Source organism: Nitrosovibrio sp. Nv6 (assembly GCF_900110495.1).
Lineage (GTDB): Bacteria > Pseudomonadota > Gammaproteobacteria > Burkholderiales > Nitrosomonadaceae > Nitrosospira.
In genome coordinates, this window is sequence record NZ_FODX01000001.1 from 230687 (window position 1) to 1153432 (window position 922746).

The 922746-nt window shown below is 53.8% G+C and carries 855 protein-coding genes, 11 tRNA genes, 1 other RNA gene and 10 pseudogenes; 390 read left to right on the forward strand and 487 right to left on the reverse strand.

The features are described from left to right. The first annotated feature begins 353 nt into the window (after positions 1 to 353). Positions 354 to 1277, forward strand: coding sequence for a universal stress protein (locus BMX66_RS01145; protein WP_143058173.1), 924 nt, complete (start codon positions 354 to 356; stop codon positions 1275 to 1277). 78 nt (positions 1278 to 1355) lie between these two features. Here BMX66_RS01145 and BMX66_RS01150 read toward each other — a convergent pair whose 3' ends face one another. After that, complete coding sequence (locus tag BMX66_RS01150) at positions 1356 to 2543, reverse strand: esterase-like activity of phytase family protein (RefSeq protein ID WP_255398741.1); 1188 nt, start codon at positions 2541 to 2543, stop codon at positions 1356 to 1358. Between the two features lie 79 nt (positions 2544 to 2622). On the opposite strand from BMX66_RS01150, the gene BMX66_RS01155 reads away from it, so the two are divergent. The 6 genes from BMX66_RS01155 (at position 2623) to BMX66_RS01180 (ending at position 8737) form a co-directional block, all read left to right on the forward strand. Then, entirely contained in the window at positions 2623 to 3483 is an 861-nt protein-coding gene (locus tag BMX66_RS01155; protein WP_090877570.1) for a hypothetical protein, read from the forward strand. Positions 3484 to 3497: 14 nt separating this feature from the next. Next, the gene (locus BMX66_RS01160; RefSeq protein ID WP_090877572.1) at positions 3498 to 3917 is read left to right on the forward strand and encodes a hypothetical protein; all 420 of its coding nucleotides are present in this window, start codon (positions 3498 to 3500) and stop codon (positions 3915 to 3917) included. A gap of 361 nt (positions 3918 to 4278) precedes the next feature. Further along, positions 4279 to 5022 carry a hypothetical protein gene (locus BMX66_RS01165; protein WP_090877574.1) on the forward strand — a complete coding sequence of 248 codons (744 nt, stop codon included), beginning with the start codon at positions 4279 to 4281 and terminating at the stop codon, positions 5020 to 5022. 93 nt (positions 5023 to 5115) lie between these two features. Continuing rightward, entirely contained in the window at positions 5116 to 5592 is a 477-nt protein-coding gene (locus BMX66_RS01170; RefSeq protein ID WP_090877576.1) for a hypothetical protein, read from the forward strand. After that, the gene (locus tag BMX66_RS01175; RefSeq protein WP_090877578.1) at positions 5589 to 6491 is read left to right on the forward strand and encodes a tyrosinase family protein; all 903 of its coding nucleotides are present in this window, start codon (positions 5589 to 5591) and stop codon (positions 6489 to 6491) included. Before BMX66_RS01170 ends, BMX66_RS01175 begins: the two co-directional genes overlap by 4 nt. A 377-nt stretch (positions 6492 to 6868) precedes the next feature. After that, on the forward strand, positions 6869 to 8737 hold the full coding sequence (locus BMX66_RS01180; protein ID WP_090877580.1) for an AMP-dependent synthetase/ligase: 1869 nt from the start codon (positions 6869 to 6871) through the stop codon (positions 8735 to 8737). A 218-nt stretch (positions 8738 to 8955) separates the two neighbouring features. On the opposite strand, the gene BMX66_RS01185 is transcribed toward BMX66_RS01180, so the two are convergent. Both BMX66_RS01185 and BMX66_RS01195 read right to left on the reverse strand, forming a co-directional pair. Further along, on the reverse strand, positions 8956 to 9252 hold the full coding sequence (locus BMX66_RS01185; RefSeq protein ID WP_090877582.1) for a hypothetical protein: 297 nt from the start codon (positions 9250 to 9252) through the stop codon (positions 8956 to 8958). Positions 9253 to 9737: 485 nt separating this feature from the next. Continuing rightward, a complete protein-coding gene (locus tag BMX66_RS01195) occupies positions 9738 to 10034 on the reverse strand; it encodes a hypothetical protein (RefSeq protein ID WP_090877587.1) in 297 nt (98 codons plus the stop codon). Between the two features lie 221 nt (positions 10035 to 10255). On the opposite strand from BMX66_RS01195, the gene BMX66_RS01200 reads away from it, so the two are divergent. From BMX66_RS01200 to BMX66_RS01210, 3 genes are all read left to right on the forward strand, one after another. Continuing rightward, positions 10256 to 11128, forward strand: a complete 873-nt coding sequence (locus BMX66_RS01200; RefSeq protein WP_090877589.1) for a S8 family peptidase — start codon at positions 10256 to 10258, stop codon at positions 11126 to 11128. A gap of 290 nt (positions 11129 to 11418) precedes the next feature. Further along, complete coding sequence (locus tag BMX66_RS01205) at positions 11419 to 12354, forward strand: cyanobactin maturation protease PatG family protein (RefSeq protein WP_090877592.1); 936 nt, start codon at positions 11419 to 11421, stop codon at positions 12352 to 12354. 539 nt (positions 12355 to 12893) lie between these two features. Beyond that, positions 12894 to 13127, forward strand: a complete 234-nt coding sequence (locus BMX66_RS01210) for a hypothetical protein (RefSeq protein ID WP_090877594.1) — start codon at positions 12894 to 12896, stop codon at positions 13125 to 13127. Between the two features lie 69 nt (positions 13128 to 13196). On the opposite strand, the gene BMX66_RS01215 is transcribed toward BMX66_RS01210, so the two are convergent. The 5 genes from BMX66_RS01215 to BMX66_RS15890 form a co-directional block, all read right to left on the reverse strand. Beyond that, a complete protein-coding gene (locus tag BMX66_RS01215; RefSeq protein WP_090877596.1) occupies positions 13197 to 13799 on the reverse strand; it encodes a DUF2238 domain-containing protein in 603 nt (200 codons plus the stop codon). Beyond that, on the reverse strand, positions 13796 to 14431 hold the full coding sequence (locus tag BMX66_RS01220) for a DUF2238 domain-containing protein (protein WP_158593358.1): 636 nt from the start codon (positions 14429 to 14431) through the stop codon (positions 13796 to 13798). The genes BMX66_RS01215 and BMX66_RS01220 overlap by 4 nt, the downstream gene beginning before the upstream one ends. Positions 14432 to 14637: 206 nt before the next feature. Then, positions 14638 to 15351: a hypothetical protein gene (locus tag BMX66_RS01225; protein WP_090879643.1), complete on the reverse strand. Its 714-nt coding sequence runs from the start codon at positions 15349 to 15351 to the stop codon at positions 14638 to 14640. A gap of 182 nt (positions 15352 to 15533) precedes the next feature. After that, positions 15534 to 17498 carry an ATP-dependent DNA helicase gene (locus BMX66_RS01230; protein WP_090877599.1) on the reverse strand — a complete coding sequence of 655 codons (1965 nt, stop codon included), beginning with the start codon at positions 17496 to 17498 and terminating at the stop codon, positions 15534 to 15536. Positions 17499 to 18127: 629 nt separating this feature from the next. Then, positions 18128 to 18769: a hypothetical protein gene (locus BMX66_RS15890; protein ID WP_255398742.1), complete on the reverse strand. Its 642-nt coding sequence runs from the start codon at positions 18767 to 18769 to the stop codon at positions 18128 to 18130. Between the two features lie 483 nt (positions 18770 to 19252). On the opposite strand from BMX66_RS15890, the gene BMX66_RS01245 reads away from it, so the two are divergent. Continuing rightward, entirely contained in the window at positions 19253 to 20503 is a 1251-nt protein-coding gene (locus BMX66_RS01245) for an MgtC/SapB family protein (RefSeq protein WP_090877605.1), read from the forward strand. A gap of 136 nt (positions 20504 to 20639) precedes the next feature. On the opposite strand, the gene ppk2 is transcribed toward BMX66_RS01245, so the two are convergent. Continuing rightward, positions 20640 to 21446 (reverse strand): polyphosphate kinase 2, encoded by an 807-nt coding sequence (ppk2, locus tag BMX66_RS01250; protein ID WP_090877607.1) that lies wholly within the window; start codon positions 21444 to 21446, stop codon positions 20640 to 20642. 370 nt (positions 21447 to 21816) lie between these two features. On the opposite strand from ppk2, the gene BMX66_RS01255 reads away from it, so the two are divergent. From BMX66_RS01255 to BMX66_RS15895, 8 genes are all read left to right on the forward strand, one after another. Next, a complete protein-coding gene (locus tag BMX66_RS01255; protein WP_090877609.1) occupies positions 21817 to 22224 on the forward strand; it encodes a hypothetical protein in 408 nt (135 codons plus the stop codon). Positions 22225 to 22487: 263 nt separating this feature from the next. After that, positions 22488 to 23867: a TolC family protein gene (locus tag BMX66_RS01260; RefSeq protein ID WP_090877611.1), complete on the forward strand. Its 1380-nt coding sequence runs from the start codon at positions 22488 to 22490 to the stop codon at positions 23865 to 23867. A 10-nt stretch (positions 23868 to 23877) separates the two neighbouring features. Next, positions 23878 to 25554, forward strand: coding sequence for an efflux RND transporter periplasmic adaptor subunit (locus tag BMX66_RS01265; RefSeq protein ID WP_090877613.1), 1677 nt, complete (start codon positions 23878 to 23880; stop codon positions 25552 to 25554). Between the two features lies 1 nt (position 25555). Further along, positions 25556 to 28684: an efflux RND transporter permease subunit gene (locus BMX66_RS01270; protein WP_090877616.1), complete on the forward strand. Its 3129-nt coding sequence runs from the start codon at positions 25556 to 25558 to the stop codon at positions 28682 to 28684. Between the two features lie 64 nt (positions 28685 to 28748). Further along, complete coding sequence (gene smbP, locus BMX66_RS01275; protein WP_158593359.1) at positions 28749 to 29135, forward strand: small metal-binding protein SmbP; 387 nt, start codon at positions 28749 to 28751, stop codon at positions 29133 to 29135. A 329-nt stretch (positions 29136 to 29464) separates the two neighbouring features. Continuing rightward, the gene (locus BMX66_RS01280; protein WP_090877620.1) at positions 29465 to 31708 is read left to right on the forward strand and encodes a copper-transporting P-type ATPase; all 2244 of its coding nucleotides are present in this window, start codon (positions 29465 to 29467) and stop codon (positions 31706 to 31708) included. A gap of 60 nt (positions 31709 to 31768) precedes the next feature. Continuing rightward, positions 31769 to 32122: a hypothetical protein gene (locus tag BMX66_RS01285; RefSeq protein WP_090877623.1), complete on the forward strand. Its 354-nt coding sequence runs from the start codon at positions 31769 to 31771 to the stop codon at positions 32120 to 32122. Between the two features lie 118 nt (positions 32123 to 32240). Next, entirely contained in the window at positions 32241 to 32447 is a 207-nt protein-coding gene (locus BMX66_RS15895; RefSeq protein WP_090877625.1) for a GDCCVxC domain-containing (seleno)protein, read from the forward strand. A gap of 82 nt (positions 32448 to 32529) precedes the next feature. Here BMX66_RS15895 and BMX66_RS01295 read toward each other — a convergent pair whose 3' ends face one another. Further along, positions 32530 to 33108 carry a hypothetical protein gene (locus BMX66_RS01295; RefSeq protein WP_090879646.1) on the reverse strand — a complete coding sequence of 193 codons (579 nt, stop codon included), beginning with the start codon at positions 33106 to 33108 and terminating at the stop codon, positions 32530 to 32532. A 360-nt stretch (positions 33109 to 33468) separates the two neighbouring features. On the opposite strand from BMX66_RS01295, the gene BMX66_RS01300 reads away from it, so the two are divergent. The 4 genes from BMX66_RS01300 to BMX66_RS01315 all read left to right on the forward strand — a co-directional run bounded on the left by BMX66_RS01300 (position 33469) and on the right by BMX66_RS01315 (position 36188). After that, positions 33469 to 33840 (forward strand): winged helix-turn-helix transcriptional regulator, encoded by a 372-nt coding sequence (locus tag BMX66_RS01300; protein ID WP_090877627.1) that lies wholly within the window; start codon positions 33469 to 33471, stop codon positions 33838 to 33840. Between the two features lie 174 nt (positions 33841 to 34014). Then, positions 34015 to 34578 (forward strand): sugar O-acetyltransferase, encoded by a 564-nt coding sequence (locus BMX66_RS01305; protein ID WP_090877629.1) that lies wholly within the window; start codon positions 34015 to 34017, stop codon positions 34576 to 34578. Continuing rightward, positions 34575 to 35081, forward strand: a complete 507-nt coding sequence (locus BMX66_RS01310) for a DUF3293 domain-containing protein (RefSeq protein ID WP_255398743.1) — start codon at positions 34575 to 34577, stop codon at positions 35079 to 35081. The genes BMX66_RS01305 and BMX66_RS01310 overlap by 4 nt, the downstream gene beginning before the upstream one ends. 165 nt (positions 35082 to 35246) lie before the next feature. Beyond that, positions 35247 to 36188, forward strand: a complete 942-nt coding sequence (locus BMX66_RS01315; protein ID WP_090877631.1) for a D-hexose-6-phosphate mutarotase — start codon at positions 35247 to 35249, stop codon at positions 36186 to 36188. Between the two features lie 67 nt (positions 36189 to 36255). Here BMX66_RS01315 and hrpA read toward each other — a convergent pair whose 3' ends face one another. Further along, a complete protein-coding gene (hrpA, locus tag BMX66_RS01320) occupies positions 36256 to 40137 on the reverse strand; it encodes an ATP-dependent RNA helicase HrpA (protein WP_090877633.1) in 3882 nt (1293 codons plus the stop codon). 544 nt (positions 40138 to 40681) lie between these two features. Between hrpA and BMX66_RS01325 the strand changes: the two genes are divergently transcribed. The 5 genes from BMX66_RS01325 to msrA all read left to right on the forward strand — a co-directional run bounded on the left by BMX66_RS01325 (position 40682) and on the right by msrA (position 47618). Further along, positions 40682 to 42088 carry a carboxypeptidase-like regulatory domain-containing protein gene (locus BMX66_RS01325; protein ID WP_090877636.1) on the forward strand — a complete coding sequence of 469 codons (1407 nt, stop codon included), beginning with the start codon at positions 40682 to 40684 and terminating at the stop codon, positions 42086 to 42088. Positions 42089 to 43247: 1159 nt separating this feature from the next. After that, positions 43248 to 45689, forward strand: a complete 2442-nt coding sequence (locus BMX66_RS01335) for a 3-keto-alpha-glucoside-1,2-lyase-like domain-containing protein (protein ID WP_090877642.1) — start codon at positions 43248 to 43250, stop codon at positions 45687 to 45689. A 44-nt stretch (positions 45690 to 45733) separates the two neighbouring features. Continuing rightward, a complete protein-coding gene (locus BMX66_RS01340; RefSeq protein ID WP_090877644.1) occupies positions 45734 to 46261 on the forward strand; it encodes a DUF1269 domain-containing protein in 528 nt (175 codons plus the stop codon). A 101-nt stretch (positions 46262 to 46362) separates the two neighbouring features. Next, positions 46363 to 46887 carry a peptide-methionine (R)-S-oxide reductase MsrB gene (gene msrB, locus BMX66_RS01345; RefSeq protein ID WP_090877646.1) on the forward strand — a complete coding sequence of 175 codons (525 nt, stop codon included), beginning with the start codon at positions 46363 to 46365 and terminating at the stop codon, positions 46885 to 46887. A gap of 17 nt (positions 46888 to 46904) precedes the next feature. Next, entirely contained in the window at positions 46905 to 47618 is a 714-nt protein-coding gene (msrA, locus tag BMX66_RS01350; RefSeq protein ID WP_255398744.1) for a peptide-methionine (S)-S-oxide reductase MsrA, read from the forward strand. A gap of 273 nt (positions 47619 to 47891) precedes the next feature. Here msrA and BMX66_RS01355 read toward each other — a convergent pair whose 3' ends face one another. Next, positions 47892 to 48650, reverse strand: a complete 759-nt coding sequence (locus BMX66_RS01355) for a hypothetical protein (protein ID WP_090877648.1) — start codon at positions 48648 to 48650, stop codon at positions 47892 to 47894. Positions 48651 to 48944: 294 nt separating this feature from the next. Here BMX66_RS01355 and tmk point away from each other — a divergent pair, with 294 nt between their 5' ends. From tmk to BMX66_RS01385, 6 genes are all read left to right on the forward strand, one after another. Further along, a complete protein-coding gene (tmk, locus tag BMX66_RS01360) occupies positions 48945 to 49577 on the forward strand; it encodes a dTMP kinase (RefSeq protein ID WP_090879656.1) in 633 nt (210 codons plus the stop codon). 78 nt (positions 49578 to 49655) lie between these two features. Then, entirely contained in the window at positions 49656 to 50723 is a 1068-nt protein-coding gene (gene holB, locus BMX66_RS01365; RefSeq protein ID WP_255398745.1) for a DNA polymerase III subunit delta', read from the forward strand. A 73-nt stretch (positions 50724 to 50796) separates the two neighbouring features. Then, entirely contained in the window at positions 50797 to 51561 is a 765-nt protein-coding gene (locus BMX66_RS01370; RefSeq protein WP_090877652.1) for a TatD family hydrolase, read from the forward strand. A gap of 3 nt (positions 51562 to 51564) precedes the next feature. After that, complete coding sequence (locus BMX66_RS01375) at positions 51565 to 52218, forward strand: ankyrin repeat domain-containing protein (protein ID WP_090877654.1); 654 nt, start codon at positions 51565 to 51567, stop codon at positions 52216 to 52218. A gap of 58 nt (positions 52219 to 52276) precedes the next feature. Continuing rightward, entirely contained in the window at positions 52277 to 52666 is a 390-nt protein-coding gene (locus tag BMX66_RS01380) for a VOC family protein (RefSeq protein WP_090877656.1), read from the forward strand. A gap of 243 nt (positions 52667 to 52909) precedes the next feature. After that, complete coding sequence (locus BMX66_RS01385; RefSeq protein WP_090877658.1) at positions 52910 to 53653, forward strand: SDR family oxidoreductase; 744 nt, start codon at positions 52910 to 52912, stop codon at positions 53651 to 53653. A 220-nt stretch (positions 53654 to 53873) separates the two neighbouring features. On the opposite strand, the gene BMX66_RS01390 is transcribed toward BMX66_RS01385, so the two are convergent. Continuing rightward, positions 53874 to 54140: a hypothetical protein gene (locus tag BMX66_RS01390; RefSeq protein WP_143058174.1), complete on the reverse strand. Its 267-nt coding sequence runs from the start codon at positions 54138 to 54140 to the stop codon at positions 53874 to 53876. Positions 54141 to 54596: 456 nt separating this feature from the next. Here BMX66_RS01390 and BMX66_RS01395 point away from each other — a divergent pair, with 456 nt between their 5' ends. The 5 genes from BMX66_RS01395 (at position 54597) to BMX66_RS01415 (ending at position 58995) form a co-directional block, all read left to right on the forward strand. Beyond that, complete coding sequence (locus BMX66_RS01395) at positions 54597 to 56387, forward strand: tetratricopeptide repeat protein (RefSeq protein ID WP_090877663.1); 1791 nt, start codon at positions 54597 to 54599, stop codon at positions 56385 to 56387. 220 nt (positions 56388 to 56607) lie between these two features. After that, the gene (locus BMX66_RS01400; RefSeq protein WP_090877664.1) at positions 56608 to 57300 is read left to right on the forward strand and encodes an MgtC/SapB family protein; all 693 of its coding nucleotides are present in this window, start codon (positions 56608 to 56610) and stop codon (positions 57298 to 57300) included. 121 nt (positions 57301 to 57421) lie between these two features. Beyond that, entirely contained in the window at positions 57422 to 57871 is a 450-nt protein-coding gene (locus BMX66_RS01405) for a YybH family protein (protein WP_090877666.1), read from the forward strand. A 134-nt stretch (positions 57872 to 58005) separates the two neighbouring features. Next, on the forward strand, positions 58006 to 58443 hold the full coding sequence (locus BMX66_RS01410) for a YciI family protein (RefSeq protein ID WP_090877668.1): 438 nt from the start codon (positions 58006 to 58008) through the stop codon (positions 58441 to 58443). A gap of 150 nt (positions 58444 to 58593) precedes the next feature. Beyond that, positions 58594 to 58995 (forward strand): VOC family protein, encoded by a 402-nt coding sequence (locus BMX66_RS01415; RefSeq protein WP_090877670.1) that lies wholly within the window; start codon positions 58594 to 58596, stop codon positions 58993 to 58995. A 59-nt stretch (positions 58996 to 59054) separates the two neighbouring features. Here BMX66_RS01415 and BMX66_RS01420 read toward each other — a convergent pair whose 3' ends face one another. Further along, positions 59055 to 60074 carry an NAD(P)H-quinone oxidoreductase gene (locus BMX66_RS01420; protein ID WP_255398747.1) on the reverse strand — a complete coding sequence of 340 codons (1020 nt, stop codon included), beginning with the start codon at positions 60072 to 60074 and terminating at the stop codon, positions 59055 to 59057. A gap of 274 nt (positions 60075 to 60348) precedes the next feature. Here BMX66_RS01420 and BMX66_RS01425 point away from each other — a divergent pair, with 274 nt between their 5' ends. Both BMX66_RS01425 and BMX66_RS01430 read left to right on the forward strand, forming a co-directional pair. Further along, the gene (locus BMX66_RS01425; protein ID WP_090877674.1) at positions 60349 to 61038 is read left to right on the forward strand and encodes a type 1 glutamine amidotransferase domain-containing protein; all 690 of its coding nucleotides are present in this window, start codon (positions 60349 to 60351) and stop codon (positions 61036 to 61038) included. A gap of 107 nt (positions 61039 to 61145) precedes the next feature. Continuing rightward, the gene (locus BMX66_RS01430; protein WP_255398748.1) at positions 61146 to 61382 is read left to right on the forward strand and encodes a hypothetical protein; all 237 of its coding nucleotides are present in this window, start codon (positions 61146 to 61148) and stop codon (positions 61380 to 61382) included. A 35-nt stretch (positions 61383 to 61417) separates the two neighbouring features. Here the strand turns inward: BMX66_RS01430 and BMX66_RS01435 are convergent, their stop codons facing one another. The 15 genes and pseudogenes from BMX66_RS01435 to BMX66_RS01510 form a co-directional block, all read right to left on the reverse strand. Continuing rightward, positions 61418 to 62143, reverse strand: coding sequence for a glycosyltransferase (locus BMX66_RS01435; RefSeq protein WP_090877676.1), 726 nt, complete (start codon positions 62141 to 62143; stop codon positions 61418 to 61420). 994 nt (positions 62144 to 63137) lie between these two features. Next, a complete protein-coding gene (locus BMX66_RS01445; protein ID WP_090877680.1) occupies positions 63138 to 63308 on the reverse strand; it encodes a DUF3330 domain-containing protein in 171 nt (56 codons plus the stop codon). A 42-nt stretch (positions 63309 to 63350) separates the two neighbouring features. Beyond that, positions 63351 to 64883, reverse strand: a complete 1533-nt coding sequence (locus BMX66_RS01450) for an NADH-quinone oxidoreductase subunit N (protein WP_090877682.1) — start codon at positions 64881 to 64883, stop codon at positions 63351 to 63353. After that, positions 64880 to 66382, reverse strand: coding sequence for an NADH-quinone oxidoreductase subunit M (nuoM, locus tag BMX66_RS01455; RefSeq protein WP_090877684.1), 1503 nt, complete (start codon positions 66380 to 66382; stop codon positions 64880 to 64882). Before nuoM ends, BMX66_RS01450 begins: the two co-directional genes overlap by 4 nt. Next, on the reverse strand, positions 66379 to 68352 hold the full coding sequence (gene nuoL, locus BMX66_RS01460) for an NADH-quinone oxidoreductase subunit L (protein ID WP_090877685.1): 1974 nt from the start codon (positions 68350 to 68352) through the stop codon (positions 66379 to 66381). Before nuoL ends, nuoM begins: the two co-directional genes overlap by 4 nt. Position 68353: 1 nt before the next feature. After that, the gene (gene nuoK / locus BMX66_RS01465) at positions 68354 to 68662 is read right to left on the reverse strand and encodes an NADH-quinone oxidoreductase subunit NuoK (protein ID WP_199679280.1); all 309 of its coding nucleotides are present in this window, start codon (positions 68660 to 68662) and stop codon (positions 68354 to 68356) included. A gap of 4 nt (positions 68663 to 68666) precedes the next feature. Next, complete coding sequence (nuoJ, locus tag BMX66_RS01470) at positions 68667 to 69236, reverse strand: NADH-quinone oxidoreductase subunit J (protein ID WP_090877689.1); 570 nt, start codon at positions 69234 to 69236, stop codon at positions 68667 to 68669. Between the two features lie 32 nt (positions 69237 to 69268). Then, positions 69269 to 69793, reverse strand: a complete 525-nt coding sequence (nuoI, locus tag BMX66_RS01475; RefSeq protein WP_090877691.1) for an NADH-quinone oxidoreductase subunit NuoI — start codon at positions 69791 to 69793, stop codon at positions 69269 to 69271. Positions 69794 to 69827: 34 nt separating this feature from the next. Continuing rightward, a complete protein-coding gene (nuoH, locus tag BMX66_RS01480) occupies positions 69828 to 70784 on the reverse strand; it encodes an NADH-quinone oxidoreductase subunit NuoH (RefSeq protein ID WP_090877693.1) in 957 nt (318 codons plus the stop codon). Further along, a complete protein-coding gene (nuoG, locus tag BMX66_RS01485) occupies positions 70781 to 73600 on the reverse strand; it encodes an NADH-quinone oxidoreductase subunit NuoG (RefSeq protein ID WP_090877695.1) in 2820 nt (939 codons plus the stop codon). Before nuoG ends, nuoH begins: the two co-directional genes overlap by 4 nt. 1 nt (position 73601) lies before the next feature. Then, positions 73602 to 74873, reverse strand: a complete 1272-nt coding sequence (gene nuoF / locus BMX66_RS01490) for an NADH-quinone oxidoreductase subunit NuoF (protein ID WP_090877697.1) — start codon at positions 74871 to 74873, stop codon at positions 73602 to 73604. After that, a complete protein-coding gene (nuoE, locus tag BMX66_RS01495) occupies positions 74873 to 75355 on the reverse strand; it encodes an NADH-quinone oxidoreductase subunit NuoE (RefSeq protein ID WP_090879661.1) in 483 nt (160 codons plus the stop codon). Before nuoE ends, nuoF begins: the two co-directional genes overlap by 1 nt. 4 nt (positions 75356 to 75359) lie before the next feature. Then, complete coding sequence (nuoC, locus tag BMX66_RS01500) at positions 75360 to 77141, reverse strand: NADH-quinone oxidoreductase subunit C/D (RefSeq protein ID WP_255398749.1); 1782 nt, start codon at positions 77139 to 77141, stop codon at positions 75360 to 75362. A gap of 124 nt (positions 77142 to 77265) precedes the next feature. Beyond that, positions 77266 to 77742: pseudogene (locus tag BMX66_RS01505) on the reverse strand (NADH-quinone oxidoreductase subunit B family protein); the annotation flags it as partial. 72 nt (positions 77743 to 77814) lie between these two features. Then, positions 77815 to 78219, reverse strand: coding sequence for an NADH-quinone oxidoreductase subunit A (locus BMX66_RS01510; protein WP_090877701.1), 405 nt, complete (start codon positions 78217 to 78219; stop codon positions 77815 to 77817). 587 nt (positions 78220 to 78806) lie between these two features. Here BMX66_RS01510 and BMX66_RS01515 point away from each other — a divergent pair. Both BMX66_RS01515 and BMX66_RS01520 read left to right on the forward strand, forming a co-directional pair. Next, positions 78807 to 79310 carry a hypothetical protein gene (locus tag BMX66_RS01515; RefSeq protein ID WP_090877703.1) on the forward strand — a complete coding sequence of 168 codons (504 nt, stop codon included), beginning with the start codon at positions 78807 to 78809 and terminating at the stop codon, positions 79308 to 79310. Positions 79311 to 79555: 245 nt separating this feature from the next. Next, positions 79556 to 79900, forward strand: a complete 345-nt coding sequence (locus BMX66_RS01520; protein WP_255398751.1) for an NrfJ-related protein — start codon at positions 79556 to 79558, stop codon at positions 79898 to 79900. Positions 79901 to 79946: 46 nt separating this feature from the next. Here BMX66_RS01520 and uvrB read toward each other — a convergent pair whose 3' ends face one another. Continuing rightward, complete coding sequence (gene uvrB / locus BMX66_RS01525; RefSeq protein WP_090877704.1) at positions 79947 to 82034, reverse strand: excinuclease ABC subunit UvrB; 2088 nt, start codon at positions 82032 to 82034, stop codon at positions 79947 to 79949. 96 nt (positions 82035 to 82130) lie between these two features. Between uvrB and BMX66_RS01530 the strand changes: the two genes are divergently transcribed. Further along, positions 82131 to 83321: a pyridoxal phosphate-dependent aminotransferase gene (locus tag BMX66_RS01530; protein ID WP_090879670.1), complete on the forward strand. Its 1191-nt coding sequence runs from the start codon at positions 82131 to 82133 to the stop codon at positions 83319 to 83321. A gap of 247 nt (positions 83322 to 83568) precedes the next feature. On the opposite strand, the gene BMX66_RS01535 is transcribed toward BMX66_RS01530, so the two are convergent. Further along, positions 83569 to 84657 (reverse strand): hypothetical protein, encoded by a 1089-nt coding sequence (locus BMX66_RS01535; protein ID WP_090877706.1) that lies wholly within the window; start codon positions 84655 to 84657, stop codon positions 83569 to 83571. A gap of 472 nt (positions 84658 to 85129) precedes the next feature. On the opposite strand from BMX66_RS01535, the gene BMX66_RS01540 reads away from it, so the two are divergent. Further along, the gene (locus BMX66_RS01540) at positions 85130 to 85918 is read left to right on the forward strand and encodes a PEP-CTERM sorting domain-containing protein (protein WP_143058175.1); all 789 of its coding nucleotides are present in this window, start codon (positions 85130 to 85132) and stop codon (positions 85916 to 85918) included. A gap of 90 nt (positions 85919 to 86008) precedes the next feature. On the opposite strand, the gene fliR is transcribed toward BMX66_RS01540, so the two are convergent. The 13 genes from fliR to fliF form a co-directional block, all read right to left on the reverse strand. After that, complete coding sequence (fliR, locus tag BMX66_RS01545; protein WP_090877710.1) at positions 86009 to 86821, reverse strand: flagellar biosynthetic protein FliR; 813 nt, start codon at positions 86819 to 86821, stop codon at positions 86009 to 86011. A 43-nt stretch (positions 86822 to 86864) separates the two neighbouring features. Next, positions 86865 to 87134, reverse strand: a complete 270-nt coding sequence (gene fliQ / locus BMX66_RS01550) for a flagellar biosynthesis protein FliQ (protein ID WP_090877712.1) — start codon at positions 87132 to 87134, stop codon at positions 86865 to 86867. 64 nt (positions 87135 to 87198) lie between these two features. Beyond that, on the reverse strand, positions 87199 to 87963 hold the full coding sequence (gene fliP / locus BMX66_RS01555; protein ID WP_090879674.1) for a flagellar type III secretion system pore protein FliP: 765 nt from the start codon (positions 87961 to 87963) through the stop codon (positions 87199 to 87201). A 7-nt stretch (positions 87964 to 87970) separates the two neighbouring features. Next, positions 87971 to 88495 (reverse strand): flagellar biosynthetic protein FliO, encoded by a 525-nt coding sequence (gene fliO, locus BMX66_RS01560; protein ID WP_090877714.1) that lies wholly within the window; start codon positions 88493 to 88495, stop codon positions 87971 to 87973. Positions 88496 to 88568: 73 nt separating this feature from the next. Next, positions 88569 to 88964 carry a flagellar motor switch protein FliN gene (gene fliN, locus BMX66_RS01565; protein ID WP_090879678.1) on the reverse strand — a complete coding sequence of 132 codons (396 nt, stop codon included), beginning with the start codon at positions 88962 to 88964 and terminating at the stop codon, positions 88569 to 88571. A 56-nt stretch (positions 88965 to 89020) separates the two neighbouring features. Beyond that, the gene (fliM, locus tag BMX66_RS01570) at positions 89021 to 89998 is read right to left on the reverse strand and encodes a flagellar motor switch protein FliM (RefSeq protein ID WP_090877716.1); all 978 of its coding nucleotides are present in this window, start codon (positions 89996 to 89998) and stop codon (positions 89021 to 89023) included. A gap of 6 nt (positions 89999 to 90004) precedes the next feature. Next, a complete protein-coding gene (fliL, locus tag BMX66_RS01575; RefSeq protein ID WP_090877718.1) occupies positions 90005 to 90511 on the reverse strand; it encodes a flagellar basal body-associated protein FliL in 507 nt (168 codons plus the stop codon). A 258-nt stretch (positions 90512 to 90769) separates the two neighbouring features. Next, complete coding sequence (locus BMX66_RS01585) at positions 90770 to 92194, reverse strand: flagellar hook-length control protein FliK (RefSeq protein WP_090877722.1); 1425 nt, start codon at positions 92192 to 92194, stop codon at positions 90770 to 90772. 42 nt (positions 92195 to 92236) lie between these two features. Continuing rightward, positions 92237 to 92686 (reverse strand): flagellar export protein FliJ, encoded by a 450-nt coding sequence (gene fliJ / locus BMX66_RS01590; protein ID WP_090877724.1) that lies wholly within the window; start codon positions 92684 to 92686, stop codon positions 92237 to 92239. A gap of 17 nt (positions 92687 to 92703) precedes the next feature. After that, complete coding sequence (gene fliI, locus BMX66_RS01595; protein ID WP_090877726.1) at positions 92704 to 94134, reverse strand: flagellar protein export ATPase FliI; 1431 nt, start codon at positions 94132 to 94134, stop codon at positions 92704 to 92706. Between the two features lie 117 nt (positions 94135 to 94251). Then, on the reverse strand, positions 94252 to 94938 hold the full coding sequence (locus BMX66_RS01600; RefSeq protein WP_090877729.1) for a flagellar assembly protein FliH: 687 nt from the start codon (positions 94936 to 94938) through the stop codon (positions 94252 to 94254). A gap of 88 nt (positions 94939 to 95026) precedes the next feature. After that, positions 95027 to 96025, reverse strand: coding sequence for a flagellar motor switch protein FliG (fliG, locus tag BMX66_RS01605; protein ID WP_090877731.1), 999 nt, complete (start codon positions 96023 to 96025; stop codon positions 95027 to 95029). Next, positions 96018 to 97739, reverse strand: a complete 1722-nt coding sequence (gene fliF, locus BMX66_RS01610; protein ID WP_090877734.1) for a flagellar basal-body MS-ring/collar protein FliF — start codon at positions 97737 to 97739, stop codon at positions 96018 to 96020. The genes fliG and fliF overlap by 8 nt, the downstream gene beginning before the upstream one ends. Before the next feature lie 23 nt (positions 97740 to 97762). On the opposite strand from fliF, the gene fliE reads away from it, so the two are divergent. After that, positions 97763 to 98302 (forward strand): flagellar hook-basal body complex protein FliE, encoded by a 540-nt coding sequence (gene fliE / locus BMX66_RS16085; protein WP_369826948.1) that lies wholly within the window; start codon positions 97763 to 97765, stop codon positions 98300 to 98302. A gap of 43 nt (positions 98303 to 98345) precedes the next feature. Here fliE and BMX66_RS01620 read toward each other — a convergent pair whose 3' ends face one another. The 15 genes from BMX66_RS01620 to BMX66_RS01690 form a co-directional block, all read right to left on the reverse strand. Then, positions 98346 to 98660 (reverse strand): EscU/YscU/HrcU family type III secretion system export apparatus switch protein, encoded by a 315-nt coding sequence (locus BMX66_RS01620; protein ID WP_090877736.1) that lies wholly within the window; start codon positions 98658 to 98660, stop codon positions 98346 to 98348. Beyond that, positions 98647 to 99705, reverse strand: a complete 1059-nt coding sequence (locus BMX66_RS01625; RefSeq protein ID WP_090877738.1) for a flagellar hook-length control protein FliK — start codon at positions 99703 to 99705, stop codon at positions 98647 to 98649. Before BMX66_RS01625 ends, BMX66_RS01620 begins: the two co-directional genes overlap by 14 nt. A gap of 134 nt (positions 99706 to 99839) precedes the next feature. Further along, complete coding sequence (locus BMX66_RS01630; RefSeq protein WP_090877740.1) at positions 99840 to 100181, reverse strand: flagellar protein FliT; 342 nt, start codon at positions 100179 to 100181, stop codon at positions 99840 to 99842. Then, entirely contained in the window at positions 100178 to 100648 is a 471-nt protein-coding gene (gene fliS, locus BMX66_RS01635; RefSeq protein WP_090877742.1) for a flagellar export chaperone FliS, read from the reverse strand. Before fliS ends, BMX66_RS01630 begins: the two co-directional genes overlap by 4 nt. Positions 100649 to 100680: 32 nt before the next feature. Continuing rightward, on the reverse strand, positions 100681 to 102705 hold the full coding sequence (gene fliD, locus BMX66_RS01640; protein ID WP_090877744.1) for a flagellar filament capping protein FliD: 2025 nt from the start codon (positions 102703 to 102705) through the stop codon (positions 100681 to 100683). Positions 102706 to 102755: 50 nt separating this feature from the next. Next, positions 102756 to 103070, reverse strand: coding sequence for a flagellar protein FlaG (locus BMX66_RS01645; protein ID WP_158593360.1), 315 nt, complete (start codon positions 103068 to 103070; stop codon positions 102756 to 102758). A 105-nt stretch (positions 103071 to 103175) separates the two neighbouring features. Then, positions 103176 to 104348: a flagellin N-terminal helical domain-containing protein gene (locus tag BMX66_RS01650; protein WP_090877748.1), complete on the reverse strand. Its 1173-nt coding sequence runs from the start codon at positions 104346 to 104348 to the stop codon at positions 103176 to 103178. Between the two features lie 553 nt (positions 104349 to 104901). After that, complete coding sequence (locus BMX66_RS01655) at positions 104902 to 105990, reverse strand: protein-glutamate methylesterase/protein-glutamine glutaminase (RefSeq protein WP_090879684.1); 1089 nt, start codon at positions 105988 to 105990, stop codon at positions 104902 to 104904. 54 nt (positions 105991 to 106044) lie between these two features. Continuing rightward, positions 106045 to 106656, reverse strand: coding sequence for a chemoreceptor glutamine deamidase CheD (gene cheD / locus BMX66_RS01660; protein ID WP_090877751.1), 612 nt, complete (start codon positions 106654 to 106656; stop codon positions 106045 to 106047). Then, positions 106649 to 107521: a CheR family methyltransferase gene (locus BMX66_RS01665; RefSeq protein WP_090877753.1), complete on the reverse strand. Its 873-nt coding sequence runs from the start codon at positions 107519 to 107521 to the stop codon at positions 106649 to 106651. Before BMX66_RS01665 ends, cheD begins: the two co-directional genes overlap by 8 nt. 34 nt (positions 107522 to 107555) lie before the next feature. Beyond that, positions 107556 to 109811: a methyl-accepting chemotaxis protein gene (locus BMX66_RS01670; protein ID WP_090877755.1), complete on the reverse strand. Its 2256-nt coding sequence runs from the start codon at positions 109809 to 109811 to the stop codon at positions 107556 to 107558. A gap of 33 nt (positions 109812 to 109844) precedes the next feature. Further along, complete coding sequence (locus BMX66_RS01675; protein WP_090877757.1) at positions 109845 to 110354, reverse strand: chemotaxis protein CheW; 510 nt, start codon at positions 110352 to 110354, stop codon at positions 109845 to 109847. Between the two features lie 70 nt (positions 110355 to 110424). Further along, complete coding sequence (locus BMX66_RS01680; RefSeq protein ID WP_255398754.1) at positions 110425 to 112437, reverse strand: chemotaxis protein CheW; 2013 nt, start codon at positions 112435 to 112437, stop codon at positions 110425 to 110427. A gap of 3 nt (positions 112438 to 112440) precedes the next feature. Beyond that, on the reverse strand, positions 112441 to 112806 hold the full coding sequence (locus BMX66_RS01685; protein ID WP_090877759.1) for a response regulator: 366 nt from the start codon (positions 112804 to 112806) through the stop codon (positions 112441 to 112443). 93 nt (positions 112807 to 112899) lie between these two features. After that, positions 112900 to 113436 carry a hypothetical protein gene (locus BMX66_RS01690; protein WP_090877760.1) on the reverse strand — a complete coding sequence of 179 codons (537 nt, stop codon included), beginning with the start codon at positions 113434 to 113436 and terminating at the stop codon, positions 112900 to 112902. A gap of 511 nt (positions 113437 to 113947) precedes the next feature. Here BMX66_RS01690 and BMX66_RS01695 point away from each other — a divergent pair. Continuing rightward, positions 113948 to 114310 carry a response regulator gene (locus BMX66_RS01695; RefSeq protein ID WP_090877762.1) on the forward strand — a complete coding sequence of 121 codons (363 nt, stop codon included), beginning with the start codon at positions 113948 to 113950 and terminating at the stop codon, positions 114308 to 114310. Between the two features lie 68 nt (positions 114311 to 114378). Further along, positions 114379 to 114888 carry a hypothetical protein gene (locus tag BMX66_RS01700; RefSeq protein WP_090877764.1) on the forward strand — a complete coding sequence of 170 codons (510 nt, stop codon included), beginning with the start codon at positions 114379 to 114381 and terminating at the stop codon, positions 114886 to 114888. 344 nt (positions 114889 to 115232) lie between these two features. Here the strand turns inward: BMX66_RS01700 and BMX66_RS01705 are convergent, their stop codons facing one another. The 15 genes from BMX66_RS01705 to flgB form a co-directional block, all read right to left on the reverse strand. Then, entirely contained in the window at positions 115233 to 115859 is a 627-nt protein-coding gene (locus tag BMX66_RS01705; RefSeq protein WP_177168715.1) for a response regulator, read from the reverse strand. 5 nt (positions 115860 to 115864) lie between these two features. Next, complete coding sequence (locus BMX66_RS01710) at positions 115865 to 117046, reverse strand: sensor histidine kinase (protein ID WP_090877769.1); 1182 nt, start codon at positions 117044 to 117046, stop codon at positions 115865 to 115867. A gap of 205 nt (positions 117047 to 117251) precedes the next feature. Next, complete coding sequence (locus BMX66_RS16090; RefSeq protein ID WP_369826949.1) at positions 117252 to 117815, reverse strand: thioredoxin family protein; 564 nt, start codon at positions 117813 to 117815, stop codon at positions 117252 to 117254. Continuing rightward, positions 117776 to 119059 carry an EAL and HDOD domain-containing protein gene (locus BMX66_RS01720; protein ID WP_090877771.1) on the reverse strand — a complete coding sequence of 428 codons (1284 nt, stop codon included), beginning with the start codon at positions 119057 to 119059 and terminating at the stop codon, positions 117776 to 117778. The genes BMX66_RS16090 and BMX66_RS01720 overlap by 40 nt, the downstream gene beginning before the upstream one ends. A 158-nt stretch (positions 119060 to 119217) precedes the next feature. Then, positions 119218 to 120213 (reverse strand): flagellar hook-associated protein FlgL, encoded by a 996-nt coding sequence (gene flgL / locus BMX66_RS01725; RefSeq protein WP_255398755.1) that lies wholly within the window; start codon positions 120211 to 120213, stop codon positions 119218 to 119220. 79 nt (positions 120214 to 120292) lie between these two features. Continuing rightward, positions 120293 to 122203 (reverse strand): flagellar hook-associated protein FlgK, encoded by a 1911-nt coding sequence (gene flgK / locus BMX66_RS01730; RefSeq protein WP_090877775.1) that lies wholly within the window; start codon positions 122201 to 122203, stop codon positions 120293 to 120295. A 307-nt stretch (positions 122204 to 122510) separates the two neighbouring features. Next, on the reverse strand, positions 122511 to 123536 hold the full coding sequence (gene flgJ / locus BMX66_RS01735) for a flagellar assembly peptidoglycan hydrolase FlgJ (RefSeq protein ID WP_090877777.1): 1026 nt from the start codon (positions 123534 to 123536) through the stop codon (positions 122511 to 122513). Continuing rightward, positions 123536 to 124615, reverse strand: coding sequence for a flagellar basal body P-ring protein FlgI (locus BMX66_RS01740; protein WP_255398836.1), 1080 nt, complete (start codon positions 124613 to 124615; stop codon positions 123536 to 123538). The genes flgJ and BMX66_RS01740 overlap by 1 nt, the downstream gene beginning before the upstream one ends. Positions 124616 to 124677: 62 nt before the next feature. Next, the gene (locus BMX66_RS01745) at positions 124678 to 125340 is read right to left on the reverse strand and encodes a flagellar basal body L-ring protein FlgH (RefSeq protein WP_369826957.1); all 663 of its coding nucleotides are present in this window, start codon (positions 125338 to 125340) and stop codon (positions 124678 to 124680) included. 292 nt (positions 125341 to 125632) lie between these two features. Further along, positions 125633 to 126415: a flagellar basal-body rod protein FlgG gene (gene flgG, locus BMX66_RS01755; RefSeq protein ID WP_090877785.1), complete on the reverse strand. Its 783-nt coding sequence runs from the start codon at positions 126413 to 126415 to the stop codon at positions 125633 to 125635. Between the two features lie 206 nt (positions 126416 to 126621). After that, a complete protein-coding gene (locus tag BMX66_RS01760) occupies positions 126622 to 127374 on the reverse strand; it encodes a flagellar basal body rod protein FlgF (protein ID WP_090877787.1) in 753 nt (250 codons plus the stop codon). Between the two features lie 155 nt (positions 127375 to 127529). Further along, positions 127530 to 128753 carry a flagellar hook protein FlgE gene (flgE, locus tag BMX66_RS01765; RefSeq protein ID WP_090877789.1) on the reverse strand — a complete coding sequence of 408 codons (1224 nt, stop codon included), beginning with the start codon at positions 128751 to 128753 and terminating at the stop codon, positions 127530 to 127532. A gap of 53 nt (positions 128754 to 128806) precedes the next feature. Continuing rightward, positions 128807 to 129475 (reverse strand): flagellar hook assembly protein FlgD, encoded by a 669-nt coding sequence (locus BMX66_RS01770; protein WP_090877791.1) that lies wholly within the window; start codon positions 129473 to 129475, stop codon positions 128807 to 128809. 10 nt (positions 129476 to 129485) lie between these two features. Next, complete coding sequence (flgC, locus tag BMX66_RS01775; protein WP_090877794.1) at positions 129486 to 129905, reverse strand: flagellar basal body rod protein FlgC; 420 nt, start codon at positions 129903 to 129905, stop codon at positions 129486 to 129488. 14 nt (positions 129906 to 129919) lie between these two features. Continuing rightward, entirely contained in the window at positions 129920 to 130324 is a 405-nt protein-coding gene (gene flgB, locus BMX66_RS01780) for a flagellar basal body rod protein FlgB (protein ID WP_090877796.1), read from the reverse strand. 377 nt (positions 130325 to 130701) lie between these two features. Between flgB and flgA the strand changes: the two genes are divergently transcribed. From flgA to BMX66_RS01795, 3 genes are all read left to right on the forward strand, one after another. Beyond that, entirely contained in the window at positions 130702 to 131505 is an 804-nt protein-coding gene (flgA, locus tag BMX66_RS01785; RefSeq protein WP_255398757.1) for a flagellar basal body P-ring formation chaperone FlgA, read from the forward strand. 261 nt (positions 131506 to 131766) lie between these two features. Then, the gene (gene flgM / locus BMX66_RS01790) at positions 131767 to 132084 is read left to right on the forward strand and encodes a flagellar biosynthesis anti-sigma factor FlgM (RefSeq protein ID WP_090877798.1); all 318 of its coding nucleotides are present in this window, start codon (positions 131767 to 131769) and stop codon (positions 132082 to 132084) included. A 1-nt stretch (position 132085) separates the two neighbouring features. Further along, complete coding sequence (locus tag BMX66_RS01795; RefSeq protein WP_090877800.1) at positions 132086 to 132562, forward strand: flagella synthesis protein FlgN; 477 nt, start codon at positions 132086 to 132088, stop codon at positions 132560 to 132562. Between the two features lie 51 nt (positions 132563 to 132613). On the opposite strand, the gene motD is transcribed toward BMX66_RS01795, so the two are convergent. From motD to flhD, 11 genes are all read right to left on the reverse strand, one after another. Beyond that, a complete protein-coding gene (motD, locus tag BMX66_RS01800) occupies positions 132614 to 133459 on the reverse strand; it encodes a flagellar motor protein MotD (protein WP_090877802.1) in 846 nt (281 codons plus the stop codon). A 213-nt stretch (positions 133460 to 133672) separates the two neighbouring features. Then, on the reverse strand, positions 133673 to 134413 hold the full coding sequence (locus tag BMX66_RS01805; protein WP_090877804.1) for a flagellar motor protein: 741 nt from the start codon (positions 134411 to 134413) through the stop codon (positions 133673 to 133675). Further along, positions 134395 to 135132, reverse strand: a complete 738-nt coding sequence (locus BMX66_RS01810) for an RNA polymerase sigma factor FliA (RefSeq protein ID WP_090879696.1) — start codon at positions 135130 to 135132, stop codon at positions 134395 to 134397. The genes BMX66_RS01805 and BMX66_RS01810 overlap by 19 nt, the downstream gene beginning before the upstream one ends. 8 nt (positions 135133 to 135140) lie before the next feature. Further along, the gene (locus BMX66_RS01815) at positions 135141 to 136043 is read right to left on the reverse strand and encodes an AAA family ATPase (protein WP_158593361.1); all 903 of its coding nucleotides are present in this window, start codon (positions 136041 to 136043) and stop codon (positions 135141 to 135143) included. After that, entirely contained in the window at positions 136036 to 137664 is a 1629-nt protein-coding gene (gene flhF / locus BMX66_RS01820; protein WP_090877808.1) for a flagellar biosynthesis protein FlhF, read from the reverse strand. Before flhF ends, BMX66_RS01815 begins: the two co-directional genes overlap by 8 nt. Beyond that, the gene (flhA, locus tag BMX66_RS01825; RefSeq protein ID WP_199679282.1) at positions 137661 to 139748 is read right to left on the reverse strand and encodes a flagellar biosynthesis protein FlhA; all 2088 of its coding nucleotides are present in this window, start codon (positions 139746 to 139748) and stop codon (positions 137661 to 137663) included. The genes flhF and flhA overlap by 4 nt, the downstream gene beginning before the upstream one ends. 7 nt (positions 139749 to 139755) lie before the next feature. Beyond that, positions 139756 to 140925 (reverse strand): flagellar biosynthesis protein FlhB, encoded by a 1170-nt coding sequence (flhB, locus tag BMX66_RS01830; RefSeq protein ID WP_090879699.1) that lies wholly within the window; start codon positions 140923 to 140925, stop codon positions 139756 to 139758. A gap of 233 nt (positions 140926 to 141158) precedes the next feature. Beyond that, a complete protein-coding gene (motB, locus tag BMX66_RS01835) occupies positions 141159 to 142085 on the reverse strand; it encodes a flagellar motor protein MotB (protein ID WP_090877812.1) in 927 nt (308 codons plus the stop codon). An 11-nt stretch (positions 142086 to 142096) separates the two neighbouring features. Next, positions 142097 to 142960 carry a flagellar motor stator protein MotA gene (motA, locus tag BMX66_RS01840; protein WP_090877814.1) on the reverse strand — a complete coding sequence of 288 codons (864 nt, stop codon included), beginning with the start codon at positions 142958 to 142960 and terminating at the stop codon, positions 142097 to 142099. Between the two features lie 290 nt (positions 142961 to 143250). Further along, complete coding sequence (gene flhC, locus BMX66_RS01845; RefSeq protein WP_090877817.1) at positions 143251 to 143808, reverse strand: flagellar transcriptional regulator FlhC; 558 nt, start codon at positions 143806 to 143808, stop codon at positions 143251 to 143253. Between the two features lie 47 nt (positions 143809 to 143855). Beyond that, positions 143856 to 144173 carry a flagellar transcriptional regulator FlhD gene (gene flhD, locus BMX66_RS01850; protein ID WP_090877819.1) on the reverse strand — a complete coding sequence of 106 codons (318 nt, stop codon included), beginning with the start codon at positions 144171 to 144173 and terminating at the stop codon, positions 143856 to 143858. Positions 144174 to 144833: 660 nt separating this feature from the next. Here flhD and BMX66_RS01855 point away from each other — a divergent pair. Both BMX66_RS01855 and BMX66_RS01860 read left to right on the forward strand, forming a co-directional pair. After that, positions 144834 to 147905 carry a bifunctional diguanylate cyclase/phosphodiesterase gene (locus tag BMX66_RS01855; RefSeq protein ID WP_255398758.1) on the forward strand — a complete coding sequence of 1024 codons (3072 nt, stop codon included), beginning with the start codon at positions 144834 to 144836 and terminating at the stop codon, positions 147903 to 147905. A 174-nt stretch (positions 147906 to 148079) separates the two neighbouring features. After that, positions 148080 to 148715: a MarC family protein gene (locus tag BMX66_RS01860; protein ID WP_090877823.1), complete on the forward strand. Its 636-nt coding sequence runs from the start codon at positions 148080 to 148082 to the stop codon at positions 148713 to 148715. A 291-nt stretch (positions 148716 to 149006) separates the two neighbouring features. Here the strand turns inward: BMX66_RS01860 and BMX66_RS01865 are convergent. Next, positions 149007 to 149095: transfer RNA gene (locus tag BMX66_RS01865), tRNA-Leu, on the reverse strand. 282 nt (positions 149096 to 149377) lie between these two features. Further along, the gene (locus BMX66_RS15900; RefSeq protein ID WP_090877824.1) at positions 149378 to 149968 is read right to left on the reverse strand and encodes a CHRD domain-containing protein; all 591 of its coding nucleotides are present in this window, start codon (positions 149966 to 149968) and stop codon (positions 149378 to 149380) included. 403 nt (positions 149969 to 150371) lie between these two features. On the opposite strand from BMX66_RS15900, the gene BMX66_RS01875 reads away from it, so the two are divergent. The 3 genes from BMX66_RS01875 to BMX66_RS01885 are packed head-to-tail and all read left to right on the forward strand — an operon-like array spanning position 150372 to position 154452. Further along, a complete protein-coding gene (locus BMX66_RS01875; protein WP_090877826.1) occupies positions 150372 to 152264 on the forward strand; it encodes a Tar ligand binding domain-containing protein in 1893 nt (630 codons plus the stop codon). A gap of 12 nt (positions 152265 to 152276) precedes the next feature. Then, a complete protein-coding gene (locus BMX66_RS01880) occupies positions 152277 to 152690 on the forward strand; it encodes a response regulator (RefSeq protein ID WP_090877828.1) in 414 nt (137 codons plus the stop codon). Positions 152691 to 152742: 52 nt separating this feature from the next. After that, on the forward strand, positions 152743 to 154452 hold the full coding sequence (locus BMX66_RS01885) for a sensor histidine kinase (RefSeq protein WP_090877830.1): 1710 nt from the start codon (positions 152743 to 152745) through the stop codon (positions 154450 to 154452). A gap of 47 nt (positions 154453 to 154499) precedes the next feature. Here the strand turns inward: BMX66_RS01885 and BMX66_RS15250 are convergent, their stop codons facing one another. Then, positions 154500 to 154811: a hypothetical protein gene (locus tag BMX66_RS15250; protein WP_143058176.1), complete on the reverse strand. Its 312-nt coding sequence runs from the start codon at positions 154809 to 154811 to the stop codon at positions 154500 to 154502. A 240-nt stretch (positions 154812 to 155051) separates the two neighbouring features. Here BMX66_RS15250 and BMX66_RS01890 point away from each other — a divergent pair, with 240 nt between their 5' ends. The 3 genes from BMX66_RS01890 (at position 155052) to BMX66_RS01900 (ending at position 157040) form a co-directional block, all read left to right on the forward strand. Further along, a complete protein-coding gene (locus tag BMX66_RS01890) occupies positions 155052 to 155702 on the forward strand; it encodes a UdgX family uracil-DNA binding protein (RefSeq protein ID WP_090877832.1) in 651 nt (216 codons plus the stop codon). Between the two features lie 130 nt (positions 155703 to 155832). Continuing rightward, complete coding sequence (locus BMX66_RS01895; RefSeq protein WP_090877834.1) at positions 155833 to 156180, forward strand: cupin domain-containing protein; 348 nt, start codon at positions 155833 to 155835, stop codon at positions 156178 to 156180. Then, entirely contained in the window at positions 156177 to 157040 is an 864-nt protein-coding gene (locus tag BMX66_RS01900; protein WP_090877836.1) for a DUF72 domain-containing protein, read from the forward strand. Before BMX66_RS01895 ends, BMX66_RS01900 begins: the two co-directional genes overlap by 4 nt. Before the next feature lie 321 nt (positions 157041 to 157361). On the opposite strand, the gene BMX66_RS01905 is transcribed toward BMX66_RS01900, so the two are convergent. After that, the gene (locus BMX66_RS01905) at positions 157362 to 157724 is read right to left on the reverse strand and encodes a KGG domain-containing protein (protein WP_090877839.1); all 363 of its coding nucleotides are present in this window, start codon (positions 157722 to 157724) and stop codon (positions 157362 to 157364) included. A gap of 414 nt (positions 157725 to 158138) precedes the next feature. Between BMX66_RS01905 and BMX66_RS01910 the strand changes: the two genes are divergently transcribed. Next, positions 158139 to 158648 carry a hemerythrin domain-containing protein gene (locus tag BMX66_RS01910; RefSeq protein WP_177168717.1) on the forward strand — a complete coding sequence of 170 codons (510 nt, stop codon included), beginning with the start codon at positions 158139 to 158141 and terminating at the stop codon, positions 158646 to 158648. A gap of 121 nt (positions 158649 to 158769) precedes the next feature. On the opposite strand, the gene BMX66_RS01915 is transcribed toward BMX66_RS01910, so the two are convergent. From BMX66_RS01915 to BMX66_RS01950, 8 genes are all read right to left on the reverse strand, one after another. Further along, positions 158770 to 159177, reverse strand: a complete 408-nt coding sequence (locus tag BMX66_RS01915) for a KGG domain-containing protein (protein ID WP_090877842.1) — start codon at positions 159175 to 159177, stop codon at positions 158770 to 158772. Between the two features lie 192 nt (positions 159178 to 159369). After that, on the reverse strand, positions 159370 to 160680 hold the full coding sequence (locus tag BMX66_RS01920; RefSeq protein ID WP_255398759.1) for a c-type cytochrome: 1311 nt from the start codon (positions 160678 to 160680) through the stop codon (positions 159370 to 159372). Beyond that, complete coding sequence (locus BMX66_RS01925; protein WP_090879705.1) at positions 160677 to 161357, reverse strand: c-type cytochrome; 681 nt, start codon at positions 161355 to 161357, stop codon at positions 160677 to 160679. The genes BMX66_RS01920 and BMX66_RS01925 overlap by 4 nt, the downstream gene beginning before the upstream one ends. Before the next feature lie 105 nt (positions 161358 to 161462). Continuing rightward, complete coding sequence (locus BMX66_RS01930) at positions 161463 to 161774, reverse strand: metal-sensitive transcriptional regulator (RefSeq protein WP_090879708.1); 312 nt, start codon at positions 161772 to 161774, stop codon at positions 161463 to 161465. A gap of 79 nt (positions 161775 to 161853) precedes the next feature. Then, positions 161854 to 162063, reverse strand: a complete 210-nt coding sequence (locus tag BMX66_RS01935) for a heavy-metal-associated domain-containing protein (protein WP_090879711.1) — start codon at positions 162061 to 162063, stop codon at positions 161854 to 161856. Between the two features lie 37 nt (positions 162064 to 162100). Continuing rightward, positions 162101 to 164494 carry a heavy metal translocating P-type ATPase gene (locus BMX66_RS01940; protein ID WP_090877846.1) on the reverse strand — a complete coding sequence of 798 codons (2394 nt, stop codon included), beginning with the start codon at positions 164492 to 164494 and terminating at the stop codon, positions 162101 to 162103. Beyond that, positions 164491 to 165639, reverse strand: coding sequence for an urease accessory protein UreH domain-containing protein (locus BMX66_RS01945; RefSeq protein ID WP_199679254.1), 1149 nt, complete (start codon positions 165637 to 165639; stop codon positions 164491 to 164493). The genes BMX66_RS01940 and BMX66_RS01945 overlap by 4 nt, the downstream gene beginning before the upstream one ends. A 551-nt stretch (positions 165640 to 166190) precedes the next feature. Beyond that, a complete protein-coding gene (locus tag BMX66_RS01950; RefSeq protein WP_090877849.1) occupies positions 166191 to 166595 on the reverse strand; it encodes a hypothetical protein in 405 nt (134 codons plus the stop codon). 693 nt (positions 166596 to 167288) lie between these two features. Between BMX66_RS01950 and BMX66_RS01955 the strand changes: the two genes are divergently transcribed. The 3 genes from BMX66_RS01955 (at position 167289) to BMX66_RS01965 (ending at position 171145) form a co-directional block, all read left to right on the forward strand. Then, on the forward strand, positions 167289 to 168512 hold the full coding sequence (locus BMX66_RS01955) for an O-antigen ligase family protein (RefSeq protein ID WP_255398760.1): 1224 nt from the start codon (positions 167289 to 167291) through the stop codon (positions 168510 to 168512). Further along, positions 168512 to 169669 carry a glycosyltransferase family 4 protein gene (locus tag BMX66_RS01960; RefSeq protein WP_090877852.1) on the forward strand — a complete coding sequence of 386 codons (1158 nt, stop codon included), beginning with the start codon at positions 168512 to 168514 and terminating at the stop codon, positions 169667 to 169669. The genes BMX66_RS01955 and BMX66_RS01960 overlap by 1 nt, the downstream gene beginning before the upstream one ends. A 192-nt stretch (positions 169670 to 169861) precedes the next feature. Beyond that, positions 169862 to 171145, forward strand: a complete 1284-nt coding sequence (locus tag BMX66_RS01965) for a glycosyltransferase family 4 protein (protein ID WP_255398762.1) — start codon at positions 169862 to 169864, stop codon at positions 171143 to 171145. On the opposite strand, the gene BMX66_RS01970 is transcribed toward BMX66_RS01965, so the two are convergent. The 27 genes from BMX66_RS01970 to BMX66_RS02100 all read right to left on the reverse strand — a co-directional run bounded on the left by BMX66_RS01970 (position 171072) and on the right by BMX66_RS02100 (position 192243). Then, positions 171072 to 171848, reverse strand: a complete 777-nt coding sequence (locus BMX66_RS01970) for a hypothetical protein (RefSeq protein WP_090877854.1) — start codon at positions 171846 to 171848, stop codon at positions 171072 to 171074. The genes BMX66_RS01965 and BMX66_RS01970 overlap by 74 nt on opposite strands. A gap of 2 nt (positions 171849 to 171850) precedes the next feature. Beyond that, positions 171851 to 172984, reverse strand: coding sequence for a hypothetical protein (locus tag BMX66_RS01975; RefSeq protein ID WP_090877855.1), 1134 nt, complete (start codon positions 172982 to 172984; stop codon positions 171851 to 171853). Continuing rightward, on the reverse strand, positions 172977 to 173588 hold the full coding sequence (locus BMX66_RS01980) for a GNAT family N-acetyltransferase (protein WP_090877857.1): 612 nt from the start codon (positions 173586 to 173588) through the stop codon (positions 172977 to 172979). Before BMX66_RS01980 ends, BMX66_RS01975 begins: the two co-directional genes overlap by 8 nt. Then, positions 173588 to 175111, reverse strand: a complete 1524-nt coding sequence (locus tag BMX66_RS01985) for a hypothetical protein (protein WP_090877859.1) — start codon at positions 175109 to 175111, stop codon at positions 173588 to 173590. Before BMX66_RS01985 ends, BMX66_RS01980 begins: the two co-directional genes overlap by 1 nt. A gap of 6 nt (positions 175112 to 175117) precedes the next feature. Then, on the reverse strand, positions 175118 to 175555 hold the full coding sequence (locus tag BMX66_RS01990; protein ID WP_090877861.1) for a hypothetical protein: 438 nt from the start codon (positions 175553 to 175555) through the stop codon (positions 175118 to 175120). A 36-nt stretch (positions 175556 to 175591) separates the two neighbouring features. Next, positions 175592 to 175975, reverse strand: coding sequence for a hypothetical protein (locus tag BMX66_RS01995; RefSeq protein ID WP_090877863.1), 384 nt, complete (start codon positions 175973 to 175975; stop codon positions 175592 to 175594). Between the two features lie 69 nt (positions 175976 to 176044). After that, positions 176045 to 177904, reverse strand: a complete 1860-nt coding sequence (locus tag BMX66_RS02000; RefSeq protein WP_255398763.1) for a hypothetical protein — start codon at positions 177902 to 177904, stop codon at positions 176045 to 176047. Positions 177905 to 178093: 189 nt separating this feature from the next. Next, positions 178094 to 178633 (reverse strand): glycoside hydrolase family protein, encoded by a 540-nt coding sequence (locus BMX66_RS02005; RefSeq protein ID WP_177168718.1) that lies wholly within the window; start codon positions 178631 to 178633, stop codon positions 178094 to 178096. Positions 178634 to 178685: 52 nt separating this feature from the next. Continuing rightward, positions 178686 to 178946 (reverse strand): hypothetical protein, encoded by a 261-nt coding sequence (locus tag BMX66_RS02010; protein WP_090877867.1) that lies wholly within the window; start codon positions 178944 to 178946, stop codon positions 178686 to 178688. Then, positions 178943 to 179242, reverse strand: a complete 300-nt coding sequence (locus BMX66_RS02015) for a hypothetical protein (protein ID WP_255398764.1) — start codon at positions 179240 to 179242, stop codon at positions 178943 to 178945. The genes BMX66_RS02010 and BMX66_RS02015 overlap by 4 nt, the downstream gene beginning before the upstream one ends. A gap of 2 nt (positions 179243 to 179244) precedes the next feature. Beyond that, a complete protein-coding gene (locus tag BMX66_RS02020; RefSeq protein WP_090877872.1) occupies positions 179245 to 179424 on the reverse strand; it encodes a hypothetical protein in 180 nt (59 codons plus the stop codon). 188 nt (positions 179425 to 179612) lie between these two features. Further along, positions 179613 to 180209, reverse strand: coding sequence for a hypothetical protein (locus tag BMX66_RS02025; RefSeq protein ID WP_090877874.1), 597 nt, complete (start codon positions 180207 to 180209; stop codon positions 179613 to 179615). Then, positions 180200 to 180529: a hypothetical protein gene (locus BMX66_RS02030; RefSeq protein WP_090877876.1), complete on the reverse strand. Its 330-nt coding sequence runs from the start codon at positions 180527 to 180529 to the stop codon at positions 180200 to 180202. Before BMX66_RS02030 ends, BMX66_RS02025 begins: the two co-directional genes overlap by 10 nt. After that, positions 180529 to 181437, reverse strand: a complete 909-nt coding sequence (locus BMX66_RS02035; protein WP_090877878.1) for a hypothetical protein — start codon at positions 181435 to 181437, stop codon at positions 180529 to 180531. Before BMX66_RS02035 ends, BMX66_RS02030 begins: the two co-directional genes overlap by 1 nt. Positions 181438 to 181451: 14 nt before the next feature. Next, complete coding sequence (locus BMX66_RS02040; RefSeq protein WP_090877880.1) at positions 181452 to 182075, reverse strand: phage adaptor protein; 624 nt, start codon at positions 182073 to 182075, stop codon at positions 181452 to 181454. After that, a complete protein-coding gene (locus BMX66_RS02045) occupies positions 182072 to 182404 on the reverse strand; it encodes a hypothetical protein (protein WP_090877882.1) in 333 nt (110 codons plus the stop codon). The genes BMX66_RS02040 and BMX66_RS02045 overlap by 4 nt, the downstream gene beginning before the upstream one ends. Continuing rightward, positions 182404 to 182790, reverse strand: a complete 387-nt coding sequence (locus BMX66_RS02050) for a hypothetical protein (protein WP_090877884.1) — start codon at positions 182788 to 182790, stop codon at positions 182404 to 182406. The genes BMX66_RS02045 and BMX66_RS02050 overlap by 1 nt, the downstream gene beginning before the upstream one ends. A 60-nt stretch (positions 182791 to 182850) precedes the next feature. Then, entirely contained in the window at positions 182851 to 183291 is a 441-nt protein-coding gene (locus BMX66_RS02055; protein ID WP_090877886.1) for a hypothetical protein, read from the reverse strand. 74 nt (positions 183292 to 183365) lie between these two features. Continuing rightward, positions 183366 to 184637 (reverse strand): phage capsid family protein, encoded by a 1272-nt coding sequence (locus BMX66_RS02060; RefSeq protein ID WP_090877888.1) that lies wholly within the window; start codon positions 184635 to 184637, stop codon positions 183366 to 183368. Between the two features lie 11 nt (positions 184638 to 184648). Continuing rightward, a complete protein-coding gene (locus tag BMX66_RS02065) occupies positions 184649 to 185611 on the reverse strand; it encodes a hypothetical protein (RefSeq protein WP_090877890.1) in 963 nt (320 codons plus the stop codon). Positions 185612 to 185762: 151 nt separating this feature from the next. After that, a complete protein-coding gene (locus BMX66_RS02070) occupies positions 185763 to 186731 on the reverse strand; it encodes a hypothetical protein (protein WP_090877892.1) in 969 nt (322 codons plus the stop codon). Beyond that, positions 186728 to 187555 (reverse strand): hypothetical protein, encoded by an 828-nt coding sequence (locus BMX66_RS02075; RefSeq protein ID WP_090877894.1) that lies wholly within the window; start codon positions 187553 to 187555, stop codon positions 186728 to 186730. The genes BMX66_RS02070 and BMX66_RS02075 overlap by 4 nt, the downstream gene beginning before the upstream one ends. A 254-nt stretch (positions 187556 to 187809) precedes the next feature. Then, complete coding sequence (locus BMX66_RS02080; protein WP_090877896.1) at positions 187810 to 189579, reverse strand: portal protein; 1770 nt, start codon at positions 189577 to 189579, stop codon at positions 187810 to 187812. Further along, on the reverse strand, positions 189576 to 190829 hold the full coding sequence (locus BMX66_RS02085; RefSeq protein WP_090877899.1) for a PBSX family phage terminase large subunit: 1254 nt from the start codon (positions 190827 to 190829) through the stop codon (positions 189576 to 189578). Before BMX66_RS02085 ends, BMX66_RS02080 begins: the two co-directional genes overlap by 4 nt. 24 nt (positions 190830 to 190853) lie before the next feature. Then, complete coding sequence (locus BMX66_RS02090) at positions 190854 to 191417, reverse strand: terminase small subunit-like protein (RefSeq protein ID WP_255398765.1); 564 nt, start codon at positions 191415 to 191417, stop codon at positions 190854 to 190856. After that, positions 191414 to 191665 (reverse strand): hypothetical protein, encoded by a 252-nt coding sequence (locus tag BMX66_RS15255; RefSeq protein ID WP_143058177.1) that lies wholly within the window; start codon positions 191663 to 191665, stop codon positions 191414 to 191416. Before BMX66_RS15255 ends, BMX66_RS02090 begins: the two co-directional genes overlap by 4 nt. A 191-nt stretch (positions 191666 to 191856) precedes the next feature. After that, positions 191857 to 192243, reverse strand: coding sequence for a hypothetical protein (locus BMX66_RS02100; RefSeq protein WP_090877904.1), 387 nt, complete (start codon positions 192241 to 192243; stop codon positions 191857 to 191859). A gap of 634 nt (positions 192244 to 192877) precedes the next feature. Here BMX66_RS02100 and BMX66_RS02105 point away from each other — a divergent pair. The 3 genes from BMX66_RS02105 to BMX66_RS02115 are packed head-to-tail and all read left to right on the forward strand — an operon-like array spanning position 192878 to position 195421. After that, positions 192878 to 193366: a hypothetical protein gene (locus BMX66_RS02105; RefSeq protein ID WP_143058178.1), complete on the forward strand. Its 489-nt coding sequence runs from the start codon at positions 192878 to 192880 to the stop codon at positions 193364 to 193366. A gap of 25 nt (positions 193367 to 193391) precedes the next feature. Beyond that, positions 193392 to 193802, forward strand: coding sequence for a Bor/Iss family lipoprotein (locus BMX66_RS02110; protein ID WP_090877908.1), 411 nt, complete (start codon positions 193392 to 193394; stop codon positions 193800 to 193802). Positions 193803 to 193840: 38 nt separating this feature from the next. Beyond that, positions 193841 to 195421, forward strand: coding sequence for an FAD-binding protein (locus BMX66_RS02115; RefSeq protein ID WP_090877910.1), 1581 nt, complete (start codon positions 193841 to 193843; stop codon positions 195419 to 195421). A 154-nt stretch (positions 195422 to 195575) separates the two neighbouring features. Here the strand turns inward: BMX66_RS02115 and BMX66_RS02120 are convergent, their stop codons facing one another. The 14 genes from BMX66_RS02120 to BMX66_RS02180 form a co-directional block, all read right to left on the reverse strand. Then, positions 195576 to 197342: a thiamine pyrophosphate-requiring protein gene (locus BMX66_RS02120; protein WP_090877912.1), complete on the reverse strand. Its 1767-nt coding sequence runs from the start codon at positions 197340 to 197342 to the stop codon at positions 195576 to 195578. Between the two features lie 240 nt (positions 197343 to 197582). Continuing rightward, complete coding sequence (locus BMX66_RS02125) at positions 197583 to 198200, reverse strand: hypothetical protein (protein ID WP_255398837.1); 618 nt, start codon at positions 198198 to 198200, stop codon at positions 197583 to 197585. Positions 198201 to 198233: 33 nt separating this feature from the next. Next, entirely contained in the window at positions 198234 to 198668 is a 435-nt protein-coding gene (locus tag BMX66_RS02130) for a hypothetical protein (RefSeq protein ID WP_090877916.1), read from the reverse strand. Between the two features lie 51 nt (positions 198669 to 198719). Then, positions 198720 to 199286, reverse strand: coding sequence for an NADPH-dependent FMN reductase (locus BMX66_RS02135; RefSeq protein ID WP_090877918.1), 567 nt, complete (start codon positions 199284 to 199286; stop codon positions 198720 to 198722). Between the two features lie 53 nt (positions 199287 to 199339). Beyond that, on the reverse strand, positions 199340 to 200446 hold the full coding sequence (locus tag BMX66_RS02140) for an NAD(P)-dependent alcohol dehydrogenase (protein ID WP_090877920.1): 1107 nt from the start codon (positions 200444 to 200446) through the stop codon (positions 199340 to 199342). Between the two features lie 222 nt (positions 200447 to 200668). Continuing rightward, positions 200669 to 202213 carry an FAD-binding oxidoreductase gene (locus tag BMX66_RS02145; RefSeq protein ID WP_090877922.1) on the reverse strand — a complete coding sequence of 515 codons (1545 nt, stop codon included), beginning with the start codon at positions 202211 to 202213 and terminating at the stop codon, positions 200669 to 200671. An 18-nt stretch (positions 202214 to 202231) separates the two neighbouring features. Next, on the reverse strand, positions 202232 to 203212 hold the full coding sequence (locus BMX66_RS02150; protein ID WP_143058179.1) for a hypothetical protein: 981 nt from the start codon (positions 203210 to 203212) through the stop codon (positions 202232 to 202234). 42 nt (positions 203213 to 203254) lie between these two features. Next, complete coding sequence (locus BMX66_RS02155; RefSeq protein ID WP_255398766.1) at positions 203255 to 203581, reverse strand: c-type cytochrome; 327 nt, start codon at positions 203579 to 203581, stop codon at positions 203255 to 203257. A 557-nt stretch (positions 203582 to 204138) separates the two neighbouring features. Further along, a complete protein-coding gene (locus BMX66_RS02160; RefSeq protein WP_090877926.1) occupies positions 204139 to 204465 on the reverse strand; it encodes a BON domain-containing protein in 327 nt (108 codons plus the stop codon). A 215-nt stretch (positions 204466 to 204680) separates the two neighbouring features. Further along, positions 204681 to 207950, reverse strand: a complete 3270-nt coding sequence (locus BMX66_RS02165) for an autotransporter outer membrane beta-barrel domain-containing protein (RefSeq protein WP_158593363.1) — start codon at positions 207948 to 207950, stop codon at positions 204681 to 204683. A gap of 148 nt (positions 207951 to 208098) precedes the next feature. Then, positions 208099 to 208986, reverse strand: a complete 888-nt coding sequence (locus BMX66_RS02170; protein WP_090877931.1) for a DVUA0089 family protein — start codon at positions 208984 to 208986, stop codon at positions 208099 to 208101. 348 nt (positions 208987 to 209334) lie between these two features. Next, a complete protein-coding gene (locus tag BMX66_RS02175; protein WP_158593365.1) occupies positions 209335 to 209928 on the reverse strand; it encodes a DVUA0089 family protein in 594 nt (197 codons plus the stop codon). Positions 209929 to 210673: 745 nt separating this feature from the next. Beyond that, complete coding sequence (locus BMX66_RS15260; RefSeq protein WP_143058180.1) at positions 210674 to 210931, reverse strand: hypothetical protein; 258 nt, start codon at positions 210929 to 210931, stop codon at positions 210674 to 210676. 233 nt (positions 210932 to 211164) lie between these two features. Beyond that, positions 211165 to 211518 carry a hypothetical protein gene (locus BMX66_RS02180; RefSeq protein ID WP_090877936.1) on the reverse strand — a complete coding sequence of 118 codons (354 nt, stop codon included), beginning with the start codon at positions 211516 to 211518 and terminating at the stop codon, positions 211165 to 211167. Between the two features lie 244 nt (positions 211519 to 211762). Here BMX66_RS02180 and BMX66_RS02185 point away from each other — a divergent pair, with 244 nt between their 5' ends. Beyond that, entirely contained in the window at positions 211763 to 212299 is a 537-nt protein-coding gene (locus tag BMX66_RS02185) for a DUF4142 domain-containing protein (RefSeq protein WP_090877938.1), read from the forward strand. A 544-nt stretch (positions 212300 to 212843) separates the two neighbouring features. On the opposite strand, the gene BMX66_RS02195 is transcribed toward BMX66_RS02185, so the two are convergent. The 6 genes from BMX66_RS02195 to BMX66_RS02220 form a co-directional block, all read right to left on the reverse strand. Next, on the reverse strand, positions 212844 to 213161 hold the full coding sequence (locus BMX66_RS02195) for a hypothetical protein (RefSeq protein WP_090877942.1): 318 nt from the start codon (positions 213159 to 213161) through the stop codon (positions 212844 to 212846). Between the two features lie 256 nt (positions 213162 to 213417). Continuing rightward, complete coding sequence (locus BMX66_RS15760; RefSeq protein WP_199679255.1) at positions 213418 to 214590, reverse strand: ABC transporter ATP-binding protein; 1173 nt, start codon at positions 214588 to 214590, stop codon at positions 213418 to 213420. Next, positions 214590 to 215246, reverse strand: coding sequence for an ABC transporter ATP-binding protein (locus tag BMX66_RS15765; protein WP_199679256.1), 657 nt, complete (start codon positions 215244 to 215246; stop codon positions 214590 to 214592). Before BMX66_RS15765 ends, BMX66_RS15760 begins: the two co-directional genes overlap by 1 nt. A gap of 1031 nt (positions 215247 to 216277) precedes the next feature. After that, positions 216278 to 216547 (reverse strand): KGG domain-containing protein, encoded by a 270-nt coding sequence (locus BMX66_RS02210; protein ID WP_090877946.1) that lies wholly within the window; start codon positions 216545 to 216547, stop codon positions 216278 to 216280. A gap of 246 nt (positions 216548 to 216793) precedes the next feature. After that, on the reverse strand, positions 216794 to 217684 hold the full coding sequence (locus BMX66_RS02215) for an SDR family oxidoreductase (RefSeq protein WP_090877948.1): 891 nt from the start codon (positions 217682 to 217684) through the stop codon (positions 216794 to 216796). Positions 217685 to 217978: 294 nt separating this feature from the next. After that, on the reverse strand, positions 217979 to 220789 hold the full coding sequence (locus BMX66_RS02220) for a hybrid sensor histidine kinase/response regulator (RefSeq protein ID WP_090877950.1): 2811 nt from the start codon (positions 220787 to 220789) through the stop codon (positions 217979 to 217981). A 622-nt stretch (positions 220790 to 221411) separates the two neighbouring features. On the opposite strand from BMX66_RS02220, the gene BMX66_RS02225 reads away from it, so the two are divergent. From BMX66_RS02225 to BMX66_RS02245, 3 genes are all read left to right on the forward strand, one after another. Further along, positions 221412 to 223517 carry a PAS domain-containing hybrid sensor histidine kinase/response regulator gene (locus BMX66_RS02225; protein WP_090877952.1) on the forward strand — a complete coding sequence of 702 codons (2106 nt, stop codon included), beginning with the start codon at positions 221412 to 221414 and terminating at the stop codon, positions 223515 to 223517. 347 nt (positions 223518 to 223864) lie between these two features. Beyond that, a complete protein-coding gene (locus BMX66_RS15905; protein ID WP_090877956.1) occupies positions 223865 to 224548 on the forward strand; it encodes a DVUA0089 family protein in 684 nt (227 codons plus the stop codon). A gap of 981 nt (positions 224549 to 225529) precedes the next feature. Continuing rightward, the gene (locus BMX66_RS02245; protein WP_255398767.1) at positions 225530 to 226408 is read left to right on the forward strand and encodes an alpha/beta hydrolase; all 879 of its coding nucleotides are present in this window, start codon (positions 225530 to 225532) and stop codon (positions 226406 to 226408) included. 148 nt (positions 226409 to 226556) lie between these two features. Here BMX66_RS02245 and BMX66_RS02250 read toward each other — a convergent pair whose 3' ends face one another. Further along, positions 226557 to 227585 (reverse strand): fatty acid desaturase family protein, encoded by a 1029-nt coding sequence (locus BMX66_RS02250; protein WP_090877962.1) that lies wholly within the window; start codon positions 227583 to 227585, stop codon positions 226557 to 226559. 182 nt (positions 227586 to 227767) lie between these two features. Here BMX66_RS02250 and BMX66_RS02255 point away from each other — a divergent pair, with 182 nt between their 5' ends. Next, entirely contained in the window at positions 227768 to 228190 is a 423-nt protein-coding gene (locus BMX66_RS02255) for a MarR family transcriptional regulator (protein ID WP_255398768.1), read from the forward strand. A 312-nt stretch (positions 228191 to 228502) separates the two neighbouring features. Further along, on the forward strand, positions 228503 to 230002 hold the full coding sequence (locus tag BMX66_RS02260; protein ID WP_090877964.1) for an FAD-dependent oxidoreductase: 1500 nt from the start codon (positions 228503 to 228505) through the stop codon (positions 230000 to 230002). Positions 230003 to 230154: 152 nt separating this feature from the next. On the opposite strand, the gene BMX66_RS02265 is transcribed toward BMX66_RS02260, so the two are convergent. Further along, complete coding sequence (locus tag BMX66_RS02265; RefSeq protein WP_090877966.1) at positions 230155 to 230814, reverse strand: hypothetical protein; 660 nt, start codon at positions 230812 to 230814, stop codon at positions 230155 to 230157. A 184-nt stretch (positions 230815 to 230998) separates the two neighbouring features. Here BMX66_RS02265 and BMX66_RS02270 point away from each other — a divergent pair, with 184 nt between their 5' ends. Next, positions 230999 to 232075, forward strand: a complete 1077-nt coding sequence (locus BMX66_RS02270; protein WP_090877969.1) for a GGDEF domain-containing protein — start codon at positions 230999 to 231001, stop codon at positions 232073 to 232075. A 125-nt stretch (positions 232076 to 232200) separates the two neighbouring features. Here the strand turns inward: BMX66_RS02270 and pyk are convergent, their stop codons facing one another. The 3 genes from pyk to BMX66_RS02285 all read right to left on the reverse strand — a co-directional run bounded on the left by pyk (position 232201) and on the right by BMX66_RS02285 (position 234579). Continuing rightward, on the reverse strand, positions 232201 to 233712 hold the full coding sequence (gene pyk / locus BMX66_RS02275; RefSeq protein ID WP_090877970.1) for a pyruvate kinase: 1512 nt from the start codon (positions 233710 to 233712) through the stop codon (positions 232201 to 232203). A gap of 15 nt (positions 233713 to 233727) precedes the next feature. After that, positions 233728 to 233979, reverse strand: coding sequence for a hypothetical protein (locus BMX66_RS02280; RefSeq protein WP_090877972.1), 252 nt, complete (start codon positions 233977 to 233979; stop codon positions 233728 to 233730). A 114-nt stretch (positions 233980 to 234093) separates the two neighbouring features. Then, positions 234094 to 234579 carry an MgtC/SapB family protein gene (locus tag BMX66_RS02285; protein ID WP_090879729.1) on the reverse strand — a complete coding sequence of 162 codons (486 nt, stop codon included), beginning with the start codon at positions 234577 to 234579 and terminating at the stop codon, positions 234094 to 234096. A gap of 687 nt (positions 234580 to 235266) precedes the next feature. Here BMX66_RS02285 and BMX66_RS02290 point away from each other — a divergent pair. Beyond that, a complete protein-coding gene (locus BMX66_RS02290; protein WP_090877975.1) occupies positions 235267 to 236970 on the forward strand; it encodes a di-heme-cytochrome C peroxidase in 1704 nt (567 codons plus the stop codon). Between the two features lie 124 nt (positions 236971 to 237094). Here the strand turns inward: BMX66_RS02290 and BMX66_RS02295 are convergent, their stop codons facing one another. After that, a complete protein-coding gene (locus tag BMX66_RS02295; RefSeq protein WP_090877977.1) occupies positions 237095 to 238789 on the reverse strand; it encodes a protein adenylyltransferase SelO in 1695 nt (564 codons plus the stop codon). A gap of 86 nt (positions 238790 to 238875) precedes the next feature. On the opposite strand from BMX66_RS02295, the gene BMX66_RS02300 reads away from it, so the two are divergent. Further along, positions 238876 to 239136 carry a hypothetical protein gene (locus tag BMX66_RS02300; protein WP_090877979.1) on the forward strand — a complete coding sequence of 87 codons (261 nt, stop codon included), beginning with the start codon at positions 238876 to 238878 and terminating at the stop codon, positions 239134 to 239136. Positions 239137 to 239219: 83 nt separating this feature from the next. Here BMX66_RS02300 and BMX66_RS02305 read toward each other — a convergent pair whose 3' ends face one another. Both BMX66_RS02305 and BMX66_RS15265 read right to left on the reverse strand, forming a co-directional pair. Next, positions 239220 to 239765: a hypothetical protein gene (locus BMX66_RS02305; RefSeq protein ID WP_090877982.1), complete on the reverse strand. Its 546-nt coding sequence runs from the start codon at positions 239763 to 239765 to the stop codon at positions 239220 to 239222. A 14-nt stretch (positions 239766 to 239779) separates the two neighbouring features. Beyond that, entirely contained in the window at positions 239780 to 240364 is a 585-nt protein-coding gene (locus tag BMX66_RS15265) for a hypothetical protein (protein ID WP_143058181.1), read from the reverse strand. 357 nt (positions 240365 to 240721) lie between these two features. Between BMX66_RS15265 and egtB (BMX66_RS02320) the strand changes: the two genes are divergently transcribed. Beyond that, entirely contained in the window at positions 240722 to 242023 is a 1302-nt protein-coding gene (egtB, locus tag BMX66_RS02320; RefSeq protein WP_090877987.1) for an ergothioneine biosynthesis protein EgtB, read from the forward strand. A gap of 63 nt (positions 242024 to 242086) precedes the next feature. Further along, positions 242087 to 242749 (forward strand): hypothetical protein, encoded by a 663-nt coding sequence (locus BMX66_RS02325; RefSeq protein ID WP_090877989.1) that lies wholly within the window; start codon positions 242087 to 242089, stop codon positions 242747 to 242749. Between the two features lie 197 nt (positions 242750 to 242946). Here the strand turns inward: BMX66_RS02325 and BMX66_RS02330 are convergent, their stop codons facing one another. The 4 genes from BMX66_RS02330 to BMX66_RS02345 form a co-directional block, all read right to left on the reverse strand. Further along, positions 242947 to 244221: an O-acetylhomoserine aminocarboxypropyltransferase/cysteine synthase family protein gene (locus tag BMX66_RS02330; protein ID WP_090877991.1), complete on the reverse strand. Its 1275-nt coding sequence runs from the start codon at positions 244219 to 244221 to the stop codon at positions 242947 to 242949. Between the two features lie 312 nt (positions 244222 to 244533). Continuing rightward, positions 244534 to 247044: a mechanosensitive ion channel family protein gene (locus BMX66_RS02335; RefSeq protein WP_090877993.1), complete on the reverse strand. Its 2511-nt coding sequence runs from the start codon at positions 247042 to 247044 to the stop codon at positions 244534 to 244536. A 394-nt stretch (positions 247045 to 247438) separates the two neighbouring features. Beyond that, complete coding sequence (locus BMX66_RS02340; protein WP_090877995.1) at positions 247439 to 247906, reverse strand: flagellar hook assembly protein FlgD; 468 nt, start codon at positions 247904 to 247906, stop codon at positions 247439 to 247441. Between the two features lie 110 nt (positions 247907 to 248016). Beyond that, a complete protein-coding gene (locus BMX66_RS02345) occupies positions 248017 to 248388 on the reverse strand; it encodes a hypothetical protein (protein ID WP_090877997.1) in 372 nt (123 codons plus the stop codon). A 469-nt stretch (positions 248389 to 248857) separates the two neighbouring features. Between BMX66_RS02345 and BMX66_RS02350 the strand changes: the two genes are divergently transcribed. From BMX66_RS02350 to BMX66_RS02395, 9 genes are all read left to right on the forward strand, one after another. Next, positions 248858 to 249436, forward strand: a complete 579-nt coding sequence (locus BMX66_RS02350; protein WP_090879732.1) for an HdeD family acid-resistance protein — start codon at positions 248858 to 248860, stop codon at positions 249434 to 249436. Between the two features lie 280 nt (positions 249437 to 249716). Further along, positions 249717 to 250712 (forward strand): DnaJ C-terminal domain-containing protein, encoded by a 996-nt coding sequence (locus BMX66_RS02355; RefSeq protein ID WP_090877999.1) that lies wholly within the window; start codon positions 249717 to 249719, stop codon positions 250710 to 250712. Beyond that, positions 250709 to 251071, forward strand: a complete 363-nt coding sequence (locus BMX66_RS02360) for a chaperone modulator CbpM (protein ID WP_090878000.1) — start codon at positions 250709 to 250711, stop codon at positions 251069 to 251071. The genes BMX66_RS02355 and BMX66_RS02360 overlap by 4 nt, the downstream gene beginning before the upstream one ends. 633 nt (positions 251072 to 251704) lie before the next feature. Beyond that, entirely contained in the window at positions 251705 to 252046 is a 342-nt protein-coding gene (locus BMX66_RS02370) for a hypothetical protein (RefSeq protein WP_090878003.1), read from the forward strand. Further along, complete coding sequence (locus tag BMX66_RS02375) at positions 252043 to 254187, forward strand: VTT domain-containing protein (protein ID WP_090878005.1); 2145 nt, start codon at positions 252043 to 252045, stop codon at positions 254185 to 254187. Before BMX66_RS02370 ends, BMX66_RS02375 begins: the two co-directional genes overlap by 4 nt. Before the next feature lie 21 nt (positions 254188 to 254208). Further along, on the forward strand, positions 254209 to 254976 hold the full coding sequence (locus BMX66_RS02380) for an endonuclease/exonuclease/phosphatase family protein (protein ID WP_255398769.1): 768 nt from the start codon (positions 254209 to 254211) through the stop codon (positions 254974 to 254976). A gap of 383 nt (positions 254977 to 255359) precedes the next feature. Next, entirely contained in the window at positions 255360 to 255905 is a 546-nt protein-coding gene (locus tag BMX66_RS02385) for an SRPBCC family protein (protein ID WP_090878008.1), read from the forward strand. 514 nt (positions 255906 to 256419) lie between these two features. Beyond that, on the forward strand, positions 256420 to 259329 hold the full coding sequence (locus BMX66_RS02390) for a cation-translocating P-type ATPase (RefSeq protein WP_090878010.1): 2910 nt from the start codon (positions 256420 to 256422) through the stop codon (positions 259327 to 259329). A 12-nt stretch (positions 259330 to 259341) separates the two neighbouring features. After that, positions 259342 to 259983, forward strand: coding sequence for a CDP-alcohol phosphatidyltransferase family protein (locus BMX66_RS02395; protein ID WP_090878012.1), 642 nt, complete (start codon positions 259342 to 259344; stop codon positions 259981 to 259983). A 165-nt stretch (positions 259984 to 260148) separates the two neighbouring features. Here BMX66_RS02395 and BMX66_RS02400 read toward each other — a convergent pair whose 3' ends face one another. The 5 genes from BMX66_RS02400 to BMX66_RS02420 all read right to left on the reverse strand — a co-directional run bounded on the left by BMX66_RS02400 (position 260149) and on the right by BMX66_RS02420 (position 263794). Then, positions 260149 to 260394, reverse strand: coding sequence for an EexN family lipoprotein (locus tag BMX66_RS02400; RefSeq protein WP_090878014.1), 246 nt, complete (start codon positions 260392 to 260394; stop codon positions 260149 to 260151). 316 nt (positions 260395 to 260710) lie between these two features. Then, positions 260711 to 261010 (reverse strand): EexN family lipoprotein, encoded by a 300-nt coding sequence (locus BMX66_RS02405; protein ID WP_199679257.1) that lies wholly within the window; start codon positions 261008 to 261010, stop codon positions 260711 to 260713. 272 nt (positions 261011 to 261282) lie between these two features. After that, entirely contained in the window at positions 261283 to 261819 is a 537-nt protein-coding gene (locus BMX66_RS02410; protein ID WP_090878016.1) for a hypothetical protein, read from the reverse strand. 345 nt (positions 261820 to 262164) lie between these two features. Continuing rightward, the gene (locus tag BMX66_RS02415; RefSeq protein ID WP_090878018.1) at positions 262165 to 262842 is read right to left on the reverse strand and encodes a DUF6475 domain-containing protein; all 678 of its coding nucleotides are present in this window, start codon (positions 262840 to 262842) and stop codon (positions 262165 to 262167) included. Continuing rightward, positions 262832 to 263794: a YdaU family protein gene (locus tag BMX66_RS02420; RefSeq protein ID WP_158593366.1), complete on the reverse strand. Its 963-nt coding sequence runs from the start codon at positions 263792 to 263794 to the stop codon at positions 262832 to 262834. The genes BMX66_RS02415 and BMX66_RS02420 overlap by 11 nt, the downstream gene beginning before the upstream one ends. Positions 263795 to 263966: 172 nt before the next feature. On the opposite strand from BMX66_RS02420, the gene BMX66_RS02425 reads away from it, so the two are divergent. From BMX66_RS02425 to BMX66_RS02440, 5 genes are all read left to right on the forward strand, one after another. Beyond that, on the forward strand, positions 263967 to 264530 hold the full coding sequence (locus tag BMX66_RS02425; protein ID WP_090878022.1) for a helix-turn-helix transcriptional regulator: 564 nt from the start codon (positions 263967 to 263969) through the stop codon (positions 264528 to 264530). Positions 264531 to 264644: 114 nt separating this feature from the next. After that, the gene (locus tag BMX66_RS15525) at positions 264645 to 264791 is read left to right on the forward strand and encodes a hypothetical protein (RefSeq protein WP_158593367.1); all 147 of its coding nucleotides are present in this window, start codon (positions 264645 to 264647) and stop codon (positions 264789 to 264791) included. Further along, positions 264760 to 264981, forward strand: a complete 222-nt coding sequence (locus BMX66_RS02430; protein WP_255398770.1) for a hypothetical protein — start codon at positions 264760 to 264762, stop codon at positions 264979 to 264981. Before BMX66_RS15525 ends, BMX66_RS02430 begins: the two co-directional genes overlap by 32 nt. Positions 264982 to 265075: 94 nt before the next feature. Beyond that, positions 265076 to 265414, forward strand: a complete 339-nt coding sequence (locus BMX66_RS02435; RefSeq protein WP_090878025.1) for a hypothetical protein — start codon at positions 265076 to 265078, stop codon at positions 265412 to 265414. A gap of 348 nt (positions 265415 to 265762) precedes the next feature. Further along, the gene (locus BMX66_RS02440; protein ID WP_255398771.1) at positions 265763 to 266017 is read left to right on the forward strand and encodes a hypothetical protein; all 255 of its coding nucleotides are present in this window, start codon (positions 265763 to 265765) and stop codon (positions 266015 to 266017) included. A gap of 323 nt (positions 266018 to 266340) precedes the next feature. On the opposite strand, the gene BMX66_RS15910 is transcribed toward BMX66_RS02440, so the two are convergent. The 4 genes from BMX66_RS15910 to BMX66_RS02465 all read right to left on the reverse strand — a co-directional run bounded on the left by BMX66_RS15910 (position 266341) and on the right by BMX66_RS02465 (position 270514). Continuing rightward, positions 266341 to 266553, reverse strand: a complete 213-nt coding sequence (locus BMX66_RS15910; RefSeq protein ID WP_255398772.1) for a hypothetical protein — start codon at positions 266551 to 266553, stop codon at positions 266341 to 266343. Between the two features lie 403 nt (positions 266554 to 266956). Next, a complete protein-coding gene (locus BMX66_RS02450; protein ID WP_158593368.1) occupies positions 266957 to 268117 on the reverse strand; it encodes an alginate O-acetyltransferase AlgX-related protein in 1161 nt (386 codons plus the stop codon). A gap of 10 nt (positions 268118 to 268127) precedes the next feature. Further along, the gene (locus BMX66_RS02455) at positions 268128 to 269606 is read right to left on the reverse strand and encodes an MBOAT family O-acyltransferase (protein WP_090878029.1); all 1479 of its coding nucleotides are present in this window, start codon (positions 269604 to 269606) and stop codon (positions 268128 to 268130) included. Between the two features lie 461 nt (positions 269607 to 270067). After that, on the reverse strand, positions 270068 to 270514 hold the full coding sequence (locus tag BMX66_RS02465; RefSeq protein WP_090878033.1) for a VOC family protein: 447 nt from the start codon (positions 270512 to 270514) through the stop codon (positions 270068 to 270070). A gap of 244 nt (positions 270515 to 270758) precedes the next feature. On the opposite strand from BMX66_RS02465, the gene BMX66_RS02470 reads away from it, so the two are divergent. The 5 genes from BMX66_RS02470 to BMX66_RS02490 all read left to right on the forward strand — a co-directional run bounded on the left by BMX66_RS02470 (position 270759) and on the right by BMX66_RS02490 (position 276990). After that, positions 270759 to 271952 carry an acetyltransferase domain-containing protein gene (locus tag BMX66_RS02470; protein ID WP_199679258.1) on the forward strand — a complete coding sequence of 398 codons (1194 nt, stop codon included), beginning with the start codon at positions 270759 to 270761 and terminating at the stop codon, positions 271950 to 271952. Between the two features lie 276 nt (positions 271953 to 272228). Beyond that, a complete protein-coding gene (locus BMX66_RS02475) occupies positions 272229 to 272495 on the forward strand; it encodes a hypothetical protein (protein WP_090878035.1) in 267 nt (88 codons plus the stop codon). 135 nt (positions 272496 to 272630) lie between these two features. Continuing rightward, entirely contained in the window at positions 272631 to 274505 is a 1875-nt protein-coding gene (nhaA, locus tag BMX66_RS02480; protein WP_090878037.1) for a Na+/H+ antiporter NhaA, read from the forward strand. Positions 274506 to 274676: 171 nt separating this feature from the next. Continuing rightward, positions 274677 to 275105 carry an OsmC family protein gene (locus BMX66_RS02485; RefSeq protein WP_369826958.1) on the forward strand — a complete coding sequence of 143 codons (429 nt, stop codon included), beginning with the start codon at positions 274677 to 274679 and terminating at the stop codon, positions 275103 to 275105. Between the two features lie 358 nt (positions 275106 to 275463). Beyond that, positions 275464 to 276990, forward strand: coding sequence for a CotH kinase family protein (locus BMX66_RS02490; protein WP_090878041.1), 1527 nt, complete (start codon positions 275464 to 275466; stop codon positions 276988 to 276990). Between the two features lie 143 nt (positions 276991 to 277133). Here the strand turns inward: BMX66_RS02490 and BMX66_RS02495 are convergent, their stop codons facing one another. From BMX66_RS02495 to BMX66_RS02515, 5 genes are all read right to left on the reverse strand, one after another. Further along, positions 277134 to 278105, reverse strand: a complete 972-nt coding sequence (locus BMX66_RS02495; protein ID WP_090878044.1) for a F0F1 ATP synthase subunit gamma — start codon at positions 278103 to 278105, stop codon at positions 277134 to 277136. A gap of 54 nt (positions 278106 to 278159) precedes the next feature. After that, positions 278160 to 279281 carry an outer membrane protein assembly factor BamC gene (gene bamC / locus BMX66_RS02500; protein WP_177168742.1) on the reverse strand — a complete coding sequence of 374 codons (1122 nt, stop codon included), beginning with the start codon at positions 279279 to 279281 and terminating at the stop codon, positions 278160 to 278162. Positions 279282 to 279319: 38 nt separating this feature from the next. Further along, a complete protein-coding gene (gene dapA, locus BMX66_RS02505) occupies positions 279320 to 280234 on the reverse strand; it encodes a 4-hydroxy-tetrahydrodipicolinate synthase (RefSeq protein WP_090878048.1) in 915 nt (304 codons plus the stop codon). Positions 280235 to 280400: 166 nt separating this feature from the next. Further along, on the reverse strand, positions 280401 to 283010 hold the full coding sequence (clpB, locus tag BMX66_RS02510) for an ATP-dependent chaperone ClpB (RefSeq protein ID WP_090878050.1): 2610 nt from the start codon (positions 283008 to 283010) through the stop codon (positions 280401 to 280403). 202 nt (positions 283011 to 283212) lie between these two features. Then, positions 283213 to 284688 (reverse strand): FMN-binding glutamate synthase family protein, encoded by a 1476-nt coding sequence (locus tag BMX66_RS02515; protein WP_090878053.1) that lies wholly within the window; start codon positions 284686 to 284688, stop codon positions 283213 to 283215. 77 nt (positions 284689 to 284765) lie between these two features. Between BMX66_RS02515 and nadC the strand changes: the two genes are divergently transcribed. The 8 genes from nadC to BMX66_RS02555 all read left to right on the forward strand — a co-directional run bounded on the left by nadC (position 284766) and on the right by BMX66_RS02555 (position 292155). Continuing rightward, positions 284766 to 285617, forward strand: coding sequence for a carboxylating nicotinate-nucleotide diphosphorylase (gene nadC, locus BMX66_RS02520; RefSeq protein ID WP_199679259.1), 852 nt, complete (start codon positions 284766 to 284768; stop codon positions 285615 to 285617). A gap of 181 nt (positions 285618 to 285798) precedes the next feature. Next, positions 285799 to 286545, forward strand: a complete 747-nt coding sequence (locus tag BMX66_RS02525) for a hypothetical protein (RefSeq protein ID WP_255398773.1) — start codon at positions 285799 to 285801, stop codon at positions 286543 to 286545. 235 nt (positions 286546 to 286780) lie between these two features. Beyond that, positions 286781 to 286936 (forward strand): CNNM domain-containing protein, encoded by a 156-nt coding sequence (locus BMX66_RS02530; protein WP_090878057.1) that lies wholly within the window; start codon positions 286781 to 286783, stop codon positions 286934 to 286936. 166 nt (positions 286937 to 287102) lie between these two features. Continuing rightward, positions 287103 to 287306, forward strand: coding sequence for a cold-shock protein (locus BMX66_RS02535; RefSeq protein ID WP_090878060.1), 204 nt, complete (start codon positions 287103 to 287105; stop codon positions 287304 to 287306). 277 nt (positions 287307 to 287583) lie between these two features. Continuing rightward, entirely contained in the window at positions 287584 to 288303 is a 720-nt protein-coding gene (locus tag BMX66_RS02540; protein WP_090878062.1) for a hypothetical protein, read from the forward strand. Between the two features lie 558 nt (positions 288304 to 288861). After that, positions 288862 to 290070 (forward strand): cation:proton antiporter, encoded by a 1209-nt coding sequence (locus BMX66_RS02545; RefSeq protein WP_090878064.1) that lies wholly within the window; start codon positions 288862 to 288864, stop codon positions 290068 to 290070. Then, positions 290067 to 291182 (forward strand): YbdK family carboxylate-amine ligase, encoded by a 1116-nt coding sequence (locus tag BMX66_RS02550; RefSeq protein WP_090878066.1) that lies wholly within the window; start codon positions 290067 to 290069, stop codon positions 291180 to 291182. Before BMX66_RS02545 ends, BMX66_RS02550 begins: the two co-directional genes overlap by 4 nt. 196 nt (positions 291183 to 291378) lie before the next feature. After that, positions 291379 to 292155: a gamma-glutamyl-gamma-aminobutyrate hydrolase family protein gene (locus BMX66_RS02555; RefSeq protein ID WP_090878068.1), complete on the forward strand. Its 777-nt coding sequence runs from the start codon at positions 291379 to 291381 to the stop codon at positions 292153 to 292155. A 161-nt stretch (positions 292156 to 292316) separates the two neighbouring features. Here the strand turns inward: BMX66_RS02555 and thrC are convergent, their stop codons facing one another. The 3 genes from thrC to BMX66_RS02570 all read right to left on the reverse strand — a co-directional run bounded on the left by thrC (position 292317) and on the right by BMX66_RS02570 (position 296610). Further along, positions 292317 to 293762, reverse strand: coding sequence for a threonine synthase (gene thrC / locus BMX66_RS02560; RefSeq protein WP_090878070.1), 1446 nt, complete (start codon positions 293760 to 293762; stop codon positions 292317 to 292319). A 159-nt stretch (positions 293763 to 293921) separates the two neighbouring features. Then, complete coding sequence (locus BMX66_RS02565; RefSeq protein WP_090879749.1) at positions 293922 to 295238, reverse strand: homoserine dehydrogenase; 1317 nt, start codon at positions 295236 to 295238, stop codon at positions 293922 to 293924. Positions 295239 to 295383: 145 nt separating this feature from the next. Continuing rightward, on the reverse strand, positions 295384 to 296610 hold the full coding sequence (locus BMX66_RS02570) for a pyridoxal phosphate-dependent aminotransferase (protein ID WP_090878072.1): 1227 nt from the start codon (positions 296608 to 296610) through the stop codon (positions 295384 to 295386). A 229-nt stretch (positions 296611 to 296839) separates the two neighbouring features. On the opposite strand from BMX66_RS02570, the gene BMX66_RS02575 reads away from it, so the two are divergent. Beyond that, positions 296840 to 297214, forward strand: a complete 375-nt coding sequence (locus BMX66_RS02575; RefSeq protein WP_090879752.1) for an Mth938-like domain-containing protein — start codon at positions 296840 to 296842, stop codon at positions 297212 to 297214. Positions 297215 to 297373: 159 nt separating this feature from the next. Further along, a complete protein-coding gene (locus BMX66_RS02580) occupies positions 297374 to 298195 on the forward strand; it encodes a TlpA disulfide reductase family protein (protein ID WP_090878074.1) in 822 nt (273 codons plus the stop codon). 248 nt (positions 298196 to 298443) lie between these two features. Here BMX66_RS02580 and BMX66_RS02585 read toward each other — a convergent pair whose 3' ends face one another. The 17 genes from BMX66_RS02585 to BMX66_RS02665 form a co-directional block, all read right to left on the reverse strand. Continuing rightward, positions 298444 to 298836, reverse strand: a complete 393-nt coding sequence (locus BMX66_RS02585; protein WP_143058182.1) for a hypothetical protein — start codon at positions 298834 to 298836, stop codon at positions 298444 to 298446. Then, positions 298833 to 301382: a cytochrome c oxidase subunit I gene (ctaD, locus tag BMX66_RS02590; RefSeq protein WP_090878078.1), complete on the reverse strand. Its 2550-nt coding sequence runs from the start codon at positions 301380 to 301382 to the stop codon at positions 298833 to 298835. The genes BMX66_RS02585 and ctaD overlap by 4 nt, the downstream gene beginning before the upstream one ends. Before the next feature lie 9 nt (positions 301383 to 301391). Beyond that, positions 301392 to 301583: a hypothetical protein gene (locus tag BMX66_RS02595; RefSeq protein ID WP_090878080.1), complete on the reverse strand. Its 192-nt coding sequence runs from the start codon at positions 301581 to 301583 to the stop codon at positions 301392 to 301394. Positions 301584 to 301585: 2 nt separating this feature from the next. Continuing rightward, positions 301586 to 302581 (reverse strand): cytochrome c oxidase subunit II, encoded by a 996-nt coding sequence (locus BMX66_RS02600; RefSeq protein WP_090878082.1) that lies wholly within the window; start codon positions 302579 to 302581, stop codon positions 301586 to 301588. Beyond that, entirely contained in the window at positions 302578 to 303714 is a 1137-nt protein-coding gene (locus tag BMX66_RS02605) for a c-type cytochrome (RefSeq protein WP_090878084.1), read from the reverse strand. Before BMX66_RS02605 ends, BMX66_RS02600 begins: the two co-directional genes overlap by 4 nt. Then, positions 303707 to 304261: a cytochrome c oxidase assembly protein gene (locus tag BMX66_RS02610; protein WP_143058184.1), complete on the reverse strand. Its 555-nt coding sequence runs from the start codon at positions 304259 to 304261 to the stop codon at positions 303707 to 303709. The genes BMX66_RS02605 and BMX66_RS02610 overlap by 8 nt, the downstream gene beginning before the upstream one ends. 917 nt (positions 304262 to 305178) lie before the next feature. Next, the gene (locus tag BMX66_RS02615; RefSeq protein WP_090878089.1) at positions 305179 to 305973 is read right to left on the reverse strand and encodes a class I SAM-dependent methyltransferase; all 795 of its coding nucleotides are present in this window, start codon (positions 305971 to 305973) and stop codon (positions 305179 to 305181) included. A gap of 159 nt (positions 305974 to 306132) precedes the next feature. After that, positions 306133 to 306903 carry an MBL fold metallo-hydrolase gene (locus BMX66_RS02620; RefSeq protein WP_090878091.1) on the reverse strand — a complete coding sequence of 257 codons (771 nt, stop codon included), beginning with the start codon at positions 306901 to 306903 and terminating at the stop codon, positions 306133 to 306135. 34 nt (positions 306904 to 306937) lie between these two features. Next, positions 306938 to 307564, reverse strand: a complete 627-nt coding sequence (locus BMX66_RS02625) for a hypothetical protein (RefSeq protein WP_090878094.1) — start codon at positions 307562 to 307564, stop codon at positions 306938 to 306940. A 24-nt stretch (positions 307565 to 307588) separates the two neighbouring features. Then, positions 307589 to 308221 (reverse strand): TetR/AcrR family transcriptional regulator, encoded by a 633-nt coding sequence (locus tag BMX66_RS02630; protein ID WP_090878096.1) that lies wholly within the window; start codon positions 308219 to 308221, stop codon positions 307589 to 307591. Between the two features lie 4 nt (positions 308222 to 308225). Then, entirely contained in the window at positions 308226 to 309446 is a 1221-nt protein-coding gene (locus tag BMX66_RS02635; protein ID WP_255398775.1) for a flavin-containing monooxygenase, read from the reverse strand. 30 nt (positions 309447 to 309476) lie between these two features. Next, positions 309477 to 310028 (reverse strand): OsmC family protein, encoded by a 552-nt coding sequence (locus BMX66_RS02640; RefSeq protein WP_255398776.1) that lies wholly within the window; start codon positions 310026 to 310028, stop codon positions 309477 to 309479. Between the two features lie 286 nt (positions 310029 to 310314). Continuing rightward, entirely contained in the window at positions 310315 to 311145 is an 831-nt protein-coding gene (locus tag BMX66_RS02645; protein WP_090878100.1) for a sulfite exporter TauE/SafE family protein, read from the reverse strand. Further along, entirely contained in the window at positions 311142 to 312434 is a 1293-nt protein-coding gene (locus BMX66_RS02650; protein ID WP_255398777.1) for an NAD(P)/FAD-dependent oxidoreductase, read from the reverse strand. The genes BMX66_RS02645 and BMX66_RS02650 overlap by 4 nt, the downstream gene beginning before the upstream one ends. Before the next feature lie 72 nt (positions 312435 to 312506). Continuing rightward, the gene (locus tag BMX66_RS02655) at positions 312507 to 313367 is read right to left on the reverse strand and encodes an MBL fold metallo-hydrolase (RefSeq protein ID WP_090878103.1); all 861 of its coding nucleotides are present in this window, start codon (positions 313365 to 313367) and stop codon (positions 312507 to 312509) included. A 29-nt stretch (positions 313368 to 313396) separates the two neighbouring features. After that, positions 313397 to 313639 (reverse strand): FmdB family zinc ribbon protein, encoded by a 243-nt coding sequence (locus tag BMX66_RS02660; protein ID WP_090878105.1) that lies wholly within the window; start codon positions 313637 to 313639, stop codon positions 313397 to 313399. Positions 313640 to 313725: 86 nt separating this feature from the next. After that, complete coding sequence (locus BMX66_RS02665; RefSeq protein WP_090878107.1) at positions 313726 to 314379, reverse strand: beta-class carbonic anhydrase; 654 nt, start codon at positions 314377 to 314379, stop codon at positions 313726 to 313728. A gap of 252 nt (positions 314380 to 314631) precedes the next feature. Here BMX66_RS02665 and BMX66_RS02670 point away from each other — a divergent pair, with 252 nt between their 5' ends. After that, positions 314632 to 316191: a sigma 54-interacting transcriptional regulator gene (locus tag BMX66_RS02670; protein ID WP_090878109.1), complete on the forward strand. Its 1560-nt coding sequence runs from the start codon at positions 314632 to 314634 to the stop codon at positions 316189 to 316191. Positions 316192 to 316413: 222 nt separating this feature from the next. On the opposite strand, the gene BMX66_RS02675 is transcribed toward BMX66_RS02670, so the two are convergent. Then, entirely contained in the window at positions 316414 to 317655 is a 1242-nt protein-coding gene (locus tag BMX66_RS02675) for an HAF repeat-containing PEP-CTERM protein (protein WP_090878111.1), read from the reverse strand. Positions 317656 to 318408: 753 nt separating this feature from the next. Next, positions 318409 to 319623 carry a chromate efflux transporter gene (chrA, locus tag BMX66_RS02680; protein WP_090878113.1) on the reverse strand — a complete coding sequence of 405 codons (1215 nt, stop codon included), beginning with the start codon at positions 319621 to 319623 and terminating at the stop codon, positions 318409 to 318411. Positions 319624 to 319843: 220 nt separating this feature from the next. On the opposite strand from chrA, the gene BMX66_RS02685 reads away from it, so the two are divergent. Together BMX66_RS02685 and BMX66_RS02690 are read left to right on the forward strand one after the other, a co-directional pair. Then, the gene (locus tag BMX66_RS02685) at positions 319844 to 320389 is read left to right on the forward strand and encodes a type II RES/Xre toxin-antitoxin system antitoxin (RefSeq protein ID WP_090878115.1); all 546 of its coding nucleotides are present in this window, start codon (positions 319844 to 319846) and stop codon (positions 320387 to 320389) included. After that, the gene (locus BMX66_RS02690) at positions 320386 to 320859 is read left to right on the forward strand and encodes an RES family NAD+ phosphorylase (protein ID WP_090878117.1); all 474 of its coding nucleotides are present in this window, start codon (positions 320386 to 320388) and stop codon (positions 320857 to 320859) included. Before BMX66_RS02685 ends, BMX66_RS02690 begins: the two co-directional genes overlap by 4 nt. Positions 320860 to 320935: 76 nt before the next feature. Here the strand turns inward: BMX66_RS02690 and BMX66_RS02695 are convergent, their stop codons facing one another. The 4 genes from BMX66_RS02695 to BMX66_RS02710 all read right to left on the reverse strand — a co-directional run bounded on the left by BMX66_RS02695 (position 320936) and on the right by BMX66_RS02710 (position 328809). After that, complete coding sequence (locus BMX66_RS02695; protein WP_090878119.1) at positions 320936 to 322162, reverse strand: EAL domain-containing response regulator; 1227 nt, start codon at positions 322160 to 322162, stop codon at positions 320936 to 320938. Positions 322163 to 322252: 90 nt separating this feature from the next. Continuing rightward, positions 322253 to 326482 carry a PAS domain S-box protein gene (locus BMX66_RS02700; protein ID WP_255398778.1) on the reverse strand — a complete coding sequence of 1410 codons (4230 nt, stop codon included), beginning with the start codon at positions 326480 to 326482 and terminating at the stop codon, positions 322253 to 322255. Next, positions 326482 to 327801 (reverse strand): ABC transporter substrate-binding protein, encoded by a 1320-nt coding sequence (locus tag BMX66_RS02705; RefSeq protein WP_090878121.1) that lies wholly within the window; start codon positions 327799 to 327801, stop codon positions 326482 to 326484. Before BMX66_RS02705 ends, BMX66_RS02700 begins: the two co-directional genes overlap by 1 nt. Before the next feature lie 75 nt (positions 327802 to 327876). Continuing rightward, complete coding sequence (locus BMX66_RS02710) at positions 327877 to 328809, reverse strand: histone deacetylase family protein (RefSeq protein ID WP_090878123.1); 933 nt, start codon at positions 328807 to 328809, stop codon at positions 327877 to 327879. Positions 328810 to 329193: 384 nt separating this feature from the next. Between BMX66_RS02710 and BMX66_RS02715 the strand changes: the two genes are divergently transcribed. From BMX66_RS02715 to BMX66_RS15920, 7 genes are all read left to right on the forward strand, one after another. After that, positions 329194 to 331344: an EAL domain-containing protein gene (locus tag BMX66_RS02715; RefSeq protein ID WP_090878126.1), complete on the forward strand. Its 2151-nt coding sequence runs from the start codon at positions 329194 to 329196 to the stop codon at positions 331342 to 331344. A gap of 115 nt (positions 331345 to 331459) precedes the next feature. Next, positions 331460 to 333607 carry a hypothetical protein gene (locus tag BMX66_RS02720; protein ID WP_090878128.1) on the forward strand — a complete coding sequence of 716 codons (2148 nt, stop codon included), beginning with the start codon at positions 331460 to 331462 and terminating at the stop codon, positions 333605 to 333607. A 109-nt stretch (positions 333608 to 333716) separates the two neighbouring features. Beyond that, complete coding sequence (locus tag BMX66_RS02725; RefSeq protein ID WP_090878131.1) at positions 333717 to 334739, forward strand: class I fructose-bisphosphate aldolase; 1023 nt, start codon at positions 333717 to 333719, stop codon at positions 334737 to 334739. A 39-nt stretch (positions 334740 to 334778) separates the two neighbouring features. Continuing rightward, on the forward strand, positions 334779 to 335165 hold the full coding sequence (crcB, locus tag BMX66_RS02730) for a fluoride efflux transporter CrcB (protein WP_090878133.1): 387 nt from the start codon (positions 334779 to 334781) through the stop codon (positions 335163 to 335165). Between the two features lie 66 nt (positions 335166 to 335231). After that, positions 335232 to 335549 (forward strand): DUF190 domain-containing protein, encoded by a 318-nt coding sequence (locus BMX66_RS02735; protein ID WP_090878135.1) that lies wholly within the window; start codon positions 335232 to 335234, stop codon positions 335547 to 335549. Positions 335550 to 335643: 94 nt separating this feature from the next. Then, positions 335644 to 335928 carry an REP-associated tyrosine transposase gene (locus tag BMX66_RS15915; protein ID WP_255398779.1) on the forward strand — a complete coding sequence of 95 codons (285 nt, stop codon included), beginning with the start codon at positions 335644 to 335646 and terminating at the stop codon, positions 335926 to 335928. After that, the gene (locus BMX66_RS15920; protein WP_255398780.1) at positions 335913 to 336149 is read left to right on the forward strand and encodes a hypothetical protein; all 237 of its coding nucleotides are present in this window, start codon (positions 335913 to 335915) and stop codon (positions 336147 to 336149) included. Before BMX66_RS15915 ends, BMX66_RS15920 begins: the two co-directional genes overlap by 16 nt. A 253-nt stretch (positions 336150 to 336402) precedes the next feature. On the opposite strand, the gene BMX66_RS02745 is transcribed toward BMX66_RS15920, so the two are convergent. Both BMX66_RS02745 and BMX66_RS15925 read right to left on the reverse strand, forming a co-directional pair. After that, positions 336403 to 336786, reverse strand: a complete 384-nt coding sequence (locus BMX66_RS02745; protein WP_090878137.1) for a VOC family protein — start codon at positions 336784 to 336786, stop codon at positions 336403 to 336405. 262 nt (positions 336787 to 337048) lie between these two features. Continuing rightward, a complete protein-coding gene (locus tag BMX66_RS15925; protein WP_255398781.1) occupies positions 337049 to 337180 on the reverse strand; it encodes a hypothetical protein in 132 nt (43 codons plus the stop codon). Between the two features lie 482 nt (positions 337181 to 337662). On the opposite strand from BMX66_RS15925, the gene BMX66_RS02750 reads away from it, so the two are divergent. Beyond that, complete coding sequence (locus BMX66_RS02750) at positions 337663 to 340833, forward strand: hypothetical protein (RefSeq protein WP_090878139.1); 3171 nt, start codon at positions 337663 to 337665, stop codon at positions 340831 to 340833. Between the two features lie 60 nt (positions 340834 to 340893). Beyond that, on the forward strand, positions 340894 to 342102 hold the full coding sequence (locus BMX66_RS02755) for a hypothetical protein (protein WP_090878141.1): 1209 nt from the start codon (positions 340894 to 340896) through the stop codon (positions 342100 to 342102). 171 nt (positions 342103 to 342273) lie between these two features. Here the strand turns inward: BMX66_RS02755 and BMX66_RS02760 are convergent, their stop codons facing one another. From BMX66_RS02760 to BMX66_RS02770, 4 genes are all read right to left on the reverse strand, one after another. Then, positions 342274 to 342876 (reverse strand): tetratricopeptide repeat protein, encoded by a 603-nt coding sequence (locus BMX66_RS02760; RefSeq protein ID WP_090878143.1) that lies wholly within the window; start codon positions 342874 to 342876, stop codon positions 342274 to 342276. A gap of 616 nt (positions 342877 to 343492) precedes the next feature. Continuing rightward, positions 343493 to 343618, reverse strand: coding sequence for a hypothetical protein (locus BMX66_RS15930; RefSeq protein WP_255398782.1), 126 nt, complete (start codon positions 343616 to 343618; stop codon positions 343493 to 343495). Positions 343619 to 343664: 46 nt separating this feature from the next. Beyond that, a complete protein-coding gene (locus BMX66_RS02765) occupies positions 343665 to 344153 on the reverse strand; it encodes a hypothetical protein (RefSeq protein ID WP_090878145.1) in 489 nt (162 codons plus the stop codon). After that, entirely contained in the window at positions 344150 to 344746 is a 597-nt protein-coding gene (locus BMX66_RS02770) for a polysaccharide deacetylase family protein (RefSeq protein ID WP_090878147.1), read from the reverse strand. Before BMX66_RS02770 ends, BMX66_RS02765 begins: the two co-directional genes overlap by 4 nt. A 244-nt stretch (positions 344747 to 344990) precedes the next feature. Between BMX66_RS02770 and BMX66_RS02775 the strand changes: the two genes are divergently transcribed. The 3 genes from BMX66_RS02775 to BMX66_RS02780 all read left to right on the forward strand — a co-directional run bounded on the left by BMX66_RS02775 (position 344991) and on the right by BMX66_RS02780 (position 346533). Further along, positions 344991 to 345545 carry an NADPH-dependent FMN reductase gene (locus BMX66_RS02775; RefSeq protein ID WP_090878149.1) on the forward strand — a complete coding sequence of 185 codons (555 nt, stop codon included), beginning with the start codon at positions 344991 to 344993 and terminating at the stop codon, positions 345543 to 345545. 100 nt (positions 345546 to 345645) lie between these two features. Then, positions 345646 to 345786, forward strand: coding sequence for a hypothetical protein (locus BMX66_RS15530; protein WP_158593369.1), 141 nt, complete (start codon positions 345646 to 345648; stop codon positions 345784 to 345786). Between the two features lie 300 nt (positions 345787 to 346086). Then, complete coding sequence (locus BMX66_RS02780; RefSeq protein ID WP_090878151.1) at positions 346087 to 346533, forward strand: DUF2267 domain-containing protein; 447 nt, start codon at positions 346087 to 346089, stop codon at positions 346531 to 346533. A 55-nt stretch (positions 346534 to 346588) separates the two neighbouring features. On the opposite strand, the gene BMX66_RS15535 is transcribed toward BMX66_RS02780, so the two are convergent. Next, complete coding sequence (locus tag BMX66_RS15535; protein WP_158593370.1) at positions 346589 to 346759, reverse strand: hypothetical protein; 171 nt, start codon at positions 346757 to 346759, stop codon at positions 346589 to 346591. Positions 346760 to 346789: 30 nt separating this feature from the next. Then, complete coding sequence (locus BMX66_RS02785; protein ID WP_090878153.1) at positions 346790 to 347800, reverse strand: zinc-dependent alcohol dehydrogenase family protein; 1011 nt, start codon at positions 347798 to 347800, stop codon at positions 346790 to 346792. 210 nt (positions 347801 to 348010) lie between these two features. Between BMX66_RS02785 and BMX66_RS02790 the strand changes: the two genes are divergently transcribed. From BMX66_RS02790 to BMX66_RS02810, 5 genes are all read left to right on the forward strand, one after another. After that, positions 348011 to 348319, forward strand: a complete 309-nt coding sequence (locus BMX66_RS02790; RefSeq protein ID WP_090878155.1) for a hypothetical protein — start codon at positions 348011 to 348013, stop codon at positions 348317 to 348319. A 382-nt stretch (positions 348320 to 348701) separates the two neighbouring features. Further along, the gene (locus tag BMX66_RS02795; RefSeq protein ID WP_090878157.1) at positions 348702 to 349163 is read left to right on the forward strand and encodes a ferritin-like domain-containing protein; all 462 of its coding nucleotides are present in this window, start codon (positions 348702 to 348704) and stop codon (positions 349161 to 349163) included. A 397-nt stretch (positions 349164 to 349560) separates the two neighbouring features. Beyond that, positions 349561 to 350664 carry a glycosyltransferase family 4 protein gene (locus tag BMX66_RS02800; protein ID WP_369826959.1) on the forward strand — a complete coding sequence of 368 codons (1104 nt, stop codon included), beginning with the start codon at positions 349561 to 349563 and terminating at the stop codon, positions 350662 to 350664. Between the two features lie 320 nt (positions 350665 to 350984). Beyond that, on the forward strand, positions 350985 to 351611 hold the full coding sequence (locus BMX66_RS02805) for a sugar transferase (protein WP_199679260.1): 627 nt from the start codon (positions 350985 to 350987) through the stop codon (positions 351609 to 351611). Positions 351612 to 351921: 310 nt separating this feature from the next. Then, on the forward strand, positions 351922 to 353139 hold the full coding sequence (locus BMX66_RS02810) for an ATP-grasp domain-containing protein (protein ID WP_090878163.1): 1218 nt from the start codon (positions 351922 to 351924) through the stop codon (positions 353137 to 353139). A gap of 9 nt (positions 353140 to 353148) precedes the next feature. Here the strand turns inward: BMX66_RS02810 and BMX66_RS02815 are convergent, their stop codons facing one another. The 5 genes and pseudogenes from BMX66_RS02815 to BMX66_RS02835 all read right to left on the reverse strand — a co-directional run bounded on the left by BMX66_RS02815 (position 353149) and on the right by BMX66_RS02835 (position 358035). Further along, positions 353149 to 354234, reverse strand: a complete 1086-nt coding sequence (locus tag BMX66_RS02815) for a DegT/DnrJ/EryC1/StrS family aminotransferase (RefSeq protein ID WP_090878165.1) — start codon at positions 354232 to 354234, stop codon at positions 353149 to 353151. 505 nt (positions 354235 to 354739) lie between these two features. Further along, the gene (locus BMX66_RS16095) at positions 354740 to 354898 is read right to left on the reverse strand and encodes an integrase core domain-containing protein (RefSeq protein WP_090879761.1); all 159 of its coding nucleotides are present in this window, start codon (positions 354896 to 354898) and stop codon (positions 354740 to 354742) included. Continuing rightward, positions 354871 to 355515 (reverse strand): annotated as a pseudogene (locus BMX66_RS02825) (transposase); the annotation flags it as partial. The gene BMX66_RS16095 and the pseudogene BMX66_RS02825, both read right to left, overlap by 28 nt. A 276-nt stretch (positions 355516 to 355791) precedes the next feature. Further along, positions 355792 to 357192, reverse strand: coding sequence for an adhesin (locus BMX66_RS02830; RefSeq protein WP_090878166.1), 1401 nt, complete (start codon positions 357190 to 357192; stop codon positions 355792 to 355794). 402 nt (positions 357193 to 357594) lie between these two features. Next, a complete protein-coding gene (locus tag BMX66_RS02835) occupies positions 357595 to 358035 on the reverse strand; it encodes an SRPBCC family protein (RefSeq protein ID WP_090878168.1) in 441 nt (146 codons plus the stop codon). A gap of 667 nt (positions 358036 to 358702) precedes the next feature. Here BMX66_RS02835 and BMX66_RS02840 point away from each other — a divergent pair. The 7 genes from BMX66_RS02840 (at position 358703) to BMX66_RS02875 (ending at position 366483) form a co-directional block, all read left to right on the forward strand. Further along, complete coding sequence (locus tag BMX66_RS02840) at positions 358703 to 359044, forward strand: hypothetical protein (RefSeq protein ID WP_090878170.1); 342 nt, start codon at positions 358703 to 358705, stop codon at positions 359042 to 359044. A gap of 11 nt (positions 359045 to 359055) precedes the next feature. Beyond that, the gene (locus tag BMX66_RS02845; protein ID WP_090878172.1) at positions 359056 to 359466 is read left to right on the forward strand and encodes a hypothetical protein; all 411 of its coding nucleotides are present in this window, start codon (positions 359056 to 359058) and stop codon (positions 359464 to 359466) included. A gap of 746 nt (positions 359467 to 360212) precedes the next feature. Then, positions 360213 to 361469, forward strand: coding sequence for an NADH:flavin oxidoreductase/NADH oxidase (locus BMX66_RS02855; RefSeq protein WP_177168720.1), 1257 nt, complete (start codon positions 360213 to 360215; stop codon positions 361467 to 361469). A gap of 283 nt (positions 361470 to 361752) precedes the next feature. Continuing rightward, the gene (locus tag BMX66_RS02860) at positions 361753 to 362685 is read left to right on the forward strand and encodes a DNRLRE domain-containing protein (protein ID WP_090878176.1); all 933 of its coding nucleotides are present in this window, start codon (positions 361753 to 361755) and stop codon (positions 362683 to 362685) included. A 147-nt stretch (positions 362686 to 362832) separates the two neighbouring features. Next, the gene (locus BMX66_RS02865; RefSeq protein WP_090878178.1) at positions 362833 to 364482 is read left to right on the forward strand and encodes a tetratricopeptide repeat protein; all 1650 of its coding nucleotides are present in this window, start codon (positions 362833 to 362835) and stop codon (positions 364480 to 364482) included. A gap of 373 nt (positions 364483 to 364855) precedes the next feature. After that, positions 364856 to 365920 carry a tetratricopeptide repeat protein gene (locus BMX66_RS02870; protein ID WP_090879767.1) on the forward strand — a complete coding sequence of 355 codons (1065 nt, stop codon included), beginning with the start codon at positions 364856 to 364858 and terminating at the stop codon, positions 365918 to 365920. 305 nt (positions 365921 to 366225) lie between these two features. Continuing rightward, positions 366226 to 366483, forward strand: a complete 258-nt coding sequence (locus BMX66_RS02875; protein WP_090878180.1) for a hypothetical protein — start codon at positions 366226 to 366228, stop codon at positions 366481 to 366483. A gap of 160 nt (positions 366484 to 366643) precedes the next feature. On the opposite strand, the gene BMX66_RS02880 is transcribed toward BMX66_RS02875, so the two are convergent. From BMX66_RS02880 to BMX66_RS02940, 12 genes are all read right to left on the reverse strand, one after another. Beyond that, the gene (locus BMX66_RS02880) at positions 366644 to 369001 is read right to left on the reverse strand and encodes a Tex family protein (protein WP_090878182.1); all 2358 of its coding nucleotides are present in this window, start codon (positions 368999 to 369001) and stop codon (positions 366644 to 366646) included. 69 nt (positions 369002 to 369070) lie between these two features. After that, positions 369071 to 369424, reverse strand: a complete 354-nt coding sequence (gene mnhG, locus BMX66_RS02885; RefSeq protein ID WP_090878185.1) for a monovalent cation/H(+) antiporter subunit G — start codon at positions 369422 to 369424, stop codon at positions 369071 to 369073. Next, a complete protein-coding gene (locus BMX66_RS02890) occupies positions 369421 to 369702 on the reverse strand; it encodes a K+/H+ antiporter subunit F (protein WP_090878187.1) in 282 nt (93 codons plus the stop codon). The genes mnhG and BMX66_RS02890 overlap by 4 nt, the downstream gene beginning before the upstream one ends. Further along, positions 369699 to 370187 (reverse strand): Na+/H+ antiporter subunit E, encoded by a 489-nt coding sequence (locus tag BMX66_RS02895; RefSeq protein WP_090878189.1) that lies wholly within the window; start codon positions 370185 to 370187, stop codon positions 369699 to 369701. Before BMX66_RS02895 ends, BMX66_RS02890 begins: the two co-directional genes overlap by 4 nt. Further along, a complete protein-coding gene (locus BMX66_RS02900; RefSeq protein WP_090878191.1) occupies positions 370184 to 371839 on the reverse strand; it encodes a monovalent cation/H+ antiporter subunit D in 1656 nt (551 codons plus the stop codon). Before BMX66_RS02900 ends, BMX66_RS02895 begins: the two co-directional genes overlap by 4 nt. Further along, on the reverse strand, positions 371836 to 372192 hold the full coding sequence (locus BMX66_RS02905) for a Na+/H+ antiporter subunit C (protein WP_090878193.1): 357 nt from the start codon (positions 372190 to 372192) through the stop codon (positions 371836 to 371838). The genes BMX66_RS02900 and BMX66_RS02905 overlap by 4 nt, the downstream gene beginning before the upstream one ends. Further along, positions 372192 to 375221, reverse strand: coding sequence for a monovalent cation/H+ antiporter subunit A (locus BMX66_RS02910; RefSeq protein WP_090878194.1), 3030 nt, complete (start codon positions 375219 to 375221; stop codon positions 372192 to 372194). The genes BMX66_RS02905 and BMX66_RS02910 overlap by 1 nt, the downstream gene beginning before the upstream one ends. 874 nt (positions 375222 to 376095) lie before the next feature. After that, positions 376096 to 378336 (reverse strand): TonB-dependent receptor, encoded by a 2241-nt coding sequence (locus BMX66_RS02920; RefSeq protein ID WP_255398783.1) that lies wholly within the window; start codon positions 378334 to 378336, stop codon positions 376096 to 376098. A gap of 410 nt (positions 378337 to 378746) precedes the next feature. Beyond that, on the reverse strand, positions 378747 to 379247 hold the full coding sequence (locus tag BMX66_RS02925; RefSeq protein ID WP_090878198.1) for an NlpC/P60 family protein: 501 nt from the start codon (positions 379245 to 379247) through the stop codon (positions 378747 to 378749). 113 nt (positions 379248 to 379360) lie between these two features. Next, entirely contained in the window at positions 379361 to 379738 is a 378-nt protein-coding gene (locus tag BMX66_RS02930; protein WP_090878200.1) for a VOC family protein, read from the reverse strand. Between the two features lie 103 nt (positions 379739 to 379841). Then, positions 379842 to 381191, reverse strand: a complete 1350-nt coding sequence (gene astB / locus BMX66_RS02935; RefSeq protein ID WP_090878202.1) for an N-succinylarginine dihydrolase — start codon at positions 381189 to 381191, stop codon at positions 379842 to 379844. A 39-nt stretch (positions 381192 to 381230) separates the two neighbouring features. Beyond that, positions 381231 to 381539, reverse strand: a complete 309-nt coding sequence (locus BMX66_RS02940; RefSeq protein WP_090878204.1) for a hypothetical protein — start codon at positions 381537 to 381539, stop codon at positions 381231 to 381233. 358 nt (positions 381540 to 381897) lie between these two features. On the opposite strand from BMX66_RS02940, the gene BMX66_RS02945 reads away from it, so the two are divergent. Then, on the forward strand, positions 381898 to 382620 hold the full coding sequence (locus tag BMX66_RS02945) for a GNAT family N-acetyltransferase (RefSeq protein WP_143058185.1): 723 nt from the start codon (positions 381898 to 381900) through the stop codon (positions 382618 to 382620). Positions 382621 to 382755: 135 nt separating this feature from the next. Continuing rightward, positions 382756 to 383139: a YegP family protein gene (locus BMX66_RS02950; protein WP_090878208.1), complete on the forward strand. Its 384-nt coding sequence runs from the start codon at positions 382756 to 382758 to the stop codon at positions 383137 to 383139. Positions 383140 to 383234: 95 nt separating this feature from the next. On the opposite strand, the gene BMX66_RS02955 is transcribed toward BMX66_RS02950, so the two are convergent. The 3 genes from BMX66_RS02955 to BMX66_RS02965 all read right to left on the reverse strand — a co-directional run bounded on the left by BMX66_RS02955 (position 383235) and on the right by BMX66_RS02965 (position 386844). Beyond that, positions 383235 to 383852, reverse strand: coding sequence for a PEP-CTERM sorting domain-containing protein (locus BMX66_RS02955; protein WP_090878210.1), 618 nt, complete (start codon positions 383850 to 383852; stop codon positions 383235 to 383237). A gap of 234 nt (positions 383853 to 384086) precedes the next feature. Then, positions 384087 to 385871 (reverse strand): ABC1 kinase family protein, encoded by a 1785-nt coding sequence (locus BMX66_RS02960; protein WP_090878213.1) that lies wholly within the window; start codon positions 385869 to 385871, stop codon positions 384087 to 384089. 295 nt (positions 385872 to 386166) lie between these two features. Then, positions 386167 to 386844: an HNH endonuclease gene (locus BMX66_RS02965; RefSeq protein WP_090878215.1), complete on the reverse strand. Its 678-nt coding sequence runs from the start codon at positions 386842 to 386844 to the stop codon at positions 386167 to 386169. Positions 386845 to 387397: 553 nt separating this feature from the next. Between BMX66_RS02965 and BMX66_RS15270 the strand changes: the two genes are divergently transcribed. Continuing rightward, the gene (locus BMX66_RS15270) at positions 387398 to 387838 is read left to right on the forward strand and encodes a hypothetical protein (RefSeq protein WP_143058186.1); all 441 of its coding nucleotides are present in this window, start codon (positions 387398 to 387400) and stop codon (positions 387836 to 387838) included. 238 nt (positions 387839 to 388076) lie between these two features. Here BMX66_RS15270 and BMX66_RS02975 read toward each other — a convergent pair. The 3 genes from BMX66_RS02975 to gltX form a co-directional block, all read right to left on the reverse strand. Continuing rightward, a tRNA-Glu gene (locus BMX66_RS02975) sits at positions 388077 to 388152 on the reverse strand. A 50-nt stretch (positions 388153 to 388202) separates the two neighbouring features. Further along, positions 388203 to 388278, reverse strand: a tRNA-Ala gene (locus BMX66_RS02980). Between the two features lie 125 nt (positions 388279 to 388403). Continuing rightward, positions 388404 to 389801 (reverse strand): glutamate--tRNA ligase, encoded by a 1398-nt coding sequence (gltX, locus tag BMX66_RS02985; RefSeq protein ID WP_090878219.1) that lies wholly within the window; start codon positions 389799 to 389801, stop codon positions 388404 to 388406. Between the two features lie 199 nt (positions 389802 to 390000). On the opposite strand from gltX, the gene BMX66_RS02990 reads away from it, so the two are divergent. Next, a tRNA-Val gene (locus BMX66_RS02990) sits at positions 390001 to 390075 on the forward strand. 30 nt (positions 390076 to 390105) lie between these two features. Here the strand turns inward: BMX66_RS02990 and BMX66_RS02995 are convergent. Both BMX66_RS02995 and BMX66_RS03000 read right to left on the reverse strand, forming a co-directional pair. Continuing rightward, complete coding sequence (locus BMX66_RS02995; protein WP_090878221.1) at positions 390106 to 391869, reverse strand: ATP-dependent nuclease; 1764 nt, start codon at positions 391867 to 391869, stop codon at positions 390106 to 390108. A 196-nt stretch (positions 391870 to 392065) separates the two neighbouring features. Further along, a pseudogene (locus BMX66_RS03000) lies at positions 392066 to 392906 on the reverse strand (IS5 family transposase); the annotation flags it as partial. Positions 392907 to 393397: 491 nt separating this feature from the next. On the opposite strand from BMX66_RS03000, the gene BMX66_RS03005 reads away from it, so the two are divergent. Together BMX66_RS03005 and BMX66_RS03010 are read left to right on the forward strand one after the other, a co-directional pair. Further along, complete coding sequence (locus BMX66_RS03005) at positions 393398 to 393856, forward strand: PEP-CTERM sorting domain-containing protein (RefSeq protein WP_090878223.1); 459 nt, start codon at positions 393398 to 393400, stop codon at positions 393854 to 393856. A 122-nt stretch (positions 393857 to 393978) separates the two neighbouring features. Beyond that, complete coding sequence (locus BMX66_RS03010) at positions 393979 to 394893, forward strand: c-type cytochrome (RefSeq protein ID WP_090878225.1); 915 nt, start codon at positions 393979 to 393981, stop codon at positions 394891 to 394893. A gap of 131 nt (positions 394894 to 395024) precedes the next feature. Here the strand turns inward: BMX66_RS03010 and BMX66_RS03015 are convergent, their stop codons facing one another. The 3 genes from BMX66_RS03015 to BMX66_RS03025 form a co-directional block, all read right to left on the reverse strand. Then, positions 395025 to 396944: a S41 family peptidase gene (locus BMX66_RS03015; RefSeq protein WP_090878227.1), complete on the reverse strand. Its 1920-nt coding sequence runs from the start codon at positions 396942 to 396944 to the stop codon at positions 395025 to 395027. Then, positions 396937 to 398511, reverse strand: coding sequence for an amidohydrolase family protein (locus tag BMX66_RS03020; RefSeq protein WP_090878229.1), 1575 nt, complete (start codon positions 398509 to 398511; stop codon positions 396937 to 396939). Before BMX66_RS03020 ends, BMX66_RS03015 begins: the two co-directional genes overlap by 8 nt. 72 nt (positions 398512 to 398583) lie before the next feature. After that, positions 398584 to 399405, reverse strand: a complete 822-nt coding sequence (locus BMX66_RS03025) for a uracil-DNA glycosylase family protein (protein WP_090879773.1) — start codon at positions 399403 to 399405, stop codon at positions 398584 to 398586. Positions 399406 to 399546: 141 nt separating this feature from the next. Between BMX66_RS03025 and BMX66_RS03030 the strand changes: the two genes are divergently transcribed. Beyond that, the gene (locus BMX66_RS03030) at positions 399547 to 400356 is read left to right on the forward strand and encodes an ion transporter (protein WP_090878232.1); all 810 of its coding nucleotides are present in this window, start codon (positions 399547 to 399549) and stop codon (positions 400354 to 400356) included. A 123-nt stretch (positions 400357 to 400479) separates the two neighbouring features. Here the strand turns inward: BMX66_RS03030 and BMX66_RS15935 are convergent, their stop codons facing one another. Continuing rightward, positions 400480 to 401103 carry a hypothetical protein gene (locus BMX66_RS15935; RefSeq protein ID WP_255398784.1) on the reverse strand — a complete coding sequence of 208 codons (624 nt, stop codon included), beginning with the start codon at positions 401101 to 401103 and terminating at the stop codon, positions 400480 to 400482. Positions 401104 to 401264: 161 nt separating this feature from the next. Between BMX66_RS15935 and BMX66_RS03040 the strand changes: the two genes are divergently transcribed. Beyond that, positions 401265 to 402512, forward strand: a complete 1248-nt coding sequence (locus tag BMX66_RS03040) for a PA0069 family radical SAM protein (protein ID WP_090878234.1) — start codon at positions 401265 to 401267, stop codon at positions 402510 to 402512. Between the two features lie 184 nt (positions 402513 to 402696). On the opposite strand, the gene dnaQ is transcribed toward BMX66_RS03040, so the two are convergent. The 3 genes and pseudogenes from dnaQ to BMX66_RS03055 form a co-directional block, all read right to left on the reverse strand. After that, positions 402697 to 403434 (reverse strand): DNA polymerase III subunit epsilon, encoded by a 738-nt coding sequence (gene dnaQ, locus BMX66_RS03045; RefSeq protein ID WP_090878236.1) that lies wholly within the window; start codon positions 403432 to 403434, stop codon positions 402697 to 402699. A 156-nt stretch (positions 403435 to 403590) separates the two neighbouring features. Beyond that, positions 403591 to 404040 (reverse strand): annotated as a pseudogene (rnhA, locus tag BMX66_RS03050) (ribonuclease HI); the annotation flags it as partial. After that, positions 404037 to 404813: a class I SAM-dependent methyltransferase gene (locus BMX66_RS03055; protein ID WP_090878238.1), complete on the reverse strand. Its 777-nt coding sequence runs from the start codon at positions 404811 to 404813 to the stop codon at positions 404037 to 404039. The pseudogene rnhA and the gene BMX66_RS03055, both read right to left, overlap by 4 nt. 165 nt (positions 404814 to 404978) lie before the next feature. On the opposite strand from BMX66_RS03055, the gene gloB reads away from it, so the two are divergent. Next, positions 404979 to 405767, forward strand: a complete 789-nt coding sequence (gene gloB / locus BMX66_RS03060) for a hydroxyacylglutathione hydrolase (RefSeq protein WP_090878241.1) — start codon at positions 404979 to 404981, stop codon at positions 405765 to 405767. Positions 405768 to 405999: 232 nt separating this feature from the next. On the opposite strand, the gene BMX66_RS15940 is transcribed toward gloB, so the two are convergent. After that, positions 406000 to 406125 carry a hypothetical protein gene (locus BMX66_RS15940; RefSeq protein ID WP_255398785.1) on the reverse strand — a complete coding sequence of 42 codons (126 nt, stop codon included), beginning with the start codon at positions 406123 to 406125 and terminating at the stop codon, positions 406000 to 406002. Positions 406126 to 406162: 37 nt separating this feature from the next. Here BMX66_RS15940 and tal point away from each other — a divergent pair, with 37 nt between their 5' ends. From tal to pgl, 7 genes are all read left to right on the forward strand, one after another. After that, positions 406163 to 407296: a transaldolase gene (tal, locus tag BMX66_RS03065; protein ID WP_090878243.1), complete on the forward strand. Its 1134-nt coding sequence runs from the start codon at positions 406163 to 406165 to the stop codon at positions 407294 to 407296. 49 nt (positions 407297 to 407345) lie between these two features. Further along, entirely contained in the window at positions 407346 to 408251 is a 906-nt protein-coding gene (gene gnd, locus BMX66_RS03070; RefSeq protein WP_090878245.1) for a phosphogluconate dehydrogenase (NAD(+)-dependent, decarboxylating), read from the forward strand. Between the two features lie 546 nt (positions 408252 to 408797). After that, positions 408798 to 409229, forward strand: a complete 432-nt coding sequence (locus BMX66_RS03075) for a hypothetical protein (protein ID WP_369826950.1) — start codon at positions 408798 to 408800, stop codon at positions 409227 to 409229. A 778-nt stretch (positions 409230 to 410007) separates the two neighbouring features. Further along, positions 410008 to 410142 carry a hypothetical protein gene (locus BMX66_RS15945; RefSeq protein ID WP_255398786.1) on the forward strand — a complete coding sequence of 45 codons (135 nt, stop codon included), beginning with the start codon at positions 410008 to 410010 and terminating at the stop codon, positions 410140 to 410142. 315 nt (positions 410143 to 410457) lie between these two features. Next, on the forward strand, positions 410458 to 410997 hold the full coding sequence (locus BMX66_RS03080) for a hypothetical protein (protein ID WP_177168722.1): 540 nt from the start codon (positions 410458 to 410460) through the stop codon (positions 410995 to 410997). Between the two features lie 396 nt (positions 410998 to 411393). Next, on the forward strand, positions 411394 to 411798 hold the full coding sequence (locus BMX66_RS03085; protein ID WP_090878248.1) for a DoxX family protein: 405 nt from the start codon (positions 411394 to 411396) through the stop codon (positions 411796 to 411798). 107 nt (positions 411799 to 411905) lie between these two features. Then, positions 411906 to 412610 (forward strand): 6-phosphogluconolactonase, encoded by a 705-nt coding sequence (gene pgl / locus BMX66_RS03090; RefSeq protein ID WP_090878250.1) that lies wholly within the window; start codon positions 411906 to 411908, stop codon positions 412608 to 412610. Positions 412611 to 412690: 80 nt separating this feature from the next. Here the strand turns inward: pgl and BMX66_RS03095 are convergent, their stop codons facing one another. Next, positions 412691 to 413332, reverse strand: coding sequence for a helix-turn-helix transcriptional regulator (locus BMX66_RS03095; protein ID WP_090879781.1), 642 nt, complete (start codon positions 413330 to 413332; stop codon positions 412691 to 412693). Positions 413333 to 413607: 275 nt separating this feature from the next. Between BMX66_RS03095 and BMX66_RS03100 the strand changes: the two genes are divergently transcribed. Further along, on the forward strand, positions 413608 to 414036 hold the full coding sequence (locus BMX66_RS03100) for a hypothetical protein (RefSeq protein ID WP_090878253.1): 429 nt from the start codon (positions 413608 to 413610) through the stop codon (positions 414034 to 414036). Between the two features lie 66 nt (positions 414037 to 414102). On the opposite strand, the gene BMX66_RS03105 is transcribed toward BMX66_RS03100, so the two are convergent. Continuing rightward, a complete protein-coding gene (locus BMX66_RS03105) occupies positions 414103 to 414885 on the reverse strand; it encodes an N-acyl homoserine lactonase family protein (RefSeq protein WP_090878255.1) in 783 nt (260 codons plus the stop codon). A gap of 153 nt (positions 414886 to 415038) precedes the next feature. Between BMX66_RS03105 and BMX66_RS15275 the strand changes: the two genes are divergently transcribed. Then, complete coding sequence (locus tag BMX66_RS15275) at positions 415039 to 415353, forward strand: hypothetical protein (protein WP_143058187.1); 315 nt, start codon at positions 415039 to 415041, stop codon at positions 415351 to 415353. Next, entirely contained in the window at positions 415350 to 416036 is a 687-nt protein-coding gene (locus BMX66_RS03115; RefSeq protein WP_255398787.1) for a VOC family protein, read from the forward strand. Before BMX66_RS15275 ends, BMX66_RS03115 begins: the two co-directional genes overlap by 4 nt. A gap of 185 nt (positions 416037 to 416221) precedes the next feature. On the opposite strand, the gene BMX66_RS03120 is transcribed toward BMX66_RS03115, so the two are convergent. Both BMX66_RS03120 and BMX66_RS03125 read right to left on the reverse strand, forming a co-directional pair. After that, the gene (locus BMX66_RS03120) at positions 416222 to 416632 is read right to left on the reverse strand and encodes a nitrosocyanin (RefSeq protein ID WP_090878261.1); all 411 of its coding nucleotides are present in this window, start codon (positions 416630 to 416632) and stop codon (positions 416222 to 416224) included. A 137-nt stretch (positions 416633 to 416769) separates the two neighbouring features. Further along, the gene (locus BMX66_RS03125; RefSeq protein ID WP_090878263.1) at positions 416770 to 418164 is read right to left on the reverse strand and encodes a 3'-5' exonuclease family protein; all 1395 of its coding nucleotides are present in this window, start codon (positions 418162 to 418164) and stop codon (positions 416770 to 416772) included. Positions 418165 to 418713: 549 nt separating this feature from the next. Here BMX66_RS03125 and BMX66_RS03130 point away from each other — a divergent pair. Continuing rightward, positions 418714 to 419877 carry a sensor histidine kinase gene (locus tag BMX66_RS03130; protein ID WP_090878265.1) on the forward strand — a complete coding sequence of 388 codons (1164 nt, stop codon included), beginning with the start codon at positions 418714 to 418716 and terminating at the stop codon, positions 419875 to 419877. Between the two features lie 69 nt (positions 419878 to 419946). Here BMX66_RS03130 and BMX66_RS03135 read toward each other — a convergent pair whose 3' ends face one another. The 3 genes from BMX66_RS03135 to BMX66_RS03145 all read right to left on the reverse strand — a co-directional run bounded on the left by BMX66_RS03135 (position 419947) and on the right by BMX66_RS03145 (position 424274). Beyond that, complete coding sequence (locus tag BMX66_RS03135) at positions 419947 to 420567, reverse strand: GNAT family N-acetyltransferase (RefSeq protein WP_090878267.1); 621 nt, start codon at positions 420565 to 420567, stop codon at positions 419947 to 419949. A gap of 107 nt (positions 420568 to 420674) precedes the next feature. Next, complete coding sequence (locus tag BMX66_RS03140) at positions 420675 to 421250, reverse strand: class I SAM-dependent methyltransferase (protein ID WP_177168723.1); 576 nt, start codon at positions 421248 to 421250, stop codon at positions 420675 to 420677. Positions 421251 to 421343: 93 nt separating this feature from the next. After that, a complete protein-coding gene (locus BMX66_RS03145; protein WP_090878269.1) occupies positions 421344 to 424274 on the reverse strand; it encodes a PAS domain S-box protein in 2931 nt (976 codons plus the stop codon). A gap of 633 nt (positions 424275 to 424907) precedes the next feature. Between BMX66_RS03145 and BMX66_RS03150 the strand changes: the two genes are divergently transcribed. Next, complete coding sequence (locus BMX66_RS03150) at positions 424908 to 425435, forward strand: hypothetical protein (protein WP_090878271.1); 528 nt, start codon at positions 424908 to 424910, stop codon at positions 425433 to 425435. 138 nt (positions 425436 to 425573) lie between these two features. On the opposite strand, the gene BMX66_RS15280 is transcribed toward BMX66_RS03150, so the two are convergent. Next, positions 425574 to 425774: a hypothetical protein gene (locus BMX66_RS15280; RefSeq protein ID WP_143058188.1), complete on the reverse strand. Its 201-nt coding sequence runs from the start codon at positions 425772 to 425774 to the stop codon at positions 425574 to 425576. 18 nt (positions 425775 to 425792) lie between these two features. Next, entirely contained in the window at positions 425793 to 425909 is a 117-nt protein-coding gene (locus BMX66_RS15285) for a hypothetical protein (RefSeq protein WP_121169237.1), read from the reverse strand. Positions 425910 to 426554: 645 nt separating this feature from the next. On the opposite strand from BMX66_RS15285, the gene BMX66_RS03160 reads away from it, so the two are divergent. The 38 genes from BMX66_RS03160 (at position 426555) to BMX66_RS03345 (ending at position 455758) form a co-directional block, all read left to right on the forward strand. After that, a complete protein-coding gene (locus tag BMX66_RS03160) occupies positions 426555 to 427499 on the forward strand; it encodes a hypothetical protein (protein WP_090878272.1) in 945 nt (314 codons plus the stop codon). Continuing rightward, a complete protein-coding gene (locus BMX66_RS03165; RefSeq protein ID WP_090878274.1) occupies positions 427496 to 429148 on the forward strand; it encodes a hypothetical protein in 1653 nt (550 codons plus the stop codon). Before BMX66_RS03160 ends, BMX66_RS03165 begins: the two co-directional genes overlap by 4 nt. Continuing rightward, complete coding sequence (locus BMX66_RS03170) at positions 429145 to 429399, forward strand: hypothetical protein (RefSeq protein ID WP_090878276.1); 255 nt, start codon at positions 429145 to 429147, stop codon at positions 429397 to 429399. The genes BMX66_RS03165 and BMX66_RS03170 overlap by 4 nt, the downstream gene beginning before the upstream one ends. Next, complete coding sequence (locus tag BMX66_RS03175) at positions 429396 to 430754, forward strand: hypothetical protein (protein ID WP_090878278.1); 1359 nt, start codon at positions 429396 to 429398, stop codon at positions 430752 to 430754. Before BMX66_RS03170 ends, BMX66_RS03175 begins: the two co-directional genes overlap by 4 nt. Positions 430755 to 430763: 9 nt before the next feature. After that, a complete protein-coding gene (locus BMX66_RS03180; RefSeq protein ID WP_090878280.1) occupies positions 430764 to 431444 on the forward strand; it encodes a hypothetical protein in 681 nt (226 codons plus the stop codon). A gap of 164 nt (positions 431445 to 431608) precedes the next feature. Next, positions 431609 to 432403, forward strand: coding sequence for a hypothetical protein (locus BMX66_RS03185; RefSeq protein ID WP_090878282.1), 795 nt, complete (start codon positions 431609 to 431611; stop codon positions 432401 to 432403). Between the two features lie 12 nt (positions 432404 to 432415). Beyond that, positions 432416 to 433495 carry a hypothetical protein gene (locus tag BMX66_RS03190; protein WP_090878284.1) on the forward strand — a complete coding sequence of 360 codons (1080 nt, stop codon included), beginning with the start codon at positions 432416 to 432418 and terminating at the stop codon, positions 433493 to 433495. A 218-nt stretch (positions 433496 to 433713) separates the two neighbouring features. Continuing rightward, the gene (locus tag BMX66_RS03195) at positions 433714 to 436296 is read left to right on the forward strand and encodes a phage protease (RefSeq protein WP_090878286.1); all 2583 of its coding nucleotides are present in this window, start codon (positions 433714 to 433716) and stop codon (positions 436294 to 436296) included. Between the two features lie 69 nt (positions 436297 to 436365). Beyond that, positions 436366 to 436713, forward strand: coding sequence for a hypothetical protein (locus tag BMX66_RS03200; protein WP_090878288.1), 348 nt, complete (start codon positions 436366 to 436368; stop codon positions 436711 to 436713). Between the two features lie 14 nt (positions 436714 to 436727). After that, entirely contained in the window at positions 436728 to 437339 is a 612-nt protein-coding gene (locus tag BMX66_RS03205; protein ID WP_147432040.1) for a phage adaptor protein, read from the forward strand. 19 nt (positions 437340 to 437358) lie between these two features. Beyond that, positions 437359 to 437799: a phage tail fiber protein gene (locus BMX66_RS03210; protein ID WP_090878292.1), complete on the forward strand. Its 441-nt coding sequence runs from the start codon at positions 437359 to 437361 to the stop codon at positions 437797 to 437799. A gap of 1 nt (position 437800) precedes the next feature. Then, positions 437801 to 438196: a DUF5675 family protein gene (locus BMX66_RS03215; protein ID WP_090878294.1), complete on the forward strand. Its 396-nt coding sequence runs from the start codon at positions 437801 to 437803 to the stop codon at positions 438194 to 438196. 10 nt (positions 438197 to 438206) lie between these two features. After that, positions 438207 to 438593 carry a hypothetical protein gene (locus BMX66_RS03220; RefSeq protein WP_090878298.1) on the forward strand — a complete coding sequence of 129 codons (387 nt, stop codon included), beginning with the start codon at positions 438207 to 438209 and terminating at the stop codon, positions 438591 to 438593. Then, the gene (locus BMX66_RS03225) at positions 438580 to 439068 is read left to right on the forward strand and encodes a hypothetical protein (protein ID WP_090878300.1); all 489 of its coding nucleotides are present in this window, start codon (positions 438580 to 438582) and stop codon (positions 439066 to 439068) included. Before BMX66_RS03220 ends, BMX66_RS03225 begins: the two co-directional genes overlap by 14 nt. Before the next feature lies 1 nt (position 439069). After that, positions 439070 to 439462: a hypothetical protein gene (locus BMX66_RS03230; protein ID WP_090878303.1), complete on the forward strand. Its 393-nt coding sequence runs from the start codon at positions 439070 to 439072 to the stop codon at positions 439460 to 439462. A gap of 3 nt (positions 439463 to 439465) precedes the next feature. After that, the gene (locus BMX66_RS03235; RefSeq protein WP_090878305.1) at positions 439466 to 440839 is read left to right on the forward strand and encodes a hypothetical protein; all 1374 of its coding nucleotides are present in this window, start codon (positions 439466 to 439468) and stop codon (positions 440837 to 440839) included. A 9-nt stretch (positions 440840 to 440848) separates the two neighbouring features. Further along, a complete protein-coding gene (locus tag BMX66_RS03240; protein WP_090878307.1) occupies positions 440849 to 441130 on the forward strand; it encodes a phage fiber-tail adaptor protein in 282 nt (93 codons plus the stop codon). A 267-nt stretch (positions 441131 to 441397) separates the two neighbouring features. Then, positions 441398 to 441931: a hypothetical protein gene (locus BMX66_RS03245; protein WP_090878309.1), complete on the forward strand. Its 534-nt coding sequence runs from the start codon at positions 441398 to 441400 to the stop codon at positions 441929 to 441931. Position 441932: 1 nt separating this feature from the next. Then, entirely contained in the window at positions 441933 to 442160 is a 228-nt protein-coding gene (locus tag BMX66_RS03250; RefSeq protein WP_090878311.1) for a hypothetical protein, read from the forward strand. Positions 442161 to 442282: 122 nt separating this feature from the next. Further along, positions 442283 to 442825, forward strand: a complete 543-nt coding sequence (locus BMX66_RS03255) for an HK97 gp10 family phage protein (RefSeq protein WP_090878313.1) — start codon at positions 442283 to 442285, stop codon at positions 442823 to 442825. After that, on the forward strand, positions 442822 to 443238 hold the full coding sequence (locus BMX66_RS03260; protein ID WP_090878314.1) for a hypothetical protein: 417 nt from the start codon (positions 442822 to 442824) through the stop codon (positions 443236 to 443238). Before BMX66_RS03255 ends, BMX66_RS03260 begins: the two co-directional genes overlap by 4 nt. 2 nt (positions 443239 to 443240) lie before the next feature. Continuing rightward, positions 443241 to 443540 (forward strand): hypothetical protein, encoded by a 300-nt coding sequence (locus BMX66_RS15545; protein ID WP_177168724.1) that lies wholly within the window; start codon positions 443241 to 443243, stop codon positions 443538 to 443540. Beyond that, positions 443541 to 444104, forward strand: coding sequence for a hypothetical protein (locus tag BMX66_RS03270; RefSeq protein ID WP_090878316.1), 564 nt, complete (start codon positions 443541 to 443543; stop codon positions 444102 to 444104). Positions 444105 to 444132: 28 nt separating this feature from the next. Continuing rightward, positions 444133 to 444426 carry a hypothetical protein gene (locus BMX66_RS03275; RefSeq protein WP_143058189.1) on the forward strand — a complete coding sequence of 98 codons (294 nt, stop codon included), beginning with the start codon at positions 444133 to 444135 and terminating at the stop codon, positions 444424 to 444426. A gap of 2 nt (positions 444427 to 444428) precedes the next feature. Continuing rightward, complete coding sequence (locus BMX66_RS03280) at positions 444429 to 445391, forward strand: phage tail tube protein (protein WP_090878320.1); 963 nt, start codon at positions 444429 to 444431, stop codon at positions 445389 to 445391. A gap of 7 nt (positions 445392 to 445398) precedes the next feature. Continuing rightward, entirely contained in the window at positions 445399 to 445749 is a 351-nt protein-coding gene (locus BMX66_RS03285; RefSeq protein ID WP_090878322.1) for a phage tail assembly chaperone, read from the forward strand. After that, a complete protein-coding gene (locus BMX66_RS03290) occupies positions 445710 to 446075 on the forward strand; it encodes a DUF1799 domain-containing protein (protein ID WP_090878324.1) in 366 nt (121 codons plus the stop codon). The genes BMX66_RS03285 and BMX66_RS03290 overlap by 40 nt, the downstream gene beginning before the upstream one ends. Before the next feature lies 1 nt (position 446076). Then, the gene (locus tag BMX66_RS03295) at positions 446077 to 446340 is read left to right on the forward strand and encodes a DUF2829 domain-containing protein (protein ID WP_090878326.1); all 264 of its coding nucleotides are present in this window, start codon (positions 446077 to 446079) and stop codon (positions 446338 to 446340) included. Beyond that, entirely contained in the window at positions 446337 to 448502 is a 2166-nt protein-coding gene (locus BMX66_RS03300) for a hypothetical protein (RefSeq protein ID WP_090878328.1), read from the forward strand. The genes BMX66_RS03295 and BMX66_RS03300 overlap by 4 nt, the downstream gene beginning before the upstream one ends. Then, the gene (locus BMX66_RS03305; RefSeq protein ID WP_090878330.1) at positions 448502 to 448858 is read left to right on the forward strand and encodes a hypothetical protein; all 357 of its coding nucleotides are present in this window, start codon (positions 448502 to 448504) and stop codon (positions 448856 to 448858) included. Before BMX66_RS03300 ends, BMX66_RS03305 begins: the two co-directional genes overlap by 1 nt. Next, positions 448851 to 449393, forward strand: coding sequence for a DUF1833 family protein (locus BMX66_RS03310; RefSeq protein WP_090878333.1), 543 nt, complete (start codon positions 448851 to 448853; stop codon positions 449391 to 449393). Before BMX66_RS03305 ends, BMX66_RS03310 begins: the two co-directional genes overlap by 8 nt. Further along, positions 449390 to 449797 (forward strand): NlpC/P60 family protein, encoded by a 408-nt coding sequence (locus tag BMX66_RS03315; protein ID WP_090878335.1) that lies wholly within the window; start codon positions 449390 to 449392, stop codon positions 449795 to 449797. The genes BMX66_RS03310 and BMX66_RS03315 overlap by 4 nt, the downstream gene beginning before the upstream one ends. After that, positions 449787 to 453557 carry a host specificity factor TipJ family phage tail protein gene (locus BMX66_RS03320; RefSeq protein ID WP_158593372.1) on the forward strand — a complete coding sequence of 1257 codons (3771 nt, stop codon included), beginning with the start codon at positions 449787 to 449789 and terminating at the stop codon, positions 453555 to 453557. Before BMX66_RS03315 ends, BMX66_RS03320 begins: the two co-directional genes overlap by 11 nt. 12 nt (positions 453558 to 453569) lie before the next feature. Beyond that, the gene (locus tag BMX66_RS03325; protein WP_090878339.1) at positions 453570 to 454310 is read left to right on the forward strand and encodes a hypothetical protein; all 741 of its coding nucleotides are present in this window, start codon (positions 453570 to 453572) and stop codon (positions 454308 to 454310) included. 9 nt (positions 454311 to 454319) lie between these two features. Beyond that, positions 454320 to 454628 (forward strand): hypothetical protein, encoded by a 309-nt coding sequence (locus BMX66_RS03330; protein ID WP_090878342.1) that lies wholly within the window; start codon positions 454320 to 454322, stop codon positions 454626 to 454628. After that, positions 454625 to 455227, forward strand: coding sequence for a DUF4376 domain-containing protein (locus BMX66_RS03335; protein WP_090878344.1), 603 nt, complete (start codon positions 454625 to 454627; stop codon positions 455225 to 455227). Before BMX66_RS03330 ends, BMX66_RS03335 begins: the two co-directional genes overlap by 4 nt. After that, positions 455221 to 455493: a hypothetical protein gene (locus tag BMX66_RS03340; RefSeq protein WP_090878346.1), complete on the forward strand. Its 273-nt coding sequence runs from the start codon at positions 455221 to 455223 to the stop codon at positions 455491 to 455493. The genes BMX66_RS03335 and BMX66_RS03340 overlap by 7 nt, the downstream gene beginning before the upstream one ends. Positions 455494 to 455530: 37 nt before the next feature. Beyond that, the gene (locus BMX66_RS03345; protein WP_090878348.1) at positions 455531 to 455758 is read left to right on the forward strand and encodes a hypothetical protein; all 228 of its coding nucleotides are present in this window, start codon (positions 455531 to 455533) and stop codon (positions 455756 to 455758) included. A 39-nt stretch (positions 455759 to 455797) separates the two neighbouring features. On the opposite strand, the gene BMX66_RS03350 is transcribed toward BMX66_RS03345, so the two are convergent. After that, the gene (locus BMX66_RS03350) at positions 455798 to 456160 is read right to left on the reverse strand and encodes a hypothetical protein (RefSeq protein ID WP_143058190.1); all 363 of its coding nucleotides are present in this window, start codon (positions 456158 to 456160) and stop codon (positions 455798 to 455800) included. 207 nt (positions 456161 to 456367) lie between these two features. Further along, on the reverse strand, positions 456368 to 457090 hold the full coding sequence (locus tag BMX66_RS03355) for a hypothetical protein (protein WP_143058191.1): 723 nt from the start codon (positions 457088 to 457090) through the stop codon (positions 456368 to 456370). Between the two features lie 81 nt (positions 457091 to 457171). On the opposite strand from BMX66_RS03355, the gene BMX66_RS03360 reads away from it, so the two are divergent. The 24 genes from BMX66_RS03360 to BMX66_RS16100 all read left to right on the forward strand — a co-directional run bounded on the left by BMX66_RS03360 (position 457172) and on the right by BMX66_RS16100 (position 473627). Then, positions 457172 to 457360 (forward strand): ribbon-helix-helix domain-containing protein, encoded by a 189-nt coding sequence (locus BMX66_RS03360; RefSeq protein ID WP_090878355.1) that lies wholly within the window; start codon positions 457172 to 457174, stop codon positions 457358 to 457360. Positions 457361 to 457425: 65 nt separating this feature from the next. Beyond that, positions 457426 to 457623: a hypothetical protein gene (locus BMX66_RS03365; RefSeq protein ID WP_090878357.1), complete on the forward strand. Its 198-nt coding sequence runs from the start codon at positions 457426 to 457428 to the stop codon at positions 457621 to 457623. Further along, on the forward strand, positions 457620 to 458243 hold the full coding sequence (locus tag BMX66_RS03370) for a hypothetical protein (protein WP_090878359.1): 624 nt from the start codon (positions 457620 to 457622) through the stop codon (positions 458241 to 458243). Before BMX66_RS03365 ends, BMX66_RS03370 begins: the two co-directional genes overlap by 4 nt. Positions 458244 to 458363: 120 nt before the next feature. Further along, positions 458364 to 458828, forward strand: coding sequence for a phage regulatory CII family protein (locus tag BMX66_RS03375; protein ID WP_090878362.1), 465 nt, complete (start codon positions 458364 to 458366; stop codon positions 458826 to 458828). Then, entirely contained in the window at positions 458825 to 459025 is a 201-nt protein-coding gene (locus BMX66_RS03380; RefSeq protein WP_090878364.1) for a hypothetical protein, read from the forward strand. The genes BMX66_RS03375 and BMX66_RS03380 overlap by 4 nt, the downstream gene beginning before the upstream one ends. A 145-nt stretch (positions 459026 to 459170) precedes the next feature. Then, positions 459171 to 459398: a hypothetical protein gene (locus BMX66_RS03385; RefSeq protein ID WP_090878366.1), complete on the forward strand. Its 228-nt coding sequence runs from the start codon at positions 459171 to 459173 to the stop codon at positions 459396 to 459398. Continuing rightward, a complete protein-coding gene (locus BMX66_RS03390) occupies positions 459346 to 460158 on the forward strand; it encodes a tyrosine-type recombinase/integrase (protein ID WP_158593373.1) in 813 nt (270 codons plus the stop codon). Before BMX66_RS03385 ends, BMX66_RS03390 begins: the two co-directional genes overlap by 53 nt. Next, positions 460155 to 460541 carry a VVA0879 family protein gene (locus BMX66_RS03395; protein ID WP_090878370.1) on the forward strand — a complete coding sequence of 129 codons (387 nt, stop codon included), beginning with the start codon at positions 460155 to 460157 and terminating at the stop codon, positions 460539 to 460541. The genes BMX66_RS03390 and BMX66_RS03395 overlap by 4 nt, the downstream gene beginning before the upstream one ends. Further along, positions 460538 to 460954 carry a DUF6378 domain-containing protein gene (locus BMX66_RS03400; protein ID WP_090878372.1) on the forward strand — a complete coding sequence of 139 codons (417 nt, stop codon included), beginning with the start codon at positions 460538 to 460540 and terminating at the stop codon, positions 460952 to 460954. Before BMX66_RS03395 ends, BMX66_RS03400 begins: the two co-directional genes overlap by 4 nt. 12 nt (positions 460955 to 460966) lie before the next feature. Then, complete coding sequence (locus BMX66_RS03405) at positions 460967 to 461365, forward strand: hypothetical protein (RefSeq protein ID WP_090878374.1); 399 nt, start codon at positions 460967 to 460969, stop codon at positions 461363 to 461365. Then, entirely contained in the window at positions 461362 to 461652 is a 291-nt protein-coding gene (locus BMX66_RS03410) for a hypothetical protein (RefSeq protein ID WP_090878376.1), read from the forward strand. Before BMX66_RS03405 ends, BMX66_RS03410 begins: the two co-directional genes overlap by 4 nt. Beyond that, positions 461649 to 461924, forward strand: coding sequence for a hypothetical protein (locus BMX66_RS03415; RefSeq protein ID WP_090878378.1), 276 nt, complete (start codon positions 461649 to 461651; stop codon positions 461922 to 461924). Before BMX66_RS03410 ends, BMX66_RS03415 begins: the two co-directional genes overlap by 4 nt. After that, positions 461924 to 462703, forward strand: a complete 780-nt coding sequence (locus BMX66_RS03420) for a hypothetical protein (protein ID WP_090878380.1) — start codon at positions 461924 to 461926, stop codon at positions 462701 to 462703. Before BMX66_RS03415 ends, BMX66_RS03420 begins: the two co-directional genes overlap by 1 nt. Next, positions 462703 to 463035: a DUF550 domain-containing protein gene (locus BMX66_RS03425; protein WP_121169238.1), complete on the forward strand. Its 333-nt coding sequence runs from the start codon at positions 462703 to 462705 to the stop codon at positions 463033 to 463035. The genes BMX66_RS03420 and BMX66_RS03425 overlap by 1 nt, the downstream gene beginning before the upstream one ends. Beyond that, complete coding sequence (locus BMX66_RS03430) at positions 463028 to 463984, forward strand: phage Gp37/Gp68 family protein (protein WP_090878382.1); 957 nt, start codon at positions 463028 to 463030, stop codon at positions 463982 to 463984. Before BMX66_RS03425 ends, BMX66_RS03430 begins: the two co-directional genes overlap by 8 nt. 83 nt (positions 463985 to 464067) lie before the next feature. Then, on the forward strand, positions 464068 to 464556 hold the full coding sequence (locus BMX66_RS03435; protein WP_199679262.1) for a J domain-containing protein: 489 nt from the start codon (positions 464068 to 464070) through the stop codon (positions 464554 to 464556). Between the two features lie 75 nt (positions 464557 to 464631). Then, the gene (locus BMX66_RS03440) at positions 464632 to 465063 is read left to right on the forward strand and encodes a hypothetical protein (RefSeq protein WP_090878386.1); all 432 of its coding nucleotides are present in this window, start codon (positions 464632 to 464634) and stop codon (positions 465061 to 465063) included. 2 nt (positions 465064 to 465065) lie between these two features. Further along, entirely contained in the window at positions 465066 to 465536 is a 471-nt protein-coding gene (locus BMX66_RS03445; protein ID WP_090878389.1) for a hypothetical protein, read from the forward strand. Next, the gene (locus BMX66_RS03450; RefSeq protein WP_090878391.1) at positions 465533 to 465937 is read left to right on the forward strand and encodes an ASCH domain-containing protein; all 405 of its coding nucleotides are present in this window, start codon (positions 465533 to 465535) and stop codon (positions 465935 to 465937) included. The genes BMX66_RS03445 and BMX66_RS03450 overlap by 4 nt, the downstream gene beginning before the upstream one ends. Next, positions 465924 to 468641: a toprim domain-containing protein gene (locus tag BMX66_RS03455; RefSeq protein ID WP_090878393.1), complete on the forward strand. Its 2718-nt coding sequence runs from the start codon at positions 465924 to 465926 to the stop codon at positions 468639 to 468641. The genes BMX66_RS03450 and BMX66_RS03455 overlap by 14 nt, the downstream gene beginning before the upstream one ends. Before the next feature lie 719 nt (positions 468642 to 469360). Then, complete coding sequence (locus BMX66_RS03465) at positions 469361 to 470314, forward strand: phosphoadenosine phosphosulfate reductase family protein (protein ID WP_255398789.1); 954 nt, start codon at positions 469361 to 469363, stop codon at positions 470312 to 470314. Further along, entirely contained in the window at positions 470311 to 471312 is a 1002-nt protein-coding gene (locus BMX66_RS03470; RefSeq protein ID WP_090878397.1) for a tyrosine-type recombinase/integrase, read from the forward strand. Before BMX66_RS03465 ends, BMX66_RS03470 begins: the two co-directional genes overlap by 4 nt. Positions 471313 to 471543: 231 nt before the next feature. Further along, positions 471544 to 472041 carry a hypothetical protein gene (locus tag BMX66_RS03475; protein WP_090878399.1) on the forward strand — a complete coding sequence of 166 codons (498 nt, stop codon included), beginning with the start codon at positions 471544 to 471546 and terminating at the stop codon, positions 472039 to 472041. 8 nt (positions 472042 to 472049) lie between these two features. After that, a complete protein-coding gene (locus BMX66_RS16100; protein WP_369826960.1) occupies positions 472050 to 473627 on the forward strand; it encodes a recombinase family protein in 1578 nt (525 codons plus the stop codon). Here BMX66_RS16100 and BMX66_RS03490 read toward each other — a convergent pair. From BMX66_RS03490 to BMX66_RS03495, 3 genes are all read right to left on the reverse strand, one after another. Continuing rightward, positions 473586 to 473661, reverse strand: a tRNA-Asn gene (locus BMX66_RS03490). The genes BMX66_RS16100 and BMX66_RS03490 overlap by 42 nt on opposite strands. Before the next feature lie 395 nt (positions 473662 to 474056). Next, positions 474057 to 474218: a hypothetical protein gene (locus BMX66_RS15560; RefSeq protein WP_158593374.1), complete on the reverse strand. Its 162-nt coding sequence runs from the start codon at positions 474216 to 474218 to the stop codon at positions 474057 to 474059. Positions 474219 to 474814: 596 nt separating this feature from the next. Continuing rightward, positions 474815 to 475042, reverse strand: coding sequence for a hypothetical protein (locus BMX66_RS03495; RefSeq protein ID WP_090878401.1), 228 nt, complete (start codon positions 475040 to 475042; stop codon positions 474815 to 474817). A 377-nt stretch (positions 475043 to 475419) separates the two neighbouring features. Between BMX66_RS03495 and BMX66_RS03500 the strand changes: the two genes are divergently transcribed. Next, the gene (locus BMX66_RS03500) at positions 475420 to 476682 is read left to right on the forward strand and encodes a vanadium-dependent haloperoxidase (RefSeq protein ID WP_090878403.1); all 1263 of its coding nucleotides are present in this window, start codon (positions 475420 to 475422) and stop codon (positions 476680 to 476682) included. Positions 476683 to 477746: 1064 nt separating this feature from the next. Here the strand turns inward: BMX66_RS03500 and BMX66_RS03510 are convergent. Further along, a complete protein-coding gene (locus tag BMX66_RS03510; protein ID WP_090878407.1) occupies positions 477747 to 479183 on the reverse strand; it encodes a homospermidine synthase in 1437 nt (478 codons plus the stop codon). Positions 479184 to 479545: 362 nt separating this feature from the next. Between BMX66_RS03510 and BMX66_RS15775 the strand changes: the two genes are divergently transcribed. Further along, the gene (locus BMX66_RS15775) at positions 479546 to 479911 is read left to right on the forward strand and encodes a hypothetical protein (protein WP_090878409.1); all 366 of its coding nucleotides are present in this window, start codon (positions 479546 to 479548) and stop codon (positions 479909 to 479911) included. A gap of 143 nt (positions 479912 to 480054) precedes the next feature. Here BMX66_RS15775 and BMX66_RS03520 read toward each other — a convergent pair whose 3' ends face one another. After that, positions 480055 to 482043: a GumC family protein gene (locus BMX66_RS03520; RefSeq protein ID WP_090878411.1), complete on the reverse strand. Its 1989-nt coding sequence runs from the start codon at positions 482041 to 482043 to the stop codon at positions 480055 to 480057. 594 nt (positions 482044 to 482637) lie between these two features. Between BMX66_RS03520 and BMX66_RS03525 the strand changes: the two genes are divergently transcribed. The 5 genes from BMX66_RS03525 to BMX66_RS03545 all read left to right on the forward strand — a co-directional run bounded on the left by BMX66_RS03525 (position 482638) and on the right by BMX66_RS03545 (position 487139). Next, positions 482638 to 482826: a hypothetical protein gene (locus tag BMX66_RS03525; RefSeq protein ID WP_090878413.1), complete on the forward strand. Its 189-nt coding sequence runs from the start codon at positions 482638 to 482640 to the stop codon at positions 482824 to 482826. Positions 482827 to 483622: 796 nt separating this feature from the next. Further along, on the forward strand, positions 483623 to 484279 hold the full coding sequence (locus tag BMX66_RS03530) for a hypothetical protein (RefSeq protein WP_090878415.1): 657 nt from the start codon (positions 483623 to 483625) through the stop codon (positions 484277 to 484279). A gap of 104 nt (positions 484280 to 484383) precedes the next feature. Beyond that, positions 484384 to 484980 carry a TetR family transcriptional regulator C-terminal domain-containing protein gene (locus BMX66_RS03535; protein ID WP_090878417.1) on the forward strand — a complete coding sequence of 199 codons (597 nt, stop codon included), beginning with the start codon at positions 484384 to 484386 and terminating at the stop codon, positions 484978 to 484980. A 54-nt stretch (positions 484981 to 485034) separates the two neighbouring features. Continuing rightward, complete coding sequence (locus BMX66_RS03540; protein WP_090878419.1) at positions 485035 to 485310, forward strand: DUF4242 domain-containing protein; 276 nt, start codon at positions 485035 to 485037, stop codon at positions 485308 to 485310. Between the two features lie 68 nt (positions 485311 to 485378). Then, positions 485379 to 487139: a tetratricopeptide repeat protein gene (locus tag BMX66_RS03545; RefSeq protein WP_090878421.1), complete on the forward strand. Its 1761-nt coding sequence runs from the start codon at positions 485379 to 485381 to the stop codon at positions 487137 to 487139. Positions 487140 to 487314: 175 nt separating this feature from the next. On the opposite strand, the gene BMX66_RS03550 is transcribed toward BMX66_RS03545, so the two are convergent. Continuing rightward, the gene (locus BMX66_RS03550) at positions 487315 to 488439 is read right to left on the reverse strand and encodes an NAD(P)/FAD-dependent oxidoreductase (RefSeq protein WP_090878423.1); all 1125 of its coding nucleotides are present in this window, start codon (positions 488437 to 488439) and stop codon (positions 487315 to 487317) included. 282 nt (positions 488440 to 488721) lie between these two features. Between BMX66_RS03550 and BMX66_RS03555 the strand changes: the two genes are divergently transcribed. From BMX66_RS03555 to BMX66_RS03565, 3 genes are all read left to right on the forward strand, one after another. Then, entirely contained in the window at positions 488722 to 489402 is a 681-nt protein-coding gene (locus BMX66_RS03555) for a dioxygenase family protein (protein WP_090878425.1), read from the forward strand. Between the two features lie 134 nt (positions 489403 to 489536). Beyond that, entirely contained in the window at positions 489537 to 490535 is a 999-nt protein-coding gene (locus tag BMX66_RS03560; RefSeq protein ID WP_090878428.1) for an aminoglycoside phosphotransferase family protein, read from the forward strand. A gap of 6 nt (positions 490536 to 490541) precedes the next feature. Then, positions 490542 to 491264 carry an HAD family hydrolase gene (locus BMX66_RS03565; protein ID WP_090878430.1) on the forward strand — a complete coding sequence of 241 codons (723 nt, stop codon included), beginning with the start codon at positions 490542 to 490544 and terminating at the stop codon, positions 491262 to 491264. A gap of 154 nt (positions 491265 to 491418) precedes the next feature. Here BMX66_RS03565 and BMX66_RS03570 read toward each other — a convergent pair whose 3' ends face one another. Continuing rightward, a complete protein-coding gene (locus tag BMX66_RS03570; RefSeq protein WP_090878432.1) occupies positions 491419 to 492294 on the reverse strand; it encodes a hypothetical protein in 876 nt (291 codons plus the stop codon). A 399-nt stretch (positions 492295 to 492693) separates the two neighbouring features. On the opposite strand from BMX66_RS03570, the gene BMX66_RS03575 reads away from it, so the two are divergent. Beyond that, complete coding sequence (locus BMX66_RS03575) at positions 492694 to 496026, forward strand: bifunctional diguanylate cyclase/phosphodiesterase (RefSeq protein ID WP_255398790.1); 3333 nt, start codon at positions 492694 to 492696, stop codon at positions 496024 to 496026. 25 nt (positions 496027 to 496051) lie between these two features. Here the strand turns inward: BMX66_RS03575 and BMX66_RS03580 are convergent, their stop codons facing one another. Beyond that, positions 496052 to 496237 (reverse strand): hypothetical protein, encoded by a 186-nt coding sequence (locus tag BMX66_RS03580; protein WP_090879797.1) that lies wholly within the window; start codon positions 496235 to 496237, stop codon positions 496052 to 496054. 371 nt (positions 496238 to 496608) lie between these two features. Here BMX66_RS03580 and BMX66_RS03585 point away from each other — a divergent pair, with 371 nt between their 5' ends. Together BMX66_RS03585 and BMX66_RS03590 are read left to right on the forward strand one after the other, a co-directional pair. After that, positions 496609 to 496923: a phage protein NinX family protein gene (locus BMX66_RS03585; protein ID WP_090878436.1), complete on the forward strand. Its 315-nt coding sequence runs from the start codon at positions 496609 to 496611 to the stop codon at positions 496921 to 496923. 82 nt (positions 496924 to 497005) lie between these two features. Further along, on the forward strand, positions 497006 to 498604 hold the full coding sequence (locus BMX66_RS03590) for a phospholipase D-like domain-containing protein (RefSeq protein WP_090878438.1): 1599 nt from the start codon (positions 497006 to 497008) through the stop codon (positions 498602 to 498604). Between the two features lie 38 nt (positions 498605 to 498642). On the opposite strand, the gene BMX66_RS03595 is transcribed toward BMX66_RS03590, so the two are convergent. The 5 genes and pseudogenes from BMX66_RS03595 to BMX66_RS03615 all read right to left on the reverse strand — a co-directional run bounded on the left by BMX66_RS03595 (position 498643) and on the right by BMX66_RS03615 (position 502490). Then, the gene (locus BMX66_RS03595) at positions 498643 to 499281 is read right to left on the reverse strand and encodes an SRPBCC family protein (protein WP_090878440.1); all 639 of its coding nucleotides are present in this window, start codon (positions 499279 to 499281) and stop codon (positions 498643 to 498645) included. Positions 499282 to 499865: 584 nt separating this feature from the next. Continuing rightward, positions 499866 to 500015, reverse strand: coding sequence for a hypothetical protein (locus BMX66_RS16105; RefSeq protein ID WP_369826951.1), 150 nt, complete (start codon positions 500013 to 500015; stop codon positions 499866 to 499868). A gap of 119 nt (positions 500016 to 500134) precedes the next feature. Then, positions 500135 to 501289, reverse strand: coding sequence for an HAF repeat-containing PEP-CTERM protein (locus BMX66_RS03605; protein ID WP_090878444.1), 1155 nt, complete (start codon positions 501287 to 501289; stop codon positions 500135 to 500137). A 448-nt stretch (positions 501290 to 501737) separates the two neighbouring features. Further along, positions 501738 to 502115, reverse strand: a pseudogene (locus tag BMX66_RS03610) (transposase); the annotation flags it as partial. A 30-nt stretch (positions 502116 to 502145) separates the two neighbouring features. After that, complete coding sequence (locus BMX66_RS03615; protein WP_090878446.1) at positions 502146 to 502490, reverse strand: DUF488 domain-containing protein; 345 nt, start codon at positions 502488 to 502490, stop codon at positions 502146 to 502148. 339 nt (positions 502491 to 502829) lie between these two features. On the opposite strand from BMX66_RS03615, the gene BMX66_RS03625 reads away from it, so the two are divergent. Continuing rightward, entirely contained in the window at positions 502830 to 503306 is a 477-nt protein-coding gene (locus BMX66_RS03625) for a CreA family protein (protein ID WP_090878450.1), read from the forward strand. 410 nt (positions 503307 to 503716) lie between these two features. Beyond that, positions 503717 to 504169, forward strand: a complete 453-nt coding sequence (locus tag BMX66_RS03630) for a CHRD domain-containing protein (RefSeq protein WP_090878454.1) — start codon at positions 503717 to 503719, stop codon at positions 504167 to 504169. Positions 504170 to 504537: 368 nt separating this feature from the next. Here the strand turns inward: BMX66_RS03630 and BMX66_RS03635 are convergent, their stop codons facing one another. Together BMX66_RS03635 and BMX66_RS03640 are read right to left on the reverse strand one after the other, a co-directional pair. Next, a complete protein-coding gene (locus tag BMX66_RS03635; RefSeq protein ID WP_177168743.1) occupies positions 504538 to 505761 on the reverse strand; it encodes a c-type cytochrome in 1224 nt (407 codons plus the stop codon). A gap of 89 nt (positions 505762 to 505850) precedes the next feature. Beyond that, positions 505851 to 506588 (reverse strand): c-type cytochrome, encoded by a 738-nt coding sequence (locus BMX66_RS03640; protein ID WP_369826952.1) that lies wholly within the window; start codon positions 506586 to 506588, stop codon positions 505851 to 505853. A gap of 334 nt (positions 506589 to 506922) precedes the next feature. Between BMX66_RS03640 and BMX66_RS03645 the strand changes: the two genes are divergently transcribed. Together BMX66_RS03645 and BMX66_RS03650 are read left to right on the forward strand one after the other, a co-directional pair. Then, positions 506923 to 508398 carry a hypothetical protein gene (locus BMX66_RS03645; RefSeq protein WP_090878458.1) on the forward strand — a complete coding sequence of 492 codons (1476 nt, stop codon included), beginning with the start codon at positions 506923 to 506925 and terminating at the stop codon, positions 508396 to 508398. A 97-nt stretch (positions 508399 to 508495) separates the two neighbouring features. Continuing rightward, positions 508496 to 510025, forward strand: a complete 1530-nt coding sequence (locus BMX66_RS03650; protein ID WP_090878460.1) for a RimK family protein — start codon at positions 508496 to 508498, stop codon at positions 510023 to 510025. A 221-nt stretch (positions 510026 to 510246) separates the two neighbouring features. On the opposite strand, the gene BMX66_RS15950 is transcribed toward BMX66_RS03650, so the two are convergent. Next, positions 510247 to 511539, reverse strand: a complete 1293-nt coding sequence (locus BMX66_RS15950) for a hypothetical protein (RefSeq protein WP_255398791.1) — start codon at positions 511537 to 511539, stop codon at positions 510247 to 510249. A 38-nt stretch (positions 511540 to 511577) separates the two neighbouring features. Further along, the gene (locus BMX66_RS15955) at positions 511578 to 513296 is read right to left on the reverse strand and encodes an AAA family ATPase (protein ID WP_255398792.1); all 1719 of its coding nucleotides are present in this window, start codon (positions 513294 to 513296) and stop codon (positions 511578 to 511580) included. A 413-nt stretch (positions 513297 to 513709) separates the two neighbouring features. Between BMX66_RS15955 and BMX66_RS03660 the strand changes: the two genes are divergently transcribed. Together BMX66_RS03660 and BMX66_RS03665 are read left to right on the forward strand one after the other, a co-directional pair. Further along, positions 513710 to 514216: a hypothetical protein gene (locus BMX66_RS03660; protein ID WP_090878462.1), complete on the forward strand. Its 507-nt coding sequence runs from the start codon at positions 513710 to 513712 to the stop codon at positions 514214 to 514216. 46 nt (positions 514217 to 514262) lie between these two features. Further along, positions 514263 to 515402 (forward strand): DUF3466 family protein, encoded by a 1140-nt coding sequence (locus BMX66_RS03665; RefSeq protein ID WP_158593377.1) that lies wholly within the window; start codon positions 514263 to 514265, stop codon positions 515400 to 515402. A gap of 340 nt (positions 515403 to 515742) precedes the next feature. Here BMX66_RS03665 and BMX66_RS03670 read toward each other — a convergent pair whose 3' ends face one another. From BMX66_RS03670 to BMX66_RS03705, 8 genes are all read right to left on the reverse strand, one after another. Further along, positions 515743 to 516744: a glutathione S-transferase family protein gene (locus tag BMX66_RS03670; protein WP_090878466.1), complete on the reverse strand. Its 1002-nt coding sequence runs from the start codon at positions 516742 to 516744 to the stop codon at positions 515743 to 515745. Positions 516745 to 517233: 489 nt separating this feature from the next. Further along, positions 517234 to 518604, reverse strand: a complete 1371-nt coding sequence (pelG, locus tag BMX66_RS03675) for an exopolysaccharide Pel transporter PelG (protein ID WP_090878468.1) — start codon at positions 518602 to 518604, stop codon at positions 517234 to 517236. 1 nt (position 518605) lies between these two features. Next, the gene (gene pelF / locus BMX66_RS03680) at positions 518606 to 520144 is read right to left on the reverse strand and encodes a GT4 family glycosyltransferase PelF (RefSeq protein WP_255398793.1); all 1539 of its coding nucleotides are present in this window, start codon (positions 520142 to 520144) and stop codon (positions 518606 to 518608) included. 43 nt (positions 520145 to 520187) lie between these two features. Continuing rightward, positions 520188 to 521300 (reverse strand): protein PelE, encoded by a 1113-nt coding sequence (locus BMX66_RS03685; RefSeq protein WP_090878472.1) that lies wholly within the window; start codon positions 521298 to 521300, stop codon positions 520188 to 520190. Continuing rightward, complete coding sequence (locus BMX66_RS03690) at positions 521300 to 522580, reverse strand: protein PelD (RefSeq protein ID WP_090878475.1); 1281 nt, start codon at positions 522578 to 522580, stop codon at positions 521300 to 521302. Before BMX66_RS03690 ends, BMX66_RS03685 begins: the two co-directional genes overlap by 1 nt. Further along, positions 522577 to 525291, reverse strand: coding sequence for a tetratricopeptide repeat protein (locus tag BMX66_RS03695; RefSeq protein WP_090878477.1), 2715 nt, complete (start codon positions 525289 to 525291; stop codon positions 522577 to 522579). Before BMX66_RS03695 ends, BMX66_RS03690 begins: the two co-directional genes overlap by 4 nt. Further along, on the reverse strand, positions 525281 to 528046 hold the full coding sequence (locus tag BMX66_RS03700) for an endo alpha-1,4 polygalactosaminidase (protein ID WP_090878479.1): 2766 nt from the start codon (positions 528044 to 528046) through the stop codon (positions 525281 to 525283). Before BMX66_RS03700 ends, BMX66_RS03695 begins: the two co-directional genes overlap by 11 nt. A gap of 265 nt (positions 528047 to 528311) precedes the next feature. Beyond that, complete coding sequence (locus tag BMX66_RS03705; protein ID WP_090878481.1) at positions 528312 to 529382, reverse strand: CAF17-like 4Fe-4S cluster assembly/insertion protein YgfZ; 1071 nt, start codon at positions 529380 to 529382, stop codon at positions 528312 to 528314. A gap of 88 nt (positions 529383 to 529470) precedes the next feature. Here BMX66_RS03705 and BMX66_RS03710 point away from each other — a divergent pair, with 88 nt between their 5' ends. Together BMX66_RS03710 and BMX66_RS03720 are read left to right on the forward strand one after the other, a co-directional pair. Beyond that, positions 529471 to 529992, forward strand: coding sequence for a protein YgfX (locus BMX66_RS03710; RefSeq protein ID WP_177168744.1), 522 nt, complete (start codon positions 529471 to 529473; stop codon positions 529990 to 529992). 253 nt (positions 529993 to 530245) lie between these two features. Further along, the gene (locus tag BMX66_RS03720) at positions 530246 to 531193 is read left to right on the forward strand and encodes a CysB family HTH-type transcriptional regulator (RefSeq protein WP_090878485.1); all 948 of its coding nucleotides are present in this window, start codon (positions 530246 to 530248) and stop codon (positions 531191 to 531193) included. Positions 531194 to 531257: 64 nt separating this feature from the next. Here the strand turns inward: BMX66_RS03720 and BMX66_RS03725 are convergent, their stop codons facing one another. After that, positions 531258 to 533087 (reverse strand): ABC transporter ATP-binding protein, encoded by a 1830-nt coding sequence (locus BMX66_RS03725; RefSeq protein WP_090878487.1) that lies wholly within the window; start codon positions 533085 to 533087, stop codon positions 531258 to 531260. A gap of 538 nt (positions 533088 to 533625) precedes the next feature. Here BMX66_RS03725 and BMX66_RS03735 point away from each other — a divergent pair. Further along, positions 533626 to 533973, forward strand: coding sequence for a hypothetical protein (locus BMX66_RS03735; RefSeq protein ID WP_090878491.1), 348 nt, complete (start codon positions 533626 to 533628; stop codon positions 533971 to 533973). Positions 533974 to 534001: 28 nt separating this feature from the next. Here BMX66_RS03735 and nadB read toward each other — a convergent pair whose 3' ends face one another. Further along, complete coding sequence (gene nadB / locus BMX66_RS03740) at positions 534002 to 535594, reverse strand: L-aspartate oxidase (protein WP_090878492.1); 1593 nt, start codon at positions 535592 to 535594, stop codon at positions 534002 to 534004. A 167-nt stretch (positions 535595 to 535761) separates the two neighbouring features. After that, on the reverse strand, positions 535762 to 536709 hold the full coding sequence (locus tag BMX66_RS03745; protein WP_090878493.1) for a cation diffusion facilitator family transporter: 948 nt from the start codon (positions 536707 to 536709) through the stop codon (positions 535762 to 535764). Between the two features lie 330 nt (positions 536710 to 537039). Here BMX66_RS03745 and BMX66_RS03750 point away from each other — a divergent pair, with 330 nt between their 5' ends. From BMX66_RS03750 to recO, 11 genes are all read left to right on the forward strand, one after another. Further along, complete coding sequence (locus BMX66_RS03750; protein WP_255398794.1) at positions 537040 to 537414, forward strand: four-helix bundle copper-binding protein; 375 nt, start codon at positions 537040 to 537042, stop codon at positions 537412 to 537414. 437 nt (positions 537415 to 537851) lie between these two features. Next, positions 537852 to 538454 carry an RNA polymerase sigma factor RpoE gene (gene rpoE, locus BMX66_RS03755; RefSeq protein WP_090878497.1) on the forward strand — a complete coding sequence of 201 codons (603 nt, stop codon included), beginning with the start codon at positions 537852 to 537854 and terminating at the stop codon, positions 538452 to 538454. A gap of 2 nt (positions 538455 to 538456) precedes the next feature. Further along, the gene (locus tag BMX66_RS03760; protein WP_090878499.1) at positions 538457 to 539005 is read left to right on the forward strand and encodes a sigma-E factor negative regulatory protein; all 549 of its coding nucleotides are present in this window, start codon (positions 538457 to 538459) and stop codon (positions 539003 to 539005) included. After that, the gene (locus BMX66_RS03765; RefSeq protein WP_090878501.1) at positions 539002 to 540006 is read left to right on the forward strand and encodes a MucB/RseB C-terminal domain-containing protein; all 1005 of its coding nucleotides are present in this window, start codon (positions 539002 to 539004) and stop codon (positions 540004 to 540006) included. The genes BMX66_RS03760 and BMX66_RS03765 overlap by 4 nt, the downstream gene beginning before the upstream one ends. A 297-nt stretch (positions 540007 to 540303) precedes the next feature. Continuing rightward, positions 540304 to 541713, forward strand: a complete 1410-nt coding sequence (locus tag BMX66_RS03770) for a DegQ family serine endoprotease (RefSeq protein ID WP_090878503.1) — start codon at positions 540304 to 540306, stop codon at positions 541711 to 541713. Further along, complete coding sequence (locus tag BMX66_RS03775; protein ID WP_369826953.1) at positions 541697 to 542008, forward strand: glutaredoxin family protein; 312 nt, start codon at positions 541697 to 541699, stop codon at positions 542006 to 542008. Before BMX66_RS03770 ends, BMX66_RS03775 begins: the two co-directional genes overlap by 17 nt. A gap of 272 nt (positions 542009 to 542280) precedes the next feature. Further along, positions 542281 to 544074, forward strand: coding sequence for a translation elongation factor 4 (lepA, locus tag BMX66_RS03780; RefSeq protein ID WP_090878507.1), 1794 nt, complete (start codon positions 542281 to 542283; stop codon positions 544072 to 544074). A 110-nt stretch (positions 544075 to 544184) separates the two neighbouring features. Continuing rightward, a complete protein-coding gene (gene lepB, locus BMX66_RS03785) occupies positions 544185 to 544988 on the forward strand; it encodes a signal peptidase I (RefSeq protein WP_090878509.1) in 804 nt (267 codons plus the stop codon). Positions 544989 to 545170: 182 nt separating this feature from the next. Then, positions 545171 to 545845 (forward strand): ribonuclease III, encoded by a 675-nt coding sequence (gene rnc, locus BMX66_RS03790; protein WP_090879808.1) that lies wholly within the window; start codon positions 545171 to 545173, stop codon positions 545843 to 545845. Positions 545846 to 545934: 89 nt separating this feature from the next. Next, entirely contained in the window at positions 545935 to 546846 is a 912-nt protein-coding gene (gene era, locus BMX66_RS03795; protein WP_090878511.1) for a GTPase Era, read from the forward strand. 121 nt (positions 546847 to 546967) lie between these two features. Then, complete coding sequence (recO, locus tag BMX66_RS03800) at positions 546968 to 547696, forward strand: DNA repair protein RecO (protein WP_090878514.1); 729 nt, start codon at positions 546968 to 546970, stop codon at positions 547694 to 547696. 238 nt (positions 547697 to 547934) lie between these two features. Here the strand turns inward: recO and BMX66_RS03805 are convergent, their stop codons facing one another. The 3 genes from BMX66_RS03805 to BMX66_RS03815 form a co-directional block, all read right to left on the reverse strand. Further along, complete coding sequence (locus BMX66_RS03805; protein WP_090878516.1) at positions 547935 to 548189, reverse strand: hypothetical protein; 255 nt, start codon at positions 548187 to 548189, stop codon at positions 547935 to 547937. A gap of 70 nt (positions 548190 to 548259) precedes the next feature. Continuing rightward, positions 548260 to 548460, reverse strand: a complete 201-nt coding sequence (locus BMX66_RS03810) for a hypothetical protein (RefSeq protein ID WP_090878518.1) — start codon at positions 548458 to 548460, stop codon at positions 548260 to 548262. Beyond that, the gene (locus BMX66_RS03815) at positions 548457 to 548837 is read right to left on the reverse strand and encodes a YidH family protein (protein ID WP_090878520.1); all 381 of its coding nucleotides are present in this window, start codon (positions 548835 to 548837) and stop codon (positions 548457 to 548459) included. The genes BMX66_RS03810 and BMX66_RS03815 overlap by 4 nt, the downstream gene beginning before the upstream one ends. A gap of 550 nt (positions 548838 to 549387) precedes the next feature. Between BMX66_RS03815 and pdxJ the strand changes: the two genes are divergently transcribed. The 5 genes from pdxJ (at position 549388) to BMX66_RS03840 (ending at position 553389) form a co-directional block, all read left to right on the forward strand. Beyond that, positions 549388 to 550113 carry a pyridoxine 5'-phosphate synthase gene (gene pdxJ / locus BMX66_RS03820; RefSeq protein ID WP_090878522.1) on the forward strand — a complete coding sequence of 242 codons (726 nt, stop codon included), beginning with the start codon at positions 549388 to 549390 and terminating at the stop codon, positions 550111 to 550113. Next, entirely contained in the window at positions 550110 to 550487 is a 378-nt protein-coding gene (gene acpS, locus BMX66_RS03825; protein ID WP_090878524.1) for a holo-ACP synthase, read from the forward strand. The genes pdxJ and acpS overlap by 4 nt, the downstream gene beginning before the upstream one ends. 209 nt (positions 550488 to 550696) lie before the next feature. Further along, a complete protein-coding gene (gene nagZ, locus BMX66_RS03830; protein ID WP_090878526.1) occupies positions 550697 to 551746 on the forward strand; it encodes a beta-N-acetylhexosaminidase in 1050 nt (349 codons plus the stop codon). Positions 551747 to 551978: 232 nt separating this feature from the next. Continuing rightward, positions 551979 to 552416: an Hsp20/alpha crystallin family protein gene (locus BMX66_RS03835; protein WP_090878528.1), complete on the forward strand. Its 438-nt coding sequence runs from the start codon at positions 551979 to 551981 to the stop codon at positions 552414 to 552416. 169 nt (positions 552417 to 552585) lie between these two features. After that, entirely contained in the window at positions 552586 to 553389 is an 804-nt protein-coding gene (locus BMX66_RS03840) for a DODA-type extradiol aromatic ring-opening family dioxygenase (RefSeq protein WP_090878530.1), read from the forward strand. Positions 553390 to 553443: 54 nt separating this feature from the next. Here BMX66_RS03840 and BMX66_RS03845 read toward each other — a convergent pair whose 3' ends face one another. Both BMX66_RS03845 and BMX66_RS03850 read right to left on the reverse strand, forming a co-directional pair. Further along, entirely contained in the window at positions 553444 to 554907 is a 1464-nt protein-coding gene (locus tag BMX66_RS03845) for a DUF4139 domain-containing protein (protein WP_090878532.1), read from the reverse strand. A 209-nt stretch (positions 554908 to 555116) separates the two neighbouring features. Then, positions 555117 to 557714, reverse strand: a complete 2598-nt coding sequence (locus BMX66_RS03850; protein WP_090878534.1) for a glycosyltransferase family 39 protein — start codon at positions 557712 to 557714, stop codon at positions 555117 to 555119. Positions 557715 to 558218: 504 nt separating this feature from the next. On the opposite strand from BMX66_RS03850, the gene BMX66_RS03855 reads away from it, so the two are divergent. Together BMX66_RS03855 and BMX66_RS03860 are read left to right on the forward strand one after the other, a co-directional pair. Continuing rightward, entirely contained in the window at positions 558219 to 558650 is a 432-nt protein-coding gene (locus BMX66_RS03855; protein ID WP_090878536.1) for an exosortase system-associated protein, TIGR04073 family, read from the forward strand. 321 nt (positions 558651 to 558971) lie between these two features. Next, entirely contained in the window at positions 558972 to 559646 is a 675-nt protein-coding gene (locus tag BMX66_RS03860; protein ID WP_090878538.1) for a hypothetical protein, read from the forward strand. 126 nt (positions 559647 to 559772) lie between these two features. On the opposite strand, the gene BMX66_RS03865 is transcribed toward BMX66_RS03860, so the two are convergent. The 6 genes from BMX66_RS03865 to BMX66_RS03890 all read right to left on the reverse strand — a co-directional run bounded on the left by BMX66_RS03865 (position 559773) and on the right by BMX66_RS03890 (position 565350). Next, complete coding sequence (locus BMX66_RS03865; RefSeq protein ID WP_177168725.1) at positions 559773 to 560474, reverse strand: PEP-CTERM sorting domain-containing protein; 702 nt, start codon at positions 560472 to 560474, stop codon at positions 559773 to 559775. Between the two features lie 266 nt (positions 560475 to 560740). Continuing rightward, complete coding sequence (locus BMX66_RS15960) at positions 560741 to 561241, reverse strand: hypothetical protein (RefSeq protein WP_090879814.1); 501 nt, start codon at positions 561239 to 561241, stop codon at positions 560741 to 560743. 44 nt (positions 561242 to 561285) lie between these two features. After that, positions 561286 to 561918, reverse strand: coding sequence for a DsbA family protein (locus tag BMX66_RS03875; protein WP_255398795.1), 633 nt, complete (start codon positions 561916 to 561918; stop codon positions 561286 to 561288). A gap of 138 nt (positions 561919 to 562056) precedes the next feature. Further along, positions 562057 to 563871: a translational GTPase TypA gene (typA, locus tag BMX66_RS03880; protein WP_090878540.1), complete on the reverse strand. Its 1815-nt coding sequence runs from the start codon at positions 563869 to 563871 to the stop codon at positions 562057 to 562059. A gap of 564 nt (positions 563872 to 564435) precedes the next feature. Continuing rightward, positions 564436 to 564903 carry a helix-turn-helix domain-containing protein gene (locus BMX66_RS03885; RefSeq protein ID WP_255398796.1) on the reverse strand — a complete coding sequence of 156 codons (468 nt, stop codon included), beginning with the start codon at positions 564901 to 564903 and terminating at the stop codon, positions 564436 to 564438. A 24-nt stretch (positions 564904 to 564927) separates the two neighbouring features. Continuing rightward, entirely contained in the window at positions 564928 to 565350 is a 423-nt protein-coding gene (locus BMX66_RS03890; RefSeq protein ID WP_121169251.1) for an IS30 family transposase, read from the reverse strand. Here BMX66_RS03890 and BMX66_RS03895 point away from each other — a divergent pair. Continuing rightward, positions 565293 to 566368: pseudogene (locus BMX66_RS03895) on the forward strand (transposase). The gene BMX66_RS03890 and the pseudogene BMX66_RS03895 sit on opposite strands and share 58 nt — an antisense overlap. Positions 566369 to 567146: 778 nt before the next feature. Continuing rightward, on the forward strand, positions 567147 to 567539 hold the full coding sequence (locus tag BMX66_RS03900) for a mannose-binding lectin (protein WP_025039500.1): 393 nt from the start codon (positions 567147 to 567149) through the stop codon (positions 567537 to 567539). 149 nt (positions 567540 to 567688) lie between these two features. Here the strand turns inward: BMX66_RS03900 and BMX66_RS15965 are convergent. The 11 genes and pseudogenes from BMX66_RS15965 to BMX66_RS03950 form a co-directional block, all read right to left on the reverse strand. Continuing rightward, positions 567689 to 567805, reverse strand: a pseudogene (locus BMX66_RS15965) (IS6 family transposase); the annotation flags it as partial. Positions 567806 to 568066: 261 nt separating this feature from the next. After that, positions 568067 to 569062: an IS30 family transposase gene (locus tag BMX66_RS03905; protein WP_090878546.1), complete on the reverse strand. Its 996-nt coding sequence runs from the start codon at positions 569060 to 569062 to the stop codon at positions 568067 to 568069. Between the two features lie 166 nt (positions 569063 to 569228). Beyond that, positions 569229 to 569390 (reverse strand): hypothetical protein, encoded by a 162-nt coding sequence (locus tag BMX66_RS03910; protein WP_255398797.1) that lies wholly within the window; start codon positions 569388 to 569390, stop codon positions 569229 to 569231. Between the two features lie 471 nt (positions 569391 to 569861). Then, the gene (locus BMX66_RS03915; protein WP_158593378.1) at positions 569862 to 570920 is read right to left on the reverse strand and encodes a metal-dependent hydrolase; all 1059 of its coding nucleotides are present in this window, start codon (positions 570918 to 570920) and stop codon (positions 569862 to 569864) included. Positions 570921 to 571236: 316 nt separating this feature from the next. Beyond that, the gene (locus tag BMX66_RS03920) at positions 571237 to 571860 is read right to left on the reverse strand and encodes a TetR/AcrR family transcriptional regulator (protein ID WP_090878550.1); all 624 of its coding nucleotides are present in this window, start codon (positions 571858 to 571860) and stop codon (positions 571237 to 571239) included. A 185-nt stretch (positions 571861 to 572045) separates the two neighbouring features. Beyond that, a complete protein-coding gene (locus tag BMX66_RS03925; RefSeq protein ID WP_090878552.1) occupies positions 572046 to 575999 on the reverse strand; it encodes a translocation/assembly module TamB domain-containing protein in 3954 nt (1317 codons plus the stop codon). 5 nt (positions 576000 to 576004) lie between these two features. Beyond that, positions 576005 to 577795, reverse strand: coding sequence for an autotransporter assembly complex protein TamA (locus BMX66_RS03930; protein ID WP_090878554.1), 1791 nt, complete (start codon positions 577793 to 577795; stop codon positions 576005 to 576007). A gap of 434 nt (positions 577796 to 578229) precedes the next feature. Beyond that, entirely contained in the window at positions 578230 to 578889 is a 660-nt protein-coding gene (locus BMX66_RS03935; protein WP_090878556.1) for a PqiC family protein, read from the reverse strand. Next, positions 578886 to 580565: a PqiB family protein gene (locus tag BMX66_RS03940; RefSeq protein ID WP_090878559.1), complete on the reverse strand. Its 1680-nt coding sequence runs from the start codon at positions 580563 to 580565 to the stop codon at positions 578886 to 578888. Before BMX66_RS03940 ends, BMX66_RS03935 begins: the two co-directional genes overlap by 4 nt. Then, complete coding sequence (locus BMX66_RS03945) at positions 580562 to 581161, reverse strand: paraquat-inducible protein A (protein WP_255398838.1); 600 nt, start codon at positions 581159 to 581161, stop codon at positions 580562 to 580564. Before BMX66_RS03945 ends, BMX66_RS03940 begins: the two co-directional genes overlap by 4 nt. A 91-nt stretch (positions 581162 to 581252) precedes the next feature. After that, a complete protein-coding gene (locus tag BMX66_RS03950; protein ID WP_090878563.1) occupies positions 581253 to 581882 on the reverse strand; it encodes a paraquat-inducible protein A in 630 nt (209 codons plus the stop codon). Positions 581883 to 582132: 250 nt separating this feature from the next. On the opposite strand from BMX66_RS03950, the gene ftsH reads away from it, so the two are divergent. Further along, on the forward strand, positions 582133 to 583968 hold the full coding sequence (gene ftsH / locus BMX66_RS03955; RefSeq protein WP_090878565.1) for an ATP-dependent zinc metalloprotease FtsH: 1836 nt from the start codon (positions 582133 to 582135) through the stop codon (positions 583966 to 583968). A gap of 501 nt (positions 583969 to 584469) precedes the next feature. Then, complete coding sequence (locus BMX66_RS03965; protein ID WP_090878569.1) at positions 584470 to 585885, forward strand: DEAD/DEAH box helicase; 1416 nt, start codon at positions 584470 to 584472, stop codon at positions 585883 to 585885. 207 nt (positions 585886 to 586092) lie between these two features. Here the strand turns inward: BMX66_RS03965 and BMX66_RS03970 are convergent, their stop codons facing one another. From BMX66_RS03970 to radA, 3 genes are all read right to left on the reverse strand, one after another. Continuing rightward, the gene (locus BMX66_RS03970) at positions 586093 to 586479 is read right to left on the reverse strand and encodes a group II truncated hemoglobin (protein WP_090878571.1); all 387 of its coding nucleotides are present in this window, start codon (positions 586477 to 586479) and stop codon (positions 586093 to 586095) included. Between the two features lie 71 nt (positions 586480 to 586550). Further along, positions 586551 to 587327, reverse strand: coding sequence for an alkaline phytoceramidase (locus BMX66_RS03975; RefSeq protein ID WP_255398798.1), 777 nt, complete (start codon positions 587325 to 587327; stop codon positions 586551 to 586553). Positions 587328 to 587579: 252 nt separating this feature from the next. Then, entirely contained in the window at positions 587580 to 588929 is a 1350-nt protein-coding gene (radA, locus tag BMX66_RS03980) for a DNA repair protein RadA (protein WP_090878573.1), read from the reverse strand. A 424-nt stretch (positions 588930 to 589353) separates the two neighbouring features. Between radA and BMX66_RS03985 the strand changes: the two genes are divergently transcribed. Next, positions 589354 to 591012: an MFS transporter gene (locus BMX66_RS03985; RefSeq protein WP_090878575.1), complete on the forward strand. Its 1659-nt coding sequence runs from the start codon at positions 589354 to 589356 to the stop codon at positions 591010 to 591012. A gap of 99 nt (positions 591013 to 591111) precedes the next feature. After that, entirely contained in the window at positions 591112 to 591810 is a 699-nt protein-coding gene (locus BMX66_RS03990) for a pirin family protein (RefSeq protein WP_090878577.1), read from the forward strand. A gap of 201 nt (positions 591811 to 592011) precedes the next feature. Here the strand turns inward: BMX66_RS03990 and tilS are convergent, their stop codons facing one another. Further along, entirely contained in the window at positions 592012 to 593403 is a 1392-nt protein-coding gene (gene tilS / locus BMX66_RS03995) for a tRNA lysidine(34) synthetase TilS (protein ID WP_255398799.1), read from the reverse strand. 22 nt (positions 593404 to 593425) lie between these two features. Beyond that, positions 593426 to 594394, reverse strand: a complete 969-nt coding sequence (locus BMX66_RS04000) for an acetyl-CoA carboxylase carboxyltransferase subunit alpha (RefSeq protein WP_090878581.1) — start codon at positions 594392 to 594394, stop codon at positions 593426 to 593428. Positions 594395 to 594620: 226 nt separating this feature from the next. Between BMX66_RS04000 and BMX66_RS04005 the strand changes: the two genes are divergently transcribed. Both BMX66_RS04005 and BMX66_RS04015 read left to right on the forward strand, forming a co-directional pair. Then, on the forward strand, positions 594621 to 595745 hold the full coding sequence (locus BMX66_RS04005) for a porin (RefSeq protein ID WP_090878583.1): 1125 nt from the start codon (positions 594621 to 594623) through the stop codon (positions 595743 to 595745). A gap of 325 nt (positions 595746 to 596070) precedes the next feature. Continuing rightward, complete coding sequence (locus tag BMX66_RS04015) at positions 596071 to 597744, forward strand: ABC-F family ATPase (RefSeq protein WP_090878588.1); 1674 nt, start codon at positions 596071 to 596073, stop codon at positions 597742 to 597744. A gap of 63 nt (positions 597745 to 597807) precedes the next feature. On the opposite strand, the gene ampD is transcribed toward BMX66_RS04015, so the two are convergent. From ampD to ispB, 4 genes are all read right to left on the reverse strand, one after another. Continuing rightward, on the reverse strand, positions 597808 to 598401 hold the full coding sequence (gene ampD / locus BMX66_RS04020) for a 1,6-anhydro-N-acetylmuramyl-L-alanine amidase AmpD (RefSeq protein ID WP_090878590.1): 594 nt from the start codon (positions 598399 to 598401) through the stop codon (positions 597808 to 597810). A gap of 32 nt (positions 598402 to 598433) precedes the next feature. Then, positions 598434 to 598673 (reverse strand): PP0621 family protein, encoded by a 240-nt coding sequence (locus BMX66_RS15970; protein ID WP_090878592.1) that lies wholly within the window; start codon positions 598671 to 598673, stop codon positions 598434 to 598436. A gap of 653 nt (positions 598674 to 599326) precedes the next feature. Then, positions 599327 to 599403, reverse strand: a tRNA-Pro gene (locus BMX66_RS04030). Between the two features lie 390 nt (positions 599404 to 599793). Further along, positions 599794 to 600762, reverse strand: coding sequence for an octaprenyl diphosphate synthase (gene ispB, locus BMX66_RS04035; protein ID WP_090879826.1), 969 nt, complete (start codon positions 600760 to 600762; stop codon positions 599794 to 599796). Between the two features lie 194 nt (positions 600763 to 600956). Between ispB and rplU the strand changes: the two genes are divergently transcribed. The 3 genes from rplU (at position 600957) to cgtA (ending at position 602712) form a co-directional block, all read left to right on the forward strand. Then, positions 600957 to 601268, forward strand: a complete 312-nt coding sequence (gene rplU, locus BMX66_RS04040) for a 50S ribosomal protein L21 (RefSeq protein ID WP_090878594.1) — start codon at positions 600957 to 600959, stop codon at positions 601266 to 601268. Positions 601269 to 601280: 12 nt separating this feature from the next. After that, complete coding sequence (rpmA, locus tag BMX66_RS04045; RefSeq protein WP_090878596.1) at positions 601281 to 601538, forward strand: 50S ribosomal protein L27; 258 nt, start codon at positions 601281 to 601283, stop codon at positions 601536 to 601538. A 79-nt stretch (positions 601539 to 601617) separates the two neighbouring features. Then, positions 601618 to 602712: an Obg family GTPase CgtA gene (cgtA, locus tag BMX66_RS04050; RefSeq protein ID WP_090878598.1), complete on the forward strand. Its 1095-nt coding sequence runs from the start codon at positions 601618 to 601620 to the stop codon at positions 602710 to 602712. 22 nt (positions 602713 to 602734) lie between these two features. On the opposite strand, the gene BMX66_RS04055 is transcribed toward cgtA, so the two are convergent. Then, a complete protein-coding gene (locus tag BMX66_RS04055; protein ID WP_255398800.1) occupies positions 602735 to 604000 on the reverse strand; it encodes a PepSY-associated TM helix domain-containing protein in 1266 nt (421 codons plus the stop codon). A 4-nt stretch (positions 604001 to 604004) separates the two neighbouring features. After that, a complete protein-coding gene (locus BMX66_RS04060) occupies positions 604005 to 605678 on the reverse strand; it encodes a cyclic peptide export ABC transporter (RefSeq protein WP_255398801.1) in 1674 nt (557 codons plus the stop codon). Between the two features lie 175 nt (positions 605679 to 605853). Here BMX66_RS04060 and BMX66_RS04065 point away from each other — a divergent pair, with 175 nt between their 5' ends. From BMX66_RS04065 to BMX66_RS04075, 3 genes are all read left to right on the forward strand, one after another. Next, positions 605854 to 606762, forward strand: a complete 909-nt coding sequence (locus BMX66_RS04065) for a formyltransferase family protein (RefSeq protein ID WP_090878602.1) — start codon at positions 605854 to 605856, stop codon at positions 606760 to 606762. A gap of 882 nt (positions 606763 to 607644) precedes the next feature. Further along, the gene (locus tag BMX66_RS04070; RefSeq protein WP_090878604.1) at positions 607645 to 608952 is read left to right on the forward strand and encodes a lysine N(6)-hydroxylase/L-ornithine N(5)-oxygenase family protein; all 1308 of its coding nucleotides are present in this window, start codon (positions 607645 to 607647) and stop codon (positions 608950 to 608952) included. Positions 608953 to 609065: 113 nt separating this feature from the next. After that, positions 609066 to 611441 carry a TonB-dependent siderophore receptor gene (locus BMX66_RS04075; protein ID WP_090879830.1) on the forward strand — a complete coding sequence of 792 codons (2376 nt, stop codon included), beginning with the start codon at positions 609066 to 609068 and terminating at the stop codon, positions 611439 to 611441. A gap of 342 nt (positions 611442 to 611783) precedes the next feature. Here the strand turns inward: BMX66_RS04075 and BMX66_RS04080 are convergent, their stop codons facing one another. The 9 genes from BMX66_RS04080 to BMX66_RS04120 all read right to left on the reverse strand — a co-directional run bounded on the left by BMX66_RS04080 (position 611784) and on the right by BMX66_RS04120 (position 637084). Continuing rightward, positions 611784 to 620570, reverse strand: a complete 8787-nt coding sequence (locus BMX66_RS04080; RefSeq protein ID WP_090878606.1) for a non-ribosomal peptide synthetase — start codon at positions 620568 to 620570, stop codon at positions 611784 to 611786. Continuing rightward, complete coding sequence (locus BMX66_RS04085; RefSeq protein WP_090878608.1) at positions 620571 to 623945, reverse strand: non-ribosomal peptide synthetase; 3375 nt, start codon at positions 623943 to 623945, stop codon at positions 620571 to 620573. A 75-nt stretch (positions 623946 to 624020) separates the two neighbouring features. Continuing rightward, the gene (locus BMX66_RS04090; RefSeq protein ID WP_090878610.1) at positions 624021 to 628673 is read right to left on the reverse strand and encodes a type I polyketide synthase; all 4653 of its coding nucleotides are present in this window, start codon (positions 628671 to 628673) and stop codon (positions 624021 to 624023) included. Beyond that, positions 628673 to 633973: a non-ribosomal peptide synthetase gene (locus BMX66_RS04095; RefSeq protein ID WP_090878613.1), complete on the reverse strand. Its 5301-nt coding sequence runs from the start codon at positions 633971 to 633973 to the stop codon at positions 628673 to 628675. Before BMX66_RS04095 ends, BMX66_RS04090 begins: the two co-directional genes overlap by 1 nt. Before the next feature lie 97 nt (positions 633974 to 634070). Next, on the reverse strand, positions 634071 to 634811 hold the full coding sequence (locus BMX66_RS04100) for a 4'-phosphopantetheinyl transferase family protein (RefSeq protein WP_090878615.1): 741 nt from the start codon (positions 634809 to 634811) through the stop codon (positions 634071 to 634073). Then, the gene (locus tag BMX66_RS04105; protein ID WP_090878617.1) at positions 634780 to 635526 is read right to left on the reverse strand and encodes a thioesterase II family protein; all 747 of its coding nucleotides are present in this window, start codon (positions 635524 to 635526) and stop codon (positions 634780 to 634782) included. Before BMX66_RS04105 ends, BMX66_RS04100 begins: the two co-directional genes overlap by 32 nt. After that, positions 635526 to 635756 carry an MbtH family protein gene (locus BMX66_RS04110; RefSeq protein WP_090878619.1) on the reverse strand — a complete coding sequence of 77 codons (231 nt, stop codon included), beginning with the start codon at positions 635754 to 635756 and terminating at the stop codon, positions 635526 to 635528. Before BMX66_RS04110 ends, BMX66_RS04105 begins: the two co-directional genes overlap by 1 nt. 469 nt (positions 635757 to 636225) lie before the next feature. Next, positions 636226 to 636426 carry a FecR/PupR family sigma factor regulator gene (locus tag BMX66_RS04115; RefSeq protein WP_090878621.1) on the reverse strand — a complete coding sequence of 67 codons (201 nt, stop codon included), beginning with the start codon at positions 636424 to 636426 and terminating at the stop codon, positions 636226 to 636228. A gap of 136 nt (positions 636427 to 636562) precedes the next feature. Beyond that, positions 636563 to 637084 (reverse strand): RNA polymerase factor sigma-70, encoded by a 522-nt coding sequence (locus tag BMX66_RS04120; RefSeq protein ID WP_255398802.1) that lies wholly within the window; start codon positions 637082 to 637084, stop codon positions 636563 to 636565. A 406-nt stretch (positions 637085 to 637490) separates the two neighbouring features. On the opposite strand from BMX66_RS04120, the gene BMX66_RS04125 reads away from it, so the two are divergent. The 6 genes from BMX66_RS04125 to BMX66_RS04150 all read left to right on the forward strand — a co-directional run bounded on the left by BMX66_RS04125 (position 637491) and on the right by BMX66_RS04150 (position 645896). Next, positions 637491 to 638867, forward strand: a complete 1377-nt coding sequence (locus tag BMX66_RS04125; protein WP_090879834.1) for an efflux transporter outer membrane subunit — start codon at positions 637491 to 637493, stop codon at positions 638865 to 638867. Further along, positions 638864 to 640111 carry an efflux RND transporter periplasmic adaptor subunit gene (locus BMX66_RS04130; RefSeq protein ID WP_255398803.1) on the forward strand — a complete coding sequence of 416 codons (1248 nt, stop codon included), beginning with the start codon at positions 638864 to 638866 and terminating at the stop codon, positions 640109 to 640111. Before BMX66_RS04125 ends, BMX66_RS04130 begins: the two co-directional genes overlap by 4 nt. Beyond that, complete coding sequence (locus BMX66_RS04135; protein ID WP_255398804.1) at positions 640065 to 643364, forward strand: efflux RND transporter permease subunit; 3300 nt, start codon at positions 640065 to 640067, stop codon at positions 643362 to 643364. Before BMX66_RS04130 ends, BMX66_RS04135 begins: the two co-directional genes overlap by 47 nt. A gap of 168 nt (positions 643365 to 643532) precedes the next feature. Next, entirely contained in the window at positions 643533 to 644651 is a 1119-nt protein-coding gene (gene proB, locus BMX66_RS04140) for a glutamate 5-kinase (RefSeq protein WP_090878625.1), read from the forward strand. Between the two features lie 54 nt (positions 644652 to 644705). Next, entirely contained in the window at positions 644706 to 645038 is a 333-nt protein-coding gene (locus BMX66_RS04145) for a protein tyrosine phosphatase family protein (protein ID WP_090878627.1), read from the forward strand. Between the two features lie 108 nt (positions 645039 to 645146). Further along, a complete protein-coding gene (locus BMX66_RS04150; protein ID WP_090878629.1) occupies positions 645147 to 645896 on the forward strand; it encodes an MBL fold metallo-hydrolase in 750 nt (249 codons plus the stop codon). Positions 645897 to 645931: 35 nt separating this feature from the next. Here BMX66_RS04150 and BMX66_RS04155 read toward each other — a convergent pair whose 3' ends face one another. The 4 genes from BMX66_RS04155 to BMX66_RS04170 form a co-directional block, all read right to left on the reverse strand. After that, on the reverse strand, positions 645932 to 646450 hold the full coding sequence (locus BMX66_RS04155) for a CNP1-like family protein (protein ID WP_090878631.1): 519 nt from the start codon (positions 646448 to 646450) through the stop codon (positions 645932 to 645934). A 6-nt stretch (positions 646451 to 646456) separates the two neighbouring features. Then, complete coding sequence (locus BMX66_RS04160; protein ID WP_090878633.1) at positions 646457 to 647047, reverse strand: DUF3501 family protein; 591 nt, start codon at positions 647045 to 647047, stop codon at positions 646457 to 646459. 87 nt (positions 647048 to 647134) lie between these two features. Next, a complete protein-coding gene (locus tag BMX66_RS04165; protein WP_090878635.1) occupies positions 647135 to 648463 on the reverse strand; it encodes a heterodisulfide reductase-related iron-sulfur binding cluster in 1329 nt (442 codons plus the stop codon). A 239-nt stretch (positions 648464 to 648702) separates the two neighbouring features. Continuing rightward, positions 648703 to 649122: a rubrerythrin family protein gene (locus BMX66_RS04170; protein WP_090878637.1), complete on the reverse strand. Its 420-nt coding sequence runs from the start codon at positions 649120 to 649122 to the stop codon at positions 648703 to 648705. A gap of 493 nt (positions 649123 to 649615) precedes the next feature. Here BMX66_RS04170 and BMX66_RS04175 point away from each other — a divergent pair, with 493 nt between their 5' ends. After that, a complete protein-coding gene (locus BMX66_RS04175) occupies positions 649616 to 650104 on the forward strand; it encodes a phosphatidylglycerophosphatase A family protein (protein WP_090878639.1) in 489 nt (162 codons plus the stop codon). Between the two features lie 333 nt (positions 650105 to 650437). Here BMX66_RS04175 and BMX66_RS04180 read toward each other — a convergent pair whose 3' ends face one another. The 3 genes from BMX66_RS04180 to BMX66_RS04190 all read right to left on the reverse strand — a co-directional run bounded on the left by BMX66_RS04180 (position 650438) and on the right by BMX66_RS04190 (position 653250). Continuing rightward, entirely contained in the window at positions 650438 to 650896 is a 459-nt protein-coding gene (locus tag BMX66_RS04180; RefSeq protein WP_090878641.1) for a hypothetical protein, read from the reverse strand. A 411-nt stretch (positions 650897 to 651307) separates the two neighbouring features. Further along, complete coding sequence (locus BMX66_RS04185) at positions 651308 to 652258, reverse strand: D-2-hydroxyacid dehydrogenase (RefSeq protein ID WP_090878643.1); 951 nt, start codon at positions 652256 to 652258, stop codon at positions 651308 to 651310. 83 nt (positions 652259 to 652341) lie between these two features. Continuing rightward, positions 652342 to 653250: a DMT family transporter gene (locus BMX66_RS04190; protein WP_090878645.1), complete on the reverse strand. Its 909-nt coding sequence runs from the start codon at positions 653248 to 653250 to the stop codon at positions 652342 to 652344. 86 nt (positions 653251 to 653336) lie between these two features. Between BMX66_RS04190 and dapC the strand changes: the two genes are divergently transcribed. From dapC to dapE, 3 genes are all read left to right on the forward strand, one after another. Next, positions 653337 to 654530 (forward strand): succinyldiaminopimelate transaminase, encoded by a 1194-nt coding sequence (gene dapC, locus BMX66_RS04195; protein ID WP_090878647.1) that lies wholly within the window; start codon positions 653337 to 653339, stop codon positions 654528 to 654530. Between the two features lie 37 nt (positions 654531 to 654567). Then, positions 654568 to 655389, forward strand: a complete 822-nt coding sequence (gene dapD / locus BMX66_RS04200) for a 2,3,4,5-tetrahydropyridine-2,6-dicarboxylate N-succinyltransferase (protein WP_090878649.1) — start codon at positions 654568 to 654570, stop codon at positions 655387 to 655389. A 280-nt stretch (positions 655390 to 655669) separates the two neighbouring features. After that, a complete protein-coding gene (gene dapE / locus BMX66_RS04205; protein WP_090878651.1) occupies positions 655670 to 656803 on the forward strand; it encodes a succinyl-diaminopimelate desuccinylase in 1134 nt (377 codons plus the stop codon). 145 nt (positions 656804 to 656948) lie between these two features. Here dapE and BMX66_RS04210 read toward each other — a convergent pair whose 3' ends face one another. After that, entirely contained in the window at positions 656949 to 657383 is a 435-nt protein-coding gene (locus BMX66_RS04210) for a hypothetical protein (protein ID WP_090878653.1), read from the reverse strand. Between the two features lie 560 nt (positions 657384 to 657943). Here BMX66_RS04210 and prmB point away from each other — a divergent pair. Continuing rightward, on the forward strand, positions 657944 to 658840 hold the full coding sequence (gene prmB, locus BMX66_RS04215; protein WP_090878655.1) for a 50S ribosomal protein L3 N(5)-glutamine methyltransferase: 897 nt from the start codon (positions 657944 to 657946) through the stop codon (positions 658838 to 658840). 227 nt (positions 658841 to 659067) lie between these two features. On the opposite strand, the gene rluB is transcribed toward prmB, so the two are convergent. From rluB to BMX66_RS04250, 7 genes are all read right to left on the reverse strand, one after another. Further along, positions 659068 to 659970, reverse strand: coding sequence for a 23S rRNA pseudouridine(2605) synthase RluB (rluB, locus tag BMX66_RS04220; protein WP_090878657.1), 903 nt, complete (start codon positions 659968 to 659970; stop codon positions 659068 to 659070). Positions 659971 to 660131: 161 nt separating this feature from the next. Next, a complete protein-coding gene (gene recR, locus BMX66_RS04225; RefSeq protein WP_090878659.1) occupies positions 660132 to 660731 on the reverse strand; it encodes a recombination mediator RecR in 600 nt (199 codons plus the stop codon). Positions 660732 to 660845: 114 nt separating this feature from the next. After that, a complete protein-coding gene (locus BMX66_RS04230) occupies positions 660846 to 661169 on the reverse strand; it encodes a YbaB/EbfC family nucleoid-associated protein (RefSeq protein WP_177168745.1) in 324 nt (107 codons plus the stop codon). Between the two features lie 14 nt (positions 661170 to 661183). Continuing rightward, positions 661184 to 662866 (reverse strand): DNA polymerase III subunit gamma/tau, encoded by a 1683-nt coding sequence (gene dnaX / locus BMX66_RS04235; RefSeq protein WP_090879843.1) that lies wholly within the window; start codon positions 662864 to 662866, stop codon positions 661184 to 661186. A gap of 150 nt (positions 662867 to 663016) precedes the next feature. Further along, positions 663017 to 663115, reverse strand: an RNA gene (gene ffs, locus BMX66_RS04240) — signal recognition particle sRNA small type. A gap of 711 nt (positions 663116 to 663826) precedes the next feature. Further along, positions 663827 to 664645 carry a methane monooxygenase/ammonia monooxygenase subunit C gene (locus BMX66_RS04245; RefSeq protein ID WP_090878663.1) on the reverse strand — a complete coding sequence of 273 codons (819 nt, stop codon included), beginning with the start codon at positions 664643 to 664645 and terminating at the stop codon, positions 663827 to 663829. A 697-nt stretch (positions 664646 to 665342) separates the two neighbouring features. Then, positions 665343 to 665419, reverse strand: a tRNA-Met gene (locus BMX66_RS04250). Between the two features lie 540 nt (positions 665420 to 665959). On the opposite strand from BMX66_RS04250, the gene BMX66_RS04255 reads away from it, so the two are divergent. Together BMX66_RS04255 and BMX66_RS04260 are read left to right on the forward strand one after the other, a co-directional pair. Then, positions 665960 to 666898 carry a GGDEF domain-containing response regulator gene (locus tag BMX66_RS04255; RefSeq protein ID WP_090878666.1) on the forward strand — a complete coding sequence of 313 codons (939 nt, stop codon included), beginning with the start codon at positions 665960 to 665962 and terminating at the stop codon, positions 666896 to 666898. Positions 666899 to 667186: 288 nt separating this feature from the next. After that, the gene (locus tag BMX66_RS04260) at positions 667187 to 668023 is read left to right on the forward strand and encodes a response regulator (RefSeq protein WP_090878668.1); all 837 of its coding nucleotides are present in this window, start codon (positions 667187 to 667189) and stop codon (positions 668021 to 668023) included. Here BMX66_RS04260 and truB read toward each other — a convergent pair. From truB to rimP, 5 genes are read right to left on the reverse strand one after another with little or no spacing between them, the layout of a single operon-like run. Further along, on the reverse strand, positions 668018 to 668971 hold the full coding sequence (truB, locus tag BMX66_RS04265; protein ID WP_255398805.1) for a tRNA pseudouridine(55) synthase TruB: 954 nt from the start codon (positions 668969 to 668971) through the stop codon (positions 668018 to 668020). The two genes, BMX66_RS04260 and truB, sit on opposite strands and share 6 nt — an antisense overlap. Before the next feature lie 36 nt (positions 668972 to 669007). Next, positions 669008 to 669388 (reverse strand): 30S ribosome-binding factor RbfA, encoded by a 381-nt coding sequence (rbfA, locus tag BMX66_RS04270; RefSeq protein WP_090878670.1) that lies wholly within the window; start codon positions 669386 to 669388, stop codon positions 669008 to 669010. A gap of 23 nt (positions 669389 to 669411) precedes the next feature. Continuing rightward, positions 669412 to 672033 (reverse strand): translation initiation factor IF-2, encoded by a 2622-nt coding sequence (gene infB, locus BMX66_RS04275; protein WP_090878672.1) that lies wholly within the window; start codon positions 672031 to 672033, stop codon positions 669412 to 669414. An 18-nt stretch (positions 672034 to 672051) separates the two neighbouring features. Further along, positions 672052 to 673539: a transcription termination factor NusA gene (nusA, locus tag BMX66_RS04280; protein WP_090878674.1), complete on the reverse strand. Its 1488-nt coding sequence runs from the start codon at positions 673537 to 673539 to the stop codon at positions 672052 to 672054. Positions 673540 to 673566: 27 nt separating this feature from the next. Beyond that, the gene (rimP, locus tag BMX66_RS04285) at positions 673567 to 673995 is read right to left on the reverse strand and encodes a ribosome maturation factor RimP (protein ID WP_090878676.1); all 429 of its coding nucleotides are present in this window, start codon (positions 673993 to 673995) and stop codon (positions 673567 to 673569) included. A gap of 559 nt (positions 673996 to 674554) precedes the next feature. Between rimP and acs the strand changes: the two genes are divergently transcribed. Then, on the forward strand, positions 674555 to 676522 hold the full coding sequence (acs, locus tag BMX66_RS04290) for an acetate--CoA ligase (RefSeq protein ID WP_090878679.1): 1968 nt from the start codon (positions 674555 to 674557) through the stop codon (positions 676520 to 676522). A 38-nt stretch (positions 676523 to 676560) separates the two neighbouring features. After that, entirely contained in the window at positions 676561 to 677562 is a 1002-nt protein-coding gene (locus BMX66_RS04295; RefSeq protein WP_369826954.1) for an MBL fold metallo-hydrolase, read from the forward strand. 68 nt (positions 677563 to 677630) lie between these two features. Here BMX66_RS04295 and BMX66_RS04300 read toward each other — a convergent pair whose 3' ends face one another. From BMX66_RS04300 to BMX66_RS04380, 18 genes and pseudogenes are all read right to left on the reverse strand, one after another. Further along, positions 677631 to 678443: a TrmH family RNA methyltransferase gene (locus BMX66_RS04300; protein ID WP_090878684.1), complete on the reverse strand. Its 813-nt coding sequence runs from the start codon at positions 678441 to 678443 to the stop codon at positions 677631 to 677633. Between the two features lie 6 nt (positions 678444 to 678449). Next, the gene (greB, locus tag BMX66_RS04305) at positions 678450 to 679079 is read right to left on the reverse strand and encodes a transcription elongation factor GreB (RefSeq protein WP_090878686.1); all 630 of its coding nucleotides are present in this window, start codon (positions 679077 to 679079) and stop codon (positions 678450 to 678452) included. 148 nt (positions 679080 to 679227) lie between these two features. Further along, positions 679228 to 680247 (reverse strand): glucokinase, encoded by a 1020-nt coding sequence (glk, locus tag BMX66_RS04310; RefSeq protein ID WP_255398806.1) that lies wholly within the window; start codon positions 680245 to 680247, stop codon positions 679228 to 679230. Then, entirely contained in the window at positions 680232 to 681005 is a 774-nt protein-coding gene (locus BMX66_RS04315) for a M90 family metallopeptidase (RefSeq protein ID WP_090878690.1), read from the reverse strand. The genes glk and BMX66_RS04315 overlap by 16 nt, the downstream gene beginning before the upstream one ends. 12 nt (positions 681006 to 681017) lie before the next feature. Beyond that, positions 681018 to 682145 carry a DNA recombination protein RmuC gene (locus BMX66_RS04320; protein WP_177168726.1) on the reverse strand — a complete coding sequence of 376 codons (1128 nt, stop codon included), beginning with the start codon at positions 682143 to 682145 and terminating at the stop codon, positions 681018 to 681020. A gap of 236 nt (positions 682146 to 682381) precedes the next feature. Further along, positions 682382 to 682834: a hypothetical protein gene (locus BMX66_RS04325; protein WP_090878692.1), complete on the reverse strand. Its 453-nt coding sequence runs from the start codon at positions 682832 to 682834 to the stop codon at positions 682382 to 682384. Between the two features lie 88 nt (positions 682835 to 682922). Continuing rightward, complete coding sequence (locus tag BMX66_RS04330; RefSeq protein ID WP_090878694.1) at positions 682923 to 683501, reverse strand: DUF488 domain-containing protein; 579 nt, start codon at positions 683499 to 683501, stop codon at positions 682923 to 682925. Positions 683502 to 683663: 162 nt separating this feature from the next. Then, positions 683664 to 685430 (reverse strand): tetratricopeptide repeat protein, encoded by a 1767-nt coding sequence (locus tag BMX66_RS04335; RefSeq protein ID WP_090878696.1) that lies wholly within the window; start codon positions 685428 to 685430, stop codon positions 683664 to 683666. 31 nt (positions 685431 to 685461) lie between these two features. After that, positions 685462 to 686184 (reverse strand): EI24 domain-containing protein, encoded by a 723-nt coding sequence (locus BMX66_RS04340; protein ID WP_090878699.1) that lies wholly within the window; start codon positions 686182 to 686184, stop codon positions 685462 to 685464. A gap of 770 nt (positions 686185 to 686954) precedes the next feature. Beyond that, entirely contained in the window at positions 686955 to 687077 is a 123-nt protein-coding gene (locus BMX66_RS15975; RefSeq protein WP_369826962.1) for a DUF5675 family protein, read from the reverse strand. Between the two features lie 67 nt (positions 687078 to 687144). Beyond that, positions 687145 to 687249: pseudogene (locus tag BMX66_RS16110) on the reverse strand (hypothetical protein); the annotation flags it as partial. 32 nt (positions 687250 to 687281) lie between these two features. Beyond that, positions 687282 to 688613 (reverse strand): serine/threonine protein kinase, encoded by a 1332-nt coding sequence (locus tag BMX66_RS04350; protein ID WP_090878701.1) that lies wholly within the window; start codon positions 688611 to 688613, stop codon positions 687282 to 687284. A 99-nt stretch (positions 688614 to 688712) separates the two neighbouring features. Beyond that, on the reverse strand, positions 688713 to 689870 hold the full coding sequence (locus BMX66_RS04355; protein ID WP_143058195.1) for a S41 family peptidase: 1158 nt from the start codon (positions 689868 to 689870) through the stop codon (positions 688713 to 688715). A 16-nt stretch (positions 689871 to 689886) separates the two neighbouring features. Then, positions 689887 to 690330, reverse strand: coding sequence for a hypothetical protein (locus BMX66_RS04360; protein WP_090878706.1), 444 nt, complete (start codon positions 690328 to 690330; stop codon positions 689887 to 689889). 48 nt (positions 690331 to 690378) lie between these two features. After that, positions 690379 to 691035, reverse strand: coding sequence for a hypothetical protein (locus BMX66_RS04365; protein WP_090878708.1), 657 nt, complete (start codon positions 691033 to 691035; stop codon positions 690379 to 690381). A gap of 63 nt (positions 691036 to 691098) precedes the next feature. Continuing rightward, positions 691099 to 691647 carry an FHA domain-containing protein gene (locus tag BMX66_RS04370; RefSeq protein WP_158593380.1) on the reverse strand — a complete coding sequence of 183 codons (549 nt, stop codon included), beginning with the start codon at positions 691645 to 691647 and terminating at the stop codon, positions 691099 to 691101. Between the two features lie 422 nt (positions 691648 to 692069). After that, a complete protein-coding gene (locus BMX66_RS04375) occupies positions 692070 to 692837 on the reverse strand; it encodes a PP2C family protein-serine/threonine phosphatase (RefSeq protein WP_090878712.1) in 768 nt (255 codons plus the stop codon). 49 nt (positions 692838 to 692886) lie between these two features. Beyond that, positions 692887 to 694464, reverse strand: a complete 1578-nt coding sequence (locus BMX66_RS04380; RefSeq protein WP_158593381.1) for an FHA domain-containing protein — start codon at positions 694462 to 694464, stop codon at positions 692887 to 692889. 819 nt (positions 694465 to 695283) lie between these two features. Here BMX66_RS04380 and BMX66_RS04390 point away from each other — a divergent pair. Genes BMX66_RS04390 through BMX66_RS04400 form a run of 3 tightly spaced genes read left to right on the forward strand, consistent with a single transcriptional unit; the run spans position 695284 to position 698368 of the window. Continuing rightward, on the forward strand, positions 695284 to 697062 hold the full coding sequence (locus tag BMX66_RS04390; protein ID WP_090878718.1) for a phage tail sheath family protein: 1779 nt from the start codon (positions 695284 to 695286) through the stop codon (positions 697060 to 697062). Positions 697063 to 697072: 10 nt separating this feature from the next. Beyond that, positions 697073 to 697600 carry a phage tail protein gene (locus BMX66_RS04395; protein WP_090878720.1) on the forward strand — a complete coding sequence of 176 codons (528 nt, stop codon included), beginning with the start codon at positions 697073 to 697075 and terminating at the stop codon, positions 697598 to 697600. A gap of 9 nt (positions 697601 to 697609) precedes the next feature. Beyond that, positions 697610 to 698368, forward strand: a complete 759-nt coding sequence (locus BMX66_RS04400) for a T4 family baseplate hub assembly chaperone (RefSeq protein ID WP_090878722.1) — start codon at positions 697610 to 697612, stop codon at positions 698366 to 698368. 95 nt (positions 698369 to 698463) lie between these two features. Here the strand turns inward: BMX66_RS04400 and BMX66_RS04405 are convergent, their stop codons facing one another. Next, on the reverse strand, positions 698464 to 698646 hold the full coding sequence (locus BMX66_RS04405; protein ID WP_143058196.1) for a hypothetical protein: 183 nt from the start codon (positions 698644 to 698646) through the stop codon (positions 698464 to 698466). Between the two features lie 119 nt (positions 698647 to 698765). Between BMX66_RS04405 and BMX66_RS04410 the strand changes: the two genes are divergently transcribed. The 22 genes from BMX66_RS04410 to BMX66_RS04525 all read left to right on the forward strand — a co-directional run bounded on the left by BMX66_RS04410 (position 698766) and on the right by BMX66_RS04525 (position 729046). Then, positions 698766 to 699950, forward strand: a complete 1185-nt coding sequence (locus BMX66_RS04410) for a hypothetical protein (protein ID WP_090878726.1) — start codon at positions 698766 to 698768, stop codon at positions 699948 to 699950. After that, positions 699947 to 701182 (forward strand): Pvc16 family protein, encoded by a 1236-nt coding sequence (locus BMX66_RS04415; RefSeq protein ID WP_090878728.1) that lies wholly within the window; start codon positions 699947 to 699949, stop codon positions 701180 to 701182. Before BMX66_RS04410 ends, BMX66_RS04415 begins: the two co-directional genes overlap by 4 nt. Further along, positions 701179 to 703440, forward strand: coding sequence for an ATP-binding protein (locus BMX66_RS04420; RefSeq protein WP_090878730.1), 2262 nt, complete (start codon positions 701179 to 701181; stop codon positions 703438 to 703440). Before BMX66_RS04415 ends, BMX66_RS04420 begins: the two co-directional genes overlap by 4 nt. Next, positions 703437 to 703694: a hypothetical protein gene (locus tag BMX66_RS04425; protein WP_090878732.1), complete on the forward strand. Its 258-nt coding sequence runs from the start codon at positions 703437 to 703439 to the stop codon at positions 703692 to 703694. Before BMX66_RS04420 ends, BMX66_RS04425 begins: the two co-directional genes overlap by 4 nt. Next, entirely contained in the window at positions 703691 to 705664 is a 1974-nt protein-coding gene (locus BMX66_RS04430; RefSeq protein ID WP_121169242.1) for an eCIS core domain-containing protein, read from the forward strand. Before BMX66_RS04425 ends, BMX66_RS04430 begins: the two co-directional genes overlap by 4 nt. 355 nt (positions 705665 to 706019) lie before the next feature. Beyond that, positions 706020 to 707096: an eCIS core domain-containing protein gene (locus BMX66_RS04435; RefSeq protein ID WP_255398841.1), complete on the forward strand. Its 1077-nt coding sequence runs from the start codon at positions 706020 to 706022 to the stop codon at positions 707094 to 707096. Between the two features lie 172 nt (positions 707097 to 707268). After that, positions 707269 to 707526: a hypothetical protein gene (locus BMX66_RS04440; RefSeq protein ID WP_090878734.1), complete on the forward strand. Its 258-nt coding sequence runs from the start codon at positions 707269 to 707271 to the stop codon at positions 707524 to 707526. Further along, positions 707523 to 707747: a hypothetical protein gene (locus BMX66_RS04445; RefSeq protein WP_199679264.1), complete on the forward strand. Its 225-nt coding sequence runs from the start codon at positions 707523 to 707525 to the stop codon at positions 707745 to 707747. Before BMX66_RS04440 ends, BMX66_RS04445 begins: the two co-directional genes overlap by 4 nt. Then, positions 707740 to 709827 carry an eCIS core domain-containing protein gene (locus BMX66_RS15785; protein ID WP_199679265.1) on the forward strand — a complete coding sequence of 696 codons (2088 nt, stop codon included), beginning with the start codon at positions 707740 to 707742 and terminating at the stop codon, positions 709825 to 709827. The genes BMX66_RS04445 and BMX66_RS15785 overlap by 8 nt, the downstream gene beginning before the upstream one ends. 46 nt (positions 709828 to 709873) lie before the next feature. Further along, positions 709874 to 711592 (forward strand): eCIS core domain-containing protein, encoded by a 1719-nt coding sequence (locus BMX66_RS04460; RefSeq protein WP_199679266.1) that lies wholly within the window; start codon positions 709874 to 709876, stop codon positions 711590 to 711592. 210 nt (positions 711593 to 711802) lie between these two features. Then, positions 711803 to 713164 (forward strand): eCIS core domain-containing M35 family metalloendopeptidase, encoded by a 1362-nt coding sequence (locus BMX66_RS15575; RefSeq protein ID WP_158593382.1) that lies wholly within the window; start codon positions 711803 to 711805, stop codon positions 713162 to 713164. Between the two features lie 299 nt (positions 713165 to 713463). Beyond that, the gene (locus tag BMX66_RS04470) at positions 713464 to 714006 is read left to right on the forward strand and encodes a hypothetical protein (protein WP_255398807.1); all 543 of its coding nucleotides are present in this window, start codon (positions 713464 to 713466) and stop codon (positions 714004 to 714006) included. A 33-nt stretch (positions 714007 to 714039) separates the two neighbouring features. Next, on the forward strand, positions 714040 to 714372 hold the full coding sequence (locus BMX66_RS04475) for a LysM peptidoglycan-binding domain-containing protein (protein WP_199679267.1): 333 nt from the start codon (positions 714040 to 714042) through the stop codon (positions 714370 to 714372). A gap of 2 nt (positions 714373 to 714374) precedes the next feature. Beyond that, a complete protein-coding gene (locus BMX66_RS04480) occupies positions 714375 to 715487 on the forward strand; it encodes a phage late control D family protein (protein WP_090878740.1) in 1113 nt (370 codons plus the stop codon). After that, the gene (locus tag BMX66_RS04485) at positions 715484 to 715975 is read left to right on the forward strand and encodes a phage baseplate assembly protein V (protein ID WP_090878742.1); all 492 of its coding nucleotides are present in this window, start codon (positions 715484 to 715486) and stop codon (positions 715973 to 715975) included. The genes BMX66_RS04480 and BMX66_RS04485 overlap by 4 nt, the downstream gene beginning before the upstream one ends. A 319-nt stretch (positions 715976 to 716294) precedes the next feature. Beyond that, on the forward strand, positions 716295 to 716660 hold the full coding sequence (locus BMX66_RS04495) for a GPW/gp25 family protein (RefSeq protein WP_199679268.1): 366 nt from the start codon (positions 716295 to 716297) through the stop codon (positions 716658 to 716660). Further along, the gene (locus BMX66_RS04500; RefSeq protein WP_090878746.1) at positions 716657 to 719458 is read left to right on the forward strand and encodes a putative baseplate assembly protein; all 2802 of its coding nucleotides are present in this window, start codon (positions 716657 to 716659) and stop codon (positions 719456 to 719458) included. Before BMX66_RS04495 ends, BMX66_RS04500 begins: the two co-directional genes overlap by 4 nt. A 10-nt stretch (positions 719459 to 719468) precedes the next feature. After that, on the forward strand, positions 719469 to 722369 hold the full coding sequence (locus BMX66_RS04505; protein ID WP_090878748.1) for a putative baseplate assembly protein: 2901 nt from the start codon (positions 719469 to 719471) through the stop codon (positions 722367 to 722369). Then, positions 722366 to 724684 carry a hypothetical protein gene (locus tag BMX66_RS04510; protein ID WP_090878751.1) on the forward strand — a complete coding sequence of 773 codons (2319 nt, stop codon included), beginning with the start codon at positions 722366 to 722368 and terminating at the stop codon, positions 724682 to 724684. Before BMX66_RS04505 ends, BMX66_RS04510 begins: the two co-directional genes overlap by 4 nt. A 12-nt stretch (positions 724685 to 724696) precedes the next feature. Beyond that, a complete protein-coding gene (locus BMX66_RS04515; protein WP_090878753.1) occupies positions 724697 to 726685 on the forward strand; it encodes a DUF6519 domain-containing protein in 1989 nt (662 codons plus the stop codon). A 466-nt stretch (positions 726686 to 727151) separates the two neighbouring features. Beyond that, on the forward strand, positions 727152 to 728234 hold the full coding sequence (locus BMX66_RS04520) for a sigma 54-interacting transcriptional regulator (RefSeq protein ID WP_090878755.1): 1083 nt from the start codon (positions 727152 to 727154) through the stop codon (positions 728232 to 728234). 536 nt (positions 728235 to 728770) lie between these two features. Beyond that, the gene (locus BMX66_RS04525; RefSeq protein WP_177168727.1) at positions 728771 to 729046 is read left to right on the forward strand and encodes a helix-turn-helix domain-containing protein; all 276 of its coding nucleotides are present in this window, start codon (positions 728771 to 728773) and stop codon (positions 729044 to 729046) included. A 60-nt stretch (positions 729047 to 729106) separates the two neighbouring features. On the opposite strand, the gene cysS is transcribed toward BMX66_RS04525, so the two are convergent. Then, positions 729107 to 730498 carry a cysteine--tRNA ligase gene (cysS, locus tag BMX66_RS04530; RefSeq protein WP_090879871.1) on the reverse strand — a complete coding sequence of 464 codons (1392 nt, stop codon included), beginning with the start codon at positions 730496 to 730498 and terminating at the stop codon, positions 729107 to 729109. A gap of 87 nt (positions 730499 to 730585) precedes the next feature. On the opposite strand from cysS, the gene BMX66_RS04535 reads away from it, so the two are divergent. From BMX66_RS04535 to BMX66_RS04560, 5 genes are all read left to right on the forward strand, one after another. Further along, a complete protein-coding gene (locus BMX66_RS04535; protein WP_090878757.1) occupies positions 730586 to 731638 on the forward strand; it encodes a tetratricopeptide repeat protein in 1053 nt (350 codons plus the stop codon). Next, the gene (locus BMX66_RS04540; protein ID WP_255398808.1) at positions 731605 to 732891 is read left to right on the forward strand and encodes a L,D-transpeptidase family protein; all 1287 of its coding nucleotides are present in this window, start codon (positions 731605 to 731607) and stop codon (positions 732889 to 732891) included. Before BMX66_RS04535 ends, BMX66_RS04540 begins: the two co-directional genes overlap by 34 nt. A gap of 47 nt (positions 732892 to 732938) precedes the next feature. Continuing rightward, positions 732939 to 733535 (forward strand): peptidylprolyl isomerase, encoded by a 597-nt coding sequence (locus BMX66_RS04545; RefSeq protein ID WP_090878761.1) that lies wholly within the window; start codon positions 732939 to 732941, stop codon positions 733533 to 733535. 60 nt (positions 733536 to 733595) lie between these two features. Next, positions 733596 to 734087 (forward strand): peptidylprolyl isomerase, encoded by a 492-nt coding sequence (locus BMX66_RS04550; RefSeq protein WP_090878763.1) that lies wholly within the window; start codon positions 733596 to 733598, stop codon positions 734085 to 734087. 398 nt (positions 734088 to 734485) lie between these two features. Next, a complete protein-coding gene (locus tag BMX66_RS04560) occupies positions 734486 to 735301 on the forward strand; it encodes a M48 family metallopeptidase (RefSeq protein ID WP_090878767.1) in 816 nt (271 codons plus the stop codon). A gap of 170 nt (positions 735302 to 735471) precedes the next feature. Here BMX66_RS04560 and BMX66_RS04565 read toward each other — a convergent pair whose 3' ends face one another. The 17 genes from BMX66_RS04565 to BMX66_RS04645 all read right to left on the reverse strand — a co-directional run bounded on the left by BMX66_RS04565 (position 735472) and on the right by BMX66_RS04645 (position 753725). Continuing rightward, positions 735472 to 736650, reverse strand: a complete 1179-nt coding sequence (locus tag BMX66_RS04565; protein WP_090878769.1) for an O-succinylhomoserine sulfhydrylase — start codon at positions 736648 to 736650, stop codon at positions 735472 to 735474. Positions 736651 to 736822: 172 nt separating this feature from the next. Next, on the reverse strand, positions 736823 to 738343 hold the full coding sequence (purF, locus tag BMX66_RS04570) for an amidophosphoribosyltransferase (protein WP_090878771.1): 1521 nt from the start codon (positions 738341 to 738343) through the stop codon (positions 736823 to 736825). Positions 738344 to 738480: 137 nt separating this feature from the next. Beyond that, positions 738481 to 739002 carry a CvpA family protein gene (locus BMX66_RS04575; protein ID WP_255398809.1) on the reverse strand — a complete coding sequence of 174 codons (522 nt, stop codon included), beginning with the start codon at positions 739000 to 739002 and terminating at the stop codon, positions 738481 to 738483. Between the two features lie 55 nt (positions 739003 to 739057). Then, on the reverse strand, positions 739058 to 739717 hold the full coding sequence (locus BMX66_RS04580) for an SPOR domain-containing protein (RefSeq protein ID WP_158593383.1): 660 nt from the start codon (positions 739715 to 739717) through the stop codon (positions 739058 to 739060). A gap of 16 nt (positions 739718 to 739733) precedes the next feature. After that, positions 739734 to 741071 (reverse strand): bifunctional tetrahydrofolate synthase/dihydrofolate synthase, encoded by a 1338-nt coding sequence (gene folC / locus BMX66_RS04585; RefSeq protein ID WP_090878775.1) that lies wholly within the window; start codon positions 741069 to 741071, stop codon positions 739734 to 739736. Positions 741072 to 741102: 31 nt separating this feature from the next. Beyond that, positions 741103 to 741972 carry an acetyl-CoA carboxylase, carboxyltransferase subunit beta gene (gene accD / locus BMX66_RS04590; RefSeq protein WP_090878777.1) on the reverse strand — a complete coding sequence of 290 codons (870 nt, stop codon included), beginning with the start codon at positions 741970 to 741972 and terminating at the stop codon, positions 741103 to 741105. Positions 741973 to 741998: 26 nt separating this feature from the next. Next, on the reverse strand, positions 741999 to 742811 hold the full coding sequence (gene trpA, locus BMX66_RS04595; protein ID WP_090878779.1) for a tryptophan synthase subunit alpha: 813 nt from the start codon (positions 742809 to 742811) through the stop codon (positions 741999 to 742001). A gap of 12 nt (positions 742812 to 742823) precedes the next feature. Continuing rightward, the gene (trpB, locus tag BMX66_RS04600; protein ID WP_090878781.1) at positions 742824 to 744020 is read right to left on the reverse strand and encodes a tryptophan synthase subunit beta; all 1197 of its coding nucleotides are present in this window, start codon (positions 744018 to 744020) and stop codon (positions 742824 to 742826) included. Continuing rightward, complete coding sequence (locus BMX66_RS04605; protein ID WP_255398842.1) at positions 744007 to 744633, reverse strand: phosphoribosylanthranilate isomerase; 627 nt, start codon at positions 744631 to 744633, stop codon at positions 744007 to 744009. The genes trpB and BMX66_RS04605 overlap by 14 nt, the downstream gene beginning before the upstream one ends. Positions 744634 to 744670: 37 nt before the next feature. Next, positions 744671 to 745507 (reverse strand): tRNA pseudouridine(38-40) synthase TruA, encoded by an 837-nt coding sequence (gene truA, locus BMX66_RS04610; protein WP_090878786.1) that lies wholly within the window; start codon positions 745505 to 745507, stop codon positions 744671 to 744673. A 152-nt stretch (positions 745508 to 745659) separates the two neighbouring features. Then, on the reverse strand, positions 745660 to 747648 hold the full coding sequence (locus BMX66_RS04615; protein WP_158593384.1) for a motility hub landmark protein FimV: 1989 nt from the start codon (positions 747646 to 747648) through the stop codon (positions 745660 to 745662). Between the two features lie 310 nt (positions 747649 to 747958). Beyond that, positions 747959 to 749071 (reverse strand): aspartate-semialdehyde dehydrogenase, encoded by a 1113-nt coding sequence (gene asd, locus BMX66_RS04620; protein ID WP_090878790.1) that lies wholly within the window; start codon positions 749069 to 749071, stop codon positions 747959 to 747961. A 55-nt stretch (positions 749072 to 749126) separates the two neighbouring features. Continuing rightward, positions 749127 to 750188 carry a 3-isopropylmalate dehydrogenase gene (gene leuB, locus BMX66_RS04625; RefSeq protein WP_090878792.1) on the reverse strand — a complete coding sequence of 354 codons (1062 nt, stop codon included), beginning with the start codon at positions 750186 to 750188 and terminating at the stop codon, positions 749127 to 749129. A gap of 28 nt (positions 750189 to 750216) precedes the next feature. Further along, positions 750217 to 750855 (reverse strand): 3-isopropylmalate dehydratase small subunit, encoded by a 639-nt coding sequence (gene leuD / locus BMX66_RS04630; RefSeq protein WP_090878794.1) that lies wholly within the window; start codon positions 750853 to 750855, stop codon positions 750217 to 750219. Positions 750856 to 750873: 18 nt separating this feature from the next. Continuing rightward, positions 750874 to 751047, reverse strand: coding sequence for an entericidin A/B family lipoprotein (locus BMX66_RS04635; protein WP_255398810.1), 174 nt, complete (start codon positions 751045 to 751047; stop codon positions 750874 to 750876). A gap of 7 nt (positions 751048 to 751054) precedes the next feature. Next, positions 751055 to 752464, reverse strand: coding sequence for a 3-isopropylmalate dehydratase large subunit (gene leuC, locus BMX66_RS04640; RefSeq protein ID WP_090879879.1), 1410 nt, complete (start codon positions 752462 to 752464; stop codon positions 751055 to 751057). A 112-nt stretch (positions 752465 to 752576) separates the two neighbouring features. Continuing rightward, the gene (locus BMX66_RS04645) at positions 752577 to 753725 is read right to left on the reverse strand and encodes an MFS transporter (RefSeq protein ID WP_090878796.1); all 1149 of its coding nucleotides are present in this window, start codon (positions 753723 to 753725) and stop codon (positions 752577 to 752579) included. 284 nt (positions 753726 to 754009) lie between these two features. Here BMX66_RS04645 and BMX66_RS04650 point away from each other — a divergent pair, with 284 nt between their 5' ends. Next, the gene (locus BMX66_RS04650; RefSeq protein ID WP_255398811.1) at positions 754010 to 754288 is read left to right on the forward strand and encodes a helicase C-terminal domain-containing protein; all 279 of its coding nucleotides are present in this window, start codon (positions 754010 to 754012) and stop codon (positions 754286 to 754288) included. Here the strand turns inward: BMX66_RS04650 and BMX66_RS04655 are convergent. Beyond that, positions 754269 to 754808 (reverse strand): PRC-barrel domain-containing protein, encoded by a 540-nt coding sequence (locus BMX66_RS04655; protein WP_090878797.1) that lies wholly within the window; start codon positions 754806 to 754808, stop codon positions 754269 to 754271. The genes BMX66_RS04650 and BMX66_RS04655 overlap by 20 nt on opposite strands. A 432-nt stretch (positions 754809 to 755240) precedes the next feature. Between BMX66_RS04655 and egtB (BMX66_RS04660) the strand changes: the two genes are divergently transcribed. The 5 genes from egtB (BMX66_RS04660) (at position 755241) to BMX66_RS04680 (ending at position 761233) form a co-directional block, all read left to right on the forward strand. Then, positions 755241 to 756560, forward strand: a complete 1320-nt coding sequence (gene egtB / locus BMX66_RS04660) for an ergothioneine biosynthesis protein EgtB (protein WP_090878799.1) — start codon at positions 755241 to 755243, stop codon at positions 756558 to 756560. Further along, on the forward strand, positions 756557 to 757537 hold the full coding sequence (gene egtD / locus BMX66_RS04665) for an L-histidine N(alpha)-methyltransferase (protein ID WP_090878801.1): 981 nt from the start codon (positions 756557 to 756559) through the stop codon (positions 757535 to 757537). Before egtB (BMX66_RS04660) ends, egtD begins: the two co-directional genes overlap by 4 nt. Positions 757538 to 757739: 202 nt before the next feature. Next, the gene (locus BMX66_RS04670; RefSeq protein ID WP_090878802.1) at positions 757740 to 758489 is read left to right on the forward strand and encodes a TerC family protein; all 750 of its coding nucleotides are present in this window, start codon (positions 757740 to 757742) and stop codon (positions 758487 to 758489) included. A 219-nt stretch (positions 758490 to 758708) separates the two neighbouring features. Further along, positions 758709 to 760538, forward strand: a complete 1830-nt coding sequence (gene mnmC, locus BMX66_RS04675) for a bifunctional tRNA (5-methylaminomethyl-2-thiouridine)(34)-methyltransferase MnmC2/FAD-dependent 5-carboxymethylaminomethyl-2-thiouridine(34) oxidoreductase MnmC1 (protein WP_090878804.1) — start codon at positions 758709 to 758711, stop codon at positions 760536 to 760538. Between the two features lie 308 nt (positions 760539 to 760846). Then, positions 760847 to 761233, forward strand: coding sequence for a hypothetical protein (locus BMX66_RS04680; protein WP_090878806.1), 387 nt, complete (start codon positions 760847 to 760849; stop codon positions 761231 to 761233). 764 nt (positions 761234 to 761997) lie between these two features. Here BMX66_RS04680 and BMX66_RS04690 read toward each other — a convergent pair. From BMX66_RS04690 to BMX66_RS04725, 8 genes are all read right to left on the reverse strand, one after another. Continuing rightward, positions 761998 to 762074 (reverse strand) — tRNA-Arg (locus tag BMX66_RS04690). Between the two features lie 204 nt (positions 762075 to 762278). Beyond that, positions 762279 to 763268 carry a zinc-dependent alcohol dehydrogenase family protein gene (locus BMX66_RS04695; RefSeq protein WP_090878811.1) on the reverse strand — a complete coding sequence of 330 codons (990 nt, stop codon included), beginning with the start codon at positions 763266 to 763268 and terminating at the stop codon, positions 762279 to 762281. 47 nt (positions 763269 to 763315) lie between these two features. Then, entirely contained in the window at positions 763316 to 764407 is a 1092-nt protein-coding gene (gene galK, locus BMX66_RS04700) for a galactokinase (protein ID WP_090878814.1), read from the reverse strand. A 97-nt stretch (positions 764408 to 764504) separates the two neighbouring features. After that, a complete protein-coding gene (galT, locus tag BMX66_RS04705) occupies positions 764505 to 765590 on the reverse strand; it encodes a galactose-1-phosphate uridylyltransferase (RefSeq protein ID WP_090878816.1) in 1086 nt (361 codons plus the stop codon). Then, positions 765591 to 767372, reverse strand: coding sequence for a glycoside hydrolase family 2 TIM barrel-domain containing protein (locus BMX66_RS04710; RefSeq protein WP_199679269.1), 1782 nt, complete (start codon positions 767370 to 767372; stop codon positions 765591 to 765593). A gap of 469 nt (positions 767373 to 767841) precedes the next feature. Further along, the gene (locus tag BMX66_RS04715; RefSeq protein WP_090878821.1) at positions 767842 to 768423 is read right to left on the reverse strand and encodes a hypothetical protein; all 582 of its coding nucleotides are present in this window, start codon (positions 768421 to 768423) and stop codon (positions 767842 to 767844) included. Positions 768424 to 768882: 459 nt separating this feature from the next. Further along, a tRNA-Ser gene (locus BMX66_RS04720) sits at positions 768883 to 768975 on the reverse strand. A 97-nt stretch (positions 768976 to 769072) separates the two neighbouring features. Further along, complete coding sequence (locus BMX66_RS04725; protein WP_090878823.1) at positions 769073 to 770302, reverse strand: aspartate kinase; 1230 nt, start codon at positions 770300 to 770302, stop codon at positions 769073 to 769075. Positions 770303 to 770711: 409 nt separating this feature from the next. On the opposite strand from BMX66_RS04725, the gene BMX66_RS04735 reads away from it, so the two are divergent. Next, positions 770712 to 770996: a helix-turn-helix domain-containing protein gene (locus BMX66_RS04735; RefSeq protein WP_090878827.1), complete on the forward strand. Its 285-nt coding sequence runs from the start codon at positions 770712 to 770714 to the stop codon at positions 770994 to 770996. An 81-nt stretch (positions 770997 to 771077) separates the two neighbouring features. On the opposite strand, the gene BMX66_RS04740 is transcribed toward BMX66_RS04735, so the two are convergent. Then, entirely contained in the window at positions 771078 to 771938 is an 861-nt protein-coding gene (locus tag BMX66_RS04740) for a radical SAM protein (RefSeq protein WP_255398812.1), read from the reverse strand. A gap of 16 nt (positions 771939 to 771954) precedes the next feature. Here BMX66_RS04740 and queD point away from each other — a divergent pair, with 16 nt between their 5' ends. From queD to BMX66_RS04755, 3 genes are all read left to right on the forward strand, one after another. Then, positions 771955 to 772416, forward strand: a complete 462-nt coding sequence (gene queD, locus BMX66_RS04745) for a 6-carboxytetrahydropterin synthase QueD (protein ID WP_090878829.1) — start codon at positions 771955 to 771957, stop codon at positions 772414 to 772416. A gap of 138 nt (positions 772417 to 772554) precedes the next feature. Next, positions 772555 to 773031, forward strand: a complete 477-nt coding sequence (locus BMX66_RS04750; protein ID WP_090879885.1) for a peroxiredoxin — start codon at positions 772555 to 772557, stop codon at positions 773029 to 773031. Further along, on the forward strand, positions 773021 to 774466 hold the full coding sequence (locus BMX66_RS04755) for a PhoH family protein (protein WP_090878831.1): 1446 nt from the start codon (positions 773021 to 773023) through the stop codon (positions 774464 to 774466). Before BMX66_RS04750 ends, BMX66_RS04755 begins: the two co-directional genes overlap by 11 nt. Before the next feature lie 75 nt (positions 774467 to 774541). Here the strand turns inward: BMX66_RS04755 and dnaB (BMX66_RS04760) are convergent, their stop codons facing one another. From dnaB (BMX66_RS04760) to rnr, 7 genes are all read right to left on the reverse strand, one after another. After that, positions 774542 to 775930: a replicative DNA helicase gene (dnaB, locus tag BMX66_RS04760; RefSeq protein WP_090878833.1), complete on the reverse strand. Its 1389-nt coding sequence runs from the start codon at positions 775928 to 775930 to the stop codon at positions 774542 to 774544. A 122-nt stretch (positions 775931 to 776052) separates the two neighbouring features. Then, entirely contained in the window at positions 776053 to 776508 is a 456-nt protein-coding gene (gene rplI, locus BMX66_RS04765) for a 50S ribosomal protein L9 (RefSeq protein WP_090878836.1), read from the reverse strand. Between the two features lie 11 nt (positions 776509 to 776519). Further along, positions 776520 to 776804 (reverse strand): 30S ribosomal protein S18, encoded by a 285-nt coding sequence (gene rpsR, locus BMX66_RS04770; RefSeq protein WP_090878838.1) that lies wholly within the window; start codon positions 776802 to 776804, stop codon positions 776520 to 776522. 34 nt (positions 776805 to 776838) lie between these two features. Continuing rightward, a complete protein-coding gene (gene priB, locus BMX66_RS04775) occupies positions 776839 to 777135 on the reverse strand; it encodes a primosomal replication protein N (RefSeq protein ID WP_090878840.1) in 297 nt (98 codons plus the stop codon). Between the two features lie 13 nt (positions 777136 to 777148). Beyond that, positions 777149 to 777526 (reverse strand): 30S ribosomal protein S6, encoded by a 378-nt coding sequence (rpsF, locus tag BMX66_RS04780; RefSeq protein WP_090878842.1) that lies wholly within the window; start codon positions 777524 to 777526, stop codon positions 777149 to 777151. 196 nt (positions 777527 to 777722) lie between these two features. After that, on the reverse strand, positions 777723 to 778466 hold the full coding sequence (rlmB, locus tag BMX66_RS04785; RefSeq protein ID WP_090878844.1) for a 23S rRNA (guanosine(2251)-2'-O)-methyltransferase RlmB: 744 nt from the start codon (positions 778464 to 778466) through the stop codon (positions 777723 to 777725). Between the two features lie 86 nt (positions 778467 to 778552). Then, a complete protein-coding gene (rnr, locus tag BMX66_RS04790) occupies positions 778553 to 780757 on the reverse strand; it encodes a ribonuclease R (RefSeq protein WP_090878846.1) in 2205 nt (734 codons plus the stop codon). Between the two features lie 58 nt (positions 780758 to 780815). Between rnr and BMX66_RS04795 the strand changes: the two genes are divergently transcribed. From BMX66_RS04795 to BMX66_RS04820, 6 genes are all read left to right on the forward strand, one after another. Then, a tRNA-Leu gene (locus BMX66_RS04795) sits at positions 780816 to 780902 on the forward strand. 499 nt (positions 780903 to 781401) lie between these two features. Beyond that, entirely contained in the window at positions 781402 to 781818 is a 417-nt protein-coding gene (locus BMX66_RS04800) for a hypothetical protein (RefSeq protein WP_143058197.1), read from the forward strand. Positions 781819 to 782007: 189 nt separating this feature from the next. Further along, complete coding sequence (locus tag BMX66_RS04805; protein ID WP_090878850.1) at positions 782008 to 782808, forward strand: PEP-CTERM/exosortase system-associated acyltransferase; 801 nt, start codon at positions 782008 to 782010, stop codon at positions 782806 to 782808. Between the two features lie 147 nt (positions 782809 to 782955). Beyond that, entirely contained in the window at positions 782956 to 783405 is a 450-nt protein-coding gene (locus tag BMX66_RS04810; protein WP_369826955.1) for a hypothetical protein, read from the forward strand. Next, positions 783386 to 784606, forward strand: a complete 1221-nt coding sequence (locus tag BMX66_RS04815) for a porin (RefSeq protein WP_090878852.1) — start codon at positions 783386 to 783388, stop codon at positions 784604 to 784606. Before BMX66_RS04810 ends, BMX66_RS04815 begins: the two co-directional genes overlap by 20 nt. 11 nt (positions 784607 to 784617) lie before the next feature. Next, the gene (locus BMX66_RS04820; protein ID WP_090878854.1) at positions 784618 to 787533 is read left to right on the forward strand and encodes a bifunctional diguanylate cyclase/phosphodiesterase; all 2916 of its coding nucleotides are present in this window, start codon (positions 784618 to 784620) and stop codon (positions 787531 to 787533) included. A gap of 139 nt (positions 787534 to 787672) precedes the next feature. Here the strand turns inward: BMX66_RS04820 and aroC are convergent, their stop codons facing one another. Next, positions 787673 to 788845 carry a chorismate synthase gene (gene aroC, locus BMX66_RS04825; protein ID WP_090878856.1) on the reverse strand — a complete coding sequence of 391 codons (1173 nt, stop codon included), beginning with the start codon at positions 788843 to 788845 and terminating at the stop codon, positions 787673 to 787675. A 72-nt stretch (positions 788846 to 788917) separates the two neighbouring features. Here aroC and BMX66_RS04830 point away from each other — a divergent pair, with 72 nt between their 5' ends. Further along, positions 788918 to 789109, forward strand: a complete 192-nt coding sequence (locus tag BMX66_RS04830; RefSeq protein WP_255398813.1) for a hypothetical protein — start codon at positions 788918 to 788920, stop codon at positions 789107 to 789109. Further along, complete coding sequence (locus BMX66_RS04835; protein WP_090878860.1) at positions 789106 to 790107, forward strand: zinc-dependent alcohol dehydrogenase family protein; 1002 nt, start codon at positions 789106 to 789108, stop codon at positions 790105 to 790107. Before BMX66_RS04830 ends, BMX66_RS04835 begins: the two co-directional genes overlap by 4 nt. Before the next feature lie 49 nt (positions 790108 to 790156). On the opposite strand, the gene BMX66_RS04840 is transcribed toward BMX66_RS04835, so the two are convergent. Continuing rightward, positions 790157 to 791659, reverse strand: a complete 1503-nt coding sequence (locus BMX66_RS04840; protein ID WP_090878862.1) for a M17 family metallopeptidase — start codon at positions 791657 to 791659, stop codon at positions 790157 to 790159. A 141-nt stretch (positions 791660 to 791800) separates the two neighbouring features. Here BMX66_RS04840 and BMX66_RS04845 point away from each other — a divergent pair, with 141 nt between their 5' ends. Then, the gene (locus BMX66_RS04845; RefSeq protein WP_090878864.1) at positions 791801 to 792595 is read left to right on the forward strand and encodes a thymidylate synthase; all 795 of its coding nucleotides are present in this window, start codon (positions 791801 to 791803) and stop codon (positions 792593 to 792595) included. Continuing rightward, entirely contained in the window at positions 792592 to 793161 is a 570-nt protein-coding gene (locus BMX66_RS04850; protein WP_090878866.1) for a dihydrofolate reductase, read from the forward strand. Before BMX66_RS04845 ends, BMX66_RS04850 begins: the two co-directional genes overlap by 4 nt. An 88-nt stretch (positions 793162 to 793249) precedes the next feature. Here BMX66_RS04850 and BMX66_RS04855 read toward each other — a convergent pair whose 3' ends face one another. The 3 genes from BMX66_RS04855 to apbC form a co-directional block, all read right to left on the reverse strand. Then, complete coding sequence (locus BMX66_RS04855; RefSeq protein WP_090878868.1) at positions 793250 to 794425, reverse strand: type III PLP-dependent enzyme; 1176 nt, start codon at positions 794423 to 794425, stop codon at positions 793250 to 793252. A gap of 392 nt (positions 794426 to 794817) precedes the next feature. Then, positions 794818 to 795384 carry a dCTP deaminase gene (gene dcd, locus BMX66_RS04860; protein ID WP_090878870.1) on the reverse strand — a complete coding sequence of 189 codons (567 nt, stop codon included), beginning with the start codon at positions 795382 to 795384 and terminating at the stop codon, positions 794818 to 794820. A gap of 120 nt (positions 795385 to 795504) precedes the next feature. Next, complete coding sequence (apbC, locus tag BMX66_RS04865; RefSeq protein ID WP_090878872.1) at positions 795505 to 796593, reverse strand: iron-sulfur cluster carrier protein ApbC; 1089 nt, start codon at positions 796591 to 796593, stop codon at positions 795505 to 795507. Between the two features lie 240 nt (positions 796594 to 796833). On the opposite strand from apbC, the gene metG reads away from it, so the two are divergent. After that, positions 796834 to 799029: a methionine--tRNA ligase gene (gene metG / locus BMX66_RS04870; RefSeq protein ID WP_090878874.1), complete on the forward strand. Its 2196-nt coding sequence runs from the start codon at positions 796834 to 796836 to the stop codon at positions 799027 to 799029. A gap of 182 nt (positions 799030 to 799211) precedes the next feature. Here the strand turns inward: metG and BMX66_RS04875 are convergent, their stop codons facing one another. From BMX66_RS04875 to BMX66_RS04885, 3 genes are all read right to left on the reverse strand, one after another. Continuing rightward, entirely contained in the window at positions 799212 to 802307 is a 3096-nt protein-coding gene (locus tag BMX66_RS04875; protein WP_090878876.1) for an efflux RND transporter permease subunit, read from the reverse strand. Positions 802308 to 802370: 63 nt separating this feature from the next. Continuing rightward, positions 802371 to 803552, reverse strand: a complete 1182-nt coding sequence (locus tag BMX66_RS04880; protein ID WP_090878878.1) for an efflux RND transporter periplasmic adaptor subunit — start codon at positions 803550 to 803552, stop codon at positions 802371 to 802373. 248 nt (positions 803553 to 803800) lie between these two features. Continuing rightward, positions 803801 to 804487 carry an ABC transporter ATP-binding protein gene (locus BMX66_RS04885; RefSeq protein WP_090878880.1) on the reverse strand — a complete coding sequence of 229 codons (687 nt, stop codon included), beginning with the start codon at positions 804485 to 804487 and terminating at the stop codon, positions 803801 to 803803. Here BMX66_RS04885 and BMX66_RS04890 point away from each other — a divergent pair. Further along, positions 804486 to 805157 carry an arylesterase gene (locus BMX66_RS04890; protein WP_090878882.1) on the forward strand — a complete coding sequence of 224 codons (672 nt, stop codon included), beginning with the start codon at positions 804486 to 804488 and terminating at the stop codon, positions 805155 to 805157. The two genes, BMX66_RS04885 and BMX66_RS04890, sit on opposite strands and share 2 nt — an antisense overlap. A 156-nt stretch (positions 805158 to 805313) precedes the next feature. After that, positions 805314 to 805808, forward strand: a complete 495-nt coding sequence (locus BMX66_RS04895) for a universal stress protein (protein WP_090878884.1) — start codon at positions 805314 to 805316, stop codon at positions 805806 to 805808. Positions 805809 to 805883: 75 nt separating this feature from the next. Here BMX66_RS04895 and BMX66_RS04900 read toward each other — a convergent pair whose 3' ends face one another. Further along, positions 805884 to 806684 (reverse strand): outer membrane protein assembly factor BamD, encoded by an 801-nt coding sequence (locus tag BMX66_RS04900; RefSeq protein WP_090878886.1) that lies wholly within the window; start codon positions 806682 to 806684, stop codon positions 805884 to 805886. On the opposite strand from BMX66_RS04900, the gene rluD reads away from it, so the two are divergent. From rluD to BMX66_RS04945, 9 genes are all read left to right on the forward strand, one after another. Beyond that, a complete protein-coding gene (rluD, locus tag BMX66_RS04905; RefSeq protein WP_090878888.1) occupies positions 806685 to 807722 on the forward strand; it encodes a 23S rRNA pseudouridine(1911/1915/1917) synthase RluD in 1038 nt (345 codons plus the stop codon). It abuts the gene before it with no gap. Continuing rightward, positions 807719 to 808459: a peptidoglycan editing factor PgeF gene (gene pgeF, locus BMX66_RS04910; RefSeq protein WP_090878890.1), complete on the forward strand. Its 741-nt coding sequence runs from the start codon at positions 807719 to 807721 to the stop codon at positions 808457 to 808459. Before rluD ends, pgeF begins: the two co-directional genes overlap by 4 nt. 169 nt (positions 808460 to 808628) lie before the next feature. Further along, positions 808629 to 809453, forward strand: a complete 825-nt coding sequence (locus BMX66_RS04915; protein WP_090878892.1) for a ZIP family metal transporter — start codon at positions 808629 to 808631, stop codon at positions 809451 to 809453. Positions 809454 to 809552: 99 nt separating this feature from the next. Further along, entirely contained in the window at positions 809553 to 810899 is a 1347-nt protein-coding gene (rimO, locus tag BMX66_RS04920) for a 30S ribosomal protein S12 methylthiotransferase RimO (protein ID WP_090878894.1), read from the forward strand. 51 nt (positions 810900 to 810950) lie between these two features. Continuing rightward, positions 810951 to 811514 (forward strand): hypothetical protein, encoded by a 564-nt coding sequence (locus BMX66_RS04925; protein ID WP_255398814.1) that lies wholly within the window; start codon positions 810951 to 810953, stop codon positions 811512 to 811514. A 950-nt stretch (positions 811515 to 812464) separates the two neighbouring features. Continuing rightward, on the forward strand, positions 812465 to 813601 hold the full coding sequence (locus tag BMX66_RS04930; protein WP_090878896.1) for an MlaE family ABC transporter permease: 1137 nt from the start codon (positions 812465 to 812467) through the stop codon (positions 813599 to 813601). A 12-nt stretch (positions 813602 to 813613) separates the two neighbouring features. After that, complete coding sequence (locus tag BMX66_RS04935) at positions 813614 to 814402, forward strand: ABC transporter ATP-binding protein (protein ID WP_090878898.1); 789 nt, start codon at positions 813614 to 813616, stop codon at positions 814400 to 814402. A 4-nt stretch (positions 814403 to 814406) separates the two neighbouring features. Continuing rightward, entirely contained in the window at positions 814407 to 815312 is a 906-nt protein-coding gene (locus BMX66_RS04940) for an MlaD family protein (RefSeq protein ID WP_090878900.1), read from the forward strand. 1 nt (position 815313) lies between these two features. Then, positions 815314 to 815979, forward strand: a complete 666-nt coding sequence (locus tag BMX66_RS04945) for an ABC-type transport auxiliary lipoprotein family protein (RefSeq protein WP_090878902.1) — start codon at positions 815314 to 815316, stop codon at positions 815977 to 815979. Between the two features lie 43 nt (positions 815980 to 816022). Here BMX66_RS04945 and BMX66_RS04950 read toward each other — a convergent pair whose 3' ends face one another. The 11 genes from BMX66_RS04950 to sucC form a co-directional block, all read right to left on the reverse strand. Then, positions 816023 to 816703 (reverse strand): DUF4197 domain-containing protein, encoded by a 681-nt coding sequence (locus BMX66_RS04950; protein ID WP_090878904.1) that lies wholly within the window; start codon positions 816701 to 816703, stop codon positions 816023 to 816025. A 94-nt stretch (positions 816704 to 816797) separates the two neighbouring features. After that, positions 816798 to 817742 (reverse strand): lipoyl synthase, encoded by a 945-nt coding sequence (lipA, locus tag BMX66_RS04955; protein WP_090878906.1) that lies wholly within the window; start codon positions 817740 to 817742, stop codon positions 816798 to 816800. Between the two features lie 229 nt (positions 817743 to 817971). After that, positions 817972 to 818628 carry a lipoyl(octanoyl) transferase LipB gene (lipB, locus tag BMX66_RS04960; protein WP_090878908.1) on the reverse strand — a complete coding sequence of 219 codons (657 nt, stop codon included), beginning with the start codon at positions 818626 to 818628 and terminating at the stop codon, positions 817972 to 817974. 36 nt (positions 818629 to 818664) lie between these two features. Continuing rightward, entirely contained in the window at positions 818665 to 818985 is a 321-nt protein-coding gene (locus tag BMX66_RS04965) for a YbeD family protein (protein WP_090878910.1), read from the reverse strand. A 13-nt stretch (positions 818986 to 818998) separates the two neighbouring features. After that, positions 818999 to 819859 (reverse strand): D-amino acid aminotransferase, encoded by an 861-nt coding sequence (locus BMX66_RS04970; RefSeq protein WP_090878911.1) that lies wholly within the window; start codon positions 819857 to 819859, stop codon positions 818999 to 819001. Between the two features lie 50 nt (positions 819860 to 819909). Then, entirely contained in the window at positions 819910 to 821049 is a 1140-nt protein-coding gene (locus BMX66_RS04975) for a D-alanyl-D-alanine carboxypeptidase family protein (RefSeq protein WP_090878913.1), read from the reverse strand. Between the two features lie 81 nt (positions 821050 to 821130). Next, positions 821131 to 821388, reverse strand: coding sequence for a hypothetical protein (locus BMX66_RS04980; protein ID WP_255398815.1), 258 nt, complete (start codon positions 821386 to 821388; stop codon positions 821131 to 821133). Between the two features lie 164 nt (positions 821389 to 821552). Then, complete coding sequence (locus BMX66_RS04985) at positions 821553 to 823076, reverse strand: helicase HerA-like domain-containing protein (RefSeq protein ID WP_090878918.1); 1524 nt, start codon at positions 823074 to 823076, stop codon at positions 821553 to 821555. Positions 823077 to 823154: 78 nt separating this feature from the next. Next, complete coding sequence (locus tag BMX66_RS04990; RefSeq protein WP_090878920.1) at positions 823155 to 824066, reverse strand: CobD/CbiB family protein; 912 nt, start codon at positions 824064 to 824066, stop codon at positions 823155 to 823157. 56 nt (positions 824067 to 824122) lie between these two features. Continuing rightward, positions 824123 to 824998 (reverse strand): succinate--CoA ligase subunit alpha, encoded by an 876-nt coding sequence (gene sucD, locus BMX66_RS04995; protein WP_090878922.1) that lies wholly within the window; start codon positions 824996 to 824998, stop codon positions 824123 to 824125. Position 824999: 1 nt separating this feature from the next. Continuing rightward, the gene (gene sucC / locus BMX66_RS05000) at positions 825000 to 826190 is read right to left on the reverse strand and encodes an ADP-forming succinate--CoA ligase subunit beta (protein ID WP_090878924.1); all 1191 of its coding nucleotides are present in this window, start codon (positions 826188 to 826190) and stop codon (positions 825000 to 825002) included. A gap of 444 nt (positions 826191 to 826634) precedes the next feature. On the opposite strand from sucC, the gene BMX66_RS05005 reads away from it, so the two are divergent. Both BMX66_RS05005 and BMX66_RS05010 read left to right on the forward strand, forming a co-directional pair. Continuing rightward, positions 826635 to 828773, forward strand: coding sequence for an Agd3-related carbohydrate deacetylase (locus BMX66_RS05005; protein WP_090879894.1), 2139 nt, complete (start codon positions 826635 to 826637; stop codon positions 828771 to 828773). A gap of 55 nt (positions 828774 to 828828) precedes the next feature. After that, positions 828829 to 829188: a hypothetical protein gene (locus tag BMX66_RS05010; RefSeq protein WP_090878926.1), complete on the forward strand. Its 360-nt coding sequence runs from the start codon at positions 828829 to 828831 to the stop codon at positions 829186 to 829188. Positions 829189 to 830626: 1438 nt separating this feature from the next. Here BMX66_RS05010 and BMX66_RS15580 read toward each other — a convergent pair. The 48 genes from BMX66_RS15580 to BMX66_RS05265 all read right to left on the reverse strand — a co-directional run bounded on the left by BMX66_RS15580 (position 830627) and on the right by BMX66_RS05265 (position 863744). Then, complete coding sequence (locus BMX66_RS15580) at positions 830627 to 830779, reverse strand: hypothetical protein (protein WP_177168728.1); 153 nt, start codon at positions 830777 to 830779, stop codon at positions 830627 to 830629. 740 nt (positions 830780 to 831519) lie between these two features. Next, positions 831520 to 831897, reverse strand: coding sequence for a hypothetical protein (locus tag BMX66_RS05030; protein ID WP_090878932.1), 378 nt, complete (start codon positions 831895 to 831897; stop codon positions 831520 to 831522). Positions 831898 to 831968: 71 nt separating this feature from the next. Then, entirely contained in the window at positions 831969 to 832259 is a 291-nt protein-coding gene (locus tag BMX66_RS05035; protein WP_090878934.1) for a hypothetical protein, read from the reverse strand. Beyond that, positions 832256 to 832723 (reverse strand): lysozyme, encoded by a 468-nt coding sequence (locus tag BMX66_RS05040; RefSeq protein ID WP_090878936.1) that lies wholly within the window; start codon positions 832721 to 832723, stop codon positions 832256 to 832258. The genes BMX66_RS05035 and BMX66_RS05040 overlap by 4 nt, the downstream gene beginning before the upstream one ends. Further along, positions 832716 to 832922 carry a hypothetical protein gene (locus BMX66_RS05045; protein WP_090878938.1) on the reverse strand — a complete coding sequence of 69 codons (207 nt, stop codon included), beginning with the start codon at positions 832920 to 832922 and terminating at the stop codon, positions 832716 to 832718. Before BMX66_RS05045 ends, BMX66_RS05040 begins: the two co-directional genes overlap by 8 nt. Beyond that, positions 832922 to 833095: a hypothetical protein gene (locus BMX66_RS15585; RefSeq protein WP_158593385.1), complete on the reverse strand. Its 174-nt coding sequence runs from the start codon at positions 833093 to 833095 to the stop codon at positions 832922 to 832924. The genes BMX66_RS05045 and BMX66_RS15585 overlap by 1 nt, the downstream gene beginning before the upstream one ends. 7 nt (positions 833096 to 833102) lie before the next feature. Then, positions 833103 to 833288: a hypothetical protein gene (locus BMX66_RS05050; RefSeq protein WP_143058198.1), complete on the reverse strand. Its 186-nt coding sequence runs from the start codon at positions 833286 to 833288 to the stop codon at positions 833103 to 833105. Positions 833289 to 833297: 9 nt separating this feature from the next. Next, positions 833298 to 833540 carry a hypothetical protein gene (locus BMX66_RS05055; protein WP_090878944.1) on the reverse strand — a complete coding sequence of 81 codons (243 nt, stop codon included), beginning with the start codon at positions 833538 to 833540 and terminating at the stop codon, positions 833298 to 833300. Then, positions 833537 to 833965 (reverse strand): hypothetical protein, encoded by a 429-nt coding sequence (locus BMX66_RS05060; protein WP_090878946.1) that lies wholly within the window; start codon positions 833963 to 833965, stop codon positions 833537 to 833539. The genes BMX66_RS05055 and BMX66_RS05060 overlap by 4 nt, the downstream gene beginning before the upstream one ends. Further along, complete coding sequence (locus BMX66_RS05065; protein ID WP_090878948.1) at positions 833962 to 835059, reverse strand: gp53-like domain-containing protein; 1098 nt, start codon at positions 835057 to 835059, stop codon at positions 833962 to 833964. Before BMX66_RS05065 ends, BMX66_RS05060 begins: the two co-directional genes overlap by 4 nt. 80 nt (positions 835060 to 835139) lie before the next feature. Next, positions 835140 to 837239: a hypothetical protein gene (locus BMX66_RS05070; RefSeq protein ID WP_090878951.1), complete on the reverse strand. Its 2100-nt coding sequence runs from the start codon at positions 837237 to 837239 to the stop codon at positions 835140 to 835142. Next, positions 837236 to 838453, reverse strand: a complete 1218-nt coding sequence (locus tag BMX66_RS05075) for a hypothetical protein (protein ID WP_090878953.1) — start codon at positions 838451 to 838453, stop codon at positions 837236 to 837238. The genes BMX66_RS05070 and BMX66_RS05075 overlap by 4 nt, the downstream gene beginning before the upstream one ends. A gap of 2 nt (positions 838454 to 838455) precedes the next feature. After that, complete coding sequence (locus tag BMX66_RS05080) at positions 838456 to 839124, reverse strand: phosphoadenosine phosphosulfate reductase domain-containing protein (protein WP_090878955.1); 669 nt, start codon at positions 839122 to 839124, stop codon at positions 838456 to 838458. Beyond that, positions 839124 to 840122, reverse strand: coding sequence for a hypothetical protein (locus BMX66_RS05085; protein WP_090878957.1), 999 nt, complete (start codon positions 840120 to 840122; stop codon positions 839124 to 839126). Before BMX66_RS05085 ends, BMX66_RS05080 begins: the two co-directional genes overlap by 1 nt. Continuing rightward, on the reverse strand, positions 840115 to 840546 hold the full coding sequence (locus BMX66_RS05090; protein WP_090878959.1) for a hypothetical protein: 432 nt from the start codon (positions 840544 to 840546) through the stop codon (positions 840115 to 840117). The genes BMX66_RS05085 and BMX66_RS05090 overlap by 8 nt, the downstream gene beginning before the upstream one ends. Then, positions 840546 to 842096: a hypothetical protein gene (locus tag BMX66_RS05095; protein ID WP_143058199.1), complete on the reverse strand. Its 1551-nt coding sequence runs from the start codon at positions 842094 to 842096 to the stop codon at positions 840546 to 840548. The genes BMX66_RS05090 and BMX66_RS05095 overlap by 1 nt, the downstream gene beginning before the upstream one ends. Next, entirely contained in the window at positions 842093 to 842992 is a 900-nt protein-coding gene (locus BMX66_RS05100) for a hypothetical protein (protein ID WP_090878963.1), read from the reverse strand. The genes BMX66_RS05095 and BMX66_RS05100 overlap by 4 nt, the downstream gene beginning before the upstream one ends. Beyond that, positions 842989 to 843561: a hypothetical protein gene (locus tag BMX66_RS05105; RefSeq protein WP_090878964.1), complete on the reverse strand. Its 573-nt coding sequence runs from the start codon at positions 843559 to 843561 to the stop codon at positions 842989 to 842991. Before BMX66_RS05105 ends, BMX66_RS05100 begins: the two co-directional genes overlap by 4 nt. 42 nt (positions 843562 to 843603) lie before the next feature. Then, positions 843604 to 844101, reverse strand: a complete 498-nt coding sequence (locus BMX66_RS05110) for a hypothetical protein (protein ID WP_090878966.1) — start codon at positions 844099 to 844101, stop codon at positions 843604 to 843606. A gap of 62 nt (positions 844102 to 844163) precedes the next feature. Continuing rightward, on the reverse strand, positions 844164 to 845132 hold the full coding sequence (locus BMX66_RS05115; RefSeq protein ID WP_090878969.1) for a phage major capsid protein: 969 nt from the start codon (positions 845130 to 845132) through the stop codon (positions 844164 to 844166). Between the two features lie 28 nt (positions 845133 to 845160). Next, complete coding sequence (locus tag BMX66_RS05120; protein WP_090878971.1) at positions 845161 to 846204, reverse strand: hypothetical protein; 1044 nt, start codon at positions 846202 to 846204, stop codon at positions 845161 to 845163. A 55-nt stretch (positions 846205 to 846259) separates the two neighbouring features. Then, positions 846260 to 846532, reverse strand: coding sequence for a hypothetical protein (locus tag BMX66_RS05125; protein WP_090878973.1), 273 nt, complete (start codon positions 846530 to 846532; stop codon positions 846260 to 846262). Beyond that, complete coding sequence (locus BMX66_RS05130) at positions 846533 to 847348, reverse strand: DDRGK domain-containing protein (RefSeq protein ID WP_090878975.1); 816 nt, start codon at positions 847346 to 847348, stop codon at positions 846533 to 846535. A 450-nt stretch (positions 847349 to 847798) separates the two neighbouring features. Further along, positions 847799 to 848281, reverse strand: a complete 483-nt coding sequence (locus BMX66_RS05140) for a hypothetical protein (protein ID WP_090878979.1) — start codon at positions 848279 to 848281, stop codon at positions 847799 to 847801. Positions 848282 to 848284: 3 nt separating this feature from the next. Further along, entirely contained in the window at positions 848285 to 848725 is a 441-nt protein-coding gene (locus BMX66_RS05145; protein ID WP_090878982.1) for a hypothetical protein, read from the reverse strand. A 6-nt stretch (positions 848726 to 848731) separates the two neighbouring features. Beyond that, complete coding sequence (locus BMX66_RS05150) at positions 848732 to 849160, reverse strand: phage tail fiber protein (protein WP_090879897.1); 429 nt, start codon at positions 849158 to 849160, stop codon at positions 848732 to 848734. Position 849161: 1 nt separating this feature from the next. Beyond that, entirely contained in the window at positions 849162 to 851309 is a 2148-nt protein-coding gene (locus BMX66_RS05155) for a hypothetical protein (RefSeq protein WP_090878984.1), read from the reverse strand. Next, positions 851309 to 852271, reverse strand: a complete 963-nt coding sequence (locus tag BMX66_RS05160; RefSeq protein ID WP_090878985.1) for a hypothetical protein — start codon at positions 852269 to 852271, stop codon at positions 851309 to 851311. The genes BMX66_RS05155 and BMX66_RS05160 overlap by 1 nt, the downstream gene beginning before the upstream one ends. Then, positions 852268 to 852930, reverse strand: coding sequence for a hypothetical protein (locus tag BMX66_RS05165; RefSeq protein WP_090878987.1), 663 nt, complete (start codon positions 852928 to 852930; stop codon positions 852268 to 852270). The genes BMX66_RS05160 and BMX66_RS05165 overlap by 4 nt, the downstream gene beginning before the upstream one ends. Next, a complete protein-coding gene (locus BMX66_RS05170) occupies positions 852930 to 853247 on the reverse strand; it encodes a hypothetical protein (protein WP_090878989.1) in 318 nt (105 codons plus the stop codon). The genes BMX66_RS05165 and BMX66_RS05170 overlap by 1 nt, the downstream gene beginning before the upstream one ends. Next, complete coding sequence (locus BMX66_RS05175; RefSeq protein ID WP_090878991.1) at positions 853244 to 854560, reverse strand: PBSX family phage terminase large subunit; 1317 nt, start codon at positions 854558 to 854560, stop codon at positions 853244 to 853246. Before BMX66_RS05175 ends, BMX66_RS05170 begins: the two co-directional genes overlap by 4 nt. Continuing rightward, a complete protein-coding gene (locus BMX66_RS05180; protein ID WP_090878993.1) occupies positions 854532 to 854852 on the reverse strand; it encodes a DUF5681 domain-containing protein in 321 nt (106 codons plus the stop codon). The genes BMX66_RS05175 and BMX66_RS05180 overlap by 29 nt, the downstream gene beginning before the upstream one ends. A gap of 134 nt (positions 854853 to 854986) precedes the next feature. Then, positions 854987 to 855274, reverse strand: a complete 288-nt coding sequence (locus tag BMX66_RS05185; protein ID WP_090878995.1) for a hypothetical protein — start codon at positions 855272 to 855274, stop codon at positions 854987 to 854989. Further along, a complete protein-coding gene (locus tag BMX66_RS05190; RefSeq protein WP_090878997.1) occupies positions 855271 to 855450 on the reverse strand; it encodes a hypothetical protein in 180 nt (59 codons plus the stop codon). The genes BMX66_RS05185 and BMX66_RS05190 overlap by 4 nt, the downstream gene beginning before the upstream one ends. 80 nt (positions 855451 to 855530) lie before the next feature. Further along, on the reverse strand, positions 855531 to 855881 hold the full coding sequence (locus BMX66_RS05195; protein WP_090878999.1) for a hypothetical protein: 351 nt from the start codon (positions 855879 to 855881) through the stop codon (positions 855531 to 855533). Positions 855882 to 856165: 284 nt separating this feature from the next. After that, positions 856166 to 856438, reverse strand: a complete 273-nt coding sequence (locus tag BMX66_RS05205; RefSeq protein WP_090879003.1) for a hypothetical protein — start codon at positions 856436 to 856438, stop codon at positions 856166 to 856168. Next, positions 856435 to 856905, reverse strand: coding sequence for a DUF1367 family protein (locus BMX66_RS05210; RefSeq protein WP_199679270.1), 471 nt, complete (start codon positions 856903 to 856905; stop codon positions 856435 to 856437). The genes BMX66_RS05205 and BMX66_RS05210 overlap by 4 nt, the downstream gene beginning before the upstream one ends. Positions 856906 to 856957: 52 nt before the next feature. Further along, positions 856958 to 857938, reverse strand: coding sequence for a hypothetical protein (locus BMX66_RS05215; protein ID WP_090879007.1), 981 nt, complete (start codon positions 857936 to 857938; stop codon positions 856958 to 856960). 260 nt (positions 857939 to 858198) lie between these two features. Next, the gene (locus BMX66_RS05220; protein ID WP_090879009.1) at positions 858199 to 858459 is read right to left on the reverse strand and encodes a hypothetical protein; all 261 of its coding nucleotides are present in this window, start codon (positions 858457 to 858459) and stop codon (positions 858199 to 858201) included. Beyond that, positions 858446 to 858631 (reverse strand): DUF7696 family protein, encoded by a 186-nt coding sequence (locus BMX66_RS05225; RefSeq protein ID WP_090879011.1) that lies wholly within the window; start codon positions 858629 to 858631, stop codon positions 858446 to 858448. Before BMX66_RS05225 ends, BMX66_RS05220 begins: the two co-directional genes overlap by 14 nt. Further along, on the reverse strand, positions 858621 to 860054 hold the full coding sequence (gene dcm / locus BMX66_RS05230) for a DNA (cytosine-5-)-methyltransferase (RefSeq protein ID WP_121169243.1): 1434 nt from the start codon (positions 860052 to 860054) through the stop codon (positions 858621 to 858623). The genes BMX66_RS05225 and dcm overlap by 11 nt, the downstream gene beginning before the upstream one ends. Continuing rightward, a complete protein-coding gene (locus tag BMX66_RS16115) occupies positions 860051 to 860464 on the reverse strand; it encodes an HNH endonuclease signature motif containing protein (RefSeq protein ID WP_369826963.1) in 414 nt (137 codons plus the stop codon). Before BMX66_RS16115 ends, dcm begins: the two co-directional genes overlap by 4 nt. An 89-nt stretch (positions 860465 to 860553) precedes the next feature. Beyond that, complete coding sequence (locus BMX66_RS05240; protein ID WP_090879017.1) at positions 860554 to 860805, reverse strand: hypothetical protein; 252 nt, start codon at positions 860803 to 860805, stop codon at positions 860554 to 860556. After that, on the reverse strand, positions 860805 to 862124 hold the full coding sequence (gene dnaB / locus BMX66_RS05245) for a replicative DNA helicase (RefSeq protein ID WP_199679271.1): 1320 nt from the start codon (positions 862122 to 862124) through the stop codon (positions 860805 to 860807). Before dnaB (BMX66_RS05245) ends, BMX66_RS05240 begins: the two co-directional genes overlap by 1 nt. Continuing rightward, entirely contained in the window at positions 862073 to 862762 is a 690-nt protein-coding gene (locus tag BMX66_RS05250) for a DUF4373 domain-containing protein (protein WP_090879021.1), read from the reverse strand. Before BMX66_RS05250 ends, dnaB (BMX66_RS05245) begins: the two co-directional genes overlap by 52 nt. Beyond that, positions 862749 to 862961 (reverse strand): hypothetical protein, encoded by a 213-nt coding sequence (locus BMX66_RS15295; RefSeq protein ID WP_143058202.1) that lies wholly within the window; start codon positions 862959 to 862961, stop codon positions 862749 to 862751. The genes BMX66_RS05250 and BMX66_RS15295 overlap by 14 nt, the downstream gene beginning before the upstream one ends. A 226-nt stretch (positions 862962 to 863187) precedes the next feature. Then, on the reverse strand, positions 863188 to 863493 hold the full coding sequence (locus tag BMX66_RS05260) for a hypothetical protein (protein ID WP_090879026.1): 306 nt from the start codon (positions 863491 to 863493) through the stop codon (positions 863188 to 863190). Continuing rightward, entirely contained in the window at positions 863490 to 863744 is a 255-nt protein-coding gene (locus BMX66_RS05265) for a hypothetical protein (protein WP_143058203.1), read from the reverse strand. The genes BMX66_RS05260 and BMX66_RS05265 overlap by 4 nt, the downstream gene beginning before the upstream one ends. A gap of 369 nt (positions 863745 to 864113) precedes the next feature. Between BMX66_RS05265 and BMX66_RS05275 the strand changes: the two genes are divergently transcribed. The 3 genes from BMX66_RS05275 to BMX66_RS15300 all read left to right on the forward strand — a co-directional run bounded on the left by BMX66_RS05275 (position 864114) and on the right by BMX66_RS15300 (position 865441). Beyond that, the gene (locus tag BMX66_RS05275) at positions 864114 to 864593 is read left to right on the forward strand and encodes a helix-turn-helix domain-containing protein (protein ID WP_158593386.1); all 480 of its coding nucleotides are present in this window, start codon (positions 864114 to 864116) and stop codon (positions 864591 to 864593) included. Continuing rightward, entirely contained in the window at positions 864590 to 864835 is a 246-nt protein-coding gene (locus BMX66_RS05280; protein WP_090879034.1) for a hypothetical protein, read from the forward strand. Before BMX66_RS05275 ends, BMX66_RS05280 begins: the two co-directional genes overlap by 4 nt. Before the next feature lie 411 nt (positions 864836 to 865246). Beyond that, complete coding sequence (locus BMX66_RS15300) at positions 865247 to 865441, forward strand: hypothetical protein (RefSeq protein ID WP_143058204.1); 195 nt, start codon at positions 865247 to 865249, stop codon at positions 865439 to 865441. Between the two features lie 207 nt (positions 865442 to 865648). On the opposite strand, the gene BMX66_RS05295 is transcribed toward BMX66_RS15300, so the two are convergent. Further along, positions 865649 to 865963 carry a hypothetical protein gene (locus BMX66_RS05295; protein ID WP_090879040.1) on the reverse strand — a complete coding sequence of 105 codons (315 nt, stop codon included), beginning with the start codon at positions 865961 to 865963 and terminating at the stop codon, positions 865649 to 865651. Between the two features lie 413 nt (positions 865964 to 866376). On the opposite strand from BMX66_RS05295, the gene BMX66_RS05300 reads away from it, so the two are divergent. From BMX66_RS05300 to BMX66_RS05370, 15 genes and pseudogenes are all read left to right on the forward strand, one after another. Continuing rightward, positions 866377 to 866556, forward strand: coding sequence for a hypothetical protein (locus tag BMX66_RS05300; protein WP_143058205.1), 180 nt, complete (start codon positions 866377 to 866379; stop codon positions 866554 to 866556). Between the two features lie 435 nt (positions 866557 to 866991). Further along, positions 866992 to 867678, forward strand: a complete 687-nt coding sequence (locus BMX66_RS15790) for a pentapeptide repeat-containing protein (RefSeq protein ID WP_090879044.1) — start codon at positions 866992 to 866994, stop codon at positions 867676 to 867678. 35 nt (positions 867679 to 867713) lie between these two features. Continuing rightward, positions 867714 to 867926 carry a hypothetical protein gene (locus tag BMX66_RS05310; protein WP_090879046.1) on the forward strand — a complete coding sequence of 71 codons (213 nt, stop codon included), beginning with the start codon at positions 867714 to 867716 and terminating at the stop codon, positions 867924 to 867926. Continuing rightward, positions 867923 to 868225, forward strand: a complete 303-nt coding sequence (locus BMX66_RS05315; RefSeq protein ID WP_090879049.1) for a hypothetical protein — start codon at positions 867923 to 867925, stop codon at positions 868223 to 868225. Before BMX66_RS05310 ends, BMX66_RS05315 begins: the two co-directional genes overlap by 4 nt. Then, positions 868222 to 868476, forward strand: a complete 255-nt coding sequence (locus BMX66_RS05320) for a hypothetical protein (protein WP_090879050.1) — start codon at positions 868222 to 868224, stop codon at positions 868474 to 868476. Before BMX66_RS05315 ends, BMX66_RS05320 begins: the two co-directional genes overlap by 4 nt. Beyond that, complete coding sequence (locus BMX66_RS05325; RefSeq protein WP_090879052.1) at positions 868473 to 868814, forward strand: hypothetical protein; 342 nt, start codon at positions 868473 to 868475, stop codon at positions 868812 to 868814. The genes BMX66_RS05320 and BMX66_RS05325 overlap by 4 nt, the downstream gene beginning before the upstream one ends. Before the next feature lie 82 nt (positions 868815 to 868896). Continuing rightward, positions 868897 to 869451 (forward strand): annotated as a pseudogene (gene bet / locus BMX66_RS15980) (phage recombination protein Bet); the annotation flags it as partial. A gap of 306 nt (positions 869452 to 869757) precedes the next feature. Further along, complete coding sequence (locus BMX66_RS05335; RefSeq protein ID WP_090879054.1) at positions 869758 to 870024, forward strand: hypothetical protein; 267 nt, start codon at positions 869758 to 869760, stop codon at positions 870022 to 870024. An 11-nt stretch (positions 870025 to 870035) separates the two neighbouring features. Then, positions 870036 to 870287, forward strand: a complete 252-nt coding sequence (locus BMX66_RS05340) for a hypothetical protein (RefSeq protein WP_090879903.1) — start codon at positions 870036 to 870038, stop codon at positions 870285 to 870287. 99 nt (positions 870288 to 870386) lie between these two features. Next, the gene (locus BMX66_RS05345; protein WP_090879056.1) at positions 870387 to 870824 is read left to right on the forward strand and encodes a hypothetical protein; all 438 of its coding nucleotides are present in this window, start codon (positions 870387 to 870389) and stop codon (positions 870822 to 870824) included. Beyond that, on the forward strand, positions 870821 to 871141 hold the full coding sequence (locus tag BMX66_RS05350; protein ID WP_090879058.1) for a hypothetical protein: 321 nt from the start codon (positions 870821 to 870823) through the stop codon (positions 871139 to 871141). Before BMX66_RS05345 ends, BMX66_RS05350 begins: the two co-directional genes overlap by 4 nt. Next, positions 871138 to 871557, forward strand: a complete 420-nt coding sequence (locus BMX66_RS05355; RefSeq protein ID WP_090879060.1) for a DUF4326 domain-containing protein — start codon at positions 871138 to 871140, stop codon at positions 871555 to 871557. Before BMX66_RS05350 ends, BMX66_RS05355 begins: the two co-directional genes overlap by 4 nt. Beyond that, positions 871554 to 871757 (forward strand): hypothetical protein, encoded by a 204-nt coding sequence (locus tag BMX66_RS05360; RefSeq protein WP_090879062.1) that lies wholly within the window; start codon positions 871554 to 871556, stop codon positions 871755 to 871757. The genes BMX66_RS05355 and BMX66_RS05360 overlap by 4 nt, the downstream gene beginning before the upstream one ends. Then, positions 871754 to 871894 (forward strand): annotated as a pseudogene (locus tag BMX66_RS16120) (helix-turn-helix transcriptional regulator); the annotation flags it as partial. The gene BMX66_RS05360 and the pseudogene BMX66_RS16120, both read left to right, overlap by 4 nt. 14 nt (positions 871895 to 871908) lie before the next feature. Then, positions 871909 to 872910 (forward strand): tyrosine-type recombinase/integrase, encoded by a 1002-nt coding sequence (locus BMX66_RS05370; protein WP_090879064.1) that lies wholly within the window; start codon positions 871909 to 871911, stop codon positions 872908 to 872910. 38 nt (positions 872911 to 872948) lie between these two features. Here the strand turns inward: BMX66_RS05370 and BMX66_RS05375 are convergent. The 5 genes from BMX66_RS05375 to rpsU all read right to left on the reverse strand — a co-directional run bounded on the left by BMX66_RS05375 (position 872949) and on the right by rpsU (position 878031). After that, a tRNA-Ile gene (locus BMX66_RS05375) sits at positions 872949 to 873025 on the reverse strand. Between the two features lie 35 nt (positions 873026 to 873060). After that, the gene (rpoD, locus tag BMX66_RS05380; RefSeq protein WP_369826964.1) at positions 873061 to 874995 is read right to left on the reverse strand and encodes an RNA polymerase sigma factor RpoD; all 1935 of its coding nucleotides are present in this window, start codon (positions 874993 to 874995) and stop codon (positions 873061 to 873063) included. 352 nt (positions 874996 to 875347) lie between these two features. Beyond that, complete coding sequence (dnaG, locus tag BMX66_RS05385) at positions 875348 to 877141, reverse strand: DNA primase (protein ID WP_090879066.1); 1794 nt, start codon at positions 877139 to 877141, stop codon at positions 875348 to 875350. A 167-nt stretch (positions 877142 to 877308) separates the two neighbouring features. Continuing rightward, positions 877309 to 877755 (reverse strand): GatB/YqeY domain-containing protein, encoded by a 447-nt coding sequence (locus BMX66_RS05390; RefSeq protein WP_090879912.1) that lies wholly within the window; start codon positions 877753 to 877755, stop codon positions 877309 to 877311. A 63-nt stretch (positions 877756 to 877818) separates the two neighbouring features. Next, positions 877819 to 878031, reverse strand: a complete 213-nt coding sequence (gene rpsU, locus BMX66_RS05395; RefSeq protein ID WP_004179462.1) for a 30S ribosomal protein S21 — start codon at positions 878029 to 878031, stop codon at positions 877819 to 877821. 166 nt (positions 878032 to 878197) lie between these two features. On the opposite strand from rpsU, the gene tsaD reads away from it, so the two are divergent. Next, positions 878198 to 879244, forward strand: a complete 1047-nt coding sequence (gene tsaD / locus BMX66_RS05400) for a tRNA (adenosine(37)-N6)-threonylcarbamoyltransferase complex transferase subunit TsaD (protein WP_090879069.1) — start codon at positions 878198 to 878200, stop codon at positions 879242 to 879244. On the opposite strand, the gene plsY is transcribed toward tsaD, so the two are convergent. Further along, on the reverse strand, positions 879239 to 879847 hold the full coding sequence (gene plsY / locus BMX66_RS05405; RefSeq protein WP_090879071.1) for a glycerol-3-phosphate 1-O-acyltransferase PlsY: 609 nt from the start codon (positions 879845 to 879847) through the stop codon (positions 879239 to 879241). The two genes, tsaD and plsY, sit on opposite strands and share 6 nt — an antisense overlap. A gap of 101 nt (positions 879848 to 879948) precedes the next feature. Between plsY and BMX66_RS05410 the strand changes: the two genes are divergently transcribed. Continuing rightward, positions 879949 to 880308, forward strand: coding sequence for a dihydroneopterin aldolase (locus tag BMX66_RS05410; protein ID WP_090879073.1), 360 nt, complete (start codon positions 879949 to 879951; stop codon positions 880306 to 880308). Positions 880309 to 880484: 176 nt separating this feature from the next. Here the strand turns inward: BMX66_RS05410 and BMX66_RS05415 are convergent, their stop codons facing one another. Continuing rightward, complete coding sequence (locus BMX66_RS05415) at positions 880485 to 881072, reverse strand: CBS domain-containing protein (protein WP_090879075.1); 588 nt, start codon at positions 881070 to 881072, stop codon at positions 880485 to 880487. 336 nt (positions 881073 to 881408) lie between these two features. Between BMX66_RS05415 and BMX66_RS05425 the strand changes: the two genes are divergently transcribed. Next, positions 881409 to 881828 carry a hypothetical protein gene (locus tag BMX66_RS05425; protein ID WP_090879079.1) on the forward strand — a complete coding sequence of 140 codons (420 nt, stop codon included), beginning with the start codon at positions 881409 to 881411 and terminating at the stop codon, positions 881826 to 881828. Positions 881829 to 881861: 33 nt separating this feature from the next. Here BMX66_RS05425 and pyrF read toward each other — a convergent pair whose 3' ends face one another. The 6 genes from pyrF to aroA all read right to left on the reverse strand — a co-directional run bounded on the left by pyrF (position 881862) and on the right by aroA (position 887500). Further along, entirely contained in the window at positions 881862 to 882569 is a 708-nt protein-coding gene (pyrF, locus tag BMX66_RS05430) for an orotidine-5'-phosphate decarboxylase (protein WP_090879082.1), read from the reverse strand. Positions 882570 to 882616: 47 nt separating this feature from the next. Then, entirely contained in the window at positions 882617 to 882874 is a 258-nt protein-coding gene (locus tag BMX66_RS05435) for a LapA family protein (RefSeq protein WP_090879084.1), read from the reverse strand. Between the two features lie 160 nt (positions 882875 to 883034). After that, on the reverse strand, positions 883035 to 883319 hold the full coding sequence (locus BMX66_RS05440; RefSeq protein ID WP_090879086.1) for an integration host factor subunit beta: 285 nt from the start codon (positions 883317 to 883319) through the stop codon (positions 883035 to 883037). A 10-nt stretch (positions 883320 to 883329) separates the two neighbouring features. Then, positions 883330 to 885045 (reverse strand): 30S ribosomal protein S1, encoded by a 1716-nt coding sequence (rpsA, locus tag BMX66_RS05445; RefSeq protein ID WP_090879090.1) that lies wholly within the window; start codon positions 885043 to 885045, stop codon positions 883330 to 883332. 410 nt (positions 885046 to 885455) lie between these two features. After that, positions 885456 to 886136, reverse strand: coding sequence for a (d)CMP kinase (gene cmk / locus BMX66_RS15795; RefSeq protein ID WP_199679272.1), 681 nt, complete (start codon positions 886134 to 886136; stop codon positions 885456 to 885458). Positions 886137 to 886147: 11 nt separating this feature from the next. Next, positions 886148 to 887500, reverse strand: coding sequence for a 3-phosphoshikimate 1-carboxyvinyltransferase (gene aroA / locus BMX66_RS05450; RefSeq protein ID WP_199679273.1), 1353 nt, complete (start codon positions 887498 to 887500; stop codon positions 886148 to 886150). A 507-nt stretch (positions 887501 to 888007) separates the two neighbouring features. Between aroA and cysK the strand changes: the two genes are divergently transcribed. The 7 genes from cysK to BMX66_RS05490 all read left to right on the forward strand — a co-directional run bounded on the left by cysK (position 888008) and on the right by BMX66_RS05490 (position 896426). Beyond that, a complete protein-coding gene (gene cysK / locus BMX66_RS05455; RefSeq protein WP_090879092.1) occupies positions 888008 to 888985 on the forward strand; it encodes a cysteine synthase A in 978 nt (325 codons plus the stop codon). Next, the gene (epsC, locus tag BMX66_RS05460; protein WP_090879915.1) at positions 888985 to 889935 is read left to right on the forward strand and encodes a serine O-acetyltransferase EpsC; all 951 of its coding nucleotides are present in this window, start codon (positions 888985 to 888987) and stop codon (positions 889933 to 889935) included. The genes cysK and epsC overlap by 1 nt, the downstream gene beginning before the upstream one ends. A gap of 250 nt (positions 889936 to 890185) precedes the next feature. Beyond that, positions 890186 to 891085, forward strand: coding sequence for a tetratricopeptide repeat protein (locus tag BMX66_RS05465; RefSeq protein ID WP_090879094.1), 900 nt, complete (start codon positions 890186 to 890188; stop codon positions 891083 to 891085). 241 nt (positions 891086 to 891326) lie between these two features. Then, positions 891327 to 892742, forward strand: coding sequence for a dihydrolipoyl dehydrogenase (locus BMX66_RS05470; protein ID WP_090879096.1), 1416 nt, complete (start codon positions 891327 to 891329; stop codon positions 892740 to 892742). 319 nt (positions 892743 to 893061) lie between these two features. Then, complete coding sequence (locus tag BMX66_RS05480; RefSeq protein WP_090879100.1) at positions 893062 to 893541, forward strand: hypothetical protein; 480 nt, start codon at positions 893062 to 893064, stop codon at positions 893539 to 893541. A gap of 2 nt (positions 893542 to 893543) precedes the next feature. Next, positions 893544 to 893933, forward strand: a complete 390-nt coding sequence (locus tag BMX66_RS05485) for a SirB2 family protein (RefSeq protein WP_090879102.1) — start codon at positions 893544 to 893546, stop codon at positions 893931 to 893933. 156 nt (positions 893934 to 894089) lie between these two features. Beyond that, on the forward strand, positions 894090 to 896426 hold the full coding sequence (locus BMX66_RS05490; protein ID WP_090879104.1) for a penicillin-binding protein 1A: 2337 nt from the start codon (positions 894090 to 894092) through the stop codon (positions 896424 to 896426). A 26-nt stretch (positions 896427 to 896452) separates the two neighbouring features. Here the strand turns inward: BMX66_RS05490 and hemB are convergent, their stop codons facing one another. The 4 genes from hemB to BMX66_RS05510 all read right to left on the reverse strand — a co-directional run bounded on the left by hemB (position 896453) and on the right by BMX66_RS05510 (position 900160). Continuing rightward, entirely contained in the window at positions 896453 to 897475 is a 1023-nt protein-coding gene (gene hemB, locus BMX66_RS05495; RefSeq protein ID WP_090879106.1) for a porphobilinogen synthase, read from the reverse strand. A 132-nt stretch (positions 897476 to 897607) separates the two neighbouring features. Then, on the reverse strand, positions 897608 to 898315 hold the full coding sequence (gene yihA, locus BMX66_RS05500) for a ribosome biogenesis GTP-binding protein YihA/YsxC (RefSeq protein WP_090879918.1): 708 nt from the start codon (positions 898313 to 898315) through the stop codon (positions 897608 to 897610). 72 nt (positions 898316 to 898387) lie between these two features. Then, a complete protein-coding gene (locus BMX66_RS05505) occupies positions 898388 to 899137 on the reverse strand; it encodes a type III pantothenate kinase (RefSeq protein WP_090879107.1) in 750 nt (249 codons plus the stop codon). Next, the gene (locus BMX66_RS05510; protein WP_255398817.1) at positions 899138 to 900160 is read right to left on the reverse strand and encodes a biotin--[acetyl-CoA-carboxylase] ligase; all 1023 of its coding nucleotides are present in this window, start codon (positions 900158 to 900160) and stop codon (positions 899138 to 899140) included. A gap of 120 nt (positions 900161 to 900280) precedes the next feature. On the opposite strand from BMX66_RS05510, the gene BMX66_RS05515 reads away from it, so the two are divergent. The 5 genes from BMX66_RS05515 to BMX66_RS05535 all read left to right on the forward strand — a co-directional run bounded on the left by BMX66_RS05515 (position 900281) and on the right by BMX66_RS05535 (position 905977). Further along, a complete protein-coding gene (locus BMX66_RS05515; RefSeq protein WP_090879111.1) occupies positions 900281 to 901978 on the forward strand; it encodes a glutamine--tRNA ligase/YqeY domain fusion protein in 1698 nt (565 codons plus the stop codon). 323 nt (positions 901979 to 902301) lie between these two features. Continuing rightward, complete coding sequence (gene trxA, locus BMX66_RS05520) at positions 902302 to 902628, forward strand: thioredoxin TrxA (protein ID WP_090879112.1); 327 nt, start codon at positions 902302 to 902304, stop codon at positions 902626 to 902628. A 153-nt stretch (positions 902629 to 902781) separates the two neighbouring features. Then, on the forward strand, positions 902782 to 904041 hold the full coding sequence (gene rho / locus BMX66_RS05525; RefSeq protein ID WP_090879114.1) for a transcription termination factor Rho: 1260 nt from the start codon (positions 902782 to 902784) through the stop codon (positions 904039 to 904041). A gap of 122 nt (positions 904042 to 904163) precedes the next feature. Beyond that, positions 904164 to 904388, forward strand: a complete 225-nt coding sequence (gene rpmE / locus BMX66_RS05530) for a 50S ribosomal protein L31 (protein ID WP_090879116.1) — start codon at positions 904164 to 904166, stop codon at positions 904386 to 904388. A 113-nt stretch (positions 904389 to 904501) separates the two neighbouring features. Continuing rightward, positions 904502 to 905977: a M48 family metalloprotease gene (locus tag BMX66_RS05535; RefSeq protein ID WP_255398818.1), complete on the forward strand. Its 1476-nt coding sequence runs from the start codon at positions 904502 to 904504 to the stop codon at positions 905975 to 905977. Positions 905978 to 906005: 28 nt separating this feature from the next. Here BMX66_RS05535 and BMX66_RS05540 read toward each other — a convergent pair whose 3' ends face one another. The 3 genes from BMX66_RS05540 to BMX66_RS05550 form a co-directional block, all read right to left on the reverse strand. Then, positions 906006 to 906668: a glycerophosphodiester phosphodiesterase gene (locus BMX66_RS05540; RefSeq protein WP_090879118.1), complete on the reverse strand. Its 663-nt coding sequence runs from the start codon at positions 906666 to 906668 to the stop codon at positions 906006 to 906008. Between the two features lie 327 nt (positions 906669 to 906995). Continuing rightward, positions 906996 to 908819 carry a hypothetical protein gene (locus BMX66_RS05545; RefSeq protein ID WP_090879120.1) on the reverse strand — a complete coding sequence of 608 codons (1824 nt, stop codon included), beginning with the start codon at positions 908817 to 908819 and terminating at the stop codon, positions 906996 to 906998. A 185-nt stretch (positions 908820 to 909004) separates the two neighbouring features. Continuing rightward, positions 909005 to 909715 (reverse strand): hypothetical protein, encoded by a 711-nt coding sequence (locus BMX66_RS05550; protein ID WP_090879122.1) that lies wholly within the window; start codon positions 909713 to 909715, stop codon positions 909005 to 909007. A 138-nt stretch (positions 909716 to 909853) separates the two neighbouring features. On the opposite strand from BMX66_RS05550, the gene BMX66_RS15985 reads away from it, so the two are divergent. Then, the gene (locus BMX66_RS15985; RefSeq protein WP_255398819.1) at positions 909854 to 909979 is read left to right on the forward strand and encodes a hypothetical protein; all 126 of its coding nucleotides are present in this window, start codon (positions 909854 to 909856) and stop codon (positions 909977 to 909979) included. A gap of 300 nt (positions 909980 to 910279) precedes the next feature. Here the strand turns inward: BMX66_RS15985 and BMX66_RS05560 are convergent, their stop codons facing one another. Next, on the reverse strand, positions 910280 to 910507 hold the full coding sequence (locus BMX66_RS05560) for a hypothetical protein (protein ID WP_090879124.1): 228 nt from the start codon (positions 910505 to 910507) through the stop codon (positions 910280 to 910282). Between the two features lie 411 nt (positions 910508 to 910918). After that, entirely contained in the window at positions 910919 to 912034 is a 1116-nt protein-coding gene (locus BMX66_RS05570) for a M28 family peptidase (protein ID WP_199679274.1), read from the reverse strand. A gap of 370 nt (positions 912035 to 912404) precedes the next feature. Here BMX66_RS05570 and BMX66_RS05575 point away from each other — a divergent pair, with 370 nt between their 5' ends. Further along, complete coding sequence (locus BMX66_RS05575) at positions 912405 to 912947, forward strand: THUMP domain-containing protein (RefSeq protein ID WP_090879128.1); 543 nt, start codon at positions 912405 to 912407, stop codon at positions 912945 to 912947. Here the strand turns inward: BMX66_RS05575 and BMX66_RS15595 are convergent. Together BMX66_RS15595 and BMX66_RS05580 are read right to left on the reverse strand one after the other, a co-directional pair. Further along, the gene (locus BMX66_RS15595) at positions 912936 to 913073 is read right to left on the reverse strand and encodes a hypothetical protein (RefSeq protein ID WP_158593388.1); all 138 of its coding nucleotides are present in this window, start codon (positions 913071 to 913073) and stop codon (positions 912936 to 912938) included. The genes BMX66_RS05575 and BMX66_RS15595 overlap by 12 nt on opposite strands. After that, positions 913061 to 913579, reverse strand: coding sequence for an O-acetyl-ADP-ribose deacetylase (locus BMX66_RS05580; protein ID WP_090879130.1), 519 nt, complete (start codon positions 913577 to 913579; stop codon positions 913061 to 913063). The genes BMX66_RS15595 and BMX66_RS05580 overlap by 13 nt, the downstream gene beginning before the upstream one ends. Positions 913580 to 914008: 429 nt before the next feature. Here BMX66_RS05580 and BMX66_RS05585 point away from each other — a divergent pair, with 429 nt between their 5' ends. From BMX66_RS05585 to BMX66_RS05595, 3 genes are read left to right on the forward strand one after another with little or no spacing between them, the layout of a single operon-like run. Beyond that, a complete protein-coding gene (locus BMX66_RS05585; RefSeq protein ID WP_090879132.1) occupies positions 914009 to 914719 on the forward strand; it encodes an iron-containing redox enzyme family protein in 711 nt (236 codons plus the stop codon). A 57-nt stretch (positions 914720 to 914776) separates the two neighbouring features. Continuing rightward, positions 914777 to 915484: an iron-containing redox enzyme family protein gene (locus tag BMX66_RS05590; protein WP_090879134.1), complete on the forward strand. Its 708-nt coding sequence runs from the start codon at positions 914777 to 914779 to the stop codon at positions 915482 to 915484. A 58-nt stretch (positions 915485 to 915542) separates the two neighbouring features. Then, the gene (locus BMX66_RS05595; protein WP_090879136.1) at positions 915543 to 916595 is read left to right on the forward strand and encodes a hypothetical protein; all 1053 of its coding nucleotides are present in this window, start codon (positions 915543 to 915545) and stop codon (positions 916593 to 916595) included. A 16-nt stretch (positions 916596 to 916611) separates the two neighbouring features. Here BMX66_RS05595 and BMX66_RS05600 read toward each other — a convergent pair whose 3' ends face one another. Continuing rightward, entirely contained in the window at positions 916612 to 917451 is an 840-nt protein-coding gene (locus BMX66_RS05600) for an alpha/beta hydrolase (RefSeq protein ID WP_255398820.1), read from the reverse strand. 201 nt (positions 917452 to 917652) lie between these two features. Between BMX66_RS05600 and ppa the strand changes: the two genes are divergently transcribed. The 3 genes from ppa (at position 917653) to BMX66_RS05615 (ending at position 919855) form a co-directional block, all read left to right on the forward strand. Continuing rightward, positions 917653 to 918201, forward strand: a complete 549-nt coding sequence (ppa, locus tag BMX66_RS05605; RefSeq protein ID WP_090879139.1) for an inorganic diphosphatase — start codon at positions 917653 to 917655, stop codon at positions 918199 to 918201. A 155-nt stretch (positions 918202 to 918356) separates the two neighbouring features. Next, positions 918357 to 918965, forward strand: coding sequence for a GNAT family N-acetyltransferase (locus tag BMX66_RS05610; RefSeq protein WP_090879141.1), 609 nt, complete (start codon positions 918357 to 918359; stop codon positions 918963 to 918965). A gap of 143 nt (positions 918966 to 919108) precedes the next feature. After that, complete coding sequence (locus BMX66_RS05615) at positions 919109 to 919855, forward strand: intradiol ring-cleavage dioxygenase (RefSeq protein WP_090879927.1); 747 nt, start codon at positions 919109 to 919111, stop codon at positions 919853 to 919855. Between the two features lie 22 nt (positions 919856 to 919877). On the opposite strand, the gene lon is transcribed toward BMX66_RS05615, so the two are convergent. After that, the gene (gene lon, locus BMX66_RS05620) at positions 919878 to 922262 is read right to left on the reverse strand and encodes an endopeptidase La (protein WP_090879143.1); all 2385 of its coding nucleotides are present in this window, start codon (positions 922260 to 922262) and stop codon (positions 919878 to 919880) included. Between the last annotated feature and the right edge of the window lie 484 nt (positions 922263 to 922746).

Sequence of the window (922746 nt, forward strand, 5' to 3'; positions counted from 1 at the left end):
TATTCTCGTTCCTGTGTTTTATCCTGCGATCCCAACCTGAGAATCACCTGTAGGGCCATCTCACGAATTGATGAGGCGGTTAATCGCTGATATTAGCTACTTGGCTCCTCGAACCGCAGATCAGCCAGTCCCCGATCCTTGCGGTCCAGGTAGGCAGTTGGTATGCTCATCCCTCCAGCTTTAATTCCACGGGATGAAACTTAACGGTCGAGGTGCTTCGACCGCAATGACAACAGCCCCTGACCAAAAACCGGACTTTATTCCGCAGTATCCGCAGCACAGAAGATATTTTCACTTCCTGACGAATTGCCGGTAGAGCGACATTGGGCTTACAAGATCATGGAGGAGGCGGGGTGCCAGCTATTAAAACCATTCTTGTGGCAACTGATCTTTCCGAATTTTCCCATCGCGCCGGAATACGTGCCGCAATGATATGTTCCGACCTGAAGTGCGGCACGGTCGAGTTATTGACTGTGAAGGAAGCTGGCTTGCCGGATGCGCTGGGGCTTGTCCTCAAGAGCGCGCCAACCGTAGCTGAAACTGTTCTGGTCGACCGCGCCATGCGAGAACTGCGGCTGATTTCGGGGCAGTTGCACGATAATTATGGTATCCACTGTACCAATAACGTCAAGTTCGGGCGGCCCGTTGAGGAAATTGTTGCAAGGGCAGACGAGTTATCTGCTGAATTAACGGTTATCGGTGCGCACGGGGGCAACTTCTTTACCGACCTTTTTCTCGGCAACACTGCCGATAAATTGGCGCGCATGAGTAAAACCCCAATGTTACTGGTGAAAAACCAGAGCATGAAGGCCTATCGTCAGGTATTGGTTCCGGTCGATTTTTCTGAAAATTCGCGACGTGCCGCCCACATGGCCCTAAACATTGCGCCTGATGCACATATCACTTTTCTGCATGTGTTTGATGTGGTGCTGGAAGAGCAAATGCAGTATGTAAATGTCGCCCATGACATCATTCATGAACATCATGTTAAAGCTGGTGAAGACGCCAGGCGGGAATTAAATCAGTTCATAGCGGATCTTGAGGCCGGCTCCCGCTCATTTTTCCGTGTCGTCAAATTCGGCCATCCTGGACACGTTATTTGTGACCATGCCAAATCAATGAAACCGGATCTGATCGTGCTGGGAAAGCATGGAAAGTCCCGTTTCGAGGAACTGTTGCTGGGGAGCGCCTCGCGACATGTCATGGAGCAATGCTTTTGCGACGTTCTGATTGTTCCCGCGCCGGTCTGGATGGAACCGGGCGAGATAGGCTTGTAACTGGGGAGCGGCATTCCCGGTAGGCCAGCGTATACGGGCGACAATAGGCGAAGCACATGCACTGTTTCCGAATTTCCGTCAATCAGAATTGATTTCCAGCGCGATAAACTGGGTCAACTGGTGCTTGTTGAAGTTGTCGTCGGCGACCAGGACAATCGTGTTTTTGCCATTAAACCTTGGACCCAGGGTGATGCCTTCGATATTGCCTAGCGCCAGCGCGGAGCCATCCTTATTTTTGACTTGCGATAAATCAACCAGGAGCGTTTTTCTTACGGGCCGAATGCTTTGACGCGCAAGAGACTCCACGCCGGAAACGTCGGTAGCATCCCGCGCGTCGGCATAATACAGTCGGACGGTAAAACCGGTTGAGGCGCCGCCGGGTATGACCGCATCCAAAGCGAAGGAACGTTCGATAGTAATGAACTGGCGGTCTCCGATGGCGATGAAGTCTGACAACCCATTGGTGGCGAAACCTCCAAGCGTGGCGGTGACGAAAGCAACCGGTTCGATATAATAAATATATTCCGCGCCCGATTTTCCGCTTGCAATGTCGAACGACAGGATGCGCGAGCGGGAACCGGTGAGAATGGTGGCAGGCGGGGAGTCCTGAACCAGGCCGTTTTCAGTAGCGGTGTACAGAATGGCGCCGTCGACGGAGATTGCAAGGCTCTCGAACGCCAGATTGTTGTATATGCCATTGTCGCCGGGAAGTATTCCAATATTGGAGCCGTGCGGAGCGTAGTATGAAGGTACGCTGAACTCACGGCTGTGGCTGCCATCGGAATTCATCTCGCGCACCGCCGGACTCCGGAAACCGGATACGCTGCGCTGACCCTCGTCGCACCAGTAAATTTTATTGCGAGCCGAATCAAAACGCATGCCTTCGGGGTCCACGGAATGTTTCTCGAAAGCACCCCCATCGACCTGTTGAATCGTGGTTACGGTATGGAAGATTACGCCCGCCATGCCTGGTACGGCAGAAGACTGGAATTGAGACAAGTCCAGAGACAATTCATAGAAGCGCGCTGGACCGGTTTTGCTGCGATCGTCGCTGATGGTCAGGTAATTGCCGGTGGCAGGGTTATAGTCCAGCGAGGATAAACCCCCGACAATGGTTCCATTGAAGCGTGTCTTGTTGGGCACGATCTGGTGGCCGATATAGCTCAGGCGGAAGTTGATGGAATCCCCGGAGGCATGGAGGGGGACAGCGGCACTGAAACTTATTGCCAAAGCTGTAGCCGCCAGAGGAATTATTCTCATGAGCATGGGATTTTCACTGTTATTGAAATTATAGAAACATTGCCACAATGGTCCCCTCAGGCGTGAGCGTCACAGGTAATACCATATGATTCGTTTCTCTCATACAAGCGGAAGGTACCTGCAGGCACTGGCTACAATTTTCCTGGTGTCAGCGGTTTCCGGATGCGCCAGTTTCCAGGAAGTAAAATCGTTTGCGTCGCTTTCTTCGAACGCTGCCAGCCATGACGCGCTTACAAAGGACTATATCGGCGCACTCGACCGGCGCAAGCAGTATCAGCCGGAGAAATTCCATGCCGGACTGGACGCGCAGAAAGTACGCCGGGAAGCGCAGCGAGCAAGCCTGGATTTGCTCCAGCAATCCGTAACAGATTACATGCAGGGCCTTAATGGTCTTGCTACCGGCGACGTCAGACCCTACGACAGATCACTCAAGGACCTGAGCAGCGACCTCAACAAGGCAACGCTGCTGACTTATGATGAGAAAGAGGCGGTTGGTGCGTTATCGATCATTCTCGCACGTGCAGTGACGGCTGTGTACAGGCTGCATGAAATCAGAAAGCTGATCCATGATGGCAATCAACCGCTCCAGGATGTGATCAGCGCCACGCGCAAGATCGTAATGAAGGGCATCATTGCAGATTTGCAGGTCGAATCCGCACTGGTAGGACGGTACTATGATAATTTCATGCGTGCGCCGGATAATCCTGTGGAACCTGTCGCAATGGCACTCGCAAAGGAAGTCAGGACAGAAGCACTGGGCCGTGTTAATAGCCGGATCCGGAGTGCTCGAAGCTATGACAACGTATTGGAAAAGATCGCCCAGGGCCATCAGTATCTATATGACAATCGGGACATGGTCGGCAACAAGGAGTTCGACCGACAGCTAAAGCCCTATGTAGACGAGCTTCGAGCCGCTTACCGGAATTTGCTTGACGGTTCGCCATGAAAAAGAGATAGGGCGTGGATAAACTGACATCGGATGATGCTTTTGAGCTGGGCAACCACTTTCGCGATATGGCAATCGCGCTGGGAGATTGGCGCATCAGGAATCTGTCCTGCCTGAGTAAAGCGCAATGGGATGAGCTCGACGAGCGGGAAATCATGCTTCTGAATATCGCATCGAGCATATACACCGGTGCGGTAGGTATGATTCTCGAAGATAGCCAGGCGACACTCACGCGTTTGCAGTGTAGCGTTGAAAGCGCAAAATCGGCAATCAAGCATATCGCAACGCTCAAGCAGGCACTTGACCTCGCATCCGCGCTGGTCCTGTTGGCAGGCGCTGTTTACTCAGGCAATGCGACTGCTATTCCCGGGGCAATAGTCGCGCTGGATGACGCTGCCGAGGCCATCGCCGCCTGGGGGCAACCGAGTGAGTAACTACCTGAAGTTGCCGGTACGCAGGGATACCTTTAGGGAGGTTCCTTTTACGAAATTGCCACCAAGCTCCCTTTCGATGGCAAACCTTGATTGTTGACTACAAATAGCTGTAAGAGCCCGGCGTCCGTGTGATCAAAACCAGCCACATGCTATTTTGGAAATCCTTGGATACCGGCTTCCGTCCATATGAACTTGGTATTGTTTGGGGTCCCGAATTCGAGGCGGCGGATCAAGTTTTTTATCAGCGGAAAAAATATAAATATAGTTGTTTTTTCTATTTTCTAGCCTATAAAGAAAGATAAAAAGTAGAAACGCGCGAAATGCAATTAAGCCCATCGTAACCGTCTCAAGGAAACCAATTATGGAAAAAGTTTTGGAAGTGGTAGAGGTTAAGCTTGCAGTTCTGGAAAGCTTCCCGCCCAACTTGCGAATTCTCGCCTCTGGTACCGTGCCCACCGGCGGATGGACCAATCCTAGGCTGGAACCCTTTATTTTCATTCAGCCGCCGCCCAATGGAATTTATGATTTTGATTTCGTTGCCGATCCCCCCGAAGGATCTGCGACGCAGGTGATTACTCCCATCGAAGTCGCTCATCTCTGGGAAAATTTACCCGAGGGCGCCAAGGGGGTGCGAGTACATGCTGCGCAAAATTCAAAAACAGCATTGCTGGATGACACCGGTCACCCTGATCGACAACCCACCCGTTTTACTTTCAGCGATCGCGAAAACGTCAAGCGCGTCGTTTTTTTTCCCAGAGGGGAAGATCCACGGGGAAAGAGTGAATCACCAGCAGAACCGCAGCTTGAATATACAGGCCCCGAAGGCCACGTGATATTCCGTGGAGAAGAGATTACCCAGCAGAAAACGGTACTGGGATCGCTTGTTTCCGTAAAACTCAGAACCAATATGGCAGACGAGGGTTTTCTGGATTTCGTGCTGGTTTTACCTCCAATCAGGATGGATGACGAAGCACGGCACGAATTCAAAACTGTGGGTATCCTCTCGCACGCGCCCTCGGGCTTTGGCGGATTTCCGCCTGGCGCGCAACGCAGATACGAGATAGTGGACCTCATGGGTATCGCTGAATATATTCCTATTCTTTGAGTATGGGGTTACGGAAAAGGGTGTCACGCTGAGACGGGGATACAAGAGCAGTAACCGTTCTACCCCTCTCTCTATCTTTATGGAGGAACTGTCATGGAAAAAAAGAAGGCTCCCCCCAAGGGACACACGGGGAAGGGCAAGGAGCCGAAGGCGGCCCGAAAGCCAAGCGACTCGGCCAGTAATCCGGACACTTCTGTTTTAGAAAACTACTCGCCAACGGAAGGCGCACAGTCCCACCCGGATTGGGTGAAGAAAAAATTCCCAACCTATCTTGCACCCCACGGCAAGCACGAGGCCACGAGCGTGCGCGAGCTCACGCATAATGGACATACTATCAAGATTATCACCACCTATCGCGTCGAGGTCGATGGCAAGCCGGCGGATATGCATCTCTCCGTTGATGAGGATGGGCAGGTTTTCACGCATGCAACGCCATTCGTAACTTATGCTTCCGCGGTGGATTTGATGAAACAGGTTATGGACGCTTACCCGGATGCGTTTTCAGAATCTGATCCGCATCCCGATCAGGGCCACGACCATGATCATAGTCACGGGGGAGGCCACCAATGATCCGCCGCAACTTCCTCACTGACGCCGATGCTGCTCAGAAGTACATCGATGGGGTAAGAAGGCTTAAAGACCCCGCGCAGTTTCCGTGGCCGGGACAGGAGGGGTTGTCGATCTACGACTCTTTCGTTTTCTGGCACCACCAGTCGATGATGCTGATGACCCCGCCCACTCAGAGTGACCGTAACGCCGCACACTCGGGCCCATCATTTCTGCCTTGGCACCGATATTTCCTTATCACTCTCGAAGGATTACTGCGGCAGGCAGTAGACGACACTGAATTCAGGATTCCATATTGGGATTGGAACGCGGACGCGGAACTTCCCGAACCTGTCACATCGCCGATATGGAGCAACGCCAATCTCGGACAATTTGCCGGCTCCGATTGGCGGGTCCGCCTGGAAATGAGCCTGAGGACTGGTGACCTGCGACGAACGGATCGAACGCTGCAACGTGCCCTTGGCGATGCAGGCAGGCTTCCTACCCGGACCGGAGTACGAATGATCGTCCGCGACCAGGCGGCTTATGACACTTCACCGTTTAGCTCATCTTCGCCAGGTGGCGTGCGCAACCTTCTCGAAGGCTGGATCGGGAATGAGCGCATTCACAACAACGTACATGTATGGGTAGGAGGAGACATGTCGTTATCATCATCGCCGAATGATCCGGTATTCTTTTTGCATCATTGCAATGTAGATCGGATCTGGGCCGCCTGGCAGGAGAGACACCCTGACGCACCGTATTTACCCGATATGAGCGCGCCGGACACACTCCAATTTCATCGGGTAGACGATGCGCTGTACAGCATCTACGAGGACACTGTCACGCCTGGCGATATGGTCGACTACCAGCGGTATTACGAATACGACACGGTTTCCGATCTGACAGAACTGCAAACTTGATCGAATGCCTGACGAAGAAGGGGTGCGTGAAGAATCAAGTTTCACGCACCCTTTTGACTTTTTGACTGCGTGTTCTAGCCAAGGCTAATTTGTCATCTCCTTAAAGCTCATCGGAAACTGTCGAAGAAATTGAATGAAGAAAAATCCGTTTTGATCATGTACCCATGATGCTGTCCAGCTTGGGACCGCAACCTCATCTTGGCTTCTTTTAGCACATGCGTCTTTGCCGCATTTCCGGGGAAAATGGCATTTGCCGCAATATAATCTATCATGAATAAATGCGGCGAGTCCGGCGAAGGACGAAGGAGAAGGGCGCTTCCCGGCGAATTACACAAAACCCTCCGTAACTCTTTAGTACAGTCAGGAGCCCCTGACCCATGGCATCGCAAACGACAGACATCATCTCATGCACCGAGGCGGGGACGCTGCCCGGGTTGTTTGCCTTGCGCATCAAGCGGACGCCTAATTCCCCCGCTTACAGGCAGTTTGATGCCGACAGCGGGAAATGGCAGGCCTTTACCTGGCGGGAAATGGGCGTACTGGTGGAACGCTGGAGGCGCGCCCTCCGGCAGGAGAACTTCGCTCCCGGCGATCGGGTTGCAGTCCTGCTGCGCAACTCGGTGGAATGGGTATGTTTCGACCAGGCTGCCATGGCGCTGGGACTTGTTGTGGTGCCGCTTTTCCCATCGGATGCGCAGAGTAATATTGCTTATATCCTGGCGGACTCTGGGGCTCGCCTGCTTCTGACAGGGACTCAAAGTCGGTGGGAAACGCTTGCTCCGCTGTGCGCCGATCTGGCTGGGCTGGGGAAAGTGTTATGTGTGCAGCGCCCCACCGGCAATGCTGATAACGAGAGGGTGCTGAAGGGTGTGGACGACTGGCTTGCGGAAGCCGATCAGTCTGCCAAAGGGGAAGCCAAGGGCCAGGACGATGGTCAGACTGATATCGATGAATTCCGTTCAGCCGATCCTCGGACGCTTGCCACGCTTGTTTATACTTCGGGCACAACCGGCAAACCCAAGGGGGTAATGCTCTCACACCACAATATTCTCTGGAACGCGGAGGCAGTGCTCAAGGCCATACCCGGCTATCGCGAAGACGTCTATCTTTCGTTATTGCCGCTCTCGCACATGTTCGAGCGCACTGTCGGCTATTATGTACCCATCATGGCTGGCAGCAGCGTGGCCCATGCCCGTTCACTCAAGGATCTCGCCGAGGACCTGAATTCCGTCCGACCTCGAATACTTATCGGAGTGCCGCAGATTTTCGCAGGCATTCGCACCAAAATGCGCCGGCAAGTGGAGGAGAAAGGACCATTCGCCACGCGGCTACTCGACTGGACCATGACAATCGGATGGGACCGATTTACCGCCGGGCAGCACCGGCAGGGACAGAAACAGTCCCGCAGGTGGTACCGGTTCGCCTGGCCAGTATTACGCCCGCTGGTAGCGGAAAAGGTTCTGGTGCATCTCGGCGGTCGGTTACGACTCGCGGTAAGCGGCGGAGGTCCACTTTATGGCGATGTTTCACGATATTTCATCGGGCTGGGACTCCCGCTGATACAAGGCTACGGTCTGACCGAGGCCTCGCCAGTCCTGGCAGCCAATCGTCTTGACGACAATATTCCGGAATCGGCGGGTATGGCATTGCCGGGGGTTGAAATTCGCATTGGTGATGAAGGCGAACTGCTGGTGCGCAGCCCCGGAATCATGCTCGGCTATTGGAACAGACCGGAAGACACGCATGCCGCAATCGATTCGGAAGGGTGGCTTCATACCGGCGATCAGGCACGCATTTCGGAAAACCACGTATTCATCTGCGGCCGGCTCAAGGAAATCCTGGTCACATCGAGCGGGGAAAAAGTCCCGCCAGGCGATCTGGAGATGGCAATCGTCCAGGATTCACTCTTCGACCAGGCGATGATCGTAGGCGAAGGGAAGCCCTACCTTGCCGCGCTGCTGGTGCTGAACCAGCGTGAGTGGACGAATCTGGCGAAGAGTCTCGGCCTGAAGGCCGACGATGTCCAATCCCTCGGGAATTCCGCTGTGCGAGGCGCCGCGCTGAACAAAATAAAGGCCGCGTTGCACAGTTTTCCAAAATACGCTCGTGTTCGCGCGGTGCATTTGACGTTAGAACCATGGAGCGTGGAAAACGGCCTTCTGACACCGACATTGAAATTGAAGCGTCCCGAAATGGAAAAACGTTTTGCCGACAAGATCGACGAACTGTATAGAAAACCTGAGTGATCCCAAATCTGCGTCGGAATGCATGCTTTGAACTGCCCCTGATTACTGCAATACCCAGTGACAAGCTTAGCAAATCATTTGCCTAAGGCTCGGTAAACAGCAATAGAAGCAGCAACAGAAGCGGAAGCCACGAAAGCCACAGGCTGCCTATACCGTCCATTAAGCGCTTTCGCTGTCCGCTTCCGGATTGCGGAAACGGACAAGGGTTTGATCTACCGTTACTTTTGTTCACGCAGGCGATCCGCCTGCTCTTCCATCTGATCGGCGCGCTTCTCCGCGGTTTCGCGGGCTGCATCAGCGGTACGGTCGTTCGTGTGGGTATCCATTCCCGGGCCTTGGTTTTCAATCCGGTCGGCTGTTGCTTCTCCCTGTTTGCGTGTTACATCCGCTTTTTGTTCCATTGTATCGGCTTTCTTCTCGACCGCTTTTTCCCGCTGGTTTTCTTCCTTGGATTCACAGGCGACAAGCGCAAAAGTCAATATTGCCGCGGTGAAAACAGGCTTTAGATTGTTCACGATATGGCCTCCAGTCAATTCCAAGTAAACAGTGTAATCACCACTGTGGCTTTTGTTATGTACGGTGGCGCACGCGAAGGGAAAGTGGATGAGGCTTTTGCTGCATATTCCGAAAGATTAATCCGGAGTGATATTACGGTTTATCTTTCACTGATCCGCCCGCCGAGCCATAAAACCGACACCATCGAGTCTGGCAAACAGCATAGGACTCGGCGTTCAGAAACAGGCGAGATATGCACGGTCCGACTGGTGCGTAGAGAGTATCGAAATCTACTGTTCTGGATGAAATGCGAATGTGAACCCCTGGTCAAGCTGTAGTTAAAGCCACATTTAATAACGGATCAATAGCAAGGTTGGCAAGTTGCGTTAGGTAGCGATATTAGTGGGAATTCACGCATCAAACCCGGCAAAAGGCGCACAAAGCTCCTTAAAAGCCCTCAGATTATGCTCCGAGGGTCCGCCCGCTAATTCGATCAGGTTAACCGTTACTTTTTCTCGCGCTCCCGATCTGCGTACTCCTCCAACTGATCTGCGCTCCTTTCGGATGTTTCGCGGGCAGTCTCAGCAGCGCGCTCGGTTGCACTGGTATCCATTCCGGGATCCTGCTTCTCAGCCTTATCGGCTGCCGCTTCTCCCCGCTCACGTACCACATCTGCTTTTTGTTCCATTGTATCGGCTTTCTTCTCGACTGCTTTTTCCCGTTGGTTTTCTTGTTTTGACTCACAACCGGTGAGCGCAACGGCCAGTATCGCCGCAGTGAGAACAGGTTTTAGGTAGCTCATAATAAGTGGCCTCCATCGTGTTAGAGTTGCGGGGCTTACCTGAATAGTAAGGTAACGAACACAGCACCGGATCCGGCTTTGGCACTTGTTGGACAGTGTAATCGCCACATTGCCTGCGTTTCTGTGCGTTGGCACACGGAGCTACTTTGTCTTGGCCGGAGGCTCGCTCTGTTCGATAGCGTACTGAACGAGTCAGGGAATAGGGGGTATCTATATGCCTTATGCTTCCCATCGAATTAGTCAAGCTTACCGCGTTGATGGAACGCACCAGCGGCAGCCCCCATGTGAAGATCGGGCTCGTCGATGGGCCTGTCATCACCCAACATGCCGACCTGGCGAGAGAGCGTTTACGCGAGATTCCCGGACATAATGGAGCTGCCTGTACTCAGGCCGATAGCACTGCATGCCTCCATGGGACCTTTATAGCGGGCATCTTATCCGCAAAGCGGAATTCCCCTGCTCCAGCAATCTGCCCCAACTGTACGCTTTTCATACGTCCCATTTTTAGCGATAAAACCGCCGGACGGGAGCACATGCCCAGCGCAACCCCACAGGAATTGGCAGCGGCAATTCTTGAGTGCATCGATGCAGGCGCACGAATAATCAATCTGAGTCTTGCCTTGGCACAACCTTCCACCAAAGGAGAACAGGCACTGGAAGAGGCGTTCAACAGGGCTCTCAGCCGCGGGGTGCTGATAGTCGCAGCAGCGGGCAATCAGGGCACGCTCGGAAGTTCAGCCATTACCCGCCATCCGTGGATCATTCCGGTGGTAGCCTGCGATCTTCGTGGCCGGCCGATAAACGAATCGAATCTGGGTGGCACAATTGGCACGCGAGGCTTGAGCGCACCCGGCGACAGCATCACCGGCTTAAGTTCTAACGGCCAAACGCTCACTCTTGGAGGAACGAGTGTTGCCGTACCCTTCGTGACCGGCGCCATTGCACTGCTTTGGTCCGAATTTCCTGCCGCCACTGCGGCGCAAATCAAACTCGCCATCAAGAAAACATCTACACCACGGCGGCCCTCGGTCGTTCCGCCTCTGCTGGATGCGGCGGCGGCCCAAGTCCTGCTTGCAGCGAATGCGGGGAGATAAATAGCATGACGAAGACTAGCAAAAAAACCACTCTTCCGACAATACCGGGGATTCCAGACACCATGTGCATCTGCCGCGCTTTATTGCCGATGAGGAGATCGGGCTTGGCGATGCGATTAAGCGAACGACCTCCTATTTTGGGATAAAGCCCTGCGGAGGCTGTGAGCGCCGAGCGGCTGCGCTTAACCGTTGGTTGGTTTTCACTAATCGGCGGTCGAAGTAAGAGAAGCTGTTGAATCCGGATTGTCGAGTTTGTCAGTTACGTTAACGTCTATCAAGGGAGCAGCAATATGAATGAACAAGCTGAAACAATGGACCAACCGGTTAATGCGAATGACATGCAGGTGGCAGCATCTTGTCCCGAGGTTCGTTCAAACATGGCGATCTCACCGCAGACAGGAGGTGGCAGCTGTGGTTGTGGAGGCGCCGCAGGCATGATCCCCAATGGTACCGGGACGATCTCGTATGTCTATGCCATCGGCCGGGTTGAAGCCCGTTTCCCGAACCTTGCGGCGGAAAAAGAATTCGCCCAGGCGACCGGACGCACGGAAACTGCCGGAAAAACCGATCAACAGGCGTTTCATGCGGTTCTATCCGAGCGCCAGAACCGTTACCTGGTGCGCCAATTGTGCTGGGTGCTGACAATACAAGGTCTGGAAACCTACCTCCTGCAACCCCGCGATCCGGCGGATATCGACATGCTGGTGGACGCCACCCGTCCCGCACCTGCCCCCAATGATATCGATGTCGTTATCGGTTTGCGCGGACCCATTGCCCCGCCGGAAATGTGTAACGGCTTGATGGTGCCCATTATCGTCTTCGACCAGATCTATTCATTCGGCCGCGAGACGCTCATCAAGGCCATCCCTCGGCCGGAGAAGATGACGGACAAGCAATTCGGTCCGGCAGCGGAGGAACTGTTCGACAGGATCATGCAAATGACGGACAACGCCGGGGCGACCGATGAGCATCGTGCATTGAACTACCTCGCCATGCGTTATCCCGCCATCTATGCAAAGGCGGCGGAAGAGTATGGACAGGACTGTTCACTGACGGGGGTGGAAGTGCGTCCGTCCCCACTGAGCAGCGGGCGCAACATCGTCGATGTCATTTTCTCCTATACCAACCGTAATACCGATTTTACGGAGAAGTACTTTGTGCGCTGCGACATGACCGAGGAGTTTCCCTTCCTCGTCGCCAAGATGTCACCATACTATGACCGGTAACTTAATTGATTGAAAGGAGATATACCCATGAACATGCCAGGATTTACCGCAGAAGCATCCCTCTATGGAACAGCTGGAAATTACCTCATGAGTGTACAGGGCGTTTCCATGAATAATAGTTCAGCGGTCGTGCCACAGATGATACGAACGATAGATATCGGCTCGGGATGTACATTGTTTTGTGATTGCAACCTTGCCTCGGGCAGTTGCACTTGTGACGCCACCTTGTGTCCCATTCTTCCCTGGGGGCCGGTTCGAGCAACTCGATTTTAATCTGCCCTCATCAGGACCCCTGCCAGGTTTGCCTTGAGATTCCGCTTCGTGGCCGATTCCGGATACTACGCTTTGCATTAACAGCCTGAATCCGGTTGACATAACGGTGCCGTAAGATTCAAGGGGCTTTCCTTTCAACGGGAACTCGCGGAAGTTTCGGGAAGCAGAAAGGAGGAAGAGGAGGAAACATTTGTATTTTAATCAGGGGGTCGGATCTGCTCACCTTGGGCAGTCGGGCTCTCACTGACATCAACAGGGGAGGACTTATGCCAAAATGTGATGGGTGCGGGAATGACTACGACAAATCTTTTCAGGTGATCGCTGCAAGTAAAACCTACACTTTCGATAGCTTCGAATGTGCGATTAACAAGCTGGCGCCTACCTGCGCGCACTGCCGAGCGCGGATTATAGGGCATGGTCTGGAGAAAAACGGCGTGATGTTCTGCTGTAATCATTGTGCAGGGGAAAAGGGCGTGAAAGACCTTCGCGACCGCTCGTGACGTAAGACGGTACTTCCAGCTCTGTCATCCTATCGGCTTGCTAACCGCCATCACCGCACGTCTAGGTTTTCAGGCTTGAGCAGGCGCGCGCTTAAGGCTCACTGCCAGCAATGCCCCAAGCACGGCAAGCCCCATGTCCTTCTGCGCATCCCAAACATCTCCTTGCAGCCCGAGATACGCGGCGCCAAGCTCCGGACTGACAAGCGTTGCAATCACCGCTTCGATGATTTCAAAAAATCCGCTGAACGATACCGTTATTGCGGCTGGCAGAAGCATTGCCCAAATACCGCGTGCTTTTGTGATGCGCACGAACACTTCCTGAACCGGATACGCCATAACTCCGAACGAGAAATGGACGATCCGGTCAAAATGGTTTCGCTGCAGATCGAACGCTTCCTTGAGCCAGTAACCTAGCGGTACTTCTGCGTAGGTATAGTGTGCGCCCGCGGTGTGCATGACGAGGAAGAAAAAAATGAGGATATAGGAAATATCCGAAAGCGGCAGCCGGCGATAGGTGAAAATCAGCACGGGCACACAAGCGAAAACCAGAAGATTTTCGAGCAGCCAATCGCTGCGTTTCACCGGATCAATCGCTGCGATGGTCCACACGATTGCATAGCAGGCGCAAAGTACATGGAGCAGCCAGCGTTCCCGGAAAGGTCTTTCGTTCATGGAGGCCCACCGAGTTTGGCGGCAACCCGCTCTTCCCAATATGTAAAGGGCATTACCGCAAGCGCGCCAAGCAGAGCGGCAGCCAAGTCGAATTGCATATCCCATTCGTCCCCCTGCGCGCCAAGCCACGCCGGGCCGGTACCCGGACTGACAATCTCTGCGATGAACGATTCCATCACTTCAAAGCCGACACTCGCTGCCAGGATTATGCTGACGGGCGACCAGTGCGCGACCCAGCCGCGCAAGCCGCCTGCGCGGACTATCAGTTCGTAAAATGGGTATGCGAGCAACAGCCCGAATGTGAAATGTATGATTCGGTCGTACGGATTGCGGTTCAAGTCGAACACCTCTTTTAGCCAAAAACCAATGGGTGTCTGCGCATAGCCGGTGTTCGTGCCAACGGCATGGAGGCTGAGGTAAAGCACGATCAGAAGGTAGGACAGATTCGAGAAAGCAAATCGCCGGTAAGTCGCCACGAGGATGGCGACCAGGACAACGACGAGAATATTCTCCAGGATCCACACCAGCCAATCGAGCGGATTGATCGCTGTGGCAATCCAGACCAGCGCATAAACTGCCAGCACAATTTGCAGGAAGCGGTTTTTGCTAAATGGTGGGGGAGTTGTTGGCAAGGCGCGGCGACCCGTTTCATTCAAAATAAGGAGAACGGTTTCGAGCGGAGCGATTACGCCCCGGCAAACCCGATGCGAGCAACATACGCTTTTAATAATCGGAAAAGCTATATGAAATTAAGCACGCGCTTTAGTTTCTGACGTTCGGATAGCTGAATCTGTACGGTGGGGTACATTTGAGACCTGAAGGTCCCAGGAAAGCGTTTCTAGAAGCTATAAATCAGGCGTGAAGTGAGCAGCCAATCCGTTTTTTTTTCCTCATTCAGCCGAGATGGACCGCCTCCGAGTTGGAGTATTGCCTGCTTGTTGAAGACATATTGAAGCTGCGGCGTCAACCGGTAACGCCACTCCTGCTCCCTGATTTCACCATTGAGCTCGATTCCAAGCGAGAGATGTTTTGAATAACTGTAAAACAAACTGTTATTGAGCAAGCCTACGAAATCACCGGACTTGCCAAGGGTGGTATGCCTGACGCCAAACATATTCATCATGCTCCACTTGGTGGAAAATTTATAATCGTTCAAATACAAAATCTCGGCCGTATAGGCTTTTTCCTCGTTCTTTCGACGCCCGATGGCTTGCCAGCCGTGAATCATCCTGCCGCTGTCAAGCTTGCCAAAGATCCCCTGCAAGGAAACCTTATACTCTTTCAATAACGTGTTTTCGAGCGGCAGTTCCAGTTCGATCGCGTACCCGTCAGCGAAGGAATACTCTATTTCCGGCGACCATTCAAGCTGGCCTGTGCGCGTTGAATAGTCCAGCAAAGTATTGATCTCGAATTCGCCTTTAGGCGCGCCGAGCGGATCCACCAAGTCAAACACCATCGGCTCAGGTCTACTGCTATGGGAGTTGCCGGATGCGTCGCTCTCTTGGCTCTGTGCATCGTGCGTGAGGCTCAGCCAGGCAAGAAGGGCCCACATGATTTTCGCATAGCGAATAAAGCAGAGCATATCAGCCCTGTTGTGAAGTTGAATGAAGAGCATGATGACGACAGACCTTGGTTGACGCCTTGTCTGCGCTGGTACTTTTTTATCTTTTAAAGGAAAGAGTGAGATAAATCGCAAGATTCCGGTGCAATCGCCGACCCTGGCCTGTGTCGATCTTACACCCCCGCCACGGCGTCTTTTGCTGAAAAAAAATCTTCGACTTCTGCGACGTTGCGCGTGCGTTTCATCGATGGCAGGCTTTGCCAGATTTTCTTGCCGTAAGGTTTGGTGATGAGACGAGGATCGCAGATCATCAATACGCCACGGTCGGTTTCATCGCGAATTAGCCTCCCGGCTCCCTGCTTCAGGTTGATAACAGCGCGGGGCAGTTGATATTCCATGAAGGCATTGCGCCCTTCTTTATTGATTTTGTCGATACGCGCAGCGAGCACCGGGTCATCAGGCGGAGCGAAGGGAAGCTTGTCAATTATTACCACCGACAACGCCTCGCCGCGCACATCCACCCCTTCCCAAAAAGACTGGCTGCCGATCAGCACGGCATTGCCCATTTTGCGAAAACGCTCCAGCATGTGCGAGCGCGACCCCTGGCCTTGCAGCAATATGGGATAGTCGAGTTGCTCCTGCCTGAATGCCTCCAGCAGCAATTCGTGGACCCGCTGCATTGCCCGCAGGCTCGTGCATAAGAAAAATGCGCGGCCCCGGCTGACCTTTAATACGGGCAGAGCTGCCTTCACCACTTCTTCGGTATATCCTGCGCTACTGGGTTCGGGCAGGCCAGTTGGCACATACAGCAGTGATTGATTGGCAAAGTCAAACGGACTTTCCCAGCAGGCCGACCGCATGGAATTCGATCCTTTCAATCCCATTTCGTTATTGTAATGAGAGAAGTCGCCCTTCACCGACAGGGTTGCGGAGGTAAATATCCATGCCCGCGGCGGCCCGCCGTTCAACTGCTTATTGAATATCTCCGCAATGGAAAGCGGCGTGGCATTGAGTTGCAGTGCCTGACTGAACACTTCTACCCACCGCACGAATCCTTCGGTTTCTGCCTGATCGCGCCACCGTCTTATGCTCATCGCGATTTCACGCGCGCGTTGCCAGCAATTTTCCAGTCCTTCCGAGCGCTCCGCCTGGCTCTCCAGTAACTCTACCAGAGCACCCAGTTTTTTCAGCAGTTCATCCAGCGCGCCGCCGAATTTCGAATTTTTCATTATGGCGGCCAGCGGCATCCGTGTATTCTCGCCTTCAATGGTCAGGCGGAAATCGCGCGCCGCTTTTTCCATCATGGCAATGGCCTGGGGCAGGGCGGTAAAATCCTTTGCTCCCCGCAGCGCTTCGGCCTCGGCGTCACGAGCAAGCTCCAGCAATTGGCTGGTACCCACCGATTCGCCAAAAAACAGGCTGGCGGTTTCCGGCAATTGGTGAGCTTCGTCAAATATCACGGTATTGCAGGTGGGAAGCAACTCAGCCAGTCCTTCATCACGCAGCATGACGTCAGCAAAGAACAAATGGTGATTGACTACTACGACATCTGCTGCAAGTGCCTGCTTGCGCGCTTCCATAACGAAGCAATTCTTGTAATGGGAACATTCCGAACCAAGGCAACTGTCGCGGGTGGAGGTCACCTGCTGCCAGACCGCGGCATTTTCCGGCACTTCGCTCAAGCTGCTTTTATCCCCGGTCTTGCTGACAGAGGCATAGCGCTCGATCAGCTTCAGATACTTCACCTCTTGGCGGCTGGGAAGGCTGGTGCGTCCATCGTGCACCGTGCGCTCCAGATGATAATGGCAGACGTAATTGGCTCGTCCTTTCAATAAAGCCACGGTGACCGGCGCCTTGAGGGCGGTCCGCACGGTGGGGATGTCGCGATTGAAAAGCTGATCTTGCAGCGTTTTCGTGCCAGTGGAGATGATCACCTTGCCGCCTGCCAGCAACGCTGGAACCAGATACGCAAAGGTCTTGCCTGTGCCGGTGCCAGCCTCAGCAACGAGAATCGAATTTGCGGCAATGGTTTCCGCTATCGCCTGCGCCATTTCCAGTTGCTGCGAGCGAACGCTGAAGGCAGGCACAGTGCGGGCGAGGGAGCCAGCGGCGGAAAAGAAAGAATCAATATTAGGCATGGGGAAGCTGGGGTAACTGCCGCCATGATAACGCAGCGCCTCGAGTAAGGCACTGCCTAACAGCTCTGATTGCTGTTTGTCAGTTGAATGGAACTACTTCCTGGGCGTGGCTAATCTAATTGATAAGCGCGGGCGACGTACTTTCATTACAACACACAACCGAAGAATATCTCGACCCCGGCCTCTCGCTCAGGTAAGTCAACCGCGTTGCCAGGGGCTTACTCAAACTCTTTTTCAGGAAACCGGTTTTTAATCCTTTCCTGGTTTTCTTGTTATCGTCCTTTGCATGAGACGTGTGCCCGATGTGATATGTCTTTTTCCAAAGCCGATTACATAACGGGTCGCTGAGAACATCCCTCTTCTGGGCGATATTTCTGGCCAACCCATTCAACGCCGCGATGCTCAGTATCGTACAGATAACAAGAATTATTAGCGGGAGCCATCTCTTTACCAATAATGGTATTTCCCTGCAGATTAGCCGGACTGATTTCATATCATCAATTAAAGACCGCCTCGGCGATGGGCTAGTTGACTTGCCTTCGCTATAGCGGGCTTGCTTAGGGGGAATTCAAGGAGAGTAAAAACGGTTTTTTCGTTACGCTTACCTCAGCTGTTTCAGTCCCATCGTTTCAGTTATTTCTGAAGCGGGGATTGGCGGCATCGTTGACAGTCTCGGCTGTTTGACGGTCGGGAGAATTATTATAAACATCTGGCCCCAATTCCGCTGCGATTTGACGATGTGAGGCTGCCTTGCTCAGGCTTGTCTTGGCCGCTTGCTCATACCTGACCATTAAAGCCCATGTATGGGATTGCCGATCCTGGGCTTGTCTACCGTATAGGTAACTTTTTTCCTCATAATGCTGAAGCAATTTTTTTTGCTCCGCCGCTTTCATTCGCATTTCTTCAGCCAGGTTTTCAAAATACCGGGTTAAAGCATCATGATCGCTGCGTGTTCTCGCGTTCTGAACAGTTTTACGAAGAGTGGGACTATTGACTGCCTCATAAGGACTCATCGGTGCGCATGAAGCCAAAAAACCGAGTATGGACACCATTGAAACTATCGCCAGAAACCTTCTTGTTTTCACACGACACCTGCGGAGAAACCGAGTTGACGGGCCAAATGCATTGGGGAAGTATGACCCACAAGCATAGATTACCAATTTTCTCGATACTTTGTCAACTTCCTTATGTTTAAAGTGTCTCAAGATATGTATGCGGCGATAATGTGCGATAATTTTTAACGGTTCTCTTGGTTCCAGTGTTTCTCCCACGAGAACTGAACAATTACGGCAGACGCCGAATGATCAGGACCAATGAATCACAGGGCAAATGCAGTCCTGGTTATTCAAAGATCTGTAGCGATTGAGCGTGATACCTGGTCCGAAATTAAAGGGAATGAGAACGGACATGCGTCGTGCGAACGAATGCGGCGACATCTCGAGGCCTTGAGAAGCCGAAGAATTATTGCGGCTGGCAACGCTTCCATCGGGGAGGAGGATGCACCCAGCAGCTGTACCTTCTAAACGGATCTTGGATAAGAGATGTTGCCGCTCCTTCTTTCGGAGGGGCATGTATCTCCGGGCAAGGCATCGCCCATTAGGTTGTGGTAGCATTGAAGCGTACTGCGTTCGCGGTGCACGCTCTGTCTCCTCAGGATAGAAACAAGCGAATTACGACACGTCATCCCGGATTTGCCGATGCTGCGCGCACGGTGCGCCCACTGAGACTCGGCCAAAAGTTCCCACACTGCCGCGATGATCTTTCCCACCAATTATTGGATACAAATTGCTGTAGCGCTCGGCATCGGTCTATTGATAGGGGTCGAGCGTGAACGCAGGAAAGGCGAAGGGCACAGCCGTGCGCCGGCGGGAGTCCGTACCTTCGCAATCACAGCCCTTCTAGGCGCGGTAAGTTATGAGATGGGAGGAGCAATATTGCTCGCGGTAGTAACAGCCTCGGCTGCCATATTCATAGCGCTGGGCTATTACCGCACGCGCAGCGGCGATCCCGGTCTTACGAGTGAATTTGTACAGCTTTTGACATTGCTGCTCGGCGCACTCGCAATGCGCGAGCCCCTACTCGCGTCGGGCCTTGGTGTTACGGTAGCCCTTTTACTTGCGGCACGAAGCTGGATGCATCATTTCGTGCGCCAGGTTCTGACTGAAACCGAACTGAAAGACGCACTGGTGCTCGCAGCGGCGGCCCTGGTTGTGCTGCCCTTGATGCCGGATCGTTATGTTGGCCCTTTCAACGCGATCAACCTTCATACTTTGTGGATAATTGTGGTGCTGATGATGTCGATCAGCTCAGGCGGATATATCGCCCAGCGCTTGTTTGGTCCGCGCTATGGGCTGCCTGCTTCCGGACTGGCCTCCGGGTTCGTGTCCAGCTCCGCCACTATCGCTTCGATGGGTGCGCTCGCACGGCAGAAGCCCGAGCTCATGCCGGCTGCGGTGGCGGGCGCTGTTCTGTCGACCGTCGCCACCATAGTGCAGATGGCTGCTGTGCTAGGCGCGACTAATCCCGCTACACTCGTCAAGATGGCGGTGCCGCTCGTCTGTGCCGGGGCGATTGCAACGGCTTATGCAGGATGGTTTGTGGTGCGAGCACTTCGGCAGAGTGCCCCTGAAACAATTCGCACTGGTAGAGCATTCAGCTTCCGCAGTGCGCTCCTCCTCGCAGCAACGATGACTGCAGTGCTTCTTGCCGCAGCTTCGCTCAATGCCTGGCTTGGTAGCGCAGGATTGATCGCGGGCGCCGGGATCGCCGGCTTTGCCGACACGCACGCTCCCGCGATATCGGTGGCTTCATTGGTTGATGCTGGCGAGATTGAGGCAGTAGAAACGGTACTCCCCATTCTTATTGCCATGAGCACAAACACCATAACCAAAGTCGTGCTGGCCGCCTCAAGCGGCGACCGCCGCTATGCGCTGGAAGTTATTCCAGGATTACTGCTGACGATTACAGCTGGCTGGCTCGGTGGTTTGCAATCCATATTCGGCTAACAGCGTTTTATAGCCCGGCAGCGGGAGAGCGCACGCATCAGACTTAACCGTTTATCGATTGTTACGATGCCTTTTCAGTCCTTAGGTGTTTATGCCTACGGTTCGCCTGTTTTTCTGCCTTCCCCCCTTTGTTTTCTTATGACGCGAGCAGGCCTTCTTCTATAAGCGAGGCGGTAAATGTGGTTACGATCTGCGGGTCTGGCAGAATGAGTCGCTCGTCCTTGTCTGCGTAATCCAGCCGGCTGAGCAGATCCTTGATGACATTCAGCCGTGTCAGCGGCTTGTTATCGGCACGCACGATGATCCATGGCGTTGTGAGATTGTGAGTATGAGCGAGCATTTTGTCGCGCGCCAGGCTATATGCATCCCATTTTTTCAGTGCAAATTCGTCCAAACCGCTTATCTTCCATTGCGCAAGCGGGTCCTTCCTGCGCTCGTCCAGCCGTTTTTCCTGTTCGGCTTTACTGATGTCCAGATAATACTTGCGGAGTTTGATGCCCGAACGGATCAGCATAAGCTCGAACTCGACCACCGAGTTCATGAATTCATCGTACTCGGCGTCGGTGCAAAAACCCATTACCCGCTCCACCCCTGCGCGGTTGTACCAACTGCGGTTGAATATCACGAGTTCCTGCGCTGCCGGCAGATATTGAACATAACGCTGAAAATACCAGGTGTTGCGGTCGCGGTCCGTTGGCTTGCCGAGAGCGACCACACGCGTTTCGCGCGGGCTCAAATGCTGAGTGATGCGCTTGATCGTACCGTCCTTCCCAGCTGCATCCCGGCCCTCGAAGATAACCAGAATCCTGTCATCGTGTTTGATGAAGTGCCGCTGCAGCTTTACGAGTTCAATCTGCAGTTTGTATAGCGTGTCTTCATAGGCTTCCTTGGATATTTCGGAAGGAGGCGTATCTTTTTCCTTTTTATCCGTTTTTTTACTCATGTCTGGTATTTTTCAAGGGTAGATTTGTTAAACGAAGTGATCATAGGACGCGGTGGAGCGAAGCCCCAACCCATCAGTACGCGCCAAGGCGAATAAATTGCCGCACTTGAATGAATTACGCCCCAGAGTTTTGATCATGGTTGATGCGTGGCATATGAGTTTTGATGGATTGCACTTTACTCCATCCATCCTGACAAGATTTTTTTTACAGGATTGATCGTTACGGCGTGGCCGGTTCGCTCAACTTGCTTTTATCTGCCTTTCTACTATGATAAATCAACATCCGGAAGGACTGCGGAATTGCGGCAATCAGGATGAAGACTGGCTTAAGCAATAGTAGTTGCAATAATGGTTGCTTCAAGCAGGAGAGATGCGCATACTGGAAAACATGAAGTTGCGTGCAAGGACATTTATATCGATTCTAATCATGCTGGCGCTGCCGCTGCAAGCGGCGCTGGCCGCAATCATGCCGCTATGCGCGCAAGCCAAAAATATGCCGGTTGTCGAGGTTGAAACTCAAATCTCTTCTGCCATGCCCTCTCTGATTGCCTGTAACCAGCACAATAACAGTCATGAACAGCCTGGCAACGATGATGGCGCCGGGGAGGAGGATTTTACGCTGTCCTGCGATGGGGTTGTTTGTCACATAAGCGGCAACGGCTTGCCTCCGGCGGCCTCGTCCCTCAATTTTGCCGGCGGATTTTCTTACGCCATCTCTTCCAATTCCCGCTTTTCCTCATTCATTCTTCAGCAACCGCAACGTCCCCCTCTCGCCTGATTTCGCGACACCCGGAACCAGCCTGAAATAAGGCAAATAAACGTATTCGTATTAGCTTGCATCGGAACCGCATGCTCTTGCTGCACAAGGCTTGCCAGATTGCAACCGTAATGGCTGTCTCTATGCAAAATAAATAATTCTGGCGCAAACTTCGAGGAGGTCAGAATGATTATTCCATTCTCTGCGCTGCAACTGGCGCTGGTACTTGTATGTATGCCTGTCCTGGTCCATGCAGACCAAACCCTTACCAGAAAGGGGTTGGAATGATTCGCGGCGGAATCATCGTGGTAGCGTTTGCCGTTGTCGTGCTTCCGGTAAATGCCCAAAGCGAAATTCCGAGTGGAGCAGGCACAGCAGCACCTGCGCGAACTGCCACGGAACCATCCCTGGAAACCTTCGCGGCATCAAATACAGGAAGCTTTACTCCCCTGGCTCCCCTGATCGCAGAGGCCATGGAGAATAATCCGGAAATTCAGGGTGCGCTACAGGAACGCGAAGCGGCTCATCAGAGAATATCCCCCGCGGAAGCGCTGGATGATCCGGTCCTCGAAGCGGGAGTGATCAATGCGCCACTGGCGTCCTCGACTTTCAATCGTGAAGACATGACCATGAAAATGATCGGCTTATCCCAGCGCCTGCCCTTTCCCGGGAAACGTGGTTTGCGGAAGGACGTTGCAGCCAAGGACGCCGAGGCAGTCGATTACGGTTACGAGGAAACCGTGAACCGGGTGGCGCGAGATATCAGGACTGCTTATACAGACCTGGGCCTCACGCTCGAAGTCACTCGCCTGATCAAGAAAAACAAGCTGATCCTGGAGGAGTTCCTGCATCTCGCCGAGGACCACTACGAGGTGGGGCGAGGAAATCAGGCCGACGTACTGAAGGCTCAGACGCAGGTATCGAAGATGGTGGACGAACTGCTCAGGCTCGAGCGGGAACGGCCGGTGATCGAGGCAGAGCTTATTCGCGCGTTGGGCCGCAGTGAAAATATTGCCGCGCCAATACCCGCACCTCCGCAATTGCAGGAAGAAAACCTCAATCTGGAATCCTTGCGCGAAACCGCTCTGACGCGGCGTCCGCAATTGCTGGCACTGCAAAGTCTCGTTGCGCGCAACGACAAAGCGCTGGAACTGACACGCAAAAATTATTACCCAGACTTCGACGTGCGCATGTCGTACGGCCAACGCGACAACATGCTGGACAATACGCGAAGACCCGACATGGTGAGCCTGACGGTGGCAATCAATTTACCTGTGTGGCGCGGCAGCAAACTCGCGCCGCGCGAAGCCGAGTCGCTGGCAATGCGCAATCAGACCTTGAGCCTGTATCAGGCACAGCGCAATGAGGTGACCGCCAGACTCCGCCAGCAGATAGCAGTGGCCCAGCAAAGTCTGAAATCAGCGCGGCTATACCAGACCTCCATCCTGCCGCAGGCTCGGCTTACAGTTGAATCCGCGCTGGCGGCCTATCGGGTCAATCGAGTGGATTTCATGACACTGCTCGACGGCCGGATGACAGTATTCAACTATGAAATCAGCCTGGCGACGGCTGTGGCCAGCTACAACAAGGCCTTGGCGGAAATCGATCTGCTTGTCGGCAAATCGCCAATCAATTTACCTGCCGCCCTCAGAGAGCGCATGTGAAGGAGCGCACGTGAAATTGGCTGTCAAATTTACCGTTTTTATCGCCCTGGCGGCAGCCACCCTCATCCTGGCTGCGGGATATTGGTGGGGTAGCAGCAAATCTTCGACCTCTGCGGTTAACTCGTCCGGAGAGGACTCGATCAATGGGAAGACCAAGGGGAAAACTAAGGGGAAAACTGAGAGGAAGATCCTCTATTACCGCAACCCGATGGGACTGCCGGACACCTCGCCCATGCCAAAAAAAGACCCGATGGGCATGGACTATATCCCAGTCTATGAAGGCGAAGAACTTGCGCCTGGCGATCTGGAAGTAAAAATCAGTGCAGAAAAAATACAAAAGCTGGGTGTGCGAAGCGAGACCGTTGCTCTGCGTGAACTTGCCCGTACCGTGCGGGCGGTATCGACAGTGCAGGCAGACGAGGGACGGTTGCACACCGTAGCCCCCAGATTTGAGGGCTGGATCGAGAGGCTCTACGTCAATACCACCGGGCAAGCGGTAAAAAAAGGCGATGCGCTGATGGATGTATACAGCCCTGAGCTGATCACGGCGCAGCACGAATATCTCGTCGCCAGAAAAGGGACGAAATTGGTCGAAGGTGGCAGTCTCGAGGTTCAGGCAGGCATGGAGCGGCTGGCCGAGAGTGCCTTGCAGAGATTGCGCAACTGGGATATCCCGGAGGCCGATCTGCGCATACTCCAGCAGGAAGGCAGAATCAGGCAACGCCTTACACTGCGCTCTCCCGCGAGCGGCGTTGTGCTGGAAAAGTATGCCGTTCAGGGGCAGCGCTTCATGCCCGGAGAGATGCTGTATCAGATCGCTGATCTTTCCAGTATATGGATCCTGGCAGATGTGTTCGAACAGGACATTGCCATGATACGTCGGGGCGATGCCGCCATCATCAGCATCGACGCGTATCCGGACAAAATATTCAACGGCAGGGTGACGTTCATCTACCCGACAGTAAACCCGGACACGCGTACCGCCAGGGTGCGCATCGAGCTGCCCAACATGCAAGGGCTGCTCAAACCTGCCATGTATGGAAGAGTGAAATTAGCTTCATCCCACGGCAAGGAAAAGGTGCTTGCGGTGCCCGAGTCGGCAGTCCTTGCAACCGGTACGCGGCAGTTGGTACTGGTTGATCTCGGGGAAGGCCGGTTTGAGCCGAGGGAGGTAAAACTCGGCGTCCATGGCGATGGCTATGATGAAGTACTGGACGGACTGGAGGCCGGGGAAAGGGTCGTGGTTAAAGCCAATTTTCTGATTGATGCGGAAAGCAACCTCAGGGCGGCACTGAGCGGCTTCGGCCACAGCGGCAACGGTTCAATGCCTGAAGAGCCGGAGGAGCCGGGCGAGAAGCAGCAAACCGCGTCCGGCTCGTCTCCCGCAGCCCCTGTATCTCCTCCTCAGTCAGCGATTCATCGCGGTGAAGGCATCGTTGAAGCGATCGATCCGGCCAATGCGACAGTAACACTTGCACATGATCCTATCTCCAGCCTCAGATGGCCGGAAATGACAATGGACTTTCTGGTCTCTGACCCAGCATTGCTCCGGACGTTGAAGCCCGGCCAGAAGATTGCTTTCGAAATAACCGAAAAATCACCTGGTGAATACGTGATCACCCGCATCCAGCCGAGCCAGGATAGCCCTGATACCCGTCCAGGCAGCAACGACCACAGGGAACACTGAGGTGGTAGGAAATATCATCGAATGGTCCGTGCGGCATATCTTCCTGGTGCTGATTGGAACATTTATTCTGGCGGTTGGGGGCTTTTATTCCGTATGGAAGACGCCGATCGACGCGATTCCGGATCTCTCGGACGTGCAGGTCATCGTTTATACGGAATATCCGGGGCAGGCGCCGCAGGTCGTCGAGGACCAGATTACCTATCCACTCACCACCGCGATGCTGAGTGTGCCGAAATCCAAGGTAGTGCGCGGGCTCTCCAACTTCGGTGCGTCGTTTGTATATGTCATCTTCGAAGACGGCACCGATATCTATTGGGCTCGCTCGCGGGTCCTGGAGTACCTGAGCTTCGCCGCGAGTCGTCTGCCCAACAATGTCAGGCCTTCGCTCGGCCCGGACGCAACCGGGGTGGGGTGGGTTTATCAATATGTGGTCACGGCCAGGAACCGGACGCTCGATGAGTTGCGCGCCCTGCAGGACTGGTTCTTGCGTTACCAGTTGACCGCGGCGGAGGGCGTGTCGGAAATCGCCAGTGTAGGTGGATTTGTACGAAGCTACCAGGTTACGGTAGACCCTCGGCAGCTACAAGCCTACGGCATCCCGCTCAAGAAAGTGAGCGAAGTCATCGCAGCGAGCAACCGGGACGTCGGTGGACGCGTTATCGAGATGGCGGAAACCGAATACATGGTGCGAGGCAAGGGCTATCTGCGCGGTATCGGTGATCTTGAAAATCTCGTTGTCAAGGCGGAAAGGGGCACCCCGGTGCTGCTGCGCGATATCGCCCGGGTGGAACTGGTTCCGGAGGAACGCCGCGGCATTGCCGAACTCGACGGTGAAGGAGAAGTCGTCTCGGCGATTGCGGTAGCGCGGCATGGCGAGCATGCGCTGGATGTCACCCGCAACCTTGAAAAGAAAATCGGGGAGATGGCATCGGGTCTGCCGGAAGATGTTTTGATTCATCCCATCTACAACCGCTCAGAACTGATTCACCGCGCCATTGGGACACTACGCGAGGTCTTTGTCGAGCAGATCATTATCGTGGCGCTGGTATGCATAGCCTTTCTCATGCATGTCCGTAGCGCATTGGTGGCGATCATCATGCTTCCACTCGGGGTCCTGATTGCTTTTATCGCGATGCGATTCCTTGGCATCAATTCCAATATCATGAGCCTCGCCGGCATTGCTCTTGCGATCGCCGAAATGACCGATGCAGCTATCGTCATGATCGAGAACGCCCACAAGCATCTTGCGCGCCTTGATCCCGGCGCACCGAGCGCATTCCGCATCGACGCCGTCATCGCGGCCTGCAAGGAAGTCGGGCCGTCGCTGTTCTTCAGCCTGCTGATCATCACGGTTTCATTCCTGCCGGTATTTACCCTCGAAGCCCAGGAAGGGCGGATGTTTCAGCCGCTCGCCTATACAAAGACCTTCGCCATGGCCGGGGCCGCGCTGCTTTCGATTACGCTGGTCCCGGCTCTGATCCTGCTTCTGATTCGCGGCCGCATTCCGCGTGAGCAGGATAATCCGCTGGGCCATATGATGATTCGGACCTACCGTCCGGTAATGGCGTGGGTGATGCATTGGAAAAAAACCATTATCGTGGCAGCGCTGGCAGTGCTTGGGCTTACTGTCTATCCCGCACTCAAGTTGGGAACTGAATTCATGCCGACATTGAACGAGGGCACGCTCCTTTATATGCCGGTGACCCTGCCGGGTATTTCGGTTACGAAGGCGGCGGAAATCCTGCAGACGCAAGACAAGATCATCAAAAGCTTCCCTGAAGTGGCGTCGGTGCTCGGCAAAGCGGGGCGGGCCAATACCGCCACTGATCCCGCCCCTCTGGAGATGGCTGAAACGATCGTCAACCTGAAGCCGCAAAGCGAATGGCGTGCCGGAATAACCGTCGATAAGCTCATCGCTGAAATGGATCACGCGCTGCAGATGCCTGGCGTCAGCAATGCCTGGACAATGCCGATCAAAAACCGGATCGATATGCTTGCCACAGGCATCCGTACGCCGGTCGGCGTCAAGGTGTTCGGCAAGGATTTGAACGAGATCGACACGCTTGCCCGGCAGATCGAGGCAGCGTTGAAAAAAGTGCCTGGAACCACCAGCGTCTATGCGGAGCGCATCACTGGGGGCTACTACCTCGATATCGAACCCGACCGGGTGGCGCTCGCCCGCTATGGACTGGCTATCGGTGATCTGCTGGAAGTGATCTCGGTGACGCTTGGCGGCGAGACAGTGACAACCACTGTGGAAGGGCGGGAGCGTTTTAATGTCGCCGTTCGCTATCCACGCGCATTGCGCAGCGATCCGCAGGCAATCGCCACTCAGGTGCTGATACCGACCATGAACCAAACAATGATTCCGCTCGGGCAGCTCGCGCGGATCAAGCTTGTCACGGGACCACCGAGCATCCGCACGGAGAACGCGCTCCTGTCGGCTTACATCTTCGTGGATATCCGCGATCGCGACATCGGCAGCTATGTAGCGGACGCGCAGCAAGCGGTGCGCGAGCAGGTGCGGTTTCCCTCGGGATACTACGCCGCATGGAGCGGGCAGTTCGAGTATATGGAACGTGCAACCGAGAAATTGAAAGTAGTGGTGCCGCTCACGATCCTGATCGTGTTCCTCCTTGTGTATCTCAACTTCAATCGCCTCACCGAAACGCTGATAGTGATGCTCTCGGTACCGTTCTCGCTGGTTGGGGGAATCTGGCTGATGTATCTTCTCGATTACAATATGAGCATCGCTGCCGCGGTCGGCTTTATCGGCCTCGTCGGTATTGCGACTGAAACGGGGATGGTGATGCTCACCTTCCTGGATCGGGCACTGGCGGATGTTACGGCTGCAAGAAAAGCCGCAGGCGAAAAAGTTGCCGTGGCGGATCTTTACGAGGCAGTCATACAGGGCGCGGTCTACCGGATACGGCCCGTCATGATGACGATAGCAGGAAGTATAGTCGGCCTATTCCCGGTCATGTTCAGCAGCGGCACGGGCTCCGAGGTGACCCGGCACATCGCCGCTCCCATGGTTGGCGGCATGGTATCTGCAACCGTGTTGACGCTGATTGTTTTTCCAGCCATCTATGCGCTGGTCAAGGAATTGGGTATACGCAAGCACGAATAAAAATAAATCGCTGTTGAGCGCGACGGTGGCCGATCTGTTTAATCAATTCATCAGGAGAGACTTCATGAAAAAATTATTCCTTTACAGCGTGGGGGCTTTTATTTTCCTTTCGGGATGTTCCACAACGGATTATGCCAGGGATGAACATGAAGAAACGGCTCTTCAAGAATTGGAGCGGGCGGTAAGAAGCGCTGAAAAAGGCGATGCGGCAGGCATTATCAGTCATACCGGGATAGCGAAAAAACACCTGATCGAGGAAAACAAGGAACATCCGTACACCCATCCATTTATATCCGTATATGGGCAGTTTCCGAAAGCGGAACATGATATAGAGATGTTTGAAGAAATGGACAAGGCCATCGGCGAAGCTAAAAAGGGAAACCTCGCGAAAGCCGGGGAGGCGGCCAGAAGGGCTTCCATGCACTTGCAACAAAGAGCGCGGTCAAAATGAGGGAGGGCGGCGCAACAATCCTGTACCTCTGTATCCCTGCCCTGTACGTCAACTTAACTTTGGTTCTTCCAGGGAAATACATCCCGTACTAGCCTAAACGAATGCGGGAATTGAGGAACTCTGGCTCCACGCATCGATAGCATGAAGGAGGTCCTGAGCAGGCATGAAGGAGAATCCTGCTTAACACCATCATTCCCAAAATTGTCCAAATATCAAAAGCTGGCCTAATATGAATCATGGTCAAGGGAAATAGGTATTTCCCGGCATTTCGGCCAGCATTGCGTTGAAGGTCCTATTCCACGTTTCGGAATGATTTCGGGAAGTCGGTCATGAACACGGACTTGAAGCATTCGAAACACCTACATCTGTCGCACCCGGGCGATCAGCACCGTGACGATCACCAGCATGGTGATTCTGCGCCTCCAGGGCCTGCATCGGAAGTAGCGGGAGCTCAATGGACGTGCCCGATGCACCCGGAGATCGTACGGGATTCTGCAGGCGATTGTCCAATCTGCGGAATGGCGCTGGTACCCATTGCCGGCGCGCGTACAGGTACGGACGCAGGTGAACCTGATGATTCGGAGTTGCGTGATCTTGCGCGCAGGCTGTGGGTTGGAGTTGCATTGTCGCTCCCGCTGATAGCGGTGGCGATGTCGCCCATGATTGGTATTCATGAGCCGTTCGGGCTACAGCCATCCTCACGCGGGTGGATCGAATTTTTACTGGGTACGCCCGTTGTGCTATGGGTTGGCTGGCCGATTCTACGCAAATTCTGGTTTTCGCTGGTGCATCGCGCACTCAACATGTATACGCTGATCGGCTTGGGAGTAGGGTTTGCATATCTGTATAGTCTTGCTGCTGTGCTTATTCCGGGGTGGTTTCCGCAAGAGTTCCGCGAGCACGACGGTGCAGTAGGGACGTATTTCGAGGCTGCTGCGGTTATCGTGACGCTGGTGATCCTCGGCGAATACCTCCAGACGCGGGCGATGGGCCAGACCAGCCGGGCCATTCAGCAATTGCTGAAGCTCGCGCCCAATCAGGCCTGGCGCGTGCACGACGACGGGACGGAAGAACAGGTGCCATTGGAGATGGTGGCCGTGGGTGACCGACTGCGTGTGAAACCGGGAGAAAAGATTCCTGTGGATGGCACGGTACTGGAAGGCGCGAGCCGGGTGGATGAATCGATGATCACCGGCGAGCCGCTGCCGGTGGCGAAGGCGGCTGGCGACAAGGTAACCGGCGCAACCGTGAACAGCAATGGCTCCCTGATCTTCCGCGCCGAACGCGTAGGTGCGGACACCCTGTTGGCACGCATTGTTAATATGGTGGGGGAAGCACAACGCACACGCGCGCCCATCCAGCGGCTCGCGGATGTCATCGCCGCCTATTTCGTCCAGATCGTTATCGCCGTCGCCGTCGTCACAGCGCTTGCATGGTGGTTTCTCGGTCCGGAGCCAAAATTCACCTACGCATTTGTTAATGCCATTGCCGTACTGATTATCGCCTGCCCATGCGCAGTGGGGCTGGCTACACCCATTTCGATGACTGTTGCAATGGGGCAGGGCGCTCGCGCAGGTATCCTGTTTCGCAATGCCGAGGCAATCGAGCGCATGCGCGACATCGATACCGTCGTCGTGGATAAAACCGGTACGTTGACGCTGGGACGTCCTGCGCTGACGGATTTTTCCACAGAAGGTATCGGACATGATGAGGCGCTTGCGCTCGTGGCTGGGGTGGAGCAGCTCTCCGAGCATCCCATCGGACATGCAATCGTGGAGGGCGCCAAGGCTCGCGGTTTGAAGCTTCCGGTGGCGGAAGCGTTCGATGCAATCAATGGTCTTGGCGTGCAAGCCGATATCGACGGCAAGCACATTCTGGTTGGCAGCCGTAATTTTCTCCTGCGGCAGGGTGTGGATACGCAACACTGGGAAGAGCGCGGGAAAGGGTGGCGGGCCGAAGCCAAAACAGTGGTGTTTTTCGCGGTGGATGACGTAGCCGCCGGAATTGCCGCGGTTGCCGATCCAATCAAGGATAGCACGCCCGAAGCCATCACGACGCTTCGGAACCTGGGCGTGCAGATCGTCATGCTCACGGGAGACTCGCAACGCACAGCCGACGCGATTGCGCGGCAACTCGGTATTGATGAAGCGCTGGCTGAAGTACTTCCAGAGCACAAAGCCGATCACGTAAAGCGCTTGCAGGCGGAGGGGCGCAAGGTGGCCATGGCGGGCGATGGCATCAATGATGCGCCTGCGCTGGCGCAAGCCGATGTTGGTATTGCAATGGGCACCGGCACCGATGTGGCAATGGAAAGTGCGGGTGTTACCCTCGTCAAGGGAGACCTGCGCGGCATTGAACGCGCCATGGTGCTGTCGCGCGCCACCATGCGCAATATCAGGCAGAACCTCACCTTTGCATTTGGCTATAACGCACTTGGCATACCATTGGCAGCCGGTGTGTTTTACCCGGCTTTCGGGCTGCTGCTATCGCCAATGTTTGCCGGGGCCGCTATGGCGATGAGCTCTGTGTCCGTCGTCACCAACGCGCTGCGGCTAAATCGCGTCAAGTTATGAAATACGGTTGAAGTTCCCCTGATATTGATTTTTCATGCCAACCCGACACGGAGAAATATCATGAAATCCCTCACTTTTTTTGCCATTCTGGCTATGCTCGGCTTATTGAGTTCCTGTGCACATATCGATCCCCATCCGATGGACATGACGAGCGCTATCCGGGAGGCTAAAACAAAAGAAGACCATAATGCGCTTGCCAGACATTACGAAGCTGCTGCAAATGCAATGCAGGCAAAAGCAAACGAGCAAAAAAGGTGTCTTGCCGAATATCAGAAGCATGGATATTACTACGGGAGGAAAACCATAGATGTAAAAGAGCATGCACAGGCTTTAGTACACGTCTATGAGGAAGCGGCGGAGGCCAACATGAGCATGGCGAAATCCCATCGCCGGATGGCGGAGGAAATAAGATAGAGCGACATGATCTGCAATAATTTTTGCTTGATCAAGACCAGGGGGACCTCAAACATCCCGGGGTTCCAGTGGAATGAGCTCAGCAAATTCAACCCGGCCACCTGCTACGACCGATAATATGCCAATTCTGGAATCACTGCTGACCTGCCCTCAATGCGGGTATGTCAAACAGGAAATAATGCCGATCGACGCCTGCCAGTTTTATTATGAATGCGGCCACTGCGGGACGATGTTACGTCCCCTTCCTGGCGATTGCTGTGTCTTTTGTTCCTTCGGATCCGTCAAATGCCCACCGGTACAAGGGCAATCGAACTGTTGCGGATAATAATCCGGTCACACCCATAGCTGTGACACAGCTTCATGCATAAACTGATCATTGTCCGCGGCTAAACGTGCTGTTCGTTCGCCTATGAACGACGCGATGCCCTCCATTGGCGCACTCGCTTCGAGTGCATGATCTTATACGCAAGGAAGCTCAGCAGCAGCGCCGCTATCAATGGTCCTATCGCGGACCGAAAGGTCTTCGCGTAATTAATCATCTGCACCCGCAATGGATACTCATAACGTACGGGAGGCACGGAATCTCCCGTAATAAATACCGTATATTCCCCTTCATCCAGACTTGTTTCTCCGTTGATCACGCCGTCAGGGTGATAGCTTGGACGCAGATATGTCACCGTCTCGTCGTCTGCCTCGTTGGTTCCTCTCACCACTCGCACGCCTATCGGTATATCACGCAACGCGGGGTCGACGAGATCCACTACCAAAAACGTGTTCCCCTCCTTGGGTATTTCCGTACAGTATTGATCGCCTGGCTCATATTGAGGTTGATAGGCGCTTAAGTGAACCATGCTGCTATCGCCAAGCCGGCGCATGCACGTATCTTCCTCCATAGCCACCTTTCCATGGGCAGCCGCTGCGCCACTGTAAAGCGCTGCGACAAGGGCAAGGGCCGCTCCACCGGCCTGTATCATTTCCTTGATCATCATCAATTACTCCTCTTGATTTGGTTTTGCTTGCCTCTGCGCATCGTACTCATATCTTTGAGTTACTAATCCAGCAGGGCAAGGGGTCATCTGTGGCGGAAAAATATACTCGCGAACACTCTATCCGTGACACTCGCTATATGTGAAACAGTGTAAAAACAAGAAATTGCTCCAACTCCTTTACAACAGTGTCAGCCCCTTATCTGATTCATTGACCCGGCGGTCGAAGTCTGCTCCGGATTGCAAAAATATGGCCTGCAACGATGAGATAGCGTCTATTCTATCCTCGTCTATGGTTGCATAATGAAAGTATAATAAAGTAATTGCATACTACAATCAAAAATAATATGGTAGGGCTCCATGACAAAAGATCAGATTAAGCGCTCATCCTGCCCGGTTAGCTGTGCGCTTGATGTATTGGGTGACAAGTGGAGCCTGCTCGTTATCCGGGACATCATGTTCATGCGCAAACAGTATTTCCGCGATTTCCTGACATCGCCCGAGAAAATCGCCTCCAATATACTTTCCGACAGACTGAAAAAGCTGGAGGAGTCCAATATCGTCCTGCGGCAACGCGACCCCGTAAACGCCCGCAGGGTAATCTATACACTCACGGAAAAAGGCCTGGATCTGTCACCTGCCATTCAGGAACTACTCCGCTGGGGCGCGAAACATGACCCTGCAAGTGATCAGCATGAATGGCCGACCCAGCACTCGAACAAAAGTTCCTAGATTTGATGGCTGAAGTAGTAAATCGTATTGGTAGTATGGGATAGTCGTAGCAGGTGCCCCCGGGGACGGGAGTTTGGGGAGTCCTGCCTTGAGAGGACAACATATTACTTTTCCAACTTGCTTCCGACTTGCCGATTTTCCTTCTGAAAGTTTGAATTATAGGGAGGAGCCGCGATGGCCGAGCAGACAGAAAAGCACAAAATGATCACCGGGCAAGTATACCGGCCTGGCGATGATCTGCTGCGTGAGGAAAGAAGACAGGCCAAACGGCTGTTAAAGATGTTCAATGATACCCTCCCGGACGAGCTTGAAAAACGAGCCGTTATTCTGAATGAGTTGTTCGGCGCGATAGGCTCCAACCCTGAAATCGAACCGCCTTTTTATTGCGATTATGGTTATAACGTCAGCGTCGGTAATAATTTCTACGCCAACCATAACTGCATAATCCTGGACGGAGCACCAGTGATCATCGGCGACAATGTGTTTCTCGGGCCTAATGTCCAGATTTATACGGCAACGCATCCATTGGCCGTGGAGGAACGTAATCAGGGACTGGAAACGGCTATACCAATCACCATAGGAGACAGTGTCTGGATTTGTGGCGGTGTTATTATTAACCCAGGCGTGACAGTTGGCCGCGGCACAACAATTGGAGCGGGAAGCGTCGTGACCAAAGACATACCGCCGAATGTTTTTGCGGCCGGGAACCCTTGCAAAGTAATACGAAATCTTGCTTGACTCATATTGAACTGGCTGCGACCGTAACGAACGGATCATTGCTGGAGTTAATACCGGAGTTTTCATTGCCGCAACCCAAAATTCCTGACCACCTCATTGCTGCTTACCGCTCGGCAAACTATCGGGCGGGAACTGGCAAGGATGCAATTACTTTGCGCGTCGATCAATATTCCGAGCCGCTATCGCGGCTTCTTGCCGAGTCGGGTCATCGGTGTGCTGCCTTCATCACTGCCTGCAACCCGTTCGGTGCGCTGGAAAATCTCGAGGCGAACATGAAGGCCTGCGCGGATCTCCGCGACAGGCTGGAGCGATATGTTGCCCAGCCGGATCAGATCATCGAGGGCATGGGCATTGACTCATCCGGGGCATGGCCGCCGGAGAAGAGTTTCCTTGTGCTTGGGCTGGATCTTGAGACATCGCGTACGCTCGGCCGAGAGTTCGGCCAGAACGCGGTTGTATGGGCCGGTGCGGACGCCATCCCCCTGTTGATTTTGCTCCGCTAATTGACCTGGCGCATCGCCTGGATGCCGTATTCAGCGGCGTGCTGAAGGACAATTGAGCAAAAAAAGGCTTTTTGCAGCAAAATGTGGGTATGTTTGTTATGATGTTGTTTCTACGCAGCCATTTCTACGCAGCCTACCCGGTCAAACCCGGAAAAAATAAAAACCATGGACATCGAACAACTGAATAACGATCACGGAATAGCCGGACAAATAAAGTTCGTCGAGGGTACAGGAGGATTTCCGTTCATCAAAATCGGTAATGCCAAAGCCAGTGCCGTGATTTCCGTGTATGGGGGCCAAGTACTGTCTTTTCAGCCTGCCAATGAGCCGCACAACCTGATGTTTCTTAGCGAAGCGGCATATTACCAGGCCGGCAAAGGTATCAAAGGCGGCACCCCGGTCTGTTGGCCATGGTTCGGACCTGACCCCGAAAGGTTAGGGCGCCCTGCGCATGGTTTTGTACGCAACTGCTCCTGGAACGTGATAAAGACCGAAACGACCATGGACGGCGACAGCAGGGTTACGCTGGGCCTGACAGACACTCCTGAAACCAGGGCCATCTGGCCGCATGCATTCAACCTTTCACTTGAAATTACGGTCGGCGAGTCACTGAATCTGGAATTGATCACCCGCAACACGTCCGCACAGGTATTTCATATAACCCAGGCGTTACATACTTATTTCCGAGTCGGGCATATTGATCAGGTAACGATATCCGGCCTGGAAGGGGCTGAGTATATCGACAAGGCCGACAACAGCCTTCTAAAATTTCAGATGGGTGCTGTAACAATCGGCACGGAGGTCGACCGTATCTATCGGGGCATCGAAGGCGAATTGATAATTGATGACGCCGCCTTTGGCCGTCGGATCAGAATCGCATCCAGAGGCAGCAAAACCGCTGTGGTGTGGAACCCGTGGTCAGCAATCGCCGCGGAAATGGGTGACTTGAAAGACGACGATTATAAACGCTTTGTTTGCGTCGAAACCGCCAATGCCGGCTCGGATATCGTGAAAGTAAGCCCCTATGGCGAATGCAGACTGGTGGCAAACTACCGCATAGAGCAGGCCTTTCCAGAAATGTTCAATGAATTCCCGCCTGCCGCCTAGCTGAAAGAGGCGGAGGTTTCGCATATGCTCTCTGTGAACTAGGGGTAGCTGAAGCCTGAATTGAGATTCACGAGATGACTTCCTCCCACAATTTCTGCAAGCGTTTGGCGGAAACAGGGTAGGGCGTTTTCAGTTCCTGGGCGAATAGCGAGATGCGCAGTTCCTCGATCTGCCATCGGAATTCGGCAAGGGCGGGGTCGCAGATACCGGCCTTGCGATGTTTTTCCAACCGTTGCTCATACTGATTCCATAATCCGGCAATAACGCCGCCGTGGCGCGCGTCGCGCTCCGGGTTGGCGGGATATTTGTCCAGCCGCAGAATCATTCCTTTCAGATACCGCGGCAGGTGTTGCAGCCGGTCCCATGGGGTGGCATTCAAAAACCCCGGATAAACCAGATTATGCAATTGTGTGCGCAATTGGGCATCAAGGCCGCCTTTCAGCTTGCCTGAACCTGCGCCAGATTTCGCCAACGCACTTCCACCAACCCCTCCCGTTGCGGACAACCTGCCCATTAACGTTTGGCATTCGTTCGCAATGTTTTGTACCATTCGTATAACCGCTTCAGCCACGGCTGGGAGGCGCGCTCTTGCGCGCTGCCGTTGGGCAATGAACTCCTTTTCGCTGTGCGGCAGCGAATCATCACCGATAAAGGCACGATCGGCAATGGCGTTCAGCATATCTTCGCGAAGCGCCTCTGCCCCGATGAGCGTATGTAATTGCAATAAGGCTGGGCTCAGGTATCGCCCTTGCCCTGACAGATTCTTCTCCAGCTGCTTCATCTGTTCCTTTAGCTCGAAACGCAGCAACTGCAGCACGCCGCCGCGCATGCTCGCCTGTGCCGCCTCACGCGTATCGAACAAATGGATCGCCACTTTCCCCTCCCGGTTGACGAGCGCCGGGTAGCCGGTCAGTTTTTTGCCGGCACGGATAAAAGCGATTTCTTCGGGCAGGTCGCCAAAGTCCCAGCGTTTTACGTCGTCGCGCTCGATCGGCAGGCGTTCACTCGAATCCGGGCGCGAGAATGTCAACTGCGCCGCCTGACCAAGCTGCGCCTTCAGTTGCGCGAGATCGCGGCTCATCGCCAACTCCTGCCCCGCATCGTCCACGACCTCGTAATTCATCAACAGATGGGACGGCGGTTTCTCGTCGCGCCACGCGTCCTGTGGGACGGCGATGCCGGTTTTGGCCCGAATAAAGTCCCCTAATGCCTCAGTCAGCGGCAAGGACGGGGACCGAGGTACCGCCTCTCCCCGCTCCTGGCTTTCCAGAAATCGTGTTACAAATTCCGGTATCGGCACAACATGACGGCGGACCTGCTTGGGAAGCGCTTTCAGGTACCAGGTCACCTTTTCGCGGACCAAACCCGGAACGAGGTTGTCGAATCGCGCTGAATTCAGCTTGTTGAGCAGCGGCAGCGGCACGGTAACGGTGACGCCATCCAATATATGTCCAGGGTCGAATCGATAGGTGAGCGGTAGCCGGACGCCGTCCACCGTTATGCTACCTGGATATCGCTCTTCCGTGACGCTGTTGGCCTCGTGGCGCATCAGGTATTCCCTGGAGAGAAAGAGCAGCCGCGGGTTTTCCTGTTCCGCTTGTCTCCGCCATTTTTCGAACGCTGCGCCGTTGCCTGTTCCACCGGGAATAATGGCATCGTAAAACGCAAAAATTTCCGCGTCGTCCACCAGCACATCCGGCCGGCGCGTCTTGTGTTCCAGCGCTGCGACATCGGCGATCAGTTTGCGGTTATGCTCGAAAAAAGGCGCCTGGGTTACATATTCACCCGCGACGAGTGCCGAGCGGATAAAAATTTCACGCGCTTCCCCCGGATTGATGTTGCCGTAATAAACCCGCCGCTTTGGCACAACGGTAAGGCCGTACAGGGTCACCCGCTCGAATGCCGACACCTGCGCCGTTTTCTTTTCCCAATGCGGATCGAAGTAGTGCTTCTTGCATAGTCGGCCGGCGATTTTCTCCACCCAAAGCGGGTCGATTCTGGCTGCGCATCGCCCGTAGAGCTTTGTGGTCTCGGCCAGCTCAGCTGCCATCACCCATTTGGATTTAGTTTTTTTCAGTACGGAGCCTGGAAAAATGGAGAACTTGATTCCCCTTGCTCCCAGATATTCGCCGGTCTCCTCAGCCTTGAAGCCGATGTTGCCCAGCAGCCCCGCAAGGAGTGCCCGATGAATTTCGTCATAACCAGCGGGAATCTGATTGGGCCTCAACCCCAGTTCCGCCACCAATGTATGCAACTGACCATGAACCTCACGCCACTCGCGCATCCTGCGGTGCGACAAGAAATTTTCCTGGCACTGTGCCATGAGCTTGCGGTTGGATTTTTTATGTTTCAACAATTCATCGAAAAACTCCCACAGCCTGAGGTAGCCCAGAAAGTCGGAGCGCTCGTCCTGAAAACGCTGATGCGCCCTGTCCGCTGCTTCCTGCCGCTCGAATGGTCGGTCGCGCGGGTCCTGCACGCTGAGGGCGGCAGTGATGATGAGCACTTCACTCAGGCAGTTCTCCTCTTTTGCAGCCAGTATCATGCGTGCGATTTTCGGATCGATCGGAAACTTTGCCAGTCGCCAGCCTATGCTTGTCAGCATATTGCTGTCATCAACTGCGCCCAGCTCGGCCAGCAGTTGGTAGCCGTCCGCGATCATCCGCGGCGGAGGCGGCTCGAGGAAGGGGAAATTTTCCACCTCGCCGATCTTCAGTGATTTCATACGCAGAATCACGGCTGCCAGCGATGAACGTAGAATTTCCGGGTCGGTGAACTCCGGTCTGGCAAGATATTCCTCTTCCGAATAGAGCCGTATACAGATGCCGCTCATCACCCGCCCGCAACGTCCAGCCCGCTGGTTAGCCGAAGCGCGTGAGATTTTTTCCACCTGCAACTGCTCCACCTTGTTGCGGTAGCTGTATCGATTGAGTCGCGCCAGTCCCGTGTCGATCACATACCGTATGCCGGGAACAGTAAGCGATGTTTCGGCCACATTGGTAGCGAGCACGATTCGCCTGACGTTGCTGTCGGGCTTGAACACGCGCTCCTGTTCCGCGTACGACAAGCGCGCAAACAAGGGCAGAATATCCGCACCGCCGCCGCCTCCAGGGGCGGAGGGCCCGAACCGGTTGAACGCATGCTTGCGCAGCACCTCGGCGGTTTCCCGAATTTCCCGCTCGCCCGGAAGAAAGATCAGTATGTCTCCCGTGCCGGAACGGGTCGTTTCGTCCACTGCGTCGAGGATGGCCTGTTCCAGACCGCCTTCTTCCTTGTCTTCATCTTCGGTTTTATTCTGGCTAGGGCCGAAAGGGCGATAACGCACTTCCACCGGATACATCCGGCCTGACACTTCGATAATCGGCGCGTCGTTGAAATGCGCCGAAAAGCGCTGCGCATTGATGGTGGCGGACGTGACGAGAAGCTTCAGGTCTGGCCGCCTGGGCAGCAACTGCTTGAGATAACCAAGGAGAAAATCGATATTGAGACTGCGCTCGTGCGCCTCGTCGATGATGATCGTGTCGTAGGCAAGGAGAGAAGGATCGCCCTGCGTTTCCGCCAGCAGCATGCCATCGGTCATGAGTTTGACATAGGTCCCCGAACTGACCTTGTCCGAGAAACGCACCTTGTAGCCGACCACGTGCCCCAGCGGACTTTTGAGTTCGGAAGCAATCCGCGCCGCCACCGTGCGCGCGGCAATGCGACGTGGCTGCGTATGCCCGATCATTCCCGCCACCCCGCGGCCGAGCTCGAGGCAGATTTTCGGCAACTGCGTCGTCTTGCCCGAGCCGGTCTCGCCACAGACGATTACCACCTGATTCTCCCTTATCGCGCGCGCAATTTCTTCACGCCGCCCAACTACAGGCAGGTCTTCGGGATACATTGGTTTGGGAAGGTTGGCGAGGCGCCAGGCGGCGTCGGCAGCGGAAATGGCAGAAGATTTTTTCATCAGGCGATGTAACAAAGGATGGTTATTCTAACGCAGGAGAACGGCTGGACAAAAAGCACAAGATGGAAATGTAGAAACACCCGAGGTAATAATTTATTCTTGATTTCTCATACTCATCAGCTATGTTTAATAAACAACCCGAATGTGGAGCGGCATGCCAGGCTCGGGTCAGAGAGAAATTCCAAAAGCATAAGATGATCCGCTTCACAAGAGCAGATCAGGATCCCATCAAGACAAACAGGAGTCAAAGTCCAATCATTCGGCTTAAGTAAGGATTGTGATGCAGGCCGTGAGGTCTCGTGTAAATCACATGAATCGCTGTAGATAAGGTACGATTGTAGAATGCGATTTTTCCCTAGCTTGATATCATCGCAGCAAGTTATCCCATAGTTGCTTGATGCTCGACTGCTTTCAATTGCCCAGACAGAAAAAGATGAAAACATCAATCGGCCACAGCACGAGAACACTGCCCGTTCTCGAATAAGGCGACTATCCGTCTGAAGAATTCGCGATTTATCCGGACAATAAGAAAGGAAAATGCAAGATGCGAGCCACGATTCAGTTTAGTCATCCGGACAAAAAATTCGCCATTCTCACAAAACTGCTGAACATCATTAAGGGTATAAAAAACCTGCATCAGCACATTCTAGCCGACGGCATATTGCTGGAAAGGCTGGATGCAAGCGATATAGAAAAACTGAAAACAGCGCTGGCAGGTCCGAATTATTCCAAATGCGTTATCTCGGACAACTCTATTCGGGTCATCATTATCGGTGGCGAACTGCGCGCCTTGTTCGGGTTGGTGATACCCATTCCCGGCAGGCAGGACGACTTCGCCCGAATCTTCTGGGAACGCGGTTTTACCCTTGAGCACTTGACACCGGGACAGGCTGAAGCAATAAGAAACCAGCTCGACGCCATCGCAGCCGTGACCATCACGCCCGATATCCCTCAGACACGCATTTACACGGTCAGCGGGCAGGTCAGCCAGGACGACGGCACCCCTCTCAGCACTCGCGGTTTTACTGTCCGCGCCTTTGATTCGCTCTCCGTGAACAGTCTTGTGCTCTGTGGGAGTACGGCTACTCTTCAAGCTGACGGTTTTTATCGAATCGACTACGCCTGGCGGTCAAACGGACGAAAAGGCCCCGATTTACTCGTTCGCGTGTTTGATCCGGAAGGCAACGTTGTGGCTGAAACCAAAAAATCCTCAGCTGCAATTCAGGAATTCCTGGACATGACAGCCGAAGGATTATGTATCGTCCGAGGCATAATCCGTTACGCCGATGGTGCCCCGCTTCCGGATGTCGTCGTGCGCGCTTTCGACCGTGATATGCGGGCAGAGGCATTACTGGGAAACACGGTCACCGATGCTGAAGGATTTTATGAAATTACCTATAGCGTAGGGCAATTCCAGGCAAAAAAGGCGCAAGCTGACCTGGTCATGCGCGTTTTCCGGCAGGGAGAGGGAGAGGAGGAAATCGCCGTTTCCGATATTGTGTTCGATGCGTCGCTACAACAGGCCATTGATATGGAGATCGAGTCCAGGAAATTTCCTGGTCCATCGGAATATGAGCAGTATCTTGCCGCGCTGAAACCATTCATTGTGGGAGAACCAATTCACGAATTGACTGATGAGGATTTAAGTTTTCTCAACGGCAAAACAAACATTCCGCTTGAACAGCTAAGTCACTTGCGTGTGGACGCGCAATGGTCTTTTCAATACGGATTGGAACCCGGGATGGCCTACGGCCTTTTTAGTCAGGGGTTACCGGCAAACCTGCGCCGCTTGCTGACCGAGAAGCGAGCGGGTTTACATGAAGCACTTCGGGTCTCGCTAGTGCATAACGTTGTCCCAGCGGGGCTTGCCGGGCAAATTGACGAGGTTCTTGAACGACTTCTGTCCCTGACTGATTCACCGGTCGTTGAGTTGGACAGGAAGGTCAAGTAACAAGGCTTATCAATAAGTCCTTCGATGATTATCACTTATCGGCAACTGGGCCGCAAAATCGAGTCCGTATAAGCGCACAACTGACCTCGTCTGCGAACTTTACGATGAATAAATCCAAGGGGCGCAATGTATTGAGCGGCGCTTTTGCCGCAACCCGAAGAGTCCCGCCGTCCTTCCATGGGCAAGCAGTCGAAAGGGACCAGACTCGCCTCACCGCCTCCCTCCACCGTGCTTTTTGGCGACCTGTTATATGACGCAATATTGAAAATACTTTTCGGCAGATTTGATTGGCACATCGCAGGGCGATCCACTGGACTGGTATTTTGCAGGTTGAAGTCTATATTTATATTGTCTTGTTCGCGAAGTGCTTCCATGCATCATGATCAGAACTCGCACTAAACGAGTGTTATCCATTTCGCTGCTCGTACTGGGCGGCATATTGATGTTTTTCGCGCCCGAAAATATCTGGATCGGCGCAGTTCTTTTCGCCCTCGGTCTTTGTGTGGAAATAGCAGGGCTTGTACTCGGACACCGCAAATAAGAAGATTTAAAGCGTGGGAATGATCGGTATATTCGGGCTTGTGCCAGGTACTCGGCGCGCGGGCCACGAACGCGGCCGGGAGCGCAGGCGAAATTGTGTTTCCGGATCAATTTTTCGCAAGCATAAAAAAACCCGAAAACGGACGAACCGGCTTCGGGTTTCAAGTTTCCACTTACAAAGGAGGGTATCACTTATACGACGTCTATATAATATAACCGCCGAGAATAAAGTCAAGTACAAAAATCCAATATTTTGTTTACGTCAATCGGAAAGATCGATATTTTGCTGTGCGATTTAACAGCTCAGGATCTTTCTGTCCCTGTCATTACACCCAAACCCCTCCGCGCCTGATCAGAAGGCCTATACCCGAGCCCAGCAAATCAACAAACCAACAAACTCAACAAGCATCATTACATAGTCGAAGGCTCCGGAACAGGCATCAGGGCGCCAGACAATCCATACTTTTGGGACCGAAAGAGGAGGCCGCCAAGCTGCCCAGCTTGACAAACCCTCATACCGATCTATAACAACAGTTGCAAAAATCTTTTGCGTTGAAAGAGGTGATGAGTTGAAGACCAATTCGCAAACGTCCATTTTTTTGTTATTGGGGGATATTTCATGGCAGCCAGCACTACTGCTCAAATAACCGACTTCACGCGTGATGTCCTGGGGCGCTACCTTTGCAACGGGCTGGATGAGGCCACGCAAAGTGCGGATGCAGGCACGCGCCCGGATGCCCGTCCATTCGACATCATCATTATTGGCGGCGGCAGCTTCGGCGGAGTCCTTGCGCAGCACCTGTTTCACAATGACACGACCCATAGTCATCGAATTCTGGTGCTGGAAGCAGGGCCCTTTCTTATCCCCGAACACGTGCAGAATCTGCCTATGCTGGGCCTTAATCCGCCGGCGCCCTCCATGACCGATCCGGGTCCTCGAGCGGAGGTTTGGGGGTTGCCCTGGCGAACGGATGTCGAGAAAGGGTTTCCGGGTTTGGCGTACTGTATCGGAGGTCGGTCCCTTTATTTCGGTGGCTGGTCTCCCGAATTGCTGGAAGCCGAAATGGAAAAGTGGCCTGCGACAGTGACCAGCGATCTCAGAAAGCCTAATGGTTATTTCTTTCAGGCGAGCCAGCAGATAGGGACCAGTCAGACCAATGACTATATTCACGGCGCGCTGCATAACGCGCTTCGCAGCATGCTCTTCAATGGGGTTAACAACGGTCTGATTCCCGATGCTGTTCCTCTGGCCGAATTGCCAATGAATCTGGAAACTCCTCCCCCCATTTCCCAGTTCGATATGTACAAGCTCGAAGCGCCGCTTGCCGTACAGGCTGGCACGCCGCGGTCGGGCTATTTCCCGTTCAACAAATTCAGTAGCGTGCCGCTGATGACTGAAGCGAGCCGGGCGGCACAGAGCGAATCGGGCGGTGATGACGTGAAGAAGCGCTTGATGATTATTCCTAACTGCCACATCACGCGCCTATCAAGCGTCCCGGAAGAGAATGGCTGGCGGGTGACGGAAGTGGGGACCAGCCTTGGCAATATTCCGCTACCCAACAATGGGAAAGTCGTCATCGCCTTGGGTACGATCGAGAGTGCCCGTCTCGCAATGGTATCCTTCAATAGTGTGCCGAACGCCGATCTGATGGGTAAAAATCTGATGGCGCACCTGCGCTCGAATCTGACCCTGCGCATCCCGCGTAGCGCATTACCTGAAGGCCTGCCGAATGAGCTTCAAGCTTCGGCGCTCTTCCTCAAGGGACGCTATCAACATCAAAGGACGGACACAAGTTTCAGTTTTCATCATATCCAGATAACCGCAGCCGGTCTGGATCGGCCTACTGCTGACACCGAACCCGAACTATTCAAGAAGATACCAAGCCTAGACTACTTTGCTCCCTTCCTTACCGCTAACGATGACCAGGTTGTTATCACGCTCCGTAGCATTGGCGAAATGGATTCCCAAAACCCGAATAGCGGAATTCATCTCACCGGTTCCGACGAATTTTCGGTTCCGCGTGCCTTTGTGTCGATTAATCCTTCTACCAGGGATATGGCTCTCTGGGATGCAATGGACAAGATGGCGGATGACGCTGCCCTGGTCTTTGCCAACGGTCTGCCTTATGAAGTCATGGTTGATGGAGCTTACCAAAGGGTCGCGGCAAATCAGCCACCCAGCTCGGTAGCGCCATTTGTAAAGCGCAGGGATAAACTCGGTACAACTCATCACGAAGCGGGTACGCTCGCGATGGGCGACAGCCCTCTTGACTCTGTCACCAATACTGACGGCCGTCTTCATTTTTCGCCGAATACTTATGTTATAGGACCCGCGCTATTCCCGACCATAGGCTCTCCTAATCCCATGTTGACCGGTGTGGCACTTGCGCGCCGGATGGGCGATACCATCGTTCCTGCTCCCACACCTTTCCAACCGGAAGCCGGATTTACCTCGGCTTCCAACGGGTATGACATGAGCAAATGGAGCATGTCCAAAATAATTAACCAGGCCCCGGATAAGAGCAATCCGGGACGCTTTTTAATCGTGGATGGAACGTTGGAATATACGACAGGAAATGATCTGGGTTTGCTGTGGTACACGGAGCCGATGCCGCCCAACTACATTCTCAAATTGCAATGGCTGCGGTGGGATGAGGGCGGCAATTCCGGCGTATTTGTGCGATTTCCCAATCCCAATACAAAAGGTTATAGCAACACTGCCTATGTCGCTGTCGACTTCGGGTTTGAGGTACAGATAGACGAATTGGGAATGCCCGATGGTGTGGATAAGCGTTTGACGGGCGCCATCTACAATGAAGATAATCAGGATTTCACCCGTCAACAAGCGAAACCTGCTGGTCAGTGGAACGACTTCGAAATTGTGGTGGAGGGGCAGACCTACACGGTGTTTCTCAACGGGCAGCAAACCACACGATTTACTAACAGCAATCCGGCGCGGGGTCTACCTGGCACAGCGAACGACCCCGGCTATATTGGATTTCAAGGCCATTTGGGATCGCGTGTCGCATTCCGCAACATCCGCTTCAGGCCCTTGCCCTAGCCAAATGGGGCCGAGAAGGTTCTACTGTTTGACAGGAGAAAAACATGTCCGATCTGGTGGTAATAGGATTTGAAAACACGCAAAAGGCAGAGGAAGTTTTATGGAGGCTTAGGGCGCTCAAAAGGCAAAACCTCATAGATCTTTACGATGCGGTTGTTGTTGTTCGCGACGAAGAGGGCGAGATTCACCTCAAGCAAAGCATCAACCTTGCCCACTACGATGCATCTGCCGGCCTGCTCTCGGGCGGACTCCTCGGTACTTTCGTGGGGATGCTCTTCCTGAATCCGGCTGCCGGGTTTTTGATCGGCACGATGGTAGGCGCGGGTGCGGGAGCGCTGTCGGGTGCTCTTTCGGATTATGGTATTCCGGATGATTTCATTACTTCATTAGGCGAGACAATTCCCCCCAACTCATCGGCGCTCTTCATCCTTGCCCGAAAAGTGGATCCAGAAAAGGTTCTGGCTGAACTTTCCGATGTTAAAGGCAAGGTCCTGCGGACAACTCTATCGCCAGATCAGGAGAGGAGATTTCGGGAAGTGCTTGCGGGCTCAACAGCGGCAGCAAAGGCGTAACCTGGCGAGAATTCAACAACGTCAAAAGCCGGACAAAACGCGGCCGAGAAACCATACCGCGAAGTCATGGTCCAAGCTTGCAAAAACATGAGGAGCTTCCCATGAAACGACGCGCCATTCTGCAAAGTCTTGCCACACTGACAGTGCTGCCGTTGATTTCGGCCTGCTCCGGCGGCAAGACCGCCGCAAATACGCCTACAGTGATAACGGTGCAGCCTTTGGACAAGCCGCATGAAGAATGGCGTGGCCTGGTTTCGCCTGCAGCCTATCGGGTGCTGTTTGAGGAAGAGACGGAACCTCCCGGCAGTAGCCCGCTGAATCGCGAAGATCGCGAGGGAACCTTTATTTGCGCCGCGTGCTATCTGCCGTTATTCGATAGCGCAAACAAATTTGAAAGCGGAACGGGATGGCCCAGTTTCACCCAGCCGATCGCAGGGCACATGGAAACAAGGCGCGATTTCAAGATGATTCTGCCGCGGACCGAATACCATTGCGCACGCTGCGGGGGCCACCAAGGCCACGTGTTTAAGGACGGGCCTCCGCCCAGAGGAGAACGCTGGTGCAACAACGGGCTGGCACTCCGGTTTGTGCCAAAAAGTGAAAAGCTGCCGGCGCTCAGGGGTTGATCAGCGTCGGACTATCAATGCACAAGCTATCCACATCTCACAATGCGGCCGCCGCCATTCACCTTATTCGCCGCGCCTTCGGCAGCTTCCTGCTGGGTCTGGTGATGGTTATGTTTGCAGCATGCGAACAACCGGCCGCGCGCAACCAATCAGCAGCGGTTCCCGCCGCCAGCTCATCCGTCAATTTAAACGAAGAATCTTCCGACACAGGGATCGCCACCTTTGCCGGCGGTTGCTTTTGGTGCACGGAGGCGGATTTCGATAAGGTGCCGGGTGTAATATCCACTACATCCGGGTACATCGGCGGCAAGGTGGTCAATCCCACTTATAAGCAGGTGTCTTCCGGTAAAACGGGACATATTGAAGCAGTGCAGGTACGCTTCGATCCTGAAAAGACGAGTTTTGCCAAGCTGTTGGATGCCTTCTGGCCGACAATTGACCCCCTTACGCCCAACCGGCAATTTTGCGACGGCGGCTCGCAATATCGAAGCGCCATCTTCTATCACAATGACGATCAGCGGTGGCAGGCCGAGGCGTCCAAGGCCGAACTTGAAGCTTCCGGCCGCTTTGCGCAGCCGATCGTAACCGAAATTTTACCCGCGACGGAATTTTATCCTGCGGAGGAATACCATCAAGACTATTACATCAAGAATCCGATCCGCTATTCGTACTACCGCAGCAACTGCGGCAGGGATGCACGACTGGCCGAAGTATGGGGTACTTCACGATGATCGGTGCCAGTGAGTCAGGAATCCTCGGGCCTCACTCTCGCGGAGCCGTCCTCGTTATTTTTGACGGCTACAATTACTGATGTGCCTCTGCATTACCCCCATTACAACGTTCAACATACCTCTTTTTCTATCATAATCTATCGGTCTAGCTAATTTCTCTAGGTCGGGCTATGCTCGACAATCAAAACTTCTGTCGGGCATAGCCCGACCTACTTCTGATAGCCTGTTCATATGCATCGTCTTGCTCGCGCGAATCCGAATCCCTTAACTTCCTTAGCGTACAACGTTTAAGGCTGGGCCCGGGTTTGGTTCTGGGGTTGGGGCTGCTAGAGGCATGGTTCCGTCGCGTCTCGATCTCAGCTCTTCAGTATCCATGTCCATGATTCTTGGATCTTTAGCGGATGAGTCCGTAAAGGGTGCATCATCGGTCTGGAGATCTTTGGTCTTTGCGTTCCTGACCTTTGAATCTTTCGTCTTGCTCTCTCTGGTTTTTACCAGTTTCGCCTTCGCGCCCTTGGTCTCGCTGGATGTATCTTCCCGCTTGCTTGAATCTTTGACAGCGTCGTGTTTCACCTTCAGGTTATTGCTCAGGGCCGCGTAATTGCGAGACTCGTTCTGCATCTGGGAATACAACTGCGTATATTGCGTATTGTAGGAAGTGCGCGCCATTTCCAGTTGACGTAATTTGGTTTCCAACTGGCGCCGGTTGTGAGAGCTGTCCTTGATTTCAGCGGTTTTAGCGGCCAACGAGACCTCTTGGATTTTTTGATTCAACTGCTTGTACAATTGGGCCATGTTGTTGGCAGCGGTACTGTACCGCCGGTGATGTATCTCCATTTTTTCGAAATCTGTCAGCGGGTCGCCCATGGGGTGTGAAGCTTGCTCAGACACATCAGTGGCTACCGGCTCCTGTTGCGCCTCTTCTGCAAAAGCACTGGATAAGCACGGCCCGAATACCAGCGCAATCAAAGTAGCGTACCGCGTCAATAAGCTTCCGATATTGCCGCCGATATTGCTGATAGGGCAAGTCATGGATGAACTCCCGAATGTATTTATGCTTCTCAGTCTTTTCATAACACTATGCGACGTTTGGTTTCTCGAACAGTATACCTGAATGCGGGTTTCCGATTTCCAGGACCTCGGGAATCGGTTTTTTTGGCTTAAAGTAAAAACCGTCCGATTTAGTGAAATAGGGATACAGACGAGGCCGCGACGCTATTACCTATCTCAAGTATAGGCTAAACTTCGCCATATCTTTATGGACGGCTTCCTTCCGATGTACAAATGACCATTGGCGACAATCGGCCGAACCAGCAGGTTTCGCGAATGACGGCTCCTGGAACAACCAGGGGTAAATTCATCACGCTCGAAGGCATAGACGGGGCGGGCAAGAGCACGCATCTAAGCTGGCTCGAAGGTATTTTGCGGGACCGAGGAAAAACCGTTATCGTGACGCGCGAGCCGGGCGGCACGCCTTTGGGCGAAACGTTGCGCGAACTTCTGCTTTACCGTAGTCAGGCAATGCATGCGGAAACCGAGGCCCTGCTGATGTTCGCCGCAAGGCGCGAACATTTGGACAAGGTCATTCTGCCGGCGCTGGATCGCGGCGATTGGGTAATTTCAGACCGTTTCACCGATGCCAGTTTTGCCTATCAAGGCGGGGGCAGGGGCTTGGCAACGCAAAAACTCGATGAGCTCGAATATTGGGTCCAGGGAGAATTTCAACCTGACCTCACCCTTTATTTCGATGTAACAGTTGAAGTAGGGAGGAAACGAATAAATGCCATCAAGGCAGCGGACCGCTTTGAAAAAGAACAGGATGAGTTTTTCCAGAAAGTGCGGGACGCATATCTGGAAAGGGCGCATAAATTCCCCCAGCGGATACGTGTGATAGACGCTAACCAGTCTCTGGAGGAAGTTAAGAAATCAGTTGAGATTATCATTCTATCTATCTGTTAGATGTCTATTTATTCCTGGCAAAAAGAGGTTTGGCGAAAATTGGCGGAGCAAGCCCGAGGCAACAGTCAAGGGAGCAGCATGTCATCTGCTCACGCTGTATTGCTGCGGGGAAGGAAAGGGCTCGGCAAGTTGGCATTTGCGACTGCGCTGGCTAAATCCCGACTGTGCGTAACTCCGTCTGTTGAAGGTGAGGCATGCCGAAGTTGCCTAAGCTGTAGATGGTTTGAACAGGGGAGCCATCCCGATTTTCGCCTCGTCGAGCCCCAGGCACTATCAACCCTTTCGACAATATCGGGCACAGCCGATGACATTAGAGACGATGATGGCGCCGATACCGAGGCGAGGAGCACTACCAGGACCGCCGCGGATGCCGGAACAGAATCGGGTGGTGCAAAAACCGGAAAAAAACCCAGTAAACAGATCAGTGTCGCGCAAATACGCGAACTTGCCGATTTCATCAATATATCCAGCCACCAAAACGGTTATAAAATCATTCTGATCCACCCGGCTGAAACCATGAATCCGGCCGCCGCGAATGCGTTGCTGAAGAGCCTGGAAGAGCCGCCTCTGCGAACGCTATTCATCCTGGTATCGCATCACGCACAATTTTTACTGCCGACCATCCGCAGCCGCTGCCGCCAAATTCCGATGCCCACGCCTGACCCCGCGACGGCTATTGCCTGGCTTCAACAGCAGGAGGTCAAAGATCCGGAAACGTGTCTCGCTTCCGCTGGCTACGCCCCGTTGGCGGCGCTGGAATTCAATGATGAAAATTATCTGGAACGGCACGGCGCTTTCGTCAAACAGATCAGCACGCGGGATAATTTCAATCCCATCGTTCTGGCGGAGGAAATGCAGAAATCAGACCTGCCAACCGTGGTCAACTGGTTGCAAAAATGGTGCTATGATCTAATGAGCTTTCATCTGACCAGCAAAATCCGCTATCATCTGGATAGGACTGCCGTCATTAAATCACTCGCCTCCGGCATTGATCCGCACGCAATGGCAACTTATTTACGGACGCTGGCTGAAACGCAACAGTTGGCAAGCCATCCACTCAACCCTCGATTGTTCCTGGAAGAATTGCTGTTTTCCTACGCCACGGTACTATCTCTAGGCACGGAGCTACCAAAGCGAATGAATTGAGAATGAATTGACTGAAAGAATATAACTGCAATGCGTTCAATCCCATCGCCATTCCGTATCTATTTGTCCAGACATGTTTGTTGATTCCCATTGTCATCTCGATTTTCCGGATCTTTCCGGCAATCTCGATGAGCTGCTCGAAAGAATGCGGGACAATAGTGTTACCCATGCACTTTGCGTGAGCGTTAATCTGGAAGATTTTCCCCGAGTATTGGTGTTGGCGGAAATGCATCCCAACCTGTTTGCTTCTGTCGGCGTTCATCCTGATTATGAAAACCTGACCGAACCGCAGGCGGCGCAACTGGCATCGCTGGCGGATCATCCCAAGGTCATCGCCATCGGTGAAACGGGGCTGGATTACTTTCGCCTCAAAGGCGATCTGGAGTGGCAGCGAGAGCGTTTCCGTCAGCATATCCGCGCAGCCCGGCAATGTGCCAAGCCGCTTATCATCCACACCCGTGAGGCTGCAGCTGATACCTTGCGCATCATGGCGGAGGAGGGCGCGGACAGCGTCGGCGGGGTAATGCATTGCTTTACGGAAAGCTGGGAAGTGGCGCAGCAAGCAATGGAGATGAATTTTTATATCTCTTTTTCCGGTATTGTTACTTTCAAGAACGCGGTTGCGCTAAAGGATGTGGCCAGAAAAATCAGACTGGAGAGAATGCTGATAGAAACCGATTCACCTTATCTCGCCCCGGTACCTCATCGCGGCAAAATGAATCAGCCGGCATTTGTGCGGCATGTTGCCGAAGAGATAGCGGCATTGCGTGGTATCAGCGTTGACGAAGTGGGTACAGCCACTACCGATAATTTTTTCAACTTATTCAAGGCGGCCTGAACCATGAACTCATCTAGAAAGGCATTTTTCGTGGCGGGGCTGGTGCTTGCTGTTTGCCTGTCCCAGCAGCCGACGGCTATTGCCGGGGTCTATGAAGATCTACGCTGGGCAATTGAAGACAATAACACTGGTGACGTAGCAAAATTGCTTTCCCAGGGCGCTGACCCCAACACGCCCGAAGAGCAGGGGAATACCCTCCTGATGGTTGCGGTCCGCAATAAAAATGCCGCGCTCGTCGATCTGTTGATAAAGGCCGGTGCCAAGCTCAACCTGCGCAATAGATATGGTGAAACCGCCATCATGCTGGCCAGCTATAACGGTCTTGGCGATATTGTTGAAAAACTATATGTCAAGGGGGCGGAAATCAACCATAAAGGATGGAACCCCTTGATTTACGCAGCATCCGGCGGTCATCCAGGCATCGTCCAATTATTATTGGAAGGGGGTGTTCAGGTCAATTCCATTTCCGATAATGGGACGACCGCGTTAATGATGGCGGCAAGAGGCAATCACCTGGATGCAGTCAGGGTCCTCCTGAAAAACGGCGCCGATCCCAACATCAAAAATGAATGGGACAAAACCGCCCTTGAATGGGCCTTGAGCAAGGGAAATGATGAAGTCGCCGAATTATTGAAAACCAACGGCGCCAAAAAATAACCCGCGATGCTTCCTTTCAGGCTTCCTTTCGGGGTAACTACAGTTAACTGCGAATCGCATGAGCACGACCGGTTTCAATCATTATAATTTGCGCGCTTCACGTGAGCTGATGGACAAGCTCAAAGCGTTCTATTGTGACATCGTGGGTCTCACCGAAGGTCAGCGGCCGCGTTTTGAGAGTTTCGGCTATTGGCTTTATGCGGGCGATCAATGCGTTCTCCACCTGAGTCAGGCAAAGCCGGATGAGATACGTCTTACGCACGTGACCACAACCTTTGATCATGTGGCGTTTACCTGCACTAATCGCGCCGAGATGGAAGCGCGCCTGAAGCAGCACAATATTGAATTCAGGACGGGCCAAGTGCCTGCATTGGGCATAACTCAGCTATTCTTCAAGGATCCGGCGGGGAACGGGTTAGAGCTGAGCTTTGCTGAAGCCCCCGATTGATATTTGGCGGGCAAGGGAAAATATAATTATCAACCTGCTCGATTGCCTGACCCTTCATTCGCGCTGTATCACTGCGTTCAAACTGGCAGCGCAGCCCTCGTAAAATAAGCTGGCCATCACCGGCTTTCAGTACAGGCACGTCAAGCGAAATCACAAGGAAACAATGCACGTAACCCCCGCAGACAAAAGGTACCCACAAACTTGCGAAGAGCAGCGCAGCCGTATTCATCCGCAAACACTGCAATGACGAAACCGCTACAGGATAAAGTCGCCATTATCACCGGCTCATCACGTGGCATAGGCGCTGAGATCGCCCGCTCCCTGGCGGGGGCCGGCGCCAAAGTCGTTGTCAACTACGCAGGAAATCAGAAAGCTGCGGAGATGTTGTGCGCTGCGATAACGGAAGCAGGAGGCGAATCGCTGGCTGTAAAAGCGGACATCAGTGATCCAACTGAGGTTCGGATGCTATTTGATGCGGCAATCGAGCGCTACAAGCGCCTGGATATTCTTGTCAACAATGCGGGCGTGCTTCTTTCCAAAAGAATTGCCGATATAAGTGACGAGGAATTCGACCGCGTCTTGAACATTAACGTGAAGGGCGTTTTCTATGCTTTGCGGGAAGCCGCCACCCGCATGGCGGATGGCGGACGGGTGGTGAGCGTCTCCAGCACTGTGACGCGGTTGATGCTACCCAATTACGGCGCATATGCGGCCAGTAAAGGCGGAGTCGAACAATTGACGCGCGTCTTCGCGAAAGAAATGGGCGAACGCGGCATTACCGCCAACATCATTTCGCCGGGGCCGGTCAATACCGAAATGTTTACTGCCGGAAAAAGCGAGGAAACGATCAAACGGATGGCCGCCATGTCCTTTACTGGACGCGTGGGCGAGCCGAAGGATATCGCCCGTGTAGTGCTTTTTCTGGTCAGCGATGAAGCCGGTTGGGTTACTGGGCAAAATATTAGCGCGAGCGGCGGCGCGGCATAAACTGCAACCCGGCACAGGATGCGCAGGGGGCAAAACGCAACCGATCAAACGGCTAGGATCATGAGGCGACGGGTTAGTTCATATGAGATGCGAATGAAGCGTCCCTTTCACTCCACTCATTCTGTCAAGAAATGCCAGGAAGGCCATGCAAAAAGAGGAATCGCAACAAATTCTCCTACGCGATAGAAAGCCGGAAAACGTACGGGCACTTGAAGCCCACTCAGATTACTAACTGATCTGCTCCGCTTTCCGGTTTTTTTCCTATGCTTCCTATCCCCTGGCATTTCACTCTATCCATCATCATGCAGAAGTCCCTTATCTGCATGCAATCGAGAGCCCATTCTCCGGGTTCTGATTCCCGTATCGCGTCTTCCATTGTCAATGCAGCGGCATCCCAGTGACCATGCGCAATCTCCACCATGGCAATTTTGCACCGTGTTACTTGCGCCGGCGGTGCCGTCATCAAAACTTCGTGTATCGTTTTCACGGCGACCTCCTTGCTCAAATACCCCTCCTATAACTTTGACCAAATCCGCTGCTTCATGTTCCGCTAACCGAGGCGGTTACAGAAAATGGGAATCATACGTAAAACTTCCTTTTTCAAGACCCCATACATGTCCAGCGTTTTTGTTTCCTAAGTGTGGCTAATGTGTGACGGCGAACAGTAGCAGTCCTGTACATAAGATAAAAACATGGATGCGCCGGCCACTCGCTTGACACGAGACGGATACGGCGTGCGTGTACGCGTCACCCTCAGGCAGAATGATATTGGGCGATACCGCGCCACTGCCTGCTGTCAGGAAAACCGGATGGCGTTAACGGTTCCATAACGGCTTGCCAGAGATGCTGCGCTTGCTCATATGGCAGAGCTTCCTCAACGATGGGATGGCAAGGATGGACTCGGTCGCGCTGCCACTATCCAAGCAGAAAGGAGGAAGTATAAATGCCGTTTACCTCGAATTCGGATCTGCTTACCGCTATCGCGTTTACTCTCTTCTACAGCGGAGCCGTACTTGCGCAATCGTCCGGTTGCTGCGGCACAGCAGTTGCAACGAATGACAGCAGCATCGGTAGCGGCCGCTATCTGATGCCGAGCCCCGTCTGCAATGGATGCCACACATCAGGCGATGGCTCTGCCCCGAGTAATGCTCAGCAGTTCAAATTGGGTGCGGTCGATTTCCCAACTTCAGCCAAATCCAAAAAAACACAAATCAGGTTTCTTCGCGGGATCATCGCCCTTCATTCCTTCTCGTACGAACTGGCGCTGGATGAGTTTCGCGCGTCCACGGAGATCGAACCGGATTTTATGATGGGCTACTGGGGCGAAGCGATGACATACAACCAACCGCTCTGGGGAAAGCAAGACTTCGAGGCGGCACGAGAGGTGCTTGCAAAAATAGAGAACCTTCCAGGATCGACCTCAAGGGAGCGTATGTATTTGCATGCGGTGAAAGCATTATACGGCGAGGGCGATAAGATCGCTCGCGATAAGGCCTATGCAACAGCAATGGAAAAGATCTACCGGGAGTATCCGGATGACCTGGAGGCGGCATCGTTTTTGGCGCTTGCTTTGCTTGGAAGCGTCCGGCCCGAGGACCCTGCCGCTTTGCGCACCCGCATGCGCGCAGGCGCAATTGCGTTGGAGGTTACCCGCAAAAAACCTGATCACCCCGGCGCCACGCACTACGTCCTCCATGCGTTTGACGATCCCGACCACGCAATCCTGGCGCTTCCGGCGGCCCGGCGTTATGCCGATATCGCGCCCGATGCACCTCATGCCCTGCATATGCCCGCTCACATCTACCTGCAATTAGGGGCGTGGGTGGACGCCGCTTCAACACAGGAAGCGTTATGGGTACAAGAAAAAAATCTTTCCATTGCCAATCGCGACTACCACAATCTTTATTGGCTGTTCTACGTCTATTTACAGCAAGGCCGCTACAACAGGGCAGAAGAATTGCTTGACCTGATGCGAAAAAGCCTGATGGAGGGCCCTGGAGATGACATGTCCTTTGTCGGCTACGGAACTTTCATCTATTCCGGTATGGCTGCTGCTTTCATTGTTGAAACCGAACGCTGGGATTTGGCCGAACAGCTAATTGATCCGCTTCAGCAGAACGCCGCACATTTGATTGACGCGATAGAGCACGCTTCCGGCCCGTTTCAGGCAGCAGCCAAGTACGTCCGGGCGCTATGGATATTCTCGCGTGGTATGGCGGCCGCGAAGAAGAACTCGCGAGACGCCAGGAAAAGTATTGATGAGCTAGCAGCGATGGAACAGCGAGTCGGCACAGGAGATTTAATTGGTATCGGTTTGCCTTTGCCGATGGTATTGAAAGTTCAAAAACTGGAAATTGCGGCGGTCGCAAGTGCTTCCGAAGATAAATGGGATGAGGCTATCGAGAACATGGAGAAAGCAATTGCCACGGAAGAATTGGTCCCGCCCACCCCGGGACCACCTCCACTGATCAAACCCCCGCACGAACTGTTCGGTGAAATCCTGTTAAAGGCAGACCGCGTCGCGGAAGCTGACAAACAGTTTGGCGCAGCACTTCTCCGACATCCAAATCGGGCACGTTCCCTACTAGGTGCTGCGCGCACCGCTGCGCGGCAAGGAGATCAAGAGGACGCTACAAGCTTCTACTCCCAGTTTGTACGTCAGTGGCTGGGTGACAAAAGGCTGCCGGAGCTGGAAGAAGCCCTGAAGTACTTGAAGCAGGGCACCGCACAGTAGAGAGTATCTCTACGGACTGACTATGGCCAATGAACTCGACAGCCCAGCCCAAGCCGACAGAAGTAATGGTATTTAAGCATTTATTATTAATATATTATCTATATTATCTATAATTAACATTAGCATGAAACATGTACCATTCTTCCAGTCTGAAAAATATCGGCGATCAGCAGCGTTTTGCATTTATCATAACCGAGGGAAATAATCCCCGGAGGCTGATATGAATACCGACGATTCTCTGATAATCGTCATACATCTTGTCGCGGCACTGACAGCAGGCGGCATAATCGGCCTTGAAAGAAGCCTGCACGGTCATCCTGCCGGTTTCAGAACTCACGCGCTCGTATGCCTCGCATCCAGCTTGCTGATGCTGGTGACGCTATTTCAAGAGAAGTGGTTGCCAAGCGTGCCGATTGATTCCATACGGATGGATCCGACCCGAATGGCCCAAGGAATTATGACCGGCATAGGTTTTCTCGGTGCGGGTGTGATTTTCAAAGAGGGCCTGAGTGTCCGAGGATTGACCACTGCTGCTTCGATCTGGATCACGGCCGGCATTGGCATTTTGATGGGGATAGGATTTTTCCTGCCTGGGATACTCGGAACCGTCCTCACCTTCGGCGTTCTCTCGCTGTTTCGTCTGATTGAAAACAAACTGCCTAGCCAGTCCTATGCGCAATATCACGTCAGCTTCGATAGAAACAATGTAATGCCGGAGAATGAAGTCAGAACACTCGTGGCTGACCACGGGTTTGAGATAGCCACCATGAGTTATCGTGTTACTCAGGCTGGACTGTTCGAGTATCGTATGGATATACGAAGTACAAATCCTGGCAGAGCTTCTGCTCTAGCAGAAGTGTTGCGCACTATGGCGTCAGTGCGGGAATTCCGCATCTCCACGACGGGTAGTTAAGCAGCTAATAATGACATCACATGCTTAATCCTGTACCGTGTGCATGGGTATCGTGTGATAACTACACCCCTCAAAGATCAGGATCAATCCTATCGTTTTTTTTTGACAATGGAGAAAGATCATGAATACTAAAACTACCGCAGCAACAGCCGAAGCCGAGATCCGCCAACTGGTGGATACGTGGCTGAAAGCGGCCAAAACCAAGGACATCAATGGAATTATGTCATCCTACGCGCCGGATGTTCTCGCGTTCGATGCAATATCCCAACTGCAATTCAAGGGAGCGGAGGCATACAGAAAACACTGGGAAGCGTGTCTTTCCATGTGTTCAACCGGCGAGATGATCTTTGAGATTCATGATCTCGAAATTGTGGCGGCGGATGACGTAGCTTTCTCTCATTGCCTCAACTGGTGCGGTGGAAAAGATGAAAACGGCCAGGAGAAGGCAGGTTGGATGCGCATGACGACCTGTTATCGCAAGACAAGCGGAAAATGGAAAATCGTGCATGAACATTTTTCGGTACCCTTCGATATGGAGAGTGGCCGGGCATTGTTCGATCTCAAACCATAGCATCAGGAAATAAATTTATCCGGCGGCATATCTAGCGAGCCTAGGCTCGTTCGCTTTACGGTTGAGTGAGGACCAGCCAATGAAGCAATCCGAAGACCCGCATTTCCAATTTGAAATCAAGCGGAGAAACTATCATGCAATTCATGCTATTGGTCAAAGCCGACAAAAACACGGAGGCAGGCATTATGCCCAGCGAAAAGCTCCTGACTGACATGGGAAAATACAACGAGGAGATGGTTGAGGCGGGTGTGCTGCTCGCGGCCGGGGGACTCCACCCAAGTGCGAAGGGCGCGCGTGTCAGATTCTCGGGTGAGAAACGAACCGTGATCGAAGGACCCTTTCCGGAGCCAAAAAAGCTGATTGCGGGCTTCTGGCTGATCCAGGTGAAATCCAAGGAAGAAGCTATCGAATGGGTCAAGCGGTGCCCCAATCCAACGGAAGGAAGAGCGGAAATCGAAATTCGCCAGGTATTCGAAGCGGATGACTTCGGTGTCGAGTTCACTCCCGAACTCCGGGAGCAAGAGAAGCGTATGCAGGCGCAAATGTCCGCCCAGAACAAACCCGGTTCTTGAAATGGACGATTGATTCATGTTAAGACACAAGACAGATACAAGGATCACATAGAGTCGACAGGAGTTGCAGGAGGGAAGGGAAGTTTCACCGGCAGCACATGATATCGCACAGGACTTCTCAATCATTGATCAGCTAAAAAGGAGTGCATCATGCAATTGAACCCTTATCTTAGTTTCAATGGCAAATGCGAGGCAGCGTTCAAGTTCTACGAGCAATGCCTTGGAGGCAAAATCGGCGTAATCCTCACCTACGGGAGTTCGCCAATGGCGGAGCAGACACCACCGGAATGGCGCGATAAGATCATGCATGCCCGCTTAACGGTGGGAGACGAGGTATTGATGGGTTCGGACAGTCCGCCTGAGCATTATGAAGAAACAAAGGGCATGTCCGTATCGCTCAACATAGAACTGCCGGAAGATGCAGAACGCATATTTCGCGCATTATCGGAAAATGGCACAGTACGGATGCCGCTGCAGGAGACGTTTTGGGCTGCCCGCTTTGGCATGCTCGTGGATCAATTCGGTATACCGTGGATGGTAAACTGCGAGTAATCAGCTCGAACGTCAACGATGGGACGAAATGGTGCAGGCTGCCGGTGGCTCGCGGAATATCATGTGATTGCAGCAGCCGTTAAAACGATCTTCCCGATATGCATGCCTGATTCCATCAGTGCGTGCGCCTTGGCTGCGTCCTCAAGCCGGAACACCTGAAATATCACCGGCTTTAATGTTCCCTGCTGCAGCAGCGGCCAGACTTGCTGTTCCAGTTCCTGCGCAATCTGTGCTTTCTCCGCGACGCTGCGGGAGCGCAACGTGGATCCGGTATGTGTGAGCCGCTTGGTCAGCATAGTCATCAGGTTCAATTCCCTGGCCGGGCCATTCTGGACGCCGATCTGGACAATGCGACCATTCAACGCAGCTGCCTTGTAGTTTCTTGCAACGTAGTCGCCGGCAATAATATCGACAATGACATCTGCCCCTTTGCCTCCAGTGAATTTTTTGGTTTCCTCGACAAAGTCCTGCGTACGGTAATTGATGGCCAGATCAGCGCCCAACGCCAGGCATGCCTGCCGTTTCTCCTCCGAGCCTGCTGTCACCAGAATAGTGGCGCCGAACGCCTTCGAGAGCATGATGGCGGTTGTGCCGATGCCGGAAGACCCACCGTGAATCAGTACCGTTTCGCCAGTTTTAAGCTTGCCGCGTTGGAACAGGTTGGTCCAAACCGTGAAAAAAGTTTCCGGCAAGGCAGCCGCTTCAACCATGCTGAAATTTTTTGGCACAGGCAATGCGTTACTTTCATGAACGGCACAATATTCGGCGTAGCCGCCGCCTGCGACAAGCGCGCACACCTTGTCTCCCACCTTGAAGCGCACCGTGCGTTCGCCTGAAGCAACAACATCTCCCGCGATTTCGAGTCCGGGAACTGTGGAGGCCCCTGGGGGAGGCGGGTACAATCCTCGCCTCTGCAACACGTCCGGACGATTGATCCCTGCCGCCATCACTCTGATCAGGATCTCCCCGCTTCCGGGCTGGGGAATGGGCTGCGCCGCCTGCACCAGTGCCTCCGGTCCCCCGGGCCTTTGAATATCAATGGCAAGCATGGTCTGCCGACTGTCAGGTTTGAAAGCCAAGCCTATTCCTGCTATAGGTTAATTAGGGGCGGAGCAGGGAAGATTCCCGTATCGACCACTGAAGTCCAGTCCTACTTTACCTCAACGTCTTTGCCACTGCACGAGCGCCACAAGAATTCCTGACCGATGGGCTAAATAGCGATACTCTTTGAACCTCATAGTTGAGTATCGCGCTAAACGCTGTACGAAGCGGACGAGCCAGATGAAGAGATAGGCGTATGAAAGGCGCTAACAGGCATATCACTACGAGTTCTCAATCAGAAGGAGGTGTTCCATGAAAATTCTCATTGTTCTCACGTCTCACGATCAACTCGGCAGCACGGGCAAGAAAACAGGCTTCTGGCTGGATGAGTTCGTAGCGCCTTATTATGTACTGAAAGAAGGCGGGGCAGAGATCATGCTGTTCTCGCCGAAGGGCGGCCAGCCTCCAGTCGATCCAAAAAGCGATCTACCGGAAAACCACACCCATTTAACGAAGCGCTTCCGCACAGATGGCGCTGCACAGGCTGAACTCGCCAACACGGAAGAGTTGGTCTATGCAACGGCAAGCGACTTTGACGCTGTCTTTTATCCCGGAGGACATGGTCCAATGTGGGACATGCCTGACAATCCCATATCCATTGCGCTGCTCGAAGACTTCGTGAAGGCTGACAAGCCGATCGCTGCAGTGTGCCATGCACCAGCCGCGTTGATCAATGTGCGAGGAAAAGACGGTGAATATCTGATTAAAGGAAAACGTGTGACCGGATTTGCAAATACGGAAGAAGAAGCGGTAGGCTTGACCAACGTGGTTCCTTTCCTGTTGGAAGACCAGCTAAGGGAACGAGGCGCCATTTACAGTAAGGCAGACAACTGGGCGCCCTACGTCCAGGTGGACGGCAAGCTGGTGACCGGTCAGAACCCAGCCTCATCACGCCCTGCAGCAGAAGAGCTGCTGAGGCTGTTGGGGGAGTCGACGCCATAGATACGCTATAAAGCCATGGATTTCAGGGGTAGGGTGCGCCATACGCACTTATTCGACATTGTCTTAAACAGCTGGCCGTGGCCCGTCCATAGGGACCAGCAAAGAGGATGACAGGAACAGTCAACGTGGACAAAAGTGAATGGTATTTTAATGTAGGGTACGTGGAGATATTGTACGCAGCCATGGTGGTTGGCATTTTTGTTGCTCTTTATTTCTTCCGCCGCCTCAGCCGTACGTCTGGGCTGGCCGCTCACATGATCGAGGAACGGGGCAAACTGGTGGGCTTGCTTACGCTCGCTGTGTTGCTCTTTGTGCTCAACAGGGTGCTGGGGGATCTGTGGTAATGGCATCTGTGGCCCTTTGTCTTGCACATTCCGGCTCAACGTCGTCCGTCATACCATACTGATAGATGTTTCTTGTCTTGCAGCGTCCGGCGTGGGCGCAAAATAACGCGCAGGATCTGGCCCGCAATCTCGCGTCCCGAATACAGCTGCACCTTGCGCGCCGAGGATTCCAGCGGGTGTTTTGTCAAAATGACGAATTGAAGGCCGCGCTGCTGTCCCCATTTCTTCAGTTTCTGACTCAAGATTACTTCATCAGCAGCGTACAGTTCCTGATCGAAGCCGCCGACATCACGAAATGCATCACTGCGAGATACGACCAGTGCGCCCGCCGCCCAGCGAAACACGACCGACGTCACGGTCCACAGTTTCAATACTCCGTCCGCCCACCATGGCAATCCTTCCATCCGTATTGCGCTGCCGCAACCCACGTATTTACCACCTTCGATGAGCTGCAAGATATCGGCAAGCAATTCGGGATTTAAAATACTGTCCGCATCTACAAACAGCATCCAGTCACCGGTTGCCTCGGCTGCGCCGGCGTTGCGCGCGCGGCCAATCTGGTTGACCGGCTCAAAAACGACCCGTGCACCTGCCTGCCTTGCCAGGCTGGCCGTATTGTCGGTGGAGTTGTTGTCAACCACGATGATTTCCGATGTAAAACCGGGTTGACTATTTGCGGCGAGAGATGCGTAGACGGACTGCAAGCACTGCTCGATCAAGCGCTCTTCATTAAAGGCCGGGATGATAATTGAGAGATGCATTCCAATGGATTCCGGTTTTAGGCTCGAACTCGCCATTATCCGCGAAAATAGGACTGCGCACGAAAAGGCATACAAAAATTCCTGTGCAGCTTTAATGGAAAATAGATGGGCCCGAGATCCCACCCGTGCCACATTTTCGGGAATTGCATAAAAACCTGCTTAAACTATAAAGAAATTGGTTCCCACTGGAACCGCTGATCCAAAACCGTTCGGGAGTAAAAGGGAGACGTGGGCAACGAACGATTAAATCAGTTTTCAGTATGTTCCAGTAGACTTTTTAGGCATAGGGAGAGGGCCTGATTATACTTGGCATCTTCAAAGTCGCTGATCAACTACCATCGCGGAGGTTATATATGAGTGAAGTTGGGGTCATGCAATGGCTAATAGCGTCCATAATTTTTTTCGTCGTACCATTTTGGAGAATATACAAGAGGGCCGGTTTTAAGCCGGCATTATCATTAATCGCGCTGGTCCCCGGAGGTATTCTGATTCTTCTATGGGTTTTCGCGTTTGTAAAATGGCCTGCTTTTACAGGAGCAGAAGAAAAGAAGGAGTAAGGGGCCTGTTAGAGTTTGGCTCAGTCATCCGCAGGCAATTTAACATAATATACATTATGAGCAAATTAAATGACGAAATAGCAGCGGCGAATTCGGGCTCTTGAGTCTTCTGCGGTCTCTTTTTCCAGAACAACATTTCCTTGTAGCTGGACACCTCTGGATTTAGAGCAAGCAATTGAAAGGCGTGAGAAAGAAAATTTGCTTATGTGTGGCTCCGTACAGAAGTCAAGGTAAGGAAGTAAGAAAATGAATACTGGTATCTGCTTTTTTCTCCCTCTTGTAGTAGATGCCACTGGGCCCGGCACAGGCCAACTACTCCTTGCCGGGCCTCTTTTCTTTGCCTTATCTTTCTCCCGCTTCCCATTACCCCAGGAACCCGCACTGCAAGTAAACGAGCGTCAATGCCCCTGTTATTTTCATGCACGGAACCGGGTGCCTCATTCCGCTGCTTCTTCCTGCTTCTCCCATTTTGCATAACACTCCAGTCCGCAAAAATACAGCACGTAGTCAACAGCCTCCTCGTTCATGGCTTCGGATAAAGGGATCTCCTTTAGGCAGACTTTACAGGGAACTTTTTCCGGATCGGAGGGTTGCTCCAGTTCACGCATTTAAATCTCCCTTTCCAATTCATCCATATCCATCCTTGCTTTTTAAAGGGAACCGGTCAATGCAAGGAATTCAGGAACCCCGGCCAGATGTACGACCGTTGTTTCAAGCAACTGAATAAGCAGCGTCGGATAAACACCCAGCCCTATTAGCAGGAATGTCAACGCAGCCAGCGTTACACTTTCCGCCAAGGACGCCGTACCCGCAAATTTTGCCTCTGGTACAGAGCCCGCCTTCGGGTCATGCACACACATCGCGGCAATAATCCTCAGGTAATAGTACAACCCGATCGCGCTGCCAACAACCAGTGCGACCACAGGTATCCATAGCGATGCTTCCACCCCAGCCGTCAATATGTAAAACTTGCCGATAAAGCCCATCGTCAACGGAATTCCGGCAAGTGACAGCAGCATGGCGGTAAATATCCCTGCCAGCCATGGCCTGTGCCAGAAAAGGCCGGCATAATCCGCAAGCCGGTCGCTATCCCGTTCCGCTACGCCATCGGATCCATCATTTAACCCGCCGGACAATACCGTTACCACGCCGAACGCGCCCAGCATAGTGACAAAATAGGCAGTGAGATAATAGGCAACTGCCTCGATTGCCAGTCCGCCGTAAGCCAGAAATCCAACCAGCAGATAGCCAAGCTGGGCAATGGAAGAATAGGCAAGAATCCGCTTGACGTTATCTTGCAACAGCGCGAGCAGGTTGCCAATCAGGATCGTCATGACGGCAACCAGGCTCAATGCCAGCGTGATTGGCTGCGACTGATACGCTCCGGCCACCAGGAAATAGCGCAGCAGCAGGGCAAGCATGGCGCCCTTTGAAACAGTGGCGATAAATGCGGTAATCGGTGCAGGCGCACCTTCATATACATCCGGCGTCCACATATGAAAGGGCACCAGCGCCAGCTTGAATCCGACACCCGTCACGATCAGTGCGAGTCCAGCCAACCCGTAGAGTTCCAGTACCTGGTCAGGCGCAGCGAGCATTGTTCCGATTTTCGCAAACTGCATCGTTCCAAGCTGTGCGTAGACCAGCGCCATGCCAAACAAAAGTAATCCGGATGAAAACCCAGCGAGAATCAGGTATTTAATTCCTGCTTCGAGAGGCCACTCCGTGAATCGCGGATACGCGATCAATACGAACAGTGAAATACTGAGCAGTTCCAGGCCCAGCAGAAACGAGGCAAAATGGCTGCTCGCGACGAGAACCCCGCCGCCGAGGGCAGCCAGCAGCAGCAGGATGTAAAGCGCCTCATGCCGGCTTTCGTCACCGCCGAAGTAGCGGTAACACAACACCGCGACGACAAAGGTCGCGGCAACGATGAGCCCCATAAAAAACAGCGCATAGTGATCCAGTACCAGCAGAGCCGTGACCTGACGAGATCCGACGCCCCGGGACAGAAACAATGATGCAAATGACAGAACCAGCCCAGCGAGCGTCAACATCATGACCGGTCGAGGATGACGATAAAAGGCTGCCGCCAGCATCACCACTACCGCGGAGGCGGCAAGGAGGATGAGCGGGAACAAGGCCATCAGGTTCAAGGGTAGCGCGGAGGGTGGCGTGTTCATTCCGCGTTCCCCTCCTGGTGGGCTACGGCAATCGCGGGCGGACCATTTGCGATGCCCGGTGCGGCATCGAGCACCGGTTGCGGGTACAGGCCCAGCCAAAGGGCAATGGCCGCCATTGAATACAGGGTCGCCATTTCCCGGCCTGATAAATCATGTAGTTGCCAACCGTGGGTGTTCTCGCCATGAAAAATTTTCTGCACCAGCGCAAGCGCATACACGACACTGGCGACAAATGCCGCAGCCGCGACGGACGCCAGCACGCTGCTGACGCTGGATAATCCCATCAGTACCAGGAATTCCCCGACGAAATTACCCATTCCCGGCAGCCCAAGCGCGGCAATGGCAAAAAACAATCCCATGGCCGCCAGGCGCGGCATGACGCTCCACAGGCCTCCAAAGCGGCTCATATCGCGGGTGTGCGTCCGTTCCTGCAAAATGCCGGCAATTACAAACAGTGCTCCCGTACTGATGCCATGCGCGATCATTTGCATTGCGGCCCCCCCAAGCGACCAGGGATTCCAGGCGAATATCCCGAGCACCGCAAAGCCCAGGTGACTCACGCTGGTGTAGGCCACGAGGCGCTTGAAATCCGTCTGGGCGAACGCCAGGAAAGCGCCATAGACAACTCCGGTTGCTCCCAACGCCATCGCCACCGGGGCAAAATACCCCGCCGCGTCGGGAAATAGCGGAACAACGAAGCGCAATAGCCCGTAGGCTCCGGTTTTCAGCAGCACCCCTGCAAGAATCACACTTCCTGCTGTCGGCGCCTCGGTATGTGCGTCCGGCAGCCAGGTGTGAAATGGCACGATGGGCGCCTTGACTGCGAACGCAATGAAAAAGCCGAGCATGATCCACAGCTCGGCGGAGGGAGACATGGGGGTATTCAGCAGCTCGAAATAATCGAATGTCAGGACCCCAGTGCTGTGGTAGTGGACGAATACCAGCGCAAGAATTGCCACCAGCATGAGCAGGCCGCTCCCCTCGGCGAAAATGAAGAACTTGATCGAGGCATACTGCCGCCTCTCATGGCCCCAGATCGCAATCATGAAATACATCGGCACCAGCATCAGCTCCCAGAAAAAGAAAAACAGAAACAGGTCCAGCGCAAGGAATACGCCGACCGCCCCTGCCAGAGTCCATAGCAGATTGAAGTAAAAGAACCCGGCGCGCTCCTGGATTTCCGTCCAGGAACATGCTACCGATACCACCCCCAGAAAAGCGGTCAGCACGACCAGAATGAGGCTTATTCCATCCATGGCCAGATGAAAGCTCACTCCGAAACGCGGAATCCACTCCGCCCTGATCTCGGCAAACCACCCCCCGTGAGCGGGAAGAGCCATGGCGCTGGCCGACTGCAGCCAAAGCCATATCGTCAATACGAGTTCAATGCCGACCGTAGCCAGCGCAACCCACTTCGCAGAGCCCGGATGCCACCGATCCGCCATCCATGACAGCAAACCGCCGGCCACCAGGATGAAAATCAATGCGGAGAGAATCATGCGAATATTCCGATGAATACAATACCTATCGATCCGGCGGCAATCGCCGCCGCGTAGCGGCGTACCTGTCCGCTTTGCGTTGCACTCAAGGCGCGATAGAAAAACAGACAAAGCTCGGCCAGGCCGCTGTAGATATTGTCGATCAAGTCGTGCCGATGGACCTTCTGGAGCGACCTGAGCGTGCATGAAATCGCCATTCTGTAGATATTGTCGATCACGTCGTGCCGATCGGCGTACGCAAGCCAGAGATAGGGCCGGACGAACAGGAACTCATAAAATCGGTCGAAACCCCAGCCAAAATGCCAGAACTTCCGGATTCTTGCCAATGCCGGGATCAGCATCAGCCCATGGAGAAAGGCGGGATATCTCAAAAACAACAGGTACGCTAACGCGATGCCGCCAAGAGAGGCAGCAATTCCGAGCAGCTCCAGAACGGTTTCGTCATTTTTACCGTCAAGAACGATCTGAGCCGGCGGCAAGGCATGCTGAACAAAGCTGGAAAACAACGTTAAATTACCGAGAAAAGATGGAGTTTCAATCCATCCGCCGACTAGAGAGAGTGCGGCAAGAACTATAAGCGGTATCGTTATGCGCAGCCCTGGCCGTCTGGTTTCGGGAGGCGTCGCAGTCCTCGTTTCGCCAAAAAAGACGAGAAACACCACGCGAAAGATGTAGAGGCCAGTCAATATTGCACCTCCCCATCCCGCGGCCCATAACCATGGATTCCCTCCTGCTGACGCCCAGGCCTGCCAAAGAATCAGGTCCTTGCTGTAGAAGCCCGCGGTAACGAGCGGCAGCGCCGCGAGCGATGCGCTGCCAATCAGAAAAGTCCAGAATGCAACGGGAAGTTTTTTCCTCAGCCCACCCATCCGGAAAATATCATGTTCCTCGTGCAGGCTCATGATGACCACACCCGCGCTCAGGAACAGCAGAGCCTTGAAGAAGGCGTGAGTCATCAGGTGAAAGATGGCTGCCGACCAGGCGCCCACTCCTAGCGCGAGGAACATATAGCCGAGCTGGCTGATGGTCGAATACGCGAGCACGCGCTTGATGTCTTTTTGGGCAAGTGCACTGAACCCTGCCAGCAGCAGGGTAAGAGCGCCTATTACTGCTACCGCCAGTTGTACGGGTGGCGCAAGCGAAAAGAGCACATGCATGCGGGCGATCAGATAGACGCCTGCCGTTACCATCGTCGCAGCATGGATCAGCGCGCTCACCGGCGTGGGGCCGGCCATTGCGTCAGGTAGCCAGGTCTGTAGCGGGAGTTGGGCAGATTTGCCCACCGCACCGGCAAGCAGAAGTGCTGCAGCGAGAATAGCGAGCTCCGACTCCTCCGGCCACTGCTGCGCCACGCACTGCATCAACGGCTGGATATCAAGGGTTCCCAGATGAGTGAACAGCAGAAAAAGGCCGATCGCCATAGCGGTATCGCCGATCCGGGTCACGATAAACGCTTTGCGCGCGGCGCGCCCATTGGCGGGGTCCCGATACCAGAATCCGATGAGCAGGTAACTGCAAAGTCCCACCCCTTCCCAGCCAAGGTAAAGAAACAGCAGATTGTCGGCAAGAACCAGGATACACATCGAACCGACAAAGAGATTCATGTAGGCGAAAAAGCGCGCGTAGCTCTCATCGCTAATCATGAATTCCGTGGAATAGAGATGGATCAGGAAACTGATGATGGTCACGACCAGGACCATTACCAGTGATAGCGCATCGAGATAAAAGCCGATCCTCGGCGAGAAACCGGCTATGGCGATCCAGACCCAGGCTTCCTGCTGAAAGGCGAGACCCGGCGGTCTTGCAGCGATGAAGTCGATCGCGATCAGAATGGCGATGAGTGCCGAGAGAGCCACGGAGCCGGTTCCAATTACCGCCACACCGCGTCGGCTCAAGTGGCGTCGGCCCAGTGCCAGCGTCAGGAAACCGGCCAGAGGCAGCGTGGGAATAAGCCAGAGCAGGGGCAACACGTTATCCCCGCATTTTGCTCACCGCGTCCGCGTCCAGCGTCTGGAAGTGGCGGTGCAACAGCAGCAGCAATGCCAGGCCGACAGAAACTTCAGCCGCCGCCACAGACAGGATAAAGATGAACATTACCTGACCGTCGGCCTGCGCCCAATGCGAACCGGCAACCACGAAGGCAAGCCCGGCGGCGTTCAGCATGATCTCAATCGACATCAGGATGAAGATCAGGTTGCGTCTGACCAGAATTCCGGCCATCCCCAGCGTGAACAGGATGGCCGCAAGCATCAGCCCGTGATGCGTGGGGATCGCGGCAATGGCTTCAGCCGTTCTCATGGCCGCGCCCGTCCCCCGCCGCCCATCCCTCCCCTGATCCTCTTGCCAGCCCCACGTCATCCCCTTCACGCCCCTCACGCCACCCCAGATGACAAGCCCCTACCAATCCTGCCAATAGCAGCAGCGAAGCCAGCTCAACACCGAGAAGGTACGGCCCGAAGAGGCTAATGCCGACCGCTTTCGCATCAACCATCACGGTGGGAGACGTACCGCCGCCCTGCGCAAAGATATAAAGCAGCTCGGCCAGCAGCAGCGCCGCCAAAATGGCGGGACCCACCCACATCCCAGGGTTCAGCCAGTTCCGTTCCTTTGTCGCTGCGGCTTTGCCGAGGTTAAGCATCATCATGACGAAGACAAACAGCACCATGATCGCACCCGCGTAGATGATGACTTCGAGCGCTGCGGCAAAGGGTGCACCCAGCACAAAGAACACTATTGCCACGGCGAGCAGGGAGACGATCAGGTAGAGTAGCGCGTGCACCGCACTCAAGCCCGTGATGACCATCAGCGTGGCCGCGATGGCGATAGCCCCGGACAGATAAAATGTGATTTCCATAGTGCCTCCTGTACTTCGGTTTTTTTCGGAACTCAGGGCAACAGGTGGTGCAGATCCACGGGTGGCGCTTCATTCTCGGCCTCACCCTTGTTCTTGCCTCCTTCGCCATTTATGGCAAGCCCCGCTACGCGATAAAAGTTATAGTCCGGGTACTTGCCGGGGCCGTCGATCAGCAGATCCTCTTTTTCGTACACCAGGTTCTTCCGGTCGTATTCGCCCATCTCGAAGTCCGACGTGAGCTGGATTGCGTCGGTAGGACACGCCTCTTCACAGTATCCGCAGAAAATACAGCGCGAAAAATTGATCCGGAAGAAGTCCGGGTAGCGTCGCCCATGCTCATCCTCCGTGGCCTGCAGCGCAATGCAATCTACCGGGCAGGCCGCCGCACAGAGGTAGCATGCAACGCAGCGTTCCTCCCCATCAGGATCGCGGCTCAGGATGATGCGTCCGCGCCACCGGGGCGGAATGTAAGGTTTTTCATCCGGATACTGAACGGTCACCCGGCGGTGGAACATGTGCAGAAAGATGATCCACATTGACTTCAGAGCATTCCACATGTCATTTCTCTCCCCTGCGCCGAGCGTAACGTTGTCATAATCCCCAGGCCAGCACGATTGCTCCCGTAATCAGCAAATTAACGAGCGTCAGCGGCAACATCACTTTCCAGCCATAACCCATCAACTGGTCATAGCGGGGCCGTGGCAATGAAGCCCGCAAAAGAATGAAAAAACCGATGACGATGAAGGTCTTGAGCAGGAACCACATCAACGGAGGCAATAGCGGCCCTAGCCAGCCACCAAAGAACAGCGTCACCATCACCGCCGAGATGAGGATGATGCCGACATATTCGCCGATAAAAAACAGGCCGAACTTCATGCTGGAATACTCTGTGTGGAAGCCAGCCACGAGCTCGTTCTCCGCCTCTGGCAGATCGAAAGGCAACCGGCGCGCCTCGGCTATGCCGGCCACGGTAAAGGTGATGAGCCCGAGGATCTGAGGGATGCAAAACCACAGATCTTCCTGCGCCGCGACGATATCGCGCAGATTGAATGAACCGGCCAGCATGACGACACCCATCAGCGACAATCCCATGAAGACCTCGTAGCTCAACATCTGGGCGGCCGCCCGGAAACCTCCCAGCAGGGAGTATTTGTTGTTCGAAGCCCATCCCCCCAGAACGATGCTGTAAACCCCAAGCGAGGACATGGCAAGGAAAAACAACAAACCGATATTCAGATCCACCACGCCGATACCTGGCGCGATGGGAACAACAGCAAACGCGAGCAGCGTCGTGGTGGCGATGACGGCCGGCGCCAGCACAAACAGCGCCTTGTCGGCGAACGGCGGTATCCAGTCCTCCTTGGCAAGGAGCTTGATCGCATCCGCGACGCTCTGTAGCATCCCAAACGGCCCTACCCGGTTGGGTCCGTAGCGGTCCTGCCAGACGCCGAGCAGACGGCGCTCTATCCATGACAGCAGCGCCGCGAAACTGAACAAGAAGATCAGAATCACGACAACGTTTGACCAGGTGTGCGCAAGTTCGCTCATGGCGGCGCACCCTGCTTCATTCCGATCCCCAACCTTGTCACCTTCCCCCAGGCGGGGAGGTTGATTCCGGCCAGGCCGGGCAGACCAGCAGGCAAACCCGCAACACCCCGCTGCAACTCGGACTTCAACTGCACAGGCAAGCTGTAGCCCGTTCGGCCGTTGGTCCGCAGCAACTGCAACCGTGATTCATCTCCGGCAGCCAGGCCGAGCTCTGCCGCATCGGCGGGATTGAGCGCAAGATAAGGTCGCGCTGCAAGTTCAGCGATGGCGGGTGCGAGCACGCTGAGCTCGTCCGTGCCAAAGACGTGATGCAGTGGAACGACCAGCCATTCGTCGGTGCGCCGGGTAAATGCTATGGGAACATTGCTGAAGTACTCGGCTTTTCCGGCTGGCACGGGCTCGATCAGACGTACGCCAGGATCGCCCCCGGCCAGCGATGAGCCCACCTCGTCCTGAAACTTGTTGACCGCCTGCACTGAGTTCCAACCCGGCGCCCAGAAACGGGGTATGAGCGCCGGAGGAGGATGGCCCAGGTATCCTTCCATTGAAAACGAGAGCGGCGCGTCCGGATCTTCAGGCGGTTTGGGCTCATGCACGCTGATATCGGCGAGCATCGCGGTGCGCCCGCTATAACGGTGCGGCTGGCGGGAAATCTTTTGACCGCCGATGCGAAAATCTGCTGGGGGTGCGGCGTGCAAAATGGGTTGTAACAAGGGGATCGCCGCAGCGCAGGCCGCGCTGACCTGGTCCAGGTTTATCCAGGGTTGACCTTTGCCGCTTCCGGTTATGGTCATGATATCTTGCGCCCAGCGCCAGCTTTCCTGAATATCGCCTTGGGGAACAAACACCTGAAAGAAGCGCTGCGCCCGGCCTTCATTATTCACCAGCGTGCCGTCCGCTTCCGCAAAAGTACCCGCTGGCAGCACCACGTCAGCCCTTGCGCAGGTCGCATTATCTATGTGATCGATTACCACGACGTGTTTGGCGGCAGCTAGAAACCGGTCGACTATCGCAGCGTCGGCGCGCTGGTAAAGATCGTTTTCCAATATGATAACGGTGTCGACGGAAAAGTCAGCGGCCACGTCAGTGGAAGTTTCGGCAGTGGCGCCAGCGGTATTGTCGTTAAGGGGAGCGCCGTTACAAGCCGTTTCGAATGCGGATTCGAAGCTGACGCCGCCGATCATCGCTGCGCCAAGGCTGTTGCATTCGGGAACCGCGAAGCAAAGCTCCGCCGGGTGACCGGTATTGCTCAGTGACCACGCCACATTGGCCGCTGCCTCGATGACGGCCCTATTGCCGCAGCCTATGCCCGAGATGACCATAGGGCGTTCCGCAGTCTTTAGCGCTTCCGCAATAGTATCGGCCAGTTCTTGCAATGCATCTGGCATATCCAGCACGGGCGGTGCACTGGAATCGAGCACATGCGCCACTGCAAACCCGAGACGAGCCAAGTCATCGGGCGCCGCGTGGAAGGTTTGCGTGGCAACATCGTCGAGCTTGGTGCCGGCGACGGTGGCAATAAATAACGGCCCTCTTTCCTGCTGCACCGCCCCGCGCACGGCGTTGTCGTTCCAATGCGGAATATGCATTTTCTCGGCGATCTTCTGCGGCTGGCGCCGTACTGATTGGCGCAGCGCGAGTGCGAGCAGCGGTGCGGTATTGGTTACGTCCTCGCCCAGCACCAGGACGGCGTCGGCAAGTTCTACTTCGTGCAAGGAAGGCGAACGCGCGGGCCCTTGTCTCAAAATATCCAGTATGGAAGCAAGTAAGCGGCCATCCCGGTCGGAGACCCCCGCATAAAACCATTCGGGCCCAACCAGAGTGCGCAGCGCAAAGTTGGACTCGACCGAGGCGCGCGGAGACCCGATTCCGATCACCCTGGTTCCATTGGATAACAGTGCGGCAATGTGCTGAAGCATATCGCGTTTAATAGCGGATTGCAGCGCCGCGCTTCTGTCCTTCCGCAGCGAGGGTTGCCTTATTCGATGTTTGCTGTTGGCGAACTCATATCCGTAGCGTCCGCGGTCGCATAAAAAATAGCCATTGACTGCGCCGTTGAAACGATTACGGATGCGCCGTAATGTGCCATAACGCTCGCCGGGTATCGTGTTGCAGCCCAATCCGCAGTGCATGCATACCGAGGGCGCCGTTTGTAAATCCCACTTTCGCGTGTAATGCTGCTTTAGGGTCTTGTCCGTGAAAACCCCGGTGGGACAAACCTCCACCAGATTGCCGCTGAACTCACTTTCGAGGATGCCGTCCTCATGGCGGCCAAAGTAGACTTGATTGCGCAGTACCATCGCGTCCAAATCACGGCCTCCCGCATAGTCGCGATAAAACCGGGTACAGCGGTAGCATTGGATGCAGCGGTTCATCTCGTGATTGACGAGAGGGCCCAGGTTCTGGTTGTGAAACGTGCGCTTTCGGCCTTGGTAACGGCGATAGGTATGCCCCGTCATTACCGTCATATCTTGCAGATGGCATTCGCCGCCCTCGTCGCACACCGGACAATCATGCGGATGGTTGACCATCAGCCATTCGACCACGCTGGCGCGGAACTCCCGCGCCTCGGGGTCGTCGATGGAGATGCGGGCGCCATCCGTGACTGGCGTCATGCAAGCCATCACGATCTTGCCGCGCTTGTCGTCCTCGTTCTTGAACTGCTTGATCGCACATTGACGACAGGCGCCCACAGAGCCCAGCGCGGGGTGCCAGCAAAAATATGGCAGGTTGAATCCGAGCGAAAGACATTGCTGCAGCAGGTTGTCACCATCTTGTGCGGTATAGGGCCGGCTATCGATATGGATCGTCGTCATGTCATCTCCAGGGGCAACGTTTCTCATGGATGTGCCGGTCGAAATCATCCCCAAAATGCTTGAGGCCGCTTTGCAGCGGCTCCGCAGCGCCCGGGGCCAATGCGCAAAAAGTGTGCCCCGGACCCAGCAAGCGCGCATGAGATTGCAACCGTTCCAAATCCGACGACTGCCCACTTCCCTCCTCCAGCCTTTGCAGGATTTGTTCAATCCATGAAAGCCCGGACCAGCAAGGCGTACACCACCCGCACGATTCCTGTGCGAAGAAGTGTTCGAGATTGAGCAGCATGCCTACGGGACAGGTTTTATCGTCGAGAATTATCATGGTGCCGGTGCCGAGGCGGCTGCCTGCCGCCTGCATTGAATCAAAATCCATTGCTACGTCGAGCTGATCGGCGACCACAAAATCGGTTGAAGCTCCGCCTGGCAGGAGGCCGCGAAAGCGATATCCATCCCGCATGCCTCCCGCATGCTCTTCCAAAATCTCTCGGATGGAGGTGCCCATTGGCAACTCCCACAGCCCAGGATTCTTTACTCTTCCGCTCACTCCGTACAGTTTGGTGCCGCCGTTGGCGCCGCGGCTCAGGTTTTTAAACCATGCAGCACCCCGATTCACAATATGGGGTACGTTACAGAGTGTCTCGACGTTGTTGACAATGGTAGGCTTGCCCCATAAACCGCTTACCTGGGGGTAAGGGGGCTTGGCGCGGGGATTGGCGCGCTTGCCTTCAAGGGCGTTGAGCAGCGCCGTTTCCTCCCCGCATATGTAGCGCCCGGCGCTGACATGCAGGTACAGCTCCAGGCTGTACTCCGAGCCAAGAATATTCTTGCCAAGGTAGCCCTGGCGGTACGCCTCGACGATTGCGGACTCCAGCCGCTCCGCCGCCAGCTTGTAAGCCCAGCGCAGGAAAATATAAGCCACGTCAGCCTGGACCGTGTATGCACTAACGATCATTCCTTCTATCAATTGGTGGGGATTACCTTCGAGCAGCAAACGGTCCTTGAATGTGCCGGGCTCCATCTCGTCTGCATTGCAGATGAGGTATTTTGGACGCGGTGCATCGTTGCCCATCGGCACGAAACTCCATTTCTGCGCAGTAGGAAAGCCTGCGCCGCCGCGTCCGCGCAGGTTCGACTCTTCCACCAACGCCATGACTTCCGCAGGCGCCATGCGCAGGGCCTTGCGCACCGCCGCATAGCCGCCCCCGTTCTCATACTGTCTGAGATCGGGCGGTTCTTTTCCTGGTGAGATGTTATTGGTTAGCGGTGTTTCCATCAGCGCGCTATATCTTCCTGCCGATACATTGCAATGATTTCGTCTATCTTGCCGGGGTCGAGATCCTGGTAATGTGCGTTATCTATCATCATCACAGGTGCATGGTCGCAGGCGCCGAGGCATACGTTTGGCAGTAGCGTAAACCGCTGGTCGGCGCTGGTTTCGCCCAGCCCGATGCCCAGCCGGGTCGTCAGATGCTCGCGCAGGCGCTCGTAACCCATGATCCAGCAACTCACGCTGTCGCACAGCAGGATTACGTGCTTGCCCACCGGCTTGCGGAAAATCATGTTGTAGAAAGTCGCCATGCCTTCCAATTCCGCTGGCGTGAGCTGCAGCGCCTCAGCCACGTCTGCAATGCCTTCGTCCGTCACCCACCCGCGATGCTCCTGAACTATCTTGAGCGCTTCGAGACAGAGCGCCCGCTTGTTCGGGTAGTGCTGTACCTTTGCCTCTATCTGTTGTTTTTCCTGTTCGCTCAACATGGTTTCAGCGGTCCACATCCGCCATTACAAAATCAATGCTGCCCAGAGTCGCGATCAAATCCGAAATCATCCCCCCCCGGCTGATCAGGGGGATCATCTGCAGATGCGGGAACGATGGCGTGCGGATGCGCACCCGATAGGGCATGGTGCTGCCGTCACTGATCAGATAATAGCCATTGTTCCCCTTGGTCGCCTCAATTCCCATGAATGCTTCTCCCGGCGGGATGACAGGCCCCCAGCTCACGCCAAGGAAATGATCGATGAGAGTTTCGATATCGTGCAAAGTACGTTTTTTGAGTGGCGGTGTGGTAAGCGGATGATCCGCCTTATAGGAACCGGTCGGCATGTGGTTCAGGCACTGCTCGATTATCCGCAGACTCTGGCGAATTTCCTCGATGCGAACTGCGCATCGATCGTAGCAATCACCCCTCTTGCCCGTCGGTATATCGAACTCGAACTGGTCATAGCCTGAATAAGGCCGCGCCTTGCGGAAATCCCATTCGAAACCGCATGCCCGCAAGCCGGGGCCGGTCACTCCCCACTCTATTGCCTCGTCTACCGAATAGCTGCCTACATCCCGGCTGCGGGCCTTCAGTATGCGATTTCCCAGCGCGATCTTGTCATACTCATCGAGGCGGGCCGGCATATACCCGAGGAAGTCCCGCACCAGCCCATCCCACCCATTGGGTAGATCCTGCGCCACGCCGCCGATTCGATACCAGCTTGGGTGCATGCGTCCGCCGCAGATGGCCTCTACAATATCGAACACGCGTTCGCGGTCGGTAAACATGAAAAATACTGGCGACAGCGCTCCCAGATCCTGTGCAAAAGTGCCATAGAACACCAGGTGACTGGCGATGCGAAAAAACTCGGCCATCATTACGCGAATTACCTTCACTCGATCGGGCACTTCGATGCCAGCCAGTTTTTCTACCGCCAGCACATAGGGAAGGTTGTTCATCACCCCTCCCAGATAATCGACCCGGTCGGTATAGGGGATGTAGGTATGCCAGGACTGACGCTCGCCCATTTTTTCCGCGCCGCGGTGGTGAAAGCCGATATCGGGCACGGCGTCGACGATTTCCTCGCCATCGAGCTGCAATACGATGCGAAAGACGCCATGCACACTCGGATGGTTGGGTCCCAGATTGAGAAACATGAAATCGGCACCATCATGCGCGCGTCGCATTCCCCACTCTTCCGGATGAAAGCGCAACGCCTCCTGCTCGGCGTTCTGCTTGTCTTGCGGCAAGCGGAACGGCTCCATCTCGGTAGCGCGTGCCGGATGATCCTTCTGCAATGGATGGCCTACCCAGGTGGGCGGGAGCAGGATTCGGCGCAGGTGTGGGTGGCCAGCGAAGACGATGCCGAACATGTCCCATATTTCGCGCTCGTACCAATTCGCTGCGGGCCAGATGTCCGTAATGGTGGGCAGTTGCGGGTCAGCGGCGGTTAGTGCGATCTTGAGGCGGATGTCTGCGTTGCGCTCGAACGACAGAAGGTGGTAGACCACGGTAAAATCGCTTGCAGGCTGACCCTCGCGGTGGACTCTGCTTCGCTCGTCAATGGCGGTAAGGTCATATAGCATGGGGTAGGGGTGCTCCGCTTCCAGTTTCAGGTAACGCAACACATCGCGCACACTATTCCTGGAGATCCACTGAGTGGGAATGCCATCGCGGGTTTCCTGGACCGGACCGATCATCGTGCGGGGCATCGTCCGAAAGCGATTTCGCAATTCTGTGAAAACGTTCGAACCCAGGGCAGCATCGGATGAAAGTTGGCTCAAGGTTTCAGACCTCGTCAGGCGGACGCAGCACCCTTTCATGCATTCTCTCGGCCCGCTTGCGGTCCCGCTGCGATGACCGGTCCGAACGCTCTATGCCTTGTGGGCCAATGACCCAGCTCAACGGACGCCTTTCCTTGCCAATCGCGTCCTGCAGCAGGTTCAGGCCCTGCATGAATGCATCAGGACGAGGCGGGCAACCTGGAACATAAATATCCACCGGAATGAATTCGTCCACGCCCTGGACTACGCTGTAAATGTCATACATCCCGCCGGAATTGGCACAGGAACCCATCGAGATAACCCAGCGCGGTTCCAGCATCTGCTCGTAGAGCCGCTGGAGTACCGGCGCCATTTTGATGAATACGGTGCCGGAAATTACGATCAAGTCGGCTTGACGAGGTGAGGCACGGATCACCTCGGAGCCGAACCGGGCCACGTCATACTTGCTGGTGAAGCTGGTTGCCATTTCAACATAGCAACAAGAGAGGCCGAAGTTGTAGGGCCAGACGGAATTCTTGCGGCCCCACGCGATGAGATCCTGTAGCCGCGCAAGTAACACACTTCTGCGGACATCTTCTTCAAATCCACTAGCGTCGGGGATAACTGACGTTTCAGGCCTTGGCCCGGTTGGCTTGGCTGGTTCGGTTGCTCTACTCAGCGACCATCGCATCATTCACCTCTTTTTTGGGAGAGTGGGCGCGTTTGGGCCCCAATCCAGCGCGCCCAGCCGCCACAGATAAGCCAGGGCCGCACCCAACACACCGATAAAGATGATCGCCTCGATATAACCGGCCCAGCCCAGCTCACGAAAAGCGATGGCCCAGGCAAAAAGGAACACGGCTTCCACATCGAAAATCACAAAGAACATTGCGATCAAATAAAATTTGGCGGATAGACGCACCCGCGCACGACCGACAGTGACGATACCGGACTCGAAAGGCTCATCCGCGGCATTGGCGTTATGGCGTTCACCGATGATGTATGACAACGCCAATATCCCTGCCACCAGAACGATGACGAGAAAGAAGTAAGCCACCAGAGGCCAAACATTAATCGATTGTATTGCTGAAGTATCCACGGATCAGATCCCGCCGATTGATCGCTGAGAGTTTCCGCCAGCGGCCGAGTGTCCCACCACCTTCGCTGAATGCAACGGCTTTCCAATAACGCAACGCGTTATACTCGTTGCAGCAATGCTGATTTAAAGTCGGCAAGAATCGCTGCTTCTTGCTAACCTCCAGGATTTATCGAAATTCGTGAACTGGTTTAATAGAAGGTTATTGATACGCCTACAATGCGAGTGATTCAGTTCGATAGCACACAGAGGCCTGACGAGTCTTGTCGGAACATACTGGATTTTTCGGGGATCTGGACGGGGCCTGCAAACTGACAACGAGCACTAACACTTGCCTTCTGTATCTCTATCTACGGCTTTGCATAGAAGCTTGAAACCAGATTTTTTAATCGACTGAACTACCACCTACTGAAAGTAGGTGGGTTGGCGCAGCTTGGAAGCAGACAACTGAAATCGTCTAACCGCAGACGGTGGTTTTAACCAAATTTATTGAAATAAAATATTCAGCAATAGCCTCAAGCAATCCGTGGTTTTTTTTCTTGAACCGCCATTCTATAATTCTCCACCTCCATTACTGAATGGGAGAAAACATGAAATTTATAGTTGCGGCTATTTTCGTGGCCATAATTTCAAGCACTGCGTGGGCGACCGATACTTCTCCGATATTTCAAAAGCCGGATGCCCAAAGCAAGTTCAGGGATGCGCAGCGCCATGTGAATGAACTGATGAAAACTGGTCAGTATAAAGAGGCAGCTGAATACATGACTGTCTATCAAAAGTTGGCGTGCGAAGCCGCAGAGCAAAAAGCGGGCAGAAGCGTAGAAGACGCAACTGAAATATGCGCGCGCAAGCACAGTCCGGCAGGAATTAGCGTCAGTAGTGCCTTGCAGCAACAAGAACGCCCTGCTACAGACCCATTAGCTTCAAATGTGGTGGCCCCAGGCATTACGGTTATACCACGCGATCTGCCCGGCACACCGACTCTGCTGGATGGCTCGACGCCCTCGCTTTTTATGTTTGATCCGCGGAGTGCGCCGGGGGAAGCAGGCGTTCGAACTGAGCGGCAGACTGACCCGTGGACAGGAACTCCCTGATTCGACCTTCATCAACACGTATTACAGTGTATACGAATTTCGGAGTAAATCGGTTCAAATATAAGGGGAAAAACAGCGTGCCTCGAGCTGTAGCATTCCTGCTAGATAGATGTTTACATTCACTGCCTTAAACAAAGAATTGAAACAAAAACACCTCAGTCCAGGCAGTTTTTTCCATTGGAACTCCCGGGATTGAGGTGTATTATTCGCGACTGGAATTCCACTCAATATACCGGAGGCTGGTTTTGAAAATATCTTACCTGGCAATAGCTTTCTCATTTGGGCTGGCACTGCTGAGCCCGCTACATGCGCTTGCGGAAAAGACGGGCGAAAATAACGGCGGCGCGGCCGCGGGAATGCCGGCTAACGAAGGTAAAGTCCTATCCACACTGGATGCGCCGGGATACACCTACATGGAATTGGCAAATACCGAGAAACGTTTCTGGATAGCCGCCCCGACCACAAGAGTTAAGCCGGGTGACCGTGTTCGTTTTGAACAAAGCCTGGTTATGAAAAATTTCAACAGCAAAACGCTGAATCGTACCTTTGATCAAATTATTTTTGTCAATTCAGCAACCGTAATTGACTAGCTAGATACCACTTTAATATTATTATATAAGTCTCTGATAAATCAGTTTATTTAATCGTCCTTCCCGTCTTCCGGCGTTTGTTGGCTGTTTCCGGGTTTTTCTCAGATTCTGGTTCAACAAACCCCACGAAGAGCTTGTTTTTTAATTTCTTTAATTCATCCCGATATTCCGCTGCGCGCTCGAATTCAAGATTTTTCGCTGCATCAAGCATCTGCTTTTCCAGTAGCTTGATTTCTTTGGCCAGTTGCACCTCGCTCATGGAATCGTAGCGCGCCTGTACCTGTGCCGCCTTGAGCTGTTGCTGGGCGGTTTCCATGTTGTACACCCCATCAATCAAATCCTTGACACGTTTCTGAACGCTGCGAGGCGTAATGCCGTGTTCCTGATTAAACAGGATCTGTTTATTGCGCCGCCGCTCGGTTTCGTCCATGGCGAGGCGCATTGAATTCGTAATCCTGTCGGCATATAGCAGCGCTGTGCCGTTAATATGGCGGGCGGCACGGCCTATGGTCTGTATTAACGAACGTTCCGACCGCAGGAAACCTTCCTTGTCGGCGTCCAGTATGGCTACAAGGGAAACTTCCGGTATGTCCAGACCCTCTCGCAGCAGATTGATCCCTACCAACACATCGAATTGGCCCAGCCGCAGGTCGCGAATGATTTCCACCCGCTCTACCGTATCGATATCCGAATGAAGATAGCGCACCTTGATGCCATGATCGGAAAAATAATCGGTCAAATCTTCAGCCATGCGTTTGGTGAGTGTCGTAACCAGTACGCGCTCGCCTTTGGCCGTGCGGAGGTTGACCTCCGACATAAGGTCATCGACCTGAGTGGTGGCAGGACGAACCTCGATCTGCGGATCCACCAGACCGGTAGGCCGTACCACCTGCTCTACTACCTGGCCGCTGTGCACGCGCTCAAACTCCGCGGGAGTTGCCGAAACAAATACCGTTTGCGGCATGACTTTTCTGAACTCATCGAATCGCAGCGGACGATTGTCCAGCGCTGAGGGCAGGCGGAAGCCGTAATCCACGAGGTTCTCCTTGCGGGAACGATCACCTTTGTACATGCCGCCTACCTGTGGGACGGTGACGTGACTCTCGTCGATTACCATCAGGGTGCTGGGCGGCAGGTAATCGAGGAGGGTGGGTGGTGGCTCTCCCGGATTTTTCCCCGACAAGTGCCGCGAATAGTTCTCGATGCCTTTGCAGAAGCCCAGTTCGTTAAGCATTTCCAGATCGAAACGGGTGCGTTGTTCGATACGCTGCAGCTCTACCAGTTTGTTGTGCTGCTGGAAAAAGTCCAGGCGTTCGCGCAGTTCGGTCTTGATCGTTTCGATCGCACGCAGCGTAGTGCTTCTGGGCGTCACATAGTGGCTGGATGGATAAACCGTGTAACGCGATACTTTCCTCAAGGTTCTGCCGGTGAGCGGATCGAACAGTGTCATGCTTTCCACTTCATCGTCGAACAATGATACGCGCACGGCTGTTTCCGAGCTTTCCGCAGGAAATATGTCAAGCACGTCTCCCCTCACCCTGAAAGTTCCGCGAGAGAATTCGAACTCGTTGCGTTCATACTGCATTTCAATCAGGCGCTGTATAGCCTGGCGTTGAGTAATCTTTTCGTGCTCGCGCAAATGCAGAATCATCCCGTGGTAGTCCACAGGATCACCGATGCCGTATATGCACGATACGGTAGCAACGATGATAGTGTCATCCCGCTCGAGCAGCGCCTTCGTTGCGGACAGGCGCATTTGCTCGATATGCTCGTTGATGTTGGAATCCTTCTCGATAAAAAGGTCGCGCGACGGTACGTACGCTTCCGGCTGATAATAGTCGTAATAGGAAACGAAATACTCGACCGCGTTTTCCGGGAAAAACTCCCGCATTTCCGCATAGAGCTGCGCGGCCAGCGTTTTGTTTGGCGCCATGATAATCGCAGGCCGCCCCAGCAGCGCGATCACGTGAGCCATGGTGAAAGTCTTGCCTGAACCCGTCACGCCCAGGAGAGTTTGAAACGCGAGGCCGTCCTCTATCCCTTCCACGAGTTTGTCGATCGCTTCGGGTTGATCACCGGCAGGCTTGAACGGCTGATGCAGCTTGTAAGGACTATTGGGGAAGGTAACGATCACGGGTATAATTTGCGGACCGAATCAGGTTTTTCTTCAGCTTGGTTTTCGGCAATTTTATCATGCAGACGCCCGTCGCATCGGCTTAAGGACATTATCGTGGAACTCTCAAAGCGCGTTCAGGCCATAAGGCCCTCCCCCACCCTGGCCGTAACTGCCCGAGCTGCCCGGCTCAAGGCGGAAGGCCGGGACATCATCGGGCTTGGAGCCGGCGAGCCCGATTTCGATACCCCGCAACATATCAAGGATGCGGCCATTATCGCCATTAACAAAGGTTTTACAAAATACACGGCGGTGGGCGGCACACCAGGCCTCAAGAATGCCATTATCGCCAAGTTCAAGCGCGACAACGGATTTGATTACACTGCCAGTCAAATCCTGGTTTCTTGCGGTGGAAAGCAAAGCTTCTTCAACCTGACACTTTCCTTCATCAATCCTGGTGATGAAGTCATCATACCCGCGCCCTTCTGGGTTTCCTATCCCGACATCGTTCTTATCGCAGAGGGCAAGCCCGTAATCGTCGAGGCGGGTATCGAGCAAGGTTTCAAAATAACCGCGGCGCAACTGGAACAAGCCATCACCCCCAGAACCAGAATGTTCGTCATGAACAGCCCCAGCAATCCCTCTGGTGCGGTTTATACATTGGATGAGCTGAAGGCCCTGGGCGAAGTTCTGCTCAAACACCCGGATATCCTGGTTGCCACCGATGACATGTACGAACATATTCTGCTTTCCAATGGCAAATTCGTGAATATCCTCAACGCATGTCCTGATCTGTATCCACGGACCGTGGTACTCAATGGAGTGTCCAAGGCATACGCAATGACCGGCTGGCGCATCGGTTATTGCGGGGGCCCGCAGCACATCATCGCCGCAATGGAGAACGTTCAGTCCCAGAGTACTTCCAACCCCACTTCCATTTCACAGGCCGCCGCCGAAATAGCGCTTAACGGCGACCAATCGTGTATTGCACCCATGGTGACAGCCTTCAAGGAACGCAACCGGTTCGTGACCGATGCGCTCAACGCCATTCCGGGCATCAAGTGCCTGTTGTCAGCGGGCGCATTCTACGCCTTTGCCGATGTCAGGGAGGCCATAAGCGGGGTGCATGCCAAAGGGAAAATCAAGGATTGCAGCGATATCGCGCTCAGCGAATATCTGCTGGAACAAGGGGTTGCGGTGGTACCTGGATCCGCATTCGGCAGTGAAGGATATATCCGGCTTTCCTTCGCCACCACCATGACCAACCTGGAAAACGCACTCGGCCGCATCGCGAAAGCGTTGGCCTGAAAACTGAAGGTGCAAGCGAGGAGGCTCTGGCGTCTGAGAGGGGATCGATTTCTCAGGAGGAGCACAAATGCTGAATATTCTAAAGCCTTTTGGCGACCCGTGTTTCAGGCCGCGGCATCAACGCCATTAACGCTGCCGAACTTGAAATAGTCCTGTGCGGGGGCGGCAGCGGAATATCGGTTCCAGGCGCGGCGAGAGGCAGGGAAACATTTGCGACATGGCATTCCCATTTCTCTCCCACCGATTTTTACCAGTATCCCGGCGGCACCATGTAGAGTCCCGTATCCCATTTCCATTCCCTGACGGAATTTTCGGTCATCGCATTCTTATCATCCGGCTGCGCGGTCCAGTGGAAATCGCATACGCTCCCCTTATGCCCGACAAAGGTATGTATGCCCCCGTTTGCCACGCCAACGAAGAATGGTACATTCTCCAGCTTTTCCAACAGTGCTTCGGTTTTCCTGTCCGGCGTGACGCCGCGGTAGCCCGTGATGACTGCGTCGCAACGTACACCTGCCGAACCGGGCACGGGCGATTTCCATACGCGCGCGCCCGCTTTTGCCATGTTAAGCGCGCCTAGTTTTTCGCGTTCGCCCGAATCCTCAAGATCGCCGGCAGTGCGCGGACAATAAAACACGGCGGTCCAGCCGTCCTTCTGCAATTCTTCACAGAGGACGGTCCCCCGCAGATCAGCATCCTTCACTCTACTGCTTATCTCGGCAAACCGTGCCTCAATCCCGGCGCCTTCATAGGCCGCTTTCACGTTATCCATCACCCAGCCGATACACGAGCTTTCCCGAATACGGGCAGCCCGTCCCGACGGGTTTTCTATGACAACGGCGCCGGGCTCGATCGATCCCATTCGCCAGTTACCGGCGCTCATCGCGTCTATCTGCGTCTGTAGGCCGGGGCGGTCGCCTCTCAGAATTGCATCATGAAAGGGCGAATGGTCCCCGTAGTAGAGGCCCACACCGGTTTGCTCGATGGCAGTCTTATGCGCGCTGCTGTTTTCAGTGATGCTCTTGTCACCGAGTTCCGCAACCTTCCTCCAGCTTACCGTCTCTTCGCCCATGGTCGCGGTACTTCCCGTTTTGGCGAACAACCATTCGGCAATGGACAAGGCAGGTTGATCGGAAATCGTATTGACATTGCCATCACGGTCGTAGTTATCGATAATCTCCCATAACTTTTCAAGATTCTGCATCGTACCTTTGATAAACCCGTTATCCGAGATGCTCCCCACATCCAACTCTGGATAAACGCTCTGCAGTTCGACGGTATTAATGGGTTTTCCCTTCAAGCGACTGATAAAAGTGGCATGGTCGAGTATGGGCATCCTGTAATTCCCCAAAGCACGTTAAGACGGTGTGGGTTAAAGGCGGAGATTGCTTACCGTTTTTTCTTGCCGAATGATTTACTCTAGCAGCAATTGGGAAAAGTTCAATTTTGGTTATCCAACGGCGCACGCGCCCCGGTTCCTGCCGGTGCTATTCCAGGGATATGAACCATCAGGCCATCGCAACCCCGCCGAATGCGGCCTGGATGTATTCAATACCCGCTCGCCATCAACTCCCAAATCTCGAGAGTCCGTCGGGACTTTCACCTTATACTCATGCGGGCGAAAGCCGGGCTGAATCAAAAATTAAAAAACCAACGGGGAAGAGTGGTTATAAAGTCTTGACATATTTCCTATTGTTCGGTTGACGCCGAAGGTCAGGCGTTATAAATTCGCATCCGGAGCTAAACCTCCGGGAGTTTTGGACAGGATACGATAATTGAAGCGCCATCCCCAAATAGAAGGAGTTAACTTGAAAACAGCCAATTCAAATCTAATAAGGCGTGCATTAGTCTCGACGCTGGCAATCACATCAGTTATCGCGCCTCTGACTGCCGTAGAGGGAGCAGCCCTGACTATTAGCGGAATCACTCAGGAGCAGGTAGGTTACAGACCTGACTGCGCATCGCAGTTTGGAGGCACGACCACCGGTATTGGAACCAGCTCTCTCCTAGGTCGGGTTTCGTTTGAGACTAATGATTGCATCACTCCTATCGATGACTACTTCGCTTTTACCGGAACAATGATATTTACGGTATCGAATGGAAATGAGTTGTTTGCCGACTATAGCGGTTTCTTTACTCCAACGCCTTATCTACCGATATTTACCTTGACGGACTCCATCTTCAAGATAACGGGTGGAACCGGCAGTTTCCAGAGAGCAACAGGAGGTGGAATATTACAGGGCGGGCAAAATATCCTGACAGGTCAGGGGTTAATGCAGGCAACGGGAACCATATCAGATTACAAGAAATATAGGGAAAAGTCAGACAGGGATACGTTTGGCCCATCATTTTCGAATTTGCGTACGGTTGGCAGCATTGATGATACAGCGGTTATGCACGGGTCAGGTGACGAGGTTGCCGCCGTCAGTCTGGTGCCCGGTTCTCTTACTCTTGGCGACTATTTCTACCCGGATCAGAGCGGACAGTTACTTGCGATAAACGACCTACCCGAATCGGGTTCCTTGAGCCTGCTGGGAATCGGCCTCGCCAGCCTTGCGGTTATACGTCGCCGCAAGCTATCAAAAGCACGCGACTGATTTTTAGAACATGAGGCCAGATAGTTCCATTTATTATCAGATATGGCTTTTCGGGCAAACCTTGAACAGGTAATGACAATAGAATGACGATCAGGATGGCGGCATGGGGCCTGGGGAGGAAGGGCGAGCGGCACGAGCAATCTCCAGCATGGTTTCCAGCCCTTCCGTGATCAATTGTTCGATCACCGGAGTAAAGTATGGAAGCGACAGCATCAGCACTACCATGCCGACCATCAGCGTGATCGGAAAACCGACAGCGAAGATATTGAGTTGGGGGGAGGCGCGAGTCAGAATGCCCAGCGCCAGATTGACAATGAGCAGCGCGGCGACGACCGGCAGCGCGAGTTTCAGGCCTGCCAGAAAAATCGTGCCTCCCCAGTCGGCAAGCTTCTTCCACCCGACAGCTGAAAAGGGCTCGATGGAAATAGGAAATGCAGTAAAACTTTCGGCCAGTACCGACAGCATCAGCAGATGACCGTTTAAGGAAAGAAATGTAAGCGTCGCCAGCAGGCCAAGGAATTTGCCCACTACCAGCGTGCTGCCATCGCTCTGGGGGGTAAAGAGCGTTGCGAAACCCAGGCCCATTTGCAGGCCCGCTATTTCTCCGGCCAGCTCCACAGCGCTGAAAACGATTCGCATCGCGAAGCCCATCGCCAGTCCTATCACGATCTGCTGGCTCAGCACCAGCAGTCCCTCGGGCGAGGCCGGTTCTACGTTGGGCAACGGCCCGACGGCTGGTGCTATAACGAGCGTAATAAGCACGCCCAGCCCGATCTTCACCCGCGTGGGAGTAGCCATGTTTCCCAGAACCGGCGTCGCCGCCAATAATGCCAGAACGCGGGCAAGCGGCCAGAGGAAAGCGATCAGCCAGGCGTTAAGATCGGCAGAACTGAAAGTGATCATTTTTCCCGATGCTGGGATGCACGATACCCCGGCGTTGCAATCGCTAGATCACCAGCGCCGGAATTCCCTCAAACACCTGCCGCATATAATCGAGCATTACTGAGAGCATCCACGGCCCAGCCAGCACCAGCGCGGCAAATAGCGCAACAAGCTTGGGAATGAAAGAGAGCGTCATCTCGTTGATTTGGGTGGCGGCCTGGAAAATGCTTACCAGCAGGCCGGTCGCCAACGCAACCAGCAACAGCGGAGCGGAAATCATCAGGGTTACTTCCATGGCCTTCTGGCCCAGCGTCATTACACTTTCCGGGGTCATCGTTTTTTCCTTAAAAATCGACCGGAGTTAACTGTCTGATCGATCATTGTTTCTCTCTTGCGCATCAATAAAAACTCTCCGCCAGTGAACCGATCAGCATGTGCCATCCGTCGACCAGCACAAACAGCATGATCTTGAACGGCAATGCCACGAGAGCGGGCGAGACCATCATCATGCCCATGGACATGAGCACTGAAGCGACAACCATGTCGATAATGAGAAAGGGAATGAATACGGCAAAGCCGATTTGAAATGCGGTTTTCAATTCGCTGGTGACAAAGGCCGGGGCAAGTACCCGCAAAGGCACGTCTTCCGGTCCGTTCAATTGCGGAACGCCGGAGAGCTTGACGAACAGCGCCAGGTCCGCTTCGCGGGTCTGTTTCATCATGAATGTTTTGAGCGGCGCCGTACCTCTCTCCAGCGCCTGGGCCATCGTTATCTTGTTATCGGTGTACGGTTGGTAGGCGTCTTCGTAAATCCTGTCAAATACAGGACCCATGACGAAAAAAGTAAGAAACAGCGCAAGCCCGACGAGCACCTGGTTGGGCGGCGACGATTGCGTGCCAAGGGCCTGGCGCAACAGCGAAAGCACGATGATGATGCGGGTAAAGCCGGTCATCATCAGCAGCGCAGCCGGCAGGAAAGTGAGCGATGTCAGCAGCAGCAGGGTTTGCAGACTCAGGGAATAGTTTTGCCCTCCTCCCGGAGCCGGCGTGCTGGTGAACGCGGGAAGACCCGGCGTTTGCGCCAATGCGAATAACGGCGCGGCAAGCAACACCATCCCAACCGCGATTCCCGGTGCGATGCGCGCCCCGGAGAGCTTGTTCATCCCTTTCTTAGTCATGCTGCTCTCTACCGCGCTTGTCGATCATTCGCCTGAACCATTCGGAAAAACGTGCATCTGTCCCGGTCCCGCCGCCAGTACTGGCGATATCACCAGTACTGCCGGTAATCTCACCTTTCGGCATGCTGTGCAATGCCGTCACATGACCTGGCGCAACACCAATTACCAGCCAGGTATTCGCAACTTCCACCAGCACCACCCGCTCACGCTGACCTACAGCGGAGCCGCCGATAACCTTGATTGCGCCGGCGGAGTTCCGTTGCATACCGCCGAAACGCCTCATAAGCCACGCGCAACCAGCCATTACCGCCAGCACCAGCCCCAGACCAATCATGACCTGAAGCATGCTGGTCCCGGAAGCGGCGCCCCCGGCTGACGCTGTTTGTGCCAGGGAATTGGCCGGCAACGCGTAAGAGGAGCCGGCTAGCCCCGGCACAAGAAAACGCTTCAACCCCGCCAGTAAACTTCCCGCCCGGGGCGAGACTTCGATAGAGCAAGATGTATTGGTCGGAATCATGGGTTTCTATGCGTGGCAATGCGAGTTCGCTCAGTACTCATCTGTTTCACACCCAGGATCAGGCTTTCAGGATTTAGCGGTTTAATTTACGAATCCGCTCGCTCGGTGTAATGATGTCGGTCAGGCGGATACCGAATTTTTCATTGACCACGACAACCTCGCCCTGGGCAATCAGATAGCCGTTGACCAGCACATCCATCGGCTCCCCGGCCAGGCCGTCCAGTTCGACCACGGAACCTTGCGCCAGTTGGAGCAGGTTCTTGATGGCGATCTTGGTCCGTCCCAGTTGCACGGTGAGCTGGACGGGTATATCCATTATCATGTCAATGTCATTTTGAATCTGCACCTTTTGCGTGCCGGTGAATTGCTCGAAAATCGGTGCCGGATCGCCATCGGCGGCAGCGGTGGCGGCATCTTCCCGCTCGGTCGTTAAAGGTGCGGAATTGGCTTGGGTTGCGGACACGTTCATCTCCTCGGGTTTATTCGTAAAAGGTCGCTTGGACAGGTTGCGGCGTTCGGCTGAGCTCATTCGTTACTCGCGGAGCCAAGCATTTTTTCCATGCGTAATGCATACTGACCATTGGATATGCCATAACGGCATTCCATTACCGGTACGCCATCCACGCTGGCGGTGACAAACTCGGGAAGGTCCAGCGGGATGACATCGCCTATCTGCATGTTGAGTATCTGATCGAGGGTAACCTGCACATGCGCCAGATTCACCAGCATGGTTACCTCAGCGGACTGCACCTGTTTTGACAAGCGGCCAACCCATCGTTTGTCCACCTCCAGCGCCTCGCCCTGCATGCTGCTGGAAAGCAGATCGCGGATCGGCTCAAGAATGGAGTATGGGACGCATATGTGCATCTCTCCGGCGACCGCTCCGAAATTGACCTCGAACGTGGTGGCCACAACCACTTCATTGGGTGTCGCTACGTTGGCGAACTGGGTGTTTGTCTCGGCGCGAATGTATTCGAACTCGATGGGATATACCGGCTGCCACGATTTTCCATAGCTGTCGAACACCAGATTAAGCAGGCGCTGAATGATACGCTGCTCAGTCTGGGTAAAATCCCGGCCTTCCTTCTTGGGGAGAAAACGCCCGTCGCCACCAAATAGATTGTCCACTACCAGGAACACCAGTGTAGGATCGAACACGAACAGCGAGGTCCCGCGTAACGGCTTGACGTGAACAAGGTTCAGATTGCTCGGGGCCACCAGGGTTCGCACAAATTCACTGAATTTGATTACCCTTACCGGTCCGGCAGTGACGTTTGCGCTCCGCCGCATGAAATTGAACAGGCCAAGCCGTAACAGACGTGCAAACCGCTCATTGATGATTTCAAGCGTCGGCATGCGCCCGCGCACAATACGCTCCTGCGTTGCCAGGTTATAGGGACGGAAGCTTGACGATGCATTGTTCTGCTGAACCGCTTCCGCATCACCTGTTACTCCTTTAAGCAGTGCATCCACCTCTTCCCGGGAGAGAAAGTCGTTGCTCATGGAGGCTTATTGGATGACGAAAGAAGTAAAAAGCACGCTTTCAACGGCGTGCCCGGCGCCTCCTTCATTGAAGAGCTGATTGATCTCCACCTGCAATTCGGCGGCAAGCTTTTTCTTGCCGTCAATGGCGGTAATCTGTGAGGCCTCTTTGCCGGAAAGAAGCAGCAAGATGCGGTTGCGCACTTCAGGCATGCGCAGCTTGATCAAATCGACTGTCCTGATATCCTCAACCTTCAAGGCCAGACTGGTCTGCAGGTGCTGCTCGTTGTGCTCACCCTGGAGATTGACGGTAAATGTATCGAGGCTGAGAAAAACAGGTGGTTTGTGCATGACGGCCGCCTCGTCCCGAACCTGATTGAAATACCACGCAGCGCCTCCGGCTCCTGCGCAGAGCAGCAGCGCCGCAGAAACAATCACGAGAATCAGGCTGCTTTTTCCGGTTTTTTGTTCCGGCCTGATAACCTTGGATTGTTCTTTATAATCCCTGTCCTGCTTGTTCAGCTTCGTTGCCATATTTCATCCTGTTGCAAATTGTGAATATCATTATCACGCCGATAGCAGCGCGATAACGCGGGGAACAGAGGGAGAAAAAAGTGCCAACTCGGAATTTGGTGCGAGACGATATTGGCCAGAAGACCGGGGAAGATCAAATGCAGCGGAAAGATAAATAAAAACTGGGGGGCCATGTGCTGTCTGACGCTTATCTGGCCCGGCCCGAAAATCGCAAGTATTTTTAACTCTGGCCAGCAGTCTGTATCGCTCCATCGAAAGCTACGCAAATGTGTCCACCAGGCTGTTTCCGGCGGAACGGATATGACTGACGCCCATATCGTTCCCCTGCGCGGTTCCCAGACCGACGCCATCATAACGTGCGCCAGGCCGGCCTTGCCTGTCGAATTCTCTTTGTTGTTGAGGGGATTCGGAGCTAACGGTCGTGCTGCCCAGATTGATTCCGCTGTCCGCCATCATTTCCTTAAGCCGAGGTAGGGCGGCTTCCAGTGCTTGCCGCACTTCGGGTTGTTGCGAAACAAACGTTGCGCTGGCCTGATCTCCGGTAACGGATAAAACGACTTGCAAGGGTCCAAGACCGGGAGGGTTGAGATTCAGTTCCGCAACCTGTTGTTGCTGGGACACCATCCAGAGTACTTTCTGACCCAATGCGTTATCCCAACCGGGTGCACCCAGGCGAGGCTCCAGCCCAAGCGCGGCAGCTGCATGGGCAGGTGCATCTGCCGCTACGGTCGAAATTGCGGAGGCGGACCCGCGCTCGATTGCGATGGCCGTCATCATTGCTTCCGTCTGTGCGGGAGGCAAGCTTTGGTGGGACGCATCCGTCAGGAATTGCGCTGATTTTTCACCTTCCGTTATCCAGTTGACCTCCCTCAAGCTGAATTCCGGCAAGCTTGATTGCAGACGTGGAGAAGCGCCCTGCGCTGCAGCCGGTCCTGTCCCGATTGGCGCATCATCTCCAATAATCGCGCGCGCAGCCTCAGCCTGTTTCGCCGTGGTTACCGTCCCAGCCGCGTTGGTCACCATCTCGGCCGCCAATACGTCCACTGATGTTTCGGTCGATATTTCAGACAATACTGTAGCGGATAACTGGGCGGTTCGGGGAGTTGCCCCGGAAGCGGCGGCTCGCACCCCGGCCTGCGCGGATGATTCCGCACCGGCTCCGGCTTCAGCGGCCAGTCCAGGCTGCAAGGCTGCAACACCCGCTTGCTGCGCGACGGTCGCGGCCAGCTCGGCCTGTGGCACTTCGGGCGTGAGATTGGCCGAAGCATCGGTCAAGGCATGGTCTGAGGCATCAACGTGATTGCCGATCGAGGCTTCGGGTGAATAGCCTGACGCCGGTTCTGGCAGCCCATTTGCGAGGGCGATGGACGGTGACGCCATGATGGCTGCAGCCATGGAGGTTTCTGTATCCTTGCCGTCCTTCTGTATTTCCGCGTTTCGGCCCGCTATCTGCCCGGTGCGCATGGCCATATCATTCGAAGTTTTGGCTTGCGCCGCATTCCCATCGGCCGACCTGATACCGGGCACATCGCCTTTTCCGTTAATTTCGTGCTCAAGTACTTCGCTGAAGCCCACTGCCTGCCCGGCTCCTCCGGTATCGGCAGCATCCGAAGCGAGGCCGGATTTTTTGATTTGAGACACTGGGGATGAAGTTGAATTGGGCAGCATGGGCGAGGTCAGCATAGTTTGTTCTCGATAGTTTGAATGTGATTGGAAAGGAAGCCTCTAGCGCGGCATTTTCTTACGCGCGGTGGTATTGCCTGCATGCTCGTCAGTTTCCTGCTGTTCACGCTTTATGGTACGCAGCAATTCCGCTCGCATACCGCGCTGTGCCAGCGTGTCATAGGAGTTGAAAGTACGCTTGGCCGACTGCCACGCTGCCCTGCCCGCCGCAACGCGCTGCTGCGCCGAAGCCAGAGCCTCATGCTGCTGAGTGATGGCATCATCAAGCTTATCGAGAAATTCCTGGTAGTTGCGCCAGTCGGATGCGGTTAACCCTTGTTGCATCAATGCCTGGAAGCGGGCACAGTAGTCATCCCGGTATTGCAGCAGTAATTGGAGCTTGGCTTCCATGTGCACGCCCTGCGTGTGCAGTGCTCCCAGGCGTTTTGCTGCGTCGTCTGTGCGCGTTTGCGCCAGTTCGAGCAGCGTCGCCAAAGCAGAAGATTTAGACATTTTTCGATGAGATCCGGTTAGGGTTCGGTCAAGCTGGACTGGGCTTGCGGACCAAGCAGCGCGACTAGTCTGATGGCGCTGTCTGCGTAACCCGCGCACTCGAACATGCCCTGCTGGAGAAATGCTTCCAGTTGGGGATACAGCGCTATGGCGCGATCCAGCAGCTTATCGCTACCGGGCGCATAGGCTCCCACGCTGATCAGGTCACGCGAGCGCTGGTAACGCGAGTAGAGCTGCTTGAACCCGCGCACCTGTTCGAAATATTCCGGCTGAATCAGGCTGGTCATAGCGCGGCTGATCGAAGCTTCGATATCAATTGCGGGATAATGGCCCGCTTCCGCAAGCTGCCGCGACAGCACAACGTGCCCATCGAGAATAGCGCGGGCCGCATCCGCGATGGGGTCCTGCTGATCGTCCCCCTCTGTCAGCACAGTGTAAAACGCCGTTATCGAGCCGCCGCCTTTGGCGCCGTTTCCGGCGCGTTCCACCAGTTGCGGCAATCTGGCAAATACGGAAGGCGGGTAACCCTTCGTAGCAGGCGGCTCACCGATTGCCAGCGCAATCTCCCGCTGGGCCATGGCGTAGCGGGTAAGGGAATCCATTATCAGCAGAACATTTCTGCCCTGGTCGCGGAAATACTCGGCGATGGACGTGGCATAGGAGGCGCCCTGCAATCGCATCAGTGGCCAAGTGTCGGCCGGGGCAGCGACTATCACTGAACGGGCCAATCCTTCCGGACCGAGGATTTGTTCGATAAATTCCTTTACCTCGCGTCCTCGCTCACCGATCAGTCCGACTACAATTACATCAGCGCTGGTGTAGCGCGCCATCATGCCAAGCAGCACGCTCTTCCCTACTCCGGAGCCGGCGAACAAGCCCATGCGTTGGCCGCGTCCTACGGTGAGCAGGGCATTGATGGCCCGCACCCCAACATCGAGTATCTGATTGATCGGTTCCCGATCGAGCGGATTAAGCGGCTTATTGACGAGTGGCGCGCCATGCCCCGCCTCCAGCGGCCCAAGGCCATCCAGGGGGCGTCCAGTCCCGTCAAGCACTCGCCCCAGCAGACCCTCCCCCACCGGGAAGCGCCTGAGCCGGTCGGATGCGCGCCGTCGTGGCTGGCCGGCGTCGCCAAGCATCGGCAATGCTCCGGTGTTGCCCCAGGGGATTACCTTTGCACCGGGCGTGAGGCCGGATATGTCGTTGGTGGGCATCAGGTAAAGCCGGTCGCCATGGAAACCCACCACCTCCGCTTCCGACCGGTTGCCGTTTGGCATGAGCACGGTGCAGCCGCTTCCCACCGCAAGCTTGAGCCCGACCGCTTCCATTACCAGTCCGGTAACGCGAGTAAGGCTGCCTGAAACCTCGAAGGGTTGGGAACTGACGGCCAGATCACCGCATCCCTTGAGGAAGCTGCGCCACTGGTCTGCGTGAGAGGAAACTTTCATTATCCTAAATCCGCTAGTCGCGGACTCATCCAAAAGATGAAGGTCAAGTGATACAAAAAGTCTTTGTGGATCATAATCCTAAACTGGAAAATGAGCGGTCAACTGCCGAATTTAGGATTACTCCAGCCAATTGCTATTCTGTCCCAGCGCCTGTGCGACGCGCTGCCAGCGGGTGGCAAGGGTGGCATCAATGTGGCTATTGCCCATCTTGATCCGGCAATTCCCGCGCTCCATGTTGGCATCAATGTAAACCGTGCAATCGTTGAGTTCGTGATTCAAATGTTCGCGCACCAGGGCAGCGTCATCCGGATGCAAAAATAACTGCGCCGGCTGGGTGAACGCAGCGTCATGCTGGAGGCACTCACGCACGACAGCAAGAATAAGTTCCGGCTTCACCTTCAAGGCCTCGCGCATCATTTGCTTTGCAAGGCAGAGAGCAAGAGTGAGCAGATCGCCGGCGATAGCCTGATCGGCACCGGCCAATTCCCGCTGGAAACTCTTGAGCAATCCTTGCAATTTGACGGCATCCGCAGCCGCTTGCTCGTCACCTGCCTGACGGCCAACTGTATGACCCGCCTTGAAACCAGCGTCGTACCCTGCGGCATGCCCTTCCTGCTGCGCTTGTTGATGAATCTGTTCGATTTGTTCGACGGTAGGTAGAAATACCGGGACGCCGGACTCTCCCGTGTCATCCTGCTTCTCGTCACAGGACTCGGGTATTGTCCGGACGGCTGACTCGAAGGCATCCATCTCCCAGCGCTGATAATTGAAGAGGCGTTCTTTCGGAATAATCCGGCTGGGCATAGATGCTCGTCCTTTTCTTTCTAGATAGTTCTGAGGGCTACGGGGCTACTACCAATCCGGTCGCTGCCAAATCGGGAAAGCATCCCTGTCAAACGTAACTCTCTTCATTCTTGCTGCCAAATGCGATCCGGCCCTCGTCGACGAGCCGCCGCACAACCTGCAATATTTGCTTCTGATGCGTCTCGACCTCGCTTACCCTCACCGGGCCCATGACTTCCAGGTCTTCCCGCAGCATTTCCGAGGCCCTGTTGGACATGTTTCTGAAGATTTTTTCGCGTAAATCCTCCGCGGCGCCTTTCAGTGCAATGACCAGTGACACGGACTCGACTTCGCGCAGTATGAGCTGGATACCGCGATCGTCGATGTCCATCAGGTTCTCGAAGACGATCATCTGGTCCATTATTTTCTGTGCGAGATCGTCGTCAAACTCGCGCAAATTGCCGAGCACCGAGGCCTCGGCCGCGCTACCCATGAAGTTGATAATTTCGGCCGCCGTACGAATTCCGCCTACCGGGCTCTTGTTGATATTCTCGCTGCCCGACAGCAGGTCGGTCAGCACATCGTTGAGTTCGCGCAATGCGTAGGGCTGAATACCTTCAAGCGTAGCGATACGCAGCAGCACGTCGTTGCGCAGTTGCTCGGTAAGCTGCCCGAGAATATCGCTTGCCTGATTACGGTCCAGATGCACAAGAATGGTGGCGATGATTTGTGGATGCTCGCCTTTGATCAACTCCGCCACCGATTGCGAATCGATCCATTTGAGACCTTCAATACCACTGGTATCGCTGCCTTCGAGGATACGGCTGATAATATCGGTGGACTTGTCCTCGCCCAAAGCTCTTTGCAGGACCGTGCGGGCGTAGCTCTCCGAATCGATATCCAGCAAAAGAGTGTCCCCTGTGGCACGGCTACAGAAATCGCTGAGTACAAAATCGATCTGCTCCTGGCTCACATTCTTCAGTTTTGCCATCGCCATACCCAGTTTCTGCACCTCAAGAGGATTGAGATGCTTGAGTACCTTCACCGCCTCATCCTCACCCAGCGACAGAAGCAGAATCGCTCCCTTGTTGATGCCTTCCTCATTCATTGCCGCTTACCCACTGCTTGACCACGTTTGCCACCACCTTTGGATCGTCTCTGGCCAATTGCCGGGCAAGCGCCAGGTTCTGTTCATACTGGGGAAACTGCGGCACTTGCTTCAGGGCGGGCGCCGGTTGCACAGTTTGATCCTCCTTTTGTTCCGGAGATTCCGCCAGCAGCGGCGGCGCGGGCAGTTGATTGGCGCGCTTCAGCATCGGACGCAATACACCCAGCACCAGATACATGATCAAGGCTGCGATCAGTAAATTCTTTCCCACCTGCTGGGCAAGATCGATCATCTCGGGTTGTTTCCAGAGCGGCAGTTCGGGCGGAAGATCCTGCTGCATGTCCGTGAACGGGCTATTGACCACATTCAATGTATCGCCACGCTCCCTGTTGAATCCCATGGCTTCTTTCACCAGATCCGTGATCTGTGCCGTTTGAACTTCAGTCAGCGGTTTGCTGCTGACGGCTCCATCCTGACCCGTTACCTTGTGGTGGTTGACCACTACCGCAACGGACAACCGCTTGATGCCGCCTACCGGTTTCCGCACGTGCTGGATTCTTTTGTCCACCTCGTAGTTGATCGTGGCATCCTTGCGCGTGTTGGACGGCGGCTTGGGCGTGTTGGCTTGTGCATCTGGTGTTCCAGGCGGCGCGGCGCCCACGTTTGGCGTTTGACTAAGCGGCGAGCCCGGCGGCGGTGGCGTGTTGATCGGTGCGGTTGCCGGCATCGGAGGCTGATTGGAAAGCGCGCCGGGTACGCCACCCTCGGTCTGGCCGCTGCTGGCCGATTCGGAGGTCTGCTGACTGCGCACCGTCGAGCTGCCAGGGTCCTGGTTGGGTTTGTAGATCTCTTCCATCTGCTCAGAGTGAGCAAAATCGACATCCGCGGCAACCTGAGCGCGCACGTTTTCCTTTCCGACAATGGGCGCAATGATAGCTTCGATGCGTCTTATATAACTCTGCTCAAGCGCCTGCAAGTACTTCAACTGATTTGGATTCAAGCCGCTACCGGGATCCGATTCATCGACTTTGCTCAACAGATTGCCTTGCTGGTCCACTACCGTAACATTACTGAGAGGCAGGTTCGGGACGCTGCTCGAAACCAGATGCATGATTGCGTTTACCTGCTGCGGATCGAGCACACGGCCAGGGTAGAGATTTACCAGCACTGAGGCACTGGGTTTCTGTTGTTCGCGCATGAATACCGATTGCTTGCCCATGGCCAAATGGACCCGCGCGCTATCGACCGCCGCGATCGCCTGGATCGAGCGGGCCAGTTCGCCTTCCAGCGCACGCTGGAAGTTGACATGCTCAAGAAACTGGCTGGTGCCAAATTTCTGGTTTTCCATCAGTTCAAAACCCACCAGCCCACCCTTTGGCAAACCCTGCGCGGCAAGCTTCAGCCGGACGTCATGAACCCGATCGGCAGGCACGAGAATGGCACCCCCGCCATCGGCAAACTTGTGCGGCACATTCATTTGCTGCAGGGATGCGATGATGGCTCCGCCGTCGCGATCAGACACGTTGCTGAATAACACCTTGTAGTCTGGGGTCTGAGCCCACATCCAACCGCCAGCCAGCAGTGCAATAATGGCCGAGGCAGCCAGCATAAAGCCCATTTTCTGCGGACTCGACAGCCGGGCCATAAAACCCAGTGCAAAATTCTGAAGGCCGCCCTCCGGGACGGCTGCGACTGCGTCCGCCGCTACTGCCATGACGTTGTCTCCGGCGATTCGATGTGAATCGAAAAGGATTTTTTATTGGTCGTCATATTCAGGCGCAGCCTGCGGATTCAAGGAATTGGAATTCCAGCATTATCGGCATGAACGCCTGTTTTAATGCAGAGAATAAAAGCGGGTTTTCCGGCTATTTCAGGACATGGGTCCGAGTCCACGGATGCTATCGTGCACACTTTCCTGAAAGCACGAATGGCGGAGGCAATATGGATGTATCGAAAATAGATGCGATGCTCGCGCAGTTGCAAGCTGGAGCAGCGCGCGCCGCCGGAAAAATGGCGCCGATTTCGGCAACATCGAACACGGGTGCGAGTGGAGGCGTTGATTTCACCTCTGTACTCAAGAAGTCGCTGGACCATGTCAATAACGTCCAGCAGCATGCCACAAAGCTTGGGCGGGATTTCGAACTGGGTGCGCCCGAAGCAAACCTGACCGAAGCCATGATCTCGATGCAGAAGGCGTCCATCTCATTTCAATATACGCTGCAAGTGCGTAACAAGCTGGTATCGGCATATCAGGACATCATGAATATGCCGGTCTGAAATTATCGGCTACCCATAGAAGGAGGTCCATGGAAGGAAATATCTAATCCGGACGCGGAAGCGCCGAAATTTCCATTTTGGTTTCCATTCGGGTTTCCATCCTATAAAGCCACGCCAGCAGTTCCGCCACGGCGCGATAGAGTTGAGGCGGAATATACTGGTCCAGATCCACCTGCATGAGCAGGGATACCAGTTCAGCCGACTCGTGCACGTAGATGCCATGGGCCCGCGCCTCGCTGATAATGGTTTCAGCGATCAGCCCTCGCCCCTTGGCAATTACCTGGGGAGCCGCACGGCCGTCCCGGTAAGCCAGCGCCACCGCAGCTCCACGCGCTTTACTCGGATCAGGTCGCTTCATCCAGATCCACTCCCATCCCCAGTAGTTTGATGCCGGCGGATTCCAGCCCTTCCGCAAGCGGCGCCGCACCAGCGCGCAGCATGAACGCCGTCACGGGTTCCGCTGCCGTTACCCGCACTTCGACACCGTGTGCGTCGAGCCGCAGGCTGGCCGAGATTTGACCCAGGTTTGGCAGAGTCAGATTCAAGCGGCTCTGCCAGGCGGCTGGAATTTGGTCGGGCTCATCGGTTGAATCCGGTTTTTCCTCTGCGACCTCCCATTCAATGGTTTGACCAGGCCAGGCGATACCCTGCCAACTGACCTGCCGCATCTCGAAAGCTTCGAGTTGCTGCCGCACCAGGGCCAGGGCATCGGGATGAACCGGAGCAGGCGCGTCGGCGGCGCTTTCGCTTGCCATGGCAGACATAGCCGGCATAGCGGTCATAGCGGATGCTCCCGCCCGGGTATTTGTACCAGGCATGGACGGGCGCAGCCCGGACAAAGGTGCTTGTGGCTCCAGCAGTAAATCTTCCAGTGGCCTGGCGCCCGCTATCCACTGCGCCTGATGAGATTCGTAAAACAGACCGCTTTGGCCCAGTGCGCCAGCCAGGCTCCGGGCCAGTAGAACACCGTCAGCAGGTGGTGCCGCAAGCAAGGGGGATCTGTTGGATAGTGCTGATGTGGTATCCGGAGACGCCGAGCGACCCAGCAGCCCGCTGATAAATCGTCCGGCCCTGCTCAGCGGTACGGAAATTGCGGTAGCGGGTGTATCTGTCATGAGCATGAATGCCGGCCGAGGATTCCGGGAAACGAAAATCAGGTTCAGCGCATCCCCTGGGCGCAAGCCGGCGGGCAGCTTCATATGCAATAGCTGCTTATCCACCGTATCCGGTGCCTCCATCATCACCGCAAACTCCCCATTCAAGAGAGCGGCGTGCACCGTTGCACGAAGATGCCGGCCCGGCTCCAGTCCCGCCAGGAAGGCGGCGTAGCTGGCTTGCCTGTGGGCTGACGAACCGCTCGGGCTGGTCGAAACTATTGCATTGAGCGCATTGAGTGCAAGCATTTCGAGTATTTTTTTCTGAATTCAGCGGCTAATGCCGTTGGGCTATGGTTTGTACTGTCCTCTATGCAAGAAAGAAATGGAGCGATTAAGAGAACATGTTCAATCTCCGCCATTTTTCGCGTAACGCGGAATTGCTATCTGCAATCGTTCTTGTCATACGCCTGATGTACCCGCCGGGCCATCCCCGCGTTGCCAAGCAAAGTCTGCACCTGTTTCATCCAGGGCTCGGCATATATGCGTATTTCCGAATCATCGGCCAGAATCTTGTGTATCAGTTCAATTTTCCGACGCTGCATGTCAGCCGTAAGCCGCACAGGTTGTGCCGCCTTGAGTTGCGCCACTACCCCGGCACAACAGCGTTCCAGTACTGTCAATCTGTCCCATTCGCCGATTCGGGCTGCTTCTTTCATTTCGCCGGTAAAATTGGAAATAGCCTGAAATGCGGCGAGGATTTCCGTGTTGCTCATCGTATTCATGCCTTTCCCAAACCATTGACAGCGGCTTTGGAAGCCGGAGAGGCTGACGAGTCTGTACCCGCACTGCCTGGCGCAGTAGAGGCGCCAATTGCTTCCCATGCCTCACTCAACTCGCCAAGCAGCCGAACAACTTCCTCGATGTATTCAGGTTTATTATGCAAATTGGCAAACAACAGGCGGCGGCCCATGTAATCGTAGAGCGCACTCAACTGCTGCGCCAGTTCGCCCCCGGCCTCGATGTCCAGGCTGGCCTGAAGACCGGAATTGATAATTGTAATCGCCCTGGAAATGGCCTCTCCCTTGGCCTTGATCTCGCCGCTTCTCATATGAACAAGGGCGGAAGATAGTGCCACTTGTGCACCCTCGAACAGCATCAGGATGAGCTTGTGCGGGCTGGCCGCGATCACACCGGTCTCGAGACCAACGCGGGCATAGGCGTTAACGCCGTTGCGGGATGCTGTATACATATTGTGATACTCCTTCAGGGACTGTTCTTCGTTCAGGAATTGGAATTATTCTTCGGTAATGCCGCGAGTTGCTGCTGGAGAAACTGGCTGGTCTGATTCAAACTGCTAAGCATCACATCGAGCGCGGTGAACTGCGCCCGGTAACGAGCCTCGGTCATGTCCAGACGCTTGATAAAATCTTCCTGACGGCGGTCTATATCCTTGATGCTGGCATTGATTCCATCGACGCGGGTGGCGATGATGCCATCGTCAGCCAGCAGATCTTCCGCCAGCTTGTTCAACCGATCGGCATAACCACGCGAGAAATTGACCGACCCTCGCGCGCCCAGCGGCCCACCGTTGATGACGAGGCGCAAGCCCTCCGTTGCGTCGCCTGCCGCAGCCGTAAGTATCTGGCCGGTTCCGGTGGCGGCCACGCCATTAATCGTACCTGCCGCATCCACTCCCACCGTTGCCGCAGGGCTTGCCCCAAGCAGATTATCGGCGCCATTGCCGCCGGATAATGCGATGCTTGAGCCGGAACCGTAGCGCGCCGACGCAAGGCCGAGTACGCCGACGGATTGGGAAACCACAATCGAACTGCCCGCCGCCACGAGAGCGTCAGCGCCATTCAACCTGCTTTGCACCTCGGCCGCGAGCGCATCTGCCGATCCATACGTCGCGGCAGCGAGCGTAATGCTGACCGTCACGCCATCGACGGTGAGAGTCAACTGATCGTTGACACCGGCGGTAATGGTCAGCCCCGCGGCCTGGCTTCCGGTAAGGCCACCCGTGGTAGCCAATTGCGTGACTGTGATCGCATAGTTTCCAGCGGCCGTCTTATCGGTCGCGCCGTCATAGGCGATCAGGCTATCGGTGGGCATGCCACGCGCAGCGAAGAGACCGGCGATATGATCGAGGCCGGCATCGGTTGCGGTCTGCAGCTTGGTGGAATCCAGCGCCAGGCTGCCGTCTTTCTGAAAAGCGACGCCAATCTGTGATAACGAGGTAAAGCTGCCTGATGTGCCGCCCATGCTTCCCACAGAGGCCGATACCGTGGCGCGAAGCCAGCGCTGAATTGATAAAGCCGCGGAATCTCCCTGCAGCACCCCGCCCCTGTCCGCCGCCGTGTTATATGTACTGAGATCCGCGAGTGTCTGATTAACCGAATTGAACGACTTGACGAATGCTTCCACTGACGCCTTGATGCCATCGGTATCGCGCGCGACGTTAAGCGTGGTCGGGCTGCCCGCATTGCTCTTGAGCAGGTTGAGTGTCACACCCTCGATCGCGTCGGTAATCGTGTTCGAGGTCTTGCTGATGGCGATCCCATCGATCAGGAGCTTGGCGTCCTGCGCCGCCTGAGCTTGCGTGAGATTCTTTCCGGCACTGACTGCAGCGGTTGGATCGAAAGCAAGCTGGGATAAACCGGCGGTGTCCAGGTTAGCGCCGTCGTCATCGCTCGCAGTGATCTTGACGCTGTTGGCAGCACCTCCGTCCTTCGAGGTTAATACCAGGCGGTTGCTGCTGCCGTCGTTGATAATTGTTGCGCTAATGCCGATATTGGCTGCATTGATCGCGTCGCGCACCCCGGAAAGCGTATTATTGGAGGGATCGATCGTTACTGTTTGCGCCGATTTTGCGCTGTTCAGGGTAAAAGTGTTCGAGCCGCTGTCATAAGTACCGTATTGAATGGTCAGGGTGCCGCTGCCCACCACGCTGGTAGTGCCGGCAAAACCCCCTGAGTGGACTTTTTGCTGTTGCGCCAATTGCTGCACTTCCACCGAGTAGCTGCCCGGCACCGCCTTGCCATCGGTATTGGCAGTGGCAGTCAATATGGAAGCGTCTCCTGCACTGGCCTTTACAGCCTGGAACTTGGCCGGGTCGGCGAGTCCTTGCATAGCAGTCTGAAATGCGGACAATGCGCCCTTCAGCGTCCCGTAGGCGGACAGCTTCGCCTTGTAATCCGATTCGCGCCGGTCCAGCAACGCGAGCGGTTGCCGTTCGACCGCCATCAACTGACTGACGATGCCATTCACATCGAGATTCGAGCCCACACCTGGTGCTGTGATTCCCATGTTTGTCTCCCGTTTTGTGCTGTTCGTTAAATTCCGCCCCATGGGCCTGGTCAAGCTTTCGTGTGCAAAAGCAGACCCTTCAACCGGCCAAGCGCTTTGGCCAGAGCCAGCATTTCCTCCATTGGGATCTGCCTCACTAACTCGCCGGTTGCGCTGTCGATGATTTTAACCACTAGCCTGTCGCTCTCGGCGTCAATACTAAACTCCAGCGTAGACGTGTCCGCCCGGGTGATTTCCTGCGCTATCTGCGCACGCGCCGACGGCGATGACATCCTGCCTGAGCGGTTTTGCGTGTCCCCAGCCGGCCGTATTAAACCGGGTTCGGGGCGGATTACGGCGCCGGCTCCAACTTGTTTGATATCCATCGCAGACTCCGAAGCAATTGAAAAGGGAACCCGGGGCATCCCCCGGATTCCTCATTACAACAACCTTCCAGCCCGATTCCGGCTGGTTAAGCCGATCAGCCCCGGCTAGCCTCTTAGCAACGCCAGCACGGACTGCGGAAGCGCATTGGCCTGGGCCAGCATTGCCGTTCCAGCTTGCTGCAGCACCTGGTTCCTGGAAAGAATGGCCGTTTCGGCAGCGAAATCCGTGTCCACGATACGGCTGCGGGACGCAGACAGATTCTCCGCGGTGGTTTGCAGGTTTGAGACAGCCGACGAGAAACGGTTCTGATAGGCGCCAAGGTCGGCGCGTGCCGCATTGAGCGCGCTCAGCGCCGAGTCCATCGAGGCAATGGCGGTATCGGCATTCGCGGTAGTGTCTATAGCCAACGAGGCGAAGCCGGCGGTAACGGTGGCTACTGCCGTGGTCGTGCCGGCTGTCAGACTGGTTCGTGCAGTGGTAGCTGTGTTGGCCATCGTCACGACCGTATCGCTACCCGAAGTGTTGGTCAGCGTCACGATGCCGGCGCCATCGGCCGCAGCAGTAACGTTGGTGCTGCCCGATATCGCGTTGATAGCTGCTGCGACGGCTGCGCCCTGAAGGGGAGCAGTACCAGCGGCAGTAATGGCACCCACGTCAATACCATTGATTTTCAGATCACCCGCGGCAATATCGTCCGTTGTCGCCGTGAATGCCGTAGGAGGAGCCGTACCAGCGGCTGGGCTGGCTGCGTAGGTGGTGGTGGTGCCCAGGGATGCGGTCTGTGCATTAACCAGGCTGCTGATGTTGATGGTTTCGCCGACGTTGGCGCCGACCTGGAATGCCTGATTGGTAAAGGTGCCGTCGAGCAGCTTGATGCCATTGAACGCCGTCGTCGAAGCGACCCGGTCGATTTCAGCCTTGATCTGCTGTACTTCATTGTTGAGCGCGGTACGGTCGCTTACGCTGTTGCTCGCGTTGCGCGATTGCACGGCCAGTTCACGGATACGTTGCAGGTTATTGCCAATTTCGCCCAACGCGCCTTCGGCAGTTTGCGACATCGAGATGCCGTCATTGGCGTTGCGAACAGCCTGGTTCAGGCCGCGAATCTGCGAAGTCATGCGCTCGGAAATCGCCAGTCCTGCGGCGTCGTCCTTGGCGCTGTTGATGCGCAGGCCCGAGGACAGACGTTGCAATGTGGTAGCAAGCGCATTCTGCGAATTGTTAAGGTTGCGTTGCGCATTCAACGCAATCACGTTGGTGTTGATAATTGCAGCCATGTAAATCTCCTTGACTAAGTTTTATGGGATACGCCTCACAGCGTTAACTTTGGCTCACCTCGGGTTTTTTCGAGGCTGTTCAACCGCTGTTATGCTTATTAACGGCGGCTCAGGAGATAAATTTAATTGGTTCATCGGGATTTTTTGCGCAATCAGGCTGACGTCGTTTCCATCTACTGCCACCTTCCGCAGGGTCCAACCAAATGTCATGATAAGCGGACGGCAAAGCGCGCAATCCGCCGATTAACGGGGAATCCACATGGTATATCCGGGCTTAGATTGCTGATAAGGGGCACTGGATGAGCTGCTTGCCCTAGCAGATATTTTCCGCAACCATTAATTTATCGGCGGCAACAAACGCCGGCTTTGTTGCCGGCATCCTGTTTCTTGAAGTAAACGGCTACCGCTTTAACGCCAGCGAAGAGGAAGCGGCGCAAGCTGTTTTGAAGCTGGCAGGCGATACACTTGGCGAAACGGCTATGCAGCCTTTCTGCGCGCCAATATAAAAACGAAATAATCCCTTATTCGCTGCGCTACCAGGCAAGGGCCGGGTTTACGAAACCTCGTTAGCGCGCCGGGGCGACGCGCCCATACTTAGCAACGTGAGCACGCGGGCACCAATGGCGCCTAAAGGCAACTCCTCGTGAACGCCACCAGCCGCAATTGCCTCCTTGGGCATGCCGAATACCACACACGTCGCCTCGTCCTGTGCAATGTTCCATGCCCCCGCGTGTTTCATGTCAAGCATTGCCGCCGCACCGTCCTTACCCATGCCGGTCAGCATGATACCGATTGCGTTGACGCCCGCATGTTGCGCAGCCGAGCGAAACAGCACCTCGACCGAAGGGCGGTGATGGTGCACCGGCGGCTCGTCAGAGAGCGTGACAACATAATTCGCGCCGCTCTTGCGCACCGAAAGGTGCCGTCCGCCGGGCGCAATATAGGCATGCCCTGGAATTGCCCGCTCGCCATGCTCGGCCTCTTTAACGTGGATGCGGCACAAGCTGTCGAGCCGCGCCGCAAATAATTTGGTGAATGCCGGCGGCATGTGCTGAGTGATCAGAATCGCCGGACAGTCGGATGGCATACGCATCAGCACATCCTTGATCGCTTCGGTACCGCCGGTCGAGGCGCCAATGACGATCAGCTTCTCCGTCAACGGCACGCAGCTGGCCAACTTCGGTAGCAGCGCTTTGGTTTTTTGCTTCGGCCCGATCGTTGCTGTCCGGGGCTTCTGGATACGGGCGGCCGATGCGGCGCGGATTTTGCCGGTGATTTCAAGCGCGTAATCCTGTAGCCCGGAGACAATGTCGAGCTGGGGCTTGGAGATGAAATCGACCGCGCCGAGCTCGAGCGCGCGCAATGCCACTTCGGAGCCTTGTTGGGTCAAAGTTGATATCATGATGACCGGTATTGGCCGCAGCCGCATCAGCCGCTCCAGAAAATCAAGCCCATCCATTTTTGGCATCTCAACATCGAGTGTCAGGACATCCGGTCCGAGCTTGCGGATCATCTCGCGCGCGGCAAGGGGGTCGCCGGCAGTTCCCACTACCCGCATATCCGATTGACCGCCGATAATCCTGGTCAATATTTTCCGGATCAGCGCGGAATCATCTATGATCAAAACCTTGATTGGATTCATGGGATTGGTGCCGCTCATTCGGGATTGGGGATTGGGCATTGACTTGCCGGCGGATTAGCTGAACAGCTCGATAGCCCCGCCGATGCCGGCTTTGGACAGGTGCGAGCTAAAGTCTTTTTCACGCTCGACGATCGCGCTGTCAGGAAGATCGCGTAGTTTTTTTACCAGCGCCTTGCCGGTGCTGGGAAAGTAATAAACCTTGCGCGGATAGATATCCACCAGATCGTGGGCAACGACGGGAATGCTTTCCGTTTCCAAAAAACTTAGTACGAACTCGGCGTTGCGTTCGCCGACGTTCGCTTCGGCTAATCCTGGCAGCACGTTGCCCCCACCGAAGACTTTGGCCTCGAGATTGGCGCGACGCGCACCTTTCTTGATGATCTGATTGATCAATATTTCCATCGCATAGGTTCCATAGCGCGCCGACGCGCTTGACGGATCGTTTTCGTCCATGCAGTCGCCGGGCAGCATAAAGTGGTTCATGCCCCCGATACCGTTTTGCCTGTCACGTATGCAGGCGGTCACGCACGAACCAAGCACCGTTGCCAGCAGCATGTCCTGGCTCGTCGCGTAGTATTCACCGGGCAACACCCTGACCGCTTCCGTTTTGTATTTGCGGTCGAAATACAGATGGGTGGCCAGCGGCCCGTCGCCGCCTTTAGCCATGCCGCGCCTGCGCCATTGCCGCCAGCCCGTATACCGTCTTACCGCGCAGCTTGAACAGGTCGGCGTTCTGAAGGAAACTTTCCGAGTGTCCGGCAAACAGGAGGCCATCACTCCTCAATAGCGGCACGAATTTCTCGAGTATCCGGCGCTGCGTGTCCTTGTCAAAGTAGATCATGACGTTACGGCACATGATGACATCGAACGGGCCCCGCACCGGCCATTGCGCATCAAGCAGATTCAAGTGCCGGAACGTGATCAGCTTGCGCAGCTCGGGACGCACCTTGACGCTGCCGGCGTGACTGCCATCGCCGCGCAGAAAAAAGCGCCGTACGCGTTCCGGCGTCAGCGACTCGATCCGTTCGATGTCGTAGATGCCGGCATCCGCCTTGGCCAGCACGTTGGTATCCACGTCAGTGGCGAGGATACGCACCGGCGGCGCGCTGTCGTTCAATGCCTCGATGGCGGCCATCGCGATGGTGTAGGGTTCTTCACCAGTTGATGCGGCACAGCACCAGACCGTCATCGACCCACCGCCCGCGCGTCGTCGACGAACAAGATGCTCGGCAAGTATGGGGAAATGATGCGCTTCGCGGTAGAAGGATGTAAGGTTGGTGGTCAGCGCATTGGTGAATGCCTGCCACTCGTGCGTGTCGCCCGCTTCCAGGTACCGCAGGTAATCGGCAAACGTCGTCAGGCCCTTTTCACGCAGGCGCCGGGCGAGCCGGCTATAAACCATGTCCTGCTTGCTGGCGGATAGCGAGATGCCCGCATGCTCGTAGATCAGTTTTCTAACACGCTCGAAATCGCCGTCGGTAAAGTCATATTCGCGTGCCCTGCGTTCCACAGCACCTGTCAAATTGTCCATATTCCAGCCGCATGCCCCGCTGCGTCAAAGCGCATCAAAACTCGGACCAATCCTCGTCGGTGCCGGTCTTGATCTTGCGCATCCCCACTGTCTTGCCGAGCGCTGGCCGCGCCGCGGCTTTGACAGGTGCGGAGCCTCTCACCAACCGTTCGACATTGTCGGGCCGGTTTGGCCCACGCCGCTCTATCGCGGCCGATAATTGCGTTTGCTCCAGCCGGAAGGCTCCTACGGCGCCGCTCAGAGCCTCTGCCTGCTCCTGCAGCGATTCGGCAGCGGCCGCCGCTTCCTCGACCAGCGCCGCATTCTGCTGCGTTACCTGGTCCATCTGTCCGATTGCCTGGTTCACTTGCTCGATTCCCGCGCTCTGCTCATGGCTCGCCGCCGTGATCTCGGCCATGATGTCGGTCACCCGCTTGATCGAGCCGACGATTTCCTCCATCGTCTTGCCCGCCTGGTCAACGAGCTTGGTGCCGGAATCGACTTTCTCAACAGAATTACCGATCAATGTCTTGATCTCCTTGGCTGCTTCCGCGCTCCTTTGCGCCAGGTTTCTCACTTCCGATGCCACCACCGCAAAGCCGCGGCCCTGCTCCCCGGCGCGCGCCGCCTCGACTGCGGCGTTCAGCGCCAGGATATTGGTCTGGAACGCAATGCCGTCAATGACACTGATGATGTCGACGATCTTCTTCGAGGCCTCGTTGATCGCACCCATCGTGCCCACCACCTGATCCACCACCTGGCCGCCCTTGACCGCCACCTCGGATGCGGACGCGGCGAGCTGGTTGGCTTGCTTTGCATTCTCTGCGTTTTGCTGCACCGTGCTGGTCAGCTCTTCCATGGAACTCGCTGTCTCTTCCAGGCTGGCCGCCTGTTCTTCCGTGCGCTGCGACAGGTCGGTATTTCCCTGTGCGATTTCCTTCGACGCAGTGGCGATCGACTCGGTCGCTTCGTTTATCTGGGCGATGATTTGATTGAGTTGCGCGACCGTTATGTTCGCATCGTCTTTCAGCTTCCCAAACATGCCTTTATAGTCGTTGGTAATCTTTTCTGTCAGATCTCCTTTCGCTAATGCACCCAGCACGCGAACGATTTCACTCAGGCCGGTTTCGCTGACCTGCATCAACTGGTTCAATCCATCAATCATTTGCTTGAATTCGTGCTGATACTTTGTTGCGTCGCCACGCCGCGAAAAGTCGCCGGCTACCGCCCCCTCCACCAGGATTTTGATTTCCCCATTGATCGCTTGCAAGCTGGTCTTGACCGTATCCATGGCTTCTGTAATCCTGGCTTTTTCTCCCGGAAGACGCTCCATGTCCACCGACAAATCGCCGTTGGCATAGCGGGTAATCACCTCCACCACCTGCATATTGACAGCGATATGCCCGATCACCAGATCATTGGTTGCTTTGGCCACATCTGCATAACTTCCTGAAAATTTATTGACCGGAATACGGTGGCTGATCAACCCGGCATCATGCTGCTTCCCCATTTGTTGTTGTTCGGCAAGAAAATCCTTCAGCGTTGTCACCATTTTTTGCATCGAACGGGACAATTCCGACAATTCATTTTTACTTGTGGTGTCGATTTTGGTGTCCAGGTGGCCGACTGCAACTTCTTCCATCGTTTTAACAGCATCACTAATTGAGTGCATGACGCTTTTGATCAGCAGCGTACTCAAGACAATAACCAGCAGAACACCCAGTGCGATCACGCTAATCATGACTGTGGAAATGGTGGTGGAATCGCTTTGTGCCTGTGCATATTCTTCCGCCGCAACTTGTGCCTGCAGTTCCACCAGCTTGAAGATGGTTTCGTGCACGGCATCAAACTTTGGCGTGCCGTCTTTCACCATTAGTTCTTTTGCAGCGACGAAATTTCCCTGGACGGCCTGATTCAGGGCCGCATCTCGTACTGCCTGATACGGTTTCCATTGCTTCTCAAAGCGATCAATCAAAACCTTCTCTTCGGGTGTCAGCGTCGTCACCAGGTATTTTTTCATGCTCTCGCTGATTTCAGAATCCCGCTGTACAGTCATCGCAACCCGTTTTTTCGCTTCCTCGATATCCGCGTAGCTGACAGCAATCACCGCGTTGAGGCGGGAACGCTGGGCACGATCCAGAATTGTCGCGATATCCGACAGGGGTACAGTGCGATCCACATAAACGGATTGCAGCTTGCTGTTCGATTGCTTGACTCCATAGAAACCGTAGCTACCGATTGCAATGAGTAACAACGATGACACGCAGGAGATAACAATCAGCTGCGATTTGATGGTCAGATTTTTGAACATTGGATTCTCCCCGAAAAATTTGAATGGACTCTGTTAATGAATGTCAGGGCCGTTCAGGCCGATTTCAGCACTGCACATAAGTGCCTCGATATCCATCAGGATCAGCATGCGTTTATCGACTGTCCCCAAGCCGATGATGTATTCGGTGTCGAGATTGGCGGCAAAGTCCGGCGCCGGTCTGACCTGCTCGGCGGCGAGCGTAATCACGTCGGAAACCCCGTCGACCACCATTCCCATCACACGTCCCGCTACATTCAGGATGATCACTACCGTGAACTGGTTGTATTCGACGGTGCCGAGATTGAATTTAATGCGCATGTCGACAATCGGCACGATGATGCCGCGCAGATTGACGACGCCCTTGATGAACTCGGGCACATTGGCAATGCGGGTGATGGCGTCATAGCCGCGGATTTCCTGTACCTTCAGTATCTCGATGCCGTATTCTTCGTTGCCAAGCCGAAAAGTGAGAAATTCATTGGCCGTCCGGCTTGCGTTTGGGTCGGACGTGGTGATCGGGGTTGCGGTTGGGGGTTGTGACATTTCTCATACTCCAATCGTTGGTAATTGTCTTGCGGTTAAATTGACAAGCGTTTCAGGTCCTTGCGTATTATTATTTCGCTGTGGTGCGGGTAGTGCTCGCGGCGGTACCCGCAGTGCCGTCGACGAGCTCCGCCACGTCGAGTATCAGCGCCACCCTGCCATCGCCCATGATTGTGGCTCCCGATACGCTCTGTACCCTCCGGAAGTTGCGCTCAAGACTTTTGATGACGACCTGATGCTGCCCCACCAGCGCATCGACGAACACTGCCGTCTTGCGCCCATCACTTTCGAGAATCACAACCATGCCCTCATGCACTTCGCGCGCCTCGGGCCGCAGGTTGAATACTTCGTGCAGCGCGATCAACGGCAGGTATTCGCCGCGCACCCGGACCACCTTCTCCTTGGCACTGACGGCCTTGACATCGGCAGCGATTGGCCGCAACGATTCGATGATATAAGTCAGCGGGATGATGAATACTTCCTTGCCCACCGCCACCGACATGCCATCGAGAATGGCGAGCGTTAGCGGGAGGCGGATCGAAATGCAGGTCCCTGCGCCCAGATTCGAATTGATCTCGACATTGCCGCCCATCTCGCGGATATTGCGGCGCACGACATCCATACCGACTCCGCGTCCGGAGACGTCGGTGATTTTTTCAGCCGTCGAGAAGCCAGCCTCAAAAATCAACTGAAAAACTTCCTGGTCGCTCATCGAATCGGACACGCTCGCGCCGCGCTCGCGCGCCCTCGAAAGCAGGCGCTCACGGTTGAGCCCAGCACCGTCGTCGCTGACCTCGATCATGACATTTCCGCCTCGATGGAATGCACGCAGCGTGATCGTTCCCTTTGCCGGTTTGCCCGCAGCCTGGCGTACCGCGGGCAGTTCGATACCATGGTCGAGGCTATTGCGCACGAGGTGGGTAAGCGGATCCACGATGCGTTCGATCAACCCCTTGTCGAGCTCGGTCCCCTCGCCCTCGGTTTTCAATTCCACCTGTTTGTTGAGCTTATCGGCAAGATCACGCACCACGCGCGGGAAGCGTCCAAATACGAACGATATCGGCAGCATCCGGATCGACATCGCCGATTCCTGCAAATCGCGGGTATTGCGCTCAAGCTGGGACAGCGCCTGGTAGAGCTTTGGATCCGCACAGGATGCGGCCTGCGCGAGAATCGCCTGAGTAATGACGAGTTCTCCGACCAGGTTGATGAGCTGGTCCACCTTTTGCACGCTGACGCGAATGGACGAGGCATCCGTGGCACTGGGGGTTGCGGCTTCGGGTTTGGCCACGCCCTTCAGTTCGTCAATCTTTGCGCCGCCAGGTCTCATCGCGGTAGCGCCGGGCAGGTTTGCCGGAAGGGTCGCGGGATCAACGAAAAGGCCGAAATCCTTTTTCTCCGCCAGCGGGGACAGTGAAGTCACTGCCGGTGTTACGGCTTCGTTGCTGTTGACCTTGCACTGATTGACCGGTGCGATGGTGGAAATCCCGGCAGTAACGGCTGGCGGGCTTTTTTCGGCGCTTTTTTTTGTTTTACGTCGCTTGACCGTTGCTTCCGGCACTTCGGGGTCGCTCTTCCCCCTCGCTAATGACAGTGGCGGCGCTGTCGATGCCGATGCCGCCTGGACTGCTTCGCCGCCGCTAACCTTGACCGCACTTCCGGCTACCATGACGGAAATCTCGCTGGCAGTGGCTTCCGGTTCCAGAAACAGCCGCAACCTCGCGCAAAGGGCACTGACTTCTTCCCTGGGCACTTCGTCACCATCGTCTTTGCGCACCCCCAACATCGCCCTCAGCAAGTCGCCGGAAATAAGAAAGACATCGACCAGATCTTTGGACAGAGGCATCTGCCCTTTGCGCACCCGGTCAAACACCGTTTCCATCTCATGGGTGAGCTCGGCGATGTCCTGGAAGCCGAACATCGCCGCGCCTCCCTTGATGGAGTGGGCGGCGCGAAAGATGGGATTCAGTTGCTCTTTATCGGGTGCGTTCACGTCGATGCTGAGCAGCAACGACTCCATGCCGTCGAGGTGTTCCGTCGCCTCGTCGAAGAAAACGCCGTGAAATTCAGAGAGATCGTCCACCGGCTATCCTATTACCTTCCGTACCACGTCGAGTAGCCGGCTCGGGTCGAAAGGCTTCACCAGCCATCCGGTTGCGCCGGCGGCGCGCCCCTTCGATTTCATTTCGTCGCTCGACTCGGTGGTAAGCATGAGAATGGGCACCGCATGGTAATTCGCCAGCTCGCGCAGCGAATGGATAAGCGTGAGTCCGTCCATGCGCGGCATATTCTGATCGGTGAGCACGAGGTTCACCTGGTATTTGAGCGCTTTCTCCAACCCGTCCTGACCGTCCACGGCTTCGACTACATCGTAGCCCCCCCGTTTCAGCGTAAACAGGACCATTTTCCGGATCGAAGCCGAGTCGTCCACGGCAAGTATCGTCTTTGCCATTCTTTTGCTCCTTACGCTAGTAATAAGGCAGAAATATCGCTACTTCACGGTTTATTCATTTTGGTTATATAACGATATTCCTGACTTACTACACTAAAAAAATTCCATCGCACCAACTGTCATAAAAGCCTGACCAGCCGGGTTATGGCCCCGGACGGCACAGGCATTCCGTAATACATCCTCCAGCTCCTCGACCGTGGTATCGGGTAATTGCCCAAGTTGCCCGGCCAGTCGCTCGAGAAGTTCGATGCGCCGCCCTGCATGCGCGAGAATTTGCGACGCAATATCGTAGAACTGTAGGGCCGTTATCGCCTCGTTGACGCTGCTTCCGATACCCTCGGTGAGCAAAGCCGGATCGTGCTGATACCCGGCAGTGGCGCCGAGCGCGGCAACAGGAATGGTCCCCGCGCCGTCCAGGCAATCGTCCATCCCCCGCTGCGAGAGGCGTGTTGAATACGCGCCGATTGTCTCGAAACTTGACGTCAGGCGAGCCACCGCCTCGCCCAGTATTGCCTGGAGCTGATCAAGCTCGGTACGCACCCCTTGCATCTCCGTGCCATGCGCTTCCATATACCGCAACACGAATGACCGCACCTTGGCCGTGGCCCCATTGTCGTCGTCTTTTCCCACTTAAAACTCCTATTGCACGATAGTCCGGGCAGCAGTTCCAATACTATTGTTTGTTTACGGCTAATTCCGGCGGAACTTGAAGACAGCCCGGTTCTGGGGTGCGGCCTCATCAGTCGGGGACGGCTGATATCACCCGTAACCCCTTCGTTGTCGTTGTAGCGGCTGTATTACACCTAGCACGACATTGAGGGGCGCAAACCGTACGGAACTACCCCAATGGCAAGGATAGTGGCCTGATATATCGAGCGCCAATGCGGAAACCTTTGTAATGCAATATCCGGGCTAGCGTCATTCAGTCCGAATGTCCATACAATCTGCCTATCGTCCTGGCTTGAGGGTATCCGGGATACACGATCCGGGGCGATCGCACTCAAGTTTCGCAATGGACCGCCGTTAAGGTATCCATTTGAAACGAACAGGCTTCTTACGCGGACCTTTAGCGCATCAACTTGGCAAGGCGGCATGAACGCGCAGGATGACCAACCCAAGGTCTTGAAACGAGGGAGATATCATGCAAATTATGGTTGTGGACGACAGCAAGGCGATGCGAATGATCGTGATACGAACTCTCAGGCTCGCGGGTTTTCGCGATCACACGTTCCTGGAAGCGGGCGATGGCGAGGAAGCGTTCGCGGCCATTACCGCCAATCCGCCAGACCTTGTGCTTTCCGACTGGAACATGCCGAAACTTTCGGGCATTGATCTTCTCAAGAAAATCAGGGCCGCGGGTTGCAAGGTGAAATTTGGCTTTGTCACGTCGGAATCCACGCGGGAGATGCGGATGCTATCCAACGTGGAAGGCGCGCTATTTCTGATTGCCAAGCCGTTTAACCAGGATACGTTTAGAGAGGCCCTCGATCCATTCATCGATTGACTGAACAACGCCGAGTGAATACAACTAGTGCGGCGAATGTCACCACCAAATCCAAACGAGGAATCAAAATGCCAACATCGCCGCTTCCCGTAAACTTGTCAGTACGGCTGCCTCCCGCAAGCGCCGTCGCCCGCATGCTCAGTGATTTGATCGGACGGGCTGTGGTGGCGAAGGTAGTGCCAGCCAAACCCATCGCCCCAGGCACGCATGCCGTTGGGGCGTATTTCGGGGAATGTGAAAGCCTGCGGGTAGTGGTCTGCTGCGATTTGGCGGTAGGCGGAAGCCTGGGGGCGGCACTTGTGATGGTACCGGCGGCGCGGGTGGACGAATGTGTCAAGGAAAAATGCCTCGACGGCACACTGACCGAGAACCTGTACGAGGTGTTCAATGTACTGGCGGCTGTATTTCCGCAGAACGGCGCACCCAGGGTCATTTTTCGTGGCTTGCATTGCGGCGCCGATATTCCGGGTGAGGTAAACGCTGTGCTCGCCAAGCCCCTTGGGCGGCTCGATTTGGAGATCGACGTCGCCGGATACCGTTCCGGCAGGCTCACGATCCTGGCGGCCGGCTTGTCTTGAAGAATTGAAGCATTTGCAGCTCATTACCTTTAAATCCGCGGGCTGAGAGGTGAAAAACCGATAGGCAAAACATCGCACCGAGGCCCTACTGAGAGAGACGATCCACTGGGCAAGCTTTCCTCAAAGAATCGCCGAGACGGCCGATGCTTCTTGATTAACCCATAGGCCACCCGCGCCATCTTGCCCGCCACTGCAATCAATGCCTGCGTGCCAATCGGCATTACCAACCTCGCACTGGTTCAATACGTCGGAAGAGGCCAACGTGGTTATCGAAGCCTGGAGGCGATTACAATGAGAGCGGGTCTCACATGGCTCTCAATAATTTGCCACCGGCTGAGTTGCGCTCAGGCTAAGCCGTTTTTAATAGCATAGTGGGTTAGTTCGGCGTTGTTTTTGAGCCTCATCTTTTCCAGCAACCGTGCATGGTAGACGCTGACAGTCTTCACCGACAGGCACATTTCCTCGGCCGCGTCAGTCAGGCTTTTGCCCGAGGCGATCAGGCGCAGCGTCTGGTATTCCCGGTCAGATAGAGACTCGTGAGGCGCCCGATCATGGTCGATGCCAAGATTGTCGGCCATGGCTTCGGCCAGCGTTGTCGTCAGATACTTGCGCCCCCGCGAAACCTGGTGGATCGCAGCCATCAACTCGCTCGGCGCGCTTTGCTTGGTGAGATAGCCCGATGCGCCAGCCTTCAGCGCCCGGATCGCATACAGTCCCTCTTCATGCATGCTGAGCATGAGCACGGGGATTTTTGGACACTCTTTCTTGATCTGCTTCAAAACCTCGATGCCATTTCTGTCGGGCAGCGAAATGTCCAGCACCACCACATTCCACTCGCCATCGCGTAATTGCCGCATCGCCTCCGCACCGCATCCGGCTTCTCCGATAAGCATGACCTTACCACTTTCCAGCAGAATTTGCCGCAAACCCTGCCGGACAATGGCGTGGTCATCGACAATCAGTACGTTCATGACCGCTATGCCTTTGGTTGTGCAGCCTTCGATCGAGCAGCGCTCGATCCTGCCGTAGTCGAGTTGTCCTCCCCCGCCGCGAGTGGGATCGATAAATGCACCGTCGTACCTTTTCTTCCCTGTCCTCGCTGACCGCTGACAGTCAATTTTCCTTCGAGAAGGCCTGCCCGTTCGACCATGCCGCGGATGCCGAAAGAATTGAATTTCGAGTAATCGGCTGGGGTAATGCCATTGCCGTCATCCCGCACCTCCAGCACCAGATACCTCGTATTCTGCTCCTGTATCGCGTTCAATCGCACCCAGACATGCGATGCCTGCGCATGCTTGATAATATTGGTGAGCGCCTCCTGGAAGATCCGGAATACGGCAACTGCCGCATCAGGCTTCAGTTCAATATCCTGCTGGGCGCACGAGATTTCGCAAGGGATGCCGAGGCGTTTGGCAAATTCCCCTGCTTCCCATTCGATCGCCGCAGCAATGCCGAAATCCATGATGCCTGGCCGCAGATCGCGGGAAATGCGCTGAATCGAATGCATCGTGCGGTCCACCATCTGAGAGACAGTACGAATTTTAGCCGGCAGCTCGGGATTACCGCCGTCGCTGCCAATATGCCGGCCCAGCCAGTCCAGATCGATCTTGATAGCCGTCAAGTTGCCCCCCAGATCATCATGAATCTCCTGAGCAATGCGAATGCGCTCGTGCTCTACCGCCGCCATGACATGAGCTGATACTTCCTTCAACCGTTTATGCGATTCCTTGAGCTCGGTCTCCCTGCGTTTGCTTTGCGTGACATTGATGATAATCCCTTCCCAGATCACACCCACACCCCGCTCCCGGCGCGGGCTGGCCCGCAGGCTGATCCACTTCACGTCGCCATATGATTCGATCCAAAGGCGCCCTTCCCAATTCCATACCGTCAAACTGGCGGCTGAGTGGGCCTTGGAACGGCGCAGACTCTCCCGGTCCTCCGGCAGCACAAGATCCAGTAGCAGCGAAGGGTCAGCTTTAAGTTTATCCACCTTGATGCCTAGTACATTAAGGCACTGGTCGCTTACAAATGGTATGGAATGGCCGCCATTCTCGCACTCGATATATTGAAACACCATGCCGGGGGAATTCGCGACAATGGTCAACGGGTGGGCTTCCGCCAGGGCGTATAACTCGGATTGTTCCTCTTTTTGCTTCATCGGTAGGCTATGTACTCAATGATATCCGACAAGAGATGGGTAACCGCGGGCGGAACACAATCATGAACAGGTTTGCTCATGCATTGCCTGGATGGGGATGGATGGGGCAAAAGTTAAAGCACAACCATCGAAACCGATAGCTTACAGCCTGTACCAATTCTAAAACAACTCAAAATCGCCTCAGTGCGGCTAACATCCTAAACCATCACGGTGCGTCATTCAGTTTTTCCAGAGCATTGCTAATCACGGCGGAATCGGCGGGCCGAACCAGACGAGCGATTACCTTGCCGTGATTCAGGAAGATCAGCGTCGGCCAGAGTGTTACTCTAAAGGAACGCCCGAGAGGGCGGCCCTTGCCATCCTCGATCTTGATATGACGTACAGCCGGGTATTCAGACAAGGCCGAGGCAATCAGCGGCTGGGCGGCCCGGCAGTGTCCACACCACGGAGCGCCGAATTCTACGACAGTGGGTCCTTCAAGTGAATCGATTTCGGCGCGCGATGGTTCCATAGCTGCATAAGCATTGTTCGTACCCATATTATAATCTGCTTCGGCCGCAAGGTCGCCTGCCACGCTGAATGATATGCTGCGGTTGGCCAATGCCGTAGCAGAGGAACCGGGACTACAGGAGCTCATGTCGCAGAAATCATGGCTGAGCTCGGCCTGCGGACCACGCTCCAATCGCACTGGGTTCTTTCCCGATTTAATCGTGAACAATCCTGCGAGAATTACCCCTCGTGCACGAAAGGCAACAAGCTGTTGCTCCATTCAAATGCTTCCAGTTGCAGCGGATAAAGATCTTCAACCGGCAGTTCCAGTTTAAGAAGTAGTGGCGCTAACGCTCGGCTGGCTTCACCAGATTTTTCGACATATTCTGAAAGCTTGAGTAAATCGCCGTAGAACCCGCGCCGATACAATAGCGCTTCGCTGACATCCTTGCCCAGAACGATTTGCCCGAGAATCTTTTCCATGGTCTGTCCAAATAAGGTGTCCAGCAAGGATAAGATGCCAACTGTAAACGCGGTATCAGCAATACTTTTATTCGCGGGCTTGAGTTTTCTGGCAATGAGCTCAAGAAGTTTGCCACGCGTCGTGGCCAGCAGGAGAAGTGGCGATGCGCAATGAGTGTTTACATGCGGTGCGATGTAGAGTTGGATTTGCAGCCATCGCTGCAACTGATTGCGGCCGAGCACCACCAACGCCTCACTTAATGAGTCAATACTCTTCGTTACACCCATCCCTGTCGTATTGACCAGTCTCAGTAAGGATAAACAGAGCGATACTTCCTTTTTGATGCTGTGCTCAATTTCCGCGTTATCGGCATCCCTGGCTACCAGCGTCATCAATTGCATGATTCCCAACTGTGAGGCAGTGAGTTTTTTGCCCGACAGAATAGCAGGCTTGGCAAAATAATAACCCTGGTAGTAGTCGAACCCGAGATCGAGGCAATTCTGGAACTGTTCGATCGTCTCCACTTTTTCTGCGAGAAGTAATTTATGGGCCTGCTTGAATTGGGCGGCCAGAATTGCCAGATCCGCCCGAGTCATGACAGATATATCGATTTTAACGATCTCTATGAGCGGCAGTAACGGCTTTATGTATTCCGAAAGCGTAATTACATCGTCCAGTGCAAACCTGTATCCCTCATGCACCATCCCGGAAACGCGCTGGACAAGCTCCGGACTTATCTTGTCAGTTTGATGAAGTTCAAATACAACTTTTTTACATGGCAAAAAATCAACCAGATCATCCATCAACATGGCGGAACTCACGTTGAAGAAGCCGAGGGCTCCGCCAATTACATTTTCAAGCCCAAGTTCCGACGTGTGTGCAATGATGGCGGTGGCTGCACGTGAATCATCAACTGTTATTGCCGGGCCGGCGTCTGCGCGGCGGAACAATAATTCATACGCGACCAGATTCTGGTTTCGATCCAGAATCGGCTGTCGCGCAAGGAAAAATTCCTTCACTTGGGGAGCAAAAGAAACAGGCTGAGCTGTATCAAGGATCATTCGTCGACCTCAATTCATCCGTTTCAAAAAACCCCGAGCTTCGATTGGAGCTTTATTCGCGAAGAAAAATTGGAAAAGGTGGAATTAAACATGTATTGGCGGAATCATCCGGAGGGCAAGAGGGCATAAGGGCAAACCCTTGGAGAAACCGGTTATCGTCACCGTATATAATCAAACAGTGACAACCCCTGTACCTTCAGAAATGCCATCTGCGTCGCTTCGAGATAAGCCTGCTGCTGGGTGAGATCACTGATCACCTTTGCATAATCGACATCCCGCAGTTCTGATAGCTGCTGCTTGTACTGAATATTCAACTCGTCGCCGCCCTCATTGAGCGTATCCACTTCCTTCATGCGCGTGCCCACCGACGCGTGGACCCGCAGCACGTTGTCGAGCGCATTGGACAAATTTCCCTGTGCGGTGGTCAGCCCGCTGGAGAATGCGGCCTTGCTGGCGGCATCGGTCACGGGCGTTTCGAGTATGCCAATCAGGTCGGAGAGCGTTTTGAACATGCTCTGATACCCTCCTCCCGAATCCGGGATTCGCTCGAACACCTCTCGTCCCGACTCGTTCACTGCTAGCTGGCGCGATGCGCTGGCCTGGACCATGCGCAAGCCTTCATCGCCAAAATACTGGATACCACTGCCTGTATCGTCAAATGGCTTGATTGCGCCCTGGAAACCGGAAAAAAGATATTGCCCGTTCCCATCGGTACGGTTGGCAAGGCCCAGCAGTTCGTCCAGATTGCCGCGTAATTCGGTTGCAATGGCGCTGCGCCCGCTATCGGTCAATGTCCCGTTCCCCGCGTACACAGCAAGTTCCCGCGCGTTCTGAAGCAAGTTCGTGACGCCGCCAAGCGTCGCTTCAAGCATCCCGAAACTGGCCATGGCATGCTGGCGGTTCATCGCATATTGCGTATTGCCTGCATCGGCCTGTGAGACTTCCAGCACCCGGACATAGGTTGCGGGATTATCAGACGGTGTAAGAATACGTCGGCCGCTGCTTATCTGCTCCAGGTTTTTCACCTGCGTGACCTGCTGGCGGTTGAGGGCGGCAACGCCGAGTTCATAGCTGGTATTACTGCTGACGCGCATCGTGATTCTCCTGTCGTGACTCTCCGCGATTGTGCTTACCGTTGCTTCCTTATGCGCCATTGGGCATCAACGCATGATAGCGGTATAAACAACGCAATGAATAAAAATTGGCTGTGGAATGAATGAGACATCCGGCTCTTTACCTTGCTATATCAAGCAGTGTGTCGAACATCTGAGTGGCTATCTGTATCACCTTGCTGGCTGCCTGATATGCCTGCTGGTAGCGCAGGAGATTGGCAGCTTCCTCGTCCAGATTCACACCTGACTCGGATTGCTGCAAAGCCTGTGCCTGGCTCAGCAGTGCCGTCTGGGCGGCGCTGGTTACTTCCAGTTCGCGGGTCTTGTATCCCATCAGGCTGACTACCTGGCCATAGGCGCTCTGGTAGCTCGCCGTGCCGCCTGCCAGGGTGTTGCTGCTCTGCAGCGCTCCCAGCAGCAAAGCGTTGCGGTTATCCATCGCTCCATTGGTGTTGGGACCGACGCTGAATGTATCCCCCGGCTGGGGCGAGCCGGTTATCTGCACCGTCCAACCGTTGTAGCTGATCGGGCTGCCGGGAGTGAACGCAATGCCGACGGGATTGCCGGTCCCATTGCCACTCACATCAAAAGTCGTAGTGCTGGTGAAAGTAAAAGTGACCGGTTCTCTTAAATCCGGATCGGGGGGTGGCGGCGCATCGACGGTACCGGCGCTGATGCGCCCGGTGCCTGTGTTGGCGGTTGGCGCATCGGTTCGAATGGGTGCACCGGCCGCGATCAGATTGGTGTCCTGTATGGCTACCTCTATCTGGCCGGCTCCGTTGGCCGTTGGGCGAATAAGAAATTCGTCTCCGGCAGCAATGGCGCCGGAAGCAAAACTCAGGCGCACACCATCCACGGTTTGCGGAAATGCCGCGAACGTCTGTGTGATACTATCATTGAGCCGTGTGAGCGTGTAGTTGGCGCCATCGTAACGCAAGCGGTAATCGCTGGTGTTAAGTGCCCCGGGATTGGAAATTTCAGCGGCGATGACTGCGTCGCCCGAGTTTCGGGTGGAAGCCGTTACCGATGGATTCGGCACTATAAAAAAATCGCCGCCCAGATTGCCCTGTATATCCTGTCCCAGCCGGTGCTGGTCATTGAAGGTAGCCGCCAAACCGATCGCAACGCGCCCCAGACCATTGCGCGCGGCGTCGAGTTCTCCATTGTGAAATTGCAGCAGCCCGCCAAGCTTGCCGCCATCCAGGCTTGATTCCCTGACCGGCACGCTATTGCCGCCCGAAACATAGGCGACTTCGGCGCGGCGCGGATCAACCGGAGAAGCCAGTGTCGAGAGCTGGAAAGACGTTGAACCCACGACCAGGGACTGGCCCGTACCGATAAATATGCTGTAACCGCCATCGCTCTGTTCGACGACCTTGGCGCGGACCTGATCATTGAGCTGCGTGACCAGTTCATCGCGCTGGTCACGCAAATCGTTCGCCGGTTGACCGCCGGCGTTGTTCTCGGCCTGGCTGATGGTTGCATTCAGTTCGCTGATCCTTGCCGCCAGCGTGTTGATAAGCGAAACACTATTCTCGATCTGCGCGTTCACTCCATCCCGGATCTCATCAAGGCTGTCGTTCAGAGACTGGAAGCGCCGTACCAGCACCTCGGCATTGGACAACATCGACTGGCGGGAAGCTACGCCGGAAGGGCTGGTAGCTACATCCTGCACGCTTCCAAAAAATTCCTGTAGCGCAGGCGCCAGGCCGAGCCGCCCGCTCGGATCAGCCAGCAGGCTATCGATCTGCTTCATCTGCGCAAAGTACGTGTCGAGCTGGGAGGATTCGGTTCTTGCCTGCGTGACCTGATTGCCCAGGAACTCGCTGTATACACGTCTGATCGTATCGACCTGCACTCCCTTGCCAATGAATCCGCTGCCAGTGGCTTGTGCTGCGCTGGCCGACTGAACGATCTGCTGGCGGGTGTAACCAGGCGTGGCCGCGTTGCTGACGTTGTGTCCGGCAACCAGCAACCCTTGCTGAGCGGCATTGAGCGCGCTAAGGCCGATGCCAAAAATGCCGTTACCCATGTTGTATCCTGTTTATCCGACGAGAAAATAATATCACCTTCGTCATTCCGGGCTTAACCCGGAATCCAGTCCAAACCAACAGTGAATGGCGTGCTTTACACGCCACTTGGATACCGGCTTCCGCCGGTATGACGTTTCTACTGTTTGTGCGCCGGATCAAATAACCTTCTATCCGGACCTATAGCCATATCCATACATGATGTTAACGGTCCCGACCCAGAAATATTTAATCCGGTAATCTGATATTTTGAGGACCAGACAGATCAAATGGGGCAGGAGAAAGACAAAGAATCCGGCATGGCTCTCATCATGACCAAGGCGTGGTCCTGATGATACGGCCCAGTTTATCTGCATAATCCGGGTCGGTCGCGTAGCCCGCCTGTTGCAGGCCTTGCGCAAAGCCCTCCGCGTCCAGTCCCTGCGCCACCCGTGCCATCAATTCCGCATAGCGTGGGTTGCTGCTCAGCAGATTGGCGTAGTCGCGGAACGCGTCGGCGTAGGATTGATAAGCGCGGAACTTTTCCACGCTTTTATGCGCCACACCATTGACGTATTCCGTCGTTACGGTTTCCACTACCGGACCCTTCCAGTTGCTGCCGGCCTTAACGCCGAAAAGGTTGTAGCTGGGCGTGCCGTCCGCCCCGCGTATTTCCCTTTTACCCCACCCGCTTTCCAGCGCGGCTTGTCCCAGCATGAATCGGGCCGGTATGCCCGTTGTCTGGCTGGCCTGCTGGGCGTACGGCATCAGTCTGGCTTGAAACTCGGCTACCTGTAATTGTTGCGCCTGCCATTGCGCTCGAGGCAGGGATGGCACCGGTACCGTTGGTTCCGGTGACCCTAGTGACGTTCGTGTCTGCTGGGATTGCGATTGCGCCGTCGATCCCGGTGCTTGTGATTGCTGTTGCTGGTACGCGTGCGATTGTCGAGGTACCGGAGATGACAATCCTGCGGCTGGCGCTTGTCCAGGCACGATAGCGGTCGGCGCATGCGCGCCCTGCTCCGCCCCTTGTTCCGGTTGGGTCGGCAATCCATGACGCAATTGCCGTATCATCATGTCGGCCAGACCAATGCCATTGGACGACATGCTCTGTGACAGCTGCTGATCCAGCATCGAGATGTAAAGACGGCTCTGCTCGCTATCCATCAGGCTGTCTTTGGGTGTTGCATCGCGCATGCTTTTCAGCATCATGTTCATGAACAGAGCTTCGAACTGTTTGGCGGCAGCTTCAAGCGCAGCCTGGTCTGTCTTGTTCGCCCCGCCTACAACGCGCAATTCGTTGACGGCCTGCACGTCCAGGGCAAATTTGGTAGTAAGGTCAGCCGAAGCAGCCATCAGATGATTTCCAGTTCCGCCCGCAATGCCCCAGCGGATTTCATCGCTTGCAGGATAGACAGCAAGTCCTGCGGTGTGGCGCCGATCGCATTCAACGCCTTCACCACTTCGGCCAAGGACGCGCCTTCCACCATGGTCAGCATGCCGGATTCCTGCTTGATCTCGATGGTCGAGCGCTGTGCCTGCACCGTTCGCCCGCCGGAAAACGGACCCGGTTGACTAATCACGGGCTCAGTACTGACTACTACCGACAAATTGCCGTGAGCAATGGCGCAGGCGTCAACCGTGGCGGACTGATTCATGACTACCGAGCCCGTGCGACTGTTGACAATGACCTTCGCGTGCATCTGCGCCGGCCTGATGTTCATGCTTTCCACTTCCGCAATGAATGCCACGCGTTCATCGCTGCCTTGAGGTGTTCGCACCTGAATTGCCCTGGCGTCCAGCGCGTAAGCGATGCCAGTACCGAAACGCTCATTAATGGCATCCACCACCCGCCGCGTAGTGGAAAAATCCGTGGTATGAAGCTCGAGCCGAATGGTATCTCCCTGGCCCAGCGCAACGGGTACGGCGCGCTCGACAGTAGCGCCGCCGCTGATACGTCCGGCATTGAGGTGGTTAACCTGCACCTTGCTGCCGCTTGCGGCAGCACCGATCCCCCCGACCAGCAGATTGCCCTGCGCCATCCCATAGACCTGACCGTCGGCTCCCTTGAGCGGCGTCATCAGCAACGTGCCGCCCCGCAGGCTTCTGGCATTGCCCATACTGGACACGGTCACATCGACAATCTGTCCTGGCTGAGCAAGCGCCGGCAGGCTCGCCGTAACCATCACTGCCGCAACGTTTCTCAATCGCATGTTGGTACCGGGCGGCACGTTGATGCCCATCTGCATCAGCATATTGTTCAGCGTCTGGATGGTAAAGGGTGTCTGTATGGTCTGATCACCCGTGCCGTCCAGTCCCACCACCAGCCCATATCCGACCAGCTGGTTGGGACGCACACCCTGGATCGAGGCAAGATCCTTGATGCGCTCGGCGTGTGCCGGGGTCGATATCGCGCAGCACCCGAGCCATAACATGAGCAGCGCCTGCAAAGTTTGTTTAAGGATCATGGGTGGTGGCGCAATATTTTGTGGATTGTTCAGAACGGCGAAATAGTGAGGAAAAAGCGCGAAAGCCAGCCCATGGTCTGCGCCTCGTCGATGTAGCCGTTGGCCTTGTACTCGATTTTCGCATCTGCCACCTGAACCGATGAGACCATGTTGTTGATGATGGTCTCCGGGCGGACTACACCGGAGAGACGGATGTACTCCGAACCCTGGGTCATGGCAAGCTGCTTTTCGCCGCTTACCACCAGGTTGCGGTTGGGCAGCACTTCAAGCACGGTGACGGTAATCGTCCCGCTGAAATTGTTGGCGGAAGCGGCTTCGCCCCTACCCTCGAACTCGTTGGAAGAGGATGCGCCCAGTTCCACCTTCTTTGTGATAGGCACGCCAAACACCAGGGGAGGAATGCCAAAATTCACCTCGCCATTCTTGTTGGCACTGCTGTTGGACCGCTTGCTTGCATTAGTCCTCTCGTTGAGAACGATGACCAAGGTATCGCCGACCTGGCGCGCGCGTCGATCCTCGAATAACGGTTGGTGGCTAATGCCGGCCTGGTAGATGGCGCCATTGAGAGGTGGCGCCTCCCTCTGCGCCGCCCGGGAGGACATGGGCTGTTGCACGATCGGCGTCGGGGCCGGGAGGGTAATGCAGCCGGGAAGACCCAGCAGGATGATAGCCGCAAGTGCCGTGAATATCATGGGCGCCACAAGCTGCCCACCTCGCTTGGCTGAACATTTAGCTGAAAAATTCGCAATCATTATTTGATCCGGCGCACAAACAGTAGAAACGTCATACCGGCGGAAGCCGGTATGCGGGCGGCGTGTAAAGCACGCCATTCACTGCTGGTTTGGACTGGATTCCGGGTCAAGCCCGGAATGACGAAATTCATGATATTTTCTTGCCGGATAAAATGAGCTTGCCCATATGATTCCGATGTTTTGCCGGCGCTCCGCCATTCCAACATATGCCATTGCTACATTTGCCCAATTTCTACATCTGTGACAGGCGCTGGAGCATCTGATCCGAGGTCTGGACGGCCTTGCTATTGATTTCGTAAGCGCGCTGAGTCTGGATCATATTGACCAGTTCCTCCACCACGTTGACGTTGGAAGTTTCCACATAACCCTGGCTGAGCAATCCCGTACCATCCGTACCAGGCGTGTTGATGTTGGGTGTGCCGCTGGAGCCGGTTTCCACAAAGAGATTTTCACCTACGCTCTGTAAACCCACCGGATTGATGAACGTGGTAAGTTGCAGCGTGCCGACCTGAACCGGCAGGGGCGAGTCTTGTTGAGTTACGGTGACAACGCCGTCGCGGCCGATGGTAACGCTCAGCGCATTGGGAGGAATGGAGATCGCGGGTTGAATATGATAGCCGCTGGATGTGACTAATTGTCCCTGGGCGTCAATCTGGAGCGAGCCATCCCGCGTGTAGGCCAACGAGCCGTCCGGCCGTAAAACCTCGAAGAATCCCTGGCCCTGAATCGCCACGTCTTTCCAGTTCCCGGTCTGTTGCAAATTGCCCTGGGTCAATACACGCTCCGTTGCGACGGGCCTGACGCCGGTACCGATCTGCAAGCCGGACGGCAATTGTGTCTGCTGCGACGATTGAGCACCGGGCTGGCGCAAGGTCTGGTATATCAGATCCTCGAACACGGCGCGCGAGCGCTTGAATCCATTGGTGCTGACATTCGCCAGATTATTGGCGATGACATCCATCTGGGTCTGTTGTGCATCCAGACCGGTCTTTGAAATCCAGAGTGAGCGGATCAACTGAGTCTCCTAAAGGTTAAGCGTAATTTATCGCGGTCCTGTGGTCACCTATGCGGGCCAAACCTCGATTCACAGCATTTACGACATCGTATAACAGCATGGATAAAGGCTATATCCTGAAAAGAGGGGCCAACACCATGCTTATCCTGTTTTCATCCTGGTCTTGTTATCTGATGCAGGGTGACCAGGGTGATTACTAGCGTGAATCAAGAATTGACCGACAGCAGAACGCTGGCGCGCTGGGCGTTACCCTCGGCGTTCTGCAGCATCTTCATGTGCATTTCAAACTGGCGGGAAAGCGAGATCATGTCGACCAGCGCCTCGACTACATTGACATTGCTGCCCTCGAGTGCGCCGCTTTTGATTGTGACCTTCGCATCCGCCTCGGCCTCACCCCCGCCTGCCAGGCGGAACAGCCCATCCAGACCGCGCGTAAGCTGACCTTCTGGCGGATTGACGAGCTTGATGCGGTCTATCATCACGGAGATATTCGGCTCACTCGTCCCGGCACCGGCGGGCACGGAAGAGATCACCCCATCCCTGGCGATTGTGACAAGCGTATTGGGGGGAATCGAAATCGTACCTCCATCTCCCTTTACGCTCAGGCCGCTACGCGTCTGTAACACACCGTTGGCGCTCACATGCAGGTCCCCGTTGCGGGTATATGCCTCGGTCCCATCCTCCATTTGCACGGCTATCCAGCCCGGTCCCTGTATTGCCAGGTCGAGCTCCCGCCCCGTATGCTGCTCGGTACCAGGAGTGAAATCGGCACCAGCGCTTGAATCCACTACAAATGCCCGCGTTGCCAGCGTATCGCTGAATATCGGCACCGCACGCAACACGCTGGTTTCCGCGCGATAGCCAGTCGTGTTCGCATTTGCCAGATTGTGCGCCATGGCGGCTTGCTGTCCCAGCGTATGCTTCGCACCGGTCATCGCAACGTAGATCATGCGATCCATGTTTTACTCCTGTGATATGTGGTTTTAATCAGGTTTAAAGACTGCTGGTATCGATTGAGTAGTTCTGGAAGGAATTTCCCGATTCCGGATGGCATGCCAGGATAGCGGAATCGGGTTTTTTTGGCAGTCGTACTGACTATGCCTTATTTATATCTTTATTTCAGATTTACTATCGTCTGCAGCAACTGGTCCTGAGTTTTGATGGTCTGGGCGTTGGCCTGGTAGACTCGCTGGGCAGTAATCATATTGACCAGCTCCGAGGTAAGCTCTACATTTGAATCCTCAACTGCGCCCGCTTGCAGGACACCCAAACCGCCGGTATCCGGCGTCCCTACCAGGGCGGCGCCAGAGGCAGCGCTTTCCGTCCAGGTGTTATTGCCGCGTAATTCCAGGCCCTGTGGATTGGCAAAATTGGCTAACGCAACCTGTCCCAGGGTTAAAAATTTACCGCTTGAGTAGCTGCCGCTGATTATGCCGTCAGCGCCAACCGCGAAGCCGGTAAGGCGGCCCGAGGTATAGCCGTCCTGGTTTAGCGCATTAACGCCGGAGTTGGATCCGAATTGGGTCGTGCCGGTGAAGTCCAGATCGAAAACCAGGGGATTGACAGCACCGGTAGTGACCGGTGCTGTCAGACTGAATGTGCTGGAACTTGCCGGGTCAAGAGCGCCATTGGATAAAAAGTTCAGCGGGCCTACCGGTGCACCGCCGTTGAGCAATGTGCCATCATTGGCGGCAAATACATCCCAGCTGTTGGTACCTGTCTTGAGGAAATAAGCCGAAAGCGTGCTTGGATTGCCCAGGCTGTCGTGAATCGATAGAGAGGTTGAGCTGTGGTACGTCGTCGGATCGGTGAGGTCGAATGCGGCCGAACTCAGCGCTGCTTCCCGCGAATCCAGGTTAACCACCCCGTTCACCAGCGTGGTTGCCGCAGGCGGTGAATCAGCCGTCGAAATACGCAGATCGGTTGGCGCGGAGGCATTGATCACTCCGGCGGCCGTCGCTGTATACCCCGTAAGACGCAGCCCGCTGCTGTTGACAATATAGCCATCCTTGTCCGGGTGAAATTGACCATTGCGTGAGTAACTGATAGCACCCTGGTCGCTCAACCGATAGAAGCCGTTGCCGTTGATTGCAATGTCGAGTGGATTATTGGATACGGTGATACTGCCCTGATTGAACTGCTGCGCAATATCGGCCACCTTGACACCGATCCCGGCCTGGAGGCTGCTCCCGCCCGAAAGCGAGTTGGCAAATACATCCGCAAATTGGGCCTGCGACTGCTTGAATCCCACCGTATTGGTGTTTGCTACGTTGTTACCTATTACGTCCAGGTTCTTGGACGCTGCATTCAAGCCGCTTAAGCCTTGCTGAAAACTCATGATTACTCCTTGGGTAGCGTCTCATCCTGAGACGGATATTCGATTAGTGCCGTTTAAAAAATCTGTTTGACGTCCGTCAGCCCCACCGGTCCAAGCGTTCCAACATTCAACTGTACACCCTGACTACCTTGGGAAACGCCTTGAACCGATCCGAATGCCAGGGTTTTCGCATCGATCTTCTGGTCGCCGCGCAGCGCGCTGACGCTAACGCTATAAACTCCGTCAGTGGCCGCTGCGCCATCAGTGGTCATGCCATCCCATGTGAGTGCGAGAGAACCCGCCGGTTTCGCGCCAAGATCCATGACCTGCATTGCGCGACCCGAGGCGTCGTGTATCGTGACCTTCACCTGATCTGCGGCATGCGGCAGTTCAAGGCCGAAAATTCCACTACCGCCAGTCAGTTGCAACATTGAACCGGGCACAAGTACGTCTTTTCCGATCATGGTTGCAGCTTGCAGGGATTGTCCCGCGTTAAAGCTGCTCGCCATGGCCTGGATGTTTGCGTTAAGTTTCTCTATGCCGTTCACCGTGCTGATTTGCGCCAGTTGCGTCGTCACTTGAGCGTTGTCAAGCGGATTGAGAGGATCCTGATTCTTCATTTGCGTAACCAGCAGCTTGAGAAACCGGTCCTGCACCTCATCCGCAACGGGTTTGGGTGTATTTGCAGCGCCATACAATGAAAATATTTTTGTGGCTGATTGCGGATCCTGAATCGTGCTCATGATTTCTTCCTCATTGTCCGATAGTTAAAGTTTTCAGCAGGAGCGTCTTCGCAGTATTCATCATGTCCACATTGTTCTGGTACGAACGCGAAGCGGAAATCATATCGACCATCTCCTCCACCACGTTTACATTTGGCATAGTCACAAAACCCTCCTCGTTCGCCATCGGATGGGTCGGCTCGTATATCAGCTTCATCGGTGATTGATCCTCAAGGACTCGAGATACCTTGACGCCGGTGGCGGCATTGTTGGGATCGGCGCTGGCGGCTGACGGAATACTCATGAACAGCACCTGTTTGGCCTTATAAGGCTGACCGTTGGAAGTCACCGCGCTATCGGCGTTGGCGAGGTTGCTCGCCACCACGTTCAGGCGCTGATTCTGCGCGGTCATGGCTGATCCCGCGACAGTGAAAATATTGAATAAAGACATGATAGGGTCTCTCCTTAACCTTGAATGGCAGCGCGCATGATCTTGATCTGGTCGCTGATGAATGTGAGATTGGCTTCGTAGTGGATGGAGTTGTCGGCGAACTGGCTGCGCTCTACATCCATGTCCACCGTATTGCCATCCACGCTTCCTTGTACAGCAGAACGGTACAGCAGCGGCGCACCGCCTGCCGTGCCGCTGACACTGCCGGGCGATGCAATGTGATTGGGGGCGCTTGTCACCAGCTTCACGACCCGATTGCCGTTCGCATTTTCCAGCGCGTCCTTGAAGTTGATGTCTCGCGCCTTGAAATTAGGGGTATCCGCGTTGGCGATATTGGAAGCGATCAATTGCTGGCGATGGGCTCGCAGATTGGCGGCGTCCTGGAAGAAACGAAATGTTCCATCAAGCTTATCAATCATGAATTCCTCTCAGGCAATGCACTGCTTCGATCTGTCAATGCTGGTCAATGCCGGTCAATGCTGTTTATACACATGAGTTATGGTATTTCATGGCCTGTCTACCCAAAAGACAGATTAACGGGGTAAAAACCCTTTATCTCAACGCTTCCCTGGTCCAAATTCCTGTCTTACTTGCAAGGCCGTGCTATGAGGCGCAGCCCTGCGGTCTCATCGGTCACTGCGGGGCGCTGTGTATCCAGCGCGAAAATAGTTCGTTGAGACAGAATCCGGATAAGTGAGGTCCGATTAGCCGCGATACCAAGAATACGGTGACATGCATCAGGTCGATTCACTGAATAACGGATAAAACCAGCCTCAGTTCCGCAGGCAGTTGCGATATGTCCAGACTAAAATACCGCTACCCTCCGCTCGGCCCGGTTCGGCCTGATCCAGGGCATTCTTTCAAGGAATCTGTCATGTTCATCATGCCCATCATTAGCTTGCGACGCCTGTCATGCCATTTCAGCCTGATCGTGTTTCTGTCGGTGCCCGCTGCGGCATCAGCCTCTGCCAGCGCGAAACAGGACCATCGTCTTATTCAGGACGTTGCTCTGGATTTTCTGCGTACACAGTCAGCCGGTCTACCGGGTCAGGTTGATATCACCCTTGGCGCAATCGACGCACGGGTCAACCTTCCCGTCTGTGCCGCGCTTGAGCCGGCATTGCCGCCTGGTAGCCGGCCATGGGGCAATACGACGGTGATCGTCCGTTGCTCCGTGCCAAATACTTGGACTATTTATGTCCGCGCAACCGTGAAAGTGGTGGCGGATTATGTAGTGAGTACCCGTCCGTTAACGCAGGGCCATATACTTGCCCCTGCAGACTTGACCATACGCAGTGGAGATCTGACCCAGCTTCCACCAGGCATCGTCACTGACCTGAATCAGGCGACCGGCAGGGCGCTGACCAGCAGCCTCCCCTTCGGCAGCCCCGTGCGCCAGGACATGCTGCGCGCGCAAGCAGCCGTAATACAGAATCAAAACGTGAAACTGATTTCCAGCGGACCCGGATTCAGCGTATCCGGTGAGGGGAAAGCACTTAACAACGCGGCGGAAGGCCAGTTGGTACAGGTAAGAAGTGCGTCAGGCTCGGTAATTAGCGGAATCGCGCGAGCCGGAGCAATAGTCGTGATAAGTTATTGAGGAAACGCTACTATGACTGACTTGAGCTGGCCTTAATGGTTGCCGTTATAGTAGGGGCGCGATCTCGATTTTCACCCAGGTTGCCGTAGATATATGGTTAACTGTGACGGCAGGATAAATGGAACCAGAGTGATCCTCAGTATTTCCATTTGAAGAATGGCTATAACAATATGCAGGCAAATTTTCACCGATAAAATTGGCCTAAAGTTCCTCACGAGGTCGCCGTTAAATATTTACGGTTAACTGCAGGAGATACACCCTATGAAAATAGAAAATTCCATCAAGACTACACCAGCCTCGCCTGTCGGCGAGGCGCTGGTATCCTCTGCCAGACCCGGACAAAGATCAGCGGAGATTGCTACACCAAACGAACCGGGTAACACAGGCGACAGCGTTAAACTCAGTACGCATCTGCAAAGCATCGAGAAAAACCTGGCTACCGGTGAAGTTTTTGACGCCGCTCGGGTGGCTGAAATCAAGCAGGCAATCAGCGAGGGCCGGTTCGTCGTGAACGCTGGCAAGGTGGCTGATGGTTTGCTGGAGACGGTGCGAGACCTGATCCGCACCAGGCAGGGCTAACTTGACCAACAGCGTTTTTGATCCGATTGCAGGCGTCCCCCGCGAACGTGACGCGACGCTGGCGTTCATTGATGTTTTGCGCCGCGAGCAGCACGCATTGCAGCATTCGGATGCGTCTTTGTTACTGTCGCTGGCAACGGAAAAAGCGCGTCATGCCCAACAATTGGCCCAACTGACAAATGCGCGCAACTGCTGGCTCGCGATGTCGGGCTACTCGCAGGATCGCGTTGGCATGGAGCGTGGGCTGCAAGATTGGCCAGCTGCCGCCGATTCGTGGCGGGACCTGCTTCAGCTGGCTGAAACAGCAAATGAACTCAATAATATCAACAGCATAATTGTCGGTCAGCGGCTGCGCTATAACCAGCAGAGGCTTTCAGCGCTCCAGGCAGCTACCCGCAGTGCTCAAGGCGCTGGTCTGTATGGATCGGACGGACAACCCCAGCCATTCCCTGGCGGACGCATGCTTGGCGAAGTCTGATCCGTGGGGTGTGCGTTCTAGACCTCAGTCATCAAGTCTGCAAGGAATATCTCAGAGGCGGGAAATCATTATCGGTAATGCAATGCCGTGGCTTGAGCTATCCGCCAGGACTCCAGGCAGATCTTCAGGCAGGATTTCAGGAAAGACCTGGGGCAAGGATTCGGGTGGGGTGGAAAGAATCATAACCGTGACCCGCCGATTGCGCATACGGCCCTCCTCACTGTCATTAGTGTCGACAGGCCGGTTTTCGCCATGGCCCACGGCTGTCAGGCGGCTCGCATCCACTCCCTGGTTGATCAGCAACCGTACAACACTGCTGGCGCGCATTGCCGACAATTCCCAATTGGAAGGAAATTTCTCAGTGATCGGGATATTGTCGGTGTGGCCTTCCACCTGAATCGCATAGTCGTCATTCTTCAACACCAGCGCCACCGCCTCAAGCACCCTGCTCGAATTCTCCTGAACTTCCGCCTGGCCCGGCGCAAACAGCACGCTGGCATTGATTTCCACACCCAGCCCCACGCTACTGCGAACGACTCGCACCTGGCCGTTCTCTACAAGGGGGGCGAAGGTGGACACCAGGTCATGGGCGATGGCCGCCATCCTTTCCTGTTGCCGGCGCCGTGTTTCTTCAAGATGATTTGCCTTTTTAATCGCCTGGCTGTCCGCAATCGAAGGTACTGGATCCGGTACCGGTACTACCACGTTGCGTTGATCCGTTTGCGCGTCGAGAGCATTGACAAGGGACTCCGCCAACACGCGGGATTTGCCCGCATTTACTTGGGAGATCGCGTACATGACGACAAACAGTGCAAGCAGAAGGGTGATAAAGTCCGCGTAGGACACCAGCCAGCGCTCGTGATTTTCATGCTCTTCCGGTTTATGCCTGCGTGGCATCTTGGCTCCAGGTTGTGGATTATGGATGAGTGCGGAACGCGCTCTCCCGCAAGCATTTTCGTTTATTCTTTGTCACCGCTATCCGGGCTAGCCGCATCTTCAACTTTACCTGTCAGGGCCGTTTGTTGGTTGTTTTTCATTATTTCTCCTTAATGGATTGCTTCAGGTACTGCGACTTTACGTCATCATCAATATTCGTCTATCAGACATGTCTTACACTACATAGCCCCCAAGCCGTCCCGCGATCAGGCGCGGATTCTCGCCTTTCGCAATTCCCACCAGCCCATCCACCAGCATTTCACGCATCAGTACCTGACGGGCAATGAGGGTTTTCAGCTTGTTCGCTATTGGCAGAAACGCCAGATTGGCCAATCCAACGCCATAAATGGTCGCGACGAACGCCACGGCAATACCGGCACCCAGGTGGGTGGGGTCCGACAAATTCTCCATTACCTGGATAAGTCCCATTACGGCTCCCAGAATACCAATCGTCGGTGCATATCCACCCGCCGCTTCCCATACCCTGGCGCCCTGACGATGAAGTTCGTCGAACGTATCGATCTCTACCTCCAGCACGCGCTTCAATACGAGCGGATCCGTACCATCGACTACCAGTTGCAATCCCTTTTTTACGAACGGATCATCGATGCCTTCGATATGTGAATCCAGCGAGAGGAAACCTTCTTTGCGCGCCGCAGCACTCCAGACAGCGATATGCTCTACCACTGCTGGCGCGTCGAGTCGCGGTGGAACGAATACCCAGCGGCTCATTTTCATGCCCAGCACAAACTGGCGCACGGGGCTTTGCAACAGCACCGCGCCCAGCGTGCCGCCCAGCACCATGGCAAAGGCGGTAAACTGGACAAGCGATCCCGGATTGCCGCCTTCCATCGCTTGTGCGCCAAAAACCGCGACTAACGCAACAACGATACCGATTATGCTATTGAGGTCCATGCGCATTCCTTGAGTCTGGCGCGAAGCCGCGCAACAGCCTGGCTATGAATTTGGCATACTCTGGATTCAGATACACCCAGAATCGCGCCAATCTCCTTGAAATTCAATTCCTGCTCGTAGTACAGGCCCATCAGCATCTTCTCGCGCTCGGGCAGGCTGCCTATCGCGCTGATCAGCGCTTGCCGGAGATCGCTATCCAGCAGGTTTGCCAGGGGGTCATCGGAGTCAGGGGTATCAGCGGCGCAGTTGCGCTCCAGAAAATTGTCATCATCGCTATCGGCGAAGTCTTCATAGTGGATTAGCTGAGCGCCGCGCGCATCGAGCAGCATCTGGTGATAACCGGCGATAGGCACTCCTAATTCCCCAGCTATCTCGATCTCGCTGGGCGAACGGCCAAGGCGTTGCTGCAGCGCGTTAATGGCCGCCTCGATCTGACGCATGTTCCTGCGCGCTCCACGCGGAAGCCAGTCCATCTGGCGCAATTCATCCAGCATCGCGCCGCGAATGCGCTGCTGCGCATAAGTCTCGAATTGAGCGCCGGGTATTTCCTCGTAGCGATTCAGCGCATCCATCAAGCCGATCATTCCAACCTGGATCAGGTCATCGGCCTCCACGCTGCCCGGCAGCCGGGCAATCATGTGATGAGCAATTCGTTTGACAAGCGGAGCAAACGTGACGAGTTGCTGCTGTTTGTCGATCGCACCGCTTGAGGTGTACATTGTCTGATTCATCGTGAGCTCGTACTTAATCCATTGACAATGCTGCTTTGACTGCTTTGCAAAAGCCCCTGCATGAAGCGTTCCAGACCTCTTCCCTCGGTCGCTGATTCAGCGTCCTGACGGGGACGGTCTGTCAATAATTCCGCCACATGATGGAATGCAATCGCTGAAGCCGAAGGTTGAAATGTGCCGGCAACCGGCGGTCCAAGGCAGAGCTTTCGGTCCTGCGGGATAAAGCCCATGAAGTCGAGCTCCACCTCCAGATAGCACCTGGCTGCCCCAGCCATGTTGTCAAAAATCATCTGCGCTTCGGTCTCGTTACGGGCCCTGTTGACCAGTACGTTGAAATTTCGCCGTTTGTCGTGATAGAAGCCACTGATATGCTTGATCAGCGCGTAGGCGGCGGTAATCGAGGGCGGCTCGGGAGAAACAATCACGACGATCTCATGCGTGGAAAAGGTAAACGGAAGAAGACAACTGGATCGGCCCGGTGCGGCGTCAATCAATACCAAATCCACCGGCTGAGCAAGATGCGCAAAACAGCCGATCAGATAAGCCCGGTCGTCCGCGCTGAGCTTCTCCAGCACACGCATGCCGCGCCCTGCCGGCAGGATAAAAAACCCTTCGGGACCCGAAATGATGACGTCATCCAGGGTCTTGTCGCGCCGGATCACATCCAGCAGATCCCGGTGCGCATTGAGGCCTAGCGTAGCACTGACGTTACTGGCGCTCGCATTCTCGTCGATCACCAGTACGTTTCTACCGTTGCGTGCCAGCGCCGCGGCGAGATTGATCACCGCCGTTGTCCTGCCCGCGCCTGTATTGCCGGAAGTGACGGTGATAACACGCAAAAAGTCCTGCACCAGTAAGCGGCGCAGTCCTTCTGCCTGGTCATGGATCGGCTCAGCCAAGGCGGGCCCCACTCATGTCCGTCTTGCGCGCGCCCTTGTTGCCGTCGGGCATGACTAATGAGAACGCCTCTTCCGCCATGGCGAAGGGAGAATCAGAAGGCGTATTTTCCAGGGCACAGCTAATCAGGCGCGCGGCGTCAGCCATTTCCAGGTCTTCTGGAACCCGCTGACCCTGCGCAACATAGTAAAGCGGCAAGCAATGGCGAATTGCGGTGTCGAGCGCGCAGCCTATACTGACCGCTTCGTCCAGCTTGGTTAAGATCGCTCCTGCCAGACCATCGCCTCGATAGGCGTGGGCGACTTCATTCAGCGTATGTCCATTTGAAGCGGCATTGAGCAGCAACAGTCGTTTGACCTCAGTACCGCAACCGGCGAGCATCGCAACTTGTTCGGCCACCATCTGGTCACGCTGGCCCATACCCACCGTGTCGATCAGCACCATATGCTTGCCGCGCAGTTCAGCCAGGGCAAGGGTCAAGTCCTGCGTGTCCCTCACGGCATGCACGGTTACACCCAGTATCTTGCCGTAAATCCGCAGTTGCTCGTGTCCGCCGATGCGGTAGCCGTCGGTAGTCAGCAATGCAAGCTTGTCCGCTCCATGACGCACCACACAACGCGCAGCAAGCTTCGCGGTAGTCGTCGTCTTGCCCACGCCCGTTGGGCCAACCAGCGCATATACTCCCCCCTTTTCGAGAAGTTCTCGCTCGCTGCTCATGGTCTGCAGATTGCCGGCCAATATTGTTTTTGCCTGGCTTATTGCGCCTTTTTCGTCAATATCGCCAGGTAACTGGTTCATCAGGTCGTGCGCGAGGGAACTGCTGAAGCCCGCCGCCAGTAACTGGCGCAGCAATCGTCCACGAATGGGATCGCGGCGTTCTTGCTCGTTCCAGTTCAGTGTGGTCAATTGTTCCAGGGTGCCGTGCATCAACTTGATTTCTCTGAGAACGCTCGCAGCCACGTCGTCCGCGACCTGACGAAAGTCGAGTGCGGACGGACGCCTTTTGCCGGGAGCCGGGGTATCCGGCTTCGCTTGCGATCGGCGATCATTCCGTTTCCGTTTACCAGTACCGCCAACATCTGCCGCTGCGGTTTTGATCACCGTTTGCCGCCCCATCTCAGGATCAGGAGAATTTGTTGGTGAACCCCGTTTTTTGCCGGCACTTGCCGAGTCCGGCGTCACATTCACTATTGGCGCTATTGGGCCAGACAATCCACTTGTCAATCCACTTGTTTTGGGTAGTTCGATTGCGGGATCTGAAATTGCCGCATGATCTGAAATCGCTCCATTCCCTCTCCATCGCTCCTGCTTCTCAGGAGGGATGAAAAGATTGGGCCGAGGTGGATATTTACCATCTGTGCCGCCTTTCTCCACATGCGAAGTTCGCATCTGGCGTCCAGGTTTGGCCGCATTCTGTTTCTTGCCTGCCTCGGACACAGACCCTGCTTCATCAAGCTCGGACGGCGGCAGCAGCAAGGTCATGTCATTATTGCTCAAGGCCAGTATCTCGACACCGCCATCCATCGCTCGATTGGACAGAATTACGCCTTCGGACCCGAGTGCTTCGCGCACCTTGCGCAAAGCTTCACTGGTGGTTTTAGCGAAAAATCTTTTGATGCTCATGCTCTGGCTCCCAGAATGGATGTGACTTTAATGTTGCTGGAATCGGGTACTTCGGCGTGTGATAGTATCTTGAGCTGGGGTACAGCGCGGCGCAGGAAGCGCGCCAGTAATGTCCGTAGCGGTGCGGGTACCAGCAGTACCGGCACAAGACCGACCTGTTCCTGCCGCTGGCTCGCCCCCGAGGCTTCGCGCAGCAGCGTGTCGGCCAGACCCGGTTCGATGCCGGTCCCGTTCGGGCTGGCCTGCAACGCTTGCGTGAGCAGTCTTTCCAGCCCCGAATCCAGCGCCATGACCTGCAACTCGCCGGCCTGCGGCCATATTTGCTGGACGATTGCCCGACCCAATGCGATACGCACCAGAGCCGTTAATTCGTGCGGGTCCTGTATCCGGGCAGCATGCTCGGTAAGAGCGTCAACGATGGTTCGCATATCGCGAATGTGCACATTCTCTTCGAGCAGATTCTGCAAGACCTTCTGCAGGGTAGAGAGCGAGAGCAGCTTCGGAATAAGATCCTCTATCAGCTTGGGCGAGTCCTTTGCCAGGCGGTCGAGTAATTGCTGCACTTCCACGCGTCCCAGCAACTCCGCCGCATGACCATGCACCAGGTGATTCAAATGGGTAGCCACGACCGTACCGGCATCCACCACTGTATAGCCCAGCATCTGGGCCTGCTCGCGCTGGTTGGCTTCAATCCATACGGCCGGCAGTCCGAATGCAGGGTCGGCGGTGGCGAGGCCAGGCAAGTTGGCGGAGGCGCTACCCGGATTGATTGCCAGGTACTGGCCCACGGTGACCTCGCCGGCGCCAATCACCACACCTTTGAGCGTGATTCGATATCCATTGGGGCGTAACTCCAGATTGTCGCGGATGTGTACCGGTGGGGGGAGATAGCCGACTTCCTGAGCGAATTTCTTGCGTACGCCTTTGATCCGCCTCAGCAGCTCCCCATCCTGAATCCTGTCCACCAGTGGGATCAGCCGGTATCCCACCTCCAGTCCCAGGATGTCCACGGGCATCACGTCATCCCAACTCGCGTCCTGCGCTTCCGGTTGCGCGGGCAGCGCCGCCGGCGCATGCGCCGCAGCCTGTTTGTTGCGCCGGATCATCACATATGCGCCCGCGCCCAGGACAGCGGCCAGGAGCAGAAAAGCAATATGCGGCATACCCGGTATCAGGCCCATGAGGCCGATGATGGCAGCGGTCAGGATCAGTACCTGCGGCCGTGAAAAGAGCTGGCCTGCCAGTTGGGTGCTGATATTTTCATCTGTGCCGACGCGGCTCACCACCAGACCTGCGGCGGTAGAGATGATGAGCGCTGGAATCTGTGCAACGAGACCATCGCCGATGGCAAGCAGGGTATAATTTTTTGCCGCGGTCGCCATGTCAAGGTCGTGCTGCATCATGCCGATGATCAGGCCGCCGATCACATTGATAAACAGAATCAGGATGCCGGCGATCGCATCGCCTCTCACAAACTTGCTGGCGCCGTCCATCGAACCGTAGAACTCTGCTTCCTGGGCTATGGTAGCGCGGCGTTTGCCGGCCTCCTCCTCCCCGATGAGGCCGGCGTTCAGGTCCGCGTCGATTGCCATCTGCTTGCCCGGCATCGCATCCAGCGTAAATCGTGCGGCGACCTCCGCAATGCGGCCGGCGCCCTTGGTAATTACGATGAAGTTGATCACCACCAGAATGATGAAAACGACAATGCCCACCGTGTAGTTGCCGCCGACGAGATAATGACCAAACGCTTCAATCACTTTTCCGGCCGCGTCCGGTCCATTATGTCCTTCCATCAGAACGATGCGGGTCGATGCGACGTTTAGCGATAACCGCAACAGTGTCGAAAGCAGCAGCACTGTCGGAAATACGGCAAAATCCAGCGGTTTGAGCGTGTGAATGCTGACCAGCAACACCATGATGGAGAGCGCGATGTTGAAGGTGAACATCATGTCCAGCAGGAATGCGGGCAGCGGCAGCACCATCATGCCGAGAATCATGAGTATCAATAACGGGCCGGCGAAACTGTGTACCTTCACGCCGCTGAACAGGTAAATCAGTTTTGCCGTTAATGTCGTCAAAGTCATGTTCATTTCAGTTTTGTCCAGTACCTTCGGGCGTCTTGTTTTCCGGGTCCAGCTCGGGAGGTACCGCCAGCGTATCCGGCAGCCGAGGGATCTTGCCGCCTGGTTCACCGTGTTCACGATAACGGCGTAGTTGGTAAACGTAGGCCAGTACCTCCGCCACGGCGTTATACAAGGGTTGAGGAATCTCATCCCCCAGCTCGGCGTGTTGATACAGGGCGCGAGCAAGCGGCGGCGCTTCCAGCAACGGCACTTGATGCTGCTGCCCTACTTCGCGGATTTTCAGCGCCAGAAGATGCGTACCCTTGGCAACAACACGCGGCGCGCGCATCTTGCCCTCTTCGTACTTGAGTGCAACCGCGTAGTGAGTCGGATTGGTCACGATCACGTCGGCCTTGGGGATTTCAGCCATCATGCGTTTTCTTGCCATGGCGCGCTGCTGCGAGCGGATGCGGGCTTTGACGTGCGGATCGCCTTCGGTTTCCTTGTTTTCCTGGCGCAGCTCCTCTTTGGTCATCTTGAGCTTGCGATAATGATCCCAGAGCCTGAACGGCACATCGACCGCCGCGATCAGCACCATGGTTCCCGCGATGGCAAGAAAACTCATGACGATAAGCTCGGCTATATGGCCTGCGCTCGCCGTGAGCGGCGCCGAAATCAGCGACAGCACCGCTTCCTTGTGATGCCAGATCGTCCAGGCACCCATCGAGCCGATCAGCGAGGCCTTGAGAAGAGCCTTGGCCAATTCGACCAGGCTGTTCCATGAGAACATGCGAGCCATGCCCTTTAACGGATTTAGCCGATTGAAGTCGGGGGTGAGCGACTTCCAGGTAAAAAGCCAGCCGGAAAGCAGCATGGGGGCGCTTAGCGCCGCCACGAACATCAGGATCAGGAAAGGAGCGAAGGTAAGCAGGGCGTGGGAGGACAGGTCGAACAGACGTTCTGTGAGCAGGCTGGAATCGAAGCCCACCTCTCGGGATAGTTTCATCCCGTCCTTCATCAGATGGGTGAGCTGGCGGCTGAGATGACCGCCCATCAGCCACAGGCCTGTGCCCGCGGCGATCAGGACTACAAATGTGGATAGTTCCGCGGAGCGCGGCACTTGCCCCTCATCGCGGGATTTCTCCAGCCGTCTCGGCGACGCGGGTTCCGTTTTTTCCAGATCGCTGTCTTCGCTCACTGCTGACCCCTGAAAACACATCGATAATCAAGCACACGCAATTATCGAGTGGTTCAGGGATAGATCATCACGGGAAAAGAGTGAAATTCCTCCCGCAATTCTGCCTTAAGAATAGATAGGCTGCCAGTAGCTATAGCTATGGCTATGGCTATGGCTATGGCTATGGCTATGGCTATGGTGTCGGTGGATGCGACGTCGGCAACTGTATGGTGCGATGGGGTGCCTGCCTGCGCTCAGGAATCTCTCGGCCTCAGGGCTTGCGAATCCACGATGGTGCCGTTATTGATATTTTTCGTTTCGCCGCCCTCGCTACTCAACGCTGCCGCAGCCCTTTTGCTCATTACAATAATACTGATACGGCGATTGACGGGATTCGTGGGGTCATCCCTGTCGAAAAGCGCAGCTGAACTTAAACCAACCACCCGCATGATCTTTTGTTCGTTCATGCCGCCCATGATGAGCTGACGCCGCGAGGCGTTGGCGCGGTCGGCCGACAGCTCCCAATTGCTGTAATGCTTCTCACCGCTCGCATAGGGCGTGGCGTCGGTGTGGCCCGCAAGGCTCACTTTGTTTGGCATCTCATTCAGCACGCCGCCGAGCTTTTGCAGGATCTCCCTGGTATGGGGTTCCAATTCGGCGCTGGCCAGCGCAAACATTGGACGGTTCTGATCATCAACGATCTGGATGCGCAGCCCTTCAGTCGTAATGTCCAGCAGTAATTGCTTCTTGAACTGGCGCATGGTTGCGTTGGATTCAATCAACCGTTCCAGCCGTTTCTTCAAATCTTCGAGCCTGAGGGCATCGAGACGCTCCAGCTCGGCATGCGCGACCTTGAGGTTGAAGGATTTTCTGGAAGTTTCCCCCTCATATTTTCTGACGTATCCATCGTGCTCCGTCAGATCTTTCCCACCGCCCTGAATCAGGCTCGATCCATTGTGGGTGCCGTTACCATTCTTTGACAAGGCCTGCGGCGGGGGCTGAAAGTAACCGGAGATACTCTGCAATTCCGCTCTGCTGGAGGAACTGAGCAACCACATGAGCAGGAAGAATGCCATCATTGCGGTAACAAAGTCCGCGTAGGCGATTTTCCACTGGCCGCCATGGGGACGGCCACGCTTCCTGATTCTCTTGATTACAATGGGTCGATGTTGGGCGGCCATGTCAGCTCCTGTTATTTATTGCTTCTGGCCTGTCTGACACAATCTTCCAGCTCGCTGAAACTGGGCCGCTCAGTCGAGTACAGTACCTTGCGGCCAAACTCAACCGCCAGCGCTGGTGCGTAACCATTAATACTCGAGAGCAGGGTAACCCTGATGCACTGCAAGACCTTGGTGGATTCCCCGAGCTTCTGCTCCAGCACGGCGGCAAGCGGCCCCACAAAACCGTAGCCAAGCAGGATGCCGAGAAAGGTACCCACAAGCGCCTGGGCAATAAGCACGCCCAGCTCGGCCGGTGGAAGGCCCACCGACGCCATGGTATGCACTACTCCCATCACTGCCGCAACGATGCCGAAGGCCGGCATGCTGTCGGCCAGCTTGGCGATGCAGTGCACCGGTATTTCACCCTCCTGATGATGGGTCTCGATCTCATTATCCATCAGGTTCTCAAGCTCGAACGCGTTGAGATTGCCGCCCACCATCAGGCGCAGATAGTCGGTCATGAATTCAACCACCTGATGATCCGACAGTATGTTGGGATAATTCGCAAAAATTGCGCTCTCATAAGGATTATCCACATCATGTTCTATCGACATCAACCCTTCCTTGCGCGCTCGTGCCAGAAGGTCGTAGAGCAGCGCCATGAGATCCATGTACATGGCTTTGGTGTACTTGGGACGAGCCATGATTTTCGGCAGCGCCTTCAGTGTGGCTTTCTGCGCCTTGCCTGTATTGCCAAGCACGAAGGCGCCTAATGCGGCGCCGCCGATTATCAGCAGTTCCAGCGGTTGAAACAGCGCCCCCAGATGACCTCCGGCTAGTGCGAAGCCACCGAATACCGACCCGAAGACAACAAGCGATCCGATTATGATTAGCATATTTTCCGATACTTCCTCATCCGTCCCACACGAACTGTTGCGCCAATTGCACAACCCGTACCTTGATCGGCCTTGCCCCGGGGTTTCTACATTTTCAGACGGCGCAACTTGTCAACGATAGGACACGGAGCAAAGGCGATTGCAGTGAAATACTCATCTGTGTAACGGCCGGATTCAGGCAAACTTTAAAGAAAGAACTTGGCGGAAAAGACGAGCAAAGATTGGAAAAATGCTAATTGCAGGAAGAAAGAAACAGGCTCCCAGCCGGGAGGACCAGAGAGCCTTTGGTGTTAGACTGCTACAGCGGTGAACGTGATTGTTCTGGGTTTGTTGGGTTTGTTGGTTTTGCCGGCTCGTGACGGAGTGTGGCACAACCCGCATACGTAGCCGTTATAAAGATCGTCGACGTGTACCACAAAGTGTCCGCCACACCGGGTGCAAGGTGCGGTCTGCAGAATCTTTCCCTCGAAGAAGCGCACCAGTGTCCAGGCGCGAGTCAGACTCAACACCGGCTCCATCTGGCACATCTGGCAATGCTCCAGGTAGAGCTTGTAGGTCTTGACAATGGCTTTCATACCACGGCAATCCGCATGCGTGATCAGATAGCGGTAAATATCCGCAAATACCGACGAATGAACATTGGGCTGCCAGGTCAAAAACCAGTCGGCGGAAAACGGCAACATCCCTTTGGGAGGGGAAACGCCTCTCAGTTCCTTGTACAGCTTGATAAGGCGCTCACGGCTCAGGCTGGTTTCACTTTCCAGCAGCTGCATGCGCGCACCCAAGCCAATCATTTCGATTGCCTCCTGAATCTCTCTGGCTTCCGATACTACACTCTTCTTGCGCATGATGATTGCACCTCGTTGTCCGGTAATTCAGGAATCCCCAAAATGGGTCAGGAAATTTCTTCGGCTGGCTGACCCGCTAACAGGATAGTCGCATGGGACTGGGCCATCGTCTTTTCTTTACTGTAATTGGCGAGCATACCGAATATCAGATTGTCATCGAAACGTATGCGGCACAGCATCATATTGGAGTTTGACAGCTTGAGGATCTGGGCAGGCGACAGAACCTCGAGTACTTCAGCGATATCCTTGCTAATCCCAAGTCTGAAAATAGCCATGTCCTTGTCAGCTAGAACCATCTGTTGGGCCAGCATCAGGTAGGTCAGGTTGAGTTCCTTGATTTCGTTAGTCAGCTCGTTCGCTTTCATCTTGATCTCCCTTTATGGAATGCATGCATTGTGCGCATTCACAAAGCGTCAAGAAATTGGAATCCTTCGTATTCCCGCGTAGGAAATGATTGAGTTTCCGTGTAGGAAAATTTCCTACACGGATTATTCGAAGAGTCGAGGAGATAGGATCATATCCTGCGGAGGCTGGCCAGAGACAGTCCGGAATCTCTGGGCGGCGATGTTAATGTTTCGCCTCTTGTTAACGGCCGTTGTCCGGGAAACTTGAAATGCAGGCCAAAATATTCTGCCTTGCTACCGTATGAAAGGAAACTCACCCTCGGGGCGTCGAAGGTAGTGTAAGACAGACTGCCGGTCGTTCATTTATAATCTTTTGTGATCTTTTTTTGAAAAGTAATTCATCGTTAACAAATGTCCTGATTTACTTCTCTTCGGAAGTTTTCCCAGCTGTAGCAATCATTTGAGCTTTGCGCACAACCTCTACAGAAAATCCATATCACATAAAAGTAGCGTGATTGCTCCCAAACCTCCTTCGCTGGATTAAAGATGGCAGGTCGTCATTTCACTAATATGCGAATCGCTGATTTCTGGAGGCGGAGGATAAGTATCCACAAACAGAACTCTTTTTTTGAACGTGCTCCCTCGCGACCGACCGTTGCCGCTATAACATTTGCAGTCTTCATGTCACTCACGCTGGCTAGCTGGTGGGTAGTCAAGGCGCTTCAGGAGCGAAATGCGAATGACAGGTTCAATGAGGTCCTCACTGATGCTACAGCCGAAATCAAGCATCACTTTTCTGGATATGAACAGGTGTTGAAGGGCGGTCTGGGGTTGTTGCGTGCCGCCGATCCAGTTTCAAGAGATGAATGGCGCACATATGTGGACGCCCTACGGATAGACGACAGTTATCCGGGAATCCATGGCGTGGGTTTCGCAAAATATATTCGTCCATCGGAACTCGCAGTCCATATTGATGCGGTGCGGACCCAAGGGTTCTCCGATTATAAAGTCTGGCCGGAGTCCCCACGTGAAGAGTACACGGCCATCATTTATCTCGAACCATTTGCCGGAAGCAATCTGCGCGCTTTTGGATATGACATGTACTCCGAGTCTGTCCGGCGCGCAGCCATGTCCCGGGCGCGGGATACCGGCGAAGCCGCCCTCTCGGGCAAGGTAAAGCTTGTTCAGGAAACCAGCGAGGATATTCAGGCGGGTGTTCTGATGTATCTCCCGTACTATAAGCTTGCAAAACTCCCCGAAACGATGGAAGAAAAACGTTCATCCCTTGCGGGTTATGTTTATGCGCCCTTCAGGATGAACGATTTCATCCGGACCATTCTTCGTGCCGAGCTTGATATTCTCGATTTGAAGATTTTTGACGGCAAAGTAATGACGGAGAGCTCTCTTCTTTTCGACAGCAACGAAAATCAATCTGAACAGATGGCGGCCCCTCAATTCAGGCGGGCAATACCGATAACTGTTTACGGACAGACCTGGACTATAGAGGCCACCTCACGCCCTGCATTCGAAAAAGCCATAAGCAGTTATGAAGCCCTCCTCGTCTTGTTTGTCGGAATTCTCGCAAGCATTCTGACCGCCATGGTTTCATTTGTCCTTTCCATAAATAAGGAAAAGGCTCTTGCCCTGGGACGAATAAACAAAAAATTGCTGTCGGCTATAGAGGAACAACAGGCCGCAACACTTGAACTTTCTAACTCGAAGCTCCGAACGGAAAGAATACTGGAAAGCATAACCGATGCTTTTTGCGCAACCGATCGGGAATGGCGCTTTACCTATGTGAACAAGGAAGCAGAAAATCTGTTACGGCGAGGCCGCACCGATCTTCTGGGCCGGGTATTCTGGGAAGAATTTGGTGAGACGGTAGGAAGTACATTTGATCGCGAATTTCATCAAGCCCTGGCCGAAAACGTCACGGCAACCTTTGAAGATTTTTACGCACCACTCGGTAAATGGTTTGAGGTCCACGCCTACCCTTCGGAAGAAGGTTTGGCTATCTATTTTCGTGACATTACCGCGCGAAAGCAGGCTGAACAGGCGCGCCAGGAAGCCGATGTCCGCATTCGCGAGCAGGCATCCCTGCTTGACAAGGCAACGGACGCTATTATTGTACGTGGAATCGATCATCGCATCCGGTTTTGGAACCAGGGGGCTCAACGGCTTTACGGATGGACGTCAGAAGAGGTAATCGGTGAGTCAATAGCGGTATTGTATGAAGATATCGCAGCCTTCCGTGAAGCGACGGAACTAGTGTTGAACGTTGGAGAATGGCGGGGAGAAATTGCACAGCGGCGCAAGGATGGTAGCGCTTTGATGACGGAAGCCCATTGGACGCTGGTCAGAAATGATGAGGGGCAGCCCCAGTCGATCTTCGCGATCAATACCGACATCACGCAACGCAAGATGGCGGAAAACGAAATTCAGTATCTCGCTTTCTACGATTCCCTGACCGGCTTACCCAACAGGCAACTCCTGCTGGACCGGCTGCGGCAGGCGCTGTCGGTGAGTGCACGTAACAGGCGCATGGGTGCATTGCTGTTTATCGACCTGGACAATTTCAAATTGCTCAACGATACCCTTGGCCATGACTTTGGCGACCTGCTATTACAGCAGGTAGCCCCTCGCCTGATCTCTTGTGTCCGGGAAAGCGATACTGTAGCCCGTCTGGGAGGAGACGAGTTCGTGATTGTACTGGTGGCTGAATTTAGCGAAGATCATGACGATGCCGTTACTCAGATAAAGACCATTTGTGAGAGGATCCTTGTTGCCTTCAATCAGCCTTTCAATTTGGGAATTTATAAGCACCACACTACGCCGAGCATCGGCATCGCGCTATTCAGTGATCAGTCCCACACAACGGATGAACTGCTGAAACATGCAGATCTGGCGATGTATCAGGCAAAAGCATCGGGGCGCAATGCCATGTGTTTCTTCGACCCGGATATGCAGGACGCAATGAATGCGCGCGTTGTTCTGAAATCGGATTTACACGAAAGCTGGGAGAGAAACGAGTTTGTTCTCCACTATCAACCCCAGGTTGATAGCAATGGCGTAACAGGTGCCGAAGCATTGATAAGATGGGAGCATCCGCGGCGCGGTCTATTGGCTCCAGCTGAATTCATTCCGCAAACGGAGGAAACCGGTCTGATTCTTCCCTTGGGCAGTTGGGTGCTGGAAGCTGCGTGTATCCAACTGGCGGCTTGGTCGACACGGCCGGAGACAGCTGGACTCAATATGGCCGTAAATGTCAGCCCGCGCCAATTTTGTCAGCCGGATTTCGTGGAACTCGTAGTCTCGACGCTCGACCGAACCGGCGCCGATGCGAGTAAGCTCAAGCTTGAGCTTACGGAGAGCGTACTGGTACACAACATGGATGACACGGTTGCGAAAATGGCGGCGCTGAAAGCTATAGGTGTAGGTTTTGCCCTGGATGACTTTGGCATTGGCTATTCCTCACTGTATTATCTCAAACGCCTCCCGCTGGACTGGGTAAAGATCGACCAGTCTTTCGTCAGAGACGTACTGACCGACACCAACAACGCGACCATTGTCCGTGCCATTCTGCTTCTCGCGAAAAGTATGGGGCTAGCCGTGATCGCCGAGGGAGTGGAAACCGGAGCACAAAGGGACTTTCTCGCCAAACATGGCTGCAGCGCGTATCAAGGCTATCTGTTCAGCCCGCCGCTGCCGCTGGATCAATTCGAGGAATTTATATCTGGGAGAGATGGGCACTAGCAGTAGCGGGACCGCGAGTACTATGAGCTGGGTTTTGAAGGAAACTTGCAGTAGCCGGAATACAACATGCGGGTCGTTTGGCGAATACTGTCCACTCGGGCTTGCTCATCTTTGGTATAACGTCCATTCCCCGTCCATAAGGACGCGCAACATTTCACCCATCCCCATTAGATAATGCTTTCGATTTTGGCTCTAACCATCAAGAAAACCATCTCGCTGTTCGTGCTGATGGGACCTGTTTCCATGATCCCGGTTTTTCTCGCTGCTACGGAGGGTTTTGACCTACGCAGCAAGGGCCGGTTTGCCAGGACTATCGGCGTGAGCGTTACTGTGGCATTACTGGCGGCAACATTTCTGGGGATGCCTATTTTAAGGTTGCTAGGCGTATCGCTGGGCGCGATGCAGGTCGGTGGAGGAATTATTGTCTTGTTGCTGGCAATAGCAATGGTTCTGGGGAAGGAATCAACCTTCAAGGGGTCGCCCGGTTCCGCTAATGAAGGCGGCGTTCGGGAAGCCGCAATCGTTCCTCTGGCTGTGCCACTACTGGCTGGCCCGGCGGCATTCAGCTACGTAATGGCAAACAGCGCATGGCATACCTATTCCGATTTGATTCATGTGGTGGCGCCTATCCTTATCGTAGGTATTGTCTGCTGGATAACTTTTTATATGGCTTGCCACGCGGAAAAGAAGATTCGGCAATCCACCTTGGATGTCGTACAGCGCGTTGGGGGATTTATTCTTGCGGCGATAGCCGTAGAGATGATGGCCACTGGATTACGCGGACTGTTTCCGATGCTTGCTCCAGTATAGTGTCAAAATTCTTATTTGAGTAAGACTGGATAACCAGGGCGGATCGAGAACGGAGGGCACCGCCACCAGTAATTCGTGGCAAAAAGAAATGGTGCTTATTAATAGTTCATATGACCCCTAAAGAAGAACAGTGATTCCTGCTGGTTAAGCATTGGCGTCATTGTCTCGGCAACCACCTTTAGTATATTCTTTTTAACGAACCGTAATAGTTTTTGGTCAGTGCCCTTGTACCCCACCGCATTAAATCAGAAAACTTTCGCTTGGGGATTCTTGAGTTAACTCTTAATTTGTTGGTGCCCGGAGCCGGAATCGAACCGGCATGGGCGATTAAGCCCGAGGGATTTTAAGTCCCTTGTGTCTACCAATTTCACCATCCGGGCGATTGATCTGAACGCGTCAATTGTAACCCGAAGTAAAAAAGCGCGATATATGTTCAGGGATTCGTGATTCGAGCATTTCCGAATGATGTTTGAATAAGTCTTATGCCCGCAAGCACTGAATGACTCAGATTTGATTAGCGAAAAGAAGTGAGTATGGTACAGGTTAGCTATGGTGTAACTTGAGAAGAGACCGAGCAACCGCGGACGAGTGCGGAATCAGCTGTTAAGAACGGCATAAAAAAAAGGGGCCCAAGGGGCCCCTAGCCGAATACAGTTCCTGCGTCAAACACGACGGCGGCGGGCCATCACACTTATCAATGCAAGACCGGCCAGCAGCATTGCATAGGTTTCGGGCTCGGGTATTGGCGCCAGGAAACCGCGGATCTCGCCTCCGGGAAACTCGGAGGAGTGAATATTCGCGTAAGCGCTGCCGCTATTTATCCCTGCTACAAGTGCATCGAATGCGCCATCGATAGTTCCCCCATTGGCTGTGATGAACGCTGGATTGTAACTTGACGCCTGTGTCATATCAAACGTGTGATCGTAATCCCCCGCCGTCACGCCGGAGGGAAAACCGGTGAACGTAGGCGTCGTGGTTGCCACACCTGCGAGACCCGCATTTGGTGCGGTCGTACAGCAATGAATGTGTGAAGCTGTAACGCCTTCCACGAGACCACTGAAATTCTCCTGAACACGCATTGTACCCAGATCAGGATCGATGGTGACCGTTGCCGCACCGGTACCGGGAGACGTATTCGGCGGTTCCTCATTGGGACCGCTGAGCACGGCTGTATAAATTGACTCATCAGCGGCGGCAGGCATGGCGACGGCTGCAGCAAAAAGGCATCCTGCAATCAAGATATTGAGTTTCATGATAACTACCCTCCTTTAAGTTGAACTTCCGCACTACATATGTAAGGAACACGGCAAACGTTATCGAGCGGCCTGGATCAGGAATCCAAAGGCGCTAACTAAATATAGTACATATTGACACTGGTCTTTCAATAGGCCATCTGGTTGCAGCATGGGTGTGATTGGGGAACTGTTAACTACAACCCTGTTCAGCTCGCAAGTGGATTTGGGGGTTAAGGCTATTCTGCTCGCCAGATATTAAATTTTTCAGCTCTGCCTCCACCTGCTTATTCCAGACAACGGAATCAAGTTTGTAAATTAAATGAAAAGATGTTTTTCACTTGCGGTTCATACAGGTAATATGCATAACCTCTGGGTGTACACCGCAAATTAAGGCGCTTTCCTTTTGAATATTCAGGTCAACATGCTTAGAAACCTGACCATCAAGTCTCGCTTGATCTTCACCTTGTCCTTCCTGGTGGCCTTTCTATTGGGAATGGGAATGATCGGTTTGTTCGGAATGAGCAGCGCGATAGAAGGGTTGAAGACGGTTTATCATGATCGAGCCATCCCGCTCAGTCAGGTCGGGTATATCGAATCGCTCTTGCTACAAAATCGCCTCGCTATCACATCGGCTCTCGTTATGCCGACGCCCGAGATCATCAAGACAAAAACAGCGCTGGTCGAGAAGAATACCGCGGAAATTACGAAAACCTGGGAAGGTTACATAACCACCCACCTGACCCCCGTAGAAAGAAAACTGGCGTCGAAGTTTGCTGGTGACCATAGAAAATACGTGACCGAGGGCCTGGTTCCGGCAGTAAGCGCTTTACGTGCGAATAAAATCGGGGAGGCAAACCGTATTCTTGTGGAAAAAATTCGGCCACTCTATGCACCGGTCGGCGAAAGCATTGATGCTCTTGTTTTGTTGCAAGTCGATGAGGCCAAGAGAGAATATGATCAGGAACAAGAACACTATAATACCGTCCGCAATATTCTCCTTGCTTCGATAATCATTGCCTTGGTCCTGGCGGCGCTATTCAGCCTCGTGTTCATTCGTGTCATTTTTCGGCCACTCGAGGAGGTAGTGAAGATTGCCCGCAGTGTTGCCGCGGGTAATTTGAGACAGGAAATCGAAGTCCAGTCGAACGATGAGATTGGGCAACTCATGCAAGCCTTGAAGGAAATGCGGGATAGCCTGGTCGATACCATCGCCCAGGTTCGGGAAAGTGAAGCGCGTACCGGAGCCTTGGTGAGCAATCTTATTGACGGTGTTGTCTCGGTCAATGAACAGGGCGTGATTGAAACCTTCAATCCTGCTGCCGAGCGGATTTTTGGTTACCCGGAGAACGAGATTATCGGGCAAAATATCGGTCTTCTGTTCCCGGAACTGGAGCAAGGAAAAGGCCAGCGCGCCGACTATTTCAAAAATTATCTGGAAACGGAAGGGTCCAAAGCGCTGGGGGTAGTTACGGAGGTCGTAGGGCTGCGCAAGAGCGGTGCAACGTTTCCGCTGGACGTGGCGGTCGTCGAGATAGGCGACAGGGATGATCGAATGTTCGTCGTCATCTTCCGCGACATCAGTCCACGCAAGGCGGCGGAAGAGCAGAAAGCGAACTTGATGGCTGATCTGGAAAGCGCCAATGAGGAACTGAAAAGTTTTGCCTACGTAGTATCTCATGATTTAAAAGCGCCGCTGCGAGCCATCGGCGCATTGGCGGATTGGCTTTCCACCGACTATGCGGAAAAATTCGATGACGAAGGCAAGGAACATATGCGCCTCCTTGTCAGCAGAGTGCACCGCATGGGAAATTTGATCGATGGTATTTTGCAATACTCGCGGGTGGGCCGAGTAAGAGAGGCGCCGGTGGCAGTGGATGTCGGTGAGGTAGTACAGGATGTGATTGATCTCCTCGCCCCGTCGCCGAATGTTACCATTACTGTTGAGGATCCATTGCCGACCGTGGTCGTAGAGCCAACCCGTATCCAGCAGATTTTTCAAAACCTGCTTTCCAACGCCATTAAATACATGAATAAACCTGAGAGTGTGATCCGGATTACCTGTACGGCAGAGGGCGAGCATTGGAAGTTTGGCGTAACCGATAACGGACCCGGTATTGAATCACGCCATTTCGAAAGGATCTTTCAGCTATTCCAGACACTCGCGCCCCGCGATCGAATAGAAAGCACAGGTGTCGGTCTGGCTCTGGTGAAAAAAATTGTGGAAATGTATGGCGGCCATATCTGGATCGAGTCCACAATCGGTGAAGGTAGTACATTTTTCTTCACTCTACCTGCAGCAATCGCTAATAAATAAAGGAGAAGCAACATGAAAATTACCAATAAACCCATTCTCCTGGTCGAAGACGATCAAGTGGATACCATGACCGTAATACGCGCTCTCAAGGAGATCCACGTAACGAATCCGCTCGTGCATCTGGAAAACGGGGAGGAAGCAATACATTATCTTCGGGAACCAAAAAGCGACAAGCCCTGCATAATCCTGCTGGACCTGAACATGCCCATCATGAACGGGATTGAATTTCTGCAGGTGGTAAAGCATGATGACCAGTTAAAGCGTATTCCGGTAGTTGTATTGACTACATCGGAGGAGCAGCAGGACAAGGTAAACAGCTTTAATATGGGGGTTGCCGGATACATGGCAAAACCGGTCGATTACCGGCAATTTGTCGAGGTCATGCGCTCCATTGACGCTTATTGGACCATTAGTGAAATGCCGTAACAAGGACCGAAAAAGGGATACTTCTGAATTCTTATCGTCAATTAGCTCTGCTATGACCAAACCACTGATTCGCGTACTCCTCGTTGAAGACGACGCCGTGGACCGCATGGCCTGTCGACGCGCCCTTGCGCGGAATGTGGACTACGAATTCGCGCTTTCCGAAGCAGAATCTGGTCATGAGGGGCTGCAACTCGCCCACGAGCAAAAACCGGATTGTGTTTTGCTTGATTACCACTTGCCGGACCTGAATGGCTTGGAGTTTCTGGCTGCGTTAACCGATGATACAGGCGATGTGTCCATCCCCGTCATGATGCTGACTGGCACTGACAACGCTACTATCGCTGTAGAGGCGATGAAGCGTGGCGCCAGGGATTATCTCATCAAAGATATGGAACACCAGTATCTTGAGTTACTGCCTGCCGTCATCCAGCGCGTGCTGAGCGAACGGCGAATGCTGACCGAAAAGAAGCTTGCGGAAGATAAACTGGCCCAGGCCGAGGCCAAATACCGTTCGCTGGTCGAGACAATCCCGGCGATCGTTTACATCGCCACGCTGGATGGTACCAATCGCTTCCTCTACGTCAGCACCCGGATCGAAACGCTCGGGTTTCCTCCAGAGGACTGGCTCAATGATCCCGACATTCTTCTTTCCCGGATTCACCCGGACGATCGGCCGCGCGCACTGGAGGAACGTGCCAAAAGCCGCGCTACCGGCGCCCCCCTGCGCTGCGAATACCGCCTGATTTCCCATAATGGAACAGTTTTGTGGTTTCGCGATGAAGCGAGCGTGGTACGGGACGAGTCAGGACGTTCCCTCTTCCTGCAAGGCATTCTGGTCGACATTACCGAAAGCAAACAGGCGGAAGCGGAGTTGCGGGAACACCGGTATCGCCTGGAGGAACTCGTGGCAAAACGCACGGATGAGCTGGCCAAGGTGAATGCGGAATTGCGGCGTGACATCGCTGAGCGGAAGCTGATTGAGGAAGAGCTGACCAAGGCCAAGACGGATGCTGAAAAAGCGAATCTCGCAAAATCGGATTTCCTTTCCAGCATGAGCCACGAGTTGCGTTCGCCACTCAACGTCATGCTTGGTTTTGCCCAGCTATTGGAATCCAGTTCACCAACGCCAACGTTCACCCAAAAGACGATGCTCAAGGAGATCAATGTCGCAGGATGGTATCTGCTGGAGCTGATCAATAAAATACTTGATCTCGCCACAATCGAATCAGGCAAGCTCGTTGTTTCTCAGGAACCGATGTGCATAGCGGAAGCCATGGCTGAGTCGCGGACCATGATTGAACCGCAGGCCCAGGAGCGCGGCATACAGCTGATCTTTCCGCCGCCGGATGTGCATTTTTTTGTGAAAGCGGATCGGACGCGGGTGAAGCAGGTTCTGATTAATCTACTGTCGAATGCGATCAAATACAACCGCGAGGGAGGTACCGTTGAAGTGACTTGCAACGTGACGGCTCCAGAGCGTATTCGCGTCAGTATCAGGGATACGGGAACAGGACTCCCACCGGAAAAACTGACGCAGCTTTTTCAGCAATTCAACCGGCTCGGCCAGGAGACCGGCTCCGTTGAAGGTACGGGCATCGGCTTGGTAGTGACAAAGCAATTGGTCGAATTGATGGGAGGTGAAATCGGCGTGGAAAGCACGGTCGGGGAAGGCAGTGTGTTCTGGTTCGAACTGATCGCTGACAATGCCCCCAGACCTGCAACGAGAGGAAGTAAAAGCGAGGAGCTTGGCGCCGAAGGTTAAATCGGCGCACAATGCCATATAGAACCATCTAATCCACGTAGAACCATCTAATCCACGGGCGTCTCGCTTGCTCGAAGGCGGAATCGTGCTTCCCACGCTGGCCAGCGTATCGTATCCAATAAATCGCGCTTAATGCAGTAATCAGCAATACACCGCATACATCTGCGGAACTCGCTCATGTTTCGGTGATAGCGGGCATCTATTTGCGTTCCGCCTCGTGCACCTTGCGTAAGTGGGTAGACAATTACATCCCAGTAGAACACGGTATCTCTCCAGCGTCCTCCCATTGCTGCACCAGTCAGTCGAGGCGTCGCCAAACTATTGTGTCCGTCGATGGAAAGTATTGTGACAAGAGCCATCACCGATGGATCTGCACTTCTTGGCTCGCGCAGGCGGGTTCGAGCCTGTGTAACGTTATCGTTAGCTGATAAACACGCTATGCAAGTTGCCGCTTTGATGAAAACCTGTGATTCCGAATCTTTACCGATAACTGGCGGTCTTCAACTATCGAGACTAAACTAGTTAAACCAGCGCCTTTTCCTTTATGCGTTTTTTTTAACATATTTATCTAGCGTTGATCCTTAAACGCATCAAATTTCATGGCCTGGGCCATTACCGGTATGAAAGATGATACGAAAAATGCCACGCATCCTGCGGAGCAGGCTGGAAAATCCATAGAAGCCTTGCGTAAAGCGGCTACGAGTTGCCGCGCCTGCCCACTCTGGGAGAATGCGACGCAAACGGTGTTTGGCGAAGGCCCCTCGCCTGCGCCAGTAATGCTCGTCGGCGAGCAACCCGGCGACCGGGAAGATCTGACAGGCCATCCATTTGTCGGTCCCGCAGGCCAACTTCTGGCACGAGCGCTAACAGCAGCCGACATCCCACGTGAAGAAGTTTATGTCACCAATGCGGTCAAGCACTTCAAATTCGAAATTCGCGGCAAGCGCCGCATGCACAAAAAACCTGTCGATTCGGAGATCGCGGCATGCTACGACTGGCTAAGGCGTGAAATTGAACTGGTTACCCCACGGCTCCTGATTGCACTGGGCGCGACAGCCGCGCGCTCACTGCTGGGCCGCGCAACGCCGATTACGGTGAACCGGGGGAAATTGCGTGAGTATGCGTCGGGCGTATCGTTACTGATAACAGTCCATCCCTCATTCCTGCTGCGCGTGCCGGACCGAGACAAGGATGATGAATATGACCGCTTTGTGAACGATCTCAAGCTGGCAAGGGCCTTTCTGGCCTAATGTTCTCGCCAGCGTCCCTACTGGCAGATTGGATCCAGACTGCCGATACCGAGATTTTTTCAAGGCCCCTCATCTATCTTGAACCGCCATATTTTTTGCCTTCGAATTTTCCTTGATACAGGAGACGTAAATGAAACGGAAGAATCTGCGATTCGAAAGTGGATTTCGCGTGGTCCTTGGCAACAACGGCTCGCAGGCAGCGGAAATGGTTTTACCGCCGGGTAGCGCAGAAGGCGGTCCCGAAAACCGCCATCGCGGCGCCGATCAATGGCTTTATGTGCTTTCGGGAACGGGTATTGCGACGGTAAACGGTAAGCGCTATCGGCTGGGCGAGGGCTCCCTCATGCTTATCGAACGCGGCGACCAGCATGAAATACGCAACACCGGCGATGACCTGCTCCGCACACTTAATTTCTACGTACCCCCGGCATATACCAGCGACGGAGAACAGCTGCCGCGCGGACGGAGCCAGGCGTGAGCAAAACGTTCATCGGAATTTCAGGCTGGCGCTATCCGCCTTGGCGCGGCGTCTTCTACCCTCCCGGCCTGCCGCAGAATCATGAGCTGCAATATGCTTCTCGAGCATTGCCGACAATAGAGATAAACGGCACCTTTTACTCCCTTCAGAAACCAGAGAGTTTTCAACGCTGGTACGACGATACACCGCCTGGCTTCATTTTCAGCATCAAGGGAACCCGTTTTATAACGCATATAAAACGCCTGCGCGACGTTGAAAAACCACTCGCCAATTTTTTCGCCTCAGGCTTATTTAACCTGCGAGAAAAACTTGGCCCCATCCTGTGGCAATTTCCCCCAAGCTTTCGCTACGACTTTGAAAGGATGAAGTATTTCTTCGAGCTTTTGCCGCGCGATACTCAACAGGCGCTGAGCCTTGCTCGTCGGCGGGAGCACCGCATGAATGGCCGGGCACGGCTGGCGATCGATGCCAAGCGGGTGCTCCGTCATGCTGTGGAGATACGGCACGAGAGTTTCATTGACGGATCTTTCGTCGAACTGCTGCGCGACCACAACATTGCATTGGTTATCGCCGATACCGCCAGAAAATGGCCTTACCGCGAAGATGTTACGGCAGATTTTCTCTATCTCCGCTTGCATGGCGACCAGGAAATTTATGCAAGCGGTTACACGGATGAGGCGTTGACACGCTGGGGAGCACGAATTCGTGCCTGGCGAAAAGGCTTGCAGCCACACGATGCGCATCTTATCTCAGCTCACTCTCCGCTAAAACAATGCCCCCGCGATGTCTATTGCTACTTCGATAACGATGTCAAAGTGAGAGCGCCGTTTGACGCCCAACATCTGATTGGGAAACTATAGTCAGGAAGTTGTCCAGATAAGGCTCATTCCTGTCACTGAATGTTTCTGAGCCGCTTCCGCAGCCGAAATCCTTGCTCTGCCGATCCTTGTCCAGAAGCTGTTGTTCAAAAAAAGTGAGAATCCCCCCTTTTTCTTGATACGGGACCTCTAGCAGCCTGTCGGACTTAAAGGAAATCGGCTGCAAAAGCGTCTGGCTGGTCCATATTTCGCCGCTTTTTCGGCCAATAGAATAACTATTGGCCTTCAAAATCCTCAAAATCTGCCCTCACCCAGTCACTTTTTCGCTTCGATTCTTCAAGCCCGACAGGCTGCTAGCGATTTTTATGGTTTTGACTGTCGGGCCTTTGCATGCGACTCCGATGCTCCACGCTGGGTTGAAGACGACGAATAATCATCACGCGGTCCGATTTTCCCACGAGCCTCCCCTCCTTTTCGGCCAGCTTTGCGAGCCTCTTCAGAATCAAACTCGTGTGCCGTTCCCTTCTCATGCGCGGCCTTGCCGCCTTTCCTGCCGGCTTCGCGAGCTTCTTCCGAATCAAACTGGTGTGCTGTGCCTTTCGCATGGGCTGCCTTCCCGCCCTGGCTCGCGATTTCCCGCTGTTTACCTTCATCCATGGAAGCAAACCCCCGTTTGCCCTGTCCACTACTCCGGGCATCGCCATTTTTTTCTCTATTTGAAGCCATGTTAAATCTCCTGTCATGGATAATTCAGTTTTTCCCGGCGACACGCAATCTTGGAAGCATCATTTGATGTCTTCAGGATTCTTATCTCCACTTATTAGAGTTAAAACCAGAGAATGAGGGCATCCTAAATGCCAAAATCACTTTGCTCTGTTCGAAAGCATACATAGCCATAGATAGCTTATAGGCTCCTGTAGTAGCCCCCATTCGCACAACCGGAAAATTAACAAGGCAATATAGTCATGTCTAAAAGCTGATGCAAAGCTCACGGGAGGAATGTGGGTTGGCGAACAGAACTCCAACAGCTTTCAGGGTTATTTTCCTGCTAACGCATACATATTCGTTATGCATTTGTAAGGAAGCGATTTGCTGCTGACTGCAAATCATTCAACCCATCCCCCACTATTGGAGATAACCATGCCAACCACCCAAAGCACCACAACACGAAAAACCACAGCACATAGAACTACGACTAGCAAATCCAAAAACGACGCCATTAAATTGTTGACGGCCGACCATGCCAAGGTAAAAAAGATGTTCAAGGAATTCGAGAAGCTATGCAAAAAGAACGATGAAGAAGGTAAAGAAGAGCTCGCGGTACAGATTTGCAAGGAACTTACCGTACACGCACAACTTGAGGAGGAAATATTCTACCCTGCCGCACGTGAAGCTATCGATGACGACGATCTGATGAATGAGGCAGCGGTCGAGCACACGGCAGCCAAGGATTTGATTGCACAAATCCAGTCGATGGACGTATCAGATCCCATGTATAACGCAACGGTAACTGTTCTGGGCGAATATGTTAATCATCATGTAGAAGAAGAGCAGAATGTAATATTTCCCAAGGTGCAGAAAGCAAAAATGGACCTTGAAGAAATTGGCTCTCAAATAGTGGAACGTAAAGAGGTTTTGATGGAAGAATGATAATCTGAACAGGGCCCGAAAACTTTGGGCCCTGCAGATCAGGCCGTGCGGACTGATATCGATGAGGTAATCAAGGATGGCGAGCCAGGAAAACTCGCTCGCCACCACTCATACTGAACCACTAGCTGTTTTTATGGCTTTGGCTGCCAGCTTTGCCCCGGGTTGAAGAGGATGATTTATCATCGTACGAACCGCCTCCACGGGATTCTCCGCCTTTCCGGCCGGCTTCCCGAGCCTCTTTCGAATTGAACTCGTGCGCAGTACCTTTTTCATGAGCCGCCTTGCCACCTTTGCGGCCGGCTCGGCGAGCCTCCTCGGCACTGAACTCATGGGCTGTGCCTTTTTCATGAGCGGCTTTGCCGCCTTTACTCCCGGCTTCGCGAGCCTCCTGCGAATTAAACTCATGCGCGGTACCCTTCTCATGAGCCGCCTTGCCGCCTTTACTGGCTATCTCGCGTTGCTTATGTTCATCCATTGAAGCAAAGCCGCGTTTGTCGCCCCTGCTGCGGTCATCTCTATCTAAATCCATATCGAGTCTCCTGATATCCAAAATTTCGAAAATTTCCCTGCGACTTGCATCAATTATGATGCGCTTGGGGTTTTTATCTCTATTTATTAGGATTGAAAACCAGAGAATGACCGCATCCTAATTGGCAAAATTACTTTACTCCGTTCGGAAGCATACATAAGAAAATGATGGAGCTTAACGGCTATGCTGATTTCATTGCACGCCCTTTCGACTCCGGTCAACCTGAACTGCTGAAACAAGACTGCCTCGGTTACCCCATGCATTGCGGACATACGACAGGACCAGCGCGACCTCTTCGTCACGCAAGACCTGTGCAAATGGAGGCATACCGTAAGGGCGTGGATTCGCTGCGGTGACAGGCGCATAGCCTCCATGGAGAATGCTGCGTATCGCATTGATCGGAGAAGCCAGCGTCACACCCCGATTGCCCGCGAGCGGAGGATAAGCACCTGGTGCGCCCTGCCCCAGACTCCCGTGGCAATCCTCACAATATGTCTCGTAGATTTCGCTGCCTTGCCGCAGTTGTCTATCGACCTCGGCGCTAAGCTCAGGCGCTATTCCACGAGAATATGGCGCGCTTTCGGGCAAGGATTGCAGATAGGTAGCCATAGCGCGGGCATCATCCCCTGTCAGATGCTGCAGGCTTTGACTGACAACATCCGCCATTGGCCCGGTTGTCACTGCACGGGACGCAAAGCCGGTCCTGAGTAGTTGTGTAATATCCTGGATTGGCCAATCGGCGGTGCTGGCTTCCTGGAGGGAAGTCAGAGAGGGCGCATACCAGTTCGAACCCATGATCTGGCCTCCTCCCAGTCTATCGCCCTGGCTTGCGCCAAGGGGATTGCGGCTGGTATGGCAGGCGTTGCAATGCCCAAGTCCCTGCACGAGGTAGGCGCCGCGATTCCATTCATCGCTCCTGCTGGCATCTGCCTGGTAAACACCCTCGGTGAAGAAAAGGGCGCGCCAGAGATACAGGAGGGGACGAAAGTTGAAGGGAAAACTGATCAGGTGTGGCGCAGTGCGTTGCTTGACCGCTGGCAATGAACGCAGATAGGCGAAGATGGCATCGGAATCCTCCCGCGTGACTTTCGTGTAATCGGTGTACGGAAATGCAGGATATAAAAGGCTTCCATCTCGTGACTGGCCATGGTGCATTGCGCGCCAGAAGTCCTGTTCATTCCAGAGCCCGATACCGGTTTCATGATCCGGCGTAATGTTCGGGGTAATGAAGGTGCCGATGGAGGTGGCCAGGATGTGCCCGCCAGCGTACGGTTGCCCATTCTGTGCAGTATGGCAGCCCATGCAGTTACCGGCTTGTGCGAGATAGGCGCCCATCTGCTGGGCCTGCCGTGCTTGCAATGCCACAACATTGCCGGTCTTCGCGGCCGGCGGTTCGGCATCTGGCGGTTGCAGACCCACCAATGACAACCCCAGCGGTGTAAGAACCAATCCGAGACTGATGAGTCCGGCCAGCACGACGGCGATGACGACAACAAGTTTCACTGCGACTCTCCAGGTTGCAGGACGACACTGCTGCAACGCCTCGCCAGTTCTGGCGGCAGGGTTGCTCCCGAATCCGCTTTTTTTAGGGATTCGTCAACCGGCTGCGCGGCCAGCCATGCAGCGATGGCGCTGATTTCGCCGGTTGTGAGCTGTTTGGCAATTTCAGACATGCAGTCGGGCGTCTGCCCGCGCATCAACGCGCCGTGTTGCCAGTTGCCGAATTGGGCGATGATATAGACTCGTGGCAGACCCAATAATCCAGGAATAAAAGGCGCTGTTCCCATCAGGTCTTTACCATGGCATTCAACACACGCGGGGATTTTTCGTACGGAATCGCCCTTGGTGATAAGTTTCCGCGCCAGCGCGACTTCGGCGGGAGAAGCGGTCATGGGTTCAGGCGGAGGAAAGGCCTGTTGCAGCGAGGCAAAATAGAGGGCCATTTCCCGCAGGTATTGATCCGGCAGGCCTTCCAGCAGCAAGGCCATGGGCCGGTAGTGGCGCCGGCCGTCCCGAAAGTTGCGCAGCTGATTGAAAAGATAACCTTCCGGCTTGCCTGCGATACGTGGGTAGTAGGCATCTCTTCCTGCTTTATCCTCCGGGCCGTGGCAGATAACACAGGCTTTTACCCGCTCTGCCATCGTATCGGGAGCGTAGACCGGGGGAATATCTGCGGCCATGACGGATGCAGTGAAAAGCAGGCAGGCAGTCAGCGCAAATTGTCTCATAGGACAGTCTTTATATTTACAAAATGGGGCGACGCCTATTGAAATACTGGGCTCCCGCTACCGTGCAAATTTCCGCACGACGGTCATCAACTCATCAATAACCTCATCACCCTTACCGGACTGGATAGCACTCTGCATACAGCCATGTGTATGGTTCTCCAATAACAGCATGGCGACTGCATCCAGCGCCGATTGCAGCGCGGAGACCTGGTTCAGGATATCAACGCAATAACGATCCTCCGATATCATTTTGTTGACCCCGCGTACCTGACCCTCGATGCGGTTAAGACGCTTTATCAGGGCTTCCTTGTCCGGTTGCACTACCGTCTGCGGTGCATGACATGACTTCGTGCTACTTGGCGGCTTCAAAATCGACACCTTTAAAGTTATTCTTCAATTAATTGTTCCTATCCTTTGAATTAATAGAATTTATCTAGCGATAGAGCGATCAACTTATGGATTCAAAACCCGCGTTCCTGATAGCAAGCCTGAACTGCTGCGGGTCGGTTTCGCTTTCGTCGTACTGCAGGATGACTTGCTTCTGTTCCAGCGAAACATCGGCCCGCTTCACTCCCGCAATACTTTCCAGCCCGGTTTTCACCTTATTGACGCAACCCATGCAATTCATTCCACCAATTCTGATAACTTCTGTTTGCATTTCATGGTTCCTTTTCTCAAGTTGAGTAACGGACAAATCAAACACCAGCACGCCACCGTTTCAACAATAATGAGTTACTTACTACGGAGACCGAACTCATCGCCATCGCAGCTCCCGCAATCACAGGATTAAGCAGCCCTATCGCTGCCAGCGGTATCCCCAATATGTTATAAATGAACGCGAAGAAAAGATTCTGGCGGATTTTTCCCAGCGTCGCCCGCGAGAGCGAGATGGCGTCAGCCACGCTCATCAGGTCGTCGCGCATGAGGGTGATGTCTGCTGCTTCGATCGCCACATCGGAACCTGCGCCGATTGCGAAGCTCACATCTGCGGCGGCCAGCGCCGGAGCATCATTGATGCCATCCCCCACCATCCCCGTAAATTGACCATCAGCCTTCATTTTGCCCACTTCGGCGGCTTTGTCTTGTGGCAGCACCTCGGCGCGATAAGCGGTAATACCCACTTGCCTTGCAATTGCCGCAGCGGTGGCGGCGTTATCGCCGGTCAGCATCATCACTTCAATACCCATCGATTGCAGTCTTTCCACCGCTCGCACCGACGTGCTCCGCAACCGATCGGCAATGGCGAGATAGCCAAGTACTTCGGGAGGGTCGCTGGATACAATGGCGACGCCTATGACGGTTTTGCCTTCTGCCTGGAGATCAGCTATCGGGTTGTCATCAGTCACCGCGCCGCGCTCGCGCAAAAATTTGGGTGAACCCACGATATATTCAGCGCCACCTATCCGGGCGGTAATCCCGCTACCGGTAACGGCCGCAAAATCGCTTATGGCTTGCGGCTGGATATTCATACTCTCCGCACGCTCCATTACTGCTCTTGCGAGCGGATGTTCCGAGCCCTGCTCAAGTGTTGAGGCGACCTGCATCAGAGCATGCTCTGTAATTGGTCCTGCTGGAACAATATTCGTGACTGCCGGTTTGCCCTCTGTAAGGGTGCCGGTTTTATCCAGGATCAGAACCTGAATTTTTTCCGCCTGCTCCAGCGCGGCGGCATTTTTTACCAGCACCCCGGCTTGCGCACCGCGTCCTGCTCCCACCATGATCGCGGTTGGCGTAGCCAGCCCCAACGCGCAAGGGCAGGCAATGACCAGTACAGCCACAGCGTTGATGAGAGCAGGAACGAAATCAGCTGCCAGCCACCAGGTAATGATCAGCGTCAACATGCTGATGATCACCACAACCGGCACAAATATGCCCGAAATGACGTCGGCCAATCGCTGGATCGGCGCCTTGGAGCCCTGCGCTTCTTCTACCAGATGAATGATTGCCGCAAGCTGGGTATGCATCCCGACGCTGGTGGCGCGGCATTTGAGCAAGCCCTGCTGATTCGTGGTTGCCGCATAGACTTTCGCCCCTACCCGTTTTGCGGCAGGCAGGCTCTCGCCAGTCAGCATCGACTCATTCACGTTGGAGGCGCCTTCAATGACAACACCGTCTACCGGCAGATTCTCCCCTGGGCGCACAATAAAAATATCGCCCACCTTGAGGGTACTTGCATCCACCTCGACTATTTCTCCGCCGCGCTCTACCCGGGCGGTTTTAGGTTGCAGTTTGATGAGTTCTTCGATGGCCGCGGAAGTCTTGCCCTTGGCGCGCGCTTCCATCAGCTTGCCCAGCAGTACCAGCGTGATAATAGCCGCGCTTGCCTCGAAATAGACATGCTGATCCAGTGCCAGCAACGTGACGACTGCACTGAAAAAGTACGCCATGCTGGTACCCAGCGCGATCAGCACGTCCATGTTGGCGCCACCGCCGCGCAGCGCATTCCATGCCGCGATATAGAAGCGTTTGCCCACCCAGAACTGTACCGGGGTGGCCAGCAGCCATTGCAGCCACCGCGGCAGAAACTCCGCATGCTCGCCCCAGAACATGGGACCCATCTGCAGCACCAGCGGCAGGGTAAGCGCAGCTGAAACCCAGAACATGCGAAGCTCGGCATGGTACGCCGCAAGCTTCCGGGCTTTCTCTTCGGCGCGACTGGCTTCACTGATTTCACTGGCGCCGTAACCTGCTCTGGACACGGCAGCGATCAGGTCATCCACTGACGCCGTACCAGGGCTGAAGGTGACGTGAGCTACCTCTGTGGCCAGGTTGACAGAAGCAGTGACTCCGGGAAGCCTGTCCAATGCCTTTTCTATACGCCCGCTGCATGCGGCGCAGGTCATTCCACTGATTTGTAGTTGTACCGATTGCGGAATGACATGAAACCCGGCTTTCTCAATCGAACGAACCAACTCTTCAGGTGGAGTGGTAGATTCATTAAATTCCACGCGTGCCTTTTCGTTGGCAAAATTGACCACCGCACGAACGCCGGGCAGCTTATTCAGATTTTTTTCGATGCGTGCCGCACAGGCCGAACAGGTCATGCCTTCGATGGGCAGTTCGATTTGTTTAAGCGCAACCGAGTTCATGAATTTTCATTAATAATATTTAGCTCAATTTCGTCCGCAATGCAGTTCATCCGACACTGCGCTAGCGCTGACGGGTAGTGTGATTGATTCAAGATATTATCTGCTGGCGTTATCTGCTGCCACCGGGAGGATAGTGAGTTAAAGTCGTAGCCGGACCCGGTCAGCTTGAGTCCGCGATCCGCCATCATCAGCCCCATCGCAATTACTAAAATAGCGGATGCACGAACAAGCAGGTTGATCATGTCTCTTGATACAGAGCTTGCGATCAGTCCAAAACTCAGGAGCGGTACCAGGGTGCCCAGACCAAAGAAGAACAGCATCGTAGCGCCTTCCTGCGCACTACCGGTGCCGGCAGCCATGATGTACATGGCCTGCAAAGGACCGCAACCCAGCATCAAACCATTTAAAAACCCGATGATCAAGGGGCTTCGTCGCTGCCGCAGTTCGTTTGATACGCCTCGCACGAGAAATCGGGGTAAGCGCAAGGTGAAGTTGCGTAAGACGGGAAGCACGTCCAGCATTTTGAGACCATAAACGATGACAAAAATACTGGCCGCAAGCGTGACAACGCCCCGCATGTGCGGTGTAAAGGTCATAATGGAACCCAGCAAACCCAAACTGCCGCCAATAAGCGTATAAGAAGCTGTTTTACCGGTGGCGTACATCAGATGGGCCGCAGCCGTGGCGCCTGCGGAGCGTGGCTCAATGGCTGTCGCATAGCCCACTACAAAGCCTCCGCACATGCCGATACAGTGAAATCCGGTAAAAAATCCGATCGAAAACAGCATGGCATAACCGAGTTGAGTGTTCATTTCTCCCACTAAACCCGGGATCATGCTTTTGCCCCAGACCGTCACACCACCCACCAGCAACAAGAAACACAGGAAAATCAGTCCGTTTCGTAGATGCTGACTTGAAGATTTGGCGGATGCGTTTTCTGACCGATAGCCTTTTTCTTCAACTGCCCGGCGAATGCCACTTTCTGCTATGGACTTGCTATCGAATTCGACATCGACAATTTGTTTGATATAGTCCGCTCGGACTTTTCGCACGCCGGGCAAGCAGCCTACGGCGTTCTCGATGGTTTCCTCGCAGCCTGTGCAGTGCATGCCGCTGATTTTCAGATGAACCGATCTGGCAGCCACATATCACCCAATGTCTGTGGTAACAATATGAAGTTAGGGAAGTATTTAAGATACCCTTTGATACCCTTTGATCCCAAAGCCATCGTATACCTGTATAGGGTATAAGTCAAGCATACCCCCGGGTTGTATGTGGAATTGCGGGTCGACAGCTGGACTGGCCTCACCAGCACTTCAAGCATCTCAAGAGCGATGAGGCGGTCGAAGTTTTGGCCGATGCATCAATCCAGGGCTGAGCAAAATGGCTGAGTCCTGCCCTGGCATGATCTACGGCAACTTGGAATTTCAAGGCGGGCGGCAGTTCGCGCGCTGCCGGCGCCACCGTAGCTGATTGAAGCCATCGCCAACCAAGGACAGGTAGTCGAAGTCTTCCGGTTGGGCGTCCAGCAGAGCACGGCGGATATGCGAGTACAGGCGTACCCTGTTTATCCCATTTCACATGTAGCTGCACACGCCAGCTTTTGGCTCGCCCGGAAAGCAGGGCGAGGGTGTCGAACGCCTGAGCCCGAATAAATCGAAGTGAATTGCCGGGTATACTTCGCTACACGGCCGATTCAATACGCCTGACCAGGGACCGGCGCGGGCGAGGGAGTTAGAGAAGGAGACGAAGAAGAGCTTTGCTCTGCCTTTTGTTTTCCAGCGGCAACTTCTTTATTCATCTTTTCCACCGCCTCATTTATTCGCGCCTGCTCGGCGGTTGCATCCTGATTAATAGCTGAGCTGTCGGCATTCGCTTCTTTGACCATACAATCGTGATAAGCCTGTATTTTTTCCTGCCAGGCATTCAGGGTACCAATGCTTTGGTTGAAAGCCTCGGCGCTGCTTGAGTCGATAACTGGTGCTTCAGGCATGCCGCCGCATCCGCTTGGCGACCATTTGCCGTTTTCCAAAATACCGGCATTTGCCGTGAATGTGGTAATGACTGCAATAGAAGCGGCAAGGTGAACAATCGATTTCATAAGCTTTTGCCTGTATGGTTTGCGGAATTATCGCCTGATAGCGTTTAATCTATCTGATCCGGCCTGAATATCGTTTACAAAGCTCTGGCTATACCCGAACAGCCTTGGCGTTATCTTTTGCTGTGACCGTACTAAACGTAGAGTAAACGCGCCGTGCGCCGTGAATAGCTAAGCCTAACCGAACTACGGTTCAACGTAAAGCAGGAGTCAAGTTTTGCGTGGTCGTGGTCATGACGGCGATAGGTTATGCATTTTTTGGAAAGTGAACGCGAAAGGCAAAAGCATGTTGTCCGCTAAATTGTCGAATACGCCGCGCTAATCCACGTTGAATAGGGGAAGCATCTGTAAGGGGAAGCAAACTCGTACCGAACTCCCGTCTTTTTCGCGGAACGTATCATATATAATTTAACAATTGCGCCATTTTAGAGACTGTAATCTAAGCATAGCAGTGTTCAGTGCCTCTCCAGCCTTTCCTGACGTCTACCAGTGCCCAAACCGCTGAACGCTCGGCATGCTGCACCAGAAGCCGAGAGTCGATAACGTGTGGGGAAGCAGATGACGTTGAACTCTATCAGCTCTTCTGCCGGTTTCCCTCGCACTGCGCGTCAGCGAGTAATGTATACGCTAATATAACTGTATTTGTACCTACCCTCTTTCCTAAGCATGTCAACATCCGTTAGCTCACCCAGTCTCTTGCAAAGCGCTTCTACATGGCGCGATGTGCTGGCAAGAGTTGCGCTGCTCTTTTTTGGCATCGCCTTGTGGCATAAGGGGCTGAGTTTTTATGGCTACTACCTGCTGCCGGTAGCCTGGGTCCTGGATGGAGGTTTACGCCGATTCAGGCAGGTGCTTAACGAGCCATTGGTTGTCGGCATGCTTGTTTTGTGTTTTGTCCTCGCTCTGGGAATTCTATGGAGCGATGATCCTAAATTTGGCTTCAAGGTTTGGCGGAGATACTTCGCATTCCTGATTTTTATCCCCTATTTATCCCTGTTAAATAAAGAGCGGTTGTCGTGGGCGATTGCTGGTTTGCTCGCCGGTTATTTTGGAACCGTGATAATGGGTGTCTATCAATGGGTATTTGCTGGAGCACAAGGTATTGCGCCTTTGGGTATGCCTTATCTACATTTTTCCTCAATGCTCGGGATTGGAGTCATACTGGCCCTTTATCTTGCCGGCACATGCAGAAATAAAAAGACCAAATCGATTTCATGGTTATTAGTCGTTTCTTTACTGTTCATCCAGTTTAATCAGAATGCACGTGGAATTCTTCTAGCCACTCTTATTTCATCCGCGCTTTTGCTTTTGCTGCTTCATAAAAAAGAAATCAGAAGACTTCTTGCCGTTATGGCATCGCTAACCATTATGATTGGAGTGTTTGCGTATAACAGCACCAGCCTTCATGAACGGCTGGCGCAAGCCAAGCGCGACATTGAATCGTCTGAACAAGGACAGTACGGCACCAGCCTGGGCTATCGCCTGGCCCTGTGGGATGTCGGCTTACATGGGATTATTGAGCGGCCATTTTTAGGCCATGGCACGGGTATGGCGGTGAGTTATTTTGAAAAAAATATTGAGACATACAAAGGCGGCGTCTACAAGGATCTGCCGAAATTCTCGGCGATTTATCATTACCACAACGACTGGATCGAAATTGGAATGCATATCGGCGCGCTCGGCCTCCTGGCTTACGGTTTCTTCTTATGGAGCTGGTTTTTAACCTTCAGAACACATCAGCTAGCGATACTGGGAGCAGCTCTTGTTTATTTTATTTTTCTCTCGGGCCTGACAGATAACCTTGTTTTCTTTCGGCAAACCTTTTATCTGCTTCTTATCGTTACCGCCATTGGTATAGGCTGGCATAAAGCGTATGGAACAGTAATTCAGCAAACAGAAAACCACCGCACAAGTACGTAATGCGCGTGTGCTTTATATCTCATTCGGCAGGGAGAGGTGGAGCGGAACTGGCTCTGCTTGAGCTGTTGCAGGGGCTGATTGCCGAAGGCGTCGATTGCAAGGTTCTTGTTCCAAAGAAAGGACCCTTGCTAGCAGCGCTTGATCGGCTGCATGTCGAGTGGAGAATAATTGGTTACCCTCGCTGGATGGTTGGTTCCCGTAATCGATGGATGCCAGGCCGCGTTATACGTACCGTAAAAGCAGTGTTACTGGCAATTCCGATGGCGCGCACTATTGGAAGATGGCAATGTGATATCGTGCTTTCTAATACTATCGCCATTGGCGCGGGAGCGCTGGCGGCGCGATTAGCACGTCGCCCGCATGTCTGGCACTTGCACGAATTTGGATTCCGGGATCCTAATTTACGGTTCGATTTGGGTAACCATCGAACAACTTACTTGATGGATCGCTTTTCTGCGGTTTTTATAGCTAACTCCGATGCTGTATTTAAGGATTACACTCAATATATCAGTCAGCATAGGATACGTAAGATTTATCAGGCAGTGACATTACATGACGAGCTTGAGAGTACCCAATGGCAACTCGATACCAAGCTTCTTTTCAAGTGTGTGATAGTCGGTTCGCTACATATTGCCAAAGGTCAGGATGAGGCCATCCGTGCATTGGCTGAATTAGTGCATCGCGGTGTGGAGGCTGAACTCCTTTTCATAGGAGATGGCGGCAGGCGATTCCGCAAAACGCTGCGTGAACAAATAAAAAGTCTTGATTTGGAGCAGCGCGTAAGATTTATCGGATACGTGGAAAACCCCGCGCAATTTATTCGGATGGCAGATGTTATGCTGGTTTGTTCCCGGTGGGAAGCATTTGGACGGGCAACGGTGGAAGCAATGCTTGCAGAAAAGCCAGTTATCGGCACTGCAAATAGCGGAGGTACGGCCGAATTGATCCAGGATGGAAAAACAGGTCTACTGTACGAAGCTGGTAATCATATTGAACTTGCCGATAAAATACAGTATCTATATGAGAATCTAGAGGAAAGATCAAGGCTGGGTACCGCTGCTCGTATCTGGGCAGCGGGCCGCTTTACTCAAGAACGTTATGCTAAGGAAGTGCTTAGCCTTTTGAGAGAAGTATTGACGAACGAAGAAAAAATATGAGCTCGTCAACGTCTTTAAGCAGTTATTAGTATTAAATATTCTTAGGAATGCGTGAGTAACTTCACACCTTCGGGAGAGACTTAAAACCCTGTGAGAAGATGGATCTAGAACGATTTTTTAATAACAACTGAATAGCAAATAAGCATGTTATGACATGCAGAATACCGGTTAGTTTAATAAGAGGCATAAGAAGTGAAAGAGAAGAAAACGCTGACAGCTTTTGCGTCAGTACCGGACTTACGAATAGGTGTGCCCGTCAAAACTTGCGCTCCGCCACTTGCTACAGAAAAGAATTGGTTAATGCGGGTATGCTTTATATCGCATTCCGCTGGTCGATATGGTGCAGAGCTAGCACTGTTGGAACTGCTACAGGGCCTGGTCAAATTAAATGTTCGTTGCCTCGTTCTCGTGCCGGAAAAAGGCCCGCTTCTTGCCCAGCTTAACCTTCTGAATATCGAATGGCAGATAATTAAATATCCACCTTGGATATCACAACGAAAATGGATGCTAACGCCATATCGTATCGTACGAACTCTAAAAGCGCTTGTAGTAGCGGTTCAGATGGCCCAAGTGATCAAGCGATGGAATTGTGATTTGGTATACACAAATACCGCGGTAGTTGGTGCGGGCGCGTTTGCCGCATGGTTGGCATGCAGACCCCACATATGGCACTCGCACGAGTCTGGATATCATAATCCCAGTCTAAAATTCGACTTAGGGAGTCGTTGGGTTGCGCGTTTGATGGATCATTTTTCAGCGCTTATTATCGTTAATTCATACTCTGTCAAAGAGGATTACGCTCGCTACATTGAACCGGGCAGAATGCACTTAGTTTACCAATCCGTGACATTGCGCGAGGAAATTGAGATTTCACAACGGAGAATAGATGCTACCGAACCGCTTTTTAGATGTGCCATAGTTGGATCTCTACATGCTTGGAAGGGGCAAGACGAAGCGATCAATGCGCTATCAGAGGTCGTACGGCGAGGTATTAATGCTCATCTATTGCTCGTCGGCGATGGTGGAAAGCGCTTCGCGGCCGCACTGCTTCAACAAATAAAAGACCTCGGTTTGGAGGAACGGGTAAAACTTATTGGATACGCGGAAAATCCCCTCCAATTTATTTGTATGGCGGATGTTGTGCTCGTATGTTCACGTTGGGAAGCATTCGGACGAGTAACGGTAGAAGCGATGCTCGCAGGGAAAGCCGTGATAGGCAGTTCCAACGGAGGAACGACAGAACTGATTCAGGATGGAAAAACCGGACTTCTATACGAGCGAGGTAATCATACTCAACTTGCGGATAGAATACAGTATCTTTATGAAAATCCGGAGGTTAAATCAAAGCTAGGTGAGGCTGCCCGTATTTGGGCAGCAAGTCGCTTTACTCAAGAACGTTATGCTAAGGAAGTGCTTGATCTACTGAAGGGAGTGTTGGCGAGGGAAAAAATTTCGCCGCAAATTCCTTCAAATTGATATCTTCTTCCCTTCCATCCTCAAATCTAAATTTCCATATATTCTGTTGCTGATCATTAGGTTTTATTTGCAGCGGATCATCCACCAGGCTCATGCCTCCTTCCCTCAGAATTTCTCTCGCTCCTTTCGCATTCCCCGTTAGCAGGAAATGCAGGGCGTCAGGGATTCGCTTTTTCTTTGCTGCATAGACCTGGTTCATCCATGGCGCCATCTCTTCCAGGAGGCCATATTTCTTGTAGATGGTTGCCATCCGCGTAAGCTCGTCGGGTTTTTCAAGGAGATTGCCGGTCAACATACGTTTGCCGATCATCTCATCGGATGAGGTTGTTGGCTGCGCTGGGGGCTGGCCCAGGCTGGAAAGGCCCGCAACTCTGGTGTCCACAACTGGTCGGCTCTCCGCCGAGATGCCCATTAGCCCAAGCACCGGCTGAGCAGACTGTACTTGCCGGCCACCCTGTCCGGTTTGCTGCCCGATATCGCGCCAACTCGCAACTATTTCATCATTGGCTGCCCGTAATCGGTCACGCTTCCCCTTGTTGAAATTAATCTCCTCCATTTTCGCCTGGTGAGATTCCGCGTCTCGTTCGTCGGCTTTTGCCTTCCGGTTAACATATTGCTGCCGCAAGCTCATTTCCTGACCGGCACGCAGTCCTTGCGCAAGCCCTCCCGCAAACGCGCCGAGTCCACCAAGTCCGTTAGCCATGCTCAATTCTCCTTGTTTTCTGTATCTTTACGCTTCGACATGGCCAGGCCCCCGCTGTTGATTCGATGGATAAAGTCTTCTCCCACCAGCGCCACAGCTTCCTGGTTCAGCACCGCTTCGCCATTGGATAAGCGGATCGGCTCCACCCCTTCAATGGTTGCGGAGATCGAGTCGCTTGTACCGGTGCCAGGGCCTTCTATCACACCGCCTTCCGCATAGCCCTTGCGCTTCAGGATTGTTAAGCCGCCGTTATAGCCGCCGGATTTGAATCCATGAACGCTGTAGTTTTTGATAACCCCGCCTTTCCTGAGTCCAGGTCCTTTCATATATGCCCCACCTAGTGTTCCAACGAGACTTCCCAGTCCGCTTAGTGCCGCCGCCTTGTTTTGCTGCTGTTGCTGCCAGGCGCCGAGCTGGCCCTGGTATTGATTCAGCATCATGTTGCCCGCCGCGGTATTTGCCCCGACCGCCCCGCCAAACCAGTTCTGCGCCGCATTCATCCCGGCATTGTGCAATCCCGCTTTGGTGGCGAGATTATCCGTGGCGGCGTTACCCGCGCCTAGCGCCGCCGCATCCGTCGCTATCCCCGTGGAGGGCATATTGCGGCCAAATTGCGCGGCGCTTTGCCGCATTGCCATGCCCTGTAGCTCAGTATCCCGCCGGGCCTTGTTCATGGCCCCTGCTGTATCTTTGGCAAGCCCCAGGTTAATCTCGTGGGTCAATGCCTGAAATCTGCCCGAATTAGGGTTGACGCCCATGCGCGCCATCGCGCGCTGGTTCGAAGCCAACGCCCCTTGATATCCGCGGGCAACATCGCCTACCGCTTCCGCCGCCATCCTTTCTTTACGCTCCGTTGAGTCGAAGTCGTTTGCGTTCTTCACTATGCGCTCTTCAATCGGCGCAAACAGCTTGCGATAAACCTGCCACTGCGATTCCGCCCTGGCGGCGTTGGCGTCGCCGGATGCAATTTGCTGATCCACGACCCGTTGAATCAGCGGGTCCTGCACCCTGGCTCGATCCTTCTCCCATTCGAGCTGCTGTTTTGCTACATCAAGCTGCTGCTGTCCGATGTCAGCTTGCTGCTTCGCTGCCTGACCTATCAGCGGATCCGGTCTGGGCGGTTTCGAGCTACACATTTTCAATCTCCAATATTTTGGTTAAGCCGTTTTCAATGTGCTGGTATCCGAGCATTCGGAAGAATCGCCCTGCCTTGTTGACCGTCTTCACGGTGATATTGATTTCCCTTGCCCCAAGTTGTCGTAGGGCACGTTCGACATAGGCCACAAAGCTGCCTGCCACCCTTCCCTTTCGTGCTTGCGGCAATAGATAAAGCGTATCCTCCGTGGCAATGATGGTTTGCGTATGTGCGCTTTTATCCAGATACATAGCGCAGTTTCCTAATAAATTACCTTCACTCCTGAGGGTCAGGAGAACGTACCTTCCCGCCCGCTCATAGCGGATGAATGTATCGTAATCGGGGCTGAACGGCAGTTCATGCCGGTGCGACTCAGTCTCATTCCAATGCGCCCGGTGCAGCGGTTTTATTTCCTCGGCAATATCCTCGATACGTTCATGGGAGAATATGAAGGATTCATAGTGTTCCGGCCCGATCTGTTCAATGGTGCTTATCGGTACCAGCGGCTCGATTTGCGACGCCGCGATGCACACATCCGCAGCCAGTTCGGGCGATAAAGGCAATCCCATGTGTCTCTTGAGTAACGTAATCAGTTCGATATTCATCAGCTATCCAGCCTCGTAATGATGGTTTCAACCGCGCTGCGCACTTCATTTGTATATGCGTAAAGTGCTTCGCACTCCGCTCGGGTGGGATTGGGAGAGAAGGTCAATGTCTGGAACCTGGGTACCGCTATTCTGTTTCCGCGCCGTCCAGTCAGTATCTCAACCATCGTTTTGAGCCATTCTGGTGTTCCCGCGGGTATGCCCGGCTTCTTGATGCGAGGTGCTGCCGCCCCGCCTGTTACAAGAACGGTCTCAACCACAATGCCGTCGCTGATAGAGCCGGTGATGGCTCTATTCCCTTGGCCGGATGAAGCAACGACAAGGATGTGCGTCTGGCTGATTGCCTCTACCCCGGCAGTATTAGCCTGCATCGGCAATCCCGGCATCAGGCGGTCGCTGCCAATGGATATTGCGCCGGTGCTGCTCATGTTGTCTTGCGTAGCGCTCGTCGCCACCAAAACGTGTGTTTCCGTGATTCCTGCTGCCGAAGATGTATTCGCCTGAGCTGCGGCAGCAACCGGCAGCACATGAGTTTGCGCTATTGCCGAGGCACTGAAGGTATTGGCTTGTACACCTGTGGCGCCGGCAAGAGAACGACCAATCGTGATGGACGCAGCACTGGATGCGTTGGCTTGAGCGCTCGACTGCGCGACAACAAGATGTTTCTGTTCGATCTTTCCGGCTCTGCCCGTGCCAGCCTGGGCCAATTGCGACCCCACCAAAATGTGGCCCTGAGTGATTACAGCCGCGCTGCCGTTATTTGCCTGGGTTGAAGCCGCACTGGTCAAATCGTGCTTTGCACCGGCTACGGTCCACCACTTTTCAGCTCGGGTTTTGAACAACTGCCACGGATTTTCACGAAATGCTCTTGCTTCAGCCTCGCCCCAGATGGCGTCGGTGTATCCAGCTACCAGGATCGTCCCGTTAAAATCCCGGAAAGCTCCCCCAATATACCGCCCAAGATTGAAATTCTTGTTTCCCGGTCCCCATGCCACTGGCGCCGCTGTCCAGGTCAACCCGGTCTCTTTTCCATCAAGAAAAACTCTGCAAGTCTGCGCGGTACCACCGGACGCGAAAACGATACTGCGGTTTTTAGTGTTGAACCAGGAAGAAAGACCTGCGGAACTTGGGTTATTGGAGCCAACGGAAACCCTTAGATCAGGATAAATCTCATAAGCGGAAACATTTGGAGACGATGTGCCAAAGAGGACGTGGCCATTGACATCACCAGCACCTACCATCGGACACCACGCAAAGAAGGTGCCGATATTGCCGGTCAGCTCCGGGTAGCCGTCACAGGCATAAAAATCGTCTTCGCCGTCGAACGAGAATACCTTGCCATTCTGCCCTGTTGCAATTGCAGCGTTGCCACCGGGCGTCCAACTACGGCCGGTTACCAGATCAAATGGCCCCACGCCGGGGTTGAACAGTATTCGTACACCTTTGGCCAGTCCTGCATAATCTATCTGCGCCGCGTGTTGAGGCTGCGTTACGAGCGGGCCTGGACGTATGACTAGGGACATTGGATGTTAGCTGGAAAGGCCGCTGATGCCTGCCATATAGACGTTTCCACTGGCAAGCGGCACACCCGCGTCATTCTTGACAACCAGCTTGAGATAACGCGCTACGGCCAAGCCTTGCAAACTGAAGAATTTTCTGTGAATGTTCGTATCGTTGCATGGCAATGTACCGATCCAATGCAGATCAGCCTCGTTGACGCCATCTGTGCCACTTTCCGGGCCACTGCTGAAATTGACGTTATCGAGCGACAGCTTCGCGAAGAGGACAACCTGTTTGTTGCCAGCAGGGGTGCCATTGGGATCACATTCCACTTCGATAGTCACGTCCAGGGGGATAGCGGAGCCCAGGTCAATTACGGATGAGGCGGCGTAGGCAGCGTTTGCCAGAGTACCCATATTGAGTACCGATTGGCTACGGGCATTCTGCGTTTGTGTAAAGGTTGCCATGATTCTTTCCTCTGAGTTTCGTTAGTAAAACCCAGCTCAAGCTGGCTGCGAGCTTGTATAAGTCAGGGCCGGGAAGCTGACCGTGTTGCCGCTTGTAACCACCTGATCGCTGGTCTCGTCCGTAACCAGAAGAACTTTGGAGATGTTGTCCGTGAAGGCAATGTGCAGATCTGGCGTGGCGCCGGAGTTTGCTGAAGCTGTGCCGCTTTTGGCGGCAACCGACAAAACCCGGGCAGCGCCGTCCGCGCCGGATAGGGTGTAATCGCCTGAGGTGATGGCCACGGCGCAGATTGCATTGCCTACGACTGTCGTATAGCTGTCCGCTGCCGTATAAGCCTTGAGCAGCAACATGCGGATTCCATTGTTCTTGATCACGTTCAGGCCGCCGTCCAGAACATCCGCGTGGGCATATTTCGCCAATTCAACTCTCCTTTTCTGTAGTCATAAAAAAAGCCGCATAACAGCGGCTTGTTTGCAAATCAATACTCTTTATGCCTGCTTCAATCCATCCATTGTTTCGGCCAGTACAACCCCCGTTACTTTCACATTGCCGGACAGCACAACTTCCACGTTATCGGATTTGTAACCGCCCGGAAGCCGGAAAGCCCGGCTATTCTCAACCTGTTTGGTAAATTTCAGCACGCCATCGGCCCATAGCTGAAATTGCAGCGAGTCAATAGCGAGCGGCGGAATTGCTCGCATGTCGTCACCGCCGATCTCATACTCTCCCAGAACTGGATCAGCCAGTCCATCATTCATTCCGCCTGAATCGACAAGTGCCTGATTAGCCGCGAGGGCCGCGGCATGGGAGGCTTGTGCCGAAGCTATCTCGGCTTCGGACATATCGAAATCAGCATCGATCTTTGCCGCGCCATAGTTAACCGGCGGTGCCGTCACGAACTTCTTGCTCTTCCATTCGTAGGTGAGCTTGGTTCCCGCATTCCCTTCCCACTCGTATATCTTCTTTTCCAGCGCTACGTAGAGCTTGCCGGTAGCCGGATCTGCCCACATGCAGGTAATGTTCTGGTTCACCTTGATAAAGGACGCGCTCTCGGCCTTGTCGATGACGAACATCAGTGAACTGCCCTCAACGGTATAGCCGCAGTAATAGCGGTTATCGGCAGAGGCTGCAATGAACGTGGCAGGGTTCAACTCTGCCCATTCCTTTTGCGTGAACAGGTCTTTCGTTACGATGTCGCTGCTAGCGCCAATGATTACCATGCCCTGTGGGGCGGGATAACCGACGCCGAACGCAAAACTCGCCACGCCACGCTTTGACATGCAAGGCCACGCCACACCCAGCTTCTCCATACCCCCACCCATGGTTACCGGCTCAACGCCCGTTATGGTGAAGGGGTTGCCTTTCGTCATCCCGACCAGTGTCGTGCCGCTAAGGCCAATTGCTACGATTTCCTGGTCGTAGGTTTGCCGGTAAGAAGTTGGCCAGGCATAGGGCTTGAACGGTTCCGAGAACAATACTTCGTTGCCAATGAAACCAGCCGCAATTCCATTAGCCAAGATCTTAATGCCTTTCATGTCCGCGGGCGGCATATCCCAGGTGGCGGAAGGCAGCACTTCTCCAAGCGCAACCGCAGAGTCAGTCGCGGTATCGTCATAGCTGGAGGTCACCGCCGGGATGGTAACCACGTAGCGGTACTCGGTTCCGGATGGAGTGGTCAACGTGCGGTAAATCCGCTTGGTCATGCCAGTCGTGTTATGCGGCGCAACACGCTTCCATGTTCCGCCCCCGGAATAGATCTGTGTCGTTGCGAGCGATACAATGACTTTTTTTGTTGCTGAATCTACGTTCACCAAGGTGAATTGGCCGTTGAGATCATCCATTCCTGTAATTGAGGCGAACGTGATCTTTTCCAAAGCTCGCAGACCAAACACCGTGTCAAGCGTGACTTCCACCTGTCCTGAAGCTGGTGTTTCCCTGACCGCGCCTGATACTGTTCCCGAATTCGGCGGCGCGGTATCCAGATTTGACAGCGCCCAGGTGTCATCCGTCTTTCCGGTAGTGACCTTCGAGGCAGGAGACGGCCTGGACTCCTCCCCCCATTGCGTGACGAAGGTATAAACATAAGCGCGAGTGGCGGATGGTCCGGTTCCGCCAGACGATGCAACTACAGGCCGGGCAACGGGTGGAGTAACGCCCAGAACATAACAACCCGAAGGATAGGGCCCGGCGCCCGCAGTCGCGAGATCAAAATCCGATGTACGCGGCTCCCCATCACCTGTGTAATAGAAGCGCCGCAATGTATTGCCAGCGACAGGGGATTGTGCCACATCCACATCCACGTCCCATGTCAGCCACTTTTCGTTGCCGTCCTTCTCCAGGCGAAACATTGATCGGATGTCACTATCTATAACCGGGGAGAAGACCGCCCTCGGCCCGTTTCTCGGGCGTAAATCGCCGGAAGTAAGATTGCAATTGGTCGCAACCTGAGCCTGATTGGAGCTTAGCAGCTGCTTTGCCAGTCTTGGCACAAGGCCGGAAAACCCGGCAATTCTAAAAGCATTCACTCTGGCAAAACCTCAGTCTTGGGATTGTGTGGTACGTGACAGGCCCAGCTTCTTCCCCTCGCAAATGGCGCGCTCCTCTGCCCTTCTCTTTACCAGCCCTGGCAATACTTTTCTGCCCGGACCGTACTTGAACGCTTCTATGCGCGCGCACGCTTCAGCATATTTTTTGGAATTAATCAAATCGATCAGGTTGGGCGGTTTCCCCGGCTGGGCCTTCCGGCAAAATGTCGGGACACCCACGTTATAAGCCAGTCTCACAAATGCCTCGTATTCATGCTGATACAATGGCACGGTCACGCAGCGTTTCACCCCAGCCGCATAGATTCCCTCCACCTCGTCAAGCAGCCGCACCAGTGAGCGTTCCGGGGTGGTCTTGTCCCCCATCCTGACCCCGCCTGTCGTGCCGAATCCGATAGTCGGCACGTCGCCGGGGACAGGGATATAGGCTTCATCCTTGTAGCCTTCATGCACGGCAAGCCCGACAAGGGTTGAAGCCGCCAGTACCAGTACAGCCACTGCGGAGCGGACTTGCGTCGGGGATGATTTGATCATTTCTCGATTCCTTCAGATTTTTCATCGCACTCCTGCGAATTTTTCCTCAATGTCATTTGGCGTTTTCCTCAATGCAGTCAAGCTTCGCCTTTATTGTCTCTTTCAAATTCCCCGCATCCAGATTTGCGCAGGACGATATTCTGGTTGTTGGTGTGGGCAATGGCTTCGGTTTCAGCTTGGACGCTTCTGCCCCACTTTCGGGCGGCTCCGAGTCCACAACGGGCGCAGCTTCGTCGGTTGCCCCATCCTGGGTGGGCGAAGGTGCAAGCATTGTGCATGACGCAAGAAACAGCGCTCCCACCAGATATCTCATCGCTTCCTCCCGTGTGCCCACTGATCAATAATCCGGTCGAGTTTCTCATTGAATTCCCGCATTGTTTCCCGCTGCTCGCCTCTTGCGGATTTAAGCTCTTCGCTCAGACGCTCATTGGTTCTTTCCTGGTACAGCTCGCCCCGTTTAAGGCTGGCGATGTCGTTCTGCACATCGCTGTAAGTGGCTACGCCGGATGCGAGAAGACCGGCTACGGCAATAATTCCGCTAAAGGATAATGTGTAGGTGGATGGTCCACGCCGCCGGTCTTTCTTTTGATCGCTATCATCGTCCGTCATGGTCACACGAGAATCCACAGAAATACGACCGCAAGCACGACAGCGCCTAGTAATATCGCCGCCGTCCATTTCGACGCCTTCAGCTTATCGAGCAACCTATCAGCGCCTGAATCAGCTACTTCATGTCGTCTTTCCATCTCTTCCTTGAGGTCTCTAATACGCTTGCGCTGGAACATGGTCATGCTTAATTCTCCGAAAAAATAACGTTTTAAGTAGGATAGGGTGGAGGAAACGGACCCATCATTTGGTTATCGCCGCATCTCGCCAATTGCAATTAGCCGATATCTGGTTGGGAACATAATAAAAAACGCGGTAAAGCCGCGTCTTAGCTGGGATACCTGATAAATTACATAAAGTATTCATCCCGGATTTACCATTGGATCGCATCCAGCTGCTGCTGAGCTGGGGTATTGCCGAGGGCGGCAATCTCATCGCACAGTTTCTGCCGCTTGCCCGTGAGCTGCCCATGCATTGGTGCAAACAGAGCGGCATTAGCGATAATTCTGTCAACCAGCTCAGCCTTGCTCATGCCGCGTTCTGCGGCTGCACCATCAATCCATGGGGTATGGGCATTCGAATCCTGTAGCCAGGCACGGGCTTCCGTTTCCTGTTTCGGCCAGCTGTTGATCTCGTCCTCGGGGTAGCCTGCCGTCATGGCCTTCACCGCGGCCCGATAGGAAGCATTGATGCGCGCTATCGCGGCTGCTTTCATCTGCCCGGCTGCTGATTGGCCGACTGGGATAGGGGCAATCGCCTGCGGCTCGGCGGCAGTCCACAGGTGTATGAATTCCTGAAAATCCGCTATGCTATCCAGTACAGTGTTCGCCGCTTCGTCATACTCGATGTGCCCGCTGACGCCATTCCATTGGACAGCGCGGATGCCTGCAGGCAGCGCCGACAGGTCAACCGGCCTGAATATTCCACCAACGCCGACAACGCCATCGTCTCTGATAATCGTTACTCGCATGCCCGATTCCCCCGTTGCAGCAGCGTCCGTTGCGCAGCGACGATCAGCGCTTGTTGCGTCTGCGCTCCCTGCTTCACCATCTCATTGCGGAACGACTCGGTAGCTGCAGCACCTTTGCGCGACTCATTGGCGGTGTTGATCATGAGGGTTGGCATCCAGGCGATGGCGCAGCCCCAGGTGCCGGTTTCTTGGCCGGTATTGGAGTCAACGCCATGGACCTGCACGTACCACGGACACCGGTAAAGCGCGGGTTGTCCCTCCTCCACCTTGAGCTCTTCGCATTTTGCGCCAAGCGGACATTCTGCTATGCGTGTTTTCATCAGTCTTTGCTCGCTATAATCATGTCTATGTACTGCACCGCCAGGTTAATAGGAGTGCCGGTGAACATATGATTGTGCGCGGCACCACCGCCCTGATATTCCGTGGCTGCCAAGGCCGTGGCATTATTTCCATCTAAATTAGTGTAATCTGGTCGTGGAGGCGTACCCGGTGTCCCATTCCCGATATAAATTTGATGGTTGTGCGACGGCAATTGTGCGGTCGTTAGCGTCGTCGCACTGTTCGATCCCGTAACAGCTTGCGATGCAAACGCGGTCGTAAATGCGACCGAGCCACCGGAACCTCCGCCCGCGCCCCCCACAACCCGAATCGCCTTGTTGTTATGGTTGGTTACCTGAGTCCAGCCAACCGGCGCGGCAGCCTGAAAAAATGACATGACCGTACCCGGCGGAATGAGAGCTGCAATTGCAGCGGGAATGCCCAGCGTTGCTCGCGCTGCCGCTGCATCCGCATCGTCCAGCAATGTTCGGCTAAACGAACTCAGATCCGATAGCGCCGCTGCGCCTGCACCGGTGAAATACGGCAACTTATCGGCGGATGGCGAGAGCCTGCCCAGCGCCATGAGGTTCGCATTCGAAAGCGACTCCTGCAAGGCAACACTGGTCACGCCGGCTACGAAATGATCTCCAGCCGCCCAGGTGCGCGGTGTTGTCCCGTCCAGTCCGCGTCCCCCTGCTGCAATGGTGAGACTATCGGCGCTGCGCGCCTCGACCTTTACAATTTCACGGTTACCGGAAGCATCCTTGAAGATTCCGTAGAAATAATCGCCGGCGCCAAGCACCGGGAAGAGAATTCCTTTCCCGGCTTCAACCGTGAAGCTCAATCCGCTTGTCCCGCTTGGGGCGGAACTGACGATGGCTTTGCCGAAATTGGAGAACTTGAGTCCCATGTTTTACCTCTTGCCTATCTTCGGCTCATGATGGATGTTCTTAATGGTGCTCTGGTGTGGCTTCTCGCCGCCCGCAAACCCGCGGCCGCTGTTTTGATCGAGAACTGCTGCTGGTGATAGGCCGCAAGCTGCGCACTGGTGTAAGGCTTTTTAGGTGACAGCATCAGCCGCGCCAGGGCGCCGTGAACGATCGCCTCGCGGTATTCGTTGAACAATGCCTCATCTATACCGATGCTGGCAGGCGACGGTTTCAGCGCCACCGTCATGATTAATATTGCAGCAGCGCCGGGTCGCGGTACCAGTGTGATGGATGCTGCGTCATCCACAATATATTGCGGGGCGCTAATCCAGTCGCGCCGGTTTTGGGCGGAGACGCCGATCCCACCCATATATGGCGCTATTTCTTCGCCATCCAGTGCCGCAAAAGTGACCGCATGCACGACCGTTCCCTCTGGCGGCGCAAAGGCGTATCCGGCGATACCAGCCACAACCGGAACGTCGGGGTGCGCGACCCGCCACGCCAGTGACTGTTCACAAAATGCGATTGCAGATTGGCGCAGCGCGCTATCGGCAGCGCTGAACGTGCAACCAGGCAAGTCGGGTATAACCAAATCATAGAAATCGCTCCAGATCGTCATGGTTGCGCCTCCGAGCTGAACAATTGCATGAATGCTGCCGCGCGTCCGGAATTGACATGCTCATCATCGGTCATTTCGGCTCTGGCCGTGACGTAATCCGCAACGGTCTGCACATGACAGGCGGGTAGCGGGAAAGTATCGGCGAGTAACTTTTCCCCATTCGGCATACTGCCAAACTGCCCGATAAACAAATCAGGGCGATGCTTGAGAAGGCGCAATACTCCCTGGTTGGCAAACGACAGCAACATTTCGTTGGAATACCGCGCCTCGTCTTCATCGTTAAGCGGAATGCGCGCCAGATCGATGATCGACTGATAAGTGAAAGGCATTAGTCGGCCATCTCGTGTCTGGAAAACAGGTCGATCACTTTGTGCCGCAATGTTTCTTCGTTCTGGCGCTTGTCCAGCCGTTCGTTATAGTGACGCTCGGCATACTTGACCAACGTATCTTTGTCCATTGCATGGAAGTCGATTACCGGCAAAGGTTCTTCAGCCGGCTTTTCTGCTTCTGCCAGACCGATGGGTTCAGCATTAAGGGGTTCCTCGCCCTTCCCCTCCTGCCACTCCTGTCCGCTTATCCAGGTATCGGAATAGACCAGCAGCCGTTCAGCGACTTCGGCACTGACGTTTCGTACCTGCCCAGGCTCCCAGCGGAGTCCTATGCCGTTTATGCTGTCAGTCTTGATACCGGCGGCAACGTATTTAACTTGTGGCATATCAAATCCCAAAAAAAAGGGCGACTCCGGAGAATCGCCCAGTGGTCTCTTGCTTACTCCTTATTTGACGCCTGTTGCTTCCCCAGTAACGATGGCGGTGATCTTGCCAGTGGCAAATACTGTGGCCGCTACGGTTACCGTCAGATCCACATACACATCTTTCTCGAACTTGATGGGATCGAATCGGTAATCGTTGAGCCCGGCGACGGATAGATGGGTGACAGGAGCCGAAAAATAATCGTCATCCCCAGCCGGACCGTCCTCCGGATTGACTGGCGTGTAACCGATCTTGACGGCAAAGGACGTCCCACCGGTATCCAGGTCTGCGTTGTGAACCCGAAGACCCGTAACAGTCATACCTGCTGGTATTCTGACAGGGCGATAAACGCTTGCCAGGGCGCCGGAAGACGGCATCACCGTTCCGTAAACCATGGCGGCATTGCCATAGCCGCCCATCGGCATGGCTTTGCTATTCAAATCTGCTGCGTTAAAAGTAGCCATTGATAAACTCCCTAAAGATTAACGGACTGAAGCGGGACTCGAAAGCCCCGCTCTGCTGGATTGATTAAAGCGGATTAAAGTGGTACGGCCGAATCCACCGCGATAACACCAAAGTCCGTAGGCACCTTGGAGCCGGTTCCGTCATCGATCGAGAAACGGGTTTTCGCCTTGCCGCAAACCTTTTCACCCATCACTTCCAGGTTGCTCTCGAAGTTGTACCAATGTTCCTTCCAGCCGAACTGCATGCCGCTGACATTGGTTTTGCCATAGGCTACGCCCAGAGCCTGCGCGCCAAGCAAAAGGCCGCGCTCCACGGCATAACCGGCAGTCAAAGCCGAATTCACGGCTTGATCTGTCTCGGCCGCGGTTGCGGCATTCGCTGCGGTAACAATCTTCGTGCTTTCGCTGGGCGTGAATCGAATGGCCCGCTCGTTCTTGATCACCAGAATGCCGTTCCACATTCCGACCTCACCGGCAAACAGCGGGTGACGGCTATCGAAATACGCTGCGCGATTGATCGCATTCTGTTGGAATGCGCGGAGCGAACCCTCCGTCAACAGTATTGAATACTGATTGGGAGTTGCGAGGAACACCCACATCTTCGATGTCTGTGCCGCCCTGTCTCCCGCAAGCTTCACGGATTGCAGGGGCTGATCCATATCGTCCAGCCTCTTGCGCAGGAGATCCAGGTGCGACAGACGCAGGGCGTCTGTGGAGACAATGGACCCCAGCTGCTGGCCTCCGGGCGTAAGACTTGCACCATTCACCACAAAATGGCGGTTATAGGTCGGCGCCTTGACCGGATTGACCATGATCGAAGCGAAGCTCGAAGCAGCCTGCGTTGGTATCGTCCAGTCCGATCCCATCTGGGAGCCCCGCGCACCGGCAAGGTGTACCAGCGTTTCCTGCGCATCCAGGCGAGGAAAATAGCCCGACAATTGCGCCAGTGCGATTTCCCGCAATTGATGCTTGGTGCGCTGCTGAGACATGCTTCCACCCGCGTCAATGACCTTGCTGGATAGATCGATCTTGATTTCCATCGAAGAAAACGAGAGAGCGCTGCCACGGCCTTCACGGTTTACGTCACCCATCAGCGGTTCGCCACCGACAGTATCGACCAGGTCGAGCGACACAACATCGCCGGCGCTCTTCATCAGGTTGTCGATGCGGACGACGGGCATGCCGGGATTTGTCTGCCCTGCCATTTTCTGCATCGCGGCGGAAGGTTCAACCGGTCCGACAAGACTGTCGATGGCAGTTGATCCTTTGAGCGTATTGGCAAAGAGCGCTGCGCTATAATGCTTGACGGCCAGTGAACTGCCGGTTGCTACATTTGTTTCAGCCATTTAAAAAATCCTTAATCAAGTTCGGCTCTCAAGGCTGCCGCCTGGTGCGTGGGCATCTTCATCAACTTCTGAGCCAGTTCAAAGGGGCTCAAGTTCTCAAGTTGCTCACGTTCAGAGGCTGGGTTTGCTCCACCTTGAATATCCGATAGGGTTACGGGCTTCCTCACCGGGGCAGTCTCGAGCTTAGCTTTCGCATCGGCTTTTATCTTTTCCGGATCGGTGGTTTTTTTTGGAGTAGAGGCTTCCGGCATAATCGCCCTGACGCGGCGGACAACTTCTTCAAACCTGTCCGGATAAGGCTTTCCAGACCATTTAGTACTGGTTCTCAGAATCTCGTCCTGCTTCAGTGCTTCATCCCAGGCTTCCGGGTCGTTGCTTTCCCACTGCACCAGATCGGGGTTATTGTCTTTCGCCTCGGCAATTTGCTCGGCAACGCTCAGCTGACCCGCGCGATCTGATTCCTCCTTTTCGCGTTTCAGTTCCTGCAGCGTTTGTTCCAGCTTCTCGCCCTGCTTCCGGCTTCCCTCAAGAACGGCACTGATTACCTGATGAAGATCAGGCATATCTTCCTTCAGAACCTCCAGGTGTGCTTTGATAGCATCGTCGGCCACGGTAATATCCGCGCCCTTCGCATCCTCCTTCTGTTTCAGAAGTTCTTCGAGTTTGCTGTGCGCGGACTGTAGTTGCTCGCGCAGCGCCGAGTTCTCCACCCGCAGTTCCTTGTGTTTCTTGTAGGGAATAGTCCCCTTGCCGCTCTTGTTCAGAACGACCGGCTCATCTTCTCCCGCCCCGCTACTCGCTTCACTGAGCGCGCTGTCTTCCACTTCTTGTCCGGGTTCTTCATGAGCCCCTTGCTCCGGTGCTTCCCGTGTGCCTAGAATTTCAGCAAGCTTGCCCGGATCGCTTTCCAGTATCTCGATTTGTTCTGGTGTAAGATTTGCAATTTGTTCATCCGTAAGCTGATCTACTTCCATTGCCTTCATCTCCACTTCTTAACGCAGTGAGCGCGCCGCTTTCGCGGGTTAATGAAAACTGCGGTATCGCCGTTAGCGCGTGTTACATGAAATCATTAAAAAAGCCGCCAATGTTACAGGGGCGGCTTAGTGCGTTGATTTTTAAGTGCTCTTATCCGATAATAGCCATTGCATTTTTGGCTGCTGCCCAATAATTGCTGGTTGCTCCGCCCCGCGCATACCATACTGTTATATCTGCGCCGCGTAGCGCGGTCGTACGCGCATTCTCCAGATACCGCTCCGTCAAACCTGAATCATCGTCGCCGGTACTCATGAAATCCACACACATCACGGTTTTGGCGGGCACAGGGAAGGCGGAAGATACCGGCTGAATACCTCTGATCATACCGGGGAGTCGGTGTGTATCCGTAATCCCGGCGCACATGCCTTGAGATATTGACCATTTCAATTCCGCTATTACATCTGCGTCTGGGCTTCCGTCACAATAACTGTAAAAGGGATAAATTTCCTTGCCCGGAAAGCAGATCTGAATATGCAAGCATATTTCTCTGTGCGCGTTCCGAACTTGCGCCGCTGTCAAACCTTCTGTTGCCGATGTTCCCCACAGCGCACCAAAACCCCATGCGGACTCATCCGGCGCAATTCCTTGCAATGCAGGATGGCCGCCAAATTCGTCGGCCATTGCTGTGATTAGCGCCTTGAAACGCGCCATTACTGCAGGGTTATTGAATCTAGGTGAATAACCCCCGAACGAGTTAACCCACAGCCCGCCGCTTGTCGCCGAGCCGCCATACGTCACATGGTCATCCAGGATGTAACTCGGCAGCGGCTTTGCGTGTGCGCTCGAGAAGCTCTTATAGAAAGTCCTGACGATGAGTTTTTTGCCTCTTCCTGCCACATAATCCAGGGCATTCGTGATCGTGCTAAAGTCATAAACTCCCTGCGCGGTTTCGAGCGTTTTCCAGTACGTCATATACAAAACCCCGTCGGTATCATCCAGACACCGAGCGTAATATGGTATGTGTAAAAGTGCGTCATGCCCATCCGGCATCATCCAGTTTTCATGAGTAGCGGGAAACGGTGCTATGGGAGTAAGATTGATGCCAAGTAAAAAACTCATAGCGATTCCAGTACGACTGAATAACCAATTAAATCAAACGAGTCCAACGTATTCGCCGAGATGATGCTGAACGATATCGTCATGGCCGCCTCGGTGTTGATATTTGTGGATACTGCCCGAATCACGCCAGGGGAACCGTTGTTGCCTGGTGTCAGCCAATCAGTAGAAGTCATTGAACTGGAAGTGATGGCGGCAAGCTCTATATCAGGCCGAGTTTGCAGCGTATCTGTAGCAGCAAGTGATATAGAAAATATCATCCCGTCGGATGATGTCCCGGCCGTGCCAAGATAGATTCTCACGATAGCCGTCGCGTTAGCGCCTCGCCGGTGAATCAGGGCTCTTACCCGCAGAATGCTACGCCCGGGTATCAGCATTGTAGCCGGAACAACCAGCGATCCAGCACCGCCGTTTATTACGAATAACCCTCCCGTTGAACCCATAATGCTCGCAACAGGAGAGGCGACAGAACCCCATTTGGAGGCAAGTTTAACTGTGCCATTAAGCGGTACCCATCCCGCCGCAGTCGCCTTCCAAAGCGACCCTGCTTCTCCACCTACGTCCCGTATATTAATTATTGTCCCGGCAGCGGTGGTATACGCATTCGGACGAGTATTCCATGTGTACGAAAGCGCAAGCGGAATAGTGCCTTCGTCTGCTTCCAGCCCGACGATATTGCCTTTTGAGTCTCTTGAAAATACTCCTGTTCCCCGATCGGCGTTGCCTTTTGCCAACAAATCAAGCTCGAGTGCCCGATCGAGATTTATGACGCTGCCCTTGCCATGGCGGATACCACCAATAGTGGTATCATATAAAAGACGAATCATTTTAATACCCCTTAATAAATGTAAAACCGCTCGCAGGCGGCTCATTTTGACTATACATGAGGGCGCAATAAGCAAAGCGTATTGCGCCGGGCATGAGAGTGAGCGGATTCTGGTTTGAACCCCCTGAACTCAGGTATTACTTGCATTCCCGGTAACCCTGTTGCGCTTTCGCCGGCTCTAATTTCAACACGACTATTGCTTGAGCCCATGGCTATATCGCACCCTGGAATTGTTGCCGCATTTGCTGAACCCTGCTAATCCGACTCCCCTCCGCCGCCCAGCTTACGCAACTGCTCCGCCAGCTCATGCCGGTTCGGCACGTCGGATAATTCCAGCATGGCTGGATATAGAACTGCCTGATAAGCCGGCGGCGCCGCCTGTACGATCTGCGTGAACGCATGCAACTGCTGTGCCCGGAAGCTGGGTGTGGCAGGAATGTCCTCCAGCACAACCTTGACCTGCGCGGTTGCCAGGTCGTTCTCCACCGCCGGTCCGGCATCCGTCATTACGGAGCGGTTGAAGTACACGATCTTCTGCCCCGCGCCGTGCTTGACAGCCACGGCTGTCGGCGTGCCCAGCATGTCTTGCTTGATTAATGCCAGAAGCTGCTGCCCGACCATTCGCCTCGCATAACGGAAATTATCGTTAGGCTCCGCCAGAACGGTAGAACCCTGCTCTACCAGGCTATTGATGGCTATGCCGCTGGTTGCCGTGGTATCGGCCCCGAGCATGGCCCTGTATATGCCGCCCACTTCTTCGATTCTCCGCTTTCGCTCCTGCACCAACTGGAACACTTGCGCGGCGAGTTGATGCTCGCGCGTCACTTTGAATCCGCCGGCATTCCTGCGCTGGGCATTGAGGACAGTCATCGATCGAAGGCTGCTGATATTCTGCGCGACCTCCTGATACGAGTTTTGGCTAAGATCGAGCGCATCATTATCCACCTCGACTTTTACCGAGTTCAGGACTTCGTACAACAGAATATCCAGGTCGATAATCTGATCCTGGGGTCCCCTCATGTCGCGAACCAATCCATAAGGCGCTCTACTCCGGTCCTTGCGAAAACACCAGAATGGAACATAAGGAAAATCCGCGTGCGGCAGCGGACTTGGCACATCCATCAATTTATGCGGGCCCAGCCAGATCGAAACGCGCATTCGCGTGAGCAGCGATTTCTGCACCTGCACGAGCCCTTGCGCTACCGCCGCCTGATGGTATGGATTGTCCTCGCGGTATTCGATCGCTTTGCCATTCGGCAGCTCCAGCACATACCCACCCTCGAGATGCCGATACCATAATTCCGACAGCCGGACCATGCCCGAATTCCGGTTCAAATAATCCTCGTGGCTGCGGCCCCACGCCTGCTCAATTTCGTAGGCTCTGGCCATGCCGGTGTCGGTCCCATCGTATACGTCCAGATTGCTCCATCCTGACCAGCTGTTCTGGATGAGCTCGGCCTTATCCGGCAACATAAGCGACGCCTGTACGCGATCCACCCACTTATCGCGCCTCAGATAGCGCGCATCCGACAAATCCGGCTCTCTTGCTGTCCAGTCCCAGAAAATCTCGTTACGGTGTACTTGTCGCACGCGATACGGATATTTCAGCGTATCGAATTCGCGCGAGACCTCAACCCATCCAATGCCCGCGCGGATCATGCTGGAGTAGGCATCCGACATCGCCCGATCCGCCCTGGATTCGGTCTCGGCCTCTTTAATGCGGGCCGACAGGCCCTCGGCTATCTCGGCCTGGCTTTCGTCGTCCGAGGTAACTTTATAATCTGTTCGGGTGCGCGCCTCCAGCCCCAGCACAGCGTTGATCGTCGACTTGATCAGGTTCGATTCCTGCGGGGGAATACCCGCGTCCTTCAGCCGCTGGATTACCTCGGTGCTCGTCTGAGCGCCATCGTAGTAATCGCAATCGGTATCCGAATCAATGCGCCACTTGGGTTGATCGCGTATATCGCGGCAGATTCTGTCGTAGGCTTCAACCGATATATCCGCGGTGATCGCGGCCCCGATCATGCCCGCCAGCCCTTTATACTGATACCGCGCGCACTGGCAGCCGGTTTGTCATCCTCCACAGACACAGCAAAATACCTGAAGGCATCCGCGGCGTGGCTGTGGTAATCGTGCAGTGGCCTGCCACTGAATTGCCTGGATTCAGGGTCAACATCGAATCGATAATGCCTCAGGCTCTGCAACCCCTCGGCACATTTCTGTTCATCGAAATAGCAGCGATTGAAGATCGTTCGCGCCGCATTGATTCCGTCAGCAATGGAAAGATTCGGCACGACCCTCACCTTCCGCCCGGCCGCGAGCATGATTTCTTCAACACTGCGGCCGGTTGCCAGCGTTTTCGCTTTTGCATCATGAGGTAACCAGTCTGTACCATATATGTATCCCTTGTTTTGGAGCACGGTGATGTAATGTTGGATGGGCATCTGGTTATTGCTGTAATAATCGATCAATCTGAGTTCGTTTCCCACCGTTTGGGCAAACCATATGCTGGTGTTATCAGCCCAACCCAGATCAAAAAAGGTATGCACCTGCTTTGTCGCATCATATGGCGCACTTGCAATTCGCCCTTCTTCCTGGGCGAGCCTGAGTTCTTTGGCGTAGACCGCTCCATCCAGTGTTACCCTGCAGTTTCCTTCCCAGACGTTCTGATATGCATCCGGGTCACGGATTTTCAATTCATCCTTTTCCCGTTGCAACGTATAGGGAAACCACGGGTTGTCATTCCAGTTGATCTTTACCACTACGGCGTCGGCCGGAGGGTTGACAACAAATCGCTGATGCGTCTCGTCGGTTTCCAGCTCGGGGTTGTAGGTAACCCATATTTCCGATCCCTCTTTTCGGATAGTCGGAACAAGCGTATCCCAACTGGATTTGCTCACAGTCTGGGCTTCTTCCACCCAGACCCGATCGACGCCTTCGAACGACTTGATCTTCGTAACGTTATTGCGCAGCCCGGCAAATATGAATTCGGAGCCATTGGCTCCGCGGATCATGCTGCTCTGTACTTCATAAAAAGAGCTCAGACCGATCGCGTCGATCTGTGCCTGCAACAGGTGATGCACGGATTCAACGATAGAATTCTGAAACTCTCTCGCGCACAGGATGCGCAATGGCGTTGCAGCTGCCTGGATCAATAACGCCCTTGCCACACCCCAGGATTTTGCTCCCCCTCTCCCGCCGTACAAGACCTTGTATCGCGCGGGTTCGAACAGGAACCGGAGTTTCGCAGGAAATTCCGCCCTATGCGCAGCCATGACGCTCCACCGAACTTACGAGAATCATGACAGGCCCTCCCCCGCAATAGCCGCATCGACCGCATGGGCGGTGTCGGCTGAAGAGACAAAAGTCACCTCGACACAGTGAACAACCGGCTTCCTGGTATCGACCGCTTCATGCGTGACGGGCAATTTATCTCCGTATTTTCGTGGAGCAAGCCTTGCCGCATACCATTTGCGCGCATCGATCCGCAATTGCGCGCGCGCAATAACCTCCCGATCGACCACTTGCCGCCCCTTCTCATCGATATAGGTATCTTTTGATCCGTCGTCGGAAATTTCGATGATTTCTTCAGCATAAGCGTCAACGCAAAGCTCCTTGGCGCGCAGATACTGCCGCATGAGATCTTCATCACTCGTCAACCAGTACCATAAAATCCTTTGGCTGATGCCGACCTCGACGCACATTGCCCGAGCCGATCTGCCGAGCGATATGCCGGCGAATATTGCGTCCAGCAATTCCGGCGTTTTAATCGTCGGAGCCCCTCTTCTCCTGCCTGATGATGCTGCGCCTTCCTGATTCTTCTCCGTTTTATTCGGGAGCACTTCAGGTTCAAATTCACTCATGATCCGGCTTTTTCAGTATCTATCGTGCTCCCTTTATGCAACCCCTTGTTGCATCCCTTTAATGCCGCACGCAGTTTGACCTCGCATGCCCATCGTTCCTCTATCTCGGCGCGCAGCGCCCTATTGATGGTCAAGGTATCGTCCTTTATTGATACGCGGTCTACCGCATAGGCGGACTTGCACTCGGGTGGAGTCTCCACCAGGCAAGGGACAGCAATTGTTTTTTCGATCACCTGCGTCTGAATCACCGGTTTGCCAGCACAACCTGTTAATAAAATTACAAATACCAAAACCAGAACTGAGTTAATAAGGTACATCATGGGTTTATTGAGTAACAAGCTGAAATGAATAAGTAAAGATAATTCGATTGGGTCAATCAAGATGCGGGATGGTGCGCTGTTATTCCTGTCGAGCAGGAGCAAATACAACGTGATGGAATTTACTCATTGTGATCCCGGCTTTTTACATATTCGATCTGCTCCCGATCTATCACCTCACATTGATGCGCAGCCGCTACTGGCGGAAGAGCGCGCATTTTCTTTGCACGCTTTGTGTGCTTTGCTGCAACTGCTGTCGCACTCCGCATTGCCATTGCAGCATTTTTTTCCCTCCTGGCCGAGGTTGACGTCAGCGCATCCATTGCCTTGCGCACGGACTGAATATCTACCGCGCACTTGTCGTTTGCCGCCGACAGCACTGCATTACTGGAATTCAACCGCTCGATCTCCGCTGCTGACCGCCAGTCACTAACGGCGAAGCCGCCACTGAAGGCAAGAGCAGCAAGAATGGCAATTATTGCCGCTGTAATCGCTGGGCTGCTGAACATCCGGGTTCACCTGTAAAAAATCGCTGAGAGCGGGCACAAAAAAACCCGCACGAGGCGGGTTTGGATAAAAAACTGCAAAAACAGCGGGCAATAAAAAACCCGCCAGAAGCGGGTAAGAAAAAACCCGCGCGGGGCGGGTGGATGTAACCCGCTACAGCGGGGTTTTAGTTTTTGTGTCCGTGCACGAAAATCCACAATATGGATGCGGATTATACAGCGTTACCGGCTGTTGTCAAGCTATTTGTTCCTGCAGCTCGCTACAGCTATTTGTTACTATCCACTTTCGATATTGCTTTGCTAATAATGTAGCAACCAAAAAGCTGTCCGAATTTATCGCGTCCCGGATTTTTCCGTTAGATCTCGATTGAAAACGTAACGTGAGTGGTGGCGACAATGAGCGAAGCGCACTACGTCTTATGAGGATTTATCATTCCTATTTAAATTGATTTTTTACCTGACGATGCTATAAATAAGGCTGCTGAACAGCCGTAGATAAACTCATACCCCAGTGGACTTCAATATCTCCCCAATCCTTTATATGCAACATTTCGCGATCAAAAGTTCCGCATTGCTCATCGTGTTTAATTTGGCATGTTCAAGCCGAGCGCCAGCGCAGGATTTGACCGCCCCAGATATGAACATTCGGTCCGGCTTCGAAACGGAGATGACTCAGGACACTCCGTTCGTTTATCCCCCGGCAACTCATGATCAGTTTGCGCGGCAAGGAGGCGCTCATAACAACCATAACGGGCATCAAAATGCGAACACATTTGGCAGGCCGCTCATCGTCGTGCCTGTGCCGCTGCAGGGTAATGGTATGTCTGGATTCAACAGCATGTATGGGTTCCAGTATCCCGGCAGTTACATGCCACGAGATACACCTCTCCACAGATTCAACGGTTATGTGGTTTGTGACCCGCCCGAACTCCCCACCGAAGCAACAACTGAACCAGGCGCAGGCGCAGTGGCGCGGCGTTCGATCAAAATTACGTCAACGCGATCCCTGGCGGCCCCGGCTCATTCACAGCCATGCCCTGTGTACACCATAAATGGCGAGATTCCGAAACAAAAAAGCTACACGACGACCACGACGACGAAGCCTTCAAGGCGCAATGCACCGTAAATGACACGATGAGGAGAGAGCGGCAATGATAACCGCAGGTATGACTGCTTCCGATTTAGTGAAGAAAAATGCTCGTGTCTGGTGTATTGCTGCTTGTATGACCGCCATTCTTGTACTGCCAGGTTGTGCCAGTTTTCAGGTCACCGTGCCGGATTCCGATCCTATCCAGCCCGAAGGACAAGCTGCTGAATATCAGAAAAAGACCATGCATGCATTCTTTTGGGGACTGGTGCTTGATCCCCAGGTTTTTGCCGCCGAATGCCACGGCCAGGGCATCAATGACGTCGTTGTCTATCGTACCCTTGCACATGATCTTGCCGGCGTCGTCACTCTGGGTCTATGGATGCCGACAGAGGTACGTTTTCGCTGCAAGGCGCCTCCCACACGACCGGGGGTGCTTCCTGTGCCGCGTAAACGGTCGCGCGCCGTGTCTTGAAACAAGGTCAGTCAAAACAAATCAAGAGAGCCTCCATTATGCCAAACGGGACTGAAAGCAACTCAAACGGACGAAGCTTCTTCAGGCTTCAAGCCGTGGAAACGGGACGACATGAGTCTTTCAAGCAGACCCTTGAGGGCGAATACGCCTTTCGCATCGACCGCGGCGCCAATCCGCCCTTGGACACCTACAATGCCGCGACCAGGGAATTGCAGGGTATCATCCAGGCTTGCCTTGACGATGACAAGTCGCTGCGGGCGCACGGCAGTTTGTGGTCATTGAGTACGGTAGCTGTCACGGATGGCCGCCTCATCGACAACACAGCACTACGACTGGCATTCGAAGTGCCGCAGGCACTGGCTGACCCCTCTTATTCCGGCGATTCCGCAAAGCTGCGCTTCGTCGAATGCGGCAACTCGGTTGCGGCGCTCAACGACTATCTCTTTGCCGCCGGCCTATCGATCAAGGGCTGCGGTTCCAACAACGGCCAGACCATTGCCGGTGCGCTTTCGACGGGAACCCATGGAGGCGCCTACCTGTTCGGCGCCATGCAGGAAATGGTTGTCGGATTGCACCTCATCACCGGACCGGACAAGCACGTCTATCTGGAACGGAAGTCCGCTCCTGTCATGCAATCTGCCTTTGCAGAGAGCATAGGCGCCGAATTCATCCGGGACGACACATTGTTCAACGCGGCACTGGTGAATTTCGGCTCCTTCGGGATCATACACGGCATCATGATCGAGACGCGGACCCTGTTCGCCCTTAATGCTGTCCGGTTCAGATTCCCTTATGGTGACACGCTCAAGGCGGCGATCACTGCATGCGATCCCATGCTGATTCCTCTGCCGCCGAAGGCCAGTGGCATATCCCGCGACAATCCCTACCACTTCGAAATTTTCTTCAATCCCAACGAAGGTACGCCGCCTGCCGAAGCTATTGTTCTTCTCATGTACGAGACTCGTTATGATCCCGACACTTATGTTGCTCCGGAATGGAATGCCGGCGAACCGGGCCTCGGCGCATCGGGGCTGGATATCATGGGGGCGCTGGTGGGCAGGATTCCCAGTCCCTTGAACTGGCTGGCCGTGCCATTGCTGAACAGTCAGGTGAATCAGGAGTTCGCGCCCTATTTCAGGACGGCGATCATCCGCGACCTCTTCCGCGGCGAGAAGACCCTGGGCAAGACGCTGGCCTGCGGGGTGGGCATGCCCGTCTCGCGGGCGGTAGAAGCAATGGAAATCGCCTTCGGGATTTATAAGGAGGCAAACAGCGTTCTGCCGCTTATACTCTCGCACCGTTTCGTCAAGGGCACAAAAGCGCTGCTCGGATTCACCCGCTTCGATACCACGGCGGTTATGGAGATGGATGCGGTAAATACCCCTGAAACTCGCGCATTCTTCAACAGGGTCTGGGAAGCGCTCGATGCAGTCGGCATTCCTTTTACCCTGCACTGGGGTAAATACAACTCTTTTCTTACGCCGGAACGCGTGCGAGACCGCTACGGCGATGCCGCCGTGGATCAATGGCTCACCAGTCGCGAGACGCTGCTGGAAAGCGCGGCAGTACGCCGGATCTTCAACAACGACTTCACCGTGAGCGTAGGGTTGGCAAACTGAATAACAGGAACCATAGCGTTCGGGCGAGATGTAGAGCCAATGGGAAGGTCATTGCAAGATATGGAACCCGAGCGTCATTAGCAGTAGAGCGTGACCGGCAGAACTCCGGTTCCCTGATTCCCTGATTCCCTGATTCCCTGAGACAACTGCCCCATCAGGCAAAAATCTGCTTGACCGTGGCTCTTATAATACCGGCCGAATCGGAATCGCCCTTCATGACCGCCAATGCATACGCCCTTGCTTGTTCCAGGGTGACATGCGGTGGCAGCGGGGGTACATCCGGATCGGTGCAGGCCTCGAGCACCACCGGTCGGTCCGCGCTCAACGCAAAATCCCAGGCGCTGCCAAGATCTTCGGGACGGTCGACCCGTATACCGTGCAAGCCGATCAGCTTTGCATAATCCGCGTAAGGAAAGTCGGGCACGTCTTGTGCCTCGTTGAATTTCGGGTCTCCCTCTGTTGCCCGCTGTTCCCACGTCACCATATTCAAATCGCGGTTATTCAGAACCATTACGATAAGCCGCGGATCGCCCCAATCATGCCAATATTTTCCGATGGTGATGAGTTCATTCATGCCATTCATCTGCATCGCGCCATCCCCTACCATGGCTATTACCACCCGGTCCGGGTAGGCAAATTTGGCTGCGATTGCATAGGGCACTCCCGATCCCATAGTGGCCAGCCCGCCCGAAAGCGACGCCATCATACCCTGACGGATCTTCAGATCCCGCGCATACCAGAAAGCCGAAGAACCCGAATCGCCAGTCAGGATGCAATTATCCGGAAGCCGCGGCGACAGTTCCCAGAATACTCTCTGCGGATTGATAGGGTTGGCCGGTTTCATGGCGCGCGCTTCAATGGTTTTCCACCATTCCGCAACATTGCTTTCTATCTGGTTGCGCCAGGTACGGTCTTCCTTCTTTTTCAATAGCGGAATCAGTAGCTTCAAAGTTTCCGCGCTGTCCCCGACAAGATTCACTTCCATGGGATAGCGGATGCTGATCATTCGGCCGTCAATGTCAATTTGTACGCCGCGCGCCTTCCCTTCCTCCGGCAGAAACTCTGAATAGGGGAAACTGGATCCAACCATCAAAAGCGTATCGCATGACGTCATCATCTCGTAGCTCGGCCTGGTACCCAGCATTCCAATGGCGCCGGTTACATATGGCAGGTCGTCGGGGACAACGGCTTTGCCCAGCAAAGCCTTCGCGATGCCGGCACCGAGCAGATTGGCTACCTGAATGACCTCGTTTGTGGCGTCCAATGCTCCGGCGCCAGCCAGGATAGCGACTTTCGAGCCGGCGTTAAGCACGTCCGCTGCCCGTTGCAAATCCTCTGCCCGAGGTACGATCCGCGGCGCCGTATATCCGGTTCCCGAATGTACGGTGCCGTGCTCATGAGGCGGCTTTTCGAAATCCATTTCCTGAATGTCGTTGGGTACAATTACGCAGCAGACATTCCGCTCAACCTGCGCGATTCGAATGGCGCGGTCCAGGACATGGCGAACCTGCGCTGGCGTAGTCACGACATGCACGTATTCGTGCGCCACATCCTTGAATAGTGAGACGAGATCGACTTCCTGCTGGTAGCTCCCTCCCAGTGCGGAACGTTTCTGTTGTCCGACAATGGCAACCACGGGCTGGTGGTCTAGCTTCGCATCATAGAGACCATTGAGCAGATGAATTGCACCTGGCCCCGAAGTCGCCAGACAAACGCCTACTTCGCCGGTGAATTTCGCATGTGCGCAAGCCATGAATGCCGACATCTCTTCGTGCCTTACCTGCACGAAATCGAGCTTATCCGAAGCACGATTTATCGCCCCCATAATGCCATTGATGCCGTCACCCGGAAGGCCGAAGATGCGCTTGATTCCCCATTCGGATAAACGGCGGACCAGAAAATCACTGACGTTTTCTTTCATGACCGGGCTCCTGGCTAATGGGACGCTACCCCAAAAACCAAAGTATTACTCGCCCAGTCCTGAACTACCGTGCGGTAAGGTACGTAAACAGACTTTTATAGCCGACCCAACCTGTAGCCGGAGATTCTGTGGAAGTGCCTTCATTTTTTGGACAACCGAATCACGCGGCAGCGGTTTGGTTGCCATGCAGGCATCATGCGAAAGGAAATATTTTTGAAGGCATATGCTTCGCTTCAACTATTAGATATGAGCAACACTTACCACGCGCGGATCGTCGGCAAACTCCAGCAGTAGCCGCCGCACACGATCCTGCCAGGCATCGGCAAACGCACTGCGCTGCGTATCGTCCGCGCGATCCTGCAGGATAGCCATCAAACGTAGTCCCTGTGCAGGATCGCCCGGCACGGAGGAAACATCGAGTTTCACTGCCACGCTCGCGCCGCTATCAAGGCGCTTGAAAGTGATAGCGTCTCCTTCGCGGCGCTCCGCAAAGCTGAGCAACCCCTTGCGCCGGAAACGCCCCTGGATGCCATGAAAGCCGTTTTCAGCGGCGGCGCCCGTCAGCAGCGTCAGCACCTGGGCCATGACGCCCGTCGTACCCTCGTCTTCGGGCGCAGGCATATGTACGGCGATGGCGCCGCGCTCAGCGGGTTCATCCGGATAAAGCGCTGCCAGCGCGGCACGTCCCACCAGAAAGGCGCCTGCGACAGTGGGACAGGAATGCCCCGCAAGCCGCACCGCATCAAGATAGCGGTATTCGAAAACGCCTCCGTGCGCTGCGCCAAGCATAGCCGCAAACGGGTCATGAGTACGTACCACCGGAGCCTGATCATAAAAATCGGGAAAATTCACAAGCATCTCCTTTAAAAGTTGGATCAAGCTGGACCACCGTCACGTATTGGCGTCGGCGGCATCGGTGTGGGTATGAGTATCGGTATTCGCAACACAGGGGTGCGACTGCAGCTGCGGAAAAAATGCGCGTTCCTCGTACCGTACGTGTGCGCGGAGAAGATCGGCGAATCTGCGCAGGCGCTCTGCCGGTTCAAGCTGGCAGGGACCTGCCCCCAGCATCCGCAACTCGGCGTGCTCGGTGAGAATACGTTCCACCGATACCGAATCGAGAGTGCCCTTCGCGACCTGTATCAGCCGTTCCTCCTGTTCGAAGTGCACGGCCAACAGCATATGCCAATGCCTCTCAACGCGCTCAACCGCAGCAGACAAGACGGCCGCGTCATTACTACTGGCAGCGCGTCGTGCGTCCCGCGCCATTACCAGCGAGGTGTGATGTTCGCGCGACAACGAGAGCAATGCACCTATCCGGGGCATTTCACCTCGTGATGATAAAAATTGACCATCAGAGTGTCAGGCCGGGGTTGTTCATTGCCTCATCGTTTTCAACGCCTCCGCCCACTTGTATAGCTCGTTCAGCAACGATACGGCCGAATTTTGGTGATGATCGTCCGGCATGAAGTTTTGGCTATCATCGAAGAGGCCAGAAACATTCTGCACCGAGACAGCTTCCATCATTGGCATCATTTTCAGCGTGGTCAACGTGAGTTTTTGTACGAAGGCTGAACGCATGCCGCCCGAGACTCCGCCATAACTCACGATCCCTGCGGGCTTGTAGTTCCATTCCTTGTAAACATAGTTGAGTGCATTCAAAAGGGAAGGCGGAGGCCCGAAATTGTATTCAGGCGTCACGAACACGTAGGCGTCCGCCGCGTTCACGCTGGCGGCCCACTTCTTCGTATGTGCGTGCTGGTAGTTCTGCCGGATGGGATGCTCCGGTTCATCGTATACCGGAAGATGGAAGTCAGCGAGGTCGACCAGCACCGCGTCAAACTTTTCATGCTGCACTGCGAGCTCATGAAACCACTTGGCCACAGGAGGCCCCACGCGGCCCGGCCGCGTACTGCAGATGATAATATGAAGTTTAAGAGTCATATTTTTCCTTTATTTGAATACTCTGCTTTCAAATCGAATAAAACTGCAAAAACTCAGGATGCGAGTTGAATGATCGGTTTAATGGTAATGCCCTTCTCGCTGTCTTCAGCCGCCTGGTTGATCTGTTCCAGGCTGTAGAATTTCACCAGCTTGTCGAACGGAAAACGCCCCTGTCTATAAAGCTCGACAAGAGCGGGGATGAAGATATCCGGCATGCTGTCGCCTTCGATAATTCCGATGATGCGCTTGCCCGTCGTCATCACCCCATTCACGTCGAAACCTGCCTCGGTGCCGAGAGCGGGCGCGCCGACAATGCCGCAGGTCCCGCGGATTGCCAGCGCATCAATGGCCTGCCGTAGCACCGCTGGCCGTCCGCTGGATTCAAGCGTGAAATCGGCCCCGCCACCGGTAATCTGGCGAACCGCTTCGACAGGGTCAGTCTCTTTGCTGTTCACAGTATGGGTCGCCCCAAGTTCTTTAGCCAGCTCGAGCCGGGACGGCACCACGTCCGCGGCAATAATAATGGCGGCCCCCGCCACGCGCGCCGCCATCACGGCGCTCAGTCCCACCGCACCTCCGCCGAACGCGGCGAAACTGCTGCCGGGCTTGACCTTCAGCGCGTTCATCACGGCCCCCGCACCGGTTTGAATGCCGCAGCCGAGTGGGCCCAGCAGTTCCAGCGGCACATCCTTGGGCACCTTGATCACGTTGCGCTCGTGAGCAAGCGCATAGGTGCCGAATGAGGATTGCCCAAAGAAATGATCATGAATTGGCCCACTCGTGTCCCGGGTGGCCGTACTCCCGTCTTCACGGGCGCCCCCGAAATTAAGCGGATAGAAATTTTCGCAATAGGTCAGATCGCCGCGCAGGCAGGGTTTGCAGTGGCCGCACCACATATAGGTCAGCACGACGTGGTCGCCTACCGCCACTTTCTTCACGCTGCCGCCAGTTTGCTCCACCACGCCAGAACCTTCATGCCCGAGTACAACAGGCAAAGGCACGTCGTAGAGTTGGTCGCGCGCCACCATGTCGGTGTGGCACATCCCAGTCGCAACTACCCGCACCAGCACCTCATCGGGAAGCGGTTCATTCAGATTGAGTATTTCAATCTGGAATGGGCCGCCCTTCTGTCGAATTGTCGCCGCTTTGATTTCTCTCATCATCAGGTTCCAATATTTATTGGACTACTCATCGAAAAATGGTCTTCGTCGATAATGGGCTCGTTGTGGCAGGTATTGAGGTGTTGCCAGGGTCCGCGGCGCAGCATTCAGCGTACAATCCACGACCGATAACGGAATCAGGTATTATATCCGCATAACAGAAGCACGACGGGGATGCCCTTATTCGCAAATCCCGCCGTCGACCTCCTTCAACCCCTTCTGTTACCGGATGCCCGATTTTCCCGGTGCAAGGATTCCATTGGGATCCAGGGCGTCTTTGAGAGTCTTGTTGACTTTGCGCTGCACCGGGCCGTACGTATCGGCCACTTTGTCCATAAAGGCGGTGTTCACGCGATAGATTCCGTATCCCTGAGCTGAAAACGTGGTTACCAGTTCATCGAAGCATCTGTGTGCCGCCTTCATCTGCTCCGGGTCTGTCTTATCGTACAACACATCGACGACATGATGCATATCGCGCATACCGACAATAAATTCGCCAGAATAATCCAGTCCATGCTTGCCCAGGATCTGCTTGGTCAAGGCCATTTGTTTGAGCGTTTCGCTCCCGCGCGCCTGAGAGACCGGTGCAAACCACATCGAGCCGCCACCACCGCGCCAGTTGTACAAGGAAAATTCCTTGAGCGTCATATCTCCACGCATGAGGGCGGCGCGATAGGCAAAAGCGGGATCGCCGGCTGACTCCTTCTCGGTCAGAATCTTCCCCTTGCCGGACTTGCCAAACGCCTGCGTCACGATGTTCCAGTTCACATCGACCTGTTCCTGCGTGCCGTAGAGGGCCGCGTATACGTTCCAGATTCCCAGGTTATGATCTTTTGTGATTTTACGCACGGCCGCATCGGGGATCGAGCCAGGCCCGGTTACATAGTCGCTGCGCCGGGCCTTGGTCGGCGCTTCATACAAGGCATGAGCGATAACGACGGCGTTGGGGATAATACCGTTGATGCGCAACGGCCGGATCGTTTCCACGATCTCCACGATGTCTCCCTCATCCTGGTATTGTATGACAAACGGCTTGAACACCGGCGGCGCGGGCATGAGCCAGAAACCGAATTTAGTAACAATGCCATAATTGGATTGGGTAAAAATTCCATCCAGATAGGGGCCGTATCCCCATTTGAAAACCTGCCACGTGTTGGAATTCGGCATCGAGCCCATCGCGGTACGCAGCACTTCGCCGTTCGCGAGCACGACCTCCATGCCGCAGGCGAACAGGAAATGCTCCCCATAAGGTGTGTAGCCAACCCCGCGATCCAGCGTATTGCCGACCGGTCCGGCAATCGCTGACGGGGCTGGCATCGACAGCCACAAGCCCAGCTTATGTTCGGCAATGTAGTCGTAGAGCTGTTTGTAAGTAACACCTGGCTCGACGAGCGCATACGCGAGGTCCTTATCAACTTCCAGAATGCGATTCATGCGCTTTAGATCGAGCACGATCTGGCCGTGCTCAGCCGGTGCAGCGGAGCCGTAGCCCAGGTTTTTTCCCGTTGAGATGGGCCAGATCGGCACTTTATACTGGTTGCAGATACCCACAATCTTCTGGATCTGTTCCACTGTTGTGGCCATCAGTGCCGCAGAGGGAGTATGGTCAGAGTCCGGCACCGGCATCATTGTCTTGATATAAGGTGCAAGCTGTTCCGCACTCGTAAGCACGGCTGCCTCGCCGAGAGCAGCGCGAAACTCTTTTATCGCGGCGTCAAAAGTCCGCTCGGATACGCCCTTGGGCAGTGCAATATATTTACTGGCCATCGTTTGTTCTCCTGGGCACTACGCTAAATCAATTACGAATGAGGTGAGCCGCTCCGCCGGGACGACCGGCTCCCTCCGTCTCCCGATAGCCGGCCGATGCACGAAAGCGCGGGCGGAGCAGGGTTCCCCAAGCGCACCCGCGCCAAGCGCCGCGGCCATGACAGCGTATCCTACCGATTCCACCCAGCCCGCGGATTGCGATGACCCATCTCCCCTCCGTGCGGATGCGGTTGCTTTACGCGCAGGTGTCTCCTGTGAAACAGGCACCCATGCTCCTGCCGGGTTCCAGCCAAGCGATTTACACCCGTCCGAGGGTGAAAGGCCGGAACAGTGGAGATGGATTGCATCCAATCCGTCGAGCCGATAGGTCAGGTAGTCCGGCGCAAACTTGCCTGCCGTTGTGCTGTCAGCCTGTGCCTGCTCGGCGGCATGCTCTCCGGAAAAAAAGTTTTCCACGATAGAAAAATCGCTCTGATTGGTGATGAGTTGCAATGCAAGAATACCCGCCGCGCTATGCAGCGGCGACGCCGCTGCCCATACGTGTCGAAGCTCGGGAATATCCTGCGTCCAGTCGCTGCCCGAAGAAACATGTGAGCCCAGCAAGAGGAGCTTGGCACAGGCGTTGCGCGCCAACTCCGTGAAAACCGCAGCGCTGCCATCATCCATAACGGCGATCCACCGTGTATCGCGGGATTTCTCCAGCAATCGTGCGACTTCCTCATAATCAGTGAGCAGACCGCCTTTCAACTTTACCACCTCCGGGGCGCTGTACCCTGCTGCCCCACCCTCCTTGACCATGTGTTTGACATGGGCGGCATAGGCTGTGCGAATACCGGCAGCAAACGCCGCATCCACGCGCGTGTTCCCAAGCAGCAATCCCAACCTCCCGGCTCCGCCGCCGGTTGCGTTGTTCGCATATACCCCCGGAGGGATACCCAGCGCCAGCAGCGTGCCGCTCGTCAGTACGCCTTTCATGAGATTACGTCGGTTAACGTCCATTGATCAGCCTCCCCTCGCGCTTGCCGGTCCCTACCGGCTGATTCAGTTCTTCGAGATATATTCAGCCAGTTTTGTCAGTGACTCATCGTCGATTTCCGACGCGCGAAACGCCGGCATTGCCCGGTTTCCGTTTCGCACCACAGCACGGATATATGCGAGAGGAAGCTGACGGTTACGAATCGGTGGCCCGACCTGAGTGTCATGGCAGTAGCCGCAAACCTTGGCATAAACCTCGGCGCCATCCTTCCATTCAAACCCACGGGCGTGGGAGTCCTCAGGCGCCGCCCGCGCAATGCCAGCCACCATCCCGGCCGCAAGGATCATTGCAAGCGCGAAACCCGATGCAGCAACTCGTGATTTTGCTTCCATAATGCTCCTCCGGAGAGATACATACTGAAAACAGAGCCATGCGCTCGCACGCCTCATCTCTTGAATAGCATGCGCCGTTACGCACGAGATTCTTGATGAGCTTTGTACTTTATATAGCGGCGCAACTGAAAAAGCAACAGATCGACATCAAGGCGTCCAGCCATACAGGCTGGTCAGACCATCGTACCAGTGGATTTACGCAGCCATCCCGGTGAATGCCTGAAGGACGTCGCACCATCACCGCGGGCCCTATGAACCGAAGCCGGATCATATGGACGATAGCTGGCGATTATGACAAGGGTAAGGGACTGCCACATAATACCTGAACAAAATAGGATGTCCTCTTCTGTGGCGTCGAACCTCCGAAGAGCATCTGCCTGCTGGCAGGACCAGCATCAGCAGCAGGCAGAATTATGGCGTAGCGCGAACAGTACTCACCAGGATTTGTTCATGGCGAGGCGAAGAACGGATGCAGGTCAGACCAACTGGGAATAGCATCAACGAATGCTTGGCAATTTCCAGGCTGTTGCGTGGAGGGCCACGCATCCACAACCGTTTTAATCATCTTTTTTGATCTTGATGCGGTTATGGACTTTGGTAACACCTTCGACAGCTTTGGCAATGGACACGGCATTTTCCGCTTCGGCTCGGTTATCGGCGGTACCGCTCAGGACGACCACGCCATCCTTGTCCGTATCGACCTTCACATCCATTGCGCTGACGCGCTTGTCCTGGGCGAATTTTGCCTTTATTTTCGTGGTTATTATTGAATCGCTGACAAACTCTCCGACGCTGAAGGGTTCTTCGTCTGCGGAATAGCTTGCGACAGGCGCGAACAACAGGCCACTCACAAGAATAGCTGCTGCGAATTTGGTAATTTTCATGACTTCTCCTTTAAAGGTTCGAAGTCGTATATTCGCTCAACAGCTCTTTCTCGTCTGTTCGCTCCCCCACATACCGAGATGCACGTGCCGTTTTTTATCTTGATAACCGGTTGCCGATCATCCATGGTCTGAAACTATTCTGGGTCTTGTGTAGCGTGGGGAGCGGAGAGCGGCTCGCGGAACCAGAACACTCTTGAATTGATATCGGTAATTACTTAGAACTTCCAGCTTAAATTTGCACGTACACCGTTATCGACAATGTTGTGCAGAACCTGGCCATTGTAATAAATGCCGAGCGTGGCAGTCTTGATGATATGCATATCGAGACCCGCGGACATCACTACCGCATCGCCAGCAATTGGCACGCCAGCAGTGGCGAAAGATGAGCCACCGGTGAAGGCGAAAGTCGAGAGCGGAGTCCTGTTGCCGAATGCATGGCGCCAGCCGAGCATACCGCGCAATGTTGTGGTCATCCTGCCGATGCTTGAGAATGTTTTCGCCGCATTAAGGCCCACTGTCGTATAAGCGGTGCCCTGATTATCCTTTGAACTGCGTAAGGCTGCAGGTCCTCCACGTTCCTGGTAGCTGTTTGCGTCAAGGTTGACATAAGCAATCCGTGCAAACGGTTCGAGCGATATGACATTAAAGGGAAGACCGTAACCCACCTCCCCGAATACTTGGGTGGTATGGGCGGTATAGTTCGCTTTGGCATGATCCGAAAAACCGGCAAAGGTAATGTCCCGGTTGGTGTCGAGATCGTGCCACGCATACGCTGAGCCAAGGCGCAGGCCGAGCGGACCCCACTGCGTGGCTCCATAAAGCGAAACATGGTAGTTATCGCTCGAACTCGTCGAAAGCTGATTAACGTTGTAAAAGCTGTGGCTGTAGCCGGTGGCGATACCAAGGAGGAATTTATCGGCAATCAGCACGTCCCCACCGAGAAAGACCCCGCCAATATTGCGCCCTATCCGGGTCGCGTTTCCGTCACCGTCGCGGTGCCCGAAAGAGCCAAAAGCGCGGCTCCAGAAAGCGCGCCCCGTGACGGAACTCTGCTGTAACGTCTGCCCTGACAGATCCGATGTCGGCGTGCCAGCCGAGCCGAAAGCTTGCCGCATCCTGTCAGAGACGGCCTCCCGGACAAAGCGGCTATCCTCGATCATTACCCCTTTCACACTTGCATGGCCTTCCCCGGAAAGCTTATTGAAAGCGCGCCGCGCACTCTCCTGGTCGGGCAAGTCCACGATAGCGCTGTAGATCGGATTGCCGGGACCCAGACTCTCCGCACCACTTCCGCCCGCGCATTGGTTGCGAGTACCGGCGATATCGCAAAAGCGCAGTACATCAAGATAAACATGGTTCGGATCGTAGGCAAGCCCGAGATTAATGCGAGGCAAACCCTGGGTCAATGTGTCGAACCGGCCGGTGAGACCATCAGCAGCTGTCAGAATGGTGTACCGACTGCCCGGTGCGTAAGCACCGCTAGCGGCGATAACGGAAACAGTTCCTCCCTGAATATCTGCCGAGCCCGTGGCGATAATCCGATCGCTGACGCCATTTGGCGCAATTTCTACCTCATAGGTCGAACCGGCGAGCTGAACGTAACTGCCATTGACTGTCAGGGTTCCGATCGATTTTCCAGGCGCTATCGTACCAGCTATGGCTGTCGTTCCCGTCCCACCATTTGCGCCAATATCGCCGCCACCTTGCAAGCGGCCGCCTGCCAGCACATCCAGCGTTCCACCCAGTTCCCCGTTTAGCACGAGAGTACCGGCATTCACTGATGTATGCCCATTAAAGCTACTTGAATCGCCTGTTAATGTCAGCACGCCTGCGCCGGTTTTATTCAGTGCGCCTGAACCGGAAATCACACCACCGTAGCTGATGCTGTCAGAACGATTAAAGGTCAGAATTCCGCTGTTGCTCACATTGCCCGAGATACTGCCAAGCGTCCCGCCATTGCCAATCTGTAGTGTTCCCGCTGTAATTGTCGTGCCCCCTACATAGGTATTGGCGCCGGTCAGAATGAGCGCGCCTGATCCGGTCTTATTCAGATTGCCGCCGCCGCTTATCGCTCCGCTCACCAGCAAATCCGTATCGGTTTGGAATCTGTCACTGGCGGTGTTGAGCGTTACACTGCGGCCCGTCGAAAACGCCGCCGTGTTCGCCAACGTGCCCCCATTCAGAATGAGGGGACTCGACGCAGCGCCGAGGTTCGCGTCTGAACTTATCGATAGCGTGCCGGAAGTCACAACCGTACCGCCGGTATAGGTATTGGCGCCAGTCAATTCCAGCAACGCCGTGTTGGTACCGACAACATTAAGTCCACCTGTTCCCGACAAAACACCGTTGATCCGGGCATGACCGCTGCTGGCGCCGCCCTCAATCTGGATAGTGCGGAGCCCGCCGCCAAGATCGATTCCATTCTGGAAATCGAGCATTGCATTGTTGGATGTGCCGAGGATAAGGCGATTGCCGTTGGGCACAAAACCACCGCTCGCCCAAGTCAGCGTAGTACCCGCACCGCCGATATCGACGATACGATCGGTATCCGAAGATTGGAAACCGCCATCACCGGTCCATTGCACTTGCCCGGCTCCTGTGCCGAGATTTCGCGTAAAGTCGCCCGAAGCGGCCGTCAGCTCAATTGACCCGCCCGTACCAACCGCGCCATTGAACACCAGGTTGCTGCCGGACGAGAGCGCCCCCCCACTGCCCAGCTGCAGGATGCCCTGAGTCACGGTGGTCGCGCCCGTGTAGCTATTGTTTCCTGATAGTGTCATGCGGCCCATGCCGTTTCTCGTCAATGAAAGCACGTTGATGCCCGTGTTGGCCAGATCTCCCGCCAGCGTGCCACTTATGCCGTTCAAATCAAGAATGGTCGATGCGGTCAGCGTCGGAGAACTGTTCCAGGTAGTCCCCTCTCCTCCTTGCACGCCTACCGTGCTACCCATCAATGTGTAATCGTGGGTAAGATCCGTATTGAAATAGAAAGTTGAATTCTTGTTCAATACCAGGTCCGACGCCGCCTTCGAGGTACCGAGAGCGTTAGCGTGATCCACGCGCAGGGTTCCCGCGACGACAGTGATGACGCCGCCGAAACCCAGGTTATCAGCAGCCAGAACCAGCATACCCGCCCCGTCTTTTAACAAGCCATCGCTGCCGCCAAGCACTGAGTTGATTATCGCCAGCGGCGCGTTGACGGTGACAGTGGGGTTGGCGCCGCCAAGCGTCAGCGTGCTGTCATTGATGATATATCCGCTCGTGCTGAATGTAAGATTGTACGCAGCAATTGGCATGGCCAGCGTCACGCTGCCCGCTGTTCCATCGAAGATCGCATTGTCGAACGCAGGATTTTGCCACGCTTGAAAGGTCGTGCCGTTGGACCAACTTGGAGAACTTGTGTCCCAGGTTCCGCTGCCGCCGTTCCCTACTGCGGCGCCATCGGCATCCCAGGTGAGATTCTGCTGGGCGTAAACAAGCGGCATTAAAGCCGGAGCTGCCAACAATGTTACGATGATTCTCATATGAAGAGAAACGGGATTTCTGCTTTTTGTCATATCTCTAGCAGCCTATTTTTACCAAGCATTATTCAGCTTTTCCCGTTGCAAGGCTGATAAAAACTGATGCGTTTGATTAAGCTGGCCGCTTACAGAGCATATTTTTCCGGCGACGACCGAGTATGATTCCGCCAAAGCCGATGGCCAGCAGTGCAATAGTCCCCGGTTCGGGAACATCAGCCGTAATTGGTGGTTGCGAGGGTATTGGCGCTGCTACGGTCTTTTGAATCTGATAGGAACCTTCAATGCCTTTTTTCAGGTAACCCCCCATTTCCCCCATGTAGTTATTGGCATAGTGAGTTACCCCGAGAAAATAGTTGCCAGCGTCGAGTTCCATCGAAAGCAGGGAATGGCTATACCATACGCCACTGTTATCATTAAAATCATCGTTAAATAAGAGTAAGCCGCCTGATTCGTTGAAAAGCGACAGCATGGTGTCGAAATCGGAACCTGTTGTATCTGCCTGGAAGAAGCCGCCTTCCCATTCGAAGCCGTAGACATCGGCTCCATCGCTTGCGTGAATAGCACCGATTATGGTTGCCGTATCCCAGGAAATATAGTTAGCGGTTTCGGCTGTAGTCCCTGCGTCGTCCACTTCGAGGTACAGGCTTGCATAAGCAGGATAAGCGCCTGCCAGGACAACCGCCGACGCGAGCGCTGAGCAAAATTTTCCAAATGCTGAAATGAAATTCATCATATCCCTCTTCAAAATAATAATATGTAACCTGGATACAAAACGACTTGCCTTGCAACCAGGTGTAGCATTTTTCTTTTTCGCTCCTGTTTCACGATCAGGAAACCTTCGGTTGTTACCGGGCTGATCGCTCGATCGATAACAGCTTAGCGAAGAATGCATCATACGCATTTGAAGACGCAGGCCAATTGGACTAAAGTACACCTCAGGGACACATATTTCGATGGGGCGTAGAGGTACTTCCCGCCACCCTCGGCCGAGCCTCGCCATCTTTGTTGTTGCTAGTGCCTTCCGGTATAAACTAGCGCAGACCGCAGTACCGCTTTGCAGAGATCGGAAAATTGAATACGAACCGGTGTAAAGGTCAAACTTGGGCGTATCCCCTGGAGCACAGGCAGGGAACTTACCTCTATGTTTGATGCAGACTTGCGGAGCTGGACGGTGCAGCGCTGGAAATAATTGGGGAAAGGAATTTAACGGTAAAAAAGCGCCGTGACCCCCTGTTAAATATTACAGATCCATGATTAAAGGAGCAGCACTTGCGCTTCTCCTACCCGTCCCCTGATTAACTTCGGCATGTGGGCAAAAGGTCTGCCTGTGGTCAGGAAGCGGCGCTACTCATAAAACCCGTTTCCGACGGCGATTGAGCATGAATCCGGCAAAGCCGATGACAAGCAGTGTCATGGTTGTCGGTTCCGGAACCTCGGCAATGATTTGCGGTTGATCGGGTAGCGGCATCGCTACAGTTTTTTGAATTTGATAGGATCCTTCAATGCCTTCTTCCCGGTAATATCTCATTTCTCGATGGTAGTTATTGGGATAGTAAGTTATCCCGAGAAAATAGTTGCCAGCGTCGAGTTCCATTGAAACTTGGGAATAGAACGCGCCCCCACCCAGGTCGTCGTTGAAGGCAAGCAAATTGCCTGTGTAATCGAAAAGCGACAGCATGGTATCGAAATCTGAACCGTCGGTATTTGCAAAAAAGAACCCGCCTGCCCATTCAAAACCATAGACATCCGCACCATCGCTTGCATGAATCGCGCCAGATATTGTTGCCGTATCCCAGGAAATATAGTTAGCGGTTTCGGCTGTAGTCCCTGCGTCGTCCACTTCGAGGTACAGGCTTGCATAAGCAGGATAAGCGCCTGCCAGGACAACCGCCGACGCGAGCGCTGAGCAAAATTTTCCAAATGCTGAAATGAAATTCATCATATCCCTCTTCAAAATAATAATATGTAGCCTGGATACAAAACGATTTGTCTTGCAACCAGGTGTAGCATTTTTCTTTTTCGCTCCTGTTTCACGATCAGGAAACCTTCGGTTGTTACCGGGCTGATCGCTCGATCGATAACAGCTTAGCGAAGAATGCATCATACGCATTTGAAGACGCAGGCCAATTGGACTAAAGTACACCCTAAACGGCTTTTGAAGGGGCTTCAGAGCGTGTGGTTACGAGATAGAAGCATGCGGAAAATAAAATTTCTGCGTGGAACATGGAAGGGAGTTCTCTGACGGATCGAAAACCCGGTGAGAGAAGAGCAATGAAACCTGCGGTCAAGAGCTGGTCGCGAAAATGGGAAATCGGGTCTCACAAATAACAGGCCAGAGCAGGCCCATATGGGGTAAAGTGTGTCAAACTGGACGCGTTTCGTTTGCTCGCTGGCCATATGGAGCTTATGACCGTTCCAGTACTTAAGGTATTCACCATCCTTCTGCCGGAACCGGCCATCAACTCGTTCGCCCGGGGAAAAGCGCCGAAGTTTTAGCGGTAAGCTCTACACATTAAACGTTACACGCTTGATGAGGTGGATATCGACGAACTGATCGTGCGCCTATCACCTATTTCGACGGGGCGGAACGATAACTTCCAGTACTATGCCCCAGACAAACCATATTCGATCTCTGGTTAGAGCCTCGCGGGATAAACCGAGAGATCCGGTACACCCACCTCAGGGCCTCAGTGAAGCCTTGCGGCGCCCGAATAACGCGCGAGGAGTCCAGCCGCATCCATCCCTGCCCTGCTGGCCATATGTATCCCAGCCTGGATGTCGATACTATCGGAGGACGGATGCAGAACAAGGAGGTGGAAGTGATGGGCAATCGCCGCCTGGGTGGCGGAATCCGGAAGCCGACGGCGTCTGGTAGTAAGCCATGACAAAACAGCCAGCAATAGCCTGACCGAAGGTCTGTCATGTTTTGATCTTGAATTTTGCACTGAATTTTCCGTGGGGAGCAATGCTGGTTTTGTCATGTTGGAGTAAAAACTCAATCCTTTCGGTAACATTAACTATAATGAGAATGATTGTCAATACTATTTACCGTTGTGATTGGGGGACTTGCTCAGTGTAACTCAAGAAAACACCTCGACTATGGCTCCCGCTGCAAAAGACCGATCCAGGTTTTCCTCAGTCGTAGCCGGTTCCTTATCAAGCCGTCCATCGCGATCCGTTAATACCGATCGAGCGGAGCGGGCCCCGAATCCGGGTGTTCGTTTCTGGCATCGTGGTGAGGTTCGGTTCCGGTAACCGATTTCGCTTCCTCATGCGTTTCCTGTTTCTTATTAGATCGATTTTCTATTTTTTCTTCCGCTCTGTTCCCATGAGTCTCTTCGCTCACGAGAACGCTTTCGTCCGATTCGTCGGGTGATTGCTCCTGAACGTTATTGTCCTTCAATTCATCATCGTTGGTTTTCGGCGGATTGTTCATTGATAACCCCTGCAAAAGTTGCGTATCGGCAATAGCGCCAACTTTATTTTCCTGAATCAGGGCTACTCGTTCAGTGCGATAGCGCACAACACACATGGCTCAATTGCCGCCTCCGGAAGAGTAGAGGGAAAGAAAACAGGATCACTCCCTCAGTTGAATGACGGACGCTCCTCTGACAAATGCTTTCTCCTTTAATTTTGTTCCTGATTTTTCCTGAAATAGGCTTTTTATGTCTGGTAGCGAACAGAAGCTTCACGCCCCACACCCCCATTATTGCCGAGTCAGCGTTTTATTGACGAGCTGACCATTCTGTAACACATCATATTAAGGAGAAGAATCAATGAAAAATTTACTCATATTAACAATTGCCCTGATGCTCCCTGCGTTTACCGCTACGGCCCAAACGGGGGATAAGAAAGGTGATCTCAATGACGCTGAAATTGCCCACATTGTGGTTACCGCCAACAACGTAGATATTGAAGCCGGTAATCTTGCAAAGAAAAAAGCATCTCATGAGGATGTCAAGGCGTATGCCCATCGAATGGTTGCCGACCATACCGACGTCAACCAGCAAGCGAAGGACCTGGTAAAAAAACTCAATGTGACACCCAAGGATAACAAGATCAGTCAGAGCCTGAAGGATGACGGCAAGGCGAATCTCGATAAATTGAAAGAGCTGAGCGGCAAGGAATTCGATGCAGCCTATATCGACGGCGAAATAGCCCTTCATAAAAAGGTAATCGATGTGGCCGACAACAAGCTGGTGCCCAACGTCAAGAACGAGGAGCTGAAAGCCTTACTGATCAAGGTACGCCCAGCGTTCGTTTCGCACCTGGAACACGCCCAGAAAATCCAGCCCACAATCGGCGATAAGTAATAAAGCAAATTACGGCAGGATCCTGCTCTGCTGAGGATTTCCGTGTCCCATGCGGCAAATCTTCAGGGTGGAGTGGAATGTTGCGCAGCCATACGCAGCATTCTCCTCCCTAAGGGCGCATTCGTATCATGCGTAAATCCAAAAATTATCATCAATCTCAAGTATGGCCGCGTTTACAAGCTCATCCGGAAAAACCTGGCGAATTTTCCATGCTGATAATGGAAAACAATTTCATCTACGCGAAGAAATCATAGAACAGATCCTTGTCCCGCTTACAGCCGATTCATTTTTTATTCCGCCAACAGGTATAGCGCATATGTTTTTTTTCGTACCCGCTTTGAACGTTGAAACGACTCTACAGGGTCTGGCGCATTCGGAGGTGGGATGACTGAAGTTCAGGCAGAGCCAATTTACGAATTGCACGCTAAGAGGAACCGTTACCACCAGCGCGACAGTCATCAACTTTATCGTAGCCAATAACCGTGTACTTCGAGTACTGGAGACATCAGCTGGAAACAATTGCGAAACCGGATGCGAGGCAGCGTCAGCATTTTATCTCTGGTCGCGCCTCGCCATTGGTTAAGATAAAATCAGTACCCTCCTCCGCCGCCGGACTGCCCGGATCCTCCTCCCTGGGTTCCCCCTCCTTGACCAGCAGGTCTATCATATGGCTTATCATATGAGGGGCCTCCTTGGCGGGGGGTAGAGCCGTCTGGTTTTTTCCGATAATCACGTTCACCTGAAGTGGCTCCCTGCCCGGATGAGGGCTGCCCTGCACTGGGGGCCGCCTTTTTATCAATCGGGCCGCCATGACCGGACATATCGCCAAACTCTCCAGTCTGGTCCCCAGCGCCAGCCGCATGAGCCACACCAGCAGCGCTAAAAATGATCACGCTTGCAAGCACTAAGGACCGCGCAGCCTTTTTCAATACGAAAGTATTTTTCATGATAATTCCCTATATTAATCCAGCGAAATTGCTGAATTGCCAATGCTACCCAAATTGCTCTGTCGTTCCGTACGTTGACGCACAGAGATAAATAACCAAACTCTGCCAATTTCTGGAGGTGAAGATGCAGGGACGGCTACCTCATTTTCGGAATATCCACCACAAATTACGTTACAGAAAACCACCGGACTGATGCCGCCAAAGCTTGGCATACTGGCCACCCTGCCCGAGAAGCTCCTCGTGCGTGCCTTCCTCGACGATACGCCCGTCCTTCAGCACGAGCAGACGGTCCAGGCAGGCGATGGTGGATAGCCGGTGCGCGATCGCAATCACCGTCTTGCCTTCCATCAGCCCGATCAACTGGTCCTGAATTGCAAGCTCCACTTCACTATCGAGCGCGGAGGTCGCTTCGTCCAGTATCAGGATCGGAGCATTTTTGAGCACGACGCGGGCAATTGCGATGCGCTGTCTCTGGCCGCCGCTGAGCTTTACACCGCGTTCGCCTACATGCGCTTCATAGCCGGTACGCCCTTGCCAATCCGTCTGGCTCAGAATGAACTCATGCGCATGCGCGCGCCGTGCAGCCGCTTCAATCTGCGCCTGGGTTGCTCCCGGAGTGCCATAGGCAATGTTTTCGGCAATGGAACGATGCAGCAGGGATGTATCCTGTGCAACGACGCCAATAGAACGGCGCAGACTCTCCTGGGTCACTTCCCGGATATCCTGCCCATCGATCCGGATACCGCCTGCCTCGATCTCATGAAAGCGCAGCAACAGGTTGATCAACTTGGATTTGCCGGCCCCCGAGCTCCCGATCAATCCCACGCGTTCACCAGGGCGAATAATGCAATTGAGGTCGTCCAGTACCTTGCGGCCATCATTGCGGCCAAACGTAAAAGTCAGCCTCTCAAAGCGGATTTCGCCGCGTACTTCGCTTGAGTCCAGATTCCGCGCCGCAGGCTTGTCGGCCGATGCATTTGCCACGGCAATGGTTTGCATCCCTTCCTGCACCACCCCCATGTGTTCAAAAGCCCGGTTCAGTTCCCAGCTGACCCATCCGGCCGCATTGACGATCGTCCAGGCGAGCGGTACCGCCATCGCCACAGCGCCTGCGTCAAGCACTCCCTGCGACCACAGCATAATCCCCGTAGCAGTTGTACCTGCCAAAAGGAGGGCATTCAGCACAGATAACGTGGTGCTGAATTTCGTGATCATGCGCATGTGCGCAGCGATCGCTGTCGTGTGGTGGTCGATTGCCTCGCGCACGTACGCATCTTCGTCGCTGGCACGCGAGAACAGCTTGACTGTGAGGATGTTGGTGTAACTGTCCACAACTCGGCCCATTACAGCCGAACGGGTTCGCTGCTACTCCTGGCCAGATCCCGCATTCGCGGCACGAAGTATCGCAGGAAAAATATGTAGGCGATAAACCATAATGCGGTTGGAACAGCCAACCGCCAGTCCGCCTCGCTCATCAGCCACAGCGACGAGATGCCAAATACCCCGATGTACCAGATTGCATGAATGCTCGAAACCACACATTCGCGCACAGCATCGCCCATATGCATCACGCGATTTGCAATTCGACCGGCAAAGTCATTCTGGAAGAGCGACCAACTCTGCCGTATAACGTGCCAGTGGCTCTGCCAGCGAATCATGCTGGTCACCCCCGGCACAACCGCGTTATGACGGACGAGACTATCGATAAGGATAGCCAGGGGCCTGCCGACCAGCACCAGCAGCGCCATCCCGACCAGCATGGATGTCGCATCCCGCAATGCGGCAGCACGTGCAGTCGCCTCCATGACTTCGACAAGACGCCCTATAAAAACAGGAATCAGCGTATCGATAAGCGCTACTGCAAGGCCAGTGGCGAATAATGCGCCGTACAGGCCTTTTGTCTGGCTGATGAAATGCCAGTAAAATGCCGCCAAACCAGGGGGCGGGGATTTTTTGGGGACGATAGTGGGCCGAACGCGCTGCTCAAAATAAGCGAACATGGTAAAACCTCTGAGTTAAAAGAAGGCGCATGGGGTCTGATTAGCGATCAGCCATGCGAATTGGAGTCAATTCCGCCTTGGCACAAATACATGGGCTGAGGCGTTGTTTGGTTGGGTACAAGGGTGCAGGAATTTCTTTTTTCATGGGATTGTGCAGGGTGAGCAAGATAACCTGACGCGTAACCCCGCAATGGGTGAAATTCAAGCACTTTTCCATTCCTGTTTCAGCAATTGCGGATTTTTTGCATGCGCTGCCGCGGACTCGTGTGGCCTCGATACGATATAAGGATCAAGTGCATCACAAGTTCTGGTAGACGATGGTCCGCCTTCATCCTTTTCCGGTTCATATGAATTATTTTCCGCCACTTGTTGAATTATCCTGTGCAGGCACGATTGTCCGGTAAACCGATGCGCGCGCACATCTACCGGCTTTGAGGAACTGATCGAGGTGAAGAAACGCGGGTGCTGCCAGCGACACCTTGGATAAAGTCATCGGCTAGGGGTTGCCGTTGGCGGATGCCTTATATTTGGCTGGAATTTGAGTTGACTGGGTCGGCGCGCGCCATAAACACGCTTGCCCATGACGGGTCGGCGGAAACAGGGAAACCCAATAAAAACATGAGCATATCAGCTAAAGTCAATACGAATTCCACATGCCCAGCACTATAAGTAAGCGCGGTAAATTACTGCGTGCTGAATGGACAAGAATTGATGCAGCTTCTCCGCTCCATTTTCAAGCGTCGTGGGCTCGACGGAGAACGGGAACCCGGAGTGAAGGTGGGCAAGAAACGGGGCCACGGATTATTCTTCTCCGAGATCCCCTTTTTTGTTGAGGCGTTTTGGCTAACTGGCTGGTTTTTCCCACGCGCTGATGAGCTTGCATATTACTGAGCGCCGTAGTGCTCTTAATAACTGCCCAATGCAGCACCATACAAACGGCAGGTCATTCATTTAACGCGGAAAAAGTACCTCCGAAGAAAATCCAGGAAGAAAAAAGGTGAAACGTTTCACCCTTTTTCCTCCCATTCTACTTAATGGTTTTTGTGGCTTTGGCTGCCCGCCTTGGCATGCTGACCGGATGAGCCTCCGCGGTTTGAAGATGAACCACCTTTTCCACCGCCATGAGACGCTTCGCCGCCTTTTCGACCAGCTTCGCGAGCTTCTTCAGAATCAAACTCATGTGCGGTTCCTTTTTCATGAGCTGCTTTTCCACCTTTGCTCGCGATTTCTCTCTGTTTAGCCTGATCCATCGACGCGAAACCACGTTTGCTGTCGCCACCACTGCTTTTTGATGAAGGCATGTTTATCTCCTGATACGTAAAAAATATTAAGAAATTCCCGCTGACATCCCGCTTACACTCGAACCCGTGTCGCAAGGCGCTTTGGGAAGCCTTATCTCTGCTATAAAGCTGAGACGTGACTTCATCTTAGTAAGCATACTTGTTCTTTTATGTACGGCGGCACACATATACCCGAAAAATTCATTCATATGTATTATTACACCTGAATAAAAACGAATGCTTGAACGGCCTCCTTATCATCAATATTTACAGAGATACTTGACCATGCGCACATCCTGACTCTCCAGGCTCGTATAACGTGCCTTGGGGATGAAGTGGCGGTATGTCTTCCTGTTGACTGCTCCCGCGTTTTGCGGACAACTTGTCGCCAAGGCTCGGCATGAGCTTGGATATCGCGGTATTGATTACCGCCATCGCGCCAACTTTCACATCGCGCCCGCCTTCAGTGGCTGCTCTCAGTATCGCTTCAGCGACTTGCTCGGGATTGATCAACGGCTGGGGTAATTTCGGTTCCCTACTCATATAATTCCTGGCATGTTGGGGGAAAGGCGTATTAACGGCAGATGGTTGAATCAGCGTAATCGAAACCGGCGCCATGTCGAAATCTTCGATCTCTACGCGGAGCGCGTCGGTAAATCCTTTAACAGCATGCTTGGAGGCGGAATACATACCCTGTAGAGGTACAATAGCTTCAGATACTTCGCTACCCACATTGATTAGCGCGCCGCCATGCTTCTTCAGGTGGGGCAAAGCTGCGAGTGAACCGTTAACCATGCCCCAAAAGTTGGTATCGAAAAGACGCCGACTGTCCGCTTCGCTCACTTCATCCATGCGACTATAGATTGATACACCTGCATTATTGATCCAGGTATCGACACGGCCAAAGTGATCGATGGCCTCACGAGCTGCAGCCCGCATTTTTTCTCGATCAGCCACGTCGGCAACCACATGAATAGCTTCACCGCCACTACTCGCGATCTGCGCCACCAGACTCTTGAGCGCCCCCGGGCTGCGTGCGATAAGGACCAGCTTGGCGCCGCGCTCAGCGGCAAGATTTGCCGTAGCAAGACCGATACCGCTTGATGCGCCTGTAATAATCATGACTTGCTGATTTATGGGCTTAAGAGAAGCAGACATGGCCCTCTCCCTGATAAGAACATAACATTGGAAAACGACAGATTTCGAGTCCTGATCAAAGATTAGGAGTAATCTTTTGTTGCGACTGTGCAGAAACGCACATACGGGTGTTCACAGGGATTTCGACGAGGCCAGTGGCGACGCATTACCCGATAGCATCCATCGATACCGGGATCCGCGCGTTGACGAGGAGTCCGCCTCATGCTTGCCATAAAGACAAGCACGAGTTGCGGGACTCTTGCTGTTGTCAAAAAATAGCCTGGAGTAAAATAGCTCAGAGTAGCTCTGGGTAGCTCAGGAACCTGCTCCGTCCTGCATCGTGGCTATCAGATCCTTCAGGATCTTGAAATTCACCGGCTTGGTGAGGTGATGATCAAAGCCACTTTCATGCGAAAGCCGACGGTCTTTTTCCTGACCCCAGCCCGTCAGCGCGATCAGCTTGATATCGTTGAATTGCGGCTGGTCACGAATGCGGCGCGCCACTTCATTACCATCCATGCCCGGCATTCCAATATCCATCAGGATTATGTTGGGCTGGTAAACGGGAATTGCCGCAAGTGCCGCGGGTCCGCTGTCGGCAGCTTCCACATGGAGACCTATCGACTGAAGCAGCATGGATAGGACTTCGGCCGCGTCTTGGTTATCATCGACCACCAATACGCGCAACCCGAGCGGCGCGGTAACCGTTTTCTCCGGTTCGGGAATTCTACCCTGCGCGGTTGTTTCCGACAAAGGCAGCCGCACAATAAATTCGCTGCCCTTATCCTTTCCCTCGCTTGTCGCTTCAACAGTGCCGCCGTGCATTTGGACGAGGCGATAGACCAGGTTGAGTCCGATGCCCAGCCCCTCCTGCGTCCCAACACCATTGCGCCGCTCCTGGGCAAAGATATCGAACAGACGAGGCAGCATTCCCGGCAGAATTCCTATGCCGTTGTCGCGCACGGATACAACAGCGCTATCGGCTTCATGACGCGCAGCGAGCCAGATATGCCCCGCTTTTCGGGTATACCGGGCTGCATTGTTGAGCAGATTCGTGAACACTTGCTCAAGACGTATGGCATCGCCGTAAACGATCAAAGGTGTCTCGGGGATGAAAACGCTCAGTTGTTGTTTCTTCTCATCAATCTGCGCCCTGCTCGCCTCGACAGCGTTGCGCAGCACGACAGCAAGATCCGTCGCGGATTGCCGTAATTCGACCTTTCCGCTGGTAATGCGCGAGATCTCAAGTAAATCGTCCACCAGGCGGATCATGTAGTTGACTTGCCGGTTGATGACCGGCAGCAGATGGGAAACAGCGGTGGCGCCCTCGGGGCGGGCGATAAGCGCCAGTGCGTTGGCAATTGGCGCAAGCGGATTACGCAGCTCATGTGCGAGCGTAGCTAAAAACTCATCCTTGCGGCGGTCGGCTTCCAGCAAAGCTGTTTCCGCATTGACCGCTTCGGTAATATCTATCGACATGCCGACATGTCCCGCATACTCGTTAGTAGCCGTGAACCAGGGCAGTGCATACGACTTCAGCCAGCGCCATTCTCCGTCGCGAGTCTTGACCCGGGCTCGATGCTGAAAGTGGGAGCGGTCTTTCAACGCCTGCTCGAACGCCGCCAGATACCCGGGTTTATCCTCCCGGTGAAGAATCGAAGCCCATCCGGAAGGGACCAGTTCTTCCAAGGTCATTCCGATCATATCCACAACCCTTTGGTTGATATAGACCAGATTGCTCTGCGCATCCACCTGCCAGGTCAGCGCGGGGGAAGCTTCCGCCACAGCGCGAAATCTTGCCTCGCTCTCGCGCAGGCTCTGCTCGGCGCGTTTGCGTTCGGTTATGTCGATAATGTACCCAACGCCTTCCGTCTCGTTGAGTTGCGTCACAGCGATCAACGCCCACCATCGCGAGCCGTCCTTGCGAAATAACTCCTTCTCATAAGGGGTAGCGCGTCCCGTTGCCTTAAGTTCCTCGTCTGCCCTCAAAGTGGTTGCCATCCACTCGGGCGGCGTCAGTTCATCACATCGCAACATGCGCTTGTGCTCATCTTCACCGCTGAAGCCGCTCATCTTCAGAAAGGCATCGTTGGCTTCAGTAATCTGGCCTTCCCTATTCAGGAAAATCACACCGACAGTATCGATCTCGAGCGCACGCCGGAAGCGTTTCTCGGTCTCGCGCAACGCTTCCTCTGCTTTTTCGCGTTTTTTTACGTGTTCGGTAACGTCGACCCCATGCCCCAAGACGCGCTGGCAGGTGCCATCCTCCTCTGAGAGCGGGAGATAGATAATGTCGATAAAGCGCTCTTCCGGCGGGTGGTCAGGATCAGGAGTTACTGTCATCGGTAGCTCGAATCCCATGAATGGCTTGCCTGTTGCCATAACCTCCGCAAGCTGGCGCCGGTAACTATCTCCTGCCACCGAGGGAAGCGCTTCAAATATCGGGCGGCCCAAAAGTTCCCGTTGGCCGACCAGCCGATAATAGGCATCGTTCGCAAGCTCAAAGACAAATTCAGGACCGTGAAGCACATGCAGAAAAGATGGCGCGTTACGAAAGACTTCTTCCAGTAGTTGAGTGCGTTTGGCTTGAAGTTCTTCCTTGAGCCGGTTGCATTCTGCTTCCCATACGCGTTCCCTGATTATTTCTGTTGTCTCGTTTACGGTCACGAGCACGCCCGACACACCCGTTTCAGCGCCGCCATCAACCTCTCCCGGAATAGGGCTGTAGGTGAGCTTGAAAAAGGCCTCTTCGGGAGTCCCGGTGCGGTTAATGATCAGCGGCTTGTCGTTAAAAACAAAAGACTCCCGTCGCTGCATAACGCCCTCGCAGATGGGCGCAAGAAAACACCACACCTCCGGCCAGCAATCCGCGACCGGCTGCCCCAAGCCTCCGGGGTGCTTTGCGCCCATCAGATCACGGTAACTATCGTTATAGATCTGCACGAGCTTTGGTCCCCAAAGCAGTAGGACAGCCGACGGCATCGACAGTATGGTGTTGAGCATAAATTGAAGATTGGGCGGCCATGTCGAGACGGGCCCCAGACCAGACTCAGTCCAGTCATGGAAGAAAATCAGCTCGCCCATTTCACTATCGCGCAGCCAGTTCGGCATTTCAGCCGGATTCATGGGTATCTGGTCCCCCGTTTTCTGCTTGGATTTTTCTGCTTGGATAATTTAATATTCTGCTTGCTATCGGGCATACCGAAATTACGCTGCTAATACAATACCTCATTTTTAGACTAGCATAATCTCGCGCTCCCTTTGTCTCCGTATCCAGAGCTTGCGGCATTATGCACAAAAAAACGAGGAATGGAGCGCGACCCGGATCAATTTCCTGCGGAATTAGCCAGAATCCGCTGACGCTAATCAAGAACCGGTCCCATATATTATTGGCTATACTGGCATTGTGGTATTCGCCGACTGTGGCCAGCCCGCAAATCCGGCACTACAGTTTCCATGTTGTAATGTACTCGAAGAGACTCCCTCAGATAGAGCTCAAGGTACTCGGGTCCTCGGGGGTACTCGGGTCCTCGGGGGTACTCGGGTCCTCGGGGGTACTCGGGGCCAAGCTTAAGATACTCTGGCCGTAGGGTGCTTAGCGCGAACGCAGGGCCCCGTAGCTCCTGGAATTAAAACCTCCTTCACAAACAATTGTCAAATATAGCGGATACCGCGGTGTACCCCGGTTTGCCGTTTGTCACCGCTGTTTTCTTGCCAGCTTCAACGGCCTTATAGAGGATAAGTAATAATGGAAGACAACGACGAAAAGTTGCAACCCTCACCCTCTACCACCCTGCAAACTACCAATGCTGTTCTTCACGCAAGTGAGCGTGTCGAGCACGAGCTCAAGGAGGTAAAAACAGCACTGGAGGACAAGACAAGACAACTTGATCACTCGCTATCTATCCTGCGTGCAACCATAGAATCCACCGCCGATGGGATCTTGGTTACCGACGAGGAAGACCATGTACTGCGCTTCAATGAAAGATACCTGCAGATGTGGCAGATTCACCTTCCTGAAATTATTGATATGCAACAGCACAAGCAACTGCTGAAATTCTACTGCAAGCATTTGGTAGATCCCCAACAGTTCCTGGATAGAATGACGGAAATATACGCGACCTGGCCGACCGAGAGCCACGATTTGCTGGAACTCGCCGATGGCAGAGTATTCGAGCGATTTTCCAAGATCCAGTATGTGGAGGGCCGCAGTATCGGCCGCGTCTGGAGCTTTAGAGATATCACGGCACGCAAGCGCGCTGAAGAAGCGTTACGGGAAAGCAGCGAGCGCTTGCGCTTTATGGCCGAGGCGATGCCTCAGAAAATATTTACTGCCCGGGCCGACGGTGCGGTGGATTATGTCAACCAGCAATGGAAGGATTACACCGGCCTTGCCTTTGACCGGATGCAAGGGTGGGAATGGACAAAACTCATCCATCCCGATGATGTGGATGAGAGCATCAAGCGCTGGCAGCATTCCCTGAGCACGGGAGAGCCTCTCCAGATGGAATGCCGTTTCCGGCACCGCAATGGCGATTACCGCTGGCATTTGACCCGTGCCCAAGCCAAACACGACGCCAAAGGATATATATCGGTATGGGTAGGCTCAAACACGGATATCGACACAATCAAGCGCGCGGACGAGGAGAAAAAGCAGCTCCTTGAGAATGAACGGATCGCGAGGAGCGATGCCGAACGAGCCAATCGAATCAAGGACGAATTTCTTGCCACGCTATCCCACGAGCTTAGAACACCGCTTAATGCGATCCTTGGATGGTCGCAGCTTATTTTGCAGGGAACAATGAGCATGAAAGACATCCAGCGAGGCATTGAGACCATCGAGCGAAATGCTCGAGCGCAGAACAAGCTTATCGAGGATCTTCTCGAAATGAGCAGTATCATTTCCGGGAAGGTGAGGCTTGACGTGCAAAGGCTGGACCTTGCCGCCATAGCGGAAGTTGCGGTTGAATCGGTAGCTCCGGCAGCGGAAGCGAAAGGGATCCGTATCCGGAAAATAATCGATCCAGGAGCCGGGCTCGTTTCCGGCGACCATAACCGGCTCCAGCAGATAATCTGGAATCTTCTTTCCAACGCGGTTAAATTTACGCCCAAGGGGGGCACCGTAGAGGTTATAGTCGAGCGAGTGGCTTCGCATCTCGAAGTAACGGTAAGAGACTCCGGGGCGGGTATCAAGCCCGAGTTCCTGATATACGTTTTTGACCGTTTCCGCCAGGCCGACTCTTCGCTTACCCGAAATCATGGCGGTCTCGGCCTAGGGCTTGCCATTGTGAAGCAGCTTGTGGGGCTGCATGGCGGGACAGTCCGGGCGGAAAGCGAAGGCGAAGGTAAAGGAGCATCGTTTATCGTGAGTTTGCCGCTCGCTCCTATCAATGACAGTCGCGACAGGCAGTCCCTGGCAGCGCCTCCACATCCTGCTCTGCAAAACGGATACATATCGCTTCCTGGTGTAAAGATACTGGTCATCGATGACGAACCGGATGCCCGTGAACTCATCAACGAGGTACTTACGCAATGTGAAGCCGAAGTCATCACTGCCGCCAGTGCCATGGAAGGACTGGAGATCTTGAAAAGCCAGAGGCCGGATGTGATGATAAGCGACATCGGCATGCCGGAAATCGATGGCTACCAGTTCATTCGTGAAGTGAGGAACCTTCCCGCAATTCACGGCGGCAAAACACCCGCTATTGCACTAAGCGCATTTGCTCACTCTGAAGATCGGACCAAAGCCATGATTGCCGGTTATCAGATACATCTTTCCAAGCCTGTTGAATCGCAGGAGTTGATTGCTTCAATTGGTAATTTGACGGGATGGCTGCGAAAGCCGGGTGGGTAGCGAGACAATCATCCGCTTTAAGGTTGTTCCAGATAGCGAATAGTAGAGCCGTATATCAATCATCGCCATCGGCAATCGAGAGTTTGCCGTGGCAATAACATGATAATCATCAGAATATCTCAGTTGATACCGGAACTCGGAACTGGCAAGTACTCCCACCTCCTCTGCCTCTTCAATTTTCGCTATACATCTTCGGATGTCATGTTTGATATTTTGTGTGACAACGCACAGAAGAAGCCTTGCAAATCAGCAATCATAATAAAAGGTGAGTTGAAACTGAAGAAGTACAGCTCTTGGCAATCCTCCTGGGAGCCGCACAGATCTATCAAATTCGAGGAGTATAAAAAATGATTAAAAGAACAGTATTAGCACTCTCGCTAGCAGCAACAGCGACGTCATCGTATGCTGGATCCTATATCGATACAACGTTGAATAACAGTTTTGCAACCGCCGCGAGTATCAATCCATATTTCACCACCGCGTTCAGCCCCGACATTGGTAATGCTGCCGGAGACAATACCTCAATGGATGGACCTTGGGTGACGATTTCAGGCCAGGGCAACGAAGCTTCCGATTACTTCAGTTTCGACATAGCACAAGAAGGACAGCAGGTTACACTCGACATAGATTACACTATGACTCATCCAAACAACCCCTATGGTTTCGATGCTGAGGTCGCGCTTTGGCAACAGGTGGACACCAATGCCTATTCACTCCTCGACTGGAATGACGACTCTTCAACGTCAGCAGGCGCCGGTGGATCAGTACATGACTTTGATTCTTTCCAGGTGCTAAATGCCCCGGCGGGCCGCTACATCGCTGGCGTGAGTCGCTTTTTTAACGAACCGAATGATACGGGCTGGAGCGCGGAAAGTTTTATTGCCGGTGATCGTCAATATACACTGCAGGTCCAAGTGAGCCCGGTGCCGGAACCGGAAAGCTACGCGATGCTCCTGGCTGGTTTGGGGCTGATCGGAGCAATATCTCGTATATCCCGCAGAAGGCGCATGTTTGGCTTGTGTCCAGGATGAGTGGAGCGTGCGTCGCTTATCAGGGATACACGTGCATCAGTAACCTGAATGATGGGTTGCGTTTCGCTCCATCCATTCAAGGAATTGCTCACTCAACAAGACCTCCGTCGCATTGCTTTCAAATCAGCATGATTTCAAGACCGACTGGGTGGAACTTCAGGCTTTGTCATCACCTGGCAAGTCCAAGGGATGCTACAGCGCCGGATATAAAATTTTACGTTTGTTTCTTATTCGCCGAGGATCAGGGCTGCCCGAGACATAACCGCAGGCACTCCGATTGAGGCAAACCCATTTCTCTGCAGCGTGCCCTGCAATCCAATGATCCGCCCACGCCACCATCACTCCCATCCTCTGGGCATTCGATTCTACATCGTTCAAAACTGATTCCATTCTCAAAAACCCTCTCGCATACAAGTTCGCATTCAAAGGGCTGCGCGGTGATCCCGGTCGATACCTGCATGTGCAGTCCTCTTTCAAGGAAACCGGAAACACACATGCGGTAATTTGCACGCGTTTTGTAAAGCGAAGCATCTGCCGTAAAGGTGGGTATATTCATTTTGGTTACCTCCTGAATTGTTTGGTTCCATATCACATATGGCGGCGCCTCGGCGCGAGAACTGTCGTCAGAATTATGTGCTTTCTGAATGTAAATATGCCGGCGAGAACGTTTCTGCCAACTGTCTACCATCGTTACCAGCCACTGTTTAGTCTTTAAATAGACCCCGCAGAGAAAAAAATCAAGGTCGGTGAACTCAAACGATAATTCAATTACAAATCAGGAAACGTGATAATGGATGGATAAGTTTATAACGCTTCTGATCGATCCGGCATTACTACAAGTCTACAAGCGGCCAATGAACAATTGCTAAGCAAATAGGACGCATCTGCCCACGATATGGCAAGCTCCCGTGGCAAAATAACCGGATTTTGAATTAATCTCGTCGGCCGCTCACGAATATGCGTCACTGGATGCTGGTCTGTGTGTTTTCACTGCTCTGCGGCGCTGCGGTCATACTGCTCGCCGTCGTTGGCGTTGGCGAACTTCTGTCGGGTCCGGTGCCCACCGCGGTGGATTCACTGTCCGGCTCGATATCGACCGACTTTCCGGTCGAGCCGGTGCAAATTCCTGTCAATATCAGTTCCAGGGATATTGATTCCAGCGTCCGCGGCTGGCTCGTGCATGGCAAGCGTGGAGCCGGCGCAGTATTGCTTGTCCATTCGCTCCGAAGCAATCGTGTCGAAATGCTCAGCCGGGGAAAATTCCTGAACGAGCAGGGTTACACTGTTCTTCTCATTGATCTGAGGGGGCACGGCGAAACGCCGGGAGACCGAATCACGTTTGGTTTGCGCGAATCGGAAGACGTGGAAGCGTCAGTAGCATATTTGCGAAACACCTTTCCGGCAGAACGTATTGGCGCCATCGGCGTCTCGCTGGGCGCAGCCGCTATCGTACTCGCAAACAATCCCTTGCGACTTGATGCCGTGGTGCTCGAATCGGTCCATGCCACAATCGAAGAAGCGGTGAAAAACCGGTTAAGGCTCCATCTTGGCGAGTTTGGACCGATCCTGTCCCCACTCCTGCTGGCGCAATTGTCGTTTCGCTTGAATATCTCTCCCGAAGAGTTGAATCCTCTCAGCAAGATAGACAATCTCAACGCCCCATTGTTTCTTATTTCCGGTACCGACGATCAACATACGAAAGTGGCGGAAACGGAACGGTTGTTCGACGCAGCCCGGCAGCCGAAAGAAATATGGATTGTTCCTGGCGGCGGCCATTTCAATATGCATGCCTACGCAGGCAAGGAATACGAGAATCGTATATCCGATTTTTTTGAATGGTATTTAAGAAAACGGGACTAGGAATGGATATGGTCGAGCTTGTCCGCTAGCCAGAGCCCAATGAGCGTGCCGGAGTAACACAGGCGGTGCGCTTCTTTGCCTGGCATTGCCCTGGCAGGTCAAACCCGAGCAAATCCAAATTCTCTGTTGCTGCTCAAAATCCGCTTTTTTAGAGCGGCGTTAGAAATGACACACCGCTAGCGCCTACCGCAGAGCCATCCCAAAGGCGTTGCGCAAACCGGTTCCCTTGGGTCTCACCGGAATCGCCGAGCACACGCGCAACCCTACACTTATGGAAGCTCGCCAGTTGCTTGCGAAACGGAATGACAATATCCGCCTTATTTCCATACAGCGCTTCATGCAGCTTGGGCAATTCGTGCCACGGAGCAGTAGGTCTGCTGTGGTGCGCATTGTGATAACCAAAGTTGAGGGTGATGAGATTCAACCATGGATAACGGGTCGAAATCAGATTGCTGAATGTATGAGCTTGCTCATAATCCCGGTCCCCCCTGCGCTTTATCGGATCCGAAGTGCTACCGGATTCCATAACGATGTCATAATTATGCTGAAGCGCGTCCATGAAACGTAAAATTGTTACAAGGATCGCGTACGCGAGGAGATAACACACAAAGGCGATAGGCGAATAGAGGAATAACGCCAGAAGCAGGCTCGACCGGACAATGACTATTCTTATCATCCGAGACCGCTGGTCTTTTTTCTCCGTGAAGAGAAAAGGAGCAAGAACAAGCGCGCCATGCATGAGGAACTCTACAGCCGGCACGTACAGCCACTCCAACGTCTCCACGATTTTCAGCTGGATTGGATGCCGCGCGAGATAGCCTCTGTAGTCGAACCCGATTACGTCGGCTCTATCCACATGGTGCCGCATATGTACGCTCCTCAAATCCTCGTAACTGCCGTAGCAACCCCCGGAGAGCCAGTTCAACGCACTTCCAACCATCGCATTGTGACGCGGGGATTTGAACAACGCATTATGACCGCACTCATGGATCATGTATGAGGCGATCACCATGCCATGAGCCATTGCGAGCGTACCCATCACCATCAGAACCGGATTCAGTGACAGAATGAGCGCAGCCCCGCCAAAATAGGCAAGCTGACAATAAAGCAGGGCAAAAATGCTCGGACGCAGGCCGCCCTTATGGCGAAAATACGTTTTCTCGATTCTGTTGAACATGCTTTGCAAGTCTCCCATTAGCTACTACATTCAGCCTTAGCGCAGCTATTCCTGTAGTGGAAGTTATTTTCCAGGCAAAGTATAATTATACATGTAAAATTACATGTAAAAAGAATTATAATCATCTTTGCAGCCAGCAGTTTTCAGAAATGCAAAGATCAAAGATAAAGGTATGAAGAAAATTGGATAAACCGCAAAAACAGACACATGCCAATCGCCTCCAGTTCATCCAGTTACTCAGCATTACGGATCAGTACTGGATAGACATGCTGGGAAACCCCCGCTTCCACGATTTGAATTACTACGACCTCTTTACGCAAATGTGGCTAAGGCTCAACGGTGGCGGTTGCGACACTTTTCACAAGTCCGAGTTGTACCAGCTCATGCCGAACGTCAGCCAACGAACCGCAATCAAATACATCCAGATCGCCATCGATCACGGGTTGCTCCTGGAGCAAGCCAACCCGAAAGATCTCCGTTCCAGATGCGTAACCATGTCGACCGATCTCAAGCAGAAAATTGAGCGTTTTCTGGATTATTCCATTTCAGTGTTTCAGGCGCTTCCTCCGCCCACCCCACAGCAAGAGGGTGGCAAAGCGAGATGAATTGGGTCTGAATGGTTTCGTTTAGCGGATCGGAGAACCCAGGAAACCGTACCCCGCATCAGAAAAACAATCAGAAACAAATGCTCTGCCGCCGATACAACGCCTTAATCTGTCATTGTTCAAGAAGACGCTTCGTGCTGTAGCGCACAGAATGATCCCGGTTTACGTCTCATCATATCGACCAGTCGGACCTGTCATACATCTCATACATCTCGAGCGCAAGTGATTTTGTCGACATCGCGGTAAAAAAGCTGAAGCGCCTCGAGTGCGGCTATATTTCGAAACGTCTTGAACAATAAAAGGGAAATTAACGTGAACACGATTTCTGTCTGGCGCGCCACGGCGCCCGAAGCAGGTTTTCCCATGCTGCAAGAAGAGACGACTGCGGATGTGGTGATCGTGGGAGGCGGGATAACTGGAGTTACACTCGCTCTGAATCTGGCCGAGCAAGGCACCTCCGTCGTGTTGCTGGAAACCCGTGATATAGGTTTCGGCAGCACCGGCAATTCAACTGGCAACCTTTATGAAACGGTTAGCCGAGGCATTCAACGGATCGTTAATCAATGGGGCGGCGATGTCGCCCATGCCATAACCACTGCTCGCCGCGCGGCGCTGGAGCAAATCGACCAGCGGGTCAGGCAATTCAAGATTCCCTGCGATTTTCGCCGTTGCAGACTGTATCGCTATGCTACATCCGAGAGCGCGCAATCCACGATAGAAAAAGAGTACCAGGCCTCGCTCAAGGCAGGCCTGACGGCCCATTTTGAAAAAACGCTGCCAGCGCCCCTTCCCCGGCCGCAAGGGCCCGCAATGGTCCTGAACAACCAGGCCCAGTTTCACCCTCAGGCATACATACGGGGGCTCGCCGGCGAGGCTGCAAACCGGGGCTGCCGTATTTTCGAGAATTCGATGGCGCTCGAGGTAGACCCGGACCGGCGCGTCGTGCGCACAGCCAATGGCCAGGTTACAGCCAGGGAGGTGGTGCTTGCTACTCATTCGCCGAAGGGCATTCATTTGGTGCAAGCGGAAATGATCGTGAACCGCGAATATGGGCTCGCCACGCGGGTTGCCAAGGACTGGTTTCCTGATGGAATCTTCTGGGGCAGTGGCGTCGAACGGCTCTCGGTACGTAGCGTGGACGTTGAGGATGCAACGTTCTTCGTCTGTGTGGGAGAAGAGCACAAAACCGGACAGGAAGACGCAACCATTAACCTGAATCGGCTTGAAGCGGCGGCCCAGGGGAATTTCGATTTGGGCGAGGTAGCGTACCGATGGTCGGCCCAGAACTATAGCGCCGCTGACGGCTTACCCTATATCGGAAGGGATGCAACCGGCTGTTTCATCGCGACTGGTTTTGAAACCGACGGTTTGATCTATGGAACGGTGGCCGCATCGCTCATCGCCGACAAAATTGCCGGACGCGACAACGTCCTCGCACCAATCGTCAAAGCGAGCCGGTTTTCGCCATTGAAAGGTGCGAAGGGCGTAGCCGAGGAAACCGCAACCGTACTGAAATCGCTCGTCAAGGACTACGTGACCGACCGCGAGACAATTCCGCTGTCTCAACTCATGCCTGGCAAAGCGGCAATCGTGAAATTCGAGAACGTATCGCTCGCCGCCTACCGGGAGCCCGACGGCGCATTATTTGCGGTTTCCCCAGTGTGTACGCATATGAAGTGCAGAGTTCACTGGAACGGCGTGGAAAAAAGCTGGGACTGCCCCTGCCACGGCAGCCGTTTCGCCCCGGATGGAACCGTAATTGAAGGCCCTGCAACCGAGCCATTGCAACGCCACTTTCTGCCGGGACATTAGACCAAAAAAGCATGTCTGTCCGCCCGTAACTCTCTGCGGCAGGTGTGTCAATAAAATGGATTTCTCCCTGGCGACATGGCATGTACCGCGCTGCGGTTCTGAGCAGTCAGCCAGCAGAAGGGGGCGTACATTTCAACAATACATTTCATCGACTACCAATACCCGCCCTGCGCTACCTGACCTGTTCCTCCGAATAAAACAACGGCCGACGGTATATTCAACCCTGAAAGTTCTCCGCTCTCCTGCATGTCACCCAAGGCACGAAGAATCATCTGTTCAAGTACTTTTCCAAATCCCTGGTCCTGGGGAAAGGGCTGAACGCTGTCGGGTATGCTCATGTTGCCGATAGCGGTATGAACCGCATGTTTTATACCGGTTCGGCTGATTGTCTTTCCCTGTCTGGTGATAAACATCGACAATTCGTAGGCATCGGTGATGGTTTTTCCGACCATCCATAACGGGTATCCGGTCCGGGCCGCTTCCGCTGCCACAGTGCCGCTGTCTGCCACATTGTTCAAGACCACTCTGATTTCGCCTTCTTCCTGATCTTCGACCGGCAAAACCACGCCGGAATCCCTGAGTATCAAGGCAGTATAGTCTTTCAAAGGGACGTCGCCCTTGGGAAAGTGCTCGCCATTTCGCTGGAACTCGACAGCGAGCTTCAGCCGAAACGGTGCGCTTCGCTGTTCTATATCCTTATACGCGACCTTCGGAAATGAGGCGCCCAGGAAGGATCTCTTTGGTGATGCGCATCCCGCCAGTGCAAAGGAGGCTATAACAGATCCAAGTACGATGCGGCGACCGATATTCATAAAAACTCCGTCAGGATGGGCATTTCGGCGCCCAAGGCAGGGACTACTACTAAGAATAGCAATTGTTGAGAATAATGCGTTATTCTTTGCACTGCAACCTGCTCGACCGTATGGGTATTCCCTCCGGGGCTCGAACGGCTGCGGTTGCTCCTCAGCAGATAGATTCTGCAGATTCCGGGCAAAAATGAACGCTCCAGCAACGCCTCATTCCATAGCACTCGGATTTAACGATAAGCGGATCCAGGAAGTGCTTTCCATACTGGGTCTTGACGCGACGCATCATGCGCTTGCAGAGCAGATACGCGCGGAAGTCATTGCCGGGCGAGCTGGCGAATTCGCTGATTCCTGCTTTGCCACCTTGGCGCGTACTCAAGGCTTCTCATTGATAGAGAAGGATATCGGCGCCGGCTCTTTCAAGCAGGCCTGGGTCCATTACTTGCAGTGCTTCGGCAGGAATTTCGATAAAGTCGAATATTTCGAAGAGCGGCTGCAAATGGCTGCTGCTTTCGCCCGTGCAAAGATCCCGCTCAGCGTTTTGCATCTTCCTTACTGCCTCACACAGGAGCTTCTGATAGGCAGTCTCTCAGATAAATTCAATGAGAATTCCAGGACCTTGTGGCCTCTTCTCGACGCTGTTTTGAAACTGATCTCCCTTGACTTGTACCTGACAGCGGAGGGCTATCGTCTGCCTGAACTTGATGAACTGGAAGAGGATCTGGATAAGCTGCGCAAAGAAACATTCCGCTTGCGGCGGAGAACTTCGACCGATGAACTCACCGGAGTGATGAGCTATGCCAAACTCATGGAATCCCTTGAACAGCAGATCGACCGCGCGCAGCGCAGGGGCCACGATCGCAGCCCCTTGTGCCTCATAATGTCCGATCTCGATTTCTTCAAAAAAATCAACGACACATATGGACACATGATGGGCGACCTCGTGCTGCGGCACGTAGCGGGACGCATACAATCGGCAACCCGTGACTTCGATCTGGTTGGCAGATTTGGCGGAGAAGAATTTGTCATTATCATGACGGACACCAACCTGGAGTTGGCAAAGGTGATTGCGGAACGAATACGCGAAGGCGTCATGAGTGCGCCTTTTCATGTGAAGCGATACAATATTCCGGTAACCGTCAGCCTGGGGGTGGCAATGTTGAGGCAAGGCGAACGCAAGGAATCATTGCTTGAGCGTGCGGATGCCGCAATGTATGAAGCAAAAAGGAGCGGCCGCAATCGCGTGGCCATCGCTCCCGATTCCTGACAGCAGCTCTCGATTCCTGACAGCAGCTCGCGATTCCTGACAGCAGCTCGCGATTCCTGACAGCAGCTCTCGATTCCTGACAGCAGCGAGCGATTCCTGACACCATCGCTAACCGTCGTGAAGTATCACTGGCGAATCAGCCGCAAAGCCTGCAACGTATCGGCTTCCTCGCCAGCGACACCAATACTCATACCGGACGCAGACAACACCACAGCCTGATCTCCCGACTGTGCCAGCCCCTGCACAAACAGCCACTCGCGGGCCTGCGCAGTGCATAGGTGCGGCTCGATCAATCCCGGAGCCCCTGAAAAAAGCGGCGCGACGCCATGCACTATCGCCAGACTCCGGTACAACCGCGCTGAATCGGTAATTATCACGAGCGGAATCCCCGGGCGGAAGCGGGCAATGCCCAGCGCCGTTCTGAGATTGCAGGCGGAAACGATTATGGCGCGGGCATTCAAACGCGCCGAAAGCTGGCACGCGGCGAAGCTCAGAGCATCCTCCGGAGATCCCGATGTCGCACTCGGACGCATGTCCTGCGCACCTCCCCTCCCATACCCGGACTCACCACGTCCGGACTCACCAGACGCGGCCTCGGTGGCGGTGAGCACGCGGTGAAGTATCTTCACGGCGGCAACGGGAAATTGGCCGATGGCCGTCTCCGCAGAAAGCATCACCGCGTCCGTTCCATCGAGCACGGCGTTGGCCACATCGGTAACCTCCGCGCGCGTCGGATGCTCGTGCTCCACCATGGACTCAAGCATTTGCGTGGCCGTTATCACCGGACGCGCCCAAGCATTCGCCATGGCAATAATCCGCTTCTGCACAATTGGAATTTCAGCCAGGTCGGTCTCGACCCCCAGGTCTCCGCGCGCCACCATCACGCCGTCGGCCGCTTCCACAATCTCTTCAAGATTGACGAGGGCCCTGCGCTTCTCTATCTTCGCCATCAGCAGCGGCTGCGCGCCTACCGGAAGCAACGCTCGTACCCGGGTAAGGTCGTCGGCCGACTGCACGAACGAAACGCCAATCCACTCTGCCTCTTGGGAGACCGCGAATGCGAGATGCCGCCGATCATCCTCCGTCGGGACCAGCTCATTCAAAACGGACTCTGGAATGTTTATGCCTGAACCGGAGCGGACTATGCCTCCGACACGCACTTCGCACTGAACCCGACTGGCATGGTTGGCGGGGCTGGCGGGGGTTTTTACCCGAAGGTCGATCGAACCATCGGCAAGAAATACTGATTCCCCAGTACGGAGTACCACAAGCAACTCAGGGTTCCGCACGGGCAGAAGACTGCTGCCTTCTTTCGGACCCTCCTCCGCGATATCGTCCTCCGCTGCAAGCGTAACTATCGTACCTTCTTCCAGCTTGCAACACCCGTCCGGCAGTTCGCCAATACGAAACTTCGGACCCGGCAGATCAACAAGAATAGCCACCGGTCGGCCGGATTCCCAAGCTGAGCGCCGCACCAGCTGAATGCGTCGTGCATGATCGGCATGATTGCCATGCGAGGCGTTTATGCGGGCGACATCCATTCCGCTCTCGATCAAATGCGCAACGATGCCAGGCTGGTCAGTTGCCGGACCCAGCGTACAGACGATCTTGGTTCCATGCCAGCGGTGATCAGTCATGACTCTACGTAAACCCTAATAACGATCCGACTCATAGTCGCGTAGATATTCCCGCTCGTGACGCTCAGCCCGGTCGCTTCGCTGCTCGTAGTCATTCCGGTCCCGAGCCCTTCGCGTCTGCTCCTCGTTTCTTTGCTTGAGAACAGCGCAGTCCGCGGAATCCTCCGAGCACGCGTAGCGGCCCTCTCCCACATACACCTTTTCATCTGCCTGTGCGGTTACCGTAGCCCCAAGCACCACCGCAAATACCAGCATAAGCCGTGTCATGCTTTCTCCCTTGAAGAGATATTGAGCGTTAAATGCAAGAAATGATATCGCAAATGTTCACACGCACATTGATGTACGCTTACACAACCCCGCCCGCCCGGGTCGCTCAGCAATTCATTCCCGACCGGTCCTGGTCCAGACTTTAGGCAGCAGATGCAATATGACCAGGGCAAGGACAGTACATAAAACGGCCGAGGCTTCCCGCCCAAGCCCGGCGGCAATGCCGATCGCCGCTGTCAACCATAGCCCCGCCGCGGTAGTAAGTCCTTTTACCGTTTCTTCACTGGTACTTTTAAGAATGGTTCCGGCCCCAAGAAACCCAACCCCGGTGACAACGCCCTGGATCACGCGCGACAATGCGTCATCGGACATGTGCATTTGTTGAGGGATGAGGACAAAGAGGGCAGCGCCCACGGCAACCAGCATGTGCGTCCGCACTCCTGCTGCCTTGCCCCTGTGCTCCCGTTCCAAACCCAGTATGCCGCCAAGCGTGGCAGCGATTGCCAGACGCAGCGTGGTCCGGGCAAATTCAGTTGCAGAGGGAAGGTCCGAAAACTCCGACACCAGCATGTTGACAATCTCCTGCCACCAGCTATCCACAATAGCTCCTTGTCCAGTACCGGATCTCGCCCGAAATCCACGCCAAAATAGCAGCTCCCTCAAGAATATCACAGTTGCCGCCGCTATCTGGTTCATCAACGGCACAGCTCAACAGATTATGCTACCAACATAGAGAAAGATACAGTCGGCGGCAAGCTGGGTTTCCGCTCGCCATATAGTTCCGCGCGGCAGGTTATTGGCGCTGGACACCCAATACTTGACCCCTCACCGTGCTATCGCGCTTGCCTGCTATCCTGGGTCCGGCCAGCTTATGCGGTTCATACCTGTAAGATTCTGCAGGTATTCAACTACAAAATTTTAATATCTAATTGCTTCCGTCGTTAACCGGCGATGAAGGAAATGCATTAGGAATACATGTCTGCGCAATACCGGTTATGCGCGGTCTTCGACAGGTACCTGACAGATTGTCGAACCACTTTGACACCGGGACTATAAAAACCAACCGGTTTCCGGGTTGGGTTCGTTTACCCATTCAGCATGGATATCGCATAAACCTCGTGCGACGATCGCACGTGCCTCTTGGTCTCTTGGCTGCCCGCGAGGTTTTGTATTGGCAGGCATACGAGGTCTGAACAAGTGGACCTTTCACATTGATCAGAAGAGTGAGGATCACACGAGCCAATTTATAAGATATCCACAGCTCATTCATAAGAGGGAAATAAATAAATGAAAGCCGGATTTGCATTCTGGATCAGGAGCACGGTGCTTGCGTTTGCCATGCTCGCGCCACTGCCTTCATCCGCAGCGGCGCCGCTAGGCACCAATCAGGGAGCGGAGTGGACAGCCGCTGCACAGAAAGACTTCTACAGTCGCGACCAGGGCTCGCGGATCATGCCGCTTCGCTGGATTGCCGCCCTGAAGCAGTCCAATGGTGAGCCTTTCATGGCTTCCAGTCTTAGCCGATATGGTTATCTGCCCAATGAGGATAGTCGTCCTGCCGGGCTACCGGTTGGCTTTACCGTTGGCAGCGGGAGCGGCGGCCAGGAAATCGGGATGACGTGCGCGGCTTGCCATACCCGCCAGATTGAGGTCAAAGGCGTTCCCTATCGCATCGATGGCGGCCCGGCGATTGTCGATTTTCAGAGTTTCCTCGCAGATCTCGATACGGCTGTAAATACTGTACTTACGAATCAACAGGCGTTTACGGATTTTGCCAATGCCGTGCTCGGCCCTGAGCCTACACCTGATGATAAAGCGAAATTGTTCGCGGAATTGGAGGTTTGGCATTTGCCCTATCATACCCTGATGAAAGGCGCATTGCCCTCACCTGCTTGGGGGCCAGCACGACTTGACGCCGTATCCATGATTTTCAACCGGCTCGCCGGGCTCGATATCGGTCCGGCTCCCATCTACATAATTCCCGAGAATATCAGACCTGCCGTCGCACCTGTTCGCTATCCCTTCCTTTGGAATGCAGCAATTCAGGACAAGACGCAGTGGCCCGGCTTCTCCAGCAATGGCACCGATATTTTAGGGCTCGCCCGTAATCTCGGCGAGGTCTATGGCGTCTTCGCTACTTTCCATCCAAAAAAAGATTGGAGCTTGCTTGGGATCGATTATCTGCACAAAAACTCAGCCGATTTTCAGGGACTCGAAGCTTTGGAAAACCTGGTGCGAAAGATAGGTCCGCCCCAGTGGCCATGGAAGATAAACCAAGCGCTCGCCAACAAGGGCAAGGCGATTTTTGCGCGTAAAACTGAGCAGGGCGGCTGCGTCGAATGCCATGGAAAAACCCCTTCTCTAGATCAAAAAACCTGGGCTACACTGGTTGTGGATGTGGGTACCGACTCGAGGGAATATGACATACTCGACTGGACCGTCAAAACGGGCGTGCTCGAAGGCGCGGAAATTCCCTTTATCGCCAAGCCGCTCAAGTCCACAGACATGGCCCTCAATGTTCTGAAAACTGCGGTGCTCGGGTCCATCCTCCAGCACTCCGTTCCGGTTTTGAAGAAAGCAGAGGATCAGGCACAGGTGAAAGGTGCTCAGTCTCTGTTTACGCCGGGGACGGAATCTCTGAAAAGTGCATTTAATGGATCTGCGTCCGGCACCGCACCTTCCTATCCCTATGAAGCCCGCGTGCTTGAAGGAATTTGGGCCGCTGCTCCGTATCTGCACAATGGATCGGTGCCAACGCTCGCTGAATTGCTGAAGCCGGCAGCCGAGCGGGTCAGTTCGTTCAAGATCGGTCCAGCTTATGACATAACCAATATAGGGCTCGCAGTCGATCAGACCGCGTTCGACTACACGCTGCAAACAACCGATTGTAGTGACCGGAAATCGGGAAACAGCCGCTGCGGCCACGAGTTCGGGACCAAACTATCGTCGGACGAGAAAAAAGCACTGCTCGAATATCTCAAGACGCTTTAATAGCTGGACATGTGTCGGTGGCATCCCCCTCTGCATCACCGAGAGGGATGCCACACTCGCCGATAATAAATTCATAATCCGTGCAATCGCTTATACCCACCTACTCACAATTAACACAGCGCGTTCACGAACTGCATGACAGCGCCGAGCATCCTGGCTTGTTGCGCGCCCATTCGGGACGCCTGGCCGCGAGCTCGTCATGCGCGAGTTGCTCGTCATAAGGACGTTTCAATACCTCCATCAGCCGCTCGATAACGGAGGCATCGCCCTGCTCCAGCGCTTCGATTGCCTGCTGCGCGAGATAATTGCGCGGCACATATTTGGGATTGGCGCGCTTCATTCGTTGATAACGCCTATCGGCAGGCTCATTATCCAGGCGAACCCGCGCGATATAGCGGCGAAGCCAGCCAGTCAGCTTGCTCATTTGGGCATGCGCGAAAGCCTGCTGCTCATCGTAGAATGCGCGGCGGAAAAACTCGGCCAACGCGCTATCCTCGATGCGGTCCGCGTTATCGGCCGCATCGCCCGCTGCGCTCTCACATGCGCCCTCCACGGGAATATCCATCAGGCAGCGGAAGAACAGCGTCATGTCAGTCTCAACCTGTTGCAGCAGCTCGAACAGATCGCTCACCAGCGTGTCGTCATCTTTGTGCTCCAGCGACGCCAGCCCGAGCTTGTCGGCCAGCATGCGACGCCATGTATTGTTGAAAGTTTCGCCAAAAACCGTCAGCCCCTGCTCCAGCATGGCATGATCCTCGATCAGAGGCGCAAGCGCGGCGGCCAGCCGGGTCAGGTTCCATTGTGCGATCTGCGGCTGATTGCCGAAGCAGTAACGCCGCCCCTGCGCATCCGTGGTATTAGGTGTCCAGCTCAGGTCGAAACCTTCGAGCCAGCCATACGGACCATAATCTATCGTGAGCCCCAGTATCGACATATTGTCGGTATTCATCACCCCGTGCACAAAGCCCACCCGCATCCAGTGGGCGATGAGCGTGCCCGTTCGCCGGCAGATCTCCTCGAACCACCTGGCATATATGGCAGGCGTAAAAGCTGATTCCCCACCCAGTTCAGGGAAATGTTCCCTTATCACGTAATCGGCCAGCCGCTTGAGGGTCTCCGGCTCGTCCTGCGCCGCAAGTATCTCGAAGTTGCCGAAACGCACGAATGAGGGTGAGACGCGGCAGACGATGGCGCCAGTTTCCGGCCGGGGATTGCCATCGTAAAACATGTCCCGCACCACGGAATCACCCGTCGCCACCAGGCTCAATGCACGGGTAGTCGGCACGCCCAGATAGTGCATGGCTTCGCTGCACAGAAATTCGCGCACCGAGGAGCGAAGCACGGCGCGGCCATCCGCAGTACGCGAGTATGGCGTTTTACCGGCCCCCTTGAGCTGCAACTCCCGGCGCACACCGTCCGGACAAAGTATTTCACCCAGGGTAATAGCGCGCCCATCGCCAAGCTGTCCCGCCCAGTGGCCGAACTGATGGCCGCCATAACGCGCGGCATAAGGTTGCATGCCTGGAAGAACACGGTTTCCGCCGAGCACCTCTACCGCCTGGCTAACAGGCGAGGCCGGGCGCGAGATTCCCAGCATTTCCCCCACGGGGTCAGCCCAGGCCAGCAACCGCGGTGCGCTCACTGGCGTTGGCTCCACCCGAGTGTAGCAGGCGTTTCGCACAGCACGCGGCACATTGTGCGTCGCTGGATCCCCCGGCAGTTCGCGCACGAAGCTATTGTCGAATTGCACATTATCCACATCGGTCAGGTCTGGCAGATCGACAACTGCTGGGCTACGCTTGAGATTGAGATGGCTCATTTATCTTCCTTGAATGGATAAGGTTTCTTGACACCGGTTCATGATAGACCTAAATTCGATTCAAAGACGTTTACGGGAGGGAAAGAATGCCCAAACTGACGGACTACGTCAAAATGGCGGCGGACGAGTATGTGCGTGATCGCGGAAGCACCGAACTCGATGCACGCTGGATTGCTGAATTCTTTCAGGACAGCGGCGTGCAGGATGCTTATCCGCACCAGGATCTGATTGCTTTCGCTGACATGGTGCAAAAGGAACCGAACCGGGAGGAGGAGCGAGCAACAAAAAAAGCGGCTTTTCACCTGGATAAAATGATCCGCCGCATAAGATTTCCGCCGAAAACATGAATATGCTGTTCATCTTGAAGAACATCCCGTTATTCCCTGCCTCCCTGCCGTCTCATCAATGAAACCTCGCTGTGGTTTTAAATTTATTGCGGGGGTGGAGGCGGTGGATTGCCGGGTGGTGGTGGTGGAGGCGGCGTCGCGGCGCCTGGCAAAGGTTGGCTCGACGTTTCTGCAGGCCGGTTACGAGAGTCATCCATGATCCGGCCGGAGACAGGGACACGATGGCCTTTGCCGTACATGCATTGCGTGTAACCCATATCATAACGGTGCTGCCGGATTTCGCCGGATGCCCTCGCGGTGCCGGTTCCCATCAGTCCGCCGAGCAGGAGGCCGCTGCCCGCGCCGATCGCAGCGCCGGTCCCTCCGGCAAAAGCGCCGCCTGCCGCCGCACCAACCCCTGTGCCGACCGCGGCAGTTCCTGCTCCGCTCATCACCGAAGCTCTATTCGGGGTCACGCCCTGGGCTTGCTCGCTGGCATAAAGCCTGCAGTAGCCGTCGTCATCACGAAATTGATCAAACGTTTTACCGGAGCCGGGCAGCGCCATTACGCTGGGGCCGCTTGGTATACTCGCACAGGAAACCAATAAAGACGCCAGAAGGAAAGGAGTTGATCTATAAGTTTTGGGCATTTCTATTCCTTATTTTATTGAGTTGCAGGCTGGGGAGCGACTTGCAGCCAGCCATCCGGGCATTTCTTTACATAGGGATAATATCCTTCTGGGTTTCTGCAATAGTGCCAATAATTCGTTGACTTCGGCGCTGGCGCTGCCGGCGGTGCAGGTTCTTGCTGCTGGATATAGACAGGTGGCGCCGTCGGCACGGCAATGACAGGCGGATAGGAATAATAAGGGGAATAATAAGGTGGGGCAAAACCGTACCTTCCGTAGCCATAGCCATAGCCCCCATAGCCCCCATAGCCCCCATAGCCCAGGCCAAAGCCGTAGCCCGGATAAAAACCGCCCACCCCATAGAAAACACTCAAGCCGTGCCGATGGCCGTGGTGATGGCCACCGTGGTGATGATGACCCCCATGATGATGGCCGCCGTGATGGTGATGACCCCCGCCGCCATGATGGCCGCCGCCATGGTCGCCCCCTCCACCGCCGTGATCGCCGCCTCCACCCTCTGCACCTCCGCCTTCGCCGCCGTCACCCTCATTGCTCCAGGCCGAACCAGCCGAAATCGAGCCTAGCGCCAGGAGGATGAGACATATAAGTTTAATTTTCACGTAGACTCACTCCTGTGACTTGGAACCTGCTCTTCACGACATGACAATGGATAACGATAAGATGGAACAGGCAGATTGGGTCTGCCTGAAGATTTAGAACACCGGATTATTCTGACGTTCCACTTGTCCGAATCAATTTTAGAGGCCCTTTGGAGGCCACCGGCAGCGGCTTCTGGTCGCCCCCATGCATCAGCACTATTTCTGCCTGGTTGAAGCGCCGAAAACACCAGAATCGCCCGATTGGGCGCATTAAAGCTTATGATTATTGTCGCTGGTCACGAATGTAGCTGCTTTTCCGGTGGGCCAGATTAAATTTGGAAATTTTTCAGCAAAGACTTACTGTCAAAGGAAGCCCTCATGACCTCCTCTTCGCTTTTTCAAAAATATACTGCTATCCACAACCGTACAACCGATTTAGTCGAGCCGCTTTTAGACGAAGATTGCTGTGTTCAGTCCATGCCCGAGGCCAGTCCCACAAAATGGCATGTGGGTCATATTTCCTGGTTCTTCGAAACATTTGTGCTGCAGCATTACGAAAAGCCGTTCAAGCCTTTTCACCCGGCCTTTCTTGCCATGTTCAGCTCCTATAACAAATCGGGGCAAACTCATCCAGATCCAAAGCGAGGACTCTTCACCCGACCTGCCTTGTCGGTGATCCGGGACTATCGGACCAATGTCAGCGAGCGCATGGAGCGGGTTCTGGATCGAGCGGTGGAAGACGAAATGTTGTCTACACTTGCGGTGCTCGGCATGCATCACGAGCAGCAGCATCAGGAACTCCTGCTCACCGACATCAAGCACCTTTTCTCGCAAAGTCCGTTGAGTCCCTGCTATAGGGAAATGCAGTCGCTGGATTCCCCGATATCCCACCCCCTGAAATGGCGCGGCTTTGAAGGAGGGTTGATCGAAATCGGCTATCACGGGCAGGGATTCAGCTATGATAATGAATCGCCGCAGCACAAGCAGTACCTTCAACCTTACCAGCTCGCATCGCGCCTCGTGACCAATGGCGAATATCTGGAATTCATGGAGGCGAACAGTTACAGCAACCCCAGCCTTTGGCTTTCTGAGGGATGGGACTGGATAAAGGCGCATGAGTGCAGCCACCCGCTCTACTGGCGATCAAATGGGGAATCCGGCGCCGATTGGCAGGAATTCACGCTCGGCGGACTGCGTCCGCTGGACTTGAATCTTCCGGTTATTCATATGTCGTTTTACGAGGCTGACGCCTTTGCCCGGTGGTCCAATGCCAGGCTGCCTACGGAGGCCGAGTGGGAAAATGCCGCCTCCCAGCAGGAAATCGAGGGCTGTTTCGCGGATAATAACCGTTTTCACCCTTTGGCCGCTGGTACTATTGCAGATGCAGACGGCGCAGGACTGGCTCAGCTATACGGCGATGCATGGGAATGGACGCAGTCGAGCTACTCGCCTTATCCGGGTTATAATCCCGCAAAACCAAACGCCAGCGAACCCATGTCTCTTGTCTGGAATGAAGCCGTGGGGGAATACAACAGCAGGTCGATGGTAAACCAGTATGTTCTAAGAGGCGGATCCTGTGCTATTCCGCAAGAGCGAATCCGCCCGAGCTTCCGCAATTTCTTCCCGGCCCAGACGTGCTGGCAGTTTTCGGGCATCCGCTTGGCGCGCGATGCAACTTGACCGACCATTTTGACCGGCTCAGTTCGAGTAATGCTCAACAGAGCGCAAGCCATGGAAAGAAATATGATAATAGCATTAAAGACCCTGTCCTTTGGTGTGGTTTCCCTCGCGTTGCTCGCCGGAGTGGCGGGTTGCTCAACGATGCACAAAACCACCCAATCTCAAAGAGCACCCATCGAACAACTTCTCATTAGCGAAGCCGTGTTACGAAGTCTTCCCGCCAGATCGGATGGTTTTCTGCCAATTCCATACGGCTCAAGCGTCATACTCGATACGTCCGGTATAAGCACGGCGGCAGGAACAAGCTCTGACCAGGTTCTTCTGCAAAAGACGTTGGTCGGGTGGCTGGGGCGGCAAGGATACGCTGTTCAGAAAAATGAGGAAAACGCTACGCATCGAATCAGTGTAATTGTGGGAGCCCTGGGTACAGAGCTAGGCGGCAATTTTTTTGGAATGCCTCCTGTCAGAAGTCAGATCATCCCTTTTTCGCTTCCCGAGTTGGCGCTCTACAAGGCGCAATATCAAACTGGGTATGTAACGTTTTACATGGACATCTTTGAATTACCTTCAGGCGCATTTATCCAGTCGACCCCTGCCTTCCTCGCCGAAACGTATTACAACGATTATACGGTTCTGCTGATATTTTCGTTTAAATCAACAGACCTCGCATCTCCTCCCCAAGTGGGCTCATATCGCAAGCCTAATCTCAATGGGATACTCGAGTAAAAAGACGGAGCAAAACCCCTCTTTCCAGAGCCAATCTCGTCGCCAATGGCTCCAGTCTTATCCCGATGCGCCAATTTCGAAGCGGCAGTGCGCTGCCATCCTGACAGCCTGTCGGACTTAAAGGAAATCGGCTACAAAAGCATCTGGCTGGTCGCTATTTCACTTTTTCGCTTCGATTCTTCAAGTCGGACAGGCTCCTAATCAATCGACTCGAGAGCCTGGGATATATCCTCAATGATATCGTCAATATGCTCGATACCTACGGATATCCTGACAAGACCTTCCGAAACCCCTGCGGCCTTAAGCTCATCCGGATTCAACTGCCTGTGAGTAGTGGATGCAGGATGACAGGCGAGCGACTTTGCATCTCCGATATTGACCAACCGCAGGATCATCTTCAGCGCGTCAATAAAGCGGCTGCCCGAAACCGAGCCGCCCTTTATCTCAAAGCTCAATAAACCCGAGGCTTTCCCCTTGCTTATCTTGTTGCACAGGTCGTGAAACTTACTGCTGGTCAATCCCGCATAATTAACTCTTTCCACCATTGGGTGCCCTTCCAGGTACTGTGCGACCTTCAGTGCATTTTCACAATGTCTTTCCATCCTCAAACCCAGCGTTTCCAGGCCCTGCAGTATTAAAAATGCGCTATGCGGCGACAATGCCGCGCCGGTATTGCGTAGCGGCACGACTCGACAGCGGCCGATAAAAGCGGCTTGTTCAAATGCCTCTGTGTAAACGACATCGTGATATGAGGGATCGGGCTCATTCAGCAAGGGGAAGCGTTCTTTGTGTTCTACCCAATCGAATTTCCCTGAATCGACGATCATCCCACCTACTGTCGTTCCGTGGCCGCCTATGTATTTCGTCAGGGAATGCACAACAATATCGGCGCCCAGTTTAAATGGCTGGCAGAGATAGGGGGTGGAAACGGTACTGTCAACAATCAGGGGCACACCGTGCTTATGGGCAATGTCAGCCATTTTTTCGATATCGACGATATGTCCGGCGGGATTCCCGATGGACTCGCAGAAAACCGCTTTTGTATTGCGGTCTATATGCCTCTCGACCCCTTTATAATCATCGTACGACACCATGCGCACATCAATTCCTTGTCGCGGGAATGTGTGAGCAAACAGATTGTAAGTGCCTCCATAGAGCTGACTGGTACTGACGATATTGTCGCGCGCGCTGGTTATACATTGAATGGCATAGGTTATCGCCGCCATTCCCGAGGCGACAGCCAGCGCTCCCACACCCTCCTCCATCTCTGCTATGCGCTGCTCCAGCACAGCATTGGTAGGATTCATTATTCGCGTATAAATATTTCCGGGCACCTTCAGATCAAACAGATCAGCGCCATGTTGTGTATTATCGAACGTGTAAGAGGTTGTCTGATAAATTGGAACGGCGGCGGCCCTGGTCGTAGCTTCGGATTTATACCCGTGATGCAATGCCAATGATTCTAATTTCATACTGGTCTCTCTTTTTTAATCAAACGTGGTTATGATGTGGACCACTTCCGGAGCGATACCGTAATTCGTTATCGATCTTCTTGACCTTGTCTTCGATTAATACGCGTCATTTCCCGAAAGACCGCCACATGCATTGATCCAAAGTATCCATTAATCTGGAAGTGAGTCAAGCAGAGGTTGTAGGGCGTAATAAGCGAAGCGCATTACGCCGCATGAGAGCTCCCTCATCGTTGCCCTGCCGTCGTTGCGCCCGGTTTCGGGCCGGCCAATTCTTCGCCGATTCAAAAAGCCGTTTTATTGCGATTGCTTCCATTATTCAGCAGCCCGAGCAACGCTATTGTCGGCTTTATCCGCAGGAGGCGCCGCGGAGGGCGCAGTGGGGGAATGGCTCACCACCTGCCTTTCCTGCGGGTTAACGAACTCGATACCCCACTCGCGGAAGCGCCGCAGAATCCGTCGATTGAAGCCACGCTGCACGGGCCATCTGCCGCTGTCCAGCGCGCTTATTTGTCCGAGAATGGTGATCGTCGATCCATCGACCTGATCCACACCCCAGATATTCACGTCGTCAAGGATCAGATCTTTAAATTCGGGGTCTGCGCGCATCTCGCCAGCGACGCTTCTAATGGCGGCAAATACCTTATCGACATCCGAATCCGCCGTTACACTTACCTTGATAGAAGCATTGCCGATGCCGCGCTTGAAATTAGTGACGGTGGAAACAGAGCTGAATGGCACGACATGCAGCGCACCGTCGACGGCGCGTAACCGGACTGTACGTATCGATAGATGCTCGACCGATCCAGAAACATCGGCGACGGTGATGAAATCCCCGACCTGAATGGCATTTTCCATCAGCAAAAAAATGCCGGTGATGAAATCCTGTACCAGCTTTTGAGAACCAAAACCCAATGCGACGCCGATAATGCTGGCACCCGCCAGCAGCGGTGCGATGGTGATGCCCAGTTCGTTTAGTGCGGCGAGCAGCACGATCATGGCAATAATGAAGAAGAGAGTGGTGCGCAGCATGGGCACTAATGTGCGCAAACGCGCGGCGCGCGCAACGTCGCCAGCCTCGGTCCACTGGTCGACGCGTCGGCAAACCGACGTATTGAAGGCCTCCCACGCCATCATCGCCACTGCGCAGGTTATCGCGATCGTGGCGACAGCAGAAGCCAGACGCCGGCCCACCGATCCGCTTTCGAACCATGAGAGCGTATCCACGCCCCAGACCTGCAATAACACAATAATGGCGACAATGGCTATCAATAAGGATACGGCACGGTCAACCAGCAGGTGATAAGTGCTTTTACCGGCAACCTCGGGAGCAACAAACTGTGACTGCTCTGTCTGCCCGATCTGGTCCGCTTTATTTTTACGATGTTCAATGAAAGCGCGGTCGATCGCACCCAGAACAAAAATCGATACCAGACTGGCGCCGACGATAACCGCCGCCGACAACGCAAAGAAATGCAGTACGCGCTGGAAGCCGTTTTCTGTCCCGACCGACCACAGCAGCCACGCAGCAACAATAAAAAGTGTCGCTACAAACGTCCAGCTATCGGCCAGTATTCCGCGCAGCCCAAACAGGGCCCCGTGGCTATCTTCGTTTGTTCCGCGGATTGCTGCCGCGGTGGCTTTGCGGCTGCGAAAGACCATTATCAGCAACATGATGTGAACAACCAGTCCAACCATTTTGGAAAGGGTGTCGTGAGTGTCCCGCGTTCCCCCCGTTTGCAGCGAGATATCGGCAATGGCGGTGCCAAACACAGCCACGATGACGATCCGCCGCATCCAGCAATTCAGGTAGTCAGCCGCACCATCGCTGATGTGCATCAGCCGCAGCCCTTGCCCGAGTGGAGACGCCATGAGATGAATCACACTCAGCACGACGCGGGTGGTTGCGTAAGCCTCGATAATAGGCAAGGTCGCGCTATAAAATATGGCGACCCGTCCCCCAAACGCATTTAATAGCGCGATGGCTATCGCCAAAAAGGCGGCCAGTGGGATCAACTCAAGCACCCAGTGGGCCAGCGCAAACGGGAGACGGCGCAGCAGGCTCAGGTGGCGATCAGCGGCTAGTGCCTTGCTGGCGCCAGGCGTAACAGGAAGATCTAGCGCGGGCACCGCATTATGGTCGGCGCCATCCCCTGCTTTCACTTTCGTGCTTCCCGGTCCCTCGCCTTCTCCCGGCTCTTCCGTGCGCCCAACCGCAGCCTGACGAGCTGCCGCGCGCTCCTCGACTATCCTGCGCGGCCGGGCAAGCGCACGCCGCAGCAGCCACTCCACGAACAAGGATCCCGCAAGTATGACCGCGACTTCCCACAGCGCGTCAAGCACCACGGCCCGGCGCTCCGGCACCCCAAGGTTATACTGCCACCAGTCGGCCACGGTTCTGACCTCAAGAAGCGTGCGAACGGCTGATCGCAACTGGTTCACAACAGTATCGAGGCGCTGTCCTATCAGATCGAATATCTGGGCGACCAGACCACCCTCCGCCAGCTCGATAGGCGCCGCTCCCTCAACCGCCGGTGCAGCTGGTGGAGAGGATGCGGCAGGTGGGACAGGTGCAGCGGATTCGGCGGGTACGGCCGATTCGCCCGGCGCATTCTCTGTAGCTTCTGCGATTGCATTGAGCGTCTGTTCGAGTTCCGCGCGCTTCCTGTCATCCTGAAGAATCGAGAGCGTACGCCTGGCTTGCGCTGGCGTAACACCATATTGCTTCACGGAATCATCCGCGTACGCGCCATTGAACGCGGGGCCGGTCAATAACAACACCAGCGACACCAGCACAGCAACTGACTTGCTAATTTCGGAAAACATGGACAGGTAACATATTTAAGCGAGGGAATACTTTAGCACGGGCAGGGTAACCGGGAACACGGGAGCCAGATTGCAACGGGGCTCCCTTCCACGCGGATTGAGTAAAAACGGGGGATAAGGGCGCTGCGCCTCCAGCATCGCTGATCGCTCACCGCAGAGGCAGTTCTACAACCCTTCCCCGTGCATGCTGAACTTCCTGCAAGGTGGTCAGGAACGGCTCGTCAGAAGTTCCTCAACACCTTATTATGAGTTCCTCAAGGTTTCACTGGGCTACCTTGCTGAACCGCATGCCTGTTTCAGCGTCGGGAGATTACATGTCCTGGTAGCGTTTCTTTATTAGCTTCGACCGACCGCCGAAATAAACGCCACGCGCCAAAATCGGATAGAAGCCCGATTATTTGGCGGCGGGCCAGAGTAATGTGATCTTTCTATTACCCCCCTTCTTGATATCCAGATGACGATGAAGTTTTGTTGATTCGTAGATAGCATCCAGCGAGTATTTTCCTGGCGGCAGTTTTACCAGTACGTACGGACCCTCGGCGCCGATATCCAGGACGGTATTGCCGGATTTATCCTTGATTGTTATCTGTACATCGCTGATGTATTGGGCGCCAGGGGTAGCAGCCTGGGCCAGTTCAAGCATCAACGGCCATGAATTTCCTTCTTTCAGTATTGCTTCCGACTCGTCTTTTCCTATTCCACCCGTTAGAAATTCGATTGGACCTTGCGATTGCACAGCTGGAAGTGAGGGGTTTACCGGGGAGGAACCGTCTTGCGCAAAACCTGAAGTTGAAAAGATACCGGTTAACGTCAGTGCCGCCAGCGCCATCAATATTTGAACGAGTTTAATATGGATTTTCATGAGATTACACCTCCGAATTCGTTAAGGAAGAAAAGGTACCGGCGGATTTCGACAGAGCGATGCCTGGTCCGGCTTATGCGGACGATCGCTCGCGCGAACATCCTCGGCAATCATGTCGCCTTGCTGCCTTTTTTACGCTTCGCTGCAGGCACGCTCGGTGCGGGAACGTCCGAAGCGACGATATCCGAGGGTATCCCCCTGCGGTCCGTGTCTTTCAGGCCGTGCTCGGTATCTTCCGCTGCCTGCCCGATCACATTGCGGGAGTGCTCATCTTCGTTAGCCTCGCCTGCGCTGGCCGGGCCGGTTGTCTGGTCCCGCTCATGCGGCAACAACGGCTGTTGCTCTGCTTGATTCTGCTCCTGCCGCTCCGGCTCCGGATTGGAAAGCTCCACCCGCTCTGTCAGCACGCCGGTTTCCTGTCTGGGAGGTTTTTGCCTGGAGAGAGGTTTTTTCCTGGAGAGAGATTTCTTGTCAGTGGCCATCGGCTTCACTCAATGGTTTGTGGTTTTGGGTTAACAGGGTTTCGAATGGTATTTCATGGTATGAATCGTCTTCAAAGGAGTTGCGAAGCACGATTTTCACTCGATAACAGCCCGGCACGCGGGACCAACAAATAACTATACGGCAAATAAACGCTGATCGCTGTGCCCCACCGCACATAAGGAAAACAGGCGGTCATATTGCCATCATCAAGCACCTCCCAAACTTTCGGAGTTTATGTCCATTAGCGCACCGCGCCAGAAGCCTAGACATTCATCATGGTCAAACACTCGAAAATCGGAGGTAACGCATGAATGAATTGCTTTCGAAATCGTGGGGGAAAGTGGCAGTACGCGGTTCCCCATAGCTGACTTATGCGAATATATCAGTCCTATGTTGGGTATCGTACCGCGCGAACCAGCGTAGTCATTCATGCTTGTCCTCGTGACACTCAAAAAGAGAGGTGGCATCATGAACGAACTAATTTCGAAAACATGGCGTTCGCTGGCGTTGCGTGGAACCGTGTCGCTGCTGTTCGGTATTTTGGCTGCGTTCTGGCCGGGAATTACACTCATGTGGCTGCTTATCATGTTTGCGGCCTACGCGCTGATTGGGGGTGTGGCATCCGCCATTGCTGCCGTGCAAAATCGAAAAACCAACAGTGACTGGTGGCTGATGCTTCTGATTGGGTTAGTAGGTATTGGAGCAGGGATAACTGCCTTCCTGCTTCCCAACCTGACGGCAGTGGTGCTTGTACTGATCATAGGCGCAACCGCGCTTGGCAGCGGTATAGTGGACATCGTCATGGCGATCCGCTTGCGCAAGACCATCCGTGGCGAAGCATTCCTGATCCTCAACGGCATCATTTCCGTCGCGTTCGGCGTATTTGTTTTCTTCTTCCCAGGCGCGGGAGCGCTGGCGCTGGTGTGGCTGATCAGTATGTACGCCATCATTTCAGGCTTGCTGCTGTTGGCACTGGCTTGGCGCGCGCGCAATTGGAAAGGCGGCGATGAGCAATGGCCTCATGGACTTCCCCACGGAAGCCACTGAGGCAGATGCTGAAGGAAGATATCAAGCTGAATAAGATTCCAGCGTTTCGGGACGATACTAAATCGTCAAAGGAAAAATTCGAGGCTGTACTTGTATGAAAATCTCCCGGATCTGCTTTTCTCCATAGGTCGCTGGATAAGCTTCTCGCGAGCGCGCATTTGACACTTATCCCGCAAAAACGGGAGAATCGAAGGCGCGCCGATGGCCGCCAGATGTAATGGGAGATCCCCCTAACAAGGAGGTTCGCGTAATCAAGCTTGATCGCCTTCACGGGAAATAGATGGAATACAAGGATTATTACAAAATCATGGGAGTTGCGCGTGACGCCTCCCAGGACGATATCAAGCGCGCCTACAGGAAGCTGGCGCGCAAGTATCATCCCGATGTTAGCAAGGAACCGCAAGCTGAAGTACGCTTCAAGGAACTGGGCGAAGCCTATGAAGTGCTTAAAGATCCGGAGAAACGGGTGGCTTACGACCAGCTTGGTACAAACTGGAAAGCGAATCAGGAATTCCGCCCCCCACCGGACTGGAATGCCGGCTTCGAATTTTCCGAGCGCGGATTTCCGGGCGGCGATGCTTCGCAGTACAGCGACTTTTTCGAATCGCTGTTTGGCCGGAGCTTTCGCTCGGGCGGCGGCGGATACGGCGGCGCGACAAGTGACAGGGGGGCCAGCGGGCGGGGCGGCGCATCCTTTCATATCCCGGGGGAGGACCATTACGCCAAGATAATGATCGACCTGGAAGATTCCTACACGGGCGCTACCCGCACCATTACCCTGCAAGTACCCGGGGTCGACGTTCAGGGGCGCGTGTCGACGCGTGAACATAAGCTCAACGTCGTTATTCCGCGCGGCATTCGACCGAAGCAGTATATTCGCCTCGCCGGACAGGGGGCACCAAGCCATGGACGCGGCAAGCGGGGCGACCTGTATCTGGAGATTGAATTCCGCCCTCATCCCCATTACCGTGTGGAAGACAAGGATGTGTACCTTGACCTGCCGGTAGCGCCCTGGGAGGCGGCGTTGGGGGCGACAGTGAAGGCGCCTACTCCGGAAGGAATAGTTGAACTCAAAATACCTCCCGATTCCGCTACCGGCCGCAAGCTGCGATTGAAAGGCCGCGGGATTCCTGGCAAAACGCCAGGAGATTATTATGTCGTGCTGCGAATCGTTCCGCCCCCCGCCAACGATGAAACGGCGAAATCGTTCTACCGCAGCATGGCCGAGCACTTTAAATCGTTCAACCCACGGGCTAAACTCGGAGTGCAGGCATGACTGACAAAAACCCGCCCCGCACGTCAAACGATAAACCGGCTGAGCCACAGGTCGGCCTAAGCGCCATCATCATTGATGAGCAGCACACCCTAACGCTGGCCGAACTCAGCCACGCCTGCGCAGTACAGAGCGGCTATATTATCGAATTGGTTGACGAAGGACTGCTGACCCCGGAAACCGCAGACGAGCATGAACCTCATCGCTGGCGCTTTACCAGCACCCAGATGCGCCGCGCGAGAATGGCCTCGCGGCTGCAAAATGATCTCGGCATCAACCTTGCCGGAGTAGCGCTGGCCCTGCAATTGCTGGAGGAAGTTGAAGTCCTTCGGACGCGGCTCGAGGCGATGGATAGAGAGTGATATTGCGGGTGATGGCAGGGTAGCGGCAGGTTAGCTCACCCTGGTAATCGAAATCGTATTACTGCCAGGTCTTTTCCGGTCATTACCAGCAAGGATATTACAAACGTCTATTTTGCACCGCTCAACACGGTAAGAATGGAAAGCACCGATGTGGATGCCTCGATAAAGCCATCGATGAACCGGAACAGTCGAGCCACGAAACGCGCCCCTGGCATCCTGTCGGACTTAAAGGAAATCGGCTGCAAAAGTGTCTGGCTGGTCCATATTCCGCCGCTTTTTCGGCCAATAGAATAACTATTGGCCTTCAAAATCCTCAAAATCTGTCCTCACCCAGTCACTTTTCCGCTTCGATTCTTCAAGTCCCACAGGCTGCCAGGCACCGGCTGATCCTTGCTTGTCACCTTACCGGTGATATACCTGCTTATTTCCGGATTTCGTTTATGTTCGACAACGAACGGAAGACCTGGCCCCACGGGCGCATATTCGCTGTCTGAGCAGATCGACGAGGACCGGCGGTTGTCTGCCTTACGTTCACTCCACAACAGCCCATTACGAAAAAAATACACTGCTTCTGCGTTGCAGTCCCCTGAAAGGCGAAGCAATTGAATCCATTGAAGGAATCGGGAGCTGATAATGGAAAAAGACCCATTGATCAAGTTAACCTGGCGCGGCCATGAAACAATCGAATCAATACCTGCGCTGCTGGATCATGCACAGAAACTGGAGATAACTCTGCCCTCGAACTATAACCATTCTTTGTTCAGCGCGTTGCACCGCGACGAACCCGCGGCTCAGCTGGAAGAAATCGATGCCTCCGGCGGTCCGGAACTCCTGGCGCGCATCGCAACAGTCAGTGGTCTTGAAGAATTTGCCGCGCTCACTCGCCCGTTAGCCGCCGCGCGAGCAACGGTACAGGTCGAGAGTCCGCCAAAAGTCATGATCACGCTGCCGGCCGGGAATACCGAAGGGCAATGACCCGCTCTGCCGTTTTAAAGCCGGGTGACAACTGCTGGCGCATCGAACGAGCTGATCGGGCCGCCTTTATCGTGGACGGGGCTGAATTCTTCAAGGCTTTCCGCGAAGCGGTAAAACAGGCGCAGCGCTCGGTGCTGATCATTGCATGGGACATCGATAGCCGGGTGAAGCTCGTGCGGGAAGGCGAACCGGACGGCCTGCCGATCGAACTGGGCGATTTCCTCAACAGCATGGTCAAGCTTAACAGTAAGCTCGACATACACATACTGGACTGGGATTTCGTCATGATCTTTGCCCCGGACCGCGAGTGGCTGCCACTTTACAAAGAGAAATGGAACGACCATCCGCGCCTGCATTTTTGTCTGGATGACCGGCATCCGACCGGCGCGTGCCATCATCAGAAAATTGTGGTGGTTGATGATCAGGTCGCATTTGCTGGCGGACTGGATTTAACGCTGGGGCGCTGGGATACTCCTCAACACGCGCCTCGCGACTCCCGCCGGCGGGATCTGGAGTCAGAACCGGTGCCGCAACCTTATCACGACATCCAGATGATGGTCAGCGGTCCGGCCGCGGCTGCGCTTGGGGACCTCGCGCGTGAACGCTGGCGGAATGCAACCGGCATGACTCTTCCGGCGCCCCGGATCCAGACCGAGGCAAACTACTGGCCGGCCTACCTGGCGCCGGATGTGGAAAACGTGGATGTTGCAATTTGCCGGACTGTTCCCAAGTACGAGAATCAGGCGGAGGTGCGGGAAGTGGAGCGGCTTCTGATCGACGCCATCGCAGCCGCACGCAATTCTATATACATAGAAGCCCAATATTTCACCGCGCATCGGGTTACGGATGCCCTGGCGAAGCGCCTGAAGGAGGAAGACGGACCGGAAGTGGCTGTGCTGCTACCGGAGCATACTGTCGGATGGTTGTCGCAGACTACCATGGACGTCCTGCGCGAGCGCTCATTCAGGCAACTCCTGAAAGCAGACCACCACAACCGATTGCGGCTTTATGAGCCTTGCATACCCGGTCTTGATGATGAATGCGTAAACGTACACTCCAAGGTTACGATAATAGACGATGAACTGCTTCGCATAGGCTCGGCAAACCTCAATAATCGTTCAATGGGCCTGGATACCGAATGTGATCTTGTGATTGAGGCAAATGGCAAGCCTCATATACGCAGCGCTATTCATGCCTTTCGCAACCGTTTGCTGGAGGAGCATTTAGGCCTGGAAGCAAGCAGAATAGAAGAGCGCTTCGCACAAGAGCGCTCCTTGATCCGCACCATCGAATCGCTTCGCGGTTCAGGTCGTACCGTGCGTCCGCTGGAGTTTCGCGTGACACCCGAGATGGACGCGTGGGTGCCGGGGGATGATCTCGTGGACCCCGGCCAGCCTATGGATCCGAGCGAGCTGATGAAAGAGTTTGTTCCTGAAGAAGAACGCGGAGGGGCGCGCAGCCATATCTTTTTGATCTTGGCGATACTCGCTGCCATTCTTGGCTTGGCTGCCATGTGGCAATGGTCGCCTCTGAAAGAATGGGTCAATGTCGATAAGCTCGTCGGCTTCGCCGTCGAATTCAAGCAGGCGCGGAGCGCACCACTATTGACGCTTGGCGTTTTCCTCGTCAGCGGCCTGGTTGCGTTTCCCCTTACGGTGCTCATCGTTGTCTGCGTACTGGTGTTTGGTCCGTGGCAGGGTTTTCTCTATTCAATGCTCGGCGCCCTGTTGAGTGCGATGTCAACCTATGGACTGGGTCATTTGCTTGGCCGCAACACAGTGCGGCGGTTTGCTGGCAAGAAACTCCACGAACTGAACAGGCGGCTCGCCCGGCGCGGGTTAATGACCATTATCGTTGTCCGGATCATTCCATTTGCCCCGTTTTCGGTCATCAATATGATTGCCGGCGCCTCCAAAATCCGCTTCCGGGATTTTGTCATCGGCAGCGCCCTTGGGATGTTGCCCGGAATCGTCGGCATGTCGCTGTTTACGGATCGGCTGGCTGCCACCATCCAGGAACCGGATCTGCCAGCCTTCGCCATATTGGTGGCGGTTGTCGGCGTCATTATTGTCTCGGGCTGGACATTCTGGCGGTGGGAAGAGCGCCACCGGAACCCTCGGCTACGAGCTCAGTCAGATTGAGCAAGTGCGTGGCATTTTCCGATGCGGGGCAACGGCTGCGTCTGCTGCTTTGCCGCCACCCGCGTTTCAGGCACAAGAAATTTCAAGGTTTTTATCCACTCCATGAACCTGACACTGGCCAGCTATAACATACACGCATGCATTGGCACGGATGGACGCTTCGATCCTGATCGCATCGTCCGGGTGCTGCAGGAGTTGAACGCGGATGTGGTGGCCTTGCAAGAGGTGGAGCATCATGACGTCGATGGTTATGATTTGCTGGATTACCTGGCGGAAAAAACTGGCTTGACAGCTATTGCCGGTCCTACGCTGAAGCGTGAAACCCGGCACTACGGCAACGCCATATTGACCAGGCTCCCCATCCTCGCTGTAAACCGCGTCGACCTGACCCTGCCTGGACGCGAAGCGCGCGGAGCGATTGACGTCACCCTTGACGGCAATGAGCGGCGCGTGCAGGTCGTGGCGACTCATCTTGGACTCAGACCCTGGGAGCGGCGCCAGCAGGTTCGCCGGTTGCTTGAACTGTTCGAAATCGGTCTTACAGATATTTATGTGTTGATGGGCGACCTGAACGAATGGTTCCTGTGGGGACGGCCTGTGCGCTGGCTCCACGCGCACTTCAAGCACGCTCCACATCCTCCGACGTTCCCCTCGCGCCGGCCTTTCATGGCGCTCGATCGCATGTGGGTACACCCCCGCCGCCGGCTCACAAAACTGGAAGCTCACGCGAGCGGTCTTGCGCGCACTGCATCCGACCATCTGCCCTTGAAAGCCATTATTCAAATCTGATTTGTAAGGGCGGTACAAAGCATTCAACGTCGCGCCTGGTCAAACGATCGGGAATTTCTGAAAAAATCTCGGTAACCCCGAATTCATACGAGACTGTTATATCGGGACGACTTTGCTCCCGCTCTCCGAATTTTGCGCTACGTGTACAACCGCACAGATAATATGCACCTGAGAGCCCATCATTTCCCCACGAGTACAATTCCTCGCCTTATTTGACCTGACCTGCTTGCGCTTGCAGGTACGCGTCACGGTACAGGCAGATTTGTCTCCATTAGTCGAGCAATCTTTCATAAACTCAAGCGTCCGGTCAGTATAAGTTCCCAAACTCGCGATGGGACGGCCTTCCGGATGGCAAAGCGGTATTCACCTGGAGGAGATTCAAAATGATAGGAAAAATTGTAACGCTCGCTGCGGTTGCCGCAGGCGGGGTCTTGTTATCCAAGAAGCTCAAAAATTCCCGGCACTCCGAGAAGACGTCGACCATGGAAGATTCGATCGAAGTTAATGTGCCGGTAAGTACTGCATATAACCAATGGACTCAATTTGAAGAATTTCCCAAGTTCATGAAAGGTGTGCGTGAAGTACGGCAGCTTGATGACACCCACTTGCACTGGCGGGCCGAGATCGGCGGTAAAGAGGAACAATGGGATGCCGAGATCACCGAACAGGTGCCGGACACGCGGATCGCCTGGCGAAGCACGAGTGGAGCCAAAAACGAGGGTGTCGTGAAGTTCTATAAAATCGGTGATTCAGTAACCCGGATCGTGATACAAATGGATTACGGCCCAAGGGGCTTTGTTGAAGAAATTGGCGACGCATTAGGGATAGTCAAGATGCGCACGAGCGGGGATCTGAGGCGCTTCAAGGAATACATAGAAAGCCGCGGGAAAGAAACCGGAGAGTGGCGCGGCTCTGTGCCTCAGCACTAATCCATGGTAGCCCGGCCTGATGAACGGTCATATGCCTTGGCATTTTTGCGCTGCAATGATCCGGGAATCAGGCTGTGCCTATTCGTCGTCCCATGAGCGTAACTCGGCCGTTAGAATCGTTGGATCATTACTTGCATTTTTTCAGGCATGTCCGCCTCTAGTGTCTCTATTTAAGCGAGCTCCACTTCGCGACGGATACTTCTGCCATAAAGCGCGAAACATCTCATCCCTGAATTCCGTTAGCAGCCGCTTTAACAGGGTATCAGGTACTTTCCAGGGGAAAACCGCCTGCATGCTGCACGGAAGGGCCTGATGGGATAGTGATTTACTCGACCGGTTATCCCATCGGGGCAATTATTGTCGAGTAAATCCCGGTCCGACCGCAGGGTCAGCACGCAGCAGATCCAGGAGTTGTTGAACAGTACGCCTCAGGCCAGGACGCCTCCTTAAGCCCTGCCCGTTGACCAGAGGCTCCTCTATTCAGTAGGCAAGCACAAAAGCGTCATGATGCCCGATGAGCACTCCGAACGCACAGCAGCATCCGAAAGATCCCTATCAGCAGGCTGTCGATGAGCTACTGACCGCGCTCGGTACCGATGCGGCGCGCGGCTTGAGTGAAACCGAAGCGCGCGCGCGGCTGGAAAGATACGGTAAAAACGAGTTGGCAGCCGAGAAACCCACCCCCCGCTGGAAGAAGTTCCTGGCGCAGTTCCAAAATGTGCTGGTCATCCTGCTGCTGATCGCAACGGCAATTTCGGCAGGACTGTGGCTATATGAGCGCGAATCGGCATTGCCTTATGAAGCGATTGCGATCTTCGCAGTCGTGCTGCTTAACGCTGCCATGGGCTATATCCAGGAAACACGCGCGGAGGAAGCTGTAGCAGCCCTGCGTGATATGTCGGCAGCGCACGCCAATGTTGTTCGGGAAGGCGCGCGGAGGAGCATGGCAGCCACGGAACTGGTCCCCGGCGATATCATTTTTGTTGAAGAGGGGGATACCATTGCCGCCGATTCACGGCTGATCGAGTCGACCGCGCTGCAGACGGCGGAGGCGGCTCTGACCGGTGAGAGCCTGCCGGTGCCAAAAGATACGTCTGTGATTATGGAAGAAGCCGAACTCGGCGACCGCCATAACATGATCTTCAGCGGCACGGCCGCAACTTTCGGTCGAGGGCGCGCCGTAGTCGTTGCAACCGGCATGCAGACACAGATGGGGCACATCGCCGGGATGCTGAAAGAAACCCCGGTAGAGACCACGTTGCTGCAAAAGGAACTCGCTCGCGTGGGCAAGCTCCTGGGAATAATCATTGTCATTATTGCCGTTGTCATGATCGCGACAATTATCCTCCTCGAGGATGTCAGCGGTTTTGCGGCGTTATTCGACGTACTTATCCTGGGCATTGCGCTGGCTGTAGCAGCAATACCGGAAGGCTTGCCCGCGGTTGTTACAGCTGTACTTGCCCTCGGTGTGCAGCGTATGGCGCGCAGAAACGTCATCATACGGCACCTCCCGGCAGTCGAGACGCTGGGTTCGGCAACCGTTATTGCTTCCGATAAAACAGGCACATTGACGAAGAATGAGATGACAGTGCGCGCCGTTGTCACGGCGAGCGGCCGGGTAGTAATGGATGGCGCGGGATATACCCCCGAAGGTGAAGTGCGCCGGGAGGGGAGTGAAGAGATCGCTGATGGCGGCACTGAGGACGACAGGGCAGGAAAGGGAGCGATAGCTGGTGCGCTGAGAACAGAGCTGAAGCGCGCCCTCGTTATCGCCGAGCGGGCCAATAACGCCATGTTGCAACAGCACAATGGCCGCTGGACAATCCAGGGTGACCCAACCGAAGGGGCGCTCATCGTCGCTTTCCGCAAAGCCAAGCTGGAAGATGAGGCACCTGATGCACGTTTCGAGCGCCTGGGCGAAGTGCCTTTCACATCCGATCGCAAGTTGATGACGACAATTCATAAAGACGCACAGAGCCAGGAGCATCTGTGCGTCTTCACGAAAGGTGCGCCGGACCTGTTGCTCGAGCGCTGTTCGCACGAACTTGTGGGGGAAGAGGCGAAACCCTTGACGGCGGACCGCAGGGCAGCGATTCTGCAAACAAATGAAGAGCTTGCGGGAGAAGCGCTGCGTTCACTCGGCGTTGCCTTCCGTTCTTTGCCTGCTAACGCCTTTGAAGCCGATAAAGTTGACGAACGCATCGAGCAGGATCTCGTGTTCGCCGGCTTGATCGGCATGATCGATCCGCCGCGTGAAGAAGCGAAGCAAGCCGTCGCCCGCGCGGCGGCGGCAGGGATACGTCCGATTATGATAACGGGTGATCATCCCGTGACCGCGGCCGTTATTGCGGGCCAACTCGGCATTACCGAAAAAGCACGTGCGACTACCGGCACCGAACTCGAGAAGCTTTCCGACGACGCCCTCGATCAGACAGTAAAGGAAGTATCGGTCTATGCGCGCGTGAGCCCCGGGCACAAGCTTCGAATCGTCAAGGCGTTGCAGCGAGGAGGAGCGATTGTGGCGATGACGGGCGATGGTGTAAACGACGCACCTGCCCTGAAAAGCGCGGATATCGGCGTTGCAATGGGCATAATGGGAACGGATGTTTCCAGGGAAGCGGCCGACATGGTGCTCATGGACGACAATTTCGCTTCGATCGTTGCGGCGGTCGAAGAAGGTCGCGCCATTTTCTCCAATATCCGCAAGTTCTTGTGGTATCTGCTCTCGTCCAACAGCGGCGAAGTGCTCGTGATGTTCTTCGGCTTGCTGCTGGCGGACACCATCGGATTGAAGGCTGAAGGACAAATCCTCGTCCTGCCGCTGCTGGCTACGCAACTCCTGTGGATCAATCTCGTGACGGACGGCGCGCCTGCACTCGCGCTTGGGGTGGATCCTCCCGGCTCGGATGTAATGAGCAAACGGCCCCGTCCGCAGGACGAAGGCGTGATCACGTCCCGGATGTGGTTCGGCATCCTCTTGGTAGGCGCGATCATGGCTGTGGGGACACTGATAGTGCTCGACGCCAGCTTGCCAGGCGGTTTTATTGAAGGCTCCGGCAGCATAGGCTACGCACAGACCATGGCGTTTACCACTCTGGTACTGTTTAACCTCTTTAACGTTTTCAACGCCCGTTCCGGCGAACAGAGCGCATTCGTTGGATTGCTTTCCAACAAATGGCTGTGGGGCACAATCCTGTTATCGTTCCTGTTGCAAATGGCGGTAGTTTACGTGCCCTTCCTGCAACAGGCGTTTTCGACTGTGAGCTTGAGCTTCCAGGATTGGCTGTCTTGCGCACTGGTGGCGAGTTCCGTGCTGTGGCTGCGTGAATTGAGCAAAATAATCGGACGCGCCATACGCGGCAGCCAAGCGCACGCGCCACAAGCTACTGGCAGCAAGGATCAAGACACGCATCCTAATGATTGATCCGGAGAAACCATGCCCCCCTCCCCCGATTCCCCCCAGTCCTCCAAACATTTTTCAATGATTCGCGGATTCCACCTGGCGGACTTTTTTACGCTGGGTAACGCAGCCTGCGGTGTAGCGGCTGTGCTATTCGCCATGCTCTATATTGATAGCAAGGCGGCCGCCCATTTCTTCAGCTCGGCTGCAATGATGGCGGCAGCTTTTGTATTCGACGTGCTCGATGGACACATAGCGCGGTGGCGGCGCCAGCATTCGACTCTGGGGAGGGAGCTCGACTCGCTGGCGGACATTCTTTCATTCGGCATCGCTCCTGCCGCTCTTGGTTTCGCGGCGGGATTGCGCGGCGGCTGGGATTGGCTAGCGCTGATTTATTTTGTATGTTGCGGAGTAAGCCGGTTGGCAAGATTCAATATTACAGCGGAAAGTCTTTCGGCTGGAGCCGATAAAGTTGCCTACTTCGAAGGTACGCCGATTCCTACCAGTATCTTCCTGACCGCCGTATTGGCGCTAGCCGCGTGGAAGGAGCGCCTGGATGACAATCTTTACTGGGGAGTGTGGACCGCCGGGCCATGGGAACTGCACCCTCTGGCCCTGCTGTTTGTATTGTCTGGAACCCTGATGATCAGCAAAACGCTGCGGATACCCAAAATATAGCCGGGTTCGCAGGCAGGCACTCGCGGCGGCTCCTCTTCACCATCTCATGGAGAAGACGCCTGCCATCGGCGCAGCCCGCGCTATCAAACGCAGCCAGCCTCAGCTACTGATAAAGAAGGGTTGGTTATGGTATTCCTGACTCCTCAACCCGCCTTTTCGCCTGTTTTATTTGGCGGCAGACTTTACGTTTTCTTCTGCCTGAGCCGCGTTCTTGCAATCCGGCATCGCATCAGCCTTGGTTGGATCAGCCTGGCAGTCAGCCAGCATTGCTGCTCGTTCCTTGTCATGTTTTTCATACCAGTCTACTGGACGAACATCCTGCGGATCCCGTATCTTGCAGCCCACCAGTACCGATATGAATAGCAGGCTTGCTCCGATTCGAATAAAGGTTACGTTCTGTCTCGTCTTCATGGTTTAACCCATTAATAGAAATATACTCATTAACAAATTATCGATCCGGGGACGCCACAGATAGAGCGATAGAGGCTGTAGGGCGCTCTTGTCGTGATTTTTGATGATGGGCGCACTGCTTCACTCTCCACAACCAAACCGTGGTATCCCCGCTCAAAAACCCAGCCCATCCATTTTGGCCGCCATATGTTGCAGAGCCATGTTAATGATCTCGTATCGAGGCACGTTGCTCTGTGCGCTAGTCAACCTATCTGCGAAATTCCAGGATAAAAAACCAGCCAGACCAGTGCAAAACAACCCACCACCTCTTTCAATCTCACTTGACAATTGGCGGCGGCGTGGTCCGGACGCCCTCATCCGGCGTCCCCCACTCTGTATTGGCTTTTACGTTGTTCTCCGCACGGCTGGCGTTCACGCAATCTGGCGTAGCATCAAGCGTACGGGGGTTGGTCATGCAGTCAGCCAGCTTTGCTGCTCGTTCCGCTGAATGTTGCTCGTACCAGTCCACGGATCGAACTTCGTCGTCTACCCGGCGGCTTTCACATCCCGCCAGTATCGAGATCACCAGTACACTTACGGCGATTGGAACAGCGGTTACGTTCTTTTTCATCTTCATGGTTTAACTCTTCAATAGAAAATATATGCCCGCTAAATTTTCAGTTGGGCGCTTTATTTGAAAAGTGGAGGCTAAGCCATAACGTATCATCTGGAAGCTTTCCCATTTCGAATCATCATTCTTTCCAGCGCCGTTGATTTTGAGCATTACATGTGGCGCACCCTTTCTCTGTGCGCTAGCGAACCATGGCAATACCTCATTGATGGATAATGCCGATCCCCGGGCATAATCATTCCCTCCGCCGGATTACCCACGCTAATCCGGCCCTGCATCTACGACATTTCGCCCATAGCCGGACTATGAGCCGCACTGTCCAACATATCCCGGGCTTCCATCTCCCTTTGCAAGATATCCATCGCCTGGTTGTGGATCATGTCCAGCGCGTCATAACCGCGGTTGCGCAGTGACGCGGCCTTGAGCATCCCGCATGACAACGTTTTTCTGATCTCGCGCAGTCCTGACTTTTGCCCACAGTAAGTGCGGATTATCAGCTCGATGCCTCTCCGGCTGTGCATCCCTGTGCCAAAATTCGCGGCGAGATGGCGCGCAAGCAAATCGAATCCGCTTGCCTCCCTGCCGTACTGCACGGTCACGTAGGCCAAATGCAAGGCCGATAATACGCGTTCGCACAGCCCAAGTATCAACACCGCCTGTGCGTGCCGGTCGTACGCCGTCAGCTCGCCATCCGCGCCGGTCTCCCCTTCCCTGTCAGGTCCGCGCATCGCATTGACGGAAGATATTTTCACGATTGGCCTGTTGGTGGTTTCATAAGCCCATCTCAGGGCATGCTCCGGATTTCTGAACTTCACTTGTCATATTCCTTCTGGTTGATATAATGCACAATGCTTCCCATGTTTCCGTCCTTTCGCACAATACTTCGAGAGTTGCGAGGCAAAACGGATCGTCTCTTCAAATCGGCAACCGTGGCACGATTGCGCCTGCCTGCGCTCTGCAACCGCTTCGGGATTCCCGTACTCCCAGCGCTCCAGATGCAAGGAGCTGTCACGTGCAGCGGTTGTCAAATTTCCCTGGATCCTGCGAGGTCCCGTTGTTCGAGTGGTTCTTGTTTCCATTTACTTTCACTTCTCCTGTTTTAGCTGCTGCCATGGTTCCGATAAATTCCGCTTACCTCGCCTCGATGCTTGGGAGGCGCCTCATCCTGTCTTTCTTTGCTCGCTCATCAGCCTGGTCTGGCTGTGCAGGACCTCGCCCACAGCCTCGTCCAGGTCCGCACTCATGCGTTTCAATCCCAGCGCTGGTTGGTTCGTTCCACCGTGCAGCACCTGCCGTGCCAACTGCTCATTCCCGATCAGCACCGGTTTGTCATTTTTGAAGCCCTTCAGGTTGTTGTGAGCTGCTGCAATTCCAACTAACGTTGCCGGGTATTGCGGACGCTCACTGCGGGAACAGAATCCGCGATAACGGTTTTCAAATTCCTTCGCCACAAACGGCCATTCATCCTCCGCCTTGGCGCCGAGCGCGATCCATCCACCCATATCCTGGATTACACGGTGGATAAGCGCGTCGTCGAACACCACGTCGCAATACGTTCCCACGCTGCGCACCGCTTGATCGACTTTAGCCCACGCTCTCATCGCTGCATCCTGCGTCGACCCTTGCAGCATGCGAATAACGTCGGCCGGCTTCGGCGCAAACTGCCCTGCGTCGGGATTTGCGAGATGGCGGTTAAAAGCGTCCACAATCGCGGCCAGGTCATACCGTTTGAGAGCGGTCCACCACACATCCAGCGCAAACCTCGATACGCTTTTGCCATAGAACCCCATCACGCCGGCAATGCCGTCATGGAATTGCTGAAAATCATCAGTTTGCATGCTGAGCTTCCCTCAATTCCGGCGGCAGCCATCCTTCGGTCGCGGCCTTGTTGGATGATTCAAGCATTTCCTGCCTGTTGGGCATTCGTCCCCGGTGCAAAACCAGTTTTGCAGCCTCTTCACGCTGCCGTTTCACGGTGCCGACGACATAAGCGAAATTCGCTTTTCCCTTGGCGGCAGCGTTTTTTGCTGCCTGCACAAACTCATCCTCCACCGCTCCGGCCTGAAGCAATGCAAGCAATATGGGATGATGCGGGTTACAACCTCGCACGCCCAGGCGGATCAGGGTTTTACAGCACGAACCCCCCAAGCCGGGCGGCAAGGAATCCCACCCAGTGGTTTCGACGGCTTCGGCCGGATCTGTGGCGAGATGAGGAGCGAGCGAAACGAAGTCGGACACGGCACTGGACGCGGACGCCTGCCCCATCGAAGGCCCGATAGCGTTCGTATAATCGCAGTCCGTGTTTTTATTACGCTGGTGTTGGGATTGGTATTGGTGCTGGGGTTGGTGGGCTTTCCCGCCGGGTTCCTCAGCGGATATCCCGGTGGCGGCATTGCCGGAATCCCCAGGTAACCCACCCGGTATTTCCAGGGTTTCCTGCCACCTTTGCTGCAAGCTTTCTCTCGAAGGGCGGCCCCCTTTTCTACCATTGATTCGTGCTGCTTCTATTTTCGGCCGAGCTTTGGCAATTTCGCGGTCGGCACGATGATTGTGTCGCAATCCATCAATCGCCGAAACGGGAAAAAACTGCTCGGCAATCGTCTTTACCGCTTGTTGCTCAAGCCGCGTCATTGCCCTGCAAACCCTGAACAGGCTAGGCAGATCTTTGGGCAATGGTTTTTCCACGCTAAAATAAGTATCGAGCAGCATCGTATAAGCACCGTGCTCGGCTAGAGAAAGATGTGCGGTATCACGCTGATAGTCGCCGCAATAACGTTCATAATAATTCACGGATAACTCCATTCATTGGAAGGTAACTGGACCTCGTCAACCTGCTGATCCACCCGATGGGCGAACTTTTTTGATTGACCGATCTCCAATAGAGACATTATTACAAGAATTACTTGTATATGTCAAGTAATTCTTGTAAGCACTTTGCAAGCGTTGCTTGTATTATGAATGCATGAATATTGCGAAAATAATCCGCGAGGGTCGTGAAAGGCTCAATCTGAACCAGTCCCAATTGGCGGAACTGGTCGGTGTGTCTCCGCAAGCCGTGCAGCAATGGGAAGCCGGCGCAACCCAGCCCCGTGGAAAAAGATTGAACAAGATCGCGCAGGTGCTCAAGCTGCCGCCGGCACTGATGCACTTTGGCGTCCCCGCGGAGACCTCCACGGCTATGCATGGAGCAGCAGTCTCCGGCAGAGATGCAAGGACGGGTCAATCTTTCAAACCTGCCATTGAGAAATCCATTTCAAACGAGAAACCGGCATCAAACAACGACCCGCTTATCAATCAGGTCATCGAAGCAATGCGGCGCATGTCGAAAGAAGATGCTGCCCGCCTGGTAACTATCAGCAAGGCCCTGGTAGGCGAAGCACCTGCGGAAGAGGCGGAAGCAGCGCCCGCGGTAGACCTGAAGCCCTTGCCTTTACCGGATCTGGCTCCTCACCCGACTCCGGCGTTTCCTCCGCGTCGGATGTCCGAGACTGGAACGAAGGGTCGTGGAAAGACGGCAATCAGATAGAAGAGTGCATGACAGACATCAGATAGACCGAAGAAAAAACGACAGACGCCGCGGCTAGCGGAAATAGATCTGAGTTAAAAAACTCGATCGGATAGATCGGGATGAAATAGGGATATGACGATATGGAAAGGGGCGAAGTGCATAACCATGGCCGGGATGGAAGCCGAAGTAGAGCAGAGTCTTGTGGTATCAGTGATCCGGGCGGAGGCGGAGCAAGATGAGATCACCGATGAAAGCCCAGATGAACAGCTTGCCCTATGATAGTCTGGAGATGCTGCTCGCCTTTCATGTTTCAGAAAAAGCGCGGGCAAAGCTGGAGCAATATATTACGCAATTTCCCGAGCATCTTCGTGAAGTGGAAAAACGCCGTTATACCCTCGAACACGCGGTAAAGGAAGTCCTGGCGGAAGTGGCGGAAGTGGCGTTGCTCATCAAGGAATTGGAAAGCTAGCGCAATGAAACGCATTCTTTCTGCCCGGTCATTGCCTCCGAGCCGACGGTAGCTACTTTAAAATAATACTGTTCATACTCTTAATGGAGCCATCATGAGACCTGTTATTTTCGCGCTGCTCAGCATCCTGGTACTTTCCCTTTCCTCATGTGCCACCCGGGGAAAAATGGCTGGAGTGCATGAAGGCATGACACAAGCGCAGGTTATCAGGGCCATCGGCAGTCCGGATGGCTACCAGCGCAGCGGGGAATATGAAGTACTGTTCTACATTGATCGAAGTGCTGGCAACTGGTCGGCTTTTAGTAACTCCTATCGCGATGTCACGGATTATTCGGTAATCCTGAAAGATGACCACGTCGTTGAGTACGGCCCTGGACGAACGCATCAGCGTGGTTCCGGCGCCACGCCTTTTGTAAGAATGCCGCCCCGGTAAGAGCACACTCAAACGCTTTGGCGGCGGAGGTCATACTCCACACCGGCTCGAACCCCGCCGCTTGTAATCCCTACAAGTTTTTCCTTGACAATTACAAGTTTTACTTGTAATATGCTCCCTGTGCTGCAAAACATCTCCGAAGTTGGTTCGATGGTTGTTTACAGCACCCGCGAAACAGATGTGTAACCCGATTCGGCATAGCCTCGATCCTGTAAGCCCCAGGCGGCGTGGAAAGACAAGCGGTTGGTGACGGAAAGGCGCAAAGAAATGTCCAGGCCGTGCCTGGCGCGGAACTCCGCCCGGTTTGAAAGGGCGAAGCAACAGTGGAGAAAAAGTCGGGGCTAAATCATGGGAAAGGGGGCTGGGCGCTGGATGGGTTGGAAAGAATTGTGGACCGAACGTCGTCCAGCCCCCCTTAACCTTTCGGATACCGAAATACTGGACTGGCTCGGCGAATATTGCGATCAGGCGGTTTATAACCGCCCTTCCCCCCAATACCGGGGCGGCTTCACTTTATACTGTGATGAAATCAGCACCAGCGGAGCAACCCTTCGCGAAGCGGTTTGCCTTGCGGCGGCGAAACTGGATGAATTGAACGAATAGTGTTTTTTCGGTTATATACTTGGCAACCCAAGTAAATAATACCGTTAACGCGCCGCTTCCACCCCTCGTCGAGTTCTTCCGGATGCAGCAAAAATTCACATCCGCTACGGCGAATTTCAGTATTTACCGCATTATATTGTCAGGTTACGCTACGCTAACCCGACCTACCCCTAAATTTCGAACCGCGATTTGAGGATTCGAAAGGCCATGGAATCGGTTGTTTCCGTCATGTTTCTGCGAATACCCAATTCGTCGATGATCTTGTAACTTGTAGGTCGGGTTAGCGTAGCGTAACCCGACAATGCCAAGCCCAATCCGCTCCGCTATTCATGCCCAATCCCTTCAAAATCCTTGCTGCCCTGCCCCCAATCGGGTGCATATACCCCTGATCTGACGTACTGATGAAAACTGGAATACGGCCACTCAATTGCCGACGAAACCAGACCATGCTTGACGGGATTAAAATGAATGTAATCCATATGCCGGGCACTATCGGCCTCGTCCCGGAAACATGTTCCCAATAGCGGTGCTGCCATATTGCTTCTTCCCTTTTTGCTGTTATGCCACCGTTGTTCGCTATTCGCAAAACTGGATCGCAATGCTTGGTGAACCATGTCTTGATTAACCTCCAGCAGATTGCAAAATCAGCATCTCCCGCCGGTAGCGACCACATGCAATGCAGGTGATCAGGAAGAACCACTATGGCGTCCAAATTCAAAGGATGGCGTGCGCGCGCAGTTCGGAATGCTATTCGCAGCACATCTACTGCCTCGACGGATGCGAATAACGGTCGGCGTTTCGCGGTCACGACCGTGAAAAAGAACGAACCGCCGGCAACCCATGCTCGTCTGTATCTCATTGATTGATCCTTGTCGGGTTACGCTGCGCTAACCCGACCTACACCTATAATCATCGTTTACGAGCGTTATGACGCAGGTTTCAAAAGGAAACTCTACGGCTTATCGCCTCGGAATTTTCCGCTTCCCCAGAGGGAAATATCAATGGCGGAAGGCTTCCGAATCTCTTCCTTCTGGCTCCCCTTTCAACTACCGTTATGAAAACGTAATCGGGCTTGTAGATATCCACCAGCCGGGCAAATATCTCGGGATGTGCCGCATCGTAATGGAGTTGCAGCGTTTCGGTGAAGGTTGCAGCCATGAAAGGAGCCATGGCCGTTCCGAAAGAATCGCGCAGCCACAATATTCTCTTCTGATTCAGGGCGTTTTTCGACTTGACAAGTAACGGGCGCTGCGCGGTATGAATCTCCGGATTTCCGCCTGAATGCTTGAGGCGGCCCGTCTCGAAATCGTACTGCTCGGTTTCAATCGGCAGCTTGCTGATGATATCGACGACCACTTCGTTATCCCGCAATGTTTCCTTCAACCTCAGGAATTTTGCCAAATCTCCCCCCTGGCGATCACCGGTGCTCGAAATACGCACGTCCCGCTCGGTAAGCCAGTTCAGCCCTGCTTCAGTGCGGCCAATCTCCGTCTGGAAAGCATGAAATGCCACCCAGGCTCCCAGACTGTTCCAATGAGTATCCGTTTTGTAGTAGAGGGACTCCGAAAACCGGGACTTTGCTGTTCTCAGCGCGGTTCTCGTATCAACGTAGAGTCCTTGGCTGACGTTAGCCAACAAGGTGTCCGTTGCAGACGCGGAGGCAGGTTGTGCCCAGTCAGGAAGAAACTCGGGATAGATGCTTCCCTTGTCGGGTCCCAGCATGACCCGGAACGTACTGACGCCTTTGAGATTCAACCACTGGCTCCAGGATTCCGTTGCGTGACCGATTATCCTGGCGATTTCCGCATCCTCGACAGTTGCACCCCGGCGTCCGGCGGTGATCGTATTTTCGTATTTCTCCCCAAGGTAGAGCCAGTCGTCTTTTCCTATCAATACCTGATCCGGATTAGTGGAAATTCCATGCGGATAAAAGAAACGGCTCAGGAAGGCTGAGGCAAAATCGAAGTTGTAGAGTACAGAAGCTCTCCACCATTCCTGTTCCCCCTTTTTCTCTCCATTTCCCAGATTCAGGTTGATTGCCGGAACAACCGCCAGCGCAAGCAAGGCGACTCCGACAAACATGAAAACCTGTTTTTTCATGGCGACCAGCTTAAAAATTGAAGTAAAGAAATACCGAGCTTGTCGTTGCCATCGTGAAATGCATCGCGATGCAAAACAACAGAAGCGCGCCCGACAGTTTTGCCGTGCCATGACCGCCTGCCATCAACTCGAACGAATTCTTCTGGCTGATAATTCCCAGCGTGAGCATGATCGCACTGAAGCAGAGTACGTTCGCGGCAAGACCTGCCGGCAGCCATCTCAGAAGATAATCCGAAAACCAGCCGCCCCACACCAGGCTGTCCGCCGGTATGTCTATTGCCGAAAAATTCAGAACCGAGTCGAGGTCCGCCATTCCGCGTATCACCCTGAGCGCGTCATCAGGGGTGCTGGCTCGAAAGAAAACCCAGCTGATGTTGATGAAGTTGAACGTCAGCAGCCATGCCGCCGCTTTGGGCATGCTCAAGCCCAGCCCGCTCCATGCCCGATGAACAACCAGCGCAGCACCGTGAAGCGCGCCCCATATGACGAACATCCAGCTCGCGCCATGCCAGAGGCCGCCCAAAATAAAGGTCGCCATGAGGTTGAAGTAGACGCGCGGTGCGGAGCAACGGCTGCCGCCCAGTGGAATGTAGAGATAATCGCGCAGGTAGCGGCTAAGCGTCATATGCCATCTTCTCCAGAAATCCTGTATGTCCAATGCCTGGTAAGGAGAATTGAAATTGATCGGCAGCCATATATTGAACAGCAGCGCCGCGCCGATCGCCATATCGCAGTAACCGCTGAAATCGAAATAGAGCTGGAATGTATACGAGAGACTCGTTGCCCAGGCACTGAAAAAATCAAGCGTCTTTCCGCCATCGAATCCGGCATCTGCCCAAACCGCAAAGGTATCCGCGATGACCACCTTCTTGAACAGACCGATACTGAAAATGAACAGACCAAGGGCGATATTCCGGTAACGCACCGCCAGCGTCCAGCGAGATGCGAATTGCGACATCATTTCGCGGTGATGCAAAATTGGACCCGCTATCAGGTGAGGAAAGAAGGTCACAAACAACGCATAGTTGAGGAAATCGTATTCCTTGGCTTCCCCCCGGTAGCTATCCACGAGATAAGCGATTTGTGTGAATGTAAAGAAACTGATACCTAACGGCAGCAGGATCTGAGGCAAATTCAAACCAATGTCGAATGCGGTGTTGATATTGTCGATCAGAAAGTCGGCGTACTTGAAATAGCCAAGCAAACCAAGATTCGCAACAATGCCGGCGCCCAGAACAAAACGGGGTGAAAACCACGAGCGACTCGATGCCGGATCCCGGGAAAGACTTGTGCCGACGGCAAAATTGAAAAATATGGAACCCAGAAGAAGCGGCAGGTAAGCAATGTTCCAGTAGGCGTAAAAGAACAGGCTCACAGCCACCAGCCATGCCTTGCCCGCGAGGACAAGTCGAAGTCTATTCAGGAAGAAGTAGCCGAAGAACGCCAGTGGTAGAAATAGCAGAATGAACTTCGGAGAGCTAAAAATCATCTGTCCGTAACATATCTTTATAGATTAACCAGGTGTGTTGCCTTGGCCGGAATCAATATTTACGGCCGAATTTCCGGTTGTATTAAGCGAGAATTCGCGGATGACAAAGGCTTCCGCACACTGGTTCTTCATGACGAAGCCAGACTATGGCTTCACGGGTTCAAATGAATGCAGTTCAGACCTCGGGCGTATCCGCGTATTCGCGGCCTGGCTCCGAATCAAGACGTTGCCATCGTATTGTTGCGCTTGCCCATTTTGCTGATACAAGGCTGTTTGGGATTGTACGCAAATTGAACTCGCAATGCTCGGGAAATTTCGAAGATGTCTTACGTGGTGCCGCGACTGCCCGCGACCTTGGCCAAATGAAGGAGGCCGATTTTGCCCGATTGAAATGAAGTACTACCTGCTAGCAATAACAGGTAGCCACTGGAGGCGAGTCATATGACTGCCCGCCCTCCAGCTCAAGGCTCGATTCCTTTCTTCCGCAGTTCCGCTTGCGCCTCTTCGCTCTTGTCCAGATCCAAACCCATGTACTTCAGCACTGCGTCAGTCTTGGTAAATTGCAGGTCGCGGTACTCTACCACCTGGATGCGGTTGCCCCACGGATCGAGGAAGTCGAGCCTGGCGCCTTCCAGCATCGTGGCGCCCGCCATTTCCGCGAGTTCTCGTACGCGGGAACGGTCATCGACGACCAGGCCGAAATGCCTTTGGTCGTCTGCGCTCTGTGATCGCCCCTCCATGAGCGCGATGAACTGATCGCCCATGTCGATGAAAGCGGCGACTTGACCGCGGCCCCTTAATTTGAATGTGAAGATGCGACCGTAAAAGTCCAGCGCCTCCTCGATATTTCCCACCTCAAGCGCGACGTGGTTGACACCGACAATATGCGGTTTCGTTTGCTCGTCCATGTTTTTTTCCCCCGGGTGACTTACACTGTTTGATTGCGGAGAATCTTTCCCTGTCTATTTCAGGTTTGCCATTTTACGCTTTGCCGGCGATGTAACAACTACAGCTGCTTATGATATCCGCTGCCCTGCCCTCACCCCTTCCTCACCCTGAAGATCAAATTTTTAGAGCGACTCTTCAGGAACCACCTGCAAGACGTTCCCAATGGGGAGATAATTCAACCTCAAGGAGCATGTGAAAGGTTTCATGCTGAACAATGCTTCCCCAATGACTTCTTCCGCGCCATCCACGTCCTACATCGCGTCGGTGGATCTCATGCGTGGGCTGGTAATCGTACTCATGGCGCTTGACCACGTACGCGGGTTTTTCACTGAGGCCGACTTCAGCTCGACCGATCTTTCCCGCACAGATTGGGCCCTTTTTCTTACCCGCTGGATCACGCATCTTTGCGCGCCGACTTTTGTCTTCCTCGCAGGCACCAGCGCTTTTCTATCGGCTGCTCGCGGTATGGATCATCGTCAGCTTGCCGGCCGATTATTTTACCGGGGGCTCTGGCTCGTTATTCTCGAGGTTACGGTTGTACGTTTTTCCTGGTATTTCAACCTCGATTATAGCCAAATGAGCTTGCAGGTCATCTGGGCGCTGGGCTGGTCGATGGTCGTACTTTCCGCACTGAGCTATCTCCCTTTATGGGCGATAGCCAGCATCGGTGCTGTCATGATTTTTGGCCACAACCTGCTGGATGGCCTGGATGACATATGGCTCGAGGAATTTCAGACGGCGGAAGACAGGCTCGAATGGCAGGGATGGCTGCTCAGCGTGCTTCATATTCAGCGCTACCCGGTAATCTATCCCCTCATTCCCTGGATTGGGGTGATGGCGACGGGTTATGCCTTTGGCCCCGTCATGCAATGGCCATTAACTGTAAGGAGAAAGGCAGCGCTCGGATGGGGAATCCTTCTCATTGCAGCCTTCGTCATCCTGCGCACGTACAATAGCTATGGCGACCCCTCGCCATGGTCACCGCAGGAAACCACTCTGTTCACACTGCTTTCGTTTGTCAACACCACGAAATATCCTCCTTCGCTGCTGTATCTGCTGATGACCCTGGGATTGATGTTCATTCTGCTTTCAGCATTTGAGCAGGCGCATGGCGCTCAACGCGCAATCGGACGTTTTTTTATCACTTTTGGACGCGTGCCCTTGTTTTTTTACCTTCTTCATCTATATGTCATTCACGTGCTGGCCCTCATCGTCGCATATGGGATGAGTGGGAATCTCTATTCCTCGTCTTCCCAATTTCCTTCCTGGTGGGGATTCGGTCTTCCCGTCGTCTACCTGATCTGGATAGGGGTGGTTATGCTGTTCTATCCGGTCTGCCGGTGGTTTGCGGCGGTGAAGTCGCGCCACAAGGGCCGCCGGTGGACGCCTTATATCTAGCGGGGACGACTGGCGCCGCTCTCATCGCGAAGTGATTGCAATCGCAAATCAGATTGCCCGGGGCGCTAGCTGGCAGCTGTCCGTCATGCTCGAGCAGCACGGCAAAAATGACAACCATGATGACTCCTCATTTATCCCATCGGATTGCGGATAGCCGATACGCTTTCTATAGGGATACCGGTAGCTTGCCGGTTCTCCTGCTTATGTGCGCTAGCCCACAAAAAAGAAACATTCGCTTTGCTACACTGGCGCTTTATTTTGGCGACAGGAGTTTTTATGGATGACGATCTTTTTCAATTTCCGATTACGGGATGGGAAGTAAAAACAGAGCCGATTGATGGTTTGCTCTCTGTTCGCTTTCCATTTCTGGCTCATGAGCAGCAGAAACTGGCTGAAGCTGACCCGGGCAGGCCATACATAATGCAAACAGAGCAGGCTCGCGAGTTCCGGGACGCGCTGTCCAGGGCGATTGAACGTATCGAAAACCAGGAATTCGCTTCGCCGTTATTTGCGGAAGTGCCGGGAGAACAATTCAGCTACTGATCGGGCAGACGTCTTTGTACGCTTGCCGACTTACGTAAACAAGACGTAAGCGCCTGGTAAATACGCGGTTCGAATCCAGTCGAATTTACCCAAGGTGAGCGGCGCCCTCGACATCCCTTCTACCGTGATCGACCCGTGACACCGGAGACTCCGCCCAATCGGCTCGACCGGCCCGTCGACGAAAAACACGACCATGTTCTGGGTCCTCCCGATGCCGAGATCACACTGGTCGAATACGGCAGCTACGCCGACGCTTCCTCCCGCGAAGCCCACGAGCGCGTCGCAGAATTGCGCAACCGGTTTGGCACCCGATTACGTTATGTGTTTCGTCACCGGCCGCTGAAAGGAAGTGATCTCGCGCGTCGCGCAGCCGAGATGGTGGAATCATATAGCAGCGACCCCGCGCGCTTCTGGAATGTGCACGTCGCGCTGATGACCCGGTCTGATAAGTTGAATGACGACGATCTGCGCAAGCTGGCCGTTGACTTGAGTCTCGGCGCTAAGAACGACGGTCCTCGGGAAAATGACACCGCCGCGCAGGCCAAAGCTCGCGTGGATGCGGATATCGACAGCGCGACCGCCAGCGGCGTCATTATGACGCCAACCTTTTTCATCAATGATCGCCGTTACGATGGCCCATGGGATGTGAACTCCCTTTCCGAGGCTATGCTTGGCTCGCTCGGTCACGTGGTCCACTCGGCTGCGCTGGATTTTGCCAAATGGGCGCCTTCTACCGGCGTCATGCTGCTGGTGGCCACCGGCCTCGCGGTCATGCTGAGCAATTCCATCGTTGGTCCCGATTTTCGCGAGTTGTGGAATCTGCGCCTGGGGTTTACCTTTGCCGGGACGGAATTCGATCTTTCTTTGCAGAACTGGATTAATGACGGACTGCTTGTAATTTTCTTCCTGGTAGTCGGTCTGGAAATCAAGCGGGAATTCACCGTTGGCCATCTTGCGAACCCGCAGTCCGCCATGCTGCCGGTTGCCGCAGCCATTGGCGGAATGGCTGTGCCGGCAATGCTCTATCTGATACTGGTGCCCGGCGGCCCGGACGGCACATGGTCTCTCGGCTGGGGGGTGCCAATGGCTACAGATACGGCATTTGCGATTGCGTTGATCGCAATGATGGGCAGGCGCGTTCCGATCGAGCTACGCGTCTTTCTTACCGCGGCTGCTATTGTCGACGATATCGGCGCAATCATTGTCGTAGCAATCTTCTACACCGGAGATCTGCATATCGAGTACCTCGCCACCGCTGTCCTCATCGTGGGATTACTGGCGCTGCTTAATGAGGGAGGCGTCTATCGCGCGTCCCCCTACGTGGTCCTCGGTATTGCTCTCTGGACATGCGTGCACGCCAGCGGAATACACGCTACCCTTGCAGGCGTCATTCTCGCCCTTTTTATTCCAACCCGTCCGCCGCCCAATCTCAGGGCACTGATGCTGCAAGCCGACGCCATCCTGACTGCGGAAACGCAGCGCGGCAAGGAAGTGTTGCGTTATGGCCCATCCGAGCCCGCGCTGGAGGCATTGGACGCCATTCATGATCGCCTTGAATCCCCCGCCGACCGCATGCTTCGCCATGTTGCGCCGAGATCGAGCTTTCTGGTATTGCCGGTGTTCGCCCTGGCCAATGCGGGTGTGGTAATGGATACAAGTATATTCAGCGGCCATGCACCACTGATGGCGAGTACCGCGGCAGCCCTGGTAATCGGGAAGCCGCTCGGATTTATGGCTGCTGCCGCCATGGCGGTATGGCTGAACATTGCAAACAAACCGTATGCCTATTCCTGGCGTCAATTGGCCGGAGCAGGAGCGTTGGCCGGCATCGGCTTTACCATGTCGCTCTTCATCGCAAGCCAGACTTTTCCCGTGGAAAGCGATTATGCGGCTGTCAAAATTGCGATTTTCGCGGGCTCGATTCTATCCGCGATGATCGGTGTTGCGATATTGTGGAATGCGAGTTCAATCGAGCGGGGATATCACTCTTCCGCTAACCGCGGGGGATGAAAGTCTCTTAAGCAGCTTGCGAAAATTGCGGGAGCAAGCATCCGAGTAGCGTATCCGTTAGACAACGCACAGACCCAGCACGATTTTGCGCACAATCTGGCAATTTTTTATCAGCGTCGGCTCAGGAACCCCAGCCGATTCCCGCAACAGTAACCTTTTTCCGGAGGAGCGATCATGACGACAAAGAAAGCATGGGCAGTGTGGAAGGGCGGCATCAAGGATGGCGGCGGCACCATTTCCACCGAAACCGGCGTACTCAAGGAAGCGCCTTACGGATTCAAGGCGAGATTCGAGGATGGCAAGGGTACCAACCCCGAGGAGTTGATCGGCGCCGCGCATGCGGGCTGTTTTGCGATGGCGCTGTCCTTGATGCTCGGTGAAGCGGGACTGACGGCGGAGAAGATCGAGACACACGCCGACGTTACGCTCGACAAGGTCGGCGAGGGGTTCGAGATTACGTCAAGCCACCTTACCGTAGCGGCGAAAATTCCGGGGGCGGATAAAGCAAAGTTCGAGGAGATTGCAAATAAGGCGAAAACGGGATGTCCCGTGTCGAAGCTGATGAAAGCAAAGATTACGATGGATGCCCGACTGGAATAAATAATAGCCCCTCGTCCATCAAATGCCGGAGAACCTCCGCTGACCCGGCTCATTTTCTCATTCCGCGCGGACTTTCACGCAATGTGCTTATCGTCAGTTCACAACCGGTTTTACAGCCTGATCCGCACGAATGAAAATATCACCGACGGATCTGTGCCGTATCAGGATCACATGGCGAATCAAGAAAAAGCCCGGAGCAGCATCTCTGCTGCCGGGCTGAATTGTCCCGCTGCCATGGAGGAACATTTATGATATTCCTCTTCTTCTAGTATTATTTTACCGGCTTCAGGCGTCCTGCCTATTGGACTGAAGTACAGCCATGGCGCCGAGGTAAAGTTCTCGAGGAGCAATAGCCAATATGAATAAACAGTGGGTACTGCCTGTCTGTTGCATCTTTGTCTTCCTCGGCTTTTCCCCGGTCCGATCATTCGCCCAGCCGCCTGTCGATGTAGATCGTTCGAACGCGCAAATGTCGGGTTCGGAATTATGGAACCTTACTGAAAGTAAACTATTCAACGGGCAGATGCACAAGATTTCCATTCGCATGAACCACGCAGTGTGGAACCGGCTCCACGAGGACGAGAAGAACAATGGATGCCACAATACGGGCACTGCGAAGTGGGCGCATGTGCGGGATTTCACCTTCAACGACATCGCCATGAAGGATGTTGCCATCAAGGTTCGCGGCAACAGTTCACGCTGCTTGCCGCAACTGAAACTCAGCATTTCCTTCGACAGGACAAAAGACGTCTACACCAGGCAAGGCACTGGGAACTGGATAGCAGTCGAATACAGCGAGCCTGGCAGGAAGGCAATTGAGGACCGTACATTGCACGGTCTCGAAGAACTGAACCTGAGCGGCAACTTCAGCGACTCAAGCCCGGAGAATGACAATGGCAATGACACGCTCGCGCGGGAATTCATAGCCACGTGGGCTGCCGCAAAGGCGGAAGACGTTGTCAAAACCACGCTTCGCGGCCCGCCGGTCTATCGCACCGCCTACGTACTGGTCGAGTTTCAATTTTGCACCGGCGATGCGGACAATGTTTGCAATAACCGTTTTGCGCGCGCTTACCTGATTGCCGAACCCCTCGACAGGAGGTTCTTCAAGATGCGCTACGACGACGACAAACCCACCGTCTTCTCGATGGCTCATGGTTGCGCGCTGAGGATCGACAGAGGCAGCAAGGGTTTTACCTACCCCTGCCTGGAGCCCGAATACCTGGACGGAAAGAAGATGGATGACGCAGACACGGCGGCACAGTTAAAGGCTCTCGCTCATATTACCGGGGCCGGAAGCTTCAAAACGCGAATGGATGCAGCCGACACGGCGCCGGAGCTTGGCGAGGTTCTCGACCTCGACTCGATCATGAATTATGCGGCATTCGCCACCACCGCAGGTCATTGGGATAGCGCCTACGGAAATTTCAACAACGATATGCTGTATTTTCACGCGCCCAGCGGCAAATGGAAGCTTATCGCCCGCGACGTGAACGATACGTTCGACTCCGATAGCCGTGGCGGCCCACCGTGCAGCTATTCGTATGCCGAGATTGCGCAAGCGCCCCGCATCCTGTTTGATAAATTGTTCGGCCTCCCGAAGCTCGATGCGCAATTCAGAAAGCATCTAGGTGATTACCTGACTGCGCTCTATGGTCGGAATGGTTCGGATAGTCCGCTTAAAAACAAGATTATGGAGGTGCGCGACCGTTACATCATGAAAACCGACGGGGAACTGCCCGATAGCGAGCTCCAGAACACTCCGCCAACCCAGAAAGTTCAGAAGATGCTCGACTATGCAACGCAGCGCTTGCGTATCCTGAGAAATCAGCCTCGACCTGCCCAGGCAATGGGACCAACCGGGGCAGCAGATCGAATTAGATGAGGAGTGTGGCAATAGCGAGGCATTCGCGGCTTCGACGCGAACGGTGCTCCCGTTCTGAGTGGTGCGTGAGAGAGCATTGAAAGAACGCTATGGAGCCCTGCCGGAATTGCCCTCCGGACCGAACCCTCGATTACCAGGCACTTTCACCGCTTCGTGCCCGCCAGCGCTTCCACGCCAGCTATGACATCGAACAGTTCCTCGTCGATTTTACTCTGGCGCAAACTGTAGAACGTCTTTTGAAGGTCTTCGCGCAGTTGATCGATATTTCTTTCGGCGCGCTCCATCGCGGCGAGTCGGCTTGCGTTTTCGCTCGCGAGGGATTCGGCACATGCGCGGAAGAGCGAGACGAAAAGATACTCCCGAACCAGCGCCTGTAGCGTCGCAGTATTGTCGCCCACCACCTCCGGCAGATTCCTTGTGGGCCAGGGCAGTTCAGCCAGCATCCGCCGCCAGGTTTCATCCAGCGGCAGCAGCTGCTGATTGACGGGCTCGTATATCTCGCCTGACCTGGAGTTATTATGGAAAAGATAAAGCTGCGTGACCCTGTTCTTATTCCGATGTACTTTCTGTTCCCGCTGATCGTTATTCTGTTCCCGATGCCCCTCACCCTCTGCCAGGCTCGGCGCCATGATCCGCATCAGGATCTGCCCCACCAGCGGTGTGATAGCCTTGATCGAAAGCGGAACGGTTAAAAGCCCCGCTGGCGGCAAACCCGCATCAGTCAACCGGTCATGCGCGCGCTCGCCTACTGCCCAGACTTTTTTCTTACCCGGCAAAGCCGCCAGCGTATGAACGGCGTAATCCACTACCACATCGTTAAACTGACCCACAAGTCCCTGATCCGAGCCAAACACGATGGCCCCAATGATTCCAGTGCCTTTTTTTTCTTTCCGTTCATATTCAGGCAGCGGCGCCACGCCTGCCGAGGGCGCCCTTTCGCTCAGGCAGACACTCAAGCCAAGCTGTACGGCGCGATAATAATCATCCAGCGAGCGCACGGATTTTTCGTATTGCCCGATACTCGCCGCGGCCAGCGCCTTCATGGTGCTGACCACCGAACGCAGGTCTCGGGCTCTTTCTATCTTCCGGCGCAGATTCGCGAGGGTATCGCTCATGACTTCCCTCTGATTGTCCTGGCATGGCAGGTTGCCGGAATTTCCGGATCCTGCCTACTTCAACTGTTCATGCAGCAATTGCAATATCTTGCTCCCGTTACCGGATTTCTCGGGTTCACCATCCTTATTGAGCACCTTGACATCGGTACTTTCCCCTGTTTCCCCCGCTTCACTTAGCTGGATACGGAATTGCTCCGGCTTGTCGTCTTCACTGTCGCGCCAGAAGATAAGTTTCGAAAGCACGCCGGGTCCTGCACCACTATCCACATCGGGGTTGATATAGCGCACGAAATAAATCCCCTGGGAACGGTTGCGGTCCTCGACGGTGAAGCCGATACGATCGAGCGCCAATCCTACACGGCGCCATGAGCGGTCAAATGCCTCGTTCACGGTAAGTACACCGCCTTTTTCCCGGTCGAGGCGGGCACGCTCCACAGTAACGCCTGTACTGGCAACTGCTGATCGGGCGCGCTCTTCCGCCACACCAAACCGCATCATCAGGCGGGAAAGCATTTCGGCTTCCAGATCCGGATCAGCGGGGCGAGGCTGCCATACAGTGCGCACATCGCCCTGCATCACTTCATCCATACCGCGATGGCTGATATATATCTCGGTGGTGCCGTCTTCTCCACGTTCCAGACGGGTGCGAAACTTGTCACGCTCCGCTGTCGAATACAAGGTATCCAGAATCTTTCCGAGCGTATTCCGGATCAGATCCTCCGGAATTTTGGCGCGGTTCTCGGCCCAATCGGTTTCCATTACACCGGCTTCCGGCATCTCCACCTTGATGAGAAATCCCAATTCCTGCCAAAACCCTTTTACCACCGGCCATATCTCATCCGGTTCACCCCTTACGACCAGCCAGCGCTGGGTACCGGAGCGTTCCATGCGTACGCCGCCCTCCTCCAGCGTGGGCAGAACAGAACCGCCGCCGGTGGTGGTGCCGGTCTCCTTGTTGCGCTCTTTATTATAGGTGGAAAAAGTGGCACTTCCCGCCGTGCTGATATCCGGGACAACATAACGCTCGTCTGAACCTGGCGCCGTCAGATCGGGTGGAACTTCCAGCGGTGGAAGCTTGCCTGCCGATTTGTAATTTATTTTCTTGGCTTCCGGCAGCAGGTTGCATCCCGCCACCATCGCTGCTAAACATAGCGCGACCAATATCCGCCATCTCATGCGCAACATTCAATCCCTCTTAAATTCCGGCCAGCCATTTATACGGCGAATACGGCGATCCCGGCCTTGCTCATTGCTTCTCTGACAACTTGATGATATTGATCCGACAGTTGCGTCAAGGGCAGACGCAGGCCGGTACCTATCAGTCCCATTTGCGCCACCGCCCACTTTACGGGGATGGGATTGGCCTCGACGAATAAATCCTGGTGCAGCCTCTGCAGTTTACTGTTGGCGGCACGAGCGGCGGCGAGATCCCCGGCGAAGGCCGCAGCATACATTTCATGCATCAGCCTGGGCGCTGCATTGGCGGTGACCGAAATCACACCATGACCGCCCAGCAACAACATTGCCAGAGCGCTCGCATCGTCTCCACTATAAACCGCAAAGTCTTGCGGCGCCCGGCACAGCAGGTCGAAACCGCGCCCCATATCCCCCGTCGCATCCTTGATGCCGACAATATTGGGAATCTCGGCCAGGCGAAGCACCGTGTCATTGGCGATATCCGCCACGGTTCTGCCAGGCACATTGTATAAAATCTGCGGTATATCCACCGCCTCCGCTATTGCCCTGAAGTGCTGATACAAACCTTCCTGAGTCGGCTTGTTATAATAGGGAACCACTGACAGGCTTGCGTCCGCACCGGCATTCTTGGCGTAGACAGAGAGATCGATGGCCTCCCTGGTGGAATTCGCACCCGTACCGGCGATTACCGGCACGCGCCCGGCCGCGCACTCTACAGCGGTTTTGATTACCAGATGGTGCTCGTCGAAATCGACCGTCGGAGACTCGCCAGTGGTGCCCACCACCACGATGCCGTCGGTTCCCTCCGCCACGTGAAAGTCGATCAGGGCATGAAAACGCTCCAGGTCCAACTCGCCATTTTCGTGCATGGGCGTGACGATGGCGACGAGGCTCCCTCTTATTGGAATTATTGGAATTGCAACATTATCCATGACGGTCGATCCAGCAAAAAATCATATTTTACCCGAATCTCGCCTCTGCCAGCATATTCCCCACCCTGCGCCGAGTGAAAGCAAATTTACGCAACACAAAAATCATCGAATCGCGTTCTCAGACCATTGCAGCACTTGCTGGTTCCACAAGCGATCCTCCCCGTGGTCATGATTTCGAAAATACCATCGCGCCATTTCTGCAATCGACGGCGATGGTGTCTTTTGCGCCGAAGCGGCCTTCGAGTATCTCCTTTGCGAGGGGGTTCTCGATTTGCGCCTGAATTGCACGCTTCAACGGTCGGGCCCCGAAAACCGGATCGAAACCAGCCTGGGCAAGTTCCGCCAATGCGGCATCGGTTACTTCCAGATTCATCTGCAGTTTCGCCAGCCGCGCTTCCAGGTATTGCAACTGTATCCTGGCTATGGATTGGATGTGTTTGTCGGACAGCGCATGGAATACCACGACCTCATCAATGCGATTGATGAACTCAGGGCGGAAATAGGCTTTTACCTCCCCCATCACCGCCAGCTTGATCACCTGATAATCATCGCCCGCCATTTGCTGGATCATTTGCGAACCGAGATTGGAGGTCATGACAACGACAGTGTTCTTGAAATCCACCGTGCGCCCCTGCCCATCGGTCATGCGGCCGTCGTCCAGCACCTGCAGCAGAACGTTGAACACATCGGGATGGGCCTTTTCGACTTCATCCAGCAGAATCACGGAATAAGGCTTTCTGCGCACCGCTTCAGTCAGGTAGCCGCCTTCCTCGTAGCCGACATAACCCGGCGGCGCTCCGATCAATCGCGCAACCGAATGTTTTTCCATGAACTCCGACATATCAATGCGAATCAGATGTTCTTCCGAATCAAACAGAAAGCCGGCCAACGTCTTGCATAGCTCCGTTTTGCCCACACCGGTGGGTCCCAGGAATAAAAACGAACCGTAAGGACGGTTGGGATCGGCCAGTCCTGCTCTCGAACGGCGTATCGCATCGGATACGAGGCGCACCGCCTCATCCTGTCCCACCACCCGCTCGTGCAGCTTCTGTTCCATCTGCAAGAGCTTCTCGCGCTCCCCCTGCATCATTTTCGATACGGGAATGCCGGTCGCGCGGGAAACCACCTCGGCAATTTCTTCCGCGCCCACCTGTGTGCGGAGCAGCTTCGGCCTGTTCTCGCCAGCGCCTTGCCCCGCCATTTCGTTCTGCCGATCCTGATTGCTGAGTTGTGCCTGCAATTGCGCTTCCAGTTGGGGAATACGGCCGTATTGCAGTTCCGAAACTTTCTGCCAGTCGCCTTTGCGTGTCGCCGCTTCCATTTCCAGCTTGACCTTCTCCATCTCCTCCTTGATGTGCTGCGAACCCTGCACCTGCGATTTCTCGGTTTTCCAGATTTCTTCCAGGTCGGCGTATTCACGCTCGAGCTTCGCTATTTCATCTTCCAGCAAGCCCAAGCGCTTCTGCGAGGCTTCGTCCTTTTCCTTCCTGACCGCCTCGCGTTCGATCTTGAGCTGGATGAGACGCCGGTCCAACCGGTCCATCACTTCAGGCTTGGAGTCGATTTCCATGCGAATTCGCGCCGCTGCCTCATCGATCAGATCAATGGCCTTGTCAGGCAGGAAACGGTCGGTTATATAACGATGAGACAGTTCGGCAGCGGCTACAATGGCCGGGTCAGTGATATCGACACCGTGATGCAGCTCGTATTTTTCCTGTAATCCACGCAGAATGGCGATGGTGGCTTCCATGGTAGGCTCGTCCACCAGCACCTTCTGGAAACGCCGCTCGAGCGCCGCATCCTTCTCGACATATTTGCGATATTCATTCAGCGTGGTCGCGCCTACGCAATGCAACTCGCCGCGGGCCAGCGCGGGTTTGAGCATGTTTCCCGCATCAATAGCGCCTTCCGCCTTCCCCGCGCCCACCATAGTATGAAGCTCGTCAATAAAAACAATAATACGTCCTTCATTTTGCGCAATCTCTTTCAGAACGGATTTCAGGCGTTCCTCGAATTCGCCGCGATATTTAGCCCCTGCCAGCAAGGCAGCCATATCGAGCGAAAGCACTTTTTTGTCCTTCAGGGTTTCCGGCACTTCACCCTTGACAATCCGCTGCGCCAGACCTTCAACGATAGCGGTCTTGCCCACGCCCGGCTCGCCGATCAAAACCGGATTATTCTTGGTGCGCCGCTGCAATACCTGGATGGTTCGGCGGATTTCGTCATCGCGTCCGATTACGGGGTCGAGCTTGCCCATCCGCGCCCGTTCGGTAAGATCAAGCGTATATTTTTTGAGGGCTTCACGGCTGCCCTCCGCTTCCGCGCTGCCCACATTCTCTCCTCCCCGCACCTCACTGATAGCCTGTTCCAGCGCAGCGCGATTCGCGCCGTGCTGCCTGAGCAGATTGCCGGTTTCACCTTTATCCTGAAGCGCCGCCACCAGGAACATTTCCGATGCAATGAACTGGTCGCCCCGTTTCTGCGCTTCCTTATCCGCGACATTGAGCAAATTTCCCAACTCGCGTGAGGCGTTGATTTCGCCCCCGGTACCTTCCACCTTGGGGAAACGCTCTATCGCTTTCTTCAATGCTTCGCGCAAGGGCGGAACATTCGCGCCAGCGCGTTGCAACAACGAAATCGTGCCGCTGTCCTCCTGCTGCAATAGCGCAAGCAGCAGATGCTGTGGTTCAACGTAGGGATGGTCCTGGCCCACGGCAATGCTCTGCGCATCGGCCAGCGCCTGCTGGAATTTAGTGGTTAACTTATCGAAACGCATGGGAACTCCTCGATGGGTTCTGAATGACTCTTATATGTGGGAGACGGCTGAATTTTCAAGATGACCACCCACGCGCCCAACCCTTCAGGTGAGAGTAAAGATGTAGGGTGTAATAAGTACAGCGCATTACACCGTATGAAGAGGAGCTAAATTTCAAACTGGCACAGCGGCGCGAATCATACGCCCCGCGCCAAATCCAACGTTAAGACACCTCCGGATAGGGGTACAACATATTGAGCGCTACGCTTTTGCCCGCGGTTTCAACGATGCGTACATGCTCACGCCTCAATTGACGCGCATGGTGCAGTCCGCAGGAGTAGGCGATCATGTCGATCTCCCTGTTCATGTTTTTGGCATAATTTGCAACTCGCAGGTATTTTTCCCTCACCACGAGCCCGCGCTGCAAGCGTTTATTGTGGGTGGTAATGCCGGTAGGACAGGTGTTGGCGTGGCAGCGCATGGCCTGGATACAGCCGAGCGAGAACATGAAACCGCGTGCAGTATTGACAAAATCCGCGCCCGCGCAAAGCGCCCATGCCGCCCTCGCCGACGTCACCAGCTTACCCGCTGCAACTACGCGTATCCTGTCTTTCAAGCCGGATTGAAGCAACGAATCCACCACTCGCGGCAATGCTTCGGCAATAGGCAGGCTCATGTGGTCGAGCAGGGTCTGGGGCGCAGCCCCGCTGCCGCCTTCGCCCCCATCAATAGTGAGAAAATCCGGGGCATATTCAAAACCCCGGCGGTTCACGGCGTCGCATAAGTCGTTGACAAAGCGCCAGCCGCCAATGGCAGCCTTCACTCCCACCGGGCGCCCTGTCAGTTCCCGGACATAGGCAATCTTGTCGAGCAATTCATCCACATTGCCGATGTCATGATGGCGATTGGGGCTGATGGAATCATGGTGAGCGGGAATACCCCGGATAGCTGCAATTTCATTGGTCACCTTGACGCCGAGCAGCAATCCGCCCTTGCCTGGTTTCGCACCCTGGGAGAGTTTTATTTCAAATGCCTTGACTACCTTGGCGAGTTCCTTTGCCCGATCCGGTGAAAAATTGCCGGCTTGGTCGCGAATGCCATACTTCGCAGTACCGATTTGCATAACGATGTCGCAGCTACCTTCCAGATGATAAGGCGAAAGCCCTCCCTCCCCCGTATTCAACCAGCATCCCGCCTCCGCCGCACCGAGCGACAGCGCACGCACAGCGGGCGCCGAGATTGCCCCGTAGCTCATGCCGCTGATATTGATTATGGATCTCGCATGGAACGGATGCTCGCAATAACCGTCGCCGATTATCAGCGATGGGGTCGGCAACCGGCCGCTCTCCAATACCGGAAAAGCGACATTGACGAAAATGATCGAGCCGGGCTCACGCAGATCATTGGTCGAGCCGAAACCGACCATGCCGCCCTCGTTTTTTGCATTCCTGTATACCCAGGACCGGGTGGCGCGATTAAACGGCATTTCGTCCCGATCGCTGGAAAAGAAGTACTGCCGGAAATATTCTCCCTGTTTCTCCAGGAAAAATCGCAGACGTCCAACGACTGGATAATTACGCAGGATAGAATGCTTCTTCTGGGTTACATCCTGGATGAACCAGAACACGATGATCCCGAGCAGGATCAAGCCAAGTATCGTGCCAAAACCGTAGGAAATAACCTTCAGTGCATCAGACATGCCGCCTCCACTATCGCATTCAGCTAAAATACTCCATCATCCCAGTAAACATAATAAGAATGTTTTACGATAAGTTCATGAATCTGGAAATAGAGATCAAAAATAACGTCAACCAGGCGCTGGCCGAAGACACGGGCACGGGCGACCTTACCGCGCTTCTGATTCCTGCTGCTGGAATCGCCACCGCCAGTGTCGTCAGCCGCCAGGATATGGTCTTATGTGGAACTCAGTGGTTTGACATCTGTTTCTGGCAATTGTCACCGCACACCGACGTGCGCTGGCTTGCGAAGGATGGCGAAGCCATAACTGCTGGGCAGCAGCTCTGCGAAATAACCGGAAACGCCCGTGCGCTTCTCACCGGGGAACGTACCGCGCTGAACTTCCTGCAGTTGCTGTCGGCGGTTGCAACGCAAACCCGGCGCTATGTGAACGCGGTGGCGGGAACCGGCGCGGTGATCGTCGATACCCGCAAGACGCTGCCGGGGTTACGGATGGCTCAAAAATACGCGGTCAAATGCGGGGGCGGCGTAAACCATCGTTTCGGCTTATACGACGGCATACTCATCAAGGAGAATCATATTATCGCCGCCGGCGGCATCAGGCCGGCGTTGAACGCCGCAAAGAAGATTGCACCCCCTGGCGTGTTCGTTCAGATCGAAGTGGAAACACTGGATGATCTGCGCATCGCGCTGGACGCTGGAGCGAAACTGATTCTGCTGGATAACTTCGATTTCAATTCATTATGCGAGGCGGTCATACTGAATGCGCGATTGACCAACAAAGACGCGAAACTTGAAGCATCCGGAGGAATCACGCTGGAGAACGTCCGTGCGGTAGCGAAAACCGGCGTAGACCGGATTTCCATCGGCAGCCTCACCAAGGATATAAAGGCGGTGGATTTATCGATGCGGTTTTCCACAAACACGTAGCTCGCAAACAAGCGAAACCGACCGCCGCTCATAACGTCTACGCTCTCAGTAAAGCTGCATCCCGCCGCGATCCGTATACGGTTCGACTGGCTGGTGGTCGGCCAGATTGTTGCCATGAATCATATAAGTTCAATGCGCGGGCAAGAGATTCAGTCAAAAAAGTAAGCCTCGAGATTCCGGAATGGGAAAAAATTTTCATTACCTCATTATGCTATTGGGCGTACTTTCTGGGTGTGGCCTGGCAGGCAACGCCTATGCGGAACCAAACGATGCAGTACTCAGTAGCGAAGAGTTGGGTATACCTGAGCCTCTGGTGTTTGATTTGGTGAGGCCGCTGGGTTCGCCCAGAGGAGAACTCGAGGTCAATACATTAATGACCGGATCTTCCCAGACGGGCCGGCTCGCATGGGCTCCAGAAATTGAATACGCATTTGCTGATGGATACGCGGTTGAGTTGGAACTGCCATTCGAGAACTTATCATTAGAAGAATACAAATTCGGTTTACAGGGCACTTTTGGCAAGTTACTCAACGGCCGAATGATTCATGGTTGGCAAGCACTTGGCCGCTATGGCAGGCAAGAAAACGTTTATTCGGCAGATATCCTCTATTTGAACGGAGTCCGGATTTCTGGCAAGTGGAGCACTGTGAACATGCTTGGTATCAGGTGGGCCGATTTCGGAAAGCGAGAGGATATCGTTGCATTGATAAATAATAATCTTTTCTATCATTTTTCCCGTAGTTTAACGCTCGGAGTAGAAATGAATAACGAGATCCACGAGCACAAGCGATGGCGTTATCGATTAACACCCCAGCTTCATTACAGCTTCAGTTCTAATAAAGCGGTGCAGATAGGCGGAGGCCCGGCGCGTCTGGATAACAGGAAAACAGACTGGTTGTTGGCGTCTCGCTTTATATATACTTTTTAAGGCTTGCGTGAAATGTTTTCATCGAGATATATTCGATAGAACGTGTCACTATTCATCGACACATCAATTCCTCCCCTTGGCAATATAACGAACGCGGCTCCCCGCGCTGTGGAAAGCCTTCCTCACCAAATACCCCACGAACTTCTCTCCACTCATCAGGCCGGGTTACTCACAGGAACCTGCCTTTTAAATTTTGACCAGGGATATATACCAGCGCCCAGCGAACATATAACTCATGGAAATAACCATACTGTTTGCTCTCATCATTCTCAATGGCATTTTTGCCATGTCGGAAATTGCTTTGATTACCGCACGCCGAGCCCAGCTTCAGAATCTGGCCCAAGTAGGTGATAGCGGCGCTACCTTGTATCCTGCGCTGCGTCGGAGATAAGTTGTAGAGTCATTGATTGAAGCCGGCGGGGAACACTGAAAAGATGGCCTTGCGGCCTTACCGTAGGTACGGTAGCGCACATATTCCTCGCCTAAAGATTGCCACAATGCATCACCCGTTGAAAACGGTAGCCTCTTTTTTTAACTGATATATATAGGAAGCAAAAATGGCAATTGGCACAGTAAAATGGTTCAATGATTCAAAAGGCTTTGGCTTCATTACCCCTGATGACGGCAGTGAGGATTTATTCGCGCACTTCTCCGCAATCGGCATGTCCGGGTTCAAGACGCTCAAAGAAGGTCAAAAAGTAACGTTTGAGGTTACGCAGGGTCCAAAGGGCAAGCAAGCATCAAACATTCAATCTGCGTAAGATTTCATGCTGGTGGATAAACCGTACGAACCTGTAGTCCATTACGTATTGCCTCTCACACCATAATCCGCGTTCCCTATGGGTGGTGCCAGTGTTTGATGCGTCCCCCGGTCTATCTAATAGACTTGATTCTGTGATTTTGGCTTAGCTAAATCAGAACATAATCTTTTCTAGTGGAAATGACATGGTACGGGCAGCAGGTCAATTATTTGCTAGTTGCGTTTGTGCGTTGGGTCTTGTTGGAGTGTCCAGCGTATGCTTCGCAATACCGCTTATCATGCTCCCGGCTGGTGAAATCACGCGCTTTACCTATGCCGGACAGGAACGCTTCATTGATACGAATGAGAATAATCTGCCTGATGCAGGTGACATATTCGAGGGCGTTGTTTCCATCAATCAGATTCGGGGCGCCACAAGCGGAGTTGATTTCTCAAGTCAACTGGCAGACAAGGAGATAACAAGTCATTTTCGCTTCTCCCTCACCGGCAACTCAGCTGATTTCAGCCATCTGGAATTTGGCTTATTGCCGGGAGACTCTTTCAATCTATATGTGGGACAAGGCTCTAGCAAAAACTTTGATCCTTCCGCACCCGATGCTTACGACCGGGCTTCGGATGGACAATTATGGCTAGGGATACAGCCGGGCGTGTTTTTTGAGAGCGTGAACGACAGGCAACCAGACGGAACCACTCTTAACAGAGCATGGCTCGATATCGCGGTAAACAATACGGGCTATCTGCTCGCTTCGGATTTGCTTCGCACGCTCCTCGGCAAAGATGCGCAACACAGCATCGGCAGTCATACCCATAACGATCATAGCGTTCAAGTAATTTTCGATGACCGGGTTGCAAGGCTGCCCTCGCCATATCCTCAGTTCACTTTTAGCAACTTCGGCGAGTTCAATGTTTTTCCTGTGTCTGAGCCCGCGACCTGGCTACTCATACTGATCGGGATGGGAGCTGCGGTAAGTGTTTCAACCTCCCGGGCTTACTTGTGATATGGGTAAATAGCAGAGGCCAGAGTTGAAATGCGTTTTTCAGAGATAAAGCTGCGGCCCTTCAACAGGGTAAGCTCGGTCAATACCTATAAAAGCGATTGAGCTTACATTCTGGTCTGCTGTGTTTATGTAAGTTTCATTTGAATCCATGTCCTGCGAAGAACTTATTTCGGAGGTGAAGAAGCTTCGCGCAGGCATCCGAGCGCACAGGGACGCGAATCAAGACACTATTTCTGCATGTTTATTCGCTCGAGTGGCGCGCTCCTGCAGCCCAATCGTTCGGCTCATGGATCTTCCCCGGTACTGCTTGTAGTACAGCAATCGCTGTCAGCGCTTCCCACTTTCCATTCATGGTTTATAATCGCGGCATCTCTTCCGGATTAATCCAGTAACCCCACCGAACTGGCGAGTACTTTCTGTAGTCCAGTTGGGGTCCGTAAACTTCCAGTTACAGACCTGAACATCCGTATTTCATCCTGAAGGAGACCGGATGCATCTGAAAATAACGTCGATAACTATCGGGACAGCCACATTTTCGCTGTTCCTCCGCGATTTCCCATGACCTGGTCCGCCTATCTTCCTGTCTGGCCGCTTGAGATCAGCCCGGCACTCTGGCTTGCGCTCACACTCGTGGTCGCCGTACTTGTGGGTGAAGTACTGGTGCGCCAGCTGAGGCTGCCGCGCATTGTCGGTTATATCGGTATAGGCGTATTGCTGGGCCCTGGCGGGCTGGGCCTGATTCCCCAACTGCCTGCCACCGAATGGCGGCTGGTAGTTGATCTGGCGCTCGGCATTCTGTTGTTCGAATTGGGAAGCAAGGTAAATCTGCGTTGGCTTAAAGCCAATCCCTGGATTGCGGGCACCAGCTTGCTTGAGACTGTTGCAACCTTTGTTGTCGTGTTTTTGCTGTTGACATGGTTTGATGTCGCGGCTGTCACCGCGGCGGTTGTCGCGGCAATTGCAATCGCCACCTCGCCCGCAATTGTAGTGCGCACGGTAACTGAGTCACGCGCGCAGGGCCAGGTTACGGATCGGCTTCTGCTCATGACCGCGCTTAATTGTATCTACGCCGTTATCTTTCACAAGCTTGCTATGGCGGCGATGCATGGGCAAACCGGCGTCAGCTTCATCCATACGGCGTTGCAGCCGATCTACCTCCTCGGTGGTTCGGCATTACTGGCATGGCTGTTCGGTATTACCTTCGAGCGAATCCACCATTACCTGGGACATCACGAGGAAACTTTTTCTTTTGTTCTGTTTGGCATGATCGCATTTGCGACTATCATGGCTTCCACGCTTAAGCTCAGTCCGGTCCTGGTACTTCTGGTGGCGGGCCTTGTTACACGTTACCAGCGAAAGCGTACACGGACTTTTCCGCCACATTTTGGTTCTGCCGGCGCCGTCCTGGTAGTACTGATGTTCATCGCCAATGGTCTGGCGGGGGACCTCAATGGGCTGCGTTATAGTCTGCTACTGGTGTTGCTGGTCATCGCGGTACGCACTATCGCCAAACTGCTTTCCGTGCTGGCGTTGGCACATTACAGTGGGATTGGCGTGCGGCAGGCCATGGCACTGGGCCTTGCGCTTGTACCTATGTCGAGTGTGGCACTCTTGCTGACGCTGGACACTGCGGCGACTTTTCCCGACTTCGGCTCGGGGCTGGGGCTGGTACTGATGAGCTGTATCGTAATTCTTGAGCTTGTGGGACCGATTGTCGTGCAAAAGGCCTTACAGATAGCCGGAGAAACCCCGGACAAAAAAACATGAGCCTGATGCCCTTCGCCCCGTCCCGCCCCTTGAGTATTGGGGTAGAGCTTGAGTTGCAGCTGCTCAGCTGTAATGACTATAACCTGTCTTCCTCTGCCCCCGATATACTGCGCCGGGTTGAAAAACGGGCCCATCCGGGCGAAATTAAGCCGGAAATGACACGCAGCATGATCGAAATCAACACTTCGGTGAAGCAGGAATACAGCGGGCTGGTGGAGGAATTGCGTGCATTGCGCGATGTTGTTCGCGATGCGGGACGCTTTCTCAATGTCGCGGTAGCCGGCGGCGGCACTCATCCATTCCAGCATTGGAGCGAGCAGAAAATTTTCGATGCGCCGCGCTTTCATCATCTGTCGGAGCTGTATGGCTACCTGGCGAAACAGTTCACCATATTTGGTCAGCATGTCCACATCGGCTGCCCCGGACCGGATGAGGCGCTTCACCTGATGCATATGCTGTCACGCTACGTCCCCCACTTTATTGCCTTATCGGCCAGCTCGCCCTTCGTGCAAGGACATGATACGGGGTTCGCTTCAGCGCGCTTGAATTCCGTGTTTTCCTTCCCGCTGAGCGGAAGAGCGCCATTCGTGCTGTGCTGGGACGACTTCGAACGGTTTTTCGGCAAAATGACAGGCACCGGGGTGGTCGAAACAATGAAAGATTTCTACTGGGATATTCGCCCCAAACCCGAGTTCGGCACTATCGAGGTCCGGGTATGCGATACGCCTCTTACTGTTGAAATTGCCGCTTCCATTGCCTGCTATATCCAGGCAATGTCTCGTTACATCATGGTGGAGCAGCGCGTGGCGCCAGAAGAGGACGATTATCTGGTTTACACATTCAACCGTTTCCAGGCCTGCCGTTTTGGACTTGAAGGGGTTTTCATCGACCCCCGCACGCACGAACAGCGCAGCATCCGCGAGGATATAACCGATATGTTGGGGCGCATTGCCGACCACGCCCGAGAGCTGCACGCGGTCGAAGCAATGGAGCGCATCCGCGACATCCTTATTGCAGGTAACGGCACAAGCTGGTTGCGCCAGGCTTATGCGCGTGAGCACAATCTCGCGGATGTGATGCAACTGCAGGCCGAGTTGTGGATGGGAAAATGAGGGTTTTCAGGCCATACTGATATGATTCCATTGTTGCCCGCGGAAACCAGGACGTAGCAGAAACTTCAACAGCTCCATTTGCGTGAAGCAGGGACTTGAGGAGGCACATATTTATTTATATGTAACGGAGAACACAGCCGAGCGGCGATAATCTAATTATTCTTGATATTCGTTATGTACTCTATTCAGACCCTAAATGACGCGCCCGTTACGCATCGGATTGTCGCCACGCATACTGCATACTCCTCCAGCGGGATTGGGCTTCCCGAAAAAGACGTTACAGTACCTTGAGCAGACGGTCGCCCACTGGATCATGCGCCGCCGGGCTCTGGCTTTCATGCTGCCGGCCATAGAAACCGGTGGGGTCGAGCGTTCTCATGTGCGTATAAGCGACTATGTCAGGGAAATCGATGGGCTCGTACTCCAAGGTGGCGCGGATGTCAGCCCCATTTCTTACGGTGAAACCCCAACGCGGCCGGAATGGTCCGGGGACCGGGTACGTGACCTGTACGAAATGGAACTCTTTTGGGAATGTGTCGTGCAGGGAAAACCCGTACTGGGCATTTGCCGTGGATTACAACTTATCAATGTGGCGCTGGGCGGCACCCTTTATCAGGATATTGCTACCGAACACCCGCACGCAATCCTGCATGTAGACGACATCCTGTACGATCAGCACCGGCATACCGTTCTAATTGAGGAAAATTCGCGGCTGGCGAAGCTGTACGGCGAGAATTATCAACGTCTCGTCAACAGCATTCATCATCAGGCAATCAAGCGACTGGGGCGTGATTCGGTCGTCGAGGCGATTTCCGACGTTGATGGCATTATCGAGGCAATACGTATGCGGGGGGAATGCTATGTGACCGCGTTCCAGTGGCATCCCGAGTTTCATGGCGGCGCCACCGACCTGCTCGATTCGGGACCCATACTGGACGATTTTCTTGCCGCTGCTGAAAAGCAGCGCATGTGACCAAGCCGACGGCATCACTTTAACCGCGGTGTTTTTATCTCAGGTCAGCCTCCAAATCGTCGCTCCCGCGAAAGCGGGAATGACGATTTCATGGAGACGATGGCAAGAGAAGGTGAAGCGCAGCAAATGATACTCTCCAGAGCGTTTGTTCAAAGATTCCTCTATTCGGCCTGCTCGGCAATGAATGCCTTGACCGCATCGGCATCCGCATTCATGACCACATACCGCTGCGGCATGTTTTCAATATTCTCATACCCGGCGGGACGCGCCGGCGCATGGCCTATGGCCTCGATAATGCTCTCGGAAAACTTGATGGGCAACGCGGTTTCCAGACAGATTAGCGGTACGCCTGCTTCGCGATGTTCCAGTCCCACTTTCAACCCATCGGCAGTATGCGGATCCACCAGAACGCCGTATTGTTCATGAATCCGGCGTATGGTGGCGATGCGTTCGGCGTGGTTACTCGTTCCCGACACAAGTCCGAATTCCTTTACCCTTTCCCACAAGGGTGTACCGGCAAGATCGAAAGCACCGTCCTGGACGCGATCCGCTTCCGCTCCCCCGCCCCCACCTCTTTCCACCGCCCGCCACAATTCTTTCACCTTGGCCGCATCCCGTCCCGTCAAATCAAAAATGAAACGCTCGAAGTTGGATGCTTTGGAAATGTCCATCGACGGACTGCTGGTATGCAGCGTTTCCGAAGTGGCGCGAGGCCGATAACAACCTGTCCTGAAAAACTCATCCAGAACATCATTTTCGTTGGTCGCCAGTATCAATTTTCTGATGGGCAACCCCATCATGCGAGCAACGTGGCCCGCGCAGATATTGCCAAAATTCCCCGATGGCACGGCAAAGGACACCTGCTCGCTGCTAGAACCGGTAGCTTCAAAATAGCCTTTGAAATAATAGACGATTTGCGCAACGATCCGTGCCCAGTTTATTGAATTGACCGTGCCTATGCGGTATTTTTGCTTGAAGGCATAATCGTTGCTGACTGCCTTTACAATGTCCTGGCAATCATCGAACACGCCGCGGACGGCAATATTGAAAATGTTCGGGTCTTGCAGGGAATACATTTGCGCTGTCTGGAATCGGCTCATCTTTCCTTGCGGTGAAAGCATGAACACGCGAATGCCGCGCTTGCCGCGCATGGCATATTCCGCGCTGGGCCCGGTATCGCCAGAAGTCGCCCCCAGAATGTTCAGATACTCCCCTGATTTTTCAAGGACATACTCGAACAAATTGCCCAACAATTGCATGGCAATATCCTTGAATGCCAGCGTCGGGCCATTCGACAATCCCAGAATGTGCAGTCCCGGCTCCAAAGTTTTAAGCGGTGTTATTTCCTCGCTTTGAAATGATTCCGCGGTATAAGTCCGCGCAATGATGCCGCGCAGATCAGCGACAGGAATATCGTCTGTGAATCGCGAAATAATCTCGTACGCGAGTTCCTGATAACTCAGGCCGCGCAGTTTTTCCAGTTCGGCAAAATCAATCTCCGGATAGGTCTCGGGCATTGCCAGCCCGCCGTCCGGTGCGAGCCCACCCAGAAGAATCCTGGAAAACTTTTTTGGCGGCATGCCGCCGCGAGTAGAAATATAACGCATTGTATTTACCAGAAAAAAAAGCTGAACGCTCTCTTATAAAAACTGGAGCCCCGAGCTAAACTGACAGCGGAGCGACCTGCTTCCCAATTGGCAATAAATTGCCTGTACCCGTAAATTTTTAAGGCGCCCCTTCGGGATCATCAGGACTATTTGGGACTACTACTTGCTGCTCAATTGTTCCAACCGGATGCGCGTCACTCTACCGGTTGTCAAAGGCAGTTTTTTGATTTTGGCGATAGCGGCATTAATATTTTTTTCCATTGCGGAATGGGTGAGCATGATGATATCGACCTGATCTTCTCCTTCGCTGGGCTCTTTCTGTACCATTGCTTCGATGGAAATTCCCAAGTCGGCAAGTACACCGGCAATATCAGCCAGCGCCCCTGGTTTATCCATTACCCGCAATCGAAGGTAATATGACGTTTCCACTTCCTCCATGGTCAGGATGGGTGTATCCGACAGCAGGTCTGGCTGGAAAGCAAGATGTGGAACGCGGTGTTTAGGGTCGGCGGTGTGCATGCGCGTCACGTCCACCAGGTCTGCCACTACCGAACTCGCCGTAGGTTCGGCGCCCGCCCCCGCGCCATAATACAAGGTAGCGCCTACTGCGTCGCCTTTCACCACGATCGCATTCATGACACCTTCCACATTGGCTATCAACCGCCGGGTGGGTATCAGCGTGGGATGCACGCGCAGCTCGATGCCTCTGGGGGTTCGCTTGGTAATACCCAGCAGTTTGATGCGGTAGCCCAGCTCCTCCGCATAACGGATATCCTCGCGGGTTAATTTCGTGATGCCTTCGGTATAAACCTTGTCGAACTGCATGGGAATCCCGAACGCAATAGACGCCATGATGGTGAGCTTGTGCGCGGCGTCTATCCCCTCGATATCGAAAGTGGGGTCCGCTTCGGCGTAACCCAGCTTCTGCGCCTGCTTCAGCACGGTATCGAACGTCAGCCCCTTGTCGCGCATTTCCGACAGGATGAAATTACTCGTGCCGTTGATAATCCCGGCAATCCATTCGATCCGGTTGGCGGTCAGACCCTCGCGCAAGGCCTTGATAATGGGTATTCCGCCTGCTACGGCCGCTTCAAACGCGACCATTACGCCTTTTTTCTGCGCTGCCGCGAAAATTTCTGTGCCGTGCGAGGCCAGTAATGCCTTGTTCGCGGTAATGACATGCTTGCCATTCTCGATGGCCTTCAGCGTCAGCTCTTTTGCAACGGTATATCCCCCAATCAACTCGATTACGATATCGATATCCGGATTGGTTACAACCGCGTTTGCATCGTCGGTGATGATGACGTCATTCCCCGCGATTTTGCGGGCTTTCTCCACGTCGCGATCCGCGATCATTCGGATAACGATCCCGCGTCCCGCACGTCGTGTGATTTCCTCCTGGTTGCGTTTGAGGACCGCAAAAGTGCCACCCCCGACTGTACCGATGCCTAACAGGCCTACATTGATGGGTTTCATATCTAGTGTAATGATAAATGGTCCGGATAAATCGGTTTCGGCGGGCAGGCCAGCGTTTTTCTTTTCGTTCTGTTCGATCTTATCCATTCTCAGTTCGCCTCAGGCAGGTTCGGGTAGGTTCGGGCAGGTTCGGGACCAGATTCGGTCAGGTACGGTGGCGCTTGCGATATCGCCCGAGAAAATCCGCAATGCGGCCTATCGCTTCTGTAAGGTCATCGCTATTGGGCAAAAATACTACGCGGAAGTGGTCCGGATGCGGCCAGTTGAACCCGCTGCCCTGCACCACCAGCACCTTCTCTTCCAGCAGCAGATCCAGCACAAACTGCTCGTCGTCCTCGATCGGATACATTTGCGGATCCAGACGCGGGAATAGATACATCGCAGCCTTCGGCTTATAGCACGTTACGCCTGGAATATCAGTCAGCAATTTCCAGGCGAGATCACGCTGCCGCATCAGGCGCCCTGTCGGCATCACCAGGTCATTAATGCTCTGGTAGCCGCCAAGCGCGGTCTGGATACCGAATTGGGAGGGAACGTTCGCGCACAGTCGCATCGAAGCCAGCATGGTAAGCCCCGCAATATAATCGCGGGCAGATTGCTTTGTCCCCGAAACCACTGCCCAACCGGAGCGAAACCCGGCAGCGCGATAGTTCTTGGATAAGCCGTTCAGCGTGACAAACAGCACGTCGTCCGCCAGCGAGGCAATCGAAGTGTGGGTGGTATCATCGTACAAAACCTTATCGTAAATTTCGTCCGCATAAATGATGAGCTGATGCTGACGGGCAATCTCTATGATTTCGTGCAGCACATCGTCAGGATAGAGCGCGCCGGTGGGGTTATTGGGATTAATGACAACGATGGCCCGAGTGTTCGGCGTAACCCTGGAGCGAATATCGTCCAGGTCGGGTAGCCATCCTGCCTGCTCGTCGCACACATAATGCCTCGCCGTGCCTCCCGCCAACACAACTGCCGCGGTCCACAACGGATAGTCGGGCGAAGGAATCAGCACCTCATCGCCACTGTTCAGAAGCGCCTGCATGGCCATTACGATCAGTTCGGAAACCCCGTTGCCGATATAGATGTCCTCAAGCCGCACATCCGGAATATGCTTTTCCTGGGTGTAGTGCATGATCGCCTTCCGTGCCGCAAACAGTCCCTTTGAATCGCAATAACCGGAAGCGGCGGAGAGGTTATGGATAACATCCTGCAGGATCTCCTCCGGCGCATCAAAACCAAATGACGCAGGATTGCCGATGTTGAGCTTGATGATGTGATGCCCGTCCTCCTCCATTTGCCGGGCGCGATCAAGCACCGGTCCGCGAATGTCATAACATACATTCGCCAGCTTGCTGGATTTTAGAATGGGCTGCATGAATGGAAAAACCTGATCCGCAAAAAGCGTTCCGATAAGTGCCGGTAAAAAATAACCCCTATGGCAGGGGCTTAGGTGATTCAGAACCTACCGTTTCAAGCGGTGGTCCTGAAGTATTCGTTTGCCTCTTCTCATCATTTTCCGCTTTATTCGGCACAAAACCTTTATTGCGACGCAAAAAAGATGTAATGTTACCCGACCCTCCAACCCGCCGCAAATGGAGCCTTACGTGAAGCTGCATCTTTCCTCATTAACCGAACAAAATATGTTCACCGGCTACGGAGCCGGATATGTTCTGGTCAACCGGATACGCCACGAGCAAAATCTGATCGTACTGCCTGATCGCATCATTGAAAATTGGGGGACGACAACGTTCGAGCAGCTCACCGCGGAACATTTCGATTTTCTGCTCTCACTGCAACCCGAAATGGTATTGCTTGGCACTGGAGCCAGGCTGCGCTTTCCGCATCCCAGGCTGACCCAGCCGCTCATCAGATCAGGTATCGGTGTTGAAGTAATGGATACCAGTGCCGCCTGCCGGACCTACAATATCCTGACAGATGAAGGGCGGCGTGTAGCGGCGGCGCTGCTTATCCAGGACTGAACAAATCCCAAATCCCATATCGCGGGGCGCTGTAAAGCGTTATCCATGTCCCCGGGCCATACTGACACAGATCATGCCAAGCTTTTTTCTGGACAGAACGGGCTCTGCAGGCCGGGCGCCTGCCTCTTCGGAACCCGTCTTCGTTAGCCGGGGCGGGTAATGGGCCAAGTCAGCATAGGATCCGCTGTGTTTCCCATCGATTTTTTACTATTGTTGAGTGCCATGCTGGCCGGTTTCTCCGTCGCCAAAAGGATAAGACAGCGGAAAAACATTGATGTCGAGCCGCTTCTCTTGAGAGTTTTGATTACCTCCCTGATAACGGCGAGAACCGTCTTCGTGATTGCATATTTCGATATGTACAAGAACGCGCCATGGGGCATGCTCGATATTCGCGACGGCGGGTTTTCATCGGCAGCGGGAATACTGGCTGCAGCAGCAGGCATCGCCTGGTATTCGTGGCGCAGGCCGGAGGGACGCCGCCCCCTGCTGCTATCGGCATTGGCCGGGGGAGCCACCTGGGCGGCTGGCGCGGTCGCCGCCACAGCCGTCTTTGCTGTCCCAGCGCAAATGCCGGAAGTTGAGTTGGGTCGCCTTGACGGCAGTTCCGTCGAGTTCAGTTCACTGGCCGGCAAACCGATGGTGGTCAATCTGTGGGCGACATGGTGTCCCCCTTGCATACGGGAAATGCCGGTACTGGAGAATGCGCAAAAGAACAATCCGGATGTAGTTTTCGTTTTTGCCAACCAGGGTGAATCGGTCGATACGGTCCAGAAGTTTCTGGATCGGCAGGGACTCAGCCTTGACAATGTACTGCTCGATCCCCGCCTCGAACTTAGTGGCCAGACCGAGTCTCAAGGACTGCCGACAACCTTGTTCTTTGATGCAGGGGGTGCGCTGGTTGACCGCCGAATTGGCGAGTTATCAGCCGCTACGCTGGCACAAAGAATCGAGGGCATCGCACGGCGCGAAACCGGCCCGTAATCCCTGTTGAAGTCAACTGGGCGAGCAAGGGAATAGCAGGACGCCCTTCAGCATACAGCCGTGGCAGTTTGCGGGATTGGATGAGTTCCGGGGCCTTTTGCCCGATATTTGTACGGTATAGCACAATCAGCGCCCCGGGCAATGCGGTATTGTCCTGATGCGTGCGAGTACATTGCATGGTTTCCCAAGGATAAAGGCATCTCGCCCCCTTCCATTGATTAGATGAGGAAGTTTCCTGCGGTGCGGCATTAGCGCAATTGGTCACAGGCGGGCAGCATGACTGCGCCCAGACCTGCGTAAAGCATCGCCAAAATCGAAAGCCAGGCCAGAACGCGCATGATCGTCACGATAAATCCAGCCTGGTCCGCAGGGAGGTCGGCTCGGGCGATCAAGGCATGGACGAAACTGGGACGTGCGGCACTGAAACCAACGGCCGCAATGCACACAGCGGTGGCGACCAGAATGATGGCGATGATGGCGGCATTTCCCGCCGATCTGTCTTCACCCGGGTTTAAGGCGCATAGCAGGGATTGGCTGCCATAGATCAGTGTCAGATGCACGGTCCAGACAATGGGGCCGACCAGCATGAAGACCAGCGTGCCCATGCCCTGGGGATTGGACCTGGATCCCGTGTGCCTCACCCGATCACCCTCGGAAAGCCATGGATGAGGACGAGGCCGCACATGCCTTGTCCCGCGGTGTACCAGTAGAGAAGGGCCGCATTGTCGAACGTGACGCTGCGCTTCTGGTCCAGCCGCTTTGAGACAAGCCTGCCACAGGCGAAGGCGCAAAGTATAATCGTGGCGAAAGCAGCCTGTCCTGTAAGAAATGAGCCCATGTATACCATGGCGCTGTACGAATTTGCGGACGGGTCGAGCCCCATCCGCAAATGCCCAAGCACCTCCACGCCTACCGAGCCAGCGAGAAACGCGGCGGCCAGCATCAACAGGGCAGGCGTCAGCAGGGGCAGGTGCAAGTCCAACCGGCCCGCTGGGGGAAGCCGCTTTCCTGCCCAGTAGACCAGTACACTGCCAAAAACCAGGAGAATCGCGGAGTTGACCGGGTAGGTCAGTGGAGGTAACGCCGGAGAACCGGCTGGCGCCCAGACCTCCGGTGAAACTATCCAGAGATAGAGATAGGAGAAGATGTAGGAAATAAAGAGTGATGCCGCGACCAGCATCACGATCACCATGGCCCACCAGCTATGAGATGACGGCCCGGTCATGTAGGTCGGTAGTCTGATCCCGCCGCCAATATCAACCTCTCCTTGATCCGGTCTGTCCAGCTGCCACGCCCATACAATGAAGGAGACGATGGCTAGCACCCCGCTGATGAGGGCAATGGCAACTGCCTTGATGGTCAGCAGTAAAAAGCACCCGGCGGTAAAGACAGCGGCAGCCACATGGGTCCAGCTCGAACCAGCCATCTGCATCAAGTATTGCGGCTTGGCCTCTATGACCGAGGTGATGATGGTTTCACGCCTCCCGGTGGGCGCATTTGGAAGATAGTGCAGCCCTTCGCGCACCTGCTGGGCCAGGTCCGGTTGATCCCATAGTGGCTCGCGACTGGTCACGTGGGGGACCGAGCGGGTCGAATAAACATCGGTGGGAAGAAACTCAAGCGTCCCCGCATTCCATGGATTTTCCGGTCCACCCCCGCCTAAGCGGAAATTGCGTATAAGGTCGATGATGAAAATCAGAACCCCGGTGGCCATGATGAAAGCGCCGGCAGTCGAAATCGAGTTAAGCAGATCCCAGCCGAGATAGCCCGAATAGGTCCAGACGCGGCGGGGCATTCCGGCAAGGCCGGTTATATGCATGGGAAAAAATGCGGTGTTGAAGCCGATGAACATGAGCCAGAACGCCCAGCGGCCCAACCGTTCCGATAACATCTTGCGGCTGACCATAGGAGCCCAATAGTAAAAGGTGGCAAACAGCGGGAACACCATGCCCCCCACGAGCACGTAATGCAGGTGGGCGACAATGAAATAGGTGTCATGAGCCTGAAAATCGAACGGCACAACCGCAACCATCACACCAGTCAATCCGCCAAGTACAAAGATAAACAGGAAACCCAGGATAAACAGGGACGGGACATTAATGCGAAACGGCCTTTTGCCAGCAGCGATAGTGGCGATCCACGAGAATACCTGGATACCGGACGGAATGGCCACCGCCATGCTTGCGGCTGAAAAAAAAGCCAGGCTCAGCCCCGGAATACCGGTGGTGAACATGTGGTGCACCCACAGCCCGAAGCTGAAAAAGCCTGTGGCGATCAGCGCGACGACAATCAGGCGGTAGCCAATCAACGGCGTCTGCGCCATGGTTGGGATCATCATTGAAACCAGGCCTGCCGCGGGCAGGAAAATGATGTAGACCTCTGGGTGGCCAAAGAACCAGAACAGATGCTGCCAGAGCAAGGCATCACCGCCAAGCGCGGCGGTAAAGAAGGGCCAACCGAAGGAACGTTCGAGTTCCAGCAGCATGGTGGCGAGAATGACCGCGGGAAAGGCAAACACGATCATCGCGGCGAAGATCAGCATGGCCCAGGCAAAAATGGGCATCTTTGCCAGCGTCATGCCGGGTGGGCGTGTGCGTAGAACGCCAACGATGATTTCTATGGCTCCCGCAATAGCCGATATTTCAATAAAGCCGATTCCGAGCAGCCAGAAATCGGCATTATTGCCCGGCGAATACTCGGTGAGGGTCAGCGGCGGATACATGAACCAGCCGCCCTTGGGTGCCATGTCGTAAAAGATCGTGGAGAAGAACACCAGGCCGCCGATGATATAGGCCCACATTGCAAAGGCGCTGAGACGGGGGAAGGGCAGGTCACGGGCCGCCAGCATCTGGGGAAGCAGCATCACCCCCAGGGCCTCGACTATAGGGACCGCGAAAAGAAACATCATCGTCGTGCCATGGACGGTGAAGATCTGGTTATAAAGGTCCTGGCTGAGAAAATTGTTGTCCGCAACCGCCAGTTGCGTACGCATCAGCAGCGCCAGAATTCCCGCCAGAACAAAAAACAGGAACGCCGCGCCGATATAAATCGTGCCGACGACAGTGTTGTTCACCACCGTCAGCAGTTTGAAGCCTTTTGGAGTTGCCCAGATCCGCTTGAGCTCCTCCAGTTCCTCTTCGGGGCGTGGGCCCTTGTTCGGCAGTTCTGCTGGATATTGTCGGGTCATGGCTCTCGATCAGCGCAAGGCCCAGGCGCCAACGCCCAGGACAGAAGTATCGCCCACGACCATTTCGGCCGCCGCGATGGTGAGTAGCAGAATATTCAGGTTGGCATATCCGGTGATCCGGGCGCCTTCGAACCCGACGACGACCGCAACCGCGAAAATGTAGAGGTTAACGAGTATATTGGCCTGGGCAAAGTTGAACATCGCTACTTCAAGCTTTCCAGATAAAGAGCAAGGTCTTCAAGTTCGGGCCGGGTGAATATGTTGTATGGCGGCATCTTGTTTTCCGGCTTGATGTGTTGATTGTTGCTGATCCAGGCGGCAAAGGCTTGCGCATTGTTGGATAGGGTCGCGGCAGCTAGAGAATGTCGGCCTCCGACATGGGTGAGATCAGGGCCGATGGCGCCAGCTGCGCGGGTCCCCCGGATCGTGTGGCAACCTCCGCAGCCAGCATTGAGAAATAGCTGTCTACCACGCGCGGCACGCCCATTCTCGTTTTTAACCGCAGGCCCCGACTCTTTGGCCACCCATGCCTGGAAATCCTCCTGGGTTTGAGCCACCACATGGAACGACATCAACGCATGGGCGCCGCCGCAATATTCCGCGCATTGGCCCCGGCTCACCCCTTCTTCGGTCGCTGTCAAGGTCAGAATATTGGTTCGTCCGGGAATCATGTCGAGCTTGCCGGCGAGCCGCGGCGCCCAGAATGAATGGAGGACGTCCGCAGTCGTCAGTTCCAGGTATATCGGCTGGCCGACCGGGACGTGCAATTCGTTTGCGCTCTCGAAACTGTTGCCGTCTGCATCCACGTAAGTGAGGCGCCACCACCACTGCTCCCCCTTGATAGCGATGCGTATTCCGTCAGGGGATGGCGGCGTGCCGGCGCCGGCGCCCAGAACCACAAAGCCGTAAACCAGCAGCATGCTTAAAACGACTGCCGGAAAAACTATGCCGGCGCCTGTGATGAAGCGCTCATTGGAAAGCTGCGAGCGCAATGTCTCACCCCCATAAATTGCCACCGCGCTCAGCACAAGCACGCCAACGAGAATAAAGCCACCAGCGATGGTCATGACCCAGAACAGGACGTTGATCCGCTCCGCCTCCACACCGGCGGGAGCGAAGGCTGATTGCTCCGGATTGCATCCTGCCAGCAGCACCAGGATGCCCGCGCCAGCCGTTGTCCGAATCCGGCCTTTGCTCATGGGACAGGCACCTCGGGCTTGAGGCGTAACCCTGGAGGCTGGCTGGCATAGAAGGCGCTTACGTCCTGGACTTGCGCGTCGTTCAGACGTTTAGCGACTACGGACATGATTGCGCCATAGCCCGACCGATCCCTCAGCCCCTTGCGCCAAACCTCCAGTTGCCCGCGGAGATAGGCAGCGGATTGCCCCGCAAGTCTGGGAAACTGCGGGTTGTCTCCCTCATGACAGCTCGAACAGGGCGGAATGCCGCCTTCGGCCAATCCGTCCCTCGCAAGCCGTTGTCCGCGCAATACCGCTGCCGGGTCCCCCGATGACCCTGCTCGGATCGGCGACAGCTTCGCATAATAGCGGGCCAGTGCCGAATTCTCCTCTATCGACATCCGGTGGGCGATGGGTTCCATGATGCCGCTCTGACGGGTCCCGTCCCAATAGTTTTCAATAGCGCGTATCAGATAGGGCTCGGACTGGCCGTGAAGGCGCGGCACACGGTCGCTGACAGGCAGGGATCGGGCATCGCCATGGCAGCGCACGCAGCTTTCCAGCGGCTGGATCGACACACCTGCGGCTTCCAGTTCGAGGGGCAAAACCCTTGGTCGCTCGCTGTCGGTGTAGCTATCCGCGCCTTCACGTCGAAGCCGGTCGAGGAAGGCGACCAGAGACCATACCTCGTCGCTGCGCCCCTCGCCCGCCCAGGCCGGCATGCCGGTGAATTTAAGCCCGTGGTAGATAATCCAGAACAGCTCCCTGGAATTGTAGTCTTCGTAGGCGAAGATCAGGTCTGGCGGGGCAGGCAGCATGCTCTGATAGACTGGATTGGCGGCCTGGCCCGGCACCCCATGACAGGTCGCACAAGCGCCCCGATAATGCTCGGCGCCAAGGTCGGCCAGGCCCTCATCCGTAAGGTCGGGGACGGATATGCCGCTGGCGGCGTTGGCGATGGAGCGGTCCCGCACCACCGTGAGTAACCAGTTGGTTATGGACAAATGGTCCCGGCTGGCGGCAACATTGTAGACCCCTGAGACGATGAAAACCGCGGCGCCGACAATCATGACTTCCACAATGACCAGCATCGCCGGACCTAGCCGCCGCAGACGCGTCCACGGGCGGGCCCAAACGGTTTTGTCCTCAACCATCGGCACGACTCTCGGCTTCCATCGTCAGAAACCAGCGTGACGCCAGCACGACGCCAGCTGTGATATAGATCAGGGGGCACACGACCAGCATTACCAGTCCCGCCAGTTGCTGGTCGGCGAGGCTTTCGGACAAGGGGACGGTATCAGGTCCGCGCATCATGACGCCAAACAATGAGCGCGGCGCGAAGACCAGCAGGGCGCCGAGCAAACAGAAGAGCTTGCCTGTGACCAGCAGGGCAAAAATCGCGCGCCAGCGCCCAGCCGCCGGGGTTGCATAAATCGCCAACCAGAACCATGCCGCCGCCGCGGTCAAGCTTGCGTCCATGGCAAGCATGATGGTCGGGTTCGACATCGCCGCCGCGAGAGCTGGCGGCGAATGCCAGCTCCAGAGCAGGGCCAATTGGGTTGCCGTAGCCAGAGGCCAGTGCCGGGAGAGTGTCGAGGGGACTGTGGAACCCAGCATATAGATTAGACCGGGCACGACCAGATTCATAAGCACCATATGCTGAAGCATGAGTTCGCTCAATGGTCCGATCGACGTGTTCAACTATCGCTCCCAATCACTGAGTTAAGCCGCGTTATTCGATTTTGAGATCGCGGAACCACGTACCGGCCCAAAGCCTGCGAATTCCAGAGTATTGCGGAAGCTCGCGACAAAACGCGCCCAGCCTTACTTGCATTTTTTTCCATTTCTCGTTTCCGGATTTCCTGATTTCGCTTTATGCCGTCCCACTCCTTGTCAGACCCGCTACTGAGAATTTTATCTTGAGCGAAAAAGTTCGTATGTGGGCTGTCACACTATAAAAGGCTAATGACAGGAGATGGGTAAAGCTACATCATCCAGTTCACGCGTTCTGCGCGTCCGCCGTTAAAGCGGTTGAATAGTTGCGCAAATGTAACAGTTGCCAGAAGCTAACCATAAGAGGAGCGAGCGAAGGAGAAAAGAAGCGATTACCCGGCATGAATGAATAGCGGTAACCATTGCTCGTGACTTCCTTTAATCTTTCTCTGTCAAAAGCCCCTTAATTCAGCCTAGCTTAAGACAAGAAATAAACAAGGAGATTTGGCTTACCCGGTTCACGTATACTCCTTTAAAGCTTGTTGAGCAGAAGGGAACGTGAGAGGTGGAACAGCAGATGGTGCTACGCGGAAAATCCGGTGCAGAGTTTGAATCCCCCGAGGCGGCAAGGCCGACAGCACAGACTCAGGTGTAATCCGAGGGACGATATACGGGCATTTCGTGGCAAATGCCAAGACTGCAGGAAAGCCGCTAGTCCCATGAATTCAGGAGAAAGCGGGCCTCAATCATGATTCGCTCGACCTCGGGTTTAGGGTTTAAGTTAAGGGATAGATTAGGCATCCATTTTTCAGGAAGAAAGAAGATACTGAATCCTCTATCCAAAAGGATGATTTTGAGGAAAGTATGGGAGCAGCACACCCCAGGATTGCAATTTCAAGGCAATTTCAAGGCTTTTCCGCTTCGAACAGTATGGCTTGCATCGGATAGCGCGTGGGATTTGAGCCATATTCTCTTGTCAGCGCTTCCGCCAGCACCTCGACTATCTTCTCGGGGTCCACTCCACCGCGCTCTCTTATTTCCTCGATGAGCGGACTGAACACCAACCCGCGCGCGAAGGCCGACACGTCCAGAATATCGTATTCCCACGGCTGTACTGAAATGGCAATCCGCTCAAAGCCCGAGCGAATAAGCGTTTCTTTGATAGGGTCGATTTCGAAACAGGAAACGGGGTCCTCAAGGAACCTGGGCGGGTTCGACGGAAAGAACTGCTTCATCACCTCGAAAGTCAGGCTGGCAAAGGGGTTGTAGCGCCGCGAGTCCCAAACGCTGAACAGGTATCGCCCTCCGCGCCTAAGCGTCCGGTGCACCTGGCGAAACCCAGCGTCTTTATCGAAGAACATCACTCCGAACTGGCAAACCACCGCATCGAACGCCTCATTGTCGAAAGGCAGCGCCGTAGCGTCGGCGATCTGGAACGTGACCTGCTCGTGGGGAAGAAACTTTGTGTGCGCGACGTCCATCATGGAATCGCTGATGTCGATCGCAGTCAGCAGCGCGTCCTTGGGGAGTACATTGCGCAATTGTCGGCTGACGATTCCCGTGCCTGCCGCGATTTCAAGCACGTGGCGGACAAGTCCTTTCGTTGCGCGTCGTGCGATATCGACGGCATAGTGCTCGAAAAGCACAGGTCCGAGATCACGATCATAAGCGATGGCGACATCGCCAACATAACCGGCCATTTGATATTCTCCAGTAAATGCAACTAATAAAGGACAAAAATTAAACGGGCTTAATCGCGCGTTTCAGCGATTGTGAACGTTCCGCCCGCTGTGAATCAGTTGCAGGCGCGAAACGCCTGCTTCTGTCTGGAATCCGCAGTCATCAAATTGGGAATCCCATTAAAAAACGCAGGTTTCCCCATCCTCGGGTACCAATACCCGTTGCGTCATACCTTTTTCGCTGATGAACTCTCGCAGTTCTTTTCTCGACAGCATGGCGTGGTTCACGGATTCCATGTGGCTTGCAATAATGGTTGCCCCGGGAGCCGCCTTATAAACCTCGTAAACATCCTCTTTATCCATGATGATTGGCTCATAGCCCAGGACTTGGGCGTCTCCACTGTTCAGGACAACAACATCGGGCTCGTATTTCTTCAGATTTTCTTCGACTCCCTCATACCAGACCGTGTCCCCGGCGATATAGAAAGTTTTTTCATCGGGATGCTTGAATACGATACCGGATACATGCCCCAATAGCTCCGCAAATTCCTCAACAGTTTTTGCTCCGCCATGCCGACCAGGGGTTTTGATGAACGTGATGCCATCAAAAACAGTGCTCTCCCCAAGAGCGCGAACATCGCCGAATCCTTGCGCCTGTATTTCTGCCGCATCTTTCTCATTCTGGGTAAAGATCAGCATGTCCTTGGGCACCAGCTTTATGGCTGCATCGTCCCAGTGATCCGCATGAGTATGGGTAACGATGACAGCATCAACATCAAGAATCTCGTCCATGGGAACAGGCAGATCGACCAGGGGATTGGGTATGTGGCTATTGATGGTTCCGTCGAATCCCGGAAATCCGCCTTTCTCTGCCAGCATGGGATCAACCAGAAATCTTTTTCCGGCATACTCGATAATGATGGTTGCATTTCGTAGTTGTTGAAATTTCATGAGAAATAGCTCCTTTATTAAATAAATTGGATAATCAAAGCTTTCTAAGGATATGAAAAAAAACTGCACCTAAAATCAGAAGGAGCATGGGCCAGAGTTGAGCGATACCTTCGTACCATTGCGTTCCCACCGTGATGGGGATTTCCAGCGTGAAATCGGCCTGCTTCTCATCTTTCCCCGATAGATAAAGCCTGTATTCTCCGGTTTCGCCGATACTCAAAACCTGCGTAATGATGCCGGATTCGTAGGTTTTTGGAGGAACCGCCAGCAGCGTTTTCGATGGCGCACCGCCATCCATTTTTGCCAGCGTCATGGCCAGCGGCCATTCACGCGTGGATTCGGGGTAAAGAAGATCAATCGTGACATCCAGTGTTCCGGGACCGGGTATTTTTCCGCACAAGACAGGAACGGACATCGCACTGGTTGCATTCTCGGGGATTGCATAATCTCCGGGAATGAAATAACCCGAATAGCCAACTACCACGGATTCGGACTCTATAGTGCACGTGCCGCCGCGAAAGCCCTTCGGATAGGTGTTTGACAGATCCCCCTGGGAGCTCACGTGAAATTGCAGGCCAATCGCGGCGATAACTACGAGGGACCCGGCCGCGACCAGGAAACGTCGCATGCCTGTCGATAAATTTGCCCAGATGCTGTCCATTGACTTCTCCTGTAAAAATTCTGACTAAGCCGATTCCATGGCGGCAGCCGTGGCAGATGATACGGAGCCTTCCGGGAGTGAGGGGGAACATTCCATGCACCGCAAAATATCCTCGGCAGTAAGCCGTGCAATATGGGCGGCCTGGCTGTTTTGGGTGACCATGGCAGTCACGATCGCGCCCTCGATGATCAGGCCCAGTTTCTGGGTGACGATATCCGGATCCTTGGCCCCGCTTTCCCCAACCAGTGCCCCGAGCCGGCTAATTATCTGGTCCCGATAGGTGACGGCTACATCCTTTACCCAGGCGCTATCCTTTTCATGTTCCGCCACGGCGTTGATGAATACGCAGCCGAAGAAGTCTTCTTTCTCGAACCATTTCTCCAGCAGATCGAACAGCGCCAGGATGCGTTCCCTGGCGGAGCACTCCAGACCCGGCAGATCCAGGTCGAACCAGTGAAACCACATGTTCGCTTCCGTATCGAACACCGCCTTGAGCAGATTTTCTTTCGAGCCGTAGTGCGTGTAGAGGCTGGCGCGCGCCACGCCTGCTTCCTCAAGAATCCGTGTAATGCCGGTCGCATGGATGCCCGCCCGGCAGAACAAGCGGCGCGCGGCCAAAAGCAGCTTTTCCTCGGTCGATTTGCGAGTTGCTTTCATCAACCTATTCCTCCGCGATCTGCAGTGATTGATGCGGGTTTGCTTGGCCGGCGGCGCTACGCGCCGTCAATTGTTTCCCGATTTTTGTTGCGATCCTGCCCGCGTCCAGGCGAATTTCACGCAGATAGCCGCTTAAGGGAACAAAGTGGCCTATGATGTAAAGCCGCGGGGCATCCGGGAATTCATGGTCCCCCTGGGCCACAGGCCTGTCATCCCCGGTGATAATACCGGGAACCTGGATCAGTTTGGTGAGACCGGTGCGAAAACCTGTCCCGGCAACAATCGCATCCACGTTCAATGCAGCTTCCTCCGGATATTCGTGCGGTTTCGCTTCGATGGAATTGAAGGCATGCACGGTCTGTCCTTCGATTTTTTTGATCTGACCAACCACCCGGATACGCCCCGCGCGGATATTTTCCGCAAAAGGGTCATAGACAATCGGCACGACCTGGCTCCTGGCAAACTGCTGCGATACCGGGGATGCGGGAAAAGGAAGGCCGTAGGGTGTCAGGTCGCCGATGAACAGCCGACGCAGGGCATGCAGGAGGCCATCCACCCAGGCTACCGGCAGGGGGCGAATCGCAACGCCGATTCCGGCCAGCGGAATGCCAAATACACTTTTGGGAAGAATATGGGGCAGCGTCCTGACAGAGAGAGTCACCGTTTTTGCGTATTCAGCGAGCCTGCTTGCAATTTCAGCAGCGGAATTGCCGCTGCCGACAACCAGCACATCCTTTCCCGCATAGGTTTTGGCATTCTTGAATTTCGAGGAATGGATAATTTCTCCAGGAAATGTTTCCATGCCTTCCCATTTAGGGATGACGGGAGTGCACGCGCATCCCGTCGCGACAACCACGGCGCGTGATTCGAACGTTTCCCCATCCTGGCTGGAGATCGCCCAGGTGTCGCGTTGACGGTCATACTCGACTTTCTCGATATTAATTCCGGTTCGGACCCTGAATCCTCCTCGTTCGGGAAATGTTTCGAGGACACGCACCACTTCATCACGCGAAGGCCAGCCGCCGGCCGAGCGGGGAAATGGATTTCCCGGGAGTTGTGAAAAGAAGCGCCCCGTATTCAGGCGCACGCCGTCATAATGATTGCGCCAGACGTCCCCCACCGCGGCTGTTTTCTCCAATACCAGTGGATCGAGGCCGATTCTTTTCAGTTCATATGCTGCCGACAATCCCGCCGGACCAGCGCCGATTACTGCGACATCATGCATGCCCGTCATCTCCATGCCCCCTATCATGTGTTATGAAAGCTCAGCCGCCAGTTCAGCCTGCTTGCAACTGATCTCAACATCAAGCGGAACCGGGCGGATGATCGTGTCCGGAATGGGTGCGGTTTTCAGCAGTCTGTCCAGAATTCCCTTCACTTTGTCTGGCGAGGCGTCGGTCTGGATATCCACCGCTATCCTGATGCTCTCAAACCCCGGATTGGCGGCTTCAAGGCCAAAGGCGGCGCGGAAATTCACGCGGCCGGAAACATCGAGCCGCAGCGATTTCACAGCGACGCCGGCAGCCGATAATCCGCCAATATAGGTGGCGACAAGGCAACCGCCGATTGCGCTGAGCAGCATGTCCTCCGGCGTGACGCCGTCTCCGCTGCCGCCGTATTGCTCGGGTTCATCGCCGATGACTTCCTGACCATCCATAGCACAGGATATTGTGCGATACCCGTTTTTCCAGACAATGGTCGACTCGTACCGGGGGTTGGCGAAAGGTCCATCTGCATCCGCCTCGATAAGATCCTTCGTTGCCCGCAATTTGTCGACGTCAATTCCATTCACGCATTTCATCGTCATCGTTACCTCCATATCATCACAAGAAAATGCTGATGCCACTTATATTCCGGTATATTGTTAAAGAGGGCATCAACAATAGACCGATCAGTCTATTTTTATTCTACGCCCGGAATAAAGACATTACAAGAGGAATGGATATGAATTTTTGAAGAGGGGAATCCCCTATGAGGAGAGAGCTGTCAAATAGAAGAAGAGAATGAGTACCTCATTTGGAAAATGAAGGTATAGGCACTTTCGCTTAATAAGAGGGCGGAAAAGAAATCCGTCCCTTACCCAGGGTTTCGGTTCAGCCGCTGATCCCTGTTACAACCGCTATGGCCTTGATCCCCATTCCAGTCGCCACGGCCGCCGCAAGAATGGCAAAGCCTTTTTGCAATCCTGGACCCGTGAAGTGGTCGGTGAATCTGCCCGCAACCAGCATGGCCGTCACCGCGCCCGCTGCGAAGGGCAGCGCTATCGTCCAGTTCATGCTCCCGGCCAGCACTGCAGAAAAAGCACCAGCGGCGGACACCAGCGCCACGACCGCGAGGGACGTGGGCACGATGGCCCGCATGTGAAGAAGGGTGGCCTTCTGGAGTGCGGGCACAATGATGAAGCCACCTCCCACTCCAAGCAGGCCGGAGAGAAAGCCGGCAGCAATCCCGGATAAGGCAAGCGATCTCGCGCAGTGAGCATCCCAGACAAGACGCCCGCTGAAATCGTCGAGTTGGCACGGCGTGGCTGGCAAGGATGCATTTGCTGCCTTCACAGGATGATTTCCAGACGGTCTGAACATTCTGATGGCGATATAACCGAGCACTGCCGCAAATAGGAGTCTCAAGGCTGCGTCGGGTATCTGGCGGGCGATGTATATTCCCAGCGGCGAGGCCAACGTGCCAGTAAAAGCGATGAAGCCAGCCGCCCGGTACCTTACCTTTCCCTCCTTCAATGCTAGCAGCGCGCCGATGGCAGCCGAAACACTGACGGCGAGCAGCGCAATGGGTGCCGCCTCCGTCACTAGCAATTGCAAGCCAAAAACGAGCAGCGGAACAGCGATTATGGCGCCCCCCGCCCCTGTCAGCCCGAGTATCACGCCGACCAAGGCGCCAAAAAATGCGGCGACTATTGAAACTGTCACAGTACTCGGGTGGTGCTGCCAGGGCGCGCAAACCACTCACGGCCCTTCAGGAAACCGTGCCAGTAAAACCACGGCAGGAACTTCGCCTTGAGCAGCCAGGCCAGGTAACGCGGAACCGTCGGATCGAGCGGGAAAGTTGGAAGCAGTTTGCCACCAAACCCGAACTCGGCAAGAATGACCTTGCCCTTTTCCACAATAAGTGGACAGGAGCCGTATCCATCGTAACGGGTCGGCAATTCCTTTTCTTCCTTTGCCGCGAGTAGATTCTCCGCTACCACAACTATTTGCTTCCTTACCGCTGCGGCGGTCTTTGCGTTAGGTGAAGAGCACACGTCTCCCAAGGAGAATATATTGGGATAGCGAGAATGTTGAAGCGTTTCCGGGTTGACTTCGCACCATCCCGCCGAATCCGCGAGCGGACTGCGGCGAATAAAATCGGGTGCCATTTGAGGTGGCGTAACGTGTAGCATGTCAAAAGGCTTTGCCACACGCTCTACGTTGCCTTTCTCATCCTTGATATCAAAATACGCTGTCCTGTTGACGCCATCGACCCTTACCAGATTCGAGTCAAACATGAGGTTTATGTTGTAACGTCTCACATATTCCATCAGTGGTGGCACGAAAGCGGCCACGCCGAAAAGCACGGAGCCGGCAGCGTTGAATTCGACTTCAATATCATCCAGGCCCCCTTTGCCCAGCCAATGGTCGCAGGAAAGATACATCGCTTTTTGCGGCGCACCGGCGCATTTGATGGGGAGGGGAGGCTGAGTGAAAAGCGCCTTCCCGCGTTTGAGGTCCTGGGTCAACGCCCATGTATAGGAGGCCAGATCGAATCGATAATTTGATGTAACTCCGTTCTTTCCCAAGGTGTCTTCCAACCCCTCGACCTGCTCCCATGCGAGGCGCAAGCCCGGACACACCACCAGTTGCCTGTAGCCAATAGAACGGCCGTCCGTCAGGTGAACAAGATTGGAGTCCGGATCAAAACCGCTCGCGGCAGTCTGAATCCAGGTGGACCCTGGGGGAATGACACTGGCCATGGGCTGCACGGTTTTTGAAATGTCATACGCGCCTCCTCCCACGAGTGTCCAGGCTGGTTGATAATAGTGCCTGTCACAGGGTTCGACGATCGCTGTACGCAGAGAAGGCTGACGTCGAAGCAGGCTGGCGGTGATGCCTATGCCTGCCGTGCCTCCTCCGATCACGACGACATCAAAGTCTCCACCCCTGCTGAGTGCCGCGTCCATCGGAGCCGCGGGTGTGTCGTTGTTCCAGGTCCGCTCGTTCATCGTTTCGTCCTCCTTCTTTCAATTCAATTGCTTTTGCTCCGCCCGGCGCCCGCGCTCATTGTTTTCAGCGTCTCAGATCACGTTCAGTGGTATTTTCAGGTACGACATCCCGTTATCTTCGGGAGGAGGCATTTGCCCGGCGCGCACGTTTACCTGAATGGACGGAAGCAGGAGATTGGGCATGTCGAGCGTGGCGTCCCGCGCTTGCCGCATGGCCACGTATCGGTCTTCGTCGATACCATCGTGTACATGGATGTTATGAGCGCGCTGCTCGGCCACGGTAGTCTCCCAACGGATAGGGCGACCTGCCGGAGCATAATCATGGCAAATGAAGAGACGCGTTTCCGCTGGATAGGCAAGAAGCCTGCGTATCGACCCGAACAGACGCCGGGCGTCCCCTCCAGGAAAGTCAGCACGCGCAGTACCGAGATCGGGCATGAACAGCGTATCGCCCACAAAGATTGCATCGTCGATCTGATAGGACAGGTCCGCCGGGGTGTGGCCGGGTGTCAAGATCGCGGTTGCCGTCAGCTTCCCAATGCCGAATGTTTCACCGTCGGCGAACAGATAATCGAAGTGATTGCCATCCGGCGTAAAGTCCGATCCCAGATTGAAAATCTTCTTGAAAGTCTCCTGCACGGCAGGAATTTCTTTCCCGATAGCTGTTTTGCCGCCCAGCTTCTTCTTGAGATAGTCGGCGGAGGTCAGATGATCGGCGTGCGCATGCGTTTCGAGGATCCATTCCGTCTTCAGTCGTTTTTCGCTGATGAAGGCGATTATCCTGTCTGCTGATGCCATATGTGTCCTGCCTGATTTCGAGTCGTAATCCAGCACGGGATCGATAACCGCGCAACTGCCTCCAGCCTCGTCGCAAATAACGTAGCTCAGCGTCCATGTGGCCGGGTCGAAGAATGCCTCAATATTGGGTTTCATCTGCGGTCTACCTTCTAGCCAGGCGCGAGTTAAACGTTCCCACATCCGCAGCCTGGTCCGTGCAGATGTTTTGCCAGTTCGGCTTTTGGCTGAAGCGAACGCATTGCGTGGTCCCGGCCTCGCGCCATTTCCCCATGCATGGCAGGAACAGAAAGAATCAATTTTTCTGTCGAGCTTCCGCATGCCAAACAATCCGGATTAGGCGCGTGGATCGAATGGCGTACTTCAAATTGAAGTTTGCACTCTGTACACATGTAGTCATAAGTTGGCATTTAGAATTCCTATATCCATTAAAACCACGTTAAGACGTGACACCCGGCATGACAAGTGGTCACGTTTCCAGTTTTTTCTCTTGAACTTAGCTCCAGCGAAGTGGTTGCTTCCCTTGGATCCCGAATTGAGCTGAGGTCACATCGGTCCGGACTCGTTTTTCAGCGTCTCGGGTCGGCGCTCTCAACCGACGTGTCTCGACTTCCCAAACCCAACCGCTGATGACCACATCCTTGGGGATGAGAGGATGATTTTTAAATGCTTCTATTGTCCTCATGCAGGTTTCATCCACGTCATCCATCATTCCGATCCACTTTGCAAAAGCACCGTTCTCCAGCTTCAATTCGGGCAATGTGGGATCCATTGGAATCTTGTCGGTATCGATCCCTTTATCGCGTAACATTTTCTCCAGCTCAGTTGCATTTGCAGACAGCATGCCGCATTGCGTATGCTGCACAATGACAATTTCCCTGGTGCCAAAAAAATGGCAAGTCAGCATTGCCGAGCGAATTGCATCGTCTGTGACAATTCCCCCGGCATTGCGGAAGCAATGTGCATCTCCACCGCCTGCAGGGGTATCTACATGGATACCGAGCGCTTCATCTACCGGCAGACGTTCGTCCATACAGGCAAGCACCCACAATTTCCGGTTATTATGTCCATCCGGTCCATGACGGCGACGTTGGGCCCAGAAATCATATGCTGCGGCGCGTGTGTCTAGTTCCTCTTTAAGAGTTTTCAACTTTGAATCTCCTCGTTAACAGGCTGCAATTTAAAATCCCTAACGTGATCTACTTTTTTAAGTACTAGAGGGGTTTCGCAACGGGTATTTAGCCCGCAAATCTCCGTGCAATAAAATTAAATGCAAATACCATGCCAGAAGAGGAAATAAATATTTCCTCGCAATTTCAATAAATTAGTTTTTTATTTCTTGCCATATTAGTGAAACCGTGCTTCAATCAGTGAAGCTCAACTTCACATTCGGTCCACATCCATGAACAACAATCCTCTTTCTGAGTTAACACCGGATTTTTTTCTTCAAACCTTTATTCTTGAGCTAATGCATGCCAGCGAACAACAGGGACAAAAACATTGCGAACAGTTGATTGAGCATATAGCCAAAACTGCAGGATGCTTTTTTGAAGAAACTTATCGAGAAAATACTCATAAAAATGAACAGCTCGATAATGAAAGCTACACCGAACTCATACTCGGCATAAAAAACAATATCGGTGGTAAATTTTCACTGGTTTCCAGTAATCAGGACTGTATTACAGTTACCAATTCCCGCTGTCCTTTTGGCGAACAAGTCACCAACTTTCCCGAATTATGCAGGATGACTTCCAGCGTATTTGGGGGTATCGCCGCCAGAAACTTTGGCTATGCCAAAGTTGACATCAAAAAAAGCATAGCCCGCAAGGATGGCAAATGTGATGTATGTATTTACACCAATCCACAGGCAGCAAAAGGGCAGCGTGGAATGGAATATACCGATACAACGCCAGTCAAGGAAATTAACGATACCAGGGAATTGCAGTGTCGAATTGAAACAAGCATGCAAAGGCTGTGGCAGAAACAGAATAAAAAAATATCAGAAAAACATCAGCCCCCTGCCATCATCGCAAAATCGCCAATGATGCAGAAAATACTGCAATCAATCGAGGTTATTGCACCCACTTTGGCAACGGTTCTGATTCAGGGTCAAACAGGTGCAGGTAAAGAGCTGATAGCACGTGCCATACATGCGATGAGTGATCGCTCCCATAAACCATTCATCGCCATTAATTGCGGCGCGATTCCAGAAAGCCTGATCGAAAGCAGCTTGTTTGGGCATGAAAAAGGCGCTTTTACAGGAGCCATAGAAGTACACCAAGGCTATTTCGAGCGAGCCGAAGGCGGTACTTTGTTTCTGGATGAAGTCGATTCATTGTCGCCGGCAGCACAAACCAGATTGCTTCGTGTGATCCAGGAAGGAGAATTGGAGAGAGTTGGCGGTAAACAAACATTAGCGGTTGATGTAAGAATCATCTCAGCAACAAATCAGAACCTGGAAGATCTTGTTAAACAGGATCGGTTCCGCAATGACCTCTACTATCGCATCAATGTAGTTCGTTTAAGTATTCCTCCCTTGGCCGAACGGCCAGAAGATTTGCCTTACCTTGTCCATTTGATCATTCAGCGCTTGAATAAACGGTATAACAAACAGGTCGAATCAGTAAGCCGTGAAGTCATGAAGAAAATCCGGGGTTATCATTGGCCCGGCAATGTTCGCGAATTGGAAAACATCCTTGAACGCAACATCTTGTTTGTCAGTGGCAAGGAAATGACTGAATTGGATTTAGAGTTCCCAGCTAAAACCAAAAGTATGGGTGAATGGAAAGACGAAAAAGAACACGCTCTTACCAAAATAGAAAAATCATTCCTTGAGACAGCTCTGAAACAACATTACGGAAATGTAAAGAGAGTCTCTGAAAACATGGGAATCACATCACGTGCGGTTTATTCCAAGCTAAAAAAACACAAAATCAATCTGGCAGATTTTCGGGTCTCTTGATCGAAAACCTGAATATACAAACAGTTAGTTAGCACTAGGCATTGCAAGCCGGCTTTCCTGTTCGTAAGCCCGCCTTTTAGCTTCAAACACCCCTGTTTTTCGCGCTTGAACAGAACTCCTGGCGTTCCTAACAAAAGAGATTTTCGCACTTCAGGCTTTGAGAAAACGGGACGCAAGGCATGGCCCGAAAGCGCTAGTAGACGCTTGAGCTTTTTATTGACGCTAAATTCGGACTTCTGCCCTCTTGCGCCGTACCATCCACCCAACCAAACCCAAGCCCACGAGTATCAAGGCATAGGTTTCAGGTTCGGGAACAACGCCCATGGCAATGACTTGTCCATTGTTATTGATGCCAAGGGCATGGGTTAGAATCGTTCTCTCGGGCAGGTCTGCGAACAAGTTGAGATTGATCATGCCCATCCCATCGGGACCGGTGATGAAGGCATGCCAATCTCCTGTGGCAGTCATGGAAGTACCTACCACTTGCCCCGCCTCATTAATGTCATAAGCATAGCTCCGACTGCCGCCTAACGTACCGAGGTCTCTCATCCCCATCCCATCAGGGTCAGTGATGAAGGCGTGGGTGGTGCCTTCAGCCGTGTAAGACACTCCTACCACCTGCCCGGCATCGTTGATGCCTTGAGCAGAGCTAATGACGCCCCGAGCAGAGCTGATATCACCGCCTAAAATGCCAGGGTCTTTCATACCCACCCCATCGGGACCTGTGATGAAGGCGTGGTAAGTACCCACCCCAGCCTCGCCAAGCCGCCACTCCCCCACCACCTGCCCAGTATTGTTGATATCTTCAGGTGAGCTGTGCTCACCACCCAAAGTGCCAAGGTACCTCATGCCCATCCCGCCGGGACCGGTGATGAAGGCATGGTACTCCCCTATGGTCGTTCTAGACGCTCCTGCCACCTGTCCCGCCTCATTGATTTTGGTAGCATGGCTGTAACCAGTGCCAAGGGCCCTCATACCGGCTCCGTCGGGACCGGTGATGAAGGCATGGGTCGGTTCTGTGGCCGTGTCAGCCCATCCTACTACCTGCCCTGCATTGTTGATGCCAAGAGCATAGCTGTAGTCGCCGCCTGAAAAAGTGCCAAGGTCTCTCATGCCGTCACCATTAGGGCCGGTGATGTAAGCGTGAGAATCTCCTTGCATTGTTGTGGAGAAGCCTACTACCTGCCCCGCATCGTTGATGTCCGACGCCCCCGTCCTGCCATCACCGCCTAACGTGCCAAGAGGGGTTACGGCCTTGGTGTTGAGGTCCACGAGGTATGAATGTCGTTGGGCATTTGCATGATTAACAAGGCCAAGGTCGCTAATCAGGGCTGCGGCGAGGATAAAACTGCGGATGTTGAAGCAATGGCTGAGTGTCATCGTATCTCCTTCGGCAAGGTGGCGTTTAACATCCATTGCTTCAAAGTAGGTGATGGAATCTAAGCTGTCAAAGACAAATTCCATATCTGTAGTCCTTTTCGCGTATCAGGCTTTGAAAAAACGCTCCTGGTATTACACTGACGAGACATCGATAAGCCAAAGAATATCGTCGGCATGAGCCCGAAAGCCAGCCAGCATGCCCGGAGGTGGCGGCCCTGGCAGCATTGAAGGAGCAGCGCCAGCAGTTGCAGCGGCAAGCCCAGGAGATGGCCGATCAAGGTATCAAACAGCATGTGGCAACCGAGCCGGGGCCAGATTTATGCGGACGCCCTATCACGGTTTCAAGGTGGCCTATAACGACGCCCAGTAGCAGTCGATGCCAGGGACAAGCTGATTGTGGCATTCGATCTGACCAATGAAGGCAATGATTCCAGACAGCTGCATCCGATGGCAGCTATGGGCAAAAAGGAACTGGTAATGGCGTGACAGTTGTGGCAGATTTCAGCTATTCAAATTGGGAGCAAGGCAGCCAATGCGAGCAAAGCGGCATTACGGCCATTGTGCCTGGCTAAGGACAGTCAACAAGCGCGGCAAGGGGTCCAGCCGCGATGAGTTCGCCTATGATGCAAAAACAGACGGCTGGCGCTGCCCTGCCGGCGCAATCCTGACCCGATCCAGCTGCGCAGAAGGCGCAAGTGCTATTCGAAACAACTGCCGAAGTCCTGAAAGGCCTTCAAACAGCCTTCTCCCATTACGAGGAAGGCAAGGAGCCGGGAATGCGGCAATAGCTTGTTTTCCGGTTTGGCCAGAGCCTCAATATTTCCTGAGATTCTGTCCTTAGGATAGAGACAGGCCAGCACCCGCCATCGCGCTCAGCAAAACAACCTTCCATGGTGAAACTTTGCAGACAGTCAGCAGGATGAATGCCACGAACGCTACTGCAAAGTCCGGAGGAATAAGTATGGCGCTGGTCCACACCGGGTCATAGAGTGCAGCCGCCAGGATGCCAACGACTGCCGAATTAGCGCCTGCCATCGCTGCCTGAACCCCGCTTCTTTTACGGAGGTCATCCCAAAATGGCAGGACACCTGCCAGCAGCAACATTCCGGGCAAAAATATCGCGATCAGGCAGATAACTGCCCCCAGGATTCCGTTGGGCTCGGGTGAGACAACAGCACCGAGATAGGCAGCAAAGGTAAACAGAGGCCCCGGCACGGCCTGGGCCGCACCATACCCTGCCAGGAAACTATCCGCATCGATCCAGCCAGTCTCGACCACGCTTGCTTCCAATAGTGGCAGAACCACGTGACCGCCGCCAAATACCAGAGCACCCGCCCGATAGAATGCCTCGAACAATGCAACGGCTTGCGAGGAAGATGTCAGGGCAATAAGCGGTAAGGCGATGAGCAGAACGAAAAAGATCAACGATACAAGCAATGCCTTCGATTTGGAAAGCCGTATATTTAAGTGACCGGCATCTGTTATCGGCAAGTTTTTACAAAGCCACAGTCCAGCAATGGCGCCGGAGATGATTGCACTCATTTGTCCGAGCGCTCCGGGTAAAAAGACCACTATCAGTACTGCGCCGGCAGCAATGCTGGCGCGCGCTCGATCCGGGCAAAGATTGCGCGCCATGCCGCAGACAGCCTGTGCAACGACAGCCACGGCAACAAGCTTCAGGCCATGAATCAAGCCGTGGCCGAGCAGCCCTTCAAAGGCAGAGGCGCTGTAGGCAAAGACCAGCAACAGCAACGCGGAAGGCAGTGTAAAGGCAGTCAAGGCGATCAGGGCACCCACAAACCCACCCCTTGACAGCCCTAGCGCAAAGCCTACCTGGCTACTGGCAGGCCCCGGCAGAAACTGGCATAACGCAACGAGATCGGCATAGCCCGATTCACTTATCCATCGGCGCCGAGTGACCAGCTCATCCCGAAAATATCCCAGGTGGGCTATCGGTCCTCCGAAAGATGTGAGCCCCAGTTTTAGAAAGGCGTGCAGGATCTCGCCCCAATGCTGGTGCTCAGGAGAGCCCGTGTCAGAAGTTTCTTGCATACTGGAACCTTTTTATTTCCATATAAGGAGACCCGGCATAAGCTACCTTACAATCCATATCATGGAATCCCGGCAGCATAGGAGGAAACATCGCATATCTGCAATGCAGCGCAAACAATAGCAGGACGAAAACGTCCAGGATCAGGAAAATGGTCATACGCCTTTGGCTGGCATATATTACTCAAATGAGCTATAATGTATGCTCAAATGGAGTGATGATATGACTATCAATATTGAGAAACCACAGGCAGGGGTAAAGATACTGAAACGGGTGCTGAAACGTCCCCGCGCCGGGGTTACCGTTACGAATGTCGTTGAAACGAAAAAACCCGTGAGCGTGACCAATTTTTCCGGCGTATACCAGCTGGGACCTATGGAGCGCATCGAGATCATCAAAAAGGGCGTACCGGCCGGTGAAGTCGCGAAGATTGCCAAGACCATCGGGAGACCCAAGGAACGCCTTTTCAAAGTGCTGGGCCTGCCTCGAGCCACGGTTGACCGCCGGGCGCGGTCAAAGCAGCAGCTGTCGCCCGACCAGGGTGAACGGGTGCTTGGGTTTTCAAAGCTGGTCGGACAAGTTCAGGTGATGGTCGAACAATCTGGAGATCCAAGCGGCTTCGACGCCGCCAGATGGGTTGCCGACTGGCTGGACAGGCCGGCGCCGGCCCTTGGCGGCCGGTGCCCTGCCGAGTATATGGATACCGCGGAGGGTCAGGAGCTTGTGTCCGGCCTGATCGCCAAGATCCAAAGCGGTGCCTACGCTTGACGGTTCTGCTCTGGCGTATCGGAACCGATACCCCGGATTATGGTGCGGACGACATGAGTGGAGAAGGCGCTCGCCGCACAGGGGGAAGGTGGAATCGCCCTGGAACGCCGATGATCTATGCGAGCAGGTCCATTGCGCTGGCCTGCCTGGAGACGATTGTGCATCTGGCTGCAGGCGATTTGCCTCTCAATCGGTACCTGGTCTCTGTCGAGATACCTGACGACGTCTGGAAAACCGCAACGATCCTCGAACCGAAGGATCATGTGAGCTGGGACGCAATTCCGGCAGGCCTGACAAGTTTGCAGGCGGGAAATCAGTGGGCCACCGCCAGGATATCGGCACTCTTGCTAGCGCCATCCGTAATTGTGCCGGAAGAAAACAACGTCCTCATCAATCCGGCTCATCCTGCCGCTGCCCGGATCAAGGCGAAAAAGCTGCGGCGCTGGGCATACGATGCCCGGCTGAGATAACAGCAGACCAGGGACGTCCCGCCTCGAGCGACTTGAGGAGAAAGCAGGAGAAAGTGTTGAGTTTCCTGCCGGGCTTTCACTTCAGCTCACCAGTAGTCAAAGACTCCTTTTGAACCCGTTCCCGCCAACTCTCTATCCAGCCGGGCAGATTTTCAGCCAGCATGGGCCGGGAGACGAAAGCGCCTTGGGCGAGATCGCATCCAGTGCGGCGCAGAAGATCCCAATCATCGCGGTCCTCGACCCCTTCCGCCACCACCTCCATGCCTAATTGTCTTGCCAGAGACAGGCTGGCGTCATACATCGCCCGCAACGTCTCGTCCTTCCAGGCACGATGCACGAAGCCCTGGTCGATCTTGAGTTCGTCAAAGGGAATATCGCGCAACTGTGCGAGCGAAGAGTGCCCAGTGCCGAAATCATCGATGGAAAGGCGGAAGCGCTTCAAGCGCAGCCGGGTCAGAATCTCGAGCGGGGCGCGTGTATCCTGCATCAACCGGCTTTCCGTTACCTCCAGCACCACATTCTGCGGGGCTATGCCCACTTTAGCTGCAAGCTCGGCAACAAAATTCAGAAAATCCAGCGATGCCAGATTGTCCATTGAGACATTAACGGCGATTCGCAAGTCCAGGTGCGCTTGCTGCCACGCCTTGGCTTGTGTCACAGCTGCAGTGAATACAACTTGAGTCAGGGCATTGATCAGACCGGACGCTTCGGCCACGCTAATGAATTGATCGGGAAAGATGACGCCGTCCACCGGATGCTGCCATCGCACGAGCGTCTCGACGCCAACCACCTCGCCAGTGGCGACTGACACCTTGGGCTGGTAGTAGTTGACCAGTTCGCTCTTGGCCATGGCAGCCCGCAAATCATCCGCAACGTATACTTTCTTCGCTGACCCGGCAGCTTCGGCTGAAGGAGGCGCCCATTTCTCGAGCAGCGCGGATAACGCGTCCGGCTTGACCGGCTTATGCAGGTACCCAAGTATGGGGATTTTATGCGCTCGCACCAGCTTTTCGGTGGTTTGCAGTATACGCTCATCCTCGCCGCTGACCAGGATAAGGCTGCCCGCATAGTGCTGGTCGACCAGGTGCCGCACGAACTCAATCCCATCCATTTCCGGCATATTCAGATCCAGCAGGATCACATTCGGCGCATCCGCCTCGGCGACACGCTCGAGCGCAGCGCGCCCGTTATCGCAAAGCGTGACCGAGGTAAATCCCAGATTCGTCAGAATGCGGTTCAGCAGCTTGAGCATGAAGGATTCATCGTCCAGCACCAGAATCCTGACTGCGGATCGTTCGGTCATTTCATTTGTCTTTCAGTTATTGATCAATAGATGGACCTCGCAGCGGTTGCAATGACGGCCGCGCAAGAACGGTAAACGTACCATACCGCATTATGCCAAGGAAGCAATGTATTTATCTACAGCGGCCAATTCCGACTCAAAACGCGGCAATAGTTCGTTTAACTTCTGCGCGTCACCCCCCTTTCCCGCCTGTTCCATTTCGGCGCACAACTCGCCCAGCGCCAATGCACCCACCGAGCGGGCCGCTGATTTGAGCTTGTGGGCTGCGAACCCGGCCGTTTCTGTCTGTCCTGCCTCACAGGCGGCACGCAGCTCCGCTGCTGTTTTCCCCGAACTGGTCCGAAAATCCCGTAAAAATTCACTGATCACGGTCGGATCGTCCCCCACAAGCTCTTTGAGAACACTCACGTCCACTGGTTTATCCTTCGCTGGAACTTGAGCCGGGGTGGGCGGAGCGCCGGTAGTGTCGGGAGTGCCGGGCGCCGTGCCGGTTGTAGGCGTGGTTGGAGTAGCTGGGGTAGCCGATGTGGTCGGGGTGGGCGCAGGGGCGGACGGCGCGCCGGGCGCGGCGAGAGCAAGCAGCTCAGTACTGGGAGCGGACGGCAGCCATTTATGCAATATCGCTTTCAGGTGCGCAAGCTGCACGGGCTTGCTCAGATAGTCATCCATGCCGACGGCGCGGCAATGCTCGGCCTCGCCCTTCAGGGCGTTGGCAGTAAAAGCTATAATGGGAGCTCGCGCTTTGCCTTGCTCGGCAAGGCGAATGGCCGCGGTCAACTGGTAGCCGTCCATTTCCGGCATGTGCAGGTCGGTGAGCAGTAGCGCATAATTGCCGCTCTCCCAGCGTTTCAGCGCTTCCCGGCCGTCAGGAGCAATATCCGCCGCATAGCCCAGTAAAGTGAGCTGTTGACGGATGACTTTTTGGTTGATATCGCTGTCTTCGGCGACAAGGATGAGCTTCCCTTCCTTCAACGCCTCCTCTCGCGATGGCGCAACTGCTGCCTCGGCCGGAGCAGATTCCGGTATTTCAACTTCTTCCTGCGCTCGTCCTGCCGCAATGGCCACAGCCCGCAGGAAAGCGTCCCGATGCATGACGTCCCCGTCGAGCGTAACGGTATCCACCGTTTCAGAACGCTCATGACGGCGCCGCCCCCGCCTGATGACAACAAAGCGCGGTTCGATGTCGGGCTGATGATGCCCATGCTCAAGAACCACGAAATGCGGATCCAGATCGGGCCGGGAATAGCAGACGGCGCGCAACTCCTCGAGCGGCGGAGCATGATGCCCCGCATCGATGATCAGTAGCCATAATCCGGGTGGAAGTGTCTCAATCCGCTTTCGGCAAGCCGCCAGATCTGTTTCACGCTCGACCGTAGCACCGCTGTATTTCAGATATACGGCCAGATCGTCGCCCAACCCCTCCTTGTCACCCAATACCAGACAGGAAACACCGGTCAAGTCCACCACCTTGCTCAGGGCTGGTGCGGCGGGCGGTAGTGCGAGCGCCACCCGGACGGTAAAAACGGATCCCTCAGCCAGGGCGCTTTGCACCCTGATCTCACCTCCCATCAATTCAATCAGGTAATGGGAGATGGCTAATCCGAGTCCGGTTCCGCCAAACCGGCGGGTAGTGGATGCATCGCCTTGAGTAAAGGGTGTAAAAAGCCGCGCCTGAGTTTCTTCACTCATGCCTATGCCATTGTCGGATATCTGAAACTCCACCGTTACCTGATCCTCACTGCGTTCGGCCAATACTGCGCGTACCGATACCCGTCCAGGTTCCTTCTGACCACTGGAAAATTTGATGGCGTTATTGGTAAGATTCACCAGCACCTGGCGCAGGCGCAGGGCATCACCCAGGACTTCCTCGGGAATCGCGGGATCGAGAAACATGGTGAGCTCCACCCCTTTTCTGACAGCCAGGCTCTCCAGCATCGCACAAGCCTTCTCCACTACGTTAACCAGCGACATGGGAGCCTTTTCGATTTCCAGCCGGCCGGCCTCTATCTTGGAAAAATCGAGAATATCCTCGATGATCTCCAGCAGGGCGAACGCCGATTCGCGGATGAGGTCTACCATCTCCATCTGATAACCGTTGAGGCTCGTTTGCTGCAATACGTCGGCCATGCCGATCACCCCGTTCATCGGGGTACGTATCTCATGGCTCATGGCCGCCAAAAAAACCGATTTTGCCTGGTTAGCCTGCTCGGCGTCGTGACGTGCCTGTTCGAGATCCTTCAGAATGCGAGTCCTTTCGCTGATGTCGATTGCAGAAGGAATTATTTTAACGATCTGGCCTTTGGCATCCCGAACCGGCACCAGCATGCAATCAGCTGTCATGAGACCGCCATTGGCAATGCGTATCTCAAAGTCGCGGCGGACGATTTCCCCGGCTTGCGCCCGCTTGATATCTTTCCGGAGTTGTTGCTGCACCTCCGGTTTGTAGGAGAACCACCCGGTCTCCGACAAGCACTTGCCTATAACATCCTCGCTTTGCAGGCCGCCTACCTCGAGTGCGGTACGGTTGATTTCCACCAGGACACCATCAGGGGTCATCTCGCCAACAAGCGCAGCCAGGTTATCCACGATGGCTCTAAAGCGCTGTTCACTATTGCGCAAAGCCTGCTCAACCCGTTTGCGTTCGCGAATATCGCGCAAAACGCCGGTAAAGTACCTTTTCCCTCCGACGAAATACTCACTTACAGCCACATACAGATCAATCAATTCACCATTCTTGTGTCGCCCCTCGACTTCGCGCCCCATGCCGATGTTATGTATCCCTTCCACTTCCAGCGCGAGAATGTGATCGAACTCGCACCGGCCGCGCCCGGTCCGGTAATACCTGTCGATATAATTCTGGTGAGCACTGTGATGGGGTTCGGGCATGAGCATCGAAACGTTCTGGCCAATCACCTCCTCCCGTGTGTAGCCGAAGAGTTTTTCTATCACCGGGTTGACCGACCGGATAATGCCTTTATCATCGATGGTGATGATGCAATCCACCATATGTTCGACTATTGAGCGTGTTTCCTCTTCCTTGCTGACCAGCGCCGCATTGGCGCGTTCCAGATCAGCGGTACGCGAGGCGACCCTGTTTTCCAGATCCTGGTTGAGCTGGCGAAGATCATCCTCCGCGATATCGCGTTCACGATTGCTGATGGTCAGGCGTTCGGTCATGGTATTGAAGGTGCCTGCCAGTTCCCCTATCTCGTTCCATCCCTCCACCGGCACGCGCTGCTGCAGGTTGCCCGCAGCAATGTGATGGGCGCCATGGCTCAGGTTTTTCAAGGTGGTGACTACACGCCGGCTGAATAAAATTGCGCCCAGGAGAGCGGCAAGGAGTGTGAGGCCGAGAATCATCAAACTGAAAGCCCGCACACGTGTTACCGAAGCGAATACTTCATCCGCATCCATTTTGACTTCGATGCCCCAGTTCATGCGAGGCAGATAGCGCCATGCCGCCACAACTTCCTTGCCGCGGTAATCCGTTTTTAACCCGCCGCCGCGCTCGCCGTGCAGACCGCTTTGAATGGCTATCGAAAACGGCGGATTATTCAGGGGTATTTTGAACTCCAGTGCCGCATTGGTCTCATGTTTCAATGGCGCCATCACCAGCGCGGTCCGATCGTTCATAAGTCGTGTGATCACCGTTTCGCCGCTCGCTCCCAGGCCCACGTTGTCGGTCACCACCTCGAATACGCGCTCGCTGTAGACCTGCAGCGCAAGCACGCCTTCGAGTTTTCCCTCAAGCACAACAGGAAATGCCATGAACGCAGCGATTGCGCCATGCGACGGGGGATAATATTCAAAATCCGAAACGCTGTTCTGCAAGGTATTGAGCGCCCTGCGCGTAATCCGGCCTAACCCGCTATTCCGGTATGGCCCGGTAATCAGGCTGGTGGCAAAATCGGCTTCATGCGCCTGGCTATAGACAATTACGCCCTCCGGAGAAATCAGGAACAGATCGTAATAGCCGGCGTCCTCAACGAAACGCATGAAGTGCTCGCGATAATATTGGTCCAATTGGCGATACTCGGCCGATTTGACGCCGCTCCTTTTATATACACGAGCGAATTCCTGCATAGCCGCGCGCGTGGTACTGGCCGCCTGGATAACCCTGGCGTCAAGAAGCCGCTCTCGCAGATAACTATCTATTTGCTCGGTTTTCATATCGGCAATGGCTGCAACCTGCCGGATCGCGGTATTCTGCGTCTCGGTTTCGAAGGTACGCAACAGGCTGTATCCGATGATCAGGATAGGCAGCAGAGAAACCGCCACGAACCAGACCGCGAAGCGCTGCGTGAGCGACGTGAATCTCATCACCACTCCAATCCGGCGGTGGTTTCGAGAAGCTGGTCCCACTCTTCGCGGGATCGGTATGTGGGAAATGGTGCCGGCTCAAGTGGGCGTCCGGAATCCCACACGATATCGAACTGGCCGTCCTTGCGTGCTTTGCCAATGCGGGCCACCTTCCAGACATGACGTGTGTTCGGATCGAGCGAGACAATCCCTTCGGGCGCCGGCAGGCTCTGACGCAAGATTGTGCGCTGCACCTTGCCCAGATCGCCCGAACCGGCCTCGAGCGCCGCTTGAATCCACATCTGCATGTTGACGTAAGAAGCTTCCATCGGACTGTCGAGCACGGCTTGCTGACCGAAGCGGTCGCGGAATCGTTGCACGAAAGCCTGATTTTCAGGAGTCGGAATAGTCTGAAAATAATTGCGCGCCGCATAATGGCCTGTCATCGGCACGGTATCCTGGGCGGTCAATCCCACTTCTGTTACGCTGAATGACAATACCGGAATCTTGTCGGGAGTGATTCCATTCTTTTCAAGCGTTCGAAAGAACACAGCATTGTCTGTGCCGCTAATGGTATTCAATACGATATCCGGCTGCTGCCTGACGATATCCGCCACTAGATCGTCCATTACCATGGACCCGAGGGGGAGGTAGCGTTCCCCCGCCACCACCGCGCTGTGTGCGGTCAGCAAATCCTTGATGAGAATATTCGTAACGCGCGAATATGCATAGTCCGATCCTGCGAGATAAATCCGCTTGCCGCGCGTATCGGGGCTACCTGGCTTGCCGAGATTTTCCAGCGCCCAATGTACAGCAGGCATGACTAACTGATTGGGTACTGTGCCGCCGTAGAGGATGTTCGGAGATTCTTCCATGCCCTCATATCGCAGTGCATAAAAGAGCAAATGGCGGTGTTCTTCGACTATGGGTCTCACCGCTTTTCGGCAGTCTGACGTCCAGCATCCGAACAAGGCCTGTACCTGCTCTTCGACGATCAGCCGCTTGGCCTGCTCGGCACAATAAGCCGAGTCAGACTTGCAATCCACCACTACTGCCTCTATCTTCCGATCGTTGATACCGCCCGCCGCATTGGCCTCTTCGACCGCAAGCTGGATCGCATCCACCAATGGTTTTTCACCCGTCGCCAAGGGACCGGACAACGAGTGGAGCACGCCGATCCTGATCTTCTCCTTCGTGCCCGCATAGTATTGCCATATCATGACGGCGGCAATCAGCAGAACGATCAGCAAGATAACGGAAACACGCGGCTTGTTGCTGCCCGTCAACACCTGGTTTCCCGAGCGCGCTGCCTCGGAGGACTTGTTCAGAGGTTCCCTCATGTCCTTATCATAGACACAATAGCCCCATGACGAAACAAATCGGGGGAGAAAATCTTCGCAGCCACAATAACTCCATCAGGAGTCAATGAGAACTTTCACGTGGGCGGCGACGCTCCGTCCCAGCGCAGGTAACGCATATCCTCCTTCCAGCGACGATACGATCCGGTTATCCGCGTATCTATTCGCGACCTCCGCGATTCTTTCGGTCACCCACGCGTAATCGTCCTCCGTCAGATTCAGTGAAGCAAGATCGTCATCTCTGTGAGCGTCGAATCCGGCCGAAATAAATAGCATCCGCGGTTTGAATTTTTCAAGAGACGGCAGCCAGAATTCGTTCACCGCCTCGCGGAAAGCCTGGCCATTACTACCGGCAGCCAGCGGGATATTCACCATGCGCTCTGAACGTCCCGCAACGCCGCTGTACGGATAGAACGGATGCTGAAACGTGGAAACCATCATGACTCGTGGGTCGTCGCGAAAGATATCCTCTGTGCCGTTGCCATGATGCACATCGAAATCCACTACCGCGACACGCTGCAAAGCATGCGCTTCGACAGCGTGGGCAACTCCAGCCGCGATATTGTTTAAAAGACAAAAACCCATTGCCAGATCACGTTCCGCATGATGGCCCGGCGGGCGAACACTGCAAAAAGCGTTCTTCACCTTCTTCCCGATCACCAGATCGGTCGCCAGAATTACCGCCCCCACCGCACGGTAGGCTGCCTTCAGGCTATGCCAGTTCATCGCCGTGTCCGGATCGAGATATGCAAGACCCGTTGAAAGCGCCCGGGATGCGACAGCATCCAGTAAAGCGATATGTTCCGGGGTGTGGACGCGCTTCACCTGCGCAGGCGTGGCCAGGGGCGCAGCATGGCGTTCCAATTTATCCATCAAGCCGGAAGCCGTCAGTGCATCCTCGATTGCCCTGAGCCGCGCCGGGCTTTCGGGATGAAATGAACCCATGTCATGCAACAGGCAGTCGGGATGAGAAATAAAAGCCGTATGCATTCAGCAACCTCCGATAAGTCCTTTCTGGGCGAGGCGCAATCGGGATGCTCACAAGGAGCATCACAAGAATAATAGTAGATCTCGATAACAAGGGAATCCAAAGTTTATTTTCAATGCCATTGATACATGCGGTACATTCGATACATGCGGTACATGAATACATGCTGGCAGGCGCCTCATCTCAACTGCGTTTGCTTTGCTACTTGTTGCGTCTGTCGCATCCTTCACTGCCTTGATTTCCTCAAAATTGAAACGATCGTCCAGTCCGTGATAATCTCATGACCCAATGAAATTTCTAAATAACGGCGCCCTTGCGCGTACGATGGCAAAATCGGGAACTTATTCAGGGTCATCCAGAGTTTTCCTAAAATAATAAGGCATTCAATGTCCCTTTCCCGACAACTCTGGCTGACTGTCATACTCGTTACTCTGATAAGTTTCACAGGCAGCCTTGCCATCAGTCTGATCAGCACCCAAAGCTATCTTGAGCAGCAGCTTCATCGAAAAAATATCGATAGCGCCAATTCCCTCGCGCATTCCATCTCGCAACTAAACAAAGATCCCATTACGATCGGTCTGCAGATCTCCGCGGTTTTCGATACCGGCCAATATGAGACGATCTCGATCACTTCGCCTGATGGCAGAGTGATCGCTGAGCGGGTGCGGGATCGGACAGACACTACTGTTCCCGAATGGTTTATCGATCTCTTCCCCATCAGCGCCGAGGCAGGCCGCGCTCAAATCTCGGATAGCTGGATGCATTTTGGCGTTATCAAGGTGGCAAGTCGCGCTCAACTCGCCCATCAGGCGCTTTGGGATCAAACAGCAAGCCTGCTGATCTGGTTTCTGGCCGCGGGCCTCTTCTGCGGACTCATCGGTGTGCTGATACTGTACCGTATCAAGAAGCCACTGGCCGCGATGGTCGGACAGGCCGAAGCTATCACGGAACGGCGCTTTCTGACTATTTCCGAACCTCGCATACCGGAATTGCGCAGCATCGCACGCGCCGCAAATGACATGATAAGACGTTTGCATAACAGGGCTATCGAGGAAACCTCGCGGCTCGAGGCGCTGCAAAAGCGGCTGAATTACGATCCAGTCACCGGCCTGGCCAATCGCGAGTATTTCATGAACCGCCTTGCCGAAATCCTCCGGGGCGGAGATACCGTTCCTGGCGTGGAGGTAAGCGAGAGCGCTTCGGCCGGAGATGGAGAAGAAGATCCTTCGAACATAAACGCTGAAATTGCTGCCTCAGGCGGAGATGAGGAAGTTGCCGCCCGGATCGAGGATGGGGACGCCGCCGCCCCGGATAAAAAGAGTGAAGCCGCCATCCCAAGCCCAGGCGAAGGCGCCGAGGCTGCTCCGGAAGATATCGTGACACGCAAACTACAAGGCGGTATTCTTTTTCTGCTGCGGCTCAATAACCTGCAAGAGATCAATCAGAAGCTTGGCCGCATCGAAACAAACAACCTGCTCCGTCAGGTGGGAACCCTGATGGGCCACGTCGGCGCCGAGGCTGCGCGTGGCGAAACGTCCACTCCTCTCGCCGCCCGCTTGAATGGATCCGATTTCGCGCTTCTTGTCCCCGATATCGAGGATGCGCGCCAAGTCGCAAATGAGCTGACAAAAGAGCTCGCTGCCCTGTCATCGCAAATTGGAGGGCATATTTCGGATTTATGTCATATTGGCGTCGTTCGTTACCAGCGGGGGGACCAGTTGGGTGAGCTTTTCGCGAAAGCTGACGCCGCGCTGAGCACCGCCGAACGCGCAGGCATCAATGCCTGGCACACCATTGCAGTTCGACCTGATCACCCTCCTGCCCCAACCATCAATATCGGCGATTGGCGCCAGATCTTCAGCGATGCATTCGCCGAAGACCGCTTCAATCTGGCTCTCTACCCCGTGGCAGGACGCACCGGGGAGCCGTTGCACCAAGAAGCCTGTGTCCGCATGCAAGCCCAGCGCGATGGAGGGTGGCTGGACGCGAGCGATTTCGTCAACATCGCGGTCCGCCTCAATCTCACCGGACCCCTTGATCTCGCTGTCATCCGCCATGCCCTCGAATCCTTGAAGTCGTCCCCCGGTGAACTGGCGGTCAATCTGTCTGTTGAAACTCTGGCGGATTGGGATTTTCGCAATAAACTTGTAGAATTGCTGGGCCAATATCCCGATTTTTGTCCGCGGCTCTGGGTTGAAGTGCCAGAGTATGGGGCTTTTCGCAAGTTCGAAGCTCTTCGTGATTTTTGCGACACCCTGAAGGGACTTGGCTGCCGAACCGGCATCGAGCACTTTGGCCCCCAAGCCGATAAACTCCAGCAACTCACCGGTTTCGGCCTCGATTATCTTAAAGTAGACGCTGCCTTTGTGCACGGCATCCATCAGAACAAGAGTAACCAGCGGTTCCTGAAAGACTTATGCAAGCTGGCTCATAACATTGGCATTATCGTGATTGCACTGGGCGTACAAACTGAAGCGGAGCGGAAGGCATTGATAAAACTCGGCTTCGATGGCGTTACCGGACCTGGCATACAATAATTTTCCTGTTTCACTTGCTTAGTCTTGCCAAATACCCTTCGTTGTTTGCATTGCTCAGTTGTTGTGTCTATAACTCCCTAAAGCCTTACGATTTTAATAATACCAAGGAGACAGGATGGCTACCTCACATACATGGAAGTTTTTCCGCGCGGGTGGTTTCGATCAGGTGCAGATCGACAACGGCGCAGACTTGCTGGCGTTAAAAGACCTGGACCAAAAGTTGTGGGTGGCGCTGAGTTGCCCGACGCGCGGCATAGAATTCGACACCAGGACCCTTGATTTGATCGACCATGACGACGATGCTCGCGTACATGCGAATGAAGTGCTCGCAGCTATCGCCTGGGCCGGCAATTTGCTGAGGAATCCCGATCTGCTGATCGAAGGTTCGGATCGCGTGATGTTGGCAGATATAGACGATAGCAGCGAAGAGGGACAGCAGGTGCTTGCTTCAGCGCAGTATATTCTCAAAACCCTGGGTAAGGCGGATGCAGGAGAGATTTCCCTTGCGGATATGGCCGACATCGAGAAGTTTGTTTCGGGTCTGCAATTCAATGGTGATGGTGTCGTTCCTGCCAGTCAGATTGCAGACACGGCATTACGCGCAACGGTTGAAGACATCATGAAGTGCCGCGGTTCCGTCGTGGATCTGAGTGGGAAGGCAGGGGTCAACCAGGAAATCAGCGACGCTTTTTTTGCCGAAGTTGCCGCTTATGCAGAATGGCAGGCGAAGGGTGATAGCGATGCGAATATCCGGTTTCTTGCAGAAAAAACGCATGCAGCCGCAGACGCGTTCCATGCCGTCAAGGAAAAAGTCAGCGACTACTTCACCCGTTGTCATATGGCGGCTTATGATGCGCGCGCAGCCGTGCCATTAAGCCGTTCTGCCGAGGACTACAAGGGCATTGCCGCACAAATGTTGTCAGCTCAAAACACCGATATAGCAAGCTTTCCGCTGGCGACAGTAGAGCCGGACAAACCCCTGCCATTGATTTCCGGCATCAATCCCGCGTGGCAAAAAGAGATAGATGCGTTGCGTGAGCAAGCCATTGTGCCGCTATTCGGAGAAAAACAGAATCTGCTTGCGTCGGAGTGGGCGGAGCTTTGTTCTAAATTTTCCGCCTTTGAAGCATGGCAAACCGCTAAACCAGCCTGCTGCGCCGAGCAGTTGGGCGTAGCACGTTTGCGTGAGATCGCGAGCGGTCAGCATAAGGAAGCGATCGATAATCTGATCCGTCAGGATAAAGCGGTAGCAAGCGTGGTAAAGGTCATCCATTCTGTGGAAAAACTACTGCGGTACAACCGCGACTTATTCAAACTGGTGAATAATTTCGTATCCTTTCGCAGCTTTTACACGGGAAGAGATAAAGCCCTGTTCCAGTTGGGCACGTTGTACCTGGATGGACGCAGCTGCGATCTGTGCGTCAGGGTGGACGATATAGGCAAACACGCGGGGTTTGCCAACATGAGCGGACTTTATCTTGCGTATTGCGATTGCGTGCGCAAAGGGGGTGCCGAAAAGATGAGTATCGCTGCCGCCTTTACCGCCGGTGATTCGGATTTTCTCATGGTCGGCCGGAATGGCATTTTCTACGATCGAAGAGGCCAGGACTGGGACGCCACCATTGTGCGAATACTGGACCACCCGATCAGCATACGCCAGGCATTCTGGTCGCCGTATAAAAAACTGATTAAATTCATCAACGAGCAGTTGGAGAAACTGGCCGCATCGAAGGCCGCCGCCGCACATGATAAACTGATCAAGGCAGCAGTGGAAACCGCGACGCCTGTAGCGGCTGGAACCCCTCCCCCACCCCCGAAGGCGCCTTTCGATGTGGGCAAATTTGCCGGGATTTTTGCGGCGATAGGGCTGGCGCTCGGCGCCATCGGCGGCATTCTTGCTTCCCTTGTCAGTGGCATTCTGGGATTACAGTTCTGGCAAATACCTCTGGCGATAATCGGCCTGATATTATTGATTTCCGGACCGGCCATGGCGGTCGCCTGGTTCAAGTTGAAGAAACGCAACCTCGGGCCTGTACTGGATGCAAATGGCTGGGCGATTAACGCGCGAGCGCGCATCAATATTACGTTCGGTACATCGTTGACCAAGCTTGCTTATTTGCCGGCAGGCGCACGCCGGTCGCTTGCGGATCCCTACGCGGATAAAAAAACGGTGTGGCCTTTCTTTGTATTGATTGCGGGAGCCATCGTTGCTTTGATCGTCTTGTGGCAAATGGGCTTTTTCGATGCACCCCAAACTCAATAACTGGCATTAGAAACAAAAAAATATCCGTCTCTAGCTTCAGGCTGATTTTTTGGCTATTTTTCTGGCTTTAGGGCAATAAAATTTTCATCTTTAGAGGAGATACAAATCCATGAATATCGATGAACTCAAGTCAGTGGCCGAAGCCATTGTTGCGAAGCAGAAAGGTATTCTGGCGGCGGATGAAAGCAACCCAACGATCAAGAAGCGTTTTGATTCCATCGAGGTTGAGTCGACCGAAGAAAATCGCCGGCGGTACCGTGAAATACTTTTCACCACCGATGGCATCGAACGCTATATCAGCGGCGTCATTCTTTTCGATGAAACATTGCGGCAAAGTTCACGTGACGGCACGCCTTTTGCCAGACTGCTGTCGAGTCGGGGGATTATACCCGGCATCAAGGTGGATAAAGGCGCAAAGGCGCTGGCGCTATATCCGGGTAACAAAGTCACTGAAGGCCTCGACGGGCTGCGCGACCGGCTTGCTGAATATAAGCAGTTAGGTGCGAAATTCGCAAAGTGGCGGGCCGTGATCGAGATTGACGAGCATGAAGTGCCGTCTGCCTATGCTATTCGCGCAAATGCCCATGCATTGGCACGTTATGCCGCCCTTTGCCAGGAAGCCGACATTGTGCCGATCGTAGAGCCTGAAGTGCTCATGGATGGCGCGCACGATATTGACCGATGCGAAAAGGTCACCTCGCAAATGCTTGAGGCTTTATTCACCGAGCTCAATGCTCATGGCGTACTGCTCGAGGGGACGTTACTCAAGCCGAATATGGTGATTCCCGGAATGAAGTGCCCACATCAAGCCAGCGCGAAGCAAGTCGCCGAAGCCTCGGTCCGCTGTCTGCGTCGCCATGTGCCGGCAGCGATTCCGGGTATTGTATTTCTCTCTGGCGGTCAAAGCGCGGAAGACGCAACCGATAATCTGAACGCCATGAACGGGATGGATGTGCATCATCCGTGGCAACTCAGTTTCTCATACGGACGAGCGTTGCAGGCGCCTGTTCTTGCCACCTGGAAGGGTCGGGAAAGCAATGTGGCCGAAGCACAGCGAGCGTTCTTTAAACGCTGCCAGTTAAACGGTTTGGCGCGCGAGGGAATATACAGCCATAAAATGGAAAATAGCTGACTTGTATGTGGCGATGAAGGCGATGAAGGCGATGAAAAGATGGGCGTCTACGCGATAGCGACGGTGGGCGCGGGGGCGGCCTTGGGCGCATGGCTGCGCTGGTGGTTCGGCATGGCCCTTAACCCGGTATTTCCCACCCTCCCCCTTGGCACGCTGGCGGCGAACCTGACCGGTGGTTATCTCGTCGGCGTCGCAGTCGAGTATTTCCATCACAACACGGTGCTTCCACCCGAAGCACGGCTGTTTGTCATCACCGGTTTTCTCGGCGGATTGACCACCTTCTCCACTTTTTCCGCTGAAACGGTTACCCTGCTATTGCGGGCGCAATACGCCTGGGCTTCTATTATCATTTTCTCGCATCTGGCTGGTTCGCTGGCGATGACAGTACTCGGAATAATGACTATCAAATGGCTTGCGCAGCACTAACACGCATCTTTGGCTGAATCCAATCCTGAAAGTGAAAGGCAATACAAAGAGGAAGAGGAGGACGACATGCAGGGTATCTTTCTCAAATTTTACGTGGGTGAATACCGCGAACACCATGGCATTCTTTTGTTCGAGTGGCTGCTGGAATGCGCAAAAAGATACGGCTTTAACGGCGGTACAGCAATGCGAGCGATAGCCGGTTTCGGGCGTCATGGGATATTGCACGAAGAGACTTTCCTTGAGCTTGCGGCGGACCTGCCAGTGGAAGTCAGTTTTGTCCTGAGCGAGGACGAGGCTGCACAGTTTCTGGATTTATTGCAGACGGAAGGAGTGGACCTGTTTTATGTCAAATCCCCGGTCGAGTACGGGTTTTTGCCGGAGTGACGGCATAAACTATGGATGAAGTGTAGGTCGTAGGGCGGGTTCTACCCGTCGGAATAAAAGTACTTGGCTCCGCCCAGCTGTCTGAAAAATAACCATGCCCAACTATCGCCGCTATCAAGCACCGGGAGGAATTTATTTCTTTACCGTGGTAGCAGCTGGACGAAAGCCTGTTTTTACTCAAGAGATGACGCGCGCGGCACTACGCGCAGCAATACAAACCGTGCGCAAAGAACACCCATTTCACATAGATGCGTGGGTTTTGTTGCCAGATCACTTGCACTGCCTTTGGCACTTGCCAGAAGATGATGCAGATTACCCGTTGCGATGGGCAAAGATTAAACGTTTGACGCGGCACAACTGGGCATGGCGCCCGGGATAAAATTCTGGCAACCCCGGTATTGGGAATACTTCATCCGCAATGAGGATGATTTTGCCCGCCATTTGGACTACATCCATTGGAACCCTGTGAAACACGGCTTAGCCAGATATGCGGCGGACTGGCCTTATTCCACATTTCATCGTTTCGTTGCGGCCGGGGTTTATCCCCCGGATTGGGGCATTGCCGAAACCAAAATTGATGGCAAACCTTTTGGCGAATAAGACGGGAATGATGTTGGGCTGACGCTCGTCCGTTTATAACAAGTAGACCGGGCTATGCCCGGGAACCAGAAATGATGTCGGGCAAAGCCCGATCTACTAAACCGCGTCTCTTCGTCTTGCGACAAACTGGATGAGTCCCCAACCAGCGCAGAGCATCGCATAAATCCGGCTCCGGTACGAGTTGCACGACGCGGTGACAAATATCAAATAGCGACGTCAGCAGGTTTTGGTCAATGTATTTTGGGGCGCCCGACTAAACCTGATAGAGTTGTATAAGATTACCGCAGGTATCGTTAAATACAGCGAGGGTTGCCGGCCCCGCCTTTGTCGGCTCCATGTTGAATACCACGCCCAGTTCTTTCATCCTTTCGTACTCTTTTTGAATATCCTCAACGGCAAATGCCGTTAGCGGGATACCTGCCTCAAAGAGCGCTTTCTGGTATGTCCTGGCAGCGGGGAAACCCATTGGTTCAAGAAGCAACTCGACATCGTCCGGCGCATCGGGCGATACAACGGTCAACCACCTTGCTTCCCCCGCGGGCATATCGTTTTTTTTAATAAATCCCAGAACCTCCGTGTAAAACTTGAGGGCCTTGTCCTGATCGTCAACAAGTACGCTATTCAATTTAATTTTCATAATAACAAGATTATCAATTCCATTTATTTATGACATCCGAATCTGTGCAGGTTTGAAACACCACGTCCCAAGCCCAGATACCAAAGCCGCCCTTGGTGTTAACCGCTTTACCCACGCATCCAGCGCGGCGCGTTTTGCTCTATTTGGGCCGAATCCTCACCCTTGATTTCCAGTACCAGGGTTTTTCCAATTGCAAGTTTAATCAAAATCCATGTAATCGCCGGGTAAACCAAGATGGTAACCTGCCGCTGGCCCAATCTATCTACTTCTTTTCCCCTTGCTCGGACGCGAGGGCGGTACGAGCCGAGCCGCCACTATCCGTTTTACTCGACGCTCGTTCGTTGCTCCATACCATACCGATTACCAATGCCACGATAATGATTTTCACGCGCATGTTGCTATTCCTGAATAACATTATGACTATTAACGGCAGCGAATCGAGAAAAAAAAGCCCGGCGCAGGATCGCTGGGCCGGGCGGTGGCGTTTGCTGCAACGGGGTTAGCTATTTCTCTCGTTAGCTATTTCCCAACTGCATCTTACCGGTTCTACGCTTGTTGCCTATTGGACCAAGGTACAACTTCGGGATTGGTCGAGCGGTTTCGAGAAAGCCGCGGAGCTGCATCATAGTCCGCTATAGCCATGCCTAACAGAACCAGGGGACTCTTTATATTTGCCGATATTTGCCTCCCGAATCTATTAACAACCTGGCTCGCCTGCTATACAGATTCCAGGCATTGTCCTATGAAGCCGGGTTGGCGATGGGTAGCGGCCTTAGCTTTTACAGGTATTTATGCTATACATAAGTCAGTTCTACCATTCGGCACGGCCCGAAATCGGTCAAACGCCGCAGCCGGCCGGAACAAAAGGCTAACCATATGGCGGAACAACAAGACGAGAAACCCAAGCTGCCGCTAGCGGGGGTCGCTGTTTTGGTGACGATGATAGGAGGCTTACTCGTCTATCAGGACTTCGCGCTTAAAACCTCCCGGCCAGTCGACAAGGAAAAGGCAAACTATTTATCTCTGGACAAGGACCGGGTGCAGGCGCGCCTTTGGCAAGACCCGTTCGAAGCCGTTGCGACACATCGTATCAATGAGCAAAAACGGCTCCAGGAGTCAGGTAAAACAGCCAGCGCCGCCACTATTGATGATTCAAGCATCAATGATTTCATTACCGGCATCAAGAAATCAGTAAGCGTCTCGCCGGGCCTTCGCATCTTGCCGGTATTTGTGGACGGGAGCCCGTATTCCAGCGGCGCCGAATCAAGGCTCAACGACCGTTACGCCCTGATATCGGCGTTGGGGGCGGCGGGTTACGTGCCGGAATCAGGGGACCATATCCGCGTTTTCAGGTGGGATCGGGAGGAAGAGAAGGCAGCGCGACCTGCGCAGAAAAATGAATCCAGCATACTAATCCCCGCCGAGTTGTTTCACCCGAAGGCAAAAATCCGGGATGAGACATACGGCAAGCAGGTTCTCGTTTTATGGCTCAAAGGCGAGGATTTCAGCGAAAAACCGCTCGGGTCCCTGAATGCACTTCTGGAAGCGCTTAATGGAGCGTTCAGCAAAAATCCGCCTGAAATAAAACCAACATACCGCGTACTGGGGCCCAGATTCTCCACTGGGTTGAGCGCAATGGTAAAGGAACTGCAGGCCGTCCAAACCCATGCCTGTATTCCTCCCTTCAGACCATTAAACGATGCCAAATTCTATTCTCCTTGGGCAACGGCAGACGATACCTTTTTACTGGATTATTCGCTCAATCCACCTGATCCGCATCAGCTTCACAATGTCAAAGAACCAAACAGGACTGTCAAGGAAATATTCGACTGTGCAGGGATCGAATTGACCAGGACGATTGGGACCGACGCTGTGCTGGCTAAACAGCTTTTTGAGGAATTGAGACGTCGCAAGGTGGATTTACAGGACTGCCCAGCCAACATCTGTAAACATAGAATCGCGCTGATTTCGGAATGGGACACGCTTTATGGGCGCGCTTTGCCGCGTATCTTCGCCGCGGTGGCCGAGAATAACGGTCTCAGCAAACTCCAGGGATTCGAAGCTGAGATCAATGAGCTACGCAAAGACGAATGGCCTGACTGGGTCTCACGATACTCGTACCTGATGGGATTGGATGGAGAATTGCCAGCCAAGGCAAACGATAAGGAACCAGGAGCGGCTCAGCAAACGAATATGCTAGAGCACCAGAACCTGTATGCCAATAAAGGGTGGGCTGAGAGACCTGAAGGCCGTAGTCAGCTCGATTACGTTCGCAGGCTTGCGGTGTCCCTGAAGCAGGAGCAAGAGCAGCGTGGCGAAGAATTCAGGGCAATCGGCGTGCTAGGCGGCGATGTATATGACAAGCTCTTGATACTACAGGCATTACGCCCGACATTTCCGCGAGCTATCTTCTTTACCACCGATCTGAATGCCAAGCTGACCCATCCGTCTCAATGGCAGTGGACGCGCAATCTCATCGTTGCGTCGCACTTCGGGCTGGAACTTCAACAGGATCTTCAAACCCCAATTCCCCCATTCCGGGATAGTTACCAGACCTCTTTGTTTTATTCCGCTTTGTGGGCTCTGGACCATTTCAGATCGCCCCCTCGTTCGGATTATTTTCAATTGAGGATGGGTGACGATGCGAATAAAAAATTTTCCAGGACTGCGGCCCCGCGATTGTACGAAGTCGGCAGGCATGGCGCTTTTGATATCAGTGTCGATCCAAACCCCAGGTTGGGGGATTATTCAAGCATCCATCCGCCGCGGCCCGATCTGGATTCCGACCCTTGGCGGAGCCTGAAACGGTTTGCGTTGGAGTTCATCACGGTCATCTCCCTCATCCTGGCCGCCATGCTGATCAGTAGCGTGGCGGCAAATGTCTTTACCAGGCTGGCCTGGAAACTGTTCGGGATGGCCATTGCTATTGGAGCAACATGTTACAGCCTGATAGGATGGGTAAGATGGACGATACCCAATGTGGCGGAAAACGAGCCATTTGTGTTGACCGAAGGAATCAGTGCCTGGCCAACGGTGGCAATTCGTCTGTTCGCCCTTGCCATGACTCTTGTATTTCTTCGGTATTCCTGGCAAAAATTGAAAGATAACGAGAAAGCTTTGGCGCGTGACTTCGAATTCGAAGAAAAAGATAAGCTGGCGGATAAACTCGATCCCATCCCTCCATTATTTTCCGCCAAGTTCCTTGACTGCTGTATAGGGCTGCATAAGTGGCGTCCGCAAGCTGGCGGCCAGATTGACGCTGCTCTTCTGTGGTGGGGAAGCGCAGTATACAGCGATATCAAAATGGTCACTGCTCGGATTGTGCCACAGGTTATCGTTGCTTTCGCTATCGCATGGTTGTTGCTGGAACTGTTCGGTTTTCCCTATGTACCTTGCCGGGGCGAAGCCTGCGCGAAAATCAATTATGCGAGCACTGTGTTGAGCTCGATCGCGACGCTGGTCCTGATATTCTATGTGATCGATGCCACCAGAATTTGCCTTAAATGGGTCGATTGTATTGGCATGGGGAAAGTCCGATGGTCGGACGACACCCGGCTGACAATAGCCAAAGAGCGAGGCGTGAGCGAGAAGAATCTGGATGAATGGCTGGGCATCGAATTGATTGTCGAACGCACGGCCCTCCTCGGTAAATTTATTTACTTTCCCTTCATTATCATGTTACTGCTGGGCTTTGCGCGCCATACCTACCTCGACAATTGGGATTTTTCGGCCGCGCTCATCATTATCTTCACCATCAGCGCGACACTGATTTTCTTCAATAGCATGTTACTGCGACGGTCAGCCGAGGCAGCCAAACGGCAGGCCATCGAGCGCCTTGAAATGAAGCTCATCGGATTGCCGGATCAAACCCCGGATGAGCGAAAAGAGAAGCGGCAGATCGAATGGACAATTGTCGCAATCAAAAACAATCATAGGGGCGCCTTCCTACCCTTTACTCAACACCCGGTATTCGGCGCCGCGATAGCTCTGCCATCCGGAGCATATGGCATTGTGCTCTTGCTCGAGTATCTGGCGACGAGTTTCTGACGACTGTGTAACGCGCTGCACGGAGAACCTGGATATTTCTTTTTTCAGGAGTCGATTAATATGAATAATAGAAAACTCTTGTTTACACTTGCGTTGCTTCTGCTTGCGCCACCCCTCTTTGCACAGGAACCGCCTCCACCGGCCAGCGTTAACGGGAACGCCGGTTCGCCGCCGCAGCCTCAGCCAAAAAATGAAGATGTAGCATTCGGCTCAACTTCCGATTCTGTATCCGCAAGCTTCGAGGGTATGGTTGTGCAGGTAGAACCCCTGGAGGTGAAATCCGTGAGCGGGCAGGTACGGCAATTTCTTCCGGGCGGGAAAAAGCTCTCAATGGTTCAGCCAAGGCGCGGCGATCTGGTTCGGCTATCTTACGAGCCCGGCCCCAACGGTAATATACTCCACGAAACCCGGGTCATCGGTAAGACCATTGCCGGTACAATCAAGGAAATAGCCGCGGATATGTCGTGGCTGATAGTTCGAACTCAGCAACCCGACAAACCGGAGAATGAGGTTAACGTACCGCTCCAGGCATCTGCGCAATTCCAGCCGCTTGTGGCGGCGATGCGCCCCGGCGACGGGATAAATGCAACTTACGTTCGCGATGGTGGCACCGACGCCGTGGATGGAATCAACCACGTGAAATCTCTTGAGTGGCAGAGCAAGCCGGTGACGCGTGAGGCACGTTGGCTATCGCTCACAGGCGCAGTAGTGCTGCTTTGGACTATCGCTTACGTTTTTACCAAGGGCCACCCCGCAGACCTATACCTGGGGAGAGACAACCGTTACAGCAGTTCCAAGTTTCAGACCGTGCTCTGGTTCTGGCTCGTCATCAGCGCCTACATAGCCATCGTATCTCACCGCATCCTCGCGGCCGGATGGAGTTACGTGGGGGGAGTGGACATCCCGCCCCATCTGCTTATCCTTTCCGGAATCAGCGTGCTGACATTTACCGCCGCCAAGGCGATTACGGCAGGCAAGGTCGAGAGAGCCGCCTCTGAGGGCAAGACAGATGTCAAAACCAGCGCCGACATCCCGCAGGCCACCGATCTCATATGCGACGATTCCCGCCGCACGGACCTCGGAGATTTTCAGATGGTGGTTATCACAATCCTGGCAGTCATCATTTACGCAATATCCGCTGTCGAGTTCATGGAGCAGATCGAGTTCCGCCGTGTGGTTACAATGCCGGATGTCGATGCAACGCTGCTTTCCATATTCGGCTTGGGCCAAGCTGCTTATCTGGGCAAGAAGGCGGCGGGGGAACGGTAGCTTTCGATGATGGATTTAACTCAGCAATATGCGATTGATTTCCTGTCAGGTTATCCGCCAAGATATTGATTACTCCTCCTTGCTGATCTCACGGCACTGCATAGTAATACCGGTCGCACTGCGCGGATTCGAAATCCGGCTTCTGGCCATGCCACGAGGCAATCGAAGAATTCAGGATTTGACGCAGTGTTTACCATAGGGTGTTCGATCCGAGATGGAGTGCTCTTTCGGTATGGCTCCTCTGGTTTCCGCAGCCCGCTTCGCTGCTGCTTCAGCATCCTGCTCGCGTCCTGCCCTGGAAAGGGCCAAAGCGTAGTCGTCAAGCACGTTAGCATAGAACACGGGCACTCTTCTGGCAGTGATCAGGGGGTCCAATTCAGCCAGAACGCGTTCAAGATAAGACACGGCTTCAACGAACTTCCGTTGATCCAGGTTGAGGCGCGCCAATTCCGTCAGGGATAGATAGAATACGCCTCCGGTGTGCTTGTCCAGGTCGTTGGCGAGATTGAGCTGACGCTCTGCTTCCTCGAAGAAGCACGTCACGCCGAGGGAGCGGCCGTATTCATAGTGGAGAACTGCCTTAAAGCGGGGATCGGCCGCGGCGAGATTGGCCTCGGCGAATGCACGAGCATAAATGCGGCGCGCTTCATCCCAATCGCCTCGTTCCTGGGCTACCGTTCCATCCCGCATATATTCACCCGCCGGTTTTTCATCGGCAAAGGCATAGCCCGTCAGGCCGAGCAGGATAATTACGCCCCAAATTAATCGCTCCATATATTCTCCATATGAATACCGCATGAATGATCCATCTATTGTCACGGATACCTGAACTGCAAATCCTGGAAGTTTCGCGGACGCGAAAAGACTTTGCGACCAGCGGGATTGTAGCCTATGAACTGCCCGCTTCAGGCTATGCTTCCAGGGTTTTAAGTATTTTTACGATAATTTTTAATTGGGCCCCGATAGCTCTTTAAAACAGAAATTAGAAAACCTGCCGAAGCGGGTTGCGATTGTTGCCCTGATCGCACTGCCTGTATGACCAGGCGACGGGATTGATGGACAAATCCGCCGCTCACCCGCCCTTGCTGACTGACCGGCATTGCAGCGCGATGCCGGTGAGGCTGCGCGGATCTGACCGGCGGAAAAATGGGCGGTGATAGCCGTCGCGATCTGGCCCGCAGGGCATTCCGCCCATTTCTTCCAGCTATCGCAATTAGGACGTTCGTCACTGGAGTGTTGGTCGATCAATGCCGAAAGCCCCGATGAACCGGATGCATCCGATACCGGACAGGTAGGTCGGATACACTTCCGTTGTCATCAATTTTGCGCCCGCGAATCTGAAGACCCTTGATCCGTGTGTTGTCATTATTCATACACACGCGCAACGCGGTCAGCGAGACGCCATATCGGAGATGACGGGTGACGCCATGACAAGAAGAGAAATAGCGAATACAAGACGCACAGCGATGGTTTTATGATGAGCCAAGGGGCGGGCAATTTGAACTTGGGCAGGCATGATTGTTTTCTCCTTTACCAGACAATCCGCGGTTTGCGATCACCTGCTACCTTTGCCGTGATTCCTGGGTCACGCACTTGCCCATGTCGAGCGTCAGCCCTTCGCTTCGATAACCCCAGATAGCCGTGAAGTTGTGGGTATCGTCGGTCTTACTGTTATCGATCGTCAAAGATACGATTATCGGCTCATTACCGGGATGAGCGGTCGGGATTAACCTGCCAATAACAGTAAGGGTGCGGGCAGTTGGGTCTCTGAACACGGTCGCCTTGTCCGCATAGCAGTTCGTCCACAGGCATGCGGAGATCTCGCCGGTTTGCGCACTGTAGGCGAATGATTCCGCATGCTGGAAATCGCTGGTTATCTTTTCGCACTGATCCGCCGTACACTCATATTTGATGTCCGGCCTGCAATCATATTCCTGGTTTTCGTGCGCGAGACCTGCCGGGCTGAATAACAACGTAAATACCAGCCCGAAGGGGCGCGGCGTAACGCGCGAGCGCCAGCGCGACCCGTGCTTGCTATTCCGATCCGTCACGGTCCTGCAATCGCGAATCCCCATTCCCTTAGCTGGGAGATAAAAGCGGGCAGATCTCTCGCAGTCGCCCCCTGCACGTGCATGAGGACATTGAATGAGACCTTCCGCGGCTGTTGCGCAAACTGGGTCTCGATATATGCTATCTTGTCCGGTCCTAATCCTTGAGGCGCTTTCCAGTCCTCGGTATCGATATCCCATGTCACGATGGTGAGCGACAGCTCCCTGGCCACATCGACAAGCTCCGGATCGAGATGGCCACGAAAACCACCGGCCCCATACGGCGGACGTATCCTGGTCGGCGTTACACCTGTCGTTTCACGGATAATGTTCTGGGTTTGCTCAAGCTCCCATCGCACGTTCTGCTCTGTCTCCCTGGCCAGGTTGGGATGGCTCCAGGAATGGTTCTGTATGTCATGCCCCTGGCTGACGATCATGCTTGCCGCTCCCGGATATTGCCTGACCTCGTCGCCGAGAACATAAAACTCCGCTCTGATTTCATTTTCCCGAAGCGTCCGCAGGATACTCTCGAGCGCACTCACGGGCGCCGGACCATCGTCAAACGACAGGACTACTGATTTTCCGTCGCCTAGCATCTCAAGCTCCCTGAAAAACTGGATGATTACCGGCAAACCCAGGGTTGGCCGTTTTTTTGATAGAGTCTCGGCTTTTTGCTACTATCTTGTGAGTAAAGGTAAAAGGTAAAGAAGGCACCTTCTTTTAACTATTAGACCAACATTAACCGGTAGTCAAGTTTGTTGTATTGCGGGGAAATCGCTCAAACAGACCTGAAATGTTCATTCGCCCAGGCTTTTATAAATAACGATAAGGAAATCTGACATGAGCAAATATCAAATTGCTGTAGTGGTTGGCAGCCTTCGCCGTGATTCATTCAACCAGAAGCTGGCTAACGCACTCATAAAATTGGCCCCGCCGGAATTTTCCTTCAAGCAATCACAAATCAGCGACCTGCCGCTTTACAATCAGGACGACGATGGGAACCAGGCCGAGTCTGTCAAACGGCTGAAGGGTGAAATCACGGAGGCGCAGGGCCTTCTGTTCGTTACACCCGAATACAATCGATCCATGCCTGGCGTGCTCAAGAACGCGCTCGACCATGCATCGCGGCCCTATGGTCAAAATGCCTGGGCAGGCAAACCCGGGGGCGTGATCGGTGCTTCCATCGGCTCCATCGGCACCGCCATAGCGCAGCAGCATCTGCGCAACTCCCTTGCTTACCTGGATGTGCCAACCCTTGGCCAACCGGAAGCATTCATTCATGTCAAAGAGGGCTTGTTCGATGAAGCCGGAGGCATCGGCAATGAAGACAGCAGGAAATTCCTGCAGAACTGGATGGACCACTATGTCGCATGGGTGAAAAAGCACGCTGACTGATAAAGCGACGGCTCATTAACGAACTCGTGCATTATTTCCAACCTGAGCAGCAGACGCACTCGGTATTCCACAGGTATACGAAGCGAAAGCTTATGGTTCTATGGCTGCACCAACCGAGGAAATGGGCCGTGTGATTGTGACGGAAGACAGTGGCGGCGGATGGTGGACTTCCACGACCGCAGGCCGTTGTGTTGGAACCGGAGGACGCCTTGCGCTGGATGAACGCGGATACACCGGTTGAGGAAGCCGCGCCCATTGCCCAAAGCAGGTTGCTGCCTACCGACGAATTCATGTGGCGGCGGTGAGCCGGGAGGTCAACTGCGCAAATCCAGATAACAACAGCAGGGAACTGCTGACACCGATAGGCAAGTCTGCCTAGAAATCTACTTTGACAGCTTAAACTCCATCACCTAGTTTTAAGTAATGGACTCTTCATTACTTTAAACGCCATCTTATCAGAGAACACAATGATAAGGTTTTTTGCTTACGCTGGCCACGCTCCTGAACCTGGATTCATCGTGCGGGGCAAAAAGGGGGGAATATGACTTTTGAAAAGTATGCTGCTAAAGGAAACGAGATTGTTAAGCAGATTGCGCAGGCATTGGGAGATCCTGATACTGAGAGAGCAGAAAGTGTGCTGAGATCAGTTTTGCATGCGTTAAGGAATGTAATGGTACCCGAAGAGGCGGTTCAGTTCATGGGACAACTACCTCTAGTACTAAAGGGAGTATTTGTTGACGGATGGGATCTTCAGCAGAAAAAGAAGGTGAAAAATATGCCGGAATTTCTGGAAGAGGCGCGAAAAGCTTCCGGTAGAGCAGCAGCTAGAGACTTTGGCAACGACCAGGAAGCAAAGAGAACCATAAAGGAAGTGATCAATGTACTGACACGTCATTTCTCTGAGGGCCAGGTGGAACAAACAAAGGATGTTTTCCCCAGGCATTTACAGGAGCTTTTTGAAAGTGCAGCTCAGGAAAACGATAAGTAAAGAGAAATTATCTTTTAATAGTCTCATACCTATTCACATGCATACCTCTGGTAAATCAAGAGGATACGTCCAGAAAACCAGTCGCCAACTGAGATAGAAGTGGAGGAAAGAAATTGTAGTTATTCATATCGACAAGCGTGATATGAAAGTTCGCCTCATCGGCTAAATGCTTCACCAGGTTCAGCCCTGCCAAGTCGCCGCCGACTGTGACAATTTCTTTTTTCATTTTTTATGCAATAAAAAATGTCTGCGGTGCTCAAATATCAAGACATATCTTGCCGAAATGCCGGTTGGTTTCCTGATAGCGAAATGCCTCGACGATTTCCTCCAGCGGAAAATGACGGTCGATTATCGGCCGTAATCCGGTAGCATCAATCGCGCGAATCATTTCCATCTGGTGGCGGCGGCTGCCGACGACCAACCCCTGAAGGCGCAACTGCCGTGTCAGCACCGAGAGCAATGGCAGCGTTCCTGTCATACCGGAAAGGATGCCGATTACCGCGATGTGCCCGCCGATGCGCGCTGCCACCATGGATTGTGCCAGTGTGGCAGGTCCTCCCACTTCAATGACATGATCGACACCGCGTCCCGCCGTCAACCGGCGCACCAGATCGCCCCAATTTTCATGTTTTCGATAATTGATCAGGTGGTCTGCGCCCAGCGTTTCCAGTCGCGCAAGCTTCTCGTCGCTGGAAGAGGTGGCGATTACCGTTGCTCCCGCCATCTTGGCGAATTGCAAAGCGAATACTGAAACTCCGCCGGTTCCCTGAACCAGTACGGTTTCACCCGGCTTCAATGCGCCGTCCACGATCAATGCCCGCCATGCTGTCAATCCTGCGCAGGTAAGCGTCGCCGCTTCCGCATGGCTAAAACCCTTTGGCGCGTGAGTAAATGCAGTTGCCGGCATCGTTACCTGCTCGCGCGCGAAGCCGTCGATGCCATCGCCCGGAACCGTTCCCATGTCGTCCACCTCGGGTTCTCCTTCCAGCCAGGCCGGAAAGAAAGTACTGACAACAGGATCGCCTATTGCGAATTCAGTGACTCCTTCACCCACAGCCACGACTTCTCCCGCCCCATCCGACATGGGGATACGAGGTACTGTGGGCGCCCACATTCCGCTGACTACAGCATAATCGTGATAGTTGAGCGAACTTGCCCGGATTCTGACAGTAATCTCGCCTGATTCCGGTTGTAGTGTTTCGCAAGTGCCCAGTGTTACGCGATCAAAGCCGCCGCCCGGCGCTACATGGATTGCCTTGATGGTCATGATTTTCCTCTTCTCTCTGAAATGCGAACTGGTTGGCTGGCTGACTGGTTGGGCCACGAAGAATATTTAGTGTATATACTTGATCCGGTCGCTAATAAATAGTAACACTCCAGCGGAGGCATGTCGTTACTCGCGGGAATGAAGCGATTCTCGTCTATCCAGTCAACAAGAGGCTGAGCCATCTTTTTCGATGAATAAGGAAATAGATTCATGGAATCCAAATCAATCACCAATACGGCCAATATAATTAATTCGAAGGATTTGTTCGCCCGAATCAATTGGCTCGAGCAGCAATTGAATTACCGGTGTTCCGATGAATACTCGGAAGAGCTAAAGGCGCTGAAAGTACTTATGGAGAATGTTGAAGCCGTCGCCACGGCTTCAACATACGAGCCCGGCTCGGACCTGGTTCGCGACAGTTACCTGGAAGAGTACAAGTCGATGGAAGAGCCAGGCAAAGGAAATGCCCGATTCAATCCCGTCGACTTCGGCGGCGTGGTTTACTGGCTGCGACACTAAGCCGAACCGATAGCGCGCAGGATTTGGTCGAAATTCATCGACAAGGCGCGGAGTACTTGCGGTGGCCCCAATGAAAATATCAGGGGTAAGCCTCAGCAAAAAGTTCGATCTTTTTTTGTAATCAGACTTGTGAAGGAGAGAAAGCCGGACGAGTAACGTGACTGCGAGGCCCACCGGGTTGACTGACATAGCGCCGGGGGGTGTCTATTCCAACTGCGTAAAAAATAGCATAACCAAATAAGGCGGTCTCTGCATTACCCATGCAATGTGCTTCATCGCACAGACCAGACGCGCGCCCCTTTCTATCTTTGCATTCTTCCATAAGCGATTTTCAGGTCAAGAATTGCCTTGTGGCTCTTATTTTCTTATTTCGGAGAATAAAATGGACAATGAACGAATTGTAAGCATGCTTAATAGCCTGATCGAGATCTCACGCGACGGTGCAAACGGCTTCAGGACGTGTATGGACGATGCTGACGACGAGGTGCTGAAGACGTATTTCCAGAACCGCGCGCAAAGTTGCGAAGAAGCGGTGCGAACATTGAGTGCCGAGGTAAGACGATATGGAGGTAACCCAGAGACAAGCGGCAGCGCTGCGGGAGCATTGCACCGCACCTGGGTTGACCTTAAAACCGCGATGACCAGTCAGGATAACCTCGCGGTACTGGAAGAATGCGAACGTGGCGAAGCTGCGGCCGTAGTGGCTTATGAGAATGCGCTGAGGGAAGAAATGCCGGGTGATCTTCGCGCTCTTCTGGATCAGCAATATGAAGGCACAAAAAGAAACCACGACCGTGTCCGGCAGTTGCGCGACCAGGCCAGGCATGGTGTTAAGGCGATTTGAACGACTGCGATAATGCGATGTAGGCCGTTCAATTCCACCTGGTACTCTGATGGAGGTAGGGTTGATGTGAAATGCAGAGTCGCGGGACATTTGACCGAGCTTCAAAAAAAGCCAAAGCCTGGCGGTTGCTTGCAGAATGGCCGTGTGAAAACCTTCGGGCAAATTTCCCAATGAAGTGTCTCAATTCGGCATGGCTCACTAACTGTGACACGACGATATGCGCCGCAGAATGGCCGCAATTTTATAGCACCGAGCTTCCGCACTTCGCACCTGCAAACCCGACCAAGACTTAAGTGGGGAGCAACTTTTAGTGAGAGTTTGAATACTTGAGTGGCTGGAGGCCAATTTCAGATGGGCTACAGTATTCATAGCAGTCGTGAACATACAAATGATTGTAATGCTAGGAACATCGCCTGACGCGTATAACGGTATCGCAACCGTCGTTCGCAACTATCGAGATTTCGGCATTCTGACGGAATGGAAGGTTGCTTACTTGGTAACGCATGTGCAGGGCTCGAGATTTGCGAAGGCGCGCGCAGCTTTAGTCGCACTGTCACAGCTGCTCCGCATGATTCTCATTGGTCAGGTTAGATTGCTTCACGTGCACATGGCCTCCAGAGTAAGTATATGGCGGAAAGTTTTTTTTATACTGACAGGAATGGTCTTTCGTGTTCCTTATCTTGTTCACTTACACTGTTCCGACTTGGTTGAGTTTTTTGAGCATGAGAATGGAAAGTGGGGAAAGTTCATTATGAGATTTGTCTTTACCCACGCGACTTTCGTAATTACCTTGTCCCCAAGCATAGCCAACGCCATTAGAGAGATTGTGCCTACGACGCGCACCGTGACATTGTTCAACTCCGTACCCCTGCCCGCGATGGAAGTTGTCAACAAGGAAGAGCGCGCATCGAAACACGACTCGTGCAAGCCCCCGCTTATACTCTTTCTTGGTCAAGTGGGGAAGCAGAAAGGAGCGTTTGACCTGATCCGGGCTGTTTCTTTGCTGACCGTTAACTTCAAAATGGTTATCGCGGGTGATGGTGAACTGAAGCTGGCGCGGGCACTGTCAGAAGAACTGGGGGTCAGCGAAAAGATTCAATTTACAGGGTGGCTCGAGAGAGCAGAAAAAGATGAGCTACTTGCGCGAGCAGCAATCTTTGTACTTCCATCATACGACGAAGCGATGCCGATGGCACTTCTCGAAGCGATGTCATGGGCGGTCCCCGTTGTCACGACACCCGTGGGCGGTATACCCGAAGTGGTAACGGAAGCGCAAGAGGGACTACTCGTGAACCCGGGCGACGTCCCGGGACTCATTCGTGCTTTGGAGCGTTTGCTCTGCGCGCCATCCCTGCGCCGGATGCTGGGACAAAAAGGTAGGCATAAAATCGAGCTCGAATATTCAATGGAGGTCCTGCGACCTCAGCTCGAACAATTGTGGATCTACTCGGGTGTGCTTGAGCCCGAGTCGGCCGCCCGACGACGACGGGCCTGTGTCTGACGAGTATGCGGGGGAGAGTTATCATTGTTAATTTGTTTCAGACATAGACACGCGATAGTTTCCCATGCTTCGAGCAGAGCATACATTCAAATACAGAGATCCCCCTCGATTTTTGAGTTGAACGCTTCTTTGCGGAGGGTATGTAGGTATCTGTTTCTAACATTCAGGCAGCATGGGAGCAATTTGGGCAGGCAACTCACGCACGAGAAGGATTTAACTCACCGACGTGAGTCGTCCGATTTCGTTCTTGTCAGTAAATGATTGAGGATAAGGATAAGTGCCTGACTAAAAGCACTCTTTTTTTAAGGGGCTCCCTTACCTTGAAGCGTTCAATAGACTTATTCAGCGGATTACTTGGTCTTCTCATTTGTAGTCCATTTATATTACTAATGGCGCTCCTTGTAAGGCTAGATTCACCTGGCAATCCTTTTTTTACTCAAGTACGCGTAGGTAAAAATGGCAAGCATTTTATTATCTTTAAAATACGGACACTATATAGAGAACATTTTGGAATTGTTCCAGATGAGGAAGGGCCCTGCGACTATCGGATTACGAGACTAGGCAAATATCTTCGCGTGTCGAAGCTGGATGAACTTCCGCAACTCTTAAACGTAATCTTTGGCCACATGTCTCTTGTTGGGCCACGTCCTGATATACCAGAGCAAGCATGTAGCTATACCCCTTTTCAGCGTCAGCGCTTATTGATTAAACCAGGATTAACAGGCGTCGCCCAGATCAGCGGAAATACGCTATTATCCTGGCCCGACCGTATCGCGCTTGATATCTGGTACATCAAAAATTGGTCGTGTCTGCTTGATTTCAAGATCATACTATTTACCTTGCTCGCCATCATTCAAGGAGAATCCCTTAATGCTGATCCCTTTGGTCTTCACTCGCAGCTAGCCGACAAAAATAAAACTGTTTCAGTTGAGCGAACTACCGAGTAGGTAACCCACACGCTGAGTTGAGAAATAGTCGAACGTTGCATGTGGCATGTCTATAATTCATTCACCTGAAGCCAAGCGGTCAATGATGCAATACATGGACTGGTACAACCTGCCAGGCCGCGTTCGAGCCTGAGCAAGAAAACATTTGATGAGGATTATTCCGTGATGCTGCCGACTGTTGAATTCACGCGTGAGAATCGGTAGAGATTCCACTTAAAATATCCAAGTCGCTGTTCAAACAACTGGGGCCATTTCTGAGCATTTAGGGCGCAGCTAAAAATGGGGGGAATACGTTTTATTTCCAATAAACATGCAAAAAAGAATACTTTTTCTCGGCGGCTCTTATTTTCAACTTTCACCGATTTTATATGCCAAGCAACAAGGCCATTATGTAATTACCTGCGATTATCTGCCTGATAATCCTGGCCACCGATACTCAGACGAGTATCACAATGTCAGTACAACAGATCAGGAAGCAGTCCTACAATTAGCGCGTCGTTTATCTATAAACGGCATAATAGCTTATGCATCCGATCCTTCAGCGCCTACTGCTGCGTATGTTGCGAATAGGCTAAATCTTCCAGGAAATGCTTACCAATCTACACTTCTGTTAACACGCAAAGATCGTTTCAGGGAATTTTTAGGGCAAAATCGATTTAATGTTCCCTTATGGGCTAGCACTTCTTCGCTTACAGAAACCCAAGATTACTTTAAGTCAATTAATCGGCCAGTAATGGTAAAGCCGGTAGACTCATCTGGAAGTAAAGGTGTATCGAGAGTTACTGATGCGAAAGAACTGCCTACAGCTTATGAACACGCGTTGTCGTTTTCGCGCATAGGAAAAGTAATCATTGAAGAATACATAGAAAGAAAAGGATATCAGATTGCGGGGGATGGCTTCGTACTGGATGGACGGCTTGTGTTTAGATGTTTTGCCCAGGAGCACTTTAATCGCAGCCGAAACCTATTTGTGCCCGTCGGAGAAAGTTTTCCCCTGCAGTTGCCCCAAGCTACGCACGATAAAATACATAAAGAAATTCAGCGACTTTTATCTTTACTAGAGATGCAGGTGGGCGCTTTTAACTTTGATATCGTACTTGACCAGAAGGAGGAAGTATATCTGCTAGAAATTGGACCCCGAAGCGGAGGTAACCTTATTTCAGAAGTAATTAAATATAGCACCGGAATAGATATAGCCAAATTCGCCGTGGATGCCGCCTTGAATTTAGATTACAGTCAACTTGCTCCTTATCCAGTAGCAATGTGCTGTTCCTGCTATATGCTACATACACAAGAAAATGGCTTTTTAAACGGAATAGAATTTGACCCATCTATTAGGACCAACATAATAGAAAAGATACTTTTTGTAAAAAAAGGAACTTTTGTCCAGTCGTTTGAAAGTGCAAATCATGCACTGGGATGCCTTATTCTTAAATTTGATTCCCCAGAAGAAATGCTTGAGAAGATGGAATCCATGACCGAAAGAGTCAGGGTTAAGGTCACAAAAGAACCCGCTTTATCTGCTTAACTCTAATCGTCAGTTATGTCGGGAATTGATAGTTTTAACAACGATCTCGGCTATTCTTTGTGCATCCTCCGTTGAAAGTTCATAGTAATAGGGCAAGCACAATACTCTTTTGGAAATATCTTCGGCTACTGGACAATGCGCGCTAGAATAATAAGGCAATTTATTAAGAGATGGGTAAAAATAACGCCGAGCATGTATTCCTTTGCCCAATAAAGCATCTTTAACAGAAAGCATTCTTTCTTCCGAGGCAAATACCAAGGGGAAATAAGCATAGTTATATGCTACCTCGGGAGAAAGATTGAGAAATTGCACGGACAAATTCTGCAGTAGGGATCGGTATATAAAATCAATTTCTTTTCGTTTTTGAATAAAGTCAGCAACTTTAGGCAGATTGCACAAACCCATTGCGGCATGAAATTCCGAATTTTTCCCATTGATTCCCGCCTCATGAGGTCGGTCATCATCAAGTCCAAAAGCTCGGAGCAGTACACACTTTTGTGCCAATCGCGCATCATTGGTAAAAATGGCACCTCCTTCAACAGTGTGAAAAATTTTTGTCGCATGAAAACTCACGGTCGAAATATCGCCATAGTTGAAAACAGATTGGTTCCGCAGATTGACTCCGAAAGCTTGCGCGCCATCATAAATGACCTTTAATCCATATTTTTGGGCGATATACTGTATTCGACTGACGTTGCACGGATGGCCATAAATGTGAGTTGCCAAAATTGCACTTGTCTTGTTCGTAATCGCAGCTTCAATTCTAGAAGCGTCAAGGCCAAAATTTTTTTCCTCAATATCCACAAATACAGGTTTGCAACTTGCCCATAATATTACGTTAACCGCGGATACATATGAAAATGGGGTAGTAATTATCTCGCCATATGCATCTAAAGATCTTAAGGCAATCTGTAAAGCTACGCTTCCGCTAGATACGTAGCAAACATGGTTTACTCCTAGATATTCTTTTAGTTGATTTTCAAGTTCTATAACCAAAGGGCCATGGTTAGTTAACCAGCCCCGGCTCCAAATCCCTGCCAAGTATTGACTGTATTCTTCAAAAGGCGGAAGATAAGGTTTTGCAACGTTAATCATTATTTTTGAACAGTTTGATTTTTGTATTTAATAAATGATCGCCGTTATCTGCTAGATTAGTATTCGAACCTTATAGCCTTCCTTCCGATTAAACCTGCCCGAGTAGTCGATTACAAGTCCCTCAGCTCTCTCTAAGAAAATCGGCTGCTATCAATTTTTGAGCAACCTCCAAGAATGACACGCTTCTTGCCAATATTCTAGATTTTGCAAGTTATAGTAATCATGTGTTCGGTCAATAATACACTTCTTGTAAGTTAATAAGAAGTAATAAGCTTGCCGGGCTGTAAGACCTTGAAGGTCCGACCGTTAGCAGAATGCATTAGGAGGAACGTTTGCATTTGAACCTTTGATCCACTTTGTTCCTTTGTTCTGCTGCTTTTCTTCCAATGATGGGTTTGGGCTGACTGACCCCCATATTTGAGTCATCGGATCTCCTCTACGTTTGTGTACTCTCTGATCCGCTTGGGTTTCCAGGACCATTCCGAGAGTTAGTTTTCGGCGTTGGTTAAACCGGGACAAGCCTTGGAAGGCCCGCCCGGCGTACAAATTCGGCGGGCGACAGGTCATTGAGAGTCGAGTGAGGCCGGCTCTCGTTGTAGTTCCGCCGCCAGTCCTCGATGATCGCTTTGGCCTCCTCCGGTCCGCCACAAAATCCATGCTCCACGCCTCGTGGGGCTTGGCCGACTTGGTCTTTGCCTGGCGTGTCACGACCATCTGCGGCGCCTGGGCAGTTTCGAGCGAAGCTGCAGTTGCTCTTCGCTATAGAGCCGGTACGCCTGGTTCTTGCCCACCTGCCAGCCTTCACGCTTGAGAAGCACGTGGACGCGCCGGTAGCCATAACGAACCAGTGTCTGCGCACTCTCCCGCATGCGCCCTCGTAATGCCTGCTTCGGGTCTTTGACGCTGTGGTAGTACTGGACGCTGCGCGATTGCTTCATCAACCTGCGAGCCCGCCGCATATTCAGGTCATAGTGGCTCATAATATAGGCCACCACTTCACGTTTCAGCGCGGGCCGGACCACTTTTTTGACGCAACATCCTGCAGAATTGCCTTATCCGGGCTCAGCTCGGCAACCAGCTTCTTGAGCCGCCCGTTCTCTTCTGCAGTTGCTTGAGCTCCCGCACCTGATCCGACTGCATCCCCGCATACTGCTTCTTCCAGCGGTGGAAGATCTGTTCCGAAATCCCCACCTGCCGAATCAGGTCCGCCACCGGCATCCCCAATTCCGCCTGCTTCAATACCGCTACGATCTGTTCTATTGAAAACCGCTTCTTCTTCATGGCAAACACCCCCTTCAAGGTCAAGTTTGCCGAAAAACTCACTCTCTGCCTGGTCCTGAATTCCTAAAGCAGATCACTCCAGCCAACAGGGACCTGGTTCCATGATAGGAACCTGAACTTCACACAAAATCTTGAAGACGGTAAATCTGTGTAGTCGGTATACGAACTCGTGATTTGTTCAAGCTACCTCGATTTCGAAACCCTATCAAATGGGATCGAAAGGATAATGAATTATCGTATCAGCGTCAGCCCCCACAGTCCGCTCCGAAATCACTTCTATTTCGAGACCCGGTGCAACGTCAACGCCCCACCACTTTTTGTTTCCAGCGTTGCAGTATTGCCGCCGGCGCCCAGCTTGAATGAACTCGGATCGTTCCCGGAAAAACCCGCGCAACCATTCGTGTCGTAAGTGAACGACTTGACACTGAAAGCGCCACTGCCGGCATCATAGCTATAGGATGCGAATTCGACACCCGGATCACCGCAGCTTGTATGGCCGGGATGTTCCGGATCTCCCAGAGGGTCAACCACCATGAATTTCCCGTTGGAAAAGAAAAGATAAGTTGGTGTCTTGATGGCTGCAGTATCGACGGCCCAGGCTCCAACGATGCCTTTGGGATCATTCTCCATCTTCGAAAAACGAATCTCCTTGACCTCGGTCTTGATAGGCTCCTTCGAAGAGCTGATTTCCAGCGTGCCGGCAATATGAAAGAGTTCACCGAATAGGCTGGCCTGTTTTCTTTCCCTTGGCACCGTCACAATGTCCGAAGTAATCAAATCGGAGCCATCGGTACGAATTCGCCAGGTTGGTCTCGGGTGGGATAACCCGGCATGAAGATTCGTATCGATTACTGGTTTGCCCGCGAACTTGAATCCTCTCGTATCGAATTCGGATACCTTCGCCGCGCCGTATTCCACGCCGGCCTTGCTGACCAGGTTGCCACCGCACACCCGATTGGCGTCGCAGGAATCGTCAGGCGTAGCTTCCCCTTCGAGGTATTCGCCCGTGCCATCCGCTGAAATGCGGATAATCGAAGCGGTAGCATCATCGTGTTTAACCCAGATGTTGGTACTGAGCAGGCTCAGGCCCTGCGAAAGAAAGTGGGCGTTGGCCTGTTGCGCCGTTTTCACTGCACCCGCAACGCTGCCTGCCTCTCGTGCCTTCTGCAATTCGGTCGATGCCGCGAAGGCAGCGGGATCGCTATCCAGATTAATTGAGGCGGTGACAGCGGCTGCGGCATCCGCCGGAATGGAAATACCATTATCCGGATTGCCGTCCACATCCAGCGACTGCAACAGGATAAGCAGGTTTTGCAGCTTGTTGGCACTATCCCCCGCCAGTTCCATGGGCGTTACGATAGCCGCGCCTTTTACTTTCCCCAGAACCAGGGCGCCCAGCTTGAATTCGACCGTGTCGCCGTGGTTGTACTTGAAGGTTCCATTCTCGTCCGTATTGCCCTTATCGCCGGAAGATGCAGCGTAAGCTACTCCACTCACCGCGGTATCAAGCAATCTTCCGGTAGCCGGGCCTTTTTCCGTTTTTCCACCGTCGCTGCTACCGCTGTCTTTGCTCGAAGAGGGCTCGCTTCCGTCTCCACAAGCCACAAGGGTCAGGGCAAGTGCCAACGGAATCACGCGACTCCAGGCCGATTTTCTTACGTTCTGATTGAATTTCATTCAGGTGATCCATTCCGTATTTTAACGACGCGTTATCATATCAAACTATAGCGCTACAATATCGAGAAGATCAGCCCTTTTCCTGCTCATCCGAATGGATGGGCTTGATGTCTCGATAGACTAAGGCGCAGCCTCTCGCCATAAACCAACAAAAACAGATCTCGCCTGCCCCGCATCGAATCGACCAGGTTCCGCTTCCGCCTTGCAAGAAGACTCGAGAAATGGCGCAATTTTATCGCTTCATCCTTCAGTCGGGAAATTCAATGTTCTGCTTGCGGTCGCCAGCTAACGCGCGGCACCAGACTTGCCGGTATAAGGTTTTAGAAAAGACCCGATGGCCCCAAGATCGGGATACGGCGATGAAATTATCTTATTAACCCCCTGTAGGATTTGAACGATACCTCAAGTATTTTGGCCGGCGCCAAACTCTGCCGCAAGGTCGCCGAGGAGACAACGGTATACGTGATTCATGAATTTGACCGTATCAGCATTTCCGGATTCCCATGATGCCGACCATTCTGCGAACGTGGTGTTATCGGCCGTAACCGGTAACAAATGCAGGTTGCCGACATAATCGCGGATCTCGCTGGATGACATCGGAGTTGGCCCTTCATCCATGGAATACATGATCCGCTTCTCGATAATGCTATAGGCGATCAAGGTATCCAGGAATACGCCGTTCAGTAATCGCTTCGCGCCTACGGTATTTCCATCGCCTTCACCGACCTTCTCACACGAAATGATTACAGACGGCGCCCAGGAGAAGTCATGGAAGTTATTGATTCTAAACCATACTTGCTCGATCGAAGCAGGAACAATGATTGAGTTGTAGACTTTTGGCATGCTTTACTCCACAAGAATGAATAAGCTCCTTTCCGATATCGGAGCCTGTAATAGCATCCGTACGAACAGGTGTCATATTTGAAGGGGAAAATGATAAGCGCTATCTCAATCCCCAACCCATAGGAAGGAAACGCCATGAACAACGTCATGTATTGGGTCACCTTTATTCTTATACTACTGGCCGGATCGGGGGTCTTTGGCACACAGTAAACAGCCGACGAAAAGGCAATGAGGCGGACTTTAATAATGATTGCTCTGGATATGACAGCCTCTATCCTGAATCCTTGCTGAATCTGCTCGCTTGCGCTCGGGATTCTGTTGCCGATATTCTTCTCCATTCGACCCCGTCCGTTCACATATCTATCTTCAATGTGCACGGGGGAAGCCGGGTTAGCTCAAACACGGCCATCCTTTGATCCACTCCCGCGGAGCCAGTGCCGGGCATGCCCCTTGTCTCACCCGTTTTTTTCCGCCATACCGGAAGCATGCCAGGAACGTCCGATGAGCTAAGACGAAGCAAGGCTGTGTATAATTCGAGCGGTAAAACCCAAAGGATGGAGGACTACATTGGGATTTTACAGATTTCTGGTTCAGCATAAGCTGAATCGGCTACTCCCGTATGTGTTATTCATGAAGATCAATACAACAAAACTCAAGGAGAATGACGATGCGCAAATTTTACGCTCTTGCAGCTTCACTTGCTTTTAGCTGCTGTGTTCCCGTTGCACTTGCCGCCGATGGTTCAGTTGCTATTTCCTCACCTCAGGACGGCGCCAAATTCACCCCGAAGACGGACATAGAACTTGTCTATGACATCGCACTCGGAGATAAAGGCGACCATACTCATCTCTACATCGATGACAAGGAAATTTTGACATTACGCAATTTAAAAGGAAGCCATGCGCTGGGGACGCTCCCAGCGGGGAAACACGATATATGCATCAAAGTTGTGAACAAGGCGCATACGCCGATCGGCCCACAAAAATGCGTCAATGTCGACGTAGGATAGACGCATAAAAAGTGTTTGAAAACCTGAACTACGCCATAGTGCAGTTGGCGCACAACTTCGGTGCCGCTGCAGTGGTAGCCCTTCCCATCCTTGCGTTGTATGCCGCGGTGGAAGCGGGTCCGATCCGGCACAGGTTTGCATGGCTGGTAGGGCTGGGCTGGGCGGTTCAGGTCATCAGCGGCATGGGGTTTGGCGCGGTCAGCTATTATTATTATGAAAAGCTGCCCGACTTGCACGGCATAGCCTTTGCCGCGCTGTTGATCAAGATCCTGTGCGCCGCGGGCGGCCTGGGCATTGCAATGCTATATGTGCGGCGCGCCGCCGACTGGACTGCCCAACGGCGGCGCGCCGCCTGGAAACTTCTCGGCTCACTGGGCATAACAGCACTCGCTGGCGCTGCATTCCTGCGCTGGTTTGCCTGAATCTCATTCCAACGTTCCACCCGGGGGCGTGCTCTCCTACCGGGATATTCAAAAGACGATCCAACACGATTATTTTGAATATGACCGCCTTGACCCCCTTTCTCTAACGAGAGCCGACCGATTCGCTTTCATCCACCATGCCGCTGTTCCTGGCGCTCCTCATCCCTTGGCGTTCATACCATGTCATTCAAGGCACGGTGTATGGAAACGCATACAAAAAAGCAATTTCCACTGTTTATTTTTCGATCAAGCCGGATAATTCAACCTAAATCCGGTAGTTGGACGGGGTGGAGTGTGCGGTTTTTGGGGTGCAGAACAGGGCGCAACGACGCGGAATGGTGCGACCGCGCAGGGTGGAGCAGTGCCTTCCGCAGGAAGGTGTGACCTCGGAGCGGGATGCGGGCGTAATGAAACGCGGTCGGCATCCCCTACGCTGCCCGATCCCCGCTTTGCGGGGTCCCTCGTGCAACGCTTCGGGGCGCCCCCTTCCAAGGAGTTGCAACGCAGCCATGTGCCGCAAAAACCGTGCAATCCGCCCCGTAGCGAACTCCCCAAAAAGGTGAAGGTAAAGGCACATAAAAAGTCCTTGCAAACCATAAGGCTAATCAGAAAAATGAGCGGTCAACTGCCGGATTTAGGTTCAAACAAGCAGATTTTAATGGCTGGCAAGTCTGCATCACCTGGTTGAATATCGGAAATCTGGCAAGTCAACAAGCCCCTTTTTTGTGAAGGTAAAGGAGAGATCAATGTCCCACTACGACCCGAAAAAGCACGATCAGAGCGAAAGCTCTCCATCCACCAGCGAGACAAACACTCTTACCGCTACAGCTATTGCCGCGGGCAAAACCGCCGCTTTATCTACCGGCGCTCTTCAGGGAGACATTCAAACCCATTGTCAGAGTGAGCACGACCGTGAAATCCCGGAAGTGGATCTCATGTCCCCACTGACCATACGTGGCGTTACTTTCCGCAACCGGATCGTGATGTCGCCGATGTGCATGTATTCGGCGCAGGAGGGTTTTGCCAACGATTTCCACTTTGTTCATCTCGGCAGCCGGGCGATCGGCGGCGTGGGCCTTGTATTCGTTGAAGCCACAGCGGTCACCGCTGAGGGACGCATTTCACCCGGAGACATGGGAATCTGGAAAGATGAGCATATCCAGCCGCTGGCGCGCATCGCGCAGTTCCTGGACACCCAAGGCGCGGTTCCCGGTATCCAGTTGGCTCATGCCGGACGCAAAGCAAGCTGCGATGCCCCGTGGACCGGTGGAAGCAGCCTGAAAACCGCGGCGGAAGGCGGCTGGCCGGTTATCGGACCGAGCCCTCTGCCCTTTTACCCGGCCGATCCGATACCAACCGCCATGTCCGAAGCGGATATCGAGCATTGTATCTACGCATGGGAAACGGCTACGCGACGCGCGCTGGCAGCGGGCTTCAAGGTGATTGAGCTCCATGCCGCGCATGGCTACCTGCTGCACGAGTTTCTTTCGCCCATCAGCAATCATCGCACCGATGACTATGGCGGCAGCCTGGAAAACCGCATGCGGCTTTTGCTGCGTGTTGCCGGACGGATGCGCAGCATTATTCCTCCGGAGCTGCCTTTTTTCGTGCGAATTTCGGCAACCGATTGGGTGGATGGGGGCTGGGACATCGAACAATCGATCGTTCTTTGCAGAGAACTGAAGGCGCTTGGCGCGGACCTGGTCGACGTCTCCTCAGGCGGCGCAACGCCTGATGCGAAGATTCCCGTCGCCAGAGGCTTCCAGGTCCCGCTTGCCCGGCGCATCCGTGACGAGGTGGAAATCCGGACCGGCGGCGTGGGCCTGATTACCGATCCACAATACGCGGATGAAATCGTCACCAGCGGTCAAGCCGATCTGGTTTTTATCGGCCGGGAATTGCTGCGGGAACCCTACTGGGCACTTAAAGCGCAACACTTCATGGGAGTGGAGCCGACATGGCCGACCCAATATGGCTATGCCGTAAAGCGGCGGGCGAAATAAGCGGGACAAAAAGCAGGCCGCAACACAAGCTCACAGCCATAGTTCAGATTATCTAATTACGCGGCTACTTCCCGTACCTGGGTCGCGTCGTCCCTCGCAAACTTTCCCAACACGGCTGCTTCCGGATGAGTAAGTAACTGATGGCAGAAGCTAGCGTATAACGCGAGCTGCCATTTCACTATTTCTTGTAGTTTCTGGAATCGAAGCTATATTTAACAACAGCGGTTCCCACATCTGGCGAGATTGCATCTCATCCTTCCTGAAACACCGTTTGGAGGTATCTATGTTCTCTAAAACTGCCATCGCCTCGGTTCGATCCCCTTCCGTCACAGCCGGCTCAAATTTTCGGCCCGTGGGGGATACGCTGCGCTTTCTGCGTCACGGAACGATCATGCTCGGCCTCATGGTGTGCGCCGCTTCAGTTCATGCTGAGACGGCCAGCATCAATGCCTTTAAAGATGCCACTATTTTTGGGACCTCAGACGGCGCCGATACCGGAAATGCCAGTGGTATGGGACCCGGTCTATTTACCGGAACCGATGGCCAACTCAACGACAAGCGCTCCCTGGTCCAATTCGATCTGGCGGCGGCAAATATTCCTGCCGGTTCACAAATCGATAATGTAACCATGAGCCTGTCTTTGGGGCTGGTTGGCGGAGGGGTCGGAGTGCCACAGACTGTTCAGCTGTTTGATGTTGCTCAGAGTTGGAGTGAAGGCAGCAGCGGTAGCCCGACCAGCAGCAGTCTTCCTGGCTCCGGTCAAGGTTATCCCAGAGGCAACGGAGATTCAACGTGGGACTACGCTAATTACAACAGCGATCCGGCAAGCGCCATCAGGTGGCAGAGCGGCGGCAGCAACCTTCTCGGCGGAAATTTTTCGCCTATTGAAAGTGCATCCGCAGCTTTTACCACATTTACCCCTGGTTCAGTTCACACCTGGAGCTCGGCAGCAATGGCTGCGGATGTGCAGGACTGGCTTGACAACCCCTCTCAGAATAACGGCTGGCTATTGAAAAGCGACCAGGAAGGCGTCCGCCAATCGCTCTTGGGCTTCTGGTCCCACGATGGTGCGATGGCCGCAGGCGACACTGCTCTCGCGCCAAAACTTGAAATCATCTACTCTCCGATACCCGAACCCGGAACCTACGCAATGCTCCTGGCAGGGCTCGGTCTGCTGGGGTGGCGGATGCACAGGGTAAAAAGTGAGTTGGGTTAAAAGTTTAGCATTATGAGCGGTTGGCGCCGCCTCAGCACTACTGTGGACTAAGAGCATAATCGTGTCTGACCCCATTTTCCTTTGCTTTGCTGTTGATTTGGTGGTATCGGATGAGCGCCTTGCTGAATAACCGCCTTGGGAGATGATATGGCCGGGGTAAAAGCCGCGTCATGGATGCTGACGATAATGCTCTGCATCGGGGCAGCCGGAGTTTGGGGATATGATGAACACGGCCCGTCGGGGAATGTTCGGCACGAAAAACTGGGCCAGATAAACTTCCCGGTAAGCTGTAACACCGAAGCACAGAAGGAATTCAACCGCGCTATGGCGTTATTTCATTCCTTCTGGTTCGACCCTGCGATCAAGTCGTTTGGCAAAGTACTCGACCACGATCCCGAATGTGGCATGGCTTACTGGGGCATTGCCATCATGTCGATGGGCAATCCGTTTACATGGCCGGCCAGTCCAAAGGCATGGAAGGCAGGCGCATCAGCCATGGCCGACGCCCAGCGGGTGGGCGCAGAGAGCGAGCGCGAACGGGATTATATTGCCGCGTTGGCCACATTCTTCAAGGATTGGGAGACAACCGATTACCGGTCACGGGCACTGGCCTTCCAAAAAGCAATGGAAGGCGTGGTGGCGCACTACCCGCGCGATATTGAAGCGCAGATACTCTACGCTCTCCTGCTCAACGCTACGGCGCTGCCCACGGATAAGGCTTTCGCCAATCAGCTCAGGGCGGCAGATATCCTGGAACCATTATTCAAAAAATATCCGGATCATCCGGGAATCCCTCACTACCTGATCCACACTTATGATTATGCCGAGCTGGCGGAAAGAGGGCTTCCCGCCGCAAGAGCCTATGCCAGGATTGCACCCTCGGTGCCCCATGCGCTGCACATGCCATCGCACATCTTTAGCCGGGTTGGCCTCTGGCCCGAGATGGTGGAGAGCAATCGCGCTTCTTATCTTGCGGCCAAGAGCGAACTCAAGGAAGCGACTCTCGGCATAGGCGCGTATGACGCGCTGCACGCCATGGACTATCTGGTTTTCGCGCATCTCCAGCAGGCGCAGGACAAGGCAGCCAGGCGGCTCGTGGACGAAGCCGCGTCCATTCACAAGGTCAATGTCGAAAATTTTCCGGCTGCCTACGCCTTTGCCGCAATTCCGTCCCGCTTTGCGCTGGAGCGCGGCGACTGGAAAGGTGCTGCTGCGCTTGAACTGTCGCCCGCCGAACTGGATTGGAGCAAATTTCCACAAGCGGAAGCGGTTCTCGTCTTCTCGCGTGGGTTGGGCGCCGCCCGGGGGGAAGATATTGCAACCGCACTCAAGGCGCTAGAGCGGCTGCAGGCACTCAAGGAAGCGATGACGGCCGCCAAACTGGACTATTGGGCGGGCCAGGCGGACTTTCAAATCAAGACAGTCGAGGCCTGGCTTGCTCTCGCCGAGAATCGCAATGATGAGGCGTTGCGGTTGATGCGTGAGGCTGCGGAAGCTGACGAGGCAAGCGACAAACATCCTGTGACCCCTGGAAATGTCGCCGCTTCTCGCGAACTGCTGGGAGAGATGCTGCTTGAGCTAGACCGCCCTGCCCCCGCGTTTGCGGAGTTCGAGCGTTCCCTGAAACGCGATCCCAACCGCTTTCGCAGCGTTTACGGTGCGGCCCGCGCTGCGGAGGCATCAGGCAATCGAAAGCAGGCCCGCGACTATTACACGAGATTTCGGCTTTTGGCGGCTGATCATGATACGAAGCGTCCTGAACTCGTACAGGCCAACGTCTTTCTCGGAAAAAAGTGATCGCAGCGAACCGTTCATACCGATCCGACACAGGTAGCCCGATGTGAAGAAAATCGAATCTCAAATCAGGAATTCGGCTGGTTCGCAACGGATCGCCAAAATACCTAAGGCAGGTTCTGAACGGAACTCCTGAATAATGATCCTATCGTTTGAATATTTTACGCAGGGAACTGCGGGCGGGAAAACGTAGTCCTATCCGATGGCTGAAATGTGCCCTGCTACTGGCCCTTTTGCAATACCATGCGCAGATGCTGCTGTGTAGATACACCTGATGCCGTTTGTGAGAAAATCGCTAATTCGGCGGATGTGCGGTACCGGGCTTAACGTGCTTTCCGTCTTCACCTCCAACCTGAGATCCAGCTACAAGGAATCCATGAAAACATTCTCGACCGCGTTCTTTTCATTTCTCGTGTTCGGTATGGCGCAGCCTGCTTATGCGCAGGAGACAAAGTGGCGGACGATCAGTGTAGAGGCGATATCGCTTTACCAGAAAGGCGAGTACGACAGGGCGGTGGCCGCCGTCAAGAAGTCGCTCGCAGTGGCGGAAAAAGAATATGGTCCCAACCATCCCGATACTGCGACAAGCCTGAACAACCTCGCGGAACTCTACCGCGATCACAACAAATATGCGCAGGCGGAGCCCCTCTACAAGCGGGCGGTGACGATCCGGGAAAAACACTTTGGCCCCAACCATTCGCTTGTCGCGAGGAGCCTGAACGGACATGCGGAACTCTACCGCATCCAGAATCGACTCGCGGAGGCGGAACCGCTATATAAACGCGCCCTGACTATCCGGGAGAAAGCGCTTCGCCCTGATCATCCCGATGTGGCGCAGACAATGAACAATCTTGCAGAACTCTATTGCGTGCAGGGCCAGTACGCGTCGGCCAAGCCGCTCTACGAGCGTTCGCTGCCAATACGGGAAAAAGAGCTCGGTCCCGAGCATCCCGGCATGGCAACGGGTCTACATAACCTCGGATTGATCTATCAAAGCGAAAGCCGATACGAGCAAGCGGAGACGCTCTTCAAGCGCGTGCTCGCGATCCGGGAGAAAGCCTTCGGCTTGAACCATCCCGAAGTGGCCCAGGAGTTGAGCAACCTGGCAGAGCTCTATCGCAGCCAGGGTAATTATGCTGAAGCCAAGCCATTTTATGAGCGTTCACTAGCGATCTTCGAACAAGCCGAGGGCCCGTACCATCTCAACATGGCAACAAGCCTCACCAACCTCGCATTTGCCCATCACGTTCAAGGGCAGTACGGACAAGCCGAGACCCTCTACAAGCGCGCACTGGCAATTTTCGAAAAATCCCTCGGGCCTGATCACCCCAATGCGAGGATAAGCTTTGATAACCTTGCGAAACTTTACCGCACAACGGATCGACTCGATGCGGCGGAGGAGCTGGGCCAACGGGTGGCCCGGTTCCAAGCCATCCGGTAATAACAATCCATTACTTACGGGGCATGCCTATCGTATGGCATTTAATATCTGGCCAATTCGGAATAAATGGCAAGTAATACCGCGAACCCTCCTCAAGCATGTACCTACACTCCAAGCTGTCCAAGTAATCCCCTGAAGCCAGGTGCGGTCGTTTAGGTAGAAAACATATACCGGGCTGCAGAACGAATATCACCCAGACCCATGGTGATCATGCGATTTTCACAAATACACCCAACTAAAAAAGGCGGAGATTCCAATGTGATAAGCTGTGATCTCCACATCCCCCTCAATCACAGGAATCTCCAATGAAAGATTTGCAAGAAGCCACTGTGAAAATATGCGAACTCAAGGGCGAGAATCTCGCATTATTAGCTTTACTTGCCTGTTTGGTAAAAGCTTCATCGCCATGCGAGCGAAAAGCATTTCCAGATGCATTCGAACGAGAACTGGAATCAGCCCGAATCGAGTGGCTGAATTCGGATGTTTCAGAATATGTCTCCGTTGGGCTGGAGAACATGGCAACCGGGATCCATTCTTTGTTAGCCAGCCAGAGCCGGGTCTAAGCGCGATCGGGATTATGAATAAAAATAGGTAAAAGCATAAAGTGGGAAAAGACCACAATTTTGTGTAAAAGAACCTTGGTCTGTCCCCTATTCAGACGATGTAATTTGATATGACAATGCTATTGACCTCTACCAATATCAAGAAAATGGGTCATACGAGTTAGCCCTTCAACCTTGCAAAAGCAGCCGCCATTGCACCATTAGTCTGAGGCTCTCGTTTATCTTTTTGTTTCTGTTGAGACCCGGATGAATGGCTCTTCCGTTCGCTCTGCTGCATCGGTTTACTATCACGTTGCCCGATTTGCGGTGTGGTATCCGCGAGCCGCATCGTAAGCGCAATCCGTCTACGCTTTTCGTCGATCTCCACCACCTTGACCTTGACAACCTGCCCCACCTTGACCACCGTATGCGGGTCTTTCACATATTTGTCCGCAAGCGCGGATATATGCACCAGCCCATCCTGGTGCACGCCGATGTCGATGAATGCGCCGAACGCGGCGACGTTGGTCACTACGCCTTCCAGAATCATATCCGGGCGTAAGTCCTTCATCTCGTTCACGCCTTCCTTGAAGACTGCTGTGGTGAATTCAGGGCGTGGGTCGCGGCCCGGTTTTTCCAGTTCGCCCAGGATGTCGCCGATTGTCGGTATGCCGTTCTTTTCGTCTACATACTTGGCCGGATTCAGCGACTTCAACAATTTGCTGTTACCAACCAGCGTCTTGATGTCCTGCTTGAGGTCGGCAAGGATTTTTTCCACCACAGGATAGGACTCGGGATGCACTGCGGAGGCATCCAGCGGATTATCGCCATTCATGATGCGGAGGAAACCTGCCGCCTGCTCAAAAGTCTTTTCACCGAGGCGCGGCACACCGCGCAAAGCCGCGCGTGATGTGAACATGCCTTTCTCATCGCGGTAAGCAACGATGCTCTGGGCGACCGTACTGTTAAGTCCCGAAACCCGTTCCAGTAGAAGTTGCGAGGCCGTATTCACATCCACGCCTACCGCATTGACGCAATCCTCCACCACCGCGTCGAGCGAGCGTGCCAACTGGGTTTGCCCAACGTCGTGCTGGTATTGCCCCACTCCGATGGACTTGGGATCGACTTTTACCAGTTCCGCCAGGGGGTCTTGCAGGCGGCGTGCGATGGATACGGCACCGCGCAGCGATACGTCCATGCCGGGCAGTTCACGCGAGGCGAATTCGGACGCGGAGTAGACGGATGCACCCGCTTCCGACACCATGATCGAGATCAGTTTGAGATCCGGGCGCCGCTTGATCAGTTCTCTCGCCAGCTTGTCGGTCTCGCGCGACGCAGTGCCATTGCCGATTGAAATCAGGGATACCTGATATTTTTCGGCCAGTTTTTCCAGCACGTGAAGCGATCCATTCCAATCATTCTTCGGCAGGTGAGGATAAATCACGGCGGTTTCCATGACTTTGCCGGTTGCATCCACTACCGCGACTTTCACGCCGGTGCGCAGGCCGGGGTCGAGACCCATCGTTGCACGCGGTCCGGCGGGAGCGGCCAATAGCAGTGCTTTCAAGTTGCGTGCAAAGACGTTGATAGCCTCGGTTTCAGCGCGCTTGCGCAGTGCGCCCATCAACTCGGTTTCCAGATGCACGAAACTTTTCACGCGCCAGGTCCAGCGTACGGTGTCGCTCAGCCATGCGTCAGTCGGCCGGTTCTGATTCCGGATGCCGAAGTGAGCTGCAATATGCGCTTCACAAGGGTTATGAGGAGCGTCCCATTTTGGCTTTTCGGCTTCCGAGTCCAGGCGCAGGCCGACGCTCAGGATTTCTTCACGACGGCCGCGGAACATCGCCAGGGCGCGGTGCGAAGGGATGGTATTGATCGTTTCCGCATAGTCGAAATAATCGGCGTACTTGGCGCCCGCCTCTTCCTTACCCTTCACGATCCTTGATTCCACCATGCCGTGCACCAGCAGATATTCGCGCAGCCATTGAAGCAATTCGGCGTCTTCGGCAAAGCGTTCCATCAGGATTTGTCGCGCACCCTCAAGTGCAGCCTTGGTATCTTCCACACCGGGATTTTCGCCCTGATCGGTGGTGAACGGCGGCCTCAGGTATTTCGCAGCCTCTTCCTCGGGTTGCAGCATCGGATTGATAAGCAGTGCATCCGCCAGCGGCTGCAGCCCGGCCTCCAGCGCAATTTGCGCCTTGGTTCGGCGCTTCTTTTTGAAAGGCAGATACAGGTCTTCCAGACGCGTCTTGTCTTCCACTTGCGTGAGCGAAGCCAGCAGCGACGGTGTCATTTTGCCCTGCTCTTCGATGGACGCGATGATGGCTGCGCGCCTGTCTTCGAGCTCGCGCAGGTAGCGCAGACGCTCTTCCAGCAGGCGCAGCTGAATGTCGTCCAGCCCTCCGGTCGCCTCCTTCCGATAACGGGCAATAAACGGCACCGTTGCACCTTCATCGAGCAAGGCAACGGCGGCGGCAACCTGTGCGGGTTTAGCGGCGAGTTCAATGGACAAGCGTTGTTCAATGGATGGCAGCATATTTAGAAAAATAATATTTTGTGAACGATAAGGTATTGGGCCGGAACGCGTGAAGCGGCGGGATGTGAATCAAGTACTTTCGTCTGGCTGTGGGGCCTTTTTTTTACCGCCATCTGCTCGCCTCCGGTACATCCCCGCCCGCATAAGCAGCATCGCAGTTACAGGTGCAGTTGCGACCACGAACAGCGTGATCAGCACCTCCTGAAAGACGAGTCGGTCAGCCTGTATGGAAGCAATCAATATCGATGCCAGCAACACGGAGCCCAGACCCAGTGAGTTGTTCAGAGTAGGACCGTGGATTCGTGCAAATAGATCGGGCAGTCTCAGCAAACCCAACGAACCGATCAGTGTCAGCGCGCCTCCCGTTATCATAAGCAATGACGCGAGCAAGTCCGCCCACAAGGGGATATCCACCGGAATCATGGTTCGATCACCTCTCCGCGCAACAGGAACTTCGCCATTGCAGCTGAACCGACGAAACCAAACAAGGCAATCAGCAGGGCAATGTCGAAATACAATCTGTCCCCGAACTGGATGCCCAGCGTCAGCGCGGTTATCATGCTGTTTACATATAACGTATCGAGCGCCAGCACACGATCCTCGGCCGCCGGTCCTCGCAACAGACGGATTCCCGCAAAGATCATCGCGAGCGCGAACGCGATCAGGGCAAAGGACACGGCGAATGGCAGCAAGGTAGTCATTCGAAAATCTCCATCAGTGGACGTTCATAACGGTATTTGATCGTGCGGACCCAGGCTTCCTCATCCTGCAGGTCCAGCACGTGAATCGTCAGCGCGGCGCCATCCGGGGAGAGGCCGGCCCAAACGGTGCCGGGTGTCGCGGTGATTATACAGGCCAGCGTTGCAAGCCCATACGGGTCTCGCAGGTCGATCGGAATTTTCATGAAACCGGAATTGGTGCGCCGTTCTGCCGGCCCGAGAATAACGCCCGCCACGGCGATATTGGAACGGGCGATGTCAAGCAGCACAACAAAAAATAACCTGACCGCGGCCAGCAGGTGGTGGGGACGCGCGCGCAGAGGCCGCATTACCGCTGTTCCAAGCGTAATGGCAATCGTAAGTATCAGGCCCAGCGCCAGCTGACCGGGCGCCAGCGTATCGTTAAGCAGGAGCCATAGCGCAAACAGCGTAACTGTAAATAGTGTCAGGGATGGCCAGCGCTTCATTGTCCGATTCCCTCTATTTCGTGTGAAGAAACCTGCAGGGGATTGCTGGCCAATACCGCATCGATGTATATGTGCGGGGAGGAAAGGGAAATGCCGGCAAGACCGAGATAATCCGTTGCCGGCCCGGCCCCGACCGCCAGCCCCACGGTCAGGAGCAGCAACACGGCGACAGGCGCCGCCTCGATCACACGCAACCGGGGGGTAACAATATCGTCCGAACTCCAGAATAGCCGCACGCCCATTCTGCACAGCGCGATGATGCCGGCCAGGCTGGACCCCAGCACTGCCGCCCACAGAACCCACACCGATCCGGGAAGTGTCTCGAGTGGCCCGGTGGTCAATGCTGCCGAAAGAATCAGGAACTTGGCGACGAAGCCGGACAACGGCGGCAGCCCGGTAACAAGAAGCGCACACGCGATAAAACTCATGCCCAGAAACGCCATGGCGGCTGGTATGGCGATTCCGACGACCTCATCGGGAAGGGTGAGGTCGGGCAGGTCTTCAGGAACGAATGATTCAAACGGTTCGGCTGCAATGTCCTCGCCGAACTGCTGTGTGCGCTCGATCATTTCGCTCAACATGAAAAAAGCACCCGTGGCCAGAACGGAGCTGACCAGATAAAACAATGCGGCGCCCTTCATCCCGGCACCGCCCAGTCCCAACGCCATCAGCAGCGTGCCGGCCGATGCAACGACACAATAGGCGACCAGGCGTTGCGATTGTTGCGCCGTCAGCATGCCCGCCGTACCCAGCGCGAGCGTAGCCAGCCCGATACCGAACAACCAGCCGTCGTTGAATGGAGCCGGCGCGCCTGAAACGGATGAGGCAGACAGCAGCGACCCCAGTCGCAGCAAAGCATAAATTCCCACCTTGGTCATGATGGAAAATACCGCCGCGACCGGCGGCGCCGCCGCCCCGTAAGCCGCCGGCAGCCAGAAATTCAGGGGCCAGGCGCCCGCCTTGAGCAGAAACGCAACGCCGAGTATCGCCGCGCCGGTTTCGAACAAAACGCGGTCTCCTTGGGCCAGCGCCGGCACGCGGGCGGCAAGATCGGCCATATTCAGCGTTCCGGTTGCGCCGTAGATCAATGAAACCCCGATCAGGAAGACAAAGGATCCCGCGAGATTGATGGCAATATAATGCAGGCCAGCCTTGACCCGGCGCTCGCCCAGGCCATGCAGCACCAGGCCATAGGAGGCGGCCAGCAGCACTTCCACGAATACGAACAGATTGAATAGATCGCCAGTCAGGAATGCGCCATTTACTCCCATGATCAGAAACTGGAACAGCGATTGAAAATGCGGGCCCATTTTCTTCCAACGCGCGAGTGCATACACCAGGGATGTCAGTGCCAGCACTGCATTAAGCATCAGCATTACGGCGGACAATCGATCCAGCACCAGCACGATGCCAAATGGAGCCTTCCAGCCGCCCAGCAGGTAGACGGCGATTCCCTCAGGCCACATCTCCGGCATCGCTCCGCTTGCGGCATAGGCCAGCGCAACTGCGGCCGCCAGATTCGCCAAGGTAGCAATAAGGGCAATAACCGTGCGTGTCGTGCGCCGCGCTTCCGCGAACAGCAACATCGCCGCACCGGCCACCAGCGGGATGACCACCGGGAATACAGGAAGATGCTGTAGCCAGCTGCTCATGATTCCGCCTCGTCACTGTCACGGTCGCCATCCACGTGATCGTTGCCCGTCAAGCCGCGTGAGGCAAGTAATACGACCAGGAACAGTGCTGTCGTGGCAAAGCCGATCACGATTGCCGTCAGCACCAGCGCCTGCGGTACAGGGTCGTCGTACAGAGAGGGGTCGGCTTGCTTGATAGCATCGATGATAGGCGCGCCCCCGACTGCCAATCGTCCCATCCCGAAAATGAACAGGTTAACCGCATAAGACAGCAGAGAAAGCCCCATGATGACCTGGAAGGTGCGTGGACGCAGCAGCAGCCATACGCCGGATCCCGTCAATACGCCAATCGCCAGCGCGTAGACAATTTCCATCAATCCTCCTTGTTGGCGTCCAGCGCAGCGCGGGCGGCGGTCTGTACGGATTGCGCGAATTGTGCGGGTTGTGGGGCACGGGCTGTTGCATGGTGCGCAGCTGCCGGCTCTGCCAGCGGCTCCGTCGCACTTGTTTCCACATGGGCAGTGACTGGCTTGCGGTGTCCGCGTCGGGATTGGTGGGCCAGCGCTACAAGGATAAGTACCGTAGCGCCAATCACCAAAAGAAAGACGCCCAGATCAAACAGCAACACCGTGGAGAGATGCAGCTCGCCGATCAGCGGCAAGGTCGGCTGCCAAACGAGGGCAGACAGAAATGGACGCGGTACCAGCCATGCCGACAAACCTGCGCCCGCCGCGCACAACAGCCCCAGCGCAATCCAGTACTGCGGATAAATACGAGTGCGCGATTCTGCCCAGGCCGTCCCACCCACCATGTACTGAAGGATAACCGCGGTTGCCACGATCAATCCGGCCACAAAACCGCCGCCGGGCTCATTATGTCCGCGCAGCAGAAAAAAAACCGCTACCATGCCGGCAACCGGCAGCAGCAGCTGCACGATAACGCCCGGCAGCATCATCGGCCCCTCGGGCAGCAATGCGTGAGGGTCCGGTGGCAAACCACCCGCTTGCGCATCCTGCTCCTGCTGCTGGACCGGCAGACCCATGCTTTCCGGGGCAGGGCGAAACCGCCTCAGCAGCGCGAACACGGTCAGCGCCACAATGCCCACCACAGTGATCTCGCCCATTGTGTCAAAACCACGGAAATCAACCAGGATCACATTGACTACGTTGGCGCCGCCCGCCAGTGGCAGGGAATTCTCGATGAAGAACGGCGAGATGCCTTCCCCTGCCTGCCGCGTCAGCACCGCATAGCTCAACGTGGCAAGGCCGGCGGCAGCAACCACGGCCAAGCCGAGATCCCTCAGCCGCCGGGTTCTGGCACGCAGACGCACCTGGAGCGGGACCAATTTATCGTCGATCAATTTATAACGCGGCGGAAGCCAGCGCAAGCCAAGCAAGAGCAGGACAAGCGTCACCACCTCCACTATGAGTTGCGTCAGCGCCAGGTCGGGCGCCGAGAACCAGACAAAGGTCATACATGTGGCCAACCCCGCTGCGCCTGACAGGCTCAGCGCCGCGAGACGATGATACTTGGCCTGTGCGGCAGCACCTATCGCACATGCCGCGCCCACCAGCCACATAAGCGCAAACGCAGGATGGGCTTCGGCCACTGTTATATTGCCTGGAGGCAACCCACCGTGCATTAACGGTATCAGTGCGCTCGCGAATGCCGCACAGATCAGAAGCAGCAACTGTACTTGCAGGCGCGATGTGGATAGCCATTGGTTCAGACCCTTGGCAGCTGAATCCAGCTTTTCGAGGAGGAACTCAAAAATGCGCTGGCCGTCGAAATAATTGATCAGCGGCACCACCGCCGTGCCCTGCTGATATTTTCCGAGGGCCCGATACAATAGGACGCCTCCAGCCATCGCCATCAGGCTCATGATCAGGGGCAGATTCAAGCCATGCCATACCGCGAGGCTGTGAAAAGGCATATCCGGTCCCAGCACCGATCGTGATGCCACATCCAGATATGGCCCAATGGTTCTCGCGGGAATCACGCCAACCACCAGACAGACCGTTACCAGCAGTGCGCTGGGAAGCAACATCCAGATTGGCGGCTCGTGCGGCTTTTTCGGTAAATCCCCGGCTGGCGGTCCGAAAAATACCTGAAGGATAAAACGCAGTGAATAGGCAACGCTGAACGTCCCCCAAATCACGGCCATTATCGGCAAACCGATGCGTGTAATCAGATGGCCGCTCACGAATACCGTTTCAGCAAAAAACATCTCTTTGGAAAGGAAGCCATTGAACAGCGGTACACCCGCCATCGATGCGGCACCAACCACCGCCAGCGTCGCGGTAATAGGCATCGCCCGATACAGACCGCTCAGCCGCGACAGATCACGCGTACCGCTCTCGTGATCGACCATACCAGCCGCCATGAACAATGAGGCTTTGAACGTCGCATGGTTCATAATGTGAAAAATGGCGGCTATCAACGCAAGCGAGCTGTTAAGCCCGAGCAGCAGTGTAATCAGGCCCAGATGACTTATGGTCGAATACGCCAGCACGCCCTTCATGTCCCGTTGGAAAATTGCCGCGTAGGCTCCCAGCACCAGGGAGAGAAGGCCCGCGGTGCCGATAATCCAGAACCAGGCATCGGTACCCGCAAGCACAGGCCAGAGCCGAACCAGCAAAAATACTCCCGCCTTGACCATTGTTGCCGAGTGCAGGTATACGGAAACCGGGGTGGGGGCCGCCATCGCATGGGGCAGCCAGAAATGGAACGGAAACTGCGCACTCTTGGTTAGCGCTCCCAGCGCAATCAGGATCAGCGCGGCGAGATACCAGGAATGCGCACGGACCATATCGCCCGAAGCCAGCACAATGTCCAGGTCGTAACTACCCACGATGCGCCCCAGGATCAGCACGCCCGCAAGCAGGCACAGGCCGCCTGCCGCCGTAACGGTCAGCGCCATGCGAGCGCCGCGGCGGGCATCGGCACGGTGATACCAGTATGCTATCAACATGAATGACGTCAGGCTGGTCAACTCCCAGAACACCACCAGCTGAATCAGATTGCCTGACAGCACCACCCCGAGCATGGCGCCCATGAAAGCGAGAAAGAACGAAAAAAAACGCGGCACCGGGTCCTGCGGCGACATGTAGTACCGCGCATACAGTACGACCAGCGCACCCATCACCGTCACCAGCATCGCAAACAGCCAGGCGAAGCCATCCATGCGAAACGTAAAATCAAGGCCCAATCCCGGCGCCCATCGCAATACCTCTCGCGCTACGTCCCCTTCAGCTATCTGTGCATAGTGCTGCAAAGTGAGGATGACGCACGCAGCCGCAACCGCACCGGCAAGCCATGCTGCCGCGTTGCGGGCGTGAGACGGCACAAAGGCGGCACAGAGACTACCCGCAAACGGCAGGACGACAATCCAGACTAACGACATGACTTGTTGATATTATTTCCCTCCGGAACCCGGGCCCCTCAACCAGCCGAGCGATTCGGCGGGGCAAGCTCACATACGAAAAAAGCGGTCGGATACGGAGGAGCCGGGCAGATCGGGGATGAGCGATATGTGTAACCCGAGTTTAAGCAGTTAAAATTTAAAACTTGTGGCATCCCCGGCTTCCCGACGGGCTAGGCAAATAGCCGGTACCTGCGAATAACGGGCAACGTCAGGAATTTTCGGACTTCCGCAACCCTCCGCCACAGCCTGGATTTCACTTCCTCAATCCGGTAGATGATACATTTCCAGAGATCAGGCAGAGTTTCAGGCGTGGGATGAAAATCTCTGAAAGTTCTGGAGCTGTCGCAATGTGCGCTTCAGGGGGAGTTATTCAGAAATTTCTTTAGACTTCCTGCCCGAATAATATCATCTGCCGATATTTTTTGACCGCTTATCCATACCGGAGACTGCCAAAATGTATTTGGCTATATTCATTCGAGCAAAGTGCTTGGCTTGGACTTATTACCGTTCTGAGTCAACTGTATCCAGCCGGGCAGGGCAATCCGCTCACATGCTGCAGGGGAAAAAACGCCAATTGAATCCTGATTCGACAACAAACGCGTTGCACACGCGCTAACAGTTCAGGCGTGGTGTTCTTGTTCCGCATTCCTGTACTTGCCAGCAACACGATCTGTGTAAGTTGCGCCAGCCAGGCGCTGGTGAGCCCAGACCGCACCAGCTTCATTGGCGCTTCCCGTTTCGCTGGCCTCAAATCGATTTCTGGTGCAACTCGCATTTCTCGCCCCAGAATGTTGTCCTTGGGAGCATGTGAGGTGATGAATAGACGAATCTGCTATGCTGGTCCCCGCACGACTCAAAAGTCAATCGTGGCGGATACCAGCAAGGTGCGCGGCATGCCTAGCGATAAAGTGCCGAAAGAGGCCACACCTGACCAGTGGTTGGTATCGAATGCATTAAGTACATTGCCCCGGATGGTGGTCGATTTTCCGGCCACCTTGGTAGTGTAGCGCGCGCCAAAGTCAAATGTTGTCCAGGAAGGCACGCTTTGCGTATTCGCCTGGTCGATATATCGTTTGCCGGTATGGATAAGATGTCCGGTCAAGGTGAATCCGGGCAGCCACCGCACATCCCATTCGGTGCTCAGATTGGCTTGCAATGTCGGCACGCCGACCGGCTTGTTGCCCACCGTGGCCGCGCTGTTGGTCTTCGTCAATTCGGCATCGAACAGCGTCGCGCCGCCCAGCAGCCGAAGACCTGATAGGGGTTCGCCGAACAGGGAGAGTTCCAGGCCACGGTTGCGCTGCTCACTATCCACGGCAAAGACATTGCCCGTGAGCTGGCCGCTAGGCCTTTTGATCTCGAAGAGACTAAGTGTAGTGATCAGGCTGCCATGATCAATCTTGACGCCGACTTCGACCTGCTCGGTTTTGTAGGGCGCGAAGATCTGGCCGGCATTGGCTGCGACCTGTGGCGCAATGTCGCCCTTGCTTAGCCCTTCCATGCGGTTGGCGTAGACCGAGACATTTTTCCAGGGCCTGACGACCAGACCGGCCAGCGGCGTGATGGCGCCCTTGTCATAGGAAGAAGTGACGGCGCCCGTTGGACCGAAGTTGTCCGAGCTGATCTGCTGCAGGCGCACGCCGAGCGTAAGCAGCACGCGCTCGTCGGCGATAGACAGGACATCGGTTAATGCGCCTCCGTAGAATTCTGTCTCCGAAACTTTCATCAGGCCAGGCCTGGCCAAGTCTTGGCCGGGACGCTCGATTGGGGAATACATGTTCGACAACACTGCCGTACCAGTAGTGGAACCTCGATCCAGACGATCACGATAACCGCTGCCCTGAAGCATCATGGTGTGGCGAATGGGGCCGGTATTGAAGCGGGCGCGCAGCCCCCCGTCCGCGCTGGAGCGGTTGACGCCGAACCTGAAGTGCATCGGCGTTGACCTGGTATCGCCGGCGGCATTCTGGATCGTAGGCGTCTGATCCGAGAGCCGATCCACCCACGATTGGGAGCCGCCGACACTGCCGAACAGTGTCAGCGAGTCCGAGATGTCGTATTCCGCCTTGGCCAAGAGCGACACATCCTCGATCGTCGACCGGCCCCAAGGCTGAGTTACGTTACGCCTGCCATCAGGGGCGGAGGGCACGTCAAGGCCTGCGGCAACCAGGAACGGGCGCTGTGGAGCCTTGAACCGCTCATACTGCCCAAGGGCGTCAAACGTCGCGCGAAACCTTTCGCCCTGATAGTCGAGCGCCACGGCACCGACATCTGCCTGGCGGAACTGGTTGTCCAGCATCGTATTACCCTGGTGATGACTACCGTTGAGCCGAATGCCGAACTGGCGATCCGCACCAAACCGTCTGCTGACATCGAGATGGCCGCCTCCTTGCGTGTTCGACAGGTAGTTGCCCGTGAGCCGGGTCAGGTCGGTTGGAGATGCGCGCTTTGGAACGATATTGATGACGCCGCCTACGCCGCTGTTCGGGGACATGCCGTAAAGCAGGGCGGCAGGTCCCTTGATCACCTCGACGCGTTCGGCGTAATCGGTAAATACCCGGTAATTGGGCGCTACCCCGTACTGCCCGTCGAAGGCGAGTTCTCCAATGTTGCCTTCGCCGATCGGAAAGCCACGAATATAGAAAGAATCGACGACACCGCCCCTCTGGCCCGTAGAGCGAACTGAAGGATCTCTGGACAAGAGGTCGGCCGCCGTAATTGCGTGCTGGTCCCGGACCATCTGCGACGTATAGCTGCTGATGCTGAAAGGCGCCTTCATGAGATCGGTATTGCCGAGCAACCCGAGCCGTCCACCGCGCGCAACGTGTCCGCCAGCATAGGGCTGCGGAAGCGCATCAGGGCGTTCCGCACTGACTTTCACCTCAGGGAGTATCGTCGCGTCTTTGGCGGCCTCTTGTTTTTCCTGAGGTTCTTCCTTTGGTTTTGCCTGTGGTGTAGTTTGCGCATGAACATGATCGATGAATCCAGCGATCAATAGGGCAGCGAAGGCCATGCGCATGGCAAAGGCCAGCGGCTTGAAGCGCATTTCAGGGGTGCAGGAAGAGCGGAGAGCAGAAGTAATCTTGCGCGGCACAATGTTTTCCTTTTTTTCTTGGTTTTTCTTGGAAGAGCACTGGCTGGCGATGGCTGGCTGGCGCGGTGGTTGATTCTGCGTGCGGGGATCAATCCCTACAGTGAGTACGGGAATTCAAATTGTAAATCCGAATCATTCTCGTGTAAAGCTGGAATCTTTGAGGGGGCGAACGTGCTCACAGGGCGTGTGCAGAACCCTTTGGATATGGACGCCGGCCGATATGTTGATCGCGTAGTGTTCGGTGCCGGATTACTGCGCCACCGGTGTCAGCACACCCTGCCGTTGGTGCAGAGGACGGCAGTGCCGGCCAGCGTTGTGCAGGGCAGCATGAGCTCGCTTAGGGCTTGTTTTTTCTCAGGTGCATCAATAATCCCTGTCTATGAGCCACGGATAATCAGGGAGCATAACGATCAGATATCCAGCCGCTTCGCCTTCCAATAGGTGGACTTCCAGTAGCTTTCATTCAATCCGGAAATTGTAACGCCGTGGCTGGTTGAGGCATGAAGAAATCTGCCATCCTCCAGATAGACGCCTACATGTCTGTCCTTCATGCCGGTCTTGAAAAAAACCAGATCGCCTGCCCGTAACTGATCTTTGGCTATCGTCTCGCCCAATTGGGCCTGGAACTCTGTCGATCGCGGCAGTACAACGCCGAACTTCGTCTTGAATGTGACATGAACGAAACCGGAACAATCAATGCCATTTCTGCTTAAGCCGCCCATCCGGTATCTTGTATTTTTCCATTGGTTATACTGGTGATACAAGGTTTCCTTCACCAACGAGGTATCAGCCAGATCTACCTTTGCGCCGGGCACATACACGACCTTTGGCGCACCCCTTTCCGGCACGCTGCCGCAGCCAACGAGCGTTGCAATCATGAACACCGCCGCAATCCATCGGCTATTTTTCATGGGATTGTTGTCGGAATAGATTGTTTTCCTGAAGCATAACAATTATCGGGGCGCAGACATCGGTATCATTTATGATAACGCAATATGCGGGTGAATAGTTCGTTACACTTTTGTCATGAAATTTTATAATCTACGGTCAGCATTTCCAGAAGGTGTCCGCTAGGGTCGCGAAAATAGACGCCTCGCCCGCCATCGTTATGGTTGATGCTCATGTTCTCCGGATTGAAGGGGCCGCTGCCGTATTTGATATTCTCCGCTTTCAGCCGCTCGAATATCTGGTCGAATTCCGGTTCCGTTACTTTAAATGCATAGTGAAGGGAATCGAATTTTTCTCTGTTATCGAAATCCAGGGAAAGCGTATCGTTTACCTTTACCACGGTGAAATGGGAAAACTCGCCGACGTACTCGAAACCGAATATTCTGGAATAGAATTTTGCGGATTCAACCTTGTCATGAGAAGGCACAATAGTGTGATTAAGTGTGATTGTCATAAATTCCTCTCTGGATGAAAGATTCATTGTTGAACTGGTCAGTTGGGCGAGAAAAAACGGCCCTTAACCTTCCGTATAGCACAACTCCAGTTATGACAACAGATTATTGCTTCTGAAAGTCATATATGGACCCTATCGCCAGTATATTCGTGAGTTCCTCCAGTGCAGCGCGGCTCTCCCGCAGGAGTAACGGATCGGCCAAATCCGATGGCGAGATACGTTCACGATAATGTTTCTCGATCCACCCTTTAAGCTCATTGTAGAGATCCTGATCGAGAATAGTCCTGCTGTTCTCACGTACCGACTGGAATTCCGGCTCTGTAAGCACGACGCGCAACCGCAGGCAAGCCGGTCCGCCGCCGTTTTTCATGCTTTGGCGCAGGTTTACGTATTCCACCGCGGTAATGGGATTGGCCGTGTCCTGTATGATGCGTTCAAGAAATACCCTTGCCGGATCCGATTCCTGACATTCGGAAGGCGCCAGGATCATCATGCCCCCATGGGGAAGACTGATTAACTGACTGTTAAACAGATAAGTGCTTACTGCCTCGGCAAGAGCAATATCAGATTCCCCGGCCCTTATGAAATGGATCGGATAATCGCAACGCCTTGTTATTCTTTCTTCCATCTCCCGCCAATCACGGAATGCCGCCTCGTGATAGAGCAGCACATTGCAATTCGCCACTGCAAGCACGTCATTGTGAAATGCGCCGGCATCAATGGCAGCCGGATTCTGTTGTACGAAAAGTGTTTTTCCATGCCTGATCTGATGGAGCCTGCAAATCGCCTCACTCGCTTCCAACGATTGGCGCGCGGGAAACTTCAACGGTTTCACATCGTGGGCTAAATTCGCGGAGCGGCCGAATACGAAAATCTCCAAACCAGCCTCGCCATGATCTGAACACAAGCGCATATGATTGGCTGCCCCCTCATCCGCAAAATACAGATTCGGCGGCAGAGGATCATGGTGTTCGAAGTATCGCTCATCGCAGAAAACCCGCTTCAGAATCGCGGCAGTGGCCGGCGGCTCGATGCTTCGATGGATTTGCGAGGGAAGATTGGCGGGGGTGATGTGCACCTTGCCGTTCTCCGTATCCGAGCCGGGTGAAACCGTAGCAGCATTTGCAACCCACATGCTGGAGGCTGAGCAGCACGCCCGGAGCAGCCCGGGCGTGGCCTTGGCGCACCGACGGGTGACGGAAGCATCGTCGTCGCCGGAAAATCCCAGCTTCCTGAGTATGCCAACCGCCGGGCGGTCCTGTGGTGGCAATACGCCTTGTCTGATGCCAAGGTCGAAAAGATGCTTCATTTTCGCCAGGCCTTGAAGCGCCGCTTCCCGAGGGTTGGAGTCAGTCAGCGCATTTTCCGCCGCGGCGATGTTTCCCACCGCTAATCCGCTGTAGTTATGCGTCGGTCCGACCAGGCCATCGAAATTGATTTCGTATGCGTTCATGTATGCATGCAAGCAACTCGCTCAAATAATTCACGGATGTTAGCTCTGCGGAAGAGACTGTTCTTGACCGGCAATTTTCCGGGGTAACGGAATCGCCTTGGCGGCAGCATTTTCAAGCCGCCGGGCCTTTTTCTCCAGAACCCCAATCACCAGTTTCTGGATGCGCTTGTGAGGAAGCGCTTCGCCTGCCGCCCACCGGGAAACCGTTGACGGAGCAAATTCAAATTCGTCCGCGATAGCCCGTTGAGAGACGCCGGCAATGTCCCCATGCTCGACAAGCCATGAGAATTCCGCTGAGTCGCCATTCCACTCCGCGCAAATCTGCCGATACTGCTCTATGGTAACCATTGCTAAACTTCCTCCAGTTATGATATCTCTACAAGCAATATTATTTGCATAATGGAATTATTTATATTTGATTTTATTCAGTTTGTCAACTTGTTATATCAATAACTGGAATTGACTCTGCATTAGATCACCAAGCCGTTCGATGTACTTGCATTGATTTTCGTCAAGCCGCCCCTATATAGCGCTGTCCATTAGCGACAATGAGCGTCTTCTCATCAAATGAGGCCGTGGGGGACAGATACAAATGGCAGGTGGACCGTGAGTGGCGCCAGAAATATGCGGGGAACATTCAAATTCCGATGGAAAAAACATCCGGCGTAACTTGACAACGCAAAAGCGTGATAGGAGCGAGAATATATTGACGATAACCCATGCAATCGTCCGGGCGGCTGGCCTTGCCGATGTTGAACGCATATTGGCTGAATACAGCGAAGCAATTCGAAATTTGCCGCTGGAAGAATCAGCAAATCTCCTATCGCGGCCTTATGATCAGTTCAAGGCAGCCGTCGAGAACGGGCTCTTTTTTATTGTCGAAAACGCTGTCGGGAATTTCATGGCCGGTGCAGGCGCTTTTGATCTCGCAGACCCGACCGAAAAAGAACTGGGGATGTGTTATGTCAAGAAAGAGTGGCGCGGTTATGGATTGCAAACGCTCCTTCTGCAAATAAGGATTTGCGCCGCGACGCTCGGCCAGGTTCCAGATAAAAGCGAGGATAGCAGCGCGAATAAAAGCTATGCAACATTGATTACCGGCGTAAAACCGGCTAACGAATACTCGGCTGCAAATACGGTGAAGCTTGGATTCAAACCCTTCGCAACCCCCTCGCCCGCGATCTTCGCCGCCTGCGTATCCTGTCGGACTCCTCCTGCTTCAGATTCAGGGCGGAAATGCTGCTGCGATTTTTTTTATCTTTCCGATGCCAAGCGTGCGGAAGCTATAGAGAAAAGCTTGCAGATGGAGGCCTGGAGCAGGACGAGGGATGACAATCAACTCATTGTCGCGTTAAAAATCCGTCATTTGCTGGACCCGGATTTTAGAAAGGCGCTGCAAGATATCGTACGTGAACTCAGGAATCTCTGAATAAGTGTCAACCATGCCTAATCGCCCTGCGTTGCTTTCTCTGTTGTTATTAGTTAGAGTTCCTCCTTATTCCGTCGTTTAAAAAGAAGCAGTTAAAAATCATATCGTTTTACTACACAAGAGGGGATTTTGAAAATGGCTGGAAAATTCGAGATTTATAAAGATAAAGCGGGCGAGTTCAGGTTCAGGCTAAGAGCGAGCAACGGCCAGATCATTCTTGCAAGCGAAGGCTACAAGACCAAATCCGGTTGCAATAACGGAATAGAATCCGTTAAAAAAAACGCTCCCGATGACGCTCGATATGAGCGCAAAACAACGGAAAGTGGAAAACACAGGTTTAATCTTAAATCTGGTAATAATCAGATAATCGGCACCAGTGAGTCTTATGAATCGGAATCAGCTCGGGACAATGGGATCGAATCGGTCAAGAAAAACGCACCCGATGCCGTGATAGCCGATACCACAGAGCAGGTCAAGAAAAATGTGGGCGATGCCGCAGCAGCCGGGATCAAAGATTGAGCTAGCTAAAAAGGGCTTCCATCAGGAAGCCCTTTTTAGCTTAGTAACACTGAGTTATCAAAGCCCTGTAAGCAGTTTATCATTCGTCGACAAGATCATCCTTTTTTACGGCGCCTGATTACCACACTTACCAACCCAAGACCCGCTAACATCATCGCATAAGCTTCAGGTTCCGGTACGGCGGCTGCAACGGTGGCAGTGCTGGTCAGGGAAAAACTCAGGTCGTTGAACATGCTGGAATTCCCGGTAGTGTCGTGTAAATCTTCGAAGCTGATCAGGGCTGTATTCGGAAGCCAATTCTGCTCAACTCTTGCGTGAAATTGCCCATCCGGGTTGGTTGAGGCGGGCCCGGTAAAGAAATCATGGCCGGTATTGGTGACATGTAAACGAAACATCAGTTCCGTTCCGCTGGCGAAGGGTCCCAGGTTTTTAGTTTCGCCCACCGAAGAAGAATTACTATTAAACACCAACAAATCGTTGGACGGATTGCCATCATTCCCCACTTGGCCTGAGGAGTTCAGCATGAGATAGATATCATTACTATAGACAGTGCCCTCGGAATTTCCCTGGTAGGTCGCCACCAATGGATCAGTTGCACTTGCAAAAATCGGCAGACCTTCTGTTCCCGGTGTGGCGACTGGGGCTGCGTATGCAGAAACCGATGCTATGGAACTCAAAACCCCCGCTATCAACAAGTTAATTTTTTTTGTCATTGGATATCCTTAGGTAAGAGAAATCAGCAAAATGAGGCGAATGAAAATTACATTGACAGGTCCTCTGGCTCAGCTCGTACTACCACGTTACTGCTATATCGCTACAAATTAAATTCGAGGGTAAATCATATCGTATATTCTCGCAATAAAAAATTTGCGGATTCAATATGATCATGGGAATCGGCCCAGCCGTCAGGATGATCAACTCTGCCAAGCGGGTCGCGGGGAGCCTGTTCAAGGCTTTTTTTGCCGATCAGCCTTGTTGCTTCGCGAAATGGAAAGCATCAGCCATACCCCTCCGACCGTTGCGCATAAATAGCCGATCAGCCCGAACAGCGGCAGTCCCAACAAAGTGGGTCCACCCGACACCATCATGATAATGGATGAGCCGACGATAATGGCCGCGACGACAATGCCAATCACCAGCCGATTGGCCGCGCCGCCCAGCTGATCGCCCAAATATTTGAGTTGCGCAAGCTCAATGTGAAGATCCAGTTTGCCTTGCCGCGCAGCCCGCACCAATTTGGAAAGATCGCGAGGCAAGTCCGCAACCAGGCTCGTCAGATCAGACGCGACTCGCAAGCCTCGCTTGGTAACAACGGACGGCGCATAATGGGCGCGCAGGGCATCCCCCAGCAGGGGCAACGCCTCCCCGGCAATATCAAGATTTGGATCGAGCTCCCGCCCCATGCCTTCGAGCGAAATAAAGGCTTTGAAAAAGAGCGCAAGATCGGAGGGCAAATGAAGCCGATGCCCGCGCAGGATGCCCACAAGATCGGCGAGCATGTCGCCAAGCTTGATTTGTTTTAACGGTACGCCTACGTACTGATCGACGAACGTCTGGATTTCCGCCGTCAGCCTCTTCTCGTTTACTTCGTCATCGCCGGTCCAGCCGAGCAGTACATCGGTGACACGCGGCGCTTCCTGCTCCACGAGTCCCAATAGAAGCAGGATCAATTGGTGGCGCCGATCCTCGGTAAGTCTCCCGACCATTCCGAAATCGATAAAAGCGATGCGGTTGCCGGAGAGATAAAATACGTTTCCGGGATGGGGATCCGCGTGAAAGAATCCGTCGATAGTGATCATCTTGATTACCGCGGCGACGCCGCGGCGGGCCAGAACCTTGCGATCAAGGCCAGCCCGATCAACAGCGGCAAGGTCACGACCAGGGATACCGTTGATATATTCCTGCACGCACACACGCTCAGATGTCCATCGCCAATAGACTTTGGGAATAACAATGATCGAAGACGCGAAGGACTGGCCAGTCGCAAGTGCTTCAGCGGCATGATCATGAGGCTGATGGGGTGACTGAGGTGAAAAAGCTGAATCTGAATACCCCTCAAAATTGGCGGCGATCCGTTCCGCGTTCCGGCATTCGGCTCCAAAATCAAGCTCGCGCCGCAGGGACTGCGTAAACTGCCCGACCACTTCCTGCCAGTGAAAATGGCTCAATTCGGAGTTTCCCGTTTCAAGGACTTCCGCGAGCTTTGAAAGCCATCGCAGGTCAGCTTCGACGACCGTTCGGACACCCGGCCGCCGCACCTTGACCACTACCTCGCTGCCATCTTCGAGGCGCGCGCGGTGCACCTGGGCTATGGATCCCGCTGCCAGCGGATCTGGATCGAACGCAGTAAATACCTCTTCGGGCGGAGCACCGAGGTCTTCTGTAAGCTGCCGATGGATCTCGGGATAAGGAGAAGGCGGCGTGCTGTCCTGGAGCTTGCTGAATTCGACAATCCACTCGGGATCGAAGAGATCGACTCGCGTGGCGAGTATCTGACCCAGCTTGACGAAAGTGGGTCCCATTTCCTCCAGCGCTCGCCGGACTCGGGCATGCGTTTCGAGCTGAGCCAATTCTCCCGGCTCACTCCAGTGCAATGCGCGGCCGGCTGTCTCCAGCACGTTGGCGAGCCCCATTCTGCGTACCATATCGCCAAAACCGTGGCGGATCAGGATCGAGGCAATCTCGTGCAGACGTCCGAGATCGCGTGCTGCCGTCAGTGCTTGCCAGAGCATCAATTGTCCTTCGAATCTGTTAGCTTCATGAACACTAAGACTTCTATGCGGTTTTCAGCATGATGCATGAATGAATGCAACCATCAGTTGGCTTATTCCCTCGCATCATCCCTTTCAACCACCCTTGCTCCGTAATTGCGCCTGGTGTTCCCTCTGATTAATATCGTGTTGATAAGGATCTTGACGGCTTCGCTACGCTTTAGTGAGGGTTTCACTACGCTTTTAGCTATCCTTCACAAGCCGCTTTCTATATGGAATTCAGCAGATAGTCGAGTGAAACGCAACCCCATTTTGGCTAATCTCGAATCAACCTTGCAATGTTATCGTATAACCAGGCTGACAATGCCTGAGCATTGAGACCATAATGTATTTCGCGATGACAATTGGGACACAGCGCAACCGCATTGGACACGGCGTCCGGTCCACCTTCCGTCAATTGCCGAACATAATGCAGTTCCAGATAGGGGAGACCGTCAGCACCATTAAACGGTGCGGGTTTCTCGCAGCATTCACAAATTCCCGCTGCTTGTTGTAAAACCCAGGCTTCAACGGCCGCTTCCCGCTGGAATTGAGTAATCATTACGCGCCTGAATTTCGGGCTGGGATTGCCGTTTGGCTTGGAAAGGTTCTTTTGCCGGGCTTCCTCTCGAACAGCGATCCCGAAGGCAGTCCGCGTCACCGCCTTTTGGCCTTCGAGTTTTGCCAGTAATCTTTCGATCTGGTCCGCAACGTCAGCATCAACGTTTTTTGCGGGTCTGACACCTGTCAGCCAGCTGCGCCCCATGAGCGAGAGCACGTAGGAAATGTTTTGCATCCCGCGCTCGAACGCCTTCTCGCTTCGGCCGAACCTCTGCGCCAGCTTGTTGTAGTACTGCTTCTTTACAATGAGCTGACCAGCGCGCTCGTTACGCTGCATCTCGACATAAGCTTCAACAGAAGCTTTCAGTTCCTTGTTATTCCAGTCGTCATTCATGCGGTAATGCTGCCAACATAATAGCCTGTCAAGCAATTCCAACTTCGGCGAGTCCCGTTGTGCCGCCGTAAATATACCCGACCACAACAATATCTCTAAGTTCTGCGACTATAACGTTAATACCGTAGAAGCTTCGAATTCTCCAGCATCCGCAAAGTCGAATCCACCGAAATCAACCCCTAGCCAGACGATATAGTCTCTTATACCGCTTCCGCGCCTTTACGTGCAAGAAGCCGCTACGCATCCCCGCTGGGCATCCCTCGTCCTTGATTTCCTTACTTTTCTGGACGATTTCAGTCGCACGATTTTCAGTTGTTCATTTGAAATTGGCTTCCAGCTTCCCGCATTCCCCAATATAACCCTCAAACCTCCCTTGATACGGGGCGTCAGTGCGCCATCGCACAGAATCGTTCAGCTTCTCATTCCTAAAATTGCTTTGGAGCTATTCCAATTTTTATTCCGCATCAAGTAAAAAAATAGAGGTCAGTTCCAACAAGAGGAAGGAAATTTCTTACCGCCCATCACTTTCTTTTTACTTCGATTGGAGTTATCTATGAAACATTATTCGACTTTTAGCATCGCGGCCAGATCGATAGCAGTGCTTGCCTTTACTGTTGGCTTCACTGTCGGTTCAGTCGGAGCCGTTCACGCACAGGAAAGTATGCCTGATCCGTATACTTCAAGCTCAGACTCGCCTGCAAAATCTGGCAAGACGAAACAGGCGCCTTGCGGCGGGCCTAGTGTCATAAAATGCCCTGTGGGCATGTCGTGTGTTGATGATCCTGCGGACAAGTGCGACCCCACCAAGGAGGGCTTGAACTGTCCCGGGAATTGCGTGGCAGGATCAGGGGAGAGTAAAGTCAAGCAACCCTGCGGCGGACCCACCAGAATTGCGTGTATCGGCGGCATGGTATGTGTAGACGATCCCGCCGATAACTGCGATCCCACCAAGGATGGACTTGACTGCAAAGGTCTGTGTGTGACTCGCCCATAACAATTTCCATCGTTGGCGCTGTTTGACCGTTGCTAGAACGCTGGGCTCGTGAGGCAGAAGGGAGGAGTCTGCTGTGGTTGGTCCCTTCTGGCTTCCTGGCCGCCACAAGGTCCCTTGATCCGATTATTCGGGATATGCAGAACTGCTATGGAATGCGGTACAAGATTGACAGACTGACGCATTTCGATCCCGCCACTCATCCGATCAAATTTTAAACCGGATGAAAGTGGAGATTTCGTGGCGTCCCCAAGGGGATTCGAACCCCTGTACTCACCGTGAAAGGGTGATGTCCTAGGCCACTAGACGATGGGGACTAAAGAACTTTTTGAAACCGGTTGCAGCGACTTGCGAAATTACAAGATACTGGTGGAGGTAAGCGGGATCGAACCGCTGACCTCTTGCATGCCATGCAAGCGCTCTCCCAGCTGAGCTATACCCCCGACAAAATGAACGCGAATTATACTGAGCCGTCCCACCCCAGTCAACGTAAAGCAGCAGTAATGGCGCAAGGCCCTGAAACCCTAAAAGCAGATCGCGGGCGCTGACCGGCGGGACGTGCGCTAAGTCAAGCGGGAAAACCCGCCAGTTGGGCATCCATGCGTTTAAGCGTCTCTTCTCTGCCAAGCAACTCCAGCACGGCGTTTATTGAAGGCGTTTGCGCTGTACCTGTCACCATTACCCGCAGCGGCATGGCTACCTTGGGCAGCTTCATGCCATGTGCCGTCGCAGCATTCTTGATTGCGTCGTGAATTGCATGACTATCCCATTCGACTGCGGCGAGCTTCTCCCTCAGATCGAGAATCGGCGGTCTTGCTTCGGCGGTGAAATGTTGCACCTTGAGCTCATCGGCGGGCTCCAGTGGTCGGAAGAAATATACCGCTGCATCCGCCAATTCCGCGACCGTGCTTGCCCGCTCCTTGAGCAGATTTACCACATTCGGCAAATTCGACAAGCCTGGCCCTGAAGTGTTACAACCGTCCGCCTCAAGAAAGGGCGTTACCAATTCGGCCAACCGGGCATTGTCCGCTGTCTTGAGATATTGCTGGTTGAGCCATTGGAGTTTTTCGGGATTGAATTTCCCCGGCGAACGGTTAATGGATGAAAGATCGAACCACTCTACCAGTTGTTCGCGGCTGAATATTTCTTCGTCGCCATGCGACCAGCCCAGCCGCGCCAGATAATTTATCAGCGCTTCGGGCAGATAGCCATCTTCACGGTACTGCATTACTGAAACCGCGCCATGCCGTTTGGACAGCCGCTCGCCATCGGGTCCCAGTATCATGGGCACATGGGCGTACTGCGGCAATGGCGCACCCAGGGCTTTCAAAATATTGATCTGGCGCGGAGTATTGTTGACGTGATCATCGCCACGGATCACATGGGTGATATTCATGTCCAGATCATCAATCATCACACCGAAGTTGTAAGTTGGCACGCCATCCGCACGCAATAGCACAAGGTCATCCAGTTCACTGTTGGCTACGGTAATTTCGCCCTTGACCAGATCGTTGAATGTCACCTCCCCGTCCAGCGGATTCTTCAGCCGCACCACCGGCTTCACCCCGGCAGGGGGCGTTTGCTTTGAATCGCGCCAGCGCCCGTCATATCGGGGTTTCAGTCCCTCCGCGCGCTGCTGCTCGCGCATCGTATCCAGCTCTTCCTTGCTGGCGTAGCAGTAATATGCCTTATCCGAACGCAGCAACTGTTCTGCAACTTCATGATAGCGAGCCAAACGCTGCATCTGGTAAAACGGCCCTTCGTCGTAATCCAGCCCCAGCCAGGCCATGCCGTCAAGTATTGCCTGAGTGGACTGCACAGTGGAGCGTTCGAGATCGGTATCTTCAATCCGCAGAACGAATTTGCCGCCGTGCCTGCGAGCATAAGCCCAGGAAAACAGCGCGGTGCGCGCACCGCCAATGTGGAGATAACCGGTGGGACTGGGAGCGAAACGGGTGCGGATCATGAGATGGGTCGTCGAGGCTAATATCGACTGAACAATTGTAAGAATCCGCTATTTTACGTTAAAGCTAAGTCAGCAGTGCCTTAACATTCCTGTATACATATTCGTAGTCTCACCCGCAAGGGCGCGTTGACCAAAATCTGGGATTTATGCTCTAATTGCGCCTCCTTCAGCTGTTATCCTTTCAGATAACGGCAGCAACGGGCGGTTAACTCAGCGGTAGAGTGCCACCTTCACACGGTGGAAGCCACTGGTTCGATCCCAGTACCGCCCACCATTTTAGGTAAAACATATCATTCTGTTACTGTCATTTTTCATCAAAGCGAACGCCCGGATTAGATTCACGTATAAATCCGATAAGCCTTTCTACCTGATCTTTCAAGTCTAGTAATGTCAAATCTGAGAAAAAATTATTAACAATAAACTTCGCGATATCGACTTTTGAAGCCATTGATTTTTTTTCACTTTTGGTTAAAATCGACAAACAATTATCATACCGACCGAACTTAGACAGCGCCTTCGCCGATGGCCTCGTCTTTTTGATTGCTTCTTTTAACTGATCTGGCGCTATATAGTTTTCGATCTCTCTGCCCGCAGTAATCCACGTGTAACCCGGTCCAGCATCAAACTCTTCTTTGAGACGGTGTTTGGTAGCATTGACCGCGGCCCCAGCTTTGGTGGAGTCGCTGTCTATTACAATTACACTTCTTCTATTTAGCCGGCGCAGCGAAATGAAGTCTTCGATAATCTCATCGATATCCTCCCCAGAAAGGTGCGATGCCAGCCTACCACCATAAAACATGATGGAATAATGAATACCTTCGACGTACACAGTTGAGGAAGTATTAATCCAGTAATTTAAATAGATTCGATCAGAAGGACCTTCAACCCATATGATGCAGTTTGACTGCAACAAATCGGACGGATGGTATCCAAGGTCCTCACAAATAGCTGACCTATGTATACTGGATGTAACCCTTTTTACATTGGACTGATTATTCTCTAAACTTATATGGTATATCTCCGCACCTGGAGTATCCATGAGCGCTGCTGAATGGGTAGTAATAAAATATTGATTACTGGTCACCTCAAATAAATATCGAATAAGTTTTTTTTGAAGAATAGGATTTAGATGCAGTTCCGGTTCCTCGATGCATATGACGGTGTCAGTAGGAATAGTAGCTGCTGCGGCCAAAATAATCACTTGGTGGATGCCTGTTCCCAACGATTCAAGAGGCAAAGTTTTTCCATCCATATGTACCAATATAGTATTTCGCTGATGGGGAATTTCAATTTCCGCTGTTTGATTATCTGTAATCTTTCGCAGAAACTCGTTAATATGGTTGAATTTCTCACGATCATGTTGATTATGAACATCTGGATTTTGTAATTTTACTAGTCGTTCGATTATGCCTTCGCCGCCAAAAGTTTCTGAAATAGTTCCTTGCTTACCTACTTGCCTTATCGCTGGAATCATTTCCGATCTGATACTTTTGAAATGTGGTTGCAAAGCATTAAGAGATTCGGGATACCAATGTTGATCTCTCCCTCCACCAGATTTATCGACCAGTGCTTGCCACAGGAAGCGAATTTCACTATCGCCTAGAAGGTCGAAAGCACTTTTCCAGTTGAGCTCGACTAACCTTAACGTAAGGTCAAAATCAAACCAAGCAGATGAGGTATTATCAATTTTTGCTTTTTCTTGTAATACCCGAAGTACATATCCAGCTGCTTGGTTTTTCCAACCCTGATTCTTAATTCTTGGGGCGATTACAGAATAGAATTCACTAAAATTCCCTTGCCCATCTTTTTCTAAAGATATCGATGTGCCTGCAAGAAATTTGGCGCCTAAAGGAATATGACTATCAATTCGATCGAGATTCAGCGGGGTTTTTTTTGAAAAAGAAGGATATAAATAATGCAAGAATCTGAGTATGTTGGACTTGCCGCTATTGTTTCGACCTATAAAAAGATTAACCTTTGAAAATTTTTCAAATCTCTGTATTTGATTTCCAAAGCTTCTGTAACCCCCTATTGACAAGGATTCAATAAGTACCCCTTCCTGATCCATCTATAATTATTCCTATCAATATTTTTTGCATTTGCTGAAGATACGTAGGACGTCGCACTATTTGGCTCGACCCAACTATTACGGCAGTTCAAATTTTTTCTTCAGAGCTTCTCGAATAGCAGCTAGGAGACTATCGATTCAGCGTACATAAGCCATCGATGGGCGGTCGTTGTTACAACAAGGCAAAAATCGTTTTTTGCCGCTTGATCACCCGGAACACATGTTCCACCCGTGCCCGGATGGAGGCATGTTTGCGGTTGCGCTGCTTCTGACTCGCCGAGAGATTCTGACCTGGCTTGCGTTTGTCCTGCACGCACCAGCGTATCCCTAATTGCCGTGATCCCCGCTTGTATTCCTCACTGGTATAGCCTGCATCGCCAAAGATGACCTCGTCTTGCGCCCGCAGCAGCTTCGGCAGGACGTTGATGTCGGCTTCATTGGCAGCGGTAATTTCGACACTGTGCACCGCCCCTGAATCCACGTCCGCCCCAATATGGACCTTCATGCCAAAGTACCATTGCTTGCATTTGCGGGTCTGGTGCATCTCAGGGTCACGGGCCTGCTCCCGATTCTTGGTCGAACTTGGGGCATGAATGAGGGTGGCGTCCACCATGCTGCCTTTCGATACCAGCAGCCCTTGATCCTTGAGGTGCATATTGATTTTCTCCAGCAGTCCCGCCGTCAACTCGTGCTTCTCCAACAGATGCCGGAAGTTCAGTATCGTGGTCTCGTCCGGAAGCGCATCGGTGACTCCGCCAAAGCCGGCAAAGCGGCGCATGCTCTCGATCTCATACAGGGCATCTTCCATCTGCCGGTCTGACAGATTGAACCAGTTCTGCATGCAGTAGATGCGCAACATGCTCTCCAGCCGCATGCAGCAGGCCCCGCCGCCCGCGCTCGGGGTAATAGGGTTCAATGCGCTGCAGCAGTGCTACCCACGGCACTACAGCTTCCATCTCGCTCAGGAAAATCTCCTGGCGCGTCTGACGTTTCTTGCGGGCATAATCAAGATCGGCAAAGGTGGTTTGGCGAGGCATGGCGTATATAAAAAGTTGTCAGGATGCCGCTATTATCTCAAATCTGGTGATTTGTTCAGCGCTTCCTTAATATTCTGGCCATGCCGCCATATCCTCTGACAGACCTTCCTCAGCAAGCGCCCGCTCAAAGCTCGGATCAGGTTCATGGGTCAGGGCCTATCCATGAAGTCTAAAAAGCTCCAGTCCTTGCTGGCCCCTTCGCTGGCTAAAGCCCGGTAGTCGTGCATGAGTCCCTCGAGCTCGAGCAACTGGCAATGCGCTCAATACGTTCATGTTACAAGTAGTTCATGTATGCCCCTCCGTCAGCAGTTGTTGGTAAACCGACAATGGGTGTTGCAGGAAACGTGACGCAAAGCTTTCAAACAAATTGTTAAATATCCTACACAAAAGGCCGTTAAAGGGGGAACTGAGGGTACTTGTCATCGTCCTCTCTATCACTCGGCGTCGCTGCGAGGTTTTATTTAGTATCGGGTCGTGGGAGAAAACAAAATATGCAGGTAACAGTCCTGATTGCAGCATTTGTTATCGTGATGGCAGCGGGGCCAACGCAGGCGGGATTACTATCCCCCGTGGTCAACTCAGAAACCACGGTAGGGACAACCTTAAATACTGTCATAGACGCGACGACGGAAGTTAACGCCGAGACAAGCGCGGGAACAACTCCGGATAGTAACGAGGAGGTTACATCCGACAGTACAGCCGCCGTTTGGGTCCCACCCCCAGGTCTGCTCTCGGACGAAACGATTGCGTCGATAAGCGCCGGACTCAGCGCCGACACCGCAATTGCCACGGTAGATATTAATGCGGATTTAAATATCGGATCAACCGTAAATCGCGTTTCGGAGCCTGGCACAATCCTTCTTGTCGGCATTGGCCTTGCTGCACTGATCACAACAACCAGGCAAAAGGCCCGAACGAGACAAGTGACTATCAACAGGGAAAACTTATGAAAGTGATAATCCGCGAGACTAAACCTGAAAGATAAAATTCTTCACGCAAGTGGCTCAATAGCCTGCTACTGCCGTTTCTGATACTGTTCACTGTGACTCATTGAGCTAATATAGCCGAAAACATGCAACAGAGAATATCAGTGTTACGACAGCGCCGAACGCGCGCTTTCCAATCTTTTCTGCTCCTGCTTACCAGTTTTTTTGCCCTCGCACTGCCGCTCACTTCAGTATTTGCAGAAAATTTCCCCAAGGTGAAGTTCAAGAGCGGGGACAATGCGGTCAAGGAACTCTCGGTGGATGAACTCCGCCGTCTTGCGCCCGAGGTGTCACTAAAGGTATTTGAGGTCCACGAGAGGCAAAATGGGGGTTATCGCGTGCTTCCGGCGCGGACGGTATTTGACAAAGTTTTCGGCAAGAATTGGGAACAGGCGCAGGAAGTCGTGTTCACCTCCATCGACGGCTATCAACCCAGTGTTCCCGTGAAAAAATTTCTCGCCCACCATGCCTACTTTGCCTTCGCAAACGCGGATGCTACGCCATTTACATTAACGAACAGGCTTCAGAATAACGAGGTCGTAACCCTCGGGCCGCTTTACCTCGTTTGGGATAATATCGGTTCGCAGGCGCTGCTTGAGGCTGGGGCGTCCGACATGCCGTATCAAATCAGGGCCGTCGAACTCCAGTTCAAGGCGCCATTCCCAAACATGATTCCACCACCGCGTGCGGAGCCAGAAGTGCAGCGCGGCTTCAGTCATTTCCGCCAGCACTGCGCGGCCTGCCATACGATAAATGGCGATGGGGGCGGCAAGGCGCCGGAATTGAATTATCCGGCAAGCGTGGTGGAATACATTGAGCCGGAGTATCTCAAGCGCTGGATCATGGCGCCCCAAAGTATCCGGTACAACACGACGATGCCGGGGCTTGGGAACGAGATTTCCCGCCGGGAAAAGGTTACAGAAGAAATTATCGCTTATCTCAAGGCGATGAGTACCATCAAGCGGGCGCCAGAAAGTGTAAAACCTGTAGAGCGCCAATAGCGTAGCGTTATAGCACCGTATCTTTCGCGGTATGGATGATCTTCTGTGCAGCGGATGGAACCCGCCCTACCGCTTGTCCGTCGAGTTGGGCGGCGGGTGGAACCGTCCTACCAGGCTACGGTCGTATCCTTTCACTTGAGCGACAATTTCCGTCGCTGGCAGATTTCGCCTTTGTGGCGGCCGACAAATTCAATAGTTTCCGCATCTGGTCGCGCCAGTTGCTGTGCTCCATCACTGATACGGCGCACTGCTTCAAATGGACGTCCGTTCACGTACGTTTCCAGTTCCTCCAATCCGCGGGTGGTAACGGTCACGCTACTCTCGTTAAGCTCCACTATCATCGCGGTGCGCGGGATACCTTTGAGGAGGCTGGCACAAAAAGCGATCAAATCCCGGTTTTCGTGGAGCAGATCGTCAAGAGTCATCTCGTACGCAATCCCTGGGATACCCAGGTCTTCGATAGGCATTCCGTCGCAAGCCCCGCACCGGATTGCGCGACGTATTGCCATCGTGTAGCCAACATCCGCTGGCAACGCGTCAAGCTCAAAGGATGTGCCTCGCAATGCCTCGCGAAGGTCATAGTGCGTCCAAACATTGGCGCCGCCTGCACCGGTAGCCTCTCCCACACACACTAGCGTGCCGATCTCGTTATCCACAAAACCCGCGGCAAACAGATCACCCGATGAGTAAGTATTGGGATCCACAACACATACGACAGGTCCGCTGTATCTCTGGCCAATATCATTGCACCAGGTCGGGTCAGTCAATGGCAATGGTTGCGAATAAGGCTCGCCCGTAGAAATAGCCGCCTCGAGCGAAGGCAGCCAGGCTTCAAACTCCATCCGGTTGAAGGGACTGGAAGCCATGGCGCGAGTCATGTGCGACGCGAGCAGGCTGAAGCGCGCCGGCGTTATCGTGTTCGGGGTGAAAAGCTGCAATAGCCGCTCCGCCGCCCATATCAATCCGCCAGGGTTGCCGCGCAAATCGAGGATCAAGCCGTTATCAGGCAACAGCTCCAGCAGGCGTACCACCTCGGCGATGAAGGCGTCATCGTCATTGACATCGAAACTCCAGATGCGCAGATATCCGAGATTCCCGGATGAGCCATTTTTTACGACTCGGGCTGCGAGCGCATCCTGAAACCGGGTCTCGATCCACCTTTCGCCGCGCGCAACAGGGGTTCCGCTTCGATCGGCCTGCCATATGTTTCCCGAAAACATAAGTTTCTTCGTGCGCCGGACGGCTTCCGCCGCCGGATCTGCGGCAATGTACCTTGACGCACGCGAGCCCGGCTGGTGGCTGGTTTGAGCACGATCAGGCTGGACGACCCGCCAGGGAATGCGTACCTCCCGCAGCGTTCGCCGCAGCGGGATGCGGTACCCGATATCCACCATCATCTCATCCGGTGGCGGCCCGCACTCCAGGGCGCGGAATGTCAGGGATTCCAGCGCCCTGGCGCGACGCGCATCGGGACGCCCGCCCGTTTCCCGGTCTGCGTGCAAATCGACGGCACGGGCAAAGGGGATGCTGTTCCAGCTTTCGAGGATTACTCCCGATGTAAATTTAGCGTCGCGTATCAGTTCGGGCGCTGACACTTTCGACACGACAAAGATGGGGTTATCGTAAGGGCCATACTGCTCGACCAGGAAAGGCAGCGCTGCAACGGCTCCCTGCTTGGCCCCTGGACCTGAGTAGCGCGTATGCGCATCACGCAAGCCAGAGACTATCGAAGTAAGCGCCAGGTGAAACTCCCCCTCTGATAACGCAGCCACATGAGCACGCAGCAGTTGCAATGCCTGCACGGGATCAAGCGCGTAGGCAGCGCGCTTTTGGGGAAGATGGCAGTAAACCCCGCCTATTACGGCAATCAGGGTGTCAATAATTTGCAAACGTTCTCCGCCGTCCAGAAGACGTGCCCTGGGGATCCGAAAGTCGGGCCTGGCGCCTCTTTTCGCCCTTTGCCCGGACGGCGATTCGCCAAGCAGGAATTCGCTTAGAAGCTGCCCCGTCTGGGCTTGAAGAAGCGTGACATTCAGGTCTTGATCAATCATAAAAATCGGCCAGTCCTTCGAGCAATCCATCATGAAAGCCGCGGCCGGGAATCGAAGCAAAGAATTCTTTGTCATGCGCGAGCGGTTGAATTGGCGGGACACTGATCTTCGACAGATCTTTCGGAAGCCCACCGACCGGTACGCGGCCGGTGGGCATATCCAGCGCCAGGCGCAATGGCGGGGGTTCGCCTGAGCGAATGGCGGCAAAGGCAAGGCGCCGCGCGCTTTCGATTGCTTCCTTTGGGTCGTCACGGACTTCTTCCAGTCGTGCGAGAATTTCCTTGTAAGACCACGGCTCGCCGTTGCCTTCAAACCTGGTTAGGGCAAGACGGCGCGTTTCACCATTGATGGCAATCATGCTCGTTTGTGTGACGCCTGCCTGCCGCATAAGCCGCTCAGTTCCGTACTGTGGCCGCCCATCCACCACCACGAGCTGCACGTCCGCTTCGGTGGCGCGAAGAATTGTTTTGAAGGGATCGGGTCGAGAACCGGCTTTTGCATTAGCAGCAATCACGGCAACATCGCCCAGTGCCCCGGGTTCCAGGCGACCCGCCTGCCGACTCCATGCCTGGGCCAGTACATCCCCTGGATTGGCGGTAATCATTTTGACCAGATCGAAGGCAGAAAGTCCCCATCCCTTCACCTCGCTGACTAGAGACGCCACCTTCAATTCACCCAGCACATTTCGTGTCCCGGATGGCCCCCAGTCCGACCCCACGCAGAGATTAATCTTTCGTGCCACCGCGGCCGGAACATCGGTGGTGGCGCCATACAGCCACAGGTTCGAGAATGGGGACCAGACAATCGCACCTGGTTCGCCCCAAGTACCGTATGACGCGGAGTCGATGGCGTTGGTATGGATAGCGACCAGCCGGCGCTGCAGGCACCCGGCGGTGTGGGCCGCGCGATATTCGCGCTGGACGATTGAACCGGGACTTCCCTCGGCACAATGATAAATAAAGGTAGCTCCCTGCCGCATGCTGATAGCCCTCTCCCCCAGTTGCTCGGGTTTGAGTGTAAGAGTCGATGCGAGCACCTTGTGACGCCCGATCTCTCCGCCTAGGGTTTCATCCTCGATATTTCGTACAAGCCATCCATCTAATGGACGATTGCTTGGGGGCGAGCCCTGAATGCTGGTGGTGCCGCCGATCAGCGCGCGAATCTCGGCGTAGGCAAGCAGTTCTGCCGGCGCTGCCTCGATAAACGCGTAAGCAGGCCAGGTGACGCTCTCGGGATAGGTGGGCCGCGTGGGCCAGATGTCATGGTGCTGGAAGGGCACGGTTCGATTGGGCTCAACCCACAGGGGAAGTGTGGCGTAGGCAAGATGACTGTGCAAGTCGATAAATCCAGGAACGACAAGGTCAGTACCGGCATCAACCACTGGGGCATTATCGAAGTCAGCAAGGTTCATCTGCGAGCCGGCTATGGACGCTGTGCCTTTTGTTACCGCCGCAATGCGCCCGTCATTGCCGATCCATACCCTGCCCTGGAAGCTCGCCGTCTCACTCGGCGCAACCTTCTGGTCTCCGCTTATTGGAATAATCCGGCCGGCGATGATCAGGCTCATATGTTATAGAGGTATGTAGTCAGCCGTTAGGGGGTTCGCACGCCAATGAAGTGGCACAGGGCGGTGATACCCCTAAGGCGGCAGCACACCCTTGGGCACACGCACCACAATGGTTCTGCGCTTCTCCAGTACGGTCTCGCCCCTCCGGTCTGCCCAGCCTTCCTCGGTGCGCATCCACGCCGGCAGGCCTGGCGGGAGATCATCCGGCGGGATATCCGGGAGGTCATCAGGGCCGAAAGCGGTTCCATACAACTCAATCTCACCCGGCACATCTGGATTCTGAATGACCGGCTTGAGCGCCCGCAATCCATCGTTCCAGTTCTTGAGCATTTTCTCCACCGCTGCTTCCCGCTCCACCCGGCTGCGGGCGGAACTTTCCGGCCAGGTCGGATGCGTCAAGTGCTGGAACGGCAGCGAGCCCTTCGACGCGGCGGCGGAAGAGGCAAGCCAACCCCGCCACGCCAAATTGGCGAGTCCACCGAAGGCCACTACCGCATCGATAGGGCTGCGGTCCAGAACCGCCTTGATCCACCGATTGCGGTAGGCTGTAATCGCGGTGTTTTCGATATGCCTGTTTCCTCCGCCTTGTCCATATACGCTGTAGAGGAAAGTGTTTATAAAGACGTAACTTCGGGTACAACCGAGGCGCTTCAAGAAGCCTTGCGCCCGCTTCCCCGCCGTGCCGACAAGAACCCGCCGCACGATTGCTTCATGCTGCGCGGGGTCCTGGCCAATGACAAGTACGCGGGCACTTCCGTCCAATCGGCCACGATGAAAGACAGGGCCCCATTCCACCCGAAAATCGGCTACAGGATAGACGTCTTCGAGCGGATACTCCGATACAAGCTTAACGAACGGCGGCTTGTAATAGCCGCGATCAAATGGAATAGCCATGGGAGTTGCCCTCATCCGCGTTTTTCAACTGGCGTTGCCCCTATGCGTCTATGCTTAAATAAAGAAACGCCATGTCAATAAGTGTAGGAGACTACCTCCACTTTTGCACATGCTTTTGCTCATTTCGCGAAGGATATGACCATGAACGAACAACCGCTCCCTTCTCAGGACAAAATTGCGAACGAGCGCCAGACGCTTCTCCAGCAACTCCAGGATTGGCTCGAGGCGCCCATGCTGGTGCTGGCTTTCATATGGCTCGCATTGCTGGTAGTCGAAATAGTGTGGGGCCTGAGTCCGTTGCTTGAAGCGGTTGGATACATTATCTGGGCCGTTTTCATTTTCGATTTTGCTCTGGAGCTATGGCTTGCTCCGCGTAAGCTGGACTACTTCAAAAAGAATTGGCTAAGCGCGATTTCCCTTGTGGTCCCGGCGCTGCGCGTATTCCGGATTGTGAGTATTCTGCGTTTAACGCGCCTGGCAAGAATCGGCGGGATGACGCGCGGCTTAAGACTGTTGCGCGTGCTCAGCAGCGTCAATCGCGGCATGCGCGCTCTTGGGGCAACGATGAACCGGCGCGGTTTCGGTTATGTTGTCTTGTTGACGCTGATCGTCACCCTCGCCGGCGCAGCGGGAATGTACGGCTTTGAGAACAATAACGCCGAGGGTGGCGGTTTGACCAGCTATAGCGCGGCCTTATGGTGGACCGCCATGATCATGACAACGATGGGGTCCGAATATTGGCCGCAGACAGCCGAGGGACGTGTGTTGTGCTTCTTCCTGGCGCTATACAGCTTTGCCATGTTCGGCTATGTAACCGCAACCCTGGCCACTTTTTTCATTGGCCGGGATGCCGAAAACGCCGAAGCGGAGTTGGCGGGGGCGGAGTCCGTTAATGCGCTTCGGGCTGAGATCAGCGCATTGCGCGAGGAAATTCGAGGGCTGCATAGATAAAAATGGACGCGAGTTGCGCACATGCCCGAAATAATTTCTTGTCTTCCTGTCGAGGCAGCCCCCATTACCCATCACCATTTGAATTACAGCGGAGACGCGAACCCGTCATCATCAAAATCGACATCAATTCCCCGGCACTTTTGAAAGCTCCATGATCTGGTCGAGTAGCGCCTTCTTCTGCTCCCCCAGCTCCGCATAACGGGAATACAGCCGGTTGAGGTCTTGGGTATGCTGTTGAATACGCTCCCGCCGCTCTCGTTGCAGCCTGATGTTGTCGTCATAGTTCGTCGGGGGTGCATCTCTCACGCCGCCCAGGGCAGGAGGCCCCTGGATAATAAGCGGATGTCCGTCCTGTATCTCGTTACGGCGAAGGTCCTGAATCATCTGGAATTGCTGGTACACGGACTGTTGTTCCTGGTTCAGGCGGTTCACAGCCATCTCCAGCTGTGCCACGCGGGGATCGAGTTTTGGGGCAATGCTCACCGAAGTCTGAGCGAGCGAAGTCTGAGCCAGAACAGAGCCCATTAGACTTGAACCGAGCAGGAACACCGCGAGAATTCTAATTTCTGCCTCCTCTCTATTTATGCAGGGCCGGACTTCACCTTGTACCGCAAACCACGAATTATCGGCAGACCACCGGTGGCCTGCATTCAGCGCTTCATCACGCAAGCGCACGAAGGCAGCGATGGTGGCAGCAAATGCCTGCAGAACACGTCTGCAGCACATGCCGATTTGCGCTGCGCTCACGACCCCGTTTCTGCTGATATAAGAAAATGCGTACAATGAACCAAATGAAAGGGCGGTATTCCAAGATTAACTGTTGTTGCAACAACGCTCGTTATCGTCGTCAGGTAAATGCGCTTGCACCGCTTCCTTCCTGGTTATTATAGAAGATTCACCGCCACGCAATGTCTGATTCTGATCCGCACATAGAACCTGAGCCGTTCATTCAATCGCCCCTGAAAGCGCGAAAAGGGCGCGGCGCGGTAACCAATCTGCAAGGACGTTACGAAACATTGATACGGGAAGATATCGATGACGGATGGTTACATACCGATACTGATACAGCGGATGTGGAGGCTGACTCGAGTTGCGATAGCCCGGCTACGGGCGGCGCAGAGCAGGATAACGCACCTGCATGGAAAACCAAAGTCATCGAGGAGCGGGCCAAGACCATCCTGAGCCGCAATCAGTCTCCCGATGTGCCATTCAGCATCTCGCTCAACCCTTACCGGGGCTGCGAGCACGGCTGTATTTATTGCTTCGCTCGCCCCACCCACAGCTATCTCGGTTTATCGCCGGGACTCGATTTCGAGAGCAAGATTTTTGCCAAGGTCAATGCGCCCGAATTGCTCAGGCAGGAACTGGCAAAGGCATCCTACATGCCGGAGCCGATTGCACTGGGTGTCAATACAGACGCTTATCAACCGTGCGAGCGTGATTTGCGGCTCACAAGGCGCGTGCTGGAGGTATTGCACGAGTGCGGGCATCCTCTGGCGCTCATCTCCAAATCCTCGTTGATCGAGCGCGACATCGATCTGCTCGCGGACATGGCGTCCAGACGGCAGGCGATGGCAGCCGTGACGATAACCACGCTCGATCCCGCGGTAGCCCGTACACTGGAACCGCGCGCAGCGGCGCCAGCCCGTCGCTTGCGCACGATCCGCACATTGACGGACGCCGGGATTCCGGTCGGGGTCAGCGTTGCACCAATCATTCCCTTCGTTACCGATCCTGATATCGAGCGAATACTGGCGGCAGCGGCAGATGCGGGAGCGATCAATGCCGGTTATGTCATGCTTCGCCTGCCATGGGAAGTCAGTCCGCTATTCAGGCAATGGCTGGAGGCCCACTTCCCCGACCGGGCGGCGCGCGTAATGAACCGGGTGCGCGACATGCGCGGGGGCAAGGATTATGATTCCAGTTTCGGCAAGCGCATGCATGGGGAAGGCATATGGGCCGACCTCATCCGCCAGCGCTTCGAAAAAGCTGTTACGCGCCTCGGCATAGGTTTGCGTTCGGGCCGCTTCAAGGGGTTGGATACTTCGCAGTTTCACGCTCCTTCAATTACCTCTGCAGCAGGGCAGCCAGCTTCTACAGCAAGAGTAAAAAACAAAAAAACGGGAAACTCGACTGGACAATTCGAACTTTTCTGACTGCCTATAAAATCTGCGCCTTTTTGGCGAATGGAACCTGGAGCCATGCCACGCTTTACCCACATGTGCATCCTTGATGAGTTACGCTCACTCCATCATGCTTCAGCAAACTTCCCGTTGACTTGATGGATTAATGAATTGGGGCATGTTGCACCATCCTCCATCCATTTGGCGCTAAGTTCTACTAAGCTCCGCTAAGCTCCCCCGTTTGCGCCTCTACAGTCCCGGTGAATTCAAGCTGTTTCCACAAACACTTGCCCTTGCTTTCGCGTTCGATGCTTTCCAGCTGTTTCGCATGGGCTTCCAGTTCTTCGTCGGTGGCGGGCAACACCACCAAATGCAAATCACGCAAGCTAATGGCAAATTCGAGCGCGGATGGAGGCTCCAGATCCATCAGCAAACTGTCTTGTCCGCGGGTCATTGCAAGATAGACTTCCGCCAGCAACTCCGCATCAAGCAGCGCGCCATGCAATGCGCGCCGTGAGTTATCGACCTGATAGCGTTCACACAGCGCGTCGAGATTATTTCTTTTGCCGGGATGCAAATCCTTCGCTATTTTCAAGGTATCGGTAACCGAATGACAACAATCATTCAGTGGCGGCAGCTCAGCCAGTCCCAGTTCATGGTCGAGGAATGCCACATCAAACGCCGCGTTGTGCATGATGAGTTCCGCTCCATCGATGAATTCGAGCAACTCGTGCACGACTTCATGGAATTTCTGTTTGTCCTGAAGAAATTCGGTGGTTAATCCGTGCACCTGCAATGCGCCGTCCTCGATCTCGCGCCCGGGATTGAGATAACAGTGAAAACGGCGACCAGTCAACCTGCGGCTCAGCATTTCGACCGCCGCGATTTCGATGATTCGATGGCCGAGCTTGGGTTCCAGGCCGGTGGTTTCAGTGTCGATAAAAATCTGGCGCATATTTCTGGTTCCCGTTCCTTTCTATTTCCATTCCGCGTGCAAAGGCTTTCTATTGTATTTCTTGATTTATTCGTCGATTCCCTGATGTTTCTTGTCACCCGCCAACGTTGAATTCGTGCGAACCGATTCCACTCGAATCAATTCCACGGAAGAATTTTCCAGCACGGACTGCACTCCGCAATTGGCAAGCCGATCCGCTTGTTCGTTGCCGTCATGACCCGAATGACCACGTACCCACAGCCATTCGATTCGATGGCGCTGTGCCAGCAGATCGAGTTCTTTCCACAGATCGTCATTTTTCACGGGTTTTTTGTCGGCAGTACGCCAATTGCGTTTTTTCCAGGCGTGTATCCACTCGCTGATGCCCTTCTGCACGTATAACGAGTCGGTGTGCAGGCGCACCTCGCAAGGCTTCGTCAGCGCTTCCAGCGCGCGAATTACCGCAAGCAGCTCCATGCGGTTGTTGGTTGTCAGCTTTTCTCCGCCGAATAATTCGCGCCTTCGCCCATTGTATTGCAACAATGCGCCCCAGCCGCCGATACCAGGATTACCCTTGCAGGCTCCGTCAGTATATATCTCGACTACTCCGGGGTGCTTCGCGTTCACTCCTTTCCCTGCCCGGCGGCCCTGCTGCGCGCAGCCCTGCGCGGTTCACTGGTTTCGGCGGCGCCCTTGATCTTCTGCGCAACCGGCGCCATGCTTCTTCTCCTGGCACGCACTTCTTTCCACTCGGGCTTTATAACGCGCATGCCATGAACGCGCTTGACTGCCGTCAGAAAATACACGCCGCCCGAAAATCGCCACCAGCGGCTGCCCGCGGTCTCCATGAAGCTAAACCGCTTCAGCCATTTTTCCTGGCTGAAGGGTGGCGCATAGCAGCACAGGCGGTCTTCGGTAATTTCAAAATCCAGTAACGTCAACCAGTCCTTGAGCCGGGGTAGCGCGATGAAATTGCCGCGCCAGGGAAAATCGTCGTGCGGCGACCCGAATAGCCCTCGCACACCCCATAGGCTGCGCGGGTTGAAGCCGGAAACAATGACATGGCCTTCAGGCATCAGGACCCGTTGGACTTCACGCAGAATCTGGTGCGGATTCGAGCTGAATTCGAGCATGTGGGGCATCAGCACCAGATCGATGCTGTTGGTTTCAATTGGCAGAAAATCCGGGGCCGCCAGTACGGAAGCGCCCTTTTCTGTCCCGGCGCAGAACTGTAACGGCATGCGATTGGCCCGCAGAAAATCATATTGCGGAAATCCGATCTGCATGGCATTGTAACCAAAGACGTCCGCCACGGTCTTGTCAAAATAGTTTTGCTCCCGCTCCAGCAGATACTGGCCCAGGCAGGTTTCAAACCATTTTCCTTTGCTTTTTACTGGCATATATATAATGTCTAGGACAGTCGAAATTCAACCAAGCTCCACGAAATCAACCGGGTCAATCAAATCAAGAGCTGATAGTATTTATTAGACCGACGAACATTACCGTCGGCATCGACTTCACACCTGAATTTTTTTACGCTGAATAAGCATAAGCCGCCAATTATCATGACGCCGCATATCGTTCCGGTTCGCGCATTTACCGATAATTATATCTGGATCATCCGCGACCATTTTCACGCCGCTGTGATTGATCCGGGCGATGCCTCGCCGGTACTGGATTACTTGAGGCAGGAAAAGCTGCAACTCGTCGCGATTCTCAATACGCATCATCACAATGATCATGTGGGCGGAAATGCGAGTCTGTTGCGGGAATTTTCAGTGCCGGTTTATGGCCCTGAGCACGAATCTATTCCCACGCTCACGCATCGCCTCAAAGAATGCAGTGACAAAGAGAGCGAGGAAGGCTGCGCCTATCTTCCGGAATTCTCGCTCAGCCTGAGGGTGCTTGACATCCCAGGCCATACTGCCGGACATATCGCGTATTATGGCGCAAACCTGCTGTTTTGTGGTGATACGCTATTTGCCTGCGGCTGCGGCCGATTGTTCGAGGGTACGGCCAGGCAAATGGTCGATTCGTTGGAAAAACTGGCCGATTTACCCGACAAAACGCTAGTCTATTGCGGCCATGAGTATACACTCAACAATATTCGCTTCGCCAGAACGGTCGAGCCAGGCAACCAGGCGTTGATGGAACGCGAACGGGAGGTTGAGAAATTGCGCAAACAGAATACGCCCACCCTTCCTTCCACCATCGAAATGGAGAAGGCCACCAATCCGTTCCTCCGTTGCGACGAGCCGGAAATAATCCGGAATGCCAGCAAGTATTCCGGCAAACCATTAACGGATCGTGTCAGCGTATTTGCCGCGATCCGCGATTGGAAGAATCATTTCTAGTCAATATTTTTAGTCGCTCCCACACTCGTTGTCGTTGCGCTATCGCGACTTGTTTTGCCATAGGCTGATTGACGCCCCAGCCTTCAGTTGATGTCTTTTGATGTCCTTGCCTCAAGGCTGGGTTTTGCCTGGGGTACTTATCCGCGTACCATGGCCTCTGCATTGGCATGGACGAAGCGGCTGATCCGTTGAATGATCCACGATTTGTATTGTCCCATCATTATGCTTTACTTCAGGAGATGCGCGCGAGCGCACCGCCAATTGCGAAATAAGGCACGTCAACTCCCCCGCGGGTAGCTAAAGTCTCGAACAGTGGTATGGTGCTGTCCACTGCATAGAAACATTCAACCGCGGCCATTTGCAACAGTGCCTATCGCTAAAGGAGGATAAATTACATGAATCCACTGGAACAGTTATTGCAATGCGGCCAATCCATTTGGCTGGATTCGATCAGCCGCGATCTCATCAATAGCGGAGAATTGCAACGTCTGGTAACTGACGACAAACTGCGAGGCCTGACCAGTAATCCCACTATTTTCGAACAGGCCATGACTCGCGGCCACAGCTATGACGATGCGTTGCGGCAATTGCTGCGGGCGGACGACAAGCAAAGCGACAAGGCGCTGTTCGAGGCCCTGGCTGTCGAAGATATCCGCATGGCCGCCGATGTGTTGCGACCCGTGTATGATGAAGCGGATGGCGGCGACGGCTATGTCAGTTTTGAAGTCTCGCCACATCTCGCTCACGATACTGCAGGCAGCATCGCGGAAGCACGGCGGCTTTGGCAGGCTGTGCAGCGCCCCAATCTGATGATCAAGATTCCTGCTACCCCGGAGGGTATCCCGGCGATAGAGCAATTGATCAGTGACGGCGTCAATGTCAACGTCACGCTAATGTTCTCGCTACGGCACTACGAGGCGGTCGCGCATGCATATATGGCCGGGCTTAGCCGCCAATCCGCAGCGGCGCCGAGCGGGTTGAATGTCTGGCCTGTTTCGGTCGCATCATTTTTTGTCAGTCGCGTGGATGTCCTGATCGATCCCCTGCTGGAGAAAATCGGCACGCCGGAGGCGCTCGCTCTGCGCGGCAAGGTCGCTATCGCCAATGCCAAGCTTGCTTATCAGCGCTTCCGTGAAATATTTTATGGCGAACCGTTTGCCGCTTTACGCGATAAAGGGGCTCGCGTGCAGCGCCCGCTGTGGGGAAGCACGGGCACCAAAAACCCTGCGTACTCCGATGTGTTATATGTAGAAGAATTGATCGGCCGGGATACTGTCAACACCGTTCCGCCCAAAACCCTTGCGGCGTTCCGCGATCACGGACGCGTGCGTGAAACGCTGCTGGAGAATATAACGCAAGCAAAGACAGATATTGCGCAGTTGGAAACTCTGGGCATCGATCTCGAGGCCGCTACCGAAAAGCTTCAAAATGACGGCGCGGCCGCTTTTGCCGCATCCTATGACAAGTTGCTGGCCGAATTGAAAAACAAACGGCAGGATATTCTCGCTACGTGCAATCACCCGGCCTGAACCACTCTGGGCTGTCCTTTAACAATCAAGAATACCTAAAGGAGAAACAATGGACCTTGGAATGATCGGTATAGGCCGGATGGGCGGCCCTATGGCGCAAAGGCTGTCGCGCGACGGGCACCGGGTAGTCGGCTTTGCCCGCACGAGGGAAGCGTTCAAGCAGTTGGAGGAACAAGGTATTGTGGCGGCGGGATCACATGAAGACTTGGTCAGTAAACTGAAACCGCCGCGTATCATCTGGCTGATGATTCCCGCAGGTAATCCCGTGGACGAAACGATTAATACATTATTACCGTTGCTGGCCCCCGATGATGTGATTATCGATGGTGGGAACTCGAATTACAAAGATACGCAACGCCGCTCGCAAATGTTGAAGAAGAGTGGAATTCACTATGTGGATTCGGGCACCAGCGGCGGCGTATGGGGTCTCCAAAACGGGTACAGCATCATGGTGGGCGGCGATGACGAAGCGGTTGCGCGATTGCGTCCTATCTTCGAATCCCTGGCTCCGGCGTCGGATAAAGGCTGGGGCCACGTCGGCCCCAGCGGCGCCGGACACTTCACCAAAATGGTCCATAACGGCATCGAGTATGGCTTGATGCAGGCATATGGCGAAGGCTTTGCGATCATGCGCCACAAAAAGGAATTCAATCTGGATTTGCACCAGGTAGCCGAGATCTGGCGCGACGGCAGCGTTGTGCAATCATGGCTGCTGGATCTGACCGCGGCAGCGCTGGCGGAAAATCCGGACTTGGAAGGCATCGCCCCGTATGTGTCGGATTCCGGCGAGGGGCGCTGGACCGTCGCCGAGGCCATCGATCTCGACGTCGCCGCACCGGTCATTACGCTGGCATTGTTGCAACGATTGCAATCCCGCGATTCCGAATCGTTCTCGAATAAAATGCTGTCGGCCCTGCGCAACCAGTTTGGCGGGCACGAGATGAAGAAGGAATGATACGCTTTGGGGTAATCTTCAGCCGCTCGTCGGACTGACCTCAGTCCTCACCCGAATCCTCGCGGAGCCTGATCGGGTTTCGCCCGGCACCATATCTTATTGTTGGGCAGAACCCAACGCCTCAGCCGACTACGTCCACGACTATGGCTATGGCTCAGGCTCTGACTGACGGAAACGGGGTATCGGTATGCAACAACTATCCCTCGGCAACAGGAGGCCACCTTTCAGCGAAAAAACTTCTTGAAGGGATTCTGAGCGAGCGCCGGAAGCTCTTGCGCATCAGGTCTATCTTTCCCACGAGCCGAATTCCTGCTTGTCACTTTACCTGAACCCGGAAAGCCGCTGAGCGCCGTCCCGGTTCTGGCACGTTTACTAACAAGCCTCGATCAGGCGCCCGCAAGGTTGATAAATATCAGCAAAAGACACTTTAAACATAAATAAGTTGACAAAGGGTCGATCTTCACATATTCTTCACATTAAGGTCGTTGGAAATAATTATGCGGAAACTTCGCGATTTTTCCATCTACCGAATGCTAGAGAGGTGTGATGATGAATACTAAAAATATTGTTGCAACTTTATCCCTGCTTGGTTTGTTTATTGCGTTGGGTCCATCGGCAGCGGTTGCCGAGGATTTTGGTATTAATGCAGCAGCTCATAGTGCCGCCACACGAAGCGATCACGAGGCTGTGGCAAAATACTACGAAGACCTGGCCACCCAGACTCAGGAAAAAGTTCGGGAACAAAGGCAGCTGCTTGAGCATTACGAGGACAAAAGTTATCTCTATGGCAGACAGGCCCAGGATTTGCAAGCTCATACGGATGCATTGATACGCAAGTACGAGAAAGAAGCAAGCGCTAACTTTAAAGAAGCCGCCTGGCACCGTCAGTTAGCCTCAAAACTCGAAGAGAACAGCTATCCCGCCGCCAGGCTAAGCGCCATTGGCGCGCCTCATCAGAATACGGTTTCCGAGGAATAAAATCTGTGGCAATGTACAGATGTCCGTACATTGCCCTTATTGTTTAAGTACCTGTAGCAATTCTCTCCATCGTCGGTCCTGTCCCTGATCAAGGCGTTTACCCCACAAGAGCTAAACCGGTCGGTTAGCGCTGTGTTTTCAGTTCATCTTCCCAAATCACTCAAGCCGTTCACGATGTAAACCCTGCTGTTATCGTTTCCGCTTTACGTGCGGGCAAACCGGTAAATTTCACTGATTTTCTGCCCCCCCCCGTTCCCTCTCAAGATAAATTCTCCCTCCCAGCGGAAACCTGCTCGAAGACAGATTTAATTTTCTCGCGCTCTGCTGGCACCGCAATTGTGAAGAAAATGAACCGCAATATGATCGATGATCGGCGCGACATCAACCTGACCGGATAAATCGCGATGCTATCGTTGCCGTGGTTTCAGGAATAGGGCAAAAAGCGTAACGCGAGCCCGTGACAGCGTTTGCGCGCACACAAACCGTTGATTCAAGACGCCATAAGTATTCCCATATTCATTTGCGCATAACCAGATTCTTCATTCTCATTCGTCCAAATGAAATGCGTCAGAGGAATGTTGAAGTCCGCACGCCATCAAATTTGGGAAGATCATCTGTACTTGAAACGGTCATTTCAATGATTATTGTCAATATAATAATGTTGACAAAGACCCGATTTTTCACATATGCTTCACACCGTACTCACAAATTCTTCACAATTGAAGATTGGAATAAAAGCGTAGCTCCGTAAGTCCCATCAACTAAACGATATAGAGGTATGATGATGAAAACCGGAAAATTCGTTGCTATTTTTTATCTCATCGGCTTGTTGGCTGCAATGATCTCGTCTGCATCCGCGGCAGACATTGAGGTAGCAACTCAAATGCAACAATTCGAAGTCAGCGAGAAATAATAGCCAGATATTGCTTTCCCCGCAATAACGGCAAAGGCAATGTATAGGCTTCTATACATTGCCACCTTTCCATCTCTTCCGAAGCGATTCCCTGTCATTTTTGTTCACAGCGCTGCGTGAGCCAAGCTGGTCAACAGGTTTCTTCCCGATCAAGCTCGCGACCCATGCTCAAGCGCGGCTATGGGAGATCGCCATCCTCCTTTCTCCCCCAGGATAAGCACAACATCACTTTAGACATATTAATATTGACGAAGTCTTGCTCATCTGATATCTTTAATCATGGACATACTTTAGCGAAAACTCTGCGAAGCTCTAATGCTCCACATCGCTGAAACTGAAAATCGAACGCTACGGCGCAGCATGATGAAAACGGGAGGGATTTTTACTGTTCTACCGATACTCATCTTGTTGGCGATGCTAAGCCCCCCAGCTCTCGCTGCCGGGAATTCGGCTACCCAAAAAACCGGGGACAATGTTGCTGGCAGTGGCAACCATGAGGCTCTGGAAAAATACTATGAGGAAGAGGCCAGAAAAAGGCACGAGGTCGTCGCCAAGTACTACGAAGACGAGGCCGCCAAGATGCAAGCAAAGGCAACTGAATTAAAGCTGTTGCTTGAGCACTATGAAGAAAAAAGCTATCTCTACGGTAAAAAAGCTCAGGATCTCCAAGCGCATACCGAGGCGTTAGTACGAAAGTATGAAAAAGCCGCCAGGCAGGACGTAGCAGAAGCTGCCTCTCACCGGCAAATTGCCTCGAAACTCAAGGACAAAAATTACGCTGCCTCAAGGGCAGAGAGGGCGGAAAGGGTCAGTGCTTTTGATGGATTTCGGCAAAATAGCGCTTCGCCCAAATAGTAGCTGACCATGATGTTCGACGCGGTAAAGCGCAGGAAGCAGCAGTGCGTCAGCTTATCTGCCGCGCATCCGGCGCCGTCCAAACGTTTGATTGCCGCAAACCGAGCTGCACGAATCAACTTGCCCGAATCAATGTACACCGGCCGCTACAGACCGGCCTGCCCGTTCAATTCCGATTAATCGAAGCCTGATGGATAACCTCGCGGCTCAAGGTTCCGGACTCGGTCGCGTTCATCCAACACATACACTTTCTCGCGCAAATTGAATTCCAACCCGTGCTATTCTGAATATAGCCAATGCAGGAGTCGAGTCTGAAAGCGGAACGACAGACCGTATCCATAACTAGAACCTCGGCGATAATTCTACTGCCCTGATTGCCGCATTTAAGGAGAGCACATGCGCCGCCTATTCCGCAATGATGACTTAGGCAAATTAATCCTTCGCGTTACAGTGGGAATACTGATACTGTTTCATGGCGTACACAAGATACTCAATCCTGGTTCTCTCGACTTTATCAGCAAACAACTCACAAGCACTGGCCTACCCCAAGGTCTCGCTTATGGAGTTTATGCTGGCGAAGTCATTGCGCCCTTGATGATTATTCTAGGGGTTTTTTCCCGCCTCGGCGGTTTGCTGATTTTCGGTAACATGGTCTTCGCACTTGTGCTGGCACACCGCAGCCAGTTATTCACGTTAACGTCCACGGGCGGCTGGGCACTTGAGTTGCAGGGTTTTTATTTATTTTCCGGCCTCGCGGTATTCTTTCTCGGCAGTGGCCGGATGGCAATTCGTCCTGACTAGCGTTTCATTGCTTTAACAGCTGGGCTGAAACGGGTTAAAATTAGCGTAAAATCGGGATTGTCCCGCCATTGTTTTAAAGAAAAACCAAGAACAGGTAATCTGCAACCATGAATCCCACCAACCCGGAACAATGCCGCTGGCATGAATTTACCGACTTACCAGCCCTGCAGGAAGCGGCACTAAACGCCATCCTCGATAGTGCCGCGAAGGCGATACAGGACCACGGACGTTTTACCCTGGTCCTTTGCGGGGGTGAGTCCCCACGAGGGCTTTACGAGCGGTTGCGATCCGTGCCTGCCGACTGGTCTGCGTGGCATATCTATTTTGGTGACGAGCGCTGCATGCCGCCGACTGAATCCGAGTGGAACGCCAGAATGGCTGGGGAAGCATGGCTCGATCACGTGCCGATTCCGCCCAGTCAAGTACACGCAATACCTGGTGGAATACGCGCGGATAAAGCGGCTGAGGAATACGCGCAAACCCTGCGTGGGGTGGGTGTATTCGATCTGACTTTGCTAGGACTTGGGGAGGATGGCCATACGGCGAGCCTGTTCCCCGGCAACGAATGGGGAGTGGCGCCCGATTCGCCCGACACGCTGGCGGTTTTCAATTCGCCCAAGCGGCCACCCCAGCGGGTGTCGCTCAGTGTTGCGCGGCTTAACCGCTCGCGGCAGATCCTTTTTCTGGTCAGTGGAGAATCAAAGCATAAAGCAGTGGCAAGATGGCGCGCTGGCGAGAAAATCCCCGCGCAGGCAATTGTGGGTGAAGGGGGTGTCGACGTGCTGGTGGAATCCGCGTTATTGGCGCACTGAAGGGCTGAGAGATTAGACGCAGTCAAATGCGAGGAAATCAGGAAACAGGGCAAATCGCAGGCAAAAAAAAGGAGTAGAAACTACTCCTTTTTCGGCAAGAATCTGAATCGACAGAGATCTCCTCCGCGGGCCATGCATTCGTGATGTTCGACCTTGCTATCGGTAAAGGTTTCCATAAGCCCCCTGTCCAAATGGCAGATTTCAAGATCTTTAACCGCCATCTGATGAAATACGCAGTTATCGGCTTCAATTACGGACTCGCCGCCCGGTAATGTCGCGTTTTTTGCATTGTAACCGAGCTGATCCATGACTTCGGCAAGCTTCTCGATCTTTTCCTGCTGCGTATTCAGCCCCGGATATTGGCCGCGTATCTGCTGCGCTATGCCTGCACCGATCTCGGCCAAGCGCTTGCCCATATTTTCAGCACCTTCTTCACGCTGAACCGACGCTACCACCAACTGTGCAAGCCACGAGTATTGTCGTGGAAAACTTTCCTGACCACGTTCGGTAAGAATATAAAGCTGCTGCGGACGGCCTCCCCCCGATGGGCGCGTAGCACCGGCGGTTACCAGCCCGGCGCCCTCAAGAGATGAAAGATGCTGTCGCACTGCGTTTCGCGTAATTTCAAGCCCTTTCGAAAGTTCATCCACACTCATGCCCGGCTTGGTTCCGCGCAGCAATTTAAGTAATTGCTTCTGACGTTCACCTATTGTATTAAGCATTTGATATGTCTCCATTCCTCCCGCTGCATTGGAAATCGCAAGCAATCCAATTATAGAACACTTATCGCTTGCCACCTCATGTTAAGACACTTTAAACATAAAATAGTTGACAAATTATCGCTTGGTCCTTATAATTTTTCATAATTGCGCGATGTTTCGGTTTTACCTGCTTTACCCTTGATTTTACCTCGTTTCAACTATCCCTCTGTTTTTATTATATTTTCCGGTATTTTTCGCTATATAAAGTCCTCTTTGATTTTAAAGGAAAGTGCGGCATGAAAACAAGGAAATTTTTCGCGGCTTTATCTCTCAGTTTATTGGCTGCATGCGCTCAGGTGAGCCCGCACGAGGCTGTCCATAACACAAATGTGCGCAAGGCTGCGCAGAACGCCAGAACGCGCAGTGATCATGATGCCTTGACCAAATATTTTGAAGATGCCGCAAGAGAAATGCAGACAAAAGCTGAGGAGCAAAAGCACTTGCTTGAGCATTATGAGGAAAAAGGCTATCTCTACGGCCGGCAGGCTCAGGATTTGAAGTCGCATACTGCGGCGTTGCTTCGTAAATATGAAGCGAATGCGGAAGAAAATATAAAAGAAGCCGCCATTCACAGGCAAATGGCGCAGGAACAGGCAAAGCGTGACTTCGCCGCTCATCAGGGGCATATCGTGGACGCCGCCAAACAACGCTCAACCCCCAACTGAGCTGTCACCAACACAACTGGCAAACAGGTCGAGTGAGCCACAACTTGGCGGGAAGATCACTCGACCTCAATCCCTCCAAGCCGGAAATTCTGGTAAGCTCAGAAAGAAATCCATATCATGACTGGGCCATAGCTGGGCATTTTCGTCGCGCGCCAGTGCCTTAAGCTTACGGATACTCGTCAGCGCGAGTGCATCGTTATCCTGCCAGCAGCATCCGGGAGCAATTTCCTCGACCAGATTCTCTCTCAGATCAGCCGCATCCCCGCACAAGATGACTGGCCGACCTCTTTGCAGTTCGATGAATAGCGACATGTGCCCGGCGGTATGCCCAGGACTGGCGATAGCATGCACTCCCGGCGCCACCAGATATTCACCTGTTTTTTTCCGCCACTGATCCGCATTCACCAATTCATCGGCAAATACGCTCCCATCTGATCCAGTCTGCGCCGCCGTCAACTCATCGGCCTGGATATGTACTTCGCAACCCTCCAGGTCGCAGACGCCGCCTACATGGTCGAAATGCAGATGACTGATAAACACGATATCTATATCGGATGGACTGAGTCCCAGTTGCGTCAGATAGTGCGGGATTCGTTGCCCTTCCTGCATACTGGGCGGTTCAACCTGAGGGCGCATGGAATCGAAATAGCTGGCGCGCAAAGCCGGATCAGCCAGCTTGCGGTAGTCGCAGCCCACATCATAGAGAATGCGGCCATTTGACGTTTCGATCAGATAGGCAAGGATTGGAGCATCGATTAACTTGCCATGACCACGATTGCGTGTTGAAAGTGTCTTTTCATAGCGAAGCGTGCCTGGGAGCAGCGGCCAAATCCTCAGCCCGCGGGACATATTAATTTCCCCTGCTGTAACTGCTGTAATGAACCCCTATCGATGCACGAGTTGATCAAGGAAAAATCCCGCCATCGAGTCATTTTAATGGTGGTCGGACTGAGAGGCAGAATCTTCCATGAGGCTTGAGTTGTGCGTCATGCCGGATATCAGGTGAGCGGAAAAATTCATTGCAAAAGGCACAAGCAGAATTACGGCCAGAACTACCAGCAGGGCCGTGTTAGCGCTGATTCCAATTTCGCCACGTGCGATTTTTCTCAAAATCCATACAGCCAGCCAAAGGATTCCGATCAGGACTACAGAGATAATGATTACGAAACTGCTATCGGCCATGGTTCACCCAATTGGATCGGTAATAATGGTACCCCATCCACGTTGATTCCAGAATATCTGGCGGTTAAGTTTGCTGAGGGCGGGCTTGAACATGAATCAAGCCTAATAGAAGATATGAGGGAGAATTATGTTTGAATTGTCATGCTATCCTATTTATTATAAAGCCGATCTATTCAATCGAAGAATTATCAGCATTACTAAAAGCAACTCGCCATTCATTCAATCCACCTGTCACCCTATCAATACCAGGATTTTGCAAACGTCCGATTGAGGGCCAGGATCATCCTCATCCTTTATCGATTTCGACTTGGAGAAACGTTATGGAAAGCACTCAAAAGATTACGCCATGTTTGTGGTTCGATGATCAGGCCGAAGAGGCGGCTGAATTTTATACCGGTATTTTTCGAAATTCAAAAATCCTGAACATTTCCCGCTACGGAGAAGCAGGACATGAGATACATGGGAAACCAGCAGGAACAGTAATGACGGTGACATTTAAGCTCGAGGGGCAGGCATTTACCGCGCTTAATGGCGGTCCATCGTTCAAATTCAATGAGGCGATCTCGTTTCAAGTCGATTGCGAGACGCAGGAAGAAGTGGACTATTACTGGGAGAAGCTGTCTGAGGGCGGAGATGAAAAAGCGCAGCAGTGCGGTTGGCTCAAGGACAAATACGGCGTTTCCTGGCAAATTGTTCCCGGCGTTTTACTCAAGATGTTAAACGACCCTAATTCGGAAAAGTCGCAAAGGACCATGGAAGCAATGCTGCGCATGAAGAAGATCGATATTGCTGAACTGAAGCGCGCCTCTGGCGGATAACTTTGGCTGCCCGAGTATGGCATTCGCCGGATTGCAGCTCTCCCAATAACTTGCCATCGCTCTTCCCTATCAAGCCAGATTGAACTGGAAAAGAAAAACCCGCCTTTCAGCGGGTTTTAACAGGGCATGAAGCTTCCTGTTTCCATGCGATCCTGCTACGTCTTCCTGGTTTCCGTAAGATCCCTTTACTCGATGACGTTCAAGGAGCCGGGCAGGTGAATATTCTTGGGATGGAGCTGGCACCAAATGGTAAAAGCGCCGGCCTTGTCGGCTACGAAGCTGATCTCCTTGGTTTCTCCCGCCTTGATTACTTCCTTGATTTTATACTCGTCAATGGAAAATCCCTCGCTGATAGGCGATTTGTTGTTTATTGTAATCTTTACAGAGGTCCCCTTTTTGACAGTCAACGCCTCGGGTTCATTGAGAACATTAAAAGCGCGAATATTTTTAACTGTCACGCCTTCGACCTTAAGCTCAGGAATGGTGGTGTCATAAGCGTTAATGACTACCGTAAATTTCTGTTCCGCTGCTTGGGCGGTCCCTGCCAACAGCAACCCAAAAGCAAGACTCACAAACATCGTTTTGGTTATTTTCATCGTTACTTTCCTTTATTCAAATTGACGTTTTAATGAAATGGCATCCAGCGGTCATTACTTTAGATTGGATAGTGACGGATGTCAATGGTCAGCGCTTCTGTCTTCTCTTCCAGGGCTGCTGATGAAAATCCCTATTCTTATAAAGGGATTACCGAAGTGTTCTTTTTCAGGCACCGCTGCAACAGCTTGTAAGTATCAGGATCGAAACCCAACATTGAGCGTGTCTCCAGTACATCTTCAAGCCCCCTCTCGTCTCCCACTGTTGCGAGATGGCACCAGCTCTCGAAGACATGAACCTCGGTGCGATTTGATGCCTCATCGTGTTCACGAATTCCGATCCTGCCTCCATAGGGCCAAGTCTTTAACCTGAAGGGGCCCAGCGCCTGCCTGAGGCGCAGATAATGCAACTCGGGCTTCTCCTTGCCAGCGCATACGCCATCGCAGCGTTTTAGCTGGTGAGCGAAACAGGCGCCTTTGCCACTTTCAATCCCGATTACCCTGGGGCAGAGCCTGTTGTCTCTTGCAATGGCTGAAAGCGCTTCCGTGGCGGCCTTTTTCGACCTGAAGAGGCCATAGAGATGCTCGAAAACCTCCGGGCAAATTTCATCCCTGGTCACGATGTTTACCAGCGGAATCTGGTTAAGGCCGCTGGCCAGGCTAAGCGAGAACAGATTGGGGGACCTGCGCAGAACACGGTTATAAACGGGGAAGCGTTCCTTGATCAGCCGCGATTCCAGCAGCAGCGCACCCAGTTCTCCAGCCGTCCCGATCCATTCAACACGGCGAACCTCCCGTCCGATACGCATGTCGCGGCTGGAGGAATGATCTCCACTGAAATGAGACATCACGCGAGATCGCAAGGTGACACTCTTGCCGATATAGAGGGGCAGATCGTTTTCTCCATAGAAGAGATAGACACCGGGACCATCAGGTATCTCTTCCAGGAACGCCGCATCCAGCCCTGCCGGCAGACTTGGCTCCCTCAAAAGCGAAACAACGGCTTCAAGAATGCGGGCTTCTCCGAGTTCGCGCCTGGCTGCCTCCAGATAGGCGATCACCAGCTCCACGTCCCCCATGGCACGATGGCGTGCTTGCGTGCCGAGTCCATGCCGCTGCATGATTGCATCCAGCCCATGCCCTCTGTGCTGCGGGTAGAGCTTGCGCGATAGCTTGACCGTGCATATGACCTTTTGCCTTAGAACGGCACCGAGGCGCCTGAATTCGCTCTTGAGAAAGCCGTGGTCAAAACGCACGTTATGCGCTGCCAGTACCGTCCCCTCAATGTAGCCATAGAGTGTGTGTGCCACCTCTTCGAACGTCGGGGCATCCTTGACCATCTCGTTGGTGATGCCCGTCAAGCGGGATATGAAGGGCGGGATACTGATCCCCGGATTGACCAGTGTCTGCCAGCACTCTGTTTCAATGCCGTATTCAAACCGGATCAAGGCAATTTCGGTAATGCGGTCATAGAGAGGCGTACCCCCGGTGGTCTCCAGATCCAGGATGACGCAACTGGGCAGGTTGGAAAACATTACTTGTAGTCTTTACGTGTGTTAAAGAGTAATCAGCCGGCAAACAGGCGCTTGCCAGAATATGGTCGAGCAGTTTTATGCTCAGGATGTATACCGCTGCTGCCGAACCGGTGACACCGCTCCCAATTGCCTGCTGATGGAGGTCCATTCCGTATGGCTTCGCCTACCCGTCTTTTGACCATCGAGACAGATAAGCGCAGAAAAACCTTATCTTATATATGGCTCTGGATCGCGTTCAAGCGGATCTATTTGTTCCATCGTTTTTGATTTTAAAACAGTTCAGAGATTTTCTCTCCTCTTTACTTCGACGGAAAATATATTTTCCCTACTGTTGGGATAGCGACGGACACCTGGAAGAAAGCAATTACTGAGACAGGGCAGCATCATAAGCAAGGCATGGGGAAAATGTAATTGGAAGAGGCATTAACAGTGGGTATGGCTCTGGTCCCTTGCTTGAGCCGATTATTGAAGGGCAGTGTAAACATTTATGGTTACAATTACATAACTTGTCATTTTCAATGATTATTACAGATAGAGAGGCCCTTTATTGTGACTCTGACTACCGATCAAAATCTCGACCCTGAAAAACTTTCGCCAACCGGGAGAAGAATGCTGGAGCTTCGAGATGAGGTCCTATCGGAATGGGTAAAAAGGGTTCGGCAAACCATCAAAGAAGCCGAACGACTGCCTCACCCAGCCCTGATCAATACCTTCCCATTCCTATATGACAACCTTGCAGAAGCCATTACGCCCGACTACCCCAGGACGCCAGGGGATGAAAGCAACACTGTAGCTACTGAACATGGCGGCGAACGTGCGCGACTGACCAACTACAACGTTCATTCGGTTGTATCAGAATATCAAATACTGAGATGGTCGATCTTTGATGTTTTAAAGTCGAATGATGTTCAGCTCGACGATAACGAAGTTTTTCTGATCAATGCTTCTATTGATGTATCGATACGCGAGGCCGTAAATGCTTTCGCTCTTGCCCAAGCAGCGCTGCGTGAAAGATTCGTCGCCGCTCTTACGCATGATCTGAGAAATCCATTATCAAATGCGCACATTGCTGCCCAATTGATCGAACAGTCTTCGGATTTAGCCAAGATAAAGGAATTTGCGGGACACATTGTAGCCAACCTCAAGCGTATGGATGGAATGATTCAGGATCTGCTGGATTCCGCCAGATTTCAGAATGGAGAACGGTTACCGCTTCGTCTCGAGGAATTCGACATGCAAGAACTTGCAAAGGAAGTGTGCACACAGTTCTCAGTCATGCATGGCGCACGTTTTCAACTCATTGCCCAAACGGCCAGAGGCTGGTGGGATCGCGAGGCGATCAAAAGGGCAATCGAAAATCTTATTGGCAATGCGCTGAAATACGGCACTCCTGACACCCCTATCAGGATCAAAATTGATTCGCTACACGAACGCGTGATACTGACTGTGCATAACGAAGGAGAGCCCATACCTCAGGAACAAGCCGAAAGCATATTTCAGGTATTCCGAAGAGCAGGCACTGCAAAAGAAGGGAGCAAAGAAGGCTGGGGTATAGGATTGCCGTACGTTCGTAGTGTTGCGGAAAGCCATGGCGGAAGTATTGGAGTCGATAGCTCGGCACATCGAGGAACGACTTTCATGATAGACATTCCAGCGGACGCAAGGCCCTACCAGCATGCCCCAACGCTCGAGGGAAACAGGAAATCGAGTTGATTCCATGGCAGACGCGCGCTCGAAAAGTCATGTATTTTCGATTTCAAAGCCCGGCTTTTTTGCCCCTGGTTAGCCAGCCGACTGCGGCTCCCGCCACATTGCTGCCAGAGGGGGGCCGCCCGGCCCGAACTGAAATTTCCTGATTACCCTGAACCCGTGTCGCTGGTAGAAGGGAATATTACTTGGGCTGGATGCTTCAAGGTATGCAGGCATCTGCTCGCGGTCGCAACGCGCGAGCATAACGCGCAGCAGAGCACTGCCCAGCCCTTGTGCCTGGTGATCGGGATGTACCCCAAGCAAGTAGAGATAATAATGCCGCTCAACCGGATGATGCGATTTCATCGTGTCGAATCCTCGACTGAGACGCATAAAGCGATTGATGCCGCAGACGCGCATATACAGTGGAATGAGCGAACATTCCTGCCAGAACGTAAGTTGCCACTGATCATGGCGAGTCCAGATTGCGGTACCCACTCCATCGTTAGCGGTAAAGGTCAAGCCGTATGGTTGGTATACGTCCAGCGCTCGCTTGAAGCCGGCGCGCATTGCCCGTTCGCGGCCTGCATCGGTACGAATACAGAACTTCGCAACCGGATCGTTATCAAATGCCGCTGCCAGGGTAAGCGTAAGCAGCGAAGCATCCGAGCATTGAGCGTGCCGAATCGCAGGTTCAGATGGCAGGCTGGGCACCGTATTTGTCCAGGTTCATATTCTGTTGAAGTGCAGTAGCCGCAGGAACGAGCTGTAACAGGATCATTCAGGGAAGTTATTCACGGATGACTTTTCGAAGTTCCTGGCTACAGCCTCATTGCGAGCACACAGAAACCCTTATCCTTTTGCACCAGTTGCGGTTCGAAAAAACCGGCCGCAAGCAGTCTGCCAGCTACGCCTTCCTTCGATTGTCTGGAATGCGGCGTAAACCCCAACACGATTCGGCCAGCGGGTTTAATCACCCGCCGCAGCTCCTTAAGCCCCGCTACAGGATTAGGCCAGATCTGCATCGAGTTGATCGCTAATGCTTTGTCGAATGCCTCTTCCTTGAAGGGCAAGCTCTCCACCGAGGCCTGGCACAGGTCGACACGACCATTTCGAATCGAGTCAAGGTTCCGCGCTTGAGCTTGCGAGACCATCACCGATGAGATGTCAGCGCCCGTCACGTGCCCAGCGCTCACCCGCTTCGACAAGTACTGCACGACGATGCCAGGCCCGAAACCGATTTCCAACACGGAGTCGTTCGACTCAATTTCCAGTAGTTCGACGGCCCAAGCCCCTTTGTCGTCATTCATTCGCGCCATGATCACCCCACCCAAGCGTCCTAATCGACCTCGGGGACGTCCAAACATTCGCATCAATATGACGTCAGCAATACTCATGGTCGCTCATGCCAATGGCTTATGCTGGCTGGTCTTGCACTTCATCTGTACCTGCATCACCAGGACTTGCCCTAATGAGTGATAGTTTACCCATCATAAACGATCTATTTCGCTGAGTAATGATTGCAGCTTTTCTATCTCGACCGGCTTGGTAAGGTGATAATTGAATCCAGCCATTAGCGCTCGTCGGCGGTCGTCTTCGGATCCCCATCCGGTCAATGCTACAAGGATCAAGCCCTTCATGTTCGAATCAGAACGGAGTTGTTGTGCAACTTCATACCCGCTCAGGCCAGGAAGGCCAATGTCAAGGAACATTACGTTAGGTTGAAAGGTTTGAGCGGCCTTAAGAGCATCCGGTCCAGTGTGAACCGTCTCTACCGTATGTCCAGACAACACAAGGAGCATGGCGAGTGTCTCAGCGCCATCCACATTGTCGTCCACCACCAGAATGCGACGGGGAACAGATAAACTACAGGAGTCACCTGCCCCAGCAATTTGCCCCTTGATTATTTGCGTTTCGGCAATGGGAAGACGGACAACGAACGTGCTGCCTTGCCCCAGGCCTTGGCTTTCCACCGCGATGGATCCGTTATGCATTTCAACAAGGCGCTTGACGATGGCTAACCCGATACCCAATCCTCCCTGTGAGCGATCCAGGGTTTTCCCGACCTGACTGAATAATTCAAATACCTCTGGCAGAGCCTCTGACGTAAGACCGGCTCCATTATCCCGCACCCTGATGATCACTTCGCTGCCGTCTCTCTCGGCAGACAACTCAATTCGTCCTCCTTTGGAAGTATACTTCGCCGCGTTATTCAGGAGGTTACTTACTACCTGGGCCATACGCGTTGGATCGGCGTCAAGCAGGAGCAACTCTTTAGGACTCGAAATGAACAGCCTGTGCTTGTTTTCCTCAATAAGGGGCCGACTCAGTTCAAGAGCTGCATCCAGTACTGTGCGAACATCTACCCGCTCCTTCTTGAGTCGGATCTTTCCGCTGGTGATGCGGGAAACGTCGAGCAGATCGTCGATCAGGCGGACCATATGTTCCACCTGCCGCTCCATGATCTCCCGGGTCCTCACCGCGGCCTCCATCGAAGGTGCCAGCTTGAGCACGGCAAGTCCGTTACGAACGGGGGCAAGAGGATTTCTCAGTTCATGAGCCAGCGTGGCGAGGAATTCATCCTTGCGTCGATCCTGCTCCCGCACCTGCTCATAAAGACAGGCGTTTTCGATCCCGGCAGAGGCAATCGCGGCGAGCTGCACCAGAATCGCTTCGTCCTCTTCGGTGAATTCGCCTTGAGCCTTGTCGGTGAGTTGGACCAAGCCGAGGTTTTTCCCTCCGTGGCCGATCAGCGGCACGGCGAGCCATCCCCTCATCGGTGGATGATCTTTGGCATGTTTTCCAAACCCTTTCCACGCTGGGTGGGCTTCCAGCTCTTGTTGAGTCATCCGCATCGGACGATTGGTCCGACATACTTCCATGTAAATGCCCGATCCATCAGGCTTCTCAGAATAGGCATGGTAACCAGCATACTTGTCCGACAGTGATACCGCTCTAATCGCCTGTGTCCAGTTTTCTGAAATAGTCACGGAAGTCACCGCTTGATGGGCTCCAAGCATGGAGCAGGCTTCTTCAGTCAAAATCCGGGCAATGCTGTCCACCGACCACTCAACGTTCATCGACTTGCTTGCATTGGCTACCCGTGCCAGAAGTGCAGCACGGCACTTTTCCATTCCCAGGAGAGCGGCCATCTCTTCTTCGGATTGCTTCCGCTCCGTGACATCCCGGTATGTGACGACCGCTCCAGCGGGTCGGCCATCGACCATTATTGGAGAAACAGAGTAGGTAACCGGTACCGTGCTGCCATTCTTCCGCCAGAAGACATCGTCGTCCACGCGCGCGGGCACGCCCTCACGCACGGCTAAGACGACAGGGGACTCATTGACAGCGCGATGACGGCCGTCCGAGTGTGTGTGGTGAATGATGTTGTGCAGTTGCCGACCAACGAGTTCCTGGGCCTGGTAACCAAGCATTGCTGCCCCGGCCGGATTCACGTAGGTGCAGCGGAAATCTGGCCCCATTACATAAAGACCATCACCGACGGATTCAAAGATGGCCCGCAGGTGCTCTCGGCTTTCCTGAAGATCCTTCTCGACCTGCTTGCGGTCGGTGATATCAAGCAGGTTTCCGGCATATCCGAGAAATTGGCCTTCGGGGGAGAAGCGAGGGCGGCCTGCGTCGATGATCCACCTGTACACGCCATCGGCCCGCTGCAGCCGATACTCGATGGAGAAAGCTTCATTCCGCTCGTTTGCAAAAAGGAAATGTTTGCTTGCTGTCTCCCGATCTTCCGGATGCACAGCATTGAGCCACCCGAAACCCAGGCCTTGGTCCTCGCGTTGGCCGGTGAACTCGTACCATCCGTGAGAGAGGAAAGAGCAGAAACCGTCTGGCTCCGTCACCCAGAGCATGGCCGGAGCGGCGTTGGCAAAACCATGAAATCGCTCTTCGCTTTGCTGGAGGGCTTGCTCGGCCCGCCGGCGCTGCAGAACGACAGCCATCTGGTTGGCGCCAAGCTCCAGCAGCAGCCGGTCTTCCTCCGTTGGAAAATCTACGCGTCGGGAACCAGTGACTAAAACGCCATGTTCTTCCAAGCCGGATCGATTGAGAGTCATTCGCAGAGTGCCGGTTCCAAACGGATCAGGTACTATAGCAACTGGAATCGAAGCAGCATCGGTCAAGAGCGAAGCGAGCCAGTCCCGTGTTTCCGAAATGCAGCGGTTGGCATCACGACGATGCTTACTGCATATAGCCTCCGTAAAGCCAGAGCTGCTGGGCTGGGGAAGGCGAATGTAGACCAAGTCAAGATCAAGAGTACTTGAGAGAACATTAGCGAACCTCTTGGCAATATCCTCCGGTTCTAGGCCAGCCCACGCCCCAGACAGGGTCGAGAGAGCTAGTAAATCCCGCATTGTTTGCCGCAAGCGTACCGCATCAGTATCGTTTTCAGCTACATCCATCGAGTTGGTCCTCCTGGTACACCTGCCGGCGTATAGAGCGGTTACTCATCAGTGGTTGGTGCCTGACCCCGTGAGAGCCAATTGAAGATCCGGGAGAGAAAGTGAGGAGAAGTTCTTTAGGCACTTTCTCAGAGGGAACATGGAAAAGATTCTCTGGACATTTGCCGATGATAACCATTGTGGGATGCCAGATGTCGGGAACAGGTAAAGACGTTCAATTATTTTACCAATAAGGATCATACTGGGCTATTTCGCAATTGAACCGGACATGCTCCTACAGGGACAACGCCAGCGGCTGGCGTGGGCTGTGACACCGATAGGCGGGAAAGACAAGATATTCGCGCCCGCGAATATCTATCCTGCGCTGGGGTGATCTCATCGGTATGTTTTGCATATTCGAAAACATGCTCCGGATCGCTGGTCTGGTTGACGAGTCCGCCCCCACCCTTACATCCACATCCCAGGTTGCCAGTGTTGAATGGCTTCACCTTAAGATTATCCGGCAACGGTAAGTGAGGTGGTTTTCCTCTTCTATTCCTCGATTTGATTTCAGCTCTGAATTGGTAGCCTCAATGAACCAGGCGATTGGGGCATCCATTTTCGCTTGGGAATTAACTAAAAAAGGAGAATAAAATGGCCACCGCCCATGACAATTATGTATATTTTGATATAAACGGCATGAAAGCTTTTAGTTTTACAGAAACAAGTCACTCGATAACATCGGGGCAACCATATCACGGCGTTACATCCGGCATAAAAAAGGAGGATGGCCACGATCAAGCCTACATCATGGTTAATGCTGGGAGAAAGAAAACAGCTACCGTTGCAGACTGGTTTAAATCAGCAACTGGTAATGGCCAGACTGTAGTATGTGATAGCGCTGGAACTTACCCCAATGAACTGAACTTTGCCGTGCAAGGCACGATGAAGATCACGAATCAGTCCAATCAGGTGATAGTTGTTGAAAATTTTATTGTCGCCCAGGGACATTTTTTTATGACCAATAACTGGTGGATCTCAAGCCCTACTATGACAGGTATTCACGTATCGATCTCAGGGGCGGCCAAGCAAGTGTGCTCCGTGGAAGGCAGCCCTATACCGGCAATAGTGACTTTTAGTCCAAAGACGCCCTGCGTCAATCATTTCAGCATTGGCATATAAAAACCAAGACGGCTTTCCGGAGCGCAGGCCAATCCTGAATCCCGAAGTTTTCGCATATATGTTCTCTCCCCCCTTATGTTCTCTCCCCCCTTGCCACTACAGACCCTGATAAGAGTCTGTAGTGGCAAGGTTTTAAGATTATTCCTGCAGCGCCCCCACTTTGAGATTATCCGGCAGCCAGCGCAAGCCATATGATTTTGCATTCACCGATTCGACCAGTTCACCCTCTTTCGTCTTCGTCATGGTCTGCGCTATTTGAGGGGAAATCTGCTCTCCCATCACTTCAATAATCCGGTCTTTGGATACGTACGAAGGTAGTTCTCCGGCGTGGGTTCCCACCGATCGGCCATGTCCAGATTAATTGAGATCGGTCATACCTTCACCATCAGGCCCGGTGATGAAAGCATGGGAAGAACCTTCAGTCATGCCAGAATATTCACTCACCTGCCCGGCATCGTTGATGCCGTTGGCCACACTGGAAACCTCACCATATCAACTTTAGCCAGTTGACGATATCGACTCCGAAAGCGAAAGCGGGCGCAGGCGAGCAGCCAATTACAGCACACCTTGCCAAATTTCTTGTTGAGCATGTGTGGCGGCACCACAACCCGGGACGCCTTGGTTATTTCCCTCGCCAGCGGCGAAAGAGGGACATACCGTGAATCTGGACAAGCCTTTTCGACGGGTAGTAACTCGAACCGGCCCGGATCCAACTTCAGCGGTGCGACATACTAACGCCACTCCGCAATCACACACTTGGTTCACGCAGGGGTCGATTTGCCAACCGTAAAACGCATTTCAGGGCACAAAACCTTAGTATGGTAGGGCGTTATAGCCACCAGAACGGTGCGCACATCTAGTCAGCAATGGATAGGCTGGGAGATTGCTACCGCGAGCCTAGCTGACGCCGTTACACAGGAATTACACGAAGTAAGCTACGCGTCGAAGACGATTAGTCATAGCTCCTTGATCTATTGGCTCCCCGATCAGGTCTCACTACGAACCAAAAAAGTAGAGGTTGAGTTTCCTGCTCGGTTCATAAGGAAGGCGGCATAGCGGCGTTATGTCGCCGGAATCCTCCCTGTTTTTGGCTTGCGATGATGCGCGATACTGCGCAGCATGGCAATAGACCGTAGCAAGCCCCTTTCCGAGATCACGTTTTACTGCCGTCCGTGTTATCGCACGTTCAAGGCGGCACCGGCGCGCGTGGAAGATGCGCCGGTTCTCGATCACCATCCGTATATTTACCACGGCGAGTGCCCACATTGTGGGAATGAATGCGACCAGGCCGGCTGGGAACGCGGGCTGCTGAAGGCCTGGGCGAATGCCACGGGTCCACGTACTGAAGAAGGACGAGCGGCAACCGCGGCTAATCTTGAGGGACACCCCACCAAAGAAGAGGCGCTGCGTACTCGTTTTAACGCGATGAAACACGGCCTCGCTGCACGTACGGCAACCTATTTTCCCGCTAAGCCGGATGGCTATGCTTTTTGCAGCACGTGCGATGTCGACCGTGTTTTCTGCCAATCGCAACCCGCCTGCGTCAAGAAAACCGAGCTATTCATGTTGCATCACGCAGCATTCGATCAGCGTAACCCCAAGCATTTGATGGGTATTTATTCCGACCTGCAAGCATCTGTTTTTGCATTGGTTCAGCAAATCATTCAAACCATTGTCGCGGATGGGGTAAAGGTTGAGAAACTTGTATGGAAGCACGATCCAGATGGCACTCCGCAGGTCATCGAGTATTTTGACGAACAAGGAAATAGGCGACTCCTGCGCGATGATGTACAGGCGCACCCACTCCTGAAGCAACTAGGTGAATTACTCACACGAAGCGGATTGTCGCTGGCTGACATGGGCATGACGCAGAAGGTCATCGAGGCAGAAGACAACGAAATAGGCCGGCTGGCGCACGAAAAAGAAAATCAGGAAGGTGTGGATACATTCCGGCAGCGCCAAGTGCAGCTGCTTGAGTCAATGGCTGAGAAAGTCATGCGGGCCAACAAGCAGACCGATACCGATCCGATCCTGATCGAGTACCAGCAGGAAAGCGGAAAATGACCCGCGTCAGTGCCAGTGAACGAGTGCGGGTCGCTTATCGGTCTGAGCAGGAGATATTGCGCTACAGGGATGATCATCTGCTATGGCATAAGCACGTGCATAACGTAGAGCTGGATCCTGTTCAGGTACTGAAGTGCATGGAGATGGATAAAAACCCGAACACCATTGACGTTTCCTGCCGGCGCACTGGTAAGACTGCGGTGAAAGAGCTGCATGCACTCAAACACAATGCAACCATGCCGGCGCAGGAGTTGGGCATTGTGGCGCCGCGGTTGCAGCAGGCCCAGGGGAACCTTAACTACCATACCGATGCCATCCGCCGTTCACCCATGCTGCGCGGCTATATCGCTCACAAAAGCGGGCGTGAGCAGCTCTCGGATACCAAATACCAGTTCGTGAATGGCTCCAAGGCCAGCGCATACGGGATCATGAGCCAGATCGATGGCGATGCGATCAGCTATGCCTCGATCGAGGAAATCGACGATATGCCGGCGGACCGGCTGCTGTCGCGTTTTCTGCCCATGCTGGGTGGCGCCAGGCGTATGGGCGCGGATAAAGGTGTTTCGTTCAAACCGCAGATCCGCGTTACCGGCGTTTTCAAGGGGGCCGATGTGCTGCAGCAGCTGATCGATTCCAAGCAATACCACTTGCTCCCGATCGTAAATGTCTATCTCGGGATAGAGATGGGGATCCTCAATGAGGCATTCATGCATGAAATGCGGATGCAGCTGCCCGAGGGAGAATTCATCCGGCAATTCTTATGCAAGAACGTGTCCGCGCAAAACCACATCTGGGAAAAATTCATCCGCAAGGCAATGTCAGTCGGGCTTCAGGCACGACTGCAGATTGCCGAGCCAATGCCTGGTGGGCGTTACAAGAAACGAGGACTATTGTCCTTTGGCTATGATCATAGCGGCCATGGTGAAAGCCTGTCCGCGTCAAAATCGAGCCTGGTGGTATCCGAGCAGATTGGAAATTATGTGACCTTCCCCTTCGTGAAGTCATGGCCAGCCGGTACGGACGATAAGGTCGTGGAAATGGACCTGCTCGGGTTTTGGGAGTATTTCCGGCCGGATTATGCAATGGGCGATGCCTATGGATTGGGGATGCTGACCAGCCTTAATGACCGGTTATTTGCCCGTGGGCTGACCGATACCGACCGCCGGACTATTGGTGACGGGCAAAGCACCGCCACCACCTGGGTGGAATGGCCATTCTCCCCGATCAGGTTCGAAGGCATGATCAAGCATGGCATGGCAACCGCGCTACGAGCCGCATTCCATAATGGCCAAGCGGCCATCCCATATTTTGATGACGGCCGCGATATTTCAGAAGCAAAAGAAGCCGCCAACGTGGCCTGGCTGCCTTCGGTGGCGGCGCTCTCAGGACCTGCAGATTGGGTGGCGTTTGTCCGTCAGCTTGGCAATATCAAGGCGGTATCGACGAAAGCGAGTTATGCCAGCTACAAGATGGCAAACGCCAAGCTGGGAGATGACCTGTTCGACGCGGCGTGCGCATCGGTATGGGCGCTGGTAACCCGCGGCACGGAGGATGTCCCGACTGTGATCGGATACCGCACCCAATCTCGCGATCAACTGCTGGGGAATCAGTCTGCCGGCGCTGGCAAGGTGATAGAGGCATCTGTATGAACGAATATGCGCTGGCCACGGGCAGAGAATCACGCTTAGCATCATCCATCGTGCCGATAGAGAATGAAAAGCCGCGTGTATTGCCGCCGCTTAGCGAAATAGAGCAGGCCCGTGTTGCTGAAAACCGCAGATTGGTCCACACCCATATGCCGGAACTGATCCCAGAAATCAGGGAACTGGCCGCATTCGGCCTGATCGATGGCTGGCGAAACGTCAGGTCGATAGAAATACTTAAAAAAGGTACGTCATGAATCTTCTGTCCAGAATTTTCCCGCGGCTGGTGAAACAGGATCCTGCGCTTCCGCAGGAAACCGCCGCCGCTACCTCAACCACAAGCGAGAAAGGTCGCCGTCCTACTCCGGAAGACCAGATCAAATACCTCTACCGGCTGATGTGGGTGGATCCCGATCTGCGCCAGGCGATTCTGGATGTACGGGAGATGGACCGGCTCGACGGTCGGGTAAAGCGCATTCACAGTCGCATTGCCCGCGATACGATCAAGGGTGGACTGATCATGCAGCAGGCCCAATCCAGCGATACGCTGGCGCGGCAATGGGATGATTTCCAGCGCCGCCTGCAGCTCAACCGGGTTGAGAAACTTAAATCCGACGCGCGCGGACTGGTAATGGAGGGAAACCTGCCAATACAGTGGGTACTGGACACAGAATTTAATGTGGTGGCGGGAGTGCGCATGCCATCGGAAACGATACTTCCAAACATAAACGAGGCAGGAAGGTTCAAGGATGTAAAAAAAGCCTACATCCAGTTTGATGTTATGACCGGCACGGAACTGGCGGCATTTCCCCTGTGGCAATTGTTCCATGCCCGCTTCGATCCGGACAACTTCGATGACCTGGGCAGCCTTGGGCGCCCATTTCTAGATGCAACGCGGACTACCTGGCGCAAGCTCAATATGACGGAGGAAGATCTGGTGATCCGCCGGCGCACCCGGGCGCCTCTGCGCCTGGGGCACGTGCTGAAAGGCGCGTCTCAAGAGGATATCGAGAAGTATCGGGCGCAAGTGGAAAAAGACCAGCACGAAATTACAACCGATTACTACATGAACAAAGAGGGCGGCGTGTCGGCGGTCCAAGGCGATGCCAATCTGGATCAGATCCGCGACATTGTCCACTTGCTGGATACCTTCTTTGCCGGTTCGCCCCTGCCAAAAGGAATGATGGGTTACACCGATGGCATGGCGCGTGACATTCTGGAAGATCTGAAGCGCGACTATTACGATGAAGTAGACGTGCTGCAGGATACGCTCTCGTTTGGCTACGAGGCTGGATTCCGCTTGCACCTGCTATTAAAGGGCATCAATCCCGATGCTGAGGATTTCGCCATCACGTTTGCCGAGCGACGCACTGAAACGCCAACTCAGACAACCGACAGAGGCCTCAAGTTGAAAGCCCTCGGATTGCCGCAGGGAATGGTCTGGGAAGAGCTTGGATTTGATGCAGCGTATGTGGAACAACGCCGTGAGTGGGAGGCGAAGAATTACGATCCATACCCCGATGCGGGAGGTGGAGCAAATCCGGCAACCGTGCGCATCACACCAGGCAATGGGCGCAAGGGCGAAAGCGCAACTGACATTGGAAACAAATGAGGAGGTTTTATGAGTAATGCATTGGAGCTCGAGCAGATACCTTACAAATTCATGAGCAACTGGATATGGACCTATACCTGGGCCACAAAGCCAAACTACTCGCTAGCCACTGTCGGCACGGTAATCAATATACTGGATGTAGGTGGCGAAGCGGGATCGTTTTGGAAGGCAACCTCTGTCGGATGGGTGCCGTTGAATGGGCCCGTTAAGCTCGCATCGCAATGGGGTACTGTGCTGGCCCCTGTTGCGTCTGTAGAGAACGCGCCAGCCAAATTCTCAGTTCCAGTTGGCGCGGGATCGCTCGCCATTCCAGCCGGGATGATAATTCCAGGGCATTCCGTTCTGAGCATTCGGGCTGCACTGCACAAGCGGGGGGCGAGTCTGTGTACTTTCCGCATTTACCTCGGAACCTCTGAAACATCGTCTGACGCGCCAGTGTATGCGCTCAACGTAACCGCAGATCTGAATGATATTTACCCCTCTGTAGAAATAGGCGCGGTCTCTTCCAGTTCGCTGACTTCCACTTACTGGATGCCTGCGGGGAGCTCCGGTAGTCCAAGCGCGATAACTGCGGTAACAGCCAATATTAACACTGGTGCTGAAATGCACATTTCTTTCATCGCCATTAATATGGAGGCCTCCAATGGGCTTGATTTAATCGGCTACTCAGTGGTACTCGAATCTCTATGACACTGTTAGCGGTTAACCTGACTCCTGTTGCGCCGCGTTCCAGCGGACACCAGAACTGGATGTTTCCAGATGCGTATGATGTTGCTCTTTCCCCGTCGCTGAGCTGGCACCATCAATGCGTGTTGGACACTGATGGAATTTTATACCCTTGCTCGTGGATAGTAATGGAGACGGCAGAGGGTGTTTACGATTTCTCGAAGCTCACAACGACCCTGAATTACGCTGCGACGTACGGAAAAAAGGTGATCGTTCGAGTCTTCACTAAGACTGTTTCTGGCGCTAAACCAAAACCTCTTCCAGCATACATGCTGAACGACGAAACCACTTACGGCGGTTCGGCAACAACAGGCGGGCTGAGGATAAACGGCTTCAGCGGGTGGTCGCCCCGATTCGACAATCCAAATGTAATGGCGCGTTTCAAGGCACTGATTACAGCGATGGCCGCGGAAGTTGGGCCCCATTCAGCCCTTCAAGGAATCGGCCCGGACGAATCCGCGTGGGGGTTTAGAGATACTTGGCCCATTGCCGACCTGACTACTGCGCAAGTCAAGGACGCGCACAGAGAACAGTGCCTGCATATTCAGAGTTGCTTCCCAGGCAAGGAGATTTATCCGTTCTATAACTATTGCGATGGGTCACCAGACGAAGAAGTCATAGCGGAATTTCAGTGGTCTCTTAGTCAGGGGATGTGCGCCGGAATTACAGACACTCATCGCATACCTGAGATGCAATCAGGTGTCCAGCCAGTTGCGGCAGCATATCCCGTATCCGCAAAAACACTCATGATCGTGGATTACATGAGCACTGGGGCTGATGACTCAGGGCTTGCAGAAAGATACCTAGAGAATGGAAGGACGACCGCTTTGCGAGGGGCAGATATTACGGTCTGGCTTAATTGGGGCGGAGCGACAGGCAATTATTGGGCCGCAGCGAAAAATGCAATGGCGACCATTGGTTAAGCAACTGCTGAAATGACTTACGCAACTCAATCCGCGATCAAGCGCGCCACGATCCATGCGCATCGCGCGATGGACAAGCTCGATGCGGCGATTCTGAAAGAACTGCGGCAACTCTACCTCCAGGCGGCTGCCGATCTGCGTGCCCGTATCGCCGCAGCTGGTGGTGCAGATGGAAATATCGCCCTGGTACAACTGCAAGACGTGCTGAGCCAGGTGAATGAGCGACTGCGATCGCTCTCCGTTGCACGGGATGCCCTGCTGGATAACGGATTGGAAAATGCCGCCAGGTTTGGAACACTCCCGCTTACCACTGCCGGCGCCGGCGTGCAGTCCGAAGCGTTACTGAGCAACGCGGCGGCAATGCGGGTATCGGATGAAGCGCTGCGCTTCGTGCGCACCTTTATTTCTGAGGATGGCTTGCAGCTGTCCGACCGTATCTGGCGGCTGGACCGGCACGCCCGCGACGTAGTGACTAACGCGATCGAGCGAGCTGTGATACAGGGTCACGGCGCCGTGCAGGCAGCACGTGAGCTATTGATGCGTGGCCAGCCAGTGCCCGGAGAACTGGCGGACAAAATGAACGCTGCTGGCAGCTCAGGAATTGGCAAGGCCGTAGCCAACGTGCTGACTGGAAATGGCAGTCCCATGGATAACGCAATGCGGCTGATGCGCACTGAAATCAACCGGGCCCATGGTGAAGCCTATATCGCCGGCGCCTTAGACCATCCGGACACCGCCGGCGTGCGGTTCCTGCTCTCCCCCGCTCATCCGGAGCCGGATATCTGCGATTTACACGCTACCGGCAACCTTCATGGTCTGGGGCCCGGTGTTTATCCCAGCCGGGCAAAGTGCCCGTGGCCCGCGCATCCGAATACGCTGTCCTATGTGGAAGTGGTGTTCAAGGATGAGGTAACGGAGGCGGATCGGGAAGGCAAGGAAACAGCTACTGAAGCACTGACCCGGCTGACACCGGAGCAACGCAAGGGTGTTCTGGGGGTCAACAAAGCCAAGGTATTCGAGGCAGGCAAGCTCAAGCAAGGAATGATCAAAGCACCATGGCGGGCAGTAAAAAGGCGCGTCATGAAGGATTGATTTATCCACATTTTCTGTGGATAACCTTGTGCACCATAGCGCAGCATTCAAGTAGTTCAACGCCAACAGCATCACGCCTTCTTTATACGCCGTAATCCTCCCTGTTTATGTCTTGCATTATGGCTGAGTATCCCGCTCAGTCCACCGCGGGCGGTCAGTAATTGGCTCGCTCGCCCTCCTCCTGATTGCCTGCGGCATGGACCCTACGAGAGGTCAGCATGCAGCCGCCAAGAATTATCCGATTGTCTGAAAACCATACTGGGGCAGTGCGATTCCTGTCCGGGCTCCATGTGACGCTGGAGGAAGGTAAAACGACAAGCTGGGTAACGGTGACGCGCACCGGTATATTCCGCGACCCGCGCTACGGTGAATTCGAGATCAGCCGCCACATGCTGGAGCAGATCGTCGATAACTTCGGCAGGCGGGTTTATGGCCAGGACATCTTCTACGATGTCGCTCACAAACCGGAAAACGGCGCCGCGGGCAAAGTGTTGCAACTGAAGCTGGAAGGCGACAGGTTGCGCGCTCAAGTTGAATGGACGCCCTACGGTGTCGAGGCCATCAAGAGCAAGGGCTACGCCTACAGCTCGATCGAATATCACGAAAATTTCCAGGATAACGAGAGCGGACAAAAGCATGGCGCCCTGATGATGGGCGCCGGGCTGGTACTGCGCCCGTGTATCAAACGGCTCGATCCAATCCAGTTATCTGAAGCCAGCGATGGGGATATCCCGACGCTGATTCATCCCGAATTGCAATCCAATCTACTACAGGAGATACACACAATGCATAAGAAACTCTCAGGCATATTGAGCGCAACGCTCGCCGGAATCGTGGCGCTATCAGAGCCGATTCGCGCTCAGCTACTGTCTGCATTCGAAACAGCGGTGCAACCCATCACTGATGAGATAAAAGCCAAGCAGCTGATGGATGCCTTTGCCGAATCGGGCAATAAGCTCGGTGAGCAGCTGGCGGCTGCCGGCGCCAACGTCAAGGATATCAAGCTCCTCATTGAGGCGCCTAGTCTCTCCACTGGGCTAACCGCCGATGACGTGAAAAAACTGATGGCTGATGAGGCAACGCGCCTGGCTGACGATGCGAAGAAGCTGACGGAGAAGCGCGACGGCAATATCAAGCTTTTGACCGACACGATCAATGCCGCCACCGGTCTGAGCGATGACGCCAAGAAGGAATTGACCGAGGTTGTGGCCGACTTGGTGACGCCGGAAATGAGTGCCGACCAAGTGAAAAAATTGGCGGATATCCAGATTGCCCAAGGCAACAAGATTGCGGCCGCCAGGCAGTTGGCGGGCATGGGCTTTCAATTTCCCGCCGGCAATGTGCACATAAGCGTGGAATCTGGCAACGAAGTGAAAGCCCTGCAGGAATCTGTCGATAAACGGCTCGGCCTGGTGAGCATGCCCGCCACGCGCCGTTTCTCGAACACGGGCGGCCAGTTGCAGGCTGCGAACAAGGATTTCGCGGAAAAGGTCCTCAAGGAATTCGATGTCGCCAATGCCCGGCAGTTGCATACCGAACACAAACACTTGGCGGCAGGAGATGGCCTCGTTTCCGACGTGGCCGTTCCGGCCATTTTCGAGCGTACCGTGATTCGCGAGGCGCTCTATAACATGATTGGCCTGCAGTTCGTAAATATGGGCACCCTACCCTTCTCGGGCTCCGCGCTTATTCCCTACAGCTACCGCGACACGACCGCCGCGAGCATCAACAGCACCCGGGTGTACGAAGGTGGATCCATCCCGCGCGCCGGGGTGAAGCAAACCAGCGAGACCGCCTACCCCATCCCTCAGAAGATCGCCTTCGAAGTGAGCGACGAATTACGTTATCTCACCAGCAATGGCCAGCTCGATTGGGATGCCGTCTCGGAAAATGCGCGCAATGCCGCCCGCATCATCGGAGAAGACGGCGAGCGCCTGATCTTCAACGAGATCCTGAACGCCTCCGATCAGTACGCCACTACCGACGTGGCGAACGAGGCGGTCGGAACCGGTAATGGCGCCAAGAGCATCTGGCCCGTGGCGGGGTTTCCAGTTGTGCGCCCGAAGAAGGTCTATGACCTACAAGGAAATCAGGTCGGCAGCACGCTTTACCCGATTACGGTAAAAAGCAACGCGGTGACGATCAGCGAATATGACGGTACCGGGACGCAATCGGCCGGCCTGTACTACTACATGGATTACAACCTGGGCGAGATTCATTTCGTCAACGAACTTGGGGTCGCATCCCCAAATACCAGTACTCACGCGGTAGTGGCGAGCTATAGCTACACCACCAATGTGTACAAGTTCGACACCGATCAGGGGTCCGTTGCCACGGATATATTCTGGGACAGTTTCCTGTACCGCTATGGCCTGCGGAAAAACGTGATCGAATCCGATCGCTACCACATAGCCAATTTTGGGCTGATGTCAGGCACTATCCGCACCCAGATCGAGCAGGCACGCAGCTTTATCGAATCCGGTGCGCGCAATGGCACCGACCTCGATGCCGCGGGCAATCTGGGGCGGGTCAAGGATGTGCCCAACTTCCGCACTACCGCGCCGGGCCTCGCCATGGGTGACCAGCGCGTCATCATCGGCGAGCGTGGACAGACCCGCTATCGCATGATGAAGCCGTGGGCCATGGGGCAACTGCAGGATCAACGGGACAGCAACGGCCGCTTTACGGGCAAGAAAGAAGCCTATGGTGACCAGTTCATCGTGCTGCATACGCCGACACAGCTGAAATCCGCATACACGTCGATTGTCCTGTATAGCACCAGCACGCGGATATCCCGATAGAAAATAATCATACGGCATAAACCCGGCAACTGCCGGGTTTTACATTCAAACAGCATATGAGGCACAAGCATGAAAGTTCCCGTTCATAACAATACCGGCATGCCGATTTACGTCGGCTCCGCCATGATTCTGCCGGGAGAGACCCGGCATTTCGACAAGCATGATGTTCCCGATAACCTGCGTCCAAAAAAAGTCGCGGCGGCGGAAGTTGACGAGGCTACGCCTCCTGGAAATCCCCTTGTCGAACTGCTGCAGCACAAGGTCGAAGATGTGAAAGCGACACTGCCAACCCTGGCCGATGGCGAACTCGAGTTGCTGGGTGAACTTGAGCAGTTGGGTGGAAACCCCCGCAAGGGTGTGTTGAGCGCAGTCGCGGAGGAAATCCTGAAGCGCGCGGAAGCAAAGGGTAACGCCTAGTCATGCCGGCGCTCATGTCACGTGCGGAGCTGATCGCGGATCTGGCCGAAAGCCTGCATGACGCAGCCAGCATTTTCACGGCCGAGGATGGCGGTGATTTTCGCCGCCATCTTGATGCTGCCGCGCAAGACATGAGCCGCGTACGGCCGCGCACGCTCTTGGGGATCATCACGCTGGTGGCCGACCAGGAGGCCTACGCGGCGCCGGCGGATATCCAGATTTTCAAGTCAGCTTTATGGGGCGTCAGCCGCACGGCCCGCCCCTGGGAAAGAGCATGGACCGGACGCCTGCCCGATGTGCGCTTGGCGATGAATGGAACTACGCCGGAAATGTATCTGCTGCCGGCGCCAACCGCGCAGCAGATCAGTGTGCTCGGAGCCACGTACAAATTTTATTACTTTGCAGCACATAGCGTATCCGCTGACGCGGCGCAGACCACCATCGTGCTTGGCGATCGCAGTTTACTGTTGTTGCGCGCCCAGGCTGAGGCCATGCGTGAGCTCGCAGTACGCAACGTAAGCAAACCGGTGACGATGCGCGACGGGATCTCGGGCGGCACCCGCAACGGAACGCCTACTTATTTGTTCGAGGCTCTGATGAGAGAGTTTGAATCCAGAATCCAGTGACATTAATAGAGGATAGATCATGCCGGCTTTAACGAATTACGCTGAGAACAAGGTCGTCGATGCCCTGCTGCGTGGCCAGGCCTTGAGTGCGCCGGCCACATACTACGTGGCCTTGTTCACGGTAGACCCAACGGACGCAAATGTAGGTGTTGAGGTTAGTGGTGGCAGTTACGCGCGAGTGGCTATAACCAGCAGCCTGGCGAACTGGGCAGGCACACAATCCGCGGGGAGCACCGTCGCCAGCAGTGGCACCAGCGGCACCACCAGCAATAACAATGCGATTCAATTTCCCGCGCCCACAGCAGATTGGGGGTCAATAACCCATTGGGGGTTGTTCGACGCCGCAGCCGCTGGAAACCCATGGATTTATTCTGCCCTGACAACGCCGAAAACCGTTAACAACGGCGACGCCGCCCCGAGCTTTGCGATTGCGGCGCTGACCTTCCAGATCGACAACTGATATGGATCTGTTATTGGTGCGTAACCACGGCACGGCCGGCTACACCGCCGGGCGACTTTATCAGCTTGAGTGCTCTACTCTTGAGGATCAGGAGCGAGCGCAAAAAATACCGGGCAAGACCGCCATCCCTGCCGGCAAATATCAGGTAGTGGTGACATTCTCCAATCGGTTTCAGAAGCCCTTGCCGTTGCTGCTCAATGTTCCCGGGTTTTCAGGTGTACGCATTCATTCCGGGAATACAGCGAACGATACGGAAGGATGCATTCTAGTCGGCGCCGAAGACGGCAACCCATCGGATGCATGGCTGGGGCGCTCACGCGAAGCATTCACTCCACTATTTGCAAAGATTCAGGCAGCGATTGCTGCCGGCGAGAAGGTCTGGATCACGATTACCTGATGGGTTGCCGATGAACGATATCGACAAGCACATAAGATTAGGAAATGGCCTCACTGCCGAGTTCATGGAGGGCACGGTAATTCTTTTTCGCGTCCACAAAGACCCGAAAAAGATACCCGGTGACATCGAGGAAACATTTATTGCTTGCGAGGCACCAACCGGAGAGTTCTATCTGGTTGAGAATTGTGGTGAACAGGCCAGATTTCTCGCCCACGAGGCTGAGCCGGGAGAATTGGAATTCAAGGCTTACACCGGAGAAATGGGTACGCTTAGACAACGCAGGAGGGTTCGGCGATTCCTTGAGCAGATCCATTTCAACAGCGGAATTATTGAGCGATTCAAAAACGACAAAGCGCCGCATGTAAAACAGGTACGGACTAAAGATGACGGAATTTGATCAGCTTGTTTTTGCCGAGCTGCGTGACGATCCAGTCGCGCTCGGCTATCCGCCGCTAATCGCGGCAAATAATGATGAGGGCATTGCAAATGTTTGCAACGGCGCGACAGTTCAGGTTGTCGGGCTGATTACATGCGCAAACCTGAATAGTTGGGCAGCTGAAACGAATATGGCGGCAGTCATCGTGGATGAAGCGGCAGATGCGCAATCTCTGTTGCGGTCCTCCGCCTTGGCAATCATAAATGTAATGCAGGACGCAAACGCTGGCATTGACATGGCGGAGCAGAAGCACGTTGACATGCTGAACGCATGGGAAACAGCAGGCAAGCTAAGTGCCCCGAATAAAGCAAGCTTTTTAGCCTATGCGACACGAACCATTCCGCGCCCGGTTGCATTATTCGGCAAATTACTGACCGCAAATGATGTCGCTCGGGTAGTGCGCGACGATCTCGGCAACCCATTGATAGGAGCTTGAGGTGGCATTAACAAAAAACGCGAGAGAGCTTGTCGCAACTGGAACGTCCAACGCAGTCGGAGCCACGATCTACGGGCGGGTCGATCTCAACGCGGCGCAGGGGCCGAGCCGCCTCACAGTCAAGATCAAGAATGGCGCCACTGGCCCAACAGTCCAGTGTACCGCGCGCGTGCTGATTGCCCATAAGGCCGTGCTTCCGGCCGCAGGCGCGGCGGGAGCTGATTGGAAAACCCATTACCCACCCGTGGGGCCCGGCGTCGCTGCGAACGCCGAGGGCGAATGGTCGTATCCGATAGGCCGGGAGATCATGTGCCTCGAGGTGGAATTTACCGGTAATACGGGACAGCCGGTCACCGTCGAGGCATATCTGAGTGAGCTTACTGCAGTTGCCTAATCCGTGATTGAACAGCTTGCAAATCAGCCGCTGTACCCGGCGAGAATCGATTATTCCCACCCCATCGGGCGCCGGACGCGGTTTGCATTAATTGGTAGCGGCGTTCCACCCGAACTGTGCAATGCCATACAGCCGGGCGGCACAATAGGGGTAACGGAAGCTACGCCTGGTGGGACTGCATACGTTTTGCCGGCTACGCCAACCACCTGGACAAAGGTAATAACCGATCTTGATCCTATTGTATCCGGTTCTTTTACCGTCCATTGGCACGGTATTATTCGGGCCAATACGTCCCAGAGATTGCTCAGGTCTAATGGAGCCACCTACGGGTGGAACTTCGTTTCTGGTACGTGGTCGGCCGGCTTTATTACCTTTGGTCTTTTCAAGATATGGGGAGGCAGTGGATACAGCGCTCCAGCCGTATCGATTGTAGATGGAACTGAACATTCAGTAACTATAGTCTATGACAGCGTGGCGGCTGCGGTAGAGGTATTTCTGGATGGTGTATCTATAGGATCAGGATCGTGGACACCCGATCCCGGCGCAATGGGCGCGGGTCAGGTTTTTAGCGTCAACGGTCATTCAACTGCACCGCACAAAATGCTGAGTGTGCAGGCTTTCACCGGCGCGCTCAGTGCAAGTGAGATTGCTGCATTAGCTGCAAATTCCTGGCTGGCATTCGAGCCCGAGCCTGATGAGATATGGGTAGCAGCGCCGAGCGCCGGCGCAGCGGCACTCGAAGGCGTTGCCCAGGCGGTGGCCGCAGCAACCGGAACGCTAACCACAGCAATCACGCTAGCCGCCAATGCCGAATCGCAGGCGGCAGGGTCAGGCGCACTGGCGACGCAGATCAATCTAACAGCTGATGCAGTGTCAATATCGACTGCTGGCGGTGTATTGACCGCACAGATCCAGCTATCCGGCGCTGCCCTGGCGCAAGCGATATCGACAGCCGCGCTTTCCAGCGGGATCAATCTCTCGGCCTCGGCCGTGGCTGAGGCATCAGCCGATGGGATGCTGGATACGATCATCAAACTGATCGGATCGGCCGTCGCCAATGCATCGGCCAGTGCGGACCTCACCACTACACCAGGTGGTTTTGCCGCAAACGCAATATGCCAGGCTATTGCTACCGGGGAGCTCGCGACGCAGATCCAGCTTTCCGGCGACGCTATCGCTGAGGCAATTGCAACCGGAAGCCTCACCACGCAGATCCAACTGGCCGCCGCTGCCATTGCGGAGGCCCTGGCCAGCGGGACGCTATCCGAACCGCTGCCGCTCGTCAGCGACCCTCGGTTTGTCGCGCAGGGACGTGGCAGAAATGGCGTATCGGCAGCTCGCCCGCGAGGGTATACAAGCTCAATAACCATTCATTAGGGGGTTCAAGTGTTTGCATCCAAGGATCCGGAAGAAAACATTACCCTGACATTCGATTTCTCGGCGCTTGCCGCGTCGATCGCCAATCCGGAAATCACTATTGAGGTGGTTTCCGGTACGGATGCCGATGCTCAAGCCATGCTTTCAGGAGCAGCGCAAGTTGATGGAAATAAGGTGCTGCAGAGAGTGACTGGCGGCGTGGATGGGGTGGATTATCACCTGCGCTGCACAGGCGAATCTGGCGCTGACAAGCTGGTGATTCCAGAAACGCTGCGGGTCAGGAAGCGGTAAAGAGATGTTGACACCCGGCTTTTCTTAGCCTAACCTTATCTCAAGTGCTAATCACACTCTTACAAGGCGGTAACCGCCCACGCCCGACAGCCGTGGTATTTTTTCGCCCATCGCTCGCTCCTTTGCGGTGAAAAAACGATTTCAATGGCCGGGTGTGCGACGGATACAAGACCCTACGGGGGAAGAAGTCCGCCGTTCCTTGTAGCGGTGATTAGCGCCCGGCCGCCCTCCGGGGCATTGACTAATCATCAATACAAGGAAATCATCATGAATGAAGTCACTCCCTTCCACTGGGGCGAGATCGCCCTGTCCGAAACTGTTTTTATCGACGGTGCGCCTCATGCCAGCCGTTTCGCCATTGGCGAGTGGCTGGAATATGAAGACCCAGCGGAAGGAATTCGGAAGATTTTGAACCGAAATTCCTACATTGAAGAGCACTCAGTACCGGTCAAGCTGACCGCTACTGACGGCAAAAAATACGACACAAAGGTGTATCACCCCATCGGTTTTCTGCTGATCGTGATGGAGTCCGGCCAGCCGAAAGCACAGGCGATGAAACAGGCTGTGGCGGAATTCGTCTGGCACTTTGCCGGACCGCGCCGCATGAGCTTCAAGGAACGCACTGAACTGCTGAAGCTGTCGCGCGTGCTGCTCAACGATCTGGCGAAAACCCGCGATGCATTCGTGCAGAACGGGCTGGTCACGCACCTGCGCGAAGTGCACCTGGCGCTGGGGCAGCCGCTGCCGGATACCGCCATGCTGGGGAAGGATGCCGCTCAACTCCCGCTGAAGGGGGTGTGACATGGCGATCACGACCCCCCAACGGGCGCTGGACCTGACCTATGCGCCGCTAAGACAGGCCACCCATGCAATGGAATCCCTGATGCAGATGCTGTCAGGGGCAAACAATGACCTTAATCCGGAGAACCTGTACTGGCTCATATTGCCGATACAGGAGGCAGTAACATCGGCACTGGACGAGCTGAGCGCCGGACTGCCACCCAAACCTGCCGAGTCCGAGAAGCACTAGCGACAACGGCAACATTCTCACCATAACCCGCTTCGGCGGGTTTTTTATTGCGCCAATATCCTCCCTGTTTCTGGCTTGCGCTTCGGCCTACATTGGCGCCAACTGAATCAGCAGGCAAGCCCATGCACATCCGCTACCAAGTCGCCAGCAAGGAAGCTCAGGAAGCATTTGATCGCGCTCCGGATGTGATGGAGCGCAATCTGGAGCCGTTTCTTAAACGGGGAGCTTACGATGTCGCGGATGAGGCCCGCGCCCGCGTACCGGGTCTTTTCGGCACTCTCAGGCAATCAATCCTCCCGGCAAGTGTAGGCAAGCTGCACTGGCGCGTTTCGCCAGGGATGAACTACGCCGTTGATGTAGAAGAAGGAACCGGACCCGCCGCCGGCAAGGCGCGCTATTACCCGAATCCGGACAATCTGCTGCAGTACCTCCGCCTTGCCCCATCGTACCGGGGGTTTAAATGGACTCCGCGCAAAAGCCGCAAGCGCGAAGAACAGGAGCTCGACCTCTGGTTCAGGTCGCGTCAGATGGCGTGGGCGATCTATAACAAAGGCACAAAAGCCCAACCATTTATGGAGCCCGCCGCCAAGAAGATGGAAAGCCGTGTCTTCGTGTTGCTGCGCGAGGGTGTGGATACAGGACTGCGTGAGGTATTCGGGCAATGAGCGCGCTTTCAGACCGGATGAATGCAATCAAGTCGACGCTGGCGACGATGTATCCCGCCCGCACGGTAACCCGTGACCTCAAGGATTTCGCGGCACGGCCATTGAGCGAACTGCAAGAGGGAATCTATACCGTGCTGTCGGCCAGCGAAGGCAATTACAGCCACTACCTGGGGGGGATGACGCGCGACGGCGAGCATCGCGTGCTGTTGGTGGGGCAAATCGCGGTGACGGAAACCGCAGAGCCTTCGGCAACTGAAGATGCGGAAGGCACGATGATCGACGAGATCAAGGCGTTTACCCGCGCGCTGCCGCCCGAGCTCGGTTCGTTGACGCTGACCGGTTGGCGACAAAGCCAGCAGCTTGAGCATCCATACGGCTGGGTGGCCTTTGATATGACGCTGAGGGAAGGTTAGAGATGAAGTGGGCCGGGATGATCGCGGATCCCTGCACGGGGAACGTATCGCATACCAAGCTATGGGCCAACGTGGCCTATGCGTCGGCCACTGGCGCGTTCTGGTGGTCGGCGGTGCAGGGCCAGCTCACGCCTGACATCTGGCTGATTTACCTGGGTGTAGTGGGCGCACATACCGCTGCATCGAAGCTGATCGGGTTGCGGTACTCGTCCCCTCCCCCGCAGCCACAACCTATGCCTATGCCGATGCCACCGATGCCTATGCCGCCGCCATCCCAGGGTGACATGGGCGGAATCAGTTAAATGGATCTCTTCGTCTCCCTGGCATTGCGAGTACTTGTCCCGGTCATTCTGGCCGTGAGCCTGTGGTTATGGGGTTATAACTCCGGCGTTTCTCGGGAGTCCGACCGGCGAGATGCTCATGAGCTGGATATAAGGGAAAAGGCGGACGAGGAGTATGAAACCGCTGCTAATGCAGCGCGTACACATGCTATCGCGTCGATCGAATGGAAACGCCGCGCCGACAGTTATTACCGTAAATGGCAGGAGAGACTGAACCATGTCAACGATGACCAGCTATCAGAGTGCGCCACTGCGACAAACGAGGAGAAACCGGGTGCTGGTATGTGCATGCTTAGTCCTGATTGGGTCTGGCTGTACAACGATGCCTGGTACCCGGACGGCATGCCCGCCGATTCCGCCGGAACTGATGCAGTACCCCGCGGAGCCGTTGCAGCTACGCCCCGCGATGCGCTTGTCAATATCCGCACCAACGCCGAACTCTGCGCCGACGACAGGCAGCGACAGCGAAAACTAATCGACTATTTGCATGAGCTGGAGGCAGGCCGTGCCAGACCGACTGATTAGGGTGGCTTTTATGTGGGGAGATTCCCTTTTGCTGGCCGCGCTGGCGTTTTTTGGTGCGTCGTTCGCAGGTTTGGCAACACAACTGCGCTCAGGAAATACGCTTACACGCCGGACCGTTGCAGCCACCATGCTCAACAGCGGATTCATCGGCGCCATCATCGCGCTGCTGGGATATCAAACCTTCGCCGAAGATCTGCCATACCTGATGGGGATGTCGCTGCTGGCCGGCATCGGCGGCGCGACGATACTGGATTTCGCCCTGTTGCTGCTGAAGCGGCGCATGGGAATCACGATACGCATCGAACAAGATAAAGGAGAGTAAATATGGCGCGCTATACACGCAATTCGGCCATTTTGGCGAAAATAGAAACCGCCTATGGCGAGGATGCAATACCAAGCGGTGTCGCCAACGCGGCACTGATTTCCAACCTGTCGGTAAACCCGCTTAATTCCAACAATATCAACCGGGATCTGATCCGGCCTTATTTTGGTGCATCCGAGCAGCTGGTCGGCACGGTCTATAAGGAAGTCAGTTTCGATGTCGAACTCGCGGGCAGCGGCGCCGCCGGCACTGCCCCAGCCTGGGGACCTTTGCTGCGGGCCTGCGCTTTCGAAGAGACCATAAATGCTGCTGTGAGTGTGGATTACACGCCGATCACCGACCTGCAGGAATCCCTGACGATTTACTACTACCGCTCGGGCGTGTTGCACAAGCTGCTCGGTGCGCACGGCGACTGCACGCTGAAGGCCGTTATCGGCACCCGCCCCGTATTTTCATTTAAATTTCTCGGCCTGGATGGCGGGATGAGCGCTGCCGCCAATCCCAGTCTTACGCTTTCGGGGTGGAAGACTCCCCTATCGGTCAGCGATGCAAATACCGGGGATTTGCTGTTCGGATGCACGTATGCGGCCGGCGCGCTGTCCAGCGGCACCGCTTATCCCTCCCGCGGACTGGAGTTGCCATTTGGCAACGCGGTAGCCCATACCCCGCTGCTTGGCGGGGAGACTATCGATATTACCAACCGGGAGATCGGCGGCACGCTTGAGCTTGATTTGACGCCCGCGGAGGAAGTTGCCTTCATGACCAGCATCAAGGCAAACAGTACGCAAAGCCTGGGCATGGTGCACGGCACCGCCGCCGGCAACAAGGTGCTGATGTACATGCCCGCCGTGCAGCTCATCAGCCCGTCAGAATCGGATGTGAACGGGCGCGCCCTCAGCAAATACAGCTTGCGGGTAGTACCCGGCGCCGCTGGCAACGACGAATTGCGCATCGTTTCTCTATAGGCAGATCATGAAAAAACCCCAGCAGGAAAATAAACTGAAGCTGATTCCGGCGCCCACCTTCCCCGGCGATGTGAACATCAGCGGCCACGGCGAGGCCGAACCGCGCGTGCTGAAGATGGAATTCAAGCACATGGGCAAAAAAGCGGCACGTGAATGGATCGCGGAGATGAAAGGCAGTCAGCGGCCAGCCGCAGAGACCCTGCTGGAGATTGTCACCAGCTTCAAGGATGAATCCGGCGTCGCAATCCCCGCATCAGTCGAGGCATTCGATGAATTGATGGATAACTACCCGCGGCCGTTCGCCGATATCGTCACCGCATGGAGCGATTATCTTACCGGGACCCGCGAAAAAAACTGATCGAGGCCGCCCGCTGGCTGGTCCGTGGTCCGGATAGCCAGGTGCCAAACAGTGATGCGCTTGCCGCGCTCGGGTTGCGATGGGAGGGAGAAGTACCGGATAACGACTGCGCCGTGTGGCCGGATAACTGGGCTGCGGTAATGGTATTCAAGCACATGATGACGCAATGGATCATGAGCTTCAGCGGTCCGGTCGGGCTCAGGTACGAGGCGCTGCCGGTGGTGCTTCGGCTGCTGGAAGTGCCGCGGGGCGAATGGCCAGAAATTTTTCCTGATTTGAGAGTGATGGAACGAGCCGCGCTGGATTGCATGCATGAGGAGAAATAACATGAATTTTGGGCAAGCACTTGAGGCACTGAAGCTGGGGCAGAAAGTATCCCGTGACGGCTGGAATGGCAAGGGCATGTTTCTGTTTCTCGTACCCGGCAGCATATTCAAAGTAAATAGGCCGCCTCTGCTTGGCATTTATACCGAAGGCACCGAAATCAAGTATCACGCGCATGTCGATATGAAAACCGCCCAAGGTGACGTTGTGCCCTGGCTGTGCTCACAGACCGATATGCTGGCCGAAGACTGGGGTGTGGTCCCTTGAGCGATAAAAACATCGATGTCGATATCAGCGCTGACGCTTCCGGCTATCGCCGCGGAGCGGAAGAGGCGAAGAAGATCACGCGCGATCTGAACGCCGAGTTCGACAAATCCAACAATACCTTGTCCACGATTGGCAGCGTCGCCACCCGCATGGGCGGAGTGATAGCCGGTGCTGCCAGCATTGCCGGCGCTGGGCTGGCTGTGGCAGGAGGCGGCGCTCTTCTGCTGGCCAAGAATGTCGCGACCACCGCGAGTGAGATGGCCAATCTTTCCAAGAAAACCGGCGTGTCGGCGGAAGACCTGGGGGCCTGGCGGCTCGCGACAGCGCAGAGTGGCACCAATCTGGAGGGACTGGCGGTTGGTCTCAAGAACGTGGCGAAGTACATGGTCGAGCATGAGGATAACCTGCGCAAGCTGGGTATCACGGCGAAGACTTCTGAGGGTGTACTGATCCAACTCGCCGGGGTGCTCTCCAGCATGCCAGACGATGACCCCCGCAAAATGGCATTGGCCAACGAAATATTGAGCAAGTCTTACCAGGAGATGATGCCGCTACTGGCCGAGGGAGAGGACGGTTTGCGCAAACTGCTGGAACGCGGGCGCGAACTGAACCCGGTCACGAACGAAATGGCCAAAGAGGCCAATTACTTCAGTGGCCAGCTCGAGGAGTTGAAACTTGTGGCGGCTGGACTGGGCGCATCGCTCGCCAGCACGTTACTGCCGCATCTGAATGACATTCTCTCCTCAATGCGCTCGGCCGCTCGCGAAAGTGGGATATTGAGTGCCTTGTGGGCCGGCATGGGTGGCGTGGCCGCGCATGCGCTGGGGCTGGACGATATCACAAAGGCGCGCGACCGGTTGAGGGAGATCAACAGCGAACTTGCCACAGCAGCACAAATGCCTGGGCTGACCAACAGTGTCAGCGATTTGCTGAAGGAGCGGTCAAGCATCGAGGCATTCCTCAACCCGCCCAAGGTCTCGGCCGCTCGGGCGGCTCCTAGCGATGGCGTATTAAAAGGCATTCTCAACCCGGATAAATCAACGCGCAAGGCGTCATCATCGTCTGGCACAGGCACCAGCAGTGTGTACCTTGACGAAATCAGGGACCTTGCCGAGCTGATGAAAGAGGTTGGCAAGCTCACCGAGGGGGAGAAATCGCACCTTCAGGTGCTGCAGGAAAAGGTTGATGCTTATAGCTCGCTGGATCCTGCCGTGAAAAATTATCTCCAAACCACCATCGACCAGGCGGCCCAGATGGAGCGGCTGGAGGTGTTTGAAAGCGAGTCGAAGAAGCTGCTCGAGGAGAACAAGAATCTGAATGTGGGGTTGATTGAATCCGATCGGGAACGGGTACTGGCTCAGCTTGAATTGGAACACCAGCGCTCGATCGAGCGGATAAACGCTCTCAAGCTCGAAAGCAGTCAGGTGGAGGCGCTGATCGATCAGGAGACGAAGAATTATGAACTGCGCATGAAAAAAGCGCAGATGGGTACAGAGAAAACGACTGATCTGGTCAAGAGCCTGGGATTGCATTTCAGCAGCTCATTCGAAAACGCTATCGTTGGCGGCGAGAAATTCTCCAATGTATTGCTGGCGCTCGAGCGCGACCTCGAGAGGATGCTGGCGCGGCAACTTGTTACCAAGCCTCTGCTTGGCGGACTTGAAACTCTGATGAATGGCGTCATCGGGAGCCTGCTCGGCGGCTTTGGGGGCGGTGGTGGCGGCAATATGGCGGTTTCCACAGGCGGCGTTACCGGATTTGCGGCGAATGGCGCATGGTTCGACGGCAGCGCGAGCTATTTCGCCAATGGCGGTATCTTCGATAAACCCACTGCCTTCCGCTTCGGGAATGGCGGTCGCCTCGGCGTGATGGGCGAGGCAGGTCCGGAAGCGATACTACCCCTCAAGCGAGGCAGCAATGGGCAACTGGGGGTGCAGGCAGGCGGCGGGGCCAATATCAACGTGCAGGTGAATCTTATCGAATCGCCAGGCAACGGTGGTGAAGTTCAGCAGCGCCAGGACGGCGACGGCAATCTCACGATGGACATCATGGTGGAACAGATCGAGGGCAAGATGGGACGCAATATTGCGCGCGGCAACGGCCTGGCGCCGACACTCGAGCATAAATACGGCCTCAACCCAGCCGCGGGGGCGATGCGCTGATGGCGACCTGGCCTGAGACCCTGCCCCCACCCACGCTGTCTGGATATGGCGGCTCGCCGGTCCAGGCTTTTGCGCGCACTGACATGGAGTCAGGGCCCGCGCGCCAGCGCCAGCGCTTTACCTATACGCCGGAAGAACTGACGGTATCCTGGAAGTTTACTGCGGCTGAAATGGCAATCTTTCGCGCTTTCTGGCAGGACACGATCCACCGGGGCACGGACTGGTTCGTCATGACGCTCGATACCGGAGACGGCATGATCGCTTATGACACGCGCTTCACCAAACCCTATAAATACGAAGCGCGTCCGGGGATGAATTGGATTGTTTCCGGCGAGATCGAGGTGCGCGGTGCCTGATCCCACTCTATCGGACGCATGGAAGGAAGCTGCCGCCAGCGCGCCTGCTGGCGAAGTAATGCTGCACACGCTGGAGTTTCGGCATCCCAATTTCATCGATGAGGTTGGTCAGCCCTCTTCCATCCGTGTTGTGCTCGGGCATGTGGATCTGGAAGCAAAACTGGAATCAACTGCGCCTATTAACCCGGGCGAGTTTGTTACCTTCATTGCGTTCGGTTTCGAAATGACGCTGCCGGAAACGCGCATCGCCAGTTCGCCCGAGCTGATCATTGCGATCGACAACGTCAGCGTCGAGATCGAGGAGAATCTGGCGCTGGCCACGGCTTCGCCATACAAGGTAGAGGTGACGTATCGCGCCTATCTCTCTACCGATCTGACAGGACCGCAGAATATTCCGCCGCTGACGATGACGCTGGCCGGCGCATCGGCTACCGATCAACGGGTTGAAGCGCGCGCGACCTTCGGCGACCCATCAAATCTCAAGTTTCCGGATAAAACGTATAACACCACGGATTACGCAGGATTAGGGCGATGATCTGGCAGGAATACATCGGCATTCCCTGGGAACGCGGCGCCACGGGCCCGCATGCCTACAACTGCTGGAATTTTGTGCGGCATATTCAGCAAGTGCACTTTGGGCGGGATCTGCCGCAGGTGACAGTGGATGAAGACAAGCCCATTGGATTCGTGCGGCAATTGCGGCGCCACCCGGCACGGCGTAACTGGCTGGCAATGGAAACCCCCACTGAAGGGGATTGCGTGGAAATGGGGAGCGGTAAATCCATCACGCACATTGGCGTATGGGTGGAGGTGGACGGCGGCGGGGTTTTGCACTGTGTGCAAGGAATGGGAGTCGTGTTTTCAAAGCGGTTCGTGATGCGTGCCGACTGGCCATTGCTGAGGTTCTGGCGCTGGCATGGAGGGCAGCATGCGCGCTAACGTGGTGATCCTCAAGAGCGAGCTTTCCGGCGATCGGGACGTGTTTCAGATTACGCGCCGGCGGCGGATTTGCACGCTGGCCCCCAAAACAAATCTGCCGGTGATTTGCCTGGTGAACGGCGTACCCGTGCTGCGCAAGAAAGGCGGTTGGAAGCGCTGCATAGAAGACGGCGATACCGTTGCTTTTGTGATACGCCCTCTCGGGAAAGGCGGCGGATCGATCATACTGAAAGTTGTGCTTATGCTCGCCCTCGCAGCTGCGGCGATAGCCAGCGCCGGCACGTTGTCGCCGTTGCTATTTGGAGCAGGCGCTACGCTATTCGGGGTGAGCGCGGTAACGATGACTGCCGGGGTTATTTTTGCCGCCGGTTCGATGGCGATAAACGCATTAATTGGGTCTCCCAAGCCGCCGAGCCCGCTACGCATGCAAGCGCAGACCGCGCCCTCCCCTACCTATAATCTCGGCGCGCAGGGCAACCGGGCCCGGCTCGGCGAAGCCATCCCGGAGATTTTCGGAAGACATCTCATCTTTCCCGATCTCGCTGCCGAGCCCTACACAGAATTTGCCGGAAACGAGCAGTATCTGTATCAACTATTCGCAATTGGGCGTGGCGAATATGATTTCGAAGACCTGCGCATCGAAGATACAGCTATTACTAGCTTTCCCGAAGTGACATATGAGCTGCTCGCCCCCGGCGAGCCGGTGACCCTTTTCCCCGTTAATGTAGTCAATGCCGGCGAAGTGGCGGGGCAGGAACTGCTGACCAACGAGACCATTGGACCATTCATTGTCAATCCCGCGGGATCGCAGATCAATGTGATCTCGGTGGATATCGTTTGCCCCAAAGGGCTGTTCTACGGAAATAACGACGGGAGCCTCTCATCCAGGAGCATTTCATGCTCAGTCGAAATCCGCTCAATCGATAACGATGGTGTTGCCACGGGCAACTGGCAGGCCGTGACAGAAAGCAATACTCATTATTATTCGAACTACTGGTCGAGAGGGTACACCCCGTTTCTTCCCCCTGGCTCACCCTGGATTCAGACCGGCTATGGGAGTGCCAACCCCAACGATCATTACTCCGGCCAGCACACCGGCAGCATTATCTGGGTGGGGAGTTTTCCCTATCAGGAGAAATGGCGCTGGATGCCCTTTGGTGCTGACCCCCATCCTACGCGGGAATACGTGGTGACCGTGCCGCCAATCCAGATAACGGACGCAACCGCCACACCTATACGCCGGACCTACAAGTTTGCCGTTACGCCCGGTCGCTACGAGGTCCGTATGACGCGCACGGATACCAAAGACACCTCGACACGGGTTGCGCACGACATCATGTGGACTGGCCTTAAAGGTTTCATTCCCTCATCCCAGTCATACCCCGATGTCACCATGCTGGCGATGCGGCTGCGGGCCACGAACAGCCTGTCATCGCAATCGGCACGCAAAGTCAATCTGATTGCCAAGCGCAAACTGCCGATCTGGGGCGGCACGAGCTGGGGCCCGCCCACGCACACCCGTTCGATTGCCTGGGCGCTGGCCTACATCTGCAAAACTCGCCTTGCGGATTCCCACTATGACCTTGACTGGCTGCTGGCCAAGGATGCGACCTGGACTGCCCGCGGGGATAATTTCGACGCAATTTTCGATGCGGAAATGACGTTTGGCGAGGCGCTGAGCGCCACTGCTCGCGCAGGGCGGGCGAAATGGTTTCAGCATGGGATGATGGTCCGGTTTTTCCGCGATGAGCCGGCTTCCATGCCGGTAGCGCTATTCAACATGCGCAACACTGTGCGCGGGAGCTTCAAGACTGATTATCTGATGAGCGGAGATGAAACCGCAGATTCGGTGATCGTCGAGTATTTCGATGAAACCACCTGGACACCAAAGGAAGTGCTGTGCCAGCTGCCAGGGCACAGTGCGGACAAGCCCGCGCGCCTGAAACTATTCGGCGTGATCAACCGCGATCATGCCTGGCGTGAAGGAATGTACGAAGCGGCCACCAACCGGTACCGGCGCATGCTGCCTTCGCTGACAACTGAGATGGAGGGATTTATTCCGCTGCCGGGGGACCTCGTGGCGTTACAGCGCGACCGGCCGGGTTGGGGGCAATCCGGCGACGTGATGGCCTACGATCCGGTGACCAAGACTTTGACGCTATCCGAACCGCTGGTATGGACTACTGGCACACACTATTTCGGGTTCAGGAAACGTGATGGCAGCTTATCCAGTCCTTGGAGCGCAACGGCGGGAGCGGATGATCACCAAGCCGTGCTGGATCTGGCGCTCGATTTCACCCCGGATACCGGCAATACCCGCGAGCGGACTTCCTATGCGTTCGGCCCGAGCAGCAGCTTTTATCAACAAGCGAGAGTCATATCGTTGCGACCGCGATCCATGGAGCGGGTCGAATTGCTGTTCGTGAATGAAGATTCCGCTGTCCATGTCGCCGATACCGGCAGTGCACCGACTCCATCGGCCGTCTGGAACCTACCCGCAAAAATCACCAGGCCCGTGGTGAACGGTCTCAATGTCACCCTGGGAGGGACGGCCGCAACCCCAATGCTGCTGGTTTCATGGATTCCCTCACCTGGCGCGGACCATTACTACGTGGAGTGGTCGTACAACAACGGCACCAGCTGGAATCGGGCGGGAACGGCATCCGCCCCGAACGCAGCCATTCCCGCGCAGCGTGGCGCTGTGCGCATTCGCGTGGCAGGTGTAGGTATTGCGGTGGGTAACTGGTCGGAGTGGTCCGGGGATCCATTCGCGGCTCCGCCTCCGGATGTGTCTCTGTTCCTGATATCGATCCAGGCGGACGGTACCCGGCAGTTCGACATGGCAATGCCAGGTACGCCACCGCCTGATTTTGCCGGGTATGCCATCCGCTACCGTCTCGGTACCGGATGGACGGATTACTGGGGCGAGCTGGACCCGCTGCATACGGGGTTGTTGACAGCATCTCCCTACGAAACCAACCAGCTGGCGGCGGGCGCGTATACCTTTGCAGTGAAAGGCTTTGACGATTCGGGCAACGAATCCGAGAACGCGGTCTTTATTACGTCCGAACTCCCAGATCCGCGCATGGCTGGAATCATTACGATGGTGGAACCGCATCTGTTGGGCTGGCCAGGAACAAAAACCAATTGCGCAGTGGAGCCTGAAACCAATGTGCTGGCTGCGACCGACACCGAGGCATGGGCCGATCTGACCACATGGGATGCCTATACCCGCTGGGTGCTGACACCCAATGGCAGCACGACCTATGAGCATGTCGCAATCGATGTGGGCATATCGCTGCCATTTACGCCCCTTGTGTCCGCGATGGGAGACGGCGCGCAAACCATCGAGGAGCAGCACTCTGATGACAACGTGAGCTACAGCGCATGGGCAGCCGTGGGGCCAGTGATCACCGCCCGCTACGTGAAGATTCGGATCACCCTTGCAGGCACCTTCCCGCGCCTTTCGCAGCTGACGATCAAGCTTTCCGGGGAACCGATCACCGAGATAATCAACGATCTGGATACCTCTACTCTGACTGGGGCATACCGGATTGGGGTGGGTGATATCCGCCTGCCGATGGTCAAGGCCTACAGCGTGATACGCCAGGCATCCGTTATGGCATTACAGAACGTCGGGCCGGGCTGGAGCTGGGTGTTGATCGACAAGGACACCGCTGTCGGCCCCCGCATCAAGATTTATAACGCAAGCAACGCACTTGCGGACGCCATCATAGACGCGAACATCCAAGGATCGTAATAGGAGAGATACATGGCCTGGCCAACAGTCGCAATCGATACCACCAGCATGGATGCGGGGACAGACTCCCCTGCCACCGCTCGCGTCCAAATCAAGCAGATGGCGGACAACGTCAACAGCATCAAGGACGCGAAGGGCGTGGCATCGGGTATTGCAGAGCTCGATGCTGAGAACAAGGTGCCGACCGGGCAGCTGCCCACCATCCCGGCAAGCCAGGGCGGCACCGGTCAAACCGGTTATGCCATCGGCGATCTTCTGTATGCCAGTGCAAGCAGCATATTAAGCAAACTGCCCTCCGGAACATCCGGTTATGTGCTCAAGTCAGGCGGGCCAGGCGCCGCGCCGTCCTGGGCAGATCCGGGCGCTTTCCCAACCGGCACTCGGATGTTATTTCAACAGACCTCGGCACCGACGGGGTGGACCAAAGAAACCAATGCGGCATACAACGATATCGCGTTGCGAGTGGTTACTGGCACGGTTGGAGCCGGTGGCGCCACCCTGTTTAGCAACACATTCTCGGGAAGCAAGAGTACCGATGCGCTTACGCTTACAACTGGACAGATGCCGTCACATGGACACACTTACAACGTTTTAGCCACTAGTGGCGCGGGGCCTAATGATAGCGGCGGCGGCGGCGGATCAGTTACCGGAACCCCACCAACAAACTCAACAGGCGGCGGCGGTTCGCACTCCCATACCATCAGTAATTTCAATCTCAAATATAGCGATGTAATTATCGCGTCCAAGAATTAAGGCCCGCCCATGTTCGGATCCAAGAAGCCGGAAACCATCTGCCCCTTGCTCAAGGGCGCATGTATCGAAAGCCGCTGCGTATGGTGGACGCAGATCCGCGGCAAGCACCCGCAAACCGGCGCCGATATCGACATGCCAGATTGCGCTATCAAGTGGCTGCCGGTGCTGCTGATCGAAACCAGCAAGGAAACGCGGCAAGCTGCCGCAGCAGTGGAGAGCCTGCGCAATGAGTCGGTAACCGCCTCGCAACAGGTTGCCGGCGCAATCGTGCACCTGGCAGAGAGCAATCACGTGAACAAACTGGAGAACAAGTCATGAAAATAACCATCATCCAGGACGATGGCCTGGTGGGCGTGGATAGCGTCTTCCGTACCGTAGACTTGGCAGACCTCGACCCTGACATACACGCTATCCAGTTTGATACCGGCACCGGTACCGGGCATATCGAGTACGACCCGGAAGCGCAGGTACGCAAGCCAAACCGGCCTGTTGGGGTCACAGCCTTCCGTCCTTACCAGAAATACGTTACCCGCTGGAAGGCGGCGGGCGCGCCACCTAAACGGACACTGGCTGAGGTGAAGGCAGACGCGCGCAGGCAGATCAACTCACGCCGGGACACGCTGGAGGCGGCAGGCTTCGCTTATCTGGGAAAGACGTTCGATTCGGATAACCGCAGCGTGCAGCGTATCAGCGTTGCCGCCCTGGCCGCGAGCACAGCCCTTGCGGCAGGGCAGCCGTGGTCCATGGACTGGACAGCCCAGGATAACAGTGCGATCACGCTCGATGCCGAAGCAATGGGCGCCATGCCCGATGCGCTGGCCAGTTATGCGCTGGACCTGCACAACCACGCAAAGGCAAAGAAGGCGGAGATCGACGCCTGCACCACTATCGCGCAGGTGGAAGCAATCCAGTGGTAGAGGTGGCGAAACCAAAAAAACCCGTTTGGGCCGAGATCCGGGACCAGGTAGCGCACGTCATTGCCGCCATCTTGCTGATGTATTTGTTCGTGCGGTTCCCGCTACTGGCGCTGGCAGCGGTAGTGATGATTATTGCGCTGATCAGGGAGCTGCGCCAGCATGAATGGAGGGACTTCGGGAAGCTGGATATGACCTTCTGGGGAGTGGGCTGTCTGCTGTTTCTGGTGGCCTACTACACGCCGATATCAATCATCTTCCGGTACTAATTAACCTTACTTTTAACCACAGACGAAGGAGATGCACATGAACATAGACGAAATCAGAGGACAGATAAAGGCGCTTCAGGACACTCTGACGAACGCCCTGGCCGAGGCAAAAAACCTCAATGCCAGAGCTGACACGGTAGTGGACAAGGGGCTGGATGCCATCGAGCAATCGCGGTACTCCGCACCGATCGTGATCGGGATTTCGGTGGCGATGCTGACGGCGGGCGGGCTGCTCGGCTACGCGGTGAAGGTGGTGGTGGGATAAATCCGTGTCTGGTTGGGTTGTACGATAAAACCGGACAACTCAACTGCAGCCTGTCTTGCCTTCATTTACCCAACCCTTGAAAATACCAGTATATCTTCGCATCAATGGGAATGCGGAATAGAAATCAGCAATTGAAGAATCACTTCCATTTTCTTTAATATCCATCGAGATCGCTATCACGCCGTCGCCAATATTGATGTTGGCACGCTTCTGGTCGGGATAAATCACGCTGCTTACCCCATCAAGCGCCATACATTTCTTCAGATTCTCGTCAACTATGCGAAACGCGGTCTCGTAACCCGCATTTAACGTAAAGGTTGTCAGGTTTTCCGGTTGCCTAGTTGATGACATGGAAGCGCAACCGGAAAGTATCACTGCAAGAAAAAGCATATATCTTGTCACCGATGTGCTCCAGACCCGGAATTAGATATTAGCCCAATGGAAAAAATGGCGCGTGAGACGCTGAATGGCTGGTGGTCATTGGTGAGAATAGCACGTCCTCTATCTGATTTAACAACGCCAACGCTTTTATTACCTTGGTTTGATTTGTTTTTATCGTCGCTCATATTTCCCTCTCGTTAGTTATTCTTTGCGATGGCGGTCACTGAATCAGCTTGCCATCTCATCGTTTTTTGGTTGAGCCAGCGCATCGCCAATCGATTTATATGCTGCCTTTTGTTCCGCCGCCATATGGCGAAAATTATCCACAAGGATTTGTTCCTCTGGAGTGAGTGGTATGTTTTCTTCTGGCCACTCGAAAATCTTGTGTTCCTTTAATACTGAAACATCCTGATGCAATAGGGGTGAACTGGAATACAGCAGTCTGTAGGTCCCTATTTGCCCGCGAGACAGATCGTGCATCGTGTGCGGATAGGTATTGATCAAAAACACACTGCACACTGGAATTTCCGCCCTCACCCGGTTCAATGTTTTTCTGCCGCATCTACCAGCCAATACTTCTACAACCATGTAGCTGACCCATTCCTCCTTGACCTTGTATCGCGCTGGCATAGTCAGCACCAAGGCCAGTCGTTTCTGGTCTGTGACGAGATATACCGTCCAGCTTTTCTCATCGAATAGCGCGTCGAGGTAATCAGCGCACTCTTCGTCATCCGCAAATTTGTGAACGATGTATGGCTCCCCTCTCCCATCCAGCAACCAAGTTGTGTTGATATTTTCGTGACGGCTGATGGCGTTAAGAGTTTCGGACGTCGGAATGGTGCCGGTAAACATATTGCCGATTGTTCCCCGGCCTATCCCCAGCATCGCGCCCCAGGGATGTTTTTCCCTTTCCCCAAGTACCGTCGTAAGCCTATTCAGAAATGTATTCAACTTTTCTTGCATAAATCTATTGACCATTCCATAAAACTGGAATAGCATCGGCTTTCATTCAAATAAACAGGGATTCTAAACATGAGCCAAGTCAATAGCAAACGACGCGATCCCCCGCTACTCGTCCATTTTCTGGGCAATGACAAAGCGCGCCTGAAAAAGCTGGCTGAGCGAGAGCACCGCAGCCTCAGCAACATGGCGGCCAAGCTTCTGCGTGACGGCATGGACGAGCTGGAGCGGCAACCAGCCCAAGCTGAGCAAACCGTTTAATCGACAGGCAGACCGTCGTGTGCAGCCGCCCCATCCCCAAATCCCTTTCCAAGAAAGGCATAACGATGATCGAGGACAACTTACTGCCGGGGCAGGAGGTGAGCTTCGGCAGAATGTTCTGTCTGATCTACCGCTCCGAACTCGAGGCGATCATTTTTCTACCAAAACAAAAGCTGTTGGCGGACCAGCAAGCTAACCAGATTACTGATGGTCCGGATGAAATGTCCGAACCATCCGATCAAAACAATAGGGAGACAACGTGAAATCAATACTCGAATTGCAGATAGCGGTGATGAACGGTGACAAATCCGGAGTACACACCGTGCTGGATGAAATGGACCGACGCACCGAAAACGAAATGCTTCTGAGAGCGGCGGAGCATTTTAAGTTTGAAACCATCGAATGGAACGGACGGCGCATAGCCTATCGGCCTGACTTATCCCGCGTTTTCGGTTACTCGGACGAATCCGGACTACGTAAGTTGGGTGAAAGATACGATCTGGAGGCCATCCAACTGGGGTGGTTCGGACAAAATGTCCGTACCATCGCCCTTGAAACCTTCAAAATTGAAGGTAAAACTACTCGGGCCTGTTTCGTTACGTGGCCCACCTTCCTCGTCGCCGGTATGGTCTCCACGACTGCTGCCGCCGACTCCATCAAGCTGTATCTCCTGCAAGCAGAAAAAGCCGCTCGCATCGCTGCCGGAACTCTCGAAATCAAGCGCGACCAATCGCGCTTCGACTCGGCCGCCAAGGTGGTGAACCTAATTTCCAAGGCCGAGCGCATCAAGGATCAAAAGCTCCGTGAATTTGCCCTTCGTCACATCGACGATCTGCTGGATGGCGCCCTGGAATTAGGACAGCAGGGAGATTTATTCAGCTAAAAAATTGACCTATCACACGTTGACGCGCGTGATAGGCCGGTGCGGGGTACTGCTATCGCAAGCCTAGTGTCCCCGCAAAAAACAATAAGCAATAGGTTAATTGTTCAAGAGGGGTAACACATGGGACGTTCTATTCCCAAGAACGTGCAGGACGCGTTCTATCGGGTGGTTCACGACTATCCGGAAGGGGTCGAGGCGCTGGCGAATCTGATGGGCATCCCGCCCGGGACGCTTTACAACAAAGCCAACGCCAACGAAACCAGTCATCACAAGCCTACCTTGGCAGATGCGGTGTTGGTCACAGCCATCAGCAACGATAAACGCATTCTGCATGCCTTCGCGGCCACCGTCGGCGAGGTCTGTTATTCGCTGCCGGACCTCTCCAACCTCTCCACTACCGCACTTATTTCCCACATTACCCGCACCGAGGCGGAAGGCGGCGATTGCTATCGCGCCATTCACCAAGCGCTGGAAAAAGACGGCCTGATCAACGGGGCCGATTACAAGGTAATCGAGCGTGAGACCTATGAGTGGGTATCAGCAATCCTTGAAGGACTGGCCCGGATGAAGGAGATGGCGCAGTGAGCGCCAATCCGGTACCCGCATCGCTGGCAAAGCACGGCCTGATGACCATTGAAGACAACCTGCTGCCAGGCCAGCAGGTGAGCTTTGCCAGGATGTTCTGCCTGATTTTTCGTAGCGAGCTGGAAGCGCGAATTTTCCAGAAGAAAAAAACATGCGCCGCGAACCACGGCAACAGCTTGCCCTCCCCCTCGGAATAAACGAGGTGCCGGAGCAGCTGCTCCGCGCAGCCTATGCGCGCTGCGGGCTGGCTATGAGTTTTGACGAGGCAATGCAAAAAGAGGTGCTGCGCATTTGTTTCCGTGCCATGGCGCGGCGGGCACCAAAACTTAAACGGAGCAAGCAATGAAAACAGTGGATGAATTCATGATTGAGGCGTTCGGCCAGCCTCGCGACCCGCGCAGCCCGGAATACAAGATTGGCGTGTGGGCAGCACTCGAATACCGCGTCAATGGGAAAAAAACCGCTTTCCCATATGTGTTGGGAACCGCCGCTGCCGACGCTTATTTTTCAGGCATGGATGAGGGGCACAGGATCTGGCGCCAAGCCTCCTATACGGGTACGCAAGATTAAAAAACGAATCCCCGCGCTAGCTGCCGGCAAGGGGAATCGGATCCACAAAGGCAGCATGACTGATCACCTGGAGGAGCGAGCGATGAAACGTAACAGATGTTTGACCAATGATGAGGAAGTGACCCTGCGCCGGATGATGAAGCGCAGGGGCGATGCGCAGGGGCGGCGCGACTATGCGTGGGTGCGGCTGCTGCTGACCACGGGCATGCGGCTGAATGAATTCAGTCTGCTGACGATAGGCGATGCGCGGGCGTCCTTTGTAAGCGGGCGGTTGTTCATCCCGAAGGAGCAGCGCAAGCGGGAGGCCTGCGACCTCGCGGTGTACGCCAAGGGCGAAGCGCTGGATGCATTGCGGGACCTTGTTGGGGTGTGCGCCGAGATGGCGGATATGTCCGCCGCACGGTTGCCGGATAGCCACCCGCTGGTGCTTTCGCGTAACGGTAAGGCGATGTCTCCCCGCGCATACCAGCAGCGCATGAAGGAGTTGGCGCGAGAGGCCGGGATAGACCCGGCAATCTCTCCCCACTGGTTGCGGCATACGTTTGCCGTGACCTTCCTCGAGGCGAGCGAGGGCAGTCCCCAGGCCGCGCTGCTGCGGTTGAAAAACCTGCTCGGCCATACGAGCATTGCCTCGTGCATGGAGTACCTGACCATGAGCCGCGGCGATGTCGGCACTGAGATCGAGCGCATTTTTCCTTCCCGCCGGCGCTTGCGTGCACCGGCCCTGCGGAAGGCCTACGAAGCGAGGACAGGGGCATGAGCACGACACCAACAATGACGCTGGACGAATACCACTCCGCCCTCAAGGCCCAGGGTGTTCCCCGTGATCATCTGGCGATGAAATGCCCGATCTGCAAAACCATCCAGTCAGCCTCGGATCTGATCGCAGCCGGTGCCGGAAAGAACTTTGATGAGGTTGAGAAATATCTCGGTTTTTACTGCATTGGCCGATTCACCAGAGCCGGCGGGCATAAGAAAGGAGTTCCTCCGGGTCGCGGATGTGATTGGACCCTTGGTGGATTCCTGCAGGCCCATGAGTTGGAGGTTGTTACTCCCGATGGTGTCCACAACCCGAGATTTGCGCTGGCCACACCAGAAGAAGCGCAGGCACATATGAATGCAAAAAAGGGAGTGACAGCATGACAACCGATGCACCTGACATCCTGATTGCTGCCGCAGATGCCATCACTAACCGCGCCGATGGGCGGGATGGCGAAAACGGCGAACGCAGTATGGCCCGGACAGTGGCCACCTTCAACGCGCTCACGGGCTATGCACTCAGCGAGCGCGACGGATGGGTATTCATGGCTATGGTCAAGTTGGCCCGCTCCCAGGTAGGCCGTCACGTCCTGGACGATTACATGGATGGCGCCGCTTTTATGGCGTTGGCCGGCGAGAGCATGGAAAGAAAGCCTGAAAACAAAGGTGGCGAAGTCGTGATGTCACAGCAGGAACCTCATCGCCACCCCGAGCCCCGTTTCCCTACGCGTGGGGCTGGCCTTGTCGGGCTTGTGATGGTGCTTTCATTTGCATCCATAGCCGCAGTGCTGAATTAACGGAGACATAACATGGAGACTAATCATGAACAGATTGTTACTGGCGTATCGATTATGGCGGGATCACGGCCTTTCTTACACGTGGTGGCGGGCATGGCAGAGCGCGAAGAGATTCCCTGTACGCTGACGGCCAAAATTCATCCAAGCATCGGTTCTGAAAACCAGGGAATGATGGACGCGCTGACCGCCTCCAAGCGCGTCGCCACGATTCTTGCACATCGCGGTTTTGTTGTTCTGGAAGCGCATATCGGCTGGCGTAATTCACGCATCGCCATCGAGGCGGCGCCGAAATGCGCGAACCTCGGCGGGGCCGAGATCATGCGCGTTGTCACGGCAGAATTCGACGAGCGAACCATGTCCGTGAGTATTCACGGCGTGCAGGTGGAATGGATAATGAGGCGGCCGCTATGACTCAGCATGCCCAACCGGAAATCGGCATTGTCGGTTTGCTCGTCGTTCTTGTGGTCGCTGGGCTTACCGGGCTCGTTTCATGGATGAGCCATCGTGACCATGACCAAAGACGAGAAATAGCGCACCTCTCCACAACTTGCGCAGATTCGCAAGCCGGGGAAAAACTGGCTTCGACAACTCTCTCTCATACGCCACACGGAACATGGGAGCTGCGCTGCACCTATTCCCCTGATTCCGGATATGGCCGCACATCGCGTGTCCGTCTGGCGCCGAGGAAGACATCATGAATGGAAGAATTGAGCTACTCAACCCCGACAGTATCGGGGGAGAACAGGCGTGTCATGAACTGAAGCGCGTAAATAAAATAGTGAGACTGCTTGAAGAGCAAAACGATGTTTATCGTCGCGTGATGACTGATGTATCAAGCGACCTCGCAAATATTATCGTGGCAAGAAGCAAGAATGATCTGGGTGCGTTGTTAGAGATTATTGACAGATATCTCGAAAACTGCTCTGGCGGCAAAGAGCATGCACCTTCCAATGAGCCAAAGGTGCACTGATGAGCGAGATCACGTCAGTGGATCAGACCTCTACGAGGTTCTGGACAACAGCGGAGGAACGCGTGCTGAGCCAGCATTACGTGGATGGGGGCATTGAAGAATGCCTGGCCAAATTGCCGAATCGTAGCGCTTCAAGCATTTATGCCCGTGCGGGAAGGCTGGGGCTTAGAACCAAAATCAAATGCTCGCCTTACAAGTCATGGGAGAAATCCGAGCATGTTGATGAGTCGATCCGGCGTGGATATCAAACCACTCCGGAACGTGGAGATGTTGAATCGCTGGCCAATCAGTTAATGCGCCCGCGCTGGTGGATTTCGAAGCGTGCGCGAGAACTCGGACTTACCTCTCCGCGATTTAAAGAGCCCCGATGGACAGATGCGGAAGTAGAGCTGCTTGCGAAGCATGCTCATAAAACTCTGGATACGATCGCAAGGATTTTTAAAAAGCAGGGCTATGTCCGTAGCCCGGTGGCAATTGGGGTAAGACGAAAACGCCTGCACCTTGGACCTCGCGAGAACCCCGATCCTGATTTTATAAGTGCGCGGCAGCTTGGCGTTCTGATGGGTGTAGACGCCAAAACCATTACACGCTGGATCCGCATGGAAGGACTCCCGGCAATCCCCGGAGGCACGAAACGCACCCCGCAACAGGGCGGCGATATGTGGCGGATAAACCTCAAGAAGCTGCACTTATGGATAGGCGAGCATGCTGTTCAGGTGGATCTGCGCAAGGTCGACAGGTTCTGGTTTATCGATTTGATGATGGATGGGAGGGCGTAATGGCGCGGATAGAAACCCAAGAGAGTATCGCTATCTGGGCTGAGCAAGCATTTGGACCAGCTGTGACCAATGCTCGCGTTGTTGGCCGGGCTAACGAGGAAATGGCTGAATTGATTCGGGCTGCGACCAGTGACAAACCGATACATGAGCTGATCGAAGAAGCAGCCGATGTTGTGATCGTGCTGTATCGACTGGCCGCGCGTAATAGCGAGAGCCTCGATGCGGCTATCGACGCAAAGATGGCGCTTAACCGAATGCGGGAATGGAAGCGCGACGGAACAGGTCACGGTTATCACGTACGCACCGATAAAACGGGGGCTCACCATGGGTGAGCGCACCAAGATCGAGTGGGCCCACCACACCTTCAATCCCTGGTACGGCTGCCAGAAGGTTGGACCGGGCTGTGATCACTGCTACGCAGAAGCATGGGCCAAGCGTTCAGGCCTGGTTAAATGGGGACCGGGCGCTGAGCGCCGCCGGAGTTCGCCGGCGAACTGGCGGAAACCGCTCCAGTGGAATCGTCGCTCTCAAATTGCTCATGACGCATGGCAACACGGCATCGAGCTTACAGGTGGCAATGAAAAAGAATTACTCGCCCGCGGTTTCGTGAAGCCGGAACGGCCGCGAGTTTTCTGCGCATCGTTGGCCGACGTGTTCGACAACGCGGTGCCGGCCGACTGGCGCATGGATCTGTTCTCTCTAATCGCGCAGACGCCTTATCTCGACTGGCTGCTGGTAACCAAGCGCGTCGGTAACGTGATGCCTATGTGTTCGAGGGATAGCCTGATGTTCGACATGCTCAGCTCGCGCGTCTGGCTTGGCATCACGGTATGCAACCAGCAAGAGGCTGACCGGGACATTCCTAAGCTGCTGCAGATCCCCGCCAAGGTGCGCTGGTTGAGCATGGAGCCGTTGCTTGGGCCGGTTGATATAAGCGAATGGATTGATCCTGATTATTTTACTGGCTGTGCAGACGATGGAATTAAAGCTCTGCATTGGGTAGTCGCCGGCGGCGAGTCTGGCTCCAATGCCCGCCCGATGCACTCCGGTTGGGCGCGCTCACTGCGCGATCAGTGCCAAGGTGCCGGCGTGCCGTTTTTCTTCAAGCAGTGGGGCGAATATTCAGAGGATCTTCAACATGGCCTTAACACGGGGGTATTTGCCCCCATTCGCTATTACCAATTCGCGGACGGCGTGATTGTAGAGCGCGTCGGTAAAAAATATTCTGGCCGAATGCTTGACGGCATTCTGCATGAGGCATATCCGGAGCGATGCCAATGACCGCTACTGCCTACCCACTCACTTGGCCCAACCGGTTCCCGCGGGCACGGACTCCCCGAGATCCCGGTCGCTTCAAAACAACTTTGTCGTCAGCTCTCAAAAATGTACAGGACAGCCTGCGGTTGTTTGCCGTGGACTCCGGCAAAAAGCTGGAGGAACTGGTGATCAGCAGCAACGTTACTTTAGGTGTGAATCGCCCGAAGGATCCGGGCGTGGCTGTCTGGTTTACCTGGGATGGTATGCAGGTATGCATCGCTGTCGATCGCTACAGTTCGGTGGAGAGCAATCTGCAGGCCATTCACCACATCATTGAAGCGCGACGCGTTGAGCTTCGGCATGGCACTTTGGCGCTGGTGCGCGCCACCTTCCAGGGATTCCTGGCGCTGCCGGCACCGACAAAGCGGACCTGGTGGGAAGTGCTTGGCATCGGTGAAACGGCCACGCCAGAACAGATCAGGAGCGCCTATCGTTCGCTGGCCAGCCAACATCATCCGGATAAAGGCGGCGATCACGCAAGGATGGCGGAAATCAACCTGGCGTATGTGGAAGCGGGGCAATCCCTATATGACTGAGCTCGCTCCGTTTGCCAGGACCTTCGCGCTGGTGTTCTTTCTTGGCGCCGGATGCCAGTGGTAGGGAGATGGACTATGAATAGCATCATCAAGCCAAAGCGTCCAACCATATCGGGGTGGGTGCAGTGCGCAACGCCGCCCGCATGGGTATCACTCGGGTATGACGCTGAATCATGGTTTCACCCCGAAACCAAACTTTGCGTAATCAGCGCCGTCGAGGTTGCCAAAGATGGCGATGGCATCGACCGCGGCCCTGAGTACCACATCAGCATCAGCAAGGACGGCCGCAAGCGATGCGGTAGCTATGAGGCTCAGAAAGTCCTGAAACAGTTCGGCCTGGATGGGGCGGAGGAAGATAACCATGTGCCGTATGGCATCGTCCGAAACTTCTGGCGGCCGGTAGCGGAAAACCTCGTCGGGCTGGAATGCGCTTGCAAAGAAACCGAATCAGCGATTGTTGAGGACAAGGGCGATTATGTGTGGCGGACAATCGGAAGGAGTAAATAGCAATGGATGAACAGATTTTAGTAAACAAGGAAGCCTTGCGCCAAGTGCTTGATGCATTGATGGGCCCGCCACACCTGATCCTGGAATTGCACGCGCTGAATAAGCCTTACTTCCCGGGCAACCCGGTCGGGATTCTGATTGAGGAGTACAACAAGGCAGTCAGCTCACCACCAGCACCAAAGGTTGAGCCGGCTTATGCCGCAAAGGATTATCGCACAGGCAAATTTGGCTATATCTGGCATGAGAAAGATGACGTGGTCGGCTGGATAAATTTGCAGCATCAATCACGCGACGATGTTACCTATGTTCTTGTTGAACTCCACACGGGCCACGCCCTGAGCGACGAACTGAGGAAGGATGCGGAGGAGTTGTGCGATTACATGGATGGCTACGACTTCGGCGAAGGTAGTCCCCAAAAACACATCTGGGATGCTGTCCGTAAACTCCTCGCCACTCTGACCAAGCTCAAATGAAAGCCCTATCCATCCGCCAGCCCTGGGCCTGGCTAATCCTGCATGCGGGCAAAGACATTGAAAACCGCAACTGGTCCACTCAGCTTCGTGGCCGCGTGCTGATACATGCCGCCAAGGGCATGACAAGGGACGAATATAGCGACGGTATTGATTTTATCGTTGATCAAGGCTTGCCGCCGCTTCCGTTCGACCTTCCTTCTTTCGAACAGATTGAACGCGGGGGAATCATCGGCTCAGCAGAGATCGTGGATTGCGTAGCGGACTCAGAGTCGCCTTGGTTCATCGGAAAATTCGGTTTCGTACTCCGTGACCCAAAACCTCTCCCATTTATTCCATGGCGCGGGCAGCTGGGGTTTTTCGACATTCCAGATACTGTAATGGTGCCCCATGGCAACGATTGAGGAGCTCAAGCAGCGCATAGATCTGCATGAGCTGGCCGACTGGCTTGGGCTTGAGCGACCCCGCGGCCAGGGCAATTACAAAAGTCCTTTTCATGAGGATAAAGGCCCATCCCTATCGATCTACGCTGATGGCCGTAAGTGGAAGGATCACTCCAAAGATGTGGGCGGGAGCTGCATCGACCTTGTTTGCCAAGTTCGCGGGATAGAGGTAAATGAAGCGATCGTGCTACTGCATGAATATCTCGGCATTCCGCTGGACAAGCCCGAGCGCAGCGGAGAGCAGCGTGAGAAGTCCCGTGCCGAGTACATCGCTGACCGCTGCCTGGGCCAATCGGAGCGTGCGATCGAGTATCTGGCCAGCCGCGGCATTAGTGAAGAGGTCATTCAGCGCGCAATAAAGAAAGGCACTGTAGGTTTCAACGATTGGCGATCCGACAAGGTTGCTGAGGGTGAGCCTGGCCACGGCGGCCCAGCTGCTGCGTTCATTGTACGCAGCCTCAACCCTGGCCGCGTGATGGCTGTGGATCTGCGCTATCTGGATCCCGTAATCAACGGCAACGTCAAAACGCAATGCCAGGGTGAAAAATCCGGCTATGGCTGGACCAGCGATATTCGGCGATTGATGAATGCACAAACCGTGTATCTCGTGGAGTCGCCGATCAATGCGTTATCGATCGAGAGTGCCGGCATCCCCCACAGCGCCGCTTTCGCCACACGCGGTACCGGCAATGCCCAAAATATCGATCTGAATTGGATTAAGGGCAAGCGCGTTGTAATAGCGATGGACAACGACGTCCCCGATAAGGATGGGCATCGCCCCGGTCGCGCTGCCGCCTGGACCCTGCATGAGCGTCTGACGGCGCTCGATGTGGCGGCAATGATGGTTGATCAGTCTGAGTGGATGGGTGATGACGATGAGCCCATCAACGATGTGAATGACTATCTTAACTCGCAGGGCGTCGACGCCCTCAAGCGCGCGTTATGGAAGCTGGAGCCCTGGCTGATCCAAGGTCAACCGGGGAAAGTGGAAGAGGATTTCGGCAAGCGCCGGGTTTATCTTCCATACCACGACGATACCAAATACTGGCGCTACCGCGTCCGGGAAGACTTTACCAGCTACATTTCCGAAGTTAAAAAGGATGAGGATGGGAATGAGAAGCTGGAGTTTACGGATCTGGCCGGTTTCCGGATAGCGGCGCTATCGCGGGTCACCATCGCCGGCGCCACGGCGACTATGAGCGGGGAAACGGACACGCAGCCGCGGACGTTGTTCGCTATCAGCGTGCAAACCCCGCGGCACGGCGCCAACCTGGTGCGACGCGTGGTGGAAGATGAGCGTCTCCATAACGTTGATACCTGGAAGAAGATCGGCCCCGTATGGAATCAGTCCGCTTTCCTGCGGATGATCAATATTCTGGAGCGTGGCGCGCATATCGGCGCGCGCAATGCCGCGAACTTTGTCGGTTTGTGCTACCGCGAAGGCAAACTGATCCTTAATGAAGGTCCTGACTGCTATTTCACCAATCCCGAGCAGCAGTGCCCCTACCATAATTTGACCTTCCCCTCCGGAACGCGCCAGGACGCACGAAAAGTCATCGAGCAATACCAGATGACCTTCAAGCGCAACGCCGCAACCCTGCCCCTTATATGGGGCCTGGGAGGCCATCTCAAGGTTTTGCTGGGTTTCTGGCCACATTTGATGATGCAAGCGGACAAGGGGCACGGTAAATCCACCTTGATCAAGCGCCTGGAGCGCACCATCGGCTTCACGATGTTTTCTGGCCAGTCCCTGCAGACCGAGTTCCGGCTGCTCACCTCGATTTCGCACACGTCGCATCCAGTCGGTTGGGAGGAGCTGTCCGCCCGCAAGCAGGAGATCATCGACAAGGCCGTGGGCCTGTTGCAGGAGAACTATCAATACACCCTGAACCGGCGCGGTACCGAGATGACGGAATTCCTGAGCTCGGCGCCAGTGATGCTCGCCGGCGAGGATGTGCCTGTACGCAGCCTGATCGGCAAGATCGTGCGTACCGAGCTGACCGGCAAGAAAGGGCCGCTGATGCCCGAGGATATGCCCCGCTTCCCTGTCCGGCAATGGATTGAGTTCCTCACAGGGCTCACCCGTGGCCAGGTGCTGGGCGTCTACGACAGGCTGAAGGAACATTGCCTCCGCAACAGTCGCGCCAGCGGCGCCGACGACGGCGCAGTGCGCATGGCGGGTAACTATGCCGCGCTGCTCACCGCCTGGCGTTTCCTGTGCGAGTTTGCCGAGATAGATGTGAAACAGGGCGACTTTATCGAGGATGTGGTTGCTGAGATGAATGCCCACATAACGGAGACCAGCTCCGACCGCGAACCGTGGGTGTGGATCCTTGAAACCGTGCTGTCGGAGATGGCGCGCCAGGAGTTCAAGTATCCCTATCAATGGGACAAGGTAGATGGCGAACAGTGCCTGCTGGTGCGTACCAGCCACATTATGGAGCATCTGGCGCATACGCCGGCGCTGCGCGAGAAATGGAACGGTCTGCCGGTCAAGTCTGATCGTGTATTCAAGAAGCAGCTCCAGAAAGCCGGCGTGATCCTCTCAGATACTGTTGAACGCACTATCGGCCAGCGACGGATATCACACCTATCAGCATTGAGCCTGTCACGGCTCGATCAATACGGCCTGCACGCCACGCCACACATCGACTCCGGTTTTTAATGTCCCCCCGCACCCCCCAAATAGGAACGCAGCCGCTTTTTTTTGCGCTTTGCGCAATTTCTCAAAAGGATGGGGGGCGTGTGTGCGCTAACCCGTGGATTTATGCCTTTAAGTTATATAAGTCTTTGATCGTGGAGAGGAACCTCCCCACGGGTTCAAGCCGTTTTTCCACGGATTGCGCTTCCGTTTCCACGGATTCAACCGTTTTTTCCACGGGTTCACTTTTCCAGTCCACGGCTTATATCTATATCTATCTCTCTCTTTTAAAAGAAGAAAGAAGAAGAAAAAGAGCCTGGAAAAGAAAGGCGCCAATCCACGGGTTAGCAGAGCTGCTTAAAAATGCATCCACGGGTTATGACCCACATCCACGGGTTATCCGTGGATTTACGCGGGATAAATATCGTGAATAATCATGCTGTTATGGTTAATATTAGGGTGATCCACGCATCCACGGAAAGATTTGCGTGTGGGTATTTTTGGTTTTGTTTCGGGAGGAGATGAAATGGGCAAGAGTTATCACATGTGCCTCGATGTCAGAGGCGCTTTAACGAACTGGTCGGATAGAAATTTCAGGGGAGTATTCACGCATGACGATGGTCGTAAGATGACGCCGGCTGAGGCTAAATCCAATTTACTGGACGAGTTATCCAAGGGGCATGAGGTTATTCCTTGTGGGAAGTGTGACAACTTTGATTTCTCGGGAGAGGGATGCCTTGGGCATGATGCTTAACAAGAAAATCCGCCATGTCGTCAGCATTTCAGGTGGGAAGGACAGTACGGCAACATTAGAGCTGGCGCTTTCCAATTGTCCGCGGGAAAGCATCATCCCTATTTTTTGCGATACCGGAAACGAGCACGAAGCCGTAGATGAGTATTTGGGCTACTTGGAGAAAATGTGCGCCATTCGTGTCATGCGATTAAAAGCGGATTTTTCCGAGCAGATCGCCGCAAAGCGTATGTTTATTGCGCGTGACCAGCGTACACGACGTGACAACAACGGCCGCAGAGTTAGATGGAGCAACAAGGCCAAGCGTCGGGCTCTAAGCGTGCTACACCCAACCGGAAACCCGTTTCTAGATCTCTGCTTATGGAAAGGCCGTTTCCCTAGCCGCAAAGCCCAATTTTGCACTAAAGAGCTTAAGCGAAACATGGCAGTCGAGTTTCAGCTGAACCTGATTGACAAAGGTTTTAGCGTGCTGAGTTGGCAAGGTGTGAGACGAGATGAATCCCTGAACCGCCGCGATGCAAAGAAGATAGAGCGGGTGGGCCCAAGGCTTTGGGTTTTTAGGCCAATAATTGATTGGACGGCCCTGGATGTTTTTGAGTACTGCGCCAAGCGAGGATTGGACCACAATCCGCTCTATAAGCAGGGGATGAAACGCGTCGGGTGTATGCCGTGCATCAATGTGAATAAGGGCGAACTCAGGCAAATAGCGGTCAGATTTCCTGAGCACATCAGCCGTATAGCTGGGTGGGAAAAACTTGTATCGGCTGCGAGCAAACGACAGGTTTCCACGTTTTTTGCTGCGTACAAAGACCCAACTGTGGAAATAGGCGACGTGCATAAGATCGTCGAATGGGCGCAAACCTCAAGAGGTGGACGCCAATATGATCTTCTTGGCGGTCTATCGGATACGTCAGCTTGTGCATCGGCTTATGGATTGTGCGAATGACTAATCTGATCGAAAACTTCCTCGAGTTCAAGCAGCGCAACGCCGGCAGGTCCGATCGCACTATTCACGCTTATCGCCTGGCGCTTAGGCGGATGGTTGAATACTTTGGCGATCAGGATCTTCGCCAGATCACGCAGGATGAATTGCTCGCGTTCACTGGGCCATATCTCCACAAAATGGGGTTGCGTGACCCGGTAAGCCGTCGCCCGCACGTTGCCGCAGTTCGTGGTTTCTACAGCTGGCTGGCTTCGACAAAGCGGATCCGTAGCAACCCAGCCGAGAATTTGCCTTATCCGGATAGAGGTCGCCGGATCCCGCGCGTGATGACGCTGGCCAGCGCCACCAAGCTTATGTGGGAGCCGGACTTTAATACCTTTGCTGGGGTGCGCGACGGCGCTATTCTCGCGCTGCTCGTAGGTTGTGGACTGCGTGTGTCTGGCCTGATAGCCCTCAACGAAGGCAATATCATCCAGGATGAGATCGACGGCAAGGTGCGCATGCTGATCAAGGTGGTCGAGAAAGGCGATAAGCAGCGCAAGCTGCCTATCCCGCCAGAGGCGGACTTGCTGCTACGGCTCTACCTTGATCATGCGGATCTTAAACAGATAAACCGGCGCCTGCCTGATGGTGATCAAGTTTTGTTTGTGAGCCTGATGAACAGGACAGTCACGCCTGATCAGTACCACGGCGAGCGCCGGCGTCTTAATCGTAGAGCAGTGCTGCAGATGATCAAGAAATACGGCAAGCGGGCCGGCATATCCGAGGATCAAATCCATCCGCACGCCATGCGTCACCTGTTCGGTACCGAGCTGGCCGAGGATGGGGTTGATATCATCGCCCGCCAACGCTTGATGGGACATGAGGATGCCAAGAGCACAGCCATCTACGACCACATGGCCATGCGCAAGCTGACCCGCGAAGCGGATCGGGCCAACCCCCTGGCTAAAATAAAAACGCCGGTCAGCGATCTTTTGAAGAGACTCAACAAGCAGTCGTAATACAAGGCAGGCATCGAAGCACGTGATTCGGGTTTGTGGATGGCGCAACCCATATAAGGGGATGCATCATCGGAGAGAGGAAGTAAGCAGCAGTAGGCTTCTTGTGGTGATCTGGCAGGTGTCGACAACTTTGACAAATATCGGGCTAAATCTGTCTGGTTCCCACAACTAGGGTAATGCGCACTTTGGTGATAAAGCGCAATTGGGCAACGGCAACATGAGGGTTTGAGAGTGATAAACGATGATGAAAAGCGAAGTTCAGATGGGGGAATTGGCGCATCAGGTCAGCCAGCCGACTCACCTGCCGATGGGGTGGGGGGTCGGCAGGCATCCTCACCCCATCCCGACAGGGGGGGTGGGTACCAGAATAACTGCACGGTTTTGAACTTCGGGCTTTCGGAAGAAAAAAAACGCGACCAGCGTCTGGATGAATTGCAAAAAATGGGACTACAGCGCATCTGGATAGATATCGCGGAAAAAATTGGCGTGGATAATTTGTTGATAGCCTGGCGCATGCTCGATTCGGATCAAGCTAACCATGCCGATGACGGGCGCTTACTCATCCCGATCAGGCGGTACCGGACTTACATAAGATACCAACGGAATCGGTATATCGAGTCTCTGGTCGAGATGAATCTTTCCCCGCGCGAGATAAAGGAGAAAATTGAACGGCAGTTATGTGAAAAGATCAGCGTCCGTAACATATTGCGGATTTCGAAGCGGGGATAGGATCAGTTATGGCAGAACAGACGGCGATCATTTACGCTCGGGTTTCCACATCGCGCCAGGCTGATGACGGACTCCCGATTGCAAGCCAGATCGAGCAAGGGCATAAAAAGGCCGGTTTACTCGGAGCCCTGGTGGTCAGAGTATTCACGGACGCCGGCATTTCCGGCAGAACCGACGAGAGGCCAGCCTTCCGCGATGCTGTTGCCTATTGCAAAGCGTATGGCGTGGATTACTTCGTTTGTTGGAGCACGTCGCGTTTCGCTCGGAACAAGCTCGATGCCGCCCTCTATAAGCGTGACCTGGAGAAATGCGGTACTCGAGTAGTGTATGTCAGCGTAGACCTGGACAATCGGACCGATTCCGGCTGGATGATGGAATCAATGCTCGAAATCTTCGACGAGCATTACAGTCGACAGGTCAGCGCTGATACGCTACGCAGTATGATAAAGAATGCGCGGGATGGATATTTCAACGGTGGCCGGGTACCCTTTGGTTATATGGCGGTACCGGATGGCAAGCGGAAGCGGCTGGCAGTACTGGATGTGGAAGCTCAAATTATCAGGGACTTATTTGGGCTATATGTTGAGGGGATTGGGTGTAAAGCGATCGCCATGACGCTGAATGAGCGAGCCCGATTGCGTCGCGGCATGCGGTGGAACAAGAACGTGGTTACCGCTACATTGAAAAATGAGGTTTATACCGGCAAGGTGGTATTCAATCGAACCGATAGCCGAACCGGGAGAGCCAGATCCAGGGAAGAGTGGATAATCACTCAGAGTCACCCTGCAATCATCGAGGAGGGAGTTTTTATGAGCGTTCAGGAATTGTTTGGCGAGCGGACCCCGGTTGACGGTGGTGGATCCCCGCATAGCGGGCTTGTTTTTACAGGGCTATTGCGGTGCGGGAAATGTGGACTGGCAATGCGATCGGAGAATGGTACCGGACGGAGCCGACGTTACCATTACTACAATTGCCAGACAGCGCAAAAAGGGGGTGGCTGTGAAAATCGGCGAATAGCCGCCCCTGATCTTGATCAATGGCTCATTCAGGCGATCATGGACAAGGTGCTTACCCGAGAAAGGCTGGTTGAGACGATTTCTGAATTGCACGAGATTACCGGACGCTGGGTAAAGGACCGTGCCAGGCGACGGGAGGAAATAGTAAAAACCCTGCGCGATGTAGAGTCTAGGTTAAAAAAACTCTTTGATGTGCTTGAGCTGCATGGGAAAGATGCCCCGAACATGGGCGACCTCACTGAGCGTCTGCGTGAGCTGAAGCAGCAGCGGAGCAGCCTTGATCTTCAGCTTGTTACCATTGAAGAGGAGGAAATCCCGATCATCCCGATCACTGAAAGCGATGTGCAGGAGATGGCGGATTTGCTGCGGGATATTGTGGAGACTACAGGCGATCAGAAAAAACTAAGGCTGTTCTTCTCATCATTCATCGATCAAATTGTGGTGAATGACAAGGGCGTGAGGATCGAATACCGCGCGGAAAAATTGGTAAACCAAACCGGATTTGATACGGTTCGTAGTAAGGCTCGGTGGCTCCCCGACCAGGGCTCGAACCTGGGACCTGCGGATTAACAGTCCGTCGCTCTACCGACTGAGCTATCGGGGAATTGAAGAGGTGCATATACTAATAGCTTGGGCCCACCTGGTCAATGCTGTAGGCCAAGTAATTACGATAGCGAAAGTATTAGTGGGTCGGCTGGTACTGCGGAAACGCAGGCATTCCATTCCGAATGAATCTGCTGCCACTGGTCGATACGAGTGGGTAAAGCTGGGCAGTAGCAGGATTTCACGCTACTGGAGGCCCCTCGTCACGCTACACTTCGCAAATCCGGCCCGGTTATCTGCACCCTTGTGCGGTTCGTCTGAGGGGAATTAACAGTAGACTTTCTGCTGAGTGAAAGAGGCTGGATCATGTTGAATTACCGATGCCTGCGCCGCCAGCGCATTTCAGAAATATGAACGTGCAGGCCGCAGACGATCGTTTTTCGTTTAAATCGTCGCTCAATATTCTTTCTCTGGCACGACGATAACCTTCTCGCTGGCCCCAGGTTCTCCTTGGGGGCCTTGGGGACCCTGAGGGCCGGGTTTACTTGAGCCTATCGATATGCAGCCGGTAATTCCTGCAAGCATTACTACTACCGCAAGCAGCTTTAAGTTTTTCATAGGATAACCTTTTTTAGGTTGATTTTAGTCGCCACTGCATCTAAAACATACCCTAAAGCTGTAGCTGTAACTGTTCGTTGCCGCACACTCGCACGTAGTGGGCCCTCTTCTGCTTACCGTGTTGAGAGGACATCTTTGCATTCAAGTCAGCGAAAAATCCCAACTGAATAGCAGCCGCTGGATCATCTCCGGCTAACTCCGCTCCTGCCGAGGTTCTATCCATTTTTCCTGCCGATCTGTTGGAAATTTTTCTTGACATTTCATAGTAATCCACATAGTCACAGAAATATCATAATCACCCCTGATTACCAGCGATAAACCCGCGCGAAACATGGCTTTCAATTCAACTCATTGATAATAAATGTAATTTACAAATGTTTAAAAAATGGCCAAACGGGAAAATATTGTTACAACTGGGTGACTTACCCACCGTGTACAGAGGTTATCAACAAACTTATCCACAGCAATTGTGGACAATAAAACCCCTCCTGCCCATGGGAATACAGATCTTTGCAACGCAGCATTTATGAGGGTCTGGCTGAACTATTGATCCCGGGGAAGTACAAGAGTTAGGTAGCGATTAATGCAACAGCAACCTATTTCTTGATCTCGCCAAAATTCTCATACTCCTCCAAACGAAGAGCCGCTTCTACTACTTGCTTCGCTTCCTCGACGGTTTTTGCATGGGAGAGATCTACCGCCGGATTGGGATAGCTGTGCCAAAATGAAAAACCGGCGGTTGTAATCCAGAGCAAGCCTCTTACATGTTGCTCTACAAATACCTCTTGATGATTTTCATCAACTACTTTCCATTCAATATCCATGGTTCACGCTCCTCGACACGTTACAATATCACAGGGGGCCGGGTATCCGCCTCCGGCCAAGGCAATTGTGCAGCGCATATTTCATGTGTTTGCCAGATCAATATGAAACGTTGCACTCTTGAACTAATTGCCGGGTAACAGGAAGACTGACATTTTCATAGACTCATCAGTGAATTTATCTTATCTATTGTGCCTACCTTTGCTTACCTCTTGAGGTCGGACCATGCAGGGGTAGAACCATGGGGACAAGCTCCCCATACAAGTCAAGCACAACGCATGGCTTGAGAAAACACCCCAAGCAGGCAATAAACAAAGGCGGGCCGGTGTCTCGTCACGCTTTAAGTATATTTGTTTAATCTCAGCACGGAAAAAAATCTATGATCCAAAACATCAGGACACGCTCCAAGACCGGATTGCTGGTCACTGTCTTGGCAATTGCCGCCGCCACTTTGTTTGTCTGTCCTATGGCCAAGGCGGATGCAGTTACCGATTGGAACCGCGTGGCCGGGGGTATTGTTGTCGATGCGAACTTGGGACCGCTGCCGGCCGACCGGGTGTTGGCCATTGTTCATACAGCAGTATACGAGGCTGCAAACGCAATTACTAGACGCTATCCAGGTGACCCATCAAACGGACCCAAGCTGAAGGCGCTACCGGGAGCCTCGGTAGATGCCGCCATTGCATCTGCAGCTCGCACCGTGCTGGCGGAACTCGTCCCGTCGGGAAAGACAGCTATCGAAGCTGCTTACCACGCTGCGCTGGCCCTGGTCCCCGGCGGTTCGGCGAAGACCGAGGGAATCTCCGTCGGAGAAAAAGCTGCGGCTGCGATCCTGACGCGACGCGCGAATGACGGCATCGCGGGGGGAGAGACGTATCGGCCTCATACGTCACCAGGCATGTACGTGCCTACCGTAATACCGGAAGCTCCGCACTGGTTACAGATCAAGCCATGGCTGATGGCGAGTGCTTCCCAGTTCCGCCCCGGCCCTCCCCCACCGCTGACCAGTGAGTTATGGGCGCGCGATTATAACGAGGTCAAAACCCTCGGCAGCAAACACAGTACGCGCCGCAGTGCGAAACAGACCGCTATTGCCCATTTCTGGGAGGAAGTGATGCCGCCCATCTATCACGGAATCGTGCGCTCCGTTGCCGACGTTCCGGGAAGAGAGATTACGCAGAATGCACGCCTTTTTGCGATGGTGACTCAGGCCAGCAACGATGCCCTGATCGCGGTCTTTGATGCGAAGTACCACTATGGCTTCTGGCGGCCGGTCACGGCGATTCGCAACGGCGACATCGACGGCAACGACGCAACCGAACGGGACCCGTCGTGGCTGCCCTTTATTGACACGCCCATGCATCCCGAATATCCATGTGCACACTGCATTGTTTCCGGAGCTGTCGGCGCGGTGCTGCAAGCGGAGATTGGCGTAGGACCCACCCCGCTTTTAACGACTACCAGTCATGCTGCTGGCGGCGTAGCACGAAGCTGGACAGGAATCGATGAGTTTATTCAGGAGGTTGCCAATGCACGCATTTATGATGGTGTGCACTACCGTAACTCCGCAGAGGTGGGCACCGCCATGGGAAAACAGATTGGCGAGTTGGCGGCCACGAAGTATCCCGGACCGATCAGGTAGAACGCAACCGGGTACTGCGCTTCGCACTATTTGAGCATTATGCCGGGCAGCAAACTCGATCGTGGGCGGCGCGAGTTTGCGCGTATCGGTTTTACAATGACAACCCCCGTTTTACCTTTACCTCCCGCATGTAACTTGCGGGCGCCAAGCTCGTTTGCACTCTGCACGCGGTTACTTTTCGGAATAACAAAATTGTTGTTGACCCTTGGGACAACAATTCACATCCGGGCAGCAATCTACATCCGGCAGTATCCATACCGTAACAAAATATCGCGCAATTGACGCCATCGTTCAACCACGTCTAGCAAACCAGTATTATTGCTGGTTTTCCCGTATGTTTTTGATAAAAAATATTATTTCTACAGTTCAAAAAATAGCCGAAAGGAAAATACCATTGCGGGAGGGTCACTTACGGATCGTGTTCATGGATTATCAACAAGCTTATCCACAGCAATTGTGGACAATGAAAGTTGCACTCAGGCTCTGGTAAGTTCCTCCACACGTATTAAAGACAGATCTCAGGGCAAATTCGGGGAACCAATACCAAGGCTTGCTGACTAAATTTATTGGATGGAACGTTCCTGGGAGAACGTAGTCCAGGAGGGCTGGTCTACTGTTGGAGGTTTTTTCTTTTGGGAAGGAGGAAAAAGTGAAAAAACGTAATCACCACGAAGCATTCACCACGTTTTCCGGTTTACTTGATCAAGGAGCTGAAGTCTTTACGAAAAAAATGTTCAAACATTCTCAATCAAAGACTCAGGAACACTGGGGCGACATGAAAAAAAACCGGCAGGACAAAATATCCGCCAGCAGATCGCGGTCCCGAAGGGAAGGACTAAACCGAGGTTAGCGCGCTACAATCAAGGCATGCGTCAACACGATTAATTGTAGTTGCTGCATGCAATTGCGGAAGGCTTTCCCCGCCATCCCAGAGCTTCCCCTCGTTATGTCATAAATCCCACAATGCCAGCAATCCTTTAGTCCCGGCTTCGATCGGACTCTCCAGCCCGTGCACGAATCAGCACACAGTCCCGCACGCCGAGAACGTCCATGACCCTCAACCCTCATGTCACCCGGATATTCTTGAACTGCCAGGGGTCGTCCCAATCCACGTTCTCGCTGAATAGCCATCCTCTATCACGCAGCGGCGTCCAATCGGTATATAAAGCCACCAGTTCTCCAAGATAAGGCCGTGCGATTTCCAGAATGACCTCATGGTCTATGTCGTCGGGCTCGACCACGCCGGCATTGGGATTTTGAAGCACCCATACCATGCCAGCCAGAACTCCGGCCACGACCTGCAAACTGGTCGCATTGTTATACGGCGCGAGCCGTCGCGCTTCCTGGATAGACAAGTGTGATCCGTACCAGTAGGCGCCCTTGGCGTTCCCCATGAGCAGCACGCCCAACTCATCCACCCCATCCACTATCTCATCCCGGAGGATTCGCTTGTTGGATTGCAAGCGCCAGTTTCTGCCTGCCAATTCGTGGACGGAAAGCACAGCATCATCACACGGATGATATGCGTAATGCACTGTCGGGCGGTAGATCACCTTTCCGTTTTCTTTCAAAGTAAGATGATCCGCTATAGAAATGGATTCACCATGCGTAATCAGAAAACCATGGTAAGAACCGCTGAATGGCACCCAACTGCGCACTCGAGTAGCTGCCCCAGGCCGGTTAAGGTAAATGGCTGCATCACAGCCAAATCCGTGACGTGCCCCGTCTGCCGGAAAATGACGCTCATGACTGCCCCACCCCAGCTCTGAAGGCTGAAGGCTTTCGCCGACAAACCCATCTACCGACCAGGTATTGACGAATTCGTTAGACTGTTTACGCCGTGCGGTATTCTGTGTATCCCGCTCCGCGACATGAATGGCTTTTATTTCAAGGCGAGACGCCAACTCCGCCCACTCTCCAGAGCTTGTCGGCTTTTTTACGCTCATACCGCTATCGGCAGCGATATTAAGCAGTGCCTGTTTGACAAATGTCGAGGCAAGTCCGGGGTTCGCGCCGTGTGCCAGGAGGGCTGTAGCCCCCCGCTGCTTTTCGCGAGCAAAAGCGAGGGCTTTTTCCCGCAGTGCATAATTGGACCGCAATGATACCGAAATCGATTTGTCGGTGTACCCACCCAACCATGGTTCGATGCAAGTGTCGAGGTAGAGAGAACCACGCCGCCAGCACAACTCCATGAGCGCCAGGCTGGAAACATCCACTGAGAGATTGAGCAGGAAGTCTCCCTTGCTCAGGCATGGCTCGAGCACCGCATGGTAATTCTCCTCGGTCAGCATGTGGGGAGTGAATGCAACGCCGAATTCTCTAGCGATATCCTCCCCATTCTCATCCCCGGAGATTATCCTGACCTGTTCCGGGCGTACCTCAATGTTTTGGAACAACAGCCTGAGCATGGCCTGGCCTATGCTGCCAAACCCAACTATTATCAAACTCCCCTGCAAGTGCGCTTGTTTGATATGTGCTTTTTTATGTGCTTTCATTTCCATGCTTATATTTTCCTTGCTAGCTCAACCTGAATTCTCTTCGTCCCAACTCCCGCTGAATACCGGTACACCAGGGCACAGATAAAACCTCAATCACACCGCTCGCTCAGTCCTGCTGCTGCGGGCATGAAACTGCGCCGATCTGTTGCGCGGACAATAGCAGGAACTGCGAGTAACAAAATATGTCGAACCTGTAGTTTAATATGTGGATATCGCAGGCGGCATGGCTGAGCCAAGTGATTGGACCGATCTGGCTTTCACGCAGCGCAAACTGAGATTGGAGTCGGTAGCACTGTTTTTTTTATTGCTCTATATGCAGCACCTATTGCGGATTAATCCAAATTCTATTGATAAGGAGAGCGGAAATGACTAATTGTATCCTGCCCCAGCACGAAAATCACACTCATCCCCACGGCCCGGAGTGCGACCACACAGGTATTGTGCATGGCAACCATGTCGATTATCTGCACGATGGCCACCTGCATCACCCGCACGGGGATCATATCGATGAACATGTGATAGATATAACGGAGATCAATCCGGACAGCTGCACGCCCGCCCACAAATGCGCGGGACACCAGCAGGAACATATGCACGGGCCTGATTGTGGACATGAAAGAGTCCCGCACGGCGACCACATCGACTATCTGGTCGATGGGCACCTCCATTACCCCCACGATGATCATTGTGACGATCACGGCCCCGTAACGCTGGCCGATCCGCTTGCCTGATCCGCTCCCGCTCGATCCTCAAGTTTCTGCGAGAGTTGGCTTATTGCTGCCGCCTGCCGCCCGCCGACGCCTGATTTTTTCGTCCCTGCGGTTGGAAATCGGCTACCGCGGGTTCAAAAGATCGTACGCACACACCCTGCTCGTCAGATTGTATTAATCAATGCAGGATGAATTAACTCGATCTCGTGAATATGACGGCCTTGTTGTGGGGGTGAATAGGCGCTGTAGCTGGAAATAGCAGAGGGCTCCAGATCGCCTACAATTTGTTCAAGATCCGATAATCGCAGCCCTTGACGTACAAGATAAGCGATATAGCTATGTCGAATCGCTTCAGCAGTAATTTCCTGGGAGTCTGGCAGACCCGAGTCCACTGCAGCACAGACCAAAGCAGCCGACAGGTCGATACGCGTTCCAGGATCATCAGCACTCCATACTGGCCTGCCATCCGACTGCATAAGCAGCGATTTAAGCGAATTGCTCAGGGGAATGGTTCTCGGCGACGCTCCCCTCAGGTTGATGGTTCCTGCTGCCAGATTGATTTGATCCGGTGTTAAAGATGCGGCCTCATCAATATTCATGCCGCTAAGCAATAACCCGATCAACTGCTTTCCTTTAAGGTTTGAAGCGTTGATCAAAGTCCTTAACTGATGACTGGAAAGTTCTCTATAAGGAGGAACAGTCGGGCCCGACAGGGTATTGGTTGTTTTCTGTTCCAGTGAACCGGCCGCAGTACCGAGCGCAGTATGAGGAGGATGGTCGATCAATTTGGCGGCAGGCTCTGGATAATTCTGTACACCGAAAATCGCAATAGATGGCTGCTGTTCTTTCTTTTGAGTCAAATATTCGAAAATCCACACGCTGAAGAGTCCCAGCAGTAAAGAACCCGCTACCGCTATCAAAGCTTCACGGCTATAGTCAGGCCTCACCGGTTTGGCGGACTCATAAGCCCGGTTGATGACGGTTACCTGCGGATATTTATCCTTGCGGCCGGTTTTGACTTGAACCAATCGCTCCTGGGCGTCACGATAGAGTGTTTCCAAACCCTCCAGATCGGTTTTTAACGCGTCGTGCTCGGCAAATTTCGATGTGAATGCGAACGCCTGCTTTTTATGCGCGTCCAGTTGGGCCCGAATGCCGCTAGTGGTTTGTTGTGCAGCGGCATAAGCCATTTCGGCATCCGTCAATACCACGTTTTGACCATACCGGCGCTTGCTATTGACCGCAGCTTCCAGTTCCTTGATTTGCTCAGGAATAGATTTCAAATCGGGTTGCAGGTTTAAATATTCGCGGGTGAATTTTTTGTCGAATTCGGCAAGTTTCTCGCGCAAATTCTGCAATCGCGTTTCGAGATCGACCAAACTGCCCTTTTCGTCGTCAGGCACCACCGCTTTTCCCCGGGCAATAGCCACTCTGACAGAGTCCAGCTTCGATTTCGCCTTGACTTCTTCCTCGCTGGCTTTGTTGAGCGACTCATTCAGGCCTCTAAGCCGGGCGGCTGCTTCATTTTCTTCGCGTTGGGTAGAAGAGATATCATGATTTCGTCTGAACGTCTCCAGCGCTACCCGTGCGGAATCTACCTTGTCAGCAAGTCCCTCCAGCTCGTCCTCCACAATACGCTGAGTATTGCTTGTCAATTTTTTGACTTCTTCAGCCCTTGCATCGAGGTACACATCGATCCAGGTATTGATGAGCAGCGGCAAAAATTTCGGATCGGTACCCTCTGCCACTATTTCGACGAGATTGGTTTCCGAGACGGGCTCGACATTCAATAAATTCTGAATATCCGATGCCGTCAACTGGGATAGAAATTTGCCTACAGGCGAGGCCTTGAGTCGCGACACAGTCTCGGCAGCGATCTCATGCCCTAAAAAAATCTGTCGTTGAATAGCCACGTGCTGAATGTCCGCATCGCTGCTTTCGCGGTCTATGGCCGTCATAGCCGAGGTCAGCAAGGTTGCGCTGCTACGATAAACGGCGGGTTGGCTGTAGATATAAGCCAGGCTGATCGCGGCGCTGATTAAAAACGCCAAACTGAAAATGCTGAATCTGCGTGACCGGTACCACGGCTGCTCATGCCCACCTGCCAATTGCTGGCTACTACCGGCCAGGCGCGAACTGATCCTGTTTCTCATAAACCGGGGTAAATTCCCAAAGTTCGATAAACGCGAAAGCAACCCGGAATTTCCATGGATAGGAAAATATCAGCCGAATACATTCAAGAATGGCAATTACGCATAATTTTCAGGTACGCCGAATTTAAGCTGCGGGGGAAGTAAGAATCGATTTGTTATTTTTTTCTGCCGGCATTCTTATTCATTTTTCCAGCAGAGTGCGGGTTAAACAGTATGTCAATAACAATTGATAACGCATCTCCCCGCGCGCTCAGCCGAACAATGGCCAATCATCGGTAGAAATACCAATACTGTAAATGCCACCTAATTAATGGAGCTTCCGTTCGGTTCCGCACAAACGGGACGCGGTTCCTCCCGTGACAATGTGCGCAATTCGAAATGAAGCTTTTCATAATATTGTAAAAGTCCTGTTTTATGCTGACCACCTGGCAAGTGCCGGAATACGGTAGTAAATTTTGGAAGAACTGAAAAATCGTTACCACCTTAAAGAACCGCCTTAAAGAACCCTTGGCCAGCCCTATTGGTACGCGGGAGAGTCGCCGATTGTGCAATAGCTCAGTCTACTTTTTAATTATTCCCTTCAGGGGCTGAAAAATGAAAAAACATCATGATCAAGATGTGTTCGGCATTGCTTTTACCTTGTTCGACCACAGATCGGCGGCTTTTCGGCAAAAAATGGTAAAACATTTCCAGGCGAACAGCCAAACGCATTTGACAAATGTTGAAAAAATACCGGTAAGAAAAAGAGACGAAGCCGCGATATTTTTTAAAGAAAGTGCTTGACCGCCGTGCTTGACCCATAGTCCCAATCCAATCCGGCATTTCTCATTTTTCTGCTATGTTGCTGAGGGGCTGATTCCTAGCAGAAAAGATTATGCTTGATATCCTGGCTTATCGGGCGGTTCCTGATTAGAGAATTAAGATGGACTGCCGCCTCCACACTCGTCTCCCGCTCTCTCTCCTGCCTCCCCCACTTTCATAGCTACGCCACCTCGTGGGCGTCCATGCTCCTTTGCCGTATGTAGCAGCCCGACGAATGCGCTTTCACAAAATTATATTCCCATACCCGGCCCGCGATCCCACCCCTGGTTATCGCTGGATGCCAGCGGCACAGCCGACTTCAGCACCGGCAAGCAAATTCAATAATTAAAAAACGAGCGTGAATCGTACTCGGCTCTGTCTAATATTCCAAGAGGAAGAATGGACTACTCAAATGTTTCACGGGATAATCGAAGTGTCAGGGGGCCGGGGGTGTTATTGGCAGCCGAAAGTTCAAGTGCGTTTTCCCATACCAGTGGATCGAAAGAGGACAACAGAGTACGCGATTATGTTACACGCTTCCGCTGATGACGTGATAATGCGTTTGAGAGCCTGGAAGCTTGCAAGTCCGCGGTACCGTGCGCTGATACGGCCGTTGCATTAATACCATAATCAGAATATGGTTATAAGAAAAGAGGTCATTTGCCTTTGGGCAAAACAACGGCAGTCCAACTTGCCGCTAATCAAATCTGATTTTCCGCTGTATTTGCAAGAACGGAATGCAGTTCCACCCCATATTGTTCCAAAACAGGAGTAGACAATGACCCAACAGCTTTTTTGCTCGGTGCTCTACTTCCGCTACGCGATACTGATGTCTCTGGCATTTTCGCAGGTCACCCATGCCCAACAAACTGAAGCCCTTCAGCTTCATCGCCCCGACAATCACGCGACACAAAAAGAGTCCATCTCCGGGGGCGCGTGTATCGTCCAGACGGGCGCATTCCCGGTCGGCTTCAATGCATATGTCGTGCCGGATGGCGATCATCCATCCTACCCTCCGTTTTGCTCACCGGTCCCAGCCGGCGCCCTGAATCTGGTAATAGATATACTGGCATCAGAATTTCGCGAGATGCCGCTGGCAGTGAGACTGATGAAAATAGAAAACGGGGAAGAACGCGAGGTATTGTCGGTGCCGGCCGTGGAATACACTTCAGGAAACATTCCGCTGGTAGTCAATCTGGAGCCGCTGGGCAGGTATCGTGTGCTGTTGGTTGGCGACGACGCCTCGGGGAATACAGGTAATCTGGTTACTATTCCCCTGGATGTAAGAAAAGCCGGGGATTATGTCCATACCGGCAATGGCGGTACCGGCTGGGGTTTTCTGCTACTGGTGGTAGGCCTTGCGGGACTTGCCGGCGGCTTGATTCACTTCTGGCGCCCCAAGTCGGCAACAACGGGCACCGGCGCATCCAGTTAAACATCGAACGGCGCTCGACCTCTCCCGCCGGCTAATAAATATCCGCCCGATGCTCGCGGTTTTTCTATTTGACAAAACAAGACAACCGGTCGTATTATTAGCACATGCCTAAATCGATAAAGAAAGAAATAAATAGAGAAAATCTATTGAATCAGGGGGTAACCATGCTCATGGGGCAAGGTTACCATGGTACGGGGCTGCAGGAAATTCTGGATGCGGTCAATATTCCCAAGGGCTCTTTTTACAATTACTTTGGCAGCAAAGAAAATTTTGGCGCTGAAGTCATTCAACACTACATCGATCCTTTTATTACACAACTGGCCGCTCATTTGCAGCAATCCGAGACTGATGCGCTTAGTGCAATACAGCTTTACTTCACCGAACTCATTGCCGAGCTTGAAAAGAATCAGTTCAAAGGCGGCTGCTTGCTGGGCAATCTGATGGGAGAAATAGGTGATACAAGCGAGGTTTGCCAGAAATCGCTTCAATCAGCAGTCAACCGTTATCGGAAACTGCTTCAGTCCGGGTTGGCCAAGGCACAACAACAAGGCACTGTGAGGTTGGATAAATCAGCCGAAGACATGGCCGATCTATTGTTGAATAGTTGGCAGGGCGCGCTACTGAGGATGAAAATAGAAAAATCGTCCGCGCCGGTCAAACAGTGTTGTAATCAGTTATTAGGGGAGTTTTTCAGAGCATAATTTTTATCTTGTATAAATACGACCGGTCGTTTTTAAATTAGCGAGGAAATTTGGATGCCTAAATATATTATCGAACGCGATATCCCGGGAGCAGGTTCATTTACCACACCTGATCTACAGATCATTTCCCAGAAATCTTGCGCCATACTGAGTGATATAGGTCCACGAATCCAATGGCTGGAAAGCTATGTGACAGACGACAAAATCTACTGCATCTATATCGCGCCCGACGAAGCCGCCGTCAGAGTGCATGCTGAACAGGGCGGATTTCCTGCTAATCGTATTTCCCGCATCAAATCCGTGATTGACCCGACGACTGCAGAGAATTAACGATTGATCCGAGCAGGAAGAAATATCCGGCTGCTCGTTAAATTAAGTCTTTTTACAGGAGGTGTGTAATGCAATTCCATGCGCTTAATTTCTGGTTGGCAGGGCTGGTGCTCGCTGCCGCAAGTGTCCCCTGCTCATCCGCTCAGCTTGGCGAAGAAGCACCCGCCAAAGAAAAGGCGCTCGTTGAATCCAAACGCTCCGCGGTACACGGAGCCGGCCACAAACATTATGAGGCCTCCGATATGGCAGAGCAGCCAGGACCAGGCGGCCAGCTTGCACCCAGGCTGCAGGATCTCGGTCCTCATACATTCCCGGTCAGCACGCGGAACAAACAAGCACAGCTATTTTTCAACCAGGGACTTAATCTCGCCTACGGTTTCAACCATGCTGAAGCACGGCGCGCTTTCCGGGAAGCCGCAAGGCTCGACACCACGCTGGCGATGGCTTACTGGGGTCAGGCACTCGTGCTGGGCCCCAACATCAACGCGATGATGGAACCAAACGAGGAACCACAGGCTTATGAGATGGTGCAGCAGGCCAGGTTGCTTATGACTAACGCTTCGCCGAGAGAGCAGGCTCTTATCCGCGCCCTCGAAAAACGTTATTCCGGAAAGACCGAGCACCGTATGGCAAACAACAAGGCGTACGCGGACGCAATGCGGGACGTACACCAGCGTTTTCCGGACGATCCCGACATTGCAATGCTTTATGTGGAGTCGATGATGGATCTCCGCCCCTGGGGCTACTGGATGCCTGATGGCCGGCCACATGAGGGAACGGCTGAAATTGTGGCCCTCACAGAGGATGTAATGCGCCGATACCCGACCCATCCTGCCGCGCTGCATATGTACATTCACCTCATCGAACCGACGGCCACGCCCGAGCTCGCCGAGAAGGCAGCAGATACCCTGCTGACTCTGATGCCGGCTGCGGGACACATGATACATATGTCATCGCACATCTATCAACGGGTTGGACGGTATGCGGACGCAATGAAAAGCAACCAGTTGGCAATCGCAGCCGACGAGGATTACATCACGCAGTGCCGCGCCCAGGGGCTGTACCCTATGGCGTACTATCCGCATAACATCCACTTTCTCTGGTTCGCTGCTACGGCAGGGGGCCAAAGCAAAATTGCGATCAAATCAGCGCGAGAGCTTGCCGCCAAGATAGATGATGCAGTGCTGAAAGAGATGCCGCTGACCGCAGTATTCCGGATGGTGCCGTATTGGGCGCTGGCACGGTTCGGGCACTGGGAGGAGATTCTCGAGGAGCCGGCGCCACCAGCCACAAACGCATTTCTGAAGGGCAGCTGGCACCATGTACGCGGTCTGGCATTTGTAGCGACCGGGAAGATCCGCCAGGCCGAGCAGGAACTGGAAGCCCTGCGTGAGATCATGAAAGATCCTTCGCTTGACGGCGCGCTCTTTTCGAAAAATACCCCGCGCACCGTACTGCAGATCGGGCCCGAGGTTCTGGCCGGCGAAATCGCCGCTGCATACGGACAATTCGATTCCGCCATCGCTCACCTCGAACGTGCGGTCCGCCTTGAGGATGCACTGGTTTATACTGAGCCTTTGGAATGGCACTATCCGCCAAGGCTTGCGCTGGGCGCCATCTTGCTTGAGGCCGGACGTCCGGCCGAGGCAGAGACGGTTTACTGGGAAGACCTGCGACGGAATCGCGATAACGGCTGGGCGCTTTATGGGCTGTTGCAGGCATTGCGTGCACAGAAGAAAGAGTACGAATCAGGGCTCATCGAGGCACGTTTCAGGAAATCATGGGCGCGCGCCGACGTGAAACTCAACTCATCTCGCTTCGGACGTTAGCTCGGGTATTTACGGGGTAGCAGGATGATGAGGGCGGCTTATGATTGACTTCGCATCGAGGACAAAGCCTGAAAGTCAAGACTGAAAGCTAAGCCTCAAAACCAAGCCCGCTGCCCCACCCCGGCAAGCAGGATATACGGGGAATAGCGTTTTTTGCCCGCTTTTTTGCTATACCCTACTTGTACTTCGACTCCTGCAGCCACCCATAATGCTGAGCTGCTGTTTTACCATGTCGCGTGGCGTGCGCGCTCACTGCATCGTCATATTCCGCAAAAGCTGCAGTTGACCCGCGTTGCATTTTCCGCTGCATTGCCTCCAGCAGCGCGTGAGCGCCAAGCTGGGCCGATTCAATCGCCCACTCGATTCCCATGCCACTGAGAGGATCTGATGCAAAAGCAGCATCGCCGACGGCAATCCAGCCGTCTCCCGCCGCTCGGTTAAACGTTATGGCGCCAGCCGTACGACCGCATATTGGCGCGATGCTTGTCGTGCCTGACAGTAGAGGAGAGAGCAGACTGGTGCGTTGCAACTCCTGGAAAAAAAAATCCTTCAACGGCACCCGTCGCTGCTTGAGCTCATTACGGTCAATACAAAAACCGGCGAAATAACCACCATCCGCGGCGGGCAAGGCATACCACCAACCGCTACCCGTGGCTTCGATATAGAGGGCATCATGGGATCTCAGCGCTGGCGCACAGGCAGGCTCAGCATGTTGCGCCTGCAGCGATGTCATCAGAGCAATTTGAGAGGATTCGGCCACTGATGACCGGTCGAGAAACGCTGTCGCCGCACGCCCGGTAGCAAGAACTAGAAAACGCGCGCGTATCGAACTCCTTTCCGTATCCGCGTCACCTGAGGAGGCTCCCGTCGAGCGCGTCAGGAGCCGCCATCCATCACCCGTACGTTCAATTTCCACCACCTTGGCGTCCGCAATCATAGATATGCCTGCGGCAGAGGCCAGATTGCGCAGTGCGCCGTCAAAGAGCGGACGCTCTATCGCCACGCCCGGACCCCAAGGATTAAACATGGCGTTAAATGTAACGGGCTTACGCGTATTCCAAAGGGAAACGGTTTCGTGGATTTCTACTCCAGGCGCTGCCTGGCTGAAGAAGTCGGAACAATGTTGTTCAATAAAGCGGCGCGCCCGACCCGACACAAGCTCGATGCCCTCAGTGGCGTAGCCGCCCCAATGCAGGAGGCTGACGCAGGCGCCGCCGCGAGCGAGCATGAGGGCGCATATCGCACCGGCCGGTCCGCCGCCCACGACAATGACATCTGCGTTGGGTCTACTTGTGGACATCGCCCGCCACCTGTGTCACTCCAATACAAACCCCGGATCCAGCTCTTGAGTCTCTCGCCGCCCTGAAAGTAAAAGCAGCGTCGAAATATGAATACCGGGACATGGGGAAAAGCTGATTGCCTGTGCCGGGAATATGAATACCAGGCCCAGCGCATCAGCATCAGTTTAGCTGGTAAATTCGCATATTCTGTACTAATGTAATTTAGTATGGAAGAACTTATAAAGGTGACACATGGGCCGATTGGGAATAAGCCCCGGACATTCTGAAAATGGATCTCGGCCATGAGCGTTGATAATGGACCGCAAAATCGACGCGCGGCGTCGAACCGTCGTACGGTATTAAAGGCATCAGCGGCGTTGCTCGCCGCAGGCTTGTTACCGTCCGCGGCTGTTTTTGCAAAGACCGCGCTGAATCGGACCCAAGACCAGATCCTGGGCCCGTTTTACCCCATCATGAGCAAGCCTGATCGCAGTGGAGACCTGACCCGGGTGCCAGGCGGGTCCGGCCGCGCTAAGGGACAGCCTCTCATTATCACGGGACATCTGCGGGATCCTTCGGGAGAGCCTGTAGCGGGGGCGGAAATTGAAATTTGGCAAGCCAACGCAGCTGGTCGTTATGCCCATCCCGACGATACAAACCCGGCGCCCCTCGATCCCAACTTCCACGGCTTCGGCGCAATAACTACCGGTGCCGATGGCCTCTATCGGTTCAAAACAATAAAGCCGTTACATTATCCCGCAGGAACCATCGGAATCCGCCCAGCGCACATCCATTTCGATGTGAGAGGCCGTCACGACGAACTGGTAACGCAGATGTACTTCGAAGGAGATCCGTACAATGAAAAGGATGCGTTTCTCCAGAGCGCACTCAATCCGGAAGCGCTTATTGTAAAGCTGCGCTCACCGGCGCCGGAGGAGCCTGAGTTTATGGTCGCTGTATTCGATCTCGTAATCAGAGGCTAAACATCGTCTGCAAATCACGGAATCTAACGTCGGCCGGCAGCATAAGGGAAAAGGGAGAAAGGGGAAATTTTTTACGAAGATCCCCCTGAATGCATGACCTTGAGAATTTTCATGGTTACTGCTATCAATAAACCATGGAATACCTCGGCCATCTATCGACGGATGACCCTTTTTATGCATATCTCCGTGACGATATTATTCCCCAGCTGAATGTTAGGGTAGATTCCCCCAACTTTCGGGTTTTCCGGCTCCCGGCTTCCAACAATGTCTACCTATACGAAGAAAAGTACAGCCAGACGCGGATTATCGGGAAATTTTTTGGCGGCGTCCGAGGCCTCGACTCTGAGACAGCCTTGCGCCACATGGAACGGGAGTTCAACAATTTAAACCATCTGCGTGATTTGGGTTTTACCGGCTACCCGCATTATGTTGCGCGGCCACTCGGACGAAACGCAAGCCTTAACAAGGTACTGGTTGAGGAATTCTGTTACGGCGCGCCTCTCATGCATTTCATCGTCGAGGCGATCCGAAAAGGCGCACGGGACGCTCTTTTCCAAAAACTGACCGCATTGGCATATTTTCTCGCCACTCTGCACAACCGCACCGCGCAAGACAGCAAGGTGGACTTCAATAAAGAATGTGAATACTTCGCTCGCATTCTTGAACAATTAACAAATGCCGGAAGAGCTGAATGGGGCGAGGTTCGGGAGTTCCATCGACACAAGGATCGGTGGCGAGGGAAAGCCTGCATGTGGGAAGACCGGCAAGTCCTTGTCCACAGTGATGTGACGCCAGCCAATATCCTCTTTGGAGACGGTCTCTGGGTGATCGTCATCGATCTCGAGCAGATGAAATCTTCAGACAGGGCGTTTGATCTGGGACGTGTAGTCGGCGAACTCCAGCACTTCTTCATGGAGCAAGCCGGTGACAAATGGCTGGCAGAGCCTTTTATCGGGCACTTCCTGTGGGAGTATGCCTGTCATTTTCCGGACCGCGGCGCTGCTTTCGCTGCGATCACCCGGCGTACGCCGTTTTACACTGCGCTCACGCTACTGCGCATCGCGCGCAACACCTGGATTGACGCAAGTTATAGCCGTCAGTTACTGGACGAAGCCAGGAAAACATTGAGGTAAATTATCATGACGATAAAAGGAATAGTGTTCGACCTCTACGGCACGCTGATCGACATCGAGACCGATGAATCAATGGATGAAATCTATCGGACCATTGCGCACTATCTAACCTATCATGGCGTGTACCTGCACCGCTGGGAAGTGCGGGAACGCTATTATCGAATCATGAAACAGCAGAAAGAAGCGAGCGGTGAGGAACACCCCGAAATTGACGTGGAGGCCATATGGAATGAGTTCCTCATACAGGAAGGAATTCGCTCGGATGGTATCCGGGGACAGTTGGCCAAGGTTGTCGCGCACATTTACCGTGGCGTCTCCCGCAATCGCCTTCAGCTGTATCCCGACGTAAAGAGAGTATTGAATGAACTGCAGGCAAGTTACCGTCTCGCGCTTATCTCGGATGCCCAATCCTGCTACGCGCTGCCGGAAATCCGCGCCGTGGGCCTGACCGGTTATTTCAATCCAATCATCATTTCCAGTCACCACGGTTTCAGGAAACCTGATCAAAGGCTTTTCAAAAAAGCGCTCGAGCGCATGGGCCTTGAACCCTCAGAGGTGATCTCCGTAGGTAACGATATGTTCCGGGATACATACGGAGCAAACCTGCTCGGCATAAAGACGATTTTCATTGACTCCAACCAGGGCGCCAAATCTTATGAAGAGGTTGCGCCAAGCTACCGAGTGCAACGGTTTGACGAGATTCTGACGGGGATAGCATCACTGGCATGAAGATATGCAGTTCTTCCTATTACCGATGCGACCGCTTATTGCACCCCACCTTCTCTTTTCGCCCCTCATCCTCGCATGAGGAAGCTGCGGTCGAAGCCGCAGTCGGAGCTGCAGCCGCCCCTTCCATTGCAGCTCCCTGATGGCAATGATCCTTTTATCCGGGATACTTGATCTTCAATCGGTTAACGAAAGGTTCTGACAGTTGAAAATCCCGTTCCCCGGGGATAAAAACCTTGCAGCTATGTTCCGTTCCCTCGTGATTTACCTTGAAGCTTGCGAATATGCCTGCATCCGCTGGCCTTGTGACAGGAATCTGCAAGGTTCCAGGGCTTAACTTATAGCCGGCCGGTAAAGCCCTTTTGGGTGGGGCACCTGCGAATTTCGAGACAGCGCCTCGTGTCAAAAAGGAATACGCAACCTCGGGCTGTGCCTGCGATTGCGCGGGCCCAGCCTTATTCCAATTGACATTCAGCAGAATATCATCGCGTTGTGACGCGTCCGGTGTGGCGGATGTGCCGGGTGTGGCCCAACATGTCAACCCTTGGCGCTTCTTCAGGCAGGTGGCTTGAGCATCGACCACGGATATCCCGAACTCCGGCTTTCGATCTGCAATCTTATGCATGAGAAATTCTGCAGCCTGCGCAGACTCAACCGGTGAATTCCTGGAGCAATAACCGCCTTTCCACTGAGTGAACCGTTCTTCGCTAATGGTATTGGCCAACGGAGTTGGCGCAGTTTCAGGGTCGCCGTCGTCCAGATTGACCAGGCCATACCATAGACCCAGCGATCGATCGCTGCCGAACTTCTGCGTCTGCTTTATCGTATTCATGGCCTGCGGGTAGTTTAAAGAGCACAGCTCGGCGTACATAACGCGGTCTCTAACCCGACCGTCGGTTTTGGAATACTGGTCGTAAAACCCGCTTGCAAGAATCTCACGGCAGGTTTCATCGGCGCCCGCCCGCTCTGACAGAGCGGACAAAACGAGCGACATAGGCAAAATGAAGGCAATAGCGACAATCCGGTTTTTCATGGTGTTCCTCCCGCGGAAGTATGCATTATATAAAAGATGCGCCTCCTGCATAAGGTGTGGCGTTTTAACAGCGCTGCCGGCTACCGCGGCTGTACCCAGCCGTATCTTGAAAATAGACTGTTCCCACGGAGGAATATGGATGATCGCGTTCCCGCAAAGCGCTCCTGGAGGGAAGTCTGTTTCATATATTTCCAAGGCATAGCAGGTATTGTTAGGGATCACACAGACAGCCGTGCCTTCTTATGCTCAACTAGGCTGCGCTGAGCCTGCCATTTTTCCAGTTGGTGATTGGGCATCAAATAGGCAAACCCAACCAAAGCAGGAACACTATCGTCTCTTGAAAACGCTCCATCTTTTTTATATCCGGATGATAAAGTTTCTCTTGCCCTCCACCGTTATATGATGAGTCGCCACCCCTGGCTCATCGTCTTGCTGTACGCCGCCTTTTCAACGCTGTGGATCACGGTTGCGGGCTATCTGATTTCGCTCACCTTTGATGATCCGGTGTTGCGGAGCCGTGCCTATCTGGCAAAGGAACTGATTCTTGTCGCAATCAGTAGTGGCATGTTTTATATGCTACTCAAGTTGGGGCGGGACACGCTTATCCCACCGATTGTCCAGGGATCCGATTCGGGACGCTTCCCTCTGAATCGGCTAGTGCTGATGTTTTTCTCATTGGCAATGGTCGCGCCATTGGTGAGTATCGGCATTGTCAAGGTGTACGGACCGGAGATCGAACGGGGAGCCTACGCGGACCTTCAAACTATTGTTGACCTTAAAGCGGAGCAGCTCGAACTTTGGCTGGCCGAGCGCCACGGTGATGCAGAAGCAATAGTGGTTAGTCAGGCGTTCATCGAACGCGTAGCGAACATGGTGCGTAATAGGGATGAAACACTGCAAGAACCCGTTCGCAACCGGCTGGAAGCCGTTCGGCAAGCCTATAGTTATGAGTCTGTGCTGTTGATGGATACGGCAGGCCTGTCTCTGCTGGCCTTGGGCGAGAAACATGAACTGCCGCCCATTACCGCGGAGTTGTTGCCTGCTGCTTTGCGTACACGCCAGATACAGAGCAGCGATCTGTTCAAGGATGAAAGTGGAGAAGCATGGCTTGATATCGTGGTACCTCTGGTGCCTGACGTGATGGGTGAAGAACCCGTGGCAGTTGTGGTTTTACGTGCGAATCTGGCGCAATTCCTTGTCCCGCTGATCGAGAAATGGCCAGGCGGCAGCCCAAGCGCCGAAACTCTGCTAATACGCAAGGACGGCGAAGTCATTACTTACCTTAACAAATGGCGCCACTCGGCGGGTCCCGCTGTGCGGCGTCAATCGTTGGCTGCAAGAAACGACCTGCCAGGCGCTATTGCGGCGCATGAGGGACGGCGCGGGACAGCGGCTGGAATGGATTATCGCGGTGAGCCGGTCTTTGTTGCTTACCGGCCAGTCGCCGGCACCGACTGGCGCCTCATCACCAAAATTGACCAAAGCGAAGTACTCGCTCAATTGTGGACGCTGGTGTTCTGGGTCAGCGTGGTTATTCTGATCGCGATGGCTGCGGTAAGCATAGCCCTTTTGTTGTTATGGCGCCAGCAGCACCGTGCTCACCAATTGGCTCTCATTGTCCGTACTGCCGAGCAGGACCGTCTCCTCAAGTATTTTTATGAATTGCCATTCATCGGAATGGCAATCACCTCTCCAGACCAAAGGCGCTGGCTGCGTTTCAACAATCAGCTATGCGAGATGCTCGGCTATTCGCGCGAGGAGCTTGCAAAAAAAACCTGGGTTGAAATAATTCATCCCTCGGATATCGAGAAAGACACCGCTGAGTTCGAACGGGTCATGCGCGGCGATTCTGAAGGTTATGGAATGAATCAGCGCTTCGTCCGCGAAAACGGATCAATTGTCCTTGCCAATATCGACGTCAAATGTGTGCGCAGGGACGACGGTAGAGTGGACTACTTTGTCGCCATGATCCGCGACATTACCGAGCAGGAACGCCAAAAAACCGAAATTCTGGCGGCGAGGAGCCAATTGCAGGCCACCCTGGACGCCATCCCCGATCTGCTGTTCGAGCTTGATACGGACGGCTGCGTCCATGCCTGCCACACTGCCCGCCGCACTGATTCACCGGCCGCGCGTCTTGAAGAACTGGTTGGTAAAAAAGTTTCGGACGTCCTTTCTCCCGGCGCGACAGATGTCATCATGTCGGCGCTGCAGGAAGCGCAGGCAAAGGGCCTTTCATCCGGCAGGCAATTGGAACTGGAGCGTTCCGAAGGAGAAGACAAGTTGTGGTTCGAGCTTTCCGTGTCGCGTAAACGCCTCGATCCTGGACTGGAGCCTCGTTTCATCGTTCTTGCACGTGACATTACCGAACGCAAGGCATCCGAACAGCGCATCCTGAATCTTGCACACTATGATTCCCTTACCCGGCTTCCCAATCGCGCGTTATTGGCGGATCGTATGAAAGTCGCCATTAAGCGTGCCGCACGGCAGTCCACCCGTCTCGCTGTCCTTTTCGTGGACCTCGACCGTTTCAAGCCAATCAATGACTCGCTGGGCCATGATATTGGCGACCATTTGCTGAAAGCCGTCGCGGAACGCATGCAAACCTCGGTTCGGAGCGTCGATACGGTAAGCCGGGTAGGAGGCGATGAATTTGTTGTTCTCTTGAGCGAGATCGAAACAACAGAGGACGCCGCACGGGTCGCGGAAAAGCTCATTGCCGGCCTGGCGCATCCTTACTGCATCGAAGAGCACGAACTGCTGCTGACCGCAAGCATCGGTATTTGTATCTATCCGGATAACGGCACTGAACCCAATATCCTGTTACGCAATGCTGACGCCTCTATGTACACAGCCAAGGAAGCCGGCCGCAACCGCTATCAATTCTACTCCGACGACATGACAGCGCGCGCCATCGAACGGCTGAGCCTTGAACGCGATCTGCGAGGTGCGGTTGAGCGGGGTGAAATGTTCCTGGTGTACCAACCGCAGATCGAGCTTGCCACAGAGCGCATTATTGGTGTTGAAGTGCTGATGCGCTGGCGGCATCCGGCGCGTGGGCTAATTTCGCCGGTTCGATTTATTCCCGTCGCCGAGGATACGGGTTTGATTCTCGCGATTGGGGAGTGGGCTTTGCGCGAATCCTGCCGGCAAGCGCAGTTGTGGCGCGACCGTCGATTGCTGGACGGCTGCATCTCAGTCAATGTTTCCGCGGTGCAGTTCCGTCAAACCGATTTCGTGAATACCGTTGCGTACGCGCTCGAGGAATCTGGCTTATTGCCAGCCAGCCTGGAACTGGAACTCACCGAAAGCGTGGTGATGCAGGGGGTGGAGCCCAATCTGGAGAAATTACGGGAACTGGACAGGCTTGGCGTAAAGGTCGCTATCGATGATTTTGGCACCGGCTATTCAAGTCTGTCATATCTCAGGCAATTCACCGTCGACCGATTGAAGATTGATCAGTCCTTCGTTCGCGATTTGCCCGGCAACACCGACGCGGAAGCCATCGCCGCAGCCATTGTCGCAATGGGGCTCAATCTCGGCCTGCGCATTATCGCCGAAGGTGTGGAAACCGAAGCGCAGGCAGAATTTCTGCAAAGCGTCTTATGCAAGGAAGGTCAGGGCTACCTCTATGCCTGGCCGATGATCGCAGATGATTTTGAAGCGTGGGTGGGGGTATGGCGGAATCGCGCCGACGAAAACGATGAGCTGCATTCTCACGGGTCGAAGTGAAATTCCAGCGCTCTCCATGATTTTTTCAGTCCTCCTCCTGCTGTTCGCTGGGCCTCTCCTTTTTGACTGGATTCCGCAGCGTGTAGCCCTCCTCTTTCGCCTTATAGCCCCCATATGCTCCCGCACCTCCCGCTGCGAGCAGCCAGCACCCCGACAAGGCTGGAGTCACCAGTACAAGCATTCCTAAACAGAGTAATGTCTTTGCTTTCATAACCATCCCCCAGAGAACTTGGCAAAACGCCATATTTTTATATGTGCCGAGTACCGGCAATATATATTCATAGTATTGAGCGATATAGCCTGAAGTCTGTGCGGTCGCAAACATTTGTCATGATGCATGCAGGTTATACTGCGGAGAGCATGGAGTACAACAGGCTGCCGCGGCGAGGGTGACGAGAGCAGCGTATGGAGCGTTTTGAAGCCTGGTCCGCTTGAAAAAAATACCCATGATAAACTAAAGGCGATTTTCCGATTCTAAACTGAAAGGAGGCGCCACCGTATTTCCCTTATTCCCCAATTGGTCATGTCAGTCGCGGGCGACCGGAAGCGTTGATGTGACGGAACTATCATAAGGAGAAAATTGTGAAAGTATCCGAGCTTAAAGACGAACTGCTCGATTATTGGGTGGCGAAAGCCAATGGTGCAGCAGAAGTGCACGTTATTGATTCGCACTGTGTCATCAACCATGTCCGCTGGGAACCATCAGTTGATTGGTCTCAGGGAGGGCCTATTATAGAAAGGGAAGGAATAAATCTCAGTCATAGTCTGGAAGCAGGTTCGGAGCACTGTACCGCGTATATGCGATCGGGCAGAAACCGGCAAAAGGGACTCTCCCCTCTGATTGCCGCAATGCGCTGCTATGTCGACTCAAAATTCGGCGAGGAAGTAACAGACTGAACAACAACCCGCACTGCCATTGAAGTTGGAATATATTTTGATGCTTTTTGCTGTGTAATCACGAAAACGTAAAACGAATCATATGGCCAAAGTCAAGCTGACAGAGTATCCGCGTGAAGCAACCCATGCGACGCGCATTCTGGCGGCACAAGCGTTTTCACGCGCGGCAGGCGCCCCGCTCGTACATGGCAACAGCATCCGCCTTCTCAAGGATGCAAGCGAGAATTATCCCGCGTGGCTTGAGGCGATCCGTTCAGCGAAAAAGAATATTCATTTCGAAAACTATATTATTCGCGATGATGATATTGGGCAGCAATTTGCCGATGCGCTTATTACAAAAGCAAAGGAAGGCGTCAGGGTAAGGGTGCTCTACGACTGGCTCGGCTGCCTGACACAAACATCCAACAGCTTCTGGCGGCGGTTGAGTGGCAGTGGCGTCGAGGTGCGCTGCTTCAACCCCTTGCGCTTCGATAGTCCTCTGGCCTGGCTGAGCCGGCTTCATCGTAAATCGCTCAGCGTGGATAATCGCGTCGCCTTTGTCAGCGGATTATGTGTCGGAGAAATGTGGAGAGGTTATCCCAAGCGAGGTATTCCGCCATGGCGTGATACCGGGATTGAGATATGCGGCCCCGTCGTAGCCGATGTGGTGCATTCTTTTTCCCGCGCCTGGGCTGAGACTGGCGGCGAAGTGCCAGCGGATGACCTTCCGGACAGGGGCTCGATCCCCCTCGCGGGTGTTGTCGATTTGAGGGTTTTGGGTAACATTGCCGCCACCGCCGGACTATACCGGCTCGAACAGCTGATTACGGTATTAGCCCAGAAAACGCTCTGGCTCACCGATGCATATTTTGTCGGTACCACCAGCTATATGCAAGCGCTGAGGGGCGCGGCAATGGATGGCGTGGATGTCCGATTACTGGTTCCAGGTTCGAGCGGCGACCTCAAATTCCTGCGGCCGATTTCCCGTACCGGTTATCGCCCCTTGCTGGAAGCCGGCGTGCGCGTATTCGAATGGAATGGGTCCATGTTACATGCAAAGACCGCTGTAGCTGATGGCCGGTGGGCTCGCGTGGGCTCGAGCAACCTCAACATGTCCAGCTGGCTTGGCAATTGGGAACTGGATGTGGTGGTCGAAAATCACGAGTTTGCGCAGGAAATGGAACAAATGTACCTGCAGGATTTGAATAATGCGACTGAAATCGTACTCAGCGAAAAGAACCGTGTTCGTCCGGTAGCGCAGTCCGATTCCGTAGCCGGTTTACGTCGCGGGAATAAGGCGGGCCCCAGGCCAGGAAGTGCCAGCCGATTGACGGCAGGGGCCATTCGCGTGGGCAATACTGTTGGGGCCGCTATTACCAGCCGGCTCGTGCTCGGCGCGGCTGAAGCAAAAATCATGTTGTTTGGCGGTGCTACCTTATTAGGTCTGACTGCGCTTGCATTGCTGCAGCCGCTGCTGATGGTGATCCCTTTCTCCCTGCTCGCCGGCTGGATAGGTGTTTCGCTGTTGATCCAGGCCTACCAGTTGCATAAAACCGGGCAAAAGGATATTGCATCGGATAGCACATCGAATATGGCGCCCAACGAAATGAGGGAAAAGGTAGCCGAGGTTCCCCGTTTGTTACAGCAGTCGGCCTCCGAACCACCGGCTCAAACGCCCCATGACGCCTCAGGCAAGCCTTGAGGCGCGCCGAACGAACTGTCTCCGCGTTACATCGTGCATTATTGACTTGCGACGTTCATCTGCTTTCTTCTGATGATCTCACCTACTATTGCCTGAAATTGATCCTGCGCTTCCCGCTTTATGAACACCTTCGCTATCCCGGGTGGAACCCCAACACCAGGAACAAACACGGCGTGGTAGCTGATGCGCGTTTCATTTCCTTCAGGCAATAGCTGCGTCGTCTCCTCCATTTTGCGCATGCTGCCACTGATCATGCGTTCCTCGATTTTCCTGAAAGGAAGCAAATTTATTTCCCGTACGGACTCGAACGAAAAAGTGAAGAAACCATATTTGGTGACGCCTTTTTGTGAAACATGAACATTGTTGCCTGTTCTGTCAGTGACTTTACTGAACAGAACGCTGGAATTGAACTTGGGTATATTGTCGAAATCAGTCAATACCGCCCATGCCTGCTGGGGCACAACCGGAACAATAAAGTTCGCATCCACAACAATTTGTTCACCGTCATTCTGTATATTGATCGCAATGTTTTTGTCGTGGGGATCCATGACTTGTCTCACAGGATTCAAAGTTGGCGTTTTCTCGCTCCTGGCCTTTTTTTCTTCCTCGGCCAGAACTGGGCCTCCAAGAAACAGATTTAACAGAACAGCGGCGAACGTGATTTGAAGTTTAGTCATCAAGATCGGTTCAAAACCGGATAAAGTGTTGTTTGTGCATGTCGCTGTGTCCTGAAAAAGACAGATTGCGACATGATTTTGATTTCGCAAGCGCAGGCTTCACCGTGCGTCAATCCTGCTGCCCGGCATAGCCCGAGCTGCTCCCACACCGGTTTGGCTGAGTCAATCTTCGTAGTCTACAATAATAAAAACGATGGGCTGAAAAAAGTTACTGGAGAGAACAAATAAGCTATCCGGATCTATAGCATATGATCTGTCGGTTTTTATGCTATTCCGAAGGAGGGTGGACATGAGACGGACGGAATGATTGCGGAAGGCTCGGAAGATGAGATTGAAGAAGGGTATGCAGAAAAAGAGCGTCGCGGAACAAAACGCGCTCATTCCTACGGCGTCCTTGACCCCGACAAACTGGGACCGGAACTGCCAAGGGTAGAAACGTGGGGATGATTTGATGACATTATTGATGACCGAGGACAGTGTTCACTGTGATTCCGTACGCCGGATGGGACGGACTCTGTTGCGACAAGATGGGCCAGGTGCTGCTTGGCCCGTTGTTCGAAACCTGCCCGGCGTCATTGATGCTCCTACGCGCAGCTGGAATTACCGCCTAGAGTGCCAATGTCTTTCATGCCCATCCCACCGGGACTGGTGATGAAAGCATGCGGCTCGGCCTGACTTGTCGTCGATTCCCTACCACTCGGCCGGCAGCGTTGATACAAAGGCCTGCTCTCCACTCCGCCTAACGTACCCAGATCGGTTATGCCCAGACCATCGAGGTCGGTGATGTAGGCAGCAGAGGGATGAGCCTGGCAAAAGCAATCGTCTCCGTGACGACTATAGCTGGATTGTATCCCTAGCTAAAGGCACCAGCATTCATCTTCTTTCCCCGGACCATAAGTCCGACCAGGCCAAGTCCAGCAAGCAGCATGGCATAGGTTTCGGGTTCGGGAATAGGATTGATAGCACGAGCAAAGCCATGGACTAGAACCTGGCCCTTATCATTAATAGCGAAGGCATGCTCTAGAGTAATTCCATCCGGCAGATCCACTAATAAATTGAGATCTATCATTCCCTCGCCATCGGGGCCGGTGACGAAAGCGTGCTGCCGAAAGGGGCTATCTGTGTAGGAATAGCCTACCACCTGCCCGGAATCGTTGATGTCGTATGCGGTGCTCCAATATCCACCTAAAGTGCCGAGCTCGGTCACCCCTACACCATTGGGGCCAGTGATGAATGCACGCTCCCCGGAAACACCGACTACCTGCCCAGCGTCGTTAATACCTTCCGCTATGCTGTGCGTTCGGTCCCATGTGTCCAGGTCGGTCACGCCTATGCCATTAGGGCCAGTGATGAAGGCATAATAATCTCCGTTGGCTGCGTAGGAATGGCCTACCACTTGCCCAGCATCGTTGATGGCATGACCCCCAGAATTTCCTCCATCATGAGGCGTGCCAAGGTCTCTCATGCCTATGCCATTGGGACCGGTGATGAAGGCATGATTCTCTCCTGAGATCGTTTCGGAAAATCCCACAACTTGACCTACGTTGTTAATGTCCGCCGCCTCGTTGTGCATTCCGCCAAAAGTGCCCAGATCGGTCATCCCTATGCCATTAGGCCCGGTGATAAAGGGATGGGTTCCTCCTGTAGTCATGCTGGAAAAGCCCGCTACCTGCCCAGCATCGTTGATGCCCTCGGCCCAACTGGAGGTTCCACCCAGCGTGCCGAGATCGATCATCCCTGCTCCATTGGGGCCGGTGATGAAAGCATGGCCCTCTCCTGTCGCCGTTCCAGCACGTCCAACCACCTGCCCGCTATCGTTCATGTCTACCGGATAAATGAAGCTTCCACCCAAGTTTCCCAATTGGATCCAATCCTTGCTGTTGATGTCAACAATAAAATATACATATGCCGATTGCGCGAACGCGATGGGGGGATATGAACCGAAACCAATGCCAAAAACGACAATCAGGAAAAAGCTGCGGACTTTGAGACAATAGTTAATTATCATTGTTTGCTCCGACAAGAGGGCGTTGAGTATTAAGAGTCTATTGCTTCAAATTAGACCACTACATTTAAGTTGCCGAAGAGGCAGGCTCTTGTGCGGCCTCCCCCATTCGCAAGCCCGGATAGAATATCGACGCGGCAATGATATTAAACCGCGCTTTCTGTTTTTCTTACGCGCCATAAACCCCAAGTCCAACCCTGGGAGCAGCAGCAAGGGTGGAAGTAATGTCTACAATATCAATTTAGATGACCAAAATCGAACAGTCAAGCGATGGGTGCGCCAAGGATGGGGAAGAGGTTGGCTTTGCTCTCTTATTATTAAATCAGCGGCTCATCCCCTAATCTCTACCTCCACCTACCCATACCGCCCATCCTCCCGTCCGGTTCAACAAGCTGCGTGTGAGTTTTGTGGCATCTTCCGAATCGTAGTGTCCGGTTAAAACCCGAACAAATTAGTTGGTTACTAAAGCCACCTGTTCGTGAGTGTTGCTAATGCCCGCGAAGACTTGGTGTAGCTGGGTTTTCTCGAACATAGGGACTGACAGAATCTGAAGCAAAGTGTAAAGCGAGGCACCGATTTACAACTCCTTTTTGACGATGGTAATCAGTATATAGGTGGATTTTCGTCTTTATTGCGTTCTCGCTGTTGCCAATAAAGCGCTTGATGCACAGATGCTGCTTGATCCATTTGAAGAACAACTACACCTGCCCGCGGCTCTTGTACTATGCGGCAATGGTCGAAGCCGACAATGTCGTGTTGTTGGTCAAGAACAACCGTCTTGCCGGACTCCGGATCTTTTGAAACGAATATGCCGCAACGGGTCGGGATGGGTCTCCTCAATGCTATCCCTTCGGAAAGTCTAGCGGCGCAGGAACTCTTGAAGAACGACAGCTTCGTTATGCGCTTCGTCCTTGGCGCCATACACCAGTGTGACCACCCCATTCTTTATTTTTTCCTTGAGCAGTGCGACTTGCTCATCGTTTCCCTTGAGTTCGGCCCGGTAACGCTTCTTGAACTCCACCCACTTATCGGTATCATGACTGAACCACTTTCGGAGTTCGGTGCTGGGGGCGATTTCCTTGAGCCAGAGGTGAACATCGGCTTTTGCCTTTGTCAGACCCCGGGGCCAGAGCCGGTCGACCAGAATGCGCGTCCCATCCTCTTTTTCTGGCGGCTCATAAACCCGTTTTATCCTGATGTTCATTTTTGTCTGCGGCTCTCTCTCAAAGATTTAATGACGGGGATTCGTCGAATTTAGTCATCCTTACTTTGAAGCTTATCGAGAGTTCCGCACTATCGCAATGGCTTTGGAATTTCAAGTAAGCGTGGAATTTCAATCGGTGTTGTACCATGAATCGCTTGCCGCGATTTGCGGGGCTGAACTGCGGGTTTCAAAAAGTGAATTTAGAGCGGGCAGCCCGCATAATAGAAATGGAAAAATGCATATGGGTGAAGACCTCGAAATAGGACATGAACACTACGTCTTTACAGCTCGGCCGTTCGACTCGTCCATATTGGTCGAGAATTTAACAATGGAGGAAGAATGTCGGTAATAAGAGTTACAGCAGGAATACTGGTTATGACAGCGTTCTGCACGATGGCAAAAGCAGAGCTGATCGGTGAAGTGGATACCGCCTTCCGGTGGCTGGGAAAGGATGATCGCGTGGTGATAGAAGCGTATGACGACCCCAAGGTACAGGGAGTGACTTGCTACGTTTCGCGCGCAAAGACCGGAGGCGTCAAAGGCACCGTGGGATTGGCGGAGGATAGAGCGGAAGCATCCATTGCCTGCCGGCAGGTGGCCGAAGTCCAGTTTCTGGAAAAGCTCCCCCGGCAGGAGGACGTGTTTACTGAACGCATGTCGATTCTGTTCAAGCGTCTGCACGTGGTCAGAGTGGTCGATTCCAGGCGCAACACGCTTATCTATCTTACCTATTCCGACAAATTGATAGAAGGAAGTCCCCAAAACAGTATTAGTGCTGTTCCCGTGGCACACCGAACGCCTGTTCCTGTCAAATAGACTGCCTGATAGCAACTTGATAATGGCAGGTGTCAGTTCGCCACTACAAAGCCAGCATGTGTGACCAAACTACTACGAAGCACGACGCCCAACCGTTCCCATCCTGCAAGGCGATGAATGCCGCCACAAGAGAAAACGAAAACCCTTGCGGGCGCCGCCCTTTTCAAAAGACGATCTCCCAACATTTTTTAACAGCGCCGCTGCTTGAAAGACTGTGGACCAAGGTGAATGAGAATCGATAACTTACGTACGCTACCGTACGGACTCATTCTGGAGGGCTAAATAAAATAACAGGAATTGGCTTCACCATCCGCAGGCACGACGACGCAGCTAATAGAAGCGGACGCGGGTGGAACCAGTCAAGGAGCCATCAAAATCCATAATTTATCATTCTGAAGGAGGCAAACTAAATGAGCGCAATTGTTCAAAAATCCAGATTCTCCCTGGCTATCGTTGCATTGATTGCTGGCGCACTGACTCTGGCTGGAGGCGCAGGACTAGCGACTGCGGGTGAAATCAAGGTAAATCTGAGCGGAGACCAGGAAGTGCCGCCCGTCCAAACCTCCGCGACCGGCAGCGGCGCCATAACGGTCGAGGACGATAAATCTGTCAAAGGCAAGATCACCACGTCCGATATAAAAGGCACAGGAGCGCATATTCACGAGGGAGCAGTGGGTAAAAATGGCCCTGATATCATTACGCTCAAAAAGACCGGTGACAATGAGTGGTTGGTTCCAGATGGCGCACAATTGACCGATGCGCAATACGACGCCTTCAAGGCAGGAAACCTGTACGTCAACGTGCATAGCGACGCGCATAAGAGCGGGGAAATACGCGGTCAGTTGAAACGGGTGCTCCACTGAAACTCTGATATAGGCCGTCAGCGCCGCTGGTCCCTCAAGACTGGCGGCGATTCGAATATATTTTCCTAGGCGAGCACATCATGACGAAGTATTATTCTCAAAATCGGCCGAATGGACCGAATGGACCGGGTAAGCCGGACAGGCCCGATGGCCCCGAACCCCATCCCGACCGCTCCCCCGACAGACCTGTGGAAGACCCTCCTCGTCCTATCGATCCTGACAAACCAAGAAGGGATCCGGAGAAACCTGTAGACCCTCGGCCGTATGATCCTGATCCAACGCCAGGTGATCCGATCACAGACCCGGCGGATGAGCCTTTACTATAAAATTCAAAGTTCAAAGGTACGACCGTTGATCCGAATCGTACATCAATGTATGCCTTCCCGGCTCTTGTCGACTTGAGCTGCCGTAATCAGGCTGGCACGATTGCCCCATGCGTTGCGGATATACGATAAAACCAGCGCGACCTCGCCATCATGTAGAGCCTGTGCGAATGGCGGCATGCCGTAAGGACGCGGATTACCCGCGGTAACTGGCGGATAGCCCCCATTGAGAACGCTGCGAATCACGTTAATCGGGGGAGTCATGGTGACAGCGCGATTACCCGCCAGAGGTGGATAGATGCCCGGGGCGCCTTGCCCCGAAGCCCCATGGCAATCCTGACAATATTGTTTGTAGATTCTGGCGCCCTGCCGCAACCAATTCTGCACTTCCTCGGTAAGAGCTGGAGCGTTTGCTCGCGAACGCGGCTTGCTCTCGGGTAATGATTTCAGATAAACGGCCATTGCAAGTGCGTCCTCCCTTGTCAAATGCTGAAGGCTTTGCCCCACGACTTCCGCCATGGGACCCGACATAGTCGCTCGCGACGAGACGCCAGTGACGAGTAACTGCACAATCTCTCCCACCGTCCAGTCGGCCGAGCCTGCTTCCACACTCGAGGTTAACGATGGGGCATACCAGTTCGAGCCCATGATCTGTCCTCCCCCAAGAGTAGCGTCCCCCTCGGCACTTCTCATACCGACAAGAGGATTGCGTTCCGTATGACAAGCACCGCAATGCCCGAGTCCCTGCACCAGGTAAGCGCCGCGGTTCCATTCGTCGCTTTTGTTACGGTCCAGCTGATAAAGGCCGGGCTTGAAATAAATTGCGCGCCAGAGACTCAGCAGTGGCTGCAAATCGTAGGGAAAATTGATCCGACTGGGTGGATTACGCTGGGCGACGGGCGCAAGCGATTGAAGATGGCTAAAAATGGCGTCGGAGTCCTCGCGCGTGACTTTTGTGTATTCTGTATAAGGAAAGGCCGGGTACAAGGGACGACCATCGCGGGACTTGCCCTCGTGCATCGCCTTCCAGAAATCCTCTTCATTCCAGTCGCCGATACCGGTTGCCTTATCGGGCGTGATATTAGTCGTGATAAACGTCCCGAAGGGCGTGGACAGGCTTCGACCACCGGCGTAGGCCGGACCACCTTGAGCTGTATGGCATCCCACGCAATTAGCTGCTCGCGCAAGATAAGCACCCCGGGCGCGCTGCTGCTCCGCGGGTATAATCATTTCAGGCTTTCCTTCCTTTTCTGTGATCGGTGCGCCCATCAATTCAAATGAAAAGCCCGAATCGATTAGAGCCGCCAAAGCTGCCAAACCAAGCAGGCATGTGAGCGTCGCGGCAACAAGGTACAGTTTCACCGAAGTGAGCCCCCGTGAACGATGCTTTCACAACGCTTTGCCATCTCGATGGGCAGAACGGTAGCCGGGCTACCATTCTGTGGAACAGGCTGCGCTGCCAGCCATGCTGCAACAGCGTTCGCCTCCTCGGTGGTAAGCTGTTTTGCGATTTCCGACATGCAGTCCGCCGTTTGCCCACGTATCAATCCGCCGTTCCTCCAGGCGCCCAACTGGGCCACCATGTAAACGCGCGGAAGACCCAACAAACCCGGAATAAATGGTGCCGTACCCATTAACTCTTTACCGTGGCATTCGGTGCACGCCGGAATTTTTCGCGTGGGATCTCCCTGATTGATGAGCTTTTGGGCAAGCCTGATTTCGGCTGGCGATGAAACCATGCGTTCTGGTGGCGGGTAAGGCTGCTTAAGTGTGGAAAAATAGGCGGCCATTTCCACAAGATATGAGTCAGTCATATTCGAAAGCAGCAGGGCCATAGGCCGGTAATAGCGCTGCCCATCGCGGAAATTGCGCAACTGATTGAACAAATAGCCTTCTGGTTTTCCCGCGATACGCGGGTAATAGTCCCCCCGCCCTTTTTTATCTTCCAGATCATGGCAGACAATGCAGGGTTTTACCCGCTCCGCCATGGTGTCCGGCACATCGACCGGACCCATGGTGGCGGCTAACCCGCTTGCATTGGCGAGCCCGCTATAAATACCGAATAAAAAAAGAGTTATAAAAACCGGTCGTCTCATGAGTCACCGCTTACAGCTACAGGATTTTACTGATGAGACTATGACAGCCTGACGAAGTTGCCGCAAGGGATGTCTCCAAGTGACGTCTTTCCCGCAGGTTATTTCAAAGCCCGTACACTACTGACGCGTTATGGCGGCCATGACAATAGAATCGCCGCGGAATGCAGGCGATTATTGCTTGCTCTTTCACTCTTTCGGACGCATTGGCGCTGCTCCAATTACGCTCTTCGCTCCCTGCTTGTGCTTGCATAAGCCGCCTCCGCGGCGAAATAGCGTTATTCTGCTAGACTGAACCATGCATGACGCGCTCGGGTTTCTATGGATGGAGGCGTAAATGTTCGGTTCAAATATATTGGAAGTCGCGATCGGTATCATATTTGTCTACTTGCTGCTCAGCCTGATATGCACCGCACTCAACGAGGGGATCGCATCGTTAATTGACAAGCGGGGAAAAAACCTCGTGGAAGGTATTAAAAACCTTCTCAACGATCCGAAATTTACCGGATTGGCGCAGCAAGTCTACAATCACGGACTGATAGGCGGCATTTCGCAGTACGCGTCCAATCCGGACAAACGGACTCGCTTGCCATCGTACATGTCCTCTTCGAATTTCTCGCTCGCTTTGCTGGATATTCTTGCTGCCCGCGGCGCTATTGCAGGCAAATACGGCGAACTACTGGATAATGCCGAAAGCGCGGAAGACGCATATGAAGAAGCTCGGGAAGCAGCGGCAGGATCGCCTAACGATCGCAATCTTGCTGACGCCGCCAATCAGGCGAAAACTGCTCGGGACCAGACCCGCGCAAGGCTGGAAACTCTCGCTGACCAGGCAAAGACGGCATATGATCAGGCCCTGCAAGCTTCCAGTGCAGCGCCTGGCGACGCCGATCTCGCCAGGAAGACAGCACAGTCCAGGAATAGCATCAACAGTATAAACGCTGCCGTGAAAATGCTGGACGCGCGCCGAGCCGCTGTTGCTTCCGCAAAAAATCCCAGGGAGGTCAAGTTGCTGCTGACGGCAAGCGCCACTTTGAAAGAGGCGCTTGCCTATGCCCGCGAGTTTGCCGCCCAGCATCCAGATCCACTGGGCAACATTCAGGAAGGACTGAGGAAGCTTCCCGAAGGGCATACCAAAGAAACCCTTCTTGTCCTTGTCGATAAAACCCGCCGTGAAGTCACTGCCATCGAACACCAAGCGGAAGCCTTCCGGGAGAATCTTGAAGGCTGGTTCAACAACGCCATGGAAAGGGTTGGCGGCTGGTACAAGCGCTGGACGCAACGGGTGCTGCTTTGTCTTGCCGCCATAGTCGTTGTCATTTCCAACGCAGATACTGTGATGCTTATTCAGCGGCTTTCCAAAGACAACGCTCTGCGCGCATCACTCGTTGCTGCCGCACAGGACGCGGTGAAGACCCAGCCCGCCGTAAAGCTGGCCGAGCCAACATCGGAAGGAATGTCGCCTGCACCCGCGGAATCACAACCCGGTCCAAGCACAGGAATGAGCGGCGCACCGGGTTTGCAAGCGGTTCTTGAAGCGGCCGAGAACATCAAGTTACCAGTAGGATGGTCATTTGATCCAAATAACCGCGAGGATCCCGGATATTTTGAAAGCCCCGAGCTGTCGTGGAAATTCGCCCGCTGGACGTTTTACAAATTGTTCGGCCTGCTGGTTTCCATACTCGCCGTCTCAATGGGAGCGCCCTTCTGGTTTGATACATTAAACAAGTTCGTCAATCTACGCAGCGCGGGCACCCGGCCAGGCGAGACAAGCAAGGGTGGCGGTCGGAGCGCCCGTCGGGGTGGGCAGTAGCTCATCTTCGAGTCGCGCAGCGAAGAAACCGGCCTCAGCCCGAGCATTAACCTTGGGGAAGAGATGACGAACCAGGCAGGCTCAACAGCCGAACTTTATGAATATACTCATTATCGTTGATGAACCTGAAGACTGGCCTCTGCAGATTCCTGATGTAACGATTGTCGCGGCGCAAACCTATCTGACCGATCCCGCTTTCGCCGTTGACGATACCGTTGACCATGCCATAGGCCATGGGACCAACACCGACCGTGGCAGGAATGCGATGAGCCGCTCTGTCAAATTATTCAATCTTTGCAAATCCTACCACTACCAGGGCTCGGGTTATTACGTTTCGTTGCTTGCCGAGGCACGGGGGCATAAACCGCTGCCGAAGGTCGGCGCCATCGAAGATTTACAGTCCTGGAATCTGGTGCGCCATCTTACCGAGGACATGAATGACCTGATCCAGCGGAAACTGTCGCCGCTGCCCGCGGACAGTCTCGAACTCGGCGTTTACTTCGGCCGCGATACAGCCGGCTACCATCCACTCAGCCATCAACTTTTCAATTTGTTGCAGGTGCCTCTCCTGTCGGCTCGTTTTGAACGCCATCGCAACCGATGGAGCCTGCGAAGTGTTCGGGCCATTGGCGCCGGCGATATACCTTCTGATCACCAGGAGTTTGCAGTGCGTGCGGCTACCGAGTATTTCACGGGACGCAGGCAATGGTCGGAGAAACATCCGCCGCGCTTCGATCTTGCCATCCTCCACGATCCAGATAATCCCGAGCCCCCTTCCAATGCAAAAGCCTTGCAAAAATTCAAAAAGGCTGCGGAAGAACTGAGCATGCGAGTGGAATTCATCACACGTTCGGACATGCGCCGACTACCTCAGTTCGACGCCTTATTCATTCGCGACACAACCTTTGTCAACCACTATACATACCGTTTCTCCAGGCTGGCAACAGCAGAAAGACTAGTGGTAATCGATGACCCGGACTCCATCCTCAAGTGCAATAACAAAGTCTATCTGGCGGAACTCCTCGCTCAGCATAATTTACCGACCCCAAAAACGCTATTGGTGCACCGTGACAATATTTCCCGAATCGTCCCGGAACTGGGTCTTCCCTGTATTCTGAAACAGCCGGACAGTTCGTTCTCGCGCGGGGTGATAAAGGTCGAAACAGAAGCCGAACTGATACCCAGGGTAACCGAACTGCTGGCAAAATCGGTACTGATTATTGCCCAGGAATGGCTGCCTACCCGATTCGACTGGCGGGTTGGCATACTCGACCGGAAAGTGTTATTTGTCGCCAAATACTACTTTCCCGCAGCACATTGGCAGGTCATCAAGCGCGACGAAGGCCGGCGCAAGCTGAGCGAAGGTCCAACACAGGCTGTTCCGATAGACGAGACGCCTGAAGAAGTAATCAGGATTGCGCTTGAATCGGCCAATCTCATCGGTGCGGGATTCTACGGCGTGGATATCAAGCAGGTGGGTAACCGCTGCAGTGTAATCGAGGTCAATGACAATCCGAATGTGGATGCCGGCAATGAAGATGCCGTGCTGAAGGATGTGCTCTACCGGGAAGTGATGGGTGTTTTCCTGAAGCGCATCGAAACACACAAACAAGGCAATCCTCGATGAGCAATCAGTGACCTTCCTCAGGCACACAGCTCATACTTTTATAGGGCCGCCTGGAAAATAATGTGCCGAAGGACAGCACAATTACGGGCTCCCAATACCGGAATAGGGGATACGAAACGCAGGAATGCGTGTGTTGCGCTTGCATGGCAACCAATATTAAAAAGCTCCTTGTATCTATGTAACAAGAAGGCTACAAGCGTGCGGATGATTGAAAAGTTGCCTCAAGCCAGGCTGTATCCCGTTGAGGAAAGGGAATCGTGGCTTTCGCCAAGATTTAGCAAGTGTTCCCGCAAGGGGTCTGATACTTGAAGAGAGTTGAGCAGTTGATCGATCTCATCCTGTTTTTTTGATCGGCAGTGGCTCATCCTTCTCACATCATCCAGCCGGTGATACAGTTTTTCTCCAGTCGCGTAGACCTTCCACGCGGCAAGGGGAGTTTCCGCGCTTTCCACGATTTCGAGCGCCTCCGCAATATGTGAATGCGCTTCGTCCAAAGCCTCTTCCGTTATCGCAATCTCGGCAAACAGGCGGTGCCCGAGTGCAAGATAGGTGCGCTCGGGCGGACCGCTGGAAAGATCACATAAGCGCTGCGCATAGTGACGCGCCTTATCCAGTTTTCCCAGTGCGAGCCATGTTTCCCCCGCTCCAAGGCAGGCAGGGAAGAAATAGTTGGAGAATATCGGGAGAGCCTTATTCTTTTCCGCCTGAAAAAAAGCGTCAAAGCATCGAATGGCGCCAGCATAATCCTTTAGTCCGTACAGGGCATTTCCCAGGATTGCGGAACAATGAACCGTGACGAAATCAGCCCAGGCACCGACGCCTTCCGACAGCGCTTCCTCGCAATACGCTTTAGCACCCAAAAAATCACCGCCCGCCACATGCAACCAGCCCATCAAGATGTGCCGATGCAACCGAAGCAGCAAACCGCCGTCATGCCACTCGAATGCACGCCTGCTTTGCTCTGCAGTCTCGCGCAATCTGCCCCAATCACCGCTATGCAGCAGAGTTAAACCATAGTAGTAATGGCCCGCCATGAACATGTAGCCATCTCCCAACAGGCGCGATAACGCTAGCGCTTCAACTGCTGTCGTCGCAGCGCTCTGGTAATTCGAGGCTAGCAATTCAACGTAAATGTGCTGGGTCAACCGCGAGTGAAGCGCTAGCGGATTTCCCGTTGCGCGAACCGCATCCATGGATTCGTGACATGCGGCAGAATATTCCTTCCGCCACGGCCGCAACAATAGGTTCAGGCCGCCCCACATGCCCTTGACAATCGCCTGAAGGACCTTGTCTTCAAGGGCTACGGAAGCTGAAAGCGCTTGCTCCGCGAACTCGAGACACTCAAGGCGATTCAACAAAACAAGGACTCGACTTAATTCGAGGAGCCCTACAACCTGTTCCCGGCTATTTCCCAAGGCTCTTGCCACCGCCAGCATTTTCTCCAGATCGGTTTTCGCTCCCGCCATGTCGCCCATCGAACGCCTTACCGCCGCTGATTGCTTGAGGAGGCTCATGCTTGTTTTCGCCTGTTGCTCCGTAGGTAAACGTTCTATTACCTGAAAGGCGTGCACCAGGTAGTCGTGCGCCTGCCGATTGGCAAAGCGCCGGGTGCTGTTGTCAGCTGCCTGTACCAGATAGCGGATCGTTCGAAGCCAATCCCACCCGTTTTCAAAGTGCAGAGCGAGTTCACCTGCGTGCTCGACGTTTTGCTCGCCGTATAACGCTTCAAGGCATTCTCCAATGCGAAGGTGCATTCGTATCGCTTCAGCGGAAGAAAGCCGCTGGTAGAGGACTTCAAGATAAAGGCATGGCGGAATGCATAGTGGCCCGCAACATCCCCTTTCGCGCTTTGCTCCATTCCATCGAATACCAATATCTGGCCGCGTCTGACCAAGGTATTGCAGCAACGGTCTACCTCGACGATCTCCATACTCAGGACAGCGCAAAGCAGGCTCGCCCGAAACTGCATTCCGGCCACACTCGCTGCCGTCAGAATGCGCTGCTCCTCCGGACTCAACCGCTCGATTTCACGTTCTATAACCCTGCGGATTGTTTCCGGCAGCGCTGTATCCACCGCAATTTTTTGAGACGACGGCGACCATTGATGCTGGTTTATCAAGTATTCGATCAGATTGGATATGAACAAAGGATGCCCGCCGGTTCTGATAAAAAGCGATTGGCTCATCGAGTCGGGAATGTCTGTGCGTGGAAAACGCCGAGTGAGGTAATGTTTGACTTCGTCGCGGGAAAACGGCTCAAGCGCAACTTCGGAACAAATTCCCCTCAGTTGCAAATCCCGATGGATCATCGTAACCGGGTGCACCTGCTGGCTTGCATCGACGGGCCGATATGTCGCGAGCACCATCAGGCACGCCGACACATGACGCTGTGCAAGCAGACTTAAAAAATCCAGTGTTGCGTGATCACTCCAATGGACATCCTCAAGCACGAGAATCAAAGGCACCTTGCTCAAGGTTTCCAGCAACTCGCAGCCTTCTCGCACCATGCGTTCACGGTTTGCGCCGAAAATCTCACGCTGAAGCGCTGCGCGCTCCTCGGGTTGCAGCACTGACGGCAATTGCGCAAGCCAAACCGGCGCGTACCGATACAACAGCTCGACGAGTCTCCTTCCCTCAGGCGCACTGCAACGCTTTTCAATAGCCTCGATCATAGGGAGCAGCGCTTCACCCTGGCCAAAGCGCTCTACGCAACGCATGCGCAAGACGCCCGGATTTTGGCTGGATACCGCGGAGAGAAACATCTCGATCTGCGTCGTTTTGCCGATTCCGCTCTCCCCTGTGACGAAAACGACCTGGCGTGAACCTTTCATTGATTTCTGCCAAATAGCCAGCAGACGAGTTTGTGGCGACCCCCGGTCTATCCAATATGCGGCTGCATCAGGTAGCTGGTTTTTGGGGAAAATCACGGAGACTGCTTCTTCCGTTTCCTGTGGAGATTTAGTAACCGGTGCAATGAAACGGTAGCCGCGCCTGGGGACGGTTAAAAGGTAGCTTGGAGCTGAAACACTGTCACCGAGGGTCCGGCGCAATTCGTTAATGCACACTTTCAGCACTGCTTCCCCAACGCAGCGGTGCTGCCATACCTCATCAAGCAACTCATCCTTCGTCACAAGCGTGCCCGACCGCTCCGCGAGATAGCACAACATGGCGAAACTCTTCGGACGTAACCGCACTACCTGATCGCCGCGCCACAGGATCGCGTTGGTTTTATCCAGCCTGAAAGGATGGAATTCCAAGTAATTTGTCTGCACTCCATTGCTCCTGGCACATCTTGACCTTGTGGAAGAGGTCGAAAAAATAAACTCAGCAATATTTAACCGATATTTAACCGAATCTTTATGAATTTTCCTTTCAATTCCGCGATTCTAGCTGATGAATAATCAAGAGAAGCACGTAATGAAGAAATCAAATTTACTAGACATGTTTGGCCTGAGCGGTGACCCGTCGGAAGTGGACCGGTTGGAAAAATTGCTTCCCCATCTTGCATCAGTCGCGCTTGATGCGCCTGCGGCGGGTTCCAGCACTGCCTGCTTGCCGCTCATGATTACAATAATTGCCTCCGGGTATGAGCCGGGCGTGTTGTTTTCTGGTTCTCTACTGGCCCCGCTCCCAAGCTCATGCTCAGGCGTTACATTTTATCAACTGTTAGGAAGAAGAGGGAAATATGAAGATGTGGAAAGCAATACCGGTTTTATTCGCTTCAACTGTACTGGCCGGCTGTGCCACCATCATGGGGAATAGTGCTCATGAAACCTTGAATGTCCGGAGCGCACCTGATCAGGCGACTATTGTGATCCTGGATGAATCCGGCACCAAAATATTCGAAGGCAAAACGCCTACCTCGTTGCCCCTTGAGAAAAAGAAGGGCTATTTCAGCGGTAAAAAATATTCGGTAAACATCAAAAAAGAAGGTTTTGCAGAACAAAATATTACTGTGGATACAAAGGTTAATGGCTGGTATGTTGCGGGCAATCTGGTTTTTGGAGGAGTTATCGGCTGGCTCATCGTTGATCCTGCAACGGGAGCCATGTGGAAACTGGACACCAATGAAATAGACGTTACATTGCAAGCACCGAGGCAGGGTAGAACAATTGAGAATACAACTCGCATCGTTCTTTTAGAAGATGTTCCGCCATCTCTGCGTAGCAAGATGGTTAGAGTCTCGCAATAACAAGTACTGTTACACCTCGATAAACCTTCATACTGGAGTCCGAACCATGACGTTTAGACGCATTCACGAGATCCGTATATTTAGTACGCTCTTTGGGGCTGCCTTGGGTGGATTTATTTTTTCAACTCCCACATTCGCCCAAAGCTATACCGCTTTTGATATTGGCACTTTAGGTGGACCCGGCACGTACGCTACCGCAATCAACGAACACGGGCAGATAACAGGCAATTCCGATTTGGCTGACCGTTCCTATCACGCCTTTATCACTGAACCTAACGGCAAGGGAATCACCGATCTCGGCACCCTTGCAGGCGGGAATTTAAGCTGGGGTTTTGATATTAATGCAAGCGGCCAGGTTGTGGGTGAATCTGACTACACCAACTCACTTGGTACCTTATACCGACAGGCAGTTATTGTCGATGCTAACGGCATGAGAGGTTTTACCGGATGGAGCTATAGTCATGCCTCGGGCATTAATAATGCTGGACAGGTAGCCGGCCACATTACCGCTATATCCCATTCAGGAAGTGATGCATTTGTTACTGGCCCGAATGGGGAAAATCCGTTGCCTCTTGGGAGTTTGCATGCCAATGGCGATGCGGTTGCTGATATTAATTCTTCGGGGCAAGTGGTGGGCCATGCTCATCTCTCTTCCGGTCTGTATATGCACGCGTACATTACAAGCGCTAACGGTGGGTTCGCATCCGACTTGGGCACGTTGGGCGGGGCCACAAGCTCTGCCTTAGCTGTCAACGATGCGGGCAAAGTTGTAGGCTATTCCGAAATAAGAACGGGGTTCGAGTCACCAATTCATGCCTTCATCACCGATATCGATAGCAATATGACAGACCTTGGGACACTGGGAGGAGCAAGCAGTAGTGCCTATGGTATCAATTCGTTTGGACAAATCGTGGGGTGGGCGGATACAGGAATAGCAAATCGCAGACATGCTTTTGTCATAGGAGCGGATGGCGAGGGTATGACTGACCTTAACTCGCTTGTTAAGCTGGAGGATGGAATCTTCCTGTCTGATGCAACGGATATTAATGATCTCGGCCAGATTATCGCCAACGCTAGTAATGGGCGCGCTTACCTGCTCTCTCCTGTTCCTGAGCCAGAGGCATACGCAATGCTTTTGGCAGGTCTTGGCCTGATGGGCTTTATGGCACGGCGAAAACAAAACTGAAACAATTAGCGTGAAGCAGCGAAGGAACCCGCACCCTGGGCTTCTGCTCATCAGGAGCAAAGATTCTGCACAGACCAGGACGTGTTAACCATCAGTGTTAACACGTCCTGAGGCAGATGTACCCTTGGGCTGTGAAAGCGATGGCGTCAGGATATTAAACGGAGCAGGTCTCATCGGTGTAGGGCAATCCACAATCAGCCGGGAGGAATCCCTCCATGTTTGGCTTCCTCACCCATCCATTGGTCATCATTCCCGGGTCCGGATAAGGGACCGATATTCTGATGACGCCACGAAGCGTTTGATGGCTTCTTCTCCGCCGGGTTACGCTATGCCATCCAGTTTACTCATCATTCTCCATGGCATTTGGCAGCCGTGCCCGATCATGAGGCTGATCGAGATCCAGAATTGGGCCTGCAGGTACAATGCCGTTGGGGTTGATGGTAGGATGACTGCGGTAATAATGCTCCTTGATGTGCCGCATGTTCACTGTTGCCGCTACACCGGGCCACTGGTAGAGCTCACGGGTAAAACTCCAGAGGTTAGGGTAGTCTGTCAAACGCCTGAGATTGCACTTGAAGTGGCCGTGGTAAACCGGATCGAAGCGGATCAGTGTAGTGAATAGCCGCCAATCGGCCTCCGTGATACGGCCGCCCAGGAGATAACGCTGACGCGACAGACGCTGCTCCAGTTCGCTCAGGCAGTCGAACAGCGCCGCTACGGCCCGCTCGTAGACGCGCTGATCGGTGGCGAAGCCCGCCTTGTACACGCCATTATTAACGTTGTCATAGATGCGCCCATTGATCTCGTCAATCTGCGGCAGCAGTGCAGCAGGCGCGTAGTCCCCTTCCACTGCGCCTATGCCATCGAAGGCTGAGTTCATCATGCGGATAATGTCTGCCGACTCATTGCTGACTATGGTATCCCGCTGTAAATCCCATAACACCGGCACGGTTACCCTCCCGCTGTAATCAGGAGCCGCGCGCAGGTAGACCTCATAAAGATAGCGTGCGCCACCCACGGGATCGGGTGCTACTCCCGCAGCCTCCTCAAAAGTCCAGCCATGATCCCCCATGTAGGAATTGACGACCGATACCCCCATCATGCTTTCCAAACCTTTCAAGGCGCGAAAAATCAGAGAGCGATGGGCCCAGGGGCAGGCCAGCGATACGTACAGGTGATAACGGTCCCTCTCAGCCGGAAAACCGCCTTCACCGGTCGGCCCAGGGCTTCCATCGGCCGTGATCCAGTTGCGAAACCGAGCGTTGGTGCGGACAAAACTGCCGCCTGTCGATTTGGTGTCGTACCATTCGTCGACCCATTTACCCTTGACCAATAAGCCCATCTTGAATTTCTCCCGGATCAGGATTGTGCGAAAAATCTGGCAATACTGCGCTATTCACCCATCAACTTACATTACAACGCCTTTTCCGGAAAATAACAACGTCGGATTGAGGTACTTCCACTAGCTACGTTCGTGCGCATCTCGACCAGTAGAAATAAAAAGCCCGCACGAAGCGGGCCAAAGGTGAAGCATGGTGTATGAACACCTTATTATTATTTTTCTTTCGATTTCGCTGCATCCCCCTGCGAAGGGTAATGGCCGCCGGTTCAAAAACAGCTGCTGTTGTGGTATCAACTATGAAGCAATTACTATGCCAAAATAACTCAGGCAAGCAATGCCGGTTCAAATCAGAGGCTTAATGAACTTCGGGATTTTGATCTCACCTCAGGTGTGAGATATCTCGACAGGGGATGAGGGTCAAGAAGGCACGTCACAAACGGTGAGTGTGATTATTTACCTGCTCCTGACGCTCACTTCCAATTCCTCCGCCTAATTCTGCAACATGAAGGTTTCGTATTCCAGGCGGTTGAATTTATGTGACAGGATGAACAGGCCGAGAAAGGCCGACAGCGTTACCGATGCTGCAAATCCGTAGCCGAACGTTTCCGCTCCCAGTTGCAGCGTGGCAAAGGTGAACAACAGGTTCGTGATGAAAAAACATGCGGTAACAATCAGTACCTCGCGGCGGGCGTCGAGGTAAAAGAGCACGTTGAGAATCGCCATCAGCAATACCTGCACGCTGACCGCAACGACATCGATGTAAAATAAATGAATATATAGCGGAGAGATGCCAACAGCATGAAGCAGGTCCCTGCCCCATAGCAGACACAGCACAACCGTTAAACCCTGCACTTTGAAAATTTCGTAGATTCCTTGTCGCGCGGCATAGACCATCCGGTCGCGCCTGTATTCTATATGCATAAGCGTGTCGCCTTCCCGTACGGCGCGGTAAAAGCGCTCGTGCTGTTCGGCGAAGTCCGCTTCTATACTCACGAGAAACACGGCCATGCCGGGCAGAATAAACAGATAGGCCAGAAAAATGGGAAGATCGTAGATGATGGAGGCACGCAACGGACCGATGACCGCCTCGGACGTGAACGGCACAAACCAGAAAATGAATTTATCGATCCATACCGCCAGGTAATAAAGAGTTCCGACTGCGAACAGACTGTAAAAACTTCGGCTGCGGTCGAGAAAATCGAATTTGAGCAGGGAGTTCCCCGGGTATTCGCGAACGATATGATGCAGGAACGAAAACAGCAGGTAGCCATGAGCCGTCAACACACCCAGCAATAAACCGTTCAGCTCCCATGGAGATGCCACCAGCGCCACTACAATACCAAGCAGATAACCTTTGCCTAACGTCCAGACTATCCGGCGATAGGCCTTCATTCCCGACAGGAAGATCAGAGTGATCCACATACCGCTCAGTACGACAAAATTGCTCAGCAACAACAGTTGCTGGAAAAACGATCCCTTGAAGGACCAGAAAATGAACGGGCCAGCCCATGCAAAACCTCCCGCCATTGTTATAATCAGAACGCCGAACAGGTTTGGCAGGACCTCGGGCTTGTCATTTGCATAAGTCCGATCCGCGACAAAGCGCGTAAACATCAGTTGCATGCCGCCGGTCCAGATTAACGAACCCGCCATCAGATAAGTGACGCAAATCTGGAACGCGTTGACCTCCTGCTGGGCGACACCAAGTGTGACGGCAAGAATGCCGATCATCATGATGCTCAGGATAGAAAGCACCCATGGGCCGCCGCTGACTAAACCCGCGTAGCCGTAGGCACGCAGTACCGACCAGTAGCTGTCGCGCTCCAGGATTTTGCGAATTTCAAATCCTATACCCGCCATCTCAGGTGCTTACCAACGGTTGCCCAGCCGGGTCCGACCCGGAATCCAGCGCTTTGGCATAAAGATCCCCATAGGACGAGAACATCAATTTGTCATTATAGTAACGCTTCACCCGCTCGAGCCCTGCCTGTTGTGCAGCGCGCCATCGGGGTGGGTTATTGAGCAGTTCAAGCGCAGCTTTTGCCGTTCCCTCAGGATCGGCAATAAAAACCAGGCTTCCCGCCGCGCCTAGCGCGCGATCCTCCTCGCCGCGTCCTTCGATAAGCTCGCGGCAGGAACCCACATCGGTTGCAAGACATGGCACACCGCTGGCAAATGCCTCCAGCACTACCAGAGGCAAGGCTTCACTGATCGAGGTCAATACCATCAGTCCCAGTTGTGGAAGAATTTCAAGCATGTTCTGAAAGCCCAGGAATTTGACATTGTCTTTCAAACCGAGGCTGGCGGCCAATTCCTTGCACTCATTCACATATACAGGGTCTTCATCTTCCGGACCCACGATCCATCCTTGCGCATCGGGTCGCTCATTTACCAGCATTCGCAACGTCCTGATGAATGTCTTGATATCCTTGATGGGCACCACACGCCCGATCAATCCCAGCACCGGCGGAATTTTTTCCGGCCGTTTTTCGAGCGCGACCTGATAGCGTTGAACATCGATTCCATTGGTAATGACCAGCGTTTTCTCCGCCGCTGCTCCATCCGCTATTTGTCTCAGACGATTGCCCTCATACAGGCTGACAATGGGCGACGCCTGTGCGTAGGCTATGCGGCCAATCTGCTCGTAGAATTTGATCCATAAACCGCGGATGTATCCCATTTCATCATGCAGGGTATTACATACATCGTCGTTGTGATCGTGAATCCATGTAGCCTGTGCCAGATCGATTTTCCGCTCCTTCGTGTATATGCCGTGCTCGGTAAGCACAAAGGGAATATTGCGCCGCAGGCGAATCATCGCTCCAAGTAATCCGGCATAACCGGTCGAAATAGCGTGCACTGCGCGCACCGGCGGCAAACCCGCTGCAATATCCGCCAATACGAATAAGGGCGTATGCATTGCGCGTATGGCCCAGAAATAGTCGACAAACGACGGCTCTGTGCATCGCTGCCGGTACTGCCCGGTAATGTAATCCCATGAGGCTTCGCTATACAGAAAATCTTCCTTGCTGATGCCGCCAGCCGAACCCAGCCGGGAAAATGCGTTTATCATTTTCTCGCTTGGTATCGATCCGGATTCGCGCATGTACGCATGCAACTCGTCCATTTCCGAGAAAGCCCTGCGGTTCCCCTTGCGGGAGTCCGGCTTGAGCTGCTTTTCATGTTGCATTAAATAATGCGTTTCGACATGCGTTACGTTGGGTGGGAATTGATACTGCACGGAGCCGTACATTTCCCGTTCGGCGCCAATAAAAATTACGGCGAATCTTATTTCCGGCAAGCCCGCGATGATCTGGTGCACCCACGACGATACGCCACCGCGGATGTATGGGTAAGTGCCTTCCAGCAACAAGGCGATATCAGCCACCGGTTCCGTCACCGGTTCCCCCAGCAATTTGTCCGCGTCCGCCTGATGGCACTATTCATTTGGTCCACCATGCTCTCACCAGCGCCAGTTCGCGTCCCTTCTCGCCGGGCCGCGAGAGCGCCGACAGATAGCGCTTCACATCTGAAAATTTTCGTTCCCGGAAGGCAGCTTCGGCAAGCCACGGCAGAATTTTCTGTTCTTCCATGCCACCGGCTCGTGCGTTGGCAAAGGCTTCGCGCGCGAATGAGAGGTCGCCCGATTCCAGCAGAATCCGTCCATATAATAGCCAGCTGTTTGCATCTGCCGCATCGCGCACAGGAGATGCAGCAGGCTTACCGGTTGTTGTAGGCATACGGGATCCAGCGGGTGAAGGGGACGAAACGGGTGCGCCGGCTGGCGCACCGGACGATGGGACAAGTACAAGCTCCATGTGATGCCTGGCCGTATCCAGCCAATGCTGTCTGACAGCGCCTTGAACCAGACGGTGATATACCAACTCCCAGCATAGCGCCGCAATCGTTTTGTGGTACGCGTTCTGCATGGGGACTGGAGCTTCCGGCAGCGTCTCGATCAAGGTCAGTATGCGTTCAATCAGTTTTTTTTCATTATCGTCCCTCATGGCATAAGCCAGCAGCCGCACGTCGTCGACGGGGTCGCGGGTCGCCTTCGACCACACCATCATGGCCTCGCGCGGCGCCATGTGCCGGGTCGCCATCACAGCTTTCAACCGCTTCAACGGACGCTCGGCAAAATATATTATCTGGCGCAGCGCGCCCTCGCTGTAGGGCGGCGTCGGGAAAATGACAGGAGGCGAAAAAGGGAGCTCGGGCAACACAACCATTTTTACGTTTTTCGAAGAACGGCTGCGAGGGCGTTTCAAGGCGGTAGTGACACTCCACAGCACGCCCAACGCACCGACCACCGGCAAAATCCATAACAGGACAAACAGAAAACCCAGGCTGCTCCGCGCGGGGAGCTTGTATCGGCGTGGCAGCAAAAGCCAGAAACCTCGAGCAAAATAATAAGATGAAACAGAGTGGAATCCCAAGGCAGCCAGCATCGCCAGATTCGCCGTCCAATTCGCTGCCCACCCACTCGCGCTCAACCAGAGCAGCAAGCCGGCCAGTGCCTCGGCTGCCAGTCCCAATAGCATGGGCATTCGATACATCAACGCAACTCCAGAGAACGGACCTTTTGTGGGTCGATATCGCTAATTGCTACCAGTTCGCTTGCCACCGATGAGAGAACATCATCCACCCGTTGCATCCATACTCGAGCATTCGCGGTATCGGTCAGCGGCAGCAGGAGCCAGATGACAGACTGATCCTTATCATGAGTCATACAAATCAGGTCAATAGCGCGCACGGAAGAACGCAATTTCCCGTATACACTTGTGATATCCGCAGAAGATCCGGACAGCTTCAGGAGCGTAGCGTCGAGACTGAACCTCAGAAAATCCTGATACACGCGTTCGAAGGAAGCAATAAAACGGGCAACGGAAGAGCTGGCTGTGCCAAAACGAAGGTGGTCGACGCCATGCGCGGCAAGCACTGCAATAAGCCTTAAATTGTTTTCGTGAAATGCAAAGAATGGCATTGATTTGACCAACAGCATTGCATGAATTTCGCCCGTGGAGTCGGCCAGAGGAATGGCGGCCAATAACTGGTCTTGATCCAGCGCATATTCTTTTAGGAGATTTACCGCCGCCAATTCGCCGCTTTCAAGCGCACTTTTCGCTACAGGATCGCTACTATCAATTGGAAACCTGTCACCGATACAAGCCAGCACTCTGCCGGTATCAATCCGGTCGGCTGTTATTCCGATAATGCATGCCTGCGTGAGTGCACCGTATTCCGCGATGAATTCGATAAGCCGTTGTAACGAGGACTCATCCAGCATATTGGCGCCATTCATGGCATCGAGTGCCGGTTGCAGGCGCATAATGCCTTCGCGCAGCGAAAATCCGCTATTGGCAACTGTTTGCTCCAGCCGATCATGCGATAGACGTAACAACTGATAACTGCGTGTAAACTCTTCAAGACGTTCCGCACGATATTGATAGGCGCCTTCCAATCGATGTAAGCGGCGTCCCCACATATCGCGAAACTCTCCCGCCACCATTGCCACCACAACAGTGCCAATTGCCCACGGCAGCGGAAATCCGGTGGACATTTGCCACTGCTGATTGATGGCAACGCCCAGCGTCGCCAATATCAGCAAGGCACTGACAAAACCATAGACAAATCCATACCGTAATCCTGCCAGCAAAGGGGCGAGGACCGGCCACGGAAATCCTCCGCCCAGCCGGAAAGGATCGTGCTGCTGAGTAAAAAATGATGCCGCGATCACAATTGCAGTCAACACGAATGTTTCGAGCCATCCGCCCCATGCCGACTCGGGAGTATTTACGTCGATGATTTCAATACCCTCCAGCCAGGGTTTTTTCATAGCTTTGCCGGCTCCTTGTCTGGTTTGGATGTCACTTGGGATTCGCGGATTTTTGTCAACGTTTGACGGCAGACGTCCAACTCCTTATTTAAATCGCTTTTATTAGGCGCTGCTTCTCCCGCAAGCCATCGGTTGGCCCGGTCAACGTCATCAATGGACAGCGGCAGCATGTCCTTATGCGAAGGTCCGGCTGGCTGGCGTTCAAGATGGCTGGAAATTGCCGCCAGTTGCGCCGACACCGCCGGATCATCCTTCTTTCTTATCGCATCGGCAAACGCTTCCCACCTGGGTGTCTCCAGGCGCTCGCGTTGACGCCGGAGCGCGAAGTAATCCGCATTATCCAAAGTACCCGTAAGCCCCCACCGCTCGCGTATCGATTGCAGTTTCTTGAAGTCATCCCTATCCGCGCCGTGTTGTACGACCGCGTCTTTCGATCCAAAGAGGTACTCGGCAAGACGGGGGGGGAATTTCACCTCCCCTGGAGGGAAGCGCTGGAAAGCAAACATTTGTAACGCGCTCAAGCGGGCATGGTTGGCGTTAGCGGGACAGCCCGCCCACTCCATGTTGTCGGCCAATGTCAATGTCCACAAAAAATCACGAGGTCTTGCTTCCAGGGATTGCAGATACCGGGGTGCTGCCTGAAGGGACCTGCCCAGTGCGTGCTCCGCCGCCGCCAGGGCTTCGGCCAATGGCGGGCTCACCGCCGGTTGAGTACCTGAAGGGTTATGGTACGGCTTAACGACCGTATCAAGCAATGCAGAATCGACTTTTTTGTCGGATAGTAACATCCAGATCATTGCCTCGGTGACTTCAGGTTCAGGCCCGCGCAGCCGCAGGAGCTCACGCAATGCCTGCCGGGCCGCTTCCCGGTCGCCACGAGCCATTTTCCGTATCGAGCGAAAATACCAGTAATCAGGCGCCTGCGCTATCGCGGGCTGCGCTTCGGCAACAGACAGCAGATGATCGAGCTCCTCCCAATTTTTTCGACTCCAGGAAAAATGCATGAGGCGTTGCAGATCTTCGATACGCTTCAACTTATCCCATCCATAATGCGCAAGGCGCTCGCTTTTTTTATCGTCCTGATGCCGTGCCGCCAAACGTTGCAGATGCTCGAGTATTTCCACATCCTTTGGTCGAAGAACCAGGGCTTTTTCATAGGCTTTGACTGCCTGGTCATCCTTGCCCAGCTGCATGGAAACTTTAGCCAGCAGCAGCCAATAGTCTTCCGCATATGCGGCACCGGGCGGGCCCGGTTCGCGAAGCAGTAGTTCGAAGCTTTTTTGCGCGTTTCCCGCTTCTTCATATAACCGGGCCAATGCCAACCTCTGCTGCCCATTCTGCGTGTCAGGCATTTCTTCGTACACTGTGATCGCCTCAAGAGGTTTGCCTTGAAGGACAAGTACATCTGCCAATGCTTTCATTATTGCCGGAGGGTCATCGAAACGTTCGGCGTGCTGGCGCAATTGCTGCTCAACCCGGGAGGGCTCTGCAGTGCTGAGACCAGCCTTGACATAAGCATCGACTTCGGCCGCGGTGAGCTTTCGGCGCGGCATGACAGCCTCAAGCAACTGTACCAGCGCTTCGTAATCCGGCTTCGCCAGAGCAAGAGCAAATGCCCGCGACTCCGCCTCTTCATCGGCCACATGGAGCGCAAAAGACAACCAAAGGTCCAGCGCTTCGTCGGGTTGCGCGTTCCAGTCATAAATACGGGCAAGCAAACGGTGGCGTTCGCTGCCGACGACCAGGGAAGTTCGCAGCGACGCCGCGCGCGAAAGGCTTTCGCCCAGCAGTCCCATCGAAACCTGCAACCGCACCACGCGTTCGGCAAGCGATCGGTCCTTGGGCAATAACCGGCTGGCTTCTTCCAGCCAGGCCAACGCGTGCTCGCTATCCCCCATCGGCTCGGCAATATTTGCAGCCAGCAACAAAAGCCCGGCATCGCCCTTGAGCCCAGGACTTGCGGCATTGCTCAGCATCTGCACCGCAGCCTTCAAGGCCTCTTGATCGATGCCTGCCTGAAGGTAGGCGCGTAGGCAGGATTTCGCCATTTCCGGCTTTTTCTTCGCGGTTTGCTCAAGCACCAGGGCCTCGCACCAATGCCGCGCCGCCAACCGGGGCTGAGCAGCCGCCATGCGCTGCTTTGCCGCGAAAGCAAGCCAACGTGATTTTTTTTCGTCGGTTTCATCCCGCAGAACAAGCAGCTGCTCAAAAGTTTCGGCCAGCACCGAGGGATCGCCAAACTGTTCCGCCAGCGTAACAACTTGACTGAGCTCGCTATCTTTGTCCGCAATTCGCAATAATGACGGAACGAGTTCAGCGATGCGGGCACGCAGTGCCGTTTCGACATCCTCGGCAGGGCGCCGGTAGAGTTGCTGCAAGGACAGCTTGAGTTCCGCAAGGCGGATTTCATATGTCAGGCCGGATTCGGGGGCCCGTTTTAAAGGATCGATAGCCTGGGCCGCTTCATCAGTCATGCCTGCTTCCGTCAGTACCTGGACGAAAGACAGACGTAACGGAGCGTTGTGGGGATCGGACTGGACGAGAACGCGAAGATAAGCCACCGACAGCGCATCGTTTGCCGACAGATTGGCGGGATCCCTGAACGCGGGCTGACGAGGAAATAGTATCCAGAAAACGATTAGAAGTACCGCGCTAAGGAACATTAGCGCGGGCGCATTCAACAGCGATTCCCGCCGTATTTCAGCACTCAAGCCGGAACTCTCCTGACGCCTTGTTCGCTGATATCGCATAAATGGAATGGGAATCATCGCGGCGGGCCGTCAACGCCTCGCCGTTCAGACTCAACGCACAGGACTTGGGTACTTCAAGGGTAAAATCCCCGCGTGGCTCAAATAAAAGTGTGGCGGAGCCATCATCATTGAGGTGCCAGGATTTTAGCGGGGCGCCGGCATCGATCAGCCTCAAGGCCGGGGCGGCATTTCCCTTACCCCGGCTGTGCTTGAGGACGGCGTGATTGCGTGCGAGATAAATATAACGGTCGGTATTTCGGTCGGAGTATCCGACAACATCGGTTGAGATTTCTGGCACCATTTCAGAAACAGGCAGTCGCACCGTTCTGAGCGCATCTCCAAAAAGGAGCCAATTGCCATCCAGGTCGCGCGCAATGCTCGCTGTCTGAAAGGCCTGCGCACGCTGAACATATTCATCGAGCCACACGCCAAGCACATTTTCCTTACGCTGCGCATCGGCTAACTGATCCAGAAGCTCCGCCCCTCGCGCGTGTAACAACGCGTCGGCATGAATGGACAGGGATGATATGCGCAGCCGCCGTGGAAGATCGAGCCGGCGGTTCCAGTCGTTGACTATACCGAAGTTCAATGCTTCCCCATACCAGAGCTGCGCAAACAGCGGCTCGGCGGTCAAGGGGGTCAACACCTGGGTGCCCCACTCGGTAGGCCGCAGTGTCGGAGAGAGATCAGCGATAGATAACGGGCCGCTCTGCCAATGGAGACCTCCTCCTCCGTAATTCGGCAGGCCGGCTTTCCATGCGGCCGCCATAGCGGCCGGTACGGGTTTGCCATCGCCGGACCAGATAAGCAACAGTGGAGAACCTGGCGCCACGGATTGCAGGAACGGGATGGTTCCCGCAGTTTCGCGCGTCATCTCCGCCGCATAACCTTCCATGAACACGCTATAGCGATAAGGCTGCTGATCGGCATCTGTCTTGCCCTCGAACACGCCCCAATAGAAAGGGTGGCTGTAAGTGTGGCTCGCCAATCGAACCTGCGGCATGGCTGCCAATTGCCTTACCTTTGCGCGCCGCTCTTCACTGTTTGCTTCAGCCTCGATGACACCCAGTGTTACCGGCGACGGATTCTTTCCGATCCATTGCCGAAGCCGGTCGATTGCTTCAACACCATGCTCGTCTTTCTCAAACAGGCGGTCGCCCCGCACCTCGACTATGCCCAGACGGCGTCCATTTTCCGTCGTCATATCGAACACCGGCTGCACCGGCAGGCGGAAAGCCGCCTGGAAAAAAGAAAAAGGGTCCAGCAGCCATTCATGGCGGCCTGACGCGGTCTCGCTTATCAGATGGGGGTGCAACGCATAGCCTCCCCATGAACTGACCGCAACCGGATGATATACATTTTTTCCATCGCTCAACGTCAACCATGCTCCGGTGCGATCGCGTACGCGAACATCAGGCGTACCGCTGCCCACCACCGGTGCTGCGGCTGGGCGGCCCAGGCGCTCACTGACGGCGCCGAGTTCAAGCATGCCTGTCGTCGGTTGCAAGCTTCCCTGATAATCGATCAGATTGCGGCAGGCAACACCGCCCGGCAAATAGCCCATGAATACCACCGGCAAACCGGCATCGACCTCTGTTTGCAAACGTGCGCAAACATTCTCGTGGCGACTCCTGTCGTTGCCGTTGCCGTTGCTGCTGCCGTTGCCCAACCATGCAATTATGCCCGCATAACGTCCGACAAGCGGTTCGATGGGTAAAGGGAGCTTATCGACATACCAATAGTCGAGCGCCAGGCCAAGATATTCCAGCGGCATGGCTGCGTGCTTGAACAGATCCTGATCCATTTGTTGCGCCGGCGTGCCGTTTATGATTGCCAGCAACCTGCGCGGAGCCAAACGGATGCGGCCGTGCCCCAGCCATGTCAAATCGCCATTTGCGACCCACGGCATGAATCCGAGCTTGACAATTTCCTTTGCGGTTTTTTCCGCCTCGGTCCAGTTGCCCGGCTCGACATAATCGAGCACGATAACCGGTACCTTGAATTCGTCTTGCACACGCCTCAACTGGCTGAGAAGCCACGTCCTGTTCTCTTCCTTGACTGGTGCATGCTTGCCGGTAACCGGATCAAAACCCTGAAAAAGCGATTCCGCAACCATACCATCCGCATATTGGCTGGCGCGGTCCAGCACTTCGAAGCCGCGATTGAGGATGAGCTTGCAACCGGGAAAGCGCCGCTTTACTTCCGCCAGCAGCGCAACCAGCCCTTTCTCCTGCTCGGTACGTTCTGCACCTTCCTTTGTCACAAGCAGATAGCTGTCAACGGTATCGAGGAAAAACGCGCGGTAGCCGTCACGCCATAAGCGGCCGAAATGGTGCTCCAGCAGATATTCGTGCCAGGCGGGATCAGTCATATCCATCACGAGGCTGTTCCATGCCGGATTAACGCCAATCGACCATTTCGTATCAATTCGCTCCATATCATCGCTGTTACGCGCTATCTCGCCGAATGAAACATAGGCAAATATGAGCGAATCCAGATTCAACAAGGCTGTTCTCTCATGGGGGAGAACCTGGCTTGGCTGAATGACGATCTGATCGAAATGACGCAAATCCTCGACCGGCGGCCGGCTGCCATAGTAAAACGCAATGTCGCGCTGCTCGAGCACATCGGCAGACACAGGCGATGTCATTAACATGAACGGCAGCAACAACGGCCAGATGCGGAAGCGGAAAGACAATATTTTGCTATTGAGCATTTTAAGTTCACTATTGCTATGCGTTAAACAGGGATATCAAAACAAGCGGTGATCTTCCCTTCACCAGCTGTTTTGCTGGTTGAGCGCCGGTAAAGCATTGTGATACAGCGTGGAGCAAAACTTATTGAGATATTCTTGCCTATCTGAACGATATGCTGGGGCATACCCGGCAAACGAGCTTAAGGTACTCCGGATAGCGTAATCTGTCGAACGTATGATTTTTTCGGAAACGCCTTAACGCCATAAGATGAAGGTAATATTCTGGTTATTGACTCACCTTGTAAGGTAGTGGCATGATCTCCAGTGCCGGGCCCTCCAGAGACTTCCAATAAATTTTACCAGCCTCGACGCTGCTTATCTGTATCACCGCCAACACATCGAATCCACCGCCTGGCGAGGCTGCTGCGTTCATTACCATGCCGCTTGATTGTTCTCCCATATCAGCGCTGAACAATTCGTCTCCCGCTTCAACCGGAATTTTTGAATCGGCCGACTGAATGTTGGCGAGATACATGCGGCGTTTTATTTTGCCCAAATACTGGGTGCGAGAGACGATTTCCTGGCCAGGATAACAACCTTTCTGAAAGCTTATCCCGCCGATGGCATCCAGATTGGCCATTTGTGGCACGAACTGCTCCTGTGTGGCAAGCGTGATCAGCGGGATACCCGCTTTGATCTCCAGCCAGTCCCAACAGGGGGCGCCTACTGGCATGGCATTCTGACTCAAGCGTTCCGCTACTGCGGGCGCATGCTCTGGAGCAACGATCAGTTCAAACCGGTCCTGTGCAAGGCGAACTACACTTGCATGTTCACCGTGAATCACGCCGAGATGGGAATCGGGAATACCGCCAGTAACTTGCTGTACAAGCGGCCCGGCGCCACTCCCGGCGAGACCCATACGTACCAGCATACCGCTACTGTCAACCAGTTTGACTTTGGCGCGCAGCACATACATGGATAAACGCTTCTGAATGGCTGCCAGCAATGCTGATGGCAATTGCATGACAAAGCCGCCATCATCTCCGTCACGGTCGCGCCAGATCAGAAAATTTGCCAGCATTCTGCCTTTTGGATTGCAATAGCTCCCATACGAAGCGGCCGAGGAACTGATCCGCCTTACATCGCAACTCAACTGTCCTTGCAGGAACGATTGCGCATCCTCTCCCGAAAATTGGATCAGGCCGAAGTGCGAAAGATCACTCAGCACTGTAGCAGACCCGGTACTTGCGGCGTGGGTGTTCGCAAGTTCGGCGGCAGCGTTGCCATAGCTGACGATGCGGTCATCCCTGATTATCGCGCGGCAGTTTTGCAGATAGGCTTGCCAGATAAGGTTCATTCAGAACGATTTATGGCTGCGAAAAAGGTCGATTATAAAGCATACGCTCCGGATGAGCGGCAAAATGCCAGGAATGAGATAATTGATTATGGCCAGTCTCCTGCCTCCGCCCATTCCGCCGATACTCGTTGTCTGCCTCAAACCCTCCGCACGCCTTGCCGTGATGCTGAGTTTTGCCCACTTTTCCGCTATAGGCCTCTTGTGGCCCCTTGTGTTGCCTGTATCAGTCAAACTGGCAGGTTCTGCAATGCTTGCTGCCAGCCTTATTTTCTACCTGAGGCGTTACGTATTGTTACGTTCACCGGATTCGGTAACTGGTTTCGAACTATCCGATGAAATGGCGTGCATGCTTGAAACCCGGCGCGGAGAACGAATTGCCTGTGCACTGCTCGCCAGCAGCTTTGTAGCGCCCTACCTTACCGTACTCGAATTGAAACCCATGAAGCCTGCTGATGCCCGATTTTCAGAGCTTCCCCGACGCAGCGTTTTCTCGCGCAGCGTAGTGATACTGCCAGACGCAATAGATCCGGAGGAGTTCAGGCAGTTGCGGGTGCTGCTACGGTGGAAATGGAAAGACCCGAAAGACGCCCCGGCTGATCATCGGGGCTGAGGCATTAGTATTGCAATATGGTACCGCGGCTTGCCGGGCTTCGAGAATCAGCGGTTAATGTACAGGCAGAAGGCAACCGCATCAATTGCTCTGAATCTGCTCCGAAGCTTCACCGCTCCACCTTTGGCAAAATGTATTTTCCGGGCTTTTTGCCAAATGCCAAAGACATCACGAGGCTATTACAATACCCTTCGGTTATCCGCGCGCTGAGAAACAGACTCAACCATTATGAGATATCTGGAAAAATAACAATATGAACCTACAACAGTTGCGCATCATCCATGAGACCGTCCGACAGAACTACAATCTCACCGAAGCGGCAAACGCCCTCTTCACGTCGCAATCCGGCGTCAGCAAGCATATAAAAGATCTGGAAGACGAACTGGGTGTCGAACTATTCGTGCGTAAGGGCAAGCGACTTCTCGGATTGACCGATCCGGGAAGGGAGTTGGTGAAAATCGTCGAACGCATCCTGATTGATACCAAAAACGTCAAGCGATTGGCTGAACAGTTCAGCAATCGGGACAAGGGACGGCTTACTATCGCCACCACCCATACGCAAGCGCGGTATGCGCTGCCCTCCGTGGTGACGCTATTCAAAAAGGCCTTTCCCCAAGTGCATCTCGTTCTGCATCAAGCTAGCCCCGGTGAGATCGTAACGATGCTGCTCGACGGCATCGCAGACATCGGGATCGCTACCGAGGCGCTGGAGAGCGTCGCGGAATTGGTCTCTTTTCCCTATTATTCGTGGCATCATGCTGTGATCGTGCCACACGAGCATCCGCTGAAATCGATACAGCCGCTCACCCTTGAGGCGATTGCCGAGTTTCCAATTATTACGTATCACGAAGGCCTGACCGGACGAGCCGGAATTGATCAGGCGTTTGCAAGAGCCGGTTTGCTGCTCGATATCGCAATGTCGGCCTTGGATGCCGATGTCATCAAAACATACGTTGAGCTCGGGCTTGGGGTAGGTATCGTTGCCTCGATGGCGTTCAATCCCACACGCGACACACGACTCAATCTGCTCGACAGTTCACACCTTTTCGAGAAAAATACGACAAATATCTCTGTTCGCCGCGGCCATTATCTTCGCGGATACGCCTACCGCTTCATCGAGTTGTGCCTACCCTCCCTAACCGAGTCCGCAATTCGCTCGGGCGTCAAACCGGAGGCTGATGATGTAGAACTCGATAATTGAACGGACTGCCGCGACACTTCATTCCCTCTCGCTGCCCGTCTCAGAGAACCGATGCTTATCAATACTACATATCTTCCCCCAGAAACCCGCCGCTCTGATGGTTCCATAGGCGCGCATAGAGACCATGGAGTGCCAGGAGGCTCTGATGATTACCTTCTTCTACAATTCGGCCTTTATCGATCACTATCAGCCGGTCCATCGCCGCAATCGTCGATAAGCGATGGGCTATTGCTATCACCGTCTTTCCTTCCATCAACCGGTATAAGCTCGACTGAATGACAGACTCCACTTCGGAGTCCAATGCGCTGGTGGCTTCGTCAAGCAGAAGAATCGGTGCATCCTTCAGCATGACACGCGCGATCGCAATCCGCTGGCGCTGACCACCTGAAAGCTTTATTCCGCGCTCGCCCACATGCGCGTCATAGCCTTTACGTCCCATTGGGTCGGTCAAACCGGTTATAAAGCCGTGTGCTTCGGCTTTTTTGGCAGCCGCTATCATATCCGCGTCGGTTGCTTCCGGCCGGCCATAGAGGATGTTCTCCCTTACCGAGCGATGCATGAGCGACGTATCCTGGGTGACCATACCGATATGGGCACGCAAACTATTCTGGGTAACGTATCTGATATCCTGCTCATCAATCAATATGCGCCCCTGCTCGACGTCATAAAATCGGAGCAGCAAATTGACTAAAGTGGATTTTCCGGCGCCCGAACGTCCCACCAGCCCGATTTTTTCACCGGGCCTGATATGCAGAGAGAGATGGTCTATCACCGGAAGATCCCCACCGTAACAAAAGAGGACATCCTCAAACCTGATTTCGGCGTTTTTAATCTGAAGCGCCTTTGCTTCCGGGTAATCGGTTACCACATGCGTGCGGGACAAAGTGGTAATACCATCCCGCACTGTACCAATCTGTTCAAACAGTGTAGTCATTTCCCACATGACCCATTGCGACATACCGTTGAGTCTCAGCGACATTGCACCGACGGCCGCCACCGCGCCGACCCCTATCTGTCCTTCCGTCCACAGCAGCAAGGCGGCGCCGACTGCGCAAATGATCTGGGCGGCGCTCATGATCTGGTTCACAATTCCAAAGCCGGAGATCAATCGCATCTGGCTGTGCACCGTTTGCAGAAACTCTTGCATGGCCGATCTTGCGTAACCCGCCTCCCTCCCTCCATGAGAGAAAAGCTTCACAGTGGCAATATTCGTATAGGCATCGCTGATGCGTCCCGTCATGAGCGCCCGCGCATCGGCCTGGGATTGAGAAACACGGCTCAGCCGCGGTACAAAAAACCACAACACGAAAATATAAAGGATGAACCATCCTATAAAAGGAATTGCCAGCCAGGAATTAAAATTGCTCACCACTGCAACCAGCGTAAAAAAATAAATCGTTACATAAACGAGAATGTCGCCCAGAATAAAACAGACATCGCGCAGTGCCAGTGCGGTTTGCATGACCTTGGCCGCTACCCTGCCGGCAAACTCATCCTGATAAAAATTCATGCTTTGATTAAGCATCATCCGGTGGAAATTCCAGCGCAGCCGCATGGGGAAATTGCCCGCCAGTACCTGATGCTTGACGAGATTCTGCAATCCCACCAGTAATGGACTGACTATCAATAACCCGGCAAACAGTAAAAGCATATTCCGTTCCTGAACCCATAAAAGAGAGGGCGGTATCTGGTTCAGCCAGTCGACAATTTTCCCCAGTATGGCAAACCATATTGCTTCGAATGCGCCTATGGTTGCGGTTAGCAGTGTCATCGCAACGAGATGCCACCTCACGCCGGTCGTAGCTTCCCATATGAATGCCAGAAAGCCCTTTGGCGGGATTCTGTCCATCGAATCGGGATAGGGGTAAAGCAGTTTTTCGAAATAACTAAACATTTAAACCATCCAGAAGCAGTTTTTGAGACGCAAAGCTTATCGCCAAATACCCCTAATTTGATTCTTGTTGATCCTTGGCGGACGCAGCTATATTCGATGTTCGATGCGCACCCATGTTTAATGGAATGATGGCTACAGCCCTATGCGTGCTGAACGCAATAAAATATACAATAGCACCGATTCTCCAACGCGGTATCCGGTCATCGATCGTCCATCGACCTATCGAATCGTTGAATGGCGCGTATCGAATAACGCAAAATCATGGAGCAGCGCTGCCTTGGCGCCTATGCGCACATCCCTCATCAATCCGATCCGGGAACCGGTCCGCTGCCTGGAAAATCACGTTGTCAGCCCCTGATTATCCTAATCTGTATATCGCTCGTCCTGACGCTTGCCTGAGCAGAGCGAATGCGTCAAGAGGGGTCAGCGACATGATTAAAATGGGAATTACCCGATTAGAAAACCGGAAGGCGCATCCGGTAGAAGACATTTTCCTGGTGTGCCGGGATACGCGGGCCTGTTGTTACGAAGCGGCGAGATGTATATCAAGAACCTCAGCGCTAACGAAGCTCTCCGCCATATTGGAATTGACCGTGCGCTACAAGAATCCGCCGCCTGGGCTAACGAATCTGAATTGCTGGCGCTCGCCGGCACGACCTCCTGCTGCTTGAAAATTCGGAGGCGACAAGGTCTGGGTGATGCGCAGAAACGCCACTCGTTGTCACTCGTTGTACTTGTATCCAATGCGTCGGCAGAATGCTTTCTGGAAGATGCAGAACGTTTCAGGCTGATGGACCGCGATGCGCAATGGGAAAGCCACTCGAGTTTTCGATCGATGCCAAAGGAGTATGTAAGAGAAAATCGATGGTTTTACCAGGACTGCTAATGCCAGAATACGGTGGCATTTATCGTTTTCAGCTTTGCCTTTTCAGCACTGTATCCACCGCCTCAGGCAACAACTCGGGATAATCCCGGCTATAGTGCAAGCCGCGGCTTTCGTGACGCAGCATGGCGCTTTGCACGATAAGGTCGGCACTATCCACCAGATTACGCAGTTCCAGCAGGTCGCTGGTTACACGAAAATTGGCGTAATACTCATTGATCTCTTCGTGCAGCAGCTTGATACGGTGCTGCGCCCGTTGCAGTCGTTTCGTGGTGCGGACTATGCCGACGTAACTCCACATGAAACGCCGCAGTTCATCCCAGTTGTGCGAAATGACGATTTCCTCATCGGCATTTGTAACGCGGCTTTCGTCCCACTGGGGCAGTTCCATCGCGGACTCGGGCGGCTGTTCGATAATATCCCTGGCGGCGGCCTGCCCGAACACCAGGCATTCCAGCAGCGAGTTGCTCGCCAGCCGGTTGGCCCCGTGCAGACCCGTATGAGCGGTTTCGCCAATCGCATAAAGGTTGTCCAGATCGGTCTTGCCTTTCCAGTCGGTCATGATGCCGCCGCATGTGTAGTGTGCGGCAGGCACGACAGGTATCGGCTCTTTGGTTATATCGATGCCGAACTCCAGGCAGCGTTTATAAATGGTGGGAAAGTGTTCCTTCAGGAAATTTGCCGACTTGTGAGAGATATCAAGATAAACGCAATCGAGCCCGCGCTTCTTCATTTCAAAGTCGATCGCTCGGGCAACAATGTCGCGTGGAGCCAATTCGGCGCGCTCGTCGTGTAAAGGCATGAAGCGCGAACCATCCGGGAGCCGCAGCAGGCCTCCTTCGCCGCGTACCGCTTCGCTGATGAGAAAGGATTTGGCGTGGGGATGATAGAGGCAGGTCGGATGGAACTGGACGAATTCCATGTTAGCCACGCGGCAGCCTGCCCGCCAGCCCATGGCGATTCCGTCGCCTGTAGCGGTGTCGGGATTGGTGGTGTAGAGATAAACCTTGCCGGCGCCGCCCGTCGCCATTACGGTGTTGTGCGCACGAATGGTGCGGACTTTTCCAGTCACACTGTCCAGGACATAGGCGCCGTAGCAGCGGTTGCCGGTTCCAGCGGTATGGCCCAGTTTGGCACTGGTAATGAGATCGATGGCAACATGATGCTCAAGCACGGAGATATTTGGATGGGTGCGTGCCTTTTCGCTCAGTGTCCTTTGCACAGCTTGACCGGTAGCATCGGCGGCATGAATCACCCGCCGCACACTATGCCCCCCCTCCCGCGTCAAATGATAACCCGTCCCATTGTCATGATCGCGTGTAAAAGGCACGCCTTCGCTGATGAGCCACTGGATGGCCTGTGGGCCACTTTCGACGACGTATCGGGTAACCTCTTCGTTGCATAAACCGGCGCCCGCGATAAGCGTGTCCCGAATATGGGCCTCGGGAGAATCTTCTTCCGAGAGCGTAGCAGCAATGCCGCCCTGCGCCCAACCGCTCGCGCCATCCAGTAACGCACGTTTGGTAATGAGGCCTACCTTGTTGGTTTGCGCCAGATTAAGCGCAAGAGTGAGACCAGCCAGACCGCTGCCGATAATCAGGGTATCAAAGTTGAGCTGTGGCACTTGAGTGTCATTATTTTATTTTTGTGAATAGAGGATGATAACAGACCGTTGCTGCCCTTTATACCCGCCTGACAGCTTCTACGCCGCGCGGCTTCTTTACCCCGGCAGCGAAACAAGATAATTCAGACGCAGTTGCCGCTATCTGGAAGATTCTCTCGGTTTGAGGATTATTTGACGGGACAAAAATGACTGATGGTCCCCTGTTCGATTTCCAGGGTACAGTGATGAATTGCGTAACGATTTTCGAGGGTCTCTCTGATGCTATCCATGAACTCGTCGCCGGGGTAGCCGTCCGGCATAACCAGGTGGACTGTTAACGCGCTTTCCGTAGTGCTGAGGCCCCAGATGTGCAAATCATGAATATCAGTCACGCCGGGTTGGCATCTTAGGTAAGCGTCAATTGCATCGATATCGATATTTGCCGGTACTGCGCTCAAAATCAGTTGCACCGAATCACGAAACAGGCCCCAGGTACTGCCGATGACGATAGCAACGATGATCAGGCTAATGACAGAATCGAGCCAGTACCAGCCTGTGAAAACTATAACGGTTCCCGCGATTACCACTCCTGCGGAAACCGCAGCATCCGCCGCCATGTGCAGGTAGGCGCCCCGGATATTCAAATCGTTCTTGCTACCCTTCAAGAACAGCCACGCGGATAAGCCATTGACAATGACGCCGGCCATTGCGACGAATGCAATAGTCAGACCTGCTACGACCGGCGGTTGCGAAAACCGTTGGGCGGCCTCCCAGGCGATTGCACCGCATGCCACGAGAAGCAGCGTGGCATTTGCCAGCGCGGCCAATATGGACGTGCTGCGCAGCCCGTAGGTGTACCGCCCGCGCGCTGGCCGGCGCGCCAGAATCGCAGCTCCCCAAGCTAGTACCAGGCCCAGCACGTCCGACAGATTGTGTCCCGCGTCCGCCATCAGTACCGTAGAGTTGGCGGCAAAGCCATATCCAAACTCAACCACTACAAAACTGACGTTTAAAACGATTGCGACGACGAAAGCGTGTCCATTGTTGTCGTGCAAGCTGGTATGACGATGATGGACATGTCCTGTCTGCAGAGGTGCTTCGGGAGAATCATGTTCGTGGCTGTGGTGATTTCCCATCGATTCGCTGGAGGAGGAAGAGGTTTGACAATCATGTACACACATATCGAGTGAACTGATACATCAACACTACCGGCTTCCATACCACCCGCTAGTGTGGACGCATGATTTACTCATAGAGTACTCCTTGGAAGAATGATAGCAACTTATTCATGCTCCTCCTGATTGGATTGGAAAAGCTGGGACAAGGAATATACGCGAGAAAAAGGACATGCCTGCTCTACCTTCTCTTTTTTAAACGGCAAAGATTATGTCTGTTAGCGTACAGAATGCATTAACGCATTGGTTCACATTACGCCATAGACCGATTTTCCATGCGGGAAACGGTTGATGACCCCTAAAAAGGAGACTTCCATGTTCATGTATATGACTAACGACCAAAGCATGCAAACCTGCATTGCAGCATGCGACAATTGCCATCAGACTTGCTTGCAGGCCGCCATGAATCACTGCCTGGAATCGGGCGGCAGGCATGTCGAAGCCGGTCATTTCCGCCTGATGATGAACTGCGCCGAAATCTGTCAGACGTCGCTTAATTTCATGCTGAGCGGTTCTCAATACAGCAATCAGGTCTGCAGAATTTGTGCCGAGATTTGCGATGCCTGTGCCAAAAGCTGCGAACAGCTGGATGGCATGGACGACTGTGCCACAGCGTGCCGCGAGTGCGCCCAGAGTTGCCGGGAAATGTCGGGCTACAGCGTCTGATTTCCCGGTATATGCGGACAGTTTTCGAGTTTGGTGAAACCCGTCACACCAGCATGGCGGGTTGAACGTTCTCCCAATGCGGCGCGACGCGGTGTTCTTTCGCATTGCGTCGGAGTAACAGCGATTCGGGCCATAGGTAATCTCAGGGAAAACCGGATTGCAGCTGTTTGAATTCCCCTTTAATTCCTTTTGTCCGCCCTTGGATCCTTGCTGGCCCGTTATTAAAACCGTCATGAATTTCGCCATGAACTCTGTCTCACTGAATAACCATATCTTCAACTGAACTAATTTATAATGTGCGTTGTCTCTTCACACAGACCACGGATAGTGAGCCTGCGCGTAATTCCCTGATGGACCCTTGAACGGGTATACTTGGCTGGGCTGCCTCGTAATGCAGCAGTTGCAAGTAAAAAATCATAATTCAGGGATCAGGCGGCATGGGTGACCGGGAAATCGATCAGCAGTTGGTGGAACGCGCGCAACATGGCGATAAACAAGCGTTCGATCTGCTGGTGGTCAAGTATCAACGCAAACTTGCACGATTGCTGTCGCAATTCATCCGCGATTCGGCAGAAGTGGAGGATGTAACCCAGGAAGCCTTTATCAAGGCTTATCGTGCGTTGCCGTCATTCCGCGGTGATAGTGCGTTTTATACCTGGCTGTACAGGATCGGTATTAATACGGCAAAGAATTTTTTGGTGGCCCAAGGGCGGCGAGCGCCCACCACCAGTAATGGATTCGATAATGAAGATGCCGAAGGCTTCGAGGAAGCTGGCCAGTTAAGAGAAATGAACACACCCGAAAGTGAACTGACAAGCAAGCAGATCGCTCAAACGGTGAACCAGACGCTGGAAGAATTGCCTGAAGAATTGCGTACGGCAATTACGTTGAGAGAAATTGAGGGGCTGAGTTATGATGAAATTGCGGTCATCATGAATTGTCCCATCGGTACGGTCCGATCGCGAATATTTCGTGCCCGGGAAGCGATAGCGGAAAAATTACGGCCCCTGCTGGGAACCGGCAAAGATAAGAGGTGGTAGACATGGAAGATAAAGTATCAGCGCTGATGGACGGCGAACTCGACCCGGAAGATGCTGCGGTTTTGGTCGAGCAATTCGCCGGAACAGATGGGTTACACGAACAATGGGCGGTTTATCATTTGATCAGCGATGCTTTGGGACAACAGGAGGTGAGGCCTTTCAATATCTCGCGGCGTGTTAGTGCAAGATTAGCCTCTGAACCCGCTATCCTGGCTATACCGGCTGTTTCCATGCTTCGTCCGGCCAAAAGGCGGAAACCGGTTGCTTATGCGGCTGCAGCCTCGATTGCGGCCGTCGCAGTGGCGGGATGGATGAGCCTGCAAACAACACAAGGCCCGGACCCGTTGCAGCAAAATCTTGCCGACAATCAATCGGCTCCCGCAGCTGCTTTACCGGCGATTCCTGTGGCGGTTTCCGTTCCGGCCTCCGCTCCCGCTCAAATTAATGATTACCTGCTGGCGCACCGGGAATTCTCGCCCAGCACTGCCATGCATGGCGTAGCGCCCTATATGCGTACAGCTGCGGAATCACGCGAAAACTTCGCCAGATGACACGGATTGCATTGACACGGGGCGCGCTAGCCGCCCTGTTGCTGCTATCCGCCAACGCTCAGCCTGTATTCGCGCAACATCCATCGAGTTCATCCCCAGAAGCACTAAGCTGGCTGCAAAAGATCGCTGCCGCGCCTCGCCAATATAATTACGTCGGTACGTTTGTTTATTCATCCGGCAACCATATTGAAACCTCTCGCATCATCCATCTGGTAAATGAGGAAGGTGAGCATGAAAGGAGTGTAGTGCTCGACGGCCCCCCGCGGGAGGTCATCCGCAATAATGACGAAATGAGATGTTATTTGCCGGAAAGCAAGACTGTCGTAACCGAGAAACGCTGGTTGCGAAAAGTTTTTCCGGCGCTTCTGCCCCAGCCATTGAGCAATCTCGATGAAAGCTATATCGTTAAAAAAGGCGGACAAGAGCGCGTCAGCGATTACCTGACGCAGGTAATCGAACTGGAGCCCAGAGACGACAAGCGTTATGGTCAAAAATTGTGGGTGGACGTGGATACCGGTCTGCTTCTTAAAGCTGCGGTAATGGATAAGGATAGGGTAGTGGAACAGTTTGTTTTTACCGATCTGAAAATTGGCGGCGAGATAGACAAAGAACTGTTGAAATCCAGATATGCGGGGAAAGCCGCTGAATGGCGGACCACCAATCTTGTATCGTCGACAATGAGAAGCGGAAAACTTGGCTGGCAGGTCAACGATGCCCCCCCAGGATTCAAAAAAATCATTGAAATGAAACGTAATCTCTCGGGAAAATCCGGCCCTGTCGGCCATATCGCGCTATCGGATGGTCTCGCTGCGGTGTCAGTGTTTATCGAACCTGTGTCGAAGGACATTCCTCCTCCGGCCGAGGGGCTTTACCACAGCCGCGGGGCGATCAACATCTATAGTCGCACGGCTGCCGACAACGTCATAACTACGGTAGGCGAAGTGCCGCCAGCCACCGTGATGCAAATCGGAAACTCGGTGACAAATCATAAGGTCCATTGAAGCTGAATTGGAATGTCGGGCAAGAGCGGTACCGTGATAGATTCGGACGATGCATCCGGAAAATGTTCTACCACGGCATTTGCTCAGATAACTTCGCATCAAGCGCAGGTGATATGCCGGGCTGATTAGCCGGGCAATGACGAAAACCATCGCAATCCGAAACACTCGAGTTCTTGAATCAACCGCAAACGTCATACCAGCGCGTCAGGCAATTCGGTATGATACGTCGGCGGAAGTTTGTTTGGTCACGTCAAGCCGACGGCTTTTTTCATTTTTTATTCCTATGGAAAACAGAGAATGATAAATAAATTTGTTCTGATGGTCCTGTTAGGACTGTCCACGACCGTCTTCGCCCAAGCCCAGGATTTACCCGATTTTACCGACCTGGTTGAAAGAGAAGGTCCGGCTGTAGTGAATATCAGTACTGTACAAGCCCCCAGCATGGGTACTCCGGTTTTCCCGGGCATGCCAAATATCCCGGAAGATGATCCCTTTTTCGAGTTTTTTCGTCGGCACATGCAACCGCATGGCAATCCAAGAGATTTCGAATCAAAATCGCTGGGTTCGGGCTTTGTCATAAGCTCGGATGGCTATATTCTGACAAATGCCCATCTGGTGGATTCCGCCGATGAAATTAACGTGAAGCTCACCGACAAGCGCGAGTTTCGCGCCAAGCTGATCGGCGCCGATCGCAGAACCGACATCGCGCTCCTCAAAATCGAAGCCAATGGTTTGCCAAAGGTGACCCAAGGCGATCCAGCCAAACTGCGGGTTGGCGAATGGGTGGTAGCGATCGGTTCGCCCTTCGGTTTTGAAAACAGCGTGACTGCCGGTATCGTCAGCGCCAAGGGGCGCTCTCTGGCACAGGAAAATTTTGTTCCTTTCATTCAGACCGACGTAGCTATCAATCCCGGCAATTCCGGTGGTCCCCTGTTCAACATGAAAGGTGAAGTGGTCGGCATCAATTCACAAATTTACAGCCGTACCGGCGGCTTCATGGGCTTGTCATTTGCCATCCCTATCGACGTAGCCACGAATATCTCGAACCAGTTGATCAATACAGGCAAGGTGAGCCGTGGCAGAATCGGTGTACTGATTCAGGAAGTTACCAAAGAACTGGCGGAATCCTTCGGGCTGCCCAAACCCAGCGGCGCGCTGGTTGCTTCAGTCCAAAAAGACGGTCCTGCAGAGAAAGCGGGTATCGAGCCCAGGGACGTCATTATGAAGTATGACGGCAAAACCGTGACTGCGGCGGGTGATCTGCCCCGCATGGTAGGCACAACCAAACCGGGATCGAAGGTACCGATACAGGTGTGGCGGAACGGGGCCATCAAGGAAATGACAGTGACGGTGGACGAGATTCCGCCGGACGAAAAACCCGTGGGCCGCAGCGGTAAACGGGGAAAAGCACCTGATACTTCGAACCGTATCGGGCTAAGCCTGAGCGAACTCAGCGCCGAACAGAAGAAACAACTGGAAACCGACAGCGGTCTTCTGGTGGAGGATATGGTACCGGGCATAGCAAGCCGCGCGGGCGTTCGCCCCGGCGACGTGATTCTCAGCATTAATAACCAGGACGTCAAAACTGTCGAACAATTCAACCAGATACTTAACAAAACCCCAAAAGGCCGCAATATCGCATTGCTGATAAGGCGCGGCGACACCGCGACGTTCATCACGATGAAAATGAATGGCGAGAATAAATAACATGGGTGCCGCCGATCCAGATCGCCCTCCTCTCACGCTGGTTGTATACGGCCGGGAGCATTGCCATCTTTGCGAGGATATGATTGCCGCCCTGCAGGAATTGCAGGTGCGGCTTCCTTTTCGCCTCGACGTAATAGATGTGGATAGCGATAGTGATTTAAGGTCGCGTTATGGTGAACGAGTTCCGGTACTGGTAGCGGAAGGGGAGGAAATATGTCATTATCATCTCGACCCTGTTGCGGTGGCCAGAATATTCCCCAGCCCGCGGGATGACGGCAAGCTCGTGAGCGAGTAGATTCAGGCGCCACGCGTCAATCGGATTATTGTTTGCTTCATCCCGCTTTTGCAATAATCTCCGGACCAATCTGACGAAACAACCGGCGCTGGATGCTTATTTTGCCAAAATTCGCTAGAATGCGAATTCTTGAATAAACAGGGTCGCCAGGTCTCGCGGAACTTGCAGTGACCAAGCTTTCAAGAGGGCACACGTGTGCCCTTTTTAGTTGTTCCGGTGCCAATCTGCTCACCATCCTCTTTGATTTTATCCGTCCCCATTCCGGACAACCGATGCAGCATATTCGTAATTTTTCCATCATTGCCCACATTGACCATGGTAAATCCACCCTGGCGGATCGCATTATTCATTTGTGCGGCGGCCTTTCCGACCGGGAGATGGAAGCACAGGTGCTGGATTCCATGGACCTGGAGCGCGAGCGCGGAATTACGATCAAGGCCCAGACGGCTGCCCTGGAGTATAAGTCCCGCGACGGCAACAATTATTTGCTGAATCTCATCGATACACCCGGTCACGTCGATTTTTCCTACGAGGTGTCGCGTTCGCTGGCTGCCTGTGAAGGCGCACTCCTCGTGGTGGATGCCTCTCAAGGCGTCGAAGCCCAGACCGTGGCCAATTGCTACACGGCTATTGAACAGGGTGTGGAAGTAGTGCCGGTATTGAACAAGATTGATTTGCCCGCAGCCGAACCCGAACGCGTCATTAAAGAAATAGAAGATATCATCGGCATAGACGCACAGGAGGCGTTGCGTGCAAGTGCCAAGACCGGTGAAGGCGTACAGGATATTGTGGAAGCTGTGATTTCGCGTATTCCACCGCCCAAGGGAGATCCTGCCGCGCCGCTAAAAGCCTTGATTATCGATTCCTGGTTTGACAACTATGTCGGCGTAGTAATGCTGGTACGGGTACTGGATGGGATGCTTAAACCGAGAGACAGAATATTGCTGATGGCCAGCAAGGCAATCCACCTGTGCGAGCAGGTGGGCGTTTTTACTCCCAAATCAAAGAACCGCGAATCGCTCAGCGCGGGTGAAGTCGGCTTCATCATTTCCGGTATCAAGGAACTGAAATCCGCTAAAGTTGGTGATACGGTAACATTGGTGGATCGTCCGGCGCTACAACCACTGCTCGGCTTCAAGGAAATAAAACCCCAAGTCTTTGCAGGGCTCTATCCGGTGGAATCCAACCAGTACGACGCCTTGCGCGATGCACTGGAAAAATTGAAGCTCAACGATTCCTCGTTACAGTATGAGCCGGAGACGTCCCAGGCCCTTGGATTTGGTTTCCGCTGTGGTTTTCTCGGTCTCTTGCACCTCGATATCGTCCAGGAGCGACTCGAGCGGGAATATGGCATGGATCTCATTACCACCGCCCCAACGGTTGTGTATGAGATAGTGATGCGCGACGGCTCGATAGTTGAAATCGAGAATCCGTCAAAACTGCCTGATCCTTCAAAGGTAGAGGAAATCCGCGAGCCGATCATAACTGCTACTATCCTGGTTCCACAGGAATATGTCGGATCAGTCATTACACTTTGCATAAACAAGCGCGGCGTCCAGAAAAATATGCAATATATGGGCAGGCAGGTGATGCTGACCTATGAAATCCCGCTGAACGAAGTCGTTATGGATTTTTTTGACAAATTGAAATCCACCAGTCGCGGCTATGCTTCGCTTGATTACGAGTTCAAGGAATTCCGAGGTTCGGATCTGGTCAAGCTGGACATTCTTATCAATGGCGAGAAAGTGGATGCACTGTCCCTGATTGTGCATCGGGGAAGCAGCCAGTACCGCGGGCGGGAACTTGCACAAAAAATGCGCGAACTGATTCCGCGGCAAATGTTCGATATTGCGGTCCAAGCCGCTATCGGCTCGCATATTATTGCCAGAGAGAGCATCAAAGCGATGCGCAAGAACGTACTCGCCAAGTGCTACGGTGGCGATATCAGCCGTAAACGCAAGCTTCTGGAAAAACAGAAGGCAGGAAAAAAACGGATGAAGCAAGTCGGCAACGTAGAGATTCCGCAGGAAGCTTTCCTTGCGATTCTGCAGGTCGGGGACAAGTAGACAAACAATAGGTCTGCGTATATTGAAAAACCGCGTTGCCGATCACCAGGTTTGCGTCACTTGGGTAAAAGGCGCCGAGGTATCTTCTACTAAAAGAATAAGGAACAGGAATGAATTTTCCGCTCATTATGCTGATACTGCTGGTAATAACCGGCGGTATCGCGTTACTCGACCGCTTCGTGCTGGAGCGTCGCCGTGCGCCGGAAGTCCAGGGACCATGGTGGGTGGAATACCCGAAAAGCTTTTTCCCGGTGATACTCGTCGTCTTCTGTCTGCGTTCATTCCTGGTGGAACCTTTCAAAATCCCCTCGGGCTCAATGATTCCGACGCTGCTGGTGGGGGATTTTATCCTGGTGAACAAATACACCTATGGTATCCGTCTGCCGGTCATAAACCTCAAAGTAATGGACATAAAAGAGCCCCAGCGCGGCGAAGTCATGGTGTTTCGTTATCCCGAAAACCCGTCGATGGATTACATCAAACGGGTCATCGGCGTACCGGGAGATACTGTCACGTACCATGATAAGCATTTGACTATCAATGGTGCTCCCGTAAAAATGGAGCCGAATGGGGAATACACTTATGTGGAGTCAGGGCTGAATTATATTTACAGCCGCCGCTTTACCGAATCGCTTGGAGATCATACCTATAAAACCCTCATCAATCCGGAGGTTCCCGACATACAGCTTGCGGGGGTGCGTCCGTTTCCTTTCCGTGACAACTGTGCCTACAATGACAGCGGGTTTAGCTGCAAAGTACCTGACGGTAATTACTTCACCATGGGCGACAATCGGGACAGCAGCAGCGATAGCCGCTATTGGGGCTTTGTGCCGGAACGTAATATTGTGGGCAAAGCATTCATGATCTGGTGGAATTTCAGCGACCTCACCCGAATTGGATTGTCTATCGAGTAGGTGATGGCAAAAATAGAAAATGTTGAGGCAATGACCTGATATGCAGGAAACGGTCTTTTGAAACAGACGAAGTAGAAGTATTTGGGCGACACGGAATAAGCAGGTAATTCGCAAAGGAAACTGAAAAATCAAGGAAGCTGAAAAATTAGGGAAGCCGCAAATTGGATTCTGCTTATCAGAATATGGACAGTGATGCGCTTTGCCGGAAACTTGGCTACACCTTTAATCAGCCGAAACTACTGCACCAGGCACTCACTCATCGCAGCCACAGTCTCCCGCACAACGAGCGCCTTGAGTTTCTTGGCGACAGCGTGCTCAACTGCGCAGTAGCCGGGCTGATATTCCAGCATTTTCCCGACCTTACCGAAGGCAGCTTATCTCGGGTTCGCGCCAATCTGGTCAATCAACGGTCGCTGGCAGATCTGGCGCAGACGCTCGGCCTGGGCAAGCTGATCAGATTTGGTGACGGAGAAATCAAAAGTGGAGGGGACCGGCGTCCCTCGATTCTAGCCGATACGCTGGAGGCCGTGCTGGGGGCAATCTACCTCGATGGAGGTTTTGCCCAAGCCGAGAAAGTGGTCGCGGCGCTTTTCGCTCACTCTCTGCAAGACTGGGATGCGCGAACTCAGGGGAAAGACCCCAAAACCCTTCTGCAGGAATACCTGCAGAGTCACAGGCTGGAGCTCCCACAATACTCTGTTATCGCCACCAGTGGCGAAGCCCATCAACAGCAATTCAAGGTGGAATGCATGATTTCCAAGCCCGATATCCGCACCGTGGGCGAAGGCGCCTCCCGGCGCAGCGCTGAGCAGGAGGCAGCAAAGCGAGCCTATGAACAACTTCATCCACAAAACTAGCAGGTTGAGGATAGGCCAATCGATGCCCCAGGCCTGCCTCGTCCGGTCTTTTAGGTGGGATTCCCTGTTTGAGTGGATAGCTGCCGGCCATGACCACTGATTCCAACGCTTCAGGCGGCCCCGACTATCGTTGCGGCTATGTTGCCATCGTGGGGCGGCCCAATGTCGGCAAATCCACGCTGCTCAACAAGCTGGTCGGGCAAAAGATCAGTATTACCTCAAGGAAATCGCAGACGACTCGACATCGCATCAATGGCATTCTCACTGACGAAAAATCCCAGTTTATTTTCGTCGACACACCCGGTTTTCAGACGCGCCATACAAATCGCCTGAACAGCGAGATGAATCGCATGGTCACCCAAAGCATGCGCGATGTCGATGTGGTGATATTTGTTGTTGAGGCGATGCATTTTGACGATCGCGACAAACTGGTCGTAAATCTCCTGCCTGCGGACCGGCCGGTGATTCTCGCTGTCAACAAGGTGGACCATCTCGCGGATAAATCCCGGTTGCTTCCCTTTCTCGAAAAAATGGCAAGGGAATTTGCTTTTGCTGCAATCGTTCCGATAAGCGCTGAGCAGGGAACACAAATACCGGACCTGATACGGGCGGTGCGCCCATATCTGCCGCAAAATCCACCATTGTTTACCGAAGATGAAGTCACCGATCGCGATGAGCGCTTTATTGCCGCTGAGTTGGTTCGCGAAAAATTATTTCGGCTACTGGGTGAAGAAATCCCCTATTCCACCAGTGTCGTAATAGATCAATTCTCAGTGGAAGGTGAACTGCGTAAAATCCATGCCTCGATCATTGTAGACAAAGCCAATCAGAAAGCTATCGTCATTGGCAAAGGTGGAGAAAAACTCAAGCTGATCGCCACAACAGCACGCAAAGATATGGAAGAAAATTTTGGCGGAAAAGTCTATCTCAACGTCTGGGTGAAAGTGAAAAGCGGCTGGGCTGACGATGCCCGGGTATTGAGAAACCTCGGGTATGAGTAACCCGCGGAGGGCGGAGCAGTGCCTTCCGAAGGAAGGTGCGACTCCGGCGCGAGACACGCGCGCCGCAATCGCTCTCGGACGGACCACGCTTTAAGGTCTCTCGTAAACGCTCCCCGATATTATGACTGCGGATAAACAGCGACAAGACGCGCAGCCCGCATTCGTGCTGCACACCTACCCTTACCTCGAAACCAGTCTCATAGTGGAAGCCTTCACCCGCAACTTCGGGCGGATCGCGCTGGTTGCGAAAGGCGCCAAGCGTCCCAAATCCACGTTGAGGGGCCTATTGCTGGCATTTCAACCGTTGCAGCTCAGCTGGGGAGGTAAATCGGAATTACGCACGCTGTACAAGGCGGAATGGCAAGGCGGCCAGAGGTCGTTGCAGGGGACGGGCCTGATCTGCGGTTTTTATCTGAACGAACTGCTGGTCCGGCTATTGCACCGCAACGATCCCCATGAACAATTATTCGTTTACTATCAGGAAGCATTGGCAGCATTGAGCATGCAGACGGATTACATCCCCATACTACGCCGCTTCGAGCAGCGCCTGCTGCAGGAACTGGGCTATGCGCTGACACTCAATCATGACATCGCGTCCGGTAAGCCCATCGACCCGGACAAGGATTACTCTTACGAAATCGAACGCGGCCCCGTGGAATTCAATGGCGGTAGTCGCCACCACGGCCTTCCGGTCCGAGGCAGCACCCTTCTGGATATGGAACGGGGCGATTACTCCGATACCCTGACCCGGCAGCAAAGCAAAACACTGATGCGCTACATACTGAACCATTATCTTGGCGACCAGCCGCTACACACACGGCAATTACTGAAAGACCTTCAACAATTATGATACGTCATCGTATGATAGAGCGCGCTTTTCTGACGTGCCTGGCTCGCTGCACGAACGATAACAAGTCACTGCGTAGCCTCTTTCCGAGACGCACCTCTAACGTCATCGTGGCAGTGACAAGATGCATAGGAACAAAGCCATGCCTACCGTATCTGCCGGACCTGCTGTGCCTATGTATAAATTGGGGCCCCGCGCCAACCCAACCGTTCACCCTATCAAGTTGACGTATTAACGATTATCAAGAGTCTTCGTCTCGCTCGGGCATTAGATGACTTGCCTCGGCCCGGAGCCCTTTTGCACGGTTGGCGAGGTCACGCGACTTCGCGTCAACGCGTTTTCGGGTTCTGACTGCCGCGCTGTACATCTTGTCCCTCGCCAACGCACGGCGACGGTTCCCTTTATCGGGGTCCAGCAGGAACATTGTAAGGGCGCCAAGCGCCATACCCCCGAGTACCCAGTTAACCCGAGACACGTTTGTTGAATCGTGATTCATCCTTATCTCCTTTCCATCAATGCCCTGAAGTGGCAATTACCACGTCCGCCTTTACAGCTGAAAATGCAATTTATACCCAACCTATTCCCAAGACCCCCAAACCAGCGATCAGTATTACAATATACGCAATCCAGGAAGCTATGCTGTTCATGGCGCCCTCCTTTATAAGCAAGATCACGTTGATATCATTTTCCTTTTTACTTGCCGCATCTGTGCGTTGAGTAACATAGAAAGGCAGAACGGATAAGGCGACGATATAGATAAGCTTCATGAAAATACCAGGTATACCCCAAGCAGAACCCCAATCGTGGCAACCGATAAAGATAGAAACGAGGTAAGCCATCGTTTGGCCAACCGGGGCATATCCTCAGGTGGAAGCGAGCGCAGGTAAATCCGGTGGTTATGTAGAGCGACCAGCGTTGTTGCGGAGCCTGTGAGCACAAGAATGGTGCCAAGCACACCCGAGGGCCAATGCGCATGGTGGGCATTCGTGACAGCCGCACCGGAACCTGCTAATGACGCCGTCAAGAGATTCAGAAACAGGCCAAATCTGGCAACGACAAAACCGAGCGCCATCAGGGTAAGTCCTGTGCGCACCCATGCTAGAAGGGTGCGCTCAGCTGCGAAGAAAACGCGCGGATCGGACATTTTCTCTTTTTCTCCCTATCCCTATTTATCCATGGAACTTCAAGCATACCTCTTTCCCGATAACCGGACCTCCTCAATCGAACTGAAACCCGCAGCCTCCGCCTGCTCGACCGGTTTCAACTCGAGCGCTGGGTTACTGCCCCTTTGGAGGACTGCTGGCTCCCACGATGCAGGATCACATAGATCGCCATTCTTCTATCAGAAAACAGAAAAAAGCCGGTCGAACCAAAGCCAACAACCGATCGGTGTTGAATATAAAGATATAAATGCATCTGGAATGCTTGCCGTCAACAGGGCTATTGCTGTTTTTGTGCACCGGCGGTGACCTGAACAATCAAAACGATTAAACTTCCATCCTTGAGTTGTGCGGCGCCGTAGAATGGTTATGTAGCAGCACATGTTGAGCGGTCGCTTCATTTTAGCCCCTTAATCAGCCAGAAATCATCACCGCAAACGTCGACGGCGAGAACACTGATGTGCTGCATGCCGTTTATCTATCTCTCCAACAACGGGATACGCTCTCCCTAATTACTAAAATGATGCAATAACTATGATCAGACTGGGCGTTAATATTGATCATGTCGCCACTTTACGACAGGCACGTGGTACGACATATCCTAATCCTATTGAAGCAGCACTGATCGCGGAATCCGCCGGGGCCGATGCCATTACACTGCATTTGCGCGAAGATCGCCGTCACATACAGGATAGGGATGTGGAAATCCTGCGAAATCTGCTTAAAACCCGCATGAATCTGGAAAGCGCCGTCACCGACGAGATGGTGGAGTTTGCGCTGCGTATCAGACCTCATGATGTTTGTCTCGTGCCCGAACGGCGAGAGGAATTGACTACCGAAGGAGGGCTTGATGTAATGCGCTATTTCGAACAGGTACAGCGCGCTTGCCGCAGACTGGCTGAGGCCGACATCCGGGTATCTCTGTTCATTGATGCCGACCGGGCCCAGATTGAGGCTGCGGGACAGACTGGCGCGCCAGCTATCGAGATTCATACGGGTCACTATGCCGACGCACGCACTGCAAATGAGGAACAAAATGAGCTGGAGCGAATCCGCGCAGCGGTAATGCAAGGCATCAGCCTGGGATTGAAGGTCAATGCCGGGCACGGATTGCATTACCGCAACGTCCAGCCGATAGCTGCGATTACCGATATATCGGAGCTAAATATCGGGCATGCAATTGTAGCCCACGCACTGTTTACCGGCTTTGAACAGGCTGTAAAGGAAATGAAAAGATTGATGCTGGAAGCGCGCGAATGATTTACGGAATCGGAACCGATCTGGTTGAGCCATCGCGCATTGCCAGCTTGCTGGAAAAATATGGGGAGCGCTTTGCCAGACGATTACTGACTGATGAGGAATGGCCTGAATATATTGGCAGCGGACAGCCTGCCATGTTTCTGGCCAAGCGTTTCGCCGCCAAGGAAGCGCTTGCGAAAGCATTTGGGACAGGTATGCGTTATCCGGTGAGCCTGAGCCACATCGGAATAACACATGATCATCTGGGCAAACCATACTTTACTTTTCACCCCGCATTGAGTGCGCTTGCCAGAAACGAAGGTATTACAGGTCATCACCTAACTATCAGCGATGAGTTGAATCTTGCCTGCGCTTTTGTAATTCTGGAAAAATAGCGAGCACCCCCTCTAAATAAAAATTTTCTCTGGATACAAATATGGTGCGTCCTCAGGAAATTTGTTTCCCGGGCAGTTAGACATATGCACGTATGCGGCGCGTTAAAACTTCTTTGCCGGCACCCGCCTTCGTGGATCCAGTCGTTACCTTTCTCGCCGCAGTCGGCAAATGAGTTTATCTGGAACGTCAAATTTATGGAGGCGAATTAATGTCGCTCGGGCCCATCATGCTCGACATCGAAGGCACGCAACTTACTGCCGACGATAGGAAAAAACTCCGGCATCCGCTAGTGGGAGGGGTGATTTTATTCACCCGCAATTACTCATCATTCATGCAACTTACGGCGTTGACCACCGAGATTCACGCGCTCCGGACGCCGCCGCTATTGATTGCGGTCGATCATGAGGGTGGAAGGGTGCAGCGTTTCCGGGAAGAGTTTACAAGGCTGGCTCCCATGCGCGAACTGGGCAGGATCTGGGATGTGCGCCCCGGCCAGGCTCGCCACCTGGCGCAGCAGATGGGTTATGTGCTCGCCTCGGAACTGCGGGCGGCAGGCGTGGATTTCAGCTTTACTCCGGTGCTGGACATGGATTACGGGCAGAGCGGTGTCATCGGCGATCGGGCTTTTCATGGTAGTCCGCAAGCTATTATCGATCTGGCTCACAGCCTTATCTCCGGCCTGAAATCGGGGGGGATGGCGGCAGTGGGAAAACACTTCCCGGGGCATGGCCATATCCAGGCAGACTCCCATTTTGAAATGCCTGTAGACGAACGGCCTTACGCAGAAATCGAAATGAACGACTTGATCCCATTTCGCAAAATTATCGATTTCGGGCTCACCGGTATTATGCCAGCCCACGTCATTTATCCAAGGGTCGATACGCATCCGGCGGGGTTTTCCGAAGTATGGCTGAAAAGGATTCTGCGCGGCGAACTCGGATTCGAGGGTTGTATTTTCAGCGACGACTTGAACATGGAAGGCGCCGCAATTGCCGGTGGCATGTTGCGCCGGGCGGAAAATGCGCTGAATGCAGGCTGCGACATGGTGCTGGTATGCAACAACCCGACCGGTGCGGACAAATTGCTGGCGGAATTACGATGGGATATCCCCGCCATCAGTGTTATCCGTCTTGCGCGCATGCGGGGACGATCAAACCCCGATTCAATCGTTAAATTGCATGAAACCGCCAATTATGTCAAAGCCGTGGAGAACATTGCAACTATCGGAATCCGCAGCGGCGAGCTGCCGCTGGCATAGATGAAGCAGAGACTTGCTACTGTTCCCTTCCCCTATCTGTTTTCTAATTCGGCCGGGTGGAACAAGGCCGCCAATTCTCCTGTTTTACAACTCTATTAGCTTCTCTCGCGGGATACGCATTCCGAAAAGAACAAGAAATCGGTTGAAAAATAGGCAAATGAACCTATATTGATTACAGAGTGGATTGAATACTCAGCATTGGCGGGTCAACCTTAAATCATACGGAGGTCTTATGGCTATTGCTCGTTACGAACCGTGGAGTTTATTACATCAGTTACACAGGGAACTGGACCGTGCACGCGAGGGCGGGAACGGCGAGGGATCAGCTGCCACCGCCGAATGGGCGCCGGCGGTCGATATCAAGGAAGAACCTGATAAATTCCTTATTGAGGCGGATCTTCCAGGCGTAAAACCTGAAGAAATTGATATAACGATGGAAGACGGAGTACTTACCATCAAGGGTGAAAAGAGAACAGAAGCAAAAACAGAGAAAGAAGGCTATAAACGGGTGGAACGGACCTATGGTTCTTTCCACCGGCGTTTCAGCCTGCCGGACACTGCCAATCCCGACGCGATATCGGCAAAATCGAATCATGGCGTATTGGAAATTGTCATCCCCAAACGTGAAGCTGTCCAGCCCAAGAAAATTAACGTAACCTCTGCTGAATAATAGCAAGTGACCGAACGGAGCCTTCGGGCTCCATTTCGGGTTTCGATTCCAATTCAAGTTATTCCGATTCGGAATAAGCCAAGTTCGCACCTCGCCGGATACCGATGGCAATTTTTCGCCTTGCCAACGGCTTCATCTCCGATCGGATTCAAATTTCATCAGGATCAGCATGAGCAAATCCAGATTGCCCACGTTATTCGTATCCCATGGGGGCGGCCCGTGGCCATATATCGATGAAATGAAAAAACTGTTTGCGAAAACAGCCATCGAGTTCAGCAGAATTCCTGCAACGCTCCCAATTAAACCAAATGCGATTCTGATGGTTTCGGGCCACTGGGAAGAACCAGAGTTCACGGTAGCTGCTTCTGAACATCCACCAATGGTTTACGATTATTCCGGTTTCCCGGAGCATACCTACCATATCAGCTATCCGGCGCCCGGTTCTCCTGCCTTGGCAGGCCGGATACGCGCCCTCCTCAGCCAATCCGGGATCAATTGCAAAGAAGACCCCACACGAGGTTTCGATCATGGGACCTTTACACCGCTGGTACTGATGTATCCGGACGCTGATATTCCAGTGGTTACGCTTTCGATGAAATCAAACTATGATCCGCTAGAGCACATACGTCTTGGGCAAGTGCTGCTGCCACTGCGTGACGAGGGCGTGTTGATTATGGGCAGCGGCCTCTCGTATCACAATATGCGTGGCTTTGGAGGCGATCAGGCAAAACCGGTTTCTGAGCAGTTTGAAGCGTGGCTCAATGAAACCATTTCAGAAACTGACGTGCAGGTTCGAAATGAGCGGCTGCAAAACTGGGAAAAAGCGCCTGCAGCCCGTATGGCCCACCCCCGGGAAGATCACCTGATCCCCCTCATGGTAGTGGCGGGCGCGGCAGGAGAAGATAGAGGCCGCCGGATATTTATAGATACTGTATGGAACACCGCCATGGCTTCATATCGGTTCGGTGACTGAAACCTTATTCGCGCCTCCCTGGCAGCCTGTCGGACTTGAAGAATCGACAGGCTGCTAGTTCCTGTCCTTATATTTGACGCGTACGCGATAATTCAACGCGGTTTTTCCGTCGGCGGGGATCGAAACTTGCCATTCTGCCACCCCGGATGCGGCTTTGGTATGAGGTTGCGACTCCGACACCATGGCCCAGTCACCCGGCACCGGTTCCCGCACCGTCACTATGACCGGATGTTTCTTTGCATTCTTCAATACGATCTGATAGGCGGTTTCGTAAATGCTGCTGTAGCGCTTTTCACCATTCAAGCTTTTAAAATCCGTCTGCTTTTTCTCGGCGGTCACATCGAACGCGTTCCCCAGTTTCAGACGAACGGCTTCATTACCAGGAGTGTGGTCAATCTGATCTTCACCCACAAACTGGGCATTACCCACCCCGTCCTTCTTGTAAACCCGCATTATTCCCTTGGGTAGCGGAATGCCCAGGCCGACACCCTTATTCTTGAACTCGGCAAATACTGATACTTTCAGCTTCCGGCCTATGTCGTCGTACCGGCCCGAGTAATAATAATCCGCACCGATCAACAAAAATTCCTTCCTGACCGGGACGTTGGCGGCTGACATCAGCGCTACCTGCTTGGTTTGATTCTCTGCCAATGACGCAGGGCGCTGCAGCGTATAAAGATGGTATTCGAACAGGGACTCCTGCTTCATATCCATCGCCTCGGCCATTTGTGACATGCCCATCACCTTGCGCGATACAGGCTGCTGCTGACGCACTCTGTTCAAATCCCCGGCAACCAGTTGCAGCCTCGCGTCCGGATATGTCGTTCCACTCTGGTTAGTCAACGTAACCCAGCCATTCAAATCGAGATGGTCGTCGCGCTCATTCAGTTCTGCAACGTAATCGGCGCGCCATGACAGCCCTGTGGTCAAATAGGAAAGTTCGAGATTCTGTTCGCCCGACACGGGCGTAATGAGCGAGACAACAAGGGTCGGCTTGTCGCGCAAATTTTCGGGTACACCACGAAATGCCAGGCGGCCCTCGCCCGGTATACCGCTCTCGATCCGATCAGCATATTTGAGTATGGCGCCGTTATTTGTGGCAAGCACTGTGGCCGCTTCCGTGGTTTCCTTACCCGTCGCGGGATTCACGCGAATGACCATCACTTCCTTGCCAAGATATTTATCCAGCAGTGTCTGGGGGGTCAAAAGGTCGAAATCAAAGTTCTGCTCCTGCAAACGGAACCCTTCCGCATGGGTCAGATTGCGCAATTGTGCTGTTTCGGGCTGCATCTGAGCGGAGACCTCACGCCACGCCAGCTTATTGAAACCGGCTCCCAGTCCGACTCTGCGTGAATCTTTCACCAATGCGAGGTTATCATTGTAGATCGTAACGGCAACCTCCTGCTGCTCCGAGGCCGTTGTGACTATCTCACCTTTGCCGCTTCCGGAGGCGGCAACACCAATCGGGGAAATTACTGCCAGGCTTACTGCAATGTTCGCGATCAATATCTTCAGCATTTCATTCCCTCATTAGCGCCACCCCGCGACACGTAACCCGACGTCCCGCTATCCCCGTTTTCGTTCATGCAGCGATGTGAAAACATGCAACAACAGCAACTTCGCGAGAATAAAGGATTATGGAACTGTCGAGTCCGGCGGTCGCGGAAGTCTCCAGATAAACCTCGAGCGCGTTGCCAACCAACGTAGTTATTCAGAGGATTCCAGCGTTAATTCTGCTGCGCGCGAGAACCGAGGTATCCCTGCGCGACCCGATAGTACACGCGGCGCAGCGGTTTGCCGTCCCGCTCGATCGCTACCTCCTGAACCGCGCCAGGCTGGATGAGCACTGGGGTAATATTGTCATTGCCCTCTATATCACGCTCGATCTGCCAGGGCCTCATGCCCACCAGAATGATCGGCCGGCTTGTCGGCGGCTCCGCCGGATACCAGAAATTGTACATCGCAGCGTTCTGGCTGAACATATTGCGCGAGCGTATGTCCATCGGCTGCTCTTTATCGTTGTAGAAGGACAGCGCGCCGGCAACCGACCATTTGCTCATGCCCACGACAATGGGCTTTTGTCCGGTCTCGTGTTGAACCTTCGCTGCAATCTGCTCGACTTCATGCGTTGCCTCGCGCCAGAAATAGTGCTCCGTAAAGCCCGCGTATGGGATGCCGGGGATGCCAAGCACCACATAATGCATCGCGAATGCGTAGAAAAACAGGCAGACCGCGATGGTGGGTTTCCACGCCGCTCTCAGGCGGATTGCGATGCTTCGCATATCGCTGGTTTGCCCCATCATCCACGCCATCGTTGGCAGCAGTGCAAGCCAGACCGGGCCGGTCCAGTGAAATTTCGGTGCGCCAAAGAGGCTGAGCCCGAAGAACACAGCCAATGGCACACCGGTGAAGACCCTCACGAACAGGCGCCGCCTGTTCGCAAACTGGCTGGAATCATGGTCCCGCTCAGGCAATAATGCCAGGGCGGCAGCCATCAGGCCAGCGGGAGTCAACACCAGCAGCATGTGGAGAAACAGCCACTGCAACGAAAATTTGTTGCCTATCCCGGTAGCTCGCTCCGATTGGAACAGAATCGAGGCCCAGTCGTGCTGGATATTCCAGATGATCACGGGCGAAAATAGCAGCAGCGCAAGCACCGCCGCAAGATACGGATGAGGGCGCTGCAGCCAGCGCCGTGCAATGGGATCGAGGATCACAAACAACAATGCCGCTAGACCCAGCAGGCCCAGCGTGTATTTCGACAATAGGCCCAGGCCGAATGCGATGCCCATGCCCAGCCAGGCTGAACGGCTATCGCCTTCCAGCAGTGCTCGTTCCATATAGTAGAGCGTTGCGGCCCAGGCCGCCATCAATGGCGCGTCCGCTGTCATCAATGTTGCCGTAACAAAGCCGAACGGCAGCACGGCCAGCAATAGCACCGCGCGAATGCCCGTCGATTTATCGTACAGGTTGCGCGTGAGTGCGTATGTATAGCCCATCGTTACCAGGCCGCAGACAAATGCGCCGATCCGAACCCCGAACTCGTTATCGCCAAAAATTGAAGTGCCCAGCCATATCAGCCACGCGACCATTGGCGGATGGTCGAAAAAGCTCAGATCCATGTGCTGAGCATAGTTCCAGTAGTACGCTTCATCGGGAATCAGTTGCGCCACGCCGAGATAGACCAGACGCAGCAGCACGGCGAACAGGACGATACCGAATGAGGCTACCCGCCAGCGCACATCCAGCGAGGGAGGGTTCAGCCTGACAGGAAATACATAAAAGGCGGAACCGAAGTAGTTGATTGCCGCCGTCGCGGCGATCGCCGGGAAAATGGCCAGAAACGACGGCACATGCCATCCATAGACCAGCAGGGCCAGTACGCCGCCGCGCATCAACAATGCGAACACGCCTACCGTTAGAAAGCGGCCAAACTGATCCCACCGCAAATATCCTTCATGATGGCGGCGGAAGGACCATTTCGAATTAAGCGAATAATTCAGCGCCGCAGCTGCAAAGAAGCTCATGATATGCGCCATCGCAAGTCCGGCGCCGCTGCTCATGAGCCATTGAAACAGCAGCGCATCGACAACCACGCCGAACAAACCGACAGCTGCGAATCGGCTCGCGGTACCGACGGAAACCGTGCCGCCGGCAAGTGTCATCAAGCGCTGCAGATAAGTCCACTGGTGTAGAAAGGACAGCTTCGATGTGCCGCGGGTTCGATCATGAAAGCAGATAGGCACTTCTATCACCCTGAGCTTTCCCTGACCGGCCATCAGCAGTTCGAGCAGAATCTTGTATCCGCGGGCGCGCTCTGCAACGGCTGCGGCCAGTTCCCGTCGGAATGCAAAAAATCCCGAGGTTGCGTCGTACACATCACAGAGGGGGCGGGCAAGCCAGCCGCCGAGACGCGATAACCACTGGCGATGCAGCGGCCATCCCACGGTACTCCCACCCGGCACGTAGCGACTGCCGACAGCCACATCGTGGCTTCCATTCACCACGGGTGCAATCAGGGCGGGCAGCCGCTCGGGCGGGTGGCTCAGGTCCGCATCCATCACGACGATGACGTCGCCACGCGCGAGCGCAACCCCAGCCAGAATCGAGCGTGTGAGATCTGGCTTTTCACGGCGTTCAAGCAGCCGCACATGCAGCGGGGCGTCCACCCGCTTCTCCCAGGCTCGGACCCTGTCGGGCGTTCCATCGCTTGAGCCATCGTCAACAAAAATGACCTCAAAACTCGACACTGGCAGGTCAAGCGCAGACAGACGAGTCAATAAGGGATCGATATTGTCTGCTTCGTTAAGCGTTGGAACCACCACCGAGAATTGTACAGTGCTGGTTATAGCCGCGTTAGGCGAGCCGGACGACGTTGAGGAGAGAGAACGCAAAGACAGGAAACTGGTTGGGTCGGGCAAATTGATTAAGGAGTTCACGTAACCGTTATTTTTCTGCGCATCATCATGCGCTTGTTTCTTGATTACAGCAGGTCAAATGGCGGATTGGACAACATGCCGAAGGGTAGCATAATTCATGGCTGCGCGGCTGTGAATGGCGCTGCGCGGATTGCAGAATATGACGTTGAACATGGAGACCGCGGATATTTCCAAACAAATTCCAGTATTTCTTTTTAATGTGAGAGCATGTGCACTCGGGCGCTACAACGGTATTTCATGCTCTCACTTCGACTGTCATTCCTCGCGGAACCACCAGGTAAGTAAAACGCTCCCGGCAGCATCAATTTTCGAGATGCCGCACAAATATCTCAATGGTATGCTAGTATTAAGTTGGATTTAATTTATTTAATCTACTATAGGGAGGTATCTATGAAAAACATGTTGAAACCATTACTGATACTGTCTGCACTATTATTCTTTTCGCCTCAAGGGGCAATGGCCCATAGTTATGCGGAGGGAGTGGGCGACAAACTGGCGCATGGCGTAGCGAACACGGTAACAGGGATAGGGGAAATCCCAAAAAACATTATCCTCAATACTAACCAGAAAGGCCTCGCTTATGGAATTCCGGTTGGATTGTTTACCGGAATTGTACACGGGATTGGGCGCACATTGACCGGAGCTGTAGACCTGGTGACGTTTGTCATTCCCACCAAACCGATAATTTACCCCGATTTTATCTGGAAAGATTGGGATAAGGAAACGCACTACCATCCCGACTGGAAGCTGAGCACAGATTCCAACGGTAAACCCGCGGGCAGCTCCTATCAGGACAAGCCTAGAGAGCAGACTTACCAATAGTTCATTGTTTTGCCATCTCTCAAAAAGGGAGCTTCGGCTCCCTTTTTGTTGGGAACAGTGAAGCGTACAGGAAGTACCCGCTCCTCCTTCTCGCAACTGCCACGGCATCATTTTTGGGCTTTACGGTAAAATTGTGCTTCCGTTTTCGACTGAGCGAGTTGCCTACGTTAAATCGCTTCAGTTCTGTTGATAGCCAATATCATGCGCGCTATCATTCCTCGTAATACGCATCCTCAAGTAGAGCACGCATTTTGCAAATTGCGTTAAACTGTACGGACTCTATCCAGCGTTCAACCCATCCGATACAAGGTTGCTTCAGGCATGACAACAAAGGCCACTCTCAAAACCAGGTTCGAAGCCATCGATGCTCACTGTGAAAGCGCGGCAAGACTGGAACTCGACAGATTATTCGATCCCGCATACTATGACGGCGCGAAATTCCGCGCGCCATCCCCACAGGCAGCGGAGGCAATTTGGCTCAAGCTTATTGCCAGGAAGGAACATGACTTTACCCAGGAGATAGCCCAGGTTCTGAAGACGAAGTCTGCTGTCCAGTCTAATATCTTGAACAAGGAAATCGTCTCTACCCTCAAGGCAATGGTTGACGCCGTGTTTGCAGATGAACGGTACCTGGAACGCATGCAGGATTTCTACAAGGAGGTGGCAAGGAAGGCGCTGTCCCAAGAGTCGTCTTTTGTAATGGATGCTAAACGACTCGACCTTATTGACGACACATATCGGGCAGGAGTCAAAGACGCACTAGACCGTGCCCGGCGCAATATCTTTGCGGAATTCGAGCGAGATCAAAGCAACGAACCAAAGGATACCAGTTTTCTATCGCAGTGGCGCCATTACTCCACCCTCAGTCCATGGCAATCTATTGGTACGGTGGTTCTGTTAAGTTTAACGTCATACCTCATCGCGTTCATCATCGCAAGCGATACAATCCAGGAGCTACTGGAGCGCTTCGGCTGGTCCAGTGGAACAGGCCTGTAATACCCCCGAGTACGGTTTCAGTTAAGATATCGGAATTGCCCTTTACAGCCTGCTCAAAAACAAACCACTCGGAAAAATGCCCGAGCGAGACATCCCTGGGCAGGCCGTTTTCTCTGATTGATTCGGCTACTTTTTGCGTTTACGCATTGCACCCAGGCCGAGCAATCCCAGACTAATGAGCGCGAGCGACCCGGGTTCCGGGACTGGGTTTTGTGGAACATCCACGGGTGGAACACCTACGCTGCCGACATATTTCAGAGAATCGTCTCCGCCTTCCCCGGCGCCCACTTGCTGGATGTGTACCATGGCCAGCGAAGCGGGGCCTTTACCCGGCACAGAGACAAGGAAATCATCTAGTGAGACATTGCTGATTGTCCAAGTGGTGAATTCGCCATCGGTGAATCTATCTGCGAAGGGGGTGGGGTAATCCAGGTCAAGATAAAAATCGTAGCCCGCATTCTTCCCGGATGGATCTATGGCAAAATCATCCGCGTTTATTGACTGCGTTCCTCCAAAATCCAGGAATGAAGCGCTGGTGAGAGTAGGGGCGCCGCTGTAGGAAAAAAGGAGTTGCGAGATATATGCATCGTCTCCGATATTCCCGGCAAGATTATTCACCGTATTATTGAGCCTAAAGTCAACGTTAGCTCCATTCTGGCTCAGTATCAGGGTAGCGACCGTCGCTTCGGTTCCAGACGACGGACTACCCGTTACATATGTATTTATATCGATCGTTAAAGCGGAGGCCGACAAAGGCGAAGCCATTCCCAGGCCTATCAGCGCGCTCTTGACAAATGTATTTCGAGTTGCCGTTCGGGTAAATTTCATGCTCCCTCCATGGAATAAGATACTCAGCTTGAGCTCTTAAAGAGGAAGCAATTATCATGCCTAATTATAGACCATTGATTACTTAGGTTTTATCTTTATTTATTAGATTTAATGTAAGTTCTATCGACCCAATACGTTTAGCTGTCCCAGACATGCCGAGAGTCAGCCCCTTCCACTCAACGGCGATTTACAAATGTTCGTTGACCGGATGAAAATTCCGGATCAGAAACAGTAGCGGTAAGCGCGTTCTCTTACCGCTCCCATTTTTACATCGAGTTTAAATCTTCGATGGCATCGATAACCATACCGGTTCCGACCGCGATCAGAAGAATGTCTGCGGCAACGCGTACGTAGCGGTAGCCGGGGCCGGGGCCGCCCAGTCGCCCTATCAAATGAGGCGGTAGATCATAAAAAATCATATCGCGGGGTAAGGGATAACCCATTCTCCATTTCTTGGCTTGTCCTGGTGGCATACAGCCATTGTACTTTTTTGCCAGACCGGGCGGACAGCGACCGCTTCGAAGCCTGGGTGCGTAATAATCTTGAATGATTCCGCGTTGCCGATCATCAAAATTATGAGGGATGTACTCGTTGGCGTCCCGGTGTTCCCTGTAATTCCTGTCTTTATTCCATTTTTTCCCTTTGTGATTATTATGCTGATCAGCTTTATGATTGCCTCCCCCCTTTTCGGCTGAAACAGGCATGGAGATGGAAAACATGGATAGTGCAATAGTCAAAGAAAAAAACTTCAGAAATGTTGTATGCATGGGCTCATCCATAAAAAAACATGAAACTGCTGCCGGATATCAAGCTATTTCATCAACCCTTCATCAAGCCTGGTACGCAATTCCTCAAACGAACAGTAGCCTGTGGAAAGCAGGCTGCGATCCGCTCCATTCTGCCCTATCACAGCGGGGAAGCCGTGCACACCCCACTGGCGCGCCTTTTGAAAATGAGCAAGCGTCTGTCTTTTTGCGGCATCAGACTCGAATGTCCGGAGGAACTGCTGCGCGTCCAAGCCCGCGCTGCTTGCGAGCTGTGCCAGTACAATGAGGTTAGCGACATTCTGCTGCTCGACATAAAACGCGGATTGCACTGCCTGGAAAAACGGGAAAACCGCTTCAGGGTTGATGAGGGAAACGGCGACCACTCCACGGCTGGCGGGTTCGGTATCGTAGACAAATCCTTCCGGCATCGCGCCTTCGAACTTGAACGATTGCCCCGTCACGCAATGCACGGTATGCCAGTGATGGAGTATCTCTTCGCGCTGTGCGGAAGGCATTGGCTCTTTCGTACCCGGCCGCAGGCCACCCAGCAATAACTCCACTTTCAGGCGGCCGCCATATTCATTCCGGATTCTCTCGATCACCGGTGTAAAGCCCCAGCACCACGAGCACATGGGGTCGGCAACATACCAGAGAATTTTTTCATTCATGGCGGACATGACCTCTCCATACGAACACCATTCGGCTAATGGAGAAGTATAGACGCACCGACCGCCATGCTGGCGATCGCATGCGGATAAAATGGGCGGAACATACTGGCAAGCTTATCCCGCCCGCTCTGATTCATTTGAATTTGCTTACGCAGCAGCGCGGGAAGCTCTCTTGCGTTCGTGTTCCTGCAGCAAACGCTTGCGAATACGAATGGTTTTTGGCGTAATTTCCACCAGCTCATCATCGGCGATGAATTCGATCGCGGATTCCAGCGTGAGCTGAATTGGCGGCGTCAAGGTCACTGCTTCGTCGGTTCCCGATGCACGTATATTGGTGAGCTGCTTGCCCTTGATGGGATTGACTACCAGATCATTGTCCCGGCTGTGGATGCCGATCACCATTCCTTCATACAAACGTTCGCCCGGACTGACAAACATGCGTCCACGCTCCTGCAATTTCCAGAGCGCGTACGCCACCGCTTCGCCCTGCTCGGCGGAAATCAGCACACCGTTCCGGCGCGCCGCAATTTCCGGCCGCATCGGAGCGTATTCGTCGAATACGTGGCTCATCAGACCCGTTCCGCGTGTCATCGTCATGAATTCGGATTGAAAACCGATCAAGCCCCGCGCGGGAATGCGATAGTCCAGCCTGACCCGCCCGCGTTCATCCGACACCATGTCCTGCAAATCACCCCGGCGCGCGCCCAACGCCTCCATAACAGCGCCTTGATGGGTCTCCTCCACATCCACGGTGAGCATTTCAAAAGGCTCGCATTTGACGCCGTCGATTTCGCGGATCACCACGTGCGGACGCGACACTGCAAGCTCATAGCCTTCGCGCCGCATACTCTCAAGCAAAATGGTGAGATGCAATTCGCCCCGCCCCGACACCAGAAACGAGTCCGTATCGTTCGTTTCCTCCAGTTTCATCGCAACATTGGTCAGCAACTCTTTCTCGAGGCGCTCGCGCAATTGCCGACTGGTGACGAATTTTCCTTCTTTACCGGCAAAGGGCGATGTATTCACCTGAAAATTCATCGTTAGCGTGGGTTCGTCCACGGCGGGCATCGGCAAGGCCTCCGGCTGATTGATATCGGTCAGTGTCGCACCGATACAGAGCTCTTCAATACCATTGATCAGGACAATATCTCCTGCCAGCGCCTCGTCGAGCTGCACTCGCTCGATGCCGCGAAAACCAAGAACCTGGTTGACCCTGGCCTTCTTCGGTACGCTCGTTCCAGCCATCACCATTACGTCCTGGCCGGGCTTGAGCCGGCCCCGGCTGATGCGGCCAATGCCGATGCGCCCGACGAAACTGGAATAATCCAGCGCGCTGATCTGCAGTTGCAGCGGTTTCTCGGCGTCGCCCCCAGGCGCATGGACGTGCTTGAGTATGGTGTCAAATAGCGGACGCATGTCGGCACTGGGTCGTTTCAGGTCCGTCATGGCATAACCGTTGAGCGCCGAGGCGTATATCACCGGAAAATCCAGCTGTTCTTCGTTTGCCCCCAACTTATCGAACAAGTCGAAGGTATGATTCACTACCCAATCGGGCCGCGCACCGGGCCGGTCAACCTTGTTGACGACGACAATAGGCCGCAGTCCCAACGCCAGCGCTTTTTTGGTAACAAAACGGGTCTGCGGCATAGGACCTTCTACTGCGTCGACCAGCAGCAGGACGCCATCCACCATCGACAGCACACGCTCCACCTCACCGCCGAAGTCGGCGTGGCCAGGTGTGTCGACGATATTGATATGCACCCCTTCATAATCCACTGCGCAATTCTTGGCGAGGATGGTGATACCGCGTTCGCGCTCGATATCGCTGGAATCCATTACTCGATCCGCAATGTGCTGGTGCGCGGCAAAAGAGCCTGCCTGATGCAGCAGCTTATCCACCAGAGTGGTCTTGCCGTGATCGACGTGGGCGATAATAGCGATGTTGCGAATAGAACGGGACATAGGAAAAATCCTCAGTCGAAGGGACAAAAGGGCGGTATTATATCAGGTTGCCCAGGAGGCCACCTGTATCTCTACGTGGACCCTCGATGGCAACCCCTCAGGTTTCAGGTAGCAGTTGTCTTAAAAAACTGCTTGAACTCTTTGAGCTCGGATAGAAAGCAGACAAAACCTGCGGGATGAACAGATTTATCACATTATTGTGAAAATCACGTTACGCTCAAAAGTCTGCTTGCGCTGCTCACGTTACTTTTAAGCGTCTGCGTCTGCTTGCGCTGCCGCTGCATCTCTATGACAGACTTCTTCCCCTATCGTTCGTCCGCGATCCAATTATCAGGCTGGCGCATATCCAATATCCAATATCCAATATCCAATATCCAATATCCAGCCGAAAAAGGGTATTGTGCCGCAATACGCGAATGTCATCTTCCTGCAACTCTTGCTGGAATAGGTTGATCACCTCGAGCCAACCATTTGTTATAGAATGAAATTTGACTGGAAAAAGATTGAGGCTCGAACGACCCAGGCCCAAACGCTGACCAGGAAAAATAGCGGCGCCAGCGGTGCCTATGCTGGTTGATGATTGGCGATCTGCTGCAAACGCTTCAGGTCGTTGAGTTTGATATGCCGATATGCACTGCTGATGATATCGTCATCCTGAAAGCGCGCAAACACGCGGCACACGGTTTCCTCCGCGATTCCTAGATGGTTGCCTATATCGCTCCGGGACATGCTCAGATTGAATTCGGTGGATGAACAATGACGCTTCGCAAACTGCCTTGACAGGCGGAGCAAAAAGGTGGCCAGGCGCTCCTCGGCATTGTGTTTACCGAGCAGCGTCAGCAATTGATGACTGTGCCGGATTTCCGCACTCATGATCTTGAGAACTTCATATTGAATGGAGGGATCATTTTTGGCCAATTCTTCAAAACGATCAATCGACACCTCGCAAACCGAGGTGATGCCCATTGCCCGAGCTTCGCAGTGGTATTCCCTGCTCTCGATAGCATTCAGCCCCAGCAGTTCTCCCTCCACGTGAAAACCTATTACCTGGTGAATTCACTTTCCAACCGCACCAAGCTTAGCCTCAAGGAAGACCTCATGAGGAGTCCGATAGCCGAGGCACTTGCGGGGTCGATGATTCAGGATTTTCACGGTGGCTGCAAGTTTTTTCGGGGTTACATTTCTAAAGTCTGAGCCTTTTGGGAAATATCTTCGCAACAAGCCATTTGTGTTTTCGTTGGTTCCGCGTTGCCAGACTGAATACGGGTCGGCGAAATAAATCGCCAGGCCTGTGCACTTTTCAATATCACGAAAGCGAGTGAATTCCTTACCGTAGTACCTTAATCCGAAGTGGTCATAGCTGGGCAAGCTATTCCTTAAAATGAATGTTCCACGATTCTTTTTAGAGGAGCTTGTCAGCCATGACCCAATCAATTGTAGACATACAGCCGAAGGTTTGGGTAGCGATTGATATTTCAAAGGAAAGGCACGACGTGTTGCTGGAACTTCCGGACGGACGGCGCAAAGGGTTCAGGATAAGCAATCACAAGGCAGGTTTCGATCGTTTTGCGGCCTATCTGAGCGGTCTGGAGCTGCCTTGCCACATCGCTTTCGAAGCCACTGGCGATTACCATCGCATACTGGCGAACTTCCTTCATACCAAAGGGTTCAAGCTTCACCTGGTATCATCGATTGCAACCGCCAGGACCCGGGAAGCGCTCTATAACACCTGGGACAAGAATGACGCGAAGGATGCCCAAGTAATCCTTCACCTGCTAAAGACCGGCGCAACGCAGATTTACCACGACCCTTTGGTCAACAACTATAACGATCTGCAGGAGATCGCCAATACTTACCAGCAGGTCAGTCTGCGCAAGACAAAGCTGCTGCACAGCATTTTGAATCATTACCTGCCGCTCTACTTTCCCGAGGCGCAACGCTACTATCATAATTCACGAGCTCAATGGTTCGGAAATTTGCTCCTGCTCGCGCCCTGCCCGGCAGCGATATTGAAATACGCCAAGGAGGATTTCATCTTACAGGCTCGTGAAACGGGCGGCGGCAAACGCGACAAGTCCCGGTGGCTGTCCGATTATTATGAAACGGCAAGGAACAGTGTGGGGTTGCCCGTCGAAGAAGATACTGCGGCGATGGCTATGTTTCGCCCGGTTCTCATGGAATACCTGGATTGCTGCAAGTTGCGAAGCCAAATCGAGGAGCTGGCCTCTCAGAAGCTGGCAGGTCATCCCGATTATCTTCATCTTCAGACCATTCCCGGCATTGTGCCCATTCTGGCACTTCTCATTCTGGCTGAAGGCGGGGATTTAAGACGTCCGGATCGCAAACGTAAAGCTTACACGGCTGTCGCGGCCAAAGTCGCACGCGTCGCCTACGGTCTGATCAAGACCGGTACTGACTATTGCCGCTTCATTGAGGCAATGGAACCAAGCGGAAGAATCCCTTCACACGAGCCGTAGAGGCGATTTCGACCTCGTAGATAAGGCTCGGATCTTCCGCTTGGAATCAACTCTGTTTTAAGCACAGTGAAGGCCCATCCAGGATGGGACCTTGTGTCACTATGGTAAGAGTACATCTTGTTTTATGCGGAAGCCGCTCGGTGCTGCGTTATTAGTTATTTAAAAAACCGGCAATTTGCCAGTCGGGAACGCTTTACCCAAATGACCATCTTGACTTTTGATTTAGCACGTTGTCCAGTGTCAGCGTATGCCGTAGCGCTCTGGGTATGGGCCTGAATGCAGCAGTGACCGCAGCAGACGTCACCGTCGCCGTCTTGTCGGCAAGCTTGGCTAATATTGCCCATCCCGCCAAAAATGTAAAATTAGCTTAAAGGGGGCTCGCCTTCTTCTCGTAACGCCTTGCTCCAGCATGACGGATCGGCATAGCGTGCAACCAAGGCGTCAATGTCAATCTTTGACATTGACGGGCTGAATTCAAAATTTCCAAACAGATTGATGTGCTGCCAGGCCACTGGGGAAATGCCCTTGATGATTGCCTGCGCGCCTTTCGCCTGAAAGGCAGAAATTGATCTAAATCCAGCAATTGTTGCTGCCGATTGAACGCAAATTTTTTAAATTATTGATCGCTTGTTAAAGTGTCTGGCATTCCATCGAATAAGCCTATTTTTACCACTTATTTCCTAGTTTAAAAAAATCCGCTTTCCTGTACTCTTTTTTCTAAGAAAAAGAGCGTTTATTTTTCTTATACTCGGCTTGCAGATAACTTGCAAGCAGCCTATTTATTTTTTGGAGAAAGATATGAAACATAAAACTTTATTGATTTCCGCTTTACTTTGTGCAGCTAGCACAGGCACTGCCATGGCAGCCAGCAGCACTTTCCAAAACACCTGTTCCAATATCACCTTTACTTATTCTGGCAATGATGCGGCAGTTCAGGCTACCTGCCTTACTGCGGCTGGCACCCCCAATAACACCAAATTGGTAATTATGGGTATTTCCAATCAAAATGGACAGCTCACCAGCGGCTCTGGCGCTAGCACATTCCAACAAAGTTGTGGCAATATCCAAATCAGCGCGACCGCTTCCGGTGCTATGTTGTCTGCTATTTGCCGCACTGCAGCAGGAGGCGCAAATGCTACTACAATTCCGCTAAGCGGCATCAACAACAACAACGGGAATCTCTCTTACTAAAAATAATGTAATTCCATTTCTATTTCAGAAGTGAATTTATAATCCAGGGCCAGGCAACGATGGATTGGATACATTCCCGATCCTTTTCCATGTCACGCTCTGTTGCGTTGGTTTTTTTCGAGTGCAGCTTGTCTGTTCCAACCTGATTTTTAGGTAGCCAACAAATAAAATTGTTCTGCGGCAGACAGATTTTGGCCATAGCCAGAAACCATCTGACCTTTCTTGATCATGTGCATAAGCTCAATGCCGTGCAAGATGGTTCTGGCAGTATGGCCCATTGCGATCAATGAGGTCACCCATTAGCCGCCCCCGTGTCAAGGGCGAAACCAAATTTTCCCTGCTGTTTTTTTGACAGCGGGGTTTTCTTTTTGCAGACCTGTTTGTTGTTTCCAGTCGAACCCGTTTCCTCATTATTGGCTACGACCGAGTCGTGCCTGTCACCCATGTGGATCAAGCAGTGTCCGATATTCTGGCGCTGCCCTGGCGCAAATCGCCCCAGAGAAACAAAAGATCAATGGGGGGTGAATTCACTTTCCAACTGCACCAAGCTTAGCTTCCAGGAAGACCTCATGAGGAGTCCGGTAGCCGAGGCACTTGCGGGGTCGATGATTCAGGATTTTCACGGTGGCTGCAAGTTTTTTCGGGGTTACATTTCTAAAGTCTGAGCCTTTTGGGAAATATCTTCGCAACAAGCCATTTGTGTTTTCGTTGGTTCCGCGTTGCCAGACTGAATACGGGTCGGCGAAATAAATCGCCAGGCCTGTGCACTTTTCAATATCACGAAAGCGAGTGAATTCCTTACCGTTATCCAGCGTCAGCGTATGCCGTAGCGCTCTGGGGATGGGTCTGAATGCAGCGGTGACCGCAGCAGACGTCACTGTCGCCGTCTTGTTGGCAAGCTTGGCTGCGATCAGATAGCGGCTCTTGCGTTCAACGTGTGTGGTGATGTGTCCGCTGCCTTTTGCGCCCTCTACGGTATCGCCCTCCCAGTCGCCGAAACGTTGACGCGCGGCAACTGAGTCAGGGCGTGCATCAATACTGATGCGTCCTGGAATCAGGCCGCGTCCTGTTCCATAACGGCGCTGCTTGCGACGCTTCTTGTGACTGCGGCACAGGAAACTAAAAAGCTGCCCTCCTTGATGCGCATCGCGATAAACCCAGCGATAGACCGTCTCAATGCTAACGCGCATCCTGATATCGTCCGGATATTCCATCTTCAGCCGGGCGGCGATGACATCCGGTGATCTTTCTGCCCGCATACTTTGCTCAACATAGCGCACCAGCGGGGTATAAGCGCGGCGTCGATGGTGACGTGGCTGCCTTCTACGTTGCAGCGCTCGTTGCTGGGCACCTTCATGCCAATATACCCAACTTGAGATAACGGGTCCATTGCGTTGAATCTCACGGCTGATGGTGGTGTGATGCCGACCCAGGCGGCGTGCAATTTCTCGCAGGCTGAGTTTGAACAACTTGAGATGGTATATAACGTAACGCTCTTCTGAGGTAAGCTGCATGTAGGGCATGAGGGTCTCTCCTGGTGTGTGGGTGGGTTGCACTTCTCACACTATCAGACTTACTCTTCATGTCCGCTTAAGATTTAAGCAGTGGTGCAGTTGGAATTAGAATCCACCCCTGTACCTGTCCGTCTTCGGTGCTGACACTGGTCTTGACCGACCCGCCCCCAATGACCTACATGTGCTCCACGGGTTGCCCCATGCGGTACAGGACTTCCCCGCGTTTGAACACCTGCTTTTTCTTGACGACGCGCTCAAGCAGTGATGAATCGCCGGTTTTCAGCCAGGGACATACATAACTGATAGGCGCCGCAATTTTTGCAATCAGTTGGCACATTGGCTGATTCCGCGGTTGAGGATGTCTTTTCAGGGGCATTTTTTAACATATCAGGACCTGCAGGTCATAGAAATACAAGCTATCCAGGCGATTACAAGTCGCCTGAAACCTCACCAGGGAGAATTGCTCCTGAAAAACCGGTCAGTTGATACCTTCCGCTCGCCACCTTCGCGGCAAGATCGAATCGTAGTGCGCGCAAGCAAACGAAACCTTGATCAATGTCAACTTTAGTGGATGTTTCCGGGAAGGGCTGAGCTCGCGCTCATCACCGCTGCTACCGATATCGGCGCGCGAGAAAGTTCTGGTCGGGATAAAAATTGACGGTTCGGGCAGCTGCACATAACCGGATCAGCGGCAATATCAATTGCTGAGCGGGCAAATCCGGGGATTTATGCCGATATCTCTCAGTTAACAAAAGATACTGAAGGAGGAGTATTTGGGATCTGGTTTGTACGCTTTAGGGATTTCGCGTCAGTCTCTTCCGAAGAGACCGCTGTCATCGAGCTGCCAGGAGCTGGTGGCGTTGTCGCGGCAAAGGCCGAATACCAAAGACGGGGGAAGCGAGGGAACGGTAAAACGCAGGTCGAAAAATGAGACGCAAACGTCCCTTCCGCGGGGCTCGATTTGATCGAGAACGGGGAAAGCCGCGAACTCGCGGAATCGCACGAAAATCTCCTGCCCCCATGCTTCGCGGGCAAGAACATTCTCGAATTCTGTTTCTCCAAACCGTTTCCGGCGCACCCATGCGGCTGCCGAAACAGGCTGGTAGCTCGCGGTTATCCTTCCCAACATGCCCAGCAACCCGCTTTCCGGGTCCGGTACCTGCCGGCTTTGTGTACGCCACAGCTTGATATGTGCGACGTCATAGTCGCCTTCATGGCTGACGATGATCTTCCAGTTGAAAGGCGACAGTGGTTGAGGGAAGGCGTGAACTTCCGCTTCCATTAATCCGTGATTCTCCGCGTATGTCTCGCCAATGGTGACAGCACGCGAATGCAGAATGCCCTGAAACCCTACATAGCATCCCAGTGCCAGGCAGGCGATGACAGCCGCATGTCTCTTTTGCGGCTTGATCATGACAACCGCCAGCCCCATCGCAATAATTCCGGTGAAGTATGGGTCGATTATAAACGTGAAGGGAATTGCGAAACGATGGCTGGAAAAAGGCATTAGCAGCATTGTGCCGTAAGCGGTGAAAACATCCCCCGCGATATGAATGGCAATACCCAGGGCAGCCGTACCGAATATAGCCTGCCATGAATAGCGCCGATGTGTAAGGACGGAAAGCAGGCAGGCCACCAGCAATGCCCAGACAGGCAAAAGGATGATCGAATGAGTGACGCCCCGATGCAGGCTTACATACGTAAGCGTATCAAACAGGCGCAGCACAAAGTCGCAGTCGGGAAACGCGGCTGCTACAAACCCGACCGTCATACGCGCACGTGTCGTCAGCTGGCCTGCATGATGACCTTCCGGGGCAGTTGCCCGCGCCAGCAATGCGCCGCTCAAAGCATGGGTCAGCGTATCCACGTTGCTACGTTGGATATTTCATGAGACCGGCCCAGAAATTGTTGTAAATGAGATGAGCAATGGCCACCGGAGTTTCAAGGGCCACCAGAGCGTAAATGCAATTCTTTACCATACCGCAGGCCTTCGCCGCGATCGGCGGTGCTTCTGCGGTGTTCGCCTGGCGCTAACAGCTCGGCTACTGGATAGGAAAGTGCCCGAGCCTCATCGCAAACGCCTCGTTGCCGTCTGTGATCAGGATATTTCGTTGAGGATTATGGTACGCCATGCAGCCTGAAAACGGAGACGCAATAACTGATTCCGCCTGAGAGGGGAGAACTCAGATACTTTGCGGCATTTTTTCGCTGTCCATTCTGTCCCCCGAGCCACGTCGAGTAAACCGGGCCATGCGGTCCAGGTTCTCAGCCATAAGAAGGCATCCGTCCAGAAACCTGCTGGTTCTGGTCGCACCGGAAGAGTCATCGTTCATCCAGCGAAAAAAAGTGGCCAGATAAATCGTGGTGAGCGCCGTTTCCTCCATCGCTCGCCGGATGTAAGTCGCGTCCCGGCCAGCGGCCTCGCGCATCCATTGGACAGTGCGGCTTATGCGCATCAATCCGGGAACCTGGACATGAATATGCCCCGGCTCCAATTTGCCGTAGATCATTTCCCTGGTTGTCTTGCGATAAGGATAAAGCGCTCCAAGCCATGTCATGATTAACTTATGCAGGCGCTGACGCGGTGTCAGGTAGGGAAAGTTGGGGGCTTGCGTGATTTTGAGCATGGCTCTATCGGCGCGCTCGAACCAGGCATCGACAATGTCCTCTTTTTCGCGAAAATGCGCGTGCACATCGTCCAGTGTAATCTCCAGCGCCGCCGCCACGTCGTGCAGGCGCACGGCTTCCCAGGATTTCTGTTCGCCGAGTTCAACCGCGGTGTTAACAATCTGATCCGCTGTTACCATATTTCCACCGATGAGCTATTGATTCGGGAGAAGAAGGGCAATTTCCGCCCTGGTCAATTTGAAAGTAGCGCAAACCCGCGCAAAGTGTCAAGCACATCCGGGCATTATCAATGCCGTGCTACAATCAAATCCACCGATAGCAAATGAGGAGTCAGGTTTCGCTAATGGAGCGAGGAATGTCAGCCTCAATCAAAACGTAACGTGTAAAGCAGGTCTATCGCATTATCAAAACCAGCCCTCGTTACAAGCGTGATGTGAGGCGTCAGGGTATAGGTCAGTTTTGTTACGCCGACCACCGCCGTCATTCCTTGCTCATAGCTCAGATAGGCTCGCTTCGAAAGCCGCTTGCCGATAGTACCCACCTGCCCCATCAACGCATCGCTTCCCGCCTGCCGTATCGATAACTCGTCCACGCCAAGCGCCTGACTGATCTTGTCCGTGACCCCGCCGGATTGCCCGCCCAGAATGGAACCTGCTGCAGCGAGCAATAATGATGCGTCTGCTTTCCCGCCCGGAGCGCGGCCCAGTGCAATCCACGAGAGTTTTTCCAGATCCGACACAACCGGCGTGGACACCAATCGCACCTTGGGGTGACGCACGCTGCCAGTCACCTCAACGCCGGCCACCACCGGCAATCCCTTGCGCAGAGCAAGCACATTCAACGCAGGGTCGTCTATCGGGCCCTGAAAATTCACGATACCGCGCTCTACGACCAAACGCTGGCCATAAGCCTCGAAATTGGTATTGCGGGCGGTAATCGTGCCGGTGGCGCGCAGTTTCTGCCCAGGCTCGGCGCGCAAACGCAGTTGACCAACCAGTCTTCCCTCCAGGCCGGAGGCGCGTATATGGAATTGCTCGCCGAGATCAAGACCAGCCTCCGTGTCTATGCGCAGTCCTCTACGCTCGGGTCGCTGCTGGTCCGCTGTTTCTCGTCCAGTAACGACGATGACATCGTCCGCCAGTTGCGGATGCCCGGCCGTGGGTTGGGCAAGTAAACCGGCATCTGCGGCGAGACTGCCCCTCAAAGTGAGGACGTTGTTTTCCAGACTGGCGCGACCGCTCCCGGAGGCAATAATCCAGCGATCCGGCCGCTGCGCCAAGGGCACCAGGCTGGCGGTAATTTCCAGACTGCCACGCTCACCCGTAAAGTCCATGACGCCCGATGCCCGCAATCTGCCCGGACCTTTCTCAAGTGACACGTTCTTGAGCAGCGGATCATCGGGCCGGGGTAAGTGGGGAGCGATAAATTCCAGAACATCCATATGCAGGGATTCCTGGTCGAAACTTGCCGCCAGTTTTCCCTGCTCGAGCCGCACACCCTGCTCCAGCAAAGCCATCGTCAGCTCATCGCCGCGTATCCGGCCTTTCAGCCGTGGCGACCCGAAAGTCCCGATTACATCCGCTTCCAAAGCGATCCGGCCGCCACTTCTGATGTTGTTATCGAGGGGGTCAATGGCTGGTCCAACCCAGGAAATATCGTCCATATTGACGAATACATGCCCCTTCAGGGCTGCATCAGGCAGCACCGTCCAATGCATGGCGGAATCGGCTGATTTTGCAATGGGAAAGGAGACACTGGCATTTGCCTCGCCCAGACGCTTTCCTCGCGCCTTCAATTCTCCGGTGAACCTGCCATCCACGGCATGAGCGACGAGTTGAAGCGTCTCCAAACCCAGGGGAAGCGGCGGGTCCGCCGGCAGCACCCAGTCGCCGCTTTCACGCCTGACATCAAGGATACCCTCCAATCGAGTACCCGCTGCGATATCCCATTTGCCGCCCAGACGAAGCACTTGAGTGCCGTTCTCTCCACCTTTGACCGCAGCAACACCGGCGCGCAATCCCACCCCGGTAAAGTGGCCCTTGCTGCTCCACTTCTGAGGGCTCCATTCAGTTGCGCTGATCTGCGCCTCGCCGCCAGCGATGACAAGATTTGCGGGGCCCAGCGATATGCGTCGGGAACTGACTTCCAGCGGCGCGGCGGCCTTTAGATGAAAAGGAAACCGGCCGGTAGCCGATAGGTTGGACAATTCGCCGGACCAGCGCGCATCCCGCCACTGCTGACCTGACTTGCTCAGCTCTCCGCTGACTCGCAGTGCAAGATTCTGGTTGTCGTCCAGACGAGCGGCAACTCGCACTTCGTGATGCGATCTTTGGCCTTCCACTTCCAGCTTCAGGCTCTCCAAGCGGGTTTTTGTCCCGGTTCCATAGTCGGCGGCAGTGATCTTCAATGCAATGACCTCACCATGCAAGGCGCCATCAGCCGCCAAACTGCCAATATGATGTTCACCAGGAAGCGCGAGGTCATCTCCCTTGACATTAAAGGTCATATCCGGCCATTCAAAATTGCTGCTGCCCATATCGATAGAACTGCTCTCCAATATCGCCTCGGCAGTAAGGGACCCGCTGAATCCGCGTCCGATTTGCGCAAGCGCGGGTGCGGCAAGTTCCAGCCGCAATTGGTCGCCCTTGCGGCCAAAACCGCCGCGTGCAACAAGCTGGTTGATACCGATGCGTAATTCCACTTCTCCTTTAGCCCGAGCAAGGCCCGCAAATTCTATTTGGCCATTGCCGGACACGGGTTGTTCCGCAACTTGGCTGTTCGCCATCGTGAAATGAACTGTGCCTGCCGCACCGTCCCCCGCCTCAGGCTCCAATTCGCCTGCCAGTTTTAGCGTCGCGTTCAGATCGGTTCGCGGTGTCTGCACGAATGCGGAAACATCGAAGTGCTGAAGCCTTCCGTCGAAAGCAAATGCTCGCCGTCCGGCCAACCCAAGCGTGGCATGCCCTGCAAGCCGGGATCGGCCATGTCTGAGCTGTATTTTTTCCAGGGCAAGCATGTTATCTTTTCTCGCCACCTCGGCATCCATATGCAACGCCCTGTCTCTGTCGTGGAGCGACAAGGTGCCCTGCTGGTTTGCTGCGTCGCCGCTGAGTCTTACCTTCCCGTTGATGTTCGCCGTGCGCAGGCGCGTATCCAACCTGGCGGGATTGACACGATTGATCAGCAGGTCGGCAGAAACGGTTCCCTGTTTATGCTGCCAGGCTAAATTTCCGGAGATCGAGCCATCGCCAGGCGCAATCAACATTAAATCGTCAAGCTGGAGCAATTCGGCCGAAAGTATCGTATGTGCCCGCATCTCGAGCAGAGGCAAGCCGCCTCGGTCGAGAGCCGCGGCAGCGCTGTTTTTGGCCCTCATGTCACCCTCTAGCTGCCCGTCATCGTTTTCACGCAAATCCGCTTGCAATGAAAGACTGGCTTTGGGAGCAGCGGATGAAAAGACGTGGGGGTCAAGCCCGCTCACCGACAACCGCAGCCCAGCGACGATGAAAGGGGCGTAAGGCCGCAGTTGCGCCTCCCCTTTCCCCATCAAACCGGCCCCATTTCCTTCCAGGGCGACATCGAGCCGCTCCAGGTTGCCGGTAATGGCAGCCGATATTCTCGCTTCCAACGTTTCGGGCGATACCCCGGGCTTTTGTGGCGGCACCGGTATGGAGACGCCGGCAAGCTTTGCCTCAGCATGCAGATCGAAAGGCTTGACGCCCTCTATCCGGCCTGACGCGATCAATTTGCCAAACTCGAGACTGGCACGCAGTTCGGACAACTCATGTGTACGGCCATCGCTTTTCAATTGCGCTACAATATCTGTCGACGCAAAAACCGGCGTGCCGCCCTTCTCATGCAATACGCGCAGCGCGCCGATATCCACCTTTTGCACGAGCAACGACAAAGGCAATTCCAGGTTATCGGACGGCGAAGCGGGTTTTGACGAAGGAAGTGAAACGATCTCCACGTCTTCCACTCTCAACACAATTATTTTCAGTTGCCTCGACTTCAAGGCACCAGGTTGCCAACTGAGCTGCACATTTCGAGCAACGACAAGCAGATCATCGCTTTCAAAACGCACGATGTCGGCGTTGACGGATTCGGATAGCCTGCCGTCCAGCCCTTCAAACACTATATTGCCTGTGCTCAGTTGCGATACCGTGGACCCAAGCCACCTGAGGCCGGACTTGGTTGTTGCCAGCCAGACGCCAGCGCCGGCCGCGATGATGATGAGAACAGCAAGCAGCAGCAGAGACCGAAACCACTGGGTATTCCTGTTTGAATTTCTGGTTTGAGGTCCGTTGGTCGAATTCATCGGTATCAAAACGCCACGGCAATCGAAAAATGCAAACGTAATTTGCCGTCGTTGTGTGCCCGAGCAAGATCCAGAGCGAGTGGCCCGACCGGGCTGCGCCACCGGATGCCGCCGCCATATCCAACGTTCAGGTCCAGCCGGCGCAAAGTATCGGCCGCATCGCCGATGTCGGTAAAGACAGCAGCACCCCATTCACGTGTAAACCAGTGATTGTATTCAATGGTGCCGGTAGCCATTGCACGGCCGCCCACTATGGCCTGGCCTTCACGCACGCCCAAACGCTGAAAAGCGTAACCACGCACAGACTGGATGCCCCCGGCGCGGAACAGGTATTCCTGGGGGATGCCGAAACGTGATGGAGCGAACGTATAGCCCAACTCGCCACGCATGAACAGCACATGGCGGTCGCCCACGGGATACCAGAACTGATGCCTTACATAGGTACGAATAAAATCCTGATCAGACAGCAATTGCCGGCTTCCGCCCCCAATACGCAGTTCGGTTACGCTGCCATCTCGGGGAAATAGCGGATCGTCCACCGAACGGTAGCGCAACTGGCCGTCCAATACGAAAGTCTGATTGACCTGTTGCACGCCGCCTGTTGGGTGCCGGTCTTCCCGTTGCCAGTTCAGGGCCAGCCGTGTTTCCGCCTTGCCGGAAAGTTGATTACGGCTAACGCCTGCTTTCTCGCGTATGGTTTCCAGTTCCTGTATAAAAGTTCTCTCGACCCCTGCTCCCAAAGAAAACCACTGGCCCGCCTGGTCAGGCACACTATCGATTGTAGTAGAGAGGGTCTGCCGCTTTTGCTCTATGCGCAGCCCGCCATTCAGGCGTAAAGCGCGATCCAGAAAGTTATTATTTGTATAGCTGAGTTCGCCTCTCGCGCCGGTATTGGAACTGTAGCCTCCGCCGGCTGACACACGCTGCGCCTGAGCTTCCGATAAAACCACCTCTACGGGTGCAGCCTGATGGGTTGCTGCGTCAGGCTCGATGTTGACAGCAACTGAACTGAACTGGGGTAAATTCTGTAATTTGGTCTGGAACGAAAGCAGTTGGTCGCGGCGATAGGGACCGCCTGTCTTGAATGGAACCAGGCCGGTGATCAGCGATGGATCATAGCGATTGAGCCCTTTGATCATCAGATCTCCAAAGCGGAAAGCGGGTCCGGAATTCAGAATTACCGACAAGCGCGCCGTGGAAGATGCGGAATCCACCTCTGCCTTGCTTTCCTCTATCTCCGCCGCGGCATAATCTTCCGCCGCCACACTGGATAACAGTATCGCTTTGGCTTCTTCCCAAGCCGGGGAGCGAAATGGCTGGCCAACACCCAGAGACCAGGCAGCTTTCAGCTTTTCAGTACGGGCGCGTCGACCGGGTTCTTCAGTTGCCAGATCACCCTTGAATTCGATACTGACCTCCGTTACCAATGTGCGGGGCCCGGGGATGACCTGCAAGACCGGGGTTTTATTGGATGGATCGAGATGCAGGTTTATGGCAGGAGTAAAATAACCTTCGGTAGCGAGAAGCTCGCTTATTTCCCGCTGCGCCCGGCGCATGAAAGTGGCGCGCGCGGTTTCGTCCAGAATCGGTGCGATTGGCGGTTGAAAGTGGTTCTTCAACAAATCCTGTAAGGGTTCAGGAGCAGAAATAGTGACATGTGACGAACTTTTTTTGGCGCCAAATTGCTGTGCCTCGGCCCTGCCATTCCCTAGCGTAAAAAGGATGAGCAGCAGGATGAGCGCTGATATCCATATTCGCCCTGGACAGGAAAGAGTGGAATATTCTGCGACAGACATGGCAAGGGGGATATCACGCCTTAGAAAAACCGAGCCACAAACGCGTTGAGATGTTCGCTTGTGATTGCAGTCAAATAGAGTTTGGGTATAGCTGCGTGGCAGGTATACGATTGGAATACGGGAATTCAGAAGGTGCGTACAGACAATCGACTGCAAAAGGGATAAAGGGATATTGCGGGATCAAATCGAGACGGCATGGCCGGCTGAACCGATAAGGGCGCTACCGGATAATACCTAGCCAAGCCCGCCGTCGCAACTGTCCAAACGGAAGGGAGGGCTAATTCTTGCCACGCAGGGTTCCCCAAGGGAGTTCCCAGGAAAGCTGCTTCTGGACTATAAGCCGCTCTTTTTGCCTGGAGGCAACCATGTAGAAAAGCTATCCTGTGCGGTACCAACGGGAAATGGTTGCGCCGCCATTTAGTCAAGAGAATGTATCAATTAACAGTTTTATATGGCTTGCAGGTCACAGGATGGCCTGTATCCATTTCGATCAAATTCTTTGATACATCCTCCACCGCAGTCGACACGACACGCTGAATGCCCTTTACCACGCCCGAGATACCACCGTCGACCGGCTCTGAAATCGCTGCATAACAGGCTGCGCTACGTCCGTCGGTCAAACGCGTTATCGCCCAGCTAAACCTTGCCTTTACCCTCTCGCCAACTAGTGCGTCGAATTGGCTAAGCTCGATGGCAATTCGATAGACAGGCTGATCCGGTGTATGCGCCCGGCGGGTCTCGCTTATCGCCCCGGTTTGACCGGCAATGCCGGCAGCGAACGCGTCACGCAGCTCGTCATTGAAATGCGATGCCCATCGGTCCTGTTCAAGAACGAAAAGCTGTGTTTCCTGCCCGGAACCCTGAGAACGCACAACGAGTTGCGGACGGGCAAGCCGCTCCGGCACACTGACTGGCATCACTTCGATATAAGCGGGGGTGACCAAGCGTGGCATCCCGTCCTCTACGGAAGGTGGCCTGAATGGCGCTGATAGCGTGTAGAACCGGGTTTCCGGGATTGACGCACAGCCAGCAGCCCATAGGGCTGCCATTGATGCTGTCATTATGGCGACCATAATGGGTGACAGGCGTGTCATTGGTTATCTCCCCGCTTACCCCGAATCACGGCTTCAGGATGACGCTCGAAATAGTCGGTCAAAATTCTAAGTGAAGCAGCTGCGCGCGCCAGTTCCTGTAACGTCTGACGCAAATCCTGCTGAAGCGGCGCATCTTCGGACAGCGTACGCTCCGCCGCGTTCAGGGTCTTACGTACATCCTGCATCGCCACGGTAATTTCAGGCGCAACATCATTATTCAATTTCTCCGCCAGCTGTCCGGCGCTGTCCAGTGTCTCCTTGAGCACTTTCAACGATTGCTGCAACTCGTCGCCAATCTGGTCGAAGGGCACCTTGCTTAACTTGAGCGCTATCTCTGAAACCTGCGTTTGAATTTCGTCAGTGCTGCTGGGAATCGTCGGCAATTGCAATAATGAGCTGGGCGTATCCAAACCGGCCATATTTTCGGTGCTGCCTTTTTTTGCCGGAACGGCCTTCGGAAAAAAATCGAGGGCAATATACACCTGCCCGGTAATGAGGTTGCCGATTCGTAATTGGGCGCCCAAGCCCCGATTGATCATCAACTGCAAACGGTGTTGCGGCGTCAATTTTGACTGTCTTTGATATTCGACGAATTTCCGACCCAGACGTTCCGGATAAACTTCGACCAGTACCGGCATAATGAATTCCTGCTGCTTTGGATCATATTCAATGCCGATCGATTTAACCTGTCCCAATACCAGTCCGCGGAAGCTTACTTCGGCGCCCGGCGCCAGACCACGTACGGACTGCTTGAAGTTCAGCAATACCACCTGTGCCGGGCCATCCTGTTCCCTTAGCGCTTCAGCCTGGTTTTCCGCCAGAACAAACGCAGTATTTTCTTTGGCGGGAGTGCCGGGATTGTCTTCCGGCGCCTGAAACGAGAGACCGCCGAGCACAACAGTGGCCAGCGCTTGCGTATTTAGCGTAAAGCCACTGGCGCTTACCTGCATGTTGAAACCACTGGCATGCCAGAAGCGCGTATTAATCCCGACAAATTTGTCATAGGGAGCATTAATAAAAATACGTACGGTAATACCTTTGCCATCGTCATCCAGGTCGTACGCGGCCACCTGCCCCACTTTGATGCGGCGGTAATATACAGGCGAGCCGATGTCCAGCGAACCAATATCGGTGGCATGTAAAACATATTGTTTGCCCGAGGCGTCGCGCGTAACGATCGGCGGCACTTCCAGGCCGGTGAAGTGGTCTGCTTTCTCTTTTGCAACACCGGCGTCGGCTCCAATATAAGGCCCGAACAGCAACGTGCTAAGTCCAGATACGCCAGAGCCGGCGACCCTTGGGCGCACCACCCAGAACCGGCTGTCCGCCGCGGTAAAGCTTTTGGCTTCTTTCTTCAATAGTACGGTAACCAGCACCAGGGCGTGATCTTCGCTCAAGGTGATGGACTGCACAGTACCGATTTCCACCTCTTTATACTTGACCTTTGTCTTGCCCGCCTCCAATCCTTCGGCAGAATGAAATGTAATCGTGATTTCGGGGCCACGCTGGGCCCATGTCTGGACCGCCAGCGAAATGCCGATAACGGCCGCGACTATGGGAATCAGCCAGATTAACGAGGGAATCCAGTCCCGCTGGCGCTCCTTCACTGGCGCAGGTATCGCTTCCGCCAGATCGTCCGCCACGTCATTAGTTATTCCTGTTTTTTCTTCACTCATGCGCGTTTCCGCGATTCCTTTTCATTAGCGTCCCAGGTCAAACGGGGATCAAAACTGAGCGACGCAAGCATGGTCAGCACCACCACCGCGGCGAAAGCGGCTATACCCGCGCCAGCGTAGACCGTGGCGAAACCTTTGATCTGTACGAGGCCGGCCAGGAGCGTTACGACAAAAACATCGAGCATGGACCAACGGCCTGTCACTTCAACAAGGCGATAAAGTTTTGCTCGTTGCAAAAGACGCCAGTTACTGCCCCGCTGTGCCGTTATTAATAGCAGAATCAGGGCTGCCAGTTTGAACAGAGGCACCAGAAAGCTCGCAATAAAAACGATGAGCGCCAATATCCATGAACCGGAAACCCAGAAATAAATGATGCCGCTCATGATGGTGTCCGGCTGTTCCCCCAATAGAGAGGCGGTAGTCATGACAGGCAATGTATTCGCGGGAACATACATTATGCAGGCCGCAATCAGAAATGCCCACGTTCGGTTCACGCTATCCGGCTTGCGCACATGCAGCCTTGCACCGCAACGCCCGCAGCGATCATGATCCTTCACTTCTTTCCACAGGGTGGCGCAGTGATGACACGATAACATGCCCAGCCTGGCTGCAGTCTTGACGGGCAGCCCTTTCCCGGCTGATTCGCCCTTCAAGGTTTGTTTGGCTGGCGCTGTGTTCAGCGTGTTGTTAGCTGACATGGCTTCTCTCCGCTTTTTTCGACAAAGCCATCTTCCAGATATAGCGGGGATTAAAGGAAGACACGGCTGCAAGAAGGATTGTGAGGGCGCCAAAAGCCCATAGCGCAGCGCCAGGCAATACGGTTGCCATATTGGTCAGTTTGACGAGTGCAACGATGGTGCCGAGCAGAAACACTTCCACCATGACCCAGGGCTGCAAGGTTTGAATCAAGCGCACCAGTAAATTGAAAGCCGGGTGATATCCGGATCGTGTGACTGAGACAAGCAAATAAATCAGAACCAGAAGTTGTATCAATGGAAACAGAATAGTCGTGGCAAGCACCAGGGACGCGACGAAAGGCATGCCCGCGGTGTTCAAGGACAAAACAGCGCCTATGAGCGTCGTTCGGCTCACAATACCCTGAAGCTCCATTTCAACAATGGGAAAGGTATTGGCAATGATGTATATAAAGAAACTGGCAATCGCCAGTGGCAAAACACGTCTGCCATAGGCGCTCATATCGCGCTCCAGTTCGGCGCCGCAACGACTGCACATCGCAACTTCATTGCCACCTGGCGCTGGCCTGCTGTGAATTGCATCGCATTCTTCACAGGCGATCAAGTCGGGTATTTCCTGCATTTAAATCCTTGGGTTGATTTTCCGAATTCTCGCACGATTGGAGTATGTCCAGGTCCCGCCTATAATATCGTTTAAATTCATGGCGCGCCGCAGAGAAACGAGCTCTGCTTCATGACTGGAATTCTCACGTCTTTGTATGACGCAATTTCGGCCCCATCGGTCGCTTGCCTGTTTGTTCCCATGTGCTACGCTGAAACAAATAGCTCGCCGAACTGTCCCTCTATGAGGGAACACAGCAAGGAAGAATTCAATGGACAAGAAAACGCAAATCAACTTCTGGTACATCATCATCGCGGTATTCGGCATTTTGCTGATACAGAATCTGTACTCACAATATACGAAGGTTGAGCCTATACCCTACAGCCGCTTTCACACGTTGCTGGATCAGGACAAGATAGCGGAGATCGCGATAACCGAAAATCATATCTACGGCACGCTCAAGGAAGAAGGCTCGGATGGGTTCAAGGATTTCGTTACTACGCGGGTCGAACCCGAGTTGGCCGATAAATTGGATGAGCACAGCGTTACCTATACCGGGGTGATCCAAAGTACCTGGATCCGCGACCTGCTGTCGTGGATAGTCCCCATGGCAATCTTTTTCGGGATATGGTTGTTTATCATTCGGCGCATGAATCCAGGCGGCATTGGCGGTGGACTGATGTCGATCGGCAAAAGCCGCGCCAAGGTGTTCGTGGAGAAAGAAACCAAAGTTACTTTCGCGGATGTGGCGGGCGTCGATGAAGCGAAGGAAGAGCTGGTGGAAATCATCAACTTCCTTAAGGATCCCACGGGATATAGCCGTCTTGGCGGGCGCGTACCCAAGGGAATTCTGCTCGTGGGCCCCCCCGGCACCGGCAAAACCCTGTTGGCGCGTGCCGTTGCGGGGGAGGCACATGTTCCTTTTTTTTCAATCTCCGGTTCGGAATTCGTCGAGATGTTTGTCGGCGTCGGCGCAGCCAGGGTGCGCGATCTGTTCGAGCAGGCGCGTCAAATGGCCCCGGCAATCATATTTATCGATGAACTGGATTCGCTTGGACGAGCCCGCGGTGCATACGGAATGGGTGGCCACGACGAGAAGGAGCAAACGCTGAATCAGCTATTGGCTGAATTGGACGGTTTCGATCCAAAAGGCGGCGTGGTGCTGCTAGCCGCAACCAACCGGCCTGAAGTCCTCGACCCGGCGTTGCTGCGCGCTGGCCGATTCGACCGCCAGGTATTGGTGGATCGGCCCGATAAATTGGGCCGCGAACAGATTCTGGCGGTGCATCTGAAAAAAGTGAAGCTCGATATCGATGTGAAGCCGGAGCAGATCGCGGCATTGACACCTGGCTTCACGGGTGCGGATCTGGCGAATCTCGTCAATGAAGCGGCGCTGCTTGCCACGAGACGTAACGGTACGACGGTAACGATGGGCGACTTCAATAACGCAATCGAGCGCATCGTCGCCGGCCTCGAGAAACGCAATCGCCTGCTTAATCCGGACGAGCGCCGTGTGGTGGCATTTCACGAATTAGGACATGCAATGGTAGGACTGGCGTTGCCCGGCACCGACGAGGTGCACAAGATTTCAATCATTCCCCGCGGGATCGGCGCCCTCGGCTATACGATTCAACGTCCGACCGAGGACCGTTTTTTGATGACGCGCGCGGAACTGGAAAATAAAATGGCAATGCTGCTGGGCGGACGGGCGGCAGAGCATGTGGTGTTCGGCGAAGTATCGACGGGCGCGACGGACGATCTTGCCAAGGCTACTGATCTTGCCCGTGCCATGGTACTGCGCTACGGAATGAGCGACGCCTTGGGCAACGTCGCCTATGACCGGGAGCGGTCCGCCTTTCTCCAGCCTGGCGTACCCATGCCACAGAGCCGGGATTACAGCGAGGCAACCGCAAACGCCATCGATAACGCGGTACGCGCACTCGTCGACAATGCGCTGGAGCGTGCAGTTGGCATCCTGAAAATGAACCGGGCACTGCTTGATCGGACCGCGGCAATATTGCTCGAGGCCGAGACCCTGAACGAGCCGGAGATAGAAGCACTGAAGCGCGAGATCATTACCGGCTCAAAGGTTCCGGCGATGGCATGACGTTTGAAAGAGCTTGAAAAGTGTGGGAAGCCGGACGAAGATTCGGCTCGCGCCTGTTTTTTATTTGCATAAAAAAATTTCTATATCGACTCTGATTCCTGTATACTCCGCGCTTCGATAAAATTCCCTTATATCTTGTAGGGCTTTTTTCGGTTCATCGTTCCTGACCTCTCTTCGATTTTCAAGTCTCCAACGGAAATTGTGCGGCACCGTGGTTAGCGGCGATGTTTTATATGTGCGCCAGCGGTACTTTGCCCATTCGTTTCCGGGAGTCATATCCTGCTTGCGCGCGTTAGGGCGTATCTATAATTCAATAGTTCCAGGCAGACAGGCAGATGCGAATTGGGGGCAATACCCTTCAACGCGAATTTTGCGAAGCAATTTTGAGGCGCTGCATCGTAATTCTATGCAGGGGCAAAATTCTTTTGAGCAATGCCATAAAGCCACGGAATCCGGATTTATGGATGCACCATATTTTTTCATTTAATAGGAAAAAACAACGTGTCTTTTGAAAATCTGAATCTTCACCCACTCATTCTTAAAGCCATTATCGACTCGGGATATACATCACCCACTCCCGTTCAGGAACAGGCCATTCCGGAATTGCTGGCGGGGCACGATATCATGGCTTCAGCGCAGACCGGCACCGGCAAAACCGCCGCATTCATGTTGCCGGCACTGCATCGCCTTGCCACGCCTTCCGCAGTGCACAGCCGTGGGCCGCGTGTATTGGTGTTGACCCCGACGCGGGAACTCGCGCTCCAGGTATCCGAAGCGGCCGCGAAGTATGGTAAGCATCTGTCGCGTGTGAGGGTGGTGAGCATACTTGGTGGAATGCCTTACCCGCTGCAAAACAAGCTGCTCTCCCAGCCGGTCGATATTCTCGTCGCAACGCCGGGTCGTTTGATTGATCACATTCAGCGTGGACGCATCGACTTTTCGCGCCTTGAAATGCTGGTGCTGGATGAGGCCGACCGCATGCTCGACATGGGTTTCATCGATGACGTAGAGCGAATCGCGTCAGCCACGCCTGCAACCCGCCAAACCTTGCTGTTCTCAGCCACCCTGGATAGCGCAATAAACAATGTTGCGGCGCGTCTGCTGAAATCGCCCAAGCGCATTCAGATAGCAACGCAGCAGGCAAAACTCGATAACATCGAACAGCGGCTGCATTATGTTGACGACATTTCGCACAAGAACCGGCTGCTGGATCATCTGCTTCGCGATATGGCGCTGAAACAGGCCATTGTCTTTACCGCCACCAAGCGCGACGCCGATACGCTGGCGGACAACCTTTCCGCGCAGGGGCATGAAGCCGCCGCGCTGCACGGCGACATGAACCAGCGCGACCGTACCCGCACGCTTACCAAGCTTCGTGGTGGTGGGCTGCGCGTTCTGGTGGCCACTGATGTCGCCGCACGAGGAATCGACGTGGCAGGGATAACCCACGTCATCAATTTCGACCTGCCGAAATTTGCCGAAGACTATGTGCACCGGATCGGCCGTACCGGTCGCGCTGGCGCATCGGGAATCGCGGTGTCATTCGCTTCTGGGAAGGACGGAATCAACCTGAAAAAAATTGAGCGCTTCACTGGACAGCGGATCACATCGCATGAGGTGCCCGGTCTGGAGCCGCGATTCAAGCCACGCGTCGGCGCAGGCGGAGCATCGAGAAGTACGCCGAGCGTCGCCCATAAACGTAGCCGTACCTGGTCAAACGATAGCCCGCGCCATACCAGTAGCGCCAACAGCGCCAATGGAAATTGGGATGACAGCCGGAGCCGTTCGCCAGGCGCTGGCCGGGGCGACACGTGGGGTAACACACGGGGTGGCGCAAGAGGCAATAGCGGCGGAAATACCCGGAGCAACTCGTTCGGGAACAGCGGCGCTGCCAGCCCTTATTCCAGAACCAAATAAGCCGATCCATTCTGCAAGCGGCCGCATTCTCCGATTAAGTGGGGACAATGCGGCCGCTTGTTTTCATTCAGGACGGTAAGGCAGGATGGATGGAGCGTAGCGCAGCCATCGAAATGGACACGATGTACAGCTTATAGCCTTATTCACACCTTTCCAAACATCACATGAGAATGTGAGAAGAAAGACCCGGAAAGCGGGGATTGGTTGCTACTCCGGCTGATTTCGCATGAAATCCGCTGTCTGATCAAACGCCATGTCAAGTTTTTTGCGTAGTTCCTCATCGAGTCCGATGTCCACCATTGCGCGGCTCATACAAGACAACCACTGATCACGCTCGGGAACGCCGATAGGAAAAGGCATATGACGGGTACGCAAGCGCGGTTCGCCATATTTTTCGGTATATAAGGACGGACCGCCCGTCCAGCCGCAAAGAAACATGAACAGCTTCTGCCGGGAATGGGTCAAATCCTGCGGATGAAGCTTGCGGACGGCGAAATAGTCCGGATCCTCATCCATCAGATCGTAAAAACGATCCACCAGGCGGCGTATGACTGTTTCCCCACCTATCCGCTCGTATGATGTCGCGACGTGCATTTGGCTCTCTCCTTTTCTTCGACACCCATATACTAAGCCATATTAGGTCATGCGGGAGGAACATGCCCTGTTTATGGCAGTGGCCTGCGTTTTCTCAACATGCGCACAACCCAGTAGATGGCGCCGGCGGCTAGCAAATGCTTTATGGTATGGCCGCTTATCACCTGTCCAAGATCATAAATTACCCGATCCCCGATTTCAGCCAATTTGGCGACTGCATAAAATGCAAGCGCCATATAAATATCAGCCCCGTGGGTATATCGCGGCCGGAAGTAGATCCCGAGCAGAATAATCACCAGCAGCGAATAGAACTGCACAACGATATAAAAGTTCAGATTGCCATCGCCACGCTGTTCGCTCCAATGCCAATGCATTACGCTTCCCACGCCGATCGCAATCAGAACGGGCAGTAACCACAGCCCTACCTTTGGGCTGACGCGCTCGTTGAGCGTTGCGGCAAGCAGAGCCATTATGCCGATCGCTATCGGCAGCCGGTCCCACATTAATCGCTCGTTACCCGGTGCAAGGTGGTAATAGGCTGAGCCGATGCATGCCATCGCCACATTGAGGAAGAGAACCAGGTAGGGCCAGTGTTCCGATGGCTCAACGAACGCTTTCGCCGCATCCACTCCGCCAGAACCCATTAGGAAACCCAGACCTGCGATCCCGACAAGCAGAAAAGCACCGTTGGAGACAACATTGAAGAAATTGGGAATACCGAAATAGACGCGTTGATCCGCAAACTGATGATATTCCACAGGCTGGGGAATTGGCGGAACAAGGGCTGCAAGCAGCAGCATGCCTACCGAGAGAATACCCAGCATCCATAAGCGACGCCTGTCACTCATGTGTAACCCACATCAATCGAAGTGCTGCTTGTAACGGTATTCTTGCTTATAAGTAACATAACTCCGAGGAGTCGTTCGCTGCGAGAAGATAAGGGGGGGTTATTGGACATTTGGACGATGAAACCCTGTTGGCCATCAATCGCGCCCTGGTTGTGCTCCTGGGATTTGCGTAATCTACCTTTTTGGTAGCAGCCAAAACAGCTTTGAAACTGTAGGGGGCAACCCCCGGACGGGAGCGCATTAAAGTATTTTTCACCGCATTTTCGCTACTGCATCGTCCACCCGCTCCACCGCAATAATCTCGATGCCGGCAATTCCCTGCTTCGGCTGGTTAGCCTTGGGAACGATGGCCTTAACAAAACCCAGCTTGGCCGCTTCTTTCAGCCTTTCCAGACCGCGCTGGACTGGACGCACTTCTCCAGCCAGCCCCACTTCGCCAAACACCACCATTTTTTCCGGCAGCGGCTTGTTCTTGAGGGAAGAAACAATAGCGAGCAATACCGCCAGATCCGCGCCCGGCTCTGTTATTTTCACGCCACCCACCGCATTAACAAACACATCCTGGTCAAAACAGGCGATGCCAGCGTGGCGGTGTAATACCGCCAGCAACATCGCCAACCTGTTCTGTTCCAGTCCCACGCTCAGCCGTCGAGGGTTCGGCGCGTGGGCTTCATCCACCAAAGCCTGAATTTCCACCAGTAATGGGCGGGTGCCTTCCTGGGTCACCATTATGCATGAACCCGGCACCTGACCGCCGTGGTGCGAAAGAAACAGAGCCGAAGGATTGCTCACTTCCCGCAAGCCTTTTTCCGTCATGGCAAATACGCCCAGTTCGTTCACCGCGCCAAAGCGATTCTTGAATGCGCGGATCAGGCGAAAGCTGGAATGGGTATCTCCCTCGAAGTAAAGCACCGTATCAACCATGTGTTCGAGTACGCGCGGTCCGGCCAGCGCGCCCTCCTTGGTAACATGACCCACCAGGATAATGCATGTGCCGCTTGCCTTGGCAAGCCGAGTCAGTTGGGCTGCGCACTCACGCACCTGCGCCACCGAACCGGGCGCTGATTGCAAGGCATCGGAATAAATGGTCTGGATAGAATCGATTACTGCTATATCGGGTTTACGCTCCGTCAGCGCTGCCTGGATTCTCTCCAGCTGGATTTCCGCCAGCAGGTGTACCGCCTTTGCGTCCAGCGCCAGGCGCTTTGCCCTAAGCGCCACCTGCCGCGCCGATTCTTCACCGCTCACATACAGCACGTCGCGCATAACGGACATATGACATAGCGCTTGCAGCAGCAGCGTCGATTTGCCGATTCCCGGGTCTCCCCCCAGCAGTACAACCCCGCCATGCACCAGGCCACCGCCCAATACCCGATCGAACTCGGCCACACCCGTTGAATAACGCTCCTCCTCACCCGCCTCCACCTCACTCAAATTCTGCACTTGCCCGGTTTCGGATACGGAGGTGAAGCGCGACGCCACTTTGTCCGCAATTACTTCGACGAGCGTATTCCATGCTTGGCAATGCGGGCACTGACCCTGCCATTTCAAGGTCTGGCCGCCGCATTCGGTGCAGGAATAAGTGGATTTTGTTTTAGCCATTTTCAAGAAAACAACTTGCCGTAATCCTCATGACTATTGATCCGGAGCCAGATCGTCCTTCATCTGTTCCTGCACAACAGCACGATGGCGCATGCCGACTCTGTTTAAATTGTTTTTCGATCAGCCATATATCGCCCATATCATCTCCATTAGCTTGATGCTTTGATTATCATTCTAACTCGTTCATAAAGCGTGGCGGGACTCACGTTTAACGGTACTACTGATTCTGTGCTCTCTGCGGCATGTACGGATATTCCAACGCTATGCTAACGCGGAGACGCGGCGTCTCGAAAACTTGTTTTGAATAAGAGCTTGCTATTTAGATTGAATTGTTTATAAATGAAACCTATACAGAAAAGCGAAGCGTTAAAAACCATTAATATCAACAGCTAAAAGGCCCATCTTTAGACAGCCGGGATCCCTGATGAGCAACCCTGCCGCAGATACCGCCCCGAATACCTCGAACACCTCGAATCCCGACGTATACTCGCCGCTCAAATTGCCCGTTTTCCGGGTTTTCTGGTTTGCCGCGCTCGGTTCCAACATCGGTACCTGGATCAATGTAGTGACTTCCGGCTGGGTGATGACTGACCTGTCGCCTTCACCGGTAATGGTGTCCCTGGTGCAGGCAGCAACATCTCTGCCGATGGTACTTTTTGCATTGGCGGCAGGCGCGCTTACCGATATTGTGGATCGCCGCCGCTATCTGCTCATCACACAAATATGGATGGCGTTGACGGCGGCGATACTGGCTGTACTTGCCGCCACGGACCAGATTGACATCTGGAATCTGCTGATCCTGACGTTCGCTCTCGGTGTCGGTGCATCAATGGCTACACCCGCGTTGAATGTCACCGCGCCTGAACTCGTTCCCAGAAATCTGCTGCCGCAGGCTGTTGCCTTGAGTTCGCTGTCGATGAATCTCTCGCGTTCCATCGGACCTGCCATTGGCGGCCTGTTGCTGGTGCAGTTCGGCGCATGGGCCGCTTATAGCGTTAATGCAATCTCCTTTCTCGGCATGATACTGATGCTGTGGTATTGGAAACATGAGCCGGCTGAGCGATCTCTGCCGCCCGAACGCTTCTTCCAGGCGTTGCGTGCCGGCCTGCGTTATGCGCATATGGCGTCGCCTTTCCGCGCTGTGCTGATTCGCGCCACAGCTTTCATTCTCTTCGCGACGTCTGTGTGGGCGCTGCTCCCGCTGATCGCACGGGTCGAACTGGCGGGAGGACCCGGAACCTATGGACTTCTCCTGGCCTTTGTCGGCATCGGAGCGGTTTGCGGTATTATTATCCTGCCGCGGCTGCAGACGCGTATCTCCCGGGATCAGCTGGTGCTTGTCGCAAGCATAGTTTATGCCTTGGCTGCTGCGGCCCTGGCAACGATCCGCAGCGAAGCGGTTTTGTATGGCGTTATGACTGCTTGCGGCGCAGCGTGGGTCGGTGTCCTCTGGTCGCTGCAGGTGGCTGCACAGATTTCGGTTCCCGCCTGGGTTCGGGGACGCGCCTTATCCCTCTACATCATGGTCTTCTCCGCCGGTATGACGCTCGGCAGCCTGCTGTGGGGTTGGGTGGCGGCGGAGACCGGCATTCCCGCCGCATTGCTGCTGTCGGCTTCGGGTGCCGTGCTGGCGGGGCTAGCCGTTCGCGGATTCAGTCTCGGCAAACAAGAAGCGCCGGACCTCACCCCATCGTACCATTGGCCCCCGCATCCACCCGCCGCAGAGGGTCTGGATAAACGTCGTGGACCCGTGCTGGTGACTATCGAATACGAGATTGCGGTAGATCAGCGCGAAGCTTTCCTCAATGCGATTGAGCCGCTCGGCGCAATCCGGCGACGTGATGGCGCGTTCGCCTGGGGCGTCTTTGAGGATATTGCCACGCCTGGCCGCTATGTCGAATTTTTCCAGCACGATTCCTGGCTTGATCATTTGCGCCAGCATACTCGCGTCACCCGCGAAGACCAGCGCATCCAGGAAAATGTCCTTCGTTTTCATACCGGGAGTGCAGCACCAAAGGTGTCTCATTTTGTCGGCGGCGCGCCCACCGCATCCACGGATAGTTCAATGGCAACCGGCCCATGAAACCGGGCAGCCGGCTTGCTGCACTTCTTTCCTCCCAGTTCCGGACAGGTTCACGGCCCCTGCTCCGCCTACATTTTGCTACCTCCAAGGAGAATAGTCATGATGGAAGTACGTCGAGCCCGGGAACGCGGCCATGCCGATCATGGCTGGCTAAATTCCTGGCACAGCTTTTCTTTTGCGGATTACCACGATCCCGAGCACATCCAGTTTCGTGCGTTGCGTGTCATCAATGACGACACCGTCGAGCCCGGAGGCGGTTTCGGCACGCATAGCCACCGCGACATGGAAATCGTCAGCTACGTACTGGAGGGGGCTTTAGCGCATAGGGACAATATGGGCAATGGTTCCGTCATTCATCCAGGCAGCGTACAACGCATGAGCGCGGGCACGGGCGTACAGCATAGTGAATTCAATGCTTCATCGAGTGAACAGGTCCATTTCCTGCAAATATGGTTCCTGCCCAATAAAACGGGTATTCCGCCAGGCTATGAAGAAAAATACTTTGACGATGCGGTAAAGCGCGGCAGGCTATGTCTGATCGCCTCACCGGACGGCGCTGATGGCTCTGTAAAAATTCACGCCGATGCAAAGATGCTTGCCGGGCTGGTGGATGGCGGAGAACGCGTCGAGCATAGGGTGGGGGACGGTCATCTTATTTATGTCCATGTTGCACGCGGCAGCGTGTCGCTCAATGGCATGCTTTTACAGGCAGGCGACGGTGCCAAACTTACCGGCGAAAATCACCTGATTCTCGATCAAGGGCGGAAAGCGGAGGTGCTTGTTTTCGAGTTGGAGTAAAGCTTACTTGACCTTATATCGCGCTTGAATTCTGCAGCGTTGCCTATTGTCATTACTACTACCGGAATAAACGGTACATGTGATGTAGCAGACGCCCATACATACTCTTGGCTGGTTTGAACTGGATTCCGCGTCAGGCGCGGAATGGCGAAATTTTTATTAATTTATGAATCCGCCATTGCCGTGATTTTCCGAGAAAATCTATGGTATTTTCTCGTGGGATAACACAAAGTCCGGAGCAGACTGCCACTCCACCGCCAAGCCAGGCTCTCCGGCTGCCGCCCGAAAGTCACAATCGATACCGATTCCCGGCACGCAAACGAGATGCTCTCCGCTGAATATCAGCGGCAGCGTTTCCCGCTTCCACGGCGGGACGGATGCTTCCCGTAAAAAGTTTTTCAGACTGCGGCGCGGGCGCTCACAATCCGGGCGCAAACGCTCCCCCCCGCAACGCCGTCGTATTGTGACTGGGTGCTCGGAGAGTTTCTGCAAGTTGAGCCCCACGCCGTTGCGGCGCGTGAGTTTGAGGGTGCCGCCAAGCTCTGCGATAGCGAGTTCCTGCTCTCCTTTCCATACCAGCCGCCATTCTGTTACCGATGAGGCACCTTTTCTCGGAGGGCGGGCCCTGCGTACGTGAACCTCCCCCTTGAAGCAGCGGACTTCGGCATTTCCGAAAATCACATGCAGTTTTGTATCGGGACGCGAAGACAGCATTTGCCGCAGAATTTCTTCGAGCTTTATTCTGCTGGGCAGAATCGCGCCCTGCTGTGCCAGGGTGTAGCGCAATAGATTTTTTGCGCGCAGAAAACCCAGGTTCCGCAAATCTTCAACGTGCAGCTTGCCCGGAACGACACATGCTTTGCTGTCGACCTCGGCCAATTCATCCAGCAGGCAGGATGCCTCCGCCATATGCCGGCTTGCGCGCATAAAAGTAGTGCGATAAGAAGGGAAACGCTTTTCCAGCAGCGGAAAAAACTCGTGGCGCAGAAGATTCCGGTCGAAAGAGATGTCATCGTTACTCTCATCGGTAATCCACTGCAATGCATGTTCGCTGGCGTAATCCTCGATTTCACGCCGCGACACCTCAAGGAGCGGGCGCAATATTCGCGGTCGGCCTCCTGACAACGCTGGCATCCCGGTTCCGATTCCTTGCTTACTGATTTCTGCTGCAAAGTTGCGAACCACCGGCATGGCTCCCAGCCCCTTCACACCGGCGCCGCGAAGCAATTGCAGCAGCAGCGTTTCAGCCTGGTCATCCAGGTGCTGAGCCAACACTACATAATCCGCTTTCAGTTTTCCGAATACCCGATAGCGCTCGTCGCGAGCGGCAGCTTCAAGGCTGACCCCAGGTTCCTGGTTGATTTTCAGCTTGGCAACTTTAAGCGGGATGGCGCTGGATCGGCATAGGTCGCTGCAGAATTTGCTCCACTTATCCGCATTGATGCTGATGCCGTGGTTGACATGAATGGCAGAGAGCGAAAACTGCATTTGAACCGATAGCGGAACAAGCAAATCCAGCAGAACGACAGAATCCACCCCGCCGCTCAGCGCTACAGCCAGATGATTGCCGCTTTGGATTTGTTCACGCAACACATTTTCCGCCTTGCGGGAAATGCTATTTGATTTTGACTTCCTTGAATTTGCCATATCCCATCAGCCGCTCAAAGCGCTTCTCCAGCAGCAACTGTGTGGAGTAATCCTGCAAATGCCTGAGCGATTCCTGCAGCGCCTTCCTTACGGATTGCATGACAGTCAGGTAATCGCGATGAGCCCCGCCTGGAGGCTCGCTGATGATCTTGTCGATCAACCCCATGGTTTTGAGGCGATGAGCGGTGATGCCCATGATCTCCGCAGCTTCGGACGCCTTGTCCGCGCTTTTCCAGAGGATGGAAGCGCAGCCTTCGGGAGAAATGACGGAATACGTCGCATATTGCAGCATCTGTACCACGTCGCCCACCGCCACGGCCAATGCACCGCCAGAACCGCCTTCCCCGACGATCGTGCAGATCACCGGCACTTTCAGTTCCGCCAGAACATAGAGGTTTCTTCCGATGGCCTCGGATTGACCGCGCTCTTCGGCGCCGATGCCAGGGTACGCGCCCGGGGTATCGATGAAGGTAATCAGCGGCACATCGAATTTTTCCGCGAGACGCATCAGGCGCAGTGCCTTACGATAACCCTCGGGCTTGGGCATGCCGAAATTACGACGAATTTTTTCTTTGGTATCGCGTCCTTTCTGATGACCGATAACCATGACGGATTGGCCATTAAACCGCGCCAATCCGCCGACAATTGCATAATCATCGGCAAAACTGCGGTCGCCGTGAAGCTCTTCGAAATCCGTAAACAGATGTTGAATATAATCAAGCGTATAAGGGCGTTGCGCGTGTCGGGCGACCTGTGAAATCTGCCATGGCGTAAGCTTCGCGTATATGCTGTTGGTGAGCGACTGGCTTTTCTTCTGCAGGCGCAGGATCTCGGCTGAAATATCCACCGCTGAATCGTCCTGTGCAAAACGCAATTCTTCTATTTTTGCTTCAAGCTCAGCGATAGGCTGCTCGAAATCCAGAAACGTAATTTTCATGGAGCACGGGCATAAATTGAAACGTGCAATGATACAGGAATACCAAAACACCGACGACTGTATCAGGAACGAATCAAACCGTTACGGTTTCATATTCTCCGAAGCGGGTATATCGAAGGCAAATTTAGCTTGATGCCAAGGGTTCTTATAGGATACGCATGTGTTAATGCGGCTGTCGGCTGAGGTCAAAAAACATCCGGACCGCCTGACATGAGAATTAACCTTAATGTTAAGAAACTCTTTCAATCCGATCGTTGCTACGCTTGTCGCGTTGGGCATCTGTCTGCTGACAAGCGAGAAAACCCATGCACAGCATGGCGCCGGAATTACCCGCAATCTCCTCTCCCCATTAACCGTTAGCGGTTACGTCGAAACATATTATGGCGTTGATTTCAATAGACCTGCCAACGATAGAAGGCCTTCCTTTTTGTATAATTTCACCAAGGATGAGGAAGTTTCGGTAAACCTGGCTTTCCTGAAAGGTTCATACAACGCAAACAATATCAGGGCCAACCTCGCGTTAGCGGTCGGCAGCTATATGAATGCCAACTATGCAGCTGAGCCTGGGATATTGGGAAATTTTTATGAAGGTAATATTGGCGTAAAGCTGTCTAAAGAAAATAACCTGTGGCTGGACGTGGGTGTCTTCCCCTCACACATCGGTTTTGAAAGCGCAATGGGGAAAGAGAACTGGACTTTAAGCAGAAGTATCATGGCAGAGAACACGCCTTATTTTGAAACAGGCGCCAAACTCGGCTATAGATCAGAAGATGAAAAATGGTTCTTCAGCGCATTGGTTCTGAATGGCTGGCAACGCATCAAACCTGTGGATGGGAATACTCTGCCTGCATTCGGCACCCAGGTTACTTATACGCCTTCCTCAGGAATAACCCTGAATAGCAGCACATTCATCGGCACAGACAAGCCTGACGATGCGAGGCAAATGCGCTACTTTCATAATTTCTACGGTATTTTCAAAATAAATAGTGCTCTTGCCGCAACGCTTGGTTTTGATATTGGTATCGAGCAAAGAAACAGGAATTCCTCAGCCATGAATACGTGGTTCAATCCAACAGTTATCCTGAGGTATACGCCTACCGTAAAAACCGCCATTGCAATCAGGACGGAATATTACGATGACAGACACGGCGTAATCATTAGCTCCGGCACGCCGGATGGCTTTAAAACCTGGGGCTTATCAACCAATTTCGATTACCACGTTACGAATCACATATTGTGGCGTATAGAAGCGAGAACATTGGGCAGTAAAGATCGCATTTTTACCCGAAATGATGGTCATACATCGGATAGAAACATATTCCTGACAACATCATTGGCCATCAGTTTCTGATGCGGCATCTCAAGGGTAATGGGTAATGGGTAATGGGTAATGGGTAATGGGTAATGGGTAATGGGTAATGGGTAATGGGTAATGGGTAATGGGTAATGGGTAATGGGTAATGACAATAATAATGGAGCATATTCGTCATCAAATAAATCAAGAGACCGAATCCGTTCCTGACTGAGCCATTTCAAATAATGCGCGTTGCGGATGCATGCCGCTTGACATTACTTTTCGCCCGCCTGGCCGACAGCCCAGCGCAAATGAATTCGGAATTCACTGAAGAAACGTATAAAATAGAGGGTTTTTCCAAATCCTTTCCAAGGAAAAAGCTTTGATCACCACAGCCAACATCACTATGCAGTTCGGGGCCAAGCCCCTGTTCGAAAACGTCTCGGTCAAATTCGGCGACGGCAACCGCTACGGTTTGATCGGCGCCAACGGTAGCGGCAAATCCACATTCATGAAGATTCTGGGCGGCGATCTGGAGCCGAGTTCCGGCAATGTCAGCGTAGACGCCGGCGAGCGCGTGGGCAAGTTGCGCCAGGATCAGTTCGCCTTTGAGAACTGTCTCGTGATCGATACCGTAATGATGGGGCACGATGAGTTGTGGCAAGTGAAACAGGAGCGCGACGCGATTTACGCCAATCCTGACGCCACCGACGCCGACTATATGCATGCAGCGGAACTCGAAGCGCGCTTCGCCGAATTGGACGGATACTCCGCCGAGGCGCGTGCAGGCGAACTGCTGTTAGGGGTCGGTATTCCATTGCCGCAGCACCAGGGACTAATGAGCGCGATAGCACCCGGATTCAAGCTCCGCGTCCTGCTGGCGCAAGCATTATTTGCCGATCCGGACATCCTGCTGCTGGATGAGCCGACCAATAATCTCGATATCAATACCATCCGCTGGCTGGAAGATGTAATCAACACAAGCAAGAGTACCATCGTCATCATTTCGCATGATCGCCACTTTCTGAACAGCGTCTGCACGCACATGGCTGATCTGGATTATGGCGAAATCCGGATTTATCCCGGGAATTATGACGACTACATGACCGCGTCCACCCAGGTGAGGGAACGCATGCTTGCCGATAACGCAAAGAAGAAAACCCAGATCGCGGAATTGCAATCGTTTGTCAGCCGCTTTTCCGCTAACGCATCCAAGGCGCGGCAGGCAACGAGTCGCGCGCGCCAGATCGAGAAGATAAAACTGGAAGATGTGAAGCCATCCAGCCGCCAGTACCCCTACATTCGTATTGATGTGGACGAGCGTGAAAAGCTGCATCGTCTGGCGGTCTCCGTGCAAAGCATCAGCAAGCATTTCTCGGGCATGGAAAAGCCGCTGCTTCAGAAATTCAGCCTTAACGTCGAAGCCGGCGAGAAGATCGCCATCATTGGTCCCAATGGCATTGGCAAGACCACGCTGCTGCGCTGCCTTGCCGAGGATCTGGCTCCAGACGCGGGCGAGGTAAAGTGGGCGGAGAAAGCGCGCCCTGGTTACTTCGCGCAGGATCATGCCGCCGATTTTGAAGCGGAGATGTCACTTACCGACTGGATGACACAGTGGCGGCGCGAACACGATGACGACCAGGCTGTACGCAGCGTCCTCGGACGACTGCTGTTTTCCGGCGACGAAGTCAAGAAATCGGTAAAAGTCATTTCCGGGGGAGAGGAAGGACGCATGTTGTTCGGCAAGCTCATGCTGCAACGAAACAACGTGTTGCTCATGGACGAACCAACCAATCACCTGGACATGGAATCGATAGAATCCCTGAATGCCGCGCTCGAGAAATATACAGGTACGCTGATTTTCGTTTCCCATGACCGGGAATTCGTGTCGTCGCTGGCGACCCGTATCGTTGAAATGAAGCCGGATGGGATCACTGATTTCAAGGGTAGCTACGAAGACTATCTACGAGGTCAAGGTGTGGCCGCGGATAGCGCTGGCGCGCGCGGCGGCAATTCGACGCCGTCAAGGGAAAAACTTCGGGCGTCGTCCAGGTAATTCGCCGCGGTAATTCACCGGAATAATCTCTTCCCGAGACTTATCTAATAGGGGAGTGTGGACTCAGGCCAGCGCAGTGCGGTAACGATCCCAGTCGAAACAAGGGCCGGGATCGGTCTTCCTGCCAGGCGCGATATCGGAGTGTCCCACAATATCGGTGATGGGATAGGTTTTCTGCAGTGCCCGGGTAAGCGCTGCCAGTGCCTGATATTGGGTATCGGTAAAAGGGGTGGTATCGCTGCCCTCAAGCTCTATTCCGATGGAAAAATCGTTGCAGCGGCTTCTCCCCTGCCAGCACGATTCTCCGGCGTGCCAGGCGCGCTTTTCGCACGGAACAAACTGGATAGTCTCGCCATCCCGCCGGATGAAAAAATGTGTGGAAACCTGCAGGCCGCGGAGAGTCTGGTAATAGGGATGAGCTTCGGGATCGAGTTTGTTGGTAAAAAATTCCACCACCCCATCACCACTGAACACCTCCGGGGGCAGACTGATATTATGAATCACCAGCAGGCTTATCGCGCACTCAGCCGGACGCTCATCGAAATTGGGTGAAAAAACAACACGTACATTGTGCAAGCAATCCGTTGCATCAACTTTATTGGTTGGCTCGTTCCTGTTCCTGCGCTCTGCTTCCCGTTGTTCGTATACTGCCTTCACTCTTCTCGAATCGCCTTGTCTGGGAAAGAGAACTACGGTTGCAAATGTAAACGCCGATGCTCTTCGCTACAAAAAAACTTGCCTTCCGAAGTGATGCTTTCACTTCTGGGCAAATGCACGCCGCAATGGGTACAGCGGACCATATCCTCTCCCTCAAGGGATGATGATTCCCTATGTGCTTCTTCGTCCCGCTTTTTAAGCGCGCGCCGATAGCTTCTTATTACCCAGAAGGCCAGTACGGCAATAAGAGCGAAGAATAGCAGTCTACCCAATGCGCCGCCTCCGTTGACGTTTCAAAATCGGCCATATTCCGTTTAAAAGCATAATCACATTCTACTGGTTGTATGGTACCGCGCAAGCGTCATACGAGAAGGCAAATATTTTCAGAAAAGAGGAAACATCGCATTGATCTGAAAGTATCGCGATCGGCTGAACAGCATCACTTGATCCATTGATCCGAACGACAAAGATAATTCTCCTGATCATCGAATCACAGCTGCATGGCCCGTTATGGCGTCATTCCCGCGAAAGCGCACTGCTGTCCGGAATAAATCTGTTGACAAATTCATGAGAACAGCCCTATTTGTACCTGTGCCAATTGTTCAAGCCGGGATCGTCGCCTTCGCGGGAATGACGAAACAATCCACTTTCGGGGAATAATGGAGCAAGGACGTTTGCGGCTTTCGCAGGAATGACGGAGCAAGGGTACCAGTTATGCGCATTCTTTTGCTGCAAGGCTCGTTCAGGCAGGTCAGTTTGGCTGACACGAGCGTGCTGGACGTGCTTCACCTCGAAGGAGATGAATTGCTAATCAATCTCAGCACGAAATCGATCTCGTGTTGGCAGGATTTGAGCACTCCAAACCCTGAGGAATCGCTTCTCGAATGAGATTCGAAATTGGAAAGGTCAATGTGAACAAACCGAATGGTCGGGGTGAGAGGATTCGAACCTCCGACTCCTGCGTCCCGAACGCAGTACTCTACCAGGCTGAGCTACACCCCGAAACCGTCTCTTGACACCTATTACTTGAAACAATTCATGCCCAAGCTCGTGGGCTGCAATTGTACGCAGGAAGGGAAATCCGAGCAATCAAAAATCTTTGCAAAAAACCGACTTGAAAAAGAGCCAATGGCAAGAATAGGATTCATGCGGGGACTCCAATCCACACCTATCAGTGTTATCGACCATTGGATCCGATCCAGTTCTCCACTGTAAGTCCTGGATAATCTTTGAACCGGCTTCATTACTTGTGGCCAGGACCAATCCGTCATTTCCGGGGATGTTGTGAAGTTGCGAGCTTGTCTGCCACTGTACTTGGCCAACGCCTTTTAGCCTCAAAAGTGACCAGGTTGAGCTATTCTCTATGCTCCCATCGAAAAATCACCATGAAACTTAATAATTTCGCGCTACCGCAAACGTGCTCAGCTGTAACAAACTTTCCTTGTAATCGGAATCAGGCAATAATGAAATCGTTGTGGAAGCCTTCTCGGATTCGGCTTGCGCCCTCTGTCGCGCATATTCCAGTGCGCCAGTCTGCTGGATAACTTCTAAAACCGGCTGAAACCCGCCTTCCCCGCCCTGCTCTATTGCACGTCGTATTATCCCCGCCTGGGCGCTTGACCCTGTTCTCATTGCATAGATAAGGGGGAGCGTAGGCTTGCCTTCAGCCAGATCATCTCCCAGATTCTTGCCGGTTTCGTGATAATCCCCTGAGTAATCCAGCATGTCATCGGTTAGTTGGAACGCTGTGCCGAGATGCATGCCGTAGGCCGCCATCGCCTCCTCCTCCGCCAAGGTGGCATTACCGAGGATCGCGCCGAGCCGCGTTGCTGCCTCGAACAGTTTGGCGGTTTTATAACGGATTACCCGCAGATAATTCTCCTCGTCAACGTCGGGATCACGGCAGTTCAGCAACTGCAGCACTTCGCCTTCGGCTATCGTATTCGTGGCGTCCGCCAATACTCGCATGACGCGCATGTTGTCCACTTCGACCATCATCTGAAACGCGCGGGAGTATAGAAAGTCACCGACCAGCACGCTGGCGGCATTTCCGAACAGGGCATTTGCGGTCGCCTTGCTGCGCCGCAATTCGGAAGCGTCGACCACATCATCGTGCAGCAGAGTCGCGGTATGAATGAACTCCACGATTGCTGCGAGATTATGATGATATTTTCCGGCATAGCGGAAAGCACCGGCGGAGAGGATTACCAGCGAGGGCCGCAAGCGTTTCCCCCCGCTGTTGATGATGTATTCGCTTACCTGCCGGATGAGCGCGACTTCGGAGTGGAGTTTTTCGCGGATAACAGTATCGACCGCTCCCATATCCTGGGCGATAAGGCTTCTTATACGTTCAATTGACACAGAGGTTCCTGCAAAAAAGATGCCATGGTAGAAACGTCCCTGCCAACGTGTCAAGTTCGGCAATCGGGACCTCCCGGCATTTTGACACAAAACTCATCCGCAACAGTCCTTTGACCTTGTATAGGGGACTATGTATAATTCGCGCTTACCTCTTTTCAGGGTGCTTTCACAAGAGAGCAATAGGGAATCCAGACATGTATGCAATCATCAAAACCGGCGGAAAGCAGTACCGCGTCGAGGCCGGGCTAAAACTCAAAATAGAACAGATACCGGCAGACATCGGGAGCGAGCTCTCGATTGATCAGGTGCTGATGATTGCCGATGGCGACAATGTCTCCGTGGGCAAGCCTCTGCTAAGCGGCGCGTCGGTCCAGGCAACAGTGCTGGAGCAAGGCAGACACGACAAGATACGCATTTTCAAGATGAAGCGGCGCAAACACTACCAGAAACATCAAGGCCACCGGCAGAATTACACGGAAATTCAGATTACCGGCATTTCGGTATAGGGAGAGTTTACCATGGCACATAAAAAGGCAGGCGGCAGTTCCAGAAATGGCCGCGATTCGAATTCCAAGCGTCTGGGCGTAAAAAGCTTTGGCGGCGAGTTGATCCCGGCGGGAAGCATCATCATTCGTCAACGTGGCACGAAAGTTCATGCTGGCGAGAATGTTGGCATGGGCAAGGACCACACACTGTTTGCCAAGGTTGACGGCAAAGTGAACTTCAGCACGAGAGGCGCCCAGCAACGGAAAACAGTGAGCGTCATACCGGTATAATTTTTTTGATTATCTCCGAAAAAAGCCCTGTCGATCCGATAGGGCTTTTTTGTTTGTATAGTGGTAAATTGAGAAGCTTATGAAATACATAGACGAAGCGATCATCCAGGTGATTGCCGGAAAAGGGGGCGACGGTGCGGCGAGCTTCCGCCGGGAAAAGTTTATTCCCAAAGGTGGCCCATCTGGAGGCGATGGCGGACGCGGAGGAAGTATTTTTGCCATCGCCGACCGGAACATCAATACCCTGGTGGATTATCGTTTTGCCCGCATGCATCGCGCTAAAAAAGGTGAAAACGGCCGCGGTTCCGACTGTTACGGGAAGGGCGCGGAAGACATCGTGCTGCGCATGCCGGTAGGCACGGTCATCACGAATGCCGCCACTGGAGAATTGATTGCGGATCTGAAGCAGCATGAGCAAAGAGCCCTGCTGGCAAAGGGGGGTGCAGGCGGGCTTGGCAATCTGCACTTCAAGTCCAGCACAAACCGGGCCCCTCGCCAATTTACCCTGGGCGAACCCGGAGAAGAATTCGAGCTGAAACTGGAGCTCAAGGTCTTGGCGGACGTCGGGCTTCTGGGCATGCCCAATGCCGGTAAATCCACCCTTATCCGCGCGGTTTCGGCCGCTCGTCCAAAAGTGGCCGATTATCCCTTTACCACGATACATCCGAACCTGGGCATGGTACGCGTGGACCAGAACCGCAGCTTTGTAATGGCGGATATCCCCGGGCTGATAGAGGGCGCAGCGGAAGGTGCGGGATTGGGACATCGATTCCTGAAGCATCTCACCCGCACCCGTCTGTTGCTGCACGTTGTGGATATAGCGCCGCTGGATGAAAACGTCGATCCCGTGCGCGAAGCCAAAGCCATTGTCGAAGAACTCAGGAAGTACGATGAATCCCTTTATCAGAAGCCCCGCTGGCTGGTGCTCAATAAGGCCGACCTGCTACCCGAGGATGAACGGGAGAAAATATGCAAAAAATTCATTCGCAGCGTCGGCTGGAAGGGAAGAAGCTTTACTATTTCAGCACTGGCTGGCGAGGGGTGTAAAGAACTGACGTACGCGGTCATGGAGCATCTGGAGCAAGAACCAGCAGAACCAGCGGATGAAAATCAGGAGCCGCCAAAACCCGCAAACGGGCCTGCTGATGAGTCTGCCGACAAACAAAATACCTGACCCCCGGCATGGGCTTTCCCCTTTACTCGGTCTTTGCGAGCATTTTCTTTCGTACCCAGCGTTTCTTCTGCCAGATAATCACCCCGGTAACGGAGAGCATCGCTACCAGCAGCCCCATTGCCGAAATGAATATGCGCCCGGGCAGGCCGATGATACGGCCGGAGTGCAAAGGGAACTGGGCCTGCATGAAGATATCTCCCGCGCTGCCGGTACCAGGTATTTTAAGCCCGGCGAGGTCCCCAGTCCTGCCGTCGAAGTAGAGGGATGGATTGCCCAGCCCGACATCGCCATGCTCATGCCCCGGTTCAAAGAACGTTACCCCATAAATCCCGTACTCCGGCACATAAAATATCCCGCCTGGAGGCACACTCCAGCCGAGCTTGCCAGCTTCCGCAATGGCAAGCTGGAGAATATGCCGCCGGCCGACTACCGGTTCGATGGGTTGATCCGGTGGACTGGGCGTCCCGGTGAAAGGGCTCGGCGTCAGCGTCGAGAATAGCGATACCAGCGGCCGCGTTACCTGCCGATTGAGGTTCATCGAGACGGCGGTGACCGCGAGAAGTAGCAGAAATCCCCACACCCAGACTCCACCGGAGCGGTGCAGGTCAAAATTCAGCTTCGAACGCCCCTGCCGCCAACGGAACGCGAACGATTTAGGCCATGCGCTCGCGTTGGGAAATGAAATCCACAGCGCGATGAAGCAATCAAGGGCCCAGACCATTGCCAGAATACCCATGAACAGGATGCCAAGCTCGACACCGAATCCGTCGGGGATGTGCATGCTGTAGTGCAACTTGTACAGAAAAGGAAGCAGGTTCTCGCGGCTGAGCGAAATCTCCCCCCACATCCGCTTTCCTCGTACTTCCCCATCCACGGGATCAAGCGCAACATTGTTGAAATCAAGCTCGAGCGCCTTGCCTGTTGCCGGGTCGAGGCGCGGACTCACTGTGAGGCCGAGATTATGCCCTGGCTCGATCGCCAGCGGAAGCCAGGTTATCAGCAACCGTGGATCAGCCGCTTCCAGCTGCTCGGCCAGCACTAACGGGGACCGGGGAACACCTTCGCTTTGCGCTTCAAATAAATTCGGATTGAGCCACTCATCCAGTTCATGGTCCCATGAGATGATCGCTCCGGTAAACCCGGAAATGAACAGGAATACGGCCAGAAAAAGTCCGGTCCAACGATGCACCAGGACAAAAATATTGCGGCCGATGGAAAGCTTACCGGCACGCTGTCTCGCTGGTGATCGCACTGAATCAGGCATCGCGGATGCGGTAATTCGTTTCACGGCATTAAACCATACTGTCAAGCGCTAGCGAAGGCGCCGCGCCGCTGTTTTTTGTCGCACTGCCTTTCACCGGCCCCCGGCTATTGAAGGTCAGGCATCCGCTTTCCATGCGCACAAGACGGTCGGCGAGATGGAAGTAACGATCGTCATGCGAGATCACGAGTACAGCCTTGCCCATCGCGCGGAGTTCCGGGAGCAGTTCGCGGTAAAACACTTCCTTGAATACCGGATCCTGATCCGCTGCCCACTCGTCGAAGATAAAAAACGGGCGATTTTCCAGATAGGCCACGACCAAAGCCAGACGCTTGCGCTGCCCTTGCGAGAGCGAGAGGGTGGTAAAAGCGCCATTCTGCACCTTAACCTTGTTTTGCAAATGCAGTTTGGCCAAAAGATTGTTACCCTCGCTATCCAGATCGGCCCTCCCCGTTTCAAGCAAGCGGTCGAAAAGATGGAAATCGGAAAAAACCGTCGAAAAAAGCTGCCTGTAACGGTCACGATTGCTCTCATCCACCACATCGCCGTTGAGAATTATCCGGCCTTCCTCCGGCGGATAAAGCCCGACCAGGAGCTTAGCCAAAGTGGTCTTGCCGCTGCCATTGCCGCCAACGAGAAAAGTGATCTCTCCTGAATGAAAATCGAGATCGATCGGACCCAGCGTAAAGAACTCATCACTCTGTTCATGATAATACCGGTGCAACACACCCTGAAGCAGGATGGACTGCAGCCGAGGGGGTGAAGAACTGTCGGTCTCTATCTCCAATGTAGCCATCGCCCGTGTTATTTCTTCTATTCGCTCCGCGGAAACCTTGGCCAGGTTGGCGCGCGGAATATGCAATAGAAGCGCTTCGAGCGGACCCACCATGTAGACGAATACCAGCGCATAGCCCGTCATGATCAGAGCTCGATCGGGTCCGTCACTTACCAGGGCAAATAATACCATCCCAACGAACGCATAAAGCAGGAATTGCGCCCAACCACCGGAAGCAACGAAGACCGACATCCCAAAGGTCCTTTCACGGCGCACGGTTTCAATCGAGCTCGCGAGCACGTCATCATAAAACACCCTTCGTTTTTTGTTGTTCAAGCGAAGTTCCTTCGCGCCATCGGTGAGGGAACGAAAATAGGAAAATAACCTGTCCTGTTCCAGGGAAGCATTATTGAGATGGCGTATTGCGCGCAAATGCGCTAAATGGTACCCCACCGCGCCCAGGCCGACTACGATAATAGCAAGCAGGAACACTTGCCATGAGAGCCACGCCATATACAGAAGACACCCAGCGACGATGACGGCGTTCATCAGGATTATCGGAAAGCTGACAAAAAATTCCGCTACGCGGGTGCAATGCTCAGCCAAGGCCGATTGTATGCGAGCGGCGCCGACAGTCTCGAGATTACGGTAGTCAGCTGCCAGAACCTTCCTCGCGACAAAGCTGCGCAGGTCGGCGTGGGCGCGCTGGCCCAGGCGCTCGAAAAGAATCGCGGCGCCGACATAACTTAGCATTACCGCAACGGCGGTAGCAATGAACATCAGGGCCATTGTTCCACTTTCCTGCTCCGCCGCGGTGAGCGCAGAACTGATCTGCGCAACCAGAAAAACGCTGCAAGCACCGTGAAACACGGTCACCAATGAAGCGCCCGCCAACAATATCCGTGATTGGTTGATAAGATACTTGAGCATGGCTCTCTCGCAATAAAGTGATAACGAAAGAGACGAACCAGTATCGTAAATATTTACGAGCCGGTCTGAGTATCCCCAATCGCTTTTGGCGAAAATCTTCACCAGGGGACGCTAAACATTGTGGTTCGCAAATCGTCTTGAACGTAACGCACAACCTCATGGCGATTGCACGGACATGTCGAAAACGAAACTTGCCTACATCTGCTCATTCCGGAACGCCGCGGCCGACAAGGCCGGGCAGTACGTCGAGTACAAGGGAGAGCGGCGGTACATGAAGTCTCCGCTCGAGTACCTGGTCGAGGCTTTGAACGGGACGAAACTGGGTGCGGCCTATTCCCTGGAAGCGGTGATTTTCGACGACGACGAGGGATCGGCGCGGGATCGTGAGAAGGTCAAGGAGTACGGATTCTCTTGCCGGCCGGGCGGGCTGTGGTTCTATCCCCCGGATCTCGAGGTACAGGGCCGGCGCCTGAACGATCTTCTCCGCGGGGTTCCTTCCGTCTATCGCAGGCTTTCCCTCGATGCTGCCGATCGGCCGGCAGGCAAGAGCGCCTTCGAGGCGCGCCTCCATGACAAGCTGCTGGCCGTGGGGGCGGAGCTCGTCGTAGTGGATGGGTTGCTCATCATCCTGGATGAGTTGGTGCGGCCGGGTACTCCATTCCATCGCAAGATGGTCAACATCCATCCGGGCATCACCCGCCTGGACTCGCCCCATGAGCGCCGCGGGGCGTATGCGACGCTGGACGCGCTGTATGGGGCAAGGGGCCTCAAGGTGGTGAATTGGGCGACGATGGAAACCGCGCCCGTGCCCGTGGCGGACATGACAGGCGCATCGTTCCATTACATGGACAACGGCGTTGACTCCGGCGAGGTGATCGTCGACGTTCTCAACACGAAGATCGGCCCGCAGGACACCATCCTGGAACTGCGTTGGAACAACTTCAACAACAGCTTGTTTCCGGCGTTGTATCAGGGACTGGCCCAGATGGCGGGTATGTGTGAGGGAAGCTGGCCAATTCGAAGCATCGAGGGTGAGAACTGCGATGAATGGAGTGCCATGGATTCAGTTTTCTGCGCCAGATAAAGAGTGCCCCGGCGATGGTGGAGAGCTTGAGCTGCCCGCAAAGTTCGCGATACGTACATGTGCCAGGTTCATGTCGCCACTCCCATGAACGTACCGTAGAGTGATAACGGGTGCCGCAGCAGCGGTGAAAGCCAGCTGCGGAAGGTCATGCAATTCGTGGCTGCTTGCCGGCCGCTGCTTTCGATAAAGCTGAATACGTTGGCCGTGAGCTTTGCAGGACGAAGCACTCCTCGCGCAATTATTCCCTAGGCCGCTACCCGGTGGCGCCGTGCAAACGCTATCTGCTACTTTCGGTAGCCAACGCCGGACCTCGGTATTTGGCTCCCTTCAAACCGCTCGAAACAGTTCACACGCCAGGAATGGAAGGAATGTGTGAGCGCGCTTGAATACTGCATACAGAGTTTTTTTACCGCCTGGAAACCGAAAATAATTGAGCGGCATTGAAAGCAAACCCAACCATAATTGTAAAAAATAATGTTTCTCATTCGTCTTTAAGCAGAATGACCACCATAACGGATCGAACTGGCGGTTCGCAATTGGCGCCTATTCGCACTGGAAACACAACCCTTGGCTGGGAACTGATAGATGGGACATTTACATAAGCAGGGCCTGAATTTGCAGCGCGGTGCTACGCCTTTTACAAGTGGCCCTGACCAGATCACTCATGGATCGATCTGTGCTGGCGACAGACTGCTGTTGCGATCCAGGGACGGAGCGGAAATTTCCACGTGATGGCTTCCTCAGCAGGTAGATCAACTAAAACTCGAGCAAACGAACCACGCTGGGGATGCTGTTGCGGGAGCGCTTCTTCGGAGAACGTCTGTGGGTGCCGCGGGACGCTGTCGCAACAATCTATTCCACATCTTTATCCTGAGGACAGCTATGCAAATACATGACCTGATCGGTATCGGCTTTGGCCCCTCGAACATTGCGCTTGCAATTACTCTGGAGGAAAAGAAACAGGAAGGATACGAAATAGACGCATTCTTTATCGAGAAGCAGCCAAATTTCGCCTGGCATGCAAACATGATGCTGGATAACACGCATATGCAGATATCCTTTTTGAAGGACCTGGCTACCCTGCGCAATCCATCCAGCCATTTCACGTTCATCAATTATCTGCACCAGAAGCAGAGGCTCCAGGACTTCATCAACCTCAAGACATTTTTCCCCAGCCGCCACGAGTTCAACGACTACCTTGCCTGGGCTGCATCCCACTTCGACGATCGCTGCGCTTATGGTGAAGAAGTACTGGAAGTGCTGCCGGAAAAACGGAATGACGAAGTAACGCTCCTGCGGGTGCGTTCGCGCGACCCGCAGGGGGCCATCCGGGAGCGATTCGCACGCAACCTGATCGTCAGCGTGGGGGGAGTACCCCGTATTCCCGAGTGCTTCCATCATTTGAGAGATGATAAACGCATTTTTCATTCGAACAGCTATCTTCGTGAGATCGCCCGGCATGGGAACGCCAAAAAGATAGCAGTTGTCGGTGCGGGGCAAAGCGCCGCCGAAATCTTCATGGACCTGCATAACCGCCCGGGCGCACCCCACGTCGACCTGATCATGCGTGCATGTGCGATCAAACCCTCTGATGACAGCCCGTTCGTCAACGAAATTTTCAATGCCGATTTCACCGACTTTGTTTTCAGCCGCTCCGAGCCGGACCGTATCGCTTTGCTGGAGGAAGTCTGGCACACCAACTACGCGGCGCCCGATCTGGTCCTGATCGAACAAATCTTCAATGCTTTCTACCAGCAAAGGGTAACGGGCGATTTACGCTACCGATTGCTCAGGCGCCATGAAGTGGGTTCCGTCCGCACTTTACCTGAAGGAGGAATCGAGTTGCTCCTTCGCGACCTCAACACGGACCGCGAGTACAACGCCTTGTACGACGTGGTGGTGCTTGCGACCGGCTACCGACGAGATTATCACAAGTCATTGCTGCGGCCGCTTTCACCCTACATGGGCAGCTTCACTGTTGACCGCCACTACCGTTTGAAGAGCACGCCCAATTTCCATCCGGCTATTTTTCTTCAAGGAGCATGCGAAGAAACTCATGGTTTAAGCGATACGCTGCTTTCGGTGACTGCAGTGAGAACGGATGAGATAGGCCATGCCCTGTTTGACACCATCGAGCAGAAGGATGTAAACCAGGCAGGAAGCCAGATACGCGCAGTGGCAAACCAATGAGTATAAAAACAGAAACGAAAACAGAAACGAAAATCGCTCTCAATCGCATTAAAGCGGTTAAAATAGCGAATGCAGATACTTTACTTTTTTTAACTTCCAGCATACAAAAAAAAATGAAAGCCTATACAAAAACTATTAAAGGGCACCGTCCACTTACCCACCGCATCCAACATACCAAACTCGTAACCGCGCTACAGTACGCCCTCCTCAGCTTGTCGATAACAGGATATGCTCATGCGCAACAGGCTTCTCCAGAACCGGCCAAGGCTGGGCAGCCTGAAAGGAAAAGTCTTCCGGAGGAAGGTAGCACCGGGCAATCCGCTGCAGAACCGCCATCCGAATCGAAAGAAAAAACTTCAGAAGGGAAGGCCGCACCGGCTGCAAAAGATACTCAAAGGCCGGCTGAACCGGGCAAGCAGGGGGAAACCGTTTTGCCCACAATGGTTATCAAGGATACAGGACTTGACAAAATCGAGTATGGTACGAAAGATACCATGACGGCGACAAAGACGAAGACCCCGATTATCGAAATACCTCAGTCGATGTCCGTCATTACCCGCGATGAGTTGACCATGCGCGGGGTGCAACTCAATTTCACCGAAGCACTGCGTTACATACCGGGCGTAACGGCAGACCAGTTCGGGTTTGACGGGCGGGGTTTCGAGTATGTAAGCATGCGAGGCTTCAACTCCCTGAGCACCGCCAACTTCCGGGATAATTTAAGCCAGCAGGGAAGAGGGCTTTATTTCGCCGACTTCATCACCGATCCCTATTCTCTCGAGCGGGTGGATGTATTGCGCGGCCCCACTTCAGTCACGTTTGGCAGGGGGGACGCGGGCGGTATCATAAATCGGGTTACGAAGCTGCCCACCGCCGCTCCTATCCGCGAGATCGAACTTCAGTACGGCAATTTTGACCGCAAGCGAATCGCCGCGGATTTTGGCCTGGCAAATGAAGATGGAACATTGATGTTCCGGCTTGTGACCTCCGCGCTCGACACGGGTACCCAGCTACGCTTTGCCAATACAGGAGGAGACCGTGCCCAGATCAGGCGCTTTTACATCTCGCCGTCGCTGACCTGGCGTCCCACCGACAGGACATCCGTCACTCTTTTTGGTGATATCCTGAATAATCGCAGCGAAGCGTCTGCCTTTTACCAAGCTGCGCCAGATGGCCGCCCGACCAGAACAGTTCTGGGGGTGCCCAACTATACGCAGTTTTCGACCGACCAGGCCTCCTTCAGCTATAAACTTGAGCACCATTTCAATGAAACCTTCACGGCGCGGCAAAACTTCCGTTTCATGCGGCTCGATGGCAGGTACAGAGACATTAATCCAACGGGACTTGCCGCAGATGGAACCTTGGGTCGCAGTGCATTCGGTACCCGGGAACGAGTGGATCAAACGGTGCTCGATACGCACGTGGAAGCTCGTGCTAACACAGGTCCTTTCAGGCATACGGCTTTGGTTGGAATCGACTGGAACCGCGTCGAATCCACCCTCAAATATTTTAACGCCAGTGCTCCAACACCCTCCATTAATGTTTTCAACCCCAACTATAACCTGCCAATACCCACGCCGGATTCCCTGTTCATCGACGGCGTCCAGAAGATAGACCAGGTTGGCTTTTACGTACAGGATCAAATCAAGTTTGATCAGCGCTGGGTTTTAACTCTAAGCGGCCGCCACGACAAGGTGTCGAGCGTTACTGACGTTAATATTTTCAACCCGCAGCATACCGCGAGCAAAGATTCAGCGTACACCGGCAGGGCCGGCCTGACCTACCTTTTCTCCAACGGCGTCGCGCCTTATTTCAGTTATTCGCAATCTTTTCTGCCTCAATATGGGCTTGATTTTTTTAATAACAGTCCCTTCGAACCTACGCGCGCTTCCCAGTATGAAGTGGGCATCAAGTATCAGCCTCCCGGCACCAGGAATTTGTTCACGGCAGCGTTGTTCGACTTGACCAAAACCAACGTTCTGACTCCTGATCCTCGCACACCGCTTGGCTTGTCGGTAGCAGGTGCGGTTCGCTCCCGGGGCGCGGAACTGGAAGCAAGGACAGAGGTTTTTCGAGGCCTGAATGCGATCGGCGCTTTCAGCTATGTCGACGTCAAGGTAACCGAAAGTAGCCTTGGTTTTGAAGGTAACATGCCAGTCCGCGTTCCCAATCTGACAACCTCGGGCTGGCTCGATTATAACCTCGGCACGTTGAATGTCGACGCGTTGAGAGGATTCTTCATTGGGGGCGGCGTACGCTATGTGGGCAGAGTGTTTAATGATGAGGCAAACACGAGCGTCACCCCGTCGTTCACCCTGTTCGATGCGGTTCTTCGATATGATCACGGCCCCTGGCAGTTTCTCATCAATGCCAACAACATATTCGATAAAGAATACTACACTGGAAACAACGTTACCCCAGGCTCGGGCGGAAGCTTTTACCTGGGGTCGCGGCGTACTGTTGTAGGGACATTGAAACTGAGGTTTTGATATACCCGGCCGTGCTTTACTATAGCGGGGAGAACGCCTGGCAGGACTTGACCCCGATCTTGCCGCGTTGCTGGATCGGGTGGAAGTGGGCGTTAGCAATGCCAGCACTCGACAGTTCTGGAGTAGAGATCGTGAGCGTCAACGCGATCAGCATCCCTTGTTGCGGTACTGAAGGAAGCGGAAGCCGGAGTGCTGATCACGCAGCCATCCCACCGTCTTACAGACGTCTATTTCTGAAATTGATTGTTTAAAGCTGACTACATAAAAACTTGCTATTGAGTTGGCCGTAACTGAACCGTTCGCCTAATTCCATGGCATCTTCTGGCCACCGGTTGCGCTGAATTAGAGGGCCATTTCCCTCTCCATTGGTGTGTGCAGCAAATCTTCTAATGCAGACTCAACCCCTACCAGCAAGGCGTTATGACGCACGATGGCGAAATGATCAGCATCCACTTCGATCGATTGCAATTTATCCTGGTCTATTTGCAAGGCAAGTGCCAGCCGATCCGACAATGTACGTTCCGCCACCCACCAGCAAACAGGTTGCACTTGTAGAGGATTCAGGACTGCCGCTTGCCAAGCCAAGGCTTTCAATCGACGCGTTACAATAAAAATTTGCGCCAACTGCTCTGCTCCCATATCAGCGTAGCCAGGAGTCCGCGCACCGCTTGTCTGCTCGCGCTTACGCATCTGCTCGGCTGAAATCAAATGCTCCAGCAGGCTAATAATTGTCTTCTCTGATTCTACGCCCCACGATCCAGCTTTCATGACATCTCCCGGCTTGCTGCCCGGAATGACTACCGAAAGAAACTCCAGAAAATCCGCTTGCCAATCATCGTTGCCTCGCTCCGCATTACCAGGAATAAAAGAATCAACCAGGCCGAGGAATGAGACCGGTTGCGCATCCGCCTCAAGGAAAGCCGCTATCATGGCTGCAAGGGTGCCGCCGAGGGACCAGCCTAGCAGGTGGTATGGACCTTCAGGCTGGATGCGTCGAATCATTTGACAATAATCGGCCGCCATTTGATCGAGAGAAATGTCACGGTGCGCGGGATCAGTAAGCATACGGGAGGGTAGCCCATACACATCCCACTTTCCCTGCAAATGTCGTGCTAATGGCTGGTAGTCAAATACTGTGCCTGATCCTCCATGGATGCAGAATAACGATCTGGTTTTTGTTTTCTTATGAGGAAGGTTCAATGTCAAGGGCATGTATGGCCCGTTTTGATTTTGCGGTTCCAACTGGAGCAATGTGGCAATGGTAGGCCGCTCCATCAGATCACGAATTTTGAAGTTGAATTTGATGCTTCCCAGACTGCTCATCCGCGACATTACTTTCAGGCACAATAACGAATCTCCTCCCAGAGCGAAAAAATTGTCCGTTTCCCCTACTCGCTCTATGCCTAGAACTTCCTGCCAGATTTCAGCCAACAACCTGCCTTCCTCAGTGGATGGAGGTACATACGTTCCCATCCCGGTATTATCGGAGTCAGGCAAGGCCTTGCGGTCCACCTTGCCGCTCGGGTTGAGCGGCAGACGCTCCAGCACCACAATCGCGGAAGGTAGCATGTAGTCAGGCAAAGCCTTGGCCAGGGCTTCGCGCAGTCGCGCAACCTCCACTTCTGCACCTGTGTGAAAGGAAACATAGGCAATGAGCCTTGCTCCGCCTGTTGCACCTTGCCCTTCCCGCGCAACCACCACCGCTTCCCTGACTTCAGGCTGAGCCAGCAATTGCGTTTCAATCTCGCCCAGCTCGATCCGGAATCCCCGTATCTTGACCTGGTGATCCAGCCGTCCCAGGTATTCGATCTGTCCATCCGCGCGCCACCGTGCCAAATCTCCTGTGCGGTAGAGACGTCCTCCTCTCTCATCGAAGGGATCAGCAATGAAACGTTCCGCTGTCAGCCCGCCGCGGTTGAGATAGCCGCGTGCCAACCCAGCGCCGCCAAGATACAGCTCTCCAGCCACCCCCTGAGGAACCGGACTGAGGTTCGCGTCAAGGATGTACGCTGTCCTGTCGCCGACAGGACAGCCGATCGGCAGGTAGGCGCACTCGAAGCGCGTTCCAGGATAAGCTTTCGAAATGAGCGGTGTGATAACGGCTTCCGTCGGCCCATACCCGTTGATGATACGGGGAGGTCGCAGCGTCTCCTGGATGAATTCGAAGCTCGCTCGGCTCGTCGCTTCCCCACCTACGATATAGAAACGGATCGGCAGATTTCGACCCGCACTACCCATCAGTTCGGCAAGCTGATGCAGATAGCTCGGCATGAAACAGGCGATGGTGATGCCATGCCTTGCGATTTCGGCAGCCGTCCGATCCACCGGCCAAAGCTCGTTATCGCGCGGCATCAGGCCCGAGCCGAAAGCCAGGGGGACCAATGAGCGCTCGTGCGCGCCGTCGAAATTGATCGAGGCAAATTGCAGCTCCCGGTCAGCCGGGCCCATGCCATAAGTTTCGCCTATCGCCTGCACATGCATTGCGAGAGGGCCATGCGCCACGCCCACGCCTTTTGGTTTTCCGGTGGAGCCGGAGGTATAGATGACATAGGCGAGGTTTTCACCATGCAGGCAGACTTGAGGGTTCCCTTCAGGCTCATCCTCGAGATCGAGCACATCCAGTTCCAGCACCTGGCACCTGGACGAATGCGGAATGCGGGATTGAATATGGCTTTGCGTCAAGAGCAGTTCAATGGCGCTGTCCGCTACCATGTGGGCTAGCCGCTCCTGCGGATACTCGGGATCCAGCGGCACGTACGCCCCGCCTGATTTCAGGACGGCAAGCAGCCCAACCACCATGTCGATGGAGCGCTCCACCGCAATGCCAACCCTGGTCTCGGGCTCAACCCCTAATCCAATCAGCCGGTGCGCCAGCCGGTTTGCCCGCCGGTTCAACTCCGCATAGCTCAGTTCGGTATCCCCAAAGATCAGCGCAACCCCTTCCGGACGCGCTTCTACCTGACGCTCGATCAGCCTGTGTACAGGCTCTGTATTGCCGTAGCGCTTTTCATTGATGCCCCACGCCTTAAGCTGCGCTCGCTCGCCTTCACTCAGTATGTCAATGTCGCCAAGACGCTTCGCCGAGCCAGTCAAATCATCCGCAACCTCCCCCAGCAACTTGATAACATGCGTAGCGATAGAACTTACCAAATCCGCGGAAAAATGGTTGCTAGCGTAGATATATTCGAGGTATAGAGTATCGCTTTGCATCACCGATACTGTTATCGGATAATTTGTCGCCTCCCTGCTTCTGACTTCCGAGAAGGCAAGCCCCCCGCGGGCGGATTGCTGCAAGGCCTCGTCTATTGGATAGTTCTCGAACACCAGAATGGTGTCGAATAATCCCTGACCGCTTTGCCCCAGCCAGCGTTGGATTTCATACAAGGGCGTATGCTCGTGTTCTCGGGAGGCGAGATTCTGCGCTTGCAGATCGCGCAACCAACCACCTATCTCTTGCTCCGGCTTAAGCATAACGACCACTGGCAGCGTATTGATGAATAGCCCCAGCGTGCGCTCCGCTCCCGCCAAATCTGCAGGTCTACCAGCCACGGTGGCGCCAAAGACAACAATTTGCTTCCCGGTATACCGATTAAGCAAAATTGCCCAGACTGCTTGTATCAGGGTGTTGAGCGTAACGCGCTCGCGCCTTGCGAACCGAATTAACCTCTCGGTAAGAGCCGGCTCCAGTTCACTGATATGCTTCCCATGGCTCGAATCATCGGAAAGCACAGGTACCAGGCCGGCCAATCGGGTCGCATCGACGCCATCCAGCCGCTCCCTCCAGTATGCTTCCGACGCCTTCGTATCGCGGCCCAGGAACCATTCGATAAAACTCCTGTAGCGGAGCCGGCTTCCGGATTCCTGTGCCTGCAGGGCGTTGCCTCCATGTTGCCGGACGACTTCCCCCATCAGTTGTGCGATGCTCCACCCATCAAGCAGCAGGTGATGGACTGTCCAGATGAGGTGATATCTATCCTCCGCCAACCGCACTAGCGTGAGGCGCATAAGCGGCGGCTTCGCAAGATCAAAACCTGAAGCGTGCTCCGATTGCGCCAGTTCATCAAGCTCACGCTCCTGATCCTCACGTACGTATTCAGCCTGATCGGACCAGTCATATACTCTAAACGGCAACCCGACGGACTTGGCAACCCATTGCAAGGGCTTGCCATCCTGAACGACAAAACCTGTACGCAATACTTCATGACGCTCCAGTGCCCTCTGCCATGCCGATTTGAACCGTGCTACGTCCAAACCCTCGATGTCAGCTCTCAACTGGTTAAGATAAACGCGGCTGTTCATATCCAGTACGGCGTGGAACAGCATCCCCGTTTGCATCGGAGAAAGCGGATAAAGGTCTTCAAGTTGCGCTGGGGGTATCGGCAAACCGTCCAGCTCCTGCTGGGTTATACCCGCCAGGGGGAAATCCGATGGGGTAACATTGTGGATACCGCTGGTGCAATGGGCAATCAGCGTTTCAAGCTCGGTGCGATAGACGTTGATAAGCGCTTCGATAGTTCGCTTGTGGTAGCGCCTCTCGCTATAGCTTACCGTGAGCCATAGCTCACCCTCGTACACATGCCCGTTTATGGAAATATCGTGACTGAGGGGCGCATTTTCATTGGTCAAATCCCCTGCCGGCTCGGTCGCCAGCGTCCACAGGCCGCTTTCGTCGAAACTTGCATCGAGCTGCCCCAGGTAGTTGAACACGATTTCAGGTTTGGACAGCGATGCCATAGCTTCACGCTGTTCGGGTGTTCCATGGTATTTGAATAGCCCGTAGCCCAGTCCTTTATTCGGAATTCTCCGCAGGTTTTCCTTGATGCACTTGATTCTCTTATCCAGATCGCCGGCTGGATCGAGCATCACCGGATAAAGGCTGGTAAACCAGCCGACCGTTTGCGAAAGGTCGATATCGTATAAATCTTCCCGTCCATGGCCTTCCAGGTCGATCAGAATTCTCTTGTGGCCACTCCACCGGCAGAGGGCGCTTCCCAACGCGGTGAGCAACAGGTCGTTCACCTGGGTACGATACGCTGCGGGCGCCTGCTTAAGCAAGGCCCGGGTCTGCGCGCGGCCTAGCTTGAGTATCGCACTGGACTGATGGCGAGCGATGCTGGCGCCATAAGGATTGTCGCAAGGCAGCGAGGCAGGCACCCCCGCCAGCCCCCGCCAGTAAACCAGCTCTTCTGCATGTTCGTACGCGTAAGCCTGCAATCGCTGTGTCCAGTCCTCATAGCTGCCGGTTTTTCCCATTAGAGTAATCGGATTACTGTCGTGGGCCTGCCGGTAAACACTCTGCAAATCTTCAAGCAGGACGCGCCAGGAAACGCCGTCGATCACCAAGTGATGGATGACCAACAGCAAGCGTTGACTACCATCCGCGATATGGACAAGCAAGGCACGCAGCAGCGGGCCTTCTGCGAGATTCAGGCTCCGCTGGGCCTCGTTGTATAACGCCTCCAGATCCGTTTCAGTCACGGCCTTCCGGACCCACAGCAAATCACCTGGGACCGATTTCCCACAAAACTGCTGCCAGTCGCCACTCGCATTTTTCACATAGCGAAAGCGGAGCGCCTCATGATGATGTACGACGGCTTCCAATGCTTGTGCAAGATGGACAGGGTCTAAAGGCTCTCGGCTTTTCAGCAGTGCGCCCTGGTTCCAGTGATTTCGTGCTGGAATTTTCTGTTCGAAGAATTCGGCCTGAATCGGGAGCAGCGGTATGGAGCCATCCCCGGTTTCTTTATTCGTGCCTGCATTTATTCCTTCCTTCCGTCGCACAACCGAGGCTACATTTGGATTTGCGGTTGCAGTTGCCGATGATGCCTTGAGCGATGTCGCGGCGCTCGCGAGTTCCGCGACGGTCTGCCGTTCGAACAATTGGCGGGGTGTGATCTTCCAGCCGGCCCGTCGCACTTTGGTGACAATCTGAAGGCTGAGAATGGAATCCCCCCCCAGCTCAAAGAAATTGTCGTGCCGTCCCACCTGTCCCACTCCCAGCACCTGCCCCCAGATGCCAGCCAGCACTTCCTCCACTTCCCCTTGCGGCGCCTCATAATTATCCGTATTGACGAATTCCGGCTCAGGCAAGGCCTTGCGGTCCACCTTGCCGCTCGGGTTGAGCGGCAGACGCTCCAGCACCACAATCGCGGAAGGTAGCATGTAGTCAGGCAAAGCCTTGGCCAGGGCTTCGCGCAGTCGCGCAACCTCCACTTCTGCACCTGTGTGAAAGGAAACATAGGCAATGAGCCTTGCTCCGCCTGTTGCACCTTGCCCTTCCCGCGCAACCACCACCGCTTCCCTGACTTCAGGCTGAGCCAGCAATTGCGTTTCAATCTCGCCCAGCTCGATCCGGAATCCCCGTATCTTGACCTGGTGATCCAGCCGTCCCAGGTATTCGATCTGTCCATCCGCGCGCCACCGTGCCAAATCTCCTGTGCGGTAGAGACGTCCTCCTCTCTCATCGAAGGGATCAGCAATGAAACGTTCCGCTGTCAGCCCGCCGCGGTTGAGATAGCCGCGTGCCAACCCAGCGCCGCCAAGATACAGCTCTCCAGCCACCCCCTGAGGAACCGGACTGAGGTTCGCGTCAAGGATGTACGCTGTCCTGTCGCCGACAGGACAGCCGATCGGCAGGTAGGCGCACTCGAAGCGCGTTCCAGGATAAGCTTTCGAAATGAGCGGTGTGATAACGGCTTCCGTCGGCCCATACCCGTTGATGATACGGGGAGGTCGCAGCGTCTCCTGGATGAATTCGAAGCTCGCTCGGCTCGTCGCTTCCCCACCTACGATATAGAAACGGATCGGCAGATTTCGACCCGCACTACCCATCAGTTCGGCAAGCTGATGCAGATAGCTCGGCATGAAACAGGCGATGGTGATGCCATGCCTTGCGATTTCGGCAGCCGTCCGATCCACCGGCCAAAGCTCGTTATCGCGCGGCATCAGGCCCGAGCCGAAAGCCAGGGGGACCAATGAGCGCTCGTGCGCGCCGTCGAAATTGATCGAGGCAAATTGCAGCTCCCGGTCAGCCGGGCCCATGCCATAAGTTTCGCCTATCGCCTGCACATGCATTGCGAGAGGGCCATGCGCCACGCCCACGCCTTTTGGTTTTCCGGTGGAGCCGGAGGTATAGATGACATAGGCGAGGTTTTCACCATGCAGGCAGACTTGAGGGTTCCCTTCAGGCTCATCCTCGAGATCGAGCACATCCAGTTCCAGCACCTGGCACCTGGACGAATGCGGAATGCGGGATTGAATATGGCTTTGCGTCAAGAGCAGTTCAATGGCGCTGTCCGCTACCATGTGGGCTAGCCGCTCCTGCGGATACTCGGGATCCAGCGGCACGTACGCCCCGCCTGATTTCAGGACGGCAAGCAGCCCAACCACCATGTCGATGGAGCGCTCCACCGCAATGCCAACCCTGGTCTCGGGCTCAACCCCTAATCCAATCAGCCGGTGCGCCAGCCGGTTTGCCCGCCGGTTCAACTCCGCATAGCTCAGTTCGGTATCCCCAAAGATCAGCGCAACCCCTTCCGGACGCGCTTCTACCTGACGCTCGATCAGCCTGTGTACAGGCTCTGTATTGCCGTAGCGCTTTTCATTGATGCCCCACGCCTTAAGCTGCGCTCGCTCGCCTTCACTCAGTATGTCAATGTCGCCAAGGCTCTGTTCAGGGTGCTCGGCCAGTTGCTGAAGAAGATGAAGGTAATGCCCGCCCAGCCGCTCGATGGTGGCAGGCTCAAACAGCTCAGACGCATAGGTGAAGGTCGCCTCCAACCTTCCGTCCGGCTGCTCAGCAGTGTCCAGGGTCAATTCGAACTGGGCCGCCTGCTCACTCAGTTCATGATTTTCCACCATGAGTCCGGGTAATTGCTCAAGCGCCCGGTAGTCTTCGCGCAAGTGGTTGTACATGACCTGAAACAGCGGATTCTGATTCAGGTTGCGTTCAGGCTGCAGTGCTTCAACCAGTTGCTCGAATGGCAGGTCCTGATGGGTCTGGGCGCCAAGCGCGGCTTCACGGGTCTGGTCGAGCACCGCCTTCAAGGGCATGCGCCCGTCAATATGGTTGCGCAATACCTGCGTGTTTACGAAGAAACCTACTATGTTTTCTATTTCAACCCGGTGACGGTTGGCAATGGGCACGCCCACACGGATATCCTGCTGCCCGGTATAGCGGTGCAGCAAGGCCTGGAAACCCGCCAGCAATGCCATGAAGAGCGTTGCCCCCTGGCTTTGGGCCCGACGCTGCAAACGCGTAACCAGTCCGGCCGGTAGCATAAACGTATGGCGTGTAGCCCGGTAGCTGGCGTTGGATGGCCGCGGGTAATCGGTGGGAATCTGTAGTACCGGATGTTCTTCCCCTAACTGGCTGCGCCAATAGGCAAGCTGGCGCTCTTTTTCTCCCGCTTCCAGCCAGTTGCGCTGCCATATCGCATAATCGGCGTACTGGATCGGCAGCGCCGGTAAGGAAGGTTCTTGTTCTTGTCCCCGTTCTTGTTGCGCGCGCGCCCCTGTTCGTGCTCTGTACTGGGCGGCAAATTCGTCAATGACGATGTGATTGGACCAGGCATCCGATATGATGTGGTGCATCACCACCACAAGAAGGTGTTCTTCCGGCGCTATCCGGATAAGGGCTAGCCTGAGCAGCGGACCTTGTGTCAGGTCAAATGGGGTGGCGCTTATCCGGCTGGCTTCTTCGTGCGCGCGTGCCGCGCCTTGCTCCCTCGGCAAACTTGAGAAGTCAATCAGCGGAATATCGAGCTTGGGTTCGTCTTCAATGATCTGCTCGGGCATCCCTTCCGCATTGGCACAGAATACCGTGCGCAGCGATTCATGCCGCCTTCCCAATGCCTCAAAACTCGAACGCAACGCGTCAATGTCCAGCTTTCCTACCAGCCGCAATCCACCACTCAGGTGATAAGCCGTGCCCAAGGGCTCCAACTGCCATAAAAACCAGTGCCGTTGCTGAGCGTAGGAGAGAATCCGCCGGTTTCCCGCTTTTTGCGGGACAATGGGAAGAAGAGAAAAATCAAATCCCCGTTTTTTCAGCGCACTCAGGAATTCTTTCTGCTTCTCCGGAGCAAGGGCCGCAAACCGCTCGGCAATATCCTGCTTATTCAATTCCATTCAGCTCTCCAGTAAATCGAGTAATTCCGACATCCCCAGCAGCTCAGCATGTTCGGCAGATTCGTCCGATATCAAAGAACATTTCTCCCCTACGGCCGCGGCAATATCTTTCAGCACGGGATTTTCGAAATGCAGGCGCAAAGGCAGTGAAACGGACAAGGTCTGTTGCAGCTTCTGTTGAACTTGCAGGATCGCAAGCGAATGGCCGCCCAGCTCGAAGAAGTTATTATTCCGCCCGACTTGCCCGATGCCGAGTACACCGGCCCAGATGGCGGCCAGCGCTTCTTCCACTTCACCTTCGGGCGCCTCGTAATTGCCGGAATTGCCCATGGTGGCAAATTCCGGCTCGGGCAACGCCTTGCGATCGACCTTGCCGTTCGGATTCAGCGGCAGACTCTCCAGCACTACGATCGCTGAGGGAATCATGTAGTCCGGCAGCGCCTTGACGAGCGCTTCACGCAAGGCCATTACTTCCACTCCGGCGTCTGCATGCAGGGACAGATAGGCCACCAGCCGTGCTCCGCCTGGTCCTTCCGACGCAACCACGACAGCTTCCCTGACCCCGGGCTGCAAAAGCAACTGGGCCTCGATTTCGCCCAGTTCGATGCGAAAACCCCGGATCTTGACCTGATGGTCCAAGCGTCCCAAATACTCGATCTGTCCATCTTCACGCCATTTCGCCAGGTCGCCCGTGCGATACAGCCGGCCTCCCCCTTCATCAAAGGGATCGGCTATGAAACGCTCTGCTGTCAAGTCCCCCCGGTTGAGGTAGCCACGGGCCAGCAGATCTCCTCCTATGCATAGTTCGCCCGGAACGCCGGGTGCGACAGGAGCGAGATTCGTATCCAGTAAATGGATACGGCGTGCGGCCAGCGGTCTTCCGATAGACACTTGCGCAGATATCGCGCCCTCATCCACCTGGTAATCACCGCAATCCGACACGGTGGCTGTCACGATTGCCTCGGTCGGACCATAGGTATTCAACAGGGTAACTGCGCTGAATCCCGCCTGATGCCAGGCTTTGATACCCTCCAGCGACATCGCCTCACCGCCTGCGTGAACCTGGCGCAATAAGCCATAGTCCCGAGGTCCCAGCCGTGCAAAATCCTGCACCAGCAGAAACCAGTATGCCGTGGTCAGATCGGCCACCGTTATCCGTTTATCAATCAGCTCGCGGTAAAAGGTATCGCTATCCCATAGCATGGGGCCGCGCAGGACGATGGCCGCACCGGCGCACAAGGGCGGAAAAAGCTGCTCGATAAAGCCATCAAAGTTGATGGTGGAAAACTGCAGCATCCGATCCGTGGGAGTCAGGCCAAAAAAGTCGACCGCTATCTGGGCATGTTCGGCCAGGGCATGATGAGGCACGCCCACGCCTTTTGGCTTCCCGGTAGAGCCGGAGGTATAGATGACATAGACGAGGTTATCGCCATGCAGGTTGACGGCGAGGTCATGTTCCGGCTCCTCATCGAGATTGAGTCTGTCCAGTTCCAACACTACGCAGTGCGCCGGATGGGGAACCCCCACCCGGATATAGCTTTGCGTCAACAGCAATCCAATGGAGCTGTCTGTCGCCATGTAATTCAGGCGCGCCTGCGGATACTCGGGGTCCAGCGGAACATAGGCTCCGCCCGCCTTGAGAATCGCCAGCAGCCCCACGATCATGTCGATGGAGCGCTCCACCGCAATACCCACCCTGGTCTCTGGCTCAACGCCGAGCGCAATCAACCGGTGCGCCAGCCGGTTTGCCCGCCGGTTCAACTCGGCATAGCTCAGTTTAATATCCCCAAAGATCAGCGCGACCGCTTCGGGACGCGCTTGCACCTGCCGCTCGATCAGGCGATGCACAGGCTCGGTATTGCCGTAGCGCTCTTCATTGACGCCCCAGGCTCTAAGCTGGGTCCGCTCGGCTTCGCTGAGAATATCAATGTCGCCCAGGCTGCGTTCGGGATACTCGGCCAGTTGCCCAAGGAGATGAAGATAATGCTCGCCCAGTCGTCTGATGGTGCCCGGCTCGAACAACTCGGCGGCATAGGTCAAGGTCGCCTCAAGCTGGCCGTCCGGCTGCTCGACAGTGTCCAGGGTTAATTCGAACTGGGCCGTCTGCTCACCCAGTTCATGGTTTTCCACCATGAGTCCGGGTAATTGCTCCAGTGCCCGGTAGTCCTCGCGCAGGTGGTTGTACATGACCTGAAACAGCGGGTTCTGATTCAGGTTGCGCTCAGGTTGCAGTGCTTCGACCAGTTGCTCGAATGGCAGGTCCTGATGGGTCTGGGCGCCAAGCGCCGCTTCACGGGCATGATCGAGAATGGCCCTGAGCGGCATGCGCCCGTCGATACGGTTGCGCAGCACCTGGGTATTTATGAAGAAGCCGACTATGTTCTCTATTTCAACCCGGTGGCGGTTGGCAATCGGTACGCCGACGCGAATATCCTTTTGTCCGGTATAGCGGTGCAGCAAGGCCTGGAAACCCGCCAGCAATGCCATGAAGAGGGTCGCGCCCTGGCTTTGGGCTTGGCGCTGCAGGCGAGCAACCAGCGAGGCTGGTAACACAAAAGCATGGCGAGCGGCGCGATAATCCGCTTTGGATGGCCGGGGATAATCGGTGGGAAGCTGCAATACCGGGTGTTCTTGTCCCAATTGATTGCGCCAGTAGGCCAGTTGCCTCTCTTTTTCTCCCGCTTCCAGCCAGTTGCGCTGCCATAGCGCATAATCGGCATACTGAATCGGAAGGGGGGGAAGAGAAGGTTCCTGCCCCCCTGCTTTTGCGCGGTATCCGGCGGCAAACTCGTCAATGACGATGCGATTGGACCAGGCGTCCGATATGATGTGATGCATTACCACGACGAGCAAGTGCTCTTCCGGCGCAACCCGGATGAGTACGACCCGCAGCAGCGGACCTTGTGTGAGATCAAACGGCGTGGCGCTTATCCGGCTGGCTTCCGCATGCGCGCGCGCCGTGCGTTGCCCAGCAGGCACACCGGAGAAGTCAATTACCGGAATATCCAGCTTACCTGCCGCCGCAATGATCTGCTCGGGCAGCCCTTCCGCATTGGCCCGGAAACTTGTGCGCAGCGATTCGTGCCGCGCGACCAGCGCCTGAAAGCTCGAACGCAGGGCTTCCATATTCAGCTTGCCGGCCAAACGCAATCCGCCGCTCAGGTGATACGCTGTGCTCAACGGCTCCAGCTGCCATAAAAACCAGTGACGCTGCTGGGCATAGGAGAGCGGCGCGGGCTGCGAGGATGGCCGGCGAGAAATGGCCAGTTCATGCCTTACCGGAGCATTGGCGGCTGCCAGGCGCTGCGCCAGCCTGTCCCGCTGCTCTGGAGTCAGGCGCGCACGCCTCTGCGCAAGATCGCCACTATTCGACATAAGCAGCTTTCCTGAACGAACACATGGTTATGACAAATTGCGACGGGATTACTGATACGAGACAAACCGGTGAAATCATGAGCATTCGATCTCATCCAGCAATTTTGTCTCGACCAATGCCGCCAGACCTGCAACAGTGGGCGATCTGAAGAAGTCCGCGGGACGCAAGTCAACGGCAAAAGCGGACCGAACCCTGGAAAGAAGCTGGATACCCAGCAGGGAATCGCCGCCCAGTTCAAACAGGTTATCATTAATGCCAACGGCATCCATCCCCAGCAGGCTCTGCCAGATCTCGGCAATGCGCTTCTCCAGTTCGCTGTCCGGCGATATGAAAATAGTCTGCAATACCGGTCTCGGGTATCTTCCCTGCTCCTCCTGTTCCTTGTGCTTGTGCGCGGCAGCGAATGCCAAAGGCTGAGCAACCAGGTCTTCCTGGGTCTGGCTGAGCCGGGTCTCCAGATCCAGGGTCGAAACGATTACCTGAGGTCGCATCAACCCGTTCACGATGCGCTCGAACGCCTCGACCCCTTCGTCCGGTGCAATTCCTACGCCTTCCGGCATGGCCATATTCGCCGCCATGCCGACATCTCGCCAGCTATCCCAGTTGACGGAAACCACGGGAAACGCCGATTCGCGATAGGCAACGCGGGCAACCGCATCAAGGTAGGCGTTGCCAGCACAATAATCCACCTTGCTGAGACCTCCGGCGATGGTTGCCAGCGATGAGCATAAAAGCATGAAATCCAGGGGCTCGTCCTTGAACACGGCTTGCAATGCGCGCGTTCCCTGTATCTTGGGGGCAAATACCTTTTCGACCATCTCCCTTGTTTTTGCCGAGATCAGTCCGCTGCCGACTTCCCCGGCTGTATGAATCACCCCATGGACAGCGCCAAAGCGCTGACGGGTCCGGGCAATGGCAGCTTTCAATTCGTCCTGAATCGCAGCATCCGTTTGCAACACCAGCACTTCTGCGCCCAGCGCCTCCAGTCGCATGACCTTCTCGATCTTGAGGCGTATGGAATCTGCTTTATCGGTAGTTGACAGCACTTTCGGCCAGTGTTCCCGCGACGGGATGGGAGACCGGCCCAACAGCGCAAGTTTTGCCTTCCGGGTCCGGGCCAGATGTTCCGCCAGCGTCAGGCCAATTCCGCCCAGTCCGCCGGTAATGAAATAAACTCCCCCTTGTCTGAGACAGGTCTCCTGATGAGGACATTGAATAGGCTCGAAGGTCTGAACCCAGCGATGGGGCCCGCGATAAGCCACCATGGATGCAACCGCATCGGCCTGCGATTCTCCAATGATCTGCTTGATCAGGCGGGAATTTGCGGAACTGGAACTGTCGGCGATCTGCAATTCGACATCGACGATGCGGCATACAAGATAAGAATATTCCTGCGGGATAACTTTGCACGGACCCAGCAGCATCGCTTTATCCGGATGCAGCTGTTCGTTGCCCGTGACATCTTCCAACTGATTGGTGATAACCGTGATTTCCACCGTTGTACCTGGGCGAATAAGCGCTTTCGCACTTTCCAGTGCCTGGGCGAGATAAAACAGGCTGAAGAAATTTTTCGTCTGGCTCTCGGCATGAGAAGGCACGTCTTTATCAGTAGTCACGCTCCATAGATGAAAGATATGGCCGATGTTTCTGCCATCATCCCGGATTCCGCGCAGCAGAAGGTCATAATCATGGCGCTCCCCGGACCGCACGGTATAGTGGCCCCTGTCCAGGCGCCGGAACGCGGAACCAGCGGAAACCATGACAGGCTCGATTCCCTGCGTCAGTAAATGCCTGATCAGCGCTGGGCAGATGTACTCATCCCCGAAAATGATGATGGAACCGCCCTGACCGGGAAAAATACTGTCGAGCGGCACACTGTCAGCACGTCGCCACGAAGGCGCGTAAAACCAGTCATCCAGCAAGCGAATGCCCGATCCGTATCTCTCCTGCATCTGCAATTCAGCATTGTTTCCCGTTTCGGCGTTGTTTTCCCCTTTTTTAAGAGCTTCAATGCTTGTACCTTCCGATCCGCGTTTAACCCAGAAGGACTGACGCTCAAACGGGTAGGTCGGCAGTGGAACACGGTGGCGGCGTTCATCCGCGTAGAAATTTTGCCAGTCGATGGCAAGACCGCTCAACCAGAGCTTGCCCAGAGTGAGATAAAAGTGCTTCTGAGCCAGATACGCCTTGCCCGGATGAGGTAAGGACGACAGAATCAATTGTTCGGATTTTGCGTCTGGATGCCGTTGCGCAAGGGTAGTCAGGGTTTCGCCGGGCCCGACTTCCAGCAGAATTCGCGCCGGGTTGCTCAGCAGCTCGCTCAGGCCATCGGCAAAACGTACCGTCCCGCGCAAATGGCGTCCCCAGTAATTCGGATCAGTCGCTTCCTGCGGCGTAATCCAGTCGCCGCTGAGATTGGAGAGAAATGGAATTTTCGGCGAACGCCGTTCGGTCCGGGCAACCATTTCTACAAAACCCGGCAGCATGGGCTCTATCATCGTTGAGTGGAAGGCGTGGGAAACATGCAGCCGCCGGGTTACGACGCCTTTATTTCCGAGATCGGCTTCCACAGCCTGGATTGCTGTGGCCGGGCCGGACAGGACGCAAAGCGCTGGCCCGTTGACGGCTGCCAGATCGCAATTTCCATTCAGATAGGGCTCGACTTCCGCTTCCGGCGCCATGACGGCGAGCATGGCGCCAGTCTCCATGCCTTGCAGCAACCGTGCCCGCATGGTTACCAGGCGCAGTGCGTCTTCCAGTGAGAAAACGTCAGCCAGACAAGCGGCGACGTATTCTCCGATGCTGTGGCCTATCATTGCGGCAGGCATGACACCCCATGACATCCACAGTCGTGCCAATGCATATTCCACGATGAACAGGGCCGACTGCGTGACTTCGGTCTGTGCAAGCCGCGCGGACGCTGCATCCTTTCCTGCTCCATCTTGAGCTTCGTCCGGGCCGGGATACAAAAGCGTCAACAGATCGAAACCGACATACGGCTTCAACAAGTCGAGACAACGGTCGAATTCCCGGCGGAAAACCGGCTCTTCCTGGTAAAGATCCCTTGCCATATCGACGTATTGGGCGCCCTGGCCTGGGAAAAGAAACGCAACCGGACAGTTTTCGAGCATCACCTGCCCGGTGAAAAAACGGTCCGGATACCGATATTCCAAAAGGCTGACCGCATCGCTGCCGTCATGGCAAAGTGCGATAGCCCGGTGGGCAAAACCTTTTCTCCCGGTCTGAAGCGTGTAGGCCACATCCGCCAACGGTAACTCGGGATTCGCTTTCAGCTTATCGTGCAACCGTGCGGCCATTGCCTCCAATGCATTACCGCTGCGCGCCGAAAGCGTGAGCAGTTGCCAGTTCCGGGATGCGCCGGATGGCTCTGCGGGCGGGGCTTCTTCAAGAACCACGTGAACGTTGGTGCCCCCAATACCAAAGGAACTGACGCCGGCACGGCGCGGTGTGGAAGCGCTCGGCCAGGCGGTGGTGGTGGTATTCACATAAAAAGGACTCGAAGAAAAATCAATTTGTGGGTTAGGCTGCTCAAAATTAAGGCTGAGCGGAAGGGTCCGATGCTCCAGCGCCAACGCGGTCTTGATCAGGCCGGCGACGCCTGCCGCGGCATCGAGGTGGCCCACATTGGTCTTGACTGAACCTATGCCGCAAAACCCGCGCCGCTCTGTACTTTCACGAAACGCTTGGGTCAATGCTGCAACTTCGATGGGATCGCCCAGAGTCGTCCCGGTGCCGTGGGCCTCGATATAACTGATCGTATCGGCGGATACATCCGCGATGCTCTGGGCGGCAAGAATCACTTCGGCCTGTCCTTCGACGCTGGGCGCGGTGTAACCGATCTTTGCCGAACCGTCGTTATTCACGGCCGAACCTTTGATTACTGCGTGAATGGCGTCTCCATCCGCCAATGCATCCGCCAGTCGTTTGAGTACCACGATGCCGACACCGCTGCCGATCACGGTACCCGCAGCCTTGGCGTCGAAGGCACGGCAATGACCGTCAGGCGAGAGGATCGCGCCGGGTTGATAACGGTAGCCGCCCTCATGCAACAGGTTGACCCAGACGCCTCCCGCTATGGCCATGTCCGCCTCGTGATTGAGCAGCCCCCTGCAGGCCACGTGCACCGCTGTAAGGGAGGTGGAGCAGGCAGTTTGTACGGTGATTCCCGGCCCACGCAGATTGAGCTTGTAAGCGACGGTCGTCGTCATGGAATCCTTGTTGTTGCCGTTCATCAATCCCTGCAGAGAGGAAATATCCTCCATGTCCGAGAAACGCCCGCTGGAAAACAGATTCAGCAACAGATAAGTATTGACGCCGCAACCCGCATATACGCCGATTGGGTCTTTGCAGGTTGAAGCGTCATAACCCGCGTCTTCCAGGGCCTGCCACGCCACTTCCAGGAACAATCGATGCTGTGGATCCGTCTCCGCCGCCTCGCGCGGCGTAAAGCCAAAGAACGACGCATCGAAGAGGTCCACACCTTCGAGCTGGGCGCCAGCTTTGACATAAAGCGGGTCATCGAATGTCTTTGGCGAAATACCGCGCGCCAGCAATTCCTGATCGGTAAAGAAAGTGATCGACTCTACGCCGTCACGTAGATTGCGCCAGAAAGTCTCCACATCATTGGCGCCCGGAAAGCGTCCCGCCATACCGATGATGGCTATATCTATCTCGGCTCTCTCCGGCAGCTCTTCTGCGTGATTCATCAATTGTTCCTCCCTGCGCGCTGCTTCCGTTGAATAAAAGTGCCCCGTTGCCGCTGTGCCCGCTTCTGGTGGCGTTGCAAAGACAAGTGCTCAGTCCGTTCCTGACCGAGGAATTTCGCGAGGCTGGCAACTGTGGTGTATTTGAAAAGATCAATAATGGCAATGCGGGTGTTCAGGCGCTCTTCCAACCCGCACTGGACCTTGATCAGCAGCAGCGAATGGCCGCCCAGATCGAAAAAATTGTTATGCAATCCGACACGGGGAACCTCCAGGATTTCCGCCCAGATTTCCGAAATCATAGTCTCCATTCCGCTTGCCGGAGCTTCATAATCCTGCTCGCTCAGTTGCTCAGGCAAGGGCAGCGCCTTACGGTCGATCTTGCCATTCGGCGTGACTGGAAGCGCCTCAAGGAAAATAAATGAAGTGGGAAGCATGTAGTCGGGAAGCACAGCGCCGAGGGCTGTCCTCAACATGGATGCATTCAACAGGATCCCGGTGTGGGCCGCCACGTAAGCCGCCAGACGCACGCCATTGCGGCTTTCGTGCGCCAGGACTATCGCATCGCGCACCCCGGTCTGAGCCAGTAGTTGCGCCTCGATCTCGCCAAGTTCGACGCGGAAACCGCGAACCTTGATCTGCTGGTCGAGCCGGCCAATGTATTCCAGTTGCCCGTCGCTCCGCCAGCGCACCCGATCTCCCGTCCGGTAGAGGCGGCCGCCGCTCTGGCTGAAGGGATCGGCAATGAACCGGTCTGCTGTCAGTGCCGGCCGATTGAGATAGCCGCGTGCCAACCCCAGGCCTCCTATATAAAGCTCGCCCGGCGTGCCCGGCGGCACGAGATTGAGTTCGGAATCGAGGATATAGAGGCTCCTTTCGCCAACCGGACCTCCAATAGGCGCATAATCCCCATCCATTGAAGCCAAAGCATTGTCGGCCCCGATCCTGCCTATCCATGCCGCCGGTGTGATAATCGTTTCGGTCGGACCATAGGCATTGACAAGCCGAACGTTTGGAAACGCCGCTCGGGTAGCTGCAAGGTCTGCGGCAAACCACGCTTCGCCCCCTGCTATGCATGTATGGACCGAAGATTCGCCGCTACGCATCAGCGGGAGAAGCAAACGCAGATAAGCCGGGGGCAAGTGCAGCGTCGTTATCTGATGCGCCGCGATCAGGCTGGCGAAGCTATCGCTTGCCAGGCCGCGCACGGAGGGCAGCACAATCGCCGCGCCTTCGCATAACGGGGTCATCCACTGCTCGGCGGCAGCATCAAAGTTCATCGAGAAAAACATCAACTCCCGATCCCCTGGCCGCACATCGTAGATTTTCCTGATGGCGGTCAAATGCATCGCGAGGGGACCATGGGTTACCGCTACACCCTTGGGCCTGCCGGTCGATCCCGACGTATAGATAACATAGACAAGGTTATCGCCGTGCAAGACTGCGTGAGGATTGGTATCGACCCCGGTGGTCAAATCAAGGGCGTCGAATTCCAGCACTTCCAAACCCGGCGAAAGCGGGATATGGGCCTTGATGTGGGTCTGCGTCAGCAACAGGCCGATGCCGCTGTCTTCCAGCATGTAGCCCAGGCGCTCACTCGGGTAGTCCGGGTCCAGCGGCACATATCCGCCCCCCGCCTTGAGGATAGCCAGGAGACCGATGATCATTTCGAAAGAGCGTTCGACCGCAATGCCGACCTTTACTTCCGGCTTTACGCCCAGCGCAATGAGCCGATGCGCCAAGCGGTTGGATCGGCCATTCAATTCCGCGTAGGTTAGTTCGGTATCACCGAAGAACACCGCAGTAGCCGCAGGACATTTTTCCGCCTGGCGCTCTATCAACCGGTGAATGAAGTCGCCCGCCGAAAATTGAGACCCGATTTCTCCCCAGGCTTTGAGTTGTAACGTGTCACGCTCGTTGAGCAGGCGGATATCGCTAATTGCCCTCCCAGGCTGCTCGGCAAGGTTACGCAGCATATCAACGTAGTGACGGCCCAGACGTTCAATGGTAGGGGGATCGAACAATTCGGACGCGTGGATGAAACTGGCGCGCACGCTGCCGTCCGGGGATTCGACTGTTTCAAGCGTCAGCTCGAACTGGGCAGCCTGCTCCTGCAGTGGGTAGTCTGCCAGGGTAAGCGCGGGAAGTTGCTGAAGCGCCCGATAATCCCTGAGCAGATGATTGATCGTTACCTGAAACAGCGGGCTATGGCTTAAACTTCGCACGGGCTGCAATGCTTCAACCAGTTGCTCGAACGGCAGGTCCTGATGAGCTTGTGCATCAATGGCGGCTTCCCGCACCTGATCCAGGAGGCTTGCAAGTGGCATCCGGCCGTGTATCTGGCCCCGCAAAACCTGGGTGTTCACAAAAAAACCGATCAGACCTGCGGTCTCGATCCGATTGCGATTGGCTATCGGCACGCCGACACGAATGTCCTTCTGCCCGGTATGACGGTACAACAAAGCCTGAAAGCCAGCCAATAATGCCATGAAGAGCGTTGCTCCCCGGTCCTGGACCAAGCGGCGCAATCCGTTCAATACGTCAAGGGGCAAGTCGAACACATACCGTGCCGCCTGATAATTTGCGATCGGCTGCCGCGGATGATCGGCAGGCAGGGTCAGTATCGTGTCTTCATTGCCCAGATAGTCGCGCCAGTAGGCTAATTGTCTATCTTTCTCTCCAGCCTCCAGCCATTTTCGCTGCCATAAGGCATAGTCGGCATACCGGATAGGCAGTGGATCGAGGCACGCTGTTTCGCCTTGCATATGCGCGAGGTAAAGCGCCGCAAGCTCATCGATCAGGATCTGCATCGAGACGCCGTCCGAGATGATGTGATGCATGACCATCACCAGGATATTCTCGTTCTCTATAATCTTTATCAGCGCCACTCGCAGCAGCGGACCTTGCGTAAGGTCGAAAGGGGCTGAAACAATGCGTTGCGCTTCTTCCGCCGCCCGCGCTTCCCGCTCTGGCACAGCGGTTTCGCATAGATCGACGTGTGCAATTTCAAACGGCAGCACCGGGTGGATGGTCTGCTCAACCGAACCGTCCGCTCCAACGCGAAAAATCGTACGCAGCGACTCGTGCCGCCCGATCAGGCCGTTGAAGGCCGCCCGCAAGGCCTGCTCATCCAGCGATCCGGATAACCGCAATGCATGTTTTAAGTGATAGGCGGTGCTTGACGGATCCAGTTGCCAGAGAAACCACTGACGCTGCTGAGCGAAAGACAAGGGCAATGAATTGGCTCTGTGTCCGGTTGGCAAAATACTGACGCTAGCCTTGCGGCGGGAAACTCCCGCAGAGAGACGACGCCTTACTTCCATCGCGCAATCACGTAATCTCGGATTCTCGAACAGGCTGCGCACAGGGAAATCGATCTCCCACTGATCCGCGATGCGCACCGCGGCTTGAACTGCGGACAACGAGTTGCCGCCGCTGGCAAAAAAATGATGCTCGGGCCCCAACCCTGCGAGATTCAGCACGGCCTCCCAGATAGCCGCCAGCCTGATCTCGATTTCATCCGTTAATGCCTGCGCTGGCTTATCGCCGCCCCCGAGCACGTAGTTGCCGTACTCGTAAATCGCATAGGCATCGAGCGTGCGCCCGCGCCACCCCTCGCGGCACGCGGCGCGCTGCAATTTTCCGCTGGAGGTTTTGGGCAGGGCGCCCGGGTTCAATAACACAATCACCGACAGAGGCTCATGACAGCTGGCGCTGACTGCTTCGCTCAACGCTTTCACCAGCGTTTCCACCGGAATCAGCTTCTGCATACCCCGGGATATCTCAACCGCAATGCCTATTCCCTCCGCCACGGCCTCCCCTGCCCGCGTTTCTACCGAGAACGCGGCTATCCGGCCCTTTCGCGCCGCCTCGACCTCTTCTTCGACCACCTGTTCAAGATCCTGCGGGTAAATATTCTGCCCTCGTATGATGATAAGATCCTTGTGCCGTCCTGCGATATACAGCTGCCCAGCGTGGATGAAGCCAAGATCGCCGGTGCGTAGCCAGCGTCCACCCTCATGGTTGACAAAAGCTTCCGCTGTTTCCTGAGGTCGCCGCCAGTAGCCGCAGGCAAGGCTTGGACCATCCGTCCAGATTTCGCCAATATTGCCATCCGCCAGCTGAATCGACGTTTCCGGATCGACGATTCTTACCGTATGACCGGATGCCGGGGCACCGCATGCCACCAGGGACGTTCCCCGCTCCGCTACCTCGGCTCTGCCTTGCGCCAGCATCTCGGCTGAAAAAAGGTTCGTTTCCACGCCTTCCCCGCGCGTGCCGCCAGTGACAAAAAGAGTCGCTTCAGCCAGGCCATAACAGGGATAAATGGTGCCTGCCGCGAATCCCCTTGGCTCGAAGCGCTCGATGAACGCACGCATCGTATCGTTCCTTACTGGCTCTGCGCCGGAAAAAGCAACGCGCCAGCTCGACAGATCGAGTGCTTGCAACTGGGTATTGCTGACCCTATCCACGCACAGCTGAAAAGCAAAATTGGGAGCGCCGCTGACGGTCGCCCGATGATGGGAAATCGCCTCCAGCCAGCGTACCGGCCGTTCGATAAAAAACCTGGGCGCCATCAGCACACCTGGAATGCCGCGATGAATAGGCTGCAATAAACCGCCAATCAAACCCATATCGTGATAAAGCGGCAGCCAGCTGACAAATATATCGTCGGCGCCGATCGACATGCCCTCTTCAAAGGCTCTGGCATTCACCATCAGATTGCCATGGCTGACCATCACCCCTTTTGGAGTGGAAGTGGAACCCGAGGTATATTGCAGGAACGCGATATCCTCATCCCTCGGGATGTAGGTGCGCCATGCCGATGCCTCATCCGGGTTCACTGCATCTACCGCAAGCACGGCAGCTTGAGCAAATGGCGCTACGGCCGCGCCACGTATCAGCGGCTCGATTTCTCTTGTGGTGAGGATGCAACGTGCTTCGGCATCGGACGCGATGGCAAGCAACCGCGCCAAATGCCGCTCCCGCACTGACTCGGGCGGAAAAACAGGCACAGCAATCAGGCCTGCGTAAAGACAGGCAAAGAAAGCAACGGCGTAATGCTCGTCGTTGTCGAGCAGTAACAGCGCCCGCTCCCCGATTTCGAAACGTTCCTGCAGGGTAGCGGCCAGCGCACGGACATGCTGATCGAGGGTTTCATAATCGATCCTTTTATCGACCGCTGTATCATCCTGGCGCACCACGATCAGCGCGGTATCGCTGGAACGCCCTGACGCGAGAGTCATCAGATGGGTGACCATATTTGTCGGATAACTACGGCGGGAAATCAATCTTGCATTCATGTAAGTCCCTGGATTCTTTTATGGAATTTAAGATAATAGGGGTTTATGCAGAGATCGCATCTGATCACCGCAATATCTTTGCGCTGCATTTGAATCCCTACAATGCGCCCTGATGTTGCTGCGATGCCTCGCAGGAATCGAGGAATGGATCATGGTTTTTCACTGCCAGCGCCGCGGCGTAACCAACAGGCGATTCAATGGGCCAGGCCTTTATTCCTGCCCAATCGGGATTATCGTGCGCAATCTCATAGCATTGCCCATTACATTGCCCATTGCCTGGCAAGATGGAGACCGCTTGCAAATGCTCTGAAATACCGAGTCCCAGCGCTTTGAGTACCGATTCTTTTGCCACCCAGCGCTCAATGAAATCTTCAGCCTCGTCCGCCATTCGTAATCCGGATCGGCGCTCCAGCGAAGAAAAGACATACGTGCTCAGACTCTCCGAATCTATCCCAGCATCATGACTTTCGATATCCACACCGACCTGACCGTTGGTTGAAAGCGCAATCAGCGCGAAACATCCGGCATGCGAAACATTGAACTCGATCCCCAAATCGTCTTGCAGGCGGGGCTTGCCATGGCAGTTAACGACGAAGTCCAGTTCGTCCGGCCTCAGCATTGCCCGCGCTCCCAGTATTCTTCGCAGGGCCGCCCGTGTCACAGCTGATCGCACCTGGTCTTCTTGCCTTCGGTACCGTGAGGCGTGTATGCGCTCGTCTTCACTTAACAGTGACAGATCAGAATCCGGCACAGGCAGTTGTAACTCCAGTTTGAGCCGCCACACTTCAACGCCAGTGGGAATAGTCTCAGGCAGAGGCAAGCGCTGCACTGTGTACATGCGATACCTCGACTGAATTGCCTGCCAGACGATTCACCAGAGCAGCGAGAAAGGCGTCTTCCTGCTGCCGGAGAAAGAAATGTCCCCCCTCAAACCAGTCCAGAGAACAGTCCACGTCGTTTTCAAATTGCCATGCTTCCAGCTTGGATGTACGGATCTCATCGGCGCGTCCCCCAAAAACATGAATCGGTATCGGTAGCGGCGGCAATTTCTGATAATGGAAGCTTGCGCAAATACGGTAATCCGCGCCCAGCAAACTCAACGTCATGGATAGCAGCTCGGGGTTTTCAAACACTTCTTCCGGCGTTCCATTCTGTTTGCGCAGATCAGCAATGAGCGAAGCATCGCTGTCCTTGTCGGCGTAGCGTCTCCAGTCCTGATGAGAAGGGGCCGCACAGGCTGACACCAGCAAGGCTACGGGTAGCGGGCGCTTTCTCATCCGCAGGCAATGAGTGATCCGATAAGCCAGCAACGCCCCCATGCTGTGCCCGAAGAGCGCATATCGCTGGGGCGGGTACATTTCAAGCTCATCGCACAAACGGTGAGCGAGCGCATCAAAAGTCGTCTCGGGCGCTTCATACAAACGTCCGCCGCGGCCGGGCAACTCGATCGGCTGGATTTGCACCCACGGTGGCAACTGCCGTCGCCAGCGCAGATACATGGCCGCACTCGCGCCAGCGCAGGGCAAGCTGAATAGCGTTAATGGCGCTGGCATCACGGCGCTTCAATCACGGACTGCTCGTCCATGAAGCGCCGAAGACTAAGGGGGCGCATGTCCGTCCAGATTGTTTCAACGTATTCCAGGCAGGTTTTCTTATCTCCCAATACGCCGGTATCGCGCCATCCACCCGGGACAGCTTTCCAATCCGGCCAGATAGAGTATTGCTCTTCGTGGTTTACCAAAACACGGAACGTCCCATCTTCGCGGTCAAAGCAACTCGTCATGACTATTTTTCCCAGGTTTATGAACAGATAAAATTCAGAGGAGCGAAATGCGTCTTAGTCTTATTTAGATAGACGAATCAGCGGGAGAAGAATTCAGGAAACTGATAGATGTGTTACTTGAAAGCCCTGAGCAAGCGGCCCGGCGTCTATTGGCAGCTTAAAACCGGAAAAAATCGGATGATGAATGTCTGGGAGGTGCAGGAGAAACTTGTCGGAATGAACGGCCGGAGAAGTGCTAACGCCGCGAGCAGGGGTTTGCCACCCCTTCGTCGCCACTGGCCAATGGCCGCAGGCACCACGGCATCGGATTACTTTTGCAGGTACTCTGTTTGCCAATTACCGCCAGGGGAGGCAGTCACAGGAAGGCAGCCACAGAACAATAGAAAAAACCGGGAGAGAAAAAGCCGGAATCGATGGAGAAGAATACCGGCTGATACCGATGAAAGGAAACGGCGCGGACATCGTTCCATCATTTATCGGAAGGTGGGACAGATGGTGGAACAAGACCTGTAAGCAGCCAGAGGCGCGAAGCTTCTTCGTAGGCCGCCTGATTCGCCGGGTCCTCCTTGAGCCAGCCGATCAGCTCCTTCATATCAGCGGGACTTAACGACCCATGTTCGCGTATTACCCACTCCACCGCTGTTTGCCACACAATATCTTCTCGTTGCATGTCCGTCACAAACCTGCTTTGCTGTTGATCCGATTAAACCCAACAATGGATGCGTCGGTTTTTCGTGTTTGGCCAAACGGCCCCGAAAATCAGTATAGTAGAAATGCGGCGTCGCGCGCGGAAAAAAGATGCGCGGTTACGGAGACTGGAAAGCTGCCCGACAGTGATCAAGTGCCTGGTGGATCAGGATGTTTACCAGGGAAGTCGAGATATCCAGCTCTGCGGCAATTACGCGATGAGTTTGCCCTTCCAGGCGATGAAGCTCAAAGGCACGCCTCGTCCGTTCAGGCAACTCGGATATTGCCTTTGCGATCAGCGTCAAATGTTGACGACTGATTACAATAGCCTCAGGGGTTCCCATGAGAGATGGAACGTGCAGTCCTTCGTCTTCGTTCTCAAAGAGATTCATTTCCAGAGCTGCGCGTCGATGATGATCAATCGCCAGATTGCGAACCATCTGGAACAGATACGCCAGCGGTTGCTTGATATCAAAAACCGCCGCCGCCTCCGAGACTTTCAGGTAGGCGTCCTGTACGACATCCTCGGCACGTTCCGGATTGCCCAGAATCTTCAGCGCTGCCCAACGCAGCTGCGGACGATGAGCCATGAATACGTCGCTCAAGTCACTTGACTCAACCTGCTTCTCAACAATCATCATGCATCTCCCAAAAAGAACCAGATAATAACAATAACGAGAACTATTCTTATTATCATATAACAGTTTTTGTTTTACAATATGATGAATTCCACCGGGGAAAATTGTAAACGAGGAATTTTTTGACGCGATATCCGTAAGCTCGACGGTTGCACGGAATTTGTTACAGCCTACCGGTTGATTCGTCTATCTTTTTTTACATGCCTTTCTTTTTTGCCTTTCTTTTTTACATGCGATTATTCATAAAGCCGGATCGGAAACCGGGCCGCGTTTCCGGAAGTGGCCACTCAAGCGGGTCTGGCGCTACAATCGCCAGTTCGCAGGAGTTGCGAACAGAAGTGTTGCGGATAAAATGTTTACTGACGGGGAATATCGCTATCGTATCCTTCTCAAAATCCGCCTAGGCGAAATGCCAAAGATAATTGCGATAAGCCTTATTTCGATCTTCCTGGTTGGTCTCGGGGGTTGCAAAACGGCGCCGCAACGGCACGCTGAAAATGTGGGAGCCGCAATACCAGACCGGTGGCGTGCGAGTAGCGAATCCCCTCAACCCGCACCCGAGAACTGGGTCGAAACATTTGGAGACCCCAGCCTGAGCGCGCTGGTAAATAGCGCGCTGGAGGAGAACTTTGAACTGAAGGCCGCGGCAGCGCGGGTAAAGGCTGCGGTAGCCCAGGCCCGCATCGAGGGGGCCGCACGCTGGCCCCAGCTTTTCCTGGTTCCGGGTTACCAGCACGCTCAGATTCGTAATGCGGGATTCGGTTCGGCACGCTTCAGCGTTTTTGAGGCCGTATTCAGCCTGAGTTGGGAGCTGGATGTCTGGGGACGAATAAACGACTTGAAGACAGCCGCCATAAGAGAGGCGGATGCGACGGCAGCCGATTTTCATGGCGCCCGTCTGTCTCTTGCCGCCCGGGTGGCGCAGGGCTATTTCGAGTTGGCCGAAGCCAGGCTGCAAGCGGCTGTGGCCGAGCAATCGGTGAAGGACCGGGGTATTATTGTCGACCTGGTACGGGGACGCTTCGCACGCGGTTTGACAAAAGCGCTCGATGTGCGTCTCGCGCTGACGGATCTTGCCACTGCGGAAGCTGAACTCACCCAGTCACGCAACCGGATCCAGATAATTACGCGCGGGCTTGAGGTTCTGCTGGGGCGCTATCCGACCGGAGCGCTGCCGGAAACATACGAACTACCGGAGCCTCCTCCCAGTATGCCCGCCGGACTGCCTTCAGAACTGTTGGAAAGACGGCCCGATCTTGTCGCGGCATTTGATCGCCTGCGATCGGCCGACTCACGCCTGCAAGGCACGAGGAAATTATTGCTGCCTCGTGTTGCGCTGACTGCTGCTGGAGGAATGCGCAGCACCGCGTTGACCGACCTGGTCGACCCCCGGGCATTGGCGTGGAACGTGATTATTGGCTTAGTCCAACCAGTGTTCACCGGAGGGCGAATTCAGGGCGAGATTCAGCTTAATAAAGCTCAAGCCGAGCAAGCGCTTAATCTATACAAGGATGCGGCACTTAACGCCTTCAGGGAGGTGGAGCAGGTACTTGCCGCGGATGAGTGGTTGCGGGAAGAGGAAAAGGCTTTGCGAAAAGCCGTTGAGCAAACTGAAGCCAGCCGCAAACTGGCGGTCTATTCCTACCAGCTAGGATATATCGAAATCCTTACATTGCTGGACAGTTATCGTAGTACCCTGATTGCGCAGAGTGCTCATCTATCCGTCAAACGGCAACTTCTCAGCAATCGAATCAATCTTTTTCTGGCATTGGGAGGCGGGATTTGAAAAATAAAAGCCTGCTGGAAAATTTGACAAGCAAAGGCATACTCAAAGTTATTATTCCCATTCTTGTCGTGCTGGCCGGCATCAGTATTTCATGGGCAATTGTCGTTCATCGCCCACAAGCAAAATCCGAGTTACCAGGGAGTGAAACGCCTCTGGTGCAGGTAATCAGCGTCGAGCCCCGGACGCTTAGGCTCAACATCCAATCACAGGGCGTAGTCGTGCCGCGTACCGAGATCGACCTGGTGCCCGAGGTGGCGGGACAAATCATCCGACTCCACCCCAGCCTCGTGGCGGGGGGATTTTTCGAAGCCGGCGATATATTGATCACGGTGGATCCGCGCGATTATGAATACGCAATCGCGGAGGCGCTTGCCCGGATCGCCGAAGCCGAGCGCCAAGTTGCCATGGAAGAAGCCCAGGCGGAGCAGGCGCGCAACGAATGGAAGGTTCTTGGCGAAGGACAACCCACACCGTTGACCCTGCGCGAGCCGCAATTGGCGGAGGCCCGCGCCAAATTGAAAGCTGCGCAAGCCGATCTGATCAAGGCTCGGTTGCAGCGTAGCCGGTGCGAGTGGCGTGCGCCGTTTGCCGGAAGAGTGCGGAACAAACATATCGGTCTCGGGCAATACGTTCAGCCCGGCGAAAAACTCGCGCGTCTTTATGCCATTGATGTCGCCCAGGTGCGTCTGCCGCTTGCTACCGATCAGCTGGCATATCTCGATCTCCTCCTGGACCATCGCAACAGCAAACCGGAAACAGGTCCGAAAGTCATCTTGAGCGCAGAGGTAGCCGGCGCCGTGCGGCGTTGGGAAGGCCGCATCGTCCGTGCCGAGGGAGCGCTGGATGAGGAAACCGGGCTGCTTCACGCAGTGGCCGAGATAAGTAATCCTTATGCAGGAGAAGCAGGTCAGCCACCGCTCATGCCGGGATTATTCGTTAAGGCGGAAATCGAAGGACGAGAACAATCGGATGTATTTGTACTACCGCCGGGCGCTGTCAATGGCGCGCGAGAGGCATTGTGGGTCGACGCGGAAGACCGACTGCATATTCGCCGCCTCGACATCCTGCGCAACGAGCCGGATCGTATCCTGGTAAAAAGTGGCCTGAACACCGGCGATCGTGTGGTGATTGCCGGAATCGAGATACCGATTGAAGGCATGAAGGTGAAGATTCAGGCTGCAAGGCCAGAGCAAAAATTTGAAAAGGCCGCAACGGCCACATCCATCGCCGGCGGAACGCCATGAGGCATTTTCCTTTCCCGCTATCCCCGCCCGGTTTGCTCAGCGGGTATTTCTTCAAGTGAAGAAAATGACCTCCGCTTCGCCTTCATCCGGGCCAATTGCCTGGTTTGCCGGCAATCCGGTTGCCGCCAATCTGCTGATGTGGCTGATACTGCTTGGTGGAGCCGGCAGCTTGGTGCTGATGGACAAGGAAGTATTTCCCCGTTTCATGCCCCATCAGATCGAGGTCAAGGCAACTTATCCCGGAGCGGGGCCGCTGGAAATCGAGGAGTCAGTTTGCATCCGGATCGAGGAGGCAATCTACGATTTACCGGGTGTAAAGCGGCTGAATTCGGAAATTATCGAGGGTGAGTGCACCATCAAGCTGGCGGTATTGCCAAGTTACAATAAGGATCAGGTCATGAATGCAGTGCGCGGGCGAGTACAAGCCGTACAGCGTCTGCCAAAGGGTCTGGAAAAAATAGACGTACAGCCTGCAAACCGAATTGGTGACGATGGCGTGATATGGGTGGCGCTCCATGGCCCTACCGATCAACTTACTCTCAAGCGCCTCAGTGATCGAATTCAGGGTGAATTATCGCAAATCCCCGGTGTTACCCGCGCACACAATTATTACGATCTGCCTTACGAGCTCGCTATCGAGGTCTCTTCGGAACGGCTGCGCCAATACGGTATATCGCTGAATGAGGTTACCGAGACAGTCCGGCGCGCTTCGATAGATCTGCCTGGTGGAGTCATGAAGAATCCGATGGGCGAACTCTTGCTTCGCGTCAAAGGCAAGGCCCAGGATAACGTTTCAGCGGGAAACCTGGTAGTTCGCACCAATGCTGATGGCAGCCGGATACTGCTTCGCGATGTGGCAATCATCAAGGATGGTCTGGAAGAGCGCCTGTCGGAATGGCATCATAACGGGGAAACGGCGCAAGGCTGGGAAATTCATGCTGAAAAAGATACCGTCGAAGTGGCGAGGCGGGTCAAGGCTTATGTAGCGGAAAAGAAGGCGGAACTGCCGCGGGGGGTGGGACTGACCACTTGGTGGGACGACTCCCAGGCATATGAGGAACGCATCGGAACCTTGCTTGAGGATGGGCTGACCGGCTTCGTGCTGGTTTGCCTCATACTGACTCTATTCCTCGATCTCAAGGTGGCCATCTGGGCTGGCATAGGGATTCTTACCTCGATATTCGGCGCTTTCTGGTTGATGCCGGTGCTGGATGTGTCCCTTAACATGCTGTCGTTATTCGGTTTCCTGCTGGCTATGGGAATTCTGGTGGACGATGCCATTATCATCGGGGAATCCATTTATGCAAAACAGGAAGCGGTGGACGCGGCCGGCTCGCCGGAATCCGGCAAGGAGTCGTCTTTTATGGCTGGAACTCTGAGGAATCTGGCATATCTCGAGGCCGCCGTTTCAGGCGCCCGCGAGGTTGCCCTGCCGGTTGTCCTGGCTGTGATGATCGCCCTTGTCGCCTTCCTGCCCGGCCTGTTCCTGCCCGGATGGGCGGGCCAGATGATGAGGCCGATCTGTCTGGTGATGATTCTGACCCTGGTATTTTCCCTCGTTGAAGCACTCCTGATCTTGCCCGCTCATCTGGCTGTGCCCTCAAAACCTGCCTCATCCCCTACGCTTATGCGGCTGCGCGGGTCTCTTAACAATGGTTTGCAGAATTTTATTCACCGGGTTTATGAGCCGTTACTCGAAAAAGCCCTCTCCTGGCGTTATCTCACCATTGCCGCTTTTGCCACGCTGCTGATGCTGGCTGCCGCGCTGGTAGCAGGAGGTCATGTCCGGCTTTCCTTGCAGGCAGACGTGACAAAAGGCAGCTTCTGGGTCTATCTGAAATTACCTCAAGATACACCGTACAGCGAAACCCGCAGGATCGCGGAAAAAGTGGAACGGTCACTGCTGGAAATCCGGGACGAAGTCGACAGAAAAGCCAGGGTTCAGGATCCGGACATTCAACAAAGCGTGATCGTTGGTATAGAAACGATAATCTCGGAGCACAGCGCCGGTTTCTGGACCGAATTGTCGCCAGCAGGACGGCGGCATATCGTCGTCGAGGATTTCATCAGGGAATGGCGCAAGCGTATCGGCGATATTGGCCGCGCCAAGATTGATTTCCTCTATAAGGAAGGCGATCTTCCCTACGACATTGAATTCGATCTGGGCCATTCCGATTCAGCAGTTTTGAGCTCGGCCGTAGCACAGCTCAAACAAAAGCTGGTGGGCTATCCGGGTGTATATGATGTGGTGGATTCCGCCGAACCCGGAAAACCGGAAGTTCGTCTCCGCGCGAAGCCTGAAGCCGAACGCCTGGGGGTGCGCCTGGAAGACCTCGCCGAACAAATGCGGCATGCCTATTACGGCGATGAGGTGCACCGGTTTCAAAGAGGGCGAAATGAAGTCAAGGTGATGGTGCGACTGCCTCGAAATGAAAGACAGTCTCTGGATGATCTGCAGAACCTTCCGATTCGCCTGCCGAATGGGGGACACGCCCCTTTGGGGACCCTCGCCGACATTGATCTGATGCCAGGACAAGCAAAGCTCCTCCGCCAGAGTCGGCAGCGCATCCTGAAAATCCAGGCGCAGGTCGACCCCAGGATGACAGACGTCAATGCGATTTATGCCGGTCTGGCAGCGGAAGAAATCCCGGAGATAAAGCGGCAGTTTCCCGGACTGGATGTCAATATCGGTGAAGAACGCCAGGAGCAGGAGGACACTGCCCGGACGCTCGTATTGTTTACCGCTGCCGCTTTGACAGTAATCTATGCTTTGATAGCGATTCCATTTCGTTCCTATGTCAAGCCGCTGATCTTCCTGCTGGGCGCGCCCGTTGCCTGGAGCGGCGCAGTGTGGGCGCACTGGCTGATCGGTTTGCCGCTGTCCATGGAATCCCTGGTCGGCATGATTGCCGCCAGCGGTGTAGTAGTGAATGATAGCCTTGTGCTGCTGGATTATGTCCAGAAACGCGAAAGCACGGGTCAGCCGGTGGCAACACTCATCCTCGAAGCCTGTACCGCTCGCTTTCGGCCCATCCTTTTGGCTTTCCTCACCAACTTTGTCGGGTTTCTCCCCATTCTGCTGGAAACCAGTGAGCAGGCCCAGTTTCTGGTCCCGATGACCCTCTCCTTAACCGTTGGCCTGTTAGTTGGCATGACTGCCAGCCTGATACTGACGCCGATCTGCTATGCAATTGTAGAGAAATCATGGTTGTCACCGTCCAGCTTGCCCTTTCGTTCGAAGCCGTCTTTATAAAGGGAATGGCAGGGCTTATACTATTCACTTCCCCCACGTGATTTCCCATTTGATTGTCTGCCTGGTTTGACCAGATTCTTGTTGCCAGCCCAATGTTCCACACTCGAAATGATCCGGAGTATGCAGAAGCCAGAGCGTGAGCCGCGTACTCATCGTGCAGAATCAGATATGGAACCTATCTTAAAACAGTCGGGCCGAATCGTTATCAAGGTTGGCAGCAGTCTCGTCACCAACCAGGGACAGGGGCTTGACCACGCCGCGCTCGCACGCTGGGCTGAGCAGATTGCCCAACTCAAGAAAATGGGCAAGGAGGTCGTGCTGGTCTCTTCAGGCGCAATAGCAGAAGGCATGCAGCGCCTGAAATGGAAAAAACGCCCTCATGCACTGCACGAGCTACAGGCCGCTGCCGCAGTCGGGCAGATGGGGCTGGTACAGGCTTATGAAAGCTGTTTTCGCCGCCACGAAATGCATGCAGCGCAGATACTGCTCACCCACGAGGACTTGTCCGACCGAAAGCGGTATCTTAACGCCCGCTCGACACTGATCACACTGCTAAGCCTGAATGTAATTCCAGTCATCAATGAAAACGACACGGTAGCAACCGATGAAATCCGTTTTGGCGATAACGATACCCTCGCCGCATTGGTAACCAATCTGATAGAGGCGGATGCACTGGTGATTCTCACGGATCAAGGTGGATTATTTACTGCCGATCCGCGCAAGGACATGCAGGCTAGACTGGTGGAGGAAGCCAGGGCTGGTGATCCTGCGATCGAAGCCATGGCAGGCGGCGCCGGAAGCGATATAGGCCGCGGCGGCATGCTGACCAAGGTAATGGCCGCCAAACGCGCCGCTCGCAGCGGCGCCCACACCGTGATCGCGTCTGGACATGAGACTGACGTCCTGATTCGTCTCGCTCAGGGAGAGATGATTGGCACGCAACTGCTGGCGGAAACCATGACGCTGGCCGCCCGCAAGCAATGGCTTGCGGATCACCTCCAAATACGCGGAAATGTCATGCTGGACGAAGGAGCGGTGGAAGCACTTGCGGGCGGCGGCAAAAGCCTTCTGTCGATAGGCGTGGTAAACGTCAGCGGTAATTTCGAACGTGGAGAGGTCGTTGGCTGCCTTGATCCCCGCGGAAAAGAAATCGCGCGGGGCCTCGTTAATTACAATGCTGCGGAAACCCGGCGAATTCTGCGGCGAGCAAGCACCGAAATCGAGGCTATCCTGGGTTACATAGGGGAACCCGAGCTCATCCATAGGGATAACCTGGTTCTGCTGTAAGGAACACTGACGTAGAATATTTACGTTGTCTGATATTACTCTGAGGAATTTTCAATGAAGCCGCTCACTACGATTGATAATAATTTTTCGACCAGTCCGCAGATCAGCACTGAAGATCTGATTGAGATCAAAGCGGCCGGTTTCAAGAGCGTGATTTGCAACCGGCCGGATAATGAGGATGGCGGCACGCATCCGGATCACAATCTACTCGAGTCGGAAGCAAAAAAACTGGGCCTCGAATTCGGTTACCTGCCGGTCGTGCCAGGACAGATAAATGACGCGCACGTCGCTCAATTCAAAATGCTTGTCAGCGAACTGCCGGGCCCCATCCTTGGGTATTGCCGCCTGGGAATGCGCTCGAAGACGCTTTATGAGCGAGCGCGGTGAGAAAGTAGAATCCGGGGTGCAAGACAGGGATGGGCCACGGGCTGCTGCCGCTGTTTCCACTTCGCGTTCATACTGCGCGGCGGCAATAACAGGATAAGAAGGGGCGCAATGATATTTCGCCAGCTATTCGAGCCTTTATCCAGCACTTACACCTATCTGCTTGGGTGCGAGGAAACCGGGCAGGCCTTGTTGATTGATCCGGTAATTACTTCATTGGAGCGCGATCTGGGCGAGGTACAACGCCTTGGGCTGACATTGGCCTATAGTGTGGAAACGCATATCCACGCAGATCACATCACCGCGGCGCTCGAGCTGAAAAAGCAGGCAGGCAGCAGAATCGCCGGGCCTGCTTTCGACCGGCTACCCTGCACGGATTTTGGCATCGAAGAAGGCAAGCTCCTCCAGATAGGGAGCATAACATTGCAGCCGCTGCACACGCCCGGGCATACCGATGGACACTTTGCTTACCTATGCAATGAACGGGTATTTACCGGGGATGCTTTACTCATCGATGGATGCGGCCGCACCGACTTCCAGAACGGGGATGCGAGAACCTTGTTCAAGAGCGTAAGGGAAAAACTGTTTTCCTTGCCGGATGACTATCTGGTATATCCCGCGCATGACTATAACGACAAACGGGTTTCCTCCATTGCGCAGGAAAAGAAGCGTAATCCCCGCTTGGGAATCAGCCATACTCTGGAGGAATTCGAGCAGATCATGGCAAACCTCGATTTGCCGCCGCCGAAGTTTATCGATTACGCCGTGCCGGGGAACCGGCAATGCGGGATTTGCCCGAATGACCTGCCAAATAATCTGCAAGACTATTGTCTACACATAACCGAAAGTCTGCAGGGGTAACTCGGGGATGAGGCCTGGCCTCCACTCATCTATACCTAATACCGAACCGCCCTAGGGTGGACGCCCGCTTTCAATGCATCAATAGCCTCATCCGCATCCTTCACCATGTGGAAGCCCAGCGGACAGAAAAAATACCTGTAGAGTGCGCGCTGGGCGTAGTTCTGGGCAATATTTTCGAGATCAACCCATTTCGACAGCCTTGCCCGCATCCAGGTTTCGTCGTTACGGCCAAAGGCGTAGGTTCTCTTTTCGGCAGTCTGGCAGCGTATTCCCTCATAGCTCACGTTCATCGCCCCCGCGGGTGACTTGACCACGAGGGTGAAGCGTATCACGCCGTCCTCTCCCACCGTAATGGATGGGGCGTCGACGTAATGAAGATTTGTGCTGACCGGGCCGGCATCGAACTGCAGCAGATTTTCCTCCTTGGGATAGGCAGGCAGCTGTGCCTGCAGCTCGACCCAGGGTCTCTCGTGATCAAATTCATACTCGAATTTTTGTTGCTGGGCATAAACGACAGCGGGCAAGAAACATAGCAATACAAGGAATCTGCTCATTACGTATCAATCCACCGTGAGGTCTTTAACCAAAGCGTTGCGCACCGCCTCAGCCACTTCTTCAGCCGGAACTTCATAGGCGCGGTGGTCGATGCCCATGCTCAGGGGCGCATCCCGGCGCAGCGCCTTTATCATGTCTGGAGCCAGTTCGAACCGTAAGAAGTGGATCGAGGAGGTTTTTTCTTCGGTTTCCCGCTCGAGATCCTCATCAGCAATCGCATAAACCGGATCAGAGCCATTCACTTTAACCCAAACCCTGTCCTCTATGCCGATCAATTCCGCCAGCTTCGCGGCGCGCTCAATCGGGTCCGGATACTCGATCATCATGGTCGCCTTCCAGTTCGTGCCATCCGGAACGAGGGGGCCGTATGAGTCGAGCTCATCGATTATGCCTTCTTCATCAAAAATCTTTTCGACCCGCAACATTTCCTGAATTTGATACCGTACCGTCAATTCATCCTCGAAAATGAGCGTTACATTTTCTCCCAGATGAACCTTGCGGTTTTTTTTATGCGCCATCACCTTGGCGCGGAATTCCTGCCGCGCTTTGGAATAAGCTTCCAGGGTCATCAGACTGTCGCGGGTAATCTTAGGCATGATGTTTTACTGTGATAATGTGATAAGCAGGATAAAAGGCAAATTTCGACTGCGTCGATTGCTCGCCCAGCCGTTCAGTCAAGTGCTTCAGTCAAGTCCATAAGCAATCCGGATGAGCGTCAACGGATGCTGTTTCTGCGCCATGGTTTCACCCATGCCTTGCTGAATGTGGCGCCCTGCTATGGCGCAATCGGAACTGATGTAGTCAGGGTCGGGCGCCGCCATTTGCCTGAACACGGGTTTGCCGATTTTCATGGAATCGGCAAAATATTCGCTTTTTACGCCCCAGGTGCCGTCGTGGCCGGAGCAGCGCTCCACCACGCTCACTTTTGTATCCGGAATCAACTGGAGCAGGTCCCTGGTCTTCTGCCCGATATTTTGCACCCTCAAATGGCAGGGAATATGGTACGAAACCTTGCCCAGGGATTTTTTGAAATCAGTCTTCAACAGGCCGTCCCGATTCCGTAGCATGAGGTATTCAAATGGATCGAACATTGCCGCCGCCACCGCTTCCACATCCTCATCTCCAGGAAACATGAGCGGCAATTCCTGCTTGTACATGAGCGTGCATGATGGCACAGGCGTAAGTATTGCATAGCCGTCTCTGGCGAGTTTTGCCAGCGGAGGAATATTCCTGTTTTTAAGTTCCTTCACCGCACCCAGATCGCCCAGTTCCAGCTTTGGCATTCCACAACAGGCTTCCTTTTCCACCAGGCATACCGGAATTTCATTGTGATCAAGTATTTTCAATAAATCGTGGCCTATGCCAGGTTCGTTATAGTTGACGTAGCAGGTGGAATAAATTGCCGCTTTGCCCGATGTGCGGGCGCCATCACGAACTTCATGTGATGAATTGATCCGGGCATTCGGACGGAATTTATGGCTATCGTAGTCCGGCAGTTTCCGCTCCCGGTGAATACCAAGCGCATTATCCATCAGCTTGCGGGCAGCAGGCGCCTTGTTAATGGCATTTACCGCCTGCACCACTACTGGAATACTGGCAAGCTTGCCGACAGCATCGGTACTGGAAAGCAGCTTATCGCGGAAACGAACATTACCCTTTTTATACTTCACCGCTTTGGCGCGCAGCATCAGGTGCGGGAAGTCAACATTCCATGGATGCGGGGGAACGTAAGGGCATTTTGACATGAAACACATGTCGCAGAGATAACAACGGTCAGCTACCTCCCAGTATTGTGTCTTCTCCACCCCATCCAGTTCACCGGTCGTTCCCTCATCGATGAGATCAAACAACCGCGGAAACGCCGTGCACAGGTTTACGCAACGGCGGCAACCATGGCAGATATCAAAGACGCGCTCCATCTCGCTGAATAGCAAGGGCTCGTCATAAAAATCCGGGTTCTCCCAGTCGATCGGATGACGCTTTGGCGGCTCCAGGCTGCCTTCTTGGGCCATGGCTATATGAAAATGGATAGAGAAATAAAACAGGAACTCGGAGTAGTCAGAGTAGTAAAGCAACCGGGTCGAATCAAGGCATTCAACCGGGTCATAAAAGTACCATGAATCTCGTCATTCCGGGCTTGACCCGGAATCCAGCCCAGTAGGGTGTGCTTTGAACGTTCTGGATACCCGCTTCCGCGGGTATGACATTTGTACTGTTTGCTCGCCGAATCAAGTACTCATTCCAGCTGACACTACTCGATCAGATTATCCAATACCTTCTGGAAACGGTTGGCGTGTGACCGCTCGGCCTTGCCCAGGGTCTCGAACCAGTCCGCGATTTCATCGAAACCCTCCTCCCGCGCAGACTTGGCCATACCAGGATACATATCGGTATATTCATGCGTTTCGCCGGCTATGGCTGTTTGCAGATTGGCTCGAGATGAACCGAAAGGCATACCCGTGGCCGGATCACCACAAGTTTCCAGATATTCCAGATGACCATGGGCATGCCCCGTTTCCCCTTCAGCCGTAGTCCGGAATATGTTTGCCACATCGTCCTGACCTTCAACAGCCGCCTTGTTTGCGAAATAGAGATAACGGCGGTTGGCCTGAGATTCTCCGGCAAAAGCTGCTTTCAAGTTTTCTTCGGTTTTCGATCCTTTGAGTTCCATGTATTTCCTCCTGTTAGTTCAAGTTGCCAATGGTCAAACTGATCAGGCTTTCGCGGGACTACCCAGATCCCGGTAGGCCGAAATCGTGTGAAACAAGCTGCCTGATGTCAGCCAGCTAAACCATATGAGACTATCGAAGGAGACTTGACTTGTCAACCGCCCGGCTGGCGTGCCTTATTACGCCGGGTTATTATCGATAACATATTTGTTATCAACGTCTGTCGATCATGCTCATTCCATCGCGGCCGGTAACAGAGCATCAAGATTCAGTGATATTTAGCCTTTTTTGCCTTCTTACGGGATCAATCAAAAATCAAATCGCTATCTATTGAGAGAATTTTGGGAGGTTTAAGCTATCTCTCACTAGGGCTGGACGACCTTAGTGAGAGATGCAGATCTGTGGGTGATTAAGGAATTTCATCCGACCACGGCATGCCTGTAATATGGTTCCGGGTTACCATCAACAGAAGTATTCCTGTATAGGATGTAGTTTATGAGCGAGGGCATTACCTGGTTCGCGATGGGATTTGGCCTGGGAGAATCTCCTGTGCTTCCTGGCACTGTTGGAGCCATGCCCGGCGTCCTGCTGGCTTGGGTAATCCTCCGCTGGCCTTGGTGGATACAACTGTTCGCAGCCGTGTGCCTGATCATACTTGCCGTACCAGTGTGCGATATCGCGTCCCGCACGCTGGAAGATATGGATGACAAAAGGATCGTAGCCGATGAATTCCTAGGATTCCCGGTTGCCGTGATAGGCCATGCAATAGCAAGCAAACCCCTGGTGCTGGGCGCCGTCTTCCTCATTAGCCGCATCCTCGATGGTCTCAAACCGCCTCCTGCCGCCCAAGCCGAAAGCATTCCAGGAGGGCTGGGAATAGTGCTGGACGATCTTGCAGCCAATTTATACACTTGGCTGCTGCTTGCCTGCATTACCTGGATATACCCCCGCTGGGAACGAACTAAGACAGCCCGGCGGCGGTAACGCTTCTGAAAAAATTGTCGATTTTCGCTTCCTGCTGTCACGGGCCGCGCCAGCCGCGTCCCTCGGTTCGCTCTGTCTGTCATTACCTCTGATCCTCAAGCCCGTCGCTTGCGACCGCAGTTCGCTTGAAATCCCAACCCCTGGCGCGAGCCGACGCCTCGCCGCACGAATGCCCTCAAACAAGCGCCCCCGGTCAGTCCTCTGCGAAAGGGCACTTGTGGGGGATAAACATTCAGTAGGGCCAGATACACAGTCATGTATAGGATATTGCATCATGACCGCCACGGTTAAGGTAAATGATGCGAAAAAACTGTTGCTCGTGAGTACCGGGAACTACTTTGCGCAGGAAAGCGTCAGCGATCGGATGTTTTCAAAAAGTCCGAGTTTTTTATCAAGCTTGGGCGCGCGTTGACCCTGTTCAAAAGTCGCAACTTTATCTTTGAAGAACTCATTGTCATAGACCGTTAGAGTCGCATCCGGCCCCACGACAAGGCTTTCATATTTACGACCCCAATCGAAATCCCCCACACGCGCCTTGGGAACGTCGATCGGCCCTGCCAGTAAAAGTACATCACCCTTGTAGTTCTCACTTGGATAAAGTCGCGCCCAGCATCCGCCCGCACGCTGCGAGTCGATTGCAAAAATCGGTGGCACTAACATGATAATCGGCGCCAGGGCATCGTTCTTGTCTTTGTTTTTGGATGGGTCCTGTTCCTGAGCGGTGGCTGCTGTGTTTATCCCAATTGCGAGCACAAATGTCAGCAAAGCTGCCAATAATCCCTTTTTTTTCATTTTTCATCTCCTGATTTCGGTTGATGCCGACTTTAAATCTAGATAATATCCGGTGAGAAAAGGATAGTATGTGGCGTGACGCACATAAAACCTTGATCTGAATCCTGCCGCGCGTACCGCTCTCGACGCTTGGCTCTGGATATGTGAATCTTGTATCTAGTATCAAGCCGAAGGGCGAGATGCCGAAGCAAGTTGGATTCAGCGTGGCACATAAATGATGGCCGAGTAGCCAGAGCTTCATGTCCAAGCAGTTTCGCAGGATCAAAACCTTCGGATTCCCATCTCGGTGATTGTCGCGAACCATCTCTGTAACTCTTGAATAGATCCCCGATGAGCGAATTAGCGCAACGCGACAGGCTGGAAAGCGGAATTTTCGTTACAGCCGCTCATGGGTCCAAAGCCAGTTCTTGATCAGGTGACCAGATTCTGCGGCTTACCCGCCACCCAGGCCTCGATATTGTCGACCAGCTGGTCAGCGAGAAATTGCATTGCCTCGGCTGCGGCCCAGGCTATATGTGGCGTCAGGATGAAATTGGGGCGGTGCAGGTCGAGCAAGGGATTGCCATTCGTCGGCGGTTCGGTAGTGAGCACGTCAAAACCGGCGCCGGCGATAAGACCTTCGTCCAGCGCCTGAACCAGCGCCGCCTCATTGACCAATCCGCCGCGCGCCGTATTGATCAGAAGTGCGCTGCGCTTCATCTTTCGCAGTTCATCGATGCCGATCATGTCTCGCGTTGCGGCGGACAATGGACAGTGCAGCGAGAGTACATCCGATTCGGCAAGCACTTGATCGAGCGGCGTAAGTACCACGTCCTTTTTCTTGGATGACGCGTGATACGCGAACAGCACGCGCATGCCGAAGCCGCGTGCAATGGCCGCGGTGCCGCGTCCAATGGCGCCTTCGCCGATAATGCCCATGGTCGCGCCGAACAACTCGCCAATCTCATGCGTGAACAAGCAGAATTGCTCCGATTTCTGCCACGCTCCCTGCTCAATTTCCTGCCGGTACGCCAACAAATTCCTGCGTAACGCGAGCACCATTGCGAACACATGCTCCGGCACCGTGTGGATTGCATAATTGCGGATATTCGCCACGGCAATGCCGCGCTTTCGGCAGGCCGCAATATCGATGGCGTCATATCCCGTTGCGGCGATGGCGACCATTTTCAGCCTTGGTAATTGTGCGAGAATTTCCTCGCTCAATCCAACTTTGTTGATAATTGCGATCGTTGCGCGCTGCAGCTGCGACACGATCTGATCGGGACCGGTTTGGGCATATTCTTCGTAAGTATGTTCGAAATTCGGCCGGCGCACCTCCACCTTCAGCGAATCCCGTTCCAGAAACACTACGTTATGGCTCATGTTCATCTGCTCTCTTTCAGGTCTGTGAGAAGCCGATACGGCAATTGCAATTTGTTACTTACGAGGGCCAGCAGGGCAACTTCCTACTCTCGATTCATCTTCGCGGAAAGCAGACTGGCCGAAACGATCATCGCGCCGCCAAGCCATTCTCTCAGCGCCATTACCTCGTCAGTCAGAAAATACGCCGCAACCGCCGCCGCGACCAGTTCGACCAGCATAATCACAATAGCCCGATTCGCGGGAGTATGCGTGAGACCATATTGCACAATCACGCTCAGCGCAAATACTATCAGCCCCACGCCCATCAGGAGCAGAAACGTATTGGCGGAGACATCGCTCAAAACAGGCAGGTCTGCCAGAAAGAGGCTGTAACCGAATGCTATCAGTGCAACTCCGATCCACACCGCCACCGATTTCAACTGAACATTGTGATATTGGTCTTTGCGGCTCAGTACGTTCGAGAGTGCGAATGTGAAGCCGGCTGACAACCCCATCCAGTCACCGTAGGAGGAATGCAACGAGACACCATTATCGGGCTGCCACAGCATTATTATCGCCCCGGCTAGCGAAAAAGCGATAACCAGATACCCATGCAGGCTCAACACCTCGTTCAACAGGACGCGTGCAAATACGATAGTCCACAGCGGCGCGAGATAGAATAGCAGCAAGACCCGCATGATTTCACCGTGGATCACGCCAAGCACGTAAGCCAGATTGGTCCAGCCAGCGAACAACGCTATACCGAGCAACAAATGGAATCCGCCACCATGCATCTGCGTTTTCCACAGGTGCTTCCGAAATAAGACCAACCCCAGCAGCAAGGCCATAACATAGGTGATCACGGTTGCAACCGGCCCGCTTATCCCGGCTTGTTCCAGTAATCGATACGGATACCACAGCAGGCCCCAGATAACAGCCCCAATGAGCAGAGCTGCCACCGGCAAGATGTTTTGGCCGTTTTGCTCATTTTGTTTATTTTGATTGGTTGGCAAGACGCCTGCCCTTTATAATCCTGCTTCGATCAATGACTCAACCTCGGGAATAATGGTTTCAGTACCAGCCTTCTCCAGCCTTTAAATTGAATCCTAATCTCGACCGCCTGCAGCCCTACCCCTTCCAGAAGCTCAACAAGTTGTTCGAGGGAATCGAGCCGGAGCCGGCTTTTTCTTCCATCAATCTACACATTGGCGAGCCCAAACACGCAACACCCGACTTCATTCGCCAGGTTCTAACGGACAACCTCGCGAAAATGGCCCACTATCCCACCACGGCTGGAGCAAGGTCGCTGCGTACAAGTATCGGAACGTGGTTGATGCGACGCTATCAGTTGTCTGGGATCGATCCCGACACGCAGATTCTGCCCGTTAACGGGAGCCGAGAAGCACTGTTCTCTTTTGCCCAGGCAGTGATTGATCCGTCATTTTCAGAAGCCATTGTAGTTTGTCCGAACCCGTTTTATCAGATATACGAAGGCGCGGCCTTGTTGGCAGGGGCCATGCCTTATTTCCTGAATACGCTTCCACAAAATAATTTTGTACTCAACTATGCGCAACTGCCCGAGGTTGTATGGTCGCGCACACAACTTGTGTATGTCTGTTCTCCGGCCAATCCTACTGGCAGAGTAATGTCGAAGGATGAGTGGCGGCAGTTGTTCGAGCTTTCAGATCGTCATGGCTTTATTATTGCCTCGGACGAGTGCTACGCGGAAATTTATTTCGACGAAAACGTGCGGCCCCTTGGCGCGCTTGAAGCTGCCCATCATTTTGGCCGCAGCGGCTTTTCCCGGCTTGTCGTATTCAGCAGCCTCTCGAAAAGATCCAATGTGCCAGGCATGCGTTCAGGATTTGTTGCAGGCGATGCGGCGATACTGAAACAATTCCTGCTCTATCGCACCTACCATGGCAGCGCCATGAATCCCGCAGTGCAGGCGGCCAGCGAGGCGGCATGGGACGACGAGCTTCATGTTATCGAGAACCGCCGCCTTTACCGGGAGAAATTTGCCGCGGTGATTGAGTTGCTGAGGGGAACGTTGCAAGTTTCCATGCCTGACGCAGCCTTTTACTTGTGGATAAAAACGCCGATTAGTGACATCGAGTTCGCCCGCCAGCTCTATCGTGATTATAATGTAAAGGTTTTGCCGGGCAGTTATCTGGCGCGGTATGCGCATGGGATTAATCCTGGCGAAAATTTCGTTCGCATCGCCTTGGTCGCACCGTTGGCGGAATGCGTAGCGGCGGTCGAGCGGATAAAAATGCTGGTATCTTCTCTATAGCGACGGAATCAGATTAACCGGAATTCAAAGGAAAACCATGGATCAGCTCCAAAGCACCATTGAAGAAGCATTCGAACGCCGTGCCGAAATTACCCCGCGTAATGTCGAGGCCAAGCTCAAGGAATCCGTTACACAGGTGCTCGAAATGCTCGACAGCGGCAAACTGCGGGTGGCGGAAAAAACCGGCGGCGAGTGGAAGACACATCAATGGATCAAAAAAGCCGTGTTGCTTTCCTTTCGCATGGAGGATAACAGCTTTATCAAGGGTGGCTTTTCCAATTATTTCGATAAGGTGCCCTCCAAATTTGCGGATTACAGTTCCAAGGATTTTCGTAACGGCGGCTTTCGGGTCGTACCTCCCGCAGCAGTGCGAAAGGGCTCGTTCATTGCCAGCAATGTTGTTCTGATGCCCTCATACGTCAATATTGGGGCTTATGTTGATGAAGGCGCGATGGTCGATACCTGGGCTACTGTGGGGTCCTGCGCCCAGATCGGTAAAAATGTACATCTTTCGGGCGGTGTGGGGATAGGCGGCGTGCTTGAACCCGTGCAGGCGAATCCAACTATCATTGAAGATAACTGTTTCATTGGCGCGCGTTCCGAAATTGTCGAGGGAGTGGTTGTTGGGGAGAATTCGGTCATTTCCATGGGCGTCTACATTGGCCAGAGCACCAAGATTTATCACCGGGGAACCGGCGAAATAACCTATGGCAGTATTCCGCCCGGATCAGTAGTGGTTTCTGGAAACCTGCCTTCTTCAGATGGAAAATACAGCCTTTATTGCGCAGTCATCGTAAAGCAGGTGGATGCGAAAACCCGTGCAAAAACCGGCATCAACGAACTGCTGCGCGGGATTTAACCGGCGAATTGACATTTTTCTCGGCAGTCTTGCGCCTCTATCCCCCTCTATCCCTATTGCTTACTTGACAGACAAAACATCATGAATCTCGTCATTCCGGGCTTGACCCGGAATCCAGTCCCATCAGGGATTGCGTGCTTAACACGCCACCGGATACCCGCTTACGCGGGTATGACAGCTATAGGGTTGCACGGGGTTGCCCAGCGAATCAATGGCCGACCAGCGGACGGTATTTCGATCTCCCTCTCATCCGGAATCAGTTTCTTTTCAGGAAATATCAATGCATAACGACACACTGGCTCTCGCACAGGCCCTGATCGCCCGCCGGTCACTGACCCCCTTCGATAACGGCTGCCAGGAAATTCTGATTAACCGTCTCGAAAAAATCGGTTTCAACATTGAAAGAATACGCTGCGGCGAGGTCGATAATCTGTGGGCACGGCGGGGAACCGGCGCTCCACTGCTGTGCTTCGCCGGCCATACTGATGTCGTGCCAACCGGGCCACTCGAAAAATGGGAAAGTGATCCATTCGATCCGGTGATTCGGAATGGCAGGCTTTACGGCCGAGGCGCGGCTGACATGAAAGGGTCGATTGCGGCGTTCATAACGGCAATAGAAGCTTTTGTTGCCGAACACTCCGACCACGGTGGCTCGATTGCGTTGCTTATTACCTCGGATGAGGAAGGCGTGGCCGTGGACGGCACCGTCAGGGTGGTGGAAGCCCTCAGAGCGCGTAACGAACGCATCGATTATTGCATCGTCGGTGAACCGACCTGCGTGGACAAACTTGGCGATACGATTAAAAACGGCAGACGCGGCTCCTTATCCGGCACGTTGACCGTGAGGGGCATACAGGGCCATATTGCGTATCCTCATCTGGCAAAAAATCCGATACATCTGGCGGCCCCGGCCATTGCCGAACTGGCGCGAACCGAATGGGACGAGGGCAACGAATATTTTCCGGCCACCACCTGGCAGATTTCCAATATTACCGGAGGCACTGGCGCCACTAACGTTATTCCGGGCGAAGTCACGATGCTGTTCAATTTTCGTTTCTCCACCGCCAGCACGGTTGAATCGCTGCAAGCCAGAGTACATGAAATTCTTAATCGGCAAAAACTGGATTACCACCTACTATGGGAATCCCCTGGCAAGCCATACCTCACTCCCAGAGGTAATCTGGTCGAAGCGGTAAGCCGCGCAATCAGAACTGTGACACGAATCGAGCCCCAACTTTCGACATCGGGCGGAACCTCCGATGGGCGTTTCATTGCCGACATCTGCCTCCAAGTAGTGGAAATGGGTCCGCGCAACGCCACGATTCACAAGCTCAATGAATACGTGGAAGTAGAGGATCTGGAACAGCTGCCGCAAATTTACCGACTGGTACTGGAGGATTTGTTATTGAAATGACGCTGCTCTCCGACTCATGGGAGGAGTCGACAAGTATAGAGACCACCGGCAGCATAAAAATTTAAGATGCATAATAGCTCCGTTCACGCGATGTCTATCCGTGAATGGAGCGAGGAATAACCCCGATTATGGATGCGCTCCATTTTCAGGTGATAAGAAGGCGAGCAGTTCCTTCAAGAACCAGGGTATCGTAGGTGTCGACTTGCAGTCCGTTAGGATTACCGCCGGGTCCGGTAAAAGGGGTTTGATGCGTTGTAACTATCGCGATGGTCTCTACAGGATGTTCGTTTTCTCCTTCGGGCAAATAGATCGTCGGTAACACCAGAGTCAGGTAAATCACGTGAGAATCGGGAACCTGTTCAATCAAGACCGTTATCAGTTTACCGAATTTCACCTCAAGTATATCGATCTCATCTCCTCTGAACTCGCGGTTGCGGCTCTCATCTTCCTCATCCTTGTAGGTAAATAACGGTTCCCCTGGGAAGCTGGTAGTCGCAAAGTAAATTTGCTTATTTTCGCCTCGCAACGTGAAATCGTTTGGTTGCCGTCCTTGCGTAGCTGTAGTTGGACCGTTCGTCATTTCAACACTCCTTTCAGTTGATTGTTGATCGTGCTTCCCGCGTTAAACGATGACTTCTAAATGCGGTGGGACAATTCCCTTGGTAAAATTACCTCGGATCATAGCCACCGTGACTATGAATCCTGAGTCAGGAACCGGGATCGGGTCTCCTGTTGGTCACTTACCTACTGCGTCTTTTAGCGCTTCGCCGAAATCAAAATTGTATGACCACCTGTGACTTTACTCATGTTTGTTCCTCGCAGGCGATGAATCGATGGAGTCGAAGATATATCTGTATGTCGTCTTGAGCCCACAGATCCGACACAATTAACTGTAGGCGCGAGTGCCAGGGTCATCTGTGCGAAAACGAACATTTCCTGGGGCAGCGCTATCTGTAATTGAAGCGCGCTTCTATTCTATTTCCGCGATTTTTATTCCCTTCGTGAATGGTTTCATCAAAACATCAAGGAAGATCCGACGCGAGCGGTTTATGATGCATGCTGTACCGTTTCTCGATGCACTGCAGCCTTGCCGCAGCTATAAGGGGCCAAGAAATTAGATTTATAACTGGAAAAAGATCGATGTTTAACCAGGCCAAAACCCAACTCCATACTATTCGCGACGTGCTACGCTTTGCGGTAAGCCGTTTTAACGAAGCTGGTCTTTTTTTTGGCCATGGCTCAGCCTCGGCGTACGACGAGGCGGTTTATCTCATTCTCCACACCCTGCACCTTCCGCTCGATCGGCTGGAACCTTTCCTCGATGCGCGCCTCACCGCTGAAGAATTGGAGCAGGTATTGGGGATAATCAAACGCCGCACAGTTGAAAAAATTCCTGCCGCCTACCTTACCAAAGAGGCATGGCTTGGAGACTTCGGTTTTTACGTGGACGAGCGCGTAATCGTCCCGCGCTCCTTCATTGCGGAGCTGCTGAGAAACCGGCTCGTTCCCTGGGTCGAAGAACCGGATGACGTCAAGTCCGCGCTTGATCTTTGCACTGGTTCCGGATGCCTTGCCATATTGCTTGCTCATGCCTTCCCCAACGCCATGGTAGACGCCGTAGACATTTCGCATGAGGCGCTCTGTGTCGCGCGGAAGAACGTAGCGGATTACAACCTGGAGGATAGAATCAATATTATTCAATCCGATCTATTTTCCGGATTGTCAGGCCGGCGCTACGATCTTGTCATCAGCAATCCGCCTTATGTCAGCGCAGCATCGATGGCGGCACTCCCCGAGGAGTATCGCCACGAGCCCGATAATGCTCTGGCAAGCGGCAAAGATGGGCTGGAGGCAACGCGAGCAATCCTCCACGAAGCAGCCAGCCATTTAACCGATGAGGGAATGCTAGTGGTCGAAATCGGCCATAATCGGGATGCTTTGGAACAAGCCTTTCCCAAAACCCCTTTTACCTGGCTCGAAACCAGCGCTGGGGACAAATTTGTTTTCCTGCTGAAACGAGATCAGCTTCCTCGATAGGTACCCGGGAGTTAGCGTGAATCAGGTCATGAATACAGAAACGTCATACCCGGGGGACCGGGTATTCAAGAGGTGCGAGCGCCCCATTCATTGATTGGTTTTGAGCTGGATTCCGGGTCAAAGCCCGGAATGACGAATGATTTGGACGGATTCCGGTTCAAACCGGAATAGTAAACTGTTTAGCTGATTTCGGATCAACCGGTGGAACCAATTTGCATACTGCGGAATTAATAACCGACCAACTCCAGGAGCCGCTTTATCTCGGCCTCGTCCAACTCCATCCATTTTCCGCGTTTCAAGCGTGGGGGCAGGTTTATCGGACCGAAGCGAACTCGCATCAGTCGGCTTACTGTCATCCCCACCTTTTCAAACATGCGGCGTACTTCGCGATTCCTGCCTTCCTTCAATATCACGCGATACCAGTGGTTGGAACCCTCCCCACCTTCATCCGACAGGTAATCGAATTTTGCCGGGCCGTCTTCCAGCTCCACCCCTGTAGTCAATCGTTCCGCTACTTCCGGAGTCAGACGACCCATAATCCGCACCGCATACTCGCGCTCGACTTCGAAGCGCGGGTGCATCAGCCGGTTCGCCAATTCGCCGTCAGTGGTAAAAATCAGCAGTCCGCTGGTGTTGTAATCCAATCGACCGATAGCTATCCATTTGGATGACCGCAGTTGCGGCAGCTTATCGAATACTGAAGGACGGTCTTGAGGATCATCGCGGCTGACTATTTCCCCTTCCGGCTTGTGATAAAGCATGACCCGCGGCAGACGGCCACTGGACTTGAAATGAATGGTGCGTTTCCCCACCCGAACAATATCTTCGGGCCCAACGCGGTCGCCTATGCCCGCAATCTTTCCGTTGATGGTTGCCTGTCCGGCAGCGATCAATTCCTCCATTTCACGGCGCGAGCCCAACCCGGCTTGCGCCAGAAGTTTATGCAGTTTTTGGGTTATAGCCCGCCCAGACGCGGAGCCGGCATTGGTGCCGGCTGCAGCAGGGATTTTTTTCTTTATTGGTCCAGGCGACGATGGTGATTTCAGCGAAGGCGTTGCCGATTTTCGCGGCTTCAATGATTTGGAGTGTGGCTTGGAGTGCTTCGGGGACTTCGGTAGGCTGGCTTTCATCTGAGTCTCACTTCAAGCTTTGCAATGTCTACGTTTATAGCCCGGCAACGAATAATACAAACGTAATACCGGTGAAAGCCTGTACAGTGGCATACAAAACACGTCAGGGTTGATTTGAACTGGATTCCGGGCTCAAGCCAGGAATGACGATAAAATAATTTCTAAATCTCTCTCCGCTCGAACACGGCCTGCGCCAGTGTACCGCTATCCACGTGTTCCAGCTCGCCGCCGACCGGCAGTCCGCGCGCAATGCGAGTGATTTTCAGGCTCTTATCATTACTTAGCAGCTCGCTGATATAGTGAGCGGTCGCCTCGCCTTCCACCGTGAAATTGGTAGCCAGCACAACTTCCCTTACTACACCGTCCTGAGCCCGCTTCACCAGCCGATCAAGATGAATTTCCCTGGGACCGATACCATCCAATGGCGAAAGTCTGCCCATCAGCACGAAATACATACCCTTGTAACAGTGGGCCTGCTCCATCATCAGCAGATCGGCGGGCATCTCAACTACACATAGCGATGCCGCGTCGCGCCGTTGGGAGCGGCACAACTCGCATATTATGTCTTCGGTGAAGTTATTACATTTCTCGCAATGCCTGATATGCCCCAACGCATAATCAAGCGAATTGGCAAGGCGCTGCGCGCCGGCGTGATCACGCTGCAACAGGTGATAGGCCATGCGTTGGGCTGATCTGGGACCCACGCCCGGCAGGCAGCGTAAAGCATCGATCAGATCATCGAGGCTGGTTGGCGCTTTCACTTAAGCGAAACAAAGAAATACACTTAAACGCGGATATCCTGTGTGGTGGAAAATAGACGTTGCCGGTGCAGGGAACGTAGGGCCACTGGAACGGGTTATATCTTCCAGATAAAACTAAAATGGCAGTTTCATCCCTGGCGGCAAAGACAGCCCGGAGGTGAAGCCCGCCATTTTTTCCTGAGTGGTTGATTCCACCCGCCTCACAGCGTCGTTTACCGCAGCGGCAATCAGATCTTCCAGCATATCCTTATCATCGCCAATGAGGCTGCTGTCAATGTTGACGCGCTTCACGTCATAGCGGCAAGTCATCACTACTTTGACCATTCCGGCGCCGGATTGCCCTTCCACTTCTATCGAGGCCAGTTTTTCCTGCATGTCTTTCATGTTTTCCTGCATTTGCTGAGCCTGTTTCATCAGATTGCCCAAACCGCCTTTCATCATTTTTTCCTCCGCTATTGAATGGGTTTGATCGAAGAAACGATCAGTTTTGCATCGAAATGCTCCACCATGTCCCGAACAAACGGGTCTGATTCGATGGCCGCAACCGCTTGGGACTGCCTCTCCCGCTTTTCACGATCCTCCAGCTCCGCGGCTGTATGACCTGTGACGATCCCGACCGAGAACTTCAGCCGAACCGGCTTGCCCAGGTGTTCCCTCAGCGCAGCTTGCATTCTCTCCTGATAGGCTTTATCCAGCAGGTGCTTATGTATCTCCGGCACACAAAATTCGATTTCGTTCGGTGAAACATTCTTCACTTCACAGTGTTGAGCCAGCATTTTCGTCATGCCGCTCAACTTTAACTGGTTTACCATCGCCACCCAGTCGCTACTGAACGAGTTTATGTCAGCGTCCGGTTCCTCAATTGTTTCTGATGCCGCTGCAATCTCTACTGTCCTGTGTGTATTTGGTATTTTTTGTGTATTTGGTATCTCCACGGTCGGCCCGGCCTTTGCGCTCTCCGCAGCCCGTGAAGTCTTTGGGACTGAGGGCGAGGGGAGATTTATCCTTGCCTCGGGCCTCCCCTCCGCTTCCGATACGTTCGATATGCTCTCCGGCATGAAAGCCAGCATTCGCATCAGCGCCATCGTGAAACCGGCGTACTCATCCGGCGCCCGGCTCAAGTCATCCCTGCCCTGTATGGCGATCTGATAGAACAACTGAATATCTTCCGGCATGAATATTTTCGCCAGTGCGAAAACCTCCTCGCGCTCCGGGGTATCCTCTCCGATGGCTTCCGGCACGATTTGCGCCAGAGCAAGACGATGTAATAACGTTGCCAGATCCTGTAACGCCGCATCAAATGATAGACTGCGGGTCTCCATCGCATCGGCAATCGCCAGCATGCGGGCGCCTTCTTTTTGTGCGAGCGCATACAACAGATCATAAAGATAGCTCTGATCAATAGCACCGAGCATGTCGCGCACCCCGGTTTCTTCTATCTTGCCCTCTCCGAAAGCAATCGCCTGATCCAGAATGCTCAAGGCGTCACGCATACTTCCCTGCGCAGAACGCGCCAGCAACTGTAACGATGCCGCATCGCAACTTATATGCTCCTGTTCCAGCACATGCTTGAGATGCGCAGCGATCAGCGGCAGCGGAATCTGCTTCAGGTTGAATTGCAGACAACGAGATAGAACGGTTACGGGAATCTTCTGCGGATCTGTGGTGGCGAGGATGAATTTGACGTGTTCCGGCGGCTCTTCCAGGGTCTTCAGCATGGCATTGAAAGCCGATTTGGAGAGCATGTGTACTTCATCAATAATATAAATTTTGTAGCGGGCTACTGTAGGGGCGTAGAGTGCGTTTTCCAGCAGTTCACGCATCTTTTCCACTTGCGTATTTGAAGCGGCATCCATCTCGATCAAATCCACGAAACGGCCACAGTCAATTTCGGTACAGGCGGTGCATCCGCCGCAAGGTGCTGGCGTAACGCCTGTCTGACAGTTGAGAGCCTTGGCTAAAATACGCGCAATAGTCGTCTTGCCGATGCCGCGTGTGCCGGTAAACAGATATGCATGATGCAACCGCCTTTGTTCAAGCGCATTGGTAAGCGCTCTTACCACGTGATCCTGTCCGGTCAGTTCGGAAAAGCGCTTTGGGCGCCATTTGCGGGCAAGAACCTGAGTCTGGGACACGATATTGAACAACAACTATTTTAGATTGAATTCGAAGGCTGAAAAGAACGCAGGATTTGTTCTGTTTAACAATCTCGAGATGGAGTAGAACCGGCTTGAGGCCGACTCCACCCAAATCACCCATCTGCACCATTTACCTGCAAACAAAGGGGTGGCGAGCCTGACCCCCGGCACTTGCAGAATATAGCTGTGGCTGCTTCCTTCCGGACCTGACCAGGTTCACTACTATGCAATGCGGGGAGGCCCGCCATAAAAGCTGAAAATCAAGCAACGCCAAGATAAAATTATAACATGTAGGCGGCGGCCTTAATCCTGCTTATACAGCAGTAATCCGGCAAAATCCGCATCCTTTTTTGCTCAGCGCCGACAATTCCTCGCCATTCTCTAGACATCGAGATCATGGTAGGAGAGCACCAAAGCTGACACATCATCAATAACATGACGCATCGATGATAGCGCCCCGAAATTCGAACGGCAAAAGAATCCTGGGCCTGAGAGCGCAGGGAGTCCGAATTCCAATCAAAACGCTACTGGCCTCGATCCCGTTCTCGTCGGTAGCACGCGACGCCTACCTGCAATTTTGCCAAATGGTAATGCCGTCCAGCGATTTCTTCTATTCAGTGGACTACTTCGCTGCACAGCCCGCAATGTTAGCAATGGTCTTTACGGCAGGTATACGGAAAGGGGCAATCAAAACGGCTTTCCGACTTTTAGCACAGGAATCAGAATTTAGCCACAATTCCAATTGCTGCTAATGACTAAATGGCCGTTACGTCCTAAGCCGATTGAAAAGATTATCCGGAATATTGCATCTGAAAATAATGCGCTTATGCAGGTGATACGATAGATTTGGATGGGATTTTTAGCAACATGTGGGCTTATATTTGCTGCTTCCGCCGCTACGCGCGACTCCGCCCCTGCGTTTAGCAGAGGCGGAGCGGTCACAGCTACAACTCAGACTTAGATAACGTCATCTAGAATAGCTCTACTTTGGTTGTTCCACTGCACATCCAAAAGGTTCGAAAAGCGTGCGATGATTTGTACTGCAACACCGCCCGCAAACAGAGCCGCCCAGGCCAATACTACGAAGCCCCAGTGCAACGGTGCGCTGAAGAGTTCTTCCATGAACCAGAAGGCGTGCCCCCATTCGTTAAGACCCACGTTCGGCAGACTCATCAGGGGACCGGCAATAGCCATTACCAAGGGAAACGATGTGCCTTTTGCATATAGCGGCAACCTGGTGGTTGCATACAGAAAAGACGCAACGCCCATGATGATGTACATCGGGAACGAGCCATAGAAAAGCGGAATATGGCTTGGCGTGAAACTGGTATCACGAATGATCACCTGATGCCATGAGGCGTCTTGCTCCGTAAAGAAACTTGACCCCCAATACACAGCGAACAAGTAAACACCCAGCCACATGAGAAAATAAAAGTACCGCTTGATTTCCTTCTTCACCGGTAAGTTGGCCAGTTGCTCCTTGGTGTCGCGTGTCTTCCATACCCAGCCCCATACGACCAGCGCTACAACGGGCCAGAGCATCATTTGAAAACGCCATAGACCCATCCAGATCTGTTCGAACTCGGGCTCCATTGAGTCCATTCCGTGTGAATAGGCATAGGTGCGCTGGAACCAGACCCAGAATATCGCTATCCCCAAAATGGGTAACAGCCCCAATTTGTAATACTTTGAGTCATACCATTCCGATATATCGTAGGAAGTATTATTCGCCTTCGCTTGATCTACCGCTTTGTTACCAAGTGTAGTTGTTGACATTGCCAACTCCTATTCTAATCAATTACTTACAGCTAACAAAAATCGTATATAAACTACCAGTGCGACTTAGATCAAATAAATTTCAATATGGTTCCAGGATTTCTTCAGCATCCACCTGATTCCCATTCGGGATAATGAAAATCATCGTTAACTCCTGCGAGATTAATAAAAATCGATACATAAGCTACCAGTTTTGCTTAGACTTAATTAATTCACAAAAGTTCCAGCCGCGGTCGACACTGAACGGTGATTCTTTTCTTGTAACCGGTGATTTCCGATTGTCGTTACCATTTATCAGCTCCTGTTCAATAATCAAGAAATGCTTGGATTGTTCCCAAGGGACTACCAGTCCTCATTTGACTCAGCCTCTTCAATAAAGTTCCCTATTCACGCAATACGAGTTGCGGTGATATCTGCCGGCGGATTTGGTCAGCCGCAGTCTACAATCAGTCGGCAGGGTCTTTTTCGCTTCGTATCATCCGCATAGCTATCGGGCTCGTGCATTAGGTAGAGTTCTGTCCTGCGTCTCCCCTGACCATCCCTATCTCTATCCCGCTTCCTCACCGGGCACCTCATGCAGTCTCTTCGAGTCGTTTGCTGCGATCAATTACGGCGGGACAGCGCCCGAAGTCGCCTCATGCTGGGCGCACAAGAAAAAAGCCATTGATCATGTTTAATGATCAATGGCTTGATGACTTGGTTGCGGGGGCAGGATTTGAACCTACGACCTTCGGGTTATGAGCCCGACGAGCTGCCAGACTGCTCCACCCCGCGTCAGAGGGTGCAATTATAGAAGGAGAGTGTGTCAAGGGTCAAATATTATTCCCTTGTAAGCTCTGGTCCAGGCAGTTTCCTTGGCTACCTCGGACATTCGACAGGTGCCTTGCTGATAAGGATTTTCCTGGTTTTAGTTGCCGGAGCAGGTCTCGCAATGATGTAGAAAATGAATTTTCCATATATCATCCCATCCGGGTTTGCATAGTCCTCCGCGAGCATCTGGACGGCTCCTGCGGCATTGTTGCCGTGCGGAAAAACGGTTTCTCTGCACTAGCTCGCTGCTACCAGACCGATGTGTCAACCCTTGGAGTAATAGAGCTAGAACTGCTTCCTGTTTTTCTTATGAGAGTTAGCGCACAGAGGCTCACGTAAAATAGCGGCAAAATATACGCGATTAAAGCGTGCGTATCTGAATATCGAACGAGGCTCCGACAATTCACTGTTCTCCGACGCAAATCGACCTCGTTATGCTCAGAATTATACGGAGTACCGGCCAGAGCTTGAGAGGCAGTTTGTCCGGATGAAAATGCAAGCAATATGATCACTGAAACGGATATTCATAGCGCAAAAATCCTGATTGTCGATGATCAGGAATCAAACGTCCAATTGCTGGAAGGCGTGCTGGCTGCCGCAAACTATACTTCCGTCAGCTCGACGATGGATCCACACCAGGTATATGACCTGCACCGGCAGAATCATTACGATCTGATCCTGCTCGATTTGAAAATGGCGGGCATGGACGGATTTCAGGTGCTGGATGCCCTGAAGGAGATTGAAGCGGATGGATACCTCTCAGTGCTGGTGGTTACCGCCAATCCGGACTGTAAACTACGCGCGCTTCAATCCGGGGCAAAGGATTTCGTCAGCAAACCTTTTGATATGGCCGAGGTGCTTGCACGCGTTCATAACCTGCTGGAAGTACGCCTCCTGCATCAGCGGGCGCGCAGTTATGCCAAGACTCAGGAATTCATGGCCTTGCACGATCCGTTGACGGGGCTTGCCAACAGACGACTTCTGGAAGAAAGGGTCTCCCAGGCTATTATCCATGCAAAGAGGAACAGCAGCATAATGGCGGTCTTGTATCTGGATCTGGATGGGTTCAGGCAGATCAACAATACCTTGGGTCACGATGTGGGTGATCTGCTTCTGAAGCTCGTGGCAGCACGTCTGGTAGCGGCGGTGAGGCAGGAAGACACCGCAGCACGCCTTGGCGGCGATGAATTTGTGATCGCAATGCCGCATGTGAGTAATATCGGCGGTGTGACCCTTGCGGCAGAAAAAATAATCAAGGCGCTATCGCAGCCCTATACTATTCAGGGGAACAATATCAGTCTGACCGCAAGCGCCGGTATCGGTCTTTATCCTGTCAATGGCAAAGATGTGAGGACGCTGTTGAAAAATGCAGATGCAGCTCTCTTGGATGCCAAGCAAGCGAACAAAAATACCTATAGAATTTCAGAGAGAGCATATTCATAATGCCGAATTATATTTCCCGTAGGTTATCGCCGGCTCAATTTCTACTTGGGCTTGATAGTTCACGTCAATCATATAGGGAGAGGCCCACGTCACGCCTTACTCCCATTCAACAGCCTGTCATTTACCCCGAACGATGTACCGGAATGCGGTAGCTTTCTGTTATCGGGAAATATAATACAGCCAGTTACACAGAAATAACCGTTTTTACATATCATCTTTAGAACCAATGCGATATCTTTGTCAACTTGTAAAGAATTGATCAATTGCCAGTGAAACAGGACAAGAATAATGATTAGCAAACCCGACATTCTTAACGCTAAGATCCTGATTGTTGATGATCAGGAAGCCAATGTCCGGCTGCTTGAGCAAATGCTGAGCGACGCGGGTTATACCCGTATTGCCTCGACAATGAATCCCCGCGACGTTAGTGGACTCTATCGCCGGAACCAATATGACCTGATTCTTCTCGACCTGCAAATGCCCGGCATGGATGGTTTTCAGGTATTGGAAGCCCTGAAGGAAATCGCGCCTGAAGACTATTTGCCGGTACTCGTGATCACAGCCCAGCCGGGCCATAAGCTCCGGGCGCTACAGGCTGGCGCAAAGGATTTTGTCAGCAAGCCATTTGATCTGATCGAAGTCCAGACACGTATCCACAACATGCTGGAAGTACGCCTGTTATACAAACAATTGGAGAATTACAATAAAAAACTGGAACAGACCGTGGCCGAGCGAACCGCGGAATTACGAGAAAGCGAGGCGCGCTTTCGTCGCCTGACCGAATTGGCCTCTGACTGGTACTGGGAACAGGACGAAAAAGGCCACTTTACTAAAGTTTATGGGCCGGTCCTTGAAATGCTCGGAATCACAGTTGACAACTTGATGGGTGAGCCCATAGACCATAAAGCGCACTGGAACAAGGCTGAATACAACGCATTCAAGGCAAATGTCGCGGCGAGACGGCCGTTTATCGATTTCGTTTACAGCCGGACCAAATCTGATGGGTCAGAACAATATTTGATGGTTAGCGGCGAACCGATGTTCGATTCGTCTGGCCGTTTCACCGGCTATCGCGGGATAGGCAAAGATGTCACCGACAGTATGCGTTCCAAGCAAAATTCATGACAACGATGCCGACATGAGTCTTTTGGGAATTATTTCGCCGCCTCCAGTCATTTCTCCCAGCCCTAAAAAACGATTTTCCTGATCGTACAATCGAATCTTTTGTCCCTCCTGCAAGCTGTCCGTAGAGAAGTAGCTTCCGATCGTTCGTCCTTGTAGCAAAGATATCACTGCTGCGGCGTCCAGCGTAGCGGCGGGACAACCTCGCATGAGAGTATCAGCGGGAAGGAGGCAGCGGTCCCGCTGCGGCAAGGACATAGCTTCAAGCGCATCGAGCGTATAGGTATGCGACAAGTCGAAACCATCCAGAATGCTCCGGCGCAAAAAGGTAAGATATGCCCCACCACATCCGAGCGCCTTGCCTATATCTTCAGCTAGCGTACGAATATAAGTACCAGTACCGCACTTGACCAGGATGCGCATTTCGTTACCCTCAAGCGAGTCGATATGCAAATCGTGTATAAAGGCATCACGCGGCTGCCGTTCGATTTCCACCCCTTCCCTGGCGTACGCATACATGGGTTTTCCCCGATGCTTCAGCGCGCTGTACATAGGCGGGACCTGCTTGATTGCGCCGGTAAAGCTCGCTAGCACTGCTTCAATCTGTGGCAGCGAAAATTTCAAATAACGGGGCTCTATTTGGCTCGCAACTGAAATTTCACCCTCGGCGTCCCCAGTGGTACTGATATAGCCCAGTCTCAGCGTCGCTTCATATGTCTTGTCCGCGCCAAGCAGCGCCCACGAAAACTTCGTGGCTTCACCGAAGCAAATTGGCAGCAGTCCGGTTGCCATCGGGTCTAACGTGCCGGTATGGCCCGCCTTGCGCGCAGCAAAGATGCGTTTGGCAATTTGTAACGCGTTATTGGACGAGATACCGGAAGGCTTGTCGAGCAGCAGAACGCCACTAATCTCTCGTTTGACGAGTTTGGGCTTTAAAACTTGCAGATTCAATATGGGCACTGAACGGCGAACTGAACCGTCGGCAGATCAACTATCATCCGGATCTTTTGCAGGGCTCTCCAGCGCAACGGCTTCATCTATCAGTTGTGATAGACGCACGCCGCGCTCTATTGATTCGTCATAGATGAAATGGAGTTGCGGTACAACCCGGAGCTTCAATCGATGCAACAGATGACTACGTAAAAATCCAGCCGCATGTTCCAACCCTTTCGCAGTGAGAAAATTGTCGCTTTCGCTACGTAGCGTCGTATAAAAAACTTTGGCGTGCGTATAATCGTGACTAACCTCAACGCCGGTTAAAGTAATCATGCCAATACGAGGATCCTTCAATTCGTTGCGGATCAGGTCAGCCAGCTCACGCTGAATCTGGTCGGCAATACGCAACGAACGAGAATAATCTTTAGGCATAACGGACCCTATAGGCCCCGTAGTTACAAGCTGCGTGCAACTTCGACGATTTCATACGTTTCAAGTTGGTCGCCCACCTGAATATCATTAAAGTTCTTCAGCGACAAGCCACATTCAAAGCCCGCCCTTACCTCTTTCACGTCGTCCTTGAAGCGCTTCAGCGACTCAAGCTCGCCAGTATGAATTACCTCGCCGTTACGTATCAGCCTTACCAGCGAGCCCCGCTTGACGATACCCTCCTGTACAAGGCAACCAGCCACCGCCCCCACTTTGGAAATACGGAATACTTCACGAATTTCCACCAATCCGGTGATATTCTCCTTGCGATCCGGCGCCATCATGCCCGATAGGGCTGCTTTGATTTCGTCTACAGCCTCGTAAATGATGCTGTAATAACGCACATCCACTCCGGTAGAACTGATGAGCTTACGGGCAACTGCATCGGCTCGACTATTGAATCCGATCACAACAGCTTTCGACGCCAGCGCCAAATTAATATCGGATTCGGTAATCGCACCCACGCCGCTGTGGATAATGTTAACTCTGACCTCATCGGTAGAAAGCCGTTGAAGTGCATGCGCCAGCGCCTCATAAGACCCCTGAACATCGGCCTTGATGATGAGCGCAAGCACTTTGACCTCGCCTTTCTGTTCGAACACGTTTTCCAGCTTGGCTGCCTGCTGTTTGGCAAGCTTTACGTCCCGGAACTTGCCTTGACGGAACAGCGCAATTTCACGGGCTTTACGCTCATCCGTCAATGCCACTACGGCTTCACCAGCCACTGGGACTTCTGATAAACCCTGGATTTCGACCGGAATCGAAGGCCCCGCCTGCTCCACTGGTTTGCCGGTCTCGTCGAGCATCGCCCGCACTCGGCCAAATACTGCGCCTGCCAGCAAGATATCGCCGCGCTTCAACGTTCCAGACTGTACAAGTATCGTTGCCACCGGGCCTCTGCCCTTATCAAGACGGGATTCGATGACAATACCTCTGGCGGGCGCATCTTTTGCCGCCCCGAGTTCCAGCACTTCAGCCTGAAGCAGAACGCTTTCCAGAAGTGCGTCGATACCCTGTCCAGTCTTGGCGGAGACCTCGACGAACATGGTGTCGCCACCCCAGTCTTCCGGCACCACTTCCTGCGTCACCAGTTCCTGTCTGATGCGTTCGGGATTAGCTTCTGGCTTGTCTATTTTTGTCATTGCCACCACGATTGGCACTTTGGCGGCCTTGGCGTGATGTATGGCCTCGATTGTTTGAGGCATAACACCGTCATCGGCCGCCACCACCAATATGACCAGATCGGTAACCTTTGCGCCCCGAGCGCGCATGGCTGTAAACGCTTCATGGCCGGGCGTATCCAGAAACGTGACCATTCCTCTTTCGGTTTCCACGTGGTAGGCGCCAATATGCTGGGTGATGCCGCCTGCTTCTCCACTTGCCACTCGGGTACGGCGTATGTAATCAAGAAGCGAGGTTTTCCCGTGATCGACGTGCCCCATCACGGTGACTACCGGCGCACGCGGCTCTGTCTTGAATTCCGCTCCCGGTAATTCCGTATCCGCCAGAAAGGACTCGGGACTGTCCAGCGCGGCGTATTTGGCCACATGGCCCAGTTCCTCCACCACGATCATTGCCGTTTCCTGGTCCAGCATTTGATTGATGGTTACCATGTTTCCCATTTTCATCAGCGCCTTGATAACTTCCGCGGCCTTGATTGACATTTTCTGGGCTAGCGCCCCGACGGAAATGGTCTCCGGTACCATGACTTCATGCACAACCGGCTCTGTCGGCACGGAAAAACTATGGGCGCCCTGGTCTTCGGCCGAGGGTCTACCGTGTTTATCCCTGCGTGTGCGCCATCCTTTCACGCTCGATAAATCGCCGCGCGCCTTGAGTCCGCGTTTGTCGGTCCTTTCGTCTTTCCAGACTACCTGCTTGGCCTGCTTCTTTTTCTTTTCGGCCTTGGCCGCCTTGTCTTCCGGCTTGACCACCGGTTTGTGCAAAGTGCCCTCGGTTGGAACAGGCTGGGGCTGAGCCGTTTCCGTTACGGGAGCTACCGGTGGGGTAGCGGCAGGTGCAACGGCAGGTGCAGGTTCAGCAGGAGCCGCAGGTTCACCCACCGCCGCAACCGGTTCTTCCTTGACATCAGCCACGGGCTTTTGCCGCTGCTTCTTTTCCCTGAGTTCCGCGGTCTGCCGTGCAATCAATTCGGCCTGTTTTCTTGCTTCCTCTTCACGCAATGCCTGCTCCGCGGCATCTATGACCGGGGCGCGAACCGGAACGGCCGTGGAAGGAACAGAAGGCGCTGCGGCTGCGGGTTCGATCGTCTTGCTCGCGGCTGTTGTCAGGTCGCCTTTTACAAATACGCGCTTTTTGCGCACCTCCACCTGAATACTGCGGGGTCTGCCGGTACTATCCGACTTCTTGATTTCAGAAGTCTGGCGGCGCGGGAGGGAAATTTTGCCTTTTTCCTCTTTAGCGCCATGAATTTTTCGCAGATAATCAAGAAGCTGCGTTTTATCCTTCTCCGTCAAACTATCCTCAGTCAGATGCTTGGATACCCCCGCAGCCTGCAGCTGTTCCAGTAGTACTGCTGGAAGCACACCCAGTTCACTAGCGAATTGTTCTACATTCATTTGAGACATTGATAACCTTTAAATAACCTATGCTTTATCCGCAGAGGCAAACCACGGCGCGCGCGCCGTCATGATCAATTGCCTGGCTCGTTCGGCGTCCATCTCGACCATCTCAACGAGATCATCCACTGCCAGGTCGGCAAGGTCTTCCTGAGTATTCACCCCTTTAGCCGCAAGTTCCCGCGCAGTGTGGCCATCCATACCTTCGAGCGAAAGCAGGTCTTCTGCTATATGCTCTACTTTTTCTTCACTGACGATCGCCTCGGTCAGAAGAGCGTTACGAGCCCGAGTACGAAGTTCATTGACGGTTTGCTCGTCAAATGCCTCGATTTCCAGCATTTCGCTGAGCGGCACGTAAGCCACTTCTTCCAGAGTCGTAAAACCTTCCTGTACCAGGATATCCGCCACTTCCTCATCCACATCAAGTTTTTCCATGAAGAGCTGACGAAGAACGGAAAATTCTTCTTCATTTTTTGCCTGTGACTCTTCCATTGTCATGATATTGAGCTCCCAACCTGTCAACTCTGAGGCAAGCCGGACATTCTGGCCCCCGCGCCCAATGGCCTGGGCCAGGTTGTCCTCGTCCACCACGATGTCCATGCTGTGTTTTTCCTCATCCACCAGGATACTGCTGATTTCGGCAGGGGCCAATGCATTGATCACGAATGTGGCAGGGTCATCCGACCACAAAATGATATCCACCCTTTCTCCTGCCAACTCACCCGTCACCGCCTGTACCCTGGAACCTCGCATACCGACACAGGTACCAATCGGGTCAACACGTTGATCGTTTGACTTGACCGCAATCTTGGCACGCGAACCCGGATCCCTTGCCGCGACCTTGATCTCCAGCAGGCCTTCCTCGATCTCCGGCACTTCCAGTTCGAACAGCTTTATCAGAAACTCCGGTGCAATCCGCGACAATATCAACTGCGGACCCCGTGCGTTTCGGTCGATCTTGTACAGATAGGCACGCACACGATCGCCGACCCGCAGGTTTTCCTTGGGAATCATCTGGTCACGGGGCAAAGCAGCTTCAACCCTTCCGGATTCGATGATCGCGTTACCGCGTTCCATGCGCTTGATGGTCCCCGTGACCATGTATTCTTTGCGCTCGAGAAAATCGTTCAGGATCTGCTCCCGTTCCGCATCCCTTATTTTCTGGAATATCACCTGCTTCGCAGCCTGGGCGCCAATGCGTCCAAACTCCAACGGTTCCAGCACCTCTTCGACGAAGTCATCCAGATTGATTTCCGGATCGCGCTGCCGCGCCTCGCTCAACGGAATTTGACGGGCAAGGTCCTCAACTGCATCATCCGCCACCACCTGCCAACGCCGCAACGACTGATAATCACCCGTCTCGTGGTCAATCGACACGCGCACATCAGCGTCCTCGTGAAAACGCTTTTTTGTAGCGGATGCCAACGCCAGTTCGAGTGCGACAAAAACAATGTCCTTCTCGACATTCTTTTCGCGCGCCAGCGCATCCACCAATAGCAAAACCTCGCGGGTCATGTTACCTCCAGCCAATTCCTCGGATAATTACAATTTTGGAACCAGACGAACCTTCTCAAGATTATTCAACTCGAGATCAAGCATTTTTCCGTCTACTTCCAGCTTCAACACGCCATCATTCACTTCACGCAGGATTCCGACAAAATTCCTCTGACCCTGTAACCCTACACGCAACCTCAGTTTAACCGACTCTCCCGCAAAACGGATGAAATCCGAAGCCTTTTTCAGTGGCCGGTCCAAGCCGGGAGACGATACTTCCAGCCGATCGTAGTCGATGTTCTCAACCGCAAGCAACCGGCTCAGATGATTACTGACTGCGACACAATCATCTACACCGACGCCGTCGGGCTTGTCAATAAACACCCGCAACAGTCTCCCTCGGGATGACCGCTCCACTTCAACCAGCTCGTAGCCCAGTCCCGCCAGAGTCGAGTCGAGTAACTCATACAGATCCATAGCATCGACACAAACAAAAAATGGGCTAAAAAGAGCCCATAGTCGGCGGCTATTTTAGCAAAAATTTATAATTAATGAAACAGATGCTTGTCAGGAAACTCGCTGCTCGAGCCACGGCGAACATAAGAATGCATCCCACAAATTTTCAGGGCGCTCCCTCTGCCAGGCTTCTGGCGAAGGATGGCCATCACCATTTGTATCCGCTTCCTTCACTGTTTGGGCATCCAAGCGCGAAGTACCCTGACGCCCCTGTCGAAAATATGGAAACGTTATTCCTACTACTAAGAGGCTCATAATCATAAATGGTTGCGTTAGCCGATGCTTTTCGGGCTACCTTTCAGGCTCCGCTCGCTACCAAGACTGTCGCAAACCCGGTTCGAAGCCAACTGCGGCGTAAAATCTGCTGCCCGGGGTTTGCCCAGATTATTCATGCCTCCTATCCATGCCTCTCGTGTGCTACATGTAGTCCACTTCCATATGGCCTGATGCAATTTTCATGCAGGGAATCTCCCAGTGATACAATTTCACGATTCTCAAAAATAATTAACCGGAGGGTACCGTGGCCACGATCAAGTCGATCTTGCATGAAACTCGCATATTTCCGCCCGACGGGGCATTCATTGGACAAGCTAACGTGCCCGGCATGGAAACTTACCATGCCCTCTGCGCGGAAGCTGAAAAAGATCTTCCCGCGTTCTGGGGCAAACTGGCGAGAGAACATATATTGTGGCACAAACCCTTTACTCGGGTGCTGGATGAAACAAATCATCCCTTTCTAAAGTGGTTTGATGACGGGGACCTGAACGTTTCTTATAACTGTCTCGACCGCCATCTCGCCACTCAGCCGGACAAAACCGCAATCGTTTTCGAGGCGGATGACGGGGCCATTACCCGTTCCACCTATCGCGATCTCCATCGCCGGGTATGTCAGTTTGCCAACGGGCTCAAGGCGCTGGGTATCAGGAAAGGCGACCGTGTCGTTATCTACATGCCGATGAGCATTGAAGCCGTGGTAGCAATGCAAAGCTGCGCCCGCATTGGCGCCACTCATTCAGTGGTATTTGGCGGCTTCTCCGCCAAGAGCTTGCACGAACGGATTCTCAACGCAGGAGCAGTGGCTGTTATCACCGCGGACGAGCAGTGGCGCGGCGGCAAGATTAACCACTTAAAAGCCGTGGTGGATGAAGCGCTTGCAAAGGGGGAAACTGATTCGGTGAAATCCGTTGTAGTCTACAAACGTGGTGACGGCAGCGCGCAGTTGCAGGGCTCGCGCGACGTCTGGTGGCACGAGTTGACCCGGGACCAGAATGATACCTGCGAGCCGGAATGGATTAATGCCGAACATCCGTTGTTCACGCTGTACACCTCTGGTTCCACCGGTCATCCAAAGGGTGTACAGCACTCGTCCGCGGGTTATCTGCTCGGCGCAATCACGAGCATGAAATGGGTTTTCGATTACAAACCCACCGATGTTTTCTGGTGTACAGCCGATGTGGGTTGGGTTACCGGACATAGCTATGTTACGTACGGTCCATTGGCCCTAGGGGCTACACAGGTCATCTTCGAAGGTGTTCCCACCTATCCCGACGCCGGCCGCTTCTGGAAAATGATACAGGACCATCGGGTTACGGTGTTTTACACCGCGCCGACCGCAATTCGGTCGCTTATAAAACTCGGACCGGATTTTCCGGAAAAATACGATCTCTCATCATTACGCCTGCTAGGGTCGGTGGGCGAACCAATCAATCCGGAAGCATGGATGTGGTACTACACCGTCGTTGGTCAATCCCGCTGTCCCGTAGTGGATACTTGGTGGCAGACCGAGACCGGCTCTCACATGATCGCTCCCCTGCCCGGGGCCGTACCGCTCAAGCCCGGCTCCTGCACTTTGCCATTGCCCGGCATTGTGGCCGCAGTCGTGGACGAAGCGGGACAAGACATACCTGACGGCAAGGGAGGTTTTCTTGTCATTAAACGTCCGTTTCCCTCCCTGGCGCGCACACTGTGGGGCGAACCGGAGCGTTTCAGGAAAACATATTTCCCCGAAGAGCTTGGCGGGAAGTATTACCTGGCGGGCGATTCGGCCAATCGCGATTCCGACGGCTATTTCTGGATCATGGGACGCGTTGACGACGTGCTTACTGTCTCCGGCCATCGTTTGGGAACCATGGAAATCGAATCAGCGCTGGTCGCTAGCCCCCTGGTCGCGGAAGCGGCAGTGGTCGGCAAACCCGACGAGATCAAAACCGAAGCAATAGTCGCGTTCGTGGTGCTCAAGGGCGCACGTCCGCAAGGCGAGAGCGCTCACGATATCGCGGCAGAATTGCGTAACTGGGTGTCGACGGAAATCGGTCCCATTGCCAGACCTGATGAGATCCGCTTTGGCGACAATCTTCCCAAAACCCGATCCGGTAAAATCATGCGGCGCCTGCTGCGCACCTTGGCCAGGGGCGAGGAACTGACCCAGGATATTTCTACACTGGAAAACCCCGCAATTCTCGATCAACTGAAGCAACCGATAGCATAATTCCTGAAATCAGACCTTATTGTTTTATGGATGACGACTTGTCTCGCCATGCGGGAACGCTTGCAACCCCGCCTACCCCGCCAGCCCGGCCCCGCGTTACCGATTACGAAAATGGTATTAGTGCCATTGACGCGGATTATTTGCGCCAGGGGCTGGCTGCGATTCACCTCATCGTCGAAGGCGGCAAAGCGGCGCTGGTAGATACCGGAACCTCATCTTCCGTTGATGGCGTAATGGAAGCGCTGCAAAGAAAGAATCTTGCCCCCGACGATATGGCTTATGTGTTTGTCACACACATACATCTCGATCATGCAGGCGGCGCGGGAGAGTTCATGCATCGTTTTCCCAATGCAAAACTGGTAGTGCATCCGCGCGGCGCGCGGCACATGGCCGACCCCGCCAGGCTCATCTCGAGTGCAATGACAGTTTACGGGGAAGCCGAATTCAAACGCATGTACGGGGTCATCCGCCCGGTGGATGCAAACCGCATCATTGAAGCGCCAGACGGGTTCAACCTGGATTTCAACGGCCGCCCATTACTGTTCCTCGATACGCCGGGCCATGCGCGCCATCACTACTGCATCCTCGATCGGCAATACCGGTCATTTTTCACGGGCGATACTTTCGGAATTTCCTATCGCGAATTCGACGTGGACGGCATGGAGTTCGTATTTCCCACCACCACTCCGGTACAGTTCGATCCCGTAGCATTGCACGCCTCCCTGGACCGGCTCATGAGCTACAATCCCTCTTACGCCTTTCTGACGCATTATGGCCGCATTGGCAATTTGCCGCGCCACGCGGCCGAGATGCACGATTTGATCGATGCCCATGTATCGATAGCCAGGAAGTTGCAGAATCACGTTCCCGGCCGACACGCGGCGCTGGTAGAAGAACTCGGGGAACTCCTGTTGCAGCGAGTACTCGCCCATGGCTGCAAATTGCCGGAGGAAGAAATTCGAAATTTGCTAAGCCTGGATGTCGGCCTTAATGCGCAGGGCTTGGAGAACTGGCTGGGCCAGATGCGTGCGGGCAGTTGAAATGGCTTGCAGGGTCGGAAGCCGCGCAATCGAAATTTGGTGAAACTCGGAAACGCCGAAACCAGGAATTACACTCCGGCTGTTTTTATCTGCCTCACTCTCTCAAAAAAACACACCGCCGCCGCGGCTGCAGCATTCAATGACTCTGTGCAACCCTGCATGGGAATGCTGATTTGTTCGCCGGCTGCCTGCAGCATCGCACCCGAAAGGCCCATTCCCTCATTACCGAACACCAGGGCGATGGGGCCAGTCAATCGGGTCTGATAAAGACTATTTTTTGCCTTCAGGGAAGCGGCAATTACCCTGCCGTTAAATGCTCGCGCGACTTCCACCAGATCGGATTGCTCGTGTATACATATTGAAAAATGCGCACCCATCGCGGCTCGCAGCGTCTTGGGTGACCAGACATCAGCACAACCATCGGACAGGTAGATATCACTTGCGCCTGCAGCGACAGCAGAACGCAGTATGGAACCAACGTTTCCCGGATCTTGTATAGCTTCGAGCAGCACGCAAAAACTTTCGTCCCTCCCTCCCCTACGAATGGGGATGGTCGCGGGTACGGGAATGGATATCAGCGCCATGACACCTACTGGTGTCTTTACCAGAGAAACCTCACGGAACAAGGCGTCGCTCAGCACCACCACCTCCGTGCGTGCCTTGGTTGCCTGCTCCGCCTGCAAGCGCTTTATCTCCGCATTCTCACGGGCCGACTCGCTCACGATAAGAGTTTGCGGTGGTCCCAGCGCTAGATTGTAGGTATCGATCAAGTGAACGCCGTCAAGTAGCGTTTGCGCAGCGGTTCGGCGTTGCCTGGCTGATTCTTTCAGTTTGAGGAGTTGCCTGAAGATCGGATTATCGCGAGAAGTGATAAATTTCATCAACTATCAGCTACTGGGGTTAGCTCTATCCACCTCAGCCCCACCCGTTTCCCTGAACGGTTCCATCGGAATCGTCCGATATTCGACCTCCAGAATCTCCAGCTCTTCAGTTCCACCCGGCGCATGCAGTGTCACCACATCGCCTTCCCGCGCTTTCATCAACGCTCGCGCCAACGGCGAAACCCAACTTATATAACCTCTGGAGGTATCGATCTCATCGACGCCGACGATAGAAACTGTTTTCTCCTCGCCTTTCTGGTTGGCAAAAGTAACGGTAGCGCCGAAAAAAATCTGATTGTCATTTTCTCTCGGCGCGGCGGGATCCACGACTTCGGCTATATCCAGCCGTTTGGTAAGAAAACGTATACGCCGGTCGATTTCCCGCAAACGCTTCTTGCCGTAGATATAATCCGCATTCTCCGAACGGTCGCCGTTGGCGGCGGCCCATGACACCGTAGCTGTCACATTGGGGCGCTCTTTATTCATCAGCCACAGAAACTCGTCCATTAACCGTTTGTGCCCTCCAGGGGTGATGTAGTTCTTGCTACCTTTGGGCAAAGGAGGCGAGGAACTGGCAGCCTCTTCTTCGCCAGGATCGTTATCCGGTTCAGTTTCCCTGGTAAATGCCTTACTCATATACGGCCGATCCAATCGATGAATTGTTATCCATAAAGAAATAGGTGAATTTTGTCATTACGGCGCTCAACCGGAATGCAGCGAAAACAACCGTAGTGCGTTTGCACGCCCGGATACTTGTTCCCGCCAGTGTGACATGACGAGCGCTCTAGTCGTTTTCAACCAGCATCCGCCGCGCTTCCTCCGTCGCGCCAAGCAGTCCGGCTTTGGGGTTCATCACCACGTGCACCGGCAGCTCTCCCATCAATGAGGAAAAGCGTCCCTTGTCGCGAAATGCTTTCATGAAGCCACCTTCCCTCAACTTGTCGATAATTCTGGGCGCAATACCGCCAGCCACATACACGCCATTTCGACACAATCCCGCCAGCGCCAGATTCCCTGCATAAGCGCCGTAAACCTCAACAAATAAATCCATTGCTTTCACTGCAATCGGGTGCTTGTGGTTGAAAGCAAGGTCGGTGACTTGAGCCGCGCCATCGTCCTCAAGGCGCACCTGCGTCAACCCCGCAGCGCTCTTCAGATCGGCTTGCAGAAAATTGAAAATATTTGTCAATCCCGGCCCGGACAATACTCGCTCTACCGATACATGGCCAAATATCTTCCGCAAATATTGCAGGAGCCGGGCCTGTAACTCATTCGCGGGAGCGAAATCCATATGCCCGGCTTCGCTTGCTAACGGTATATAACGACCGCCTTGCCATACTAGCCACGCGCCCCCCATGCCAGTGCCTGCACCAAGCGCGACTCGCGTCCCCCCGGCATGAGGATTACCGGTTTGCAGCGTCACCAGATCGCCGGCGGAGAGGACTTCGACGCTCAGCGCCGCCGCTTCGAAATCATTAATGAGTTTAACCTTGGGAATGGAAAATTCTCTCGCAATGTCCTCCTTATCCATCACCCAAGGCAAGTTGGTGAGAGTTGCCTCCTGCTTTGCGATCGGCCCTGCCACTGCAAAACAGGCGCTGGCCACACTGGAGCCGATCCCGAACGTTGACGTATCATTCAGGAAATCCCGGAGAATGTACGAAAAACTCGAATACTCGGGGCTGGCATAGCGGCGTTCGCAACACACCTGGACATTGTTGTCTTGCAGTTGCGATGCCTGCAGCAAGGTCTTGGTTCCGCCAATATCGCCACTGATCAAGTATCCGGTCAAAGTTCGCTCCATCGTTGTGCGGGATCCTGGCGATAAAACAACGCCAACTGTTCGTAAACCAGAGGAAAATGGAGTTTTACCGACAAGGGTGTTTCAAAAAAAGCCTCACTCATTACCGCAAAGAACTCGGCAGGATCCTCGGCCGCATAGGAGTCCACCTCTGTCACCTCATCCGCGTCAATACTCCTGCAAAAATCCGCATAGGCCTTGCTGAATGCTTCGCTCCATGCCTGCCTGCTCATATCAGGATGCAACGGGGGAAATCCGTTGGCATCTCCATTCAACATGTCAAGTTTGTGGGCAAATTCGTGTATCACGACGTTATAGCCCACCCCGGTTCCAGCAGCGGCGGTATCCTCCCAGGAAAGAATCACGGGCCCGCCCAGCCAGGATTCCCCTGATGCCGGCTCACTACCGAGATGCACCACGCCATCTTCGTCCACATACTCATAATCGCGAATAAATTCACCGGGATAAATAATAATTTCGACCCAACCATCGTAATAATCCAGATCGAGATTCAGAATCAGAATACAAGCCTGCGCTGCGATCAGCACATGCATTTCATCGGTGACAATCAGCCCATGCGCACCGCTTATTTGCTTGGCATGAAGGAACAGTATGGCGCATTCGCGCAGGCGCGCGAGTTCAGCGGGGCTCAGGTTGCGCAGGAATCGCAGCTGCCCTACCGCATTTTGCCAAACATCATCAGGGATCGAATCATTCTTGAGGATGCGGCGGCGATACCAGGTTTTAAAATTGGAAAGCATTGAGATTCGAAATCAGTCATCATCGGGCTCCAGCCTAGAGGTTTCCACTTGCAGCGACTCCAGTTCCACCGCGTCGATCCGGGCAAAACGCTGGCTAATCTTGCGGCTCGAAACATGGACCTCCTCCACATCCTGATTAGCCTGCCGAATATGATCGGAAAGTTTTTTCATGCGCTCGTCGAAGCGGGCAAAATCCTTGCCAAGCCTGAAGAGTTCGTTCTTGATGATATGCACCTGCTCGCGGGTTTCAATATCTTTCAGCACCGCGCGGGCTGTATTCAGCACCGCCATTAGCGTTGTAGGCGAGACTATCCACACCTGCTTCTGCATGGCGTAATCGACCACATCGTATTGACAGGCGTGGATTTCTGCAAAAACGGCCTCTGCCGGTACAAACATTACCGCCCCGTCGCAGGTTTCCGGCGGCACTATATATTTGCTGGCTATGTCATCCACATGTTTTTTCACATCCGCCTTGAATTGCTTTTGGGCCAATGCCCGACTGGCATCATCCGCCTGGTGATCAAACATGCGATGGAAATTTTCCAGCGGGAATTTTGAATCAACGGCGACCATTCCGGTTGGCGGCGGCAGCCGCAACACGCAATCCGCGCGGTTGCCGTTGGAAAGCGTATGCTGCATCGTATATGCAGCCGGCGGTAAAACGTTGCGTACCAGTGCTTCCAGTTGCACCTCGCCGAATGCGCCACGGGAACGTTTGTCCCCCAGAAGCTCCTGCAAACTCACCATGTTGGTGGTAAGACTGTCTATTTTTTTCTGCGCCTCGTCAATCGTCGCAAGCCGCGTCATGACGCTGGTGAAAGTCTCATTCGTTTTCCTGAATCCCTCATCGAGCCGTTCAGCGACATGGCCGCTGATCTGGTCCAATCGCGCTTCCACCGTTCCACGTAATTGCTCGGAAGTTTTGCCGAGCGTCCCCGATATCCGCTCACCCTGGTTGGCCAAGCCCTCGTGCAAATCCTTGAGCATGTCGCGATGCTTGTCTTCCATCAGCTTCGCCTGTTGCCCCAGCAGATTGCGCACCATGGTCGAGAGCATGCCGAGCCTGATCACCAGAAAAGCCATTGTGACAAGCAGAATTGCAGCAGAAGTAATAATCAGCAGGTTTGCGGATATCATGTTATAAAAGTATACCGGAGAATGGGACTACCAAGCGGTTGCCTTTTTTACCGGTGCTGGATCGGCACAGGTTGGCGCAGGATGAAAGGACAGCCGGTTATCTGCTCCTTCGACCACTGGCTCGCCTTATGGTTGGTAAAATCATGGGAAATGCCGTTTTAATCCATTGCAGGTCACCGGCAGCAACACTCGCTCTGGCCATAGGCGGAAAGATATGATTTCTCGGCCGCGAGCTATCATCTCATGTCTGCAGGATAGTACCGCTCGCTTTCCATCTGGTGCCTCCGCCATTTGCCCTGGCGTTGCTTAACGCGATCCTGATAGCCCCCGACGAGCTCCTCCGTATCTTCCTTCTTTCTCTCAAGCCGCTCCTTCCGGGCTTTTCTGCCTACACGACGCCTCTCCTCCGTTGCCTGCCGCTCTCCCGGTCTCAATTCCTTCGGCCTCAACTCTTCCAAAGCGGAGTCAACAGGCCTCGATTCCTTGGGCCTCAACTCTTCCGAAGCGGACGCCCAAGGCCTCGACTCCCATGGCTTCGGCGGGATATTTTTCTGTCCTCCCTGCTGTTTTGTCTGATGCGTTGCCGGTTCTTGCTGCCCCAACGGGCCATCTCCATATGCGATAACATGCTGCGGCGCAAGCATGACAAAAGCGATAAGTGCTGCGCACTGAGTACATGGGACTTTCATGATTGTGCGGCTCCTTTGCTATTAGTTCTGTTAGTATTAATTTGGTTATTGATAAAATTAACCTTGAATCATCAGCTCGTAAAACTGCTTATTTATCGGATTGCTCATCGACAACTGCTGCCGTTGTTTTTTGCAGAGGATAACAAATCTTCAAGCCGTCTGTTTGTGCCCACGGCGTCATCAAATGCAGCTTCCGTCCCTGCGCGTTGATGATGTCTTCCACCCTAGCACCTCGCAATATAAGCGCATCGGCAATCAACGAACGATGGCAACGCCATGGTACCGCTTCGGCACACATCAACGCACACCGCTCGTGCGCAGCAAGCTCCAGGACATCCTGCACATTGTCGCTGAATTCCGCCGTTTGCATATAGTCGGCATACCCGCGAAAAGACGCATTGCGCCAGGCGCCGTTGATCGAGTCCTTCCGGGCGTGCCGCAGTCCGCCAAGTCCCGGTAGATGCGTGTATTTGATTCCAACCGCTTCCAGGGAGCCGGGCAGAGTTTCTTTGTTGAATTGCGGATTCTGCCGGGAACGCGGCATAGTACGCACATCAAGAACATGCGTGACTTCGTTAATCTTTAACAGGCTGATAAATGCATCCAATGGATGCGTCGAATGTCCGATCGTGCATATCAACGGTTCCGGTGCCGATTGCTTTTTCATAACGTTTGCTTCGCTCGCTCAGTTGCTGCTCATGGTATTCGCAGACTTGATATGGAAAACTCCAAGCCACTCGAAAACTCACTCTACGGAAATGCCGACAAAATCCGGTTTTCCCGGAAAGCGGATACTGCCATACGCCAGCGCCTTGCAAATCACCCATTGTTATTGCGCCTTTCCTGCCGCCGGTGCTGCAATGCATCCAAAGCGCGAAGCGCCGAGTTTTACGTCTGCTCTCGCCCAAGCCTTCTCGAAACGCGCCTCGATCAGCGCTGCCTGCTCGTCCTTGTTTTGCGCGCGCAGTGCCTGCAACAGACCATAAAGCGCCCATCCGTTATTACGATTGCGTCGCAGTTCTTCCCAATATACAGTTTCCGCCTCGGCAGGGCGCCCCGATTCCAGCAGAATGGCGCCGAGTGTCAATCTCGGAGGCGATTGCCATTCCGGCGGCTCTGTATAAGCCAAGGCATCTTCAAGGCGAATCGCCCTGTCGAGATGCGCGATGGCGGAATCGAACTGTCCTCGGGCGGCGGCGATCTCGCCGGCGAGCACTTCGGGGCCAATGCTCAGAACAGCGCGCGCTGTGTTGGGTGAAAGGAGCGCCGCATCCAGCGACTTATCCTTCATTATCTCCCGCAGCGCCGCCAATTCCTGCTCGGCAGGCTGCAACTGCCGTGTCGCGGCAAAAGCCAGGCCGCGCGCATAATGCCATGCACCTTTCAGAAATGCGTTCGTTGATGTTGGCGCAGGTTCCTGGAGAATCTCGTTCCACTTCCCGAATCTTGCAAAGGCCCAGTAGGGCACGGCGCGAAATATCGCTGTTCCCGGCACTTCCTTCAGCACGGCATCGCCTATCATGCTCGCCACCTTCTGCGCTGACTCTATCGCAGTACGGCTCTGGCCGTCTGCGGTAGCGGCAGCCCAAAGAAAGTGCATGTTGTGGGTAAAATACATTACCGGATAAAGTTCCTGTTCCTGCGACTCCTGATCCTGTGCATGACGCTGCGAGAAATACCTCTCGTCAGCCGCAATAGCGAGCTGATTACTTTTTATCGCATCGGCATATCTGCCCACCCGCAGGTAAATGTGCGACGGCATGTGTACCAGATGCCCTGCATCCGGCATCAATGTAAGCAGCGTATCGGCCGCCTTCTCAGCCCGCTCGGGTGTATCCGTCGGCTCAATGAGATGGATATACATGTGGACCGCCCCAGGATGTTTCGGATTGCGCCGCATCACCTCCTCCGTAAGCGCGACTATTTCAGCTGTACTCTCAAATGGATAGCCATCGCGCATCCAGTAGCCCCAGGGCTGGAGGTCCATCACCGACTCTACATAGAGCATGGCAATATCCAGGTCGTTCGTAAAACGCTGGTGCACATCCCGCATCGCATCCGCGTAAGCCTTATCGTTAGCCTTGCGATGCTCGGGGTTGCCGCTATAGCGCTTCTCGAGCGCGCCGATGAGTGCGCGCTCGCGGGGCGAAGCACCTGCCATCCGCGACGCGGCCTTTCGCACAAGCTCCAATGCCGGCATCTCATCCTCCGGTTCCATTGCCGCATTGATGTTGGGGCCGAGTACGAGCGCCTGACCCCAGTAAGCCATCGCCAGCGAAGGGTCAAGCCGTGCCGCCTCGCGGAAGGCACGGCCTGCCTCGGCATGGTTAAATGCGTACGAGAGGTTCAGCCCCTGGTTAATGTACTGCTGCGCCAGCCTGTTTTGCGTGCTGACTGGAAATGTATGGGAGCCAAGGTTTAGCAGCTTTGGAGCGGCTTCACTGCCGGGCTCGGACTTGTTCGTCTGATCGTGATGCGCATGAGCTCGCCCCCTGGTTGCCGAAGCCGGCACTTCCGTCTGGGCAAACGTAGCGGTAGCGCCGCTCATCGCCAGCACTAATCCCAGCATCGTGAAATGACGAATACGGGTTTGCATGGGCATTACCTCCTTGACAACCGTTAGTATGCTATCTGATGGCTGGGTTACGCAGTTCCGCCAAGCGCGCCAAGCCGAAATGAATGAAAGCAAGCGCGGCCAGCACGGGTGCGAACAGATTTAAAAATGGTATAAATTGTACCAGGCCGGTCAAAAGCCCCAAGCCCCATAGTGATGGCCGATGAGCGGAAAATATCGCCTGCATTTCCGCGCGGCTGGCATGTTCACTCAATGCATCATACCGGAACAGACGCTGATTCAGATAAGCGGTAGCGGCAAATGGGATGATCACGCCGGCGCCGACCAACCACAACGGAAGGGTGATCGCCCAAATTGCGACAAAGATGCCGAGAGCGATCAAAGCATTGAGCAGACTGCCAACGAGACCGCCACCGCTTTCGCGTTTAAGCTGCGGATAATCGCGCTGGGCCACCAGACGAATTAGCGCGGACATTGCGAATAGCGCTGTAATAACCAGCGCAGTAACGAAAACCAGCGGCACAAACAGAATCAGATGCGCAACCGCCTGAATTCCATACGCGATCCATCTCGGTTCCACGCCTTCCAGCCAGGTTTGAATACCGATCGCCGTAAGGCCACTCGCTATCCATCCTGAGAAAGTACTCCAGAATGTCACACCCAGAATCAACCACAACAAGCTCGCTGCCAACATGGGCCAGATCACGATCCACAAGACCTGAAACTGGAACAAATCACGAAAACCGCGCGAAAACGCTTCGAATACCCGGGCCACGCATTCTCCTTTCTTAAAACTTCTTCTCGGCAGTAAATGTAGGCTCAACCTTTACAGCAGTTGAAAATTAAAATGCGGGCAACAGATTATCAACCGTTATAGATTATTCCTTCGACCCCATACGCATCAATTGGTATATTTCCCAGATTTCCTTCACCACGCCACAGATTTTTCGCTCAAAACCCGTAAATGCCTCCCCCCGTAAAACACCCCGGGTATAGGCTCCCGCCACCATCCCCTTTAAGTTCGATGATGACTTGCCCATTCTGTTCCGATACATTCACGGCATGTGTATTGGTTAAATCTCTATAGAATTTCCGCGGGAATTAGAAATTGATTGCCGTCGATAAAAACGATGAAAGTTTCGGTGATGAACCGCGGGACGCCCCCATCCATACCCCACATCCCCCGCATCGACCCCTCGGCACTCGCCGCTTTGGCATTGGCGGTCGCGAAACGTGACCATAACCTTTTTGCCCCGACGGCAGTATATGTGCCTTCTCGTGCTCAAATGGTATTGCCTCCGTTTAAGCGAACACACAGGAAAACATGCAAAAATCCAAGGAACAACTCTTCAGGAAACTTAACATTGTCGAACTATGCTCACACGGTTTACACATTCCTTATCCATAGCTTGGACTATCTCTATAAACATTTTTTTGATCTCAGATGCTGCCTTCATTTTTTCGAATAATCGATTAAAAGTCGACTTGCTCCGACCGACAAAGTTTTCCTCTTTTGTCTCGCCACCCAGTATGCATCCCCCCATGTTAGCGGGTATTCCCAGGAAGTATCCAGACTCCCTCAAAGTTCGGCACATTCAGAAGAAGCGGTAGCTGGCGCTGAAACCGCTGGGAGAAGTCGATAATTACTCCGTAATGCCCGATGGGAATAGAGTCTTCCCATTATCCTGACGGGTCTTACTTTATCCTCCAGCGTGTAGCATTCAAACTTGCCATCCACCGACATTTCGCCAATCGTACTCTGTTCAGAAAAATCTGTCCTTTTAACACACAGTTCCATTTCCAGTTCTCCTTTTAATAGAGGAATCCTCCGCATAGTCATAACATTCCGCCCGCTACCATTGATATGTCAGGTTAGCGTGGACACTTTTCCAGCATCGTTTCCCTGTCGCTTCTCTGCCCGGTACTCCTGAATCGTTCATAGTCGTTACCCGTCAGTTGCCAGAATCTTGCGCGCCCCAATTCGTCGGCCTGCTCATATTTTGTCCGCTGCGATTCATCTATTTGCTCGGGCTCGCTGAAAACCTTGTTAACTGTGCTGCCCCTGTATCTTGATAGCTCATCGAAGGCACGGGTATACTCACTGAAAAACTTGCTTATATTCGCATTGTGCGCATCTACACTTTGTGAAAATGCTTCCACCATCGATGAATCCCCCGTTTCCCTGGCAATACGCAATCCCGTTTCCTTTCTGTTTAATGTTTCGGCTTCCCGGCATAGCAATGCATAGTTATCCGTCGACAGCGTGGCCAGACTACGCACCGCCTTCAGGTTCTGTACGAAATACCAGATTCCTGCCGCTAAAAGAATGGATAGACTTAGCGCCCATATTTTCCAGTTTCGCCCGCGTTCATATGACTTGATAGTTTCGAGAAAATCGAGACCCCCTTGAAATCGTTTGTCAGCCTCCTTTTGCGTTGCCTTAAGTACAATTTCCGCCAACGATTTTTTTATCTTGGGGTTGATTTTGCGCGGATTGGGAACAGGAATAGCAAGATGTTGTTCTTTAAGCGCCTCCAGGGTGCCGCCCTGAAAAGGCAATCGGCCTGTAAGCATCTCGAACAAAAGAATTCCCGCTGAGTAAATGTCGGATCGATGATCGATCTTGTTCGAATTTATAAATTGTTCGGGGCTCATGTATTCGGGTGTTCCAATTACACGCCCCAGATTGGCCGCCTGTTCGTCGCCAGCCTGACGCGCGATACCAAAGTCGGTAAGAAGTGCGCGATTGGAGCTATCAACCATCACGTTTGATGCTTTTATATCCCTGTGCAGGATTGCTTTTTCATGAGCGCAGTTGAGACCGGCGAGAATGCCCTTGAAGATATGCAAGGCCTGCTTCTCCGGCACCGGTCCGTGCAGCGAGTCGATCATGTCGGCAAGAGAACGGCCCTCGACATACTCAAGAACGAGAAAATAATCCTCGCCTTCCTTGAAATAGTCGGACATCTGAACAATATTGGGATGAGACAACTGTGCCTGGTGCGCGGCCTCGTCATAAAACAGGCTCATGAAGCTCGGATTAACGGTCAACTCTCGCTTTAGAACTTTTACCGCATATTTCTTCTCCCTGACGAGGACGTTCTCGGCGAGATAGACCCGTCCCATAGCGCCTTCGCCAAGTTTGGACAGGATGGCGTAGCTGCCATGGACAGTCTTGCCTATCAGATCGTCTTTTTCTTCCATTTGTTCAGGCTCCTGAGTTCTTTCCTGGCTCGGCTAGCCGGATTTGCGCGTAACAACAGGTGTCCGGCAGGCCATGACAGAAGTATAAGGGCGCATCAGCTAATTGATCAGCGCAGCAGTTTTGTTAAAAAAGGCTTCCGTATCGCGTTCACCCTCCTTGAGTGGATACATGGGCGCCAGACCCTCGCCGTCGAATTGGACGCCGCGGGGAGTAACCAGATATCCTGTCGTCGTAACCAGGGCTGCGCCGTCCTGCAGTTCAATAATGTCTTGCCGGGTTCCTTTTCCAGCGCTGGTTCGGCCAATCGATGTGCCCCGCACATTTTCAGTCAGAGCGGCAACAAATATCTCAGCGGCACTGGCGGTGAATTCATCCTGCCATAGAAACACCCGTTGGGCGGGAGGCTGCCGTGCAGTTGTAGAGGAATACGACCGTGTTCCGGAGCGCTCTCTTACAGAGATGATCTGCTCACCTTCTTTAAGGAAAAGCATGGCGGAATCCACGGCGGCGTAAAAATCGCCTCCACCGCATCCGCGCAAATCAATGATGATGGGTTTACTCTTATGCCAGTTCGAAAGCAGATAATCGAGTTCCTGTCTGGTGCCTGGCGTGAAATTTGACAGCTTGATGATGCGCGCAGAGCGAAAGGTATAATCGGATACTGCCGGGGCAGTCACTGTCGAACGGGTAACAGTTACCCGTCTGGAGACACCCGAAAGCCCTGCAAGCTCCACGACAACTTCAGTTCCGGCCTGCCCCGCTGCGAGCGCGACGATGGTCGGGAGCGATTTTCCTCTGACGGAAACGCCATCGAGCGCGAGGAGGCGCTCACCAGGCTTGATTCCTGCCTTGGCGGCGGGACCCTTCGGTAGCGGATAGCAAATAATGTCGCCGTTGCGCCGTTTCTCCACATCGAGGCCTATCCCGGAATGACGCTGCTTCCCTGCCGCCCTGAACCTGGCATATTCCACAGATGTCAGAAAGTCTGAATAGGGATCTTTTTGTGCAAGATAAGCCTTTAAGGACGAAGCAACCATGTCTTGCAAATCTCCGATGGGCGTGGAAAAAACCGCCCGTTGCTTAATTTGAACAAGCGCTTCGGTATATTGTCTTATAGCCGGGTCATTCACTTGAGGCACCGGCGCTGCTTCACGCGTATTCTCTGACGCAACCCAAGGCAGGATGGTCCTCATCAGATAACCGCCCAAAAACGCGGCTGCCAATATCAATATGACTGTCCCTCTACCGAAGTTCACGTCATACCTGAACGAATCAGGAGTGCATCAGGAGGTTCAACGATTTCCTGATTTCTCCCTTGAGATATTCCAGCCTTCGTCTCTTTTCGACGATGGTGGCGCCGCTTTGCTGAATCTCGGTCACTTCTATCTGATGCGCCTGCAATTTTGTAGCTCGCTTGCGCTTCAGGGCTTGCTGTTCTTTCGTACTTGCCGACGTGCTGGCATTCGCCTGTTGTAACTGCGTCAGCCGCGATTTCAGGTCATCCAGCGACATCTGCCGGGTCGTGAGATCTTCCTGTAATAACTTGATTTTCTCGTTTAATTCGGCCTGTCGCGTTTCTTCGAATTCCAATTCCTCCGTCTTGGTTGCCACGCGCGCTTCATCTGTTTCCACATCCTTTTTGAGTTGCATAACCGTGCAGGCGCACAATCCGGACATCAGCAACGCTGTCATTAATATTAATCTGATACTTTTCATGCCCTTTATTTCCTTATTGATTGGATGGTGGATCAAACCAGGATAGGACTATATTCGTTGCCGTTGGGTAGCAAACGCCGTGGTCGCGCTTTGCGTCTCCTTGAGCAAGCGTTCCTGTTTCCGGATTTCGGCATCCAGTTCTGCATGAATCGCCTTATCTTCGCCCGTTTTGCGCAACTGCTCGGCCTGAAAACGCTTCATATCCTCCAACGCGGCTTTCTCAAGCTCAACCTGCTCTCTGGCCGCGTTCTCTTCCTTCAATAAAGCTTCCCTTTCTTTTGCCAGCTCCTGGCTGGAAATCGTCCCCTGGTTTATCTGCGCAACGGTCGCATCCGTTCGCCTGGAAATCTCTGCAACACGGGTATCCAAGTCCCTGTTTAATTTTTCTGCATCTTCATTCAGACCTCGTACATATTTCAACCGTGCATCCAGATCATTTTCTTTACCCGCGAGTTCCTGACGGCGTTTTTCATATTTTTGTGCGTAGGTATAGCAGGCACCGGCTCCAACCAATCCGCCCCCTGCCGCAGCGCCCGCGCATGTCGCGGCGTCTCCGCCCGCTGCCAGACATATTGCGGTGGCGAGTCCCGCCCCGACAGCACCGCATTCGAGTGCCGCCATTCCGGAGCTTCCGCGGGTTCCGCCCACTGTGCTGCACCCTGTTATGATTGATAGAGATACCAGCAATGCAGCGATAATCCTCATTTTGCACCCTCCATTGATAGCCGTCTGATAGTGATTCTCTCGCATGCAATGACGCCGGTTCCGTTAAATTGCAGTCTCCCCTTGGGAACGGTTTCCCGGGATATCATCTTCACCCCGTGGCCTGTTGGTTTCTGGAGCTCGATCGCCACCGCTGGTAAATTTCCTGAACTCGAATACGGTTGCTCCGGTTCTGATTAACGCTCCGTCTCTCAGATCAGCGCCGTCTCTCTCAACATATGTCTCATTGAGAAAAGTCCCATTGGTACTGAGCATATCGTGCAGTTCGTCCCTTCCGGCACGACAGAGAATGACCGCGTGCTCCCCCGATACCAACTTGTCATCGTTGCTGGAAATGTAGACATCGCACGAACCCTCGGCAGAGCCGATAACATTGCGCCCTTCATAAAGTGGAAACAGTTCGCCCTGGGACCTCCGGCTGAATGTAACCAGTATGCCGGTAAGCCTTCCCCGACGCATATTTGGTCTTATCTGCTGCTGGGCGGCGTCTGGTTCAGCCCTTTGCGGCGCAACGTTGGCGGATGTTTCGAGCTTTGTAGCGCCCCGTCCTTCGTCTGATTCTCCACTGTCTATCTGTGTGGTTCTCCTTTGCATGGTTGTGCTCCTTTCCATAGATTTGTTTGATTCGATCTCATCAGGTTCGTGAACAGTTTTTCGGTGGGCACGATTCTCCGCATCGCAATAGGCACAGGTTTTCCAATTAGGATCCATCGGATGCCCCTTCTCGCAGACTCGCGCAGAGTCGGACACGCGGATTCCGACAATCTGTTTCCACCATCTGGAAGCGCCGCTCGGCTTTGATTTGTCGTCCATTAGCAATGACCTCTGGAATTTGCAGGTTGAAATACCATCATGTTTCGCTATGATCGTCCGGCGGTCTCTGGGCTCCAAGGGAAGGCCTGAAAGTCGCAGCTACTTGCATAGCAGCCTCGTACCCGCTTACCACGTATGCAGAGGGAGCCGCCGAGATAACCAGTGCTGCCGAAAAACTGCGGCAAAACAATTTACTTAGGCTGTTATCCGATTTTGCGCTGACGCCCGTATTCGATCAGTTGCACGGTTACATTATCTCCCCCCCCTTTCCGTAAGGCCAAGTCGACAAGTTGGTCTGCCAATTCCTGTGAAGTAAGCTGATTACCAAGGAGGGCGCTGATCTCGCCATCCTGGACATACCCGTGAAGGCCATCCGAACACAAGAGAATTTTGTCTCCCTCATGCAGCGGCATCCATGAAGAGATATCCACCAATACGTCGGGCGAGACACCGATCGCACGCTCCAACAAATTTGCATCGGGATGTGACTCAGCCTCGGCGGGTTCCAGCATTCCTGCATCCACCATGCGCTGGACGCGGCTGTGGTCCCTGGTGAGCCGGCGCAGTTCCCCTTGGGTAAAAATATAAGCACGACTATCCCCTACATGAGCAACCAGCGCCCGCGACCTTGCCACCAGCAGAACAACAGCTGTGGCGCCCATGCCCCTAGTTTCCTCAGCTCCCGAATGCCCTTGTTCATATACCGTCCTGTTCGCCTCTTCAAAGGCCCGTTTTGTTTCAGCCGGTACCGCAGAGGCAGAACCAATACGCGAAAGACTCTGCGTTAGCGATTCGATCGTCAGCTGGGCTGCAAGGGCGCCACCACGATGCCCCCCCATTCCATCGGACACGATATAACCGTTCCCGAAAGGTGCCCGCAAACCACTCATCCTGTCCTGGTTCTCGTTCCGGATATACCCCGTTTCGGAGCGCGCGCCGACAGACAACTGATTTTCGGTTGAACATTTCACAATCCTGGCATCCCATAGGCTTCATTTGATCCGCTACATGCCACCAGAATCACCAGGCACGTGTTCCTCCCCCATCAGCACCCTGTTTCCTGGCCCCTGGGTCCTCATTTGGCGCCAACAGTTCCAGCGTCGATTTTCCTACTCGAATGTGATCGCCCGGACTGAGCACTCTTGCTGTCTGGTCGAGTTTCACATCATTGAGAGACGTTCCGTTGCGCGATCCACTGTCGCTCAGGTACAGGCTACCCTGGTCATATTTTATGCTCGCATGCTTGTGCGACAAGTAATCATCGCTTAATTGCAAGTCATTCGACTCGTCCGAGCCGATTCGATAGGTAGTCTGTTCGATGGCATATTGCCGCCCTCTGGCAGGTCCACTCACGCCACGAAGAACAGCCGTAGGCCGTCCTTGACTGGGCATCGGGAATGCAAAACCTACGGCGGTGCGTGCGCGTTGGGGACGGGATTGCTTTTCTTCGTCATCGATCCGGACATCAACAATTCCCATATGCTTAATCTCCGGCTCTTCCGGTCTTCTTCCATTTTTTAGCGCTCTAATAGCAAGTACAAGCGCAATACCACCAAGCAACGTCCCCAGCAATATCCTGAGATCAACATTGACCGACAGAAGGTTTATAGTCCATTTGTCACTGGATTCATTTGAACTTGGGACTGACGGACTGGCAACAGACGAACTGGCAACATGAGGCGCAGAAAGCCTGTGCACGATAGTCTTCGAGACGGGCGCCTTGCCAGCAGCGGGCGTGAACTCCAGTTGCGCGGAATCTACCTGACGCCCATCAGCCGATACATCGTAGCGGAACAATACGTCAAACACCTGGGGGTCGGGCGAGTTGAGTAATTTATAGACTGCGCGGGACAACTCCTTTGCGTTTTCGGCGAGAATGAAGTCACCACCCGTATTTTTCGCCAAACGTGCAAGCAATTCCGAGTCTTCATCCGTAACGTTGCCAAACCCTATCGCATCGATGGTGATACCTTGAGCATTGGCTTTGCTTGCAATCACCCGGTCAGTAATGCTGCTGCCTTCATCCTTGCCATCAGTAACGACGATCAGGCGTTTCAAGCCCCTATCATCACGGCTGCGCAGCTCTGAAAGACCCAGCTCGATGGCCTCGTACAGCTTGGTTTTACTGTCCGGTGTTGATTTAGCACCGATTTCGCTTATGCCTTTAGCCACCTGTGCAGTGTTCTTGGAAAAGCCGCGAAGCTTCCTCACTTCTGTATCAAACGCCCATAGGGCGAGATTTAATTTCAATTCCGATTTACCTAAAACGCCCCTTAGAGCCTCCTGAATTTGTCTGATGCCAGCGGGGCCGATGGAACCGCTTTGGTCAACACAAAGAATTACCGATGTCTCAAGCGGAAAGGATGGCGCGGGCTTGACTTCGCTGGCTGAAATCGCGTGGTTGTCTTCAAACCGGAGTTGAAAAGCCGATGCGCTTGGCGCAGTTTCCGTGAAGATACCGGCAGTCGCAACGACTGTACCGGCTGGATTTTCCTTGACTGAAAAAACCTGGAGTGCGCTTGCGTGGACATACCCATACGTGAAGAGGGAAATGGCCCACAAGAAGAATTTTATCTTTGATTTTGATAACCGGCCCATCTGCTCCTCCCGTCCGCCATTTGCGCACATGCTTATGAATTGCCGTCACCACAAGTCAATCCAAGCAAATTCCATGCCGATAGGTTTGCGGGAATAATTCAATATGATCAATCATTAACTGATCGCAGGTTCGCTAACAGGTGTGCAGTTGGTCGGGGTCGATTAGCGTGCTGTTTGTGATAATGGTCTACTTAAACGCGTAAATTCATGAGCTTATCGGAGGCAGGACAATCATCACCCTGAGTGGGTCAAAGTCAACCCATATCGAGAACCGCCTCATTTCTCCGGATCCTTTCAATTGCTTCTATTTTTATCAACGTGTCGTAAACGAGGGATGTTCGAGTTCATTCCGTTTATGTGTTGTACACATTCGTCACCGAAGACCTCAAAAGCTCGCTACGCATTGCCGGAACGACGAGATCAAACCGGCTCCGACCCAGCGCTGGGTCAAAAATAACCCACTTGAAACGTAACGTGTTAATTCTCCACAGTTTTATCGATAATATATCCAATTGACGAGGCAGGCTATGGCGCTTCTCAGCAAAAAGATCACCCGCACTCCCCGAATCTATTTCACTCAACCGATTGATTCTGTGGAAATATTTTTTTCCACGCTCTGGCATGGAAGTTGCATGAAGACCGATAACTAATAGAGATTCCAGCCGTCAGAACCATGCAATCGGGATGCGTTTTCCGCCTTGCACTCGTAGCGGCGGCTAATTTTAATATTACTTTAAGTTTGAGTATCGTCGGGTGATAGCGGCAGGTTTGGTGAGTATCTGTCGCCTGTGAGAATTTATTGCAATCAAGGAGGATTCCATGCCAGTCGCCGTTAGTTACCCAGGAGTTTATATCGAGGAAATCCCAAGCGGCGTGCGCACCATCACAGGTGTAGCCACCTCCATTACAGCATTTCTTGGCCGAACCTCCGCTGGGCCTATAAATGAGCCGGTCATTATTAATAGTTTTAGTGATTTCGAACGGCAATTCGGCGGGCTGGTAGTTGAACATCCTCTCACCTATGCCGTACGGAGTTTTTATCTTAACGGGGGTAGCCAGGCACTCATCGTAAGACTCTACAGACCTGACGCAACTCCCCCCGGCGGTACGGAAAGTGACGGTGCCGCCAGTTTTACGCTGGACGATCTATCGTTGGCCGCTAAAAGTCCAGGGACTTGGGGAAACAAGCTGCGGGCCACGATTGATGCGGAAGTTGCGGATGAAACCCGGACGCGCCTGGGTCTAGGTAACGATGAACCGCTCTTCAACCTCATTGTTAAGTTGGATGACCGCAGCGAGAAGTTTCTAAACCTGACATTATCAAAAAATAGCGCACGGCGTATCGATAGAGTGCTCGAAGCAGAATCAAGCCTAATTCGCTGGAAAGGAGATTGGCCGGCCACGGCGCCTGCAATGGCAAAGTTAGGGGCGGCAAGTGCTGCGCTCAAAACGTTGAAAGAAGCTTTGAACGCTCAGCCGCCTGTTCCAGCCACAATTGACGCTGCAAGGCCAGCGTATGAGAAAGCAAAAGAGGATTTGGATGACGATGTCACCAAGGCAGAAAAAAAACTGGCCCGGGCATTGGCGGCAAAGCCTCCCGTGCCCCAGGATATCTCAGATGCTCAAGACGAGCTGAAAACAGCTCAAGATAGCATGAACGGCTCGGGTGGCCAGGCACTTGATCAAGAAACTTATGAAGGCAGCGAGGCTGACAAGACCGGACTATATGCACTGGAGAAAGCTGATCTATTCAATCTCCTCTGCATACCTCCGGATACTACTGAAGAGGATGTTCCACCCCCTATTTATCAGTCAGCGATGGCCTATTGCAAAAAACGCCGTGCCATGCTCATTATTGATTCACCCGCTGCCTGGAGCGCAAATAAAGAAACTGCCGCCGCCACCGCCAAAAACGGGCTACCTACGCTCGGGCTTTCCGGAGATGATGCGCGCAATGCCGCGCTTTTTTTCCCGCGTGTTTTGCAGGCAGATCCACTTCGCGATGGCCAGATTGACGCCTTCGTACCCTGTGGGATTGTCGCCGGGGTTATGGCCCGCACCGACGCTTCTCGCGGTGTCTGGAAAGCCCCTGCGGGTCTGGACGCATCGCTCAACGGTATACAGGGGCTTGATGTCAATCTTAATGATGCCGAAAACGGCATGCTCAACCCGCTCGGAATCAATTGCTTACGCTCATTCCCAATCAATGGACGAGTAGTATGGGGTGCGCGTACGCTACGGGGGGCTGATCAATTAGCGGACGAATGGAAATACATTCCCGTCCGGCGTACTGCACTATTTATCGAAGAAAGCCTTTATCGTGGCACCCAATGGATAGTCTTTGAACCGAACGATGAGCCTCTTTGGGCACAAATCAGACTGAACGTAGGCGCCTTCATGCACAACCTGTTCCGCCAGGGAGCTTTCCAAGGCATTACACCGCGTGAGGCCTATTTTGTGAAATGCGACAAGGAAACGACGACTCAAAACGACATCAATCTGGGCATCGTTAACATCATTGTCGGCTTTGCGCCGCTCAAGCCCGCCGAGTTCGTCATCATTAAAATCCAGCAGATAGCTGGACAGATCGAGGTCTGAGGAGGAAAACATGGCACAGTTTACAGTTAACGCACAACGGTTCGATCCTTATAAAAACTTCAAGTTTCGCATCAAGTGGGATGGCAGGTACGTCGCCGGAGTCAGCAAAGTTGGTCTCCTCAAACGCACAACAGAAGTCGTCAAGCACCGGGAAGGCGGTGATCCCTCATCCAGCCGCAAATCTCCGGGCCGTACGGAGTACGACGCTATCACGATCGAGCGTGGCGTGACGCACGACACCGAATTTGAGAAATGGGCAAACAAGGTCTGGAATTATGGCTCGGGCCTCGGGATGGAAGTCTCGCTCCAGGATTTTCGCAAAGATGTGATTATTGAAGTGTACAACGAAGCCGGACAAAAAGTTCTCGCTTACAAGGTCTACCGATGCTGGGTTTCTGACTTTCAGGCGCAGGCCGACCTTGATGCCAATGCAAATGCAGTTTTGATTCAGAATATCAAACTTGAAAATGAAGGTTGGGAACGGGATTACGAGGTTCCTGAGCCTGCCGAACCGACATTCACTGAACCTGCCGTTTGATGATGAATCATGCATACACCATCGGCCATGGATTTACTGCTGGCGTGGGAGCGGGGTCTCGATCAATCGCCTGCAAGGCGAGCACTTGCGCTGCTTGGGGCGTGTTCGCCGGACATTGCTTCGGATAAGCTCGCCGCCCTTCCTGTCGGCGCGCGAGACGCCAGGTTGTTACGCTTGCGTGAATCGCTATTTGGGGATTCCATCGCGGCGGTTTCGCGGTGTCCCGAGTGCGGCGAGAAGCTCGATGTTGCATTTAATGTTGATGACGTTCTCGATGCCCCTCCCGAAGCAATCGATAAGGTGATTGGCGACCCCGGTATACAAGCTCATCACCTGAATGCGGGTGACTACGATGTCACCTACCGCCTGCCTACCAGTGCCGATCTTATTGCAGTGTCTCTACTGCCTGACGATAGTGCGTCGCAACAGGCACTGCTGCAACGCTGCGTGATCGGCGTGCAACAAAGCGGTGTCTCAACAACGATTGATATGTTGCCGGATACGGTCATCACCGCTCTATCCAACGACATGGCGAATGCCGATCCCCACGCGCAGATCGAACTGGCCTTGAACTGTCCGGCATGCGATCACGCATGGCACTCACTGTTCGATATCGCCTCCTTTCTGTGGAGCGAGATCCACGCATGGGCACAACGCATCCTTCATGAGGTCCATACATTGGCGCGTGCATATGGATGGCGCGAACTGGACATTCTCACCATGAGCCCAACACGGCGCCAGATTTATCTGGACCTGGCGCAATCATGAGCAATCATGCCCCTACATTAGTAGATACTCTGTTCGCTGTTAGTGATATTTTTGATTTTTTTATGCGAGCACATTGCCCTACGCCTACTTCCCTTTTACCCGGTCGTTCCCGCGAAAGCGGGAATCCATGGGGTTTTCGGTTGCCCGAATTCACCCGCTGCAGGATGACGGCCTGTTCCAGTCAGCGTCTGGATTCCCGCTTTCGCGGGAATGACGAAGTAGTTGTAGGATGGGTGGAGCGAAGCGCAACCCATCATCCGGCTTACTTTATATCTCACCAAACTCCGCATAATCTGGCTCATCATTTCCAGCCTGATCCTCATCGTTTGATGCGCCGTGTTGTATGTGGTTTTGAGGGATTACGCTATGCTCCCATCATGCATAAGTGCATTTGAGTATGGTTAACAGGCAGAATTTTTTAAGCACCCTCATACAGCGCGAGCACGGCGGACACGTCGCTCATGCCATTTCGCCGCGTCCGCCCTCACGCTACGAGCCAGTTGAACGGAATGGACCGGTTGCAATGTTTGAGGAAACAGAGCCTGCGGGAGCGAACAGGGATACACTCCGTGCTGATGCGCATCATACGCCGCCACCCGTTGAGCCCGATCAAGGCGTGCGAGCCGAGCGCCCAGAGAATACGCTACAACCCCCGGCATCAATGGTTCCACTGAAGGAGGAAGTTGCCAATACCAATGCGCCATCGCCGAGTATCACCTTGCCCTTGGATGAGCCCGTCGCTGAACATGAGCGTGTCGCTGCCCGTAAGGACCTATCGCCAGTCGATCCCGCTTCGGAACCTGACACCACGAAACCGGCGCGCGTAGAAAAACGCCGCATCGAAGCCACATCCCGTATTGAAGACACTGCAGGGCATGAGGAACGCAGCAACACGGCGAAAATGCCAAAGGGAAAATATGACGGGAGCCCGCGGCATGAATCCGAACCCCGATATAAGGCAACCGAACACCCCGAAGGCTTACCCTCTGCCAATTCTCACCCACCGACTTACACGGAACAGTCACGTCCCGCGAAACACAACGTGGTAGCCGCGCCGCAGATCAGCGACGTCACAAGGCAGAACGGGGACGACGAACATAGCAACATACCGATAACCGTGCCAGAAAAACTTGACAACAACCCGCACCATCCAACCGTCGCTACACAGGTGAATGCCGTTGCCACTGCGACGACGATCCCCGCGCCTCAGCCCACGGCAAAACATACGGTAGCGTCCACGCCTCGGATCAACAGTACCGGCAATATAGCAGAGCATCCCGGGCACGATAGTGGTGCCCCGCCCGTATCGCGAGAAGTATTTCCCGTGCAGGTGACAATAGGGAAGAGCGGCGGCACAACGCCCCCTTGGCCATCGCGCGAATTGCCAGGCACATCGTCCCATCGCGAGGCGAGTACGCCCGCTCCAGCACCAACGATAAACGTCACCATTGGCCGCATCGAAGTTCGCGCTGTGGCAGCTCCCGCCACAGCAAAGCGAAACAACGCCGGTCCCAAGCCAATGAGTCTGGACGCATACCTTAGCCAGCATTCGGGGCGGCGAAGCCAGCGAGGGTCACAATGAGCAACGCCCTTGCCATCGCCGCGGTGACTTCAACCATGCGTTTCTTGCTGGAAAACTCAATCCAGGCAGACCCGGCATTGACGGGAACCCTCATTACAACCAAACCACCGGATAAGGCGCGCGGCACAAATACAGGGCGGCAGCTTAACCTCTTCCTCTACCAGCCACAGACGAATGCCGCCTTTCGCAACAGCGAAATTCCACACCGGGCTACGCAGGGTGAAGCAGGCATGCCGCCGCTGGCACTGAATCTCTTTTATCTTGCCACGGCCTACGGCGAGGAGCAACGCGCAGATGAAGAAGTCATGAGCCACCACTTGCTTGGCCGGGCAATGAGCACGTTTCACGATCATCCACTGCTCGGGACGGAAGAGATTAGAAATGCTCTTCCTGATAATGACTTGCACCAGCAGATCGAGCGGGTGCGCATCACCTCGCAGCCCATGACACTGGATGAGATATCCAAGTTGTGGAGCGCCTTCCAGACTCCCTACCGCCTCTCGTCCTTCTACCAGGTGGCTGTGGTCCTGATTGAGAGCACACGGCAATTGCGCGCGCCGCTGCCCGTGCTGACCCGAGGCAGGGACGATCGGGGTGTGATCTCACAACCGAGCCTCATTCCGCCCTATCCGGCTATTGATCAATTGACCTTGCCCGCCAGGCAAAACGCAGTAAGGCTTGGCGAAACCGTACTCATCTCCGGTCACCATCTGGATGGCGAAAACGTTCGTGTGCGCCTCACCAATCGCCAGTTGCCCGAGCCAAGAATTCTTGCACCCGAGCCGGGCATGACCAGCACCGAAGTAACAGTCGTACTCCCGGACCAGCCAGCCGACTGGATTGCGGACGTCTATTTATTGGCTATAGTTGTGCTGAGGCCGGATGAAGCCGCAGACCGGATCACAAACGAATTGCCTCTGCTTGTGGCGCCGCAGATCACTGCGATTGCCCCCAACCCCGCAATACGAGATGCTGCGGGGAATGTAACGCTTACCTTGACCTGTATACCGCAAATCCGCCCGGACCAACGGGCAAGCCTGTTACTGGGCGATAGGGAAATACGCGCTAATGCGCATCCTGCGCAAACGGACAGGCTGGACTTCAACATCACAGGCGCAACCCCCGGAGATTACTTCCTTCGGCTCCGAGTGGATGGAATTGACAGTCTACTTATCGACAAATCGACCACTGTGCCAGTATTCGATCCTTCACAAAAGGTGACGATCACATGAAAACGCTGGAAGATTGGCAGGCCGCCAATGACAAATATTTAAGCGCTGCCGTAGCATGGGTGCGTCTCCTGCTTGAGCAGCGCGCGTATCCCTCACCAGCTCTTGCCGTCCCTTCTCCTTCCGGCGCTTCTCCCGATGCACCTGTTGCACCCGTTGCACCATATGATGCTCCTGACGTCCCACCTGTGGCGGCGCCGGAGGCGGAAGCCACTCCTACTACTGGAACCCGAGCCCGGCGCAAGTCTAAAAAAGCCGAGGGCCCGGCTCCAGTCGGTTCTGAAACCGCTACCCCATCTGTCGCGCTATCGAGCGAATCTGGCACCAGCAGTGCGAAGGACGACCCGCTCAGCCAGGCCGCTGCGGAGATGGCCGCAGCGGAAAAGCAAATGACGCCTCCCCCCGCGCTTGTGTTGTTAAGCCAAAGGCTGGGCCTGTCCAGATTCGAACGCGACATCGTCCTGCTGTGCACCGCACTCGAACTGGATACGCGCATCGCCGGCTTGTGCGCCCAGGCCCAGGATAATCCCGCAAGGCCCTACCCCACCTTTGCGCTGGCCCTGTCGCTATTCAATGAGCCCGCCTGGGAAGCGCTTTCTCCGGAGCGTCCTCTGCGTTACTGGCGCCTTATCGAAATAAATCAGCCAGGCAGCCAGCCGCTCACAACAAGCGCCCTCCGCGCGGATGAGCGCATTGTTAGTTACATCAAAGGGCTGAACTATCTCGATGACAGGCTTAGTCTGCTGCTTGCGCCAGTCACCCCAGCGAGGGGTGATCCGCTGCCCCCTTCTCAACAACACGTTGTCGACAGTGTCCTGCAGCGCTGGCACTCCCCCGGAGATATAGGGAATAGGCCCGCGCCAGGCATGTTACCGGTCGTTCAGTTGCTCGGTCCAGATGAGCCTAGCAAGCGGCTTATAGCGGCACATACAGCCGCCAGCCTGGGACTGCACCTTTACAGGTTGCCAGCCGCCTTTCTCCCGCCCCAGAATGCGGATCAGGAAACACTGGCGCGACTCTGGCAGCGCGAGACTGCTTTGCTGCCACTCGCGCTTTACCTCGATGCACAGGAGTCACCTAATGCTCAGGAAGGGCCACAACCCGCGGTCAGCCGTTTTCTTTCACGTTGCGATGGAGCCATATTCCTTGCGACGCGCGAGCCTTGGCCGCATCTTGACCGCACGAATGTGGCATTGGATGTGGCAAAGCCCACGCCGGACGAGCAGCGGTGCGCCTGGCTTTCGGCATTGGGAGATACGGTAAAGAATGTGCCGGATCTGCCCGATCAGCTATCGGCACAATTCAACCTTGATCTTGCGACCATCCGGCAGATCGCGCAGGAGGAACTCTCAGAGAAGACATCATACCGGTCACTCCCGGACCGCCTCTGGGACGCATGCCGAGCCAGCGTCCGCCCGCGACTCGAAGCGCTGGCCCAACGGCTGGAAGTCAAGGCAACCTGGGATGACATCGTGCTGCCAGATGAAGAAACGCAAGCGTTGCGCCAAATTGCTGGACAGGTGGCACAACGTACCAAGGTATATCAGACCTGGGGTTTCGCGAACAAAATGAATCGGGGCTTCGGCATCAGCGCGCTATTTGCCGGCGAGAGTGGCACTGGCAAGACCATGGCGGCGGAAGTAATTGCCAATGAGCTGCGCCTTGATCTTTACCGGATAGACCTGTCCCAGGTGGTCAACAAATATATCGGCGAGACGGAAAAAAATCTGCGCCGCCTTTTCGACGCCGCCGAAGACGGCGGCGCAATTCTGCTCTTCGACGAGGCCGACGCCCTCTTTGGCAAGCGCAGCGAAGTCAAGGACAGCCACGACCGTTATGCCAATATCGAAATCAATTATCTGCTTCAGCGCGTGGAGTCCTACCGCGGACTCGCAATCCTCGCAACCAACATGAAAGGAGCATTGGATACCGCATTTATGCGCCGGCTCCGCTTTATAGTCAATTTTCCAGTCCCCGCCGCGGCACAGCGCAAGGTTATCTGGCAGAAAGTATTTCCACCTGAAACCCGTACAGAAGGGCTGGATTACGACCGCCTTGCGCGCCTCAATCTCACCGGTGGCCTCATACACAACGTAGCGCTTAACGCGGCATTTCTCGCCGCGCAGAATGATACAGCGGTAACCCTCCCGCTAGTGCTTATCGCCGCCCGTGCTGAATTCCGCAAGCTCGACCGACCGATCAATGAAGGTGATTTCCGCTGGCTGGAAACTGCGGGAGCGGGAGCAGGAGTACAGACATGAACATCAACCTGCACATTGATCGGCTGATTCTGGATGGGGTGACCATACCGCATCACCAACGCCGTCTTTTGCAAGCCAGCATGGAGGCAGAGCTTGCCCGGTTACTATCAAAAGGTGGCGTCCTGACTGGACTAAAAAACGGCGGTGCTATACCGCAAGTTCCCGCGAAGGCAATTCAACTATCAGCCAGCGTCACCCCGGTACAGCTTGGGCGGCAAATTGCGCGGTCCGTGTATGGAGGGATCGGAAAATGAATGAGATTGCTTCCCAAACCAGGAATCAACCGCGGGCGAATACCTTACCAGCGTCGAGCATCCTGCAACGCAAGTGCGAGTGCGGAAGTCATACGGTTGCAGGCGGAGAATGCGTGGAGTGCAGCAAGAGAGAGCACGGTCTGCAACGCAAAACTAACGAAGGATTTAGTTCAGGTCGTGGCAACACATTATCCGGCATTTCCTTACAGAGAAAACTTACCATTGGAGCAAGCGATGACCCCCTGGAGCAGGAAGCCGATCGGGTTGCGGATCAGGTGATGGCCAAGCCAACACATTCCGCACTTAGCGATACGCCGCTGCGCATTCAGCGCTACTCAGGTCAAACGACTGGGGATATGAATACTGCCCCTGCCAGCGTAGATCGCGTTCTTGCGAGTTCTGGCAGGCCACTGGAACCAGCGTTACGGCAAGACATGGAACAGCGCTTTGGACACGACTTCTCGCAAGTGCGGGTACATAGTGACGATGCTGCCGAGCAATCAGCGCGGCACATGAACGCCCGCGCCTACACAGTGGGCCACAACATTGTGTTTGGCGCGGGCCAATATGCGCCGGGAACAGCCGAAGGCAAGCGCCTCGTAACTCACGAACTGACTCACGTGGTGCAGCAGGGCCGGAGTATGGGGGAACGAATTCAGTGCGCACCGGGTGAGGCGGCGACTTTTTCAGCAAAGACATTGGAGCCGTTGGAAAACGTGGCACAGCGGATTGCCCGGTTGGCTGCCGGCGACACCGGGTCCGCGATGAGCAAATTTAATCTGAAAGGCGGGCCGGACAAGGTCATCTCGGTGGTCCGCAATATGAGAACGGGCCAGATCTATGTTGGACTCAACACAGGCCCACCTGCTAATGTGACCGAGGTTATTCGCAAGGCCACCGCGGCCCAAAAGGCAAGGATCGCTGCGAAGGAAGTGAACGTGGTCCAGACGTCGGCGATCGCTATAGAGGGTGGGCATGCAGAAGTCAACGCGCTGAACAAGGCCATCGCGCAGGAGGAATCAGCGCTCCGCCGCGCGATGACGGAGGCTGAACTAGGAGCAACGTTCGAGATGCACAATGTCTGGTTGAGCGGTGAACGCAAGCTCACCACAGCGCCCCGGTGTGAGCATTGCGCACGGATCACTCGGAGCGTAGCGGTAACCGAGTCCTTGTTTAAAGTGGAAGGCGGCGTGTCGGGGGAGATCAACGTTCCGCAACGGGGGAAGGCGGTAAAATCCGGGGGAAAGATCGTGGAGGCCGAGGCCATCCACGGTGAAATATCGGTTCGCAAACCACCAGTGAAACCTCCTACCACCGTGCCCGAGCAGGTCCCTGAAACCGTTCCCAAGGTGGAAGTCCCGGGCGTACCGTCTGTAGGTAGATTAAAAGGCTTGGGTAAAAGTCTTTTGAAAGGCGCCGTGGCGGGTTTAGTTCCAGGTCCTGACGATATTCCTGATGTGGTACTTTCCCTCGCAGACAGAGCCGCGGCTGTCGAGGCAATCAGGAGGATTCAGGTCAAATTCGCAAAAGAAGGTTTTGCGAAAGGTGTTGCGGCTGGCGTGATGTGGTGGTCCGAAGAGGAAGTACGCCTAAATCTTAAGAACCGTGTCACTCCATTCCGGATACAAGGTTTGGAAGACCCAGCTGGTTTTCTAGGCTTGACCTATATTCTTCGCCTTGCTGAAGCGTACGAAAATTACGCGATAGACAGAGGATATCAGTTCGGTACATCACACACGCTAGAATGGAAGAAAGTCATGAGGGACATAGGCTTTGGTTTTCTAGCTGAGCGTGGATATCATTATGGGGAAGACCCTGGGGTCTTATTTGAAAACGAATTTATCAAAGACCTCGCATACGCACTCCGTCCTATTACCGATCCAATAGCTGACGAAGCTATAGAAAAGGGCGAAGAACGGCGCAGACAAAAATGGATAGAAGATAAGGCCAACTCACAAATATATGAATAGATCTGGGGTCAGACACGATTGATAAATTATCAGGCTTTGACCAAATATCGGATGCTTTAGTACTGAATTTATGAGTAACAACCTGACAACTGAAAGCAAAGCTGGGCAAAGCTCAATGCACTTCAGAGCAGGGAGAATTCTGCAGCGCAAGTGTGACTGCGGCAATCACACCGTAGCAGGAGGAGAATGCACGGAATGCGGGAAGAAAAAACATAGTCTCCAGCGGCAAATCATCGAAGGGAATAGTTTGGGTCTCAATACATTCCCGCTTATTCCATCAATACAGCGCAAGCTCACCATCGGCGCAAGTGACGACCCGCTGGAACAAGAAGCCGACCGGGTTGCGGATCAGGTAATGGCCAGGCCAACACATTCCGGGGTTAGCGATGCGCCGCTACGCATTCAGCGCTATTCGGGTCAAACGACTGAGAGCCCGAATACTGCTCCTGCCAGCGTAGATCGCGTCCTTTCGAGTTCTGGCAGATCGCTGGAACCGGTGCTACGGCAGGACATGGAACAGCGCTTTGGACACGACTTCTCCCAAGTGGGGGTGCAAACTGGCGATGCTGCCGAGCAATCGGCGCGGGAAGTGAACGCCGCTGCCTATACGGTCGGGCATAACATTGTATTTGGTAGAGGCCAGTTCGCACCCGGAACAGAGAAGGGTCGGCGCTTGATTGCTCACGAGTTGACGCATGTAGTGCAGCAAAGCGCGGGAAGCAGCCCGCGAATTCAGCGCAATGGCATGGGCGAGTTGCGGCTCTCGGAGAGATGCGAAGAACTGAAAGGAGAGATTCGCGTGACCAAGGCATACGGCGCTCTTGACATGGCAGCGCAAAGCTTGACCGAAAGCATCATGATCGAGGTAGATAAAAATTCGCCTTCGGAGCGATATCGTCTGCTCTTAACCCTCAAAACGCTGTTTGTGGACCCAGCTAAAGCACCCTCGGATCTATTTAATGAGCTCCAGCAGTTCCTCAGATCTCCAACCAACCAACCGGCCTCAAAAGAAGAAAAAAAATGTGAACAATTTCCAGGGGGATCAACCGACTGCGTCGTAGATGAAAAGACCGGAACGCCAACAGGTAAAGTAACGCAACGTATCGAAGAAACCAATCGATGCACCAGACCATGCGTGGAACAGCACGAGGCGGTCCACGTTAAGCAATTAAAGGCGTTCTGCCCAAAACTTAGGGACTGCTATCTCGCTGCGGACGCCGGCAAACGACCTGTTGAAGAATGCATCAAGATGAATTTTGTGATGAAAGAACTCGAGTGCGAAGCGTACAAAGTTTCTGTCCAGTGCTTAGAAAAACGGCTTAAAGCAGCAAAAGAATGTCAATCTAAAGAAAATAAGGAATATGGAACCCGCCAGCTTGCGAGCGATAAATGCTTCCGCGACAAGAATTGCGGAGATTCTAATAAGAAATAATACAAGGAATGTTTAGGTCTTCCAAAAGGGATCAATAGGGTCAGACAGGTCAGACACGATTGATATTTTCTGTTTAAGCCAGGAAAAACGATATAGATCAATATGAATCCTTCGATCATTGCTGTTCAGACCGCGTAAGGCAAAAAGGGATAGAAGATATCAGGAGCATGATATGGCCCGACTATTAAAAAAGGTCACCAAGGCTCGGAAGTCAGAGAGGTTAAGCCGGGTAGCGGTTATCTGCCACAACCAAATGATATCGTTGTTTGGTGGCGAGACCAACTTTTGCGCTTTCCTCGCCATCCAGAACGGCACAGCGGTAACTTTGCCACCGGCGCACACCGCTGCCCGCCCTGAATTCCGCAAGCTCCACCGGTCGATCAACGAGGGTGACCTCTGCTGCCTGAAAACTGCGGGAGCGGGAACATGAGTACAGACATGAACATCACCCTGCATATCGACCGGCTTATTCTTAACGGCGTAAATATCTCGCACCGCCAGCGCCATCTGCTGCAAGCCAGCGTGCAAACCGAGGTGATCCGGCTATTTACTAAGGGCGGAATGTCCCCCAGTCTGGCAACTGGCGATGACCTGGTACGGCTCGGCCGGCAGATTGCGCAATCGGTATATGGTGGGATCAATCATGAATAAAACAGCCGTTGCTCAGCAGGCGGAAACTGCAAGTTTTTTGCCGTCCGCTCACGCCATACTTCAGCGCAAGTGTGACTGTGGCAATCGCACGATGACTGGCGGTGAATGCGAGGAATGCGGCAAAAAAAAACAAACTTTGCAGCGTAAGGTAGCTGACCGAAGTGGAGTATCCGAAGTCCCGCTGATCATGCCAGAAGTTCCGAGTACACGCGGCCAACCGTTCGGCTCCGCTACCTGTATGTTCGTTGAGCCCCGTTTTGGCCAAGACTTAAGCAAGGTTCGCGTGAGCCCAGCCCAGCCGGGGGTTGTGCAGGCTCATCTTGTCTTGGGGCAACCGGGGGACCGGTTTGAGCGGGAGGCGGACTTAGTCGCGGACTCGATTATGCAATTCCCCATCGCTCGTAGCGGGCGATCACAGCCTCTCCCCGTATCGATAGGGTTCGAGTCCTTACATCGGGCTTCGGACGAGTCTGCTTCGAACGCACCTACAGACGGGGCGGATCAGACGACGGACATTGCCAAAGCCACGGCAGACGGGGAAGAAACGGAGGGCAGTCCCGAATACGTCGCCGCGCTGCTGCTGGAGACAGATGACCTGGAGGCCGACTCAGGGGCGCAGGCGCCTGAGGAGCAGTCGACCACTCCAAGGTTATCCCCGACTGAAGCGCGTGATGAAGCGACAATGCAGGCTCGAGAGCTACCCGGTCAAACGCCCAAGGTATTATCCTCGAACCTCGCATCGAGGATTGACGCACTCCGCAGCGGTGGGCAGCCGCTTTCAACCTCGAGCCGAGACTTCTTCGAGCCGCGCTTCGGTCATGATCTCAGTCGCGTGCGGGTCCATACCGGGGCGGAGGCGGACCAATTGGCTCGCTCCGTCCAGGCGAGGGCTTTCACCATCGGGCGCGACGTGGTGTTCGGCGAAGGACACTACCAGCCAGCGTCGCCGACAGGCCAGTGGTTGATGGCGCACGAACTCACGCACGTGCTTCAGCAGCAAGAGGGGCTGTCTCGTTCGCCAGCGCAAGGCATTCAGGTGCAGCACACTGGGCGGCCTCAGCTTCAAGGCGGCTTCTGGGGGAAAGTGTGGGGTGGGATTAAGAAGGGGACCCGTGCCGTCTGGGGTGGAATCAAGAAGGGAGCCAGCGCCGCCTGGGGCGGGATCAAGTGGACGGCAGGCAAGGGTTGGAGTGGAATCAAGTGGATGGCAGGCAAGGTTTGGAGTGGAATCAAGTGGACGGCAGGCAAGGGTTGGAACGTACTCAAGAGCGCCGCAGCGTTAGCCTGGAGTGTAATTGTGAACACTCCTGAGCGGGTCTGGCGGCTCATAAAACATTTGGGGAGCGGCATTGCTGGCATTGGGTCTTGGCTCTGGGAAGGGCTGAAACTGGCATGGCACCTCGACTTCAAGGGGATGGGAAAGTGGCTACTGGACGGCATCCTTTCCGGCTCCGCCTGGGTCGGCCGGCTCATCGGTAAGCTTGTCGACATCGCTGGCATTGGAGAAGTTTGGGATCTCTTGTTTCAGATCATCAAATTCAACACACGGACATTGACCTCCGGTGAGACGAGCGAGGCAAAAAAGACCTTCAAGAGCAGCATCTCATACTGGCAGGTGAGGGTAGATGAGCTCTCATTGATCGCGCATATAGGGGCTGCATTTGAGGGTGGCGGGAATATGGGTGTGACCACCTTCCATACCATCAACTTCAACCGAAAGATCGAAGCCATGCCCGGAAGCCCTGACATGCACTGGCTGACGCACGAACTTACCCATGTTTCCCAGTACGAACATGCGGGGTCGCAATATCTTGGAGAAGCTATTCATGCCCAAGCTACGGCTGGTTACGATTACAACGGGCCGAGTAGACCGCTGTGGCGCCCCTCCACGAACGTCTCCCCCAACCCATCTGGGAAACACTTCCGGCAGTTCAACCGGGAGCAGCAGGCGGACATTGCAGCGGACTACTACTACTCGCTATATAACAAAACCGTCACCGCCCCCTCCGGGACGACGTTTACCCCAATCACATCAGATTATGAGCCGGTAGTGGATGAACTCAGGGCTGGGGATATGTAGCACGTAGCCAATTAACAGATAAATAACAAAGAGAAACCAAAAACCAATGGGGTCAGACACGATTGATAAATTATCAGGCTTTGACCAAATATCGGATGCTTTAGTTACTGAATTTATGAGTAACAGCCTGACAACTGAAAGCAAAGCTGGGCAAAGCTCAATGCCCTTCAGAGCAGGGAGAATACTGCAGCGCAAGTGTGACTGCGGCAATCACACCGTGGCAGGAAGAGAATGCGCGGAATGCGGGAAAGAGCATGGCCTTCAGCGGCGAATCATCGAAGGGAATAGTTCGGGTCTCAATACATTCCCGCTTATTCCATCAATACAGCGCAAACTCACCATCGGCGCAAGTGACGATCCGCTGGAGCAGGAAGCCGACCGAATTGCCGATCAGGTGATGTCAATGTCAGCAAATCCGTTAACTGGCACCTCACTCCCAAGGATTCAACGTTTTACCGGTCGATCGGCAAGGGAAACTGATGTGGCGCCTCTGAGCGTGGATCGCGTTCTCACCAGTTCCGGTTATCCATTGGAGCCTTCGCTAAGACAGGATATGGAGCAGCGATTCGGCCATGATTTTTCGCGTGTGCGCGTACATTCTGGTCCCGCTGCGGAGCAGTCAGCTCGAGACGTAAATGCTTATGCGTATACAGTAGGAAATAACGTTGTGTTTGGAGCTGGGCAATATGCGTCAAGTACGGTGCAGGAACAACGTCTGGTGGCACACGAACTAGCGCACGTGGTCCAGCAATCCGAGTTATTCCCGGGAGAAAACCAAAGCCCAAGAAGCGCTGAGAATAATGTAGAACGCGAAACAGAAACAGAGAACGCCGCCACACCGCAACTCGTCTCTCCCTCAAATTCAACCCAAGCCCCAAGCGCGGGGCAGTTCCCAGTCTTAAAAGAAACGCGGCCTATCCTACAGCGCTGGAAGATCGATGGAGACCTAGCCACTTCGGATAATTCTAATGACACTTTGGGTCAACTCGCCCAAAAAGCCGGTGCGCAATTCAATGATTGGAAATGCATCAAGCCGATCAGCATGCGGACTTCTACTTTAGCCAAACCGCCCACCAACTTCAATGACCGCTACGAGCTTTACGTGCAGATCGGCGACAAGTTTGACATTTCAAATCTCACTGCCGCGGAAGGGCTCATGGAAGGACTCGTAAGAGCCTTCCTATTAAGAACCTTCCTATCAATCTACCTATTCGATGATGGTAAGGAAGCTAAGGACGCCAAAGTTGCCAAGTTGTTCTACCCTGGTAGCGTATCTAGCCGAAATGCAGATTCTGACTTCGATAACACCTCTGATTCAGGTAGTAGGCCGATCATAAATATGGTGATATTCGGGCATGCCCACGGCGGCATGATGTGGGGTGACGCGTCTAGGTTCGCGCCTGCGGATTTTGACCCGGAGGAACCTAAACAAAGTTTTACGCTAGCGCACGCTGGGCTATTTCCACGCCGCTGTTGGTTCAGTCGCGATGCCTCTGTGCGCGCAGTTGGGTGTGATTCAGAGACGTGGGGTCGAGACTTCGCTGCCCATTACCTGCGTAAGGGCGCTAGCGTTATTACTACAACTAGATCAGTCCGACCTACGTGCACCGCTCCCTTGCGCGTCAGGGGCGTTTGCCAAAGGTACGATGGTCTCGATTTCGCCTCTTCTTTCGAAAGCGATGCAGAGAGTTTGGACGGTCCATTTTCGACTGCTGCTGACTTTCACGACAGCAGATTCTGGCAAACGATCGAAGGCAAACTATGACCACCTTTCCCCGCTCTCCCCGCCTTCTTAATGGCGCCATTATCGGACTTGATCCGGCTAATCCGCTCGCCAGCGTGATTGCCTTCCAACAAAAACTAATGGGTCAGACACGATTGATAAATTATCAGGCTTTGACCAAATATGGGATGCTTTAGTACTGGATTTATGAGTAACAGCCCGACAACTGAAAGCAAAGCTGGGCAAAGCTCAATGCACTTCAGAGCAGGGAGAATTCTGCAGCGCAAGTGTGACTGCAATCACACCGTAGCAGGAGGGGAATGCGCGGAATGCGGGAAGAAAGAACATAGCCTCCAGCGGCAAATCATCGAAGGGAATGGTTCGGGTCTCAATACATTCCCGCTTATTCCATCAATACAGCGCAAGCTCTCCATTGGGGCAAGTGACGACCCGCTGGAACAGGAAGCCGACCGCATTGCCGATCAGGTGCTATCAATGCCCGCAAATCCGCCAGTTGGCACTTCACCTCCACGGGTTCAACGTTTTACTGGTCCAGTGTCTACGGAAACTGATGTGGCTCCCCCTAGCGTGGATCGTGTTCTCGCTAGTCTGGGCCAACCGCTCGAGCCTGCGCTACGGCAAAATATGGAACAGCGCTTCGGCTATGACTTTTCGGGCGTACGAGTGCATTCTGGTTCCGCCGCCGAGCAATCAGCGCGAGACGTGAACGCCAGTGCTTATACTGTGGGGCACAACGTTGTGTTTGGCGCTGGGCAGTTCATGCCTGCCACAGAAAAAGGCCGGCGGTTAATTGCACATGAGCTTGTCCATGTGCTTCAACAGGGAGGTGCGTCCTCCCCGATTGAGGATAAGGCGTCAAGCCTTGGCTCGGTTCGCGCTCACGCGGAAAGTGAGACTTACACGGGTAGCAGGGGCAGTATTGGCGACCTGCAGAAGCCAGGGCAGAAACTTGCACGCTCAGCTCAACCTATTAGCGGAGCCCCTAGAATCTTGAGACGCACCCCGATCTTTGACCCGAACTGCGGCGAATATGATCGCTGCAAAGTGATTGAACCCTTGAGGGCAGCTAACCAGTTGGTGGATAGAGTGCTGGCGGAGCTACCACCGCTCGCTTCGGGCGCGGTTACAACTGGACGAATCGTCGACTTGCTGAATGTGCACTTTCACGATCCTTCGAATGTGGCTCAACGTGCGGTAGTTGTGCTCAGCAATTACCAGGCGATTAAAGCGGAGCTGAATGCGAACATTCGTTTCATATGTCATCCGCCGGCGGAGGACTGTACTTCCAATGACGGGCGCGTCGGCGCTTTTACCGGAGACCGGCCGGGCGGTGACATCAGTCTTTGCAATGGCTATCACACTGCAGACTGTCGAGAGCAGGCGCGCATGCTGATCCACGAAATTTGCCACCACATCCCCGCGACGCGTATTGACCACGCCTATGTACACGAATCGGGTTACATGGCTCTCCCAGCCGACCAGGCCACTGAGAATCCGGATACTTATGCGCAGTTTGCCAAAATGGTCTTTTTAGGTACACCTGCTTGCAAAGATTGTAGTGCAGAAGTTCAGCTCAGGCCGGGGCAGTATTAATAAAGCATGAATTCATCACTCAGGAATCTAACTGTAAAGATGAGTACACAACCATTAAAGAAAGAAGTTTCAGGCATTGTTTTTATTGCTATGGCTGCAGCTTCTCAATTTCGTCAGCTGCATGCTTTCAGGATGCCCTCTCGCGAACACTCAAGCTCACTGAATAGACACAACCCAATGATGAGGAACTCATGACCGCCTTCCCCCGCTCTCCCCGCCTCATCAAAGGCGCAATCGTCGGTCTTGACCCGGTGAATCCGCTCGCCAGCGTGATCGTGTTCCAATACAACCCGGATACCATGACGCGACGTCTGGAGGCGCGTTCGATGGGCGGCGGCGATACGAATGACCGGTCCGAAGCTTTTCGCCTTACCGGCCCTCCCAAGGAGACGATTACCCTGAATATCGAGGTAGACGCAACGGATCAACTGGAGGTGGCGAATCCGCTGGCAGTGGCAAGCGGCGTATCGCCCACACTCGCCGCGCTGGAAGTGCTGCTGTACCCGAAGAGCGAGTTTGTCATCCAAAACGAGATGCGGGCCCGGAACGGTGATATCGAAATCGTACCACCGGAGGCCCCAATCACTTTATTTGTGTGGGGACCTACACGAGTGCTGCCGGTGCGCGTTACAGGGTTCAGCATTACGGAGGAAGCCTATGATGTCTATCTCAACCCAATCTTGGCGAAGGTGGACCTGACGCTCGCCGTGTTGAGCTACTTCGACGTGAAAGTTGACAACCCCGGCCACGACCTCTTTATGGCGCACCAGATCGCGAAGGAAGCACTGGCCGTTGCGAATCTGCAGAATGCGGTTAACAACGCAGGCGGGCGCGTACTCTAAATACATTCATTGGCACGTAAAAAGGAGCTCAGGGTGGAGATATTTCCTGTTACCAGTCGTTATTACGGAATCGAGACTGCGAAGTACGAGATGCCCCCTCAAAAGGGAGAAACCCAAACACGTGAAATCGTCTATCTGTGCCGACGCTTTCTTCCTCTATTTTCTTCGCCTGAGGGTGAGCCTGTCTTGACCGAGCATATAGTCACCCAAGGCGAGCGGCTGGACAACATCACGGCGCGTTATCTAGGCGATCCGGAACAGTTCTGGCGCGTGTGCGATGCGAACAACGCCATGCTTCCCCAGGCGCTGACAGAGGAAATTGGCCGCCAGCTCCGGATTCCGCTAGATTTGGGAGGCACGATCTGATCATGCCAGGTAGCGGCGCGCGCTTGCAATTGCTTATCGGCCCTACAGAGCCAAGTCCTGCGCCCTATGAGGTCGTGGATGCGCTGATCGACCTGGAAGTGACCAGCGGGGAACAGGAACTTGACGGCTTCAGGATGAACTTCAGCCTGGGCAGGGAAAAGGGTGCTGACTACGAACTGCTCAAGAGGGGCCGGCTCGAGCCGCCCAACCGCGTTATTGTAGTGATCTCGATCGGCACACGCCGAGAGGTATTGATCGACGGGTTGATCACCCAACACCAGGTCATTCCCAGCAATCAGGCGGGAGGATCGAGGCTGCATGTCGATGGTGTGGACATCAGCATCAAGCTGAATCTCAACCCAGCGCACAAGCTGTATCCAAGCCAGTCTGATTCCGCCATAGTGAAGAGCCTGCTGGAAGCTTATCGTGACCTGGGGCTGGAAGCCAATGTCGAAAAAAGTGATGTGACGCCCAGTGATAACGATCGCCGTCCGAGCCAGCAGAGAACCGATCTTGACTATATCAGGTATTTAGCTCAACGGAACAGCTTCGTCTTCTATGTTGAGCCGACGACTGTGCCACGTAGATGCATTGCTTACTGGGGTCCGCAGAAGCGGCAGGGAGAGGCGCAACCCCCTCTCACCATGAACATGGGCTCCTACACCAACGTTGATGTGCCAATCAACTTCAGATATGACGCACTGGGCCCGGCCGAACCGGAGATGTTCACTCTCGATCCGGCTAGCAGGCACATTATCCCCGTCGAGCCCTCTTCGAGTTTATACCCGCAGCTTTCGCAACGCGTCGCAAGACCCCTGCGCAGCACCTTGGCTCGTGACACGGCAAGGCTGAATACGGCACTGGCGAGACAGCGCGGCCTCTCCTCCATGCAAGAGTCCTCTGATGCTGTCACAGGCACGGGGGAAGTGGATGCTGTGCGTTATGGCCGAATTTTGCGTGCGCATCATATTGTAGGTGTGCGCGGGGTGGGCAATAGCTTTGATGGAGAATACTACGTCGAGTCGGTTACCCACCGGATCAAACGTGGGGAATACAAGCAGAGCTTCACGTTGAAACGTGAAGGGCGCGGATCAACGAAACAACAATTGAGATGAACGGACCGACTTTTCACGGCAAGTTTCGCGGGGTGGTGAGCGACAACAGCGACCCCAACAACATGGGGCGTATCCGGGCCAGAGTTCCGGATGTGTTCGGGGAAAATGAGAGCGGGTGGGCATTGCCTGCAGTGCCGTATGCAGGGAATGGGGTGGGTTTGTTTCTGATTCCTCCAACGAATGCGTCGGTCTGGATCGAGTTCGAGCAGGGGGACCCGGAATATCCGATCTGGACCGGGTGTTTCTGGGCGCAGGGAGAGCCGCCGGCTTCACCTACGGTGGCAGAAATGAAGGTTCTGAAAACCGATACGGCAACGATTACGATCAACGACTTGGCCGGCGCGGGAGAGGTCACGATCGAGACCAATATGGGGATGAAAATCGTGATGAATGCGACAAGTATAGAGATAACCAACGGCCAGGGAGCGAGTATCAAACTCACGGGGCCGACGGTATCCATTAATGGCAGCGCGCTGGAGGTAACCTGATGCCGGGGTATCTACTTCATGTTGGGGCTACAGTGCTGTGTGCTCACGCTGGCCAGGCGCAACCCACCTCCCCTTTTCCGAGGGTACGTGTTGGGAATCAGCCAATCGTGACCCAGCCCTCGCCCTACATAGTGGCGGGATGCACTTTGCCTCCCCCACTTGCTGCCAACGGGCCGTGCGTAACTGCGCAGTGGATCACTGCGGCAACCCGTGTACGGGCGGGTAATCTACCGGTGCTGTTACAGGACAGCCAGGCAATCTGCGCTCCTACTGCCACCCCGCTTAACATTGTGCTTACTCAGATGCGTGTGAGGGGGACATGATGAACATCGACTTCCCTTTCCATTTCGACAGCCGTGGGCGCACTGCGGCGACCAGCGATGCCGATCATATTCGCGACATGATCGAACAATTCCTATTCACCAGCCCCGGCGAGCGCGTCAACCGTCCCGATTTCGGCAGCGGCCTGCTAGGAATGGTATTTGAACCCAACAGCCCGGAACTGGCGGCGGCTCTGCAATTCACTATTCAGGCAGGCCTCCAGCGGTGGCTGGGAGACCTGATCGAAGTACGCAAGCTTGAAGTAACCAGCGAGGACGCGATGCTTACTGTGGATCTCGCCTATGCGATTCGCAGAACGGGCGAAGTGCGCCGTGAAGGGTTTACAAGGGGAAGTTCAATATGAAGACAAGCAATCTCGCTTGTGGGGCTGAAGAGCGGCGCAAACGGCTTTTCGGCAACCCCGACTGGAACGGGATGGATTTCCTTGAAGTGTCGGCTGACCAGCTTTCGCTGTGTGTGCACTTCTTCGGCCAGGTGCCGGAAAATATAACCGCTGGGAACGTGCGTATCGAGGGCGGTCGGCGTATCCGTAACATCCGGGCGGCAAACGTCAAGATCGATCGCGCGCATGATGAGGAGCTCGACGATTGTCTGCGCATTACGCTCGACAAGTCCGGCGATTTTTCGACTTATCGTTTGTGCCTGGTTGAGAAGATACCGCCTACAGAGGAAATGAACGGCGGAAAAGTGAATGGCATCCACAGCGAAAGGGATACTCGCCCGATGCAGGGAATTGATCCTCGCTACGCATGCCTCGATTTCAGTTTCAAGGCTGATTGCCCAAGCGATCTCGACTGCTTGACGGATCAGGGGTGTCCGCCTGAAGTATTTCCTGCTCCCGAAATCAACTATCTCGCCAAGGACTATGCAAGCTTCCGCCAGCTGATGCTGGACCGCCTTGCGCTCATCATGCCGGACTGGCAGGAGCGCCACGTGCCCGACATTGGCATTACGCTAGTCGAACTGCTTGCCTATACGGCCGATTACCTGAGCTATTACCAGGATGCGGTCGCCACCGAGGCTTACCTTGAAACGGCAAGACAGCGCATCTCGATACGCCGCCACGTGCGGCTGGTCGACTACCGCATGCATGAAGGAAACAATGCCCGCACCTGGATCACGGTATGGACAGCCACGGACCTTCCGCCTCTGAAGGCGAAAGACATCTATTTCATTACGGGGTTTCCCGATATCAAAGCTGCCAGCGGGAATGTGGTAAAGCAAGAAGATCTCGATCGGGTGCCGGAGAATTGGTATGAAGTATTTGAGCCGCTTGTTACTCATGATGCGGAGGCCGAGCCGCAGTTTACCTTCCGCGCGGCACACAGCAAGATTCACTTTTATACCTGGGACGATCAGGAGTGCTGCCTGCCCAAGGGCGCAACCCGCGCCACATTACTGGATGAGGCGCCAGTAGCTATCGAGCCACAAGCTAAAAACCAGCCCCCGTCTCAGGGAGAAAGTGCCAACCTGATACAGGACAAGACCGCGGCAAAAGCCGATGATACACAGACGGATATAAGTGAAGCTCAGGCCGAAACACAGGCTGACAACGACGAGCTAACCAGGCCGAAAACACCAACGAGAGCCCGTGCCAGAGCTCAAAAGGGAACAGAAGCCTACAATCAGACGAAGACCGGCGACGGCGGACCGCAACGTATACTCAATCTCAGCCCCGGTGACGTGCTGATCTTTGAGGAAGTGCTGGGGCCAACGACCAATAATCCAGCTGATGCGGACCCGTTACGCCGTCATGCAGTACGGCTTATCAGGGTTACGCCTTCCCTCGACGGTCTGCTTAATAAACCGGTATTGGAAATCGAGTGGGATCCCGCGGATGCCCTACCTTTTTCGCTCTGTCTTTCTGCCCGGCTGCCGGCGCCCGATTGCCGCAGGATTGGCGATGTGAGCGTGGCACGCGGCAACGTTGTCCTGGTTGACCACGGTCGACGGGTTGAGGAGCCGCTGGGTCCGGTGGAAACAAAGGAAACAGTGCGGGAGTGCGGTTGCGAGGGCAGCGTTATCGAAAGCACAACGGTGGCGAAACGCTTCAATCCAGTGCTGAAACATGCACCGCTCACATTTGGCGAGCCACTGCCTGCAAACGGGCCGGCGTCCACGTTGTTGAGACAGGATGCGTGGCGTGCATTGCCCCACATCGTACTTCAGGAATTCTTGAATAGCGAAGTCGGTGCTGCCGGGCCGATATGGAATCCCCAATATGACCTCCTTGCCAGCGGCGCCGAAGACAGGCATTACGTCGCGGAACTGGACGACGAGGGGCGCGCACATCTGCGCTTTGGGGACGGCGAGTTGGGCCGCACGCCAGCAGCAGGGGTGCATTTCATGGCGACGTATCGCGTGGGTAAAGGCTCCTCCGGCAATGTGGGCCGCGACATGATTAACCACCTGGTGCTGCGCGAAGGAACATTAAGCGCAGATGCAATCAAGCCGCGTAATCCGTTGCCTGCCGAAGGCGGCATGGCGCCGGAACCCGTCACGGAGGCAAAGCTGTTTGCACCGCATTTGTTCCGCACACAGCTCGAGCGCGCGATCACTGCGGAAGACTATGCAAACCTGGCCGAACGCAATACCGGAATTCAGCGCGGGGCCGCGGAGCTCCGCTGGATGGGAAGTTGGTATGAAGCGCGGGTCGCTATCGATCCTGCATTCACGGATGAAGCGGATGCCGCACTATTGAAGGAGATAGAAGGTTATCTCTACCGCTATCGGCGCATGGGCCATGATCTCGCAGTAGTGCCCGCGCATTATGTGCCGCTTTATCTTGCCATGGAAATCTGCGTACTGCCACAGTATGCGCGTGGCCACATCAAGGCGGAGCTGCTTAAGGTATTTGGCAGCAAGCCGCTGGAGAACGGCAAATTGGGCTTCTTCCACCCGGATAATTTAAGTTTTGGTGATGGCATTTATGTTTCGCAATTGATAGCGATGGCGAAATCCGTCGAAGGAGTTGAAACCGTCAAAGTTACGAAGCTGCAGAGGCTGGATACGCCAGCAGGTGGAGGAGCAATTGACACGGGCGTATTGCCACTCGGCTCTGGTGAAATTGCCCAGCTCAACAACGACCCAAGCTTTCCGGAAAACGGCAAACTCGAACTGATCCTTAGAGGCGGAAGATGAGAGGTGGAAGATGAAATTGCCCTGCGATTGCTGCGAAGGCCCGGACGTACTTACCCCGCTTACCACGGTCAACCGGCCGGGGCTGAGCGCACTACGCTATCGGGTCGGCACTCACGCCACTTTTTTCGAAACCATGCAGGCGCGCTTGTCGGGCGATGAATTTCCCGAGTTGATGGCACTAAAAACACGAGAGACTAGCGACCCCAGCCTCGCGCTGCTGGATGCCTGGGCTACGGTTGGAGATGTCCTCACGTTCTATCAGGAACGCATCGTCAACGAAGGCTATCTGCGCACTGCCACTGAACGGCGCTCGATACTGGAGCAGGCGCGGCTTGTCGGTTACCGCCTGCGTCCCGGCGTTGCCTCCAGCGTACATCTCGCCTATACCATCGAGAAGGATTCGGAGCCGGTGGAGATACCTCAAGGGGCGCGCGTGAACAGCATCCCCGCGCCAGGCGAGCAGATGCAGGCTTTCGAAACCTCCGAGCCACTTGAAGCGCGTTACGAATGGAATGGATTGAAACCCCGCATGACGCAACCTCAGACCCCGGCGACGATTGGGGAAAATGGATTGTATTTGAAAGGTATTGCCACCAATCTGAAACCCAATGATGGATTGTTGATCGATTTTGGGAACGAAAAACCCACCGCATTTCGTGTTTACGAGGTCAAGCCTGACAATAAGGCGGATCGCACCCTTATTACCCTGCGCATGTGGGATGGCGGCAGTATTCCACTGTCGACCGAGCCTGGTGAGGAATCCTGCATCAAGAAGGCGCCTCAGGAAGAGATAACGGTTCAGGTAAATAAAGCCTTCTTGGACAAGTTACGGACGCCGCCGTCCATTCCCCCCGCTAGCCCAAAGCAATTGGAACGATCTGTGCAAAGGACCTTTGCGGTACAGGCGGAAATTTTCCCTCAACTGTTGTCCACGCTATCGCCTCGTTTGCATTCGCTACTATATCCCGCGCTCGCCAGCGCCCAAGTGACGGAAAAGCCGGAAATCAAGGTCTATGTGTTACGCAAGGTGACATCGTTGTTCGGGCATAACGCGCCGAAAGAGCCTCGGTATGAACCGCCGCCACTCCTTCCTACGGGGGGACCTAGTGGCAACGCCGGCAATTTGAAACCGCAAAGCGAATGGTGCGAATGGACGGTTGCAGATGACGAAGCAGAGAATATGGCGTACCTGGATACAGTTTACGATCAGGTCGTGGCAGGCAGCTATGTAATAATTCAAAGACCAAAAGACGAGATGAGGGAAGAGCATTGTTCTTTCGTGAGAACTATCAAGAATGTGGTGTCGGTATCCCGCGCAGCATATGGGTTAACCGGCAAGACTAGCAAGCTGACGTTCTCGGAGAAATGGTGGGATGCCAAAAAAGCTGAAGTGAAGGAGCCTCGTGATTGTCCTGAGGAGGCTGATTTTCCGGATGATTTTCCCATACTGCGTGCCACAACAATGTACTGCCAGAGCGAGGAACTAGCCCTTGCGGACGAACCCATCCATGAAGACATTTGTGACGATAAAATCGAACTGGACGGGCTTTACGACGGGTTCGAGCCCGGCAGGTGGATGATTATATCGGGTGAGCGTGCGGATATTCCCGGCACGACTGGCGTAAAAGCCAGTGAACTGGTAATGCTCTCGGAGATAATACAGAAAACCAAAACCAGGAACCAAACCACCGTACCCCGAGAGAGTAAGGATAAGCAGTCCATCGAGGAGCCCCTGCCAGGTGACAAACTGCATACGTTTATCAGATTCGACAAAAAGCTCGCCTATTGCTACAAACGGGATACCGTAACTCTTTATGCTAACGTAGTGAAGGCCACCCACGGTGAGACCCGCAGGGAAGTTCTAGGGAGTGGCGATGCGTCAAAAGCATTCCAATCGTTCGAGTTGAAGCAGTATCCCCTCACTTATGTTTCCGCCCCAACGGTTTCGGGTATCGAGAGCACGCTTGAAATACGCGTGAATGATGTGCAGTGGCACGAGACCGATAGCCTCCCGGCGCTTGGTCGCAATGACCGGAAGTTCATCACATCCCAGGATGATAATGAAAAGACTTCGATAACTTTCGGCAACGGCGAGCGTGGCGCAAGACTGCCGACAGGGCAGGAAAACATCAGGTCGATTTATCGCAGTGGCATCGGCAAGCCCGGCAACGTAAAGGCGAATCAGATCAGCCTGCTTGCCACGCGGCCACTCGGCGTGAAAGCGGTGATCAATCCGATCCGGGCTTCCGGCGGCGCGGACAGGGAAGGCCGCGATCAGGCACGCAAGAACGCGCCGCTTGCCCTAATGGCACTGGACCGTCTGGTTTCAACACCGGATTATGCGGATTTTACCCGCACCTTTGCCGGGATCGGCAAGGCGGCGGCTGTGCGTTTGACCGACGGCCGCAGGCAGTTGGTACAGGTAACCATTGCTGGCGCGGATGATATTCCCATCGAAGTCACTTCTGATCTCTATCGCAACTTGCTTGATGCATTGCATCGCCATGGCGATCCGCATTTACCCATCCAACTCAAGGTACGCGAACGGTTGGCTTTGGTCATCAGCGCGAAAGTCAGTGTACATCCGGATTATCTGTGGGAGAGCCTTGAGCCAAAGATTCGCACGGCGCTACTCGACGCCTTCAGTTTCGAGAAGCTGGAGTTGGGGGATGACCTGTTTCTCGCCGATGCCATCCAGATAATCCAGGGCGTTCCTGGTGTGGCGTATGTGGATGTCGATGTCTTCGACACGATTTCGGAAAATGCGCTGCTCGAAGGTTTCACTGCCTCCGCAGACTCGGTGGGATCCAGCTTCAAACTCGGGCACCGCATTCCCATTGAATCTACGCAGATCGCTTATCTTTCGTTAGAGGTGCCGGATACGCTGATTTTGCAGGAGATCAAGCCATGAGCCCCTCGTCCGATCGCCTGTATGAGCTACTGCCCGCCATTCATCGCGTGCGCGACGCGGAGCGCGGCTATCCGCTTCGGGCCCTGCTTAGAGTCATCAGCGAACAGGTCGACGTGATAGAGGATGACATCGCGCAGCTTTACGACAATTGGTTTATTGAAACCTGCGAGGATTGGGTCGTCCCTTACATCGCCGATCTGATTGGCTATCGAGCGGTGCACCAGGCAGGCGACCCGCGGTCGGTTGAAACAACCGACGGGTGGAACCGGAACAAAATCCTGATCCCTCGCCGCGATGTGGCAGCGACGTTGGGCTCCCGCAGGCGCAAAGGCACCTTATCATTGATTGAGTTGCTCGCAAACAACGTTGCCGGCTGGCCGGCGCGCGCAGTAGAGTTCTACACCCTGCTCGGTTGGACGCAGCACCTGAACCACCAGCGGCTTACCCGCAGACAAACGGTTGCCCTTCGCGATGGCAACGCTCTCGATTTAATCGACGGACCATTCGAACGGTTGGCGCATACGGTGGATGTGCAGCGCATCGCATCGCATCGCTCGCCGGGACGCTATAACATCCCGAGCGTTGGCCTGTTTGTCTGGCGCTTGAAGCCCTATTCGGTAACGCATGCGCCAGCCTATTGTCTTGAGAGCATAGGGCCGCAGTGTTTCACGTTCAGTGTGCTGGGAAATAATACGCCACTGTATGCAAAACCCCAACTGGAAGAGGAGCCGACCCATATCGCAGAAGAAATCAATCTACCGGCGCCGATTCGGCGCCGTGCGCTAGAAGAACGCATAGCCTTGCGACCATTAAAAACGCAAGCGTCGGCTATCTATTATGGTGCGAACAAGAGTATCGAAATCTATGCGCCGGATTGGCCGGTAAAGGATAAAGATCCGACGAGAAGAACTCCCCAGCCCATTCCGGCCGAGTTCGTTATTCCAGCCGACCTTTCCGATTGGCGTTATCGAGCCCAACGAAATCAGGTTGCGTTGGATCCTGTCCTGGGCCGCATTGTCTTCCCTGCGGGACAGTTGCCAAAGCGCGGCGTTTGGGTCACCTATCACTATGCTTTCAGCGCTGATATGGGAGGCGGAGAGTATAACCGTAGTCTATCCGAGCCAGTCAACTTCACACTTTATCGAGTGACCAACGACAAACCTTCAACGGACACATTCGAGACTATCAATGCCGCGCTTGCTAAGTGGCGCCAGGATCAGCAGGCGCTGGGATCGGAGCCTGCCGGAGACGTCGAGAAAGAAAAATGGCGCAAAGATAAGGAAGCTTTGCGCGCCGCCGTGATCGAGATCGAGGATAGCTCAGTATACAGCGAGCCACTGAGAATCCTCCTGGAGGCGGGAGAAAGTCTACAGCTGAGGGCGGCCAATCGCACCCGGCCGGTAATTCGGCTGATCGATAACGTAAGCGATCGTCCGGATGCCTTCACCATATCCGGCAAAAAAGCGAGCCGCTTCAAGCTTGACGGATTGACCGTGATGGGTCGAGGCCTGCAAATCAACGGCCCTGACCCCGCCAATCCCGAACGCTTCGCTGAAGGCGATCTCTGCGATGTAGTTATTCGCCACTCGACATTGGTCCCTGGGTGGGGACTCGAATCCAGCTGTGAACCGCGGCGGCCAAACGAGCCCAGCCTGGAAATTTTCAATACAAATGCGAGAGTTATTGTCGAGGCAAGCATTATCGGCTCGATTTACGTTGCTGCTGACGAGGTGCAAGCCGACCCGGTTGAAATCTCGATCAGCGATAGCATTGTTGATGCAACCAGTGAAGAGCGTGTTGCTATCGGCGCCCCAAGCTGGCCGCTGGCCTTCGCTCACTTGTCAGTCGTGCGCAGCACGATAATCGGAAAGGTCAATACGCACGCGATCACATCGGCAGAGAACTCGATCTTCATGAGCCTGATTCGGGTCGGCCGCCGCCAGAAAGGATGCATGCGCTTCTGCTATGTTGCACCCGGTTCCCGTACACCGCAACGGTTTCACTGTCAGCCTGACCACGTTATCGCCGCTTTGGACGAAGTTAAGCCACCGCCTTTGCCTAGTGAAAAGGCGCGAGCCAAAGAACGCGAATCGCAACGTGTACGGCCCCGTTTCGAGAGCTCGCACTATGGCACGCCTGCGTACTGTCAGCTCGCGATCGATTGCGCGGAAGAGATTTCCCGCGGCGCCGAGGGCGAATCCGAGATGGGCGTATTTCACGAACTGTTCAACCCGCAAAGAACTGCAAACCTGCGCGCTCGGCTGGATGAATATACGCCTGCAGGTATGGAGGCAGGCATTCTGTTTGAAAACTAGGAGAAAACAAAGATGAAAGGAGATTTCTCACGCGACACGTTCGATCCAGGCAAACACTTTAGCCGTGTGTTGATGCAGCAGGGTCGCGTTCAACTCGATGCGGACTGGAATGAACAGAATGCTATTCTCCTGCATTACCTGCGCACCTTGGCCAAGGATATTCTTGGTCCGCACGCAGGACCCGTGGATAATCGGGGCTTCGAAATTCTCTTCCTTAGCGAGAAAGCGAATAAAGACGAAATCGAGCAAAAAATTAAAACTTTTGAGCCGAACGAAGCGCGACAAAAGTTATTGATAGATACTTTGAGAAACCAGAATATTGTAATTGGCCCTGGGCGTTATTATGTAGAAGGCGTCCTGGTGGAAAATGAGCGAGCTATTCTTTACACCGAGCAACTGGGCAATGGTTCCGAAAATCAACTCCCACTACAGGAAATTCAGAATTGTCAAAAGGATAAGGATAAGGATCTATTGTTCTATCTCGACGTCTGGGAGCGGCACATCTCGTATGTAGAGGACGAGGATATCCGGGAAGTCGCATTGGGTGGACCCGATACGTGTAGCCGAAGCAAGGTCGTGTGGCAAGTAAAAGTGTTGTTGGGAGATTCTCTCTCATGCGATTCGCTCGACAACAATTCGCATGGTAAATGCAAATTGCCGATGCTTGGGGATGGCAAACTGCGGGCCCGTGCGCGACACGATGATCCGGATGCCGATCAGTTATGTGTAATCTCACCGGAGTCGCGCTACCGTGGCGCCGAGAATCAGTTGTATCGCGTGGAGGTGCATAAGGGCGGAAGAGCCAGTGATAACGAGGCCGGCGCGACGTTCAAATGGTCGCGAGACAATGGGTCCGTCACGTTTCCGATCCGCGAGCTCGCCGGAACGAAGGTGACGCTTGAGCACCTGGGACGCGATCAGCATCTGGGCCTTAAACCGGGGGACTGGGTTGAGTTTATGGACGAACGTATTGCAATGGGTAAGTATGCCGGCCCACTCGCGAAAGTTGAAACAATCAATCGCTCCGAATTGAGCATAACAGTTTCGTTACCCAGTGAAACAGTACTGCCTTCTTATACGGAAGCAGAGATAGAAAATCTGTATCCGTTTCTCCGACGTTGGGATCATGCCGGCGATTTGGCAGCATTTAGCGGCGCCCTACAGATCGTTGAAGCAGATACTACCTCGCGTTCTGAAACAACTGGCTGGGTAGAGCTTGAAGACGGAGTACAAATCCAATTCGTTAAAAACAAAAGCGAAGATGCGGAGTATCGTGCCGGGGATCATTGGCTCATCCCCGCGCGTGTTGCCACCGGAGAGATAGAGTGGCCGGATGAGCTGGAACCGAATGGCAAACCGAAACGAGATGACGACAACAATATTATCCCCGCTGCCATTGAGCCGCACGGACCGCGGCATTATTATGCGCCTTTATTGCTATCCGCTGCTGAAACAGAGGATTGCCGCTGCACGATCAAGGAGGAGCCCCGTGCGCCTGGGCCGGTAACCACTTCTGCATACGGTCCAGGTATGCGCAGGGGTTGGCTGCGACTGCCCTTTCAACCTATCCCTATTCCACAGGATAATACTCCGCCCCCTCCACCGCCTTACCGAGTTGGCGTCACGGAAGCAAGAGCGCATAGGGACTACGACGGGAAAACCAATACCAAGGGTGCAGGCGGTACGATGGCGATTCCGCTGCCTCCCGGTACCTCACAAATTCATCGATTGAGGGTCGCTGGCCAGGAAAACGAAAAAAAGATGAAAATTACATTATTCAGAGGCGGTTGGGACCCTGCCAAACAGAAGCATGTCGGAAGCAGAGAATATGCAGCCAACAAACTGCTCGAAGAGGAAATAGGAAGTGGTCCGTACGATAAGACATACGAGATTAAGGGAGGAGACCTTGATGCCGAGTGCAGTACACTTTCGCTCGAGATACAAAGCACGGGATATAGCACCGTATCGCTCGTCGCAGTGGAAACCTCTATCACCGAATAATACGGGGAGGTGCGGCCGAAAAATTCATCGACTTGCTCCATAACGATGGACGTTATTATTCCGGAAGAATGCATGTGCATGTGGTCGATTTCTGCTGCGCGAGGCTATATCCGTCAAGCTGCGCCGGGAGAGCTGTTATGGTGGCAATCCAGCTCCTATTGTCATTGTCCCCTTCCTTTAGACGGGAACCACCGCTTTGCCGAAGCTCTGCTTCACCATCTATAGCTGCCAGCCGCCCTTAAAAAATACGCGCGTCCACCTGGGATTGTTTCACCTCGCAAATTGATGCTTTCCGTTGTTTGTTTGCTATCGTACAGACCGCTGCTGCCCGTTCCCACATTCTTCTGTAACCCGATTCAGGTGGATAAGCTGCTTTAAAATCCATCTCAAGAAGGGCATGAGAATAGATCGCTATCTGCGAACTTTAACGAAAATTTCTCGAACTACACGTTAAAGGGAAAAAAACATGAATCAGGAAGGTCACGATACCTACAGTACTTATAAAACCGCGCCGCCAACAGGGGTCGTTACGGCAAATGAAACGTCTGAATTTGAACGGGCAACGGATCGTTTTATCCTTCTCGGAAATTCCTCCGCATTTTCACGGATGCTTCTTCTTATCGACAAGCTGGCGAAAGTACAAGCGCCGGTTCTTATTGAAGGAGAAACGGGCACCGGAAAGGAGATGGCCGCTCGTGCGATACATTATCGCGGCACCCGCCGCGACCAGGCTTTCGTACCTATAAATTGCGGCGCGCTTCCAGAAAATCTGATAGAGAGTGAGCTCTTTGGGCATGTCAAAGGCGCATTTACGGATGCAAGAGCCGACCAACCCGGGCTCGTAGAAACCGCCGCGGGGGGCACATTATTTCTCGACGAGATCGATGCCCTTACTCCCCGGGCTCAAAGAGCATTATTACGTTTTCTGCAGGACAGCACTTATCGTCCAATTGGTGCTCGAGTCGAACGGAAGGTGGATGTCCGCATAATTGCCGCGACGAATTCGAGCATGGATGATCTTGTCCAATCTCATGCCTTTCGTAGCGATCTACTATATCGCCTGCGAATTCTTGGGATGAGATTACCGCCCCTCCGCGAGCGGGAAGACGACGCCATGCTACTGGCAAATGTATTTTTTAATCGTTGCAGGCTAAAATTTCCTTGCAATGCAAGGGAACTGGATCAGGAAAGCTGCGACTGGTTTAGCCGCTATTCGTGGCCCGGCAATATTCGTGAACTGGAAGGGCTTATCTTTAGGGAAACGGTAGTCTGCGACGATACGACATTGCGCTTGACCTCTCCTGTGCATTACAGCTCCGAGCGACGGCGCACTTTCGAGCGTCGATTGACAGGTTTTTTGAACACATCATATTCTTCTGCGAAATCTGCGGTTTTGGAGCAGTTCGAGCGACAATATCTTACGCAGCTAATCGCCCGGACTCGCGGCAACGTCAGCCAGGCAGCTCGACTCGCTGGAAAAGAGAGGCGTGCTTTCGGTAAGCTTCTAAAGAAACATGGAATTAATGGGTGCGAGACCCCAAATACATAACCCGTTTGATCTTTCTACTTGGTAATCCTATAGTCACACGTGGCGTCTGATAGACACGCTTCGAAGATTACTGGTTGTGCAAACATGCCTGACTCATTTCTGTCAATTCTGAAGTCGTTTAGCGACTATCTTCTTTCCCTCCCATTATTTGTTTTATTCAATCTAGCATCCTGGCCCGTCGAATAAGCCTTGGAACTCCAAAGTCAATCCCCGAAACCCCAAACTGTGTTTCCTACACTTAGTTGCGCCTGGCATATCCGGTTGTTCAACAACGCACACCGCTTAAAGAAGCTCTTATCCAATCCGCGCCCATTTTTGGCCTTTTAGTGTCGAAGATTTTTACGACGGCGTGAAATTCTTCGACGAAGAGTAGTAAGGGGAATTAATTTCCTCGGCAGCAAACAGGTTTCGAACATAATTTATTCTTTTAAATATTATCGGCATGATTATTGCTTCTAGATGCTATTGCACTTATAAAAATTTCAAACCGTAAACAACCTTCCTAACTTGAGTTTTTTGTTACGGACTTTAATGAGATGGCTACAGGTAATATCCCGCCAGACCCCCGTCAGGAGATCGTCGAGTATCTGCGTGCTCATCCTTCTGCCGCTGATACTGTGGACGGAATTATCTTATATTGGCTTTGTCGCCAGCGTTATGAGACTGCCAGGGATGTCATAGAGCGGGCTTTGGAGGACCTTCTAAAACAGGGAATTATTGACTGTGTCATTACCGGTACTGAAAAGAAAGTTTTTCGATTGGCACAGAATCAAAAGTCCCTGAATCCCCAAGATGAGAAAAAAAACACTTGAAGATGGGCATTATCCAGCTTGACCTGGTTAAGCATGGGTCAGATTTGACCCAGACAAGATTTATTCCCGCCGCCAGGTCGTGCCCTGCACGCCATCTTCCAGGATAATGCCGGCATCCAGCAATTCCTTGCGAATGCGGTCTGCTTCACTATAATTCCTGTCCGCTCGGGCAAGGAGGCGCTGCTGGATCATCTGCTCGATGCGTTCCGGCGGGAACGCAGAATCTCCTGTTAATCCGCCGTCCTGTAAGTATTGCTGCGGATCCTGTTGCAGCAACCCCAGCACGCCGCCCAGCGCTTTCATTAATTCGATATTCTTCGGTGACGCGGTCTTGTTGACCTCGTTGGCGAGATCAAACAGTACCGCTACCGCATCGGATGTATTGAAATCATCGTTCATCGCTTCCCGGAACCGCAATGCGTAGGGTTCATCCCAATCTATCCAATCTATCGCTGTCGCAGTTTCGCCGGCTTCCCCGCTTTTCAGCGCGGTATAAAGCCGATCGAGCGCGCGTTTGGCGTCGTCGAGATGCTGATCCGAATAGTTCAACGGGCTGCGATAATGGGCACGCAGGATAAAGAAGCGCACCACTTCCGGCGGGTAGCGGGCGAGAATTTCCCGCACGGTAAAAAAATTGCCAAGAGATTTGGACATCTTTTCATCGTTGACGCGCACGAAACCATTATGCATCCAGTAGTTGACGAAAGGATGATCATGCGCACCTTCACTTTGTGCAATCTCGTTTTCATGATGAGGAAACTGCAAGTCCTGACCACCCCCATGTATGTCGAAGTGTTCGCCCAGATAACGCTCACCCATGGCGGAGCATTCGATATGCCAACCGGGGCGCCCCCTGCCCCAAGGCGAATCCCATTGCGGTTCGCCGGGTTTGGCGGCTTTCCACAGCACGAAATCCAGCGGATCCTTTTTGTTGGGATCAACGATCACTCGCTCGCCCGCACGCAGATCATCGAGTGATTTTCCGGAAAGCTTTCCATACCGGGGGAATCTATGTACGGCATAATACACATCGCCGTTGGACGCTGCGTAGGCAAGGTTTTTATCCACCAGAATGCGGATCATGGCAATCATATCTTCCACATGCCTGGTAGCTCGCGGCTCACAGGAAGGCGCCGCCACACCAAGCGCGGCGGCGTCTTCTTCCATAGCCTGGATAAAACGCATGGTCAACGCTTCGATGGACTCATTGTTTTCCTGCGCACGTTTGATAATCTTGTCGTCCACATCGGTTATATTGCGAATGTATGTAACATCAAAGCCACTCGTCCGAAGCCAGCGTTGTACCATATCGAATACCACCATCATCCGTGCATGGCCCAGATGACAATAGTCATAGACGGTCATGCCGCACACATACATTTTGACCTTGCCCGGAGTCAGGGGGATGAAGTCCTGTTTTTCTCTGGCGAGCGAGTTATGGATTTTGAGCATCTGGCGAGATTGTGATATGGACAGGCTTCTTGGTAGAATCTCCAGGATTCTGGATAACCCCAACAAAAATCGGAGCAGTATAGCATAATGAAAACGCTGCATTTTCGCCGTATAAGTGCATCCATAGCCGCCGCGCTGCTACTGCTGTCGAGTCTTGCCGCACTTGCCGAGGAAAACGATAAAGTTGTCAAACTCTACAAACAGGGCAATCTTGCCAAGGCGCTGGAGCAGGCAGATGCATATCTCTCCCTCAGGCCAAAGGATGCGCAAATGCGTTTCAATAAAGGTCTGATACTTACGGAGCAAAAGAAGACTGCCGACGCTATCAGGATATTTTCTTCGCTCGCGGAAGAATATCCGGATCTGCCCGAGCCACATAACAATCTCGCGGTGCTTTACGCGGGCCAGGGCCAATATGACAAGGCCAAGGGTGCGCTTGAAGCGGCGATACGTACCCATCCCAGCTATGCTACGGCGCATGAGAATCTGGGTGATATTTATGCAAAAATGGCAAGTCAGGCGTATGGCAAGGCGTTGCAGCTGAACAAGGATAACGCCGCTGCGCAAACCAAGCTCGCGATGATCAAAGACTTGTTCACGGGTAAGCCCAAAGAAGTACAAACCGCATCCGCACTCCCATCCGCTTCCTTGGCGCCGGCCGAAAATTCGCCGGCAATCGTTCCCGAAAAAGCGCCGGGAAAAACGGCGGAGAAGTCCGAAGAAAAAGCGGAAAAGCCGGAGACCGAAAAAACCGCAGCCGCTGAAAAACCGGTCCCGGAAAACCCGCCGGTTTCGGACGATTCGGATGAGATCATCAAGACTGTGGACGCCTGGGCCAAAGCCTGGTCAGATAAAGACGCCGCCGCATATCTCGCATTCTATGCAAGCAGCTTTCGTCCTCAAGGGGCCTCGTCGCGCGCGGCTTGGGAAAAAACCCGCCGGGCGCGCATCGGCAAACCCAAATCCATCCATGTCGCCATCGCCAGTCCCAACGTCAGCTTTATCGACGCTACCCATGCCAGTGTAAGTTTCAAACAATCCTATCACTCTGATGCAATCAAGAGTAATACGACCAAAACACTTGAGATGGTCAGGACAGGAGAAAAATGGCTGATACAGCAGGAACGGGTCGGGCGATGAAATCGGCCGACAGCCTGATTACCCATAAACACCCTGACTACCGCAGATTATTTATTACAGCTACGATTCTCACATCGGTAATAGCCGCATTCGGGCTCCTGGCCTCCGGCGCACTGGCCAATGATCATTCGGCCTTGCCCGAACCTGTAACAGGACCGGAAATGCAGCTCGTCAAAAGTCTGCAGGAAATCGCGGAAAGCCGCATGGATTCCGCTTTGAGCGGAGTCGAACAGCTGCTCAAGACCAATCCCAACTTTCGTCTTGCCCAACTGATTAAAGGCGACCTGCTGCTGGCACGCTCGCGCCCGATCAGCAACATGGGCGATACTGCCGGGCTCTCGCAACAGCACATTACTGATTTACGCGAAGAAGCGCTCGCCCGAGTGCAGCACTATCGGGAACCCGTTCCCCGTAATATGACGCCCAAGTATCTTGTGCAAATGCCGCCAGAACAGAACTATGCGATTATTGCCGATACCAGTAAATCCCGGCTATATATATACGAGAATGTAGGCGGCCGGGCCCGCTATCTCGCTGATTATTACATCAGCAGCGGCAAGAACGGGTCGCAAAAGCTGAAGGAAGGAGACAAGAAGACTCCCATCGGTGTTTATTTTGTGACCGCTAACGTACCCCGGGAGAAACTCACTGATTTTTATGGTGGCGCAGCATTTCCCATCAATTATCCCAACGAATGGGACAGGCGGAATGGACGCAGCGGTTCCGGCATCTGGATTCACGGCACCCCCTCGGATACTTATAGCCGCCCGCCCCGTGCCAGCGATGGTTGCGTAGTGCTCGCCAATGAGGACTTGCACACCGTGGCTAAGCGACTGCAAGTTGGCATAACACCCGTGATCATCAGCGACGAAATAGAATGGATAAAACCGGGCGACGCGGGCGTCCTGCGCAACAAACTGATCCAGCACTTGGAAAACTGGCGGCGCGATTGGGAAAGTGGGAATATCGAGGCTTATATCGGAAACTACGGGCGGGATTTTTTCAGTGGAAGCCAGAATCTGGCGGAATGGTCGCAGCACAAACGCCAGGTCAATTCTGCCAAAAACTGGATCAAAGTAGGAATCAGGAATATCGGCATGTTTCTCTATCCTGGAAGAGACGATCTGATGGTCGTCAATTTCGACCAGGAATATTCCAGTAACAACCATTCAAACAGAATAAAAAAACGCCAATACTGGATGAGGGAAAGTAAAAAAGGCCAGTGGAAAATTATCTATGAAAGCGCCGTATAGGCCGATAGCTCATCATTTATTTCTTTTTCCCCCTTACAGGAAACCCCATGCCCATCAATAAAGTTCTCGCGGTGTTCTCACTTCTTTTCTTTAGCGCCGCCACTTACGCCGCCAATCCGCTGGTTGAAATAAAGACCAATTTAGGTAGTATAGTAGTGGAGCTCTACCCTGATAAGGCGCCTAAAACGGTGCAAAATTTTTTAAGCTACGTAAAGGATGACTACTATACCGGGACGGTATTTCATCGTGTCATCCCGGGATTCATGATCCAGGGGGGCGGGTTCGAAAAAACGCTCAAACAAAAACCGGCAAGACCGCCCATCGAGAACGAGGCAGCCAATGGCCTCAGGAATGAGACAGGGACCATTGCAATGGCTCGCACATCGGACCCGCACTCAGCGTCGGCGCAATTTTTTATTAACGTCGCCAATAACGCTTTTCTCAATCATACTGCACCCACAGCCCGGGGTTATGGCTATACCGTGTTTGGAAAAGTCGTAAAAGGAATGGAAGTTGTCAACAGGATTGCCGAGGCGCCTACCGGGCCGGCCGGCCCCTTCCCGGCCGACGTGCCTAACGTGACTGTAGTCATTGAAAAAATAAAACGCATCCCGACAGAGCCTTCGCCGGTGCTGGTACATTGATAAATTAGCCCATTGCTAATTGGTAAATTGGTAAATCAAGCCGCTAGACAAGGAAAAAACATGATCAAACTGCAAACCAATCACGGTCCCATCACGCTCGAACTCGACAACGAAAAAGCCCCGTTAACCGTCCAGAATTTTATAGACTACGTGAAAAGTGGACATTATGATAATACGGTGTTTCACCGGGTTATTGACGGTTTCATGATCCAGGGAGGTGGATTCGAACCGGGCATGAATCAGAAGCCAACCCGCGCACCGATTCAGAACGAGGCGGCCAATGGCCTGAAGAATGAGAAATATTCTGTCGCTATGGCCCGGACATCTGACGTACACTCCGCCACTGCACAGTTTTTTATCAATGTGGCAGACAACGGTTTTCTTGATTACAGCTCACCCACTTCCCAAGGGTTTGGCTACTGCGTGTTCGGAAAGGTGGTGGAAGGCCAGGATGTGGTAGACAAGATCAGACAAGTGAAGACCGGTAATCGAGGCGGCCATCAGAATGTACCATTGGAAGACGTTGTACTGGAGAAGGCGGAAGTGGTTTAAGAGGATAATTTCCTGACACGGAGTGTTGCCTCAAAGCGTACGAAAGGTAATTGCGCGACCCGAGGGTGTTCCTGACCTCCCCCAGCACAGGTGGCTACGGATTATTGAATTCGGACTATCCGCAGCAGTATTCAAAGAGCTGCGATGTCCGCTATGCAGCATTGGCTCAGGCATAGTTTTGTTCGCATTTATCAGCTATGATTTAACCAGGTATCTTCTGCCGGCACTCCTGCCATGCCCGAGCATTCATCCGAGCAAGTGTATTGAACACGAGGAAGAAAACAGCGTTGCCTTCAAGGCAACATTATTGGGCGAAGGCGACGTACAACCGCTCTTGAGTAATCAAATAAAAGCTGCTGATCACGGGAAAGAATATCTAATTCTGTCAGGGGAAAATCATGTCCACTTTTCGCTTCCTTACAGCGGTATCCGTTAGTCTCTTTTTAGTCATCCTAACAGGATGCGCGACGACCACTACGGGCGGTGCGGTTGGCGCAGACCGATCTCAACTGTTGCTCATATCTTCCGAACAACTGGAGCAAACGGCCGCGCAAGGCTATAACCAGCTGAAGTCGGAAGCGGCGGAGCAGGGTGAATTGAATAAGGATAAAAAGATGCTGGAGCGGGTACGGGCGATAGCCCGCCGAATCGAACCGCAAACAGCCGTCTTTCGCAAGGATGCGCCTGGCTGGAAGTGGGAAGTCAATATAATCGACAGCAATCAGCTGAACGCCTTCTGCATGCCCGGCGGCAAAATCATGTTTTATTCCGGACTGATCAATCAGCTCAAACTCACAGATGCGGAAATTGCGGTTGTGATGGGTCATGAAATCGCCCACGCGTTGCGCGAACACTCGCGTGAGCAGGTGTCGCAGGCAATCGCCGCGCAGACAGCGCTGGGAGTAGGGTCCGCGGTGTTTGGCCTCAGTCAGGCTGCGACTGATCTTGCCGGCATTGGCTACCAAGCCTTTATCGCAACCCATTTTAGCCGTACCGACGAGGCTGAAGCTGACCGTATCGGGTTGGAATTGACCGCACGCGCAGGTTACAATCCGCGTGCCGGCGTTACATTATGGCAAAAAATGATGAATGCCAAGAGCGGCGGGCAGTTACCAGAATTCCTGAGCAGTCATCCCGCAGATTCAACCAGGGTCCAACAGATTGAGTCGCTGCTGCCAACCGTTATGCCGCTCTATGAAGCTACGCGCCGCTGAAGCTAAATTACCATTGCAGGTTGTGTAAAACCTGATTCGGATAGCGTTGTGATTTCTACTTTGCTGCAAGACAAGTTTTCCGACAAAGCAATTGAATCATCAGGCATAGGCCAAAGTCGTGAGTACGCGATCTGCGATACGACGAGCGTAAATACGCCGTTGCATCGTTATTACGGGTTCAGCCCTCTTGCCAAATCAGCCTGGAGATCCCTCACCGCTTCCAGCCCGACGGCGATACGCAGCAAACCGTCGGTGATCCCCGCAGCATCCCGGTTTTCCTGACTGATGCGGCCGTGCGTAGTGGTGGCGGGATGGGTAAGCGTACTCTTCGTATCACCCAGATTGGCGGTGATCGAAATCAGGCGAACAGAATCCACAACGCGCCATGCCGCCTCTTTTCCGTTCTTCAGCTCAAATGAAACAATTCCGCCGCCGGTTTTCTGTTGGCGTTTGGCAAGCTCATACTGAGGATGCGAAGGTAAGCCAGGGTAATGAACTCTCGCCACGCTGGGCTGTGCTTCCAGCCAGCGGGCAATTTGCAGGGCATTTGCGGAATGGGCATCCATACGAATTTTGAGAGTTTCCATTCCTTTCAGAATTACCCACGCATTGAAGGGGCTCAGGCTCGGCCCGGCAGTGCGCAGGAAGCCGAATATTCCTTTGTCCATCACCAGATCACGCCTGCCGAGAACCGCACCGCCCAACACCCTCCCCTGGCCCTCAAGATATTTGGTCGCCGAGTGAATCACAAGATCGGCGCCCAAATCCAACGGCCTCTGCAGCGCCGGCGAACAGAAGCAGTTATCCACGGCAAGCCATGCACCGGCTTTTTTTGCCACGGCGGCAAGCGCGGCGATGTCCGAAATCTCAGTAAGCGGGTTCGACGGCGTTTCTATAAACAGCAGTTTTGTGCCAGGTTTTACCGCCGCCTCCCATGCCGCGATGTCGGTGGCGGAAACAAACGTCGTGTCGATATTGAAACGTTTGAGGATATTATTGAACAGGCTCACTGTCGCGCCGAACAGGCTGCGCGATGCAACGATGTGATCCCCAGCGGAAAGAAGTCCCATCACGCAGGCGAGGATGGCTGACATACCGGAGGAAGTGGCCACACAGGCTTCCGCCCCTTCCAGCGCTGCAAGCCGCTCCTGGAAAGCGGTGACCGTGGGGTTGGTAAAACGCGAATAGATATTGCCCGGCTCCGCATCGGAAAAGCGTGCCGCGGCCTGGGCAGCGCTATCGAATACGAAACTTGAGGTAAGGTACAAGGCCTCCGAGTGTTCGTTGAATTGGCTGCGATGGATTCCCGTGTGTAACGCCAGGGTCTCCAGCTCAAAATCATCAGACATGCGAATCTCCTTCAAAAAAACCCGTCCAGCATTCGCCAAAACGGGTTCTTTCCCGCTTTAGCCGAATTTATAATGCGCCCGCAAGCTGAATATCAAATCGGCGCACACAAGCCGAATGTCGAATGACACTCGCAATTAAATTACGCCCGGCAATCGTTTTTGTCAAATCCCATTAATCCGCTGTCACCAGATTCAAGTCCAACTGCGTACTGGATCGGACTCGCGACAAAGGCGCCCCCCCGCTGCGTTGCGCTTCAAGAATGGCCAGATATTCCGCGGTGACATCACCGGTAATGTAATGTCCATCGAAACATGAAGTTTCATAATGGGTAATTGACGGATTGACTCGGCATACGTCCTTTATGAGGGAATCGATATCCTGGTATACAAGATGGTCGGCGCCGATCTCCCGGCAGATCTCATCTTCGTTCCGGCCGGTAGCGATAAGTTCCTCTTGTGTCGGCATATCAATCCCATAAACATTTGGATATCTCACCGGTGGTGCGGCGGAGGCAAAATATACCTTGTGGGCGCCAGCCTCCTGCGCCATTTGCACAATTTCACGGCTAGTGGTGCCGCGCACGATCGAGTCGTCCACCAGCAGTACATTTTTACCGCGAAATTCAACGCTCATGGCATTGAGCTTCTGCCGAACCGATTTGCGCCGCTGCTGCTGGCCCGGCATGATAAAGGTCCGTCCAATATAGCGGTTCTTGACGAATCCTTCACGGAAGCTTACTCCCAGACGATTGGCAAGCTGCAGGGCGCTGGGACGGCTCGAATCGGGAATGGGTATTACCACATCAATGTCCAGATGCCGCATGGTTGTGGCAATTTTGTCGGCCAGACTCTCACCCATGTTAAGCCGCGTCTCATATACCGAAATACCGTCTATGACGGAATCCGGCCGCGCCAAATAAACATACTCGAAAATACAAGGATTATGCGTTGGATTGTCGGCGCATTGTTTATTGTTAAAATTACCGCTCTCATCGATAAAAATCGCTTCGCCGGGCGCAACATCACGCACCAGCTTAAAACCCAGCGTATCGAGCGCCACGCTCTCGGACCCCACCAGGTAGTCCATCCCATGCTCCGTCTCGGCACAACCGAACACCAACGGACGGATGCCATAAGGATCGCGAAACGCAAGCAAGCCATATCCTGCAATCATGGCTACCACTGCGTAGGCGCCCCGGCAGCGCTGGTGCACCCTCGATACGGCCGCGAAAATGGCAGCGGGATCGAGCTGATGGTTCTTCGTGCTTCTTTGTAACTCATGGGCCAGTACGTTGAGCAATACTTCTGAATCCGAATTGGTATTGACGTGGCGAAGATCCTCCCGGAACAATTCCTCATTGAGTTGTGTCGCATTCGTGAGATTACCGTTATGCCCAAGCACGATGCCGAATGGCGAGTTGACATAAAACGGCTGTGCCTCCGACGGTGATTCGGCGGAGCCGGCGGTAGGATACCGCACATGACCAATACCCATGTTGCCAAGCAGAGCGCGCATATTCCGGGTGCGGAATACATCCCTCACCATCCCGCTGCCCTTGTGCATATGAAAAGTATTATCCATGGCGGTAACGATGCCAGCGGCATCCTGCCCGCGATGTTGCAGCACCAGCAGTCCGTCATATAGCAACTGGTTGACAGGGGTTTGTGCGACGAGACCCAGAATTCCACACATGATTGCGCTCCGCAAAGATCGCTTAGATTAACGCTACACGAAAAAGGGTAAAGAAACTTCCCGGATGTTTGTACACTGGCACAGAAGAATAAGTTTTTCGGACCGCGTTTACTTTACCTGGATTGCCCATTCGCTCACTACTCATGCTTCAGTTTCACATAGCTGATGCGACTTGACAGATCTTGCGGCAGCCAGGGTATCACCATCATCGCCGCTGTTTCCAGTGGCTTGCTCAACACGGCTTTCTTCCAGAACGGCTCCTGCGGCAAGGCGGTGAATCCCGCAGCCAGTACCATCAATAACACCACCAGCAGACCACGCGCGAAACCAAACAGTGAACCGATGAATCTGTCGGTAAATCCGAGTCCCACGGTTTTTACCAAAGCCGACATCAACATGGTAATCAGGCCCATTGCCAGCAATGACGAAAGAAACAAGGCGGAAAATGCCAGCAATAGACGCAGCGATTCGCCAGCTACGCTGGAAGGCAGCAGTGGCGCAAATCCGGCTGCAAAGGAATTCGCCACCATAAATGCAACGACCCAGCCAGCGAGCGATAATATTTCGCGCACTACGCCTCGCACCACACTTAACAAAATTGATAGAACAAGTATGGCAAGGACGGAATAGTCGAAGATCGTCAAATCATCCGTAAACATGAAAACTTACAAAGCGCGGTTTGCCTTTTGCCCGTAGCGTAATCTCATCAGATGCTTATTTCTCTGTCACTACGCCCTTGAATCCCAATTTCTTCAATTTCTCGCGTGTACTTTCCGCTTCCTCCCGCGTGCGGAAAGAGCCCACCCGCACACGCGTTATTTCCCCCTTGCCGGCCTTAACTGTTTCAGTATAGGCATTGGCGTCCGTCTGCGCTTTGATATCCTTCGATACCAGGCTTTGCAGCTGCTGCTTCGCCTTTACCGGGTCGGAAAAAGCGCCTAATTGTACGACAAACAGGTTGGCGTCATTGGCAGCTACGGTAGTTTTGGCAAGCGCCGATTCAATCTTCGGCTCGGAACTTCGCCCTTCTGTAACAGCGTCCTGCTTCTCTACGGATTCCTTTAAGGATTGGACAGGTTTTGCGGGTGACGACCGGGAAGCTATCTGATCTTCCTGCTGTATTCCAGTTGCAGAATTTCCGGGGGCGGCTGTAACGGGTGCTTCTGTAGTGGGAGCGGTTTCAGGAGCAAGTTCGCCTGGCGAGTCTTCGGAAGGTATGCGAATTTCGATTTCGTGGCTTCGCTGCTCCGGTTTGCTATCGAGCACCATCGGCAGAATTACAACCGCTGCGATCACCAGCGTAATTGCGCCGACGAGACGTCTTCTGGCGCGTTTCCTTAGCTGAATTTCTTCTTCGCTGACGGTCTTTGCCATTTGAACTTGCTTGATTCTAACCGTGCTCAACAGTTTTCCGGCGCCGCATGTTCTGGTACCGCAATACTTCCGCCACGGTATGGAATGAGCCGAAAACGCAGATTCTATCATTTCTGGCTGCCTGCTCACAGGCAAATGCATAGGCTGCGGCAGGATCGGGAAATCTGCGGATCGCCTCCTCTCCCCCTTCCTTCACTACACCCGCCTCTTCCAAGGCCTGAGCCACCTCATCGGACGTAGCACCGCGCGGCGCACTGATGCCCGCCGCCAGCCATGTATCCACTCTGCTCCCAAGCGCCCGCGCTACGCCAATGATGTCCTTATCTTTGAGCATTGCGAATACGGCATAGGTTTTTTGATAGAGCCCCACGCTGTCCAGGCTCGAAGCCAAAGCATGCGCGGCGCCTGGATTATGCGCTACATCCAGCACGGTTACCGGCCGCCCGGGCAATACCTGGAACCGCCCCGGCCATACTACGTCCAGCAAACCCTGGCGTATGTCACTCATCGTTATCGGTGCACGATCCCTGATGGAATCCAGCGCGGCCAGGCTGGCACTGGCATTGCGCAGCTGATAGGCCCCCCGCAAGGCGGGATAGGGAAGCGCATGGCGCTTTCCGCCGCTCCCCCAATAACTCCATCCGGCTGCATCAATACCGATCGAGTACCCGAAGTGTTCGCCGATATGCATTAAATTTGCACCGACCGCATTCGCATGACGATACACACTTCCAGGAATGTCCGGTTCCGCGCAGACCGCAGCTTTTCCGCTCCTGAAAATACCCGCCTTCTCGAACCCGATTTCCTCGCGGGTGTTGCCCAGATAATCCATATGATCGAAGTCCACACTGGTGAGTACCGCACAATCGGCGTCAAAAATATTAACTGCATCCAGTCGCCCGCCCAGTCCCACCTCCAGAATCGCGATCTCCACTTCAACCTGGCTGAACAATTGCATCGCCGCCAGCGTGCCGAACTCGAAATAAGTCAGAGTAACGCCGCTGCGGATTCGTGCCGATTCGACCATTTGAAAGGCATTGCACAACGCTTCGTCGCTTGCTTCCTGGCGGCCTATCCGCACCCGCTCGTTGTAACGCAATAAATGCGGTGAGGTGTAGCAACCCACGCGATATCCGGCATTGCTTAGAATTGCCTCCATCATGGCGCAGGAAGACCCTTTCCCATTAGTGCCACCCACTGTAATGATGGGGAACGAGGGAACAAGACCCAGCTCGACCCTGACGCGGCTTACTCGCTCCAGGCCCATCTCGATAGTCCTGGGATGAATACTTTCGAGGCGGAGCAACCAATCGGAAAGCGTTCTGGATTCCGGATGGGGCACGTTCGTTCCCATCGCTATACCCCCGCTTGAATGTGGAGAGACGTCAAGATGCCGGCGGAGAGGTGCGCATCAGCAATGTGCAGAGGTTGGCAATCTTGTCGCGCATACGCCGGCGATCGACTATCATATCTATCGCTCCATGTTCCAACAGGAATTCGGAACGCTGAAATCCTTCCGGCAGCGTTTGCCGCACCGTCTGTTCGATAACACGCGGGCCCGCAAATCCGATCAGCGCCCCTGGCTCGGCGATTACGACGTCACCAATAAAAGCAAAACTGGCCGATACTCCGCCCATGGTAGGGTCTGTCAGCACCGAGATAAACGGCAGCTGTTCCCGGCTCAACTGGGTAAGCACCGCCGTTGTTTTGGCCATTTGCATTAACGATAGCAATCCTTCCTGCATGCGCGCGCCGCCGCTGGCGGCAAAACATACAAAAGCCAGGCGCTGTTCGACGCATGTCTGCACCCCGCGCACAAAGCGCTCGCCCACCGCTGAGCCCATCGAGCCGCCCATGAAACCGAATTCGAACGTCGCCGCCACCAAAGGTACGGTCTTGACGCTGCCTTGCATCACCACCAGGGCGTCATCTTCATCCGTTTCTTTTTTCGCCTCTGATAACCGGTCGATATAGCGTTTGCTATCCTTGAATTTGAGCGGATCCAGAGAATGAACTTCCCGGCCGATCTCATGGCGTCCCTCGGCGTCAAGAAACAGATCCAAGCGCACCCGGCCGGAAATGCGGTTGTGGTGATTGCACTTGGGGCAGACGTTGAGATTGTTTCCCAGATCGGAGTAATAAAGCACCGCTTCGCAGGATGCGCACTTGCTCCACAGCCCCTCGGGCACAGCCTTTTTTTCGCCACTTTCCTTGCGCTTGATTTTCGGCGGAAGAAGTTTCTGAAACCAGCTCATAGATTGGTGAGTTTAATGACAGCTAACTAGTGTTTGGAACCGGCTTCGTCAATGGCGCTACGAAGGCTTCTTACCAGACGATATACATTCGTCAATATATTTTCTTTGGCTGAATTTTCAATTTCTTCGATAATACGACTGCCTACCACGACCGCGTCGGCGAGTTCTGCCACCGCCTTGGCGGCCATGCTGTCTCGTATGCCAAAACCAACACCAATGGGAATGGGGATACGGGAACGGAGCCGGATCAATTTATCGGCTACGTCGCGCAGGTCAAGATTTGCGGCGCCGGTTACGCCCTTGAGAGAAACATAATAAACATACCCCTGCGCCATTTTCGCTACCTGTTCGACGCGCGCCTGCGGGGTCGTGGGAGAAAGCAGAAAAATTGCGTCGATCTGCTGGCGGTTGAGATGTTCGACCCATTCTTCAGATTCTTCCGGCGGATAATCCACCGTCAACACCCCATCTATGCCCGATGCTTTTGCTCTTGCCGCAAATGTCTCATAACCCATCGCTTCTACTGGATTAGCATAGCCCATCAGCACTACCGGTGTGCCGGTATCGTCTTTTCTGAATTCCTCCACCATTGACAGCACATCCTTCAAGCCAACCCCATACTTGAGCGCACGCTCAGAAGATCGCTGAATAGTTGGCCCATCAGCCATGGGATCGGAAAACGGAACCCCCAGCTCAAGGATGTCGGCGCCGGCCTTCACCAGCTCATGCATCAACGGAACCATCAAGGCGGGTTCGGGATCGCCCGCGGTAATGAAGGGAATCAGCGCCTTCCTGTTTTGCTGGCGCAGCTTGTCAAATACGGTGGTAATACGGGACATGAGTGGCGGTTTTCAGAAGGTAATATCGGATGCTTGCGCCACAGTAGCCATATCCTTGTCTCCGCGCCCAGAGAGATTCACCAACAGCAGTTTATCCCTGGCGAGCGTGGGCGCGAGCTGGGCGGCATAAGCCAGCGCATGGCTTGACTCAAGCGCCGGTATGATACCCTCATAATGGCACAGGGCATGGAATGCCTCCAGCGCCTGGTCGTCGGTTATTCCGATATATTCCGCACGATTGCTGTCCTTGAGCCACGCGTGTTCCGGTCCCACACCGGGATAATCCAAACCGGCTGAGATGGAGTGGGTCTCGATAATCTGTCCATTCTCATCCTGAATCAGATAGGTGCGATTTCCATGCAATACACCCGGCCTCCCTTGTGTCAGGGCAGCAGCGTGCTGGCCGCTCTCGATTCCGCGCCCTGCCGCTTCCACGCCGATCATGCGGATAGCGCTGTCCAGATAGGGATAAAACAAGCCAATGGCATTTGATCCGCCACCCACGCAGGCAATTAACGCGTCAGGCTGCCGGCCATATTCTTCCTGCATCTGCGTCATTGCCTCGCGACCAATGATAGCCTGAAAATCACGTACCATCATAGGATAGGGATGCGGTCCCGCAACGGTGCCAATAATATAAAAAGTATCTGTAATATTGGTTACCCAGTCGCGCATGGCTTCATTGAGTGCATCCTTCAATGTTCTCGAGCCCGATTCGACCGGGATCACGGTGGCTCCCAGAAGCTTCATCCGATAAACATTGGCAGCCTGTCGCTCCACGTCCACGGAGCCCATGTAAACGATGCATTTCATGCCATAGCGTGCGGCGACCGTGGCGCTGGCAACGCCGTGCTGTCCTGCACCCGTCTCAGCGATCACCCGGGATTTACCCATGCGCCTGGCGAGGAGCGCCTGCCCGATAGCGTTGTTGATTTTATGCGCGCCGGTATGATTCAGATCTTCCCTTTTCAGTAGAATCTGCGCACCACCCAAATGTTCCGACCATCTTTTTGCATGATAAATAGGACTGGGACGTCCCACGTAGTGCTTTAATTCATAGGCAAATTCGGCCTGAAAATCAGCATCGTTTCGATAGCGGTCATACTGAATGCGCAAATCCTCCAGCGCTGAAATCAGCGTTTCAGCAACAAATATGCCGCCATACGGTCCAAAATGACCCCGGCTATCCGGAAGATCATAAACTTTCACTGATTCGAACTCCTTGCATGAAAGCAGAAATTTTTTCGACGTCCTTGATACCCTTGGCCGATTCCACGCCGCTTGATACGTCCACCGCCCAAGGGCGGGCCTGCCGAATCGCCTCTGTAATGTTGCCACTGTGCAGCCCGCCCGAAAGAATCAGCGGCAGGGGTAAATGCCGGGGAATCAAATTCCAGTCAAATGCATGCCCGGTTCCACCCGGCTCGCCTTCAACATAGGTATCAAGCAGCAATCCTCTGGCTCTGGCATAACGGGTTGCGTATTGTAGCAAATCTACCCCCTCTCTGACTCGCACAGCCTTTATATAAGGCAGCGCAAATTGTCCGCAAAATTCCGGGGACTCATTGCCATGAAATTGCAATAAATTCAGACCTGCCACAGAGGAAGTTTCTTCCACCAGGTCCCGGTCGGGATCCACATACACGCCTACTGCGGTAGTGAATGCCGGAAGCGCGGTGACAATTTCGCGGGCTTTTGCCGGCGTGATATAACGCGCGCTTCGCCGCCAGAATACAAGCCCAATGGCGCTTGCGCCAAGGCGTACCGCTGCCAGCGCATCCTCAACGCGCGTTATGCCGCAAATCTTTACTCGGACTGGCATAGCGGCAGCTTTTGCTTCTCTGGTTTCCGGACCTGATTCATTCATTCGGCTTATCGGTGATGATGCAATTAGCGGGGCCGCTCATCCTGGGCAATGCCATCGCAAGCGGCGAATCGGCAAAGGCGGGAAGCTTCCATTTGGCATCATAGGTGACTCCCGCCAAGTATAAGCCCGCCGCAGGAAAAGTCGGGGCGGCATCGATCCGTTTACGGCCCTTGAGCAGGGCATCTATCCATTCCGCGGGATATTTGCCCTTGCCCACATAAATCAGGCAGCCGACGATATTACGCACCATGTGATGCAAAAATGCATTGGCGCGTAATTCAAACAGGATGATGTCTCCCTGCCGTGTGATTTTCAATTTCGTCAGATTTCGTACAGGAGACTTGGCCTGGCACTCGGCGGCCCGAAAGGCGCTGAAATCGTGCTCGCCCAACAGCATTTTCGCCCCAGCCCGCATGGATTCAAGATCAAGAACCTGGTGAAACCAGCCAATCTTGCCGCAATAAAGCCCGGGGCGGATGGGATGGTTCAATAAAAGATAAAGATAGCATCGTTCAAGGGCACAATAGCGGGCATGGAATTCATCCGGAACTTGCGATGCCCACTGAACTGCAATACTGCCAGGTATCAGCGCATTGACTCCGCGAACCCAGGCGCTCATCGGCCGCTTCGCATGGGTATCGAAATGCAGCACCTGATACGAGGCATGAACCCTCGCATCGGTGCGTCCCGCTGCAACCACCCGGATATCATGACCAGCGATTTTCGACAACGCCGCTTCCACAGTATCCTGCACAGAGCCGCCTGATCGCTGGCTTTGCCAACCGCAAAAATTGCTGCCATCATACTCCAGCACCAGCGCGATTCTCACTGTACACTCACTGAACACGCATCATGGTAGTTATTATAACCGTGGGGCCGGCATGAGCTTATTCAGAGTTTCCCAAGCAAATTTTGCGACAGAAACAGGAATCGAAAAGGTGGGAGGCCGGGGCGCCGGAAACAATTAAATCCGATTTTGCCTTATTCTGATACCGCGCCCCGCAAATTCGCCAACATCATTCTTGCCCTATCCTGCTGCCGCGCGTCACCCTCCAGCATCACTTCCTGAAGAACTTGCATCGCGGCATCCTTGTCATCCATTTCCTGATAAGCTCGGGCAAGATCAATCTTGGAAACTATTTCATGCCAGTAAGGACTTTCTGCCGCAAACCCGTTTCTCGCCGGATCCGACGATTTGGCAAAGTTTGCGTCGTCCATATTCAAATCAATGTCAGTCAAGCGGCGTTCTTCCAGGCGAACGGGAGCAGACACCCATGGAGCATGTTCCGATGAATTGCCAAGTGTCCAGGGCTTCTCCGATTGATCAGGATCGTCTACCAGGACATCCTCGACAGTTTCCATGGTTTGAATATCGTTATGGTCTGGATAACAAGTTCCGCATTTAGCTGCCGGACCTGCCCCATCAGCCGCCGCGACAGTACTTGTTCCCTGGCTCATGACGGAGGCAACCGCTTTATCGTGCACTGCTGGGTCGAGAATGGGAGGGATTATATCCTCATTACCAGGTCCCGCCTCCCTGGGCCGACGTGCCATGGAGACCCCGACTATACCAGTAATCAAAAGAACAAGCGCGCCGCCAAGGTATTCGATATTCGCAGTCAGATCTTCGACCATACTCTTGATATGTGTGCGCGGGGTACGGTTAGTATCATCCCCTTGCTGATCAGCTGGCGATGCAGCTTGCACGGATTTGGCGAGCTCCATCGGTTCATCCGTGGCCGAAGCTATTGTTGATTTCTCCATGGGATCGGCTCTGGTATCCAGGGACGCGGATTGGGATTCTGAAGCAGCAAAAAGGGTTGATGCCGCCACAACCGGATCAGCAGGGTTGAACAGCCGGATAGCTTCTGCCCGCTTCTGCATGTCCGCCAAGGCTGGGTTTCTCAACTCCAGCAGGCGTTGTAATTCCTCAATATTTTTCTCAAGCAACGCAATACGCTCATTGGCTTCGCGGATTGATCCGTGCTTTGCTATGGCATCCTCTTCCATCGCCACGAATCCGTCCTGTCCATCTACCTTTCCGCGCGCTTTACCTTTACCATCTACGCTGTCGTCCACGTAACCACCAAGGTTGGTTGCAGCATCAAGTATCGCTTCGCCTTTGGAAAGCTTTAATACCTCTCGGGGCGGCTCTTGAGCTGAAGGTGGATCTACCTCGGCAGGCGGATCGATCTTTCCGGCAGCTGTTTGATTCAGTTCTTCGTCCAAGCCCTCAGCATCTCCAGACTTCCGGCGGTTCCAATCTGCGGTCTGCATTTTTACTTCCTGATTAGCCTCTGCTCGGCTTATCGTACCGATTTCATTCTTATCCGGCATTCTCAGAATCGGCCCTGCCTTAAGCTGGTGCATGTTGTCACCGATGAAAGCGTTGCGATTTGCGCGGTGCAGAGCGACCAGTATCTGATTAAAACTTGCCCCAGGCGGAGGAGTGATATTTTTCGCTATTTCAGCCAAGGTATCGCCCGGCTTTACCGGGCCATAAACGGTATTAGCCTTGCTGACCGAGGCTGACGCTGGCGTTCCTTCGTGCCTGTTTGACAGATCCGATTTGCCCGCAGCCTGTTCAGCTTTACCGGAGATAGCGGGTGCCGCTTGAGTTGCCGGGCCTGCCTGCGAATACACATCATTCTCCGACGAAGAGAGTAGAACAGTGTATTCGCGCAGCAACCGTCCTGACGACCAGTTCAATTCAACCAGCATGTTCAGCAATGGTTCGGCGATTGGCTGCGGAGAAAAAATCCTGACGTAGGGCTGGCCGTCGGAACGCGTTTCGATGCTCGATTTAAATGTAGAAAGCAGGGGCGAATAATCTACTTTTGCCTGATGGAAGGTATCTTTTGGGGCAAGACGAGCCGTTAGAGAATATTTCTCTTCTTTTTTTACCGCAACCAGATCGATTTCGGCTTTGAATGGCTGACCCGGAGCGGAGATGATGGTTAGTCTGCCCAAGCCCGCCGCATACGTCGCTCCTGGCGACATGATCGCAATTAAAAGTAAACAGGCTTTAGAAGCAGGCTTCCACACAGCAGTATTCTCAAGAAGGCGTATGGATTAGTGTCGTAGCGGAACTGACAAGAAGTAACACTTTTGCTGGAGTTTGTCTTTTACTAACCGTATTGGCAAGTTTTATGACCAAACCTTGCTCACAGCAAGAAGAAGTATTGCCGCAGAATTACCAAGCAGCGAACTTCGCTAGTCAGCAGAGCTCACGGCGGTTATCAAGCTTCTTTATTAAGCAACGAAAAAATTCTATCTATACTCAGGCTTCCACAAGGATTCTCAACATCCTGCGCAACGGTTCTGCCGCGCCCCACAGCAGCTGATCTCCTACTGTGAATGCCGAAAGATATTCTCCTCCCATGGCAAGCTTACGCAACCGCCCTACTGGTATGGTCAACTTCCCGGTCACTGCGGCCGGAGTCAATTCTTTCAGAGTACTCTCGCGCTCATTGGGAATAACCCGTACCCAGCTGTTGGAAGCGGCAAGAATATCCTCGATCTCATCCAGTGGAACATCCTTCTTCAGCTTGACAGTCAGTGCCTGACTATGACAACGCATTGCACCCACACGAACGCATATACCGTCAATGGGAACGGTGTTGCCTGCGCGCCCCAGGATCTTATTGGTTTCGGATTGGCCTTTCCATTCTTCCCGCGTCTGCCCATTACCAAGATCCTTATCTATCCAGGGAATGAGACTGCCCGCCAGGGGCACACCGAAATTCTCTGTCGGAAAACTTCCGTTGCGCAGCGTTCCCGCAACTTCCCGATCGATGTCCAGTATTCCCGCAGCCGGGTCGTCCAGCAAATTTTTCGCCACGCGATGCGCTTCACCCATCTGCAGCAGTAATTCCCGCATGTTCTGCGCGCCCGCACCAGAAGCCGCCTGATAAGTCATGGCGCTCATCCATTCGACCATATCTTCTTCGAACAATCCACCCACGGCCATCAGCATCAGGCTCACCGTACAATTGCCCCCGATGTAGTTCTTTACGTCATTGTGCAACGCCTGTTCAATAACCGGCCGGTTGACGGGGTCGAGTATGATGATCGCATCCTGTCCCATGCGCAATGTAGAGGCCGCATCAATCCAGTAACCTTTCCACCCCGCCTGGCGCAGCTTGGGGAAAATCGCGCTGGTATAATCCCCACCCTGACAGGAAATAAGGATATCCATCGACTTGAGCTCGTCTATATCGTGCGCATCCTTGAGCGAGGATGTCTCCTGGCCGATATCCGGACCTTTTCCGCCCTTTTGGGACGTAGAGAAAAATGCCGGCTCAACCAATGCAAAATCATTTTCTTCCCGCATTCGCTGCATGAGTACTGAACCTACCATGCCGCGCCAGCCAATAAAACCAACTCGTTTCATCGATCGCCTCTCTCCAGGATAACTGTTCCTGGTCTCTTCCATGTCTGATCTATATTTATATGTTCGCCAGAATCGCGTCGCCCATTGCCGCAGTGCCGACCTTTTTCGTTCCCGGTTCGTAAATGTCCTGGGTTCGATATCCGCTAGCCAGCACTTTTTTTACCGCGCTCTCAATGCGCGATGCTCCCGCTTCCTCATCGAACGTATAGCGGAGCATCATCGCCGCTGACAATATTGTTGCCAAGGGGTTGGCCGCATCTTTGCCAGCGATGTCAGGCGCGGAACCGTGGATTGGCTCATAGAGGCCCTTGTTACGATCATCCAGCGATGCCGATGGCAACATCCCGATTGAGCCCGTCAGCATGGAAGCCTCATCCGACAAAATATCGCCGAACATGTTACCCGTCACCACCACGTCGAATTGCCTGGGGTTGCGTACCAGCTGCATGGCGGCATTATCCACCAGCATGTGCGAGAGTTCCACGTCGGGATAGTCTTGCGCCGTCTCGGTCACTACGTCGCGCCACAATTGCGTGCATTCGAGCACATTCATTTTATCCACTGAGCAAAGCCTGCGATTACGTTTGCGTGCCGCCTGAAAAGCCACTTTGGCAATTCTGCGAATCTCGGCTTCGCTATAAATCATGGTGTTGTAACCAACACGTTGCCCGCGCCGCTGCTCAATACCCCGCGGTTCGCCGAAATAGATATCACCGGTTAACTCGCGAACGATGAGAATATCCAATCCCATCACGACTTCGGGCTTTAGCGTCGACGCATTGGCGAGTTCAGGATAAAGTACCGCCGGACGAAGATTGGCAAACAAGTTCAGCGTTTTGCGTATACTGAGGAGACCTTGTTCCGGTCGTTGTTCGCGCGGCAGGGTGTCATATTGCGGACCCCCTACAGCACCCAGCATCACAGCGTCCGCATCCGAGACAAGCCTGCGCGTCGCCTCTGGAAATGGTTCGCCGGTTGCATCTACCGCACATCCGCCTAGCAACCCCGGTTCCAGTTCAAACTTTAACCCGTCACTTCGCAGTGCTTCCAGGACTCGAACCGCCTGAGCGACGATTTCCGGGCCGATACCATCTCCGGCCAGGATTGCTATTTTCATAAAATCCTTTTAGACCGGTAACAATGCTTCATGCAAACAACCATGGCTGGGCTGCGCGACGCTTTTCCTCGAATGCCTTGATTTTGTCAGCTTGCTGCAACGTCAGTCCAATTTCATCCAGGCCATTCAGCAGGCTATGTTTGCGAAACGGATCGATATCGAACAAGAAAGACTGGCCGGCCGGTGTCGTCACAGACTGGCCCTGCAAATTAACCATTAGCCGATAGCCTTCGCTTGCTTCTACTTCGCGGAAAAGCTGATCAACGTTATTTGCATCGAGCGCAATGGGAAGCAGACCGATCTTGAAGCAATTGTTGAAAAAAATGTCGGCAAAACTGGGTGCGATAATTACCTGAAAGCCGTAATCCTGAAGCGCCCAGGGCGCATGTTCGCGGCTCGAACCACAGCCGAAATTCGCGCGCGCAAGCAATATTTGCGCACCACGATATCGCGGCAGGTTTAGTATGAAATCCGGGTTGGGCTTACGTCGGGCCGCGTCCATGCCAGGCTCGCCGTGGTCCAGATAACGCCATTCATCGAACAGATTCTGCCCGAAACCGGATCGTTTGATGGATTTCAGAAACTGCTTGGGAATGATGGCGTCGGTATCCACATTGGCGCGATCAAGCGGCGCCACCAATCCGTCGCAGAAATCAAATTTTTTCACTTGTTAGTTAATCGATACCTATTTTGCCTGTTTCTCCAACGCTTCACCGCCACTCTGAACATCCTTGCCCAGGCCCTGCATGGTATGACAGGCGGACAAACCAAAAGCAGCAATCAAGGCAACCATTACCGTCAGCATTCTCATCATAATCCCCTTTTGTAGTAAAAAAATACGACCCATTTTTTGTTGCATTCAAATTCTAATATATTTCCCTTATATCCACAAAATGTCCCGCCACCGCTGCCGCTGCGGCCATTGCCGGGCTCACGAGATGAGTGCGGCCCCCGGGACCCTGCCTGCCTTCAAAGTTACGGTTGGAAGTCGACGCACAACGTTCCCCGGACTCAAGCCGGTCATCGTTCATCGCAAGACACATTGAACAGCCAGGTTCACGCCATTCAAATCCTGCATCGCGGAATATCTTGTCGAGCCCCTCCTGCTCCGCCTGGTATTTGACCAGACCGGAACCCGGCACGACCATCGCCAGTTTGATGTTCGCGGCAACATGCCGGCCTTTGACCACGTCCGCCGCCGCCCGCAAGTCTTCTATGCGCGCATTTGTGCAGGAACCGATGAATATCTTGTCCGGCCGAATTTCGCTGATCGGCGTGTTGGGCGCCAACCCCATATACTTCAAAGCGCGCTCCATATCATGGCGCTTCACGATATCGGTAATTTGCGATGGATCGGGCACGCTTCCATCTATGGTCGTTACCATTTCCGGAGACGTTCCCCAGGTTACCTGCGGCTTGACCTGCGCCGCTTCCAGCGATATGGTCTTGTCGAAGCTCGCACCCTCATCGCTTTTCAGCGTACGCCAGTAAGCAACCGCTTTTTCCCACAAATCACCTTTTGGTGCAAAAGGGCGTCCGCGGAGATATTCAATAGTGGTATTGTCCGCCGCCACCATGCCGGCGCGCGCACCCGCCTCGATAGCCATATTGCATAGCGTCATGCGCCCTTCCATGGAAAGTTCGCGTATGGCGCTACCAGCGAATTCAATAGCGTAGCCCGTGCCTCCAGCCGTACCAATCTCGCCGATGATGGCAAGCGCGATATCCTTGGCAGTGAGGCCATGACCGAGTTCGCCCTCGACCACAACCTGCATCGTTTTTGCTTTTTTCATCAGCAGACACTGTGTCGCGAGCACATGCTCCACCTCCGATGTACCTATACCAAAAGCAAGGCAGGCGAATGCGCCGTGCGTGCTGGTATGTGAGTCACCGCAAACTACTGTCATGCCAGGCAGGGTAGCGCCCTGTTCCGGACCAATTACGTGGACAATGCCCTGGCGCAGATCGTTCATCCTGAACTCGGTAATACCCAGTTCTTCGCAATTCTGGTCTAGCGTCTCCACCTGAAGCCGCGATGTCGGATCACTGATGCCATGGTCGCGCCGGGTCGTGGGCACGTTGTGGTCCGCCACCGCCAGAATGGAATCCAGCCGCCAAGGTTTGCGGCCGGCCAGCTTCAACCCTTCGAATGCCTGCGGGCTGGTAACTTCGTGTACCAGGTGGCGATCGATATAGAGCAGCGTCATGCCATCCGGCTTGTCGGATTCTTCATGAACCACATGACTTTGCCAAAGCTTGTCGTATAACGTTTGCATATTGCTGAATTCGGGTTTATTCGAACTTGAATTCTTATGGGATTTGAAATTATCCCATAACGGCACACCGAGAGACAGTGAGAACGTCACTATCCTCGTGCTTGTTTACTATTTACGGTTGATCTTCAACGTCCATCTTCCAGATCACCAGCCCCAATCCGAGCAAAACCGCAGCTGCGCTCAGCGTGAACGTCAGACCCGGCCCCAGCCACTCCCAGGCATAGCCGCTGAATATACCCCCAAACGTACCGCCGAGACCAAATGTAAGGCTCGTATAGAGCGCTTGTCCCTTGGCCTGATGGCGTCCCCGAAAAAATTGATGCACCACCATCATGGCCGTAGCGTGATGGGCGCCATATGTCGCAGCGTGAAGTATTTGCGCGAGCAATATTATAATCGGCCAGTCCACTCCCCAGCCGATCATCAAAAAACGCGCTATCGCGCAGCTCAAGCTGAAAGCCATAATCTGTTTGAGGCGGAATCGGTGCATCAGTTGCGGCATCAGGAAAAATATGCCGATTTCGCAAGCTACACCTATGGCCCACAGCCACCCGACCGTACTCTTGCTGTAACCATGCTCGACCAGATAAATTGAATAAAAAGTGTAATAAGGACCGTGAGCAAGCGCCATTAACAGGCAGGCTGCAAAAAAAGCCAGCACTTCCGGCCGCTTGAATATTTGCCGTACGGAGTGCCCGTCGGCGGCGTGAACCACTATTTCGGCTTCGGGAATCTGGCGTGAAAAAAATACGATACCCAGCTTGAACCCAAGCGCTGCCCATAACAGCGACCCTATGTCTGTGGCATCCAGCAGATAGCCGACACCGGTTACCGCGAAAATGAATCCAACTGAACCCCAGACTCGAATACGTCCATATTTTGTTACGCTCTCACCCAGATAAGAAAGCGTCGTTGCCTCGATCAACGGCAACGATGCGCTCCAGAAGAAACTCATCAGCACCATGATCGCGAATATCCAGGCAAACGACTCGCCGAAGAAGAACCCGCAATAGCTCATCAACCCCGTAATTGCCGCCCATCGCACGATCAGCAGGCGCTTACCAGTGTGGTCGGCAAGCCAGCCCCACGCAGCCGGCGCAAAAATACGCGTTACATGCAACAGCGACATGAGCACGCCAATCTGGAAGGCGCCGAACGAAAGGGATTTGAGGTAAAGGCTCCAGTAAGGAGCAAAGGCACCGATAAAAGCGAAGTGGAAGAAATAAAAACCGGAAAGACGCCAGTAGGGAATAGGATGCATCAGGCTGATTCTAGCAGGCTACTGACCAGCAGCGAGGCTACCACGATCAACAGCCGACGAAAGAGGCAACGTTTCTCAGTCAAATCCAACGCCCATCACTAACCCAACGCTGGTACGGAACCATACACCTTCAGTAGGCAGACGGGCGGCGGAAACTCATCCATTACCAGGTTACGGGCATGAGTCCAGATTGCCTTCAACGAAACGTTATGAGTGCGACGTATGAGCACAAAGTTCAATGCCGGCTATGACTATACCTACTCTTTCCGGGCATACAAAAGGTAGTGCAAGCTGCAGGTCGTGTCATTCGCACGCAACTCGATCAGGGCATTGTCTACCTTATCGATGACAGGTTTACACGGCTTGAAGTGCTTCGTCCATTACCAGGCTGTGGAAAGTTGAGCGATATAAAACAAGAGAGGCAAGATAAACCTGCCTCTCTTTTCTGTTACAGAACATCCAGTCTGGCTGAGGCTGATAGCGCTAAAGTTGTCGAGCGCTTTTACCTATGGATGTCTTCAATTTCGGCTGCCTTTAATGCGATCAGTCCAACTCGCGCTTGACGTGATCGGTGCCGACCGGCGCTACCGGAATGATTCTTTCGTCGTTCCTGTGAGGCGGTGTCGTATAGTCCTTGGTGGACTTCGTGTCCGTGTAGCTTGTGTCAGTGTACGACTTTGCTCCGTAATAGGAGTGGATCGTGCTCTGCCAGGTGGGATCCGCCATATCGGGCCAATCATCCTTATCGAATCCCGGCGCGGATTCAAGACGTTCCTTATCCACGTTGAGGATGAAACGCTTGTTTTCCGTGTCCAGTTTGAGCGCACTCCAGGGCACCGCGAAAAGTTTGTTGGCAATACCCATAAATCCACCGAATGACAACACGGCGTAGGCAATTTTGCCATTGTTCATGTCCAGCATGATTTCCTTGATGTCGCCGAGATCCTCATCCTTTTGATTGTAAACATCCTCTCCAATGAGTGTGTCAGCGCCCATCAGCCGAGGTCCTGGTCCCTTTTCATCATAGCTTTTGTACATATCGCTTTTGTACATGCCGTAGGTATCACGATCTTCGTAGCTCATGGTTATCTCCTGTGAAAGTAGTTGAATTATAGGCTTTGTTTGACGCCCGATGGATTCTATACCTGGCCGCTTCGATTCCATTTCCGAAGTGCTTCAGACGTCTACAGAATGCTTGAATCATGAAAACGGGTCAGTGCGGTAACGTACAAAGAGCTCTTTTTTCAATCACCAAATATTATCGGCGACAACCAGCCAGCGACGACCGGCGCTCCATCCGGCGCCATTTGATTGCCGTATGTCTGACAGCGCACAGAGCATCCACTCACGTCTATGGAAAATCCATAGTAGGAATAGTGCTAATTGGCTAATTGGGCAAATCTTTAACTCAAGCGAACGATTCATGCGACATGGCCATCAAGAAACAGTTTGCCATCGACTATTGGAACTGGTTTCGCAACCCGTAGCCGTGAAGAACTCAACAGACGAGTAATCATGCCCGGAACTTCCAATCCACATATCGAATCTTCGTTGGCGCATAAGTGCGTGGAGCAATACGACGAAGTGCGCAATCAAACCTTGAAGCTGGTCGAAACACTCACGCCGGATGATCAGATGGTGCAATCCATGGCGGACGCGAGCCCGACAAAGTGGCACATCGCGCATACAACCTGGTTTTTTGAAGCATTTATCCTCATACCGCACGTGCGTGACTATGTGCCTTTCGATGCGCGCTTCAGCTTCCTGTTCAATTCGTACTACAAGCGGCTGGGAGGTCATCCCCATCGCACCATACGGGGAACGCTTTCCCGCCCTACCCTCGATCAGGTTCGCCTTTATCGTACGCATGTCGATTACCACATTCATGAACTACTCAATCGCGGTGCTTCAGCCGAAGTTTTGCGATTGCTGGAACTAGGGATGAACCATGAGCAGCAACATCAGGAGTTAATCGTTACCGACATCAAGCACGCATTCTGGACCAATCCATTGCGTCCCGCTTACCAGCCCAGCCAGCCCAGGCAGATTCGTGTTGTTGAAGCGCCTGCTGAGCCGCCGCTGACCTGGTGTTGTTTCGACGATGGTATTTATGAGGTAGGACATGAAATGGGGGGCTTTGCGTTTGATAACGAGTTGCCGCGGCATTACACCTATATAAACCCGTTCTGTATCGCCTCCCGGCTTGTTACGAATAAAGAGTATCTGGCATTCATGGCCGACGACGGTTATAGACGCCCGGAACTTTGGCTCTCCGACGCCTGGGATCATCTTTGCGAGCATGGATGGATAGCACCGCTCTACTGGGAGCAGGCGGGGGATGACTGGGCTCAGTTTACTTGCCGAGGCATGCAGCCGTTAAACCCTAACGAACCGGTATGCCACGTCAGCTTCTACGAAGCCGATGCCTTCGCCCGATGGGCAGGCGCGCGGCTCCCCACGGAGTTCGAATGGGAGATTGCAGCCGATGCGACTAAAAACGCAGGCAGGATATCGGGAAATCTGCTGGAGAGCGAAACATACCATCCACGACCGCTCCATCCGGCGGGGTCGCAAGAGACGGACTTGCAACAGATCTTCGGGGACACGTGGGAGTGGACCGCGAGCCCCTACTCCGCATATCCAGGTTATTGCGCACCATTAGGCGCCGAAGGGGAATATAACGGCAAATTCATGTGTAACCAGATGGTGTTGCGCGGCGGGTCGTGCGTCACGCCCGAATCACACATACGTAAATCTTACCGTAATTTTTTTCTTCCCCAGATGCGCTGGCAGTTTTCCGGCATAAGATTGGCTCACGATCGGGGTGGCTCATGATCAGATCTGAATATTTGAATCGAGTATCCGTCCCGCCCTCCATTCCGGCCACGGATATAGCGGGAGACGTATTGGAAGGGCTTTCCCGCACGCCTAAAAGCCTGCCGCCGAAGCTGCTTTATGACGCACGAGGTTCAGCATTATTCGAACAAATTACCTGTTTACCAGAGTATTATCCGACACGGACGGAAGCAGCCATATTGATGGCTCATGCCGACGAAATATGTGCCCGGCTCGGCCGAAACGTTTCCGTCGGCGAACTCGGTGCCGGGACCGCGACAAAGACGCGCATTTTGTTGCGTTCGTTGCTGCGCCGGCAATTCAGTGTAAATTACTTTCCACTTGACGTCTCCGATGCTGCTCTGCAATTGGCGAAAGAGGAAGTCGAAAGAGAATTGCGGGCGGTGAATGTGCATCCCCAGGTTGGGGATTTCGAAGACTTGACGTTCCTCGAACTGCAGCCCCGACCACGTCTGGTTCTGTACATAGGTTCAAGTATTGGTAATCTGGAACACGACGAAGCCATCGCCCTGCTCCAAAATGTTGCGCGGCACTTATCAAGCGGAGACCAGCTACTGCTTGGGGTGGATCTCGTGAAGGATAGCGCTGTCATGCATGCGGCGTATAACGACAGTGCCGGAATAACCGCTTCGTTCAACAGGAATCTTCTCGTTCGCATCAATCGGGAACTTGGAGGACACTTTGACCCTGACGCATTTTGCCATGTATCTTTCTGGAACGAGGCGGCATCGCGGATTGAGCTGCATCTGGAAAGCCGGCGTCCCCAGTCAGTAAGAGTGGATGCGCTTGATACGACACTGCGGTTCCATCAGGGGGAGCGTATTCATACGGAAAACAGCTACAAATATACGATTGGGCGCATGAAGGATCTGCTCCGGCGCAGCGGCTTCGAAGTGGAACATACCTGGACAGATTCTGATTGCTGGTTTGCGTTAAGCCTGGGCGTGATAATATAAAACCCTGACATGTTTTAAGATTGTTTCCCCATCAGTGTTGCTGGCGCTCCCTCACGATAATCTGCAAGATACAAATTCGAAAGGCCAATGAGTCAGGTTTGTCACAACATCCGGTATTATTATAGAGAGTGGGAACGAAACTATATTACGTTCAAACTGAAGCTGCTTTGCCTTGAAAAATGAGTTGAAATGAGAGAAGCCGATGTTTGAGTGGCTGGCTAGCCCGGAAGCGTGGATAGCGTTAGTGACGTTAACCACGCTGGAGATTGTTCTAGGCATAGACAACATTATTTTCATCTCGATTCTTGTCGGTCGTCTCCCCGAAGCTCAGCGTAATTTCGCCAGAAGGACGGGGCTCGGTCTGGCCATGCTCACCCGGCTCGGTTTACTGTTCTCCATTTCATGGGTGATGGGATTAACCAAACCGTGGTTTTCGGTATTTGGCAACTCGGTTTCGGGACGGGATGTCGTGCTGATAGGAGGAGGCCTGTTTCTGCTGTATAAAGCGACACACGAAATACATAACAGCCTCGAAGGTGTGGAAGAAAGCGACAAGAAAGTTGTCGTCACAGGCATGGGAATGGTGCTGCTTCAGATCACCATCCTGGATATTGTGTTCTCGCTGGATTCGGTCATCACGGCGGTTGGTCTGGTCGAACATGTGTCACTGATGGCAATTGCCATTGTTCTGGCGGTACTGGTTATGCTGATAGCCGCAAAGCCTATCGGCGATTTCGTAGAAGCCCATCCCACCATCAAGATTCTGGCACTTTCCTTCCTGATATTGGTAGGAATGACACTGATAGTCGAGGGCTTCGATGTACACGTCCCGAAAGGCTATATTTATTTTGCGATGGCATTTTCAGTCGGCGTGGAATTTCTCAATCTTCGGATGCGTAAAAAAAGCAGGGATACCGTCAAATTACACAGGCACATCAGTAACATCGACTGAGCCCAGCCTGCACCTTCCCAAGTCTTCATTTGCTCGCTTTCTTTTAACACATCAACGAACAGCTTCAACAACCTCTATTACGTCGCAGCTCTGAACCGGTGCGGGAAATGATGAGCGCTTCAAAAAGTCCCCTTCACGCTCAGTTTGAACATATATGGAATGATTTGGCCAAGTCACAAAAGCGATCTGTAACAAAACCATATGTCAAACCTATCGTAGATGCTTGACTGGCAGAACGGGCAACCCTTTTCCTCCCGTTTCGGCGATGTCTATTTCTCAAGCGATTCCGGGTTGGCGGAAAAACGCCATGTTTTTCTTCAAGGCAACCGGCTGGCTGAGCGTTTTGCATCATTGCGGGCCGGAGACAATCTTGCCATCGGCGAAACGGGCTTCGGCACGGGGTTGAGTTTTTTATGCACCTGGAAACTATTCGATGAGGTTGCCCGCTCATCCAAATGCAGCCTTGATTTTTTCAGTGTCGAAAAATATCCTCTCAATGAACGCGAACTGAGCGACACGCTGGCGCTTTGGCCGGAATTGCGGGGGTACGCCGATAATCTCATCGCACGTTGGCGGCGCCGCGTGCCCGGCTGGAATCGATGGAGCTTTGCCGAAGGACGGGTGCGCCTGACGCTGGTGATAAGCGATGTAACCGAAGCGCTCCCTGAAATTTGCGGCAGCATCGATGCATGGTTTTTCGATGGCTTTTCGCCGGCGCGCAATCCTGAAATGTGGACACAACAGGTCTTCCAGGGCGTTTTGCGCGCCTCACGGCCCGGCGCCACATTTGCGACCTACACCAGTGCCGCCGCAACAAGGCGGGGTTTGGCGCAAAGCGGCTTTGAGGTTAGTAAATCGCCCGGCTTCGGCCGCAAACGCGAGATGCTGCAAGGCTATCTTCCCGGCTTGCCCCCGATGCGAACCACTCCGGCAACAGCCATTGTTATCGGCGGAGGTGTAGCCGGCTGCGCCGCGGCCTCGGCACTGGCAGCGCGCGGTGTTTCCGTTAAACTGATCGAGCGCGCGCCAGCACTGGCTGCAGGGGCATCGGGCAATGCAAAGGGTATATTGCACACTCGACTGAGTGCCGGCATGAACTCGCTGCAACGCTTCGTATTGTCATCCTATGGGCACGCACTTGCCTTGCTTGATGAAAAGCTACCGGTAGATGGCGCCGTTCGCGCGGAATGCGGCGAGTTGCAGCTGGCATTTTGCGAAGAAGAAGCAAGACGGATCGACAGGCTGGCGGCGCTTGCCTGGCCGCCTCATGTCTTGCAACGAGTAGATGCAACTGAAGCTTCCAGTCTGGCTGGTATCGCGCTGGCGCATGGGGGTTTGTGGTTTCCTGCCGGGGGATGGATCGTCCCGCCACGGCTGTGCGCGGCATTGGCAAGGAGTCCGGCCATCGTGCGGCATACGGGGCACCTTGTGGAATCGTTGAAAGCAGTGGAAGGCGGGTGGCGTGTGGAAGGAAAGGGCCAGCATGACCAAGCATGGTCTCATGAGGCTCAGGTAGCGGTGGTCTGCACTGCATACCAGTTGAAATCATTTGCGCCGTGGGCAAACCTGCCGCTGACGCCGGTGCGCGGACAGATCACCGCATTACCGGCCACACCTCACAGTGTAAATCTGCGGACAATTGTATGCGCCGGGGGTTATCTTGTTCCCTCCATTTCCGGCCTGCATATGGTGGGAGCAACGCACAGCTTCAACGATGAGTCGGTTGACTTGCGGGCATCCGATCATGTCGAAAACTTGTCCAGACTCACGGAAATATCTCCGGTACTGGCCAAGGCAATGAATATTGATTCGTTGGATGTCGGGCAACTATCTGGCCGTGCATCGGTGAGAGCCTCCGTTCCAGGCGCAATACCACTCGTAGGCGAGCTATTGCCCAGACTTTATACCAGTCTCGGTCATGGCACTCGAGGCATCATTACCGCCGGACTTTCGGGGGAATTGATCGCAGCGGACTCATGCAGACAATTGTCGCCCTTGCCATTGGCTGTGGCAAATGCATTGAGGCCCGCTGGACGAGCTGTCAGGTAATGACAACGTACGCGGCTGACTATAAACAGCACATGCGTTTTGGGCTGTTAGGTTCTTTCCAGATATACCTTGGGTGGCGACGATAGAGGTAGGGGTGTACTTAAGTCCAATGGGCAACGAGCTTAAAAAGCCATAAAATACGCAGCACATCTCGCTGGATAATTTGCGCTATATGGCATTCAGACGGGGCATTCGGACGGCCGTCACTCTTCCCTATCAGGACGCCGATCCCGTCATTCCACCCGTCGGCGAGAGAAAGAGAGATTTTTGAACCATTTATCAGGTGCGTTGCCTAAAGGAATTTTCGTATGAATGCCAAACCCAAGCGCCAAGCCCCGCAAATTGACAATTTCAGTTCTGAAACAACGCAACCGCTTAAACCGATCAATTCCTGGACGAGCGCTGCAATCGGCATTACCGCATATATATTCGAAGAGTCGGAAGCCGCCATACGCGAATCGGGTCTGGTGCCCGAGTGGGTGAGCTATCCAGCCGATGGCCCGGGCAATGGTATTGCCGTACCCGCACATCATGCTTTTCCAAGCTATATGAAGCTTGTGAGATTGAAAAGCGGACGTTTACGTCTTGTAATCGATGTCCGTGCTGTGCTGCCTGGAGATACCCAATTCCAGCGCTTTTTAGGGAGTCTCACAGCGGACGCGAGCCTTTCTCTGGTTGGAAGAGAGTCTGCATGACTGAGCAAACAACTCTCTCATCCGCACAAGTCCTGTAGGTCGGAATCTAAATTGACGGGATTTGTTGCGTCGCGTGAAGTAACTTCTCAACGAACTCCAGCCTACTCCATTCCGCGGATGATGAGTGCGATAGCTTTCTCAAAAAAACCTACGGTTTGTTTAATTCAAAATGGTATCAACTGCGGAACATTCCGCTCCCGTTCAGAATGGCAGTAGGGGCAATGGGTGGAGCGAGCCGTAACGTGCGACTGACCGTTATCCTATCCTGAACGAAAGTCAATTCAGGAAGGATAAAAGGGTAGTGACCGGACAGTCACACCATGTGATCTGCCTTGACTAGTGCTTCGCAGCGACTGATCCGCGATACACCTGCCCTCCCAAGCAGGCACAATGAGGCAGCCTTCCACCTATATCCAGCCGACATCTGCATCTGATCAACAATTTAATTGCTCAGTCTTTCGACCTCATCCTGATGTTTGCCTGAGCCTCTGCTTTATTGAGGGCGGAAATGCTGCGCCCAAATGCATCTCTCGTTTTCCTGTCAGCCTGAGCGCTCTTTATGCTGCGCTCGCACCGCCAGCGTTTGCCCGTCTTTGTGACAACCAGACGCATTTCATCTCGTGAATGTTGAACGTGACAATGGTAGCAATAGATATTGGTAGGCATGATAGTTTTCCTTGTACGCATTCCCAGCATTTGGCGATAAGCGGCTGGAGTCTGAAAAAAATAAGGGGCTAGACTTATTGCCTAACCCCTTTTTTTAATGGCGCGCCCGGCAGGATTCGAACCCACGACCCCTTGGTTCGTAGCCAAGTACTCTATCCAACTGAGCTACGGGCGCCTAAAAGCTGGTCAAGTTTCGGCTGGTCAAGTTTTGCCCAGAGTATTAAAAATTGCCCATCCATCATTATATCAGACTGATGGGCTCAAGGGTCAAAGCAATTTCGAACCCAAACCGCTGCTATTCTCTCTCGAAACTAAAAAATACTGACGTGGAAATACGGGCTCAGGAAGCTGACAGGGGTATCCAGAATTTCATACCGGCTTAAAAATCGGGAATGAGCACGGCCGCGCCCGTCAGTTTCCCTTCACGCAGCCTCGTTAAAGCTGTATTTGCCTCACTGAGCGGCAGCAATTCCGTAGTCACCCTGATAGGTATTTTCGGGGCCAATGTCAGAAATTCTTCGGCATCCTGGCGGGTAAGATTGGCAACGGATACCAGGCGTTTTTCACGCCATAGAATGTCATAGGGAAAAGCAGGAATATCGCTCATGTGAATGCCCCCACAGACGACGATTCCGCCCGCGCGAATTGATCGCAGCGCAGCGGGCACGAGAGCGCCCACGGGCGCGAAAATAATCGCGGCGTCGAGTTCTTCTGGCGGCGCCATATCTGAATTGCCTGCCCAGGCCGCGCCCATCCTGACGGCAAAATCCTGTGCCGCAGTATCTCCAGGCCGCGTGAAGGCAAATAATTTCCGCTCCTGATAACGCAGGATCTGGGCGACGATATGAGCCGCAGCGCCGAAGCCGTAAATTCCAATTCGCTCAGCGTCGCCAGCCATTTTAAGCGCGCGGTAACCGATCAATCCGGCACACAACAGGGGCGCGGCTTCCACGTCGCTATAAGTGTCGGGAATACGGAAACAATAACGGGCGTCGGCGACGGTATATTCGGCGTAGCCTCCATCTATCTGATAACCGGTAAATCTGGCGTCTGCACATAGATTCTCGCGTCCGCTGCGGCAGTAGCGGCACTCACCGCAGGTCCAGCCCAGCCAGGGAATACCGATCCGTTCACCCACGGAAAAATGGCGTACGTTTGTTCCACACGCCGCCACTCGTCCTACGATTTCATGTCCCGGAACAATCGGCAGTTTTGGATCGGGCAATTCGCCGTCCACCACATGCAAATCAGTGCGGCAAACAGCGCATGCTGCAACCTTGACCAGCAGTTCATCGGGACTTGGTCGTGGACGGGACAGCGAGCGCTTTTGAAGCATCTGTCCAGGCACGTTCAGCACCATTGCGTACATGGGATCGTTTGGCGTAAACGTCTCGATACAAAATCGGCGATTGACGATTATGGTCGAACTGAGCGGTCACGGGCGCTTGACGGCACAAGCATGCGGCCGCTGAAACCCGATCTCGAATAATCGAGCAATACCCCTTCGGAAATTTCCGGCAATGCTTGCGGTTCGCACAAGGCTACGCATGCGCCCCCAAACCCGGCACCGGTCAAGCGGGCTCCATATACGTGAGAATGTGCCTGCAACAATGCTACCAACCGATCAAGTTCCGATACCGAAACCTCATAGTCGTCACGAAGGCTGGCATGCGATGCGTTCATCAGAGCGCCAAATTCTTCTGCGCCGCTGCAAGCGGCCGCCAGAAGCACCCGTTCATTTTCGCTCACGATATGGCGTACCCGGCGGCGCAACGGCTCAGGTAGAGTATCCGCAACCGAGATATCGTTAACATCACGCAGCGAGATCACCCCCAGCCGCCGCGCCGCCTCTTCACATTCGGCCCGGCGTTGATTATAACCACTGCCCGCCAAGGTGCGGGCTAACCCCGAATCGAGTACCAGTACCGCCGATCCAGGCGGCAACGGGATGAGCCGACGCTCCAGCGTGCGAGTGTCGAGAAGCAGGGCGCTTTGCGTTCCGGCAAGGCTTGAAGCCATCTGATCCATGATGCCGCAGCGGACGCCGGCGTGCTTGATTTCGGCGCGCTGCGCAAGCTGTGCTATAAGTACGTCATCCACGAGCTCACCGGTCAAACTACGCACAGCCCGAAGTGTGGCAACTTCCAGCGCCGCACTGGAAGACAAACCTACTCCAATAGGTACATCTGACTGAACATATATATCCGAGGCCGGAGTTTTGATTCCGGCAGCATGCGCTTCCACGAGACAGCCATAAACGTACGTGGCGAAATGTTCCGTGGGGGGTGAATCAAGCGTGAAGCGGACTGTACAGTCGAGCATCTCGGAACGCAGCACATACCTACCTTCATTATTGCGGCGCATGCTGACACTCGTCTGCTGCTCGATGGCGATTGGCAGCACATAGCCGTCATTATAATCCGTGTGTTCGCCCAGCAGATTGACCCGCCCGGGAGCTCGCGCCACCACTTCCGGCGATCCGCCAAATACCGCTTCGAAACTGCTCATCCGAGCTCCAGACGAGTATCAGGGCGCAGGCCGTCTCGCCGGATTTCCGCGTCGGGCAGGAGATCAGGGTGGATGCTGGCGCAACAGGGGGCGGGATTCATTCGAGAGCGACCTCCACTTGCTGAAGTTCGCGAGCCTTCTCTTCCGGCAGCGCATCCATCGCGAAAAACCCCGCTGCTATTTCGGTTCCGGCGAGATATTTGAGGCGGTCGCGGGTGCGATAGGGCGGATAGAACTCCGCATGAAGATGCGACTCAGGGTGAGCCTGGCCATCAACAGGCGCCTGGTACCAAGCCATCAAATATGGAAAAGGTCTCTGCCATAGTCCATCATATTTCAGTAATACCGTTTTTAACGCCCGCGCCAGGTCAGCGCGCTGATCGGAGGTGAGTCGAATAAAGCTTTCGACTGGCTCGATGGGGGCGACCCATACTTCATACGGGTAGCGCGCGCATGCAGGAACGAAAGCTACAGCATGGGAACCTTCGTAAAGCATGCGCAAACCAGCACGGCGCTCCGCCGCGATGAGATCCTGCAGCACCCCGCTCCCTTTTTCTCCGTAATAACGTTGTGCTTCCTGCTGCATGCGTGCAGGCACCGGCGGCACGAGGGGGTAGGCATAGATCTGGCCGTGGGGATGGTGCAAGGTCACACCAACCTCCGCCCCGCGGTTCTCGAATGGCAACACGTAGGCGATATCCTGCCGCTGCGCCATCCGGTCAGTACGATCTCCCCATACTTGCAGCAACAATTCGATGTGAGCAAGCGGCAGCGCCCCGAGCGATGCCGCCGCATCCTTCGTAAAAACAACCACTTCACAGTGCCCTCCCGCGTGCTTGCTCGGCACGATCAAAGCGGGCGGCACTGCACTGACCCCGCCGAGTGATGGAAAACGGTTATCGAACACCGCCACGTCCCAATCTCCAGCGGGTACCTCCGTGGGGTGAGCCGGGTCCGTGGTCACCCCTAGTGGATTGTACTCGGGGGGAGGCAAGAAGGTACGCCCTTGACGATAGGCGGCGTATGTGACCCATTCACCGCGGAGGGGATGCCACCGCAAGTGTGGACTTGCGTTCAGCGGCGCATCGAATGGGCTCGGTGCGGTGATTTCGGGGTTTATCTCCTGGCGTGCATAGAGGGTTAGCCGCCGACCGTCGGGCTTGATGAGATCGAGCGAATACACCTAGACCCCTCCGGGTATATGCGTGCGCGAAATGCGCGTCACCTTTGCGATTTCCTCAATGGGGATTTTCGGTGTGCGATCTGCACAGAGCAATCCGTTCGCTTCCTGAAAAGTATCAGCAAACTGGGTGTAGCAAAAACCGCTGAAGAGCGCGGTATGAATGATCGTGAGCATCAGGTCGCCATACATCCGCGCGAACTCATCGGCGTCCTTGGCGTCTGTATAGCCCCACGAGTGCTCGACGCCCGGCTGGGGACACATGGCGAAGGCAATGCCGCCGAACTCGGTCAGCATAATCGGCTGACCCCGATGCGGGTAGCCGTCGAGCGTCAGAATCCGGCCGCCCGGCCGTCTCCGGTCGAATAACTGCTCGGGTTGGACTTCGGCGCCATAACGCTGACGCAGGTGCTCGATGTTAGCGTCGTAATCGTGAATGCCGATGATGTCGGTGGCGCTGCTTTCCCAGCCGTCGTTGCCGATTACAGGCCGAGTGGCGTCCAGCGTTTTCGTCAGATGATACAGCGCTTCGACAGCATGGCGCTGCTTGCCCACCGCCGTGAGTTCGGGTACGCCCCAGGATTCGTTGAAAGGAACCCAAACGATAATGCAGGGATGGCTGTAGTCGCGCTCGATAACCTCTGTCCACTCGCGCACAGTCCTTTTGATAGCACTGCGCGTAAAACGATAGGCTGAGGGCATTTCTTCCCACACCATGAGCCCCAGCCTGTCCGCCCAGTAGAGATATCGGGGATCCTCGACCTTTTGATGCTTACGCACGCCGTTGAATCCCATCGCCTTCGCAAGCTCCACATCTCGCCGCAACGCGTCATCGCCGGGCGCTGCCAGCAGGGTATCGGGCCAATAGCCCTGGTCAAGCACGAGTCGCAGGGTATATGGCCGTCCGTTGAGCATGAAGCGGTCGCGCAGGATATGCACTGATCGCAGTGCGGTGTACGAAGTGAATTCGTCCACCACTTCTTCTCCTCGCATGAGCCGCACAGTCGCATCGAGCAATGTCGGACGTTCGGGGCTCCACAGCAATTCATTGCGATAATCGTCGATACCGGGGTCGGACAGCACAATGAGCCGGTCGACTTCACGGTCCACCACCTGGTATCGGTCATGCGCAAGCAGCTGCTCGCCATTCCGCAGGCAGACATCCACAGTAAGGTCGGCGGCGCACTCTCCTATGACCCGGGCCTCAAAACCAATGGCGTACGTCTCGACCTCGGGCGTCCACCGGATTTTTTCAATATAATTATCCGGCACCCGCTCTATCCAGACTGTCTGCCAGATTCCTGTCGTTCGTGGATACCAGATGGCATGAGGCTCCAGTTGCCAATCCTGCTTGCCGCGCGGCTTGGCCAGCTCATGCGGGTCGTCATCCACTTGCACCGTCACCCTCTGGCTCCCCGACGAGTTCAGCATGTGAGTGATATCGGCCCAGAAAGGCGTGTGCCCGCCTTCGTGCGTGACAGCCAGACAGCCATTGATCCATACTCGCGCCGCGTAGTCCACCGCGCCGAACCGCAGAATCACGCGGCCGGGAGATGGCTCGCAGTCGAAGTCCCGCTCGTACCAGCACAGCGGGTGAAAGCCTCGATCGCCGATCCCGCTCGCTTCAGATTCGGGCGGAAAGGGCACGGTAATCTTTAATGGCCAGGTCGTGATTTGGGATGGCAGCGCAAATTCGCCCGCGTCGTCATAGCAAAAACGCCACGTGCCGTTGAGCGAAGTCCAATTCGAGCGCTGCATCTGTGGCCGGGGGTAGGCGAACTCCAACGCACTTCTCCTCTAACAGGCATTTGCACGCTTGTCACCGAGACCAGCGGCACCGGGTTGCATCCGCCTTGACTTACGACATGCGATGACTATGGCTTACGTTTCCTACTGCGAATACCGCGGTCGGGGGAAGCACTGGTATCCGCAGACAAACGGTATCGATCAGGCAGGTAATCATACTATCCCAGTCTCAAATGTGGGTAGAAACGAGCGTAGAGATGAGACGTCGAATGTTTAGATTATCAGTAAAATAAGCCGTTAACAAGAAAAAGCCCGGCTACTACTGGGACGCGGTGAGCCGTATCTCCAGGTAAGCGATTCCGGTAACGAGTCTTGGATCTTCCGCTTCACTTTGAATAGAAAGTGAGGTTCAAGAACCTATTGTTGGGCCTTGGCTTTTCGGTTGCGATGAGTTCTGCAGTTTGAGCGATGAATGGCTCATAAAACTTGGGAGATGTGCGGCAGCAACTTACTCCTGATTATCATGTTCTGCCTGAGGCGGGACTTGCTCCCAATCACCGGGACATTCCTTCACCTCGGGATAGTAACCTTCCGCTTCCCGGCAGTAATACCAATTATTAGTTTGCGGTTCGGGAGCCGATTGGGTGTCTTTTTTTTCGACATATACGACCCCCGGTTGAATAGGGCGAAAATTCCCCGGAGAATATCCATAATACGGCGCTGGCGTATAGCCGAAGGCACCAAAGCCGAAAGCCGGGCCGAACCCATACGCGGGCCATCCGTGGATAATATGGGTATGATGACCTGTTCCGTGATGGCGATGACCACCATGATGGCCATGTCCGTCGGGACGCCCATCTTTATCCCGGTCCTCTCCTTGATGATCATCCTGTTCGCCATCCTCATCTTCCGCACCTTCGCTGTCGGTACCGCTGTCAGCACCTTCGTCCCCCGCGTCGTCTCCTCCGCCATCGAACCCTCCATCGAATCCGCCATCATCTCCGTCAAAAGCTATTGCCGCTCCCGCCGGAATCAGCCCGATCAAGGCGACGATCAAGCATGAGAAACATAATAGATTGAGTTTTTTCATGATAGTGCCCGTTTAAGCCTGTTAGACGAGGAGCTCCTGTGACCAGAAAAGGTCGCAACATACGTAGCAGCGCGAATAAGGGTACGAGCGGGCTTCAATTTCATTAACGCGCGGCGCGGTTGTTCGATGACAGCGGCAGCTCGCTCGGACTGGTCCGGGATTGGGAACTGAAGTCGGGATTGGGAATTCTACTCAGGGCGGGCTGATTGGTTCGGCTATGCCTCGCCGTCCTGATGGGTTGGTTAGAGTACAGAACTAAAAGCAACTCAAACCCGCTTCGGGGTTAAAGCAGACCATCGACAAAACGGCGGAGAAACTTTCGATACTCTCAGATACTGTGAATAGCTGCGGGGCTAATGGGCGTCATTCATAGGGCTCAGTAGCCGGTTGCTTGGAGGGTGACCTTCTGAGCTGACTCCACGCGCCCTGCAGTTTGCAAAGGTCAATAGTAGGACGCAGTGGCGGAGAGAGAGGGATTCGAACCCTCGATAAGCTTTTTGAGCCTATACTCCCTTAGCAGGGGAGCGCCTTCGACCACTCGGCCATCTCTCCGCAAACCCACACTAGGATAGCGGTTTACAACTCTTCGGTCAAACGATGGATTGTGAGCAATATATGGTATATCCGGCCGAACACGATGCTTCGTGATTCAGGATACCTGGTCCAGTTCAAACACCTTATGCAACACGCGCACGGCGAGTTCCATATATTTCTCGTCCACTACCACAGAGATCTTTATTTCGGAGGTGGAAATCATTTGAATATTGATGCCTTCTTCCGCCAGGGCGCGAAACATCTTGCTGGCAATGCCGACATGCGATCGCATTCCGACACCCACTGCCGATACCTTCGCTATTCTCTCCCCGCCAATGACACCCCGTGCGCCAATGTGGGCCTGCACCTGATTTTCCAGAATATCCATGGTCCTGGCGAATTCACTGCGATTTATGGTAAACGAAAAGTCAGTCAAACCATCATGGCCGACGTTCTGAATGATCATGTCCACGTCAATATTGGCATCAGCCACCGGGCCGAGAATCTGATAAGCAATACCCGGGCGGTCCGGCACGCCCAGCACGGTAATCTTGGCCTCGTCGCGATTGAATGCGATGCCTGAAATAATCGCTCGCTCCATGTTCTCTTCTTCCTCGAAAGTAATCAGGGTGCCCTCGCCTTCTTCTTCGAAACTGGACAACACCCGCAATTTGACCTTGTACTTTCCCGCGAATTCGACCGAACGAATTTGCAGCACCTTCGAACCCAGGCTCGCCATTTCAAGCATTTCCTCGAAGGTAACGGTCTTGAGTCTGCGAGCTTCGGGCACGATACGCGGGTCGGTTGTATAAACGCCATCCACGTCGGTATAAATCTGGCACTCATCGGCTTTAAGCGCTGCCGCTAGCGCAACAGCTGTGGTATCAGACCCGCCGCGGCCAAGAGTCGTGATGCTGCCGGTTTCGTCCATTCCCTGGAAACCGGCGACCGCCACTACATATCCCGCGTTGAGATCAGCACGTATTTTATCCTCGTCGATTCTGAGGATGCGCGCTTTGGTGTAGGCGTTGTCGGTCAGTATCCGCACCTGGGCTCCGGTATAGCTCTTCGCTTTGATGCCCAGATCCATCAGTGCCATCGACAGCAGCGCAACGGAAACCTGCTCACCGGTTGAAACCATAACATCGAGTTCACGCGGTTCCGGATGAGCCTGGAATTCCCTCGCCAAGGCAATGAGGCGATTGGTTTCTCCGCTCATAGCCGAAACCACCACTACGACCTGATGGCCATGCGATTGAAATTTTGCTATGCGGCGGGCGACATTTTTAATGCGCTCGGTGCTGCCTACCGATGTACCACCGTATTTTTGAACAATAAGTGTCACGATTACCGACGCTTTCCATGTTGATAACAATGAACCTGTCCGGCAAAACAGGTTATATGCCGGATCAATTTAGTACAGTGAGCGGCTAAAATTTAGTACAGTAAGCAGCTAAAATTAATAATTGCCTGAGGAAATATGAATTCCACATTCGGATTTTACCTCATAACCGAAAAGAAAATCGGGGAACCGCCGAACAAAATCCCATAGAACGTGTATTGCCGCTATATCCAGAACCTTATCCAGAGATTCCCGAATATGCAATATGATAAGCACCGGAGCTGGGATAATTCTGGCAGAAACCGGAAAGCAAGGCGCTAATACTTGCATAGAATAAAAAAACAAATTAAATTTATGTATGTGCAATAATCCTATAACATAACCCTAACTAATAACCTATTGAGAGCTGATCATGAAACTCTTCGAAGAAATATCCAATCCTCGTGAAATCCGTCGCAAGTTGGGTCTTAATCAGCATGACTTCTGGAGCAAGGTCGGCGTCACTCAAAGCGGCGGTTCCCGTTATGAGAGCGGACGAAATATGCCAAGGCCGGTAAGGGAGCTTGTACGGCTCGTGCATATTGAGCACATCGATCTAACAAAAATCAGAAAAGACGATCTGGCTGTAGCCGCATTGCTGAAAAGTCAGGATCCCGAGCGGTACAAGAGCCTGAAGAAAGCTGCCAAAGCGAAGTAACTGACAAGCAACGACCCCACCGTCGCTATCGTCTTCGTTGAGTATCAACTGGAGAATCGAGTAGGCAAGAAAAACTGCAAATCACGGATTAAGCCTGACAGCGAGTCCGAGAGCCTCGATTTTTGCTGAAAACGCCTCCATCCACTCCCTGCTGATTTTTGTGAGCCTCGGTGCCTCCGGTTGCATGGATGGACGCGCAAGGCCATATAGCAGCACACCCTGGAGTGGGACTCCCTCCCGCAAAATCTCTTCTATGAATGTCAGATATGCGTCTGATTCCGTCCCGGTCGGCGGCGCATTATCGTTTTGAAACACACATGTTTGCAGCCAGGTAGGACATAGGGACGCGGCTAGTTGAAGATTATTACGCATTTTCTTCAAACTCATCCGGGTGTTGTTGATGCGCTGCCTGCCTTCGCGGGTGGCACTGTCCAGTTTGAACCAGACCTCGCCGTTAAGCGCCGCCATGCGGCGCAATCCCTCTTGCACGCCGGGCCTGTCTATCAGACTGCCATTGGTGATCAGCACCAGTTTAAGTCCCTCAGGCAGATCGTAATCGGCTTTGACGCGCGTGATCAGTTCCACCACCTGTTCGAATTCTCGAGCGCTGGTAGGCTCACCGTTACCCGAAAACGCGATGTCATTGATGCGCCGTGCTTCCGGCGGTACATGCATCCGCATGAAGCTGCCGTATAGAATTTCATTCAGAAACGTACCCAGTTCCGTTTCGAGCTTGGCAAGATCAATCGCCGGGGCAGTACCGCGCTTGAGTTCCGGAACCTGGCAATAGATACAACGCCAATTGCAGGCATTGTTGGGATTAAGATTGATACCTATCGAAACGCCGCCGGCGCGGCGCGACACCACGGGGTAGATGTAGGTCATTCCCGCAATGTCCCGGCTGTGGTCGGCGATATGCAATAGTTTAGAAGTTCGCTGCAATGTTACAATTCCCATAATGTTAATCACACGCAGGCTGGAATTCGATGCCGGCCATCGCATACCTTCCCATAATAGCAAATGCCGTCACTTGCACGGGCATCGCTACGCTATTGAAATTACCCTGTCGGGCAACATTATCAATGAGGCGGGCGTCTCGGAGCAAGGAATGGTCATGGATTATTCGGAAGTCAAACGCATTGCCAACACCGCGCTGGTTGATAAATGGGACCACGCATTCCTCGTGTATTCCGAAGACGCAAGGTTACTGGAATTCCTTCAATCCCTGGAAGGCCATAAAACAGTAGTGCTGGATACGCCGCCTACAGCCGAAAATCTCTCTCTCGCCGCATTCCGTATACTCGATGCAGCTTATCAGGATACTTATGGGAACCACCTCAGGCTGGAGCAGGTACGATTGTTTGAAACGCCTAACTGCTGGGCGGATGCAGTGCGAGGACAGATTATATCGTCTAGGTAAAAGACGATTGTCCGGCCTACGAGGTTTGCGACCCAGCTTTTCTATAAGGTCCTGACATTTGCTTTATGCCATCTTTTTGTTAACATGAAAAATGAAAATATCCCGCAAGCAAGTATTTTTAAAAACGAGTCTTTTTCCATGCTAAATCAACCCGTTCCTGATTTTGAGCTTCCTTCCACCAATAATAAGACTTTCCGTTTATCCACAGCCTCCGGAAAAAATCTCGTAATTTATTTTTATCCCAAGGACAACACGCCCGGTTGCACTACCGAGGGCCAGGAGTTTCGTGATGCTTACACTGAATTCACCAAACTCGGCTGCGATATTGTGGGTATCTCGCGAGACAGCATCAAATCGCATGAAAATTTCAAGATGAAGATGGATTTCCCTTTTGAGCTGTTGAGTGATGCCGACGAAACGGCTTGCAAGCTGTTCGACGTCATGAAGATGAAAAACATGTACGGCAAGCAGGTCCGTGGCATCGACCGCAGTACCTTCGTGGTCGATGCGAAGGGAATATTGCGGAGAGAATGGCGAGGAGTCAAAGTAACCGGCCATGTTCAGGAAGTGCTGGAGTTCGTGAAAACCTTGCCCAGAGAAAGTCATGAGTTCTAGAAAACCAGTCTCTCCCCGAGCTTCTTCCGTTTCCACAATCACGCATTTGCGAACCAACCCCAAGCTATTCGTGCTCGACAGCAATGTGCTGATGCATGATCCCACCAGCCTGTTCCGTTTTCAGGAGCACGATGTTTATATTCCCATGGTCATCCTCGAAGAGCTCGACAATAACAAGAAAGGAATGTCGGAAGTCGCTCGAAACGCCCGCCAAACCAGCCGTTTTCTGGACGAGATCGTCAGCAGTGCAATAACCGACATTGATGAGGGTATCCCGTTGCAACCGCACGGCAGCAAGAGCGCAACCGGCAGGCTGTTCCTTCAGACACAGGCAATCAGCAGTGTTTTGCCAATGCGGCTGGCTAGCGGCAGTGCCGATAATCAAATTATCGGCGTGGTGAAATTCCTGCACGAGACCTATCAGAACCGGACTGTTGCACTGGTTTCCAAAGACATCAACATGCGTATCAAGGCGCGCGCGCTGGGACTGGCGGCTGAGGATTATTTCAATGACAAGGTCCTGGAGGATACTGATCTTCTCTTTTCAGGAATACAGGAATTACCGGCGGATTTCTGGGACAAGCACAGCAAGGAAATGGAATCATGGCAGCAATCCGGTTCTACGTTCTATCGTGTAAATGGGCCGCTATGCGCGAACTTCCTGGTCAATCAGTTCGTTTATCTGGAGCACGACAAGCCGTTCTATGCCCAGGTCAAAGAGAACAGCGGCAGAACCGCCGTTCTGCAAACTCTCAAGGAATATACGCACCATAAGAACAACGTCTGGGGCATCACCGCACGCAACCGTGAGCAGAATTTTGCCCTGAATCTGCTGATGAACCCGGATGTCGATTTTGTCACGCTGCTGGGACAGGCCGGTACAGGCAAAACTTTGCTTACGCTTGCGGCCGGCCTGATGCAAACGCTCGAGCACAAGGTTTACTCCGAAATCATCATGACGCGTGTTACAGTGCCGGTAGGTGAGGATATCGGTTTTCTGCCAGGCACCGAAGAAGAAAAGATGACGCCGTGGATGGGTGCGCTGGAAGACAATCTGGATGTACTCAACAAGACGGACAGTAGCGCCGGAGAATGGGGGCGCGCCGCAACGCTTGATCTGATCCGCTCGCGTATCAAGATAAAGTCGCTTAACTTCATGCGCGGCCGAACTTTCCTCAACAAGTTTCTGATAATCGATGAGGCGCAGAACCTTACGCCCAAGCAGATGAAGACACTCATTACCCGCGCTGGTCCCGCGACCAAGGTGGTGTGTCTGGGCAATATTGCCCAGATAGACACGCCTTATCTGTCCGAAGGAAGTTCAGGATTGACTTATGTGGTGGATCGGTTCAAGGGGTGGAACCACAGCGGGCACGTAACCCTGCAGCGCGGCGAACGCTCCAGGCTGGCGGATTATGCGGCGGAGGTACTGTAAACGAAACGGTTGCGTTCCTGAATATTGCATGCACCCGTCAAGCGTCGATACACGCGGGGTTGATTCAGGCGTTCTCTAGTAATGCCCCGATTTGGCGTAGCTCTCAAACCTGGTGTATTCGCCCAGGAAGGTAAGATCGACTTTCCCAATCGGCCCGTTCCGCTGCTTGCCTATGATGATCTCGGCGATTCCCTTGTCCTGCGTATCGGGATTGTAGACTTCGTCCCGATAGATGAAAAGAATCAGATCCGCATCCTGTTCGATGGCGCCGGATTCGCGCAAATCCGACATCACCGGGCGCTTGTTGGGGCGCTGCTCCAGGCTGCGATTCAATTGCGACAGCGCGACGACGGGCACCTGGAGTTCCTTTGCCAGCGCTTTGAGCGAACGCGATATTTCGGAAATCTCTGTCGCCCGGTTCTCGCCCTGGCCCGAAGCGGACATTAGCTGTAAATAATCCACCACGATCAATCCCAGTTCGCCGTGCTGACGATGAAGCCGTCGAGCTCGCGCTCTCAATTCCAGCGCATTCAATGCCGCGCTTTCGTCAATAAAAAGGGGCGCATCGCTCAGCTTGCCCAGAGCATGAGTCAGTTTGGACCAATCCTCGTCCTGCAAGCGTCCAGTCCGCACCTTATGTTGATCCAGGCGTCCCACGGAGCCCAGCATCCGCATTGCCAGTTGCGCACCGCCCATTTCCATGCTGAACACCGCGACCGGCTTTTCCAGCATCAGTGCGACATGTTCCGCGATATTAAGCGAGAAGGCGGTCTTGCCCATGGACGGCCTGCCGGCGACAATAACCAGATCACCCGGTTGAAAGCCGGACGTTTTCTGGTCGAGATCATGAAATCCGGTAGCGATTCCAGTGACATCGCTGGGATTATCCTGGTTGTAGAGTGTCTCTATACGCTCCACGACCTGCTTGAGGAGTGGCTGAATATCGACAAAGCCCTGCTTTCCCCGTGCTCCCGCCTCGGCAATCTCAAACACCCTGGCTTCGGCTTCGTCCAGCAGATTCGCCGCGGAACGCCCAGCCGGATTATACGCAGAGTCGCAGATTTCCGAACCGATCTGAGCAAGCTTGCGCATCACTGCCCGTTCACGCACGATTTCCGCATAGCGCCGGATGTTGGCTGCGGACGGAGTGTTTTGAACGATCACCCCGACGTAAGCCAATCCACCTGCGTTTTGCAGTTCGGCTGATATTTCGAGTGACTCGGCAACTGTCACCACGTCCGCGGGTTTGCTGTGCTCAACCAGCTTGCAGATATGGCGATAAATGAGCCGATGATCCTGCCGGTAAAAATCATCCTCGGTGATGACGTCAGCTATCTTGTCCCAGGCATAATTATCAAGCATCAGCCCGCCTAGTACAGATTGCTCCGCTTCAACCGAATGCGGCGGCATTTTGTAGGATTCAAGCGCCTGGTCGTTGGTGGCCGCGGTGAGGAATTGAGCCATGGGGGATCCAGTTGATGTTACAAAGTCGATAAGGATTTTACCATCCGGGCGAGATGACGATATGGGAAAAACGAAAAAGGGCTGTCTACAGCCCTTTTATCGTTTGCTGAATGGAACCGATTTCAGGAAGCGGCTTCGCCCAAAACGGAGACCACAATGTTTGCCAGTACCTCGCTGTGCAATGCAATAGTCACCGGATGGTCCCCCACCTGCTTTAGCGATCCTTGAGGCATACGTATCATTGATCGCTCAATCTCGAAGCCCTGGGCTTTCAGCGCCTCCTCGATATCAGCGTTAGTAACCGAACCAAACAGTTTGCCATCTACCCCGGCTTTCTGGGTAATCTGCACCATCAAGCCGTCCAGTTTGGCTGCACGAGCCTGAGCGGCAGCCAATACTTCCGACTGGGTTTTTTCCAATTCCGCTCGCTTTGCCTCGAACTCGGCAATAGCCGCCTGCGTTGCCCGCTTTGCCTTGCCTTTCGGAATAAGGAAATTTCGTGCGTATCCGTTTCTTACTTTGACAACATCGCCCAACTGGCCGAGGTTGACAACTTTTTCCATCAGTATGATCTGCATATTATCGCTCCTCAGTGCAAATCGGTGTAAGGAAGCAATGCGAGAAAGCGCGCACGCTCTACAGCGGTGCTCAGCTGGCGCTGATAACGCGATTTGGTTCCGGTAATGCGGGCAGGAATGATTTTGCCATTTTCGTTGATGAAGTCTTTCAACAACTCGATATCCTTGTAATCCACCGTCTTTATGCCTTCCGCAGTGAAACGGCAGAATTTCCTGCGCTTGAATAATGGGCGGCTGGCCTTTTTGTCCTTGTCTTTGTCCTTGCCATCCTTACGTCTTGATGTAAAACGAGCCATAATTTTTTTCCTGTCCTTTAAATGATATCTGCATTTAAATAAAATCGATCTTGTTCACGTGCAACACCAGTTGCAAACTCATGCGGCTTTTTTTTGCCAGAAAACCGGCCAGCTTCACCATCGTGCCCGGCGTTATGCCGGCGATGGTTTCAGCCATCTGCGCCAGCGCCACTGCGGGAATCTCGCACTCCACCTGACGCGGTTTACCTGCTTCGATTTGACGCGAGACGTGACTGATCCTGAGGTCAGCTACGGCTACGCCTGCTGGCGTGTATCGCAAACCGCCGATATCGACAAGCTTGCCGCAAATTACAGTCTGGTTACAGTTCAATTAACCTGCCAGTTCAGGTTGCAAGCGTGGTTTCTTTAAGCTCCTCGGTTGCCGGCGAAGCGGGCCTGGCCTTTTCCTCGCGCATCATCGGTGACGGAGCAGTGACCGGTCCATCCATCTTGATGGTGAGATGACGCAATATCGCGTCGTTGAACTTGAATGCATGATCCAGTTCGTCCAGCGTTTCCTGATCGCATTCGATATTCATCAAAACGTAATGTGCCTTGTGAACCTTCTGGATCAGGTAGGTGAGCTGGCGGCGTCCCCAGTCTTCCAGGCGATGAACCTGGCCATTCCTGGCCGTGACTATGCCGCGGTATCGCTCGATCATTGCGGGAACCTGCTCGCTCTGATCAGGATGGACAATAAAAACGATTTCGTAATGTCGCATGCAATCTCCTTATGGGTAAAGCCTCCCGTGATGCGCAAACGGTGAGACAAGGGGTTGAAGAGGCCAGTACTATACTGAACCGGGAAAAGAATATCAATTGCAAATATTTCAAGGCGGCATCAAGAAACTGCGAATAAGTCCTGCGGGAAGCGGGACGGGAGCTTTGCGAAGGCAGATTCAGGGCCCCCAAGCGCTGTCATCCACGCGCACCGCGCTGCCGGCGTGTCTCAAACAGGCATATGCCGGCACTGACAGAGACATTAAGGCTCTCCACGCTGCCCAGCATGGGAATGGAAACAAGCTGGTCGCAGGTTTCACGTGTCAATCGGCGCATCCCTTTCCCCTCCGCGCCGAGCACCCACGCGATGGGTCCGTCAAGCCTGACGGAGTTGAGGTCGCTTTCCGCATCGGCGGTAGTACCAATTATCGAGACGCCATACTGTTTCAGTTCCCGCAAGGTACGCGCCAGATTGGTCACGGAAATATAGGGCACGGCATCGGCCGCACCACTCGCCACTTTGTGTACTGTGGCTGTGAGTCCAACAGCGCGGTCTTTCGGCGCGACCACCGCATGAACACCGAAGGCATCAGCCACCCGCAAGCACGCACCCAGGTTATGCGGGTCCTGTATGCCATCCAGGACCAGCAGCAGTGCAGGCTCGATGAGCGTGTCGAGCACGTCTTCGATATCCACATGACTGCGGGAGGCATCTATGCATGCCGCAACGCCCTGATGGCGCGCATCGCCCGCCATCGCCGCAAGCCTACCGTTATCGCATGGAATCAACCGCACGTCCTGGGTTTCGGCAAGCTTCGCCAGATCACGCGCACGCTGGTCCCGCCGATCAGCATCAAGAAAAATCTCCTTGATGCTGGCCGAATTCTGCCGCAGGCGGCTGGTAATGGCGTGGAAGCCGAATATAAAACGAGTGTTGGACATACAAAAGAGAACAATTGAACAACTGAATGGGCCAGAATGCCGTACTCTGACCGATCAAGAACACTAGGCGATATTACGCCTCATCGCTAGCTCCTGGCTTTTGAATCCGCTGAATCCGGTCCACTATGTTCAGCCAGGACAAAATCAATCTTGCTGGATTCCAGATCGACTCGCACCAGCGTGACCCTGAGTCGGTCGCCCAGGCGGTAGCGCTTGCCGCTGCGCTCGCCCAGCAATCTATGCTTGGCGGCATCGAAATGGAAATAGTCGCTGGGCAGCTCTGAAATATGTACCAGCCCCTCCACATAAATGCCATCCAGCGCCACGAAAAGGCCAAAACCGGTTACGGCGCTGATGACGCCGTCAAAGGATTCGCCAATTCTATCCTGCATGTAATAGCATTTAAGCCATGTCTCCACATCGCGGCTGGCATCGTCCGCACGGCGCTCTGTCTGTGAGCAATGCGCGCCCAGTTCATGCCAGTTTCCGGGAGAATATACTGTATCGTTCAGCACGGCCTTGATTGCGCGGTGCACCAGCAGATCGGGGTAACGCCTGATTGGCGAAGTGAAATGGGTATAAGATTCGTATGCAAGACCAAAATGGCCAACGTTGTCCGGACTGTAAACCGCCTGACGCAAGGATCGCAGCATTACGGTCTGCAACAGTTGCGCATCCGGCCTATCCTTGATTTTGGTCAACGTCTTGGCGTAGTCCTTGGCATGGGGCTCATCGCCACCGCTTAGCTGCACACCGAATTCCTTGAGGAAATCACGCAAGGCAAGCAGCTTTTCGGGCGTGGGACCTTCGTGAATGCGATAAAGCGTAGACTGTTTGTGCTTCTGCAAGAAATCCGAGGCACATACATTGGCGGCCAGCATGCATTCCTCGATCAGACGATGGGCATCGTTGCGCTTAACGGGGAGAATACGCTCGATTTTGCCCTGATCGTTGAAAATCATCTGGGTTTCAATAGTTTCAAAATCGATTGCGCCCCGCTTGGCTCGCGCTTTCAACAACACTTTAAATAACTTGTAGAGCAGTTGGATATGCGGCAGGAGGCTTTTATATTGCTTCGCGTCCTCACCCTTGGGATTGTCCAGCATGGCCGCGACTTTGGTATACGTGAGCCGGGCGTGGGAAAACATCACCGCTGGATAGAAACGGTACTCGCGAAAATTACCCATTGCATCGAGATTGACTTCGCATACCATGCACAAACGCTCCACCTGCGGATTAAGCGAGCACAAGCCATTGGAAAGCGCTTCCGGCAGCATCGGGATTACCCGGCGAGGGAAATATATCGAGTTGCCGCGATTGAATGCCTCCTGATCGAGCGCATCACGAGGGCTCACATAGTGACTGACGTCAGCGATGGCGACATATAGTTTGTAATCCTTTCCGTCACGCTCGCAATACACAGCGTCGTCAAAGTCTCGCGCGGTTTCCCCATCTATTGTCACCAATGGCAAATGCCGGATATCCTCCCTCTCCACCAGATCTGTTTTCAGCACTTTGTCGGGGAATTTGGCGGAGCGTTTTTCCACCTCCGGCGGAAACTGATGAGGCAGATCATGTTTGCGCAAAGCAATTTCAATCTCCATTCCGGGCGCTGTATATTCACCCAGAATTTCGATGATGCGGCCAATGGGCTGGGCGTGTTTACTGGGCTGCTGGATGATTTCGACCATCACCACCTTGCCCGCCTTCGCGTTCATGGATTCTTCCCTGGGTATCAGGATATCCTGGCTGATACGTCTGTTCTCGGCCTCCACAAACAAAATTCCGTGATCGTCGTGCAGTCGCCCTACCAATTGTGTGACAGCACGTTCCAACACCTCAACAATTGTTCCTTCCCTGCGTCCGCGCCTGTCCACACCGATTTCGCGCACCATTACGCGGTCGCCATGCAGCGCCTTGTGCATTTCCTTGGCGCTCAGAAATAAATCCGGACTGTCATCGTCGGGCACCAGGAAGCCGAAACCGTCCGGATGTCCCTGAACCTTGCCCTTGATAAGGTCGAGCTTCTCGACCACACAGATATCGCCCTTCCGGTTACGCATGATCTGACCCTCGCGTAACATTGCGGAAATACGGCGACCGAAAATTTCGTGTTCTTCCTCGGCGATTTCGAGCAGGCTCTGCAGCGCTTTCTCATTTACCGGAATACCCTGCTCTTCCAGGATTTGGAGTATAAATTCTCTGCTCGGCAGCGCGTGGCCATAGCGAGCCTTTTCGCGCTCAAGCTTAGGATCCAGATCGCGGAGTTTACGTTTCTTCTTAATTGACAAAGCGATGATTTCCTATAAAATTGCGCCTCTGTCCCATATCCGGACAAGACGCACCATTGCCCAGATGGCGGAATTGGTAGACGCACTAGGTTCAGGTCCTAGCGGTGGCAACACTGTGGAGGTTCGAGTCCTCTTCTGGGCACCACTATTCAGGATACGCATTCCGCTCAAATTTTGGGGAATCCCGCATTTGCCCGGAACTCGGCCTCTTTCATTTGTGGTATCAGCTCGGGGTTAAAATTATAGCAGGCAGTACAGTCGGGTATCGATAAGAGTTGAAGACCTGTACTGTCGTGCCGACGCCGCCTGCTGTATGTGCAATTGACGATTCTGCGACAAACTCGTACCAGCTTCGATTTGGGGGGCAGAAATGCATCGGCTTGAGCAGTACCCCCTATCAATTTAGCAGCTAAACAGAAATCCTGCAGGGATAATCCCCCATTTTCCCTGAATCAGCCACAGTAGCCGATTACCGCCGATTCAAGCGATTCCTAGCTGTAAAATCTTACAGCTATGCATGAATCCCAATCCGTTGTCTCATAGCATGTTCCCCGATCAACAATAATAGATGGCTGAAAGCATGCTTCCTCCGAGAGATGAAAGCTTATGCCGCCCACCCTTCAATCTGACTCCAGGCCAACTCAATGCCCGACTATCGAAGTGTTACAGCGCGCGTTGGGCAACTTGAGTTCAGACCGCAATCCTGTCAGATCATGAGCAATGCGCTTCGTGGCCATGAAATCGCGGCGCTTCCCAAGCCCCTTATTCCGAACGTCCCACACATTATGCTGCCTCGTTATATTGGAGGCATACCCGCAGCAGCGCTGGCGGAAACAGAATCCAGCTACCCATGGCAGAAAACAGACCAGTCACGCCGCACAACTCACCCAGCAAAAATAAGCGAAAACCCAAGGCGACGCCATGCTGTGCAATCAGCGGCAAAAGATGAGACAGTTTGTGCCGTTATACCTGACAAGCCGGAAAGGAAAAAATACATTCTATTGCCAACAAAGGAAACAAGGGAACAGGGAACACGATTTGTTTTGAAATTTTTTACGTAGGGACAGCCGGGGCATTTATCGGTCCGCTTGCTCCTAGTAGTAATGACGTCTGATAAAAGCGCTTCCAACTGGAGAGAACGGTAGCCAGGCAAAGGTATTTCCGGGTCGGCCTATATGCGCTGAAGCGAATAAACAGCGGTGCGATTTCAAAATCTGCGGATTTCTATTAAAGTTACCTGAGCTGATCTAATGAATGACATAGTGGCCGCCTTTAACGAATATTTTGAAGTTATCGAAGCTGATTCCTCTGGATTATTGGACGAAGTATTTCGTCTGCGTTACCGGGTGCTGTGTATAGAGCAGCGTTTGCCAGGATTTGACGCCTCATGCTATCCCGAAGAGTACGAACGCGACAGCTATGACGACCGTTCATCTCATATTCTTCTTCGCCACCGCCCCTCCGGTGATTTTGTAGGAACTGCGCGTTTGATACTTCCAGTTCCGCTGAATCTGGAAACGCCGTTTCCTATTGAACAGCATACCCGGTTTGATCCCGCACTTTTTGATGTCAGAGCGCTTCCTCGACAACATACCGCCGAAATATCGCGCTTACTTATTGTGCGCCGATTCCGTCGACGCAGGGGGGACTGCGAAAAGTTTGGAAGTGAAATAGCTGTTGAAGGGAGCGATAGAAAAAAGCAACGTCGTTTCCCTCATCCCCTTCTGGCGCTTGTTGTTGGCATTGTACGTATGTCCGCTCGACACAATATCACACACTGCTTCTCGGTGATGGATCCCTCCCTGAACAGGTTGTTGGGCCACTACGGCATGCAATTTGATGCTATTGGACCGTTGATCGACTATCACGGCCTACGTCAACCGTACTTCATCGATTTGATCAAGATCCTGGAAAGGATTTATGTAAATAATAACGACATTTGGGAATTGATTACCAATTATGGCAATGCCTGGCCAAAGCCGACAAAACCAATTAGCCAGATATCAGTACAAAATATTAAGAAACTAGACTCCAGAATAGCGATTGCATAGAAGCAAATCGGCCTCTAACACACCGTATACATTTCAAAGATTGTCGTTGACCCTATTAGCCATTTCTCTATCAGTTATTTGGCGGGCAGTAGCTTCAGCCAGGCTTCAGTGTGCGGCCCACGAAATGATCGATCAATAATATAAATCGTGGCAATTAAAAAAAATACTGGCCGTTTTATCGTATTCGTGTGCCTGTTGCTCAGTATGCTATATGCCGTAGGCATTGCTCGGGCAACGGATCAATATGAGATCATAACCCACCCCGGCGTCACCGAAAAAACACTTTCCAAGGGTTCCTTGCGTGCCATCTTCGGCATGCGCCTGCATACGTGGTCAGATGGTACGGCCATCCGAGTGTTTGTGATGCCGGACGATACGCCTTTACACACCGCCTTTTCCAAGGAAAAGCTCAACGTCTTTCCGTACCAGCTTCGCTCAGCCTGGGACCGGCTTGTATTTTCCGGAACGGGTCAAGCGCCTTATACCGTAGCGTCCCCCGAGGAAATGCTTGCCAAGGTTGCCAGCACACCTGGGGCAATAGGCTATTTGAACAAATCCATGATGGATGGCAGAGTCAATGTACTCCATATCAAATAGCGCCTCAGTCCGTTCCCCATGGACTGTCAGGCTGGTTGTCATGCCGGCTTTCCTGTTGAGTCTTGCTGCTCAAGCGGAAAAACTGCCGCAAAACCTTCAGATACACGGGTTCGCGAGCCAGGGGTGGTTAAAGAGTTCGGAGAATAATGTTTTCGGTAAAAGCGCTTCTGATAGCGGCAGCTTTGACTTTAGAGAATTTGGGCTCAACGCTTCGATGCGCCCCCTGACCAATCTGCAGTTTTCGGCACAGATGCTATCACGCACGGCAGGCGAAGGCAGTCCCGGCAACATCCGGCTCGATTATGGATTTATTGACTACACTTTCCTCTCCGGTGAAACCAGTCAACTGGGAATACGACTGGGCAGAATGAAAAACCCGCTCGGCTTCTACAATGACACGCGTGACGTTCCCTTCACGCGGCCCAGCATACTTTTACCACAATCAATATATTTCGACCGCACACGCAAGCTCGCGATTGCTGCGGACGGCGCACATTTGTACGGTGAGCACCGCTCCAACATAGGGGTAATTTCCTTTCAGCTTGGGACGGGACGCCCGTTGGTTAGAGGCGCAGAAACCGAGGTGGCCTTCCTGGGACATGATTTTCCCGGTCACTTTACCCCGAAATTGTCATATATCGGTCGCGTAATGTACGAACTCGACGAAGGCAAACTTCGCTTCGCACTCAGCGGATCGCAGCTCAATCTAGGTTATAGCCCGGGGGTAGCGGATCTAATTCAAACGGGCACTATTCGCTTCACGCCCCTCATTTTCTCCGCTCAATATAACGCCGAGCGCTGGAGCCTCACGGCTGAATATGCGCGACGCCACCTTGAGTACAAGAATTTTGGGTTGGCTCCGCTCAACTTGGATTTCACGGGGGAGAGCTATTACCTTCAAGGCGCCTATCGTATTACCCCCGAGTGGGAAGCGATGCTGCGATACGATGTTCTGTACACCGATAGCGATGATCGTCAGGGAAAAAAATGGGCGGCCGCCACGGGACGCGCGGCGCATAATCGATTTGCCAAGGATATTACTGTCGGCCTGCGCTGGAATATCACGCCATCGTTTATGCTGCGGGCCGAATATCACCGCGTCAATGGCACCGCTTGGCTCTCGACGCTGGATAATTCAAATCCCGCTGACCGGTCTCAGCACTGGGATCTCTTTTCAATCCTCGGTTCCTACCGGTTCTAGCGATAACCCTGATGGAAAAGAATCTCCATAAAAACACTGCTCGGCTTGATGGTACGATCGATTCCGGATCACATAATTTTCTGAGCCTGAAATGGAAAGTCTTGCTGCTAAGCAGTTTGATCCTGATCGCCATTGTGGTTTCGTTCACCGGGATTATTTATGTCAGTCTGATGGATGATTTTGAGAGCCAGCGAAATGCGCAACACCGGCGTTATGCCAGTGAGGTTGAAGGTTTAATAGATCAGATTTCGAGAAATCTGCATCAGTCCGCCGAATTGATCCCTTTTCTGGAAGGAATGGGTAAAGGTCTACTGGCACATGACGGAAAAAACATCGCCGAGGCATTCGATCCGTATTGGGTGCCATTTCAGCTTACCAAGGGCTTCGAGCTGATACGTTTTTATGACAATTCGAATCAACTGCTCGCAAGCTGGGGCGCCTCCAAATCTGATACTCATGACAACGTAATGCTGAATTGGGTTCGCAAGGTCAATGCTCGAGAACAACCCATCAGCCCGCTAAGCTGCCGGCAAAGCTGTATGCAATTCGTAGCGGCGCCCTTGCTGGTAGACGGCAATAGCGTTGGCGTTGTCGTCATAGGTGCTCCGCTGGTCGACGCCGTCCTCGGGTTCAAGGATATTTCCGGGGCCGATATTGGTTTACTTATCCAGGAACCAGGCAATACGCCCAAGAGTAACGAAAAGAGAATTTCCAGTTGGGATGTCCGGATCGCGGCACACAGCAGAGAAATGAACCTTGCGATTCTCGACCAGGCCGCATTGCAATACCCGGATTTTAACCAGTTGGAGAACGGTGTTCAGGTTTTCTGGGAAAACCAGTACCTGCAAATCAAGCCGCTTTCCCTGGGAAAAATGAATGCGTCTGATAACGCGCAGTTTATAGTCGTCACCGATATTACCTCCACCATCCACACCATTCAAAGTTCCACACAGCAGAATATGATAATAGGGCTGGTGGGACTCGTACTCTCGGAGCTGCTATTATTTGTCATACTTACCAGGCCACTCTCGCGGCTCAAACACATTGTCTTTACGTTGCCGCTCCTGGCCCGCAGCAGTTTCAAGAATTTCCGCCTGGAGCTTCATTCCGTCGGCCAGAAACGATGGTTAAAAGATGAAATCGATATGCTCGATGAAACAGCGGCGGCCCTGTCTTTTCAACTCGAGAAACTTGAAGATCAGGTCGCCGACCGGACCGCGATATTGGCGAGAAAAATGGAGGAATTAAGCAAGGAGAGGGATTTCATCACAAATCTGCTTGATATCGCGCAAGTGATCGTGATCACACAGAACGCGGACGGCGAAATTCTTACGCTTAACGCGCACGGGGAAACACTTATTCAATATACGGAAAAAGAGCTTCAAGGAACACAATTCCTCGATCTTCTTACTCTTGACGGAGATCTGCGCGATCTTCCAGGCCATCTGGAGGAAGTACGTTCTGAACGAAGAGACCAATTACGCCACGAAGCCAATGTCTTGTGCAAGGATGCATCGATAAGGCATATCCTCTGGCTGCATTCCCGCCTCACGCGACACGCTGAGGACGACCCTGCGATGCTATCGGTAGGTCTGGATATGACCGAACATAAGCGGACGGAGGGTCGACTGGCCTGGCTGGCCGACCATGATCCATTGACCGATTTATTCAACCGGCGCCGCTTTCAGGAAGAACTGGAGCAGATGCTGAATCTGGCTGCGCGCTACAAGCATTCCGGCGCATTGCTCTTTTTCGACCTGGATCAATTCAAGTATATAAACGATACGAGCGGCCACCAGGCTGGAGATGCCCTGCTGAAGATGGTCGCCCGCATGTTGCTTGGCAGCATTCGCAGTGTCGATATACTGGGGCGGCTGGGCGGCGATGAATTTGCCGTGATACTACCTCAAACCACCCCCGAGGGAGCGATAGAAGTCGCGAAAAATGCGCTTGCTTGCCTGAATCAGGGAAAGATCGCGATAAACAGCCGAACGCATAAAGCTTCCGCCAGCGTTGGTATTGCCCTTTTTCCCGAACACGGAAACAACGTGCATGATCTACTGGCGGCAGCTGATCTGGCCATGTACCAGGCCAAGGAAGCAGGACGAGGCGGCTGGCATCTGTTCTCCAATGAGGAGAAGACCCGCGAACGCATGCACACCCTCGTGTATTGGAAAGAAAAGATCGAGTATGCGCTCTTGCATGAACGGTTCCTGTTTTATTTCCAGCCTATCATGCATATCCCGGACAAGACCATCGACCATTACGAGGTACTGCTGCGCATGCTCGATGATGACGGAACCATACTTGCTCCTCACTTTTTTATACCCGCAGCGGAACAGACTGGCCTTATTCATGCCATCGATCATATGGTGTTACGGAAATCCATTGCACAATCGGCGGAAATCCAGCACCGGGGCCACCGTGTCCGTTTTTCCATAAACCTGTCAGCTCACGCATTTCATGATCCGGAGTTATTACCGATGTTGAGGGAGGCGTTCACTCAATATAACGCGGATCCTTCGAACTTCATGTTTGAAATAACCGAGACAGCGGCATTGGAAGATTTGCCTGCCGCAAGGAAACTCATGGAAATGATCAGAACACTAGGCTGCAGTTTTACCCTGGATGATTTTGGTGTCGGCTTCTCCTCCTTCTATTACATAAGACAACTACCGATTGACGTTGTGAAGATCGATGGTTCGTTTATACGAAACCTGGCCGATAGCCCCGACGATCAAATTCTGGTAAAAGCCTTATGTGATGTGGCAAGAGGATTTGGCAAGAAAACAACGGCCGAGTTCGTTGAGAACGCTGCAACGCTATCCATTCTGGAGGAAATGCAGATAGATTATGCACAAGGTTTTTTGATAGGATTACCCATGCCCGCTTGTGATTCGCCATTCAAGGATTTTCTGCAGACCTAAGCTGACCTTGCGTTCGGGCACTTCGGACACGAATGCTGGAGCAATACCGGGTGGATACGCGGTTAAACCGGAAAATGCGCGTAAACTGCTCCTGCCGGGCGTAGTGTGGAGGGTAAGGAATGAGGGATGAAGGTGAGCCTCAAGCCTCATCGGGGTCAGGGTTTTCCGTCAATTCCGGCCTTTCCCTGGCATTGGACGAACTTCTGCCTTGAGGCCCGACCCTGCCTGGAATTTTTGGCGTTGTGCACACCACGTCTGCATTTTGCGCACGGTGACGCAAGGCATGATCCATCAGAACCAGGGCCAGCATTGCCTCGGCGATAGGGGTGGCGCGGATACCCACGCACGGATCGTGCCTGCCATGCGTTTCCACTACGGCCGGTTTGCCAGCCTTGTCTATCGAGCGTCGTCCAAGACGGATGCTCGATGTCGGTTTAACCGCAATGTTCACGACGATATCCTGACCCGTGGAAATTCCTCCCACTATGCCGCCCGCATTGTTGCTCAGGAATCCTTCCGGTGTGATCTCGTCGGAATGCTCGGTGCCCTTCTGGGACACAGCAGCGAACCCGGCACCAATTTCTACACCTTTTATCGCATTGATGCTCATCATGGCGTAAGCGATCTCCGCATCCAGGCGATCATATACGGGCTCGCCCCAGCCTACCGGAACGCCTTCTGCCACTACACAAATTTTTGCACCGACGGAATCACCGGATTTGCGCAGCTTATCCATGAATTCTTCCAGACCGGGCACCAGATCTGGGTCAGGGGCAAAAAATGGGTTCTGGCGTACTGCGTCCCATTGTTTGAACGGGATCTCCACCGGCCCTAACTGGGCCATAAAACCACGTATTACAACGCCATATTTTGTATGGAGCCATTTCCTGGCAATAGCGGCTGCCGCTACCCGCACTGCCGTTTCGCGCGCGGAGGAACGTCCGCCGCCTCGGTAATCGCGTATCCCGTATTTTTGCCAGTAAACATAGTCTGCATGTCCTGGACGAAAGGTATCCATGATTTTGCTGTAATCCTTGCTGCGCTGGTCTTCGTTGCGGATCAGCAGCGCAATGGGCGTACCTGTAGTCCTGCCCTCGAACACCCCGGAAAGGATTTCCACCGTGTCTGATTCGCGCCGCTGGGTTACGTAGCGCGACGTACCAGGCTTGCGTCGGTCCAGATCCTGCTGGATATCCTCAGTAGATAACTCCATTCCCGGCGGGCAGCCATCGACAACGCAACCGATGGCGGGGCCATGAGATTCTCCAAAAGAAGTAACACAAAAAAGCTTCCCGAGGGTATTGCCGGACATTTTATTTTTCTCGCAAAATCAAGGCTTGAAGTTTAACATATCCTTCATACCCGCTATTTTCACAATGATCCGATGATGGAGAAACCTGATCCCGACAAGATAAAAGGTCCCGGCGGTTTGACCTTACGCCAGATTCATGAACAGGTAAAACTGAGCACAGTTCGTGATCGAGAGGAAAGCGCGCAGGATAAAGCCGAGCATGCGATCAGCCGGTGGCAGCGGTTTAGCCGATATATCCGGCGCAAGAATAAAGGAAAACCATGAGAGCTGTTCTGATGAATGCGCCGGGGGAACCGGATGTCCTGGCAACTGCGGATATCCCCATACCTGTTCTGATCGGTCCATCAAGCGTGCTGGTAAAGCTGCATGCCGCAGGCGTGAATCCGATAGATACGAAGGTACGCAAGCTCAATATGTACTATCCGGATAAGCTGCCCTCGGTTCTGGGTTGCGACGGTGCAGGGATAGTGGAAGCGGTGGGTAGTTCAGTCACGCGTGTACGTCCGGGTGATGAGGTATTTTTTTTTAATAATGGCCTGGGCGGCGCACCGGGAACGTACGCCGAATACACGGTGGTGCAGGAAGACTATCTGGTATTGAAACCGGGAAATCTCTCCATGCTGGAAGCTGCGGGTATACCGCTGGCGCTGATCACAGCGTGGGAAGCGTTGGTAAATCGCGGCGATTTGAGGGACGGCCAATCCACGTTGATACACGCTGGGGCGGGTGGCGTTGGCCATATTGCGATTCAGCTTGCCGGTTACTTTAATGCACGAATCGCCACCACCGTCTCAAATTCCCTGAAGGCCGAGCTTGTACGATCACTGGGCGTCGAACTGGCGATCGACTATAGTCGACAGGATTTTGTTGAAGCCACGTTGAACTGGACGGATGGCCTGGGCGTGAGACTGGTAATGGATACGGTGGGTGGTGAAACGTTTTGCAGATCCTTTGCTGCAACCCGGCTGTATGGCCACGTGGTCACGCTGCTCTCGACTTCATGCGACATCCAGCACACCAATACGGCACGGCTGCGCAATCTGTGTATCGGTTACGTGCAAATGGCGGCCCCTCTCTATTTCGGCTTGCACCCTGCGCGTGTCATGCAGACACGGATACTTGAGCACGGGGCGAAACTGTTCGAGCAGGGCATCCTCAAGGTTCATGTTGGTCTTGCACTACCACTGGAGAAGGCTGCGGAGGCACACCGACTGATAGAAGCAGGACATACCACCGGCAAGATAGTGCTGCAAATTGTTTGATCAGGCGATAAACTCGGCCCCAGGTTTATCTATCAGTCAGCCTACCCGGCTAGGCCTGCAACTCGCGTAACATCTCGACTCCCCACGCCACGCCAAAGCCAGTGACATCACTACCCACCGCGCCCAGCCCTCCCTTGTTGTTGCTGGAGGAGAGATCCATATGCAACCAGGGTATGTCATCCACAAACCGGTTGAGAAAGCGAGCAGCGAGAATATGATCCGCGTCGCCGTCCAGGGTGCACTGCTTGATGTCGGCAATCTTGCTTTCCAGTTCCACATCGTAGTCGGTATCCAGGGGAAATGCATAGACTCTCTCGCCAGTGGATTTCCCCGCTGTTAATGCCTTCCCTATCAGGTCCTCCCGATTGCTTAAAATCCCGCTGTAGTGGGATCCAAGCGCCACGTGCATGCTCCCGGTCAACGTCGCAAAATCGATCATTACATCGGGCTTCTGCTTTGCGGCCAGCGTCAACGTGTCCGCCAGCACCATTCGTCCTTCAGCATCCGTATGAATAATCTCGATAGTGGTGCCGTTTAGAGCGGTTATGACATCGTTCTGCTTGTAAGCACGCGGGCCAATATGGTTCTGGGCGATGGCGAGCCAGCAATCGATATTTAACGGCAGATTGGCACGAGTTGCAGCCAACAGGAGGCCCAGCGCGACAGCCGAACCGTTCATATCCTCGTGCATGCCGTGCATGTGGCGGGCCGGTTTCAAATTGTGGCCCCCGGTATCGAAGCAGATGCCTTTTCCCACCAGAGCGACCGTTTTGTTCGCGCTTTTGACGCACCGTCGCAAATGCACGATAGCGGCATCCTCCGGATCACTGCCTTGAGCCACGGCAACAAATGCACCCGCGCCCATTTTACGCAATGCCTTGACATCGAAATCCTGATACTTCCACCCTTCGCTGACGGCCAGTTTTTTGATTTGCTTGCGATAAAGCTCCGGTGTCAATTCGTTGGGCGGCAATATTGTCAGTTCACGCGTGAGTAGATTGCCTTCCGCTTTGGCATGCAGCAACGCAAAATTATCCGGTTCCTTATATCCATGCAGCACGATTCGAGCGAGCGGCTGCGCCCGCGCGTTCTTGTTTCCTGTTTTCCGTAAAGGCAACGCCGGTCCATTAACCCAGGCGGCATATACCGCCAATTGCGCAAAGGCGCGCTTTTGACTGTTATCGCCATAAATTGCAAGATGTATTTCCGCCGGATTTTCTTCCAGCAACAAATGCACGGCTTTGCGCACCGATGTTTGTTGCTCGAACAGAGATTTGCTCAAATCCACCGTCACCCAAACGCATAAAGTACCACTTTCGAGATTTGCTGCCAGCGGGGTATCGCCAATTTCTCCAGGCTGCATCTTGCGCCTCGACAGCAGGACTTCCAGAATGCCTTTACCCAGAAAATCCAGCTTAGTCGAAAGCTTAACCGATGGCTTATCCGATGGCTTCCCGGTTGAAACATCGGCCTGCGGCAGCATTACCAGAATGTGCGTTGCCTTGACAGATGGACTTACGGGTAAAGCATTTTGTTTCAATGACGCGAGCATCAGCCTACCTCAAATCACAATTATGGAAAATGATACTATAATACATTTGATTCTTTTAGATTCGCCAATACAGTTTCGCTGATCCGGGCTTTTCAATTATCGCTCCTTATCTTTTCTATCGCTGCTCCTCATCCACCCTCAATGCGCCAGTACCTTGAACTCATGCAACACGTGCTCGACCACGGACACAGGAAATCAGATCGCACAGGCACCGGTACGCTTTCCATATTCGGATACCAGATGCGTTTCGACTTATCCGAAGGCTTTCCGCTGGTGACCACGAAGAAATGCCATTTGAAGTCCATCATCCACGAACTGCTATGGTTTTTACGCGGCGATACCAATATCCAATACCTCAAGGACAATGGCGTTTCCATCTGGAATGAATGGGCCGACGAGAACGGCGACCTGGGCCCGATATATGGCCGCCAGTGGCGATCCTGGCCAAGCATGGGCGGAGGCAATATTGATCAAATTACGCAAATAATCGAACAGATCAGGAATACCCCGGATTCACGGCGTATGATAGTTTCATCCTGGAACGTGAGCGAATTACAGGAGATGAAATTGGCGCCATGCCATGCCTTGTTTCAATTTTACGTGGTTGATGGCAAGCTTTCCTGCCAGCTTTATCAGCGCAGCGCCGACATCTTCCTTGGTGTGCCATTCAACATCGCCTCCTATGCCCTGCTTACTTTGATGGCAGCACAAAGTTGTCGCTTGAGACCGGGCGATTTCGTGCATACATTTGGCGATGCACACCTTTACCTGAACCATCTGACGCAGGCACGAGAACAATTAAGCCGTAAACCGAGAGCCCTGCCGGTGATGAAATTGAATCCGGCAATCACGGGCATTTTTGATTTCGGGTACGAAGATTTCAGGCTGGAAGGTTATGATCCTCATCCAGCCATTTCGGCGCCGGTGGCGGTATGACCACGCAACTCTCCGCTTTGGCAGCGGTGGCAAAGAATCGCGTGATGGGCAAGGACAATAGCTTGCCGTGGCGGTTGCCGCCGGATCTGAAGCACTTCAAGGCGCTCACCATGGGGCATCGCATTATCATGGGACGTAAAACGTATGAGTCCATCGGCAAGCCGCTTCCGGGGCGCACGTGTATTATCGTTACAAGCCAGACAGAATATAAAGTCCCGGGCGCCATCGTCGTGAACTCGATAGCGGAAGCATTGAGAGCTTGTGAGGACGACAGACAAAACCAGGATCCACATGCTGCGGCGGATGATTCCGAAAGCTTTGTTATTGGCGGCGCTGAAATATTCCGGCAAATATTGCCGCTGTGCGACAGATTATATATTACGGAGATTCAGAGAGATTTCGATGGGGATGTATTATTTCCGGAATTCGACCACGAAGAATGGAGCGAAACCTCGCGTGAAAAATACTGCTGGGGGGATGAGAACGGGTTGGAATACCATTTCGTGGTATATGACCGGAAAACAGGTAAAGGAACTTATCGTGGCGGCTATTCCGGATCACTTTGAAAAATAAATGGGCGAAGGGCCATTCCCGGCGGAGGCCATTCCTTGGCCTCCGCCCATTTTTTATTTTGCAATTGGCATTACGGAGTCGTTACACAACGACCACGTCCGGTAACGGAAATCCGTTGAAATTGCTGGCGTACGCGGTAGTATAAGCCCCTGCATTCGGGATATAGATGAAATCACCCTCCTCGATATCTTCCGGCAGCATTTCGTCCCGCATGAGAATGTCCACTGAATCGCAGGTTGGTCCGCCCACGGACCAGGGAATATTCTGTCCCTTGCGGTCGGAAAGAATTTCATAACGCAGACCCTCTGTAACCTCGATCACGCCGCCGAACATGCCCGCATCCCAATACATCCAGCGTTTGCCATTGCGCGTTGCCGTACCGACTACCCGGCAGACAAAATAAGCCGCATCCGACACAAGGTAACGTCCCGGCTCGGCCATGACGCGAATTTCTTTCGGCAAGTCCGCAATCGCCTCATTTACAACGTCTGCTATTATTTCTATCGATGGAATAGGCTTGACATGACGTACCGGATACCCACCGCCGATATTGAGTAAACGCGGGTTCAAGCCAACTCTGCGCATGTCGGCAAAAACCTTTTTGGCCCGTTCGATACCCACTCGCCAGTTCTGTGGATTACGGCACTGCGAACCCACATGGAAAGTCACGCCCGCCAGATCGGCATTGAGTTTTGCCGCTTCGCTGACGATGCCGTCGATCTCGGCGGTATGCGTACCAAATTTACCTGCCAGCGGCCAATCACTGCCGATGTTGGGCGTATCAATGCGCAAATACATTTTTGCATCGGGCTTGACGCTCGCGATTTTACGCAACTCCTCGACGCTGTCCAGCACATACCATTCCACGCCCTTGGACGCGGCATATTCCAGATAGGCACGTGACTTCATCGGGTTGCTGTAATAAATCTCCGCAGCGGGCACGCCCAGGCTAAGCAGGAGATCCAGTTCCGAAATCGAGGCGATTTCAAATCCAACACCTTCTTCGATCATCGTTCTCAGTACGCGCGGATCCGGATTTGCCTTGACCGCATAGTGCGGCTGCACCTGTGGCATGGCTGCTTTGAACCGGCGGGCTTTATTGCGAATGATATCGGTGTCAACCAGCAGGAAGGGCTTGCTGTAGCCTTTTTTCAAGACTGCCTGGACATGTTCAAAATCCAGTCTGACTTCGGGATGGGTGTCGAATACTTCTTCGGCTTCTACGTCGCGCCGTAGAGCGGTGGTACGCATTTGCATGAGAGTCTTCCTTTCTGAAGGAGGCACTACGTTACGGGAGTGTGAATGTTTACCAGATCAGCGGGCGCGAAATAGTTTGCTTTGCTTGTCATGATGACCTCCTGTTCCTTATTTAATTGCACGTGAAAAAAAAGCGGATTATAGACGTGATTCCGCTGGAATCAAGCGTTTTTTTCGAATGAAAAAAAGACTCCGCAATCTGCCTTAAGTTCCGACAAAAAAAACGGCTTCGTACCGTATTGCGTTTCTGGCTCTGGGGGAAGACTGGGGAAATATATTGGGACTAAATACAACATATCAACCACATTTTGTGTTTTTTAAAAGGGGCTGAAAAACTCGATGTGCGCTTGATGAGAAAGTTGTTGCGAGCGTTTTGCTGTCAGCGCGGGTGATCAGATTTTCGGCAAGGTCACGCCATGCTGACCCTGGTATTTCCCCCCCCTATCCTTATACGAAATCTCGCAGACTTCATCGGACTCAAAGAAAATCACTTGAGCCACTCCTTCATTAGCGTAAATTTTCGCGGGAAGCGGTGTGGTATTGGAAAACTCCAGCGTGACGTAACCTTCCCACTCCGGTTCGAGTGGCGTGACATTCACAATAATGCCACAACGCGCATAGGTGGATTTTCCAAGGCAAATAGTGAGTACATTTCGCGGAATGCGAAAATACTCAACGGTGCGCGCAAGTGCGAAGGAATTGGGCGGGATCAGACAAACGTCGCTCTTCACGTCGACGAACGAGTTGGAATCGAAATTCTTGGGGTCGACGATGGCGGAGTTTATGTTGGTGAACAGCTTGAATTCATCCGAGCAGCGAATATCATAGCCATAACTCGAGGTCCCGTATGAAACGATTTTATGTCCATTGGCATACTTGATCTGATTGGGCTCGAAAGGCTCGATCATGCGATATTCGGTCGCCATGCGGCGAATCCATTTGTCCGATTTTATTGTCATTTCTTAAAGGACGAGAATCTCAGCGAATGTCAGTCGGAAACGGGAACAGGGGAGCTTACCTGTCCCACAGACGCCAACGCAGCTATTTCGGCTGGTTCTCCTCAAGGTATACGATGATAATCAGGTATCCTCAATCACAATCTTCGCAAATAGCGCTGAGTGATCCAGCGCCAATTCGTCGATCCTGACTGCAAGGCGGCGGGCAATGCTGCGGTAAGTCTCTGCTATCCGTCCCTCCGGTTCCGCGATAACCGTCGGCGTGCCGGAATCGGTATGTTCACGGATCTTTATATCGAGGGGCAAGGCGCCCAGAAATTCTACATTGTAATCCTTGCACATCTTTTCACCGCCGCCTGTGCCGAAAACATGTTCCTCGTGGCCGCACTGGGAGCAGATGTGGGTGCTCATGTTTTCGACAATACCGACGATGGGGATACCCACTTTCTGGAACATCTTGAGCCCCTTGCGGGCATCAAGCAGTGCAATATCCTGAGGGGTGGTAACGATAACAGCGCCTGTTACCGGCACTTTCTGCGCGAGAGTCAACTGGATATCACCGGTTCCAGGCGGCATGTCCACAATAAGATAGTCCACGTCATTCCATCGGGTATCGTTCAATAACTGCTGCAATGCCTGCGTGACCATCGGTCCGCGCCAGACCATCGGCGTTTCCGCGTCGATCAGAAAACCGATGGATATCGCCTGGATGCCATGTGCTTTCATCGGTTCCATGCTCTTGCCGTCCGGCGACTCCGGGCGCCCCGTAATCCCGAGCATCTGCGGCTGCGAGGGTCCGTAAATGTCCGCATCCAGAATCCCTACAGACGCACCTTCTGCTGACAGCGCCAGCGCCAGATTTACCGCGGTGGCGGATTTACCCACGCCGCCTTTGCCGGATGCCACAGCGATAATGTTTTTCACCCCCGGAATGAGCTTTACCCCGCCCTGCACGCTGTGCGACACAATCTTGCTGGTGACATTGGCATTAACGCTGCCAATCCCGGGAATGCTTTTGAGCTTGCCCTCCACCTGTTTGCGGATACTTTCTATTACGCTTTTGGCCGGGTAACCAAGCACAATATCCAGCGACACGTTATCACCAGCTATTTTGATGTTACGCGCCTCATTGCTGGTCACGTAATCCTTGCCGGTGCTGAGGTCTGTAATTTCCTTGAGGGCGGACTGTATTTGCTGTTCCGTGATAGGCACTTTCGCACTCCTTTATCTGCGGCACAAATGAAGACTCGAATATTAACAAATATCGGGGTCGATAGTCTGGCGACGTGATAAATCGAATAGGCCATACCAGGTCTGCACGCCAGTTTGAATAAAACGTTGGCAAGAAGCGGGAGGACCATACCCTTTCAAATTTACGATTGGTTTCCTTCGACAGACCGTCAGGGCCTACAGTTTGCTACAATCACATTTCAAATCTTTTATAGCCAATTGATGAACAAGCGAAAAATCCTGGTTACCTCCGCCTTGCCGTATGCGAACGGCAGTATCCATCTTGGTCATCTGGTGGAATACATCCAGACGGATATCTGGGTTCGTTTTCAGAAAATGCAAGAGCATGAGGTGCATTACGTTTGTGCGGATGACACTCATGGCACCCCGATCATGCTGCGCGCCGAACAGGAAGGCATTACACCGAAGCAGTTGATAGATCGAGTATGGCAGGAACACAAGGCTGATTTCGATGGCTTCCATGTCGATTTCGATAGCTACTACACCACCGATTCCCCTGAAAATCAGGAATTTTGCGAGGATATTTATCGCCAGCTTGAAGCAAAGGGTTTGATCGCGAAACGCTCGGTTGAGCAGTTTTATGATCCGGTCAAGCAGATGTTTTTACCGGATCGATACATCAAAGGTGAATGTCCGAGTTGCCACTCCAAAGATCAATACGGTGACTCCTGTGAAGCTTGCGGCGCCACGTATTCGCCAACCGATCTGATCAATCCTTACTCCGCCGTTTCGGGGGCGAAACCGGAACGCCGCGCTTCGAAACACCACTTCTTCAAGCTTTCGGATCCTCGCTGCAAGGCTTTTCTCAAAGAATGGGTCTTTGAATCGGTTTCTACTCCATCTGGCGCCACGCTGGAAATGAAGCCTCGACTTCAACCCGAAGCCGCCAACAAGATGAATGAATGGCTTTCGGCCGGCCTGTCGGATTGGGATATTTCGCGCGATGCGCCTTATTTCGGCTTTCCGATTCCCGGGACTGCCCGCAAGAAATTTTTCTATGTCTGGCTGGATGCTCCCGTGGGCTACTTCGGCAGCTTCAAGAATTACTTCAAGCAACGGCAGCGATCTCAAGCGGAGATCGACGAATACCTTCGGCCCGGCGGCAGTACTGAAATGGTGCATTTCATTGGTAAGGATATTCTTTATTTCCATGCCCTGTTCTGGCCGGCAATGCTGGAATTCTCCGGCTACCGCACTCCCACCCAGATTTACGCGCATGGATTCCTTACTGTCAACGGACAAAAAATGTCCAAATCCCGCGGGACCTTCATCACTGCGGAAAGCTATTTGAAGCAGGGCTTGAATCCGGAATGGCTGCGCTATTACTACGCTGCCAAGCTCAACGATAGCATGGAAGACATCGATCTCAATTTCGATGATTTCACTGCGCGCGTCAATAGCGATCTGATAGGAAAATACATCAATATCGCCAGCAGATGCGCCGGTTTCATCAATAAAAAATTTGGTGGCCAGCTAACACACAATATTTCGGAAGCCAATAGAAAATGGTTCAATCAATTTCTTTTCTGTCAGCTCGGAGAGGGAGATACTTTCCTCGGCCGCCATATTTCCATTGCGAACTTTTATGATCGCAGGGAGTACAGCAAAGCAATAAAGGAAATAATGCTGGCGGCGGACGTAGCCAATCAATACGTGGATCGGACGAAGCCGTGGATCCTGGCAAAAAATAGCGAGAACGACCGGGAGTTGCATGAAGTATGCAGCGTTACTTTGAACATGTTCCGGATTCTCACCGTTTACCTGAAACCTGTGCTGCCGAGGCTTGCTGCAAAAGCGGAACTGTTCCTGGGCCTTGAACCTCTCACCTGGAAAGATGCCAGTTCGCAAAACCGGCTGTTACCCGAGGGGCATCAGATCAATGACTACGAACATCTCATGACCCGTATTGATTCCAGACAGATCGAGATGCTGATCAATGCCAATAAGGAAAGCCTCAAGCCTTCAGCGCAGCCACCACAAACCAGACAAAATGTGCAACCCATGGAAAAAAGTTCTGTCGCCCCGTCCGCCACCCCTGCAAGAGGTGAGGGCGATGTCAAAAGCACCGCTGCAGCAACAATAACAATTGATGACTTCGGCAAGATCGACCTGAGGGTGGCAAGAATCGTCGAAGCCGAGCACGTCGAAGGTGCGGATAAATTGCTCAAACTCACCCTGGATATCGGGTCGGACCAGCGTACTGTATTCGCCGGCATAAAATCTGCCTATGATCCGGAACAGCTCAAGGGCCGCCTGACTATCATGGTGGCCAACCTTGCACCGCGCAAGATGAAGTTCGGCCTATCCGAGGGAATGGTATTGGCCGCAGGTGACGGGGGCGGACCTTACCTGCTTGCTCCTGATGAAGGCGCGCGGCCGGGCATGAAAGTGAAGTAACTAACCCTAAATCCGTAGGCGCAGGATGGGTGGAGGCGCCAAGCCATACCCTTAGCCATACCATCATTGTTTCGATGGGTTGCACTTCGCTCCGACCATCCTACGACTGACATCCTCATACAAGGTTGGCGTGACGCGGGAACCCCAACGCTCACCCACCTATCCAATCTATGCATGGCAGACTATGCTCCCTGTCGCCGGGCCAATTCATGATCCGTCTCCAGCTTCAGCGGTCCGCTGCCGGAAAAGCGATCCAGGTAAAGATAGATTACCGGTGTAATGAAAAGCGTGATCACTTGCGAAAATAGCAGACCGCCCACCACCGCCAGACCCAGCGGCTGGCGCAACTCGGCGCCCGCCCCCAGTCCGAGCGCGATGGGAAATGCGCCCATCAATGCAGCTAGTGTCGTCATCATGATGGGCCGAAAACGCAGCAGACAAGCAGTCCGGATTGCTTCACGCGGCCCCATCGCGTTATTACGCTGTGCATCAAGCGCAAAGTCGATCATCATGATTGCGTTTTTCTTGACAATGCCGATCAACATCAGGATACCTATCATGGCGATGATGGACAGTTCCATATCGAACAACCATAGCATCGCCAGCGCACCGACCGCGGCGGAAGGCAGCCCGGAGAGGATCGTGAGCGGATGAATATAGCTCTCATACAGTACGCCAAGCAGTACGTAGATAACCAGCAGCGCGGCAACGATCAGCACCACCTGGCTCGTTTGGGAAGACTGGAACGCCGCTGCATCGCCCGCGTAGCTGGTCAAAATGCTCGCGGGCAGATTAAGCTCGCGCTTGAACTGCTCGATGCGGTTGGAAGCCTCGCCCAGTGCCGCGCCGGGAGCCAGATTGAATGCTATCGTCACCGCTTCCAGTTGACCCGCGTGATTGATTGCAATTGGCCCCACTTCGCGCTCGACTGTTGCAACGCTCGATAACGGCACCAGCGTATCATTCGCGGCACGCAGATAAATCTTGTTGAAGGCACTCTCGTCGTACTGATGCTCGGCGGCCACCTGCAAAATCACATAATAGCTATCGCTGGAAGTATATATCGTCGAGACCTGACGCTCGCCAAAGGCGCTATAGAGGGCGGAACGGATATCGCCAATTTGCACGCCCAAAAGATTGACCTTGTCCCGATCGATATTCAGGCGAGCCTCCAGACCCCTCAATTGCGAATCGCTGGTGACATCCCGAAAGATGGGGTCCGCCTGCATGCGCGACATGAGGCCATCCGCCGCGGGGCGCAGATCATCGGCGTGCACGCTGCGCATGACGTACTGATAGCGGCTCTTGCTGGTGCGTCCGCCAAGCCTGAGATTTTGAAGGGGGTTTATAAAGACATTTACTCCCGGGATTGCGCGAAGATCCTGTCGCACCTCTTCCGTTATTTCTTCGAGGGGCGCGCGTTCGCTGCGCGGCCTGAGGGTCATGTACACCCGCGCACTATTGCTTTCGGTGGCGTAGACATTCAGGTAATCGACGGAGGGATGGGCGCGAATCACGTCACTGGTACGTTGCAGCAACTCTGACATGGCCGGAAAGGAAATGTCCTCGACCGCCTCCACTGTAATCAGCGCCTGACCGATATCCTCATTGGGAAAAAAACCTTTGGGCAAGACCATGAACAGAACACCCGTGGCAATGAACGTGGCAAATGCAATACCTAAAACCACGCGGTGGTGAACCAGTGCCCAATCGAGTACTCTTTCATATCCCCCCAGAACTTTATCGAACCCACGGTCGAACCATCCGGTCCATCTCAGACTGAGGGCGTCAGCGTCATGCCCGGCAAGATAGCGGCTGGTCATAACAGGCACCAATGTAAGCGATACAACAGCCGACATCAAAACCGCGATTCCCACGACAGCGGCAAACTCATGAAAAAGCAGACCAATCACACCGGGCATGAAAAAAATAGGGATAAAGACGGCAACCAGCGAGAGGGAAATCGAAATGATGGTAAAGCTGACTTCCTTTGAGCCCTGCAGCGCAGCCTGCAGAGGCGGCACACCCTTTTCGATATGGCGAACGATATTCTCAAGCATTACGATGGCATCATCGACCACCAGTCCGACCGCGAGAGTGATGCCTAGCAAGGAAATATTGTCCAGGGTGTAATCAAGGGCATGCATCATCGCCACTGTCCCCAGCAGTGAGATCGGCAGGGACATTGCAGGAATCAATGTGGCAGAGGCTTTGCGCAGGAACAGGAAAATCACTAGCAGGACAAGAAAGATTGTTATCGCCAGCGTGACCTGCACATCATGGATGGAGTCGCGGATGGAAACGGAACGATCGCTCGTCAGCTTAAGCTGAACAGATGATGGCATCTGGGCAACCAGCCCTGGTAGTGCTGCCTTGATAGCATCAACGGTGGCGACAGTATTGGCACCCGGTTGGCGCTGCACCGATAGTGAAATCGCGGGCTCCCCATTAACCCAACTTGCGGTCTTGAGCGATTGCACGCTGTCTTCAACCTGCGCTACCTCGGAGAGTCTTACCGGATTTCCGCTGGGGGACGTCGCGACGATCAGCTTCGCAAACGCGGCGGCATCGTTGAGCTGGCGATTCGCCTGGATGGTGAGCGCCTGACGCGGCCCCTCCAGTGTTCCAATCGGAGAATTGGCGTTGGCAGTACGTAGCGCGTCTGCGATATCATCGAGTGTCAGGTTACGAACGGCCAATGCGTCCGGGTTCACGCGTACGCGCACCGCATATTTTTTCTGCCCATGAATATTTACCTGCGCCACGCCTGGTAGTGTTGATAGCGTCGGAGCGATAAGGTCTTCGGCGAAGCTGTTCAATTCCGGCAGTGACATTGAAGGCGACATCAGCGCCAGAAAAATGATCGAGGCTTCAGCCGGGTTGATCTTGCGATAGGATGGCGGCGTGGTCATTTCCAGGGGCAGCGACCGCTCCGCGCGCAGTAATGCCGCCTGCACGTCTATGGCAGCGCTGTCGATATCGCGGTTCTGGTCGAACTCGAGCGTAATCGCAGTATTGCCCAACGTGCTTGTCGAACTGATTACCGACAAGCCAGAGATAGTAGAAAACTGCCGCTCAAGCGGTGTTGCCACCGAAGAGGCCATTGTGTCGGGACTTGCACCCGGCAGGACCGCGGTTACGGAAATGGTGGGCGAATCGTAACTGGGCAGTGCCGCTATGGGTAAGCCGCCGTAAGCAATGATGCCAGCCACAACCGCGGAAGCCGACAGCAATACCGTCATGACTGGGCGGCGGATACACAACTCGGAGAGATTCATGGCACCGCTCTACGGAACGTGCCGGCGATGCACTGATACGCTGATATGCTCATCCAGCTGGTCCTAACCATCAGCTTCTGCCTCGACACCCTTGCGCCCGTCCTCTGTTACCAGACTGCCGGGTCTGAGATTTTGCGCACCTTCCACGACAACGCGCGCCCCTTGAGTAATAGTTTCTCCCTCTATTGCGGCCAGCCCATCCTGTACCAAATGCACATTCACCGGAAGAGAAGTTACTCGGTCATTGTCATCGACAACGTACAGGAATTGTCCCTCCGGACCATTCTGAACCGCTTGCACCGGAACGGTGAGCGCCCCCATCAGCGTGCGTGGCGCGAGCGTTACCCTGACAAACATTCCGGGCCATAGATGTTTATCCGCGTTGGGAAATTCGGCTTTAAGGCCAATTGTGCCGCTTGCCGTATCCACCGTATTATCAATAAATATCAACCGTCCTTTTCGTGTTTGCTTTCCCGTAACCCCCAGTTCCACATTGACGGCCACTTCGCCCTTTGCGCGCGCCTGTTGCAAAGGTACAAACTCGCGTTCCGGCAAGGTGAAGCTGACATTGATCGGATCAATCTGGGTGATATTGACGAGAATATCGTTTGGCTGCACCAGACTGCCCTGGTACACGGGAATGGCGCCGGTGCGCCCGGCAATAGGCGCGATGATCTCGCTGAAACCGCGGGCAATGCGATTTGCCTGCACGGTAGCCTGATCCATTGCAAGCTGGCCGCGCAGCGCCTCGACCTGATTCTCCGCCACATCTAGCGCAGCCTGGGAAATAAAGTTTTGCCGGAAAAGTTCGCGCTGGCGCTCGAGGTTGCGCTCGGCATTTCTCAGATCGGCCCGGGATTTTGCCAACTGCCCTTCGGTCTTGCTGAGGTTGGCATCCTCCGTGCGCGCATCAAGAGAGAAGAGCTTCTCCCCCTTCTGCACAAACTGTCCTTCCTTGATATGTACCGCGCTAACCACGGCGCTAAGCTGGGGCCGCACCGCGACCGTCTGTTGAGCGGATACCGTGCCATTTGCGGTAAGTGTGACCGGTACATCGTTTTGTGCAACCGCAGCGGTCACAACGGGGGTAACCTCGACTGGCCTGTCCTTCGCGTCAGTCGCGCCGCTCTGATTGCGCCAGACCCAGACACCAGCGATCAGGGCGGCGAGTAAAATCCAAACTACCGCGAGCCTGAGGCGGCGCCTGGGAGGTGCTGCCGGTTTTGTTCGAGAAATAGCTTCCATTAAAAAGTCTTACCAGATACTGTTGAACCGGTAGGCAAAAAGTGGAGGAGCATATCAGGAAACCGTGAACAAGCAAGTGTAGCGGGCGAGGCACGAATCCCGATGCATCATGTAAAATGTTGACGTTTGAGTTCGGCCGGCACCCAATCTAATGTACCTGCGCGTCCGCCTCGGGATCATGTATTCTTGCCGCAATACCTCTACCGAGGAATTGTCACAGGTTCCACGTGGAAGTTGTTCAACTGCCCCTAATCTACGATCTTTCCCCCGGCCAACCGTATCCGCCATGCACAGCGGCTGGAAATGGCTTCGTCATGAGTCACCAGAACCAGGGTGGTGCCACGCTCGCGGTTCAGTTCAAACATGAGTTCTATGATCTGTGCGCCCGTGGTGGAATCCAGATTGCCGGTCGGTTCGTCGGCCAGCACTAGTTGCGGTTGCGTCACAAATGCGCGTGCAATAGCGACACGCTGCTGTTCCCCGCCGGAGAGTTGTCTGGGATAATGTGTCAGACGCATGCCGAGCCCGACCCGCTCAAGCAGTTCCAGCGCGGCGGTGCTTGCATTGCCGGCGCCGGCAAGTTCAAGTGGCAGCATCACATTTTCAATCGCGGTCAGTGCAGGTAACAGTTGAAATGACTGAAACACGAACCCGAGCATGCGTCCGCGCACCGCCGCGCGTGCATCTTCATCCAGCAAGAAAATATCCTCTCCATCAAGATGAACCTTACCGGCCGAAGGAGTATCTAATCCTGCCAGCAGTCCTAGCAGGGTCGACTTGCCCGAACCCGACGCTCCAATAACGGCGACCGAGTCACCTGCATTTACCTCCAGATTGATATTCTCCAAAATTGTAAGCTGTTCGTTGCCGGTGCTTACTTGCTTGGTCAACCCGATTGCCTGCACAATGGGCCGTACAACAAGGTTATTTGTCATGAAAAATGTCCTGATTATTCTCTCTATCCTATTAACTGCTGGAGCCGCCAACCCAGGCACAGCAGCACCGCCGGGATCTGCGGCCACACCCGGAACCACTACTATTATGGTATTTGGCGACAGCTTATCCGCGGGCTACGGCCTGCCGCGCGACGCCGGATGGGTCAGTTTGCTGAAGAGGCAGCTGCAAACGCAACCGCGGACACATCTGATCAACAACAGCATCAGTGGCGAAACGGCGGCAGGTGGACGCACCCGCATCGAGCAAGCGCTTAAAACCCATCGCCCGGACATTGTCATTGTCGAGCTTGGCGGTAATGATGGGTTACGCGGGGCACCCGTTGAATCCATACGTAATGATCTCGAAGCCATCATTGAAGCCTGCCAGCGAAATAAAGCCATTGTCCTGTTGGCCGGGATGCAACTACCGCCTAATTATGGCATAACATACACGCAAAAGTTTCAGGATATCTACCCGGAATTGGCTAAACGCCACGGGGTCAAACTGGTACCGTTCCTATTGGACGGCTTCGGGAGTAAACGGGAGTTTTTTCAGGCGGACGGGATACATCCAACCGCCCGGGCGCAAGAAAAAATCGTCGAAAATATCTGGAAAGTCTTGAAGACGATGCTTAAACCCCAGGAAGCCGTTGCGGCCAGCAACGGCTGAAACTTCCCGTAGATTCGCTATTCCGCGCTATCCGAAGGGTATTTCAATTCCATGAACTCGCGCCATGCCGTTCGGTTTCAATATTGGAGCCCTTGAGTAACTTACCCGGTCTTTTCCTTTTTCCGATTTGTACTCCATAGTATCTGTGAAAAACGAATGGATAACTATCAGCATATTTTACTCGCGGTGGATTTTTCGGAGCACGGAAATCATGTCACCCGAAAAGCAGCGCATTTAGCGGAAATATTTCACGCAAAATTGAGCATTATCCATGTGCTGGATAATATCCCGATGCCCGATACAGCTTACGGAACCATCATTCCTCTGAATGAAAATTCAACATATGAATTGCTGGAAGTGGAAAAATCCAAGTTGAAGCAGATCGGTAATCAATTGCGAGTGGAACCGACCCTTCGATGGATGGTTTGGGGCGTCCCCGGACAGGAAATTGTCCGGATTGCCGAGAAGGAGCATGTCGATTTGATAGTCATCGGTTCCCATGGCCGTCATGGCCTTGCTTTATTGCTCGGATCAACCGCCAGTGACGTCCTGCATCATGCCAAATGTGACGTCATGGCAATTCGCTTGCAGGATAAGGTTACGGACAGAGAACCGTTGTTGGAGAAAGCCGCGCTTGGTCCTTCAGGTTGAATCCCGGGATCGCATTTGAGCCTGGGAAATACTTCGATACTTTCCGGAACCGGCAACTGTCCATACCCGTTTTTATTACCAGAATCGCCACCAGGGTTCTCCATCCACTCCGGTGGAATCGGCGAAGAACCTGCTGTTGGGGAAATTTTTCATCATCACGCGATTCGCATCGTCCCGCAAGTCGGTCATTCCCAATGCGTCATAGGCTTTCACCATAATGAATAGTGCTTCTTCCGTTGCCGGGGTCTGCGGGTATTCCTTCAGGGCATATTGAGCACGATTGGCCGCGGCGACATAGCCGCCCCGTTTCATGTAATAACGCGCCACTTGTACTTCGTTCAGCGCCACCACGTTGACCAGATGCTTCATTCTCTGCACCGCATCGGCTGCGTACTTGCTCTTGGGAAACCTGCTAACGAGTTCTCTGAAATTTTCAAACGATTCGCGAGACGCCTTGGGATCGCGCTCGCTCATATCCTGACCCAGAATTTTTTCTGAGACGATGCCCATCAACCCGAGGTCGTCATTGAAATTCGACAAGCCTTTAAGGTAATAAGCGTAATCCACGTTTGCGTGATTGGGATGAAGCTTGATAAAGCGGTCGGCGGCAGCAATAGCCGAGGCAGGTTCGCCATCCTTGTAATGCGCGTAGGCAATCTCCAGTTGCGCCTGCTGCGCATAGCGCCCATACGGATAACGGGCTTCCAGTGCTTCGAATAATTTGATGGCGCCCTGGTAATTTCCATCATTCAATTCCGTTTTTGCCTCGGAATAGTATTTGCTTGCCGACCAGCTCTTGGAATCCTGCACTTCCTTGGGGAACAGACCACAGGCTGATAGCAGCAATACCAGAAATAGAGCTACACTACGCGACATATGAGTTCGTTTGAAGCTAAAAATAGGGTTGACCATTATAACGCAAAGCCCGTACCGGCTGAATCGGCTGAAACCACCATCGAGCTGATAATACCCCAGGGCTTTGCTGGGGTGCGGCTCGACCAGGCTCTCGCGCAACTGCTGCCAGACTGGTCTCGCACCCGCCTGCAGACATGGATTCGGGACAAACGGATAAGCGTGGATGGAGCCGAGGCTGTTCCCAAACAGAAGGTGTGGAGCGGAGAAAAGATCGAGGTCAAGCCATCGTATCATCCCATGGAAACCGGCCATGCTCCCGAAGCCATTTCGCTGAACATCGTTTACGAGGACGACGCGCTCATCGTCATCAATAAACCCGCCGGGCTTGTGGTGCATCCCGGCAGCGGGAATTGGCGTGGAACCATGCTGAATGCATTATTGCACCACGCTGCGCAATTGAGCGGAATACCCCGCGCTGGCATCGTTCACCGGTTGGACAAGGATACGAGCGGCTTGCTGGTTGTGGCAAAAACACTGGAATCCCAAACCAGTCTGGTGCGACAGCTGCAAGACCACACCGTGAAACGAGATTACCTGGCACTGGTACTCGGCCAGGTTTCGACTGATGGATGGGTCGATGCACCGGTAGGACGGCATCCGGTACAGCGTACCAAAATGGCTGTCATTGCAAGCGGTAAAGAGGCGCGTACCCATTATCGGGTACTGGAAAAGTTTGATGACTGCACTTTGCTTCAATGCAGCCTGGAAACGGGACGCACGCATCAGATCCGTGTGCACATGCACTCCATCGGTCATCCCCTTCTGGGAGATCCGGTGTATGGGGGCAAGCCGAAAAAGAGCATACACAACACGGGACAACTGCTTGCCCGTTTTCCCAGGCAGGCGCTGCATGCGCAAAGGCTGGAACTGACCCATCCACAACAGGGGAAAAGAATGACGTGGGAAGCAGCATTGCCGGAGGATATGAACAGTCTTCTGCTGGTACTTCGCCAATGCCGGGATGAAAATCCCCTGCCGATCAATTCGGTTCCAGTGTGAATAATTGGATCACACCCGACTGGCCTGCGCCGTGCAACGTGAAGGCCCTGTTCACCACGCGTAATGGCGGCGTCAGCAATGAACCTTATGCCAGCCTCAACCTTGGAGATCATGTTGGCGACGATCCATTAGCCGTCGAACAGAACCGCGCCCTGCTGCGCCGCTTTCTGCCGGGAGAGCCCAAATGGCTCAAGCAGATACACGGCACGGGATCCGTCAACGTCGATGCATATGATTGCACGGTCCCAACCGAGGGTGACGCCGCGCTCAGCCGGCACCCAGGAAATGTGTGTGCGATACTGGTAGCCGACTGCCTGCCGATACTATTATGCGATCATGCAGGCTCCGTTGTTGGCGTGATTCACGCCGGCTGGCGCGGATTGGCCGGGGGAGTCATCGAACACACGGTATCGGCGATAGGTGCAGTAGATAGCCCTATCATGGCATGGCTCGGTCCGGCGATCGGACCCGATCATTTTGAGGTCGGTGAAGAGGTACGCCAGGCTTTTATCAAACAGGACCGGAAAGCTGCTGCCGCCTTCCGTCCACGCCCCGGGAATAATGACAAATGGTTCGCGGATCTTTTTCTGCTGGCGCGGCAGCGATTGACGGATGCCGGTATCACCGCGATTTACGGTGGAGGAGAATGTACCTATGGCAACCCGGCGAAATTTTTTTCTTATCGCCGCGATGGCCATACCGGACGTATGGCCGGTTTGATCTGGCTGGTGCCGTAAGTCAGTATTTGAATTGGCAAGTGTATGACTGAAGCAAACCGGAAATTGTCATTTACGGTCTTTCATGTTCCCGCCACGAGCTGTCACGGTCCAATTGCTACCGCGCTATTTGCCTGAATCTGCATCTTGCAAGAGCGTATAATCCCGCATTTTCCATTGTTCGCCGTAAATGTCTATTCTTGCCTGGATCATCGTCACCAGCCTGTTTGGCGGAACGTTAAGTGTACTGTTTGCTGCCGCGCTGACGCTTAATACCCGAACATCATGGGTACAGATGCTGATTTCATATGCCATCGGCGCGCTGCTGGGGGCGGCTTTTCTCAATGCGCTGCCGGAGGCGCTCGAGCTTTCAAAAGATCCTGCCCAGATGACAGCCACGGTGCTATTTGGCATCCTGTTATTCTTCATTCTCGAAAAACTGGTATTGTGGCGCCACTGTCATGCGGAGGAATGCGAAGTCCATGATCCTGTGCATGCCGCCACCATCGTTGCGATTCCGCCTACGCCGATAGCCAATGCCATGGATCAGCATGATCACGGCCGCAGCGGCATAATGATTATGCTGGGCGATACGTTTCATAATTTTGTCGATGGCATACTCATTGCCGCAGCGTTCATGGCGGACGTACAATTGGGCATTGTCACTTCTATCGCCATAATCGCCCATGAGATTCCACAGGAAGCCGGTGATTTTCTGATTCTGCTCAATTCCGGCTATACCCGGAAGCAGGCGCTGCTGTTCAATCTCTTGTCCAGCGTTGCCACTCTGCTTGGCGGCATGGCGACCTACTTCATGTTGCAGGATATGAACCACCTGATTCCATCCCTGCTGGGAGTGGCCGCCGCAAGCATGATTTATGTCGCCATGTCGGATCTGATTCCCGGCCTGCACAGGCGTCCCGAAATCGGGGCCACCATACAGCAAGTTGCGCTCATTACGCTGGGGATCAGCTCCATCTGGCTGGCCGGCAGCCTGTTCGCTCACCCTGCATGAGTTAAAAAATTTCGGGCAGCCTTCATTCTTGAATCGGATATTTCCTGTTTTCGAGAAATACAGGCTACCGATACTCATTTCACTATTTCATTATTACATATGGCGTCTCTCAAACAACTGCCTCCCAAAATCGGTTTCGTCTCGCTTGGATGTCCCAAGGCGTTGGTGGATTCCGAGCAAATCCTCACCCAACTGCGTGCCGAGGGTTATGAAACGTCCTCCACTTATGAGGATGCTGACCTGGTTGTCGTCAACACCTGCGGCTTCATTGACAGCGCCGTTGAGGAATCGCTGGACGCCATTGGCGAGGCACTGGCAGAAAACGGCAAGGTCATCGTCACCGGCTGCCTCGGCGCAAAAGACGGCGGCAACGTGGTCAAACAAGCCCATCCGCAGGTGCTGGCGGTGACGGGTCCGCAAGCTCTGCCGGAAGTCATGGCGGCGGTTCACATGCATTTGCCGCAGCCGCATGACCCTTACACCAGCCTGATCCCGCCACAGGGAATAAAGCTTACGCCGAGACACTACGCATATGTCAAGATTTCCGAAGGGTGCAATCATCGCTGCACGTTCTGCATTATCCCTTCCATGCGCGGCGATCTGGTTAGCCGTCCAGTCAATCACGTAATGCAGGAAGCGGAAAATCTGGTCAACGCGGGTGTCAGGGAACTGCTGATAATTTCGCAGGATACCAGCGCCTACGGTGTGGATATCAAATACCGCACCGGCTTCTGGCAAGGCAGGCCCTTGAAAACCCGTATGACCGAACTGGTTCGCGCCTTGGGCGAACTCGGCGTCTGGGTCCGGCTGCACTATGTCTATCCCTACCCGCATGTTGATGAAGTGATTCCGCTGATGGCCGAAGGTAAAATTCTTCCGTATCTCGACGTACCGTTCCAGCACGCCAGTCCGCGTATTCTGAAAGCAATGAGACGCCCGGCAAGCTCTGAGAACAATCTGGCCCGTATCGAGAGCTGGCGCGAAAAATGCCCCGATATCACGCTGCGCAGTACATTCATCGTCGGCTTTCCAGGCGAAACCGAAGCAGAGTTCGAGCAACTCCTGGATTTCCTTCAGGAAGCGCAACTGGACCGTGTCGGATGCTTTGCCTACTCGCCAGTGGAGGGCGCGGCAGCAAATGCGCTATCTGATCATGTTCCGGAAGAGGTGAAAGAAGAGCGCCGCGGCCGCTTCATGGCGGTTCAGGAAAAAATCAGTACCGCTCGTCTTGCCAGAAAAATAGGTAAGCATATGACGGTGTTAGTGGATGAAGTAGACAAAAACACGGCGATTGCCCGCAGCACTGCAGACGCGCCGGAAATCGATGGCCTGGTTTATGTCAACAACGTGAAAAATGTGAAACCCGGCAGATTTATGGAGGTTGAAATTGTCGGCTCCAACGAGCATGATTTACAAGCAGAAGGCTTGCAAGACAGGCAAGGCTGACCTGGCTGTTCAAACTCTCCTTCCGGTTATATCCTGGCGCGAAGCGTTGATATGAGAAAAAAAACTCATTGCGTCATTGTGACAAGCGGCAGCGATGAAAAGATAATGCGAAAGCCTGGCATTAAATCTACACGGGAGATCAAGTTGAAAAAAATCCTTGTAATTGCGCTGCTTTTTATTACCGCCACCGCGACAGCGGCTGAAATTGATAAACGCCAGATCCTTCCCCTTAGTGAGCTTCAGCGCAACCACGTCCTAACGGAAATGCGCGCCCTGTTATCGGGAATGCAGAAGATTCTGGATGCGGTCTATAGGGAAGATATGGCGGCGGTGGCAGATCACGCCCGCTCGCTTGGCATGAGCATGGCGCATAAGGGCGAGGATCATCTCAAAGCAGTGCTGCCGAAGGAATTCATGCAGCTCGGCATGTCGGTACACAAGGCTTTCGATCAGATAGCAGTTGATGCGGAATCCTTGAAAGATCCGAAGCACACGCTGCGGCAATTAAGTGAATCCATGAAAAAATGCAGCGCGTGTCACGACAATTATCAAATTCGCATCACGGAGCAACCGACTGCTCTGGGAAGCAATCCCTCCTCGCATCATCACCATTAGTGAACAATTGGCTCAGTGATCAGTTGCTTCCGAGCATATTTCTCGGGATTGGAAATCACCGGATGCCATTAGAGCTCAAACCGGTTTTTCTCAAATCGTAGTGGCCCGTATTCCAGCCGTAACAGCTCCAGTAAAGGTGATCGGAGCGCAAAAAAATAATCAGAGTCAGGGCAATATCTTCATTTGCAGAAGGCGCCGCCCTGACCCTGATTCACTATTTATTATTATTGTAGTTATTGTTATTGGTACTACCCTCCTCTGCTACTACCAAGCAAACTTTGAAGCATCCAGACGAACGAAGTTTGTCTGATCGACTCATCCGGCGCCGACCGGATTCGCATTCTTTTGTTATTAGCGATGCCGTCGCGATGGCGGTCAATCCAGAGCTTGTAATACCTATCCCACCATTACCACTTTTTCATTTTTTATTCGTGGGCACTGTCGCAACATCCATTTACGCGACTACACAAATTTAAAGCAAATACTGTGCCATATATGATAATCTAAGAGAAAACAAAAGCTTGTAAGAAAATCCCCAATAACCATCATGCGAGTGTAAGAATTTTCGGCAACCGTCGTCACAAGGCCGTAATCATGGCGCGTCGATTGGAATTGCCCTATTAATAAAGAAAGAAGGTTACTGTATTGCCCGGAAAGTAATTGCAGCTGCAGGCGATAAGCCGAAGGGATCACGCCGGATGGTTCCGCAATATTTGTTTTTTCCCCTAACCATGTCAGGACATGCTGTGCTTGACCTAAAATCCTTGAATGAGTTCTACTAGTGGAAGAATCAACCGGTTGCCACGCTATAACCCCTGACTGCGCAAGAGCGAAGTGCGCGCTTTTCGTGCAATCCTCACGGAACGCACTCACAAGAGGAATAGAATAGAACGCTGAACAAGGCTGTGAAAGCTTATCCTGTCGTTAGTGTTGCGCAGAGGGAAATCACGATGCCGGAGAATCAAGGCAGCAATTCATCGATCGTATTGCGCCGCGTAACCGGCGAGGACGGGGCGTCTCGTTTGGTGCTTGCCGGGAATTGCACGCTGACCGCTCTTGGAAAGCGGCTGCAACCGCTCGCCGGCGAACTTGCTACGCACGCAACCGATCCGGAACTACAGTGGGATCTTACCGGGATAACGCAAATGGATGATGCAGGCGCGGTTCTACTGTGGCGAGCCTGGGCCGAACGCCGTCCCCGGCATTTGCTGCTTCAGCCTGAGCATGAAAGATTGTTCAACCGCCTGGAAAAAATGCCAGCCCCCCCCGCACCGATAGCGCGAGATCCGCTATGGCCGATCACAGTTCTTGGAAAAGCGGTTTTCCTGTTGTGGGACCATTTGATTGGCCTGATAGCACTTTCCGGCCAGTTATTACTCGATGCGATATATCTGATCGCCCATCCAGCGCTTGTTCCATGGCGTGAGATCTCCGCGAATCTATACCGTACCGGCGCGCAAGCGCTGGGTATCACTGCGCTGGTCGGATTTCTCATTGGTGTCGTGCTGAGCTTTCTCTCTTCCAGGCAATTACAGATGTTTGGGGCAGACATATTCATTATCAATATTCTTGGCGTAAGCATTATTCGCGAACTCGGTCCGGTGCTGGCCGCAATACTGGTCGCCGGACGTTCAGGTTCTTCCATGACCGCGCAACTGGGCGTGATGAGGGTTACAGAAGAACTCGATGCGCTGACCGTGATGGGGATACCTCACAGTCAGCGGCTGGTGATGCCGAAGGTCATAGCGCTCGGCATCGCGATGCCGCTTGTGGTGTTGTGGACCAGCGCGGTCGCTTTGATAGGAGGAATGGTCGTTGCTGAAATTCAACTGGGGCTGGGCTATCAATTTTTTTTAAGCAAGCTGCCGGATGCCGTAGCCATTGCAAATTTATGGCTGGGGCTGGGGAAAGGCGTTGTTTGCGGAATGGTGATCGCGCTGATTTCCTGTCATTTCGGGCTGAGAATCAAATCCAATACCGAAAGCCTGGGTGAAGGAACGACAAACTCAGTCGTAACCTCCATTACCGTCGTTATTATTATTGATGCGATTTTCGCCGTGGTTTTTTCCAATGTTGGATTAAGGTGAGGCGATAATCCAATGGCAGACGGAGAATGCATTATCGAGGTTGAGGGACTATATACACGATTCGGCAGCCATGTCGTGCACGAAGATATCAATCTCTGCGTGCGCCACGGGGAAGTGCTTGGGCTGGTGGGCGGCTCCGGCAGCGGCAAGACCGCGTTGATGCGGCAGATGCTGGGTCTGGAGACCCCGGCACAAGGGAAGGTTCGATTTTCCGGCCTACCCCTGCATGGCCAGGACCGTGCAAAATTGCAATACATGCGCAACCGCTGCGGCGTGTTGTTTCAAAAAGGTGCATTGTTCAGCGCACTATCGGTATATGACAACATAGCGCTGCCCATGCGCGAACTGCGTACGCTTGACGAAGACATAATACGCCGTCTGGTAATGCTCAAACTTAAAATGGTGGATATCGATACCAGGCATGCTACTAAAATGCCCGCGGAGCTTTCCGGAGGAATGATCAAGCGTATTGCCCTGGCACGGGCTATGGCGCTGGATCCCGAATTACTGTTTTTGGACGAACCAACCGCCGGTCTCGATCCGCAACTGAGTGATGCGTTCGTCAAGCTGATCCAGGGCATGCGGCACGAATTGCCACTGACCATCGTCATGGCAACGCATGATCTCGATACGCTGGTCGCACTCTCTGATCGGGTGGCAGTTCTAGCTGAACAGCGTATGGTGGCGCTTGGAACTCTGCAGGAAGTGATCAAGGCGAAGCATCCATTTATTACCAGCTTTTTTTGCGGTGAGCGTGGCAAGAGGACATTAGAAAACAATCGCGGTATTTTACAGGGGTAGCATTATGGAAAACCGTGCCCATGCCCTTGCGGCGGGTTTATTCGTAATTCTTCTAAGCGCGGCCGTGGCGGTCGCTGCCATGTGGTTCAGCGGCGACACCATGACCCGTGACAAATATCTGCTGGTATCAGAGTTCCCCGTTACCGGTCTCAACTCCCAGGCGACGGTGCGTTACCGCGGCGTCACTGTCGGTAAAGTCGAGAATATCCGGCTGGACCCGCAAGATTCGCATACTATTCTCATCCGGATTGCCGTAGACCGGGATTTGCCGTTGACCAGGAATACCTATGCGCAACTCGGCTATCAGGGTTTGACAGGTCTTGCGTATGTGCAATTGAATGACGAAGGTGGCGAAGCTGAAAGACTGGAAACTGATGGGGACGATCTCGCGCAAATCCCCTTGCGTCCGTCCACACTGGATAGCATCACCAATTCGGGGCAGCGCCTGCTCAGTAATGCGAATGGATTGGTAGAGCGATTAACTCTCCTTCTTAATGATCAGAACCGAACACGGTTTGAGCATATATTGGAGAATACGGAGTCTGTGACCGGTCGTTTACACGGTGTCGTGAGTCAATTGGAGCCCGGGCTGAAAACATTGCCTGGACTGGCTGCCGACGCAAGTTCGGTACTGCAGCATACCGATCAGCTGGTACTCGACCTTAATCAGATAACGGCGAAACTGAATCAGCAGGGAGGAACTATCGACAGCTTTGCTCAAACCGCCGGAGAACTTACCGCCACTATGCATAAACTGCGAGAAGCAACTGAGGGAATCAAACGGAATTCCCGTAACGTTGATCGCGTTCTTCTGCAACTGGAAGAGCAGCCGCGGAGCCTGCTGTTTGGCAGACTGCCGCCGCCGCCCGGTCCGGGAGAAGAGGGCTTCGTACCACCTGGAGAAAATTGAAATGAGAAAATTGCTGGTTCTTGCTTTGATGGCACTCGCGGGCTGTGTCACGCCTCGGACGCAAACACCAATAGCGGTATATGACTTCGGCCTGCAACGACTTGCAACCGCATCCAGTGCAGAAACATCGGGGAACAGACGGTTGAAGGCAAGTCTATTTGTGGCAGATACGGCAGCACCGGCGTGGTTGGACAGCACTGGGATTCATTACCGTCTGGCATATCACGACCTGGCACAGTCGCATGCCTATGCGAACAACCGCTGGGCTGCTACCCCTGCGATATTACTCACTCAGCGCATCAGGAGCCGAATCGCGGAGATCAACGATGACGCCGTAGTGAGCGCCGCCGATGGCGCGCGAGCCGATTATATGTTACGCCTTGAACTTGAAGAATTTACTCAGGTATTCGATACCACCGACCAAAGCCGTGCCGTAATCAAAATTCGTGCGAGCCTCATCGAATCCGGCACGCGTCTGCCGCTGGCGCAGCGCAGTTTCAGCATCGAGCAGGCTGCGCCTGCAGCGAACGCCCAAGGCGCGGTGCGTGCCCTGACAGAAGCAAGCGATAAACTGATCGGGAATCTGATAGTCTGGCTTATCAAAGAATTACCGGAGAAAAACAAGAATTCCGGGATAGCCCGGACGATTTCAGATGAATATCAATAAAAAGCGCGGAAAATTGCCTGCTTTTGGCGTCGTATTGCAGTCTTTACTTCACTGAGCCAAATACTTGCTGCAGCAGCTTACTACCTTGGCCCATCGGGTCGTTTCGAATGGCTCGCTCCTCCTCCGCCATCATGAGATACAGCCCGTCCAGCGTTTTCTGGGTGACATAGTTTTCAATATTTGCATTTCTTTCCGCCACTAAGCCAAATTTCGCGCCCTTCCCCGCGAACTCATTGTATTTTTTAGCCAGGCCTGCCTTATCAGTCGCGTTTTTCACTATTGGCAGAAACTTTTGAGTCAATGCTTCAGAAGTCGTGTTACGGAAGTACTGTGTTGCCGCATCATTGCCCCCCGTAAGTATCGCCTTGGCGTCTCCCACTGACATCTCTTGCACAGCGTCCACCAGTAGCGGCTCAGCTTCGGCTGCCGCCGCTTCCGCTGCGCGATTCATGGTCACGATCAAGCCATCCGCGTACTTGCTCATACCCAGCGTGCGCATGAGACCTTCCACTTTCTGTAGCGATCCGGGCAGTGGAATTTTAACCTTGGGATTCTGGAGAAATCCATTCTCAACCCCCAGTTTATCTACCGCTACTTCGGCACTCTGGGTAAGTGCTTGCTTCAGACCATAGGCAGTATCCTCATCGGATACAGGAGCGTTCCCCGTAGCACAGGCGGAGATAGAAACGCAAAACCAAACAAAAAATACAGTAATGATACGCATTGGAGCCGCTCCTGTTGGATGTGTATTACTTACTGGCCGTGAAAATCACTCTGTCGGGTAGAACAGTACTTCGATCAGCCGTTGTATTCCGCTGTTATCTGATACCCGCTTCATGCGCCTGCTGGTCCGCATGGTAGCTGGATCGCACCATTGGCCCACACGCGGCATTGCTGAAACCCATTTCAATTGCAGCCCGCTCGAGTTCCTTGAACCCTTCCGGCGGCACATAGCGCAACACGGGTAGATGGCCAATGCCCGGTTGCAAATATTGCCCGATCGTGAGCATCTCGACGTCGTGTGCGCGTAAATCACGCAGCACTTCAAGGATCTCCTCATCCGTTTCTCCCAAACCCAGCATTAAACCGGATTTGGTAGGAATATCCGGAAAACGTACCTTGAAGTCCTTCAGCAGTTTAAGGGAATGCGAATAATCGGCGCCCGGCCGGCACTGCTTGTAGAGTCGAGGAACAGTTTCGAGATTGTGATTCAGTACGTCGGGCGGACAGGCGAACAATTTTTCCAGCGCAACTTCCAGCCTTCCACGGAAATCCGGTACAAGGATCTCTATTTTTGTCTGCGGCGAATGATTCCGAACTTCACGTATGCAGTCCACAAAATGCTGAGCACCGCCGTCTCGCAGATCATCCCGATCAACGCTGGTGATAACAACATATTTCAGTTTCATGGCGGCGATTGACTGCGCCAGATGCAACGGCTCCTGCGCATCCGGTGGGAGCGGCTTGCCATGCGCCACGTCGCAGAATGGACAACGGCGGGTACAGAGATCGCCCAGTATCATGAAGGTGGCCGTACCTTTGCCGAAGCACTCACCGATATTCGGGCAGGAAGCTTCTTCGCACACGGTGTGGAGTTTCTGCTCCCGCAGGATCCGTTTGACTTCGTAAAATTCCTGGCTGTTGGAAGAACGTACCCGTATCCATGAAGGTTTACGAAGCAGCTCGGCGGTAGATTGCGGTGCGATCTTGATGGGATTGCGTGCCGTCTTGGCTACGCCTTTCTGGCGGGTTTCAGCTGTCATGGCTCTAAAGGGTGTAAGGGATGTGATTTTTTAGATATGAACAATACGGAAAAACTTATTCTTGCGGCCTGCAGTCCGGTTTCCGGTTATGCTGCGCTGCGCCGGCCCAGTTTTGCAAAATGTTCCTTATATCAGTCAAACGCCGCGTTAACGGTCTTTTGTGATCGCGACACATGAGCTTGGCGGGGATGCGAGACGCTTAACTACCCAACTTGCCTACCCAACTTGACTACACTGCTTGGCTGACCCAGAGCCTGATCTGTAATTTTTCGACAAGTTTTCTACTCAACATTCCCGGCTCGTCGGTTATCCCAAGATCTCGGGTTTGAGTTACCCGTAGCCCGGAATAGCCGCAGGGATTAATCGCGGCAAACGGAACCAGGTCCATGTGTACGTTGAGAGCCAGCCCGTGATAGCAGCAGCCTTTTTTTATTTTCAGTCCCAGCGAGGCGATTTTTGCGCCGCCCACGTATACACCGGGCGCATCCGCGGAGCCTTCCGCGTCGATGCCGTAGTCACGCAGCAAGTCTACCACGGCACCTTCCATTTTTCTGACCAGTTCGCGCACGCCCAGTTTGAGACGCCGCATATCCAGCAGCAGATACGCGATAATCTGACCTGGACCGTGGTAGGTAATCTGGCCACCACGGTCCGTCCGGATCACACGAATCCCGTTGCTGTAGAGCAGATGCTCCGGCTTGCCTGCGATGCCTTGGGTGTAAACAGCCGGGTGCTCCAGCAACCAGATTTCATCTGGAGTTACTTCCGTGCGAGACGCCGTAAAGTCTTTCATCGCATGCCAGGCGGCAAGGTAATCCATCACGCCGTGATATCTGATCTTGATATTTGACGTATCCGTTCCTGATTTGATGTCTACGAGGTACATGGTCGAAAAGCGTATCCCCAGATTACAAGGGGCTCGTTAAAGTACCATTACCACCATGGGATGATCGCACAGTTCCTGGTATAGCGCATCCAGTTGTTCGCGAGAAATGGCCCGGACGGTGCAGGTGAGACTCAAATAATTATTTTTCCTGCTGATCCTGACCTCCAGATTTGTGTCCTCAAAATCGGGCGCGTGGCGTCTCACAATCATCAGCACTGCCTGAGTGAAATCCTGCCGGCGATGCTCCAGCGTCGCGGCACTGGAAGGAGAACCAGGCAAAGAGCCAACCCGTCCCATGATCTTTACAGGAAAATCACAGGGGTATTCGATCAACGTGGTTTGGTCGGACGAACTCACAGGTTGCCGTTCCCTACGATATTGAAGGCGCGCCCCTCATAGTAGTCTGTTTATAGCTCTGGTAGAGCCGGTGCAGTAGTGCGAACATCGTCCCTGGCTTCCCGTCTCCCACCGGTTTGTCATCGAGACGGGTGATGGGCATTATTTCTTTGGTTGAGGAAGTAAGCAGCAGTTCCTGGGCTGTACGCACCTCATATTCCGAAATCTCTCTCACTTCACATGGAATCTTTTCGGCAGCCGCCAGCTCAAGCACGACATCATAGGTAATGCCGGGCAGCATCAGATGATTTTTTGGCGGCGCCAGCAGAACCCCATCTTTTACCACAAAAATATTGCTGGCGGCACCCTCGGTCATGAAGCCTTCCCGTAGCAATACGGTTTCCATCGCACCCGCATCAATTGCCATTTGACGCAGCAGTACGTTGGGCAACAGCGAAATTGCCTTGATATCGCAACGCAGCCAGCGGTTGTCACTTGCTGTGATCGCAGCCACACCAGTGGCGAGCAGCCCGCTTGGCGGCGCCAGCAAGGGGTTGCTCATAATGAACACCGTCGGTGTGGCGCCTTTTGGAAAGGCATGGTCCCGCCTCGCCACGCCGCGCGTGATATGCAAATAGAGATACTGGTCGTCGCCTTCATTGCCGGCGATGACCTGTTCCAGCATGCCGCTCCATTCGCCGTTGGAATGGGGGTTTTGCAGACGAATGCCGTCAAGGCTGTGCTGCAGGCGGAGTAGATGCTCGGCCAGCCGAAAAGGCTTGCGGGAATAAACAGGAATGACTTCGTATACCCCATCACCAAAAATGAAACCCCTGTCCAGTACCGGAACACGTGCTTCTTCGATAGGCAGGAAATCACCGTTGAGATAGATCATGATGAGCCTTGTTCATAATCGGTACCGAAACGCATCCACACTAGTTTGCGCTAATTAAATATCAACCGCAAACTATCCCAGGCGCGGCCAAGAAAGTTGGCGGCACTCACGGTTTCCAACGCTACCAGCGGATGTTCGGCCACGGGTTTGCCGTTGAGCGTGAACTTCACCACACCTACTTTTTGTCCTGCATTGATGGGTGCCACCAACGGTTGCTTATATTCCATCTTGGCTTTCAGTTTATCCGCCTGGGATTTGGGAAGCGAGAAGTAAACATCATGGCCGAACCCTGTCTTGAGCTTGTCCTGCGCGCCTTTCCATAGCTGGATGGCAATCACTTCTTGCTCCTTGGGATACAAGCGGACCGTGTCGAAGAACTGGAAACCGTGATTCAGCAGGCGTTGACTTTCCATTGCGCGCGCAGTTTCGGATGCGGTTCCCATCACTACGGAAATTAAACGCCGCTCGCCGCGTCTGGCTGACGTAACAAGGCAATAGCCGGCGGCTTCAGTATGTCCCGTTTTGACCCCATCCACATTGGGATCGAGCCACAGCAGGCGGTTACGATTGGCCTGGGTAATTTTATTGTAGGTATACTCACGCAGCGAATAAAGCGGGTAGTACTCGGGAAAATCCCGGATCATGGCTACCGCCAGCAAGGCAAGATCGTGAGCGGTACTGTAATGCTCGGCATTCGGCAGGCCGGTTGAATTGGCAAAACGAGTGTTCTTCATGCCCAAACGGCTCGCCTCCTTATTCATTAGCTGTACGAAGTCGCTCTCGGAGCCGGAGACAGTTTCCGCCAGCGCTATGCATGCGTCATTACCCGACTGCACGATCATGCCGCGCATCAATTCATCAACCGTTACCAGTTTGTTCGGCTCGATAAACATGCGGGACCCTTGGGCACGCCATGCACGCTCTGACACTGCCACGGGCTGCGTCAAGGTAATGCGTTTCTGGTAGAGGGCCGAGAAAACCACATATGCCGTCATCAGCTTCGTAAGCGAAGCAGGTTCAACACGTTCGTGAGCATTCTGACCGATAAGGGTCTGCCCGCTTTGAAAATCGGTCAGAATGTACGATTTGGCAGCCAGGGATAACGCTTGCGGCGCGGCGTAGATCTGAGATTGCTGGGCGGCCACGGGCAGCGTAAACAGGCACAGCAACAAGGGAAGGCAACGTTTCATGGCAAAGCTGCAAAAAACGCTATTATAGCCCAGCAGCGGAGAACACGTTATCCGGCATGTCAAGCGGGCTTTTGTTCCGCGTCATTTGCCGCCACGGTGGCGGCCGCAGAGGCTGAACCCATCGTTCCAGCCCAGCCGGTATTGAGTATCGGCAACAAACCGGCGTTGGTCCTTGAACCCGTAAGAAGTTTTTTTTGCAGTCTCGCAGCCATCAATATATCCGTCCTTGAAGGCGGGTGAGTAGCCGGCAAGGTTATAAACGGGCCGTGTGGTTGCCGGCAAGGGTCCGGCAGGACGCTGACCCGGCCCAGTGGTCGTGCAACCTGCGAACGTAGTCATCAAAAAAATTGCTATGATCAAACGCATGGCCGCCCTTCTCTGTTTGATAGGGATAATGCCAAATTTAACCCCCGGTTATGTGGATCGGCATGAGGGCGAACCCGAGTAAATACCAGGAACTGCTCGATCCGCATCCATACTACATAGAGAGAATATTGTAACCGTCAGCGCCTGCGCCCACCACCAAAAATACCGCCTAAAACACCCCGAAAGATTTCGCGGCCGACCCGTGAGCCAATGGAGCGCGCCGCACTTTTCGCTGCCGCGTCGAGAATGCCAGCCTGATAGCCGCCGCGCGGGCCACTTTTACCTAGCAGCATATCGCTCAGCGTGTCCATCACGCCACTGCTGGCGCCCGTCCTTTCCGACCTGTCCGACCGGGGTACTGCATCACTCCCGTCATCTTGTTTGAGTTCTGTACGGCTTTTAATTATTTCATACGCCGATTCCCGGTCCACTCTCTGTTCGTAACAACCGAAAATAACCGATGACCGGATGAGGGCACTGCGTTCCGCCTCGGTGATCGGACCTATTCTCGATGCAGGCGGCAGGATGAATGCCTGCTCGACCATGGCGGGACGGCCTTTCTCGTCCAGCAACGACACGAGAGCTTCACCGACCGAGAGCTCGGTGATTGCTTTTTCGATATCGAAGGCGGGGTTGGCTCGCATGGTTTGCGCTGCCGACCTGACTGCTTTCTGATCGCGCGGGGTAAACGCGCGTAATGCATGCTGCACACGGTTGCCAAGCTGACCTAAAACACTCTCAGGGATGTCCAGCGGATTCTGAGTCACGAAATACACGCCAACGCCTTTTGAGCGAATCAATCTCACCACCTGTTCAATTTTCTCCAGCAGCGATCTGGGCGCTTCGTTAAACAAAAGATGAGCTTCGTCGAAGAAAAATACCAGTTTCGGCTTCTCCGGATCACCTACTTCGGGAAGATGCTCGAACAGTTCCGACAAAATCCACAGCAGAAACGTCGAATACAGCTTGGGAGAGTTCATCAGCTTGTCGGCGACCAGGATATTGATCATGCCGCTGCCCCCGGCGCCGGTCTGTATCAGGTCATTGATATCGAGCATCGCTTCGCCGAAGAAGTGGTCGCCGCCCTGTTGCTCGATCTCCAGCAGCGAGCGCTGAATTGCACCGATCGAGGCGGCTGAAACGTTACCATACTGAACAGTGAACTCTTTTGCGTTAGTGCCTACAAACTGCAACATGGCGCGGAGATCTTTCAAGTCAAGCAGCAATAGCCCGTTATCGTCCGCAATTCTGAATACCAGCGTCAGCACGCCCTGTTGCGTGTCGTTAAGGTTGAACAACTGCCCGAGCAGCAGCGGTCCCATATCCGATATGGTTGCGCGCACCGGGTGTCCGGATTTACCGTATATGTCCCAGAATGTAACCGGGCAGGCCATCCACTGTGGCTCATCAAGCTTGAGTTGCGCAAGCCGCTCTTTCATCTTCGGCGAAACCGCACCTGCAACAGAAAGGCCTGCGAGATCGCCCTTGACGTCAGCCATGAATACGGGCACGCCAATTGATGAGAATCGCTCGGCCAATACCTGCAGCGTAACGGTTTTGCCAGTACCGGTCGCCCCGGTGATCAGCCCATGCCGATTGGCAAAATGGGGCAAGAGCGCAATTGCGTTGTCGGAATGGGCAATTATCAACGGTTCTGGCATGGGGCTCACGGACTGGTTTAACAGGACTTCAACGCCTTGACATTATCGGTTTCGCGATTAAAAATCCACTCTTTTTGCTTACCCGGCCCAACTGGCGATCTCCAGCAGCAGAAGCAGCGTAAGCCACAAAACCAGGGTGCGCCAAACCAGGCCAACCGTACTTTGCAGAAAATCGGCGTCGGCTTCTTCGCCCACGCCCAATTCGGGACGATAGTGCCTGCTGCCGGCCTCTCGCAACGGATCTCCCAGGCAGACCCCAAGCGCGCCTGCGCCGCTGGCCAGAATGATGCCCTGGTTGCGGTCCATCCACGATGCCGCTTGTGCACGCCAGCAATAAATCGCATCCTCGAAATTGCCCGCGATGGCAAAACTCATGGCAGTCGCTCTTGCCGGCAGCCAGTCAATGATCTTGAATGCTTTCACGGCAAAGTCCCCAAATGCGTCCGTACGTCCGCCCCAGCGCTCATCCAGTAATTCCGCCAGCCGATACAGGACTGCCCCCAACGGTCCGGGCAATAGTGCAAAACAGATAATAATTCCGAATACATAGCGATGCGAATAGATCAGGCCCGTCTCGATGGTGATTCGCGCAATTTCCTGACTGCTGAGGTCGTCTGCTTCTACCCCATGCAGCTTCCACAACAGCTTGCGAGCAAGAAGCAAATCCTTGTTCTCAAGCGCATCCCTGATTTCATTGGATGAATAGCTGAACTGGCGAAAACACATGGTGAGATAAAGCGTTATTACGTTCCATGCCCATGCCAGTAGCGGGCTTAGGTTATACAATAAATAGTAGATCCAGACGGAGAGCAGCAGTACGGGGATTACGGCGACTACCCAGGCAGCGATGACATGTCTGCGCAGACCGGTGTTGAAATAACGCTCCAGCGAATCGGCATAGGAGAGAAAAAGCGAGACAATACGATTGCGGTCGCTACCGGGACGCCATCGCTCCAGCAGGAGAACGAAAATCAATGAAAAAAAGGTCATCGCAAAAAGGCCGTTGTAGTCAAGTCAGTTCGCTTTCAAATATGCTGGCAACATTATCACAGCACTGATTTGAGCACTTTGCCCATCTCGGCGGGATTTCGCGTGACTTTAATCCCGCACTCCTCCAGCACCGCAAGCTTTTCCTGCGCCGTGCCCTTGCCGCCCGAAATGACCGCGCCGGCATGCCCCATGCGTCTACCCGGCGGCGCTGTCAGGCCGGCAATGAAACCGACCAGTGGTTTTTGCATATTATCCCTGACCCAGCGGGCACAATCTTCCTCATCGGAACCCCCGATTTCGCCTACCATCAAAACGGCATCGGTTTCATCGTCGTCATTGAACAATTTCATCACATCAAGATGTTTCAGGCCATTCACCGGGTCACCGCCAATACCTATACAGGTGGACTGTCCCAATCCCTGCTCCATCAATTGCGCCACCGCCTCGTATGTCAGCGTTCCGGAGCGCGACACCACGCCAATGCGGCCCTTCTTGTGGATGTAGCCCGGCATGATACCTATCTTGATTTCGTCGGGTGTGATAATGCCCGGACAGTTGGGGCCGATCAATCTGGTTTTACGCCCCTGCATCTTGTAGCAGATGCGCAACATGTCGCGAACCGGGATGCCCTCAGTAATGCAGATTACCAGGTCCAGTTCAGCATCCACCGCCTCATCGATCGCGGCAGCGGCGAATGGCGGCGGCACGTAGATTACGGAAACCGTTGCACCGGTCGCCTGCTTTGCCTCCCTGACGGTGGCAAATACCGGAATACCTTCGAAGTCCTCGCCCGCTTTTTTCGGATTTACCCCGGCAACAAAACAATCTTTTCCGTAAGCGTAATCACGGCACATCCGAGTATGGAACTGCCCGGTCTTGCCGGTAATACCCTGCGTCATCACCCGGGTGTCCCGGTTAATCAGGATGGACATGTTATGCTCCTCCCATCGCTGATTCCGCTGCCGACGCTGCCGCCGTAACAGCCTTCTCCGCGGCGTCGGCCATATTGCCCGCCGAAATAATCAGCAACCTGGACTCGGCGAGAATCTTTTTGCCCAAGTCCACATTGGTCCCTTCGAGTCGCACCACCAATGGCACCTTCAGCTTCACCTCGCGCGCCGCTGCCACCACCCCTTCGGCAATCACGTCGCACTTCATGATGCCGCCAAATATGTTTATCAATATGGCTTGCAGATTCGGGTTGCGTAGCATCAGTTTGAACGCCTCCGCCACCTTCTCGGCGGTGGCGCCGCCTCCCACATCCAGAAAGTTGGCGGGGCTTCCTCCATAGAGCTTGATGATATCCATGGTTGCCATTGCCAGACCCGCGCCATTAACCAGGCATCCGATATTTCCGTCCAGCGAGATATAGGAGAGATCATGCCTGGATGCCTCGATCTCCGCCGGATCTTCCTCGTCCAGGTCGCGCAATTCGGCAATATCAGGATGGCGGAACAGGGCGTTGTCGTCAAAATTCATTTTCGCATCGAGGGCGACGAGGTGGCCCTCAGCGGTTAGTATCAATGGATTGATTTCGAGCAGCGAAGCATCGGTGCTGTCATAGGCCCGATACAAGCCCTGCAACAGGGTTCGCGCTGCTGCCGCGGCTGATTCCTCAATACCGATCTTGCGCGCAACGTCTTCGGCATCCTGGGCAGTTAAGCCGGCCAATGGATCGATGAACACCTTGTGAATCTTTTCCGGCGTTCCGGCGGCAACCTCTTCGATATCCATCCCGCCTTCTGAACTTGCTACCAGGCAGACGCGCCGGCTGCTGCGATCCACTACCAGGCCGATATAAAGCTCTTTCCTGATATCGACCCCCTCCTCAACCAGAAGCCGCCGTACAACCTGGCCCTGCGGGCCGGTCTGATGCGTGACAAGCGTCATACCGAGTATTTTCGCGGCGAACTGTTTCACTTCGTCGAGCGACTTCGCCAATTTTACGCCGCCACCCTTACCGCGCCCACCGGCGTGAATCTGCGCCTTGACAACCCACGCGCTCCCACCCAGTTGCTCAGCTGCCTTCACCGCTTCATCAATGCTGAAGCAGGCACTGCCGCGCGGGGTGTTAATGGCGAACCGGCGCAAGATATCTTTAGCCTGGTATTCGTGAATTTTCATGGCCCCTCCCGCGATTCAATAATGGAGTATATCGCAATAGTTTTGCGGACGTCGTGCGAAGGGGGCGATTCCGCCCGGGCCGACATAGCTTTGAGAAACAGGACCAATACTACAGATACCACAGATACCCAAAGGCGGCGCCCGCCCCTTGAAAATTAAATGGCTGTTTATATCTCCGCCTCGCATTAGATCACCGGTGACGTTGTCTCCCCCTCCAGCTGCGATACAGCATCTACCAGGCTCTTCGTTTTGCATCGCATCGATCCCTAGCAGCCTGTCGGACTTAAAGGAAATCCCTTCAAATCCGACAGACTGCGAGAAGCGAGAACATCACGAAAAAAAGTGTAACCATTCGGCTCGAGCTTCGTTAAATGCAACAGATTCCAAGCAGCAGTGCCCTGGAATCTTTTTTGGGATTTCCATATCAAAAAAGAGATTTTAGTAATGAAAAAGAACTTCCACATAACACGCACCTTGCTTGCCTCCATGACAATATGGCTGGCTTTAACGGTTGGGGCGATGCCTGCATTTGCTGACAATGCCGTGAGACTGAAAATATTGATCATCGCGACAGGCGATGTAGCGGAAGACCCAGGATTGGCCTACATCAAACCCGTCCTTGAGGAAATGGGAGTGGAATACGATGTATTAAACGCCGGCGCACGGGATCTGACACCTGCGATACTCGCCTCCACTTCGGCCGGAACCGCCTGCAAAGCTGAGGATGCTGGCTGTGTAGGCAACTATAATGGCATCGTCATGACTGACTCCGACTCGGTTCCAAGCTTCACACCATCAGAATGGGACATCCTGCACGATTACCAGAAAGACTTCGGTGTCCGCCAAGCCGTGCTATCAGGCTGGCCGGGCACTTATCGGGATCCAGAACCTCCTTATGGCGTCTACCTGGACTATGGTCTTGTCTATTCGTCCAGTTCAACCGACTACGACGCCCATTGGACAGTGCCTCCCGCTTATAGCAAGGAAGTTTTCGAGTATGTGAACCGGACTAATCCACTTCCAATTACAGACTTTGCCTTCGCGGCCAATGCTCGAAATGATACCAACGGGCTGCGGGACGGTTCTGTACCCCACGTTGAGCCACTCCTGAGAACGCAGGGTGATGAAGCATTGGTATCCATCGTGCGGTACATGATCCCCTCTCGGACAACACCCGTGCGCGAGGTGATGATCTCTACGATTACGAATGCCTCATTCCTCTTTCATTCAAAAGTCCTGGCCTACGAGTTCATCAACTGGGTAACGCAAGGGGTATTCGTTGGGGCGCGCCGTGTTCATATGGCCGCCCATGTGGACGATCTGTTCCGCCCCAACAGTCTATGGGATCCTGCCCTCAAGAAGGATAATCCGGCCAATATCTATCGCTTGAATGGCGCCGACATCAATAATGCAGTGAGCAAACAGGCCGCCTTTCGTGCCGCGCACCCGTTAGCCCGTAATTTTAAGCTGGATTTTCCCTTCAACGGTTCCTGGGCTGTAGTCGATCCGAACGCAATGCCGCTGACTGTAAACTTGACAGAAGACCTGGTAGCTGCGGTGGCTGCAACCAAGGCAAATTTCCGCTTCATCAACCATACCTTCTCTCATCCAGACATGGCTAAAGCACCGGTTCCAGCCAATGCTCCTTGTGATTACGTCACGTTTACCGACATTTCCGCCATTGAAGCGGAAATCGCCAAAAACCGTATTGTCTGGAGTCTTCTGGGTCTTCCCGAGAGAAGTCAAAACAACCGGGTGCTTGTAAGCGGCGGCCATTCTGGCCTTAAGGATCCCAGATGCACCAATGATTCGGCGTTGCACCTGGATATGTTTGACGTTCAAGCTGATGACATCGCATTTGATGCGGGCGGCGCCAATCCGTTATTCCTTGAAGCCGCTGCAAAAGCCGGCGTTGTCTACCTTGCCGCCGACTCGTCGCAGCGGGCTGAGAACATGGAACAGTATATCGCGCAGTACAAGGATGACAGCCCAACGGATCGGCTAATGTTGCCACGCTGGCCGACCGATATTTTTTATAATGTGACGAATCCATCCCAACTGGAAGATGAGTACAATTATGTTTACCATCGAAGATATATTAGCGCGGGACAAAATCCATGTGAAATACCGATGGCAATTTGCGCCCCCCGAAATTATGCGGAAATTCTCATGGCCGAGGCCGATATGGCTTTGCGGCATATGCTGACCTTTAAGAAATGGCCCCATTTTTTTCATCAAGCGAACTTGGCCAGATATGATGAGAGCGGCAATACGCTCCAGTTTGACTGGTTAAATGCCGTCTTCACAGAATACGAGCGGATGTTTAACCTACCGGTCAAGAATTATCCCTATTATCTGATCGGAGACTACACTTCAGAAAGTCTCAACGCCAAATCCGCGACTATTCATGCGACGTGGAACCGCACGACCAATCAGGTCACTCTATCGGCAGACAAAGCTGTACCCCATCTGCTTGCCACCGGCCTCTCGGGCGGAGAGCGGTACGGGGGCCAATTTATCAGTCGCATTTCCGTCAACACGAACTCCACAGCGTTTGCGGTCGACAGGGCGCTGACTCAGTAAGCGCCGCTACTTTTCGGATTTCCTGCGTAAAAAGTAAACGATTACAGTACTTTAAATGATACCGCACATTCACTCGACCAAGGCCATCGTTACCCTGCTGATTGCCGCCCTCGCAATCGTAATTAGCGATGGGACTCCGGGTTTGGCACAGGCATTCACGGATGGAGCCCCAGGATTGGCACAGGCCAGGGAAAAAGCTGATGAAACCGCCCAACCAGCTAATAATGAGAAGAATAGAAAGAAGATACGAAAGGAAATTGACGAGAAATTAAAGGCGCGGGAACCGTTGTATCCTCGGCAGGCTGAATCGCTGGCAAAGCAATATAAAGAGACTGCAGCGATTGTTGCACGCCAAGGCAGTGACCCCAAACCGCTTCTTGAAGCCGCTGCTTATTTCGAGAGTCAGTCTGAATAAAATCGCTTTTCTGTTGGACGATCACGTAAATGTCCCTGATCGGGGCTGGTCGAGCAATCGGGACAGTGCGTCTCGCACTGCCTTCTGGCTATTCGAAGATACACGCGCATCCTCCTTGATCTCCGTCTCCACTACTGCCCCTGAAATGAGTGGGAGTGACTAATGGGGATCATCGAAGCGAAGACCGGCCCTGACTAGAGCTGAGTCAGTTATATGCGAACCGATAGGTAGCACTTAATGCCATATATTGAGGCTGTAATGATTTGGCGAATTGCAGTGCTCCAGGTCATTCAGGATCCCATCGCAACCTCAATCCAATGAGGGGAGGGGGCCTAGAAAGTCTGGACCTAACATCTCCAGACCGCGCTCCTCCCTTTCATTTCATAAACCGTAAAAAAAGGTAAAAAATGGCTATAAATCTGCTGCTAGACTCTACCAGAAGCCCTGCAGTAGATTTAGATCAAGCTCCTGCTACCCTTCATATCTCCAGAACGGAAATAAATTAGCCATAGACGCCCAGAGGGCTCAGTTAGTCTCCTAGCTGATTCTCGGGTGTACTTCAGTCCAATAGCAATTAGTTCCAGTCGATACTATTGTGATAACTGCTTACACAGCTGAGCTAATGACCGCAATGGCGTTATATCAAGACCAGAGCTTTCTCATTCAATCCAGTCAGCCCCTTTTCGATCTGAAGAGCGCTCCTGGCGCCATCGCTATCGCTTCGGGAATTTATAGATGCAATGGATGTGGACGTGAAATAGCAGTCGAAAAAGGATATGAACTACCATCCCATGGCAAGCATCACCATGGATTCCAGTTTGGACCGGTGACTTGGCAACTCATCGTTGCGGCTATATGACGAGGGGATTTAAACCAATGAATGACCAGTATGTGCTTGCCGAATGTAAGAGCAACCGAGTTACGGCTGGGGTCAGCAGGAGAATTACTAGGGTTCGAGCAGACATTGATAGTTAAACCACGATACCCATTCCAGGGTGGCCAGTTTCACCGCCGCCTTTGTCTTCGTTACATTGAAAATGACCTGCTGTCGGGGTGGTTCAACGTGCCAGCGTCCAGTTCATACCTTAAAGCTCAGGGAGCCGGCTAAGTTGCAGGCATTCATTGCAATCTCTTGGGTTTACTCATGACCAAATACTCTGGGTTTGAACATTCACAACTAGCAGAATTACCAGTAGAACTACTTGAGCCAGACGATCTTCTGGTCAGTGCATCCATTCTGGCATGTTCCTCTTCGGTGAGCTCTCGCTTGACCGTCCTTACACGTCCAAATTAAGCCCAATCGGAATAGTCGAATTGAGTTCGAACCTGTATCCATGCATAACCTTCCGCTTTCAGGTGTCCCACAGCCGCTTCTGCAATTCGCGATCGTCAGTCAGCGCAAGGGCGGATATCTGCTCGAAGTTGATTTCTCCTTCCGCTACAGTCCGAAAATCTTTGGCGAAACATTGCTCAATTTCAGGTAACGTGTGGCGGTCAGGGGCGAGACTCCAAAGCGCGGCGCAATCTCATCCGGCGAGAAACCGGCATCAATCAGGCTGGTAGTGTTGGGGCGGATTGGCGCGGGAAGCACTGGAGTTACGGCCGAATTGAAGTGAATTCAAGTGCCGCTGCCGCAAGTAGCGCTTGCGGATCACAGGCCATGACAGGAAAGCCTTAAGCGGTTGCCGTGGCCTGTGAGATGCGGAAAACGAGAGGGGGAAGATTTTTAAATATGCTCCTGAGCCAACACGGCCGTCTACTTCCGAGTAGGCCACTCATGTGCGTTCAGCAGCTTATCAAGCTAAAAGGGTTACAAACAGGTTACATTTACCAACAAATAAAAAGGGGTTACAAGAATTAACTTGCAACCCCTTTATTTTTTGGTGGGTCTGGCTGGACTCGAACCAGCGACCAAGGGATTATGAGTTACTCTTTCTATCGGTTTAATATCAAGGAAATCAACAATATCAGAGACTTACAAGATGCCACAAAAGCAATAAACCGCCAAATACGCAATTGAATGGCAAAATAATCCGCACCATTTTAATGACGTCATGAATATGGTTTTTCGATCACTTTGCCGCCTCCGGCAAACCCTGATTACACCCCTTCACAGCCGCCCGTAACTTAATCTCGCATGCCCACCGTTCTTCTATTTCAGCACGCAGCGCCCTGTTGATCGTCAGAGCATCATCAGCCGGCGAAACACGGTCTACTGCGTACGAGTCCCTGCACTCCGCCGGCATCTCAACTTTACAATGTACCGGCACAAGCTTGTCAATAACCTTAGTCTCAATCACTGGCTTTCCGGCGCATCCGGCCAGAGCCAGGCTAAGAACTGCGATTCTGAACATATTCTTTCTGCTCCCTTTCAATTGTTTGGCACTGAGTCTCACCCGGGCGAGCCTGATAGGTATTAACCTCTTCCGCGAGCCTTGAGTGCTGTGCTGCCCAATACTGAGCGTCTTTCATTGCGGCAGCAGCTGCTTTCTCCTTCGCGACCAGCGCGCCAGTGACTTCTTTTACCCCGGCCTGAACCGTGCCAATGTCGGTAGCACATTTCGCATTCGCTGCATCAGCAATCCTCACGCGCTCTTCCATCTTGGTAATTTGCGCGTCAGTTTTCCAGCCGTGAACTGTCCAGCCGCCGCCGAATCCAGCAAGCAATATGACAATTGGCAAAATGATGTAAGTTACAAAAAATGGCATATTTTCATCCCTTATCTACCCCTCAACCCACTGATTTAAATCGATTGTAGGGCTTTAAAATCGCATAGATTTTAGGCAGTTTCGACCGCATAAACCTGTTTGCCTGGTTTGGCCCGACGATGCCCGCCTTTGAGTCCGAGAGAGTGAAGGTAAGCATAAAAATGCTTGAACTCGGATAGGGTTGGTCTCTTGCCGCAGAGCCCCATCAACTCATAGACTCCGTTTTGCACCAAGACGGTAACAACGCAGTTATACGGCCCCGGCACTCTCTCTGCATCATCATGGATGCGGACCAGCGCAACCGTAGGAGTCAACCAGTTGAGCGTTACCCGGCCGTTGCGGTAGTCGTAGTGGTAGGTCACGCCAGTCCCATGCACTGCTTGTATTCGGCCTCGCGCCGAATGGTCAGGCCACGCAATGGCTTTCCCTTGAATTTGTCCCAGCGCAGAATTTCTTTGCACGCTCCGTCATAGTCGCTCGCGTTCAATTTGCGAACGAGAGTCGAATTGCAGAAAGCGTGAACGCCAATGTTGTACGCCAGGCTCACGAAACTGGCGAACTCCCATTGATATAAAGGAACTGTGACGCATGATTTAACGCCAGCCGCGTAGACGCCCTCAATCTCCTCGAGGAGGCGAACCATGGCGCGAACTGGTGTAGTCTTATCTCCGAGCTTGACGCCTTCGGTAGAGCCGAATCCATTGGTAGGCACATCGCCCGCGACAGGAGGCGCGGCAACCTCGACATAACCCTCGTGAACACCTATCCCGACAAGGGTTGATGCGGCGAGCACCAAGCCAGCGATAGCGGAGCGTGGTTTAATCATTCGTTTTCCCTATCGCTTGGCTAGTGAAATAACGCAATGCGGCATTACCGCCGATCGATACAGCGAGTAATGCAAAATATGCCGTGTCGGACATGACACCGTGTAGCGCGCCCGTGAAGGCTTCCAGCGTTACAAATACGGCGCCAATCAGGTTAAACCACAAAGTTTTACTCTTGCTTGCCGGTTTAGATGTGTCCATTAATGTTCTCGCTCCAATAACCGATCGATGCGGTTATGCGCCTCAACAGCGGATTTCTCCGCGTGCTCAAGCCGGATGTGCATGCCGCGTATATCGGCCCGTATTCCGCCCCATATCGCAGCACCTGCTATCAACTGGCCAGCGATCCACATCCAGATATTTATTTCGCCCATAATTCCCTCAGAAAACGATCTTGAGCATGATCGCAACGATGATGATCGCCCCGGCGCCGCCGAGAATCGCAGCTGTCCATTTCGACGCCTTCAGTTTGTCCAGCAATGAGTCGGCCCCGTTCTCTGCCTCAGTGTTCATTTCGTTGAATTTGTCCGCGTACTCTTTTAATTTTTTGCGCTGGTACATCGTCATTTCAGACTCCTAAATAAACGTTACGAAAATGGCGAAAACAACGCCGAGGAATACGAATAGCAGGTCAAGATCGAAGATGACTTCCGGATGCTGTTTATACTCACGCCATGCCGCGAAGCTCAGGACGATCAGGAACGCAACGAGCGCGGGCAGTAGCATCATGATCAGCAGCGTGGCGCCCGCTCCGGCGCTGAAATGCAGAGGTTGATCGAGCCAGTCTTTTCCTTGCCACGAGAAATGTGGCGCGATCACAGGGACGCGCCCAAGGTAAATAGATCGTCCAACTGCTGACTGGTAAGCGGCAGGTCAGCGGCGAGCGCTGCGACGAGTTGATGCGATCGCTCGACCGTTGCCGCGAAAGCCCACTCGATACGGGACGCTTCCGGCATTGCAGCGATACTTGCGTCTACTTGTCCGAGTAGGCCGGATTGCAGAAGCGCGAGCCGTGCCTGGCGCATTGAGATTGATGTCGGAACAGGATTGATCGGCAACTGAGGCGGCGGCGGGACGGTGTGCGTCACAACGCCGTTGATCAACTCCCAATAACCCTCGGTCGTCTGCGCCATCAATTCCACTATCTCAGGCGATAACGGGATAGCCCCGTCCGGTATCACGTTAAAAGCATCGTCGTACCGTGCCTTCAGCCGCCCGTCTTCTTTGAATGTTGCGTATCTCATTTTCCGATTGCCCTCCAGCGGATACCCCAATTGGATTGAGCGACTCCAGATCCCTCGAACACGTAATATTTAACTGACGCTGTGGTTAAAGCACTCTCCACCATGAATATGTTTTTACCGCCTGCCGCGTAGTTATAGATTGTTGGGACGCAGTTGTAGATAGCGGTTGGAAATGTGGTGGGAAACACAATCTCCACTTCCAATCCACCGGCAGGAACATCGGTATTTACCGCTTGCGTTCCCCACTGCTCGTACCGCCCGGCGTCCCATTTTTCGCCATTGACGGCAAGCATTTGCCCGTAGGCCATTGATGCGGGAGTTACGGCTTTATCCGTAGCTACGCCACCCAAAGTCTCGGCGCCTGTGGCAAGCTCTACGACGCCTGTCGCGGTTTCGGTTGCGGCCTGCTTGAGAGCGGCAAAGGCCGCCGCCGCTGTGCTTGCGCCGGTGCCGCCGTTTGCTATGGCAAGGTCTGTGGTAAGCGCGAGCGTCGGTATCGTTACCGTGCCGGTAAAGGATGGGGAGGCCAGATTAGCTTTTAGCGCAAGAGATGCGGTTACTTCCGCGCTCGTTGGAGACAATTGCTCCAACTGAAACGCCGTGCCGTCATAGGAAATACGAAACCACATATTTGCAGGGTGATCACCAGAAGCCAGCGCCGCGCCATTCTTCTGAATTGCTTTTGTCGCCAAGCCGCTAATAGCTGCGGTCATCGCGCCAGTATTGGCTGATGCGCCAGATTTGTAGGTAAAAGACTGTCCGGCGGCATAAGCGGTAATGGATGGGGATAGCGTCAAGGTAATGGCGTTAGCCGTCCCTCCCGCCGTTCCCGCCCAAGTCAAAGAACTGTCCTGCACCTGTCCGGCAGCCGCGTAATCTGTCCGGCCCGAGGCATCCCCGACATTGGTATGCCGGAAAGTTCCCATCGGGAGATTTGCGGTAGGTGTGGTCTGGCCGTCGCTGGCTATGCTTTGCGTCAAAGCCGTGGCGATGTCGGACATCGTGTTATTATGCGTACTGGAACTTATCGCCGCGCCAGACGTAACCGGATTACCGGCGGGCAGGCTATAAGTGCCGTTTCCGTTTCGAGCCATATCTCATCCAAAATGGTGAAAAAATAGAAGAATTCCTGAAACTTATCGCTCCAGGATTGGGAGTGCTGCTATACGGACTGCTATTTGAGTTCCGAAGCAGGAAGAGAGCCGCTTCCGGCCCCTACGAAACCGAGGATACGAGACACCGCGCGTACCTGTTCGGGCGTAAGCTTGGCTTTGCTTGCCGGTATTTCCTGAGAAAGCGCCCTAGATAGGGCCTGCTGGTTATCAACCATTCCCTTGGCAGACTTGACAAGGGAGATAGCCCCGCCCACTCCCGGCAAGTTGCCCATCAGGTTCATGACTGCCCCGGCTGTATTTGACGTATTGACCGGAGATGCGGTCGGATGGCTGTTAATATAAGCGCCTACCCTGCTTACCGTTTTCAGCTTTGCTATTTCTTCGGGAGAGTAAAAAGCATGCAACTTGTCCCTCCCCATTTCGCGCAATGCCTTTGCGAACCGCTCCGGGGTGAACAGCTTGTCACCGGCCGTGTTCTCTCCAAAAGCGGCCCTTTGAAGATGCGCCCCTATTTGGTTCCTGGCTTCATCATATGCTTCAGGGCTTTTTTGGAGCAGTTTTGCAAGTTCTTGAACATTCTCCGTTTTGCCGCTGATGACGAACCTTTTAACGAAGTCATCAGGAGATACCTGACCTTTTGCGGCGGCTTCCAAAGCCGGTATTGCGTCATGCAGAGCGAATCGTTGACGCGCCGCAGCGACTGCCGGGGCGAACGGTCCCCCGGTTGCGTCCACATCGGAAACCGCCCTTTTCACGGCCTTGCCGAGCTGCCCTAGAGCGTTATTGGTTGCAGGGTCGTTGCTGTGATTCGCATTTATCACCTTCAGAATCTTGTCGGCATCCTCGATGGAGAATACCTTCTGCTGTCTTCCGCTTTCAAACCCAAGCGCCTTGAACTGATTACGGACTCCGCTAGGAACCTTGTCTCCAAAGTCATCGAGAACTTTCGCATAATCTTGAGCCAAGCCCTGAAGTGGAACATCAAGATCCTTGCCAGCCGATTCCCGCGCAGCCTTATATGCCGAGCGAACACCAGCGTTTAGAGACTCGTCAGTCTTTCTTAGGGCATCGGCCAGCACTTGTCCTGCCTGCTGGCTCTCTGATGCCTTATTCCCGCCAAACCCGCCCACAATCTTTTGCAGCCCTTGGTTTTGTTGCTCGAAGCGCTGCATGAGCGGCTCGCCAACGCCAGACACGCCCCGAAGGTTTCTCTCCCTGGCAAACTGAGTAGCATCGCGGGTTATCTGCCCACCGGTCGCAGGAAGCCCAACGGCGTTAAAATCCTGCTTCCTCAGTATCGCGGCAGGATCAATGACGTTGCCTTGCTTGAGAGCTTCAGATACTTGCTGGCGAAGCACCGCCATCTGCTCTCGCGGAATGTCATCGGCACGCTGACCAATGCTGTCCAGCATCTTGGTTATGGCCGTATCTGTTTCCAGGCCTGCCCTTGCCCCGACAATCTCCGGATCAGCGCGGCTCACACGCTTAGCCAGCGTTTCTCCAAGTTTGCTTGCGGCGGGAGTAAGGGCAGCGCCAAACGCCGCGCCCACTCCTGCCTGAGCCGCCTTATTAGCCCAAAAGTTACCGTCCGCGTTATCCACAGGCTGCAATGCTCCGCCAACAGCCCCAACCTTAGCGCCGTACAGAGCCTTTCCGCCTAGAGTGGTCGCCCTCATTGGCAGGGCAGCGGCCACGGCGGCATTTGCAGGGCTCACGACATTTCCCAACAGGCGAGCGCCATCAAAGCCCTCCTGTCCGGTGGCGGTTCTCGCGGCTTGATACTGCTGCTCGTTCTGCCTGTTTAGGTCTTCTACCTGCTTCGCTTGGTCTCCGAAGAATCCACTAACTGGATTAGGCATCTCTCCAAAGAAGCGGCTAATAGGATTGGGCAATGCGCCCCCCATAGAAGTCATGGCCTCCATCCCTCTAGGACCGCCTATAGAGGTCACGGCCTCTAAAGCCCTCGGGAGCAGTTGCGCTCCGGCGTCGATCTGGTCACGCCCACCTTGCAGCACGCGCCCCGGCATGCTCGCTTGCACTTTCTCGAATAGCGATGGTTTGGAAAGTTTCAGCGCGTCGTGTTGGGGCTTAGGCGAGGGCTTTGTCGCCTGCTCCTGTTCCAGCCTGAGCCGAAACTCGAATTCCTCCTCTTCGCTCATAGACCTTGTCTCTTTTTCCATGCCTGATAGCGAGATTCTTTTTCGGCGTCAAATGCGGATGGCTTTGGTCTACTTGCTTCAGGCTCGTACTTTGCCCATAGATTTTTAACAGTCTCAAGAGCCGCCCTACGCCTCTCAACAGGAACAGAGGGGTTCCCAATCTCAGCAGCCATTTCCCTGTACATTTGAACATCTTTATCGGATTGCGGCCCTTCCATGCGCGGCATCTTAGAAGTTAAGGCTCCAGACATTGCTTTTAGCTTTTGTGCCTGAACTGAGCCTTCGGTACTAACCCCGAAGAAACCCCCAACCGCATCCCTTGCCGCTCCTATGCCGCTGCCTGTTGGGAGACCGCCATCCTTTCCGCTCAAAATGCTCTCAGCCTCCTGAATGGTGTCTCCTAGGCCAGTCATGTTGTATTCGCGTTTAGCCCTGGCTTCGCCGCCAGTCTTCGCGCCCGCTATTTGTCCCTGCAAGGAAGGATCGGCCTGCGCCCCAATAATAGGCTGTCCATTAGCGCCTCGAACCGGCTCAACTGTGCCAGTGCGGGCATTAAAGGCAAATACGCCTTCACCGGTCTGCACCGGCTGGAAATATGGGCTTTGTCCTGCGCCGCCGGATTTAACCAGTTCGCGCCTCAAGTCTGCCTGTTCCTGCCTGCCCTGCTGCCTGTCTGCCAGCATCATGCCAAATTGCTGTCTGCGTTCCTCGCGAGCGTCCCTGGCATCTTCCCTGCGTAGCGCAAATTCTTCCGCGCGCATCTGGCGATCCGGCTCGCTGGCGATTTGCTGCACACCCATTTGTTGCAATACAGGATGACCAGAGGCAAGCAGTTGAGCGAATGCGGCTTGACGGTCGCCGGGTACTGATGGCTTTGCCGGACCGCCGCCCAACTCATCCGCCGGAGCCGGTATTCCCGGTGTTCCCTGTAGCGTCTTTTGGTAGTTTTGCAGCCCTTCGGACAGCTTCTGATTCATGCCCGTCGTGAGTTCGCGGTGACGCTCGTCTGCCATCCCCTGCATTTTCGTTGCCACGAACATTTGCAGCATCTTGGCAAGCCCTTGCGTGGGATGGTTCAGCACTCCCGGCTGCTGCTGTTGCTCTATAGGCTGCAAGGACTGGTTTTGCAGCATCATGGCAAGCTGGCGGTTGCGGTTTATCGACTCTAATTCCGCGTTGTGATCGCTAAAGGTGGATACGTTCTGGATAGCCATTTTTACTCCATCGACTCAGCAAGGGCGGCATTCAAGAGATTGAGCCGTTCGGTATATTCAGCATACATTTTTGGGTATTTTGTCCTGGTGAACTCGACTCTGTCCGTTGACTCTTTGCGATACGCGGTACAGTCATAACAGTCCAAAGATGAATGCTTAATCGAGTAGTGAGCAGGAACCTCCATCTTTGTCGCCAGATAATCTAAAACCTGTTGGCTCGTCCAATCCTCTATGGGCTGCAGCCTCACAATACCTTCAGTTATGTCGCCATTACGAGAGGTTGACTTATGCCCCTCATCGGCGCGCTGCCCGTAGACAATCTCATTTGCTCCAATCTCCTTCGCCTTCATGATGATCGGGAGGCTGATATTCTGGAAACAACAGCCCAAGTAACTCTGTATTCTGGTAGGTTTCCTGCCGGTCACCATCTGACCTAGTTTCGTCCAATTGATGGGTACCACATCAGCAGGCAACCCCTCGTCCGCGTTCTGTCTGTCCCGGCTAATCTCTACCGTTATCACAGGGACAATTTTGGAAGCGTACTCAACCATTTGCCGAGTCTCCGGATAGCTTTTGCCGGTATCCACATAAATGGCTAAGTCAATACTTCCCCGCAGGAGATGCAGGCAAGCCATTGAGTCTTTGCCGCCAGAGAAAGCTAATACCCTCATCACATCGCCATCATGCCGGCCGCCATCATTCCCGAACTGCCTAGCCCGAATAAGCCGCTCATCATATTGTTAGCATTCCCTGACTGAATGTTATACCGCCCCATATTCGCCTGATCCTGCGCTTGGGTAGCCTGCATGATCGGTGACGCGGCCATTTGCTGGCCCTGGAATCCCTGGAACTGAGGCACGTTGATAATCGCTCCCGAGCGGAGAGCATTGATCTCGTTCAGCGGCAATTGGCGCAAGAACGCCTCTTGAGAGATAGCGTTTTGTCTTGCCTGCGTATCCATGCCGAACTGCGCTTGTTGCTGAGCGGTGGCCTGTTGCTGAGCGCCAAGATTGAAGTCGTTCTCTTGAGTGGCTAAATCCCGCTGCGCGTTGCCGTGCGCTTCCGAGCCACGGAATATCCCTTGATTCGACAACTGCGTTTCAGTCATTTCACGCCGCCGATCCATGAAAGGCTGGTTACGCTGAGTAATGGCGTTATAGGCGTTATCCCATCCCTGCTGACCTGCTACGGCCTGATCCGGGATCTTCGACATATCGAACTGAGTGCCGAGCATCGAGCCAACCCGGTCAATCCCACCCTCCGCGAGATCGCCCAGACCTTGACTGATGCGATTGGACTGGTCGAATAAGGCTTGCTGTTCGGGTGACAGGGTTTGTGTAACCGTAGGGGTCAGTCCATCGCCCGAGCTCATGAAGGCGCTGCGATCAGGGGCTACAGGGGAGGAAGTAGATACTCCCAACAACCTCCCGAGAGGACTCGCATTCTGTTGTGCGCCAAGAGAGGACTGATACCTCTGCATTGCCGCGTTATATCCGGCCTCGTCAAACGTGGGCGCGCTGTCATAGGTGACGGTCTGCCGCCCATAAGGGTTAATAATGTTCGGGTTGCTCAGCTTGGATGAAGCAATCGCAGCCTCTTTATTGGCTGCTCCCTGTTCTATGGCTGCGCCCTTGTAGTCGGGTGCAGCTGGAGCTTGTGGTTTAGGCATTACGGTATATCCCCAGATATTTGCAATCTTCTTTACGCAAACAGTAGATCAGCATGTCTCCGCTTGGATGGGCATCCTTTAACCGTGCTTCCAAATGAGCGCCTTTCAACCCCCTAGCAAATCTTAATGATTCGGCATTAGATTCAGGAACCATTCCTCTCAAGGCTTTAACCCCAAGTTGAACGAACGGGTAATAAAACAGGAACCAGAGGAAATTCCGGGTTAACCATTTCTTCCCCGGCAGGGCTGCGATATGCATGAATATGGTTGTGCCGGTGTAGTTGTCATACACAACCCCCACCACTATCTCGCCATCGCTCTCTAGCCCCACAGCCTTGTAACTAGACCAGTCATTCTCGACCCCCATTTGGTCAGATACGAATTTAGCGACCCTCTGCGGATCGTCACAGATAACGCGCTTCATTAGATAGTCGCGCCCTTCTCAAACACAAAATCCGTAGCCTGCCAGCGCACGTTAGAATCCCTGCTTGATAGCTGAAGATGCAAACTTCCGGCAAAGCCTATGCCTGAGACAGATTGCCAATCCTTCTGAATGGAGAGAGAGCCGCCCCATATCCCCGTATCCCACAGGTCCGTATCCCACACCGCGCCACCTGAAGCGGCCAGCGTCGGGACTCCGGTCGGGTCGGAAGTATCGAAATCGACATTCATTCCCATTAAAATACCGGGCGTTCCGGTTGCGGAAATGATGGGCCTTGCCATCGTCCAGCGTTTTAGCTGAGCGCGGCTGCCAAAATATGAGAAAGCAGGGATAACGCTGCCAGTAATGCTATTCCCTGAATCATTGTATCCAGCCCATCCTTTCTTGACGGTTGAGGCGGTTCCGAAGTAGATTTCATCGTTGAATAGCTCCCAACAACTTGCTTCCCATCCTGTGAATTTGCACCACTTGCCGCTGATGGTATTCATCACGTACTGATGGAACTCAGTAGTGGAAACCGGCACGTTCAAGAGGATCATGTTGCCGTTCGGGTACTGCTGAATCTGCCAGCCGAAATTTGAGCCGTATGACTCTACAGCGTCGGCCATGGCGTAAAGAATCTGATCGGTAATCGCTATCCGCTTGCTGATCCGGTCGGACAGAAGAGCCTTGGACATCGGCATTACACCATCGCGGGTGACAATCAGCAGATCGCCGCCAAACTTCATGAAGCACCGCCGCCCGACAGGAGAGCCGATATTGAAAACACCCACTAGCGCAAAGGTGCTGGCGCTGGCCGGGTCAGTTCCCTGATATACCGCCACCTGACCCTTGGATGACACGAACACCGCGTGATCGTCCAACCCTTCCCCGGCATCCAGGCTCCAAGTCGCCATCGCCATGAGGTAGCCGCCATTGGTAAATAACGGCCCCACGTCAAACGAAGTAGCCGCCCCGCCGATTGAATCCGTAGCCAGATACCATGCTTTGGTTGAATTCCTTTCGACAAACCATATACGGCGCTTGAATACGTTTATATGGATCAGGCTCGTGGTGGTAACCCCGGTAATGGCTGGAGTTGATAAGTCATCAACAGCCGTCCAGGTCGTGCCGTCATAGGCCAGCGGCTTATCTATCCCGTTGACCATGTAAAGCCACTGAGCCCCCCCAGGGACGCCGAAATTTATATGCTGCCAGCGACCGGAGGTAATGCCAGCACTTACAACAGCAGCCCCTACAGGCCCCGCCGAACTTACGTTATAAATGGCGGCATCGGTCGATCCAAACAACTGAGATGCGGTGGAACTGCTATAAGCTGCAAGCGTCTCAATCGTGCCTGTAATGCCGGTTACGTGGTTCTCGCTACCCTTGCGGAGCATGACGTCCGTGGTGTTCGGAAACATGTTCTCCATCTGCACGGCGTCAGTCTCCGGCATGGCAGAGATAGCATCTCGCGCGTTCCATCCTCCGACCGGCGCGGGTATTGACTTGACGTCAGCCACCGCCCGGCGCCCCATTCTCATCGGTTTCACGAGCCGTAACCAGAATCCGGGATTGAGCCTGAGTTTATGAACATCGGCGCGTTACTGCTCGACAGGCTCAAAGTAGGCGCTGAATGATCCATCGCCATTTCCTTCTGCACCTGCATGTAATAGTCGCGGGAAAGGCTGGTCGTATCGAATCCCTTGATGTTGTAGAACTCGAACTTTGCCCCGCATATCATTGTTCTGTCGCGGAAGATGCACGTATCAGCATCATCCGAAAATTCTGTTTTAGCCGTGCCGTTCGAGCCTGTTACCCAGGCATTCGATACGTATTCAAAGCCAAGTTGTGATTCAGCGGCAGGAGGCCATATCTGCAAATAGCCGCCAAGAATCCGGTAGCGGATGCGCGGCCCGGTAGCGACGATCCCGCCCTTGAGGTACTGCCACTCTTGCGCGGACTTCGGCCCCATCAACTCCCAATGGTTGGTTTTGTCCCATTGGGTACGGTGCACCATGCGATCAAAGTCTGACGGCAGGCTGTATTTCGTCTGCGTGAAGGTGATAGATACGCCCGATTCCGTGTCCGTTACCGGATTGCTCAGCGTGACCTGAGTAGACGAATCCACCGAGGAAACGTAAGTGTCGGCTGGTATATTCTCGCCCGTAGCCATGAACGTTAAAGCCGCAATCCCGGTAGTGGAGCTCAACCCGGTAATCACGGCTGAATCGGAAGTCATGTCGCCGGTCAGGCTGATAACTTCCGTGTCGAATCGATACTCCTTGGTCAGGCCTTCCCAATTCTCATTGGTGATAATGTCGCCGCCGACCTTGTTCATCAGCGCATAAAGTTGAATGATCTGCGGATCGGTTGACGACGCAACGGCATTGGGGCGGGAGATTCCCATCTCGCCGCAAGCGGCCTGAACAAGTTGCAGGAGTGTCATTTTTTAGGCAGGGTGAGGGTTTTCTTCCCGTTATCCGGGTCAAGGCGCTCTTCCAGGGCTTGCAGACGTGCCGCCAGATCGCGGTTTTGTTGCTGCAATAACTCGTTTTCTCCTTTGATCGTCTCGAACTGCGCTGCGTACTTGCTCACCGCTTCGGTATCCTTCATCACATCTACAGAAGCTTTTGCCTTGGCAACCAATTCACGCGCGCCCAATCCAAGATTTGATAGATGCGCATCGCTCACGCTGGCAAGCTGCTCAACTGTGTAAATGTGCTTGTGGTTAAGGTCTCGGATAACTGCTTCGTCCACTTCGCGCCATTGCTCCAAGGGGTAACCAGTGGCCTTGGACTGTTCCCCGGCAGCGTATGCCGCCCAATGGTTAGGCCAGCGCACCTTGTCGGTTTCCTGCACCTTCCGGCGCATTTCGGTACGGGCATCTCCCGGAAAGATGATCTCTACAAAATCTGACTCCTTGCCCTTGTCGCTGTATTTGTAAAAACGGACATAGGCTGATGCGTCACTGCCATGAGACACGTGGCCGTTACGAACGGTCGGCTCTGCAAACATAAACACTCCTTGAAGATAGGCCCCTCCGGAGAGGGGCGGTTATTACAGCGTGCGGCCAACCTTCGGCCAGTTGAGAAAGCCTGCGGCGGTTGCAGCGGAGCCGCCATTGGCGGTATTCAGCACAATGCCGTCCATCACTTCTGCGCCAGCCGTGGCGTCATCATCCAATTGTCCGGCGGTTGCGGTCGTGTTGATCAGGGTATGTGCGGCAGCCGACGCGGAGACGCGAACCGTGCCAGGCCCGAAGATTTGCAGCCAGCCAAAGCCGGAAGCAGCGATAGCGGCACGAGCTACACCTGCCATCTTGCCGGCGCCGGTACCGGGTGCGGAGGTCGTGGTCGTTGCCATCACAGCGGTAAAGTCGCTGCTGTTGATCAACGCAACATAGCCATCCCCGGTAATGCCGGAGCCGCTGTCCTCGACGTAGATATAACCCTTCGAGCCGTCTGAAGTGGTGTTGAAACCCACTTGCCCAATATCGAATTCCGCGCCTTCTGCTTCGGTTCGGGCCTTCGTCGGGTCAATGCCAAAAATGTACATATTGAAATCCTTATGAAAAAGCCCTCGTGAGAGGGCTGGAATTGTTCTGCTATCGAAAATGCTTAGTCCAGGAGTACCGCCTGAAGGAAGCCATTTGAAAGCGTCATGTTTCCCGCCACCGCGATCAACTTGACCGTCGCGTCTTGATTCACCGAGAAACGATCCGGATCCAGCGGAACCATGTTGCGATCCTTGTGAGGGCGCCAGAAGAGGTAATTGGTATTGATGAAGTACATGTGATCCGATGGCGCATTGCCACCATAACCACCATCGAACACCACATCCGCATCCATGAACTTGAGCGAGGAGAATCCCGCCTCGGCCATTTCGGTAGAGGTAATGCGCTGGATCGCTTGCAGAGATTCCCAATACAGCCGGAAATAGTTGTTATCCGCAATGATCAGATCAGGCCGATCCGTGCCTCGAACCACTTGCAGCCACACGCGGTTCATGTAGCTTTGGATATTGGAAGCCGTAGCCGCCGCGCCGCCGTCCGTGGTGGCGTCATAGGAGGCGTTCTTCCAGAAGGTCCAGGTGCTGCGGTTGATCCCGCCGACGGTATTGGTCGGGGTATCCGCAATCAGGGCCTGGAGACCGCCTATTTGCTTCCCGCCGTCCGCCGTGCCGTCCGAGTACATATCCGCGCTGAGATTGTTCTGCATGGTGCGCTCGGCGTTCTTGATGCGGCTTTCAAGCAGGTCGATAACGCGCTCTGAACCGGAGTTTTGCAACTGCTCCAGACCGGAGATAGAGACCGCAACAGCGGCTTGTTTCCAGTCAAACTCGGCAGCGGTAAAGACATCGCTTGGAGAAATATTGAGCGTTTCGTACCCGCTGTAGCGCTTGAACGTGCTGTTCTCGGTGTATTCGAGTTCCTGCACGATGGTGCGCCCGCCGTCTACCGGCTTGACGTTGCCGCGCTTTTTCAGGCGGTTCAGGAGTGCATTGTTTTCTGAAACATTATCAGCCAACTTGCCGCTGCGATTACGCAGGGTAGTGGTGATAATTTCCGAAAGATTCGGAGAAGCCATGGTAAAGAGTCCTTATGAAGGGATTGAATTAAAGACGACCGCCGGAGGCTTCCATCGCCGCCCGAATGTCATCACGAATACTTGCATTGGCTATCGGGACCGCCGCGCCTGAAGGCGTACCCTTGACGCTGACTGCCTTAGCCTTTGCCGTTTCCGCAACTTTTGCCTTATCCTGAATCCGCTTCGCCTCTTCGTCCTTCAGTAGCGTGGAGCGTATATCCGGCCTTGCCCAGACTGCTTTCTCGTAAGCATCCTCCAAAGTCTCCGCGTAACCCGCTTGCAACAGTTTCGACATATCTTCACGAACCTGTTCAAAGTGAGGGCGATTCGGGCTGCTGGAGAAAGCCTCGATCTGCTGCTGTAGCTCGGCCTGTTCGGCTTGCTGTTTGCGCTGTGTTTCCTGCTGCTGGGTGAATTGCTGGTTTCTGATGTATTCCTCAAGCTGCTGGACACGCTGGAACGCATGTTGCAGGTTGGGGTCTAGTTGCTGCTGCTCCTGCCCGTTGAATTGGGCAAGATCGATACCGTAGTCCTGAGCCAACTTGGTGAACGCCTGCATTTTCTGTGCTGGCGCGCCGTGGCGCAGGGTATATTCCGCCTGGATCAGCGCATCAAACGCCTTATCAGGGGTGACTTGCAACTGAGCCAGATATGGCGACCACTTGTCGAATACCGGCTTTATGGTCTCGGCGTACTTGGCGGACTCGGCATAGCGTTGTATGCCCTTGTTATAATCGGCTTCGCGCCGGAGTATTTCTTCCTGAACGGTCGGGTCGAGCGTATCAAACGCCGCCTTTATTTCCGGTTTCCAGGATTGGGGGGCTTTTCTGGCGTTAGTATTGGCAGCCTGCTCAGGAATTGAGGCAGGGGCAGTAGGCACCCCTTCTGTTTCAACTTCTCCAGCCGCCTTTGCAAACCTTCCACCTTCGTCTCTTGTTCTTGAACTCGTTTCAGTCTCAAGTTGCGTTTCTTCATTCGTTACCTCTTGCGATTCACTGCCAGCCGATAGAGCAGCCGCAATGTCATCGCGCAAACTGTCCTCGGTGGCGTTGTTGTCAACGTCCGCGTCCATAAAAAACTCCGTCTTATTGCTGCGTGGGAAATTCCCCTTTCACAAGGGGCAGAACTCAGTGACCGCGCACCGCTCTCAGAATGTCACTCTTGAGGCCCGGCACGTCCGGCATTCTCTTGGGCTTAACGAACTCGTTCCCGATCTCTACCATGTTGTGTTGCTTCAGGTGAGCCCGGTGTTTCGATCTGCTGCCTATCTCTTCGCCGGTAATGGTGGAGCGATAAGGCTTAATGTCCGGCATGATCATTAAGCGCGATGACTCAGGCGCAACATATTGATCTTTCGGGACCAGTTCGCCATTGATTTGAATCCATGATTGTCGTGGCATCTATATCACCATCATTAATAACTCTTCGTCTTCATCAATCTGCTTCTGCCGTGCCTGCTGCTCCCACATGTGGAGCATTTGCTTGACTTGGAACGCCTCCTGCTGCAACGCCTCAAGATCGATTTCAGGCTGCTGGAACTGCTGAATGATCGCGGCGGCTTGTTCCTGAACCTCTACGGGTATTTCAGGCTGGAATAATGCCGCATACGCCTCGTCAAGCTGCATCCTGAGCAGATGCTTTATCTCTTCGCGGTCATGGTCTACAAGCTCGCGTTGTCTGCGCTTCCTGCCGATTACGCCGACTCCGGCGAAATGGCCTCCTGCGCTCTGGTCGGAAGATTCGGATGCTCCGCTGACGGTTGACGTACCTGATGCGGCGCCGGATGTAGCGGCAATCGATGTGCCAACGCCGGATGCAGTTGATGTGCCAGATGCTGCGCCGACAGCAGAGCCAGCGGCAGAGGAACTGCCGACGCCTGATGCCGTAGAGGAGCCGCTAGCAGAGCCCGCCGAAGCAGACTCGGATGCGCCTACGCCTGATACTGTTGCCGATCCTGATGCCGTTCCAGCGCCAGAGTCGCTCGCGGAGGCAACCCCGCGCGTGTACTCGGGCAACCAGATGTAAGGAGTCTGAATATCCTCTTCATTCGTCCCGTAGCTCGTTCCTTGCCTGGTTGCGACCTTCCCGCCGATAAGGTCTGCAATCGTCGCATCGCTTGCCGTTCTGCCGTGGAGCAGGAATTTGATATTCGGTGCGAAAGACATGCCAAGGATAGGTGCCTCGCTGGCAAGCTCAAGTGCTTGCGCTGCTGTCACCCCCGATCCAGGGATAAATGCTATCTGGCTCCAACGACCCTTGAAAAAGCGGTTTGCGGTTAAATCAGAGCGGGAGCCTATGTATTGGCCGGTTGTTGAATCATAGGATGAGAAGATGGATACCCCTGCGGACTCTACAGCAGACGAACTTCCCACCTCTGCCTGGCCGGCGTAAAGATTGCCTGACCGTCTCGTGACGTATATCCAACTCCAGTAAGCCCTTCAACTTTTACGCCCACCCCCAAACCTGCGGCAGTGTTGTAAACGTAAATGTTAGTGCTGCCGATTGCCCCGTAAGCGCCGGTAGAAATCAGATATTTAATATCTGCCGTGCTTTCTGGATATACAAGTGCCAGCCACGTCCAATCTGCATTAGGGAGCGAAAAATCCGCATGATCCGGTACTTTGTGGTATCGAGTTGTATTACCCGATCCTAAGTCTATTGCCATGCTATAGAGTGGTGTAGGTCAGCGTAATTGCCCAAGCCAGCATGTCACCTAGCGCATTTGTGCCGGTGGTGGCGTTCTCCCGGCCAAGCCGAAGTGAAAAGTAATCGCCTGCAGCCGCGCTATCTACGTTCGTCAAGGCAAAACTTATCTCCTTCATCAGCCCGGCTGTAGCAGGAACTGTCGAATCGGCTGATTTGTCTAGAGTAGCGTAACTTTCGGTAAGAATATCCTCGCCAGCCGTTACCGCCATGACTTGCGAGCGGAGGGAAACAACTCCCGTGGTTGCGGAGAGCATAGAATATTGCCACTTGACTGTAAGCCCGGAGGCGTAATCATCTGGTAGCCGGAAAGACCAAGTGATTAACTCGTCCGTTGTGCCATCGAACGTTAGGTATGGGCGAGCGGCGACATAGCTCATGCCGGGCGGACTCGTCACATCCTTTATGCCGCCAAGAATCGGGAGAAGTATTTGTGATGTAGCCATGCGTTAACTCCCTAGCCGATTGCGGATTGAATTGCGTAACTGCTCTTCCGTTCTTAACGGGTAATCCGCTATCTGACCAATTCGGGTTTTCATATCCGCGAGAGAAGTAGACGCGTCCATTGCGTCAAGCATGGAATTTGTCTTGTTTGCGTGAGCGTTGAACTCATCGAGAACGATCAGCATGAAAGCGCGAAGGACGCCCTCCAAATTGGTTAGTTGCGAGGCTTCCGAATCACGTCTGGCAACAAGCTCCGCTGCGTCAACCGCGTCCCTTGCGGCTTGATCCATCAGCGACACAGCATCTCCGGTGATTACCCAATACTTTGATGCGTAACCCACTACAGCCGACAGGTCGGGATTGATGATCCAGTCGATAGCCGGGTAAGCGGGCTCGTGGACGCTGCGCAGGAATTCGCGCGTCGTGCGGTTAAGGGCGTTAGCCACGCTGGACTAATCCTCTGTGATCGCGGTGGCGGTTGTCAGCTTAGGGGTGACGCCGCTGGAAACAGAAATATTGGGAGAAACAGTTCCGCTGTATAGCAGCTTCCCGGCACCGGCTGACGCCGTTCCCACGCCAAAATGGGTTATCGTGTTTGTGCCGCCAGTCGCCGCGGGGAATGCTATTTCAGCAGCGGGAGATACGCTATTCCCTGTTACCGTCCAGCCACTACCGGAGCGGGCCACAGCCACACGCGCATAACTCGTATATGTTGCCTCGCTGGTTGTCTGATCCCCGGCTTCGCCTGGGTCTGCTGTATGCAGGCTGACATACAGACTCGTCAGCGGGCTGGCCGCTGCGTTATCCGCTATATTCGCTATGGCGGTTGCCGTGAATATCAGTTTCAGGAAATCGTTCTCGAATGTATTGCCTTTGCTCATATCAACCCACCCCTTGCGCGCGGCCATCAGGCCCATAAGATACGTTCATCATCCTGCTACCCTTCCTGACGCTGATAACCTTTCCATCTGGCCTGCGTTCGTATTCGACAGGGGCCATCATGTCCTGAGAGATTTGATGCACCTGACCGGCGAGCATTTGCACGGCTTGCATGATCTGGCTCAATTGCTCGGCCATTTCGTTCTCTTCGTCCTTGCCAGGGTCGGCCTGACCGGCAGTGATAGCCGAAGTTCTTACCTGAGTTTTGGATTGGAGTGCGGCCTTCTTGAGTTCAGTCTGCTGCTGCAACTCGGCCTTTTTCATCTCCATATCCTGGTCCATCATCATTTGCTGCTGAGCGCGTTCCTGATCGCCTTTAAGGCGTTCCTGCTCAAGCTGCATCTGCATCTGAGCCTTGATGATCTCCGGATCAGGCTGCGGCTCTTGAGGCTGCGCGGCCTGTTCCTTCGCCTGCTCTACAGCATCCTCGATAGTGCCTTCGATGGTTTTACCGGCCTTGAACGCCCGCACACCATAAAGCAGCACTTCGCCAAGCATCGGAGCGAACTGAGGAGGGGCTAAAGCGGCTTTTTCGATAAACGTGCTGACCGCTTCGATGAACTCCATTCGATTCTGCTTTTCCTGCTGCTCGTCCACTTCAATGAGCGAGTCGGAAGAAATCTCTATCCGGAAGTCGCTCATGACATCGTCGCGCAGCAATTCCAGAGCTTGCGGCACGAGCGCCTGATCCTGCTGGCTCAATTGACCAGCGCCGGATATGGTGGCAATAGACTCCGTCTGGTAATGCTTGCAGATGATCTGTGCTTTGATCTTGAGCAGTTCTGTGGCAAATTGAGCCACGTTATCCTGTAATTTCTTGAGTCGTTTCGAGGCAAACTGGCCTTTAAGCTGCTGTGCGCCTAAAGTCTCGTTCGGGTCAGTGGCCCCACGGATAATGTCCGATATGCCGGTGATCTCGTAGATGGTCTGCTTGACCTGTTCGCGAGCGAGATAAAGAGCATTGAGCGCGACAACGACCATATCCAGAGGCATGAACTCCACAACGCCCTTGATACCGCCCTTTTCGGCGAACATCATCCAGTTATCAACCGGAATGAGCGTGTTATTCACGCCTTCCTGTAGCATCCTTTGCACACCGGTTTGGGTGGCGTCATACACCCCAACAACCTTTACCGCCCTGACCAGTCCATCTATGCGCTCGCAGATCGTGTCAATTTCCCGCGCCTGATCCTGATACTGCGCGTAGTCTGCAACAGGGATGAGGCTATCGGTCGTTGTCGTGGCGTACAGCGGCTTAGGACAAGGAAAGAAGCAGTCCAGCCCTAAAGGATCGTCTACAACGTCCAGGGCTTCAGGATGACTCTTGGAGAGCCATACGGCGATGCCTTCCTTCTTGTCCCAAATCTCGTAAATCGTGGCTTTCTTGAGCGTTTCGCCCTCGGGTGTGCTTAAAACGTTGTCTTCAAAGTCGGACTTCTGGTCTAGCGCAATTTCATTCCCGATTTCCTTTCCAAACCGGGCAACACATTCTGCCCTTGACAAAGGAACTCGCCGCCAAACGATGGAAACCTCTTCCCATGTCCGCGCTACGTTGTGACCAAAGTCTGTCCAGGCAACGTAATCGACTGGAGCGCATTCGTAGTCGATGATCTCTGCGCTTGTTGGCTTCTCAACGTCTTCAGTAATCTGCGCGTCTGATTCTTCACTCGGCAACTCCACGCTTTTAGTTACAGGCTCATATCGAACCCAGGCCACGCCACGGCCAGGTAATAACCTATCCTCAACGCTGTTACCTACCGCACTAGCATAGTCAGAATACTGCTCCACCTCGTAAGAGAGGGCGCGTTCGAGCAAGAGCGCTGCAACACGGCCTACGGGATCCTTGTCTTTATAGCGGCGTGATACTTCGGGCTTCGGCAAGCGGGCAAATACAGCAGGTAATACGGTCTGCACGTTAGACCAGAGAATGTTGTACCGGGCATCCGCGCCTTGCATCTCATTGCGCTCGTCACGGTAACGCTTGACGATCTTCCGGCCCCGAGCCTCCCAAGACTTATACGTGCGCTCGTACAACTCAATATCGAGCAGGTAGCGGCGTTTCAGGGACACCATGTCGCGTTTTTCCATCATTACCCTATTATCGCCATGGCGTTTTTAGCTGCAGCCCACCAGTTACCTGACGCTCCACCCCAATTGAGCCAAACAGTAATGTCTGCTCCTCGGTAAGCGTTTGTCCTTGCGTTTTCCAGGTATCTTTCTGTAAGCCCTGAGTCATCGTTCCCGGTGCTCATATAGTCCACGATCATCAGCGTTTTTGCGGCTACCGGATACGCTGACATAACGGGCGGAATGCCCGACTGCATGTCAGGGATGCGATGGGTATCCGTTATCCCGGCACACATGCCTTGCGCGAGCGACCACTGGAATTCCTCCACTACCTCCGCGTCAGGGCTGCCATCGCAGTAGTTATAAAACGGGTAAATCTCTTTGCCGGGAAAGCAACTCTGAATGTGTAAGCACATCTCGCGGTGAGCATTCCTGATCTGCCCTGTCGTCAACCCGGCAACAGGCCAAAGTTCGCCAAACCCCCAGGCTGACTCATCCGGACCTATTCCCTGAAGGGCTGAATGGCTCCCGACTTCCGCCGCCATCGCTGTAATCAGCGCCTTGTAACGCGCCATTACGTTCGGGTTGTCATATCGGGGCGACCATCCATCGAATCGGTTTAGCCACAGCCCGCCTGTTCCTTGGTCACCCCCATAGGTGGCTGTGTCGTTCAGCATGTATGCTGGCAGAGGCTTCGGCTTGGCGGGCGAAACAGTCTTGGTGAAGACTCGAACGATCACCTTTTTCCCGTACGTTGCTGCGTAATTCAGGGTCGTTGTCAGTGCCGAGAAGTCGTAAACACCCTCTGCCGTCTCCATCGCTACCCACGAGCAGGGATATAGAATCCCCTCCGTATCCAGAACGCACTGATGATGCCAACTCAGAGATGAACTCATGGCAACGTCGTAGGCATCTGGCAACATCCAGTTTTCGTGACTGCCAGCGAATGGTGGGATGGGCGTCAGATTTACGGCCAACACACTCATATCGACTCGAGCACGACCGAATAACTGATCAGATCGAATGAATCCAGGGCGCTGGCCGTAGCTACGCCAATGGAGACAGTCATTGCCGCGTCAGTATTGATGTTAGTAGTCAGGTCACTAGCGGCAGTAATTGTCTGCTGCTGCGGGGCAAGCCATGCGGTAGTGCATGCTGTGGTTGCTGTTGCAACAACCGTCTCTGCATCCGCCCTGTTCTGTTGCAAATCCGTGGCTGTTAGGCTCAGGAAATACGCCCTTGGGTCAGCGGAGGTCCCGGTTGTGCCGATATAGATGGTGGCCGTAGCTGTAGCATTTGCCCCGCGACGGTAGAAAAGCGCGCGCAGTCGGAGTGCTGAATGACCTGGAATAAGCATTTTTGCGGGGATAACCAGTGACCCGAAGCCGCCGCTCAGATTAAATAAGGCGCCTGTTGATCCGGTAATAGTTGCCACAGGAGCAGCAATCGATCCTTGATCCCCCGCCAGCTTAACCTGCCCGTTAAGCGGTATCCATCCCGCTGATGTAGCCTTCCAAAACGACCCAGCCTCCCCGCCTACATCGGATATATTGATTACCGTGCCGGCAGTGGATGTGCTGTAATTCGGCCGAGTCGCCCAAGTGTAGGTCAGGATCGGGTTATACCCGGCTGATCCCTTAAGCATTACAGCCCCTCCCCGACCTGAACGCTGATTGTTGCTGAGCCGCCGGAGCGACAAATCGCGCTGATGTTGTATACCTGGTCGCTTGGGATGGATAGGACGATGTCAGAGCCATTGAGTACCGGAGTGGAGGTGCTTGTAGGAGTGGTATCAGGCAGAGTGGCGGCCTGAGTGCCGGAGCCTATGGAGACAAACACCGCGCTCGGACCCTCGTTGATAATCCGCACGCTATTGCCCTTGGACGGCAGAGCGGTCGATATGCTTGCTGTCGCGGTGACTGTGATAGGCAGTGTTTTTGCTTGTGCCGAAAATGGGTTCATATCCTGCCCCTGGTTGATTGTTTGTTAGTCGCCCAAAGCTCGTCGAGCGATACGTCTTGAATGAATTTCGGTGCTGGCTTGGCTGGCTCAGTCTTGACCATTTGCATGACCTGGCAGCCGTAAGCAAAAGCATCGCTAGGGTGTGATGCCCAATTGTGTACGGGCTCGCGAGAGAATATGCTTGTGTCGTCGTTCCACTCGTACTCCCACGCCCGGAGACCGTCAAGTCCGGCCTCGCAGTTCGTGGCATGGAACTCGCACTGATCAATCACAGCCCTTGCCGCGCTGATCTGGTCTGCCTTTTTGCTCTGAGGGACTACTCCGACATGCTGCGCTCCAAAACCAGCGAGAAAGCGTTCTACGGTCGTGTGGCGGCTCTGGAATGTCTTGGCTCTGGCGTCATGCGGTAGCCATATCTTACCGAGGCTGCAGCCTAGCTCTCTGAGAGCAGCTTGTATACGAGGTATCCAATCATCAGCATCGAGACCGCTATCGCCTTCGTATTTAAGGAGACGATAACCTCCCATACATCTTTGCCAGTACCACCAGCTAGCCGTATCTCGAAAACCAATATCGCTAGACACGTCAACCAAAGCCCCATCGGAATCGAATTTAACGCTGTCATTTATCCTTCCCTCTCTCTCCGCTACATTTACCCACCGCGCCAGTATTGCGCCTTGAGATGAGCCGTACGCCCCATTCCAGATATGCTCTGCTTTGTCTGGATCAATCGCAAAGTCATGATCCATCTCTTTGTGCAGCACTTCGGGAAACCAGGGATTGTCACGCCAGTTGATCATTACCGAGATTGCGTCTTCCGGTGGCTGGCGGCGAAAGAACTGGTCTACCGGATCAGTCTTGTGCCGGGGATTCCACGAACACCATATTTCCGAGCCGTCTTTGCGTATCGTTGGCCTGAGCAAATCGAGCGAGTGCTGTGACATGGTCTGAGCTTCCTCAACCCAGGCTATGTCGTACGCTTCAAGAGACTTGATGTTGTCCGCGTTGTACGACTGCATGCCCTTGAAGATGATCAGCGAGCCATTAGCGCCGCGTATCTCGCTCTCAAGCACTTCGAAGAAGTTGTTTAAGTTGAGCTTGGCTATCTTGTCGCCAAGTAACTGCTTGACCGAATCTTTGATTGAGTTTTGAACTTCACGGATACATACAACGCGAGCGGGTGACTGGTAGCACTTGAGGATTACTTGTTCGGCGAAGAAATGAGACTTAGCCCCTCCTCGCCCGCCGTATGCGCCTTTATAGCGCTTTGGGTATAGGAGCGGCTTAAGTTTCCGGGGTATCTCGATTTGCATCGACTATCACGAATTCGATTACGCTATCGAGCCGACCATTAAGATTTGCTTCAACTGCCTGTACAGCCTTGCCGTATCCGCGATCAATGATGTATTGCGCGGCTGCGAGTCTATTTTTCTCGGTCTCACCGCTGGTCATGATCTTTTCGATGACTCTTAGTGCGCCAGGCGTTTTGTCCTTACAGGCTTGCACAAGGTCTAGTGCCTCTTTGGTGAGCTTGGGGCGCCCTCCAGGGTTGCCACTCTGGCCTTTTTTAAAGCCATGCGTTGTTTTGGATTTGTTCTCAGCCATTACCCCTCCCGTGGAGCTTTCGCTTCGGGCAATAAAAAACCCCGCGTCCTTTCGGAGGCAGGGTTTCGGTTATTCATAAATTCAGGGCGAGTTATGCCCTCATGTTGGCAATATAGCAAAAAAACGTTACTGAGTCAAACTTTTGATAAGGCAATCCGTATTCCCTCGCTAGGCTTGCCATTGCCTAACTCTTTGGCTTTCTCCCAGTTTGCATCATCGATGTAGATGGTGCGCGGCTTTCCGTCAGCCATCTTTGGGGGGCGCCCTACCGGGCTTTGCTCCTCCTCTTTTATCCCCCGGAACGTGCTATACGCTCCTTTATTTAACGCCTTCTCCGCAAGCTCGTGTGTCTTATGCCTGCTGATTACGTCGCCCCTCGTATACTTGTCATGGTCATACAGAGCTACCACACAGTAATTCATGCTGCCACCCCGTATTGCTCGCAAACCTTAATTTCTTCCGCCGATTTGGCGTAATAAACAATCGACCTGTCTTGTTGGATGGAGCAAGCGGCCCGAATTTCTTCCATGGATACCGCAGCCTTGATTGCTGCCGCAAACTCTTTGGCTTTATCTGCTGCTATCTTAAATGTTTTCACTTTGCTCTCCCTTAATTACGTTGTTGATGTGTTAATTATATACGTATATAAGTAGATTGCAAGAGATATTTAAAATATTTTTACCATATCCCCTTTCTTTCAATTCCCGCCTGTATCATGCCCTTGGCGCGTCTGAGAGTTGCAGCATAAAACACGACAAGGCCGCGATACCTCGCATCAAGATACTGATGATGTATCGCTGATCTTTCCTCCTCCGGCAAGCCTCTTATGATTGCGTCGACCGCCTGCGCAAGCCACACATCACCCGTATCCTCCATATCCTCTATGCTGGTAGCGCCCAACTCAGCAAATCCACATGCCTTGCCTGGATAGCCCCTTGCCACCGACCCGCCACGCTTCATCCAGTCCGCCCAGGTCAAAAGGATTACTTCCAGCCTGGATATAGGCTCAACGATCTCAATTTTACCCATGCAGTTTTCCTTGCTTTGCCAGTTTGACCAACGCTTTTAATCGCCTGCTTTTATGCTTACGATGCAGCTCAGCCTTACGCGCAGCCGCTTTCTCGTTCCACGCTGATCGGGCTATTAGGCCGTCTGCTATCTCTTCGGGGTTTCTGTACATCCAAGCAGGGAGAGCGTTACTCAATTCATCGCCTCCTATCCCGCAGCCCATCCCTAATCGCGCATCCGGCTTGATAAATACTGAAACCCAAATACAGCAACCCGATGAATATCAAAAAGCCGTCGAACATCATCTACCTTCCCTCCGCAATCGCACGATTAGTCAAAGCCAGCAATCCGCTTTCATCCAGTTTCCACATACGCTCAAATCCTCGTCGTTGTAGACCATGTACACCCGTAGGCCCGGTGTGATGGTCTGGGCAGAGAGGCGCTACAGCGAAATCATCTGCCGGCACGGTGACGTGATGCACGTGCACGGGCTTTGTCTCAAATCCGAGCTTGTAGAGGCACACTACGCAAGGCAATTGCGCTATGCGGTCCATGTAATGTCTTGATGCTCTGCTCATGCGTACACCAACACGCTATCAGCCCATTGCCGCAACCGTTCCTCGGTCATATCGCTGCCATAGATATGCTTCAGCAGCGCATTAATGGTGGCGCTGTACAGCCTCTCGAAAGTCTCTTCATTCATCTTCGCCCATGAGATGCTATCGGCCTCTGCGCGCACTTCACCGGTTATCGTTGCGACTGGATGCCAGTAACCGGCCAGGATGGTTAAATCCTTGCGGAATTTCTCGAAGTTCGGCTCGATGCGATGCCCCTTGTGCTCCGGCATTTCTGCTGTCTCAGTCCAGTATTCGAAACCGAGTTGCGCCAGCGTCCACCACTTGCGGAAGAACTTACCGTTCCGCATTTCTGAGACTTCACACTTGATAGTGGCGCCGATCTTGAAGCGCTTCAGCTTGTCGGCCTCGATGTCATTGGCCGGGACCAGTGAGCCAAGTGCGTTTTTAATAAGGATGATTTCTTTCACGCTTCCAGCTCCTTCACAACCCTCAGCACGTCATCCAGCGACTCAACTATATTCATTCCGGGAACCTCTTTATTGAACCAAGCCTTCCATTAACCATGTCTGTCACCTGATCCACAGTGCTGATCATGTAAACGGGACCTCCCTTCCATTCAGCCGCCCATTCCTTTTGGTTCTGGTTTAATCCGCGCTTGCCATATCCTGTTTTTGGGTTTTTTATATCAACCATGTAGGGCGTTCCTTTGCACATCACCAGGATGTCTGGAACCCCGCTGCCCAAGGTAGACATGTCCAAAACACAAGCCCCGAGCTTCTCAAATGCATCAACTATCTCTTTGTGATTTGCATCTTTTTTCGCACCGTATTTCCTAGTCATAGTCCCTGCCGCCTTCCCTGCCCTGAATGCGCCGCCACTATCGAGATGGCATTTGTATGAACAATATTTTTGGGTGTTTGATGGAATCTTTCTAAACGTGTTTTCACACATAAGACATTTTTGATAAACCACCTCCCGTATGATTTTTGGCTTCGGCTCTAATATTTTTTTCGGTGGACGGCCTTTCTTTACGTAAGGACCAACTTTTGGTTTTGTTGATAGGTAGCATGCATGTGAGCAATATTTACTAGTCTTGTTGTATGAGCGATATTCCTTGCTACACGCCTTACAAACCTTCCTACCAGCATCCGAATAATTCGGATTTAGCTCTCCCTTTAAAACAGTCCCCGGTCTTGCTTGAGCGCACTTCACGCTGCAATATTTCTTAGAGTTTTCTACGTAAGCACCAGCGGTTCCTGGTGTCAGATACGGCATATCGATGCCACAACTCTTACAGTTACGCCCTCCTTCAGCCACTAACTTCAAAGGCTTGCCGCCCCGCATCGTCTTCTGCCCAAGAGGGTGCGTCATAACCTTCTCTATATCCCACCCGATGTTTATTCGGTTCTGCAATGTGCTACATCCAATCCCGATCTCGCGCGACCATTTACTCAAACTTTGAGTTTTCCCGTTAAATGTGATCAATGTAACTTTTGGCATATCAACACCGCTTCAGCTGCGAAATGATCAGCACAGAGCAGCCCATCTTGCGGAATGCGTCGACTATCTCAGGCTGGTTTGTGTCTACCTTGGCGGCGCGGCGGAAGGTCATCTGAATAACCCTATGATTGCCGCTGTTACAATCGCGCACGCGACGTAAGACAAACCCCTCTCTGTTGAATCGACGGCATCAATTTTGCCCAATGCTCCAGCGCACCCAGAAAGCATTACCGATAAAAGCGCGACAACGTATTTAATATTCATACCGTCAACTCCTTCTCCGCTTCCTCAACTTCTTTCAGGTCTCTGGGGCGGATGGGGAGGAGATAACGATCCTCTTGGCAATAAAGGTAGCCAAACGCCGGATGCCGATCTTTTCCTTTGTGAGAGATTAGCCACAGATCATGATGGAGCACCTGACTCAACATCGCCGACCCTATAAACTCGCCAACCTCGACAACTCTACCCAGCCATTTGCCCTCTAACACAATCGCCAAATCACCCTTCCTACATCTCAACATTTGCCTTCTCCTTTTTCCTAATCCGGTTCACGTCATCGATCAACTCGTTCGCCTTTGCTTTTCCGCGCTTCTGGAGCACTCCCTGGTAATAGGTATTTCTCCTTTCATCGCCCATCTTCATGACGTAGCGCGCTTCGCATTCACGGCGGTATTCTTCGGAGTCATTGGGCAATCTGTTCCACCATCTGAATACGCTTGCCGATCCAGTGCATTACCGGAACCGCCATGCTGTTGCCCAACGCCTTGTATCTCGGGCCATCCGCAGCGGGTTTGCCGCGAACATCGATGAGCGTGTAGTTGCGCGGAAATCCCTGTAAAAACTCACATTCGACGGGCGTTAACCTTCTGACCGCCATCTGGCTAAAGCCACTTCCCTCTTGTTTTTCTGAACGCTCCCAATCGTCCCCCTTCTCGCCTGCTGTGCATGTTTCCCGCAATACCCCTTCGAGTGATGTTTCCCGCTGCACCCCGGAACGGAGCACTTCTTTGCTGGATTTGCCTGCCGCATGATCCGCGCTGTTACTCCATCCACCGCTGTCCTTGCAGGCTTTCATTGTTCCAGCCACATCAACCGGCACAAGTGGCGTACCCCGCCCCGATCCATCCTCGCTTGCGTCAAAGCCTTCGTCGCGCAGGGAATGCGCGACAGGTAAATACGTGTCCATGTCCGCTCTATGGCTTGTATTTTCCTTTGCTCGTAACGGCCTTGCGATATAGGGCGCCTCATGGTTGCAATTCAGCGTAGGAGCCATGTCTGTAGCCATTTCCGCTCCAGCTTGGCCGGTTGCAACGCATATCAGTTTGTGTCCGTCAACGTCGTCATTGGCCTGTCCCATGTTCCGGCCGCCGCGCGCGGTGAGTGCGCCTACTATCAGCCCTCCGTCGCAGTCAAAGTCCGTCCTAAGGCCACCGCCCGCAGAGCTTCGGCTAGGGATTGTGGGAGCGACTTTCCCCGCTTTTCTGCTCGGCGCAGGATTCCCCGACAGGCTGTGGCGCTCAAAAAGTACCGGCGGTCTACTTCTCCAGTTTCCAAAATCTGCGAGAGCGAACATGCGACGGCGCCTCTGCGGAACTCCGAACCATTGCGCATCCAGAGTTGCCCACTCGAATAACCCTCTTTCGCTCGCAGCAACTCCGGTGTTTCGCCATCCATCTGCCGGTACGCCAAATTTGATCCCAAGTATTTCTCCAACCATGGAAGCAAAGTCTCTGCCGCCGTTGCTGCTGTAGATTCCTGGTACGTTCTCGAGCAGGACATATCTTGCGTTTGTCCATCGAACAATCCGCATTGCGTCGAAAAAAAGTCCGCTTCTCGTGTTGCTTCCGTCCTCATTTTTTAACCCTCTTCTCTTTCCTGCGATACTCAAATCCTGACAAGGGAAGCCACCAACGACCAAATCAATATGCCCAAGCCTTTCTATTTGTTCCTTGGTAATCTTGGTAATATCTCCAAGATTTGGAACATCCGGGTAGTGATGCGCGAGCACGGCGCAAGGGAATTTCTCAATCTCGGCCACACCAGCGCATTCCCATCCAAGAGGGAGCCAGGCCATGCTTGCCGCCTCGATTCCGCTGAACAGGGACAAGAATCTCATTTGCCTGCCTCGTGTTCTATGCGGTGACAGTTCGGGCAAATAACCTCGCCGTTCGTAACAGTGTTTAGTCCGCCCTTGCATCTCGGGATGATGTGATGAACGTCGCAAGTGGCTTTATCCCATCCACATCGAGTGCATGAACTCCCTTTAGTCCTGCGAACCGCATTCGCCCATGCTTTTCTGTTCTTAAAGACGGCTTCATCGGAATGAATTTGATACGTTTTTCCAGCATTCCAAACAGTTTTTGGCTTGCTAGAAACCTCTGACCTTAAGCATCCGCAAGACTGCGTTCCTTTTCTCTCGCCAGATCGAAAGTTGTTGCTTTGGACCAAACACTTTGTCCCGCAATCGCAGATGCATTCCCATAGCAAATGACCGTCCGATGATCGCCCAGCTTCTGAAATCACCATCAGCCGGCCATATCGTGTGCCAACTCTATTTATTGCGTTGCCTCGCTTCACGCTGGCCGCCTCTATTCCGGAGCATACGGAGCCGTAGATCACGCTGATTCCCCATCATGATCAAACGACCTCTTTCCGGCCACATCGAGCAACTTTTTCCACTGATCATCTGGCATCAGCCTCGTTCCTCTCATCGCGTACACGAGATCACTAATCGGCATTTCTCCCTCCATTGCATCGATGGCTTCTTTCTGAGTCCATCCCGCAATATCCAGCACCTTCCGCACGTTCTCTGGTGTCTGGCGCATATCGGGGGAAAGCATAGATGTGGGAGCGGTTGAGTAACCCATCACATACCCACCTTAAAGCCACGCTCAACGCGCGCCACTGAACGCTCTATGCGCGCCCCATCGTAATTACCAAACCTCGTAAATTCGCCCTGGAAGGTCAGCCTACAGTCGCCTATCGCGCCGTTCCTGTTCTTGCGGCAGATGATCTCGGCCGTGCCTCTCGCTTCACTCATGTCGTCATAAACCTCATCGCGATAAACAAACAGGATTAAGTCGGCGTCCTGCTCGATCTCGCCCGAGTCGCGTAAATCCGACATTACCGGCCGCTTGTCGCCGCGCTTTTCTACTTCCCGGCTGAGTTGGGATAGCGCGATTACCGGAACGCCGAATTCCTTCGCTATTGATTTCAGTCCGCGGGAGATGCTGCCTATCTCCTGGGTGCGGTTATCGCCCTGCCCTTTCATTAGTTGCAGGTAGTCAATAACGATCAGGGATAGCCCATGCTGGCGTTTGATGCGCCGGCAGCGCGAACGGATGTGGCCGATGCTTACCGCGGGAGTGTCGTCGATTTGCATATTTAAGCCATACAGGTGACGCACCGCTTCGCTGAGATTTGTTGTTGCAGAGTGATACTTAAGCATCCGGCTGGCGATCTGGCGTCGGCTCATTTCGAGCGAGAAAACTGCGGCGGGATCGGTCTTGGATACGGACTCAGCGATCTGTATGGCAAGGGCAGTTTTCCCCATTGAAGGCCTTCCGGCGATCAGTACCAGGTCAGGCGCAACCATCCCGCCAATCAACCGATCAAGGTCGCGCAGCCCCGTGGATAATCCGGCATGGTCTGAATCTTCCCATTCCACGGCTTCCGCTACCGCTTCCTTGATGTGGACATAATCACGGGCAGAGTTTTGCGTATCGAGTACGGAGAGTATCTTCTGCTCAGCAGCTTCGGCAATGTCGCGCGGATTTTCGTGGGAGTCGCAAGACAGGCTTATTTCCTCTGCGCTTACCTTAAGCCTTCTCAAGATTGCGGCATTCTCGATCAGTTTGGCGTAATGCTTGATATTCGCTGATGTGGAAACGCTTTCAACCAACGTCCCGAGGTAAGGCAAGCCGCCGACTCTTTCCAGTTCGCCATGCGCTTCGAGCGCTTCGGCAATCAGGATTATGTCCGCTGGCTTCCCGGCATCCAGCCTCGTTTGGATCGAGCGGAAAATTACCCGGTGATCTTCGCGGATAAATGAGTTGCCAGGGAAATCGGATATGCGGTCGTATGCCGAGTTGTCGCGCAGCAAGGCGCCGATTAAACTCTGTTCCGCTTCTACGCTCACTTCCTCACCTGAAACCTTCCGACCGAATTCCGCATCCATGTGCGCCATGCGGCATTCCAGTCAATAAATTTATTTCCGCGCGCCGTGTGGTGATCCCTGAAATGGAGGCTAATCGGCTCGAGCTGATCTTGGCTTACCCCCAGCTTGACCGCCCACTTGACCATATCCTCGGAAACAAAAAAGTCTGCAGGGAAAGGTGATTCTTTTTTCTTTTGATTCGTCTTTATGGAAACGATCTTTTCGTCTTGATTATTTGAATCAATAAGATCTGGAATGTCGGATAACTCGCTCGCGTTATTCGCCAAGTCTTTATCTACTTCTTTATCTATTTCTACTTCTAATTCTTGCTTACAAGTCGCTTGCAAGTTTTTTGTATGGTTGTCCCTATATTTCAATAGGTTAGGAATTCTGATGGTGCAATCGTTATCACAACGTTGAACAATCATCAGGCCAACGTCAGCGCAACATTGAGCAAGAAAAATGAATTTCTTTGACGTGATGTTTGCCTGACGACCCCATCTCGACAGGCTGTAAGTGACCTCATGACGGTCTGTCTCGTCAACGATCTCGGCTACTATTTCAAGCATCTTGAAGTAAAAGCCGTACCCTTCCAGGCCCGCTTTATCTTCAAGACGGGCTAATCTCTCGTCATTTCTGGCGGAGGATTGATGCTTAAACCACTTCATGGTTTCTCTCCCGCCACGCATCGAAACCTACCGGACGAACCTCTGTCTGGTGCGCGCAATATTCATTTTTTATCCACTCCGATAAAATCGACGCCTGCTCTCTGTGGAGCGTAATAACCTTATCGAACGCGCCGTCTTGAGACTGGCTGATAAATATCAAATCGTCTTTACTGGATACTTCTAACGGGTACATCTTCATTTTTGACTCCTTCAAAAATCCGGCTACATACCGGTACTCCCAAAAAGAAGGGCGCGCGCTGATGAGGGGAGTAATCTCACCGTTCGGGTATGTAGTTCCTAGCGCGCCCATGTTCATCAACCCAATGCCTTCTTAACCTGCTTGCACCAAAACAGGACCGCTCTACGCTTGTTCGCCGCTGTCCTGATCTTCTGTGCTGCCCGTAATGCTGGCCGGAATTTAGGTTTCATTGCAGCGCCACCCGAACAGGATGAATATGTATCCCAGAAATAGAGCATTTGCGCGTCGTCTCAAGCCGCTCCAGGCGCCCTGCTGCGACCAGTGCATTTACCCTGGCTGATACAGTGGATAGCTCTATATCGCCGTGTAGTCGCATGTGTATCTGCTTGATTTCTCTCAAGCTAAGATTGCCGCCCCATGTATTGAGATGTGACGTAACGATGTCGCAGATACGATCCGCCTGAGTCGCCAACTGCTTGACTGGCAATGCGCGATAAGCGGAAATACTGGTATCAGAAACTTGTGTTTTCACTTCCTCCCTCCCTTCTTTCCATCAACAATCAAGCTCAGCAGTTCAGCCGCCTTCGGGTTTGTCAATAGGCTAGCCAGCCTGTTGAGAATGTCATGATTTTCCATATCGCTATTGGCCTGCTTTTGTTGCGATAATCTTTCCGTCTGAGCGCGTTTCAAATCCTCTTTTATGAGGTCTCTTATGTACCTGGAATACGGCTTGTCCAGCTCGTCAGCGCGTTTCTCGCTGCGCTTGCACAAGTCCCAGGACATTAGAATCTGCTTGGGTATGTCGTTACGGTCTTTGCGTGTTACTGGCTCCCTTGCCATGCTTAGGCAACCGCGGGGGCTTTGGTATCGGCGGCAAGCAGTTGGTTATGATTTACACGGTCAAAGTATTCCTTGTGGTTCAGTAAAACCCTTGAGGGGATGCCGCGACTCTTCCAATTGTTGACTCTCTGGACCCCGTTTTCGGGGCTGAAGTTGAGGTCGCGGGCTACCTGAGCAGAGCCGCCAAGGGAGTTAATGATTTGTGCGTATTTATTGAATTTTTTCATAGTGTGAATAATTATAAACAATATGTGTAGTTTGTCAAACAATATGTGTAACATGGCCATGCTTCCATTGCATAAACTAAACAAAATGGAAGATAGCTATACGCGCCTGCTAAGGGCAGCGAAAGAACTGGATAAGGGCGATAACCCGGCTGAGGTTGCCCGCCTGCTCGGAATATCGGACCAAACCATCCAAAACTGGAAAACCAGGGGGGTGCCGAACAGCAAGCTGGTCAAGATTGAAGAGAAGATCGGAGTTTTACCGAAGTGGATAGCGACAGGGCGTGGAGAAATGACAAAACCCACAAGCATCCAGGCCGACTCTTCTCTCACCAAGGAACAGAGGCAAATGCTTTCGTTGATGAGCCGGATCGACAAAGATGCGCGGGACGCTCTGCTGAAAGTGGGAGAACTATTGTCCAGGCCGTTCGAGCGCCGGAAAAAAGATGTGGAGCATAATCCAAAGCGGCGGATGGGAGAGGAAGCCTACGGTGACGCTGTCGATTCAAGTGCGTTCACATATTCAGAAGACGAACCCAAGCAATTAGAGAAGAGGAAACAAAAATGACAGGACCATTTAAATTCGTCGCAAGCCCTATTTCCCATGATACTGTTGAAGCTTTAGAAATGTTGCTGGACGGGGCAAGGCGCGGGGATGTTAGCGGGCTTGCATACACATTCACTGACAAGAAAAAAAAGTACAGGGCTAATACAACCGGCCTCTTGTATGAGAGCCCGGCGTTTGCGATAGGCACTGTTGTAGTCCTGTTGTATCGCCTGGTGATGAGGGCTATCGGAAGGGAAAAGTAGTACCTAAGTCCAATATCCCATGCGCGAAGAATATATAAAAATCGCGGAGTCAATAATTTGCAAAGGGAGAGGGAATTGAAAAAAAAGATAGCTATTTTACTCGTACTAGCTCTATCGGGTTGTGCCGCTATGTACGAAAAAAAGCTCGCTTCATTCAAAGGGGCTACTGAGTCGGAGCTAATTCGATCCTGGGGTGCGCCGCATCGCGCGTACGAATCCGATGGACGAAAGTTCTTGACGTATCAATCTTCCCGTGTGGCTGCTTACAGAGGAATGGCTGCTAGTTACTCGTGCCAAACTACGTTTGAACTTGAGAATGGTCTCGTGGTTTCCACAAACTTCACAGGCAACGACTGTTGATTTAGGTGTCACCCATGCTCCGCCTTGGGAATGGAGAAAAATGAGGTAGCAATGGATAAAGATTCTATTTCTCAGGGATACATGCGCGTTTTAGAGGAGCTTGAGTTATTTGATCCTCTTGAGAACGGAGGGCTGCTTCTCTCCTTTCGCGATGAAGCTGGTTCGAGAGTAGCCTTTCAGCTTCGGGACACAGCTGTTCGCAAGCTGGCAGAAATGCTGGCATCTTATCCCAATCCGGCCCCTTAACCCACGCCCCGAAAGGGAAGTTATCTACGTGAATAGGCACAGGCTCTTGGGCTTTGTAGTCCTCCCAGAACTTGGCAAATTTGGGGTGGTAGTCCTGCTGGCACTTACAAGCCATATTTCATCCTCAATAAATTGATGGACAAGCACATTTCATCCTACGGCGATGTAGTTGGCATTCCCTGGTGCTCAAGGGAGGATTACCCAAAACTATACGCGCTCGTTAATAATGGCAATGAACTGGTTGTCTCCTACGATCAATGGATCGCGGATACTCATAATACGCGCAATCTCCATGAGGCTGCGGGGCGCAAAGTAGTCCAGATCAACATAGTACCTGACGATTTTTCCGAATGGTGCGTCGCAAAGGGGTGTGAAGCTGAGCGGCACTCTCTGATCCTCTACATTGGGTGGCAAGTTCAGATTGCTACCGGCATTCCTTGATCGAAGATGTTCATCCAATTTCTGTGAATCTTCCTTAGACATGGGGTGTACTGCATCTCTCAGAACCCAATCTGATTCCATCTAATCCCCTCCTAAACTAACCCGCTCCAAGCGGGTATTTTTTTGCCTTCAGAAAACTTCAAATCATCAGCGTTAGGCGTATTGTAGCAGAAAACTACACATTTCGTTTGACATTGCTAAACAGTTTGTTTATTATTCACCCATGCCGCACAAAACGGCAACGATCAAATGAAACGCCTTCCATGAGACGTCGAGCGCGGGAAGGAAAAGAGCAATAAGCAACGAATTTTTGCGGTTGGCTAGGGAACTACCTAAGAAGTGTTTTAGCGCGGTCAGCCTCGCGCATGGTTGCTCAAGATCGTATCTGTATGTGGCCCGCTGGTAATGCAGCTTACAGATAACGCAATACCGTCCTAGCCGTAATTCATCGACGGGAAATCTTGGGAATCGGCGAATTTGATAAGGAGAAAAACGTGAACGTATACGCAGAAGCGGTGAAGGCGGGCGGGGATTATTGGAACGTGTACATGCCGGATGTTATGGCGAATTCCCATGCAAGAAGCAATGTAACGGCGGCGGGCTTTGATGATTACCGCATGTTCATGGCTGAGAAATACAAGGACATAAGAAGGGCGTTTCAGATTACTACCTAGGAGCAAATCATGCTGATCTATGCATTGCAGTTCGCCGCAGTCTGGTTCGCGCTATCGGTTGCTACTGGCTTGTTATTCGGAGCAGTCGCAGCAAATCAGGATCGGGAAGATTAAGTTTATCGCGGTGCTAGGTGCTGGTAACACCTAGCCCTTTTCGGAAGGGACTTTCAGAGGCTTTGCTTAAGAAGTTGGGGTGGCGTCCGGTCTACTCACAAAGCTACCGGAACCTGAAAGTCTCTTCCGAAGAGTGGGTTCCTTACAAGGAATAACGCAGGCTGATGCGTTGCTCTACATGCTCACTGTTGGCGGCATTCCAAAAGGTTGAAAACCGCAAGGTTCCAAGATGGACAAAATGCGCGGCCAAGGCTAGAGGTGGTTCAAACAAGCCCGAGATCAGTACGGGTCACTCTTCATTCAGTTACTACAGGAGGAAATATGTTATTTGAAATAAAAAATAGATTTACCGGGTCAGTTAGTTTTAGTCTGGAATGCGGCAGTTTTAAGCGGTGCGTCGAGGCGGCGGTTAAAAATTACGCCGACCTGAGCGGTGCCAACCTGAGCGATGCCGACCTGAGCGGTGCCTACCTGAGCGATGCCGACCTGAGCCGTGCCGACCTGAGCGGTGCCGACCTGAGCGGTGCCTACCTGAGCGATGCCGACCTGAGCGATGCCGACCTGAGCCGTGCCAACCTGAGCGGTGCCGACCTGAGCGGTGCCTACCTGAGCGATGCCGACCTGAGCCGTGCCAACCTGAGCGGTGCCGACCTGAGCCGTGCCAACCTGAGCGGTGCCGACCTGACGCCTATACGAGATGACCTATGGTCGGTTCTGGCCGCCGTGCCACGCGAAGTTGCGGGATTGCGACAGGCTTTAATTGATGGCCGGGTAGATGGATCAACTTACGAGGGGGAATGCGCGTGTCTCGTCGGAACCATCGCGAATATACGGCAAGAAAAATACAACGATCTTGGTGCTTTAAAACCGAATTCAAGCCGACCGATAGAGAGATTCTTTATGGGTATCAATAAGGGCGATACGCCAGAGACCAATCAGGCTTCGGCGCTAGCCTTGCAATGGACTGATGAATTTTTGTTCAGCATGCGTGAGGCGTTCGGTAAATAAGTGCATGCATTAAGTAGTTACTACAGGAGGGGAAGATGGAGAAGGTAACAGTAAGCGCCGATGCATTACGCAGCGTCTTAACCGCATTTATGGGGCCTCAGCATCTGATTGCAGAGTTGAGGGTAATTCATTCCCTGCACGAAAAAATGCCAGGAGTAGATGGAGATGATCCAGTCGGAACGCTCATCAGCGAATTCAATAATGCGGTGGCAGAGCATAACCAGACGGCCGAGGCAGACAACTCATGACCGCCCTAGAAGCCCTCAACTGGCACAGCGATAGCGCCCTATCACCAAGCGACGAAACGATTCTGGCGCAGCGTGAGCGTTTTTCGGTCGTTGAATCTCGGCCAGAGCCCTTGTCCATGACTGATCCAGAACGCTGGGAGTGGTTTAAAGAGTATTGCGACAACTACAAATACGTTAGACCGACGAAGACAACGCTAGGCCGGCACGTGATTATCTGTGATGGCGAAGAAACTTCGGCTGCGAATTTTAATGATGCGGTCGATCTGGCGGCGTCAAAACATAAGGAGATCAACAGATGATTAGACTAACTGCGGAACAGATTCAAAAGGCTCTAAAAGATTTGATAGGGGATGCTCCAGACCAAGACGATCTGGAAACGGAAGTCTGCTTTGAGTACATGACAGGCCGTGTCTCGCATAGCGGAGAGCGTATGCCAGATGGCACATATTACTGGATGGCAGAGTACCCGGAAGAAGGGGTATTTGGCCCAATCGAGATGTCTTCTGAAGAGCTGATCGCGTTTCAAGAAGAGTACAAGGTGAATTCATGAGCAAGCCCTTTGATTTAGAAGCAGCGAAGGCCGGGGAGCCGATTGAATTTAAGACAGAAAACGGAATTGTGCCGGCCGATTTTATCGGGACACACGGCCACGAGATCGTCATTTATTCCAAGAATGGATATGTCCCGGTAGACGAATGCAACCTCCGTATGGCCCCTAAAAAAATAACCGTGCGGTATCGGGTGGGTCTTATAGCAGATGGTACCGGATTTTATCCATTCCTCATTTCCACTGAACAGGCCGAGCAATTTCATGGGGGTGACAGCCGCTTCAGAGAATGGCTTACCGACTGGCAAGAAGTCGAGATCACACCGCCAGAGTCTACCTGATCCTCCCTAACCATCCCCCGGCATGGGTGTAGACAGCCGGGACTAATTTAAACAGAGGTGAAATATGAATGATTTAGCAGTTGTGAAGAAACAAGGCTTGGTGGCCAAGATGGCCGATAGGTTCGGGGTTGACCCCGAGAAGATGATGAACACGCTCAAGGAAACCGCGTTCAAGGTCAAGGATAAGCAGGTCAGTAATGAACAGATGATGGCATTGCTGGTGGTTGCCGATCAATATGGTTTAAACCCTTGGACAAAGGAAATTTACGCTTTCCCCGACAAGGGTGGAATCGTGCCGGTGGTAGGCGTGGATGGATGGTCGCGCATCATCAACGAGAAACACGAGCTTGATGGTATCGACTTCCGTTTCAGTGAGGCGACGGTCCCTCACAAGGGTATTACCTGTCACGAGTGGGTTGAGTGCGTCATCTACCGCAAGGATAGGACTCATCCTACCGTGGTTCGCGAATACTTCTCCGAGGTCGTCAGGAAGCTCAGCTATCCCACCCCATGGGATACACACCCGAACCGGATGCATCGCCATAAAGCCCTCATACAGTGCGCCCGTATCGCCTTTGGATTCGTTGGGATATTCGACCAGGACGAGGCAGAGCGAATCATCGAGAAAGACATCACGCCCCAAAGAGAGTCCGCGAAGTCTATTGGCAAATCCTGTTTTGATCATTTGCCGGAAGAGGATCGGGAAGAGATAGAGGCGAAAGCCGATGAGTTCGGCAGATGCTTCGCGAGCGGAGATATGGCCGGGGCCAATGCCGTATATGACGAAATGATGTCCGGCACAGACCCGGAGACGGCCAGCAGCTTTAAGTACCTGATCCCGAAAGATCGGATGAGTGCGCTGAGGAAATACCGCAGCGAAACCAAAAGGGAAAAAATGATTTCCTCTTTAATGGCAATGCCCGATCCAAAGGAGATTGCATAAATGGCATTCGAACAACGCCCCGGCAGCGGGGTTTTATTCAGGAACACAAAAAAGGGTGATAACCCGAAAGCGCCAGACTATACCGGCAGCGCGCTATCCCCGTCCGGCGAACATTTCGAGCTTTCAGCCTGGATCAAGGAAGGCACAAAGGGCAAGTTTATGAGCATTGCCTTGAAGCCGAAGTTTGAGCCGAATCAGCAAAGCAGGTCCAAGACGAGCGATCCATTCCCGGATGACGCTGGCGACTTGGGCGATTGCCCGTTTTGATGGAGACGAACATGAGCATAGAAGATAACGGTGGACCGGCGTTTCCGGCGCAGTTCTGGGATGAACGGGCGACAGGCATGACACTCAGGGATTACTTTGCGGCAAAGGCTCTAGCTGGATTGGTGGCACACCCTGAGTGTGACGAGATAGAGTTGCACACTGCAGCATCCCTTGCGTACGAAGCATACATGGTTGCTGACGCAATGTTGGAGGCGCGGAAAGTACTGGCGGGCTCGTATCAAAGTGTACGGAAAAGAAATTGACCTGGGGATTTTCGATAACCCAGATGGCGCTAGAGATGCTTATCTCGCCGCCAAACAAATTCACCACCCATTCTCGACGACACAAATGAAGGAGACGAAATGCCAGTAATGAATTTTGATCTTGAAGATGGACTGCCGCCAGTAAGTTTCTCGTTGAAGGAAGCGGACTGTGTGCGGTTCATGGCTTTCATGGCTGAATGCGATAAGGCATTTAAAGACCAGATCGCAGTCGACCCGGCACCGCCAGCGCCAGAGGTTGAGCCGGTTGGCATTGTGAGATCGGACAAATTGAATGACTTCATGGAAGGATGTTCCGATTATCTGATCTTATTCCCATCTAAATTTCGCACTGGTCACGAAACTGTTCGGCTCTACGCCCACCCAGACAACGACGGACTGAGGAAGGCGGCGGAGAAGGCAATGTTCGCCCTTGAACCGTATGATGACCTCAAGCCGCGTGATTGGGTTACGGATAGAGAAAAACTTCGCATTGCATACACCATGCTCCGCGCCGAACTGAACAAGGATAAATCATGAGCCATACGGAAGGGAAATTGACAGTAGCGCCGGGGCAGCATTGCGTTTTTGATGACAACGAAAAATATGTCGCCAGCACTGAGACACAAAATAAATCTGACGCGGAAGATGCAGAAAACGCCCGCCGCCTTGTAGCTTGCTGGAATGAACATGATGGCCTTGTGCATGACAACGCCCAACTTTACCAGAGCCTGCAAGGAGAAATGCGCGCAAGGCTAGAAGCAGAGAAAGAGCGTGACGAGCTGCTGCACACGCTCCGTTTCGGAGACTCTAAGAAGATAGAAGCAATCCTCGCACGCTACCAGGAGGGGAAGTGACAACAACAGTCGTTCACTGCAAGAAATCGAAATACGACGTCTATATCGGCAGACCGTCGAAATGGGGTAATCCGTTCACGATGAGCGAATACGGTTCGCGCTCCAGCGTTGTTCAAGCATATCGGGAATGGGTTGTAACGCAGCCACATTTGATGAACTCGCTGCACGAACTTAAGGGTAAGACAATCGCTTGCTGGTGCGCTCCCCTGCCTTGTCATGGTGATGTGCTGGCTGAATTGGCAGAAGAGTCGATGATTCAATGGCCCGGCGGCGAATGCCCTGTCTCTCCGGAAGCCCTCATTGAAATCAAGACAAGAGATGGCACCGTGCGCCAGTGGGTTGCAAGTGATCTAACGTGGACTCACGATCAGCATAACGTCAACTATGGCGATATTGTAGCGTACAGGGAATTATGAAATACCACGCCGCAGCGCCCTCCGGTTGGCAGCACCCCGATGACAATCCGCCGCCAAAGGGTAGCAAGATACTCATGCTCAATGAAGGTGGAACTCTCGCAATCGGTATATGGCAGAACGGTATGGCCGCTTGGATGCCGCTGCCGAAGCTGGATCCGGAGTTGAAGGAGCGACTTAGGGGTGAGGGGAAGTTGAAGTGAGCGACCTGACCGCGCCAGAGGCCGCAAAGTATCTTGGCCTACCTCTCCGCACCTTCTATTATTTCGTGCAGCAGGGGCGTATACCACGTATTATTTACGGGCCCCGAGTTACACGTTATGAGCAGTCAGACCTCGACGCTTTCAAGAAATCATGCCGATCCGATACGACAAGAAAAATAAGCGCTGGCGTTTCGAGTTCAATCGAATCGTCGGCAACGAAAGGGTCAGACGTTCTTGCCTCCTTCCGGAGAGCTGGAGTCAGGATCAAGCCCACGCCTACGACCGGCAGGAAAGCGGCCGTATTTACGCTGTCGCTAGTGGACTCGAAAAACCAAAGCCAGAGATAATCGAAGCTGTACAGCTATATCTAGATCACAGAATTCCGCGTCTGAAAAACGGCAAGAAAGCGGCTCAAGACCTTTTCCTTTTGTATCCTCTCATAAGCGGGAAAAAACTGGATGAACTTGGGAAGATTGCCAGGCAATACCAGAAAGATAACCCCGGCCTAGCTCCAGCAACTATCCGGAATCGCCTGTCTTATCTCAAAGCCGCCGTCAGGTATGCCTACAAACATCACGACATTGGAGACCGTGACTATACGGATAAAATCATCATGCCGACCGTCAACAATAAACGACAGGTCTACATCAATCAAGACGAGCTCCATAACAAACTGCTGGCGAATTGCGATGATCCGGAAGCGGCCGCAATATTCAAACTCGCCTTTTATACCGGCCTGCGCTGGCGCTCAGAAATACTCACGCTCAAGCCAGAGCAGATAATCACGACGCACGAGCAAGCATGGATCAGTCTGCCTGACTCCAAGAACGGAACGCCGCACATGATACCGGTGCATCCTGACGCCATAGACGCGCTCGCGTTTATTCCGTTCAAGTGGGCCGAGACTTACTATTACAAGAGATTTTGGAAGGCGCGGAAGGCCGCAGGGCTGAACCACTTGCGATTGCATGATGAGCGGCATTCTCTTGCGTCCGCGCTACTATCGTCTGGCGCCACCCTGGGAGAGGTTGGAAGAGTCTTAAATCATGACTCTGTGCAGTCTACAGAAAGATACTCCCACCTGTATCCGGAGAGGATAAAAGAGCTAATCCTGAGATTGCCTTCGACAAAAAAATCCGCACCCATGAAATGACGTTATTCTAACAATCGCTCATAAGTGCTTGATAAAATTGGTGGGTCTGGCTGGACTCGAACCAGCGACCAAGGGATTATGAGTCCCCTGCTCTAACCAACTGAGCTACAGACCCGATTAACAACTAAAAGTGGAAATACCGAAAGCCGGTCAGCCTTCGGTATCCAGGAAACTCCGCAGACGTTCGGAACGCGAAGGATGACGCAGTTTTCGCAGTGCCTTGGCCTCGATCTGACGAATGCGCTCACGGGTTACGTCGAACTGCTTACCGACTTCTTCCAGGGTGTGGTCGGTATTCATTTCGATGCCGAAACGCATGCGCAGCACTTTCGCTTCACGCGGCGTCAGCGAGTCCAGTATATCCTTCGTAACATCCCGCAGGCTGGCGTAAACCGCCGCGTCTGCCGGGGCCATGGTGGCAGAGTCCTCAATGAAATCACCCAAGTGAGAATCCTCATCGTCGCCAATCGGCGTTTCCATGGAGATCGGCTCCTTGGAAATTTTGAGGATTTTACGAATTTTCTCTTCAGGCATTTCCATTTTCTGTGCCAGAAGCGCGGGCTCCGGCTCCTGCCCGGTTTCCTGCAAAATCTGGCGCGAGATCCGGTTCATCTTGTTGATGGTCTCGATCATGTGCACCGGGATACGAATCGTGCGCGCCTGGTCGGCGATGGAACGGGTGATAGCCTGACGAATCCACCAGGTGGCATAAGTGGAGAATTTGTATCCACGCCGGTATTCAAATTTATCCACAGCCTTCATGAGTCCGATGTTACCTTCCTGGATGAGGTCAAGAAACTGCAATCCCCGGTTGGTATATTTCTTGGCGATGGAAATCACCAGCCGCAAGTTCGCTTCGGTCATTTCCCGTTTCGCCCGGCGCGCCTTGGCTTCTCCGGTAGACATCCGGCGGTTGATTTCCTTGAGTTCTTTCAAGGGAATGCCAACCTGTTTTTGCAGCGCCAGCAGGTTTTGCTGCTGCTCCACGACATCAGGCAGGTAACGTTCCAATGTCTGGCTATAAGGCTTGCCAAGCGCGACTTCCCCCGCCACCCAGTCCAGATTACTCTCTTGGCCGGGAAAAGCTTTAATAAAATGACTACGCGGCATCCCCGCCTTGGTCACGCACAATTCCATGATTTTACGCTCATAGCTCCGCATTTCGTCCACCAGCCCGCGTTGGGTGTCGCAAAGCCTTTCAACCATTTTCGCGGAGAAACGAATCGCCATCAGTTCGGCTGAAATCCGCTCCTGTATGTCCTTATATGCCTTGTTGCCCGATCCCTTTTTTTCCAGCGCCTTCTGCATCTCGACATATGCATTCTGAATCACAGCAAAACGCTCCAATGCATCATTTTTCAATTTCAGCAAGTTGGCATTTGCTATCGCGGCGACATCTTCATCTTCTGAGCTTTCCTCGCTCAGTTCCTGCTCCAGCGATTCATCGGAGATTTCTTCACCGAGCAATTCTTCGGCATTGGGATCCAGCAATCCATCAACCAGCTCATCGATGCGCATCTCATCTTTCGCTACCTTGTCGGCGAGATCGAGAATTCCGGCTATGGTGGTCGGGCAGGCGGAAATCGCCTGGATCATATGTTTTAACCCATCCTCGATACGCTTCGCGATCTCGATTTCGCTCTCGCGCGTGAGCAATTCCACCGAACCCATTTCACGCATGTACATGCGCACCGGATCGGTAGTGCGCCCAAACTCGGAATCAACTGTGGAAAGCGCCGCTTCAGCTTCTTCCACCACATCTTCATCGGCCACTGTAGGCGCGGTCTCGGACATCAGCAGTGTTTCTGCGTCAGGCGCCTCATCGTAAACAGAGATGCCGACGTCATTGATCATGCTGATGATATTTTCAATCTGCTCGGCATCGAGCATATCGTCGGGCAGATGATCGTTGATTTCGGCATAAGTCAGATAGCCGCGCTCCTTGCCTTGCACAATCAAGCTCTTCAAACGCATGCGCCGTGCTTCCAGGTCTTGGGGCGCGAGCGGAGACTTCTCGGTGTCCTTTGCCTGGCCGGCTTTCCCTTCCTTTACCGCCTTGGCCTTGACTATTTTGGCTGCAAGCATATTCGGTTCCTTGGCCGCAATCACTGCCCGCGCGATTTCGGTCACGCGAGCGGGGGCCTTGGCGGGTGCCTTTGCGGACGTAACGTTATTGTCCAGCGTTTCCTCAGCCGTTTTCAACAGCGCTTTTGCCGCTGCTTCTTTTGCCTGCCCTCTCGACGATTTCCTCATATTGTTTCCTTCCGTTTTCGCTGCCGCCCTATCAACGGGACGGCCGACAGCACCGGCCTTTGCTTTTTCCGGTGCTTTGACTTGTGTTTTTGGTTTTACCATGTTTCTTCCAGATAGTATCGCCAGTTGAAATTAAAAAACTCTCTATTATATCAAGATCCGATTACACTGTCCGCCCACCGCTTCAAGAAACCGCCATGCGCTGGAGTTCCTGTTTTTCTTCGGGGGTAAGAGCGCTCAAGGACTTGCTGTGTAACGCCGCCATTCGCTGTTTGCGTTTCATTTCACGCAGACGCGTCATTGCCCCGGCAAATTCCGCTTCCAGGTCTATACCGCTATCCCATGCAAGGGTCTGGCTCTCAGCCTTTTCCATAAGAACACGATGAGGGCTATCGTGAAAATAGGCGATGGCCGAAGGTATTGCCGTGTTTCCTCCAATATTGGGGTGAGTGTCGATAAATTCAACCAGCGCCGCCAGTGCAGCTACTTCTTCAGAATATTCCTGATCTTGCGTAAGTAATTCTCTATCCAGTTTCCGGATATAACCCGGATCGTATAACAATACTTGTATCAGCCAGCGGAAAGGTGAGGCAGGTTGCTGTCTTGGCAATTTTTCCCGGGAAAGGGAAGCCGAAACACGTCTGAGCTTCAGTAAACTCTCCAGTTCACCCTGGCTGAAACCGCTGATCTCCGCCAATCTTTTTAACAGCATCAGCGCGAGCGCCGGTGCAGTAATTCTGGCAAGCAGGGGTTTTGCGTCCTGCACGAGTTTTGCGCGTCCTTCGCTGGTTTTGAGGTCGACGCGGGCTGACAGTTCCCTAAAAAGAAAAACGGACAGGGGCAATGTCTGTTTCAGCAACCCTTCGAAACCCTCTTTACCGAACTTGCGAATGTAGCTGTCCGGGTCCTCGCCCTCCGGCAGGAAGAGAAAACTGATAGTCTTGCCATCCCCAAGCTGGGCAAGGCTATCCTCCAATGCGCGCCATGCCGCTTTTCTGCCGGCGTTATCCCCATCGAAACAAAATACAACGCTGTCAGTCTGGCGCAAGAGCTTCTGGATATGATAAGGCGTGGTCGCGGTACCCAGCGCAGCAACGGCATTTTCAATGCCATGCTGAAAAAGCGCCACTACATCCATATATCCCTCTACCACGATAACCTTTCCTGCTTCGCGAATGGCCCTGCGTGCAGCAAAAAGGTTGTAAAGTTCGCGGCCCTTCTGAAACAGAGGTGTTTCGGGGGAATTGAGATATTTGGGCTCTCCCTGTTCCAGGATTCGCCCGCCGAAACCCACAATCCTTCCTTTAAGGTTAATAATGGGAAACATGATGCGATCGCGGAACCGGTCGTAACACTTGCCGTCATCGTTCTCAATTACCAGCCCGGACTCTACCAGCAGCTTTTTTTTCGCTTTTGCCGCGTAATCAGAAAATGCAGCCTCCAGGTTTTGCCAACCGGATGGCGCATAGCCAATGCCGAAACGGGCAGCAGTCTGGCCTGTCAAGCCGCGTTGTTTCAAATAGGCAATGGCGTTTTTTGAATACCTGAGCTGTTCCCGGTAAAATTGTGCGGCAACACTCGTTACCTCGAGCAGATCCCTGGAAGAATTTTCTGTTCCTCGAACATTGCTCTGCGCCAAGCCGGAGCCAGACGCCGATTCTTCGGTTCCTCTATGGGACTCCGGCTGCTGCACGGGAACCTGTAGTCCGGCCCGACTTGCCAGATCATTCACTGCCTCAACGAAATTCATGCCACCATACTCCATCGCAAAGCCAATGGCGCTACCATGAGCGCCACAACCGAAGCAGTGATAAAACTGCTTGGTGGGACTTACCGTGAATGAGGGGGTCTTTTCGCTATGGAATGGGCAGCATGCAGTGTAATTTGCGCCGGCTTTTCTGAGCGGCACGTCACGCTCGATGACATCAACGATATCTATGCGATTGAGCAGTTCCTGAATGAATGATTGTGAAATCATTTATAGCGGATCAAACAATAGTGTCTCAGAGCGGAGTGCAAACAGAAAAGCTATTTTTTTACTACAGGAAAACGGAAAAACGCACTCCCACACGTTCTGTACCCGCAATATTTGTGATTGAGCTTGTTGCAACAGCCTTGCGACGACTATTAATGAAAGTGGCGGTATCAGGTGGCGAGCTTCGTTTTGACCAGAGCCGATACTCTGGCCATATCGGCCCGCCCAGAAATTTCCGACTTGAGCACCGCCATCACCCGCCCCATGTCTTGCTGTCCTTTCGCTCCAACAGCGGAAATCGCTTCGTTTATGGCCCCTTCCAATTCGCCATCACTTAGGGCTTGAGGCATATAAGCTTGTAGCACGCTTACTTCGTATTTCTCTGCATCCGCTAAATCAGTGCGCTGAGCTGCTTCATATTGGGCGATGGAGTCCCTGCGCTGTTTGAGCATTTTTTCGATTACGGCGACGACTTCGGTATCATCCAGCTCTATACGCTCATCCACCTCGCGCTGTTTGATTGCCGCCCGCAACAACCGGATTGCGTCCCGACGTTTGGTATCGCCTTCGCGCATTGCGGCCTTCATGTCTTCGGCGATTTGCTGTTTCAGATTCACGATGAACGCAACCAAGGAAGACCTTTATGAATATGGGGAATTACTTTTTTCGACTGGCTTAGACTAATAAAGTTTCGGCGGAAGCAACTGGCTGCGCAGACGCTTGTAAGTACGTTTAACCGCGGCGGCCAGCTTGCGCTTGCGCTCGGCAGTCGGTTTTTCGTAAAATTCCCTGGCGCGCAACTCGGTGAGCAGCCCGGTTTTTTCTATGGTACGCTTGAAGCGTCGCATAGCGACTTCAAATGGTTCGTTTTCCTTGACTTTAATAGTGGTCATGAAGATGCGGTTCCTCTCTAAAAGTTAAATTACTGAACAATTGATCATCACCAGCCATATGTTTCATATGTGTGGTAGTGTGATCACTCTTAAATATAGACAGCTCGTTATTATATAACAAGTACTCATTACTGTCGTAAAAGAGTCATTCCTCCATTATTCTCCCTTGCTCGTACTTGGCATTGAAACTTCATGCGATGAAACCGGCGTAGCGCTTTACCACACGCAGCGCGGCTTGTTGAGTCACGCGCTTTATTCGCAGACCGAAATGCATGGGGAGTATGGCGGCGTGGTCCCTGAACTTGCCTCCCGAGATCATATCCGGCGGGTGCTGCCCCTCATCAGTCACACTCTCGACGAGGCCGGATTCGAACTGCGGGATCTCGGCGCCATCGCCTACACTCAGGGACCGGGCCTGGCAGGAGCACTGCTGGTGGGCGCGAGTATAGCGGCCGCACTTGGCTTTTCGCTGGAAATTCCGGTGCTGGGCGTTCATCACCTTGAGGGACACCTCCTGTCTCCGCTGTTGTCGACTCCCGCGCCTGTTTTTCCATTCGTGGCGTTGTTGGTGTCGGGCGGCCATACCCAGCTGATGGAAGTGAATGGTCTCGGGCAATACAGGTTACTCGGCGAAACTGTGGATGATGCGGCGGGAGAAGCTTTTGACAAGACCGCTAAACTGCTGGGGCTGGGTTATCCCGGCGGCCCGGCGCTCTCAAAACTTGCCGATGAATTTTCCCGGTCAGGTCAACCCGCACGCTTCCAGCTTCCCCGCCCCATGCTTCACAGCGGGAATTTCAATTTCAGCTTCAGCGGCCTGAAAACAGCCGTGCTGACACTGGTCAATAAACAGGAAATGACGCAGCAAATCCGAGGCGCCATTGCCTATGCTTTTCAAGAGGCCGTGGTCGATGTACTGACGGAAAAGTCACTCTCCGCACTTGCAAAGACTGGCCTTACTCAACTGGTAGTGGCAGGCGGGGTTGGGGCGAATCGTCAACTGCGCAGCAATCTCCGATACAAAGCGGAAAAAATCGGAGCTACTGTTTTTTATCCCGAACTCGAATTCTGCACGGACAATGGCGCCATGATCGCATTCGCCGGAGCAATGCGATTGCAATCATCGGAAATGTCGAGGCAGAAGCTCGATAACAGGTTCACGGTAAATGCACGGTGGGATCTGGAAATGCAAGAGATGGCACCGAAGTCATGACGTGCTGCGTTTCCCGATACGCGGTTCGTTACCGGCGGCCAGGCTGGCAATATTTGACTTATGTCGCCAGATGAGCAATAAGGACATCACAAGAACTGTGAGAGTACGCGCATCGAAGCCGAGAAAAAATACTGCATAAACTGGTGCGAATGCGGCTGCGGCTAGCGCAGCCAATGATGAGAAACGCCATATGGCCGCGACGGTAATCCAGAGTGCGACTGCCAGCAATCCCATCCATGGGTTAAATCCCAGCAACACACCCAGCGCGGTCGCCACGCCCTTCCCGCCTTTGAAACGCAAGAACACCGGAAATAAATGGCCCAGAAACACTGAGAGGGCCACTATGGCAATCGCTTCTTCGCCCAGCCCCAATGGAGGCGCGAAATATTGTGCCAATGCTACTGACAGCCAGCCTTTACCGGCATCGCCCAGCAGTGTAAAGACGGCCGCTGCCTTTTTTCCGCTGCGCAGCACGTTCGTCGCTCCAGGATTCTTGGAACCATAGGTACGCGGATCGGGCAGGCGGAAGAGCCAGCTTGCCAGCACTCCAAAGGAAATGGAGCCGAGCAGATAGGCCAGCAGGATCAAAGCCAGCAGCGTCATCTTGTTAGCGCCATGTTTGCAAATAGAATAGAATCCCTGCGCTGCTGATTCTACGTGAAAAACAGCTTCAATAACGCACCTCGAATGGGTCTCAAATCCTCATGGATATCATTTTTCTGCACGAACTCAAGGTCAAAACGCTGGTTGGCATTTACCCGTGGGAACTCAATGCCGCACAAACCATTCAGCTCGATCTGGAAATCGGGTTGCCGGCAAGCCGAGCCTGTCAGACAGACAATTTCGAGGATGCTCTGGATTATGCCGCTATTGTTCAACGCATCAACGATGCGCTCTCGCAGAAACGTTTCTCCCTGCTGGAAGCTCTGGCCGAGCACATCGCGCAAATCATCCTGATGGAATTCAAATCGCCATGGGTCAAAGTTAGCGTGGCGAAACTCAGCGCGATACGGAGCGTGAAAAGAGTGGGAGTGTGCATCGAACGGGAATCGAAATCAGTATAGCGTGCGTAATTCCGGATCCCGACAACCATGCGGCCCCACCTTGGGGAGGGAAGCGGGGATCAAGGGAATTTGCCATTCCCGAACCGGGAATGGCAAGGAATAACCCTATGAGGAGAAAAAACAATTACGGATACGCGAACCAACCGGGGTAATCGCGGAATTGCAACTGTCTTGTACTAACCCGCGATTAATGCCGACTCGATTTCAGTAAAAGTCTTGGCAATTTCCATGGACGAAATTGTGGCGCCAAGTTGCTTCTCGATTTGCGTCAGTGAAAAAATGCCGCACACCATCGGTGTACCGTCAACATCGTTTTCTATCACCAGGGTATGTTGCCGTCCAGTATCCCGCAGACTGGCAATGACATTTCCGACCTTGGCGCCCTGAACTTCCTGGACAGGAATTGCTTCCAGCCGGTCGAGGGGGGTCATGATATCGGAAACCAGAATTTCATTATGCTTTACACACCGCTCCTGGATGAAACGCAAGGGCTTTTCACCGAGTACATCGGTTGCGGTGATAATACCGCAGAGAAGCTTATCCTGGTCTAATACGAGCAAGGAACGTACGCCGCGTTGCATCATGTATGCGTTAGCGGACTCCATTGTCATATGCGGTCCGATTATGGCGGCATGGATGTTCCGCAGATCGGTCATCACATCAAGGGCGGGCGATGTCAGCGTTACAGGTTTGGGCGGGGCGGAGAAAACTACCCGGACAGTACCTGTCAGGCGCTGTGCGGGAAGGAGGTGATAGTCAGGCATGGCATTATCCTCCAGCGTGAAGCGGAATACACTCGAACTCGACGAAATAAAGTTCAAGCATTCCTCGATCAAACTCTACGCTCACCAGAATGAAGGGTCAATACGACTTTCGCGACCGGTACGAAAACCTCTGCAACAAGCCCGCTGGTTTATCAGCAGGCGCTACATCGGCTTTTGGGGCTGGAATGGCCAAAAGCAAGGGAGACAAGAGTGAAGGGAGGCAAAAGCGTGAAGCGCCGATTTTCCGACAAAAATTTGACGAAAACTCAATAAGCCGACTGTTGCCGCGGTGCAATTCGCCGGCACCCATCCATTACGCCGTCTCGCGCGCCAGCAATGGCACTTACCAAGTCCTCTGAGATTCTCGCTCAGGCCGATCTACGCCAGGTCATTGCGCTCCTTGCTGTCGAGCAAAGCCGCGGTGATAAAGGTCTCCCTCGGCCTGCTGCCTTTCGCAGCAGCGGATACAAGAGTTTGACGGCCATTTTCGAGTCGGACGTTATGTGGGAAAGCGAACAGAGGTTACAACTAAAACTGTTAGAAGATTATCTCCGGATTTTCTACGGAGCCGGTAACATGAAAAAATTATATCGAAATATGTCTGATCTTAATCCTGCTGAATTTGATAACTGGGTTGAGACAACCACGACAAAAATATTCAAGCACACAAAAATGAATAAAAATAAATTTTGGGGCGATACTGACAATAACCGGGATCGAAACAAGAAAAAACGGGACGTCAGGCCTTATTCCTGAGAAAGTTGAGGGGATTTTATTCCTGGTTCCCGCTCATTCTTCGTTCCTTCGCGTTCCTTCGATTTCCTCATTCAATCGCCACAACATCGATACCGGGTCGCGCGCCTGCGTGACGGGTCGGCCAATGACAAGGTAATCCGCACCATTTTCGATTGCCTGGCGCGGGGTTGATACCCGTTTCTGCTCGTTAAGGGAAGCATCAACCGGGCGTATTCCAGGCGTGACCAGGCAAAAATCCCTGCCCATCATTTTCCTGAGGCTCGGCGCCTCGAGCGCGGAACATACTACTCCATCCATTCCACAATCGCGCGCAAGCAAGGCCAGACGCTGTACTACGTCCTGCGGATCGCCATTGAGGCCGATCTCGTTCAGGTCGCTGCGCTCCATGCTGGTAAGCAGAGTGACGGCAATCAGCTTGCTCAGGCCAATCGGCACTGCCTCTCGTGCCGCCGATAGCATTCTTCTTCCCCCGAGGGCGTGAATATTCATCATCCATACACCCAGGCCGGCTGCTGCCTTGCACGCATTCGCTACAGTATTGGGAATATCGTGAAATTTCAAATCGAGGAAAACGTCGAAACCTTTCCCCATCAATTTTTCTACCAACTGTGGGCCGGCAGCGGTAAAAAGCTCCTTGCCCACTTTTACCCTGCACCACCTTGGGTCAAGTTTCGCCGTAAGCTCTAACGCTTGTTTCGCAATGGGAAAATCCAGAGCAACGATAATCCGGGGATCACTCATAGTGTCGTTTCAGCAAGGCTAAACAGGTATTTGAATAACCGCCGTGTTTATCCATGCTCATCCTGTACGGGATATCTTTTTCTGTATGCAGCAATTTCGCGCCTTTGCCTGAATATCTTGCCGAGGCAGGACGCGACACCAACCACCACGCCAACAGCGAAGAACAACAAAATTATCAATACCAGCGGCGCATCCCATTGGTAGCCGAAATAATAATGCAGCGTCACCGTTTCGACGTTCCTCACGGTAAAACCGAGCAGCAACAGAAACAGCACGATGCGCAAGAACCATATCAGATAACGCATGATTCCTTTTCAGAGGAGGCCAAACGTACGTCAGGCCATGACCTCAACAGGAGTATCCCGATCGCCTTTCCTATCGGGTCGAGTTGCCCCGTTTAATTGAAAAAAAAGCGGCATGATCCTGCGACCTGCCGCCTTGTACCTATACATCTATATGAGTTTTTCAGCTTTTCTGATCCACTCGTTCGCGCATTTCTTTCCCTGCCTTGAAATGAGGAACATACTTTTCCGGAACCTGAACCTTCTCTCCCGATTTCGGATTGCGCCCGGTACGCGGCGGCCGGTAGTTCAGATCGAAGCTGCCGAATCCGCGAATCTCAATGCGCTGTCCCTGTGACAAGCTCTTGGCCATTGCATCAAGTATAACCTTGACCGCAAGTTCAGCATCCTTTGCTCCTAATTGCGGATAACGCGCTGCAAGCCTTGAGATCAGTTCAGACTTCGTCATGTCGCCCTTATTATTGTTCAGTATTCTTGACATCCATCTTGGCTTTAAGCAGCGCACCCAGGCTGGTGGTTCCCGCGCTGGCAGCACTATCCGCCGCAACCTTCTGAAGGGTATCGGATTCCTCCGCCGTATCCTTGGCCTTGATCGAAAGATTGATGCTCCGGTTCTTGCGATCAACGTTAATGATCATTGCCTGTACCGTATCGCCTTCCTTCAAGTGCGAACGAATATCCTCTACCCTGTCACGCGATACTTCGGACGCGCGCAGATAACCTTCTACCTCATTCTCCAGTGCAATTACCGCACCCTTGGCATCAATCGACTTGACAGTGCCTGTGACGATGCTGTTCTTGTCGTTTACCGATACAAAGCTGTTGAATGGATCGCCTTCCAATTGCTTGATGCCCAGCGAAATACGTTCACGCTCGACATCGATGGATAGTACGACGGCCTCGACTTCATCGCCTTTCTTGTAGTTGCGAACCGCTTCTTCACCCGGCTGATTCCAGGAAAGATCGGACAGATGCACCAGTCCGTCTATGCCTCCTTGCAAGCCGATGAAAACGCCAAAATCGGTGATGGATTTGATTTGTCCGCGCACCTTGTCACCTTTTTGATGATTCATCGCGAAGTCTTCCCACGGATTAACCTTGCATTGCTTCATCCCGAGCGAAATGCGGCGCCGGTCCTCATCGATTTCCAGAATCATTACTTCCACTTCATCGCCCAACTGCACGATCTTGGAGGGATACACGTTCTTGTTGGTCCAGTCCATTTCAGATACATGCACCAGCCCTTCAATACCTTGTTCTATCTCGACAAATGCGCCGTAATCCGTCAGATTGCTGACCTTGCCGAACAGGCGGGTATGAGGCGGATAACGTCGGGAAAGTCCTACCCAAGGGTCTTCGCTCAGTTGCTTCATACCCAGCGATACGCGATTCTTCTCCTGATCGAACTTGAGTACCTTGGCGGTTACTTCATCGCCAACGCTGATAACCTCGGAAGGATGCTTTACCCGGCGCCACGCCAGATCGGTAATATGCAACAGGCCGTCTATACCGCCCAAATCCACGAATGCACCATAGTCCGTGATATTTTTGACGATTCCCTTGACCACGGCGCCTTCCGTAAGATTCGCAAGCAAAGTCTGCCGGTCGGCCCCCTGGCTTTCTTCCAGAACTGCGCGACGGGACACAACCACATTGTTACGCTTGCGATCAAGTTTGATGACCTTGAATTCCATCTCCTTGTTTTCGTATGGAGTTGTATCCTTGACGGGACGGATATCCACCAGTGAACCAGGCAGAAAAGCCCGAATGCCATTAATCATGGCAGTGAGGCCGCCCTTGACCTTGCCGCTTACCACGCCGGCCACGATGGCACCGCTCTCCATGGCAGCCTCCAGATCATGCCAGGCCGTGAGGCGCTTAGCCTTGTCGCGCGACAAGCGGGTCTCGCCGTAGCCATCTTCAAGGGCTTCGATGGCGACGCTGACGAAATCGCCGGGCTTGACTTCGATTTCGCCTTTGTCATTCTTGAATTCTTCGACAGGAATGAAACTTTCAGATTTCAATCCGGCGTTTACAACCACGATGTTGTAATCAACACGGACAACCTGAGCGGTGATGACTTCACCGACACGCATTTCCTGGCGGGAAAGACTTTCTTCAAATAACGCTGCAAAACTTTCGGAAGAATCTACAGCGGGGGAAGCAGTGGCCATTATAAAAACACCTGGTTTGGGATCCCATCAAAATGAATTTCGACGGGGTTAAAGGTTAGTCATAACTGCCTGATAAAACCGCCTTCTTTCCACTTGGGGCAAGAGGACGGTGAGGCAGCACGCGCGTGCTATTGTATTAACTGTTCTGAACTATCTATTTCTACTACGTTTCCTGATTTCAAAAAAGCTATTTTGCCACAAGTAAACCGCTTTGCCTTTAATTACGCTTCGGGCAGAAATGCCGATATCGTATCATGACAACCGGACCACCGCATTTTTCGCTCGTGCGTTATCACTTGCGACTACCTTGGGCGATCAGGGCGATTAGGGGCCCGCTAGGACCAATCAGGGCCCAACCAGGCCCAACCCAAGCCAGCCATCGGCAGATCAACAGGCCGCATCTTCGAGTTTCAGGCGCGCCCTTTTGCACAAATCTCAGCATACTGCTGCAGTACGCAATTTACCGCTTGGGTGATGTCGAGCGAAGTCGTGTCCAAAAAATTCGTGTCTGCGCCTACTTGCAACGGTGCCACGCTACGATTGCTGTCACGGGCATCGCGTTCCTGTATATCCTGCAAAAGGGTGGCAATATTAGCATCTATCCCTTTTTCCATCAACTGCTTATGCCGTCTTTCCGCGCGTGTTTCGGCGCTTGCGGTGAGAAATATTTTGAGAGCGGCTTCAGGAAAAACGACTGACCCCATGTCGCGTCCGTCGGCCACGAGGCCCGGAAGCTGGCGAAATGCACGCTGCCGGGCTAATAACGCCGTTCTGACCAGCGGATAAGCAGCTATTCTGGAAGCCGAGTTACCGCATGCTTCCGAGCGAATCGCGTCGGCCACATTTTCATCGTCCATTCGAATTTCTGTATCTTTAAAGATGACATTGAGCCGTGCAGCGACTTCGCTTAGTGTCTTTTCATCGCTCAGATCGACTTCTGACCGCATTGCCGCCAGTGCCACCAGTCGATAGAGCGCGCCGCTATCAAGATAATGAAATCCCAGCTTTGCCGCCACCTTTTGCGCAACAGTACCTTTGCCGGAAGCGGAGGGGCCATCGATCGTAATCACCGGAATGTGATCAGTATTCATGAAAAAATACCTCAATAAATTTCAACTGGGGATTCGCCCTGCTCGGTATGGATTATTGACGCGAACTTTTGGAAATAATCGGGAAAAGTCTTCCTTACACAACCGGGATCATTGATCCGCACAGGCGCGCCAAATGACGCCAGAGAGAAGCACATGGCCATCCTGTGATCGTCATACGTATCAATCACCGCGTGCGCAGTAAGGCCCCTCGCTGGCGATATAATGCGCAGAAAATCTGCGCCCTCCTCCACACTGGCGCCCAGCTTGCGCAACTCATTTGCCATTGCCGCAATGCGGTCGGTTTCCTTCACCCGCCAGCTTGCGATATTCCTGAGCGTAGTGGCGCCGTTGGCGAACAAAGCGGCCACCGCAAGTGTCATTGCGGCATCCGGAATATGGTTGCAGTCCATATCAATTGCCCGCAGATCACCGCGTTCGGGCGCGCTTGCCTCGATCCAGTTATCGCCCATCCTGATCTTCGCACCCATTTTCCCCAGCGCTTCAGCAAAACGGATATCTCCCTGAAGGCTGTCATGCCCTATGCCTTCCACTCGTACCGGACCGGTGCCGATAGCACCGGCGGCAAGGAAATAAGAAGCGGAAGATGCATCGCCCTCCACGAATATCTCGCCGGGGCTGCGATAACGCTGATCCGGACGCATAATGAAGCGCCGCCATTCCTCGCGATCCACTTGCACGCCGAAACGGGCCATCAATGCAAGCGTCAGCTCAATATAAGGCCGTGAAATCAATTCCCCCATCACCGTTATCGCCGCCGCTTCACCAGAAGAGCCCGGCTCAAATAAAGGCAACGCCATCAGCAAGCCGGTCAGGAACTGGCTCGACACATCCCCTTTCACAGTTATCTCTTTTTCTTTTGCCCCACTGCCAGGAGGCTTGATTTGCAGCGGCGGAAATCCTTCCTTGCCGAGATAGGTAATATCGGCGCCCATCTGCCGTAGCGCATCCACCAGATCGCCGATTGGACGCTCGTGCATACGTGGCACACCGGACAATCGGTAATACCCGTGAGAAAGCGCCAGCGCGGCGGTCAGTGGACGGAAAGCGGTGCCCGCGTTGCCTAGAAATAAATCGGCTTCGCCGATCGGGAAACGCAGGGGAAGCTGTCCGCCCACACCCTGCACACGATAATGATTTTCACCGATCCGAACGACGGGCACACCCAGAGTCTTGAGTGCTTCCAGCATTCGTTCCGTGTCATCTGAAACGAGCAGGTCGCGTATGTCTGTGGCGCCGTCGGACAACGCGGCAAGCAACAGAATTCGATTGGAAATACTCTTCGAGCCAGGCAAACGCACGGTGCCATGAGCAGCCTTGGCTGCCGGGAGATCAATAAAATTCACACTCTGCCTTGCGGATAAACTTCACCATATGCCGATACGTGACGGGTGCCTCATTATAATCCAGTCTGAGCGATTTCCCGCCGGTTAGCTTCTTCAAACTGGCTAAGAAGGCTAAAAGAGACCTGCAGGCTCAGCAAGGTCCGCCACGCGGCTTCCTTGCATGCGCACGCAACGCGCGGAGATGTGGCGCATATCGTTCATTCCCTTGTTTCCACTTGCCTGGAGCCTGACAACAAGCTTTCCCGATACCGATACATACTCCGCTACATACTAAACGCCACCACCACCCGGGTTGCGATAAAATCAGGCAAATCAGGCGCTCACCGTTTTGCGCCTGAACCGAGGGTTCAACAACACTCAACAATAGCGTTGTTGCCATAGCTCTCCGTGATCTCGGACCTGCAAAGAACCCTTTTCTTGAAATACGGATATGTCTGGAGGTTGATTCCGTATACTTCTTATACTCGGCAATCGGGCACGATAATTCATACAGAAGGAAGCATCAGAATGTCGCATTGGTTCAAGGATATTTCGCAGTCCGTCGGACATACTCCGCTGGTCCGGCTCAACCGCATCACCGACGGCGCGCCAGCAACGGTGCTTGCGAAGATCGAGGGGCGTAACCCGGCCTATTCTGTAAAATGCCGAATTGGCACGGCAATGATCGAGGATGCGGAATATCGCGGATTGCTCCAGCCTGGAAAAGAACTGGTGGAACCTACCAGCGGCAACACTGGCATTGCCCTAGCGTCTGTTGCGGCTGCTCGCGGCATACCATTGACCTTGACCATGCCGGAAACCATGGGGCTGGAACGGCGCAAACTGCTTGTGGCTTATGGCGCAAAATTGACCCTGACAGAAGGTACGCGCGGGATGAAAGGCGCGGTGGCAAAGGCTGAAGAAATTGTCGCTTCCGATCCTGACCGGTACGTGTTGCTTCAGCAATTTTCCAACCCGGCCAACCCGGCCATCCACCAATGCACCACCGGTCCGGAAATCTGGAACGATACTGATGGCGCGATCGATATTTTTGTTTCCGGTGTAGGCACTGGCGGTACCATAACAGGCGTTTCGCGCTACATTAAAACGGCGAAAGGCAAAGCGATCATTTCTGTCGCGGTTGAACCGTCCGCGAGCCCCGTACTCGCCCAGCAACGCGCGGGCGAACCGCTGAGACCCGGCCCGCACAAAATTCCGGGTATCGGGGCGGGGTTCGTTCCGGAAAATCTGGACCTGTCGCTGGTGGATGATATCGAACAGGTCAGTAATGACGACGCGATACGGTATGCGCGGCGCCTCGCACGGGAAGAAGGTATTATCTCGGGGATCTCATGCGGAGCCGCTGTGGCAGTGGCAGTGCGTTACGCCAAGCGTCCTGAAAACGCCGGCAAAACGATCGTCGTCATTCTACCGGATTCGGGGGAGCGCTACTTGAGCTCCGTCCTCTTCGAGGACGTGTTTGACACTCGGGAATTGGTGCAATGATGACAAAATTAAAAAAAATGGGACACTCGTCATTGAAAGGAAAAGGGCTGGAAATCGATGCGGTTGTTGCCGAGTTGCGCGCGTTGCGTGTGAAATCGCTGGAAAACCGGCAAAGACGCGATAGACCGCCCAAGCTCCCTTCGCGCAAGGTATTGGTCGCGATCGCGGACGGATTGAGCGCCGTATTGTTCCCCAACCGTCTGGGTTTACCCGAGCTCACCAATGAAAGCGTCGATTATTACGTGGGACATACGCTGGACGTAACGCTTCGCGAATTATTGGTGCAAGTGCGCCGTGAACTGCGCTTTACATCCGGCACGGAAACCCCAGGCAATGCGGATCGGGAACAGGCGGCTGCCATTACCCAGGCATTTGCGCAACGATTGCCGCGTATACGCACTCTACTGGAAAGCGACATTCAGGCCGCTTACGAGGGGGACCCGGCTGCCCGAAGCATCGACGAAGTCCTCGTCTGTTATCCCGGAATCACCGCCATTACGCATTATCGGCTCGCCCACGAATTGCACTGTCTGGGCGCGCCACTGATTGCGCGGATGATATCCGAAATTGCCCATTCCGCCACCGGTATCGAGATTCATCCGGGAGCAAGCATTGGCGGCAGTTTTTTTATTGATCACGGTACTGGCGTAGTCATCGGCGAAACCGCTATCATTGGCGAGCACGTGCGCCTGTATCAGGCTGTGACTCTCGGCGCCAAGCGCTTTCCTGTGGATGAGCATGGGGCCCTGGTAAAAGGCAATATACGGCATCCCATTGTCGAGGATGATGTTGTCATCTACGCTGGCGCCACCATTCTTGGGCGCATTACCATCGGCCGTGGTTCGACTATCGGCGGCAATGTATGGCTTACGCGCAGCGTTCCTCCCCGCAGCATTATCTCTCAAGCGCAAACGCGCAATGAGGTATTTGATGGCGGCGCAGGAATCTAGAACGATATTCCTCCGCCAGTATCATCACTCGATTCTGAGGACCGCTGTATCTGGACTAAATTGACTTGGGTCGCATCTTTGCGGACCCGGCTTCAAGCCAGCGGAATAGGAAAAAATCCCGTGGCCCGAATTGCGAGTTAAATTCTCCCGGCGCCCCGACCGGGTTGACGCTCACCCGGCCAATACTTAGACTGTGTGGAAAATTACAAAAAAATGCTTTTAAAGCAGAACAGCAACGATACCGGACACTATGTACGCGAAATGCATCAAGTGCGGGAGTGAGAAAACGCACACCTCTCGCGTGCGGCGGGGCGAGCGCAGCCTCTCCATGCTGTTTCTCCGGCCAATACGCTGCCGTGAATGCAGAGAACGCTTCTGGGTACGAAATCCGAATGCCTATCTTGCGCTGGGCGGCGCCCTGACCGTCAGTGCGCTATTGGTCGTAATGGTGTGGCTAATCATAGAACAGAACATGGCTGAGCAGTATGTCGGGCCAGTATCAGAAATCGAGCCGGAGAAACCCGCCGCTTCCTCCAATGCTGGCAAACTGGCAGGCGACCAGGGAGAGCGCTTAAACACTGCGGCAACTGGCGTCAAATCTTCCAGCAACGCGCAATCAAGTCCCGGGACAAAGCCAGCCCCTTCTTCACTCCAGAGAGCCACTGATGATCACCACTTTGCGGTGCGACTTTATCAGGAGAATGCGGAAAATGGGGATAGCGATGCGCAGTACAAACTAGGGCTCTTGTACCTGACAGGAAATGGCGCTCTTCAGGATTTCGCGGAGGCTGCAAAGTGGCTTAAGTTGGCGGCGGAGCAAGGCTATGGGCTTGCACAGTATGAGCTGGGCCTCATCTATCGCACGGGATATGGTCTGGCTGTTGATCAGGTGCAGAGTTACGTATGGCTGAATCTGGCAGCCGCGGCTGGCGTCCAGGAGGCTGTGACGGCGCGGGATGAAGTCATGCGCTCGCTCAGCACCAAACAACTTGCGCAAGCACAAAAGATTTCGCGAGAATGGCTCGCCGCGCGGCCCAAGCCTGAAACGATGAATAACGGCTCTGATCAGGCTGAGCCAGAAGCATTGTCGGCACCAACGCATAACGCTGCATCTTACGCGGCCGCCTTACCTCTGCGCGACAGGCGGTAATTCTGCGAACGCCCGCGGATTGCAGCGGGATATTCTCCCGTTCCCTACTCCTTCTCGTAGCCATGACAGGCGCAGGTTTCTGGCGGTATTAAAGACAACACCGCAAGCTTTTGCCGCACTGTGAAAAATTTGCGAATTGATGCCTCCGCTGCTTAGCTGATAGATCCGATGTTTGCAGCGACAGGCTCTAGTTGGTTGCTCATCCAGGCATTCGGTACTAACGCATCTTTGGAGAAATGTCATGAACGGAATATTTGATGTCATTATTATCGGGGCCGGCACGGCAGGGCTGGCTGCGTTGCGGGAAGTAAAAAAAAGGACAGAAAATTTCATCCTCATCAACGACGGGCCATGGGGGACAGTCTGTGCCCGGGTCGGCTGCATGCCATCCAAGACTTTGATCGAAGCAGCGAATGCTTTTCATCGTCGCAACACGTTTGAAGAATTCGGTATCCGGGGCGCGGGCTCGCTAACACTCGATATTGCCGCTGTGCTGCGGCGTGTACGCCGACTACGGGATCGATTTGTTGCCAGCACACTGAAAACTACCGATGCGCTGGGTGAACGCGCGATTTCCGGCCGCGCTCGCCTGCTGGGGGTGGGGAGACTGGAAGTAAACGGCAAGGAACTCCGAGCCCGCCACATCATCATCGCTACCGGATCACGCCCGATTGTGCCTGCGCCTTGGCGTGCCTTTGGCGACAAATTGCTCACCTCGGATACGTTATTCGAGCAGGAAACCTTGCCTTCCCGCATGGCCGTGATAGGCTTGGGCCCCATCGGGATCGAGATGGCCCAGGCGCTGTCCCGGCTCGGAGTGAATGTGGTGGGGTTTGGTGAGCGCTCCACAATTGCGGGATTAAGTGATCCGCACGTGAACACCGTCGCAACAGATCTTCTGAAGCATGAATTCCCCTTGTATCTGGGAGAAAAGGCTGATCTGGATGTAGTCGATGGCAGGATGCAAGTACGTACCGAAGCTAAAGGAGCTGTGGTTGACAGTGTTCTCGTCAGCCTCGGCCGTCAGCCGAATATCGATAGCCTCGGGCTCGAAACGTTGGGTATCGAACTGGATGCGCGGGGCCTTCCGCCGGTCCATCCTCTTACCATGCAAGTAGCTGATCTCCCTGTATTCATGGCTGGTGATATCAATGACCATACGCCGTTACTGCATGAGGCGGCCGATGATGGGCACATTGCCGGAATCAACGCCACGCGCACTACGCCGGCCTGTTTCCCACGCCGTACCCCCCTTGCAATAGTCTTTGGCGATCCCGGTATCGCAACAGTAGGCAGGCGCTTCAACTCCCTCGATGGCGATAAAATGCTGACGGGGGAAGTGCAGTTCAAACACCAGGGCCGCGCCGTGGCGGGTCAGCGCAACAAGGGCATCCTGCGCCTTTACGCCGAACCGGAGAGCGGCCGTCTGCTCGGCGCCGAAATGTGTTCACCCGCTGCGGAGCATATGGCACATTTGCTGGCATTGGCGATGGAGCGGTCGCTCACCGTGCATGATATGCTGCGCTTGCCGTTTTACCATCCTGTTCTGGAAGAAGGCTTGCGCACGGCTTTGCGTGATCTCTCGAGGCAGCTTCCCCGGTGCAGTGAGTCGGATTTGGCTGGCTGTGAGGCTTTCGGTACCGAAGCGCTGGACTAAGCTGGATCCGGTGTACAGAAACGTTGTGGATTCAGCCGCGCTTTTATCTGAGACTTGCCGGAACATTTTCGTGATCAGCCTGCCAAACTCAGACGCAAGTATCCGAGCGAGCTGCATGCCAAAGAGCGGTATTGCTTCATCCGGGGTGCGATATCCACGGAAGAAAAGGGGATCGACCTGCCGAGAGCGACCATGATGAGTATGGAAATAGTTTCTTTGACCAGGATGGCTGCGGTGAATTCGGGGCTGCGACGAGTTCCGGCAATGCATTGGAAATATCGCTGCATAACAGCTTCGAGCAACAGCGCCAGAGGGGATTATGAACGAATTCGCATTTGCCAGAGTACTCCATGTGCTGGGGGTCGTGTTATGGATCGGCGGCGTAGCAATGGTCACCATTGTACTGTTTCCCGCTATGGCACAATTGAAATCAGCAGCCGAGCGAACGGAATTTTTCGGCCGTATCGAAAGCCGTTTCGCTCCTCAGGCGCGCGTAACCACGCTGATCGTCGGCTTGAGCGGCTTCTACATGGCGCATATCCTCGATGCATGGAGCCGTTTCACCGAACTGCGCTTCTGGTGGATGCACGCAATGGTGCTCGTATGGCTGATCTTTACCCTGATGCTGTTTGTCGTGGAACCATTGGTGCTGCGCAAGCAGCCTGCAAAAACGGCAGAGAATGACCCGGCGAAGCGTTTTGCGCTGGCTCACCGCATGCACTGGATATTATTGAGCTTGAGTCTGGTCACCATTGCTGGTGCAGTGGCGGGCAGCCACGGCTGGATGCTGGGAGAATAAGCATGAGTTATGCTGCTCTGAAAATGATTCATGTCACGAGCGTTATAATCAGCTATCTGTTGTTTTCTTTGCGCAGCGCCTGGAAGATGCAGGGATCCGCCGCCCTGCAACGGCGTTGGATAAAAGTTACGCCACACGTGGTGGATACCGTATTGCTGATAAGCGCCATTGCGCTGGCCATCAGGATTCAGCAGGATCCGCTACATGATTCATGGCTCGGCGCCAAAGTCATGGGTCTGCTGGTTTATATCGGTCTCGGCATGATGGCGTTGAAATTCGGAAAAACGCGTAAAGCAAGAATTTCTGCGTGGATTGCGGCTCAACTCGTTTTTCTTTATATCGTACTGGTCGCCGTGACTAAAAACCCGGCAGTATTTTTCTTTACATCATAAACAGGCAGACCTCCGGCCTTCACGCTTTCTGAAAACCACTTCAACTGTGCTGCCAGCAATCCCGGCAGCGTATTCCCTCGCATGGCGTTCAACGCAATATTCTCCGTATAATTGCGATATGTTCATTTTGACCCTCTTTTTCGAAAATCCTCTCACATGCTAGCGCGCTGGCGTTGGTGGGTTTACGCGCTCGCCGCAATTTTTGGGCTAGGCCTCATCGGTGTCTTGCTGATCGGTTTTGCGGCGCTGGTTACAATTCCAACGCTGCCCTCGCTGGAAGCATTGACCGACTATCGCCCGAAAATTCCCTTGCGAGTCTATAGCGCCGAAGGCGTCCTGATTGGCGAGTTTGGCGAAGAACGCCGCAGGGTAGTCAAGATAAGCGCGGCGCCGGAACGCCTCAAACAGGCCATCGTCGCCGCCGAGGATGACCGGTTCTATCATCACGGGGGGGTTGATTATCTCGGCATATTGCGCGCCGCCTATTCCAATTTCACTTCCGGTGGCGTACGGCAAGGCGCAAGCACCATTACGATGCAGGTTGCGCGGAATTTCTTCCTCACCAAGGAAAAGACGCTGACTCGAAAATTCAGTGAGGCTTTGCTCGCTTTCAAGATTGAACACAGCTTGAGCAAGGACGAAATTCTCGAGCTCTACTTCAACCAGATTTATCTCGGACAGCGCGCTTATGGCTTTGCCGCCGCCTCAGAGGTTTATTTTGGCAAGCCGCTGCAGGATATCAACCTCGCGGAAGCCGCGATGCTTGCAGGCCTTCCGAAAGCGCCCTCGCGCTTTAATCCGGTGGTCAATCTCAAGCGCGCCAAAGCACGGCAACTGTATGTGCTCCGGCGCATGCATGACCTGGGCTATATCACCGAGCCGGAGTTCAAGGCAGCGGAAAAACAACCGATGCAGGTCAAGCGCGAATCGCAAGAATACCCGGTGCACGCCGAATACGTTGCGGAAATGGCGCGCCAGATCGTATATGAACGCTATAACGAAGATACCTACACGAAAGGCTTTAAGGTCTATACCACGGTGCGTCAGCTCGATCAGGAAGCAGCATATAAGGCAGTGCGGCAGGGCGTGGTGGACTATGACAGACGCCACGGATATCGCGGCCCGGAGGCAGCGATCAAGCTGCCGGAAAATGCCTTGGAGCGGGAGGAGATACTGGAAGATGCGCTACAGGAGGTGTCCGATAGCGATGATATTCTTGCTGCGGTGGCGCTGGCTGTCGATCCGAAGCTGGTCAAGGCGTATCGCAAGGGCGGAGAAATTCTCGAGATTAGCGGCGATGGCCTCAAGTTCGCCCAAAAATTCCTTTCCGGCAAAGCTGCCGCCGGCCAGCAGCTTATTCGTCCTGGCTCGTTAATCCGTATACGGAAAAGTGAAAAAGGCGCATGGCAAATCGTACAGCTTCCTCAGGTCGAGGCGTCGCTAATTGCCATAAATCCCAGAGATGGTGCAATTCGCGCAATGGTAGGGGGATTTGACTTCAACCGCAGTCAATTCAACCACGTTACGCAGGCCTGGCGTCAGCCCGGCTCCAGTTTCAAACCGTTCATTTATTCCGCCTCGCTGGAAAAGGGTTTTACGCCCGCAACCGTCATCAACGATGCGCCGCTTTCCTTTACCGCCGAGGAGACGGGGAGTGATCAGTGGGACCCTCGAAATTTCGAGGGAAGCTATGAGGGGCCGGTACGCATGCGCCAGGCTCTCGCCAAATCCAAGAATCTGGTGTCAATCCGCATTCTTCAGGCCATCGATGTTCAATATGCGCAGGATTATGTCGCTCGCTTCGGTTTCGACCCCAAGCAGCACCCGGCCTACTTGCCGATGGCGCTGGGGGCCGGATCGGTGACTCCGATACAGATGGCGGTGGGGTATGCAGCGTTCGCCAATGGCGGGTTTCGCGTATCGCCCTACTTCATTCAACGCATAGAGGATGTGAGAGGCAATGTACTGGAGCAATCGCAGCCGGCAGTGGCGGGCGAAAGCGCCAAGCAGATAATAGACCCGCGTAATGCGTTTCTTATGACCAGCATGATGCAGGATGTAGTGCAGCGAGGAACTGCCACCAGAGCGAAGCAGTTAGGCCGTGCCGATCTGGCTGGGAAAACCGGCACCACCAGCAATTACGTCGACGCATGGTTCTGCGGCTACCAGGCTGATCTGGTCGCCATCGCCTGGATTGGCTTCGACAATCCCAAATCGTTGGGGACCAACGAAACCGGAGGCCACGCTGCATTGCCGATGTGGATGAGTTATATGGGTAAGGTACTGAAAGGTACCCCGGTTGCAGCTTATGCGCCCCCCGCTGGCATCACGACAGCCAAAATCAACCCCGAAACCGGTTTAAGGGAGGCCGACGGTACGCTGACGGAATATTTTCTCGAGGAGCAGTTACCACCCGAAGCCGAGGCCGAGGAGAAGGTGGAGACCCCTGCAGATCAGGCGATAGACATAATAAAGGAATTATTCTCGCAGTAGAATCATGATGAGATTCCTCAGCCTTCCTATTTTTCCTGCCCTTCCTTTTCCTGCTTTAGCCACCCCGCTGCATCCAGGGCATAGTAAGTCAGAATGCCATCCGCACCCGCGCGCTTGAAAGCCAGCAATGCTTCAAGAACACAAGCTTTTTCATCAAGCCAGCCATTTTGAGCAGCGGCCTTGAGCATGGCATATTCGCCGCTTACCTGATAGACAAACGTGGGCGCGCCGAACCGCTCTTTGACGCGCCGCACAATATCGAGATAGGGCAAGCCGGGCTTTATCATCACCATATCGGCGCCTTCTTCCAAATCCAGCCCTACTTCCCTCAGTGCCTCGTCTGAATTACCTGGATCCATCTGATACGTATATTTATTTCCTGTGCCCAGATTGACAGCGGAACCCACTGCATCGCGAAAAGGGCCGTAAAAACTCGAAGCATATTTCGCCGAGTAAGCGAGAATGCGGGTATGAATGTACTTTTTGTCCTCCAGCGCGCTGCGAATTGCTGCAATGCGTCCGTCCATCATATCAGATGGCGCCACCACGTCGGCGCCGGCTTGGGCATGTACAAGCGACTGTTGCGCCAATACCCCCACCGTTTCATCGTTCATCACATACCCGTTGTCGTCAATCAGGCCATCCTGTCCATGACTCGTGTAGGGGTCGAGTGCGATATCGGTAATAATGCCGAGCTCAGGAAACCTGCTCTTCAGATCGCTTACTACACGTGGTACAAGTCCCGAAGGGTTGATTGCCTCAGATGCAGTAAGATTTTTCAGATCGGACTCTATAACCGGGAAGATTGCAAGAGCCGGTATACCGAGCTGCAGGCATTTTTCAGCCTGATACAGCAGCACGTCCAGGCTTTGACGCACGACGCCCGGCATTGAGGATACTGCTTCCTCCCGTTTTTTTCCGTCCAGCACAAATACAGGATAAATCAGGTCGTCCGAATGTAGATGATTCTCCCGCATCAGGCGGCGCGAAAATCCATCGCGGCGCATACGGCGCATCCTGTTCTGTGGAAACTGGCTTAAAGCTGGCATGATCGACCTAAAAAAGAAAAAAATCGATAAAAATTAAAATTTGGGAACTTGTTGGCAAAATTTATATCTTACTTGCAGACGTTGTTTATTTGTCTCCCGCTTTTCCTCCCTGAGCGGGTACCTTAATCCCTATTAAGGTAGTTTGCCCCCGGTTTTATTCCCCTTTAACCGGGGGTTCTTTATTTTCACCTTGCCATTTTGTTTCAGAACTTCATTTGGTTCGGGAACCAAATTTCTTTCCAATCCTTCCCCTTCCAGCCACTTGCCAAGCAAGGCCGTCGCCTCTTCGACACCTTCCCTGGTGAAACTGGAGAATAATTGTACGCTGCATTGCGGATAAGTTTCACGCAAAAAAGCCAACACATCCTTGAGAACCTTCTGCGCATGCTGCCTGGCAAGCTTATCCGATTTCGTTAGCAGCACATGCACCGGTTTTCCTGTTGATGCGAACCAGGTCAGCATCTGCCGGTCGAGCGGGGTCAAGGGGTGCCGCACATCCATGATCAGCACCATGCCGTGCAGCGATTCACGCGTTTGCAGATAGGTGCTGAGCAGGTGCTCCCAATGCTGACGCACTTCAAATGGTACTTTTGCGTAACCATACCCCGGAAGATCGACCAGAAAACGGCCGCTTCCCAGCTGAAAAAAATTCAGATGCTGAGTGCGCCCCGGCGTTTTGCTGACAAAAGCAAGACGCCCGCGATTGGCCAGCGAATTAATAGCACTGGACTTGCCGGCATTGGATCGGCCGGCAAACGCTATTTCCACCCCGTCAGGCGGTGGCAAGTCGCGTATTTGATTGACAGTGGTATAAAAGACCGCATGCTGAAAAAGCGACATATTCCAACCCAAGGCCCGTAAACGTGAGGAAAAAAATAAAATTCCATTGCTGTATTTCGAAGGACCCGTCTACTACAGCAGTGTTTCCGAATTCTCCCGGGCTATAACCAGCAGGCCTTCCAATACCAGATTATCCATCACCTTGGCATTTATATTAAGCTGAGGTTGCAACTGCTGCGCCGCGCCACCACTGAGGATACAGTCGGGCGTATGGCCGAGCGTGCCGGCAAGCAGCGCGGCCATACGCTCGACAGCACCGGCCATTGCCTGCACTGCTCCGCTGTATATGGCGTCAGCCGTATTATCAGGATAATCGCAAAACTTTCCATCCGCGGGTTCCACAGATGCGATGTCTCCTATCGGTATTTGCAACATCAGATCAATACCGGGAGTAATGATCCCCCCAAGAAATTCTCCGGTGTCAGAAAGTGCGTCAACTGTCATGGCCGTACCCACATCCACCACAAGGCAACCTTGCCCTTGCAACCCCCATGCTGCGATCAGTGCTGCCCAGCGGTCGCTGCCAAGCTGTGCCGGATGTGTGTAGTAATTGCGCACGCCGCATTGGTAGGCAACAGCGGTGATCCATTGCGGCTCGGCTTTCCATCGCGCAAATACCTCGGACAGATCGGCTCTGGCCTGGTCACCGGCGACATTGGATATCACCACACGCGACGGCTCCCGTAAATCCCACCATTCCCGCTCCAGCAACGCTTTTTTTCCCTGGATTACTGTCCCTTGTTTCACCCAGCTGCGCCCGTCATGCAACCCCCACTTGACCCGGGTGTTGCCTGAATCAATCGCAAGTAAAAGCGGCTTCATTCATGCCATCCTGCATAATGTGATCTCGCCGCCGCTGTAGCTGCGAATACCTGCTGCAGTTTGTAACAGCAGCGATCCGTCATCGGCCACCCCGGACACCATGCCCTGCTGGCCGGTGCCGTCGGCCAACCGAAGTATGACAGCTTTGCTCGCACAGGCATGGCGGTCCATCCATTCGCCCTTGAAGGGCACAAAGCCTTTTTGCTCGAACTCCCTTAATGCCGATGCAAGATTAATCAATAGCGCAGCCAGCAATTTGTTGCGGTCAGGCATTTCGCCGCTAATGGAAAACACGTCTGTTGCGCCCTGGTCTATGCGCGCCTGCACATTGTTGGACAATTTCAGGTTCATGCCGACCCCGATCACCGCAACGGTTGGGCCAAGCATGTCTCCTTGCAATTCGATCAGTATGCCCGCCAGTTTGCAAAAGTTGAACATCACATCGTTCGGCCACTTCAGTACCGCACCTTCAATTCCGGAAGACTCAAGTGCACGTATGATTGCCACCCCGATTGCAAGGCTCAAACCCGACAGAAAGCCCGCCCCCTGCTGGAATCGCCATGATAGAGAAAAGGCAAGGCCGTCCCCGAGACCGGAATGCCATTGCCGGCCGCGCCTGCCGCGCCCGATGGTTTGCAGTTCCGCCGCCGCCGCGCGAATTTTGAGATTGCCTGAATCCAATCCGTTTGCGGTTTCCCGCAGCAAAAAGCTATTGGTTGAATCGATCGTATCCAGCACCGCGAGATTGAAATTGTTCGCCTCGTCGCCGAGATGCTTCAGGATGATGTCCTGCCCCAGCCACTGTACAGGACCGAGCAGGCGATAGCCGCGCCCCTGAACTTTTTGCACCGTCAAACCGACTTCATCCACGTTTCGAAGTGCATTGGACACGCTCGCGCGCGAGACCCCGAGAGTCTGGGCAATGGCTGCGCCCGACAGGAATTCGTCAGCGCTCAACAGACGCAAAATGGAAAAAGCAAGCGGCTTCATGCTGTTCAGTGTAGTGCAAATACATTGGCCCATGCTACCGCTCTCACTGTTCATCCGGCGCGGCATTTTACCGGATTTAGCCTGATACACTATTACCACTATAATAAGGCGAATCGCAGCCAAGCATAACGAATAACATCTGGAGAGGCTAACTTGAAAGAAAATCCTGCAACTGGTTCCAACGCGCCAACCGCTTCCAATTTTATCCGCAGCATCATCGAGGAAGACAATCAATCCGGCAAATGGAATGGGCGCGTGGAAACCCGTTTTCCACCCGAACCTAACGGCTACCTGCACATTGGCCATGCCAAAAGCATTTGCCTCAATTTTGGCCTTGCCCGCGATTATAACGGCATTTGCCATCTGCGCTTCGACGACACAAATCCCGAGAAAGAAGAGCAGGAATATGTCGATTCAATACTTGAATCGGTGAGATGGCTCGGTTTTGATTGGGGTGAGCACTTGCATTATGCTTCCGACTATTTCGACAAGCTATACGAGTTTGCCGAATACCTCATCAAGCAGGGGAAAGCATACGTTGACAGCCTCACTGCCGAGGAGATTCGTGCGTTGCGCGGCACGTTGATCGAGGCTGGCGAGAACAGCCCCTACCGCGAACGCTCCGTTGAAGAAAATCTTGACCTGTTCCGCCGCATGAAATCGGGAGAATTTCCTGACGGCGCTCACGTTCTGCGCGCCAAGATCGACATGACTTCTCCCAACATTAATCTGCGCGATCCCGTCATATACCGCATCCGTCATACTTACCATCACCGTACAGGCGACAAATGGTGTATTTACCCAATGTACGATTACACGCATTGCATTTCCGATGCGCTGGAGAAAATCACCCACTCCCTTTGCACGCTGGAATTCGAAGATCATCGTCCGCTCTACGACTGGACATTGAATCAATTGGCGGATATTGTTCGCTGCCACCCCCAGCAGATCGAATTTGCTCGGTTGAATCTCACCTATACCGTCATGAGCAAGCGCAAGCTGAACGAATTGGTCGAGGGCGATTTCGTCGACGGCTGGGACGATCCGCGCATGAATACGCTGGCCGGCGTCCGGCGCAGGGGCTATACGCCAGAATCCATCCGTCTTTTTGCCGAACGCATCGGTGTCAGCAAAGCCGATTCATGGATAGACATGAACGTGCTGGAAGACTGCCTTCGCGAAGACCTGAACGAACGTGCCCATCGGCGTGTGGCGGTTCTGGAGCCACTGAAGATCGTTATCGATAATTATCCGGAAAATCGGGAAGAGGACTGCCTCGCTCCCAACCATCCGCAAAAGCCGGAGCTGGGCAACCGCATTTTGCCTCTGTCGAAAGTACTCTATATCGAACGCAGCGATTTCATGGAAACGCCCCCCAAGGGCTACTTCCGCCTTTCGCCCGGCACGGAAGTCCGGTTGCGCTATGCGTATATCGTAAAGTGTGTCGAGGTGGTGAAAGATGCCAACGGGGAAGTCCTGGAAATTCACTGTACCTATGATCCAGGCAGCAAGAGCGGAACGGCGGGAGCGGACAAACGTAAAATCAAGGGTAATATTCACTGGCTCTCGGCGAGCCATGCCCACCAGGCCGAAGTACGGCTTTATGACCGTTTGTTTAGCCAAGCTCATCCTGACGCCGGCGGGCAGGACTACAAGGCATCTTTAAATCCACATTCGAAGAGAATTATCAACGCTTATGTGGAATCGTCGCTCAGTCAGGCTCAACCGGAGGATCGCTTCCAATTCGAGCGCCACGGTTATTTCATCGTGGACCGGAAGGATACAAAATCGGGAAAACCCGTATTCAACCGTGCGGTAACGCTAAGGGATTCATGGGGGAAAACTGTGTAATACCTGCTCCGGCAACCTGGAAGGCAGTTGGCTCACGCGCCAACTTTTACTTCATTTTCTGCTTTCGGTAATCTCGGGTATTGGCGTCGAATTCAATATTGGCCATTTTCCTTTAAAATACGCTTCCCTTTCACACATTTTTTCGCTAGCATACTAAAAATAAAAAATACGCTGATACCAGACGCGCGGCATAGCAAAAATATATAATTTCTGGTATTTTTGCATACCTACCCCAACTATTTTGGTTTTCCAACCTGCCGCATCAATGTAACTCCGCCTTCGCGGGCATTAGCCGAATTATATTCAACTTGAATGAGAGCCCCATGAGCCAGCATATCCATTACGTTTCCGATGGAACATTTGAAGCCGAAGTATTGCAGTCAGCCGTGCCTGTGCTAGTTGACTACTGGGCCGAGTGGTGCGGGCCATGCAAGATGATAGCGCCGATTCTGGATGAGGTCGCAAAGGAATATGGAGACCGGCTGAAAATAGCAAAACTGAACATTGACGAAAATCAGGCTACGCCGCCAAAATATGGCATTCGCGGTATCCCCACTCTCATGCTGTTCAAGAATGGTAATATCGAGGCAACCAAGGTTGGCGCTTTATCAAAATCCCAGCTCACCGCTTTTATTGACAGTCATATCTAAAACAGCTAATCTGATAACTACCGCCTCCCCAAGCGCTCCGATTAGATTCCGGTTCGATTAGATTCACCGCTTAATTCTCGTTCGGCCCCATCAGTTTTTCCCAACGTTTGCTGACGCTTTACGTCCCTGTTCTTCACCCACGAGCTCCATTCAATGCACTTATCCGACCTCAAAAACTTCCATGTTACTGAACTGGTAGAGATGGCTATCGCCAATGAAATAGACGGCGCCAACCGTCTGCGAAAACAGGATCTGATTTTCGCGCTGCTGAAAAACCAGGCGCGCAAGGGCGAAAGTATTTTCGGCGAAGGCACTCTGGAGGTTTTGCAGGATGGTTTCGGCTTTCTGCGCTCTCCAGATACTTCATATCTGGCCGGACCCGATGACATCTATGTCTCTCCCAGTCAGATAAGACGCTTCAACCTGCATACCGGCGATTCGATTGAAGGAGAAATTCGCACTCCCAAGGATGGCGAACGCTATTTCGCGCTGGTCAAGGTGGACAAGGTCAATGGCGAACCGCCGGAACAGGCAAAACACAAGATACTGTTTGAAAACCTTACCCCGCTATTCCCCACCGAACGATTGTTGCTTGAACGCGACATCAAAGCCGAAGAAAACGTCACCAGCCGCATCATCGATCTCATTGCCCCAATCGGCAAAGGACAACGCGCCTTGCTGGTGGCAAGCCCGAAATCGGGCAAAACCGTCATGCTTCAACATATCGCCCATGCGATCGCAGCCAATCATCCCGATGTTATCCTGATGGTATTGCTGATAGACGAACGCCCTGAAGAAGTCACAGAGATGATCCGCTCGGTCAGGGGTGAAGTGGTTTCTTCCACTTTTGACGAGCCCGCGGTGCGCCACGTGCAAGTGGCCGATATGGTGATCGAAAAAGCCAAGCGCCTGGTGGAGCATAAAAAAGATGTAGTGATACTGCTGGACTCGATCACGCGGCTGGCACGCGCCTACAATACCGTGGTGCCTGCTTCCGGCAAGGTACTGACCGGCGGCGTTGATGCCAATGCGTTGCAGCGTCCCAAGCGTTTTTTTGGCGCTGCGCGAAACATCGAAGAAGGCGGCTCGCTTACCATTATCGCCACCGCGCTGGTCGATACCGGTTCGCGCATGGATGATGTGATCTATGAGGAATTCAAGGGCACCGGCAATATGGAAATCCATCTCGACCGGCGCATGGCGGAAAAACGTATTTACCCCGCAATCAATGTCAATCGCTCCGGTACCCGCAAGGAGGAGCTGCTCATCAAGCCCGACGTATTGCAGAAAATCTGGGTGCTGCGCAAACTGCTCTACCCGATGGACGACATGGATGCAATGGAATTCCTGCTCGACAAGATCAAAGCGACAAAAAACAATGCGGATTTCTTCGATTCGATGCGGCGGGTCTAGCAATCAGAAATTCTTCGCAATCCTTTCACCGAACGTATATTGCATCCCCCTTCAGACTAGAGGATAATACCCGGCTTTCCGCTCCAGCTCCTGCCGGACGGTACAGCTCAAGGACACATGCCATGAAAGCAGACATTCATCCCAATTATCAGGAAATCACCGTGACCTGTAGTTGCGGCAATACGTTCCAGACCCGTTCCACCATGGGCAAGCCCTTGCATGTTGAAGTATGCTCGGTTTGTCATCCCTTCTATACCGGCAAGCAAAAAATCGTTGATACCGCCGGGCGGGTAGAAAAATTCCGCCAGAAATACGGCAAAAAGGCGGAAAAACAACCGGCAGCTTAGGAATTGATTTCTAAGTTCTGGTCAAGGTTGGCAGACAAAAAAGGGCAGCTTGAGCTGCCTTTTTTTCGTCTGCATTTTTTATTTTCAGCAGTTAAAATAAATCCATGAGGACCATGGCTGCTGCATTTCAATTCATCGCTGCGCTCGGCTGTGTATATCTGCTCGCCGGTTGCGCGGTCAATCCGGTTACGGGCAGCCAGAACTTCACCCTCATGTCTGAAGCCGATGAAATGCGCAAGGGACGCGACGCCGCTGCCGAGGTCAGCAAAGCATACGGCGTTTACGATTTTCCCACGCTGCAAAATTATGTCAATGAAGTTGGACAGAAACTCGCCAAGGAAAGCCACCGGCCGGAGCTTAATTACCATTTCACCGTCGTAGATAGTCCTCAGGTAAACGCGTTTGCCCTGCCCGGCGGTTATATTTACGTCACACGCGGCATTCTGGCGTACCTTAATTCCGAAGCCGAACTCGCGGCTGTACTGGGCCATGAAATCGGGCACGTCACGGCGCGTCATAGCGTACAACAATACAGCGCCGCCACTGCCGCCAATGTTGCCGCCACTATTGGCGGTCTTGTGGCAGGAATATTCATGCCGCAAATGGGCGGACAAGTGGCGCAAGGCGTTCAAAGCCTTTTAGGGATTACGGGCAGTGCACTCCTTTCAGGCTATGGCCGCAGCCACGAACTGGAGGCGGACCGTCTTGGCGCGGAATATCTGGCGCGAAGCGGCTACGATCCGCAAGCGATGATCAAAGTTATCGGTGTGCTCAAAAACCAGGAACTGTTCGATATTGAAGTTGCCAAGCAGGAAGGGCGCGAGCCGCGCCGATATCATGGCATTTTTGCCACTCACCCCGACAATGATACCCGCTTGCAGGAGGTGGTTGGCGAAGCGAAGCAATATGTTCAGCCAGGCGCCGTGGATGATGGACGGAAGGAATTCCTGCGCCACACCAAAGGCATGATTTTTGGCGATAGCGCCAATCAAGGGATTGTTCGGGACAATACATTTCAACACAAGGAATTGGGATTTACGTTATCGTTTCCGCCCGAGTGGCGTATACGCAACAAACCCGATGAAGTTGTAGCGATAAGCCCTGATGGAGACGCACTGATGGTGTTGAGCCTTTTCGATAGCGTCCGCGGTTCGCCTGCTGATCTTGCCCGTGAACGCTTCCGTCTTGGACTTTCAAGTGAAGTGTTTTCGACTACCAACAATGGCTTGCCTGTTGCCATTGTCACCTCCACTACCCAGGAAGGAATGCCATTCAAGGCGGGGGTGATTTATCACGACAACAAGGCATACCTTCTGGCCGGGCGTGGCGATTCCACCGCTGCGTTCGACCGCCATCGTTCGGCAATCTCCAGCGCAATCGAAAGTTTTCGCGCGCTTTCAGACACGGAGAAAGAATCCATCAAGGCGCTCGAGATCGGAACTATCACTGCTACGAAAGGCTTGAGCTATGCGGAACTGGCCAGAGAATCCCCCTTGGGTGTGAATGCCGAGAATTACTTGCGCCTGCTCAATGGACAGTATCCCGAGGGCGAACCGGTTTCCGGCCAAATCATCAAAATTGTCAGGTAACCCCGAATTTGGCGTCCCGTGGAAACGGTTATGCGGTTTGCATCAGAAGCGGATAGTCGGTAATCACGCCATCAGCGCCCTGTTGCCGGCAATCGTCATGCTCGGCTTTGGTTATCGCGCCATATACAAAGTTACGGAACCCGTCTATAGCGGCCTGCTTCAGCAGGACGCCATCCAGTACCTCGTAATCCCACACAATATGATTGATCCGGGGATTGCCATTACAGTTAAAGTCGGCCAACAGTGAAGTTAGCGTTCGAGGTCGATGTGCTACCAATATGCCACAATTAATTTTAAGGGATGATGCGCAGATCGCGACCAGATCGTGACGAAAGGAGGTAACCACAATGCGGTGGCCGGCCTGATGCTTTTCAAGAACGTTCATCACGGCAGGTAATGCTTTCATGGTCTTGACCTCGACATTCCACAGGATGCCGGGGAATTGCTCCAGCGCCTCATCGAGAGTTGGCACCTCATAACCCGCAGTTTGCTCAATTTCGCTTCGGGTAAGATCGGCCACTGCCTGGCCTGACGCGGTAACGCGGTCATGGATCAGTATCGGCAAGCCATCACGGCTAATGCGCACATCGGTTTCAATACCGCTCGCACCAACCATTACCGCCGCCTGGAAAGCTGCCATCGTATTTTGAGGAACGGCGGCGTGATAACCCCGGTGAGCTATTACCAACATAATTTATTCCAATATGCCTTGTCTGGCTTTGATGGATTGAGCTTGGTCCGCTATTTAATATTATTCATGATACTTAAAAACGAACCAGCATAAAGATCAAAGAGGGCAAAATTCGATTGATCATGCCCACCGCTTTCCATTCCCATGACTGGAACGTCACCCCATACGAGGCGGCGGCGATCCAGGGTGCATGCGTCATCTCGTAAAGGCGGCTGACGATTTACCGGAGATTCTTTAGGTCGCTGGTGTGGCTGTCCGCTTTGATGAGCGCGATCAAATCGCGCGAGCGGCAGTGGTAGTGTGTGCACGCTGATTGAACTGTCTGCGTCAAAGATAGGCCTGCTCTCCGCCCAAGAACTGGACGACAAACAGTACCGGATCAAAAAACGTCTTTGAATCCGAAGTAAGCGCTACCCAGAAGCGGATTCGTGCATCCAGGACAGTGCCGCATTTATCGACTGAAGCCGCCTGGTAGCGGTTTACGCATTCGTCACGGATAAGCCGGGCGCGGTCAATCAAAACGCCGACGCCGGTCTCGTAGACTTTTCCGTTGCCACCCGCTACGTCCCGAACCGGCCGAAGATCCACCGCTCCGACTGCGGCAAATTCCCCGAAACGTGCCACATCAGTTAATTCGGACAAGTCTGCCGTTCGAACAACCCCTTTCCCCAAATAAGGAAGGGAAGGCCCGGTATAAATTTCGCCGATCGGAGATATGATCGGGATACTCGCCGTGATCTCCGCAAGCAGCTGCTGGTCAGTCTGAAGATGCTCCCACAGTTGATTTGCAAGCACCTCGGCACTGTAGTCTGCCAACTGCTGAATAGTGGCTTCACCAAATTGTTTTGCGAGTAACGCATGTACCAGAGAGGCCAGGACGATCTCTTTTTGCGCGCGAGCGGAGCCAAGTGCTGGATAGACCGGACAGGAACGCTTGCCGTGCTGGGTTTCCAAAGCAGCCAGCCTCTGCAAGATCCAGGTACGTTCATTCTGCCCTTGGGCTGCAGGTTCTATGATCTTTCCACTACCAAGCGGCACCTGATTGTAGCCCGTGGCTCTGCCGGTCAGTTCATCAATGGCAATCTTCGCGATGTAGCTGTCGGCATTGAACCCCATCTGAAATGCATGGGATATACAGGCAAATTGCAAGGGGGCAGTATCGCCAGTTTCCCCGCACTTCACTTTTGCGCCCACCAAAAACGGGTCTGCTGCTCTTTGCCTCTCCCAATCGATCACCTCATCGGAGAGGTGGTGCAAATTCACTTTGACTGGCTCATACAAGGGTACAACAAAGTCATGACGACGAGTAACGTCTTCAACAGCCTGGGACATTCCAGGCGGAACAGAAAAATAACTCACGGGACCGAAACCCACCTGATCGCAGCCTAATAGACTGCCGGGCGTCAGAAGAATGTAACGGACTCTAGATTCGGTATCGCGGGATGCCCGATCCAGTAGCCCCAAAATACCGTAGGCCGCCAGAATCTTGGCCGTCTGTTGCACATCCATCTCCCGAGCGCTCTGCTCTGTCCAAACTGAGTTAGTGCCCTGACCGCCCAAGGCGGTGGTACCTATAACCGCAACCGCCTCCACACCCGCTGTATCAGCGCCACGTTTGAGCGTCGTCAATAGCCATGCAAGCACCAGTGTCTGGTCTTGAGTAAACCTAATTCCGTAAGCCATCATGGAGGCGAGGTTCGCTCCGATCACCAGAAACCTCGGCTGCTTCCTCTCAATGTAGGTATGGAATGCGGACTGTTTCCGGAATGTTTCATCGTCGACGTTGGCTACCGTAAGTCCTTCCGGGAGGATATCGAGTGGCTCGGCCTCGATGCGAAGCGATGTATCCCCACAGCGCACAATAAAAACCAGCGGGGCCTGATGCGTGACGCGGACTTCTGGTAGCGGGCCGAGAATATCCTTGAGCTTTTGCAATTGGACCGCTATACCAGCCTCATCCGTAGCAGTGAAAAAGATCGTTTCAAGTCCCAGGTGTTCAGCTGGTCTTACTTTGCTCGGCTGCCAAAGCGTGCTCGCTCCACCGTTAGCACGAACCCATCCCAGAATAACCTCGTGCAGTATGGCGCCACCAACCAGACCAGCTCCAATAATGGCGATGCTGCTGTTATTGATTGAACGAGCGGACGGCATGTTAGCAAACGACCTTCTTCAAGCACCCGGTACGAAAGTAAAAAACTGGAGCGACAGCGCCTGATAACCCTGCTGTCGCAAACTTCTGCATCTAACACACCAAATCAATTGGAGATCCATTCGATTGATCTCGAACTGTTCTGGACTGTCTATCTATGTTCTTGGTCCGCTGGCTCTAGCCGTCTTTAATTGCTGGCTGGAGATGCCGTAATGGTTGCGGACCGATAATAAACTTCGCTCGCCGCCTCAAACCCCGAATCAATGCCAAATATAAGCCACAGGGCTCCCTGTGAGTCACTCCTGGCTTTGAGTGAAGCAGTACTGGTCAAGGTTTTCGACTCAAACCTTGGCTGATTGCAATCCGTATTTGTACCGGCAATGTTGCCCAGGGCGAAAGCGTCTCTCCCCCCTTGTGCCTGATTGCCCTTGTCAATATTCATCTGATATTGGCCGTCAACTATTACCGTGACCGGCTCAGTAGGGGTGGCTCCCGCCTTCAGGGTGACCGCCTCCCCCGGCGCACCGCCGACCCCAATACATCCGGCCGGAGCGTCAGTAAGAAATGTAACGCTGAAAGTAAGCAGATAATCCTGGTTGGGCCTGAATTTGGAGAATTTCTTCTTTATATAGATAAAAAGATCATCGCTTCGGTTCGTACCGGCAGTGTAGAGGCCGTAGCCCCCAAATGGCGCGGGTACCCGCCGAGGCGCAACAATGACATCGTTTGGTTGTGTATCAGACATATAGTCCGAGTGTCCTCCGGCCCAACCGGTGGAGGTTTTATTAAAATCCTCAGCGATTTCGATCGGACCGGGCTTGACGTCTCGCCCACCTGCACAAGCGGTTACAAAAAACGATATGAAAAAGGTAGCAAACAACGTTTTTTTTATACCCATGTTAAATTGTCTCCTATTTGTGACCTAAAAGGACGATGTCCTAAACAAGCCAGTTGCGTCCATTTGCTTTCCATATAGAGCATGAGAAAAAAGCAAGGTAACGGGTTTGTTTATTCAGTGTAGCAAAAGCAAGTTGTTATGCATGACGAAGAAACGCCGGTAACGGACTCAATGTTTTGCGTGATGCCGGACAATCTTCAGATCCTTGGTGAAGAAACGCCGCTTGGCCGTCCAAGTCAGCTTGCGGAACTCGGCCCGCTATAACGTGTTGCTTGCATCGCAGAAGTCGAGCTATGCGACCGGACAAGTGTTTGGGATGTCGGGCGGAGAGGGAAACCCGTAGAGCATTACAACCGATGGCCGCAAACATTAGCAGCGCGCGCCGGCCAAGACCTTGCGCCTCTGTGCCGTTTCAGCACTGCCTGGCTGAGATGGTGTTTTATCAATCCAGATGATTTGGCAAGATCAGATTCCCAGACTAGCGCACCTCGCTCAAGCCGAGTATGGTGCGGCACAGAATTGGAGGCAGATAGGCAAGGTAGACGTCTTGAGGGAGACGGCTCGCTACTTGGACCGCATTTCGCCTTTGCGCACCCACACGCCCCGCTCCTCGCAGCGCAGCAGTTCACTGCCGCTCAGCACATACTGACCAATCCGGAAGGCCACATTATTGAAATAGCACACACCAACCTCCAGTTCGAGGTCAAGCGAGATATCCTCGTACTCGTCGAAGATAGGGGAGGTGTTGAGTTCGGGGTCTTGGGCACCGACTTGAGGCACATGATCGGGCATGATCTCTTTCCTTTAAAATGGACTGAAGGCTTTGTGACCGAAGACTTTATACAAGCAAATAAAAAACGCCGGGGTCACAACGCAAGCGGTTATGCGAGGCCGATGTGACACCAGCGATTCCTTTCACGCTGGCCATTGATTTCCAGCGCAATTGCGCAAGCAGATTTTTAACTCGGTCGTGCAACGAAACTGAGATCGCCATGGTAAGCCTCGCCGGTGCCGCGAGCAAGATGAATGTCGATAGCGGTAACCTGAACAGTGCCATTCTATCCAGTATACATAGCACCTAAAAAGAGGTGTGTTCGATTTCGCCAATCCGCCCTTGCGCTACATCCCAAATTCGACCCCTCGCGTCGGGATGAGTCCGACAAGCTGCGAGGATGACGGATATCATCATATGGATGCTGTACATTACAGACTCTCGTCGTCGGCCAGCTTGATCAGCATCCCCGCTAACCCCTCCACCACCGTCGCCATGCGGCGGTAATCCAGCTTCTCTGGCGTGTCCTGAGGCGCATGGTAGTAAGGATAACGGAAGAAAGCAGTATCCGTGACCATGAGCGCCGGATACCCCTCCCGCCAGAAATTAAGATGATCGCTCCAGTTCACGCCGGGCAGCCAGCCAAAGGTTGCCGTTCCCTCCACCGGGAAATCAGTACACTCCTTGAATGCGGCCAGGGCTCGCTTAAGCAGCGGGCGCGAGCGCAGGTTGGCCACGAAGGCGATGAAGTTACCCCGATCGGGGCGACCACGGCCGAGGAAGGGCGGATATTGCTGGCTTCCGGATTCGTCCCTATAGCAACCCAGCATCTCGAGGGAGAACATGGCGCGGATGTCCTCCCCCCGCCGCTTTGCCGCACGTGCATAGATCGCGCTGCCCATTTTTTCCCAGAAGAAGAAGGGCGCCTCCTCATTCACGAAGGCCACAAGGCGGATGTTCCGACCGGGCCGCCAGTTGGACAAGCAACGACCTAGTTCCAGCAAGGCGGCCACCCCGCTGGCGTTGTCGTCGGCGCCAGGGGACTGACGCACTGTGTCGTAATGGGCTCCCACCAGAACGACCTGTCTCGGCCAGCGGGTGCCCGGAAGGTCGATGCTCAGGTTGGCACAGAGAACATCCAGGGCCTCATATGCCTGTGTCTCTACGGTATGCCCTTCAGCCTGCCACTGGCCCACGATATAATCCCGCGCCGTCGCAAGGGATTGGGGGAGCCAGACGTGGCGCTCACCGATCTCTTCCGCCAGTTCGCGCACATGGCTCTCCAAGGCCGAGACCGAGATGGAGGTGATACTGCTTCCGCTTTGAACAGACATGTATTCCCGATAAAAGAGGCTATTATTTAGCTTTACATAAGGCTTTGCCTTGCAATATTTCTTGATCGTTATCCGCGCGGAAAGATGTGCTAGTCCCGTTCCGAAGCGAGTAGCCCGACCTCTTCCCGGATGAAGCGGGTGACAGTCTCTGGCAGGCGGAACACCACGATGGCGCCTTTCGGCAGACGGACAGCATTTGTGCTCCCTATGCACTGCGGAGGACGGCGTTGGCAGATCAGTAATTGTAGGTCAGGTTAGCGAAGCGTAACCTAACATGCGAAATTTACTTTTTTCATGATGAGATAACACGCAATGGGCAAGCGTCGCAGCAAATCGCGCGCGACCAAGCCATACCGCTCTTCGACCAGCCAGATAAGAGGAATTATCCAGTTCTTTGTTGGAGTTACGCTCCGCTCCAAGCCAAACAAGCCAAACCTGCCACTACTCCGCCAGCGGCTCCAGCCACGCCTCCTTTGAAGGGGCTCAAGCTAGGCAGCAGAAAATACAATGGGCCTCACTCAAATGAGTAATATAGTGAAAAGTGCTCCATCTATCCATCACCAGCTTACGAACAGGAGGAAAGATGAGAAACTGGAACGTAATCGTTACCGTGGCGACAGGACCAGGTCGCCAATCCCGGCTGTTGGGACAATTACGTCGCCTTGGTCATTTTGAGCGCACCGAATTTAAAAACGTGTGCTTAGGGCATGTCGAGAATGTGGCCCAATTCCTGGAGACGCTGCGGGAAGCGCGCGAAAACGAAAAGCCCTGGTTTACCGATATGGGGCGTGCCATTCCAGTCGAGCAAACCTTTTCCTTCACTCCCGAAACCCTGACAGAACAGCTCAAACAGGGGATAGCGCCTTTCGTAGAGCGCATGTCGGAGGGCAGTTTTCACGTGCGGCTGGAGCGGCGCGGACTGCACGGCCAAGTAATGAGCCAAGAGGTGGAGCGCCAGGTGGGCGAGCACATGAAGGCTCTGGCAGAAGCAGCGGGCAAGCGGCTGCAGGTATCGTTCGCAACTGCCGACTATGTCATTGCAGCAGAAACAGTAGGCACTGAATGCGGCGTCGCCCTGTTTGATCGCGCCTTTAGGGCACGCTATCCATTCGTGCTAACGCACTGAAGCAGCCGGATTAAGCCATCCATATAGCTCCCCTTCCCAGTCGGCTTCACGCAGTCTCGCGGCGATGGTGTATGCGTCGCGCTGGTCGGACTCCATCGGCCCTGAACGAATTATTAAGCCGTCCACTCATTCAATGCCTGTTGATATAACTGAAGGTCTTGCTCAGAGAAACAGCAAAACAACACTTCTTTGAGCGAAGTCTCAGTTTCAACAAACTTCCGCACCGTTTTGACCGCTATTTCCGCAGCAGATTTAGCCGGGTAACCATAAGCACCGGTGCTGATACACGGAAACGCAACTGAACTCAAGCCACTGGCAACAGCAATTTCCAGGCTCCGCCGATAACAGGAAGCAAGCTGTTCTGGTTCATTGCTTTTTCCTCCATGCCAGATTGGACCAACGGTATGAATGACGTGCTTTGCCTTTAAACGGTAGCCTTTTGTGAGCTTTGCATCTCCAGTTTTACAACCCCCAAGCAACCTGCATTCCTGCAACAACTCCGGGCCCGCAGCCCGATGGATAGCGCCATCAACGCCACCGCCACCCAGCAATGACGAATTGGCCGCATTCACAATTGCATCAGTTTCCAGCTTTGTAATGTCACCACGAATGGCATGGAGCCTTGTTGTCATCGTTGTGGCCTGACCTTAACTTTTATAAATCGCAAAACGCAAATTTAACATGGCACCCTTTCGTTTAACATCCCCATACCTGCGTCCTGTCACACCGAGTTCGGCGAGCGCGACACTCTGCGCCGAGCCAACCCGCTATGCAAAGCAAAGCTCACATGGGCGCCGCTACTAGACAAAGTTGCCTTTTTCTTTTCGGATTTCTATAAAAAACTTAATGCCTATTTAATCCTGCGCGTAAATCGGCAGCACATTTGATCAGGTAATCAGGTAATAGCGTTGACTCAGAATTCCAACCATACGAAAACGTATAAAAAGTTTTTGCACCAGAATGTTGCATGAAAAGTTCGAGTCATTATTGGCGCTGAAACTAGCCAAATTCAACTCTGATTGAGAAGCTATGCTATTGAATTTGTGCGAAGGAGAATAGCTATGACAATGAGCATAACACCTACCGGCCAATGGCTTAAGGATCTCCAGGAGGAGTATAGGAGCTTTATCAGAGAGAGCTCGCTGTACACGGCAATAGCCGCGGCTTCCTCGGCGGCGGATTTACAATGGATTCGGCAATTGTATTATTTGTCCTGCGACTTTACCGCCGCAGTCGCATTACGCTACGGTAGCTGCCAAGATCCGCGTTTTCGCGATGCTTTTGGCGAACACGCGGCTGAAGAAACGACACATCCTGCCGACCTTGCCGAATGGATGCGCGAGTTCGGGTTTCTGGCGGCTGGCGAAGAACCGGCTTCGGTGCTGCCGACAGTCGAAACTCTGGCGTTAGGCTCCTATCTCATCCGCGTGGTTACGCGCGAGCCAATCCCTCATCAGATTCTTACGCTTAACTTGCTGGCAGAGGGAGCCGCCTGCGATTTTTACTCAGCGATAAGCCCAAAATTGACGGAACTTGGATTGTCTCCCAAGGGTTACTGGGCTACTCATGCAAAAGCCGATATGAGACATGAAATTTTAGGCCTTGGCCTGATTCCCCAATGCGATATGGATTCGCCTTGCGGCAAGTCATACGCTCGGGCACTTTGGACGGCGGCAAGCTTTTTCAGGCTGGCATTTGATTCGTGGGGGGTGGCGAGGGCACAAAGTTTAAAGTACCCGTTCCGGAAGTATGAAGCCCAGTCGTTTGCTTGAGGTATCCCCACTTTGAGGGGCAAGGATCTTATCGATACAGATTTCCGGAGAATTGCTATGACAACCAGTACAGTACCCGTTACACAATGGCTCAAGAATCTCCAGGAGGAGTATCGAAGCCTGGTCAGACAAAGTGCTTTCTTTAAAAAAGTGGCTTCGGCGTCTTCCGCTGAAGACTTCCAATGGATTCGGCAGTTGTATTATTTGTCCTCCGACTTTACTGCGGCAGTGGCGTTGCGCTACGGCGGTTGCCGAGACCCGCGTTTTCGTGATGCTTTCGGCGAACATGCCGCGGAAGAAGTGACGCATCCCGCAGACTTAACCGAATGGATGCGTGAGTTCGGATTTCTGGCCGCTGACGACGAACCGTTGTCGGTTCCACCGACTTTCGAAACTCTGGCGTTAGGCTCGTATTTTCTTCGCTCGGCTATTCGCGAGCCGATACCCCATCAGATTGTCACGCTTAATTTGATGATCGAGGGAATGGCATGTGATTTCTACGAGGCTGTGAACCCGAAATTGGACGAATTGGGTTTGACTCCCAAAGGCTACTGGGCGGTTCATGCGAAAGCGGATATGAAACATCAAATTTTAGGTCTTGACCTGATTTCGCCATGTGATCCCGATTCCCCTAGTGGCAAATCATACGCTCGGACCGCTTGGGAAGTGGCAAGCCTTTGGGTTCAGGAGTTCGAGGCATGGAGTGATGTTCCAGTCGAACGAAGACTTAAACTCCCCTCCCCGGCAGAATTGGCTCTAAGTTGATTCGCTTATTCCTACGGCCAGATAACTAATATGGGTTAGATGGCCGGAGAGACAAACCATGGAAACAGCAGAGTTGCTGGCGCAGCGTTTGGAGCTCGTCTACCGATGGTACAAGGGCATGGTCAATCCAGATACCAAGATGCTCGAGTACCTCTACATTCCCCAGGACGACCAATTCATCCGCGAGAAATCGCCCATCCGGGATATCGCCTCCGTGTGGGACGTGCAAATGCTCAGCGATTTCCTGAAAAGGCATGAGCTTCGACCACTGGTCAAGAAGTCGTTGCGGCACTACGGCAATTACCTCGTGGAACGCGACGGGTCCCTGATCCTCGACCCCCGCCGCCTGGAGGAGCCTTCGTCCATCGCCCACAGCGCCTTTATGATCCTGGCCCTGCTGCACGCCTCGCCGCCCCGCAGGACCCGGCAGATCGCTGCCCTCGCCGAGGGGATACTCCAGCAGCAGAGGCCAGACGGCTCCTACAAGGTGTACTTCCACGACCTGCCGGACCACGGAGAGGAACTGTACGCCGGCGAGGCCATGCTCGCTCTTCTGGAAACCTACCGGCAGTTACAGAACACCCGGTACCTGCATAGCGCGGAACGCGGCTTCTCCCATTATGATGTGCAGTACTTCCGGCGCGCTCGTGTAGCGGAGGACGTGCTTGTCTTCTTCGCCAACTGGCAATCCCAGGCCTGCCGCCTCTTGTTCGAATGCACTCAGAGCGCTGGAATCAAGCAGGAAGTCGCGGACTACGTCTGCCGCATGCACGACCAGATCATTGAGCAAGGCTTCTACGAAAACGTCGAGGGCAATGCGACTCAGCAGGTATCGGTGGAGGTGGCCTGCGCCTTGGAGGGGCTCAACGATGCCTACGCGGTCACACACACCTCAGGCGATAAGCGCGCCAAACGCTACCATCAGTGCATCTGCACGGGGCTGGCATATCTGCTCAGGTTGCAATGCACCCGCAACGGAACAGATAGGGAACGGGGCGGGTTCGGCCTGACCCCTGAAAATCGGACGCAGAGGATTGACATCACGGGCCATGCAGCCAACGCCTTCATGAAGAGCGTAGAGAATGGCATCAAATGTGCATTGCCGCCGTGAGACATCAAATTATAAATTATGGCGAGGTGCCTGAATTCTCTCGAATGAATTCTCCCAACGCTTCCTGCCAGTCTTCCTGCATGTAAATGAAACCGTTGTTGTGCCCCCCCTGCAATTCCAGAAATTGCTTTGGATCGGGCGCTGCTTCATATAGTGCCCGGCCTTGCTCAAATGGCACAATTTCATCCTGTGGACTATGCGCAATGAACACCGGGCAATTAACACTCCGCAAATACTCCAGGGTGTTGTATTCGAAACGGGACAGTAGCCGTATTGGCAGGAAAGGATAAAGCTTCGCTCCCATATCGGGTACGGAGGTGAACGCAGAAGCCAGCACCAGCAAGGCCGGCTTTTCGCGCGCTGCAAGCCATGCTGCCACCGCCGCGCCCAGGGACTCGCCAAATAACACAACATTGGAGGGTGCTATATCCTTTTTTTCGGTGAGGTACTGCCATGCAGACTGTGCATCCTTATATGTGCCCGACTCCGAAGGTGCTCCGCTACTTTGCCCATAGCCGCGATAATCGATAATAAATGTATTGTAGCCAAGGCGGTAAAACATCAACAGATAACCCATGCGGTGCGAAATATTTCCGGCATTGCCGTGAAAAAACAGCACTGTTCCGGCCGCGTCGGGTGCGGGAACAAACCAGCCATGCAGGATTTCGCCGTCGTCGGTAGCAAGCTCCACAGTCTCGTAGGCAAGCCCCAGATCATCTGGCGTCTGGGTGATGCTCCGCCCATATTCCGGATAATAGACAAGACGCGGCTGTACAAAAAATATAACCGCGGCAAAAATAACATAGGCTATAGCAACCATAATGCCTAAATTCAACAGCATACGTATGGGTGACATATATTGAAAATCAAATCCGGCAATTGACGCTTATTATTCAGTTTGGCGCTTTGAGCTGTGAAGACTTTTGCGCCGCTCTGCCTTCATACTGTTATAGTGAGTTCGCTACGCGATGCAATGCTGGATTCCGCGTGAAATGGTTCAGTCCCCGGCCTCCCGGTTATAATAAGCCACTATACGCAACCAACAACAGGAACGCCGATGAATCTTGACCGCGTAAGTTCTGGCCGGGACGTGCCAAGCGATTTCAACGTCATCATAGAAATACCCATGAATGCCGACCCCATCAAGTACGAAGTGGACAAGGAGACCGGCGCGATGTTCGTTGACCGTTTCATGTCAACGTCAATGCACTATCCTTGCAACTACGGTTATATTCCCCATACCCTTTCGGAAGATGGAGATCCCGTGGACGTGCTGGTGATTTCGCCAGTTCCGCTCATTTCCGGCGTAGTAGTGCGTTGCAGGCCGCTGGGCATGCTGAGAATGATCGATGAGGCCGGTGGAGATGCCAAAGTTCTTGCCGTGCCTATCGACAAGCTATGCGGCTTCTACCGCGACGTTAAATCCCATGCCGATCTCTCGGAACTGGCGCGTTCACAGATCGCGCATTTTTTCGAGCACTACAAAGATCTGGAACCAGGCAAGTGGGTTAAGTTGGATGGCTGGGCCGGAGTCACGGAAGCTGAAGCGGAAATTACGAGTGGGGTGAGCCGCTATAACTCGGCCGCAAAGAAACCGATGTTTTAAGGCTCTGCCACATTCGGCGGGTGGTAACTGTGGAAAGGCAAAGGCAGACAAAGCGCGCCCGTTGCTGTTGGGGCTTGATTCCGGTTCAAGCCTGAAGACGGAACCATCGTATCTTTGCTCCGAATGAATAGCAGGCGGTGTGAAGGCAAGAAAAAATGAGCTGGCTTGAACGCATAGTATTGAGGGGACGGATCGTCACTCTTGACCCACTGGATATTAATCATATAGAGCCTTTACGCGCCGCGGTAACGGATGGCGAGTACTGGAAGCTCTGGTATGCAAATGTGCCCTCGCCCGAGCAAATGGAAAGCTATGTAAGGAATGCCATTGAAGGTGCCGAAAAAGGGAATATCGCGTTTGCTGTCAGGCTCAACGAAACGAATAAAATCGTGGGCGCCACACGTTTCTATAATGTGGACGAAATAAACAAACGGCCAATGCTCGGTTACACCTGGTATGCGAAATCAGCCTGTAAAACAGGCGTGAATACCGAGAGCAAGCTGTTGTTGCTTCAACATGTCTTCGAGCAAAAAGAAGCTATTGCCGTCGAATTCAGAACACATTATTTTAATCAGGCGTCCCGAACTGCAATTGAACGGCTGGGTGCCAAACAGGATGGAATTTTACGCAGCCATCAAATAATGCGTGACGGCTCAGTTCGCGATACGGTTATCTACTCGATACTTCAGCATGAGTGGCCGTCGGTGAAAAACAATTTGTTGAGCAAGCTTTCGCTTGATCTACCCGGCACCACCAATATTTAGCAAGCGCATGCCTACCCAATATTTCCAGTTTCAGGAACTTCGAAAGTCTCGAAGCCCTCAAAGCAGGTGAGGTTGGCATCGCGCCCCGGAACACTGGATTTAAGGGAGACAGCATGAGCAGTCAGAATTTCCAGCAATCGTTTATGAATCGACGGAAAGTGCTCGCGCTGCTCGGAGCAACGGGAATCAATATGCTTGGAGGATATTCATCCACCGGCGCCAACGGTGAGGAACGACTTCGAAGGACGCTCTCGTGTGTGGTCACTCCCGAGCAGACCGAAGGCCCTTATTTTGTTGATGAGCGCCTGCATCGTTCAGACATCCGGACCGATCCTTCTGATGGCTCAATAAAAGAAGGCCTGCCGCTTGCACTCGAAATTCGCGTTTTCGCGGTTGGAGCTGCGACTGGTGCCGCAGTGGGTGCCAATAAGGGAGCCGACTGCAAGCCGATCACAGGCGCTGTTGTGGATGTCTGGCATTGTGACGCGCAGGGGATTTATTCTGATGTCATGGATGACAATTTCAATACGGTCGGGAAAAAATTTCTGCGCGGGTATCAGGTAACCGACAAAAACGGCAGTGTGCGATTTATCACTATTTATCCTGGCTGGTATCCTGGCAGAACGGTTCATATCCATTTCAAGATCCGCACCAATCCGAAATATATGCAGGCCCATGAGTTTACGTCGCAACTCTACTTCAATGACTCGATTACGGATTCAGTATATGCACAGCAGCCGGCGTATGCGAGAAGGGAAGCTTACCGGACCAGAGCGAGAAATGAAGATGACAGCATATTCCGTCAGGGTGGGGACCAGTTGATGCTTAAACTCGTCGAGACGGGCGAGGGGTATGCGACGACTTTCGACGTTGGGCTTGAAATGGCCTGAAATGGCTAACTGCCGCTCAGGCTCAGACAAGCTTGAACTCGGACCCCACGCGGTTGCCACCACGCTGCCCTAGCGATGCCTGGATGGCATCGTTCACCGTTTCAAGAAAAACGAATTGTAGTGTGGAGCGCGCCGCTTCGGGGACATCCCTCAGATCTTTCTCGTTACGCGCCGGCAGCAGTACCGCCCGTAGACCGGCACGCTGTGCGGCAAGCACTTTCTCCTTGATGCCCCCCACTGGCAGCACCAATCCGCGCAGACTGATCTCGCCTGTCATCGCTACGTCATGATTCACCGGCCGGTCAGTAAAAAGCGAAGCGAGCGCTACGAACATGGCAACGCCCGCGCTTGGACCATCTTTGGGAATAGCGCCTGCCGGCACGTGCACATGCAAGTCGATGCCCTCAAACATCGATGCCGGGATTTGTAAATCGCCCGCGCTCGCCTTCACGAGGGTCAGCGCCGCCTGAGCGCTCTCTTTCATTACGCCGCCAAGCTGCCCGGTCAGAATCAACTGTCCCCGCCCGCTCACTCGCGTCGCTTCGATGAAAAGAATATCGCCGCCTACTGGCGTCCATGCAAGGCCGGTAGCTACACCCGGCAGGCTCGCGCGCAGCCCGATCTCATACTCGAATTTTGCAGGACCCAGGATAGCGTCTAAATCGCCGATGTCGATACGCACCTTGAACTGCTCACCATCAGTGTGATCGGCAATGCGCATGGCTGCGTGGCGCATTACACGCCCGATCTCGCGTTCGAATTGGCGCACCCCCGCCTCACGGGTGTAGTTCGCAATAATGCTGTCCAGTGCTTCGACCGTTATTTCGTATTGCTCTTCGCTCAGACCATTAGCCTCGCGTTGACGGGCCACCAGGTATCGCAGACCGATCTGGAGCTTTTCCTCCCTGGTATAGCCTGGAAGGTCTATGATTTCCATGCGGTCGCGCACCGGGGGCGGCACATTATCAATCACATTTGCCGTGGCGATGAAAACAACGCGACTCAAATCAAACGGTACACCGAGGTAATTATCCCGAAACGTCGAATTCTGTTCCGGGTCGAGCACTTCAAGCAACGCCGCCGAAGGATCCCCGTGAAGGCTTGCCGACATTTTATCGACCTCGTCAAGCATCATCACGCAGTTGCGCGCGTTGGCCTTGCGCAAGCTTTGGACAATAGTGCCCGGCATCGCGCCGATATAAGTGCGGCGGTGTCCGCGCATTTCAGCTTCGTCGTGCACGCCGCCCAAAGACACGCGCACGAATGGCCGTTGCAATGCGCGGGCAATGCTCTGACCGAGCGAGGTCTTGCCCACCCCTGGCGGACCGACAAAACATAGAATCGGCGCGCGCCCCTGCGGCTTCAACTTTTGCACTGCCAGAAATTCGACAATGCGCTGCTTGACGCGCTCAAGCCCGAAATGATCCGCTTCGAGAATCTCGCGTGCGGCGTTCAGATTGATCGGCGCATCCTCCGGAAGCCGCCAGGGCAGCTCGGTCATCCATTCAAGATAAGTATGGAGCATTGAATATTCGCTTGAGGCTGAAGGCATGCGCTTCAGCCGCTGCAATTCTTTTCGTGCCTGCACCTCGATTTCATCGGGCATGCCAGCCTTTGCGATGGCCTCGTCCAGCTCTGCAATCTCCTGATCCTCGCCTTCGGTTTCGCCAAGCTCCTTCTGGATCGTTTTCAGTTGCTCACGCAACAGAAATTGCCGTTCCCGATCCTCCAGGTGTTCCTTGGTGCGTTCGCCGATCTCCTGAGAGAGCCTGAGCACCTCAATGCGGCGCGACAGTATCTGCAGCACCTTTCGCAACCGTTCCTCGGTACTGACAGTTTCCAGCAGCAGCTGCTTCTCGGCCACTTCCGTATCGAGCAGGCTAGCCGCAATATCGGCCAGATGCGATGGCGCCCGTGTGGCCTGGAGCGCGTGAGCCAGCTCCGCCGGCACGCCTGGCAACAGCGACAGGATTTCGATGGTGCGCTCGCGTAGTTGCATCGCAAGCGCCTCGGCCTCCGTGGATACCTCGGCTGGTTCGCCGATACGCCGTATCCGGGCAGCTAAAAATGGATAACCCTCGACCAGTTCTTCAATGCAGAACCGCTCCAAACCCTGGCACACAGCATGACGCAGCCCGTCCGTCGAAGTAATATGCCGGACGATATTGACTATGGTACCCATGTTGAACAACGCATCGATTCCCGGCTCATCGACAGCCGGGTCCTTTTGCAGAACGATACCGAGCGGGCCTTTAGTGTGCAGGGCATGTTCCACTGAGGAGATCGATCTGGCACGGCCAACTGTAATAGCCGTCAATACGTGTGGAAACAATACAATGTTGCGCATGGGCACCAGCGCGATCACATCCTGGGGTAATTCGAGACTGGTTACATTAGACTGTTCCATAACGACTCCCTTGGCGTTAGCGGTTCTTCAGGAAGTTGCATAGTCGGATGCCGGATGGGCCCACTCCTGTGGCAAGCGGCCCGTTGGTGTTGCAGCAGTTAACTGCAAAGTCGGGATGAACGACGAAAATTTACGTTTTCACATCTTCAGTCTAGCATCGGTTGGCCGAGCGTCAACTTGATCGGATTTTCCCTGATCAAACAGGTTACCTTCGGCACGTATGACAAGCAACCACTATAATGAATGAGGCAGAGCATGGAGTACCATATTCGAATTTGATGCATTGCATTTTGCCAACGCAGAAGCGCAGCCACCGCCGCAGCCTCATAACGTCGCCCACATTCAAATTACCGAGGATGCAAACTTCATGCAGTCGAGCTCGTGGCTATTCTTGGCGGGCACAATCAGTTACAGAGGATTAAATGAGCAGATACCTCGTACAACTTGACTTCACTTCATTCATAAAATTCAATTCTCTGGCGTT

What these genes read in the sequence shown, in the direction of transcription:
- BMX66_RS02035 (WP_090877878.1), bottom strand. Translation starts at nt 181,437, where the DNA reads ATGGGACTCAAGTTCTCCAATTTCGGCAAAGCCATCGTCAGTTCCGCC.
- typA (WP_090878540.1), bottom strand. Translation starts at nt 563,871, where the DNA reads ATGTCCCGTTCTATTCGCAACATCGCTATTATCGCCCACGTCGATCAC.
- BMX66_RS01400 (WP_090877664.1), top strand. Translation starts at nt 56,608, where the DNA reads ATGAATACCGACGATTCTCTGATAATCGTCATACATCTTGTCGCGGCA.
- BMX66_RS05195 (WP_090878999.1), bottom strand. Translation starts at nt 855,881, where the DNA reads ATGGGTAAAATTGAGATCGTTGAGCCTATATCCAGGCTGGAAGTAATC.
- BMX66_RS04380 (WP_158593381.1), bottom strand. Translation starts at nt 694,464, where the DNA reads ATGGGCCGGTTATCAAAATCAAAGATAAAATTCTTCTTGTGGGCCATT.
- BMX66_RS05175 (WP_090878991.1), bottom strand. Translation starts at nt 854,560, where the DNA reads ATGCAAATCGAGATACCCCGGAAACTTAAGCCGCTCCTATACCCAAAG.
- BMX66_RS01645 (WP_158593360.1), bottom strand. Translation starts at nt 103,070, where the DNA reads ATGGATATCAAACAAGTTGGAGCCGGCGCCGTAATCCGCCCCGAACCC.
- BMX66_RS03615 (WP_090878446.1), bottom strand. Translation starts at nt 502,490, where the DNA reads ATGAACATCAGGATAAAACGGGTTTATGAGCCGCCAGAAAAAGAGGAT.
- BMX66_RS01810 (WP_090879696.1), bottom strand. Translation starts at nt 135,132, where the DNA reads ATGTACACCTCAAGCGGTGCGATCGACAAACAGCAGCAACTCGTCACG.
- infB (WP_090878672.1), bottom strand. Translation starts at nt 672,033, where the DNA reads ATGTCTCAAATGAATGTAGAACAATTCGCTAGTGAACTGGGTGTGCTT.
- BMX66_RS05480 (WP_090879100.1), top strand. Translation starts at nt 893,062, where the DNA reads ATGAACGAATTCGCATTTGCCAGAGTACTCCATGTGCTGGGGGTCGTG.
- BMX66_RS01430 (WP_255398748.1), top strand. Translation starts at nt 61,146, where the DNA reads ATGACAGGAACAGTCAACGTGGACAAAAGTGAATGGTATTTTAATGTA.
- BMX66_RS04715 (WP_090878821.1), bottom strand. Translation starts at nt 768,423, where the DNA reads ATGAAAAAACTCAATCTATTATGTTTCTCATGCTTGATCGTCGCCTTG.
- BMX66_RS02415 (WP_090878018.1), bottom strand. Translation starts at nt 262,842, where the DNA reads ATGCAAACTGATGATTTTCAGCAATTCCATGACGGCATTGCCGGCGTG.
- BMX66_RS03150 (WP_090878271.1), top strand. Translation starts at nt 424,908, where the DNA reads ATGGCCACCGCCCATGACAATTATGTATATTTTGATATAAACGGCATG.
- BMX66_RS03085 (WP_090878248.1), top strand. Translation starts at nt 411,394, where the DNA reads ATGCGCCGCCTATTCCGCAATGATGACTTAGGCAAATTAATCCTTCGC.
- BMX66_RS05150 (WP_090879897.1), bottom strand. Translation starts at nt 849,160, where the DNA reads ATGAGCAAAGGCAATACATTCGAGAACGATTTCCTGAAACTGATATTC.
- flgE (WP_090877789.1), bottom strand. Translation starts at nt 128,753, where the DNA reads ATGAGTTTTCAGCAAGGCTTAAGCGGCTTGAATGCAGCGTCCAAGAAC.
- bamC (WP_177168742.1), bottom strand. Translation starts at nt 279,281, where the DNA reads ATGAGATGGCGGATATTGGTCGCGCTATGTTTAGCAGCGATGGTGGCG.
- BMX66_RS01880 (WP_090877828.1), top strand. Translation starts at nt 152,277, where the DNA reads ATGAAAATTACCAATAAACCCATTCTCCTGGTCGAAGACGATCAAGTG.
- BMX66_RS02050 (WP_090877884.1), bottom strand. Translation starts at nt 182,790, where the DNA reads ATGCCACAAGTTAAATACGTTGCCGCCGGTATCAAGACTGACAGCATA.
- asd (WP_090878790.1), bottom strand. Translation starts at nt 749,071, where the DNA reads ATGAAACGAGTTGGTTTTATTGGCTGGCGCGGCATGGTAGGTTCAGTA.
- BMX66_RS05085 (WP_090878957.1), bottom strand. Translation starts at nt 840,122, where the DNA reads ATGCCTAAACCACAAGCTCCAGCTGCACCCGACTACAAGGGCGCAGCC.
- BMX66_RS04655 (WP_090878797.1), bottom strand. Translation starts at nt 754,808, where the DNA reads ATGAGCTACGAAGATCGTGATACCTACGGCATGTACAAAAGCGATATG.
- BMX66_RS03285 (WP_090878322.1), top strand. Translation starts at nt 445,399, where the DNA reads ATGAAAAAACCCCAGCAGGAAAATAAACTGAAGCTGATTCCGGCGCCC.
- BMX66_RS04980 (WP_255398815.1), bottom strand. Translation starts at nt 821,388, where the DNA reads ATGACTACGTTCGCAGGTTGCACGACCACTGGGCCGGGTCAGCGTCCT.
- BMX66_RS02210 (WP_090877946.1), bottom strand. Translation starts at nt 216,547, where the DNA reads ATGCCTTCATCAAAAAGCAGTGGTGGCGACAGCAAACGTGGTTTCGCG.
- BMX66_RS04575 (WP_255398809.1), bottom strand. Translation starts at nt 739,002, where the DNA reads ATGTTTACGGATGATTTGACGATCTTCGACTATTCCGTCCTTGCCATA.
- rimP (WP_090878676.1), bottom strand. Translation starts at nt 673,995, where the DNA reads ATGGATCTGTATGAGTTACTCGACTCGACTCTGGCGGGACTGGGCTAC.
- BMX66_RS01215 (WP_090877596.1), bottom strand. Translation starts at nt 13,799, where the DNA reads ATGAACGAAAGACCTTTCCGGGAACGCTGGCTGCTCCATGTACTTTGC.
- BMX66_RS04320 (WP_177168726.1), bottom strand. Translation starts at nt 682,145, where the DNA reads ATGATATCCGCAAACCTGCTGATTATTACTTCTGCTGCAATTCTGCTT.
- BMX66_RS02545 (WP_090878064.1), top strand. Translation starts at nt 288,862, where the DNA reads ATGACCTGGTCCGCCTATCTTCCTGTCTGGCCGCTTGAGATCAGCCCG.
- BMX66_RS05280 (WP_090879034.1), top strand. Translation starts at nt 864,590, where the DNA reads ATGACAGGACCATTTAAATTCGTCGCAAGCCCTATTTCCCATGATACT.
- BMX66_RS04210 (WP_090878653.1), bottom strand. Translation starts at nt 657,383, where the DNA reads ATGACGAACGGTCCAACTACAGCTACGCAAGGACGGCAACCAAACGAT.
- BMX66_RS01915 (WP_090877842.1), bottom strand. Translation starts at nt 159,177, where the DNA reads ATGGATTTAGATAGAGATGACCGCAGCAGGGGCGACAAACGCGGCTTT.
- BMX66_RS04110 (WP_090878619.1), bottom strand. Translation starts at nt 635,756, where the DNA reads ATGACGAGTTGCTTTGACCGCGAAGATGGGACGTTCCGTGTTTTGGTA.
- BMX66_RS02370 (WP_090878003.1), top strand. Translation starts at nt 251,705, where the DNA reads ATGGAAAAAGACCCATTGATCAAGTTAACCTGGCGCGGCCATGAAACA.
- BMX66_RS04830 (WP_255398813.1), top strand. Translation starts at nt 788,918, where the DNA reads ATGATGGAGAAACCTGATCCCGACAAGATAAAAGGTCCCGGCGGTTTG.
- BMX66_RS04635 (WP_255398810.1), bottom strand. Translation starts at nt 751,047, where the DNA reads ATGCAACAAAAAATGGGTCGTATTTTTTTACTACAAAAGGGGATTATG.
- BMX66_RS03375 (WP_090878362.1), top strand. Translation starts at nt 458,364, where the DNA reads ATGGGACGTTCTATTCCCAAGAACGTGCAGGACGCGTTCTATCGGGTG.
- BMX66_RS04120 (WP_255398802.1), bottom strand. Translation starts at nt 637,084, where the DNA reads ATGATGATTGTTGAGAAGCAGGTTGAGTCAAGTGACTTGAGCGACGTA.
- BMX66_RS02425 (WP_090878022.1), top strand. Translation starts at nt 263,967, where the DNA reads ATGAATATTGCGAAAATAATCCGCGAGGGTCGTGAAAGGCTCAATCTG.
- BMX66_RS01940 (WP_090877846.1), bottom strand. Translation starts at nt 164,494, where the DNA reads ATGAACTCGGTTGCGCTTAAACAAATCGAACTGCCCATCGAAGGCATG.
- BMX66_RS15925 (WP_255398781.1), bottom strand. Translation starts at nt 337,180, where the DNA reads ATGCGCGTGAAAATCATTATCGTGGCATTGGTAATCGGTATGGTATGG.
- BMX66_RS01710 (WP_090877769.1), bottom strand. Translation starts at nt 117,046, where the DNA reads ATGAAGCAAAAAGAGGAACAATCCGAGTTATACGCCCTGGCGGAAGCC.
- BMX66_RS04805 (WP_090878850.1), top strand. Translation starts at nt 782,008, where the DNA reads ATGAATGACATAGTGGCCGCCTTTAACGAATATTTTGAAGTTATCGAA.
- BMX66_RS02165 (WP_158593363.1), bottom strand. Translation starts at nt 207,950, where the DNA reads ATGCCGCTTGTTTACGCCCAGCAGAATCTCACCTGGGATGCCGATGGC.
- BMX66_RS02950 (WP_090878208.1), top strand. Translation starts at nt 382,756, where the DNA reads ATGGCTGGAAAATTCGAGATTTATAAAGATAAAGCGGGCGAGTTCAGG.
- BMX66_RS03605 (WP_090878444.1), bottom strand. Translation starts at nt 501,289, where the DNA reads ATGATAATTAACTATTGTCTCAAAGTCCGCAGCTTTTTCCTGATTGTC.
- BMX66_RS02455 (WP_090878029.1), bottom strand. Translation starts at nt 269,606, where the DNA reads ATGATTTTTAGCTCTCCGAAGTTCATTCTGCTATTTCTACCACTGGCG.
- BMX66_RS02540 (WP_090878062.1), top strand. Translation starts at nt 287,584, where the DNA reads ATGCTCCCGGCTGGTGAAATCACGCGCTTTACCTATGCCGGACAGGAA.
- thrC (WP_090878070.1), bottom strand. Translation starts at nt 293,762, where the DNA reads ATGCGTTATATTTCTACTCGCGGCGGCATGCCGCCAAAAAAGTTTTCC.
- BMX66_RS05140 (WP_090878979.1), bottom strand. Translation starts at nt 848,281, where the DNA reads ATGGCTACATCACAAATACTTCTCCCGATTCTTGGCGGCATAAAGGAT.
- BMX66_RS03930 (WP_090878554.1), bottom strand. Translation starts at nt 577,795, where the DNA reads ATGTCTGTCGCAGAATATTCCACTCTTTCCTGTCCAGGGCGAATATGG.
- BMX66_RS15775 (WP_090878409.1), top strand. Translation starts at nt 479,546, where the DNA reads ATGACTAATTGTATCCTGCCCCAGCACGAAAATCACACTCATCCCCAC.
- BMX66_RS05070 (WP_090878951.1), bottom strand. Translation starts at nt 837,239, where the DNA reads ATGAGCGAAGAGGAGGAATTCGAGTTTCGGCTCAGGCTGGAACAGGAG.
- BMX66_RS04855 (WP_090878868.1), bottom strand. Translation starts at nt 794,425, where the DNA reads ATGCAAATGCGTACCACCGCTCTACGGCGCGACGTAGAAGCCGAAGAA.
- BMX66_RS01425 (WP_090877674.1), top strand. Translation starts at nt 60,349, where the DNA reads ATGAAAATTCTCATTGTTCTCACGTCTCACGATCAACTCGGCAGCACG.
- BMX66_RS02350 (WP_090879732.1), top strand. Translation starts at nt 248,858, where the DNA reads ATGAACGAACTAATTTCGAAAACATGGCGTTCGCTGGCGTTGCGTGGA.
- BMX66_RS05590 (WP_090879134.1), top strand. Translation starts at nt 914,777, where the DNA reads ATGACAACCAGTACAGTACCCGTTACACAATGGCTCAAGAATCTCCAG.
- BMX66_RS05120 (WP_090878971.1), bottom strand. Translation starts at nt 846,204, where the DNA reads ATGGACGCGGACGTTGACAACAACGCCACCGAGGACAGTTTGCGCGAT.
- BMX66_RS03875 (WP_255398795.1), bottom strand. Translation starts at nt 561,918, where the DNA reads ATGTCCGCCATGAATGAAAAAATTCTCTGGTATGTTGCCGACCCCATG.
- BMX66_RS02790 (WP_090878155.1), top strand. Translation starts at nt 348,011, where the DNA reads ATGGAATCCAAATCAATCACCAATACGGCCAATATAATTAATTCGAAG.
- BMX66_RS04820 (WP_090878854.1), top strand. Translation starts at nt 784,618, where the DNA reads ATGGAAAAGAATCTCCATAAAAACACTGCTCGGCTTGATGGTACGATC.
- BMX66_RS03625 (WP_090878450.1), top strand. Translation starts at nt 502,830, where the DNA reads ATGTCGGTAATAAGAGTTACAGCAGGAATACTGGTTATGACAGCGTTC.
- BMX66_RS04335 (WP_090878696.1), bottom strand. Translation starts at nt 685,430, where the DNA reads ATGCAAACCCGTATTCGTCATTTCACGATGCTGGGATTAGTGCTGGCG.
- BMX66_RS15945 (WP_255398786.1), top strand. Translation starts at nt 410,008, where the DNA reads ATGATGATGAAAACCGGAAAATTCGTTGCTATTTTTTATCTCATCGGC.
- cgtA (WP_090878598.1), top strand. Translation starts at nt 601,618, where the DNA reads ATGAAATACATAGACGAAGCGATCATCCAGGTGATTGCCGGAAAAGGG.
- BMX66_RS02900 (WP_090878191.1), bottom strand. Translation starts at nt 371,839, where the DNA reads ATGAGCAGCTGGCTACAGCATCTTCCTGTATTCCCGGTGGTCATCCCG.
- BMX66_RS05125 (WP_090878973.1), bottom strand. Translation starts at nt 846,532, where the DNA reads ATGCCACGACAATCATGGATTCAAATCAATGGCGAACTGGTCCCGAAA.
- gltX (WP_090878219.1), bottom strand. Translation starts at nt 389,801, where the DNA reads ATGATCCGCACCCGTTTCGCTCCCAGTCCCACCGGTTATCTCCACATT.
- BMX66_RS15270 (WP_143058186.1), top strand. Translation starts at nt 387,398, where the DNA reads ATGAAACATTATTCGACTTTTAGCATCGCGGCCAGATCGATAGCAGTG.
- BMX66_RS03540 (WP_090878419.1), top strand. Translation starts at nt 485,035, where the DNA reads ATGCCTAAATATATTATCGAACGCGATATCCCGGGAGCAGGTTCATTT.
- trpA (WP_090878779.1), bottom strand. Translation starts at nt 742,811, where the DNA reads ATGTCCCGTATTACCACCGTATTTGACAAGCTGCGCCAGCAAAACAGG.
- sucC (WP_090878924.1), bottom strand. Translation starts at nt 826,190, where the DNA reads ATGAAAATTCACGAATACCAGGCTAAAGATATCTTGCGCCGGTTCGCC.
- BMX66_RS01255 (WP_090877609.1), top strand. Translation starts at nt 21,817, where the DNA reads ATGCGCATACTGGAAAACATGAAGTTGCGTGCAAGGACATTTATATCG.
- flgA (WP_255398757.1), top strand. Translation starts at nt 130,702, where the DNA reads ATGTCCAGACTAAAATACCGCTACCCTCCGCTCGGCCCGGTTCGGCCT.
- BMX66_RS04545 (WP_090878761.1), top strand. Translation starts at nt 732,939, where the DNA reads ATGCCCATCAATAAAGTTCTCGCGGTGTTCTCACTTCTTTTCTTTAGC.
- BMX66_RS04420 (WP_090878730.1), top strand. Translation starts at nt 701,179, where the DNA reads ATGAAAACGCTGGAAGATTGGCAGGCCGCCAATGACAAATATTTAAGC.
- BMX66_RS04930 (WP_090878896.1), top strand. Translation starts at nt 812,465, where the DNA reads ATGCCGGAGAATCAAGGCAGCAATTCATCGATCGTATTGCGCCGCGTA.
- BMX66_RS04505 (WP_090878748.1), top strand. Translation starts at nt 719,469, where the DNA reads ATGAAATTGCCCTGCGATTGCTGCGAAGGCCCGGACGTACTTACCCCG.
- cysS (WP_090879871.1), bottom strand. Translation starts at nt 730,498, where the DNA reads ATGCTCAAAATCCATAACTCGCTCGCCAGAGAAAAACAGGACTTCATC.
- BMX66_RS05295 (WP_090879040.1), bottom strand. Translation starts at nt 865,963, where the DNA reads ATGGAATCAGATTGGGTTCTGAGAGATGCAGTACACCCCATGTCTAAG.
- BMX66_RS02705 (WP_090878121.1), bottom strand. Translation starts at nt 327,801, where the DNA reads ATGAGGGAACCTCTGAACAAGTCCTCCGAGGCAGCGCGCTCGGGAAAC.
- BMX66_RS03760 (WP_090878499.1), top strand. Translation starts at nt 538,457, where the DNA reads ATGGAAGATAAAGTATCAGCGCTGATGGACGGCGAACTCGACCCGGAA.
- BMX66_RS01295 (WP_090879646.1), bottom strand. Translation starts at nt 33,108, where the DNA reads ATGATCAAGGAAATGATACAGGCCGGTGGAGCGGCCCTTGCCCTTGTC.
- BMX66_RS15585 (WP_158593385.1), bottom strand. Translation starts at nt 833,095, where the DNA reads ATGGGCGAAATAAATATCTGGATGTGGATCGCTGGCCAGTTGATAGCA.
- BMX66_RS05485 (WP_090879102.1), top strand. Translation starts at nt 893,544, where the DNA reads ATGAGTTATGCTGCTCTGAAAATGATTCATGTCACGAGCGTTATAATC.
- BMX66_RS02435 (WP_090878025.1), top strand. Translation starts at nt 265,076, where the DNA reads ATGAGACCTGTTATTTTCGCGCTGCTCAGCATCCTGGTACTTTCCCTT.
- BMX66_RS02105 (WP_143058178.1), top strand. Translation starts at nt 192,878, where the DNA reads ATGAACATTCGGTCCGGCTTCGAAACGGAGATGACTCAGGACACTCCG.
- BMX66_RS03945 (WP_255398838.1), bottom strand. Translation starts at nt 581,161, where the DNA reads ATGTTATCGTGTCATCACTGCGCCACCCTGTGGAAAGAAGTGAAGGAT.
- BMX66_RS02005 (WP_177168718.1), bottom strand. Translation starts at nt 178,633, where the DNA reads ATGATCAAATCATCCCCGACGCAAGTCCGCTCCGCAGTGGCTGTACTG.
- BMX66_RS04510 (WP_090878751.1), top strand. Translation starts at nt 722,366, where the DNA reads ATGAGCCCCTCGTCCGATCGCCTGTATGAGCTACTGCCCGCCATTCAT.
- BMX66_RS03385 (WP_090878366.1), top strand. Translation starts at nt 459,171, where the DNA reads ATGAAAACAGTGGATGAATTCATGATTGAGGCGTTCGGCCAGCCTCGC.
- rluB (WP_090878657.1), bottom strand. Translation starts at nt 659,970, where the DNA reads ATGAAAGCCAGCCTACCGAAGTCCCCGAAGCACTCCAAGCCACACTCC.
- BMX66_RS04925 (WP_255398814.1), top strand. Translation starts at nt 810,951, where the DNA reads ATGAGAAAAAAAACTCATTGCGTCATTGTGACAAGCGGCAGCGATGAA.
- BMX66_RS04560 (WP_090878767.1), top strand. Translation starts at nt 734,486, where the DNA reads ATGTCCACTTTTCGCTTCCTTACAGCGGTATCCGTTAGTCTCTTTTTA.
- BMX66_RS04850 (WP_090878866.1), top strand. Translation starts at nt 792,592, where the DNA reads ATGACCACGCAACTCTCCGCTTTGGCAGCGGTGGCAAAGAATCGCGTG.
- BMX66_RS03330 (WP_090878342.1), top strand. Translation starts at nt 454,320, where the DNA reads ATGTTCGGATCCAAGAAGCCGGAAACCATCTGCCCCTTGCTCAAGGGC.
- BMX66_RS03120 (WP_090878261.1), bottom strand. Translation starts at nt 416,632, where the DNA reads ATGAAAATAACCAAAACGATGTTTGTGAGTCTTGCTTTTGGGTTGCTG.
- BMX66_RS16115 (WP_369826963.1), bottom strand. Translation starts at nt 860,464, where the DNA reads ATGGTGATTTCAGAAGCTGGGCGATCATCGGACGGTCATTTGCTATGG.
- ppa (WP_090879139.1), top strand. Translation starts at nt 917,653, where the DNA reads ATGAATCTTGACCGCGTAAGTTCTGGCCGGGACGTGCCAAGCGATTTC.
- BMX66_RS03395 (WP_090878370.1), top strand. Translation starts at nt 460,155, where the DNA reads ATGAGCACGACACCAACAATGACGCTGGACGAATACCACTCCGCCCTC.
- BMX66_RS02695 (WP_090878119.1), bottom strand. Translation starts at nt 322,162, where the DNA reads ATGACCGAACGATCCGCAGTCAGGATTCTGGTGCTGGACGATGAATCC.
- BMX66_RS02115 (WP_090877910.1), top strand. Translation starts at nt 193,841, where the DNA reads ATGCCAAACGGGACTGAAAGCAACTCAAACGGACGAAGCTTCTTCAGG.
- BMX66_RS01910 (WP_177168717.1), top strand. Translation starts at nt 158,139, where the DNA reads ATGCCAACCACCCAAAGCACCACAACACGAAAAACCACAGCACATAGA.
- BMX66_RS05350 (WP_090879058.1), top strand. Translation starts at nt 870,821, where the DNA reads ATGAGCCATACGGAAGGGAAATTGACAGTAGCGCCGGGGCAGCATTGC.
- cmk (WP_199679272.1), bottom strand. Translation starts at nt 886,136, where the DNA reads ATGAATACTGATCACATTCCGGTGATTACGATCGATGGCCCCTCCGCT.
- BMX66_RS04160 (WP_090878633.1), bottom strand. Translation starts at nt 647,047, where the DNA reads ATGCCTAAGATTACCCGCGACAGTCTGATGACCCTGGAAGCTTATTCC.
- BMX66_RS05115 (WP_090878969.1), bottom strand. Translation starts at nt 845,132, where the DNA reads ATGGCTTCTCCGAATCTTTCGGAAATTATCACCACTACCCTGCGTAAT.
- BMX66_RS15250 (WP_143058176.1), bottom strand. Translation starts at nt 154,811, where the DNA reads ATGGCTCTTGTCACAATACTTTCCATCGACGGACACAATAGTTTGGCG.
- BMX66_RS03315 (WP_090878335.1), top strand. Translation starts at nt 449,390, where the DNA reads ATGATCTGGCAGGAATACATCGGCATTCCCTGGGAACGCGGCGCCACG.
- BMX66_RS15900 (WP_090877824.1), bottom strand. Translation starts at nt 149,968, where the DNA reads ATGAAACTCAATATCTTGATTGCAGGATGCCTTTTTGCTGCAGCCGTC.
- BMX66_RS02295 (WP_090877977.1), bottom strand. Translation starts at nt 238,789, where the DNA reads ATGAGCCATCTCAATCTCAAGCGTAGCCCAGCAGTTGTCGATCTGCCA.
- msrA (WP_255398744.1), top strand. Translation starts at nt 46,905, where the DNA reads ATGCACAAGCTATCCACATCTCACAATGCGGCCGCCGCCATTCACCTT.
- nuoE (WP_090879661.1), bottom strand. Translation starts at nt 75,355, where the DNA reads ATGTTGAGCGAACAGGAAAAACAACAGATAGAGGCAAAGGTACAGCAC.
- BMX66_RS03845 (WP_090878532.1), bottom strand. Translation starts at nt 554,907, where the DNA reads ATGCTGAAGATATTGATCGCGAACATTGCAGTAAGCCTGGCAGTAATT.
- BMX66_RS03410 (WP_090878376.1), top strand. Translation starts at nt 461,362, where the DNA reads ATGACTCAGCATGCCCAACCGGAAATCGGCATTGTCGGTTTGCTCGTC.
- gloB (WP_090878241.1), top strand. Translation starts at nt 404,979, where the DNA reads ATGACGCCGCATATCGTTCCGGTTCGCGCATTTACCGATAATTATATC.
- tal (WP_090878243.1), top strand. Translation starts at nt 406,163, where the DNA reads ATGAATCCACTGGAACAGTTATTGCAATGCGGCCAATCCATTTGGCTG.
- cysK (WP_090879092.1), top strand. Translation starts at nt 888,008, where the DNA reads ATGTCGCATTGGTTCAAGGATATTTCGCAGTCCGTCGGACATACTCCG.
- BMX66_RS05585 (WP_090879132.1), top strand. Translation starts at nt 914,009, where the DNA reads ATGACAATGAGCATAACACCTACCGGCCAATGGCTTAAGGATCTCCAG.
- BMX66_RS01380 (WP_090877656.1), top strand. Translation starts at nt 52,277, where the DNA reads ATGAGCACGACCGGTTTCAATCATTATAATTTGCGCGCTTCACGTGAG.
- BMX66_RS02640 (WP_255398776.1), bottom strand. Translation starts at nt 310,028, where the DNA reads ATGACGATGAAATGCGTGAATGGAATTGACGTCGACAAATTGCGGGCA.
- BMX66_RS02155 (WP_255398766.1), bottom strand. Translation starts at nt 203,581, where the DNA reads ATGGAAGCAAAATCACGAGTTGCTGCATCGGGTTTCGCGCTTGCAATG.
- BMX66_RS01230 (WP_090877599.1), bottom strand. Translation starts at nt 17,498, where the DNA reads ATGCCTAATATTGATTCTTTCTTTTCCGCCGCTGGCTCCCTCGCCCGC.
- BMX66_RS01175 (WP_090877578.1), top strand. Translation starts at nt 5,589, where the DNA reads ATGATCCGCCGCAACTTCCTCACTGACGCCGATGCTGCTCAGAAGTAC.
- BMX66_RS02555 (WP_090878068.1), top strand. Translation starts at nt 291,379, where the DNA reads ATGACGCGCCCGTTACGCATCGGATTGTCGCCACGCATACTGCATACT.
- BMX66_RS04835 (WP_090878860.1), top strand. Translation starts at nt 789,106, where the DNA reads ATGAGAGCTGTTCTGATGAATGCGCCGGGGGAACCGGATGTCCTGGCA.
- BMX66_RS03990 (WP_090878577.1), top strand. Translation starts at nt 591,112, where the DNA reads ATGATGGAAGTACGTCGAGCCCGGGAACGCGGCCATGCCGATCATGGC.
- BMX66_RS01445 (WP_090877680.1), bottom strand. Translation starts at nt 63,308, where the DNA reads ATGCGTGAACTGGAGCAACCCTCCGATCCGGAAAAAGTTCCCTGTAAA.
- BMX66_RS01225 (WP_090879643.1), bottom strand. Translation starts at nt 15,351, where the DNA reads ATGTGGGCCCTTCTTGCCTGGCTGAGCCTCACGCACGATGCACAGAGC.
- egtD (WP_090878801.1), top strand. Translation starts at nt 756,557, where the DNA reads ATGATCAGATCTGAATATTTGAATCGAGTATCCGTCCCGCCCTCCATT.
- BMX66_RS04430 (WP_121169242.1), top strand. Translation starts at nt 703,691, where the DNA reads ATGAATGAGATTGCTTCCCAAACCAGGAATCAACCGCGGGCGAATACC.
- BMX66_RS04000 (WP_090878581.1), bottom strand. Translation starts at nt 594,394, where the DNA reads ATGAAAATTACGTTTCTGGATTTCGAGCAGCCTATCGCTGAGCTTGAA.
- BMX66_RS03075 (WP_369826950.1), top strand. Translation starts at nt 408,798, where the DNA reads ATGATGAATACTAAAAATATTGTTGCAACTTTATCCCTGCTTGGTTTG.
- BMX66_RS02140 (WP_090877920.1), bottom strand. Translation starts at nt 200,446, where the DNA reads ATGAGAGAAATCAAAGCGGCGACAATTCGACAGAAGGGCGGCCCATTC.
- BMX66_RS02080 (WP_090877896.1), bottom strand. Translation starts at nt 189,579, where the DNA reads ATGATCGGGGCCGCGATCACCGCGGATATATCGGTTGAAGCCTACGAC.
- BMX66_RS03750 (WP_255398794.1), top strand. Translation starts at nt 537,040, where the DNA reads ATGACCCCTAAAAAGGAGACTTCCATGTTCATGTATATGACTAACGAC.
- BMX66_RS02150 (WP_143058179.1), bottom strand. Translation starts at nt 203,212, where the DNA reads ATGGACGTTAACCGACGTAATCTCATGAAAGGCGTACTGACGAGCGGC.
- yihA (WP_090879918.1), bottom strand. Translation starts at nt 898,315, where the DNA reads ATGTCGCTTTTTCAGCATGCGGTCTTTTATACCACTGTCAATCAAATA.
- BMX66_RS03510 (WP_090878407.1), bottom strand. Translation starts at nt 479,183, where the DNA reads ATGGAAATGAAAGCACATAAAAAAGCACATATCAAACAAGCGCACTTG.
- BMX66_RS04180 (WP_090878641.1), bottom strand. Translation starts at nt 650,896, where the DNA reads ATGAAAAAAAAGGGATTATTGGCAGCTTTGCTGACATTTGTGCTCGCA.
- BMX66_RS04060 (WP_255398801.1), bottom strand. Translation starts at nt 605,678, where the DNA reads ATGCTCAAGTATCTTATCAACCAATCACGGATATTGTTGGCGGGCGCT.
- BMX66_RS04415 (WP_090878728.1), top strand. Translation starts at nt 699,947, where the DNA reads ATGAGCAACGCCCTTGCCATCGCCGCGGTGACTTCAACCATGCGTTTC.
- BMX66_RS15535 (WP_158593370.1), bottom strand. Translation starts at nt 346,759, where the DNA reads ATGAAAAAAGAAATTGTCACAGTCGGCGGCGACTTGGCAGGGCTGAAC.
- BMX66_RS02955 (WP_090878210.1), bottom strand. Translation starts at nt 383,852, where the DNA reads ATGACAAAAAAAATTAACTTGTTGATAGCGGGGGTTTTGAGTTCCATA.
- BMX66_RS03165 (WP_090878274.1), top strand. Translation starts at nt 427,496, where the DNA reads ATGACCCGCGTCAGTGCCAGTGAACGAGTGCGGGTCGCTTATCGGTCT.
- BMX66_RS01385 (WP_090877658.1), top strand. Translation starts at nt 52,910, where the DNA reads ATGACGAAACCGCTACAGGATAAAGTCGCCATTATCACCGGCTCATCA.
- BMX66_RS01950 (WP_090877849.1), bottom strand. Translation starts at nt 166,595, where the DNA reads ATGAAATCGATTGTTCACCTTGCCGCTTCTATTGCAGTCATTACCACA.
- mnhG (WP_090878185.1), bottom strand. Translation starts at nt 369,424, where the DNA reads ATGATTCCGGTGGATATCCCCTTGTGGGCGGACTTGCTCGCGTCATTG.
- BMX66_RS02280 (WP_090877972.1), bottom strand. Translation starts at nt 233,979, where the DNA reads ATGACACGGCTTATGCTGGTATTTGCGGTGGTGCTTGGGGCTACGGTA.
- flhD (WP_090877819.1), bottom strand. Translation starts at nt 144,173, where the DNA reads ATGAAAGCGAACGAGCTGACTAACGAAATCAAGGAACTCAACCTGACC.
- BMX66_RS03595 (WP_090878440.1), bottom strand. Translation starts at nt 499,281, where the DNA reads ATGACTAAACTTCAAATCACGTTCGCCGCTGTTCTGTTAAATCTGTTT.
- BMX66_RS04950 (WP_090878904.1), bottom strand. Translation starts at nt 816,703, where the DNA reads ATGCGTATCATTACTGTATTTTTTGTTTGGTTTTGCGTTTCTATCTCC.
- dapE (WP_090878651.1), top strand. Translation starts at nt 655,670, where the DNA reads ATGCATAACGACACACTGGCTCTCGCACAGGCCCTGATCGCCCGCCGG.
- BMX66_RS02330 (WP_090877991.1), bottom strand. Translation starts at nt 244,221, where the DNA reads ATGAAATTAGAATCATTGGCATTGCATCACGGGTATAAATCCGAAGCT.
- recO (WP_090878514.1), top strand. Translation starts at nt 546,968, where the DNA reads ATGACTGCGGATAAACAGCGACAAGACGCGCAGCCCGCATTCGTGCTG.
- nuoF (WP_090877697.1), bottom strand. Translation starts at nt 74,873, where the DNA reads ATGGAAACACCGCTAACCAATAACATCTCACCAGGAAAAGAACCGCCC.
- BMX66_RS02605 (WP_090878084.1), bottom strand. Translation starts at nt 303,714, where the DNA reads ATGGTTGAGGACAAAACCGTTTGGGCCCGCCCGTGGACGCGTCTGCGG.
- BMX66_RS05060 (WP_090878946.1), bottom strand. Translation starts at nt 833,965, where the DNA reads ATGAGATACGCAACATTCAAAGAAGACGGGCGGCTGAAGGCACGGTAC.
- BMX66_RS04125 (WP_090879834.1), top strand. Translation starts at nt 637,491, where the DNA reads ATGCCAAAGATAATTGCGATAAGCCTTATTTCGATCTTCCTGGTTGGT.
- trxA (WP_090879112.1), top strand. Translation starts at nt 902,302, where the DNA reads ATGAGCCAGCATATCCATTACGTTTCCGATGGAACATTTGAAGCCGAA.
- nuoM (WP_090877684.1), bottom strand. Translation starts at nt 66,382, where the DNA reads ATGATTCTCTCCGCATTGATTTTCATCCTGGTGGCCGGCGGTTTGCTG.
- BMX66_RS03805 (WP_090878516.1), bottom strand. Translation starts at nt 548,189, where the DNA reads ATGAATCACGATTCAACAAACGTGTCTCGGGTTAACTGGGTACTCGGG.
- BMX66_RS03040 (WP_090878234.1), top strand. Translation starts at nt 401,265, where the DNA reads ATGTCTGATTCTGATCCGCACATAGAACCTGAGCCGTTCATTCAATCG.
- BMX66_RS03160 (WP_090878272.1), top strand. Translation starts at nt 426,555, where the DNA reads ATGGCAATAGACCGTAGCAAGCCCCTTTCCGAGATCACGTTTTACTGC.
- BMX66_RS04080 (WP_090878606.1), bottom strand. Translation starts at nt 620,570, where the DNA reads ATGGAATTGAATAAGCAGGATATTGCCGAGCGGTTTGCGGCCCTTGCT.
- BMX66_RS03245 (WP_090878309.1), top strand. Translation starts at nt 441,398, where the DNA reads ATGAATGAAGTCACTCCCTTCCACTGGGGCGAGATCGCCCTGTCCGAA.
- BMX66_RS05510 (WP_255398817.1), bottom strand. Translation starts at nt 900,160, where the DNA reads ATGGGCCAATGTATTTGCACTACACTGAACAGCATGAAGCCGCTTGCT.
- BMX66_RS01280 (WP_090877620.1), top strand. Translation starts at nt 29,465, where the DNA reads ATGAACACGGACTTGAAGCATTCGAAACACCTACATCTGTCGCACCCG.
- BMX66_RS02670 (WP_090878109.1), top strand. Translation starts at nt 314,632, where the DNA reads ATGAACAACAATCCTCTTTCTGAGTTAACACCGGATTTTTTTCTTCAA.
- BMX66_RS01585 (WP_090877722.1), bottom strand. Translation starts at nt 92,194, where the DNA reads ATGCTGACCTCGCCCATGCTGCCCAATTCAACTTCATCCCCAGTGTCT.
- BMX66_RS05105 (WP_090878964.1), bottom strand. Translation starts at nt 843,561, where the DNA reads ATGTTTGCAGAGCCGACCGTTCGTAACGGCCACGTGTCTCATGGCAGT.
- BMX66_RS03170 (WP_090878276.1), top strand. Translation starts at nt 429,145, where the DNA reads ATGAACGAATATGCGCTGGCCACGGGCAGAGAATCACGCTTAGCATCA.
- BMX66_RS05165 (WP_090878987.1), bottom strand. Translation starts at nt 852,930, where the DNA reads ATGCTTAAGGGATCAGCCGGGTATAACCCGATCCTGACCTACACTTGG.
- BMX66_RS02925 (WP_090878198.1), bottom strand. Translation starts at nt 379,247, where the DNA reads ATGAAAAATAGCCGATGGATTGCGGCGGTGTTCATGATTGCAACGCTC.
- BMX66_RS02685 (WP_090878115.1), top strand. Translation starts at nt 319,844, where the DNA reads ATGACTATCAATATTGAGAAACCACAGGCAGGGGTAAAGATACTGAAA.
- flhC (WP_090877817.1), bottom strand. Translation starts at nt 143,808, where the DNA reads ATGCGCAAGAAGAGTGTAGTATCGGAAGCCAGAGAGATTCAGGAGGCA.
- BMX66_RS02550 (WP_090878066.1), top strand. Translation starts at nt 290,067, where the DNA reads ATGAGCCTGATGCCCTTCGCCCCGTCCCGCCCCTTGAGTATTGGGGTA.
- BMX66_RS02910 (WP_090878194.1), bottom strand. Translation starts at nt 375,221, where the DNA reads ATGTCGTTAGTCTGGATTGTCGTCCTGCCGTTTGCGGGTAGTCTCTGT.
- BMX66_RS16100 (WP_369826960.1), top strand. Translation starts at nt 472,050, where the DNA reads ATGGCAGAACAGACGGCGATCATTTACGCTCGGGTTTCCACATCGCGC.
- BMX66_RS03545 (WP_090878421.1), top strand. Translation starts at nt 485,379, where the DNA reads ATGCAATTCCATGCGCTTAATTTCTGGTTGGCAGGGCTGGTGCTCGCT.
- BMX66_RS03465 (WP_255398789.1), top strand. Translation starts at nt 469,361, where the DNA reads ATGATGCTTAACAAGAAAATCCGCCATGTCGTCAGCATTTCAGGTGGG.
- BMX66_RS05410 (WP_090879073.1), top strand. Translation starts at nt 879,949, where the DNA reads ATGGATATCATTTTTCTGCACGAACTCAAGGTCAAAACGCTGGTTGGC.
- rimO (WP_090878894.1), top strand. Translation starts at nt 809,553, where the DNA reads ATGGCGTCTCTCAAACAACTGCCTCCCAAAATCGGTTTCGTCTCGCTT.
- BMX66_RS15930 (WP_255398782.1), bottom strand. Translation starts at nt 343,618, where the DNA reads ATGCCTGCCCAAGTTCAAATTGCCCGCCCCTTGGCTCATCATAAAACC.
- BMX66_RS02570 (WP_090878072.1), bottom strand. Translation starts at nt 296,610, where the DNA reads ATGCAGCCCATTCTAAAATCCAGCAAGCTGGCGAATGTATGTTATGAC.
- BMX66_RS03295 (WP_090878326.1), top strand. Translation starts at nt 446,077, where the DNA reads ATGAATTTTGGGCAAGCACTTGAGGCACTGAAGCTGGGGCAGAAAGTA.
- BMX66_RS02345 (WP_090877997.1), bottom strand. Translation starts at nt 248,388, where the DNA reads ATGGCCACTGACAAGAAATCTCTCTCCAGGAAAAAACCTCTCTCCAGG.
- BMX66_RS03970 (WP_090878571.1), bottom strand. Translation starts at nt 586,479, where the DNA reads ATGCACGTCGCGACATCATACGAGCGGATAGGTGGGGAAACAGTCATA.
- BMX66_RS03640 (WP_369826952.1), bottom strand. Translation starts at nt 506,588, where the DNA reads ATGAGACGACCGGTTTTTATAACTCTTTTTTTATTCGGTATTTATAGC.
- BMX66_RS04670 (WP_090878802.1), top strand. Translation starts at nt 757,740, where the DNA reads ATGTTTGAGTGGCTGGCTAGCCCGGAAGCGTGGATAGCGTTAGTGACG.
- fliF (WP_090877734.1), bottom strand. Translation starts at nt 97,739, where the DNA reads ATGGCAGTAGCGGCGGACGCAGTCGCAGCCGTCCCGGAGGGCGGCCTT.
- BMX66_RS04075 (WP_090879830.1), top strand. Translation starts at nt 609,066, where the DNA reads ATGAAAGCCTATACAAAAACTATTAAAGGGCACCGTCCACTTACCCAC.
- BMX66_RS02780 (WP_090878151.1), top strand. Translation starts at nt 346,087, where the DNA reads ATGACTTTTGAAAAGTATGCTGCTAAAGGAAACGAGATTGTTAAGCAG.
- BMX66_RS01885 (WP_090877830.1), top strand. Translation starts at nt 152,743, where the DNA reads ATGACCAAACCACTGATTCGCGTACTCCTCGTTGAAGACGACGCCGTG.
- aroC (WP_090878856.1), bottom strand. Translation starts at nt 788,845, where the DNA reads ATGTCCGGCAATACCCTCGGGAAGCTTTTTTGTGTTACTTCTTTTGGA.
- BMX66_RS03100 (WP_090878253.1), top strand. Translation starts at nt 413,608, where the DNA reads ATGAAAACAAGGAAATTTTTCGCGGCTTTATCTCTCAGTTTATTGGCT.
- epsC (WP_090879915.1), top strand. Translation starts at nt 888,985, where the DNA reads ATGACAAAATTAAAAAAAATGGGACACTCGTCATTGAAAGGAAAAGGG.
- BMX66_RS03910 (WP_255398797.1), bottom strand. Translation starts at nt 569,390, where the DNA reads ATGTGCCAACTGATTGCAAAAATTGCGGCGCCTATCAGTTATGTATGT.
- BMX66_RS04755 (WP_090878831.1), top strand. Translation starts at nt 773,021, where the DNA reads ATGAGTTCTAGAAAACCAGTCTCTCCCCGAGCTTCTTCCGTTTCCACA.
- BMX66_RS15985 (WP_255398819.1), top strand. Translation starts at nt 909,854, where the DNA reads ATGCATGACGAAGAAACGCCGGTAACGGACTCAATGTTTTGCGTGATG.
- BMX66_RS01200 (WP_090877589.1), top strand. Translation starts at nt 10,256, where the DNA reads ATGCTTCCCATCGAATTAGTCAAGCTTACCGCGTTGATGGAACGCACC.
- BMX66_RS03180 (WP_090878280.1), top strand. Translation starts at nt 430,764, where the DNA reads ATGAGTAATGCATTGGAGCTCGAGCAGATACCTTACAAATTCATGAGC.
- pelG (WP_090878468.1), bottom strand. Translation starts at nt 518,604, where the DNA reads ATGGCGGGTATAGGATTTGAAATTCGCAAAATCCTGGAGCGCGACAGC.
- BMX66_RS05370 (WP_090879064.1), top strand. Translation starts at nt 871,909, where the DNA reads ATGCCGATCCGATACGACAAGAAAAATAAGCGCTGGCGTTTCGAGTTC.
- ppk2 (WP_090877607.1), bottom strand. Translation starts at nt 21,446, where the DNA reads ATGAGTAAAAAAACGGATAAAAAGGAAAAAGATACGCCTCCTTCCGAA.
- rnc (WP_090879808.1), top strand. Translation starts at nt 545,171, where the DNA reads ATGGACAGTGATGCGCTTTGCCGGAAACTTGGCTACACCTTTAATCAG.
- BMX66_RS05505 (WP_090879107.1), bottom strand. Translation starts at nt 899,137, where the DNA reads ATGAAGCCGCTTTTACTTGCGATTGATTCAGGCAACACCCGGGTCAAG.
- BMX66_RS04890 (WP_090878882.1), top strand. Translation starts at nt 804,486, where the DNA reads ATGAAAAATGTCCTGATTATTCTCTCTATCCTATTAACTGCTGGAGCC.
- cheD (WP_090877751.1), bottom strand. Translation starts at nt 106,656, where the DNA reads ATGGCTAAAGGCGGCGACGGGCCGCTGGCCACCCATCTGTATTTCGAC.
- BMX66_RS15760 (WP_199679255.1), bottom strand. Translation starts at nt 214,590, where the DNA reads ATGGGCCGAGTTGTGGACAGTTACACCAACATCCTCACAGTCAAGCTG.
- BMX66_RS02725 (WP_090878131.1), top strand. Translation starts at nt 333,717, where the DNA reads ATGAATATCGATGAACTCAAGTCAGTGGCCGAAGCCATTGTTGCGAAG.
- BMX66_RS04875 (WP_090878876.1), bottom strand. Translation starts at nt 802,307, where the DNA reads ATGAATCTCTCCGAGTTGTGTATCCGCCGCCCAGTCATGACGGTATTG.
- BMX66_RS01450 (WP_090877682.1), bottom strand. Translation starts at nt 64,883, where the DNA reads ATGAACACGCCACCCTCCGCGCTACCCTTGAACCTGATGGCCTTGTTC.
- BMX66_RS02300 (WP_090877979.1), top strand. Translation starts at nt 238,876, where the DNA reads ATGCCCAAACTGACGGACTACGTCAAAATGGCGGCGGACGAGTATGTG.
- BMX66_RS03525 (WP_090878413.1), top strand. Translation starts at nt 482,638, where the DNA reads ATGAAAAAACATCATGATCAAGATGTGTTCGGCATTGCTTTTACCTTG.
- nuoH (WP_090877693.1), bottom strand. Translation starts at nt 70,784, where the DNA reads ATGAGCGAACTTGCGCACACCTGGTCAAACGTTGTCGTGATTCTGATC.
- BMX66_RS01905 (WP_090877839.1), bottom strand. Translation starts at nt 157,724, where the DNA reads ATGGCTTCAAATAGAGAAAAAAATGGCGATGCCCGGAGTAGTGGACAG.
- BMX66_RS03590 (WP_090878438.1), top strand. Translation starts at nt 497,006, where the DNA reads ATGGCCAAAGTCAAGCTGACAGAGTATCCGCGTGAAGCAACCCATGCG.
- BMX66_RS03745 (WP_090878493.1), bottom strand. Translation starts at nt 536,709, where the DNA reads ATGGGAAATCACCACAGCCACGAACATGATTCTCCCGAAGCACCTCTG.
- BMX66_RS05030 (WP_090878932.1), bottom strand. Translation starts at nt 831,897, where the DNA reads ATGCCATTTTTTGTAACTTACATCATTTTGCCAATTGTCATATTGCTT.
- BMX66_RS04885 (WP_090878880.1), bottom strand. Translation starts at nt 804,487, where the DNA reads ATGACAAATAACCTTGTTGTACGGCCCATTGTGCAGGCAATCGGGTTG.
- BMX66_RS04100 (WP_090878615.1), bottom strand. Translation starts at nt 634,811, where the DNA reads ATGTACACAGTGCAGCGCTTGCCTCTGCCTGAGACTATTCCCACTGGC.
- BMX66_RS01180 (WP_090877580.1), top strand. Translation starts at nt 6,869, where the DNA reads ATGGCATCGCAAACGACAGACATCATCTCATGCACCGAGGCGGGGACG.
- rpsR (WP_090878838.1), bottom strand. Translation starts at nt 776,804, where the DNA reads ATGGCTCGTTTTACATCAAGACGTAAGGATGGCAAGGACAAAGACAAG.
- BMX66_RS01670 (WP_090877755.1), bottom strand. Translation starts at nt 109,811, where the DNA reads ATGTTCAAAAATCTGACCATCAAATCGCAGCTGATTGTTATCTCCTGC.
- BMX66_RS03495 (WP_090878401.1), bottom strand. Translation starts at nt 475,042, where the DNA reads ATGGATATTGAATGGAAAGTAGTTGATGAAAATCATCAAGAGGTATTT.
- BMX66_RS02400 (WP_090878014.1), bottom strand. Translation starts at nt 260,394, where the DNA reads ATGAAGACGAGACAGAACGTAACCTTTATTCGAATCGGAGCAAGCCTG.
- BMX66_RS03225 (WP_090878300.1), top strand. Translation starts at nt 438,580, where the DNA reads ATGACGGAATTTGATCAGCTTGTTTTTGCCGAGCTGCGTGACGATCCA.
- BMX66_RS01700 (WP_090877764.1), top strand. Translation starts at nt 114,379, where the DNA reads ATGCCAACATCGCCGCTTCCCGTAAACTTGTCAGTACGGCTGCCTCCC.
- BMX66_RS02535 (WP_090878060.1), top strand. Translation starts at nt 287,103, where the DNA reads ATGGCAATTGGCACAGTAAAATGGTTCAATGATTCAAAAGGCTTTGGC.
- BMX66_RS02090 (WP_255398765.1), bottom strand. Translation starts at nt 191,417, where the DNA reads ATGAGTGAATTTGAACCTGAAGTGCTCCCGAATAAAACGGAGAAGAAT.
- BMX66_RS03985 (WP_090878575.1), top strand. Translation starts at nt 589,354, where the DNA reads ATGAGCAACCCTGCCGCAGATACCGCCCCGAATACCTCGAACACCTCG.
- BMX66_RS04970 (WP_090878911.1), bottom strand. Translation starts at nt 819,859, where the DNA reads ATGATCTATCTCAACGGTGATTTCCTGCCTATCGAAGAAGCACGTGTT.
- BMX66_RS02185 (WP_090877938.1), top strand. Translation starts at nt 211,763, where the DNA reads ATGAAAAATTTACTCATATTAACAATTGCCCTGATGCTCCCTGCGTTT.
- BMX66_RS04895 (WP_090878884.1), top strand. Translation starts at nt 805,314, where the DNA reads ATGGATAACTATCAGCATATTTTACTCGCGGTGGATTTTTCGGAGCAC.
- BMX66_RS05435 (WP_090879084.1), bottom strand. Translation starts at nt 882,874, where the DNA reads ATGCGTTATCTGATATGGTTCTTGCGCATCGTGCTGTTTCTGTTGCTG.
- BMX66_RS03555 (WP_090878425.1), top strand. Translation starts at nt 488,722, where the DNA reads ATGAGCGTTGATAATGGACCGCAAAATCGACGCGCGGCGTCGAACCGT.
- BMX66_RS02495 (WP_090878044.1), bottom strand. Translation starts at nt 278,105, where the DNA reads ATGAGCGATACCCTCGCGAATCTGCGCCGGAAGATAGAAAGAGCCCGA.
- BMX66_RS15300 (WP_143058204.1), top strand. Translation starts at nt 865,247, where the DNA reads ATGGATAAAGATTCTATTTCTCAGGGATACATGCGCGTTTTAGAGGAG.
- BMX66_RS04115 (WP_090878621.1), bottom strand. Translation starts at nt 636,426, where the DNA reads ATGCAACGAGAAGATATTGTGTGGCAAACAGCGGTGGAGTGGGTAATA.
- BMX66_RS01245 (WP_090877605.1), top strand. Translation starts at nt 19,253, where the DNA reads ATGATCTTTCCCACCAATTATTGGATACAAATTGCTGTAGCGCTCGGC.
- BMX66_RS02475 (WP_090878035.1), top strand. Translation starts at nt 272,229, where the DNA reads ATGGATGACGATCTTTTTCAATTTCCGATTACGGGATGGGAAGTAAAA.
- BMX66_RS02000 (WP_255398763.1), bottom strand. Translation starts at nt 177,904, where the DNA reads ATGTTTCGCCTGGAGAAGGACGGCAACGAAAAGTGGCTGACATGGGAC.
- ctaD (WP_090878078.1), bottom strand. Translation starts at nt 301,382, where the DNA reads ATGACCCGACAATATCCAGCAGAACTGCCGAACAAGGGCCCACGCCCC.
- BMX66_RS03390 (WP_158593373.1), top strand. Translation starts at nt 459,346, where the DNA reads ATGAGGGGCACAGGATCTGGCGCCAAGCCTCCTATACGGGTACGCAAG.
- BMX66_RS02225 (WP_090877952.1), top strand. Translation starts at nt 221,412, where the DNA reads ATGGAAGACAACGACGAAAAGTTGCAACCCTCACCCTCTACCACCCTG.
- BMX66_RS05275 (WP_158593386.1), top strand. Translation starts at nt 864,114, where the DNA reads ATGGAAGATAGCTATACGCGCCTGCTAAGGGCAGCGAAAGAACTGGAT.
- flgK (WP_090877775.1), bottom strand. Translation starts at nt 122,203, where the DNA reads ATGGGTAACGGCATTTTTGGCATCGGCCTTAGCGCGCTCAATGCCGCT.
- BMX66_RS05045 (WP_090878938.1), bottom strand. Translation starts at nt 832,922, where the DNA reads ATGGACACATCTAAACCGGCAAGCAAGAGTAAAACTTTGTGGTTTAAC.
- BMX66_RS04070 (WP_090878604.1), top strand. Translation starts at nt 607,645, where the DNA reads ATGCAAATACATGACCTGATCGGTATCGGCTTTGGCCCCTCGAACATT.
- BMX66_RS03470 (WP_090878397.1), top strand. Translation starts at nt 470,311, where the DNA reads ATGACTAATCTGATCGAAAACTTCCTCGAGTTCAAGCAGCGCAACGCC.
- BMX66_RS05600 (WP_255398820.1), bottom strand. Translation starts at nt 917,451, where the DNA reads ATGTCACCCATACGTATGCTGTTGAATTTAGGCATTATGGTTGCTATA.
- BMX66_RS04435 (WP_255398841.1), top strand. Translation starts at nt 706,020, where the DNA reads ATGGCCAGGCCAACACATTCCGGGGTTAGCGATGCGCCGCTACGCATT.
- BMX66_RS04990 (WP_090878920.1), bottom strand. Translation starts at nt 824,066, where the DNA reads ATGACCTTTTTTTCATTGATTTTCGTTCTCCTGCTGGAGCGATGGCGT.
- BMX66_RS02215 (WP_090877948.1), bottom strand. Translation starts at nt 217,684, where the DNA reads ATGTCTGCTTCTCTTAAGCCCATAAATCAGCAAGTCATGATTATTACA.
- BMX66_RS03950 (WP_090878563.1), bottom strand. Translation starts at nt 581,882, where the DNA reads ATGCAGGAAATACCCGACTTGATCGCCTGTGAAGAATGCGATGCAATT.
- egtB (WP_090877987.1), top strand. Translation starts at nt 240,722, where the DNA reads ATGACCTCCTCTTCGCTTTTTCAAAAATATACTGCTATCCACAACCGT.
- nuoG (WP_090877695.1), bottom strand. Translation starts at nt 73,600, where the DNA reads ATGACGACGATCCATATCGATAGCCGGCCCTATACCGCACAAGATGGT.
- BMX66_RS15525 (WP_158593367.1), top strand. Translation starts at nt 264,645, where the DNA reads ATGACGATATGGAAAGGGGCGAAGTGCATAACCATGGCCGGGATGGAA.
- BMX66_RS02530 (WP_090878057.1), top strand. Translation starts at nt 286,781, where the DNA reads ATGGAAATAACCATACTGTTTGCTCTCATCATTCTCAATGGCATTTTT.
- BMX66_RS05005 (WP_090879894.1), top strand. Translation starts at nt 826,635, where the DNA reads ATGAAAAAGAACTTCCACATAACACGCACCTTGCTTGCCTCCATGACA.
- BMX66_RS02025 (WP_090877874.1), bottom strand. Translation starts at nt 180,209, where the DNA reads ATGCGAGTAACGATTATCAGAGACGATGGCGTTGTCGGCGTTGGTGGA.
- fliO (WP_090877714.1), bottom strand. Translation starts at nt 88,495, where the DNA reads ATGATTCCGACCAATACATCTTGCTCTATCGAAGTCTCGCCCCGGGCG.
- galK (WP_090878814.1), bottom strand. Translation starts at nt 764,407, where the DNA reads ATGAGCAGTTTCGAAGCGGTATTTGGCGGATCGCCGGAAGTGGTGGCG.
- BMX66_RS03560 (WP_090878428.1), top strand. Translation starts at nt 489,537, where the DNA reads ATGGAATACCTCGGCCATCTATCGACGGATGACCCTTTTTATGCATAT.
- BMX66_RS03360 (WP_090878355.1), top strand. Translation starts at nt 457,172, where the DNA reads ATGAGCCAAGTCAATAGCAAACGACGCGATCCCCCGCTACTCGTCCAT.
- BMX66_RS02385 (WP_090878008.1), top strand. Translation starts at nt 255,360, where the DNA reads ATGATAGGAAAAATTGTAACGCTCGCTGCGGTTGCCGCAGGCGGGGTC.
- BMX66_RS05470 (WP_090879096.1), top strand. Translation starts at nt 891,327, where the DNA reads ATGAACGGAATATTTGATGTCATTATTATCGGGGCCGGCACGGCAGGG.
- BMX66_RS02305 (WP_090877982.1), bottom strand. Translation starts at nt 239,765, where the DNA reads ATGCCCAAAACTTATAGATCAACTCCTTTCCTTCTGGCGTCTTTATTG.
- BMX66_RS15940 (WP_255398785.1), bottom strand. Translation starts at nt 406,125, where the DNA reads ATGGCCGCGGTTGAATGTTTCTATGCAGTGGACAGCACCATACCACTG.
- BMX66_RS15575 (WP_158593382.1), top strand. Translation starts at nt 711,803, where the DNA reads ATGCACTTCAGAGCAGGGAGAATTCTGCAGCGCAAGTGTGACTGCAAT.
- BMX66_RS02490 (WP_090878041.1), top strand. Translation starts at nt 275,464, where the DNA reads ATGAATAAACAGTGGGTACTGCCTGTCTGTTGCATCTTTGTCTTCCTC.
- BMX66_RS05335 (WP_090879054.1), top strand. Translation starts at nt 869,758, where the DNA reads ATGGCATTCGAACAACGCCCCGGCAGCGGGGTTTTATTCAGGAACACA.
- BMX66_RS15560 (WP_158593374.1), bottom strand. Translation starts at nt 474,218, where the DNA reads ATGAAAAACTTAAAGCTGCTTGCGGTAGTAGTAATGCTTGCAGGAATT.
- BMX66_RS02175 (WP_158593365.1), bottom strand. Translation starts at nt 209,928, where the DNA reads ATGATGAATTTCATTTCAGCATTTGGAAAATTTTGCTCAGCGCTCGCG.
- rplU (WP_090878594.1), top strand. Translation starts at nt 600,957, where the DNA reads ATGTATGCAATCATCAAAACCGGCGGAAAGCAGTACCGCGTCGAGGCC.
- BMX66_RS01985 (WP_090877859.1), bottom strand. Translation starts at nt 175,111, where the DNA reads ATGTCCCTAGTCATACGTCCAGGCCCGCTCGTAACGCAGCCTCAACAC.
- BMX66_RS05610 (WP_090879141.1), top strand. Translation starts at nt 918,357, where the DNA reads ATGAGCTGGCTTGAACGCATAGTATTGAGGGGACGGATCGTCACTCTT.
- BMX66_RS04440 (WP_090878734.1), top strand. Translation starts at nt 707,269, where the DNA reads ATGGCCCGACTATTAAAAAAGGTCACCAAGGCTCGGAAGTCAGAGAGG.
- BMX66_RS05345 (WP_090879056.1), top strand. Translation starts at nt 870,387, where the DNA reads ATGCCAGTAATGAATTTTGATCTTGAAGATGGACTGCCGCCAGTAAGT.
- hrpA (WP_090877633.1), bottom strand. Translation starts at nt 40,137, where the DNA reads ATGAAAAAATCTTCTGCCATTTCCGCTGCCGACGCCGCCTGGCGCCTC.
- BMX66_RS03020 (WP_090878229.1), bottom strand. Translation starts at nt 398,511, where the DNA reads ATGAGCCTGATCATCGCCGGCCGGATTATTCCAATAAGCGGAGACCAG.
- BMX66_RS02335 (WP_090877993.1), bottom strand. Translation starts at nt 247,044, where the DNA reads ATGTTTTCCGAAATTAGCAAGTCAGTTGCTGTGCTGGTGTCGCTGGTG.
- BMX66_RS02755 (WP_090878141.1), top strand. Translation starts at nt 340,894, where the DNA reads ATGAATAATAGAAAACTCTTGTTTACACTTGCGTTGCTTCTGCTTGCG.
- BMX66_RS02625 (WP_090878094.1), bottom strand. Translation starts at nt 307,564, where the DNA reads ATGGACAGCATCTGGGCAAATTTATCGACAGGCATGCGACGTTTCCTG.
- BMX66_RS05560 (WP_090879124.1), bottom strand. Translation starts at nt 910,507, where the DNA reads ATGCCCGATCATGTGCCTCAAGTCGGTGCCCAAGACCCCGAACTCAAC.
- BMX66_RS05215 (WP_090879007.1), bottom strand. Translation starts at nt 857,938, where the DNA reads ATGCCAAAAGTTACATTGATCACATTTAACGGGAAAACTCAAAGTTTG.
- BMX66_RS02450 (WP_158593368.1), bottom strand. Translation starts at nt 268,117, where the DNA reads ATGAAAAAACAGGTTTTCATGTTTGTCGGAGTCGCCTTGCTTGCGCTG.
- BMX66_RS04145 (WP_090878627.1), top strand. Translation starts at nt 644,706, where the DNA reads ATGAAGCCGCTCACTACGATTGATAATAATTTTTCGACCAGTCCGCAG.
- nuoJ (WP_090877689.1), bottom strand. Translation starts at nt 69,236, where the DNA reads ATGGAAATCACATTTTATCTGTCCGGGGCTATCGCCATCGCGGCCACG.
- BMX66_RS03260 (WP_090878314.1), top strand. Translation starts at nt 442,822, where the DNA reads ATGAGCGCGCTTTCAGACCGGATGAATGCAATCAAGTCGACGCTGGCG.
- egtB (WP_090878799.1), top strand. Translation starts at nt 755,241, where the DNA reads ATGCCCGGAACTTCCAATCCACATATCGAATCTTCGTTGGCGCATAAG.
- BMX66_RS01895 (WP_090877834.1), top strand. Translation starts at nt 155,833, where the DNA reads ATGAAACGGAAGAATCTGCGATTCGAAAGTGGATTTCGCGTGGTCCTT.
- BMX66_RS05160 (WP_090878985.1), bottom strand. Translation starts at nt 852,271, where the DNA reads ATGAGTGTGTTGGCCGTAAATCTGACGCCCATCCCACCATTCGCTGGC.
- BMX66_RS01305 (WP_090877629.1), top strand. Translation starts at nt 34,015, where the DNA reads ATGGCCGAGCAGACAGAAAAGCACAAAATGATCACCGGGCAAGTATAC.
- BMX66_RS02870 (WP_090879767.1), top strand. Translation starts at nt 364,856, where the DNA reads ATGAAAACATTCTCGACCGCGTTCTTTTCATTTCTCGTGTTCGGTATG.
- BMX66_RS04605 (WP_255398842.1), bottom strand. Translation starts at nt 744,633, where the DNA reads ATGCCAGTCCGAGTAAAGATTTGCGGCATAACGCGCGTTGAGGATGCG.
- BMX66_RS03210 (WP_090878292.1), top strand. Translation starts at nt 437,359, where the DNA reads ATGCCGGCTTTAACGAATTACGCTGAGAACAAGGTCGTCGATGCCCTG.
- BMX66_RS01625 (WP_090877738.1), bottom strand. Translation starts at nt 99,705, where the DNA reads ATGCTTGCACTCAATGCGCTCAATGCAATAGTTTCGACCAGCCCGAGC.
- BMX66_RS05615 (WP_090879927.1), top strand. Translation starts at nt 919,109, where the DNA reads ATGAATCGACGGAAAGTGCTCGCGCTGCTCGGAGCAACGGGAATCAAT.
- BMX66_RS05180 (WP_090878993.1), bottom strand. Translation starts at nt 854,852, where the DNA reads ATGGCTGAGAACAAATCCAAAACAACGCATGGCTTTAAAAAAGGCCAG.
- folC (WP_090878775.1), bottom strand. Translation starts at nt 741,071, where the DNA reads ATGGGAACGAACGTGCCCCATCCGGAATCCAGAACGCTTTCCGATTGG.
- BMX66_RS04800 (WP_143058197.1), top strand. Translation starts at nt 781,402, where the DNA reads ATGCCCGACTATCGAAGTGTTACAGCGCGCGTTGGGCAACTTGAGTTC.
- BMX66_RS04150 (WP_090878629.1), top strand. Translation starts at nt 645,147, where the DNA reads ATGATATTTCGCCAGCTATTCGAGCCTTTATCCAGCACTTACACCTAT.
- BMX66_RS02360 (WP_090878000.1), top strand. Translation starts at nt 250,709, where the DNA reads ATGACTGACAAAAACCCGCCCCGCACGTCAAACGATAAACCGGCTGAG.
- BMX66_RS01205 (WP_090877592.1), top strand. Translation starts at nt 11,419, where the DNA reads ATGAATGAACAAGCTGAAACAATGGACCAACCGGTTAATGCGAATGAC.
- dcm (WP_121169243.1), bottom strand. Translation starts at nt 860,054, where the DNA reads ATGAGATTCTTGTCCCTGTTCAGCGGAATCGAGGCGGCAAGCATGGCC.
- BMX66_RS02270 (WP_090877969.1), top strand. Translation starts at nt 230,999, where the DNA reads ATGAACGCTCCAGCAACGCCTCATTCCATAGCACTCGGATTTAACGAT.
- BMX66_RS05440 (WP_090879086.1), bottom strand. Translation starts at nt 883,319, where the DNA reads ATGACGAAGTCTGAACTGATCTCAAGGCTTGCAGCGCGTTATCCGCAA.
- BMX66_RS05490 (WP_090879104.1), top strand. Translation starts at nt 894,090, where the DNA reads ATGCTAGCGCGCTGGCGTTGGTGGGTTTACGCGCTCGCCGCAATTTTT.
- BMX66_RS03925 (WP_090878552.1), bottom strand. Translation starts at nt 575,999, where the DNA reads ATGAATTCGACCAACGGACCTCAAACCAGAAATTCAAACAGGAATACC.
- dnaQ (WP_090878236.1), bottom strand. Translation starts at nt 403,434, where the DNA reads ATGCGCCAGATTTTTATCGACACTGAAACCACCGGCCTGGAACCCAAG.
- BMX66_RS03660 (WP_090878462.1), top strand. Translation starts at nt 513,710, where the DNA reads ATGAAGATGTGGAAAGCAATACCGGTTTTATTCGCTTCAACTGTACTG.
- BMX66_RS03445 (WP_090878389.1), top strand. Translation starts at nt 465,066, where the DNA reads ATGGATGAACAGATTTTAGTAAACAAGGAAGCCTTGCGCCAAGTGCTT.
- BMX66_RS03710 (WP_177168744.1), top strand. Translation starts at nt 529,471, where the DNA reads ATGGCCAGTCTCCTGCCTCCGCCCATTCCGCCGATACTCGTTGTCTGC.
- BMX66_RS02895 (WP_090878189.1), bottom strand. Translation starts at nt 370,187, where the DNA reads ATGAAGCGCTGGCCATCCCTGACACTATTTACAGTTACGCTGTTTGCG.
- rho (WP_090879114.1), top strand. Translation starts at nt 902,782, where the DNA reads ATGCACTTATCCGACCTCAAAAACTTCCATGTTACTGAACTGGTAGAG.
- BMX66_RS04695 (WP_090878811.1), bottom strand. Translation starts at nt 763,268, where the DNA reads ATGTACGCAATGGTGCTGAACGTGCCTGGACAGATGCTTCAAAAGCGC.
- BMX66_RS02195 (WP_090877942.1), bottom strand. Translation starts at nt 213,161, where the DNA reads ATGCGGCTGGCGCTGGGGACCAGACTGGAGAGTTTGGCGATATGTCCG.
- BMX66_RS15920 (WP_255398780.1), top strand. Translation starts at nt 335,913, where the DNA reads ATGGCGCCCGGGATAAAATTCTGGCAACCCCGGTATTGGGAATACTTC.
- fliG (WP_090877731.1), bottom strand. Translation starts at nt 96,025, where the DNA reads ATGAATGAGGAAGGCATCAACAAGGGAGCGATTCTGCTTCTGTCGCTG.
- BMX66_RS01435 (WP_090877676.1), bottom strand. Translation starts at nt 62,143, where the DNA reads ATGCATCTCTCAATTATCATCCCGGCCTTTAATGAAGAGCGCTTGATC.
- BMX66_RS02810 (WP_090878163.1), top strand. Translation starts at nt 351,922, where the DNA reads ATGCAAAAAAGAATACTTTTTCTCGGCGGCTCTTATTTTCAACTTTCA.
- BMX66_RS02440 (WP_255398771.1), top strand. Translation starts at nt 265,763, where the DNA reads ATGGGAAAGGGGGCTGGGCGCTGGATGGGTTGGAAAGAATTGTGGACC.
- rluD (WP_090878888.1), top strand. Translation starts at nt 806,685, where the DNA reads ATGAGTTCGTTTGAAGCTAAAAATAGGGTTGACCATTATAACGCAAAG.
- BMX66_RS02860 (WP_090878176.1), top strand. Translation starts at nt 361,753, where the DNA reads ATGTTCTCTAAAACTGCCATCGCCTCGGTTCGATCCCCTTCCGTCACA.
- dnaG (WP_090879066.1), bottom strand. Translation starts at nt 877,141, where the DNA reads ATGATTTCACAATCATTCATTCAGGAACTGCTCAATCGCATAGATATC.
- flgJ (WP_090877777.1), bottom strand. Translation starts at nt 123,536, where the DNA reads ATGGCTGCTTCGGCTGACCTTACTACCAAATTTGCCCTGGACGTGCAG.
- BMX66_RS03175 (WP_090878278.1), top strand. Translation starts at nt 429,396, where the DNA reads ATGAATCTTCTGTCCAGAATTTTCCCGCGGCTGGTGAAACAGGATCCT.
- BMX66_RS04365 (WP_090878708.1), bottom strand. Translation starts at nt 691,035, where the DNA reads ATGAGGATTATCGCTGCATTGCTGGTATCTCTATCAATCATAACAGGG.
- BMX66_RS02380 (WP_255398769.1), top strand. Translation starts at nt 254,209, where the DNA reads ATGCGGGGCAACGGCTGCGTCTGCTGCTTTGCCGCCACCCGCGTTTCA.
- BMX66_RS04350 (WP_090878701.1), bottom strand. Translation starts at nt 688,613, where the DNA reads ATGGAAGAAAAAGACGATCTGATAGGCAAGACTGTCCATGGCAGCTAC.
- plsY (WP_090879071.1), bottom strand. Translation starts at nt 879,847, where the DNA reads ATGACGCTGCTGGCTTTGATCCTGCTGGCCTATCTGCTCGGCTCCATT.
- BMX66_RS05325 (WP_090879052.1), top strand. Translation starts at nt 868,473, where the DNA reads ATGAGCAAGCCCTTTGATTTAGAAGCAGCGAAGGCCGGGGAGCCGATT.
- BMX66_RS03420 (WP_090878380.1), top strand. Translation starts at nt 461,924, where the DNA reads ATGAGCGAGATCACGTCAGTGGATCAGACCTCTACGAGGTTCTGGACA.
- gnd (WP_090878245.1), top strand. Translation starts at nt 407,346, where the DNA reads ATGGACCTTGGAATGATCGGTATAGGCCGGATGGGCGGCCCTATGGCG.
- acpS (WP_090878524.1), top strand. Translation starts at nt 550,110, where the DNA reads ATGATTTACGGAATCGGAACCGATCTGGTTGAGCCATCGCGCATTGCC.
- BMX66_RS04915 (WP_090878892.1), top strand. Translation starts at nt 808,629, where the DNA reads ATGTCTATTCTTGCCTGGATCATCGTCACCAGCCTGTTTGGCGGAACG.
- BMX66_RS02880 (WP_090878182.1), bottom strand. Translation starts at nt 369,001, where the DNA reads ATGCTGCCATCCATTGAACAACGCTTGTCCATTGAACTCGCCGCTAAA.
- BMX66_RS02465 (WP_090878033.1), bottom strand. Translation starts at nt 270,514, where the DNA reads ATGGACGAGCAAACGAAACCGCATATTGTCGGTGTCAACCACGTCGCG.
- BMX66_RS02145 (WP_090877922.1), bottom strand. Translation starts at nt 202,213, where the DNA reads ATGGCCAGTAAATATATTGCACTGCCCAAGGGCGTATCCGAGCGGACT.
- BMX66_RS01925 (WP_090879705.1), bottom strand. Translation starts at nt 161,357, where the DNA reads ATGGCCGCAGATATTCCCCCGGTCTACGCTCCCGATACGATGGCAGAG.
- BMX66_RS03765 (WP_090878501.1), top strand. Translation starts at nt 539,002, where the DNA reads ATGACACGGATTGCATTGACACGGGGCGCGCTAGCCGCCCTGTTGCTG.
- BMX66_RS02290 (WP_090877975.1), top strand. Translation starts at nt 235,267, where the DNA reads ATGAAAGCCGGATTTGCATTCTGGATCAGGAGCACGGTGCTTGCGTTT.
- BMX66_RS03215 (WP_090878294.1), top strand. Translation starts at nt 437,801, where the DNA reads ATGGATCTGTTATTGGTGCGTAACCACGGCACGGCCGGCTACACCGCC.
- BMX66_RS05065 (WP_090878948.1), bottom strand. Translation starts at nt 835,059, where the DNA reads ATGGCTCGAAACGGAAACGGCACTTATAGCCTGCCCGCCGGTAATCCG.
- BMX66_RS02060 (WP_090877888.1), bottom strand. Translation starts at nt 184,637, where the DNA reads ATGGCTGAAACAAATGTAGCAACCGGCAGTTCACTGGCCGTCAAGCAT.
- BMX66_RS02635 (WP_255398775.1), bottom strand. Translation starts at nt 309,446, where the DNA reads ATGCATGATGTCGCAGTAATCGGCGCTGGTCCGGCGGGATTGTCGGCA.
- pdxJ (WP_090878522.1), top strand. Translation starts at nt 549,388, where the DNA reads ATGATCAGACTGGGCGTTAATATTGATCATGTCGCCACTTTACGACAG.
- BMX66_RS01620 (WP_090877736.1), bottom strand. Translation starts at nt 98,660, where the DNA reads ATGAAGCGACCTGATCCGAGTAAAGCGCGTGGAGCTGCGGTGGCGCTG.
- BMX66_RS05320 (WP_090879050.1), top strand. Translation starts at nt 868,222, where the DNA reads ATGATTAGACTAACTGCGGAACAGATTCAAAAGGCTCTAAAAGATTTG.
- BMX66_RS03290 (WP_090878324.1), top strand. Translation starts at nt 445,710, where the DNA reads ATGGAGCGATTATCTTACCGGGACCCGCGAAAAAAACTGATCGAGGCC.
- BMX66_RS04170 (WP_090878637.1), bottom strand. Translation starts at nt 649,122, where the DNA reads ATGGAACTCAAAGGATCGAAAACCGAAGAAAACTTGAAAGCAGCTTTT.
- BMX66_RS02940 (WP_090878204.1), bottom strand. Translation starts at nt 381,539, where the DNA reads ATGGTTACCATAGAGCAGTATCGGCAGATTTGCGCGGAGTGGAATGGC.
- mnmC (WP_090878804.1), top strand. Translation starts at nt 758,709, where the DNA reads ATGCTTGACTGGCAGAACGGGCAACCCTTTTCCTCCCGTTTCGGCGAT.
- BMX66_RS04255 (WP_090878666.1), top strand. Translation starts at nt 665,960, where the DNA reads ATGATCACTGAAACGGATATTCATAGCGCAAAAATCCTGATTGTCGAT.
- BMX66_RS03345 (WP_090878348.1), top strand. Translation starts at nt 455,531, where the DNA reads ATGAACATAGACGAAATCAGAGGACAGATAAAGGCGCTTCAGGACACT.
- BMX66_RS04540 (WP_255398808.1), top strand. Translation starts at nt 731,605, where the DNA reads ATGGCTGATACAGCAGGAACGGGTCGGGCGATGAAATCGGCCGACAGC.
- BMX66_RS03685 (WP_090878472.1), bottom strand. Translation starts at nt 521,300, where the DNA reads ATGTATCGAATGCCCATGCTATTGGGACTGGCAGCCGAGGCACTGGCC.
- BMX66_RS03125 (WP_090878263.1), bottom strand. Translation starts at nt 418,164, where the DNA reads ATGTTTTCCAACCTGCCCAGTTGCGTCATCCTGGATCTGGAGACCACC.
- fliP (WP_090879674.1), bottom strand. Translation starts at nt 87,963, where the DNA reads ATGAACAAGCTCTCCGGGGCGCGCATCGCACCGGGAATCGCGGTTGGG.
- chrA (WP_090878113.1), bottom strand. Translation starts at nt 319,623, where the DNA reads ATGCAAGAAACTTCTGACACGGGCTCTCCTGAGCACCAGCATTGGGGC.
- BMX66_RS02660 (WP_090878105.1), bottom strand. Translation starts at nt 313,639, where the DNA reads ATGCCAACTTATGACTACATGTGTACAGAGTGCAAACTTCAATTTGAA.
- BMX66_RS02675 (WP_090878111.1), bottom strand. Translation starts at nt 317,655, where the DNA reads ATGGAATTTGTCTTTGACAGCTTAGATTCCATCACCTACTTTGAAGCA.
- BMX66_RS01355 (WP_090877648.1), bottom strand. Translation starts at nt 48,650, where the DNA reads ATGACTTGCCCTATCAGCAATATCGGCGGCAATATCGGAAGCTTATTG.
- BMX66_RS04500 (WP_090878746.1), top strand. Translation starts at nt 716,657, where the DNA reads ATGAAGACAAGCAATCTCGCTTGTGGGGCTGAAGAGCGGCGCAAACGG.
- BMX66_RS01325 (WP_090877636.1), top strand. Translation starts at nt 40,682, where the DNA reads ATGCGAGCCACGATTCAGTTTAGTCATCCGGACAAAAAATTCGCCATT.
- BMX66_RS04065 (WP_090878602.1), top strand. Translation starts at nt 605,854, where the DNA reads ATGTCGAAAACGAAACTTGCCTACATCTGCTCATTCCGGAACGCCGCG.
- era (WP_090878511.1), top strand. Translation starts at nt 545,935, where the DNA reads ATGACCACTGATTCCAACGCTTCAGGCGGCCCCGACTATCGTTGCGGC.
- BMX66_RS02565 (WP_090879749.1), bottom strand. Translation starts at nt 295,238, where the DNA reads ATGAAACCCATCAATGTAGGCCTGTTAGGCATCGGTACAGTCGGGGGT.
- BMX66_RS04390 (WP_090878718.1), top strand. Translation starts at nt 695,284, where the DNA reads ATGCCAGTCGCCGTTAGTTACCCAGGAGTTTATATCGAGGAAATCCCA.
- BMX66_RS04095 (WP_090878613.1), bottom strand. Translation starts at nt 633,973, where the DNA reads ATGAATGCAAGATTGATTTCCCGCCGTAGTTATCCGACAAATATGGTC.
- BMX66_RS03335 (WP_090878344.1), top strand. Translation starts at nt 454,625, where the DNA reads ATGAAAATAACCATCATCCAGGACGATGGCCTGGTGGGCGTGGATAGC.
- BMX66_RS04985 (WP_090878918.1), bottom strand. Translation starts at nt 823,076, where the DNA reads ATGCCAGAACCGTTGATAATTGCCCATTCCGACAACGCAATTGCGCTC.
- BMX66_RS03700 (WP_090878479.1), bottom strand. Translation starts at nt 528,046, where the DNA reads ATGCTCAATAGCAAAATATTGTCTTTCCGCTTCCGCATCTGGCCGTTG.
- BMX66_RS05580 (WP_090879130.1), bottom strand. Translation starts at nt 913,579, where the DNA reads ATGACAACAAGGCTCCATGCCATTCGTGGTGACATTACAAAGCTGGAA.
- lepB (WP_090878509.1), top strand. Translation starts at nt 544,185, where the DNA reads ATGAATTTTCCGCTCATTATGCTGATACTGCTGGTAATAACCGGCGGT.
- BMX66_RS01975 (WP_090877855.1), bottom strand. Translation starts at nt 172,984, where the DNA reads ATGTGTAGCTCGAAACCGCCCAGACCGGATCCGCTGATAGGTCAGGCA.
- BMX66_RS05185 (WP_090878995.1), bottom strand. Translation starts at nt 855,274, where the DNA reads ATGAATTACTGTGTGGTAGCTCTGTATGACCATGACAAGTATACGAGG.
- BMX66_RS01600 (WP_090877729.1), bottom strand. Translation starts at nt 94,938, where the DNA reads ATGCCCAGCCGGATTATTCCGAAAGAACGCCTCTTCAATTATCAGCGC.
- pgl (WP_090878250.1), top strand. Translation starts at nt 411,906, where the DNA reads ATGAATCCCACCAACCCGGAACAATGCCGCTGGCATGAATTTACCGAC.
- proB (WP_090878625.1), top strand. Translation starts at nt 643,533, where the DNA reads ATGGAACCTATCTTAAAACAGTCGGGCCGAATCGTTATCAAGGTTGGC.
- BMX66_RS05265 (WP_143058203.1), bottom strand. Translation starts at nt 863,744, where the DNA reads ATGTCCTGGGACTTGTGCAAGCGCAGCGAGAAACGCGCTGACGAGCTG.
- BMX66_RS05080 (WP_090878955.1), bottom strand. Translation starts at nt 839,124, where the DNA reads ATGAGGGTATTAGCTTTCTCTGGCGGCAAAGACTCAATGGCTTGCCTG.
- BMX66_RS05550 (WP_090879122.1), bottom strand. Translation starts at nt 909,715, where the DNA reads ATGGGTATAAAAAAAACGTTGTTTGCTACCTTTTTCATATCGTTTTTT.
- BMX66_RS01935 (WP_090879711.1), bottom strand. Translation starts at nt 162,063, where the DNA reads ATGCAAACAGAAGTTATCAGAATTGGTGGAATGAATTGCATGGGTTGC.
- BMX66_RS02070 (WP_090877892.1), bottom strand. Translation starts at nt 186,731, where the DNA reads ATGAGTTTTTTACTTGGCATCAATCTTACTCCCATAGCACCGTTTCCC.
- BMX66_RS03200 (WP_090878288.1), top strand. Translation starts at nt 436,366, where the DNA reads ATGAAAGTTCCCGTTCATAACAATACCGGCATGCCGATTTACGTCGGC.
- rpmE (WP_090879116.1), top strand. Translation starts at nt 904,164, where the DNA reads ATGAAAGCAGACATTCATCCCAATTATCAGGAAATCACCGTGACCTGT.
- BMX66_RS04815 (WP_090878852.1), top strand. Translation starts at nt 783,386, where the DNA reads ATGTACTCCATATCAAATAGCGCCTCAGTCCGTTCCCCATGGACTGTC.
- BMX66_RS01210 (WP_090877594.1), top strand. Translation starts at nt 12,894, where the DNA reads ATGCCAAAATGTGATGGGTGCGGGAATGACTACGACAAATCTTTTCAG.
- BMX66_RS05010 (WP_090878926.1), top strand. Translation starts at nt 828,829, where the DNA reads ATGATACCGCACATTCACTCGACCAAGGCCATCGTTACCCTGCTGATT.
- BMX66_RS02085 (WP_090877899.1), bottom strand. Translation starts at nt 190,829, where the DNA reads ATGGCTGCGCATAGGGCGGAATTTCCTGCGAAACTCCGGTTCCTGTTC.
- BMX66_RS04400 (WP_090878722.1), top strand. Translation starts at nt 697,610, where the DNA reads ATGCATACACCATCGGCCATGGATTTACTGCTGGCGTGGGAGCGGGGT.
- BMX66_RS04105 (WP_090878617.1), bottom strand. Translation starts at nt 635,526, where the DNA reads ATGCCAGCGCCATTAACGCTATTCAGCTTGCCCTGCGCTGGCGCGAGT.
- leuC (WP_090879879.1), bottom strand. Translation starts at nt 752,464, where the DNA reads ATGCAAACGTTATACGACAAGCTTTGGCAAAGTCATGTGGTTCATGAA.
- BMX66_RS04845 (WP_090878864.1), top strand. Translation starts at nt 791,801, where the DNA reads ATGCGCCAGTACCTTGAACTCATGCAACACGTGCTCGACCACGGACAC.
- dapD (WP_090878649.1), top strand. Translation starts at nt 654,568, where the DNA reads ATGGATCAGCTCCAAAGCACCATTGAAGAAGCATTCGAACGCCGTGCC.
- smbP (WP_158593359.1), top strand. Translation starts at nt 28,749, where the DNA reads ATGAAAAAATTATTCCTTTACAGCGTGGGGGCTTTTATTTTCCTTTCG.
- BMX66_RS03900 (WP_025039500.1), top strand. Translation starts at nt 567,147, where the DNA reads ATGAAACATAAAACTTTATTGATTTCCGCTTTACTTTGTGCAGCTAGC.
- BMX66_RS15530 (WP_158593369.1), top strand. Translation starts at nt 345,646, where the DNA reads ATGGCTGCACCAACCGAGGAAATGGGCCGTGTGATTGTGACGGAAGAC.
- BMX66_RS03705 (WP_090878481.1), bottom strand. Translation starts at nt 529,382, where the DNA reads ATGAACCTTATCTGGCAAGCCTATCTGCAAAACTGCCGCGCGATAATC.
- BMX66_RS04900 (WP_090878886.1), bottom strand. Translation starts at nt 806,684, where the DNA reads ATGTCGCGTAGTGTAGCTCTATTTCTGGTATTGCTGCTATCAGCCTGT.
- sucD (WP_090878922.1), bottom strand. Translation starts at nt 824,998, where the DNA reads ATGTCCATCCTGATTAACCGGGACACCCGGGTGATGACGCAGGGTATT.
- BMX66_RS01535 (WP_090877706.1), bottom strand. Translation starts at nt 84,657, where the DNA reads ATGCCCATACTCGACCATGCCACTTTTATCAGTCGCTTGAAGGGAAAA.
- BMX66_RS03195 (WP_090878286.1), top strand. Translation starts at nt 433,714, where the DNA reads ATGCAGCCGCCAAGAATTATCCGATTGTCTGAAAACCATACTGGGGCA.
- clpB (WP_090878050.1), bottom strand. Translation starts at nt 283,010, where the DNA reads ATGCGTTTCGATAAGTTAACCACTAAATTCCAGCAGGCGCTGGCCGAT.
- BMX66_RS04935 (WP_090878898.1), top strand. Translation starts at nt 813,614, where the DNA reads ATGGCAGACGGAGAATGCATTATCGAGGTTGAGGGACTATATACACGA.
- BMX66_RS01260 (WP_090877611.1), top strand. Translation starts at nt 22,488, where the DNA reads ATGATTCGCGGCGGAATCATCGTGGTAGCGTTTGCCGTTGTCGTGCTT.
- crcB (WP_090878133.1), top strand. Translation starts at nt 334,779, where the DNA reads ATGGGCGTCTACGCGATAGCGACGGTGGGCGCGGGGGCGGCCTTGGGC.
- lipB (WP_090878908.1), bottom strand. Translation starts at nt 818,628, where the DNA reads ATGTACCTCGTAGACATCAAATCAGGAACGGATACGTCAAATATCAAG.
- BMX66_RS04550 (WP_090878763.1), top strand. Translation starts at nt 733,596, where the DNA reads ATGATCAAACTGCAAACCAATCACGGTCCCATCACGCTCGAACTCGAC.
- BMX66_RS02720 (WP_090878128.1), top strand. Translation starts at nt 331,460, where the DNA reads ATGGCTACCTCACATACATGGAAGTTTTTCCGCGCGGGTGGTTTCGAT.
- glk (WP_255398806.1), bottom strand. Translation starts at nt 680,247, where the DNA reads ATGGAGCGAACTTTGACCGGATACTTGATCAGTGGCGATATTGGCGGA.
- BMX66_RS05595 (WP_090879136.1), top strand. Translation starts at nt 915,543, where the DNA reads ATGGAAACAGCAGAGTTGCTGGCGCAGCGTTTGGAGCTCGTCTACCGA.
- BMX66_RS02630 (WP_090878096.1), bottom strand. Translation starts at nt 308,221, where the DNA reads ATGAAAGCAACTCGCAAATCGACCGAGGAAAAGCTGCTTTTGGCCGCG.
- BMX66_RS04840 (WP_090878862.1), bottom strand. Translation starts at nt 791,659, where the DNA reads ATGCTCGCGTCATTGAAACAAAATGCTTTACCCGTAAGTCCATCTGTC.
- BMX66_RS05100 (WP_090878963.1), bottom strand. Translation starts at nt 842,992, where the DNA reads ATGACACTCCTGCAACTTGTTCAGGCCGCTTGCGGCGAGATGGGAATC.
- BMX66_RS02325 (WP_090877989.1), top strand. Translation starts at nt 242,087, where the DNA reads ATGATAATAGCATTAAAGACCCTGTCCTTTGGTGTGGTTTCCCTCGCG.
- BMX66_RS02785 (WP_090878153.1), bottom strand. Translation starts at nt 347,800, where the DNA reads ATGACCATCAAGGCAATCCATGTAGCGCCGGGCGGCGGCTTTGATCGC.
- BMX66_RS02890 (WP_090878187.1), bottom strand. Translation starts at nt 369,702, where the DNA reads ATGACTACCTTGCTGCCATTCGCCGTGTCCTTTGCCCTGATCGCGTTC.
- BMX66_RS03735 (WP_090878491.1), top strand. Translation starts at nt 533,626, where the DNA reads ATGTATATCAAGAACCTCAGCGCTAACGAAGCTCTCCGCCATATTGGA.
- fliN (WP_090879678.1), bottom strand. Translation starts at nt 88,964, where the DNA reads ATGAACGTGTCCGCAACCCAAGCCAATTCCGCACCTTTAACGACCGAG.
- BMX66_RS05310 (WP_090879046.1), top strand. Translation starts at nt 867,714, where the DNA reads ATGGAGAAGGTAACAGTAAGCGCCGATGCATTACGCAGCGTCTTAACC.
- BMX66_RS04460 (WP_199679266.1), top strand. Translation starts at nt 709,874, where the DNA reads ATGGGGTCAGACACGATTGATAAATTATCAGGCTTTGACCAAATATCG.
- prmB (WP_090878655.1), top strand. Translation starts at nt 657,944, where the DNA reads ATGTTTAACCAGGCCAAAACCCAACTCCATACTATTCGCGACGTGCTA.
- lipA (WP_090878906.1), bottom strand. Translation starts at nt 817,742, where the DNA reads ATGACAGCTGAAACCCGCCAGAAAGGCGTAGCCAAGACGGCACGCAAT.
- purF (WP_090878771.1), bottom strand. Translation starts at nt 738,343, where the DNA reads ATGTGTGGAATTCTGGGTCTCGTCGCACAAACCCCTGTCAACCAGTTG.
- BMX66_RS03935 (WP_090878556.1), bottom strand. Translation starts at nt 578,889, where the DNA reads ATGACACGCCTGTCACCCATTATGGTCGCCATAATGACAGCATCAATG.
- BMX66_RS02265 (WP_090877966.1), bottom strand. Translation starts at nt 230,814, where the DNA reads ATGAATATCGGTCGCCGCATCGTACTTGGATCTGTTATAGCCTCCTTT.
- BMX66_RS03415 (WP_090878378.1), top strand. Translation starts at nt 461,649, where the DNA reads ATGAATGGAAGAATTGAGCTACTCAACCCCGACAGTATCGGGGGAGAA.
- rlmB (WP_090878844.1), bottom strand. Translation starts at nt 778,466, where the DNA reads ATGTCCAACACTCGTTTTATATTCGGCTTCCACGCCATTACCAGCCGC.
- rpoD (WP_369826964.1), bottom strand. Translation starts at nt 874,995, where the DNA reads ATGCTTGCAGCCAAAATAGTCAAGGCCAAGGCGGTAAAGGAAGGGAAA.
- BMX66_RS04005 (WP_090878583.1), top strand. Translation starts at nt 594,621, where the DNA reads ATGTTAAGAAACTCTTTCAATCCGATCGTTGCTACGCTTGTCGCGTTG.
- BMX66_RS01655 (WP_090879684.1), bottom strand. Translation starts at nt 105,990, where the DNA reads ATGAATCCAATCAAGGTTTTGATCATAGATGATTCCGCGCTGATCCGG.
- BMX66_RS03220 (WP_090878298.1), top strand. Translation starts at nt 438,207, where the DNA reads ATGAACGATATCGACAAGCACATAAGATTAGGAAATGGCCTCACTGCC.
- BMX66_RS02180 (WP_090877936.1), bottom strand. Translation starts at nt 211,518, where the DNA reads ATGTGTGTTGTGCGCTATCGCACTGAACGAGTAGCCCTGATTCAGGAA.
- BMX66_RS01170 (WP_090877576.1), top strand. Translation starts at nt 5,116, where the DNA reads ATGGAAAAAAAGAAGGCTCCCCCCAAGGGACACACGGGGAAGGGCAAG.
- BMX66_RS01760 (WP_090877787.1), bottom strand. Translation starts at nt 127,374, where the DNA reads ATGGATCGCATGATCTACGTTGCGATGACCGGTGCGAAGCATACGCTG.
- lepA (WP_090878507.1), top strand. Translation starts at nt 542,281, where the DNA reads ATGCAGCATATTCGTAATTTTTCCATCATTGCCCACATTGACCATGGT.
- BMX66_RS15895 (WP_090877625.1), top strand. Translation starts at nt 32,241, where the DNA reads ATGCCAATTCTGGAATCACTGCTGACCTGCCCTCAATGCGGGTATGTC.
- BMX66_RS01705 (WP_177168715.1), bottom strand. Translation starts at nt 115,859, where the DNA reads ATGAACGTACTGATTGTCGATGACCACGCCATTGTCCGGCAGGGTTTG.
- fliM (WP_090877716.1), bottom strand. Translation starts at nt 89,998, where the DNA reads ATGAGCAACGACTTTCTCTCCCGGGAAGAGGTGGATGCACTGCTTAAA.
- BMX66_RS01300 (WP_090877627.1), top strand. Translation starts at nt 33,469, where the DNA reads ATGACAAAAGATCAGATTAAGCGCTCATCCTGCCCGGTTAGCTGTGCG.
- BMX66_RS04945 (WP_090878902.1), top strand. Translation starts at nt 815,314, where the DNA reads ATGAGAAAATTGCTGGTTCTTGCTTTGATGGCACTCGCGGGCTGTGTC.
- BMX66_RS03865 (WP_177168725.1), bottom strand. Translation starts at nt 560,474, where the DNA reads ATGAAATTTACCCGAACGGCAACTCGAAATACATTTGTCAAGAGCGCG.
- BMX66_RS04645 (WP_090878796.1), bottom strand. Translation starts at nt 753,725, where the DNA reads ATGCATCCTATTCCCTACTGGCGTCTTTCCGGTTTTTATTTCTTCCAC.
- BMX66_RS03860 (WP_090878538.1), top strand. Translation starts at nt 558,972, where the DNA reads ATGACAACAAAGGCCACTCTCAAAACCAGGTTCGAAGCCATCGATGCT.
- BMX66_RS02760 (WP_090878143.1), bottom strand. Translation starts at nt 342,876, where the DNA reads ATGGAGCGATTAATTTGGGGCGTAATTATCCTGCTCGGCCTGACGGGC.
- BMX66_RS03015 (WP_090878227.1), bottom strand. Translation starts at nt 396,944, where the DNA reads ATGATTGATCAAGACCTGAATGTCACGCTTCTTCAAGCCCAGACGGGG.
- BMX66_RS02030 (WP_090877876.1), bottom strand. Translation starts at nt 180,529, where the DNA reads ATGAAAACACGCATAGCAGAATGTCCGCTTGGCGCAAAATGCGAAGAG.
- BMX66_RS02220 (WP_090877950.1), bottom strand. Translation starts at nt 220,789, where the DNA reads ATGAATCCGGCTGAAATGCCGAACTGGCTGCGCGATAGTGAAATGGGC.
- fliL (WP_090877718.1), bottom strand. Translation starts at nt 90,511, where the DNA reads ATGGCAACGAAGCTGAACAAGCAGGACAGGGATTATAAAGAACAATCC.
- BMX66_RS05360 (WP_090879062.1), top strand. Translation starts at nt 871,554, where the DNA reads ATGAAATACCACGCCGCAGCGCCCTCCGGTTGGCAGCACCCCGATGAC.
- dapA (WP_090878048.1), bottom strand. Translation starts at nt 280,234, where the DNA reads ATGGATAATGTTGCAATTCCAATAATTCCAATAAGAGGGAGCCTCGTC.
- BMX66_RS04165 (WP_090878635.1), bottom strand. Translation starts at nt 648,463, where the DNA reads ATGGCCCAAGAAGGCAGCCTGGAGCCGCCAAAGCGTCATCCGATCGAC.
- BMX66_RS01195 (WP_090877587.1), bottom strand. Translation starts at nt 10,034, where the DNA reads ATGAGCTACCTAAAACCTGTTCTCACTGCGGCGATACTGGCCGTTGCG.
- BMX66_RS03840 (WP_090878530.1), top strand. Translation starts at nt 552,586, where the DNA reads ATGAGCAAATCCAGATTGCCCACGTTATTCGTATCCCATGGGGGCGGC.
- BMX66_RS04535 (WP_090878757.1), top strand. Translation starts at nt 730,586, where the DNA reads ATGAAAACGCTGCATTTTCGCCGTATAAGTGCATCCATAGCCGCCGCG.
- BMX66_RS02960 (WP_090878213.1), bottom strand. Translation starts at nt 385,871, where the DNA reads ATGCTCTGGCAAGCACTGACGGCAGCACGCGATCTCGGACGTCTGCAC.
- BMX66_RS04410 (WP_090878726.1), top strand. Translation starts at nt 698,766, where the DNA reads ATGGTTAACAGGCAGAATTTTTTAAGCACCCTCATACAGCGCGAGCAC.
- BMX66_RS03855 (WP_090878536.1), top strand. Translation starts at nt 558,219, where the DNA reads ATGAAAAACATGTTGAAACCATTACTGATACTGTCTGCACTATTATTC.
- leuB (WP_090878792.1), bottom strand. Translation starts at nt 750,188, where the DNA reads ATGAAAATAGCAATCCTGGCCGGAGATGGTATCGGCCCGGAAATCGTC.
- BMX66_RS02100 (WP_090877904.1), bottom strand. Translation starts at nt 192,243, where the DNA reads ATGTTCAGCAGCCCAGCGATTACAGCGGCAATAATTGCCATTCTTGCT.
- BMX66_RS02865 (WP_090878178.1), top strand. Translation starts at nt 362,833, where the DNA reads ATGGCCGGGGTAAAAGCCGCGTCATGGATGCTGACGATAATGCTCTGC.
- BMX66_RS01770 (WP_090877791.1), bottom strand. Translation starts at nt 129,475, where the DNA reads ATGAGCACGATTCAGGATCCGCAATCAGCCACAAAAATATTTTCATTG.
- BMX66_RS04260 (WP_090878668.1), top strand. Translation starts at nt 667,187, where the DNA reads ATGATTAGCAAACCCGACATTCTTAACGCTAAGATCCTGATTGTTGAT.
- dnaB (WP_199679271.1), bottom strand. Translation starts at nt 862,124, where the DNA reads ATGGCGCACATGGATGCGGAATTCGGTCGGAAGGTTTCAGGTGAGGAA.
- BMX66_RS03145 (WP_090878269.1), bottom strand. Translation starts at nt 424,274, where the DNA reads ATGGATGTAGCTGAAAACGATACTGATGCGGTACGCTTGCGGCAAACA.
- BMX66_RS03305 (WP_090878330.1), top strand. Translation starts at nt 448,502, where the DNA reads ATGGCGACCTGGCCTGAGACCCTGCCCCCACCCACGCTGTCTGGATAT.
- BMX66_RS01415 (WP_090877670.1), top strand. Translation starts at nt 58,594, where the DNA reads ATGCAATTGAACCCTTATCTTAGTTTCAATGGCAAATGCGAGGCAGCG.
- BMX66_RS02620 (WP_090878091.1), bottom strand. Translation starts at nt 306,903, where the DNA reads ATGAAATTTCAACAACTACGAAATGCAACCATCATTATCGAGTATGCC.
- BMX66_RS03650 (WP_090878460.1), top strand. Translation starts at nt 508,496, where the DNA reads ATGAATATACTCATTATCGTTGATGAACCTGAAGACTGGCCTCTGCAG.
- fliD (WP_090877744.1), bottom strand. Translation starts at nt 102,705, where the DNA reads ATGGGAATCACAGCACCAGGTGTGGGCTCGAATCTCGATGTGAATGGC.
- BMX66_RS01405 (WP_090877666.1), top strand. Translation starts at nt 57,422, where the DNA reads ATGAATACTAAAACTACCGCAGCAACAGCCGAAGCCGAGATCCGCCAA.
- BMX66_RS04975 (WP_090878913.1), bottom strand. Translation starts at nt 821,049, where the DNA reads ATGAAACGTTGCCTTCCCTTGTTGCTGTGCCTGTTTACGCTGCCCGTG.
- BMX66_RS04395 (WP_090878720.1), top strand. Translation starts at nt 697,073, where the DNA reads ATGGCACAGTTTACAGTTAACGCACAACGGTTCGATCCTTATAAAAAC.
- BMX66_RS02655 (WP_090878103.1), bottom strand. Translation starts at nt 313,367, where the DNA reads ATGAAACCCAATATTGAGGCATTCTTCGACCCGGCCACATGGACGCTG.
- BMX66_RS03940 (WP_090878559.1), bottom strand. Translation starts at nt 580,565, where the DNA reads ATGAGTGAAGAAAAAACAGGAATAACTAATGACGTGGCGGACGATCTG.
- BMX66_RS02710 (WP_090878123.1), bottom strand. Translation starts at nt 328,809, where the DNA reads ATGCATACGGCTTTTATTTCTCATCCCGACTGCCTGTTGCATGACATG.
- BMX66_RS01675 (WP_090877757.1), bottom strand. Translation starts at nt 110,354, where the DNA reads ATGTCACAACCCCCAACCGCAACCCCGATCACCACGTCCGACCCAAAC.
- BMX66_RS02125 (WP_255398837.1), bottom strand. Translation starts at nt 198,200, where the DNA reads ATGCTTGTGAATTTTCCCGATTTTTATGATCAGGCTCCGGTGGTACGT.
- pyrF (WP_090879082.1), bottom strand. Translation starts at nt 882,569, where the DNA reads ATGAGTGATCCCCGGATTATCGTTGCTCTGGATTTTCCCATTGCGAAA.
- BMX66_RS03190 (WP_090878284.1), top strand. Translation starts at nt 432,416, where the DNA reads ATGACTTACGCAACTCAATCCGCGATCAAGCGCGCCACGATCCATGCG.
- BMX66_RS03670 (WP_090878466.1), bottom strand. Translation starts at nt 516,744, where the DNA reads ATGGGCTTATTGGTCAAGGGTAAATGGGTCGACGAATGGTACGACACC.
- BMX66_RS02040 (WP_090877880.1), bottom strand. Translation starts at nt 182,075, where the DNA reads ATGACGATCTGGAGCGATTTCTATGATTTGGTTATACCCGACTTGCCT.
- BMX66_RS03250 (WP_090878311.1), top strand. Translation starts at nt 441,933, where the DNA reads ATGGCGATCACGACCCCCCAACGGGCGCTGGACCTGACCTATGCGCCG.
- BMX66_RS01695 (WP_090877762.1), top strand. Translation starts at nt 113,948, where the DNA reads ATGCAAATTATGGTTGTGGACGACAGCAAGGCGATGCGAATGATCGTG.
- BMX66_RS02715 (WP_090878126.1), top strand. Translation starts at nt 329,194, where the DNA reads ATGTCCCTTTCCCGACAACTCTGGCTGACTGTCATACTCGTTACTCTG.
- BMX66_RS04245 (WP_090878663.1), bottom strand. Translation starts at nt 664,645, where the DNA reads ATGTCAACAACTACACTTGGTAACAAAGCGGTAGATCAAGCGAAGGCG.
- flgL (WP_255398755.1), bottom strand. Translation starts at nt 120,213, where the DNA reads ATGGCGCATAAGGAAGCAACGGTAAGCACAATCGCGGAGAGTCACGAC.
- BMX66_RS05110 (WP_090878966.1), bottom strand. Translation starts at nt 844,101, where the DNA reads ATGTACATTTTTGGCATTGACCCGACGAAGGCCCGAACCGAAGCAGAA.
- BMX66_RS02615 (WP_090878089.1), bottom strand. Translation starts at nt 305,973, where the DNA reads ATGGCCGGTTATGTTGGCGATGTCGCCATCGCTTATGATCGTGATCTC.
- BMX66_RS02340 (WP_090877995.1), bottom strand. Translation starts at nt 247,906, where the DNA reads ATGAAAATCCATATTAAACTCGTTCAAATATTGATGGCGCTGGCGGCA.
- BMX66_RS03835 (WP_090878528.1), top strand. Translation starts at nt 551,979, where the DNA reads ATGGCTATTGCTCGTTACGAACCGTGGAGTTTATTACATCAGTTACAC.
- metG (WP_090878874.1), top strand. Translation starts at nt 796,834, where the DNA reads ATGAACAAGCGAAAAATCCTGGTTACCTCCGCCTTGCCGTATGCGAAC.
- BMX66_RS15765 (WP_199679256.1), bottom strand. Translation starts at nt 215,246, where the DNA reads ATGTTCGCTTATTTTGAGCAGCGCGTTCGGCCCACTATCGTCCCCAAA.
- BMX66_RS03775 (WP_369826953.1), top strand. Translation starts at nt 541,697, where the DNA reads ATGGCGAGAATAAATAACATGGGTGCCGCCGATCCAGATCGCCCTCCT.
- BMX66_RS02700 (WP_255398778.1), bottom strand. Translation starts at nt 326,482, where the DNA reads ATGAGATTCACGTCGCTCACGCAGCGCTTCGCGGTCTGGTTCGTGGCG.
- BMX66_RS15295 (WP_143058202.1), bottom strand. Translation starts at nt 862,961, where the DNA reads ATGAAGATGTACCCGTTAGAAGTATCCAGTAAAGACGATTTGATATTT.
- BMX66_RS03405 (WP_090878374.1), top strand. Translation starts at nt 460,967, where the DNA reads ATGGAGACTAATCATGAACAGATTGTTACTGGCGTATCGATTATGGCG.
- BMX66_RS05415 (WP_090879075.1), bottom strand. Translation starts at nt 881,072, where the DNA reads ATGCCTGACTATCACCTCCTTCCCGCACAGCGCCTGACAGGTACTGTC.
- BMX66_RS05220 (WP_090879009.1), bottom strand. Translation starts at nt 858,459, where the DNA reads ATGTTGAGATGTAGGAAGGGTGATTTGGCGATTGTGTTAGAGGGCAAA.
- BMX66_RS03720 (WP_090878485.1), top strand. Translation starts at nt 530,246, where the DNA reads ATGAACCTACAACAGTTGCGCATCATCCATGAGACCGTCCGACAGAAC.
- BMX66_RS02835 (WP_090878168.1), bottom strand. Translation starts at nt 358,035, where the DNA reads ATGCCAAAAGTCTACAACTCAATCATTGTTCCTGCTTCGATCGAGCAA.
- BMX66_RS02020 (WP_090877872.1), bottom strand. Translation starts at nt 179,424, where the DNA reads ATGACCATGTTCCAGCGCAAGCGTATTAGAGACCTCAAGGAAGAGATG.
- BMX66_RS02120 (WP_090877912.1), bottom strand. Translation starts at nt 197,342, where the DNA reads ATGAAAGAAAACGTCAGTGATTTTCTGGTCCGCCGTTTATCCGAATGG.
- BMX66_RS02580 (WP_090878074.1), top strand. Translation starts at nt 297,374, where the DNA reads ATGGGCCAAGTCAGCATAGGATCCGCTGTGTTTCCCATCGATTTTTTA.
- fliS (WP_090877742.1), bottom strand. Translation starts at nt 100,648, where the DNA reads ATGTATACAGCATCCCGCAACGGCGTTAACGCCTATGCCCGCGTTGGT.
- rpoE (WP_090878497.1), top strand. Translation starts at nt 537,852, where the DNA reads ATGGGTGACCGGGAAATCGATCAGCAGTTGGTGGAACGCGCGCAACAT.
- BMX66_RS03095 (WP_090879781.1), bottom strand. Translation starts at nt 413,332, where the DNA reads ATGCTTAATACAATAGGTGAACGTCAGAAGCAATTACTTAAATTGCTG.
- BMX66_RS04360 (WP_090878706.1), bottom strand. Translation starts at nt 690,330, where the DNA reads ATGAAAAGTATCAGATTAATATTAATGACAGCGTTGCTGATGTCCGGA.
- BMX66_RS01875 (WP_090877826.1), top strand. Translation starts at nt 150,372, where the DNA reads ATGCTTAGAAACCTGACCATCAAGTCTCGCTTGATCTTCACCTTGTCC.
- BMX66_RS03975 (WP_255398798.1), bottom strand. Translation starts at nt 587,327, where the DNA reads ATGAGTGACAGGCGTCGCTTATGGATGCTGGGTATTCTCTCGGTAGGC.
- BMX66_RS05240 (WP_090879017.1), bottom strand. Translation starts at nt 860,805, where the DNA reads ATGGGTTACTCAACCGCTCCCACATCTATGCTTTCCCCCGATATGCGC.
- BMX66_RS04445 (WP_199679264.1), top strand. Translation starts at nt 707,523, where the DNA reads ATGAGTACAGACATGAACATCACCCTGCATATCGACCGGCTTATTCTT.
- BMX66_RS02045 (WP_090877882.1), bottom strand. Translation starts at nt 182,404, where the DNA reads ATGCCTTTCACTTATCAGTCGATCATCGATCTGGCGCGCATTCCGCTT.
- motA (WP_090877814.1), bottom strand. Translation starts at nt 142,960, where the DNA reads ATGCTAATCATAATCGGATCGCTTGTTGTCTTCGGGTCGGTATTCGGT.
- BMX66_RS03005 (WP_090878223.1), top strand. Translation starts at nt 393,398, where the DNA reads ATGCAGGTAACAGTCCTGATTGCAGCATTTGTTATCGTGATGGCAGCG.
- BMX66_RS02775 (WP_090878149.1), top strand. Translation starts at nt 344,991, where the DNA reads ATGAGCAAATATCAAATTGCTGTAGTGGTTGGCAGCCTTCGCCGTGAT.
- BMX66_RS03630 (WP_090878454.1), top strand. Translation starts at nt 503,717, where the DNA reads ATGAGCGCAATTGTTCAAAAATCCAGATTCTCCCTGGCTATCGTTGCA.
- BMX66_RS03320 (WP_158593372.1), top strand. Translation starts at nt 449,787, where the DNA reads ATGCGCGCTAACGTGGTGATCCTCAAGAGCGAGCTTTCCGGCGATCGG.
- BMX66_RS01745 (WP_369826957.1), bottom strand. Translation starts at nt 125,340, where the DNA reads ATGATATTCACGGCACTTGCGGCTATCATCCTGCTGGGTCTTCCCGGC.
- BMX66_RS05250 (WP_090879021.1), bottom strand. Translation starts at nt 862,762, where the DNA reads ATGAAGTGGTTTAAGCATCAATCCTCCGCCAGAAATGACGAGAGATTA.
- BMX66_RS02355 (WP_090877999.1), top strand. Translation starts at nt 249,717, where the DNA reads ATGGAATACAAGGATTATTACAAAATCATGGGAGTTGCGCGTGACGCC.
- BMX66_RS05340 (WP_090879903.1), top strand. Translation starts at nt 870,036, where the DNA reads ATGAGCATAGAAGATAACGGTGGACCGGCGTTTCCGGCGCAGTTCTGG.
- BMX66_RS05465 (WP_090879094.1), top strand. Translation starts at nt 890,186, where the DNA reads ATGTACGCGAAATGCATCAAGTGCGGGAGTGAGAAAACGCACACCTCT.
- BMX66_RS02995 (WP_090878221.1), bottom strand. Translation starts at nt 391,869, where the DNA reads ATGGATCAGGAAGGGGTACTTATTGAATCCTTGTCAATAGGGGGTTAC.
- BMX66_RS03010 (WP_090878225.1), top strand. Translation starts at nt 393,979, where the DNA reads ATGCAACAGAGAATATCAGTGTTACGACAGCGCCGAACGCGCGCTTTC.
- BMX66_RS01630 (WP_090877740.1), bottom strand. Translation starts at nt 100,181, where the DNA reads ATGAATACGATGAGCAACACGGAAATCCTCGCCGCATTTCAGGCTATT.
- BMX66_RS02525 (WP_255398773.1), top strand. Translation starts at nt 285,799, where the DNA reads ATGGGAAAAAATTTTCATTACCTCATTATGCTATTGGGCGTACTTTCT.
- dnaB (WP_090878833.1), bottom strand. Translation starts at nt 775,930, where the DNA reads ATGGCTCAATTCCTCACCGCGGCCACCAACGACCAGGCGCTTGAATCC.
- flhF (WP_090877808.1), bottom strand. Translation starts at nt 137,664, where the DNA reads ATGAGCATCAAAAGATTTTTCGCTAAAACCACCAGTGAAGCTTTGCGC.
- BMX66_RS02855 (WP_177168720.1), top strand. Translation starts at nt 360,213, where the DNA reads ATGTCCCACTACGACCCGAAAAAGCACGATCAGAGCGAAAGCTCTCCA.
- BMX66_RS05535 (WP_255398818.1), top strand. Translation starts at nt 904,502, where the DNA reads ATGGCTGCTGCATTTCAATTCATCGCTGCGCTCGGCTGTGTATATCTG.
- BMX66_RS04330 (WP_090878694.1), bottom strand. Translation starts at nt 683,501, where the DNA reads ATGAAAAAGCAATCGGCACCGGAACCGTTGATATGCACGATCGGACAT.
- BMX66_RS02750 (WP_090878139.1), top strand. Translation starts at nt 337,663, where the DNA reads ATGGCGGAACAACAAGACGAGAAACCCAAGCTGCCGCTAGCGGGGGTC.
- BMX66_RS03690 (WP_090878475.1), bottom strand. Translation starts at nt 522,580, where the DNA reads ATGAAAAAACCCTGGCTGGAGGGTATTGAAATCATCGACGTAAATACT.
- BMX66_RS02390 (WP_090878010.1), top strand. Translation starts at nt 256,420, where the DNA reads ATGAGCACTCCGAACGCACAGCAGCATCCGAAAGATCCCTATCAGCAG.
- BMX66_RS01150 (WP_255398741.1), bottom strand. Translation starts at nt 2,543, where the DNA reads ATGCTCATGAGAATAATTCCTCTGGCGGCTACAGCTTTGGCAATAAGT.
- BMX66_RS04315 (WP_090878690.1), bottom strand. Translation starts at nt 681,005, where the DNA reads ATGCTTTCCAATTTTAAAACCTGGTATCGCCGCCGCATCCTCAAGAAT.
- BMX66_RS04300 (WP_090878684.1), bottom strand. Translation starts at nt 678,443, where the DNA reads ATGAAATTTATCACTTCTCGCGATAATCCGATCTTCAGGCAACTCCTC.
- lon (WP_090879143.1), bottom strand. Translation starts at nt 922,262, where the DNA reads ATGGAACAGTCTAATGTAACCAGTCTCGAATTACCCCAGGATGTGATC.
- BMX66_RS04735 (WP_090878827.1), top strand. Translation starts at nt 770,712, where the DNA reads ATGAAACTCTTCGAAGAAATATCCAATCCTCGTGAAATCCGTCGCAAG.
- BMX66_RS03400 (WP_090878372.1), top strand. Translation starts at nt 460,538, where the DNA reads ATGACAACCGATGCACCTGACATCCTGATTGCTGCCGCAGATGCCATC.
- pyk (WP_090877970.1), bottom strand. Translation starts at nt 233,712, where the DNA reads ATGACTGATCACCGCTGGCATGGAACCAAGATCGTCTGTACGCTGGGT.
- nuoI (WP_090877691.1), bottom strand. Translation starts at nt 69,793, where the DNA reads ATGTGGAATGCTCTGAAGTCAATGTGGATCATCTTTCTGCACATGTTC.
- BMX66_RS03440 (WP_090878386.1), top strand. Translation starts at nt 464,632, where the DNA reads ATGAATAGCATCATCAAGCCAAAGCGTCCAACCATATCGGGGTGGGTG.
- msrB (WP_090877646.1), top strand. Translation starts at nt 46,363, where the DNA reads ATGAAACGACGCGCCATTCTGCAAAGTCTTGCCACACTGACAGTGCTG.
- BMX66_RS02375 (WP_090878005.1), top strand. Translation starts at nt 252,043, where the DNA reads ATGACCCGCTCTGCCGTTTTAAAGCCGGGTGACAACTGCTGGCGCATC.
- BMX66_RS01650 (WP_090877748.1), bottom strand. Translation starts at nt 104,348, where the DNA reads ATGGCTGCAATTATCAACACCAACGTGATTGCGTTGAATGCGCAACGC.
- BMX66_RS04325 (WP_090878692.1), bottom strand. Translation starts at nt 682,834, where the DNA reads ATGAAAGTCCCATGTACTCAGTGCGCAGCACTTATCGCTTTTGTCATG.
- BMX66_RS02795 (WP_090878157.1), top strand. Translation starts at nt 348,702, where the DNA reads ATGGACAATGAACGAATTGTAAGCATGCTTAATAGCCTGATCGAGATC.
- BMX66_RS15785 (WP_199679265.1), top strand. Translation starts at nt 707,740, where the DNA reads ATGAATAAAACAGCCGTTGCTCAGCAGGCGGAAACTGCAAGTTTTTTG.
- fliI (WP_090877726.1), bottom strand. Translation starts at nt 94,134, where the DNA reads ATGAAAGTTTCCTCTCACGCAGACCAGTGGCGCAGCTTCCTCAAGGGA.
- BMX66_RS05170 (WP_090878989.1), bottom strand. Translation starts at nt 853,247, where the DNA reads ATGAACCCATTTTCGGCACAAGCAAAAACACTGCCTATCACAGTCACC.
- BMX66_RS02745 (WP_090878137.1), bottom strand. Translation starts at nt 336,786, where the DNA reads ATGAAAATTAAATTGAATAGCGTACTTGTTGACGATCAGGACAAGGCC.
- BMX66_RS15545 (WP_177168724.1), top strand. Translation starts at nt 443,241, where the DNA reads ATGAAGTGGGCCGGGATGATCGCGGATCCCTGCACGGGGAACGTATCG.
- BMX66_RS01970 (WP_090877854.1), bottom strand. Translation starts at nt 171,848, where the DNA reads ATGGCTAACGGACTTGGTGGACTCGGCGCGTTTGCGGGAGGGCTTGCG.
- BMX66_RS03580 (WP_090879797.1), bottom strand. Translation starts at nt 496,237, where the DNA reads ATGAAAGCAAAGACATTACTCTGTTTAGGAATGCTTGTACTGGTGACT.
- BMX66_RS03565 (WP_090878430.1), top strand. Translation starts at nt 490,542, where the DNA reads ATGACGATAAAAGGAATAGTGTTCGACCTCTACGGCACGCTGATCGAC.
- BMX66_RS02770 (WP_090878147.1), bottom strand. Translation starts at nt 344,746, where the DNA reads ATGCTAGGCGACGGAAAATCAGTAGTCCTGTCGTTTGACGATGGTCCG.
- BMX66_RS03455 (WP_090878393.1), top strand. Translation starts at nt 465,924, where the DNA reads ATGGCAACGATTGAGGAGCTCAAGCAGCGCATAGATCTGCATGAGCTG.
- BMX66_RS04085 (WP_090878608.1), bottom strand. Translation starts at nt 623,945, where the DNA reads ATGTCGAATAGTGGCGATCTTGCGCAGAGGCGTGCGCGCCTGACTCCA.
- BMX66_RS01805 (WP_090877804.1), bottom strand. Translation starts at nt 134,413, where the DNA reads ATGGACCTCAATAGCATAATCGGTATCGTTGTTGCGTTAGTCGCGGTT.
- flhA (WP_199679282.1), bottom strand. Translation starts at nt 139,748, where the DNA reads ATGACTTTGACGACATTAACGGCAAAACTGATTTACCTGTTCAGCGGC.
- BMX66_RS03530 (WP_090878415.1), top strand. Translation starts at nt 483,623, where the DNA reads ATGACCCAACAGCTTTTTTGCTCGGTGCTCTACTTCCGCTACGCGATA.
- BMX66_RS03430 (WP_090878382.1), top strand. Translation starts at nt 463,028, where the DNA reads ATGGGTGAGCGCACCAAGATCGAGTGGGCCCACCACACCTTCAATCCC.
- greB (WP_090878686.1), bottom strand. Translation starts at nt 679,079, where the DNA reads ATGAGTAAGGCATTTACCAGGGAAACTGAACCGGATAACGATCCTGGC.
- nadC (WP_199679259.1), top strand. Translation starts at nt 284,766, where the DNA reads ATGAATCTGGAAATAGAGATCAAAAATAACGTCAACCAGGCGCTGGCC.
- BMX66_RS02170 (WP_090877931.1), bottom strand. Translation starts at nt 208,986, where the DNA reads ATGGCGAGGCTCGGCCGAGGGTGGCGGGAAGTACCTCTACGCCCCATC.
- BMX66_RS16090 (WP_369826949.1), bottom strand. Translation starts at nt 117,815, where the DNA reads ATGGAGCAACAGCTTGTTGCCTTTCGTGCACGAGGGGTAATTCTCGCA.
- motD (WP_090877802.1), bottom strand. Translation starts at nt 133,459, where the DNA reads ATGCCACGCAGGCATAAACCGGAAGAGCATGAAAATCACGAGCGCTGG.
- BMX66_RS05040 (WP_090878936.1), bottom strand. Translation starts at nt 832,723, where the DNA reads ATGATTAAACCACGCTCCGCTATCGCTGGCTTGGTGCTCGCCGCATCA.
- BMX66_RS03080 (WP_177168722.1), top strand. Translation starts at nt 410,458, where the DNA reads ATGCTCCACATCGCTGAAACTGAAAATCGAACGCTACGGCGCAGCATG.
- BMX66_RS01315 (WP_090877631.1), top strand. Translation starts at nt 35,247, where the DNA reads ATGGACATCGAACAACTGAATAACGATCACGGAATAGCCGGACAAATA.
- BMX66_RS03920 (WP_090878550.1), bottom strand. Translation starts at nt 571,860, where the DNA reads ATGGTAACAGCGGATCAGATTGTTAACACCGCGGTTGAACTCGGCGAA.
- holB (WP_255398745.1), top strand. Translation starts at nt 49,656, where the DNA reads ATGTCATCTGCTCACGCTGTATTGCTGCGGGGAAGGAAAGGGCTCGGC.
- BMX66_RS01685 (WP_090877759.1), bottom strand. Translation starts at nt 112,806, where the DNA reads ATGGCAAAGACGATACTTGCCGTGGACGACTCGGCTTCGATCCGGAAA.
- BMX66_RS03645 (WP_090878458.1), top strand. Translation starts at nt 506,923, where the DNA reads ATGTTCGGTTCAAATATATTGGAAGTCGCGATCGGTATCATATTTGTC.
- BMX66_RS03030 (WP_090878232.1), top strand. Translation starts at nt 399,547, where the DNA reads ATGAACGAACAACCGCTCCCTTCTCAGGACAAAATTGCGAACGAGCGC.
- flgB (WP_090877796.1), bottom strand. Translation starts at nt 130,324, where the DNA reads ATGATTGATAAGCTTGATGGAACATTTCGTTTCTTCCAGGACGCCGCC.
- BMX66_RS03570 (WP_090878432.1), bottom strand. Translation starts at nt 492,294, where the DNA reads ATGAAAAACCGGATTGTCGCTATTGCCTTCATTTTGCCTATGTCGCTC.
- BMX66_RS02135 (WP_090877918.1), bottom strand. Translation starts at nt 199,286, where the DNA reads ATGACTCTTAAACTTCATATTATCATCTGCAGTACGCGGCCGGGCCGC.
- BMX66_RS05155 (WP_090878984.1), bottom strand. Translation starts at nt 851,309, where the DNA reads ATGATGGAAAAACGCGACATGGTGTCCCTGAAACGCCGCTACCTGCTC.
- BMX66_RS01855 (WP_255398758.1), top strand. Translation starts at nt 144,834, where the DNA reads ATGTCACTCACGCTGGCTAGCTGGTGGGTAGTCAAGGCGCTTCAGGAG.
- rplI (WP_090878836.1), bottom strand. Translation starts at nt 776,508, where the DNA reads ATGCAGATCATACTGATGGAAAAAGTTGTCAACCTCGGCCAGTTGGGC.
- BMX66_RS15960 (WP_090879814.1), bottom strand. Translation starts at nt 561,241, where the DNA reads ATGCATACAACATTTCTGAAGTTTTTTTCTTTGACTATTGCACTATCC.
- BMX66_RS03325 (WP_090878339.1), top strand. Translation starts at nt 453,570, where the DNA reads ATGGCCTGGCCAACAGTCGCAATCGATACCACCAGCATGGATGCGGGG.
- BMX66_RS01740 (WP_255398836.1), bottom strand. Translation starts at nt 124,615, where the DNA reads ATGTTATGGCTCGGGTGCTGCGCGATATCGACCCCGGCACACGCCGAG.
- BMX66_RS04425 (WP_090878732.1), top strand. Translation starts at nt 703,437, where the DNA reads ATGAACATCAACCTGCACATTGATCGGCTGATTCTGGATGGGGTGACC.
- BMX66_RS01665 (WP_090877753.1), bottom strand. Translation starts at nt 107,521, where the DNA reads ATGGACAATTTGACAGGTGCTGTGGAACGCAGGGCACGCGAATATGAC.
- BMX66_RS04480 (WP_090878740.1), top strand. Translation starts at nt 714,375, where the DNA reads ATGCCAGGTAGCGGCGCGCGCTTGCAATTGCTTATCGGCCCTACAGAG.
- BMX66_RS02395 (WP_090878012.1), top strand. Translation starts at nt 259,342, where the DNA reads ATGCCCCCCTCCCCCGATTCCCCCCAGTCCTCCAAACATTTTTCAATG.
- BMX66_RS03270 (WP_090878316.1), top strand. Translation starts at nt 443,541, where the DNA reads ATGGATCTCTTCGTCTCCCTGGCATTGCGAGTACTTGTCCCGGTCATT.
- BMX66_RS03665 (WP_158593377.1), top strand. Translation starts at nt 514,263, where the DNA reads ATGACGTTTAGACGCATTCACGAGATCCGTATATTTAGTACGCTCTTT.
- BMX66_RS01375 (WP_090877654.1), top strand. Translation starts at nt 51,565, where the DNA reads ATGAACTCATCTAGAAAGGCATTTTTCGTGGCGGGGCTGGTGCTTGCT.
- BMX66_RS04880 (WP_090878878.1), bottom strand. Translation starts at nt 803,552, where the DNA reads ATGGAAGCTATTTCTCGAACAAAACCGGCAGCACCTCCCAGGCGCCGC.
- BMX66_RS03055 (WP_090878238.1), bottom strand. Translation starts at nt 404,813, where the DNA reads ATGCCAGTAAAAAGCAAAGGAAAATGGTTTGAAACCTGCCTGGGCCAG.
- BMX66_RS01285 (WP_090877623.1), top strand. Translation starts at nt 31,769, where the DNA reads ATGAAATCCCTCACTTTTTTTGCCATTCTGGCTATGCTCGGCTTATTG.
- rpmA (WP_090878596.1), top strand. Translation starts at nt 601,281, where the DNA reads ATGGCACATAAAAAGGCAGGCGGCAGTTCCAGAAATGGCCGCGATTCG.
- BMX66_RS03365 (WP_090878357.1), top strand. Translation starts at nt 457,426, where the DNA reads ATGATCGAGGACAACTTACTGCCGGGGCAGGAGGTGAGCTTCGGCAGA.
- BMX66_RS02130 (WP_090877916.1), bottom strand. Translation starts at nt 198,668, where the DNA reads ATGCCCCGGATAGGTGCATTGCTCTCGTTGTCGCGCGAACATCACACC.
- fliR (WP_090877710.1), bottom strand. Translation starts at nt 86,821, where the DNA reads ATGATCACTTTCAGTTCTGCCGATCTTAACGCCTGGCTGATCGCTTTC.
- motB (WP_090877812.1), bottom strand. Translation starts at nt 142,085, where the DNA reads ATGGCCGCCCAACATCGACCCATTGTAATCAAGAGAATCAGGAAGCGT.
- BMX66_RS05050 (WP_143058198.1), bottom strand. Translation starts at nt 833,288, where the DNA reads ATGACGATGTACCAGCGCAAAAAATTAAAAGAGTACGCGGACAAATTC.
- radA (WP_090878573.1), bottom strand. Translation starts at nt 588,929, where the DNA reads ATGGCTAAAACAAAATCCACTTATTCCTGCACCGAATGCGGCGGCCAG.
- BMX66_RS02075 (WP_090877894.1), bottom strand. Translation starts at nt 187,555, where the DNA reads ATGATTCGTCTTTTATATGATACCACTATTGGTGGTATCCGCCATGGC.
- BMX66_RS01990 (WP_090877861.1), bottom strand. Translation starts at nt 175,555, where the DNA reads ATGGCAACCTTTACACAAACGCAGAATGCCCGTAGCCAATCGGTACTC.
- BMX66_RS03770 (WP_090878503.1), top strand. Translation starts at nt 540,304, where the DNA reads ATGATAAATAAATTTGTTCTGATGGTCCTGTTAGGACTGTCCACGACC.
- queD (WP_090878829.1), top strand. Translation starts at nt 771,955, where the DNA reads ATGTTAATCACACGCAGGCTGGAATTCGATGCCGGCCATCGCATACCT.
- BMX66_RS02875 (WP_090878180.1), top strand. Translation starts at nt 366,226, where the DNA reads ATGAAAGATTTGCAAGAAGCCACTGTGAAAATATGCGAACTCAAGGGC.
- rpsA (WP_090879090.1), bottom strand. Translation starts at nt 885,045, where the DNA reads ATGGCCACTGCTTCCCCCGCTGTAGATTCTTCCGAAAGTTTTGCAGCG.
- fliJ (WP_090877724.1), bottom strand. Translation starts at nt 92,686, where the DNA reads ATGTCTAAATCTTCTGCTTTGGCGACGCTGCTCGAACTGGCGCAAACG.
- BMX66_RS05540 (WP_090879118.1), bottom strand. Translation starts at nt 906,668, where the DNA reads ATGTTGGTAATAGCTCACCGGGGTTATCACGCCGCCGTTCCTCAAAAT.
- BMX66_RS01960 (WP_090877852.1), top strand. Translation starts at nt 168,512, where the DNA reads ATGCGCGTGTGCTTTATATCTCATTCGGCAGGGAGAGGTGGAGCGGAA.
- BMX66_RS03105 (WP_090878255.1), bottom strand. Translation starts at nt 414,885, where the DNA reads ATGTCCCGCGGGCTGAGGATTTGGCCGCTGCTCCCAGGCACGCTTCGC.
- BMX66_RS05425 (WP_090879079.1), top strand. Translation starts at nt 881,409, where the DNA reads ATGGCACTTACCAAGTCCTCTGAGATTCTCGCTCAGGCCGATCTACGC.
- BMX66_RS05545 (WP_090879120.1), bottom strand. Translation starts at nt 908,819, where the DNA reads ATGCCGTCCGCTCGTTCAATCAATAACAGCAGCATCGCCATTATTGGA.
- BMX66_RS03810 (WP_090878518.1), bottom strand. Translation starts at nt 548,460, where the DNA reads ATGAAGCTTATCTATATCGTCGCCTTATCCGTTCTGCCTTTCTATGTT.
- BMX66_RS01335 (WP_090877642.1), top strand. Translation starts at nt 43,248, where the DNA reads ATGGCAGCCAGCACTACTGCTCAAATAACCGACTTCACGCGTGATGTC.
- BMX66_RS02905 (WP_090878193.1), bottom strand. Translation starts at nt 372,192, where the DNA reads ATGGAAATTGTCTACGCGCTGGCGATTGGCGTATTGACGGGATCCGGC.
- BMX66_RS02470 (WP_199679258.1), top strand. Translation starts at nt 270,759, where the DNA reads ATGCTGAACAATGCTTCCCCAATGACTTCTTCCGCGCCATCCACGTCC.
- BMX66_RS04680 (WP_090878806.1), top strand. Translation starts at nt 760,847, where the DNA reads ATGAATGCCAAACCCAAGCGCCAAGCCCCGCAAATTGACAATTTCAGT.
- BMX66_RS01165 (WP_090877574.1), top strand. Translation starts at nt 4,279, where the DNA reads ATGGAAAAAGTTTTGGAAGTGGTAGAGGTTAAGCTTGCAGTTCTGGAA.
- BMX66_RS03255 (WP_090878313.1), top strand. Translation starts at nt 442,283, where the DNA reads ATGCACATCCGCTACCAAGTCGCCAGCAAGGAAGCTCAGGAAGCATTT.
- BMX66_RS05575 (WP_090879128.1), top strand. Translation starts at nt 912,405, where the DNA reads ATGAGAAACTGGAACGTAATCGTTACCGTGGCGACAGGACCAGGTCGC.
- BMX66_RS04485 (WP_090878742.1), top strand. Translation starts at nt 715,484, where the DNA reads ATGAACGGACCGACTTTTCACGGCAAGTTTCGCGGGGTGGTGAGCGAC.
- BMX66_RS02110 (WP_090877908.1), top strand. Translation starts at nt 193,392, where the DNA reads ATGATAACCGCAGGTATGACTGCTTCCGATTTAGTGAAGAAAAATGCT.
- BMX66_RS04565 (WP_090878769.1), bottom strand. Translation starts at nt 736,650, where the DNA reads ATGTCTGATGATTTTGAGCTGGAGACCCTGGCGTTACACACGGGAATC.
- BMX66_RS03425 (WP_121169238.1), top strand. Translation starts at nt 462,703, where the DNA reads ATGGCGCGGATAGAAACCCAAGAGAGTATCGCTATCTGGGCTGAGCAA.
- accD (WP_090878777.1), bottom strand. Translation starts at nt 741,972, where the DNA reads ATGAGCTGGTTTCAGAAACTTCTTCCGCCGAAAATCAAGCGCAAGGAA.
- BMX66_RS04515 (WP_090878753.1), top strand. Translation starts at nt 724,697, where the DNA reads ATGAAAGGAGATTTCTCACGCGACACGTTCGATCCAGGCAAACACTTT.
- ftsH (WP_090878565.1), top strand. Translation starts at nt 582,133, where the DNA reads ATGGACAAGAAAACGCAAATCAACTTCTGGTACATCATCATCGCGGTA.
- BMX66_RS04750 (WP_090879885.1), top strand. Translation starts at nt 772,555, where the DNA reads ATGCTAAATCAACCCGTTCCTGATTTTGAGCTTCCTTCCACCAATAAT.
- fliQ (WP_090877712.1), bottom strand. Translation starts at nt 87,134, where the DNA reads ATGACCCCGGAAAGTGTAATGACGCTGGGCCAGAAGGCCATGGAAGTA.
- BMX66_RS01515 (WP_090877703.1), top strand. Translation starts at nt 78,807, where the DNA reads ATGAAATTTATAGTTGCGGCTATTTTCGTGGCCATAATTTCAAGCACT.
- flgC (WP_090877794.1), bottom strand. Translation starts at nt 129,905, where the DNA reads ATGTCTTTATTCAATATTTTCACTGTCGCGGGATCAGCCATGACCGCG.
- BMX66_RS04175 (WP_090878639.1), top strand. Translation starts at nt 649,616, where the DNA reads ATGAGCGAGGGCATTACCTGGTTCGCGATGGGATTTGGCCTGGGAGAA.
- BMX66_RS02160 (WP_090877926.1), bottom strand. Translation starts at nt 204,465, where the DNA reads ATGAAAATTACCAAATTCGCAGCAGCTATTCTTGTGAGTGGCCTGTTG.
- BMX66_RS02055 (WP_090877886.1), bottom strand. Translation starts at nt 183,291, where the DNA reads ATGGCTACTTTTAACGCAGCAGATTTGAATAGCAAAGCCATGCCGATG.
- BMX66_RS02735 (WP_090878135.1), top strand. Translation starts at nt 335,232, where the DNA reads ATGCAGGGTATCTTTCTCAAATTTTACGTGGGTGAATACCGCGAACAC.
- BMX66_RS02930 (WP_090878200.1), bottom strand. Translation starts at nt 379,738, where the DNA reads ATGACAATCACACTTAATCACACTATTGTGCCTTCTCATGACAAGGTT.
- BMX66_RS02800 (WP_369826959.1), top strand. Translation starts at nt 349,561, where the DNA reads ATGCTAGGAACATCGCCTGACGCGTATAACGGTATCGCAACCGTCGTT.
- BMX66_RS05090 (WP_090878959.1), bottom strand. Translation starts at nt 840,546, where the DNA reads ATGAAGCGCGTTATCTGTGACGATCCGCAGAGGGTCGCTAAATTCGTA.
- BMX66_RS01980 (WP_090877857.1), bottom strand. Translation starts at nt 173,588, where the DNA reads ATGAATATCGAACTGATTACGTTACTCAAGAGACACATGGGATTGCCT.
- BMX66_RS02405 (WP_199679257.1), bottom strand. Translation starts at nt 261,010, where the DNA reads ATGAAGATGAAAAAGAACGTAACCGCTGTTCCAATCGCCGTAAGTGTA.
- BMX66_RS04470 (WP_255398807.1), top strand. Translation starts at nt 713,464, where the DNA reads ATGACGCGACGTCTGGAGGCGCGTTCGATGGGCGGCGGCGATACGAAT.
- BMX66_RS15950 (WP_255398791.1), bottom strand. Translation starts at nt 511,539, where the DNA reads ATGAGCCTCCTCAAGCAATCAGCGGCGGTAAGGCGTTCGATGGGCGAC.
- BMX66_RS02650 (WP_255398777.1), bottom strand. Translation starts at nt 312,434, where the DNA reads ATGAACGAGCGGACCTGGAACAACGACACACCCGCGGCTCCGATGGAC.
- hemB (WP_090879106.1), bottom strand. Translation starts at nt 897,475, where the DNA reads ATGCCAGCTTTAAGCCAGTTTCCACAGAACAGGATGCGCCGTATGCGC.
- BMX66_RS01860 (WP_090877823.1), top strand. Translation starts at nt 148,080, where the DNA reads ATGCTTTCGATTTTGGCTCTAACCATCAAGAAAACCATCTCGCTGTTC.
- BMX66_RS15910 (WP_255398772.1), bottom strand. Translation starts at nt 266,553, where the DNA reads ATGGCAGCACCGCTATTGGGAACATGTTTCCGGGACGAGGCCGATAGT.
- BMX66_RS02840 (WP_090878170.1), top strand. Translation starts at nt 358,703, where the DNA reads ATGCGCAAATTTTACGCTCTTGCAGCTTCACTTGCTTTTAGCTGCTGT.
- BMX66_RS02830 (WP_090878166.1), bottom strand. Translation starts at nt 357,192, where the DNA reads ATGAAATTCAATCAGAACGTAAGAAAATCGGCCTGGAGTCGCGTGATT.
- BMX66_RS02815 (WP_090878165.1), bottom strand. Translation starts at nt 354,234, where the DNA reads ATGATTAACGTTGCAAAACCTTATCTTCCGCCTTTTGAAGAATACAGT.
- nagZ (WP_090878526.1), top strand. Translation starts at nt 550,697, where the DNA reads ATGTCGCTCGGGCCCATCATGCTCGACATCGAAGGCACGCAACTTACT.
- BMX66_RS03185 (WP_090878282.1), top strand. Translation starts at nt 431,609, where the DNA reads ATGGAGACGGCAGAGGGTGTTTACGATTTCTCGAAGCTCACAACGACC.
- BMX66_RS03520 (WP_090878411.1), bottom strand. Translation starts at nt 482,043, where the DNA reads ATGAGAAACAGGATCAGTTCGCGCCTGGCCGGTAGTAGCCAGCAATTG.
- BMX66_RS01720 (WP_090877771.1), bottom strand. Translation starts at nt 119,059, where the DNA reads ATGATCCTTGATACAGCTCAGCCTGTTTCTTTTGCTCCCCAAGTGAAG.
- BMX66_RS03280 (WP_090878320.1), top strand. Translation starts at nt 444,429, where the DNA reads ATGGCGCGCTATACACGCAATTCGGCCATTTTGGCGAAAATAGAAACC.
- BMX66_RS03905 (WP_090878546.1), bottom strand. Translation starts at nt 569,062, where the DNA reads ATGCCCTACATGCAGCTTACCTCAGAAGAGCGTTACGTTATATACCAT.
- BMX66_RS01155 (WP_090877570.1), top strand. Translation starts at nt 2,623, where the DNA reads ATGATTCGTTTCTCTCATACAAGCGGAAGGTACCTGCAGGCACTGGCT.
- BMX66_RS02010 (WP_090877867.1), bottom strand. Translation starts at nt 178,946, where the DNA reads ATGAGATATCTGGTGGGAGCGCTGTTTCTTGCGTCATGCACAATGCTT.
- BMX66_RS01370 (WP_090877652.1), top strand. Translation starts at nt 50,797, where the DNA reads ATGTTTGTTGATTCCCATTGTCATCTCGATTTTCCGGATCTTTCCGGC.
- BMX66_RS01410 (WP_090877668.1), top strand. Translation starts at nt 58,006, where the DNA reads ATGCAATTCATGCTATTGGTCAAAGCCGACAAAAACACGGAGGCAGGC.
- BMX66_RS04525 (WP_177168727.1), top strand. Translation starts at nt 728,771, where the DNA reads ATGGCTACAGGTAATATCCCGCCAGACCCCCGTCAGGAGATCGTCGAG.
- BMX66_RS01340 (WP_090877644.1), top strand. Translation starts at nt 45,734, where the DNA reads ATGTCCGATCTGGTGGTAATAGGATTTGAAAACACGCAAAAGGCAGAG.
- BMX66_RS02515 (WP_090878053.1), bottom strand. Translation starts at nt 284,688, where the DNA reads ATGTCTGATGCACTGAAGGTTATTTCCTACGGTTTTGGCACGATACTT.
- BMX66_RS03550 (WP_090878423.1), bottom strand. Translation starts at nt 488,439, where the DNA reads ATGTCCACAAGTAGACCCAACGCAGATGTCATTGTCGTGGGCGGCGGA.
- BMX66_RS03635 (WP_177168743.1), bottom strand. Translation starts at nt 505,761, where the DNA reads ATGGGCGCACCGATCACAGAAAAGGAAGGAAAGCCTGAAATGATTATA.
- BMX66_RS04580 (WP_158593383.1), bottom strand. Translation starts at nt 739,717, where the DNA reads ATGGCAAAGACCGTCAGCGAAGAAGAAATTCAGCTAAGGAAACGCGCC.
- BMX66_RS05315 (WP_090879049.1), top strand. Translation starts at nt 867,923, where the DNA reads ATGACCGCCCTAGAAGCCCTCAACTGGCACAGCGATAGCGCCCTATCA.
- BMX66_RS04090 (WP_090878610.1), bottom strand. Translation starts at nt 628,673, where the DNA reads ATGAATCACGCAGAAGAGCTGCCGGAGAGAGCCGAGATAGATATAGCC.
- BMX66_RS01890 (WP_090877832.1), top strand. Translation starts at nt 155,052, where the DNA reads ATGGCCTGGGCCATTACCGGTATGAAAGATGATACGAAAAATGCCACG.
- BMX66_RS04370 (WP_158593380.1), bottom strand. Translation starts at nt 691,647, where the DNA reads ATGCAAAGGAGAACCACACAGATAGACAGTGGAGAATCAGACGAAGGA.
- flgM (WP_090877798.1), top strand. Translation starts at nt 131,767, where the DNA reads ATGAAAATAGAAAATTCCATCAAGACTACACCAGCCTCGCCTGTCGGC.
- BMX66_RS01395 (WP_090877663.1), top strand. Translation starts at nt 54,597, where the DNA reads ATGCCGTTTACCTCGAATTCGGATCTGCTTACCGCTATCGCGTTTACT.
- BMX66_RS15790 (WP_090879044.1), top strand. Translation starts at nt 866,992, where the DNA reads ATGTTATTTGAAATAAAAAATAGATTTACCGGGTCAGTTAGTTTTAGT.
- BMX66_RS02250 (WP_090877962.1), bottom strand. Translation starts at nt 227,585, where the DNA reads ATGTTCAACAGAATCGAGAAAACGTATTTTCGCCATAAGGGCGGCCTG.
- BMX66_RS02065 (WP_090877890.1), bottom strand. Translation starts at nt 185,611, where the DNA reads ATGGAAGTAGATCAGCTTACGGATGAACAAATTGCAAATCTTACACCA.
- dcd (WP_090878870.1), bottom strand. Translation starts at nt 795,384, where the DNA reads ATGACAATAAAATCGGACAAATGGATTCGCCGCATGGCGACCGAATAT.
- BMX66_RS03025 (WP_090879773.1), bottom strand. Translation starts at nt 399,405, where the DNA reads ATGGCTATTCCATTTGATCGCGGCTATTACAAGCCGCCGTTCGTTAAG.
- BMX66_RS15905 (WP_090877956.1), top strand. Translation starts at nt 223,865, where the DNA reads ATGATTAAAAGAACAGTATTAGCACTCTCGCTAGCAGCAACAGCGACG.
- rpsF (WP_090878842.1), bottom strand. Translation starts at nt 777,526, where the DNA reads ATGCGACATTACGAAATCGTTTTTATTGTCCATCCTGATCAGAGCGAG.
- BMX66_RS04230 (WP_177168745.1), bottom strand. Translation starts at nt 661,169, where the DNA reads ATGAAAGGCGGTTTGGGCAATCTGATGAAACAGGCTCAGCAAATGCAG.
- BMX66_RS04155 (WP_090878631.1), bottom strand. Translation starts at nt 646,450, where the DNA reads ATGAGCAGATTCCTTGTATTGCTATGTTTCTTGCCCGCTGTCGTTTAT.
- BMX66_RS02965 (WP_090878215.1), bottom strand. Translation starts at nt 386,844, where the DNA reads ATGAATGACGACTGGAATAACAAGGAACTGAAAGCTTCTGTTGAAGCT.
- BMX66_RS05075 (WP_090878953.1), bottom strand. Translation starts at nt 838,453, where the DNA reads ATGGCTATCCAGAACGTATCCACCTTTAGCGATCACAACGCGGAATTA.
- BMX66_RS05205 (WP_090879003.1), bottom strand. Translation starts at nt 856,438, where the DNA reads ATGAGCAGAGCATCAAGACATTACATGGACCGCATAGCGCAATTGCCT.
- BMX66_RS03140 (WP_177168723.1), bottom strand. Translation starts at nt 421,250, where the DNA reads ATGAGTATTGCTGACGTCATATTGATGCGAATGTTTGGACGTCCCCGA.
- BMX66_RS03205 (WP_147432040.1), top strand. Translation starts at nt 436,728, where the DNA reads ATGTCACGTGCGGAGCTGATCGCGGATCTGGCCGAAAGCCTGCATGAC.
- BMX66_RS02595 (WP_090878080.1), bottom strand. Translation starts at nt 301,583, where the DNA reads ATGTTCAACTTTGCCCAGGCCAATATACTCGTTAACCTCTACATTTTC.
- BMX66_RS15915 (WP_255398779.1), top strand. Translation starts at nt 335,644, where the DNA reads ATGCCCAACTATCGCCGCTATCAAGCACCGGGAGGAATTTATTTCTTT.
- BMX66_RS02015 (WP_255398764.1), bottom strand. Translation starts at nt 179,242, where the DNA reads ATGACGGACGATGATAGCGATCAAAAGAAAGACCGGCGGCGTGGACCA.
- BMX66_RS03500 (WP_090878403.1), top strand. Translation starts at nt 475,420, where the DNA reads ATGATCCAAAACATCAGGACACGCTCCAAGACCGGATTGCTGGTCACT.
- BMX66_RS03450 (WP_090878391.1), top strand. Translation starts at nt 465,533, where the DNA reads ATGAAAGCCCTATCCATCCGCCAGCCCTGGGCCTGGCTAATCCTGCAT.
- BMX66_RS04520 (WP_090878755.1), top strand. Translation starts at nt 727,152, where the DNA reads ATGAATCAGGAAGGTCACGATACCTACAGTACTTATAAAACCGCGCCG.
- astB (WP_090878202.1), bottom strand. Translation starts at nt 381,191, where the DNA reads ATGAACGCATACGAAATCAATTTCGATGGCCTGGTCGGACCGACGCAT.
- BMX66_RS02430 (WP_255398770.1), top strand. Translation starts at nt 264,760, where the DNA reads ATGAAAGCCCAGATGAACAGCTTGCCCTATGATAGTCTGGAGATGCTG.
- tmk (WP_090879656.1), top strand. Translation starts at nt 48,945, where the DNA reads ATGACGGCTCCTGGAACAACCAGGGGTAAATTCATCACGCTCGAAGGC.
- BMX66_RS03815 (WP_090878520.1), bottom strand. Translation starts at nt 548,837, where the DNA reads ATGTCCGATCCGCGCGTTTTCTTCGCAGCTGAGCGCACCCTTCTAGCA.
- BMX66_RS04940 (WP_090878900.1), top strand. Translation starts at nt 814,407, where the DNA reads ATGGAAAACCGTGCCCATGCCCTTGCGGCGGGTTTATTCGTAATTCTT.
- BMX66_RS03725 (WP_090878487.1), bottom strand. Translation starts at nt 533,087, where the DNA reads ATGTTTAGTTATTTCGAAAAACTGCTTTACCCCTATCCCGATTCGATG.
- rbfA (WP_090878670.1), bottom strand. Translation starts at nt 669,388, where the DNA reads ATGCCTAAAGATTATTCTCGTTCGTTGCGTATTGCCGACCAGATTCAG.
- BMX66_RS04495 (WP_199679268.1), top strand. Translation starts at nt 716,295, where the DNA reads ATGATGAACATCGACTTCCCTTTCCATTTCGACAGCCGTGGGCGCACT.
- nusA (WP_090878674.1), bottom strand. Translation starts at nt 673,539, where the DNA reads ATGACCCGCGAGGTTTTGCTATTGGTGGATGCGCTGGCGCGCGAAAAG.
- BMX66_RS02600 (WP_090878082.1), bottom strand. Translation starts at nt 302,581, where the DNA reads ATGAGCAAAGGCCGGATTCGGACAACGGCTGGCGCGGGCATCCTGGTG.
- BMX66_RS03535 (WP_090878417.1), top strand. Translation starts at nt 484,384, where the DNA reads ATGCCTAAATCGATAAAGAAAGAAATAAATAGAGAAAATCTATTGAAT.
- BMX66_RS03575 (WP_255398790.1), top strand. Translation starts at nt 492,694, where the DNA reads ATGATGAGTCGCCACCCCTGGCTCATCGTCTTGCTGTACGCCGCCTTT.
- BMX66_RS04185 (WP_090878643.1), bottom strand. Translation starts at nt 652,258, where the DNA reads ATGAGCCATAACGTAGTGTTTCTGGAACGGGATTCGCTGAAGGTGGAG.
- rpsU (WP_004179462.1), bottom strand. Translation starts at nt 878,031, where the DNA reads ATGACCACTATTAAAGTCAAGGAAAACGAACCATTTGAAGTCGCTATG.